The 913,436-nt window shown below is 70.0% G+C and carries 830 protein-coding genes, 20 tRNA genes, 3 rRNA genes, 1 other RNA gene, 9 pseudogenes and 4 riboswitches (2 of these 867 only partly in view); of the genes and pseudogenes, 416 read left to right on the top strand and 447 right to left on the bottom strand.

Annotated features, from left to right (window positions below):
- The 8 genes from topA to bldG all read right to left on the bottom strand — a co-directional run.
- Positions 1-980, bottom strand: the start of a protein-coding gene (topA, locus tag OG303_RS23255) for a type I DNA topoisomerase (RefSeq protein WP_405870570.1). It extends 1,840 nt beyond the left edge of the window; only the first 980 of its 2,820 coding nucleotides appear in the window; it begins with the start codon at positions 978-980; its stop codon lies off the left edge, out of view.
- Positions 981-1,228: 248 nt separating this feature from the next.
- Positions 1,229-1,426, bottom strand: a complete 198-nt coding sequence (locus OG303_RS23260) for a hypothetical protein (protein ID WP_405870571.1) — start codon at positions 1,424-1,426, stop codon at positions 1,229-1,231.
- A 143-nt stretch (positions 1,427-1,569) separates the two neighbouring features.
- Positions 1,570-4,689, bottom strand: coding sequence for a protein kinase domain-containing protein (locus OG303_RS23265; RefSeq protein WP_405870572.1), 3,120 nt, complete (start codon positions 4,687-4,689; stop codon positions 1,570-1,572).
- A 194-nt stretch (positions 4,690-4,883) separates the two neighbouring features.
- Positions 4,884-6,410 (bottom strand): methyltransferase, encoded by a 1,527-nt coding sequence (locus OG303_RS23270; protein WP_405870573.1) that lies wholly within the window; start codon positions 6,408-6,410, stop codon positions 4,884-4,886.
- Between the two features lie 43 nt (positions 6,411-6,453).
- A complete protein-coding gene (locus tag OG303_RS23275) occupies positions 6,454-7,044 on the bottom strand; it encodes a small secreted protein (protein WP_405870574.1) in 591 nt (196 codons plus the stop codon).
- Positions 7,045-7,236: 192 nt separating this feature from the next.
- Positions 7,237-9,642, bottom strand: a complete 2,406-nt coding sequence (locus tag OG303_RS23280) for a sodium-translocating pyrophosphatase (protein WP_405870576.1) — start codon at positions 9,640-9,642, stop codon at positions 7,237-7,239.
- A 299-nt stretch (positions 9,643-9,941) separates the two neighbouring features.
- Positions 9,942-10,373: an ATP-binding protein gene (locus OG303_RS23285; RefSeq protein ID WP_128802586.1), complete on the bottom strand. Its 432-nt coding sequence runs from the start codon at positions 10,371-10,373 to the stop codon at positions 9,942-9,944.
- A 120-nt stretch (positions 10,374-10,493) separates the two neighbouring features.
- The gene (gene bldG / locus OG303_RS23290; RefSeq protein ID WP_003975386.1) at positions 10,494-10,835 is read right to left on the bottom strand and encodes an anti-sigma factor antagonist BldG; all 342 of its coding nucleotides are present in this window, start codon (positions 10,833-10,835) and stop codon (positions 10,494-10,496) included.
- Between the two features lie 161 nt (positions 10,836-10,996).
- Between bldG and OG303_RS23295 the strand changes: the two genes are divergently transcribed.
- Positions 10,997-13,501, top strand: a complete 2,505-nt coding sequence (locus tag OG303_RS23295) for a DEAD/DEAH box helicase (RefSeq protein WP_405870578.1) — start codon at positions 10,997-10,999, stop codon at positions 13,499-13,501.
- Here OG303_RS23295 and OG303_RS23300 read toward each other — a convergent pair.
- From OG303_RS23300 to ssd, 7 genes and pseudogenes are all read right to left on the bottom strand, one after another.
- Positions 13,437-13,805, bottom strand: a pseudogene (locus OG303_RS23300) (Rv3654c family TadE-like protein); the annotation flags it as partial. The gene OG303_RS23295 and the pseudogene OG303_RS23300 overlap by 65 nt on opposite strands.
- A 32-nt stretch (positions 13,806-13,837) precedes the next feature.
- On the bottom strand, positions 13,838-14,203 hold the full coding sequence (locus OG303_RS23305) for a TadE family type IV pilus minor pilin (protein ID WP_405870580.1): 366 nt from the start codon (positions 14,201-14,203) through the stop codon (positions 13,838-13,840).
- Positions 14,190-14,399, bottom strand: a complete 210-nt coding sequence (locus OG303_RS23310) for a DUF4244 domain-containing protein (protein WP_405870581.1) — start codon at positions 14,397-14,399, stop codon at positions 14,190-14,192. Before OG303_RS23310 ends, OG303_RS23305 begins: the two co-directional genes overlap by 14 nt.
- Positions 14,400-14,539: 140 nt before the next feature.
- Complete coding sequence (locus OG303_RS23315) at positions 14,540-15,328, bottom strand: type II secretion system F family protein (protein ID WP_405870583.1); 789 nt, start codon at positions 15,326-15,328, stop codon at positions 14,540-14,542.
- The gene (locus tag OG303_RS23320; protein WP_405870585.1) at positions 15,325-16,194 is read right to left on the bottom strand and encodes a type II secretion system F family protein; all 870 of its coding nucleotides are present in this window, start codon (positions 16,192-16,194) and stop codon (positions 15,325-15,327) included. The genes OG303_RS23315 and OG303_RS23320 overlap by 4 nt, the downstream gene beginning before the upstream one ends.
- A complete protein-coding gene (locus OG303_RS23325) occupies positions 16,178-17,422 on the bottom strand; it encodes a TadA family conjugal transfer-associated ATPase (protein WP_405870587.1) in 1,245 nt (414 codons plus the stop codon). Before OG303_RS23325 ends, OG303_RS23320 begins: the two co-directional genes overlap by 17 nt.
- Positions 17,419-18,531 carry a septum site-determining protein Ssd gene (ssd, locus tag OG303_RS23330; RefSeq protein WP_405870589.1) on the bottom strand — a complete coding sequence of 371 codons (1,113 nt, stop codon included), beginning with the start codon at positions 18,529-18,531 and terminating at the stop codon, positions 17,419-17,421. Before ssd ends, OG303_RS23325 begins: the two co-directional genes overlap by 4 nt.
- Before the next feature lie 574 nt (positions 18,532-19,105).
- Here ssd and OG303_RS23335 point away from each other — a divergent pair.
- Positions 19,106-19,939: an HAD family hydrolase gene (locus tag OG303_RS23335; RefSeq protein ID WP_405870591.1), complete on the top strand. Its 834-nt coding sequence runs from the start codon at positions 19,106-19,108 to the stop codon at positions 19,937-19,939.
- Positions 19,940-20,309: 370 nt separating this feature from the next.
- Here the strand turns inward: OG303_RS23335 and OG303_RS23340 are convergent, their stop codons facing one another.
- A complete protein-coding gene (locus OG303_RS23340) occupies positions 20,310-21,134 on the bottom strand; it encodes an oxidoreductase (RefSeq protein WP_405870593.1) in 825 nt (274 codons plus the stop codon).
- A 101-nt stretch (positions 21,135-21,235) separates the two neighbouring features.
- On the opposite strand from OG303_RS23340, the gene OG303_RS23345 reads away from it, so the two are divergent.
- Positions 21,236-22,216 (top strand): ATP-binding protein, encoded by a 981-nt coding sequence (locus OG303_RS23345; RefSeq protein ID WP_405870595.1) that lies wholly within the window; start codon positions 21,236-21,238, stop codon positions 22,214-22,216.
- A gap of 3 nt (positions 22,217-22,219) precedes the next feature.
- Here OG303_RS23345 and OG303_RS23350 read toward each other — a convergent pair whose 3' ends face one another.
- A complete protein-coding gene (locus OG303_RS23350; protein ID WP_405870596.1) occupies positions 22,220-23,509 on the bottom strand; it encodes a hypothetical protein in 1,290 nt (429 codons plus the stop codon).
- Between the two features lie 338 nt (positions 23,510-23,847).
- On the opposite strand from OG303_RS23350, the gene OG303_RS23355 reads away from it, so the two are divergent.
- From OG303_RS23355 to OG303_RS23380, 6 genes are all read left to right on the top strand, one after another.
- Positions 23,848-26,253 carry a SulP family inorganic anion transporter gene (locus OG303_RS23355; RefSeq protein ID WP_405870598.1) on the top strand — a complete coding sequence of 802 codons (2,406 nt, stop codon included), beginning with the start codon at positions 23,848-23,850 and terminating at the stop codon, positions 26,251-26,253.
- A 323-nt stretch (positions 26,254-26,576) separates the two neighbouring features.
- The gene (gene acs, locus OG303_RS23360; RefSeq protein ID WP_405870599.1) at positions 26,577-28,535 is read left to right on the top strand and encodes an acetate--CoA ligase; all 1,959 of its coding nucleotides are present in this window, start codon (positions 26,577-26,579) and stop codon (positions 28,533-28,535) included.
- A 199-nt stretch (positions 28,536-28,734) separates the two neighbouring features.
- Complete coding sequence (gene nhaA / locus OG303_RS23365) at positions 28,735-30,171, top strand: Na+/H+ antiporter NhaA (protein ID WP_405870601.1); 1,437 nt, start codon at positions 28,735-28,737, stop codon at positions 30,169-30,171.
- 60 nt (positions 30,172-30,231) lie between these two features.
- Positions 30,232-30,735, top strand: coding sequence for a phage holin family protein (locus OG303_RS23370; protein ID WP_405870603.1), 504 nt, complete (start codon positions 30,232-30,234; stop codon positions 30,733-30,735).
- Positions 30,732-31,685, top strand: coding sequence for an alpha/beta fold hydrolase (locus OG303_RS23375; protein WP_405870604.1), 954 nt, complete (start codon positions 30,732-30,734; stop codon positions 31,683-31,685). The genes OG303_RS23370 and OG303_RS23375 overlap by 4 nt, the downstream gene beginning before the upstream one ends.
- Before the next feature lie 127 nt (positions 31,686-31,812).
- On the top strand, positions 31,813-31,995 hold the full coding sequence (locus OG303_RS23380; protein ID WP_363285324.1) for a hypothetical protein: 183 nt from the start codon (positions 31,813-31,815) through the stop codon (positions 31,993-31,995).
- A 65-nt stretch (positions 31,996-32,060) separates the two neighbouring features.
- On the opposite strand, the gene OG303_RS23385 is transcribed toward OG303_RS23380, so the two are convergent.
- The 3 genes from OG303_RS23385 to nth all read right to left on the bottom strand — a co-directional run bounded on the left by OG303_RS23385 (position 32,061) and on the right by nth (position 35,228).
- Positions 32,061-33,260, bottom strand: a complete 1,200-nt coding sequence (locus OG303_RS23385; RefSeq protein ID WP_405870606.1) for a MarP family serine protease — start codon at positions 33,258-33,260, stop codon at positions 32,061-32,063.
- A 119-nt stretch (positions 33,261-33,379) separates the two neighbouring features.
- Positions 33,380-34,075, bottom strand: coding sequence for an NUDIX hydrolase (locus OG303_RS23390; protein WP_405870607.1), 696 nt, complete (start codon positions 34,073-34,075; stop codon positions 33,380-33,382).
- A gap of 211 nt (positions 34,076-34,286) precedes the next feature.
- Complete coding sequence (nth, locus tag OG303_RS23395; RefSeq protein WP_405870608.1) at positions 34,287-35,228, bottom strand: endonuclease III; 942 nt, start codon at positions 35,226-35,228, stop codon at positions 34,287-34,289.
- A 318-nt stretch (positions 35,229-35,546) separates the two neighbouring features.
- Between nth and OG303_RS23400 the strand changes: the two genes are divergently transcribed.
- Together OG303_RS23400 and OG303_RS23405 are read left to right on the top strand one after the other, a co-directional pair.
- A complete protein-coding gene (locus OG303_RS23400) occupies positions 35,547-36,221 on the top strand; it encodes a Crp/Fnr family transcriptional regulator (RefSeq protein WP_020129286.1) in 675 nt (224 codons plus the stop codon).
- 86 nt (positions 36,222-36,307) lie between these two features.
- Positions 36,308-37,129 carry a nucleotidyltransferase domain-containing protein gene (locus tag OG303_RS23405; RefSeq protein WP_405870609.1) on the top strand — a complete coding sequence of 274 codons (822 nt, stop codon included), beginning with the start codon at positions 36,308-36,310 and terminating at the stop codon, positions 37,127-37,129.
- Between the two features lie 13 nt (positions 37,130-37,142).
- Here the strand turns inward: OG303_RS23405 and OG303_RS23410 are convergent, their stop codons facing one another.
- From OG303_RS23410 to OG303_RS23425, 4 genes are all read right to left on the bottom strand, one after another.
- On the bottom strand, positions 37,143-37,973 hold the full coding sequence (locus OG303_RS23410) for an MBL fold metallo-hydrolase (RefSeq protein WP_405870611.1): 831 nt from the start codon (positions 37,971-37,973) through the stop codon (positions 37,143-37,145).
- Entirely contained in the window at positions 37,970-38,851 is an 882-nt protein-coding gene (locus OG303_RS23415) for an NUDIX hydrolase (protein ID WP_405870613.1), read from the bottom strand. Before OG303_RS23415 ends, OG303_RS23410 begins: the two co-directional genes overlap by 4 nt.
- A 105-nt stretch (positions 38,852-38,956) precedes the next feature.
- Entirely contained in the window at positions 38,957-39,424 is a 468-nt protein-coding gene (locus OG303_RS23420) for a RidA family protein (RefSeq protein WP_405870615.1), read from the bottom strand.
- Positions 39,421-39,579 carry a DUF4177 domain-containing protein gene (locus OG303_RS23425; RefSeq protein WP_019063748.1) on the bottom strand — a complete coding sequence of 53 codons (159 nt, stop codon included), beginning with the start codon at positions 39,577-39,579 and terminating at the stop codon, positions 39,421-39,423. Before OG303_RS23425 ends, OG303_RS23420 begins: the two co-directional genes overlap by 4 nt.
- 95 nt (positions 39,580-39,674) lie before the next feature.
- On the opposite strand from OG303_RS23425, the gene OG303_RS23430 reads away from it, so the two are divergent.
- Both OG303_RS23430 and OG303_RS23435 read left to right on the top strand, forming a co-directional pair.
- Entirely contained in the window at positions 39,675-40,652 is a 978-nt protein-coding gene (locus OG303_RS23430; RefSeq protein WP_405870616.1) for an ArsA family ATPase, read from the top strand.
- 58 nt (positions 40,653-40,710) lie between these two features.
- The gene (locus OG303_RS23435) at positions 40,711-42,108 is read left to right on the top strand and encodes an ArsA family ATPase (RefSeq protein ID WP_405870618.1); all 1,398 of its coding nucleotides are present in this window, start codon (positions 40,711-40,713) and stop codon (positions 42,106-42,108) included.
- Positions 42,109-42,131: 23 nt separating this feature from the next.
- On the opposite strand, the gene wblA is transcribed toward OG303_RS23435, so the two are convergent.
- Positions 42,132-42,470, bottom strand: a complete 339-nt coding sequence (gene wblA / locus OG303_RS23440) for a transcriptional regulator WblA (RefSeq protein WP_266520506.1) — start codon at positions 42,468-42,470, stop codon at positions 42,132-42,134.
- A gap of 409 nt (positions 42,471-42,879) precedes the next feature.
- Here wblA and OG303_RS23445 point away from each other — a divergent pair, with 409 nt between their 5' ends.
- Positions 42,880-45,141 (top strand): transglycosylase domain-containing protein, encoded by a 2,262-nt coding sequence (locus OG303_RS23445; protein ID WP_405870619.1) that lies wholly within the window; start codon positions 42,880-42,882, stop codon positions 45,139-45,141.
- A 234-nt stretch (positions 45,142-45,375) separates the two neighbouring features.
- Here OG303_RS23445 and OG303_RS23450 read toward each other — a convergent pair whose 3' ends face one another.
- The gene (locus tag OG303_RS23450; RefSeq protein ID WP_405870621.1) at positions 45,376-45,843 is read right to left on the bottom strand and encodes a GatB/YqeY domain-containing protein; all 468 of its coding nucleotides are present in this window, start codon (positions 45,841-45,843) and stop codon (positions 45,376-45,378) included.
- A gap of 94 nt (positions 45,844-45,937) precedes the next feature.
- On the opposite strand from OG303_RS23450, the gene OG303_RS23455 reads away from it, so the two are divergent.
- The 6 genes from OG303_RS23455 (at position 45,938) to OG303_RS23480 (ending at position 51,152) form a co-directional block, all read left to right on the top strand.
- Positions 45,938-46,864 (top strand): metallophosphoesterase, encoded by a 927-nt coding sequence (locus tag OG303_RS23455; protein WP_405870623.1) that lies wholly within the window; start codon positions 45,938-45,940, stop codon positions 46,862-46,864.
- Between the two features lie 263 nt (positions 46,865-47,127).
- Positions 47,128-47,913, top strand: coding sequence for a Pr6Pr family membrane protein (locus OG303_RS23460; RefSeq protein ID WP_405870624.1), 786 nt, complete (start codon positions 47,128-47,130; stop codon positions 47,911-47,913).
- Positions 47,914-47,956: 43 nt separating this feature from the next.
- Positions 47,957-48,030 (top strand) — tRNA-Pro (locus OG303_RS23465).
- A gap of 789 nt (positions 48,031-48,819) precedes the next feature.
- The gene (locus OG303_RS23470) at positions 48,820-49,569 is read left to right on the top strand and encodes an ANTAR domain-containing protein (RefSeq protein ID WP_405870625.1); all 750 of its coding nucleotides are present in this window, start codon (positions 48,820-48,822) and stop codon (positions 49,567-49,569) included.
- Positions 49,566-50,333, top strand: coding sequence for a GAF domain-containing protein (locus OG303_RS23475; RefSeq protein WP_405870626.1), 768 nt, complete (start codon positions 49,566-49,568; stop codon positions 50,331-50,333). Before OG303_RS23470 ends, OG303_RS23475 begins: the two co-directional genes overlap by 4 nt.
- Before the next feature lie 216 nt (positions 50,334-50,549).
- Entirely contained in the window at positions 50,550-51,152 is a 603-nt protein-coding gene (locus tag OG303_RS23480) for a DUF5994 family protein (protein ID WP_405870627.1), read from the top strand.
- Here OG303_RS23480 and OG303_RS23485 read toward each other — a convergent pair.
- Positions 51,143-51,337, bottom strand: a complete 195-nt coding sequence (locus tag OG303_RS23485) for a DUF5994 family protein (protein WP_405870629.1) — start codon at positions 51,335-51,337, stop codon at positions 51,143-51,145. The genes OG303_RS23480 and OG303_RS23485 overlap by 10 nt on opposite strands.
- A 186-nt stretch (positions 51,338-51,523) precedes the next feature.
- Here OG303_RS23485 and OG303_RS23490 point away from each other — a divergent pair, with 186 nt between their 5' ends.
- The 7 genes from OG303_RS23490 (at position 51,524) to OG303_RS23520 (ending at position 56,387) form a co-directional block, all read left to right on the top strand.
- On the top strand, positions 51,524-51,871 hold the full coding sequence (locus OG303_RS23490; protein WP_405870631.1) for a hypothetical protein: 348 nt from the start codon (positions 51,524-51,526) through the stop codon (positions 51,869-51,871).
- 147 nt (positions 51,872-52,018) lie between these two features.
- A complete protein-coding gene (locus OG303_RS23495; protein ID WP_405870633.1) occupies positions 52,019-52,615 on the top strand; it encodes a DUF5994 family protein in 597 nt (198 codons plus the stop codon).
- Positions 52,616-52,625: 10 nt separating this feature from the next.
- On the top strand, positions 52,626-52,904 hold the full coding sequence (locus tag OG303_RS23500) for a hypothetical protein (protein ID WP_405870634.1): 279 nt from the start codon (positions 52,626-52,628) through the stop codon (positions 52,902-52,904).
- A 68-nt stretch (positions 52,905-52,972) separates the two neighbouring features.
- A complete protein-coding gene (locus OG303_RS23505) occupies positions 52,973-53,287 on the top strand; it encodes an STAS domain-containing protein (protein ID WP_405870636.1) in 315 nt (104 codons plus the stop codon).
- On the top strand, positions 53,284-53,985 hold the full coding sequence (locus tag OG303_RS23510; RefSeq protein ID WP_405870638.1) for a hypothetical protein: 702 nt from the start codon (positions 53,284-53,286) through the stop codon (positions 53,983-53,985). Before OG303_RS23505 ends, OG303_RS23510 begins: the two co-directional genes overlap by 4 nt.
- Positions 53,973-54,839, top strand: coding sequence for a slipin family protein (locus tag OG303_RS23515; RefSeq protein ID WP_405870639.1), 867 nt, complete (start codon positions 53,973-53,975; stop codon positions 54,837-54,839). Before OG303_RS23510 ends, OG303_RS23515 begins: the two co-directional genes overlap by 13 nt.
- Positions 54,840-55,145: 306 nt before the next feature.
- Positions 55,146-56,387 carry a PP2C family protein-serine/threonine phosphatase gene (locus OG303_RS23520; RefSeq protein ID WP_405877438.1) on the top strand — a complete coding sequence of 414 codons (1,242 nt, stop codon included), beginning with the start codon at positions 55,146-55,148 and terminating at the stop codon, positions 56,385-56,387.
- 8 nt (positions 56,388-56,395) lie between these two features.
- Here the strand turns inward: OG303_RS23520 and OG303_RS23525 are convergent, their stop codons facing one another.
- Both OG303_RS23525 and OG303_RS23530 read right to left on the bottom strand, forming a co-directional pair.
- Entirely contained in the window at positions 56,396-57,493 is a 1,098-nt protein-coding gene (locus OG303_RS23525) for a sensor histidine kinase (protein ID WP_405877440.1), read from the bottom strand.
- A 10-nt stretch (positions 57,494-57,503) separates the two neighbouring features.
- Positions 57,504-58,199, bottom strand: coding sequence for a response regulator transcription factor (locus OG303_RS23530; protein WP_405870640.1), 696 nt, complete (start codon positions 58,197-58,199; stop codon positions 57,504-57,506).
- Positions 58,200-58,364: 165 nt separating this feature from the next.
- On the opposite strand from OG303_RS23530, the gene OG303_RS23535 reads away from it, so the two are divergent.
- The 4 genes from OG303_RS23535 to OG303_RS23550 all read left to right on the top strand — a co-directional run bounded on the left by OG303_RS23535 (position 58,365) and on the right by OG303_RS23550 (position 61,376).
- A complete protein-coding gene (locus OG303_RS23535) occupies positions 58,365-58,931 on the top strand; it encodes a M15 family metallopeptidase (RefSeq protein ID WP_405870642.1) in 567 nt (188 codons plus the stop codon).
- Positions 58,932-59,029: 98 nt separating this feature from the next.
- Positions 59,030-60,067, top strand: coding sequence for an endonuclease/exonuclease/phosphatase family protein (locus OG303_RS23540; protein ID WP_405870643.1), 1,038 nt, complete (start codon positions 59,030-59,032; stop codon positions 60,065-60,067).
- Positions 60,068-60,273: 206 nt separating this feature from the next.
- Positions 60,274-60,678, top strand: coding sequence for a sensor histidine kinase (locus tag OG303_RS23545; RefSeq protein WP_405870644.1), 405 nt, complete (start codon positions 60,274-60,276; stop codon positions 60,676-60,678).
- On the top strand, positions 60,675-61,376 hold the full coding sequence (locus OG303_RS23550; RefSeq protein WP_405870646.1) for a response regulator: 702 nt from the start codon (positions 60,675-60,677) through the stop codon (positions 61,374-61,376). Before OG303_RS23545 ends, OG303_RS23550 begins: the two co-directional genes overlap by 4 nt.
- A 26-nt stretch (positions 61,377-61,402) precedes the next feature.
- Here the strand turns inward: OG303_RS23550 and OG303_RS23555 are convergent, their stop codons facing one another.
- Positions 61,403-63,397 carry a YncE family protein gene (locus OG303_RS23555; protein WP_405870648.1) on the bottom strand — a complete coding sequence of 665 codons (1,995 nt, stop codon included), beginning with the start codon at positions 63,395-63,397 and terminating at the stop codon, positions 61,403-61,405.
- Positions 63,398-63,531: 134 nt separating this feature from the next.
- Between OG303_RS23555 and OG303_RS23560 the strand changes: the two are divergent.
- Positions 63,532-64,164: pseudogene (locus OG303_RS23560) on the top strand (WD40 repeat domain-containing protein); the annotation flags it as partial.
- A gap of 603 nt (positions 64,165-64,767) precedes the next feature.
- Here OG303_RS23560 and OG303_RS23565 read toward each other — a convergent pair.
- The 3 genes from OG303_RS23565 to OG303_RS23575 form a co-directional block, all read right to left on the bottom strand.
- Positions 64,768-65,253: a hypothetical protein gene (locus OG303_RS23565; RefSeq protein ID WP_405870649.1), complete on the bottom strand. Its 486-nt coding sequence runs from the start codon at positions 65,251-65,253 to the stop codon at positions 64,768-64,770.
- Positions 65,254-65,391: 138 nt separating this feature from the next.
- Positions 65,392-66,210: a TIGR03943 family putative permease subunit gene (locus OG303_RS23570; RefSeq protein WP_405870651.1), complete on the bottom strand. Its 819-nt coding sequence runs from the start codon at positions 66,208-66,210 to the stop codon at positions 65,392-65,394.
- The gene (locus OG303_RS23575) at positions 66,207-67,313 is read right to left on the bottom strand and encodes a permease (RefSeq protein WP_405870652.1); all 1,107 of its coding nucleotides are present in this window, start codon (positions 67,311-67,313) and stop codon (positions 66,207-66,209) included. Before OG303_RS23575 ends, OG303_RS23570 begins: the two co-directional genes overlap by 4 nt.
- A gap of 186 nt (positions 67,314-67,499) precedes the next feature.
- Here OG303_RS23575 and OG303_RS23580 point away from each other — a divergent pair, with 186 nt between their 5' ends.
- Positions 67,500-69,401 (top strand): NAD-binding protein, encoded by a 1,902-nt coding sequence (locus OG303_RS23580; RefSeq protein ID WP_405877442.1) that lies wholly within the window; start codon positions 67,500-67,502, stop codon positions 69,399-69,401.
- A gap of 66 nt (positions 69,402-69,467) precedes the next feature.
- On the opposite strand, the gene OG303_RS23585 is transcribed toward OG303_RS23580, so the two are convergent.
- Positions 69,468-71,282, bottom strand: coding sequence for a prolyl oligopeptidase family serine peptidase (locus OG303_RS23585; protein WP_405870654.1), 1,815 nt, complete (start codon positions 71,280-71,282; stop codon positions 69,468-69,470).
- 174 nt (positions 71,283-71,456) lie between these two features.
- Between OG303_RS23585 and OG303_RS23590 the strand changes: the two genes are divergently transcribed.
- Together OG303_RS23590 and OG303_RS23595 are read left to right on the top strand one after the other, a co-directional pair.
- Positions 71,457-71,831 (top strand): nuclear transport factor 2 family protein, encoded by a 375-nt coding sequence (locus OG303_RS23590; protein ID WP_405870656.1) that lies wholly within the window; start codon positions 71,457-71,459, stop codon positions 71,829-71,831.
- A 44-nt stretch (positions 71,832-71,875) separates the two neighbouring features.
- On the top strand, positions 71,876-72,655 hold the full coding sequence (locus OG303_RS23595; RefSeq protein ID WP_405870658.1) for an SURF1 family protein: 780 nt from the start codon (positions 71,876-71,878) through the stop codon (positions 72,653-72,655).
- A 126-nt stretch (positions 72,656-72,781) separates the two neighbouring features.
- Here the strand turns inward: OG303_RS23595 and OG303_RS23600 are convergent, their stop codons facing one another.
- From OG303_RS23600 to OG303_RS23615, 4 genes are all read right to left on the bottom strand, one after another.
- Positions 72,782-73,813 carry a hypothetical protein gene (locus OG303_RS23600; RefSeq protein ID WP_405870659.1) on the bottom strand — a complete coding sequence of 344 codons (1,032 nt, stop codon included), beginning with the start codon at positions 73,811-73,813 and terminating at the stop codon, positions 72,782-72,784.
- 113 nt (positions 73,814-73,926) lie between these two features.
- Positions 73,927-74,535 (bottom strand): SigE family RNA polymerase sigma factor, encoded by a 609-nt coding sequence (locus OG303_RS23605; protein WP_405870661.1) that lies wholly within the window; start codon positions 74,533-74,535, stop codon positions 73,927-73,929.
- A gap of 515 nt (positions 74,536-75,050) precedes the next feature.
- Positions 75,051-76,103, bottom strand: coding sequence for an aspartate-semialdehyde dehydrogenase (locus OG303_RS23610; RefSeq protein ID WP_405870662.1), 1,053 nt, complete (start codon positions 76,101-76,103; stop codon positions 75,051-75,053).
- Positions 76,100-77,377, bottom strand: a complete 1,278-nt coding sequence (locus OG303_RS23615; RefSeq protein WP_405870663.1) for an aspartate kinase — start codon at positions 77,375-77,377, stop codon at positions 76,100-76,102. The genes OG303_RS23610 and OG303_RS23615 overlap by 4 nt, the downstream gene beginning before the upstream one ends.
- A 231-nt stretch (positions 77,378-77,608) precedes the next feature.
- Here OG303_RS23615 and OG303_RS23620 point away from each other — a divergent pair, with 231 nt between their 5' ends.
- Both OG303_RS23620 and OG303_RS23625 read left to right on the top strand, forming a co-directional pair.
- Positions 77,609-78,304, top strand: a complete 696-nt coding sequence (locus OG303_RS23620; RefSeq protein ID WP_405870665.1) for a response regulator transcription factor — start codon at positions 77,609-77,611, stop codon at positions 78,302-78,304.
- Positions 78,301-79,668 (top strand): sensor histidine kinase, encoded by a 1,368-nt coding sequence (locus OG303_RS23625; protein WP_405870666.1) that lies wholly within the window; start codon positions 78,301-78,303, stop codon positions 79,666-79,668. Before OG303_RS23620 ends, OG303_RS23625 begins: the two co-directional genes overlap by 4 nt.
- Before the next feature lie 2 nt (positions 79,669-79,670).
- Here OG303_RS23625 and OG303_RS23630 read toward each other — a convergent pair whose 3' ends face one another.
- Positions 79,671-80,174, bottom strand: coding sequence for an SgcJ/EcaC family oxidoreductase (locus OG303_RS23630; RefSeq protein WP_405870667.1), 504 nt, complete (start codon positions 80,172-80,174; stop codon positions 79,671-79,673).
- 188 nt (positions 80,175-80,362) lie between these two features.
- Here OG303_RS23630 and OG303_RS23635 point away from each other — a divergent pair, with 188 nt between their 5' ends.
- Positions 80,363-81,097: a sulfite exporter TauE/SafE family protein gene (locus OG303_RS23635; RefSeq protein ID WP_405870669.1), complete on the top strand. Its 735-nt coding sequence runs from the start codon at positions 80,363-80,365 to the stop codon at positions 81,095-81,097.
- A 110-nt stretch (positions 81,098-81,207) separates the two neighbouring features.
- On the opposite strand, the gene OG303_RS23640 is transcribed toward OG303_RS23635, so the two are convergent.
- The 3 genes from OG303_RS23640 to OG303_RS23650 all read right to left on the bottom strand — a co-directional run bounded on the left by OG303_RS23640 (position 81,208) and on the right by OG303_RS23650 (position 82,868).
- Entirely contained in the window at positions 81,208-81,870 is a 663-nt protein-coding gene (locus OG303_RS23640) for a DUF5063 domain-containing protein (RefSeq protein WP_405870671.1), read from the bottom strand.
- Positions 81,863-82,462 (bottom strand): recombination mediator RecR, encoded by a 600-nt coding sequence (gene recR / locus OG303_RS23645; RefSeq protein ID WP_405870673.1) that lies wholly within the window; start codon positions 82,460-82,462, stop codon positions 81,863-81,865. Before recR ends, OG303_RS23640 begins: the two co-directional genes overlap by 8 nt.
- Positions 82,463-82,523: 61 nt before the next feature.
- Complete coding sequence (locus OG303_RS23650; protein WP_405870674.1) at positions 82,524-82,868, bottom strand: YbaB/EbfC family nucleoid-associated protein; 345 nt, start codon at positions 82,866-82,868, stop codon at positions 82,524-82,526.
- Between the two features lie 257 nt (positions 82,869-83,125).
- Between OG303_RS23650 and OG303_RS23655 the strand changes: the two genes are divergently transcribed.
- On the top strand, positions 83,126-83,878 hold the full coding sequence (locus tag OG303_RS23655; RefSeq protein ID WP_405870675.1) for an SLATT domain-containing protein: 753 nt from the start codon (positions 83,126-83,128) through the stop codon (positions 83,876-83,878).
- A 6-nt stretch (positions 83,879-83,884) separates the two neighbouring features.
- Here OG303_RS23655 and OG303_RS23660 read toward each other — a convergent pair whose 3' ends face one another.
- Positions 83,885-84,511 (bottom strand): hypothetical protein, encoded by a 627-nt coding sequence (locus tag OG303_RS23660; protein WP_405870677.1) that lies wholly within the window; start codon positions 84,509-84,511, stop codon positions 83,885-83,887.
- A 104-nt stretch (positions 84,512-84,615) separates the two neighbouring features.
- On the opposite strand from OG303_RS23660, the gene OG303_RS23665 reads away from it, so the two are divergent.
- Positions 84,616-85,818 (top strand): sensor histidine kinase, encoded by a 1,203-nt coding sequence (locus OG303_RS23665; RefSeq protein WP_405870678.1) that lies wholly within the window; start codon positions 84,616-84,618, stop codon positions 85,816-85,818.
- Positions 85,815-86,420, top strand: a complete 606-nt coding sequence (locus OG303_RS23670) for a DNA-binding response regulator (RefSeq protein WP_405870680.1) — start codon at positions 85,815-85,817, stop codon at positions 86,418-86,420. Before OG303_RS23665 ends, OG303_RS23670 begins: the two co-directional genes overlap by 4 nt.
- Before the next feature lie 11 nt (positions 86,421-86,431).
- Here the strand turns inward: OG303_RS23670 and OG303_RS23675 are convergent, their stop codons facing one another.
- The 5 genes from OG303_RS23675 to OG303_RS23695 all read right to left on the bottom strand — a co-directional run bounded on the left by OG303_RS23675 (position 86,432) and on the right by OG303_RS23695 (position 92,624).
- A complete protein-coding gene (locus tag OG303_RS23675) occupies positions 86,432-87,832 on the bottom strand; it encodes a M20/M25/M40 family metallo-hydrolase (RefSeq protein WP_405870682.1) in 1,401 nt (466 codons plus the stop codon).
- Between the two features lie 87 nt (positions 87,833-87,919).
- Positions 87,920-89,467: a PstS family phosphate ABC transporter substrate-binding protein gene (locus OG303_RS23680; RefSeq protein WP_405870684.1), complete on the bottom strand. Its 1,548-nt coding sequence runs from the start codon at positions 89,465-89,467 to the stop codon at positions 87,920-87,922.
- A 57-nt stretch (positions 89,468-89,524) separates the two neighbouring features.
- A complete protein-coding gene (locus tag OG303_RS23685) occupies positions 89,525-91,471 on the bottom strand; it encodes a protein kinase domain-containing protein (protein WP_405870685.1) in 1,947 nt (648 codons plus the stop codon).
- An 89-nt stretch (positions 91,472-91,560) separates the two neighbouring features.
- Positions 91,561-92,019 (bottom strand): MarR family winged helix-turn-helix transcriptional regulator, encoded by a 459-nt coding sequence (locus OG303_RS23690; RefSeq protein WP_405870686.1) that lies wholly within the window; start codon positions 92,017-92,019, stop codon positions 91,561-91,563.
- Entirely contained in the window at positions 92,016-92,624 is a 609-nt protein-coding gene (locus tag OG303_RS23695; RefSeq protein ID WP_405870687.1) for a type 1 glutamine amidotransferase family protein, read from the bottom strand. Before OG303_RS23695 ends, OG303_RS23690 begins: the two co-directional genes overlap by 4 nt.
- A 183-nt stretch (positions 92,625-92,807) precedes the next feature.
- Here OG303_RS23695 and OG303_RS23700 point away from each other — a divergent pair, with 183 nt between their 5' ends.
- The 4 genes from OG303_RS23700 (at position 92,808) to OG303_RS23715 (ending at position 98,133) form a co-directional block, all read left to right on the top strand.
- A complete protein-coding gene (locus OG303_RS23700; protein WP_405870688.1) occupies positions 92,808-94,163 on the top strand; it encodes an aspartate aminotransferase family protein in 1,356 nt (451 codons plus the stop codon).
- A 138-nt stretch (positions 94,164-94,301) separates the two neighbouring features.
- Complete coding sequence (locus tag OG303_RS23705) at positions 94,302-95,003, top strand: GntR family transcriptional regulator (RefSeq protein ID WP_405870689.1); 702 nt, start codon at positions 94,302-94,304, stop codon at positions 95,001-95,003.
- A 17-nt stretch (positions 95,004-95,020) separates the two neighbouring features.
- Positions 95,021-97,426 (top strand): dolichyl-phosphate beta-glucosyltransferase, encoded by a 2,406-nt coding sequence (locus OG303_RS23710; RefSeq protein ID WP_405870690.1) that lies wholly within the window; start codon positions 95,021-95,023, stop codon positions 97,424-97,426.
- 56 nt (positions 97,427-97,482) lie between these two features.
- Complete coding sequence (locus tag OG303_RS23715) at positions 97,483-98,133, top strand: hypothetical protein (RefSeq protein WP_405870691.1); 651 nt, start codon at positions 97,483-97,485, stop codon at positions 98,131-98,133.
- Between the two features lie 3 nt (positions 98,134-98,136).
- Here OG303_RS23715 and OG303_RS23720 read toward each other — a convergent pair whose 3' ends face one another.
- Positions 98,137-98,430 (bottom strand): hypothetical protein, encoded by a 294-nt coding sequence (locus tag OG303_RS23720; RefSeq protein WP_405870692.1) that lies wholly within the window; start codon positions 98,428-98,430, stop codon positions 98,137-98,139.
- 197 nt (positions 98,431-98,627) lie between these two features.
- Here OG303_RS23720 and OG303_RS23725 point away from each other — a divergent pair, with 197 nt between their 5' ends.
- Positions 98,628-99,485, top strand: coding sequence for an NAD(P)H-binding protein (locus OG303_RS23725; protein ID WP_405870693.1), 858 nt, complete (start codon positions 98,628-98,630; stop codon positions 99,483-99,485).
- A 6-nt stretch (positions 99,486-99,491) separates the two neighbouring features.
- Here the strand turns inward: OG303_RS23725 and OG303_RS23730 are convergent, their stop codons facing one another.
- The 3 genes from OG303_RS23730 to OG303_RS23740 form a co-directional block, all read right to left on the bottom strand.
- Positions 99,492-99,707, bottom strand: a complete 216-nt coding sequence (locus OG303_RS23730) for a cold-shock protein (protein WP_405870694.1) — start codon at positions 99,705-99,707, stop codon at positions 99,492-99,494.
- A gap of 9 nt (positions 99,708-99,716) precedes the next feature.
- Positions 99,717-101,537 carry a bifunctional metallophosphatase/5'-nucleotidase gene (locus OG303_RS23735; RefSeq protein WP_405870695.1) on the bottom strand — a complete coding sequence of 607 codons (1,821 nt, stop codon included), beginning with the start codon at positions 101,535-101,537 and terminating at the stop codon, positions 99,717-99,719.
- Between the two features lie 195 nt (positions 101,538-101,732).
- A complete protein-coding gene (locus tag OG303_RS23740) occupies positions 101,733-103,016 on the bottom strand; it encodes an adenylosuccinate synthase (RefSeq protein ID WP_405870696.1) in 1,284 nt (427 codons plus the stop codon).
- A gap of 195 nt (positions 103,017-103,211) precedes the next feature.
- Between OG303_RS23740 and OG303_RS23745 the strand changes: the two genes are divergently transcribed.
- Positions 103,212-104,042: a diacylglycerol kinase family protein gene (locus OG303_RS23745; protein ID WP_405870698.1), complete on the top strand. Its 831-nt coding sequence runs from the start codon at positions 103,212-103,214 to the stop codon at positions 104,040-104,042.
- On the opposite strand, the gene eutC is transcribed toward OG303_RS23745, so the two are convergent.
- Together eutC and OG303_RS23755 are read right to left on the bottom strand one after the other, a co-directional pair.
- Positions 104,020-104,805, bottom strand: coding sequence for an ethanolamine ammonia-lyase subunit EutC (eutC, locus tag OG303_RS23750; RefSeq protein WP_405870699.1), 786 nt, complete (start codon positions 104,803-104,805; stop codon positions 104,020-104,022). The genes OG303_RS23745 and eutC overlap by 23 nt on opposite strands.
- Positions 104,802-106,190, bottom strand: a complete 1,389-nt coding sequence (locus OG303_RS23755) for an ethanolamine ammonia-lyase subunit EutB (protein WP_405870701.1) — start codon at positions 106,188-106,190, stop codon at positions 104,802-104,804. Before OG303_RS23755 ends, eutC begins: the two co-directional genes overlap by 4 nt.
- A 161-nt stretch (positions 106,191-106,351) precedes the next feature.
- Here OG303_RS23755 and OG303_RS23760 point away from each other — a divergent pair, with 161 nt between their 5' ends.
- The gene (locus OG303_RS23760) at positions 106,352-107,863 is read left to right on the top strand and encodes an APC family permease (RefSeq protein ID WP_405870703.1); all 1,512 of its coding nucleotides are present in this window, start codon (positions 106,352-106,354) and stop codon (positions 107,861-107,863) included.
- Positions 107,864-107,867: 4 nt separating this feature from the next.
- On the opposite strand, the pseudogene OG303_RS23765 reads toward OG303_RS23760, so the two are convergent.
- Positions 107,868-108,023 (bottom strand): annotated as a pseudogene (locus tag OG303_RS23765) (DUF397 domain-containing protein); the annotation flags it as partial.
- A 40-nt stretch (positions 108,024-108,063) separates the two neighbouring features.
- A complete protein-coding gene (locus OG303_RS23770; RefSeq protein WP_405870705.1) occupies positions 108,064-108,555 on the bottom strand; it encodes a GbsR/MarR family transcriptional regulator in 492 nt (163 codons plus the stop codon).
- Positions 108,556-108,630: 75 nt separating this feature from the next.
- On the opposite strand from OG303_RS23770, the gene OG303_RS23775 reads away from it, so the two are divergent.
- From OG303_RS23775 to OG303_RS23785, 3 genes are read left to right on the top strand one after another with little or no spacing between them, the layout of a single operon-like run.
- Complete coding sequence (locus OG303_RS23775; RefSeq protein WP_405870706.1) at positions 108,631-109,545, top strand: ATP-binding cassette domain-containing protein; 915 nt, start codon at positions 108,631-108,633, stop codon at positions 109,543-109,545.
- Entirely contained in the window at positions 109,542-111,146 is a 1,605-nt protein-coding gene (locus OG303_RS23780) for an ABC transporter permease (RefSeq protein WP_405870707.1), read from the top strand. The genes OG303_RS23775 and OG303_RS23780 overlap by 4 nt, the downstream gene beginning before the upstream one ends.
- Before the next feature lie 46 nt (positions 111,147-111,192).
- On the top strand, positions 111,193-111,417 hold the full coding sequence (locus tag OG303_RS23785; RefSeq protein ID WP_405870708.1) for a hypothetical protein: 225 nt from the start codon (positions 111,193-111,195) through the stop codon (positions 111,415-111,417).
- Here OG303_RS23785 and OG303_RS23790 read toward each other — a convergent pair.
- Positions 111,401-112,603 carry a cytochrome P450 gene (locus OG303_RS23790; protein WP_405870709.1) on the bottom strand — a complete coding sequence of 401 codons (1,203 nt, stop codon included), beginning with the start codon at positions 112,601-112,603 and terminating at the stop codon, positions 111,401-111,403. The genes OG303_RS23785 and OG303_RS23790 overlap by 17 nt on opposite strands.
- A gap of 47 nt (positions 112,604-112,650) precedes the next feature.
- Positions 112,651-114,066 carry a hypothetical protein gene (locus OG303_RS23795; RefSeq protein WP_405870711.1) on the bottom strand — a complete coding sequence of 472 codons (1,416 nt, stop codon included), beginning with the start codon at positions 114,064-114,066 and terminating at the stop codon, positions 112,651-112,653.
- A 555-nt stretch (positions 114,067-114,621) separates the two neighbouring features.
- On the opposite strand from OG303_RS23795, the gene OG303_RS23800 reads away from it, so the two are divergent.
- The 3 genes from OG303_RS23800 (at position 114,622) to OG303_RS23810 (ending at position 117,937) form a co-directional block, all read left to right on the top strand.
- Positions 114,622-114,915, top strand: coding sequence for a lactococcin 972 family bacteriocin (locus OG303_RS23800; protein ID WP_405870712.1), 294 nt, complete (start codon positions 114,622-114,624; stop codon positions 114,913-114,915).
- Positions 114,916-115,094: 179 nt separating this feature from the next.
- The gene (locus OG303_RS23805) at positions 115,095-117,197 is read left to right on the top strand and encodes a hypothetical protein (protein WP_405870714.1); all 2,103 of its coding nucleotides are present in this window, start codon (positions 115,095-115,097) and stop codon (positions 117,195-117,197) included.
- A 44-nt stretch (positions 117,198-117,241) separates the two neighbouring features.
- A complete protein-coding gene (locus OG303_RS23810; protein WP_405870716.1) occupies positions 117,242-117,937 on the top strand; it encodes an ABC transporter ATP-binding protein in 696 nt (231 codons plus the stop codon).
- On the opposite strand, the gene OG303_RS23815 is transcribed toward OG303_RS23810, so the two are convergent.
- The 19 genes and pseudogenes from OG303_RS23815 to OG303_RS23905 all read right to left on the bottom strand — a co-directional run bounded on the left by OG303_RS23815 (position 117,934) and on the right by OG303_RS23905 (position 137,317).
- Entirely contained in the window at positions 117,934-118,599 is a 666-nt protein-coding gene (locus OG303_RS23815) for a response regulator (RefSeq protein ID WP_405870717.1), read from the bottom strand. The two genes, OG303_RS23810 and OG303_RS23815, sit on opposite strands and share 4 nt — an antisense overlap.
- Positions 118,596-119,966, bottom strand: coding sequence for a sensor histidine kinase (locus OG303_RS23820; RefSeq protein WP_405870718.1), 1,371 nt, complete (start codon positions 119,964-119,966; stop codon positions 118,596-118,598). Before OG303_RS23820 ends, OG303_RS23815 begins: the two co-directional genes overlap by 4 nt.
- A 197-nt stretch (positions 119,967-120,163) precedes the next feature.
- On the bottom strand, positions 120,164-120,838 hold the full coding sequence (locus OG303_RS23825; RefSeq protein WP_405870720.1) for a response regulator: 675 nt from the start codon (positions 120,836-120,838) through the stop codon (positions 120,164-120,166).
- A complete protein-coding gene (locus tag OG303_RS23830) occupies positions 120,835-122,259 on the bottom strand; it encodes a sensor histidine kinase (protein ID WP_405870721.1) in 1,425 nt (474 codons plus the stop codon). The genes OG303_RS23825 and OG303_RS23830 overlap by 4 nt, the downstream gene beginning before the upstream one ends.
- Positions 122,252-123,469 (bottom strand): acyltransferase, encoded by a 1,218-nt coding sequence (locus OG303_RS23835; protein WP_405870722.1) that lies wholly within the window; start codon positions 123,467-123,469, stop codon positions 122,252-122,254. Before OG303_RS23835 ends, OG303_RS23830 begins: the two co-directional genes overlap by 8 nt.
- Entirely contained in the window at positions 123,462-124,508 is a 1,047-nt protein-coding gene (locus OG303_RS23840) for an alpha/beta hydrolase (protein WP_405870723.1), read from the bottom strand. Before OG303_RS23840 ends, OG303_RS23835 begins: the two co-directional genes overlap by 8 nt.
- Positions 124,509-124,738: 230 nt before the next feature.
- Positions 124,739-125,626: an alpha/beta hydrolase gene (locus OG303_RS23845; protein ID WP_405870724.1), complete on the bottom strand. Its 888-nt coding sequence runs from the start codon at positions 125,624-125,626 to the stop codon at positions 124,739-124,741.
- A 220-nt stretch (positions 125,627-125,846) separates the two neighbouring features.
- The gene (kynU, locus tag OG303_RS23850) at positions 125,847-127,043 is read right to left on the bottom strand and encodes a kynureninase (RefSeq protein WP_405870725.1); all 1,197 of its coding nucleotides are present in this window, start codon (positions 127,041-127,043) and stop codon (positions 125,847-125,849) included.
- Positions 127,036-127,881 carry a tryptophan 2,3-dioxygenase family protein gene (locus OG303_RS23855; protein WP_405870726.1) on the bottom strand — a complete coding sequence of 282 codons (846 nt, stop codon included), beginning with the start codon at positions 127,879-127,881 and terminating at the stop codon, positions 127,036-127,038. The genes kynU and OG303_RS23855 overlap by 8 nt, the downstream gene beginning before the upstream one ends.
- A gap of 157 nt (positions 127,882-128,038) precedes the next feature.
- On the bottom strand, positions 128,039-128,452 hold the full coding sequence (locus tag OG303_RS23860) for a DUF3151 domain-containing protein (RefSeq protein WP_405870728.1): 414 nt from the start codon (positions 128,450-128,452) through the stop codon (positions 128,039-128,041).
- A 51-nt stretch (positions 128,453-128,503) separates the two neighbouring features.
- Positions 128,504-129,970: an MFS transporter gene (locus tag OG303_RS23865; RefSeq protein WP_405870729.1), complete on the bottom strand. Its 1,467-nt coding sequence runs from the start codon at positions 129,968-129,970 to the stop codon at positions 128,504-128,506.
- Positions 129,971-130,038: 68 nt separating this feature from the next.
- The gene (fbaA, locus tag OG303_RS23870) at positions 130,039-131,070 is read right to left on the bottom strand and encodes a class II fructose-bisphosphate aldolase (RefSeq protein ID WP_405870731.1); all 1,032 of its coding nucleotides are present in this window, start codon (positions 131,068-131,070) and stop codon (positions 130,039-130,041) included.
- Between the two features lie 154 nt (positions 131,071-131,224).
- On the bottom strand, positions 131,225-131,773 hold the full coding sequence (gene pyrE / locus OG303_RS23875) for an orotate phosphoribosyltransferase (protein ID WP_405870732.1): 549 nt from the start codon (positions 131,771-131,773) through the stop codon (positions 131,225-131,227).
- 10 nt (positions 131,774-131,783) lie between these two features.
- Positions 131,784-132,581 carry an aldose 1-epimerase gene (locus tag OG303_RS23880; protein ID WP_405870734.1) on the bottom strand — a complete coding sequence of 266 codons (798 nt, stop codon included), beginning with the start codon at positions 132,579-132,581 and terminating at the stop codon, positions 131,784-131,786.
- Positions 132,582-132,647: 66 nt separating this feature from the next.
- Entirely contained in the window at positions 132,648-133,598 is a 951-nt protein-coding gene (locus tag OG303_RS23885) for an SRPBCC domain-containing protein (RefSeq protein ID WP_405870735.1), read from the bottom strand.
- 90 nt (positions 133,599-133,688) lie between these two features.
- Positions 133,689-135,320, bottom strand: a complete 1,632-nt coding sequence (locus OG303_RS23890; protein ID WP_405870736.1) for a polyamine aminopropyltransferase — start codon at positions 135,318-135,320, stop codon at positions 133,689-133,691.
- 90 nt (positions 135,321-135,410) lie between these two features.
- Complete coding sequence (locus tag OG303_RS23895) at positions 135,411-135,968, bottom strand: DUF2617 family protein (RefSeq protein WP_405870737.1); 558 nt, start codon at positions 135,966-135,968, stop codon at positions 135,411-135,413.
- A gap of 816 nt (positions 135,969-136,784) precedes the next feature.
- Positions 136,785-136,991 (bottom strand): annotated as a pseudogene (locus OG303_RS23900) (site-specific integrase); the annotation flags it as partial.
- A gap of 131 nt (positions 136,992-137,122) precedes the next feature.
- Positions 137,123-137,317 carry a mobile element transfer protein gene (locus tag OG303_RS23905; RefSeq protein ID WP_405870738.1) on the bottom strand — a complete coding sequence of 65 codons (195 nt, stop codon included), beginning with the start codon at positions 137,315-137,317 and terminating at the stop codon, positions 137,123-137,125.
- Positions 137,318-137,526: 209 nt separating this feature from the next.
- Between OG303_RS23905 and OG303_RS23910 the strand changes: the two genes are divergently transcribed.
- From OG303_RS23910 to OG303_RS23925, 4 genes are all read left to right on the top strand, one after another.
- Positions 137,527-137,895 carry a hypothetical protein gene (locus tag OG303_RS23910; RefSeq protein WP_405877444.1) on the top strand — a complete coding sequence of 123 codons (369 nt, stop codon included), beginning with the start codon at positions 137,527-137,529 and terminating at the stop codon, positions 137,893-137,895.
- A gap of 776 nt (positions 137,896-138,671) precedes the next feature.
- The gene (locus OG303_RS23915; protein WP_405870740.1) at positions 138,672-139,370 is read left to right on the top strand and encodes a DUF2637 domain-containing protein; all 699 of its coding nucleotides are present in this window, start codon (positions 138,672-138,674) and stop codon (positions 139,368-139,370) included.
- A gap of 682 nt (positions 139,371-140,052) precedes the next feature.
- Positions 140,053-141,243: a pyridoxal phosphate-dependent aminotransferase gene (locus tag OG303_RS23920; RefSeq protein WP_405870742.1), complete on the top strand. Its 1,191-nt coding sequence runs from the start codon at positions 140,053-140,055 to the stop codon at positions 141,241-141,243.
- Positions 141,244-141,312: 69 nt separating this feature from the next.
- Positions 141,313-142,518: a hypothetical protein gene (locus OG303_RS23925; protein ID WP_405870744.1), complete on the top strand. Its 1,206-nt coding sequence runs from the start codon at positions 141,313-141,315 to the stop codon at positions 142,516-142,518.
- Between the two features lie 14 nt (positions 142,519-142,532).
- On the opposite strand, the gene OG303_RS23930 is transcribed toward OG303_RS23925, so the two are convergent.
- Positions 142,533-143,066, bottom strand: coding sequence for a YbjN domain-containing protein (locus OG303_RS23930; protein WP_405870745.1), 534 nt, complete (start codon positions 143,064-143,066; stop codon positions 142,533-142,535).
- 138 nt (positions 143,067-143,204) lie between these two features.
- Entirely contained in the window at positions 143,205-145,802 is a 2,598-nt protein-coding gene (gene clpB / locus OG303_RS23935) for an ATP-dependent chaperone ClpB (RefSeq protein WP_405870747.1), read from the bottom strand.
- 131 nt (positions 145,803-145,933) lie between these two features.
- Between clpB and OG303_RS23940 the strand changes: the two genes are divergently transcribed.
- Positions 145,934-146,347, top strand: coding sequence for a pyridoxamine 5'-phosphate oxidase family protein (locus OG303_RS23940; protein WP_405870749.1), 414 nt, complete (start codon positions 145,934-145,936; stop codon positions 146,345-146,347).
- 148 nt (positions 146,348-146,495) lie between these two features.
- On the opposite strand, the gene OG303_RS23945 is transcribed toward OG303_RS23940, so the two are convergent.
- Positions 146,496-146,831, bottom strand: coding sequence for a hypothetical protein (locus OG303_RS23945; RefSeq protein WP_016437222.1), 336 nt, complete (start codon positions 146,829-146,831; stop codon positions 146,496-146,498).
- The gene (locus OG303_RS23950) at positions 146,828-147,046 is read right to left on the bottom strand and encodes a hypothetical protein (RefSeq protein WP_405870751.1); all 219 of its coding nucleotides are present in this window, start codon (positions 147,044-147,046) and stop codon (positions 146,828-146,830) included. Before OG303_RS23950 ends, OG303_RS23945 begins: the two co-directional genes overlap by 4 nt.
- 154 nt (positions 147,047-147,200) lie before the next feature.
- Here OG303_RS23950 and OG303_RS23955 point away from each other — a divergent pair, with 154 nt between their 5' ends.
- Positions 147,201-148,184, top strand: coding sequence for a helix-turn-helix transcriptional regulator (locus OG303_RS23955; protein WP_405870753.1), 984 nt, complete (start codon positions 147,201-147,203; stop codon positions 148,182-148,184).
- A 32-nt stretch (positions 148,185-148,216) separates the two neighbouring features.
- Positions 148,217-149,251 carry a LuxR C-terminal-related transcriptional regulator gene (locus tag OG303_RS23960; protein WP_405870754.1) on the top strand — a complete coding sequence of 345 codons (1,035 nt, stop codon included), beginning with the start codon at positions 148,217-148,219 and terminating at the stop codon, positions 149,249-149,251.
- Here OG303_RS23960 and OG303_RS23965 read toward each other — a convergent pair.
- Entirely contained in the window at positions 149,205-150,245 is a 1,041-nt protein-coding gene (locus OG303_RS23965) for a LuxR C-terminal-related transcriptional regulator (RefSeq protein ID WP_405870756.1), read from the bottom strand. The two genes, OG303_RS23960 and OG303_RS23965, sit on opposite strands and share 47 nt — an antisense overlap.
- 253 nt (positions 150,246-150,498) lie before the next feature.
- Here OG303_RS23965 and OG303_RS23970 point away from each other — a divergent pair, with 253 nt between their 5' ends.
- Genes OG303_RS23970 through OG303_RS23980 form a run of 3 tightly spaced genes read left to right on the top strand, consistent with a single transcriptional unit; the run spans position 150,499 to position 153,837 of the window.
- On the top strand, positions 150,499-152,043 hold the full coding sequence (locus tag OG303_RS23970) for a circularly permuted type 2 ATP-grasp protein (protein WP_405870757.1): 1,545 nt from the start codon (positions 150,499-150,501) through the stop codon (positions 152,041-152,043).
- On the top strand, positions 152,040-152,972 hold the full coding sequence (locus OG303_RS23975) for an alpha-E domain-containing protein (protein ID WP_405870759.1): 933 nt from the start codon (positions 152,040-152,042) through the stop codon (positions 152,970-152,972). The genes OG303_RS23970 and OG303_RS23975 overlap by 4 nt, the downstream gene beginning before the upstream one ends.
- A gap of 1 nt (position 152,973) precedes the next feature.
- Entirely contained in the window at positions 152,974-153,837 is an 864-nt protein-coding gene (locus tag OG303_RS23980; RefSeq protein WP_405870761.1) for a transglutaminase N-terminal domain-containing protein, read from the top strand.
- 51 nt (positions 153,838-153,888) lie between these two features.
- On the opposite strand, the gene OG303_RS23985 is transcribed toward OG303_RS23980, so the two are convergent.
- From OG303_RS23985 to OG303_RS24010, 6 genes are all read right to left on the bottom strand, one after another.
- The gene (locus tag OG303_RS23985; RefSeq protein ID WP_405870763.1) at positions 153,889-154,995 is read right to left on the bottom strand and encodes a substrate-binding domain-containing protein; all 1,107 of its coding nucleotides are present in this window, start codon (positions 154,993-154,995) and stop codon (positions 153,889-153,891) included.
- Between the two features lie 260 nt (positions 154,996-155,255).
- Positions 155,256-155,705: a heat shock protein transcriptional repressor HspR gene (locus OG303_RS23990; RefSeq protein WP_405870765.1), complete on the bottom strand. Its 450-nt coding sequence runs from the start codon at positions 155,703-155,705 to the stop codon at positions 155,256-155,258.
- A 5-nt stretch (positions 155,706-155,710) separates the two neighbouring features.
- Positions 155,711-156,889: a molecular chaperone DnaJ gene (dnaJ, locus tag OG303_RS23995; RefSeq protein ID WP_405870767.1), complete on the bottom strand. Its 1,179-nt coding sequence runs from the start codon at positions 156,887-156,889 to the stop codon at positions 155,711-155,713.
- Positions 156,890-156,922: 33 nt separating this feature from the next.
- Positions 156,923-157,588: a nucleotide exchange factor GrpE gene (gene grpE, locus OG303_RS24000; protein WP_405870768.1), complete on the bottom strand. Its 666-nt coding sequence runs from the start codon at positions 157,586-157,588 to the stop codon at positions 156,923-156,925.
- Positions 157,585-159,432: a molecular chaperone DnaK gene (gene dnaK, locus OG303_RS24005; protein WP_405870769.1), complete on the bottom strand. Its 1,848-nt coding sequence runs from the start codon at positions 159,430-159,432 to the stop codon at positions 157,585-157,587. The genes grpE and dnaK overlap by 4 nt, the downstream gene beginning before the upstream one ends.
- Positions 159,433-159,526: 94 nt before the next feature.
- Positions 159,527-160,552 (bottom strand): MraY family glycosyltransferase, encoded by a 1,026-nt coding sequence (locus tag OG303_RS24010; protein ID WP_405870771.1) that lies wholly within the window; start codon positions 160,550-160,552, stop codon positions 159,527-159,529.
- 218 nt (positions 160,553-160,770) lie between these two features.
- Here OG303_RS24010 and OG303_RS24015 point away from each other — a divergent pair, with 218 nt between their 5' ends.
- The 3 genes from OG303_RS24015 to OG303_RS24025 all read left to right on the top strand — a co-directional run bounded on the left by OG303_RS24015 (position 160,771) and on the right by OG303_RS24025 (position 165,509).
- Positions 160,771-163,053 carry a (Fe-S)-binding protein gene (locus OG303_RS24015; RefSeq protein ID WP_405870773.1) on the top strand — a complete coding sequence of 761 codons (2,283 nt, stop codon included), beginning with the start codon at positions 160,771-160,773 and terminating at the stop codon, positions 163,051-163,053.
- 219 nt (positions 163,054-163,272) lie between these two features.
- Positions 163,273-163,638, top strand: coding sequence for a hypothetical protein (locus tag OG303_RS24020; protein ID WP_405870774.1), 366 nt, complete (start codon positions 163,273-163,275; stop codon positions 163,636-163,638).
- Positions 163,635-165,509 carry a DUF4012 domain-containing protein gene (locus tag OG303_RS24025; RefSeq protein ID WP_405870776.1) on the top strand — a complete coding sequence of 625 codons (1,875 nt, stop codon included), beginning with the start codon at positions 163,635-163,637 and terminating at the stop codon, positions 165,507-165,509. The genes OG303_RS24020 and OG303_RS24025 overlap by 4 nt, the downstream gene beginning before the upstream one ends.
- Before the next feature lie 61 nt (positions 165,510-165,570).
- On the opposite strand, the gene OG303_RS24030 is transcribed toward OG303_RS24025, so the two are convergent.
- Entirely contained in the window at positions 165,571-166,101 is a 531-nt protein-coding gene (locus OG303_RS24030; RefSeq protein WP_405870778.1) for a low molecular weight phosphatase family protein, read from the bottom strand.
- Between the two features lie 17 nt (positions 166,102-166,118).
- Positions 166,119-167,582, bottom strand: a complete 1,464-nt coding sequence (locus tag OG303_RS24035; protein ID WP_405870780.1) for a polysaccharide biosynthesis tyrosine autokinase — start codon at positions 167,580-167,582, stop codon at positions 166,119-166,121.
- A gap of 293 nt (positions 167,583-167,875) precedes the next feature.
- Between OG303_RS24035 and OG303_RS24040 the strand changes: the two genes are divergently transcribed.
- Positions 167,876-169,240 carry a glycosyltransferase family 4 protein gene (locus tag OG303_RS24040; RefSeq protein WP_405870781.1) on the top strand — a complete coding sequence of 455 codons (1,365 nt, stop codon included), beginning with the start codon at positions 167,876-167,878 and terminating at the stop codon, positions 169,238-169,240.
- A complete protein-coding gene (locus tag OG303_RS24045) occupies positions 169,165-170,229 on the top strand; it encodes a glycosyltransferase family 2 protein (protein WP_405870782.1) in 1,065 nt (354 codons plus the stop codon). The genes OG303_RS24040 and OG303_RS24045 overlap by 76 nt, the downstream gene beginning before the upstream one ends.
- A gap of 55 nt (positions 170,230-170,284) precedes the next feature.
- Here the strand turns inward: OG303_RS24045 and OG303_RS24050 are convergent, their stop codons facing one another.
- The 3 genes from OG303_RS24050 to OG303_RS24060 all read right to left on the bottom strand — a co-directional run bounded on the left by OG303_RS24050 (position 170,285) and on the right by OG303_RS24060 (position 173,779).
- Positions 170,285-171,670, bottom strand: coding sequence for a UDP-glucose dehydrogenase family protein (locus OG303_RS24050; RefSeq protein ID WP_405870783.1), 1,386 nt, complete (start codon positions 171,668-171,670; stop codon positions 170,285-170,287).
- Positions 171,671-171,691: 21 nt separating this feature from the next.
- Positions 171,692-172,723, bottom strand: coding sequence for a UDP-glucose 4-epimerase GalE (gene galE / locus OG303_RS24055; RefSeq protein ID WP_405870784.1), 1,032 nt, complete (start codon positions 172,721-172,723; stop codon positions 171,692-171,694).
- 84 nt (positions 172,724-172,807) lie between these two features.
- Complete coding sequence (locus tag OG303_RS24060) at positions 172,808-173,779, bottom strand: UDP-glucuronic acid decarboxylase family protein (protein WP_405870786.1); 972 nt, start codon at positions 173,777-173,779, stop codon at positions 172,808-172,810.
- A 345-nt stretch (positions 173,780-174,124) separates the two neighbouring features.
- Here OG303_RS24060 and OG303_RS24065 point away from each other — a divergent pair, with 345 nt between their 5' ends.
- Positions 174,125-175,576 (top strand): oligosaccharide flippase family protein, encoded by a 1,452-nt coding sequence (locus OG303_RS24065; RefSeq protein ID WP_405870788.1) that lies wholly within the window; start codon positions 174,125-174,127, stop codon positions 175,574-175,576.
- Here the strand turns inward: OG303_RS24065 and OG303_RS24070 are convergent.
- Positions 175,570-177,063, bottom strand: coding sequence for a sugar transferase (locus tag OG303_RS24070; protein ID WP_405870790.1), 1,494 nt, complete (start codon positions 177,061-177,063; stop codon positions 175,570-175,572). The genes OG303_RS24065 and OG303_RS24070 overlap by 7 nt on opposite strands.
- Before the next feature lie 291 nt (positions 177,064-177,354).
- Between OG303_RS24070 and OG303_RS24075 the strand changes: the two genes are divergently transcribed.
- From OG303_RS24075 to OG303_RS24115, 9 genes are all read left to right on the top strand, one after another.
- Positions 177,355-178,512 carry a glycosyltransferase family 4 protein gene (locus tag OG303_RS24075; RefSeq protein WP_405870792.1) on the top strand — a complete coding sequence of 386 codons (1,158 nt, stop codon included), beginning with the start codon at positions 177,355-177,357 and terminating at the stop codon, positions 178,510-178,512.
- Between the two features lie 49 nt (positions 178,513-178,561).
- A complete protein-coding gene (locus OG303_RS24080; protein WP_405877446.1) occupies positions 178,562-179,848 on the top strand; it encodes an O-antigen ligase family protein in 1,287 nt (428 codons plus the stop codon).
- Positions 179,845-180,918, top strand: a complete 1,074-nt coding sequence (locus tag OG303_RS24085; protein WP_405870793.1) for an NAD-dependent epimerase/dehydratase family protein — start codon at positions 179,845-179,847, stop codon at positions 180,916-180,918. The genes OG303_RS24080 and OG303_RS24085 overlap by 4 nt, the downstream gene beginning before the upstream one ends.
- A complete protein-coding gene (locus OG303_RS24090) occupies positions 180,915-181,709 on the top strand; it encodes a WecB/TagA/CpsF family glycosyltransferase (RefSeq protein WP_405870795.1) in 795 nt (264 codons plus the stop codon). Before OG303_RS24085 ends, OG303_RS24090 begins: the two co-directional genes overlap by 4 nt.
- A 234-nt stretch (positions 181,710-181,943) precedes the next feature.
- Positions 181,944-183,230: an FG-GAP repeat domain-containing protein gene (locus OG303_RS24095; RefSeq protein ID WP_405870797.1), complete on the top strand. Its 1,287-nt coding sequence runs from the start codon at positions 181,944-181,946 to the stop codon at positions 183,228-183,230.
- A 210-nt stretch (positions 183,231-183,440) separates the two neighbouring features.
- The gene (locus OG303_RS24100; RefSeq protein WP_405870798.1) at positions 183,441-184,919 is read left to right on the top strand and encodes a VCBS repeat-containing protein; all 1,479 of its coding nucleotides are present in this window, start codon (positions 183,441-183,443) and stop codon (positions 184,917-184,919) included.
- A gap of 127 nt (positions 184,920-185,046) precedes the next feature.
- Positions 185,047-186,480, top strand: a complete 1,434-nt coding sequence (locus OG303_RS24105) for an FG-GAP-like repeat-containing protein (RefSeq protein ID WP_405870800.1) — start codon at positions 185,047-185,049, stop codon at positions 186,478-186,480.
- The gene (locus OG303_RS24110) at positions 186,477-187,874 is read left to right on the top strand and encodes an FG-GAP repeat protein (protein WP_405870801.1); all 1,398 of its coding nucleotides are present in this window, start codon (positions 186,477-186,479) and stop codon (positions 187,872-187,874) included. Before OG303_RS24105 ends, OG303_RS24110 begins: the two co-directional genes overlap by 4 nt.
- A 104-nt stretch (positions 187,875-187,978) precedes the next feature.
- Complete coding sequence (locus OG303_RS24115; RefSeq protein ID WP_405870803.1) at positions 187,979-188,971, top strand: Yip1 family protein; 993 nt, start codon at positions 187,979-187,981, stop codon at positions 188,969-188,971.
- Positions 188,972-189,097: 126 nt separating this feature from the next.
- Here the strand turns inward: OG303_RS24115 and OG303_RS24120 are convergent, their stop codons facing one another.
- Complete coding sequence (locus OG303_RS24120) at positions 189,098-189,595, bottom strand: phosphoribosyltransferase (protein WP_405870805.1); 498 nt, start codon at positions 189,593-189,595, stop codon at positions 189,098-189,100.
- 5 nt (positions 189,596-189,600) lie between these two features.
- Positions 189,601-190,176 carry a dCTP deaminase gene (gene dcd / locus OG303_RS24125; protein ID WP_405870806.1) on the bottom strand — a complete coding sequence of 192 codons (576 nt, stop codon included), beginning with the start codon at positions 190,174-190,176 and terminating at the stop codon, positions 189,601-189,603.
- Between the two features lie 593 nt (positions 190,177-190,769).
- Between dcd and OG303_RS24130 the strand changes: the two genes are divergently transcribed.
- Positions 190,770-190,843 (top strand) — tRNA-Gly (locus OG303_RS24130).
- A 49-nt stretch (positions 190,844-190,892) separates the two neighbouring features.
- Here the strand turns inward: OG303_RS24130 and OG303_RS24135 are convergent.
- Positions 190,893-191,282, bottom strand: a pseudogene (locus OG303_RS24135) (site-specific integrase); the annotation flags it as partial.
- 442 nt (positions 191,283-191,724) lie between these two features.
- On the opposite strand from OG303_RS24135, the gene OG303_RS24140 reads away from it, so the two are divergent.
- The 8 genes from OG303_RS24140 to OG303_RS24175 all read left to right on the top strand — a co-directional run bounded on the left by OG303_RS24140 (position 191,725) and on the right by OG303_RS24175 (position 201,109).
- Positions 191,725-192,408 carry a hypothetical protein gene (locus OG303_RS24140; RefSeq protein ID WP_405870807.1) on the top strand — a complete coding sequence of 228 codons (684 nt, stop codon included), beginning with the start codon at positions 191,725-191,727 and terminating at the stop codon, positions 192,406-192,408.
- A 167-nt stretch (positions 192,409-192,575) separates the two neighbouring features.
- Positions 192,576-192,884 carry a hypothetical protein gene (locus OG303_RS24145; protein WP_405870808.1) on the top strand — a complete coding sequence of 103 codons (309 nt, stop codon included), beginning with the start codon at positions 192,576-192,578 and terminating at the stop codon, positions 192,882-192,884.
- Between the two features lie 1,136 nt (positions 192,885-194,020).
- A complete protein-coding gene (locus tag OG303_RS24150; RefSeq protein ID WP_405870810.1) occupies positions 194,021-194,227 on the top strand; it encodes a hypothetical protein in 207 nt (68 codons plus the stop codon).
- A 939-nt stretch (positions 194,228-195,166) separates the two neighbouring features.
- The gene (locus tag OG303_RS24155; protein WP_405870811.1) at positions 195,167-195,292 is read left to right on the top strand and encodes a hypothetical protein; all 126 of its coding nucleotides are present in this window, start codon (positions 195,167-195,169) and stop codon (positions 195,290-195,292) included.
- A gap of 309 nt (positions 195,293-195,601) precedes the next feature.
- The gene (locus OG303_RS24160) at positions 195,602-196,888 is read left to right on the top strand and encodes an extracellular solute-binding protein (protein ID WP_405870813.1); all 1,287 of its coding nucleotides are present in this window, start codon (positions 195,602-195,604) and stop codon (positions 196,886-196,888) included.
- Between the two features lie 98 nt (positions 196,889-196,986).
- Positions 196,987-197,838: a carbohydrate ABC transporter permease gene (locus OG303_RS24165; protein WP_405877448.1), complete on the top strand. Its 852-nt coding sequence runs from the start codon at positions 196,987-196,989 to the stop codon at positions 197,836-197,838.
- Positions 197,835-198,665, top strand: coding sequence for a carbohydrate ABC transporter permease (locus OG303_RS24170; protein ID WP_405870815.1), 831 nt, complete (start codon positions 197,835-197,837; stop codon positions 198,663-198,665). The genes OG303_RS24165 and OG303_RS24170 overlap by 4 nt, the downstream gene beginning before the upstream one ends.
- Positions 198,666-198,754: 89 nt before the next feature.
- A complete protein-coding gene (locus OG303_RS24175) occupies positions 198,755-201,109 on the top strand; it encodes a glycoside hydrolase family 3 N-terminal domain-containing protein (protein ID WP_405870817.1) in 2,355 nt (784 codons plus the stop codon).
- 58 nt (positions 201,110-201,167) lie between these two features.
- Here OG303_RS24175 and OG303_RS24180 read toward each other — a convergent pair whose 3' ends face one another.
- A complete protein-coding gene (locus OG303_RS24180) occupies positions 201,168-202,199 on the bottom strand; it encodes a LacI family DNA-binding transcriptional regulator (protein ID WP_405870818.1) in 1,032 nt (343 codons plus the stop codon).
- An 84-nt stretch (positions 202,200-202,283) separates the two neighbouring features.
- Entirely contained in the window at positions 202,284-204,422 is a 2,139-nt protein-coding gene (locus OG303_RS24185; RefSeq protein WP_405877450.1) for an RICIN domain-containing protein, read from the bottom strand.
- A 214-nt stretch (positions 204,423-204,636) separates the two neighbouring features.
- Between OG303_RS24185 and OG303_RS24190 the strand changes: the two genes are divergently transcribed.
- Positions 204,637-204,885 carry a hypothetical protein gene (locus tag OG303_RS24190; protein ID WP_405870819.1) on the top strand — a complete coding sequence of 83 codons (249 nt, stop codon included), beginning with the start codon at positions 204,637-204,639 and terminating at the stop codon, positions 204,883-204,885.
- A gap of 85 nt (positions 204,886-204,970) precedes the next feature.
- Here OG303_RS24190 and OG303_RS24195 read toward each other — a convergent pair whose 3' ends face one another.
- From OG303_RS24195 to OG303_RS24205, 3 genes are all read right to left on the bottom strand, one after another.
- Complete coding sequence (locus OG303_RS24195; protein ID WP_405870820.1) at positions 204,971-206,173, bottom strand: ATP-binding protein; 1,203 nt, start codon at positions 206,171-206,173, stop codon at positions 204,971-204,973.
- Between the two features lie 53 nt (positions 206,174-206,226).
- Positions 206,227-206,895, bottom strand: a complete 669-nt coding sequence (cseB, locus tag OG303_RS24200; protein ID WP_405870822.1) for a two-component system response regulator CseB — start codon at positions 206,893-206,895, stop codon at positions 206,227-206,229.
- 67 nt (positions 206,896-206,962) lie between these two features.
- The gene (locus tag OG303_RS24205; protein ID WP_405870823.1) at positions 206,963-207,424 is read right to left on the bottom strand and encodes a hypothetical protein; all 462 of its coding nucleotides are present in this window, start codon (positions 207,422-207,424) and stop codon (positions 206,963-206,965) included.
- A 153-nt stretch (positions 207,425-207,577) separates the two neighbouring features.
- Between OG303_RS24205 and OG303_RS24210 the strand changes: the two genes are divergently transcribed.
- A complete protein-coding gene (locus OG303_RS24210) occupies positions 207,578-210,889 on the top strand; it encodes a S8 family peptidase (RefSeq protein ID WP_405870824.1) in 3,312 nt (1,103 codons plus the stop codon).
- A gap of 206 nt (positions 210,890-211,095) precedes the next feature.
- Here OG303_RS24210 and OG303_RS24215 read toward each other — a convergent pair whose 3' ends face one another.
- From OG303_RS24215 to OG303_RS24230, 4 genes are all read right to left on the bottom strand, one after another.
- Positions 211,096-212,034 (bottom strand): SGNH/GDSL hydrolase family protein, encoded by a 939-nt coding sequence (locus OG303_RS24215; protein WP_405870826.1) that lies wholly within the window; start codon positions 212,032-212,034, stop codon positions 211,096-211,098.
- A gap of 201 nt (positions 212,035-212,235) precedes the next feature.
- The gene (locus OG303_RS24220) at positions 212,236-212,370 is read right to left on the bottom strand and encodes a hypothetical protein (RefSeq protein WP_405870828.1); all 135 of its coding nucleotides are present in this window, start codon (positions 212,368-212,370) and stop codon (positions 212,236-212,238) included.
- A 59-nt stretch (positions 212,371-212,429) separates the two neighbouring features.
- A complete protein-coding gene (locus tag OG303_RS24225; protein ID WP_405870830.1) occupies positions 212,430-213,176 on the bottom strand; it encodes a DUF4232 domain-containing protein in 747 nt (248 codons plus the stop codon).
- A gap of 189 nt (positions 213,177-213,365) precedes the next feature.
- On the bottom strand, positions 213,366-214,958 hold the full coding sequence (locus tag OG303_RS24230) for a PucR family transcriptional regulator (protein ID WP_405870832.1): 1,593 nt from the start codon (positions 214,956-214,958) through the stop codon (positions 213,366-213,368).
- A 102-nt stretch (positions 214,959-215,060) separates the two neighbouring features.
- Here OG303_RS24230 and OG303_RS24235 point away from each other — a divergent pair, with 102 nt between their 5' ends.
- Positions 215,061-216,521 (top strand): sodium:solute symporter, encoded by a 1,461-nt coding sequence (locus OG303_RS24235; RefSeq protein ID WP_405870834.1) that lies wholly within the window; start codon positions 215,061-215,063, stop codon positions 216,519-216,521.
- A 57-nt stretch (positions 216,522-216,578) separates the two neighbouring features.
- A complete protein-coding gene (locus OG303_RS24240) occupies positions 216,579-217,346 on the top strand; it encodes a class II aldolase/adducin family protein (protein WP_405870835.1) in 768 nt (255 codons plus the stop codon).
- A 27-nt stretch (positions 217,347-217,373) separates the two neighbouring features.
- On the opposite strand, the gene OG303_RS24245 is transcribed toward OG303_RS24240, so the two are convergent.
- Together OG303_RS24245 and OG303_RS24250 are read right to left on the bottom strand one after the other, a co-directional pair.
- Positions 217,374-218,099: a hypothetical protein gene (locus OG303_RS24245; RefSeq protein WP_405870837.1), complete on the bottom strand. Its 726-nt coding sequence runs from the start codon at positions 218,097-218,099 to the stop codon at positions 217,374-217,376.
- Positions 218,089-218,604 carry a SigE family RNA polymerase sigma factor gene (locus tag OG303_RS24250; RefSeq protein WP_405870838.1) on the bottom strand — a complete coding sequence of 172 codons (516 nt, stop codon included), beginning with the start codon at positions 218,602-218,604 and terminating at the stop codon, positions 218,089-218,091. The genes OG303_RS24245 and OG303_RS24250 overlap by 11 nt, the downstream gene beginning before the upstream one ends.
- 226 nt (positions 218,605-218,830) lie before the next feature.
- Here OG303_RS24250 and OG303_RS24255 point away from each other — a divergent pair, with 226 nt between their 5' ends.
- From OG303_RS24255 to OG303_RS24290, 8 genes are all read left to right on the top strand, one after another.
- Positions 218,831-219,880, top strand: coding sequence for a sigma factor-like helix-turn-helix DNA-binding protein (locus tag OG303_RS24255; RefSeq protein ID WP_405870839.1), 1,050 nt, complete (start codon positions 218,831-218,833; stop codon positions 219,878-219,880).
- A complete protein-coding gene (locus tag OG303_RS24260) occupies positions 219,877-221,592 on the top strand; it encodes a transglycosylase domain-containing protein (protein ID WP_405870840.1) in 1,716 nt (571 codons plus the stop codon). Before OG303_RS24255 ends, OG303_RS24260 begins: the two co-directional genes overlap by 4 nt.
- Positions 221,593-222,090: 498 nt before the next feature.
- Positions 222,091-223,305: a sensor histidine kinase gene (locus OG303_RS24265; RefSeq protein ID WP_405870841.1), complete on the top strand. Its 1,215-nt coding sequence runs from the start codon at positions 222,091-222,093 to the stop codon at positions 223,303-223,305.
- Between the two features lie 5 nt (positions 223,306-223,310).
- Positions 223,311-223,985: a response regulator gene (locus OG303_RS24270; protein WP_405877452.1), complete on the top strand. Its 675-nt coding sequence runs from the start codon at positions 223,311-223,313 to the stop codon at positions 223,983-223,985.
- Positions 223,986-224,131: 146 nt separating this feature from the next.
- Positions 224,132-224,551 carry a hypothetical protein gene (locus tag OG303_RS24275; RefSeq protein WP_405870842.1) on the top strand — a complete coding sequence of 140 codons (420 nt, stop codon included), beginning with the start codon at positions 224,132-224,134 and terminating at the stop codon, positions 224,549-224,551.
- A gap of 46 nt (positions 224,552-224,597) precedes the next feature.
- Complete coding sequence (locus OG303_RS24280; RefSeq protein WP_405870843.1) at positions 224,598-225,329, top strand: ABC transporter ATP-binding protein; 732 nt, start codon at positions 224,598-224,600, stop codon at positions 225,327-225,329.
- Positions 225,326-227,872, top strand: coding sequence for an FtsX-like permease family protein (locus OG303_RS24285; protein ID WP_405870844.1), 2,547 nt, complete (start codon positions 225,326-225,328; stop codon positions 227,870-227,872). The genes OG303_RS24280 and OG303_RS24285 overlap by 4 nt, the downstream gene beginning before the upstream one ends.
- Positions 227,873-228,299: 427 nt before the next feature.
- Positions 228,300-231,524: an alpha-L-rhamnosidase gene (locus OG303_RS24290; protein ID WP_405870845.1), complete on the top strand. Its 3,225-nt coding sequence runs from the start codon at positions 228,300-228,302 to the stop codon at positions 231,522-231,524.
- Between the two features lie 62 nt (positions 231,525-231,586).
- Here OG303_RS24290 and OG303_RS24295 read toward each other — a convergent pair whose 3' ends face one another.
- Positions 231,587-232,828 (bottom strand): DUF418 domain-containing protein, encoded by a 1,242-nt coding sequence (locus tag OG303_RS24295; RefSeq protein ID WP_405870846.1) that lies wholly within the window; start codon positions 232,826-232,828, stop codon positions 231,587-231,589.
- A gap of 176 nt (positions 232,829-233,004) precedes the next feature.
- On the opposite strand from OG303_RS24295, the gene OG303_RS24300 reads away from it, so the two are divergent.
- Together OG303_RS24300 and OG303_RS24305 are read left to right on the top strand one after the other, a co-directional pair.
- A complete protein-coding gene (locus tag OG303_RS24300; RefSeq protein ID WP_405870847.1) occupies positions 233,005-233,673 on the top strand; it encodes a response regulator in 669 nt (222 codons plus the stop codon).
- Complete coding sequence (locus OG303_RS24305; protein WP_405870848.1) at positions 233,670-234,782, top strand: sensor histidine kinase; 1,113 nt, start codon at positions 233,670-233,672, stop codon at positions 234,780-234,782. The genes OG303_RS24300 and OG303_RS24305 overlap by 4 nt, the downstream gene beginning before the upstream one ends.
- 28 nt (positions 234,783-234,810) lie before the next feature.
- Here OG303_RS24305 and OG303_RS24310 read toward each other — a convergent pair whose 3' ends face one another.
- Complete coding sequence (locus OG303_RS24310; RefSeq protein ID WP_405870850.1) at positions 234,811-235,170, bottom strand: ArsR/SmtB family transcription factor; 360 nt, start codon at positions 235,168-235,170, stop codon at positions 234,811-234,813.
- 141 nt (positions 235,171-235,311) lie between these two features.
- On the opposite strand from OG303_RS24310, the gene OG303_RS24315 reads away from it, so the two are divergent.
- On the top strand, positions 235,312-236,742 hold the full coding sequence (locus OG303_RS24315; RefSeq protein ID WP_405870851.1) for an MFS transporter: 1,431 nt from the start codon (positions 235,312-235,314) through the stop codon (positions 236,740-236,742).
- Here OG303_RS24315 and OG303_RS24320 read toward each other — a convergent pair.
- Both OG303_RS24320 and OG303_RS24325 read right to left on the bottom strand, forming a co-directional pair.
- Complete coding sequence (locus OG303_RS24320; RefSeq protein ID WP_405870853.1) at positions 236,672-237,859, bottom strand: NAD(P)-binding domain-containing protein; 1,188 nt, start codon at positions 237,857-237,859, stop codon at positions 236,672-236,674. The two genes, OG303_RS24315 and OG303_RS24320, sit on opposite strands and share 71 nt — an antisense overlap.
- Before the next feature lie 78 nt (positions 237,860-237,937).
- Positions 237,938-238,591 carry a hypothetical protein gene (locus OG303_RS24325; RefSeq protein WP_405870854.1) on the bottom strand — a complete coding sequence of 218 codons (654 nt, stop codon included), beginning with the start codon at positions 238,589-238,591 and terminating at the stop codon, positions 237,938-237,940.
- Between the two features lie 295 nt (positions 238,592-238,886).
- Here OG303_RS24325 and OG303_RS24330 point away from each other — a divergent pair, with 295 nt between their 5' ends.
- Positions 238,887-240,503, top strand: a complete 1,617-nt coding sequence (locus OG303_RS24330; RefSeq protein WP_405870856.1) for an MFS transporter — start codon at positions 238,887-238,889, stop codon at positions 240,501-240,503.
- A gap of 73 nt (positions 240,504-240,576) precedes the next feature.
- Here the strand turns inward: OG303_RS24330 and OG303_RS24335 are convergent, their stop codons facing one another.
- Entirely contained in the window at positions 240,577-241,281 is a 705-nt protein-coding gene (locus tag OG303_RS24335; protein WP_405870857.1) for a DUF4232 domain-containing protein, read from the bottom strand.
- A gap of 187 nt (positions 241,282-241,468) precedes the next feature.
- Between OG303_RS24335 and OG303_RS24340 the strand changes: the two genes are divergently transcribed.
- A complete protein-coding gene (locus OG303_RS24340; protein WP_405870858.1) occupies positions 241,469-242,791 on the top strand; it encodes a helix-turn-helix domain-containing protein in 1,323 nt (440 codons plus the stop codon).
- Between the two features lie 90 nt (positions 242,792-242,881).
- On the opposite strand, the gene OG303_RS24345 is transcribed toward OG303_RS24340, so the two are convergent.
- The gene (locus tag OG303_RS24345) at positions 242,882-243,292 is read right to left on the bottom strand and encodes a hypothetical protein (protein WP_405870859.1); all 411 of its coding nucleotides are present in this window, start codon (positions 243,290-243,292) and stop codon (positions 242,882-242,884) included.
- Positions 243,293-243,471: 179 nt separating this feature from the next.
- Between OG303_RS24345 and OG303_RS24350 the strand changes: the two genes are divergently transcribed.
- The gene (locus OG303_RS24350; RefSeq protein ID WP_405870861.1) at positions 243,472-244,170 is read left to right on the top strand and encodes a hypothetical protein; all 699 of its coding nucleotides are present in this window, start codon (positions 243,472-243,474) and stop codon (positions 244,168-244,170) included.
- 62 nt (positions 244,171-244,232) lie between these two features.
- Here the strand turns inward: OG303_RS24350 and OG303_RS24355 are convergent, their stop codons facing one another.
- From OG303_RS24355 to OG303_RS24375, 5 genes are all read right to left on the bottom strand, one after another.
- On the bottom strand, positions 244,233-244,958 hold the full coding sequence (locus OG303_RS24355) for an FHA domain-containing protein (RefSeq protein WP_405870862.1): 726 nt from the start codon (positions 244,956-244,958) through the stop codon (positions 244,233-244,235).
- 133 nt (positions 244,959-245,091) lie between these two features.
- The gene (locus OG303_RS24360) at positions 245,092-246,996 is read right to left on the bottom strand and encodes a serine/threonine-protein kinase (RefSeq protein WP_405870864.1); all 1,905 of its coding nucleotides are present in this window, start codon (positions 246,994-246,996) and stop codon (positions 245,092-245,094) included.
- Positions 246,997-247,154: 158 nt separating this feature from the next.
- A complete protein-coding gene (locus tag OG303_RS24365; protein ID WP_405877454.1) occupies positions 247,155-248,753 on the bottom strand; it encodes a peptide-N4-asparagine amidase in 1,599 nt (532 codons plus the stop codon).
- A gap of 166 nt (positions 248,754-248,919) precedes the next feature.
- Positions 248,920-249,579: a response regulator transcription factor gene (locus OG303_RS24370; RefSeq protein WP_405870866.1), complete on the bottom strand. Its 660-nt coding sequence runs from the start codon at positions 249,577-249,579 to the stop codon at positions 248,920-248,922.
- 1 nt (position 249,580) lies between these two features.
- Positions 249,581-250,849 (bottom strand): sensor histidine kinase, encoded by a 1,269-nt coding sequence (locus OG303_RS24375; RefSeq protein ID WP_405877456.1) that lies wholly within the window; start codon positions 250,847-250,849, stop codon positions 249,581-249,583.
- 178 nt (positions 250,850-251,027) lie between these two features.
- On the opposite strand from OG303_RS24375, the gene OG303_RS24380 reads away from it, so the two are divergent.
- From OG303_RS24380 to OG303_RS24395, 4 genes are read left to right on the top strand one after another with little or no spacing between them, the layout of a single operon-like run.
- Entirely contained in the window at positions 251,028-251,264 is a 237-nt protein-coding gene (locus OG303_RS24380) for a hypothetical protein (RefSeq protein WP_405870868.1), read from the top strand.
- The gene (locus OG303_RS24385; RefSeq protein WP_405870870.1) at positions 251,261-252,037 is read left to right on the top strand and encodes an ABC transporter ATP-binding protein; all 777 of its coding nucleotides are present in this window, start codon (positions 251,261-251,263) and stop codon (positions 252,035-252,037) included. Before OG303_RS24380 ends, OG303_RS24385 begins: the two co-directional genes overlap by 4 nt.
- A 3-nt stretch (positions 252,038-252,040) precedes the next feature.
- Positions 252,041-254,563: an FtsX-like permease family protein gene (locus OG303_RS24390; protein WP_405870871.1), complete on the top strand. Its 2,523-nt coding sequence runs from the start codon at positions 252,041-252,043 to the stop codon at positions 254,561-254,563.
- Positions 254,564-254,619: 56 nt separating this feature from the next.
- Positions 254,620-255,567, top strand: a complete 948-nt coding sequence (locus tag OG303_RS24395; protein ID WP_405870872.1) for a type II CAAX prenyl endopeptidase Rce1 family protein — start codon at positions 254,620-254,622, stop codon at positions 255,565-255,567.
- Between the two features lie 41 nt (positions 255,568-255,608).
- Here the strand turns inward: OG303_RS24395 and OG303_RS24400 are convergent, their stop codons facing one another.
- Positions 255,609-256,004: a DUF5994 family protein gene (locus OG303_RS24400; protein ID WP_405870874.1), complete on the bottom strand. Its 396-nt coding sequence runs from the start codon at positions 256,002-256,004 to the stop codon at positions 255,609-255,611.
- Positions 256,005-256,055: 51 nt separating this feature from the next.
- Positions 256,056-257,057: an acyl-CoA desaturase gene (locus OG303_RS24405; protein WP_405870875.1), complete on the bottom strand. Its 1,002-nt coding sequence runs from the start codon at positions 257,055-257,057 to the stop codon at positions 256,056-256,058.
- 240 nt (positions 257,058-257,297) lie between these two features.
- Here OG303_RS24405 and OG303_RS24410 point away from each other — a divergent pair, with 240 nt between their 5' ends.
- Positions 257,298-257,645 carry a hypothetical protein gene (locus OG303_RS24410; RefSeq protein WP_405877458.1) on the top strand — a complete coding sequence of 116 codons (348 nt, stop codon included), beginning with the start codon at positions 257,298-257,300 and terminating at the stop codon, positions 257,643-257,645.
- 36 nt (positions 257,646-257,681) lie between these two features.
- On the opposite strand, the gene OG303_RS24415 is transcribed toward OG303_RS24410, so the two are convergent.
- The gene (locus OG303_RS24415) at positions 257,682-258,344 is read right to left on the bottom strand and encodes a hypothetical protein (RefSeq protein ID WP_405870876.1); all 663 of its coding nucleotides are present in this window, start codon (positions 258,342-258,344) and stop codon (positions 257,682-257,684) included.
- 197 nt (positions 258,345-258,541) lie between these two features.
- Between OG303_RS24415 and OG303_RS24420 the strand changes: the two genes are divergently transcribed.
- Positions 258,542-258,898 carry a PRC-barrel domain-containing protein gene (locus OG303_RS24420; protein ID WP_405870878.1) on the top strand — a complete coding sequence of 119 codons (357 nt, stop codon included), beginning with the start codon at positions 258,542-258,544 and terminating at the stop codon, positions 258,896-258,898.
- 31 nt (positions 258,899-258,929) lie between these two features.
- A complete protein-coding gene (locus OG303_RS24425) occupies positions 258,930-259,103 on the top strand; it encodes a hypothetical protein (protein ID WP_405877901.1) in 174 nt (57 codons plus the stop codon).
- 58 nt (positions 259,104-259,161) lie between these two features.
- Here the strand turns inward: OG303_RS24425 and OG303_RS24430 are convergent, their stop codons facing one another.
- The 3 genes from OG303_RS24430 to OG303_RS24440 are packed head-to-tail and all read right to left on the bottom strand — an operon-like array spanning position 259,162 to position 262,530.
- Positions 259,162-259,488, bottom strand: coding sequence for an SCO4225 family membrane protein (locus OG303_RS24430; RefSeq protein ID WP_405870880.1), 327 nt, complete (start codon positions 259,486-259,488; stop codon positions 259,162-259,164).
- 37 nt (positions 259,489-259,525) lie between these two features.
- A complete protein-coding gene (locus tag OG303_RS24435; RefSeq protein ID WP_405870882.1) occupies positions 259,526-260,209 on the bottom strand; it encodes a response regulator in 684 nt (227 codons plus the stop codon).
- Positions 260,206-262,530, bottom strand: coding sequence for a sensor histidine kinase (locus OG303_RS24440; protein ID WP_405870884.1), 2,325 nt, complete (start codon positions 262,528-262,530; stop codon positions 260,206-260,208). Before OG303_RS24440 ends, OG303_RS24435 begins: the two co-directional genes overlap by 4 nt.
- Before the next feature lie 356 nt (positions 262,531-262,886).
- On the opposite strand from OG303_RS24440, the gene OG303_RS24445 reads away from it, so the two are divergent.
- Positions 262,887-263,336: a DUF5707 domain-containing protein gene (locus OG303_RS24445; protein WP_405870885.1), complete on the top strand. Its 450-nt coding sequence runs from the start codon at positions 262,887-262,889 to the stop codon at positions 263,334-263,336.
- Here OG303_RS24445 and OG303_RS24450 read toward each other — a convergent pair.
- The gene (locus OG303_RS24450; RefSeq protein ID WP_405870887.1) at positions 263,326-264,471 is read right to left on the bottom strand and encodes an aminotransferase class V-fold PLP-dependent enzyme; all 1,146 of its coding nucleotides are present in this window, start codon (positions 264,469-264,471) and stop codon (positions 263,326-263,328) included. The genes OG303_RS24445 and OG303_RS24450 overlap by 11 nt on opposite strands.
- A 25-nt stretch (positions 264,472-264,496) precedes the next feature.
- Positions 264,497-264,868: a DUF952 domain-containing protein gene (locus OG303_RS24455; RefSeq protein WP_405870888.1), complete on the bottom strand. Its 372-nt coding sequence runs from the start codon at positions 264,866-264,868 to the stop codon at positions 264,497-264,499.
- Between the two features lie 196 nt (positions 264,869-265,064).
- Here OG303_RS24455 and OG303_RS24460 point away from each other — a divergent pair, with 196 nt between their 5' ends.
- Positions 265,065-265,268, top strand: coding sequence for a cold-shock protein (locus OG303_RS24460; RefSeq protein ID WP_007383480.1), 204 nt, complete (start codon positions 265,065-265,067; stop codon positions 265,266-265,268).
- Positions 265,269-265,476: 208 nt separating this feature from the next.
- Complete coding sequence (locus OG303_RS24465; protein ID WP_405870891.1) at positions 265,477-266,946, top strand: DEAD/DEAH box helicase; 1,470 nt, start codon at positions 265,477-265,479, stop codon at positions 266,944-266,946.
- 67 nt (positions 266,947-267,013) lie between these two features.
- On the opposite strand, the gene OG303_RS24470 is transcribed toward OG303_RS24465, so the two are convergent.
- On the bottom strand, positions 267,014-268,150 hold the full coding sequence (locus OG303_RS24470) for a sugar ABC transporter substrate-binding protein (RefSeq protein ID WP_405870892.1): 1,137 nt from the start codon (positions 268,148-268,150) through the stop codon (positions 267,014-267,016).
- A gap of 180 nt (positions 268,151-268,330) precedes the next feature.
- Positions 268,331-269,482 carry a ferritin-like protein gene (locus OG303_RS24475; protein WP_405870894.1) on the bottom strand — a complete coding sequence of 384 codons (1,152 nt, stop codon included), beginning with the start codon at positions 269,480-269,482 and terminating at the stop codon, positions 268,331-268,333.
- 318 nt (positions 269,483-269,800) lie between these two features.
- Here OG303_RS24475 and OG303_RS24480 point away from each other — a divergent pair, with 318 nt between their 5' ends.
- On the top strand, positions 269,801-270,820 hold the full coding sequence (locus OG303_RS24480) for a chitinase (RefSeq protein WP_405870896.1): 1,020 nt from the start codon (positions 269,801-269,803) through the stop codon (positions 270,818-270,820).
- Positions 270,821-270,842: 22 nt separating this feature from the next.
- On the opposite strand, the gene OG303_RS24485 is transcribed toward OG303_RS24480, so the two are convergent.
- On the bottom strand, positions 270,843-272,030 hold the full coding sequence (locus tag OG303_RS24485) for a sensor histidine kinase (protein ID WP_405870897.1): 1,188 nt from the start codon (positions 272,028-272,030) through the stop codon (positions 270,843-270,845).
- Positions 272,031-272,116: 86 nt separating this feature from the next.
- Between OG303_RS24485 and OG303_RS24490 the strand changes: the two genes are divergently transcribed.
- On the top strand, positions 272,117-272,485 hold the full coding sequence (locus OG303_RS24490; protein ID WP_405870898.1) for a hypothetical protein: 369 nt from the start codon (positions 272,117-272,119) through the stop codon (positions 272,483-272,485).
- A gap of 205 nt (positions 272,486-272,690) precedes the next feature.
- Here the strand turns inward: OG303_RS24490 and OG303_RS24495 are convergent, their stop codons facing one another.
- The 3 genes from OG303_RS24495 to OG303_RS24505 form a co-directional block, all read right to left on the bottom strand.
- On the bottom strand, positions 272,691-273,536 hold the full coding sequence (locus OG303_RS24495) for a hypothetical protein (protein ID WP_405870900.1): 846 nt from the start codon (positions 273,534-273,536) through the stop codon (positions 272,691-272,693).
- Complete coding sequence (locus OG303_RS24500; RefSeq protein ID WP_405870901.1) at positions 273,533-274,252, bottom strand: DUF4328 domain-containing protein; 720 nt, start codon at positions 274,250-274,252, stop codon at positions 273,533-273,535. Before OG303_RS24500 ends, OG303_RS24495 begins: the two co-directional genes overlap by 4 nt.
- A 63-nt stretch (positions 274,253-274,315) precedes the next feature.
- Entirely contained in the window at positions 274,316-275,008 is a 693-nt protein-coding gene (locus tag OG303_RS24505; protein ID WP_405870903.1) for a TetR/AcrR family transcriptional regulator, read from the bottom strand.
- Between the two features lie 194 nt (positions 275,009-275,202).
- On the opposite strand from OG303_RS24505, the gene OG303_RS24510 reads away from it, so the two are divergent.
- The 4 genes from OG303_RS24510 (at position 275,203) to OG303_RS24525 (ending at position 278,131) form a co-directional block, all read left to right on the top strand.
- A complete protein-coding gene (locus OG303_RS24510) occupies positions 275,203-276,042 on the top strand; it encodes a patatin-like phospholipase family protein (RefSeq protein WP_405870904.1) in 840 nt (279 codons plus the stop codon).
- Positions 276,043-276,116: 74 nt separating this feature from the next.
- Complete coding sequence (locus OG303_RS24515; protein ID WP_405870905.1) at positions 276,117-277,313, top strand: cytochrome P450; 1,197 nt, start codon at positions 276,117-276,119, stop codon at positions 277,311-277,313.
- 105 nt (positions 277,314-277,418) lie between these two features.
- The gene (locus OG303_RS24520) at positions 277,419-277,910 is read left to right on the top strand and encodes a DUF2975 domain-containing protein (RefSeq protein WP_405870906.1); all 492 of its coding nucleotides are present in this window, start codon (positions 277,419-277,421) and stop codon (positions 277,908-277,910) included.
- Positions 277,910-278,131, top strand: coding sequence for a helix-turn-helix transcriptional regulator (locus OG303_RS24525; protein WP_267007426.1), 222 nt, complete (start codon positions 277,910-277,912; stop codon positions 278,129-278,131). The genes OG303_RS24520 and OG303_RS24525 overlap by 1 nt, the downstream gene beginning before the upstream one ends.
- A 151-nt stretch (positions 278,132-278,282) precedes the next feature.
- Here OG303_RS24525 and OG303_RS24530 read toward each other — a convergent pair whose 3' ends face one another.
- Complete coding sequence (locus tag OG303_RS24530; RefSeq protein WP_405870907.1) at positions 278,283-280,250, bottom strand: Ig-like domain repeat protein; 1,968 nt, start codon at positions 280,248-280,250, stop codon at positions 278,283-278,285.
- A 267-nt stretch (positions 280,251-280,517) separates the two neighbouring features.
- On the bottom strand, positions 280,518-280,916 hold the full coding sequence (locus OG303_RS24535; protein WP_405870908.1) for a luciferase family protein: 399 nt from the start codon (positions 280,914-280,916) through the stop codon (positions 280,518-280,520).
- Between the two features lie 210 nt (positions 280,917-281,126).
- Here OG303_RS24535 and OG303_RS24540 point away from each other — a divergent pair, with 210 nt between their 5' ends.
- Together OG303_RS24540 and OG303_RS24545 are read left to right on the top strand one after the other, a co-directional pair.
- Positions 281,127-281,495, top strand: a complete 369-nt coding sequence (locus OG303_RS24540; RefSeq protein ID WP_405870910.1) for a DUF6479 family protein — start codon at positions 281,127-281,129, stop codon at positions 281,493-281,495.
- A complete protein-coding gene (locus OG303_RS24545; RefSeq protein ID WP_405870911.1) occupies positions 281,492-281,953 on the top strand; it encodes a hypothetical protein in 462 nt (153 codons plus the stop codon). Before OG303_RS24540 ends, OG303_RS24545 begins: the two co-directional genes overlap by 4 nt.
- A 57-nt stretch (positions 281,954-282,010) precedes the next feature.
- Here the strand turns inward: OG303_RS24545 and OG303_RS24550 are convergent, their stop codons facing one another.
- On the bottom strand, positions 282,011-282,703 hold the full coding sequence (locus OG303_RS24550) for a DUF6445 family protein (protein ID WP_405870912.1): 693 nt from the start codon (positions 282,701-282,703) through the stop codon (positions 282,011-282,013).
- Between the two features lie 299 nt (positions 282,704-283,002).
- Between OG303_RS24550 and OG303_RS24555 the strand changes: the two genes are divergently transcribed.
- Both OG303_RS24555 and OG303_RS24560 read left to right on the top strand, forming a co-directional pair.
- Positions 283,003-283,740 (top strand): DUF4142 domain-containing protein, encoded by a 738-nt coding sequence (locus OG303_RS24555; RefSeq protein WP_405877460.1) that lies wholly within the window; start codon positions 283,003-283,005, stop codon positions 283,738-283,740.
- Positions 283,741-284,016: 276 nt separating this feature from the next.
- On the top strand, positions 284,017-284,940 hold the full coding sequence (locus tag OG303_RS24560; RefSeq protein ID WP_405870913.1) for an LAETG motif-containing sortase-dependent surface protein: 924 nt from the start codon (positions 284,017-284,019) through the stop codon (positions 284,938-284,940).
- Between the two features lie 95 nt (positions 284,941-285,035).
- Here OG303_RS24560 and OG303_RS24565 read toward each other — a convergent pair whose 3' ends face one another.
- On the bottom strand, positions 285,036-285,395 hold the full coding sequence (locus OG303_RS24565; protein ID WP_405870915.1) for an ArsR/SmtB family transcription factor: 360 nt from the start codon (positions 285,393-285,395) through the stop codon (positions 285,036-285,038).
- Between the two features lie 80 nt (positions 285,396-285,475).
- Positions 285,476-285,682, top strand: a riboswitch (cobalamin riboswitch).
- A gap of 27 nt (positions 285,683-285,709) precedes the next feature.
- On the opposite strand from OG303_RS24565, the gene OG303_RS24570 reads away from it, so the two are divergent.
- On the top strand, positions 285,710-286,807 hold the full coding sequence (locus OG303_RS24570) for a HoxN/HupN/NixA family nickel/cobalt transporter (RefSeq protein WP_405870916.1): 1,098 nt from the start codon (positions 285,710-285,712) through the stop codon (positions 286,805-286,807).
- A 36-nt stretch (positions 286,808-286,843) separates the two neighbouring features.
- Here OG303_RS24570 and OG303_RS24575 read toward each other — a convergent pair whose 3' ends face one another.
- Both OG303_RS24575 and thrS read right to left on the bottom strand, forming a co-directional pair.
- The gene (locus tag OG303_RS24575) at positions 286,844-287,806 is read right to left on the bottom strand and encodes a nucleoside hydrolase (RefSeq protein ID WP_405870918.1); all 963 of its coding nucleotides are present in this window, start codon (positions 287,804-287,806) and stop codon (positions 286,844-286,846) included.
- A 51-nt stretch (positions 287,807-287,857) separates the two neighbouring features.
- The gene (gene thrS / locus OG303_RS24580; RefSeq protein WP_405870919.1) at positions 287,858-289,078 is read right to left on the bottom strand and encodes a threonine--tRNA ligase; all 1,221 of its coding nucleotides are present in this window, start codon (positions 289,076-289,078) and stop codon (positions 287,858-287,860) included.
- Between the two features lie 383 nt (positions 289,079-289,461).
- On the opposite strand from thrS, the gene OG303_RS24585 reads away from it, so the two are divergent.
- Positions 289,462-290,241 (top strand): hypothetical protein, encoded by a 780-nt coding sequence (locus OG303_RS24585; protein ID WP_405870920.1) that lies wholly within the window; start codon positions 289,462-289,464, stop codon positions 290,239-290,241.
- A 22-nt stretch (positions 290,242-290,263) separates the two neighbouring features.
- Here OG303_RS24585 and OG303_RS24590 read toward each other — a convergent pair whose 3' ends face one another.
- The 7 genes and pseudogenes from OG303_RS24590 to OG303_RS24620 form a co-directional block, all read right to left on the bottom strand.
- A complete protein-coding gene (locus OG303_RS24590) occupies positions 290,264-290,542 on the bottom strand; it encodes a ribosomal protein L7/L12 (RefSeq protein WP_405870921.1) in 279 nt (92 codons plus the stop codon).
- Between the two features lie 50 nt (positions 290,543-290,592).
- A complete protein-coding gene (locus OG303_RS24595; RefSeq protein WP_405870922.1) occupies positions 290,593-291,303 on the bottom strand; it encodes a GAF and ANTAR domain-containing protein in 711 nt (236 codons plus the stop codon).
- A gap of 119 nt (positions 291,304-291,422) precedes the next feature.
- Positions 291,423-292,220: a TIGR03943 family putative permease subunit gene (locus tag OG303_RS24600; protein WP_405870924.1), complete on the bottom strand. Its 798-nt coding sequence runs from the start codon at positions 292,218-292,220 to the stop codon at positions 291,423-291,425.
- On the bottom strand, positions 292,217-293,227 hold the full coding sequence (locus tag OG303_RS24605; protein ID WP_405870926.1) for a permease: 1,011 nt from the start codon (positions 293,225-293,227) through the stop codon (positions 292,217-292,219). The genes OG303_RS24600 and OG303_RS24605 overlap by 4 nt, the downstream gene beginning before the upstream one ends.
- 92 nt (positions 293,228-293,319) lie before the next feature.
- Positions 293,320-294,663, bottom strand: coding sequence for a helix-turn-helix domain-containing protein (locus OG303_RS24610; RefSeq protein WP_405870927.1), 1,344 nt, complete (start codon positions 294,661-294,663; stop codon positions 293,320-293,322).
- A 250-nt stretch (positions 294,664-294,913) separates the two neighbouring features.
- Positions 294,914-294,991: pseudogene (locus OG303_RS24615) on the bottom strand (hypothetical protein); the annotation flags it as partial.
- Positions 294,992-295,058: 67 nt separating this feature from the next.
- A complete protein-coding gene (locus tag OG303_RS24620; protein ID WP_405870928.1) occupies positions 295,059-298,769 on the bottom strand; it encodes a helix-turn-helix domain-containing protein in 3,711 nt (1,236 codons plus the stop codon).
- Between the two features lie 275 nt (positions 298,770-299,044).
- Between OG303_RS24620 and OG303_RS24625 the strand changes: the two genes are divergently transcribed.
- On the top strand, positions 299,045-299,821 hold the full coding sequence (locus OG303_RS24625) for an NPP1 family protein (protein ID WP_405870929.1): 777 nt from the start codon (positions 299,045-299,047) through the stop codon (positions 299,819-299,821).
- 266 nt (positions 299,822-300,087) lie between these two features.
- Positions 300,088-301,326 carry an amidohydrolase gene (locus OG303_RS24630; protein ID WP_405870930.1) on the top strand — a complete coding sequence of 413 codons (1,239 nt, stop codon included), beginning with the start codon at positions 300,088-300,090 and terminating at the stop codon, positions 301,324-301,326.
- A 2-nt stretch (positions 301,327-301,328) separates the two neighbouring features.
- Here OG303_RS24630 and OG303_RS24635 read toward each other — a convergent pair whose 3' ends face one another.
- Positions 301,329-302,492 (bottom strand): hypothetical protein, encoded by a 1,164-nt coding sequence (locus OG303_RS24635; RefSeq protein WP_405870931.1) that lies wholly within the window; start codon positions 302,490-302,492, stop codon positions 301,329-301,331.
- A 69-nt stretch (positions 302,493-302,561) separates the two neighbouring features.
- A complete protein-coding gene (locus tag OG303_RS24640; protein ID WP_405870933.1) occupies positions 302,562-303,761 on the bottom strand; it encodes a PP2C family protein-serine/threonine phosphatase in 1,200 nt (399 codons plus the stop codon).
- Positions 303,762-303,878: 117 nt separating this feature from the next.
- On the opposite strand from OG303_RS24640, the gene OG303_RS24645 reads away from it, so the two are divergent.
- Both OG303_RS24645 and OG303_RS24650 read left to right on the top strand, forming a co-directional pair.
- Complete coding sequence (locus OG303_RS24645) at positions 303,879-304,346, top strand: hypothetical protein (RefSeq protein WP_405870934.1); 468 nt, start codon at positions 303,879-303,881, stop codon at positions 304,344-304,346.
- Between the two features lie 113 nt (positions 304,347-304,459).
- Positions 304,460-305,386 carry a hypothetical protein gene (locus OG303_RS24650; protein WP_405870935.1) on the top strand — a complete coding sequence of 309 codons (927 nt, stop codon included), beginning with the start codon at positions 304,460-304,462 and terminating at the stop codon, positions 305,384-305,386.
- Here the strand turns inward: OG303_RS24650 and OG303_RS24655 are convergent.
- Positions 305,292-306,632, bottom strand: a complete 1,341-nt coding sequence (locus OG303_RS24655) for a PLP-dependent aminotransferase family protein (protein ID WP_405877462.1) — start codon at positions 306,630-306,632, stop codon at positions 305,292-305,294. The genes OG303_RS24650 and OG303_RS24655 overlap by 95 nt on opposite strands.
- A 77-nt stretch (positions 306,633-306,709) precedes the next feature.
- On the opposite strand from OG303_RS24655, the gene OG303_RS24660 reads away from it, so the two are divergent.
- Both OG303_RS24660 and OG303_RS24665 read left to right on the top strand, forming a co-directional pair.
- Positions 306,710-307,498, top strand: a complete 789-nt coding sequence (locus OG303_RS24660; protein WP_405870936.1) for an alpha/beta fold hydrolase — start codon at positions 306,710-306,712, stop codon at positions 307,496-307,498.
- Positions 307,499-307,533: 35 nt separating this feature from the next.
- A complete protein-coding gene (locus tag OG303_RS24665) occupies positions 307,534-308,538 on the top strand; it encodes an endonuclease/exonuclease/phosphatase family protein (RefSeq protein WP_405870938.1) in 1,005 nt (334 codons plus the stop codon).
- Positions 308,539-308,709: 171 nt separating this feature from the next.
- Here the strand turns inward: OG303_RS24665 and snpA are convergent, their stop codons facing one another.
- Entirely contained in the window at positions 308,710-309,387 is a 678-nt protein-coding gene (snpA, locus tag OG303_RS24670) for a snapalysin (RefSeq protein ID WP_405870939.1), read from the bottom strand.
- Between the two features lie 189 nt (positions 309,388-309,576).
- On the opposite strand from snpA, the gene OG303_RS24675 reads away from it, so the two are divergent.
- The 4 genes from OG303_RS24675 to OG303_RS24690 all read left to right on the top strand — a co-directional run bounded on the left by OG303_RS24675 (position 309,577) and on the right by OG303_RS24690 (position 314,866).
- On the top strand, positions 309,577-310,518 hold the full coding sequence (locus OG303_RS24675; RefSeq protein ID WP_405870940.1) for a LysR substrate-binding domain-containing protein: 942 nt from the start codon (positions 309,577-309,579) through the stop codon (positions 310,516-310,518).
- A gap of 150 nt (positions 310,519-310,668) precedes the next feature.
- Entirely contained in the window at positions 310,669-312,402 is a 1,734-nt protein-coding gene (locus tag OG303_RS24680) for a VWA domain-containing protein (protein WP_405870942.1), read from the top strand.
- A gap of 159 nt (positions 312,403-312,561) precedes the next feature.
- Positions 312,562-314,277 carry a methionine--tRNA ligase gene (gene metG / locus OG303_RS24685; RefSeq protein WP_405870944.1) on the top strand — a complete coding sequence of 572 codons (1,716 nt, stop codon included), beginning with the start codon at positions 312,562-312,564 and terminating at the stop codon, positions 314,275-314,277.
- A 112-nt stretch (positions 314,278-314,389) separates the two neighbouring features.
- On the top strand, positions 314,390-314,866 hold the full coding sequence (locus OG303_RS24690; protein WP_405870945.1) for a hypothetical protein: 477 nt from the start codon (positions 314,390-314,392) through the stop codon (positions 314,864-314,866).
- Between the two features lie 165 nt (positions 314,867-315,031).
- Here OG303_RS24690 and OG303_RS24695 read toward each other — a convergent pair whose 3' ends face one another.
- The 5 genes from OG303_RS24695 to aspS all read right to left on the bottom strand — a co-directional run bounded on the left by OG303_RS24695 (position 315,032) and on the right by aspS (position 321,281).
- Positions 315,032-316,381: a polysaccharide lyase family 1 protein gene (locus OG303_RS24695; RefSeq protein WP_405870947.1), complete on the bottom strand. Its 1,350-nt coding sequence runs from the start codon at positions 316,379-316,381 to the stop codon at positions 315,032-315,034.
- 187 nt (positions 316,382-316,568) lie between these two features.
- Entirely contained in the window at positions 316,569-317,555 is a 987-nt protein-coding gene (locus tag OG303_RS24700; protein ID WP_405870948.1) for an intradiol ring-cleavage dioxygenase, read from the bottom strand.
- 66 nt (positions 317,556-317,621) lie between these two features.
- Complete coding sequence (locus OG303_RS24705) at positions 317,622-318,092, bottom strand: hypothetical protein (RefSeq protein ID WP_405870950.1); 471 nt, start codon at positions 318,090-318,092, stop codon at positions 317,622-317,624.
- 347 nt (positions 318,093-318,439) lie between these two features.
- The gene (locus OG303_RS24710) at positions 318,440-319,387 is read right to left on the bottom strand and encodes an intradiol ring-cleavage dioxygenase (protein WP_405870951.1); all 948 of its coding nucleotides are present in this window, start codon (positions 319,385-319,387) and stop codon (positions 318,440-318,442) included.
- Between the two features lie 130 nt (positions 319,388-319,517).
- Positions 319,518-321,281, bottom strand: a complete 1,764-nt coding sequence (aspS, locus tag OG303_RS24715) for an aspartate--tRNA ligase (protein ID WP_405870953.1) — start codon at positions 321,279-321,281, stop codon at positions 319,518-319,520.
- A gap of 144 nt (positions 321,282-321,425) precedes the next feature.
- Here aspS and OG303_RS24720 point away from each other — a divergent pair, with 144 nt between their 5' ends.
- On the top strand, positions 321,426-323,573 hold the full coding sequence (locus tag OG303_RS24720) for a SpoIIE family protein phosphatase (protein ID WP_405870954.1): 2,148 nt from the start codon (positions 321,426-321,428) through the stop codon (positions 323,571-323,573).
- Here the strand turns inward: OG303_RS24720 and OG303_RS24725 are convergent.
- From OG303_RS24725 to OG303_RS24735, 3 genes are all read right to left on the bottom strand, one after another.
- Entirely contained in the window at positions 323,525-324,589 is a 1,065-nt protein-coding gene (locus tag OG303_RS24725; RefSeq protein ID WP_405870956.1) for an AI-2E family transporter, read from the bottom strand. The two genes, OG303_RS24720 and OG303_RS24725, sit on opposite strands and share 49 nt — an antisense overlap.
- Positions 324,590-324,674: 85 nt before the next feature.
- The gene (locus tag OG303_RS24730) at positions 324,675-325,646 is read right to left on the bottom strand and encodes a pirin family protein (RefSeq protein WP_405870958.1); all 972 of its coding nucleotides are present in this window, start codon (positions 325,644-325,646) and stop codon (positions 324,675-324,677) included.
- A gap of 136 nt (positions 325,647-325,782) precedes the next feature.
- A complete protein-coding gene (locus OG303_RS24735) occupies positions 325,783-326,250 on the bottom strand; it encodes an SseB family protein (protein ID WP_266957712.1) in 468 nt (155 codons plus the stop codon).
- Between the two features lie 144 nt (positions 326,251-326,394).
- Between OG303_RS24735 and OG303_RS24740 the strand changes: the two genes are divergently transcribed.
- From OG303_RS24740 to OG303_RS24750, 3 genes are all read left to right on the top strand, one after another.
- Positions 326,395-328,221 carry an acyl-CoA dehydrogenase gene (locus OG303_RS24740; protein ID WP_405870959.1) on the top strand — a complete coding sequence of 609 codons (1,827 nt, stop codon included), beginning with the start codon at positions 326,395-326,397 and terminating at the stop codon, positions 328,219-328,221.
- A 121-nt stretch (positions 328,222-328,342) separates the two neighbouring features.
- Complete coding sequence (locus OG303_RS24745; RefSeq protein WP_405870961.1) at positions 328,343-329,635, top strand: M18 family aminopeptidase; 1,293 nt, start codon at positions 328,343-328,345, stop codon at positions 329,633-329,635.
- Between the two features lie 132 nt (positions 329,636-329,767).
- Positions 329,768-330,019: a DUF6458 family protein gene (locus tag OG303_RS24750; protein ID WP_405870963.1), complete on the top strand. Its 252-nt coding sequence runs from the start codon at positions 329,768-329,770 to the stop codon at positions 330,017-330,019.
- Between the two features lie 79 nt (positions 330,020-330,098).
- Here OG303_RS24750 and OG303_RS24755 read toward each other — a convergent pair whose 3' ends face one another.
- Positions 330,099-330,521, bottom strand: a complete 423-nt coding sequence (locus OG303_RS24755) for a cupin domain-containing protein (RefSeq protein ID WP_405870964.1) — start codon at positions 330,519-330,521, stop codon at positions 330,099-330,101.
- A 52-nt stretch (positions 330,522-330,573) separates the two neighbouring features.
- Here OG303_RS24755 and OG303_RS24760 point away from each other — a divergent pair, with 52 nt between their 5' ends.
- Positions 330,574-331,596 (top strand): GlxA family transcriptional regulator, encoded by a 1,023-nt coding sequence (locus OG303_RS24760; protein ID WP_405870965.1) that lies wholly within the window; start codon positions 330,574-330,576, stop codon positions 331,594-331,596.
- A complete protein-coding gene (locus tag OG303_RS24765) occupies positions 331,593-332,087 on the top strand; it encodes an LURP-one-related/scramblase family protein (RefSeq protein WP_405870966.1) in 495 nt (164 codons plus the stop codon). Before OG303_RS24760 ends, OG303_RS24765 begins: the two co-directional genes overlap by 4 nt.
- A gap of 289 nt (positions 332,088-332,376) precedes the next feature.
- On the opposite strand, the gene OG303_RS24770 is transcribed toward OG303_RS24765, so the two are convergent.
- A complete protein-coding gene (locus OG303_RS24770; RefSeq protein WP_405870968.1) occupies positions 332,377-333,198 on the bottom strand; it encodes a carbon-nitrogen family hydrolase in 822 nt (273 codons plus the stop codon).
- A gap of 181 nt (positions 333,199-333,379) precedes the next feature.
- Here OG303_RS24770 and OG303_RS24775 point away from each other — a divergent pair, with 181 nt between their 5' ends.
- On the top strand, positions 333,380-334,204 hold the full coding sequence (locus OG303_RS24775) for a maleylpyruvate isomerase family mycothiol-dependent enzyme (RefSeq protein ID WP_405870969.1): 825 nt from the start codon (positions 333,380-333,382) through the stop codon (positions 334,202-334,204).
- A 116-nt stretch (positions 334,205-334,320) separates the two neighbouring features.
- Here the strand turns inward: OG303_RS24775 and OG303_RS24780 are convergent, their stop codons facing one another.
- From OG303_RS24780 to OG303_RS24790, 3 genes are all read right to left on the bottom strand, one after another.
- Complete coding sequence (locus OG303_RS24780) at positions 334,321-334,806, bottom strand: hypothetical protein (protein WP_405870970.1); 486 nt, start codon at positions 334,804-334,806, stop codon at positions 334,321-334,323.
- Positions 334,807-335,004: 198 nt separating this feature from the next.
- The gene (locus OG303_RS24785) at positions 335,005-336,318 is read right to left on the bottom strand and encodes a nitrate/nitrite transporter (protein ID WP_405870972.1); all 1,314 of its coding nucleotides are present in this window, start codon (positions 336,316-336,318) and stop codon (positions 335,005-335,007) included.
- Positions 336,315-336,977: a GntR family transcriptional regulator gene (locus tag OG303_RS24790; RefSeq protein ID WP_405870974.1), complete on the bottom strand. Its 663-nt coding sequence runs from the start codon at positions 336,975-336,977 to the stop codon at positions 336,315-336,317. Before OG303_RS24790 ends, OG303_RS24785 begins: the two co-directional genes overlap by 4 nt.
- A gap of 209 nt (positions 336,978-337,186) precedes the next feature.
- On the opposite strand from OG303_RS24790, the gene OG303_RS24795 reads away from it, so the two are divergent.
- The 3 genes from OG303_RS24795 to OG303_RS24805 all read left to right on the top strand — a co-directional run bounded on the left by OG303_RS24795 (position 337,187) and on the right by OG303_RS24805 (position 340,071).
- Positions 337,187-338,098, top strand: a complete 912-nt coding sequence (locus OG303_RS24795) for a D-alanyl-D-alanine carboxypeptidase family protein (RefSeq protein WP_405870975.1) — start codon at positions 337,187-337,189, stop codon at positions 338,096-338,098.
- Positions 338,099-338,244: 146 nt separating this feature from the next.
- A complete protein-coding gene (locus tag OG303_RS24800) occupies positions 338,245-338,928 on the top strand; it encodes a class I SAM-dependent methyltransferase (protein ID WP_405870976.1) in 684 nt (227 codons plus the stop codon).
- 99 nt (positions 338,929-339,027) lie between these two features.
- Positions 339,028-340,071, top strand: coding sequence for a BRO family protein (locus tag OG303_RS24805; protein WP_405870977.1), 1,044 nt, complete (start codon positions 339,028-339,030; stop codon positions 340,069-340,071).
- An 80-nt stretch (positions 340,072-340,151) separates the two neighbouring features.
- Here OG303_RS24805 and OG303_RS24810 read toward each other — a convergent pair whose 3' ends face one another.
- The 3 genes from OG303_RS24810 to pdhA (OG303_RS24820) are packed head-to-tail and all read right to left on the bottom strand — an operon-like array spanning position 340,152 to position 343,765.
- The gene (locus tag OG303_RS24810) at positions 340,152-341,573 is read right to left on the bottom strand and encodes a dihydrolipoamide acetyltransferase family protein (protein WP_405870978.1); all 1,422 of its coding nucleotides are present in this window, start codon (positions 341,571-341,573) and stop codon (positions 340,152-340,154) included.
- A 10-nt stretch (positions 341,574-341,583) separates the two neighbouring features.
- The gene (locus OG303_RS24815) at positions 341,584-342,576 is read right to left on the bottom strand and encodes an alpha-ketoacid dehydrogenase subunit beta (protein ID WP_405870979.1); all 993 of its coding nucleotides are present in this window, start codon (positions 342,574-342,576) and stop codon (positions 341,584-341,586) included.
- A gap of 1 nt (position 342,577) precedes the next feature.
- Positions 342,578-343,765, bottom strand: a complete 1,188-nt coding sequence (gene pdhA, locus OG303_RS24820) for a pyruvate dehydrogenase (acetyl-transferring) E1 component subunit alpha (protein ID WP_405870980.1) — start codon at positions 343,763-343,765, stop codon at positions 342,578-342,580.
- Positions 343,766-344,280: 515 nt separating this feature from the next.
- Here pdhA (OG303_RS24820) and OG303_RS24825 point away from each other — a divergent pair.
- On the top strand, positions 344,281-345,282 hold the full coding sequence (locus tag OG303_RS24825) for a phosphotransferase (RefSeq protein ID WP_405877464.1): 1,002 nt from the start codon (positions 344,281-344,283) through the stop codon (positions 345,280-345,282).
- A 115-nt stretch (positions 345,283-345,397) separates the two neighbouring features.
- On the opposite strand, the gene OG303_RS24830 is transcribed toward OG303_RS24825, so the two are convergent.
- Positions 345,398-347,008 carry a protein kinase domain-containing protein gene (locus OG303_RS24830; protein ID WP_405870981.1) on the bottom strand — a complete coding sequence of 537 codons (1,611 nt, stop codon included), beginning with the start codon at positions 347,006-347,008 and terminating at the stop codon, positions 345,398-345,400.
- A 334-nt stretch (positions 347,009-347,342) separates the two neighbouring features.
- On the opposite strand from OG303_RS24830, the gene OG303_RS24835 reads away from it, so the two are divergent.
- The gene (locus tag OG303_RS24835) at positions 347,343-348,956 is read left to right on the top strand and encodes a protein kinase domain-containing protein (RefSeq protein ID WP_405870982.1); all 1,614 of its coding nucleotides are present in this window, start codon (positions 347,343-347,345) and stop codon (positions 348,954-348,956) included.
- A gap of 81 nt (positions 348,957-349,037) precedes the next feature.
- On the opposite strand, the gene OG303_RS24840 is transcribed toward OG303_RS24835, so the two are convergent.
- Positions 349,038-349,577 (bottom strand): bacterial proteasome activator family protein, encoded by a 540-nt coding sequence (locus OG303_RS24840; RefSeq protein WP_405870983.1) that lies wholly within the window; start codon positions 349,575-349,577, stop codon positions 349,038-349,040.
- Positions 349,578-349,643: 66 nt separating this feature from the next.
- Positions 349,644-350,192, bottom strand: coding sequence for a PadR family transcriptional regulator (locus OG303_RS24845; RefSeq protein ID WP_405870984.1), 549 nt, complete (start codon positions 350,190-350,192; stop codon positions 349,644-349,646).
- Between the two features lie 78 nt (positions 350,193-350,270).
- On the opposite strand from OG303_RS24845, the gene OG303_RS24850 reads away from it, so the two are divergent.
- Positions 350,271-350,966, top strand: a complete 696-nt coding sequence (locus OG303_RS24850; protein WP_405870986.1) for a hypothetical protein — start codon at positions 350,271-350,273, stop codon at positions 350,964-350,966.
- A gap of 30 nt (positions 350,967-350,996) precedes the next feature.
- Here the strand turns inward: OG303_RS24850 and OG303_RS24855 are convergent, their stop codons facing one another.
- Positions 350,997-351,977, bottom strand: coding sequence for an NAD(P)H-quinone oxidoreductase (locus OG303_RS24855; protein ID WP_405870988.1), 981 nt, complete (start codon positions 351,975-351,977; stop codon positions 350,997-350,999).
- A gap of 139 nt (positions 351,978-352,116) precedes the next feature.
- On the opposite strand from OG303_RS24855, the gene OG303_RS24860 reads away from it, so the two are divergent.
- Together OG303_RS24860 and OG303_RS24865 are read left to right on the top strand one after the other, a co-directional pair.
- Entirely contained in the window at positions 352,117-353,115 is a 999-nt protein-coding gene (locus OG303_RS24860) for an ATP-binding cassette domain-containing protein (protein ID WP_405870990.1), read from the top strand.
- Entirely contained in the window at positions 353,112-353,960 is an 849-nt protein-coding gene (locus OG303_RS24865) for an ABC transporter permease (RefSeq protein WP_405870992.1), read from the top strand. Before OG303_RS24860 ends, OG303_RS24865 begins: the two co-directional genes overlap by 4 nt.
- A 27-nt stretch (positions 353,961-353,987) precedes the next feature.
- Here the strand turns inward: OG303_RS24865 and OG303_RS24870 are convergent.
- Positions 353,988-354,683 (bottom strand): annotated as a pseudogene (locus tag OG303_RS24870) (potassium channel family protein); the annotation flags it as partial.
- 21 nt (positions 354,684-354,704) lie between these two features.
- On the opposite strand from OG303_RS24870, the gene OG303_RS24875 reads away from it, so the two are divergent.
- Entirely contained in the window at positions 354,705-356,384 is a 1,680-nt protein-coding gene (locus tag OG303_RS24875; protein ID WP_405870994.1) for a recombinase family protein, read from the top strand.
- A 147-nt stretch (positions 356,385-356,531) separates the two neighbouring features.
- Here the strand turns inward: OG303_RS24875 and OG303_RS24880 are convergent, their stop codons facing one another.
- From OG303_RS24880 to OG303_RS24895, 4 genes are all read right to left on the bottom strand, one after another.
- On the bottom strand, positions 356,532-357,866 hold the full coding sequence (locus OG303_RS24880; protein ID WP_405877466.1) for a replication initiator: 1,335 nt from the start codon (positions 357,864-357,866) through the stop codon (positions 356,532-356,534).
- 333 nt (positions 357,867-358,199) lie between these two features.
- On the bottom strand, positions 358,200-358,397 hold the full coding sequence (locus OG303_RS24885; protein ID WP_020130201.1) for a hypothetical protein: 198 nt from the start codon (positions 358,395-358,397) through the stop codon (positions 358,200-358,202).
- Positions 358,394-359,695 (bottom strand): FtsK/SpoIIIE domain-containing protein, encoded by a 1,302-nt coding sequence (locus OG303_RS24890; RefSeq protein WP_405870995.1) that lies wholly within the window; start codon positions 359,693-359,695, stop codon positions 358,394-358,396. Before OG303_RS24890 ends, OG303_RS24885 begins: the two co-directional genes overlap by 4 nt.
- Entirely contained in the window at positions 359,695-360,042 is a 348-nt protein-coding gene (locus OG303_RS24895; RefSeq protein WP_405870996.1) for a hypothetical protein, read from the bottom strand. The genes OG303_RS24890 and OG303_RS24895 overlap by 1 nt, the downstream gene beginning before the upstream one ends.
- A 165-nt stretch (positions 360,043-360,207) precedes the next feature.
- Here OG303_RS24895 and OG303_RS24900 point away from each other — a divergent pair, with 165 nt between their 5' ends.
- Entirely contained in the window at positions 360,208-360,987 is a 780-nt protein-coding gene (locus OG303_RS24900; protein WP_405870997.1) for a GntR family transcriptional regulator, read from the top strand.
- A 407-nt stretch (positions 360,988-361,394) separates the two neighbouring features.
- Here OG303_RS24900 and OG303_RS24905 read toward each other — a convergent pair whose 3' ends face one another.
- Both OG303_RS24905 and OG303_RS24910 read right to left on the bottom strand, forming a co-directional pair.
- Positions 361,395-361,691, bottom strand: a complete 297-nt coding sequence (locus OG303_RS24905; protein WP_405870999.1) for a hypothetical protein — start codon at positions 361,689-361,691, stop codon at positions 361,395-361,397.
- A 319-nt stretch (positions 361,692-362,010) separates the two neighbouring features.
- Positions 362,011-362,565, bottom strand: coding sequence for an ATP-binding protein (locus tag OG303_RS24910; protein WP_405871001.1), 555 nt, complete (start codon positions 362,563-362,565; stop codon positions 362,011-362,013).
- A 207-nt stretch (positions 362,566-362,772) separates the two neighbouring features.
- Between OG303_RS24910 and OG303_RS24915 the strand changes: the two genes are divergently transcribed.
- Positions 362,773-364,149 (top strand): sporulation protein, encoded by a 1,377-nt coding sequence (locus OG303_RS24915; RefSeq protein WP_405871002.1) that lies wholly within the window; start codon positions 362,773-362,775, stop codon positions 364,147-364,149.
- A 3-nt stretch (positions 364,150-364,152) separates the two neighbouring features.
- Here the strand turns inward: OG303_RS24915 and OG303_RS24920 are convergent, their stop codons facing one another.
- Together OG303_RS24920 and OG303_RS24925 are read right to left on the bottom strand one after the other, a co-directional pair.
- Positions 364,153-365,067 carry a phosphotransferase enzyme family protein gene (locus tag OG303_RS24920; protein ID WP_405871004.1) on the bottom strand — a complete coding sequence of 305 codons (915 nt, stop codon included), beginning with the start codon at positions 365,065-365,067 and terminating at the stop codon, positions 364,153-364,155.
- Between the two features lie 135 nt (positions 365,068-365,202).
- A protein-coding gene (locus OG303_RS24925; protein WP_405863487.1) for an IS3 family transposase occupies positions 365,203-366,455 on the bottom strand; the annotation gives its coding sequence in 2 pieces (ribosomal slippage) (positions 365,203-366,173 and positions 366,173-366,455; 1,254 coding nt in all).
- Between the two features lie 250 nt (positions 366,456-366,705).
- Between OG303_RS24925 and OG303_RS24930 the strand changes: the two genes are divergently transcribed.
- Positions 366,706-367,896, top strand: coding sequence for a hypothetical protein (locus OG303_RS24930; RefSeq protein WP_405871006.1), 1,191 nt, complete (start codon positions 366,706-366,708; stop codon positions 367,894-367,896).
- Between the two features lie 233 nt (positions 367,897-368,129).
- Here the strand turns inward: OG303_RS24930 and OG303_RS24935 are convergent, their stop codons facing one another.
- Positions 368,130-370,784 carry an ATP-binding protein gene (locus OG303_RS24935; RefSeq protein WP_405871008.1) on the bottom strand — a complete coding sequence of 885 codons (2,655 nt, stop codon included), beginning with the start codon at positions 370,782-370,784 and terminating at the stop codon, positions 368,130-368,132.
- A gap of 878 nt (positions 370,785-371,662) precedes the next feature.
- Between OG303_RS24935 and OG303_RS24940 the strand changes: the two genes are divergently transcribed.
- Entirely contained in the window at positions 371,663-371,839 is a 177-nt protein-coding gene (locus OG303_RS24940) for a hypothetical protein (protein WP_405871010.1), read from the top strand.
- Between the two features lie 42 nt (positions 371,840-371,881).
- Here OG303_RS24940 and OG303_RS24945 read toward each other — a convergent pair whose 3' ends face one another.
- Complete coding sequence (locus OG303_RS24945; protein WP_405871012.1) at positions 371,882-372,028, bottom strand: hypothetical protein; 147 nt, start codon at positions 372,026-372,028, stop codon at positions 371,882-371,884.
- Between the two features lie 135 nt (positions 372,029-372,163).
- On the opposite strand from OG303_RS24945, the gene OG303_RS24950 reads away from it, so the two are divergent.
- Entirely contained in the window at positions 372,164-373,273 is a 1,110-nt protein-coding gene (locus OG303_RS24950; RefSeq protein ID WP_405871014.1) for a potassium channel family protein, read from the top strand.
- 50 nt (positions 373,274-373,323) lie between these two features.
- Here OG303_RS24950 and OG303_RS24955 read toward each other — a convergent pair.
- The 6 genes and pseudogenes from OG303_RS24955 to pdhA (OG303_RS24980) all read right to left on the bottom strand — a co-directional run.
- Positions 373,324-373,734, bottom strand: a pseudogene (locus tag OG303_RS24955) (potassium channel family protein); the annotation flags it as partial.
- Positions 373,731-375,098: a molybdopterin molybdotransferase MoeA gene (locus OG303_RS24960; protein WP_405871016.1), complete on the bottom strand. Its 1,368-nt coding sequence runs from the start codon at positions 375,096-375,098 to the stop codon at positions 373,731-373,733. The gene OG303_RS24960 and the pseudogene OG303_RS24955, both read right to left, overlap by 4 nt.
- Entirely contained in the window at positions 375,095-376,036 is a 942-nt protein-coding gene (locus OG303_RS24965; protein ID WP_405871018.1) for an NTP transferase domain-containing protein, read from the bottom strand. The genes OG303_RS24960 and OG303_RS24965 overlap by 4 nt, the downstream gene beginning before the upstream one ends.
- A 78-nt stretch (positions 376,037-376,114) precedes the next feature.
- The gene (locus tag OG303_RS24970) at positions 376,115-377,446 is read right to left on the bottom strand and encodes a dihydrolipoamide acetyltransferase family protein (protein WP_405871020.1); all 1,332 of its coding nucleotides are present in this window, start codon (positions 377,444-377,446) and stop codon (positions 376,115-376,117) included.
- A complete protein-coding gene (locus OG303_RS24975) occupies positions 377,446-378,450 on the bottom strand; it encodes an alpha-ketoacid dehydrogenase subunit beta (protein WP_405871021.1) in 1,005 nt (334 codons plus the stop codon). Before OG303_RS24975 ends, OG303_RS24970 begins: the two co-directional genes overlap by 1 nt.
- Positions 378,450-379,592 carry a pyruvate dehydrogenase (acetyl-transferring) E1 component subunit alpha gene (pdhA, locus tag OG303_RS24980; protein WP_405871023.1) on the bottom strand — a complete coding sequence of 381 codons (1,143 nt, stop codon included), beginning with the start codon at positions 379,590-379,592 and terminating at the stop codon, positions 378,450-378,452. Before pdhA (OG303_RS24980) ends, OG303_RS24975 begins: the two co-directional genes overlap by 1 nt.
- Positions 379,593-379,767: 175 nt before the next feature.
- Here pdhA (OG303_RS24980) and OG303_RS24985 point away from each other — a divergent pair, with 175 nt between their 5' ends.
- On the top strand, positions 379,768-380,268 hold the full coding sequence (locus OG303_RS24985; protein ID WP_405871024.1) for an Lrp/AsnC family transcriptional regulator: 501 nt from the start codon (positions 379,768-379,770) through the stop codon (positions 380,266-380,268).
- Positions 380,269-380,325: 57 nt separating this feature from the next.
- On the opposite strand, the gene OG303_RS24990 is transcribed toward OG303_RS24985, so the two are convergent.
- Entirely contained in the window at positions 380,326-380,916 is a 591-nt protein-coding gene (locus OG303_RS24990; protein WP_405871025.1) for a TetR/AcrR family transcriptional regulator, read from the bottom strand.
- Complete coding sequence (locus tag OG303_RS24995) at positions 380,913-382,430, bottom strand: 3-hydroxyacyl-CoA dehydrogenase (protein WP_405871026.1); 1,518 nt, start codon at positions 382,428-382,430, stop codon at positions 380,913-380,915. Before OG303_RS24995 ends, OG303_RS24990 begins: the two co-directional genes overlap by 4 nt.
- 160 nt (positions 382,431-382,590) lie before the next feature.
- Here OG303_RS24995 and paaN point away from each other — a divergent pair, with 160 nt between their 5' ends.
- Complete coding sequence (paaN, locus tag OG303_RS25000; protein WP_405871027.1) at positions 382,591-384,297, top strand: phenylacetic acid degradation protein PaaN; 1,707 nt, start codon at positions 382,591-382,593, stop codon at positions 384,295-384,297.
- On the opposite strand, the gene OG303_RS25005 is transcribed toward paaN, so the two are convergent.
- The 3 genes from OG303_RS25005 to OG303_RS25015 all read right to left on the bottom strand — a co-directional run bounded on the left by OG303_RS25005 (position 384,294) and on the right by OG303_RS25015 (position 387,246).
- Positions 384,294-385,061 carry a TrmH family RNA methyltransferase gene (locus tag OG303_RS25005; protein ID WP_405871028.1) on the bottom strand — a complete coding sequence of 256 codons (768 nt, stop codon included), beginning with the start codon at positions 385,059-385,061 and terminating at the stop codon, positions 384,294-384,296. The two genes, paaN and OG303_RS25005, sit on opposite strands and share 4 nt — an antisense overlap.
- 68 nt (positions 385,062-385,129) lie before the next feature.
- Positions 385,130-386,344: an HTTM domain-containing protein gene (locus OG303_RS25010; RefSeq protein WP_405871030.1), complete on the bottom strand. Its 1,215-nt coding sequence runs from the start codon at positions 386,342-386,344 to the stop codon at positions 385,130-385,132.
- On the bottom strand, positions 386,341-387,246 hold the full coding sequence (locus tag OG303_RS25015; protein ID WP_405871032.1) for a DUF5819 family protein: 906 nt from the start codon (positions 387,244-387,246) through the stop codon (positions 386,341-386,343). The genes OG303_RS25010 and OG303_RS25015 overlap by 4 nt, the downstream gene beginning before the upstream one ends.
- Before the next feature lie 303 nt (positions 387,247-387,549).
- Here OG303_RS25015 and paaA point away from each other — a divergent pair, with 303 nt between their 5' ends.
- The 6 genes from paaA (at position 387,550) to OG303_RS25045 (ending at position 392,410) form a co-directional block, all read left to right on the top strand.
- The gene (paaA, locus tag OG303_RS25020; RefSeq protein WP_405871033.1) at positions 387,550-388,545 is read left to right on the top strand and encodes a 1,2-phenylacetyl-CoA epoxidase subunit PaaA; all 996 of its coding nucleotides are present in this window, start codon (positions 387,550-387,552) and stop codon (positions 388,543-388,545) included.
- Entirely contained in the window at positions 388,542-388,829 is a 288-nt protein-coding gene (gene paaB, locus OG303_RS25025; protein WP_266682451.1) for a 1,2-phenylacetyl-CoA epoxidase subunit PaaB, read from the top strand. The genes paaA and paaB overlap by 4 nt, the downstream gene beginning before the upstream one ends.
- Positions 388,826-389,557 carry a 1,2-phenylacetyl-CoA epoxidase subunit PaaC gene (gene paaC / locus OG303_RS25030; RefSeq protein WP_405871035.1) on the top strand — a complete coding sequence of 244 codons (732 nt, stop codon included), beginning with the start codon at positions 388,826-388,828 and terminating at the stop codon, positions 389,555-389,557. Before paaB ends, paaC begins: the two co-directional genes overlap by 4 nt.
- The gene (gene paaD / locus OG303_RS25035) at positions 389,554-390,081 is read left to right on the top strand and encodes a 1,2-phenylacetyl-CoA epoxidase subunit PaaD (RefSeq protein WP_405877468.1); all 528 of its coding nucleotides are present in this window, start codon (positions 389,554-389,556) and stop codon (positions 390,079-390,081) included. The genes paaC and paaD overlap by 4 nt, the downstream gene beginning before the upstream one ends.
- On the top strand, positions 390,081-391,142 hold the full coding sequence (locus OG303_RS25040) for a 2Fe-2S iron-sulfur cluster-binding protein (RefSeq protein WP_405871037.1): 1,062 nt from the start codon (positions 390,081-390,083) through the stop codon (positions 391,140-391,142). Before paaD ends, OG303_RS25040 begins: the two co-directional genes overlap by 1 nt.
- Before the next feature lie 134 nt (positions 391,143-391,276).
- Positions 391,277-392,410, top strand: coding sequence for an acyl-CoA dehydrogenase family protein (locus tag OG303_RS25045; RefSeq protein WP_405871038.1), 1,134 nt, complete (start codon positions 391,277-391,279; stop codon positions 392,408-392,410).
- 52 nt (positions 392,411-392,462) lie between these two features.
- On the opposite strand, the gene OG303_RS25050 is transcribed toward OG303_RS25045, so the two are convergent.
- The 5 genes from OG303_RS25050 to OG303_RS25070 form a co-directional block, all read right to left on the bottom strand.
- The gene (locus OG303_RS25050; protein ID WP_405877470.1) at positions 392,463-392,792 is read right to left on the bottom strand and encodes a rhodanese-like domain-containing protein; all 330 of its coding nucleotides are present in this window, start codon (positions 392,790-392,792) and stop codon (positions 392,463-392,465) included.
- A 151-nt stretch (positions 392,793-392,943) separates the two neighbouring features.
- The gene (locus OG303_RS25055) at positions 392,944-393,789 is read right to left on the bottom strand and encodes a J domain-containing protein (RefSeq protein ID WP_405871039.1); all 846 of its coding nucleotides are present in this window, start codon (positions 393,787-393,789) and stop codon (positions 392,944-392,946) included.
- Positions 393,790-393,885: 96 nt separating this feature from the next.
- On the bottom strand, positions 393,886-394,365 hold the full coding sequence (locus tag OG303_RS25060; RefSeq protein WP_405871040.1) for a hypothetical protein: 480 nt from the start codon (positions 394,363-394,365) through the stop codon (positions 393,886-393,888).
- Between the two features lie 69 nt (positions 394,366-394,434).
- Positions 394,435-395,937, bottom strand: a complete 1,503-nt coding sequence (locus OG303_RS25065; protein WP_405871042.1) for a DUF2252 domain-containing protein — start codon at positions 395,935-395,937, stop codon at positions 394,435-394,437.
- Positions 395,938-396,124: 187 nt separating this feature from the next.
- Positions 396,125-396,211, bottom strand: a tRNA-Leu gene (locus OG303_RS25070).
- A gap of 502 nt (positions 396,212-396,713) precedes the next feature.
- On the opposite strand from OG303_RS25070, the gene OG303_RS25075 reads away from it, so the two are divergent.
- From OG303_RS25075 to OG303_RS25105, 7 genes are all read left to right on the top strand, one after another.
- A complete protein-coding gene (locus OG303_RS25075; protein ID WP_405871043.1) occupies positions 396,714-397,568 on the top strand; it encodes an FhaA domain-containing protein in 855 nt (284 codons plus the stop codon).
- A gap of 10 nt (positions 397,569-397,578) precedes the next feature.
- Positions 397,579-398,094: an FHA domain-containing protein gene (locus OG303_RS25080; protein WP_405871045.1), complete on the top strand. Its 516-nt coding sequence runs from the start codon at positions 397,579-397,581 to the stop codon at positions 398,092-398,094.
- A 90-nt stretch (positions 398,095-398,184) separates the two neighbouring features.
- A complete protein-coding gene (locus tag OG303_RS25085; protein ID WP_405877472.1) occupies positions 398,185-399,738 on the top strand; it encodes a Stp1/IreP family PP2C-type Ser/Thr phosphatase in 1,554 nt (517 codons plus the stop codon).
- Between the two features lie 27 nt (positions 399,739-399,765).
- Positions 399,766-401,208 carry an FtsW/RodA/SpoVE family cell cycle protein gene (locus OG303_RS25090; protein WP_405871046.1) on the top strand — a complete coding sequence of 481 codons (1,443 nt, stop codon included), beginning with the start codon at positions 399,766-399,768 and terminating at the stop codon, positions 401,206-401,208.
- The gene (locus tag OG303_RS25095; protein WP_405871048.1) at positions 401,205-402,692 is read left to right on the top strand and encodes a penicillin-binding transpeptidase domain-containing protein; all 1,488 of its coding nucleotides are present in this window, start codon (positions 401,205-401,207) and stop codon (positions 402,690-402,692) included. Before OG303_RS25090 ends, OG303_RS25095 begins: the two co-directional genes overlap by 4 nt.
- 169 nt (positions 402,693-402,861) lie before the next feature.
- Entirely contained in the window at positions 402,862-404,877 is a 2,016-nt protein-coding gene (gene pknB / locus OG303_RS25100) for a Stk1 family PASTA domain-containing Ser/Thr kinase (RefSeq protein WP_405871050.1), read from the top strand.
- 205 nt (positions 404,878-405,082) lie between these two features.
- Positions 405,083-406,111 (top strand): restriction endonuclease, encoded by a 1,029-nt coding sequence (locus OG303_RS25105; protein WP_405871052.1) that lies wholly within the window; start codon positions 405,083-405,085, stop codon positions 406,109-406,111.
- Between the two features lie 86 nt (positions 406,112-406,197).
- On the opposite strand, the gene OG303_RS25110 is transcribed toward OG303_RS25105, so the two are convergent.
- The 6 genes from OG303_RS25110 to OG303_RS25135 are packed head-to-tail and all read right to left on the bottom strand — an operon-like array spanning position 406,198 to position 410,474.
- On the bottom strand, positions 406,198-406,944 hold the full coding sequence (locus tag OG303_RS25110) for a class E sortase (RefSeq protein WP_405871054.1): 747 nt from the start codon (positions 406,942-406,944) through the stop codon (positions 406,198-406,200).
- An 11-nt stretch (positions 406,945-406,955) separates the two neighbouring features.
- Entirely contained in the window at positions 406,956-408,131 is a 1,176-nt protein-coding gene (locus OG303_RS25115) for a class E sortase (protein WP_405871056.1), read from the bottom strand.
- A complete protein-coding gene (locus OG303_RS25120) occupies positions 408,128-408,766 on the bottom strand; it encodes an aminodeoxychorismate/anthranilate synthase component II (RefSeq protein ID WP_405871058.1) in 639 nt (212 codons plus the stop codon). Before OG303_RS25120 ends, OG303_RS25115 begins: the two co-directional genes overlap by 4 nt.
- Positions 408,763-408,960, bottom strand: a complete 198-nt coding sequence (locus OG303_RS25125) for a hypothetical protein (RefSeq protein ID WP_405877903.1) — start codon at positions 408,958-408,960, stop codon at positions 408,763-408,765. Before OG303_RS25125 ends, OG303_RS25120 begins: the two co-directional genes overlap by 4 nt.
- 17 nt (positions 408,961-408,977) lie before the next feature.
- Positions 408,978-409,670, bottom strand: a complete 693-nt coding sequence (locus OG303_RS25130; protein ID WP_405871060.1) for a class E sortase — start codon at positions 409,668-409,670, stop codon at positions 408,978-408,980.
- A 24-nt stretch (positions 409,671-409,694) separates the two neighbouring features.
- Complete coding sequence (locus tag OG303_RS25135; RefSeq protein WP_405871062.1) at positions 409,695-410,474, bottom strand: DUF881 domain-containing protein; 780 nt, start codon at positions 410,472-410,474, stop codon at positions 409,695-409,697.
- A gap of 142 nt (positions 410,475-410,616) precedes the next feature.
- Between OG303_RS25135 and crgA the strand changes: the two genes are divergently transcribed.
- Positions 410,617-410,871, top strand: coding sequence for a cell division protein CrgA (gene crgA, locus OG303_RS25140; protein WP_266682434.1), 255 nt, complete (start codon positions 410,617-410,619; stop codon positions 410,869-410,871).
- Positions 410,872-411,152: 281 nt separating this feature from the next.
- On the opposite strand, the gene OG303_RS25145 is transcribed toward crgA, so the two are convergent.
- Both OG303_RS25145 and OG303_RS25150 read right to left on the bottom strand, forming a co-directional pair.
- Entirely contained in the window at positions 411,153-412,064 is a 912-nt protein-coding gene (locus tag OG303_RS25145; RefSeq protein ID WP_405871064.1) for a rhomboid family intramembrane serine protease, read from the bottom strand.
- Positions 412,065-412,162: 98 nt separating this feature from the next.
- Entirely contained in the window at positions 412,163-412,696 is a 534-nt protein-coding gene (locus tag OG303_RS25150; RefSeq protein ID WP_405871066.1) for a peptidylprolyl isomerase, read from the bottom strand.
- A 363-nt stretch (positions 412,697-413,059) separates the two neighbouring features.
- Here OG303_RS25150 and OG303_RS25155 point away from each other — a divergent pair, with 363 nt between their 5' ends.
- Positions 413,060-413,761 carry a DUF5324 family protein gene (locus OG303_RS25155; protein WP_405871067.1) on the top strand — a complete coding sequence of 234 codons (702 nt, stop codon included), beginning with the start codon at positions 413,060-413,062 and terminating at the stop codon, positions 413,759-413,761.
- Between the two features lie 139 nt (positions 413,762-413,900).
- Here the strand turns inward: OG303_RS25155 and OG303_RS25160 are convergent, their stop codons facing one another.
- Positions 413,901-414,875, bottom strand: coding sequence for an NAD-dependent epimerase/dehydratase family protein (locus OG303_RS25160; protein ID WP_405871069.1), 975 nt, complete (start codon positions 414,873-414,875; stop codon positions 413,901-413,903).
- 434 nt (positions 414,876-415,309) lie between these two features.
- Between OG303_RS25160 and OG303_RS25165 the strand changes: the two genes are divergently transcribed.
- Positions 415,310-415,999, top strand: coding sequence for a ScbR family autoregulator-binding transcription factor (locus OG303_RS25165; protein ID WP_405871071.1), 690 nt, complete (start codon positions 415,310-415,312; stop codon positions 415,997-415,999).
- 211 nt (positions 416,000-416,210) lie between these two features.
- Here the strand turns inward: OG303_RS25165 and OG303_RS25170 are convergent.
- A tRNA-Ala gene (locus OG303_RS25170) sits at positions 416,211-416,283 on the bottom strand.
- 180 nt (positions 416,284-416,463) lie between these two features.
- Here OG303_RS25170 and OG303_RS25175 point away from each other — a divergent pair.
- Both OG303_RS25175 and OG303_RS25180 read left to right on the top strand, forming a co-directional pair.
- Positions 416,464-417,012 carry a helix-turn-helix domain-containing protein gene (locus OG303_RS25175; protein ID WP_405871073.1) on the top strand — a complete coding sequence of 183 codons (549 nt, stop codon included), beginning with the start codon at positions 416,464-416,466 and terminating at the stop codon, positions 417,010-417,012.
- 173 nt (positions 417,013-417,185) lie between these two features.
- Positions 417,186-418,715 carry a serine/threonine protein kinase gene (locus OG303_RS25180; RefSeq protein ID WP_405871075.1) on the top strand — a complete coding sequence of 510 codons (1,530 nt, stop codon included), beginning with the start codon at positions 417,186-417,188 and terminating at the stop codon, positions 418,713-418,715.
- Positions 418,716-418,776: 61 nt separating this feature from the next.
- On the opposite strand, the gene OG303_RS25185 is transcribed toward OG303_RS25180, so the two are convergent.
- Positions 418,777-420,132: a hypothetical protein gene (locus OG303_RS25185; RefSeq protein WP_405871077.1), complete on the bottom strand. Its 1,356-nt coding sequence runs from the start codon at positions 420,130-420,132 to the stop codon at positions 418,777-418,779.
- 136 nt (positions 420,133-420,268) lie between these two features.
- Positions 420,269-420,397, bottom strand: coding sequence for a DLW-39 family protein (locus OG303_RS25190; RefSeq protein WP_003999697.1), 129 nt, complete (start codon positions 420,395-420,397; stop codon positions 420,269-420,271).
- A gap of 327 nt (positions 420,398-420,724) precedes the next feature.
- On the opposite strand from OG303_RS25190, the gene OG303_RS25195 reads away from it, so the two are divergent.
- Positions 420,725-421,069, top strand: coding sequence for a DUF6344 domain-containing protein (locus OG303_RS25195; protein ID WP_405871078.1), 345 nt, complete (start codon positions 420,725-420,727; stop codon positions 421,067-421,069).
- 235 nt (positions 421,070-421,304) lie between these two features.
- Here OG303_RS25195 and OG303_RS25200 read toward each other — a convergent pair whose 3' ends face one another.
- From OG303_RS25200 to dnaA, 10 genes are all read right to left on the bottom strand, one after another.
- Entirely contained in the window at positions 421,305-421,745 is a 441-nt protein-coding gene (locus tag OG303_RS25200) for a GNAT family N-acetyltransferase (protein ID WP_405871080.1), read from the bottom strand.
- Positions 421,746-421,859: 114 nt separating this feature from the next.
- Positions 421,860-421,936 (bottom strand) — tRNA-Ile (locus tag OG303_RS25205).
- 124 nt (positions 421,937-422,060) lie between these two features.
- Positions 422,061-422,876 carry a DUF3566 domain-containing protein gene (locus tag OG303_RS25210; protein ID WP_405871082.1) on the bottom strand — a complete coding sequence of 272 codons (816 nt, stop codon included), beginning with the start codon at positions 422,874-422,876 and terminating at the stop codon, positions 422,061-422,063.
- An 18-nt stretch (positions 422,877-422,894) separates the two neighbouring features.
- Positions 422,895-425,489 carry a DNA gyrase subunit A gene (gene gyrA / locus OG303_RS25215; protein ID WP_405871084.1) on the bottom strand — a complete coding sequence of 865 codons (2,595 nt, stop codon included), beginning with the start codon at positions 425,487-425,489 and terminating at the stop codon, positions 422,895-422,897.
- Between the two features lie 42 nt (positions 425,490-425,531).
- On the bottom strand, positions 425,532-427,592 hold the full coding sequence (gene gyrB, locus OG303_RS25220; protein ID WP_405871085.1) for a DNA topoisomerase (ATP-hydrolyzing) subunit B: 2,061 nt from the start codon (positions 427,590-427,592) through the stop codon (positions 425,532-425,534).
- 397 nt (positions 427,593-427,989) lie between these two features.
- Positions 427,990-428,532, bottom strand: coding sequence for a DUF721 domain-containing protein (locus OG303_RS25225; protein WP_405871087.1), 543 nt, complete (start codon positions 428,530-428,532; stop codon positions 427,990-427,992).
- Positions 428,529-429,650: a DNA replication/repair protein RecF gene (gene recF / locus OG303_RS25230; protein WP_405871089.1), complete on the bottom strand. Its 1,122-nt coding sequence runs from the start codon at positions 429,648-429,650 to the stop codon at positions 428,529-428,531. The genes OG303_RS25225 and recF overlap by 4 nt, the downstream gene beginning before the upstream one ends.
- 52 nt (positions 429,651-429,702) lie before the next feature.
- A complete protein-coding gene (gene gnd / locus OG303_RS25235; RefSeq protein WP_405871091.1) occupies positions 429,703-430,578 on the bottom strand; it encodes a phosphogluconate dehydrogenase (NAD(+)-dependent, decarboxylating) in 876 nt (291 codons plus the stop codon).
- A 180-nt stretch (positions 430,579-430,758) separates the two neighbouring features.
- A complete protein-coding gene (gene dnaN, locus OG303_RS25240) occupies positions 430,759-431,889 on the bottom strand; it encodes a DNA polymerase III subunit beta (RefSeq protein WP_405871093.1) in 1,131 nt (376 codons plus the stop codon).
- An 890-nt stretch (positions 431,890-432,779) separates the two neighbouring features.
- Positions 432,780-434,669, bottom strand: coding sequence for a chromosomal replication initiator protein DnaA (dnaA, locus tag OG303_RS25245; RefSeq protein ID WP_405871095.1), 1,890 nt, complete (start codon positions 434,667-434,669; stop codon positions 432,780-432,782).
- Between the two features lie 383 nt (positions 434,670-435,052).
- On the opposite strand from dnaA, the gene rpmH reads away from it, so the two are divergent.
- From rpmH to OG303_RS25290, 9 genes are all read left to right on the top strand, one after another.
- Positions 435,053-435,190 carry a 50S ribosomal protein L34 gene (rpmH, locus tag OG303_RS25250; protein WP_005482975.1) on the top strand — a complete coding sequence of 46 codons (138 nt, stop codon included), beginning with the start codon at positions 435,053-435,055 and terminating at the stop codon, positions 435,188-435,190.
- A 21-nt stretch (positions 435,191-435,211) separates the two neighbouring features.
- On the top strand, positions 435,212-435,583 hold the full coding sequence (gene rnpA, locus OG303_RS25255; protein WP_405871096.1) for a ribonuclease P protein component: 372 nt from the start codon (positions 435,212-435,214) through the stop codon (positions 435,581-435,583).
- A complete protein-coding gene (yidD, locus tag OG303_RS25260; protein ID WP_405871097.1) occupies positions 435,580-435,933 on the top strand; it encodes a membrane protein insertion efficiency factor YidD in 354 nt (117 codons plus the stop codon). The genes rnpA and yidD overlap by 4 nt, the downstream gene beginning before the upstream one ends.
- A 3-nt stretch (positions 435,934-435,936) precedes the next feature.
- Positions 435,937-437,223, top strand: coding sequence for a membrane protein insertase YidC (gene yidC / locus OG303_RS25265; protein WP_405871098.1), 1,287 nt, complete (start codon positions 435,937-435,939; stop codon positions 437,221-437,223).
- 15 nt (positions 437,224-437,238) lie between these two features.
- The gene (locus tag OG303_RS25270) at positions 437,239-437,751 is read left to right on the top strand and encodes a protein jag (protein WP_405871099.1); all 513 of its coding nucleotides are present in this window, start codon (positions 437,239-437,241) and stop codon (positions 437,749-437,751) included.
- 117 nt (positions 437,752-437,868) lie between these two features.
- Complete coding sequence (gene rsmG, locus OG303_RS25275; RefSeq protein WP_405871100.1) at positions 437,869-438,585, top strand: 16S rRNA (guanine(527)-N(7))-methyltransferase RsmG; 717 nt, start codon at positions 437,869-437,871, stop codon at positions 438,583-438,585.
- 301 nt (positions 438,586-438,886) lie between these two features.
- The gene (locus tag OG303_RS25280) at positions 438,887-439,960 is read left to right on the top strand and encodes a ParA family protein (protein ID WP_405877474.1); all 1,074 of its coding nucleotides are present in this window, start codon (positions 438,887-438,889) and stop codon (positions 439,958-439,960) included.
- Complete coding sequence (locus OG303_RS25285; protein WP_405871101.1) at positions 439,957-441,057, top strand: ParB/RepB/Spo0J family partition protein; 1,101 nt, start codon at positions 439,957-439,959, stop codon at positions 441,055-441,057. Before OG303_RS25280 ends, OG303_RS25285 begins: the two co-directional genes overlap by 4 nt.
- Positions 441,058-441,387: 330 nt before the next feature.
- Entirely contained in the window at positions 441,388-442,005 is a 618-nt protein-coding gene (locus OG303_RS25290) for a GNAT family N-acetyltransferase (RefSeq protein ID WP_405871103.1), read from the top strand.
- Between the two features lie 94 nt (positions 442,006-442,099).
- Here the strand turns inward: OG303_RS25290 and trxA are convergent, their stop codons facing one another.
- The 7 genes from trxA to OG303_RS25325 all read right to left on the bottom strand — a co-directional run bounded on the left by trxA (position 442,100) and on the right by OG303_RS25325 (position 451,875).
- Entirely contained in the window at positions 442,100-442,432 is a 333-nt protein-coding gene (gene trxA / locus OG303_RS25295; protein WP_161066965.1) for a thioredoxin, read from the bottom strand.
- Positions 442,433-442,473: 41 nt separating this feature from the next.
- Positions 442,474-443,442, bottom strand: coding sequence for a thioredoxin-disulfide reductase (gene trxB / locus OG303_RS25300; protein WP_405871105.1), 969 nt, complete (start codon positions 443,440-443,442; stop codon positions 442,474-442,476).
- A gap of 169 nt (positions 443,443-443,611) precedes the next feature.
- Positions 443,612-444,544: an anti-sigma factor family protein gene (locus tag OG303_RS25305; RefSeq protein ID WP_405871106.1), complete on the bottom strand. Its 933-nt coding sequence runs from the start codon at positions 444,542-444,544 to the stop codon at positions 443,612-443,614.
- Positions 444,541-445,266, bottom strand: a complete 726-nt coding sequence (gene sigM, locus OG303_RS25310; protein ID WP_405871107.1) for an RNA polymerase sigma factor SigM — start codon at positions 445,264-445,266, stop codon at positions 444,541-444,543. The genes OG303_RS25305 and sigM overlap by 4 nt, the downstream gene beginning before the upstream one ends.
- Positions 445,267-445,297: 31 nt before the next feature.
- Positions 445,298-447,019: a serine/threonine protein kinase gene (locus tag OG303_RS25315; RefSeq protein WP_405871109.1), complete on the bottom strand. Its 1,722-nt coding sequence runs from the start codon at positions 447,017-447,019 to the stop codon at positions 445,298-445,300.
- A 138-nt stretch (positions 447,020-447,157) separates the two neighbouring features.
- A complete protein-coding gene (gene murJ / locus OG303_RS25320; RefSeq protein WP_405871110.1) occupies positions 447,158-449,440 on the bottom strand; it encodes a murein biosynthesis integral membrane protein MurJ in 2,283 nt (760 codons plus the stop codon).
- 44 nt (positions 449,441-449,484) lie between these two features.
- Positions 449,485-451,875, bottom strand: coding sequence for a DUF6049 family protein (locus OG303_RS25325; protein WP_405871111.1), 2,391 nt, complete (start codon positions 451,873-451,875; stop codon positions 449,485-449,487).
- Between the two features lie 258 nt (positions 451,876-452,133).
- On the opposite strand from OG303_RS25325, the gene OG303_RS25330 reads away from it, so the two are divergent.
- Positions 452,134-453,576: a CCA tRNA nucleotidyltransferase gene (locus OG303_RS25330; RefSeq protein ID WP_405871112.1), complete on the top strand. Its 1,443-nt coding sequence runs from the start codon at positions 452,134-452,136 to the stop codon at positions 453,574-453,576.
- Positions 453,577-453,677: 101 nt separating this feature from the next.
- On the opposite strand, the gene OG303_RS25335 is transcribed toward OG303_RS25330, so the two are convergent.
- From OG303_RS25335 to OG303_RS25350, 4 genes are all read right to left on the bottom strand, one after another.
- On the bottom strand, positions 453,678-454,166 hold the full coding sequence (locus OG303_RS25335; protein WP_405871113.1) for a hypothetical protein: 489 nt from the start codon (positions 454,164-454,166) through the stop codon (positions 453,678-453,680).
- 125 nt (positions 454,167-454,291) lie between these two features.
- Positions 454,292-455,554, bottom strand: coding sequence for an MFS transporter (locus tag OG303_RS25340; protein WP_405871114.1), 1,263 nt, complete (start codon positions 455,552-455,554; stop codon positions 454,292-454,294).
- A gap of 86 nt (positions 455,555-455,640) precedes the next feature.
- Entirely contained in the window at positions 455,641-456,723 is a 1,083-nt protein-coding gene (locus tag OG303_RS25345) for an inositol-3-phosphate synthase (RefSeq protein ID WP_405871116.1), read from the bottom strand.
- 44 nt (positions 456,724-456,767) lie between these two features.
- Complete coding sequence (locus OG303_RS25350) at positions 456,768-457,448, bottom strand: PadR family transcriptional regulator (protein ID WP_405871118.1); 681 nt, start codon at positions 457,446-457,448, stop codon at positions 456,768-456,770.
- A gap of 353 nt (positions 457,449-457,801) precedes the next feature.
- On the opposite strand from OG303_RS25350, the gene OG303_RS25355 reads away from it, so the two are divergent.
- Together OG303_RS25355 and OG303_RS25360 are read left to right on the top strand one after the other, a co-directional pair.
- A complete protein-coding gene (locus OG303_RS25355) occupies positions 457,802-460,468 on the top strand; it encodes a transglycosylase domain-containing protein (protein WP_405871119.1) in 2,667 nt (888 codons plus the stop codon).
- Between the two features lie 131 nt (positions 460,469-460,599).
- Positions 460,600-462,108, top strand: a complete 1,509-nt coding sequence (locus OG303_RS25360) for a glycosyltransferase family 87 protein (RefSeq protein ID WP_405871121.1) — start codon at positions 460,600-460,602, stop codon at positions 462,106-462,108.
- A gap of 112 nt (positions 462,109-462,220) precedes the next feature.
- Here the strand turns inward: OG303_RS25360 and OG303_RS25365 are convergent, their stop codons facing one another.
- The 3 genes from OG303_RS25365 to OG303_RS25375 form a co-directional block, all read right to left on the bottom strand.
- Positions 462,221-463,252, bottom strand: a complete 1,032-nt coding sequence (locus OG303_RS25365) for an alanine racemase (protein ID WP_405871122.1) — start codon at positions 463,250-463,252, stop codon at positions 462,221-462,223.
- A 92-nt stretch (positions 463,253-463,344) separates the two neighbouring features.
- Positions 463,345-464,466: a peptidoglycan bridge formation glycyltransferase FemX gene (gene femX, locus OG303_RS25370; RefSeq protein WP_405871123.1), complete on the bottom strand. Its 1,122-nt coding sequence runs from the start codon at positions 464,464-464,466 to the stop codon at positions 463,345-463,347.
- A gap of 179 nt (positions 464,467-464,645) precedes the next feature.
- Positions 464,646-464,960: a hypothetical protein gene (locus OG303_RS25375; protein ID WP_405871124.1), complete on the bottom strand. Its 315-nt coding sequence runs from the start codon at positions 464,958-464,960 to the stop codon at positions 464,646-464,648.
- Positions 464,961-465,246: 286 nt separating this feature from the next.
- Between OG303_RS25375 and rpsF the strand changes: the two genes are divergently transcribed.
- From rpsF to rplI, 4 genes are all read left to right on the top strand, one after another.
- Positions 465,247-465,537: a 30S ribosomal protein S6 gene (rpsF, locus tag OG303_RS25380; protein ID WP_010353482.1), complete on the top strand. Its 291-nt coding sequence runs from the start codon at positions 465,247-465,249 to the stop codon at positions 465,535-465,537.
- 79 nt (positions 465,538-465,616) lie between these two features.
- Positions 465,617-466,219 carry a single-stranded DNA-binding protein gene (locus tag OG303_RS25385; RefSeq protein ID WP_405871125.1) on the top strand — a complete coding sequence of 201 codons (603 nt, stop codon included), beginning with the start codon at positions 465,617-465,619 and terminating at the stop codon, positions 466,217-466,219.
- Between the two features lie 57 nt (positions 466,220-466,276).
- Entirely contained in the window at positions 466,277-466,513 is a 237-nt protein-coding gene (gene rpsR, locus OG303_RS25390) for a 30S ribosomal protein S18 (protein WP_006381652.1), read from the top strand.
- An 18-nt stretch (positions 466,514-466,531) separates the two neighbouring features.
- Positions 466,532-466,978 carry a 50S ribosomal protein L9 gene (rplI, locus tag OG303_RS25395; RefSeq protein WP_405871126.1) on the top strand — a complete coding sequence of 149 codons (447 nt, stop codon included), beginning with the start codon at positions 466,532-466,534 and terminating at the stop codon, positions 466,976-466,978.
- Positions 466,979-467,107: 129 nt separating this feature from the next.
- Here the strand turns inward: rplI and OG303_RS25400 are convergent, their stop codons facing one another.
- A complete protein-coding gene (locus OG303_RS25400; RefSeq protein WP_405871128.1) occupies positions 467,108-468,454 on the bottom strand; it encodes an MATE family efflux transporter in 1,347 nt (448 codons plus the stop codon).
- Positions 468,455-468,907: 453 nt separating this feature from the next.
- On the opposite strand from OG303_RS25400, the gene dnaB reads away from it, so the two are divergent.
- Entirely contained in the window at positions 468,908-470,386 is a 1,479-nt protein-coding gene (gene dnaB, locus OG303_RS25405) for a replicative DNA helicase (protein ID WP_405871130.1), read from the top strand.
- A 68-nt stretch (positions 470,387-470,454) separates the two neighbouring features.
- Positions 470,455-471,840, top strand: coding sequence for a serine hydrolase domain-containing protein (locus OG303_RS25410; RefSeq protein ID WP_405871131.1), 1,386 nt, complete (start codon positions 470,455-470,457; stop codon positions 471,838-471,840).
- A 59-nt stretch (positions 471,841-471,899) separates the two neighbouring features.
- Here OG303_RS25410 and OG303_RS25415 read toward each other — a convergent pair whose 3' ends face one another.
- A complete protein-coding gene (locus OG303_RS25415; protein WP_405871132.1) occupies positions 471,900-472,352 on the bottom strand; it encodes a GNAT family N-acetyltransferase in 453 nt (150 codons plus the stop codon).
- Between the two features lie 38 nt (positions 472,353-472,390).
- Positions 472,391-473,257 (bottom strand): GNAT family N-acetyltransferase, encoded by an 867-nt coding sequence (locus OG303_RS25420; protein ID WP_405871133.1) that lies wholly within the window; start codon positions 473,255-473,257, stop codon positions 472,391-472,393.
- A gap of 195 nt (positions 473,258-473,452) precedes the next feature.
- Here OG303_RS25420 and OG303_RS25425 point away from each other — a divergent pair, with 195 nt between their 5' ends.
- Positions 473,453-474,085: an HAD family hydrolase gene (locus OG303_RS25425; protein WP_405871134.1), complete on the top strand. Its 633-nt coding sequence runs from the start codon at positions 473,453-473,455 to the stop codon at positions 474,083-474,085.
- A gap of 415 nt (positions 474,086-474,500) precedes the next feature.
- On the top strand, positions 474,501-476,009 hold the full coding sequence (locus OG303_RS25430; protein ID WP_405871136.1) for a globin domain-containing protein: 1,509 nt from the start codon (positions 474,501-474,503) through the stop codon (positions 476,007-476,009).
- Positions 476,010-476,023: 14 nt separating this feature from the next.
- On the opposite strand, the gene OG303_RS25435 is transcribed toward OG303_RS25430, so the two are convergent.
- The 5 genes from OG303_RS25435 to OG303_RS25455 all read right to left on the bottom strand — a co-directional run bounded on the left by OG303_RS25435 (position 476,024) and on the right by OG303_RS25455 (position 479,767).
- Entirely contained in the window at positions 476,024-476,506 is a 483-nt protein-coding gene (locus OG303_RS25435; RefSeq protein ID WP_405871138.1) for an NUDIX domain-containing protein, read from the bottom strand.
- Positions 476,507-476,594: 88 nt separating this feature from the next.
- Positions 476,595-477,500 (bottom strand): LysR family transcriptional regulator, encoded by a 906-nt coding sequence (locus OG303_RS25440; protein ID WP_405871139.1) that lies wholly within the window; start codon positions 477,498-477,500, stop codon positions 476,595-476,597.
- A 242-nt stretch (positions 477,501-477,742) separates the two neighbouring features.
- Complete coding sequence (locus tag OG303_RS25445; RefSeq protein WP_405871141.1) at positions 477,743-478,894, bottom strand: cystathionine gamma-lyase; 1,152 nt, start codon at positions 478,892-478,894, stop codon at positions 477,743-477,745.
- Positions 478,891-479,382: a low molecular weight protein-tyrosine-phosphatase gene (locus OG303_RS25450; protein WP_405871142.1), complete on the bottom strand. Its 492-nt coding sequence runs from the start codon at positions 479,380-479,382 to the stop codon at positions 478,891-478,893. The genes OG303_RS25445 and OG303_RS25450 overlap by 4 nt, the downstream gene beginning before the upstream one ends.
- 7 nt (positions 479,383-479,389) lie before the next feature.
- The gene (locus OG303_RS25455) at positions 479,390-479,767 is read right to left on the bottom strand and encodes a phage holin family protein (protein WP_405871144.1); all 378 of its coding nucleotides are present in this window, start codon (positions 479,765-479,767) and stop codon (positions 479,390-479,392) included.
- A 59-nt stretch (positions 479,768-479,826) separates the two neighbouring features.
- Between OG303_RS25455 and OG303_RS25460 the strand changes: the two genes are divergently transcribed.
- The 4 genes from OG303_RS25460 (at position 479,827) to OG303_RS25475 (ending at position 482,176) form a co-directional block, all read left to right on the top strand.
- Positions 479,827-480,144 carry a cupin domain-containing protein gene (locus OG303_RS25460; protein ID WP_275779025.1) on the top strand — a complete coding sequence of 106 codons (318 nt, stop codon included), beginning with the start codon at positions 479,827-479,829 and terminating at the stop codon, positions 480,142-480,144.
- A 149-nt stretch (positions 480,145-480,293) separates the two neighbouring features.
- Positions 480,294-480,506 carry a DUF5326 family protein gene (locus OG303_RS25465; protein ID WP_058924335.1) on the top strand — a complete coding sequence of 71 codons (213 nt, stop codon included), beginning with the start codon at positions 480,294-480,296 and terminating at the stop codon, positions 480,504-480,506.
- A gap of 348 nt (positions 480,507-480,854) precedes the next feature.
- Positions 480,855-481,640, top strand: a complete 786-nt coding sequence (locus tag OG303_RS25470; RefSeq protein WP_405871146.1) for an IclR family transcriptional regulator — start codon at positions 480,855-480,857, stop codon at positions 481,638-481,640.
- Positions 481,641-481,738: 98 nt separating this feature from the next.
- A complete protein-coding gene (locus OG303_RS25475; protein ID WP_405871148.1) occupies positions 481,739-482,176 on the top strand; it encodes an SsgA family sporulation/cell division regulator in 438 nt (145 codons plus the stop codon).
- 137 nt (positions 482,177-482,313) lie between these two features.
- On the opposite strand, the gene OG303_RS25480 is transcribed toward OG303_RS25475, so the two are convergent.
- On the bottom strand, positions 482,314-483,804 hold the full coding sequence (locus OG303_RS25480; protein ID WP_405871149.1) for a YibE/F family protein: 1,491 nt from the start codon (positions 483,802-483,804) through the stop codon (positions 482,314-482,316).
- A gap of 71 nt (positions 483,805-483,875) precedes the next feature.
- Positions 483,876-484,065: riboswitch (TPP riboswitch) on the top strand.
- Between OG303_RS25480 and thiC the strand changes: the two genes are divergently transcribed.
- Positions 484,058-485,860: a phosphomethylpyrimidine synthase ThiC gene (thiC, locus tag OG303_RS25485; RefSeq protein WP_405871151.1), complete on the top strand. Its 1,803-nt coding sequence runs from the start codon at positions 484,058-484,060 to the stop codon at positions 485,858-485,860. Its footprint overlaps the riboswitch before it by 8 nt.
- Positions 485,861-486,019: 159 nt before the next feature.
- Here the strand turns inward: thiC and OG303_RS25490 are convergent, their stop codons facing one another.
- The 3 genes from OG303_RS25490 to OG303_RS25500 form a co-directional block, all read right to left on the bottom strand.
- Positions 486,020-486,889, bottom strand: coding sequence for a hypothetical protein (locus OG303_RS25490; protein ID WP_405871152.1), 870 nt, complete (start codon positions 486,887-486,889; stop codon positions 486,020-486,022).
- A 191-nt stretch (positions 486,890-487,080) separates the two neighbouring features.
- Complete coding sequence (locus OG303_RS25495) at positions 487,081-488,163, bottom strand: metallophosphoesterase (RefSeq protein ID WP_405871153.1); 1,083 nt, start codon at positions 488,161-488,163, stop codon at positions 487,081-487,083.
- 201 nt (positions 488,164-488,364) lie between these two features.
- Positions 488,365-489,477 (bottom strand): LacI family DNA-binding transcriptional regulator, encoded by a 1,113-nt coding sequence (locus tag OG303_RS25500; protein ID WP_405871155.1) that lies wholly within the window; start codon positions 489,475-489,477, stop codon positions 488,365-488,367.
- Positions 489,478-489,878: 401 nt separating this feature from the next.
- Here OG303_RS25500 and hisC point away from each other — a divergent pair, with 401 nt between their 5' ends.
- Positions 489,879-490,958, top strand: a complete 1,080-nt coding sequence (hisC, locus tag OG303_RS25505) for a histidinol-phosphate transaminase (protein WP_405871156.1) — start codon at positions 489,879-489,881, stop codon at positions 490,956-490,958.
- Between the two features lie 46 nt (positions 490,959-491,004).
- Here the strand turns inward: hisC and OG303_RS25510 are convergent, their stop codons facing one another.
- Positions 491,005-491,379, bottom strand: a complete 375-nt coding sequence (locus OG303_RS25510) for a cyclophilin-like fold protein (RefSeq protein ID WP_405871158.1) — start codon at positions 491,377-491,379, stop codon at positions 491,005-491,007.
- A gap of 212 nt (positions 491,380-491,591) precedes the next feature.
- Here OG303_RS25510 and OG303_RS25515 point away from each other — a divergent pair, with 212 nt between their 5' ends.
- The 3 genes from OG303_RS25515 (at position 491,592) to cydD (ending at position 497,718) form a co-directional block, all read left to right on the top strand.
- Positions 491,592-493,100 carry a cytochrome ubiquinol oxidase subunit I gene (locus tag OG303_RS25515; protein WP_405871159.1) on the top strand — a complete coding sequence of 503 codons (1,509 nt, stop codon included), beginning with the start codon at positions 491,592-491,594 and terminating at the stop codon, positions 493,098-493,100.
- Positions 493,101-493,118: 18 nt separating this feature from the next.
- Entirely contained in the window at positions 493,119-494,123 is a 1,005-nt protein-coding gene (cydB, locus tag OG303_RS25520; RefSeq protein WP_405871161.1) for a cytochrome d ubiquinol oxidase subunit II, read from the top strand.
- A 79-nt stretch (positions 494,124-494,202) separates the two neighbouring features.
- Positions 494,203-497,718: a thiol reductant ABC exporter subunit CydD gene (gene cydD / locus OG303_RS25525; protein WP_405871162.1), complete on the top strand. Its 3,516-nt coding sequence runs from the start codon at positions 494,203-494,205 to the stop codon at positions 497,716-497,718.
- Positions 497,719-497,761: 43 nt separating this feature from the next.
- On the opposite strand, the gene OG303_RS25530 is transcribed toward cydD, so the two are convergent.
- From OG303_RS25530 to OG303_RS25565, 8 genes are all read right to left on the bottom strand, one after another.
- The gene (locus tag OG303_RS25530; protein ID WP_405871163.1) at positions 497,762-498,649 is read right to left on the bottom strand and encodes an HAD hydrolase family protein; all 888 of its coding nucleotides are present in this window, start codon (positions 498,647-498,649) and stop codon (positions 497,762-497,764) included.
- A gap of 76 nt (positions 498,650-498,725) precedes the next feature.
- Positions 498,726-499,637, bottom strand: coding sequence for an LLM class flavin-dependent oxidoreductase (locus OG303_RS25535; protein ID WP_405871164.1), 912 nt, complete (start codon positions 499,635-499,637; stop codon positions 498,726-498,728).
- A gap of 101 nt (positions 499,638-499,738) precedes the next feature.
- Complete coding sequence (locus OG303_RS25540) at positions 499,739-500,185, bottom strand: hypothetical protein (RefSeq protein WP_405871165.1); 447 nt, start codon at positions 500,183-500,185, stop codon at positions 499,739-499,741.
- A 19-nt stretch (positions 500,186-500,204) separates the two neighbouring features.
- Entirely contained in the window at positions 500,205-500,771 is a 567-nt protein-coding gene (locus OG303_RS25545) for an RNA 2'-phosphotransferase (protein ID WP_405871166.1), read from the bottom strand.
- Between the two features lie 122 nt (positions 500,772-500,893).
- Positions 500,894-501,826 (bottom strand): MerR family transcriptional regulator, encoded by a 933-nt coding sequence (locus OG303_RS25550; protein ID WP_405871168.1) that lies wholly within the window; start codon positions 501,824-501,826, stop codon positions 500,894-500,896.
- A 66-nt stretch (positions 501,827-501,892) separates the two neighbouring features.
- On the bottom strand, positions 501,893-502,765 hold the full coding sequence (locus tag OG303_RS25555; RefSeq protein WP_405871170.1) for a metal-dependent hydrolase: 873 nt from the start codon (positions 502,763-502,765) through the stop codon (positions 501,893-501,895).
- Complete coding sequence (locus tag OG303_RS25560; protein WP_405871172.1) at positions 502,762-504,522, bottom strand: SDR family oxidoreductase; 1,761 nt, start codon at positions 504,520-504,522, stop codon at positions 502,762-502,764. The genes OG303_RS25555 and OG303_RS25560 overlap by 4 nt, the downstream gene beginning before the upstream one ends.
- Complete coding sequence (locus OG303_RS25565) at positions 504,519-505,364, bottom strand: M24 family metallopeptidase (protein WP_405871174.1); 846 nt, start codon at positions 505,362-505,364, stop codon at positions 504,519-504,521. Before OG303_RS25565 ends, OG303_RS25560 begins: the two co-directional genes overlap by 4 nt.
- A 236-nt stretch (positions 505,365-505,600) precedes the next feature.
- Between OG303_RS25565 and OG303_RS25570 the strand changes: the two genes are divergently transcribed.
- From OG303_RS25570 to OG303_RS25590, 5 genes are all read left to right on the top strand, one after another.
- Positions 505,601-506,587, top strand: coding sequence for an ABC transporter ATP-binding protein (locus OG303_RS25570; RefSeq protein WP_405877476.1), 987 nt, complete (start codon positions 505,601-505,603; stop codon positions 506,585-506,587).
- Positions 506,577-507,485 carry an ABC transporter permease gene (locus OG303_RS25575; protein WP_405871175.1) on the top strand — a complete coding sequence of 303 codons (909 nt, stop codon included), beginning with the start codon at positions 506,577-506,579 and terminating at the stop codon, positions 507,483-507,485. The genes OG303_RS25570 and OG303_RS25575 overlap by 11 nt, the downstream gene beginning before the upstream one ends.
- On the top strand, positions 507,482-508,393 hold the full coding sequence (locus OG303_RS25580) for an ABC transporter ATP-binding protein (protein ID WP_405871177.1): 912 nt from the start codon (positions 507,482-507,484) through the stop codon (positions 508,391-508,393). Before OG303_RS25575 ends, OG303_RS25580 begins: the two co-directional genes overlap by 4 nt.
- A gap of 10 nt (positions 508,394-508,403) precedes the next feature.
- Positions 508,404-509,123 (top strand): ABC transporter permease subunit, encoded by a 720-nt coding sequence (locus tag OG303_RS25585; RefSeq protein ID WP_405871178.1) that lies wholly within the window; start codon positions 508,404-508,406, stop codon positions 509,121-509,123.
- A 159-nt stretch (positions 509,124-509,282) separates the two neighbouring features.
- Entirely contained in the window at positions 509,283-509,480 is a 198-nt protein-coding gene (locus OG303_RS25590; protein WP_405871179.1) for a hypothetical protein, read from the top strand.
- A 418-nt stretch (positions 509,481-509,898) separates the two neighbouring features.
- Here OG303_RS25590 and OG303_RS25595 read toward each other — a convergent pair whose 3' ends face one another.
- The 9 genes from OG303_RS25595 to OG303_RS25635 form a co-directional block, all read right to left on the bottom strand.
- Positions 509,899-510,729, bottom strand: a complete 831-nt coding sequence (locus OG303_RS25595; protein ID WP_405871180.1) for an HAD family hydrolase — start codon at positions 510,727-510,729, stop codon at positions 509,899-509,901.
- Positions 510,726-512,003 carry a serine--tRNA ligase gene (serS, locus tag OG303_RS25600; RefSeq protein WP_405871182.1) on the bottom strand — a complete coding sequence of 426 codons (1,278 nt, stop codon included), beginning with the start codon at positions 512,001-512,003 and terminating at the stop codon, positions 510,726-510,728. The genes OG303_RS25595 and serS overlap by 4 nt, the downstream gene beginning before the upstream one ends.
- Before the next feature lie 550 nt (positions 512,004-512,553).
- Positions 512,554-513,486 carry a prephenate dehydratase gene (gene pheA, locus OG303_RS25605; protein ID WP_405871184.1) on the bottom strand — a complete coding sequence of 311 codons (933 nt, stop codon included), beginning with the start codon at positions 513,484-513,486 and terminating at the stop codon, positions 512,554-512,556.
- Positions 513,487-513,636: 150 nt separating this feature from the next.
- A complete protein-coding gene (gene efeB / locus OG303_RS25610) occupies positions 513,637-514,935 on the bottom strand; it encodes an iron uptake transporter deferrochelatase/peroxidase subunit (protein ID WP_405871186.1) in 1,299 nt (432 codons plus the stop codon).
- Positions 514,936-514,943: 8 nt separating this feature from the next.
- Positions 514,944-516,863, bottom strand: coding sequence for a copper resistance CopC/CopD family protein (locus tag OG303_RS25615; protein ID WP_405871188.1), 1,920 nt, complete (start codon positions 516,861-516,863; stop codon positions 514,944-514,946).
- 13 nt (positions 516,864-516,876) lie between these two features.
- Positions 516,877-517,329: a copper chaperone PCu(A)C gene (locus OG303_RS25620; protein ID WP_405871189.1), complete on the bottom strand. Its 453-nt coding sequence runs from the start codon at positions 517,327-517,329 to the stop codon at positions 516,877-516,879.
- The gene (locus OG303_RS25625) at positions 517,326-517,979 is read right to left on the bottom strand and encodes an SCO family protein (protein WP_405871191.1); all 654 of its coding nucleotides are present in this window, start codon (positions 517,977-517,979) and stop codon (positions 517,326-517,328) included. The genes OG303_RS25620 and OG303_RS25625 overlap by 4 nt, the downstream gene beginning before the upstream one ends.
- Before the next feature lie 96 nt (positions 517,980-518,075).
- Positions 518,076-518,816 (bottom strand): YcnI family protein, encoded by a 741-nt coding sequence (locus OG303_RS25630; protein WP_405871192.1) that lies wholly within the window; start codon positions 518,814-518,816, stop codon positions 518,076-518,078.
- Positions 518,817-518,984: 168 nt separating this feature from the next.
- Entirely contained in the window at positions 518,985-519,839 is an 855-nt protein-coding gene (locus OG303_RS25635) for a hypothetical protein (RefSeq protein ID WP_405871194.1), read from the bottom strand.
- Between the two features lie 223 nt (positions 519,840-520,062).
- On the opposite strand from OG303_RS25635, the gene OG303_RS25640 reads away from it, so the two are divergent.
- From OG303_RS25640 to OG303_RS25650, 3 genes are all read left to right on the top strand, one after another.
- A complete protein-coding gene (locus tag OG303_RS25640) occupies positions 520,063-520,509 on the top strand; it encodes an ATP-binding protein (protein WP_405871198.1) in 447 nt (148 codons plus the stop codon).
- Between the two features lie 205 nt (positions 520,510-520,714).
- A complete protein-coding gene (locus tag OG303_RS25645; protein WP_405871200.1) occupies positions 520,715-521,650 on the top strand; it encodes an intradiol ring-cleavage dioxygenase in 936 nt (311 codons plus the stop codon).
- Positions 521,651-521,659: 9 nt separating this feature from the next.
- Positions 521,660-522,493 (top strand): triphosphoribosyl-dephospho-CoA synthase, encoded by an 834-nt coding sequence (locus tag OG303_RS25650; protein WP_405871201.1) that lies wholly within the window; start codon positions 521,660-521,662, stop codon positions 522,491-522,493.
- A gap of 176 nt (positions 522,494-522,669) precedes the next feature.
- On the opposite strand, the gene OG303_RS25655 is transcribed toward OG303_RS25650, so the two are convergent.
- The 3 genes from OG303_RS25655 to OG303_RS25665 all read right to left on the bottom strand — a co-directional run bounded on the left by OG303_RS25655 (position 522,670) and on the right by OG303_RS25665 (position 527,110).
- Positions 522,670-524,037, bottom strand: coding sequence for a PLP-dependent aminotransferase family protein (locus OG303_RS25655; protein WP_405871202.1), 1,368 nt, complete (start codon positions 524,035-524,037; stop codon positions 522,670-522,672).
- A 123-nt stretch (positions 524,038-524,160) separates the two neighbouring features.
- Entirely contained in the window at positions 524,161-525,624 is a 1,464-nt protein-coding gene (locus tag OG303_RS25660) for an aminopeptidase P family protein (protein WP_405871204.1), read from the bottom strand.
- Positions 525,625-525,715: 91 nt separating this feature from the next.
- Complete coding sequence (locus OG303_RS25665) at positions 525,716-527,110, bottom strand: PP2C family protein-serine/threonine phosphatase (protein ID WP_405871206.1); 1,395 nt, start codon at positions 527,108-527,110, stop codon at positions 525,716-525,718.
- Positions 527,111-527,719: 609 nt separating this feature from the next.
- Here OG303_RS25665 and OG303_RS25670 point away from each other — a divergent pair.
- Positions 527,720-528,385: a bifunctional DNA primase/polymerase gene (locus OG303_RS25670; protein ID WP_405871207.1), complete on the top strand. Its 666-nt coding sequence runs from the start codon at positions 527,720-527,722 to the stop codon at positions 528,383-528,385.
- Between the two features lie 55 nt (positions 528,386-528,440).
- Positions 528,441-529,085: a hypothetical protein gene (locus tag OG303_RS25675; RefSeq protein ID WP_405871209.1), complete on the top strand. Its 645-nt coding sequence runs from the start codon at positions 528,441-528,443 to the stop codon at positions 529,083-529,085.
- A gap of 244 nt (positions 529,086-529,329) precedes the next feature.
- Here OG303_RS25675 and OG303_RS25680 read toward each other — a convergent pair whose 3' ends face one another.
- From OG303_RS25680 to OG303_RS25690, 3 genes are all read right to left on the bottom strand, one after another.
- Complete coding sequence (locus OG303_RS25680; protein WP_405871210.1) at positions 529,330-530,295, bottom strand: DUF5926 family protein; 966 nt, start codon at positions 530,293-530,295, stop codon at positions 529,330-529,332.
- 91 nt (positions 530,296-530,386) lie between these two features.
- Positions 530,387-531,034 carry an ATP-binding protein gene (locus tag OG303_RS25685; RefSeq protein ID WP_405871212.1) on the bottom strand — a complete coding sequence of 216 codons (648 nt, stop codon included), beginning with the start codon at positions 531,032-531,034 and terminating at the stop codon, positions 530,387-530,389.
- A 149-nt stretch (positions 531,035-531,183) separates the two neighbouring features.
- Positions 531,184-532,011 carry a glycerophosphodiester phosphodiesterase gene (locus OG303_RS25690; protein WP_405871213.1) on the bottom strand — a complete coding sequence of 276 codons (828 nt, stop codon included), beginning with the start codon at positions 532,009-532,011 and terminating at the stop codon, positions 531,184-531,186.
- A gap of 257 nt (positions 532,012-532,268) precedes the next feature.
- Here OG303_RS25690 and OG303_RS25695 point away from each other — a divergent pair, with 257 nt between their 5' ends.
- Positions 532,269-533,768, top strand: a complete 1,500-nt coding sequence (locus OG303_RS25695; RefSeq protein WP_405871214.1) for a S1C family serine protease — start codon at positions 532,269-532,271, stop codon at positions 533,766-533,768.
- A gap of 60 nt (positions 533,769-533,828) precedes the next feature.
- Positions 533,829-533,915 (top strand) — tRNA-Ser (locus tag OG303_RS25700).
- A gap of 136 nt (positions 533,916-534,051) precedes the next feature.
- Here the strand turns inward: OG303_RS25700 and OG303_RS25705 are convergent.
- From OG303_RS25705 to OG303_RS25750, 10 genes are all read right to left on the bottom strand, one after another.
- Positions 534,052-535,428: a tyrosine-type recombinase/integrase gene (locus OG303_RS25705; RefSeq protein WP_405871215.1), complete on the bottom strand. Its 1,377-nt coding sequence runs from the start codon at positions 535,426-535,428 to the stop codon at positions 534,052-534,054.
- A 62-nt stretch (positions 535,429-535,490) separates the two neighbouring features.
- Positions 535,491-535,676, bottom strand: coding sequence for a helix-turn-helix transcriptional regulator (locus OG303_RS25710; protein WP_405871216.1), 186 nt, complete (start codon positions 535,674-535,676; stop codon positions 535,491-535,493).
- A 483-nt stretch (positions 535,677-536,159) separates the two neighbouring features.
- Complete coding sequence (locus OG303_RS25715; RefSeq protein ID WP_405871217.1) at positions 536,160-537,635, bottom strand: ATP-binding protein; 1,476 nt, start codon at positions 537,633-537,635, stop codon at positions 536,160-536,162.
- A gap of 2 nt (positions 537,636-537,637) precedes the next feature.
- Positions 537,638-538,498 (bottom strand): bifunctional DNA primase/polymerase, encoded by an 861-nt coding sequence (locus OG303_RS25720; RefSeq protein ID WP_405871218.1) that lies wholly within the window; start codon positions 538,496-538,498, stop codon positions 537,638-537,640.
- 426 nt (positions 538,499-538,924) lie between these two features.
- Positions 538,925-540,769, bottom strand: a complete 1,845-nt coding sequence (locus tag OG303_RS25725) for a helix-turn-helix domain-containing protein (protein ID WP_405871219.1) — start codon at positions 540,767-540,769, stop codon at positions 538,925-538,927.
- A gap of 369 nt (positions 540,770-541,138) precedes the next feature.
- Complete coding sequence (locus tag OG303_RS25730; RefSeq protein ID WP_405871220.1) at positions 541,139-541,450, bottom strand: hypothetical protein; 312 nt, start codon at positions 541,448-541,450, stop codon at positions 541,139-541,141.
- Positions 541,451-541,467: 17 nt separating this feature from the next.
- Positions 541,468-541,809: an RRQRL motif-containing zinc-binding protein gene (locus tag OG303_RS25735; protein WP_405871222.1), complete on the bottom strand. Its 342-nt coding sequence runs from the start codon at positions 541,807-541,809 to the stop codon at positions 541,468-541,470.
- Positions 541,809-542,819: a DUF2637 domain-containing protein gene (locus OG303_RS25740; protein ID WP_405871223.1), complete on the bottom strand. Its 1,011-nt coding sequence runs from the start codon at positions 542,817-542,819 to the stop codon at positions 541,809-541,811. Before OG303_RS25740 ends, OG303_RS25735 begins: the two co-directional genes overlap by 1 nt.
- On the bottom strand, positions 542,816-543,112 hold the full coding sequence (locus OG303_RS25745) for a DUF6303 family protein (RefSeq protein ID WP_405871224.1): 297 nt from the start codon (positions 543,110-543,112) through the stop codon (positions 542,816-542,818). Before OG303_RS25745 ends, OG303_RS25740 begins: the two co-directional genes overlap by 4 nt.
- Complete coding sequence (locus tag OG303_RS25750) at positions 543,109-543,363, bottom strand: DUF6284 family protein (RefSeq protein ID WP_405871226.1); 255 nt, start codon at positions 543,361-543,363, stop codon at positions 543,109-543,111. The genes OG303_RS25745 and OG303_RS25750 overlap by 4 nt, the downstream gene beginning before the upstream one ends.
- A 461-nt stretch (positions 543,364-543,824) precedes the next feature.
- On the opposite strand from OG303_RS25750, the gene OG303_RS25755 reads away from it, so the two are divergent.
- The 3 genes from OG303_RS25755 to OG303_RS25765 all read left to right on the top strand — a co-directional run bounded on the left by OG303_RS25755 (position 543,825) and on the right by OG303_RS25765 (position 549,348).
- Positions 543,825-544,619, top strand: a complete 795-nt coding sequence (locus tag OG303_RS25755; RefSeq protein WP_405871227.1) for a GntR family transcriptional regulator — start codon at positions 543,825-543,827, stop codon at positions 544,617-544,619.
- Complete coding sequence (locus OG303_RS25760; RefSeq protein WP_405871228.1) at positions 544,616-545,290, top strand: YdcF family protein; 675 nt, start codon at positions 544,616-544,618, stop codon at positions 545,288-545,290. Before OG303_RS25755 ends, OG303_RS25760 begins: the two co-directional genes overlap by 4 nt.
- A gap of 3,584 nt (positions 545,291-548,874) precedes the next feature.
- Positions 548,875-549,348, top strand: coding sequence for a hypothetical protein (locus OG303_RS25765; RefSeq protein ID WP_405871229.1), 474 nt, complete (start codon positions 548,875-548,877; stop codon positions 549,346-549,348).
- 16 nt (positions 549,349-549,364) lie between these two features.
- Here OG303_RS25765 and OG303_RS25770 read toward each other — a convergent pair whose 3' ends face one another.
- Both OG303_RS25770 and OG303_RS25775 read right to left on the bottom strand, forming a co-directional pair.
- On the bottom strand, positions 549,365-549,796 hold the full coding sequence (locus tag OG303_RS25770; RefSeq protein WP_405871230.1) for a hypothetical protein: 432 nt from the start codon (positions 549,794-549,796) through the stop codon (positions 549,365-549,367).
- 57 nt (positions 549,797-549,853) lie between these two features.
- On the bottom strand, positions 549,854-550,720 hold the full coding sequence (locus OG303_RS25775) for a bifunctional DNA primase/polymerase (RefSeq protein ID WP_405871231.1): 867 nt from the start codon (positions 550,718-550,720) through the stop codon (positions 549,854-549,856).
- 333 nt (positions 550,721-551,053) lie between these two features.
- On the opposite strand from OG303_RS25775, the gene OG303_RS25780 reads away from it, so the two are divergent.
- The 6 genes from OG303_RS25780 to OG303_RS25805 all read left to right on the top strand — a co-directional run bounded on the left by OG303_RS25780 (position 551,054) and on the right by OG303_RS25805 (position 556,630).
- Positions 551,054-551,365, top strand: a complete 312-nt coding sequence (locus tag OG303_RS25780; protein WP_405871232.1) for a hypothetical protein — start codon at positions 551,054-551,056, stop codon at positions 551,363-551,365.
- 235 nt (positions 551,366-551,600) lie between these two features.
- Positions 551,601-552,500, top strand: a complete 900-nt coding sequence (locus OG303_RS25785; protein ID WP_405871233.1) for a bifunctional MaoC family dehydratase N-terminal/OB-fold nucleic acid binding domain-containing protein — start codon at positions 551,601-551,603, stop codon at positions 552,498-552,500.
- Between the two features lie 32 nt (positions 552,501-552,532).
- Positions 552,533-552,937, top strand: a complete 405-nt coding sequence (locus OG303_RS25790) for a MaoC family dehydratase (RefSeq protein WP_405877478.1) — start codon at positions 552,533-552,535, stop codon at positions 552,935-552,937.
- Complete coding sequence (locus OG303_RS25795; RefSeq protein WP_405871234.1) at positions 552,934-554,100, top strand: lipid-transfer protein; 1,167 nt, start codon at positions 552,934-552,936, stop codon at positions 554,098-554,100. The genes OG303_RS25790 and OG303_RS25795 overlap by 4 nt, the downstream gene beginning before the upstream one ends.
- Positions 554,101-554,258: 158 nt before the next feature.
- Positions 554,259-554,816: a SigE family RNA polymerase sigma factor gene (locus tag OG303_RS25800; protein WP_405871235.1), complete on the top strand. Its 558-nt coding sequence runs from the start codon at positions 554,259-554,261 to the stop codon at positions 554,814-554,816.
- Positions 554,817-554,953: 137 nt separating this feature from the next.
- Positions 554,954-556,630, top strand: a complete 1,677-nt coding sequence (locus OG303_RS25805) for a long-chain fatty acid--CoA ligase (protein ID WP_405871236.1) — start codon at positions 554,954-554,956, stop codon at positions 556,628-556,630.
- A gap of 234 nt (positions 556,631-556,864) precedes the next feature.
- Here the strand turns inward: OG303_RS25805 and OG303_RS25810 are convergent, their stop codons facing one another.
- A complete protein-coding gene (locus tag OG303_RS25810; RefSeq protein ID WP_405871237.1) occupies positions 556,865-558,121 on the bottom strand; it encodes an MFS transporter in 1,257 nt (418 codons plus the stop codon).
- Positions 558,122-558,260: 139 nt separating this feature from the next.
- Here OG303_RS25810 and OG303_RS25815 point away from each other — a divergent pair, with 139 nt between their 5' ends.
- Complete coding sequence (locus tag OG303_RS25815) at positions 558,261-558,839, top strand: TetR family transcriptional regulator (protein WP_405871239.1); 579 nt, start codon at positions 558,261-558,263, stop codon at positions 558,837-558,839.
- Between the two features lie 51 nt (positions 558,840-558,890).
- Here OG303_RS25815 and OG303_RS25820 read toward each other — a convergent pair whose 3' ends face one another.
- Both OG303_RS25820 and OG303_RS25825 read right to left on the bottom strand, forming a co-directional pair.
- A complete protein-coding gene (locus tag OG303_RS25820) occupies positions 558,891-563,057 on the bottom strand; it encodes a PAS domain-containing protein (protein ID WP_405871240.1) in 4,167 nt (1,388 codons plus the stop codon).
- Positions 563,058-563,343: 286 nt separating this feature from the next.
- Complete coding sequence (locus OG303_RS25825) at positions 563,344-563,814, bottom strand: SSI family serine proteinase inhibitor (protein WP_405871242.1); 471 nt, start codon at positions 563,812-563,814, stop codon at positions 563,344-563,346.
- Positions 563,815-563,985: 171 nt separating this feature from the next.
- On the opposite strand from OG303_RS25825, the gene OG303_RS25830 reads away from it, so the two are divergent.
- A tRNA-Ser gene (locus tag OG303_RS25830) sits at positions 563,986-564,076 on the top strand.
- A 200-nt stretch (positions 564,077-564,276) separates the two neighbouring features.
- Positions 564,277-564,349 (top strand) — tRNA-Arg (locus OG303_RS25835).
- Between the two features lie 166 nt (positions 564,350-564,515).
- Here the strand turns inward: OG303_RS25835 and OG303_RS25840 are convergent.
- A complete protein-coding gene (locus tag OG303_RS25840) occupies positions 564,516-564,740 on the bottom strand; it encodes a hypothetical protein (protein WP_405871244.1) in 225 nt (74 codons plus the stop codon).
- A gap of 126 nt (positions 564,741-564,866) precedes the next feature.
- Complete coding sequence (locus OG303_RS25845; RefSeq protein ID WP_405871245.1) at positions 564,867-565,085, bottom strand: hypothetical protein; 219 nt, start codon at positions 565,083-565,085, stop codon at positions 564,867-564,869.
- Positions 565,086-565,243: 158 nt separating this feature from the next.
- On the opposite strand from OG303_RS25845, the gene OG303_RS25850 reads away from it, so the two are divergent.
- Positions 565,244-565,822 carry a dihydrofolate reductase family protein gene (locus OG303_RS25850; RefSeq protein ID WP_405871247.1) on the top strand — a complete coding sequence of 193 codons (579 nt, stop codon included), beginning with the start codon at positions 565,244-565,246 and terminating at the stop codon, positions 565,820-565,822.
- 129 nt (positions 565,823-565,951) lie between these two features.
- On the opposite strand, the gene OG303_RS25855 is transcribed toward OG303_RS25850, so the two are convergent.
- The 4 genes from OG303_RS25855 to OG303_RS25870 form a co-directional block, all read right to left on the bottom strand.
- Positions 565,952-566,221, bottom strand: a complete 270-nt coding sequence (locus OG303_RS25855) for a hypothetical protein (protein WP_405871248.1) — start codon at positions 566,219-566,221, stop codon at positions 565,952-565,954.
- A gap of 160 nt (positions 566,222-566,381) precedes the next feature.
- A complete protein-coding gene (locus OG303_RS25860) occupies positions 566,382-566,879 on the bottom strand; it encodes a hypothetical protein (RefSeq protein ID WP_405871249.1) in 498 nt (165 codons plus the stop codon).
- A 252-nt stretch (positions 566,880-567,131) separates the two neighbouring features.
- Positions 567,132-567,338, bottom strand: a complete 207-nt coding sequence (locus OG303_RS25865) for a hypothetical protein (RefSeq protein WP_405871251.1) — start codon at positions 567,336-567,338, stop codon at positions 567,132-567,134.
- A gap of 162 nt (positions 567,339-567,500) precedes the next feature.
- On the bottom strand, positions 567,501-567,977 hold the full coding sequence (locus OG303_RS25870) for a MarR family winged helix-turn-helix transcriptional regulator (protein ID WP_405871252.1): 477 nt from the start codon (positions 567,975-567,977) through the stop codon (positions 567,501-567,503).
- 116 nt (positions 567,978-568,093) lie between these two features.
- On the opposite strand from OG303_RS25870, the gene OG303_RS25875 reads away from it, so the two are divergent.
- The 10 genes from OG303_RS25875 to OG303_RS25920 all read left to right on the top strand — a co-directional run bounded on the left by OG303_RS25875 (position 568,094) and on the right by OG303_RS25920 (position 579,843).
- Positions 568,094-568,486, top strand: coding sequence for an HGxxPAAW family protein (locus OG303_RS25875; RefSeq protein WP_405871254.1), 393 nt, complete (start codon positions 568,094-568,096; stop codon positions 568,484-568,486).
- A gap of 60 nt (positions 568,487-568,546) precedes the next feature.
- Positions 568,547-569,422 (top strand): DUF2797 domain-containing protein, encoded by an 876-nt coding sequence (locus tag OG303_RS25880; RefSeq protein ID WP_405871255.1) that lies wholly within the window; start codon positions 568,547-568,549, stop codon positions 569,420-569,422.
- Positions 569,423-569,508: 86 nt separating this feature from the next.
- Positions 569,509-569,982 carry a hypothetical protein gene (locus tag OG303_RS25885; RefSeq protein ID WP_405871256.1) on the top strand — a complete coding sequence of 158 codons (474 nt, stop codon included), beginning with the start codon at positions 569,509-569,511 and terminating at the stop codon, positions 569,980-569,982.
- A gap of 80 nt (positions 569,983-570,062) precedes the next feature.
- The gene (locus OG303_RS25890; RefSeq protein ID WP_405871257.1) at positions 570,063-570,947 is read left to right on the top strand and encodes an amidohydrolase family protein; all 885 of its coding nucleotides are present in this window, start codon (positions 570,063-570,065) and stop codon (positions 570,945-570,947) included.
- A 243-nt stretch (positions 570,948-571,190) separates the two neighbouring features.
- Entirely contained in the window at positions 571,191-571,931 is a 741-nt protein-coding gene (locus OG303_RS25895; protein ID WP_019054929.1) for a response regulator transcription factor, read from the top strand.
- Positions 571,928-573,577: an ATP-binding protein gene (locus tag OG303_RS25900; protein WP_405871258.1), complete on the top strand. Its 1,650-nt coding sequence runs from the start codon at positions 571,928-571,930 to the stop codon at positions 573,575-573,577. Before OG303_RS25895 ends, OG303_RS25900 begins: the two co-directional genes overlap by 4 nt.
- Positions 573,578-573,591: 14 nt before the next feature.
- Positions 573,592-575,097 (top strand): glycosyltransferase, encoded by a 1,506-nt coding sequence (locus OG303_RS25905; RefSeq protein ID WP_405871259.1) that lies wholly within the window; start codon positions 573,592-573,594, stop codon positions 575,095-575,097.
- Positions 575,094-577,340 carry an ArnT family glycosyltransferase gene (locus OG303_RS25910; protein WP_405871260.1) on the top strand — a complete coding sequence of 749 codons (2,247 nt, stop codon included), beginning with the start codon at positions 575,094-575,096 and terminating at the stop codon, positions 577,338-577,340. Before OG303_RS25905 ends, OG303_RS25910 begins: the two co-directional genes overlap by 4 nt.
- A 104-nt stretch (positions 577,341-577,444) precedes the next feature.
- On the top strand, positions 577,445-578,938 hold the full coding sequence (locus tag OG303_RS25915) for an MFS transporter (protein ID WP_405871261.1): 1,494 nt from the start codon (positions 577,445-577,447) through the stop codon (positions 578,936-578,938).
- Positions 578,939-579,084: 146 nt separating this feature from the next.
- A complete protein-coding gene (locus OG303_RS25920) occupies positions 579,085-579,843 on the top strand; it encodes a TetR/AcrR family transcriptional regulator (RefSeq protein ID WP_405871263.1) in 759 nt (252 codons plus the stop codon).
- On the opposite strand, the gene OG303_RS25925 is transcribed toward OG303_RS25920, so the two are convergent.
- The 4 genes from OG303_RS25925 to OG303_RS25940 form a co-directional block, all read right to left on the bottom strand.
- Entirely contained in the window at positions 579,844-580,314 is a 471-nt protein-coding gene (locus OG303_RS25925; protein WP_405871265.1) for a PPOX class F420-dependent oxidoreductase, read from the bottom strand.
- Positions 580,315-580,368: 54 nt separating this feature from the next.
- Complete coding sequence (locus OG303_RS25930) at positions 580,369-581,190, bottom strand: YceI family protein (RefSeq protein WP_405871266.1); 822 nt, start codon at positions 581,188-581,190, stop codon at positions 580,369-580,371.
- Between the two features lie 135 nt (positions 581,191-581,325).
- Complete coding sequence (locus OG303_RS25935) at positions 581,326-583,857, bottom strand: MFS transporter (RefSeq protein ID WP_405871267.1); 2,532 nt, start codon at positions 583,855-583,857, stop codon at positions 581,326-581,328.
- Between the two features lie 13 nt (positions 583,858-583,870).
- Positions 583,871-584,371 (bottom strand): MarR family winged helix-turn-helix transcriptional regulator, encoded by a 501-nt coding sequence (locus OG303_RS25940; RefSeq protein WP_405871268.1) that lies wholly within the window; start codon positions 584,369-584,371, stop codon positions 583,871-583,873.
- A 195-nt stretch (positions 584,372-584,566) separates the two neighbouring features.
- Here OG303_RS25940 and OG303_RS25945 point away from each other — a divergent pair, with 195 nt between their 5' ends.
- Positions 584,567-584,767 carry a hypothetical protein gene (locus tag OG303_RS25945; RefSeq protein WP_405871269.1) on the top strand — a complete coding sequence of 67 codons (201 nt, stop codon included), beginning with the start codon at positions 584,567-584,569 and terminating at the stop codon, positions 584,765-584,767.
- Positions 584,768-584,777: 10 nt separating this feature from the next.
- On the opposite strand, the gene OG303_RS25950 is transcribed toward OG303_RS25945, so the two are convergent.
- The 9 genes from OG303_RS25950 to OG303_RS25990 form a co-directional block, all read right to left on the bottom strand.
- Positions 584,778-585,485 (bottom strand): hypothetical protein, encoded by a 708-nt coding sequence (locus OG303_RS25950; RefSeq protein ID WP_405871270.1) that lies wholly within the window; start codon positions 585,483-585,485, stop codon positions 584,778-584,780.
- Positions 585,486-585,544: 59 nt separating this feature from the next.
- Positions 585,545-586,459: an RNA polymerase sigma factor SigF gene (locus tag OG303_RS25955; protein ID WP_405871271.1), complete on the bottom strand. Its 915-nt coding sequence runs from the start codon at positions 586,457-586,459 to the stop codon at positions 585,545-585,547.
- A gap of 246 nt (positions 586,460-586,705) precedes the next feature.
- Positions 586,706-587,569 (bottom strand): RNA polymerase sigma factor SigF, encoded by an 864-nt coding sequence (locus OG303_RS25960; protein ID WP_405871272.1) that lies wholly within the window; start codon positions 587,567-587,569, stop codon positions 586,706-586,708.
- Between the two features lie 204 nt (positions 587,570-587,773).
- The gene (locus OG303_RS25965) at positions 587,774-588,067 is read right to left on the bottom strand and encodes a Dabb family protein (protein WP_405871273.1); all 294 of its coding nucleotides are present in this window, start codon (positions 588,065-588,067) and stop codon (positions 587,774-587,776) included.
- Between the two features lie 12 nt (positions 588,068-588,079).
- The gene (locus OG303_RS25970; protein WP_405871274.1) at positions 588,080-588,256 is read right to left on the bottom strand and encodes a hypothetical protein; all 177 of its coding nucleotides are present in this window, start codon (positions 588,254-588,256) and stop codon (positions 588,080-588,082) included.
- 86 nt (positions 588,257-588,342) lie between these two features.
- A tRNA-Ser gene (locus OG303_RS25975) sits at positions 588,343-588,427 on the bottom strand.
- Positions 588,428-588,472: 45 nt separating this feature from the next.
- Positions 588,473-588,904: a tRNA adenosine(34) deaminase TadA gene (gene tadA / locus OG303_RS25980; RefSeq protein ID WP_405877480.1), complete on the bottom strand. Its 432-nt coding sequence runs from the start codon at positions 588,902-588,904 to the stop codon at positions 588,473-588,475.
- A 59-nt stretch (positions 588,905-588,963) separates the two neighbouring features.
- Positions 588,964-589,500, bottom strand: a complete 537-nt coding sequence (locus tag OG303_RS25985) for a hypothetical protein (protein ID WP_405871275.1) — start codon at positions 589,498-589,500, stop codon at positions 588,964-588,966.
- A gap of 241 nt (positions 589,501-589,741) precedes the next feature.
- Positions 589,742-589,936, bottom strand: a complete 195-nt coding sequence (locus OG303_RS25990; protein WP_405871276.1) for a hypothetical protein — start codon at positions 589,934-589,936, stop codon at positions 589,742-589,744.
- A 96-nt stretch (positions 589,937-590,032) separates the two neighbouring features.
- Here OG303_RS25990 and upp point away from each other — a divergent pair, with 96 nt between their 5' ends.
- On the top strand, positions 590,033-590,668 hold the full coding sequence (gene upp / locus OG303_RS25995; protein ID WP_405871278.1) for a uracil phosphoribosyltransferase: 636 nt from the start codon (positions 590,033-590,035) through the stop codon (positions 590,666-590,668).
- Between the two features lie 120 nt (positions 590,669-590,788).
- Here the strand turns inward: upp and OG303_RS26000 are convergent, their stop codons facing one another.
- Together OG303_RS26000 and OG303_RS26005 are read right to left on the bottom strand one after the other, a co-directional pair.
- Positions 590,789-591,433, bottom strand: a complete 645-nt coding sequence (locus tag OG303_RS26000) for a LytR C-terminal domain-containing protein (RefSeq protein WP_405871279.1) — start codon at positions 591,431-591,433, stop codon at positions 590,789-590,791.
- A 112-nt stretch (positions 591,434-591,545) separates the two neighbouring features.
- A complete protein-coding gene (locus tag OG303_RS26005) occupies positions 591,546-591,842 on the bottom strand; it encodes a type II toxin-antitoxin system VapB family antitoxin (RefSeq protein WP_003999914.1) in 297 nt (98 codons plus the stop codon).
- A 199-nt stretch (positions 591,843-592,041) separates the two neighbouring features.
- Here OG303_RS26005 and OG303_RS26010 point away from each other — a divergent pair, with 199 nt between their 5' ends.
- Positions 592,042-592,227, top strand: a complete 186-nt coding sequence (locus tag OG303_RS26010) for a hypothetical protein (RefSeq protein WP_405871281.1) — start codon at positions 592,042-592,044, stop codon at positions 592,225-592,227.
- A gap of 57 nt (positions 592,228-592,284) precedes the next feature.
- Here OG303_RS26010 and OG303_RS26015 read toward each other — a convergent pair whose 3' ends face one another.
- The 5 genes from OG303_RS26015 to OG303_RS26035 all read right to left on the bottom strand — a co-directional run bounded on the left by OG303_RS26015 (position 592,285) and on the right by OG303_RS26035 (position 595,698).
- Positions 592,285-592,407, bottom strand: coding sequence for a hypothetical protein (locus OG303_RS26015; RefSeq protein WP_405871283.1), 123 nt, complete (start codon positions 592,405-592,407; stop codon positions 592,285-592,287).
- 48 nt (positions 592,408-592,455) lie between these two features.
- A complete protein-coding gene (locus OG303_RS26020) occupies positions 592,456-592,770 on the bottom strand; it encodes a hypothetical protein (RefSeq protein ID WP_405871284.1) in 315 nt (104 codons plus the stop codon).
- 79 nt (positions 592,771-592,849) lie between these two features.
- Complete coding sequence (locus OG303_RS26025) at positions 592,850-593,491, bottom strand: HdeD family acid-resistance protein (RefSeq protein WP_405871285.1); 642 nt, start codon at positions 593,489-593,491, stop codon at positions 592,850-592,852.
- Between the two features lie 97 nt (positions 593,492-593,588).
- Positions 593,589-594,179: an HhH-GPD-type base excision DNA repair protein gene (locus tag OG303_RS26030; RefSeq protein ID WP_405871286.1), complete on the bottom strand. Its 591-nt coding sequence runs from the start codon at positions 594,177-594,179 to the stop codon at positions 593,589-593,591.
- 25 nt (positions 594,180-594,204) lie between these two features.
- Positions 594,205-595,698, bottom strand: a complete 1,494-nt coding sequence (locus tag OG303_RS26035) for an FG-GAP-like repeat-containing protein (RefSeq protein ID WP_405871288.1) — start codon at positions 595,696-595,698, stop codon at positions 594,205-594,207.
- 182 nt (positions 595,699-595,880) lie between these two features.
- Here OG303_RS26035 and OG303_RS26040 point away from each other — a divergent pair, with 182 nt between their 5' ends.
- From OG303_RS26040 to OG303_RS26085, 10 genes are all read left to right on the top strand, one after another.
- Positions 595,881-597,959 (top strand): penicillin acylase family protein, encoded by a 2,079-nt coding sequence (locus tag OG303_RS26040; protein ID WP_405871289.1) that lies wholly within the window; start codon positions 595,881-595,883, stop codon positions 597,957-597,959.
- On the top strand, positions 597,959-598,576 hold the full coding sequence (locus OG303_RS26045; RefSeq protein ID WP_405871291.1) for a GNAT family N-acetyltransferase: 618 nt from the start codon (positions 597,959-597,961) through the stop codon (positions 598,574-598,576). Before OG303_RS26040 ends, OG303_RS26045 begins: the two co-directional genes overlap by 1 nt.
- Positions 598,573-599,046: a cupin domain-containing protein gene (locus OG303_RS26050; protein WP_405871292.1), complete on the top strand. Its 474-nt coding sequence runs from the start codon at positions 598,573-598,575 to the stop codon at positions 599,044-599,046. The genes OG303_RS26045 and OG303_RS26050 overlap by 4 nt, the downstream gene beginning before the upstream one ends.
- Positions 599,043-599,804, top strand: a complete 762-nt coding sequence (locus OG303_RS26055; protein WP_405871294.1) for an SDR family NAD(P)-dependent oxidoreductase — start codon at positions 599,043-599,045, stop codon at positions 599,802-599,804. The genes OG303_RS26050 and OG303_RS26055 overlap by 4 nt, the downstream gene beginning before the upstream one ends.
- 175 nt (positions 599,805-599,979) lie before the next feature.
- On the top strand, positions 599,980-601,776 hold the full coding sequence (locus OG303_RS26060) for a copper resistance CopC/CopD family protein (protein ID WP_405871296.1): 1,797 nt from the start codon (positions 599,980-599,982) through the stop codon (positions 601,774-601,776).
- Positions 601,777-602,021: 245 nt separating this feature from the next.
- Positions 602,022-603,338 carry an ABC transporter substrate-binding protein gene (locus OG303_RS26065; RefSeq protein ID WP_405871297.1) on the top strand — a complete coding sequence of 439 codons (1,317 nt, stop codon included), beginning with the start codon at positions 602,022-602,024 and terminating at the stop codon, positions 603,336-603,338.
- The gene (locus OG303_RS26070) at positions 603,335-604,315 is read left to right on the top strand and encodes a carbohydrate ABC transporter permease (protein WP_405871298.1); all 981 of its coding nucleotides are present in this window, start codon (positions 603,335-603,337) and stop codon (positions 604,313-604,315) included. The genes OG303_RS26065 and OG303_RS26070 overlap by 4 nt, the downstream gene beginning before the upstream one ends.
- The gene (locus tag OG303_RS26075) at positions 604,312-605,205 is read left to right on the top strand and encodes a carbohydrate ABC transporter permease (RefSeq protein ID WP_405871299.1); all 894 of its coding nucleotides are present in this window, start codon (positions 604,312-604,314) and stop codon (positions 605,203-605,205) included. Before OG303_RS26070 ends, OG303_RS26075 begins: the two co-directional genes overlap by 4 nt.
- Positions 605,206-605,232: 27 nt before the next feature.
- Complete coding sequence (locus tag OG303_RS26080; RefSeq protein WP_405871301.1) at positions 605,233-606,546, top strand: glycoside hydrolase family 36 protein; 1,314 nt, start codon at positions 605,233-605,235, stop codon at positions 606,544-606,546.
- A complete protein-coding gene (locus tag OG303_RS26085) occupies positions 606,543-608,561 on the top strand; it encodes a beta-galactosidase (RefSeq protein WP_405871302.1) in 2,019 nt (672 codons plus the stop codon). Before OG303_RS26080 ends, OG303_RS26085 begins: the two co-directional genes overlap by 4 nt.
- A gap of 32 nt (positions 608,562-608,593) precedes the next feature.
- Here the strand turns inward: OG303_RS26085 and OG303_RS26090 are convergent, their stop codons facing one another.
- Complete coding sequence (locus OG303_RS26090; protein WP_405871303.1) at positions 608,594-609,019, bottom strand: VOC family protein; 426 nt, start codon at positions 609,017-609,019, stop codon at positions 608,594-608,596.
- Positions 609,020-609,250: 231 nt separating this feature from the next.
- On the opposite strand from OG303_RS26090, the gene OG303_RS26095 reads away from it, so the two are divergent.
- From OG303_RS26095 to OG303_RS26140, 10 genes are all read left to right on the top strand, one after another.
- Positions 609,251-610,549, top strand: coding sequence for a phospholipase D-like domain-containing protein (locus OG303_RS26095; protein ID WP_405871305.1), 1,299 nt, complete (start codon positions 609,251-609,253; stop codon positions 610,547-610,549).
- Positions 610,550-610,642: 93 nt separating this feature from the next.
- Positions 610,643-611,428 carry a single-stranded DNA-binding protein gene (locus tag OG303_RS26100; RefSeq protein WP_405871306.1) on the top strand — a complete coding sequence of 262 codons (786 nt, stop codon included), beginning with the start codon at positions 610,643-610,645 and terminating at the stop codon, positions 611,426-611,428.
- 490 nt (positions 611,429-611,918) lie between these two features.
- Positions 611,919-613,400: a xanthine dehydrogenase small subunit gene (locus tag OG303_RS26105; protein WP_405871308.1), complete on the top strand. Its 1,482-nt coding sequence runs from the start codon at positions 611,919-611,921 to the stop codon at positions 613,398-613,400.
- Positions 613,397-615,829, top strand: coding sequence for a xanthine dehydrogenase molybdopterin binding subunit (gene xdhB, locus OG303_RS26110; protein WP_405871309.1), 2,433 nt, complete (start codon positions 613,397-613,399; stop codon positions 615,827-615,829). Before OG303_RS26105 ends, xdhB begins: the two co-directional genes overlap by 4 nt.
- Before the next feature lies 1 nt (position 615,830).
- A complete protein-coding gene (xdhC, locus tag OG303_RS26115; RefSeq protein ID WP_405871310.1) occupies positions 615,831-616,640 on the top strand; it encodes a xanthine dehydrogenase accessory protein XdhC in 810 nt (269 codons plus the stop codon).
- A gap of 188 nt (positions 616,641-616,828) precedes the next feature.
- Positions 616,829-617,332 (top strand): nucleoside deaminase, encoded by a 504-nt coding sequence (locus OG303_RS26120; RefSeq protein WP_405871311.1) that lies wholly within the window; start codon positions 616,829-616,831, stop codon positions 617,330-617,332.
- 258 nt (positions 617,333-617,590) lie between these two features.
- The gene (locus tag OG303_RS26125; RefSeq protein WP_405871313.1) at positions 617,591-618,550 is read left to right on the top strand and encodes a hypothetical protein; all 960 of its coding nucleotides are present in this window, start codon (positions 617,591-617,593) and stop codon (positions 618,548-618,550) included.
- A gap of 2 nt (positions 618,551-618,552) precedes the next feature.
- Positions 618,553-619,599 carry an NAD(P)/FAD-dependent oxidoreductase gene (locus OG303_RS26130; protein ID WP_405871314.1) on the top strand — a complete coding sequence of 349 codons (1,047 nt, stop codon included), beginning with the start codon at positions 618,553-618,555 and terminating at the stop codon, positions 619,597-619,599.
- A gap of 45 nt (positions 619,600-619,644) precedes the next feature.
- Complete coding sequence (locus OG303_RS26135) at positions 619,645-621,948, top strand: carbamoyltransferase C-terminal domain-containing protein (protein WP_405871315.1); 2,304 nt, start codon at positions 619,645-619,647, stop codon at positions 621,946-621,948.
- 5 nt (positions 621,949-621,953) lie between these two features.
- Complete coding sequence (locus tag OG303_RS26140) at positions 621,954-622,571, top strand: histidine phosphatase family protein (RefSeq protein ID WP_405871317.1); 618 nt, start codon at positions 621,954-621,956, stop codon at positions 622,569-622,571.
- 245 nt (positions 622,572-622,816) lie between these two features.
- Here OG303_RS26140 and OG303_RS26145 read toward each other — a convergent pair whose 3' ends face one another.
- The 6 genes from OG303_RS26145 to OG303_RS26170 form a co-directional block, all read right to left on the bottom strand.
- Positions 622,817-622,975 (bottom strand): hypothetical protein, encoded by a 159-nt coding sequence (locus OG303_RS26145; RefSeq protein ID WP_405871319.1) that lies wholly within the window; start codon positions 622,973-622,975, stop codon positions 622,817-622,819.
- A gap of 203 nt (positions 622,976-623,178) precedes the next feature.
- Positions 623,179-623,784, bottom strand: a complete 606-nt coding sequence (locus OG303_RS26150; RefSeq protein WP_405871320.1) for a potassium channel family protein — start codon at positions 623,782-623,784, stop codon at positions 623,179-623,181.
- Between the two features lie 287 nt (positions 623,785-624,071).
- A complete protein-coding gene (locus tag OG303_RS26155) occupies positions 624,072-624,353 on the bottom strand; it encodes a hypothetical protein (protein ID WP_359610947.1) in 282 nt (93 codons plus the stop codon).
- Between the two features lie 181 nt (positions 624,354-624,534).
- Positions 624,535-624,813 (bottom strand): SHOCT domain-containing protein, encoded by a 279-nt coding sequence (locus tag OG303_RS26160; RefSeq protein ID WP_405871321.1) that lies wholly within the window; start codon positions 624,811-624,813, stop codon positions 624,535-624,537.
- 98 nt (positions 624,814-624,911) lie between these two features.
- Positions 624,912-625,385 carry a DUF6325 family protein gene (locus OG303_RS26165; protein ID WP_405871323.1) on the bottom strand — a complete coding sequence of 158 codons (474 nt, stop codon included), beginning with the start codon at positions 625,383-625,385 and terminating at the stop codon, positions 624,912-624,914.
- A 103-nt stretch (positions 625,386-625,488) separates the two neighbouring features.
- Complete coding sequence (locus OG303_RS26170; protein ID WP_405871324.1) at positions 625,489-627,840, bottom strand: arylsulfatase; 2,352 nt, start codon at positions 627,838-627,840, stop codon at positions 625,489-625,491.
- Positions 627,841-628,382: 542 nt separating this feature from the next.
- Here OG303_RS26170 and OG303_RS26175 point away from each other — a divergent pair.
- Entirely contained in the window at positions 628,383-628,871 is a 489-nt protein-coding gene (locus tag OG303_RS26175) for an SRPBCC family protein (protein WP_405871326.1), read from the top strand.
- A gap of 506 nt (positions 628,872-629,377) precedes the next feature.
- Here OG303_RS26175 and OG303_RS26180 read toward each other — a convergent pair.
- Complete coding sequence (locus OG303_RS26180; RefSeq protein ID WP_405871327.1) at positions 629,378-629,992, bottom strand: hypothetical protein; 615 nt, start codon at positions 629,990-629,992, stop codon at positions 629,378-629,380.
- Positions 629,993-630,212: 220 nt separating this feature from the next.
- On the opposite strand from OG303_RS26180, the gene OG303_RS26185 reads away from it, so the two are divergent.
- From OG303_RS26185 to OG303_RS26200, 4 genes are all read left to right on the top strand, one after another.
- Positions 630,213-630,632: a hypothetical protein gene (locus OG303_RS26185; protein WP_405871329.1), complete on the top strand. Its 420-nt coding sequence runs from the start codon at positions 630,213-630,215 to the stop codon at positions 630,630-630,632.
- A gap of 272 nt (positions 630,633-630,904) precedes the next feature.
- Positions 630,905-632,119 carry a hypothetical protein gene (locus tag OG303_RS26190; RefSeq protein WP_405871330.1) on the top strand — a complete coding sequence of 405 codons (1,215 nt, stop codon included), beginning with the start codon at positions 630,905-630,907 and terminating at the stop codon, positions 632,117-632,119.
- Positions 632,120-632,432: 313 nt separating this feature from the next.
- Positions 632,433-633,851, top strand: a complete 1,419-nt coding sequence (locus OG303_RS26195; protein WP_405871331.1) for a DUF2252 domain-containing protein — start codon at positions 632,433-632,435, stop codon at positions 633,849-633,851.
- A gap of 174 nt (positions 633,852-634,025) precedes the next feature.
- Positions 634,026-634,445 (top strand): SHOCT domain-containing protein, encoded by a 420-nt coding sequence (locus OG303_RS26200; protein ID WP_405871332.1) that lies wholly within the window; start codon positions 634,026-634,028, stop codon positions 634,443-634,445.
- Positions 634,446-634,789: 344 nt separating this feature from the next.
- On the opposite strand, the gene OG303_RS26205 is transcribed toward OG303_RS26200, so the two are convergent.
- Positions 634,790-634,877 (bottom strand) — tRNA-Ser (locus OG303_RS26205).
- 73 nt (positions 634,878-634,950) lie between these two features.
- Between OG303_RS26205 and ffs the strand changes: the two genes are divergently transcribed.
- The 6 genes from ffs (at position 634,951) to OG303_RS26235 (ending at position 644,169) form a co-directional block, all read left to right on the top strand.
- An RNA gene (gene ffs, locus OG303_RS26210) (signal recognition particle sRNA small type) lies at positions 634,951-635,047 on the top strand.
- Positions 635,048-635,383: 336 nt separating this feature from the next.
- Positions 635,384-637,708, top strand: coding sequence for a DNA polymerase III subunit gamma and tau (locus OG303_RS26215; RefSeq protein ID WP_405871333.1), 2,325 nt, complete (start codon positions 635,384-635,386; stop codon positions 637,706-637,708).
- Positions 637,709-637,901: 193 nt separating this feature from the next.
- Positions 637,902-639,155 (top strand): phosphoribosylamine--glycine ligase, encoded by a 1,254-nt coding sequence (gene purD, locus OG303_RS26220; RefSeq protein WP_405871334.1) that lies wholly within the window; start codon positions 637,902-637,904, stop codon positions 639,153-639,155.
- A 366-nt stretch (positions 639,156-639,521) separates the two neighbouring features.
- On the top strand, positions 639,522-641,486 hold the full coding sequence (locus tag OG303_RS26225; protein WP_405877482.1) for a hypothetical protein: 1,965 nt from the start codon (positions 639,522-639,524) through the stop codon (positions 641,484-641,486).
- A 165-nt stretch (positions 641,487-641,651) separates the two neighbouring features.
- Positions 641,652-643,160, top strand: coding sequence for a N,N-dimethylformamidase beta subunit family domain-containing protein (locus OG303_RS26230; protein WP_405871335.1), 1,509 nt, complete (start codon positions 641,652-641,654; stop codon positions 643,158-643,160).
- Positions 643,161-643,269: 109 nt separating this feature from the next.
- Positions 643,270-644,169: a phosphoribosylaminoimidazolesuccinocarboxamide synthase gene (locus OG303_RS26235; RefSeq protein WP_405871336.1), complete on the top strand. Its 900-nt coding sequence runs from the start codon at positions 643,270-643,272 to the stop codon at positions 644,167-644,169.
- Between the two features lie 51 nt (positions 644,170-644,220).
- Here OG303_RS26235 and OG303_RS26240 read toward each other — a convergent pair.
- From OG303_RS26240 to OG303_RS26275, 8 genes are all read right to left on the bottom strand, one after another.
- Positions 644,221-644,293, bottom strand: a tRNA-Gly gene (locus OG303_RS26240).
- A gap of 23 nt (positions 644,294-644,316) precedes the next feature.
- Positions 644,317-644,931, bottom strand: a complete 615-nt coding sequence (locus OG303_RS26245; protein WP_405871337.1) for a response regulator — start codon at positions 644,929-644,931, stop codon at positions 644,317-644,319.
- Positions 644,928-646,157: a sensor histidine kinase gene (locus OG303_RS26250; protein WP_405871338.1), complete on the bottom strand. Its 1,230-nt coding sequence runs from the start codon at positions 646,155-646,157 to the stop codon at positions 644,928-644,930. Before OG303_RS26250 ends, OG303_RS26245 begins: the two co-directional genes overlap by 4 nt.
- Positions 646,158-646,173: 16 nt before the next feature.
- Positions 646,174-646,953 carry an ABC transporter permease gene (locus OG303_RS26255; protein ID WP_405871339.1) on the bottom strand — a complete coding sequence of 260 codons (780 nt, stop codon included), beginning with the start codon at positions 646,951-646,953 and terminating at the stop codon, positions 646,174-646,176.
- On the bottom strand, positions 646,950-647,888 hold the full coding sequence (locus OG303_RS26260) for an ABC transporter ATP-binding protein (protein WP_405871341.1): 939 nt from the start codon (positions 647,886-647,888) through the stop codon (positions 646,950-646,952). Before OG303_RS26260 ends, OG303_RS26255 begins: the two co-directional genes overlap by 4 nt.
- Positions 647,889-648,034: 146 nt before the next feature.
- A tRNA-Gly gene (locus OG303_RS26265) sits at positions 648,035-648,107 on the bottom strand.
- Between the two features lie 81 nt (positions 648,108-648,188).
- Positions 648,189-648,260: transfer RNA gene (locus OG303_RS26270), tRNA-Gly, on the bottom strand.
- Positions 648,261-648,398: 138 nt separating this feature from the next.
- Entirely contained in the window at positions 648,399-648,716 is a 318-nt protein-coding gene (locus OG303_RS26275) for an Lsr2 family protein (RefSeq protein ID WP_405871343.1), read from the bottom strand.
- A 363-nt stretch (positions 648,717-649,079) separates the two neighbouring features.
- Between OG303_RS26275 and purS the strand changes: the two genes are divergently transcribed.
- The 3 genes from purS to purL are packed head-to-tail and all read left to right on the top strand — an operon-like array spanning position 649,080 to position 652,275.
- Entirely contained in the window at positions 649,080-649,343 is a 264-nt protein-coding gene (purS, locus tag OG303_RS26280; RefSeq protein ID WP_383492161.1) for a phosphoribosylformylglycinamidine synthase subunit PurS, read from the top strand.
- A complete protein-coding gene (gene purQ / locus OG303_RS26285) occupies positions 649,340-650,020 on the top strand; it encodes a phosphoribosylformylglycinamidine synthase subunit PurQ (protein ID WP_405871345.1) in 681 nt (226 codons plus the stop codon). Before purS ends, purQ begins: the two co-directional genes overlap by 4 nt.
- Positions 650,017-652,275: a phosphoribosylformylglycinamidine synthase subunit PurL gene (gene purL / locus OG303_RS26290; protein ID WP_405871346.1), complete on the top strand. Its 2,259-nt coding sequence runs from the start codon at positions 650,017-650,019 to the stop codon at positions 652,273-652,275. The genes purQ and purL overlap by 4 nt, the downstream gene beginning before the upstream one ends.
- Before the next feature lie 58 nt (positions 652,276-652,333).
- Here purL and OG303_RS26295 read toward each other — a convergent pair whose 3' ends face one another.
- Complete coding sequence (locus tag OG303_RS26295; protein WP_405871348.1) at positions 652,334-653,824, bottom strand: MFS transporter; 1,491 nt, start codon at positions 653,822-653,824, stop codon at positions 652,334-652,336.
- Positions 653,825-653,920: 96 nt separating this feature from the next.
- Between OG303_RS26295 and OG303_RS26300 the strand changes: the two genes are divergently transcribed.
- The 5 genes from OG303_RS26300 to purM all read left to right on the top strand — a co-directional run bounded on the left by OG303_RS26300 (position 653,921) and on the right by purM (position 659,024).
- Positions 653,921-654,559 (top strand): TetR/AcrR family transcriptional regulator, encoded by a 639-nt coding sequence (locus OG303_RS26300; protein WP_405871350.1) that lies wholly within the window; start codon positions 653,921-653,923, stop codon positions 654,557-654,559.
- A 103-nt stretch (positions 654,560-654,662) separates the two neighbouring features.
- A complete protein-coding gene (locus tag OG303_RS26305; protein WP_405877484.1) occupies positions 654,663-655,460 on the top strand; it encodes a sterol carrier family protein in 798 nt (265 codons plus the stop codon).
- 52 nt (positions 655,461-655,512) lie between these two features.
- Positions 655,513-656,301 carry an META domain-containing protein gene (locus OG303_RS26310; RefSeq protein ID WP_405871351.1) on the top strand — a complete coding sequence of 263 codons (789 nt, stop codon included), beginning with the start codon at positions 655,513-655,515 and terminating at the stop codon, positions 656,299-656,301.
- A gap of 61 nt (positions 656,302-656,362) precedes the next feature.
- Complete coding sequence (gene purF / locus OG303_RS26315) at positions 656,363-657,892, top strand: amidophosphoribosyltransferase (RefSeq protein ID WP_405871352.1); 1,530 nt, start codon at positions 656,363-656,365, stop codon at positions 657,890-657,892.
- A gap of 34 nt (positions 657,893-657,926) precedes the next feature.
- Positions 657,927-659,024, top strand: a complete 1,098-nt coding sequence (gene purM / locus OG303_RS26320) for a phosphoribosylformylglycinamidine cyclo-ligase (RefSeq protein ID WP_405871354.1) — start codon at positions 657,927-657,929, stop codon at positions 659,022-659,024.
- A 119-nt stretch (positions 659,025-659,143) separates the two neighbouring features.
- Here the strand turns inward: purM and OG303_RS26325 are convergent, their stop codons facing one another.
- Complete coding sequence (locus OG303_RS26325; RefSeq protein WP_405871355.1) at positions 659,144-659,401, bottom strand: DUF3073 domain-containing protein; 258 nt, start codon at positions 659,399-659,401, stop codon at positions 659,144-659,146.
- A gap of 290 nt (positions 659,402-659,691) precedes the next feature.
- On the bottom strand, positions 659,692-660,795 hold the full coding sequence (locus tag OG303_RS26330) for a Leu/Phe/Val dehydrogenase (RefSeq protein WP_405871356.1): 1,104 nt from the start codon (positions 660,793-660,795) through the stop codon (positions 659,692-659,694).
- A gap of 224 nt (positions 660,796-661,019) precedes the next feature.
- On the opposite strand from OG303_RS26330, the gene OG303_RS26335 reads away from it, so the two are divergent.
- Both OG303_RS26335 and bldC read left to right on the top strand, forming a co-directional pair.
- On the top strand, positions 661,020-661,862 hold the full coding sequence (locus OG303_RS26335) for a hypothetical protein (RefSeq protein ID WP_405871357.1): 843 nt from the start codon (positions 661,020-661,022) through the stop codon (positions 661,860-661,862).
- 543 nt (positions 661,863-662,405) lie between these two features.
- A complete protein-coding gene (gene bldC, locus OG303_RS26340; RefSeq protein WP_003949541.1) occupies positions 662,406-662,612 on the top strand; it encodes a developmental transcriptional regulator BldC in 207 nt (68 codons plus the stop codon).
- Positions 662,613-663,093: 481 nt separating this feature from the next.
- On the opposite strand, the gene OG303_RS26345 is transcribed toward bldC, so the two are convergent.
- From OG303_RS26345 to OG303_RS26385, 9 genes are all read right to left on the bottom strand, one after another.
- Positions 663,094-663,282 carry a DUF6274 family protein gene (locus OG303_RS26345; protein WP_405871358.1) on the bottom strand — a complete coding sequence of 63 codons (189 nt, stop codon included), beginning with the start codon at positions 663,280-663,282 and terminating at the stop codon, positions 663,094-663,096.
- A gap of 262 nt (positions 663,283-663,544) precedes the next feature.
- Positions 663,545-663,619 (bottom strand) — tRNA-Asp (locus tag OG303_RS26350).
- Between the two features lie 94 nt (positions 663,620-663,713).
- Entirely contained in the window at positions 663,714-667,691 is a 3,978-nt protein-coding gene (hrpA, locus tag OG303_RS26355; protein ID WP_405871360.1) for an ATP-dependent RNA helicase HrpA, read from the bottom strand.
- Positions 667,692-667,764: 73 nt separating this feature from the next.
- Positions 667,765-668,082 (bottom strand): hypothetical protein, encoded by a 318-nt coding sequence (locus tag OG303_RS26360; protein ID WP_405871361.1) that lies wholly within the window; start codon positions 668,080-668,082, stop codon positions 667,765-667,767.
- Between the two features lie 85 nt (positions 668,083-668,167).
- Complete coding sequence (locus OG303_RS26365; RefSeq protein ID WP_405871362.1) at positions 668,168-668,362, bottom strand: DivIVA domain-containing protein; 195 nt, start codon at positions 668,360-668,362, stop codon at positions 668,168-668,170.
- A 76-nt stretch (positions 668,363-668,438) separates the two neighbouring features.
- Positions 668,439-668,512, bottom strand: a tRNA-Phe gene (locus OG303_RS26370).
- Between the two features lie 24 nt (positions 668,513-668,536).
- Positions 668,537-668,611 (bottom strand) — tRNA-Asp (locus tag OG303_RS26375).
- Between the two features lie 38 nt (positions 668,612-668,649).
- Positions 668,650-668,722, bottom strand: a tRNA-Glu gene (locus tag OG303_RS26380).
- A gap of 80 nt (positions 668,723-668,802) precedes the next feature.
- Positions 668,803-670,374, bottom strand: coding sequence for a metallophosphoesterase (locus OG303_RS26385; RefSeq protein WP_405871363.1), 1,572 nt, complete (start codon positions 670,372-670,374; stop codon positions 668,803-668,805).
- Between the two features lie 85 nt (positions 670,375-670,459).
- On the opposite strand from OG303_RS26385, the gene OG303_RS26390 reads away from it, so the two are divergent.
- The 5 genes from OG303_RS26390 (at position 670,460) to OG303_RS26410 (ending at position 675,721) form a co-directional block, all read left to right on the top strand.
- A complete protein-coding gene (locus tag OG303_RS26390) occupies positions 670,460-670,810 on the top strand; it encodes a metallopeptidase family protein (protein WP_405871364.1) in 351 nt (116 codons plus the stop codon).
- Positions 670,811-670,887: 77 nt separating this feature from the next.
- Positions 670,888-671,403, top strand: coding sequence for a hypothetical protein (locus OG303_RS26395; protein WP_405871365.1), 516 nt, complete (start codon positions 670,888-670,890; stop codon positions 671,401-671,403).
- A gap of 270 nt (positions 671,404-671,673) precedes the next feature.
- Complete coding sequence (locus tag OG303_RS26400) at positions 671,674-673,836, top strand: DEAD/DEAH box helicase (protein ID WP_405871366.1); 2,163 nt, start codon at positions 671,674-671,676, stop codon at positions 673,834-673,836.
- A gap of 136 nt (positions 673,837-673,972) precedes the next feature.
- Positions 673,973-675,529 carry an amino acid permease gene (locus tag OG303_RS26405; protein WP_405871367.1) on the top strand — a complete coding sequence of 519 codons (1,557 nt, stop codon included), beginning with the start codon at positions 673,973-673,975 and terminating at the stop codon, positions 675,527-675,529.
- A gap of 119 nt (positions 675,530-675,648) precedes the next feature.
- Positions 675,649-675,721: transfer RNA gene (locus OG303_RS26410), tRNA-Lys, on the top strand.
- A gap of 104 nt (positions 675,722-675,825) precedes the next feature.
- Here the strand turns inward: OG303_RS26410 and OG303_RS26415 are convergent.
- Together OG303_RS26415 and OG303_RS26420 are read right to left on the bottom strand one after the other, a co-directional pair.
- Positions 675,826-677,028, bottom strand: a complete 1,203-nt coding sequence (locus OG303_RS26415; protein ID WP_405871369.1) for a M23 family metallopeptidase — start codon at positions 677,026-677,028, stop codon at positions 675,826-675,828.
- Positions 677,029-677,060: 32 nt separating this feature from the next.
- Positions 677,061-677,612: a ribonucleoside-diphosphate reductase gene (locus OG303_RS26420; RefSeq protein WP_405871371.1), complete on the bottom strand. Its 552-nt coding sequence runs from the start codon at positions 677,610-677,612 to the stop codon at positions 677,061-677,063.
- Between the two features lie 221 nt (positions 677,613-677,833).
- Here OG303_RS26420 and OG303_RS26425 point away from each other — a divergent pair, with 221 nt between their 5' ends.
- Positions 677,834-678,391 (top strand): NADPH-dependent FMN reductase, encoded by a 558-nt coding sequence (locus OG303_RS26425; protein WP_405871373.1) that lies wholly within the window; start codon positions 677,834-677,836, stop codon positions 678,389-678,391.
- A 129-nt stretch (positions 678,392-678,520) separates the two neighbouring features.
- Positions 678,521-679,711, top strand: coding sequence for a histidine kinase (locus OG303_RS26430; protein ID WP_405871374.1), 1,191 nt, complete (start codon positions 678,521-678,523; stop codon positions 679,709-679,711).
- Positions 679,712-679,858: 147 nt separating this feature from the next.
- Here OG303_RS26430 and ribA read toward each other — a convergent pair whose 3' ends face one another.
- Both ribA and OG303_RS26440 read right to left on the bottom strand, forming a co-directional pair.
- On the bottom strand, positions 679,859-680,494 hold the full coding sequence (gene ribA, locus OG303_RS26435) for a GTP cyclohydrolase II (RefSeq protein WP_405871376.1): 636 nt from the start codon (positions 680,492-680,494) through the stop codon (positions 679,859-679,861).
- A gap of 107 nt (positions 680,495-680,601) precedes the next feature.
- On the bottom strand, positions 680,602-681,117 hold the full coding sequence (locus tag OG303_RS26440) for a MarR family winged helix-turn-helix transcriptional regulator (RefSeq protein ID WP_405871378.1): 516 nt from the start codon (positions 681,115-681,117) through the stop codon (positions 680,602-680,604).
- A gap of 84 nt (positions 681,118-681,201) precedes the next feature.
- Between OG303_RS26440 and OG303_RS26445 the strand changes: the two genes are divergently transcribed.
- The 5 genes from OG303_RS26445 to OG303_RS26465 all read left to right on the top strand — a co-directional run bounded on the left by OG303_RS26445 (position 681,202) and on the right by OG303_RS26465 (position 686,378).
- Positions 681,202-682,332: a dihydrofolate reductase family protein gene (locus OG303_RS26445; protein WP_405871380.1), complete on the top strand. Its 1,131-nt coding sequence runs from the start codon at positions 681,202-681,204 to the stop codon at positions 682,330-682,332.
- Positions 682,333-682,444: 112 nt separating this feature from the next.
- Positions 682,445-682,518, top strand: a tRNA-Met gene (locus OG303_RS26450).
- 122 nt (positions 682,519-682,640) lie between these two features.
- Positions 682,641-683,753: a PP2C family protein-serine/threonine phosphatase gene (locus tag OG303_RS26455; RefSeq protein WP_405871382.1), complete on the top strand. Its 1,113-nt coding sequence runs from the start codon at positions 682,641-682,643 to the stop codon at positions 683,751-683,753.
- A gap of 224 nt (positions 683,754-683,977) precedes the next feature.
- Positions 683,978-684,135: riboswitch (cyclic di-AMP (ydaO/yuaA leader) on the top strand.
- An 11-nt stretch (positions 684,136-684,146) separates the two neighbouring features.
- Entirely contained in the window at positions 684,147-685,181 is a 1,035-nt protein-coding gene (locus OG303_RS26460) for a M23 family metallopeptidase (RefSeq protein WP_405871384.1), read from the top strand.
- A gap of 246 nt (positions 685,182-685,427) precedes the next feature.
- On the top strand, positions 685,428-686,378 hold the full coding sequence (locus OG303_RS26465) for an aldo/keto reductase (RefSeq protein WP_405871385.1): 951 nt from the start codon (positions 685,428-685,430) through the stop codon (positions 686,376-686,378).
- A gap of 61 nt (positions 686,379-686,439) precedes the next feature.
- On the opposite strand, the gene OG303_RS26470 is transcribed toward OG303_RS26465, so the two are convergent.
- The 4 genes from OG303_RS26470 to OG303_RS26485 form a co-directional block, all read right to left on the bottom strand.
- Complete coding sequence (locus OG303_RS26470; protein ID WP_405871387.1) at positions 686,440-687,759, bottom strand: PrsW family intramembrane metalloprotease; 1,320 nt, start codon at positions 687,757-687,759, stop codon at positions 686,440-686,442.
- 64 nt (positions 687,760-687,823) lie between these two features.
- Positions 687,824-688,693 carry a tRNA (guanosine(46)-N7)-methyltransferase TrmB gene (gene trmB, locus OG303_RS26475; protein ID WP_405871388.1) on the bottom strand — a complete coding sequence of 290 codons (870 nt, stop codon included), beginning with the start codon at positions 688,691-688,693 and terminating at the stop codon, positions 687,824-687,826.
- Between the two features lie 65 nt (positions 688,694-688,758).
- Positions 688,759-689,979 (bottom strand): L-2-hydroxyglutarate oxidase, encoded by a 1,221-nt coding sequence (gene lhgO / locus OG303_RS26480; RefSeq protein ID WP_405871390.1) that lies wholly within the window; start codon positions 689,977-689,979, stop codon positions 688,759-688,761.
- A 72-nt stretch (positions 689,980-690,051) separates the two neighbouring features.
- Complete coding sequence (locus tag OG303_RS26485) at positions 690,052-691,476, bottom strand: MFS transporter (protein WP_405871391.1); 1,425 nt, start codon at positions 691,474-691,476, stop codon at positions 690,052-690,054.
- Between the two features lie 683 nt (positions 691,477-692,159).
- On the opposite strand from OG303_RS26485, the gene OG303_RS26490 reads away from it, so the two are divergent.
- Positions 692,160-694,259 (top strand): asparagine synthase-related protein, encoded by a 2,100-nt coding sequence (locus tag OG303_RS26490; protein ID WP_405871392.1) that lies wholly within the window; start codon positions 692,160-692,162, stop codon positions 694,257-694,259.
- Positions 694,260-694,699: 440 nt separating this feature from the next.
- Here the strand turns inward: OG303_RS26490 and OG303_RS26495 are convergent, their stop codons facing one another.
- A complete protein-coding gene (locus OG303_RS26495) occupies positions 694,700-698,536 on the bottom strand; it encodes an amino acid adenylation domain-containing protein (RefSeq protein ID WP_405871394.1) in 3,837 nt (1,278 codons plus the stop codon).
- 265 nt (positions 698,537-698,801) lie between these two features.
- Between OG303_RS26495 and OG303_RS26500 the strand changes: the two genes are divergently transcribed.
- From OG303_RS26500 to OG303_RS26550, 11 genes are all read left to right on the top strand, one after another.
- A complete protein-coding gene (locus tag OG303_RS26500) occupies positions 698,802-699,386 on the top strand; it encodes an NADPH-dependent FMN reductase (protein WP_405871395.1) in 585 nt (194 codons plus the stop codon).
- A gap of 49 nt (positions 699,387-699,435) precedes the next feature.
- A complete protein-coding gene (gene epsC / locus OG303_RS26505; RefSeq protein ID WP_405871397.1) occupies positions 699,436-700,056 on the top strand; it encodes a serine O-acetyltransferase EpsC in 621 nt (206 codons plus the stop codon).
- Positions 700,057-700,103: 47 nt separating this feature from the next.
- Positions 700,104-701,045, top strand: a complete 942-nt coding sequence (locus OG303_RS26510) for a PLP-dependent cysteine synthase family protein (RefSeq protein WP_405871398.1) — start codon at positions 700,104-700,106, stop codon at positions 701,043-701,045.
- Positions 701,042-702,331, top strand: coding sequence for an MFS transporter (locus OG303_RS26515; RefSeq protein ID WP_405871400.1), 1,290 nt, complete (start codon positions 701,042-701,044; stop codon positions 702,329-702,331). Before OG303_RS26510 ends, OG303_RS26515 begins: the two co-directional genes overlap by 4 nt.
- Before the next feature lie 37 nt (positions 702,332-702,368).
- Positions 702,369-704,864 carry an ATP-grasp domain-containing protein gene (locus tag OG303_RS26520; RefSeq protein ID WP_405871401.1) on the top strand — a complete coding sequence of 832 codons (2,496 nt, stop codon included), beginning with the start codon at positions 702,369-702,371 and terminating at the stop codon, positions 704,862-704,864.
- A 52-nt stretch (positions 704,865-704,916) separates the two neighbouring features.
- Positions 704,917-705,954: a hypothetical protein gene (locus OG303_RS26525; RefSeq protein WP_405871402.1), complete on the top strand. Its 1,038-nt coding sequence runs from the start codon at positions 704,917-704,919 to the stop codon at positions 705,952-705,954.
- Positions 705,955-707,223 (top strand): hypothetical protein, encoded by a 1,269-nt coding sequence (locus OG303_RS26530; protein ID WP_405871403.1) that lies wholly within the window; start codon positions 705,955-705,957, stop codon positions 707,221-707,223.
- A gap of 58 nt (positions 707,224-707,281) precedes the next feature.
- A complete protein-coding gene (gene cysK, locus OG303_RS26535; protein ID WP_405871405.1) occupies positions 707,282-708,268 on the top strand; it encodes a cysteine synthase A in 987 nt (328 codons plus the stop codon).
- A gap of 31 nt (positions 708,269-708,299) precedes the next feature.
- Positions 708,300-708,515, top strand: a complete 216-nt coding sequence (locus tag OG303_RS26540) for a 4-oxalocrotonate tautomerase family protein (protein ID WP_405871406.1) — start codon at positions 708,300-708,302, stop codon at positions 708,513-708,515.
- Positions 708,512-709,441 carry an acetyl-CoA carboxylase biotin carboxylase subunit family protein gene (locus OG303_RS26545; protein ID WP_405871407.1) on the top strand — a complete coding sequence of 310 codons (930 nt, stop codon included), beginning with the start codon at positions 708,512-708,514 and terminating at the stop codon, positions 709,439-709,441. Before OG303_RS26540 ends, OG303_RS26545 begins: the two co-directional genes overlap by 4 nt.
- A 104-nt stretch (positions 709,442-709,545) precedes the next feature.
- Entirely contained in the window at positions 709,546-709,704 is a 159-nt protein-coding gene (locus OG303_RS26550) for a hypothetical protein (RefSeq protein WP_405871408.1), read from the top strand.
- 73 nt (positions 709,705-709,777) lie between these two features.
- On the opposite strand, the gene OG303_RS26555 is transcribed toward OG303_RS26550, so the two are convergent.
- Entirely contained in the window at positions 709,778-712,783 is a 3,006-nt protein-coding gene (locus OG303_RS26555) for an AfsR/SARP family transcriptional regulator (protein ID WP_405871409.1), read from the bottom strand.
- A 253-nt stretch (positions 712,784-713,036) separates the two neighbouring features.
- On the opposite strand from OG303_RS26555, the gene OG303_RS26560 reads away from it, so the two are divergent.
- Entirely contained in the window at positions 713,037-716,339 is a 3,303-nt protein-coding gene (locus OG303_RS26560) for a BTAD domain-containing putative transcriptional regulator (protein ID WP_405871410.1), read from the top strand.
- Positions 716,340-716,368: 29 nt separating this feature from the next.
- Here OG303_RS26560 and OG303_RS26565 read toward each other — a convergent pair whose 3' ends face one another.
- The gene (locus tag OG303_RS26565) at positions 716,369-718,303 is read right to left on the bottom strand and encodes a sigma-70 family RNA polymerase sigma factor (RefSeq protein ID WP_405871411.1); all 1,935 of its coding nucleotides are present in this window, start codon (positions 718,301-718,303) and stop codon (positions 716,369-716,371) included.
- 413 nt (positions 718,304-718,716) lie between these two features.
- On the bottom strand, positions 718,717-719,493 hold the full coding sequence (locus tag OG303_RS26570) for a TetR/AcrR family transcriptional regulator (RefSeq protein WP_405871412.1): 777 nt from the start codon (positions 719,491-719,493) through the stop codon (positions 718,717-718,719).
- Positions 719,494-719,876: 383 nt separating this feature from the next.
- Between OG303_RS26570 and OG303_RS26575 the strand changes: the two genes are divergently transcribed.
- The 3 genes from OG303_RS26575 (at position 719,877) to OG303_RS26585 (ending at position 724,019) form a co-directional block, all read left to right on the top strand.
- The gene (locus tag OG303_RS26575) at positions 719,877-721,244 is read left to right on the top strand and encodes an NAD(P)/FAD-dependent oxidoreductase (RefSeq protein WP_405877486.1); all 1,368 of its coding nucleotides are present in this window, start codon (positions 719,877-719,879) and stop codon (positions 721,242-721,244) included.
- A 233-nt stretch (positions 721,245-721,477) separates the two neighbouring features.
- Positions 721,478-723,130: a SpoIIE family protein phosphatase gene (locus OG303_RS26580; protein WP_405871413.1), complete on the top strand. Its 1,653-nt coding sequence runs from the start codon at positions 721,478-721,480 to the stop codon at positions 723,128-723,130.
- A gap of 79 nt (positions 723,131-723,209) precedes the next feature.
- A complete protein-coding gene (locus OG303_RS26585) occupies positions 723,210-724,019 on the top strand; it encodes a class I SAM-dependent methyltransferase (RefSeq protein WP_405871415.1) in 810 nt (269 codons plus the stop codon).
- 65 nt (positions 724,020-724,084) lie between these two features.
- Here OG303_RS26585 and OG303_RS26590 read toward each other — a convergent pair whose 3' ends face one another.
- On the bottom strand, positions 724,085-725,359 hold the full coding sequence (locus OG303_RS26590) for an MFS transporter (protein WP_405871416.1): 1,275 nt from the start codon (positions 725,357-725,359) through the stop codon (positions 724,085-724,087).
- A gap of 140 nt (positions 725,360-725,499) precedes the next feature.
- Here OG303_RS26590 and OG303_RS26595 point away from each other — a divergent pair, with 140 nt between their 5' ends.
- The 5 genes from OG303_RS26595 to OG303_RS26615 all read left to right on the top strand — a co-directional run bounded on the left by OG303_RS26595 (position 725,500) and on the right by OG303_RS26615 (position 732,488).
- The gene (locus OG303_RS26595; RefSeq protein WP_405871417.1) at positions 725,500-726,051 is read left to right on the top strand and encodes a MarR family winged helix-turn-helix transcriptional regulator; all 552 of its coding nucleotides are present in this window, start codon (positions 725,500-725,502) and stop codon (positions 726,049-726,051) included.
- Positions 726,052-726,697: 646 nt separating this feature from the next.
- Positions 726,698-728,225: ribosomal RNA gene (locus OG303_RS26600) — 16S ribosomal RNA — on the top strand.
- Positions 728,226-728,540: 315 nt separating this feature from the next.
- Positions 728,541-731,662 (top strand): 23S ribosomal RNA (locus OG303_RS26605).
- Positions 731,663-731,750: 88 nt separating this feature from the next.
- Positions 731,751-731,867 (top strand): 5S ribosomal RNA (gene rrf / locus OG303_RS26610).
- Together the 16S, 23S and 5S rRNA genes form the textbook arrangement of a ribosomal RNA operon.
- A gap of 69 nt (positions 731,868-731,936) precedes the next feature.
- Positions 731,937-732,488 (top strand): GNAT family N-acetyltransferase, encoded by a 552-nt coding sequence (locus OG303_RS26615; RefSeq protein WP_405871418.1) that lies wholly within the window; start codon positions 731,937-731,939, stop codon positions 732,486-732,488.
- Between the two features lie 4 nt (positions 732,489-732,492).
- Here the strand turns inward: OG303_RS26615 and OG303_RS26620 are convergent, their stop codons facing one another.
- The 10 genes from OG303_RS26620 to OG303_RS26665 form a co-directional block, all read right to left on the bottom strand.
- Positions 732,493-733,974 (bottom strand): TraM recognition domain-containing protein, encoded by a 1,482-nt coding sequence (locus OG303_RS26620; protein WP_405877488.1) that lies wholly within the window; start codon positions 733,972-733,974, stop codon positions 732,493-732,495.
- A 16-nt stretch (positions 733,975-733,990) separates the two neighbouring features.
- The gene (locus OG303_RS26625; RefSeq protein ID WP_405871419.1) at positions 733,991-735,418 is read right to left on the bottom strand and encodes an ATP-binding protein; all 1,428 of its coding nucleotides are present in this window, start codon (positions 735,416-735,418) and stop codon (positions 733,991-733,993) included.
- 13 nt (positions 735,419-735,431) lie between these two features.
- Positions 735,432-736,991, bottom strand: coding sequence for an SCO6880 family protein (locus OG303_RS26630; RefSeq protein WP_405871420.1), 1,560 nt, complete (start codon positions 736,989-736,991; stop codon positions 735,432-735,434).
- Positions 736,988-738,325, bottom strand: a complete 1,338-nt coding sequence (locus OG303_RS26635; protein WP_405871421.1) for a hypothetical protein — start codon at positions 738,323-738,325, stop codon at positions 736,988-736,990. The genes OG303_RS26630 and OG303_RS26635 overlap by 4 nt, the downstream gene beginning before the upstream one ends.
- Positions 738,315-739,145 carry a hypothetical protein gene (locus tag OG303_RS26640; RefSeq protein ID WP_405871422.1) on the bottom strand — a complete coding sequence of 277 codons (831 nt, stop codon included), beginning with the start codon at positions 739,143-739,145 and terminating at the stop codon, positions 738,315-738,317. Before OG303_RS26640 ends, OG303_RS26635 begins: the two co-directional genes overlap by 11 nt.
- 186 nt (positions 739,146-739,331) lie before the next feature.
- Positions 739,332-739,640 (bottom strand): hypothetical protein, encoded by a 309-nt coding sequence (locus OG303_RS26645; protein ID WP_037622434.1) that lies wholly within the window; start codon positions 739,638-739,640, stop codon positions 739,332-739,334.
- Positions 739,641-740,004: 364 nt separating this feature from the next.
- A complete protein-coding gene (locus OG303_RS26650; protein WP_405871424.1) occupies positions 740,005-741,318 on the bottom strand; it encodes a peptidase S8 in 1,314 nt (437 codons plus the stop codon).
- 341 nt (positions 741,319-741,659) lie between these two features.
- A complete protein-coding gene (locus OG303_RS26655) occupies positions 741,660-743,033 on the bottom strand; it encodes a peptidase S8 (RefSeq protein ID WP_405871425.1) in 1,374 nt (457 codons plus the stop codon).
- A 310-nt stretch (positions 743,034-743,343) separates the two neighbouring features.
- Positions 743,344-743,691 (bottom strand): DUF397 domain-containing protein, encoded by a 348-nt coding sequence (locus OG303_RS26660; RefSeq protein WP_405871426.1) that lies wholly within the window; start codon positions 743,689-743,691, stop codon positions 743,344-743,346.
- A 12-nt stretch (positions 743,692-743,703) separates the two neighbouring features.
- A complete protein-coding gene (locus OG303_RS26665; protein ID WP_405871427.1) occupies positions 743,704-744,549 on the bottom strand; it encodes a helix-turn-helix domain-containing protein in 846 nt (281 codons plus the stop codon).
- Between the two features lie 187 nt (positions 744,550-744,736).
- On the opposite strand from OG303_RS26665, the gene OG303_RS26670 reads away from it, so the two are divergent.
- From OG303_RS26670 to OG303_RS26685, 4 genes are all read left to right on the top strand, one after another.
- Positions 744,737-745,165, top strand: a complete 429-nt coding sequence (locus OG303_RS26670; RefSeq protein WP_405871428.1) for an ATP-binding protein — start codon at positions 744,737-744,739, stop codon at positions 745,163-745,165.
- Positions 745,166-745,366: 201 nt separating this feature from the next.
- Complete coding sequence (locus tag OG303_RS26675; RefSeq protein WP_405871429.1) at positions 745,367-746,140, top strand: trypsin-like peptidase domain-containing protein; 774 nt, start codon at positions 745,367-745,369, stop codon at positions 746,138-746,140.
- A 252-nt stretch (positions 746,141-746,392) separates the two neighbouring features.
- A complete protein-coding gene (locus OG303_RS26680; protein ID WP_405871430.1) occupies positions 746,393-747,400 on the top strand; it encodes an NlpC/P60 family protein in 1,008 nt (335 codons plus the stop codon).
- A 220-nt stretch (positions 747,401-747,620) separates the two neighbouring features.
- Positions 747,621-748,328, top strand: a complete 708-nt coding sequence (locus tag OG303_RS26685) for a phosphatase PAP2 family protein (RefSeq protein ID WP_405871432.1) — start codon at positions 747,621-747,623, stop codon at positions 748,326-748,328.
- A gap of 6 nt (positions 748,329-748,334) precedes the next feature.
- On the opposite strand, the gene OG303_RS26690 is transcribed toward OG303_RS26685, so the two are convergent.
- On the bottom strand, positions 748,335-749,882 hold the full coding sequence (locus OG303_RS26690; protein WP_405871434.1) for an FAD-binding oxidoreductase: 1,548 nt from the start codon (positions 749,880-749,882) through the stop codon (positions 748,335-748,337).
- Positions 749,883-750,216: 334 nt separating this feature from the next.
- Here OG303_RS26690 and pstS point away from each other — a divergent pair, with 334 nt between their 5' ends.
- The 4 genes from pstS to pstB all read left to right on the top strand — a co-directional run bounded on the left by pstS (position 750,217) and on the right by pstB (position 754,352).
- Positions 750,217-751,344 carry a phosphate ABC transporter substrate-binding protein PstS gene (gene pstS / locus OG303_RS26695; RefSeq protein WP_405871435.1) on the top strand — a complete coding sequence of 376 codons (1,128 nt, stop codon included), beginning with the start codon at positions 750,217-750,219 and terminating at the stop codon, positions 751,342-751,344.
- Positions 751,345-751,475: 131 nt separating this feature from the next.
- Positions 751,476-752,477: a phosphate ABC transporter permease subunit PstC gene (gene pstC / locus OG303_RS26700; RefSeq protein WP_405871436.1), complete on the top strand. Its 1,002-nt coding sequence runs from the start codon at positions 751,476-751,478 to the stop codon at positions 752,475-752,477.
- Positions 752,474-753,535, top strand: a complete 1,062-nt coding sequence (gene pstA, locus OG303_RS26705; protein ID WP_405871438.1) for a phosphate ABC transporter permease PstA — start codon at positions 752,474-752,476, stop codon at positions 753,533-753,535. The genes pstC and pstA overlap by 4 nt, the downstream gene beginning before the upstream one ends.
- A gap of 40 nt (positions 753,536-753,575) precedes the next feature.
- A complete protein-coding gene (pstB, locus tag OG303_RS26710) occupies positions 753,576-754,352 on the top strand; it encodes a phosphate ABC transporter ATP-binding protein PstB (protein ID WP_405871440.1) in 777 nt (258 codons plus the stop codon).
- A 269-nt stretch (positions 754,353-754,621) separates the two neighbouring features.
- Here the strand turns inward: pstB and OG303_RS26715 are convergent, their stop codons facing one another.
- Together OG303_RS26715 and OG303_RS26720 are read right to left on the bottom strand one after the other, a co-directional pair.
- Entirely contained in the window at positions 754,622-755,620 is a 999-nt protein-coding gene (locus tag OG303_RS26715; protein WP_405871442.1) for an anion permease, read from the bottom strand.
- A 7-nt stretch (positions 755,621-755,627) separates the two neighbouring features.
- Positions 755,628-756,248 carry a DUF47 domain-containing protein gene (locus OG303_RS26720; protein ID WP_405871444.1) on the bottom strand — a complete coding sequence of 207 codons (621 nt, stop codon included), beginning with the start codon at positions 756,246-756,248 and terminating at the stop codon, positions 755,628-755,630.
- Positions 756,249-756,472: 224 nt separating this feature from the next.
- On the opposite strand from OG303_RS26720, the gene OG303_RS26725 reads away from it, so the two are divergent.
- The gene (locus OG303_RS26725) at positions 756,473-756,811 is read left to right on the top strand and encodes a metal-sensitive transcriptional regulator (RefSeq protein WP_405871445.1); all 339 of its coding nucleotides are present in this window, start codon (positions 756,473-756,475) and stop codon (positions 756,809-756,811) included.
- A 61-nt stretch (positions 756,812-756,872) separates the two neighbouring features.
- On the opposite strand, the gene OG303_RS26730 is transcribed toward OG303_RS26725, so the two are convergent.
- The 9 genes from OG303_RS26730 to OG303_RS26770 form a co-directional block, all read right to left on the bottom strand.
- The gene (locus tag OG303_RS26730; RefSeq protein WP_405871447.1) at positions 756,873-757,055 is read right to left on the bottom strand and encodes a hypothetical protein; all 183 of its coding nucleotides are present in this window, start codon (positions 757,053-757,055) and stop codon (positions 756,873-756,875) included.
- A gap of 108 nt (positions 757,056-757,163) precedes the next feature.
- Positions 757,164-758,000, bottom strand: coding sequence for a hypothetical protein (locus tag OG303_RS26735; RefSeq protein WP_405871449.1), 837 nt, complete (start codon positions 757,998-758,000; stop codon positions 757,164-757,166).
- A gap of 257 nt (positions 758,001-758,257) precedes the next feature.
- Positions 758,258-758,680 carry an NUDIX hydrolase gene (locus tag OG303_RS26740; RefSeq protein WP_405871451.1) on the bottom strand — a complete coding sequence of 141 codons (423 nt, stop codon included), beginning with the start codon at positions 758,678-758,680 and terminating at the stop codon, positions 758,258-758,260.
- A 47-nt stretch (positions 758,681-758,727) separates the two neighbouring features.
- Positions 758,728-759,837 carry a CHAD domain-containing protein gene (locus OG303_RS26745; protein WP_405871452.1) on the bottom strand — a complete coding sequence of 370 codons (1,110 nt, stop codon included), beginning with the start codon at positions 759,835-759,837 and terminating at the stop codon, positions 758,728-758,730.
- Positions 759,818-762,049, bottom strand: a complete 2,232-nt coding sequence (locus OG303_RS26750) for an RNA degradosome polyphosphate kinase (protein ID WP_405871454.1) — start codon at positions 762,047-762,049, stop codon at positions 759,818-759,820. Before OG303_RS26750 ends, OG303_RS26745 begins: the two co-directional genes overlap by 20 nt.
- A 315-nt stretch (positions 762,050-762,364) precedes the next feature.
- A complete protein-coding gene (locus OG303_RS26755; RefSeq protein ID WP_405871456.1) occupies positions 762,365-763,201 on the bottom strand; it encodes a hypothetical protein in 837 nt (278 codons plus the stop codon).
- Positions 763,198-764,169 (bottom strand): hypothetical protein, encoded by a 972-nt coding sequence (locus OG303_RS26760; protein ID WP_405871458.1) that lies wholly within the window; start codon positions 764,167-764,169, stop codon positions 763,198-763,200. Before OG303_RS26760 ends, OG303_RS26755 begins: the two co-directional genes overlap by 4 nt.
- Entirely contained in the window at positions 764,166-765,086 is a 921-nt protein-coding gene (locus OG303_RS26765) for an ABC transporter ATP-binding protein (RefSeq protein ID WP_405871460.1), read from the bottom strand. Before OG303_RS26765 ends, OG303_RS26760 begins: the two co-directional genes overlap by 4 nt.
- The gene (locus tag OG303_RS26770; protein WP_405877490.1) at positions 765,083-765,496 is read right to left on the bottom strand and encodes a GntR family transcriptional regulator; all 414 of its coding nucleotides are present in this window, start codon (positions 765,494-765,496) and stop codon (positions 765,083-765,085) included. Before OG303_RS26770 ends, OG303_RS26765 begins: the two co-directional genes overlap by 4 nt.
- 111 nt (positions 765,497-765,607) lie before the next feature.
- On the opposite strand from OG303_RS26770, the gene OG303_RS26775 reads away from it, so the two are divergent.
- The 5 genes from OG303_RS26775 to OG303_RS26795 all read left to right on the top strand — a co-directional run bounded on the left by OG303_RS26775 (position 765,608) and on the right by OG303_RS26795 (position 770,407).
- Positions 765,608-766,150: an RNA polymerase sigma factor gene (locus tag OG303_RS26775; protein ID WP_405871461.1), complete on the top strand. Its 543-nt coding sequence runs from the start codon at positions 765,608-765,610 to the stop codon at positions 766,148-766,150.
- Positions 766,151-766,448: 298 nt separating this feature from the next.
- Entirely contained in the window at positions 766,449-767,285 is an 837-nt protein-coding gene (locus tag OG303_RS26780) for a zf-HC2 domain-containing protein (protein WP_405871463.1), read from the top strand.
- Positions 767,286-767,346: 61 nt separating this feature from the next.
- Positions 767,347-768,216: an ABC transporter ATP-binding protein gene (locus OG303_RS26785; RefSeq protein WP_405871464.1), complete on the top strand. Its 870-nt coding sequence runs from the start codon at positions 767,347-767,349 to the stop codon at positions 768,214-768,216.
- A complete protein-coding gene (locus tag OG303_RS26790) occupies positions 768,213-769,739 on the top strand; it encodes an ABC transporter permease (RefSeq protein WP_405871465.1) in 1,527 nt (508 codons plus the stop codon). The genes OG303_RS26785 and OG303_RS26790 overlap by 4 nt, the downstream gene beginning before the upstream one ends.
- On the top strand, positions 769,727-770,407 hold the full coding sequence (locus OG303_RS26795) for an ABC transporter (RefSeq protein ID WP_405871467.1): 681 nt from the start codon (positions 769,727-769,729) through the stop codon (positions 770,405-770,407). Before OG303_RS26790 ends, OG303_RS26795 begins: the two co-directional genes overlap by 13 nt.
- Before the next feature lie 58 nt (positions 770,408-770,465).
- On the opposite strand, the gene mshD is transcribed toward OG303_RS26795, so the two are convergent.
- Complete coding sequence (gene mshD, locus OG303_RS26800; protein WP_405871468.1) at positions 770,466-771,392, bottom strand: mycothiol synthase; 927 nt, start codon at positions 771,390-771,392, stop codon at positions 770,466-770,468.
- Positions 771,393-771,580: 188 nt separating this feature from the next.
- On the opposite strand from mshD, the gene OG303_RS26805 reads away from it, so the two are divergent.
- From OG303_RS26805 to OG303_RS26815, 3 genes are all read left to right on the top strand, one after another.
- Positions 771,581-773,380 (top strand): bifunctional metallophosphatase/5'-nucleotidase, encoded by a 1,800-nt coding sequence (locus OG303_RS26805; protein WP_405871469.1) that lies wholly within the window; start codon positions 771,581-771,583, stop codon positions 773,378-773,380.
- A 58-nt stretch (positions 773,381-773,438) separates the two neighbouring features.
- Positions 773,439-774,770, top strand: a complete 1,332-nt coding sequence (locus OG303_RS26810) for a DUF2993 domain-containing protein (protein WP_405871470.1) — start codon at positions 773,439-773,441, stop codon at positions 774,768-774,770.
- A 640-nt stretch (positions 774,771-775,410) separates the two neighbouring features.
- Positions 775,411-777,195: an ABC transporter ATP-binding protein gene (locus OG303_RS26815; RefSeq protein WP_405871471.1), complete on the top strand. Its 1,785-nt coding sequence runs from the start codon at positions 775,411-775,413 to the stop codon at positions 777,193-777,195.
- Here OG303_RS26815 and OG303_RS26820 read toward each other — a convergent pair.
- The 9 genes from OG303_RS26820 to OG303_RS26860 all read right to left on the bottom strand — a co-directional run bounded on the left by OG303_RS26820 (position 777,185) and on the right by OG303_RS26860 (position 786,656).
- On the bottom strand, positions 777,185-777,895 hold the full coding sequence (locus tag OG303_RS26820; RefSeq protein ID WP_405871472.1) for a response regulator transcription factor: 711 nt from the start codon (positions 777,893-777,895) through the stop codon (positions 777,185-777,187). The genes OG303_RS26815 and OG303_RS26820 overlap by 11 nt on opposite strands.
- Before the next feature lie 55 nt (positions 777,896-777,950).
- Positions 777,951-778,688, bottom strand: a complete 738-nt coding sequence (locus OG303_RS26825) for a PH domain-containing protein (RefSeq protein ID WP_405871474.1) — start codon at positions 778,686-778,688, stop codon at positions 777,951-777,953.
- 84 nt (positions 778,689-778,772) lie between these two features.
- Positions 778,773-780,818, bottom strand: coding sequence for a pectinesterase family protein (locus tag OG303_RS26830; protein WP_405871476.1), 2,046 nt, complete (start codon positions 780,816-780,818; stop codon positions 778,773-778,775).
- A 76-nt stretch (positions 780,819-780,894) separates the two neighbouring features.
- Complete coding sequence (locus OG303_RS26835) at positions 780,895-782,301, bottom strand: sensor histidine kinase (protein ID WP_405877492.1); 1,407 nt, start codon at positions 782,299-782,301, stop codon at positions 780,895-780,897.
- 50 nt (positions 782,302-782,351) lie between these two features.
- Positions 782,352-783,089, bottom strand: a complete 738-nt coding sequence (locus OG303_RS26840) for a response regulator transcription factor (RefSeq protein ID WP_405871478.1) — start codon at positions 783,087-783,089, stop codon at positions 782,352-782,354.
- A gap of 131 nt (positions 783,090-783,220) precedes the next feature.
- Positions 783,221-783,427 (bottom strand): hypothetical protein, encoded by a 207-nt coding sequence (locus OG303_RS26845; protein ID WP_405871480.1) that lies wholly within the window; start codon positions 783,425-783,427, stop codon positions 783,221-783,223.
- A 31-nt stretch (positions 783,428-783,458) separates the two neighbouring features.
- A complete protein-coding gene (locus OG303_RS26850) occupies positions 783,459-784,613 on the bottom strand; it encodes a S1C family serine protease (protein ID WP_405871481.1) in 1,155 nt (384 codons plus the stop codon).
- A 143-nt stretch (positions 784,614-784,756) separates the two neighbouring features.
- Entirely contained in the window at positions 784,757-785,779 is a 1,023-nt protein-coding gene (locus tag OG303_RS26855; RefSeq protein WP_405871482.1) for a LacI family DNA-binding transcriptional regulator, read from the bottom strand.
- Between the two features lie 97 nt (positions 785,780-785,876).
- The gene (locus tag OG303_RS26860) at positions 785,877-786,656 is read right to left on the bottom strand and encodes a winged-helix domain-containing protein (protein WP_405871483.1); all 780 of its coding nucleotides are present in this window, start codon (positions 786,654-786,656) and stop codon (positions 785,877-785,879) included.
- A gap of 170 nt (positions 786,657-786,826) precedes the next feature.
- Here OG303_RS26860 and OG303_RS26865 point away from each other — a divergent pair, with 170 nt between their 5' ends.
- The 8 genes from OG303_RS26865 (at position 786,827) to OG303_RS26900 (ending at position 792,082) form a co-directional block, all read left to right on the top strand.
- Entirely contained in the window at positions 786,827-787,690 is an 864-nt protein-coding gene (locus tag OG303_RS26865) for an alpha/beta hydrolase (RefSeq protein WP_405871484.1), read from the top strand.
- A 73-nt stretch (positions 787,691-787,763) separates the two neighbouring features.
- Positions 787,764-788,018, top strand: a complete 255-nt coding sequence (locus OG303_RS26870) for a MoaD/ThiS family protein (RefSeq protein ID WP_405871485.1) — start codon at positions 787,764-787,766, stop codon at positions 788,016-788,018.
- Positions 788,019-788,020: 2 nt separating this feature from the next.
- Entirely contained in the window at positions 788,021-789,205 is a 1,185-nt protein-coding gene (locus tag OG303_RS26875; RefSeq protein ID WP_405871486.1) for a hypothetical protein, read from the top strand.
- A 144-nt stretch (positions 789,206-789,349) separates the two neighbouring features.
- Positions 789,350-790,102 carry a DUF2993 domain-containing protein gene (locus OG303_RS26880; protein WP_405871487.1) on the top strand — a complete coding sequence of 251 codons (753 nt, stop codon included), beginning with the start codon at positions 789,350-789,352 and terminating at the stop codon, positions 790,100-790,102.
- 219 nt (positions 790,103-790,321) lie between these two features.
- Positions 790,322-790,402 carry an Ms5788A family Cys-rich leader peptide gene (locus OG303_RS26885; RefSeq protein WP_405877494.1) on the top strand — a complete coding sequence of 27 codons (81 nt, stop codon included), beginning with the start codon at positions 790,322-790,324 and terminating at the stop codon, positions 790,400-790,402.
- A 130-nt stretch (positions 790,403-790,532) separates the two neighbouring features.
- On the top strand, positions 790,533-791,372 hold the full coding sequence (locus OG303_RS26890; protein ID WP_405871488.1) for a sulfurtransferase: 840 nt from the start codon (positions 790,533-790,535) through the stop codon (positions 791,370-791,372).
- An 87-nt stretch (positions 791,373-791,459) separates the two neighbouring features.
- Complete coding sequence (locus tag OG303_RS26895) at positions 791,460-791,747, top strand: DUF1416 domain-containing protein (RefSeq protein ID WP_003991226.1); 288 nt, start codon at positions 791,460-791,462, stop codon at positions 791,745-791,747.
- Positions 791,748-791,818: 71 nt separating this feature from the next.
- Positions 791,819-792,082 carry a DUF3099 domain-containing protein gene (locus tag OG303_RS26900; protein ID WP_405871490.1) on the top strand — a complete coding sequence of 88 codons (264 nt, stop codon included), beginning with the start codon at positions 791,819-791,821 and terminating at the stop codon, positions 792,080-792,082.
- A 105-nt stretch (positions 792,083-792,187) separates the two neighbouring features.
- Here the strand turns inward: OG303_RS26900 and OG303_RS26905 are convergent, their stop codons facing one another.
- Entirely contained in the window at positions 792,188-792,550 is a 363-nt protein-coding gene (locus OG303_RS26905) for a DsrE family protein (RefSeq protein ID WP_405871491.1), read from the bottom strand.
- A gap of 294 nt (positions 792,551-792,844) precedes the next feature.
- On the opposite strand from OG303_RS26905, the gene OG303_RS26910 reads away from it, so the two are divergent.
- From OG303_RS26910 to OG303_RS26920, 3 genes are read left to right on the top strand one after another with little or no spacing between them, the layout of a single operon-like run.
- Positions 792,845-793,420, top strand: coding sequence for an FABP family protein (locus tag OG303_RS26910; protein WP_405871492.1), 576 nt, complete (start codon positions 792,845-792,847; stop codon positions 793,418-793,420).
- A 34-nt stretch (positions 793,421-793,454) separates the two neighbouring features.
- Positions 793,455-793,949: a Fur family transcriptional regulator gene (locus OG303_RS26915; protein WP_405871493.1), complete on the top strand. Its 495-nt coding sequence runs from the start codon at positions 793,455-793,457 to the stop codon at positions 793,947-793,949.
- A 10-nt stretch (positions 793,950-793,959) separates the two neighbouring features.
- Positions 793,960-794,925: a YgfZ/GcvT domain-containing protein gene (locus tag OG303_RS26920; RefSeq protein WP_405871494.1), complete on the top strand. Its 966-nt coding sequence runs from the start codon at positions 793,960-793,962 to the stop codon at positions 794,923-794,925.
- Positions 794,926-795,105: 180 nt separating this feature from the next.
- On the opposite strand, the gene dtd is transcribed toward OG303_RS26920, so the two are convergent.
- Entirely contained in the window at positions 795,106-795,531 is a 426-nt protein-coding gene (dtd, locus tag OG303_RS26925) for a D-aminoacyl-tRNA deacylase (RefSeq protein WP_405871495.1), read from the bottom strand.
- A 157-nt stretch (positions 795,532-795,688) separates the two neighbouring features.
- Here dtd and OG303_RS26930 point away from each other — a divergent pair, with 157 nt between their 5' ends.
- A complete protein-coding gene (locus OG303_RS26930; protein WP_405871497.1) occupies positions 795,689-796,297 on the top strand; it encodes an aerial mycelium formation protein in 609 nt (202 codons plus the stop codon).
- Positions 796,298-796,501: 204 nt separating this feature from the next.
- The gene (locus tag OG303_RS26935; protein ID WP_405871498.1) at positions 796,502-797,758 is read left to right on the top strand and encodes a GNAT family N-acetyltransferase; all 1,257 of its coding nucleotides are present in this window, start codon (positions 796,502-796,504) and stop codon (positions 797,756-797,758) included.
- Positions 797,759-797,998: 240 nt separating this feature from the next.
- Here the strand turns inward: OG303_RS26935 and OG303_RS26940 are convergent, their stop codons facing one another.
- Entirely contained in the window at positions 797,999-798,184 is a 186-nt protein-coding gene (locus tag OG303_RS26940) for a hypothetical protein (RefSeq protein ID WP_405871499.1), read from the bottom strand.
- Positions 798,185-798,430: 246 nt separating this feature from the next.
- Between OG303_RS26940 and OG303_RS26945 the strand changes: the two genes are divergently transcribed.
- Positions 798,431-799,270, top strand: a complete 840-nt coding sequence (locus OG303_RS26945; protein WP_405871500.1) for a winged helix-turn-helix domain-containing protein — start codon at positions 798,431-798,433, stop codon at positions 799,268-799,270.
- 35 nt (positions 799,271-799,305) lie between these two features.
- Here the strand turns inward: OG303_RS26945 and OG303_RS26950 are convergent, their stop codons facing one another.
- Positions 799,306-799,494, bottom strand: coding sequence for a hypothetical protein (locus OG303_RS26950; protein ID WP_405871502.1), 189 nt, complete (start codon positions 799,492-799,494; stop codon positions 799,306-799,308).
- Between the two features lie 252 nt (positions 799,495-799,746).
- On the opposite strand from OG303_RS26950, the gene OG303_RS26955 reads away from it, so the two are divergent.
- From OG303_RS26955 to OG303_RS26990, 8 genes are all read left to right on the top strand, one after another.
- A complete protein-coding gene (locus OG303_RS26955) occupies positions 799,747-800,625 on the top strand; it encodes a GntR family transcriptional regulator (protein WP_405871503.1) in 879 nt (292 codons plus the stop codon).
- Positions 800,574-801,368: an HAD family hydrolase gene (locus OG303_RS26960; RefSeq protein ID WP_405871504.1), complete on the top strand. Its 795-nt coding sequence runs from the start codon at positions 800,574-800,576 to the stop codon at positions 801,366-801,368. The genes OG303_RS26955 and OG303_RS26960 overlap by 52 nt, the downstream gene beginning before the upstream one ends.
- Positions 801,369-801,507: 139 nt before the next feature.
- Positions 801,508-802,380 (top strand): GntR family transcriptional regulator, encoded by an 873-nt coding sequence (locus tag OG303_RS26965; protein WP_405871505.1) that lies wholly within the window; start codon positions 801,508-801,510, stop codon positions 802,378-802,380.
- A gap of 176 nt (positions 802,381-802,556) precedes the next feature.
- Positions 802,557-803,708, top strand: coding sequence for a phosphotransferase (locus OG303_RS26970; protein ID WP_405871507.1), 1,152 nt, complete (start codon positions 802,557-802,559; stop codon positions 803,706-803,708).
- Between the two features lie 105 nt (positions 803,709-803,813).
- Positions 803,814-804,782 (top strand): ATP/GTP-binding protein, encoded by a 969-nt coding sequence (locus OG303_RS26975; RefSeq protein WP_405871508.1) that lies wholly within the window; start codon positions 803,814-803,816, stop codon positions 804,780-804,782.
- 89 nt (positions 804,783-804,871) lie between these two features.
- Positions 804,872-805,930 carry a phosphotransferase gene (locus tag OG303_RS26980; RefSeq protein WP_405871509.1) on the top strand — a complete coding sequence of 353 codons (1,059 nt, stop codon included), beginning with the start codon at positions 804,872-804,874 and terminating at the stop codon, positions 805,928-805,930.
- Positions 805,931-805,940: 10 nt separating this feature from the next.
- On the top strand, positions 805,941-806,585 hold the full coding sequence (locus OG303_RS26985; RefSeq protein WP_405871510.1) for a TetR family transcriptional regulator: 645 nt from the start codon (positions 805,941-805,943) through the stop codon (positions 806,583-806,585).
- Positions 806,586-806,626: 41 nt separating this feature from the next.
- On the top strand, positions 806,627-808,639 hold the full coding sequence (locus tag OG303_RS26990) for a HelD family protein (RefSeq protein WP_405871511.1): 2,013 nt from the start codon (positions 806,627-806,629) through the stop codon (positions 808,637-808,639).
- An 85-nt stretch (positions 808,640-808,724) separates the two neighbouring features.
- Here the strand turns inward: OG303_RS26990 and OG303_RS26995 are convergent, their stop codons facing one another.
- Entirely contained in the window at positions 808,725-809,561 is an 837-nt protein-coding gene (locus OG303_RS26995) for a nitroreductase/quinone reductase family protein (protein ID WP_405871512.1), read from the bottom strand.
- Between the two features lie 388 nt (positions 809,562-809,949).
- Between OG303_RS26995 and OG303_RS27000 the strand changes: the two genes are divergently transcribed.
- From OG303_RS27000 to OG303_RS27035, 8 genes are all read left to right on the top strand, one after another.
- Entirely contained in the window at positions 809,950-810,444 is a 495-nt protein-coding gene (locus OG303_RS27000; protein WP_405871514.1) for an HAD domain-containing protein, read from the top strand.
- 90 nt (positions 810,445-810,534) lie between these two features.
- Positions 810,535-811,113, top strand: coding sequence for a carboxymuconolactone decarboxylase family protein (locus OG303_RS27005; protein WP_405871515.1), 579 nt, complete (start codon positions 810,535-810,537; stop codon positions 811,111-811,113).
- Entirely contained in the window at positions 811,110-811,976 is an 867-nt protein-coding gene (locus OG303_RS27010) for an RNA polymerase sigma-70 factor (protein ID WP_405871516.1), read from the top strand. Before OG303_RS27005 ends, OG303_RS27010 begins: the two co-directional genes overlap by 4 nt.
- A gap of 199 nt (positions 811,977-812,175) precedes the next feature.
- Positions 812,176-813,069 (top strand): GNAT family N-acetyltransferase, encoded by an 894-nt coding sequence (locus OG303_RS27015; protein WP_405871518.1) that lies wholly within the window; start codon positions 812,176-812,178, stop codon positions 813,067-813,069.
- A gap of 269 nt (positions 813,070-813,338) precedes the next feature.
- A complete protein-coding gene (locus OG303_RS27020; protein WP_405871519.1) occupies positions 813,339-813,488 on the top strand; it encodes a hypothetical protein in 150 nt (49 codons plus the stop codon).
- A gap of 106 nt (positions 813,489-813,594) precedes the next feature.
- Entirely contained in the window at positions 813,595-814,236 is a 642-nt protein-coding gene (locus tag OG303_RS27025; protein WP_405871520.1) for a helix-turn-helix domain-containing protein, read from the top strand.
- Positions 814,237-814,320: 84 nt separating this feature from the next.
- Positions 814,321-814,977 (top strand): hypothetical protein, encoded by a 657-nt coding sequence (locus tag OG303_RS27030; protein WP_405871522.1) that lies wholly within the window; start codon positions 814,321-814,323, stop codon positions 814,975-814,977.
- A 131-nt stretch (positions 814,978-815,108) separates the two neighbouring features.
- Positions 815,109-815,441 carry a DUF2516 family protein gene (locus tag OG303_RS27035; RefSeq protein ID WP_405877496.1) on the top strand — a complete coding sequence of 111 codons (333 nt, stop codon included), beginning with the start codon at positions 815,109-815,111 and terminating at the stop codon, positions 815,439-815,441.
- Positions 815,442-815,572: 131 nt separating this feature from the next.
- Here OG303_RS27035 and OG303_RS27040 read toward each other — a convergent pair whose 3' ends face one another.
- From OG303_RS27040 to OG303_RS27050, 3 genes are all read right to left on the bottom strand, one after another.
- A complete protein-coding gene (locus tag OG303_RS27040; RefSeq protein WP_405871524.1) occupies positions 815,573-816,877 on the bottom strand; it encodes a PP2C family protein-serine/threonine phosphatase in 1,305 nt (434 codons plus the stop codon).
- A 548-nt stretch (positions 816,878-817,425) separates the two neighbouring features.
- Complete coding sequence (locus OG303_RS27045; RefSeq protein WP_405871525.1) at positions 817,426-818,511, bottom strand: NlpC/P60 family protein; 1,086 nt, start codon at positions 818,509-818,511, stop codon at positions 817,426-817,428.
- 275 nt (positions 818,512-818,786) lie between these two features.
- Positions 818,787-819,599, bottom strand: a complete 813-nt coding sequence (locus tag OG303_RS27050; RefSeq protein WP_405871526.1) for a class I SAM-dependent methyltransferase — start codon at positions 819,597-819,599, stop codon at positions 818,787-818,789.
- 297 nt (positions 819,600-819,896) lie between these two features.
- On the opposite strand from OG303_RS27050, the gene mshA reads away from it, so the two are divergent.
- The 3 genes from mshA to OG303_RS27065 all read left to right on the top strand — a co-directional run bounded on the left by mshA (position 819,897) and on the right by OG303_RS27065 (position 823,499).
- Positions 819,897-821,234 (top strand): D-inositol-3-phosphate glycosyltransferase, encoded by a 1,338-nt coding sequence (mshA, locus tag OG303_RS27055; RefSeq protein WP_405871528.1) that lies wholly within the window; start codon positions 819,897-819,899, stop codon positions 821,232-821,234.
- Positions 821,227-821,727 (top strand): YbjN domain-containing protein, encoded by a 501-nt coding sequence (locus OG303_RS27060; protein ID WP_405871529.1) that lies wholly within the window; start codon positions 821,227-821,229, stop codon positions 821,725-821,727. Before mshA ends, OG303_RS27060 begins: the two co-directional genes overlap by 8 nt.
- 113 nt (positions 821,728-821,840) lie before the next feature.
- Positions 821,841-823,499 carry a glycosyl hydrolase family 28-related protein gene (locus tag OG303_RS27065; protein ID WP_405871530.1) on the top strand — a complete coding sequence of 553 codons (1,659 nt, stop codon included), beginning with the start codon at positions 821,841-821,843 and terminating at the stop codon, positions 823,497-823,499.
- 1 nt (position 823,500) lies between these two features.
- On the opposite strand, the gene OG303_RS27070 is transcribed toward OG303_RS27065, so the two are convergent.
- Both OG303_RS27070 and OG303_RS27075 read right to left on the bottom strand, forming a co-directional pair.
- Positions 823,501-824,145 (bottom strand): methyltransferase domain-containing protein, encoded by a 645-nt coding sequence (locus OG303_RS27070; protein WP_405871531.1) that lies wholly within the window; start codon positions 824,143-824,145, stop codon positions 823,501-823,503.
- A 42-nt stretch (positions 824,146-824,187) separates the two neighbouring features.
- Positions 824,188-824,991: an AraC family transcriptional regulator gene (locus tag OG303_RS27075; RefSeq protein WP_405871533.1), complete on the bottom strand. Its 804-nt coding sequence runs from the start codon at positions 824,989-824,991 to the stop codon at positions 824,188-824,190.
- Between the two features lie 49 nt (positions 824,992-825,040).
- On the opposite strand from OG303_RS27075, the gene OG303_RS27080 reads away from it, so the two are divergent.
- Positions 825,041-825,475: a DUF2000 family protein gene (locus OG303_RS27080; protein ID WP_405871535.1), complete on the top strand. Its 435-nt coding sequence runs from the start codon at positions 825,041-825,043 to the stop codon at positions 825,473-825,475.
- Between the two features lie 310 nt (positions 825,476-825,785).
- Positions 825,786-826,010, top strand: coding sequence for a hypothetical protein (locus OG303_RS27085; RefSeq protein WP_405877498.1), 225 nt, complete (start codon positions 825,786-825,788; stop codon positions 826,008-826,010).
- A gap of 66 nt (positions 826,011-826,076) precedes the next feature.
- Here OG303_RS27085 and OG303_RS27090 read toward each other — a convergent pair whose 3' ends face one another.
- Positions 826,077-827,333, bottom strand: a complete 1,257-nt coding sequence (locus OG303_RS27090) for an MDR family MFS transporter (protein WP_405871536.1) — start codon at positions 827,331-827,333, stop codon at positions 826,077-826,079.
- 162 nt (positions 827,334-827,495) lie between these two features.
- On the opposite strand from OG303_RS27090, the gene OG303_RS27095 reads away from it, so the two are divergent.
- Together OG303_RS27095 and OG303_RS27100 are read left to right on the top strand one after the other, a co-directional pair.
- The gene (locus tag OG303_RS27095) at positions 827,496-828,257 is read left to right on the top strand and encodes a phosphoglyceromutase (protein WP_405871538.1); all 762 of its coding nucleotides are present in this window, start codon (positions 827,496-827,498) and stop codon (positions 828,255-828,257) included.
- Between the two features lie 320 nt (positions 828,258-828,577).
- Complete coding sequence (locus tag OG303_RS27100; protein WP_405871539.1) at positions 828,578-829,435, top strand: hypothetical protein; 858 nt, start codon at positions 828,578-828,580, stop codon at positions 829,433-829,435.
- A gap of 15 nt (positions 829,436-829,450) precedes the next feature.
- On the opposite strand, the gene OG303_RS27105 is transcribed toward OG303_RS27100, so the two are convergent.
- The 7 genes and pseudogenes from OG303_RS27105 to OG303_RS27135 form a co-directional block, all read right to left on the bottom strand.
- Positions 829,451-830,347, bottom strand: coding sequence for an SRPBCC family protein (locus OG303_RS27105; RefSeq protein WP_405871540.1), 897 nt, complete (start codon positions 830,345-830,347; stop codon positions 829,451-829,453).
- 6 nt (positions 830,348-830,353) lie between these two features.
- On the bottom strand, positions 830,354-830,962 hold the full coding sequence (locus tag OG303_RS27110; protein ID WP_405871542.1) for a histone protein: 609 nt from the start codon (positions 830,960-830,962) through the stop codon (positions 830,354-830,356).
- A gap of 352 nt (positions 830,963-831,314) precedes the next feature.
- Complete coding sequence (locus tag OG303_RS27115) at positions 831,315-831,914, bottom strand: alkaline shock response membrane anchor protein AmaP (RefSeq protein WP_405871544.1); 600 nt, start codon at positions 831,912-831,914, stop codon at positions 831,315-831,317.
- A gap of 43 nt (positions 831,915-831,957) precedes the next feature.
- A complete protein-coding gene (locus OG303_RS27120; protein ID WP_405871545.1) occupies positions 831,958-832,665 on the bottom strand; it encodes a DUF6286 domain-containing protein in 708 nt (235 codons plus the stop codon).
- 31 nt (positions 832,666-832,696) lie between these two features.
- Positions 832,697-833,089: an Asp23/Gls24 family envelope stress response protein gene (locus OG303_RS27125; RefSeq protein ID WP_405871547.1), complete on the bottom strand. Its 393-nt coding sequence runs from the start codon at positions 833,087-833,089 to the stop codon at positions 832,697-832,699.
- 113 nt (positions 833,090-833,202) lie between these two features.
- A pseudogene (locus OG303_RS27130) lies at positions 833,203-833,382 on the bottom strand (hypothetical protein); the annotation flags it as partial.
- Positions 833,383-833,462: 80 nt separating this feature from the next.
- Positions 833,463-833,945, bottom strand: coding sequence for an Asp23/Gls24 family envelope stress response protein (locus OG303_RS27135; RefSeq protein WP_405871549.1), 483 nt, complete (start codon positions 833,943-833,945; stop codon positions 833,463-833,465).
- Between the two features lie 290 nt (positions 833,946-834,235).
- Between OG303_RS27135 and OG303_RS27140 the strand changes: the two genes are divergently transcribed.
- The 3 genes from OG303_RS27140 to OG303_RS27150 are packed head-to-tail and all read left to right on the top strand — an operon-like array spanning position 834,236 to position 835,871.
- Positions 834,236-834,802, top strand: coding sequence for an RNA polymerase sigma factor (locus OG303_RS27140; RefSeq protein ID WP_405877500.1), 567 nt, complete (start codon positions 834,236-834,238; stop codon positions 834,800-834,802).
- Positions 834,793-835,452, top strand: a complete 660-nt coding sequence (locus tag OG303_RS27145) for a hypothetical protein (protein WP_405871550.1) — start codon at positions 834,793-834,795, stop codon at positions 835,450-835,452. The genes OG303_RS27140 and OG303_RS27145 overlap by 10 nt, the downstream gene beginning before the upstream one ends.
- Complete coding sequence (locus OG303_RS27150) at positions 835,449-835,871, top strand: hypothetical protein (RefSeq protein ID WP_405871551.1); 423 nt, start codon at positions 835,449-835,451, stop codon at positions 835,869-835,871. Before OG303_RS27145 ends, OG303_RS27150 begins: the two co-directional genes overlap by 4 nt.
- 651 nt (positions 835,872-836,522) lie before the next feature.
- Here the strand turns inward: OG303_RS27150 and phoU are convergent.
- Entirely contained in the window at positions 836,523-837,212 is a 690-nt protein-coding gene (gene phoU / locus OG303_RS27155) for a phosphate signaling complex protein PhoU (protein WP_405871553.1), read from the bottom strand.
- Between the two features lie 247 nt (positions 837,213-837,459).
- Here phoU and OG303_RS27160 point away from each other — a divergent pair, with 247 nt between their 5' ends.
- Entirely contained in the window at positions 837,460-838,725 is a 1,266-nt protein-coding gene (locus tag OG303_RS27160) for a sensor histidine kinase (protein ID WP_405871554.1), read from the top strand.
- Positions 838,722-839,402, top strand: a complete 681-nt coding sequence (locus OG303_RS27165) for a response regulator transcription factor (protein ID WP_015659563.1) — start codon at positions 838,722-838,724, stop codon at positions 839,400-839,402. Before OG303_RS27160 ends, OG303_RS27165 begins: the two co-directional genes overlap by 4 nt.
- A 117-nt stretch (positions 839,403-839,519) precedes the next feature.
- On the opposite strand, the gene OG303_RS27170 is transcribed toward OG303_RS27165, so the two are convergent.
- Positions 839,520-840,191, bottom strand: coding sequence for a DUF461 domain-containing protein (locus tag OG303_RS27170; RefSeq protein WP_405871555.1), 672 nt, complete (start codon positions 840,189-840,191; stop codon positions 839,520-839,522).
- Positions 840,192-840,782: 591 nt separating this feature from the next.
- Between OG303_RS27170 and OG303_RS27175 the strand changes: the two genes are divergently transcribed.
- The 6 genes from OG303_RS27175 to OG303_RS27200 all read left to right on the top strand — a co-directional run bounded on the left by OG303_RS27175 (position 840,783) and on the right by OG303_RS27200 (position 847,212).
- Positions 840,783-841,265 carry a CarD family transcriptional regulator gene (locus OG303_RS27175; RefSeq protein ID WP_003953493.1) on the top strand — a complete coding sequence of 161 codons (483 nt, stop codon included), beginning with the start codon at positions 840,783-840,785 and terminating at the stop codon, positions 841,263-841,265.
- Positions 841,266-841,539: 274 nt separating this feature from the next.
- Positions 841,540-842,292 carry a 2-C-methyl-D-erythritol 4-phosphate cytidylyltransferase gene (gene ispD, locus OG303_RS27180; protein WP_405871557.1) on the top strand — a complete coding sequence of 251 codons (753 nt, stop codon included), beginning with the start codon at positions 841,540-841,542 and terminating at the stop codon, positions 842,290-842,292.
- On the top strand, positions 842,282-842,830 hold the full coding sequence (gene ispF, locus OG303_RS27185; protein ID WP_405871558.1) for a 2-C-methyl-D-erythritol 2,4-cyclodiphosphate synthase: 549 nt from the start codon (positions 842,282-842,284) through the stop codon (positions 842,828-842,830). Before ispD ends, ispF begins: the two co-directional genes overlap by 11 nt.
- Positions 842,831-842,952: 122 nt before the next feature.
- A complete protein-coding gene (gene cysS, locus OG303_RS27190) occupies positions 842,953-844,350 on the top strand; it encodes a cysteine--tRNA ligase (protein WP_405871559.1) in 1,398 nt (465 codons plus the stop codon).
- A 108-nt stretch (positions 844,351-844,458) separates the two neighbouring features.
- Complete coding sequence (gene rlmB / locus OG303_RS27195; RefSeq protein WP_405871560.1) at positions 844,459-845,400, top strand: 23S rRNA (guanosine(2251)-2'-O)-methyltransferase RlmB; 942 nt, start codon at positions 844,459-844,461, stop codon at positions 845,398-845,400.
- A 159-nt stretch (positions 845,401-845,559) separates the two neighbouring features.
- Positions 845,560-847,212 (top strand): DoxX family membrane protein, encoded by a 1,653-nt coding sequence (locus OG303_RS27200; protein WP_405871561.1) that lies wholly within the window; start codon positions 845,560-845,562, stop codon positions 847,210-847,212.
- 279 nt (positions 847,213-847,491) lie between these two features.
- Here OG303_RS27200 and OG303_RS27205 read toward each other — a convergent pair whose 3' ends face one another.
- The 3 genes from OG303_RS27205 to OG303_RS27215 form a co-directional block, all read right to left on the bottom strand.
- Positions 847,492-848,223 carry an NDP-sugar synthase gene (locus OG303_RS27205; RefSeq protein ID WP_405871563.1) on the bottom strand — a complete coding sequence of 244 codons (732 nt, stop codon included), beginning with the start codon at positions 848,221-848,223 and terminating at the stop codon, positions 847,492-847,494.
- Between the two features lie 106 nt (positions 848,224-848,329).
- Positions 848,330-848,785 carry a hypothetical protein gene (locus OG303_RS27210; RefSeq protein WP_405871565.1) on the bottom strand — a complete coding sequence of 152 codons (456 nt, stop codon included), beginning with the start codon at positions 848,783-848,785 and terminating at the stop codon, positions 848,330-848,332.
- 232 nt (positions 848,786-849,017) lie between these two features.
- Positions 849,018-850,157: an ABC transporter ATP-binding protein gene (locus OG303_RS27215; protein WP_405871566.1), complete on the bottom strand. Its 1,140-nt coding sequence runs from the start codon at positions 850,155-850,157 to the stop codon at positions 849,018-849,020.
- 216 nt (positions 850,158-850,373) lie between these two features.
- Here OG303_RS27215 and OG303_RS27220 point away from each other — a divergent pair.
- Positions 850,374-850,450 (top strand) — tRNA-Thr (locus OG303_RS27220).
- 74 nt (positions 850,451-850,524) lie between these two features.
- Here OG303_RS27220 and OG303_RS27225 read toward each other — a convergent pair.
- From OG303_RS27225 to OG303_RS27285, 13 genes are all read right to left on the bottom strand, one after another.
- Positions 850,525-851,664, bottom strand: coding sequence for a tyrosine-type recombinase/integrase (locus OG303_RS27225; protein WP_405871567.1), 1,140 nt, complete (start codon positions 851,662-851,664; stop codon positions 850,525-850,527).
- Positions 851,664-851,864, bottom strand: coding sequence for a helix-turn-helix domain-containing protein (locus tag OG303_RS27230; RefSeq protein ID WP_405871569.1), 201 nt, complete (start codon positions 851,862-851,864; stop codon positions 851,664-851,666). The genes OG303_RS27225 and OG303_RS27230 overlap by 1 nt, the downstream gene beginning before the upstream one ends.
- Positions 851,865-852,038: 174 nt before the next feature.
- Positions 852,039-853,304 carry a DUF3631 domain-containing protein gene (locus OG303_RS27235; RefSeq protein WP_405871570.1) on the bottom strand — a complete coding sequence of 422 codons (1,266 nt, stop codon included), beginning with the start codon at positions 853,302-853,304 and terminating at the stop codon, positions 852,039-852,041.
- 340 nt (positions 853,305-853,644) lie between these two features.
- Positions 853,645-854,553 carry a bifunctional DNA primase/polymerase gene (locus OG303_RS27240; RefSeq protein ID WP_405871571.1) on the bottom strand — a complete coding sequence of 303 codons (909 nt, stop codon included), beginning with the start codon at positions 854,551-854,553 and terminating at the stop codon, positions 853,645-853,647.
- 89 nt (positions 854,554-854,642) lie between these two features.
- On the bottom strand, positions 854,643-854,966 hold the full coding sequence (locus tag OG303_RS27245) for a hypothetical protein (protein ID WP_405871573.1): 324 nt from the start codon (positions 854,964-854,966) through the stop codon (positions 854,643-854,645).
- 14 nt (positions 854,967-854,980) lie between these two features.
- Positions 854,981-855,283 (bottom strand): hypothetical protein, encoded by a 303-nt coding sequence (locus OG303_RS27250; protein ID WP_405871574.1) that lies wholly within the window; start codon positions 855,281-855,283, stop codon positions 854,981-854,983.
- Between the two features lie 232 nt (positions 855,284-855,515).
- Positions 855,516-857,633 (bottom strand): FtsK/SpoIIIE domain-containing protein, encoded by a 2,118-nt coding sequence (locus tag OG303_RS27255; protein WP_405871576.1) that lies wholly within the window; start codon positions 857,631-857,633, stop codon positions 855,516-855,518.
- Position 857,634: 1 nt separating this feature from the next.
- Entirely contained in the window at positions 857,635-859,197 is a 1,563-nt protein-coding gene (locus tag OG303_RS27260; protein WP_405871578.1) for a hypothetical protein, read from the bottom strand.
- An 89-nt stretch (positions 859,198-859,286) separates the two neighbouring features.
- Complete coding sequence (locus OG303_RS27265; RefSeq protein ID WP_405871579.1) at positions 859,287-859,592, bottom strand: hypothetical protein; 306 nt, start codon at positions 859,590-859,592, stop codon at positions 859,287-859,289.
- A 27-nt stretch (positions 859,593-859,619) separates the two neighbouring features.
- Entirely contained in the window at positions 859,620-859,958 is a 339-nt protein-coding gene (locus OG303_RS27270; RefSeq protein WP_405871580.1) for an RRQRL motif-containing zinc-binding protein, read from the bottom strand.
- Positions 859,958-860,932: a DUF2637 domain-containing protein gene (locus OG303_RS27275; RefSeq protein WP_405871581.1), complete on the bottom strand. Its 975-nt coding sequence runs from the start codon at positions 860,930-860,932 to the stop codon at positions 859,958-859,960. Before OG303_RS27275 ends, OG303_RS27270 begins: the two co-directional genes overlap by 1 nt.
- Complete coding sequence (locus OG303_RS27280; RefSeq protein ID WP_405871582.1) at positions 860,929-861,459, bottom strand: hypothetical protein; 531 nt, start codon at positions 861,457-861,459, stop codon at positions 860,929-860,931. The genes OG303_RS27275 and OG303_RS27280 overlap by 4 nt, the downstream gene beginning before the upstream one ends.
- On the bottom strand, positions 861,456-861,713 hold the full coding sequence (locus tag OG303_RS27285) for a DUF6284 family protein (protein ID WP_405871584.1): 258 nt from the start codon (positions 861,711-861,713) through the stop codon (positions 861,456-861,458). The genes OG303_RS27280 and OG303_RS27285 overlap by 4 nt, the downstream gene beginning before the upstream one ends.
- A 683-nt stretch (positions 861,714-862,396) precedes the next feature.
- On the opposite strand from OG303_RS27285, the gene OG303_RS27290 reads away from it, so the two are divergent.
- Both OG303_RS27290 and OG303_RS27295 read left to right on the top strand, forming a co-directional pair.
- Positions 862,397-863,170: a GntR family transcriptional regulator gene (locus OG303_RS27290; RefSeq protein WP_405871585.1), complete on the top strand. Its 774-nt coding sequence runs from the start codon at positions 862,397-862,399 to the stop codon at positions 863,168-863,170.
- Positions 863,167-863,727, top strand: a complete 561-nt coding sequence (locus OG303_RS27295; protein ID WP_405871586.1) for a GNAT family N-acetyltransferase — start codon at positions 863,167-863,169, stop codon at positions 863,725-863,727. Before OG303_RS27290 ends, OG303_RS27295 begins: the two co-directional genes overlap by 4 nt.
- A 205-nt stretch (positions 863,728-863,932) precedes the next feature.
- Here the strand turns inward: OG303_RS27295 and OG303_RS27300 are convergent, their stop codons facing one another.
- Positions 863,933-865,351, bottom strand: coding sequence for a condensation domain-containing protein (locus OG303_RS27300; protein WP_405871588.1), 1,419 nt, complete (start codon positions 865,349-865,351; stop codon positions 863,933-863,935).
- A 449-nt stretch (positions 865,352-865,800) separates the two neighbouring features.
- Between OG303_RS27300 and OG303_RS27305 the strand changes: the two genes are divergently transcribed.
- From OG303_RS27305 to OG303_RS27320, 4 genes are all read left to right on the top strand, one after another.
- A complete protein-coding gene (locus tag OG303_RS27305) occupies positions 865,801-866,058 on the top strand; it encodes a hypothetical protein (protein ID WP_405871590.1) in 258 nt (85 codons plus the stop codon).
- A gap of 302 nt (positions 866,059-866,360) precedes the next feature.
- Positions 866,361-866,729 (top strand): hypothetical protein, encoded by a 369-nt coding sequence (locus tag OG303_RS27310; protein WP_405871591.1) that lies wholly within the window; start codon positions 866,361-866,363, stop codon positions 866,727-866,729.
- 336 nt (positions 866,730-867,065) lie between these two features.
- A complete protein-coding gene (locus OG303_RS27315; RefSeq protein WP_405871593.1) occupies positions 867,066-867,458 on the top strand; it encodes a hypothetical protein in 393 nt (130 codons plus the stop codon).
- Positions 867,459-867,758: 300 nt separating this feature from the next.
- Positions 867,759-868,136, top strand: coding sequence for a hypothetical protein (locus OG303_RS27320; protein ID WP_405871594.1), 378 nt, complete (start codon positions 867,759-867,761; stop codon positions 868,134-868,136).
- Positions 868,137-868,256: 120 nt separating this feature from the next.
- Here the strand turns inward: OG303_RS27320 and OG303_RS27325 are convergent, their stop codons facing one another.
- From OG303_RS27325 to OG303_RS27335, 3 genes are all read right to left on the bottom strand, one after another.
- On the bottom strand, positions 868,257-868,565 hold the full coding sequence (locus OG303_RS27325) for a hypothetical protein (RefSeq protein ID WP_405871595.1): 309 nt from the start codon (positions 868,563-868,565) through the stop codon (positions 868,257-868,259).
- Positions 868,566-868,805: 240 nt separating this feature from the next.
- Complete coding sequence (locus OG303_RS27330) at positions 868,806-869,099, bottom strand: hypothetical protein (protein ID WP_405871597.1); 294 nt, start codon at positions 869,097-869,099, stop codon at positions 868,806-868,808.
- Between the two features lie 217 nt (positions 869,100-869,316).
- The gene (locus OG303_RS27335) at positions 869,317-869,775 is read right to left on the bottom strand and encodes a hypothetical protein (RefSeq protein WP_405871599.1); all 459 of its coding nucleotides are present in this window, start codon (positions 869,773-869,775) and stop codon (positions 869,317-869,319) included.
- A gap of 428 nt (positions 869,776-870,203) precedes the next feature.
- Between OG303_RS27335 and OG303_RS27340 the strand changes: the two genes are divergently transcribed.
- Positions 870,204-870,995, top strand: coding sequence for a hypothetical protein (locus OG303_RS27340; protein WP_405871600.1), 792 nt, complete (start codon positions 870,204-870,206; stop codon positions 870,993-870,995).
- A gap of 74 nt (positions 870,996-871,069) precedes the next feature.
- Complete coding sequence (locus tag OG303_RS27345) at positions 871,070-871,345, top strand: hypothetical protein (RefSeq protein WP_405871601.1); 276 nt, start codon at positions 871,070-871,072, stop codon at positions 871,343-871,345.
- Between the two features lie 69 nt (positions 871,346-871,414).
- Here the strand turns inward: OG303_RS27345 and OG303_RS27350 are convergent, their stop codons facing one another.
- The 3 genes from OG303_RS27350 to OG303_RS27360 all read right to left on the bottom strand — a co-directional run bounded on the left by OG303_RS27350 (position 871,415) and on the right by OG303_RS27360 (position 873,950).
- Positions 871,415-872,440 carry a DUF4037 domain-containing protein gene (locus OG303_RS27350; protein ID WP_405871602.1) on the bottom strand — a complete coding sequence of 342 codons (1,026 nt, stop codon included), beginning with the start codon at positions 872,438-872,440 and terminating at the stop codon, positions 871,415-871,417.
- Positions 872,441-872,533: 93 nt separating this feature from the next.
- Positions 872,534-873,016: a GNAT family N-acetyltransferase gene (locus OG303_RS27355; protein ID WP_405871604.1), complete on the bottom strand. Its 483-nt coding sequence runs from the start codon at positions 873,014-873,016 to the stop codon at positions 872,534-872,536.
- 10 nt (positions 873,017-873,026) lie between these two features.
- Positions 873,027-873,950 carry an aminoglycoside phosphotransferase family protein gene (locus tag OG303_RS27360; RefSeq protein ID WP_405871605.1) on the bottom strand — a complete coding sequence of 308 codons (924 nt, stop codon included), beginning with the start codon at positions 873,948-873,950 and terminating at the stop codon, positions 873,027-873,029.
- On the opposite strand from OG303_RS27360, the gene OG303_RS27365 reads away from it, so the two are divergent.
- Positions 873,949-874,605 (top strand): rhomboid-like protein, encoded by a 657-nt coding sequence (locus tag OG303_RS27365; protein WP_405871606.1) that lies wholly within the window; start codon positions 873,949-873,951, stop codon positions 874,603-874,605. The genes OG303_RS27360 and OG303_RS27365 overlap by 2 nt on opposite strands.
- Before the next feature lie 10 nt (positions 874,606-874,615).
- Positions 874,616-876,022, top strand: a complete 1,407-nt coding sequence (locus tag OG303_RS27370) for an NAD(P)/FAD-dependent oxidoreductase (protein ID WP_405871607.1) — start codon at positions 874,616-874,618, stop codon at positions 876,020-876,022.
- A 120-nt stretch (positions 876,023-876,142) separates the two neighbouring features.
- Here OG303_RS27370 and OG303_RS27375 read toward each other — a convergent pair whose 3' ends face one another.
- The 3 genes from OG303_RS27375 to OG303_RS27385 form a co-directional block, all read right to left on the bottom strand.
- Positions 876,143-877,645, bottom strand: a complete 1,503-nt coding sequence (locus OG303_RS27375) for an MFS transporter (protein ID WP_405871608.1) — start codon at positions 877,643-877,645, stop codon at positions 876,143-876,145.
- A 74-nt stretch (positions 877,646-877,719) separates the two neighbouring features.
- Positions 877,720-878,700 carry a zinc-binding dehydrogenase gene (locus tag OG303_RS27380; RefSeq protein ID WP_405871609.1) on the bottom strand — a complete coding sequence of 327 codons (981 nt, stop codon included), beginning with the start codon at positions 878,698-878,700 and terminating at the stop codon, positions 877,720-877,722.
- Between the two features lie 88 nt (positions 878,701-878,788).
- Complete coding sequence (locus tag OG303_RS27385) at positions 878,789-879,952, bottom strand: FAD-dependent oxidoreductase (protein ID WP_405871610.1); 1,164 nt, start codon at positions 879,950-879,952, stop codon at positions 878,789-878,791.
- 151 nt (positions 879,953-880,103) lie between these two features.
- On the opposite strand from OG303_RS27385, the gene OG303_RS27390 reads away from it, so the two are divergent.
- Positions 880,104-880,835, top strand: coding sequence for a pentapeptide repeat-containing protein (locus OG303_RS27390; protein ID WP_405871612.1), 732 nt, complete (start codon positions 880,104-880,106; stop codon positions 880,833-880,835).
- A gap of 241 nt (positions 880,836-881,076) precedes the next feature.
- On the opposite strand, the gene OG303_RS27395 is transcribed toward OG303_RS27390, so the two are convergent.
- Positions 881,077-881,577, bottom strand: coding sequence for a hypothetical protein (locus OG303_RS27395; protein ID WP_405877502.1), 501 nt, complete (start codon positions 881,575-881,577; stop codon positions 881,077-881,079).
- A gap of 53 nt (positions 881,578-881,630) precedes the next feature.
- On the opposite strand from OG303_RS27395, the gene OG303_RS27400 reads away from it, so the two are divergent.
- The gene (locus OG303_RS27400) at positions 881,631-883,031 is read left to right on the top strand and encodes a M1 family metallopeptidase (protein ID WP_405871613.1); all 1,401 of its coding nucleotides are present in this window, start codon (positions 881,631-881,633) and stop codon (positions 883,029-883,031) included.
- Positions 883,032-883,041: 10 nt separating this feature from the next.
- Here the strand turns inward: OG303_RS27400 and OG303_RS27405 are convergent, their stop codons facing one another.
- From OG303_RS27405 to OG303_RS27415, 3 genes are all read right to left on the bottom strand, one after another.
- Positions 883,042-883,311, bottom strand: coding sequence for a hypothetical protein (locus tag OG303_RS27405; RefSeq protein ID WP_405871614.1), 270 nt, complete (start codon positions 883,309-883,311; stop codon positions 883,042-883,044).
- A gap of 216 nt (positions 883,312-883,527) precedes the next feature.
- Positions 883,528-884,055 carry a GNAT family N-acetyltransferase gene (locus OG303_RS27410; protein ID WP_405871615.1) on the bottom strand — a complete coding sequence of 176 codons (528 nt, stop codon included), beginning with the start codon at positions 884,053-884,055 and terminating at the stop codon, positions 883,528-883,530.
- 155 nt (positions 884,056-884,210) lie between these two features.
- Positions 884,211-884,786, bottom strand: coding sequence for a TerD family protein (locus tag OG303_RS27415; RefSeq protein WP_405871616.1), 576 nt, complete (start codon positions 884,784-884,786; stop codon positions 884,211-884,213).
- 158 nt (positions 884,787-884,944) lie between these two features.
- Here OG303_RS27415 and arfB point away from each other — a divergent pair, with 158 nt between their 5' ends.
- Both arfB and OG303_RS27425 read left to right on the top strand, forming a co-directional pair.
- Positions 884,945-885,382, top strand: coding sequence for an alternative ribosome rescue aminoacyl-tRNA hydrolase ArfB (gene arfB / locus OG303_RS27420; protein WP_405871618.1), 438 nt, complete (start codon positions 884,945-884,947; stop codon positions 885,380-885,382).
- Positions 885,383-885,573: 191 nt separating this feature from the next.
- Positions 885,574-886,452, top strand: coding sequence for a sigma-70 family RNA polymerase sigma factor (locus tag OG303_RS27425; protein ID WP_405871619.1), 879 nt, complete (start codon positions 885,574-885,576; stop codon positions 886,450-886,452).
- 75 nt (positions 886,453-886,527) lie between these two features.
- Here the strand turns inward: OG303_RS27425 and OG303_RS27430 are convergent, their stop codons facing one another.
- On the bottom strand, positions 886,528-887,112 hold the full coding sequence (locus OG303_RS27430; protein ID WP_405871621.1) for a flavin reductase family protein: 585 nt from the start codon (positions 887,110-887,112) through the stop codon (positions 886,528-886,530).
- 373 nt (positions 887,113-887,485) lie between these two features.
- Between OG303_RS27430 and cdgB the strand changes: the two genes are divergently transcribed.
- Together cdgB and OG303_RS27440 are read left to right on the top strand one after the other, a co-directional pair.
- A complete protein-coding gene (gene cdgB / locus OG303_RS27435) occupies positions 887,486-889,144 on the top strand; it encodes a diguanylate cyclase CdgB (protein WP_405871622.1) in 1,659 nt (552 codons plus the stop codon).
- A gap of 132 nt (positions 889,145-889,276) precedes the next feature.
- On the top strand, positions 889,277-890,209 hold the full coding sequence (locus OG303_RS27440) for a carbohydrate-binding protein (RefSeq protein ID WP_405871623.1): 933 nt from the start codon (positions 889,277-889,279) through the stop codon (positions 890,207-890,209).
- 84 nt (positions 890,210-890,293) lie between these two features.
- Here the strand turns inward: OG303_RS27440 and OG303_RS27445 are convergent, their stop codons facing one another.
- From OG303_RS27445 to OG303_RS27460, 4 genes are all read right to left on the bottom strand, one after another.
- Positions 890,294-890,650, bottom strand: coding sequence for a peptidase inhibitor family I36 protein (locus OG303_RS27445; protein ID WP_405871624.1), 357 nt, complete (start codon positions 890,648-890,650; stop codon positions 890,294-890,296).
- A gap of 142 nt (positions 890,651-890,792) precedes the next feature.
- Positions 890,793-891,710, bottom strand: coding sequence for a 1-phosphofructokinase family hexose kinase (locus OG303_RS27450; protein ID WP_405871625.1), 918 nt, complete (start codon positions 891,708-891,710; stop codon positions 890,793-890,795).
- Between the two features lie 135 nt (positions 891,711-891,845).
- Positions 891,846-893,018, bottom strand: a complete 1,173-nt coding sequence (gene nagA, locus OG303_RS27455; RefSeq protein WP_405877504.1) for an N-acetylglucosamine-6-phosphate deacetylase — start codon at positions 893,016-893,018, stop codon at positions 891,846-891,848.
- Between the two features lie 35 nt (positions 893,019-893,053).
- Positions 893,054-894,052: an ROK family protein gene (locus OG303_RS27460; RefSeq protein ID WP_405871626.1), complete on the bottom strand. Its 999-nt coding sequence runs from the start codon at positions 894,050-894,052 to the stop codon at positions 893,054-893,056.
- Positions 894,053-894,209: 157 nt separating this feature from the next.
- On the opposite strand from OG303_RS27460, the gene OG303_RS27465 reads away from it, so the two are divergent.
- From OG303_RS27465 to otsB, 3 genes are all read left to right on the top strand, one after another.
- Positions 894,210-895,427: an ABC transporter substrate-binding protein gene (locus OG303_RS27465; RefSeq protein ID WP_405877506.1), complete on the top strand. Its 1,218-nt coding sequence runs from the start codon at positions 894,210-894,212 to the stop codon at positions 895,425-895,427.
- Between the two features lie 55 nt (positions 895,428-895,482).
- Positions 895,483-895,716: a DUF3263 domain-containing protein gene (locus tag OG303_RS27470; protein WP_405871627.1), complete on the top strand. Its 234-nt coding sequence runs from the start codon at positions 895,483-895,485 to the stop codon at positions 895,714-895,716.
- 65 nt (positions 895,717-895,781) lie between these two features.
- A complete protein-coding gene (otsB, locus tag OG303_RS27475; RefSeq protein ID WP_405871629.1) occupies positions 895,782-896,651 on the top strand; it encodes a trehalose-phosphatase in 870 nt (289 codons plus the stop codon).
- Here the strand turns inward: otsB and OG303_RS27480 are convergent.
- Both OG303_RS27480 and OG303_RS27485 read right to left on the bottom strand, forming a co-directional pair.
- Entirely contained in the window at positions 896,639-898,117 is a 1,479-nt protein-coding gene (locus tag OG303_RS27480; protein ID WP_405871631.1) for a trehalose-6-phosphate synthase, read from the bottom strand. The two genes, otsB and OG303_RS27480, sit on opposite strands and share 13 nt — an antisense overlap.
- A gap of 108 nt (positions 898,118-898,225) precedes the next feature.
- Positions 898,226-899,170: a glucosyl-3-phosphoglycerate synthase gene (locus tag OG303_RS27485; protein WP_405877508.1), complete on the bottom strand. Its 945-nt coding sequence runs from the start codon at positions 899,168-899,170 to the stop codon at positions 898,226-898,228.
- A gap of 196 nt (positions 899,171-899,366) precedes the next feature.
- A riboswitch (SAM riboswitch) is annotated at positions 899,367-899,523 on the top strand.
- A gap of 17 nt (positions 899,524-899,540) precedes the next feature.
- Between OG303_RS27485 and thrC the strand changes: the two genes are divergently transcribed.
- The 4 genes from thrC (at position 899,541) to groL (ending at position 903,823) form a co-directional block, all read left to right on the top strand.
- Positions 899,541-900,824, top strand: coding sequence for a threonine synthase (gene thrC, locus OG303_RS27490; protein ID WP_405871632.1), 1,284 nt, complete (start codon positions 899,541-899,543; stop codon positions 900,822-900,824).
- Positions 900,825-900,940: 116 nt separating this feature from the next.
- Positions 900,941-901,216, top strand: coding sequence for a ubiquitin-like small modifier protein 1 (locus tag OG303_RS27495; protein WP_405871633.1), 276 nt, complete (start codon positions 900,941-900,943; stop codon positions 901,214-901,216).
- A gap of 451 nt (positions 901,217-901,667) precedes the next feature.
- Entirely contained in the window at positions 901,668-901,874 is a 207-nt protein-coding gene (locus OG303_RS27500; RefSeq protein WP_019057200.1) for a cold-shock protein, read from the top strand.
- Positions 901,875-902,200: 326 nt separating this feature from the next.
- Positions 902,201-903,823: a chaperonin GroEL gene (gene groL, locus OG303_RS27505; RefSeq protein WP_405871635.1), complete on the top strand. Its 1,623-nt coding sequence runs from the start codon at positions 902,201-902,203 to the stop codon at positions 903,821-903,823.
- A 76-nt stretch (positions 903,824-903,899) separates the two neighbouring features.
- Here groL and OG303_RS27510 read toward each other — a convergent pair whose 3' ends face one another.
- Positions 903,900-904,589 carry a class I SAM-dependent methyltransferase gene (locus tag OG303_RS27510; protein ID WP_405871636.1) on the bottom strand — a complete coding sequence of 230 codons (690 nt, stop codon included), beginning with the start codon at positions 904,587-904,589 and terminating at the stop codon, positions 903,900-903,902.
- A gap of 222 nt (positions 904,590-904,811) precedes the next feature.
- Here OG303_RS27510 and OG303_RS27515 point away from each other — a divergent pair, with 222 nt between their 5' ends.
- The 4 genes from OG303_RS27515 to OG303_RS27530 all read left to right on the top strand — a co-directional run bounded on the left by OG303_RS27515 (position 904,812) and on the right by OG303_RS27530 (position 909,207).
- Positions 904,812-905,942 carry an NADH:flavin oxidoreductase gene (locus OG303_RS27515; protein ID WP_405871637.1) on the top strand — a complete coding sequence of 377 codons (1,131 nt, stop codon included), beginning with the start codon at positions 904,812-904,814 and terminating at the stop codon, positions 905,940-905,942.
- A 181-nt stretch (positions 905,943-906,123) separates the two neighbouring features.
- Entirely contained in the window at positions 906,124-906,720 is a 597-nt protein-coding gene (locus OG303_RS27520) for a GNAT family N-acetyltransferase (protein ID WP_405871639.1), read from the top strand.
- Between the two features lie 42 nt (positions 906,721-906,762).
- On the top strand, positions 906,763-907,641 hold the full coding sequence (locus OG303_RS27525) for a metallophosphoesterase (protein WP_405871640.1): 879 nt from the start codon (positions 906,763-906,765) through the stop codon (positions 907,639-907,641).
- 45 nt (positions 907,642-907,686) lie between these two features.
- A complete protein-coding gene (locus OG303_RS27530; RefSeq protein ID WP_405871641.1) occupies positions 907,687-909,207 on the top strand; it encodes a carboxylesterase/lipase family protein in 1,521 nt (506 codons plus the stop codon).
- A 9-nt stretch (positions 909,208-909,216) separates the two neighbouring features.
- Here the strand turns inward: OG303_RS27530 and OG303_RS27535 are convergent, their stop codons facing one another.
- From OG303_RS27535 to OG303_RS27545, 3 genes are read right to left on the bottom strand one after another with little or no spacing between them, the layout of a single operon-like run.
- The gene (locus tag OG303_RS27535) at positions 909,217-909,786 is read right to left on the bottom strand and encodes a hypothetical protein (protein ID WP_405871642.1); all 570 of its coding nucleotides are present in this window, start codon (positions 909,784-909,786) and stop codon (positions 909,217-909,219) included.
- Between the two features lie 5 nt (positions 909,787-909,791).
- Entirely contained in the window at positions 909,792-910,472 is a 681-nt protein-coding gene (locus OG303_RS27540; RefSeq protein ID WP_405871643.1) for a Uma2 family endonuclease, read from the bottom strand.
- A 59-nt stretch (positions 910,473-910,531) separates the two neighbouring features.
- Positions 910,532-911,407 (bottom strand): hypothetical protein, encoded by an 876-nt coding sequence (locus OG303_RS27545; RefSeq protein WP_405871644.1) that lies wholly within the window; start codon positions 911,405-911,407, stop codon positions 910,532-910,534.
- Positions 911,408-911,665: 258 nt separating this feature from the next.
- Here OG303_RS27545 and OG303_RS27550 point away from each other — a divergent pair, with 258 nt between their 5' ends.
- Positions 911,666-912,220 carry a hypothetical protein gene (locus OG303_RS27550; RefSeq protein WP_405871646.1) on the top strand — a complete coding sequence of 185 codons (555 nt, stop codon included), beginning with the start codon at positions 911,666-911,668 and terminating at the stop codon, positions 912,218-912,220.
- 8 nt (positions 912,221-912,228) lie between these two features.
- Here OG303_RS27550 and OG303_RS27555 read toward each other — a convergent pair whose 3' ends face one another.
- On the bottom strand, positions 912,229-912,540 hold the full coding sequence (locus OG303_RS27555; RefSeq protein WP_405871647.1) for a DUF397 domain-containing protein: 312 nt from the start codon (positions 912,538-912,540) through the stop codon (positions 912,229-912,231).
- On the opposite strand from OG303_RS27555, the gene OG303_RS27560 reads away from it, so the two are divergent.
- Positions 912,457-913,125 (top strand): class I SAM-dependent methyltransferase, encoded by a 669-nt coding sequence (locus tag OG303_RS27560; RefSeq protein ID WP_405871648.1) that lies wholly within the window; start codon positions 912,457-912,459, stop codon positions 913,123-913,125. The genes OG303_RS27555 and OG303_RS27560 overlap by 84 nt on opposite strands.
- Before the next feature lie 2 nt (positions 913,126-913,127).
- Here the strand turns inward: OG303_RS27560 and murQ are convergent, their stop codons facing one another.
- On the bottom strand, positions 913,128-913,436 hold the 3' end of the coding sequence (murQ, locus tag OG303_RS27565) for an N-acetylmuramic acid 6-phosphate etherase (protein ID WP_405871649.1). Its footprint extends 627 nt past the window's final position; only the last 309 of its 936 coding nucleotides appear in the window; its start codon lies beyond the right edge, outside the window; its stop codon occupies positions 913,128-913,130.

The raw sequence follows: 913,436 nt of genomic DNA on the forward strand, positions 1-913,436 counted from the left end.
TACAGCTTCTGCGCGACCTGCATGGTGGCCTTCGCGCCGAAGCCGAGCTTGCGGCTCGCCTCCTGCTGCAGCGTCGTCGTACGGAACGGGGCGTACGGCGAGCGGCGGTACGGCTTCGACTCGACCGACCGCACCGAGAACCGGGTGTTCTCCAGGGCGGCGGCGAGCGCGCGGGCGTTCGCCTCGTCGAGGTGGAGGGTGTTCGCGCTCTTGATTTGTCCCAGGGAGTCGAAGTCGCGGCCCTGCGCGACCCGCCTGCCGTCGACGGTCTGCAGGCGGGCGACCAGCGACGACGGGTCCGACGCATCCCCCGCGCGGCCGGTCGCGAAGGTGCCCGTCAGGTCCCAGTACTCAGCAGAACGAAACGCGATGCGCTCGCGTTCCCGCTCCACCACGAGCCGGGTGGCAACCGACTGGACACGGCCGGCCGACAGGCGCGGCATGACCTTCTTCCACAGGACCGGCGAGACCTCGTAGCCGTAGAGACGGTCGAGGATGCGGCGGGTCTCCTGGGCGTCGACCATGCGCTTGTTGAGATCGCGCGGGTTGGCGACGGCCGCGCGGATCGCGTCCTTGGTGATCTCGTGAAACACCATGCGCTTGACCGGGACCTTGGGCTTCAGCACCTCCAGGAGGTGCCACGCGATGGCCTCGCCCTCGCGGTCCTCATCGGTGGCGAGGAAGAGCTCGTCGGAGTCGGCGAGCAGATCCTTGAGCTTCTTGACCTGGGCGCGCTTGTCCGCGTTGACCACGTAGATGGGCTGGAAGTCGTTCTCGACGTCCACGCCGAGGCGGCGGACCTCGCCGGTGTACTTCTCGGGCACCTCCGCGGCGCCGTTGGGAAGGTCTCGGATGTGCCCGACGCTCGCCTCGACGATATAGCCGGGGCCGAGGTAGCCCTTGATCGTCTTCGCCTTGGCAGGCGACTCGACGATGACGAGTCGGCGGCCGCCGTGTGCGGTCTCGCTGGTCGGGGACAACTTCGCTCTTCTCTCCGGTCGACGCTGGGGCCTCCCCAGGGGTCTTCGTCCCGGGGTCGGGGTCATGGTGACGCTGCGGAGTGTGACGGTACATCCCGCCCCCGTGTCAAACGGGAAAAGCCCGCAACGGCCACTCGAACGGTAACCCGACTACCGCCATTCCTGCCGCCCGGAGTACCCACCGGCCTTTTCGAGCCGGTCCGGAGGATCACCTCTCAATTATCGGAGCCGCAGCTCCAAGGCGGCTTTCAGACCCGGGTGAAGCACCAGGTTCCGAGCGCCAGAGCGATCACCGAGACGAGGCCCGCGAGGGTCGCCGATGCGACGGGGTTCACACCGTGGGCGACGGGTTCGCCATGCCGCAGCCGCGTCGCGGTCCACACCAGAAGTGCCCCACCGAACAGCGCAAACACCACTCCCGCGAAGATCGCCGGTCCGCTCTCCATGGCTCCCCGTGCCCCTTTTCTCCCGTTCGCGAGTGCCCAGCCCAGGGAGACTGACACGCGCGGACGGCGCACAGGCGAACCCGGGGTGAACGCGGAGCCGACAGGCCTGCGGACTCACCCTGCCCGGCCCGCCGCGGCCCGGCTCACACCGAACCGGGCACGGGTATCTTTCCGGTCGTCTTCTTACCGTCGGAACGGCTCACCGTGCACACCACCTTGCTGAAGCCGCGGTCCCAGTCGTCCTGGTCAGCCACCCAGCCGTACACGACGCGCTCGGATCCCGGCGCCCAGGTCGACTCGAATTTGTTGCCGCACAGCTTGGTCGCGTTGTCGGTGCCCTTCTTGTAGCTCATTTTGTCGGGGGCCTGAACAGCCCCTATGACCTGGTCGGTGTGCGGTTTGGCGCAGTCGGTGAGCGGGGCCTGGTAACCGTCGTCGACTTCCTTGTAGTCCCAGCAGTCCCCGACGCTCATCTGACCGACCCACAAATCCGTGCCCGCGTCCCGAAAACGGCCCACTTCGCCGCCTATCGCGGCATGCCGTCCGAGTACGAGACATGCGGTACCGCTGTCCGCCGCGGTGAAGCCCTCCTTCGTAGGCAGGACGGCGTATCCGTCCGCGTCCGGCAGCGCGTCGACGACCGCCTCGCTCTGGCTCTCGCAGCGCTTCGCGCCCCGGTCGCGGGCGTCGGCGTAGTCGGTGGCCGTGTCGACCGCCACGACCTGGCCGTCCGGCCAGTCGTCGACGCAGTCCACCACGCCCAGGTTCGGCGCCGACCTGAACGGCGTCCCCGACCAGACCGCCTTCACGCAGTCCCCGGTCTGCAGAGGCTCACTGAGCCCGACCACATCGCCGTACGGCAGCACGGGCCCGGTCGGCGACGGCGACCGACTCGCCGCGCTCGCCGAGGGCGACTTCTTGGTCGCCGCGCTGTTCTTCCCGCCCCCGTCGTCCCCGCTGGTCAGCGAGACGACGCCCCATGCCCCACCGGCGACGACGAGTACGGCGCCCACGACCAGCGCGACGATCGCCAGCCGCCTCTTCCCGGGGGAGGCCGCGGGCGGCGGAGGCGTGAGCGACGGACCACCCGTACCGGGCGCGGTCGGAGCACTCCAGTAACCACCCGGGGCGCCGGTCGCGTACGGCGGTTGCGCGGACGGGGGTGCTCCACCGCTCCCCGCATACGGCGGCGGAGAACCGGCCTCCGCGTGCGGGGGAGAGCCGGCGCTCTGCGAGTACGGCGACGAATGACCGGCCTCGCCGTACGGCGTCGAGGCACCCGCCTCAGCCCGCGAGGCCGCACCTGCACCCCCCGCATAGGGCGGCGGGGTACCTGCTTCGCCGTACGCCGGCGTGCCGGCGCCTCCTGCGTACGGCGGTGGCGTGGCACTTCCCGCATACGGCGGCGAGGGCGCGCTCGCCGGGTTTGACGGCGGAGGAGCGTTCCCCGGGGTCGACGGCGGAGTCGCGCCACCGGGGATCGGTGGCGGAGCGCCGCCTCCCGCATACGGCGGTTGCGCGCCACCGCCCGCGTAGGGCGCGCCCGGTGCTTGCGCGTACGGGTTGGCCGGATCGGCGTGGTGCTGCTGGGAGGGTTGCCGCCACACGTCGTACGGCGGCGGACCCGACGCTCCTGCGGGCGTGGCCGGACCGGCAGGGCTCCCCTGCCCGGCACCAGGGGCCCCCGGAGTATCGGGACCGCCGCCCGCCGGAGTGTGCGGCGTGTGAGGAGTCGTTGGCGGGTGGGGAGTCGGTGGCGCACCGGGCGTCTGGGGAGTCCCCGGCGTCGGATCACCGCTCCGGCCTGCGTACGGCTCCGCCGAGCGGCCGGGTGGCGAGCCCACGGCGTACCCCGGCGGCGAGCCCTCGCCGTATCCAGGAGGCACCCCTTGGCCGTACTCGGGCGGTGCACTCCCGCCGCCCCCGCTTGGCGAGCCCTCGACGTACCCAGGAGGCGGACCCTCGACATACCCGGGAGGGACCCTTTGGCCGTACCCGGGCGGTGCACTGGCGCCGTCCCCGGGCGGCGGACCCCCGACGTATCCAGGAGGCGGGCCCCCGACATACCCGGGAGGCGCTCCTGAGCCACACCCAGGCGGCACCCCTTGGCCATACCCAGGCGGTGCACTCCCCCCGTCCCCGGGCGGCCGCTCCTCCCCCACCGGATGCCCGGAAGCCCCGGAACCACCCGGCGCACCGCTGGTTCCTCCCGGCGTGCCACCCGCACCCGCGCCCGCCTCCGGCGCCCCCAAGTCCCCCGGCCGTCCACCGCGGCCATCGGCGGATGCCGCCACCGCACCGAACCCCTCGGGCGGCGGCCCGAACACACCCGAAGGCGAGCCGAAACCCCCCGCTGCCGCGCCCGCGCCCCAGGCGCCCGAAGACGCCCCGAACCCCACGCTCACCACCCGCTCCAGACCGCGTGCGACCGTCTCCGGCGAGGACCGGCGTACGGGGTCCTTGACCAGCAACCCCTGCAGTACCGGCGCCAGTTCGCCGGCGCGGGACGATGGCGTGGGCTCCTCGCCGAGGAGGGCGGTCAGGGTCGCGTAGTCGCCGTGGCGGTCGAAGGGGCCGCGGCCCTCGACGGCGGCGTACAGCGTGGCGCCCAGGGAGAACAGGTCGGCGGCCGGGGTGGGCGGCTCGCCACGCGCGCGTTCGGGGGCGAGGTACCCGGGTGTGCCGAGAATGCCGGCCGTGGCGGTGAGCCGGGGCTCGTGGGACTCGGGCTGGAGGGCGATGCCGTAGTCGGTGAGCAGCACGCGCGCGTAGGGGTCGCCCGAAGCGTCCGACGCCAGAAGGATGTTGGCCGGTTTCACATCCCTGTGGAGGATGCCGATGCGGTGCCCCGCGGTGAGCGCGTCGAGGACGCCGAGCCCAATGCGGGCCGCCTGGGCGGGCGACAGCGGCCCCGAACGCCGTACGACTGCCTGGAGGTCGACCGCGTCCGGCACGTACTCCATGACGATCCAGGGCAGCCCCTCGTGCACCACCACGTCGTGCACCGTCGCCACATGCGGATGCCCGCGCAGGCGGGCCGCGTGCCGGGCCTCGCTACGGGCGCGCGCGATGCGCTGGGCGGGCTCGCCCGCGTCCATCGGCTCGTCCGGAAGCGCGATTTCCTTCATCGCGACGTCGCACGCCAACTCCTCGTCGTGGGCGAGCCATACGCGGCCCATACCGCCCGCGCCGAGCGACCGCAGCAGCCGGTACCGCCCGTTGATGATCCTGCCTTCGCCCTGGTCCGGCGTCTCCCCCGTCATCGTGCCTCCCCCGAGACAGCGCGCCTCCCCCGAGTACGCGTGGAGCCTGTCTCTCGAAGGTAGCTTCGCACCTGCCACTGACAGGAGGCCTTTTCAGGAGCAATCCCGCCAGGTCGAGCACAGGGGCATCAGGGGTGCGGGCCCGCCCCAGCCGTGACGGGCGCGCGCCGGACGAGGGCGCGGCGCCCCCGGCCTCACGCCGGCTCGATGAAGCCCTGCTCCACCAGCAGCCTGATCTGCGCGGGCGTGCGGTCGCGCAGCAACACCGGGTCCTCGCCCACCAGTTGGGCGATGGCGTCCAGGATGCGGCCCGCGCTCAGCGAGCCGTCGCACACGCCCGCGAAGCCCGCGCCGACGGTGTCCACCTTGGTGGCCCGGCGCATGCCGCGGTTCTGGCGCAGCACGACGTGCTCCGGATCCTCGGCACCGGGCAGCCCGACCTGCTCCTGGACGACCTCGGCGACGAGCCTGAAGTGCGCTGCCAGCAGGGCCGCGTCATCGTGCGCCCGGAGGTAGTCGATGCGGTCGAAGTGCGCCCGTACCGTGTCGCCGAGCGGCTGTTCGACCGAATGCGGCCACTCCTCAGCGACGACCGAGGGCACGGCGGCCCCCGTCCTGCGCAGGGTGATCCAGCCGAAGCCGACGGCCTTCACCTTGCGCGCCTCGAACTCGTCCAGCCACGCGTCGTACCGCGCCTGGTACTCGGCCGGGTCCCCGCGGTGGTCGCCGGCGTCCCTGAGCCACAGCTCGGCGTACTGCGTGACGTCCTGCACCTCGCGCTGCACGATCCAGGCGTCGCACCCGCGCGGCACCCACGACCTGAGCCTGTCCTGCCAGTCCTCCCCCTCCACGTGCTGCCAGTTGGCGAGGAACTGCGCGAACCCGCCCTCGTTCAGCCGCTCCCCCGCCTGCTGAACGAGCGTGCGGCACAGATCGTCCCCGCCCATCCCGCCGTCGCGATAGGTCAGCCGCGCGCCCGGGGAGATCACGAACGGCGGGTTCGACACGATCAGGTCGTACGACTCCCCGTCCTTGACCGGCTCGAACAGCGAGCCCTCGCGCAGGTCGGCCGCCGGGGCACCGGACAGCGCCAGCGTGAGCCGGGTGATGTGCAGCGCGCGCGGGTTGACGTCGGTCGCCGTCACGCGCGTGGCGTGCTGTGCGGCGTGCAGCGCCTGGATCCCGGATCCGGTGCCGAGGTCGAGCGCGGCGGCCACGGGCGTACGGACGGTGAGGCCCGCGAGGGTCGTGGACGCGCCGCCGACGCCGAGGACGACGCCCTCCTCGCGGCTGCCGATCCCGCCGGCGCCGCCGACCGCGCACCCCAGGTCGGACACGATGAACCAGTCCTCGCCGCCGGGTCCGCCGTACGGCCGTACGTCCACGGCCGCGGCCACCTCGTCGCCACCGACGCGCACCAGCCACCCGCTCTCCAGGCACGCGTCGACGGGCAGAACGTCCTCCACGCGCGCGTGGAGGACCGGCTGCTGCAGCAGGAAGAGCCGTACGAGCAACTCCAGCGGCGTGTCCCCACGGGTCGCCCTGAGCGCGGGCACGGTCTCGCTGCGGGCCAGCGCCGCGTACGCGGGGGCGTCGAGCAGCTCGAGCAGTCCGTCGGCGGTGAAGGACGCCCCGAGCAGAGCGTCCCGCAGCCGGGTGGCGACGTCGGGGCGGCCCGGAGCGGGGGCAGTGGGCAGGGCGGGCAGGCTGGAGGTACTCACGCCCCCATTGTGGCGGGGCCGGGGGGTCGGCCGCAGCTCCGGCTCAGCTCGCCTTCGACGAAGCCGGCGCGGAAGCGCTCTTGCAGCTGGCCTGCTTGGCCATCGACTTGCCGACGTCGCCCTCCTCGAGGTTCTTCAGGGCGTCGTTGCCGCTCGTGCTCAGCTTGTCCAGCGAGGTCGCGATGTCCTTGAGGCCATCGGCGAACTTCGCCTGGTCCTTGGTGTCGAGCGCGTCGACCTTCTTCTGCAGGGAGGCGTACGACGCGGAGATGTCGTTGAGTTCCTTGACCGCGTCGGTCTGCTTCTTCTCGCCGTTGTCGACGTTGGGCGCCCCGGCCTTCTGGACGGCGGCACCGATCGCCTTGTAGGCGTCGGACATGTCCTGGAAGGCCTGCGCGTCGGTCTTCTGGACCTCGGCCGGCGTGCTGTTGTCCGAGGTCTGCTTCTGGATCGCGGCGTTGGCGGCCTCGATCTTCTTGGCCTGCGGCTGTACCGCGTCACAGACCTGCTTGGCCCAGGCATCCAGCTTGTCGTTGCCGTCGTCACTGCTGCATCCCGACAGCGCCAGTACCAGTACCGCACCGCCGGACAGTGCGGCCGCGAGCTTCTTGTTCACCGGATTGGTCCCTTCCATGGCTCTCGGCCCCGGAACATACACGGCATGCGGACGACAACTGCATTCCCATCGTCTGCTAAGACACCCTTTATGACCATTTGCACCAGGCGAGAGAAGCCTCACGATGAGGGTGTGAACACAAGAGACGGGCGGGCGACGCGTCAACACGCGCCGCCCGCCCGCCTCTTGAGCCGAACCTTGTAAGACCGCCTACGAAACCACCGCAGGATCAGCCGACTTGGCCACCCGCTCGGCACCTCCTTCGTCCCCCATGGCGATCCCGCGCCGCTTGGAGACGTAGACCGCCCCGACGATGACGAGGAGGGTGAGGACCGCGATGGTGATCCGTACGCCGAGGCTCTTGTCGGCGCCGTAGCTGAACTTGATCACCGCGGGCGCGATGAGCAGCGACACCAGGTTCATCACCTTCAGCAGCGGGTTGATCGCGGGACCCGCGGTGTCCTTGAAGGGGTCGCCGACCGTGTCGCCGATCACCGTGGCTGCGTGGGCCTCGCTGCCCTTGCCGCCGTGGTGACCGTCCTCGACGAGCTTCTTGGCGTTGTCCCACGCACCACCGGAGTTGGCGAGGAACACCGCCATCAGCGTGCCCGAGCCGATCGCACCGGCGAGGAACGCGCCGAGGGCGCCGACCCCGAGTGTGAACCCGATGAAGATGGGCGCCAGCACGGCGAGCAGACCGGGCGTGGTGAGTTCCCGCAGCGCGTCCTTGGTGCAGATGTCGACGACGCGCCCGTACTCGGGCTTCTCGGTGTAGTCCATGATCCCGGGGTGCTCGCGGAACTGCCGCCGCACCTCGTACACCACGGAACCCGCCGACCGCGACACCGCGTTGATCGCCAGCCCCGAGAAGAGGAAGACGACCGCCGCGCCCGCGATGAGACCGACGAGATTGTTGGGCTGTGAAATATCCATCATCAGGCTCATCGGAGCGCCCGCTCCGGAGAGCTTCTCGCCGACGTCCTGCGCGCCGGTCGTGATCGCGTCGCGGTACGACCCGAAGAGCGCCGAAGCCGCCAGGACGGCGGTGGCGATGGCGATGCCCTTCGTGATCGCCTTGGTGGTGTTGCCGACCGCGTCCAGGTTGGTGAGCACCTGGGCGCCCGCGCCTGTGACGTCGCCGGACATCTCGGCGATGCCCTGCGCGTTGTCGGAGACCGGCCCGAAGGTGTCCATCGCGACGATCACGCCGACCGTGGTGAGCAGGCCGGTGCCGGCCAGCGCCACCGCGAACAGCGCGAGCATGATCGACGTACCGCCGAGCAGGAACGCCCCGTACACGCCGAGGCCGATCAGCAGGGCGGTGTAGACGGCCGACTCGAGACCGACCGAGATACCGGCAAGGACGACGGTGGCCGGGCCGGTGAGCGAGGACTTGCCGATGTCCATGACGGGGCGGCGATTGGTCTCGGTGAAGTAGCCGGTCAGCTGCTGGATGACTGCGGCCAGCAGGATGCCGATCCCCACCGCGACCACCGCGAGGATCCGCGGGTCGCCGTCCTTGGCCTTGATGGCGGCATCGGTGACGCCGTCGAGTTCCGCATACGTGCCGGGCAGGTAGATGTAGACGGCCGCCGCCACCAGCACGAGCGAGATCACCGCGGAGATGAAGAATCCCCGGTTGATCGCGGACATGCCGCTGCGGTCCGAGCGGCGCGGGGCCACGGCGAAGATGCCGATCATCGCCGTGAGCACGCCGATCGCGGGCACGAGCAGGGGGAAAGCGAGTCCCGCGTCGCCGAAGGCCACCTTGCCGAGGATCAGCGCGGCGACCAAGGTCACGGCGTACGACTCGAAGAGGTCGGCCGCCATGCCCGCACAGTCGCCGACGTTGTCGCCCACGTTGTCGGCGATGGTCGCGGCATTGCGCGGGTCGTCCTCCGGAATGCCCTGCTCGACCTTGCCGACCAGGTCGGCGCCGACGTCGGCGGCCTTGGTGAAGATGCCGCCGCCGACACGCATGAACATGGCGATCAGAGCGGCACCGAGGCCGAAGCCTTCGAGCACTTTCGGCGCGTCGGCCGCGTACACCAGCACCACGCAGGAGGCGCCCAGCAGACCGAGCCCCACTGTGAACATGCCGACGACGCCGCCCGTACGGAAAGCGATCTTCATGGCTTTGTGCGAGACGGCGGTGAGATCCTTTTCCGGCTCACCCTCCGCCGGGGTCGCTTCCCGGGCCGCCGCGGCGACACGGACATTGCTGCGCACCGCGAGCCACATGCCGATATAGCCGGTGGCTGCCGAGAACCCTGCGCCGATCAGAAAGAAGATCGATCGTCCGGCGCGCTGATTCCAGTCGTCCGCGGGGAGCAGCATGAGCAGGAAGAACACGACGACGGCGAATACGCCGAGCGTGCGCAACTGCCGGGCCAGATAGGCGTTCGCACCTTCCTGGACCGCTGCCGCGATCTCCTTCATGCTGTCGGTGCCCTCGCCCGCCGCGAGCACCTGGCGCACCAGGATGCCTGCGACCACGAGCGCGGCCAGCGCGACGACGCCGATGACCATCACGATGATCCGGTTGTCGTCGGTCAGTACCGCGGCTGCGAGGGTTGTGGGGTGGTCAAACTGATGAGGGGTAGAAAGCCCCGCCATTCGTCCTCCTTGACGCCTGTGCTGAGCTCAAGATGTGGACGGATTCTAGGTACCCGGACCTGATCAAAACAGAGCACGGTAAACGGAATTAGCCTTCACATGCTCTTCAGCAAATGATCGACGTCACGCCACGGAACCCGAAAGAGGTAATGCCTCAAAGGCATTGACGCCTGCATTGGCGCTTGATCAAATAATCGGGTGATTGATCGTGAATTCATTCACGAATTCGCGGGAACGTCCGGAAAAACACCTGGGGCCCTGCTCAGCAGGGCCCCAGGTGTTCGTACGAGCGTGAGAGGTCAGGGAAGCACCGCTGTCTGCGGCGTGGTCGGCCAGGTCATACGGATCTGCCCGCCGTGCTCGCCGGCGGTGACCTCGACGTCGTCGACGAGCCCACTGATGACCGCGAGGCCCATCTCGTCCTCCTCGGTCTCCATGTCCTCGGCCGCCGAGCCCGGCGCCCTGTCTCCGGGGGCCGTGCGCGGCGCCTCGTCACCGACCTCGATGGAGAACTGCTTCTCCTCCTCGACCAGCTGCACCTTCACCGGCGCCGTGATCCCGGCGCTCTGGTGCAGTCCGACGGCACGCGTACACGCCTCGCCGACGGCAAGTCTGACCTCGTCGAGGACGGCCTCGTCCACTCCGGCCCTGCGCGCCACCGCTGCCGCCACCAGTCGGGCGGTCCTGACGTGCTCGGGCAGCGCGCTGAAGCGGAGTTCAACGGTGGCCATGCATCCCCCTCGGAACTACGGGCGTGCTGTCGGGGGGACCGGGCCGCCGAAGCCCGGACCCCCGCGCTGGACGTCTTCCGTCCCGGGAGCGGTCATGTCCCGCTCCCATGGGAGCGGTGATCAGTCGGTGGCCGCCACCGCTTCCTCGACCGAGGTGTGGATCGGGAACACCTTGGTGAGGCCGGTGATGCGGAAGATCTTCAGAATGCGCTCCTGGTTGCAGACCAGGCGCAGCGAGCCCTCATGGGCACGCACCCGCTTCAGGCCGCCGACCAGCACGCCGAGCCCGGTGGAGTCGAGGAAGTCCACGCCCTCCATGTCTACGACGAGGTGGAAACTCCCGTCGTTCACCAGCTCGACCAGCTGCTCGCGCAGCTTGGGCGCGGTATATACGTCGATTTCGCCACCGACCTCGACGACCGTACGATCGCCGACGGTACGGGTCGACAGGGACAGGTCCACGGATCCTCCAGCACCTTGCTACTCGAGCGGTCGCCCCTCGGGACACCTCGGCAGAGCCCCCGGAACGGTTCGCCAGCCGCGATGGCATTCAATCACTTACGGCAGGCGTGCACGACGCCTTGGTCCCATTGTCCGTCACGCCAGTGACACACTCGGTGCCGATGGCCAAGAATCACCGATTCGATCGATCCCCGACGGACCCCGTTTCCCGGCTCGCACCGGGCACGGTCCTGGGCCGGCTCGCCTCCGGGCCGAGCCGGGCTTCGCGCATCACTCATACGGAGCACTTGCCCCCGCGGGAGGGTCGGCATGCCGTCTGGCCTGACCGGATTCGGTCGGAGGTCATCGCCGCGGTGCAGGCGGCCGGTATCGATCATCCCTGGGCCCACCAGGCACTCGCCGCCGAGCACGCCCTCGACGGCGACTCGGTGGTCGTCGCCACGGGCACGGCGTCGGGCAAGTCCCTGGCCTATCTGGTCCCGGTGTTCTCGACGCTCATGGACGGCTCGGAGGCCCCGAACGGCCGCGGCGCCACCGCCCTCTATCTGGCCCCGACGAAAGCACTTGCGGCCGATCAGTGCCGATCCGTGAAGGAACTTTCACAACCTCTGGGAAATGCCGTCCGTCCTGCGGTCTACGACGGTGACACCCCCTTCGAGGAACGCGAATGGGTCCGCCAGTACGCCAACTACGTCCTGACCAACCCGGACATGCTGCACCGCGGCATACTCCCGTCCCACCCCCGCTGGTCCTCCTTCCTGAAGTCGCTGAAGTACGTCGTCATCGACGAGTGCCACACCTACCGGGGCGTCTTCGGCTCCCACGTCGCCCAGGTACTCCGCCGTCTGCGCCGCCTGTGCGCGCGCTACGGCGCCTCGCCCGTCTTCCTGCTGGCCTCCGCGACGGCTGCGGAGCCTTCAGTGGCCGCCCGCCGCCTGACCGGCCTCCCGGTGGTCGAGGTGGCCGACGACGCCTCACCGCGCGGTGAACTGGTGTTCGCCCTCTGGGAGCCCCCGCTCACGGAGATGCAGGGCGAGAAGGGCGCCCCCGTCCGCCGTACCGCCACCGCCGAGACGGCCGACCTCCTGACCGACCTCACGCTGCAGGGAGTCCGGTCGGTCGCCTTCGTACGCTCCCGGCGTGGCGCCGAACTGATCTCGGTGATCGCCCAGGAACGCCTTGCCGAGATCGACCGCTCCCTCGTCCGGCGTGTCGCGGCGTACCGCGGCGGCTACCTCCCCGAGGAACGCCGCGCCCTCGAACAGGCCCTGCACTCCGGCGAGCTGCTGGGCCTCGCCGCGACCACCGCCCTCGAACTCGGCATCGACGTCTCGGGGTTGGACGCCGTGGTGATCGCCGGATATCCGGGCACGCGCGCGTCGCTGTGGCAGCAGGCGGGCCGCGCCGGACGCTCCGGGCAGGGGGCGCTGGCCGTCCTGGTCGCCCGCGACGACCCTCTGGACACCTTCCTCGTCCACCATCCCGAGGCCCTGTTCGACCAGCCCGTGGAGTCCACGGTCCTCGACCCCGACAACCCGTACGTCCTGGCCCCGCACCTGTGCGCGGCCGCCGCGGAACTGCCCCTCACCGACGAGGACTTCGAGCTCTTCGGCCCCGCCTGCGAGGAACTGCTGCCGCAGTTGGAGGCCGCGAAGCTGCTGCGCCGCCGTACGAAGGCCTGGCACTGGACACGCCGGGAACGGGCCGCCGACCTGACCGACATCCGCGGGGAGGGCGGGCAGCCGGTCCAGATCGTCGAGTCCGGCACGGGCCGCCTGCTCGGCACCGTCGACGCGGGCGCCGCACACACGACCGTCCACGAGGGCGCGGTCCATCTCCACCAGGGCCGCACGTACGTCGTGCGCTCCCTGGACCTGGAGGACTCGGTGGCCCTGGTCGAGCAGGCGAACCCCTCGTATTCGACGGTCGCCCGCGACACGACGGCCATCTCCGTCCTGGAGACCGACACTGAGATCCCCTGGGGCGACGGTCGCCTGTGCTACGGCTCCGTCGAGGTCACCAACCAGGTCGTCTCCTTCCTCCGCAGACGTCTGATCACCGGTGAAGTGCTCGGCGAGACGAAACTCGACCTCCCTCCTCGTACGCTGCGCACGCGCGCGGTGTGGTGGACGGTCACCGAGGACCAGCTGGACGAGGCCCGGATCAACCCGGAGATCCTCGGCGGCGCCCTGCACGCCGCCGAGCACGCCTCGATCGGCATGCTGCCCCTCTTCGCGACCTGCGACCGCTGGGACATCGGCGGGGTGTCGGTCCCACTGCACCCCGACACCCTCCTCCCGACGGTCTTCGTCTACGACGGCCACCCGGGCGGCGCGGGATTCGCCGAGCGCGCCTTCCACACCGCCCGCGCCTGGCTCACCGCCACCCGGCAGGCCATCTCCTCCTGCGAGTGCGATGCCGGTTGCCCGTCCTGCATCCAGTCCCCCAAGTGCGGCAACGGCAACGATCCGCTGCACAAGAGGGGGGCGGTGCGGTTGCTCACGGTCTTGTTGCGGGAGGCGCCGGAGGAGAAGGCAGGGGAAGAGCCGGGTGCCGAGGCGCCGGAGGCAAAGACCGGGGAGGAGCCTGCGGTTGGGGCACCGGCGGCAGAGCCTGTGGCGGGGGCGCCGACGGCTCCGGCCCCGCAGGTCCCGCCCGCGCCCTGACCTCCGCCGCGAACGGTCCCCGTCCCGACGCCGCCGTCACGTCCGAGATCTCGCCGACGACCGCGCACCGCACCAGCCGCGTGCCCTGGGCCCGGGCCACCCGGTCGGCCCGAGCGCAGGCCGCCGTGCCGCCGTCCGCCCAGTGATCGGCCGCCGCGAGCGCCGCGAGGTCCGCACCGCCGGCCGCACGGTGCCGGACCACGACGGCCTGCCCCAGGGCGAGCACGACGCCGAACACCACACACAGCACGGCGATCGCACCGACGTCCCAGACGGTGGCGGAACCACGGTCCCCGCCCCTCACAGCAACCCACCGCCGCCACGAGAAGCCGACTTTCACGGCCCCACCCCCACCGTCTCCTCCGCCGCGGCCACGGCTTCCTCCCGTACGTCGAAGGGCAGGCCGTGCAGCACCGGCGGCCTCGCGACCACGACCACGTGGACCTGGTCCCCCTCCCGGTCGACGGTGACCTTCGCACCGCGCGGTGCCGCCTCGCGGGCCACCTCGACGACCGAGTCGGCCGGGTCCTGACGGGCCGCCGCCCGCGCCCCGGTCCGCGCCGCGTCCACGCACTGGATCTGCGCGGCCACGACCAGCAGCCCCCACACCAGCGCCATCGCGAACATCACCAGCACGGGCAGCACCACGGCCGACTCCGCCGTCACGAACCCTCTGTCGGCGCCCTTCTCACATCCGCGCATCGAGCGCCTGCTTCACGATGCCCTGCAGCTCCGCGCTGACGGCTCCACTCGTCACCACCTTGTAGAGGACCACCGCGAACGCCACCGCCGCCACGATCCCCACCGCGTACTCCGAGGTGACCATCCCCGCGTCCCTCCGCGCCGCACGCGCCCCGCACACCAGGGCGCGCAGCCGCGCCCGTACCGCCTTGTACATCTCAACCCCCGTAAGGTTCAGTCCTGTTGATCACTTGTCACTCGCCGGCGACCGCCTGCCGCTCGACGCCGACCACGTGCCGCTCCGCAGCGGCCACTCGCCGCTCGGGCACCGTCCAGGTGCCGTCCGCACCACTCCCGTCATCCACCACCCCCTCCCAGCACTCCCCCCGCGAGCCCGATCACCACGGGCAGTACGCCGACCGCGATGAACGCGGGCAGGAAACACAGCCCCACCGGTGCGGTGACCATGACGGCCGCCCGCCGGGCCCGTGCCGTCGCGGTGCGGGCCCAGTCGGCGCGGACATCCGCCGCGAGCCGCGCGACCGGTGTGGCGGCGGGCAGCCCGGACACGTCGGCCCGTTCCAGCAGCCTCGCCAGGGCTCCGGCGCCCGGCAGTGCGGCCAGCCCCCGCCAGGCCTCGGCCGCCTCGCCGCCGAGCCGCACCTCCGCCGCACCCCGCGCCAACACGTCCCCGACGGGGCCGCCCAGGGCCTCACCCACGGCCCGCGCCGCGACGACAGGCCCCGCACCGGCAGCGATGCAGGCGGCCACCAGGTCGGCGGAGAGCGGGAGTTGGCGTGCCGCCTCGCCCGGGTCGTACGCCTCCGCGCCGCGCCCGGCCGCCTTCCGCACACGCCACCGCCACAGCCCGCCCGCGACGGCCAGTCCCACCAGGACACCGGCGGGCCCGCCGACCAGAACCCACCCGGCGCACACCATCCCCGCCGCAGGCAGCCACCGCCGCGCGGCACCCCGTACCTCGAAACGCGGTCCGGCCCGCATCACCTCGATGTCCGCCAGCAGCTCGGCCAGCCGCCTGCGCACCTTCCGCCGACGCCGTGCCGCCTCCAACCGGCTCAGCAGCCACCCGAGAGCGAGCAATACGCCCACGGTCACCCCCAGCCTGTGGACAACTTCCGCGCTCATGTCGCCTCCGCTCCCCGCACGATCCGCATCGCCCACCACATCCCCAGGCCCTCCAGCAGACCGCCGATCAGCAGGCAGCCCACCCCGACCCCGGTGTGCAGCAACACATGCAGTGGGTCGGCCCCGAGGGCCGTACCGAGAGCGAGTCCCAGAGCGGGCAGCCCCGCGAGCATCACCGCCGTGGACCGCGAACCCGCCAACTGGGCACGCAGGTCGGCGCGTTGGTCGCGCTCCGCCCGCAACGCCCCTTCGAGCCGGTCGAGTCCGGCCGCAAGTCCCGCGCCCTGGTCCACGGCCACCCGCCAGCACGCCGCGAGGCCCAGCAGTCCCTCGGCGCCGGGTTGCCGTGCAGCCACCGTGAGCGCGCCCGGCACATCGCCGCCGAACCGCGCCGCCGCCAGCACCGCCGCCTGCGCGCCCCCGAGCCCGCCGAAGTCCCACGCCGCACGCAGCAGCGCCTCGGCCGGCTGCCGTCCGGCCCGCACCTCCCCGGCGAGCGCCCCGCACAACGCGATCACCGCGTCGCCGCGGCGCTCCCGTGCCCGCCGGGCCTCCCCGGCCAGCCGCACCCGCCGCAGCAACGGCACCCCGGCCGCCCCCGCGACGACCGGCAGCACCGACGCGCCCAGCACCGCCAGTACCACCCCGACGGCCAGGGCCCACCATTCGGCCCGCAACCGCCCGCGGATCCGCCGCAGTTGACCGGCCACCTCCCGCCAGGACGGCGGCCCGGTGCCCACCACCCCGCCGTCCGCGAGCAACAACTGCGCCCGCCGCGCCCCGGAGTGCCACCCGCTCATCAGCAGGGCCGCCGCACCCACACACATGACGGCCGCTCCCATCGCCATCTCACCCATCCCCGTCACCGCTCTTCCCCTCGCTCCGAAGCAGCCCCCGCAGCCGCTCCCACCCCCGCTCGTACACGAACGCCTCCGCGCCCCACCGCAGCGCCGGCACCGTCCGCACGAGCCCCGACGGCTCCCTCTCCAGCACGTGCACCTCGGCGATCCGCCGGCGCCCGGCCCGGTCCCGCACAAGATGCAGGACCACCGACAGCGCTGCCGCCAACTGGCTGTGCAGCGCGGCCCGGTCGAGCCCGGCCGCCGTACCCAGCGCCTCCAACCGGGCCGGTACGTCGGCAGCGGCATTCGCGTGCACGGTGCCGCCGCCGTCGTGACCGGTGTTCAACGCGGCCAGCAGATGCACCACTTCGGGACCGCGCACCTCGCCCACGACCAGCCGGTCCGGCCGCATCCGCAGCGCCTGCCGCACCAGGTCCTGGAGCGTGACCAGTCCCGCGCCCTCCTGGTTGGCGGGTCTGCTCTCGAGGCGGACGACGTGCGGATGGTCCGGCCGCAGCTCCGCCGAGTCTTCGGCGAGCACGATCCGCTCACCGGGCCCGACCAGCCCCAACAACGCGCTCAACAGCGTCGTCTTGCCGCTGCCCGTGCCCCCGCTGATGAGGAAGGACAGCCGCGCCTCGAGCAGCGCCCGCAGCACGCGGTCCCCGCCGGGCGGCACCGTGCCCGCCGCGACCAGTTCGTCGAGCGTGAACGCCCGGGGCCGTACGACTCGCAGCGACAGACACGTGCAGCCCACGGCCACCGGTGGCAGCACCGCATGCAGCCGCGTCCCGTCGGGCAGCCTGGCGTCGGCCCACGGCCGTGCGTCGTCGAGCCGCCGCCCGGCCACTGCGGCCAGGCGCTGCGCGAGACGTCGTACGGCCGCCGGGTCCGGGAAGGAGACCGGCGTCAGCTCCAGTCCGCCGCCCCGGTCCACCCAGACCCGATCCGGAGCCGTCACCAGCACGTCGGTCACCGACGGATCGGCGAGCAGCGGTTCCAGCGGGCCGCTGCCGACCAGCTCGGACCGCAACCGCTCGGCCGCACCGAGGACTTCGGCGTCGCCCAGGACCCGCCCCTGCTGCCGCAACGCCTGCGCCACGCGCGCGGGTGTCGGCTCGGCCCCGCTCTCGACCAGCCACTGCCGTACGCCGTCCAGGAGCCCCGTTGGCGTGTCCGGACCGGCGGCCGAGGATGCCGCCACACCGCTCGCCCGCCACAGCGCCTGCGAAGGTCCCGAACCGGCGCTCATGCGTCACCCGCTTCCACCAGTGCGCGCTCCCAGAACTCCCTGCAGAAGCGCGCCAGGGGCCCGCGTCCGCCGGCCGCGGGCGGCGTCCTGCCCTCACCCGGGCGCAACAGCCCCGATTCCACGGGCAGTTCGCCGGCCAGGGGCAGTCCGAGCAGCCGGGCCACCTCGCGGTCGTCGAGTCCGGGCGCATACGGCCCCCGTACCGCGACCCGCAGATCGCGCAGGACCATGCCGAAGGCGGACGCCACCCGCCCGGCCGCAGCGACGGCGCGCAGTTCGCCGGGGACCACCAGGAGCCCGAGGTCGAGCTGGGCAAGCACCTCGGCGACCCCGTCGTCGACGCGGCGCGGCAGGTCGACGACCACGGTGCCGCCCCGCCGTCTGGCCGCGGCGAGCACCGCCCGTACGGCCTGGGGCGGGACGGCGATGCGGTCACCGCGATCCCAGCTGAGCACCCGCAGGGAGTGGAGCTGCGGCAGCGACTCCTCCAGGGCGCCGCCGCCGACCCGCCCGCGGGAGGCGGCGAAAGCCGGCCAGCGCAGTCCCTCGGCGCTCTCGCCGCCGAGGAGTACGTCGAGTCCGCCGCCCAGCGGATCGGCGTCCACGAGCAGGGTGCGCAGCCCCTCGCGCGCGGAGGTGACAGCGAGGGCACACGCGAGCGTGGATGCTCCGGCCCCGCCGCGGCCCCCGATGACGCCCACCGTGAGGGCGGGCCGGCCCACGCCCTCGGCGACGTCCGCGATGCGGTCGACCAGCCATTGTTCGCCGTCGGGCAGCATCAGGACGTGGTCGGCGCCGATCTCGACGGCCCGGCGCCAGACCCCGGAGTCGTCCTGGTCGCGGCCGACCAACACCACTCCTCGCCTGCGTGCGGCCCCGCGCACACGCCGCGCGGCGTCGTCGCCGACCAGGACGAGCGGTGCGGCCTCCCAGCCGCCCGCCCGCTCCGGGACCGAGTGGTGGACCTCGGGTGTCGCACCCGCCGCGGCACACAGCCGCAACAGGTCGTCCAGCAGTTCGACGTCCTCCGTGACGATCAGTGGTCCGGCCTGCCGCCCGGAGGCGGCGGGCGGTGGTTCGTGAGTGACGGCTCCGGTCACGGTCTCCATCCCCCTTCGCTGCATCTCTCGCGCAGCCCCTGCGGCCACGCGATTCCCAAACGTGTGAAGAACCGGCAACCGGCCTCCATATGAACGGCCGATACGAACCGGCCAAACCCGCCCGACAAACCGGAACCGGTCATGAACTCGGCGCGAGCGGGACGCGTTTGAATCACGGTGCAGCGATCCCGGAAATCGTGTGGATCTTGGTCGATAACTGTGGACAACTCGACGGTTGTGAATATCGCCGTCACCCAAACCGGTGACCCCCGTACCAGCCCCTGTGCGACTTCCGCAGAGCAGCCCGGCGGCTACACACAGTGACGAATCATGGGCATGCGAAAGAGGCGGCCACAGCCGCCTCGCGATGGCCGTATGGCCGCATGAAAAGAGGAAAAACCCACCCGGACATGCGACGACCCCCACCGGGGGGGAGAGTGGGGGTCGTCATCACGGCCGACTCGGGGGGGGAGGAGCCGGACCGCGTTAGCACGGTCGCGAACGATCCGTGACTTCCATGGTGTACCCGAGAGCTCTCTCAGGCAAACCCACGCGCCCACCTTACGCCGAATGGGCTGCGCCTATGCTCAGGGTTGTGGAAAACCACTCCTTGCCCCGCACAGCGGCCTTCTTTGACCTGGACAAGACGGTCATTGCGAAGTCGAGCACGCTCACCTTCAGCAAGTCGTTCTACCAAGGCGGTCTGATCAACCGCAGGGACGCCTTGCGTACCGCGTATGCCCAGTTCGTCTTCCTCGTCGGCGGCATGGACCACGACCAGATGGAGCGGACACGCGAGTACCTGTCCGCGCTCGTCCGCGGCTGGAACGTCCAGCAGGTCAAGGAGATCGTCGCCGAGACCCTCCACGACCTGATCGACCCGATCATCTACGACGAGGCCGCCTCCCTCATCGAGGAGCACCACACCGCAGGCCGCGACGTCGTCATCGTGTCGACGTCGGGCATCGAGGTGGTGGAGCCGATCGGCGAGCTGCTCGGCGCGGACCGTGTGGTGGCGACGCGCATGGTCGTCGGCGAGGACGGCTGCTTCACCGGAGAGGTGGAGTACTACGCGTACGGTCCGACGAAGGCCGAGGCGATCAAGGAACTGGCCCGGTCCGAGGGATACGACCTCGACCGCTGCTACGCCTACAGCGACTCGGCGACCGATCTGCCGATGCTCCGGGAAGTCGGCCATCCGCACGCCGTGAACCCGGACCGCACGCTGCGCCGCGAGGCACTCGCGCGCGGGTGGCCGATCCTCGATTTCCACCGGCCGGTCCGGCTCAAGCGGCGGATCCCGGCGTTCTCCGTACCGCCCCGCCCGGCCCTGGTCGCGGCGGCGGCGATAGGCGCGGCGGCGGCCACCGCGGGCCTCGTCTGGTACGCCGGCCGACGCCGGGTGGCGCCCGTGTGACCCACCGATTCACCGGCGCCAAGACCTTGGTTCGACAAACCGGCGCCCGTTTGCAACCTATTTGAGCCTAAAAGTAAAGAAGTACAGCTGGGGGTTCCGCTTGCTTCGGTCCTGGAGTACAAAGGGGTTAACGGCCCGCGAGACCAAGGACATCCGAAAGGATCACCTTTATAACGCATTTGGCCCCACGGACCGAGCATGAACACCGGGCACCCACGCGACGTCGACCCGTCGATTACGGGCCAGCCGCACCAGGTGACGGGCAAAGTCCCGACCTGATGGGCAATATATCGAGGACGCTTGGTAACGCGGTGAACATGCCAGCGGCGGTACGAATCCTCGTACCGCCGCAACCCTTTTCCCAGGCTTCCTATGCCGCCCCGCGCTGCAGCGCCTCGCACACGGCCGTCGACTCGCGCACCCCCAGCTCGACCGACCTGCCGCAGTGGGCGATCCAGGCGGCCATGCCCTCCGGCGTACCGGAGACGTACCCCTCGAGCGCCGCCAGATAGGCAGCGCGCCCCAGCTCGGCATGGCCGACCTCGGCCGGGCAGACGGACTTGGGGTCGAGGCCGCTGCCCACCAGGACGATGCGCTCGGCCGTGCGGGCGACCAGGCCGTTGTGCGAGCCGAAGGGGCGCAGTGCGAGGAGTTCGCCGTGGACGACGGCGGCCGTCACCAGGGCGGGGGCGGAACTGCCCGCGATGATCAGCTCCGACAGACCCTCCAGCCGTCCGTGCACCTCGTCGGCGCCCGGCAGCGGCAGCTCGACGAGCGGCTCGTCGACCGGCTCGCCCGCCTGGCGCGGCCGCCCCGCCTCGTCCCCCTTGCTCGCGGCGGCCACCAGATGCAGCCGGGCCAGCACTCTCAGGGGCGACTGCCGCCAGATGGACAGCAGTTGGCCAGCCTCCGCGGTCAGCCTCAGCGCCGCGCCCACCACGCGCGCGTCGTCGTCACCGCTGAAGTCGGTGCGTCGGCGCACCTCTTCGAGGGCCCAGTCGGCGCCGGACAGCGCCGCCGACCCACGGGCACCGCGCAGCGCCGCCTCGGAGGTGATCTCGTTGCTGCGGCGCCGCATGACCCGGTGCCCGTAGACCCGGTCCACGGCCTTGCGCACGGACTCCACGGACTCCGCCACACCGGGCAGCGAACCCAGGGCCTGGAGCGGATCGACGTTCGCACCTGTCGTACTCATGAGTACGACAGTAGCCACCCCAGGGGCGCGCCCCACGAACGAGTGGTCTTCTTCACGTCCGTATGCCACATACAGCTACGACTTCACTACCCTTAGTGAACATGAAAATTGCTTTCGTCGGGAAGGGCGGCAGCGGCAAGACGACCCTGTCCTCCTTGTTCATCCGCCACCTCGCGGCCACCGGAGCGCCGGTCGTCGCGGTGGACGCGGACATCAACCAGCACCTGGGCGCGGCACTCGGCCTCGACGAGGCGGAGGCCGCCGCGCTGCCCGCGATGGGCGAGCGACTGCCGCTGATCAAGAACTACCTGCGCGGATCCAACCCACGGATCGCCTCCGCCGAGACGATGATCAAGACGACGCCGCCCGGCGAGGGCTCGCGTCTGCTGCGGGTGCGCGAGACGAATCCGGTGTACGACGCCTGCGCCCGGCCGGTGGAACTCGACGGCGGCGCCGTCCGTTTGATGGTCACCGGCCCCTTCACGGACGCCGACCTGGGGGTCGCCTGCTACCACTCCAAGACGGGAGCGGTGGAGCTGTGCCTGAACCACCTGGTGGACGGGCAGGGCGAGTACGTCGTAGTGGACATGACGGCGGGCTCGGACTCCTTCGCCTCCGGCATGTTCACCCGCTTCGACATCACGTTCCTCGTCGCCGAACCGACCCGGAAGGGAGTCTCCGTCTATCGCCAGTACAAGGAGTACGCCCGCGACTTCGGTGTCGTCCTGAAGGTCGTCGGCAACAAGGTGCAGGGGCAGGACGACCTCGACTTCCTGCGCGCCGAGGTCGGGGACGACCTGTTGGTGACCGTCGGGCACTCGGACTGGGTGCGCGCCATGGAGAAGGGCCGCCCGCCCCGGTTCGAGCTCCTGGAGGACACCAACCGCCGTGCCCTGCACGCCCTTCAGGCCGCCGCGGACGCGACGTACGAGCTGCGCGACTGGGAGCGCTACACCCAGCAGATGGTGCACTTCCACCTGAAGAACGCCCGGAGTTGGGCCAATGCCCGCACCGGGGCCGACCTGGCGGCGCAGGTCGACCCCGGGTTCGTGCTCGGTGAGGGCGTCACCGCCTCCGTGTGACGGCTACCGCTTGGCCGCCGGCGCCCCGGGCACACCCTTCGGGGCCGGGGCGGGGGCGCCGTTCAGGAAGGACGCCCAGCCCTGCTTCGGGGCCTCGCCGACGTTCAGGGCGCGCAGCTTCGCCAGGGTCTGCGGGTCCTGGGCGTCCAGCCAGTCGGCGAGTTGATGGAAGGACACACAGCGCACGTCGGGCTTGTTGCAGACGTTCTCGACGACGTCGTCGATGGCGCGCATGTAGGTGCCGCCGTTCCAGGACTCGAAGTGGTTGCCGATGACCAGCGGCGCGCGGTTGCCGTCGTAGGCGCGGCGGAAGCCCTTGAGCAGGCCGGCGCGCATCTGGTCGCCCCAGTAGTCGAACTTGTCGGGGTCACCCTGGGTCTGGGTGCCGGACTGGTTGACCATGAAGTTGTAGTCCATGGTGAGCTGCTCGTAGGAGTGCCCGGGGAAGGGCACGAGCTGCATCGACAGGTCCCACAGCCCTGCCCTCTTCTTCGGCCAGACCTGGTCGTTGACCCCGCTGGTGTCGTAGCGGAAGCCCATCTGGCTCGCGGCCTTCACGAAGTTCTGCTGGCCCTCGAGGCAGGGCGTGCGCGCGCCGATGAGTTCCTTGTCGTAGTCGAAGGGCAGCGGGGCCGCCTTCTTCATGTCGGAGTTGGTCTTCCAGCTCTTGACGAACTGCTTGGCCTGCGTGATCTCGCTCTTCCACTCCGCGACCGACCACTCACCGACGCCGCCGTTCTTGCCGCAGAAGTGGCCGTTGAAGTGGGTACCGATCTCGTTGCCCTCCAGCCACGCCAGGCGCAGCTGCTTCACGGTGTCGGCGATGCCCTTCTCGTCGTTGAAGCCGATGTCGGAGCGGCCCGGCGAGTGCTGCGGGGGCTTGTAGAGGTCGCGCTTCTCCTCCGGCAGCATGTACACGCCGCTGAGGAAGTACGTCATCGTCGCGTGGTTGGCCTTGGAGAGCTTGCGGAAGTGGGAGAACAGCTTCTGGCTGTCCTCGCCCGCGCCGTCCCAGGAGAAGACGACGAACTGCGGGGGCTTCTGGCCGGGCTTGAGACGTTCGGGTCTGGGCAGGTGCGGCTGCGCCCCGGTGTACGCGGTGGAGCCGTCGCCGATGAGACGCACCACGCTCCCCGGCGCCTGCGCCGGCTGGGCCGGATGGGCCGGCTGGGCCTTCTGCGGACCGGAGGCACCTGCCTTGGAACCGGTGGAGCCGGTCGCGCAGCCGGCGACCGACGCGGCACAGGCCGCGGCGATCACGACACCTGCGGCGATCCTCTGGGTGGCGGCCATGTCCGCCCACCTTCTTCCTTCTCTCAGGCCAACGCCGATGAGGGCGTTTTCTGGTGGTGTGCCGGGCTGGCCCGACAGCGCCGCCAAGGTCGCACGGGGCCGAGAAGGAATTAGTACGACAAGCCGATGAAATGACCGCTTCACTCATTGGAGTGAGTCATTGCCCCATTTGCCAGGAAAGTCTATGCCTGGCCTTTACTCTGAATTACGATCCATTTACCGAGCGTTGATTTTCATCCCGCCGCTGCACGCCGTGACCCACGGCCGCGACCCGACCCCCGCCCATCGACGGGGGCGACCTGATCCGCGACCGCGCTGCCCCGGAGGAGACGGGAAACATGTCAGCCTGTGCCCCCACCCGCGCCACCGACCCGAGTCGGACGAAGCGCGCCCACCAGCCCCACAGTCCACCGCCGGCCCCCCACCGCCGCTTCCACATCGCGGGCGCCGACCTGTCGGCCTCGATCGCGGTCTTCCTGATCGCCCTTCCCCTGTCCCTGGGCATCGCCCTCGCCACCGGCGCCCCGCTCCAGGCCGGCCTGGTCGCCGCCGCGGTCGGCGGGCTCGTCGCCGGGTGGATCGGCGGCTGTCCACTCCAGGTCAGCGGCCCCGCCGCGGGACTCACGGTCGTCACCGCCGACCTCATCCACCACTACGGCTGGCGTACGACCTGTGCCATCACGGTCCTCGCCGGCCTCGCCCAACTCGGCCTGGGCTGCCTGCGCGTGGCGCGCACCGCGCTCGCCGTCAGCCCCGCCATCGTGCACGGCATGCTCGCGGGCATCGGCGTCACCATCGCCGTCGCCCAGCTGCACATCGTCCTCGGCGGCACCCCGCAGAGCTCCGTCCTCGACAACCTCCGGGCCCTGCCCGCCCAGTTGGCGGCCCTGCACCCCGCCGCCGTGACCGTCAGCGTGCTGACCCTGACCCTGCTGCTGCTCTGGCCGCGGATCCCCGGCCGGGTGGGACGCCTTCTGGGCAGGATCCCGGCCGCGCTCGTCGCGGTGGCCGGCGCCACCGTGGCCGCCTCGCTCGCCGGGCTGAGCCTGCCCAAGGTCGACCTGCCGTCCTGGAGCAGCCACGCCCTGGCCGGACTTCCCGAGGGCCCGGTGCTCGGCCTGACCGCGGCCGTACTGACCACCACGCTGGTGTGCAGTGTGCAGTCGCTGCTCGGCGCGGTCGCCGTGGACAAGCTGGTGGCCGCGCGGCCCGGCCTGACCGCCCGGGTAGGCCGCTCCGACCTGAACCGCGAACTGCTCGGGCAGGGCGCCGCCAACATCGTCTCCGGCGCGCTCGGCGGACTGCCGGTCGCCGGGGTGGCCGTGCGCAGTTCGGCGAATGTGAATGCGGGAGCCGTGAGCCGGAACTCCACGATGCTGCACGGCGTTCTCGTAGTAGTCGCCGCGCTGCTGATGGTCCCGATCCTGGAGTTCATCCCGCTCGCCTCACTCGCCGCCCTGGTGATGGCCGTCGGCATCCAGATGGTGTCCCTGCACCACATCCGCACGGTGACCCGCCACCGCGAAGTGCTGGTGTACGCCGTCACCACACTCGGCGTCGTGTTCCTCGGCGTCCTGGAGGGCGTGACCCTCGGGATCGCCGTGGCCGTCGCCGTCGCCATGAATCGCCTCGCCCACACCCGCATCACGCACGAAGAGGAGGAAGGAGTCCATCACGTCCATGTCCGAGGGCAGTTGACGTTCCTCGCAGTGCCGCGGCTCAGCCGGGTCCTGCATCTCGTACCCCAAGGCGCCCACGCCGTCGTGGAGTTGGACGGGTCGTTCATGGACCACGCCGCGTACGAGTCACTGCAGGACTGGCAGAACACGCACACCGCACAGGGCGGCTCCGCCGAGCTGACCGGCCGCCGAAGCGGTACCCGCATCACCGAGCACACACCTCTCACCGAGGAACATGCCGAGTCCTCCGTCGGCTGCCGCTGCCGTCCCTGGACTCCGTGGCGCAACCACCAGTGCGAGAGCCCGCAGTCCGAGCCGCCCGCCGAACACACCAGTGCGCCCGGCGGACCGAACGAGCCGGACAGACCGGGCGGTCCGGGGGCTCCGGGCGGCCGGAGTGGGCATCAACTGGCGCGTGGCATCAGCGCGTTCCAGCGCAACACCGCACCACTCGTGCGGGGTGAGCTGGCTCGTCTGGCCCGGGAGGGGCAGCAGCCGTCCCAGCTCTTCCTCACCTGCGCCGACTCGCGGCTCGTCACGTCGATGATCACCTCCAGTGGTCCCGGCGATCTGTTCGTGGTGCGCAACGTGGGCAACCTCGTTCCGCTGCCCGGCGAGGAGAGCGGCGACGACTCGGTGGCGGCAGCCATCGAGTACGCGGTGGACGTGCTGAAGGTGCGGTCCATCACGGTGTGCGGGCACTCCGGGTGCGGGGCCATGCAGGCGCTGCTCAATGCCGAGCCCGGCGGCACCCAGACGCCGCTCAAGCGGTGGCTGCGGCACGGGCTGCCGAGCCTGGAGCGCATGGCCGACGACAGCCGGCCGTGGGCACGTCTCGCGGGCCGGACGCCGGCCGACGCGGTGGAGCAGCTCTGTCTGACCAACGTGGTCCAGCAGTTGGAGCACCTGAGCACCCACGAGTCGGTGTCCCGGGCGCTGCGGGACGGCGCGCTGGAGCTGCACGGCATGTACTTCCACGTGGGCGAGGCCCAGGCGTATCTGCTCACGGGGGCGGACGGGGACGGCGTCTTCGACCACGTGGAGGAGGCGGACCTGTCCGCCTGACCGGTACCGGTCTGCCAAGGGTGTGCGACCCCCCGATCGGCGCGGGTCGCACACCCGTAGTGTGTCCGACACGGGGCCGCCCCGACACGCCCGGGCCGCGAAGGCCGTGACCTCCCCGCGCGGCGCCGGTGCACTGGGATGTGAGAGGCGTTACAAGTGCTGAACTCCGCCCTGTCGGCGTCCGTGGGTACGGATGACGCCGGACGACCCAGCACCCCGCCCACAGGTCTAAACCAATTTCCCGTCGACCCTTGTCATCGGCCCCCCGGGTCTGATGAGCTGTGGCCTGGGACACAACGGACACCCTGAGAAAGGGAGATGTCGTGAGCAACGAAAGCCTGGCCAACCTCTTGAAGGAGGAGCGACGCTTCGCGCCGCCGGCTGACCTGGCCGCTGGCGCCAACGTCACGGCGGAGGCGTACGAACAGGCCAAGGCTGACAGGCTCGGCTTCTGGGCCGAGCAGGCACGTCGGCTGACGTGGGCCAAGGAGCCGACCGAGACGCTGGACTGGTCGAACCCGCCGTTCGCCAAGTGGTTCAAGGACGGCGAGCTCAACGTCGCGTACAACTGCGTGGACCGGCATGTCGAGGCGGGCAACGGCGACCGCGTCGCCATCCACTTCGAGGGTGAGCCCGGCGACAGCCGTGCCGTCACCTATGCCGAGCTCAAGGACGAGGTGTCGAAGGCCGCCAACGCGCTGCTGGAGCTGGGAGTTCGGGCGGGCGACCGGGTCGCCGTCTACATGCCGATGATCCCGGAGACGGCGATTGCGATGCTGGCCTGCGCCCGCATCGGCGCCGCGCACTCCGTCGTGTTCGGCGGCTTCTCGGCGGACGCCCTCGCCACCCGCATCCAGGACGCCGACGCCAAGGTGGTCATCACCTCGGACGGCGGTTACCGGCGCGGCAAGCCGTCCGCGCTCAAGCCGGCCGTGGATGACGCCGTCGCGCGCGTGGACAACGTGGAGCACGTGCTCGTCGTACGCCGTACCGGCCAGGAGGTCGCCTGGAACGACGAGCGCGACGTGTGGTGGCACGAGATTGTCGAGCGGCAGTCGGCCGAGCACCCGCCCGAGGCCTTCGGGGCCGAGCACCCGCTGTTCATCCTGTACACGTCCGGTACGACGGGTAAGCCCAAGGGCATCCTGCACACCTCCGGCGGCTACCTCACCCAGGCCTCGTACACCCACCACGCCGTCTTCGACCTCAAGCCGGAGACCGACGTGTACTGGTGCACGGCCGACGTCGGCTGGGTCACCGGGCACTCGTACATCGTCTACGGGCCGCTGGCGAACGGCGCCACCCAGGTCATGTACGAGGGCACGCCGGACACCCCGCACCAGGGCCGCTTCTGGGAGATCGTGCAGAAGTACGGGGTGACGATCCTGTACACGGCGCCGACTGCGATCCGTACGTTCATGAAGTGGGGCGACGACATCCCCGCGAAGTTCGATCTGAGCAGCCTGCGTGTGCTCGGGTCGGTCGGTGAGCCCATCAACCCCGAGGCCTGGATCTGGTACCGCAAGCACATCGGTGCCGACAGGACGCCCATCGTGGACACCTGGTGGCAGACCGAGACCGGCGCGATGATGATCTCGCCGCTGCCGGGCGTCACCGAGACCAAGCCGGGCTCCGCGCAGACGCCGCTGCCCGGTATCTCCGCGACCGTCGTCGACGACGACGCGAACGAGGTGCCCGACGGCGGCGGTGGCTACCTGGTCCTCACCGAGCCGTGGCCGTCGATGCTGCGCACCATCTGGGGCGACGACCAGCGGTTCCTCGACACGTACTGGTCGCGCTTCGAGGGCAAGTACTTCGCTGGTGACGGGGCGAAGAAGGACGACGACGGGGACATCTGGCTCCTCGGCCGCGTCGACGACGTGATGCTGGTGTCCGGGCACAACATCTCCACCACCGAGGTCGAGTCCGCGCTCGTCTCCCACCCGTCGGTCGCCGAGGCGGCCGTCGTCGGCGCGGCGGACGAGACGACCGGGCAGGCCATCGTGGCGTTCGTGATCCTGCGCGGTTCGGCGAACGCCGAGGACGAGGGTCTGGTCGACAACCTGCGCAACCACGTCGGCTCCGCTCTCGGCCCGATCGCCAAGCCGAAGCGGATCCTGCCGGTGGCGGAGCTGCCGAAGACCCGCTCCGGCAAGATCATGCGGCGCCTTCTGCGGGACGTGGCCGAGAACCGCGAGCTCGGCGACGTGACCACGCTGACCGACTCGTCGGTCATGGACCTCATCCAGGCGAAGCTCCCGGCGGCGTCCAGCGAGGACTGACAGGTAGCAGCAGGTGCCGGCAAGCACTGAGTACGGCATCGAAGGGCACCCGGCACCAGACGCGCCGGGTGCCCTTTTCGCACCTAACGTGGGGATCGCCGGATTCCTCCCCGCTCATCTTAGGTAAACTAAGCAAAGGTGCGCCGGGAAGTCTGGTCGGCAAGTGCTTCGTCCTGCCCACCGACCGGAGGTCCTCCCCGTGGCCGCGCCCCACACCCCCAGCCCCCGCAAGGTTCTCGGACGCCTGTCCCTGCCCGAGCGGACCTTCGTGGCGGATGCGCTGCGCACCGAGACGGTCGGCGGTGTGCTGCTGCTCGTCGCCGCGATCACCGCGCTGATCTGGGCGAACATACCCGCGCTGCACAACAGCTACGAGAGCGTCGGCCACTTCCACTTCGGCCCCGAGGCCCTCGGCCTGCACCTGTCGATCACGCACTGGGCCGCCGACGGACTCCTCGCCGTCTTCTTCTTCGTGGCCGGCATCGAGCTCAAGCGCGAGCTGGTCGCCGGTGACCTCAAGGACCCCAAGGCAGCCGCGCTGCCGGTCGTCGCGGCCCTGTGCGGCATGGCCGTACCGGCGCTCGTGTACACGCTCACCAATCTGACCGGCGGCGGATCGCTCCAGGGCTGGGCAGTGCCCACGGCCACCGACATCGCGTTCGCGCTGGCCGTGCTCGCCGTCATCGGTACGTCGCTGCCGAGCGCCCTGCGCGCCTTCCTGCTCACGCTCGCCGTCGTCGACGACCTCTTCGCGATCCTGATCATCGCGGTCTTCTTCACGAGCTCCATCGACTTCGCCGCGCTCGGCGGCGCGGTCGTGGGCCTCGCCGTCTTCTGGCTGCTGCTGCGCAAGGGCGTGCGCGGCTGGTACGTGTACGTCCCGCTCGCGCTCGTCATCTGGGCGCTGATGTACAACAGCGGCGTGCACGCCACCATCGCGGGCGTCGCCATGGGCCTGATGCTGCGCTGCACACCCCGCGAGGGCGAGCAGCACTCCCCAGGCGAGCACATCGAGCACCTCGTACGACCCCTGTCAGCGGGCCTCGCCGTCCCCCTCTTCGCGCTGTTCAGCGCCGGTGTCGCCGTCTCAGGTGGCGCGCTCGGCGACGTGTTCACCAAGCCGGAGACGCTGGGCGTCGTCCTCGGGCTCGTCGTCGGCAAGGCGCTCGGGATCTTCGGCGGCACGTGGCTGACGGCTCGTTTCACCCGGGCGTCACTGAGCGAGGACCTCGCGTGGGCGGACGTGTTCGCGGTGGCGACGCTGGCCGGCATCGGCTTCACCGTGTCCCTGCTGATCGGCGAACTCGCCTTCGACGGGGACGCCGTACTGACGAACGAGGTGAAGGCCGCCGTACTGATGGGGTCCCTCATCGCGGCGACCCTGGCGACGGTGCTGCTGAAGATACGGAACGCCAAGTACCGCGCGCTGTGCGAGGCCGAGGAGCGCGACGAGGATCTCGACGGCATCCCGGACATCTACGAGCAGGACGAGCCGGCGTACCACCTGCGGATGGCAGCGATCTACGAGAACAAGGCCGCCGAGCACCGCCGGATCGCCGAACTGAAGGCCGCCGAACGACGCGCGCTTGCCGAAGTACCGGGCGGGGCAGGCGAGGACGACGGCCGTCCGGCATGATCTGACGGGACGGTACAAAAGGACCGTTCAAAAACAGCAAGGCAGAAGAGGGAGACCGCGATGAGCGCACCCGACGGCAGCCCGGTCGGCGCCGAACGCAGCATCGGCCAGCTGTTCGCCTCCGCGACGACCGAGATGTCGGCGCTCGTGCACGACGAGATCGCGTTGGCCAAGGCGCAGCTCAAGCAGGACGTCAAGCGCGGTGCGACGAGCGGCGGCGCGTTCACGGTGGCCGCCTGTGTCCTGGTGTTCTCGCTGCCGATGCTGAACTTCGCGCTGGCGTACGGCATCCGGACCTGGAGCGACTGGAACCTCGCGATCTGCTTCCTGCTGTCTTTCGCGGCGAACGTGCTGGTCGCGGTCGTCCTCGCGCTCATCGGCGTGGTCTTCGCGAAGAAGGCCAAGAAGGGCCAGGGCCCGCAGAAGGTAGCCGCGTCCATGAAGGAGAGCGCGGGCGTCCTGCAGAAGGCCAAGCCGCACCCGCGGCCGGAGGCGCCTCAGATCCCGGCGATCGAGGACCGCGCCCCCGCGGCCATCGAGGCTGTGGGACGCTCGTCCTCATGACGGACCCCGGCACACCTTCGGCGCAACCCCTCTCGGTCGTACGGCCGGGCGCCCTCCCCGACGGGACAAAGGTGACCCACCGGGACGTGGCCGCCAACGGCGCCCGCTTCCACATCGCCGAGGTCGGCGATGGGCCGCTGGTGCTGCTGCTGCACGGCTTCCCGCAGTTCTGGTGGACCTGGCGGCACCAGCTGAGCACGTTGGCCGACGCGGGTTTCCGGGCCGTCGCCATGGACCTGCGCGGCGTCGGCGGCAGCGACCGCACCCCGCGCGGCTACGACCCCGCCAACCTCGCGCTCGACATCACCGGCGTGATCCGCTCCCTGGGCGAGCCGGACGCCGCACTGGTCGGCCACGACCTGGGCGGATATCTGGCGTGGACGGCGGCCGTGATGCGCCCGAAGCTCGTGCGGCGGCTCGCGGTCGCCTCGATGCCGCACCCCCGGCGCTGGCGCTCGGCGATGCTCTCGGACGTGAAGCAGACCCGCGCGGGCTCCTACATCTGGGGGTTCCAGCGCCCCTGGCTCCCCGAGCGGCAGCTGACCGCGGACGACGGCGCGCTGGTCGCCGAGCTGATCCGGGAGTGGGCCGGGCCGAACCTGCCGGACGACGACGCGGTGGAGACGTACCGCCGCGCGATGTGCATCCCGTCGACGGCGCACTGCTCGATCGAGCCGTACCGCTGGATGGTCCGCTCCATGGCTCGCCCGGACGGCATCCAGTTCAACCGGCGGATGAAGCGGCCGCTGCGGGTGCCGACGCTCCACCTCCACGGCTCGCTCGACCCCGTGATGCGCACGCGGAGCGCGGCCGGATCCGGCGAGTACGTCGAAGCGCCGTACCGCTGGCGGCTGTTCGACGGACTGGGGCACTTCCCGCACGAGGAGGATCCGGTCGCTTTCTCCACAGAACTGGTCAATTGGCTGAAGGATCCCGAACCCGATCGGTGACCGAGTCGATGCGCCCGGTATCCGGATCTGAACATGTGTCCTACGAACAGCCAATTGCCCGGCGCATAGGCCAATTGGGGGCCCAGGGGGCGGTTATCGACCTTGGGGCAGGGGCACACGTCGGGGTATGGGCTGGACGCACGACTACAGTGACGCAGCACGCAATCGCCGCTCGGGCAGTGGCCTGAGCTCCCACCAGCGAGGCGGTGCTCCGCAAATGGCGGGTACAGATCTAAGGGTGGGCATCCCGCGCATTCTGCGCCGCCGGGCCCGCTGGGTCTCGGTACGCCTGCGTCATCCCCGGGGCTGACGCGCCTCTTCACGTAGCACGTCGTAGTACGTCTTCTCGCAGTGCGTCTTCTCGCAGCACGCGGCTCACAGGGCGCAGCTGTCGCTGTCCACCTGCTGGTTGGCGGTACGCCCCTTGGTGATGTCCTCCTGGATCTCGTCCGCGGTGAGTGCGTACCCCGTGTCGGCGTCGTCGAGGGACTTCGCGAAGACCACGCCGTACACATGGCCTGCGGGCGTGAGCAGCGGGCCGCCGGAGTTGCCCTGGCGGACGGTCGTGTACAGCGAGTAGACGTCGCGGCGGACGGTGCCACGGTGGTAGATGTCCGGGCCGTTGGCCGGCAGGCGGCCACGCACGCGTGCGGCCCGGACGTCGTACGAGCCGTTCTCCGGGAAGCCCGCGATGATCGCGCTGTCGCTGCTCTTGGCGTCCGTGGTCGAGAACTTCAGGGCGGGCGCCTTGAGGTCGGGCACGTCGAGTACGGCGATGTCGCGGTGCCAGTCGTAGAGGACGACCTTCGCGTCGTACTTCCTGCCCTCACCGCCTATCTGGACGGTGGGCTCGTCGACGCCTCCGACGACGTGCGCGTTGGTCATGACGCGGCGGTCGGCGAAGACGAAGCCGCTGCCCTCCAGGACCTTGCCGCAACTCTGGGCGGTACCCATGACCTTGACGATGGAGCGCTTCGCGCTCGTGGCCACGGGGCTGTTCGCGAGCGCCGGGTCGGGGGGCTGAACGTCGGTGATCGGCTCGTTCGCGAACGGGCTGAAGACCTGCGGGAAGCCGTTCTGCGCGAGGACCGAGGAGAAGTCCGCGAACCAGGTGTCGGCCTGGTTGGGCAGGGCCCGGGAGACGCCGAGGAGCACCTTGGAGTTACGGACCTCCTTGCCGAGCGTCGGCAGTGTGGTGCCCGCGAGGGCGGAACCGATGAGCCACGCCACCAGGAGCATCGCCACGACGTTGACGAGGGCGCCGCCGGTGGCGTCCAGGGCGCGGGCCGGGGACCAAGTGATGTACCGGCGCAGCTTGTTGCCCAGGTGGGTGGTCAGGGCCTGGCCGACGGAGGCGCAGACGATGACGACCACGACCGCGACGACCGCGGCGGTCGTGCTCACCTCTGCGTTGTCGGTCAGCGCGTCCCAGATGACGGGCAGGATGTAGACGGCGACGAGACCGCCGCCCAGGAAACCGATCACCGACAGGATGCCGACGACGAAGCCCTGGCGATAGCCCACGATCGCGAACCACACGGCGGCGACCAGCAACAGGATGTCCAGCACGTTCACCGGTTCGAGCCTCGCCTCATCACTTTGCGGTCATCTCAGGTCGGCCGGGGGCCGGCCCGCCGCGCAGCGGCGATCGGATACAGCATCCCCCGGAAAGACACAGCACGGCAGACACCCTGTCATGACCGCCAGTCGAGCGGGACCTGCTTGTCCCGGTCCCAGGGGCGCTCCCAGCCCGCGTAGTGGAGCAGGCGGTCGATGATTCCGGCCGTGAAGCCCCAGACCAGAGCCGATTCGACCAGAAATGCCGGACCTCGGTGGCCGCTGGGGTGGACCGTCGTGGCGCGGTTGCCGGGGTCCGTGAGATCCGCCACGGGGACGGTGAAGACCCTGGCCGTCTCGTTCGGATCGACGACTCCGACCGGGGTCGGCTGGCGCCACCAGCCCACCACGGGTGTCACGACGAAGCCGCTGACCGGGATGTACAGCTTGGGCAGGACGCCGAAGAGCTGGACGCCCGCCTGGTCGAGCCCCGTCTCCTCCTCGGCCTCGCGGAGCGCGGCTCTGAGCGGGCCGTCGGCCTGCGGGTCGCCGTCCTCGGGGTCGAGGGCGCCGCCGGGGAACGAGGGCTGCCCCGCGTGCGACCTGAGCGAGCTCGCCCGCTCCATCAGCAGCAGCTCGGGGCCGCGCTCGCCCTCACCGAAGAGGATCAGTACGGCCGACTGCCGTCCCGCCCCGTCCTCCGGCGGCAGGAAGCGGCTGAGCTGCAGCGGCTGCACCGTCTCCACCGCCCGCGCCACCGGGTCCAGCCACTCGGGCAGCCCCTCCTTGCTGAGCGTCACCGACCCACCCTGCGTATTGCTCGCGCTCGTCATCGCCACCCCCGTCCTGCCACGTCCAACGCCTCGAGATCCCGAGATCGTTCCTGAGCCCTGCCCGCCGGCTTCGGCGGCGTCTGCGGACCTGCCACATGCGACGGTGTCCGCCGACCCGTCGAACGACTCAGCTCCGTCGGGCAGGCGAACCCCGTCAGTCGGCCCTCCCCCGCCGGGCCGGTCGGCGGTTCCTCGCGCCCCGCAGCGCCCCTCATCCGGCCCCCAGCGGCGGCGCCGGTTTGCCGCCCGCGTCCAGATACGACTGCGGGGGGTTGAGGCGCTGACCGGGGAAGCCGCCCTTCTCGTACTTGAGCAGCTTCTTCGCCTTCTCCGGGTCCGTCTCGCCCTCGCCGTACGCCGGGCAGAGCGGCGCTATGGGGCAGGCGCCGCAGGCGGGCTTGCGGGCATGGCAGATGCGGCGGCCGTGGAAGATCACGTGGTGCGAGAGCATCGTCCAGTCGCTCTTGGGGAAGAGCTCGCCGACGGCGGCCTCGATCTTGCCCGGGTCGGTCTCGTCCGTCCACTGCCAGCGCCGCACCAGCCGCTGGAAGTGCGTGTCCACGGTGATACCCGGCCGCCCGAAGGCGTTCCCGAGCACGACGAAGGCGGTCTTGCGGCCCACGCCGGGCAGCTTGACCAGGTCTTCGAGGCGGCCCGGGACCTCCCCTCCGAACTGCTCTACCAGCGCCTTCGACAACCCCATGACGGACTTGGTCTTGGCCCGGAAGAAGCCGGTCGGGCGGAGGATCTCCTCGACCTCCTCGGGGTTGGCGGCAGCCAGGTCCTCCGGGGTGGGGTACTTGGCGAACAGCCCCGGCGTCGTCTGGTTGACCCTGAGATCGGTGGTCTGGGCGGACAGCACCGTGGCGACCACGAGTTGGAAGGGGTTCTCGAAGTCCAGCTCCGGGTGGGCGTACGGATACACCTCGGCGAGCTCGCGGTCGATGCGTCGGGCACGGCGGACCAGAGCCGTGTGCGACTCGCCCTTCGGCGGCTTGACGGCGGACTTCGCGGCAGGGACGCCCTTGACCGCAGCCGTCGCTTTCTTCGGCGCGACGGCCGCCTTCTTGACGGCCGCCGTCTTTTTCACAGCCGCTTTTTTCACAGCGGTCTTCTTCGCGGCGGCCTTCTTCGCCGGAACGCTTTTCGTCACTTTTGCCGGTTTCTTTCCGCCACCGGAGTTCTGTTCGCCCACAGCGGAATCACGACGTACAACCACCCGCCCAGCCCCCTTGGCCTGTGCTCTCACCGGCGATTTGGACACCCGGCCAGCCTAGAGCCCGGCACTGACATCCGCCCCGGACCCGGGAGATCGGCCCCCAATTGGACCCCTGCCGCTTACCTCGGGACATGTGTGCGGCATCCTTGTGACAGATCACACTGTTTGGACCGTCCGGCAAAATGGGGAGCACGGTCCCCTGGTACCAAGGGGGAGCAACATCCCCTGAGCAGGTCGACAAGGAGAGAACTCGTGGACGACGTTCTGCGGCGCAACCCGCTCTTCGCGGCGCTCGACGACGAGCAAGCCGCGGAGCTCCGCGCCTCCATGAGTGAGGTGACCCTCGCGCGCGGTGACTCGCTCTTCCATGAGGGCGACCCCGGTGACCGGCTCTATGTCGTCACCGAGGGCAAGGTGAAGCTCCACCGCACATCCCCCGACGGCCGCGAGAACATGCTCGCCGTCGTCGGTCCCAGCGAGCTGATCGGCGAGTTGTCGCTCTTCGACCCGGGCCCGCGCACCGCCACGGCCACCGCGCTGACCGAGGTCAAGCTGCTCGGCCTCGGCCACGGCGATCTGCAGCCCTGGCTCAACGCCCGGCCCGAGGTGGCCACCGCGCTGCTGCGCGCCGTCGCCCGCCGTCTGCGTAAGACCAACGACGCGATGTCCGACCTGGTCTTCTCCGACGTCCCCGGCCGCGTCGCCCGCGCCCTGCTGGACCTCTCCCGCCGCTTCGGCGTGCAGTCCGAGGAGGGCATCCACGTCGTCCACGACCTGACGCAGGAGGAGCTGGCCCAGCTGGTCGGCGCCTCGCGCGAGACGGTCAACAAGGCGCTGGCCGACTTCGCGCAGCGCGGGTGGCTCCGCCTGGAGGCGCGGGCCGTCATCCTGCTCGACGTCGAGCGACTCGCCAAGCGTTCACGCTGAGGGCTCCTGGGGGCTCCGCCCCCAGACCCCCGTTCGGCCTCAACGGCCTCGTCCTCAAATGCCGGACGGGCTGATGTAGTTGCCCCATGTCCGAGAACTCGCCCTCCAAAGGTCTCGACCCCCAGGGCTGCATCGAGCGCGAAGGCTCTCTCGCGCTCGTACCGGATGCCTTCCGCCCAGTCGTCACCGCGGCGCGCGACCGGCTGCTCGACCTGTTCGGGACGCGGCTGCACAGTGCGTACCTCTACGGATCGATTCCGCGCGGCAACGCGCGCGTGGGGCGCAGCGACCTGGACCTGCTGGTCGCCCTGTACGAGGAGCCGACCGACACGGACCGGGACGCCGCCCGTGCGCTGGGGGCGGCGCTCGACAAGGAGTTCGCGCAGATCGACGGGGTCGGCATCCTGCTGTACGGCCGGGCTCGGCTGCTGAGCGAGGCGGAGACGTACGACCTGGGCTGGTTCGTCGCCTGTCTGTGCACGCCCTTGCTCGGTGAGGACCTCGCCGAGTACCTGCCGCGCTACCGGCCCGACTCCCTGCTCGCCCGCGAGACCAACGGGGACCTCGCCCTGCTGCTGCCCCGCTGGCGGGAGCGGATCGCGGCCGCCGCCGACACGGACGCCGCACGGCGGCCCCTCGTACGGTTCATGTCGCGGCATCTCGTCCGCACCGCATTCACGCTCGTCATGCCCCGCTGGAACGGCTGGACCAGCGACCTGAAGGAGATGGCCGAGGCCTTCGGCGCCTACTACCCGGAGCGGGCCCAGCAGCTGCGAAGGGCGGCCGTCCTCGGATACGAGCCCAGCGGCGACCCCGCCGTACTGCGGTCGTACGTCGACGGCCTCGGGCCATGGCTCGCCGAGGAGTACGCGCGCGTGCACGGCGTGAAGGCCCCCAGGCCGGACTGAAGCAGCCCCCCGGTCAGATGAGCCCGTGCTCCTCCAGGTAGTCCAGCTGGGCCCGCACCGACAGCTCGGCCGCCGGCCACAGGGACCGGTCCACGTCCGCGTACACATGGGCGACGACCTCGGACGGGGCGCGGTAGCCGTCCTCGACGGCCGTCTCGACCTGGGCGAGGCGGTGGGCGCGGTGGGCGAGGTAGAACTCGACGGCGCCCTGGGCGTCCTCCAGGACCGGGCCGTGGCCCGGGAGCACCGTGTGGACGCCGTCGTCGACCGTCAGCGACCGCAGCCGTCGTAGCGAGTCCAGGTAGTCGCCCAGACGGCCGTCGGGGTGCGCCACGACCGTCGTGCCGCGGCCCAGCACGGTGTCGCCGGTCAGGACCGCCCGGTCGGCCGGGAGGTGGAAGCACAGGGAGTCCGAGGTGTGGCCGGGGGTCGGTACGACCCTCAGCTCCAGGCCGCCGACCGTGACCACGTCCCCGGCGGCCAGCCCCTCGTCGCCCAGCCGCAACGCCGGGTCCAGGGCGCGCACGTTCGTGCCGGTCAGCTCGGCGAAGCGGGCGGCGCCCTCCGCGTGGTCCGGGTGACCGTGGGTCAGCAGGGTGAGCGCGATGCGCCTGCCGGCCTTGGCGGCGGTGTCCACGACGTTGCGCAGGTGGCCCTCGTCCAGCGGGCCGGGGTCGATGACGACGGCCAGGTCTGAGTCGGGCTCGGCGAGGATCCAGGTGTTCGTGCCGTCGAGGGTCATCGCCGAGGCGTTGGGCGCCAGGACGTTGACGGCCCGGGAGGTGGCCGGGCCGGCGAGGACCCCGCCGCGCGGCCGGCCGGGAAGGGCTGCTGCGTCCGTCATGCGGAGGCTCCACCGGTCGGAAGGTCTGTCGGGATGTGCTTGGTGAACTCGTCGTGGCCCGGCCAGGACAGCACGATCTCACCGGCCTCCAGGCTCGCTCGCGCGAGGACGGGGGTGAGATCGCGGTCCGGGGCCGCGGCGAGCGCGTCTGCGGCCGTGGCGCAGGGCGCCAGCTGACGCAGGGTCGCGATGGTGGGCGGCATCATCGTCAGCTCCCCCTTGTCGTACGAGGCTGCCGCGTCCTCGGGGCGGATCCACACCGTGCGGTCGGCCTCCGTGGAGGCGTTGCGGGTGCGCTGGCCGTGCGGGAGGGCGGCCACGAAGAACCAGGTGTCGTAGCGCCGGGGTTCGAACTCCGGGGTGATCCATCGGGTCCAGGCGCCCAGCAGGTCGGAGCGCAGGACGAGGCCGCGGCGGTCCAGGAACTCGGCGAAGGAGAAGTCACGGGCGACGAGGGCCGCGCGGTCCGCCTCCCAGTCCTCGCCCGTGGTGTCGCCGACCACGGAGTCGGCGGCCGGTCCGGCCAGCAGGACGCCCGCCTCCTCGTACGTCTCGCGTACGGCGGCGCAGACGATCGCCTGGGCCGCCGTCTCATCGACGCCGAGCCGCTTTGCCCACCACGCGCGCGTGGGGCCCGCCCACCGGATGTGGTGCTCGTCGTCGCGGGGGTCGACGCCGCCGCCCGGATATGCGTACGCGCCTCCGGCGAAGGCCATGGAGGCGCGTCTGCGCAGCATGTGCACGGCGGGGCCGGCGTCGGTGTCCTTGAGGAGCATGACGGTCGCCGCGCGCTTGGGGACGACCGGGGTGAGGGTGCCGTCCGCGAGTGCGCGGATGCGTTCCGGCCAGTCCTGCGGAAACCACTGCCCATTCGCCATGGGCGGAGGCTATCCCGTGGCGCGCGAATGTTCGAGAGGTCGCCGAGGTCAGAGCGGCTGCCAGGGCCTGGCCCCGAGACGCCGGGCCGATCCGAAAGGCAGGGCCTACGCCCCGGTGAGCTCCACCTGGATCTCGACCTCGACCGGTGCGTCCAGCGGCAGCACCGCCACACCGACCGCACTGCGCGCGTGCACGCCCTTGTCGCCGAGGACCTCGCCGAGCAGTTCGCTGGCGCCGTTGACCACGCCGGGCTGGCCGGTGAAGTCCGAGGCCGAGGCGACAAAGCCCACGACCTTCACCACGCGCGCGATGCGGTCCAGGTCGCCGGTGACGGACTTGACTGCGGCCAGGGCGTTCAGGGCGCAGGTGCGGGTGAGCTCCTTGGCCTCCTCGGGCGTGACCTCGGCGCCGACCTTGCCGGTGACGGGCAGCTTGCCCTCCACCATCGGCAGCTGGCCGGAGGTGTAGACGTAGACACCGGACTGCACGGCCGGCTGGTACGCGGCCAGCGGCGGCACGACCGCGGGCAGGGCCAGGCCGAGTTCGGCCAGCTTCGCCTCTACGGTGCTCATGCCTTCTCCCGCTTCAGGTAGGCGACGAGCTGCTCGGGGTTGTTCGGCCCGGGCACGACCTGGACGAGCTCCCAGCCGTCCTCGCCCCAGGTGTCCAGAATCTGCTTCGTTGCGTGGACGAGCAGCGGCACAGTCGAGTATTCCCACTTGGTCATGCGGCCGACTTTAGCCGCTGCCCACCGACCGCCTGTGGCCGCGTTATCCACAGGCTGTCGCGTGGTTGGCACACAGACTGGTTAGGCTCGAAGGCGTGAGCAGGCTCCAGGTCGTCAGCGGCAAGGGCGGGACCGGAAAGACGACGGTCGCCGCCGCACTCGCGTTGGCCCTCGCGACCGAGGGGAAGCGGACGCTTCTCGTCGAGGTCGAGGGCCGGCAGGGCATCGCGCAGCTCTTCGAGACGGAAGCGCTGCCTTATGAGGAGCGCAAGATCGCCGTCGCTCCAGGTGGCGGGGAGGTGTACGCCCTCGCCATCGATCCCGAACTGGCCCTTCTGGACTACCTCCAGATGTTCTACAAACTGGGGGGTGCCGGACGGGCCCTGAAGAAGCTCGGCGCGATCGACTTCGCGACCACCATCGCGCCGGGCCTGCGGGACGTACTCCTGACCGGCAAGGCGTGCGAGGCGGTGCGCCGAAAGGACAAGAGCGGGCGGTTCGCCTACGACTACGTCGTCATGGACGCGCCGCCCACCGGACGCATCACGCGGTTCCTGAACGTGAACGATGAGGTGGCGGGCCTCGCGAAGATCGGGCCGATACACAATCAGGCGCAGGCCGTGATGCGCGTGCTGAAGTCGCCGGAGACGGCCGTGCACCTGGTGACGCTGCTGGAGGAGATGCCCGTCCAGGAGACCGCGGACGGGATCGCCGAACTGCGGGCCGCGAAGCTGCCGGTGGGGCGGATCATCGTGAACATGGTGCGTCCGGAGGTGTTGGACGCGGAGGCCCTGGAACTCGTACGCAGTGTGCCTCGTTCTTCGGTTGCCAGGTCGCTGTCGGCGGCCGGGCTCGGCGGGGCACGGCGCGGGGGGAACGCGGAGAAGCTGGTGGCCCCCCTGCTGCAGCAGGCCGAGGAGTACGCCGAGCGGTACACGCTGGAGCACGAACAGCGCGCCGTCCTCGCCGAGCTGGGCCTGCCCCTGCACGAACTGCCGCTGCTCACCGAGGGCATGGACCTGGCAGGGCTGTACGAACTGGCCACCGAGCTGCGCGAGCAGGGCCTGTCATGAGCGGGGGCATCAGGAGCGCCAGGAGCACCAGTCGCAAGCAGCGGAAGCAGGGGATGTCATGAGTCCGGACCAGGCCCACACCCAGGACGCCGCCCGCCACCGCCTGTCCCCCGCGCGCATGCTCGACGTCGATCCGCTGCTCGACGACCCGAAGACGCGGATCGTGGTGTGCTGCGGCTCGGGCGGCGTCGGCAAGACGACCACCGCCGCGGCCCTGGGTCTCAGGGCCGCCGAGCGCGGGCGCAAGGTGGTCGTGCTGACCATCGACCCGGCACGCCGGCTGGCCCAGTCCATGGGCATCGACTCCCTCGACAACACCCCGCGCCGGGTGAAGGGCGTCGACGGCGACGGCGAACTGCACGCCATGATGCTCGACATGAAGCGCACCTTCGACGAGATCGTCGAGGCGCACGCGGACGGCGAGCGGGCCGCCGCGATCCTGAACAACCCCTTCTACCAGTCGCTCTCCGCCGGCTTCGCGGGCACGCAGGAGTACATGGCGATGGAGAAGCTCGGGCAGCTGCGGGCCCGCAACGAGTGGGACCTGATCGTCGTCGACACGCCGCCGTCCCGCTCGGCGCTCGACTTCCTGGACGCGCCCAAGCGGCTCGGCTCGTTCCTGGACGGCCGGCTGATCCGGCTGCTCACCGCTCCGGCCAAGCTCGGCGGGCGGGCGGGCATGAAGTTCCTGAACGTCGGGATGTCGATGATGACCGGCACGCTCGGCAAGCTGCTGGGCGGTCAACTGCTCAAGGACGTCCAGACGTTCGTGGCCGCGATGGACACGACCTTCGGCGGGTTCCGCACGCGCGCGGACGCGACGTACAAGCTGCTGCAGGCGCCCGGGACGGCGTTCCTGGTGGTGGCGGCCCCGGAGCGGGACGCGCTGCGCGAGGCCGCGTACTTCGTGGAGCGGCTGGCCGCCGAGGACATGCCGTTCGCCGGCCTGGTGCTCAACCGGGTCCACGGCAGCGGCGCCGCCCGGCTGTCGGCCGAGCGCGCGCTCGCCGCCGCGGAAAATCTTGTGGAGCCCCGCATTGTCGATCAGGACGGCGGGAAAGCTGGACTTCGTAACTCTCCCGACACGTACGGCAGTTCAGAACCCCGCACCTCCTCGCCCGTCGAGCCCCCGGCATCCTCGTCCGTCGAGTCCGCCGCATCCGCGCCCGTCGAGTCTCCCGAGTCCGAGCCCGGCTCCCCCGGTCCGGATCAGGAGGACGAGGGCGCACAGAGCGTCGAGCGGCTCACCGCGGGCCTGTTGAGGCTGCACGCCGAACGTATGCAGCTGCTCTCCCGCGAGCAGCGCACGCGCGATCGCTTCACCGCGCGCCACCCCGAGGTGGCGGTGGCCGAAGTGGGCGCGCTGCCCGGCGATGTGCACGATCTCGCGGGGCTGCGGGACATCGGGGACCGGCTCGCGGCCAACCGGCCGGAGCTGCCCGAGGCGCCTGCCTGAGTTCTCCCCGCGAGGGGGTGCCCTCAGCTCACCGCCGCGTAGTGCTCGTACACCTCGTCGTCGTCGAGCGGCAGGATGCCCACCCCGCGCTCGTACTCCACACGAGCCGTCTCAAGAAGCCGGCGCCAGGAGGTCACGGTGGGGCGCCTGCGCAGCAGTGCGCGGCGCTCCCGCTCCGTCATGCCTCCCCACACGCCGAACTCGACGCGGTTGTCGAGCGCGTCAGCGAGGCACTCGGTGCGTACCGGACATCCGGTGCACACCGCCTTGGCCCTGTTCTGCGCTGCTCCCTGAACGAACAGTTCATCCGGATCGGTAGTGCGGCAGGCGGCCTGCGCACTCCAGTCGGTTACCCAGCCCATACCGGCGCCGTCCTCTCCCGAATCGAGGCTCCCCCACGGCGGCAGCGGCATATTCACCGCCGCCAGTTGAGGACGTTACGGAAGGTGGGCACAGCGCAACACCCCCTTCGGGCCCAATCTTGAATGGCCCGAACGGACTATGCGTAAGCGGCAGATCACCCGGGGGAGTGAGCTGGCGACATGCGTGACCTTCCCGGCAAACCGGGACAGTTCAGTTGAGTCACAACGGTCACCAGGTGACACACAAGGCGGATTCGGACACGTCCCCATCAAAAAAAGTTGGGGAACCTCCGGAACGATTCGGGGTCGCCGGACGTATTGATACGTAGCCCTACTGCTGTGACAGTTGAGAGCAGCTTAGGCCAAGGCATATACGCGTGTCCGGCGAATGAGAACGTAGGCTGCCCTCATGCCAAAGAAGCGCTCGGGCGGTGGCCTGTCCCCAACTCAGCAGGCCACCAAGTTCCTCGGTGTCAGTGTGCTCGCCGGTGCCGTACTTGCCGGTATCGCGCTGCCCGCCTTCGGCGCGCTCGGGCTCGCGGCCAAGGGATCCGTGGAGAGCTTCGACGAGCTTCCGGCCAACCTCAAGACGCCGCCGCTGAGTCAGCGCACCACGATCCTCGACGCCGACGGCGGCCAGATCGCCACCGTCTACTCGCGCGACCGTACGGTGGTCGCCCTCAAGGACATCTCGCCGTACATGCAGAAGGCGATCGTCGCGATCGAGGACTCGCGCTACTACCAGCACGGCGCGGTCGACCTGAAGGGCATCCTGCGCGCGCTGAACAAGAACGCGCAGAGCGGCGGAGTGGCCCAGGGCGCCTCCACGCTCACCCAGCAGTACGTGAAGAACGTCGCCATCGAAGAGGCCGGCGACGACCCGACCAAGGTCGCGCAGGCCACGCAGCAGACCCTCGGCCGCAAGATCAAGGAGCTGAAGTACGCGATCCAGGTCGAGGAGGAGCTCGGCAAGAAGAAGATCCTCGAGAACTACCTGAACATCACGTTCTTCGGCGAGCAGGCCTACGGCGTCGAGGCCGCCGCCCAGCGCTACTTCTCCAAGCACGCCAAGGACCTGAACGTCCAGGAGTCGGCGCTGCTCGCGGGCATCGTGCAGTCGCCGAGCCGGTACGACCCCGTCAACGACGAGGCGGAGGCCACCAAGCGCCGTAACGTCGTGCTGCAGCGCATGGCCGACATGGGCGACATCTCGCAGGCGGAGGCCGACAAGGCCAAGAAGACGCCGCTGGGCCTGAACCCGAGTCAGCCGAAGAACGGCTGCATCACCGCGGTCAAGGGCGCCGGCTTCTTCTGCGACTACGTCCGCGAGACGTTCCTCAACGACCCGGTCTTCGGCAAGACCAAGGAGGCCCGGGCGAAGGTCTGGAACCAGGGCGGTCTGACGATCCGTACGACGCTGGACCCGCAGTCCCAGTCGTCGGTCCAGGCGTCGATCAAGAAGCACGTCTACAAGACCGACGACGTGGCCACGGCCGCCACCATCGTCCAGCCCGGCACCGGCAAGATCCTCGCCATGGGCCAGTCCCGTCCGTACGGCTTCGGCAAGGACGAGACGCAGATCGACCTGTCCGTGAACCAGTCCATGGGCGGCGGCGCGGGCTACCAGCCCGGTTCGACGTTCAAGCCGATCGTGGCCGCGGCCGCCATAGAGCGTGGCACTCCGGCGACGCAGACGTTCTCCTCGCCGTACGAGATGGCGTATCCGAGCCCGGTCTCGATCTGTGACGGCAAGAGCTGGCGCGACGACCCGAACAACCCGACCAAGCTGACGAACGAGAACTCGTCGGAGCACGGCCCGTACAGCATGAAGGAAGCGACCGCGAAGTCGGTCAACACCTACTACGTGCAGCTGATCAGCGACATCGGCATCTGCCCGGTCACCGAGATGGCCAAGAAGATGGGCGTGGAGCGCGCGGACGGCGGCAAGATGCAGCAGGCGCCCTCCATCGCGCTCGGTACCCAGGAGATGTCCCCGCTGACGATGGCGAACGCGTACGCGACCTTCGCCTCGCGCGGCATGTACTGCACGCCGGTCGCCATCGAGTCCATCACCCAGACCGTCGGCAGCCAGAAGAAGTCGCTCGAGGTGCCGAAGTCGACCTGCTCGCGCGCGATGTCGGAGAAGACCGCCGACACGGTCACCACGCTCCTGAAGGGCGTGGTCGAGGACGGTACGGGTACGCAGGCGGGCCTCAGCGACCGTCCGAGCGCCGGCAAGACCGGTACGACGGACAACCGCTACGCGGCCTGGTTCGTCGGCTTCACCCCGAACATGGCGGGCGCGGTCTGGGTCGGCGACCCGGCCCACAAGCGCCAGATGAAGAACATCAGCATCGGCGGCGTCTGGAACGAAAAGGTCTTCGGTGGTCAGGTCCCCGGCCCGATCTGGCGGGACATGATGACGGGCGCCCTGGACGGCAAGTCCGTGGAGCAGTTCCACCTCGTCAACATCCCCGACGGCAACAAGGGCAAGGGCAAGGGCGACGACGACGGGGACAACGGAGACAACAACGGCAACGGCAACGGCGGCCTGACCGACGGAGGCACGGACGGCGGCACGACGTTCCCGACGCCCACCTTCTCCATCCCGGAGAACCTGTTCCAGGGCCAGAACGGCAACGGCGGGAACGGCAACGGCGGGCGCGGCTGACGCCGCCGACCGACCTGCCCGAGCTACTTGTACTGTCCGACCTGCCTGACCAGCTTGACCCGCCCGGACTGCCTTACCTGCCTGGACTGCCTGACTTGCCTGGACTGCCTGACTTGCTGGGACTGCCTGACTTGCTGGGACTGAGAACGCCGACGGCCCCTGATCGTCGTACGCAGATTTCTCTCGTACGACGATCAGGGGCCGTTCTCGTCTTGCGCCATGCGGCGGGGCCGATCAGCCGGCCAGGAGCTTCTTCACCACCGCGGCGACCCGGCCGCCCTCGGCAAGACCCGCGACCTTCGGGTTCACGATCTTCATGACGGCGCCCATGGCGCGCGGGCCCTCGGCACCGGCCGCCTTCGCCTCCTCGACGGCCTGGCCGACGATCCGCTGCAGTTCCTCGTCGCCGAGCTGCTTGGGCAGGTACGTGGCGAGCAGCTCGCCCTCCGCCTTCTCCCGCTCGGCGCTCTCGGCCCGGCCACCCTGCGCGAAGGCGTCGGCCGCCTCCCGGCGCTTCTTCGCCTCCTTGGTGATCACCTTCAGCACCTCGTCGTCGGAGAGCTCGCGCTTCTCCTTGCCCGCGACCTCCTCCTTGGTGATCGCGGAGAGCGTCAGCCGGAGCGTCGAGGAGCGGAGCTCGTCGTGCTCCCTGATCGCGGCCGTGAGGTCTTCCTGCAGCTTCGACTTGAGCGTGGTGGTCATGGGTTTGATTGTCGCAGGTACGCAAGGCCCGATGCCCGTTCATTTAAGGGGCGGTGGGGATCGGGGACCCTGCCGGGTCTGACACGATGGACGTATGCGCGCTCGATACGGAGTACCTCTGGGAATCGCGGCGGCCGGCGCCGCCGGTGTGGTGTACGCGGCGGGTTTCGAGGTCCGCTCCTTCCGCCTGCGACGGGTGACGGTCCCCGTCCTGCCCACCGGCATGCACCCCCTGCGCATCCTTCAGGTCTCCGACATCCACATGGTCGGCGGGCAGCGCAAGAAGCAGCGCTGGCTGCGCTCGCTGGCCGGCCTGCGTCCCGACTTCGTGATCAACACGGGTGACAACCTGTCCGACCCGGAGGGCGTGCCGGAGGTCCTGGACGCACTGGGCCCGCTGATGGACTTCCCCGGCGCGTACGTCTTCGGCTCGAACGACTACTACGGCCCCAAACCCCGCAACCCGGCCCGCTACTTGCTGGAGAAGGTCCAGGGCCGCCACGGTCTGAACGGCAACCCGCCGGTGGTCGGCGCGATCCACAACCCGTGGGAGGACCTGCGGGACGGTTTCGACGCGGCGGGCTGGCTGAACCTGACGAACACCCGCGGCACGCTCAAGGTCGAGGGCGTCTCGGTGGAACTGACCGGCCTGGACGACCCGCACATCAAGCGTGACCGCTACGCGCAGGTGGCCGGCGGCCCGTCCGGCGCCGCGGACTTCTCGATGGGCGTCGTCCACGCCCCGTACCTGCGCGCACTCGACTCCTTCACGACCGACTCGTACCCCCTGATCCTGGCGGGCCACACCCACGGCGGCCAGCTCTGCATCCCCTTCTACGGCGCCCTGGTCACCAACTGCGACCTGGACCGGGAGCGGGTGAAGGGCCTGTCCACGCACACGGCCGAGGGCCGTACGTCCTATCTCCACGTCTCGGCGGGCTGCGGCACGAACCGCTACACGCCGGTACGGTTCGCGTGCCCGCCGGAGGCGACGTTGCTGACGTTGGTGGCGCGGGGGTAGTTGGGGTGAGTGGGGCGCGGCGGCGTCTTGGGTGAGTCGCGGGCGGTGTCCTGGGTGGGGTCGCGGGCGGTGTCCTGGGTGGGGTCGCGGGCGGTGTCCTGGGTGGGGTCGCGGGCGGAGTTGTGAGTGGGATCGCGCGCGGCGTCCTTGGGTGAGGTTGTGAGCAGGGTCCCGCGCGGTGTACTGGGTGAGGTGTGCGCGAGGCGTAACCCGCACGGACCGCCCGCGTCGCCCCATATGTGGAGTTTGCCTAGCTTGGGGGCATGACCGCCCCCATACCCAGGGACATCCCGGACCTCCCCGCGATTCCCGGCAGGCCCGCGCAGCTGCCCTCCCACGTCCCCGCCTCCGCGGTGGTGACCCCCGTGCGCCACCCTCTCACCGCCGTGTACCGCCTCCTGGTCGCGCTGGCGGCAGCGGCAGCCGTGACGATCGACCTGCTCCTCGGCAGCCCGATCCGAGTCCTGAGCTACTTCACGATCCAGAGCAACATCCTCCTGACCCTGGTCTTCGTGCTCTCGGCCCGCCGCGCCTGGACGGCCCGCCGCCCGCTCCCCTCCGCCCTGACGGGCGCGACGCTGCTCTACATCACCATCACCGGGCTGGTGTACCACCTGCTCCTGACCAACGCCTCGAGCCCGTTCTCCATGACGGGCGGGACGACCCCTCCGGCCGGCTGGCAGTGGATCACCAACCAGATCCTGCACACGGCGGTCCCGATCGCGGCGGTCGTGGACTGGCTCCTACTGACACCCCCCGGGCGCCTGCACCTCCGCCAGGCGGCGACGTGGCTGCTCTACCCGCTGGCCTACCTGCTGTTCTCCTTCACCCGGGGTGAGCTGATCCTCCCCGGAACGCCGGGCCGCTACCTCTACCCGTTCCTGGACGTAGACCTCCACAGCTACAAGAGCGTCCTCGCCAACGCCCTCCTCCTCGGCCTCGCCTTCTACGCCCTCGCCATCCTCCTGGTGGCCCTGGACCACGCCCGCCCGAACCCCGTCCGCCACCGCGCGAAAACCGGATTTCGTCTCCAGCCACCCGTGGGCTAAAGTAAACGACGTCGCCGCGACGAGCAGGACCTGCAGCGACAATCGGGGTGTAGCGCAGCTTGGCAGCGCGCTTCGTTCGGGACGAAGAGGTCGTGGGTTCAAATCCCGCCACCCCGACAGTTGAAACACCAGGTCAGGGGCCTGATCCGCTTAGCGGGTCGGGCCCTTGAGTGGTTCCGGGGGTCGCTTTGAATGCCATCGGGGAGCCGAGTTCGGAATCCGGCTCCCGGGCACGGCCTCCGCCCGCAGCACTCTCTTGCACCTTCGCCCTCGGTCCCGTCAGGAACCGACCAGGGACGACACTTTCGACCACGCTCGTGGATACCTGGCGAAGGGGCGATCGGGCGGTCCCTCCGCGGCCGTACTCTCGTCATACGGCCGCCCGTGACCCCGGCCCTCTCCGTGAAGTCCCTTCCGCGCAACAGAGGCCCTGCGCAAGGCGAAAGCCCCCCAGTGACAGAGGAGATGGGGCGCATGGGTCTGTATCCCGACCTGTTCGACGAGTTGCGTGTGGTCACGGCGGGCGGCGAGTTGGACGTGACGACCGTGCCGGCCTTCGCGCGTGATCTGGAGGACGCCCGGCACGGCAGCGGGCGGCTGTTCCTCATCGTCGACCTGCTCGGCGTGACCTCATGGACGGCAGCGTCCTCGAGCCGGTGTGCGCGGCGTGGGAGGACTGTCATGGGCGGCTCGGATGGGTGCGGGTCGTGCACAACCGGCCAGGCACAACTCTCTTGTTCCGGGCCGCGGGTCTGCTGGAGCGTTTCCCGCGGTACGCGAGCGCCCAGGACGCCTGGCAGGACATACCCGCGGACCGTGCGGCGGGGGGCCGGTGCACGTAATGTACGGCGCAAGTCGGACGGCGTCTCACCCCGAAGTGCCCCGGCCGCCTGAGAGCGGAGAACGGTGATCAGCGACGGCATGGCCGAGGTCCTGCGGTCGCTGCGCCTGGGCCGGGTCGGCGACCCGGCCCAGGCGTGTGCGCGTGCGTTGGACGCCGCGGGGGTCGCGCTGTCGCTGCTGGTCGGTGCCAAGCGGTCGGCCGAGCCACTGTGGTGCCACCCCGAGCTGAGCGCGCGGTTCGAAGAACTCCAGTTCACGCTGGGCGAGGGTCCAGGGCCGGACGCGGTCCGCGTCGGCTCACCCGTCGTCGAGCCGGACCTGGAACGGGTGCGCCCCGAGCGCTGGCCCGCGCTGCTGCCGGCCGCGCGCGACCTGGGCGTGCACGGTGTGTGCTGCTTCCCGCTGGGCATCGGAGCCATCCGGATCGGCGTACTGACCCTGCTGTGCGACGGCGAGCGGCGGCTGAGCCAGCAGCAGTACGCGGACGCCACCGCACTGACAGCCCTGCTGACCAGCGCTCTCCTGAACGGCGACCGACGCGACGGGAACGGGGGCGTTCCCGGGCTCGGCACGGCCCTGGAACCTCCCTCGGTGCTGCGCCGCGCGGTTGTGCACCAGGCCACGGGAATGATCAGCGTCCAGCTGGACGTGTCCATGGAGGAGGCCCTGCTGCGCCTGCGCGCCCACGCGTACAGCAGCGAGCGCCTTCTCGGCGAGATTGCGGCCGACGTGGTCGCCCGCAGGCTGCGCTTCGACGACAACTTCGACGACGATGTGAGCGGGCCGTATTCGCCCGACGGTGGAGAGGGATGATCGGCATGGCCCGCGAACGACGTCTGGCCGAGATCTTCGTGGAGGTCGCAGACTCCCTCGTCGAGGACTTCGACGTCATCGACCTGCTACAGCGGCTGTCCACGCGCTGCGTGGAACTGCTCGACGTGTCGGCGGCCGGGATCCTGCTCGCCGACGCGCACGGCGAACTGCAGATCATCGCTGCCTCGGACGAGCACACACGACTGCTGGAACTCTTCGCGCTCCAGCACGACCAGGGCCCGTGCGTCGAGTGCTACCGCACCGGCACCGCCCGCACCAACATCGACCTGGCGCGGCCGGAGTCGGCCGCCGACTGGCCGCGCTTCGCCGCCCGCGCCCGCGAAACGGGGTACGCGGCCACACACGCCGTCCCCCTGCGCCTGCGCAGCCGGGTCGTCGGCGCCCTCAACCTCTTCCAGGCCACCCCGCAGCGCCTCGGCGACGACGACATCGCGCTCGCCCAGGCACTCGCCGACGTGGCCACCATCGCGATCCTCCAGCAGCGCACCCTGGAACAGTCGCACGTCGAGAACACCCAGCTGGAGACCGCGCTGACCAGCCGCATCCTGATCGAACAGGTCAAGGGCGTCCTGGCGGAACGCTGGAACACCTCCGTCGACGACGCCTTCGAAGCGTTCCGAACGTACGCACGCGCCCGTCGCGTGCGCCTGTCGGAGCTGGCCACGCAGATCATCTCGGGCACCTTCGACACCGCCGCCATCCCGCCCCCGGCACCGGACCGGGCCGACGACCACCGCGGCTGACCGCCGTCACGCTCCTGGCTGGAGGCCCCTCGCTCCTCGGGCGAGGACGGCCGCCGGACGTGAGGGGATCTCCGGGAGCGGTCCGTTCGGCCTCTTCGGGGAGTAGCGTGAACTCATCGGGAGCACTTCGCGCACCGGCCCCGATCCCGGTGTCGTTCCTGGTGAGCAACGACACCGGACGACTGCCCACGCGCAGAGGTCCGGGGACGGGTTCGCATGATGTCCGCGATCACCGACCATCCGGCGATGCGCGCCGTGCCCTTCAGGGCGCCGACCGCGCGCCTCGCCCTCAAACCCGTGAGCCCCCTCCCGGGGCAGGTCGAGCTGGACGGCGCCTGGTGGCCCCGCTCACGTGACCTGAACGACGAACTCCCCGCGCTGGCCGACGTACTGGACCCGCTGTGGGGACGGATCACCCGTATCGCCGTCAACCCCCGCTACTGGCCGATCATCCCGCACAGGATCTACGTCAACGGCCATGTGGTGAAGGTCGGTTGGTTCACCTCGGAGCTGGACCCGCACAAGATCCTTCTGCTGTCCGGCACGTCGGGCCGCTGGGACCTCCTGGTGATTCCCCCGGAGACCACCGCCCCCTCGGCCGCCCGGCTGATGGCCGCCGCAAGCGCGAGCACCGCCGCGCAGTCGACCGCGACCGCTCTCATGACGGCAGAACCGGCCGACGACACTTCCGCGTCGACGAAGCCACCACCGGACGCCTCCGCCGACGGGTGGTGGGGAGGTGACGGTGACGTCACCGCCCTGGCCGACAGCGCCCTGGCGATTCGCCGGGCAATGCTCGCCGGTCCGGATCAGACGTGACCGCCCGCGGCGGCTGCCATGAGGGGTTCGGCCGCCTGCGCGGTCGTGTCCGGCGGCACGGCCAGCAGGTCCCAGCGCCCCTGGCCGGGCGCGAGCAGGACGACGGTGTGCGGGGCTGATTCCACCAGGGCCCTGCGCAGTCGTACGACCTGGCCCACCCACCGGACAACAGCGAGGCCTGCCATGACCGTTTCACGGAGCATCAGGAACCAGGCGCAGACGATGAAAGGCAGGATTACGGAAGAGCTCGGCCGAGTCACCCGCAACAGGCGACTGCAACGCCGGGGCAGGGTCGACCGGGTTTCCGGAAGCCTGAAACAGGCTGCCGAGAAGACCAGGGGCGCCTTCAGGCGGAACGGAAGCGGCCCCCGGTGATGTACGACCAGACGCGCGCCCGGCAGTCCGCGGGCCGCACCCCGGGCCCGGCCGGGCGCCGCAGTCCGGGCCCGGAGCCGCTGCTCCCGTCGGACGGACAGAACAAGATCGTCCAGCGTCTCCGGCACGCCCTCAACACCTTCGCCGACACCCCGCGCGAGGCGCTGGAAGAGGCCGAGAGCGCCTATGACGAAGCCACCGCCCAGCTCGTGAACGCCCTCGCGGAACGACGGCGTTTCCTGCGCACCGGGTGGCAGGACCAGAACCCCGACGCACAGTCCGACGAACTCCGGCACGCGCTGAGGCAGTACCGAGAGATCACCCGGCGACTGCTCCACATCTAGGCAGGCACTACTCCGCGTCGCGGCGGATCGCGGAGTAGTGTCGACAGTACCGAGGGCATTTCGCACACCGGCTTCCACGCCGGGTCGTCCTCGGCGAGGGATGAAACCCGGGCTGCCGCAAAGGCGGCCCGGAGACGGGTCCGCACCATGTCGGCGACCTTGTACCCAACCCTGCCGCACGTCGAGCCCGTCACAGCCCCGGCCGCTCGTCTCGCCCTGAAGACCAACGGCACCTCCCGTGGACTCCTGGACGGTGCCTGGTGGCCCCGCTCCCGGGATCTGCTGAGCGAACTGCCCGCACTGACCGAGGTGTTGGACCCCTTGTGGGGCCGCATCACCCGCATCGCCATCAACCCGAAGTACTGGCCGGTCATCCCACGCCAGGTTCCCGTAGGCGGCCACATCGTCAAGGTCGGCTGGTTCACCCCGGAAATCGACCCGCACAAGCTGCTGCTGCTCTCCTACCGCACCGGCCGCTGGGACCTTCTGATCATCCCGCCGGAGACCGGGGCGGAGTCGGCGGCCCGGCTGATGGCTGCCGCGTCCGACTACGACGGCCCGCCCGTGACCGCGAGCGCGCTCATCGCCGCGGACGAGGCCCGGCACGGCGTCGCCGCGACCGACGAGCCATTGGACGCGGACGCGGCCTGGGAGTACGAGGGCGGCGCCTCCGCGGTGTCCGCGGCCGTCCCGCACCAGCCGGGGCCGCCCAGTCGGGCCAGTCACCTGATCGTCGATATGTGAGGCGGCCGCCATGAACGCCTTCCTGACGGCCGCCGCCTTCATCGTCCTCATCGCAGCGGCGGCATACGTGATCCACCGGCTCAACAGCGAGCACGCCGACAGAATCGCCGTGCACCAGTACAGCGCCGCCCGACCCGACCGTCGCGGACGCGGCACGCCGCAGCCTCCGGTGGGACCGGATCGGTCCGAGTCGCCGACCACCGGCGAGCGACGGGACCACCGTGACGGGGGCCGTGGCCGCTTCCCGCCGCGCCCCGGACGCAGCCGTGCCACTACTCACCACAGGTGACCAACCGGTTTCCAACACCGGGCCATTGACTGTGCGAGGAGCGGCCGGACCCCATGAACCGAGGCATCATGACTCTTCCGCAGCTGAACATCTACCGGCACGACCGGGGTACGCGAGCACTGATCACCCTGGCCGGCGAGATCGACCCGGTCACCGCACCCCTGGTACGCACGGCTCTGGAGCGGTGCCTGCTGGACGGCATCACCACCATCGACGTCGACCTGACCACCGTCGGTCTCTGCGACACCAGCGGCCTGGGCGTCTTTCTCGACGCGTCGCGGCACGCCGCCGAGACCCACACCTCCCTGCGACTGCACTACCCGTGCCCACAGACCGCACGACTCCTCGCGTACACCGGCTCCGATCGAGTGCTCCTTCGATGAACCAGGCCGGAACAGCGGTACGGAGGAGGGGAGTCGATGAGCCGGTCCTCCCGAACGCGATCCGGCTGCGCCGGCTGAACCGGGGGCAGGCCGAGGACCTGCGGGAGAACCTTGCCGACCTGTACGTGAAGTCCGCCGTCGGAGCGGGCGGCGGGGAGTACCGCGACCGGGAAGGTCTCCTCCGCCGTCTGGCGGGTGACATCCGGCGTCCGGGCTTCGCCCTGCTGGTCGCGGAGACGACCGCCCTGGCCGGCTACACCTTCGGCTTCCCGGTCGGCCGCGACGGCTCCTGGTGGCGGGGCTTCGCCGGCACCCTGCCCTGGACCATCGGGCAACTCACCGCCGCCGGGCGGGTCTTCGCCCTCACCCAGGTCGTGGCCCACCCGCACGAGCAGAACCGCGACATCGCCGACCGACTGCAGGAACGCCTGCTGACCGACCTCCACGCCGCGCTCGGGGTCACCCTGGTCCATCCCTCCGACCGGACCGCCCACGCCGCGTTCCGGTCCTGGGGGTGGCTGGAGATCGGCGCGATCGTGCGGCTGCCCGGGCCGGTCGCGCTGCGGGTGCTGGTCCTGCCCGTGGCACGGTCGCAGCGGCCGGATTCCCCGGCGAACCTCACACCGGACCGAACGGGTGCCGGGAACTCCCCGCACTCCGTGAACCTTGTCCCGAGGAGCCTCACATGCAAGCCCTGATCGTTCTCGTCGTCGTGATCGGCCTTGTGGCCCTCCTCGGCCTCGCCCTCTCCCTGAAGGTCGTCAAGCAGTACGAGAAGGGCGTGCTGTTCCGCTTCGGCCGGCTCGTCGGAACCCGCGACCCGGGACTGCGGTTCATCATCCCGATCGTCGACGTCCTGCACCGGGTGTCGCTCCGGGTCGTCACCATGCCCATCCAGTCCCAGGGCATCATCACCCGGGACAACGTGAGCGTCGACGTGTCCGCGGTCGCCTACTTCCGCGTCGTCGACGCGGTGAAGTCGGTCGTCGCCGTCGAGAACGTCCACACGGCGATCAACCAGATCGCCCAGACCACCCTGCGGAAAGTCGTCGGACAGCACACCCTGGACGAGACGCTGTCGGAAACCGACCGCATCAACCTCGCCATCCGCGAGATCCTCGACGTCACCACCGATGAATGGGGCGTGCAGGTCACGCTGGTCGAGCTGAAGGACATCCAGCTGCCCGACACCATGAAGCGCGCCATGGCCCGCCAGGCCGAGGCCGAGCGGGAGAAGCGAGCGAAGATCATCAACGCGGAGGGCGAGTCCCTGGCCGCCGCCGCGCTCGGCGACGCCTCGGACACGATGATGGCCCACCCCCTCGCCCTCCAACTGCGCAATCTGCAGAGCCTGGTGGAGATCGGCGTCGACAAGAACACCACCGTCGTCTTCCCCGCCCCCCTCATGAGCACCATCGGCGAACTCGGCTCGTTCCTCGCCCGGGAAACCGCGGCCGCTCTTCCCGCGAGGGCGCTGCCGTCGTCCGTCCCCGACCGGACGGACAAGACACTCAGGCCGGCCACCGACGACGCGCCCGGCACGGCAGCATGACCGGTGCCGCACCGGGCATCGCCCGTAGGCAGTGGGTATCGCGAGCTCGCCGGAGGAGTCGTCCCCGCATTCGTCCCTCGCCGGTCTCCGGTGTGTCCCCGTCCGGCACGTGGATGTCGTTGACCATGTGACACCGCTCCGGCAGGGATGGTGCACAACGGGATGGAGGGCCATCTGTCCTGACCGTGTGTGACATGCCGCGTCCGGCGTAATGGGCTGTTCGGGGTGGTCGGCCGCGTCACTCTGTGCAGGCTGATCGCAGTCGTGTCAGCACTCGTGCCTACAGATCACGTGAGCGGGTCGGTTATGGCGGAAGGTGGGCGGCGGCCTGACAAGGGCATGCTGGACCGGTCGGAAGGATTCGGTGAACGGCTGCTGGGGGTGCTGTTGGACCGGGCACACGAGATGCCGCCACAGCTGATCGCACCCCTGATCGCGGAAGAGGTGGCCAGGGTCGGAGGCCGCGACGTCTCGATCCTGCTGCAGGACTACGGCCAGCAGGTGCTGGTGCCGCTGCCAGGTCGGCGGCTGATGGTCGGCGAGCCCGAGCCGATCGACGACTCTCCCGCCGGCACGGCCTTTCTGCACGCGATCACTGCCGAGGTGCCGAAGGCCGACGGCGTCCGGATGTACCTGCCGTTGCTGGACGGCAGCGACCAGGTGGGCGTGATGGCCCTCACCCTGGACACCGTCGATGACGACGACCGGCGGCTGCTGCGCAGGCTCGCCGGCCTGGTCGCCGACATGCTGGTCACCAAGCACAGCTACACCGACCAGTTCTTCCTCGCCCGGCGCCGCGAACCGATGAGCGTGGCCGCGGAGATCCAGTGGTCCCTGCTGCCGCCGCTGGCGATGTCCGTCCCACAGGTCGCGGTGGCCGGAATCCTGGAGCCCGCCTACAGCGTCGCAGGCGACAGCTTCGACTACGCCCTCAACGAGGACATCCTGCACGTGGCCATGGTCGATGCGATGGGCCACGGCCTGGACGCCGCCACGATGGCGACCGTCGCCGTCGGGGCCTACCGGCACGCCAGACGTGCCGACATCGGCCTCTCCGAGATCTACACGTTCATGGACCGGGCCATCGCCGAGCAGTTCGGGCCCGACCACTTCGTCACCGCCCAGATGATGCAGCTGAACCTCGCAACGGGCCACCTGCAGTGGGTCAACGCGGGCCACCCCGCACCGCTGCTGATCCGCAACCACCAGGTCGTCCGGCAACTGACAGGCCCGACCACCTTGCCGGTCGGCTTCGGCGGCGAGGAGCCCCGGATCAGCCGGCAGACGCTCCAACGCGGCGACCGGGTGCTGTGCTTCACCGACGGACTGATCGAGGAGCACGAAGCCGGCGAAGAACAATTCGGCGAAGAGCAACTCATCCGATGGGTCAACCGCATCGGACACACGACGAAGGGAGTACGAGCGATGGTGCGCTCGCTCTCCCACACCCTGAAGCAGGAACGGGGCGGCCGGACCAGCGACGACGCGACCCTCTTCCTGATCGAATGGCGCGGGGGCGCCGACGACCACCTCGCGGTTCTGGATTGAGCCGACGATCACGTTCTTGCGGACCTCTGCGGCGACCTCGGTAGTTCCACGGTGATGCTGATCCCGCCGGCAGAGCGCGGGGTGAGGGTGAGTGTTCCGTCGTGTGCTTGGGCGATGGTCTTGACGATGGCCAGGCCGAGGCCGACGCCCGCGTGGTCGGTGTGTATGCGTTCGGTGCCGCGCTGGAATGGTGCGGTGAGTGTCGAGGCCAGCTCCGGGGTGAGCTTCTCTCCGGTGTTTTCGACCGTGAGCACCACCGTCTCGGGGCGGACGCTGGTGTTGACCCACACGGTGCCCTTTTCAGGCAGGTTGTGGACGATCGCGTTGTGTACGAGGTTCGTGGTCAGCTGCAGCAGGAGCGTCGGCGATCCGACCGTGGGGGTGATGTCGCCGCAGGTCTCGACGGTGACGCCGTGTTTCTCCGCGAGAGGGAGGAGTGTTTCGGTGGCCTCTTCCGCCAGGAGGGACAGGTCGACGTGTTCCCGGGTGAAGGAGCGCTGGTCGGCGCGGCTGAGCAGGAGCAGTGCCTCGGTGAGGTCGATCGCTCGGGAATTGACGGCATGGAGGCGGGCGATGAGTTCGCCGGTGTCGTGGTGCGGATCGGCGCGGGCCACGTCGAGGAGTGTCTTCGAGATCGCCAGCGGGGTGCGCAGCTCGTGAGAGGCGTTGGCCGCGAATCTCTGCTGTTCGGCGACGTGCGCTTCGAGGCGTACGAGCATCGCGTCGAAGGCGTCGGCGAGTTCGCGGAACTCGTCCTTGCGGCCCGGTAGCCGGATTCGGTGGGCGAGTGATCCGTTCGTGGCCAGGCGGGCGGCATCGGTGATGCGGGTCAGCGGGGCGAGCATCCGGCCGGCGAGGAGCCACCCTCCCACCAGACCGAACAACAGCAGGAACGCCAACACCGCGGCTGCCCTCGGGGCGAAGACCTCCAGGAGCCTGGACCGGATGGGGAAAACACTACGACTGGGGAGGTCCTCGGCGCCGATGAGCATCGCGCGGTCGGGGACGTAACGCAGGACGAACAGCCACACCGCCGCGAGCAGCAGAGCGCCGGCCAGCATGAGGAATCCGGCGTAGCTGAGGGTGAGTTTGAGGCGGACGCTCACGCCAGGGGATCTATCCACGGTCGTCACCCTCGCGTCCGGCCTGTGGTTGCGTGTCGATGCGGTAGCCGACGCCCGGCACGGTGGTGATGATCCAGGGTTCCCCGAGACGCTTGCGCAGTGCCGAGACCGTGATACGCACGGCGTTGGTGAACGGGTCGGCGTTCTCGTCCCACGCGCGTTCCAGGAGTTCTTCGGCGCCGACGACACCGCCCTCGGCGGCGACGAGGACTTCGAGCACCGCGAACTGCTTTCTGGTCAACGCGACGTAGCGGCCGTCCCGGTAGACCTCTCTGCGGAACGGGTCGAGGCGCAGTCCCGCGATCTCCCGTACGGGAGGCCTGTGATGGGTGCGTCTGCGGTCGAGTGCTCTGAGCCTGAGCGCGAGTTCCTGGAGTTCGAAGGGTTTCGTGAGGTAGTCGTCGGCGCCGAGTTCGAACCCGGAGGCCTTGTCGTCGAGACGGTCGGCCGCGGTGAGCATGAGGATCGGCATGCCGCTGCCGGAGGCGATGATGCGTTTGGCGATCTCGTCACCGGAGGGTCCGGGGACGTCGCGGTCGAGGACGGCGATGTCGTAGGCGTTGATGCTCAGCAGTTCCAGCGCGGTGTCGCCGTCACCTGCGATGTCGGCCGCGATCGCTGCCAGGCGCAGGCCGTCGCGGATGCCTTCTGCCAGATACGGTTCGTCCTCGACAATCAAGACACGCATGTCATTGATGCTACGAGCCGGCGCATATCGTCGGCGTATCGAAAACCGCATACGTGCCGGCAACACCGCGCTGCCTTCACTGGCAGCATGACGCGAACCCCACCCTCGGCACGAGCACCGAACCCCCGGATTCGCCGGCTCCTTTTCGTCGGCCTGACAGCCGTCATGACGGCGATCACCGCAGTCCTCGGCTACCAGGTGCTGACGTCCTCAGCCTCCTTGTCCTCCTCGGCCGCATCACCCTCGAATGCTCTGCGCACCGAGCACCGTGGAGCGCTCGGTGAGGCCGGCGGTGCCGTCCCCGACGGTGTGACCGTCTTCGATGACGCGATTCCGGCTGTGGCCAACCTCGATCCAGGTCTGCTCAAGGCCCTCCGCCAGGCCGCGACGGATGCCGCGGACGACGGAGTCGACTTCTACGTCAACAGCGGCCGGCGTTCCCCGGAGTACCAGAATCAGCTTCTTCGCGACGCGGTATCCAAGTACGGGTCCGAAGAGGAGGCCGCCCGATGGGTGGCCACCGCGGCGACGTCTCCTCACGTGTCGGGGGACGCGGTCGACCTCGGGCACTCCGATGCGACGGCGTGGCTGTCCAAGCATGGCGCCGAGTACGGGCTGTGCCGGATCTACCGGAACGAACCCTGGCACTACGAGCTGCGCCCCCATGCGATCGATGGCGGTTGCCCGCGTATGTATGCCGACCCCACCCAGGATCCGAGGATGCAGCAGTGACCGGCAGTGAACCAGGACAGGCGATGACGCAGGTGGACACGGCGGAGACAGGGGGGACAGAGGAGACAGCAGAGATAGAGGAGACGGCGGAGACGGCGATGAGCAGACAAGCCGGCGCCGGGACCTGGCGCGCGGGCGTCCGCCGGGCGATCCGCATCTGCTCCCGGCCGGGGCCCTGGAAGCGCGGCCCGGTGCTCGCGGCGCTGGCGCTGCTGCTCGGCCTGCTCATGCTGCTGCACGCGCAGATCCCGAACCGGATCGGGAACCTCGGCAGCCTGGTGGAGACCTTCCTGCCATGGTTCGGCGTGTTCGTCCCGGTGCTGCTGGCCGGGGCGCTCTGGCGCCGCTCCGCCTCCGCGGTGGTCGCGCTGCTGCTGCCGGTCGTGGTGTGGCTGAACCTCTTCGGCGGGCTGCTCAGCGACAAGTCCCACCCGGGCGGCGACCTCACCGTGGTCAGCCAGAACGTCGACGCCGGCAACCCCGACCCGGCCGGTACCGCCCGCGACCTGGCCGCCTCCGGAGCGGACGTGCTGGCACTGGAGGAGATCACCCCGCAGGCCCGGGGCGCGTACGAGAAGGGGCTGGCGAAGGCGTACCCGTACCACACGGTGCAGGGCACGGTCGGGCTGTGGAGCAAGCTGCCACTGTCGGACACCCGGCCGGTCGACACCGAGATGGACGCCGGGCCGCTGGCGGCCACCAAGCCGGCCGCCGTCAAGCTGGCCGACAACCGGGCGCTGCGCACCACGGTGGCCACGGACCACGGGCCCCTCGCCGTGTACGTGGCCCACCTGGGGTCGGTACGGGTGACTCCCAGGACGGGCTTCTGGACGGACAGCCGGGACAGGAACGCGCATGCGCTCGGCAAGGCCATCGCCGCCGAGAAGAACGAGCGGGTGGTGCTGCTCGGCGACCTGAACGGCACCACGGACGACCGTGCGTTCGCCGGCATCACCTCGCGGCTGCACTCGGTCCAGGACGCGGCCAGGGACGGCTTCGGCTTCAGCTGGCCGGCGTCCTTCCCGGTGGCGCGGATCGACCAGATCCTGGTCCGCGGCGTGAAGCCGGCGAGCTCGTGGGTGCTGCCGGCCACCGGCAGCGACCACCTGCCGGTGGCGGCCCGAATGAGCTGGTGAACACCCGCGCGAAGGCTCCGGTTCCGTCCCGGGATCCGGCCATACGCGCCTCAAGGCGTACGGCCCGGCAGGGAACGGCCGGCCGTGGAGGTGCTCGGCGGGGCGCAGCGGCTGACCGCCGACGGGCTGACCGAGACCCGTCGCGCGGTGCACGCCCTGCGGGCCGACATCGCGCCGCTCGGCGAGGCACCCCCCCCCCCCCCGAGATGACGGACACCCACCGGCAGCGGCACGGCGTTCCGGTGCGGCTCAAGGTCGACGGTGAGCCCGTTCCGCTCGCCGCGGACCGGGCGCTGCCCCTCTTCCGTACCGCGCAGGAAGCCCTGACCAACGCCGCGAAGCACGCCCCCGCCCAGCCGGTGGAGGTCACCCTGAACTACGAGGACGATCACGTGACGCTCACCGTCGACAACCCGCTCGGCAAACGGGACCGCCAACGGGACCTTGGCGAACCGGACGCCGAACGCGCCGACACCGGAGCGGAGTTCGCCACCCTCAACGGCGGCTACGGCCTCACCGGCATGCGCGAACGGCTCCTGCTGCTGGGCGGGTCGCTCAACGCGGGTGTACAGGACGGGCGTTGGGTGGTCACCGCCGAGGTGCCGGGATGACGGACCCGACGGCCCGGCCGCTGCGGGTGGTCGTCGCCGACGACCAGGCCAGTGTGCGTGAGGGACTGGTGCTCATGCTCGATCTGCTGCCGGACATCGACGTCGTCGGCTCCGCGGCCAACGGCCGGCAGGCGCTCGACCAGGTCGCCGAGCACCGCCCGGACGCGATCCTGCTCGATCTGCACATGCCGGTGCTCGACGGCACCGAGACCACCCGCCTCCTCACCGAGCAGCACCCGGAGGTCGCCGTCGTCGTCCTCACCACGTACGCCGACGACGCGTCGGTCCTGGAGACGCTGCGGGCCGGTGCCCGTGCCTACCTCACCAAGGATGCCGACCGCCTGCACATCGCCCGCACCCTGCACAGCGCCGCCGCCGGGCTGTCCGTGCTCGACCCCAGGGTCCAGGCCACCCTGCTCGCCGCCGCGACCCCGTCCGTGCCACCCGTTCGACCCGTCGCGGAAGCCGCCCCTGCCGGGAACGCCGCCCCTGCCGACGACCTCCCCGACGGCCTCACGCCCCGCGAGGCGGAGATCCTCACGCTGATGGCCCGCGGCATGACCAACGCGGAGATCGCGGCCGGCCTGTTCCTCAGCAGCAACACGATCAAGACCCACATCAACCGCATCTTCGCCAAGACGGCCTCCCGCGACCGGGTGGCCGCGATCCGCTACGCCCAGCAGCACGGGCTGGACTGAGGCTCGGGGCCACCCGCTGCCGGGCGTCAGCTGGTGAAGGTGAAGTACTTCCAGGTGCCGTACGTCGTCGAGTTGACGTTGTCGCCCGACTTCGTGTCGATGTAGGACGACCGGATCCGGAAGCGGACGCCCGTGGGCGGGGTGCCCGTGAGCTCGAGTGTGTCCTTGCCGCCGGCGCCGAGTTCGAGGTACTCGCTGTGCGTGGCGGTCCAGGCGCCCTGGTAGTAGCCCTGCACCTCGACCTTGTACTTGCGGCCCGGGTACGGCGTCATCGTCGTGTCGTAGACGGGGTCCTTGGACTTGTGGAAGTAGCGGTAGGTCTGGTTCCAGGCCGTCCTGGTCTTGTAGTAGCCGCCGAGCGCGGTCGACACCTTGACCCGCGCGCCTGCCGTGCTGGTCGCCGTCGTGGAGGCGTAGCGCGTGTCGCCCGTGAACTTGGCCGTCACCTTGGTGTCACGGGTCAGGGTGAGGGTGACGGACAGGTTGCCCGAGGAGTCGACCGTGCCGGACTTGACCAGCTTGCTGGGCTTGTCGGCGCCGTACGGGTCGGCGTAGATCTCGACGGTGCGGTTCTTGTACGTCGTGCCCAGGTGCGCCGTGAACTTCACCGCGCTGTCGTACGCGTACACCTTGCCGTTGTTGGTGAGAGTCAGCGTCGTCGCCGAGCGGGTGACGGTCACCGTGCTGGTGGCGGTGGCGGCCGCGTGGTACTCGTCGCCCGCGTAGCCGACCATGTACTCGACCTGGCCGCCGGCGGGCGGTGTGTCGGCGAAGGAGTACGAGCCGTCGGCGCCGACCGTCGCCGTGCCGAGCGGCTTGCCGGACGGGGTCTCGGCGTCGGTGCGGCGGACGGAGACCTTCGTGCCGGACGGGAACGCGGCGGTCGAGGTCAGCTTGCCCGTGACCGTGAGCGGCTTGGCGCGGGGCGCGGTGGCCGGGACGCTCTCCGTGAGGGCGGTGTCCGCCTTGGTCGGGTTGGTGAAGCTGCGCAGCGAGTAGACGTCCGAGTCGTTGTACGACACCGCGAACAGCTTGCTCGCGTCCGGCGCCCAGGCCAGGCCCGAGGCCGCGAGGGTGTCGGCGCCGCTGCCGCCGTCGGTGTTCGGGAAGTCGTACTCCCGCACCGGGGTGGCGACACCCGGTTCGAAGATGTGGACGTCCGGGTCGTACGCGGAGTTGGTGCCCGCGGCGACCGCGCCGTTCGGGGCGATGTCGACCGCGTTCGGGTAGGGGTTGGTGGTGTAGCTGCCGTCCTCCGAGAGGTCCGAGAGCTTGAACACCTCCTGCTTGTAGGGGGCGCCGCTGGCCGTGACGACGTCCTTGCCGTCCGGGGTGACCGCGAGGTCGCTGAGGTTGCTGCTGCTGCCCGGGTCGAAGGCGTACGCGGTGCGGTTCGCCGAGCCCGACGACACGTCGAACACGGCGAGTTCGACCGGGCTCTGGCCGGGCGCGCCCGCCACGACGGTGTTCGGTGCGCCGGGCGAGGAGCCGAGGACCGGCGCGTCGTTCCAGGTGCGGGTGGTGTCCTGGTGGAGTGCTACGACCGGGTCGGCGCCGCTCAGGTCGAGCGAGCCGATGTTGCCGGTGCCCTCGCCGCGGTAGCCGAACCAGAGCTTGCCGCCGGCGAGCGCCGGGTATTCGGGCTGGGTGCCGTCGCCCGTCGGGTAGCGATGCGCCTCGGTCGCCGTCGCGGTGTCGATGGCGACGATCGCGTCGGCGTTCTCGACGGCCGCGTACAGGGTGCCGGAGTCGGCGGAGAGCTCCAGGCCGCGGACGCCGGGAAGAGAGCCGATCGTGCCGACGACGGTGCCGCTGTAGTCGGTCACGACGACCTGGCCGCCGGCCGGGTCGCTGATGAAGACCCGCTGGTGGACGCCGTCGACGACGACGTCGCCGGTCGAGGTGACCGGCAGGACGGTGCTGGAGTCGGCCAGCGCGGGCGCGGCCGACGTGACCGCGAGCGCGGCCGAACCGAAGAGGACCGCGAGCGCCGTCGCGGCCGGAAGAGTGCGTGTGCGCACGGTGGTTTCGAACCCCCCGGAACGAAAAAGAGCCCCGTGAACCGGGGACGTGACCGGAGCGTAGGTCACGCCGGTGACAGGTGATCCAAAGGAGGGTCAACGGTGATCCAAAAAAGGGCCGCGCCGCCCGGTGCCGGTCCCTCCCCTCGTGGGGACCGGTGCCGGACGTCACGGATCCTGCGGGCTCAGGCGATGAGGCCGACTCCGGTGTTCCGTCGCTCCTTCGCGAGCTGTCCGAGAACGTTCGGTGTCGTGGGTTGTCCCCGGGCGCTGAGCCGATGGCCTGCGCGGACGGTGCGCGATGCGTTCGCGGTGCGTCCGACAGCCGCACCCTCGCCAGCGGCAGCGCGGACGACACCATCCGGCTCTGGAACGTCACCGACCCCCGCCATGTCACCCGCCTCGGCGCACCGCTCACGGGGCACGGCGGCCCCGTCAACGTCCTCACCTACAGCCCGGACGGCCACACCCTGGCCAGCGGCAGTGACGACGTCTCGGTCCGCCTGTGGAACGTGGCCGCCCCGTCCGAGGCCGCCCCGATCGGGCAGTCGATGAGCCCCAACGCCAAGACCGGCAACTTCCTGTCGTTCAGCCCCAAGAGCCACATGCTCGGGGTGTCGAGCGGCGCCGACACCGTCCGGCTGTGGAACCTCGACCCCGACGACGTCATCCGGCACATCTGCTCGACCACGCGCGGCGTCCTGACCCCGGAGAAGTGGCACGAATATCTGCCACGACTCTCATACGAACCTCCGTGCGAACGCTGAACCGCCCAACTCCCCTGTTTTAAGGGCGAGTTGACCGGCTACGAACCCGTGATCCCGGCCACAACCGCTCACCCCGGCCCCGCAGTCGGCTCCCGCAGCGCACGCAGCCTTGTTAGTGTTGGCCATAGCCCGATCGCTAGTGCATCCCCCGTCGCTAGCGGTCGGGCCTTTTCACGCCCTCCACCGACTCGGCACCACCTCTTCAGGAGTGATCCACAAATTCGTCCGACGCCCCCGTACATCCGCGGGGCGGAGGCGTGGACCTCTCTGACGGCAGTCACCACCTTTCCGGATGAGTGGTGAACAACGGTTCCGTGCGGTCGCCGGGAAGCGTGAAAGTCCCTGTGCGAGCAGGAGCTTCCGGACGGGTGGGAGTGGCACTGGGTGATCCAGGAGGACGGCAGCACGGACGACGTCCGGGTGCCGGGGATGGTTCTCGCAGGAGGGGCCTGCTCCACCGGAAGTGGGACGGACAGGCGACGGGTCGGGCGGCGCATGTGGACTCGGCCGAGCGGGATGCGTGGATGGCCGCCGTGGAGGCGAGGGCGCGGGCGTTGGCGGACTTCCGCCGGCAGTATCCGGTGACGAACCGACCGTCCGGCGTCAGCTTCCGGCGGCCGCGAGCCACTGGGCGACCTTGCGCACCGTGGTCTCGTCGAGTCGCTCGACGAGGGCCTGTACGGCTGCCTGGTCGTCCGGCGCGAGGTCGTAGACGCCCGCCTTGCTCAGGCCGGCCATGAGCACCTGCTGCCGGCGGTCGTTCATGCGTTCCGCCAGCTTGCCGGGCTCCTTGGGGCCCGCGGACGACGGCTGCGACGCCGTGGCCGTCGTGGCCGCGGTGGTGGCGGTGGTCGTCGATACGTCGAAGCGCTGCCACCCGCCGTCCTTCGGGCCCCACAGGCTGACCGCGAGGTCTTCTCCGCGCGCCCGTACGGTCTGGGCCATCTCGCCGAGCGCGTACTGCACGGGAGAGCGGTGGGGCGACTCGGCGCACACCTGCCAACCGGCCGAGGAGGGCCGGTAGAACAGCGCGACCCAGCGGGGAGCTCCGGTCGGCTGCGGACTCTGCGGACGTGTCGTCGTCTCCACTGCGTTCACCCCTTCATGCACTCGCTCACTCGCTCCTCGGAAGCTGCACCTCCGGGAGCCGCACGGCAGGGGGACGATAACTGACGGGTCGTCAGATAGCCAGGGACGGGTGGAGCGCCGTCCCGGGACGGATCGCCGTCACTGGTTCCAGGACTCGTCGTACGGGTCCTTCGGCGTCGGCACCGGTGTCGCCGCCGTGATCTTGAGATACGGGATCGGGCCGTTGTTGACGGGGTCCTTGGTCTGCTTGGCGGTGTAGGTCCCAGTCACCTGCAGCCACTTGTCCGGTTCCAGGACCGGCGGGATCTTTCCGGTCAGGGCGATCTTCACCGGCTGGGCGTCGGCGGCACAGCAGTTGAGGGCCATGCGGACCAGGTAGGGCTTGCCCGCGTGGTCCAGGGCGACGAATCCGGTGACCTTGATCTGGCGGCCGTCGATGTGGCGGCCGTGGTCGTAGACCGCGCGGCCCGCGTAGTCGACCACGGTGAGGCTGAGGGGGCCGGCGGCGGGCAGGGCGTTGTAGCCGTACGGCTGCTGCAACGCCGTACCGGTGCGCATCGCGCTGTACGAGCCGAGGGCCGGCGGGGCGACCAGGATGAGGGCGAGGAGGGGGAGGACCAGGAGCCAGGAGATGCGGGGTTCGCGGTGGACGTGACCGTGGCCGTCGTCGCTGTGGGCGTGTTCGTCGGCGCCGGGGATGTGATCGCCCGCGGCGTCGGCGTGATCGTCCGCGTTGTGGGCGTGTCCGTCCGCCGGGCTGTCGCCCTCGGTCCCCTTCCGTCCCCGCCACTCGTACCAGACCGTCGCCAGTGCCGCCGCGATCAGTACCCCGCCGGACAGCAGCAACAGCGGCTGCAGTCCGGCCTTGACGTAGCGCAGGTACAGATTGGTGAGGCCCGCGTGCAGCAGGGCCGCGCCGGTGAGAAACAGGACCGCCGCCTGTGCCTGGCGGTTCACAGGAGCACCGCCCCGGTCAGGACCGCGCCCGCGATGGCGAGGGCGAAGGTGGCGGGGGCGAAGCGCAGGGCGAAGCCGCGGCCGAACGTGCCTGCCTGCATCGCGAACAGCTTCAGGTCGATCATCGGGCCGACGACCAGGAACGCCAGCTTGGCCGTGAGCGAGAACTGGGTCAGTGACGCCGCCACGAACGCGTCCGCCTCCGAGCAGATCGACAGCAGTACGGCGAGGATCGCCAGGGCCAGGATCGCGACCAGCGGGTTGTCCGCCGCCGTGCGCAGCCAGCTCGCCGGGGCCACCGCCTTGAGCGTGGCGGCGGCCATCGCGCCGATGACCAGGAAGCCGCCCGCGTGCATCACGTCGTGCCGGACCGAGCCCCAGAAGGCGGCGCCCTTGCTCTGGCCCTCGTAGTGCGGGCGCTCCGGCGGGCGCAACCAGTCGGTGCGGCCCACGCGTTGCCACAGCCAGCCCATCACGCAGGCCACGAGCAGGCTGGCCACGAAACGGGCGAGGACCATCTCGGGGTTGCGGGGGAAGGCGACCGCGGTCGCCGTCAGCACGATCGGGTTGATCGCCGGCGCGGAGAGGAGGAAGGCCAGGGCCGCGGCGGGTGTGACGCCCCGCCGGACCAGCGCCCCGGCCACCGGTACGGACGCGCACTCGCAGCCGGGCAGGATCGCGCCCGCCATCCCGGCGACGGGGACCGCCAGCGCGGGCCGCTTCGGCAGCGCGCGAGCGAAGAAGGACGCCGGTACGAACACGGCTATCGCCGCCGAGAGCAGCACGCCGAGGACGAGGAAGGGCAGCGCCTGGACGAGCACCGCCACGAACACCGTCATCCAGCTCTGCATGACGGGCGCGGAGAGCGCGCCGCGGATGGGGCCCTGCAGCAGCACCAGCAGGAGCAGCAGCATGGTCAGGACGAGGGGGGACTTCGATTCCCGGGGTCCGTCGGCCGACTTCTCCCCCGGCTTCTCCCCCGGCTTCTCCCCCGGCCGCTCCGCCGCCTTCTGCTCCGGTTTCCCAGGCTTCTCCGGCTCCGGGTCGCGGCCCCGTGGCTCATGGCTGTCCGCCCCCGTGGGGGCTGCTTTGGTGATGGCCACGGCCGAGGTACCTCCGGTGGTGCGGCAGAGCGCTGGTTGCCTCCCCTTCCATACGGTGGAGACGGGGCGATCGTTCAGTGACTCCATTCGGTTGTTTCTGGAACCTACGCTCCCGGTGAGGCAGTCTTTCCCCTCGTGGCGAGCGTTCCGAATCAAGGGCAGCCGGACAGTGACACGTCCGCGCACATGGTGGTGTGCGGCGACGACGGACTGGCGCATCGACTGGCCGCCGAACTGCGGGGTGTGTACGGCGAACAGGTCACCCTCGTCGTACCGCCCTCCGAGCGGAGTGCGGGAGCACCGGTGGTCGGGCGCGCGCGGGCGACGACGGCGGCGCTGTTCGACCGGATGGTGAACGCAGCCGTCAACCGCGGGAACGGCGGCGTCGCCGAACCCGTGGGAAACGCCCAGGTCGTGGAGGCCGCCGAGGCGACCGAGGAAGTGCTCGGCTCGGCGGGCGTGGAGCGGGCCGCCGCACTGGCGCTCGTGTACGACGACGACGAGACCAACATCCGCGCCGCCCTCACCGCACGGCGGCTCAACCCCCGGCTGCGGCTCGTCCTGCGGCTCTACAACCGGCGGCTCGGCCAGCACATCGAGGAACTCCTCGACCAGGCGGCCGCGTTGGCCTCCGGCGCGGACGACGCCTCCGGCTTCGACGCCTCCACGACCGTGCTGTCCGACGCCGACACGGCCGCGCCCGCGCTGGCCGCCACCGCCGTCGCCGGGACCAGCAAGGTCGTACAGACCGACGGGCTGCTGCTGCGGGCGGTGGAACGGATGCCGCGGCCCGGCCAGGTGGCCGAACCGGGCCTGGCCACGCTGGCGTTGCTGTCCGCGGAGGGTGCCGAGACCGGCGGGGAGCACGGCCCCGAGCTGCTGCCCGACGCGGCGGCGGTCCGGGCCTCGACCGGCCGCGGGAGTGTCGTACTGGAGCAGGTGTCCTACGCCGGGCCCGAACTGCCGCCCTCCCGCGGGGCCGTGGCGTTCGCCTCGCTGTTCTCGCGGCGGCTGCGGTGGTCGCTGGCCGGCATGGTCGGGTGCGTGATCGCGCTCGCGGTGGCCCTGTGGGTGGTGACGGGGATGCATCCGCTGAGCGCGTTCTATCTGACGCTGCTCGACCTGTTCGCCATCGACGACCCCGCCATCGGCGCGTCCGTCGGGCGGCAGATCCTTCAACTCCTGTCCGGACTGGTGGGGTTGCTGCTGCTGCCGGTCCTGCTGGCCGCGGTGCTCGAGGCGTTGGGCACCTTCCGGACCGCGTCCGCGCTGCGGAAGCCACCGCGGGGTCTTGGTGGGCATGTGGTCCTCCTCGGGCTCGGCAAGATCGGTACCCGGGTGCTGACCCGGCTGCGGGAACTGCGCATCCCGGTGGTGTGCGTGGAGTCGGACCCCGACGCGCGCGGACTGGCCACGGCGCGGCGGCTGCGGGTGCCCGTGGTGCTCGGGGACGTCACCCAGGAGGGCGTCCTGGAGGCCGCCAAGATCCACCGCGCGCACGCACTGCTCGCGGTGACCAGCGCGGACACGACGAACCTCGAGGCCGCGCTGTACGCACGGTCCGTGCGGCCGGATCTGCGGGTCGTACTGCGGCTGTACGACGACGACTTCGCGACCGCCGTGTACCGGACACTGCGGGCCGCTCATCCGCGTGCGTCCACGCGCAGCCGCAGTGTGTCCCATCTGGCGGCACCTGCTTTTGCCGGGGCGATGATGGGGCGGCAGATTCTGGGGGCGATTCCGGTGGAGCGGCGGGTACTGCTGTTCGCCGCCTTGGACGTTGGCGGGCATCCGCAGCTGGAGGGGAAGACGGTCGCGGAGGCGTTCCGGGCGGGGGCGTGGCGGGTGCTGGCCCTGGACACCGGGGCTCGGGACGGGCGCCGGGAGGAGCCCGCCGCGGAGGAGGCGTACGAGGACGTACGGGGGTCGGGGCTGGTGTGGGATCTGCCCGACACGTACGTCCTGCGAGGGTCGGACCGGGTGGTGCTGGCGGCCACGCGGCGGGGGTTGGCGGAGCTGTTGGGGCGGCGGCCTCCGGAGCGGGCGTTGCTGGGGGTCACCGCCCCCAGACCCCCGCATCGGCCCTGAAGGGCCTCGTCCTCAACGCCGGACAGGCCGAAAAGGAAATGCCTGTCCGGCGGCGAAGCACATCCGTCAGCCCAAGTACCGCTCCGCGAAGTCCAGTTCGAGCCGCACCTGCTTGATCCGCTCGTCCACCACCAGCGAACCGTGCCCCGCGTCATAGCGGTACACCTCGTGGATGGCGTCCCGGGCCTCCAGTCGCTTGACGTAGTTCTCGATCTGGCGGATGGGGCAGCGGGGGTCGTTGACCCCGGCCGAGATGTAGACCGGGGACTTGACCTCGTCGACGTAGGTCAGGGGGGACGAGGCCTCGAAGCGGTCGGGGACCTCCTCGGGGGTGCCGCCGAGGAGCGTGCGGTCCATGGCCTTCAGGGCCTCCATCTCGTCGTGGTACGCCGTGACGTAGTCGGCGACCGGGACCGCCGCGATGCCCAGGGTCCACAGGTCCGGCTGCATGCCGAGGCCGAGGAGGGTGAGGTAGCCGCCCCAGGAACCGCCGGTGAGGATCAGACGGTCGGGGTCCGCGAGGCCCGAGGTCACCGCCCACTCGCGGACCGCCGCGATGTCCTCCAGCTCGATCAGGCCCACGCGGTGCTTCAGGGCGTCGGTCCAGGCGCGGCCGTAGCCCGTGGAGCCGCGGTAGTTGACGCGGACCACCGCGTATCCGTGGTCCACCCAGGCCGCCGGGCCCGCCGCGAACGCGTCGCTGTCGTGCCAGGTGGGACCGCCGTGGATGTCGAAGACCGTCGGCAACGGCCCCGTCGCGCCCGCCGGCTTGTGGACCAGGGCGTGGATGCGGCCTCCGGGGCCGTCCACCCAGACGTCCTCCACCGGCACCGACCCCGGGGACTTCAGGCCCGGCGGGTCGAGGACGACCTCGCCCGTCGTGGAGCGGACCGCCGACGGCTCGGCGGCCGAGGACCACAGGTACTCCACGCTGCCGTCGGGCCGTGGCGTGGCGCCGGAGACCGAGCCGGGCGGGGTGGGGACCTTCTCCAGGGCGCGGCTCGCCAGGTCGTAGCGGAACAGCTCGCTGCGGGCCTCGAAGCTGTGCGCGATGAGCAGGCCCGTGCCGTCCGGGTACCACTCGGCGCTCACGTCACCGGGCAGGTCCAGGGCGAGGTCGGTCTCCTCGCCCGTCGCCACGTCCCACACCAGGGGCTCCCAGCGGCCGCGGCGCTGGTGGCCGATGAGCAGACGCGTGTCGGCGTCGACGGGTGCGAAGCCCAGGACCTCCAGGCCCAGTTCCTCCGTGCCGCCCTTGGTGTCGTCCAGGTCGGCGACCGCCGTGCCGTCGGGGCGCAGCACACGCAGGGCCGAGTGCATCGCGTCGCCGTGCTCCGTGTGCTCGATCGCGATCAGCGAACCGTCGTGGGAGAGGTCGCCGACGCCCGCCGACTCGCGGTGGCGGTAGATCTCCACCGGGTCCTCGCCCGCACGCGCGAGATGGATCGTCGTACCGTCCTCGTCCGTGGAGCGGCCGACGATCGCCGTGCGGCCGTCCCTGCCGAGGGCCAGGCCCGACGGGTACGAGGCCTCCAGGCCCGGCGCCGCGAGCTCGTCCTCGCTGCCGGCGAAGGGCTGTCTGCGCCAGACGCCGAACTCGTCGCCGTCCTTGTCGTCGAACCACCAGATCCACGCGCCGTCCGGGGTGAGCACGCCGTCCGTCGTGCCGTTCGGCCGGTCCGTCACCTGGCGTTGGCCGCCCGTCGCCCGGTCCCACGCATACAGCTCGTACGTCCCCGTCGCGTTCGAGACGAACAGGGAGCGGTCCGGTGCGTCCTCCGCCCAGTCGGGCAGCGACACCCGCGGCGCCCGGAAGCGCTTCTCCCAGTCCGCCATGTCCTCGTTCCGCTCCGGCGCGGTGGACCCGTTGCTCTCAGTCATGGCCCCATAGTGCCTGCTCGCAACGACAATGCGCCGACGAGGTTCCCCAGCCTGTGGACAACTTCTACCGGTCCCTTACCCAACCCCTTGCGACCAGGCCCGCGAACCGACCCCCATCAGGCCGTTCCTGCAGGTCAGGGCCGATTGTCAGTGGCGGGGTGCAGACTTTTCGACATGACCGATCTGCGCAAGACAGTCGAGAGGTTCTGGGCCACCGCCGAGGCGCGGGACTGGACCGCGTTCGCCGACACCCTGGCCGAGGACGTCGTCTACACCCTGCCGCAGACGCGCGAGCGGATCAGCGGGCGGGAGAGGTACGTGCAGTTCAACCGGGAGTACCCGGGCGACTGGCACCTTCGGATGGAGCGCATCGTCGCCGAGCCGGGACAGGTGGTCAGCTGGGCGCACTTCGTGGTGGGGCTGGAGGAGATGTACGCCATCTCGTTCTTCACCGGGGACGAGAGCGGCCGCATATCCACCGTCACGGACTTCTGGCCGGAGCCGTACGAGCCCCCGGCCGGCCGGGACCACCTCTCCGAGAGGTACTGACCCCGCGAACGGGCCCTGCGCGGCAGCCCCGTACCTTGGAAGGCGTGTACCGGTTTCTGCTGACGTCCCGCTGGTGGGGGATCAACGTCTTCGTGCTGCTCGCCATCCCCTTCTGCATCTTCATGGGGTCCTGGCAGCTGAGCAGGTTCGAGGACCGGGTACAGGCCGACCGCGACGCGACCGCGCAGGTCACCACGGACCGGCACGAGAAGGCCCGCCCGCTGCGGGAGTTGCTGCCCGTGAACCAGGCGACCTCCGGCAGGCAGGCCACCGCGACCGGCCGCTACGGCAAGCAGCTCCTCGTCCCGGACCGCGATCTCGACGGCAGGAACGGCTACTACGTCCTGACGCTGCTGCGCACCGACGGCGGCAAGGCGCTGCCCGTCGTGCGGGGCTGGCTGCCGGGTTCCGCCGACGCCGCGAAGGCGCCCGCCGCACCCACCGGTGAAGTCACCGTCACCGGTGCGCTGCAGGCGTCCGAGACGCCGGGTGACAACGGGGTGAGCGCACAGGGCGGGCTGCCGACCGGCCAGACCGCGGCGATCAGCTCGGCGTCACTGGTGAACCTCGTGCCGTACGACGTGTACGACGGGTGGATCACGCTGGACAAGGCCGAGGCCGGGATGACGGCCGTGCCGGCGACGGCGCCCGCGGACTCCGGGCTGGACCTGAAGGCGTTCCAGAACCTCGGCTACACCGGCGAGTGGTTCGTCTTCGCCGGGTTCGTGGTGTTCATGTGGTTCCGGTTGCTGCGGCGCGAGGCCGAGTTCGCGCGCGATGCGGAAATGGGCCTGGCGCCGGAGGAAGAAACGGTGACCGTCTGACGCCGGTGGGCATTTTCGGCCCGTCCGGCGTTTCGGTTCCCCAGCCCGTCCGGCGTTTGAGGACGAGGCCGTTCAGGCCGAAGCACCCGTCCCAAAGAAGGCAGCCCCCGGCAACGGCGGGAATCGTCACGCCCCGGCCAGCACCCCGGTGTAGATGACCTGCCCCGCACACGCGTCGGACACCGTCGCCGAAACCGTCGGCGACCCCGCCTCGGTCGTGTGGGACACGACCACACTGCCGTCCTGCGTGCCGTCCTCCGTCACCATCTGGGAGGTCACACCGCTGTCGCTGCCGCTGGAGGTGGACGCGGTGTCGGTCGGAGTCGGCGTGGCGGTGGAACCGCCGTCGCTGCCGCCGGAGCTGTCACCCGTGGTGGGACAGGTCCCCGAGGGGACCCAGGCGAACTTCACCTCGTACGCCGCGCCCGGCAGCAGCTGCAGCCCGGTGACCTCGGTGGACGGGTCGGGCAGACCGGCCGCGGCGTCCCCCGACACATGCCGTACCGCAGTGATCTTGGTGGCGTCCGCGGCGCCCTGCGCGAGCGTGCTCACGGTCCCGGCCCCACCGACGGAACAGGCGGTGGTGGAGACGTTGACGACACGGAAGGTGCCGTAGACCGTGTTCGCGGAATCGGGGGCGTCGACGGACTCGGTGGGCGAGCCGAGCTGGGTGGCCGTGCACACCGGAGCGCCCGCGGCGCTGGTGGCCGCGGGGCCGGTGCCCGCGCTGCTGCCCGTGCCCGTTCCGGTGCCCTTGCCCTTGCCCTCGCCCTTCGCGTTGCCCTTGCCCTGGTCCTGGGACTTGCCGGAGCTGCCGCCTGCGGTGCTCTGACTGCCGTCCGCGTTCTTGCCCTGGCTCGCCCCGCCCTGGGCCTGCGAGGCCTGGCCGGCGACCGACGGGTTGACGTCGGAGCCGGTGGAGTTGGAGACGTGCAGCAGGGCCGGGACGGCGGTGCCGATGAACAGGGCGGCGGCCGCCATGCCGACGGCGGCCTGCCGCTTGCGGGCGCGCCGTGCGGGTACGGCCCGCCGCAGGTGGTCCAGCGAGCCGTCGCGCGGCTCGACCGTCTGCACCGCCTGCTGCAGCAGCCTGCGCAGAGCCAGCTCGTCCGAGTCGAGCCCGTCGTCGGGGCTCTGGTCGTCGGGGCCGTGGTTCACAGTTGCGTTCCCAGCGTGCGATTGCCTGTGCTCTTGCTCGTGCCCGCCCATCGGCTCATGCCATGCGAAGGGCTCGTGACGCTCGTGGGAGTCACGTCCCGCGCCGTCCTTGTTCATGCCGGTGCCTCCATCGCGAGACGCAGGGCCGCGATGCCGCGGGAGCCGTACGCCTTCACCGAGCCCAGCGATATCCCGAGTGTCTCGGCGACCTGGGCCTCGGTCATGTCCGCGAAGTAGCGCAGGACCAGGACCTCGCGCTGGCGGCGCTGCAGGTTTTTCATCGCCTTGATCAGCGAGTCGCGCTCCAGCTGGTCGTACGCCCCCTCCTCGGCGCTCGCCATGTCGGGCATCGGCTTGGAGAGCAGCTTCAGGCCCAGGATGCGGCGACGCAAGGCCGAGCGGGAGAGGTTGACCACCGTCTGACGCAGGTACGCGAGCGTCTTCTCGGGGTCACGGACGCGTTTGCGTGCCGAGTGCACGCGGATGAAGGCCTCCTGGACGACGTCCTCGCAGGAGGCGGTGTCATCGAGCAGGAGGGCGGCGAGACCCAGCAGCGAGCGGTAGTGCGCGCGGTAGGTCTCGGTGAGGTGGTCGACGGTCGTGCCGGCCGCCGCCGAGTCCTCGGCGTGTTCGGCGCCGTCGCGCTGGTTCGGAAGGCGGGTCGGCCGCGCTGCGGGCATGGGCGCGATCACCGGCATGCCGCCGCCGGGCGTACCGGGCATGCGGGGTCGGAGGGACGGGCGGGGCGGCCGTAGAGCCGTGCCGCGCGTCGCCGCAGAGAAGTCGAGTACCTCAGCCACGCCAGTTGGACACGCTGCCCCCCGTCAGGGTTGTACGTGCCGGGCGTCACTTTTGCGTTGCGTGATCCCACCGGCTGTCTCGCGTCAGGCAGCACAACCGACCGTGCGTAGAACGCCCTCATGCCTACCCGCTCTTCCCCTATGTCCTGAATGACCGGGGCGTCCCCACGCCCCGTACCGCATCCCCGCACCCCCGAAGGGCGTTCGCAAAGACGCTCCCCGCCCTCCGCGCGGTTGCGGAGAACGGGGAGGAAATCTTCGGATGCCGAAGGGGTCCGGGGCAAGTGGTACGGACCAGCACCCGGACCACACATCGTCCACGGATCCTACAAAGCAAACAAGCCACTGCCAGGGCTTTTCCGGCGGTAACCCCTTGCTTCGGCATGTGGCACACGCAACACGGCACGTCATGGGAGCGCGACCATGGTCACGCACCGTCACACGAACTCGGTCGCCACCAGCTCCGCGATCTGGGCGGTGTTGAGGGCCGCGCCCTTGCGCAGGTTGTCCCCGCAGACGAAGAGTTCGAGCGCCGTCGGATCGTCGAGCGCCCGGCGCACCCGGCCCACCCAGGTCGGGTCGGTGCCCACGACGTCGGCGGGCGTCGGGAACTCCCCGGCGGCCGGGTTGTCGAACAGGACGACGCCGGGTGCGGTCGCGAGGATCTCGCGGGCCCCGTCGACGGTGACCTCGCCCTGGAAGCGGGCGTGGACGGTGAGGGAGTGGGTGGTGACCACCGGCACCCGTACGCAGGTCACGGCGACGGGCAGGTGGGGCAGGCCGAGGATCTTGCGGGACTCGTCCCGCACCTTCATCTCCTCCGACGACCAGCCGTCCTCCCGCAGGGACCCGGCCCACGGCACGACGTTCAGGGCGACCGGCTCGGGGAACGGACCGGTGTTGTCGCCGACGGCCCGCCGCACGTCACCGGGGTTGGTCCCCAGCTCCGTACCGGCGACGAGCGCCAGCTGCTGACGCAGAGTGGCGACGCCGGCCCGGCCCGCCCCGCTCACGGCCTGGTACGAGGAGACGACCAGTTCACGCAGCCCGAACTCGGCGTGCAGCGCGCCCAGGGCCACGATCATGGACAGCGTCGTGCAGTTGGGGTTGGCGATGATCCCGCGGGGCCTCATGCGCGCCTTGTGCGGATTGACCTCGGGCACGACCAGCGGCACCTCGGGGTCCATCCGGAACGCGCCCGAGTTGTCCACCACCACCGCGCCCTTGGCCGCGGCGATCGGCGCCCAGCGCTCGGACACCTCGTCGGGCACGTCGAACATGGCGACGTCGACCCCGTCGAAGGCCTCCTCCGTCAGGGCCACCACCTCGACCTCCTCGCCGCGCACGGCCAGCTTGCGGCCGGCCGAGCGCGGGGAGGCGATCAGTCGGATCTCGCCCCAGATGTCCGCGTGCTGGGACAGGATCTGGAGCATGACCGTGCCGACGGCTCCGGTCGCTCCCACGACCGCGAGCGTCGGTCGTACGGTCATCGCCCGGTGCCGCCGTAAACGACCGCCTCGGCGGTGTCGGAGTCGAGGCCGAAGGCGGAGTGGACCGCGCGGACGGCCTCCGGCACGTCGTCGGCACGCGTGACGACCGAGATGCGGATCTCGGATGTCGAGATCAGCTCGATGTTGACCCCGGCGTCGCTGAGCGCCTCGAAGAAGGAGGCCGTGACACCCGGGTTGGTCTTCATGCCGGCGCCGACGAGCGAGATCTTGCCGATCTGGTCGTCGTAGCGCAGCGAGTCGAACCCGATGGCCGTCTTCGCCCGCTCCAGGGCGTCGATGGCCTTGCGGCCCTCGGTCTTGGGGAGCGTGAAGGAGATGTCCGTCAGCCCGGTGGAGGCGGCGGACACGTTCTGCACGACCATGTCGATGTTGATCTGGGCGTCGGCGATGGCCCGGAAGATCGAGGCGGCCTCGCCCGGCTTGTCCGGCACACCGACGACCGTGACCTTGGCCTCGGAGGTGTCGTGCGCGACACCGGAGATGATGGCCTGCTCCACCTTCTTGTCCCCTTGCTCGATCGGCTCACTGCTGACCCACGTGCCCTGCAGCCCACTGAAGGACGAGCGGACGTGGATCGGGATGTTGTAGCGGCGGGCGTACTCCACACAGCGGTGGAGCAGCACCTTCGAACCGGAGGCGGCGAGCTCCAGCATGTCCTCGAAGGCGATCCAGTCGATCTTCTTCGCCTTCTTCACCACGCGCGGGTCGGCGGTGAACACGCCGTCGACGTCGGTGTAGATCTCGCACACCTCGGCGTCGAGGGCGGCGGCCAGCGCGACGGCGGTCGTGTCCGAACCACCGCGACCGAGGGTCGTGATGTCCTTCTTGTCCTGGCTGACGCCCTGGAAGCCGGCGACGATGGCGATGTTGCCCTCGTCCACCGAGTCGCGGATCCGGCCGGGCGTGACGTCGATGATCCGGGCTTTGTTGTGGACGGAGTCGGTGATGACGCCTGCCTGGCTGCCGGTGAAGCTCTGGGCCTCGTGGCCCAGGTTTTTGATCGCCATCGCCAGCAGGGCCATGGAGATCCGCTCTCCGGCGGTCAGCAGCATGTCGAACTCACGCCCGGCCGGCATCGGAGACACCTGCTCGGCGAGATCGATCAGCTCGTCCGTCGTGTCGCCCATCGCGGAAACGACGACGACCACCTGGTGGCCGTTCTTCTTCGCTTCCACGATTCGCTTGGCGACGCGCTTGATGCCCTCGGCATCGGCTACGGAGGAGCCTCCGTACTTCTGCACGACAAGGCCCACGTGCGCTCCTCGCTCGTCCCGTATCTTTCCGCAGATACGCATATGTACTGCGGTCGGCTCAGTCTATCCAGCGCCCGAAATCGACCTACGTGAAACCACATGGTGAGATCCGGCGCTCCAGCACGGTCCCTGCCCGCCCCGGACGTGAACACTCCGCAAAGTGGGCCAGGTCACCTGTTCACGCTCCGTGGCCGCCGAGGGATTTAAAGTTCAAGCATTAGGGTTCGCCCTGTGCGCGTACTCCTGGTGGAAGACGATGAGCCGGTCGCCGAGTCCCTTCGCCGTGGCCTGAGCCGCTACGGCTTCGAGGTCGAGTGGGTCACCACCGGCGGCGCCGCGCTGAGCCACAAGGGCCCCTACGACGTCGTCCTCCTCGATCTCGGGCTGCCCGACACCGACGGTCTGGACGTCTGCAAGGCGCTGCGCGAGCGCGGCGACGTGCCGATCATCGTGATCAGCGCGCGCAGCGACGAGACGGACCGGGTGGTGGGCCTGGAGCTCGGCGCGGACGACTACGTGTCCAAGCCGTTCGGGGTGCGGGAGGTCATCGCGCGGATACGAGCGGTGATGCGGCGCGTGCAGCCCCGTACCTCCGCTTCCTCGGAAAGCGTCCCGGACCGGTACGGCCCCCGGCTGACCGTCGACCGCAAGGCGGCGCGGGTCCGTCTGGACGGCGCGGAGGTGGCGCTCGCCCCCAAGGAGTACGACCTGTTGTCCTTCCTCACCGAGGAGCCCGGCGCGCTGATGTCGCGCGAGCAGATCATGGAGGCGGTCTGGGACGCGAACTGGTTCGGGCCGACCAAGACGCTGGACGTGCATGTGGCGGCGCTGCGGCGCAAGCTCACGGGGGCGATCACCATCGAGGCGGTGCGCGGGGTCGGGTTCCGGCTCGTCGTCGACGAGGGCTCGGACGGCGCCGGCTCATGAACCGCCAGCTCATCCGCAGCTACATCCTGCTCGTCGCCGTAGCCATCCTGCTGTTCACCGTGCCGGTGGCCTTCACGCTCACCGATCAGCTGCGCGACGACACCGAGTCGTCCGTGAAGCGCGAGGCGACCACCATGGCGCTGCTGCTGGCCAACGGCGACGAGGCGTCGTGCCGGGCGCTGACGAAGATGGCCGAGGCGTACGCCGAGGAGACCAAGGACGAGGTCCAGGTCACGGCCACCGCCCGGTGCGCGGCGGCCGTCTCGCGTCCCGCGCGGGACGCGGACCTGAAGAAGGTTCTGGAGCAGGGGCGGTCGACGACCGACTGGGGCTCGCACTTCATCTGGGGCCGCGACCTGGTGATCACGGTGCCCGCGAAGAGCGACGGCCAAGTCGTCGGCGCCGTACGGATCGTGTACTCGACGTCGGGTCTCACCCACAGGCTGTGGACGATCTGGGGCTTCAGGGCGGGGCTCGCGGTGGCGGTGCTCGGGGTGGCGGCGCTGATCGGCGCGGTGGCCGCCCGCCGGATCACCGCCCCCCTCCGTGAACTCAACGGCATGGCAAGCAGGTTCAGCGACGGCGACCTGACCGCGCGCTCCCCGGTGACGGGCCCGCCGGAGACACAGACCCTCGCGCGCACCCTCAACCAGGGGGCGGAGCGCCTGGACACGCTGGTCGCCTCGCAGCGCATCTTCGTCGCCGACGCCTCCCACCAACTCCGCACTCCCCTCACCGCGTTGCGCCTGTCGCTGGACAACATCGCGGACGGGGTGGACGACGAGTACGTACGGGAGGACGTGGAGCAGGCGACCGCGGAGGTCGTCCGGATGAGCCGCCTCGTCAACGGCCTGCTGGTGCTGGCGCGCGCGGAGGCGAAGGTCACCGCCGCGGAGCCGCTCGTCCTGCGGGACATCGTCGAGGAACGTCTGTCGGTGTGGAGGCCGGCCGCCGACGAGCGCGGAGTCACCATCACGCTCGGGGGGAGTGCCGACGGCCGGCCGGCTGTGCTGGCCAGCCCCGGCCATCTGGACCAGGTGCTGGACAACGTGCTCTCGAATGCGTTGGAGGTCTCGCCGGACCGGGGGACCATCGCCGTCCGGGTCGAGACCACGGGCGACGAGGTGGTCCTCTCCGTCCTGGACGAGGGCCCCGGCATGTCGGACGCGGAGAAGTCCCGCGCCTTCGACCGCTTCTGGCGGGGCCAGGGCCTGACCGGGCGCTCCGGTTCGGGCCTCGGCCTCGCCGTCGTCAAACAGCTGGTGACGGACGACGGCGGAACCGTGGCCCTGCGGGACGCTCCCGGGGGCGGGCTGTGCGTGGAGATCCGCCTACGGGCGGCCGCACAACGGACCGGCGGCTGAGGTCACTTCTTCTCGGGCATCGCCGAGGAGTGGTGGTTGACGATCTTCCACTTGCCGTCGATCTTCTCGTACGTGTACGTGTAGCGGGCCTCGACGACGCTCTTCTTGCCGGTGTCGTGGTCGGTGAGCGCGAACTTGTAGACGCCGGTGTCGATCGCGGAGTTGCTGTCGAGGACGTCGACGATCGTCTTGATCTTCGTGCCGACCGGCTTGTTCTGCAGGAAGTGGTCGAAGTAGTCGACGATCGCGGCACGGTTGGTGCGGACCTCGTTGGAGACGGTGGGCAGCAGGACCGCGTTCTTCGCGTACAGGTCCGCGACCTTCTCCGAGTCGCCGCTCTGCAGCGCCTTGTTCCAGGTGTCGAACAGGCCGGCGATCTGCGTCTTGGTGGGCTTGGCCTCGGCCTTGGGGCCTGCGGTGGCAGCGACGGTTCCGATCGTGCCGAGGGCGACGACGGCGGACGCGGTGACGATGGCTGCGCGCTTGGTTATGGAACGACGGGTCATCGCTGTCTCCAGTTTCGGGTGCGGGTCCAGGCTCTCGGTTCCTCCTGGTGAAGTGACTCCAGACTCGCTTTTCGCTGGTTAGGGGCCGTGCAGGCGTCGTACAGCACAGATCCAAGACGCACCCAACTCACATGGAGTGACTGTTGGATCACGCTTGGGCGGTGAGCCCTGGGGAAGGATGCCGGGTCATGACGACGAACGGCTGGTCGGGCGACGTGCTTGTGGCGGGCATCGTGCTGCTCGGCTCCTCCGTGCAGTGGCTGACCGGCATGGGCTTCGCTCTGGTCGCCGTACCGGCGCTGGTGCTGTTGCTGGGACCGGCCGAGGGGGTCGTACTCGCCAACTGCGCCGCGGGGGCGATCAGCGCCGTGGGGTTGGCCGGCGGCTGGCGGCAGGTGCGGCCGGGCGCGATGGTGCCGCTGTGTGTGGCGGCGGCATGCACGGTGCCGGTGGGATCATGGATGACCCGTCAACTCCCCGAACCAGCCCTCCTGTTGGTGATGGGCGGGCTGGTCACGGTCGCCGTGCTCCTGGTCATGCGCGGCGCCCGGGTACCCGCACTGCGCGGCACAAAGGGCGCGGTCGCGGCGGGCGCGCTGGGCGGGTTCATGAACTCGGCGGCCGGAGTGGGCGGACCGCCGATCTCCCTGTACGCCCTCAACGCGGGCTGGACGGTACGGGAGTTCGTGCCGAACGCGCAGTTCTACGGCGTGGTCGTGAACGCCTTCTCGGTGGCGGCGAACGGTGCCCCGGGGCTCAGCAGTGCCCAGTGGGGCTGGGTGGTCGCCGCGATGACGGTGGGGGCGGTGATCGGCCGGTTCCTCGCCGAACGCATACCCGAGAAACGGGCCCGCCTGCTGGTGCTGTCACTGGCCCTCGCGGGCGGGGTCACCGCGGTGGTGAAGGGGGTGTGGGGGCTGTGACCGGCGGGCGGGTCGTCGTCCCTGAGTCCCCGTACACATGCCTGTGGGGCGCAGCGTACTCACCGCGCCCCACAGGCAGAAGGAACAGGCCGGTCGAAGACCCGGTCGCGCTACTTCACGGGCCCCATCCCCAGCGGCCCCGCGATCTCCTCCTGCATCACCTTGCCGGCCTCGAACTCCAGCGTCTCGTCGCCCATCGCGCCCTGGTCCGTGTCCAGGCCGTCCAGTTCCTCCAGGGGCTGGTTCAGGCGGACATGGGCGACGATCGACTGGAGTGCGCGCAGGGTCGCCGAGGCCGTGGAGCCCCAGTTGGAGAAGTACGAGAACTGCCACCACCACAGGGCCTCCGTGATGCGGCCCGCGCGGTAGTGGGCCATGCCGTGGCGGAGGTCGGTGATGACGTCGGTCAGGTCGTCGGAGATCCGGGCCGGGACCGGGGCCTTGCGGGGTTCGTAGGGGTCGAAGACCTCGGAGTAGACGTCGATCGGGTCCAGCAGGCGCGCCAGGTTCTCGCGCAGTTCGTCCACATCCACGTCCGGGCCCGTGTCGGGCTCGTAGCGCTCGTCGGGGACGATGTCCTCGTGCGCGCCCAAGCGGCCGCCGGCCAGGAGGAGTTGGGAGACCTCCAGGAGGAGGAAGGGGACGGCCGAGTCGGGCTCGTCGCCCTTCGCCACCTCTGTGACGGCCACCAGGAAGCTCTCCACCTGGTCCGCGATCTGGACCGCGAAGTCGTCCGGGTCCTGCGTCGTGACATGCAGCGTGGCGTCAGACATCTAGAAGTCGTCTCCCCTCGAAGGCGCGGCCGAGGGTCACCTCGTCCGCGTATTCCAGGTCGCCACCCACCGGGAGGCCGCTGGCCAGGCGGGTGACCTTGAGGCCCATGGGCTTGATCATGCGGGCGAGGTACGTGGCCGTGGCCTCGCCCTCCAGGTTCGGGTCGGTGGCCAGGATCAGTTCCGTGACCGTACCGTCGGCCAACCGCGCGAGAAGTTCTCGTATACGCAGGTCGTCCGGTCCGACACCCTCGATCGGGCTGATCGCTCCGCCCAGCACGTGGTAGCGGCCCCGGAACTCGCGGGTTCGCTCGATGGCGACCACGTCCTTGGGCTCCTCCACCACGCAGATGACGGAGGCGTCGCGGCGGCTGTCGCGGCAGATGTTGCAGAGCTCCTCCTGCGCGATGTTGCCGCAGGTCGAGCAGAAGCGGACCTTCGCCTTGACCTCCATCAGGGCCTGCGCGAGACGCCGTACGTCCGTCGGTTCCGCCTGCAGGATGTGGAAGGCGATCCGCTGGGCGCTCTTGGGACCGACGCCGGGGAGTCGCCCCAGTTCGTCGATGAGGTCCTGCACCACGCCTTCGTACACGGACTGCCGTCCTTCCCGGGGGTTCCTTACAAGTACGTACGGTAGTCGGCCCACACCCCTCTTAGAAAGGCAGGCCGGGGATACCGCTGCCGCCGCCCAGGCCCTGTGCCAGCGGGCCCAGTTTCTGCTGCTGGAGGTTCTGGGCGTTCTCGTTCGCCGCCTGTACCGCCGCGACGATCAGGTCCGCGAGGGTGTCGGTGTCCTCGGGGTCCACCGCCTTCGGGTCGATCTTCAGCGCGCGCAGTTCGCCGGAGCCGGTGACGGTGGCCTTCACCAGGCCGCCGCCCGCCTGTCCGTCGACCTCGGTCTGCGCCAGTTCCTCCTGTGCCTGCTGCAGGTCCTGTTGCATCTTCTGGGCCTGCTGGAGCAGCTGCTGCATGTTGGGCTGGCCACCACCGGGAATCACGATCAGCTCCTGGTTTCGTACGGCTGTGTGGGCGAGGTTTTCCCGCCTGGCACGAGCCTACGTGGTCGTGGCAGCCGTCGCCCCGGCACTCTTTCGAGTGAGGTGTCGCCGAGTCCTATACCTGATCAAGACCCACTTCCGGGCGGAAAAGAGGTGAATCCCGGGGCTTCGCCACCCATTGGGCGGTAGGAAGGGTCGAGCACATCAGCATCAGGTGTCACGCAACGTGTTCGGTCGTGATCAGTAGGGAGTGCCGGGTGGGTCAGTCGGAGATGCAGCCCGAGGGTCCGCCTCATCAGGACGGCTGGGGCGAGGATGCGGCCGGGCTGCGGCCGGGCGATCTGGTCGGGCGGTCGTTCCCGCTCGGGGACTGGGGCGAGCCGGCCGAGCGACTGCACGAGCTGTACCGGTGGGTGGAGCAGGGGGCGCTGGAGACGGCGGCCTGGTATCTCTCGGACCGCGTGTGGAAGCGGCGGGGCGCGCGGGCACTGCGCACTGGCGCCGCGGTGGGGGCCGTCGGCGGGGCCGCGCTGCCGCTGCTGGACCTGACCGGCGTGATCGCCGGCATGGCCGCCTGGGGGTATCTGGCGCTGCTGCTCGCGGTGGCGTGCGTGGCCGTGGACCGGTTCTTCGGCGTGACCTCCGGCTGGATAAGGGACGTGGCCACGGCGCAGGCCGTGCAGCGGCGGCTGCAGGTGCTGCAGTTCGACTGGGCCTCGGAGAGTGTGCGGGAGGTACTGGGTCCGGCGGAGGGGACGGCGAGCGAGGCCGCCGAGCGGTGCCTGGGGGTGCTGCGGCGGTTCTCGGAGGACGTGACCGAGCTGGTGCGGACGGAGACGGCGGACTGGATGGTGGAGTTCCGCACGGGGTGCGCGCCGATGGGCATCCAGTCCGCGGGCGCCGGGGGCGGGCGGCAGGAGATCGGCAGCGCGCACGGCCGCTTCCCGCTGCCTCCGGGCACGGGCCCGCGCCCGAACATGCCCCGCCAGCGACCGCCCGAGCCGAGGTGACGGCGGCTACCCGAGAAACACCAGCTCCAGTCCGACCACCACGTCCACCACGGCGCACCACTCCGCGAAACTGGGGGCCACGATGCCCTTGAGGCGCTTCAGGCGCAGGTGGGCGAAGTCCCAGACGCCGTGGAAGAACCAGCCCGCCGCCACCGCGTACCGGCCGATGTCCGGGTCCACCACGAGCCCCGTCACGGCCAGTGCGCCGAAGACGATCGCCCCGGCGGCCTGGATCCCCAGGACGGTCCGCCCGTGCGGAGCCCCGCGCACCACTCCCCACAGCAGCACGCCCAGCGCCACGGCGACCAGCACGCCACCCGGTGACACCGCGTCCTGGGCCTGGACGGCGAACATGACCGCGACCCCCGCGCCGAGCACCGGCCAGGTCACCCTGGGGCTGCCCGCCTGGTTGATGACGACGTACAGCAGCGGCAGCAGGGGCAGGGCCTCCGCGTAGCCCCTGACGGCGTCGCCGCCGCCGTCGGCCGCCGAGTCGCCCACGATCAGTGCGCCGGTGAGCGCGAGGGCGAGGGCGGTGGGCCAGCGGCGGGCCAGGGCCCGCCCGCGGCGAAACCGCTGTCGACTGCAGCAGTGGGCCGTCGGCGGCGTGGTCGCGCGGCTCTCATCGGTCATGAACGTCAGCCTGCGCCCGCTCGGGGAGGCGCCAGTAGTGCCGGAAGCGCACATCCCCTCATGACATCTGTCATTCGCCCCCTGCCGTTCGCGACAATGACCGCGTGGAGGACGCGCCGAGGGACCGCGGGGCAGGACTGACGAGCTTCCGCCGCTACACCTGGTGGGCCGTGCCCGGCACCGTCGTGTGCGTGATGGTGCTGTCGTACGGCAGTTGGGCGCTGGACGGCGACGTGCCCGCCTGGGCGCGCGTGCCGACCGTGCCCGCTCTCGCCGTCCACGCCGTGGCGAGCGCGGTGCTGCTCGGCGGATGGCTCAAGGCACCGGCGACGATCGAATCCCCTTCGCTACGGGCGCCGTTGGGCTGGCTGCTGGTCGCGGGCGCCGCCGCGGTCGTCCTCGCCGCGCTCCCGCTGGCCCGGCACAACTACGGCCTGTGGGTGGTCGCTTCGGCGGTGACCGTGGCGATCGGGGCGAGCTATCTGCCGGCGCGTTCCCGATGGGTGCTCGTCGTGGCGGCGACGGTGCTCGCGCTCGTACCGGGCGGAGCCGTGAGCCTTGCCGCCGACGACGGGGAGTTCGCGTATGCCGTGGTGTTCCCGGCCGGGATCGTCGCGTTCACCGCGTGGACGGTGCTCGGGCCGCTGTGGGCGTGGCGCATCGCGGGGCAGCTGGACCGGGCGCGGCAGCTCGAGGCGGAGCTGGCGGTCAAGGACGAGCGGCTGCGGTTCGCCTCGGACCTGCACGACATCCAGGGGCATCACCTCCAAGTCATCGCCCTGAAGGCCGAGTTGGCCTCCCGGCTCACCGAGACGGACCCGGTGCGCGCCGCCGCCGAGATGCAGGAGGTACGGCAGCTGTGCTCGGACGCGCTCCGGGACACGCGCGCCGTGGTGCAGGGGATACGCCGTACGACACTGGACGACGAGATCGCCAACGCGACCCGGGTGCTGGCCGCGGCCGGCATCGACGCCCGGATGGATCTCGAACCGGCGGCCGTGGCAGCCGAGTTGACCGAATCGGTCCGTTCCCTGCTGGGCCTGGTGATGCGTGAGGCCACCACCAACGTCCTGCGCCACAGCCACGCCCGCAGCGCCGAGGTCGACTACCGCGTCACCGGCGGCCGCGCCCGGCTGCGGATCAGCAACGACGGCGCCGACCTGCCCCCCGGCGCGGCGGACGGCACCGGACTGCGCGGTCTAGCCGAGCGACTGCGGGCGGCGGGCGGGGAGTTGACCTGGGAGCGGGGCGAAGGCGACCGTTTCGTCGTGACGGCGGCGCTGCCCGCACAGGGAGCGACGCGGTGATCCGGCTGCTCCTCGCCGACGACGAGGACCTCCTGCGCTCCGCACTGGCCGCCCTGCTCGCGCTGGAGGAGGACTTCACCGTGGTGGCCGAGGCCGCCACCACCACCGACGCCGTACGGCTCGCGCACGAACACCGTCCGGACATCGCGGTACTCGACCTCGAGATGCCGCCCACGGACGGACTGCGTGCCGCCGAGGAGATCCACCGGGCCCGGCTGCCCACCCGGGTCGTCATGGTGACCCGGCACGCGCGGCCCGCGGTGCTGCGCCGCGCCCTCGCCGCCGGTGTCCGCGGCTTCGTGCCCAAGACGACGCCCGCGGCCAGGCTCGCGGAGATCATCCGCGACATCGCCGCCGGACGCCGCTACGTCGACCCCGACATCGCCGCGTCCGCGCTGACCGAGGACGACTGCCCGCTCAGCGACCGCGAGTTGCAGGTGCTGCGCGCCGCCCGCACCGGAGCGTCGGTCGCCGAGATCGCCGCCGAGGTGCACCTCGCGCCGGGCACGGTGCGCAACTACCTCTCCGCCGCCATGTCGAAGCTGGGCGCCACGACCCGTCATGCGGCCGCCCACCGCGCCTGGCAACAGGGCTGGATCTAGGGCCTGCCTGATCACGACTGCGGGGCCGGGAAGGCCACCGGGCTCCTGTTCCCCGCCCGGTTCACGGCCCGCACGCCGAAGAACACGTTGTCCTTGGACAGGTCCACCTCGTACGTCGTGACGTCCCCGGCGGGGATCACATGCGTCCACTCCGGTGCCGTGGTCTCGCGCCAGACGATCTCGTAGCCCGCGAGGTCCGGTTCCGTCCCGCGCGTCCACACCAGCTGCGTGGAGTTCGTCAGGGCGGACGTAAGGATCTTCGCTCCGCGTGGCGTGCCCGGCGCCTGCGCGAGGGTCCACAGGGCCGCCGCGTTGACCCGCGCTACCCGCTCGACGAAGGCGAAGTCGCAGAACTGCGGCAGGTCGCCGTACTGCTTGCCGTTCTCGTCGACGCGGACGTCCTGGTGCTGGTGGGCGAAGTCCTCGGCCGGTTCGGTGAAGCGGGCGGCCGGGTAGGCACGTTCGAGGAAGGGGATGTGGTCGCCGCCGCGCAGATAGCGGTCCCGGCGGTAGACGACGCGGACGTGCATGCCGGTCGCGTCGTTGTCGGCCACGTCCCGTACGAAACGGGCGAGTTGGCGGGTCGCGGAGTCGTTCTCCCCGCCCACCGACTTACGGATCGCGGCCTGTTCGGGGGTCTCCGAGGACGGGACTCCTTCCGCGAACAGCCGGATCGTGTACGGGTCCTCGGTGCCGTCGTCCGCCGTCGAGCTGCCGACGATGTCGTTGGTGAACATCCCCTGCACGTCCGTGCCCGCCGCCTTCAACTGCTGGGCCAGATAGGTCGATCCGTACAGCCCCTGCTCCTCCCCCGCCACCGCCGCGAACACGATCGTCGAAGCCGGCCGGCGCCTGGCCATCACCCGCGCCAGCTCCAGTACGACGGCCACCCCGGACGCGTCGTCGTCCGCGCCCGGCGCGTCGGACGTGGCGTTCATGACGTCGGTGACCCGGGAGTCGTAGTGGCCCGAGACGACGTACACGCGCTCCGGCGTCACCGATCCGCGCAGGGTCGCGACCACGTTCGTGATCCTCGTGGCCGTGGGGATGCGGCTCGCGGGTTCCTGGACGTACGACTGGAGTTCCGCCGTCATCCGGCCGCCGGAGGCGGCGGCGTAGGAACGCAGCTCGCCGAGGAGCCAGTCGCGGGCGGCGCCGATGCCGCGGTCCGGGTCGTCCTGGACGGAGAGGGTGTGGCGGGTGCCGAAGGAGACGAGTCTGCGGATCGTCGCCTCGATGCGGGCGGAGTCCAACTCCCTGAGCAGCGCGCGGAGTTCATGGGTCGGAGGCTGTGCGGTGGCCGGCGGGCGCCGGCCCGGCGGGGCGGCTTCGGCCGGGCCCGCGGCCCCCAGTGCGGCCGCGCCCGCCGCCGTCGCGGTCAGGACCGTTCTCCTGCTGGGGCTGGGACGCATGTGCCCTCCCGAGGCTGCCGATGCCGAGGCTCACCACATCGTCATGGACACGCCACTACGGCACAAGGGTGCCCGCCGGGCACCGGCTCAGTCCGCCGCGCACAGGCCCGAGGCCACCGTCGCCGAGCACGGCAGGTGGCCGTGGGCCCGGATGACGTTCTCGCTGACGCCCTCGCCGAGGTAGGCCAGGAAGGCGGAGGCCAGGGAGCCGGAAGGGGCGCGGTCGTAGGTGTAGGCGTACTCGACACCGCGGTACGGGTAGTCGCTCCTGCCGTACTCGATGTCCTCGACGGAGGGTGCGGCCCCGTCCAGGGGGACCGTGCGCAGGCCGTGGTGGCCGGTGGCGAGGGTGAGTTCGGTGTAGCCGAGAGCGCCGGGGAGTGCGGCCACCTTGGCGAGCACGTCGTCCGTGGAGTCGAGTTCGCAGCGCATGACGGGCGCGGACACGTCGTCCTTGTGGACGCAGTCCAGCGAAGTGCTGGGCACCCGCTCCCAGGTGCCGAGGACCCGGCGCTGGAAGATCTGCCGCGTCCCGGAGTCGGCGTTGCGGCCGACCAGGACGATCGGGATGTCGGGAAGCGAGGCGTCGACCTGCTTCCAGCGCGTCGACTCACCCCGGTAGATACGGCGTACGTCGCTCAGGGAGAGCCCCTTGGCGGGCAGCCGGATGCCGTCATTGACGACCAGGCTGAAGACGGAGAGGGCGACGCGCCGGCCGACCAGCTTGCCGGTGGCGCCGATCGCGGGACCGTCGGAGAAGGCGATCAGATTGCGGGCGCCCTTCTTCGACTGCGCACCGAGCGCGGCGAGTTCGTTCACCCCCGCCGAACTGCCCCGTGCGTCCACCGTGATGTCGGAGCCCGCGCACTTCTTCTCGTACTCCTTCGCCAGTTCCTCGACCACCGGCTCGAAGGCCGTCGAGCCGGTGATCCTGAGCGTGCCGGTCTCGCAGCCGATCGGGACCGGACGGTCGTCCCGGGCCACCACGATGGTCGCGAGGGCGAGGACGCTGAGCGTGAGCATGATGGCGATCAGGCGGGCGGCCCGGCTGAACAGCGGCGGCTGCTCGTCCGGCGTGGCACTGCGGTTGGGGTGCACCTCGCCCTCGCGGATGCCCCCTATCAGCCGTATCGGACTGCCCACGTCGCCGCCGGACAGCAGCACGAGGAGCTTGAAGTGGTCGCCGTGGTTGAGCGGGACCCGCGGGATGCGCAGCGTGTTGCCGTCGTAGCCGAAGCCGCGGGAGGCGGTGAAGTGGTCCATCAGGTGGTCGGTGCCGGACGGCTGGGTGACCGAGACGCCGCGGATGGTGCGGCCGGTGAACACCGCGGTCAGCCCGTGGACCTCGGGGCTGGTGTAGTCGTCGCGGTCGATGCCCTGGGAGCCGTCGTTCTCGATGCGCAGCAGGACGAGGGTGGCGTCGGACATGCCGGGGGCCTCGTCGAACAGCCCCATCCGTACATTCGCCCGGCCCAGCCGTACGCCGTCGCCGATCGGGTTGTCCATCTGGACGCGGTAGCCGATCCTCTTGCGGCGCGGCACCCGGCGTTCGTACCAGACCATGACACCGGACGCGACGATACCGAGGACCGCGGTGCCGACGGCCACGACGTTCTCTGCGCTCAGCCACTCCACCGGAGCGACCGTACGACGGGGCGCGATCAACGGCCTTACGGTGACGGGTACTTGAGATTACTGCCTGGTGTACGTCAGCTTCTCCCCGTTGCTGGTGTTCTCGCGCTGCAGGCTGCCGTCCGACAGCAGGCTGATCTCGGTGGCGTCGCCCGGCTTGCAGTAGCCCGAATCGCCGGACGTCACGGTGGACGGGCCGATGTCCAGGGTGCCGCCGCTGCCCGGCGCCGAGGTCAGCTGGGCCTGGAACACGCAGTGGTAGGTGCCGTTGCTCGTGGGTCCGTCGGCGACCAGGGACAGGACCGTGTCGCCCACCTTGCCCTGCTGGATGGTGAGTTGGCGGGTGTTCTCGCCGTCGGCGTTGGTGATGGTGGTCGTCCAGGTGCCCAGGTAACCGGTCGGGATCGCGCCGTTTGCGGGTGCGGAGGTGGAGGGCTCAGTGGGCGTCGAGGACGGGTCCTGCGTGGTCGGTCCGGTGGTCGGGGGTGCGCTGGTGGCCGACCCGGACTTGTCGTCGGTCTTGTCGCCGCTGCCGTTCATGAGGGCGTAGACCGAGCCGCCGGCGCCGAGCGCGACGATCAGGGCGACGGCGATCAGCGCCGCGGTGGAGCGGCCGTTGCGTCGCGGCGGCTCCTGCGGGGCGACCGGGGCCGCGCCGTAGGGCGGGGTCGGGCCGTAGGGCGGGGTGGAGCCGAGGCCCGCGTAGGGGCCGGGTTGCTGGGGATAGCCGTAGGCGCCGGGCTGCTGGTGCGGGTAGCCGTATCCGGGCTGCTGCTGCGGGTGCTGCTGCGGAACGCCGTACGCGGGATGGGCCGGGGGCGGAGGTGTCTGGGCGTGGGCGGGCGGGGGTGTCTGGGTACCCGCGCCCGCGACCATCGTGGGGAGGTGGTTGACCGGCGCACCGCTGCCCGGCTGGCCCGGCGGAGGCGGTCCGGCGGAGGCGGCCGGGCCCGGCGAGGAGTCGTCGGCGGCGGACGCGTGCTCGGGAGAGGCCTCGGCGGGTGCCGCGTTCCCCGGCCGGTTCCCCGCCGGCTTTTCGAGCGAGGGGCCCGCCGAGCCGCCCGCGCCCTGCGGGCCCGCCGCCTCCTCCGGGTCCTCCGCGTCCAGCAACTGCACGGCGTGCCGCCCGAGTTGGGCCACCAGCGCGCTCGGCAGCCACGGATCCCGGGACCGGCCGTCGGAGACCGTGTCCTCGGCCCCCGTGCGCTCCAGGACCTGGTCGAGCGTCGGCCGCGCGTCCGGGTCCTTCTTCAGGCAGTCCCGTACGAGTTCGGCGATGCCCTCGGGCACCCCCTCCAGGTCGGGTTCCTCCTGGGCGATGCGGAACATCAGGGCGTGCACACCGCTGTTGGCGGTGCCGAAGGGGAGCTGGCCGGTGGCGGCGTACGCCAGTACCGAGCCCAGGCAGAAGACGTCGCACGCGGGCGTGATCCGGTCGCCCCGCACCTGCTCGGGCGCCATGAACCCGGGCGATCCGACGAGCGCGCCCGTCCGGGTCAGCCCGCCGTCCGTCACGGTCTCCAGCGCCCGCGCGATCCCGAAGTCGATGACCCGCGGCCCGTCGATGGTCACCAGCACGTTGGACGGCTTGAGGTCGCGGTGGATGATCCCGGCGGCGTGGATGTCCTGCAGCGCGTGCCCGAGACCGGCCGCGAGGATGCGCACCGAGCGCTCGGGCAGCGCCCCGTGGTCGTGCCCGACGACCTGCTGCAGGCTCGGCCCGGCGACATAGCCGGTGGCGACCCACGGCACGGCGGCCTCGGTGTCGGCGTCGAGGACGGGCGCCGTCCAGTGCCCGCCGACCTGCCGCGCGGCCTGCACCTCCTGCCTGAACCGCGCCCGGAACTCCTCCTGCGCGGCCAGCTCTTCGCGCACCAGCTTGACGGCGACCGTGCGGCCGCGGTCCGACCGGGCGAGATACACGTGCCCCATCCCGCCCGCACCGAGCCGCGCCAGCAGCCGATACGCCCCGATCCGCTGCGGATCCCCCGCCCCAAGCTTTTCCATGGCAGGCCCTCCCCCGAAATCCCCCGATACGACCTGTGCAACATCCCCAAGATAGTGCGGGCGTACGGGGGAGGTGGGCGGAGCGGTGTCTACGGTTCCGTAACAGGCGTGCCCAGCTGGTCGAGCACCTTCGACAGCCGTTCCAGTACTTGTACGGCTTCGGCGAGTTCGGCCTCCCCGAACTCCGCCGCCAGCCGGCCGGCGAAGGCGGCGTGCCCGGGGTCGATGCGCCGGATCGCCGCGCGCCCCTCGTCGGTCGGCGCGAGGAGCTTGGCACGGCGGTGGGCGGGGTTGGGCCGGTACTCGGCGAGCCCGCGCTCGACCAGCAGATCGGCGATGCGCTGGACACTCTGCCGCGTGATGCCCATCGCACGGGCGATCCCGGCGACGGACAGCGGCTCCCCCAGCACCGCGCCCAGCACCTGCCACCAGGCGGCGGTGAGAGCGGCGGGGCGCGCCAACTCCTCTGCCACGCCCAGGAACTGGCCGTTGAGCCGGAAGACCCCGAGCGCGCTGCGGCTCAGCAGGTCCTGGCGTTCGCGGCTCACCGACCGGCCTTCTCGAGGACGGCGTACGCCTGCGGGTCCGAGTCGTGGAACAGCCGGTACCAGGCGTCCAGCACCTCGCCCTCGTACACCCCGAGCAGCCGGAAGATCTCCCGCGCGAAGGCGACGGGCTCGGTGGGACCGGCGGTGATCAGCTTCCCGTCGGTGACGGCGTCCGTGTCGACGTACCGCTCGCCGCCCCGGTATCCGGTCGCGGCGAGATAGAAGGAGACCGCGCTGGTGTGGTCCCGGTCGTCGAGCAGTCCCTCGCGGGCGAGCCCGGCGGTGGCTCCGCAGATGGCGGCGACGGGGACGCCGGCGTCGAGGAAGGCGCGGGCCTGTCGGGCGAAGGGGGCGAGGTCGTCCGTGGTGTCCCACAGGTCGGCGCCCGGCAGGATCAGCAGGGAGCCGTCCTCGGGGCGTACTTCGTCCAGCGCCAGGTCGGGCCGGACGCTGAGGCCCCCGATGGACCGCACCGGCTCACGGGTGGGTCCCACGGTGCGGATCTCGTACCTGGCGCGGGCGAGATACGCGGTCGCATGCCCCGTCTCCCAGTCGGCGAAGGTGTCGTACAGGGCGAGGTACACGGGCTTGCGGCTGCTGCTCATGACTCCTCCTCCAGAAGAGAACCGAAGAGAACCTATGACAGGAGACTGTCATTTAGACAGCTTGCTGTCAATATGCTGTCCCTGTCGCCTTCCCCTTCCGTCGACAACCTGTCGCGGAAACCCCCGGACCGCAGACAGGACGCCGATGTCGCGTCCGTGGCGCCGACACCTACGCTCGCCGGCATGACCCCTCAGCCAAACCCCGAGGTCGGCGCGGCCGTGAAGGCCGCGGACCGTGCTCATGTGTTCCACTCCTGGTCCGCGCAGGAGCTCATCGACCCGCTCGCCGTCGCCGGCGCGGAGGGGTCGTACTTCTGGGACTACGACGGCAAGCGGTACCTGGACTTCACCAGCGGGCTCGTCTACACGAACATCGGCTACCAGCACCCGAAGGTCGTCGCCGCGATCCAGGAACAGGCCGCAACCCTGTCCACGTTCGCGCCCGCCTTCGCCATCGAGGCCCGTTCGGAGGCGGCCCGGCTGATCGCCGAGCGGACGCCCGGGGACCTGGACAAGATCTTCTTCACCAACGGCGGGGCCGACGCCGTCGAGCACGCCGTACGGATGGCGCGGCTGCACACCGGGCGGCCGAAGGTGCTGTCGGCGTACCGCTCGTACCACGGCGGTACCCAGCAGGCGATCAACATCACCGGCGACCCCCGCCGTTGGGCCTCCGACGGGGCCGCCGCCGGTGTCGTGCACTTCTGGGCGCCGTACCTCTACCGCTCCCGCTTCTACGCCGAGACCGAGGAGCAGGAGTGCGCGCGGGCGCTGGAGCACCTGGAGACGACGATCGCCTTCGAGGGGCCGGGCACGATCGCCGCGATCATCCTGGAGACCATCCCGGGGACCGCCGGGATCATGATTCCGCCGCCCGGCTACCTCGCCGGCGTACGTGAGATTTGCGACAAGTACGGCATCGTCTTCATTCTGGACGAGGTCATGGCCGGGTTCGGGCGGACCGGTGAGTGGTTCGCGGCCGACCTGTTCGACGTGACCCCGGACCTCATGACCTTCGCCAAGGGCGTGAACAGCGGATACGTGCCGCTCGGCGGTGTCGCCATCTCCGGCGCGATCGCGGAGACCTTCGCCAAGCGGCCCTACCCCGGTGGTCTGACGTACTCCGGGCACCCGCTGGCCTGCGCCGCCGCCGTGGCGACGATCAACGTCATGGCCGAGGAGGGCGTCGTCGAGAACGCCAAGCAGCTGGGCGAGACCGTTGTCGGGCCCGCGCTGCGCGAGCTGGCCGAGCGGCACCCGAGCGTCGGCGAGGTGCGCGGTGTCGGCATGTTCTGGGCGCTGGACCTGGTGAAGAACAAGGAGACCCGCGAGCCGCTGGTGCCGTACAACGCGGCGGGCGAGGCGAACGCCGCGATGGCCGCCTTCGGCGGTGCCGCCAAGAAGCACGGCATCTGGCCCTTCATCAACATGAACCGCACCCACGTCGTGCCCCCGTGCAACGTGAGCGAGGCCGAGCTGAAGGAGGGGTTCGCCGCTCTGGACGCGGCGCTCTGTGTGGCCGACGAGTACACGCAGTAGCCGCCTGCGGCCGCTCAGGTGCCGCACCACTCGTCCACAGTTACGCGGGTCATCTCCAGGAAGCCGAACGCGTAAGGTGGCGTGCTCGTACATATGGACGTGCACGCCACCCGACCGCGACGAGGAGACGCCCGACCCATGCCCGGCAGCAGTGGTAACGGTTCCGTGACCCGTAGCACCCTGCGGCAGCAGATCGCCGACGCGCTTCGCGACGAGGTGCTCGCCGGGCGGCTCCAGCCGGGTCAGGAGTTCACGGTCAAGGAGATCGCCGAGCAGTACGGGGTCTCCGCGACGCCCGTGCGCGAGGCGCTCGTCGACCTGTCCGCGCAGGGGCTCCTCGACGCCGACCAGCACCGCGGCTTCCACGTCCACGAGTACTCGGTCGCCGACTACCGCGGCATCGTCGGGGCCCGCAGCCTGGTCACCGACGGCATGTTCCACGCGCTCGACAACGGCCACTTCCGCTTCGCCGAGACCGACGACCCGCGCAGGGCCGCCGCCCTCGCAGGGGTGCGCCGACGCGGCGAGGAGGCGCAGCGGGCCGCGCTCGCCGGTGACCTGACCGTGCTGATCGGCTACGACCTGCGCTTCTGGCGCGAGCTCGGCAGCCTGTTCGGCAACCCGTACCTCAGCGACTTCCTGCACCGGCTGCGCGTGCAGTCCTGGGTGTGCGCGGTGCAGCAGCTGCGCCGGCTCACCGACCTGCGCGGCGCCCTGTGGTCCGGCCACACCGATCTGGTCGACGCCCTGGCGCAGCGCGACGTGAAGACGGCCCGTTCGATCGTCGCCGCGTACAACGCGCACTCGCTGGCCCTCATCGAGCGGCTGGCGGACGGGTGAGCTCCCCGGCCAGGGGCGTGGACCTTTCCGTCGTCATCCCCGCGTTCAACGAGGAGCAGCGGCTCGGGCCCACCCTCGACGCGGTCGCCCGCTACCTGGGCGACGACGAGGGCCGCTGGGGCGAGTGGGAGATCGTCGTCGCCGACGACGGGTCCACGGACTCCACCCGTGACCTGGTCACCGACCGCGACGACTCCCGTATCCAGCTGATCGCGGGCCCCCGCAACCGTGGCAAGGGCAACGCCCTGCGGCTCGGCGTGGCCGCCTCCCGCGGCCGGCGCGTGCTGGTCACGGACGCCGACCTCGCGTCCCCGATCGAGGGGCTGGAGCAGCTCGACAAGGCGCTCAGCGAGGGGAACACGGCGGCGATCGGTTCCCGCTCGGTGCCGGGGTCGACGATCGCGGACCGCCAGCACCCGCTGCGCGAACTGCTGGGCCGCGCCGGGAACTTACTCATACGCTGGATGGCCGTGCCCGGCATCCGGGACACCCAGTGCGGCTTCAAGCTCTTCGACGGCGACCGGGCCCGCGAGGCCTTCGCCGCCTCCCGGATCAACGGCTGGGGCATAGACGTCGAGGTGCTGCGGCACTTCCAGCGCGCCGACTGGCAGGTCGCCGAGGTCCCGGTCCACTGGTCCCACCAGCCGGGCTCCAAGGTGCGCTCCCTCGACTACGTCCGCGTCGTCACCGACCTCACCCGGCTGCGCGCCCGCGCCCTGCGCAAGGCCGACCTCCTCGCCGTCCTGCTCTTCCTGCTGATGGCGATGGCCCTGTACTCGGGCCGCCTGTTCGACCCGGACCACCGCTATCTCACGGACTCCCTCCAGGACCAGAACCAGTGGGAGTGGTTCTTCGCGGTCACGGCCGACAACCTCGCCCACCTCCGCAACCCGCTCTTCTCCGACCTGCAGGGCTTCCCCGACGGCGTGAACCTCATGGCCAACACGGTCATGCTGGGCCTGTCCGTCCCCTTCGCCCCCCTCACCCTGCTCGCCGGTCCCGCGGTCAGTCTCAGCATCGTCATGACGCTGGGCCTCGCCGCCACCGCGGCCGCCTGGTACTGGCTGATCGTGAAGCGCGTCGTACGGCAGCGGCCCGCGGCCTTCGTCGGCGCCTCGCTGGCCGCCTTCGCGCCGCCCATGGTCAGCCACGCCAACGCGCACCCCAACTTCGTGATCCTGTTCATGATCCCGCTGATCATCGACCGCGCCCTGCGCCTGTGCACCGGCACCCGGGTCGTGCGCGACGGGATCGTGCTCGGCCTGATGGCGGCATACCAGGTCTTCCTCGGCGAGGAGCCGCTGCTGCTCGCGATGATCGGCATGATGCTGTTCGCGGGCGCCTACGGCGTCGTCCGCAGGGATGTGGCGAAGCAGAGCTGGCGGCCGCTGCTGAACGGCCTGGCGATCGCCGCCGCGGTCTGTCTCCCGCTCGTGGTGTGGGCGCTGGCCTGGCAGTTCGCCGGTCCGCAGAGCTACAAGAGCGTGCTGCACGGCGACGACGCGGGCAACAGCCCGCTCGCCCTGCTCTCCTTCGCGGAACGCTCCCTGATCGCGGGCGACGCCCAGCGCGCCAACTCCCTCTCCCTCAACCCCACCGAGCAGAACGCCTTCTACGGCTGGCCGCTGGTCGCCCTCGCGTTCGCGATCGTCGTACGGATGTGGGAACAGGCCCTGGTCAAGGCGCTGGCGTTCACCGCGGTCGGCGCGGCGCTGCTGTCCCTGGGCCCGAGGTTCCGCATCCCGATGACGGACGACGTCTACCCGGGCCCCTGGGCGCTGCTCGCCAAGCTGCCGCTGTTCGAGTCGGTCCTCGAGGGCCGGGTCGCGATGGTCTGCGCCCCGGCGCTCGGCATGCTGCTCGCCCTGGCGCTCCAGCGGCTGACGGCCAACCGCAACCTGGGCACGCAGTACATCGGCCTGCTCGGTGTCTGCCTCGCCCTGCTCCCGCTGGTCCCGGCCCCGTTGAAGACGGTCGAGCGCCCCGCGACGCCGGCCTTCTTCACCGACGGGGCGTGGAAGCCGTACGTCCGCGAGGGCGAGTCGCTCGTCCCGGTGCCGCTGCCCGACCCCGGCAACGCGGAGGCGCTGCACTGGCAGCAGGAGGCCGGCCTCGGCTTCAGCCTCCCCGGCGGTTACTTCAACGGCCCCTACGGCAAGAGCCGCCTCGGCATCTACGGCGCCGCGCCCCGCTACACCTCGCAGATGCTGCGTGATGTCCGCTACACCGGCGTGATCCCCAAGATCGGCAAGAACTGGCGGGCGCAGGCCGAGCGCGACTTCGCGTACTGGAAGGCAGGCGCCCTGGTGGTGACGCCGCAGCCGCACGACGACGCCCTGCGCAAGGCCGTCACCGAACTGGTGGGCCGTCCCGGGACGTGGGTCCACGGGGTGTGGGTATGGGACCTGCACAACAGGAGCTGACCGGGCGCCGCACCGATTACCCTGCCTTGACCGCCTTGCCGTGTGAGGAGCCTTCTTTGGCCTGTGACCTGTGGCTGGTACCGCTCGTCGACGTGTTGTGCCACACCCCCGACAATCCCTTCGCCGAGGAACTCGCGCAGTACAACAACGTGCTCGCCGCCGCCGGACTGCCGCCGGTGCCGGTGTACCAGTACATGCCGGGCCTGTCCGGCGAGGTCGCCCCGGTGGCCGGCTTCGACTACGACGCCCTGCACTTCCTGCGCCGCGTGTACCTGCTCCAGGCGTGCGGCCTCCCGATGACGCCGGTCGACGAACTGGGCGGCGACTACGAGCAGTTGCTGGAGATGTTCGAGGCGACGGCCCAGCAGTCGCACCTCGTCTGGCACTACGACCACGCGGGCGCCTACGTGCCCGTGGACTTCCCCCAGCCCCTGTCGAACGACGAACTCCTCGCCGGCGGCGGCCCGCTGGGCTCCGCCCAGGCCCTGCTGCGCGAACTGGAGTACGTGGCTCCGTCGATCGGCATCGACCCCGCCAACCCCCCGACGCCGCCCGAACCACCGCGCGCGCCCACGGAGTTGGAGGAGCCTGCCGTCCCCGCGCCGTACGACCCCAGCCCCTTCGCCCGCGAACGCCACGTCTGGCTCGGCCTGCACGCGGCGGCGACGCGGAGCCTGGCGCAGGGATCGATGATCGTCTTCAGCTGAGGGTCAGCGGCCCAGCTGCGACAGGCCCTTCTGCACGTCCTCCATGTTCATCACCGGGGTGTAGGAGATCTCGGCTCCCAGATTGAGGAAGAACGGCTCGCTGAGCACCGGCATCTGGGAGCTGTCCTGCATGTCGAAGACCAGGAACGCGGTGCGCTTGCCGTGGTCGGTGGTGAAGTAGGCCGCCTCGGGCTTGATCTGTTCCACTGCCTCCTGGACGAGTTTGCCCAGAGTGCCGTTCCGGATGGCCTCGTTCGCCTTCTCCGTGTCCATGGACGCCTTGAGCAGTACGCGCATCGCATTCACCTTCTTCTGGTCGACGCACGCGGGGTACGGTCCCAGGATATGCCCGTATGCGGCTTTTCTCCCTGGCTGCTTCCGCCGCCTACTCCCCTGGAAGCAGCCGGGCCGCCTCCCCCGGTGCGACGCCTGCCGGGGCCGCCACGCGCAGGCTGGAGTCATCTGCGCAACACCGGCGAGCGAGGGAGACGACGATGATCGTGGTGACCGGGGCGACCGGACACGTGGGCGGCGAACTGGTACGGCGGCTCGCGGCCGCGGGAGAGCCGGTGCGGGCGATGACCCGCCGCCCGGCCGAGGCACGGCTGCCCCAGGGCGTGCAGGCGGTGTACGGCGACGCGGAGGACCCGGCGAGCCTGGAAGCGGCGTTCACGGGCGCGTCCGGCGCCTTCCTCATGTCGGCGCAGGGAGTCGGCACCGCCCCCGGCCCGACCCATGACCTCGCCCTCGCCGAGGCCGCGGCGAGGGCAGGAGTCCGACGGGTCGTGAAGCTGTCGGTGCTGGACGCGGGAGCGGGAAGCGACGTGATCGCCCGCTGGCACGCGACGGCGGAGACAGCGGTGACGGACCCGTCCCGCACCTGGTCATGGACCCTGCTCCGCCCCGGCCGCTTCATGTCCAACGCGCTGCAGTGGGCGGGCCAACTCCGTGCCGGTGACGAGGTGTCGATGCCCTTCGCGGACCGCCCGGCGGCGAGCATCGACCCGGCGGACCTGGCGGAGATCGCGGCCCGCGCCCTGACCACCGACGAACACGCGGGCGCCACCCACGAGTTGAGCGGCCCGCAGTCGCTGACCCCGGTCGAGGAACTGTCGATCCTGGCCGACGTCCTGGACCGCGACCTCCACGCCCGCCCGCTCCCGCCCGAAGCGGCCCGCGCGGGCATGGAGCGCTACGGCTTCCCTCCGGAGGTCGTCGACGCGATCATGCAGCGCACCCTGGACAGCGACCGCGGAGCGGACGTCCTGCCGGCGGCGGCGAAGCTACTGGGCCGGCCGGCGCGGACGTTCGCGGAGTGGGCGGCGGCGCATGCGGGGGCGTTCGCCGGGTGAGAGGGGTCAGTCGGCGGGGACGACCCGAACAGCCCGGTACCGATAACCGTCCTGTTCGGCCGCCTCCCATTCCACAGCGACGTCCTGGCCCACGGCGAGAGTCCGGAACCCCGGCATCTCCACGGCGGAGAAGTGCGCCCAGCAACCGCCGGGCGTCTCCCCGGAGTCGAGGACTCCCCAGTCCTTTTCTTCGTGCCACTCACGAACCGTCGCCCGAGTCATGCGGGCATGCTACGAGAACACCGCCGTACCGTCCTGCGTCAGCTTCCAGTTGGTCACCGCGAAGTCCGCCGGGTTCAGGGCGCCCTTGGCCGTCACGTAGTCGATCATCAGCTGGCGGATCTCGTTGGTGGAGCTGTACGCGATGTCGGCCGCCGCGATGTGCGGGTATCCCGAACCGCCGTTCGCGCGGTAGTTGTTGACGGCCACCACGAAGACCTGGTCGTCCGTGACCGCCGCGCCGTTGTAGCTGAGGTTCTTGATCCGCGAACCCTCCGCCTGCGCGATGTCGATGTCGTACGAGACGCCCGCGGCGGTGTCGTACATGTAGTCCCAGAAGCTGTTGGCGTTGGTGAGGGTCGCGGTGTCGACCTTCGTGCCCGAGGGGACCTGGTGGTAGTACTTCGCCCCGTACTCCAGGTAGTCCTTGAGCTGGGCGCCCGTGAGCTTCTTGCCGTACAGGGTGTTGTCGTAGATGTAGAGCCCGGCGACGTCCTTGATGGTCACGCTGCCGGCCGGGATGTCGGCGGTGCGACTGAAGGGCGCGGCGACGGAGATCAGGGGCAGCGCGGCGTCGCTCGTGGACAGGCCCGCCTTGACCGTCTCCATCTGGACCTCGTGGATGAAGTCCATGATCGGGACGTCCTTCCAGCACGAGTCGGCCGCCGAGAGGTCCTCGGTGCAGGTGCCGACCGCCGTGTTGACGTACTTCACGACCAGCTCGTGGTCGGCCTGAAGGAGCTTCTTGATCTCCGGGTCCTCGTCCACGGTGTTGGGGTTGAGGGTCTGGGCCTTCTTGCTCGTGATCTTCCACTGGCCGTGGTGCAGTTCGAGCTCGAAGTCGAAGACGCTGAGCCGGTAGCCCCAGCAGTACGGCTCGGAGAGCAGGACGTCCGCGCCGGTCTCCTCGTTCTTGACGGTGTACGACGGCACCTCGACGTGCGTGTGGCCGACCAGGATGGCGTCGATGCCGGGGACCTGTTCGGCGACGAGGTTGGACGCGTTCTCGACGTACGGGAGCGCGTCGCCGTACGAGGTCGACCCGTCGAGGCCGGAGTGGTCGGTCAGGAAGACGACGTCACAGCCGAGCGCGCGCAGCCGCGGCACGTACTTCTTCGCCTGCTCGACCAGCCCCGGGAAGACCATCTTCCCGCTGACGTTGTCCTTGTCCCACAGCGCGATGCCGGGGTTGGTGAGCCCGAGGATGCCGACCTTGATGTCGGGGGCGCCGGGGACGCAGATCCGCTTCACGGTGTACGGCTGGAAGGCCGGCCGCAGGGTCTTGGCGTCCAGGGCGTTGGCGCCGAGCAGCGGGAAGTGACACTGCTGCTCGAACTTGCGCAGCACCTCGATGCCGTAGTTGAACTCGTGGTTGCCGAGGGCGGCGGCGTCGTAGCGCATGTGGTTCATGGCGACGGCCATGGGGTGCTGGGGCCCCTTCTTGCCGTCCTTGCCGGTGATCGGGTCGACGCGGGCGAAGTAGTACGCGAGCGAGGTGCCCTGGATGATGTCGCCGGCGTCGACGAGAAGGCAGTGCTCCTCTCCCTTGGCCGCGCGCTGCTGCTTGATGAGGGTGGCGACGCGCGCGACACCGACGGAGTTGCCGGCCTTGTCGCTGTAGGCGGCGTCCAGGTAGTAGTCCCAGTCGAAGACGTGGCTGTGCAGGTCGGTGGTGCCCAGGATGGAGAACGACCAGGTCCTGGGGGCCTTGCCGGGCCTGTGCTCGGCGGCCTGGGCGGTTCCGGTGCCGACCGTTCCCGCGGCGGCGACGGCGGCACCGGTGACGGCCGACTTCTTCACGAACTCCCGGCGGTTGAGAGGACTGACGGGCATATGAGGTCTCCTGGGCTGGGGTGACTCGGGCTACGAAGGAGTCGTGCGGGGACTACACGCGTAGATCGTGGTCGCCCGTCGCCCCGGCGGAAACCAGGAACAGCCCATGTCCGGGTCAAGGATGGGCATGACATGACAACGCCCCCGGGCCGGCCGAAGCCGCACCGGGGGCGCTGGACCACCCTGCGGGAAACGCTAGATGAACGAGTTGATCTCGATCGTCTCGTCCCGGCCCGGACCCACGCCGATCGCGGAGATCGGGGCGCCGGACATCTCCTCGAGCGCCTTGACGTAGTTCTGGGCGTTCTTGGGGAGGTCGGAGAAGGACTTCGCCTTGGTGATGTCCTCGTTCCAGCCCGGCAGGTACTCGTACACCGGCTTCGCGTGGTGGAAGTCGGTCTGGGAGTACGGGAGTTCCTCGACGCGCCTGCCGTCGATCTCGTACGCCACGCAGACCGGGATCTCGTCCCAGCCGGTGAGGACGTCGAGCTTGGTGAGGAAGAAGTCGGTCAGGCCGTTGACGCGGGTGGCGTACCGGGCGATAACCGCGTCGAACCAGCCGCAGCGACGGTCACGGCCGGTGGTCACACCGCGCTCGCCGCCGATACGGCGCAGCGCCTCGCCGTCCTTGTCGAACAGCTCGGTCGGGAAGGGACCCGAGCCGACACGGGTCGTGTAGGCCTTGAGGATGCCGATGACCCGGCTGATCTTCGTCGGGCCGACGCCGGCGCCCGTGCAGGCACCGCCCGCGGTGGGGTTGCTGGACGTGACGAAGGGATACGTTCCGTGGTCGATGTCCAGGAGCGTGCCCTGACCGCCCTCGAAGAGGACGACCTTGTCCTCCTCCAGCGCCTGGTTGAGGACCAGGACGGTGTCGGCGACGTACGGCTTGAGCCGGTCCGCGTAGGTCAGCAGTTCCTCGACGACCTGGCCGACCTCGATGGCGCGGCGGTTGAAGACCTTGGTGAGGAGCTGGTTCTTGCCGTCGAGGGCCGCCTCGACCTTCTGCGTCAGGATCGACTCGTCGTACAGGTCCTGGATGCGGATACCCACGCGGTTGATCTTGTCCGCGTACGTCGGGCCGATGCCGCGCCCGGTGGTACCGATCTTCCGCTTCCCGAGGAAGCGTTCCGTCACCTTGTCCACCGTCACGTTGTACGGCGTGATGACGTGAGCGTTACCGCTGATCAGGAGCTTGGACGTGTCGACGCCGCGCTCGTTCAGCCCGTTCAGCTCGGAGAACAGGACCGACGGGTCGATGACGACACCGTTGCCGATGACCGGGGTGCACCCCGGGGAGAGGATTCCGGAAGGGAGGAGGTGAAGGGCGTACTTCTGATCGCCCACGACTACCGTGTGGCCGGCGTTGTTGCCGCCCTGGTAGCGCACCACATAGTCGACGGAGCCGCCTAGCAGGTCCGTCGCCTTTCCCTTGCCTTCGTCACCCCACTGAGCACCGAGCAGCACAAGTGCGGGCACGCGCGTACACCCCTTCCGGGCGGGGCATGTCCAAGGTCAGGGGCGTACGCGTAAGGTTCACCGCCGCGTGCACCGCGACCGTCGTTGGCCGCAAACCGTCGGACCGGATGCCCCGGAATAGACGAAGCCCCTGGCGCAATAGCGCAAGGGGCTCTTGCACAAAGATGCTACCCGAGGAAGTGAGGCAGGACCGAGGTGGTGACTTCCGCGACGTCCGATCAGCTGCTGGTGGTCATCGATCCGGTCGCCCGGCGGACGGACGGGGAGTCGGTCCGCATCGCAAAAGACGTGCTCAGCGCGGGTGCGCACGCGAAGGTGTGCCTTCCGGAGGGGCCGGAGGAATTCGCCCGGGCACTTTCCCGGCGGGGGTCCAGACGGCCGGTGGTGGTCGGGGACGACCGCGCTCTGGTCCGTGCCGTGTCCCTGCTGCACCGGCAGCGGGAGCTGGCCGGATGTGCCCTGTCGGTGGTTCCGGTGGGCAGTCTGCTCTCCGTGGCGCGTTCCCTGGGGGTGCCCACGGGGGCGGTGGCGGCGGCGCGGGCGGTCCTGGACGGGGTCGAGCGGCGGCTCGACCTCCTGGTGGACGACAGCGACGGGGTGGTGCTCGGCGCCCTGCGGATCCCGCCGGTGACCGGGCAGGCGCCGGCGGTGGAGGCGGGGCGCCCGTGGCTGCGTACGGCCCAGTCCCTGGTACGGACCCTGGTGCCGGCCCGCGAGACCCCGGCCCCCGCGCCCCGGCCGGCCCGGCTGCGGGTCGAGGTCGACGGCGTGACGCTGGTGGACCTCGACCAGCCGGTGGAAGGCGTGTCCGTGACCCCGGGCGCCTCCGGCCTGGCCGAGGTGGAGGTACGCCCCCTGTCGGTGGGCGCGGAGGCCTCGCCCCTGCGGGCGCAGGGACGCTGCGTGAGCGTGTCCGGGGCGGACTTCCGCTACCGGGCGGACGCGGGGGTGTGGGGACCGGTGCGCAGGCGCACGTGGACGGTGTGGGAGGGGGCCTGGGGGCTTACGGTGCCGGGCTCTTCTTAGCGGCGCCTTCGATCACACCGCTGTGATCGCTTTCGTCCTTCAGCTCCACCCCCGTCCGCCGCAGCTCCCGCCCCCTCTCCATCAGCCGCGCCAGCTTCCCCGCCGCCGTCTCGTACGTCAGACCCAGCGGTGGGCGGATGTTGCTCAGACAGTTCCGGTCGGCGTCCGTCGTCACGCCGGGTCGCGGCTCGTACGTCAGGTACGCGCCCAGGGAGTCCGCCGCCGACATGCCGGGGCGTTCGCCGACCAGGACCACGACCATCGTGGCGCCCATCGCCGACGCGACGTCGTCACCCAGGGCCACGCGTGCCTGTTCGGCCAGCACCACCGGAGCCACCTGCCAGGACGTCGGCAGCAGTGCCGTCGTCGCGCGCACCATCGCCGCCGCGTGCTCGTGCACCGCCCGGCTCGACAGTCCGTCCGCGACCACGAAGACGACATCCCATTCACCCACCGGCAGATGCGCCCGGTCGGCGGGATCCAAACGGCGTCCCAGGTCCGGGCGTTGGAGGTAGGTGAGGCGGTCGGGGGCCGCGCTGCGGACCCGTACCGTCGGCTCCCCCCGCAGCGCCTCCGCCACCACGTCCGGTTCGAACGGCGAGTGCACCGCGTCCCGCGCCGCCGCGTGCGCGGCCTGCAACTCCAGCCGGTGGTGGGTCGGGAGGCCCGAGCCCGCCCTCCCCAGGCCGATCCTCGCCTGCGTGTGACGGCGCAGGGAGGGCCACAACTCCCGCTCTACAGCCGTCACTTGACTGGTCGTCATGCCACCAGTTCCCTTCCGATCGCGGTCAACGGGTGGGTCGTACCGGACACGTCCCTGATCTCGCCGCCCTCGCCCAGCAGGCCGATCGAGCCGAGCCACGCCTCGAACTCCGGTGCCGGGCGCAGCCCGAGGACCTCACGGAGGTACAACGCGTCGTGGTACGAGGCGGATTGGTAGTTGAGCATGATGTCGTCGCCGCCCGGCGTGCAGATCACGAAGGACGCGCCGGCCACGCCGAGCATGGTGAGCATCGTGGCGATGTCGTCGTCGTCCGCGTCGGCGTGGTTGGTGTAGCAGATGTCCAGGCCCATGGGCAGGCCGAGGAGTTTGCCGCAGAAGTGGTCCTCCAGGGCGGCGCGGAGGATCTGGCGGCCGTCGTACAGGTACTCCGGGCCTATGAAGCCGACCACCGTGTTCACGAGGAGCGGGTCGTAGCGGCGGGCGACCGCGTACGCCCGTGCCTCCACCGTCTGCTGGTCCACCCCGTGGTGCGCGTCGGCGGAGAGCGCGCTGCCCTGGCCGGTCTCGAAGTACATGACGTTGTCGCCGACCGTGCCCCGGCCGAGCGCCCGGGCTGCCTCGTACGCCTCGTCGAGGAGGCCCAGCGTCACACCGAAGGACGCGTTCGCCGCCTGGGTGCCCGCGATGGACTGGAAGACCAGGTCCACCGGGGCCCCGCGTTCCATCAGGTCCATGCTCGTCGTGACGTGGGACAGGACGCAGGACTGGGTGGGGATCGCGTAGCGCTGGATCACTCCGTCGAGGAGTTCCAGCAGGTCCCGCACCGCCTTCGGGCTGTCCGTCGCCGGGTTGATGCCGATCACCGCGTCGCCCGAGCCGAGCAGCAGCCCGTCGAGCAGGGCCGCCGCGACTCCGGCCGGGTCGTCCGTCGGATGGTTGGGCTGGAGGCGCGTGGCCAACCGCCCCGGCAGGCCGATCGTCGAGCGGAACGCCGTCACCACCCGCACCTTCCGCGCGACCGCGACCAGATCGGCGTTCCCCATCAGCTTCGACACCGCCGCCACCATCTCCGGCGTCAACCCGGGTGAGACGGCGGCCAGTTCGGAGGCCCCGGCCGCCAGCAGCCACTCCCGGAACCCGCCCACCGACAGACCGGCCACCGGCGCGAACGCCGCCGCGTCGTGCGTGTCGACGATCAGCCGGGTCACGTCGTCGGTCTCGTACGGGACCACCGGCTCGGCGAGGAAGGCGGTCAGCGGTACGTCCGCCAGCGCCCAGCGCGCCGCGACCCGCTCCTGGGCGGACGAGGCGGCCAGCCCGGCCAAGACGTCGCCGGAGCGCTCGGGGCTCGCGGCGGCGAGCAGGCGCGCGAGGGAGTCGAAGCGGTAGCTCCGGCCGCCGAGGGTCGAGGTGTACGTACTCATGGCGGTGACCGTACGAGGGGCGTGTTGCCCCCAGGTTTCCTCAGATTTCTAAAGGTCTGGTTGACAAACATTTAACGCCCCGAAACCCTTGCCCGACTCATTCGGCCTACAGAGTTCCGGTTCGAACACACCAGCCGAGCAGCAGGAAAGGAGCCATCCCGATGGCAGTGGACGAAGGAGTCGCCCCCGCGGCGAACACAAGCGAGGACGACGCCGTTCACCGGCTCAAGCCCAACGCCATCGGCCTGCTGGGCGTGGTCTTCATGGCCGTCGCGACCGCCGCGCCGATCACCGCGATGACGGGCAACGTGCCCTTCATGGTGTCGTCGGGCAACGGCATCGGCGCCCCGGCGAGCTACCTCGTCGCAATGGTCGTCCTGGCAATCTTTTCCGTCGGCTTCACCTCGATGGCGAAGCACATCACGTCCACGGGCGCCTTCTACGGCTTCATCTCCTACGGCCTGGGCCGCACCGTGGGACTCGCGTCGGGCCTGCTCGCGACCTTCGCGTACGTCGTGTTCGAGCCGGCACTGATCGGCATCTTCTCGATCTTCGCCACCGGAACCCTCAAGGACCAGACGGGACTTGACGTCCCGTGGTGGGCCTGCGCGATCCTGATGCTCGCCGTCAACGCGACGGGCACCTGGTTCGGCGTCTCGGTCGCCGAGAAGCTGCTCGTCGTCCTGCTGGGCACGGAGGTGACCGTCCTCGCGGCGATGGCGATCTCGGTCGCGCTGCACGGCGGCGGCCCGCACGGCTTCACCTTCGGCCCGGTCAACCCGGTCAACGCGTTCAAGGGCACCAGCGCGGGCCTCGGCCTCTTCTTCGCCTTCTGGTCGTGGGTCGGCTTCGAGTCGACCGCGATGTACGGCGAGGAGTCCCGCGACCCGAAGAAGATCATCCCCAAGGCGACGATGATCTCGGTCCTCGGCGTCGGCGTCTTCTACGTCTTCGTCTCCTGGATGGCCATCATCGGCAACGGCGAGACGGAGGCCGTCAAGGTCGCCTCGTCGGCGAACCCGCTCGCCCTCTTCTTCAACCCCACCGAGCACTACGTCGGCCACTGGGCGGTCGACCTCATGCAGTGGCTGATGATCACCGGCTCACTCGCCTGCGGCATGGCCTTCCACAACTGCGCCAGCCGTTACATGTACGCGCTGGGCCGCGAGGGCGTCCTCCCCTCGCTGAAGAACACCATCGGCCGCACCCACGCCAAGCACGGCTCCCCGCACATCGCGGGCTTCGTGCAGACCGTGATCAGCGCCGTTCTGATCGTCGCGTTCTGGGCCACGAGCAAGGATCCGGCCAACGCCCTCTACGTCCTGCTCGCCATCCTCGGCACCATGGCGATCCTGGTCGTGCAGGCGGTGTGCTCGTTCGCGGTACTGGCCTACTTCCGCAAGAACCACCCCGAGAGTCGGCACTGGTTCAAGACCTTCACCGCCCCGCTCCTCGGCGGCATCGCGATGCTCGCGGTGGTGCTCCTCCTGGTGTCCAACATGAGCGTCGCGGCCGGCTCGGAGTCCGATTCGCCGGTGCTGAAGGCGACCCCGTGGCTGGTGGCACTGGTCGCGGCGGCGGGCATCGGCTACGCGCAGTACCTCAAGCGCCGGGCCCCTGAGCGGTACGCGCTGCTGGGGCGGACGGTGCTGGAGGAGACGAAGGAGCGGTAGCCGGTCAGCGGCGGCGGCCCCCGAGGGTCCCCTTCTTGGCCCCGGCGAGGAAGGCGGACCAGCCTTCGGCGCCGAGGCGGAGAAGGGGACCCTCGGGGGCCTTGCTGTCACGTACGGCGAGGCCACCGGTTGCCGTGTCGGCGATGCCGAGGACATGACCGGTACCCGTTCCGACCCGTACCCGTTCGGACCCGTACCGCTCAGTCCTGGCCGAAGACCTTCTCCCGGTGGACCCGCCAACGCTCCATCATCGCCGAGACCTCGCCGTCGATGAACTCGAAGAAGGCGAGCGTCTCGGCCATGCGGCGGCCCGCGGGGGTGTCGGCGCCGAGGCTGGTGACGCCCTCGCGCAGGGCACCCTCCCACCGCTTGAGGACGGCCTCGCGGTTGGTGAGGGCCTCGTACCACTGGTTGCTGTGCACCCGGTAGCGCTCGCGGCGTGAACCGGGCTCGCGCTCCCGCGAAACCATGTGCTGCTGGGCGAGATAGCGCACCGCCCCGGACACGGCGGCCGGGCTGACCTGGAGCTGTTCGCCCAGTTCGGCCGAGGTCAGCGTGCCGGAGTCCGAGGAGAGCAGGGCCGCGAAGACCCGGGCCGGCATCCGCTGCATCCCGGCCTCGACGAGCTGGGCGGCGAAGCCCTCCACGAACTTCGAGACCGCCTCCGCGTCACGTCCCGCCACCTCTGCCATGGTCGTCATCCTAACCAGCGATTCAGAGCCTTCCCTAACTTCACAAACTTCTGAAAGAAGCGTACGTTCGGAACCATGACGAAGGCAATCACCGTCTCCGGACTCCACAAGTCGTTCGGCACGACCCACGCCCTGGACGGCCTCGACCTGGACGTCGACACCGGCGAGGTGCACGGCTTCCTCGGGCCGAACGGCGCCGGCAAGTCCACCACCATCCGCGTCCTGCTCGGCCTGCTGCGCGCCGACTCCGGCGGCACACAGGTGCTCGGCCGCGACCCGTGGCGGAACGCGGTGGAGGTGCACCGCCGGATCGCGTACGTCCCCGGCGACGTGACGCTCTGGCGGAATCTGTCGGGCGGCGAGGTCATCGACCTCTACGGCCGCCTGCGCGGCGGCCTGGACGCCGGGCGCCGCGCCGACCTCATCGAGCGCTTCGAGCTGGACACCACCAAGAAGGGCCGCACCTACTCCAAGGGCAACCGGCAGAAGGTCGCCCTGGTCGCCGCCTTCGCCTCGGACGTCGACCTGCTGATCCTGGACGAGCCGACCTCGGGCCTGGACCCGCTGATGGAGGAGGTCTTCCAGGGCTGTGTGGAGGAGGAGCGGGACCGGGGCCGGACGATCCTGCTGTCCTCGCACATCCTCAGCGAGGTCGAGGAACTCTGCGACCGGGTCAGCATCATCCGCAAGGGCCGCACGGTGGAGAGCGGCTCGCTGGCCGAACTGCGCCATCTGACCCGCACGAGCGTCACCGCCGAACTGGCCGGTCCGCCCAACGGGTTGGCGCATCTGCCCGGCGTGCACGACCTCGACGTACAGGGAAAGCGGGTGCGGTTGCAGGTCGACACCGACAAACTCGACGCCGTACTGCGGCAGTTGAGCGAGTCGGGCGTGCGGTCCCTGATCTCGACGCCGCCGACCCTGGAGGAGCTGTTCCTGCGCCACTACCAGGAGGAGCAGGGGGAGCAGGCGGAGGTGGCGGCCCGATGACCGCCACCGCCTTCGCCGTACGGTCCGGGGGCGCGCGCCAACTGGCGGGCACCGGAACCCTGTTGAGATTCGCGCTGCGCCGCGACCGCGTGACGATCCCGGTCTGGGTCGGGGTCAACGCACTCATGGTCCTCTCCATGCCGAACACCCTGAAGAACCTGTACGGCACCCAGGCCCAGCGCGACGACCTGATGCACCAGATGGCGACGAACTCCTCCCTGCGCGCCCTGGTCGGCCCGGTCTTCGACGACTCGATCGGCGCCCTGACGGCCTGGCGCGTCGGCGTCTACGCCGGTGCCCTGGCCGCCGTGATGAGCCTCCTCCTCGTCGTACGGCACACCCGGGACGAGGAGGAGAGCGGCCGCCAGGAACTGATCTCCTCGGGCATGGTGGGCCGCCGGGCCCCGCTGACGGCCGGGCTGCTGGCGGCGGCCGTCGCGAACGCGGTGCTGGCGCTGCTGGTCGCGGGCGGGATGGCGGGGCACGGAGGCTCGGGGGCCGTGGCCTTCGGGCTCGGCATCGCGGGCGTCGGCATGGTCTTCGCCACGATGGCGGCGATCGTCGCCCAGCTGACGGAGAGCGCGCGGCTGGCCCGCGGTCTGACGGCGGCGGTGCTGGGCGCGGCCTTCGTACTGCGCGCGGCGGGCGACTCGGCGACGGACGACGGCTCGTCCGTCCTGACCTGGCTGTCCCCGATCGGCTGGCTGGAGAACCTGCGGCCGTACGCCGACGAACGCTGGTGGGTGCTCCTCCTGTTCGTGGCGGCGGCGCTCGCACAAGGCGCGGTGGCGTACGAACTCGCCGGCCGCCGCGACATCGGCATGAGCTTCCTGCCCACCCGCCCCGGACCGGCGGCCGGACGGCTCGGCTCCGCGGGCGCCCTGGCCTGGCGGCTCCAGCGCGGCAGCGTGCTCGGCTGGAGCCTCGGCTTCTTCCTCGCCGGGGTCGTCTACGGCGGGCTGACCGACGGCGCGGCCGACCTCGTCGGCGACAACGAGAAGGCGCGCGAGATCTTCGAGCGCATGGGCGGCAAGTCCGGGATCACGGACGCGTTCCTCGCCTCGATGATCGGCATGCTGGGGCTGATCGCGGCCCTGTATGTCGTCGCCTCGGTGCTGCGGCTGCACGGCGAGGAGACGTCCGGCCGCGCGGAGCCCCTGCTCGCGAACGCGGTGGGCCGACTGCGGTGGGCCGCGGGCCACTTGGCGGTGGCCTTCGGCGGGACCGTGCTCATCATGCTGCTCGCCGGGCTGGGCTTCGCCGTGGGATACGGCAAGGACGTGGGGCCGATCCTGGGGTCCTGCCTGGTGCAGGTGGCCGGGGTGTGGGTGATCGGCGGGATCGCCGTGCTGCTCTACGGGCTGGCGCCGCGGACGGCGATGGCGGCGTGGGGGATCGCCGGGGCGGTGCTGCTGATCGGCTGGGTCGGACCGGCGCTGGATGTGCCACAGGCGGTGCTGGACGTGTCGCCGTTCGGACATCTGCCGAAGCTGCCGGGCGGGTCGATGGAGTGGGGGCCGGTGCTGGTCCTGCTCGGGGTGTCGGTGCTGCTGGTGGGTGCGGGGCTGGCCGGGCTGCGGCGCCGGGACATGACGACCTGACCCGCGCCGGGAACCCCCGGGCGGCCTGAGTACGTCCATGCCGGACATGGGGCAACGTATGCAGGCCGCCGCGGGATGTCTGACCGGGGCCGTCGGAGCCGGCGCGGGACTCGCTGTGTGGTCCGTCGGCGTCCGGGAACGGCTCTGGCGGTTCGAACAGAGTCCGGACTGGAGCGTTCTCTACGCCGAACTGCCGCTCGCGGTCCTCGGCGGAACCGCCCTCTCCCTGGGCGCGTGGGCCCTGCTCCGGCGGCTCAGACCGCGACGCTGAGCCCCTCCAGCCCCCGGATCACGAAGTTCGGCTTGCGGTCCGGGTCCTGGGCGAGGCTCAGGGTCGGGGCCTTCTCCAGGAGGGCCGTCATGGAAGCCGCCAGTTCGATACGGGCCAGCGGGGCGCCGATGCAGTAGTGGATGCCGGCGCTGAAGGAGATGTGCGGGTTGTCCTCGCGGGTCAGGTCCAGGCGCTCCGGGTCGGTGAAGACCGCCGGGTCGTGGTTGGCCGAGCCGAAGAGCAGCGCGACCTCCGCGCCCTTCGGGATCGTCGTACCGTCGATCTCGATCTCGTCCAGCACCCAGCGCTCGAAGAGCTGGAGCGGGGTGTCGTAGCGCATCAGCTCCTCCACGGCGGCGGGCACGAGGGAGCGGTCGGCGCGCAGGGCGGCCAGCTGGCCGGGGTTGCGGAACAGGGCGTACCAGCCGTTGACCGTGGCGTTGACGGTGGCCTCGTGACCGGCGTTGAGGAGCAGCACGGCCGTGGAGATCATCTCCTGCTCGGTGAGCCGGTCCCCCTCGTCGTGCGCGGCGATCAGCCCCGAGATCAGGTCCTCGCCCGGTTCCTTGCGCCGCTCGGCGATCAGCTCGCGCAGATACTCCGAGAACTCGACCGACGCGCGCACCGCCTTCGCCGCGGTGTCCTGCGACGGGTTCAGCTCGTACATCCCGCAGATGTCCGCGGACCAGGGCCGCAGCGGGGCCCGGTCGGACTCCGGGATGCCCAGCATCTCGGCGATCACCGCGACCGGAAGCGGCTCGGCGACGTCCGCCAGCAGGTCACCGCCGCCCGCCGCGACCAGCCGGTCCACCAGCTCGCCGGCGAGATCGGCCACGTACGGCTTCAGCTGCTCCACCGTGCGCGGCGTGAACGCCTTCGACACCAGCCGCCGGATGCGGGTGTGGTCCGGCGGCTCCAGGTCGAGCATGCCGTGGTCGTTGAGCGTGTGGAACGGCTCGTGCTCCGCCGGCGGTGCCGTCCGTCCGAAGTCCTCGTGCGTGAACCGATGCTGATACGTCCGCCCGAGGCGGCGGTCGCGCAGGAGTGCCGAGACGTCCGCGTGGTGCGGGACGAGCCACTGGTTCGTGGGCTCGTAGTAGTGCACCCGGCCCTCGGCACGCAGTTCGGCGTAGGCGGGGTAGGGGTCGGCGAGGAACGCCGGGTCCCACGGATCAAAGGCTGCCATGCAGGGACGCTAGCCCGGCATCCCCTTCTCTGACCAGGGGTGTTCCTTCAAGTGGTCGATGCTCGACCAGCCGGCACGCGTCGCTCGTACACCGTCACCCTGCGGCCGCGGACCTGCTGGTCGGCCACGACCGTGAAGTACTTCCTCAGCACGGAGGCCTTCACCCTGTCCCGCTCGGCCGACACCGGCCTCGCCACCCGTGCCGCGTCCGTCACCAGCAGGATCCGCCGGTGGGCCAGCATCGCGGCACGGATCCGGTGCGGGTTCGCCTCCACGCCCTTCAGGGTCCCGGACTCCACCGGGTTCTCCACCAGGGCGATGTCCCGCAGACCCGAAAAGGCGCTCGGGGAGACGGACTTGGTGTCCCGCCGCGCCGAGGGGATGAAGAGCAGGCCGTTCCCGGTCTCCTTCATCCGCCGCACGTTCGACGCGATCGCCACGACGTCGTCCACCCGGCTCGACGGGGACCGCTTGGCCAGCGACTGCGGCAGCAGCGCCACCATCGCGACGACCATCACTGCGGGGAGCACCCACCTCGACGCCCTCGGGTGGCGGGGCCGCACCGCCTTCACCGCCGAGCCGACGACCGTACCGATCAGCAGCGCCAGCCCCAGCAGGCTGAACAGGACGTACCGGTCCAGGAACAGCGGCTGGATCAGCGAGAGGCCGATCAGGATGATCTGCGGCACCGCCAGCAGCGGCAGTCCGACGGTCGCCACCGACAGCCGGCCCGCTCGGGGCCGGTCCAGGAGTGCGCCGACGCCACCGATCGCCAGCAGGACCGCCGGGCCGATCAGCATGTGCCAGGTCAGCGGCGGTATCCAGGACACCTGTACGGACTGGCTGCGGCTGAAAAGGATCAACGGCAGCACACAGGCCGTCGCGACCGCGGAGGCGATCGTCCAGCGTGTCCACACGCGCCGGCCGGCTCGGGTCCACAGCAGCGTCGCCAGGTGGGCCGGGAGAATCATCAGCGAGAGCCAGTTCAACAGCCCGCTCACCAGGACGGTGCCGCCGTACGCGGCCCAGTGCACCGCCCGGCCCCGCCCCTGCAGCAGGGTCACCAGGAGCAACGTGGCGATTCCGGCCCCGGCGGCGACCAGCGCGTACGGGCGTCCCTCCTGGAGATAGAACTGCACGGCCGGAAGCAGCCCGAAAGCCATTCCAGCCGCCCATCCCACCCATATTCCGGCCAGTCGGTGGCCGATGACCGCCACGCACGCCGCCGCCACACACATGGCGAGAACCGAAGGCAATCGCAGGGTTGTGGTGCTGGGGCCGAAGCATTCAAACAGGGCGTGCATCAACAGGTAGTAACAGCCGTGCACGACATCGACGTTCCCCAGCATGTGCCAGATATCGGCCGTGGAACGCCCGGCCACTTGCCATGTCGCCGCCTCGTCCCGCCACACACTGCCCTGCCGCGACAGGCCCCACAGCCCGAAGGAAAGGGTCCACAGCACCGGTATCAGCCAGACGAGAATCCGGCGATGCTGCGGGGCGACAGGAGATGCCGCGGGCGTTGTCGCGACGCCCGAAGAAGGCGGCGACGAGCGGAATATGTGGGCAAGGGACATCAAGGAAGGCTTCCGGAGCAGCTGTTGAGACAGGGCGGATCACAGAGGCTCCAGGCCTCTCAACGCCCACGAATCGCATGCACCGCAATACCCCCCGTGCGCGGCCCTGTTGAAGGTCGGCGCGATCAAGGATGCCATCGCGACACCGGCTTGTCTCGCCCTTTTCGGCCACAGCCGGGCCCCCCATGACCGAAAGCACCGCCTTCAGCCGAGGTTGCCCAAGTACTCGACCCCACCTGGGAGTTCACCTTCGGTTGCGGCCGGGCTTTGTCCTTTGCTCTCTCTGCGCGCGGCTATCACCCGGGCATCGATGCGGCCAGTCGACTCGCGGGTTTCTTAAGGGTTACTTACATCACGTGATCTTGCGGTTGTGACGTGACCACGCTCTGTATAAAGATTTTGCCTCGTCCAGACCACTCTCATGAAAACGGGGATTCATTCATGAACAAGAGAACTGGGATTAAGGCCGCAGTCGTGACCGCGGGCCTCCTGTTCGCCGCGGCTACTCCGGCGCTTGCCACCACCGTCGATGTCGGCGGCGGCAAGTGGAGTTACGACGAGGGCGCCAACACGGCGTGGTCGAACTACAAGCACCCGAGCAAGAAGCACTCCTCCTCGGTGAAGATCGGCAGGACGACCTTCGCCAGTGGCTGCGCTTCCGCGGGGAACTGGTCCCTCGCTTCGGGTACGAAGAACGGCGGCTCGATCAGCTACTACTACAAGACCTCCTGCTAGGTCTTAGGTCGAACCTCGGGTTCCGGTTTGCGCTGGTGGCGCCGCCCTCGCATGCCTGAATTCAGCCCAGCTATGGAGGCGAGTTCTGCTTGCCTCCACAGCTGTTTTCACCAGCTGTTCTTCACCGCTTGTAAAATCCCGGACGCGTGCTCGCCGCGCGCTCTCAACCTAGGTATTCGATGCTGCACCGAGGTATTCGATTCGTCCACGCCGCCATCCTGGCCTTCTCCGCGGTACTGGCTTTTCTGTTCGTGCGGGGGCTTGACGAGAGTGCGCCGCTGGGGAACTCGGCGCTGGTCGACGTGTTCGACTCCGACGATTCAGTGAGCGCCGCTCAAGTCGCCCGAGCCGTCGAGTCGTTCTCGACCGAGCACGGAGTCGGAGTGGCTCGCGATGTGACCGACCTGAAGAACCCCGACGGGGTACGGAATCTCTACGTGACCCCGGGCCGCCCGGGCTCCCTGACAGCGGGATGGCTGAGCGGGGGGTATCCGGCGTTCAGCAGCGCCTACGAGACGCGGGTGCGTCCGCTCTCCGACATCGCACAGCAAGACCCGCGGGGTCCCTACTACGTGTTCGGATCCGCCGCGGACGCCGAAGCCTTGAGGGGCGCGTTCGCCGACCTCGGCCTGACCGCAAGCGTCTCGCATCCCCTGTCGTACGCCGAACTGTCCGCCACCTACACGGACGACCCCCTGTTCCGGGCCTTGTGCGTGGTCGCCCTCGCGGCGCTGACGATGACCGGCGCGAGCGTGCTGCTCAGCGCGAAGGCGTACGGGGTTCTTCGGCTGCAGGGCCTGTCCTTCACCGGCATCCTCCTGCGCGATCTGCGGCAGCTGGCGGTCTTCTGGTTGGCGGCGGCCGGCATCACGGCGGCCGCGACGCTGGCCCTCCTCGGCTTCTCCAACGGCTTCGCCTGGTGGGGCCTGTTCGCTTCGGTGGCGGCAACAGTCGTGGTCCTCCTGGCACTTGTGGCGCTGGCCACCCATGCGGCCGCGCTGGCTCTGACCTTCAAGGTCGACGTACTGCGTGCCCTCAAAGGCGAACTGCCCTCGCGGGCGGCATCCATCAGCGTCTACCTCATCCGCATTCCGGCACTGCTGCTCGCTCTCAGCATTGCCACGAATGTCACCCTCGCGGGCCGGGACGTCATGACACGTCAGGAGAACCGGGACATCTACCGCACGGTGGGTGATGCGGTCACGATTCGCATCAACGGTGCTTTCGCCGTGCACATGGACCAGGTGAACAAACACGTGGGCCCCTGGCTGCGCCAGGCCGACCGGGACGGAAACGTCATTGTCGCCGGGCGCCGGGATCTCCAGATCTCCGCACCCGACGCGCACCTGCCGACCGGCGAGATCCTCGTCGTCAACGAGACGTATCTCAGCAAGCAGCCGGTTCTCGACCGGGCGGGACACCGCTATACCTCGACAGCCAAGAGCGGCAAGGCGTCCGACTCGCGCTCGGTACGGGTCATCGTTCCGGAATCCCTGCGCTCTCACACACCGGCCATCACCAAAGCGGCTTCCCAGATCATCGATCCGGATCTGAAACGGCACATCCCGGTCGAGACACTGACGAGCAGGACGGGCCAGCGCCTCTTCGGCTACAACACCGGCGCCTACGTCTACAGCGCGGCACACGGTCCGGACGAAGACCGGTCCCTGGTGCGCGATCCGGTCCTTGTCGTCGTCCCCAACGGGTCACGTTTCCTCACGGATGACGCCTATACCGCGTTCGCCACTCAGGCCGGCGTCGTCTTCCAGGACCCCGACGACGCACTGAACGGAATCAAGACGGAAAAACTGCAGAACTACGTGAACGCCGTGAGTCCTGTCGGCCAGAAAACCGCCCTGGATCTCAGAGACGCGGTCAACGAACTCCGGCTGCAGATCTTCAACCTCATCGTCTCCGTCATCGTGCTCCTTGTCGCCGGCGTCGGCGTCTGCGTCATCTACGCCCGCAAGAACGCGCAGAGCATCTTCGTGAAGCGCATCAGCGGCTGGCGATACGCCGTCACCCACCGCTTCGTACTCGCCGTGGAAGTGGCCATCGCCGTCATCTTCGCCACCCGGGTTCCCTTCGTGGCATGGGAGCAGCAGCAGGAGCTGAAGAAGTACGCCGCCAGCGGCGCACCCGCCCCATTCGAACCCCTTCACATCACCGCGCTGGACGTCGGTGTCATCACCGGTCTTGTCGCTCTCGAATTCGGAGCTGTGCTTCTCGCCCTCGCGTTCTTCCACGGCCGCATCATGAAGCGCGGCGCGACCGAACTCTGATGCCCCCGCACGCGCGAAATCCCTCCACCCAGCCGGAGTTTGTTGTGATCGCTGTCGAGAATCTGTCGAAGACCTTCGGCGCCCGGACCCTGTGGCGCGAGGTCAACCTCACCGTCAACCGAGGTGAAATGCTGGCCCTTGTCGGCCCCAGCGGATCGGGAAAGTCGACCCTTCTCAACTGCCTCGGGCTGCTCGACCGTCCGAGCGGCGGAGCGATTCGCTACGAAGGAAGCGACATCACCCGGTTCGGACGGCGGGAGATCCTCCGGTTCCGCCGCGACACGCTCGGCTATCTGTTTCAGCACTACGCCCTGATCGAGAATGCGACGGTCGACGAGAACCTGGAAGTGGTCGCCAAGCCGCGGCGGCCGTTGAAGGGCAAAGCCGGCACGGTCATCGCCGAGGCACTCGACCGTGTCGGTCTGGCGGGGCGGGGGAAGGAGAAGATCCACCACCTCAGCGGTGGAGAACAGCAGCGCGTGGCGCTGGCCCGTCTCGTGATCCAGCAGCCGGCCCTGGTGCTCGCGGACGAGCCGACCGGCGCTCTCGACGATGCCAACACCACCCTGGTCGTCGACCTTCTCCGTGAGATGAGCGAGGGCGGATGTGCCGTGGTCATCGCGACCCACGACGCCGGTGTCCGCGACCGGTGTGACGCCGTGTTCGCCGTGCACGAGTCCTCGCTCGTCGGCTCTCCACCACGCGAGGCGGTGCCTTCCCAGCCGGCATCGGCCGGTTAGCCCGGCGTCACCAGCCGCGCCTCGTACGCGAACACCGCTGCCTGCGTCCGGTCCCTCAGCCCCAGCTTCACCAGGATCCGGCTGACATGGGTCTTGATCGTCGACTCGGCGACCACCAGCCGCTCGGCGATCTCCGCGTTCGACAGCCCCTGGGCGATCAGCACCAGCACCTCCGTCTCGCGCTCGGTCAGATCGCCGTACGTCCCCTGCGCGGACTGCATCAGGCGGGGGGCCGTCGACAGCTTCGAGAACTCCGTGATCAGCCGCTTCGTCACGGAAGGCGCGAGGAGTGCCTCACCGGAGGCCACCACCCTGACGCCATCCGCCAGTTGGCGTGCCGAGGCGTCCTTGAGGAGGAAGCCGGAGGCACCCGCGCGCAGCGCCTGGTACACGTACTCGTCGAGGTCGAAGGTGGTGAGCACCAGCACCTTCGACGGGCTGTCGGCGGCCACGATCTCCCGGGTCGCCTCTATGCCGTTCAGCTCGGGCATGCGGATGTCCATCAGGACCACGTCGGGGGCCAGTTCGCGGACCCGGTCGACCGCCTCGCGCCCGTTGACCGCCTCCCCCACGACCTCGATGTCCGGCATCGCGTTCAGCAGGACCGAGAAGCCCTCGCGCACCATCATCTGGTCGTCCGCGATCAGGACGCGGATGGTCATGCCTCCCCCTCCGTCACACCGGCGACCGGCAGGAACACCGCCACCTCATAGCCTCCCTCGTCCGTCCGGGCCGCCGTCATCTCGCCGTTCAGCATCGAGACGCGCTCCCGCATCCCCGTGATGCCGTGGCCGGCGCCCGGCGAGGGCTTGACCAGGCTCGGCTCGGGGGGTGGGCCGTTGACTATGCGCAGGCCCAGGCCGCCGAGAACATATCCGATCTCGACGCGGGCGCCCGCACCCGGCGCGTGCCGCAGGCTGTTGCTCAGCGCCTCCTGGACGATGCGGTACGCCGACAGCTCGACGCCCTGCGGGAGTTCACGCACCGCTCCGGTCACCACCTTGTCGACGCCCAGGCCCGCGTCCCGCACATTGGCGAGCAGCCCGTCCAGGTCGGCGAGGGTGGGCTGCGGGGCGTCCGGGGCCTCGTAGTCCTCGGCGCGGACCACACCCAGGACCCGGCGCAGTTCGGTGAGCGCCGCCACCGCGTTCTCCCGGATGGTGACGAAGGCGCGCTCCAGCTCCGGCGGCGGGTTCTCCACCCGGTAGGGGGCCGCCTCCGCCTGGATGGCGACGACCGACATGTGGTGCGCGACCACGTCGTGCAGCTCGCGGGCGATCGTCGTGCGCTCCTCCAGGAGCGTGCGCCGGGAACGCTCGTGCGCGGTCACCGTCTGCTGGGCACTCACCTCCTGCCGGGCATCGCGGCGGATGTGCCAGACGGTGACGGCGAGGAGGGCCATGGCGGAGACGAACAGCAGCTCCATGGTGTTCGAGCCGAAGTAGTGGCCGCCGGAGAACGCGCTCTCCGCCCCGATGCCGTACACCGCTGTCAGCGCCCACATCCACGCCGCCGTGCGCGGCCTGGTACGTATCGCCACGATCGTGAGCACGAACAGCTGGCAGGCGAAGCTGCCGGCCAGCCAAGGCCACTCGTCGTCCCAGCCGCCGGCCAGCACGGAGGAGACCGGGGTCGCGATCATCGACAGCCAGAACGCGCCGACCGGTCGCACCATGGTCAGCAGGACCGGGGCCAGGGAGAACAGACCGAGGTACGTGTTGGTGCCCGCGCCCTCGGATGCGCTGTCCGACGCGATGAGCATCGTGAGCAGGCCGGCCGCCACGATCAGGGCGTGCGGCCCCCAGGTCGCGTACTCACGCATCCGGCCCGACAGCCGGCGGGTGAACCGGCCGTTGACACCCGAGCGGGGCAGCGGGCGGTAGAGGAAGGCGTCGTGGAACAGATCCTGCCGCAGCCCACGCAGGGCTTCCACGGCCGCCCGGAACTCCGGACTGCGCGGCTGGTACGGCTCGAACGCACTCTCCGGCGGCTCCGGCGGCGTCGACTGCGTGTGGGTCTTCTCGGTCACAGGAAAACGGTAGGCGCAACCGGGGGTCCCGGTCGTCACCAGTGAGAAGGGTCCTTCGACCTCCCTCTCAGGTACTACGGGTAGGGCGGGGTGCGGGGGGAGGGACCGGAGGAGCTCCCGGGCAGAAGGCCGGAGGCACTCTGCCCGGGGAGAGAGCCGAAGCAGCATCCGCGGAGAAGGCCACAGGGACGTCCGGTTCAGTAGCCGGACGGACGCACCAGCCCCGACTCGTACGCGAACACCGCCGCCTGCGTGCGGTCCCGTAGGCCCAGTTTCACCAGGATGCGGCCCACGTGGGTCTTCACGGTCTGCTCGGCGACGACCAGGTTCTCGGCGATCTCCGCGTTCGACAGACCCTGCGCGATGAGCGCCAGGACCTCCGTCTCGCGCTCGGTCAGGTCGCCGACGCGTTCCTTGAGCGGGGCGCGGGGTTTGCCGTCCAGGCGTGAGAACTCGGCGATCAGCCGTCGGGTGATGCCCGGTGCGAGCAGCGCGTCGCCCGCCGCCACCACCCTCACCGCCTCGGCCAGCTGGTCCGCCGAGGCGTCCTTCAGAAGGAACCCGGACGCTCCCGCGCGCAGCGCCTCGTACACGTACTCGTCGAGGTCGAAGGTGGTGAGCACCAGCACCTTGATGTGGGGTGTCTCGTCGGTGATGCGGCGGGTGGCCTCGATGCCGCCCAGCTCGGGCATGCGGATGTCCATGAGGACGACGTCCGGGGCGAGTTCGGCGACCTTGGCGACGGCGTCCAGGCCGTCCACCGCCTGGCCGATCACGTCGATGTCCGGCTTGGTGTTGAGCAGCACGGTGAAGCCCTGCCGAACCATCTGCTGGTCGTCGGCGATCAGTACGCGGATGGGGCTGCTCGTCATGCGGTGTCGTCCTTCGGGTGGGTGGCGGAGGCGGGGGCCGAGCCGCCGTCGGAGTACAGGCCGTCGTCGGCGTCCGGACCGTCGTCGGGGTCCGGGCCGTCGGCGCGTGCGGGCACCGGGATGAACGCGGAGACCTGGTAGCCCCCGTCCGACAGGGGGTGTGCCGACAGGGCCCCGTCGAGCATCGCGACCCGCTCCCGCATGCCGAGCAGCCCGTGCCCCGCGCCCGGCGACGCCGGAGCGGTCCGGCTCGGCCGCGAGTTGACGATCTCCACGGTCAACCCGCCGCGGTAGTAGGCGACTTCGACGCGAGCCCTCGCGCCGGGTGCGTGGCGCAGGACGTTGCTCAGCGCCTCCTGCACGATCCGGTACGCCGACAGCTCCACCCCGGGCGGCAGCGGCTGCCGCTCGCCGGCGACCTCGAGGGTCACGGTCAGACCCGCGGCCCGGGTGTTCTCGACGAGCGCGTCGAGCCGGTCGAGGGTGGGCTGCGGGGTGTGCGGGCCGTTGCCGGCGCCGTCGAGGGAGTCCCGCGTGCCGGGGTCCTCCGAGCGCAGCACGCCCAGCACCCGGCGCAGTTCGGTCAGCGCCTCCAGCGCGTTGTGCCGGATGCCCTCGAGGTTGTCCTTGAGCTCGTCGGGCGGGTTCTCGACGAGGTGGGGGGCGACCTGTGCCTGGATGGAGATGACGGACATGTGATGGGCGACCACGTCGTGCAGCTCGCGCGCGATGCGGTTGCGCTCCTCCAGCAGGGTGCGCCGCGCCCGCTCCTCAGCGGTGATCGTGGTCTGCCGGCCCAGCTCCACGCGCGCCTCGCGGCGGCCGCGCAGCGCGATGCCGAGCACCACGACGACCGCGGACAGGGCGACGGTGAGCGCCCCAGTGGGCTGGTAGCGCACCGCACCCCACACACCCTCGAACAGGTAGGTGATCAGGGCGGTCAGGACCAGCGCCTCCGCGGACACACGAGTGCGGACCCGCAGCGCGAGCAGCAGCAACACAAGCAGGTGCGCGATGATCCCGGACGCGGTCCAGGGCCAGGTGAACACGATCCCCTGCTCCATGCCCAGCTTGCCGTGCATCATGAGGGCGCCCGTCACCATGGCGCCCGTCGACAGCCACCACGCCGGGATCGGCCGCCACATCGCGAGGACCACCGCGCCGCCCTGCGCGAGCGCGATGAGGAAGCCCCACAGACCCAGATGTCCGTTGTCCTGGAGCTGCGCCGTGCCGCCGAGCGTGATGCCGAACGCCGCCAGGCACAGCACGCCGTGCGGCAGCCAGCGCAGCCAGGTGGAGGCGGGCAACGGGTCCGCGCGGACCGTCGTCAGGTCCTCGCCCAGCACGCGCAGCCAGCGCAGGACGCGGCCGGCGAGCACCCGCTGCATCCCCGTTTCCGTCACGCGGCCAACCCTAGGCACGATGGACCAGCCTTGCTCGCGTCTCCTCCGGGCGGCGATGGGCGCGGATCACCCGGGAGCGACGGGCGAACTTCCGGCGCGGGCCCCGGCGTTCGTAGCCGTGGAAGGCCGCCCAACAGGCCGTGAGGGACAGGGCGAAGACGGGGAGCCAGGCCAGTCGGAACGCCACCCAGACGAGGTGGTCGGGGGACGTGTGCAGACCGGGGAGGCGGCCCGCCAGGAGGCCGGTGGCCGTGGTCGCCATCAGCGCCGTCTGGTGCCAGAGAAAGATCGTCATCGCGGAGAGGTTCACGAAGGCCACCGCCGCCCAGGCCAGGGGACGCCGCATCGCGCGGCGCAGGCGGTCGCGCAGGAGCAGGGCCAGGCCGCACTGGGCCAGGCCGAAGGCGACCGCGGCCAGGGTCGGCGGGTTGAGGTTCGAGACGGTCTCCCCGGGCACGCCGACCATCGAGGCCGGGTACCCCGCGAAGGCGACCAGCGCGGCCGTGGCCGCCGTACCTCCGGCGAGCAGGATCCAGCCCGCACGGCGGCTGTCCAGCTCGCCGCGGGTCCAGGCCGCGCCCAGGGTGTACGGCACCAGCCAGCCCGCCGCCAGGTTCACCCAGCCGAGGCCCTGCGGGGCGCCCAGGCCGAAACGGAGAAGGTCCACATGGAGGACGACGGCCAACGGCCAGAGGGGGTTGAGTCGGGTGAGCAACGGGGTCGCCGCCGTCAGGGCCGCGAAGACCATCAGGAACCAGAGGGGGGAGAGCGCCAGTCTGACCAGCGTGCGGATCGTCTCGAACTCCGCGCCCGACAGGAGCAGGGCCGTCGCGGCGATCGTCCAGAGAGCCAGGACCGCGGCCACCGGTTTGAACAGCCTCGACAGACGGGCCGTCAGCCAATCCCCGTACGGCGTCCCCTGGGCCCGGGCCGCCACATAACCGCGGGTCGCCACATGGCCGCCCACCAGGAAGAACACGGCCAGGGTCTGGAAGGCCCAGGAGATCGGGGCCAGCCACGGCATGTGCTGGAGGGGGCTCGAGGCGTGCAGGGTGCCGCCGTCCGCCACCAGGGCCGTCACCAGCCAGTGGCCCAGGACCACACCCAGGATGGCCAGGGCGCGCAGGGCGTCCACGGCCCGGTCCCGGTCCGCCGGAGTCGCGGTGTCGATCCGGTCGGCGCCCTGTCGTATGCCGTCCCACGCGCGGCGCACGCTCGACTCACGCACGGGTCACCTCCTTCGTGTCGCCCAGGACGATCCGGGTGAGGTTGGCCAGGGCGACCGAGCCCGGCCTGAAGTAGTCGCTGTGGCCGCCGGTGCCCGCCGCGAAGACCTGCGCGCCGAAGGCCGGTGATACGGGGTCGGTGCCGAAGCCGACGGTCGCGCCGAACAGGTCGGCCCGGACGTGCGGCACCTCCTCGATCCAGTCGTCACCGCCGCGGGCCGCCCAGACGCGGGCCCGTGTGTGCAGGGCCGCCGCCGAGTCGACGCCCGTGCCGGGGCTGCCGACGAGGGCTATGTCGGCCACGTCCGGGTCTGCGGCCGCGCGGCCGCAGACCACCGTGCCGTAGGAGTGGCAGAGCAGGGAGATGTGCGCCTTTCGGCCTGCTGTGCGGCGCAGTTCGCCGATGAACTCGCGCAGGTGCGGGGCCGCCTGCTCGGCGCGGTCCGCCGTGAGGACGGTGGCGCTGATCGTGCCCGGTGTCCTGTATCCCAGCCAGGCCACGACCGCGGTGCGGGTGCCCTCGGGGGCCTCCCGTACGAGGCGTTGGTGCAGGGCGAGGGCGCCCGCGCGGAAGCGGTCGTAGGTGTCGATGGAGGTGTCGGAGCCCGGGACCAGGACCGCGATGCGGTCGGCGTGGGCGAGGTCGCCGAAGACCTCCGTCGCCTGCCCCGCGCCGCGGCCGTCGAAGGAGAGGAAGCGGCGGGAGGGGTCGGCCATGGCGCGGTCCGCCGCGGCACGCTTGTCGTCGCCGTGGGCGGCGGCCATCCGGGACGCCTCCGCCGCGTTGGCGCGGTTGGCCGCGTACGCCTCGTCCAGCGTGGCCGCCGTGAGGGGGGCGAGGGCGGCCGGGGCCGGGGCGGGGATCTCCGGCCGGGTGGCGGCGGAGAGAGGGATCACGACGGCGCCGGTGATCAACGCGGCGATGAGCCCCCGACGCCATCTGCCGACACGGCGCCCCTTGTTCTCGTCGTTCCCGCGCTCCTCGCTCGCCTGAGCCGCCGCCGCGGTCCGCTCCGCAACCGCCACCGTCTCGAGCCCCATGGTCGTCGTCCCTTCCAGTCCGCCCGGCCATCGGGCTTGTCTGATAGGGAAGTTACGGACCGTGACTCGTCGTCCGCGTCATGCCAGGGAGCTCACCTGCGACGTAGCTCTCAGGTATTACGGGTATGAAAGGGCGGCGCACCACACCGGTGGACGGCAGCTCATCGCACCGGTGGAGGGCAGCTCACCACGTCAGTGGACGAGGCAGTGCACCGAGCCGGTGGGCCGTCTCACCACGCCAGTTGTGCGATCTCCTCCGCCACCACCGCGCACGCGTCCGCCACCGGGTCGATCAGCGGGAAGTGCCCGACGTCCTCCAGGAGCGTGAAGCCCACCACCTCGCCGGCCTTCGCCGCCGCGTCCGCGTACGACTCGGCGACCGCCTGCGGGACGTCGACGTCCGTGCGGCCCTGGACCAGGGTGGTCGCGATGCCGGAGGGGAGCAGGAGCGACGGGTCGGCGTACGGACGGCGCTCGGCGAACTTCTCGTCGCCGCCCAGCAGTTGGCGCGCGGCCCCGCTGCACACGTTCAGCTTGTCGGCGACCTCGAAGTCGGCGATCGGGGCCAGCGCGACGACTCCGCGCAGGGGCGCGGGGCGGTCGAGGCGCCAGGGGGCGTCGTCGGGCAGCAGATGGCGGGCCGCCGCCCACAGGGCGAGGTGGCCGCCGGCCGAGTGCCCGGTGATCACCATGCGGCGCGGGTCGCACTGCGGAAGCGCCTCGCGCACGAGCGCGGGCAGCGCGTCCAGTGCGGCCGCGACGTCGTCGAAGGTCTCCGGCCACCGTCCCGCCAACGGGCCGCCCCCGCCGCCCTGGGCCGGGATCGCACTCCCCCGCCGGTACTCGACACTGGCCACGGCGAACCCCCGCCGGGCCAGGAAGTCCGCGAACGGGGAGATGTGCCGGCGGTCGTACGCCGCCCGCCACGCACCCCCGTGCAGGACGACGACCAGCGGGGCGAGGCCGCCGGGGGAGACGTCGACGCGCGGGGCGTAGAAGTCGATCAGCTGATCGGGGTGGTCACCGTACGCGGCGGTGGAGTCGGGATCGACCGCCGGATGCGCGAAGGCCGACTCCTCTTCGGCGGCGGCCCGGGCTGCTGCGGCGTCGTCCGGCATGCTCCAACCTCTCAGCGACGATGGGGGCACCTCCCAGGCTTTCAGCACTGGGGGAGGGTGTGGCGGACCAGGTGAGAAATCGGCCGTTGGCGGGGACGGTACCAGGCCCGTGACGTGCGCCGACACGGGGATGTGACGCTCGGTCAGGGGGAAACGGTTCTGTGGCGCGCGGGCCGGGCAGTACCGCAGCCTGCCCGGCCCGCACCACAAGCCCCGCGAGCTACCCGGCGAGGGTCTCCCCGAGCACCCGGGCCGCCCGCTCCACGTCCCCGAACCCGACGTACAGCGGCGTGAATCCGAACCGGAGGACGTCCGGGTGCCGGAAGTCCCCGACCACCCCCCGCTCGATCAGCCGCTTCATGACGTCCCCGGCGTCCTCGCACCGCAGCGCCACCTGGCTTCCGCGCTCCTCGTGGGCGACCGGAGTCAGCGACTCCACCCGGCCCGCCGGCGCGTACTCCCGCACACACTCCAGGAAGAAGTCCGTCAGCGCGAGGGACTTGGCCCGCACCGCCTCGATCGCGACCCCGTCCCAGACCTCGAGTGCCGCCTCCAGGGCGAGCATGGAGAGGATGTCCGGAGTGCCGACCCGTCCCCGGAGCGCACCCGCGGCCGGTTCGTAGTCGGACCGCATTCCGAAGGGCTCCGCGTGGGAGTTCCAGCCGGGCAGCGGGGAGTCGAAGCGGTCCTGCAGATCGCCGCGCACATAGAGGTACGCCGGTGAACCCGGGCCTCCGTTCAGGTATTTGTACGTGCAGCCGACCGCCAGGTCGACCCCGTGCTCGTCCAGCCCGACCGGCAGCGCGCCCGCGCTGTGGCACAGGTCCCAGACGGCCACCGCGCCCGCCGCGTGCACGGCGGCCGTGAGGCCGGGCAGGTCGTGCAGTCTGCCGGTGCGGTAGTCGACGTGGTTGAGCAGGACGGCGGCCGTACGACCGGACAGCGCGCCCGGCACCTCGGCGGGAGTCACGGGACGCAGCGTGCACCCCGTCATCCGGGCCGCCGATTCGGCGATGTACCCGTCCGTGGGGAAGGTCGTGGCGTCGACGACGACCTCGTTCCGGTCACCGTCGGAGAGCTTCGCGAGCCGTACCGCGCCCACAAGTGCCTTGAAAACGTTGACACTTGTGGAGTCGCCGACGACGATCTGCCCCGCCGCCGCGCCGACCAGCGGCGCGATCCGGTCGCCGATCCGCTCGGGCGCCGTCCACCAGCCGCTCTCGTCCCAGGAGCGGATGCGCAACTCGCCCCACTGACGCCGTACGACGTCCTTCACCCGCCCCGGGACCGCGGCCGGCAGCGCGCCGAGCGAGTTCCCGTCGAGGTAGACCACCTCGTCGAGCACGAACTGCTTGCGCAGCCCGGCCAGTTCGTCGGCGGAGTCCAACTCGTCCGCGCGCAAGGTCACTTCAGACATGGGACCTCGCCGTCCACAGCTCGGGGAACACGTTCTTCTGCGCGCGCTTCTCCAGCCAGGCCACGCCCGCCGAGCCGCCGGTGCCGGCCTTGGCGCCCATCGCGCGGCGGGTGGCGACGAGGTGGTCGTTGCGCCATCGCCACACCAGCTCGGCGACGTCGGTCAACGCCTCGCCCAGGCGGGCGAGTTCGGCGTTCTCGTCGCCGGCGTAGATCGCGGTCCAGGCCGCCTCCACCGCCTCCGAGGGCTCGTAGCGCCGCGAGACGTCGCGCCGCAGCACGGACGCGGGGATCGCGCAGCCGCGCCGCGCCATCAGCGCCAGCACCTCGTCGTACAGGCTCGGCTCGTGCAGCGCCTTTTCCAGCTCGGCGTGGACGCGCGGGGCGCCGCGGTGCGGGACGAGCATGGACGCGGACTTCTCGGCGAGCAGGAACTCCATGCGGCGGTACATCGCCGACTGGAAGCCGGAGCCCTCGCCGAGGGCGGAGCGGTACGAGTTGAACTGGGCCGGGGTGAGCTGTCCGAGCGGCTTCCAGGAGGCGTTCAGCGCCTCCAGCTCCCGTACGGAGCGCTTGAGAGCGTCGATCGCCACCGGCACCCGGTCCTCCCGCAGGGCCCGCGTCGCGGTCTCCCACTCGTGGACGATGACGGTGAACCACAGCTCCATCACCTGGGTCGTGACCAGGAAGACCATCTCTCCAGGGTCGTCGGAGAGGGTGTGCTGGAGGTGGGTGAGGACGTCCGCCTGGACGTAGTCCTCGTACGGGGTCGTTCCCTGGAAGTCGAGATGCGGGGTCTCGGGCTCCTGAGCCTCGGTCGGCTGAGCCTGGTGGGACATCGCGGTCTCCTGCAATGTTCTCCGGGTAGCGGTCCGCCCCTGCCGTTATCGACACGGGGGCCCCGGTCCCCACCGGGCATCCTCCACAATCGTCCCCCGAAACCGCAAGGTCCGCCCGGTCACACCAGGCGGACCTGCACAAACCCGTCGGGATAGCTCAGCCCAGCGTCTGGGCCGCCGTCGGCGAGGAGTCCTTCAGGAACTGGCTGCAGCGCTCGTACTCCTCCTGCTCGCCGATCGACCCCGCGGCGCGGGCGAGGGCGTGCAGGGCGCGCAGGAAGCCGCGGTTCGGCTCGTGCTCCCAGGGCACCGGGCCGTGCCCCTTCCAGCCGCTGCGGCGCAGGGAGTCCAGGCCGCGGTGGTAGCCCGTACGGGCGTAGGCGTACGACTCCACGACGCTGCCCCGCTCGAACGCCTCGTCGGCCAGCTGGGCCCAGGCCAGCGAGGACGTCGGGTACTTGGCGGCGACGTCCGCGGGCGCGGTGCCGTTCGCCAGGAGCTCGCGGGGCGCGGGGTCGTCGGGGAGGTGGGTCGGGGGCGGGCCCCCGAGGAGGTTCTCGTGAATCGTCATGCCCTCAAGTTTGCGCCATCCGCGCACGCGGAGCCCGGGGGGCCTGCGCGATCAGGAGATACGCTTCCGCGCCCGCTCCCCCTCCAGGGGCGGTGCCGTGATGGAGCCATGGGTACGGCACTCCGGGCGGCGGCAGCCCGGCGGCAGCGGTCGTACGGTCGCGAAGGCGACGCCCGAGCCGATCAGCAGGAGGGCCGCGCACAGGAGCATCGCCCGGTGGAAGGCGTCGTTGAAGGCGCTCGGGGAGCGGTACGCCTCCGGGCCCATCCCGGCGAGCAGCGGCAGCGCGGCCACCGCGATCAGGCCGGCCGCGCGGGCCGCCGCGTTGTTGATGCCGCTGGCCAGGCCCGCCCGCGAGGTGTCCACGGAGGCGAGGACGGTGGCGGTCAGCGGCGCGACCAGGGTGACCAGACCGGCGCCGAGGACCAGCACGGCGGGCAGGACGTCCGCCAGGTACGAGGCGCCCGGGCCGACCCGCAGCATCAGCAGCATCCCGGCCGCGCACAGCAGCGGGCCGACCGTGAGCGGGATGCGCGGTCCGATGCGGTCGGCGAGGGCGCCCGAGCGGGCCGAGAACAGCAGCATCAGGACGGTCGCCGGCAGCAGGGCCGTACCGGCGCCGAGGGGCGACCAGCCGACGGCGACCTGGAGCTGGACGGCGGTGAGGAAGAAGAAGCCGCCCAGAGCCGCGTACACGCACAGGGTGACGAGGTTGACCGCCGTGAACTGGCGGGACTTGAAGATGTCCAACGGCATCATCGGGTCCGGGCGGCGCTTCTCGACCTGGACGAAGGCGATGCCCGCCGCGACTCCGGCGACCGCGGTGACAGCCACGATCAGGGAGCCCTGCTGGGCCTCGATCAGCGCGTAGGTGACGAGCGCGAGCGACAGGGCACCGAGGACCGCGCCCAGGACGTCGAAGCGGCCGTGCGTGCGGTTGTCCATCGACTCGGGGACGTGGCGTACGGCGATGGGCGCGCACACCAGGGCCAGTGGGACGTTGAGGAAGAAGATCCAGCGCCAGCCGGGGCCGTCCACCAGCCAGCCGCCCAGGAACGGGCCGACGGCGGCGCCGATGCCGCCGAAGCCCGACCACACCCCGACGGCTCTGCTCCGGTCGTCGGGGTGGAAGGACGCCTGGATCAACGCCAGAGAACCCGGCGTGAGGAGCGCCCCTCCGATGCCCTGCAGGGCGCGAGCAGCGATGAGGAAACCGGCGTTCGGGGCGATCCCGCACAGCAGGGACGCCGCGGCGAACCAGATGATGCCGATGACGAAGATCTTGCGGCGGCCGTACTGGTCGCCCAGCGAACCGCCCAGGAGGATCAGCCCGGCGAGCGTGAGCGTGTACGCGTTGACCGTCCACTGGAGGGCGGCCAGGTCGGCGCCCAGGTCGCGGCCGATGCGCGGCAGGGCGACGTTGACGACGGTCGAGTCCAGCAGGGCCATGCTGGAGCCGAGCACGGTGGTCAGCAGGATCCACTTGCCCTGCGGGGAGGCGATCCGGACGTCGGGCATGACCCAGGTATAACAGCGAGCCCGGCGCCGCAGCACCGGGCTCGCTAGACGACGTCGCCGACCGCCGGTTACTTGATCTTCGTGCCGGTCGAACGCAGGTTGGCGCAAGCCTCGGTCACGCGCTTGGCCATGCTCGCCTCGGCCAGCTTGCCCCAGGTGCGCGGGTCGTAGGTCTTCTTGGAGCCGACCTCGCCGTCGACCTTCAGGACGCCGTCGTAGTTGCGGAACATGTGGTCCGCGACCGGGCGGGTGAAGGCGTACTGGGTGTCGGTGTCGAGGTTCATCTTCACGACGCCGTTGTCCAGCGCGGTGGCGATCTCCTCCTCCGTGGAGCCGGAGCCGCCGTGGAAGACGAAGTCGAAGGGGCCGGGAGAGGCGGGCTTGCCGTACTTGGCGGCGACGCCCTCGTTGAGCTCCTTCAGCAGCTCGGGACGGAGGACGACATTGCCCGGCTTGTACACGCCGTGGACGTTGCCGAAGGACGCGGCCAGCAGGTAGCGGCCCTTCTCGCCGAGCCCGAGCGCCTCCACCGTACGGATCGCGTCGTCGACCGTCGTGTACAGGGAGTCGTTGATCTCGTGCGAGACGCCGTCCTCCTCGCCACCGGTCGGGGTGATCTCGACCTCGAGGATGATCTTCGCGGCGGCGGCGCGGGCGAGGAGCTCCTGCGCGATGGAGAGGTTGTCGGCCAGGGTCTCCGCGGAGCCGTCCCACATGTGCGACTGGAACAGCGGGTTGCGGCCGGCCTTGACGCGCTCCTCGGAGACGGCCAGCAGCGGACGTACGTACCCGTCGAGCTTGTCCTTCGGGCAGTGGTCCGTGTGCAGGGCGACCGTCACCGGGTACTTCTCGGCGACGATGTGCGCGAACTCGGCCAGCGCGACCGAGCCGGTCACCATCTCCTTGCTGTACTGACCGCCCAGGAACTCGGCGCCACCCGTGGAGATCTGGATGATGCCGTCGCTCTCCGCCTCAGCGAAACCGCGCAGGGCCGCGTGCAGGGTCTGGGTCGAGGTCACGTTGATCGCCGGGTAGGCGAACCTGCCTGCCTTCGCCCGGTCCAGCATCTCGTTGTAGACCTCGGGAGTTGCGATGGGCATCTGTCCGCTCCTTGGTATGTGCGGGTTGGCGATCTGCGTACTACGGCCCTGACCTAGACCTTGGGGGTGACGTCATCGTCGGGCCCATCTTTCCAGACTTGGCCGGATGCTTTGCCCGCCCTGTCCGGGTTGTGGACGGCCCCCTGTGGACAAGTCAGTCGAGGCCCAGGTCGTCCTTGGAGTAGGCGAAGAGGTACGGCACTCCGGCACCCTCCTGGATCTTCTCCGCGGCGCCCGTCGCACGGTCGACGATGGTCGCCACCGCGACGACCTCGGCGCCCGCCTCGCGCACCGCCTCGACCGCGGTCAGCGGGGAGCCGCCGGTGGTGGAGGTGTCCTCGACGACCAGCACCCGGCGGCCCGCGATGTCCGGACCCTCGACGCGGCGTTGCAGCCCGTGCGCCTTGGCCGCCTTCCGTACGACGAAGGCGTCGACCCGCTTGCCGCGCGCGGCGGCCGCGTGCAGGACGCTGGCCGCGACCGGGTCGGCGCCCATGGTCAGACCGCCCACCGCGTCGAAGTCGAGGTCCGCGGTCAGGTCCAGGAGCACCTGCCCGACCAGCGGGGCGGCCTCACCGTCGAGGGTGATGCGGCGCAGGTCGACGTAGTAGTCGGCCTCCAGACCCGACGACAGGGTCACCTTGCCGTGCACCACGGCCTTGTCCTTGATCTGCTGCAGCAGCTCGCCACGTACGTCCGTCATGCCTGTCAGCTTAAAGGCGGTGCCAAGTCCACACGGTCGCGGCTTCGAGGGGCTCCAGCGGGGTGACCGTGCGGGGCAGTGTGTTCAGGCCATCGGGCGGGCCGGTCTGCGGTTCCACGCACACGGCCTCCCGCTGCTCGTCGTACACCACGACCCATTCCTCACGGCTGGCGACCTTCAATTCCAGCTGTCCGGGCCAGGTGACGGTGACGTCGACGCCGCCGGGCATGCCGAAGCAGTCGTCCCAGGGGCCGGGGCGGGGGTCGACGCGGTTGCCGGTGGGCAGGTGGTCCTCGCCGCGCTCCTCCTGCCAGGCGGGCGTGAAGTCCAGCCGCGCGTCCTCGGCACCCTCGCCACCGAGGTTCCGGTTGAACCACGGGTGCCAGCCGATCTGCGCCGGGAAGGACGAGTCGTACGTCTCCACGGACATCGTCAGCGTCAGGGTGTCCGGCGTGAGGGCGAACTGCTGGGTGACGCGGCCGGTGTAGGGCCAGGGCTCGACCAGGTCGTACGTGATGACCGCCTCGTCGGTGTTCACGCGCGCGGCGCGCCAGGCGCCGTCCCGGACGGTGCCGTGGATGGCGTGCGGCGGGGAGTTGAGCGGCATCTGGTGGACGGTCACGCCGTCCCGGAAGCGGCCGTCCCGGATCCGGCCGCACCAGGGGACCATCGGGAAGCAGCCGAAACGGTCGCCCTGCCGCAGCAGTTCGGTGCCGCCGACGCGCAGTCCTGAGACCCGGCCGCCGTTGCCCGGCTGCACCGTCACCTCCGCGTCGCCCGCGGTCAGCGTGATGTCTTCGTTACTCACGGGACGACCCTACTGGGGCGGATCAAGACCGCCGTCCACCCCTCCCACGGCTCGCTCGGCCATCTCTCAGTGGCGCTTGCGCAGAGCGCGGCCCACGACGATCGCCGAGGCGAGCACGAGGGCCGCCGCCGGGGCCGCCCAGCGCAGGGAGGAGCCCGCGGAGACCGTCTGCGGGGCGGGGACGGGGGCGTAGCGGCCGCGCGGCGGGGCGTGGTCGACCTCCTCCGCGCTGCGGCCGATCATCGTGCGACGGGCGTGAGCCGCTTCGGCGGCGGGCTGCCGGGCTTCGGTGAAGTCGTCGGGGGCCGGTGCGGCGGCCGCGGGCTCGGGCGCCGTCTCGTCCTCGGGTTCCCGGGGCGTCCCGGTCGCCTCGGGCGTCCCGGGTTCGTCGGACTCCTCGGCGCGCGGGTCGAGGGACGGTGGGGGAACCTCCGTCTCGAAGACCGACGTGTGCTCCGCGGGCCCGGGGGCGGGGGCGGGGGCGTCCTCGGCGTCGGGGGTCGTGTCGAAGTCGCTGGTCGCCTTGGGCTCGAAGTCCTGGGTGACGAGCGGATCGGGTTCCGCGGAGGCCTCGGGCTCGGACTCCGCGGACTGCTCCGCCGCCGCGGCCAGGTTCTCCGCGAAACGGTTCAGCAGACGGGTCGCGGCCGAGACGACCTGCTCCGGCGGCAGCTCCGTGAGCCGGCCGTCCGCGGCGGCCGTCCCCTCGAAGGTCAGCCGGGAGCCGCCGTCCGCCTCCTCGACGCGGAGCGTGAGGGCGAGCTTGACCGAGCCGGTGCCGCGGGCCTCGGTGGCGTCGCCCTCGGCGGCGTACGAACCGTCGTCCCGCGGGGTGACGCGGACGGTGCCCCGGTAGGTGACGGAGTGGCTGCCGACGCGCACTTTCAGCCGTCCGGTGACGGGCTCCGCGCCCGCGTCCTGCTGAAGCCCGGGAACCGCCCGGGCGACCCTTGCCGGGTCGGCGAGAGTTTCCTTCAGCCGCTGGGCCGGAACCGGAACGAACACCTCATGCTCCATGTCACGCGAGCCTACCCAGGAGCCCGGGTCCCGCACCCCGGTTGGTCGAAAGTGACCGCGCGTCGGCGTCCCCGCCCTCGGTGGTCCGGCTCAGTACCGCGGATGCACCAGCGTCGACGCCGGCAGCCCGTCGATGCGCGCGGCCGAGGCGGATCTGCCGTCCGCCGCCAGGGTCGTCCGGGTGAGGGTGCGCAGACGCGGCTCGTACGGGTCCAGGCCCAGGTGGGGGCGGGTGTCCGCGGACGCCAGGACGAAGCCCCAGTCGCGCGGGGAGCGGGCCGTGCCCGCCGTGCGGTCGGGACCCGCTGCGAAGCCGGCGTCCCGGCCGCCCACGCGGTAGGGGGCCGTGTGGAGGCCGGCGGCGCGCATCGTTGCATCGACCGTCCAGAACACGTGCGGGCGGGTGGCGAACGGGCCCGCGTGCACCACCAGCCGGCCACCGGGCGCGAGGGCGCGCCGGGCGAGGCCGTAGAACTCCTGGGAGTACAGCTTCGTGCTGGCCGTGATGCCCGGGTCGGGGAGGTCCGAGATCACCACGTCGTACGTCGAGACGGGCGCCGTGCGCAGCCAGCGGAAGGCGTCGGCCGTCGTCACGCGCACGCGTGGGTCGTCGTAGGCGTGGCCGTTCAGCTTTGACAGGGCGGGGTCCCGGCGGGCCAACCGGACGACGCCCGCGTCGAGTTCGACGACGTCCACCCGGCGCACTCCGGCATGGCGCAGCACCTCACGCGCGGCCAGGCCGTCGCCGCCGCCGAGGATGAGCACGCGCGCGTGCGGGCCGTTCATCGCGGGGTGGACCAACGCCTCGTGGTAGCGGCGTTCGTCGCGGCCGCTCACCCTGAGACGGCCGTCGAGGAAGAGGTCGAGGGGGCGGCCGTCGGTGCCGCCGGTGAGGACGACCTCCTGGTGGCCGGTCTGCAGCGCCACCCGTACGTCCTTGCCGTACACCGCGTGCCGTGCGGCCTGCTCGAAGTCGTCGACCAGGACGGCCGCGGAGGCGAGGACGCCGAGCACCGTGAGGTTGGCGATCAGCAGCAGCCAGCGGGCGCGGCGGGTGAGGTCGCGGCGGAACAGGCCGAGGACGAGGGTGCCGCCCGCGATCGCGTTGACGGCGCCGGTGATCAGGGCGCCGGTCAACTGGCCCAGGAGGGGCAGGAGAAGGAAGGGGAAGGCGAGGCCGCCGACCAGCGCGCCGACGTAGTCCGCCGCGAACAGGTCGGCCACCGCGCCGCCCGCGTCCTGGCGGCGGATGCGCTGGATCAGCTCCATGAGGAGGGGGACCTCGGCGCCGATCAGCAGGCCGATGGTCAGGGAGAAGGCGACCAGGAGCCAGCGCGGACCCCACAGGCCGCCCCAGTCGCCGGTCCACGCGAAGACGGCGTACAGGGCCATCGCGCTGCAGCCGCCGACGAGCGCGAGCGTCGCCTCGATCGCGCCGAAGCCGGCCGCGGCACGCCAGCGCAGCCGCTTCGCGGCGAGCGAGCCGATACCCATCGCGAAGACCATGACGGACAGGACGACCGAGGCCTGGGTGACCGAGTCGCCGATCAAGTACGAGGCCAGGGCGACGAGTTCGAGTTCGTACACGAGTCCGCAGGCCGCGCAGACGAACACGCACGCGAGCACCAGGAACCGTCCGGTTTCCGGCTGCACGGGCAGCCGCGCCGGGCCCGCCCAGGGGGGCGGGGAGCCGGGTGGTGCCGGCGCGTGCGGTTCGATCACGACTGCGACGTTACGTCACTGCGGAGTCACGCTTCGTCACCCACACGTGTGGAACTGCTGGCCGATTCGGCGTGGGACGTTTGGCGGCCGTCAAACGCCGGACGGGCTGAAAGATGCCGTCCGGCGCCGAGAAGTGCTCGTCGGCACTCGTGCGCCCACCCTCGTCCGCGTCGCCACCAACTGCCCGTCCTGCGGGTACGCGTGCCAGGTCCGCCAGTGGACCTGACCCTCGTGCCACTGGGCCAGCAGTGCGGTGAAGGCGTGCGGGCTGCCGGGGAAGACGCCCGCCAGGCCGTGCGGATGGTCGGAGACCAGCGCGAGCAACTCCTGCGCGCGCCCCGCGAACGACCCCGGCGAGAGGACTTCCACGCGGGCCGCGAACTCGTACTCCCAGTCGCCCACCCGCTTGGCGACGCCGAGCGGCAGCGGGGTGCTGCTGCCGGAGATGCACGCCACCGTCTCCGAACAGCGGCCCCGCTCCTCCTCCAGAAGTACCTGGTGGGAGGCGCCGAGGAGTCTCAACTGAAGCTGGGTCCCCGCCAGTTCGAGGTCGAGCGTGGCCAGTGCGGGAAGCGGCTCGCGCCCCAGGGCCCAGGCGAGGTCGGCCGCGCGCGTGTCGGTGTATGAGGTGTTCAGGGTCGTGAGCATGGGTCGGCTCCGCTAGCACGCAAAGAAAGGGAGGTGTGGGGGTCCGGCACACCCGGGCGACATGGGGGGATCGGCCCGGTCAGCCCAGTCAGGAGGTCAGAAGGGTTCCGCGGGACGTCCGAGGGGCTGCGTTGGTGATTTAGAGGGAATCATGAACGGTGGCGCCACCACAGCGTTTTTACCCAAGTTCGTGCGGTTTCCATCCCTCAGAGGGCTCCACTGCTCAACTGTTCAACCACGGCGTACGCCACGGCGGCCATGCGTACGCCGGAGCGCGCGAGCACCCGCCGGGGCGTGGGCCCCGACGGGTGCTCGACCGGAGTGACGGGAGGGGATGCGGTTCCCCCTGGTTGAGCTCAGCTGCCCCGTGTCAGCTGCCTCCACCGCATCCGCCGCCGCCCCCACAGGACGACCCGCCTCCGCAGGACGAGTGGCCGCCTCCGCAGGAGTGGTGACCCCCGTGATGCCCGCCCGAGCCGCCGTCTCCCCCGCCGGCCCACCAGCTGCCGCCCCCGCCGTCGGACGAGCCGCTCCGGCTCCCCCTGCCGTACGACTTCGACCCGCCCTTGCCCGCCGCCGACACGACGATCCCCACGAACACGATCACTACCGCTGCCACGATGAAGCCGGTGAACATGGCGTCACCGTCCTTTCGGTGTCCTCGAAGCAGCCCCCCGTGGGTGCCTCGCTTCTTGCGTGAACGGGGGATGCCCCGCCGTCTCACCGGTCAAAGCAGAGTTGAGGAACTTCAGAGGGTTCTCTCGGGGCACCGGCCCCTGACCTGCACAAAAGGGCAGTTCAGGGGCCGTCCGTGGGTCACTGGGCCGTCTGTGGGCCGTGACCTTCCTCGGAGACGCGCTGAAACACCGTGTCGATGGCGCTGCGGGCCCGCTGGCGGCTGTCGGGCATCAGGTGGGCGTAGACCCGCAGCGTAAGCGCCGGGTCGGCGTGTCCCATGTACTTGCTGACGGCCTTGATGTTCTCGTCAGCGTCCAGCAACGCGGAGGCGTAGAAGTGCCGGAGGGCGTGCGTGCCGTGCTCACGCGCGGACTAGTACTTGCCGTCGTCGTCTGCCTCCGGGATGAGGCCAGCGACCTCGAGAGCGGGCTTCCACTCTTTGCCGTTGAAGTTGCTGTCACGGGGGCGGGGCCCTCTCAGCGGACGGGGCAGCGGTGGGTGCGGGCGGCCAACTCGGCGGCGGCGTGACTGTCGTAGTCGGCAGAGAAGCCGTAGCGCGGGGCGGTGCAGGCGGCGGTGCGCTTCTCGCAGCCGCGGTTGGCGGTCACGGGTGGTCTCCTTTTCGTCGATCGCTCACCCGAGGGCTGCGAGGGCGTGTAGACAGGCGGCATGTCACGAGGAATACGGGGGCTGATCGCCTTCGGTGGGATCGCAGTGATACTGGGGCTCGCGTCCGCAGCGGGCCGGTGGTGGGTGGGCGAATCCTGGGCCACCGTGATCATCATGTGCTGCTTTGTGCTGCTGATCCTTTTGGCCGCCGTAGGATCTCAGCGAGTGCGGCGGAAGAGATAACGCCTCCCGCCGAAATCCGCCTTCAGAGCTGCGCGGCGACGGCTTACGCCATGGGTGCCGGGACACCGAGGCGGGCGCAGAACAGCCCACACTCCCGGCATCCTTCGACGCCTACTCAGCACCCCAGGCCGACAGATGGGTTGCCATCACACTCCGCACGATCACACCGGCCCTGGACCCGGACGCCTCCGACGAGGCATGGCACTGGCTGTACTTCGGCCGCATCAGGACAAGACGAGCGCTACTGCAGTTCGAACCCTGTTCGGTATCAGTGACCCAAGCCGGCACATGCATCACCTGGACGATCCGGCCCGCACTCTTCCTACCGCTCGCACACCGCCAAGGCGCCGAACTCCCCGCCTGCGCATACGACTTCAAGCCCCACGCGACCGACTGATTTTCCACTGGTTCAAGGGCCCGCGCAAGCGCGGGCTGGCCCCTTGGGCCCGGCCCCTCTGCGCCTCCGGCGGGGGATCGGCCAGCACCGGGATGGAGAGGGCGCCGTTCGAGGCCGCGGGTCCGAAGTGGCGTGCGCTGGGAGCCGGGGTCGAAGCCTTTGTGGGGATGCCGCCGGACCCTGTCCGTGGGCGGCGAACCGTTCCTCCTTTCCGAAAAAAACTCAAAGGACAACCCTCTCGACTCTTTACGCATTGGATGCAGCACGGTTGGCTCTAATTACAAATACCCTCTCTAAAATTTCTACCAAATTCCCTCACTCGTTTGCCGCGCATCTGGGGAAGTGCGAAATGCGTTAGTGGACTATGACGAAAGCACGTCTCTTTTCCTCGCCCCACTCCGGAGGGACAGCAGAGCATCCCCCTGCACCCCGTGGCGTGGCGGTAGGGCGATACATCTTCACGCCTGCCGCGGCATATTCATCGCCCGATGCCAGCGGCACCCTGCACGTAGACGGCGCGAAGGTCGAACTGCGGGTCACCGAGCCACTGCTCAGTGATCTCCTGACCCTGCTGGATACGGCCCAGGAGGAACTCAGCCAGCGGTGGAACAGCCAGGGGCGTTCCGATTGCCACGCAACCCGTATGTGACGGGACGGATTTCGTGAATCACGATTATCCGGATCACTGGTTCACCCGGCAGGATCATCATCCCGGCGGGTACGCCGACGGACAGTTGCCCGGTGGGCGCAGGGGCTCTGCAAATACCCTGCATTCAATGGCACCCCCGCAAGAGAGCTGGGACCCGGTCGAGGAACTCACCCACCTCTTGCAGGATGTCGCGACGGCAGAGCAGGGGACTGCCGTGCAGCCCCCTCGTAGGGAGCCTTCCTCCTCCGACGTCGGTGGCGCCAACGTCCCGATGGACAACCTGGTGCAGCTCACTGCCGAGTTGCCACCCATCCGGCGCTTCTCTGCCGGGCATCGGAAGGTGCGGGCCCGCAAAGTGCACTTCACATGGCTGCAGACTGTCAGCTTTGTGATCGCCGCGTTGGCGGCCGCAATCGTATCGATGGTGAGCGTCTTCGGCGGCATTGTGGCTTACGCACCGCTGCAACACGTCGCCTCGGGTTCACGGGGTGCCACGGCTCACGCCTGGCCTCTACTGATCTACGGCCCCTGGATGGTGGCCTCGCTCTCCATCCTGCGAACGGCCCTGCACCAACGACGTGCGATGCACTCCTGGTTCGTCGTTCTGCTGTTTTCTTCACTCGCGATAATCCTCTGCATGGCCGAGGCCGAGAGGACCTTCACAAGTGTTGCCGCTGCCGCCTTGCCGGCCATCGCGTCCCTGGCCTGCTTCCAACAACTGGTCCGGCAGATCACACTGACCCGGCCACCACGCCAAAGAACCTCCCGACGCCGTCAGCGCCACACCCCCAGACACCCTGAGCCCGCGAAAGGCAAGAGCGATTAGGCCTGTCTCTTCGATCTTGGGGGATCACTCGTGATCGAGGAGACAGGCCCTAGTCGCCGGGCGCGGTCACGCATGAACGGTGCGCGCATCCGTCCCGCGGTAGCGCATGGATTCCCCAGTGGATCCCGAACGCCACGCCCGCCGCGGCCGCCAGGAAGACCAAGGCGTGGGCCGATCTGGCCCACCAGGCGTCCCACATTCTGACGGTCAGCGCCAGGACCACGACGACCAGGGCCCTTCTGATGGATCTCCGTGGAAGAAGGAGCGGCGTTCGGTGCGTGCGATCGGCGTGCGGCGTGGAGGATCATGTGGCGGAGCCACCTGGCCCTTCGCGCCGTGCGGTGAGCGTGCGTGCCGGGCGTCGCGACGCCGCGGAGATCCATCAGAAGGGCCCTAGCCCCGAGAGGATCACGGCGGCTATGGCGAGGCCTGCTATGAGCACCTGATACATGAGATGACGATGCCCACCCACGCCCGTGCCCATCCTCGATCGGGAGGCGCGGCGAGAGGCTCATCCGGGCCCTCACCCGGGCCGTCTGTGGGCCGTCCGACAGCGGCCACCACCGACAGACGACGACAAGTTGCCGACCACCCTCCCCCTGCTCAGAGACGGTGCGTTGGGTGCCTCCGCGGGTGCCAAACGCCGGACGTGAGTTGAGGAACTCCAGAGCTTCGGCGCAGGATGACCGGCATGACCTCCAGTACCCGCCCCCTCCTCAACCGCCGTCTCGCCGAATTCGGGACGACGATCTTCGCCGAGATGTCGGCCCTGGCCCTGCGGACCGGCTCGATCAACCTGGGCCAGGGCTTTCCCGACACGGACGGGCCCGAGGAGGTGCGCGAGGCCGCCGTGCGGGCGCTGCGCGACGGACGCGGCAACCAGTACCCGCCGGGCCCCGGCATCCCCGAGCTGCGCACCGCGATCGCCGCGCACCAGGAGCGGCGGTACGGGCTGTCGTACGACCCGGACACGGAGGTCCTGGTCACCGCCGGCGCCACCGAGGCCATCGCCGCCACCCTCCTCGCACTGCTGGAGCCCGGCGACGAGGTGATCGCCTTCGAGCCGTACTACGACTCGTACGCGGCCTGCATCGCGATGGCGGGCGGCACGCGCGTGCCCGTCACCCTGCGGCCGCACGAAGGCAGCTTCCGGCTCGACCTGGACGAACTGCGCGCCGCCGTCACCGACCGCACCCGCCTCCTGCTCATCAACACCCCGCACAACCCCACCGGCACGGTCCTCACCCGCGAGGAGCTCGCCGCCGTCGCCGAGCTGGCCGTCGAGCGGGACCTGCTCGTCGTCACGGACGAGGTGTACGAGCACCTGGTCTTCGACGACGCCGAACACCTGCCGCTCGCGACCTTCCCGGGGATGCGGGAGCGGACGGTCACCATCGGGTCGGCCGGCAAGACCTTCTCCTTCACCGGGTGGAAGGTGGGGTGGGTGACGGCGGCTCCGGGGCTGGTCACGGCGGTCCGCTCGGCGAAGCAGTTCCTGACGTACGTCTCGTCCGGCCCGTTCCAGTACGCCGTCGCCGAGGCGCTGGCCCTGCCCGACACGTACTTCGCCGCCTTCCGCGAGGACATGCTCGCCAAGCGGGACCTGCTGGCGGCGGGTCTGGCGGACGCCGGCTTCGAGGTCTTCAAGCCCGCCGGCACGTACTTCATCACCACCGACATCCGCCCCCTGGGCGAGAGCGACGGCTTCGCCTTCTGCCGCGCCCTGCCGGAACGGGCCGGCGTCGTCGCCATCCCGAACGCCGTGTTCTACGACCACCGGGAGGCGGGCGCGCCGTTCGTGCGGTTCGCGTTCTGCAAGCAGACCGGGGTGCTCGAGGAGGCGGTCAAGCGGCTGAAGACGCTCGCGGGCTGATGCGTTCCTGATCACCCACCCGGCCGCCCAACACTCGCGTACGCCTCTTTCGCCCTGCAATGTTCCGGTGTGAGCCACGTCAGTACCCTCACCCCCGCCCCCGCCTCCGTCGCGGAGCCGGAGCCGGAGTCCTGCACCCAGGAGCGCGCCCAGCTGTCGACGGCGGCGGCGATGGGCAGCGCCCTGGGGCTGTTCGCCGCCGCCCGGCTGCTGGGCGTCGCCGCGCTGGCACCGGTCGCCTGGGCGACCGGACGGAACCCGCTCGCGCTGCTCGGACGCTCCTGGGACTCCCTGTGGTACCTGGGGATCGTCGTGCACGGGTACGGCCGCAACCTGTCCTTCCGGCCCGGTGTCGCCATGAGCGACTTCGCGTTCTTCCCGCTCTACCCGGCGCTGGTGCGGGCCGTGACCGCGGTGAGCCCGCTGAGCGGGGGCGCGTCCGGGCTGGTGGTGTCCTGGACCGCGGCCGCCGTCGCCGCCTGCGGGATCTACGCGGTCGGCGCCCGGCTGCACGGCCGGGCCGTCGCGACCGCGCTGGTCCTGCTCTGGGGGCTGCTGCCGCACTCGGTCGTGCTGACCATGGCGTACACGGAACCCGTGCTCACCGCCTGCGCCGCCTGGTCGCTGTACGCGGTGCTCGGCGGGCGCTGGCTGTGGGCGGGTGCGCTGGCCGCGCTGGCGGGGCTGGCCCGGCCCAACGGGTTCGCGGTCGCGGCCGCCGTGCTCGCGGCGGCCGCGTACGAGGTCTTCACGCGGCGCGGGAAGGTTTCCCACAGGCTGTGGACGGGCGCCGCGCTCGCGCCCGCCGGGTGGGCGGCGTACGTCCTGTGGGTCGGGCACCGCACGGGGGATCTGCTCGGCGGGTACTTCGAGGTGCAGCGGCTGTGGGGGTCGCGGTTCGACTTCGGGCGCGGCTCGCTGCAGTTCGTGCGGCAGCTGCTGCTGCACGGGGACCGGTTCGTGTTCCCGATGACCATGGTGATCGTCGCCGCGGCGGTCCTGCTGTACGCGCTGCTCGTCGCCGACCGCGCCGCACTGCCGCTTCTCGTCTACAGCGGCGTCCTGCTGCTGATCGCGCTGGGCGGCTCGGGCTTCTTCGGGTCGAAGCCCCGCTTCCTGCTGCCCGCCTTCCCGCTCCTGCTGCCCCTCGCCCGGGCCCTGGTCCGTACGGCGAGAGCCCGGCCCGCGCACGCGACCGTGGTGGTCGGCGCCCTGGCCGGGCTCTCGTTCTGCTACGGGGCGTATCTGGTCGTGATCGCCGACACGCCGCTGTAGGAGCGGAGCGAGGACTACTCCTCGTCGTCCTCGGGCTTGTCCTCCGCCTCGTTGACCTCCTGCTCGAGGCCGAGCTGCTCGACGAGCCACTTGTCGAACTCGATGGCGGCGCGCACCCAGCTGACCGTGGAGGACACGAAGTGCTCCAGGGCGACGCCGGTGCCGATCAGCATCTGCGCCTCACCGATCAGACGGACGGTGCCGTCGTCGTGGGTGTGGCTGTAGACCTTGGGCCACAGGGTCCGCCGGTTCCAGTCGTCGATGGACTCCAGCAGCAGCGGCTTCTCGTCGATCTTGTGGGGGCGGTCGTAGAACGTCCGCACGGAGAAGACCTGCTGGTCTCCCTCTCCACGGAACATGAAGTACGTACGGAACTGCTCCCACGGCGCCGCGAGGTCACCCTCGTCGTCGACGACGTACTTGAGCTCCATCTGGTCGAGGAGCTGCTTCACGAGGTCCTGATCCGGGACGACGGGGCCGGCCGGTCCGCCGGGCTGCGGCTCTGGCTGGCCCCCGAAGTTCGGAATCGAGGACGGGTCGATGGTCACCGTGAATTTCCCTTCGTACGGATGCCGCCATCCTCCCCCATGCGGGGAGGGGGGTGGCAAGCCAGGACGGCCCTGTCAGCCACGGGCTGACACGATCCGGTCACTCGCGGGTGACAGGGCCATGATCGGGAGAGTCCGCTACAGCGTCTTGCCCGTGGCGGGTCCCACGATCAGCCCGTCGCCGAAGGCGTCCACCCGGACCGTGTCGCCGTCCTTGACCTCGCCGGACAGGATCTCCTTGGCGAGGCGGTCGCCGATGGCGGTCTGGACGAGGCGGCGCAGCGGGCGGGCACCGTAGGCCGGGTCGTTGCCCTCGTCGGCGAGCCAGGTCAGGGCCTCGTCGGTGACCTGCAGGGTGAGGCGCCGTTCCGCGAGGCGCTTGGCCAGGCGGTCGATCTGGAGGCGGGCGATGCGGGTGAGCTCGTCCTTGTTCAGGGCCGAGAAGACGACGAGGTCGTCGAGGCGGTTGAGGAACTCCGGCTTGAAGGACGTCCGGACCACCTCCAGGACCTGCTCCTTCTTCTCCTCCGCGCCGGTCAGCGGGTCCACCAGGAACTGGCTGCCCAGGTTCGAGGTCAGGACCAGGATCGTGTTGCGGAAGTCGACCGTACGGCCCTGACCGTCCGTCAGGCGGCCGTCGTCCAGCACCTGGAGCAGGACGTCGAAGACCTCGGGGTGCGCCTTCTCCACCTCGTCGAGCAGGATCACCGAGTACGGGCGCCTGCGCACCGCCTCCGTGAGCTGGCCGCCCTCCTCGTAGCCGACGTAGCCGGGCGGGGCGCCGACCAGGCGGGCCACGCTGTGCTTCTCGCCGTACTCCGACATGTCGATGCGGATCATCGCCCGCTCGTCGTCGAAGAGGAAGTCCGCGAGGGCCTTGGCGAGTTCGGTCTTGCCGACGCCCGTGGGGCCGAGGAAGAGGAAGGAACCGGTGGGGCGGTCCGGGTCGGCGATGCCGGCGCGGGTGCGCCGTACCGCGTCGGACACCGCCTGCACGGCCTCCCCCTGGCCGATGAGGCGGCGGCCCAACTCCTCCTCCATGCGCAGGAGTTTCTGCGTCTCGCCCTCCAGGAGGCGGCCGGCGGGGATGCCGGTCCAGGCGGCGACGACGTCCGCGATGTCGTCGGAGCCGACCTCGTCCTTGACCATGGTGCCCTTGGAGACCTCCTCCTCGGCCTCCGAGGCGGCCTCCAAGTCCCTTTCCAGGGTGGGGATCTCGCCGTACAGGAGCTTGGAGGCGGTGTCGAAGTCGCCGTCGCGCTGGGCCCGTTCGGCCGTCCCGCGCAGTTCGTCGAGCTTCTCCTTCAGCTCGCCGACACGGTTGAGGGACTGCTTCTCCTTCTCCCAGCGGGCGGTCAGGCCGCGCAGCTCCTCCTCCTTGTCGGCGAGGTCGCGGCGCAGCTTCTCCAAGCGCTGGCGGGAGGCCGGGTCGGTCTCCTTGACGAGGGCGAGCTCCTCCATCTTCAACCGGTCGACGCCGCGCTGGAGTTCGTCGATCTCGACGGGGGACGAGTCGATCTCCATGCGCAGCCGGGAGGCCGCCTCGTCGACGAGGTCGATGGCCTTGTCGGGCAGGAAGCGGGAGGTGATGTAGCGGTCGGAGAGGGTCGAGGCCGCCACCAGCGCGCTGTCGGCGATCTGGACCTTGTGGTGGGCCTCGTAGCGGCCCTTGAGTCCGCGCAGGATCGCGATGGTGTCCTCGACCGTCGGCTCCGCCACCAGGACCTGCTGGAAGCGGCGCTCCAGTGCCGGGTCCTTCTCGATCCGCTCGCGGTACTCGTCCAGCGTGGTCGCGCCGACCATGCGCAGCTCGCCGCGCGCGAGCATCGGCTTCAGCATGTTGCCGGCGTCCATCGCGGAGTCGCCGCCGGCGCCCGCGCCCACGACGGTGTGCAGCTCGTCGATGAAGGTGATGATCTGGCCGTCGGAGTTCTTGATCTCGGCCAGGACGGTCTTGAGCCGCTCCTCGAACTCACCGCGGTACTTGGCCCCGGCCACCATCGCGCCGAGGTCGAGCGCGACCAGCCGCTTGTCCTTGAGGGACTCGGGCACGTCGCCCTTGACGATGCGCTGGGCCAGCCCCTCGACGACGGCGGTCTTGCCGACGCCGGGCTCGCCGATGAGGACGGGGTTGTTCTTCGTGCGGCGGGACAGCACCTGGACGACACGGCGGATCTCCGGGTCCCGGCCGATGACCGGGTCGAGCCTGCCCTCGCGCGCCGCCGCCGTGAAGTCCGTGCCGAACTTCTCCAGCGCCTTGTACTGACCCTCCGGGTCGGGTGTGGTCACCCGGCGTCCTCCCCTCGCCTGCTGGAAGGCCTCCTGCAGCTTCTTCGCGTCGGCCCCCTGCCCGGAGAGTACGTCCCCCGCCGCACCGCCCTTCGCGGCGATGCCGACGAGCAGGTGCTCGGTGGAGAGGTACTCGTCGCCGAGCTCCTTGGCGCGCTCACCGGCGTCCGCGATCACGGCGAGCAGCTCGCGGCTCGGCTGCGGGGGCGCGACGGTCGAGCCGGTCACGCTGGGCAGCCCGGCGAGGATCTTCTCCGCGCCGGCCCGTACGGCCGCCTGGTCGGCGTCGACCGCGGCCAGCAGGTCGGTGATGTTCTCGTTGTCCTGACCCTGGAGCAGGGCCAGAAGCAGATGAGCGGGGGTGAGATCCGGGTGCCCGTCGGTCACGGCCCGCTGCTCGGCCGCCCTGATCGCGTCCCGGCTCCGGTTGGTCAGCTCGGCGTCCACTGTCGCGTTCTCCTCCTATGTCAGCCGTCGGCCACGTCTCTCCCAGTGCTGACTCAATCAGCGTACACAAAGTTGAGTCTATTCCACTCAAGGCAGGGGCCGGGAGGCCCCAGGGACTAGGTTCCGTGGCCATGGCGACCTATTCGCAGGACCCCGGCGCCCCCGACGCCGCGTACCTCAGCTTCTGGCGGGAGCGGCACCTGTGCACGCTGACGACCCCGCGCCCGGACGGCAGCCCGCACGTCGTGCCCGTCGGGGTCACATACGATCCCGGGGCCCGCCTTGCTCGGGTGATCGCGAACAAGACGAGCACGAAGGTGACGAACGTGCTCGCCGCGGGGGCCGCGGGCGCCCGGGTCGCGGTGTGCCAGGTGGCCGGGCGGCGGTGGGCCACGCTGGAGGGCCGGGCCTTCGTACGGACCGAGCGTGACCTGGTCGCGGAGGCGGAACGGCGCTATGCCGAGCGCTACGAGCGGACGCCGGGGCCGAACCCGTCCCGCGTGGTGATCGAGATCGAGCTGACGCGGGCGATGGGGCTCGGATGACTGTTTTCAGCCACAGAACAGCGTCGGCCAAATATGCCGTTACCGGAAAAAGGCCCGCAAAACTGCAGCGGCGTCACCGTGTTCAGGTCACGGTGACGCCGCTGCGGGGGGAAGCACCTGAGCGATCTGTTACGACGGGGGAATCGCTTCAGGCACTGCGGGGGGTGGCTGAGATGGTCCGAACATCGGGGGTTTCCGGTTCCACCAGCCGGTGGTCTCGTTGGTCGAGATTCACAAAGATCATTCCGTACCTGATGGCACATCGCACGGGCTGCGGCGCCCCCCGAGGCCGCCGCAGACACCGGTACGCCCGTACGTCCTCGTCCTCGTCGCGCGTGACGACGACCGGCTCACCGAAGACCGTCACCATCAACGAGTCACCGGAGTGGGGGATCGCGGTGACAAGATCGATGAAGTGCCAGCCGGAGCGGTAGGCGGTGGCCATTTCGCGTCGGAAGGAGCGGTCGTCGGGTGGGGTGGTCATGCGTCCGCGCCCGCCGGGGTCGACCAGCCGACGTCACCGGAGCCGTCGGAGGCCACGACGACCCAGCCGACATCCTTCGGAACGCCGGACGCGGTGACCGCCCAGCCGACATCCTGGGCAGAAGTGTGTTCGGTCTTGGTCGGGCTCACCCAGCCGACGTCGAGAGGACCAGCCGCACCGCTGGCCAGCGCGACTACGAAGGCAGTGGCAAGCACCGAGCGAAGCATTCTCTTTTTCATGGTCGGCTTCGTCCTCACTTGATGGCTTCCTCTCCCCCGTGAAACAAGACGATGGCTCATTCAGGCACGTCAATGCCACACAAGAGATGCATCATGTTCCTGCACGTTCAGGACCCTGGGGGGTGGAGATTTGCCATCTAAGAGCACAAAGCCGACACATCCTCATGGCATAGCCGACCTGTGTGCCAACGGTTCGCGTCTCTACGCCAGTGCTCTCAGTTCCGGACGTATCTCCCGGAACGAGGTCGAGTCAGCGCCCTGTTTGCTGGAATTCGCGCTGCTCCACCCCGATCCGGACGACCCGGGCTGGCTGCGCCCGGTTCCTCCGTCGGTGGTGCTCGCGCAGCAACTGCAGCCCCTGGAACGGGAGATCCAGGACCGCCGCCGGGCCACGCTCGACCTGGCGGACACCTTCCAGGCCTTCCTGGACATCAGTGCCCAGAAACCGGCGACCACGCACGCCATCACCGTCCTCGAGGGCATCGAACGCATCCACTCGGCGCTCGACGTGGCGATCGCCGAGGCCCGCGCCGAGGTCCTGACCGTGCAGCCCGGCGGCAGCAGGCCGGAGCACATCCTCAGCCAGGCGCTCAAGCGGAGCAAGCCGCTGATCGAGCGCGGCATCTCCATGCGCACGCTCTACCAGCACACCGTCCGGCACAGTCAGAGCACCTACGCCTACATGGACCAGATGGCGGGCGCCAAGGTTGAGATACGCACGCTCGAGGAGCTCATCGAGCGGCTGATCATCTGCGACAGCACGGTCGCCTTCATCCCCGCCCAGGACGACCGCCAGGTCGCACTGGAACTGCGGCACCCGGGACTCGTCCAGTACCTCATCAAGGTCTTCGAACAGCTCTGGCAGCGGGCCACCCCCCTGCTGGAGGAGGTGCCCTACGAGTCCACCCCCGAGGGCATCACCGGCGTCCAGCGGTCCATCGCCAAGCTGCTGATCGAGGGCCACGTCGACGAGGCGATCGCGCGCCGGCTCGGCATGAACGTGCGTACCTGCCGGGCCCACATCGCCAAGCTCGCGGCCGCGCTCGGCAGCGGCAGCCGGGCCCAACTCGGCTTCCTGATCGCCCAGTCGGGGATTCTGGACCGCGACAGCTGAGTGCTGAGCGCCGATGCGAAGAGAGCTTCCGGATGACCAGCGAGGTGCAGGACCAGGAGAGGCGGCGGGTGGCCCCGGTGCCGCACGCCGAGCACGGCGTGGAGGACCTGTGCGCCGCCGGGGCGCAGTTGTACGAGCGGGCGGTGCGGGAGGGCCGGATACCGGCCCGGGACGCCGTGTCGGCCCCCTGCCTGGTCGACACGGGGCTGCTGCACCCCACGGTCTCCGACCTCGCCTGGCTGGAGCCCGTCGCCCCGGCCGTGGCGCTGCGCCGGTTGCTGCGGGTCTCCGAGGACCGCATCGCGGACGAACGGCGCCGAGGCGAGCGGCTGGCCGAGGCGTTCGAACCGCTCCTGCGGATCGGTGAGCGCCGTACCGGACCCCCGGACGACACCCCGGCGCTCAGGCTGCTCAGCGGCCTGGAGCGGATCAACGCGGCCCTCAACCACGCGCTGGCCGACGCCTCCAGCGAGCTCCTCGCCATCCAGCCGCACACCAGCCACACCCGCATCTCCCCCGAGCGCCGCGCGGCGGCCCTCGCCCGCGACCAGGTGCTCCTGGGCCGCGGAGGCCGTATCCGCACGCTCTACCAGCACACGCTGCGGCACGCGCCCTCGGTGCTCGCCCGCTACGAGCAGCTGGCCGGCGACGTCGAGGCGCGCACCCTCGACGAGGTGACACAGCGGCTGCTGGTCATCGACCGCAAGGTCGCCTTCGTGCCCGCGAGCACGGACAACTCGCTCGCCCTCGAGGTCCGCCAGCCGGCGCTGCTGTCGTTCTTCGTCACGACGTTCGACCGGCTGTGGCGCCTGGCCACCCCCATGTACCCGGAGGCCGTCCAGCACCCGTCCCCGAAGGGCGTCACCCACCGTCAGCGCGCCATCGCGGCCCTGCTCGTCGAGGGCCACACCGACGCCGACATCGCCGACCGCCTCGGCTTGAACGTCCGCACCGCCCGGGTCCACATCGTCAAGCTGGCGGCCACCCTGGGCAGCGAGAGCCGGGCCCAACTCGGCTATCTCATCGGACAGTCGGGGATTCTTGACCGGGAAGAGCGACCGGGGTGACGTCGGCGGGGTGACGCGCGCCGTCGAGGCCCACCTGGGCGATACGGACGCCGAGTTGGGTCCGGCTGGCCGCGCCGAGGGTCTCGGAGAGCCGGGCGATGTGGGCGCGGCAGGTGCGGACGCTTATGCCGAGCCGCTCCGCGATCACCGCGTCCTGGTGCCCCTCCGCCAGCAGCGCCGCGATGGACTGCTCGCGGTGGGAGATGCCCTCGATGCCGGTGTCGGGCAGTGGCGCGGTCAGCGGGATCGCCAGCCGCCAGAGTCGCTCGAAGACCGTGACCAGGTACGCGACCAGGGCCGGGTGGCGCAGCTCAAGGGCCAGGGTGCGGTCCGCGTTGGCGGGGATGAAGGCCACCGTGCGGTCGAAGAGGATCAGCCGGTCGATCACCTCGTCGAGGGTGCGGGCCTCGACCGAACCGCCCATCAGTTCCAGGTAGTTGAGCAGTCCCTGTCCGTGCCGGGCCACATGCGTGTACAGGTCGCGCATGCGAACTCCCCGGCTGCGCAGCGCCAGCGCCCGGTGCAGCCCCTCCGTCAGCTCGTGCTCGGGACGGATGCCGCCCGGCTGGACCGTGAGGACCTCCGTCGTGCACGCCTGGGTGGCCTCGTCCATCGCGGCCTGGATGCGCGACAGCCCGTCCAGGACGCGGATCGCGGTGCCCTCCGCGGAACCGGCGGCCGGCGTCGCGGGGCCCAGGCCCGCGTACCGTTCGACAGCGGTGACCGCCGCGCCCACCCGCCGCTGACTCGCGCTGACCTCGTCGTACACCCCGCGCAGCAGCCGGGTCATGACCTCCTGCGGGGACGTCGGGACCAGCCAGTCCATGTCGTCGGGGTCCGGGTGCAGCAGGGCCAGCTCCAGCAGGCAGGGCACCGGCTCGGCGTCGCAGCGCCTCACGCGGCCCCGTCGTACGGCCCGGGAATACACACGATCCCCGGCGTCGCACAGTCGGTCAGCACCGTGTGGATGCTCGTCCGTCCCGTGCCCGGCCATCGCTCATCCCACCCCCGATTTCGCCGCGTTCCGCAGCGCAACTATGCGCGGACCGGACCGGCTCCGCAACACGGCTCGACCAAAGGTCAACGCCGTAACGCCCCGATAACTCCCGGTTTCTACGGTCCTCCTCCAGCCGTCCTGCAACAAGCTGATGGTGGTCCGAGGCACCCCGCCGGCTCCGCCCCGGTGCGCAAGCTGCCGGAAATGCCGCAGTGATCGTTGTGTTACACAACGCCTCTAACGTCCCCTCATGGCGGACATATTTGACGCATACGCGTTGGCCGATGCGTGGGACGAGATGTTTGAGCGGCCGGGTGAGGTCAGAACCGCCTACGAGCCGGTACTGGCGGCGCTGCAGCCGATCGAGCCGAGTGAACTCAGGTTCCGCGCGGACCAGATGGCCCGCGCCTTCACGGACCGCGGTGTGACCTACGCCTTCGCGGGCGAGGAACGACCCTGGCCGCTGGACCTGGTGCCGCGCATCCTCGACGCCCTCGAATGGGATCTCATCCAACGCGGCGTGGCCCAGAGAGTCAGAGCCCTGGAGGCCTACCTCGCCGACGCCTACGGGCACTGCCGCGCCTTCGACGACGGTGTCGTGCCCTGGCGGCTGCTTCTCAACTCCCCGCATTTCCACCGGGCGGCGCAGGGCGTCGAGCCGCCGGGCGGGGTGCGCATCCACGTCGCCGGCATCGACCTCGTACGCGACGAGGCCGGGGACTTCCGGGTGCTCGAGGACAACGTGCGGGTGCCCAGCGGGGTCAGTTACGTCATCGAGAACCGCCGGGCCATGACCCGGATCTTCCCGTCCCTCTTCGCCGAACAGCACGTCCTGCCCGTCGACGGGTACGCGCAGCGGCTCCTCGCCGCTCTGCGTGCCGCCGCCCCCGACGGGGTACAGGACCCAAGGGTCGTCGTCCTCACCCCGGGCCCCAGCAACGCCGCCTACTTCGAACACGCCCTGCTCGCCCGCCTGATGGGCGTGCAGCTGGTGGAGGGACACGACCTGGTCTGCCGCAGCAACCGCGTGTGGATGCGCACCACGCGCGGCGAGGTGCCCGTCCACGTCGTATACCGGCGCCTGGACGACGACTTCCTCGACCCGCTCCACTTCCGCCCCGACTCGGTGATCGGCTGCCCCGGCATCATGGGCGCGGCCATGGCGGGCAACGTCACACTCGCGAATGCGGTCGGCAACGGGATCGCCGACGACAAACTGCTCTACACCTACGTCCCCGACCTGATCCGCTACTACCTCTCCGAGGAACCGATTCTCCCCAACGTGGAGTCCTTCCGGCCCGACGAACCAGGCCAGTTGGAGGCGGTCCTCGACCAGATCGACCAACTGGTCGTCAAGCCCGTCGACGGCGCCGGCGGCCAGGGAATCGTGATCGGACCGAAGGCCGACGCAAAGACACTCGAACGCACTCGCAAAGCCGTCACCGCCGACCCGCGCGGCTTCATCGCCCAGCGGCCCGTCGCCCTGTCCACCTCCCCGACCCTCGCGGGCGAGCGGATGGCACCGCGCCACATCGACCTGCGCCCGTTCGCCGTCAACGACGGCAACGATGTCTGGGTGCTGCCCGGCGGGCTGACCCGCGTCGCCCTCCAGGAGGGCAACCTGATCGTCAACTCCAGCCAGGGCGGCGGCTCCAAGGACACCTGGGTGCTCGCGGAGGGCCCGGCCGAGCCGCCGGCCACCGTCGGCGAGGGCTCACTCCCCGAGGTGGCCCCGCGCCAGCTCGGACCCGACGGCATCCCCACCGTCGTACTGGAAGGGGCGCAGCAGCAGTGAACGACGTGATCCTCTCCCGGATAGCCGAGGCCCTGACCTGGACCGGCCGTTACGTCGAGCGGGCGGACGCCACGGGCCGCATCCTCGACGCGTATCTGCACCGCATGCTGGAGGACCCCTGGCGCGACGAGGACGTGGCCTGCCGGTCGCTGTACGCGATCCTCGGCGTCGACGCGGGCGACGAGCGCGTGGACATGCAACAGGTCCTGGACCAGCTCGCCTTCGACGCCCGCTCGACCTGCTCGATCGAGGGCGCCCTTGGCGCCGCCCGGCTGAACGCGCGAAGCGCCCGTGAGGCCGTCTCCTCCGAGATGTGGGAGTGCCTCAACTCCACCTGGCACGCCCTGGCCGACCAGCGGCTGGCGGCCCGCCGTACCGGCCCTTACGCCTATCTGGAGCTGGTCCGCCGCCGGGCGGCCCTGTTCTTCGGGCTCGCCGACTCGACCATGAGCCGCGACGACAGCTGGCGTTTCGTCGTGCTGGGCCGCAGCCTGGAGCGGGTGGACATGACCGTACGGCTGCTGTCCGTGCGCGTGCTGGACGCCGCGCACGCGCCCGACTGGCCGACGCTGCTGAGCGCTTCGGGCGCCGACGAGGCGTACGCGCGCGTGTACGGCGGTTTCGGCGACACCCCGCGGGTGGCCGAATTCCTGCTCCTGGACCGGGACTTCCCGCGCTCCGCGCTGCACGCCCTGACCACCGCCGAGGAGTGCCTCACCGCCCTCGGCCGCCCCCGCCAGGACCCGGCACGCCGCCCGATCGGCCGGCTGCGCACCGGCCTCGAGTATCTGGACACACACGCCCTGGAGAGCCAACTGCCCGCACTGCTGGGGGACTTGCAACAGGCCTGCATGGCGTCCGCGGACGCGGTGGCCGAGCGGTTCTTCCCGTACCAGGGGCCCATCGAGTGGGCCCAGGAAGGAGCGTGAGATGAGCATCATGAGCACTCAGGGCACGCGCCGCCTCCGCATCAAGCACACCACCCGCGTCTCCTACGCCCAGCCCGCGGCCTCCTCGCACAACGAGCTCCGCATGACCCCGCTGACGCTCCCCGGCCAGACCACCCTGGACGCCCGCGTCACCGTCAGCCCCGCGACCGCCACCTGGTCGTACTGGGACTACTGGGGCACCCAGGTCACCGGCTTCGACCTGATGGACCCGCACGGCACCCTCACCATCACAGCCTCCAGCCTGGTCGAGACGTCCCCGCCGGAACCGCTGCCGCCGGCGCCCACCTGGGCGGAGGTGGCCGAACAGACCGCGAACTCCCGCCTGTTGGAGTTCGCGGACCCGACGGGCCGTACGACGGTCCCGGCGAAGCTGGTCAAGAAGGCGCGGAAGGCGGCGGCCGGCCTCGACCCGCACGGGACGGCGATCGCGGTCTCGGCCCTGGTCGCCGACCGGGTGTCCTTCGTCCCGGGCGCCACAAGCGTGAACACGTCCGCCGCGGAGGCCTGGGAGCAGGGCGCGGGCGTCTGCCAGGACATCACGCACCTCACCATCGCCCTGCTGCGGAGCCTGGGGCTGCCCACGCGGTACGTCTCCGGCTACCTCCACCCGGAGCGCGAGGCCGAACTGCACCGCCCCGTCGCCGGACAGAGCCACGCCTGGATCGAGTACTGGGCGGGCGACTGGTGCGGCTACGACCCCACCAACCGGACCCGCGCCGACGAGTCCCACGTGGTGGTGGGCCGGGGCCGCGACTACGACGACGTCACCCCGCACAAGGGGATCTACCGGGGCGTGGCGGGCGGCCCGCCGGAGGTGTCGGTGGAGTTCACCCGGGTGGGGTGAACGCCCGGGAGATGGTCGGGGGGCGGCCTGCCGCTCCTCGGCCCTCGTCGCCTACTTCAGGCCGATCGCCGCGCAGTCCGACGCGTACTTCGACGTGCAGATCTGCGAGATCTTGTAGATGCCGTCCGCGACGACCGTCGCCTTGATGTTCTTCTTCGTCAGGGCGGTCACGGTGACGAGCTGCGCGGGGATGTCCTTGTTGGTGGGGCTGTCGACCGTGTCCTGGGTGAGGGCGTCGAACTCGATGTCCTTGCCCTGCACCTTGGCCACCGCCATCTGCGCGGCGGCCTGGGCCTCCTGCGGGTACGACTTGTAGACGCTCATGTACTGCTCGCCCGACACGACCCGCTGCACGGCCGCGAGTTCCGCGTCCTGCCCGGTGAGCGGCGGCAGCTTGGTGATGCCGGCATCCTCCATGGCCTTGACGATGCCGCCGGCCATGCCGTCGTTGGCGGAGTAGACGCCGGCGATGTTGCCCTTGCCGATCGCGTTGATCGCCGCGGTCATGTTGGCCTCGGCGTTCTTCGGGTCCCAGTCCTTGGTGTCGTACGACTTGGCGATCGTCACCTTGCCGTTGAGTTCGGACAGGGCGCCCGCCTTGAACTGCTTGGCGTTCGGGTCGGTGGGCGAGCCGTTCATCATGACGATCTTGTCGGAGGTGTCGACGTCGCTGCCCAGCGCGTCGAGCAGGGAGCGGGCCTGGACCTCGCCGACGAGTTCGTTGTCGAAGGAGATGTACGCGTCGATGGGGCCCTCGGCCAGCCGGTCGTAGGCGATGACCGGGATACCGGCGTCCTTCGCCTTCTTCACCTCACCGGCGATGGCGTGCGAGTCCACGGCGTCCAGCAGGATGATGTCGACCTTGTCGTCGATCATCTTCTGCATCTGGCTCGCCTGCTTGTCCGCGTTCTGGCCCGCGTTGGCGTAGTCGACCTTGCCCCGCTTCTTGGTGAGCGAGGCGACCTGGGACTTGATGATGGGGTAGTCGAAGTCCTCGTACCGGGTGTTGGCCGTCTCCGGCAGGAGCAGCCCGATGGTGACGTCGTTCCCCTTCGTCGGGCTCGCCGAGCTGCCGTCCCCCGTCACGTTCAGCGCGCCGCAGGAGGAGAGCGACAGAGTCATGGCGGACACTGCGACGGCTATGGCGGTACGACGCATGGAGATGCTCACTTCTGGTGTCTTCCGGACGCGGGTGCAGCAGTGCAACCCAGGTGACTGAAAAGCCAACGCGGAGCCGACCCCGGACGTCAAGCAGAATACTTAACGAGTGCGCAACACCACGCCCTGTGGATCTTGTGAAGACATGGCGGAATCGCCTCCTACCGCCCTTTACGGTCTCTGCACTCGCCCACAACCGGCATACGAGAGGGGCCCGGAGGTTTTCTCCGGGCCCCTCTCACGGCTTGATTGCGACGGCCTCAGTCGGACTGCTGCCGCTTCGGCCGCCACACCACCAGCGCGCTGGTCTGCTGCACCTCCTGGTACGGAACCAGGTCACGGCGGTACGACGCGTGCACCGCCGCCTCGCGCTGCTGCATGGCCGCCGCCGCGCCCTCGACCGCCGTCTGGAGTTCGGCGACGCGCTGCTGGAGCGCGGCCACCTGGTTCTCCAGTTCGATGATCCGCTTGATGCCGGCCAGGTTGATGCCCTCGTCCTGGGACAACTGCTGCACGGCACGCAGCAGTTCGATGTCGCGGGCCGAGTAACGGCGGCCGCGGCCGGGCGTGCGGTCGGGCGAGACCAGGCCGAGCCGGTCGTACTGGCGCAGGGTCTGCGGGTGCAGGCCGGAGAGCTGGGCCGCCACCGAGATGACGTAGACCGGGGTTTCCTCGGTCAGTTCGTACGGGTTGCGTCGACGGCCGTCCATCTCTGTCAAGCTCCCTTCGCGGCCTGGAACAGCTCCGCCCGCGGGTCCTCGCCCGCGGTTGCCTCGCGATACGCCTCGAGCGCGTCACGAGCCTTCCCCGTCAGGTCCGCCGGGACACTCACCTCGACGGTGACCAGGAGGTCGCCGCGGGTGCCGTCCTTGCGGACCGCGCCCTTGCCGCGGGCCCGCATGGTGCGCCCGTTGGGCGTGCCGGGCGGCAGCTTCAGGGTGACGGGAGGGCCGCCCAGGGTGGGGACCCTGACCTCGCCGCCGAGGGCCGCCTCCGTGAACGTCACCGGGACGGTGACGGTCAGGTTGTCGCCCTTGCGGCCGAACACCGGGTGCGCGTCGACGTGCACGGTGACGTACAAGTCGCCTGCGGGGCCGCCCCGTTCACCCGGTGCGCCCTTGCCGCGCAGCCGGATGCGCTGGCCGTCCGACACCCCGGCGGGGATGCGGACCTGCATGGTCCGGGACGACTTGGCGCGACCGCTGCCCTTGCAGACGTCGCAGGGGTTCTCCGCGATCAGGCCGCGGCCCTTGCAGTCCGGGCAGGGGTCGGTGAGCGAGAAACCGCCGCCGGAGCCCCGCGCCACCTGGCCGGTGCCGACGCACGTCGGGCACACCCGGGGGTTGCCGTTCGCGTCGCCGGTGCCGGAACAGGCCTTGCAGGGTGACTGCGAGGACATGCGCAGCGGGACCGTCGCCCCCTCGATCGCCTCGGTGAAGCTGAGGCTGACCTCGGTGTCGACGTCCTGGCCGCGCCTGGGCTGCACCCGGGTGGTGCCGGAGCTGCCGCGGTTGAACAGGCCCCCGAAGACGTCACCGATCCCGCCGCCGAAGCCGCCGGAACCCTGGCCGCCCTGGGTGCCGCCTCCGAAGAGGTCACCCAGGTCGAAGTTGAAGTTCCCGCCGCCCGCGCCCGGCCCCGGACGGAAGCCGCCGTTGCCGAAGAGGGCGCGGGCCTCGTCGTACTCCTTGCGCTTCTTGGGGTCCCCGAGGATGTCGTTCGCCTCGGAGATCTCCTTGAAGCGCTCCTCGGCCTTGGCGTTGCCCTTGTTGGCGTCCGGGTGGAACTCGCGGGCGAGCTTCCGGTACGCCTTCTTGATCTCGGCCTCGGTGGCGTCCTTGGGGACGCCGAGGACCTTGTAGTAGTCCTTCTCGATGAAGTCCTTGGTGCTCATCCTCGACGCCCCTCCTTTCTCATCGGTTCAAACTCAGCCCTCGTCCGGGCCACCGCTCTCCTTGTCGTCGGCCGCCTCGGCAGAATCCTGGGAGTCCGCCTTGACGGTCTGCGCCCCCGGCTGGGGTTCGGCCACGGCCACCCGCGCGGGGCGGATGGTGCGCTCGCCGAAGCGATACCCGGGCTGCAGAATCGCCACGCACGTCGTCTCGGTGACGTCCGGCGCGTACGAGTGCATCAGGGCCTCGTGGATCGTCGGGTCGAAGGGCTCGCCCTCCTTGCCGAACTGCTGCAGCCCCATCTTCGCCGCCACGGTCTCCAGCGACTCCGCGACGGACTTGAATCCGCCGACGAGTTCGCCGTGTTCCCGCGCGCGGCCGATGTCGTCGAGTACGGGCAGGAGCTCGGTCAGGAGGTTCGCGATGGCGATCTCCTTGACCGTGATCCGGTCCCGCTCGACCCGGCGGCGGTAGTTCTGGAACTCGGCCTGGAGCCGCTGGAGGTCCGCGGTGCGCTCGTCGAGCGCCTTGCGCACCTGGTCCAGCTGGGCCGTCAGACCGGCGATCTGTACTGCTGCGTCCCCGGCCGGGGCCGCCCCCTCCCCCGAGGAGGGGGAGGCGGCCTGCGGCTCGGCGTCGTCGGGGGTGGCGCCGGAGGGGACGTCAGGCTTCTCGTCGAAACCCGGGGTCTCCTCCGTCACGCGGCACCGTCCTTGCGGTCCTCGTCGACGATCTCGGCGTCGACGACGTCATCGTCGGCCTTGGGGGCCTCGGCACCGGGAGCCTCGCCGCCCGCGGCGGCCTGCGAGGACTGGGCGTCGGCGTACATGGCCTGGCCCAGCTTCTGCGAGACGGCCGCGACCTTCTCGGTGGCGGTGCGGATCTCGGCGGTGTCCTCGCCCTTGAGCGCGGCCTTCAGCTCCTCGACGGACGCCTCGACCTCGGTCTTGATCTCGCCCGGGACCTTGTCCTCGTTGTCCTTGAGGAACTTCTCCGTCTGGTAGACGAGCTGCTCGCCCTGGTTGCGGCTCTCGGCGGCCTCGCGGCGGGCGTGGTCCTCCTCCGCGTACTTCTCGGCCTCCTGGCGCATCCGGTCGACCTCGTCCTTCGGCAGCGAGGAGCCGCCGGTGACGGTCATCTTCTGCTCCTTGCCCGTGCCCAGGTCCTTCGCGGTCACGTGCATGATGCCGTTGGCGTCGATGTCGAAGGCGACCTCGATCTGCGGGACACCGCGCGGGGCCGGCGGCAGACCGGTCAGCTCGAACATCCCGAGCTTCTTGTTGTACGCCGCGATCTCGCGCTCGCCCTGGTAGACCTGGATCTGCACGGACGGCTGGTTGTCCTCGGCGGTGGTGAAGATCTCGGACCGCTTGGTCGGGATCGTCGTGTTCCGCTCGATGAGCTTCGTCATGATGCCGCCCTTGGTCTCGATACCGAGGGACAGCGGGGTCACGTCGAGGAGCAGGACGTCCTTGACCTCACCCTTGAGGACACCGGCCTGCAGGGCGGCGCCGATGGCGACGACCTCGTCCGGGTTGACGCCCTTGTTGGCGTCCTTGCCACCGGTGAGCTCGCGGACGATCTCGGCCACGGCGGGCATACGGGTGGAGCCACCGACGAGGACGACGTGGTCGATCTCGTTGATGGAGATGCCGGCGTCCTTGATGACGTTGTGGAACGGCGTCTTGCAGCGCTCCAGCAGGTCGGCCGTCAGCTGCTGGAACTGAGCCCGGGTGAGTTTCTCGTCCAGGTGCAGCGGGCCCTCGGCGGACGCCGTGATGTAGGGCAGGTTGATCGAGGTCTCGGTGGACGAGGACAGCTCGATCTTGGCCTTCTCGGCAGCCTCGCGCAGGCGCTGCAGGGCCATCTTGTCCTTGCCGAGGTCCACGCCGTGACCGCTGGCGAACTGCTTGACCAGGTAGTCGACGACACGCTGGTCCCAGTCGTCACCACCGAGGTGGTTGTCGCCGTTGGTGGCCTTCACCTCGACGACGCCGTCACCGATCTCCAGGAGGGACACGTCGAAGGTGCCGCCACCGAGGTCGAAGACGAGGATCGTCTGGTCGTCCTTGTCGAGGCCGTACGCGAGCGCGGCCGCGGTGGGCTCGTTGACGATGCGCAGGACGTTGAGACCGGCGATCTCGCCGGCTTCCTTCGTCGCCTGGCGCTCGGAGTCGTTGAAGTACGCCGGGACGGTGATGACCGCGTCGGTCACCTTCTCGCCCAGGTAGGACTCGGCGTCGCGCTTCAGCTTCTGCAGGATGAACGCGGACATCTGCTGCGGGTTGAAGACCTTGCCGTCGAGCTCGATCTTCCAGTCCGTGCCCATGTGACGCTTCACGGAGCGGATGGTCCGGTCCACGTTCGTGACCGCCTGGCGCTTGGCCACCTCGCCGACCAGCACTTCACCGTTCTTGGCGAAGGCGACGACGGACGGCGTGGTCCTGGCACCCTCGGCGTTGGTGATGACGGTGGGCTCGCCGCCCTCCAGAACGCTGACGACGGAGTTAGTCGTGCCCAGGTCGATGCCGACCGCACGTGCCATGGTGATTTCCTCCAGCTGACTTGAGTGGAACGGACTCAAGTGTGCATGACGTCCCGCGCTCGGTCAACAGACCTGAGTCGCAGCGACTCAACTCTTATCCGTTCCTTACACGCAAGTGGCCGCTGACCTGCGTGGATACGGACCGTCGAGCTCCGTACACAGGCACCCGCAGCAGCAGGAGTACGACGATGAGTGCCCCCGCTCCCACCCAGAACACCCCGGACTCGGCGGTCCATCCGATGTGCATGAGCACCCCGACGAGCACCCCGGCGAACGCCCCGATGCCGGGCAGCACGGTCGCCCCCTGGGGGGTGAGCCCCAACCGCCGCAGCCGGTGGGCGAGATGGTCCGGTCCGCCGCGCAGCAACGGCCGCCCGGCCAGCCGCCGCGACAGGACCACGAGCAGTACGTCGGCGCTCGCCACGGCGGTGAGCGCGAACAGCACCCCCGCGCTGGACTCGATCCCGTACCCGGCCCGGGTGAACACGGCCGAGGCGGCGAGCACGAACCCGGTGAACAGCGACCCGCACGCACCGAGCCCCACGCGCGCGGGCGGCCAGTTGTGCATGAGGAACCCGGTCAGCGCGGCGGCCAGCACACTCAGCAGCACCGCGAGCCCGTCCATCACCTCGGCCGCCGCACAGGCCCCGACCCCGAAGGCGGTGACGACTCCGACGGTGCCCGCGAGCGCGTCGGCGTGGTCGAGCACCTTGAACCCGACGGCGACGAAGACGATCCAGCCGACGGCGAGCAGGCCGGCGGGCACCCCGGTCTCGTCGTACGGCACCACGAAGGCCGCCGCCACCGCCGTACCGGCGACGAGGAAGCGCGCCTTGACCCGACGCACGTCCGCGACGAGCCCGAGCGCGGCCACGGCGCCCCCCGCGGCGAGCAGCTTCCCGACCCCGTCCCCGAGGGGTGCCACCCCGGTCCGGTCCCCGGCCACCGCCACCGCACAGGTGGCGAGCACCACGGCCGCACCGCCGAACAGCGGCACGGGGCGCTGCCGCTGACGTCTCCGGTCGACGATCCCGAGGCGCAGGGCAGGCACCCGGAGCAGCGCGGTGAGCACGGCGGCGAGCAGGAGGGCGGTGGTGGCGGCGGCAATCCCGTAGAGCACGGATCTAAGTTAGGGGCGAATGTACCAATTTGGCATGAATAACACGATCGGATCGTCACAGACCTTTAAGGCAACCCTCAGCGACGCAGATCACCGAACGGCTGGCTACAGTGCGATGGAAGATGGGGGTAGTCTCAAACCGACTGCATAAGTTACCGCTTAGTAATGTCGAGGCCCGCCCTCGAACGAAACCCCTCGCAGGCCCGAGGAGCCCCCAAATGCAACTCGCCGCGATCATCGTGTCGCTGGTTCTGACCGTGGTCGGCGTTGCGCTGCTCGCACGCGCCATCGGCCAGTTCGTCCGGTATTTCAAGCTGGGCCAGCCCGTGCCCGCCGGCAGCCGGACCGACAATCCCTACTCGCGCAGCGTGACGCTGGTGCGTGAGTTCCTCGGCCACACGCGGATGAACCGCTGGGGCATCGTGGGCTTCGCCCACTGGTTCGTGGCCGTCGGCTTCCTGACGCTGCCGCCGACCCTGGCGCAGGCCTTCGGCCAGCTCTTCCAGGCCGACTGGACACTGCCGATCGTCGGCCAGTGGCTGCCCCTGGAGATGTACACCGAGTTCATCGGTGTGATGACGGTGCTCGGCATCGTCGTACTCATCGCGATCCGCCTGCTGAACCTGCCCTCGCGGCCCGGCCGCAAGTCCCGCTTCGCGGGCTCCAAGGCGGGCCAGGCGTACTTCGTCGAGTACGTCATCCTCACCATCGGTCTCGCGATCTACGTGCTGCGCGGTCTCGAGGGCGCCATCCACCACGTGGAGGGCTACGAGGCCGGGTACTTCGCCTCGTACCCGCTGGTCCTGGCCTTCAAGGGCCTGAGCGTCTCCGCGCTGCAGAACCTGGTCTACTTCGTCGCGATGGTCAAGATCAGCACCTCGTTCATCTGGATGATCGTGGTCTCGCTGAACACCAACATGGGTGTGGCCTGGCACCGCTTCCTCGCGTTCCCGAACATCTGGTTCAAGCGCGAGTCCGACGGCGGTACGGCCCTCGGTGGCCTCCAGCCCATGACCTCCGGCGGCAAGCCGATCGACTTCACCGACCCCGGTGACGACGACGTCTTCGGCGTCTCCCAGGTCGAGCAGTTCTCCTGGAAGGGCCTGCTGGACTTCTCCACCTGCACCGAGTGCGGTCGTTGCCAGTCGCAGTGCCCGGCCTGGAACACGGGCAAGCCGCTCTCCCCCAAGCTCCTGATCATGTCCCTGCGCGACCACGCGCACGCCAAGGCCCCGTACCTGCTGGCCGGTGGCGGCAAGACCATGGAGGGCGAGGAGAAGGCGTCCGAGGAACAGCTGGGGGACGTTCCCGCGGCAGCGCTCGCGGAAGCCGAGCGCCCGCTGATCGGTACCGCCGAGGAGAACGGCGTCATCGACCCGGACGTCCTGTGGTCCTGCACCACCTGCGGCGCCTGCGTCGAGCAGTGCCCGGTGGACATCGAGCACATCGACCACATCGTCGACATGCGCCGCTACCAGGTGATGATCGAGTCCGCGTTCCCGTCCGAGGCGGGCACGATGCTCAAGAACCTGGAGAAGAAGGGCAACCCCTGGGGGCTCGCCAAGAAGCAGCGCCTGGAGTGGCTCAAGGAGCTCGAGTTCGAGGTCCCGGTCGTCGGCCAGGACATCGAGGACCTCAGCGAGGTCGAGTACCTGTACTGGGTCGGCTGCGCGGGCGCGCTCGAGGACCGCGCGAAGAAGACCACGAAGGCCTTCGCGGAACTCCTCAACATCGCGGGCGTCAAGTTCGCGATCATGGGCGGCGACGAGAAGTGCACGGGTGACTCGGCGCGCAGGCTCGGCAACGAGCCGCTGTTCCAGGAGCTCGGCATGGAGAACGTCATGGCCCTGAACATGGCGTTCGGCGAAGAGCTGGACGACGACGGCAAGGTCGTCCCCGAGTCCGCCAAGCCGAAGTCGGCCAAGAAGATCGTCGCCACCTGCCCGCACTGCCTCAACACCATCGGCAACGAGTACCCGCAGCTCGGCGGCGACTACGAGGTCATCCACCACACCCAGCTGCTGCAACACCTCGTCGACGAGGGCAAGTTGGTCCCGGTCACCGCGGTCGAGGGCATCATCACCTACCACGACCCCTGCTACCTGGGCCGCCACAACAAGATCTACACGCCCCCGCGCGAGATCATCGCCAGCGTCCCGGGCCTGCGTAACGAGGAGATGCACCGCCACAAGGAGCGTGGCTTCTGCTGCGGCGCCGGCGGCGCGCGGATGTGGATGGAGGAGCGGATCGGCAAGCGCATCAACAACGAGCGCGTCGACGAGGCTCTGTCGCTGAACCCGGACATCGTGTCCACGGCCTGCCCGTTCTGCCTCGTCATGCTGACCGACTCGGTCAACGGCAAGAAGAACGACGGCAAGGCCAAGGAGTCCATCCAGGTCGTGGACGTCGCCCAGCTCCTCCTGGAGTCCGTCAAGACGCCGGTCGACCCGGCGGGCGAGGCGGAGGCGGCGAGCGAGCCGGAGCCGGAACCGGTGAAGTAGCCCGCCCCACGGACGCCGTCCGACGCCCCCTGCCCCACCCGGGACAGGGGGCGTCGTCGTCTCCCGACACAAGCGACACGGTGATCTCGCTGCACCATCTGGCGGCTTATCGTCGTCAAAGGGTTATTTGTACGTAGAAATTCCTATTTATTCCACTATCCGGTCTTGAACACTGCCCACGCCGCAGCCAGGCGCTACGCAAGTCAAGGAGAGTGGAAGATGACGACATCGCCGAAACGGCGATCGGCTCTGGCCTCAGCCGCCACGGCTGCTGCGCTCGTCGCAGCGCCGCTGGTGGCCGCAGGGACCGCCCAGGCACAGGACAACCCGTACCCGCCGCACCCGTCGCACTCGGCAGACCATCCGTACCCGCCGAAGCCACCGTATCCGCCGCACCCGCCGAAGCCGCACGAGCCGCCGCACCACGAGGACCCGGGGCACGGCAACGGGCACCACCCCGGCAGGCCGCACCTCGCGCACACCGGTGACAACGACAAGGAGCTGATCCTGGGTGGTGTGGCGGCCGGTCTGGTGGCGGCAGGCGTCGGCACCGTGCTGATCGCGCGCCGTCGCCGCAGCTCATGACGCTGCCAAGACTGCGTTTGACCCTCCGCGGGCGTCCCGGTCACGACCGGGACGCCCGTCGGGCGCGTCTGCACATCCACGGCCCTCTGGCCAGGAAAGCTCTGCTGGCCGCCGCCGTTCTTCCCCCGGTGGCGGCCGCCTGGATCGGTGTCACCGGCTGGCTCGCCCACAACGAGCTCCTTGCCGCACAGCACGACCTGAACGCGCTCCGTGCGTCGATCGCGACCTCGGCGGCGCCTCACCCCGACGCGGCGGTCGCCGCCGGGGCCCCGGCGGAGTCGGATCAGGAACGAATGCTGCGTTCGGCGGCCGCACACGCCGCGCGCGCACACGGCCTCACCACTGGACCGGCCTGGTACACCGCCGCCCAACTGCCCTTCTTCGGCGGCCCCTTCGAAACCGTGCGCGGCATCGCGGAGGCCTCGGACAGGCTGGCCGGAGACGTACTGCCGCCGCTGGTGCGCACCGTCCCCCGACTGTCGGCGGGCGCCCACGCCGGCGGCATCCCGCATGTCCTCACGGAACTGGAGAGCGAGGCGCCCACGTTCGCCCGGGCGGCTCGTGTCGCGGCCAAGGTGCGGGACGACGCCCACCGCCTTCCCCGCTCCACCTGGCTGCCGGCGGCCGACCGCGGCCGCGCGCAGCTGTCGGATCAGCTCGACCGTCTCGCACCGCAGACACGCGACGTCGCCGTCGCGGCCCGGGTCGCTCCGTCCATGCTCGGGGCGCACGGGCCACGGCGCTACTTCCTCGCCTTCCAGAACATCGCCGAGGCCCGGGGCACCGGCGGCCTCCCCGGAGCCTTCGCCGTGCTGCGGACGGACCGGGGCCGTGTGTCCTTCGAACACTTCGGCAACAACACCGAGATCGGCGACGTCCGCGCGGACGTGAACCTCGGAGCCGAGTTCGAGGCACAGTACGGGAACAACGGGCCCGAGAGCTCCTGGGCGAACTCCAACATGAGCCCGCATTTCCCGAACGCGGGCCGCATCTGGACCGCGGTCTGGCGCGCGCACACCGGTCAACGTCTGGACGGCGCGATCGCCATCGACCCCGCTTCGCTGGGCCTTCTTCTGCGCGCCACCGGACCAGCCCGTATGCCCGACGGCACCGCACTCACCGCCGACAACACCGTGGACCTCACCGAGCGGGCCGCGTACGCGAAGTACTCGGACGTCGCCGAGCGCAAGGCGTTCTTCGTCGAGGCCGCTCGTGCGGCCGCCGGACGGATGATGAACGCCATCGACGCCCCGAGCCGGTTGCCGGCGCTGCTGAGCGCCGTGCGTGACGTGCAGCGCGAGGGCCGCATCCAGGTGTGGAGCGCGCACCAGGCAGAGCAACGGCTGCTGGAATCACGGCCGTTCGCGGGCGTGCTCCCCGCCACGCCCGGCCCCTTCGCGGGGCTCGTGGTGAACAACGCGGCGGGCACCAAGCTGGACTACTACCTGGACCGAAGCCTCGTCTGGGCGCCGGGTGCCTGCACGGACACCGGCCGATCGGTCACCGCGACGGTGACGCTCACCAACCGGGCACCGGCCTCGGGCCTCCCTTTCTACGTCACCCAACGCGTCGACTACCCGCCGTACCGGACCCACCCGGGCGACAACCGGCTGCTGGTGTCGTACTACGCCGGCACGGGGGCGAAACTGACCGGGGCCACCCTGGACGGTCGCCGGGTCGATCTGATCCCCGGCGCCGAACGCGGCCACCCGGTGTACACCCTCGACCTGGAGCTTCCCCGGCAGTCCAGCCGCACGCTGGTGCTTCACCTCGACGAGCCGCAGGCCGACCGTCCCCCGACGATCCTGCGGCAGACCCTGGTGACGCCGCTGCGGGCCACCGTGAAGCCTGCGGCCCCGTGCGACGGCTGAGCCCTGACGCGCCGACGGCGAGGCCGGAGCCACGGTTCACACCGTGCCTCCGGCCTCGCCGTCAGGGGTTCAGGATCCCGGCCAGGATCCGGACCGCATCGCGGACCTCCAGGGCCCGCGCCTTGTGTACGCCGTCTGGTGCTCCGTGCGGATCCGCGATGCCGTCCGTCTCGTCGGGCGGGGGAACCACCGCGCCCCGCCGGGAAGCCGCCAGCCGGACCGCCTCGCGTGGTGTGCCGGCGCGGGTCCCGTCCATGAGCCGGTTGAACTCACGGAGGGTGAAACAGCGGCGCAGCGCCAGCGGGGAGAGCCGCACCGCGGCCTCCCGGTGACACCGCTCCAGGCCGAGCACCAGATCGGCGCCCTCGACCTGGCCGACGTCGAGGGACCGGGCGGTGAACCCCCGTACGTCACCGCCGAGTTCGTGGAGGATCGCACTCGTCACGGCGTCCAGGGGGACCGGCCGGGCACCGGTGCCGGCGCTGCGCACCCTGAAGTCCGGCTCCGGCAGTTCGGCGGCCAGCAGCCGTTCCGCGACCGGCGAACGGTGCAGGTTGCCGGTGCAGACGAACAGCACTTCGAAGGCGGTCACCGGGCACACGGGACGGCTCATTTCTCGCCGACGGGCGACCGCTGGGCGGTCTCGACGGGCTCCGCAGGCGCGAGGGCCGGACGGGGCACGGGTACTTCCGCCGGGGCGTAGCCGTAACCGTAGCCGTACCCCTTGTTCTTGAAGGAAGAGGCCATGCTGAAGACGGTGCCGAGGATGCGTACGCCCGTCCGGCTCAGCGACTCGGCGGCGCCACGGATCTGGTCGCGGCCGGTCTTGGAGGCGCGTACGACGAACAGCACGCCGTCGGCGAGCGGGGCCAGGCCGATCGTGTCGGCGACCGGCAGCAGCGGGGCACTGTCCACGATGACCACGTCGTAGGTGCCGGCGAGTTCGCGAAGCACCTCCCCCATGCGGGCCGAGGCGAGCAGCTCGGTCGGGTTGGGCGGCACGGCACCGCTGGTGAGCACTGTGAGCCGGCCTCCGGCCTGCTGCATCACGTCCTCGGCGCCGGCCTGGCCGATCAGCACCGTGGTCAGTCCGGCGTCCTGGACCAGCCCGAAGGTACCGGCCACGGAGGGGCGGCGCAGGTCTGCGTCGACCAGACAGGTCCGCAGACCCGCATCGGCAAGGGAGAGTGCCAGGTTGACGGCCGTGGTGGTCTTCCCCTCACCGGGCACCGAACTGGTCACGACGATCACCCGCGGCCGGTCGTCGACCTGCGCGAACTGCAGGTTGGCACGCAGCTTGCGGAAGGCCTCGGCACGCACGGAGGTGCTGGCGGTGTCCATGGCGATCCGCTGCCGGGCCGAGTTCCTGTCGTACGGGATGGAACCGAGGACCGGCAGCGAGGTGAGCTCTCCCAGGCCGTCGCTGGTCTTGATGGTGGTGTCGAGCGCCTCGCGCAGCGCGACGATTCCGGCACCGAGCAGCAGGCCGCCGAGCACTCCGGCCACGAGGTCGAGCAGCCGCTTCGGTGAGACGGGCTCCCTGGGGATGCTCGCCTGCTGGGTGACGCCGAGCGATACGGGTGAAATGCGGGAGGTGGATGCGTCGCGGTCCTCGCGGGATGTCGGGGCCTGCTTCGGCGTCTCCAGCTTCTCGACGACAGTGATGAAGCGCTCCGCGACGGCATCGGCGATACGCGCCGCACGTGCCGGAACCGTGTCCCGCACCGTGATGTTGATGAGCACGGTGTTGAGCGGAGCCTCGGCGGTGATGCGGGACGCGAGCTGCTCCGGCGTGTACTTCAGCCCCAGTTCGCGCGCCACGGGCTGCGTCACCTGACGCGTGGCGACGATCGCCGCATACGACTGGACACGTGCCTGCGAGAAGGACTGACCCTGATTCAGATCGGTGGTATCCACACCGGTCCGGGTGGCGACGAAGAGCTGAGTACGGGCCTCGTAGACCGGCGTGGTCACCGCGGTTACCGCCTCGCCCGCGCCGATACCCAGCAACAGGCAGATCAGGACGGTCGGCCAGCGTCTGGCGAGTACTTTGAGATATCCACGAAGGTCCAACGTGCATCCCTCACAGGGCTAGAAAATGTACTCTTTTGCGCATATTTGCCAGCTAATGCGCCGCTCAGGATAGGCACAACAGGCCGCTGCCTTCGGGAGCCACGGCAGCACGGGCCCGCAAGGCCCGCCTTCGCGGGGCCTGATCAATCCGTCCGGCCGAAGCCCGAGGCCGATCGGGGGAAAACAGCCCGTGAAACGCGGCGAGAAGCCGGTTTCGGCAATGAATCGCCCTCCGCACCGCAGCAATATGCCTGGCGGCAGGATGGGCTCCCGCGGCGGATGGACAGGTCTTCATGCGTAGAACAGTCGTCAATGAGGCCGGGCCTCCTGACCTCGACCCCCTGGCACCGGAGCGCGCGGACGGCGCCACCGCGTCACGCCGACTCCGCATCGTGCTGGTCGCGTTCACCTGCGATCCAACACGCGGCAGCGAGCCGGCCATCGGGTGGGGCTGGGCCGAATCACTTGCGAGACGCGGGCACACCGTGGAGGTCCTGACGCACCCCGAGTTCGACAGCGTGCAGCACGCCGAGCGGCGAGTGGCCGACCTGGGGACGGTGGGCGAACGGATCAGACTGCACGTCATCCCGGAACCGCGCGCCCCCCGGTGGACCGGGCTGCTGCCCGGCCCGCTGAGCGACATGGCCGCGGAAGTCCGGCGCTACGACGGATGGCAGCGCCGGGCCCTGGCGTACGCCCGCAGCCACGGGCTCGACGGGGCCGACCTCGTACACCACGTCTCGTACGGATCCCTGCAGGGCGGCTCCGCCCTGCGCCACCTGGGACCGCCCTTGGTGTTCGGTCCCGTCGGCGGTGGCCAGATCGCACCGCACAGTCACCGGCGTTACCTCGGCGCCGCCTACCGGCAGGAGGCGCTGCGGACCTGGCTGTGGGTTCGCTGCCTCAGCCGTCGGCGGTCATGTCACATGACACTCCGCGAGGCGGCAGTGGTGCTGGCCACCAACCGGGACACGGCACGACGGGCTCGCCGTCTGAGCCGGACCGACACTCATCTGATGCTGGCCGACGGCATCCAGGAGTCCCTGATCCGGGAGTCGACGCAGGAGCGGCCGGCTCGGTCCGGTCGCCCGCCCACCGTTCTGTGGGTCGGCAGGCTGCACCCGCGCAAAACCCCCGAGTTGGCGGTGCGGGCGATCGCACATCTGCGGTCGGAGATTCCGGATGCGCGCCTCGTGATCCTCGGCGACGGACCTCTGCGGCCAACCCTGGAACAGCTCGCGCTCCGCCTGGGAGTAGGTGAATCCGTCGAATTCCGGGGCCTGTTGCCCCGGGAACAGGTTTTCACCGCCTGTGACGAGGCCGACGCGTTTCTGATGACCAGCCTGCGGGACTCCTCCAGCACGCAGACCCTGGAAGCGTGGGCCAGAGGCCTCCCCGTCATCCATCTCGGCCACCACGGCATCAGTGACTTCTCGGCGCCGGGCGGGGCGATCTCCGTGCCCCTCGGCGACCCTGCCGATCTGCCACAACGCCTCGCGTGGGCACTCAGCGGTGTCCTGACCGATCAGCAAACAGGCCGCTGCATGGAACGAGCCGCACTGGCGTGGGCGCGGAAACACACGTGGACGGCGAAGGCGGAAACCGCCGAAGAGCTCTACCGCGCCATTCTGCCCAGCTCAAGAAAACGCCCGAATTGATCGACAGTGTCGGTGTCCGTGCGAACCTTCGAGAGGCAGCCATGCTCGTATCAGTGATCATCCCTCTGTACAACACAGAGAAGTACATCGGAGCCTGTCTCGGGTCCGTCCTCAGCCAGACGCACCAGGAGCTCGAAGTCATCGTGGTGGACGACGGGTCCACCGATGGCGGCGCGGCGATCGCCGAAGGCATCGCTGACCAGCGTGTTCGGGTTGACCGAGGCGCGAACCGGGGAGGAGCAGCCGCCCGCAATCGCGGTCTCGCCCTCGCCAAGGGTGAGATCGTGGCCTTCCTCGACGCTGACGATCTCTGGTATCCGGAGAAGCTCTCCGAGCAGATCAGCGTCCTGCAGAGCGACCGCGGTGTCGTCGCGGTCGGCGCGGTCTTCCAGTATGTGTCCGGAAACGGCCGCCGCCTGCTTGGCCGGACGGGTCAGGATGCTCGGGACGCCGACTCCCGAGAGCTCCTGCAGCGGGGTCGGCTGATGCCGTTCCCGTTCAACTCCTCCCTGATCGCCTGGACCGACACCGTGCGGGCCGCGGGAGGGTTCGACGAGTCACTTCCGGTCGTCGAGGATCTCGACCTCATGACTCGACTGGCCCTGGCGGGATCGGTTGCCACGGTCATGCGGCCGCTCGGTGCCTACCGAGTTCACAGCGACTCCCTTTCGGCCAATCGTCACGCCAAGATGATGATGCTCATGCGCTTCGTCGAGAAGCGGGCCACGGCCCGGCTCGAGGGCCGGTCCGCACCCGACCTGGAATCGTTCGTGTCCTCGTATCGCCTCACGAGGGCGCAGCGGCGGCGGGACGGCGCGGCGCGGCGATTCCGTGACGCCGGCCTGCTGGTGCTGGAAGGACGGTACGTCAGGGCGACCGCGCTGTGCGCTGCCGCCCTGGTGGCCCGGCCGTCGTACACGCTCCGCCGCATCGCGATGCGCCTTCCGGTCCGTCGTACGCCAAGTGCCGTCGCCCAGGGCGGAAGCTGAGTCCCCAAGGCGTCACCGGCTCGGTGCGAGGCCGCCGGCATGATGCCGGGGCGGCTCAGCCCAGTTCGGCGGAGCAGACGCTCGACACGTGGTCGACGACTGTCTGCTGGCTCGGCAAGGGGGGCGGCGTCGGTCGGCCGAGCGCCCGCAGGGTCCAGCCGGCGGACCGCCACAGTGCCGCGTCGAGGGCGTTGCGCGCGTCGAGGATCTTCCGCGCGGGTGTCACGGCGGCCAGCGCGGCGGCGTCGATCCGGCGGTAGTCGGTCCACTCGGTCAGGTGCAGCACGAGATCGGCGCCCTCGCACGCCTTGGCCACGTCGGGGACGTATTCGAGCATGGGCAGGACGGCCCGCGCGTTGTCCATTCCCTCCGGGTCGTGCAGCCGTACGTCCGCGCCCTCGCGGTGGACCGCGGCCGCGACGGCCAGGGCGGGCGAGTCGCGGACATCGTCGCTGTCGGGCTTGAACGTGGCGCCCAGGACGGCGATACGGCGTCCCTCGAATCCTCCGCCTGCCATGTCCCGGGCGATGTCGACGGTGCGTCGCCGCTGCCGCGTGTTGATCTCGTCGATCTGGCGGAGGAACGACACCGCGCCGCCGATGCCGAGTTCGTCGGCGCGGGCCGTGAACGCCCTGATGTCCTTGGGGAGGCATCCGCCTCCGAAGCCGAGGCCGGCGGAGAGGAAGCGGCGGCCGATGCGGGAGTCGTACCCGAGGGCGTCGGCCAGGGTGGTCACATCGGCACCCGTGGCATCGCAGACCTCGGCCATGGCGTTGATGAACGAGATCTTGGTGGCGAGGAACGAGTTCGCCGCGACCTTCACCAGCTCGGCGGTGGCCGGGTCCGTGCTGATGTACGGCACGCCGGCGCGCAGCATCGGCGCGTACACCTCGCGCAGGGTCTGGTCGGCCCGCCCGGACAGGACGCCGGCCACCAGCCGCTCCGGGCGGAGCGTGTCCTGGACGGCGAAGCCCTCCCGCAGGAACTCCGGATTCCAGGCGACCTCGACGTCCGTGCCCTGAGAGGCGAGTTCCTGGACGCGCGCGGTGAGCCGGGCCGTCGTTCCCGCGGGGACCGTGGACTTGCCCACGATCAGGCAGCGGTGGCGCAGCCGGGGCGCCAGCCCGTCGATGACGGCGTCGACCGCCCGCAGGTCGGCGGCGGGCGAGTCCCGGCGCTGCGGGGTGTTCACACAGACGAAGTGCACGTCGCCGAAGTCGGCCGCCTCGTCGAGCGAGGTGGAGAAGCGCAATCGCCCCGAGCCGACGGTTCTCCTGAGAACGTCCTGCAGACCTGGTTCGAAGAAGGGCACCCTGCCCTCGCCGAGAGCCGCGATCTTCTCGGCGTCGATGTCGACTCCGAGCACCTCGTGTCCGATGTCTGCCATGCACGCGGCGTGCACGGCACCGAGGTATCCCGTTCCGATGACGGTCAGTCGCATCTCACTCGCCGCTTTCTGTGTTCAGTTCGGATAGCCGGACGGGTTGAGTTCCTGGAACCGCCATGCGTCCTCACACATCGCGGTGAGGTCCCTCGTCGTGGTCCAGTTCCAGGCCCGGGCCACGGCGCCCGGGTCGGCGACCAGGGCCGGCACGTCGCCGGGGCGGCGGCCGGTGATCTCGTACGGGATCGGCGTACCGGAGGCGCGCTGGAAGGCGGCGACGAGTTCGAGCACCGAAGTGCCCTGTCCCGTACCGAGGTTGAAGACGCGCATGCCGCTGTCGTCGTCGAGGCGTTCCAGCGCAATACGGTGGCCTTCGGCGACGTCCATCACATGGATGTAGTCGCGCACACCCGTGCCGTCGGCGGTGGGGTAGTCGTCGCCGAAGACGCTGAGCTTCGGGAGCCGGCCGGCGGCGACCCGGGCGAGGTACGGCATCACGTTGTTGGGCACGGCTGCCCGGGGCGCCTCGCCGAGCAGTCCGCTGGGGTGCGCGCCGACCGGGTTGAAGTAACGCAGGGCCAGAACGGAAAGCTCGGGCAGATGACGGCAGGTGTCGGCGAGCACCTGCTCGCAGAGCCATTTCGAGGCGGCGTACGGGTTGGTGGGGCCCGCCGGGTCCTCCTCGGTGATCGGCACCCGGGTGGCGTTGCCGTAGATCGAGCAGGACGAGGAGAACACCAGGCGGTGGACTCCGTGGTCGTGCATGGCGCGCAGCAGTGCCGTGGTGCCGCCGACATTGGTGTCGTAGTACTCGACGGGCAGTTCCACGGACTCCCCGACGGCCTTCTTCGCGGCGAAGTGGATGACGGCGTCGACATCGTGCTGGTCGAACACCCGGGAGAGCGCGCGGCGGTCGAGCAGGTCGGTCTCGTGGACGGCGGCCGGCGGGCGGTCGGCGATTTTCGCGACGCGTTCCAGCGCGCCGGGCGAACTGTTGGAGTAGTCGTCGACGACCACCACGTCATAGCCGTGGTCGAGGAGTTCGACGCAGGTGTGGCTGCCGATGAAACCGGCGCCGCCGGTCACCAGGACGGTGGTGCGACCGGGCATGGGTTACCTCTCTTCGCGCTCGTTTCGGGTGACCTCCTGTGGCACATGCTCGTCATGCCGTCGGCCACCGGCTGAACTCACGCTTCAGACCGAGGGGTCCGTGACGGTCGCGAGCGGCTCGTCGCCGTACGGCCGGCTTCTGAACCACTCCACGGTCCGACGCACTCCGTCCGCGACCGGTACCTCCGGGTGCCAGCCGAGGTGTTCACGGGCACGAGCGATGACCGGGCGGCGGCGGACCGGGTCGTCCGTGGGGAGTGGGTGGTACTGGATCTCCGCATGTGAACCCGTGATGTCGAGGACGAGTTCGGCGAGGTCGGACACCGTCCACTCCTCTGGATTCCCGAGATTGAACGGCCCGGTCTCGGACGAGTCCAGCATCGCGATCAGGCCGCGGACCAGATCGTCCACGTAGCAGAAGCTGCGGGTCTGCTTGCCGTCGCCGTAGATGGTCAACGGCTCGCCGCCGAGGGCTTGGGCGATGAAGCTGGAGACGACCCGGCCGTCGCGCCGGCGCATGCGCGGGCCGTAGGTGTTGAAGATCCGGACGATTCCCACGTCGACGCCCTGGCTGCGCCGATAGGCAAGAGAGACGGCTTCTGCGTACCGCTTGGCCTCGTCGTACACGCTGCGCGGTCCGACCGGATTGACGTTGCCCCAGTACTCCTCGTCCTGAGGGTGGACGAGCGGATCGCCGTAGACCTCACTTGTCGAAGCGAGCAGGAACCGGGCGTTGTTGAGCCGGGCCAGCTCGAGGGCGTTCTCGGTGCCTCGGCTGCCCACGGCAAGGGTCTGGAGGGGCAACCGCAGATAGTCCGGCGGCGACGCGGGGCTGGCGAGATGGGCGACGGCGTCGACCGGACCGGGGACGTCCACCGAGACACTCACGTCGGCATGGATGAATTCGAAGGCGGGAAATTCCCGCAGGTGTGCGATGTTCTTCGGCCGCCCTGTGCTGAAGTTGTCCAGGCAGACGACGGCATCTCCACGCCGCAGCAATGCCTCACACAGATGTGAGCCCAGAAAACCGCCCCCACCGGTCACGGCAACACGCATGGCTTTTCTCCATGAATTCAGGAAAGGGGTGGAGACGTTCTGTAAAAACATCGAAAAGGATATGAGCAGATTCTCGGTTCGCCTCGGGAACGCGTCTGCAGCCATGCACTGTTTGGCCGGTACCCGCGGGGAACGTGCCAGGGCGCACAGTCGTCGGCGCGCATGGACCGATCACTCTCACGTGTGAATGTGCGCCTCGCGCGTCGCGTGGCTGCCGGCGGCCCACGGTCATCGTGGGAGGGTCCTGGCCCGAGGCAGATCCTTCGTGACAGAACTCAGGAGCGTCATGGAAGCCGACTTCCCGGTGGCCTCATGACACAGCTGACTTCCGTCACTGTCCGGGGCATGCGCTGGACCTATCTCGCCAGCGCGGCCGGCGCCGCCGTCCAGATTCCGTACGCGGCCGCGATGGCCCGGCTGCTCACCCCCCAGGACTTCGGGCTGATGGCACTGGCATACCTGGTGCCGCGTTTCGCTCAGAACTTCGCCCAGGGCGGTCTGAGCTCCGTAGTGGTCCAGCGCCCCTCACTCACAGACCGCGACGTCCGCGTGATCTTCACGCTGGCCCTCACCGTCGGCACCTGTTCCTCCACGGCGGTGTATTTCATCGCGCCATACGGGACCGAACTGGTCCACGGCCCCTCCGAATTGACCAGCCTGATCCGGATGCTTGCACTGGGCCTGTTGATTGCAGCTCTCGGCGCCCCCTCCACCGGACTGCTGAGCCGCGGTATGCGATACCGGGCCGTTGCCTTCACCGACTTCTTCTCCTTTGTCGTCGGCTTCTGCGTCACCGGAATCTCTTCCGCGCTTCTCGGCGCAGGCGTGTGGAGCCTTGTCTACGGCACACTCGGATGGACCCTGCTGCAGGCCCTTGTGTCGTACCTCATGGTCCGGCACTCGCTGCGTCCCCTGTTCGATGTCCGGGCCATGCGTGACGTCATGCGCTTCGGCGCCAAAGTATCGGCCGGCGGCTTCCTGGAATACCTCGCGGCGGACTGCGGCAGTCTCGTTATCGGCCGCTACGTCGGCGTCACCGCCGCCGGGCTCTACAACCGCGCCGCACTCCTTGCCTCGTTCCCGCTGCAACAGATCCAGAAGGCGGGGAGCAAGGTCCTCTATCCCGCCTTCAGCCGCATCCAGCACGAGTCCGGCCGGCTCGGCGCCTCACACGCCGACGGTATCTCTCTGACCACACTGGTTCTCTTCTCCGTGTGGGCGATGATCGGGGCGAGCAGCGAGCAGTTGGTGGCATTGCTCCTCGGCAGCCAGTGGCGAGGCAGCGCAGAACTGGTCCCGATCCTGGGACTGAGCAGCGCGCTCAGTCTGGTGGCGAACTTCTCGGGCACGCTCGTTGAGGCCATGGGCGCCGTGGGACGCAAGGCCGCCATCCATCTGGTGCAGGTGATGGTTCTCATCGCCGGAACGTCGTTCGCGCTGTTCCTCGGCTGCGGAGTCTACGGACTGATGGTGGTGGCCCTTGTCAGCGAGTTCATCAAACAGGCTCTGTTCCATGTATGGCTGACCCGGCTCTTCCCCACCACCCGGCGGCTGGTCGCGGAAGCCTACGCACAGGCTGCCGCTCTCGCCGCCCTGATCTGGCTCGCTCTGTGGTCCGTTCAACTAGCGCTCGAGGACAGCCCTCCGGCGGTGATGCTTGCGGCCAAGCTGGCTGCCGCAGGTGCGCTGGTGCTGTGCTGTGTGCGGTACGGGGCCGGTCTGCACGGTGTGCGTGTCGCCCGGGAACGTGGCCTGCTGCCCGCTGTGCTCTGGCGCCGATCAGCTACGGGTCAGTAGGCGCCGTTGCCCTCGAAGACGGCCCGCAGCGTCCGGCACAGGATGCCGAAGTCGCCTGCGGGCGACCAGTTGTCGACGTAGCGCAGGTCCAGGGCGACGGTCTCGTCCCAGGACAGCTCGGAGCGGCCGCTGACCTGCCACAGACCGGTGAGTCCCGGCTTGACGCTCAGCCGTCGCAGCTCCACCTCGTTGTACTCCGCCACCTCATCGGGCAGCGGCGGCCTCGGACCCACCAGGGACATGTGCCCCTGCAGCACGTTGACCAGCTGGGGCAGCTCGTCCAGTGAGAAGCGCCGGAGCACCCGGCCCACGCGCGTGATCCGGGGATCGCGGCGCATCTTGAACATCAGCCCGTCGTGCTCGTTGGTCCCGGTGAGCTTGTGCCTCAACAGCTCGGCGCCCGCGACCATGGTGCGGAACTTCGCCATGCTGAACTGGCGGCCGCCCCGCCCGACGCGGATCTGGCGGTGCAGGATCGTGCCTGGCGAGTCCAGCCGTACGGCGATCGCCACTCCGACAAGCACGGGGACGAGCAACACCAGCAGCAACGCGGCGCCCAACCGGTCCGTCACCGCCTTCAACAGCAGGGCTGCGCCGCGGCGGACCGGCGGGGCCACGTGCAGCATCGTGAGACCTGCCGAGGACGAGACACTGACCCGGCGCTGCACCACCTCGGTCAGACCGGGCACGACGACGAGCGGACGGCCGTCCTCGTACACGGCCCAGGACAGCCGTCGCAGTCGCTCCGACGCCATGCTCGGTCCGGACACTACGAAGACCAGGTCCACCTCCAGCCTTCGTGCCGCCGCCAGCACCGGCGAGGAGTCACCGGAAGGTTGCGCCGGGGTCTGCCGGTCCAGCCGCGCCGTGACGGGAGCCACCAGGTTGGGGTCGTCGTCGCCGATCGGGCATACGCCGACCGCGACGAACGCGTGGTCCGTGCGGCGCGCGAGATGGTTCACCAGGCCGTCGAGAGCGGCCGCCTCACCGATCACCAGGGCGCGGCGGACGGCCTGTCCGGCACGGCGCCTGGCCAACAGGTGACGATGGGTCAGGCCTTGGCACGTCACGGTGACCGGGAGGCATGCGAGCAGGCCGGCCAGCTCCAGATGAAAGGGGGGTCCCTCACCGGTCGCCGCTCTCACCACGGCGAGCAGCGCCACCAGAATCAGCCAGTCCCGCAGCAGTGGGGCGGCATTGCCGCGCTCTCCCAGGTTGCGCCATGCGTACCGCGTGCGTGAGGCCCGTACCAGCACCCAGACCCCGGCCATCACGGCCGCGTACCTCACGGCATGTGCCTCGCCGGCCAGGCACAAGGTCATGTACACCGGCGCGGCCGCCCCCGCGGCGTCGACGATCAGTGCGGTCGGCAGGTACCAGGCGGGCTTGCCGTCCCGTCTTCGTCCGGTGCCAGGCGGCTCCCGGTCGGACCGCGCCCGCGTATGCCCTGGCAGCGGCACGAAAGGCACGTCTCCGCGAACAGTCACGGTCACCCTCTCCGACAGGCTCCAACGGATTGCTACGGGTCCGTGCACCTCCCCGAGGTGCAGCAGGCGGCGGACGCCGTCGAGTGTGTCCGACGGGTACACGGTGGAGCGGGTGGCGACGCTCGTCCGGGAAGAACGATCACCCGATGAGCAGCATCGGCGGTCTGTCCGTCGCGCGTCGCTGCGCCAGGCGAGTGGACTCACCACGGCGCCCCACCCAAAGCGGATACGAGGCGGCAATATTTGCGGAAATTTGTCTCTTATGCCCGAAACTGTCGAAGGCGCCCTGTCATGAAAATCGCGGTGGTCCACAGCTTCTACACCTCCGCAACGCCCAGCGGAGAGAACGCGCTCGTAAGAGACCAGGTGCGTGCGTTGGGCGCGGCGGGCCACGAGGTGGAGCTGTTCGCCGCCCACACCGACGAACTGGCGCGGGATCCGCTCTACCCGCTGCGAGCAGCGGCGCGCGTGGCGTCCGGACTGGGTCACAACCCGCTCGCCCGGTTGCGCTCCTACGCCCCCGACGTCGTGCACGTCCACAACCTGTTCCCCAACTTCGGGCGTTCCTGGGTACGGAACTGGGGCGGTCCGCTCGTCGCGACCCTGCACAACTACCGGCCGCTGTGCGCCGCGGCGACGCTCTACCGTGCGGGCGCCGTGTGCACCCGGTGCCCGGACGGCGAGCCCTGGGCGGCCCTGCGCTACGGCTGCTACCGCGACTCGCGGGCCGCGACGCTGCCCCTGGCCTGGGCCGGACGGCACGGACACGCACGGGACCCGTTGTTGGCCCGCGCGGACCGACTCGTCGTCAACTCCCGGCTGAGCGAGCAGACGTACCTGCGTGCCGGTGTGCCCGCCGAGCGCCTGGTGCTCGTACCCAATTTCGTCGACGCACCGCAGTCCGGTGAGCCGCAGGGGGACGACACAGGCCGTTGGCTCGTCGCCGCGCGCCTCACTGCCGAGAAGGGCGTCCTGGAACTGCTGCGTCAGTGGCCGGCTCACGAGCCGCTGGATGTCGTCGGCGACGGCGAGCTCCTCGCCGACTGCCGCGCGGCCGCCCCAGCCTCCGTCCGCTTCGTCGGCCATCTCGACCGGACCGAACTGTGCCGGCGGATGCCTTCCTATCGCGGCCTGGTCTTCCCCAGCCGGTGGTACGAGGTCCAGCCCTGCGTGCATGTCGAGGCTCTGGCGGCCGGGCTTCCGGTCCTGGCGTTCGAGGGCTCGTCGGTGGCCGAGGCGGTACGGGAACACGGCACCGGCCTGGTCACCCGATGGGACAAGGCCCTCGCCCCGGTTCTGGCGGAGGCGGCCACCCGCTTCCCGTCGCTGCGTGCCCACTGCAGGCAGGTGTACGCCGACCACTTCACGGAGCGGGCCTGGATCACCCGCGTTGCCGAGGCGTACCAGGCGGCACGCGTCGCCAACGGCCGCATCACGGCGCCCGCCTAGGAAGGCCGGCTCGGAAGGGCGAGGATTCGTGAAAACGGGAGTGGACAAGATGATCGCGGGTGTGGCGACGGTCGCCGTTCTGCTCACCGGAGGCCGCTGGGTCTCCCACATGCATGTGGGGCCGCTCTACATCGGTGATCTCCTGCTGTGTGCGGCCTTCCTGCACGCCATCCTGTCGAGACTGCTGTCCGGGAAGCGGCCCGGTCGCATCTACGGACCGGGAGTCCTGGTCGGGCTGCTGCTGGTGGTCGCAGGGTTCCGACTCCTCGACGTGCAGGGCGATGTGCGAACGGCCGCCCGTGACGCAGCGCCCTTCGCCTATGCCGCGATCGCCTATCTGTCCGCGGGCGCCTACCAGAGAGTGAGCGATCGCGGCCGAGAGCGAACGGTCCGGATGATCCACGGCGGGCTGCTGCTGCACCTCGGGTGGATGGTGGTGGCGACACTCGCACCGGAATTCGTCGCCACACTGCCGCAGGTGGGCAATACACGCGTCTTCGAGATCAGGACCGATTTCGACGTGGCGGTGCTCGGGGTGCTGACGGGCCTGTCGATCCTGCGGATCAGACGGGGACGGGTCTGGCTGCACGCGTCGGTGGCGATCGCGGCGCTCTTGACGGGCCTGGCACAGGTGAACAGGGCCGGTCTCCTCTCCTGCGCCGCATGCGTGCTGGTGGCCGTCGTGTTCAGAGCGGGCAGGAACGGTCGTCTCACCCCCCGCGCAGTGTTCCTCGGAGCGACCGCGGTCCTTGGGGTGGCGGTGGTGCTTCCGCTGTCTCCGGCCGGCCAACGCCTCCTCGCGCTCAACGCACGTCCGACATCGTCCTCGGAGATCGTGGAAAACGCTCAGGGCACCACGCGCGCGCGCCTGATCGCGTGGGACCGGGTGGTGACGTACACCCTGGATGATCCGGCACGCTCGGCGATCGGTGTGGGCTTCGGACCGGACTTCCTCCAACTGTCCAACGGCGACCTTGTCATCGGCCGGGGAATCGGAGTGCGATCCCCCCACAACTACCTGGTCACCTGCTTTGCCCGGCTGGGCTTCGTCGGTCTCACCGTCGTCGTCGCGCTGCTGGCCGGCCTTCTGGCCATTGTGTTCCGGACCGTCCGCAGAGGGCCGCCCGACGAGCTGACGTCGTTGTGCGTGCTGCTGGTGCTCTCTCTTCTCATCGCAGCCATGTTGGGAGTCATCCTGGAGTCACCGTTCGGCGCCGCTCCCTTCTTCTGGGCGGCCGGAATCCTGCTCGCGGGCGACCGGTCGCAACGGGCCCGTCTCCGGCAGAAACCGGAACAGAACACCCTTGTCAGCTCTCCTCAGGAGGTGTTGGTATGAGCGTCGCAGTGGTGACCGGCTCGGCCGGTCTGATCGGGTCACAGGCGGTAAGGCACTTCGCTCGCTTGGGACTTGACGTCGTCGGCATCGACAACGACATGCGCTCACGGTTCTTCGGACCGGAGGCCTCGACCGCGTGGAACGCGAAACGACTGTCCGGGGACCTCGGCAAGGCCTACGCCCACCACGGCGTGGACATTCGCGACCGGGACGCGCTGGCGGCCGTCTTCCGGAGATACGGCCGGGACATCGCCGTCGTCATCCACACCGCGGCGCAGCCCTCCCACGACTGGGCGGCACGCGACCCGTTCCTGGACTTCGACATCAACGCCGCAGGCACACTCAATGTGCTGCAGAACGTTCGTGAGCACTGCATCGAGGCCCCGCTGATCCACTGCTCCACCAACAAGGTGTACGGCGACCGCCCCAATTCCCTGCCGCTGGTCGAGCACGAGACGCGCTGGGAGATCACCCCGGATCACCGCTACGCCGCCGGCATCGGCGAGGACATGCCCATCGACGCCTGCCTGCACTCCGTCTTCGGCGCCTCGAAGGTGGCCGCGGACATCATGGTCCAGGAGTACGGCCGCTATTTCGGACTCAGTACAGCCTGCTTCCGCGGCGGCACGCTCACCGGCCCGGGGCACTCCGCCACAGAACTGCACGGCTTCCTCGCCTACGTGATGCGCTGCGCCATGGAGCGACGCACGTACAAACTCATCGGGTACAAGGGCAAGCAGGTGCGGGACGCCATCCACAGTCGTGACGTGGTCACCGCGTTCGAGGCGTTCTTCCGCAACCCACGCAGCGGCGAGGTGTACAACCTGGGCGGTGGCCGGCACTCCAACGCCTCCAATCTCGAAGCGATCGCGCTGGCCGAGAAGATCTCCGGGAACGAGATGCTCGTCGAGCACGTCGACACGCCCCGGACCGGCGACCACGTCTGGTGGATCAGCTCCAACGCGCGTTTCGAACAGCACCATCCGGACTGGCAGTTGACGCACGATGTGCCAATGATCATGAATGAGATCTACGAGGCCAACGTGGACCGATGGATCCCGGCCCGGTGAAGAGGAACGTTCTCGGCGTCCTAGTCGACGTGACGAGCTACGCCGGTGCGGTGGATGACGTGCTCGCCGCGGCCCGCGAACGCCGCCCGTTCGCGGTGACCGCCCTGGCCGTCCATGGCGTGATGACGGGCGTGCTGGACCGGGAGCACGGTGCCCGCCTCAATTCCTTCGACCTGGTGACCCCGGACGGACAGCCCGTGCGCTGGGCACTGAATGTGCTGCATCACGCAGCCCTCACCGACCGGGTGTGCGGCCCGACCCTGACGCTGCACGTTCTGCGCGCAGCGGCCGACGAGGGCCTGCCGGTGTACTTGTACGGCTCGACGGAGCAGACGCTGGACCGTCTGGTGCTGAACCTGCAGAACACGCTGCCGGCTCTGAAGATCGCCGGTCACGAGGCGTCCAGGTTCCGCGCGGCACGCCCTGGTGAGGACGTGGAGCTCGCCGCCCGGATCATCGCATCCGGGGCACGGATCGTCCTGGTCGGGCTTGGCTGCCCGCGCCAGGAAGTGTTCGTGCATGCCATGCGTCCGCTGCTGCCGATGCCTCTGCTCGCGGTCGGTGCCGCGTTCGACTTCCACGCGGGAATCCTGCGGAGGCCGCCCGTGTGGATGCAGAAGCACGGGCTGGAGTGGCTGGGGCGGCTGGCTCTGGAGCCGGGCCGGTTGTGGCGGCGGTACCTCGTTCTCAACCCGTACTACCTGGCACTTCTTGCCGCACAGTGGGCCCGGCTGCGGCCGGCAGACCCGCCGCCCTCCACGACGGACAGGCCGACTGAGTTTCCCGTGTGATCCGATGGCTCGCATCCCTGCCGGCCCGTCGAGCCATCCGCAGCGCTCGCAGGCATACGCCAGGCTGTGCTCCATCAGAGCGCCATGCCGCTCGCCGGCACGGCGACGGCAGGCCGCACGGGCAGCCGCAGCCCTACCAGTCCTGAGCGTCGCACCCTGTCCCGGGACTGTCGCCCCTCCTCGAACGCGTGCATCATTGCCCAGGCGTTGTCGACGGTGCTGACGAGGTGAACGGTGCGCGTGCGTAGAGGCGGGATCTGTGCGGCGGCGGCCCTCGGCGGCATCCTCTTCCTCGCCGCGTGCGGCCCCACCGCGCACCCCGCGGCCGCCCACCACACCCCCGTACAGATCGCCAACGCCCCGGCCAAGTCGCCCATCCCGCACGGCAAAGGCAGCACAACCCCCGACGACTTCAACGGTGACGGACACCGCGACCTCGTCCTGGACGACCTGGTGAAGGCGCAGAGCCACGCCGACGACGCGGGCATCGGCATCGTCTACGGCGGCGCGCACGGACTCACCCCGGGCGCACGGCAGTTGATCGGTCCCGCCAAGTACGCGGCCCGCACCAAAGGCCAACTCCCCGCCGTCTTCGACGCGGAAGCGAGCTGCGACCTCGACAAGGACGGTTTCACCGACCTGGTCGTGTCCACCGACCCGCCCTACGACGGCCAGGGCCAACCCCCGGTCCCGCTCCAGATCCTCTTCGGCTCGGCCACCGGCCTGACCCACGCCGTCGCCCTGACCGTTCCCGCCCGCGCCCGCTTCGGCAACGACTGGCCCGACCAGCCCGTGTGCGGCGACTTCGACGGCGACGGCGCCAAGGACCTCGTCCTGCACGCGTCCGGCGGCCGACTCACCTACCTGCGCGGCCCGTTCACCCGCAAGGGCGCCCCACGCGCGGCCGGCGCCCCGATCCCCTCGACCGGCGAGTTCCCGACCGGCCCGGCGGCCGACGTGAACCGCGACGGCTACGACGACCTCGTGGTCCGTACGACGGAGGGCACGAGCAAGGCGTCCGTCGTGCTCGGCGGGCCCGCCGGCCCCACCCGCACCGGCACCGCTCTGCCCGAGGGCATCGACATCGCCCTCGGCCGCTTCGGCAAGGGCGCGGGCCTGGACGCGGCGGTCGGCGCGATGGGCGGGACCGCCCTGCGCTACGACCTCCCGACCCCCACCCGCGCCACCCTCGCCTCCCCCGGCTCGGTGCTCGACGCGGCCGACTTCGACGGCGACGGCCTCAGCGAACTCGTCTCCAGCGGCTCGCAGTTGAGGGTGTTCCGGGGCCGTACGACAGGCCTGTCGACGGCGGGCATGGTGACCGTCGAGCCACCCGCCCAGGGCACCACCCGGGTGCTCACGGTCGGCGACTTCGACGGCGACGGACGGGCGGACCTCGCGGTGCGGACGTACCGGGGAGAGACGAAGGACACCGTCGCCGTCTATCCCGGCGTGAAGAAGAAACTGGTGGCGGCGGAGCCGGCCGTCACCTTCTCCAGCTCGGAGTTCCTGGGCGGTTGACTCCACAGCCGCCACAGGCACCTCAGTAGCGCTGAAAGTCGTTCAAGAATTTACCGAACTCACGTACAACCCTTACGCCCCAGTACAGGTCTCCTGATCGCCGACCGACCCGTGAACCCGAGGACAACTCCCGGCGAACACGGGGCGGCCCGCACCCCATCGACTGTGGATGCCCGCCAGGCATCCCCGCATGCCGCAGGAGAAAACCGCATGCACAGACCTCTGCGTCTCGCCCTCGCGACGGCCGCCGCCGTCACGCTGACGGGCGGACTGCTCACCTTCACGGCCGTGACCGCCACGGCCGCGGACTCCACCAGCGTCCCGCAGGCCGACTTCAACGGTGACGGGATCGGCGACACGGCCTTCTCGGCCGACGGCGCCTACGTCAGCGGCAAGAAGGCCGCCGGACAGCTGGTCGTCCTCTACGGCACGAAGACCGGCGTCTCGTCCGCCAAGCGCTCCACGATCAGCCAGAACACCACCGGCAACCCGGGCACCGCCGAGGCCGGCGACCACTTCGGCGGGGAGACGGCGTACGCCGACTTCAACGGCGACGGCTACGACGACATCGCCGTCGGCTCCCCCGGCGAGGACGTCGGCAGCGACGTCGACGGCGGCGGCCTCGCCATCCTGTGGGGCTCGGCCTCCGGCATCACCGGCAAGGGCGTCTCGGTCGCCGACCCGGCCCCCACCGCGCACGACTACTGGGGCAAGAACCTCGCCGCCGGCGACTTCGACGGCGACGGCAAGGCCGACCTGGCCGTGGGCAGCTCCAACGCCACCATCTACGTCCTCAAGGGCGGCTTCAACGCCTCCGGCACGCCCGGCGGCAAGTACACGATCAAGCCCCCGATCATGGGCACCGACGCGAACGGCCCGCTCAACCTGACCGCCGGCAACATCAACGGCGGCCAGGAGACCGACCTGGTCATCGACGGTTTCGAGACCGACACCGACTACGGCTGGAACAAGAACTACTACGTTCCCGGCTCCCCGACCGGCCTGAACATGTCCGCGTCGGAAACCCTCAAGCCGGGCGTCATCACCGCGATCGGCGACATCGACGGCGACGGCTACGGCGACATCGTCAGCGGCGCCTACTGGAACCCCACCACCGAGGACGGCACGACCGTGCCCGACTCCGGCAAGGGCGGCAAGGTCTGGGTGACGTACGGCTCCGACGGCGGCCCCCTGACGCCCAGCGCCGCCGGCATCACCCAGGACACGGGCAACGTCCCCGGCACCGCCGAGGGCAACGACTTCTTCGGCTACGAGCTCGACCTCGGCGACGTCAACGGCGACGGCTTCCTCGACCTCGCGATCGGCGTGGCCGGCGAGAACATCGGCAGCGCCACCAACACCGGCGCGGTCACGGTCCTCTACGGCACCGCGAACGGCCTGGACACCGCCTCCGGCGCCCAGTCCTTCGCCCAGTCCACGGCGGGCGTGCCCGGCAACGACGAGAAGAACGACTACTTCGGCCAGGACGTCAAGCTCGACGACGTCACCGGCGACGGCAAGGCGGACCTGCTGGTCGGCTCCCGGGAGAACGCCGACAACGGCGCCGTGACCTACCTGCCCTCCGACGGCACGAAGATCATCACGTCCGGCTCGCGCACCGTCTCCCCGAGCACCTCGGGCGTCTCGACGACGGGAACGCCGTTCTTCGGCGCCAACTTCGCCGACTGACCTCCCGAGCGACGGTCGACCGACCGTCCCGTTCCGGAGCCGGGCCCTCACCCTCGGGCCCGGCTCCTCTCCTCTCCTTTCTTCTCCTCCTCGCCTCTCCCGGTCCCTTCTCTCCGGAGCCCCCGCCTTGCGCAAGCGCACCCTTCTGCTGGCCGCCTGCCTCACCACCGGCCTGCTCACCGCCCTGCCCGCCGCCACCGCCTCCGCCGCGCCCTCCGGGCTGTCGGGCGACTTCAACGGCGACGGCTACCGCGACACCGCGATCGGCGCCCCGTGCGCCACCATCGGCTCGGCCTCGTGCGCCGGCGCGGTCGTCGTGCTGTACGGCTCGTCCTCCGGTGTGTCGGCGGCCAGGAAGACCGTGATCACGCAGAACTCCACCAACGTCCCGGGCACTGCCGAGGAGCTCGACCAGTTCGGCGGCAGCCTGGCCGCCGGTGACCTGGACGGCGACGGCTACGCGGACCTCGTCGTCGGCACCCCCAGCGAGACCGTCGGCGACCGCGACGGCATCGGCACCGCCACCGTCCTCTGGGGCGGCAAGTCAGGCCTGTCCGGCGGCTCGGCCCTGCCCTCGCCGGCCGGCCTCACCGAGTGGGGCGGCTACTCCTCCGGCATCGCGACCGGCGACTTCAACGGCGACGGCAAGACGGACGTCACCGTCACCGGCCAGAGCCGCACCGGCCTCTACCGGGGCCCCTTCGCCCGCACCGGCAAGCCCGTGAGCCTGACCGACGTGTACGAGGTCGGCACGACGTACGAGGTGATCGCGGGCGACCTGAGCGGCGACGGCGCCGCCGAGCGCGTGTACCCGTACACCGTCAGCGGCGACCACGGCGGCGTCATCGGCTACCTCGGCTACGACCCCGGCGACGAGTCCCACCCCGAGTCGGACTACGCCCTGACCGATCTGCCCGCCGCCGACGGCCACCAGGGCGTGGTCGGCGACATCAACGGCGACGGCTACGGCGACCTCGTCCTCGGCGACCACGAGGACCCGCGCAGCGACAAGAAGACCGGCCACAAGGGCGGCCAGATCTCCGTCTGGTACGGCGGCCCGAACGGCCCCGACCCGGCGCAGACACCGACCGTCATCCACCAGGACACCGCCGGCGTGCCCGGCTCGGGCGAGACCGAGGACCGATTCGGCGCCTCGCTGGCCGTCGGCGACATCAACGGTGACACGTACGCCGACGTAGCGGTGGGTGCCTTCACCGAGGACAACGGCACGGTCAAGGACTCGGGTTCCGTGACGATCCTGTTCGGCTCGGCCACCGGGCTGAAGGGCTCGGGCGCCAAGTCGTACACCCAGAACACCACGGGCGTCCCCGGCAGCAGCGAGACGAACGACGAGTTCGGCACGTCGGTCCGCCTGGTCGACCTCGACAAGAACGGCAAGGCCGATCTCGTCGTCGGCACCGGCCGCGAGAACGGCTACGGCGCCGTCACTGTCCTGCGCGGCAGCGCCTCCGGCCTCACCACGACCGGCGCCAAGTCCTTCACCGCCCGCGACGTCTCCCTCAAGGGCGACGCAGGCTTCGGCTGGGTGATCGCCCAGTGACGTACCGCCGACTGGCCGTCCTGCTCGCGGCCTCCCTCACCCCGCTCGCCCTCACCGCGCCCGCGGCTCACGCGGCGACGCCCGCGGCACCGTACGACTTCAACGGCGACGGCCGTGCCGACCTGGCCGTCGGCGCGCCCGCCGCCACCGTCGCCGGCAAGGCGAAGGCGGGCGCGGTGTCCGTCGTCTACGCCGGCTCCACCGGCCTCAAGCCGTCCACGTACAAACTGCTCACCCAGAACACGACCGCCGTCCCCGGCACCGCCGAGGCCGACGACGCCTTCGGCTCCTCCCTCGCCTCCACCGACCTGGACCGCGACGGCTACGCCGACCTGCTCGTCGGCGCCCCCGGGGAGGACGTCGACGGCGACACCAACGACGGCACGATCGTCATCGTCTGGGGCTCCAAGTCCGGCCTGACCGGCGGCCGTACGCTCGTCAACCACAACGACCGCGACAACGACCGCTACGGCAAGGCGGTCGCCGCCGGCGACTTCACCGGCGACGGCCTGCCCGAGATCGCGACCGGCTCGACCGGCTTCTACGGCCTCAACTTCGTCAACGGCCCCTTCACCAGGACCGGCGCCTTCAACGGCGGCAGCGGCGGCTCCTTCTCGTACGCCACCCGCCCGTACTCGGAGTCGTACGGCATCGAGTCCCTCTCCACGGGCGACGTCACGGGCCGCGGGTTCGCCGGCCTGGTCGTGCACGGCCGCGAGAACGGCACCGACGACGCGGTCACCACCCTGGTGGACGGCAGCATCAGCAACTTCAACGACTGGCTGGTCACCCTGCCCAGCGGTTACGTCTCCTCGGTCGGCGACATCGACGGCGACGGATACGCGGACGTCGCGGTCGGCAACCACCGCGAGACCTCCGCGGACCCGGCGGGCGCGAAGGGCGGCAGGGTCACCGTCCGCTACGGCGGCCCGGACGGCGTGGACACCTCCCGCGCCCCGCTCTCCGTCACCCAGGACACCGCGGGCGTGCCCGGCGCCGCCGAGACGGGCGACGCCTTCGGCTCGGGCGTCGTTGCCGGCGACCTCAACGGCGACGGCTACGCCGACCTGGCGATCGGCGCGTCCGGCGAGAACTCCGGGGCCGGCGCGGTCACCGTCCTGTACGGCTCGGCCTCCGGCCTGAAGACGACCGGCGCCAGGACCATCACCCAAAACACGGCAGGCATACCGGGCACCTCCGAAAAGAACGACCACTTCGGCGCCCGCGTGGCACTCACCAAGGGCACGGGCCTGACGATCTCGGCCCCGGGCGAGAACTCCGGCGACGGCGCGATCTGGTCCCTGCGCGGCACGACCGCCACCAGCTTCGGCCCGTCGACCACCGGCATCTCGACCACGGGCAGCCCCAACTACGGCTCGGTACTGGGAGGTTGATCACCAGGTTGATCACCCGGCCACGGGCGCGGGGAAGCCGCCGTACGGACCCCATGGGCACCCCACAGGTGCCCTAGGGGGTCTCCTTACCCTCCCCTTAAGGGATGTCACAGCTCGGCAGCAATGCCGGGCCCGAACCGCCGGGCCCGGCACGTCACTCTCCGGGACCAGGTACGTTCGAAGACGTGGCTGGATTCAGGATCGGACGCGGCGCCCGGAACAACGGAGCACCGCAAACGCGACCGCAACAACCCCCGTACGGCCAGCAGGCCCCGCAAGGCCCGTCGTACGGCTATCCCTCGGCGCCGCAGCCCCACCCCGGGCAGCAGCAGTACGGGAACGGCGGCGGCCAGTGGCCGCAGGGCAACGGCGGCGGCTACGGCGGCCAGGACGAGCCGGAGTACTTCGGCGACGGCGGCGCCTACGCACCGCAGGGCACCCCGGACCCGTACGCGGCCAACAACCCGGGCCACACGCAGGCGTTCTCGGTGGGCGAGGACCCTTACAACCAGGGCGGCACCTACCGCGCGGGCTCGGCCCCGGCGGCCCCGGTGGGCCCCCGCCTCCACTGGAAGGCCCTGCTCCGGGGAATCGTCCTCTCCCCCACCCAGACCTTCCTCCAGATGCGGGACTACACGATGTGGGGCCCGGCCCTCATCGTGACGTTCCTCTACGGCCTCCTCGCGGTCTTCGGCTTCGACGGCGCCCGCTCGGACGCGATCAACGCCACCCTCGCGAACGCGATCCCGATCGTCCTGACGACCGCCGTGGCGCTGGTCCTGTCGTCCTTCGTCCTGGGCGTGGTCACCCACACCCTGGCCCGCCAGCTCGGCGGCGACGGCGCCTGGCAGCCCACGGTCGGCCTCTCCATGCTGATCATGTCCCTCACGGACGCCCCCCGCCTGGTCTTCGCCATGTTCTTCGGCGGCGACGCAACCTTCGTCCAGGCCCTGGGCTGGGCGACCTGGGTAGCAGCAGGCGCCCTCCTCACGATGATGATCAGCCGCTCCCACGACCTCCCCTGGCCCAAGGCCCTGGGCGCCTCGTCGATCCAACTGATCGCCCTGCTGTCGATCGTGAAGCTGGGCACGTTCTAGATCCCACCGGTTCGCGCGGCACGAGGTCCTCGTACGGCGTCCGCGTACGACGTCCTCATACGGCGCCCTCGTACGGCGAAGGGGCTCCCGGCACACAGCCGGGAGCCCCTTTTGCTGCGCCGAAGGTCAGGCGTCCAGAACCTGCCCGGTTCGCTTGATCACCGGGGGTTGAACGCTCCACGGGAAGTTGATCCACTCATCGGTCCGCTTCCACACGTACTCGCACTTCACCAGCGACTGCGTCTTCTCGTATATGACGGCCGAGCGGACCTCGGCGACGGTGTCGAGGCAGAAGTCCCGCACGAGCTTCAGCGTCTTTCCCGTGTCGGCGACGTCGTCGGTGATGAGCACCTTCTTGTCGGAGAAGTCGATGACGTTGGGCACGGGAGCGAGCATGACGGGCATCTCGAGGGTGGTCCCGACGCCCGTGTAGAACTCGACGTTCACCAGGTGGATGTTCTTGCAGTCGAGGGCGTAGGCGAGCCCACCCGCGACGAAGACGCCCCCGCGGGCGATGCTGAGCACGACGTCCGGCTCGTACCCGTCGTCGGCGACGGCCTGCGCGAGCTCGCGCACGGCGACCCCGAAGCGTTCGTAGGTCAGGTTCTCCCGTACGTCGCTCACGGTGCTCACACCTGCGTCCGATGGAAGTTGAGGAAGGACCGGGAGGCGGTGGGGCCGCGCTGGCCCTGGTACCGGGATCCGTACCGCTCGCTCCCGTACGGGAACTCGGCCGGCGAGCTGAGCCGGAACAGGCACAGCTGGCCGATCTTCATGCCGGGCCAGAGCTTGATCGGCAGGGTGGCGAGGTTGGAGAGCTCGAGCGTCACATGCCCGGAGAAGCCGGGGTCGATGAAGCCGGCGGTGGAGTGGGTGACGAGCCCGAGCCGCCCGAGGGAGCTCTTCCCCTCGAGCCGCGAGGCAAGATCGTCGGGGAGGCCGATGACCTCGTAGGTGGAGGCCAGGACGAACTCCCCGGGGTGGAGGATGAACGGCTCGTCGCCCTCCGGCTCCACGAGCCGCGTGAGATCCGCCTGCTCGACGGACGGATCGATGTGCGGGTACCGGTGGTTCTCGAACACCCGGAAGTACCGGTCCAGCCGCACGTCGACACTCGACGGCTGCACCATGGATTCGTCGTAGGGATCGATCACCACTCGCCCGGCGTCGATCTCGGCCCGGATGTCCTTGTCTGAGAGAAGCACGCCCCGAGGATACGCAAGGCGCGCGGACCGACCACAATCGTGCCGCCCGCGCGCCCGCTACTGCTGTATTGCTACGGCTGTACTGCCGTACTGGTGCTGTCCTCTACCGCTGTTTTCTACCGCTGTTCGCTGATACTTCTCTCCGCCGATGCTTCTCGCCGCTAGTGCTTCTCAAGGCTGACCGGCACCACACTGCGGAGCCGGGCACACCGTGGACACCGGACGAGCCGGCCGGGGCCGAGCCGGTCGGCCTGCTGCATCGGGAACGAAGCGGTGCTGAACACGTGCCCATCGGCACAACGGACGACGGTGCGCTCCATCAAGTCCAAGAGTCCCTTCCCCAAGAGCCGCGTCGGGCTGCTGCTCACCTGACGACGAATGCCACATTACGGGACCAACAGGACGACTCTCCAGGCGGCACTCCCACCACACCCGGACCCTCTCCCACCCCTCCACCGTACGCCCCAACTCCGGCCCCCCGCAGCCTCGTCGGCCCCGCGCAACGCACGCCCGCCCCACGGCTTCAGCGCCGGGGGGCGGGGATGAGGTAAGGTGACGGTGCGTTCCGACACCGGCTCCGACCGGCGTCTTTCGCGGGTGTAGTTTAGTGGTAGAACATCAGCTTCCCAAGCTGAGAGTGCGAGTTCGATTCTCGTCACCCGCTCCATAACAAAGGCCCAGGTCATCGACCCGGGCCTTTTTGCTGTCCGCCGTGATCAGTTGTCGCGTGCCAGATTCTTGCCAGAACGTTGATCGTCGGGCGCGGATGTTGTCTGTTCTGGCACGGCCGCAGCTTCCTGGCGTGCCTTGCGTGCGGTGGCGTCGAGTCCGGCAGCAACTTCCTGCTGTCGATCGTCGTCGGAGTGCTGGTAGATCAATGCGGCCTTCTCGGATGACTGGCCGGCGCGGACCATCGTGTCCTTGAGGGTGACACCCGAGCGGGTCGACAGGGTGTGTCCGATGTGGCGAAGGGCGTAGAACCGGAAGCCCCCGGGCACGCCGACGATGGTTCGGGCCTTACGCCACTTGCGGCCGAAGGTATTGCGACGGAAAGGGGCGCCCTTCTCACCGAGGAAGACCAAGCCGTCCGGGCCTTTACCCGCGAAGCGTCCAATGAGGCATGGGCCGGGCTGCACGAAGGCCGTATCGAGGCACGCAGAGCACTCTTACGCTTCGAGCCGCTCGCGCCGCGAGGGTGCCGAACTCCCAGCCTGCGCACACGACTTCAAGCCCCATGCGGCCGATGTTCAGGTTCAGCTGATCCTTGACGGCTGTGTGTTGGCTTGTGTTTGTCGGTCCGAGGTTCTGCGGTTGTTCGTGGTGGAGAAACGGACGGGGACTCGTACAACAACCGCCCATCGCTGGCACTCAGTTGACTCGATGCCAAGCTGGAACAGGAGTCAGCTCGTGCGGCGAGGCTGGGATTGGACCTCGCCTACCTCAACTCCACCTCAGAAGATCACCGGAATCTTCGCTACCGCCATGCCCCTGACATACGGTCAACCTGTCCGACTGCCGAGAGGGCAGTCTCCACCGGATAGGTGTCTTGTGGAGATATCTGCACGTCACACCGCCTTCCTCTCCTCGGCCACACTCCTGCTCTGCGCGGCGCTGACTGGTCCCGCGCTGGCTGCGGATGAGGCTCCGACCGCCTCTGTGTCTGCCCCAGCCGAGGACTCCGTCATCAATACCGCTCCGCCGGAGGAGCCCGAGGAAGCTGTCACCGAAGTTCCCGACGACGCGGTGAATGTGGAACCCACGTACACAGGCAAGCCGGCCCCGGGCAGCACGCCCGACGCCCGGGACTGCGGCCAGACCCAGTTCGTGTACAAGCCCACCAAGCAAGGCAGGCAGTACCACAAGGGTGTCGGTCCCACGAACGCGAACTACAACGGCACTTCCCGAACGGCCAAGTCGACCTTCACGTCAGAGGTGACGGGCGAAATCGGTGTCGCCGTGAGCGGCGACCTGCAGACCTCGGTCAACACCATGCTCATCAAGATCAAGGAAAAGTTCACCGTCACGGTGTCGGCGAAGCTCACCGCGAAACTTGGCAACACGATCAGTGTGGATACACCGTCCCGCAAGACCACGCACGCCAGATACGGAGTCTGGCGGCTCAAGCACACGGGGGTGGGCTACGTCATCCACACCAACTGCACCGTGTCTCCGGAGAAGACCGTGGTCAGCTACTCTCCCTACCGGGTGGGCTGGTATCTGTGGGAAAACTGAGGGTACTCACGGCGACCGGAGGAATGGCAACGCTTGTTGCGCTGGTCGGCTGCACGAGCGGGCAGAACCACACCGAGCCCGCTCCTCACACCTCCCCGACCCGTTCCGCGGCCTCTCCGACAAGTTCGCCCGGGTCAGACCGCGGTGAGCACGTTGCCGGGGAAACCGTGACCAAAGCGCCGGTCCTTCCGGACGGCAAGGTCGTCGCACAAGCCGCGAACGCAAGTGGCAACCGTGAGATGGAAATCCAAGGCGGCATCACAGCCGGGTCCCTGTCGGTCCTCGTCAACTGCCAGGGCAAGGGGACACTGACCGTCTCCGTCGAAGCGGTCGGGCTGAGCTTTCCCCTCGAATGCGTGGACGGAGAGGTCAGCAGCACCTTCAATCAGTTGGACCTGAAGCGCTCTCGGGAACACGGCACCGTGAACGTGACCGCCCCATCCCACGTCCGCTGGGCGCTCACCGTCGGGCGTTAGACGAGGGGAAGCCCGGCCGCGGAAGAACTGCCGGGCTTCCCTGCGCGGGTCGCTGATGCACCAGGCGCGCCACGCGGCCATGACCGCGTGATACCGCTGCTCAACCACTCTCAACTCCACCAGCACGGACTCAGCCCTCCCACGCCGATCAGACGCGCACAGCCAAGCCGAGGCCAACGGTGTCAAGCATCAAGGCACCCGGCTGCGCTCCGCTCCGCCGGGCGCGCTTCCCGGCTCTGGCTGCGCCCGCGCCCCCGCCTTCGGCCCGCTCGGCGCTGCCGCCGCCGACGCGCGCCCACTTATGGATAGGCCGGTGGCCATGAGTCGAGCGCCGCAAGGCACGGCACCGGTGAAGACATGCCTCCGGCGGGGGCGCTCAGGCTCCGAGATGGAGTGGGCGCCGTCTGCGAGTGCCGGCCTAGTAGTGGTGGGCGAAGGAAGGGGAGATCCGCGGAGGGAAGACACTGACCGTCGCAAGGTCGAGCGGGCGGTCCTCAGCCACCGCAGTCCGCGCTAGGGGCCCGTGCCACACTCAGGGGGCCCGGTTTGCGGGCGTACCTGACTCGGGAGTGCGTATGACTCCGCGCTTCAAGAGACTTGGCAACGGCCTGATGACCTGCATCGCCATGGCTTGGTTCGGCTACCAGGCCCTATATGGCGAGGGAGCGCTACGCATCGCCTCCATCGTCTTGTTGATCGTGGGCGTGGTGACGACCGCAGGTGCGGTCCTCGATCACGTCCTCCCTCGACCGAAGCGGAGCCGGGCACTCGATAAGAGGGACGCTGGTTGAACTGCTCGTCCCGCCACTTGTCCTCCAGGCCGAGTTGCTGGCGCCTGTCAAGACCTCGCAGCAACCTCGACCGTGCTGATCAAGGCATCACGGTCCCTGATCCAGGTGTAGATCTCTTCGGCGCGCACTCGCGCAGGCTGGCCGAGACGGCTAACAAGCCGGTGGCGTGCCCGTTCGATGCTGGCGAGAACACCCCTGACCGAGCTACCTGGTCAGGGGCCGTTCATCTGCGGTGGGTGTGGGATTTGAGCCCACGGTGACATCGCTGCCACGACGGTTTTCAACATTGTTCAGGAGGGTTGGCTCGCCCATGGAGACTCCGTCAACCGACGGTAGTGTGACGCCATGGATGAACCGCGGATCAAGGTGTACGGCTCAGCCACCGAAATCACCGTTGCAGCCAACGCAGCCGGGCTGCGGGACCTTGCGGAGCGGCTCATCGGCCTCGCTGATCCCGAGCTCCGAGACGGCTACCACGAACATCTTGAGGGCGGCATCAATCTTAAGGACGGATCGATCAGCCTGATCTTGGAGCGGGACGACAGGGTGTAGAGCTGCGGTACAGCAACGGAGTACAGCAACACCGTGACCGTGACCGACCGCGACTGACCCCAGACCCGCGACTGATCAGCCCGGCAGACCTCAGCGACCATCCCGCCCGTAGTTCGCATCGAGGAGGCGTGGCACGGTCCCCAGGCCGTGCCACTCTCGTGCCAGAACGGGCTGGGACTCACGGGGACTTGGGGTTCGCCGGAGTGAGCTCCGCCGGCATCCGTCCGAGGTGGGTAGTCCGCTGGTCACGCCCATGATCTCTCAACCTCGCTCCTAAAGCGGTGGTCGGATGGCGGGGTGGTGACGGTACAGCAGCGAAGTACAGCAACCGGGCCCCGTCCGGCGGCGACCTCGTACGGCCGTAGCGCGACCGGCATGCCCCTCCTCGGCCGACGAGGCCCGTGCCGACTAGTCGCCGGGCGCGGTCACGCATGAACGGTGCGCGCATCCGCCCCGCGGTAGGGCATGGATTCCCCAGTGGATCCCGAACGCCACAGCCGCCGCGGCCGCCAGGAAGACCAAGGCGTGGGCCGATCTGGCCCACCAGGCGTCCCACATTCTGACGGTCAGCGCCAGGACCACGACGACCAGGGCCCTTCTGGTGGATCTCCGTGGAAGAAGGAGCGGCGTTCGGTGCGTGCGATCGGCGTGCGGCGTGGAGGGTCATGTGGCGGAGCCACCTGGCCCTTCGCGCCGTGCGGTGAGCGTGCGTGCCGGGCGTCGCGACGCCGCGGAGATCCATCAGAAGGGCCCTAGCCCCGAGAGGATCACGGCGGCTATGGCGAGGCCTGCTATGAGCACCTGATACATGAGATGACGATGCCCACCCACGCCCGTGCCCATCCTCGATCGGGAGGCGCGGCGAGAGGCTCATCCGGGCCCTCACCCGGGCCGTCTGTGGGCCGTCCGACAGCGGCCAACACCGACAGACGACGACAGTTGCCGACCACCCTCCCCCTGCTCACCACCGGCTCCTCCAACACCTCGGCCACGGTCTACTGCTGCAAGGACACCGGTTCCGCGGCCGGATACTGCGACGACTGCACCCTGATCAAGCTCCCCTGACGCCACTCGACCCTGTGGCCCACGCCACGGTGGCAGGGTCTACGGGCGGAATCGGAACATGTTCGCCCTGCAATCGCACCCGCCTCCGAAAATGTTTCGTAACCGAGGAATTTCACCTCCTTGTCCCCGCCGTGAATTCCGTGTCAGTGTCCCGGTCCAGCAGGCAGGCCAGCTGCGGCGATGACGTCCGAAAGCTTTTCGCACCAGCCGCCCATCTGCCTGGCGCATGCAAATGGCATGCCGAGAGAAGAGAGGCAGATCATGCGCGGATTTCCGGCACCCGGAAAAGGCGGTGCGAGCATTCCGGGAGTGCGACGCGGGATCGGTGTCGCGATCGTCGTCGCGGCGGCCATGTCCCTTGCCGCGTGCGGAACTTCGGGGCCGGCGGGCTCGTCCTCGGGTTCGTCGTCGAAGGGCCTGACCATGTGGGCGCTCAACGACCAGACGATCCTCAAGGCGTCCGTGGACGCCTACAACAAGGACCACCCGAACCAGAAGATCACCCTGCGGCTGTTCGCCAACGACGACTACAAGCAGAAGCTGCGGGTGGCCTTCGGCGCGAACCAGGCCCCGGACCTCTTCTTCAACTGGGGCGGCGGCGCGCTGGACGACTACGTCAAGGCGGACAAGGTGGCCGCCGTCACCGACGCCCAGGTGGACCTGCTGCGGTTCACGCCCAGCGTGCTGAAGAGCGCCACCTTCGACGGCGAGGTCTACGGCGTCCCGGCGAACGGTCTCGCTCCCGTCGTCCTCTACTACAACAAGAAGGTCCTGAAGGACGCGGGCGTCGAGCCGCCGAAGACGTACGACGACCTGCTGGCGGCGGTGAAGAAGCTGAAGGGCGACGGCGTCACCCCGATATCCCTCGCCGCGAACTCGAAGTGGCCGACGCTGATGTACCTGGAGTACCTGCTGGACCGCGAGGGCGGGTCCGAAGCGTTCGACCCCATCGCCTCCGGTGATACCGCCGCGTGGAAGAAGCCGGCGGTCACCGCGGCCAACACCCGCCTGCAGGAGCTCGCCAAGGCCGGTGCCTTCGGCAACAACGCCTCCTCCGTGAACTACGACCAGGGGGCCTCCACCGCGCTGCTCTACACCGGCAAGGCCGGCATGGAGCTGATGGGCACCTGGGAGTACGCCAACCTGGTCAAGGCCGCGCCGGACTTCGTGAAGAAGGACCTCGGCTACGTCGCTTTCCCGTCCCTCTCCGGCGGCAAGGGCGACCCGAAGGACATCGTCGGCAACCCGTCCAACTTCCTGTCGCTGAACACGGCGAGCAAGAACAAGTCCGCGGCGCTGACGTACCTGAAGAACTACGTCATGAACGGCGACCAGGTCGACGCCTACCTCGCGGCCGGCAGCGTGCCGCCGGTCAACGGGCTCGACTCGAAGCTGGCGGCTGTGAAGTCGGACGACAAGGCGTGGCTGACCTTCGTCTACAAGCTGGTGCAGGACTCCCCGAACTTCCAGCTCTCCTGGGACCAGGCCCTGCCCTCCGACCAGGCCGACCCGCTGCTGACGAACGTGGACAAGTCGTTCCTGCGGCAGATCGGGCCGGAGGAGTTCGGTACGAACATGAGCAAGGCGGCGCAGTAATGGCCACCGTGGTCCGTACGTCGCGTCCGGTCGCGTCCCACAGGGCGCGGCCGGGCACGGCCCGTGGCGGGCGGCGCCGTCGCTTCAGCGGCCTGTTGATGGCCGCGCCCGCCCTGCTTCTGTTCGGGCTGTTCGGCCTGGTCCCGCTGTTCGGCGTGCTGGTGCTCAGCCTCGCCCGCTGGGACGGCCTGGGTTCCGTCGGCTGGGCCGGCCTCGCCAACTGGTCCGGGGTTCTGGGCGACGGCGCCACCTGGCAGGCGCTGTGGCTCACCCTCAAGGTGATGGTGGTGAGCTGGCTGGTGCAGACGCCGCTCGCCCTGGCACTCGGCGTCTTCCAGGCTCCCCGGGGACGGCTGCGCGCGCTCTTCGCCGTGCTGTGGTTCCTGCCCCTGCTGCTGTCCGCCGTGGCCATCGGTCTGACCTGGCAGGCGCTGCTCGACCCGTCCTTCGGTATCGGCGCCACGCCCGGCCTGCACTGGCTGGCCCAGCCCCTGCTGGGCTCGCCCGACCTCGCCCTCTACACGGTCATCTTCGTGATCGCCTGGCAGTTCACGCCGTTCCACGCGCTGCTCTACCAGGCCGGGCTCCGGCAGATCCCGGTCTCCCTGTACGAGGCCGCCGCGATCGACGGCGCGGGGCCCGTGACCCGTTTCCTCCGCATCACCCTTCCGCAGTTGAAGTACACCTTCGTCACGTCGAGCACGCTGATGCTGGTCGGCTCGCTGACCTACTTCGACCTGATCTTCGTCCTGTCCGGAGGCACCGGCGGCCCCGGCACCGCGACCCGCGTGCTGCCGCTGGCCATGTACATCACGGGCTTCCAGGCCCACGACATGGGCCGGGCCAGCGCGATCGCCACCCTCCTGGTGGTCTTCGGTCTCGCGCTGTCGCTGCTCACCACCCGTCTGTCCGGCTTCACGCGGATGGACAGCCAGCAGGAGGGCCTGTGAGCACCGCCGTCACCACCCTGCGCCGCACCGTCACCGGCGGTGCCACGCTGGTGTGGACCGCGCTCGTCGTCGTACCCGTCTACTGGCTGGTCGTGACGAGTCTGCGCGGCAGTACCGACTTCACGACCGCGAGTCCGCTGGCGCCTCCCGCACACCCGACACTGGACAACTACCGGACCGTCCTCGACGGCGGCTTCACGACCTACCTGCTCAACAGCGTGGTGGTCACGGTGGCGGCGGTCGCGATCACCGTGGTCGTCGCGCTGATGGCGGCCTTCTCCATCGTCCGTTACACCAATCCCTGGTCCCGGCTGTCCTTCCGCCTCTATCTCCTGGGCCTGGCGATCCCCCTCCAGGCGGTGATCATCCCGGTGTACCTGCTGATCATCCGCATGCACATGTACGACAGCCTGCTCGCGATCGTGCTGCCCTCGGCGGCGTTCGCGCTGCCGGTGACGGTGATGATCCTGGTCAGCTTCCTGCGGGACGTGCCGCGTTCGCTGTTCGAGGCGATGGTCGTGGACGGCGCCGGCGACTGGCGGATGCTGTTCTCGCTCGCCGCGCCGATGGCCCGGCCCGCGCTGGTGACGGTCGCGGTGTACGACGGCCTCCAGGTCTGGAACGGCTTCCTCTTCCCGCTGATCCTCACCCAGAGCGGCGACAAGGCCGTCCTGCCGCTCGCCCTGACCCTCTTCCGGGGTCAGTTCGGCATCAACGTGCCCGCGACCATGGCCGCGGTCGTCCTCTCCACCCTTCCCATGCTGGTCGTGTTCGTCCTCGCCAGGCGGCAGCTGGTCGCCGGACTGACCGCCGGATTCTCCAAGTAGCCAACGCCTGGAGGGAGTCGGCCGGGGTGACAGAGCCGCCGGCCGCCCTCGGCATGCCCGCGCAACACACACCCCCCGAGGAGTCGTGCATGACGACCACCACGCCCGACCACGCCGATCTCTCCCCGGCGGACGACGACCGCCCCTGGGCCGACCCCGCCCGCCCGGTCGACGAACGCGTCGAGGCGCTGCTGGCGAGGCTCACCCTGGAGGAGAAGGTCGCCCAGCTCAGCAGCACCTGGGAGGACGTCGAACCGGCCGGCCCCGAAGTCGCCCCCGGAACCAGCCTGTTCGGGCGCGTCGGTGACCTCGACGAGACCGCCCGGCACGGCCTCGGCCAGCTCACCCGCCCCTACGGCACCGTCCCCCGCCCCGCCCTGGAACATGCCCGCCTGCTGGCAGCACGCCAGCGCCAGATCATGGCGCAGAGCCGCCTGGGCATCCCGGCGATGGCCCACGACGAGTGCCTGACCGGCTTCACCGCCTACGGCGCCACCATCTACCCCACATCCCTGGCCATGGCTGCCACCTTCGACCCCGACCTGATCCGCCGGGTCGGCGCGGCCATCGGCGCCGACATGGCCGCCGGAGGCGTCCACCAGGGCCTCGCCCCGGTCGTCGACGTCATCCGCGACTACAGGTGGGGCCGTTGCGAGGAGACCTACGGCGAAGACCCGTACCTGGTCGGCGAGATGGGCGAGGCGTACGTCCTCGGGCTGCAGGGCGCCGGGGTGTACGCCACCCTCAAGCACTTCGCCGGCTACTCCTCCTCCATGGGCGGCCGCAACCACGCCCCGGTCGGCATCGGCCATCGCGAGCTCGCCGACGTCATCCTGCCGCCCTTCGAGCGGGCCGTCGCCGCCGGAGTGGGCTCGGTCATGAACTCGTACGCCGAGATCGACGGCGAGGCCCCCGCCGCGAGCCGCAGGCTGCTGACCGGCGTGCTGCGCGAGCAGTGGGGTTTCCAGGGCACCGTCGTCTCCGACTACTGGTCGCTGCCGTTCCTGGTGAACGCGCACCGGGTGGCCGCCGATCTGCCGGGCGCCGGGGCGCTGGCACTTCGGGCCGGCCTGGACGTCGAACTGCCGGACCAGCGCGGTTTCGGCGCCGTACTCGTCGACGCCGTCCGCGAAGGAGCGGCCGAGGAGGCCGACGTCGACCGGGCTGTGCGGCGGGTGCTGCGGCAGAAGGTCGCCCTCGGTCTCCTCGACCCCGACTGGGACCCGGAGCCGCCCGCCCTGCGCGAGGGCCGACTCGACCTGGACAAGCCTCAGAACCGACAACTCGCGTACGCCGTGGCCCAGTCCGGTGCCGTGCTGCTGCACAACGCCGGGGGCCTTCCGCTGCCCTCCGCCGGCCGGATCGCGCTGATCGGCCCGTGCGCCGACGACGTGCGCACGATGTTCGGCTGCTACAGCTTCCCCAACCACGTCCTCTCCGACCGCGACGACCTCGGCAACGGCGTGGAGGCGGTGTCGCTGCGTGCGGCGCTCGCCGCCGAACTCCCGGGTGTGGAATGGCTGTTCGCGCAGGGGTGCCCGATACGGGACGCGGAGCGGGGCGGCATTGCGGCCGCGGTGGAGGCGAGTTCCGCGGCCGACCTCACCGTCCTGGTCGTCGGCGACAAGCCCGGCATGTTCGGCATCGGTACCTCGGGCGAGGGCTGCGACGTCGAGGACCTGCGGCTGCCGGGCGTACAGGAGGAGCTGGTCGAGGCGGTCCTCGCGACGGGCGGACCCGTCGTCCTCGTCGTCGTCAGCGGGCGCCCGTACGCCGTGGGGCGGTTCGCGGCGGGTACGGCGGCCATGGTGCAGGTCTTCCTGCCCGGCGAGGAAGGGGGCCGAGCGGTCGCCGAACTCCTCTCCGGCCGTGCGAACTTCAGCGGCAGGCTGCCGGTGCAGATCCCCCACTCGCCCGCCGGACAGCCGTACACCTATCTCCATCCGCCACTGGGCGACCGGCAGAGCTGGCTGTCCAACCTGGACCCGACCCCCGCGTTCCCCTTCGGGCACGGCCTGTCCTACACCGGGTTCGAGATCCACGGACTGGTGACGGACCGGCAACTCGTGCCCACGGACGGCGACTTCAAGGTCTCCGTGCAGGTGCGGAACACCGGAGCCGTCCCCGGCGCCGAGACCGTCCAGCTGTACTTCACCGACCCGGTCGCCCAGGTCACCCGGCCGGTCCGGGCGCTGCTGGCCTTCGCCAAGGTGCCGTTGGAGCCGGGGGAGGAGGCGACCGTCCATTTCGACGTCCACACCGACCGCCTGGCCTTCACCGGCCTCGACGGCCGACGCATCGTCGAGCCGGGCGAGATCCTGCTCCGCGCCGGGTCCTCCAGCGGGGACACCCCGAACGAGGTGGGCGTTCAGCTCGTCGGTGAGCAGCGGGACGCGAGCGTCGTACGGCGGCACGGGGTGCCGTCGGTGGTCGAGCGGGACTGAGGAAAGGAACGGGCACGCCGCCGGTGCGGGCGGTCTCTCCACGGGACCGCCCGCCCCTTCATGCGCCAGGTGGGGCAGCCGTGGAGGCCCGGAGGATCAGCTCCGTGGCCAGTTCGATGCGCGGGGAGGCGGGCGGGCGGCCCTCGGCCACGGACAACAGCACCCTGGTGGCCTCGCGACCCAGTTCCTCGAACGGCTGGCGCACCGCGCTGAGCGGCGGGGACGCCATTGCCGCCACCAGAGTGTCGTCGAACGACATCACGGCCAGTTCGTCGGGCACCCGCAGCTCAAGTTGCCGAGCCGCTTCCAGCACACCGAGCGCCTGCGCGTCACTGGCCGCGAAGACAGCCGTGGGCGGCCGCTCACCGCGCAGGATCCTGAGACCGGCCGTGAGCGCCTCGTCGTAGTCGAAGTCGGTCGACCCCACGATCGCCGGGTCGTAGCCGATGCCCGCCTCCTCCAGCGCCGCCCGGTAGCCGTGCAGCCGAGCCGCCCCCGCCAGCGAGTGCGAACGCCCCGCGACCATGGCGATCCGGGTGTGGCCCAGGCCGAGGAGGTGCTGCACCGCCTCCCTGGCCCCGCTCCAGTTCGTCACCCCGATGCTCGGGATGTCGGCCGACGGCGCACTCAGCGGGTCCACCAGCACCACCGGCAACCGCTGCTCGACGATCCGCCGCTGGTCCTCCTCGGACAGCATCGAGATCACGATGACCAGCCCGGCGGCGCCGAGCGCCACGCACTCCTCCAGCCACTGGGAGATGGACCGTCGGCTCGTGGTCCCGGTCACCACGTCGACGCCGAGCTCACCGGCCGCGTCCACGATCCCGCGGACGACCTCCAGGGTGTACGGGCCCGACAGGTCGCGGAAGACGGCGATGATCTGCCGGGGCGCGGCGGACTCCCGGTCCCAGGAGCGCACGTACCCGTACTGCTCCAGCAGTTCCTCGACCCGGGACCGGGTCTTGGCGCCCACGTCACGGCGCCGGTGCACCACTTTGGACACGGTGCTGAGCGACACCCCCGCCTCCTGGGCGATGCTCGTCAGCAGGCCGTACTGCGCGTCCAGCTGCCCCTTGTCCTGAACGGTCACTGTCCTCGTTCTCCCGTTGGCAACGTGGCGCCATGCAACAGCAGCGGGCGCCGGCAGACAAGGCTCCGGCGCCCGCCGGCGCGACTACGGGACTCTGCTCCACTGCTGGGTGGCGTTGCCCAGGCCGGTCCACAGCTGGACCTTCGAACCGTTGGCGGTGCCCCAGCCGGTCACGTCGATGACCAGACCGTTGGAGCGGTTGACGATGGTGCCGTCGACCCGGAAGGACCACTGCTGGCTGGTCTTTCCGTTGCAGGCCCAGAGGATCAGCTTGGTGCCCGCAGTGGTGCCGTCGGCGTTCGCGGCCAGGCACTTGCCGGAGATCCGCAGTTCGCCCGCGCTGGTCCGGGTGATGGTCTGGTTGGCGTTGCCCGAGCAGTCGTAGATCTGGACCTGGACGCCGGTCTGGCCGTTCGGGACGTCGAGGCAGCGGCCGGAGTGGCTGCCCTTCAGCGTGAACGTCGAGTCAGTGGGCAGCGGGTCCTGGACCAGTTGCCAGTCCTGCGAGCCGTCGTCGGCCGACGCGGCCAGGGTGACGGAGCCGCCCGCGGTCGCGCCCGTCATGTAGAGGCTCGTGTTCCGGACCGAGCGGAGCTTGTAGTACCCGCTGGTGGAGGAGGCGACCAGCGTCCACCGCTTGTCGGTGGCGTCGTCGTCCACCCACTGGGCCAGCTTCTGCCCGGCCGTCGCGCTGCCGGTCCAGATGGCGGCCGCGCGGCCGCCGGCCTTGTTCAGCAGGGTGATGTCGGAGCCCTTGGCCTGGGTGTGCCAGCGCTGGGTGTCGTCCGAGGAGCTCACGGCGCTCGTGACCAGGTCGGCGGTATTGCCGGTGAGGTTCGCGTCCTGCGTCTTGCCGGCGGCGGGGGCGAGGGCCTGACCGGTCAGGCGGTTGACGAGGGTGTAGTAGGCGCCGTCGGACCGGCCGAGGTCGACCTCGGCGTACTTGACCGGCCCGACGCTCGTGCCGCTCCAGGACGCCTGCAGGATCAGCACGCGTCCGGTTCCGTCGACGTACTGGAGATGGCGGCTGTACCCGGCGGCGATCGGCGTCTGGTACTGCTTCCAGGTGCCGGTGCTCAACCCGGACTCGTTCACCCACACACTGCCGCTGCCGGCCGCGTTGTACGCGATCCGTCCGTCGGGCATCGGAAGGAGGACCGGGCTGCCGCCCGTGGACAGCGTGCTGCCGCCCGACGGCACGGGCAGCGAGGTGATCGCCGCGTCCGTGCCCGAGAAGAACTTCGTCGGGTCGTCCGCGATCCGGTACCGGACGTTCGTACCGCCGCCCCAGTACTCGTACGTCATGATCCACTTGCCGTCGGTGGTCGGCGTGACCGTGGTCATGCCGGGGCGTCCGCCGCCGATCTCCGTCTTGCCGCTGCCCATGTTCACCGTCGAGCCGGGAACGTCGACGACCGGGCTGCTCCAGGCGGAGGCGCTGGTGCCGGCCCAGGTCCGGTGCATCAGGACCTGGCCGCCGGAGTCCGTCGCCGTGGCGTTGTCGGGGTCGAGGGTCGGGGCGCCGGTGCCGGTGTCGTAGCCCGTGTAGTCGCTCTCGTCGGAGTAGTAGGCGATCAACTGCCCGTTGTGGGCGAGCAGATGCGGCTCCCAGACCGGGTCGACCTGCTTGTACGTGTTGGCGGTCGAGGTGCGGCCGACGCTGCCCGCGCTACCGCCCTGCCAGCCACCGGCGGCGATGATGTTCTGGAAACTCCAGGTCGCCCCGTCATCGGTGCTGGAGTACAGGGCCAGCGCCACGTCCCCCCGGTCACCGTCGCTGGTCGGCGTCCAGCTGGAGTTCGCCGCCTTCTGCTCCTTGTAGTAGTAGTCGTCCCCCGAGACGATGCTCGCGAGCAGTAGCGTGCCGGCGCTCAGGTTGCCCACGTTCTGCGGGAGAACGTAGAGATACGGGTTCGTCCAGTTGCTCGTGTACTTCGCGTACGCGGAGTCGCCGGACAGGTATGCGGGGGCTTTGACATCGGCCAGCTTCGCCCAGGTCGTGCCGTCGTCGTCGCTCTTGTAGAGGGGCATCGTCTGCCCCACCGGAGTGGTCTCGCTGTCCTCGAACGTCGCCACGATCCGGCCGCTCGCCAACTGGGCCGACTTCGGATAGAGCACGCAGGGACTCTTGTTGCACGCGGCCGAATTCGTCGCCGTATAAAGGCTCGCGGGACTCGGCTGATAAGCCGACGCAGTTCCCGCGGAGGCGATGGTGAATGCCATACCGATGCCCGCGGCCGCTGCCGCCGCGAGCACCTTCCGTATCAATGAACGAATCAACGCGGTTCCTTTGGGGGCCTGAGCGGTTCCTCTGGCAGAAATTGCCGGACGAAAGGTGAGGTCAGTATTGGGAAGCGGCAGCGGCGTGTCACGGGCACGTTTCCGAAAGTGTTTCGCACACAGGCGGTGACCGGATATTGCGCACTACACGGTGGCCATGCCGCCTCGGCCGATCCGGTCGAGGCGGCATCGGGGCCTCGACACAGTGAAGGTCGAGGTGTCGTACGACGACGGCGCGACGTGGACAAGTGTCCCCGCGAAGGTCCGAGGCACCACTGGGCAGGCCGTCCTGACCCACCCCGCGGCCTCCTCCGGCAGCGGCTGGGTGTCGCTGCGCGCGAGCGGTGACGACCACTCCGGGAACACCTTCAGCCAGACGGTGATCCGGGCCTACCGCATCGGCTGACGGCCGGGTGGGGGGCACAGCGTCCCACCCGGTCCTGGAACACGGCCGACCTCCCGCAGAGGGTGTGACCGGTGTGAGTGGCGGGTCACTCCAGCGGCAGCCGCAACTCTGTCTCCGCGCCCCCGTCCGGATGGTTACGGAAGGTCAGGCGGGCGCCGAGCAGGCGGGCCTGGCCGGTCGCGATGGTCAGGCCCAGGCCGGTGCCGCCGGTCGAGGAGCCCGTGCGGAAGCGCTGGGGGCCCGAGGTGTGCAGCACGGCGAGCAGATCGGGCGGGAAACCGGGGCCGTGGTCGCGTACCCGGACGACCGGGCCGTCGACCTCCACCTCCACGGGCGGGGCGCCGTGCCGCAGGGTGTTGGCGGCCAGGTTGGCCAGGATGCGTTCGACGCGACGCGGGTCGGTCGCCACGACCGCGTCCGCCGTGACCCGTACGCACACGTCGTCGAGTCCGGCGACCGCACGCCTGGCCATGGCGCTCACCTCGCGCTGCTCGGTGTCCACCGTCGCCGTCCGGGAGTCCAGCCGGGCCACCTCCAGGACGTCCTCGACCAGCCCGCGCAGCTTCTGCATGCCGCTCGCCACCAGCTCCGATGCCCGGCCGGGCGGCAGCAGGCCGACCGCGGTCGACATGCCCGCGACCGGCGTGCGCAGCTCGTGCGCGATGTCGGCGGTCACCCGGCGCTCCGCTTCCAGGCGGGCACCGAGTGCGTCCGCCATGGCGTTGACGGAGGCGGCGAGCCGGGCGATCTCGTCCCGTCCGTGGGGGCGGACCCGGGCGTCGAGGTCGCCGTCGGCGATGCGTTCCGCCGTACGCGCGGCGGCCGTTGCCCGGCGGCCCATCCGCACGCCCAGCACCAGTCCCGTCAGGGAGACCAGCACGGTGGCGGTCGCGCCCGTGGCCAGCAGCGTCCGGTCGAGCGCGGCCAGGGACCGCTCCTCGGGGTCGTACGGACGGGAAAGGGCGAGCACCTTCCGGTCCGAGACCCGGGTCGCCGCCCACAGCACCGGATGCGCACCGTCGTGCTCCAGGTAGGTCACGCGGACGTCGCGGCGCACGGCCCGGGCCACCGGGCCGGGCAGATCAGGGGGGTCGAGGCGGGCGGGCGACTCGCGTCCGACGGCGTGGTCGTCGGCGGCGCTCAGCAGCTCCCGGTCCAGGCCGGAGCGGGCGGTGGCCAGCTGGTCGGCGGCGGTGATCCGGTGCACCAGCACACCGATCGCGCCCGCCACGCACACGGCCGCGGCGGCGACGGCCAGGGCGACCTTCGTCCCCACGTTCAGGTTCAAGGCGGGCGGCCTCACGTTCAAGGGGAGTGGCTTCACGGGCAGGGCAGGCGGTCTCACGGGCGCAGTTTGTAGCCGAAGCCGCGCACCGTCTCGATCCGCTCCCGGCCGATCTTGGTGCGCAGTCGCTGGACGTGGACGTCCACCACCCGGGTGTCACCGGACCAGGCGTAGTCCCAGACCCGCTCCAGGAGCAGATCCCGGGAGAGCACGGTCCCCGGCGCGGCGACCAACTCGCTCAGCAGTCTCAGCTCGGTCGTGGTCAGCGCGAGCGGCTTTCCGTCCCGCTCCACGACCAGGGACTCCGGGCAGAAGACCAGGTCCCCGAAGCGCAGGCGCGCCCCCTCCGTCGGCCGCTCGGCGGGTGCCACGCGGCGCAGCAGAGAGCGGATGCGGGCCACCAGGACGGGGCCGTCGAAGGGCTTGGTGACGTAGTCGTCGGCGCCCGCCTCCAGACCCATCACCACGTCCACCGGGTCGTTGCGGGCCGAGATCATCAGCACGGGCACCCTCGACTCCTCGCGGATGCGGCCGGCCAGGCTCACCCCGTTCAGGCCGGGCAGCATGATGTCGAGGACGGCCACGTCCGGGTGGCGTTCCCGGAACATGGCGAGCCCGGTCAGGCCGTCCGCCGCGGTCCGTACCTGGTAGCCGCGCTGCTCCAAGGTGAGTTGCGTGGCGTCCCGGATCAACTCATCGTCCTCGACCAGCAGAACGTCGTGCATCGCGTCCCCTCTCCGACGGTCCGCTCCCGTGCCGTGCTCTCCAGTGCCGTGCTCTCTCGTGCCGTGCTCAGGCATCCGGTACGTCCAGGTCCGTATCGTCGTTGCCTTCCGCCCAGAACGGCGCGGGGCGATGCAGCGGGACGAGGGTCTGATGGCGGTAGTACGCCACGTCACCGCGCTCGACCAGGCCGCTCAGGACGACCTTGACCCGGTAGCTCGGGGTGACGCCGCGGGGGCAGCCGGACAGACAGGTCGTGTCCGACGCCACGCCGGTGGCCCGCGCCCGGGGCGAGCCCCAGTCCCGCCACGTCAGCCGGTCCAGGCCGATGCGTTGGGTCGGGTCGATCGTCCTGGGGCGCTGCCAGGCCCGGCCGTACCAGTCCGTCATGTACGCCGGTCCCGTCCAGGGGATCTCCGTCGCCGCCCGGCCCTCGACCCGGACACCGGTGTCCGGTCCGCCGCATCCGGTCAGGCAGGCGGCCAGCACGACGGACGGCACGACGGACGGGACGAATCGACGACTTGGCACGACCAGCAGCCTGACCGGCTCTTGTAACAGCTGCCCATCGAAGCGTCATCGACATCGATACGTCGTTGCCGTACCGCTGACGATCAACTGTGCATCCGCGTTCCTACCGTCTCTCCGGTCACTGCCACCCGGCACTCCAGCACTGGGGGAACTTTGCGCAGAACAGTCAGAGCAGCATGTGCGGCCACGGTCGCGACGACAGCACTGGGGGCCCTCGCTACGGGACTGGCCGACCCGGCACAGGCGACGCCCGTGCTCACCTCCGTCAAGAGTGCCGAAACCACCGGCAAGCACACCATCACCCTCGTCACCGGTGACCGCGTCATCGTCGACGCCAAGGGCCGGGTTGTCGGCGTGGAGCGGGCCAAGGGGCGCGAGCGGGTTCCCGTGCAGATCCGCAAGGCCGACGGCCACACCCTCGTCGTGCCGACGGACGCGGCCCGGATGATCGCGAGCGGCAGGCTCGACCAGCGGCTGTTCGACATCACCGAGCTCAACAAGGCGGCCACCCGCAAGGTCCAGAAGAACGGCCTGAAGGTCATCGTCGGCTACCAGGGCACGGCGAAGACCGCGAAGTCCGACGTCCGGGACACGGGATCACTGGGTCAGGCCCTCAAGTCCCTGAACGCGGACGCACTCCAGACGCCCGACAAGGAAACGCCCGCACTGTGGGACGCCGTCACCGACGGCGACACCCTCGCCTCGGGCATCGCCCACGTCTGGCTGGACGGCGTCCGCAAGGCCAGCCTCGACAAGTCCGTGCCGCAGATCGGTGCGCCCAAGGCCTGGGCGAAGGGCTACAACGGCAAGGGCGTGAAGGTCGCCGTACTGGACACCGGTGTCGACACCGACCACCCGGACCTCAAGACCCAGGTCATCGCGTCCAAGAACTTCACCACGTCCTCGACCACCCTCGACCACTTCGGCCACGGCACGCACGTCGCGTCCATCGTGGCGGGCACCGGCGCCAAGTCCCGCGGCAAGTACAAGGGCGTCGCGCCCGGCGCGAAGATCCTCAACGGCAAGGTCCTGGACGACTCCGGTGGTGGCGACGACTCCACCATCCTCGCGGGCATGGAGTGGGCCGCCCAGCAGGGCGCCGACGTCGTCAACCTCAGTCTGGGCAGCGTCGACACCCCGGGGATCGACCCTCTTGAGGCCGAGGTCGACAAGCTCTCCGAACAGAAGGGCATCCTCTTCGCGATAGCCGCCGGCAACGAGGGCGAGGACGGCCCCCAGACCATCGACTCCCCCGGCAGCGCGGCCGACGCGCTCACTGTCGGCGCCGTCGACGGCAAGGACAGGCTCGCGAGCTTCTCCAGCACCGGCCCGACCGCCGACGGCGCCCTCAAGCCGGACGTGACCGCGCCCGGCGTGGACATCACCGCGGCCGCGGCTCCGGGCAGCGAACTCGTCAAGGAGGTCGGCGAGAAGCCGGCGGGCTACCTGACGATCTCCGGTACGTCGATGGCGACCCCGCATGTCGCGGGCGCGGCGGCGATCCTCAAGCAGGAGCACCCGGACTGGACGTACGCCGAGCTGAAGGCGGCCCTCGTGGGCTCGGCCAAGGGCGGCGACTACGCACCGCTGGAGCAGGGTTCGGGCCGCATCCAGGTCGACAAGGCCATCAGCCAGACCGTGGTCGCCGAGCCGTCCTCGGTGGACTTCCCGGCCCAGCGGTGGCCGCACACCGACGACACCCCGGTCACCAGGAAGCTGACGTACCGCAACCTCGGCACCAAGGACGTCACGCTGGCCCTGTCGGCCACGGGCAGCAACCCCAGCGGCCAGGCGGCCCCGGCGGGCTTCTTCACCCTCGGCGCGAAGACGGTCACCGTCCCGGCCGGCGGCAAGGCGTCCGTCGACGTCACCGTGAACACCAAGCTGGGTGGCAAGCGCGACGGCACGTACTCGGCGTACGTGACCGCCACGGGCGACGGCACGACCGTCCGCAGCGCGGTGGGCGTCCTGCGGGAGACGGAGATGTACGACGTCACCGTCAAGTTCATCAACCGGCCCGGACAGACCCCGACCCACTTCACCACCCTGGCCTCGACCGTTCGCGGCAGCGGCGGCTACACGAGCCAGACCACCGAGAACAGCGTCACCTTCCGCGTCCCCAAGGGCGGTTACATGCTGGACTCCTTCAGCGTGAAGGACCCCAACTCGACTGCGGGGGGCGTCGACTGGCTGGCCCAGCCCGTGCTGAACGTCACCAAGGACACGACGATCACGCTCGACCTGAACAAGACCAGGTCGGCCGACATCACCGTGCCGGACGCCCGGGCAAAGTCGCTGACCGCCATGGTGGCGTACGAGTACCGGCCCGCGAACGTGGCGTTCAGCATGGTCATGCCCTCCTTCTCCGGCATACGGCTCGCACACGTCGGCGCGGCGATGCCCTCCGGTCTCCTCCAGACCTGGTCCGGGCAGTGGAACAAGGGCACCGGCGCCGAGTACGACATCGTCGGCGGTGGCGAGGTGAAGAAGGTCTCGGGAACGCGCGTCCACCACTACAAGGCGAGTGAGTTCGCCACTATGAAGGCCGGCCTGGGCGCCTCGGCTCCCGGCAAGACGGGCATCCTCGACATGACCGTGGCCGTGAACTCGGGCTACGGCCTCCACACCCCGGTGGAGCAGAAGCTGCCCGCCACCCGCACGCTGCACCTGTCGACCGGGGAGGGGGCCGAGTGGTACCTCGACTTCGAGCAGTACTCGGGGAAGAAGGACTCCGACGGCAACCCGATCGCCGACGCGCACGCCGACACCGGTGACTACCTGAAACTCGCCGGGGGCAGGACCTACCAACAGACGTTCAACACCGGGGTGTTCGCACCGCGGGTGGTCTCCGAGGAGTTCGGTGTCTTCCACAGCACCGACGGGATCTACGGCATGCTCCCGCTCTTCGCCGACGGCAAGGGGCATGCGGCGGCATCGGATCTGACCTCGGTGCGGACGACGCTGTACCGGGGCGGCAGGAAGGTCGGCTCGAACGCCGACCCGCTCACCGGCAACAAGACCTTCAAGGTCCCGGCCGGCAACGCCGCGTACCGGCTGACCACCACGGCCAGGCGGAGCGCCAAGGTCCAGGCCGCATCCACCCGGGTCGACGCGAGCTGGACGTTCCACTCCAAGGCGCCGTCCACCGGCCTGCCGACCGAACTGCCCATCTCCACGGTCCGTTTCCAGCCGAAGACGGGGCTGGACAGCCGGGTCGCGGCCGGCCGGACGGTCACCTACCCGGTCACCGTCGAGGGTGCGGCCAAGGGCAGCAAGCTCAAGTCCCTGTCGGTGTACGTCTCGTACGACGACGGCAGGACCTGGAAGAAGACCGACGTCAGGAACGGAAGGATCACCGTCAAGAACCCGGCGAAGGGGAAGGGCATCTCCCTCCGCGCCAAGATCGTCGACAAGAAGAACAACCAGTCGACGATCTCGATCCACAACGCGTACTACGGCAAGTGAGGCCATGGTTCGCTGAAGTGGGTCGCTGAGTGGTTCGGTCTGCCGGAAGCGCGGCCTCCGGCAGACCGGCCTCTTCGACTCCGTTGGAAACCCCGGGTCAGCGGCCCGGGGTCAGCGGATTTGGCCCGGCCGCCGGCCGGTTTGCCGACGGGGGCTCGCGCACCGGGTGAAGCCCGGGCTCAGGGTGTCGGTACCCGGCTCGGGCTTCACCCCAGCGCGGACTTCACCAAGGAGGCCGCGGCCTTCATGCCGGCCTCGTTCGGGTGGTAGCTGGTCCGTCCCGAGGCCGGCTTGTACTTCTCCACCCACGGGTCGGCCGCGCAGGCGTCGTGGCCGTGGCTGGCGGTGGCGAGGCGGACCAGGGTCGCCCCGGTGTCGTTCGCCGCGGTGATGTACGCCTGCGCCAGGCGGGTGGCGACGCTTCGCTCGAACACTCGCTGGTCGGCGGTGAGCGGTACACCGGTGCAACCACCGGTGTCGGGCAGGAGGGTGGAGTAGCTCACCAGGAGGACGCGTGCCTGCGGGGCCTTGGCGTGGACTGCGTTCACGACGCTCTGGATACGCCCGCTCACCTGGCCGAGGGCGGTGTTGATCGCGGCCTGGTCCACGGTGCCGCAGTTCGTGCCGCCGCTGTTCTGGCAGGAGTACGTGACCATGCTGCCCAGGTAGTTGACGTCGTTGCCGCCGATGGTGATCGTGACCAGGTCGGTCCCGCTGTTCACGGCGTTGATCTGCGGCGGCTGCGAACCCTGGTTGGTGGTGAGGATGTTCGCCGTCGTGGCGCCGCTGCAGGTGACGTCCGTCAGCTTCGCCCCGGTGTCACGGGCCACAATGCTCGCGTAGTTGTTGCCCGATCGCGCGCACGCCGCCGCCCCGCTGCTCGACTGCACCGGCGGGATGCTCGGACCCGCCGCGAACGAACTGCCCATCGCGACGTAGTCGAGACCGGCCGCCGTGGTCGAGCCGGTACCCGCCCGAGTGGTCTTCGTGGTGACCGAGTCGGCGGTCAGGGCCACTTGGGCCTTCGACTGCCGGCGGGAGCCGTCCGCTGTGGCGCTGCCGCCGCAGGCCGTGAGGGTGAGGGCACCGACGACCAGGGCCGCACAGGCCATCAGGGCATTTCGTCGGGGTGTGTCCGTTGCCACAAGCTGCTCCTGTCTTCAGGGTTCATGGGGTGCGGTTCGCTCTGCGGTCCGCTCCGGTGCTGTCAGAGGAGAGCACGCGGTGCCGCATGTGGTTGCTGGTGAGACCGCGTGATCGCTGTCGCGTGACAGGACCAGGACATCCGGAGGGGTGGCGGTCGCCCCCTGTGACGCGTGTGCAACTCACCGTCGGTGATGGAGAGTTCAGACCGCGTGGCCGCGGTGGAGGACCCCCGCCTCCTCCGCCAGGCGGCTCGTGCTGCCCATGACGATGACCTGGAAGGCCGCGCCGAAGTAGGCGGTTACGAAGCGGGAGATCCTGCGGGTGCTGCTGCGCATGGTGGGTTGCCTTCCTTCCGGGTCCGTGAGGTGCCGTTCGTCGAACGGGCGGTCAGGTGTCACCAGTTGGTGGCGTCGTTCATCTCCTGCTGCCAGTACGTGACCTTGATCGAGTCGTCGATGTAGGCGCCCTTGGCGGGCAGCGACGGGTGGGCGGCGGCGCCGACGTTCCCGCTCATGGAGCGGCCGTGGAAGTAGACCGTCAGGGACTTCGCGGTGTAGCCGCCCTCGCCGCTGCCGTCGGTGGCGGACAGGCTGATGGCCGCGTATCCGGACTGGCCCGGCTCGAGCGTGACGACTGCCTGCGGCTGCGAGTCCTCGATGACCGGCGGCTCGGACTGGGCGTCGGTGAACTGGACGGTCGGGTAGCCGTAGAGGAAGCAGGTTTTGCTGCCGGTGTTGGTCACCGTGAGCAGCATGTGGTTCACGGGGCGGTTCAGCGGGGCCGCCACCGTCTTGGTGTTGGACCCCTCACAGGTGACCGTCCTGCCCGACGAGCCGGGCGCCTTCGACGCGGGGGCGCCGGCGGCGGGCTTCGAACCGGCGGTGGTGGACTTGCCGCCGGAGGAGCCCGTCGAACTCGAACCCGTGGAGCCCGTCGAACCCGTGGAGCCGGTCGAACCCGTGGAGTTGGCGTCCGCGCCCGACGAGGCCGCACCGGACGAAGGGCTCGTGGACGTGGTCGCCGCTGCGCCCTCGTCGTGGGCGCCCGTTCCGTCGTTGCAGGCGGTCAGAGAGAGCGCGGCGAGAACGGCGGTCACGGCGGCGGCTGCGAGACGGGTGCGGGAGGTACGGAGATCGGACATGTTGCTGTGCCCCTTCGGCGTTCGGGTGGCGGTGGTGATCGGATGACCGAAGCTTGTGAGGTGATCCGTCCCAACCGCCACGCCCAGCAGGATGTTGGGGACGCTGGAACGCCGAGATGCACTCTGACCAGCGAGAACACAGTCACCCTGGAACGGGCGAATGGGATGCGGGGGCTGTGGGGGACTGCTTCAGGGGCCCTGGTGCGGTGCCTCGTCCGGTAGCCATTGCAGGGCGAACCAGAGCTCCATGCGGGTTCCCGGGTCCTGGAGGTCGACGTCGAGGAGGTCGGCCACCCGCGTCAGGCGGTGGCGGACGGTGTTGCGGTGGACGCCGAGGAGCGCCGCGGTGCGGTCCCAGCTGCCGTGGAGGGTGAGCCAGGTCCGCAGGGTGTCGAGGAGGACCGGAGCGCCTGGCGGTCCGGCCCGGTCCAGGGGCGCGAAGCGGGTGCGGGCGAGTTCGCGGGCGTCGGTCGGGGTGACGAGCGCGTGCAGGGTGAGGGGGTCCGTGGTGTGGACGACGGCGGGTGTCCCGGCCACGAGGGCACGTTGCAGGGCGCGTTCGGCCTGCGTATCGGCGTGCGGCAGGTCGGACGCGGTCGCCGGTGCGCTGTAGCCGAGGATCCAGCCGAGCTCGGCCGCCCGGTCGGGAACCCTGGGCCGGGCGTCGGCGGCGCAGGGGACCAGCGCTTTGAGCACGGGGCCGTCGATGTGCACGTACGGGGTGCCCAACAGACTTGCCAGGGTGGCCAGTTGAGCCGGTTCGGCGGCGGGGGGCGTCCCGTCGGGGTATCGGCCGTGGACCACCGTCCAGTGATCGCCCGCTGCCCCGTACCCGGCGACCAGAGCGGGGGCGACCTCGGTGGGTGTGGCCCCGAGCATGAGCCGTACCAGCGCGCCGACGCTGTGGGTGTCGGTGCTCAGGGCGTGCCGTGGGCTGGTGAGCAGGGCCAGCAGGACCGTCGCCGTGCCGGTCACCTGGCGGTGCACGGCGGTCGGGGGTGTGGTGGCGGCCTGTCCGAGTGCCAGCGTCGTGGCGGTCCTGCGGTCGGCGCCGGCCGGCAGGGTGTGGACGCTCAGGTGGATGCCCTGGTCGGGGTCGTGGGCCGCCGCCGCCTTGGGGCCGCCGTCCCGCCGCAGGGTGCGTACGGCGAGGTCGCGCAGCAGGTGAGGGGAGACGCAGGGCCGACCCGCCGAGAGGAGTTCGTTGCCCTGGGCGTCGTACAGGACCGACCAGGCCCCGGTGTGGGCGGCGAGCTGGCCGAGGACGGACCGGAGGGCGTCCGGGCGGGCGGCGGCCGAGGCCAGCGCCGACTGGGCCCGGGAGATCTCCCGCAGTTCGCGGTTGCGGGCCTCGGCGATCGCCGCGTACGTGGCCTGTCCGACGGCGACGAAGGGGGTGGCGGGCGGGAGGCGCAGGAGTGGAAGGCCGTGCCGGTCGCAGGCGCGGACGAGGTCCGGCGGCACCTCGGCGTGCACGGGGGCCACGCCGAAGCCGAGCGCGGTGACTCCGGCGGCGACCACCCGTCGTACGTACGTGTCGATGCCGTCCACGTCGTCGGGGAGCCGTACGCCGGCGGTGAGGAGGAATTCGCCGCCGACGAGGTAGGGCGTGGGGTCCTCGATCTCCGTGGTGCCGACGGTGCCGACCGGGCGGTCCCCGGCCGCAGGCCCGGCGACCTGGGTGAGGCCGAGGGCCGGGTCGGCGAGCAGCACGCCGAGGGGCACGGACGGCTGCTCGACGGTGGCAGCGGTCCCGGCACCCGTGCTGTCGGATTCATCCAATGTGTATCTCCGGATTGGGCAGAAGCGGCACTTCAGCCCCAGTACACCCCGTGGCTACGGTCGTGTCACCCCCCTCCCCGCTCCCCTCCCCCGGAGGTCCCCGTGACCGTCGACTATCTCGTCATGGCCGCCTACCTGCTCGGCATCATCGGTGTCGGCTGGTGGGGCAGACGCCGTGCCGCCTCCAAGAGCGACTTCCTGGTGGCCGGCCGCCGGCTGGGCCCGCTCATGTACACCGGCACCATGGCCGCCGTCGTCCTCGGCGGCGCCTCCACCATCGGCGGTGTGCGCCTCGGCTACACCTACGGCGTCTCGGGTGCCGCCATGGTCGGCGCCATCGGCCTCGGGCTGCTGGCGCTGAGCGTCTTCTTCTCGGCCCGCATCTCCCGGCTGCGCGTCTACACGGTCGCCGAGATGCTGTCGCTGCGCTACGGCGACGCCGCGAGCGTGATCTCGGGCGTCGTCATGTGGATCTACACGCTGATGCTGGCGGTGACGTCGACGATCGCCTACGCCAGTGTCTTCGACGTCCTCTTCGATGTGCCGCGCTGGGTCGCGGTGGTCGTCGGCGGCACGATCGTCGTCGGCTACTCGGCGCTCGGCGGCATGTGGTCCATCACGCTCACCGACATGGTGCAGTTCGTGGTGAAGAGTCTCGGCGTGCTCGTCCTGCTGCTGCCGATCGCGGTGGTGAAGGCGGGTGGCTTCGGCGCCCTGGCCGACCGGCTGCCGGGCGGCTACTTCTCCGTCACCTCCATCGGCGGACAGACCATCGTCACCTTCGTGCTGATCTACACCTTCGGCATGCTGATCGGGCAGGACATCTGGCAGCGCGTCTTCACCGCGCGCAGCGACAGGGTCGCCGCCTGGGGCGGGACCGTCGCCGGTGTCTACTGCCTGGTCTACGCCCTGGCCGGCGCGTTCATCGGCATGGCGACGAAGGCCCTCTATCCGAACCTGGCCCAGGCCGACGAGGCGTTCGCCACCATCGTCAAGAACGTCCTGCCGACCGGCGTCCGCGGACTGGTCCTCGCCGCCGCCCTGTCCGCGATGATGTCCACCGCCAGCGGCGCCCTGATCGCCTCCGCGACCGTGGCCAACAACGACATCTGGGCCCGGCTGCGCCGCCGTACGGCATCGGGGGACCACGACGAGATCGGTTCCAACCGGCTCGCCATCGCCGTACTCGGCGTGGTCTCCATGGTGATCGCCTGTGTCCTCACGGACGTCATCGAGGCGCTCACCGTCGCCTACAACCTGCTCGTCGGCGGTCTGCTGGTCCCGATCCTCGGCGGCCTGGTCTGGCGGCGCGGCAACCTGCCGGGCGCGCTGGCCGCGATGATCGCGGGCGGTACGACGGTGATCACCTTCATGGTGACCGACGGTCTGCTCGCCAACGAGCCGATCTACTACGGCCTCCTCGCCAGCCTGGTCGCCCACGTCGCCGTCAGCCTGGTGACCCGGCCGACCGACGAGACGGTCCTGGCGACGTGGCGCCGCCGCCTGGCGGGCGAGGAGGCGCCGACCGCGGCCGCCACGAGCCCGGAGCTCAGCGCGGCCTGACCCACCGTCCGATCGCACCCGCACCCGCACGTGCCGTATGCCGCTGAAAGGCCCTCGATGCCCACCGTTACCCCGGACACCGCGGAAGAAGTCCGGCTGCGCCGCGAACTCGCCGCCGTCTACCGCCTGGTGGCCCACTTCCGGATGACCGACCTGATCTTCACGCACATCTCGGTACGGCTCCCCGGCCCGGAACACCACTTCCTGATCAACCCCTACGGGCTGCTCTTCGAGGAGATCACCGCCTCGAACCTGGTCAAGATCGACCTGACCGGTCACCCTGTCGAGGAAACCCGACACCCCGTCAACCCGGCCGGCTTCGTCATCCACAGCGCGATCCACGCCGCGCGCCCCGATGCCCGGTGCGTCCTGCACACCCACACCAGGGCCGGCTGCGCGGTCGCCGCCCAGGAAGAGGGGCTGCTCCCGCTCAACCAGATCTCCATGGAGTTCTACGGCAGGCTCGGCCACCACTCCTACGAGGGCGTCGCTCTCAACCTCGCCGAGCAGGAGCGGCTGGTCGCCGACCTCGCCGGCCACCCGGCGCTGCTCCTGCGCAACCACGGCCTGCTCACCGTCGGAGAGACACCCGCCCAGGCGTTTCTCCGCATGTACTACCTGGACAAGGCCTGCGAGATCCAGACCACCGCCATGGCCGGGGGTGCGAAGCTCGTCCTCCCCGACCCCGAGGTCTGCGAACTCACCGCCCGCCAACTGGCAGGGGAGGAACACGACTCCGACCTCCAGGACGACAAGGCCTACGACCTCGCCTGGTCGGCCCTGCTCCGGCTCGTCGACCGCATCGCCCCCGACTACAAGGACTGACAGGCTCTCTGGAGACCGGGCACATCGTCACCGGGTGACGCGTGCCTCGTCGGACGGGGATGCTGTGGCGCCTGGTGCCGGGGCGGTGGTCGAGGGTGCGGGAGTCGGTGTCGTGGCGGTCTTCACCGCGATGGTGTCGCCCAGGCGGACCCTGGCGTAGAACCACTGGGCGTCCCGGGCGGGGAGGCTGATCAAGCCGCCTCTGGCGTCGTAGCCGCTCAGGATCTTGAGCTGCGGGGTGAAGGCGCCGGCGTAGAGCGGGCGGCCCTGTTCGTCGCGCAGTTCGACGACGTACGGGACGTCCACCGAGACATTGCCCTTGGAAGGCACGTCGACGGTCAGCGTCCTGCGGTCCTGCTTCGCCGCCACCGTCATCGGGCTCGTGGGCCCGGCCGGGGCGTCGAATTCCGAGACGATCGGCAGCACCCGGCCGCCGAAGGTGAGGGTGTGCCCGGGCAGGTCGAGCGTGCCGGAGACGGGCACCGCAGTGGTCGCGGACGGCGGGGCGGGCGCGGACGGTGCCACGGCCGGGGTGCGGTGCCGGTCCGGGTGGTCCGGGTCCCCGCCCAGGTGCAGGCTCAGCGCGAAGCCCAGCAGCGCGAGGACCGTGGCGCCCGCGCCGAGGGTGACGGCGGCACGGCGGCGGCGCCTGCGGCGCATCGCCCGGCCACGGATCTCGGCGGCGCCGACGGCCGGCCGGGTCGCGTGGTCGGCCGCCAACTCACGCAGTGCGGAAGAGAGTTCATCGGACACGGCCGCTCTCCTTCCGGACGGGCCAGTCGGCCTCGTCTCCCGCAAGACGCTTCGCCAGCTCCGCCCGCCCCCGGGACAGCCGCGCCTTGACCGTCCCCACCGGCGCACCGGTCTCGGAGGCTACCTGCTCCACACTCAGGTCGCACAAATGGTGCAGTACGACCGCCATCCGCTGCGCCTCCGGCAGTTCACGCAGAGCGGCCACGAGCACGGTGTGCTCGGGGCTCGGCCCCGGGATGGAGTCGGGCGGCGGAGTGCGCCGCACCAGTTCCAGCCAGCGCCTCGCCCGCCGCCAGCGGCTCACCGCCAGCCGCATGGCCACCGTGCGGATCCACGCCTCGGGAGCACTGTCCGCCAGGAACTGCTGCCGCCGGTCCCAGGCCCGTACGAACGCCTCCTGAACGACGTCCTGGGCCTCGCCGTGATCTCCCGTGAAGGCGTAGAGCTGTCCGGTCAGCCGGGGGAACGCGGTCGCGTAGAAAGCGTCGAACTCGTCCTCGGTCATGCCTCCACCGGAATCCGTGCCCTTTCCCTGCAACCCGGCCACCTCCCCGGTGCGTACAGGTCGCGTAGGTCGCATGGATCACATCGATCGCATCCAACCGAGCACAACCCACTGGGAAGACGGTGCACACGGGCTCCAGGCTCCCTTTTCCTCAACGGTGTTGGCTCGGCGGCTGCTCAACCTACCCGCACCACCGACCGAGTTCCCGAGCCGAAGGACCCCCCACGTGCCACCGACCCCCCACGTACTCCCCATCGGTCACGACTTCGCCACGTACGCCAGAACGCACTGGTCCCGGCTGGTCGTCACGGCGCGGCTGCTCACCGACGACGACGGTGCGGCGGAGGAACTGGTGCGGAGAACGCTGGTGCGGATGTGCGCGCGGTGGCGGCGCGTTCCGCGCGACGACGTGGACTTCCACGTGCGGCGCTGTCTGGTGCAGGGCCACCTGCGCCGGCTGCGCGGACGGCGCGCCGCGCGCCGGCGGGCCGTTGTGGTGCTGCGGGTCCAGGAGGGGCTGGCGGACGCGGAGATCGCCCAGCTGCTGGGCTGCTCGGTGGGTGCGGTGCGGGCTCATGCGCAGCACGGGCTGAAGGCGGCCGGCGCCGATCCGGGACGGCTGCGCGAGGAGTACGCCCGTGTCGCCCGGGACCTCGTCCTCTCCGAGGTGCCGTTGGCCGACGTCCAGGCGCGGGGCCGGGTCCGGCGGCGGCGCCGTCTCGCCGTGGCCGCGGCCGTCTGCGCGGCGCTGCTCACGCCGGCCGGCCTCCTCGCCGCCGACCGTTTCGGCGACGGCGGTGCGCAGGGCAGGGCAGCGGACGGCGCCCGTCCGGCGACGAGCCCGGTCCGGGTCGTGGCGCCGGGCGAGCGGGTGACCGCCGGGCCGGGGGTACGGGTGTGGCTGACGGCCGACGGTGGGCACTGGTCGGTGCCCGTGGCCTTCGCGGGGGACGCCGGCGACCACCCGCGCGACAGACCGGGCGTCACTCTGAGGGTGGACACCGTGAAGGGCGGGTTCTTCCTGTCGGGCCTCTTCCACGGTCTGAACGGCGAGCCGGGCCGCGTCGAGGTGAGGGCCGGCGACCGCAGGGTCACCGCGAAGGTCCTTGTCCTGGCGGGCAGTTCGGGCTGGGGCGTCTGGTACGCGACCACGCCGCTGCCCGTGGAGGAGATGAAGACGGTCCTCGCCGCGGGCGGGGACGAGCGGCTCGTCACGGTGTACGACGCCTCCGGCAAGGTCGCCGCACGGTCGGCCCGCGACTGGTGGCGGACATGAGGACGACGGACAGGCCGCTGCCGGAGCGCGCGGCACAGCACGCCGAGAAGAGGAACCGGCACCGCGAGCGGCTGCCGCTGCGGATCCGGTTCCGGCGCACCCGGGGGCGGCGGCTGCGCCGGCTGTTCTACGCCCTCCTCACGCTGATCGCGGTGCTGTGCGCGGCGGCCGTGGTGGCGTACCGGTTGACGCCCATTCCGAAGCCGCACCCCGAGACCGTCACGCAGAGCACCGTGTTCCTCGACTCGGACGGCGCCTACCTGGGCCGGCGCGGGCCGGTCGACCGGCAGGACGTGCCGTTGTCCTCGGTCCCCCGGCCGGTGCAGGACGCGGTGATCGCCGCGGAGAACCGCTCCTTCCGTACGGACAGCGGGATCTCGCCGCGGGCCCTCGCCCGGGCCACGCTGGCGACGCTGACGGGCGGCGAACCGCAGGGCGGCTCCACCATCACCCAGCAGTACGTGAAGAACGCGCTGCTGAGCCCGGAGCATTCGCTGTCCCGCAAGGCGCGCGAGGCGATCGTCGCGATCAAGCTGGACCGCACCCGCACCAAGGACGAGATCCTCGAGGGCTATCTCAACACCGTGTACTTCGGGCGGGGCGCCGCCGGGATCCAGTCCGCCGCCCGCAACTACTTCGGCGTGGACGCGAAGAGGCTGACCGTCGCGCAGGGCGCCGCGCTGGCGTCCATCATCAACATCCCCTCGTACTACGAGAAGGCGGGCTCCGACCCGAAGGTGACCGCGAAGCTGGAGAACCGCTGGGAGTGGGTGCTCGACGCGATGGCGGCGAGCGGGAGCATCTCGGCGAAGCAGCGGGCCGCGGCGCGTTTCCCGGCGTTCCGGTTCTATCCGCCGGGCGAGACCGACGGGCAGCGGCAGTATCTGATCGACGTCGCCGCGAAGGAGGCCGCCGACCGGCTCGGCATCACCGAGGACCAGCTCGCGAGCGGCGGCTACAGCGTGACGACCACCTTCGACCTGGCCCTGCAGGACAGCGCCACGCAACTGGTCCAGGACGACCGTCCCGCGGGCAAGGGCGTGCGGGTGCACACCGCCGTCGTGGGGATGGTGCCCGGCGACGGAGCGGTGCGGGTGCTGTACGGGGGTTCGGACTATGCGCGCCAGCCGTTCAACGACGCGGTGAGCGGGGCGGTGGAGGCGGGGACGGCCCTCGCTCCGTTCAGCGGGTCGGGGCGGCCGGGCGAGCCGTTGCGCGGACTGCTGAGGACGGCGGCGCCGACCCCGCTGAACCTGGCGTCCGCGTATGCGACGGTGGCGGCGGACGGCAGGTACGCCGCCCCGTACACCGTCGCGCGCATCACCCGGGAGGGCCGCACCGTCTACCGGGCGCGTCCCGACGTGCGGCGCGTGCTGGGCGAGAAGGAGGCGCTCCTGGCGGGCGCACGATCGGGGGCCGGGCCGACGCCCGTCGCCGTCGCCGCCGGCTCGGCGGAGGCGAAGGCGAAGGTGTTCGCCACCGAAGGGGCGGGCAGCGGGACCGCCCGACGGACCGTGTGGACCACCGCGTACGACGACCGACTCGCCCTGACGGTCGCGCTGTTCGCCGATCGGGCAGGCGCCGAGAAGGGCACGACGGTGCCCGCACAGCTGCCGAACAAGCCGTCGCCGACCGAGTTCGCGCAGAGCGTGGCGGCGGGGATCTGGGGCTCCGCCACGAAGGGCGAGTCGGGAAGGGGCCGCGGACAGTAACGCCTGCACCCCGAGCGCTGACCCGGCACCAGGAAGGAGACGGTCGACACCGGTCGGGCCGCGCGAAGTGCCCTGCGTACAGGCGGCCCTCGCACGACAAACAGTCCCCGGGTCGTCGTCGACCCGGCGCGTACTCGTCGTGCACGCCCGCCCACAGGGCCGGGTGGCCGGCATTGCTGCGCTTGCAGTCACCGCCGGCGCTGTCGTAGCTGCCCGCGCCGACTCCGGACGCGTACGAATCCCCCAGAGCCACGTACTGCAGTTCTCCGGCCGCCTGGGCGGGGACGTAGGACATCGCCGTGATTCCGGCGAACGCCATCACCGCGCTGACGACAGCCGACCTCAATCTACGCATGAGTTCCTTCTGGTTCTGGATTCCGGACTCCGGATCCCGAAGGTAACTGCGGCTTGTTGTCCCGGAATTGTCGTTCTGTTGTCGCGAATCGACTTCCCTTCAGGAAAGGGAAAGGCGCGGGGCGATGTCGTAGCCTGTGCGCCATGTTGCGCCGCATACAGGCTTTGCCGTGGCTCCACACGGCCTACGACATCGCGCTCGCGCTGCTGGTGGCCTACATCACGCCGCGCTACGTCGAGGAGTACGACCTGCTCGTCGGCTGGTCGATGGCCCTGGCGCTGTTGTTCCGGCGGCGCCGTCCGCTGACGGTGATGGCCGTGGTCTCGGGGCTCGCGCTGGTCCAGTACGTGCTGGCGACGTACCCGGACTCGATGCTGGCGACCGCCCCGAGCGCGTACGACGTGGCGCTGCTCATCGCGATGGTCTCGGTGGTCACCCACACCCGGACGATGTGGCACACGTATGCGGCGGGCGGGGTCGTCCTGGCGGGCGTGCTGGTGGAGTCCGGGCTCGGCCTTCCCGGCTCGCCGGGCGACATCGAGGTGGACGTGTTCACCCTTGCCTCCCTCGGCGGTCTCACCACGGCCCTGTGGCTCACCGCCCTGGTGCTGCGCACCCGCAGGCTGTACGTCGAGACCCTGGAGGCACGCGCCGCCGCGGCCGAACGGGAGCGGGAGCACCTCGTGCGGATCGCCGCCGCCGAGGAACGCGCCGAGATCGCACGGGAGTTGCACGATGTGGTCGCCCACAGTCTGGCGGTGATGATCCTGCAGGCCGACGGCGCCGGGTACGCCCTCAAGTCCGATCCGGACAAGGCGGGTACGGCGCTCAAGGCGATCGGCGACACCGGTCGGGACGCGCTGGAGGACATGCACCGGATCGTGCGGGTCCTGCGGACCGGCCGGGCCCCCGTGGAGGACGCGGACAACGGGCGGCGGCGGGTCTCCCTCGACGATCTGGAGACGGTGGCCGAGCGGGCCCGTACCGCCGGGCTGAAGGTGGAGCTCGTCGTGGAGGGTGAGCGGGGCTCGCTGTCCACGGCGGACGAACTGACCGTGCTGCGGGTCGTCCAGGAGAGTCTGACCAATGTGCTGCGGCATGCCGGGCCCGGCGCCCGGGTCGAGATCACGCTGCGGTTCGTCGAGGACGCCGTGCGGATCAGTGTGGCCGACGACGGGGCGGGCAGGCTGGCCGGCGCCACCGCCGAGCGGCGCAGCGGTGGGAACGGGCTCGTGGGGATGCGCGAGCGGGTGGAGGTGTCCGGCGGGAGTTTCGCCGCCGGGCCGCGTCTGGGCGCGGGTTGGCAGGTCGAGGCGGAGATTCCCGTCCAGGAGGCACCAGTGAGGATGGCGGGATGAGTGAGATGAGCGGGCCGATACGCGTGGTCGTGGTGGACGACCAGCCCCTGATCCGGGCGGGGTTCGCGATGGTGCTGGCCGCGCAGGGCGACATCGAGGTCGTGGGCGAGGCGGAGAACGGCGCGGACGCCCTGGAGTTGCTGGCCCGTGCCGAGGCGGACGTCGTCATCATGGACATCCGGATGCCCGTCATGGACGGCGTGGAGGCCACCCGGAAACTGACTCGACGCCCGGACGGTCCACGGGTGTTGGTGCTCACCACCTTCGACACCGACGAGGACGCCTTCGCCGCCCTGCAGGCCGGGGCGAGTGGCTTCCTGCTGAAGAACACCCCGCCGGAGGAGGTCGTGGCGGCGATCCGGGTCGTGGCGGCCGGCGAGTCCGTCGTCGCCCCGCGCGTCACCCGCCAGCTCCTGGACCGGTTCGCGGGGAGGCTGGCGCCCTCGGAACAGGCCGAACAGGCCGACGCGCGGCTGGAGTTGCTGACCGCGCGCGAGCGGGAGGTGCTCGGACTGGTCGGCGAGGGACTGTCCAACACCGAGATCGCCGGGCGGCTCTTCATCGCGGAGGGGACCGTGAAGACCCACTTCGGCAAGATCCTCACCAAGCTGGACCTCCGCGACCGCGTGCAGGCGGTCATCCTCGCCTACGACACGGGGCTCGTCATCCCACGGTCGTAGTCCCGGCCTATCACTCCGGTTGCACTCCGGCGACCCGGAGATCGGCTTGAGAGCAGATGTGCCGCGACGGCCGTTCTCGAAGAATTCAACCGTGCTGATCGACAGCCGTCGACAACAGCTTCGGACCGAATTCCCCGGGGGTCATCGTGACTGCTTCCACGTCCTTGCGACACAACAAGTCCATTCTGCTCGGTCTCATCGCGCTGCTGGTTTTCACGGCGACCGCGATCGGCGCCGGCCGTTGGTGGGACCAGCACAACGCGCCCAGCCAGGCGTCGAAGGCGGACTGCGCGCTGGCGCAGAAAATCATCGACGAGACGGCGGAACTCCCCACCGACAAGACGGCCGTCGAGAAGTGGGAGAAGACCGAACAGCAGCGCAGGGCGCAGCTCAAGGACGGATACCTCGGCGCCAGCATCTCGAACTACAACGGGTTGGCGGCCATGCAGGCGAAGGGCGAGGCCACGCCCCCGCTGAAGAAGCGGGTGCAGGAGCTGGCGGACCAGGCCAACAGCCACTGCTCGGACGCCGACGTCAAGCTCGTCTTCCCCGCGCTCGCCTCTTGAAGCGCCGGCGATGTCGACCAGGGAACCCGACCAGGAAATTCGACTCATGAACATGCCCGAGCGCATCGCCTCGGCCGTGGACCTCGTCAAGGTCTACCAGCAGGGGCAGACCCGGATCAGGGCCCTCGACGGAGTGACCGTCTCCTTCACCCGCGCCCGCTTCACCGCCATCGCGGGCCCGTCGGGCTCCGGCAAGTCGACCCTGATGCACTGCCTCGCCGGACTCGACTCCCCCACCTCCGGTCACGTCAGCCTGGACAATGAGGAGTTGAGCGGTCTGTCCGACCGGGGCCTGACCCGCGTACGCCGGGACAAGGTCGGCTTCGTCTTCCAGTCCTTCAATCTGCTGCCCCAGTTGACTGCGCTGGAGAACGTCGTCCTGCCCGTCACCCTGTCCGGCGGTCACCTGGACCGGGAGCTGCTCGACCATCTCGTCGGCGTCCTCGGCATCGGCGACCGGATGTCCCACCGGCCCGCCGAACTCTCCGGCGGCCAGCAGCAGCGCGTGGCACTGGCGCGCGCCCTGCTCGCCCGGCCCGCCGTGGTCTTCGCCGACGAGCCCACCGGCAACCTGGACTCGCACTCCGGCGCCGAGGTCCTCGACTTCCTGCGCCGCTCCGTGCACGACCTCGGCCAGACCGTGGTCATGGTGACGCACGACCCGCGGGCCGCCGCCTACGCCGACCGCGTGCTCACCCTCGCCGACGGCCGCATCGTCGACGACGTCGATACGACGGCCGGTCCCGACGCCGCCCGAAGCCTGGGAGTGGTCCGATGAACACCCCCTCAATCACCCCGTCGAACGCTCCCTTGAACGCCCCCTGGCGCGCGAGCATCCTCGGCTCGCAGCTCGCCGAACTCCTGCGCCGTCCCGGCCGGTTGGTGACCACCGGTATGTCGGTCCTGGTGGCCGCCTTCGTGGTCTTCGCCACCGTCATGGCCCAGCAGATCACCACGAACACCACCCTCGACCGCTTCCGCGGCACCCCCGAGGCCGTGAGCCTGGTCGCGACCGCCGGCGACTCCCACGTCAGCGCCGCCACGCTCAAGAAGATCCGCGCCCTGCCCGGTGTGGCGGAGGCCGTCGGCCGGGTGGACTCCGGTGCCCCGCTGGCCGGTCCGTTCGAGCACTGGCTGGCGCTCCGCTCCGACCCCGGCAGCGGACCGCTCTCCCAGGTCCGGCTCGTCAAGGGCAGCTACCCCGAACACGCCGGCCAGATCGCGGTCAACCGCCGGGCCGCCGAGGAGTTGGAGCTCACCCCCGGCACCCGTACGACTCTCCTGGTCCCGGACCGCAAGGACACCGACAAGACCGTCAAGGTCACCGTCACCGTCACCGGGGTCGTGAAGAGCACCGCGACCGCCGACCAGCAGTCCGGCGGCTACACCACCGACGCACACATCGGGACCCTCGCGGATCTGCCGGGCTACCAGCACGTGGACATCCGCGCCAGGAAACACTTCCCGGCAGCCCAACTGTCCCAGCAGATCCGGGACATACTGCCCACCGGCGTGACGCTCACCTCCGGCAGCGCCCTACGCGCCCAGGAGGAACACGACGCCGTCAGCGGCGACATGCAGGAGCTCTTCCGGCTCATCTCCGTGTTCCTGGCCGTCGCCGTGGGGGCCGCCGCGCTGGTCGCCACCTCCACCTTCCGCATCGTCTTCGCCCAGCGGCTACGGCAGTTGGCGCTTCTGCGCGCCATCGGTGCCCCGCAGCGCCGGCTCGCGGCGGCACTCGCCGTCGAGGGCGCCCTGGTGGGCGCGGTCGCGGGCACGCTCGGAGTGCTGATCGCGCTGGGCGCCGGGCACCTGGCGCCTCTCGTCGCCCGGGATCTGTCCGCGCCGGGCTTCCCCGTGACGGACGCCGCGCTGGTCGTCGTAGGAACCACGCTGGTGACCGTCGGCGCGGTCCTCGCCCCCGCCCTTTCGGCGGCCCGGGTCTCCCCGCTGCAGGCGCTGCGCACCGCGGGCACCGTCGGCGGCGAAACCCGTGTCCGCCCGGCCCGCCTCACCGCCGGGCTCCTCTTCGCCGCCGCTGCCACGGGGCTCGCCGCACTGCCCGGCCAGGACACCTCCGACCGCGACCTCGCCATGATGAGCCTGGTCGCGTCCGCGGCCCTCGCCTTCCTGGCGCTGATCGCACTCGGCCCGCTCCTCGTCCGCCCGGTTCTGGCCGTGACCGGGTGGCCTCTACGCCGACTGGGCGCCACCGGCAGGCTGGCCGTCAGCGGCGTCGGAGGCACACCGCGCCGTGCCGCGGCCGTCTCCGTGGTCGTCGCCCTCGGCGTCGCGCTGGTCTCCGGGGCCCTCGTCTCGCTGGCCTGTCTGAGCGGCTACATGGAACGCACGAACGCCGTCGAAGCCCCCGCCGACTTCCGGGTCGCGGCCGACGGCAAGGGGCTGGACTCCACTGTCGTACGACAATTCGCCGCATCACCCGCCCTTACGCACGTCACGGGTTACCGCACCGTCCAAGTCAAGGCCGCCGGCGGGGAGTTCGAGGTGTCGGACCTGGACCCGGAGGCACTGCCCACGGGCAGGCAGATCGACGCGGCCACCGGCTCCCTCGGCGACCTGGGGCCGGGCCACGCGGTCCTCTCCGCCGACACGGCCGAGCACCTCGGGGTGACGGCCGGCGACGCGCTCAGCCTCGGTGGCGTCCGGCTGACCGTCGCCGCCACGCTGCACGGTGCGGGGCCGGGCCTGGCGAACGTACTGGTCGTCCCCGCCGATCTGGACCGGATGGGCGCCGCCAAGAACGCGAGCGGCATCTTCGCCGACGCGGCCGGGGACGGCTTCGCCGCGCGGGGCAAGGCGCAGCGGGCGCTGGAGAGCATCATCCGTACGCACGTCCCCGACCCCGACGACGTCTCCGTCAGCGTGCTCTCGGAGGCCCGGGACAGCGACCGGGAGACGGTCCGTCTGATGGGCACGACCGCGCTCGGACTCGTCGCCCTGACCGTCCTCATCGCCGTCGTCGGCGTCACCGCCACCACCAGCCTGACCGCGATCGAACGCACCCGAGAATTCGGCCTGTTGCGCGCCTTGGGCCTGGGCGGCGGCGCACTGCGCCGGACGATCACGATGGAGGCCGGGCTGTACGGCGTCCTCGGCGGCGTCCTCGGACTGGCGCTCGGCGTCCCCTACGCCTGGCTCCTCATCCGCGTGGCCGTCACCGAGGCGCCCCTTCGCCTGCCGGGAGCCCAACTCCTCCTGGTCTTCGCCGGGTTGGCGGCCCTCACCGCACTGGCCGGACTGCTGCCGGCCCGCCGCGCCGGCCGCATCACCCCGATGACCGCGCTCGGCAACGCCGAATGAACCGTTTCCCGACCTCGGACCCCCCTCTTCGCCGGCCTCGAAACCATGTGACCGTCGTGCACCAGTCGGCCCCGGAGCATGAACCAGGCGTTCGAAAGCGCTGTCCAATCCACCACGTAACCTGCATTCGCGCGCGAACTGGCGTCCCGCGCCGGCGCGGACCCGTCCCGCTTGGCCCGACACCTCCGCGCCGCGGGCCCGTCGGCCCCGGCCACGATCACCGTTCCCGGCTCCTGATTGAAACCGTTCAATCCATTCGCGCCCGCCCCGCACGCCGCCCTCGCCCGACGCAATCGCGAAGTACCCGCGTCACAAAAACAATTGCACGACGATTGACCCCGGCCCCACGCGGCTCTACGTTACCCACGCCTCTCCATTTTGAATCGATTCATACATTCCGTGCATTCCATGCGAGTGAGGAGTCGTAGTGATCAGCAGGAGGAACATCCTCGCGGGTGCGGTCGCCACGGTCGCGGCAGTGACCGTCGACGGCGTACCGGCGATGGCCGCACCGGCATCCGGACAGGCACAGACACAGACACAGGCCTCGCAGGAAGGGCTGCGCGTCACCGCGCCGACCGTCGAATACGTCCGCCACCCCCTGGGGCTCGACGCCCAACACCCCCGGCTGAGCTGGCCGTTGGCCTCCGACAAGGCGGGCATGCGGCAGAGCGCGTACCAGGTCCGCGTCGCCGGCACCGCGTCGGGACTGACCCGTCCGGACGTCTGGGACAGCGGGAAGGTCACGTCCGGCGAGTCCGTCCTCGTCCCTTACGCCGGTCCTCGACTCAAGCCCCGGACACGCTACTTCTGGTCCGTACGCGTATGGGACGCCGACGGGCAGGTCTCCGACTGGAGCGCGCCCTCCTGGTGGGAGACCGGCCTCATGGATGCCGGGCAGTGGACCGCCGACTGGATCTCCGCGCCGGCGGGCCTCGCGGACGCGCCGTCCTTCGAGGGCGGTTCCTGGATCTGGTTCCCCGAGGGCGATCCGACGAGCAGCGTTCCGGCGGCCACCCGCTGGTTCCGCGGCGCCGCCCAACTGCCCGCCGGAATCACGGCGGCGACGCTCGCCATCACCGCGGACAACGTGTACGCCGTCTCCGTGAACGGCGTCGAGGTGGCCCACACCGACCTCGACACGGACAACGACGACTGGAAACGCCCGGCGGTGGTCGACGTACTGGACCAGGTGCGCGCCGGTGACAACGTTATCGCCGTGTCCGCCACCAATGCGACCGAGGGCCCGGCGGGACTCATCGCCGCCCTTGTCGTGCGGACCGCGTCCGGTGAGCAGAAGGTGTTCACCGACGGCTCCTGGAAGGTCACGGATCAGGAACCGGCCGACGGGTGGCGGGAGTCGGGGTTCGACGACGCGGGCTGGCCGGCGGCCAAGGTGGCGGCCGCATGGGGCAGCGGGCCGTGGGGACGGGTCGTCCCGGTGTCGTACGCCGTCACCCAGGTCCGGCACGAATTCCGGCTCCCGCCCCGGAAGGTGGCACGCGCGCGCCTGTACGCCACCGCGCTCGGCCTGTACGAGGCCCACCTCAACGGCAGCCGCGTGGGCACCGATCAACTCGCTCCCGGCTGGACGGACTACCGCACCCGCGTCCAGTACCGGACGTACGACGTCACCACGCTCCTGCGGCCGGGCACCAACGCCGTCGGGGCGTACCTGGCACCCGGCTGGTACGCGGGCAACGTGGGCATGTTCGGGCCGGGTCAGTACGGTCAACACCCGGCGCTGCTGGTCCAGTTGGAGGTGGAGTACGCGGACGGGACCAGCGAGCGCATCACCTCGGGCACCGACTGGCGGGCCGCCGCCGGGCCGATCGTCGCCGCCGACCTGCTGAACGGTGAGACGTACGACGCGCGCAAGGAGACTCCCGGCTGGGCCTCCCCCGGCTTCGACGACACGGGCTGGCTCGGCGTACGCGGGGCCGGTGACGTCGGTCCCGGTCTGATCGTCGCGCAGGTGGACGGTCCGGTACACGTGGAGCGGGAGCTGACGCCGAAGAAAATCACCCAACCCAAGCCCGGCGTCCACGTGTTCGACCTCGGCCAGAACATGGTCGGCTCGGTACGGCTCCGGGTGAAGGGCGAGGCGGGAGAGACCGTCCGGCTCAGACACGCCGAGGTGCTCAACCCCGACGGCACCGTCTACACCGCGAATCTGCGGAGCGCGGCGGCGACGGACACGTACACCCTCAAGGGGCAGGGGAAGGAGGAGGTCTACGAGCCCCGCTTCACCTTCCACGGGTTCCGGTACGTCGAGGTGACCGGATTCCCCGGCACGCGCGCTCCCTCGGCGCAGGCCGTCACCGGGCGCGTCATGCACACATCCGCCCCCTTCACGCTCGACTTCGAGACCGACGTACCGATGCTCAACCAGCTGCACAGCAACATCACTTGGGGGCAGCGCGGCAACTTCCTCTCCATTCCGACGGACACGCCCGCGCGTGACGAGCGCCTGGGCTGGACGGGAGACATCAACGTCTTCGCGCCCACGGCCTCCTACACGATGGAGTCGGCCCGTTTCCTGTCCAAGTGGCTGGTGGACCTCCGGGATTCGCGCACCGCGGAGGGCGCGTTCACGGACGTGGCGCCGATGGTGGGCACGGTCGGCAACGGCACCGCCGGCTGGGGCGACGCGGGCGTCACCGTCCCCTGGGCCCTCCACCAGGCATACGGCGACCGCCAAGTCCTCGCGGACGCCTGGCCGTCCGTCCAGACCTGGCTGACGTACCTGGAGAAGAACAGCGAAAAACTGCTGCGCCCCGCGCAGGGATACGGCGACTGGCTGAACGTCGACGACGAGACCCCCAAGGACGTCATCGCCACCGCGTACTTCGCGCACGCCGCCGATCTCGCGGCGCGGATGGCCGGCGAACTCGGCAAGGACGCCGCCCCGTACCGCGATCTCTTCGGACGGATCCGAACGGCCTTCCAGGACGCCTACGTGGGCTCCGACGGCCGGGTGAAGGGCGATACGCAGACGGCCTACGTCCTGGCGCTGTCGATGGACCTGCTGCCGGACGCGTCGCGCAAGGCCGCGGCCGACCGGCTGGTCGCGTTGATCGAGGCCAAGGACTGGCACCTTTCGACGGGCTTCCTCGGCACTCCCCGACTGCTCCCCGTCCTGACCGACACGGGCCACACCGACGTCGCCTACCGCCTGTTGCAGCAACGCTCCTTCCCCAGCTGGGGATACCAGATCGACAGAGGGTCCACGACCATGTGGGAACGCTGGGACTCCATCCGGCCCGACGGCACCTTCCAGGACCCGGCGATGAACTCCTTCAACCACTACGCCTATGGCTCGGTCGGGGAATGGATGTACACGAACATCGCCGGTATCGCGGCGGGCCGGCCCGGCTACCGCGAGATCGTCATCCGCCCCCGGCCGGGCGGGGACGTCAACTCCGCGCGTGCCACGTTCACTTCGGTCTACGGCCCCGTCTCGACCCGATGGCAGCTGCGGTCCGGCCGGTTCACGCTGACGTGCGCGGTGCCGCCCAACACGACCGCCGAGGTGTGGATTCCCGCATCGGCTCGGGAGGAGGTCACCCACACCGACGGGACGTTCCTGCGTCAGGAGGACGGCTGCGCGGTCTACCGCGTCGGCTCCGGCACCCACCGCTTCAGCACCTGATCGACTCCGAGGACCGCCATCTTGCAGGTGGTGCCCCCGGTCAGGGTCTTGCAGTGGGCACATCACCCGACCCGACGGGCCGGCAGTGTGGCGGTGTGGAGCAGGTGTTCCAGCGGTCCGCGGCGGAAGTGTCGGGTCCACACCGTCGCGAGGAGCATGGCGGTCGCGGTGAAGAGGAGCAGGGAGAGCAGGGCCGGGCCCGTCTCCTCCCGCATGCCGACGGCGCGGATGGCGAGGATGTGCAGGACGTAGGCGGTCAGCGCGGTCATGCCGACCGCGGTGACCGGGGTGGCCAGGCGGACCAGGCGCGGCAACCGGTCGGCGGCGGCCACGCACGCGGCCACGACGGCGAGTGCCACTCCCGTGTTGCCGAGGATCGAGAACGTCGTCTGGCTGTGCGGGGCCGCCACCAGGAGCCAGTCGGCGGGGGTGCCGTCGGTGAGGTAGCCGACGGTGTCGGACCACCAGGCGGAGCCGGGCGACGCGCCGTCCGTGGCGGCCGCGACGGTGTCGCCGGCGTGCGGGACGAGGTGCAGGGCGAGCCAGGAGCCGCCGTAGCCGATCAGGGCCAACGCGCCGCCCGCGCAGGAGAGTTGAGCGAGGGTCCTGCCTCGTGTGAGGTCCAGGCGGGCCACCGCCATGCCCGCGACCATGAACGACATCCAGGTGAGCACCGGGTATTCGCCGGTGAACAACAGCTCCATGAAGCCGTCCGTGCCGGTGATCCGGGCCAGCGGGTCACCCGCGACGACGGTGTCCGCCCAGTCGCCTCCCTCGATCGACTGGCGTATCACGTACAGCAGTTGGGGCAGGACCAGCGCGCCCGCCGCGGCGATGACGGCCAGCGTTCGTGCGCTCAGCCGGTACAGCGGCAGGATGGCGAGGAAGAGCAGGCCGTAGAAGGAGAGGATGACGTCGACGTCGGTGTCCAGGGCGGTCAGGGCGAAGCCCAGTGCCATCAGGACGACCGAGCGGATGACGATCCTGACCACCGCCTGCCGTCCCGCGCGTCCGGTGTGCGGGTGCGGGCGGCCGGTGATGAGCACCAGCGAGAACCCGGCGAGCAGCGCGAACAGGGCGGAGGCGCGGCCGCGCGCCAGTTCCAGTACGAAGCCCAGCGGGCCGCCCATGGTGGGGTCCGGGCCGACGTGGGCCGCGTACATGCCGAGGACCGCGAGTCCGCGGGCCAGGTCGATGCCGACCAGACGTCCGGTCGAGGGGGTGCGGGAGGCAGGCGGGGGCTCCGGTTGTCGCGGGGGTGGTGACGACCGGCCGGGCAGGACGGAGGGCGCGTGTTCGCTCATGTGCTCCAGGGTTGGGGCCGGGCGGCACCCGGGCCCATCCGGCGGGTGGCCGGAGTTGCCCCCGCCGACCGGCGGGCCGCACCCCCGCCGGTGCTCGACGAGCTGCGCCAGGAACCGGTGGGCGCCCCCGGGCGTCGTAGCGAACCAGCGGTGGTCCGGCGGCGAGCGGAGCACAGATGATCCGGGTTCTGGTGGTCGACGACGAGGCCATGATCCGTACGGGGTTCCGGCACATTCTCGACGCCGCGGACGACATCGAGGTCGTGGCGGCGGTCCCGGGCGGCCAGGCTGTCCGGGCCGTGCGGGGTGCGCGTCCGGACGTGGTGCTGCTCGACATCCGGATGCCGGACGTGGACGGGCTCACCGTGCTGGCCGAGCTGCGCCGCCTGCCCAATCCGCCGGTGGTGGCGATGCTGACGACCTTCGACATGGACGAGTACGTGGCCGCCGCCCTGCGCTCCGGGGCGGCCGGCTTTCTGCTGAAGGACACCGACCCGGAGCAACTGCCGTACCTGATACGTTCCTTGGCCGACGGCGGGGTCGTACTGTCGGCCAAGGTCACCCGCACCGTCGTCGACGGCTATCTGGACGCCGATCCCCGCAACCCGGCCGCCCTCGGCGTCGACCGGCTGACGGACCGCGAGCGGACCGTGCTCTTCCTCGTGGCCGAGGGCCTGTCCAACGCGGGCATCGCCGAGCGGATGCACCTCAGCACCGCGACGGTCAAGGACCATGTCAGCGCGGTCCTCACCAAGCTGGAGGTGGGCAGCCGTGTCCAGGCGGCGCTGCTCGCCGAACGGGCCGGCCTGCTCAAGGAACCGCCCCCGGATCCGGAGGGCCGATGAATCCCCGCCGCGCGCCCGCTGCCCTGATCGACGCCGTCCTGATCGCCGCCGCCCTGCTGGACATCTGGGTCCATGTCGACTCCGAGGACCACCTGGCCGTGGCCTGCGCGCTGCTCGGCGCGTTCGCACTCGTCCTGCGGCGCCGTCTGCCGCTGGTGACGTATCTGCTCGCCCTCCCGTCGACCCTCGTCACGGACGCGGTGTTCGCCACCCTGGCCGCGCTCTTCACTCTCGCCTCGCTCAACCGTCATCGTGTCCTGCTGGCCGGCTGCGCCCTCGCGTTCACGGTCAGCGACACCACCTCATGGTGGTGGCCGACACCGGAGCTCGCCGACCCGACGGACCCCTTCGACCTGATCACGCTCACCTACAGTCTGGCGACGGCGGCCGCGCCCGTCTTCCTCGGACAGCTCGTCCAGGCCCGGCGTGAACTCGCGCTGCGGCTCGACGAGATCACCGCAGCACGCGAGATGGAACGCCGGCTGCTCGCCCAGAGCGTGCTGGCCAAGGAGCGCGCGCAGCTGGCCCGGGAGATGCACGACGTCGTCTCCCACCAGGTCAGCCTGATCGCGGTCCGGGCCGGGGCGCTCCAGGTGAGCAGCCGCGAGACCGGGGTGAAGGAGGCCGCGGCCGACATCCGGCGGCTCGCCGTGCAGACGCTGGACGAACTGCGGCACATGGTCGGTGTGCTGCGCGCCGCCGGCAGCCGCCCCACCGAACTGACCCCCCAGCCGCTGCTCGCCGACCTGCCGCAACTGGTCGACGGCAGCGGCATCGAGGCCGAGCTGCGGGCCGACCTGCCCGAGGGCCTCCCGCCCACGGTGCAGCGTGCCGTCTACCGCACCGTCCAGGAGGCCCTGACCAACGTACGCAAACACGCCCCCGGAACCCGGGCCACGATCCGTATCGGGACAACCGGCGAGACCCTGCACGCCGTGATCACCAACTCGGCCCCCGACCGCCCCGCCCTCGCCCTCCCCGGCGCCCACCACGGCCTGGCCGGCCTGCGTCAGCGCGCCGAACTCCTGGGCGGCAGCGTCACCGCCGGCCCCACGACCGACGGCGGCTACGAACTGCGGATGGAACTTCCGGGCCAGGACGCGTCCTGATGAGACCAGGGGCCGCGGTGGCCAGGGCTCAGTCGTGCGGTGCCTTCCCGCTGACCCGGTGGTCCGCGTGGCTGAGCGCCTCCACGACCAGGCGGCGCAGGTGCCCGTCGCTCAGGCGGTAGTAGATGTGCCGGCCCTCGCGGCGGGTGTCCACGAGCCCGGCCAGGCGCAGCTTCCCGAGGTGCTGGCTGACCGCCGTGCGCGAGGCGTCGATGCGCTCGGTGAGGGAACCGACGTCCGACTCGCCTTCCGCCAGCAGCCACAGCAGGTGCAGCCGGGTCGCGTCCGAGAGCATCGCGAACACCCCGGTCGCCTCGGCGAGCCGTGCACTGTCCGGGGCCCGTAGATGCGCATCGGCCGCAGGTGAGATCGCGTGGCTTTCGGGCATGGGGCAAGCCTAGAGCCACCGGGCCGGGCGGGGCGGGGCCCGGCCGTGCGCCGGTCATCTTCAGCCATCATGTGCGCAGGTGCGCACATGATGGCTACACTTGCGGGACCGACCGGACCTCGTGCCCCGGGAGCCGCCCGCATGCTCGCCGTCCTGCGCAACCGCACCTACCGTCACCTCTTCGCCGCCCAGGTCATCGCCCTGATCGGCACCGGGCTGGCCACAGTGGCCCTCGGTCTGCTGGCGTACGACCTCGCGGGCGCCGACGCCGGTTCGGTGCTCGGCACCGCGCTCGCGATCAAGATGGTGGCGTACGTGGCGATCGCCCCGGCCGTCGGAGCGGTCGCCGACCGGCTGCCGCGCCGGGCGCTCATGGTGAGCGCCGACCTGACCCGGGCGGGGGTCGCGCTGTTCCTGCCGTTCGTGGACCAGGTCTGGCAGGTGTACGTCCTGGTGTTCCTGCTCCAGTCCGCCTCGGCCGCGTTCACGCCGGCCTTCCAGGCCGTCATCCCCGACGTCCTGCCCGAGGAACGCGACTACACGCAGGCGCTGTCCATGTCCCGGCTCGCCTACGACCTGGAGAGCCTCTTCTCCCCCACGCTGGCGGCGGCCCTGCTGTCCGTCATCACGTACAACTGGCTGTTCACCGGCACCGTGCTGGGCTTCCTCGCCTCGGCGGTGCTCGTCGTCTCGGCGGTCCTGCCCAGGCCCGCGCCCGCCCCGATGCCGCGCACCGGCGGCGCGCGCACCAGGGCCACCGCGGGCACCCGCCTCTTCTTCGCGCTCCCGCAGCTGCGCGCCCTGCTCGCGCTGAACCTCGCGGTCGCCGCCGCGAGCGCGATGGTGACCGTCAACTCCGTCGTCTACGTCCGTGACTTCCTGGGCCTGTCGACCGGCGCCGTACCGCTGGCGCTCGGCGCGTACGGCGCGGGGTCGATGGTCGTGGCGCTGGTCCTGCCGCGCGTGCTGGACCGGGTCCCGGACCGGACGGTGATGCTGCGCGGCGCACTGCTGCTCGCTGCCGTCTTCGCCGCGCTCGCCGCCATCACGGCGGCGCGGAGCGGGAGTTGGCGGTGGCCCGCCCTGCTGGTGGTGTGGGCGGCGTTCGGCGCCGCGTGCTCACTGGTGCTCACGCCGACCGGCAGGCTGATCCGCCGCTCGGCCCCGGCCCAGGAGCGCACTGCGGCCTTCGCGGCGCAGTTCTCCCTCTCCCACGGTTGCTGGCTGCTGACGTACCCGCTGGCCGGATGGCTCGGCGCGGAGGCCGGGCTGCAGGCGGCCGTCGTCTCCCTCGGCGGGATCGCACTGGGCGCCGCCCTGCTGGCCGTACGCCTGTGGCGGACGGCACCGGCCGCCGTGGAGCACGAGCACACCGAACTCCACGACGACCACCCCCACCTCGCCGGCGCCACGCGGGTGGGCGCCGGCTGGCGGCACCATCACGGCTTCGCCGCCGACGAACTGCACCACCGGGTACCGGTGTTCTCCCCGCGGCCCTTCGCTACCGCGTCGCCGGGTACGCCGCGACGGCCGCCGCGAGCCGGGGCGCGGCGAACGCGGTCCCGCAGGTGAACCGCAGCAGTGGCCCGAAGGTCGCCGCCGCCTGGATGCCCGTGAAGTACAGGCCGGGCACGGAGGACTGGAGCCCCGCGTCGAGATGCGGGGAGCCTCCGGTGCGGGCGAGCCCGGCCCGCAGTTCGGGGGCCAGGAAGTCCAGCCCGTCCAGGCGGACTTGGTAGCCGGTGGCCGCCAGGACGTGCTCTGCTGCGACCGAGTGCGTACGTCCGTCGCCGTCCCTGGTGGTGAGCAGGACGCCACCGTCGTGCCGTCGCGCACCGGTGATGCTCTCGCGCAGCCGTAGGGGAACGACCCCGTCGAGGCGCGGCTTGAGCCACCACGCCCCGAACGGACCGAGCACCCGCTCGACCAGCCGCAGCCGCGCTTCCGTGGGCAGGAAGCGGAAGGCGGCGGCCCGGTGGACCACCCCGTACAGCCCCCAGGAACGTCCCAACGGGGTGTCGGGCTGCCAGTGCGGCGGCGGAGTCGGCGCCGCGCCGAACACCAACTTTCCGGCCCGGACCATCAGTTGGACCTGCGCACCGGCCTCGTGCAGCAGGGCGGCGCTCTCCTGCGCCGACTGCCCGCCGCCCACCACGACGACGTCCCGTCCGGCGAACGCCTTGAGGTCGGCGTGCTGCGAACTGTGCGAGACGAGCCCCTCGGGGACGAACTCGGCGAGCGGCTCCGGGACGTGCGCGAAGCCGTCCATTCCACTGGCCACGACCACGGCCGCCGCCCGCAGCTCCTCGCCCGAGGCGAGCTTGAGACGGAAGCCGTCGGCCTGCCGGTCGACCCCTAGGACCCGGACCCGCTCCACCTCCGGCACCAACTCCTCGGCGAACCAACGCCCGTACCGCACGAACATCTCGACCGGCACCCGGTCGTGCCCGGTCGGCCGGACCTCGCCCGACTGCTGCCGGGCGTAGTCGTCCAGCGTGAACCCCGCTCGCGGCGCCGACAGCATCGACGCGCTCGGCGGTGACTTCAGCAGCATGCCCGCGGGCATGTTCTCGGCCCAGCTCGCCATCGGCGAACCGAACACCCTGACACTCAGGCCGCGCGCCTTCAGATGCGCGGCGGTGGACAGGCCGTACGGGCCCGCCCCGATGACGACGACGTTCTTGGACATGACTGGGATTCCCCCCTGGCGCGGGCGCTGTCGAGCAGCCCGCGCTCACGGCATGGCATGGCATGAAAGGTCAGAACTTCAGATGCACACCGAAGGCCGCCGCGTCCGCGGCAGCAGGGAGGAAGCGGGCGGGCCGCGCCGGACGACCGTGTCCGCCAGGAGGACCTGGAGGGGAACGCCGGGCGCGGGCCCGGCAAACGCGCATGCTCCGGCGTGGCGGGCCGCGGTCGGATCGGCGGAGGTACGGACCGGGGTGAACAGCCTGCGCAGCACCTCGCGCAGCTTCTCCCACTCGCATCCCGCCGCGTACAGCACGCGCCGGCGGCAGGTGTCCACACCGTGCAGCAGCATCGCGCACAGCACGGTCAGCAGCACATGCCCGATCACGACCGGCCAGCCCGCGTGCACGGAGGACGGCCACAGGGCATGCCCCGGAACGGACACGGAGCCGTCGGCCCGTACGAACCAGTAGCCCACGACCACCTGCGTGCCGGCCGCCAGCACCAACTGCCGTACCAGCGGCTTGTCGTGCCCGGCGCCGGGCAGCGCGACACCGAAGAGCAGGCAGGCGGCGAGAGCCCGCACCAGCCACGAGGGACTGGAGTCGAACGCCAGATGGTGAACCGTGGACGCGACCGCGGTGCCGAGTACGGAGAACAGCCCCGCCCGGGCAGCCGCCACCGGCACCACACGCGGAACCCTGCCGCGGTGGCGCACACGGGACACATCCACCGAACCCCCCATGACCCACCCATCATGAGGCGCGCCCGCGCCCGTGTCACCACCGCATCGCGGCTCTGCGCCGCCCGTGCGGCCCACGGACCGACGTCCGCCCCGCCGACCCGCGCCGGGCGCCAGGGTTTCGGACGGCCCTCGTATCGGCGAACGAATTCGCCTCACAGAGTCGTTCGGCCGCCGGGCGAGCGGCGCAGGTGGCGCAGGTGGCCCAGGTGACGCGTCACCTGACCGGTTGACGACCGTGGCGGGTCGGGGCACCCGGCTTCGGGGTGGCTGCGACGATGCGCCCATGGCATCTGGGGCAGGCACCGCTGAGAGTTCGGCGACAGCGCGACTCGTCCTGCTGACGCTCGCGGCAGGTCAGTTCCTGATGGCGCTCGACAGCTCGGTCATGAACGTCTCGATCGCCACCGTGGCCGAGGACGTGGGCACGACCGTGACGGGGATCCAGGGCGCCATCACGGCCTACACCCTCGTGATGGCGATGTTCATGATCCCGGGCGGCAAGGTCGGTGCGCTGATCGGCCGCAAACGCGCGTTCATGATCGGCTGCGCCGTCTACGGCTGCGGCTCCCTGACCACGGCGCTCGCACCGAACCTCCCCGTCCTGCTGCTCGGCTGGGCGTTGCTCGAGGGCCTCGGAGCCGCGCTCATCCTGCCCGCGATCGTGGCGCTGGTGGCGGGCAACTTCTCCGCCGAACGCCGGCCCGCCGCCTACGGACTCGTCGCGGCCGCGGGGGCCGTGGCCATCGCGGTGGGGCCGCTCATCGGGGGCGTCGCGACCACGTACTTCTCCTGGCGCTGGGTGTTCGCCGGTGAGGTCGTGGTGGTGCTCGGCATCCTGCTGCTCGCCCGCCCCATCGCCGACGCACCGGTCGGCGAACGCACCCGCATCGATCTCGTCGGCTGCGTGCTCTCCGCCCTCGGGCTCGGGATCTTCGTCTACGGAGTCCTCCGCTCGGACGAGTGGGGCTGGTTCCAGCCCAAACCCGACGCGCCCTCGTGGCTCGGGGTCTCGCTGGTCGTGTGGCTGATGCTGGCCGGCCTGCTGCTGATCTGGCTCTTCCTCCACTGGGAGGCGCGCCTCGTGGAGCGGCACAAGGAGCCGCTCGTCGACCCGGCCATGCTGCGGAACAAACAGCTCAGCGGCGGCCTGACGATGTTCTTCTTCCAGTACCTCGTGCAGATGGGCGTGTTCTTCGTCGTACCGCTGTATCTGTCGGTGGCCCTGGGACTGTCCGCGCTCAAGACCGGTGCCCGCATCCTGCCGCTGTCGCTGACGCTGCTGGCGGCCGCGATCCTGATCCCGCGCTTCTTCCCGGACGTCTCGCCGCGCCGGGTGGTGCGGCTCGGGATCCTCTCGCTGCTCGCGGGCGCGGTGGTCCTGATGGCCGCGCTCGACGTGGAAGCCGGAGCGGAAGTCGTCACCATCCCGCTCCTGCTGATCGGGCTCGGCATGGGCGCACTGGCGTCCCAGCTCGGGTCGGTCACCGTGTCCGCGGTGCCGGAGGCGCAGAGCGCGGAGGTCGGCGGAGTCCAGAACGCCGTCACCAACCTCGGCGCCTCGATCGGTACGGCACTGGCCGGGTCGATCATGATCGCCGCGCTCACGACCTCGTTCCTGACCAGCATCGAGCAGAACCCGGCGGTCCCGGCCGACGTCAAGAGCCAGGCCTCCGTCGAGCTCCAGAGCGGCGCGCCCTTCCTGTCGGACGCGCAGCTCAAGACCGCGCTCGACGAAGCCGGCGCGAGCGCGGAGGTCTCCCGGGCGGCGCTCGACGCGAACAGCGAAGCGCGGCTCGACGGCCTGCGCGCCGCACTCGCCGTCCTCGCCCTCGCCGCGGTGCTCGCCCTGTTCTTCACCTCCCGGATCCCGACGACCCAGCCCCGCTCCGCGAAGCCGTAGCCCAGCCGCCCAGCCGGGCCATGAGGGGTGCGGCGTACCGGGCTGCGGCCGTCGCGCCGGCCACCGCGTCACGTCACCAGTTGACGGCGTCGTCCATCGACTGCTGCCAGTACGTGACCTTGAGCGAGTCGTCGACGTAGACGCCCTTCGCGGGCAGCGACGGGTTGGCGCCCGCGCCGACGCTCTCGTTGCCGGAAGGACCGTGGAAGTAGACGGCCAGGGACTTCACGGTCTCGCCGTTCGAGCCGCTGCCGTCGGTGGCGGACAGGCTCACGGAGGCGTAGCCGGACTCGCCGGGCTTGAGCGTGACGACCGCCTGCGGCTGCGAGTCCTCGATGACCGGAGGCACGGACTGGGCCTCACCGAAGCGGACGGCCGGGTAGCCGTAGAGGTAGCAGGTCCCGCTGCCGGTGTTGGTCACCGTGAGCAGCATGTGGTTCACGGGGCGGTTCAACGGGGCCGCCACCGTCTTGGTGTTGGACCCCTCACAGGTGACCGTCCTGCCCGACGAGCCGGGAGCCTTGGACGCGGGGGTGTGCGTGACGTCCGAGGCGTTGGAGCCGGAGTTGGAGCCCGAGGTGGAGTTGGAGCCGGTGTGGGAGCCGGAGTTGGAGGACGAGGCGCCGGAAGAGGGGCTCGCCGTCGCGGAGTTGGACGACGCGGCGCCCTCGTCCTGGGCACCCGTTCCGTCGCTGCACGCCGTCAGGGAGAGCGCGGCGAGGACGACGGTCGTGGCGGCGCCGACGAGACGGGTGCGGGAGGTGCGGATGCTGGACATGTAAGCGGTGCCCCTTCGGTGTTCGGGTGGTGGTGGTGATTGGATGACCGAAGCTTGGGCGGTGATCCGTCCCCACCGCCACGTATGGCGGGCAATTGGGGACGCTGGAACGCCGAAACGCGCTCTGACCAGGGCGAATTCAGTGTCCCTGGAACGCGTGAACGGGATACGGGCAATGGGGGAACGGGTGTCAGGGGCAACAGGGGCCGCGCAGACGGAGGCGTTCGCGCGGCTGTTGCGGGAGCTCAAGGACCGCTCGGGACTGAGCTACGGGACGCTCGCCAAGCGGCTGCACATGAGCACGTCGACGCTGCACCGCTACTGCAACGGCACCGCGATTCCGGTGGACTACGCACCGGTGGAGCGCCTCGCGAGGGTCTGCCGTGCGACCCCGCAGGATCTGGTGGAGCTGCACCGGCGCTGGATCCTGGCGGACGCGGCGCGGGGGCGCGGGGCCGGCTCGGCCGATGCGGCCGAGCCGGCCGAAACGGCCAATGCGTCGCAGGCGTCCGAAGTGTCCGATGCCTTGGGAGCGTTGGAGCCGGGCGAGGGTGAGATCGGGGAGCCGGTCGTCGACGCGCCGCTCGCGCCGGCACCGGACCGTCGCCGTCGCCGTCGCCGGACCGTGCTGATCGCCTCCGTCGCGGCGGCCGTCGTACTGGGTGCCGTGGTGCTCTCCGTGCGTCCGCCGTTCGGCGGCGGGCACGACGCGGGGGACGAACGGGCGGCCGGTGCCACCGCCGGGATCACCGGTACCGCGGACGACGGGAAGCCGTCCGCCTCCCCGTCCCCGAGCGGCAAGGGACAGCGGCCGTCCGCATCGGCCTCCGCCTCGGCCACCGAGTCGGCGGGGACCGGGTCCGGCACCTCGAAGGACGGCGGCAAACAGGGCACGGCCCCGACCACCACGGCCGTACCGCTCACGGTCGGCACCCGTCCCTACGTCTACGAGGACCCGTGCAGCCAGCACTTCCTCGTCGACAGCAAGCCCGAGCAGGTCGGTCCGCCCGCGAGCGAGCAGGACGCCTCGCGCTGGGCCGCCGCGTACGGGGCGGTGTCCTCGGGCGAGCAGCGGGTCGCCCTCACCGTGCAGGGCACCGGCGAGGAGACCGTCGTCCTGGAGGCGCTGCACGTACGCGTCCTCACCAAGGGCGCGCCGCTCGCCTGGAACGACTACTCGATGGGCGTCGGCTGCGGCGGCGGCGTCGGCACCAAGACGTTCGACATCGGCCTCGACGCCGGCAGCCCGACGGTGGCCGTCAAGAACGGCCAGCGCGACTTCCCTTACAAGGTCAGCGAGTCCGACCCCGAGGTCTTCTACGTCACCGCCCACACCACGGCGCACGACGTCCGCTGGGACCTCACCCTGGACTGGTCCAGCGGCAGCCGCCACGGCACCGTCCACATCGACAACGGCGGCACCCCGTTCCGCACCAGCGCCGACGCCGACCGCCCGGGCTACGACTACCCGCTGGGCGGCGGGGAGTGGATCGAGCGGGAGGGCGGCTGACGGCGCCGCCCCTCGGAGCCGACGGCCTGCCACAAGCACTGCTTCGGCAGGCCGTCCCCGTCGCTGCACATCTGCGCCGGACCTGACTGATCAGCGATGGAACCACTCGCGTGCCGGGACGCCCAGCATCGTCTTGGCGATCAGGGCGGGGATCGCCAACGAGAGGATCACGGTGGGCGCGCCCAGGACGAGGAAACCGATCAGCGCGAACAGCATGACCCAGCACTCGACGACGAGCAGGGTGACCCGCACCCAGGAGAACCGCTTGCGCGCGAAGACGCCGGAGACGAAGAGCGCGCCCGCCGCGAAGAAGCTCGCGTACACGGACAGCCGGACCAGGCCGAGATGCGGGACGTCCTGGCCCTGTGTGATGTCCAGCGCGTTCGAGATGACGGCCCCGGCGAAGAAGTTGGCCACGCCCTGGAACCACACCCCCACCAGTGCACCTTTGACGCCTCTCGGCATGCGCTCCGGCACCTGGTCCGACACCTGAGTGGTCATGAGCTCTCCCCCTCTTCCCCTACGCACCTGAAGACCGACGAGGCGGTGGAGTTCCGCCGCGCCCGCCCACTGTGCGCGCGCCGCCCGGGACCCCTCCCCGGGCGGCACCGGTAGACCGTGGCCGTGACCGGTTGGCGGTCGCGCCCCTCTCGACAGGCCCGCAAGGGGAAGGGAAGTGCATGGTGCGTACGCGCTCCGGGGGGTTCCTCGCCGTCCTGACCCTGATCGCCCTGCTGATGACGGCGTGCGGTGCGTCGGCGCCGAAGACCTCGTGGCAGGAACTGTTCCGGGAGTACACGAGGTCGACCCACGTGAAGAACGACAAGATCCCCGGCAACGGCGGGACGACTGCGGACCGGCTCGCCAATCTCGCCTCCATGGGTACACCGGACCAGCTGCTGGCCGGACTGCTGGTCGCCTCCCCGTGCGAGGCATACGCCGGCTGCCGGCCCGGTGGAGCGGCCGGCCGGGCCGTGCGGGACTTCGCGGGGTCCGGCGGATCGGTCTTCGAGCGCTCCGTCCTGGTCAAGCACCACAGCGGGTCGCTGGAGCTGGTGACGCTGTACGTGGCACGCCGACACGACGGGACCGCGGCGCTCGTCGACTCCGACGGCCGGACCTACGAAGGAGGTCTGGACGACTTCCGCCGCCACAACGAACTGCTCGGCCCGGACGACGTGATCCTCACGCTGCGCGACATCACCTCCGTACCGGGGAAGGGAAAGGTCGTGGCCGTGTCCGGACACACCACGCCGGACCGCGGTCCGTGGCTCATCGGCTCAGCCGGCGCGGTGCTGGTGCTCGGAGCCGCACTCGCCCTACGGACGGTCCGCCGGCGCGGCCGGGCGACGGCCGGGCCCGGACCGGCACGCGCATGACCGGCTCCCGAACGAACCGGGCACGGCAGCACCCCTGTTGGGCATCACCGCGAGGCCGGGCGTCAGGCCGCGTCGATCAGGGCCAGGTCCAGCGGTACGAGCGTGGTGGACGTGAGCAGGGCGCGGATCAGGTGGTCGTTGAGCGCGTTGCCGACCGGCTCGCCGAGCTCCTCGCGGGTCAGCCAGGGCACCCCGTCGCGGGACAGCCGGATGCGCACCGCGTTGACCAGGTGCTCGACGCGTTTGTCCGTCCAGCCGGCCCGCGGCTGCAACTCGGCGAGTTCGGCGGCCGTCTGGCGCCAGGTCAGCGGTTGCGGCCGCGGCTCGTGCAGCAGATAGCGGCGGCCCAGTACGACGAGGGCGAGCTTCTCCTGTTCGGTGAGCACCCACACCCGGGGCGGGCGGGTGACGTCCCCGTGCCGCGGCGCCGGCCGCTCGCCCCCGGGGCCGGTGACGAACACCTCCAGCAGATGCTCGCGGCCCCCTGTGCCGCCGACGAACAGCGGGGTGTAGCCGGTGTCGAGCGGCAGCGGCTCCTCGTCCCGGAACAGCAGCCGCGCCCCCGCGCAACGGATCGGCAGCCGCCCGGCGTTGCTCACCCACCACTGGCCCTCCCGATGGGTCAGGGTGCCCTGGTGGCGGCTGACCTGGGGGTCGTCCTCGCCGAGGCAGACGTGCACCTCGGGCCGGTTGCGGCCGAACAGGACCACGCGCCCCTCCCCGGGCCCCAGCGTCATGCCGCCGGTCAGCGCGAGCGCGAAGAGGGTGCCCGGCAGGGGTGCGGACACGCCCCGGGCGAGGCTGCCGTGGGTGGCGGGCAGCGGGCTTCCGCCGGAGGCCGGCCGCCGGCTCCCGGCATCGGGCCTGGCCCGGTCCCCCGGCCGTCGGGGTGGCGTTCTCGGTGTCCCCGGATCGGTCATGTCACGCCTTCGGCATTCGCTTCGCGATGTTGTGTACGACGGTCACCGCGAACTGGGTTGCCTTGGCGCACAGTTGCTTGTCCGGCAGCGGCCCGTACACGGTCAGCTGGAACAGTTCGACGGTGTGGTCGCCGAGGGAGTTGGTGTAGGTCCGGTGCGGTGTCCTGATGGTGCAGCTGTCCTTCTCGACGTCTTCGGGCGACAGGTAGCTCTTGATCCCGGCGACGTCCACGGCCTGATCGTCGTCGTCCCCCAGCGAGTTGTCGCGGCTGAACTGGATCTCCACCTCACGGTTGCCGTCGTCGCTCGACCAGTCGCAGTCCCAGGATCCGAAGCCGCGATCCCGGTTCCCCACCTCGACGCCGGGCAGCCGCTGGAGCTCCGTGGCGTCGAGCAGTGTGCACGCGTCCACCCTGGCCAGGGAGTTCGCGGCCGGCGACGACGTACGACGGGGCACCGGTCCGTCGTCCAGCACCCCGACCACGTGGTCGGTGGCGGAGTCGGCCAGTGCGCACGGGTCGGGCGACGGACTGCCGAGCCGCTTCCCGATGATCCGGATCTGCTTGTGGTCGGCGGTCATGACGGCCCGTTCGCAGACGACGCCTTGGGGCTTGAGCGTCACGACCGTGATGTCGCCGACGCGCCACGTGGACAGGTCGCCGTTGAACTGGTCCTGGTTCCCGTCGAGGTTGACCTGGACGTCGGCGTTGTCGTCACCGCTGCTGTTCTGCACCAGGACGTCGCACCGGTCGATCTCCCCGTAGTCCGGGTCGAGTTCGGTGCCGCCGAAGCGACTCAGCGAGGCGGCGTCCATCAACCGGCAGGGGTCCGCGGTCCGTTCGTCACCGATGGTGCCGGGCCGGGCCGTGGCCGAGGGTTTCGCGTCGGTCGTCGCCGTCCGGCCGCCCTTGCTGTCCCTGTCCTTCGAGGCCCACGGGCCGAAGAGCACGACAGCGGCCGTGACGGCTCCCGCGGTGACCAGTGCCACCGCGCCGATCGCCAGGGGGCGCCGGCGTACGAGCCGCGGCAGGCGAAACGTGGGGCGCGTCAGGTCCAGGGGGCGCCGGTCCTGCAACTGGTCCTGGACGTGCGGGGGCGGCGGGGCGGCCTGCGTCAGCAGCTTCCGTGCCCTCGCGGCGTCGGGCCGCTGCCGGGGGTCCACCTCCAGCAGCGCGGTGAGCGGACCGGCCAGCGGACCGGCGTGGCGCGCGGGCTCGATGTGGCCCTCGACGGCCCGCGCCAGATACGCCATGAGGTGTTCGGCCTCCCCGTACGGCGACCGGCCCTCGACCGCCGCGAACAGGGAGGCACCCAGGGAGAACACGTCGGACTTCTCGCCCATGGGCTGTCCCTTGGCCACCTCGGGGGCCAGATACCGGGGTTTGCCGCGCAGACTGCCCGTCGTGCTCTCGGTGACGTCGCTCCACCGGGCCCGGGAGATGCCGAAGTCGGTCAGCCTCGCGACGCCCTCGTCGGTGACGAGGATGTTCTCCGGCGTCACATCTCCGTGCACCACACCCTCGCCGTGGGACTTCACCAGCGCGTCCGCGATCTGGCAGCCGATGGACCCGGCCTCCTCGGGCGTGAGCGGGCCGCGCTCCGTCAGGATCTGCGCGAGGCTGCGCGAGGGCACGTACTCCATGACGATCCAGCAGGTGACGCCCTCCTCGACGAAGTCGAAGACACCCACGATGTTCGGGTGGTGCAGCCGCCCGGCGTTGCGCGCCTCGCCCATCAGCCGCCGCGCGGCCCGGCCGTCGTCCAGGCGCGTGCACTTGACCGCGACCTGCCGCTCCAGCCGCTCGTCCCAGGCCCGCCAGACGACGCCCATCCCGCCCGTACCGATGGGTTCCTGCAGGAGATAGCGGTCCGCGACCTTGTCCCCTGTATCCGGCGTCACCGGCACCGCCCCACTCTTCGCCCCGCTCCTTGCCCCGCCCACCTGCGTGGTCCTGCCGACGGTGACGGAATGTACCCAGGGTGCACTCGTCGGTGATCTCGTTCACAGGACTTCGTACAGACCTACCCAGAACCCCCACAGGGGGGTACTGGGTAGGCCCGGGGTCAGCAACCGTGCACGTCCTTCGTCAGCACCCCCTGCTCCGTCGCGAGCGTGTGGTCGTAGCAGGTGCCGGGTGCCCGCAGCCGGTAGCGCTCGCCGGTCGTGGCCACCGCGTGCCGGTCCTCGCGGGCGACGCCGAGCGTGAAGGTGGCGTCTCCCCGGTAGGTGTCGTCGATGCGGGTGGCGCCGATGTGCGCGTGGTCGCCGACCGACATGATCACGCGCAGGCGGTTGGCGCTGTCGATGGTGGCGCGGCCGTCGAGCGTGTAGGTGCGGTCGGTGCGGGCCACGTGTCCGTCGGTGGTCACGGCCTGGTGGTCGGTCCACTCGCCGGTCTGGTCGTCGGTGTTCTCGTCCGGCGTCCACCGGTGGTCGATCGCGGTCGTGAGGGTCCGCTCGACCGTCGTCGTGACCCGGCCGTGGGAAGTGTCGAGGTAGCCGGTGGCCTTCAGCCGGTCCTTGCCGTCGGTCACCAGGTGCCGCAGCGAACCGTCGGTGAAGGTGTTGGTCACGGCCGGACCGGCCTTCTTGTACGACGTCAGGGCCCCGGTCACCACGGACTTGTGCGCGTCCTGCCAGACGAGGATGTTGGTCGGCGCGCTCCACCCGGTCTGCCCGGCCGGCACGCCGACCACCGACACGTCGACCTTGTGCGCCCTGCCGTCGTTGAGCAGCCCCGCGAACGGGGTCAGGTCGAAGGTCAGCGGCCGTACGTCGAAGGCGTACGGGGAGGGGATCACCGACCACAGGTAGGGGGACCAGCCGCCGGTCCACACGTTCGGGTAGGGCGAGGCGATTCCGGCGACCTTCCCGTCGACGCTCACCTGCACCTCGCGGTACGGCCCGTCGTCCCCGCCCTGGCAGGAGTACGACGCGGAGGGCGTGGTCGCCGAGTACCAGAACTCCTCGCAGCCGCCGCCCGATCCGGTGGCGTACACCTCGGCGAGGATCCGCTCGGAGTTGCGCGGGGTGGTGAGGGAGGCGCCGGTCGTCACGCTGTCGCCGTCGCTGAGAGGGATGACCTGGTCGGGAGCGGAGGAGGTGCGGTCGGCGTGGTCGGCGGCGGGTCCTTCGGGGGCGTAGAAGGTGAGGGTCACCTTGACGTCGAGGATCCCGGTGTAGGTGTCGTTGACAACGTTGCCGATGAGCATGTCGACGGACTGCGCGCTGCTCAGCGTCTTCTCGTACTCGGTGACGTCCTTCTCGACGGACCAGTCGATCCCGTCCTGCGAGGGCTCCGGCGTCGACGTACGGAAGACCTGCACGCCGCCGATGTCCAGATACCCGAGCCGGTCGTACTGCCGCCCCTTCACGTTCCCGTCCATACGCAGCACGACCTTGGACCAGCGGCCGGGGGTGCCGCAGCCGGTGGGCGGGGTGTAGGTGCCGGTGTAGGGGGTGAAGTCCTTGAACTTCGCCTCGGCGACCGTGACCGAACACGACTTGGTGTGCGGCGTGAAGACGGCCGGGGCGGCGGTCACGGGGTCGTGGTAGTCGGTCCCGAACTCGGTCGGCACCGTGACCGCGGAGGCCGTGCCCACGCAGAGCGCGAGAGCGGCGAGCGCGCCGGTCAGGACGGTGACCGTCCGGCCCGGACGTATCGGGAATCTCATGGGGCCCAGGATTCTCATGTGGCCCAGGGTTCTTGTAGGCGTCGCGCGTGTCATACGGCGCAGTGAACACGCACATCCCGGTCCCGGCCCAGGGGAGTTGAAGAGGTCTTGACCAATTCCGGCCCACTCCCTGACCGAGCGGTGCCGCGCCCGTTCACGCCAGCCGGCGCAGGTCCTCCAGATAGCGCAGGACCGCGGCGACCCGCCGGTCCACCTGGTCGGCGGGGGACAGATCGAGTTTGGCGAAGATGCTGCGGATGTGCTTGTGGACCGCGCCCTCGGTCACCACGAGGCGTTCGGCGATGGCGGTGTTGCCCAACCCCTCGGCCATCAGGGCGAGTACGTCCCGTTCGCGCGGGCTGAGCCGGTCGAGGCGGGTGTCCTGACGGGAGCGGGTGAACAGCTGGGCGACCACCTCCGGGTCGATGGCGGTGCCCCCGGCCGCCACCCGCCGCAGGGCGTCGAGGAACTCCTCCACCCGGCCGACGCGTTCCTTCAGCAGATAGCCGAGGCCGCCCGCCCCACCGCCGAGCAGTTCGGTGGCGAAGCTCTGCTCGACGTACGCGGACAGCACGAGGACGGCCAGGTCGGGGCGGCGGCGCCGGGCCTCCACGGCCGCGACGATGCCCTCGTCGGTGTGCGTAGGCGGCATGCGTACGTCGAAGATGGCGACGTCCGGCTTGTGTTCGTCGACGGCGGTCAGCGCCTCGTCGGCGGTCCCGGCCGTGGCCACCACGTCGAGGGACTCCGCGCGCAGCAGCAGGGCGAGCCCCTCGCGCAGCAACGGGTCGTCCTCGGCGATCACGATCCGCATGTCACGCTCCACAGGGAAGATCCACCTCAAGGGTGGTCGGGCCGCCGGGCGGGCTCGCCACGGTGAGGCTACCGTCGTGGGCCGCCACGCGGCGGCGGATGCCGGTGAGCCCGGATCCGCCGTCCTCGTCGGCGCCGCCGCGGCCGTCGTCCTCGACGCGCAGGCGCAGTCGTCCGCCGCGGGCGCGGGCCGTGACGGTGGCGTGCGTCGCGCCGCTGTGCTTGGCGACGTTGGTCAGGGCCTCGGCGACGACGAAGTAGGCGGTCGCCTCGACGGACGCGGCGCAGCGTTCGGGCACGTCCACGTCGGTCCGGCAGGGCACGGCGCAGTCCGCGGCGAGCCCGGAGAGCGCGCCGGTCAGGCCGCGGTCGGCGAGCACCGGGGGCAGGATGCTGCGCGAGACGGTGCGCAGTTCGGCGAGTGCCTGCTCGGCGGCGGACTGGGCACGTTCGAGGAGTTCGTCGGCGGCGGCCGGGTCGCGGGCGACCATGCGGCGGGCGGCGCCGACCAGGACGGTGACGCCGACCAGCCGGTTCTGGGCGCCGTCGTGCAACGAGCGCTCGATACGGCGCAGTTCGGTGGCGTGGGCGTCCAGGGCGGCGGCACGGGTGGCGGTGAGCTCGACGACCCGCAGCGAGAGGTCCGTCTCCGGGCCGGCCGCGAGGAGCCGGCGTCCCGGCCCGGCCTGCGCCCGCGCCATGGCGGGGGTGAGTCCCAGGACGATGCTGATCCAGCCCAGGCCGAGCAGGGCCACGGCGAGGGCTTCCGGCCAGGAGTGCGCGCTGCCGATGCCGATGGAGGTCGCGGTCAGGCCCTTGGGCATGAACGTCCAGTACAGCGGAAAGGCGGTGTCGCGCACCGCGAAGAGCGGCAGCCAGACGCCGAGCAGGCCCAGCAGCAGCCCGAGGGTGGAGTGCCGCAGCATCCAGCGCAGTTCGCGGCGGGTGGTCGGGTCGACGAGGGCGGGCCGCAGCCGCGTCGGCGGCGGCTCGGGGGCGACGACCTCGGGGCCCCAGCGGGCGAGCCGGGTGCGTTCCCGTGCGGACACGGCGTGCAGTGCGCGCAGCACGCCGGGCGCCATGAGGAGCCCCACGCCGATCAGCGAGGTCACGGCGGTGAGGGCGAGCCAGAGCAGCACGAGCAGGGCGGTGAGAGCCGTGCCGAGGCCGGAGGCCAGCTGTCCGGTCGCGGTGCCCGCGCCGCGAAGGGTGCCCACGACGGTTTCCTTGAGGGTGGTGTCGCGGTCACCGGTCAGCGCGTCCTGCTGCATGGCCATGCGTGCCCTCCCTTCGTCGCGAAGGACCCTACGCCGTGGACGAGTTGGCGGTCGGCCGCGGACCCGGGAAGTACAGCCTGCTGTACCTCGAACCGGGCAGGCTGCGGGATCGGCCGAGAGGGGTGCTGATCCATAGCGTCGGTGACGACAGCCGACCACGGGAGGAAGCCCCATGCAGAACACCGACCCCTACCGCCTGACCAGCGCCGACACCAAACCGACGACGCCGGCTCTCACCCGCGGCGACGTCCTGCGCACGCTGCTGTGGAGCGTCGTCGTGATGAGCGCGGTCGCCAACATGGCGGCCTCCTACGGCGAAGCCGCCACCTGGGTGCACCTGGTCTGCGGCGCGGTCACCGTGCTCTGCGCCGGCACGCTCGTCGTGCGCAACCTGCGGGGCCGTCGATGAACGCCCTGTTCGCCCGCACCGGAAGCGCCCGTCCCGGGCCCGCCGCGTCGCAGCACACGCCCGCCATCGCCCTCGAGCACGTCAGCAAGGCGTACGCGGGCGGCGTACGAGCCCTCGACGACGTGTCGTTGACAGTGGAGCGCGGCACCTTCCTGGCCGTGATGGGGCCCTCGGGCTCGGGCAAGAGCACCCTGATGCACTGCGCGGCCGGCCTGGACTCCCCGACGTCGGGGGAGGTCCGCATCGACGGCCGGGAGATCGGCGGACTGAACGAGACGCGCCGTACCGGACTGCGCCGGGAGCGCGTCGGTTTCGTCTTCCAGGCCTACAACCTCATCCCCTCGCTCAGCATCCAGGACAACATCACCCTGCCGCTGCGGCTGGCCGGACGCACCCCCGACCACGACTGGCTGCACACGCTGGTGGAGCGGGTCGGGCTGGCCGACCGGCTGGCCCACCGGCCGGCCGAGCTCTCCGGCGGTCAGCAGCAACGTGCCGCGATCGTACGGGCGTTGGTGGCAAAGCCGGCCGTCGTGTTCGCCGACGAGCCGACCGGCGCGCTGGACCTGCGCAGCGCCCACGAGGTCCTCGACCTGCTGCGGGACCTCGTGCACGACCTGCGCCAGACGGTGGTGATGGTCACCCACGATCCGGCCGCCGCGGCCCGCGCGCACCGGGTGCTGGTGATGGCCGACGGCCGTGTGGTCGAGGCGCTCGACACCCCGACCGCTCCCGAACTCGCCGACCGTCTCGTCGCGTTGGGGAGGGCCTGAGCCATGTTCCGTCTCGCGAAACAGATGGTCTCTCACCGGATCGCCGCGCTGATCGCCGTGGTGTGCGCGGTGCTGGGCGGGGCCGCCCTGCTCACCGGCACCGGCGTGCTGGCCGAGTCCGGGCTGCGCTCCCACCTGCCGGCCGGCCGTCTGGCCGGTGCGGACGTGGTGGTCGCCGCCGACCAGGAGTACCACCCGCCCGGCGACCTGCCGGTCGCGCTGCCCGAGCGGCGGACGGTCCCGGCCGAGGTCGTCTCCGAACTGTCCGGGCTGCCCGGGGTCGAGGCGGCGGTCGGCGATCTCGGCTTCCCCGCCGCCCTCGTCGACGCACACGGCCGGGTCGTACCCGCCGGGGACGGATCGGCGGGCGGGCACGGCTGGTCCTCGACCCGGCTGCTGGCGGGCGACGCCCACATCAGCGGTGACCGGCCCACCGGAGCCGGTGAGATCGCCGTCGACAGCACGACCGCGGCCGCGGCGGGGGTCCGGGTGGGCGACCGGGTCCGGGTCGCCGCAGGCGGCCGGCCCGCCACCGGCTACCGCGTCTCGGCGGTGGTCGACGCACCGGGCGCGGGGGTCTTCTTCGCCGATACGACGGCCGTACGACTGTCCGGCCGCGGCGACCGCGTCGACCTGGTCGCCCTGCGTACCGCGTCCGGCGCCGACGCACGGGTCGCCGCCGAGGTCCGCCAGAAAGTGGCGGGCAGCTCTCTGGTCGTGACGACCGGCGCGGACCGGGGCGATCTCGTCTCGCCCGGCGCGGGCGCGTCCCGTTCGCTGCTGATCCTGCTGGCCGGTTCACTCTCCGGGATCATCCTGCTGATCACCGGGTTCGTCATGGCGAGCGCGCTGGCCGTGTCGATCGCGGGGCAGCGCCGCGACCTGGCGTTGATGCGGGCCGTCGGCGCGACGCCGAAGCAGATCCGCCGCCTGGCCGCCGCGCAGTCGACGGTCGTCGGGGCCGTGGCGCTGGTGCCCGGTGTGGCGCTCGGCTATCCGCTGGCCGGGCAGTTCCGCTCGCTGCTCGTGAACCGCGGGGTCATCCCGTCCGAACTGCCCCTGACCTACAGCCCGTTGCCCGCCGTCGCTACGGTGCTCCTGGTGGCGCTGGCCCTGCAGCTCTCGGCCCGGGGCGCGGCCTGGCGGACCTCCCGGATGCCGGCCACCGAGGCGGTCGCCGAGTCGCGCAGCGAACCCCGCGAGCCGTCCAAGGCACGTACGCGGGCAGGGGTGTTGATGATCCTCGCCGCGACCACCCTGTCCGTCGCACCGCTGCTGTCCCGCACCGTCATCGGCGCGACGGCCACCTCCATGGCGGGCATCATCGGCGCGATCGGACTGGCGCTGGCCGGACCGGCCCTCGTCCGGGGCATCGGCGCTTTCGCGTCCCGGCTCACCCGCTCCCGCGCCTCGGCCCCGACCTGGCTGGCGATGGCCAACTTCCGGGCGTACGCCCTGCGCAACGCCGGGATCGTCAGCACGCTGGCCATGGCAGTCGTGTTCGTCCTGACGTACACCCTCACCCAGACCACCGTGCTGGCCGCCACCGCCGACGACACCCGCACCGGCACCCTCGCCCAACAGCGCGTCACCGCACCGGCGTTGGGCGGACTGCCGTCCGGCACGCTCGCCGACCTACGGAAGACGCCCGGCATACGGGCCGCGGCGACGGTCGGCTCGACCACGGTGGTGTGGCCGTACAAGCAGTTCGGGGACACGGAGAACCAGGGCGGCTCGGCGATGATCCTCACGCCGGACGCGGCAGGCGTCCTCGACCTCGGCGTGCGGGAGGGCAGCCTGTCCCGGCTCACCGGCGCCACCGTCGCCGTCAGCTCCGAAATGGCCCGGACCCGGGGAGCGGAGACGGGCCGGCGGGTGCGTCTCGTCCTCGGCGACGGGGCGCGTGTCGACGCCACGGTCGTCGCCGTGTACGACCGCGGGCTCGGCTTCGGCGCGGTCGTCCTCTCCCACGACCTGGCCGCCGGGCACACCACGACCGGCCTCGACCAGAGCATCCTGGTCCGCACCGACGGCACGGCCGCGGCACGCCAGGGCCTGACCGAACTGGCCGCGTCCCACCCCGGGTTGACGGTGGAGAGCACCGAGCCCGCCGGCGGCCTCAAGAACGCCCCGCCCGAGGTGTGGATCAACCTGGCCCTCGTCGTGGTCCTCCTCGTCTACCTGCTGCTCTCCATCGCCAACAAGCTCGTCGCCGCCACCGCGCAGCGCCGGATCGAGCTGGCGGCCCTCCGCCTGGGCGGCACCACTCCCCGTCAGGTGCGGGCGATGATGCGCCGCGAGGCCGCGGTCACCGCCGCCACCGCCCTCGCCACGGCCCTGCTGCTGTCGGCGCTTCCGCTCGCCCTTCTGGGCCAGGGCTTCCTGGGCCACCCGTGGCCGGCCGGCCCCGCCTGGCTGCTGCCCGCACTCGCGCTCGCGGTCACCGGCACGGCCTTCCTCACCATCGAGCTGCCCACCCGCCGTGCCCTGCGCATGCCGCCGGCGGACGCGATCCGAGCCCAGTAGGCCGCGCTCACCGCCGGCTCGCACCCCCGACTTCCATGGTTCACAAGGGAATCCTCATGACCACCCATGCTCCCGTCCACGACGGCCACACCGCCCCGAATGCCCGCCCCGGACTGCGCGGCAGTCTTGGCCGCCGCCCCCTGACCTGGTTCTTCACCCTCGCCTTCGCCCTGAGCTGGGCAGCCTGGACCCCGTACGTCCTGTCCGAGAACGGCCTGGGCGTCCTGCACTTCGGCTACCCCGTGATCGGCGGCACCACCCAACTGCTCGGCGTCCTGCCCGGCGCCTATCTCGGCCCGATCCTGTCGGCCTTCCTGGTCACCGCGGCCACCGCGGGACGCGCCGGACTGCGGGCCTGGATCGGGCGGCTGACGAAATTCCGGGTCAACTGGCGCTGGTACGCGCTGGCCATCCTCTCGGTGCCCACCGCGCTGACCCTCGCCACGTCCGCGGTGTCCGGCCGCGCCCCCGCACTCCCGTCCGTCGCGGTACTGGCCGCCTACCTGCCCGGACTCGTCCTCCAGATGGTCACGACGGGTCTGGCCGAGGAGCCCGGCTGGCGCGAGTTCGCCATGCCCCGGCTCCAGCAGCGCTACGGCCCCGCCCTCGGCACCCTGGTCCTCGGCCCGCTGTGGGGCCTGTGGCACTTCCCCCTCTTCCTGAGCGAGTGGGGCAACTGGCCGCACGTGTCCTGGACCACCCCGCTGGAGTTCGTCGCCACCACGATCACCTTCAGCTACGTCATGACCTGGGTGTTCAACCGCACCGGCGGGAGCCTGCCGCTGGCCATGCTGATGCACACGGGCGTCAACAACTTCATGTCCCTCGCCTGGACACAGACCTTCCCCTCACTGGCCTCCGGCTACGCCGCGCACGCCTTCCTGCTCAGCTCCACCGCCGCCGCCCTCGTCCTGCTGGTGGCCACCCGCGGCCGCCTGGGCTGCCCGCCGGCAACGGAGGCACCGCGAGACCTCGGAGCGCCCACGGGCGGGGCGTCCTCATAAGTAGGGGCCCCGCAGGGCCGGTTCGGCCGGCCAGGCGTGTCTCACACGCTGCCGTCCATGAGCTGTCCGGCCTCCGTCTCCGCCGCGTCGGGGGACACCACCAGCAGATCCCAGCGGCCGAGTCCCGGTGCCAGCAGGCAGACGGTGTCGGCGGCCTGCGGCACGTTCGTCCGGCGCAGACGTACGACCTGGTTGGCGACGAGCATCCGGCCGGGGGCGGCGGACCACTGGCCGCCGTTCACGACGATGCTGCTGATATGGCCCCAGGCCGCCGGCAACCCGCCCAGCAGAACGAGGAGTTCGGCCATCAGGTCGTGCGAACGGGGCCACCAGGCGCCGTCGATACGACGGGCCTGCCGGCCGTACGGCGTCTCGATCGCGAGCCGCAGGCGGGCATCGGTCGGCAAGGGGCCGGGGGGCGGCGGGGCGAGTGTCATGGGAGCTCCTGAAGGCAAGATGGGGCCGGGGTGCGCCGGGTTCGCGCCCGTTCACACGCGGCGCGCGGCGAGGCGGTCCCGGGAGGGCCAGCGCACGTCGTGCACCCAGCCGAGGCGTTCGAAGAGGCGGATGACGGCGGCGGACGGGTCGAGTTGGCCACGGTCGACGCCGTGCCGGGCACAGGTCGGGTCGGCGTGGTGGAGGTTGTGCCAGCTCTCGCCGAAGGAGAGCAGGGCCAGCGGCCAGAGGTTGGTGGCCCGGTCGTGGCGGCGGGTGCGGAAGGGCCGCTCACCGATCAGATGACACAGCGAGTTGACGCTCCACGTGACGTGGTGGAGCAGCGCGACACGGACAAGTCCCGCCCACAGCAAGGCGGTTACGCCGTACACCCAGGTCCCACCGATCGCCCAGCCCAGCCCGAACGGCAGCGCGAGGGTGAGCACGCACAGCGCCGGGAAAGCGCGGTTGACGGCCCGGATGTCGCGGTCGGCCAGCAGATCGGGGGCGTAACGCTCGGCGGGCGTACGGTCGTTGCGAAACAGCCAGCCGACGTGCGCGTGGACCAGTCCGCGCAACTGGCCGCGCAGATGCGTGCCGTAGCGGTACGGGGAGTGCGGGTCGCCGGGCCGGTCGGTGAAGGCGTGGTGGCGGCGATGAGTGGCGACCCAGCCGATGACGTCGCCCTGGAAGCTCAGCGAACCGGCCACCGCGAGCGCGATGCGCACGGGACGGACGGCCTGGTAGCCGCCGTGCGTGAGACCCCGGTGGAAGCCGACCGTGACGCCGAGACCGCTGATCGTGTAGAGGACGGCGGCCAGCACGATGTCCACGGGATGGATGAGACGCCCCCACAGCAGCCAGCCGGCCGCACCGAGCGCCACGAACGGCAGGACGACGATCACCGCCGTCACCGCGACATACAGCCGCTCCCCGCCGACGCGCGCGGGCGACGGACCGTCCGAGGGGAAAGGGGACGTCCCGTCGTAGCCCTGGGGCGGTGGGACGGTGTCCGGCGCAATCGCCGTCATGGACGTGCCGAGCTCAGGTGTCATGCGGGGCTCCTTGACCTGGTGATGGCCGCAGGGATTGAGGTGCGGCCGGGGTCACGGGCTGCCCCTGATGGGTGGGTGGCGTGCTGAAGACGACCTGTCAGGTGGGCACGACGCACCCTCGCCCTGCGAGCGTACTCCCGCGCAGCCGAAACGACGCGGCCCTGACCGCGTTGACACGGACCCCCGCCCGACGTTGACTGGCAGCACGGCGCAGGTCCATCACAACGGAAGCGGCACATGATGATGTACGACCAAAGACGCGCCCAGCAGCCGGCCGACCGCCCCTCGGGCTCCGCCGGACGGCGCTCCACCGGCCCCGAACCACTGGTCCCGCCGGAGGAACGCGAGAAGATCGCACTCCGCCTCGGCCACGCCGTCAACGCCTTCGCCGACACCCCGCGCGAGGCGCTGGAGGCGGCCGAGAGCGCCCTGGAGGAAGCCGCGACCCAGCTCGCGAACGCCCTCGCGGAGCGACGGCGCCTGCTGCGCGAGGGCTGGCAGGGCCAGGACCCCGAGACGGAGTCCACCGAACTCCGCCTCGCGCTGCGGGAGTACCGCGAGATCACCCAACGACTGCTGCGCGCTTAGGCGTTCCGGTAGGCGTTCCGGCCGGACGGGCCGGTCTCAGCGAAGGGTCAGGACCCGGCAGGGAGCGCACTGCAACGTTCCCCTGGCATCCGCGGCTATGTACCGCCACCCCCAGGCCTGCAGCGCGTCGAGGGTCCTGACGTCGCCGCGGTCGACCAGCATGACGCCGCGCGCCGCGGCACGGTCGGTCAGCAGCCGGTTCTGCAGGCGCCGGGCGAGATTCCAGTCGCGGGCCTGGTCGTGCGTGCGCACCCGGTTCTCGACGAGCAGCTCGGAGATCGCGAAGAGCTGCCCGGACGCGGCGATACGGAGCAGGCTCTCCGGGAGGTATCCGTCGAGGCCACGCCACCAGGGGTCGTCACCCCACACCGGGAAGCCGTAGGCGCATCCCGTCACCACGGTGGTGCCCGGCGCGAGGGTCACCGACGGGACCACGGTCTCCGCGATCACCAGCGCGAACCCCGGCCGCCGCGCGTCGAGCGCCAGCCGCCGCAGAAAGGTGGACCGGGCCCGGCTCCACGCGCCCGGGGCCCGGCCGGAGATCCGCTCGTACAGGTCGCCGAGTTCCCCCACCCGGTCCTCGATCTGACGCCGGGTCAGCGGGCGGAGGCATTCACCGGTCAGGGGTGACGGGCCCTGCCGGCGTCCCGGCGGGTGCGGCTTCCCCGGGCGCCGCTGGTCCGGTACGGACACAGTCATGTGGCGAGCCCTGCCCCGGGCTCGGACGGGTCCGGCCCGGCGTCGTCGTTCGCCGAGAACGGCACCGGCGTGGGAGCCGACGCGCGGAGAACCCTCGGTTCCTTCAGCGTACGCCGGGCCGCGCGCGGCACCGTCCGCTCCCGGCCTTCCGGTCATACGATGACAAGTGGACCGGTGCACTCTCACCTGGAGCAGGCATGATCCGTTCGGCCGACATCCGCGAGTGGCGCAATCACGACGTGGTCGACCAGAAGGGCCGCAGGATCGGCGTCCTCGAAGCGGTCTATGTGGACACCGCCACGGACGAACCCGCCGTGGCCACCGTCCGGACCGGGCTGCCCACCCGCCGGCGACTGGTCTTCGTCCCGCTCGACGAGGCCGTCCTCGGCCCCGACTACGTCAAGGTCTCGTACACCAAGGGGGACGTGCGCAAGGCCCCCTCGATCGGGACGGACGACGTACTGCCCGCCGAGGAGGAGGAAGCGATCTTCCAGCACTACGGCATGGCGTACAAAGCGGGGGCGGGCGGCGAGCGCCGGCTCGCGCGCCGTTGATCCCCCCTCGCGGCACAAGGAGGTGTTCGGCTTGATGGTGACCTTCCTGCTGATCGTCCTGGTGGCGGTCGCCCTGGGCATCATCGGCGCGGTGGCGGACGGCCTGGGATATCTGCTGGCCATCGGCGTCCTCCTGTTCGTGGCCGACGTGGCCTTCGTCTCCGTACTGGGCACCCGCCGCCTGCGCCGACGCCGCGTCCGCTGACGCCGACAACCTGCACTCCGCCGTCGTCCGCGCGGTCAAGCCCTCCTGGGGCGGCGGTTCAGGGCGCCGGGTCCGGGCGGTTGCCGCGGCGCAGGGCGCGGGCGCACAGGCCGATGACCGTGGCGTTGACCAGCGCACCGACGACGACGGCGAGGACGAGCATCGCGGCGCCGTCCGGCAGCACCAGCAGCACCAGGCTGGCGGGGGCGGTCGCGAGCAGCGGGATGACGCCCGCCATGGACTCGCCCGAGCCGTCGCCGGCGGTCACCACGAGCGCCCACACGAGCAGGCCGGCACAGAGCGCCAGGTAGACGAGGGCGACGACGTCGCCGACGGCCTCGCGCAGCCGACGCGGGAAGGATCGGCCGGGATCGGTACCGGTCACGGGGTGGGCTCCTCGGTCGGTGGGGTCACAGGTGCGGTCACAGGTGGGTGCCGGGCGGGTTCGGGCGGGCGAGGCCGAGGTCATAGGCGAGGATCGTCGCCTGGACGCGGTCGCGCAGGCCGAGTTTGCGCAGCACCGCGTTCACGTGGGACTTCACGGTGCCCACGGTGATGGCGAGTTCCTCGGCGATCTCCGCGTTGGTGAGTCCGGTCGCGACCAGGGCGAGGACGTTGCGCTGGCTGGCGGTCAGGCTGTCCAGTTCGCGGGGGCCGCTCCCGTCCCGGGTCCCGGTGACCGGTCCGGAGGCGTAGTGGCCGATGAGGCGGCGGGTCGCGGACGGCGCGAGCACGCTCTCGCCGGCGGCCACCACCCGGATGCCGTCCAGCAGTTCGGAGGCGCGCACGTCCTTGAGGAGGAAGCCGGAGGCTCCCGCACGCAGCGCGTCGAAGACGTACGCGTCGAGGTCGAAGGTGGTCAGGACGAGGACGCGGGGGGCGTTCTGTCTGCCCGTGATGATGCGGGTGGCGGCGATGCCGTCCAGTTCGGGCATCCGTACGTCCATGACGACCACGTCGGGGGCCAGTTCCTCGGCGAGGCGCACCGCGGCCACTCCGTCGGCGGCCTCACCGACGACCGTCATGTCCTCCTCGGCGTCGATCACCGCGGCGAACCCCGCCCGGACGATGCCCTGGTCGTCGACGACCAGCACGCTGAGGCTCATCGTGCCCCCTCCTGTTCCTGCTCGATCGGCAGCCGGAGGCCGACCGTGCCCCGCGGGCCGGTGGTCAGGGTGCCGTCGAGCGCCGCGATCCGCGCCGCCAACCGCTCTCGTACGGCGGGGTGGGCGGCGTCCGGCACCCCGGTGGCCGTGAGCGTCAACGTACCGTCGCCCGCGTCGAGTTCGAGCACCGCCGGCTCCTCGCCGCCGACCGCGAGCAGGGTCTCGGCGGCGTGGTAGGCGGCCAGGTCGACCTCGGTGGGCAGCCGCTGCGGTACGCGGGCGCTCAGACGTATCTCTATGTCCCGGCCGGTGGCCCGGAGTTGGTGGGCCAGCAGGTCGAGGGCCTGCAGGGTGGGCTGCGGCCGCAGTGCGGGACCGGTCTCGCCCTCTCCCTCGCGGACCGTGTCGAGCAGGGCGCGCATCGCGGCCAGTGCCTCGCGGGCGCGTTCGGCGGTCGCGTCGAGCCGTCCCGCCTCCGCCTGGGCCACCATGTCGGCGGTGCGCGCCAGCACGGTGGTCTCCAGCCCGGCGGCGATACGGCGCCGCTCGGCCCACGCGTCCCGGACGGCCTCCTCCGTCCACGTGGCGAGACGCTCGTCCCGCATGCCCCGGGCGGCCCGCTCGCGCCGCCCGCGCAGGGCTCCGCCCCACCGGGCCCCGCCGACCGCCACAGACGTCCCGGCCACCGCCACCACGGCAACGGCCCAGACGGGAACCACCGTGCCCCGATCCAGTACGGCGGCGGTCGCGGCGGCGGCATGCACCGCCACCGCCGCGACCGGGAGGGGCGACAGGTGTGGGCGCGGGCGGGGCCGCTCGTCCGTGTGGGCGGGCTCCGCGGCCCTGCGTGTCGCGTCCGCCGCCAGCGCCGCGCACGTGGCGAGCAGGCTCAGCGCGGGTGGCAGCACGACCGGTCCGGTGTAGTCGCCCGTGCTCATCGCCACCGGCCACAGCGGGACCAGAGCGAACAGGACGGCATGGGCGGCGCGAGGTGTCCGGCGCAGCCACAGCAGGGCGACCGCCTGCGCCGCGGCCAGCAGCGCGAAGAGCACGCCCGCGGAGACCCGCGAACCGGTCGGCGTGGACTCGGCCCTGATGACCAGCGCCGGGAGCAGCGGCTGCAGGACCAGGCCCACGGCGGCCGTCAGCTGCGCCAGGCGGTAGCCGTGCGCGACGGGTCGCTCCACCGGCGCGGCGGTCCGGCCCGGCAGGGCCGCGCGTACCTCCCAACCGCCGTCCGCCGTCGGGCCGGTGCGCAGGGTGCCGCCCGCCTCCCGTGCCCGGGAGCGCAGGAAGCCCTGACCGCGTCCTCCGCCCAGGCCCGCGCCGTGCGCCGCCGCACCGGCCGGCGGTGCCGCGCTCGTGACCACGACGTCGGTGCGGGCGTCGCCGTACCGGCACAGCACCGTCGTATGCGCACCCGGGGCGTGCCGTGCCACGTTGGTCAGCGCCTCGCGCACGATGCCGTACGCGGCGTCCGCCACGGCGCCGTCCGGCAGGGGGTCGATCTCGCAGTCCACCGGCTGGTCGAGGCGGCGGAAGCCCGCCACCAGGTCCAGCAGTCGCTCCTCCGGCGACGGCAGGTCCTCCCGCGAGGGCGCCGGCGCCCGTACCGCGCCGAGCGCCCTCGTGACCTCGCGGCCCGTCCCGACCGCGAACTCGAGCGCCTCGTCGGCAAGTTCGGGTCGGCGGTCGCGCAGTCCGAGCGCCGCTCCCGCCGTGACCACCACGGCCGTCAGATGGTGCGCGCTGACGTCGTGCAACTCCCGTTCCATACGGCGTCGTTCGACCGCCGGAAGCCGGTGGCGCTCGGCCTCGGCCCGCTTCAGCAGGTGCTCGGCCGCTCGACGTGCGCGACGGGTCCGCCGTACGAGAAGACCGGCGCCGCACGCGGCCGCGTACAGCACGGCGGTCAGAACGAGGTCGAGTCCGTTGCGGTCGCCGATGCCGTGCAGGCCGATGTCCTGGAGGAGCTGCCAGGCGGCGAGTGCCGACACGGTCAACACCGCGGTGAAGGTGTCGCGTTCGGTCGCGACGGCGAACAGGGCCAGCGCGACCCCCGCGGTCCCGAACACCGCCGTCGCCCCGGTGGGCAAGGGCCCGGCACCCAGCGCGCAGGCCACGGCGACCACGACGAGGGCCGTCACCGGGCGGGTACGGCGCAGGGCGAGCGCGGCCGTCACCGGTCCGGCGACCAGGGCGGCGACGAGCAGGACGGACGCGGACGGGACGGTCCCGCGCACCAGCGCGGCCCCGGGCCACACCACGGCCTGGGCGCAGAGCAGCAGGACCGGGAGGAGTCGGTCGTCGGTTCGCCTCATGGCGCCCACAGCGAGAAGTCCATCGTCGCCTCCGCCCAACGGCCCTTCGGCCCGCGTTCGTTCGTCCGTACGGGGATCAAGGTTAGGCGCGCGGACAGGCGGCCCGGCTCCGGCTGGAGGGGGATTCCGCTCTCTTACCTGGGTTGCAGACGCCGCCGCGCGCCTCGGAGGTGGACGGCCCGGGGGTGTTCTCCATCTCCGGTTCGAGGCGGCAATCGTCCGGCAGCCCGAGGACCGCGCCCTACCCCCGGACCTAGGCTCGATCACATCGAGAAGGCGGTCGGCCACCGCTTCGACCAGCGGTTGTGCCAAGCCTTCCGCCTTTCCACACTCCAACGCATTCAGGGGGATCTCCCATGTCCAAGCGCATTCTCGTGTCGTCGATCGTCGGTGCCGTCGCCCTCGGCTCAGTCGCCGCAGGTGGCTTCGCCCTGGCCTCGGCAGCCACGTCGCCGACCCTGGAGAACGGCTCGGCCCGCTACGTCGCCCCGTCCGACGGCGGCGCGGGCTCGTTCACCTACACCGTGGACGTGCGCGACGACTCGGGCGTCCGGGACCTCAAGGTCCTTGCCTGGCCCGCGAGTTCGAAGCTCGACCCGACCGAGGCGGAGATGCGGCACGTGGAGAGCGCCACGTGCCGGAGCAGCTCGGACGAGACGGCCCGCTGCACCTACACCCTGAAGGTCACCAAGCGGCAGGCGGCCGACATGGCCCAGGGCACCTGGTACGTCTCGGCGCTGGCGACGGCCCAGGACGGGGACAAGGCGTTCGTGTCCCGCGCGGCCACCTTCACCGTCACGCACTGACCCGGGCGCGGTCCTGGTCCTGCGGCGGATGCGCAAGGATCTCCGCCAGCCGGGCCAGGACCACCTCGAACTCCCCGTCCGTGAGCGGGACGAGTTCGAGGAGCAGTTCGCCCTTGTCCTGGTCGTGGGTCATGAGCCAGATCGAGGGGGAGCCCGTACGCAGGGCCGTCGCCACAGCGGTGGCGTCCAGTCCCGCTTCGGCGGGGTCGACAGCGATCCTCGCCCGGGGGAAGGGCAGCCCGGTGGGATCTCTGTCGGCCGACGCGGTGATGCCCGGCAGGGTGCCGGCCCGCTCGACGAAGCGTGCGGCCTTGTCCGTCTGCTCCCGCCGCCACGCGTCCAGGTCCAGTTCCTGGCGCACCCGGAGTGCGGTGAGGACGCCGATGACGGCCTCCTTGCTCGCCTTCATCGCCCGGCCGATGCCCTTCTCCTGCGCCCGCACGGCCCCCACCATGCCCGCGCGGCCGATCACCAGACCGGCCGTCGGGGAACCCAGGTACTTCTGGCCGCTGACCGCCACGAGATCGGCGCCCGTCCCCAGCAGCTCCCCGATCCGCAGGTCCTGTGCGGCGCCGTCGACGACGACGGGAACCCCGCGGCGATGTGCCGCCGCGACGGCCCGATCGAACGGGACGAAGGCCCCGCGGACCAGCCGGGACGACACGAGGAGAAGGCACGTCGTGTCGGGGTGGGCGAGGGCCGCCTCCAGATCCGCGAGGGTGCACTCGGTGTCCGACCCGGCGAGAACCGGCGTGGCCCCGGCCAGCCGGACGTCCTGGAGGAGGGGATGCCCGTAGTCGATGGCGTGGACCGCGGGAACCACGACACGCGCGGGCATCCCGGTCGTGTCCGGCAGGGCCGCGACCCTCTCCGGCGCCTGCCCGGTCATCGAGGCCGCGACCGACAAGGTGATCGCCGAGGCGGTGCAGTGCACGACGGTGCCGGCCTCTGCCCCCGTGACCCGGGCGATCGTGCGGCTCGCCAGGTCCTGCAGCTCCTCCATGACGAAGAAGCCGGACAGCGCCTCCGCGGCGGCCGCGGCGACCCGCTCACCGCTGCGCGAGACGCCCACCGGCGTGAACGGTCCCCTGGCATTGATGACCTGCGTCAGCCCGTACTGATCGTGAAGTCCCATGCGGCCCATGGTGGCGCCCCTCCCGTCAGCCGCCGTCCCCTACCTCCTCCAGCCCCGCCGCCCGGCCCTCCGCGTCCCACCGGACCACCAGGACGCGCGCGACCGCGTCGCGGTTGACGGGCCCGAAGACATGCGGGAACAGGGTGCCCTCGGCGACCCCGGGCGGCGGAGCGGGTACCGGAGCCTCCCGCACGCACTTCGCGGTGAGCCGGTCCTCATCGATCAGCAGCGCGAGCAGCGGCCGGGGAGCGCTGCCGTAGAAGGCGTCGACGACTGTGAGCGTCGTCTCCTCGTCGGGCGAGCAGTGGACGAAACCGTCCTCGGCCAGGGATTCTGGGGCGTACGGCCGGTCCGGAGCCGCGTTCCATTGGGTGCTCGGGACGACGTGGTAGATCATTGCCCGGTTATACCGCAGCGTTCCGTCCCGACCTGTGCTACCGTGATAAAAGTGGCAGTTTTGGTTACCAGAGGCTTTTGAGTGCTCTTCGACCTTCCGTCGACGAGCACTCTTTTTTGTTCCGAGGGTAAATCGTTGCTGCGACGCCGGGACCGCAAGGTGCGGACCCGGGCACTGCCCTCAAGGGAGATTCAATATGGCATCTGGCACCGTGAAGTGGTTCAACGCGGAAAAGGGCTTCGGCTTCATCGAGCAGGACGGTGGCGGCGCCGACGTGTTCGCCCACTACTCGAACATCGCCACCTCCGGCTTCCGCGAGCTTCAGGAGGGCCAGAAGGTGACCTTCGACGTGACGCAGGGCCAGAAGGGCCCGCAGGCCGAGAACATCGTTCCCGCCTGAAGCTGACGCGTACGTACTACGTGGCTGGGGCCCGCACTCTTTGGGTGCGGGCCCCGGCTCGTTGCGTTTTTCCCAAACGTCACCGCATCGTTCACTTCGTTTTCGTCTTCCGTTCCATCGGTTGCTTCGGCTCCTTCTTGCGAATCCTCATACGGCCAAGCCGCTGGGAGGCATTCCTCGATACGTGCCGCATCGAGGAGGGTTCCGCATGAACCGCAGCACAGCACGCACGAACAACAGCTCCGCCCGTTCCCGTACGGGTCGTCAGGGCTCTCCTTCCCGTTCGGCCAGATCGTCCGGCCGGGCCGGCGGTCGTGGAGGCCGTCCCGCCGCGACCGGCGGCGAGTTCGCCCTGCCGGTCACCGTCACCCCGGGGCTGCCGGCCGTCGAGGAGTTCGCCGAACTCGACATGCCCGCACGTCTGTTGACCACGCTCGGCGCCGAAGGGGTGACCGCCCCGTTCCCGATCCAGGCCGCCACGCTGCCCAACTCGCTGGCCGGCCGGGACGTCCTGGGCCGCGGGCGCACCGGGTCGGGCAAGACGCTCGCCTTCGGCCTCGCCCTGCTGGCCCGTATCGAAGGACAGCGGGCCGAGCCCCGGCAGCCGCTGGCCCTCGTGCTCGTCCCCACCAGGGAACTGGCCCAGCAGGTCACCGACGCGCTCACGCCCTACGCCCGCGCGCTGCGGCTGCGGCTCGCCACCGTGGTCGGCGGACTGTCGATCGGCCGTCAGGCGAGCGCCCTGCGCGCCGGTGCCGAGGTCGTCGTCGCGACGCCCGGCCGGCTCAAGGACCTCATAGACCGAGGTGACTGCCGCCTGGACCGCGTCGCCATCACCGTCCTCGACGAGGCCGACCAGATGGCCGACATGGGCTTCATGCCGCAGGTGACCGCGCTGCTCGACCAGGTGCGCCCCGGCGGCCAACGGATGCTGTTCTCCGCGACGTTGGACCGCAACGTGGACCGGCTCGTGCGTACGTACCTGGACGACCCCGTCGTCCACTCCGTCGACCCGTCCGCGGGCACCGTCACCACGATGGACCACCACGTGCTGCACGTGGAGGACTCGGACAAGCACGCCACCACGACCGAGATCGCCGCCCGCGACGGCCGCGTGATCATGTTCCTGGACACCAAGCACGCGGCGGACCGGCTGGCCAAGAAGCTGCTGGCCGTCGGGGTGCGCGCGGCGGCCCTGCACGGCGGCAAGTCCCAGAACCAGCGGACCCGCACGCTGGCCCAGTTCAAGGACGGTCACGTCAGCGTGCTGGTGGCGACCAACGTCGCGGCCCGCGGCATCCACGTCGACAACCTCGACCTGGTCGTCAACGTCGACCCGCCCGGCGACCACAAGGACTACCTGCACCGCGGCGGCCGTACGGCACGCGCCGGCGAGTCCGGCACCGTCGTCACGCTGGTCCTGCCCCACCAGCGCCGCGAGGTGTCCCGTCTGATGGCGGACGCCGGCATCACCCCGCAGACCACCCGGGTCCGCTCGGGAGAGTCCGAACTGAGCCGTATCACCGGTGCCCAGGCACCGTCGGGCGTGCCGGTCGTCGTCACTCCGCCGCCGGCCGCCGAGAGCCGTCCGGCACGCTCGGGTTCCGCCCCGCGCGGACGGCGCGGCCGCCCCGCCCAGGGCCGCCGCCGCTCCCCCGCCGGGGGGAACGGCCGCTGACACCGGCGCCCGAGAGGGTCCCGCGTTCGTGCGGGCGGGCCGTGCCGCCCGCCCGCACCACGCGCCGCTACTCCAGGCCGATCGCCGCGCAGTCCGCCGCGTACTCCTTGGTGCAGATGTCCTTGACGGTGTAGACACCGTCCTTGATCACGGTGGCCTTGATGTTGTCCTGGGTGAGGGCGACCACGGGGACCAGCTGGGACGGGATGTCCTTCTGGGTCGGGCTGTCGACCGAGTCCTCGGTCAGCGCGTCGAACTCGATCTCCTTGCCCTGCACCTTGGTCACCGCCATGCTCGCGGCGTTGGTCGCCTCCAGCAGGAACGACTTGTACACGGTCATCCGCTGCTGGCCCGCGACGATCCGCTGCACCGCGTCGAGGTTGGCGTCCTGCCCGGTGACCGGCGGCATCTTGGTGACGCCCGCGCTCTTCAGCGCGTCGATGACGGCACCCGCCATGCCGTCGTTCGCCGAGTAGACGGCGGCGATGTTGTCGAGCCCGACGGAGGCGATGGCCTTCTTCATGTTCGCCTCGGCGACCGAGGGCAGCCACTTGCCGGTGTCGTACGACTTGGCGATGACGACCCGGCCCTTGAGCTCGCTGAGCGCGCCCGCCTTGAAGCGTCCCGTGTTCGGGTCGCCGGGATCGCCGTTCATCATGACGATCTTGCTGGTGGCGGCCTTGCCGCCGAGCGCCTCGAGTATCGCGCGGCCCTGCACCTCACCGACGAGCTCGTTGTCGTGGGAGATGTACGCGTCGATCGGGCCCTCGGCGAGCCGGTCGTAGGCGATGACGGGGATGCCCGCGTCCTTGGCCTTCTTCACATCCGGCGCGATGGCCTTGGCGTCCACCGCGTCCACCAGGATGACGTCCACCTTGGCGGCGATCATCTGCCCGAACTGCTTGCTCTGCCGGTCCACGCTCGCCCCGGCGTTGGCGTAGCGGACCTTGCCCTTGTCGTGGGTGAGGGTGGCGACCCGTGCCTTGATGAGGGGGTAGTCGAACTTCGCGAAGCGCGCCGTGTCGTTGTCGGGAAGCAGGAGCCCCACCGTGATGTCGTCGCCCTTCTTCGGGCTCGCGGAACTGCTGCTCCCGCTGACGCTGTCGATGACACCGCACGCGCTGAGCACCAGGGCCGAGGCGGAGGCTGAGAGGGATATCGCGAAACGACGCGCGCCGGTTCTACGGGGGGTGTGAACGTTCACTTACAGGTGCCTTCCGGGCAATGGAGGAGCGGGCCACCGGGAACTGAGAAGCCAACGGGCCCGTGGAGACTACGTCAAGACATCCGGATGTCGTTCCCGGAACTCATACGGAATCTCCGCATCCGGCGTCGTGCGGCGGAAGTTCGGGCATGCGCGGCCAGGTCCCGGTGGCCGGTGGTGTCAGTGTTCGCGGCGCAACTTGGGGAGCGGGCGGAACTGGGGGCCGTAGGTGCCGCGGGTGCCGGGGATCGGGATCTCCATCAGTTCCTTGGCGGGAGTTCCCAGTCCGCGCATGGCGTGGACGGCCGCGCCCAGGGTGCGCGGGCCGCCACCCGCCCAGGCCGCCTCCAGGTTCTCCAGCACCGCGCTGTAGGTGGCGTCGAAACGGTGCAGGAGCTGCCGTACCTGGGCCGGCGGGTTGGGCCAGCCGCCGGCCGGGACCGGAGCCATGGGGCGTACGTCGGGGAAGGGCACGGGCGGGCCGACGAACCGCCAGCCGTCGTCGGTCTCGCGCAGCTCGCGACCGTAGTAGATCTCGCCGAAGGCGTAGTAGTGCGCCGGGTGGTCGTCCCCGAAGGAGTCGGACGGGGAGCTGCCGGTGCCCTCGCCCTGCTCCCTGATGATCTCGATGGCGCGCTCGACGTCGTCGGGAGTCTCGACCGGCCGCAGCTCGTCGGAGCCGATGTGCACGGACAGTTGTCCCCGCACCGACAGTTCCGGCGCCACGTTCTGGAACGCCTTCAGCATGTCGCCGTAGAAGTGGCCGACCGTGGGTGAGGCGTCCGCGCGTCCTTCGGGCGATTCCTCGGGGGCCTCGATCGCCATCATCACGTCGTGCACGGAGGACCTGGTGAGGCCCGACAGATACACGTTCACCCCGGCCCGTACGCCGCCGGGCAGCGGGCCGGGGTAGGTGGCCGCCGCGGCCTTGATCCGCGGGCGCCCGCCCACGGCCACCAGCAGGTTGCAGACGATGCCCAGGTGGAACATCTCGTCGCCGACGATGCGGCGGATCAGCCGCGCGGCCTCGGCGCCGCGGTCCTTGATGGACCACCAGCCGCACAGGTAGGGCGGGATGGTGGCGAGTTCGAGTGTCACGGCGACCTGCAGGGCCTCCCTGAGCCACTCGACGCCGCGGCCGTCCTCGGGGACGGCCAGCAGACGCGCCACGGCCCCCTGGCGGTGTGCGGCCCGCTGCCCGCCCGCCGACGGCACCGCGGCCTGCGCGGTACCGGCGACCGCGGCCGACGCCCCGGCCGCCAGCGCGGCCGACGCCAGGAAACTCCTGCGCCTGAAGGGGGCAACGGTCGGCCTGTCCGGATTTTCCCTCATACCAGTCACCCTCGCCTCAGCTGCTAGCCATGGCCCCGCCTCGGATCGAGATACCAGGGGCCCGTTCGACAGCTCGCGAAGCTAGCAGCGTCACCGCAGCTCACAGGGCATACCGGCCCGAGCCGGCGCATCCACCACCCTGCCGGCCGAGCAGAATGCCGGGTCTCGTGATCGTAAAGAACCTTGACAGATAATTGGTCTAGTCCAACGATGGTCGCTGTTCGCCCCCACCCCCCTTTCCCCTCCGTTCTGTTGGGAGCGTCAATGAGACGACCGCGTTCTCCTCGTGCTGTTCGTGCGTTGCTGTCCTGTATCACCGTGACCGGTCTGTCGGCCGGGCTGGTCGCGCTCGGGGGAGGTGGGGCGTTCGGCGCGGAAGAGGCGTCCTCGCAGCCCGCCCGGCCCATGCCCTCCCAGGTCTCGGCGCCCTACTTCGAGGCGTGGACCGGAGAGAGCCCGGCCGCGCTGGCCGCCGAGTCCGGCAACAAGTACCTCACCATGGCCTTTCTGCAGACGGCCGCGGCCGGTTCGTGTACCGCGTACTGGAACGGCGACGCCACCCAGCCGATCTCCAAGTCGACCTTCGGCAAGGACATCGCGGAGATCCAGGCCCGCGGCGGCAACGTCATCCCGTCGTTCGGCGGCTACAGCGCCGACACCACCGGCACCGAACTCGCCGACAGCTGCACCAGCGTCGACGCCATCGCCAAGGTGTACGAGAGCCTGGTGACGACGTACGGGATCTCGCGGATCGATCTCGACATCGAGGCCGACTCGATCAACAACACCGCCGGGATCGACCGCCGCAACAAGGCCATCGCCAAGGTGCAGCGGTGGGCCGAACGGACCGGGCGGCAGGTGCAGTTCTCGTACACCCTGCCCACGACCAACACCGGCCTCGCTCCCAACGGCGTGGCCCTGCTGCAGAACGCCGTCGACAACGGTGCCCACGTGGACGTCGTCAACATCATGACGTTCGACTACTGGGACGGTGCCACCCACGACATGGCCGCCGACACCGAGACGGCCGCCGCCGGTCTGCACGACCAACTCGCCGCCCTCTACCCGAAGAAGAACCCGGCGAAGCTGTGGCACATGATCGGCGTCACCGAGATGCCCGGCATCGACGACTTCGGTCCCGAGGAGACCTTCACCACCCAGGACGCGGTGAAGGTCGAGAGCTGGGCCGAGGCCAAGGGCATCAACACCCTCTCCTTCTGGGCACTTCAGCGCGACAACGGCGGCTGCGTCGGCACCGCCGGCGCCAACTCCTGCTCCGGGATCGCCCAGGACACCTGGTACTTCAGCCACACCTTCGCGCCGTTCACGCGCCGCTAGCAGGTGACCCGGCGGGCCGTCGTCAGCACGGGAACAGCGCCCGCACCTCCCAGCCGTGACCGGCCGCCGCCCTGGGCCCCGTGTGCAGTTCGCCGCCCAGGGCGGTAACGCGTTCCCGCAGGCCCACGAGGCCGAAGCCGCCGCCGTGGGCCGCCGCGGGGAGCTGGGTGCCGCCGCGGCCGTCGTCGGACACCGTCACCTCCAGTCGGCTGCCTTCGTGGCGCAGGCCGACGGTGATCTCGGTGGCGTCGGCGGCGTGGCGCCGTACGTTGGTCAGCGCCTCCTGGACGACGCGGAAGGCGGCGGCCTGCACCTCATGGGGCAGGTCGTCGGAGGCGGCGGGGTCGCGGTGCAGGGTGATCTTCTGGCCCGGGTGCGCGAAGCCGTCCGTCAGTTCGGCGATGGAGGCCAGGTCGCCCACCGGGCGCCGGTCGGCCTCCTCCGTGGTGTCGCGCAGCACGCCGACCGTGCGGCGCATGGAGGCGAGGGCCTCGGTGGCGGCGCGTTCGATGCCCGCGAGGACGGGGTCGAGGCCGACGTCCGCCGTCTTCGGCCCGGCGGTCGCCATCATCCGGGCCATCTGGGTCTGCACGAGAATGCCGGTGACGTGGTGGGCGACGAAGTCGTGCAGGTCGGCGGCGATCGCCAGCCGTTCCTCCCGGCGGGTGTCGGCGACGGCGACGGTGCGGCGGTAGTCGAGGGAGCGCAGATAGGCCGCGAGTCCGGAGACGAGGCCGATCAGGATCAGGCCGATCAGGACGTACATCGGCGCCTCGTCGCCCGACCACAGCGTCCGGTAGTACCGGACCGGCATGACGAGCACGGCCCCCGCGGTGAGCACGCCGCACACCACGGCCAGGCGCGGCGGGCAGTGCCGTACGGCGATGAACAGCAGACACAGCAGTACGGCGATCTCGCCGGGGCCGAAAGGGGCGATCCGGTGCCCCAGGTACGCGACGGCCGTGTAGAGGAGGGAGGCGAGCGCGGGTACGGCGGTGCGCAGCTGCGGGGTGAGCCACGGGGGCCGGCGCGCGGTCGGCCACAGTACGGCGACCAGGCCGACCGCCAGGACGACGGCCGGTCTCCAGGCGGGGTAGCCCGCTTCGCTCGCGGTCAGCGGGTCGACGGCCGACAGCGCGAGCAGGGCGCCGACGGTGGCGCCTCGGCCGACGCCCCGTAGCCAGGCGGACCCGTCCGGTGACTGCAGCATGCGGATCACGGTACGCGGCCCGCCCCGCGACGGTATCGGCCGAACGGTCGAGGTGGGGCGTCCGGCGTGCCTGATACGTTCCGGTCATGCCGGACAGCAAGTTTCTCGTCGGCGTCGCCGTCGGCGCGGCCGCCGTGCTCCTCCTCGGCGGTCTCGGCACGCGTCTGGTCTCCCGCACCGAGTCGACGACCGAGCTCAACCAGTTCGACACCATGACGGTGGACGGCCACAAGGCCCTCAAACCGAAGATCGTCGCCGGGCGTACCGAGGGCAAGTACCACCCGCTGCCGTGGGTCGGTGTGAAGGTCCATGTGTCCTGCCCGACCGGGCTCAAGGCCGTCAGCGGCACGGTGATGACCTGCACCGGCCGCAGGACCGACGGCAGCAACGTCGACATCCCGGTGACTGTGATCAGAGCCACGGACTCGCACATCACCTGGAAATTCGGGCGCTGAGCTGGGAGTTCGACCGCCGTGCGTGAGGTGTGGAGAGAATCCGCGCAGGAGAAGCACACCGACCTCACACGGTCCTTCGAAACCCCCGTTACCGTTGGCCGCCGTTCGATCCCCCGTGCGAAGGGTCAGGAAGACAGCGGATGGACTACTGCTCCTCGTGCCGCCGGCACCTCAACGGCGCCCTGGTGTGCCCCGGTTGCGGTGCCTACGCCCCGGACATCGCACCGGTGATCTCGCACGGCCGTACCGTCCCGGCACCCACTGCCACGGCACCCACCGCCACGGCGCCCGCCGCCACGATGTTCTGGCCGGAGATGGAGGAGCCGCCCGGGACCGACGCGTACGCGTACACCGGCTTCGAGCCCGCCGAGGCCGAGGCCGCCAGTGACGTCGCCGCTCCGACGAGCGCTCCGCAGGGGCGGGCCGCCCGGCGGCGGCAGCGGGCCCGCTGGAAGAAGAACCAGCGCAGGGCCGTCGTGGCGACCGCCGTCGCGCTCGTCGGCGGCGGCCTGACCGTCGCCTCGATGGACCGTGACTCCGGCCACCGCGCCCAGGCGACGACGGCCACGGACCTCTCGAGCACGGTCACCGACCCCGCGGGCCAGTACGCCGAGCCGACGTCGACCGGCACGGGCAAGCACCGCAAGCCCGAGTCCACGTCTGCCGATTCCTCCTCGGCGCACCAGCGCTCCACGGCCACCGCGACGCACACCGATTCGGCGAGGACGCAGCCGTACGCGGCCCCCACCTCGTCCACGACGTCGGCTGCGACGACCGCGCGGCAGGGGACCTCGACCGCCTCGACCACGACGTCCACGGCCGACACCGGCACGACGGCGACCCAGTCCCCGTCCGCGACGTCCACCGGGAGCACGGGTTCGGGATCGTCGAGCAGTTCGGGGTCCTCGAGCAGCTCCGGATCCTCGAGCAGCTCCAGCTCCTCCGACACGTCGGGAACGTCGTCGTCGAGCAGCTCCTCGACGGCGTCCTCCTCCTCGCCGGAGATCTGTGTGCTCGGGCTGCTCTGCCTGAGCTGACCCGCAGGGGTCAACCGGTCTGCTCCTCCAGCGCGTTCGGGGGCGTCGGCGAGTCGCCGTACCGCACGCCCCCGCTCACGTACTGATCCTGTACGGCCGTGACGGCGCGGACGAGGAAGATGCCGGCCACGGCCGCGCCCACGACCGCCGCGTCGGACGCCAGGAGCTGCCACACGTCCGTGTAGGCGCGGGCGATGACCTCGTCGGTGGAGTCGCTGTACATGAGGCCGACTCCGCTGACCATGCCGATCAGCCACAGGCCCCACCACACGTTCAGGGAGCGGGGCAGCCGCTGTCCGGGGGCGCTCGCACGGTAGGCGTCCGCGATGATGCCGCGGGGGATCCACAGGTTGGCGATGGGCACCAGCCAGCCGAAGTAGACCCACATGCCGCCGTACCGCGGGCTGGTCCGGGACAGGGCGCGCCCGTTGTCCCGGACACGGCCCAGCCACCCCAGGAACGCCGCCGCGCAGAGCAGCGCGGCGAAGCCTCCCGCCGTGCTGACCAAGTGGTACGAGTCCTCCAGCGAGGTCAGCGGACGGTGGACCCCCTCGCCCTGGTCCGGCAGTCCGGAGGCGGGCTCACCCGCCATCGCGAGCCGCACGTGCCACACGGCCCGCGCCGCCCACCCGGCGCCGGCGAGGGCGAGGGTGGCCGTGGTGAACAGGCCCGCTCCGCGGACGCGGTTCAGGGCGGGGGCGGGCGTAGGGGCTGCTATGTGATCGTTCACCGGGTCATCCTTGCCGACGCCGGGCGCCGACCGCCAGCCCGGACACGACCGGGCACGCGGTCTTCACTCTTCCCGCTCCCCCGGCGCCGACTCGCGATGCGGGCCCAATGCGCGCAGGGTGTCGGCGAGTTGGGCCGCGGTGAGGGCCGGGTCGGGAAGCGGCGGTGAACCCGGCGCGGGGCGCAGTCCGTCGAGGAGCAGGGCGAGCGGGCGGCGCCAGGCGTCCGGTGTGGTCGCGCTCGTCAGCGCCGGGACCGCGCGGCCGAGGGCGGCCAGCGCGAACAGGACGTCCTCCGTGGTGACATCGGCGCGGACCGTGCCCTCCTCGCGGCCGCGGCTCAGCAGGAGGTCCACCGTCTCCCGGTTGTGGGCGTGCACGGCGTCCAGTGCCTCGATGTCCCGCAGGTGGGTGGTCATCAGGTCGTTGGTGCCGCGGTCGGCGGCCAGCGTGCCGAAGACGGCCTGGAGGTAGGCGTTCAGTCCGGTCCAGGCGTCCGCGGCCGTGCGGGCCCGGTCGCCCGCGGCGGTCGTGCCGGTCAACTGGTCGCGGAAGACGGCGTCGATGAGGGCGGCACGGGTGGGGAAGTGCCGGTAGAGCGTCGCGTTGCCCACGCCGGCCCGACGGGCGATCACGTCCAGCGGCGCCTGCAGCCCCTGCTCGCCGAACACCTCGTGGGCCGCTTCCACGAGGAGCTCCCGGTTGCGCCGCGCGTCACGCCGCTGCGGGGCCGTTGCACGGCCTGGGCCGACGGTCATCTTCACCCTCCGGACATAGAAGCGGGGACCTATCCCCGGAACTGATGTTATCGTCGGGAGGGGAAACGGGGAGCAGTCCCCACTTAAAAACGGGGAGGAGTCCCCATTTGATGCGTCCACTCATCCACGCATCCACACATTCACTGACCCACTCATTCGCTCATTCGCTACATCGCTCATTCAGGAGGCTCGGTATGCACGGGACGGCGCTGGTGCTCGGTGGTGGGGGACCGGTCGGGGCCGCGTGGATGGCCGGCGTGCTCGCCGGCCTCACAGACGAGGGCATCGACCTCCGCCGGGCCGACGTCGTCATCGGCACCTCGGCGGGCGCGATCTACGGCTCCCGTCTGACCGGCGGCCAGCCGCCGCGCGAGATGTACGAGCGCCAGCTCGCCGGCGAAGACCGCATCGACCTCGACGTCACCACCGCCCAGACGCTCCGCTTCCTGTGGGCGGCCCTCGGTTCCCGGGACCCCGAGCGCTCGGTGCGGCGCCTGGGCCGGGCGGCGTTGACCGCTCGTACGGCACCCGCGTCCGAGATGTTCGACGCCGTACGGGCGATCCTGCGCGGGGCGACGGACTGGCCCGCGCGGGCGCTGCGGATCGCCGCGGTCGATGCCGTGACGGGGGAGGTGGCGACCTTCGACGCGGACGCGAAGGTCGACCTCGTCGACGCGGTCGCCGCCAGCTGTGCCGTCCCGCTGGTCTGGCCGCCCGTCGCGCTCGACGGCGCCCGCTGGATCGACGGCGGCTGCCGCTCCACGGCCAACCTCCAACTCGCCCGCGGCTACCGGCGGGTGGTGGCCGTCGCCCCGATCCCGAGCGCGGTCGGACCACACCCGAGCGCCCAGCAACAGGCCGCCGACCTCGCCGCCGAGGGCGCCACGGTGTCCCTCCTGTGCCCCGACCGCGCGGGCCGCCGCGCCATGGGCCGCGACATGACGGTGAACGCCCGCTGCCCGGCCACGGCCCGCGCGGGATACGCGCAGGCGACGGAGCTGGCGGAGTCGGTGGCGGACGTGTGGAACGGCTGACGCGACCCCGACCGCACCGGCGGCCACCGCCGCAGACGCACCGCACCACTGACCCCGGCCCGAAAGGCGACACCATGCCCGCGCCCACCCTGGCCGAACTGGCCTCCGACGGTCACGACTTGGCGGCCGATCCGTACCCCGTCTATGCGGCCCTGCGGGACAAGGGGCCCGTACATCGTGTCCTCGTCCCCGGGAGTGGGGAGTGCTGGTTGGTCGTGGCGTGGGATGTGGGGCGGGTCGCGTTGGCCGATTCTCGGTTGGGCAACGACATTCGGCACTCCTCGTCCTGGCGGACCGACGGGGGTCACGCGCTCGGTCGCAACATGCTGCAGAGCGATCCCCCGCAGCACACGCGGCTGCGGCGGCTCGTGGCCGAGTACTTCACGCCGGGGCGGGTCGCCGCGCTGCGGCCCAGGATCGAGGAGATCGCGGGCGAGTTGCTCGCCGCGCTTCCGGAGCACGGGACCGCGGACCTGGTGAGCCGGTACGCGCTGCCGCTGCCCGTCACCGTGATCTGCGACCTGCTGGGCGTTCCGGCGGCGGACCGGACCGTCTTCCACGGCTGGTCGAACGAGCTGGTCATGCCTACTTCGCCCGAAAAGGCGGCCTCCGCGGCCGGCGAACTGACCGGCTACCTCGCCGAGTTGACCGCGCGGAAGGCCGCCGCCCCGGACGGCACCCTGCTCAGCGACCTCGCCGCCGCCCCCGGCATCACCGCCGAAGAACTCCTCGGCATGGCCTTCCTCCTCCTGGTCGCAGGCCACGAGACCACGGTCGACCTGATCTCCGCGACCGTCCACAGCCTGCTGACCCACCCGGACCAACTCGAGCTGTTGCGTGCCGACTTGGGGCTGGTGCCCAGTGCCGTGGAGGAGTCCCTGCGCTACAACTCCCCCGTCCACTCCACGGCGTTCCGCTTCGCGGTCGAACCCCTGGAGCTCGCGGGCACCCAGATCGCCGCCGGTGACGCCGTTCTGGTCTCCCTCGCCGCGGCCTCCCGCGACCCGCTCCACTTCCCCGACCCCGACCGCTTCGACCTCACCCGCAGGCCGCAGGGCCACCTCGGCTTCGGGCACGGCCTGCACCACTGCCTCGGCGCCCCGCTCGCCCGCGCGGAGGCGACGACCGCCCTGCGCCTGCTCATAAAGGAGCGCCGGGCCATGGCTTTCGCCACCGACCCGGCGCAGCTCACCTGGCGGACCAGCACCCTGTTGCGAGGGCTGGCCGAACTTCCGGTTTCCTTCGGCCAGTTGGGGGAGCGACCTCGGTAACCGTCCCGCAGGGTGCTGAAACCGCCGCCCACCCTCCCTACCCGCCCTTGCTTCACCTATCGAAATTCGATAGATTCCCATCGTGACTCGATGGAAGGGTGGGCCGTGGGAAAGCTGACAGTGCGTGCGTTGCGCGCCGTGCTCGTGGTGGTGCTGGCCGGGACCGTGTTCGTACAGGCAGGGATGGTATGGACCTTGGTCAGCGGGAACGACCCGGAGGACGGGTCGCTGCCGCTGACCGCGCTGCGCGTGATCACGATCCTGGGCATGGTGGCGGCCCAGGTCGCCCTGGTCTGCGTATGGCGGCTGGTGGCGATGGTGCGACGCGGAACCGTGTTCTCCCACGCCGCCTTCCGGTATGTCGACGGCGTGATCGGCGCGATCGTGGCGGCCGCCCTCGTGTGGTTCGCGGTCACGATCGTCAATGCGCCGGGCCAGCGGGACGACCCGGGCGTCACCGTCATCATGGGCGGGATCGGCCTGGCCATCCTGGGGGTCGCGCTCATCGTGCTCGTGCTGCGGATGCTGCTCGCCCAGGCCGTCGCACGGGACGTCGAAGCGGCGCAGATGCAGGCTGAGCTGGACGAGGTGATCTGATGCCGATCGCCGTCGACATCGACGTGATGCTGGCCAGGCGGAAGATGTCCGTGGGCGAGCTCGCGGACCGCGTGGGGATCACGCCCGCCAACCTGGCGGTACTCAAGAACGGCCGCGCCAAGGCGGTGCGCTTCGCGACGCTCGCCGCGCTCTGCGAGGTGCTCAAGTGCCAGCCGGGCGACCTGCTGCGCTGGGAGGCCGAGGACGCCGCGAGCGGATGACGTACCCCAGGGCGGGCGTGACAGCGCCTGGCGCCACCGGCCCGTGACACCACACGTGGACCGCGTTCCATGCCGCCTTGACGGGAAAACGCCGGGTGATGGGGTTCCCCCACCGACCCGGCGCTTCTCACCTTCTCGCCTTCTCCTACGGCTAGTTGGAGAAGTACAGGTACTTCCAGGAGCCGTACGTCGTCGTGTTGACGTTGTCGCCCGACGAGTTGTTGATGTACGACGAGCGCATCCGGACCTTGATGCCGGACTGGCCCGGCGCTCCCAGGCTCACGGCCGACTTGCCGTTCGTGCCGAGGGCGAAGTACTGGGGGCTGCCGTCGGCGGTGTACCACTTGCCGGCGTAGTAGACCTGCAGGTCCACGCGCTGCTTGCGGCCCTGGTAGTACGACATGGTCGTCGTGAGCAGCGGGTCGGTGTTCTTGTGGAACCAGTAGTACGTCGTCGAGCCGATCTTGGCCTTCTTGTAGTTCTTCGACACCGTGGTGGAGTTCTTCACCTTGGCGTAGCCCGTGGACTTGACCGTCTTCGGCTTGTAGCGGGCGTCGCCCTTGAAGACCGCGGTGACCTCGGTGTCGCGGGTCATGTCGACCCACGCGGCGATGTTGCCGCTGGAGTTGACCGTGCCGGTCTTGATCAGCTTGTTGGGCTTGTCGCCGCCGTAGGGGTTGGCCCAGATCTCGACGGAGCGGTTCTTGTACGTCGTACCGAGGTGCGCCGTGAACTTCACGTCGGCGCCGTACGAGTACACCTTGCCGTTGTTGTTCACGCTCAGCGACGTCGAGGCGCGGGAGACGTCGACCTTGTCGCTCGCGCTGACCGCAGAGTGGGTGTCGTCGCCCGCGTACGTCACCTTGTACGTGACCGTGCCGCCGGCCGGCGGGGTGTCGGTGAAGGAGTACGTGCCGTCCGACTTGACCGTGACGGCGGGCAGCGCCTTGCCGTTCGGGGAGTCCAGGTCGGTGCGGGTGACCTGGAGGGTGGCGCCGGCCGCCAGCGGGACCGTCGCCGAGAGCTTGCCGGTGACGGTGAGCTTCTTGGCGCGGGTCGCCGTCGACGGGGCGTTGACCGTGAGGGTCGGGTTGTTCTTCGACGGGTCGGTGAGCGCCTTGAGGGTGTAGCCGCCGTTCTCGACGTCCGTGCCGACGAGCGCGAAGACCTTGGAGGTGTCCGGGGCCCACACCAGACCGGCCGTGCGCTGCGTGCCCATGTCGTAGGTGTGGAGCGCCTTGGTGGCGTTCGGCCGGTACGTCAGGATCTTGGTGCCGGCGACCTGGGCGACCAGGCCGTTGCGCGCGACGTCGGCGAGCTGCCCGGCCGGGTAGGCGCCGGCCTTGCTGAACTTGCCGTCCGCGTACGCGTCCAGGTCCGTGCCGTTGATCAGCACCTTGTCGTCGCCGGCGGCGAGGTCGATGTCACCGATGCCCTCGTTCAGCGTGTAGTCGCCGAAGTACCAGGCGGTGAGCTGGGGCGTGCCGCTCGACACGTCGACCACGGCCATCGAGTCCGTGGAGATGCCGGTCTGGCCGATGGCCAGGACGCCCGGCCGGAGCGGGTCGGTGTCCAGGAGGGCCTGGCCCCACAGGCCGACCGAGGTGCCCTCGGTGGGGAACTGCGCCAGGGTCACCGGGTCGGTGCCGCTCGCCGGGTCCACGGACGGGTCGACCGAGCCCAGGTCGCCGTCCCACTGGTCGCCGTAGGTGAACCACACCTTGCCGCTGCTGACGGCGACGTGGCGCGGGCCGGTGTCGGTGGCCACGGTGTAGCGGGTCTTCACGTCGAGGGTGGCCGCGTCGAGGGCCACGATCTCGTGGGTGTCGGGCAGGGCCGCGTACAGGGTGGCGCCGTCGTCGGACAGCGCCAGGTCGGAGACCGTGCCGAGGGCGCTCACCGAGTCGACGAGCGAGCCGTTGTAGTCGGTGGCCTGGATCTTCCCGGCCGACTGGTCGCCGACGAAGACCCGCTTCAGGGCGTCGTCCGCGACGAAGCCGCCGGGCGAGGTGACATGGGCCGTGGCCGCCGAGGCGGGGCCCGCCGCGACGACGCTCAGCGCCGCCGAGCCGAAGAGGACCGCAAGCGCCGTCGCGGTCGAGATGCTGCGCGTACGCACAGTGTTGTTCCCCCCACAAGGAAACCCGGTGTGTGACCGGGGAGTTGAGTGCGCCGCGCAGCACCCGGACATGACCGCTGGACTGCGGTGACGCGCGGGGCGCGGCTGCTGGGAGCAGCGTATGACATGCCTGTGACAGTTGAGGAGGGGGTTTTGAGGGTGGGGGCTTTTTGTGAAGGCCTCCGCGGTTGGTTCTGGTGGATCTTCGCCGGCCCTGTCGGTCTTCGCCGGCCCCTGTCGGTCTTCGCCGGTCCCCGTCAGTCCCCGTCAGTCCTCGTCGGCCTCGTCGCGTGGAAGCACCGTCACCCGGTGGAAGTTGCAGACCGTGGGCGGATCGGTGGGCACGGGTCGGTCCTGGTGGGCGTGGGCCTTGAGGGCGACGCTGACCAGGCTGAGCAGCAGGTCGACGTCGGCGTCGCAGTCGAGGTGGACGGTGACCCAACGCGAGCCCGGCACCAGGCGGATGGCGGTCGACTCCGCGAAGTCGTAGTGGAGCCGCTGGATCGCGCGGGCGGTGAGGTGCAGGTCCACATCCCGGTCGGAGTGGAAGTGCACGATCTCGTCCCGCGTGGAACGCAGCGCCCGGCCCGTGCCGCAGCCGACCTCGCACGGACTGAGGTCGGGCCACGCCGCCAGCTGGTTCATGGCTCTCTGGGCCGGTGTCATGAGCCCATGGTGCGGTGCTCATCGCGCGGACACCAGGGATTGTGTGATCCGTAACCCGCAGGAGACGTTGCTCACCGCGGTCCCTCCGCCGAGTTCCAGCGCCGTTCGATGTGACGCAGACGGCCCCGCAGGCGGCCCCGCCGGCACCCCTGCATCGGGGCGAGGTCTCCCAGACCTCCCCAATCGCGCCGTTTGGGAGATAATCGGGGTATGAGTACAGCGACGTTCGTACTAGCGGCCACGTCGAGTGAGGGACTCAAAGTGCTTGCCGCCTTTGTCGGTGGCCTGGTCATCGCTGGTGCCCTGATCTGGGCCGTGCAGTTCGGCATGAGGGTCCGGGACCGCGAGCTGCCGCGGCCTCTCCCGGACGAGCAGCCACATCTTCCCGAGGGCGGTGCCGTCCGGGAGATGCGTGAGATGCGCGAAGCGGACGAGGTGCCGCACGCGGTGGGCAAGGAGCGGCTCACGCCCTACGAGCTCCACAAATCGGGAACCAGGACAGGAAAGGACCAGCACCGCAAGCGCTGGCTGCCCGGTTCCAGCGGCTCCTTCGGGAGCGGCGGCATAGGACACACGTGACCGCCGGTCACTCTGCGTGCTGGGGCGCGTGCGCCGCGCTCACCGTGGCTCTCGTCGCCCCGCTGGCGGGCTGCTCCGAGGACGACACCCCGTCGGCCGCGGTCAGCAAGGCCGCGTCGGCCGCCCAGTCCGCCGTCTCCGAGGCGACAGCCGCGGCGGGGCGTCAGCTCGACGAGATCAAGGACGGTCTCGACGTCAAGGGGGCCGCAACGGTCGGCACCCCGGACACGAAGAGCGGCCGTGCCGCCGTCGAGGTCACCGTGGACAACACCACCGGGTCGACGAAGTCCTTCGCCGTCCAGGTCGACTTCACCGACTGGGACGGCAACACGCTCGACGCCGTGGTCGTCACCGTCTCCGACGTCCCGGCCGGCAAGTCCGGCACGGGCACCGCGCGCAGCAACCGCAAGCTGGCCGGCGAGGTGAAGGCGGAGGTGGCGAGGGCGATCCGGTACTAGATCCTCACGTACTCACGTACCAGGACCTCATGTGCCAGGACCTGATGTCCCCGGACCTCACGCCATCCAGAAGAAGACCGCCGTCATCCGCTTCTCCTCCAGCGTCGCGCCGGAGTAACCCGTCGCGCTGTGCACGAGGTTGGCGTTGTAGAGGAGCAGCCGGTTGTACTTGTGCGGGACGCGTACGTCCTCCTCGAAGGCGTCCGGCGCCACGAACCGCGTACCGAGGGCCTCGACGAGGTTGTTGTGCGGGGCCTGCACGACGTTGCCGCCGAGCCGGCCGCCGGAGAGCGACTGGCGGTAGAAGGCAGTCCCGCAGTCCTTGGGGACTTGGGGGTTGAGGTACAGCACCGCCGCGTAACGGCACAGCGCACGCGAGTCGGTGTGCGGACGCGGCTCGCTCTCGCCCTCGCCGACGACCTGGATGCAGTTGTGGTTGAGGGTGCCGCCGCCGGGGGCCTGCTGCACCCACAGTTCCTTCGCGCCGGTCGACTGCTTCACCAGCCGTTCCACCCGGGCGAGTTCGGCGGGTTCGAGGCCCGGCATGGTGCGCAGACCCGGCCAGGTCTCGGAGGTGTACGGGTATCCCTTGACCCAGTCGTCCTTGGCGAGACAGCGCTCCCGTACGGCGTCCACGTCGGGCAGGACGTCGTCCAGGACCCAGTAGTCGCGGCCCTTGGTGGGCTTGCGGTAGGGGAGGACGGGAAGGGCCGCGCGGGTCGCGGGGCCCCTGGGGGGCTGTGGGGGCATGGGTCGAACCTAGGTCGGGACTTCGCCTCGTCTCTCCCGTGAAATGGTCAACATTCCGTCAACCACCTCGGGCGGAGAGGCCGTTACGTCACCGCCTGGGTGATCCGACCCCTCCCGCGCAACCGTCGCCGCCCGCGACGAGACCTGCCTCACACCCCGCGGTTTTTACCAAATCAAAAGGTTCGGCGCCGGACCCGATCCGTACTCCTCTCCGTCCGACCCCGTCGATCGTTGACGGGACCCCCGACCGGGCAGGAGGCACGGTGCGCTTTTCGCGGAATGCGACGGGAACTCTCTTCGTGGGCGGTGCGCTCAGTCTGACACTGGCAGCGCTCGCCTATCCCGCGATGCTCGGAGTCAACACCGTGTCGAGCTCGGGGTCGCGTGTCATCGCGCAGACCCAGTGGGGCCCGCTGACCGAGGCGGACCGCGACTTCGTGGTCAAGGTGCGCGCGGCAGGGCTGTGGGAGTACCCCGTCGGCCAGATGGGCCTGAAGAAGGGGCAGAGCAAAGCGGTCATCACCGCGAGCAAGCACCTCATCGACGGGCACGCGGCGCTGGACGCCAGCTGCCGCAAGATCAGCACGATGCTCAACATCACGATCCCCAACGTGGCCAGCCCCCAGCAGGTCGGCTTCGTCAACCAGCTCGCCGCGGACCAGGGCAAGCAGTTCGACACGGACTTCGCCAACATCCTGCGCGTGACGCACGGTTCGATCTTCAACACCATCGCGAAGATCCGCTCGACGACCAAGAACACCGTGGTGCGGACCCTGGCCGACCAGGCCAACGCGACGGTCCTGGACCACATCACGGTCATGGAGCAGACCGGTCTGGTCAACTTCGACCAGGTCCTCTTCCAGGAGACGACCCCGCCGAAGCTGCCCGCCAAGGACCTGACCCCGCCGCCCCCGGTCGGAGGCCAGCCGGAGGTCGTGCTCACCCCGCCGGTGGACAGCACCACCCAGCCGCCGGTCCTGCCGGGCGAGGCGCCCAGCGGAAACGCCAGCCCGAGCCCGACCCCGACGGTGGGCTGACTGCCGACCTGGCGGTGGGCTGAGGAACGTCGGCCCGATCAGTGCGCGCATCTCGTGATGCCCATGTGGCGAAATTGTGATGGCGGATTGAACTACCCATGGGTTACCGCAGGTTGACAGCGTTCCGCCGGGAGATCCACGATGTGATCGCACTGTGGCGCATGTGACCAATGGGCCCGGTGTTCCTCAGACCATTCACCCCCGGTGCGGCCGGGCGCGGCGTGCTGCCCTGCGCCGCCGACGCCGGGGCCTGCACACGCCAAGATGGGGATTCGCATGTCCATAGCGAGACGTGTCACCGCGCGACGCCTCCTGGGGACGGGCGTCGCGTCGCTCGCCCTCTGCGCCGCCACCGTCGCCGCCGCCTCCGGCGCCTGGGCCACCGGCACGCCCGGCGGTGACGGCTGGAAGTCCGGCGGCGGCTACAAGCCGGGCACGGGGGCCGGCACCAAGACGGAGTCGGACCGCTGCCAGTTCTCGCTGGACGGCACGCACTTCTACGACTCGGTCAAGGTCGACGACCAGACCCTCAAGCCGACCGACGACGGCAAGATCCACGTCAAGGTCCGTACGGCGGGTGACGCGACGACCTGCACGGCCTCGCTGGCCTCCTACCTCGCGCACGGCCCGTCCTTCGCCACCTCCGGCGAGCAGGTCTTCGTCGACTTCGACTCGGTGACGGTCGAGCAGGGCCGGACCGACTCCCTCGACATCGCGGTGCCGGATGCCGGCTGCTTCGCGCAGATCGACCTCTACCGCGGGGCCGTCAAGTTCGACGGCAAGCTGGACGCCAAGGACGGCTTCGAGCACGGGGACCTGCCCAAGGGCCCCGACCACCCGGTCATCAAGGACAAGTTGATCGCGTCCTGGAACGGCGGCACGAAGGACTGCACGACGGCCGAGGAGTCCCAGCCGCCGGCCACGCCGACCCCGTCCGCCCCGGAGTCCGGGCAGCCGTCGACCCCGGCAGAGGAGTCGACTCCGCCCGCGACGGACACCCCGTCGACCGGGACCCCGACCCCGTCCGCCTCGCAGTCGACCTCGACGCCCGCGCCCACGCCGAACGGCGGCGGCGGTGACCTCGCGGAGACCGGCGGCGGCAGCGACTCCGGCCTCATCGCCGGTGGCGCCGCGGCACTGCTGGCCGCCGGTGCGGCGATCGTCGTCGTGACGAAGCGCCGCCGCACGGCCCGCTCCTGAGCCGTCCCCGGCAACGCCCCTGAAGCCACCCCCGATACGAACGCCCCGGAGACCCCCGCTCCGGGGCGTTCGTCCTGCCCGGTCCCTGTCCCCGCTCAGCCCTCGTCGGCAGTGCAGTTCTTCAGCAGCAGTCGTACGTCCTCGTCGACGACCCGATAGCGCACCACGCGCCCCTCCTTCTCGCCCGCCACGACACCGGCCGCCCTCAGCAGCCTCAACGCCTGTGACACGGCAGGGTCGTTCATGCCGGTCGCGATCGCCAGGTCGGACACGGCCAGCGGGCCGGTGCGGTGCAGGGCGAGCAGCAGGGCGAGCCGTTTGGGGTCGGCGAGCAGGGAGAAGCGGTCGGCCCAGGTGCGGACGTGCTCGGCGTCGCCGATGGCGGCGATGGCCTCGCACACCCGGTGGCCGTCGATGGTGCGGCGGTCTGCGCGGTCGGCCGGGACGAGATGCATACGGCCATCCTCGCAGGCGCCCGTATGTGATCTTCCATACCTGCGCAGGTGCGCAGCTATGCAAGGAAACGCGAACGCCCCTACGGTGGGCGGGCCGTGGTGTTCGGGAAGTCGGTGCCAAGCCGACGCGGCCCTCGCCACTGTGATCAGGGAGTTCGTCACCCACGTCCCGCGAGGGACAGCCACTGGGCGTCGTGAGGCGGCCGGGAAGGCGGGTGGCGGCCGTACGGCCTGCAAGGACGTACGACCTGTCAGCCAGGAGACCGGCCACGGCATCTCACGAAGTGATCCACGAGGTGCTGGAGCGTGACCGAATGACCCTGCCCGAGACGCAGGCTGCCTCCTTCCGCTGGCGGCGCGAGGACACCGTGAAGACGGTGGGCCTGATGGCGGTGATCGCCGCCCTGCACGTCGTCGCCTTCGGCATTCTGTTCCTGCTCGTCGTGCCCGGGCACTACGAGGTCGGCTCCAAGGCGTTCGGCATCGGCCTCGGCATCACCGCCTACACCCTGGGCATGCGGCACGCGTTCGACGCCGACCACATCGCCGCCATCGACAACACCACCCGCAAGCTGATGGCCGACGGCAAGCGGCCGGTGTCGGTGGGGTTCTGGTTCGCGCTGGGGCACTCCAGCGTGGTGGTCGTGCTCGCCGCGCTGATCGCGGGCGGCACACAGCTGGCCGGCCGCATCACGAGTGAGAGCTCCCGCACCCACCAGGTCCTCGGCTTCCTGGGGACGACGATCTCGGGCACGTTCCTGTACCTCATCGCCGCCCTCAACCTCGTGGCCCTGCTCGGCATCCTGAAGGTGTTCCGGGCGATGCGGGCAGGCACGTACGACGAGAAGGAACTCGAACAGCACCTGGATTCCCGGGGGTTCATGAACCGCATCCTCGGCCGCCTCACCAAGTCGATCACCCGGCCGGGGCAGATGTTCCCGCTCGGCTTCCTCTTCGGGCTCGGCTTCGACACCGCCACCGAGGTCACGCTGATGGTGATGGCCGGTTCGGGCGCGGCGGCCGGTCTGCCCTGGTACGCGATCCTCTGCCTGCCGCTGCTCTTCGCCGCCGGCATGAGCCTGTTCGACACGCTCGACGGCACGTTCATGAACTTCGCCTACCAGTGGGCCTTTTCGAACCCGGTCCGCAAGGTGTTCTACAACCTCACCATCACCGGCCTGTCCATCGCCGTCGCGTTCTTCATCGGCACGATCGAGCTCGTCGGCGTCCTGCACGACAAGCTCGACCTGCGCGACGCGCTCACCGGCTGGATCGCGGCCCTCGACCTGGACAACGTCGGCTACATCATCGTCGGCCTGTTCGTGGTCGTGTGGGTGGCGGCGGTGGCGTACTGGAAAGTGGCGAGGGTGGAACAGCGGTGGGCGGCACAGGTGCAGCCCACCGCCGAGTAGCCGCCGACACGCGTCGACGCGTACGCGCCTGAACCCCTAGGGCCCTTCCACGGCCGTCAGCCACAGCTTCACATAACGCTCCACGTCCACGGCCAACCCCACGTCCACCAGGGCCTGTTCACGCGCGCCGTCGTGGATCTCGGACTCGCCGGGGCGGCGCCGGCGGTCGACGACGGTCTGGCCACGGGTGGGGCCCGGGGCCAACGAGACCTCGACCGGCAGGAGTTCGGTGCTCAGGCCCTCCGGGTCGACGACCGCGCAGACCGCGCCCGCGTCGCCGAGGCCGCCGGTGGGGGTGGGGTCGCCGGAGGCGGCCGGGTCGCGGTGGGCGAGGAGTTCGCCCGCCATGCGGAGGCTGGGCTCGGAGCTCGTACGCAGCCGCTGGACGTCCGCGGCCGGGACGACGACCTGCTCGAACACGTCGAGGCCGTACATCGTGATCGGGACTCCGGCGGTGAGCAGGACCGCGGCCGCCTCCGGGTCGTGCCAGACGTTGAACTCGGCGACCGGCGTGGCGTTCCCGGTCGCCACCGCGCCGCCCATGAACACGATCCGCTCGATGTTGCGGGTCACCTCCGGGTGCGTACGCAGGAGCAGCGCGATGTTCGTCAGGGGCGCGGTGGGGACGAGGGTGACCGGGCGCGGGGAGGCGAGGATCTCGCGGCGCAGCAGCGTCACCGCGTCCACGTCCACCGGCACCCGGGTCGGTGCGGGCAGCCCCAGGTCGCCCATCCCGTCCCGCCCGTGCACGTGCTGCGCCGTACGGACGGGTTCGATCAGCGGGCGTGCGGCGCCCCTGGCCACCGGGATGTCACCGGCCCCGGCCTGCTCCAGCACGGTCAGGGTGTTGCGGACGACGCCGTCGACGTCCGTGTTCCCGGCGACGCAGGTGACGGCCCGCAGGTCGATGGCCGGGTGGCGTACGGCGAACAGCAGGGCCAGGGCGTCGTCGACGCCGGTGTCGCAGTCGATGATCACCGGAATGGGCTGACCGGTCACGGTCGCGCTCCTCTCTCTCCGCATATGGGAGCTCCGCGTATGGGAGCGACCTTACGCAGCCGACCACAGCTCGGCGGCACGGGTGTCGGCGCATACGGCGATCCGCTCCAGCAGTCCTTCCACCGGCTGGGCACCGGGGCGGCGCCCGTCCCGCAGCCGTACGGCCACCAGGTCGCCGTCCGCCTCCCGTTCGCCGATCACCGCCTGGTACGGCACGAGGCGCGCCGCGCGGATGCGGGCACCGAGGCTGCCCTGGCCCGGCCCGGCGCACTCCGCCCGCAACCCCCGTGCCAGGGCCCGCCGTACGACCTCGTGCGCCTGCTCCTCCTGGGCGTCCGACACCGGCAGCACGACGAGTTGGACGGGTGCGAGCCAGGCGGGGAACGCCCCGCCGTGTTCCTCGATCAGATGGGCCACGGCCCGCTCCACGCTGCCGATGATGCTGCGGTGGACCATGACCGGACGGTGTTTCGCCCCGTCGGCGCCGATGTAGTGCAGGTCGAAGCGTTCGGGCTGGTGGAAGTCGATCTGGACGGTGGAGAGGGTGGCCTCGCGGCCGGCGGGGTCGGTGATCTGGACATCGATCTTGGGGCCGTAGAAGGCGGCCTCGCCCTCCACGGCGTCGTAGGCGAGACCGGCCTCCGCCAGTACCTGCTTCAGCAGGCCGGTGGCCCGCTCCCACAACTCCGGGTCGGCGACGTACTTGCCGCCCTCGCCCGGCAGGGAGAGCCGGTAGCGGGCGGCGCGAATGCCGAGGTCGGCGTAGGCGCGGCCGATGAGCTCGAGAGCCGACCGGGCCTCGTCCACCGCCTGTTCCAGGGTGCAGAAGATGTGGGCGTCGTTGAGCTGGATGGACCGTACGCGGGTCAGGCCGCCAAGCACCCCGGACAGCTCGGAACGGTACATGCCGCCCAACTCGGCGATACGGAGGGGGAGTTCGCGGTAGCTGTGGGACCGGGAGCGGTAGATGAGGGCGTGATGGGGGCACAGGCTCGGCCGCAGTACGACCTCCTCGCTGCCCAGCGCCATCGGCGGGAACATGTCCTCGCTGTAGTGGGACCAGTGCCCCGAGATCTCGTACAGCTCGCGCTTGCCGAGGACGGGCGAGTACACGTGCCGGTACCCGGCCGCCCGCTCGACCTCCCGGACGTACTCCTCCAGCGCGTGCCGCACGATCGCGCCGTCGGGCAGCCAGTACGGCAGCCCCGCGCCCATCAGCGGATCGGTGTCGAACAGCTCGAGCTCACGGCCGAGCCTGCGGTGGTCGTACATGGTCTCTCTCCTCGCGACGAGGGACGAGCGACCACCGACAAAGCCCCGGGGCACTCGCCCCGGGGCTTCGGACATCCAGTCCATGAATCAGCGCGCCGGGACACTCTCCGGCGTCGTCGTGAGAAACGAGTGGGCGCGCTGCATGGGGGGACGGTAACGCGGGGGTGGGGGTGGGTGCGAGGGGTTTTTGGGCGGTGGGGAGCTGCGGTGGGGGTGCGGGGGTCTTGGGGGTGGGGGGCCTCCGACGCGTGTTCGCCCCCGCCGCTCGGCTCGCTCCGGCCGGCGTCTCCCGTAACCCGGACGGCCCGGCTCGCTGGTGGGGTGTCGTGGGGGGTGGTCCCTTGGAGTCGTAACCGATCTTGAAGTGGCCAGGGAGGACTCCGATGACCCGTACCCCGACCCGTGTCCTCGTCGCCTCCGTGTTGTCCCTGGGGGCCCTGGTGAGCGTGAGCGGGTGCACCCTCGGGGTGCAGGCGCAGCAGGCGAGGGCTCAGGCGCCCGCCGCCTCGCACAGCGCCGTGCCGTCCACGACCGCGCCTGCCGCGCCCGGCCCGCTGACCGAGGAGCAGGCTCAGGCCGCGCTGGTGACCGCGGGCGATCTGGGCGAGCCCTGGGAGGCGACGCAGGGGGCCGCGACCTGGCGGGACGGGTTGCTCAAGGCGACCGCCGACGCGCCCGACTGCCGGCGGCTCCTCGACGCGCTGTACACCGACGACCTGTTCGGCGCGGACAGCGGACCCCGGGCCGTGACCGGGCTCGACGACACCATGGACCAGGCGCAGCTGCGGTACCAGGTGCTCGCCCTGGATCCCGCGGACGTGGACCGGACGCTGGCGTGGATGAAGACGTTGCCGTCGACGTGCGGCAGGTTCACGGCGGTGACCGAGCGGGGCGCCCCCTTGCACGTCCGGGTCGGCGAGGCCGAACTGCCGGAGGTCGGGGACGCCCGGCAGTGGCTGCGGGTCGCCTTCACCGGCGAGACGGCCGACGGCGGGCAGACCCTGCTCAGCCTGGACGTCGCCGTGGTCCGCGTCGGCGACGACACGATCGCCCTCACCCACGGCGGCCCGGGCGAGGTGTCGGCCGACGCCACCACGGCCTTCGTACAGGTCGGCGTGCAGCGGCTGGCCGACGTCAGGAAGCAGGCTCGGCTCCCCGTGTGAGCGACCGGCGCCCGAGCGAGGTCTAACCGAGCTTGTCCACGGCCTCCTTGGCCTCCTTCAGGCCCGCCCCCGTCGCCTCCCGGTACACCTTGATCGCCTGGATCTTCTTGCCGTCCCGCAGCAGCGCGTCCACCTCGTCCGACCACGGTTCCCGCTCGTGCAGCCCCAAGTGGTCGAGGATCAGGTCGAGTTTGCGCTCGACCCGGGCAACTCGCTTGTCCGCGCGGGAGATTCGGTTCTCGATGCTGCCGACGCCCACCAGCGCGACCGCGGCCGCGAGAAAATAACCCAGCATGTCCATGATCGCCACCCTAGGGCAGGGCCGGACCGCCCCTCCAGCCGTTGGCGTTCTCAGGCCGGTTCGAACCTCCTGCGGTGCGCGACCACGTCGTGCGCCACGTCGAGAGCTGTGCGGCTGTGCGCGAAGGCGTCGCCGCGCAACCGGGCCAGCGCCTCGTCGGCGTCGACCCCGAGCTGCGCCATGATCATCCCGATCGCCTGGTGGACCTCGTCGTGCTCGGTGGCCAGACCGCTCAGCCAGGAGTCGTCCCCGCGGCTGCCGTCCTCCTCCCGCGGCAGGGCCGTCAGCGCCAGCGTCATCGCACCGGCCACGAGCAGCGCGAGTCGCAGCTCCCGCGCGGTCAACTCGCCCGGGGTGGTGCGGTAGAGGTCGAGGGTGCCCACGGTCACCGCCTCGTTGCCCAGCGGCATCGAGTACACCGCCCGCACCCCGGCCGCCGTCGCCTGCTGCGCGAACACCGGCCAGCGGCGCGCGTCCCGGCCGGCCGTCAGATCGCAGGCGAGCACGGGGGCGCCGGCCTCGGAGGCGTCCAGACAGGGCCCGTCACCGAGGGTGGCCTGCACCTCGGCGAGCCGCGCGGCCTCCGCACTGCTCGCGCCGAGCCGGACGGGCATGCCGCCGCTGTGCAGGGACACGCTCGCACCGGCCACCGGCAGCAGTTTCACCGCCACCGAGCACAGCCGGGCCGGCATCTCCCCGGGTGGCGCGTCGCGCACCCCCTCGGCGATCACGTCGACGGCGCTGAGTCGGTCCACGGCCACCGCCTCCTTCGATCGCAGCGGGGCGCCGGCTTCGTCCACGGCCGCTCGGGGCCGCAGTCCGACTACCCCTGCCCCCAGGGGCGAAACGCCGCCCGCCGGTGCCGCGGTGGGGCGCGGACCTACCGCTTCTCGTAGGGATCGGCCGGCTGCTTGACCTGCCGGGCCGACGTCGCGTCGAGGACCGGCGGCCAGGCCGCGTCGGTGCCGAGTTTGCCCTTGGGGTGCCAGGTGCCGGTGACCGTCATCCAGGTGTCGGCGGGCGTGGGGTCCGCGCCGCGGATCTCGACCTTGCTGGTGGTGGCGTCGGCGGCGCAGCAGGAGACCAGGAGGCGGGTGAGGTACCAGGTGTCGCCGTCGCCGTGCGTGACGAACCCGGTCATCCGGACCGTACGGCCCTTCAGGGACCGCCCGCTGTCGTAGATCGCCCGGGAGCTGAACTGCGCGACCGAGAGGTCGACCGGATTGCCGGCCGGAAGCGCCGGGAAGGTTCCGACACCCTCCGAAGCCCGCTGTGCCGCCTCGCGCCCGGCGCTGTAGGAGCCGAGCGCCGGGGGCGGGAAGAGCAGCAGGGCGAGGGCGGGAAGGGTGAGCAGCCAGGCGACACGGGGCCCGTGCCCGTGGTGACTGTACCCGTGCTCATCCTCGTCCTCATGCTCGTGTTCGTCGTGCCCGTGCCCGGACCCGTCTTCGTCGCGAGCACGGGCATCGTCGTCGTACGCGAAGTCCTCGTCGTCGTACGACTTCCTCCGTACGACGGCGGCCAGCAACCCCAGAACGACCAGCACCACCCCGGACACGACCAGGTAGGGCCGCAGCGCCGGCTGCACGTAGCGCAGATACAGGGCGCTGAAGAGCGAGATGCGCAGGATCGCCGCGCCGGTGAGGACCAGGAGGAGTGCGGGACCGTAGCGCCTCACAGGAGCCACCATCCCGTCAGCGCGCTGCTCACCACGGCCACCACCCAGGTCACGGACGTGAACCGGACGGCGAAGGACCGTCCGAACGTGCCCGCCTGCAGGGCGATCAGCTTCAGGTCGACCATCGGCCCCACCACCATGAACGCCAGCCGCGCCGTCGGCGAGAAGCCGCTCAGTGAGGCCGCCACGAAGGCGTCGGCCTCACTGCACACGCACAGCACGACCGCGAGGAGGGCCAGCAGCAGTACCGACAGCCACGCCGAGCCGGTGAAGACGTCGAGGACGGACCGGGGCACGGTGATGTTGAAGGTCGCCGCGGCCGCCGCGCCGAGCACGAGGAAGCCGCCGGCGTGCAGAAAGTCGTGCTGGAGCCCGGCGGCGAAGGCGCGCGGCCCGGAGGTGGGGGCGGTGGCCGGCGTGTGCCGCTTCGGCAGCCGCAGCCATTCGTCCCGCCCGAACCGCGCCCACAGCCAGCCCATCACCACCGCCGTGGCGAGGGAGGCCACGAGCCGGCCGAGCACCATCTTCGGCTGGCCCGGGAAGGCGATCGAGGTCGCCACCAGCACCACCGGGTTGATGGCGGGGGCGGAGAGCAGGAACGCGAGGGCCGCGGCGGGCGCGACCCCTCTGCGCATCAGGCTGGAGGCCACCGGCACGGACGCGCACTCGCAGCCGGGCAGAACGGCTCCCGCCGCTCCGGCCATCGGCACGGCGAGCGCCGGGTTGCTCGGCAGGAGCCGGGTGAAGACCCGCTCCGGCACGAAGGCGCCGATCGCGGCCGACACGACCGTACCTAGCAGGAGGAACGGGACGCCCTGGACCGCGATCGCCGTGAAGACGGTCCACCAGGCGGCCACCGGCGGGGTGTAGAGGTCGAGCGCGAGCATCGGCCCGAGGACCGAGACGACCGTCGCGATGGCCAGGAGCGCGGAGCCGCCGAGGACGGCGTACACGAGCGCGCGCAGGGTGAGACGCAGCCCGTCGGCCACCGTCCGTCGATCTTCCACGCGCCCGTCCTGGTCGTTCCGCGTACGTCCCCACAGCCCCCGCTGTCCTCGCGAAGGCTAACCGGCGGGACCTGTGCGCCACCCCGGAATGGTCACAGAGGAGGCTGTGCGGGTGCGGGTCCGAGGGTGGTGGTGCCGGGGGCCGTACGGTGCCCGAGTCCCGTCCGGTACGCGTCCAGAGCCGCCTCCACGCGGCCGGTGCGGCGCAGCAGATCGCCGAGCAGCCGGCACAGGTCGGCCAGGTCACCGGCGGCACCGGCCCGTTCCAGCAGGCTCATCGCGCGGACGTAGTGCTCCTCGGCGGCCTCGGTGTCGCGGGCGTCGTCGGCGATGATGCCGAGGAGGCGGTGGGCGGCGGCGGAGTGCAGGGCGCCGCGTTCGGGGCTGAGGTCGCTGAGCACGTCGTGCAGGAGGGCCGCGGCTTCGTCGGACTTGTCGCGCCGGTGCAGTACGTCGGCCAGCTCGACGGCGACCTGACTGCTGTAGAGGGCAGCGCGCTTGGCGGAGAGCATGGTGAGGGCCTGTCTCAACTCGCCCTCGGCGCGCTCCAGTTCGCCGTTCTGCGCGCAGACGTAGCCGCGCATCCAGTGGCAGTTGGCGAGCTCGGTGCGCAGCTGGAGCGTGCGGTACAGCTCGGCGGCCTTGGCGAGCGAGGCGTCGGCCTCGGCGAGACGGCCCTCGGCGAGCAGGGTGCGGGCGACCGAGCGGTGCATACGGGCGACGAGCGCGGGGTCGCCGGACTGCGGGGCCAGCGCGAGCGCGAACTCGGCGGCCTGGGCGGCGCGGGCGTGGGCGCCCATGTCCATGTAGGGGCCGATGGCGCTGGCGTAGAGCAGGAGGAGCGCGTCCGGATCGTGCAGTCCGCCGCGGTTCAGCTCGTCGAGGGTGGACTCCAACAGGTAGACGGCGTAACGGAGTTCACCGGCCAGGTAGTGGGAGACGGCGCGGCCGCGCAGGGCGGGCACCCGGGCGGGCAGCGGTAAGTCGGCGAGCGCCCGCTCCGTCCGCTCGAAGTACTGCCGGGCGGCCGCCAGTTCTCCGGTGTCCAGGGCGCAGTCGCCGAGGCCGAGGAGGGCGACGGCCTGGAGGTCGACGAGTTCGTGGTCCTCCGCCTCGGCGAGCAGCTCGGCATATTGCTCCGCGGCCTGCTCGGCCTCCCCGGAGGCGAGCGTGCGCTGCGCCTCGGTCAACCGGAGGCGCAGGTCGGTGGCGAGGCGGGCCGGACGCCCGGTGACCAGCTCCTCGTAGGCGATCCCGAGGCGCTCGGCGATGTGCCTCAGCGCCTCGTCGGAGGGCCGCACCCGGCCGGCCTCCAGGGTGGAGATGTACGCGGGGGTGTAGGCGGGCTCCGCCAACTGTTTCTGCGTCAGCCCCCGTTCGGCCCGCAACTGCTGCACCCTGCGCCCGATGGTCACCGGATCATCACGGTCCGACACGCCAACTCCCCCTGACCCTCTTGCCGTTCGCCCTCGCCGAGCTCTAGGTTAAACCGCGGATTAAGCATGCTTAACGCATCGCTGTTTTTCGCTGCTCATCCCGTTCACGCTGTTGCGAGGTCGCCGTGCTCGAACGCACCAGCACCATCGATCGTTACGCCCGGGGCCTGGCCGCCGCACTCGTCGCCGTGGCGACATTGGTGCTGGCGGCGAACGCGGGTCCGGCGAGAGCGACGGAGGGGCCGCCGGCTCACTCGGTGAGCGACACGAGGAAGACGGACCAGGCCGCCGGCTCGGCGGTGCGGCCGGCGCCGGGGTTCTTGGAATCACGAAGGGCGACGCACGGTTCGAGGTGAGCGACCTCGACACCTTCACCGCCACTGCTCCGAGGGACATCAACGCCCGCACACCTTCCGGTACGGCGCCTCCGGCACGTACGTCCGCCACTGCGCCCGTGTCAGCCCGACGCCGCCCGCCCGCGCGCACACCGTCTCGACCGCCCGGCCGGGGTCGACGTCGTACCGCTGGAGCGGGACGTGCGCGCTTCCGGCGTACAGGGTGGTGCCGTCCGAGCTGAAGGAGAGCGCGTCGATCGCCTCGCCGGGTGTGGGCAGCGCGCTGTCGAGGGGCTGTTGGGTGGCGACGTCCCACAGCTGGAGGCTGCCCGCGTCGCCGCCGACCGCCAGCGTGCGTCCGTCGGGGCTGAACGCCAGGGCGCTGACACCCTCCGGGTCGGTGCCGTGCGGTGCGGGGAAGACGTTGCGCAGGATGCCCTCGCGGTGGGCGAGGTTCCCGTCCCACAGGGCGACCCGTCCCGTCAGGTCGCCGGCGGCCAGCAGGGAGCCGTCCGCGGCGAAGGCCAGCCCGCCGAGCTCGTCGCCCTGCACGAGGTCGTGCCCGGCGGTCCGGCCCGAGGGCAGGTGGGCGATCCGGCCGTCGCCGACCAGGAGCCCGTCGTCGGGGCGTGCGGCCAGCCCGCTGCCGGTCACGCCGGGCAGCGCGGCGGTGCGGCGCTTGCGGGCGAGGTCCCACACCTCATCGGTGATGGCGCCCACGGCCGAGGTGCGGGCGGCGTACAGGGTGCGGCCTTCCTGACCGAGGGCGATCTCGATCACGGCACCGCCCGCCAGGTCGAGCGAGGTCAGGGCCCTGTTGCGCGACACGTCCCAGATCCGGACGGGTTGCGCGACGGCAACCCGGCCGGGTGCCGAGACGCCGTACGCGAAGCGGGTGCCGTCAGGGCTGAAGGCTGCCACCGGCAGGGTGTCGCGGGGGACGACGGGCAGGGCGGGGTCAGTGGAGACGGGGACGCGCAGCGCCGGGAGGGTGCGCAGGACGTGGCCGTCCGTGGTGGCGCGGAGCCGGAAGACGTAGTGGTCGCCGGTGCGTTCGGCGGTGGCGTAGGTGCGGCCGTCGGGGCTGAAACGCACCTGGTCCACCGGGGTGGAGTGCCAGCCGGAGGTGACGGCCGCCCGGAGGTCGAGGGTGTGGGCGGTGCCGCCCTCCAGATAGCGCAGGGTCCGGCCGTCCCGGTCCCAGGCCAGGCCGCCGTAGAGGTGCTGGTTGTTCAGGGGGTAGCGGAAGACGGGCTCCGCGGTGACCGCGAGCCGCCACACGCGGATCTCGGTGCGGTCGGCCGTCGCCAGAAAGGCGCCGTCCCGGCTGAAGGACGCGTACTCCACCCCGGAGTCGTAGATGTCGGCGATCCGTCGGCCGGTGCCGGTGTTCCAGACGCGCAGGCCGGTGCCGGTGGCGGCGGCCATCCGCTCGCCGCCGAGCGCGAGGAGCGCGGTGTCCTCGGAGCAGAGGCGGTCCCGCTGCCAGGCGCCGGGCAGAGCGCGGTCGGCGGACGTGTCCCACAGCTGCGGAGCCGAGCCGGAGCAGGCGGCCGCCTGCCGTCCGTCCGCGCTCACCGCGGTGATCGCCGCGGCGGGTGCCCGGGTGTCGAACAGCACGTGGCCGTCCTTCACCGAGCGCAGCCGCAGCCGGTCCCCCTCGGTGGACAGGAAGGCGCGGCCGTCGCGGGTGAAGCGGATGTCGCCCACGTCGGGCAGGGCGTGCGAGCCGCCGGTCCAGCGGCGGGTGGCCGTGTCCCACAGCCGTACTCCGTCGCCCACGGTGACCCCGAGCACCCGTGCGTCCGGGCCGGCCTCGGTCACGGTGCCCTCCGGCACCCGGCCCGAGCCGACGGCACTGTGCGTGGTCACGTCCCAGGTACGCCAGGAGCGGCCCTGGGCGCTGAGCAGGATGCGGCCCGTGTCGGTGAGCACGCGCTGGGTCTCCTCGCCGGGGGCGGGGTCGGTGAAGGTGTCCGTCTGCGGCTGGGCGAGGGAGCCGAGCAGAGCGCGGCGGGTCTCGGGCAGTTGGGAGATGCGCCAGGAGGCGGCGCCGAGCAGCAGCGCGGTGCGCGGGTCGGTGGTGCGCAGCGCGTCGGCGACCTCGGCGACGCGGCGGGCCGCGTTCTGGGTGCGCTGCGTCCGGTTGTCGTCGTACTCGTGCCAGACGGCGAAGCCCGTCAGCAGCGCGACCGCGAGGACGGCGGACAGCGACACGGTCAGGAACCGGTGCCTACGGCTGATCCGGGCGGCGGCCCGGCGCTCCGTCTCACGGACCTCCAGCGCGGCGCTGAGGAAGGAGCGCTCCGAGGCCGTCAGCGCGGGATCGCCCGGGTGGTCGGGGAACAGTTCCTCGGCACGGGCCAGCCTGGTGCCCCGGTACAGGGCGCCCGGGTCGCGGTCGTGCTCCAGCCAGGTGCGGACCGCGTCCGCGAGCACCCGGTGGTGGCGCAGCCGTTCGCGGTCCTGCTCGATCCAGCCGTGCAGCCGGGGCCAGCAGGTGATGAGCGCCTCGTGGGCCAGCTGCACACCGTCCTCGTCGGCGGTCAGCAGCCGGGCGCCGGTCAGCCGCTCCACCACGACCGGCACGTCCGGGCCCGCCCACTCCTCCAACTCGGCCCGGGTGAGCGGGCGCCGGGTGTCGGGGGTGCCCTGGCCCGGTTCGACCATGCGCAGCAGCAGATGCCGGGCGGTGCGGGCCTGGTCCGCGGACAGGCCGCCGTACACCTCCTCGGCGGTCGCCGCGATCGCGCCGCGCACTCCGCCGGCGGCCTCGTATCCGGCGAGGCCGAGCATCCGGCCCTTGCGGCGGCGCCAGGTCTCCTGCAGGGCGTGCGAGAGCATCGGCAGCCCGCCGGGTTCGTCGAGGACCTCGTCCACCAGGCGGGCGGTCAGCGTCCGCTCGACGAGACAGCCGACCGCCTGTGCCGGTCCGACCACCGCCTCCCGCAGCTCCTGTGCCGTCATCGGGCCGAGCAGCAGCGCGGCACGGGACAGGGCGTCCGCCAGGTCGCGGTGCTCGGCGCAGCGGGCGTAGAAGTCGGCGCGGACGGCGACCAGCACGCGCAGCCGCACGTCCGGGTCGCGGGCGGCGAGCAGCAGGTCGATGAAGCGGGAGCGCTCCCGGACGTCGCGGCAGAGGGTGAAGACCTCCTCGAACTGGTCCACGACGACCCAGCTCTCCGGCTCGCCCTCGGCCGGGGCGAGGAGGTGGCCGTAGGTCGTGGCGGGCGTCGGCCCCGGGGTCAGGATCCGCAGGGTCGCCGGGCATCCGCGCGCCGCGATCTCCCCCTGCAGCCGTGGGATCAGTCCGGCCCGCAGCAGGGACGACTTCCCGCTGCCCGAGGGGCCGAACAGGACCGCGAACCGGTGCTCGCAGACCAGTTCGTCGACCTCGTCGACGACCCGGTCCCGGCCGAAGAACAGGTGCTGGTCGCCCGGCTCGAACCGGGCGAGGCCGCGATACGGCACCGGGACGTCCTCGGGCACCTCGGCACCGGCCCGGTTCGTCTCCTCCTCGGCCTCCTTCCAGCGGGGTTCCCACTCGGCCGGATCGCCGCCGCAGGCCCGCACATAGCCCTGGACGACGGCGAGCGAGGGCAGCCGCTCGCCGGCCGCCGCCTGCGACAGCGTGGTCGCCGAGAAGCCCGCCACCTTGGCCATGGCCCGGTACGAGGGACCGCCCGCCGTCTTCCGCAGCTCCCGCAACTCGTGCGCGAGCCACTGCACGGGACCGGCCTGCGGGTCCACCGGTCGCTCGGGACGCCCCATGTGCTCGTACCTCCGTACACCTGGCGAAAGCGACATCAGGAGCGATGACCATACGAGTCGCTCGGCAACAGGTGGGTTGACCCCAGGTGACGGATGGGTGACACCGAACGATCCACCGTCCCGCCGGCAGCGTTCCCCACAGCTTGATCAGTTCCGTGAAAATCCGCCCCGAGTTTGACAGAAAGCCCTTCCATTGAACTCTCAACTTGCCAGTCTTCGTCCCGGCACTCCGGACGTCATGTCCGGAACAAGTGGACCGTCGACTGGAGCCCCCCATGCCCCGAGCAGTCAGCAGCACGAGGACTTACCGCCTCGCCCGAGCCGCCGCCGTCGCAGGCAGCGCCGCCGTCCTCGCCGTCGCCCTGCCGGGCAGCGCCTCGGCGAGCGTCCTGCAGAACCTGTCCGAGAACGCGACGACGTTCCAGAAGACCTTCGAGCCCGTGTACGACTACGACACGGACAGCTGCTACCCGGCCGCCGCGATCGACCCGTCCGGCAACCTCAACGGCGGCCTCAAGCCGACCGGCGCGATCACCGGCGAGTGCCGCTCCGGCCACCTCGGCCACGCCAACACCTACTCGCGGGCCAAGTGCAACAACGGCTGGTGCGGGATCATCTACGCCAGCTACTTCGAGAAGGACGAGGCCTCCCCGGGCATCGGCCACCGCCACGACTGGGAGTGCATGGTCGTCTGGGTCAAGGAAGGCGCGAGCACCCCGTCGTACGTGTCCGCCTCCGCCCACGGCGGCTTCAGCACCAAGGCGGTCGCCGACGTTCCGATGAGCGGGCAGCGCGTCGAGGCGGTCTACCACAAGGACGGCGCGAGCACCCACGCCTTCCGCTTCGCCAAGTCGGGCGAGACGCCGGAGAACGACACCGGTGCGTGGCACCAGGAGAACCTGGTCACCTGGGAGAACCTGGCGTCCAACCTGCGCAGCGTCCTGAACTCCTCCGACTGGGGCAGCGCCAACTTCCCGCTCCAGGACTCCAAGTTCGCCGACCACCTCAGCAAGGCCAAGCCGAGCGCCATCACGTTCGACCCGTCCGCCTGACGGGTCGGGCGGCCCCGGACGGACTCGCACGGCGGAGTTGATTGCCCTGATCGAAGGGGGGTGCCAATCAACTCCGTCGTTGCCAGTGTCGATCTCGCCCAACCGGAATTCACCTCGTCGGCAACATCAACAAGGCGCGGACGGTGAACAGTTCGGCCGCCAGGGCCTGTCTGACCACGCGGTACACCGAGCCGCCCCCGGCGGGGACACTCCCCCACGGTCCCGCCGGGGGCTCCCGCACGCCCTGCCCCGATAACCTGCCCCCCGTGACCTCTCCCGCCGCCCGCACCGCGCTGGACCTCACCGCCGAGCTGCCGGTCGGCTCCCTGGAGGACCTCTACCGGGATCTGCACCGCCATCCCGAGCTGTCGCTGCACGAACACCGGACCGCGCGGAAGCTCGCCGACCGGCTGCGCGGCGCCGGATTCGAGACCGCCGAGGGCATCGGCACCACCGGAGTCGCCGGGGTGCTGCGCAACGGCGACGGCCCGACCGTGCTGCTGCGCGCCGACATGGACGCGCTGCCGGTGAAGGAGGAGACCGGGCTGCCGTACGCCTCCGAGGTGCCCGGGGTGATGCACGCCTGCGGGCACGACCTGCACGTGACCTGGCTGGCCGGGGCGGCCGAGGCGCTGGCCGCGGGCCGCGAGACCTGGAGCGGCACCCTGCTGGTCGTGGGCCAGCCCGCCGAGGAGACCGGCCAGGGCGCCCAGCGGATGATCACGGACGGTCTGTACGAGCGGTTCGCCCGACCCGACGTCCTGCTCGGGCAGCACGCGGCGCCCGGCCCCGTCGGCTTCTACGCCCACTCACCGGGCCTGATCATGTCGGCTTCGACGGACGTCGACATCGTCGTGCACGGCCGGGGCGGACACGGGTCACGGCCGGAGACGACCGTGGACCCGGTGGTCACGGCCGCGTACCTGGTGACCCGGCTGCAGACCGTCGTCTCCCGGGAGATCGCCGCCCGCGAGTCCGCCGTACTGACCGTGGGCCGGATCGAGGGCGGCACCCGCCACAACATCATCCCGGCCGAGGCGCGCATCTCCCTCAACCTGCGCACCCAGTCCGAGGAGGTCCGCGAGCGGATGCTCGCCGCGATCCGGCGCATCGCGGCCGGTGAGGCACTGGCCGCCGGGTGCCCGCGGGAGCCCGAGGTGAGCGTGGGCGCGACCTTCCCGGCCACCGTGAACGACGCCGACACCGACCGCGCCGTCGCCGCGGTGCACGAGGAGGTGCTGGGTGCCGGGACGGTGCTGGACTTCGGCCCGGTGATGGGCAGCGAGGACTTCCCGCACCTGGCCCAGGGCGGGATCCCGTACTCCTACTGGTTCGTCACGACGACCCCGGCCGACGTGTGGGACGCGGCGCCCGGCACCGACCTGATGGAGAAGTTCCTGGCGGTCCCGAGCAACCACAGCCCCCACTTCGCCCCCGACCTGTCCACGGTCGCCCCGGGCGTACGGACGCTGGCGTCCGCCGCCCTCACCTGGCTCGCCGCCTGACGTCAGCCCTGGGTCTGCAACTGCACCAACTGCCGCTGGACATGGTCCAGCGCGCCCTGCCGACGCCCCGGCACCCGCGAGCGCAGATCGGCGAGCGCCGCCCCCAACTCCCGCGCCGCCACGGCGTCCCGGACCTGCCCCCACTGATGGTGCGCCCGGTCCACGGCCGCCTCGACGGCGGGCGCGTCCGCGGCCTGCCCGGCCGCCAGCCGCGCGACGGCCACCCCCAGCCAGGTCCGGCAACTGCGCACCGGATCCCCGGCGAACATCGCCAGATCCGCCCGCACTTCGGCCCAGTGCAACGCCTCCTCGGACCCGGTCCCGTGCGCGTGCACGGCGGCCTGCTCGTGGTGGGCGGCGAGCGCGTCGGCGTCGGGGTGCCGCCCGGACCGGACGGCGACGGAGATGGCGGAGTGGGGGTCGGTTTCACTGCTCTGCTGTCGTTCGGCCACCGCCAGCCCGTCCGGCGTTCGAGGACGAGGTTCTTCGGGCCGATACGGGGGCCCGGGGGCGGCGCCCCCAGGGACGGGACCCCCGACGCCGGGCGACGCCAGCACGAGGTCCGCATACCCGTCGACGCCCACCCGGGCGAGCGCCTGCTGATGCAACTGCTCCACCGGCGGCCGCCACCCACTCCGCAGAATCGTCGCCACGGCCTTCATGTACGCCGGCACGGCAACGGTGCGACGCGAGGGCGGCGGCGCGATGCGCCCGTAAACGGCGTTGTTCCCCCCGCAGTCCAGCGAAGCGCCCCGCAGCCACTCCCACGTCTCCGTATCCGCGTGCAGGTCCAGGACGAGCGTGGTGGAACCGACCGCCCGCAGCCGCAGTTCCTCCCGTATCCAGTGCCAGGGCAGAGCCGTGTACCGCACGGTCGAGGGCGTCGTACGGGCCAGCGCCAGATGGGGCAGCCGCTGACGCCGGTCGAGCTGCAGCTGCCCGGCGACGAAGACGGTCAGCGGCCCCGGGGCCGCCGCGGCCGCCCGCAGCCGCGTGAGCACGGCCTGCGGCTCCAGCGGGTCGGCGAGCTCCACAACGTTCGCCGTGTCAGCGCCGGACAGCACGCCGGGCGGGACGGCCGCGAGCACGGGAAGCACGGACGCCGCGTCCACCAGGCACCCCTTGCCCGCCGGGGATGCGGCGAGCAACAGCACGGTTCCGGGCATCGTTCCCTCCCCATCCCCCGTCGATCACTTACGGCAGCACCGTAACCGCTGCGGGTGCAAAGGTGGGTCTCAGGACTGCAAACGTCCGTTCCCCGCCTCCCCCTCGACGCGCCGCCGCACGGCGAAAACCGTCGTGTCGTCGGCCAGCCGCCCGCCGCAGTGCCGCAGCGTCCGGTCCCGTACGAAGGCGACCAGGCGCCGGGGTTCGGCGGTGCGGGGGTCCGCGGCGACGGCTCGGGCCACATCCTCGGCGAGCGGGTAGAACGCCCCGTCGCCGTCCCGGGCCTCGGTCACCCCGTCGGTGGTCAGCAGCAGGATCTCGCCGGGGGCGAGCGGCACCCGGTGCACGGGCGGCAGGCCGGCGCCGGCGAGCTCGACGAGGCCGAGCGGAAGGCCGTCCCCGGGCGGCAGCTGCCGTACGCCGTGCAGGCCGACGACCAGCGGGGGATCGTGACCGAACAGCACCACGTCCACCGCACCGCCGTCGTCCTCGGGAAAGGCGAGCAGCGCCGCGGTGGCGAACCGGTCGCCGTCGTCGCGGCCGAGCGCGGCGGTGTGCCCGCGGTGGCGGAGGATGCGCACCTCCAGGCGGTCGGCGACCGTCGCGAGCTCGGCCTCGTGGTAGCCGGCCTCGCGGAAGGTGCCCAGCAGCGCGGCCGCCGCCTCGACCGCGCCGAGGCCCTTGCCCTGGACGTCGCCGAGGAGGACGCGGGTGCCGTGCGGGCCGGGCTGGATGTCGTAGAAGTCGCCGCCGACCCGGGCCATGCTGTCGGCGGCGAGATAGACCGCGGCGTGGTCGAGGCCGCCCCAGCCGGGCGGGAGGGGGCGCAGCACGGTGCGGCGGGTGGTCTCGGCGATGTCCCGCATGTGCAGCATGCGCCGCTCGCCGCGCACCCGGACCGCGCAGGCCAGGGTGGCCAGGACGCCGCCGACGGCGACGAGGATGAAGTCCGGGAGGCCGGTCTGGTACTGGTGCGACCAGGCGGCGTCCGCGAGGACGTAGGTGACCAGCGCGAGCACGGCGAAGACGGCCGTGCCCCACACCCCGCAGATCGCGGCGGCGATCCCGGGCACGAGCACGATCCAGGAGATGATCCGGAACTCGCCGGTGGTGTTGTAGTCGGCGGCGGCGATGCAGACGAGCAGCAGCGCGGGAGGCACCCAGGCGACGCTCCGCCTGCGCACCCGCAGCAGCTGGTGGCGCTGCAACGCGTCCTTGTGCCCGGCCCGCGGCAGCCGGTCGAGCACCTGCCGTCTGCCGCCCTTCATGGGGCCCAGCGAAACATGTCCCCAAGCCGCCCGCATCCGGGCTGTCGGCCGACTTGCCAGGGCCTGTTCCCAGGTGTGCTCTGGTAACCGGGGGCGAGGAGAGAGAGGAGCGCTCTCATGGCTCAGGCGGCACCCACGCACGGCGGGATGATGGGCAGGGTCAGGTCGAACCGAGCGACCCGGCCCACCCGCACACCCGACCTCTTCGACGAGCGGGTCCATGTGGCGGCGCGGTACGGGATCCCCGTCGTCCTCGGTCTCGTCTACGGCTTCTGGGCGGCCGCCAACCGCCGCGGCGGCGGCGAGATCACCGGCTGGAACATCCTGTTCGGCTTCGTGACCGCGGCCGCGTTCATCGTGCTCTGCCTCGCCGTCGCGACGTTCGCCCCGCTGCTGAAGCGGGAACTGCACTCGCTGGTGAAGTCCGGGTTCGCGGGCGGCGCGGTCGGCTTCCTCTACAGCCAGACCGGGGAGTCGGTCTACCGGTCCGTGGCGCTGGGGATCGTGGTCACGGCCGGCATCTTCCTCGTGTTCTTCTACCGCTACTACACGCGCGAGGACGCGGTGGGCAACCGGGTCCGCTGACGCGGGCGGGTGGCCCCGGCGCGATCGCCGGGGCCACCGGTCCGGGTTGCCGCGTACACCCATATGCAGTCGTACCGCTCGCGCAGCGGGCCCCCGGGCCGTTGCCTGGAGGGGTGGCCCCACGTCCCCCGCGCCTGCGCAGCGCCCTGTCGGCGGCGCTGATCGCGCTCGCCTGCCTGCTCGCGCCGTCCGGCGCGCTCGCGGCCTGGGCGGCGTACGACCTCGCGGACACGGGCCGCTACGTCACGACGATGGCGCCGCTGGCCGCGGATCCGGCCGTGCGGAACGCGATCGCGGACACCGTCGGCGCCGGAATCATGGAGCAGGTCGACGACCGGACGGACGTCCGGACCCTGCAGGGCACCGTGCGCCCCTTCGTGCACGACGCGGTCCACTCCTTCACCCGCACCGAGGCCTTCCGGCTGGCCTGGGACGCCGCGAACCGCGCCGTCCACGACGCCGTGCTGCGCGCCCTGCACGACGAGAGCGAGCACGACGTCACCGTCGACCTCGCTCCGGTCACCGCCCAGGTCAAGCGTCAACTCGCCGTGGACCACGTCCCGTTGGCGAACCGCATCCCGGTCGAGCACACCGCGGTGTCGGTCCTCCCGGCCCAGGAACTGGACCGGCTCCGGAAGGGATTCCACGTGCTGGAAGTCGCCGGTTTCTGGCTCCCGGTCGCGTCCGTCGTCTTCGCCGTGGCCGGCATCGCCGTCGCCACCTGCCGCCGCCGCGCGGTCACCGCGACCGCGCTCGGCACGGCGCTCGGCGGTGCGCTCCTCGCCCTCGCCGTCACGATCGGCCGCAGCCTCACCCTCGCCGACCTGCCCGCGGAGGCCCACCAGCCGGCCGCCGGCGCGGTCTACGACGCCCTCACCGCGACCCTGCGCCAGGCCTCCTGGCTGCTGGTCGCGCTCGGCCTGGCGGTGGCCCTGACCGCCTGGGTCACCGGCCGCTGGGGCCCGCTCCTGCGACGTCGGCGAGTGTCCGCAGCGCCCGCTCCAGATCCGGCACAGGAGCCGACGCGAGTCCAAGTCTGACGGCGTCCGGGGTGCGGTTGGGGTCCACGGCGAAGGCGGGACCCGGCGTGACGGCGATCCCGTGCGCGGCCGCCGCGGCCGTGAAGGTGTCGGCACGCCACGGCGCGGGCAGCTCCCACCAGGCGAAATAGGCCCGCGGATCGGACCGCACGCGTCCACCGCGGCCACCGAGGTGCTCGGCGACCAGCCGCTGCCTGAGCGCCGCGTCCTCCCGCTTCGCCGCCACCAGCCGCCCCACCGTCCCGTCCCGCATCCACCGCACCCCCGCCTCCAGCGCGAACCGCCCCGCGCTCCACCCCCCGGACCGCACCGCGCCCGCCACGGCCCCGACCCGATGCGCCGGTACGACGAGGAAGCCGGCGGTGAGCCCGGGGGCGACCCGCTTGGAGAGGCCGTCGACGACATGGGTGAGGTGCGGGGCGTACGCGGCGAGCGGGTCGGCCGGGTCCGCCAGGAAGGACCAGATGCGGTCCTCCACGACGGGGATGTCCAAGTCGGTGACCACTTCGGCGAGTTGGCGCCGGCGCGCCTCGCCCGTCGTCAGCGAGGTGGGGTTGTGCAGGGTCGGCTGGACGTAGAGGGCGGACAGGGGAGCGGTCCGGTGGGCGGCCGCGATGGCCTCCGGACGCAGGCCGCCCTCGTCCGTGGCCAGCGGCACCAGCCTGCTGCCCAGCCTGGCCGCGATCTCCTTGACCAGCGGATACGTCAGCTCCTCGACCCCGACACGGCCGCCCGGCCGGACCAGGGAGGCGAGCGCGGTGGCGATGGCCTGGCGGGCGTTGCCGGTGAACAGCAGCTGGTCGGGGGCCGGATACCAGCCGCGGGTGGCGAGCAGGGCCGCCACCGCCTCGCGGACCGGTGCGGTGCCGGCCGCGGGCGCCGGGCGCAGCGCCTCGGTGAGGGCGTCGGGGCGCAGGATCGGGACCAGCGCGGGCGCGAGCAGCTCCGACTGGCCGGGCGCGGACGGGTAGTTGAGCTCCATGTTGACGGGGGCCGCCGTCGCCGGCTCGCTGAGCGCGCGTCCGGTGGGCTCCGGGGCGGCGGCCCGCACGAAGGTGCCGCGGCCGACCTCGCCGACGACCAGACCCCGCCGTACGAGCTCGCCGTAGGCCCGCTCCGCCGTCGAGGCGGCGATCCCGTGCCGCCTGGCGAACTTCCGTTGCGGGGGCAGCCGTTCGCCCGGCCGGAGCCGTCCGGCGGCGATGTCTTCGGCGATGCGGTCGGCGATGCGCCGGTACGCGTCCACGAGGCCCCCTGTTGCCATTGCACCGAGGGCAAAGATCTTATTGCACCGAGGAGTTGGGGCGACCTAGGGTCGACGACATGGCACCCTTCCTCGCATACGAGGACAAAGGCACCGGCACGTCCTCGGTCCCTCTCGTCCTCGTCCACGGCCACCCCTTCGACCGCACGATGTGGCGCCCGCAGATCGAGGCGTTCGCCGCCTCCCGCCGGGTCGTCGCCCCCGACCTGCGCGGCTACGGGGCATCCCCCCTCAACCCCGGTGTCACGCGCTTCGAGCAGTTCGCCCAGGACATCGAGGCACTGCTGGACGAGCTGAAGGTGGAGACGTGCGTGCTGGCGGGCCTGTCCATGGGCGGCCAGATCGTCATGGACTGCTACCGGCAGTTCCCCGACTGCGTCCGGGGCCTGGTCCTCGCCGACACCTTCCCGGCGGCCGAGACCCCCGAGGGCGTCCGCACCCGGGGCGCCATGGCGGACCGCCTGCTCGCGGAGGGCATGCGCAGGTACGCCGACGAGGTGCTGGAGAAGATGGTCGCCCCGTCCGCGGACGCGCAGGTCAAGGCCCATGTGCACGGCATGATGACGGCCACTTCCCCGCAGGGCGCCGCGGCGGCCCTGCGCGCCCGCGCCGCCCGCCCCGACTACCGCGACCTGCTGACCCGCGTCGCGGTCCCCGCCCTGGTCGTCGTGGGCGCCGACGACGAGTACACCCCGGTCTCCGACGCCGAGGCGATGCACGCGGCGCTCCCCGACGCGACGCTCCGGGTGATCGAGGGCACGGCCCACATGCCGAACCTGGAGAGTCCGGCGGAGTTCAACGAGGCTCTGGGGGATTTCCTGGCGCGAGTCGACTCCGCCGGGGGATGATTCGGGCATCCCACCCGCGAGGGGAAGGCCGCGACTTGGACACTGCTGCTGCCGAGTGGACGGTTTCCAGCGACGGGGAACCGGCACGGCGGACCGGCCGCCGGTTCGCCGCCTGGTGTGCGGGACTGCTGCTGGCCGCGGTGAGCGTGGTGGTCGGCTGCCGGGTCGCCGACAGCGACGGCATCACCCCGGTCCCCCAGATCCTCGCCTTCCTGCCCTGGCTGCTCGCCCCCACCGGCCTCGCCCTGCTGTTCGCGCTCCTGGCCCGCCGGCGCCTCGCCATGGTGTGGTCCCTCGTCGTACTCGGACTCCTGGCGTGGTACATCGAGCCGTACGGGAAGACGGACGAGCCCGGCGGAACTCCCCTCGCCGAGTTCAAGGTGCTCACCTCGAACGTCGAGTTCGGGCGCGGCACCGGCTCCCTGGTCCCCGAGATCCGGCGCCACAGGCCGGACATCGTGTTCGTGGAGGAGTGCGAGTACACCTGCCAGGCGCGGCTGACGCACGAGTTCGGAGCCGACTACCCCTACCGGCAGGCCGTGGCGGCCGGCGGCTCCGAGGGGTCGATCATCCTGAGCCGGTTCCCGCTCAAGGGCACTCAGGGCGTGGCCGGCACCATGGGCATGCCCGGCGCGGTCGCCGACGTGCGCGGACATGCCGTACGGCTCCAACTGGCGCACCCCATGCCGCCGCTGCCCGGCCAGGTCGACCTCTGGCGCCGGGAGCTCGGCAGGCTGCGCGACGTCGCCGCCACCGCGGACCGGCGGACCCCGACCGTCCTGGCCGGCGACTTCAACGCCTCCCAGGACCACGCCGCCTTCCGCCGCATCCTCGACACCGGCATGCGCGACGCCGCCCGCCTCGCAGGCCACGACCGCACACCCAGCTGGCCCGCCCGCACGGCGGGCACGATCGGCGCCCAGATCGACCACGTCCTGGTGTCCCGGGACTTCTCGGCGAGCAGCGCCCGCTTCCTGGACCTGTCCGACACCGACCACCGCGCACTGCTCGTGGACATCACGCTGCACCGGCGCGGCTGATCCGGACGCGATGCCCGCGATCGAACAGGGGGGTGCGGGCCGCCTCGTGCAGGAAGGCGACCCGCACCGGGGTGGGGGGTGGCGCTGACGGTTCTGGCGGACCGTTCCGACAGCCGGTACCAGGGACCGGTTCTATCGACCGGTTTTATAGACCGGTGCTATCGACCGGTGCTATTGACCGGACTTCTGCAGGGCCTTGTCCAGAGCGGCCTGGAAGCCATTGGCCCACAGCTGGTCGACGCGGGCCTTCTCGTTGGCGTCGGGGATGGAGTTGGTGCAGGACGGACCCGGCCCGCCGCCCGACATCAGCTCGCTGCACGGACCCTCGTAGTGGTCGGGCAGGCCGAGGACGTGGCCGGTCTCGTGGGCGGTCACGCGCGTGGAGTCGTACTCCTGGTTCTGCGCGTAGTCGAGGAAGACATAGCCGCTGCCGTGTCCGTCGGTCGAGGCGTACGAGCCGCGGGAGTCGTTGCCCTCGCGGTAGCTGAAGTCGGCGTTCGAGCCCGACTGGAGCTTCACGTTCGACACCGAGCTGTTCCATATCTCGGCGCTGCGCGATATCTGGGCGCTGAACGTGGGCGCCCCGGAGGCGTTGTAGGTGACGGTGACGGCGGCCGCGCTGCTGGGGTGGGCGGCCCGCTTCTCGGCGACGGACTTCAGGACCGCCTGGAAGAAGGCCTTGTTGGCCTTGGCCTCGGCGGCCGAGCCGTTGTAGCCGGCGTACGACGGGACGGGAGCCGGGGCCGCGGCGGCCGGAACCGCCGTACCGAGGCCGAAGGCGCCGAGGCCGAGAGCGGCGACAACCGCCGCCGTACGGGCGGATGTGGACATGGAGGTGCTCTTGCGCATCGATGACTCCTAGGTGGGGGGTGAGTCAGTCGTCATCGGTGAGTGTCGGCGCCTGTGGGACTGCTGTGATGATGGCAACCGGCGATAGCACGGCCCTATCGCCAATCTCCCCGGCCACCCAATTCGCGTGTGTCGGGCGGGGTTTGTGCGTCTGGTGAAAATTTTGGTTCCGCTTTACGCTCCGACGGCATGGACCTCGAGGTGAGACACCTCCGTGCGCTGTGCGCCATAGCCGACACGGGCAGCCTGCACCGCGCCGCCCGACAACTGGGCGTCGCCCAGCCGTCGTTGAGCACGCAGCTGCGCCGTATCGAGCAGGAGCTGGGCGGTGCGCTGTTCGTGCGGGCGCGCACCGGCTGCCGCCCCACTCCGCTGGGCAGCCTGGTACTGAGCCGCGCCCGCCCCCTGGTGGCCGAAATGCGCTCCCTGGTCAGCGAGGCGCGGGCCGCGGCCACCGGCGGCCCCGAACTGCGGGTCGGCTCCACCGCGAGCAAGGCCCTGGCGGGCTGGCTGCGCCGGCTGCGCGCCCGCGGCCAGGACCCCACCCTCCATATGAACGTCTCCCCGAACGCCCTGCTGCGCATGGTCGCCGACGGCCAGCTCGACGTCGCCTTCGTGCACGAGGTCGAGGGCAGCCCGCTGCGCATCCCCGAGGGCCTGCGCCTGCGCGTCCTGGTCGAGCGCGAGCCGCAGTTCGTGTACTTGTCGGCCGACCACCCGGCGACCGCGCACCCCGTGGTCCACGTCGGTGAACTGGCCGGTGACCGCTGGATGATCGACCCCACGGTGGACGGCGAGTGGGACGCCGTGCAGCGCATGTTCCGCAGGGCGGGCATCAACCCGCACGTCCTGCACGGCGACTACCACACGGCCACCGCCCTGGTCGCGACCGGCGAGGTGGTCACCGTCTGCCAGCCGACCGCCCTCTCCCACCCCGACATGGCGGTACGCCGCCTGCAGGGCGACCCGCTCGGCGTACGCCTGCTGCTGGCGGCCCGCACGGAGACGGACCTGGACGGCGCGCTGCCCGCGCTGGAGGAGGCGTACTGGGAGTCGGCGCGGCAGGCACCGGCATACCGGGACTGGCTGGAACACGAGGGTTCCCGCACCCCGACCCCGGCCCTTCCCTGAGCGAGGCCACCGGCAAGGCAACGAAGACCAACACCCCCCACTGCGTCGCGACTCCGCCCCTCCCCAAGATCGCCATCTGGGACCGCTAACCTTACGTGTCCGTCCTGGCCAGGGATTAACGGGCATCAACTCACGCGAAGGGTTGCGCACATGGGCATTCTCACTCTCCTGCGGAACGCATTCGGCAGGTCACGCAAGGGGCGTGGCGCCGAAGCAGAGGGTGCGGGCGTCACCCCTTCGCAGTCTCCGGAACCGAAGGTCCCGTCCCCGTCCCCCGAGCCGCGACCGACGCCATCGGCGCAGGTCCCGGAACCGCGCTCGTCGACCCAGGAGGACCAGGACGAGCACGACCTGGTCTCAGCGGCCTTCGACCACGTGTCGGTCCCGAGGCCGTCGGAGCCGGTGGATCCGGTGGGCTCCGTGGATCCGGAGACGCCGACGGTGACGCCGTCGACGCCGGCTACCCCGGAGGCTAAGGCCGAGGAGGCTAAGGCCGAGGAGCCGGCACCGGCGGCGAAGACCGAGCCGGAGGAGCAGCCGGAATCGGCCACTGAGGCGGCTCCGGAGCCGGTGACGGAGACGACACCTGAGCCGGTGGCCGAGACCGCCCCGGAGCCGGAGGCCACAGCGGTCGCGGAGCCGGTGGCCGAGACCGCCCCGGAGCCGGAGGCCACAGCGGTCGCGGAGCCGGTGGCCGAGACCGCCCCGGAGCCGGAGGCCACAGCGGTCGCGGAGCCGGTGGCCGAGACCGCCCCGGAGCCTGTGGCCGAGACGGCGCCGGAGCCGGAGGCCACACCGGTCGCGGAGCCGGAGGCGGCCGCGGCGTCGGAGGAGACCGCGGAGCCGGTGGCGGAGGCCGCCCCCGAGCCGAAGGCGGAGACGGAGCCGGAGGCGAAGGCGAAGGCGAAGGCACCGGAGCAGACCACGGAGCCGGTGACCGCTGCCGCGGAGCCCGAGCCGGAGCCCGCCGCCGAGGCGGACGAGCCGGCCGCCGCCACGGTGGACGAGCCCGCGGCCGCCGACGGCGAGGAAGCCCCACAGGGGCCACCCGCAGCCGACGACGAAGCCGGCACGGGTGGTGCGGGTGGGAACACGGAGGCCGAAGGCGAAGCCGAGGCCGAAACGGACCCCGAGCAGACCCCCGAGCCCGTGACCGCCGCCGCGCAGCCCGATCCCGAGCCCGAGCAAACCCCCGAGCCGGCGGCAGCCACCGCCGCGGCAGCCGCCGTAGACGTCGCCAGCCTCCCGCAGGGAATCGTCACTGCCTACAACGCAGCCACCACCACCCTCGAAAAGCACAACCTCACCACCACCCGGGCCAAGGTCTACCTCGTCCTGGACCGCTCCGCCTCCATGCGCCCGTACTACAAGGACGGCTCAGCCCAGGCCCTCGCCGAGCAGACCCTCGCCCTGGCCGCCCACCTGGACCCCGCAGGCCCGGAGAACACCAAGGTCCACGTCACCTTCTTCTCCACAGAGGTGGACGGCACCGGCGAACTCACCCTCACCGACCACGAGAACAAGATCGACGACCTGCACGCGGGGCTCGGCCGCATGGGCCGCACCAGCTACCACGCAGCCGTAGAAGACGTACTGGCCCAGCACGGCAAGGAATCCCCCGGCACCCCGGCCCTGGTCGTGTTCCAGACGGACGGCGCCCCGGACGCCAAGACCCCCGCCAACCAGGCCCTCACGGACGCGGCGAAGAACCACCCCGCCGTCTTCTTCTCCTTCGTCGCCTTCGGTGACCCGGAGAACAAGGCCTTCGACTACCTCCGCAAGCTGAAGCAGGCCAACACGTCCCACTTCCTGGCCGGCGAGACCCCGCGCGAGCTCACGGACGCCGAGGTCTACGAGGGCATCCTGGCGAACTGGCGCCCGTAACGCCGTAGAGCCTCGGAGGCCGCCCCTTCCCACCCCGTAAAACGGGAGGCGGGCGGCCCACCCATGTCGGCTACGATTTCAAGGTTCGCGAACAAGCGGGAACCAAGAACCACGAACCGCGGACCAAGAACCACGAAACCGACCTGGGAGCAGCCCCCGATGGCTCGACACCTCATCACCAGCGCCCTTCCGTACATCAACGGAATCAAGCACCTGGGCAACATGGTGGGGTCCATGCTCCCGGCGGACGTGTACGCGCGCTATCTCCGCCAGCGCGGCCACGACGTCCTGTACATCTGCGCGACGGACGAGCACGGCACCCCGGCCGAGCTGGCGGCCAAGGAGCAGGGCCTCCCGGTCGACGAGTTCTGCGCCCACGCCCACGACGCCCAGAAGGCGGTCTACGACGGCTTCGCGCTGGCCTTCGACTACTTCGGCCGCAGCTCCTCCCCGCAGAACCGCGAGATCACCCAGCACTTCGCCCGCCGCCTGAACGAGAACGGCTTCATCGAAGAGCGGGCGATCCGCCAGGTCTACAGCCCCACCGACGGCCGCTTCCTCCCCGACCGCTACGTGGAGGGCACCTGCCCCCACTGCGGCTACGACAAGGCCCGCGGCGACCAGTGCGAGAACTGCACCCGCGTCCTGGACCCGACCGACCTGATCAACCCGCGCTCGGCGATCTCGGGCTCCACGGACCTGGAGGTCCGTGAGACCAAGCACCTCTTCCTCCTCCAGTCGAAGCTGGAGGGCGAGGTCCGCGAGTGGGTGGCCCGGCACGACAAGGACTGGCCGCAGCTGGCCTCCTCCATCGCCCACAAGTGGCTGACCGAGGGCCTGCACGACCGCGCGATCACCCGCGACCTGGACTGGGGCGTCCCGGTCCCGGCCGACACCTGGCCGGAGCTGGCCGCCGAGGGCAAGGTCTTCTACGTCTGGTTCGACGCCCCGATCGAGTACATCGGCGCGACGAAGGAGTGGTCGGACCTCGACCCGGAGGGCCGCGACTGGAAGTCGTGGTGGTACGACGTCGACACCGACGTCCGCTACACGGAGTTCATGGCGAAGGACAACGTCCCCTTCCACACGGTCATGTTCCCGGCCACCGAACTCGGCGTCCGCGAGCCGTGGAAGAAGGTCGACTACGTCAAGGCCTTCAACTGGCTGACGTACTACGGCGGAAAGTTCTCCACGTCCCAGAAGCGGGGCGTCTTCACCGACCAGGCCCTGGACATCCTCCCGGCGGACTACTGGCGCTACTTCCTGATCGCCAACGCCCCCGAGTCGGACGACTCGTCGTTCACCTGGGAGCACTTCACGGCGACGGTGAACAAGGACCTGGCCGACACCCTCGGCAACTTCGTCAACCGCGTCCTGTCCTTCTCCAAGAAGCGCTTCGGCGAGGAGGTCCCGGCGGGCGGCGAGCCCGGCGAGGCGGAGGCGAAGCTGGGCGGGCAGATCGCCGAGCTCCTCGCGGAGTACGAGTCGCAGCTCGAGGCCCTGCAGTTCCGCAAGGCGGCCGCGGCCCTGCGCGCCCTGTGGTCCGCGGGCAACTCCTACCTCGAGGAGAAGGCTCCCTGGCTGGAGATCAAGACCGACAAGGACGGCGCGGCCCTCACCCTGCGCACGGCGATGAACCTGATCCACCTGTACGCGGTGGTCTCGGAGCCCTTCATCCCGACCACGTCGGCCGCCATGCGCCAGGCCTTCGCCCTGAACGACGACACCGCGACGTGGATCACGCCCGACGCCGCGAGGTCCCTCACCGCGGTCCCCGTCGGCACGCCCTTCACGGTCCCCCCGGTCCTGTTCGCCAAGCTGACGGAAGAGGACCTGGAGACGTACAAGGAGCGGTTCGGCGGCGAGCCGGAGTAAGCACCGGGGTTTGCGGAGATCGTAAAGGGGGCCGTGAATCTTTCGGTAGGGCAGTGGTCAACTGATGTCCGGGAAGCGGATGTTGCCACGAAAGATACGTAGGGTCCTCGCCATGGCAGTCCCTGAAGTCATTCCGATCGTCTACGAGCCGCACGGCCGTACCCAGGCCATCGGCCGCTATGCGGACGGGCAGTTCCTGGGGTCGGTCACCTACGCCTTCCCAGAGGGGTTCCGCCCCGACGACGGCTGGGAAGAGCACAAACGTCTCTTCTCGGTGCTTCATCTCTTCGACGCGGAGGGCCGGTACCGCGACTCGGAGATCTGGTGCGCGGGCACCTGGGCCGAGCAGCAACGCGTCCGCCCGGGCGAGGACTCGGTCCTCGCCCGGGCGCGGGCCCACCTGGCGGTGCGGCTCAGGAGCCTGTCCCGGCGCACCTACACGGACATCGCGGTCCGCCCCTTCCGGCTCACCGTCGACGGCGTGCTGTTCGGCCTGGTGCCCGACGAGGACGACCAAGAGCCGTGGGCCGAGCTCTATCCGGACCGCCTCGGCTTCGGCCCGCCCTGGGACGGCCGGTACGAGACCTGAGCCGATCCCCTTCGATCCGCTCTGCCCGATCCGCTCATGGGAAGGGCCGGGAACAGACGGTTCCCGGCCCTCTCGTGACTGTCCTACCTCGTCACTGCCCTACCTCGTCACTGCCCTGACTCGTGACTGCCCTGACTCGTCACTGCCCTGACTCGTGACTGCCTCCTACGGGGTGAGCACTCCGGCCCCCGTGGTCGTCCCCAGCTCCGTCGGCAGGTTCTTCGCCGACGACTCCAGGCCCGCGGTCAGCGTCGGCGTCCAGTTCACCGTCGTCTTGATCTTCTTCGACGCGGCGGCGTTGTACGCGGCGACGACGTCGGTCGCGGCCCCGTTGACGAGGTTGCCGCTACCGGCCACCGACCCCGTGCCGTCGCCGCTGAGCAGCTTGGAGACCTTCTGGGAGGCGGACGTCTTCCAGTAGTTGTTCTGCGCGACGACCTGGGCCTTGGCCCGGGAGTTGATGCTGTACTGCAGCACGTACCCGTTGAGCGTCGTCGTGTCGTAGACGTTGTTGTAGATGTGGATCTGCCCGATGCGGGCCAGCGGCGCCCGCTGCACGATCCCCTTCCACACGTTGTGGTGGATGGAGACGCGCAGCTTGCCGGTGCTGTCGGTGTCGCTGCTGCCGATCAGCATCGTCTTGTCGTGGTTGGTGAACTGGTTGCGCTCGACGGTCACCAGGTCGGAGCCCTTGGTGATGTCCAGGGCGCCGTCGTGGATCTGGTACTCGCGGCCGTAGTACTTCGGGTTGGCGCTGTCGAGGTGCGGCGCGTCCGTGAACGAGTTGTGGTCCGCCCACACGTGCGTCGCGCCGCGCAGGGTCACGGAGTCGTAGTTCGAGTTCCAGTTGCCGTCGTCGCCGTCCGTCGGGTCCCACTGCGGGAAGCAGTCCTCGGTGGCGGAGAAGGCGAGGTTGCGGACGATGACGTTGTCCACGTTCTGGATCTGCAGCATGCCGCCGGTGATGCCGGCCTTGGTCCCGGGCACGCCCACGATGCTGGTGTTGGCCGGCACCTTGAAGACGATGTTCTTGGCCTGCTTGGACTGGGCGGCGGCGCGGGCCTTCTCCTGCGTGCCGGAGGGGAGCTTCGAGCGGCCGTAGGTGGCGGGGTCGTAGGCCTTGAGGTAGGCGGAGAGCGCGTACCCGGTCCCCGACGCGTAGTCGGCGCAGCTCAGCTTCTTGCCGGAGTCGTCGGTGTTGGCGTCGATGGTGCCCTTGACCTTGATGATCCGCGGGGTGGTGTCCGAGGCGGAGCCCAGCGCCTTCACGAGCTGCGCGCGGGTGGAGACGGTGAACGTGTGCGCGGAGTCGGCCTTGGTGCCACCGGTCGTGCCGGACCCGGAGGACGCCCAGCCGTCCTTGGCGGCGAGCGTCTGGTGGTACAGGTCGGCCGTCGCCTGGGCGTTGGCGTTCAGCACGAGCGCACCGGCACCGACACCGGCGGCCACGACAGCGGCGGAGACGACGAGGGTACGGCGCTTGCGGAGGGACCGGCGATGGGAGGCAGAGGCCACGGGGATTCCTTACGCGGTTGCGGTGTACGTCCTGTTCGTGAAAGCCCCGTGAAGGGCCTTCCGCCCCTAAGTGGCCGCCGGGATCAAGACGGTTGCCGCGCTCGGCGAGGAATGTCGAAGGCGCCCAGGACCCCCACTGCGGAGGTCCTGGGCGCCTTCCTCTTCGTCTGCGTATCCGTACGGCCGGCTACGACGCGGAGGCCGAGGCCGAGGCGCTCGGCTGCGTCGCGTCGTCCGTGCCGTCGTGGGTCTCGTCGGGGTCGACGCCGACCGTGATCGAGGCGTGGACGCCCTTCGCGATGTGCTTCTTGTTGTACTTCAGCCTGAGCAGGCCGCCCGTGGTGCCGCTCTGGTCGTAGATCGTGTCCTCGGTGAGCGTGGTGCGCTCGGTGGTGCTGGTGGAGTAGGGCTCCACCTCGGCGGAGGCGAGGACCGACTCCTCGTCGAAGAAGAACTGGCCGGTGTGGCAGGTGTGTCCGCCCTCGTAACCGGCGTCCGTCCACTTGCCGTCCACGTGCACCTTGGTGTGGATGTGGACACAGCGGCCCCGGTACCAGCCCGGGAAGATCGTCTCGAAGGTGACCTGGCCGTGCCGGTCGGTCTTCCAGGTGCCGCGCAGGTAGCGCTCGTCGTCGGTGGGCTCCTCGTGGCCGCCACCGCCGGTGCCGCCGGACGGCGGCGCGCCCGTCGGGGTGCCCGAGGGGGTGCCGGTCGGGGTGCCGGAGGGCGCGTCGGTCGGGGCGCCGCCGCCACCGGTCGACAGGCTTTCGTAGCCGGAGTAGATGCCCAGCGCGTCGCAGTGCCAGATGTCGACGGCCGCGTTCCGGATCGGCTTGCAGGTCTCGGAGTCGATCACCTTGAGGCTGAGGGTGAGCGGGATGCCCTCCTTGTCCTCGGTGATGTCCCGGCGGATCTTGTCGGCGTCGATGTAGTACGGGCCCTCGGTGGTCTCCGAGGTGAGCTTGTAGCAGGCCTCCGCGCTGCTGCTCGCCGAGGCCGCCGCCCCGGCTCCCTTGCCCTTCGTCTCGCCGGCGAAGGCGCCCGCGGCGAGGGTGCCGCCGACTCCGACCGCCGCGGCCGCGCCGGCGCCCGCGACGACGACCTTGCGGCGTGTGAGGTCCCGCTTGTGCCGGGGACCTTCCTGGTTCTGGTGGTTCTCAGTGCTTCCCGTCATGGTCCGCGAAGTTAGGAGGGCCGACTGTCAGGAGCGTGGGAAAGGGCTGTGGATTCCCATCAATGATCAAAGTTGGGCTGAAATCACCGTGGCTTTCGGGCCATTTTTCAGCAAAACCTCTTGAAAGGCTTGCCTTACCTGCCCCTGGGGCCCGTCGTCGGGGACCCCCAGAGCCTCGCGCGCGGTCCGCACGTGCCGGAGCCCCTCCTGCGCCGTGCGGGTGGCCCGCTCGTACTCGGCCGCCGTACGCGCCTCGGCCAGCAGGGCCCGGGCGGCGCGATGGCACTCCGCGGCGTCGGTCAGCGCCCGCCCCGCGGTCTCGTCCGCGCCCGCCCAGGTCCGGGCGCCCGGCGGGGCCAGGCTGCCGCCCAGACGGATCAGCCATCGGTTGGCCTCGGCCTCCGCGTCCAGACCGGACGCGCCCCGCGGGCCGGACGGACCCGACGCCTCCCGCACCCGCTGGGCATGCCGCTGGACGACGACCGCGCCCACCGCCCCGGCGATCAGCAGCGCCGAGAGCGCGATCGCGTACCCCATGGCTTCCTCCCTTGCCCGCCGCCGGCTGCCGCCGACGCCTGCCTGTGTCACTCCCCCTATGACACGACAGGCCGCTGTGCTTCCTCCCCGGGATTCCTGTGTGCCTCCGGTGAGGTTTCCAGGCGGGTGTCCGAGGCCCGCGCGCCGCGGATGTACTTCGCCGCGATCACCGCGAGCAGCGATGCCGCCGACAGCGCGTACAGGCCGCCGTTCGTGCTGCCCGTCGTGTCCTTGAGGTACTTCGAGCCGACCCTTGCGAGCGGGATGGCGGCGAGACGATCTGCACGAAAAGGACCGGGACATCATGCCCGGACACAGGGTGGAGAGAGCGTTGGAGAGGGCGACCGTCAGCCGTCGTGCGTCTCTTCCGGGGAGACGCCCAGCGTCAGGTGGGCCTGGACGCCCCTCGCGATGTGCCGGTGGTCGTACTTGAGGTAGAGCAGCCCGCCCTCATGGCCGTTGTCCGGGTAGATCGTGTCCTCGTCGAGAGTGACGCGGGTGGTGGTGTTACTCGCGTACGGCTCCACCTCGTACGTCCGCAGCACCGACTTCTCGTCGAAGAACAACTGGCCCGTGTGGCAGGCGCGGCCGCCCTCGTAACCGGCGTCGGTCCAGGTGCCGTCCACATGCACCTTGACATGGATGTGAACGCACCGTCCCTGGTACCAGCCGGGGAAGACGGTCCGGAAGGTGACGTATCCGTGCCGGTCCGTGCGCCAGGTGCCGCGCAGGTAGCGCTTGTCGTCGGTCGGCTCCTGGTGCCCGCCGCCACCGCCGGGAGGCGGCCCGCCGGTCGGGGTTCCGGTCGGGGTGTCCGTCGGTGTCGCGGTCGGGGAGTCGGTGGGGGTTCCGGACGGCGGTGGGCCCGTCGGGCCGCCGCCCCCGCCGCCGCTGCCCATCTCCTCGTAGCCGGAGTAGATGCCCGACGCGTTGCAGTGCCAGATGTCCACGGCCGCGTTCCGGAGCGGTCTGCACGTCTCCGCGTCGGTCACCTTGAGTCGGAGGGCGAGCGGGATGCCCTCCTGATCCTCGGTGACGTCCCGGCGGATCTTGTCCGCGTCGATGTAGTACGGGCCCTCGACGAGCTCAGAGGTCAGCGTGTAGCAGGCGTCCTCCGGGGCCCCGCCGCCGTGGCGCTCCTTCGCGGGGGCGGGGGCGCCGGCCGCTGCGGCACTGGCCGCGAAGGCGCTGCCCACGCCCACCGCGGTCACGGTCACACCACCGGCCGCGAGGACCGTGCGGCGGGCCAACTTCCGTCTGTCTTCCGTGTCTTGGGGTTCCTGAAAGTCCGTCATGGCCAGGGACCGTAGGCGGGCGGATCCTGGCAGGAACATCGGAAAGACCTGTGAATCCGGGTGCGCATGCGGAAGGGCTCGAAACCGACGCCGGTTTCGAGCCCTTCCGATCCGCCTGTGCTGCTTGGACCTACTTCGGCTGCGGCTTGCGCACCTGCAGGTGCAGCTCCCTCAGCCGCGTCTCCTCCAGCTCCGTCGGCGCGCCCATCATCAGGTCCTGGGCGTTGCCGTTGAGCGGGAAGGCGATCGTCTCGCGGATGTTCGGCTCGTCGGCCAGCAGCATGACGATGCGGTCGACGCCGGGCGCGATGCCGCCGTGCGGCGGGGCGCCGAAGCGGAAGGCGCGCAGCATGCCGGCGAACTTCTCCTCGACCGTCTCGCGGTCGTAGCCCGCGATCTCGAAGGCCTTGAGCATGATCTCCGGCTCGTGGTTCCGGATCGCGCCGGAGGACAGCTCGACGCCGTTGCAGACGATGTCGTACTGCCAGCCCAGGATGTCCAGCGGGTCCTGGGTCTGAAGCGCCTCAAGACCGCCCTGCGGCATGGAGAAGGGGTTGTGCGAGAAGTCGATCGCGCCGGTCTCCTCGTCCTTCTCGTACATCGGGAAGTCGACGATCCAGCAGAACCGGAAGACGCCCTCCTCGAAGTGCCCGGCGCGCTTGGCGGCCTCGACCCGCACCGCGCCCATGATCTTCGAGACCTCGTCGAACTCGCCCGCGCCGAAGAACACCGCGTGACCGGCGGCCAGTTGGAGCCTCTTGGTCAGCTCGGCGACGTTCTCCTCGGTGAGGAACTTGGCGATCGGGCCGGTCAGCGAGCCGTCCTCGGTGACGCGGACCCAGGCCAGGCCCTTGGCGCCCTGCGAGACCGCGAAGTCACCGAGCTGGTCGAAGAACTTCCGGGGCTGCGCGGAGACGTCCGGCACGGGCAGCGCACGCACGTGCTTGCCGGCGAAGGCCTTGAACTCCGAGCTCTCGAAGATGTCGGTGATGTCGACGAGCTCCAGCTGGGCCCGCAGGTCCGGCTTGTCGGAGCCGTACTTGAGCATCGACTCGCGGAACGGGATCCGCGGGAAGGGCGAGGTGACGTGCCGGCCGTTGCCGAACTCCTCGAACAGCTCGGTCATGAGCTTCTCGATCGGCTGGAAGACGTCCTCCTGCTCGACGAAGCTCATCTCGACGTCGAGCTGGTAGAACTCGCCCGGCGAGCGGTCCGCGCGCGCGTCCTCGTCGCGGAAGCAGGGCGCGATCTGGAAGTAGCGGTCGAAGCCCGAGATCATCAGCAGCTGCTTGAACTGCTGCGGCGCCTGCGGGAGGGCATAGAACTTGCCCGGGTTCAGGCGGGAGGGGACCACGAAGTCGCGGGCGCCCTCGGGGGAGGTGGCGGACAGGATCGGCGTCGCCATCTCGTTGAAGCCCAGCGCCGTCATCTTGTGCCGGATCGCCGAGATGACCGACGTACGCAGCAGGATGTTGCGGTGCATGCGCTCGCGGCGCAGGTCCAGGAAGCGGTACTCCAGGCGCCGCTCCTCGTTCACCCCGTCCTCGGTGTTGATCGTGAAGGGGAGCGGGGCGGCCGCGCCGAGCAGCTCGACCTCGCCGACCTCGACCTCGATCTCGCCGGTGGGCAGGTCCGTGTTGACGTTCTCGGTGCCCCGGGAGACGACCTTGCCGTCGACGCGGACCGTCGACTCCTTGGTCAGCTTGTCGAGGGCCTCGTACGCCGGGGTGCCCGGGCGGGCCACGAGCTGCGTGATGCCGTAGTGGTCGCGCAGATCGATGAAGAGGATGCCGCCCAGGTCGCGCCGATTGTGCAGCCAGCCACTCAGCCGGACGTCGCTGCCGACGTCAGAGGCGCGGAGCTCGCCGCAGGTGTGGGACCTGTACCGATGCATCGTCGTTCATCCAGCCTTCGCGGATCGGGGGCACGTTTCACGTGAAACAAACCCCAGGGTACCGGGCACCATAAGATCGGCTCCCCACCACTAAGGAGCGGCAATCGGTGGCACTCCTCGATCACCTCTTCATAAAGTGGGGCAATGCGCACTGGTGAGCCTCTGCCCGCCGTGGGGGAGGTTCTCGCCGCCCTCGCGACCGGTCTGTGGCACTGGGACACCGCCACCGAACTCGTCACGGTCGACGCCGAGGCGGCTCGGCTGCTCGGGCTGCCCGCCGTGGGGACCACCCTCACGGAGGCCAAGGCCCGGGCCCGTCTCCATCCGGTCGACTGGAACGAGATCACGGCCGTCGTCGGGCTCGCCGTCGCCGAGGGCACGCTGGCCGAGGTGCGGATCCGGATCATGGACGAGCACGGGCGGGTGATCCGTGTCGTCCGCTCCCGCTCCAAGCCGTCGTTCGACCCCGAGAAGAAGTCCTTCCAGCTGATCGGCACCCTTCAGGAGGTCACCGAGCCGACCCCGGGTACGCCGGCCGGACGCAGCGCCGTCACCGGCGACTGGCGGCGCTCCAGAGAGGCGTTCCTGCTGGACGCGGGCCGGGCGCTGGCCGAGGCACGGTCCACGGAGGAGGTGCTGCGGGTCGCGGCCGGCCTGTCGATGCCGGGGTTCACACCGGACGGGCTCGCGGTGTTCGGCGTCGAGGGCGACCGGCTGACGATCATCGGCCACCACGGGCACAAACCCGGCGACGACGGCCCCTTCTCGCAGATGGCGCTGGACACGGAGTACCCGGCCGCCGAGGTGGTGCGCACCGGCCGGGCCGTCTACATCTCGACCCCCGAGCAGTACAAGTCCCGCTACCCGGCCACCTGGCCGCTCGCGTCGACCTTCGGCCGCCAATCCTGGGCGTTCCTGCCGCTGACCGTTGCGGGCCGCACGATGGGCGCCTGGATGGCGGCCTTCGCCTACCCGGTCACCTTCAATCCCGACGAGCGGTCCGTGCTGACGACGGTGGCCCGCATGCTCGCCCAGGCGCTGTCCCGGGCCGGCGCCGCCGAGACCGAGCGCGAGCTGACCGACGGACTGCAGCGCTCGATGCTCCCGATGCTCGGCCCGCAGATACCGGGCATGAGCGTCGCCGCCCGCTACGTCCCCACCGGCGGCGGCCTCCAGGTCGGCGGCGACTGGTACGACATGATCCCGCTGCCCAACGGCCGTATCGCCCTGGTCATCGGCGACGTCCAGGGCCATGACGTCCGGGCGGCCGGCCTGATGGGCCAGCTCCGTATCGCCCTGCGCGCGTACGCCTCCGAGGGGCACCGCCCCGACGCGGTCCTCTCCCGCGCCTCCCGCTTCCTGCACGGCATGTCGGACGGCTCCGCCGATGACGACGCGCTCGCGGACCTGCGCTTCGCGACCTGCCTGTACGTCGAGGCCGACCCGGCGACCGGCACCCTCGACATCGCCCGCGCCGGGCACCCCGACCCGGCGATCCGGCTGGCGGACGGCACGGTGATGGCCCGGCCGACGGCGGGCGGCCTGCCGCTCGGCATCGACCCGGACGCCGACTACCCGACCACGCGGATCACCCTCGAAGCCGGCGAGACCATGCTGATCTGCACCGACGGCCTGATCGAGACCGGCGGCCACGACCTGGAGAGCGGCTGGCAGCGCATCCGCGCGATCCTCGAGGAGCACAAGGGCGACCTGGAGGAGCTGGCCGACGCCCTGGTGCAGGGCGTGCACGGGCCCTCCTCGCACCACACCACCGGCCCGCTCGCCGACCGGCGCGAGGACGACATAGCGGTACTGCTGCTGTGCCGGCCGGGGGAGGGCTGCGGCGAACCGGTGCCGGTGCGGCCGACGGTGCGCCGCACCATGCTGTCCGTCGCGCAGGCGGAACCGGAGCGCGTGGCGGTGGCCCGTCAGCAGCTGCGCGAGCTGCTGCACGACTGGCCGTCATCGGACCAGGTCGACTCGGCGGTGCTGCTGGTGTCCGAGATGCTCACCAACGTCCTCGTGCACACCGACGCCAACGCCTTGCTGCTGGCCGAGGTGCGGGGCGAACTGGGCGGCCGCCGGATGCGCGTCGGGGTCACCGACACCAGCGACGACCTCCCGCACAAGCGCCGCCCCGGCGAACTGGCCTCCTCCGGACGCGGTCTGGTCCTCATCGAGCTGCTCGCGGACGCGTGGGGCGTGGACCCGCAGGGCGAGGGCAAGAGCATCTGGTTCGAGCTCTACGAGGATTCCGGTACCTCTGAGTCCGACGGCTCGGGCCCCTCGTAACGCACCCGCAGTTCGTGTACGACGCCGAAGGCGGCCGCGGTGAGGGGTACGGCGAGCAGCATGCCGAGGACGCCGGCCACGGAGGCTCCCGCCGTGATCGCGAGCATCACCACCGCCGGGTGCATCTGGACCGTGCGGCTCTGGATCATCGGCTGGAGCACGTGCCCCTCCAGCACCTGCACGGCGAGGACGACGCCGAGGACCCACAGCGCGATCACGAACCCCCGGTCGGCGAGCGCGACCAGCACGGCGACGGCGCCGGAGATGAAGGCGCCGAGGTAGGGGAGGTAGGCCCCGACGAAGACGAGCGCGCCGAGCCCGACGGCACCGGGTACGTCCAGCACCAGCAGCGCCACGGTGATGCAGACGGCGTCGATCAGCGCGATGAAGGTGGTGCCGCGCATGAACCCCTCGACGGCTTCGAAGGCCCGCCGCGCCATCGCCTCGACGGTGTCGGCGCTCCCGCCCGGAGCGAGGGCGCGCAGGGCTCCGGCGGCGCGATGGGAGTCCCGTAGGAAGAAGAAGACGAGGAACATCGCCAGCACCGCCATGGCGATGCTCTCACCGACGACGCTCACCCCGCTGATCACGTTGGAGGCCGCGGTGCCGCCGAACTTGGTGAGCAGGTCCTTCGCGTTGGTGGCGAGGTCGTCCAGGGAGGTCCCCGCGGCCCCGAAGTGGTCGGCGACCCCCTGGGCCGCGTCCTTGAGCGAGGCGACGATCTGGCTGCCGGTGTCGATGAGCGCGGCGACGACGATGTACACGGCCCCGCCGACCACGGCCACGACCGCGACGCAGGTGAGCCCGGCGGCGACGGACCGGTTGACCTTCGCCTTGACGAGCCGCCGGTGCAGGGGGCCGAGCAGGGCGGTACCGAGCAGAGCGAGCAGCACCGGCACCACGGCCGTACGGAATTCCGAGCAGAGCAGGACCCCGACGTAGACGACCCCGGCGACGAGCAGCACGACGGCGCACCAGGCGGCGAGCCGCCTGACGGGATCGGGAAGAAGCTGCACCCGCCCAGCGCAACACGCCCGCACATGCCCTGTCCTGCGCGGACGACCCAGCCGGGTGAGACCGGCCGGGTCGCCGCTCGCGGTCCTACAGGCCGCCCTCGGTCATCCCGTGCACCGCGGGGATCGTCCCCAGGCGGCCCTTCTGGAAGTCGTCGAAGGCCTGCTGGAGTTCCTCGCGGGTGTTCATGACGAACGGGCCGTAGTGGGCCATGGGCTCACGGATCGGCTGTCCGCCCAGGAGCACGACGTCCAGGTCCGGCGTGTGGGAGTCCTGCTTCTCGTCCGCACGGACGGTCAGTGCGGAGCCCGCGCCGAACACGGCGGTCTGACCCCTCTCGACCGGCCGGCGGTCGGCGCCGACCGCGCCCCGGCCGGCGAGGACGTACGCGAGGCCGTTGAAGTCCTCGCGCCACGGCAGCGTGATCTCCGCACCCGGCGCGAGCGTCGCGTGGATCATCGTGATCGGCGTGTGCGTGGCGCCGGGGCCCTGGTGGCCGTCCAGCTCACCGGCGATCACGCGCAGCAGCGAGCCGCCGTCCGGGGTCGTCAGCAACTGCACGTTGCCGCCGCGGATGTCCTGGTAGCGCGGGGCCATCATCTTGTCCTTGGCCGGGAGGTTCACCCACAGCTGCAGGCCGTGGAAGAGGCCGCCGGACATGACGAGGGACTCCGGCGGGGCCTCGATGTGCAGGAGGCCCGAGCCCGCGGTCATCCACTGGGTGTCGCCGTTGGTGATGGTGCCGCCACCGCCCTGCGAGTCCTGGTGGTCGAAGATCCCGTCGATGATGTACGTGACGGTCTCGAAGCCGCGGTGCGGGTGCCAGGGGGTGCCCTTGGGCTCGCCCGGCGCGTACTCCACCTCACCCATCTGGTCCATCATGATGAACGGGTCGAGGTACTTGTAATTGATCCCCGCGAACGCCCGGCGCACCGGGAAGCCCTCGCCCTCGAAACCGCTCGGCGCGGTCGTGACGGCGAGCACGGGACGTGCCACGGCATCGGCCGGCGCGGCCACGCGCGGCAGCGTCAGCGGGTTCTCGACGGTCACTGCAGGCATGTCGGTACCTCCTTGTGTGCGGCCAGTTTAGTTGAGCGTTGAACTTTCTGCCACCCCCAACAGAGAAAGCCCGGAGGGCATTCCCTCCGGGCGTTCCGTACGACGGGTCGGTGGACGTCAGCCGCACACGCGGCTGTCAGCCGTACATCCTGCGCATCGCGAACTCGACCATCTGCTCCACGGCCTTCGCGTCGAAGACCATGCGGTGCTCGCCCTCCATGTCGAGGACGAAGCCGTAGCCGGTGGGCAGGAGGTCGATGACCTCGGACCCCGTGATCACGAAGTACTTGGACTCCTTGCCCGCGTACCGGCGCAGCTCCTTGAGCGAGGTGAACATCGGGATCACCGGCTGCTGGGTGTTGTGCAGGGCGAGGAAACCGGGGTTGTCGCCGCGCGGGCAGTAGACCTTCGACGTGGCGAAGACCTGCTGGAAATCCTCCGCGGACAGCTGGCCGGTGGTGAAAGCCCGCACCGCGTCCGCAAGGGACGGCGGAGACGGCTCGGGATACAGCGGCTGCTGCTGCCCGTAACCGCCCGGGCCCTGCTGCGGCTGGGCGTACTGCTGCTGCGCACCCGCACCCACGTTCTGGTCGTAGCCGTACATGAGCGCAAGAGTACTGAGTCACAGATGACCCATTCGGGGTTGCTTCTTATTACCGACGGGTAGCATCATCGTAGCTACTTGTTGGTATGTGAACTAGCGCGAGGATGCAGTGCCTCGCCGATCTCTGTAAACGGAGCCGTCGCCATGGGGCACTACAAGTCGAATCTCCGCGACATCGAGTTCAACCTCTTCGAAGTACTCGGGCGCGACAAGCTGTACGGCACCGGCCCGTTCGAGGAGATGGACGTCGAGACCGCGAAGAGCATCCTCGAGGAGCTGACCCGTCTCGCGGAGAACGAGCTGGCGGAGTCCTTCGCGGACGCCGACCGCAACCCGCCCGTCTTCGACCCCGAGACGAACACGGCCCCGGTCCCGGCCTCCTTCAAGAAGAGCTACAAGGCCTTCATGGACTCGGAGTACTGGCGCCTGGGCCTGCCCGAGGAGATCGGCGGCACCACCTCCCCGCGCTCCCTGATCTGGGCGTACGCGGAGCTGCTGCTCGGCGCCAACCCGGCCGTGTGGATGTACGCCTCCGGCCCGGCGTTCGCCGGGGTCCTCTTCGAAGAGGGCAACGACGTCCAGAAGAAGATCGCGCAGATCGCCGTGGAGCGGACCTGGGGTTCGACCATGGTGCTGACCGAGCCCGACGCGGGCTCCGACGTCGGCGCCGGCCGCACCAAGGCGGTCCAGCAGGAGGACGGCTCCTGGCACATCGAGGGCGTGAAGCGGTTCATCACGTCCGGTGAGCACGACATGGAGGAGAACATCCTCCACTACGTCCTCGCGCGTCCCGAGGGCCACGGCGCCGGCACCAAGGGCCTGTCCCTCTTCCTCGTCCCGAAGTACCTCTTCGACTTCGAGACCGGCGAGCTGGGCGAGCGCAACGGCGTGTACGCGACGAACGTCGAGCACAAGATGGGCCTCAAGGCGTCCAACACCTGCGAGATGACCTTCGGCGACCAGCACCCCGCCCAGGGCTGGCTGATCGGCGACAAGCACGACGGCATCCGCCAGATGTTCCGCATCATCGAGTTCGCCCGCATGATGGTCGGCACGAAGGCCATCTCGACGCTGTCGACCGGCTACCTCAACGCGCTCGAGTACGCCAAGGAGCGCGTCCAGGGCCCGGACCTCGCGAACTTCATGGACAAGACCGCGCCCAAGGTCACCATCACGCACCACCCGGACGTACGCCGCTCGCTGATGACGCAGAAGGCGTACGCGGAGGGCATGCGCGCCCTCGTCCTCTACACCGCCTCCGTCCAGGACGAGATCGCGGTCAAGGAGGCGGCCGGCGAGGACGCGAAGACCGAGCACGCGCTCAACGACCTGCTCCTGCCGATCGTCAAGGGCTACGGCTCCGAGAAGGGTTACGAGCAGCTCGCCCAGTCGCTGCAGACCTTCGGCGGCTCCGGCTTCCTGCAGGAGTACCCGATCGAGCAGTACATCCGCGACGCCAAGATCGACACCCTGTACGAGGGCACGACCGCGATCCAGGGCCAGGACTTCTTCTTCCGGAAGATCGTCCGCAACCAGGGCTCGGCCCTCAACTCCCTCGCCGAGGACATCAAGAAGTTCCTCGCGCTGGGCACGGGCGGCGAGGAGCTGGCGGGCGCCCGCGAGCACCTCGCGAAGGCCGCCGTCGAGCTGGAGGCCATCGTCGGCCTGATGCTGACCGACCTCGCGGCCACCGAGCAGGACGTCAAGAACATCTACAAGGTCGGCCTGAACACCAGCCGCCTGCTGCTCGCCTCCGGTGACGTGGTCGTCGGATACCTGCTGCTCAAGGGCGCCGCGGTGGCCGCCGAGAAGCTCCAGACGGCGTCGGCGAAGGACAAGTCCTTCTACACCGGCAAGATCGCGGCGGCGAAGTTCTTCGCGGCCAACGTCCTGCCCGGCGTCACCGGCGCCCGCAAGCTCGCCGAGAACGTCGAACTGGACCTGATGGAGCTGGACGAGGCCGCGTTCTAGTCCGGCCGGTCACGGGTTCCGGCAGCCCAGGATCTGGGTAGCCAAAACTCCACATCGCCCTCACGAGGGCCCACTCCCCTTCACGAGGAGTGGGCCCTCGTACGTCGTTAAGGTGAACCCCATGAGCGAACCCCCCCGCTTCGATCGCGGCCACACCGACGACCTCATGTCCTTCCTGACGGCCAGCCCGTCGCCGTACCACGCGGTGGCGAGCGCCGCCGAGCGGCTGGAGAAGGCAGGGTTCAGGCAGGTCGCGGAGACGGACGCCTGGGACGGGACGACCGGCGGCCGGTACGTGCTGCGCGGCGGCGCGATCGTGGCCTGGTACGTCCCCGAGGGAGCGGCGCCCCACACGCCCTTCCGCATCGTCGGCGCGCACACCGACTCCCCGAACCTGCGGGTCAAGCCGCAGCCGGACACCGGGGCGCACGGCTGGCGGCAGGTGGCCGTCGAGATCTACGGCGGACCTCTTCTCAACTCCTGGCTGGACCGGGATCTGGGCCTGGCCGGCCGGCTGACCCTGCGGGACGGCTCGACGCGGCTCGTCAACGTCGACCGGCCGCTGCTCAGGGTCCCCCAGCTCGCCATCCACCTGGACCGTTCGGTGTCGGCGGAGGGCCTCAAGCTCGACAAGCAGCGTCACATGCTGCCGATCTGGGGTCTGAGCAACGACGTGCGCGAGGGGGACCTGATCGCCTTCCTGGAGGAGACCGCGGGGCTCGCGGCGGGCGAGGTCACCGGCTGGGACCTGATGACGCACTCGGTGGAGCCGCCGGCCCATCTGGGCCGCGACAAGGAGCTGGTCGCCGCGCCGCGCATGGACAACCTGCTGTCGGTGCACTCGGGCGTGGCCGCGCTGGCGGCGGTCTCCGGGGGCGACCTCCCCTACATCCCCGTACTGGCGGCCTTCGACCACGAGGAGAACGGCTCGCAGTCGGACACCGGCGCGGACGGGCCGCTGCTCGGCAGCGTGCTGGAGCGTTCGGTGTTCGCGCGCGGAGGGTCGTTCGAGGACCGGGCGAGAGCCTTCGCGGGCACCGTCTGTCTCTCCTCCGACACCGGCCACGCGGTGCACCCCAACTACGCGGAGCGGCACGACCCGACGCACCACCCGCGGGTCAACGGCGGGCCGATCCTCAAGGTCAACGTCAACAACCGCTACGCGACGGACGGTTCGGGCCGCGCGATCTTCGCCGCCGCCTGCGAGAAGGCGAACGTCCCCTTCCAGTCCTTCGTCTCCAACAACGCGATGCCGTGCGGCACGACGATCGGCCCGATCACCGCGGCCCGGCACGGCATCAAGACCGTCGACATCGGCGTCGCGATCCTCTCCATGCACAGCGCGCGGGAGTTGTGCGGCGTGGACGACCCGCATCTGCTGGCGAACGCGCTGGTGGCGTTCCTGGAGGGGTAGTGCGGTGACGTGAGCGGCCGTCGAGCGGTCGCCTCCGCATGGGCACCGGGCCTGCGGGTACCCGCAGTTGACCGGACGACCGGGAAGGCCGGAAGGACCGGACCGACCGGACCGGGCAGGGAGGCGACACTCATGGGCCTCGGTGGATGCATCATCCTCATGGCCGCGGGAGCCATCCTCACGTTCGCGACCGACTGGCACATGCAGGGGGTCAACCTCGACCTCGTCGGCATCATCCTCATGATCGTCGGCCTGATCGGCGTCAGCACCTTCAGCGGTATCGCCCGGCGCCGGCGCGTGGTGGTGCAGCCCACCGCACCGGTCGTCGAGGAAGAAGGGCGCTATCACCGCCGGGACGGCTACAGCGACGGCTACGGCGTCTGAGCATCTCTCCCGGCGAGCACCGGCGGCAGCCGGTCCGCACCGCCTCGGGTGAGGCGGACCGGCACGCCCCCGGGCGCGGTCAGGTGAGCGCGTGGCCGGTGGTCGCGTCCACGTGTCCGGGAACCTCGTCGTGGCGGTCGCCGACCGAGAGGGTGCCGCTGGGCTCGAAGACCAGTATCTCGGTGGGGACGGGCGCGTACGGCTTGTGTTCGATGCCGCGGGGGACCGTGAAGAGCGAGCCGCGCGGGAGGACTAGCGTGCGCTCGCCGTCCGCCTCCCGCAGGGAGATGTGGAGTTCGCCGTCGAGAACCAGGAAGAACTCGTCGGTGTGGTCGTGGACGTGCCAGAGGTGCTCGCCCTCGACCTTCGCGACGCGGACGTCGTAGTCGTTGACGGTGGTGACGATGCGGGGGCTCCACTGGTCGGTGAATGAGGCGAGGGCCTCGGCGAGGGAGGTGGGGCCGCTGGTCCTGGGTTCGCTGGTCTTGGCTTCGCTGGTCATGCACTCATCGTCAGCGGTGGCCCGGTGGGCGCACGAGTGCTAGAAATCGCATATGGCGCAAGGATCCTCTCAACGGCCCAGCAGTCGCCCTCGCTCCCGCCCGCACAAGGTCGCGGTGATCGTCGACGACGGTACGAACCCCTTCGAGGTCGGCGTCGTGACCGAGCTCTTCGGGCTGCCCCGGCCCGAACTCGGGCTGCCGGGCCCCCTCTACGAGGTGACGCTGTGCACGCCCACGCGCGAGGTGCGGATGAACCACGGCTTCTTCACGCTGACCGGGGTGCCCGGCCTGGACGCCGTGGACGACGCGGACACGCTCATCGTGCCCGGCCGGCCCGACAACGTCGTACCGCGCGGGGCCGCAGTACTCGACGCCATCCGGCGCACCCACGCGCGCGGGGCGCGCGTCATGAGCCTGTGCACCGGCAGCTTCGCGCTCGCCGAGGCCGGGCTGCTCGACGGGCGCCGGGCCACCACCCACTGGATGTGGGCCGACGTCTTCCGCGACCTGCACCCGCGGGTCCTGCTGGAGCCCGACGTGCTCTTCGTCGACGAGGGCCGCATCCTGACCGCCGCCGGCAGCGCGGCCGCGCTCGACCTAGGCCTGCACGTCATCAGGCGGGACCACGGCGCGGAGATCGCCAACGCCGTCTCCCGGCGGCTGGTCTTCGCCGCCCACCGGGACGGCGGGCAGCGGCAGTTCGTGGAGCGGCCGGTGCCGGACGTGCCCGAGGAGTCGCTCGCTCCCCTGCTGGCGTGGGCGCAGGAGCGGCTGGGCGAGCCGCTGACCGTGGCGGGCCTGGCGGCTTGGGCGGCCGTCTCCCCCGCCACACTGCACCGGCGCTTCAGGGCGGAGCTCGGTACGACTCCGCTGGCCTGGCTGACGGGGGAGCGGGTGGCGCTCGCCTGCCGGCTGATCGAGCGGGGCGAGGAACGGCTGGACGTGGTGGCGGCGAGGAGCGGCCTCGGGACCGCGGCCAACCTACGCGCGCGCGTGCGGCACGAGACCGGACTCAGCCCGTCGGCCTACCGGCGGCGTTTCGGACCGGCCGCCGGGGAAGCGGTGACGGTATGAGATTCCTCGTACGCGACCGGCTCCTCGGCTTCGGTGACGACTTCTGGATCGAGGACGAGCACGGCAGCAAGGTGTTCCTCGTCGACGGCAAGGCCATGCGGCTCAGGGACACCTTCGAACTGAAGGACACGCAAGGGCGCGTCCTCATCGACATCCACCAGAAGATGTTCGCCCTGCGCGACACGATGGTGATCGAACGGGACGGCGAGGCCCTCGCGCGCATCAAGCGCAAGCGCCTGTCCCTGTTGCGCAACCACTACCGGGTCTCCCTGGTCGACGGCACGGAACTGGACGTCAGCGGCAAGATCCTCGACCGCGAGTTCGCCGTCGAGTACGACGGCGAACTGCTCGCCGTCATCTCGCGCCGCTGGCTGCACGTCCGGGAGACGTACGGCGTCGACGTGGTCCGGGAGGACGCGGATCCGGCGCTGCTGATCGCGGTGACGGTGTGCGTGATCCACCTGGCGGAGAAGGAGAGGGAGGACGACTAGGGCCCTTCTGATGGATCTCCGTGGAAGAAGGAGCGGCGTTCGGTGCGTGCGATCGGCGTGCGGCGTGGAGGGTCATGTGGCGGAGCCACCTGGCCCTTCACGCCGTGCGGTGAGCGTGCGTGCCGGGCGTCGCGACGCCGCGGAGATCCATCAGAAGGGCCCTAGCGCCGATCGGGGCCGAGTTGCGCCGATCGGGGCCGAGTTGCGCCGACCGGGGCCGGGCCGGGGCCACCGGGGCCGGAGCCAAAGCCTGTTCCAGAAGTCCGTGGGCGGGCATCCGGAACAGGCTTCAGGGCCGGCGCGGAGGCTCCAGGCCCAGGAGGCGGTCCTTCAGGGCCGGGAACTGCTCCCGGGTCGTCGCGACCTTCGCCGGGTCGAAGTCGACGGTGAGGATCTCCTCGCCGGCGCCCGCCTGAGCGAGCACCTCGCCCCACGGATCCACCACGATCGAGTGACCCGCCTGCGGAACTCCCGCATGCGTCCCGGCCGTTCCACAGGCAAGCACGAACGCCTGGTTCTCGACCGCCCGCGCCTGGGCCAGCAGCGTCCAGTGCGCCCGGCGGCGCTCCGGCCAGCCCGCCGGGACGACCAGGGTCTCGGCGCCGGCGTCGACGAGACCGCGGAAGAGTTCGGGGAAGCGGAGGTCGTAGCAGGTCGCCACGCCGAGGGTCGTCTCCGGCAGACGGACCGTCACCAGTTCCCGCCCCGCGCCCATCAGCACGGCCTCGCCCTTGTCGAAGCCGAAGAGGTGGATCTTGCGGTAGGCGGCGACCAGATCGCCGGAGGGGGAGAAGACGAGAGACGTGTTGTAGAGGGGGCCTTCGCTCGCGGCGGAGCCGCTGTCGGATGCCGCCCGCTCCGGAATCGAGCCCGCGTGCAGCCAGACGCCCGCGTCGCTCGCGGCCTTCGCCATCGCCTCGTACGTCGGCCCCTCGAGCGGCTCGGCCTCGCGGCCGAAGTCCTCGTAGGCGAAGGCGCCCGTCGTCCACAGCTCCGGCAGCACGACCAGATCGGCCCCGGCCTGATCCCGTACCAGAGAAGCCACTCGCCGCCGACGCGATTCGACCGATTCGTCCTCATCTACGGCGATCTGGATGAGAGAGGCGCGCACACTACCACCGTCCTGGCATTCGACCCGTGCACACGGGCCTACGATCGTCACACGAAAGCACTGCCGGGGTGCCTCACAGCAGCGTAACTTAGCGTTCCAAGACACCCGCCGACAGCAGCCACCTCCCACTGGCAACGCCGCCGCAACCGCCCGTGTACCGACCGCCGAGGGGTCCCGTTCCGTGAGTCTGCATCCCACCCTCCAGCCCTACGCCGACGCCTGGACCCACTCCATCGAAGCGATATCCGAGCTGGTGGGGCCGCTTGTGGAGGGAGAGTGGAACCGGCGGACGCCGTGCCCGGGGTGGTCGATCCGGGACATCGTCTCCCATGTCATCGGCCTCGACTGCGAGATGCTCGGCGACCCGCGCCCCATCCACACGCTGCCGCGCGACCTGTACCACGTCACCAACGACCACCAGCGCTACATGGAGATGCAGGTCGACGTCCGCCGCCACCACACGGCGCCCGAGATGACCTCCGAGCTGGAGTACGTGATCATCCGCCGCAACCGCCAGCTGCGGAACGAGTCGCGCGACCCGGGCACCAAGGTGCGCGGCCCCCTCGGCACCGAGCTCACTCTCGAAGAGGCGGTGCGCGGCCACGCGTTCAACGTGTGGGTGCACGAACAGGATCTGCGTGCCGCCCTCGGGCGGCCCGGCAACCTCGACTCCCCCGGCGCGCACATCGCCCGTGACGTGCTCCTCGGCGAGCTCCCGAGGATCGTCTCCGACGACGCGTCCGCGCCGCGCAGTTCGGCGATCGTCTTCGACGTGCACGGCCCGATCGAGTTCCTGCGCACCATCCGCGTCGACATCCAGGGCCGCGGCACCCTCGAAACCGCCCCTGCCCTCGGCCCCGCCGCCACCCTCACGCTCGACTGGGAGACGTACGTCCGCCTGGCCTGCGGCCGGGTGACGCCGGAGGCCGTCGCGGACCGGGTGAAGGCGGAGGGGGACCCTGCGCTGACGGGGGCGATCCTGCGGAACTTCACGGTGACGTCGTAGGACGTCCGTACGGTCATGCCGTAGGACGTCCGTCGGCGTAGGACGTCCGTCGGCTCAGCGGTCCTCGGTGACCGTCGTCGCGATGCCGTCCTTGATGACGGCCTGGGCCGCGGCGCTCACGATGCCGTGGTCGGCGTCGCGGCGTCGCGGCGTTCGCGTATGACGGTGGCGACGCCCCTCCTGATGATCACGTCGGCGGTGACGGCGGCCTTGTCGGCGGCCGTCTCCAGCTGGTCGAGGGTGCACTGCGGGCGGGCTTCGGAGCGCGGATTGCCGCAGATCACGCCGGCGCCGTAGACCAAGGTGTCGTCGTCGACGAAGAACGCCCGGTCGGCCGTACCGCGCTTGGAGACGACGTACTTGCCCGGGGCGAGGTAGGTGATCGTGCCGCCGGTGACCGTGCGGCTGCTGCTCCGCCCGGAGCCCGATGACCTCCGGGCGGACGAACCGGACGACTTGGAGCGCTTGGACACCGACTTGTGCCGGGAGCTGCCGTGGCTCTTGGAGCCGTGGCTGGTGGAGCTGTGCTGACAAGCCGTCATCAGCAGGCCGGCCGTGATCACGGCGGTGACGAGAGTGGCCTTGCGCAGGTGGCGGTTCAACAGGGGTCCCCTTCAGGAGCGAGGACTGCGTCCGAACGCAGTCGTTTCGTTCGACGACTATGAGGGCCCCCTGACCCTCACGTCACACCCGGCCTCGCTTCACGACACCGCTGTCACATGCCCATGACAGAAGCAACACAGCGCCTGCGAAAGCCGGTTGCGGTGAACCGCTGTGACGAGCCGCTGAACCGCCTCGCGTCACACGGGCACGTGCACCGTCTCCACCCGGCTCGCCACCAGCCGCTCCCGCTCCCGCCGGGCGACCCGCCCGCGCAGCCGCAGGATCTGGCTGATCCCGAGCGCCTGGAGCACGAACACCACGGAGAACGCGACGGTGTAGTTGTCGCCGGTGGCGTCCAGCAGCACCCCGATCGCGAACAGGGTGGTCATCGACGCGACGAAGCCGCCCATGTTGGTGATGCCGGAAGCCGTCCCCTGCCGCTCCGCCGGGTTGGCGGGCCGCGCGAAGTCGAAGCCGATCATCGAGGCCGGCCCGCACGAACCGAGCACCGTGCACAGCACGATCAGCAGCCACATCGGCGCCCGGTCGGCCGGGTAGGCCAGCGTCGCCGCCCACACCACCGCCGTCGCCGCCACGGTCCCGAGCGCCAGCGGCAGCCGCGCCGCGTGGTGCCGGGCGATGATCTGGCCGTAGACGAGCCCGACGACCATGTTCGACAGGACGACCAGCGTCAGCAGTTCGCCGGCCGTGGCGCGGGACAGGCCCTGCGCCTGGACCAGGAACGGCAGGCCCCACAGCAGCAGGAACACCATCGCCGGGAACTGGGTCGTGAAGTGCACCCACAGCCCGAGCCGCGTTCCCGGCTCCCGCCAGGAGGCCGCGATCTGCCGCCGTACGTACGCGGCGCCCTGGTGCGGGAACGGCTCCGGCTCGTGCCCCTCGGGGTGGTCCTTGAGGAACAGCAGGAGCAGGACGAGTACGACGACTCCGGCGAGCGCGCTGCCCGCGAAGGCGGCCGTCCACCCCACCCCGTGCAGCAGCCGGGCGATCACCAGCGTGGAGACCAGGTTGCCCGCCATGCCGGCCAGCCCCGCGAGCTGCGCGACCATCGGCCCGCGCCGCGCCGGGAACCAGCGGGTGCCGAGCCGCAGCACGCTGATGAAGGTGAGCGCGTCACCGCACCCGAGCAGCGCACGCGAGGCGAGAGCCGTGCCGTACGAGGGGGAGAAGGCGAAGCCGAGCTGCCCCGCCGTGAACAGCACGACCCCGATGGTCAGCACCTTCTTGGTGCCGAGCCGGTCCACCAGCAGGCCGACGGGTATCTGCATGCCGGCGTACACGAGCAGTTGCAGGATCGAGAAGGTCGACAGCGCCGAGGCGTTCACATGGAAGCGGTCGGCGGCGTCGAGGCCGGCGACCCCGAGGGACGTACGGAAAATGACGGCGACGAAGTAGACGGAGACGCCGATGCCCCAGACGGCCATCGCACGCCTGCCGCCCGGCGGATCACCGGGCAGGGCGACCGAGGAGGACGAGGAGGCGGAGCTCATCGCACCTCACCCCGCGCGAGGTGCGAGAACCAGCTGACGTGCCGGTGGACGACCCCGACCGCCGCGTCCGCGTCCCCGCCGCGCAGCGCCTCGAGGATCTCCTCGTGCTCGGCGAGGGTCTTGGCGATCCGGTCGGGGTGGGAGTGCATGACGGCGACGCCCATCCGCAGTTGACGGTCGCGCAGCTGGTCGTAGAGGCGGGAGAGGATCGCGTTCCCCCCGCTGCGGACGATCTCGGCGTGGAAGCAGCGGTCGGTGACGGCGGCCCCGGCCAGGTCGCCCGCAGCGGCCTGCGCCTTCTGCTTCGTCAGCAGTTCCTCGAGCCGCTCGACGAGCCCGGCGGGCGCGGGCACGGCCTTGCGCGCCGCATGCTCCTCGACCAGCAGCCTGGTCTCCACGACGTCCGCGATCTCCTGGGCGGACACCGGCAGGACGAGGGCTCCCTTTTTCGGGTAGAGCTTGATCAGCCCTTCCACCTCGAGGCGCAGCAGCGCCTCGCGCACCGGAGTGCGGGAGACGCCCACGGCCTCGGCGAGTTCGCCCTCGGTCAGAAGGGTCCCGCCCTCGTAGCGGCGCTCGAGGACACCCTGCTTGACGTGGGCGTAGACGCGCTCGGCGGCGGGTGGTTGCTTGATACTCAGGGTCCCCGGGCTGGTCATGCGAACAGCATAGATACAACACGTACGCATGAGGGGGCCCGTCCAGTATCCGGACCGGTTGCTGTCCGATCGCTGTCCAAACGACCCCCGCCTCAGCAACCACGCAACCTTCTGTGCTACTTACGTGTCACACACGTGCGGCCCCACCTTCTCTTCCCCTCCAACTCGGCCGCATCTCAGGGGCATTAACCGCAATCGGGGTATTTCACTTGATTACTGCCATCACCGGCACCAAGGGCAGCCGCTATCGCAGAGCCGCCGCGGTCACCGTCACCGCAGGCGCCGTGCTCGCGACCGGAGCCCTGGCCGCCGCGCCCGCGCAGGCCGTCACCACGCCCTCGATCGTGGCCAAGGGCGGCTTCGTGATGAACAACGCGAACGCCAAGACGCTCTACACCAAGGCCGCGGACACCAAGCGCTCCACCGGCTCCACCACCAAGATCATGACCGCGAAGGTCGTGCTCGCGTCGTCGAACCTGAACCTCGACGCCAAGGTCACGATCCAGAAGGCTTACAGCGACTACGTCGTCGCCAACAACGCCTCCCAGGCCCACCTGATCGTCGGCGACAAGGTCACCGTCCGTCAGCTGCTCTACGGCCTGATGCTGCCGTCGGGCTGCGACGCCGCCTACGCGCTCGCCGACAAGTTCGGCTCGGGCTCGACGCGGGCCAAGCGCGTGTCGAGCTTCATCGGCAAGATGAACACCGCCGCGAAGAACCTGGGCCTGAAGAACACGAAGTTCGACTCGTTCGACGGCATAGGGAATGGCAACAACTACTCGACGCCGCGGGACCTGACGAAGATCGCCAGCAGCGCGATGAAGAACTCCACGTTCCGCACCATCGTGAAGACGAAGAAGTACACCGCGAAGACCATCACCAAGACGGGCAGCACCCGCACGATGGCCGCGTGGACCAACACCAACGGTCTGCTGAGCAGCTACAGCGGCACGATCGGCGTGAAGACGGGCTCCGGCCCCGAGGCCAAGTACTGCCTCGTCTTCGCCGCCACCCGCGGCGGCAAGACGGTCATCGGCACCGTCCTCGCCTCCAGCTCGATCGCCCAGCGCGAGTCGGACGCGAAGAAGCTGATGAACTACGGGTTCGCGAAGCTCGGCTGACGCCGACGCGGTCCGCGTGACCGCCGCACTCGACCGAAGGGCCTGTCGCCGACGGCGATGGGCCCTTCAGTATCGAGGGGACCCTTCAGCATGGGGGCGGCAAACTCCCATGCCGGCAGCGGACTTGGGCCTCTAGAGTCGCCCGGGTGACCGAGCCCTCGTATCTCGCCGCGGTCCGGGAGTCGTACGACACCGTCGCCGCCGCATACGCCGAACAGGTCAAGTCCCCCGCGGAACTGGATCCGTTGTCCCGCGCCGTGCTGGCCGCGTTCGCGGAGATCGTGCGGGAGGCCGAGCTCGGGCCGGTCGGGGACCTGGGCTGCGGACCGGGTTTCGTGACGGCGCACCTGGCCGGGCTGGGGGTGCCCGCCTTCGGCGTCGACCTGTCGCCCAGGATGGTCGAACTGGCCCGCCGAGCCCATCCGGACCTGGCCTTCACGGTCGGTTCGATGACCGCCCTGCCCATCGAGGACGACACCCTCGGCGGCATCCTGGCCTACTACTCCACCCACCACACCCCGCCGGATCTACTGCCGCTCGTCTACGCCGAGTTCCACCGGACACTCGCACCCGGCGGCTGTCTGATGCTGGCCGGTCACGTGGGAGACGGCGAGTGTGTCCGGCCGACGCAGGCGTACGGCGGACATCCGGTCTCGTACGAGTCCCATCTGCTGCCGGTGGAACGGCTCGTGGAGCTGGTGGAGGGAGCCGGGCTGGTCGTGACGGCGCGGGTCGTGCTGGAGCCGGAGGAGGGGCGGAAGCGGAGGGGCGCGGCACTTGTGGTAGGCAAGCCCGCACGGATCGCTACACCAGGCGGTGACACCGCGTAGCGGTATCAGCGATCTCTTCCCTCGCAATCGTGAACATCCTTGCGTGAGCTGGCACATCCGATTTCTTCCGCCTTACGTTCCGCAGCGGAGGTGGTTCACATGATCGAACCCAGCAAGCACCAGCCCGCCCCGAGGGCACAGCAAGACGCGATCGACGCCGGCGACTTCGTGTACGCGGCTACCGGAGCCCGCGTCCGGAGGCTGACGATGCCGGACGGGACGCATTGGTTTCCGGCGGTGGACGTCTGCAAGGAACTGGGGCACACCAACTCTCGGAAGGCGCTCTCCGACCATGTCCCCAAAGAGCACCGAGAGAACGTCGAGACCGTAACTGGAGGTTACGGTCTCAGCGTTCCCGCAGGTCGAGAGTGGCGCCGAGACATGAATCTCATCGATCTCCAGGGGCTGATCCTTCTCGTCAACGCCTGCACCAAGCCGGACTGCGCGCCCTTCAAGCAGTGGGTCGCCGAGGTCATCGAGACCATTCAGCGGGAGGGTACCTACACCCTGGAAGAGGCCGAGGTACAGCCCGCCGACCCGGGCGCCCCCGTCGCGTACGCCATGCCGGAGCAGGTGGCCGAGGCCATCGTCCGGCTGGAGGAGCGCAACCTTCAGGCCGACGAACAATTCGCCGCTGCACAGCACAAGTCACTCGCCCTGCAACAGGAGATGGCAGAGACACAACAGGAGATGGTGGCGACACAACAGGAAATGGTGGCCACGCAGCGAGAGATGATGGAGATGCAACGGGAGATGGTGGAGATGCAACGTGCCACCCTCACCGCCCAGCAAGCCATCGCCCAGGCCATGGAACGCATCGCGAACCGGCTCGACGTCCTGGCCCTCGACCGTCCCGCGCCCAACGGGACCCTCACGGCTCAGCCCACCACGGAGTCCGTACTGGCCGACTGGCGGCGGCGGTTGTCCGTGACGGAGGACGTGTGGACGGTGGCCGTGGTGATCGCTCCGGTTCTCGTCGAGCAGGGTGAGCTCCGCGAGCCGCTGGAATCGATCGCGGCCCGTACCGGTCTGCCTGTCCGCCGCGTCAACGAATGCCTGCGCATGCTGCGCAAGCACGCCTGCATCCACTCGCGGGGCGGCAGCGAGGACGGTGAGCCGGTCTACGTTCTCCACCGTCACTGAGCGACCTCATAAATGAAGGGGCGGCCGCAACTCCAACTTGCGGCCGTCCCTTCATGTTTCAACCTATACCGCCCGAACCGTCACGCCCAGCCGATCAGCCTTTTCGGCTGCTCCAGAATCGCCGCGACATCCGCGAGCACCTTCGACCCCAACGCCCCGTCCACCAGCCGGTGATCGAAGCTCAGCGCCAGCGTCGTCACCTGGCGGGGCTTCACCTTGCCCTTGTGGACCCACGGCTGGAGCTTGATCGCGCCGACCGCGAGGATCGCGGACTCGCCCGGGTTGAGGATCGGTGTGCCCGTGTCGACGCCGAAGACGCCGACGTTGGTGATGGTCACCGTGCCGCCCTGCATCGCGGCGGGGGACGTCTTGCCCTCACGGGCCGTGGACACCAACTCACCCAGGGACTCCGCCAGTTGCGGCAGCGTCTTGGCGTGCGCGTCCTTGATGTTCGGGACGATCAGGCCGCGGGGGGTGGCCGCGGCGATGCCCAGGTTGACGTAGTGCTTGAGGACGATCTCCTGGTTCGCCTCGTCCCAGGACGCGTTGATGTCCGGGTTGCGCCTGATGGCGACCAGGAGGGCCTTGGCGATCAGGAGGAGCGGGTTCACCCGCAGGCCCTGCAGCCCGTACTCGTCGGACCGCTTGAGCTCCTCCACCAGCTTCATGGTGCGGGTCACGTCGATCGTCACGAACTCCGTGACGTGCGGCGCCGTGAACGCCGAACCCACCATCGCCGCCGCGGTCGCCTTGCGCACGCCCTTGACCGGGATACGGGTCTCGCGTGCCGTGTCGTACGTCGCAACGGGCGCCGGCGGCACCGAAACAGCGGGAGCCGTCACCGGCTCCGGGGCCGGCGGAGCCACCGCCGCGTGGACGTCCTCGCGCGTGATGATGCCGTCCGGGCCCGACGGGGTGACCGTGGCCAGGTCGACGCCCAGGTCCTTCGCCAGCTTGCGCACCGGCGGCTTGGCGAGGGGACGGGACTGCTCGGCCGTCGTCCCGGGCGCCGCGACCGGCCCGTGGCCGTTCAGCTCCGGCTGGATCACCGTCGAGGCCTGGGAGACCACGACCTCGGGGCCCTTGCGCGGGCGGCGCTTGGTGGAGGACGTGGCGACGCCGTAGCCGACCAGCACCGGGGTGCGGCCCGAGCCCTCGGGCTTCTTCTCCTCCGCGTCCCCGGCGGCCGCGGGTGCCTCGGCCGGCGCCTGCGCGGGAACCTCCGCGGGAGCCGCGGCCCCGCCCGACACGTCCACCGCGATGATCGACGTCCCCACGTCCACCGTGGTGCCCTCGGGGAAGTGCAGGTCGCGGACTACCCCGTCGTACGGGATGGGCAGTTCCACCGCCGCCTTCGCGGTCTCGACCTCGCACACCACCTGACCGTCGGTGACCGTGTCGCCGGGCTGGACGTACCACTTGAGGATCTCGGCCTCGGTGAGGCCCTCGCCCACGTCCGGCATCTTGAACTCGCGTACGGACGCTTCCGTCATCGTCGTCACGACCCTCTCCTCAGTACGCCAGGGCGCGGTCGACGGCGTCGAGCACCCGGTCCAGGCCCGGCAGGTACTCCTCCTCCAGGCGGGCCGGCGGGTACGGGGCGTGGTACCCGCCCACGCGCAGGACCGGTGCCTCCAGGTGGTAGAAGCAGCGCTCCGTGATGCGGGCGGCGATCTCCGCGCCCGAACCGAGGAACACCGGCGCCTCGTGGACCACGACCAGGCGGCGGGTCTTCTCCACCGACGTCTGGATCGAGTCGAAGTCCATCGGAGACATCGAGCGCAGGTCCAGGACCTCCAGGGACTTGCCCTCCTCGGCGGCCGCGTCGGCCACCTCCTGGCAGAGCTTCACCATCGGGCCGTACGCGGCGAGGGTCAGGTCCGTGCCCTCGCGGACGACCTGTGCCTTGTGCAGCGGGCCGGGGATGGCCTCGGTGTTGACCTCGGCCTTGTCCCAGTATCGCCGCTTCGGCTCGAAGAAGATCACCGGGTCGTCGCTCTGGATGGCCTGCTGCATCATCCAGTAGCCGTCCGACGCGTTGGAGGGGCTGACCACCTTCAGGCCCGCCACGTGCGCGAAGAGCGCCTCGGGGGACTCGGAGTGGTGCTCCACCGCGCCGATGCCGCCGCCGTAGGGGATGCGGACGACGACCGGGAGCTTGACCTTGCCCAGGGAGCGCGCGTGCATCTTCGCGAGCTGGGTGACGATCTGGTCGTAGGCGGGGAAGACGAAGCCGTCGAACTGGATCTCCACGACCGGGCGGTAGCCGCGCAGGGCCAGGCCGATGGCGGTGCCCACGATGCCGGACTCGGCCAGCGGGGTGTCGATGACCCGGCTCTCGCCGAAGTCCTTCTGCAGGCCGTCCGTCACCCGGAAGACGCCGCCGAGCTTGCCGACGTCCTCGCCCATGATGAGGACCTTGGGGTCGGCATCCAGGGCACGGCGCAGGGACTCGTTGATGGCCTTGGCCAGAGCCATGTTTTTGAATGTCACAGCCTCTGCCATTTCAGTGGCCCCCCTCATCCGCGAACGACGCCTGGTAGGCGGCGAACTGGGCTCGCTCCTCGTCGACGAGCGCGTGCCCGTCCGCGTACACGTTCTCGAAGATGGCGAAGTGGTCCGGGTCGGGCATGGCGCGGACCGCCTCACGCACTCGTTTGCCCAACGTCTCGCTCTCGGCCTCGAGTTCCGCGAAGAATCCCTCGTCCGCGTGGTTTGAAGCCTCCAGGTACCGGCGCAGCCGCAGGATCGGGTCCTTCGCCTCCCAGGCCTCGCGCTCCTCGTCGGCCCGGTACTTCGTCGGGTCGTCGGAGGTGGTGTGGGCGCCCATGCGGTACGTGTACGCCTCGACGAGGGTGGGGCCCTCGCCGCTGCGGGCGCGCTCCAGGGCCCACTTCGTCACCGCGAGGCAGGCCAGTACGTCGTTGCCGTCGACCCGTACACCGGGGAAGCCGTAGCCCTGTGCGCGCTGGTAGAGCGGCACGCGGGTCTGCTTCTCGGTCGGCTCGGAGATCGCCCACTGGTTGTTCTGGCAGAAGAACACCACCGGGGCGTTGTAGACCGCGGAGAAGGTGAACGATTCGGCCACGTCGCCCTGGCTGCTCGCGCCGTCGCCGAAGTAGGCGATCACCGCGCTGTCCGCGCCGTCCTTGGCCACGCCCATCGCATAGCCCGTCGCGTGCAGCGTCTGGGAGCCGATGACGATCGTGTAGAGATGGAAGTTGTTGCTGTTGGGGTCCCAGCCGCCGTTGTTCACGCCGCGGAACATGCCGAGCAGGTTGGTCGGGTCGACCCCGCGGCACCAGGCGACGCCGTGCTCGCGGTAGGTCGGGAAGACGTAGTCGTCCTCGCGGGTGGCCCGGCCGGAGCCGATCTGGGCGGCCTCCTGGCCCAGCAGCGAGGCCCACAGGCCCAGCTCGCCCTGGCGCTGCAGGGAGGTGGCCTCGGCGTCGAAGCGGCGGGTGAGCACCATGTCGCGGTACAGACCGCGGAGCTCGTCGGGGGTGATGTCGGCGACGTACTTGTCGTACGCGGCGTTCTCCGGGTTCTTCAGGCGCTCGCCCTCGGGCGTCAGCAGCTGTACGAGCTCGGGGTCGGTGCCCGCCGCTTTCTTCGCGGTCGTGCGCTTGCCGGCCGTGCTCTTGGTTCCGGCGCTGCGTCGCGGCTTGCGCGCGGCAGTGCTCTCCACGGTCACGTGTGCTCCTCCGTCGGTCCGGCTACCCGGGTTCGCCGGGCGCCAGTGCGGCTCACCTGCGTCCCACGGACGCACAGGGTGGGTGCGGCCCGATCGGGTACAGGCGTGACAGGTGCCCCGGCGAGCGCCCTGCAGTAGGCACGTTACCCAGTGCTCCACATTTCTGTGAAACCCCTCCTGACCTGCGATTTTGCTTTGATTTCCAAGTAAATCGCGAAAGTCGGGAAGTCTCCCTGGTCACAGCCTTGCAGGGGGCCGGAACAACGGCACGTTATCCCGGTGACCCATGTCACGGGAAGAGTTCACCTCGGGCGGGGCTTCCCGTCACGCGAGCGGGGCCGCTCGCCGTGGTGAAACGCCCGCACATCGTGGCGGACGGCCGGGCGCCGCGGCCCGGAACGTCACTTCGAGCACATGCCGTGACCGATTGCGACTGCCTGTGACAACGCCCAGCTCACAGCCCCGGATCGTGCCCTAGCATCTGGCGCGTGCCGCGCTCCTCCGTACCACCCCACGTGCCTCACGCGCCCCCACTGGGCGCCCTGCTGCGCCAGTTCTCCGCCGGTTCCGCCGTCACCTGCGAGCCCGTCGACCAGGGCCTGCTCAACCGCGGCTACCGCCTGTGCACCACCCGCGGCCGCTACTTCCTCAAGCACCACTTCGACCCCGAGACCGCCGATCCGGCCGCGATCGCCCGCCAGCACCGGGCCACCCAGCGCCTGGCCGACCTGGGCGTTCCGGTGGCACCGCCGCTGGCGGGCCGGGACGGACGTACGGTCGCCGTCGTCGGCGGACACGCGTACGCGCTGCACCCCTGGATCGACGGCCGCCACCGGCACGGCGGGCAGCTCACCACCGGGCAGTGCGGACGGCTCGGGGCGCTGCTGGGGGTGGTACACGCGAGCCTGGAGCACGTGATGCCGCCGCACGCGCGGGCGCGCACGGATCCCGCGGCCGCCGACCCCGCCGCCACGTTCACCCTCATCGACGACCTGCTCGGCCAGGTACGCCGTCACCGGCCCGCCGACTCCTTCGACGAACTGGCCCGCCACCGCCTCCTGGAACGGCGCGCGCTCCTGGAACAGCACGCCGACAGACGTCCCGCGCGCGGGAGCTCGGTGGGCTGGGTGCACGGGGACTTCCACCCGTTCAACCTGCTCTACCGGGGAGACGCACCCGCCGCGATCGTCGACTGGGACCGGCTGGGCCTCGGACCGCGCGCGGAGGAGGCAGTGCGCGCGGCCGCGATCTTCTTCGTACGGCCGGTGGGCGCGCTCGACCTGCCGAAGGTACGGGCGTACGCACGCGCGTACCGACGCGCGGCCGGTGCCACGCCCTCCCAGCTCGCGACGGCGGTGCACCGCGTGTGGTGGGAACGCCTCAACGACTTCTGGATGCTGCGCTGGCACTACGAACGCGGCGACACCCGAGCCGATCCCCAGTTTCCGGCGGCCTCGGCGCTGGCCGTGTGGTGGACGCGGGAGTACGACGCGGTGTGCGACGCGTTCGTCGAGTGACACGGTGCAGGGGCGCAGGGGCTTCGGACCAGGGGTACAGGGGTTCCGACAAACAGCACGCGCGCGTGGAGCCTCTTACGGCCCTACGCGCGCGTGATGGTGATCGGCCCCTGGGTCAGCCGAGACCGCCGACCCCGGCCGCCGTGCCGCCGGAGTCGTCACCGCCGCCCGTCGGGTCCGGGCTGCCCGTGTCCTGGGACTGCGTCGCGGTCGGCTCGTCGGTGGGCTCCTGCGTCGTCGGATCGTCCGACGGCTCGCTGGACGGCTGGTTCGTGGCGCTCTGGGACGGCGTGTACGAGGGCGTGTACGACGGCGTGTAGTCCCCGGACCCGGAGCTCGAGTTGCTGTCGTCCGTGGACGTGTCCGTCGACTCGTCGGTCGACTCGTCGGTCGGCGACTCGGAGGCCGTGTCGTCCTTGGTGGTCTGCGAGGTGGTCGGCGACTGCGTGGTCCCCTTGCCGCCACCGCCACCGCCCCCGTTGTTCAGGGCCAGTGCGACGCCCGCGGCGATGGCGATCACCGCGAGCACGGCGAGGATCCACAGCTTGCCGCGGCCGCTGCCGCGGTTGCCGTTCCCCTCGAAGCCGCCGTCGTCCCCACCGCCGTAGCCGCCCCCGTAGCCGGAGGGCAGGATCGGCTGCGGGATCTGCGTCGTACCGGAGGAGTCGCCGGGGTGGGGCATCGCCGTCGTGCTCGCGAAGCCCGCCGCCGGGGTGTGCCGGCCCTCGTGCACGGTGACCGGGCCGGTGTTCCAGGTGCCGGTGTGGCCGCCCTGTTCGTAGAGCATCTGCAGCCCGTACTGGACGAGGCCGCGCATCTCCTCGGCGGTCTGGAAGCGGTCGTCCGGCTCCTTGGCCAGCGAGCGCATGACGAGGCCGTCGAGCTCCGGCGGGGTGGCGTCGGAGACCTGGGACGGCGGCGTCGGGATGTCCTGGACGTGCTGGTAGACCACCGACAGCGGGGTCTCACCGGTGAACGGGGGCCGCAGCGCGAGGAGTTCGTAGAGCAGGCAGCCGGTCGCGTACAGGTCGGAGCGGTGGTCGACGGCCTTGCCCAGCGCCTGCTCCGGGGAGAGGTACTGCGGCGTGCCCATGACCATGCCGGTCTGCGTCATCGTCGACTGCGCGCCGTGCAGGGCACGCGCGATGCCGAAGTCCATCACCTTGACCGCGCCGGTGTGCGTGATGATCACGTTCGCCGGCTTGATGTCGCGGTGCACGATGCCGTGCTGGTGCGAATAGGCGAGCGCCTCCAGGACACCGGAGACGATGATCAGGGCCTGCTCGGGGCCGGGCGCCTCGGCGTTGATGAGGAGGTCCCGGATGGTCCGTCCCTCGACGATCTCCATCACGATGTAGGGGACCGCGTGGGCGCCCCCCGCGCCGTAGCCGCTCATGGGCGCCGCGTCCTCGCCGGAGTCGTACACGGCGACGATCGCGTGGTGGTTGAGGCCGGCCACCGACTGGGCCTCGCGCGTGAAGCGGGCCTTGGAGACCGGGTCCTCGGCGAGGTCGGCACGGAGCAGCTTGACCGCGACGGTGCGCCCGAGGCGCACGTCCTCGGCGGCGAACACCTCGGCCATGCCGCCCCGGCCGAGTCTGCGGGTCAGCCGGTACCGGCCGTCCCCGACCAGTCCGCCGTTGCCCCACATTTCCGGCGCATCTGACATACCGCCGCCAGTCGCCTCGGGGTCGGACGGGCCCTGGGCGCGCTGCTGCTGTGCCATCAGTCCTCGCCGTCGTTTCTGCCCGCGGTGCGCGCGGTGTTGTTACGGTCTCCGTCGGCCACGCTACAGCCTCGACGCAAGCCGCCGGTCCGAGAAGGGGGCCGGAACCGGCATGCGACGGACCGGCCATCAAACCCTCACCTCATACTGTCGTGCAAATTCTGTGTACCGCCGGTACAGCCTCTGTAACGCTCCCGCGACGCTTCTATCGCGTACGGTCACGGATCGGGCACCGAGCTTGACGTGTCAGTGCCCTGGGGCAGACTTGGCCGGGAATAGCACTTTGGATCAACGACAGTCAACGGCGCCTGAAGGCCCACGGGGGAAGCGGAACATGAGCCAGGACGGCGCACAGGGCCGGTACGCGGGGCGGGCGCTGGCCGGCGGCCGCTATCAACTGCGCGACTTGCTCGGCGAAGGCGGCATGGCCTCGGTGCACCTCGCGTACGACGCCGTGCTCGACCGCCAGGTCGCGGTCAAAACGCTCCACACCGACCTGGGGCGGGAACAGGCCTTCCGCGAGCGCTTCCGCCGCGAGGCCCAGGCCGTGGCCAAGCTCACGCACACCAACATCGTCTCGGTCTTCGACACCGGCGAGGACAACCTCGACGGGATGACGACGCCGTACATCGTCATGGAGTACATCGAGGGCCGCCCGCTGGGCTCGGTACTCGACCAGGACGTACAGCAGTTCGGCGCGATGCCCGCCGACAAGGCGCTGAAGATCACCGCGGACGTGCTCGCGGCGCTGGAGATCAGCCACGAGATGGGCCTGGTCCACCGGGACATCAAGCCGGGCAACGTGATGATGACCAAGCGCGGCGTCGTCAAGGTGATGGACTTCGGCATCGCGCGCGCGATGCAGTCCGGCGTGACGTCGATGACGCAGACCGGCATGGTCGTCGGCACCCCGCAGTACCTCTCGCCCGAGCAGGCGCTGGGCCGGGGCGTGGACGCCCGGTCGGACCTGTACTCGGTCGGCATCATGCTGTTCCAACTGGTCACCGGGCGGCTGCCGTTCGAGGCGGACTCGCCGCTGGCCATCGCGTACGCGCATGTGCAGGAGGAGCCGGTCGCTCCCTCCTCGATCAACCGGGCGCTGCCTCCCGCGGTGGACGCGCTGGTCGCCCGCGCGCTGAAGAAGAACCCGAACGAGCGCTTCCCGAGCTCCGAGTCCATGCGCGACGAGTGCCTGCGGGTGGCCGCTTCCTTCCATGCCACCCCGCCGAGCATCGTGCCGGGCGCGCACACCCCGAGCGGCGCCGGCGTCGGCTCCGCGGTGTTCCCGCCGGTCGACCAGTCGACCCCGGCGCCGGCGGGCCCCGTACAGACTCCGTACCAGCCGACCCCGAACCCGTACGGCACCCCGACGCCCTCCCCGGCGTACGGCTACCCGCAGCAGGGCGGCTACCAGACGCCGTCCCCGTACGCGCAGCCGCAGACCCCGCCGCCGTACAACATCACGCCGCAGCCCGCCGCGGCCCCCTCGGGCGGCGGAAAGAACAACAAGCCGGTGATCATCGGCTCGATCGTCGTCTCGATCGTCGCCGTCGGCGGCCTGATCGCGGCGCTGATGTTCAACGGCGGCGACGGAGGCAACGAGGGCAAGGGCGGCGGCAGCAGCACGAGCGCTTCGGCGACGAAGGCGGCGGGCTACCGCGGGCCGGACACGACGAAGAAGATCGAGCAGAGCGAGTGCAAGGAGCCGCAGGAGTCGTACAACGACCCCGACAAGATCCAGCTGCCAGACTTCCGCTTCAAGTACATCCAGTCGGTCAAGGAGTGCCTCCAGGCCGCGGGCTGGGAGCTGAAGATCAAGAAGGTCGACGAGAACACCTACGGCGAGGGCGCGGTCATCGACCAGTTCCCCTCCGCCGACACGGACCTCGACCCGAAGAACATGCCGGAGATCGAGCTCAGCGTCTCGACGGGCAACCCGCCGTCCTGACCTGGCGACGCGCATCGTGTGAAGGGCCCGGCAGCCGAAGCTGCCGGGCCCTTTCGTGTACGTCCCTGTCGTGTACGGGTTTTACAGGTACGGTCCGCCCGAGCGGCCGGCCGCCTGGCCGTCCTCGCCCATCTCGTGGCCGACACCCGGCGGAAGCGCCCGGCGCATCTGCTCCAACTGGGCCCGCGCGGCCATCTGCTGGGCGAACAGCGTGGTCTGGATCCCGTGGAAGAGACCCTCAAGCCAGCCCACCAACTGGGCCTGCGCGATACGCAGTTCGGAGTCGCTGGGGGTGCCTTCGTCCTGGAAGGGCAGGGACAGGCGCTCCAGTTCCTCGACCAGCTCCGGCGCCAGCCCGTCCTCCAGCTCCTTCACCGAGCTGCGGTGGATCTCCTTGAGCCGGGCCCGGCTCGCCTCGTCCAGAGGAGCCGCGCGCACCTCCTCCAGGAGCTGCTTGATCATGCTGCCGATCCGCATCACCTTGGCCGGCTGCTCGACCTGCTCCGTCACCGGGATCTCGCGGGAGTCCTCGGCTGTGCCGCCGCCAATCGCCATGCCGTCCTGGCCCACGACCAGGATCTGGGGATTCTCCGGCGACCTGTCGTTCCTCGGCATCTCCATGCCGCCATTCTCTCGCACCCGTGCATCTCATCACCGTGGTGCCCCCCGTGGAGGGTGATCCACCGTTTACGGACCAGGAGTTTCCGTCCTCAGCCGCAGCAGCCGGGCCTCGCAGTGGTCCAGCCAGCGGATCTCGGCCTCCGTGTGACAGATGAGCTGCTCCAGGACCAGCAGCCGCGCCACCTCGTCCGGATGCTCGGGCGCCCGCACGAGCGCCTGCGCCCGCTGCCGCACATACTCGTGCAGCGCGTCCGTCACCTGCCGGCGCTGCGCCTCGACGACCTTCCGTACGTCGGCGCCAGGCGCACCGACCGCCAGCACCAGCTTGATCGCCAGCTCGTCGGGCGGCGGACCGGCCCGGTCCACGGGACGCGCGAACCAGTCCCGCAGCTCGGCCCGGCCGGCCCCGGTCAGCGCGTACCGCACCCGGCCCGCCTCGTCCTCGCCGTCCTGGACGACCATCCCGTCCCGCTCCAGCCGGCCGAGGGTCGTGCGGACCTGCCCGGTGTTCAGCGGCCAGGTACCACCCGTCCGCGCCTCGAACTCGGTGCGCAGCCGTGAAGCGTGGCGGGGGCCGTGTTCGAGGAGCGCCAGCAGTCCGTGACGTATCGACATACCCGGATTGTGCAGCGGGTTCGGATTTTTGGCGGAACCCAGAATGCCGGAAGTACGGGCCGATGTGACGCTTGGGACGTGACTCCATGGCTGCGTGCTTTGCAGGGGGCCGGACTGGTGGTGGGGGTGGGGGCGGGCGTGCTCGTGTTCCCTTACGGGGGTGGAGCGTCGTACGGGGCTGTTGCGTCGTACGGGAGCGCTTCGTCGTACGGGAGTGTTTCGAGATTCGCGCCCGTCTCGTCGTACGGCGCCGTATCGACGCCCGGAGCTGTATCGACCCACGGCGCTGCATCGACGCACGACGCCTGGCGCACTCCCCGTGACGACCACAGCCACGGTGACGAGCGCACCCCCGCTGCCGGACCCACGGCCACCGCATCCGCGTCCGCCTCCTCCACCCCCTCCCCCAAGCCGTCGCGCGCCGGGAGTGTGGCGGGCGAGGGGCGGGAGCGGCCCGGGCGGCGGGAGACCGCGGCGGAGGACGAGTCCACGGGGGATTCCGTGGACCAGAGCCCCGACGAGGCCGACGAGGGCGGGGACACGGCGTACCAGGAGGGCGAGGACGCGGGGGAGGAGGAGGCCGGCGGCGATGCGTCCGCGTCGCCGCCCGCGGAAGCCGGTCTGGTGCCCTCCGCACCCCCGCAGCGCCCGGTGCAGCAGGCCGAGCAACCCACCGAGCCCGTCCTGCGGATCCTGCCGCTGGGCAGCGGACTGGTCCTGATCGGGCTCGGTCTGGGACTCGCCTTCATCGGCCTGCGGCTGCGGCGGACCTAGGAACTCGGCGGCCTCGGCGCCCCGGCCGACTCAGGGCACGACCAGCAGCACCTTGCCCACATGGCCGCTCTCCTCCACGACCCGGTGGGCCGCGGCCGCGTCGCTCATCGGGAGTTCGCGGTCGACGACCGGGCGGACGTGGCCGCCGTCCAGCAGGGGCCACACATGCTCGCGTACGGCCGCGACGATCGCCGCCTTCTCGCCGAGGGGGCGGGCGCGCAGCGAGGTCGCGCTGATCGCGGCCCGCTTGGTCAGGAGCGTGGCGATGTTCAGCTCGCCCTTGATGCCGCCCTGCATGCCGATGATCGCGAGGCGGCCGTTGACGGCGAGGGTCTGGACGTTGCGGTCCAGGTACTTGGCGCCCATGTTGTCGAGGATGACGTCGGCGCCCGCGCCGTCCGTGGCCTTCTTGACCTCGGCGACGAAGTCCTGCTCCCGGTAGTTGATCAGGACGTCCGCACCCAGTGCGGCGCAGCGGTCCAGCTTCTCCGGGGTGCCCGCCGTGACGGCGACCTTGGCGCCGACGGCCTTGGCCAGCTGGATGGCCATCGTGCCGATGCCGCTGGAGCCGCCGTGCACGAGCAGCGTCTCGCCGGGGAGCAGATGGGCGACCATGAAGACGTTCGACCAGACCGTGCAGACCACCTCGGGCAGCGCGGCGGCCTGCTTGAGGTCGATGCCCTTGGGGACGGGCAGCAGCTGGCCGGCCGGGATCGCGACCTTCTCGGCGTAGCCGCCGCCCGCGAGCAGCGCGCACACCTCGTCGCCGACGGCCCAGCCGGAGACACCGGGGCCGGTCTCGATGATCCGGCCGGAGCATTCCAGGCCGGGGTAGGGGGACGCGCCGGGCGGCGGGTTGTAGAAGCCCTGCCGCTGCAGGATGTCGGCGCGGTTGACGGCGCCGGCCACCACCTCGACCAGCACCTCGCCCTCGCCGGCCACCGGATCCGGGACCTCGTCCCACACCAGCGCCTCGGGCCCACCAGGTTCGGGAATCGTGATCGCATGCATGAGGGGGACGCTACCCCTCGTCGTCCCGGGGTCACCGGGTGAGGGCCCGCGCCGAAAAAAGTATGCGATCACCGATGAGTTCCGGCGAAGGTAAAGGTCTCCCCATGCGTAACCCATGTGCGCGGAAGGACACCCCACCATGACCCAGCACACGTCCGGCCTGGCGATCGAGACCGCGGGCCTGATGAAGACGTTCGGCGAGACCCGGGCCGTGGACGGGGTGGACCTCGCCGTTCCGGCCGGCACGGTCTACGGCCTCCTCGGCCCGAACGGCGCCGGCAAGACGACCACCGTGAAGATGCTGGCCACACTGTTGCGTCCGGACGGCGGCCAGGCCCATGTCTTCGGCCACGACATCGTGCGCGAGGCCGACGAGGTCCGCAGCCGCGTCAGCCTCACCGGCCAGTACGCCTCCGTCGACGAGGACCTCACCGGCACCGAGAACCTGATCCTGCTGGGCCGCCTCCTCGGCCACGACAAGAGGGCCGCGCGGGTGCGTTCCGGGCAGCTCCTGGAGGCCTTCGGGCTGACGGAGGCCGCCGGAAAGCAGGTCAAGCACTACTCGGGCGGCATGCGGCGCCGTATCGACATCGCCGCGTCCATCCTCAACACCCCCGACCTGCTGTTCCTCGACGAGCCGACCACCGGGCTCGACCCGCGCAGCCGCAACCAGGTCTGGGACATCGTGCGCGCGGTCGTCGCCCAGGGCACGACGGTGCTGCTGACCACGCAGTACCTGGACGAGGCCGACCAGCTGGCGTCCCGGATCGCCGTCATCGACCACGGCAGGGTCATCGCCGAGGGCACCAAGGGCGAGCTGAAGGCGTCCGTCGGCGCCGGTTCCGTACATCTGCGACTGCGGGACGCGGGGCAGCGGCCCGAGGCGGCCGAGGTGCTGCGTCGGACCCTGGACGCGCAGGTCCAGCTGGAGCCCGACCCGGTCGCCCTCACGGCCCGCGTCGGTACGGCGACCAGTGGCATCGCCGCCGAGCAGGCCGCCCGGGCGCTGGGCGAACTGGCCCGCGCCGGGGTCGTCGTCGACAACTTCTCGCTGGGGCAGCCCAGCCTGGACGAGGTGTTCCTCGCCCTCACCGGACACGACACCAAGGACCACGAGACGAGCGAGGCAGCCGCATGAGCACCGCGACCACCACCGATACCAAGGACCTCGCCCCGGTCAGCGCCGAGTCGCTCGCCGCGCTGCTCGTCGCCGGGGAGCGGCCGCCGCGACCGAGTGCCCTGTCGGCCTCGCTGACCTTCGGCTGGCGGGCGATCCTGAAGATCAAGCACGTGCCGGAGCAGCTCTTCGACGTGACCGCGTTCCCGATCATGATGGTGCTGATGTACACGTACCTGTTCGGGGGCGCCCTGGCCGGGTCGCCGACGGAGTACATCCAGTTCCTGCTGCCGGGCATCCTCGTGATGTCGGTCGTGATGATCACGATGTACACCGGTGTTTCGGTGAACACCGACATCGAGAAGGGCGTCTTCGACCGGTTCCGTACGCTGCCCATCTGGCGGCCGTCGGTGATGGTCGGCTATCTGCTCGGCGACGCCCTGCGCTACACGATCGCGTCCGTCGTGATGCTCACCGTCGGCATGATCCTCGGCTACCGCCCGGACGGCGGGGTCGGCGGGGTGCTCGCCGGGATCGCGCTGCTGGTCGTGTTCTCGTTCGCGTTCTCGTGGATCTGGACGATGTTCGGGCTGCTGCTGCGCACCGAGAAGTCGGTGATGGGCGTCAGCATGATGGTGATCTTCCCGTTGACCTTCCTGTCCAACGTCTTCGTCGACCCGAGCACCATGCCTGGCTGGCTGCAGGCCTTCGTCAACAACAGCCCGATCACCCATCTGTCCTCGGCGGTGCGCGGGCTGATGGCCGGTGACTGGCCGGCGGACGAGGTCGCCTGGTCGCTGGGCTGGGCGGGCCTGTTCGTGCTGGTCTTCGGGCCGGTCACGATGCGCCTCTACAACCGCAAGTAGGACTCGGTCCTGCCGGGTTCCCGGGGCTCAGTCCTGTCGGAGGGGCCGGACGTCGGGTGCGATATGTGCGCCCGGCGTCGCCCGCACGATCGTGATCAGCCGGTCCGTCAACTGCAGTGTCCCGAGGGCCGGATCGTCGTATCCGAGCACCCGGTGCCCGCGTACGACGCTCACCACCAGGTCCTCCGTCTCGCGCGGGCGCTTGCCCACCTCGGCCTTTATGACCGGGCGTTCGACCATGTCGAGCCCGCTGCCCTGCTGAATGAGGTCCTCCATCACCATGCCGGCCGCCGGGCTCAGCACGGACAGGCCGAGCAGGCGGCCGGCCGCGCTGGCGCTGGTGATGACCGCGTCGGCGCCGGACTGCTGGAGCAGCGGCGCGTTCTCCTCCTCGCGCACCGCGGCCACGATCTTCGCGGCGCGGTTGAGCTGCCGGGCCGTCAGGGTGACGAGCACGGCCGTGTCGTCGCGCTGGGTGGCGATGATGATCTGCCGGGCCCGGTGCACCTCGGCCCGCCTGAGCACGTCGCTGCGCGTCGCGTCCCCCATCACTCCGACGTAGCCGTCGGCCGTCGCGGCGTCGATCACCTTGGCGGCGGGGTCGACCACGACGACCTGTTCCTTCTTCAGCCCCGTCGCACACACGGTCTGGATCGCCGAGCGCCCCTTCGTCCCGAAGCCGACGACGACGGTGTGGTCGCGCAAGGTGGACCTCCAGCGGTTTCCCGAAAGTACCCTAAGAGTATGGACAACGACCTTGTGCAGCGCGCCCGTTGGGGCGACTTAGAGGGACAGAACTGGGCCGGCCTGGTCCGGCTGTCCTTCGAGGTCGACGAGGGTCCCGGCACCAATGGTGACGACGCTACCGGCACCACGGACGCCAAACCCGCGTTCCGGCCCATGACCGGGCGGGACATCAGGAGCCGCGACGAGCAAGAGAAGGACAGCCGGTCCTTCGTCGAGTCACGCGGGGGCCGGTACGTCTACACGTACGAGGAACCGGACACCAGCGCGTGGAAGCGTAAGCGCGTCCGTCTGCCCAACGGTGAGATCGGGTACCGCGTCATCCGCCCTGTCTTTGAGGGCGCGTTGGAGGATCTCAAGCGAGGTGTGGCACCGAATGGCGAGCGCCTTGACGGCCTGATCGTCTACGACATCGACCGCCTCACCCGCGATAACCGGCACCTCGAAGACGCCATCGAGGTCGTCGAGAACTTCAAGCGTCCGATCATCGACATCACAGGGACCCTCGACCTACTCACCGACAACGGCCGTACGGTCGCACGCATCGTGACGGCGACCAACAACAAGCAGTCCGCCGACACGGCTCGGCGAGTCGCGCGCAAGCACCGCGCACTGCAACAGGCAGGGATTCCCACGGGCGGGACTAGGCCGTTTGGTTGGAAGGAGGACAAACGCACCCTGGACCCGTACGAGTCCAAGTGGCTACGCCAGAGCGTTCATTGGCTGCTCGCGGGAAAGCCGATCTCCGCCGTCATCAGGAAGCTGAACGAGGCCGGAGTGACCACGGCGACGGGGCGCGAATGGTCGCACCCGGGGCTCAAGGCCGTCATGCGGAACCCCCGCTTGTGCGGGTATCGCTCGCGTCAGCTCAGCGACATCGACCCCGTGACGGGAACGGAGAACAAGCGGGTTGAGATCGTCTTGGACGATGAGGGCAAACCCGTGACCGGGCAGTGGGAACCCGTGATCTCCGTTGAGGAGTGGGAAGCGCTACGGGAGCTGCTCGGCTCGAACCCGGAACCGGGCCAAGGGCACAACACGCGCAAGTACCTGTTGCGCGGCACCCTCCGCTGCGACCGGAACGGATGCGGTGCACCCCTTCGGGTGGTCAAGGCGGAGAAGAGCCGCAACAAGCCAGAGGGCTACTTCTACTACACGTGCCCGAGCAGCGGCAGCGTGCCGTCAGGGTGCGGCGGCACGAAGATCGGCGGCCCGGAGGCCGACAAGGCGGTCTCGATGATGGTGATCGCGAAGCACCAGGAGGAAGCGGCCAAGCGGAAGGCAAATCCGGCGCCCACGACATGGGAGGGGGAAGAGGACCTCAACCGGGTCCGCGAGGACCTCGATGAACTCAAGCAGGCCCGCAAGGCGCGGATCATCACCGCGGAGACGTATTTCACGCAGCTCTCGGAACTCGAAGCCGAGAAGCGTCGGCTCACGACACAGCGGAACCGGATCTTGCGCAACAGGCACTCGGATCAGGGGAAGCCCGTCGATCTTGCCGAGACCTGGGGCGACCTGATGCTCAGCGAGCAGCGCGCCTACGTCGAGGATTCGTTGATTGCCGTGCTCGTCGCACGCGCAGTCGGACGCGGGAGGCCGGTCCGCGATCGTCTGACTCCGGTGTGGAGGCCGAAGGGGGAGCGGACGGAGACGGAACCGGAGGCTGGTTCCGAGTGACCTCCCAGTCAGGATGAGCGGGACGGGGGGCGACGGGCAGGCCGAGGATGGCGTTCACCCGTCGCCAGTCGCCGTCCGACCAAGCAGGCGCCTTGCGTGCTTGCTCTCTGGCCCAGGCCCAGTCCTCATCTCCTTCCAGGGGAAGCCTCAAGCAGACCTCCGTCCATGACTGACCCACTCGTCGACGACGGCCTCTCGATTGCGTGCCACGTCTTCCGCGATTCCGGCCGCGATGAGTGCCGCGCCGGGAGTGTGGCCGGAGCCGACGTAGCGCCAGTGCCGATCGGTGACCGTGCCGGGGACCTCGTCCTGCACTCCGCCGTGTCCCATGTGGTGGGCGCGTTCGGCGCGCAGTGCCGCGTACGTCGTCGAGTAGGCGCGGGACTTGGTCAAGATGTGCCCCCGGTACCCGAGCGTGTGCGCCCAGGTGCGGAGGTGAAGCGGCTCGTACTCGGGCAGACCACCAAGGCGCCAGCACACGCGCATGAGGGTGCGGACGTGTTCGCTCACGGGTGCCGCGTCGATGTCGTCCCAGGTCGTGGCCCTGTGATCGATGCCGGCGCCAGTCTCACTGGCTCCCTTGGTGACGTACTTGGCCACGTACGCGGCCACGGCGTCATCGTCCGGTCCGTCGCTGTCGGCGCGCAGCGGACGGGCGTCGACTTGGGAACCCCAGCGCAACGCCAGCTCACCCACGGCCAGGCTGTAGGGCGTGTTGACCACGACCCGCCGGGCCGAGGCGTGTACGGCGTCGATGAGCCGGTCCGCAGTACCCCAGGACGGGGGTTCGTCTTCGGGTCCGGCCGGGCCGTCGAGGCGGACCACGGCATGCACGTGAACGGCCGCCCGCTTCTGGTATTCGGCGACCCGGGCGAAGGACAGACGGGCGTGCTGGGCGAAGCGGGACTGTACGAGGCCGACCGAGGAGGCCAGGCGCCGCCGGACGTCGATGACGAACCGGTCCCACAGCTTGGACGCGTGCGCGTGCCACAGCACGTGGCCCATGTAGTCGTAGCAGTCGGGGCAGAGGGGTTGGCCGACGACCGAAGCGTCCGGGGTGTGGACGGTGCCGCAGCTGAGGGGGCAACCATGTTCGCACCTACCGCCGTCGCGGCGGGGGCGGCACAACTCCCCGGCACGGTGGACCGGCCCGAAGGACGGAGCCGTGAGGGTGACGAACAGCCGGGGCCGGTTGCGGACCGTGGCGGGGACGTTCTTGCCGCCGAGCAGGCCCGCACGGACCAGGTGGAAGGTGTCGCCCGCGTGGAGGCGAGAACACGGGGCGCAGACCGTCGCGCGCCGGTTCCGGCAGCGGACGAGGAGGCGTTCGTTCGGTTCGGTGCGGGTGTCGTAGTGGTGGAGGATCTCGCCGGTTACGGCGTCGAGGGTGCTGGTCGAGCCGGACAGGTGAACGGGGTTGGCGCAGCCGCCGGTACCGGCGATCTGCTCCAGCCAGCGGGGGAAGTTGGGGTCTTGCACGATGCGGATGGCGTCGCGGTCTACTTCGGGGAGCTGAAGCAGGCGCGCCGTGCGGTTGAGGACGGCGCGCCTGTCAGCCGGGGTGAACTCCGGGGTGATGGTGGTGACCTTCCGGGGTGGGCCGCCGCAGCGGCACGAGTGCTGGTGGGTGGCGCGCAGTCGGTCATGGGGATCACGTCCTTCTCGGTTGGTCGTTCGTGGGATCAGCGGATGGTTCCGGTACCTCGGCAGACGCGGCAGCGGCGCAGCCGTCCGGTCCAAGTCCTGCGGGCTCCGTCGCCCTTGCAGTGGGGGCACCTCACGCGGGGCATGGGCATGGCGCGCGTTCCTTTCTGCTCAGGTGTGGGAGAAGCCGCTGATGAACCAGGTCACGAGTCCGTGGATGGTGAATACGACGGGGGTCTGGCCGAGGTAGACGCCGAAGAGGCCGACGCAGACCGCTTCCCAGGCGCGCACGTCGCGGGAGCGGACGAGGAGGACGGTGATGATCCCGAAGATCACCGCGAACGTGAACGCCGTACCTTCGCTGATCACTTGACGTCTCCTTCCAGCGCCGCAAGGGCACGGTCCAGGGCGGGCAGACCGGGGGTCATGGCGGAGTACCTTCGAGCCGTCGCCACGGCCTCATCCGTCGGGGTCAGGTGGGAGCGGGCTCGACTCCAGCCGCCATCCGGGCCGGTGCACACGGCCACGCCTTGTTCCGTGGCTGTGATCGCCTGAGCGACGGCCACTGCGTCCTTGTTCAGGTCACCCAAGGTCATTTCGGCCGTGCCGGGGTCGTTGACGCGGTGGCAGATCCGGCCGCCGAGCTGGGCCCGCAGTGCGGTGACGCCGGGCCCTAGGTCAGAGCCGACCCGCTGTCCGGCGACGACCAGGTGCAGGCCGAGTGCGGCCCCCAGCTGCGCCAGCCGCAGCAGCAGGGTGGAGCATTGCTCCGCTTCCGCCTTGCCCTCCCGAGTCCCGTCGGACAGGTACAGCTCGGCGATCTCGTCGACGATCACCACGACCGGTATCGGGCGCAGCTTGTCGGGCAGCTCCCAGATCGAGCGGACTCCCGCCGCCCGGCACGCACTCATTCGGTCCTGCATGTCGACGACGAGCGCGAACAGGATCGCGACCGCCTCGCGTCGGCAGGTCGCCAGCGCGCTCAACCGCCCGGCGAACAGGCCGAGTTCCATGCCGCCCTTGCAGTCGATGCCGACCAGGGCGACGGGCTGCGACGCGAACTGAGTGATCAGGCGGGCCAGCAGGGTGGACTTGCCGGATCGAGTGGCCCCGGCGATGAGCCAGTGCGGCACCAGGCGAAGGTTCATGACCCAGGCGCCGCCGGTCTCCAGGGCGCCGATGAGCGCGGACAGCAGTTCGGCGGGTGCGGTGGCTAAGCCGGGCCGCTGAAGCGGATCGGTGGCCGTCGCGGTGAGCAGCACCAGGCCGCGTTCCGGCGAGGTGACCCGCACCGCGTGGACTTTCCACGCGTGCACGAGCGCGTCGGCCGCCTTCAGGTAGGTCGCCGGGGTCTGGCCCGCGTGCAGCCGCACGGTCACCGTCAGGCCCAGGCGAGTGGCGCGCGGGAACGAGGCCCGGGGCGCTACAGGCCGCAGCGGATCACCCTTGACCACCAGGTCCCCGAGCAGCCCACGCGGGGGCCGGCGGGAGACGGCGAGGTCGTTGAGCATGGCGACCTTGCGCCAGGTCGCGAGCACCCGGCACGCGGTGACCGGGTAGCCGGTGACGTACCAGTGCCAGGCCGGATGGTGGCGGCGCACCAGGTCACCGACAACCAGCAGCCACGCCAGTACGGCGAGCGCGAAGGCGAGCAGGATCGGCCCCATCACGCGTCACCGCCCTTGGCGTGCGCGGCAGTTGAGTGCACGGGCGTGATGGCGTCGGCACGGAAGCTGATTCCGTGCCGGTCGCCCATGGCCCAGGCGAACGCGGTCAGTCCGGTGACGCGGAGGATCTGGCCTTCCTCGATGCCCTTCGGCTGACCGCTGACGGCGATCTCGATGACGGAGATACGGCGCCTGTCCTGCCGCACTGTGACCGCCACGGTCCAGACCGGGTTGCCCTCCCGGTCCCTCTTCACCTCCTGCGTGTCGGGGTTGCTGAGCTTTGCTTCGGGCGCGATGGCGCACCGCAGTACGCCGAGCCGCGCCGTGTCCACGGGAATGGCCTGCATTTCTGTGGCCTCCTTGGCCAGTCGGGACGCCAACTCACATGCTGACGTCACTTGTCCTTACGAGTTATGACTATGAGGCTCTGTACGGCGAGAGCGCAACTACTTATGCTGACGAGTGATGTCGCGCGTGCGACGTGACTACGACCTCAACCCGGAGAAGTCGCCATGTCGGAGATCCAGCGCCCCGGAGCCCTCTACCAGCAGGTGGCCGCCGCCATCCGCGAAGCGATCCTGTCGGGCGAGTTCGCGCCCGACTCCCTGTTGCCGTCCGAAGCCCAGCTCATGGCCCGCTACGGCGTCTCCCGCCCCACGGTCCGCAACGCGATCGCGGCACTGCGCGCGGAAGGTCTGATCGACGTCCGGCACGGCAAGGGCAGCTTCGTGCGCTCTAGCGGACAGCCCGTCCTCACCATCGAGCGTCGCATCAGCCGCACCACCGAGGGCAAGTTCGTGATGCCCAACGGCGATGTCTGGGACGAAGCCGAGGAGCCGAGCACCTACCGCACCCACACCACGAAGGGCACCGGACGACTCCTCCAACTCGGCGAGGAAGAAGCCCTGTTCGGTTGCGACCGTCTGCTCATCGACCCGAGCACCGGGACACGGGCCATGCACCGCACGTTGATCCCGTTCGAGGTCGCCGAGGCTGTCACTCTGCTCGGCAAGGAGCCGTGCAAGCCTCCGGCAGCGATCTACTGGGTACTCACCCAGGCCGGACACAAGCTGTCCTGGACCGAGACGGTCCGCGCACACATGCCGCCGCCTGACGAGCGGACCGCGCTCCGACTCCCGGATGCCACGCCGATCCTGCACGTGGCCCGCGTCGCGCACGGTGCCGACGACCGCCCGTTGTTCCTCGAAGAGCTTCGCGTCGGCGCTGACCGTGCCGAACTCGCCTATCAGATCACCGCCGACAGGCAGCCCGCGCGACGCCGCCCGGCATGATCGCCAACAGCAATCGGTCGAAACAGCCTTCACTTCCTCAAGGGCGCGCCTGCGGCGCGCCGGGGCGCCCGGCCGCCCCGGCCGGGCGTGCGGCGTGGCCGCCGATCCCGTCCGGTCGGCCAGCGCCCCGCACCGCAGCACGCCGGAGGAATCAGAGCGTCGACCGGCCGCCGCAGGCCGGGGCGTGGTGGGCTGGGGGTCGACGGCCTCCGAGACTTTAGGCAGCCACCATGGGGCGAGCCTCGAAGAACAGGGGGCCGATCGAGCTATTGCGGGCAGCTCCAAGGACTGCCCGATCCGCTGGCGAGCGTAAGGCCCCCTGTTCACTCGCCCCATGGCAGCTCCAGCCCAAAGTCTCTGCGGCCGGCGACGTGCCCACGCGCACCACTCACCAGCAAGAAGGTGACTCATCGTGCACCGCCGTCGCCGCCCGCGAGCGCCTCCAGGAGCTGAGAAAGCCGGTCCACATCATCGGGCCACCCCGCCAGACGGACGACACCGCGACCGTGCTCGTTCGTCGAAGCGACAGCACGTACGGCGGACGGCTCAAGGCCCACGCCAAGGAACGCTCGGTTCAACCGGTCGGCAGCCTCACGCGCCCCCCGCCACCCCGCGATGTAGTCGACACCGGACACCCAGAGACTGGACTCCGCGCCGGTCGTGTCGAGACCGTCGCTCAGCCAGTCGTCACCGAAGCCGGTCATCTTGCCCACCTCTGCCCTGATCTAGGTAATGGATCGTCAACTTCCTTGCACCAGGGCGGAAATGCAGCACGACGGCCCCGGTACCATCAGGCACCGGGAACCGCCGTGTTCCCAGCCGGGCCACCCTTCGCTTTCCAGGGCTGATGGGGTGGCCCGGTCTCGGTATCAGGTTGTGAAGCGCGGCCTCTCCGGGAGGGGAGCCCCCGGTCGTACGAGAGGCCGCGCCCCTTGGCCGGAGTGGTCAGACTCCGGCCAGTGACCGGGCCGCCGCCCGCTCCCGATCGCGAGGGAGCAGAGCAGGGCGGCGCCCCGGCATCTGTCAGGCCAAGTAATCGGCCCTCAATTGATCAAGATCGAAGCGACACCACACGGTCTTGCCGCCTCTGGTGCCGGGCGACCACCACACCGACTCCGCCAACCGCTGAGCGATGAGCAATCCGCGTCCCCGGTCCGGCAGCAACGCTTCGACGAAGTCGCCCGCCAGCTCGGGAGAGACGAAGTCGCCCGGCGGAAGGTCAGGCGGTGTCGAGTCCTCATCCGAGACACCGAGGACCAGCACCTCGGGCCACGTCATCAAGGACACGTCGATGCGTCGACCGGCACCCGGCTGCGCCAGGCAGTTGTCAGGCACCGCGTGGTGCACGACGTTGCCGACCAGTTCCGACACGACAAGCTGTGCAGCATCGACCGCGTGTGGCAATCCCCAGGTCTGGAGGTAGGAACTGACCATGTCCCGCGCGGCTTTGGCACAGTCCGGCGATTCTGCGTAGACCGCCAGTGAACGGAAGTGCCCGTTCGCCGGGTCGTAGATCGAGCGACGCGTAGCGCACGCTATCGGGGCGTTCGCTGCGTGTTTGCTCTGCTGTGCTTCCACCGCGTTCCCTCCCGAACACTGACGGGCCCGGTAGCCCGTCGATCTGTGCAGACCAGTGAACGGCGCGGGAAGCTCAGCCGGGAGTGTTCACCAGGGGGTTCACGTGAACACCGGCAAATGCAAAGGGGGTTCACCAATGAACCCCCCAACGCGATACTGCTGTGACACGATGAACACTCGCTGTCATTCTCGGGTTGGCAGGGGAGCATGAGCCGAGAGCCAAACGCGCAGTTGATCGCCGTCATGGACGAAGCGAAAGTCTCGAATAAGGGCCTTGCGAAGCGCATGAAGGACGAGGGCGCCGAGCGCGGTATTGACCTGCGGACAACGCACATCGCCGTTGGGCGATGGCGAGACGGCTTCGGCATCAGGCCGGAGGCAGCGGCACTCATGGCGGACGTTCTCTCGGCCAAACTCGGGCGCCGCATCACACCGGGCGATCTCGGCTTCTTCGACCACACCAAGTCAACGGCTCCCGAGCCGGTCGGCTATGCGAGCACTGTTCCCGACGTCCTGTCCGTGCTTGACGGCCTCACCCACGAGCACGCCGACGCCAGCGTTTCGGACCAACTGATCGTCGCGGACACCGAGCTCAGCTCCGCCGTCCTGTCATGGATGATCGCGCGTCCCGACGGCATCCAGGCCGACAGACCTGCTCACCGACGAGTCGGCATGCGCGACGTTCGCGCGATCAGGGAAGCCGCAGGCTTGTTCATGCAGCTCGACTTCAAGTACGGCGGAGGCCATGGCCACAAGGCACTTCGCCACTACTTCCGCGAGGACGTCTTGCCCTTACTGGACGCGAGCTACAGCGAGAAGGTAGGCACCGCGTTATTCGGCGCCGCCGCCGAGATCTCCCAGTTGCTCGCGTGGACCGCATACGACGTCGGCAACCACCGGCTCGCCCATCGCTACCTGACCTCCACGCTGCGCCTGTCGCAGGTCATCGACGACCGCATGTTCGGCGCCCGCATCCTCGGCAATCTCAGCCACCAGGCCAACTACCTTGGTAACCACGCCCAGGCCGTCCAGCTAGCCCGCGCCGCCGTCGAGGGCGCCAAGGGCCGAGCAACCCCGCGTGTCATGGCGTTGAGCTCGGCGATGGAGGCCCGCTCCCTCTCTAACGCAGGCGACCCCATCGCGGCAGGGCGCGCCATGAACGAGGCCGAACGCCACTTCGAGCGTGCCGAGAACACCGAAGACCCGACATGGATCAGCTACTTCGACTCAGCAGAGCTCATGGGCGAACTCTGCCACTGCTTCCGCGATCTCAAGATGCGCCGGGAAGCCGTCGACCAGGCCCAGCGCGCCGTGGACAGCACCGACCCGAAATACGCCCGAACCCTTGGCTTCTGCCGCATGGTCCTCGCCCAAAGCCAGCTACTCAACGGCGAGTTGGAAGCCGCCGTCACCACCGCGAGCCTCGCAGTCGACGGCGGCGACTCCCTCCAGTCCAACCGCTTCCAGCGCTACGTGACCGACTTCCAGAACGAGGTCAGCGTGCACGTAGCGAACCCCACCGTGGTCGCCTTCAACGAGAAGGTGCACGACGCGCTTACCCGCCTCGACGAGGACGACGAGTAGCAGCTACCAGGGCCGCCAGTTCCGAGGCGCATCGTCGTTCCGCAGACCAGCGATGCGCCGGCGATACTCAGCCGCGGTCTGCTCATCCTCCTGCACGTTCTGCATGAGCCACGTCGTCATGCCGAACTCTTGGATGCCCCGCAGCGTCTCGTACCCGTGCCAGTCGTACAGGTCACGCCCGTATGCGGCCACGAAGTCGGCGTACTGCTCGTCTGTCTGCCAGCCAAGGCTGTGGTGCTCCACGGACGTGACCATGAGATCCCACTCAGGGTGGTCGTAGCAGAAGGCCTCGAAGTCGATCAGGATCACTCGCCCCTGATCGTCGACCATGAGGTTCTGCACGTGGGCATCCCCATGCACCGGCCCCTTGGGTGTCTCGAACTTCAACTCGGCGTACTTGTCGTGCAGTTCACGCCACCGCTTCCGCAAGAAGACCTTGTCATCGTCCGGGATCACGGCCCGTTCCATCCGCAGCTCTTGCTTGTCGAATGGGTCGAACGACGGGAGTTCCAGACCATCCGGAACGGTCAGAGAGTGCAGATCCTGCAGGACGCCACCCAGCTCCCCGTACGTCGCCTTGCGATCACCCTCCACGATCAGATGCCAGAACGTCACCGGGTGCCCCTCGATCAGGAAAGGCTGCTCAAGATCTTCGATGATTCGGGCGGCAGGGAATCCCTCCTCCGCCAGCCACAGCGACACGGCCACTTCGGTACGTGCGGTGGGCAGCCACTCTTCCCCCCGGGCCACACGCACGATCACCGGCGCCGAGGCCAGCCGGAACAACGCGTTCTCTCCAAGGCGAATCAACTTCGCGCCTCTGCCATCGAGCCCCGCGGCCCGGCACGCGGCAGCCATCACCCGCGTAGCCCTCGCCGACGTGAACCCCTCTTCCGTGCGAGCAGCGTCAACCGCCATGCCCGTACCAGCTCCCCTAGTCGCGCGCGATCAACCAGCGCACGCCCACGGGTGACCAACCCGACGCACGCCGGACACGACCACGACCGTATCTGTCTGACAGGGGCTTGAACCGTTCCGGGTTTGATCGAGACTCTAGGTCGTGACTGTGACCTTGGGTTTCGTGGTTTCGCGGTAGTACTTGGTCTCGTATTCGGCGGGCGGGATGTGCCCTATTTCACCGTGGAGCCGACGGTGGCAGTACCAGTCGACCCATTCGGCGGTGGCGAGTTCGACCTCGGAAAGCGTCTTCCAGGGCCGACGGGGCTTGATCAACTCGGCCTTGAACAGGCCGATCATGGACTCCATGAGGGCATTGTCGTAGGCGTCGCCGACCGATCCGATCGACGCGGCGATGCCTGCGCGGTCGAGGTGTTCGGCGAGCGCGAACGATGTGTACTGCGAGCCGGCATCGGAGTGATGTATCAACTCGCCTTTCTCGTAAGGGCGTTGGTCTCGGTCGCGCTGCCACAAGGCCATCTCGAGGGCGTCCAGGACGAGCCGTGTCTCCTTCGATGTGGCTGCTGCCCAGCCGACGATGCGGCGGGAGAAGGTGTCCACGACGAAGGCGACGTAGACGACGCCGGCGAACGTGGTGACGTGGGTGAAGTCGGCGACCCAGCAGCGGTTCGGGGCGGGGGCGACGAAGTCGCGGTCCACGAGGTCCGGGGCCCGTTCCGCGCTCGCGTCGGGGATCGTGGTGATCACCTTTTTGCCGCGGACCGCTCCGGTGATGCCGAGTTCGCGCATGAGGCGTTCGACGGTGCAGCGGGCGACCGCGACCTCCTGGCGGTTCAGGTGCCGCCAGATCTTCCGGGCGCCGTAGACACGGTAGTTGGCCTCGTACGCCTGTGTGATCAGAGTCTTCAGTTCGGCGTCGCGGACGGTGCGGGCTGCGGGTGCGGCCTGGCGTTTGTGGTGGGCGTAGTAGGTGGACGGGGCGATCTTGCAGTCGTGGTCGGTGAGGACCCGGCAGATCGGCTCGACGCCGCCGAAGCGGTCCTTGTGCTCGTCGATGAACGCTACGAGCGTGTGTGTGGCCGGTCGAGCTCGGCCGCGAAGAAAGACGCCGCGGCTTTGAGGATGTCGTTGGCCCGTTTCAGCTCGGCGTTCTCCTTTTTCAGCCGCTTCAGCTCGGCCGACTCCTCGCTCGTCGTGCCCGGACGGGTCCCGGCGTCGATCTGGTCCTGCCGCACCCACTTGCGCAGCGTCTCGGTCGTGCCGATGCCCAGCTTCTGGGCGACCGCTTTCATCGCGGCCCACTCGGTGTCGTACTCCGGCCGCACCTCGGCGACCATCCGCACCGCACGACGGCGCAGCTCAAGCGGGTACTGGGAAGGACGTGCCATAACTCGATCCTCTCAAACGATCGAGTCCCTACCGAACCCGGAACGGTTCAGCTTCTGCGAGTCCCCAATGCTGCGCCGTTTCTCGGCAACCACCTGTCTCAAATGCGCTCTTTAGTAGAAAACACATGTTGAGGGTGCCAAGATTCATCACACCTCAACGGTGCCATCACGAGTCGTCAACCAGACGCACAGAAAGGGGGGCGCCCCAAAAGGGCAGAGCGAGACAAACTAAACCGAAAGGATTTCCTTAGTGATCAACCTAGAGCAGTCACGCAAGACGTTTCATGAAATCCGCAGGCTTCCCGTGCAGAATTTCTGGAAGACGTACTTCGAGACATGCGGTCGGCAAGACGTCCTCACTAATCCGAAATTCTCCGAGTACTTCGCCTGGAAACCCCATCGATCAAATTGCCCGGACGTCCAGGCGCTCATGGATCAGCTCATCGAGACCATTCCGGAGTCGTGGCGCTCCAGAGCCAGGAAGATTTTCGCTGGCAGAAATCTCGATGGAATGGCCAACGCCGAGGCATGGCGCGACGGCGAAGTTGGGGTGATTGAGCTAAATTACGGGATCACCTCCGCCGCCATGATCTACAGCGTGCTCTATTGCAAATACTACGAGATGGTCCACACCCTCGGAGGAGAGGTGGATTTCACGGACGATGACGAAGAAACCCTTATGATGATCCTTGAGGAGGTTGGAGACGCTGGATTCACGCCTATCCTAATCGCCGAGCGCGAGAAGGAGTCCTGGCATTCAAACCGGAGCGTCTTCGCAGGACACGAGCTACTTAGAGACCTCCCATCCTCACGAAAGGAAGACGAGTATCACAATACCGTCAGAGCTATCGAAGAATTTATCCTGGCTCACGAGTTAGCACATCACTTGCTTGGCCATACCGTTGACTACTACCCCCGGTCGAGGCAAAACGAAATCCATCTCGAACGCGTCATGCAGAAATACGGGATTGAGCTTCCCGACGAGAACCTGAATGATGAGCAGCTACAGGAATTGAAAGCGGATACCCTAGCTCTCCTCATGATGACCGGCGCGCTGATTGACGAGACAACTGCGCCGAGAATTTATCGAGCATTGGCAGGTTCCATTATTGGACTTACGGCGCTGGCCCACATATACGACACGTGGGTCGTGCCGGACGACGCAGGCGAAACACACCCTGACTTTCTCACGCGATTTGATGGTGCAGCAAGAGTAATCAGGGCCGTATCTAAGGAAATTCCCGTAGGTATCGAAGGCGGGCACCCGCTTGGATTTCTTACTCAGGTGACCGGGTTCGTATCTATCATCCTGAACAACTGGCTGGCCAAACACCTTGAGGACCATCGTCCTGTTGATGTCCTTGTGCTGACCAACTGGCTCTTCGAGCGAGGCATGGAGATGGAGAAAGAGCTGAAGCAGCTGGGCCTGATGAATAGTTGACACAAAGCCAGCCACCAGGGCGTGCATGAGGGTCGTCCTCCCCCTCGGACCCACACCACCGAACCGCTCTGTGATGCTTTGACTAATTCTTCATCGATGACGACACCATCGGAGTAAGTCCATCAGCATCCGTGAGCCAGCCCAACCCCAGAAGGCCGACTGCTGTGGCCAGATCCACAGGATATCCATGGGTAGGTCGGCTCAATATTAAAATCGGACATTCAGATATCGCACTATTGAGCGCACCACCGTTCATTATAGGAAATGACCATGCTTTCCATAGCTCGGGTTTCTCCGTACAAGTCACCGCCTTCCCGATAAAGGTCAGCGGCTTGACGATAGGCATCGATAGACTCATCGAATCGCCGCAGCCTTAGTAGCGCGCCACCACAGTTTGCGATTGCCCTGGCTCTACGATGCATGTCACCAAAGCGCTCGAAGATTTGTGCAGCTTCCTGGTGAACACGGAGCGCTTCACGGAAACGCCTCAGCCGATACAAGGCCGTGCCTTGGTTGTCCAGGGCTCCAGCCAGCCGATGCTGGTCACCGATTTCTCGGAATACGGCCGATGCCTGCTGGTGAAGATTTAGAGCTTTACTGAAATCCTGTAGTCCCTGAAGTGCCGTTCCCTGATTGTCCAGTGCTGTGGCTATGCGATACTGATCGTCTAGATCTTCAAAAATGTCCGCGGCTCGACCGTGAGCATCAAGTGACTCCTCGAAGAGAGACAACTCCATCAGCGCCACGCCTAGATTTGTGAGAGCGCCGGCTTCACTCTGCCAGTCACCGAGTTCCTGGAAAACGGATGCAGCGTGCCGGTGAAGCTGAGCCGCTTCGTTGAAACGCCGAACTCCCTGGAGGGATACTCCGCTAGCATCCAGCGCTTTCTGTTCCTCAAGTCGATCCCCGGTTTCTCGAAGAATCTCTATTGCCTGCTGGTAGGTTTCGGCGGCCTCCTCAAAACGTCGCGCGTCCTGCAGGTCCAGACCCAAGTTATGAAGTACTCCACCTTCGCGCTGACGGTCGCCCAGTTCATGGAAAATAGCTACCGCCTGCCGATGAGCTTCGATCGCCTCATCAAACCGCCGCACTTGACGCAAGACAAGCCCCAGGTTGTTCTGAGCAGTTGCTTGCCCATGCCGATTTCCAGTCGCCTGAGTAGCCCGCACGGCCACCTGAGCAGTTTCCAACCATTCCTGGACATGGCGACGCCAATTCAAGAAAGCACTCAGAGCCAAAGAAAGCAGTGCGGCTATGGTGAGAAGATTCCCTTCTTCCGCAAAGTCCACAGCCGCGACCAGACATTCATGCTCATCATCAAGCCAGGACAATGCAGCGGAGCGGTTGGCAAAGCGTTCCGTATCACCCCCATCAGGCATGACCTGGAAGAAGGAATTTGCGGCGCGAGTGCTAGTCAGGAGATGGTCAAGGAGACGGTTTATGGCAGCCTGACGTTGATCAGCATCAGCTTGTTCCCGGCCATGCTCATCGGCGTAAAGGCGAATCAGGTCGTGCATACCCCAGCGCTCACTCTGCCGCTTTTCCAGTAGATGCGCACGGGTGAGCCCCGCGAGGAGTCTCCGCGTAGTGGCGACTGGGCGGTCAAGCAGAACTGCAGCAGTCTCCGTAGAGATTTCTGGCCCAGGTGCGAGAGCTAGCAAGCGAAAGGCGCGCGCTCGTTCGCTGTCGTCACTAAGTAGTTGACTGTAAGACAGGTCAAAAGCAGCACGTACTGAGAGAGGACGACCCTGTTCATCGACATCGTCGTACTGAAGAATTTCCAGACGCGTTCGAGCATCGCTCAGATCGGCGATCGCGTCGGCTAGTGGTCGATCTGGTTCGTCCCGAAGCAGCGCCGCGATGATATGCAGGGCCAGCGGCAATCGTCCACATAGCTTGGCGAGGCGCTTGGCGTCCGCGAGATGATCCGATACTCGGTTGTCATCCGGGTGGGTCGCTTGTAGCGCCGCCTGAAGAAGTTCAACGGCCTCATGTAGAGGCAGGGCTGTGACTTCCACACGGTGGGCGGACAGGGCCGAAAGAGTATGCCGGGATGTAACGATCACGCGATGGGGCGGGCCGGGCAACAATGGTGAAACCTGCACAGCGGCCGCAGCGTTGTCCAACACTGCCAGCAGAGGGTTGTCGTTCTCGGCAAGGCAATCTAGGCGTGCGCGCCATGAATCCAATTTCGCCTCGGGGGTCGGCGGTATGGCGGCATCCGCCACTCCCAGCGCGCGCAGAAATTGTTCGGCGGTAGTGCCTGCCTGTTGCGCACCACCGTGGCTATAACCGTGCAAATCAGCGAAGAGAATTCCGCCTGTAAACCAACCGCGGCTACGGGCCTGGTGTGAGGCGTGTACCGCCAGAGCAGTCTTCCCTGCGCCCCCCATGCCTACGATGGTCGAGGTAACCGGCGCGCCTGGAGAAGACTGCGTACTTGGATCGAGTTGATCAAGCAGTACCTCCAGCGGGCCCCTGCGACCGGTGAAACCCACTGGGTCGGGCGGTAGGGTCACTGGCCCATGAGCCGGCACGGACGCGTCGGCCGCACCCTGCGCCGACCTAGGTCGGCCACCTTGGTTGGCCGATCGCTCCTTTCGGGCCACGGCAAGCATCTGCAGCCACGCACCCTCTGAGCGTTTTTGGTATGGGACGTCGTGCGGTACCCGGGTCTGAAGGAAGGCAATCAGCACCTTGAAGTACCGCTCCGATCTCTGACCGGGTACAGACTTGGCGGTCAGCCAATCGTCGATGGTTGCGATGCCGATACGAAGTGGTGGTTGCTGTTCCTTGCCAAGCTTGACCAGTCGGTTGAGCGAAGGCCTTCGCGCCGCGTCATACAACCTGCGCAGTTCGCCCCAGAACCGCTCCGCAGCCCCGCTCACGAAGACGCACCGCCTGTCCGGGCCATCCGGAACATCTCATGCCCGGAAATCCTGTTCTTGCCGTGCTGACCAGCCTACTTACCACGCGACGCCTAGGAAGCAGATCGCCGGAAACCCTCCGGAAGATGGACACCTGTGCCATCAGCGCCCGGCAGGAGACGACCACCGGGCCCGTACCGGAGGTCTTTCCTCTATGTCCGTCCTGCCCCAGGTGTTCTACGACGGGGCCGTCCTTGGCGGCGCCGCTAGTGTCCTCTACGCGGTGACAGTGGCCACCACCGCTGTTACCTCAGTCCTTGCCCGCTCCTCGGAACGGCGCCGCGACGCACGCGAGACTCTCAAGGTCCTGCTGGGCCGTCGGCCTGCGCGTTGACCTTTCCTCCGCGGGGTCACGAGCGAAAGGTGACATTGCGTCAGCACTAACGAGGGGGCAGGCCCAACGGTCTGCCCCCTCATCACGTTCAGTCCGTCATGGGCAGGTGCACCCGGTTCCCGCTCGCCGCGGCCTCCTCCGGCGACGCTCCCTCAGAAGCCCCACCACCGATCCGCTCTGTGATGCGCCGGGTTCACTGTCAGTGCCGGCCGATAGACTTGCAACTTTGGCTCGTAGCAGCCAGAAGACACAACATGTAGTAGCAAACAGAGCTAACGTGCCCACAAGTTGTGGTTGAGGCAAGACTTTCACCAGGGGAACGCGGTACGATCTGACGCAGCGTGAAAGACCCCAGCTCGGAAGGGCCGAATTGGGGTCGGCACTGCCTGAGCTGGGGTCTATGTGCGTTTGGTAGGCGCCTGTTGACCCTATATGGAGTCGGCTTCCTCATGAAGCCTCACGGCTCTTCAGGCTGGTGTCCAGCGTGAAGGGCGGGTGATCGAAGATGGCTACCAAGAAGATCAACCCCGGCACCCCGGCACCCAACTCCGGGCAGTACCGCCCCGTTGGGGGCGGCAGCGAGGTGACCGCTGTTCAGGGGAAGCCACTGCCGCCGACCCCGAAGTCGGGGCAGGGCTGGAAGCTGGTTGACAAGACCAAGCACAAGCCCAAGGGCAAGTAGTTAGTAGAGGGGGCAGGCCGAACGGTCTGCCCCCTCGTCGTTTCAGTCCGCCAGGGGCAAGTACACGCGGTTGCCGCTCGCCGCGAACTCCTTCGACTTCTGCAGCATCCCCTCAGCGACCTCATCAGCCGTCGCCCCCGCAGCCGCCGTACCGCCGAACTGCTTTGTGATGCTTTGGCTAATCTTCATCGACTAGAACTTCAGCCCGCATACGGGGCATGCCGCCCCAGAAACGGGGTGTCGCCCTCATGGGTCCATGGCGGGTTCAGCGGCATCAGGAACCATGATGTTGACTATCTAGATCACCTGCACAGGGGGCACGCGATGAGGAACGACAAGCGACCATCGCTCAAGACCGGGAAGTTCTCCATCCCTCGGTCCCTCTGGTACCGCTCACACGCAGAGGCCCGCGACGACGCCGAAGCAGGGCGCTCCATCACGATGCCGGCGCAGAACACCGCGCCCCCACTTCAACAAGTCCTGCGGCGCCTGGCTTTGGGTCTCTTGGTACTCGCCGCAACCACGTTGATCGTCTACGCCGACCACGACGGCTACAACGACAACTCCGACGGCTCAGTCGACCTCCTCGACTCGGCGTACTACGCCACCGTCACCCTCTCCACCACCGGATACGGCGACATCACCCCGGTCAGCGACGTCGCAAGGCTCACCAACATCCTCGTCATCACGCCCCTGCGCGTGCTCTTCCTGATCATCCTTGTCGGCACCACGCTCGAGGTCCTCACCGAACGCACTCGCCAGCACGTTCGTGTGCATCGTTGGCGCTCCCGTATCCGAGATCACGTCGTCGTTGTCGGCTACGGCACCAAGGGGCGCCACGCTGTTCAGTCACTCTTGGGCCAGGGTGTGGCCAAAGAACGGATCATCGTCGTCGATCCGGTGCGGAAGGCCGTGGACGCCGCCAACAGTGACGGACTCGTGTCCGTGTGCGGAGACGCGACCCGCGCCGACACATTGCGCAAAGCCGAGGCGCAGAGCGCAGCCCAAGTCATCATCGCTCCCCAGCGCGACGACACCGCCGCCCTGGTCACCCTCACAGCGCGCCAGCTCAACAGGCGTGCCTCCATCGCCGTCGCAGTCCGCGAGGACGAGAACGTACCTCTTTTGAAGCAGAGCGGCGCCGACACGGTGATCACCAGCTCAAGCGCTGCTGGACGGTTGCTCGGTGTGGCCACGGCTAGCCCACACTCAGCCAACGCTCTAGAAGAACTCATGACCTACGGCACTGGCCTCGATCTCATCGAGCGCCCAGTGTCCGAAGCTGAGGTAGGGCGCTCACCGCGTGAGAGCACTGACTTGGTCGTGGCCGTCGTACGCGGCAATGAAGTCTTGGCCTACGCCGAACCCGAGGCCCGAACCCTCAAGGCCGGAGACCGCCTGATCACCGTCCAGCGAGCCGTCTCCAGCCTCTGACCCGGCAAAACCCGCCAGCACCTTGTGCTACATCCAGCAAATCGTTGACTCCAGCGGTTCAGTCGCCATTCCTCACGGGTGCGCTCGGTGAGGACCTCGAGCGTGGTGCCGACCAGGATGATCAGGAAGAGCACGCGCAGGGGCGTGATGACGAAGATGTTGGTGAGCCGGGCGGCGTCGCTGACCGGGGTGATGTCGCCGTATCCGGTGGTGGAGAGGGTGACGGTCGCGTAGTAGAAGGCGTCGAGCAGGTCGACCGAGCCGTCGGAGTTGTCGTTGTAACCGTCGTGGTCGGCATAGACGATCAAGGCGGTCCCGACGAGCACCAGCAGGGCCATCAGCAGTCGTTTGCCCACCTGACGGATCGGCCGCTCCACCACCTTCTTCGGGAGACTCACCCGATGGGTCACGAGATGTTCGTCCGCCTGGCGGGCGATCGCGTCATGGCCCGGAAGTTTCACGTGAAACACACCCCGATTCCGGCGGACGCCCAGGGCAGGTCGAGGAGTTCCAGCTCCTGACCGTGGCGGGCGCCACCCGGTGGTACGACGGCGAGGGCGTCGGCCGCCGCGATGCCGCGCAGCATGGCCGGGCCGTTGTAGTGCAGCGGCACGGCACTGTCTCCGCGCAGCACGACGGGGATGAGCCGGGTGTCGTACGGATGCCCGTGTGCCGCGTCCTGGAGCGGCAGGGTGTACGGCTCCGGGGCGGGGCGCGCGGCGAGTGTGCGCAGCAGGGGTTCGGCGAGGGTGAGCAGGCCGGAGACGGCGGCAAGGGGGTTGCCGGGCAGGCCGACGAGGTGCTGGTTCTCCTTGGTGCGGGCCAGCAGCATGGGGTGGCCGGGGCGTACTTTGACGCCGTCCACGAGGAGCTCGGCGCCGATGCGGCGCAGGGTGGGGTGGACATGGTCGACGGGGCCGGAGGCGGTGCCGCCAGTGGTGACGATCAGGTCGGCATCGGAGCCGGTGATGGCCTTGCGCAGGGCCTTCGCGTCGTCGCCGAGCCTTCGAACGGCGGTGACGTCGGCGCCCAGGGCCCGCAGCCAGGGCGGCAGCATCGGGCCGAGAGCGTCCCTGATCAGGCCGTCGTGCGGTCGGCCCTCGGTGAGCAACTCGTCGCCCAGGACCAGTACATGGACGCGGGGGCGCGGGACGGCGGTGAGGGTGTCGTAGCCGGCGGCCGCGGCGAGGCCGAGCACGGCCGGGGTCACCAGGGCGCCGACGGGGAGGAGCTGGTCGCCGGAGCGGCACTCCTGGCCGCGGGCGCGGATGTCCTGCCCATGCTGCATGTCGCGGGTGGCGTGCAGGCGGCCCTTGTCGTCGGCGCGGCCGTGTTCGGTGCGGATCACGGCGGTGGTGTCCGGGGGGATGCGGGCGCCGGTGGCGATGCGGACGGCCTCACCGTCGGTGAGGGCTTCCGGCTCGGCGTGCCCGGCCAGCACGCCCTCGTCCCGTACGTCCCAGGGGCCGGGGCCCGCGACCGCCCAGCCGTCCATCGCCGAGGTGTCGAAGGAAGGCAGGTCGGTGAGGGCGGTGAGGGGGGCGGCGAGGGTGAGGCCGAGGGAGGCGTCGAGGGGGACCGAGACGAGGTCGCGGCGGGTGCCGCTCCGGGCGGCGCGTGCGGCGGTCGCCCGGGCCTCGGGCCAGGGGGTGGCCAGGTGGTGGGCGTCGAGCTTGTGCGCCGCGGCGTGGTGGCCGCCCGGCGGGGCGGGCGCGGGTACGTGGTCGCCGGGGGTGCGGTTGTCGGGGTTGTTCACCAGGGCGAGCACCTCCTCGACGTCGAGGTCCTCGGCGTCCTCGCCGGTCCGGGCGGAGCGGGCGGTCATCCGGCGTCCGGGCCTGTGTCGGGCGCGGCGGCGGGCTTGGCGTCGGCGGCCTTGTCGGTTTCGTCGGCTTCGTCGGCTTCGTCGGCCCAGCGCAGGGCGAGGGCCGAGGCTTTGCGGGCTGCTTCGGCGACGGCTTCGGGGCTTCCTCCGGCCTGCGCGGCCGCGTAGCCGACGAGGAAGGTGGTCAGCGGTGCCGCGGGTCTGGCCACCGAGTGTGCGGCGTCGCGGGCGAGATCGAGCAGGACGCCGGTGTCGACGTCGAGGTCGATGCCCAGCTCGTCCTTGGCTGCGGAAATCCATTCATCCAACACGTGCCCATGCTCCCTGATGCGTGCCCTGGCGGCGGCGATGTCGTCCCAGGTGTCGCAGTCGAAGGACGCGAGGGGGTCCGGGACGCGGGTGAGGTCGAGGGCGGCGGTCAGCCGGCGCAGCGGCAGCCCGGTGAGGTTGCCGTGCTCGGCGGTGAGGGCGGCCAGTTCGCGGCGCAGCACGTGCGTGCGGTAGGCGGCCACGAGGGGCTGGTCGCGGCCGTCGGCGTCGGTGAGCAGGACCGCGTCGGCGTCGCTCGCGCGCAGCGCGGTCAGCAGCCGCCGTACCGTGGCCGCGCCGAGGAACGGCAGGTCGGCGGAGAGGACGACGAGCTCCTGGGCCGTGGTGCGGTGCAGCCCGGCGCCGAGCGCCGCGACGGGTCCCCCGCCGGGCGGGTCCTCGCGGGCCCAGAGCACGGGCCGGGCGGTGGGCCGGGCGTCGGCGACGACGACGGTCGTGCGGGCGTCGGCGCAGGCGGTCAGCACCCGGTCGAGCAGGGCCCGGCCGCCCACGCGCAGGCCGGGCTTGTCCGCGCCGCCGAGCCGCCGGGCGGCACCCCCCGCGAGCACGACGGCGTCGTACGCCGGGACGGCGCCGCGGTCGCCGGAGGGAGGCTCGTACGAGGTCATCCCCCGAGTATGCGTGGCGCCGCGATCACAGGGAACGCATGGGCGTCCCCCACGGGAAACGTCTGGGCGTCCGCGCGATCACAGTCTGCGCAGCAGCACCGCGGGCTGTTCCACGCAGTCCGCCACGTACCGCAGGAAGCCGCCCGCCGTGCCGCCGTCGCACACCCGGTGGTCGAAGGTGAGCGAGAGCTGCACGACCTGCCGCACCGCGAGCTCGCCCTCGTGCACCCACGGCTTGGGGACGATGCGGCCGACGCCGAGCATGGCCGCCTCGGGGTGGTTGATGATCGGCGTGGAACCGTCGACACCGAAGACCCCGTAGTTGTTCAACGTGAAGGTGCCGCCGGTGAGTTCCCCGGGCGTCAGCCTTCCCTCGCGGGCCGCCTCGGTCAGCCGGGCGAACTCCGCGGTCAGCGCCTCGGCGTCCCGCGCGTGCGCGTCCCGTACGACCGGTACGACGAGGCCCCGCTCGGTCTGCGCGGCGAAGCCGAGGTGCACGTGGTCGAACTGGACGACCTCCCTGGCGTCCATGTCGACCGTGGAGTTGAGCTCGGGGAAGCGGGCGAGGGCAGCGGTGCAGATGCGGGCCAGCAGGGCGAGGAGGGAGATCTTCGGCCCGCCAGCCGCATTCATCGCGGCACGCGCGCGCATGAGCTCGGTCGCGTCGGCGTCCACCCAGCAGGTCGCGTCCGGTATCTCGCGGCGGCTGCGGGAGAGCTTGTCGGCGACGGCGCCCCGGATGCCCTTGAGGGGGACGCGGAGGCCGGTGCCGGTGGCCGCGGCGGGGGTCGGCGCGGGCGTCACGGGCGCGGGGGTCTCGGCCGCCGGCTGAGCGGGCCGCGTTTGTGTCCCGGCGGTGCGCAGCGCGTGCTCCACGTCCGCCCGCAGGATCAGCCCGTCGGGGCCGGAGCCCGTCATTCCCTTGAGGTCCAGGCCGTTCTGCCGGGCGAGCCTGCGCACCAGCGGCGAGATCACGGGAACGGGGCCGTCCGGCGCCGCCGGAGCAGCGGCATGTCCGTTCGCCTCCCGGGGTGCCGTGGGCTCGGCGGGCGCGGGGGGCGCCGTCTGTCCCGGCCGTACCCTCCGGCGTCGCGCGGGTGCCTCCGAAGTGCCGTATCCCACCAGGACGTTGCCCGAGCCCTCGGTCTCGCCGCCGGAGACGGGCGCGCCGACCGCCACGGTGATCAGCGGTGCCCCGACGGGCAGTTCCGTGCCCTCCTCGCCGAAGCGGGCGGTGACCACGCCGCCGTAGGGGCAGGGCACCTCGACCATCGCCTTGGCCGTCTCGACCTCGACGACGGGCTGGTCGATGGCGACGACGTCGCCGATCTCCACCAGCCAGCGGACGATCTCCGCCTCGGTGAGCCCCTCCCCGAGGTCGGGGAGCTTGAACTCCAACACCTGTGCCATCAGCTCTCGGCCTCCCACTGCAGACGACCCACGGCGTCCAGGATCCGGTCCACACCGGGCAGGTGGTGGCGCTCCAGCATCGGCGGCGGGTAGGGGATGTCGAACCCGGCGACGCGCAGCACCGGTGCCTCCAGGTGGTGGAAGCAGCGCTCGGTGACACGGGCCGCGATCTCCCCGCCCGGGCCGCCGAATCCGCCCGACTCGTGCACGACGACCGCGCGTCCGGTCCGCCGCACCGAGGCGCAGACCGTCTCGTCGTCGAACGGCACCAGGGAGCGCACGTCGACGACTTCGAGGTCCCAGCCCTCGGCCCGCGCGGCCTCGGCGGCTTCGAGGCAGACAGGCAGCGACGGTCCGTAGGTGACGAGCGTGGCGCTCCGGCCCGGGCGCCGCACCACCGCGCGGCCTATCGGTTCAACGTCCGTCGGATGCTCCGGGTTCCAGGAGTCCTTGGACCAGTACAGGCGCTTGGGTTCGAGGAAGACGACCGGGTCGTCGGAGGCGATGGCGGCGCGCAGCAGGCCGTACGCGTCGGCGACGGTGGCGGGGGTGACGACATGGAGCCCCGGAGTCGCCATGTAGTACGCCTCGGAGGAGTCGCTGTGGTGCTCGACGCCGCCGATGCCGCCGCCGTAGGGGACGCGGATGGTGAGCGGGAGCGGCATCGCGCCGCGGGTGCGGTTGCGCATGCGGGACACGTGCGAGATCAGCTGCTCGAACGCCGGGTAGGCGAATGCGTCGAACTGCATCTCCACGACCGGGCGCAGGCCGTACATCGCCATGCCGACCGCGGTGCCGAGAATGCCCGCCTCGGCCAGCGGGGTGTCCGTGCAGCGGTCCTCGCCGAACTCCTTGGCGAGCCCGTCGGTGACCCGGAAGACACCGCCGAGGGTGCCGACGTCCTCGCCCATGACGTGCACGGTGGGGTCGGCGGCCATGGCGTCGCGCAGCGCGCGCGTGAGGGCCTGCGCCATGGTGGCCGGCTTGAGGGCGACGGTGGTCATCAGTGCCCGCCCCCCTGGCCGAGGTGCTCCGCGTGCAGCTCGGCCCGCAACTGGGCCTGCTGTTCGCGCAGTTGCCCGGTGGGCTCGGCGTACACGTGGGCGAACAGGTCCATCGGGTCGAGCACCGGGTCCTGGTTCATGCGCTCGCGCAGGTCGGCGGCCATGGTCTCGGCGGCGTCGTGGGCGGCCCGAATGCCGTCCTCGTCGAGCAGGCCGCGCTCGGTCAGCTCGTGCTCCAGGAGTGCGATGGGGTCGTGCGCGCGCCAGGCCTCGACCTCGGTGTCGCCGCGGTAGCGGGTGGCGTCGTCGGCGTTGGTGTGGGCGTCGATGCGGTACGTGATCGCCTCGATCAGCGTGGGACCGCCGCCTTCGCGCGCGTGCCGTACGGCATCGGCGATCACCTCGTGCACGGCGGCCGCGTCATTGCCGTCGACCAGCCGGCCGGGCATGCCGTAGCCGACGGCCTTGTGGGCCAGCGACGGGGCCGCGGTCTGCTTGGCGAGCGGGACGGAGATCGCGAAGCCGTTGTTCTGGACCAGGAAGACGACCGGGGCCTGCCAGACGGCGGCGAAGTTCAGTGCCTCGTGGAAGTCGCCCTCGCTGGAGCCGCCGTCGCCGACCATGGCCAGCGCGACCACGTCGTCGCCCTTGAGGCGGGCGGCGTGCGCCAGGCCGACGGCGTGCGGGAGCTGGGTGGCGAGGGGGGTGCACAGGGGGGCGACGCGGTGCTCGCGCGGGTCGTAGCCGGTGTGCCAGTCACCGCGCAGGAGGGTGAGCGCCTGGACGGGGTCGAGGCCTCTGGCGACCGCGGCCAGGGTGTCGCGGTAGCTGGGAAACAGCCAGTCGCGTTCCTCCAGGGCCAGCGCGGCGGCGACCTCGCAGGCCTCCTGGCCGGTGCTGGAGGGGTAGACGGCGAGGCGGCCCTGCTTGGTGAGAGCGGTCGCCTGCGCGTTGTACCTGCGCCCGCGCACCAGCTCGGCGTACAGGCGGCGCAGCAGGGCCGGGTCGGCCTTCGCGGCCGCCTCGGTGCCGAGCACGCGGTACGGCTCCGCGTCGGGCAGCAGCGGCGCGGGATCCGTGCGCGGCTGCCAGGCGGGGGGCGGCGATGGCCGATACGCGCCCCGCTGCTCCATGACCGTCATGACGGCACCTCCTCGTGGGAGCGGCTTCAGGCGCGCCACGGGTTGTGATGCGCCTCACCTACCGATTGTTCGGTCGTCGGCACATTTTGGCTACAGGCACCTTCGGGCTGTGGACAAACGGTTCTCCACAACCTGAAATGAACGCAGTACGTCCATGGTAGGGAGGCGGGGGGACATGGCACCTGAACAAATGGCCGAAGGGGCGGAGGGCGGTGGTCCCCTGCCGATGGCGCGGCCCCTCGACGCCATCGATCTGGACATCCTGCAGATGCTCCAGACGGACGGCCGCGCGTCGATACGGTCGGTGGCGGAACGGGTGCACGTCTCGCGCGCCAACGCCTACGCGCGTATCAACCGCCTCATCGAGGACGGCGTCATCCGCGGCTTCGGCGCCCGCGTCAACCACGAACGCGCGGGTCAGGGCACCTCGGCGTACATCACCCTGAAGATCGTCCAGAACTCCTGGCGCACGGTGCGCGAGCAGCTCAGACAGCTGCCCGGGGCCTCCCACATCGCCCTGGTGGGCGGCGACTTCGACGTCCTGCTGCTGGTGCACACGCCGGACAACAAGGCGCTGCGCGAGCTGGTGCTCACCCGGCTGCAGGCCATGCCCGAAGTGCTCAGCACGCGCACGCTGCTGGTGTTCGAGGAGGAGGACCTGGAGCCGCAGGGCTGAGCCCTCTGAATCCTCTGCGGCCTCTCAAGGTCTCTCAGGCCTCCCAGGTGTGGGCCTTCAGGCCTCCTTGCGGAGTCCTCCGAAGACGACCTGGACGACCGCGTCGGCGACTTCGCGCTCGTTCATGCCCCGCCCGTCCGGCCGGTACCACTCGACGATCGAGTTGATCATCCCGAAGACCAGCCGCGTCGCGAGCCGCACCTCCACGTCCCCGCGCACGTCCCCGTCGGCGGCCGCCGCGTTCAACAGCTCGGCCACCTGGTGGTCGAAGTCCCGACGCCGCTCCAGGGCCCACCGCTCGGTGCCCGTGTTGCCGCGCACGCGCAGCAGCAGCGTCACGTACGGCAGCTCGCCGATCAGTACCTCGACCATGCGCCGTACGACGTACTCCAGGCGCTCGGCGGCGTGCCCCACGCGCGCGTGCTCCTCGTCGAGGATCCCGAAGAGCCCGTCGAGGGCCCGGCTGACGGCCCGGCGCAGCAGTTCCTCCTTGCCGGCCACGTGGTGGTAGATCGACGACTTGGAGATGCCGGCCGCCTTGGAGAGATGCTCCATGGAGGTGCCGTCGTAGCCGCGCTCGTTGAAGACCTGGACGGCGACGGACAGCAGCGTCTCCGGGGTGTACGTGTCGCGCTTGGCGGTGGTCATGACGTGCTGCCCTCCCGCTTGTCGGTGGCGTACGCATGACGGTAGAGCGCGAGGGAGGGCGCATAGCGCCCGGAGGGGTCGCGCATGTGCAGGTCGTCGAGGAGGGCGTAGGCCCAGTTGCGACCGAGCCTGCGGCTCCACTCGAAGGGCCCGAGCGGGTAGTTGACGCCCAGGCGCATCGCGGTGTCGATGTCCTCCTCGGTGGCCACGCCCTTGGCGACGGCGTCGTGCGCCAGGTCGACGATCCGGGCGACCGTACGGGCGACGATCATGCCGGGGACGTCGCCCATGATGCTGACGTCCTTGCCGAGCGCCTGGAAGAGGCCGGTGGCCTCGGCGAGGGTCTGCGGCGCGGTGTCCTGGGAAGCGGACAGGGCGATGCGGGTGGCCCTGCGGTAGTCGAGCGCGAGGTCGAAGTAGACGACGTCGCGGAACTCCACGGAGGTCTGCCCGTCGGCGAGCGCCAGCTGACCACCGCTCGGCAGCACCAGGCGGGTGCCGTGATCCTCCTCCTCCTCGCGCACGGCGATGCCCGCCTCGCGGATCAGCGTGAGCAGGTCGGAGGCGGGGCCCAGGTCGCCCTCGGCGACGACGTACGCGGGCTGCTGCGCGGGCTCCGCGGTGTGCGGCTCGGAGGCCTCGGCGTCGTCGCCGTAGTCGTACCAGCCCTGTCCGCTCTTGCGGCCGAGCCGGCCCGACTCGACCAGGCGCTGCTGGGCGAGCGAGGGCGTGAAGCGCACGTCCTGGAAGAAGGACTTCCACACGGAGTGGGTGACGGACTGGTTGACGTCCTGGCCGATGAGGTCGGTCAGTTCGAAGGCGCCCATCCTGAAGCCGCCCGACTCGCGCAGGATCGCGTCGATGGTCGCGGGGTCGGCGCCCTGGGCCTCGTACACGGCGAAGGCCTCGGCATAGAAGGGCCGGGCGATGCGGTTGACGATGAAGCCGGGGGTGTCGGCGCAGGCGACCGGTGTCTTGCCCCACGCGCGTGCCATCTCGTACGCGCGCGTGGCCGACGTGACGTCGGTGGCGAACCCGGAGACGACCTCGACGAGCGGCAGCAGCGGCGCGGGGTTGAAGAAGTGCAGGCCGACGAAGCGGCCGGGGTTGCGCAGCGCGCCGCCGATGGCGGTGACCGACAGCGACGAGGTGTTGGTGGCGAGCAGACAGTCCTCGTCGACGAGGTCCTCGAGCTCCCGGAAGAGCTCCTGCTTGACGTCCAGCCGCTCCAGGACCGCCTCGACGACGAGCGAGCAGTCCGCGAGGTCGTCGAGGCTCTCGGCGGGCAGCAGACGGTCGCGCGCCGCGTCCCGGTCGGCGGCCGTGAGCCGGTCCTTCTCGACGAGCCGGTCGAGGCGGACGCCGATCGCCGCCGCCGCTTCCCGGGCACGCCCGGCAGCGGCGTCGTACAGCCGTACGCGATGGCCTGCGACCAGCGCGACCTGGGCGATGCCCTGGCCCATGGTGCCGGTGCCGACGACGGCCACGGGGCTGCTGAGGTCGAGTGCTGTCATGTGCGCGATCCTCCCGCACGGGGTTTTCCACAGATGCGGCAGGCCCCCTTGTCCCGACCGATCGTTCGGTTACTCTAACTCTGACCGGCTGTTCCTGCCCATGTTTCTGCCCAGGTCATGAGCTCGACGAAGAGTTCTGAAGACGAGGAGTTGGTCCCGCATGGCCGCCGAACTGACCACGCACGAGCTGATCGCCAAGCACCGGCCCACCCTCGACCAGGCGCTGGAAGCGATCCGCACACGCGCGTACTGGTCCCCGCACCCCGAGCATCCGAAGGCCTACGGCGAGAGCGGCAGCCTGGACGCGGCGGCGGGCAAGGCCGCCTTCGACGCCCTCCTGGGCACCAGGCTCGACCTCGGCCAGCCCGGCACGGACGACTGGGTGGGCGCCGAGGTCTCGCCGTACGGCATCGAGCTGGGCGTGACCTACCCGCACGCGGACGTCGACGAGCTGCTTTTGGCGATGAAGGCCGGACAGCGCGCGTGGCGGGACGCCGGCGCGGAGGCGCGCGCGGTGGTGTGTCTGGAGATCCTCAAGCGGATCAGCGACCGGACGCACGAGTTCGCGCACGCGGTCATGCACACCAGCGGCCAGGCGTTCATGATGGCGTTCCAGGCGGGTGGCCCGCACGCGCAGGACCGCGGTCTGGAGGCGGTGGCGTACGCGTACGTGGAGCAGGTCCGCACGCCCGACACGGCGGAGTGGACCAAGCCGCAGGGCAAGCGCGACCCGCTCGCGCTGACCAAGCAGTTCACGCCGGTCCCGCGCGGGATCGCGCTCGTGATCGGCTGCAACACCTTCCCGACGTGGAACGGCTATCCGGGCCTGTTCGCGTCCCTCGCCACCGGCAACGCGGTCCTGGTGAAGCCCCACCCGCGCGCGGTACTGCCGCTGGCGCTCACCGTGCAGGTCGCGCGCCAGGTGCTCACCGAGGCGGGCTTCGACCCGAACCTGGTGGCGCTGGCGGCCGAGCGTCCCGGCGAGGGCATCGCGAAGACGCTGGCCACGCGCCCGGAGATCCGGGTCATCGACTACACGGGCTCGACGGCGTTCGGCGACTGGCTGGAGGCCAACGCCCGCCAGGCGCAGGTCTACACGGAGAAGGCAGGCGTCAACACGGTCCTCGTGGACTCGACCGCGAACTACAAGGGGATGCTCTCCAACCTGGCCTTCTCACTGTCCCTGTACAGCGGCCAGATGTGCACGACCCCGCAGAACCTGCTGATCCCGCGCGACGGCATCCGCACCGACGAGGGCCCGCGGACCTTCGACGAGGTGGTGGCCGACCTCGCCCGCTCGGTCGACGGCCTCCTCGGCGACGACGCGCGCGCGAACGCCCTGCTCGGCGCGATCGTCAACCCGGACGTGAAGGCCCGCCTGGAGGCCGCGGCCGGCCTCGGTGAAGTCGCCCTGGCCTCACGGGAGATCAGCAACCCGGAGTTCCCCGGCGCGGTGGTCCGCACCCCGGTGATCGTGAAGCTGGACGGCGCGCGGAAGTACTGGGAGGGGGCCGACGACGAGGCCGCCTACCTGAGCGAGTGCTTCGGCCCCGTCTCCTTCGCCGTCGCCGTCGACTCGGCGGCGGACGCCGCGGAGCTGCTGCGGCGCACCATCCGTGAGAAGGGCGCGATGACGGTCGGCGCGTACACGACCGACGAGGAGGTCGAGCAGGCGGTCCAGGACGTCTGCCTGGAGGAGGCCGCCCAGCTGTCGCTGAACCTCACGGGCGGGGTGTACGTCAACCAGACGGCCGCCTTCTCCGACTTCCACGGCTCGGGCGGCAACCCGGCGGCGAACGCCGCGCTGTGCGACGGGGCGTTCGTGGCCAACCGCTTCCGGGTGGTGGAGGTCCGCCGGGAGGCCTAGGGAGCGTGAGGTGCGTCCCTGGTGGCGCTCCAGTGGTACAGCGTCATGGCCACACTGGTCGCGAGGTTGTAGCTGGAGACCTGGGGGCGCATCGGGAGGGACAGCAAGTGGTCGGTACGCGCGCGTAGTTCGGCCGACAGGCCACTGCGCTCGGACCCGAAGGCGAGGACGGCGTCGTCCGGGAGCTTGACGCCCCGGATGTCGTCGCCCTCCGGGTCGAGGGCGAACACCGGACCCGCCGGCAGCTCGTCGACGGCCAGCCGTTCCACGGCGGTCGCGAAGTGCAGTCCCGCCCCGCCCCGGACGACCGTGGGGTGCCAGGGGTCGAGTGTGCCGGTGGTGACCACCCCGGTCGCGCCGAACCCGGCGGCCAGCCGGATCACGGCGCCCGCGTTGCCGAGGTTGCGCGGGTTGTCGAGGACCACGACGGGGGCCGTGCGGGGGCTGTGCGCCAGCCTGTCGAGGTTGGCCGCCCGAGCCGGCCGTACTGCCAGGGCCGCCACAGCGGTGGGATGCGGGCGCGGGACCAGGCTCCGATACGTCGACTCCGGTACCTCGGTGAGGAGTTCGGCCAGCGTGTCCCGTACGTCGGGGGCGAGTTCGTCGGCGAGGGCGAGCGCCGCCCGCCGGTCGGCGGTGACCGCCACCGGGACCTCGGCCCCGAAGCGCACGGCGTGCTTGAGGGCGTGGAAACCGTCGAGCAGCACACAGGTGCCGACGAGCCGACGCCAGGCACTCACGGGCTCGGGGGTGGGGTCGGTCATGGCGTGAAGCCTACGTGCGCGCGTGCCCTCGGGGCTCACCCCGTGAAGTTCGCTTGCGGGCTCGGGACTCACGCCGTGGAGCTCGCGTGCGAGGGCTCGGGGTTCTCCGGGGCGCGCGGCCCGGGCAGCGTGGCACGGCCGCCGCGGGCGAGAACGCGGCCACGCGCGCGTGCCGCCCAGCCGCCCAGCCGGTGCAGCAGCGAGGTCGGAAGGAAGACCGCGTCCGCCGCGATCATCGCGAGCGAGAAGAACGGCAGGCCCAGGACCACGGCGATCACGGCGTGCTCGATCATCATGGCAGCCAGCAGAACGTTCTTGACCCGCCGGTTGAACAGCGTGAACGGGAAGGCGACCTGCACGATGACGGTCCCGTACGTCACGAGCATCACCATCGTGCCGCTGGACGACAGCAGGTCGGCGAGCCCGGGCCAGGGCGAGAAGGAGTCGAGGTGGAGGGGGTAGTAGACCGCGGTGCCGTCCTGCCAGCGCGTGCCCTGGATCTTGTACCAGCCGGCCGTCGCGTAGATCAGACAGGCCTCGGCCATGATCACGAAGAGGGCGCCGTTGTGCACGATGTTGCCGATGACGTCCAGCAGGATCCTGGGCTCCCCGCTCTTCGCCCGGCGCCCCACGACCCACCACAGGGCCACCGCGAGACATATGCCCCACAGGATCACCGGCACGGTCAGGTCGACGCCGTCGAACCGGCCCCCGGCGGTCACCGCGACCAGCACGAACCCGAGCACGCCCCACAGGGCAGGGCCGACCCGGTCCGTGACGCGCTCTGCACGCGCGCGTGCCTCACGCGCGAGCCGTGCCCGCCGCGCATCCAGCGACCAGACCTGGCCGCAGCGCGTGAACACGAGGTAGACGGACATCAGGTGCAGGACGTTGTCGCCGCCGTCCCCCATGAAGACGCTGCGGTTCTGCAGCGAGAGCACGCCGACCATGAACAGCACGGACATGGTGCGGGTGCGCCAGCCGAGCAGCAGCAGGACGCTCGACAGGACGGCGAGCGCGTAGACGAGCTCGAACCAGCCCCCGCTGTCCGACCACATCAGGGCGGTGAAGGCGCTGTTGGACGCGATCAGCTGCTCGGCGAGGTCCCAGCTCCACGGGCTGCTGGGGCCGTACAGCTCCTCGCGGTGCGGCAGCTCGCGCAGCAGAAACAGCAGCCAGGTCGCACTGAAGCCGATGCGGACCACGGCGGTCTGGTACGGGCCGAGCGCCGATTCGGTGATGCGGGCGATGCCGGAGGAGACCGACAGGGCGAAGCGGTTCACTCGGCGCCTCCGTCGGTGTCGGCGGCCGGGACCGACCACCAGGGCAGCACACGGTCCATGGGTTTGTCCGAGATCTTCTCCGTGCTCCACTTCGGTGGCGGCACGTTGGTGGTACGGGAACGGACCTGGACGTGCTCGACGACCCCGCCCTTCCCGGCCGCGTCGTCCCGGTCCAGGCGCAGCACCACGATGCGCCGCAGATACGACTCGGACAGGGACCCGCGCAGGCCCGTCGAGCGGTTGGTGCTGTCGTGCGTGGCGACGAAGAAGTCCCAGGCCCGGCGCAGCTCGTTCTGCTCGGTGTGGCTGGGCAGCAGATTGCCGTCGATGGCCCGGCCGTCCTCGGCGGACAGGTCGTACCAGCCGGTGGTCCGCACGTCGCCGTCCGTCGACTGCACCTCGGCACGGACCTGGATGGCGATGTTCTGCTGCAGCGGGTTCGGCGCGAAAAGCTTCCAGTTCTGCTCGAACTCCGGGTAGATCCAGTCGTCGATCGCCTTGCCGTGCGCCTTGGTCAGTGTGTTCGACGGCGCGACGTGCAGAAAGACCATGCCGACGTGCACACAGACGACGGCGGCGACGACCGCCAGCGCCAGCGCGGCGCCGATCTGGTAGCGCGGGGAAAGGGCGGCCACACCCGTGCGGGGCTCGGGATACAGGGCAGGAGCGTCCGTAGAAACAGAGGCGCCGGGATCGAGTACGGCCGCATCGGGGCGGACGTCCCGCGGATCGGCCGTCCGCTCCGGTCCGGACGACTCGGCCTGCTCAGCCGTCTCGGCCGGCTCGGTCGGTCCGGTCGGCTCGGTCGGTCCGGTCGGCTCGGTCGGTCCGGTCGGCTCGGTCGCGCCGCCGGGCCCGTCCGGCCCGTGCCGGGCGTCCGAGTCTGTGCCGTACACGTCCATTCCGCCCCGTCTCCCGATCCGGTCCCTCTTCCGGCCGCCCGGCCGCGGGGGCGCCGTACCGCCTCTGCGCACCACGCCACCCGACTCGCACGGGAACGGTACTCAGACCCGCCCGCGCGGCACACCCCCTGTCGAACGGACCTCCCCGAGCGCACACCAGGTCGCTCCGTTGTCCACAGGGCACGCCCGCAGGTTATCCACAGCGGTTGACACCTTACGGCGCCCGTCCCACCATGGAATCGCACGAACCGAACGATCGGTCGGGAGCCCGCTCCGGACACAGCCCAGGTCGAGGGGGACCTCATGGCGACAGCAGCCGCGCACCAGGCGTACGGCACCGAGGAAGACACCGCCGGCACCGGTGCGTACGAGCGCGCCTTCGACGCCGCCGTGGCCGCCGACGAGCGCATCGAGCCACGCGACTGGATGCCCGACGCCTACCGCGCGACGCTGGTCCGGCAGATGGCACAGCACGCCCACTCCGAGATCATCGGCATGCAGCCGGAGGCCAACTGGATCACCCGCGCACCCTCGCTGCGCCGCAAGGCCATCCTGATGGCCAAGGTCCAGGACGAGGCCGGGCACGGGCTCTACCTCTACAGCGCTGCCGAAACCCTCGGCACCAGCCGCGACGAGCTGCTCGACAAGCTCCACTCGGGCCGCCAGAAGTACTCCTCGATCTTCAACTACCCGACGCTGACCTGGGCGGACGTCGGCGCGATCGGCTGGCTGGTGGACGGCGCCGCGATCACCAACCAGGTCCCGCTGTGCCGCTGCTCCTACGGCCCGTACGCGCGCGCCATGGTCCGCATCTGCAAGGAGGAGTCCTTCCACCAGCGCCAGGGGTACGAGCTGCTGCTCGCCCTCGGCCGCGGCACCCCTCAGCAGCACGCGATGGCGCAGGACGCGGTGGACCGCTGGTGGTGGCCGTCGCTGATGATGTTCGGTCCGCCCGACGACGAGTCGGCGCACTCCGTGCAGTCGATGACGTGGAAGATCAAGCGGCATTCGAACGACGAGCTGCGCCAGCGCTTCGTCGACATCTGCGTCCCCCAGGCCGAGTCGCTGGGCCTCACCCTCCCCGACCCGGACCTGCGGTGGAACGAGGAGCGGGGGCACCACGACTTCGGCGCGATCGACTGGACGGAGTTCCGGGAGGTCCTCAAGGGCAACGGCCCGTGCAACGAACAGCGGATCACCCAGCGCAGGCAGGCCCACGAAGAGGGCGCATGGGTACGGGAGTCGGCCACGGCCTACGCGGCCAAGCACACCGGCGAGACAGGAGCGACGCGAGCATGACGAACACCGACTGGCCCCTGTGGGAGGTCTTCGTGCGCTCGCGCCGCGGCCTCTCCCACACCCACGCCGGCAGCCTGCACGCGCCGGACGCGGAGTTCGCCCTGCGCAACGCCCGCGATCTGTACACCCGCCGCGGTGAGGGCGTCTCGATCTGGGTCGTCCCGTCGTCCTCGATCACCGCGTCCTCCCCGGACGAGAAGGACCCGTTCTTCGAGCCGTCCGCCGACAAGCCGTACCGGCACCCGACGTTCTACGAGATCCCGGAGGGGGTGAAGCACCTGTGACGACCCCCGACGCGACCACGACTCCCACGACGGCCGCCCTCGCCCTCGGCGACGACGCCCTGGTGCTCTCGCACCGCCTCGGAGAATGGGCGGGCCACGCACCCGTCCTGGAGGAGGAGGTCGCCCTCGCCAACATCGCGCTGGACCTGCTGGGCCAGGCCCGCGTGCTGCTGTCGACGGCCGGCGACGAGGACGAGCTGGCGTATCTGCGCGAGGAGCGCGCCTTCCGCAACCTCCAGCTGGTGGAACAGCCGAACGGCGACTTCGCCCACACCATCGCCCGCCAGCTGTACTTCTCCACCTACCAGCACCTGCTGTACGCCGAACTGGCCGCCGGGGACGGCCCGTTCGCCGGGCTCGCCGCGAAGGCCGTCAAGGAGGTCGCCTACCACCGCGACCACGCCGAGCAGTGGACGCTGAGGCTCGGCGACGGCACCGAGGTCGGCCATGAGCGCATGCAGCGCGCATGCGCGGCCCTGTGGCGGTTCACGGGCGAGATGTTCCAGCCGGTGGACGGGCTGAACCTCGACCGGGCCGGGATGGAGACGGCCTGGCTGGAGTCCGTCCAGGCCGTGCTGCGCCAGGCCACTCTGGCGGTACCCGAGGGACCGCGGACCGGCGCGTGGACGGCCGGCGCGGGCCGCCAGGGCGTGCACACCGAGTCCTTCGGCCGGATGCTCGCCGAGATGCAGCACCTGCACCGCAGCCACCCGGGGGCGTCATGGTGACGACGACCACCGAGCTGGAGGCCGAACTCCTCGACATCGCCGGTTCGGTGCCCGATCCCGAGCTGCCCGTGCTCACCCTCCAGGAGCTGGGCGTCCTGCGTGCGCTGCATGTGCGCGGCGCGGACTCGGTCGAGGTCGAGCTGACCCCGACGTACACCGGCTGCCCGGCCATCGAGGCGATGTCCCTGGACATAGAGCGGGTGCTGCACGCGCACGGCATGCGGGACGTCACCGTGCGCACGGTGCTGCTGCCCGCCTGGTCGACCGACGACATCACGGCCGAAGGGCGGCGCAAGCTGCGGGAGTTCGGGATAGCGCCGCCGCGCGTACGCGCGGAGTCGGGACCGGTTCCGCTCGCACTCGGCCCGACGCGGACCGCGGCCACCGAAGCGGACCCCGTGCGCTGCCCGCACTGCGGCAGTGCCGACACCGAGCTGCTCAGCCGCTTCTCCTCCACCGCGTGCAAGGCGCTGCGCCGCTGTCTCGCCTGCCGTGAACCCTTCGACCACTTCAAGGAGTTGTGATGGCCCGCTTCCACGCGCTCCCGGTGGCGGCGGTCGACCGGCTCACCGACGACTCCGTGGCCCTCACCCTCACCGTGCCCCCGGGGCTGCGCGAGGAGTACCGGCACGCTCCGGGCCAGCACCTCGCCCTGCGGCGCCTGGTCGACGGAGCGGAGATACGGCGCACGTACTCGATCTGCTCTTCGGCACCGGCCCCCGGCGGCGAGGGCCCGCGCACCCTGCGGGTCGGGGTGCGGCTGGTCGAGGGCGGGGCCTTCTCGACGTACGCGCTGAAGGAGATCAACGTCGGCGACGAGCTGGAGGTGATGATCCCAGCCGGCCGGTTCACCCTCGACCCGGCGCCCGGCCTGTACGCGGCGATCGTGGGCGGCAGCGGCATCACCCCGGTGCTGTCGATCGTCTCGACGCTGCTGGAGCGCGAGCCGGAGGCCCGGTTCTGCCTCATACGCAGCGACCGTACGGCCGCCTCGACGATGTTCCTGGACGAGGTCGCCGACCTGAAGGACCGCCATCCACAGCGGTTTCAGCTGGTGACGGTGCTGTCCCGGGAGGAACAGCAGGCGGGGCTGCCGTCCGGGCGGCTCGACGAGGAGCGGTTGACCGGGCTGCTTCCGGCGCTGCTGCCGGTGGGGCAGGTGGCGGGGTGGTTCCTGTGCGGTCCTTTCGGGCTGGTGCAGGGGGCCGAGCGGACCCTGCGCGGACTCGGTGTGGCACGGACACGCATCCACGAGGAGATCTTCCACGTGGACACCGCCGCGCCCGTCTCGGCCACGACCGCCCCGGCGCACAGCTCGGTGACCGCCCGGCTCGACGGCCGCGGCGGGACCTGGCCCGTGCAGGACGGCGAGTCCCTGCTGGAGACGGTCCTGCGCAACCGGCCCGACGCTCCCTACGCCTGCAAGGGCGGGGTGTGCGGGACGTGCCGTGCCTACCTGGTCACCGGCGAGGTGCGCATGGACCGCAACTTCGCGCTGGAGCCGGAGGAGACGGAGGCGGGGTATGTGCTGGCGTGCCAGTCGCATCCGGTGACGGAGAAGGTGGAGCTGGACTTCGACCGCTGACGGCGCACGGGCGGCGGGCCCGGCCGCGAGGGGACGGCCCGCTCCGGTCGGCTCGGTTGCACCGTTCCCTTCTTCTAGAACCTGTTCTATCTTGACGGTCCGTCAGATCAGCGGACCGCCGGAGGGACAGGACTGTGGACTTCACCTTCACCGAGGAGCAGCAGGCGGCGGCCGAGGCGGCGCGGGGGGTGTTCGCCGGGGTCGCGCCGGACGCGGTGCCCTCTCCCTCGCTCGTCGCGGGCGCCGTCGCCGAGGACTTCGACCGCGCGCTGTGGACCAGGCTCGCCGAGGCGGACCTGCTGAGCCTGCTGCTGGACGCGGAGCGCGGCGGGGCGGGCCTGGACGCCATCGCGCTCTGCCTGGTGCTGCGGGAGTCGGCCAAGGTGCTGGCGCGAGTGCCGCTGCTGGAGACCAGCGCGGCCGCGGCGGCCGTACAGGCTTACGGCGGTGAGGAGTTGAGGTCGGCGCTGCTCGTCCGGGCCGGGCGGGGCGAGGTGGTGCTGACCGTCGCCGCGAACGGCCGCACCGGCCACGACCCGGCCGAACTGGCCGTGACCGCGCATCAGGACGGCGACGCGTGGATTCTGGACGGGGTGCAGACGGCGGTGCCGTGGGCGCACACCGCCGACTTCGTCGTCGTACCGGCCCGTACGACCGCCGATCGGACCCTCCTCGCCGTGGCCCCCCGGATCCACGAAGGCGTCGGCCTCGGTGAGCAGGTCTCCACCACCGGTGAGCGGCTCGGCGAACTGCGCCTGGAGTCCGCGCGGATCGCGGCCCGTGACGTCATCGACGCCGACGGTGCCTGGGAATGGCTCCGCGAGCTGCTGACCTGCGGGATGTGTGCGCTGGCGCTCGGCCTGGGCGAACGCGTCCTCGACATGACCAGTGAATACACCGGCAAGCGGGAGCAGTTCGGCTTCCCCGTCGCCACCTTCCAGGCCGTCGCCGTACAGGCCGCCGACCGCTACATCGACCTGCGCGCGATGGAGGCCACGCTGTGGCAGGCCGCGTGGCGTATCGCCTCGGGGGCACCCGGCGTGCTGCCCGCCTCCGGTGACGTCGCCGTCGCCAAGATCTGGGCCTCGGAGGGCGTACGGCGGGTCGTGCAGACGGCACAGCATCTGCACGGCGGATTCGGGGCGGACGTCGAGTACCCCCTGCACCGGTACCACGCCTGGGCCAAGCACCTGGAGCTGCAGCTCGGCCCGGCGGCAGCGCACGAAGAGGCCCTGGGCGACCTGCTGGCGGCGCACCCGCTCGGCTGACCGCCCCGGCCGACCCGACTCCGGCTCCGGGCCTGCATCCCTGAACCAGGCCCTACAGGACGAACCCGGCCTGCCCCTGATCCGTCACGACCGGTCGGCCCGCGGCCGCCCACACCTGCATGCCGCCGTCGACGTTCACGGCGTCGATGCCCTGCTGGACCAGGTACATCGCGACCTGCGCCGAGCGGCCGCCGGAGCGGCAGATCACGTTGACGCGGCCGTCCTGCGGCGCGGCCTCGGTCAGCTCGCCGTAGCGGGCCACGAACTCACTGATGGGGATGTGCAGGGCCCCTTCGGCGTGGCCCGCCTGCCACTCGTCGTCCTCGCGGACGTCCAGCAGGAAGTCGCCGTCCTTGAGGTCCCCGACCTCGACCGTGGGCACACCAGCTCCGAATTGCATGCCCGAAACGCTACCCGACGCGGGCGGGCACGGAACCGGCCGCCCGGGCAGCGACCGCCTCATGCACGCACTTGCGGCCGCACCACCGCCGGAACGCACCGCCGCCACCCGCCACCGGCATGCGCCGGCCCGGCTACCCCAGCAACTCGGCCAGCTCCGCCTCGCGCTGGGAGACATCGGCCAGGAGCTTCTCGGCGATCTCCTCCAAGAGCTGGTCGGGATCGTCCGGCGCCATCCGGAGCATCGCGCCGATCGCGCTCTCCTCCAGATCCTTCGCGACCAGCGAGAGGAGATCCTTGCGCTGGGCGAGCCATTCGAGGCGGGCGTAGAGCTCCTCGCTGCGGCTCGGACCGCGCTCCGCCGGCGCCGGTCCTTTTGCCCACTCCTCGGCCAGCTCCCGCAGCAGGGGCGCGTCGCCGCGGGCGTAGGCGGCGTTGACCCGGGTGAGGAACTCCTCGCGCCGCGCCCGCTCGGTGTCGTCCTGCGCCAGGTCGGGGTGGGCCTTGCGGACCAGTTCGCGGTAGAGCTTGCGGGCCTCGTCGCTGGGGCGCACCCGCTGCGGCGGCCGCACCGGCTGGTCCGTGAGCATCGCCACGGCCTCCGGGAAGAGGCCCTCCCCGTCCATCCAGCCGTGGAACAGCTCCTCGACGCCGGGCATCGGCATCACCCGGGCCCGTGCCTCGTCCGCCTTGCGCAGGTCCTCGGGGTCACCGGTGCGGGCGGCCCGGGCCTCGGCGATCTCCGCGTCCAGCTCGTCGAGGCGGGCGTACATCGGGCCGAGCTTCTGGTGGTGCAGCCGGGAGAAGTTCTCGACCTCGACCCGGAAGGTCTCCACCGCGATCTCGTACTCGATGAGCGCCTGCTCGGCGGCCCGCACAGCCCGCTCCAGCCGCTCCTCGGGGCGCGGCGCACCGTCCTCGGGCGTCACCTGCGCCTCACCGGCGGCATCATCACCCTGCTCAGCTTCCGGGCTCGTCACCCGCCCAGCGTAGGCCACGGCGAAGGCGGCCCCTGCGGCACACCGTCACGAGCTCCACGCGCCCCGCCCCTGATACCCACAGGGCCGGCACTGATCTCACCGACCCTCGCCCCGAGCCTCCGGACATCCCGCGTCCACCCACTCCACCGCCAGATCCCGGCACGCCACCATCAGCGTCCCCGGGCGGCAGGCGATCTCGTGAGTGCAGCCGTCGGGGTGCGGCAGGACCTCGTCGAGGATCACGTCGCCCAGCGCGCTGACGTCGCACACGTCCAGGACGTCCACCTGGAAGCGCGAGACGCCCGCGTACCGGACGAGGAGGTCTTCGTCGTGTTTCCAGCAGTTGTGCCCGAAGCGGATCTCGATCTCGTCGTCGCCGGTGCGGCGCACCCCCTGCGGCTTGAGATCCTTCACACACCGCCTGCCGTGGAAGTCGTAGTGCTCCGGATCCGTCGCGAACGCCCTTGCCCCCGGCGGAAGTTGCTGTGCCAGTGCCGGCAGCCGCGCCACATAGGGCCGCGGATCGATGATCCCCGTCACATCACCGTCCCGCCCGTCGAGGTCGACGTACTTCACGCCACGCTCCTCACACGCCACCCCCGTGAGAACACGCTCCTCACTCCCCGCCCCTCGAAAGCACGCCCCTCACACCCCCATCTCCGCCGCGACCCGCCCCGACCGCACCGCCGCCACCAGATCGGCATGGTCGGCCTCGGTGCGGTCGGCATAGGCGACGGCGAAGTCGGCGATCGCCTCGTCCAGTTCCTCGCTCTTGCCGCAGTACCCGGCGACCAGGCGCGGGTCGGCGCTGTGGGAGTGCGCGCGGGCCAGGAGGGCGCCGGTCATGCGGCCGTAGTCGTCTATCTGGTCGGCGGCCAGAGCCGCGGGGTCGACGCTGCCCTTGCGGTTGCGGAACTGCCGTACCTGGAACGGCCGTCCGTCCACCGACGTCCAGCCCAGCAGGATGTCGCTGACGACCTGCATGCGCTTCTGCCCGAGGACCACGCGGCGGCCCTCGTGCTCCACCTCCGGCACCTCGAAGCCCGCGGTCAGCAAGTGCGGCACCAGCGCCGAGGGGCGGACCTCCTTCGCCTGGAGGACGAGCGGCTGCCCGCGGTGGTCCAGGAGCAGCACCACGTACGACCGCGTGCCCACGCTGCCCGTGCCGACGACCCGGAACGCGACGTCGTGCACCGCGTGGCGGGCCAGCAGGGGCAGCCGGTCCTCGGGGAGCGTCGTCACGTACTGCTCGAGGGCCGCCGCGACCGTCGCGGCCTCCGCGTCCTCCACCCGCCGCAGCACGGGAAGGGCCTCGACGAAGCGGCGCCCGCCGTCCTCGGCCTGCTCCGTCGACTTCGCCGCGAACCGCCCGCTCGTATTGGCCCGCGCCTTCTCGGAGACCCGCTCCAGCGTGCCGAGCAGGTCGTGGGCATCGGTGTGGGAGACGAGCTCCTCGTCCGCGATGGCGTTCCACGCGTCCAGCACCGGCAGCTTGGCGAGCAGGCGCATGGTGCGGCGGTAGGCGCCGGTCGCGTCGAACGCCGCCTTGCGGCAGTGGTCCTCGTCGGAACCCGCCTCCCGGCCCGCGAGCACGAGCGAGGCGGCGAGCCGCTTGAGATCCCACTCCCAGGGGCCGTGGACCGTCTCGTCGAAGTCGTTCAGGTCGATGACGAGGTCGCCGCGCGCGTCACCGTAGAGACCGAAGTTCGCCGCGTGGGCGTCGCCGCAGATCTGTGCGCGGATCCGGGTCATGGGCGTGCGCGCGAGGTCGTAGGCCATGAGGCCCGCCGAGCCGCGCAGGAAGGCGAAGGGAGTGGCCGCCATCCGGCCCGCCCGGATCGGAGTGAGCTCGGCGATCCGGCCGCGGTGGGACTCCTCGACCGCGACGACCGCGTGCGGCCGGGACCCGTCGAGGTCGAGCGCGGAGTGCTCACTGCGTGGCACCCGCTTGCGCAGCGCCTTGCCCTCGTCCTTGGGCGATCCCTCGACGGGCCACTCGGCGAAGCCCGGCACCCGCGGAAGCCGCCGCACCCAGGACTCGGCCACTGGGGCCTCGGTCGTCCCCGACTCCGCCGCCACCGCTGGCGCTCCGTTTTCGGTCACACCGACCGCCTCCCCCGCACGCGCACGAACACTCGACACGAACATCAACTCGTGCCGACCGTACAGCCAGTGACCGAAAAGCGTCAGAACCTGTGGACAACTCCGCACCTGTGGAAAACCCCGCCGCCGACAGCGGGACGGGTCCGTGTGATTGTCCTCACCGGGTAATGCGCCTCACACCGTCCCCGGACAACGCAGAAGCCCCCAGGTCTGAGACCTGGGGGCTTCTGACTGGTGCGCGAGGGGGGAGTTGAACCCCCACGCCCTTGCGGGCACTGGAACCTGAATCCAGCGCGTCTGCCTATTCCGCCACCCGCGCATTGGGTGTGTCCTCGGGCCCTGTTCCCCCTTGGGGCTGGGGCCTTCCGACACGCAGAACATTAGCACGGTGGCAGGGGTGGGTTCACATCCCTTATGCCTGGGCAGCCGCCCACCTGCACAGTCGCTCGGTCCGCCCGGCGAGCGAACCAACCCGCGCCCCCTTCCGTTCCGTATCAAGGAGTACCGGTTCACGTATCAACCTCGTACCGGTCCTGCCCGTCTCCCCAGGAGCCGGGCAGGGTCCACAGTCAGGTGCGGGACACTTGTCTGCGGCCGCCTCTACGATCCTTGGCAGAAGGAGTGCGCGGGAGGAGTTCGAAGGAGAGCTTCGGAGGGAACTTCCGGAGGGAACTTCGTCGAACGTCGACACCCGTCGACGAGGCCGACAGGGGGAACCAGCCGATTCACCCGCGCGTGGATACGATCAGTAAGCAGTACCAGGTAAGGCAGCGCCCGCCAGGCGGGACACAGGACAGCAGCGACATCGGAGGAGGTGCCTCATGGGAGTCCTGAAGAAGTTCGAGCAGCGTCTCGAAGGTCTGGTCAACGGCACCTTCGCCAAGGTGTTCAAGTCCGAGGTCCAGCCCGTGGAGATCGCCGGAGCGCTCCAGCGCGAGTGCGACAACAACGCGACCATCTGGAACCGCGACCGGACCGTCGTGCCCAACGACTTCATCGTCGAGCTGAGCACGCCGGACTTCGAGCGGCTCAGCCCCTACTCCGGCCAGCTCGGCGACGAGCTCGCCGGCATGGTGCGCGACTACGCCAAGCAGCAGCGCTACACCTTCATGGGAACCATCAAGGTCCACCTGGAGAAGGCGGACGACCTCGACACCGGTCTGTACCGGGTGCGCAGCCGTACGCTCGCCTCCACCAGCAGCCAGCAGGCTCCCGGGCCCGCCGCTCCGGCGGCTCCGTCCGCGGGCCGCCCCGGCGGGGGTTACGGCTACCCGCCGGCCGCCGCGCCCGCGGGCGCCCCTCCCATGCCTGCCGCACCGCCGCCCGGTGGGCGTCCCGGTGCCGCGCCCTTCGGCCAGCGGCCCGCGGCGGCTCCCGCCCCGGCGGCCGGCGGCCGCACCCGCCACTGGGTCGAGATCAACGGCGCCCGCCACCAGATCTCCCGCCCGACGCTGGTGATGGGCCGCAGCACCGAAGCCGACGTGCGGATCGACGACCCCGGCGTCTCGCGCCGGCACTGTGAGATCCGGACCGGAACGCCCTCGACGATCCAGGATCTCGGGTCCACCAACGGCATCGTGGTGGACGGGCAGCACACCACCCGCGCTACGCTCCGCGACGGCTCGCGGATTGTCGTGGGCAGCACCACCATCATTTACCGGCAAGCCGAAGGGTGAAGCGGGGGCAATGTCAGAGCTGACCCTCACGGTCATGCGGCTGGGTTTCCTGGCCGTACTGTGGCTGTTCGTGATCGTGGCCGTGCAGGTCATCCGCAGCGACCTGTTCGGTACGCGCGTCACCCAGCGCGGGGCCAGGCGCGAGGCCGCACGGCCGCAGCAAGCCGCGCGGCAGCAGGCCGCGCCCCCGCAGCAGCGTCAGCAGGCGGGCGGCGGCCGCCAGCGCCGTAACGCACCCACCAAGCTGGTCGTGTCCGAGGGCACCCTCACCGGCACGACGGTCGCGCTCCAGGGCCAGACCATCAGCCTGGGCCGGGCGCACGACAGCACGATCGTGCTGGACGACGACTACGCCTCCAGCCGCCATGCCAGGATCTACCCGGACCGCGACGGCCAGTGGATCGTCGAGGACCTGGGTTCCACCAACGGCACATACCTCGACCGGAGCCGGCTGACGACCCCCACGCCGATTCCGCTGGGCGCGCCGATCCGCATCGGCAAGACAGTCATCGAGCTGCGGAAGTAGTACGACAATGAGCGAGCGGAGCGAGCACGCAGCGGCGGCCCCCACCAGGGGCACCGGCGCGCTCCCGACCGGAGGGTGGGCACCGTGCGGATGTACCCGGAGCCGACGGGCGAGGTGCGCATGAGTCTGTCACTGCGCTTTGCCGCCGGATCGCACAAAGGCATGATCCGGGAGGGCAACGAGGACTCCGGATACGCCGGTCCGCGCCTGCTCGCGATCGCCGACGGCATGGGCGGCGCCGCCGCCGGCGAGGTCGCCTCCTCCGAGGCCATCTCCACCATCGTCGCGCTCGACGACGACGTGCCGGGCTCGGACATCCTCACCTCCCTCGGCACCGCCGTGCAGCGGGCCAACGACCAGCTGCGCTCGATGGTCGAGGAGGACCCGCAGCTCGAGGGCATGGGCACGACGCTCACCGCCCTGCTGTGGACCGGCCAGCGCCTCGGCCTCGTCCACGTCGGCGACTCGCGCGCGTACCTGCTGCGCGACGGCGTCCTCACCCAGATCACCCAGGACCACACCTGGGTGCAGCGGCTGGTCGACGAGGGCCGCATCACCGAAGAGGAAGCCACCACCCACCCCCAACGCTCCCTGCTGATGCGGGCGTTGGGCAGCGGTGAGCACGTCGAGCCCGACCTCTCCATCCGTGAAGTCCGCGCCGGCGACCGCTACTTGATCTGCTCCGACGGTCTGTCAGGGGTCGTCTCGCACCAGACCCTGGAAGACACCCTCGCCAGCTACCAGGGCCCGCAGGAGACCGTGCAGGAGCTGATCCAGCTCGCGCTGCGCGGCGGCGGCCCCGACAACATCACGGTCATCATCGCCGACGTACTCGACCTGGACACCGGAGACACCCTCGCCGGGCAGCTCTCCGACACCCCGGTCGTGGTCGGCGCGGTCGCCGAGAACCAGCACCAGCTGCACGACAACGGCATCATGCAGACCCCCGCAGGGCGCGCCTCCGGCCTCGGCCGCCAGGTGCCCGGACAGGGCGGCGGCGAGTTCGGCCCGCCCGGCTCCGGCGACACCACCGGCTACGTCCCGGCGGGCAGCTTCGGCGACTACACCGACGACGACTTCGTCAAGCCCAGCAAGGGCCGCACGTGGGCGAAGAGATCCTTCTACATCGTGCTCGCGCTCGCCGTCGTCGGCGGCGGCCTCTACGGCGGCTGGCGCTGGACGCAGACGCAGTACTACGTCGGCACCCAGGGCGAGCACGTCGCGCTGTACCGGGGCATCAGCCAGGACCTGGCCTGGGTGTCGCTCTCGAAGGTGGAGAAGGACCACCCCGAGATCGAACTCAAGTACCTGCCGCCGTACCAGCAGAAGCAGGTCAAGAACACGATCGCCGAGGGCGGTCTGACCGACGCCCAGTCGAAGATCGGCGAGCTTGCCGTGCAGGCCTCCGCGTGCAAGAAGGAGTCCGAGCGTCAGGCGGCCGAGAGCGAGAACAACTCGAAGACCGGCACGGGCGAGGCGGGCGGCACCACGGGAACCACCAAGACCTCCCTCACGTCCAAGGCAACACCGAGCCCCTCGACCTCACCGACCCCGTCCACATCAGCGACCGCGCCCACCCCCAGCCCCGGCCCCAGCCTCTCGGAGGATGAGCAGAAGGTCGTCTCGCTGTGCGGTAAGCAGTAGGCAAGCCGTGAGAGGCCCTGTCACACGATGAGCAGTACTACCAACACACCGACGCACCATACGTCCACGATCGGCGCGATCGGCGCACCGAGCCGACGCAACACCGAGCTGGCGATGCTGGTGTTCGCCGTCGTCATCCCGGTGTTCGCCTACGCCAACGTGGGCCTGGCCATCGACGACAAGGTGCCGGCCGGTCTGCTGAGCTACGGCCTCGGACTCGGCCTGCTCGCCGGCGTCGGGCATCTCGCCGTACGGAAGTTCGCCCCGTACGCCGACCCGCTGCTGCTGCCCCTGGCCACGCTCCTCAACGGCCTCGGACTCGTCGTCATCTGGCGGCTCGACCAGTCGAAGCTGCTGCAGTCGCTGCCCAACTTCGTCCAGGCCGCGCCCCGCCAGCTGCTGTACACCGCGCTGGGCATCGGCCTGTTCGTCGTCGTGCTGATCTTCCTCAAGGACCACCGCGTCCTGCAGCGCTACACGTACATCTCCATGTTCGGCGCGCTGGTCCTGCTGGTGCTGCCGCTGGTGCCCGGGCTCGGGGCCAACATCTACGGCGCCAAGATCTGGATCCGCATCCCCGGCCTCGGCTCCCTCCAGCCGGGCGAGTTCGCGAAGATCGCCCTCGCCGTCTTCTTCGCCGGCTACCTGATGGTGAAGCGCGACGCCCTGGCCCTGGCCAGCCGCCGCTTCCTCGGCCTGTACCTGCCGCGTGGCCGCGACCTCGGCCCCATCCTGGTCGTCTGGGCGATCTCGATCCTCATCCTGGTCTTCGAGACCGACCTCGGCACCTCGCTGCTGTTCTTCGGAATGTTCGTCATCATGCTGTACGTCGCCACCGAGCGGACCAGCTGGATCGTCTTCGGTCTGCTGATGTCCGCGGCCGGCGCGGTCGGTGTGGCGAGCTTCGAACCGCACGTCCAGCAGCGTGTCCAGGCCTGGCTCGACCCGATGAAGGAATACACGCTCAGCCAGAAGGGCGTGGTCGGCCACTCCGAGCAGTCGATGCAGGCGCTGTGGGCCTTCGGCTCGGGCGGCACCCTCGGCAGCGGCCTCGGCCAGGGACACTCCGACCTGATCCGGTTCGCCGCCAACTCCGACTTCATCCTCGCCACCTTCGGCGAGGAGCTGGGCCTGGCCGGCATCATGGCCATCCTGCTGATCTACGGCCTGATCGTGGAACGCGGCGTACGCACCGCCCTCGCCGCCCGCGACCCGTTCGGCAAGCTGCTCGCCATCGGCCTCTCCGGCGCCTTCGCCCTCCAGGTCTTCGTCGTGGCCGGCGGTGTCATGGGCCTCATCCCGCTGACCGGTATGACCATGCCGTTCCTGGCCTACGGAGGTTCCTCCGTGCTGGCCAACTGGGCACTGATCGGCATCCTCATCAGAATCAGCGACACCGCCCGCCGCCCGGCGCCCGCGCCCGCCAGCAATCCCGACGCCGAAATGACCCAGGTGGTCCGCCCGTCATGAACAAGCCCCTGCGCCGGATCGCGATCTTCTGCGGCCTTCTCGTCCTCGCGCTGCTCGCCCGCGACAACTGGCTCCAGTACGTCAAGGCGGACAGCCTCAAGGAGGACCCGAAGAACCGCCGCGTCACCATCGCGCGCTACTCCACCCCGCGCGGCGACATCATCGTCGACGGCGACCCGATCACCGGCTCCACGAAGACGAGCAAGAGCGGGCTCAACGACCTGGAGTACAAGCGCACTTACAAGGACGGCGCGATGTGGGCGCCCGTCACCGGGTACGCCTCGCAGGCCTTCGGCGCCAACCAGCTGGAGAACATCGAGGACGGCATCCTCTCCGGCACCGACGACCGGCTCTTCTTCCGCAACACCCTCGACATGGTCACGGGCAAGCAGAAGTCCGGCGGCAACGTCGTCACCACGCTCAACGCCGCCGCGCAGAAGGCCGCGTTCGACGGTCTGAAGGCGCAGGGCGGCAAGGGCGCCGTCGCCGCGCTCGACCCGTCCACGGGCAAGATCCTGGCGCTCGCCTCCTACCCGTCGTACGACCCCTCGACCTTCGCCGGCAACTCCACCTCGACGGACTCCAAGGCCTGGACGAAGCTCCAGAAGAAGGTCAACCCCAACGACCCGATGCTCAACCGGGCGCTGCGCGAGACCTACCCGCCGGGCTCCACCTTCAAGGTGGTCACGGCCGCGGCCGCGCTGGAGAACGGGCTGTACACGTCCGCCGACGAGAACACCAAGTCGCCGCTGCCGTACATCATGAAGGGCACCACCACCGAGCTGAAGAACGAGGGCAACATCCCCTGCAAGAACGCGACGATGCGAGTTGCGCTGCGGGTGTCCTGCAACACCGTCTTCGGCAAGATCGGCGCCGACCTCGGCAACGACAAGATGCTGGCCGAGGCGAAGAAGTTCGGCTTCGACTCCGAGCAGTACACACCCGTACGCTCCAGCGCCTCGGTCTTCTCCGAGAACATGAACTCGTCGCAGACCGCGCTGTCCTCGATCGGCCAGTTCAACACCGCCGCGACCCCGCTGCAGATGGCCATGGTCGCCTCCGCGGTCGCCAACGACGGCAAGCTGATGAAGCCGTACATGGTCGACAAGCTCCAGTCGTCGAACCTCGACACGATCGCGCAGACCGACCCCGAGGAGCTGAGCCAGCCCCTGTCGTCGAAGAACGCGCAGATCCTGCAGTCGATGATGGAGACGGTCGTCAAGGAAGGCACCGGTACAAAGGCCCAGATCGGCGGCGTCACCGTCGGCGGCAAGACCGGTACCGCCCAGCACGGCGTCGACAACAGCGAGAACCCGTACGCCTGGTTCCTCTCCTACGCCAAGCTCTCCGACGGCAGCTCCCCGGTCGCCGTCGCCGTGGTCATCGAGGACGACAACGCCAACCGCGACGACATCTCCGGCGGCGGCCTCGCCGCCCCGATCGCGAAGAGCGTGATGGAGGCGGTCATCAACTCCAAGAAGTGACCCCGCTCACGTCCCCTTCACATCGGTGCACGTTGCGATACCGGTCCTGTATCGGGTGACGGGCTTGGCCAGGTCACACAAAGCTAGCCGGGTACGGTAGGCCCGGACGGCAGCCTCCGGCCGCACACACGTGACGGCCGGGACCGACGGAGAGGGCTGGTAGGTAGCTATGGAAGAGCCGCGTCGCCTCGGCGGCCGGTACGAGCTGGGCCAGGTGCTCGGTCGTGGTGGCATGGCGGAGGTCTACCTCGCGCATGACACCCGCCTCGGGCGCCAGGTGGCGGTGAAGACGCTGCGGGCGGACCTCGCACGCGACCCGTCATTCCAGGCCCGGTTCCGCCGGGAGGCCCAGTCGGCCGCCTCGCTCAACCATCCCGCGATCGTCGCGGTCTACGACACGGGCGAGGACTACATCGACGGGGTCTCGATCCCGTACATCGTGATGGAGTACGTAGACGGGTCCACGCTGCGCGAGCTCCTGCACTCCGGCCGCAAGCTGCTGCCGGAGCGCACGCTGGAGATGACCATCGGGATCCTCCAGGCCCTGGAGTACTCGCACCGCAACGGCATCGTCCACCGCGACATCAAGCCGGCCAACGTCATGCTGACGCGCAACGGCCAGGTCAAGGTCATGGACTTCGGCATCGCCCGCGCCATGGGCGACTCCGGCATGACGATGACGCAGACGTCCGCGGTCATCGGCACCGCCCAGTACCTCTCCCCGGAGCAGGCGAAGGGCGAGCAGGTGGACGCCCGCTCCGACCTGTACTCGACGGGCTGCCTGCTGTACGAGCTGCTGACGGTCCGCCCGCCCTTCGTGGGCGACTCACCGGTCGCGGTCGCGTACCAGCATGTCCGTGAGGAGCCGCAGGCCCCGTCGGTCTTCGACCCCGAGATCACGCCGGAGATGGACGCCATCGTCCTGAAGGCACTGGTCAAGGACCCGAACTACCGCTACCAGTCCGCCGACGAGATGCGGGTCGACATCGAGGCCTGCCTCGACGGCCAGCCCGTCGCGGCCACCGCGGCCATGGGGTCGGTCGGCTACGGCGGCTACCCCGACGACCAGCCGACCACGGCCCTGCGCGCCACCGACGGCGGCGCCACCTCGATGCTGCCCCCGATGAACCCGGACGACGGTGGCTACGGCTACGACGACCGGGTGGACCGCCGCCGCCAGAAGAAGTCGAACACGTCGACGATCCTGCTGGTCGTGGCGGGCATTCTGGTGCTGGTGGGCGCGATCCTGATCGGGAAGTGGGCGTTCGGCGGGGGCGGGGGTGTCGGGAACGACACCGTGGCCGTGCCCAACCTCATCAGCCAGAAGGAGAACGACGCCGAGAAGTTGCTGACCAACAGCGACCTCAAGGTCGGGACGGTCACGAAGAAGCCCTGCGAGGAGCAGAGCAAGGGCACCGTCTGCTCCCAGGATCCGGGCAAGGACACCAGCGTCAAGAAGGGCTCGGCCGTCAACCTCGTGGTGTCGACGGGCGCCCCGAAGGTGGGCGTACCGAGCGTCCTCGGCAAGAGCCTGGACGAGGCCAAGCAGATCCTTGAGGGCGACGAGTACAAGTTCGTCGTCAAGACGAAGACGCAGGAGTCCACGGAGGATCCCAACACGGTCCTGGACCAGAACCCGAAGCTCGGCAAGGAAGTCGAGAAGGGCTCCACCGTCACGCTGACCATCGCCAAGGCCGCGGAGACGGTCGCGGTCCCGGACGTCACCGGCCAGAGCTGCGACGACGCCAAGGCCACGCTGCAGTCCAGCGGCCTGACCGGCAACTGCGTCAACACGCCCACCACCGACGACAACCAGGTCGACAAGGTCATCTCGACCACGCCGACGATCGGCACCTCGGTGAAGAAGAACACCGCGGTGCAGCTCAACATCGGCCAGAAGCAGCAGCAGACGGCGGTCCCGAGCGTCACCGGGCAGAGCGTGAAGGACGCCAAGAAGACCCTCCAGCAGGCCGGCTTCAACAACATCCAGTTCGCCAACGGCAGCGACCAGAGCGACAACGCGATCGTGTTGCAGCAAGACCCGCAGGGCAACACCGGAGTCGACGACCCCGGCAACACGACGGTCACCCTCACGACCGTGGGCAGCGGCGGCAACGGCGGTAACAACGGCGGTACCAACTTCTTCGGAGGCGTCACCGGAACCGCGGCCCGCACGGAGGACTGACACCTCTCCAACGGCAACGGACAGAGCCCCGGCCCCCTGCTTCACCCAGGGCGCCGGGGCTCTGACGCGTTACCGAACACCGGTGCTGAACACATGCTCCCGCCTCGATCGTGTCTTCATATGTGACGACTCGTTGATCTGATAGGGCGGGGTCTCAGAGCTCTGCCCTGGCCGCACGGCCACACCACGACCGGAAGGGCAGAACGTGATCAACGAATCGGCGCTACTGGAATCGAAGACCCTGCGCGGCAGCGTCCTGGAGCGCACGGACGTACTCGACAGAGTCAAAGCGCTATCGCTGCTGCCGGACGGGATGCATGTGACGACGGCGATGGTGGCGGCGTACTTTCAAGTGCGCGTCAAAGCCATCCGTTCTCTGGTGATGGACCACCGGGCGGAACTGGAAGCCAACGGCTACCACGTACTGACAGGTACAGAACTGAGCGCCTTTAAGGCGCTCAGTGGGATCCAGTCGCGTACGCCGTCGCTGGCTCTCTTCTCCCGCCGCGCAGTCCTCAACGTCGCCATGCTGCTCCGGGACAGCGAAGTCGCACGTCAGGTGCGTGTGTACCTCCTGGACATGGAGTACCTGGCACGCACACAGCCTGTGAATAACCCCGTTCCCACAGACACCAGTTCCCTCGACGACCGCATCGACCAACGCATCACCCACATCCTCGGCAAGACGGTCGTGCCGATGTTCAACGCCCTGATCGAAACCTCTGGCGAGCATCGCAAGGAGCTGATCGCGCTGCGGACCGGAGTCCAGCGCATCGAGCGGCGGCTCCACCAGCACCACGCCCGGCTGAAGCGGCTCGAAGGCGTGCGGGACGACCGGCCCGCCGTCGGAGTCATGGCCGCCATGGACGCCATGAACGGCAGCGCCTTCGAGCGCCACATCGCCAAACTGCTGAGCCGCGACGGATGCACCAACGTCGTCGTACAGGGCGGTCACGGAGACCGCGGTGTCGACGTCATCGGGCTCACAGCCGACGGGCGTCGCCTCGTCGTCCAGTGCAGGTACGCGCCCTATCTCTCCATCAGCAGCCCCGACATCCAGAAGTTCATCGGGTCGGCGAAGGTTCTCTACAGCGCGGAAGTGGCGCTGTTCGTGGCAACGTGCCCCTTCACCCCGGACGCGCTGCACCTCGCCGCCGAGACCGGGATCACCGCCGTACACCGAGGGGTACTGGAGGAGTGGAGCGCCGGGGAACCTCTGAAGGTCCTGGAGTAACAACAGCGTGGCACTGAAAGGGCCCGAAGCCGCAAAGGATAGTTGCGGCTTCGGGCCCGGCTCATTAAGCGTGACAGCCCGTCACACTAACGCAGTTCCTTCGGCGGCGTCCTCTTGCTGTCCACCTCATCCACCCGAACCAGCTCCCCCCACACCACATACCGATACCGGGACGTGTACACCGGCGTGCACGTGGTCAGGGTGATGTAGTGGCCGGCCTTCTTCTTGCCGGACTCCTTCGGGACCTGCGAGAGGACCTTCACGTTGTACTTCGAGGTTTCGTCGAGGATGTCGTAGACCTTGTAGACGTACCACTTGTCCTTGGTCTCGAAGACGATCGCGTCGCCCTTCTTCACCTTGTCGATGTTGTGGAACTTCGCGCCGTGGCCGTCCCGGTGGGCGGCGAGGGTGAAGTTGCCCTTTTTGCCCGTTGTCGGGAGGGCCGCCTTGATCGGGTCCGTGTAGTAGCCGGCCACACCGTCGTTGAGGACGTTCGTCGACGTGCCCTTCTCGACCAGGACCTCGCCGTTCTTCATGGCGGGCACGTGCAGGAAGCCGATGCCGTTCCTGGTGTTCAACGCGCCCGGGCCCGTGGCCCGATGGGCCCACGTGTCGCGGACCTTGTCGCCCTGCTTGTCCGCCTCGCGGTCGGCGACGACGTTCGTCCACCACAGGGAGTAGACGACGAAAAGGCCCAGCACCAGGCCCGCAGTGATGAGGAGTTCACCGAAGACGCTCACCGCCATGGCGATGCGGCCCATGCCCCGGCGGCGTGCCGATGGCACCGCGGGCACGTCGGTTTCCTCTTGAGTGTCGTCGGTGGTCGCTGCCACGTTCTTTGCCCCTACTCGACGAGCGCATCCGGCTTGCCCTTGCTGCGCGGCCGTTCCTCGACCATCTTGCCCCAGACGATCAACCGGTACTTACTGGTGAACTCCGGAGTACAGGTCGTCAGCGTGATGTACCGTCCCGGCCCCGTGAAACCCGACTGCGGGGGCACCGGACCGATCACACTCGTGTTGCTCGGCGACGTCACCGGCAGCATCGACGTCATCTTGTAGACGAAGTACTTGTCCTGCGTCTCGACGACGACCTCGTCGCCCTTCGTCAGCTTGTTGATGTACCGGAACGGTTCGCCATGCGTGTTCCGGTGGCCCGCGAGCGCGAAGTTACCGGTCTTCGCGGACGGCATCGCCGTCTTCAGCTTGCCCTCGCTGTAATGGCCGACCATGCCCTTGTCGAGCACCTTCTTGTTGCTGACGCCCTCGGCGATCGGCACGACCACGTCCAGCTTGGGGATGTGGAGAATCGCGAAACCCTGGCCGGGCTCGAACTCCCCCGGCGCGCGCTTGCCACTCGCCCAGTCGTTCTGGAGCGTGCTCGTCTCCTTGTCTGCCGCCGCGTGCGCCCGGACGTTCGTCCACCACAGCTGGTAGGTGACGAACAGCAGCATCAGCACGCCGGTGGTGATGAACACCTCACCGATCGCCCGGCTCGCGACGACGCCCGGACTGGCCTTGCGCGCGCGTGCCCGCCGACGGGCCTCCACGCGCGACAGTGGCGCCGCGGCAGCGTCACCCGACGTCTCCTCGGCGGCTTCCGCGGACTCCGAGATCGTACGAGCGCCCCCATGGCGCCCATGACGGCGCTTGGCGGCCTTCCTGCGCGCCGCCCGGCCGCCTTGAGTGGTTCCTGTGGCAGATGCGGCAGTTGAGGCCGCAGACGGCGATATGGAACCGCCCGGCGGCGGCTCCGGTATCCGCAGGGCCACCGTCTCCTCGTCGACGGGCGGCAGATACTGCTCCTCGGCGAGCGGCGCGTACGGCTCCTGGACAGGCGGTACATACGGCTCCTCCACGGGCGCCGCATACCCCCCGTGCTGCCCCGCCGACTCGCCGCTCCACTCCTCGAACGCACCGGCCGCACCCGACGCCTCATACGCACCGGACGCCTCGTACCCCTCGTACGACTCCTGTCCGTACGAGGTGCCGGACTCGCGCTCGGGGCGCAGCGCGGTCACGCCGTGGCCCTGCCCACCACCGGGGCGAGCCCCGCCGACCTCGCCACGGCACCCTGGTCGCCGCACTCCACCAGCCAGTTGGCCAGCATCCGGTGGCCGTGCTCGGTCAGCACCGACTCCGGGTGGAACTGCACGCCCTCGACCGGGAGTTCACGGTGCCTGAGACCCATGATGATCCCGTCGTGCGTCCGCGCGGTGACCTCGAGCTCGGCCGGCACCGTCTCCGGCTCCGCGGCCAGCGAGTGGTAGCGCGTCGCCGTGAAGGGGGTGGGCAGGCCCGCGAAAACACCCTTGCCGCCGTGCTCGACCAAGGACGTCTTGCCGTGCAGCAGCTCCGGCGCACGGTCCACCACACCGCCGTACGCCACCTGCATCGACTGCATACCGAGGCAGACCCCGAAGACCGGGACCGAGGTCGCCGCGCAGTGCCGCACCATCTCGATGCAGACGCCCGCCTCCTCCGGCGTACCCGGACCCGGCGACAGCAGCACACCGTCGAAGCCGTCCTGGGCGTGCGCCGTCGACACCTCGTCGTTGCGCAGCACCTCGCACTCGGCGCCCAGCTGGTACAGGTACTGCACGAGGTTGAAGACGAAGCTGTCGTAGTTGTCGACGACGAGAATCCGCGCACTCACTGGTTGTCCACCGTCACATCGTTGAAGGGCAGCAGCGGTTCGGCCCACGGGAAGACGTACTGGAACAGGACGTAGACCACGGCCAGCGCCAAAAGGAGTGAAATCAGCGCCTTCACCCACACGTTGCCCGGCAGATGCCGCCAGATCCAGCCGTACATGCCGTCCCTTCCGTTCCACCACGGCACCAGACTCACGCCGTACCCGTACCAGACTAACGGCGCAGAGCCGCAGGTTTCCCGGCCTCCACAGGCTGTGTGGAATCCAGGTGCGCCCACACGATCAACCGGTGACTGTGCCCCCACTCGGGATCACAGGTGGTCAGCGTCAGATAACGGCCCTCCCGCGTATACCCCGACTTACGTGGCACAGGGTCGATCACCTCAACGTCCGTCGGCACGGTTTTGTAGGGCCCTTTGTCGATCCGATACGTGAACCAGGTGGTCCCGTCGGTCAGCACCACCGCATCGCCCGGCCGCAGCTTCGGGAAGTCCACGAGCGGATCGCCGTACGTACGCCGGTGGCCGGCGACCGCGAAGTTGCCCTCCTGGCCGAGCTGGGTGGTGTTCGCGTAGTGACCGAGCCCCTTCTTCAGAGTGCTCACCGCGGTGTTCTCGAGCACGGGCTTGTTCCACGTGAAACCGAGCCGCGGGATGTACATGATCGCGAAGGGCTTGCCCGCGACATACGGCGCCGGCTTCCTCGGACTGGCCGAGGTGCCCGGCTGGGCACTCGCCGTGGGGTGCACCGTCTGCTTCGCCCACTGGTCCTGCAGGACATCGATCTGGTGGTTCATCGCGCCGTCCGCCCGCACACCGGTCCAGAACAGCACATAGGCGACGAAGAGGACGATCAACGTGCCCACGGTGATACAGAGTTCACTGACGGTCCTGACGACGACGCGCACCGGCAGCTCCCGAAACGGCTCAGTTCACTCCACGGGCTGGGCGTAGTGCAGATCCACTGTGCCCGAGTAGCCGGGCAGAGTCACCGTCCCGTCCTCGGTGACTTTCCAGCCGAGGCCGTAGACATTCACGTACACCATGTAGTTCTGGATCGCCTTCGAGGCCGACAGCGCCTGGTTCAGCTTGTCGGGGTCCCCGACCGCCGTGATCTTGTACGGCGGTGAGTAGACGCGGCCCTGAAGGATCAGCGTGTTGCCCACGCAGCGCACGGCACTGGTGGAGATCAGCCGCTGGTCCATCACCTTGATGCCCTTGGCCCCGCCCAGCCACAGGGCGTTCACCACGGCCTGCAGGTCCTGCTGGTGGATGACCAGGTAGTCGGGCTGCGGCTCGGGATAGCCGGGAAGCTTCGCGGTGGCGTCCGGCGGGGCGTCATTGAGCGTGACGGTGATCGCCTCGCCCTTCAGCTTCTGCGTGCCCGCGCTCTTCTCCAGGCCCGCGAGCTTCTCGTCCTCCGCCTTGGAGCTGCCGTCGTCGCGCTCGGCGAAGGACTCGACGTCCTTGCGCAGGGAGCCGTTGGACTCGTCCAGCTCGCCGTTCTTGCGGCTGCGCTCCTGGATGAGGTCGGAAAGTTTCAGCAAGGACGTGTCCGTGCGGATATTGGTGCCCTTGGCCGTATTGAAACTGGTGAAGAAAATGAGCCCCGCGAGAGCGAAGACGGCCACCGTGAGCACCCGGACTGGCCGGAAACCCCGCCTGCGGTCAGGGCTGGATCCGGCCTGGGGGGAGTCGGCAGAATTGCTCAACGTACCCTTATCTCCTTCGGCGCCGCGGAAGCACTACGCTAACGGACGCCCGGGGGAGCGCTAAGAGTCCCCTTGTACGCTGCCCCGGAGCCCGCCACAGTTCCCTGCGCGGCCACGCAGCGCATCGACAGGAGAGACCCTCGTGCCGAAGTCACGTATCCGCAAGAAGGCCGACTACACGCCGCCGCCGGCGAAGCAGGCGACCAGCATCAAGCTGAACAGCCGCGCATGGGTCGCGCCCGTGATGCTGGCCATGTTCCTCATCGGGCTCGCCTGGATCGTCGTCTTCTACGTCACCGACGGCTCACTGCCCATCGACCAGCTGGACAACTGGAACATCGTGGTGGGCTTCGGCTTCATCGCCGCCGGATTCGGTGTCTCCACGCAGTGGAAGTAAGCCCCACGTAGGAGCAACGCCCTGGTGAACACAGCTCTGCCCAGGGCTATGCGCTGAGTTATCCACAGCCCGAAGAAATATCCACAGAAGCCCTGGGGATAAAGAACGACGATCTGTGGATAACCAGTCGGGTGTTGACGCCGATACGACTGTCACACGCACCTTCGCAAGCTTGTTCGCCCCCTGCCTGACCTGCAGAAACACGGGTCAGTGACAGGGGGCACAGCTGTTCCCGCACGCCATGCACAAGATTCGCCACCCGCTGTGGACAAACGGGCACGTCAGGTGAGCTGAGCCGTCCTGAGCAGCGTCATGACCACCACGACGACGAGGAACAGGGCGCACGTGCCGTACTGGACGAGGGCACGGTGCTTGCGCGGGGCGTGCACCATCGCGTAGCCGGTGATCACGCCGGCGACGAGGCCGCCGATGTGGGCCTGCCAGGCGATGTTGGGCCAGCCGAAGGTGAAGATCAGGTTGATCACCAGCAGGGCGATGACCGGGCGCATGTCGTAGTTGAGCCGGCGCATCAGGACGGCGGTCGCGCCGAAGAGGCCGAAGATCGCGCCGGAGGCGCCGAGCGAGGGCTGGTTGGGAGCGGCGATCAGATAGGTCAGGGCGCTGCCGGCCAGCCCGGAGACGAAGTAGAGGGCGAGGTAGCGGGCGCGGCCGAGGGCTGCCTCGAGCGGGCCGCCGATCCACCAGAGGCTGAGCATGTTGAACAGGATGTGGATGTAGCTGCCGTGCAGGAACATCGCGCTCAGCAGGCGGTACCACTGGCCGTGCGCGATTCCTTCGACGGAGCCGAGCAGGGGGACGTAGGCCTCGCCGAGGAGCTCGAACCGCTCGGTGAAGCGGTCGCCGACGGAGAGCTGGACCAGGAAGAGCGCGAGGTTGATACCGACCAACAGTTTGGTGACCAGTCGCGGGTCGGCGGCGATCGATCCGCCGGCGAGGGTGCGGGGCCGGCTCGCGGCAGGAGCGTGTCCTGTGCCGGAGTCGCCGCGGGCGCATTCGGGGCACTGGAAGCCGACCGAGGCGTTGACCATGCACTCGGGGCAGATCGGGCGCTCGCAGCGGGCGCAGCGGATGCCGGTCTCGCGATCGGGGTGGCGGTAGCAGCCGGGCAGGCTCTGGGCAGGCTGAGGTCCCTGGTCGTCCGGGCCCTTCGGACTGCCTGGCGCCTGGTCCATGAGATCCCCTAGGTCGTCGTACGAGCGCCGTGCACAAATGCACCGCCCCGCCCATCTTTACGGATGGGCGGGGCGTTTGGTTCCTGCTGTGCGGGGACTCAGCCCTCGCGGGTCTCGACGACGACCGACTCGATGACGACGTCGTTGAGCGGGCGGTCGGTGCGCGGGTTGGTCGGGGTGATGATGATGGCGTCGATCACCTTCTGGCTGGCGGCGTCGGTGACCTCGCCGAAGATGGTGTGCTTGCGGTTCAGCCACGTCGTGGGGGCGACGGTGATGAAGAACTGCGAGCCGTTGGTGCCCGGTCCGGCGTTGGCCATGGCCAGCAGGTAGGGCTTGTTGAAGGAGAGGTCGGGGTGGAACTCGTCCTCGAACTGGTAGCCGGGGCCGCCGGTGCCGTTGCCGAGCGGGTCTCCGCCCTGGATCATGAATCCGCTGATCACCCGGTGGAAGACCGTGCCGTCGTAGAGCCTGTCCGTGGACTTCTGGCCCGTCTCGGGGTTGACCCACTCACGCTGGCCCGTGGCGAGCTCGACGAAGTTGCGGACCGTCTTGGGCGTGTGGTTCGGCAGCAGCCGGACTTCGATGTCGCCGTTGTTGGTCTTCAGGGTGGCGTAAAGCTGCTCGGCCACGATCTGCCTTCCGTTGTCTTTCTGTGACCCCCTGATCCTCGCACGGTCCGCTTCGTGCGTCGCCGGGCGCATGCCTATGGGTGCGCATCGGGGGAACTCGCTTGGAGAAAACCGGTCGAGTACGTCCGGGCCGGGGGCGCTCGACAGCGATCCGTGGCATTGTCGACGACAAGCGCCTGTTGCCCCGTATTCATCCTCTATTGGACTTGATCGGCTCTTGGTCAGATCTTGATCGGAGATGGTCCGGAGTCGGTATGCATGACCCGGATGCCCGCCCTCACATGCCCCGAGGTCTGTTGGCAGGCATGATCCGTAAAAGGGTGGAAAGTCGAAATACCGTACGCCACCGAGGAGGAGGAACCCGTGACCCGCATCGACAGCGTGCGCGCCGCGACCGGTTCGGCGAAGGACAGCGTGCTGCACGCCGCGGAAGTGGTGGCGCCCTACGCCGACACGGCCAAGGACAGGGCCGCGCACTACGCACACGAGGCACGCGTACGGCTCGCGCCGAAGGTGTCGCAGGCCGCCGATCAGGCCCGCGTCCAGTACGACGCCCATGTAGCGCCGCGCCTGGAGCAGGCCCTGACGCATGTGCCGCCGAAGGTCGACCAGGCCGCCCATGAGGCCGCCGTCCGTACCCGGGAGGCTGCTCGGCAGGCCGCCGACTATTCCCGGCCGAGGCTGGAGCAGGCGGTGGCCGCGGCCGGACCCGTCAGGGACGAGGCCACCGCCCGCGGTGTCGCCGCGCTGGCCGCGCTGCGCGGTCAGGTCTCGCCGAAGGAAATCGAGAAACTGGTCCGCAAGCACGAGCGGCGCGCGCGGGCCGGCCGTGCCGCGAAGGTGCTGCTGGTGGTCGGTGCTCTCGCGGGCGGTGCCTTCGCCGCCTGGAAGTGGTGGGACAAGCAGGCCAACCCGGACTGGCTGGTCGAGCCGCCTGCCGCGACGGAGGTTCCGGAGTCGAGTCGGCTGACGTCGGTGGACGGCAGCGGTCAGTCGGTACTGGACCCGGAGGTGCAGGCCAAGCAGGCCGAGGAGGAGGCCGCGCAGCGCGACGACGGCCGGTGACGTCGCGTGGGCCGAACTGCGCCGTGGGGCGGGAGACTTGAGGGTCTCCCGCCCCACGGCTGTGTTTCACGTGAAACAACGCGGACGAACGTTCCCCGGGGAGCGGCTTCTGCCTCTGCTTCTGCCGTACGGCAGCGGATCACGTGCCGTCGTTCGTGGAGGGCGTCCGCGGCGCGAGTGAGTCCCGGTACCACGCGGCCGCCTCGTCCAGTCGGGTCCGGTGCCCCGGTCCGGGCAGGCAGTCGGTGCGGGACCAGAGGGCGGAGCGGTACCAGCGGTCCTCGGCGAGCAGGCCTGCCTGGTGTGCGCTGACTCTTCCGGGCGTTTCGCGCAGGCGGGCGAGGTAGTCGTCGAGGGCGAGGCCGTCTGTGGGGACGGGCAGTCCGAGTGTGTCGCCGAGCAGGGTGACGAACTCGCGCAGGGTGAGCGCGTGCGGATGGGCGGCGTGGTGGGCGGTGCCGGGCGGGACGCGTCCGGGTGTCCGGGCGACGGTGGCGAGCAGCCGGGCCAGGTCGTCGACCGCCACCAGCGACAGCCGGGCGCGGCCGTCCTCCGGCAACGCCGGTACGCGCCGCAGGAGTTCGGCGATGGCGGGCACCACCCACACGTCCCCGGCTCCGTACACGAGTGGTGGCCTGAGCACGGTGCCGCCGGTGGCGAGCACGGCCTGCTCGGCCTGGAGTCGGGTGCGGCTGGTGGCCGAGGCGGGCGCGGGAGCGAGTTCGTGTTCGGTGAGATCGCGGTGCGGTCCGGCGCCGTAGACGGCGGTGGTGCTGACCAGGACGGTCCGGTGGACTCCGGCGCGTTCCGCCTCGGTGAGCAGGGCACGGGTGCCGTGGACGTTGACCGCCCGGCACCTCTCCTCGTCGGTCCCGATGTACGAGGCGCAGTGGAGCACGGTGTGGATGCCGTGGCAGGCACCCCGCAGGGAGGCCGGGTCGGTGAGGTCGCCCGTGACGTACTCGACACCGGGCACTGCGACGGATGCCGCCGGCGCCTGCCTGACGATTGCCTTCAGCGTGCCGGACCTCGGCTGCCGGTGGTCGGCCAGTGCGCGCAGCGTCGCCGAGCCTATGAATCCGGTGCCTCCGACGACCAGGATCGCGCCGGTCATGATGGGGTGCCGGCGATGTTGTACCGGTGTCCCGTGGTCAGTTGGGCGGGGCGGGGCGGGCGCTGTCTACTGCGGGCCACGGGGGGCGGGCTGGTCGCCGAGGCGCCGCCGTATCCGACGCGGGGCTTTCCACGGTGAAGGTCCACCCCCAGATGGAATGCCGACAGTCGTCTGCCGCGCAAGCGGGCCCGTGGACCGGCTCGACTCCACCACCGACCATGTGGCTCTGGCGTCGACCGGGACAAAAACAGACCGAGCGGTCCCTTTTGCTTCGAGAAACTGTGGCGCGCGCCATGTGCACCGCATCATTCGCAGGCAGAGCTGGGCGTCAGTCCAAGGCATCAATCCGCTCACGTTCACCAAGGGTGATCTACGGAAACAGACCGGGTGGTTGGGTAGGGTGGGCAAAGAACGTACGCCTCGGAGGGAAAGACATGGCCAAACAGGCTCGCGCGCTGCAGACCCGGCGCTCGATCGTGGAAGCCGCGGCGAGCGTGTTCGCCGAGTACGGCTACGAACGCGCGGCCACCTCGGAGATCCTGCGCCGGGCGAACGTCACCAAGGGTGCGATGTACTTCCACTTCCCCTCGAAGGAGTCGCTCGCCCAGGCGATCATGGATGAGCAGACCGGCCTGGTGAACGTGGAGCTCCGGCTCTCGCCCTTGCAGTCGATCATCGAGATCACGCATCAGTTCGCCCATGTGCTGCGCCACGACGCCCTCGCCAGGGCGGGGACGCGGCTGTCCATAGAGGGCGTGTTCTTCAACGGCACGCACCCGTGGGGCGATTGGTTCGACCTCACCACGCGGCTGCTGACCGAGGGGCAGGAGCAGGGCGAGGTGCTCCCCCAGGTCGTGCCCAGGGAGACCGCAGAGTTCATCGTCGCCACCTTCACCGGCGTCCAGCTGGTGTCCGAGGCCGTCAACCGGCGGGCCGACCTGCGTGGACGCGTCGCCGTGATGTGGCGTCACATCCTGCCGTCCATCGCTCATCCGGCCGCCATCGCCCGCCTGCGCCCGGAGGGCGTGACCGACCCGGCGGCCACGACTGCGCGAGACGGCGCCCATGGCGACGCCGGGGCCGAGACCGAGGCCGAAGCCGAGATCGGCGCCCGCACCGGCTGAGGCACCTTTCCGCTCCGGGCGGCGAGAGTGCCGAGCGCACCGCGCACCTCGGGGACGCGGTCGTCCAGCAGCACCGGGAGGATCGGCGGTCCCGCCGCGACCTCCAGGATCACGGCCGCAGGCGTCGAGAGGCCGGGCCACTCACCGAGCCGCGGCAACCAAAAAAGCCCCTCCGACCTGCGTTTCCGCAGTTCGAAGGGGCTTTCTGCTGTGGAGCCTAGGGGAGTCGAACCCCTGACATCTGCCATGCAAAGACAGCGCTCTACCAACTGAGCTAAGGCCCCGGAAGGTGGACGTCCCCCGGAAAACCGCCTACCGGTGGGTGCCGCAGACCAGAGTACCGGGTCACCCCCGGGATCTCGCAAAAAGATTGGGGGTCCCCGTGAACGACCACTCTCCGTAAGATGCTCGGCGTGGTTCGCTACAGCGAACCACAGTACTTGGGGAAGCGATGGGGAGACGCAATGGACGCCGCACAGCAGGAAGCCACCGCAAGAGCGCGGGAACTGCAGCGGAACTGGTATGGGGAGCCGCTGGGGGCGCTCTTCCGCAAGCTCATAGAAGACCTCGGTCTCAACCAGGCCCGTCTGGCGGGGGTGCTGGGCCTGTCCGCTCCGATGCTGTCACAGCTGATGAGCGGCCAGCGGGCGAAGATCGGCAACCCGGCTGTCGTACAGCGGGTGCAGCTGCTGCAGGACCTGGCGGGGCAGGTCGCTGACGGCAGTGTGAGCGCGGCCGAGGCCACCGAGCGCATGGAAGAGATCAAGAAGTCGCAGGGGGGTTCGGTGCTCAGCAACACCACGACCACGACGAGCAGTTCGGGCGCGCCCACGGTCAAGCGGGTGGTCCGCGAGATCCAGTCGCTGCTGCGCTCGGTGGCCGCCGCGGGTGACATCATCGACGCCGCCGACACCCTCGCCGCCAGCCATCCGGAACTGGCAGAGTTTCTCCGGGTGTACGGCGCCGGCCGCACCTCGGACGCGGTCACGCACTACCAGTCCCACCAGAACTGAACCTGCGGCCCGGTCGCCGAAGGGGGTTCGGCAGCCGGGCCGACGGCCGAGGAGGGGCGCTGGGGCTCGTATCACTCATCACACTCGTCGAGGAACGGCGTAAGGGGGAGTCGTATCACCCGTCGAGGGGCAAGCAAGGGGGGTAGCCGAAGGGGGAGGAGCGACGCACAGCCATGGGTGAGGTCTTCGCCGGCCGGTACGAACTGGTCGACCCGATCGGACGCGGAGGGGTCGGCGCCGTGTGGCGCGCCTGGGACCACCGCCGCCGCCGCTATGTGGCCGCAAAGGTCCTGCAGCAGAGCGATGCGCACTCTCTGCTGCGCTTCGTCCGCGAGCAGGCCCTGCGTATCGATCACCCCCATGTGCTCGCGCCGGCCAGCTGGGCCGCCGACGACGACAAGGTCCTGTTCACCATGGACCTGGTCGCCGGCGGCTCGCTGGTCCATCTGGTCGGGGACTACGGTCCCCTGCCGCCCGCCTTCGTCTGCACTTTGCTCGACCAGCTCCTGTCGGGGCTGTCCGCGGTGCATGCGGAAGGCGTCGTGCACCGCGACGTCAAGCCCGCCAATGTGCTCCTGGAGGCGACCGGGACGGGTCGGCCGCGGCTGCGGCTGTCCGACTTCGGCATCGCCATGCGGCTGGGCGAGCCGCGCCTGACGGAGACCAACCTCGTGGTGGGGACGCCGGGTTATCTCGCTCCCGAGCAGATGATGGGCGCTGAACCGGACTTCCCCGCGGACCTGTTCGCCGTCGGACTGGTCGCGCTGTATCTGCTGGAGGGCGCCAAGCCGGACGCCAAGGCGCTCGTCCAGTACTTCGCGGCGCACGGGACGCCGAGCGCTCCCAAGGGCATCCCCGAGCCGCTGTGGCAGGTCGTGGCCACACTGCTGCAGCCCGATCCGCTGGCCCGGTTCCGAACGGCCACGGGGGCGCGCAAGGCGCTCGCCTCCGCCACGGAGCTGCTGCCGGAGCCCGGTCCCGACGACGAGCTGATCGAGATCTTCGACCAACTCGGTGCTCTCCCACCGGGGTTCGCCTCCACCGGACCCCTCAAGCCCGCGCCGGGTGTGGGTGCGAGGAGGGAGGCGGCTGCTCCTGGAACCGGTGCAAGTGAGGCTCCGTCGTGGCCCGTTGAGGCAGAGGCGTCTTCCCGGCCGTCCGCGTCGGACGCAGCCGCCGTACCGTCCATGGGTGTCGCACCACCGCCTGATCCGCGTCAGGACGCCGGGGCCCGGCCGGAGCCGTCCGTCCCCGGGCAGCCGCCCAGCATGTCGGACACCGGCAGCTTCCACCTGCCGCCCCCACAGGCCACCGTCTCCTCCGCCCGAACTCCCGCTCCACAGACGCCAACACCGCACGCACAGGCACAGCCCCACCAGGGCGGCCACCAGCAGCCCGCCTACGTCTCCCCCCACGACCCCACGCATGTGCTGCCCTCCCCCCAGTCGCACGTGCCGCTGCACCCCGCCCAGGCCCTGACCCCGGCGGCGGACCAGCGCGCTGATGCCTCTACTGCTTCGTACACCGCCCAGGTCCCGCAGGTTCCGCCTTCCGCGCAGGAAATCTCGCAGGAGACCACGCGCCGCAACCACCGCGCCCGCCCCGCACGGCGCCCCGGCCCACCCGCCAAGGTGGCGATCCCGCTCCTGCTTCTCGCGCTGACCTGCTACGCCGTGGGGTTCTGGGCGCTGACCCGCATCTGAACGGTTCGCCGGCCCTTGGTCCGCATCCGAACGGTCCGCCTGACCCGCAGGCCGCCGGACCTCACGAGACCCCTGCCCTGCGCCGGGCCGTGACCGTCCACACCCCGAGGACGACGAGCAGCACCGTGCCTGCCCCGATACCAGCCACGGCGACCGCCGTCATCGCGGCGTCGACGCCCGCGGCTCCGCCTTCCGCTGCCGCCTCCCGGTCCTGCGCCGTGACCTCGAAGACGTTTCGCGGCACGGGCTGCCCCGCGTACCCGGGACCGTCCTGCGCCGCGCCCTCGACCCGCACGTGCAGCCGCAGCCCGAACGGCCCGTCGCCGAACTCGTCGGCCACTCCTTGGGCGAGGTGCACCACGAGGTAGTACGAGCCGGCGAAGCGCATCCCGTTCACCTGGTCGGTGACGGCGTAGCGGTTGGCGTAGGCGACGGACGGCACCGGTGCGAGGGAGGCCGATTTCTGCTGACCGTCATAGCCGACGCTCGCGTCCTCGACGTCGGCGCGCACGGGGTTGTAGAGCGTCAGGTCCAGGGCGGCGACCGCATAACCCTGGCCGGCGCCGTCCGCACTGCCCAGATCGGCGGTGGCGGACAGCTGCTGCCCCCAGTCGACCGGGACCTTGTAGAACAGCGTCTGCCCGGGCGAGATGTCGGCGCGCCAGACACCCTGTCCCACGGAGGTCGCCCGGGAGAACCCCGCGCCCCCAGGGCTGCGCTTGGGCTCGCCCGAGACCGGGGTGGGCGAGGCGGAGTTCCACACTGTGGGCGGGTTCGTCGAACCGGCCTCCTTCAGGGGCGGTTCGGTCTGGGCGGCGAGCTCCAGGTCCCAGGCGCCGGGCGAGGAGTCCGCCGTACCGACGCGCTCGACGACGACGTAGTACGTGCCGACGCCCTTGCACAGGGGGTTGGCCGGGGAGGTCGTTCGTGCGCCCCATGCCGTGATGGGGTGCGGGCTCTTGGCGGCGCCGAAACTCGCGCTCTGGTTGGAGCAGGAGTCACTGTCGGCGTCCTGCACCGACACCCTGATGCCGTCGGTGACGGAGAGCTTGGCGCCCGCGCGGGGGATGGCGGTGGCGGAGACGTACGTGTTCGACTCGGCGTCGAGTTCAAGGCTGTAGTAGACCTTCGCGCCCCTGGGGAGGGAGCTGCGGTACGTCTTGCCGACCTCGAGGCGCTGGGCGTCAGTGGACCCCGTCGCCCCGTCGACGGACTGTGCGCCCTCTGCGAAGGCGTAGGCGGAAGCGGCGGAGGTGCCGTCGGCGCTCGGAGTTCCGGATGCCGCCGCGGCGCCGGCCGGCCAGGACGCCGGTGCGGCCGCCGTGCACAGCACCGCTGCCACGGCCGCCACGCGCACGCGTGCGGACGCACGACCGCCCCGTGCCCTCGCGCGCCACCACGCCGTACGCCGCCCCATCACGCGCCACCCCTCGTCGTCGCCCGGACCGCTGGACCGTGGCCCATCCTGCCCCGCGAGGCGGCGCCTCATCCGGGCAACACAAAACCCCGACCGCTAGGACGGCCGGGGTCTGCTCAGATTCGGTTGTCGATACTCACGAACCCGTGGGCACGGAGTCAGTCGCCTCCGTCCACAGATCCTGCTCGGCGCGATCCGCCTGGATCTGGCGGTACACGAGGAGCCCGCCGATGGCGGCCAGTGCGACCAGGAGAAGCTTCTTCACCGCGCGACCTCGTCTTTCCTTGACGTAGGGGACCTCTGGCGCCCGACTATACACACCGACCGATACCGATCGGTGACCTGCGTAGGCCCCCAACTCCCCTCCGGTATACCGCAGTAGAACCGGAGGTGACCGCTCCGATCTGAGGGTGATCACACCCTCACGGACGGTGATTTTGCACCCGATCCTCAGCTTTTCCAGCTGTTTGCGGCCATACGGGTGGTGTTCATCTGAACTTCGACGCGGCACGGGCGTAGATCCACCACTTCGCGGCCCCCATACACATCATGAGGAAAGTACGCAAATCGCCCGACCCGAAAGTGAGGGGCCATGGCCCAGAACCAGGTCATGAAGCTGTGGACCGCCATCGTCACCGCCTTCCTGGCGCTGTGCACGACGCTCGGACTCATCACGACGACCGCCGCCGCGGCCGTACCGCAGACCGAGACGACCGGCAACATCACCACACACGTGACGATGCCGACGGCGTCGCCCTGGTCCTGGTCCTACGACCGGGCCCTGCCCCCCACGATGAAACAGCGCATCCGCGCCGAGGCCCACGGAAAGTCCCCCAGCTGCCGCCACCGCCCGCTCGCGGACTCGGATGCATGCGCGGACGGGGAGACACAGACAGACACGGACATCTCCGAGCCGGCCACTCCCCTCCAGCTCTGAGGCACCGCCTCTCACATCCCCAGACGTAGCGGCGAACTTGCGTACACAAACCGCCCACGCCGAAGACCCCCAACCGGTTCCGGTTGGGGGTCTTCGCACTCTGGGGCCAGCAGGATTTCAACCTGTGGCCCTCATCCTTATCCGGTCGATCATGGGGCCTGTCGACGTCGAAGAACCGGCTCCAAGCCTTGGCGGTTTGACAAGCGGTGCCTACACGCCGACGGCTCCGGAGTCGCTAAGCCAGTTTCTTGTACATGTGGACGTCCTCGGCGCCACCGGGGATCCCCAGAGTTCTGCCGGTCTCGAGGTATCCGTGACGCTGATAAAACGCCGGGGCCTGGAAGGTGAAGGACGAGACGCATGCGCGGTCGCAGCCACGCAGCCTTGCCTCCTCCTCTGCGGCCAGAAGCAGCTTGCTTCCCCAGCCGTCCCCGCGGCTTTCCTCGCGGACCCAGACCATCTCGATACCGAGCAGCCCACCCCATGTCCAAGCGGACAGGCCACCAATGAGTTCGCCGGCGTCGTCGACGACCTTCACCGACAGCGCCCCCTGGTCGGCAGCAGTGGTCCCAGTTGCGGGGAAATTGACCTCGTCCAGCCCCTTGGACAGGCGCTCGTTGAGTTCGGGGTCACGGCGGCCGATGCTCATCGCAGCACCAGTGTGATCATGCGCCATGCCGCAGAGTGTGGCACACAGGTATGGGCCTGAAGTCGTCACGCAGCTGTGGGGCTTCGCAGCGGCCATAGACGTCAAAGACCCCCAACCATGATCGGTTGGGGGTCTTCGTGCTGGTGGGGCTAACAGGATTTGAACCTGTGGCCTCATCCTTATCAGGGATGCGCTCTAACCAACTGAGCTATAGCCCCGCCGCGCTCTGCGGTGTGTGTCCCGCGCGCTGACTCCTGAAGATTAGCGCACGACGCGCGCAGTCCCAAAATCGGTTCTCTCAGGGCCGGCGGCAGGGGTTTGAAAGGACGGTCAAGGCCAATGTCACTCGTCCTCGGCGAGCGTCAGCTCGATGCCGCCGACGAAGCCCGCGGAAAGGTTGTAGATGAAGGCGCCGAGGGTCGCGAGAGCCGTCGCGAGGACGACGTCGATGACCGCGATGATCGACGTGAACATCAGGACATGCGGGAGCGACAGGAAGGACTGCAGGTCGAAGCCGTTCGACTCGTTCGAGCCGGTCGCCTCGGAGATCGTGCCGCCGACCGTCGAGAAGACGCCCATCGCGTCCATGACCATCCACAGCACGGCGGACGCGACGATCGTGCAGATGCCGAGCGCGATGGAGAGCAGGAAGCTCACCTTCATGACCGACCACGGATCGGCCTTGGACACGCGCAGGCGTGCCTTGCGGATGCGGGGCGTGGTGCGCGCGCCGGTGCGCGGCCGCCGTACGGCACTGGTCGGTGCCTGAGCCGGTGCCTGGGCCTGGTTCTGGTAGGCCTGCGGCGGGTGGTAGGGCCCTGCGGGCTGCTGCGGCTGGCGCTCGCCGGGGAGCGGAGAGGCCGGCTGCGGCGGTGCGGGCTGGGCCGGAGGCTGCGGTTGTGGCTGCGGCTGAGCGCCCGGAGCGGCCGGGCCCGCCCCAGCCTCGTGCTGCTGAGTCTGCGGACCTCGGGTGTCCGTCACTGTTCCCCCCTGGGATCCCTGAGTGTCGGGCGAGGGCGAGTCGGCCTTGCCCGCGTCGATCGCGCGCAGTTGGGTCGTGTGCGAATCTGTCGCACGCGCGGCGGAGCCACGGCCGCCGCCGTCCGTTTCGGTACCCGTGGGGGTACCGGCCGATCCGGCGCCCGTGGCTCCGCTCACGATGACTCACTCCTCGTGCTACTCAGCCGAGGGCGCCTCACCCTCGTCCGTGCCGGTGGTCGCGGCACCTTCGGCGGTCTCGTCGATGGCGTCGCCGCCGTCGACCTCCTCCGCCTCGCGTCCCGCCTCGGCGTTACGAGCGATACCGACCACGGCATCGCGCTTGCCCAGGTTGATCAGTTGGACGCCCATGGTGTCACGGCCCGTCTCCCTGACCTCGTTGACTCGCGTACGAATCACACCGCCCGACAGCGTGATGGCGAGGATCTCGTCCGTCTCCTCGACCACCAGCGCCCCGACGAGTGACCCACGATCCTCAACGATCTTGGCGGCCTTGATGCCGAGGCCTCCGCGACCCTGGACGCGGTACTCGTCGACGTTGGTCCGCTTTGCGTACCCACCGTCCGTAGCAGTGAACACGAACGTACCGGGTCGAACAACATTCATCGAGAGCAGCTCGTCACCGCCGCGGAAGCTCATGCCCTTGACACCCGAGGTGGCACGGCCCATGGGCCGCAGGCTTTCGTCCGTCGCGGTGAACCTGATCGACTGTGCCTTCTTGCTGATCAGAAGCAGATCGTCATCGGGGGAGACGAGTTCGGCTCCGATCAGTTCGTCGTCGGAACCGGCCTCCGTCTCCCGGAGGTTGATGGCGATGACACCACCGGCGCGCGGCGAATCGTAATCCTTCAGAGGCGTCTTCTTGACCAGGCCGCCCTTGGTTGCGAGGACCAGGTACGGAGCCGCCTCATAGTCGCGGATCGCGAGGATCTCGGCGATCGCCTCGTCCGGCTGGAAGGCGAGAAGGTTCGCGACGTGCTGGCCGCGCGCCTCGCGGCCGGCGTCGGGAAGCTCGTACGCCTTCGCGCGGTAGACGCGGCCCTTGTTGGTGAAGAACAGCAGCCAGTGGTGCGTGGTCGACACGAAGAAGTGGTCGACGATGTCGTCCTGCTTCAGCTTCGTGCCGCGCACGCCCTTGCCGCCCCGCTTCTGCGAGCGGTAGTCCTCCGTCTTGGTGCGCTTGATGTAGCCGCCGCGCGTGATGGTGACGACGATGTCCTCTTCGGCGATCAGGTCCTCGATGGACATGTCGCCGTCGAAGGGCACCAGCATCGTCTTGCGGTCGTCGCCGTACTTCTCGACGATCGCGGCGAGTTCCTCGCTGACGATGCCGCGCTGGCGGACCGGGGAGGCGAGGATCGCGTTGTACTCGGTGATCTTCGCCTGGAGTTCGTCGTGCTCCTGGATGATCTTCTGGCGCTCCAGGGCGGCCAGTCGGCGAAGCTGCATCTCGAGGATGGCGTTCGCCTGGATCTCGTCGATCTCCAGGAGGTCCATCAGGCCCGCGCGTGCGATCTCGACGGTGTCGCTGCGCCGGATCAGCGCGATGACCTCGTCGATGGCGTCCAGGGCCTTCAGCAGGCCGCGCAGGATGTGCGCCCGCTCCTCGGCCTTGCGCAGCCGGAACTTCGTACGCCGGACGATGACCTCGATCTGGTGCGTCACCCAGTGGCGGATGAACGCGTCGAGCGACAGCGTGCGCGGCACACCGTCGACCAGCGCCAGCATGTTGGCGCCGAAGTTCGTCTGCAGATCGGTGTGCTTGTAGAGGTTGTTCAGTACGACCTTGGCGACCGCGTCCCGCTTGAGCACGATGACGAGACGCTGACCGGTGCGCGACGACGTCTCGTCGCGGACGTCGGCGATACCGCCGATCTTGCCGTCCTTGACCAGGTCGGCGATCTTCTGCGCGAGGTTGTCGGGGTTGGTCTGGTACGGCAGCTCCGTGACCACCAGGCACTGGCGGTTCTGGATCTCCTCGACCTCGACGACCGCGCGCATGGTGATCGAGCCGCGACCGGTGCGGTACGCCTCCTCGATGCCCTTGCGGCCGACGACGAGCGCGCCGGTCGGGAAGTCGGGGCCCTTGATGCGCTCGATGAGGGCGTCCAGGAGCTCCTCGTGCGAGGCCTCCGGGTTCTCCAGGTACCACTGGGCGCCGGCCGCGACCTCGCGCAGGTTGTGCGGCGGGATGTTGGTCGCCATGCCGACCGCGATACCGGCCGAACCGTTGATCAGCAGGTTCGGGAAGCGGGCCGGCAGGACGGTCGGCTCCTGGGAGCGGCCGTCGTAGTTGTCCGTGAAGTCGACGGTCTCCTCGTCGATGTCACGGACCATCTCCATGGACAGCGGCGCCAGCTTGCACTCGGTGTAGCGCATGGCGGCCGCGGGGTCGTTGCCCGGGGAGCCGAAGTTGCCGTTGGAGTCCACCAGCGGCATCCGCATCGACCACGGCTGCGCGAGGCGGACCAGCGCGTCGTAGATCGACGAGTCGCCGTGCGGGTGGTAGTTGCCCATGACGTCGCCGACGACGCGGGCGCACTTGTAGAAGCCCTTCTCGGGCCGGTAGCCGCCGTCGTACATGGCGTACAGGACGCGGCGGTGGACGGGCTTGAGACCGTCCCGGACGTCAGGCAGCGCGCGGGACACGATGACGGACATCGCGTAGTCCAGGTACGAGCGCTGCATCTCCGTCTCGAGCCCGACGGGCTCGACACGCATCGCGACTTCGCCGCCCTCTTCAGGGGTGACGGGAGTGTTCTCGTCGGCCATTGCTGGTGAAGATCCTTCCTGGTGCGGTCAGCTGAGACCGACTCAGATGTCGAGGAACCGGACGTCCTTGGCGTTGCGCTGGATGAACTGGCGGCGCGCCTCGACGTCCTCGCCCATCAGGACCGAGAACAGGTCGTCGGCCTGGGCGGCGTCGTCGAGAGTGACCTGGCCGAGGACGCGGTGTTCCTGGTCCATCGTCGTGATGCGCAGCTCCTCGGCGTTCATCTCGCCGAGGCCCTTGAAGCGCTGGATCGAGTCCTCGCGGATGCGCTTGCCACGCTGGCGGCCCATCTCGATCAGCGCGTCGCGCTCGCGGTCCGAGTAGGCGTACTCGATGTCGTCCCGGCCCCACTTGATCTTGTACAGCGGGGGGCGGGAGAGGTACACGTGACCGGCCTCGACCAGCGGCCGCATGAAGCGGAACAGGAAGGTCAGCAGCAGGGTGCTGATGTGCTGACCGTCGACGTCGGCGTCCGCCATCAGGATGATCTTGTGATAGCGCAGCTTCTCGATGTCGAAGTCCTCGTGGACTCCGGTGCCGAAGGCCGAGATCAGCGCCTGGATCTCCTGGTTCTGCAGGATCTTGTCGATCCGCGCCTTCTCGACGTTGAGGATCTTTCCTCGGATCGGGAGGATCGCCTGGTACTGCGGGTTCCGGCCGGACTTGGCCGAACCGCCGGCGGAGTCACCCTCGACGATGAAGATCTCGCACTTGGTGGGGTCGTTCGACTGGCAGTCCGAGAGCTTGCCGGGCAGGGACGCCGACTCCAGCAGCCCCTTGCGGCGGGTCAGGTCACGGGCCTTGCGGGCCGCCACGCGCGCGGTGGCCGCCTGGATGCCCTTGCGGATGATGTCCGCGGCCTCGTTCGGGTTGCGGTCCAGCCAGTCGTTGAGGTGCTCGTAGACCGCCTTCTGCACGAAGGTCTTCGCCTCCGTGTTGCCCAGCTTGGTCTTCGTCTGGCCCTCGAACTGCGGCTCGCTCAGCTTGATCGAGATGATTGCGGTCAGACCCTCGCGGATGTCGTCACCCGTGAGGTTGTCGTCCTTCTCCCGCAGCAGCTTCTTGTCGCGCGCGTACTTGTTGATCAGGTTCGTGAGCGCCGCGCGGAAACCCTCTTCGTGCGTACCGCCCTCGTGCGTGTGGATGATGTTGGCGAAGGAGTACACACCCTCGCTGTAGCCGCTGTTCCACTGCATCGCGACCTCGAGGGAGAGCATGCGCTCCTTGTCCTCGGCCTCCAGGTCGATCACGGTGGGGTGAACGACGTCTCCCTTGCGGGAGTTGAGGTGCTTCACGTAGTCGAGGATGCCGCCGTCGTAGCGGTACGTGACGGACTTGACCTCGTCCTTCTCGTCCGCGCCCGCTTCGTCCGCACCGGTGGTGGCCTTCGCCACCTCGCGCTCGTCAGTGAGTTTGATCGTCAAACCCTTGTTGAGGAACGCCATCTCCTGGAAGCGCCGCGACAGCGTCTCGAAGGAGTACTCGGTGGTCTCGAAGATCTCGGGGTCGGCCCAGAAGGTCACCGAGGTGCCGGTCTCGTCGATGGCCTCGTTGCGCGCCAGGGGGGCGGTGGGGACGCCCAGCTTGTAGTCCTGGGTCCAGCGGTAGCCGTCCGTCTTGACCTCTACCGCGACCTTCGAGGACAGCGCGTTGACGACGGAGACACCGACGCCGTGCAGACCACCGGAGACCGCGTAGCCGCCGCCGCCGAACTTGCCGCCCGCGTGCAGCACGGTCAGCACGACCTCGACCGCCGGCTTGCCTTCGGAGGGAATGATGCCGACCGGGATGCCACGACCGTTGTCGACGACGCGCACGCCGCCGTCCGGCAGGATCGTCACGTCGATCGTGTCCGCGTGACCGGCCAGCGCCTCGTCGACGGAGTTGTCGACGACTTCCTGCACCAGGTGGTGAAGTCCGCGCTCACCGGTCGAGCCGATGTACATACCGGGTCGCTTGCGGACCGCGTCCAGACCCTCGAGGACGGTGATCGCGCTGGCGTCGTACGAGGCGGTGACCTCGCCGTTCGACGGGGTCACCGCGTTGTTCTCGCCGGCGTCGGTGGACGGGATGTTCTCGTTGGGGTTGCCGGAATCGGCCACGAAGCGCCCTTTCTGGCACAGCACGAGCCAGGCTCGTCGGCGGGTTGCCGGAGCGGCTGCGGCATGTTGCGTTGGTAAGCCTTGTTCAGCGTTGCTCAGCTTTTCCCGGCGGTCCCCACGAGTGGGGCGGGATTAGCTTCCAGTCTACCGGTAGCGCCGACAGTGATGGGGGTTTGCCGGTACCTGAGTCCGCATGTGGCGCCCTGAACCGGCGTCTTCCGGGTCCCCATATACGGAGCGGGGCTCCAAGAGGCTCACAGCGGCACTCAGCGCTTCCGGCTGTCAACCCTTGGCTACTTGGGAGTCAGGTCGGGATTCGCAACCGCACGCGGTGGTACGACGCAGGGGCCGCCGGCGCCACGACGAGACCGCCTACGGCCTGCAGATGTGAGGTCTGTCACCCATACGTGTCGCCGGGTCCCGTGCTGCCGGGGGCGCGCAGGGGACCGTAGCGACGGGCGGGGCCGCTGGGACCGTTCACCTTGATCATCTTCACCGCGCCGTGCCCGAGATCCTCGTTGAGACGGGCGACGAGCGTCGGTGCGAGCAGGCGCAGATTCGTCGCCCAGGCCGTGGAGTCGCAGCGCACGACGAGCACGCGCTCGTCCTCGTCGTACTTCTCCGGCACACAGTGCTTGGCCACGTCCTCACCGACGATCTGCGGCCAGCGGCCCATGACGCCGCCCACCGCCGCCGGGGTCTCCCAACCGCGCTCGGTGATCAGCCGGTTGATCGCAGCACCGAGCGCCATGGGGTCGCGCCCGTCGGCGCGCGCGCCGGAGCGCAGACCACCGCGCCGCGCCTGTTTCTTCTGCTGCGCCGCGTCCCCACGCGCGCGTGCCTGTTCCTTCGCCGCCCTGAGCGCCACGCGCGCGAGGTCGACGCCGGACGGCTCGGGGGTCTTCTTGGTCTCCTTGGAGGCCGGCTCCTCGCTCGTCATGCGCGCTCCACCGTCCCGTCCGACACGGAGTACCGCGTCCCGGTCAGTACGTGCGGTACGTCGTCGTCGACCGCGGCGGTCACCAGCACCTGCTCACCGGGCGCGACCAGCTCCGCCAGGCGCTCACGGCGGCGGGTGTCCAGCTCGGCGAAGACGTCGTCGAGGACGAGCACCGGCTCGTTGCCCTCGGCCCGCAGAAGGTCGTAGGAGGCGAGGCGCAGCGCCAGCGCGTACGACCAGGACTCGCCGTGGGACGCGTACCCCTTGGCGGGCAACTGACCGAGTTTGAGAAGCAGATCGTCTCGATGGGGTCCTACGAGGGTGACGCCCCGCTCGATCTCCTGCTTGCGCGCCTCGGCGAGCGCGGCCATCAACTGCTCGTAGAGGTCCTCGCGCGTATGGGCCTCACCGGGGGCGGACGGCTTGTACTCCAGGGCAACAGGGCCGCCCCCGGGGGCCAACTGCTCGTACGCCTTGTCGGCCAGCGGCTGGACCGCGGCCACCAGGTCGAGGCGCTGGGCGAGCAACTCGGCGCCCACGCCCGCGAGATGCTGGTCCCAGACGTCGAGCGTGGACAGGTCCATGGTGCGGCCGCCGTGCCGGCGAGCCAGCGCGGCCGACTTGAGGAGCGTGTTGCGCTGCTTGAGGACCCGCTCGTAGTCGGAGCGCACGCCGGCCATGCGCGGGGAGCGTGCGGTGATCAGCTCGTCGAGGAAACGCCGCCGCTCACCGGGGTCGCCCTTCACCAGCGCGAGGTCCTCGGGCGCGAACAGGACAGTCCGTACGATGCCCAGCACGTCACGCGGTCTGACCTGCGAGGACCTGTTGATGCGGGCGCGGTTGGCCTTGCCGGGGTTCAGCTCCAGCTCGACCAGCTGCTGCCGCTCGCCCTGCTTGACCTGCGCCCGGATGACCGCGCGATCGGCGCCCATGCGGACGAGGGGGGCGTCGGAGGAGACCCGGTGGCTGCCGAGGGTGGCGAGATAGCCGACGGCCTCGACGAGGTTCGTCTTGCCCTGCCCGTTGGGGCCGACGAAAGCGGTGACACCCGGGTCGAGCGGAACTTCGACCCGGGCGTACGAGCGGAAGTCGGCCAGCGACAGATGCGTGACGTGCATGGTCGTTCGCCGACCTCCCCCAGAGTTGTGGACCGCGCTGCGGCCCTGTGGATTACTTCGTCTCGACCGCGTGGCCGCCGAACTGGTTCCGCAGCGCGGCGATCATCTTCATCTGCGGCGAGTCCTCCTGGCGCGACGCGAACCGCGCGAAGAGCGAGGCCGTGATCGCGGGCAGCGGCACGGCGTTGTCGATGGCGGCTTCCACAGTCCAGCGTCCCTCACCGGAGTCCTGTGCAAAACCCTTCAGCCTGTCCAGGTGCTCGTCCTCGTCGAGGGCGTTCACCGCGAGGTCCAGCAGCCAGGAGCGGATGACGGTGCCCTCCTGCCAGGACCGGAAGACCTCACGCACATCCGTGACCGAGTCGACCTTCTCCAGCAGTTCCCAGCCCTCGGCGTAGGCCTGCATCATCGCGTACTCGATGCCGTTGTGGACCATCTTCGCGAAGTGGCCCGCGCCGACCTTGCCGGCGTGCACCGCGCCGAACTTCCCCTCGGGCTTGAGGGCGTCGAAGACCGGTTGCACCTTGGCGACGTTCTCCGCGTCGCCGCCGAACATCAGCGCGTAGCCGTTCTCCAGGCCCCAGACGCCGCCGGAAACGCCGCAGTCGACGAAACCGATGCCCTTGGCGGCCAGTTCCTCTGCGTGCTTCTCGTCGTCCGTCCAGCGGGAGTTCCCGCCGTCCACGACGACGTCGCCGGGCTCCAGGAGCTCGGCGAGCTCGTCCACGGTCGACTGGGTGGGGGCGCCGGCCGGGACCATCACCCAGATCACGCGCGGACCGCTGAGTTTGCCCACAAGCTCTTCCAGGCTGTGGACATCGGCGAGATCCGGGTTTCGGTCGAATCCGATGACGGTGTGGCCTGCGCGGCGTATCCGCTCGCGCATGTTGCCGCCCATCTTGCCGAGGCCGACGAGACCGAGCTCCATCAATTGTTCCTTTAGGTTGCTGTGTGGCGTGTGAGGCACGTTCGTACCTGTGTCCGAGCCTAAACCCGGACGCTCACGCACACCTGCGGGCATACGCGCTCAAACGTACGCCCCGACCTGCGACTTCTCCCCAAAGGGACGCCCGGTCGTCCACGGCCTGTGGACAACCGGGCGGGACAATCAGCCGCTCAACCGCACCGGCATGATCAGGTACTTGTAGGCCTCGTCCGCCTCCGCGTCCAGCGCCGGCTTGCCGCTGAGCAGCGCGGGCTTCGTGGACGTCGTGAACGACAGCTGGGCCACCGGGGAGTCGATGGCGCTCAGGCCGTCCAGCAGGAACGTCGGGTTGAAGGCAATGGAGATGTCGTCGCCCTCCAGCTGCGCGTCCACCCTTTCCACAGCCTGTGCGTCGTCGCTGGAGCCTGCCTCCAGGATGAGCACGCCCTGCTCGAAGCTGAGCCGCACAGGGGTGTTGCGCTCGGCGACCAGGGCCACACGCTTGACGGCCTCCACGAAGGGGGCGGTCTCGATGACGGCGACGGTGTTGAACTCCGTCGGGAACAGCGTGCGGTACTTCGGGAGGTCGCCCTCGAGCAGACGCGTCGTCGTACGGCGGCCCGCGCCCTCGAAACCGATCAGCCCCTCGCCCGCGCCCGAGCCGGACAGCGCCAGGATCACGCTGTCGCCGCTCGTGAGGGCCTTGGCGGTGTCCAGGAGCGTCTTGGCGGGCACCAGGGCAACCGCGGACGCCTCCGGGTTCTCCGGCTTCCACAGGAACTCACGGACCGCGAAGCGGTAGCGGTCGGTGGAAGCCAGGGTGACCGTGTCGCCCTCGATCTCGATGCGCACACCGGTCAGGACCGGCAGCGTGTCGTCACGGCCGGCCGCAATGGCCACCTGGGCGGCCGCGGAGGCGAAGACCTCACCGGGGACCGTGCCCGTGGCGTTCGGCATCTGCGGCAACGCCGGGTACTCCTCCACAGGCAGGGTGTGGAGTGTGAATCGCGAGGAACCGCAGACCACGGTCGCCCGTACACCGTCTGTGGAAATCTCCACCGGGCGGTTGGGGAGGGCGCGGCAGATGTCGGCGAGCAGCCGGCCGGAGACGAGGACTGTGCCCTCCTCCTCGACCTCCGCCTCCACCGACACACGCGCGGAGACCTCGTAGTCGAAGCTGGAGAGGCTGAGAACGCCGTCCTCGGCCTTCAGCAGGAGGCCGGCGAGGACAGGCGCCGGCGGACGGGCCGGGAGGCTGCGCGCCGCCCAGGCCACTGCCTCCGCGAGTACGTCGCGTTCCACCCGGATCTTCACTGTTGCCGCCTCCTGCTGTTGCCGGCGCTTCTCGCCCTGCCTGGCTTCGTCGTCTGTCTCGGTGTCGTCGGTCCCGGTGGAGGGAAGGACACCGGGGAACAGTCTGACGCACGGCACTGACAGTAGGTGCCTCTCGGGGTCAAGTCGTGACGAGGGGCAGTCGGGAGCCGGACAGCGAGTTGTGCACAGGACCCCCTTCGAAGCGGATTCCCAGCTCTCTCTAGTTGGGAGTAGTAGTAGGGGCTGTGGAAACGGTGGATAACCTCGTTTGCACAGGTCAGGCCGGAAATTTTGTCCACGGGCCCTGTGGGCGGTGACGGTGGACAACTCGGCATCTCTGTGGAGAACGGAAAGTTCTGCACACGCCGTGCACAGCCTTGGGGGAGTTCTCCCCAGCGCCGTCCCCAGCTTTACCCACGTTTCCCACAGGCCAACCCGGCACCTTCGTGTGACGCCTTTCACTCGACCCGGTGATCAGGCGCGTCGGGTTGCCGAACAGTGGACAGCGATGTGGAGAAGCTGCCCATCGCTGGGGACAACTGGCCCTGGCCTGTGGGTTGTCGGTGGACAACTTCGTGCACAGCTTGTGGATCATTTCGTCGTCCACAGTCTGTGGAGATCCTTCGTCCACCAATCCACAGGCACTTGACCTGGCCCGATGGTTTTTCGACAGGGGCCCCTGTGGACACGATCTGGACAACTTCGCAGTCCCCAGGATGTGGACGCAAGAAAGTCACCAAATCTGTGGAGAGCGGCCGTAACGCGGCAGGTAATCGAACAGCGGATGGCCACGCGCACGACGGCAGACGTCCACGCAGCGGGCCGCGGAACGACGGAGGGCGCCCCGGGAGGAGTCCCGGGGCGCCCTCGACGACGTATGTCGGCGGCTGTCAGCCGTTCTTGATGCGGTTCGTCAGCTCGGTCACCTGGTTGTAGATGGAGCGCCGCTCGGCCATGAGATTGCGGATCTTGCGGTCCGCGTGCATCACCGTGGTGTGGTCGCGGCCGCCGAACAGCGCGCCGATCTTCGGTAGGGAGAGATCCGTCAGCTCACGGCACAGGTACATGGCGATCTGGCGGGCGGTCACCAGCGCACGGCCGCGAGAGGTGCCGCACAGGTCCTCGACGGTGAGTCCGAAGTAGTCGGCGGTCGCGCTCATGATGGCCGTCGAGGTGATCTCGGGGGCCGAGTCCTCGCCGCCCGGGATCAGGTCCTTGAGGACGATCTCCGTCAGGCCCAGGTCCACCGGCTGCCGGTTGAGCGACGCGAAGGCCGTCACCCGGATCAGCGCGCCCTCCAGCTCGCGGATGTTGCGCGAGATGCGGGAGGCGATGAACTCCAGCACCTCCGGCGGGGCGTTGAGCTGCTCCTGCACCGCCTTCTTACGGAGGATGGCGATACGGGTCTCCAGCTCGGGCGGCTGGACGTCGGTGATCAGGCCCCACTCGAAACGGTTCCGCAGCCGGTCCTCCAGTGTCACCAGCTGCTTCGGCGGCCGGTCGCTGGAGAGCACGATCTGCTTGTTGGCGTTGTGGAGCGTGTTGAAGGTGTGGAAGAACTCCTCCTGCGTCGACTCCTTGTCCGCCAGGAACTGGATGTCGTCGACGAGCAGGATGTCCATCTCGCGGTAGCGCTTGCGGAAGCTGTCGCCCTTGCCGTCGCGGATGGAGTTGATGAACTCATTGGTGAACTCCTCCGAGCTCACGTACCGCACACGCGTGCCCGGGTAGAGGCTGCGCGCGTAGTGCCCGATGGCGTGCAGCAGGTGTGTCTTGCCGAGCCCCGACTCCCCGTAGATGAACAGGGGGTTGTAGGCCTTCGCCGGCGCTTCGGCCACGGCGACCGCGGCCGCGTGCGCGAAGCGGTTGGAGGCACCGATGACGAACGTGTCGAAGAGGTACTTCGGGTTCAGGCGCGCGGTCGGCTCACCCGGGCCGGTCGCCGGCGCGGGCTTCGCGGCCAGGGGGCCGGGGGCACCGCTGGAGGCGGGCAGCGAGGAGCCGACGGGGCCGCCGCGGTGGACGTGCCCGGAGCCGGACGACTGCTCGGGCAGCTCCCGACGGTCGTCGCGCCGGTCGTAGTCCTGGCGGGACTGCTCGTAGTCGGAGCGCTGCTGGTCGTAGTCGGGTCGCTGCGCTTCGTACGGCGGGCGCTCCATCGACTGCGGCCGGTAGTCCTGGGCCGGGCGTCCGTACGAGTCCTGCTGCGGCGACGCGTACGGGTCCCGCTCGGGGAAGCCGAGGCGCTGCTGCTGCCAGCTGTACTCGTCCTGCGAGGGGCGCGGCCAGGCGCCGGGCTCGGGGCGCTGGTACTCGGACGGGTAGGCCGGGCGGGCGCTGGGCAGTTGGTCCCCCGGGGCGCCGGGGAGCTGCTCGCCGCGGTTCGGCCGGTGGTCGTCGGCGCGATGGCGGCCGTAGCCGTCGTACGGGCCGGAGGGGAGCTCGGGTTCCTCGTAGCGTGACTGGGGGCGGGCCTGCTGCACCGGCGGGGCGGGTGGCTCGCCCGCGGAGTCGTCGACGGTGATCGCGATGCGGATCGGACGGCCGCACTCGCGGCTCAGCGTCTCGCTGACGATCGGGGCGAGGCGGCCCTCGAGCACGCCCTTGGCGAATTCGTTCGGTACGGCGAGCAGTGCCGTGTCCGCGACCAGCGCGAGCGGCTGGCAGCGCCGGATCCAGTGCTCGTCCTTCGTCTCCACCCCCTGCCCGCGTCCCTCGCCGAGAAGTTGGTCCAGTACTCGTGGCCACACTGCGGCAAGATCGGCAGGTACGTCAGCCACAGGGCACGCTCTCTCACGGGTCCCACGAACGTGTGGTTGTGGGACGGGTTGGGATTCAAATGGGGTGGAGCCAAAAACAAGGGGTCAACGGAACGAATCGGAGTTCAGCCACGGTAGTCAGGGCGACGGGTGCGGTTCAAGTTGTTGTCCCCAGGCTGTGGATAGTGTCTACCAGTGACTGCTGGTTTGACCGGATGGCGTAGCCCCGCGTACCGTAACCAGGTCGAGTTGTCGATGGCTGCTGCCGCCTGCCTCCGATGGGCACAGATCGCGTCAGGTGATCGGGAAGCGGTGCACACGGGCGTAACTGCGAGCTACTCGTGGGCGCACGGTGACAGCCAGGACGGCACCCGCCACCACCGATTGATTTCTGGAGCCCCCGAGTGAGCAAGCGCACCTTCCAGCCGAACAACCGTCGTCGCGCCAAGACCCACGGCTTCCGCCTGCGGATGCGTACCCGTGCCGGCCGCGCGATTCTGGCGAACCGCCGTAGCAAGGGTCGCGCCAGCTTGTCCGCCTGATCCCGGTCAGGTCATGCCGTCGTGCTGCCCACCGAGAACCGGCTGAGGCGGCGCGAGGACTTCGCGACCGCGGTACGACGAGGGCGCCGGGCCGGACGCCCGTCCCTTGTTGTTCATCTTCGTAGCGGTGCCACGGACCCGCACGCGCCTGGGGAGAGCGCTCCCCCGACGCGTGCGGGTTTCGTCGTGAGCAAAGCCGTGGGCGGTGCGGTGGTTCGCAACAAGGTGAAGCGCAGACTGCGTCACCTGATGCGGGACCGAGTCGCTCTGTTGCCCCCCGGTAGCCTGGTAGTCGTACGAGCGCTGCCCGGTGCGGGTGACGCCGACCATGCACAACTGGCCCAAGACCTGGATGCCGCCATCGAGCGGTTGCTGGGAGGGGGCGCGCGATGAAGTACCCGCTGCTGGCTCTGATCAAGCTGTACCAGTGGACCATCAGTCCGCTGCTCGGGCCGGTCTGCAAGTACTACCCGTCGTGTTCCCGCTACGGCTACACGGCCATCGACCGGCACGGTGCGATCAAGGGCACGGCGCTCACTGCCTGGCGCATCCTGCGGTGCAATCCGTGGTCGCTCGGCGGTGTGGACCATGTCCCACCGCGCAAGCGCCCGCGGTGGCACGAAATGCTGCGCGACGCGTGGCGCGCACGCAGGGGCGGGCCCTCCGCCGCCGAAACGGCCACCGAGGAGAACCCTCCTTCGAGCCCGGCCGCAGAGACTCCGTCCCATGCCCAAGGAGCATGATTAGTGGACACGATTGCCAGCCTCTTCAGCTTCATCACGACACCCGTTTCATGGGTCATCGTCCAGTTCCACTCGGTGTACGGGAAGATCTTCGGTCCCGACACGGGCTGGGCCTGGGGCCTGTCCATCGTGTCCCTGGTGATTCTGATTCGTATCTGCCTGATCCCGCTCTTCGTGAAGCAGATCAAGGCGACCCGGGCCATGCAGACGCTGCAGCCCGAGATGAAGAAGATCCAGGAGCGCTACAAGAGCGACAAGCAGCGTCAGTCCGAAGAGATGATGAAGCTGTACAAGGAGACGGGCACCAACCCGCTCTCCTCGTGCCTTCCCATCTTGGCGCAGTCGCCGTTCTTCTTCGCCCTGTATCACGTGCTCAACGGCATCGCGACGGGCTCGACGATCGGCGTCATCAACGATTCGCTGCTCGCCAGCGCCCGTAAGGCGCACATCTTCGGTGCCCCGCTCGCGGCGAAGTTCACCGACAGCTCGGAGAAGGTCACCGCGCTCGGCGCGACGCTGACCGACGTCCGGGTGGTCACCGCGATCATGATCGTCATGATGTCGGCGTCGCAGTTCTACACGCAGCGCCAGCTGATGACGAAGAACGTCGACACGACGGTGAAGACGCCGTTCATGCAGCAGCAGAAGATGCTGATGTACGTCTTCCCGGTCATGTTCGCCGTCTTCGGCATCAACTTCCCGGTCGGTGTCCTCGTCTACTGGCTGACCACCAACGTGTGGACCATGGGCCAGCAGATGTACGTCATCCACAACAACCCGACCCCGGGCTCCAAGGCGCAGGCCTCCTACCTGGAGCGCCTGACCAAGCAGGTCACGAGCCACGGCAAGACCCGTAAGCGGAGCGAGAAGACCATCGTCAAGGCGATCGTCGCCAAGGGCCGTGACCGCAACGAGTTCGAGCGTAAGTTCATCAACGCCCTGAACAAGGCTGGTCTCGCCGCTCAGACCGACGGCACCGTGATGAAGAGCGAGAGCGCTGCCGCCGCCCAGACCGAGGACGGTACGCCGACGACCGGCACCGCCGCTGCTCCCAAGCGCCAGCAGCCCAAGCGGCAGAGCAAGGCCCAGCGCCAGTCCGGCAGCCCGAAGGCCGCCGGCGACGAGGAGCCGAAGACGTCGCTGAGCAAGTCCGACGAGCCGGAGGACGCCAAGCCCTCCCCTGCTGCCAAGAAGGCCGAGCCGAAGTCCGGCGGCGGCACCACCCGCAGCAAGGCCCAGTCCGGGCAGCGCAAGGGCCCGCAGCGCCCCAAGTCCCCGTCCAAGAAGTAAGAAGGAGCCCATCCCGTGACGGAAGGCACCACCTCCGCCGCTGTCGAGGGTGCAGACACCCTGACCCGCCTGGAGCAGGAGGGCGAGATCGCGGCGGACTACCTCGAGGGTCTGCTGGACATCGCCGATCTAGACGGCGACATCGACATGGACGTCGAGGCCGACCGCGCCGCTGTCTCGATCATCAGCGACGCGGGCGGCCGAGACCTGCAGAAGCTGGTTGGCCGTGACGGTGAGGTGCTTGAGGCGCTCCAGGAGCTCACGCGCCTGGCCGTGCACCGGGAGACCGGGGACCGCAGCCGGTTGATGCTGGACATCGGCGGCTACCGCGCCAAGAAGCGCGCTGAGCTCTCCGAGCTGGGTGCGAAGGCGGCCGCCGAGGTCAGGAGCACCGGCGAGCCCGTGAAGATGAACCCGATGACCCCGTTCGAGCGCAAGGTCGTGCACGACGCGGTCAAGGCCGCGGGCCTGCGCAGCGAGTCCGAGGGCGAGGAGCCGCAGCGCTTCGTCGTCGTGCTCCCGGCCTGATCGGTCCGTACGTTTTTCCGGCCCCGTCTGTAGCGCAGACGGGGCCGGACTTTGTCAGCCTGATAGTTCTGTTGGTCGGCGCCCGGTGCGCTGATGCGTACGGAAGGACGGTCCCCCGTGACGGAGGCAGCGGAGCTTCCCCCCGCGCCCGAGCAGGCGCGTGAGGTGTTCGGCGATCGCTTCGCGGACGCGGTCCGCTATGCGGAGCTGCTCGCTGAGGCAGGTGTGCAGCGCGGTCTCATCGGTCCACGTGAAGTGCCACGCCTGTGGGAGCGGCACCTGCTGAACTGTGCGGTGCTTTCCGAGGTCGTGCCCGAGGGGGTGACCGTGTGCGACGTGGGCTCGGGTGCCGGCCTGCCGGGCATTCCCCTGGCGCTCGTCCGCGAGGACCTGAAGATCACGCTGCTGGAGCCGCTGCTGCGGCGTACCAACTTCCTCACCGAGGTCGTGGAGCTGCTGGGTCTTGACCATGTGACGGTCGTCCGTGGCCGCGCCGAGGAGGTCATGGGCAAAGTGCCGCCGGTGCATGTCGTGACAGCACGCGCCGTGGCACCGCTGGACCGACTGGCCGCGTGGGGCATTCCGCTGCTGCGGCCGTACGGGGAGATGCTGGCGCTCAAGGGGGACACCGCTGAGGAGGAGCTCAAGAGCGCGTCCACGGCGCTGAGCAAGCTCGGTGCCGTGGAGACGTCCATCCTGCATGTGGGTGAAGGCGTGGTGGATCCTCTGTCCACGGTCGTGCGGGTCGAGGTCGGGGAGAGCCCCGGCGGTGTGCGCTTCGCAGCGAAGAGGGCGAAGGCCGCTCGTACCGGGCGAACACGTCGTCGCCGCTGATCCGGCCTGACGACGAGACGTACTCCACACAAGCTGCCAAACCTACTCACGCCGGAGTGTCGCGACAGTTCGGCCACCGCCGCTGTGCATCGTGTTTCACGTGAAACGTCGCTCCCTGCTGCACGGCATCATCAGCCGCGGCCGCGCCGCTGCTGAACCCCGCGACCGCAAGCCTCTCGGTTCACTCGCAGAGGCGCCCGTATCCGACCCTACTCAGTCCCCCGCGAGGGGCACGGAGTTGTCCACAGAGGTGGATTTCTCCACAGAACAACAGGCCTCACTGGTTCACGACCCCGAAGACATGGGAGGCTCTGTTCATTGCGAGCCTGAAGTCGAGGAGAGTGAATCCTTGCGGTCCGACGCCAACATCGCGGGACCGATGACCGATCCGGTCCCCGGTCCCCGTACCGAGTCGATGGGGGAGGATGTTTCACGTGAAACACCGCCCCCGATGGACGACACTCCGATCGGTCGTGCTGCCCAACTGGCGGTGGAGGCTCTGGGACGGGCCGGCGAGGGCCTGCCACGGCCCGAGCAGACACGCGTCATGGTGGTCGCCAACCAGAAGGGTGGTGTCGGCAAGACGACGACAACCGTCAACCTTGCCGCCTCCCTGGCCCTGCACGGCGGCCGAGTCCTGGTGATCGACCTCGACCCACAGGGCAACGCATCCACTGCGCTGGGGATCGACCATCACGCCGAAGTCCCGTCCATCTACGACGTCCTGGTCGAGAGCAGGCCCCTCGCGGAAGTCGTACAGCCGGTCCCCGATGTTGAGGGTCTTTTCTGCGCCCCCGCCACGATCGATCTCGCCGGTGCGGAGATCGAGCTGGTGTCGCTGGTGGCGCGGGAGAGTCGGCTGCAGCGAGCCATCCAGGCCTACGAGCAGCCGCTGGACTACATCCTGATCGACTGCCCTCCCTCGCTCGGCCTGCTGACGGTCAACGCGCTGGTGGCCGGCGCGGAGGTCCTCATCCCGATCCAGTGCGAGTACTACGCGCTGGAGGGCCTGGGACAGCTGCTGCGCAACGTCGACCTGGTGCGGGGGCACCTCAACCCCACGCTGCATGTATCGACGATCCTGCTCACCATGTACGACGGCCGGACGCGTCTCGCGTCGCAGGTCGCGGACGAGGTGCGCAGTCACTTCGGCGACGAGGTGCTGCGGACGAGCATTCCTCGCTCGGTCCGTATCTCCGAGGCGCCGAGCTATGGACAGACCGTGCTGACGTACGATCCGGGCTCCAGCGGTGCCCTGTCCTATCTTGAGGCGGCGCGAGAAATCGCGCTGAAGGGTGTCGGTGTGTCTTACGAAGCGCCGCATGCCCACATCGGTGCACAGAGCGACCCGAGCATGGTGGAGGGGATCCAGTGAGCGAGCGACGGAGGGGTTTGGGCCGTGGTCTCGGCGCATTGATCCCTGCTGCCCCGACGGAGAAGACGCCGCCCCCGGCCGCGATGGGGGGCGCTGGTTCGGCGTCCCCGTCGGCGGTCCCGGTGCTGACGACCGACCGTGGGGTGGCTGCGGCGAAGGTGGCCACGTTGCCGCCTGTTTCACATGAAACCGAGGAGCTGTCGCTGAACGGCGCGATGGAGGCGCCCGCGCCTCCGGTGGGCGCCTACTTCGCGGAGCTCCCTCTCGACGCCATCACGCCGAACCCGCGCCAGCCGCGTGAGGTCTTCGACGAGGACGCGCTGCAGGAACTCGTGACCTCCATCAAGGAGGTGGGTCTCCTCCAGCCGGTCGTCGTACGGCAGTTGGGTACCGCCCGGTACGAGCTGATCATGGGCGAGCGGCGCTGGCGGGCCTGCCGTGAGGCCGGTCTTGAGGCGATCCCCGCGATCGTGCGGGCCACGGACGACGAGAAGCTCCTCCTGGACGCCCTGCTGGAGAATCTGCACCGAGCACAGCTGAACCCGCTGGAAGAGGCCGCCGCCTACGACCAGCTTCTGAAGGACTTCAACTGCACGCACGACCAGCTGGCGGACCGTATCGGTCGCTCCCGTCCGCAGGTCTCCAACACGCTGCGTCTGCTGAAGCTCTCGCCGGCGGTACAGCGCCGGGTGGCCGCGGGGGTCCTCTCCGCCGGTCATGCGAGGGCGCTGCTCTCCGTCGAGGACTCCGAGGAGCAGGATCGCCTGGCCCACCGGATCGTCGCCGAGGGGCTGTCGGTGCGGGCCGTCGAGGAGATCGTGACCCTCATGGGCTCGCGGCCGCAGACGGCCCAGCGCTCCAAGGGGCCGCGGGCCGGAGCCCTGGTCTCCCCGGCGCTGACCGACCTCGCGACCCGTCTCTCGGACCGTTTCGAGACGCGCGTGAAGGTCGATCTGGGGCAGAAGAAGGGCAAGATCACGGTCGAGTTCGCCTCCATGGAGGACCTCGAGCGGATCCTCAGCAGCCTCGCTCCCGGCGAGGGGCCAGTCCTGCAGAAGAGTCTTCTGGAGGACGACTCCGAGGACGTCGAGGCTTAGAGATCCTGTGGCCGACAGGGCGGTTTCGCTCGGTGGGCCGGTAGAGCGGGCCGTGTCCGGTGTGTACCGGAACACGGCCTGCTCTTTGCTTTCAGGCAGTATCGATGCAATCGCTTCGTGGATACGATGCGTTCGGGTATGGCGCATCCACCTGGCAGTTACCTCTGAGAGGGAGGCAGGGGCCATGCGAACGATGAGCCGCACCGAACTGGTGAGCGCGGGCCTGGGGTTGGGCGCGGTCGGCGGCTTCGTCGGCAGCCTCCTCAGAGAACGGAACGCTCTGACAGCCGCCCGCGACGCTGCGGGCGAAGGAAGCGAGGAACAGGCTTCATGGGGCGTCGGCTCGTACCGCTCACGCTGGACAACCTTCAGGACCTTCCCAAGCGCTGTCGCGCGTGTGTCTTCTGGGAGTTGGACCCAGTCAGTGGCGAGGCCGCGGTAAGAGCGGGCACGTCCGCCCTGGAGAAGGAATCGTGGATCTCAGCGGTCCTGCTGGACTGGGGATCCTGCGGCCGTGTCGTCTACGTCGACGATGTGCCGGTGGGCTTCGTCCTCTACGCCCCTCCGGCCTACGTTCCCCGCTCGACGGCGTTCCCCACGAGCCCCGTCTCGCCGGACGCGGTGCAGCTCATGACCGCGTTCCTCATGCCCGGCTATCAGGGGCAGGGGCTCGGGCGGGTTATGGTCCAGACGGTCGCCAAGGATCTGCTGCGACGGGGCTTCAAGGCCATCGAGGCCTTCGGGGACGCGCGGTGGAAGGAACCCGCGTGTGTCCTGCCGGCCGACCATCTCCTGGCCGTGGGCTTCAAAACGGTCCGCCCTCACCCGACGTACCCGCGACTGAGGCTGGAGCTGCGGACGACACTCTCCTGGAAGGAAGACGTGGAGATGGCGCTGGACCGGCTGCTGGGGGCCGTGCAGAAGGAGCCTGTGTTGCGGCCACTGTGAAAGACGTTCGGACAAGCGAATGGGCCACCCCTTGTGGGGTGGCCCATTCGTGTTTCACGTGAAACATGCGCCGTCGGCTCGACGGCTTCACCGACTACTCGGCGATGAAGTCCTCGAGGTCGCGGACGATTGCGGCCTTCGGCTTCGCACCGACGATGGTCTTGGCGACTTCGCCTGACTGGTAGACGTTCAGCGTCGGGATGGACATGACGCCGTACTTGGCGGCCGTACCCGGGTTCTCGTCGATGTTGAGCTTGACGACCTCGATCTTGTCGCCGTACTCGGCGGCGATGGCCTCGAGAGACGGCGCGATCTGGCGGCACGGACCGCACCAGGCGGCCCAGAAGTCCACCAGCACGGGCTTGTCGCTCTTGAGGACGTCCTGCTCGAAGGAGTCGTCGGTCACGTTCTTCAGGGTGCCGGCCACGGCGGGCTCCTTAACTGGTTGGTGCGTGGGGCGGATGGAGGTCAGACAGAGGTCTTCTCGGGCTCGGCCTGCTCCTCGTCCGCGAGGGCGGAGAGGAAGCGCTCGGCGTCGAGGGCGGAGGAGCAGCCGGTGCCGGCCGCGGTGATCGCCTGCCGGTAGGTGTGGTCGACCACGTCGCCGGCGGCGAAGACACCCGTCAGGTTGGTGTGGGTGGAAGGAGCGGCGACCTTGAGGTAGCCCTCCGCGTCGAGGTCGAGTTGGCCCTTGAAGAGTTCGGTGCGCGGGTCGTGGCCGATCGCGATGAACAGCCCGGTGACCGCCAGGTCCGACAGCTCGCCGGTCTTGATGTTGCGCAGCTTCAGACCGGAGAGCTTCTCCTCGCCTTGAACCTCGGCGACCTCGCTGTCCCAGACGAACTTGATCTTCGGGTCGGCGAAGGCGCGCTCCTGCATCGCCTTGGAGGCGCGCAGAGTGTCCCGGCGGTGGACGATCGTCACGGACTTGGCGAAGCGGGAGAGGAAGGTGGCCTCTTCCATCGCGGTGTCACCGCCGCCGATCACGGCGATGTCCTGGTCCTTGAAGAAGAAGCCGTCACAGGTGGCGCACCAGGAGACGCCGCGTCCGGAGAGCGCGTCCTCGTTCGGCAGACCGAGCTTGCGGTGCTGGGAGCCGGTGGTGACGATGACGGCCTTCGCCTTGTGCACGGTGCCGGCGGTGTCGGTGACGGTCTTGATCTCACCGGTCAGATCGACGGAGACGATGTCGTCCGGGATGAGCTCGGCACCGAAGCGCTCCGCCTGGGCGCGCATGTTGTCCATGAGGTCGGGGCCCATGATGCCGTCCCGGAAGCCCGGGAAGTTCTCCACGTCGGTGGTGTTCATCAGCGCGCCACCGGCAGTGACGGCGCCTTCGAACACCAGCGGCTTCAGCGACGCGCGCGCGGTGTAGAGCGCCGCCGTGTAGCCGGCGGGCCCTGAGCCGATGATGATCACGTTACGGACGTCGCTCACGGCTTGGTTCCTCGTCTCTGGACTGCGTCGTCGGACCGGTGGGAGCCCCTCTCAGAACTCCCACCCCACCCAACGGATCCTAATGGGCGCGCATTCCCGCTGTGTCCGGGCACACGGAGACGCGACACCGTACGGGATACCACGGGGGACAGAGTCGAAGCGTGTGCGCTCAGTGGCGGGTGTAGGAGTGCGTCAGAAGGACCTTCGCCTTGGTGGACGACGGGTGGCTCGCACAGGTTGCATCCACGATGTACGCGGTCACCCGGGTGCTGCCGGAGGCGTCGGGCAGGACCACGAGCAAGGCGGTCTTGCCCTGGTAGACCCCTTGCTCCGTCGCGAGTGCCTGGTCCGTGCGGCCGATGCCGTTCTGGACGCAGTCGGGAACCGTGACCGTGGGCTCGCTAAAGACCTTGGGTGACGCGGTTCCGGCCCCGCCTTCCACGCCGAGACTGTGCGGCGCACTGGAGCCGCTCTTCCCGCCCTGTTTCTGGGCGAGGAGATCGGTGACCTGCTTCTCCAGTTTGGTCTCGGAGAAGGTGTCCGCCGCCGTGGTGTGGCTGCCACCGGCCTCGGTGCCGGAAGGCTTGCCGTCGTTCAGCGTGTTGATCAGCAGAGAGCCGAATCCCAGAGCGGCGACCGCGGCGACGGTTACCAGGACGGCGATCCTGCGGCGTCCGGCTCGCTGGCGGCCCTTGCGGCCCGGGCCCGTGGTCGAGACGCGTGCACGGCCCGAAGGCCTACCGGCGGGTGCCGATGTTTCACGTGAAACATGAGCGCTCTCGTCGGCATCGGACTGGGAGCGGGTCGCAGTGACGAACGACGGGGCGTCTTCGTCACTGGCCGGCCCGGCGTTCAGCAGTGCCTCGGCGGCGAGTGCGGCGTCGATGCGTCCGGCGACATCGTCGGGCATGCGGGGCGGACCCGGAAGAGTGCCGAGCAGCCCCCGGATCTCCTCCAGCGAAGCGAAGACGTCGGCGCAGAGCTCGCACTCGTCCAGATGCTGTCGTACGTCGGCGGTCCGGGAAGGCGCGAGCAGTCCCTCGGTGAGGTCGGAGATCTCGGCGACGTCCGGGTGTCCGGCCATGTCCGTCGTGGATGTCACGCTCGCCCACCTCCGCCCTTCACAGCAGCTGAATCACTTGGCCCGGTATCGCGTGGACCGTCGGTCGGTGGTCCCGCTGCCGGTGGGACGGATGTCCCCTGCGTCCGGTTCCGCCCCGCACCCCGTTCCTTTCCCTCACCGGTGTTTTCCGGCCGTAGATGGGTGAGCAGCGGCAGGAGTCTCGCTCTGCCGCGGGCGCAGCGGCTCTTCACCGTGCCGGTCGGGACATCGAGCAGGCGCGCGGCTTCAGCGACCGGGTATCCCTGCATGTCGACGAGGACGAGGGCGGCCCGCTGGTCGGGCGGAAGCGTGCCGAGCGCTTCCAACAGCTGACGGTGCAGATCGTTGCGTTCCGCAGGCGCCGACGCCTCCTCGTGCGGCTCCAGCAGCTGCTCCAGCCGCTCCGTGTCGTCGACCGGTGAGGTCTTGCGTGAGGCGGCCTTTCTGGCACGGTCGAGGCAGGCATTCACCGTGATCCGGTGCAGCCACGTTGTGACGGCCGACTGACCTCGGAAGGTGTGGGCGGCCCGGTAGGCGGACATGAGGGCGTCCTGGACGGCGTCAGCGGCCTCCTCGCGGTCGCCCAGTGTGCGCAGGGCCACCGCCCAGAGGCGGTCACGATGCCGACGCACGATCTCGCCGAAGGCGTCCGGGTCGCCGTCCACGTGGCGGGCCAGGAGGTCCTGATCGCTTGCGTCGCCGTATGCGGTGTCATCTGCCATCGGACCCCCTCCCCTGGGATGCGGTGCGTTGTCAGCCGGTGAAGGTCACGTCCGTGATGGCCTGCTTGTAGCCGGCCCCGGTGTACGCACTCGGGTCCGAGCCCGAGTACGGCACAGAGGTGAGCCACACGAGTACGTACTGCGTCTTCACGGACTTGCTGACCTTCACCGTGGCGGTGTTGCCATTCGTCGTGATGGTGCCGATCTTCGTCATCTGGTCCAACGACGAAGGCGCCAACGAGTCGGCCGAGTACAGGTCGACCGACGTGTGATCGCCGTCGTAGCGGAGGCCGACGGACGCCGCGGTGAGTTTCTGCGCCGAGCCGAGGTCGTACATGATGCCAACCCCCGGCTTGTACGGCGCGAGAGGCGGACCCTTTACGAAGGTGTTCGTCTTCCAGTACGTCGAACTCTTGCCGTCGTACGTCTTGGCGACGTCGTTGGGGTGCTGGGCGTCGCCCTTGGCGACGAACTCCTGGGCGCCCGCGACCTTGAGCTTGTGGACCGGATTGGTCTTGTCGCCGTTCTTGTCGTTCCCGTCCGTCGTCTGCGTCTTGTTGGTGTCGTCGGACTTGCCGCCGCTGTCCATGAGCGCGTCCGCGAGCTGCCAGCTGCCCAGGCCCAGGGCGGCGATGAGGAGGGCCGAGACGGCCCACTTCAGGGCCTTGCCGGTGCGGCTCTGCAGCGGAGCCGGAGGAGCCGGCACCGGCCGTCCGGATCCGGGGCGCGGCGCCGGACGACCGTACGTGCCCTGCTGGTACGTCGTGCGCTGGTACTCCGGTGGCGCGGTGAACGCCGGCTCCGGCGGGCGGATGCGAGGCATCTCGCCGATCGCCTTCACCAGCTCCTCCGGCGTCGTGCACGCGGACTCGTGCCGGGAGGCGGTCGCCCCGTCGTTGACGAGCGCGCGCATGGAGAGCTCGGACAGACCGCGGTGGATGCCGGCCCGCACCTGGTCGGGTGCGATCAGACCGACGTCCTTGGGCAGCCCTGACAGGCCGTAGGCGTCGCTCTCGTACGGCCAGCGCTGAGTGAGCCCCGCGTACAGGAGGGCGCCGACGGACTCCGTGTCGGTGCGCTGCGGGGTGTCCGAACTGATGCCGCGCAGCGCGGCGTTCACGGCGAGGCCACGGATGCGCCACTGGCCGCTGGAGGTGCGCAGCACGGCGTTGGGGTTCAGCCGCAGATGCGCCAGGCCCTCGCGGTGCGCGGCAGCCATCGCGGAGGCGATCTGACTGACCATCTGGTAGGCGTCGTGCGGCTCCAGCGGACCGGAGGCGAGCAGAGTCGTCAGCTCGACGGCGTCCGGCAGCCACTCATGGACGACATAGACCAGATCGTTCTCCTCGACGGCGTCCAGCACCTGGACGAATCGGGGATCACCGAGCAGCGCCGAGGAACGCGCCGCGGCCAGTACCGAGCGTGCCCGTGAATGGTCCGCGGGCAGGATGTGGACGCCGACGGCGCGGCGAAGTTTCTCGTCCACGGCACGCCAACTGCTGAATCCGTCCAGACGAGTGACGCACTCTTCGAGGCGGTACCGTCTGGCGAGTTTGTGGCCGCTGTGCAGCTCGGGTGGTGAGGCCTTCCCGGGATCTTCGGTCCCGCCACTCCCCTGTGCCTCGTCGATCTCCGTGTCCCGCTCCCGGTTCTGGGCCACCCCGTCGGCCGTGGACTGGTCCGCCTCTGCGGTCAGCGGCTTGTCGCCGCTGTTGTCTGCCACGTCGACGGCAGCCGTGCTCCGTTCCGCCACCGTCGTTCCTGCCTCCCCATTCATTGCGCGCCGACCGACATCCGTGCGCGCCGTCCGACGCCGAAACCAATTGTGCCCACAGTCCGCCGGTATGCACGACACACGGTGGCGGACGATGGTTGTGCGCGTACCCCAGACTCAGCGTCCCAGACGCCCGCGGACCATGCCGACCAGCGAGTTCAGCTCCTCGATGCGCATCTTGCGGGCTGCGACGAAGAAGATCCCGAGCAGGACCGCTCCGCCGGCCAGCAGAGCCGCGAAGGATCCGATGACGCCCTGGCCGAGCGTGTGACCGATCCCGTAGCAGGCCGCGCCGCTGAGCAGCGCCGCAGGAACTGAGGCGATGCCGAGCCGTGCGTACGTCCGCAGGACGCGGGCGCCGTCCAGGTCGCCGCCGAGCCGCTTGCGCAGCCGGTTCCAGGCGACGCCGACGCCGATCGCGTAGGCGAGACCGTACGAGGCGGCCATGCCGGCCACGGCCCAGCGGGGCGGCAGCACGACGTAACACAGCGCCGAGGCGCCCGCGTTGACCGCGGCCACGATGACCGTGTTGTAGAAGGGCGTCCGGGTGTCCTCGTAGGCGTAGAACGCGCGCAGGACGACGTACTGCACGGAGTACGGGATCAGGCCGAGAGCGAAGGCCATCAACATGAAGCCCATGTTGGTGGCCTCGCTGAGGCCCGAGGAACCGAAGATCAGCGTGCACATCGGGATGCCGAGGGCGAGGAAGCCGAAGGCGATCGGCACGATGGCGACGGCCGTGGTGCGCAGGCCCTGGGAGATGTCGTCGCGGACGGCGCCCGCGTCGTCCTCGGCCGCCGAGCGCGAGATGCGCGGCAGCAGAGCGGCCATCAGGGAAACGGTGATGATGGCCTGCGGCAGGCCCCAGATCAGCTGGGCGTTGGCATACGCGGCGAAGCCGGTGCCGTCGACGGGCGACGCCTTGCCTGCCGAGGTGGACAGCTGGGAGACGACGATCGCGCCGGCCTGGTTGGCGAGGACGAACAGGACGGTCCACTTGGCGAGCGTCACGGCCTTGCCGAGGCCGTGGCCCCTCCAGTCGAACCGCAGCCGCAGCCGGAACCCGGTCTCGCGCAGGTACGGAATCATCGCCAAGGCCTGGACGACAAGGCCGAGGAGGACGCCGATGCCGAGGAGCCGCTGCCCCTCCGGCGGGATGTTCGTGACCTTCATGCCGGAGCTGGCCGCGGTGCCGTACACCCACATGAACATGCCGAGCGTCACGATGATGACGATGTTGTTCAGGACCGGCGTCCACATCATCGCGCCGAACTTCCCGCGCGCGTTGAGGATCTGGCCCATCACCACGTGGACGCCCATGAAGAAGATCGAGGGCAGGAAGTAGCGGACGAAGGTGATGCCGACCTCGTTGGCCGCCGGATCGCTGGCCACCGAGTCCGACAGCAGGCGGATCAGGACCGGTGCACCGAGGACCGCGAGGACCGTGAGCGCGCCGAGCGCCACCATGACCAGGGTCAGCAGGCGGTTGGCGTAGGCCTCGCCGCCGTCCTCGTCCTCCTTCATCGCGCGCACCAGCTGCGGTACGAAGACGGAGTTGAGGCCGCCGCCGACGGTCAGGATGTAGATCATCGTCGGCAGCTGGTAGGCGACCTGGAAGGTGTCACCGAGCAGACCGACACCCAGGGCCGAGACGATCAGCGCGGAGCGGATGAAGCCCGTGAGGCGGGAGACCATCGTGCCCGCCGCCATCACGGCACTGGACTTGAGCAGGCCCGAGGCGCGCCCGCCCTTCTTCGCAGGGGCCGCCGCAGCCGGTGGAGGCGCCGCAGCCGCGACGGACGCGGCGCCGAGGTTCATGGTCTGGTCGGCCGCGGGTGCGGGGGCCGCCGGAGCCGGGTACTGCGGCGCCGGTGCCGACCCGCCGGGGACGGCTGCCGGACCAGGCACCGACGGAGGATCCGACGGAAGGTATCCGCCCTGCTGCTGGTCCCGGAAGAGGTGCGCGAAGGCGTCCGGCTCGTGGCGCTCCTCGCCGGCCTGGGTGACCAGGTCGTCGACGCCCACGAACTGCGTCGTACGGGGATCGTCACCGTACGGCAGGTACTGGGTCGGGCCGTCCGGCTCCGGCGCCGGGGTCTGGGCCCACACACGCGGGTCCGGGGCGTTGGCAGACTGGGGCGGCTGGGCGTACAGCGGTTGCTGCGGCTGGTAGGTGCCCGGGGGTGGCGGCGGGTGCGCGGCGCGGTCGTAGAGGGCCTCGGCGACCGGGTCCTGCGCGGAGAGGTCCTGCGCCCGGTAGGGGTCCTGGTCGTAGGCGTCCTGGAGGTACGCGTCGGCGGGGGGCTGCGGCTGTACCTGGCCGTGCTCGGGCTGCGGGCCCTCGGGGGGGCCCGAGCTGCCCGCGGCCTGGCCGCGGTCACCGTCGTACGGCGCGTTCATGGTTACCCCACCTCATCGTCCCGGGCCCACCGGCCACGACATCCTCAACGGTCCACTCTCTCACCCGTGCCGGACGGGTCGGCGCTTTCCGGTGCGGTGTCCGGTGTCGGGTCACTCGGCTGCTCAGGGTCGTCTGCCCGGCCGTCGGTGCCGGACTCATCCTTGAGACGGTCTTCGGGGCCCTCGGGGTTCTCGGGCCCGTCGGTGGGCTCGCCCGCCTCGTCGGGGCCGTTGTCCTCGGCCTCACGGGCGGCCGCCCGCTTGCGCTGCGTGTACATGCGGAAGCCGGCGAGGACGAGCAGCAGGAAGCCGCCGCCGATGACCAGCATCACGGTGGCCGTGAACTCGGTGACCTTGACGTCGAAGGTGACGGGGTCGCCGTACTCCTGGCCGTCCTCCGTGTACAGCTGGGCGACCACTGTCGCCTGGCCGTTGGCCTTGGCCGACGTGGTGAACTTCACCGTCTGGCTGTGCCCGCCGGAGACCGAGACGGGCTGTTCGTCGTAGGCATGGCCGCCGATCTGGAGGCGGGTGGGGCTCGTCGAGGTGAGGCGCAGCACCAGGTGATCGACGCCCTGCACCAGGTTGTTCTGGACCGTCACCGGGATTGTGGCGCTGCGCCCGGACAGCTTGGTGTCGGACTTGTCGATCAGCTTGACCTGGTCCGTCAGTTCGCTGAGGTGGGTCTCGACGCCGCTGCGGAAGTTCTGCGCCTCGGTGGCGCGGCCGCGCCACGACGTGGACATCCCGCGGTTCATGGCCCGCCCGAAGGGGGTCACCACCCGGGACTCGTCCGAGAGGATCACCGTGAAGTTGTCGAGCTTGTCCTGTGTGGTCGCGATCTTCTCGAAGGCCGAGCGCGGCAGCTCCTGCTTGCGCAGTGAGGAGGGGTACGCGGACGTCGACGGCACCTTCGTCGTGGCGCCCGGGTCCGGCTTGGCCTTGGCGGCCGACGTGAGCTTCTGGGACTCGGACCAGTTGCTGCCCTGGAGTGCCGTCAGCGCGTCGGCCATCGTCTGCGCCTGGCGGGTCGTCGGCATGCGCTGCGGGGCGACGACAATGCTGCGCTGCTTGTTCGTCTGGAGGTTGAGCTCCAGGCTCTGGGCGAGGAACTGCTGCACGGCGAGAGTGCCGGCAGATGCCCTAGTGAGGTCTCCCTGGAACGCCGTGGACAGGCGGGCGTCCGCGACCACAGCCGTGGTGCCGCCGCCGATCGGGCGGGCCGCGGAGGGGGTGTAGGACAGGCCGCCGGTCTCCTGGAGGCTGTCGCTGCGCGCGATCACCTGGTCGGCGCCGGCTGAGGTGGCGACCTTGACGATGGAGGGGTCGACGGCGCCGTCCACCGGCCAGGCGAAGTCCGTGTTCGGCTTCACATGGAGGATCGGCTCCACCGTGTTGGCGACGACGTCCGTGGCTTCCTTCAGGTGACTCAGGGAGCCGGTGACGCTCGTGCCGTTGTGGGCGAGGGAGGCCAGGTCCGGGTCGGCGAAGGGCAGGGCGACGACCTCCTGGTCCGCCACCGCGTTCTGCAGCTCGGCGAGCCACTGCTTGGCGACTGCCTGGTGCGTGCCCGCCGTGGTGGTGCCGTTGTCGCCCCGGACCCGATAGCTGCGGGTCATCGCGTCGACGGAGGCCAGCAGGTCCGGGTCGACCACCCATGTGACGTCGAGGTTCTTGCCCAGGGACAGCATCTCGTCCAGGCGGCCGCCCGGGGAGATCTCCTTGGCGAGGTCGTCGTTGAGGAAGACGGGAGTCTGCTGATCGTTCGGCCCCGTCTCGGCCGTCATGTGGACGGTGGAGATGAGCGGCCACAGGAACGTCGTCTTCGTCTTCGTGTCGGCCTCGTCGGGCTGCCACGGCAGGAAGGTGCGCTCGATGCCGAGGACCTGGTTCCACGGCTGCGCGGACGTCTGGCCGGACAGCGCGACGGCGAACTGGTAGACCCCGTCGTCGCCGAGGTCCAGCTTGTCGACCGGCACGGAGATGCTGAAGTGCTCGGCGACCCCTGGAGTGAGCTTGGAGAACTTCTCGACGTACTTGCCGCCGACCTCCGCGCCGGTCGCGCCCTGGACGCTGTCATTGGCCTTGGCAGTGTCATCGACGGCCGAGCGCGTGTTGAGCTCCGGGCCCACCCGTAGTCCCACGTGGGCGCCGGTGACCGTCTGCTTGCCGTTGTTGGTCACTGTGCCCGACACGGTGAGCGTGTCCCCGTCCGTGGGGACGCCGGGGCTGAGCGAGTCCAGGGCGACGGACACCGAGCCCGAGCTGGAGGCTTCCTTCAACGAGGTCTGACCGGCCGCGCCCGCGGAAGCGGCGGAGGGCAGCTGGAGGAGGCCGGCCAGCAGAGGCGCCCCGGCAAGCAGTGCTCCGGTGCGCCGCAGCCACCGGCGGGCAGGTGAGGGATTCGTCCCCAGGAAGTCTGCCGCCTCGGCCACGCGCTCGCCCGTCCCTCGTCGTCGTCAGTGGTCGTCGGAATGTGCGTCCACGCATGGTAACGATGCGCGCTGAGGGGAAGTGCCGCGGACCGCTCCACAAGATCGGGGAACAAGGCATAGCTGTCCTGTATGTGCACGTATAAAGAGGAGCGCCACCGTACGCCCGAGAGGCTGGCCTTGTACTCGTATCCAAGGAGGTGTCCGTGCACATTTAAGGGAGGCGCTCGCGGTCGCCGGGGCCACGTACCCTCTTCTGTTGTGCCGAACGCCAACGAAGCCAGCCTCAGTGCCCTGAGCCAGGAGCCGCACCGCGTGCCGAGTGAATCGCTGCGGGTCGCCCCTGTCGCCGACGACCTCGCCCGCCGTTTTCAGGAGGCCGGGTTCTCACTCGCCTTGGTCGGCGGCTCGGTCCGGGACGCGTTGCTCGGCCGGCTCGGCAACGACCTCGACTTCACGACCGAGGCCCGCCCCGAGGACGTCCTCAAGATCGTCCGACCGTGGGCGGACGCCGTGTGGGAGGTCGGCATCGCCTTCGGGACGGTCGGGGCCCAGAAGGACGGCTACCAGATCGAGGTGACGACCTACCGGTCGGAGGCCTACGACCGGACCTCGCGCAAGCCCGAGGTGTCGTACGGCGACTCCATCGAGGAAGACCTCGTCCGGCGTGACTTCACTGTCAACGCGATGGCTGTCGCTCTCCCGGAGAAGAAGTTCATCGACCCGCACGGCGGGCGGGACGACCTCGCTGCGCGTGTTCTGCGTACCCCGGGCACTCCCGAGGCGTCCTTCTCCGATGATCCGCTGCGCATGATGCGCGCCGCACGGTTCGCCGGGCAGCTCGACTTCGAGGTGGCCCCCGAGGTCGTGACGGCCATGAAGGAGATGGGCGGGCGTATCGAGATCGTCTCGGCCGAGCGGGTGCGGGACGAACTCAACAAGCTCATTCTTTCCGAGAACCCGCGCAAGGGTCTGACGCTGCTCGTCGACAGCGGGATCGCCGAGCATGTGCTGCCCGAGCTGCCGGCCCTGCGGTTGGAGCGCGACGAGCACCACCGGCACAAGGACGTCTACGAGCACACGCTGATCGTCCTGGAGCAGGCGATCGAGCTGGAGGGGAACGGCCCCGACCTGACTCTTCGTCTGGCCGCGCTACTGCACGACATCGGCAAGCCCCGCACGCGCCGCTTCGAGGAGGACGGCCGGGTCTCGTTCCACCACCACGAGGTGGTCGGCGCGAAGATGACCAAGAAGCGCATGACGGCGCTCAAGTACTCCAACGAACTGGTGAAGGACGTCTCGCGTCTGGTCGAACTCCACCTGCGCTTCCACGGCTACGGCACCGGCGAGTGGACGGACTCGGCGGTCCGCCGCTACGTCCGTGACGCCGGCCCGCTCCTCGACCGTCTCCACAAGCTGACCCGCTCGGACTGCACGACGCGGAACAAGCGCAAGGCGGCGGCGCTGTCGCGGGCGTACGACGGTCTGGAGGAGCGCATCGCTCAACTCCAGGAGCAGGAGGAGCTGGACGCGATCCGCCCGGATCTCGACGGCAACCAGATCATGGAGATCCTGGGTGTCGGCCCTGGCCCGGCCGTCGGCCGGGCGTACCAGCAGATGCTGGAACTGCGCCTGGAGAACGGGCCGATGGAGCACGATGCCGCGGTGGCTGCCCTCAAGGAGTGGTGGGCCGAGCAGAGCTGAGGGTGGGGAATGGGGGCCATGTTTCACGTGAAACATGGCCCGGACGCGCTAAGGGGCGGTGTTTCACGTGAAACACCGCCCCTCAAGCGTGAGTGAAGCTCTTACTTGGCGGAGTACTCCGACAGGCAGAGGGTGAAGTCGCTCTTACCGGTCTCGGTGTACTCGGCGTACTTGGTCCGGTCGCAGCCGGAGTCGTCGCTCTTCTTCTGGGCGACCTTGTACTTGGCCTTCGAGCTGCTGCAGTCCACGACCTTGAGGCCCGGGTCGGTGGCGTTGTCCGGGTTGCTGATGCTCATGCAGTCGCCGACCTTGGCGGTGTCGGGGTCGTGACGGCTCGCGAACCAGCCGACGGCCGCGGCTATGAGGGCAACGACGACGATTCCGATGCGCAGGTACTGCTTGATGCCACGCTTCGGACGCTGCGGCGGAACCGGAGCGTACGGAGCGGCGCCCTGCTGGGGGAACCCGGGCTGGCCCGGCTGCTGCGGGTAGCCGCCCTGGGGCGGGTACGGGGCCTGGCCCTGGGGCTGGCCGTAGGGCTGCTGGCCCTGCGCGAACGGGTTCTGGCCCTGGGGCGGCGGAGTAGTCACTTGGGTTCCCCCTAGAACAGTTGGGTGAGTGGCGCGACATAAGAGGCGCGTAAGACGCACGTAAGTTACCGGCACCCACTGACAGGCCTGCAACCCAGGGGGACTCTGTGGCTTTGATGTGACACTTACCGATGCTCAAAGCGGGCCATAGTCCCAGCAACCGCCCCGTAGACAACGGCGACTGTGACCACCAGCGTCACCGAGCGGCCGTCCGGCGGGAGTATCAGGGCGGCTACCGCGGCGGCGCCGACGAAGGACATGTTGAACAGCACGTCGTAGACGGAGAAGATCCGGCCCCGGAAGCCGTCTTCCACGGAGGACTGCACGACCGTGTCCGTCGCGATCTTCGCGCCCTGGGTGGTCAGGCCGAGGATGAACGTCGCGACCAGCATCGGGGCGGTGGCGAACGGGAGACCGAGGGCGGGCACCAGGACCGCGGCGGACGCCGCGCACACGACTATCCAGCGCCCCGGCCCGAGCCGTCCCGCGGCCCAGGGCGTCACCACTGCGGCAGCGAAGAAGCCCGCGGCGGAAGTCCCCAACGCGACCCCGAGCAGGCGCAGTCCGTCGTCCGCGTTCGAGGAGAACGAGTACCGGCACAGCATCAGCAGCATGACCAGCAGGGCGCCGTAGCAGAACCGCATCAGGGTCATCGTGACGAGCGCCCAGGCGGCCTCCCGGCGCGGCGGTGCGGCGAGATGGCGTACACCTGCCATCAGGTCGTGTGCGGTGCCGGAGAGCGCTGCTGCCAGCCGGGGGCGCACCAACTCGGGGTCCGGTCCCAGCTGTTCCGGCGCGAGACGGAGCGACGCGAGCCCCGCGCACAGGTACAGAACCGCGCCGAGCAGCACCACGGCGGCGTCCGAGTCGGCCACCACGAGCCGTACGACGAAGGCGAGGCCGCCGCCCGCGGTCGCGGCGAGCGTACCGGCGGTCGGGGAAAGGGAGTTGGCCATCACGAGGCGCTCGGCGTCGACCACGCGAGGCAGTGCTGCGGACAGTCCCGCGAGGACGAATCGGTTGACGGCGGTGACGCACAGCGCGGAGACGTAGAAGAGCCAGTCCGGGACGTGACTGAGGATCAGGACGGCCGTGCCCGACGCCAGCACGGCGCGCAGCAAATTGCCGTAGAGGAAGACCTGGCGGCGGCGCCAGCGGTCCAGGAGGACGCCGGCGAAGGGGCCCACCAGCGAGTAGGGAAGCAGCAGGACCGCCATCGCGGAGGCGATCGCGGTGGCCGAGGTCTGTTTCTCCGGTGAGAAGACGACGTAGGCGGCGAGCGCGACCTGGTAGACGCCGTCGGCGCCCTGGGAGAGCAGGCGCACGGCGAGCAGGCGCCGGAAGTTCGCGAAGCGCAGGAGGGTGCGCAGGTCACGGACGACGGCCATGGGCACAGCCTCACATACGGGGAGGGTCCCCGGGTCGCGCGACCCGGGGACCCTCGACGCCCTGGCAGGAGCAGTTGTGCCGGCGTCTAGCGCTCGACCTCGCCCTTGATGAACTTCTCGACGTTCTCGCGGGCCTGGTCGTCGAAGTACTGGACCGGCGGGGACTTCATGAAGTAGCTCGACGCGGAGAGGATCGGGCCGCCGATGCCGCGGTCCTTGGCGATCTTCGCGGCGCGCACGGCGTCGATGATGACACCGGCCGAGTTCGGGGAGTCCCAGACCTCGAGCTTGTACTCCAGGCTCAGCGGGACGTCGCCGAAGGCACGGCCCTCGAGGCGGACGTAGGCCCACTTGCGGTCGTCGAGCCACTGCACGTAGTCCGACGGGCCGATGTGGACGTTCTTCGCGCCGAGGTCCCGGTCGGGGATCTGCGAGGTGACGGCCTGCGTCTTGGAGATCTTCTTGGACTCCAGGCGCTCGCGCTCGAGCATGTTCTTGAAGTCCATGTTGCCGCCGACGTTCAGCTGCATCGTGCGGTCCAGGACGACGCCGCGGTCCTCGAACAGCTTCGCCATGACGCGGTGCGTGATGGTGGCGCCGACCTGGGACTTGATGTCGTCACCGACGATCGGGACGCCTGCCTCGGCGAACTTGTCCGCCCACTCCTTGGTGCCGGCGATGAAGACCGGAAGGGCGTTGACGAAGGCGACCTTGGCGTCGATGGCGCACTGGGCGTAGAACTTCGCCGCGTCCTCGGAACCGACGGGCAGGTAGCAGACGAGGACGTCGACCTGCTTGTCCTTGAGGATCTGGACGACGTCGACCGGAGCCTCGGGGGACTCCTCGATGGTCTCGCGGTAGTACTTGCCGAGGCCGTCGAGGGTGTGGCCGCGCTGGACGGTCACGCCGCTGTTCGGCACGTCGCAGATCTTGATGGTGTTGTTCTCGGAGGCGCCGATGGCGTCCGCGAGGTCGAGGCCGACCTTCTTCGCGTCGACGTCGAACGCGGCGACGAACTCCACGTCACTGACGTGGTAGTCGCCGAACTGGACGTGCATCAGGCCGGGGACCCTGGACGCCGGGTCGGCGTCCTTGTAGTACTCGACTCCCTGCACCAGCGACGCGGCGCAGTTGCCCACGCCGACGATGGCTACGCGAACCGAACCCATTCCGGTTGCTCCCTGTGTGTACGAGTGAGGCCCTGGCAGGGACCTCACGTGGCGGTGTCGCCGGGCGTATCCGGCCGGGGGGTGTCCCCGGGCCGGGGCAGGACGCCCGGCGCTCCCTCTGTGGTGTCGCGAGCGGGTTCTCCGTGGGCGGGGCCTTTCAGGTCCCGGCCCGCCCGCTCGCTTTCGATGAGCTCGTTCAGCCAGCGCACTTCGCGCTCCACGGACTCCATCCCGTGGCGCTGAAGCTCAAGCGTGTAATCGTCGAGGCGCTCCCTAGTGCGTGCCAGGGAGGAGCTCATCTTCTCCAGACGCTCCTCCAGCCGGCTGCGGCGACCCTCGAGCACGCGCATGCGTACGTCGCGTGACGTCTGCCCGAAGAAGGCGAAGCGGGCGGCGAAGTGCTCGTCCTCGTACGCGTCGGGGCCCGTCTGCGAGAGCAGCTCCTCGAAGTGCTCCTTACCTTCCGCCGTCAACCGGTAGACGATCTTGGCGCGACGCCCTGCGAGTGGTGCTGCGAGGGCGTCCTCGGTGGTGTGCCCCGGCTCCTCGATCAACCAGCCGTTGGCGACCAGCGTCTTGAGGCAGGGGTAGAGCGTCCCGTAGCTGAACGCACGGAACACGCCCAGTGACGTGTTGAGTCGCTTGCGCAGCTCATAGCCGTGCATCGGGGACTCGCGGAGCAGGCCGAGTACGGCGAACTCGAGGATCCCTGAACGCCGGCTCATCCGCTCGCCTCCTCGCCCTTATGTCGCTCCGATGTATCGACTCGATACATCACGACGATAGAACGGCCTTCCGGATGCGACAAGTGGGGAGACGGTGAACGGGATCACATCACTTATTCATCAGAGGCAAGTTGCCTGATTTGCGGTGAACTTCGGGGCTCGGAGGGTTTTGACGGTGCGTAGTCTGTGCGCCATGCACACCACCGGGAGCCAAGTGACGCGAGGGGGCGTCACGGTCCTCGGTGCGGTACGGGTGAATGAGGCATCGACCACATCCGTACTTCGGGGGGACCGGAAACCAGCCGCCGTTTCCAGGCGCGCAAAGGTGCGCCTGCCCGAGGAGTAGTCGTTCGATGAGCGAGCACCGTCGCAAACCGCCGCAGCCGCAGGGAGGCGGACGTGCCGCGGCCCGACGCGGCCAGTCCGGCTCGGCCTCCGGCCGCCGTGCGGCACCGCGAGGCGCCACCGGGTCTCCGGCCGATTACGGGCTGGGACAGGGGGCGATTGACGAGGAACGGCAGTACGGCGGCCGCGCCGAAGCCCGCCGCGCGGCACAGAGAAACGCAGGAGGCCGCCGCAGAGCGGCCGAACCCGGCCGCGCGGGTGGACGCGGTGGACCCGGCGGCCCGAACGGGCCGGGGCGGGGCAGAGGGCGCACGGCGCCTCCCGGCAGGAAGCGGATCATCGACTATCCGCGCGCGGACAAGTACGGCGCCGCGCGCTGGTTGCCGTCGTGGAAGCTGGTGACCGGACTCTTCATCGCGTTCTTCGGCAGCATGGTGGCCGTCGCAGGCATCGCCTACGCCATGGTGGGTGTACCGGACCTCGCGAAGACCGCGAAGGCGCAGAACAACGTCTTCTACTGGTCCAACAACACCGAGATGGTCGCCACGGGTGGCGAGACGAACCGCCAGATCGTCAACCTCTCGCAGATCCCCAAGAACATGCAGTACGCCGTCATCTCGCAGGAGAACAAGACTTTCGAGACCGACAGCGGCATCGACCCGAAGGGCATCGCCCGCGCCGTCTTCAACATGGCCAGGGGCGGTGAGACCCAGGGTGGTTCCACCATCACGCAGCAGTACGTGAAGAACGCGATGCTGGACGACCAGTCGCAGACCGTCTCGCGCAAGTTCAAGGAGATCTTCGTCTCGATCAAGGTGGGCGCCACCAAGTCGAAGGACGAGATCATGGCCGGCTACCTGAACTCCGCGTACTACGGCCGAGGGGCCTACGGAATCCAGGCGGCCGCGCGGGCGTACTTCAACGAGGACGCTGTCGACCTGAACGCGGGGCAGTGTGCCTTCCTGGCGGCGATGCTCAAGGGCGCCACCTACTACGACCCGGCGGGTGCGACGTCCCTCGACCAGTCCGCCACGCCCCAGGCCAACCAGCGGCGGGCCCTGGTGCAGATGCAGAACACCCTGGACAAGATGGTCGAGTACGGCCATCTGAGCGCCACGGAACGAGCCAAGTTCACCAAACTTCCTGCATCGCAGAACCCGCGCGCGAACAACGAGCTGAGCGGCCAGGTGGGCTACCTCGTCGACCTGGCGAAGGCGTATCTGATCAGCAACAAGGTCCTTACCGCCGATCAGCTGCAGCAGGGCGGCTACTCGATCTATACGACCTTCGACAAGACGAAGGTCAAGGAGCTCGAGGCCTCCGTCAAGAACGTCCAGAAGAAGAACATCAAGCCCAAGCAACGCCCGAAGACGGACACGCACGTCCAGTTCGGCGGCGCTTCCGTGGATCCGAGAAGCGGCGCCATCAAGGCCATCTACGGCGGTGAGGACGCGACCAAGCACTTCACCAACAACGCCGATGTGACCGGTGCCCAGGTCGGTTCTACCTTCAAGCCGTTCGTGCTCGCGGCGGCGATGAAGTGGGGTGTGCGGGACAAGAGCCTCGGCCCGGAGCAGGCGCAGGACGAGCGCACCCAGGTCTCCCCGAAGAGCTTGTACAGCGGTAAGAACAAGCTCAAGATCGAGGACTACGACAAGACGATCTGGAAGAACGAGAAGGGCGAGGAGTGGCTGCAGACCAACGACGGTAACGAGTCGTACGGCAGTCCGCCCAAGTACCAGATCGACCTCCGCGAGGCGATGAGGGAGTCGGTGAACTCCGCCTACGTGCAGCTCGGCATGGACGTCGGGCTGGACAAGGTCAAGGAGGCGGCCATTGACGCCGGCCTCAAGGAGAACAGCCTGGCCGGTACCAATTACCCGTCCTTCTCCATCGGTATCTCAGACCCCAGCGCGATCCGCATGGCGGGGGCGTACGCCACCTTCGCGTCCAGCGGCCAGCGGCGTGATCCGTTCTCCGTCTCGAAGGTCACGAGCAAGGACGGCACGCTCTTCACGCATGCGGACAAGCCCGTGGAGGCGTTCACGCCGAAGGTCGCCGACAACGTCACCGACGTGCTGAGGACGGTGGTCGAGAAGGGTACGGGTACCAACGCCCAGCTGCCTGGCCGTGAGGTGGCCGGCAAGACCGGTACCACCGACGGCAACAAGTCCGCCTGGTTCGTGGGCTACACCCCGCAGCTGTCCACGTCGATCACGATGTTCCGGTACGACGACGACGAGACCAAGAAGAACCGCACCTTCCTGGAGATGTACGGAACCGGTGGCCAGGAGAAGATCCACGGTGCTTCGTTCCCGTCCGAGATCTGGCACGACTACATGGAAGAGGCGCTGAAGGGTCAGGAGGCGCTGAAGTTCAACACCCCGGAGCCCATCGGTGAGGTCGTCAACGATGTGCCGACCCCGACGCCTACTCCGACGCCCAGCGAGACGCTGACGAGTCCGACGCCGACGCCGACGCCGAGCGAGACATTGACGAGTCCGACGCCCTCGACGAGTGAGTCCTGCAAGTTCAGCTGGCAGTGCACGGACACCGGCGGTACAGACACCGGCGGCACGGACGGGGGCGTGACCTCGACACCGACGGCCACGGAGTCGAGCGGAAACAGCAGAGGCAATGGCAACGGAGGCATCTTCGGAGGCCCGACCGGTTAGCTGTCAAAACGCCCGGCACGGGTGTTTCACGTGAAACATGTCGATGTTTCACGTGAAACGGGGGCCGCCGCACCTGAGTGGTTGTGGCGGCCCCCGTCGTATTCCTAGACACGTACGGCAGGATGTGCGGCATGCCCAGCGCAGAATCGACGCAAGCGAGCGTGCACGAACCGGACCCGGTGCGGCCGACCAAGGACGACGAGGTCGCCGCGTCCGGCAGCGAGCTGATCGGCGGCCCCGTAGGGCGGCGCGCCCTGCTCGGGACGTCCTGGTGGACTCCCGTCCGGGTCGTCGCGCTCGTGGCGATCGGCATGTTCGCCCTCGGACTGATCCAGAAGGCGCCCTGCTACAACGGCGCCTGGTTCTTCGGCGCCAGTTCCCAGTACACGAAGGCGTGCTACTCGGACATCCCGCACCTCTATCAGGGGCGCGGTTTCGCCGACGGGCTTGTGCCGTACTTCGACAAGCTCTCCGGTGACATGCCGTACCTCGAATACCCGGTACTGACCGGCGTGTTCATGGAGGTGGCCGCCTGGCTCACGCCGGGCAGCGGCAGCATCCAGGACCAGGAGCAGTGGTACTGGATGGTCAACGCCGGGATGCTGATGGCGTGCGCGGCCGTCATCGCGGTCTGTGTGACCCGTACGCACGCCCGGCGCCCCTGGGACGGACTGCTGGTCGCCCTGGCGCCCGCCTTCGCGCTGACCGCCACCATCAACTGGGACCTGCTGGCGGTCGCTCTGACGGCCGCGGCGATGCTGATGTGGGCCCGGGGCCGCTCACTTGCCTTCGGAGTCCTTCTGGGGCTTGCCACGGCCGCCAAGCTCTACCCCGTCTTCCTACTCGGCCCGCTGCTCCTGCTGTGCTGGCGTGCGGGGAAATGGCGGGACTTCGGAAAAGCTCTGGGAGGAACGGCCGTCGCCTGGTTCGCCGTGAACCTGCCGGTGATGCTCTTCGCCTGGGACGGCTGGTCGCAGTTCTACAAGTTCAGCCACGACCGGGGCGTGGACTTCGGGTCCTTCTGGCTGATCATGGCCCAGCACTCGACCGACCCGCTCAGCACCGACACCGTCAACAACCTGGCCACGGCGCTGGTGGTCCTGTGCTGTGTGGGCATTGCGGTGCTGACGATGACCGCTCCGCGCCGCCCGCGCTTCGCCCAGCTCGCTTTCCTGATCGTCGCGGCGTTCATCATCACCAACAAGGTCTACTCGCCGCAGTACGTCCTGTGGCTGGTCCCGCTCGCCGTGCTGGCCCGGCCGAAGTGGCGGGACTTCCTGATCTGGCAGGCGTGCGAGGTCGCGTACTTCCTGGGTATCTGGCTGTACCTCGCGTACACGACCAGCGGGGACGCTCACAAGGGTCTGCCGCAGGTCGGCTATCAGTGGGTCATCGGCGTGCACGTGGTGGGGACTCTGTACCTGTGCGCCGTGGTCGTCCGCGACATCCTCATGCCGGAGCGGGATCCGGTGCGCCGAGCCGGCGACGACGACCCGTCAGGGGGTGTGCTGGACGGCGCGGAGGACGTCTTCGCCCTCGGCGCGGCGGCCCATCCGCCGCGGCACGCGGCCTACTTCGACGGGCCGCAGGTGGAGTGGGGCAGTCGTGGAACGCCATCCTCCACGGACCGTTCGCTCTGAGCGAACAGATTGCGGGCGACCGTGGACGACCCGCGTAGCCCCAGATCGACTCATGCGAAAGGCCGTACACGGGAGAGTCCGTGTACGGCCTTTCGGTCGTCTGTCGCCTCGCTCAGCGGTCGACGATGCGATCGAACTGCGTGGTGGTGTGCCGCAGATGGGCCACCAGCTCCTCGCCCACCTTCGGTTCGGGTGCGTCCGTCGGCACGAACAGGATGGAGACCTGCATGTGGGGCGGCTCCGCGAACCAGCGCTGCTTGCCGCCCCAGACGAACGGAGAAAGGTTCCGGTTCACCGTGGCGAGGCCGGCCCGGGCGACGCCCTTGGCGCGCGGCATGACGCCGTGCAGCGCCTTCGGGGCCTCCAGACCCACTCCGTGCGACGTACCGCCCGCCACGACCACCAGGAAGCCGTCCGAGGCCGCCTTCTGCTGGCGGTAGCCAAAGCGGTCGCCCTTGGCGACGCGCGTGACGTCCAGGACCGCCCCGCGGTACTCGGTGGCCTCGTGGTCCCCCAGCCACAGCCGCGTGCCGATGCGGGCGCGGAAACGGGTCTGCGGGAACTGCTGCTGCAGCCGGTGGAGTTCGTCGGCCTTCAGGTGGCTGACGAACATCGTGTGCAGCGGCAGCCGGGCCGCGCGCAGGTGGTCCATCCAGCCGATGACCTCCTCGACGGCGTCCGAGCCGTCCGTGCGGTCCAGCGGCAGGTGGATGGCGAAGCCCTCCAGGCGGACGTTCTCTATGGCGGCGTGCAGCTGCGGCAGGTCCTGGGCGCTGATGCCGTGCCGCTTCATCGAGGACATCACCTCGATGACCACGCGGGCGCCCACCAGGCCGTACACGCCGTCCACCGACGACACGGAGCGGATGACCCGGTCGGGCAGCGGGACGGGCTCCTCGCCGCGCCGGTACGGCGTCAGCACCAGCAGGTCACCGCCGAAGAAGTCCTTGATCCGCGCGGCCTCGTACGTCGTGCCGACGGCCAGGATGTCGGACCCCAGACGGGTGGCCTCCTCCGCCAGCCGCTCGTGCCCGAAGCCGTAGCCGTTGCCCTTGCAGACCGGGACGAGCCCCGGGAACTGCTCCTGCACGTGCTTGTGATGCGCCCGCCAGCGCGCGGTGTCGACGTAGAGCGTGAGCGCCATGGCCGGACCTGGAACCTTTCTCGTGGCTGCGGTGTATCAGAGATATGGAAGCGTTCGGAGCTATCGAAGCAAACGGCCGGGGCCGACGGGGCTCAGCGGCGCGACATGTAGATGTCGAGCGCCTTGTGGAGCAGCTTGTTGAGCGGGAAGTCCCATTCGCCGAGGTACTCGGCGGCCTGCCCGCCGGTGCCCACCTTGAACTGGATCAGGCCGAAGAGGTGATCGGTCTCGTCCAGCGAGTCGGAGATGCCGCGCAGGTCGTAGACGGTCGCGCCGAGCGCGTAGGCGTCGCGCAGCATCCGCCACTGCATCGCGTTCGAGGGCCGGACCTCACGGCCGATGTTGTCGGAGGCGCCGTAGGAGTACCAGACGTGCCCGCCGACGATCAGCATGGTCGCCGCCGACAGATTCACGCCGTTGTGCCGGGCGAAGTACAGCCGCATGCGGTTGGGGTCCTCGGTGTTGAGGGCCGTCCACATGCGCTGGAAGTACGACAGCGGGCGGGGCCGGAAGTGGTCGCGCACAGCCGTGATCTCGTACAGCCGCTGCCATTCATCGAGGTCCTGGTAGCCGCCCTGGACGACCTCGACACCGGCCTTCTCGGCCTTCTTGATGTTGCGGCGCCACAGCTGGTTGAAGTTCTTATGGACCTCTTCAAGGGACCGGTTGGCCAGCGGTACCTGGTAGACGTAGCGCGGCTGGACGTCGCCAAAACCCGCGCCGCCGTCCTCGCCCTGCTGCCAGCCCATGCGGCGCAGCTTGTCGGCCACCTCGAAGGCGCGCGGCTCGATGAAGTCGGCCTCGATGTCGCGCAGGCGCTTCACGTCCGGGTTCTGGATGCCCGCCTTGATGGAGGTGGCCTCCCAGCGCCGGATGATCACCGGCGGGCCCATCTTCACCGAGAAGGCGCCCTGTTGCTTGAGGTGCGCGAGCATCGGTTCCAGCCACTCGGTCAGATTGGGCGCGAACCAGTTGATGACCGGGCCCTCGGGCAAATAGGCCAAGTAGCGCTTGATCTTGGGCAGTTGACGGTAGAGGACGAGGCCCGCACCGACGATCTCGCCAGTGCGTTCGTCGAACCAACCGAGGCTCTCGGAGCGCCATTCCGCCTTGACGTCGGCCCAGGCCGGAACCTGCATGTGGCTCGCCGAGGGCAGGCTCTGGATGTATGCCAGATGCTGCTCACGGCTGATCGTCCTCAGGGTCAGGCTCATTCGGGGCGCTCCTCGGGCTGGTGTGTCCCCATGGGTACAGGGGCTCCGGCTCTCGCGCCGAAGCCTACTGCGCCTGACGAGCGCCCCGACTGGGCATATGGAACCTGCACCCCGGCCTGTCGGCCGCCGAGGCGTTCCGTCGTGCTTTGTCTGGAGTTCGGAGGACGGTGTCCCTGGCGTCAGCCGATGACCCCACCGAAAAGGCCGCCGTGCGCCATGCCGAGGAAGAAGCCGACCGCCGAGGCGCCGAGACCCAGGATGAGTCCGAAGCGCTCGCGGGTGGTCTCCGAGATCCACTGGCCGTACGCACCGGTGGCGATGCCCATCAGGCCCGCCCAGGAGCTGAGCAGGTGCAGGTTGTCGAAGAAGCCCGTCACGAACGCCACCACGCCCAGCACCAGGGTCACCGCGAGCAGTGTGTCCTGGATGGGGTGGGGTTTTCCGTCCGTGGCGAAAAGGCCTCCGACGGTGTTGGGTCGCAATGCCTGTGCCATGGGGCACCTCCTGCGGAAGACGGCGCATCGTAGCGCCATGCACACCCGATGTGTACAGATTGACTGTCCAGGCGGCCGGATTTCAACCGGAAGCGGGTGTGCGGGTACTCTGTACCCTCCGCACCGGTGTCTGCCCAGGCAGCGCCAGGGAACCGCCCAGGCCAGACCGGGGACGTCGCTCGTCGACCCCCGATTGTCAGTGGCGGCCGATACCGTTGCATACGCATCACAACCCTCCTGCCACGGAACGACCGTGGCCGTTGAGTCCAAAGGAGGTGGGTTCCACATGCGTCACTACGAGGTGATGGTCATCCTCGACCCCGATCTGGAGGAGCGCGCTGTCGCCCCCCTGATCGAGAACTTCCTCTCCGTCGTCCGTGAGGGCAACGGGAAGGTCGAGAAGGTCGACACCTGGGGCCGTCGTCGTCTCTCGTACGAGATCAAGAAGAAGCCCGAGGGCATCTACTCGGTCATCGATCTGCAGGCTGAGCCCGCGATCGTCAAGGAGCTCGACCGCCAGATGAACCTGAACGAGTCGGTCCTCCGGACCAAGGTCCTCCGCCCCGAGACCCACTGAGCCTGTCGGCTCAGTTGATCCCGGGATTCGAGTAGCAGCACCCAAAGCAGCCAGCAGCAAACCCGCCGAGAGGTTCCCCATGGCAGGCGAGACCGTCATCACGGTCGTCGGCAATCTTGTCGACGACCCCGAGCTGCGCTTCACCCCTTCCGGTGCGGCGGTCGCGAAGTTCCGTGTCGCGTCCACCCCCCGCACCTTCGACCGCCAGACGAACGAGTGGAAGGACGGCGAAAGCCTCTTCCTGACCTGCTCGGTCTGGCGTCAGGCGGCGGAGAACGTCGCCGAGTCGCTCCAGCGAGGCATGCGCGTCATCGTGCAGGGCCGGCTGAAGCAGCGGTCCTACGAGGACCGTGAGGGCGTCAAGCGCACGGTCTACGAACTGGACGTCGAGGAAGTCGGCGCCAGCCTGCGCAATGCCACGGCCAAGGTCACCAAGACCGCCGGCCGCGGTGGGCAGGGTCAGGGCGGTTACAGCGGCGGTGGCGGCGGCCAGGGTGGCAGCGGCTGGGGTGGAAACTCCGGCGGCGGCCAGCCGGGCGGCGGCGGCGCTCCCGCCGACGACCCGTGGGCGACCGGCGCTCCTGCCGGTGGCAACCAGGGCGGCGGCGGTGGCGGCGGCTGGGGTGGAAACTCCGGCGGCGGCCAGCAGGGCGGCGGCTACTCGGACGAGCCCCCCTTCTAGGCCTTCGGGCCGAGGGTGGGTCGTACCCACACTTCTTGATCACACAGGAGATACACCATGGCGAAGCCGCCTGTGCGCAAGCCGAAGAAGAAGGTCTGCGCTTTCTGCAAGGACAAGGTCCAGTACGTGGACTACAAGGACACGAACATGCTGCGGAAGTTCATTTCCGACCGCGGCAAGATCCGTGCCCGCCGCGTGACCGGCAACTGCACGCAGCACCAGCGTGACGTCGCCACGGCCGTCAAGAACAGCCGTGAGATGGCGCTGCTGCCCTACACGTCCACCGCGCGATAAGGGAAGGGTGACCGAGACATGAAGATCATCCTCACCCACGAGGTCTCCGGCCTCGGTGCCGCGGGCGACGTCGTCGACGTCAAGGACGGTTACGCTCGCAACTACCTGATCCCGCGGAAGTTCGCTATCCGCTGGACCAAGGGTGGCGAGAAGGACGTCGAGCAGATTCGTCGCGCTCGCAAGATCCACGAGATCCAGACCATCGAGCAGGCCAACGCTGTGAAGGCCCAGCTCGAGGGTGTCAGGGTCCGTCTGGCCGTCCGCTCCGGCGACGCCGGTCGTCTCTTCGGTTCCGTCACCCCGGCCGACATCGCTTCCGCGATCAAGGCTTCCGGTGGCCCCGAGGTCGACAAGCGCCGCATCGAGCTGGGCGCGCCGATCAAGACGCTGGGCGCTCACGAGACGTCCGTGCGTCTGCACGCCGATGTTGCCGCCAAGGTCAACATCGAGGTCGTCGCGGCCTGATCGCTGCGCTCGGCTTGAACGGCTGAGAGAAGGGGCGGCACTCATCGCGGGTGCGGCCCCTTCTTCGTGCTCCCCCTCGGTACGGAACCGCGCATGTTTCACGTGAAACGCCAGTTTCACGTGAAACAGTCAGCGGGTGGCGCCCGTGACGATCCAGCGGCCTGAACGGGTCCGCAGCCAAAGGGTCTGCATGCGCACCGCCATCATCAGTGTCATCGCTCCCCAGAGCGCCGCGAGGCCGCCGCCGAGTGCCGGGACGAGCAACGCCAGCGGGGCGAAGACAGCCAGAGTGACCACCATGGCCCAGGCAAGATACGGCCCGTCCCCTGCTCCCATCAGGACGCCGTCCAGGACGAAGACGACGCCGCAGATCGGCTGGGAGAGAGCCACCACGAGAAGGGCGGGCAACGCGGCGTCCTTCACCACGGTGTCGCTGGTGAACAAAGGCAGGAACACCGGGCGGGCGATCACCACCAGCACGCCGAGCACGACGCCCACTGCGATTCCCCACTGCACCATGCGACGGCAGGCGTCGCGGGCGCCCTGGGTGTCCTCGGCGCCGAGGTAGCGCCCGATGATGGCCTGACCTGCGATGGCGATGGCGTCGAGGGCGAAGGCGAGCAGGCTCCACAGGGACAGGATGATCTGGTGTGCCGCGATGTCGGCGTCGCCGAGGCGGGCGGCGACGGCTGTGGCGATCATCAGGATCGCTCGCAGCGAGAGAGTGCGGACCAGGAGGGGCACGCCGGCTTGTGCGGAGGCACGGATACCCGCTGCGTCGGGACGCAGCGAGGTGCCGTGTCGGCGAGCCCCGCGGACGACCACGGTGAGGTAGACGACTGCCATGCCGCACTGCGCGATGACGGTGCCCCAGGCGGAGCCTGCGATGCCGAGGTCGGCGCCGTAGACGAGGCCCGCGTTGAGGGCGGCGTTGGCGACGAAGCCCGCGACGGCAACATAGAGCGGAGTCTTGGTGTCCTGCAAGCCGCGCAGGACACCGGTCGAGGCGAGCACGACGAGCATGGCCGGGATGCCGAGGGCCGAGATGCGCAGATAGGTGATCGCGTAGGGGGCTGCGGTGTCCGACGCGCCGAAGAGTTCCACAATGGTCGGCGCCGTCGGCAGCACGGCGGCGATGACGGCGGCGCCGAGCAGCAGTGCCAGCCAGATGCCGTCCATGCCCTGGCGGATGGCGGCCTGGAGGTCTCCGGCGCCGACCCGTCGGGCGACGGCCGCCGTAGTGGCGTAGGCCAGGAAGACGAAGATGCTGACTGCTGTCGTGAGGAGCGCCGAGGCGACGCCGAGTCCGGCGAGTTGTGCGGTGCCGAGATGGCCGACGATCGCGCTGTCGGCCATGACGAAGAGAGGCTCGGCTACGAGTGCGCCGAAGGCCGGCACGGCCAGCGCGACGATCTCTCGATCGTGCAGTCGCCGAGCGGCCTTGGAGGTCGCGGGAGCCTGTGTCATGAGCACCAATCTAATCGTCCACAGGTAAGAGATGCAAAGCTTTTATGACCCTTACTTCCCGTCTGGTTGCCTGCTCTTTCGTGCGCCGTTCGAAGCGATCTTGGTCCGAGTGGGGAAGTTTTTCTTCTGCACAGCCGGTGGACGGGAAAAGAGCAGGTCAGGGTAGGTTCAGTGGAAGAGGTGCGCGCTTGTTCACAGGGCTGTCCACCGTCTCGTGCACAGGTTTTGCGGAGTTCTCCACAGCATCCGGGCCGTCGTCCACATGGCCTGTGGATAACCAGATTGGCTGACGGTGCCGACAGGCCTACCGTGGTCCGGCGCCCGCTCCGTTTGTCGGCAAGGGAAAGCAGCATAAAGCCGACGCGCAGTAACCGGAGTTGGGCCTCTCATTTGTCAGTGCCGTGCCGTAGAAAAGAAGGCATGGCTAGGTCCGCTCGGCGGCGGACGGGAGGAGGTGGCTCGGTGAGCATTTCCGAGCCCTTGGACGACCCGTGGGCCGACAGCGGTCCAAGTGATCGTCTGCCTGCCTCCCGCCGGCGCGGTGACGGGGGCCGGGGCCGAGACGACCAGCACGACCGCGGCCGGGAGAACGGCGAATGGGACGGCGGGGGCACGTCCTTCGAGCGCGTGCCGCCCCAGGACCTCGATGCCGAACAGTCCGTCCTCGGCGGCATGCTCCTGTCCAAGGACGCCATCGCGGACGTCGTGGAGATCCTCAAGGGCCACGACTTCTACAAGCCCGCGCACGAGACGATCTTCCAGGCGATCCTCGACGTCTACGCCAAGGGCGAGCCGGCCGACCCCATCACGATCGCCGCCGAGCTCACCAAGCGCGGTGAGATCAACAAGGTCGGCGGCGCATCGTATCTGCACACCCTCGTCCAGACCGTGCCGACGGCGGCCAACGCCGAGTACTACGCGGAGATCGTGCACGAGCGCGCGGTCCTGCGCCGCCTGGTCGAGGCCGGCACCCGCATCACCCAGATGGGATACGCGGCCGACGACGACGTCGACGAGATCGTCAACCGCGCCCAGGCCGAGATCTACGCGGTCACCGAGCAGCGCACCAGCGAGGACTACCTCCCGCTCGGCGACATCATGGAGGGCGCGCTCGACGAGATCGAGGCGATCGGCTCGCGCTCCGGCGAGATGACCGGTGTGCCCACGGGCTTCACCGACTTCGACTCGCTCACCAACGGCCTGCACCCGGGCCAGATGATCGTCATCGCCGCTCGTCCCGCGATGGGTAAGTCCACGCTCGCGCTGGACTTCGCCCGGGCCGCCTCGATCAAGCACAACCTTCCGAGCGTCATCTTCTCCCTCGAGATGGGGCGCAACGAGATCGCGATGCGCCTGCTGTCCGCCGAGGCCCGCGTGGCCCTGCACCACATGCGGTCCGGCACGATGACCGACGAGGACTGGACGCGCCTGGCCCGCCGGATGCCGGACGTCTCGGCCGCCCCGCTGTTCATCGACGACTCTCCCAACCTGTCGATGATGGAGATCCGCGCCAAGTGCCGCCGCCTCAAGCAGCGCAACGACATCAGACTGGTCGTCATCGACTACCTCCAGCTGATGCAGTCAGGCGGCTCCAAGCGTGCCGAGAACCGCCAGCAGGAGGTCTCGGACATGTCCCGTAACCTCAAGCTCCTGGCCAAGGAACTGGAAGTGCCGGTCATCGCGCTGTCCCAGCTGAACCGTGGTCCCGAGCAGCGCACGGACAAGAAGCCGATGGTCTCCGACCTGCGTGAATCCGGCTCGATCGAGCAGGACGCCGACATGGTCATCCTGCTGCACCGCGAGGACGCGTACGAGAAGGAGTCGCCGCGCGCGGGCGAGGCCGACCTGATCGTGGCCAAGCACCGAAACGGTCCGACGGCGACGATCACGGTCGCCTTCCAGGGCCACTACTCGCGGTTCGTGGACATGGCGCAGACCTGATCAGCCCGATTCCCGGCCCGGGACAAATGAACTCGACGGTCGAGCGTCCCGCGGGATGGACTGGGGGCATGACGACACCTCAGCAAGAGTTGCTCCCCGGTACGCGGCGGGCACTGCTGCACCGCATTGCCGTGGCCCAGGCCGAAGGGCGTGCGCCGTCGCTGGTCGCGGCGGTCGTAAGGGGAGGGCGGACCGTGTGGCACGGTGCGCGGACCTCGGTGGACGGGCACGGTCCGGACGAGAACGTCCAGTACCGCATTGGCTCGATCACCAAGACCTTCACCGCTGTACTCGTGCTGCGACTGCGTGACGAGGGCGCCCTCGACCTCGGTGACCCGCTGGAGAAACACCTGCCGGGAACCGGCGCGGGGGAGGCGACCGTCGCCGACCTCCTCGCCCACACGAGCGGGTTGGCGGCGGAGTCGCCCGCGCCCTGGTGGGAGCGCACCCCGGGGTCCCTGCGCCCCGAACTCGCCGATGTCCTGGGCGAGCAGCCTCTCCGGCATCCGGTCGGCCGCCGCTTCCACTACTCCAACCCCGGTTATACCTTGCTGGGCGCGCTCGTCGAGAAGCTGCGTGGGGCACCGTGGGAGGAGGTACTTCGGCGTGAAGTGCTCGAACCTCTGGGCCTCGACCGCACGAGTGCTCACCCGCAGGCGCCCCACGCGGGTGGCTGGGCCGTCCACCCGTGGGCCGACGTCCTGCTGCCCGAGCCCGTCGAGGACCTCGGACAGATGGCCTCTGCCGGTCAACTCTGGTCCACCACAGGTGACTTGGCACGTTTCGCCGTCTTCCTGGCACAGGGCGACGACCGAGTGCTGAGCACGGAGACCGTGAGAGAGATGCGGACGCCCGCAGCGCCGGCCGAAGCCGCGGACCTCGTGGACGGCGTCACCTACGGCCTGGGGCTGCAGATCCAGCACCGGGACGGCCGCCTGCTCGTCGGGCACTCCGGGTCGCTGCCGGGCTTTCTGGCGAACCTCACCATCGGTGTCGAGGACGACGTCGCGGCAGTGGTATTGGCCAACTGCACGTCCGGTCCTCTGGTGGCCACCGTCGGGGCCGATCTCGTGCGGATTGTCGCCGAGGCCGAGCCACGCATTCCCGATCCATGGCGGCCGCTGCCCGAAGTCGACGCGCCCGTACTGGAGTTGGCCGGACCGTGGTACTGGGGAACATACGCATTCACCCTGCGGCTCGCGCCCGACGGAGGTGTTTCGCTGGGGCCGCTGTCCGGCAGCGGCCGCCGCTCGCGCTTCCGGGCGTATGGCGACGGGACCTGGACCGGACTGGAGGGCTACTACGCCGGAGAGCTCCTGAGAGCCGTACGACGCCCGGATGGGACCGTCAGACATCTGGACCTCGGGTCGTTCGTGTTCACGCGTCAGCCGTACGACGAGGAGGCTTCTGTGCCGGGCGGGGTGGACCCGGACGGGTGGCGGGGGATCGGTTAGTCGTCGGCGCCAGGCAGGGCTCCTGTTTCACGTGAAACATGGCGCTTTCCTTCGAGGCCTCACAGGTGGAGCTTGAAACCCACGTGTGAGGCCGTGAAGCCGAGCCGCTCGTAGAAGCGGTGGGCGTCGGTGCGGGTGTTGTCGGAGGTCAGCTGGACCAACTGGCAGTCCTGGCGCCGGGATTCGTCGACCGCCCACTCGATGAGGTGCGTGCCCAGGCCTCCGCCGCGCTCATCGGCGTGGACGCGGACACCCTCGATGATCGATCTGGTGGTACCGCGGCGCGACAGGCCGGGGATGATTGTGAGCTGAAGCGTGCCGACGATACGGCCCCCACGCACCGCGACGACCAGATGCTGGTTCGGGTCGGACGCAAGGCGCTCCAGCGCGGTCAGGTACGGCGTCAGATCGTCCGGTGACTCGCGCTGGGCGCCCAAGGAGTCGTCGGCGAGCATCGCCACGATCGCGGCCACGTCGTCCGCCGTGGCGGGCCGTATTTCAAGATCTCCCATGACTGCACCCTACGTACAGGCGCCCCCGGCGACAGGGCTCAGCCCGCCGCCACCGTCAGCGGAGCGAATCGCCTGGTCCAGTCGCCGGGCAGTTCAGGGATCCCGTACGTCATGACCGCGTTGAAGGCGACAGACGCCAGCCCTCGCTCCTTCGCCCACGTCAGCAGCTCTTCGTGCCGTACGTCGATGTCGGTGCGCAGGGGGCGATCGGTGTGGGCGGCGAGAGAGGCGATGAGCGCCTTTGCCGTCTCCGTGTCCCGGGCGATCAGCGGGCCCACGACATGGGTGTCCATGTTGGGCCAGGCCGCCGCGTAGCCGATGAGCCGGCCGTTCTCCTCGGCGACGCGCAGGCGGTCGGCGAAGGCGGGCAGCCGCGTGATGACGGGCGTGCGGTCGGCGCCGAACACCTCCTCGTCGAGCCGGAGGATCGCGGTGAGGTCTTCGGCGGTGGCCGCACGCGTGACCACTTCGGGCTCCGGTCCGCGGGGAGTGAAGTGCCCGCACAGCATGTCGGCCCGGCCGGTGACCTTGAAGCCGAGTTCCTCATAGAGCGGGCGACCGTATGGGGTCGAGTGCAGCGTCAGCGGCGTGGTGCCCATCGCCGAGACGACGTGGCGCATCAGGTGGCGGCCGATGCCCTGACGGACGTGCCGTTCGGCGACCAGCACCATGCCGATGGCCCCGAGAGCGGGGTGGTCCTGCGGCCCGTATTCGGTGACGACACAGGCGCTGACGAGGCCGCCGTCGGGGTCGTCGATGCCGTATCCCTTCCCGGCAGTGAGGAGGAGGCCCCACTTGTGCTCCTCGCGTGGCCACCCCCGGTCCTCGGACAAGTCGGCGCAGGCGGTGAGATCGCGAAGCGTCAGCCGGCGAATGGGAAGAGACTGGAGGGAAGGAGTCGGCACGCAGGTCAGGCTGTCCGACGGGTGCCCTCGCCGTCCACCTGTTTCCGGTGAGAAGGAGGAGCTTTTGGCCATGTCGTGGCCAAGTGCACAGCACGCCGACAGCAGTTGGGTGTTTCACGTGAAACATGGGCGAACACCGAGCATCGGGTGGTCCCACTCCGGGAGTCGGTCACCTGTCCACTAGCGTCAGGCCCCATGGCGAGACTTCACCTCTTCGACCTCGACGGCACGCTGCTGCAGGGGACATCGGCCCCTGTGGAGATCTCACGGCAGCTGGGGCTGGAAGCCGAGACAGTGGCGCTCGATCAGGCGGTCTCGGCGGGGCTCATCGGCCCGCCGGATTATGCGGCGCAGGTGTATGAGCTCTGGGCGGATCTCACCGAGGCGCATGTCCTGGCGGCCTTCGAAGGTGCCCCATGGCTTGAGCGCATCCGCGAGGTCTGGGCGGAGATCCGGCAGGCGGGCGACTACTGCGCCGTCGTATCGCTCTCGCCCTCCTTCTTCGTCGAGCGGCTTACTGAGTGGGGCGCGCATGCGGCGTTCGGGTCCCGATTTCCCGCCGTGCCGTTCACCGAGCCAGTGGATCCGGCCGGAGTTCTCAGTGCCGCGGCCAAGGTCGAGATCGCGGACCGGTTGTGCGCGGAGTTCGGGGTGGCGCGGGCCGACTGCATTGCCTATGGCGACTCAATGTCGGACATGGATCTGTTCGGTGTGGTGCCGATCTCCGTCGCAGTCAATGCGGACCGCCATCTGTCCGGTCTCGCGACGCACACGTACATGGGCAGGGATCTGTGGGAAGCCTATGAATTGGTGCGTCACGCCCGGTAATTGAAGGAATTCATAGTTCGCCCCATCTCCCATTCGTGAGGGAGGTAGGGGGGACTTGTGATCGGAGCGGCGGCCGGTATGGTCGACTCCGGTTCGTGTCCGGGGCGTGGCGTACGCATCCCGCGCGGGCCGAGGGCAGGGCGACGCAGCCTAACGGGACGGAGAGATCGAAGACCCGCATTTGCGGTAATGCGGCCGGGCTTCCGTGCGCGATGGGATGCTGCGGTGAGAGCACTGCGGCCAATGTCACACTCTCGCCTTACTTGTCCGTATGGAACGTGAATCCAGGTTGACTGTGTCCGCATTGGCCGCGGCATGAAACGGGGCGAGCAAGCCGTCTGCGGGGGAAAGCAGGCACCTTCCGACCGAGGGAAGTGCGCAGACCGACCGAAAGATGTTCGAGGCGAGGCACACCATGGACGCTCCGACCACCACATCGGCCGACAACGGCACTTCCGGCGGAGGGGGCGGCGGCTGGTTCACGCCGCGCAACCAGCCGCCGACGACTCCGGACAACGAGCGGGAAGCGGCCGAGGGCAGCCGCCTCGCCGCGATGCGCCCGATGGGCAGGACCACGACGGACACGGACAGGGATCGGCCTGCGGAGGACGCCGCACAGGCCGCGCCGCCCGCCCAGCCCACCCCAAGGCCCGAACCCGCCGCCACGCCTGCTGCTGTACAGCCCCATGCAGCAGAGCGCATAGCCCCCGAGGCGCTCCGCGCCGACCCGCGCCTGCCCTCCCAGCGATCCATCTCGCCCGCAACGCCGCCACAGCAGCAGCCCCGGGCCCAAGTCCAGGCCGAGAGTGCGTCACCGGATGCCCTTCTCATCCGTCGGACCATGGCCGAGGTGGCACCGATCGCCGACAAGGTCACCTCGTACTTCTACGCGCTGCTCTTCGTCCGCCATCCCGACCTGCGGTCACTGTTCCCGGCCGCGATGGACACCCAGCGGGACCGGCTGCTCAAAGCCCTCCTCACGGCGGCCGAGCACATCGACAACACCGAGGTCCTCGTCGCCTATCTGCAGAACCTCGGCCGCGGTCACCGCAAGTACGGCACCAGGGCCGAGCACTACCCGGCCGTCGGCGAGTGCCTCATCGGCGCGCTGAGCAAGTACGCCTCCGGCATCTGGGACGCGGAGATGGAGGCGGCCTGGATCCGGGCGTACACGACGATCTCGCAGGTCATGATCGACGCCGCGGCCGCGGACGAACTGCGCGCCCCGGCCTGGTGGTACGCCGAGGTCGTCGCGCACGATCTCCGGACCCCGGACGTGGCGGTCGTGACGGTCCGCCCCGACCAGCCCTACCCCTTCCTCGCCGGGCAGTACACGAGCCTGGAGACGCCGTGGTGGCCGCGGATCTGGCGGCACTACTCCTTCGCGTCGGCAGCCCGCTCCGACGGGCTGCTGACCTTCCACGTGAAGGCCGTCCCCGCGGGCTGGGTCTCGAACGCCCTGGTGCACCGCGCCCGCCCCGGCGACATCATCCGCCTGGGCCCGCCGGCCGGTTCGATGACCGTCGACCACACCAGCGACAGCGGACTGCTGTGCCTGGGTGGAGGCACCGGCATAGCGCCCATCAAGGCGCTGGTCGAGGACGTCGCCGAGCACGGCGAACGGCGCACGGTCGAGGTGTTCTACGGCGCCCGCACCGACCTCGACCTGTACGACATCGACACGATGCTCAGACTGCAGCAGTCCCACCCCTGGCTCTCGGTCCGCGCGATCATCGACCAGCAGGCGCATCTCCAGCTCCCGGACGCCATACGCGAGTACGGGCCGTGGCACGAGTTCGACGCCTATCTCTCGGGCCCGCCCGGCATGATCCGCAGCGGTGTGAACGCTCTGCGGAACATCGGCATCCCGTCGGAACGAATACGGCACGACTCGGTGGAGGAGCTCGTCGCCATCGGAGACTGAGCCGACGCCGGGTATCAGCCCAGGTCCGGGGCGTGCATGGCGCGTACGCCCTCGATGTTCCCGTCCAGGTAGTGCCGCAGGGACAGCGGTACGAGATGGACGGAGGCGATCCCGACGCGGGTGAACGGCACCCGCACGATCTCGTACTCGCCGGCGGGCTCGTCGATCTCGGGGCCGTGTCGCAGGGACGTGTCCATGGACTCCAGGTGGCAGACGAAGAAGTGCTGCACCTTCACGCCGGTCGCACCGCCGTCCTCGCCGATGTGCTCCACGGTGTCCACGAAGCAGGGCACCACATCGGTGATCTTGGCGCCGAGTTCCTCATACACCTCGCGATGCAGGGCGTGGACGACGGTCGTGTCCCCGGGCTCGACTCCGCCACCGGGAGTGACCCAGTAGGGATCGACACCCGGCTTGGTGCGCTTGATCAGGATCAGGTTGTCGCCATCCAGCAGAACGGCACGAGCGGTGCGCTTGACCACGGGTCGGACGGTCATGGGAGAAATGTGGCCCGGTTGGTTCCACGTGAAACATCGCGGGACGTCACCGGTCGAGCTCGCGTTGTGACCGCCGGAAAAGCGCTGGTCAGCACCAGTCGGCCGCCGCCCGCAGCAGCCACTCGTGAGCACGCGCGATGTGCGGCATCGCGAGTGTGCCGGTGCGGACCACCAGGAAGTACGTCCGCAGCGGGGGCACCGCCGGGTCGTGCAGGGCGACGACCTCACCGCGCTGCAGAGCGGCCCCGCACAGATATCGGGGCAGCACCGCGAGCCCCGCGCCCGCGACGGCGCAGGCCAGCACCGCGCGCAGGTCCGGAACGATGACGGTGCCCGGAGCGGCAGGGCGGGAGTCGAAGACGGAAGCCCAGTAGCGGGAGACGAAAGGCAGCGACTCGTGCACCTCGATCACTGGGACGTCCTCCAGGGCGGGCGCTCCCTTGCGATCCGGCTTCCCGGGGCCGATCTTCTCGGCCCGGCCAGAAGCGGCGACGAGTACGTGTTCCTCGTCGCACAGCGGAGTCGCCGTGAGCAGGGCGCCGCGCGGACGGGCCGTAGTGATGGCCAGATCGTGATGCCCGGCCGCCAGCCCCTCCAGAGCTTCCTCGGCGTTTCCGAAGGAGGCGCGCAGCGCGAAGCCCTGGCCGTCCTCGCCGGTCAGCTCCGTGAGGGCGGGCAGCGCCCGCTCGGCGGTGAACTCGGGGGGACCGGCCAGATGCAGCGTGCGTAAGGAGGACTCGTCGTCGAGACCGGTCTCGGTGATCTCCACCAGGGCGTCCAGATGCGGAGCGGCCTTGTGTGCGAGCTCGTCCCCGATGGTCGTCGGGGTCACTCCGCGGGCCTGCCGCAGGAACAGGGGGCGGCCCAACTGCCGCTCCAGCGTGCGGATCTGTGAGGTCACAGCCGGCTGCGACAGACCGAGCAGGGCGGCGGCGCGGGTGAAGGAGCCGGCCCGGTGCACGGTCACGAAAGTGCGCAGCAAGGCCAGATCCATGGTTTGCCCTCCCCAGTTCCCTGCCCTTCTCCCGGCCCCCAGGCAGGGCCCAACTATAAATAAGTCGATAGGTCTCTGTCGCTACTGTGATTGGACACTGACACAGAGTCAACTAGCCTTGGTCGCGCGGTTCTTCGCGCGCAGAACCGAGGACGGTCCGAGCCACGAGGGGGGAGGCTCGGACCGTCCGTTGTGCGTAGCCGGGCATCGACCCGGCGCCCGTAATCCGTTCACTGAAGCGGTCATTCCGCCGACGCGTCCAGCGCGCGGAGCACATCCGTCACCAGGTCCTCGGGATCCTCGGCACCGACCGAGAAGCGAACGAAGCCCTCCGGCACCGCGTCCCCGCCCCAGCGCCCCCGCCGCTCGGCCGTGGACCGCACCCCGCCGAAGCTCGTCGCGTCGTCCACGAGCCGCAGGGCATCGAGAAAACGATCGGCACGTGTGCGCGTGGGCAGCGTGAAGGACACCACGCACCCGTAGCGGCGCATCTGCTGCGAGGCGATCTTGTGCGAGGGATCTTCGGGCAGCCCCGGGTAGCGCAGGCCGGTCACCTCGGGCCGCTCCCGCAGCGCCTGGGCGACGGTGAGGGCCGTCGCGCACTGCCGGTCGACGCGCAGCTGGAGCGTGGCGATCGAACGGTGCGCGAGCCAGGCCTCCATGGGCCCCGGAATCGCGCCGACGATCTTGCGCCAGCGTCGTACGGCGGCCATGGCCTCGGCGTCGCGGCCGACGACGTAGCCGAGCAGGACGTCCCCGTGGCCGCTGAGCTGCTTGGTGCCGCTGGCCACGGCGAAGTCGGCGCCGAGCTCCAGCGGGCGCTGCCCCAGAGGCGTGGCGAGCGTGTTGTCGACAGCGACGAGCGCGCCACGCGCGTGTGCCGCCTCAGCGAGGCGTCGGACGTCGCACACGTCGAGCCCGGGGTTGGACGGCGTCTCGAGCCACAACAGCTTGGCGCCGTCGAGGACGTCGAGCTGGGCGTCCCCGGCGGTCGGCGCCGTGCGCACCTCGATGCCGTACGCCTCCAGCTGTGCGCGCACCAGGGGCAGCGCCTGGTAGCCGTCGTCGGGCAGTACGGCCGTGTCTCCGGCGCACAGCTGGGAGAACAGCACGGACGAGATGGCGGCCATGCCGGAGGCGAACGTGAGCGTCTCGACGCCGTTCTGCCCGGGTGCCTCCAGCTCGCCGATGGCGCGCTCCAGCAGCGTCCAGGTGGGGTTCTCGTCGCGACCGTAGGCGTACGGGCCACTGACATCGCCCGGCAGGTGGAAATGGGCGGCGAACACCGGCCCGGGCAGGGTCGGTTCGTTCTTGACCGCCTCGGGCAGTCCGGCCCGTACCGCGCGCGTGCCGTCACCGTCGCCCGACGGCGTGCCCGTAGCGGAACCTGTCATGCCGCTCGCCCCTCCACCTGCTCGCGTACCGCGGCGAGGAGGCCCTCGCTCGCCGCCTCCACCATCTCAAGGCACTCCTCGAAGCCGTCCAGGCCCCCGTAGTACGGGTCGGGTACGTCGAGGTCGTCGCTCGCCGCGGGGTCGTAGGAACGAAGCAGCCGCACCTTGGCCGCGTCCTCCTGGGTGGGTGCGAGGCGGCGCAGAGCGCTTAGGTGGCCGGTGTCGAGGGCGATGACGAGGTCGAGGCGGGAGAACCACGACGGCTGGAACTGGCGGGCCGTGTGGCCGCCGTCGTAGCCGCTCGTCTCCAGGACGGACACGGTGCGCGGGTCGGCGCCGTCGCCCTCGTGCCAGCCGCCGGTGCCGGCGCTGTCGACCTCGACCAGGCCGTCGAGCCCGGCGTCCGCGATGCGGGCGCGGAAGACGGACTCGGCCATCGGGGAGCGGCAGATGTTGCCCGTGCAGACGAAGCAGACGCGGTAGCTCATCGCGAGCTCAGTCGTTGTCGGGCAGGACGACGTGGAGCGCCCAGGACACGATCGAGATGATCAGACCGCCCAGGACCGCGGTCCAGAAGCCCTCGACGTGGAAACTCAGGTCGAACTTGTCGGCCAGCCACGAAGTGAGCATCAGCATCAGCGCGTTGACCATCAGGGTGATCAGACCCAGCGTCAGGATGAACAGCGGGAAGGTCAGCACCTTCACGATCGGCTTGACCAGGAAGTTCACCAGGCCGAATATCAGCGCGACGACAATCAGGGTGCCGGCCTTCTTGCCCGTGCTGTCACCGGTCAGGGTGATCTTGTCGAGCAGCCATACGGCGACCGCCAGGGCACCCGCGTTGGCGATCGTCTTGACTACGAAATTCTTCATGTGTCTGATCGTGGCAGACGAGATCGGTCACGAGCAGCGGGACGAGGACGGCAACTGCGATGAAGGCATTCCGGCTGGACGAACTGGAGGCGGAACGCGCCGCCAACGAGGGTGCCTACCTGCAGTTTCTGCGAGAGCGGCACATGTCGGTCGGTCTGTATGCGCTCAATTCCGGCGAACATGATCCACAGAAGCCACACAACCAGGACGAGGTCTACTTCGTCGTGAGCGGCCGCGCCTCGATCACCGTCGGCCTGGAGACCACGGAGGTCGCGCGCGGCAGCGTGGTGTACGTCCCGGCCGGTGTCGCCCACAAGTTCCACCACATCAGCGAGGATCTGCGGGTGCTCGTGGTGTTCTCTCCGCCGGAAAGCTGACCTGCCGTCTCGGGGTTCCCTAGGGGATCAGTCAGGGGAGGACAAGGGGTGCGAGGCCCCCGCCGGGGCCCCTGCCGGCCCTAGCATCGAGTGCAGGACATCAATGGGCCCCTGCACAGCAGTCGGGCGGAGAGGTAAGGACGAGGGCAATGGGAGAGATCTTCAGCGGACTGCCGTGGTGGGTCAAGTGGATCGCGGTGCCTGTCATCGCCCTGGTCGTGTTCGGCGGACTGATAGCCAGCGTGGTCGGCTTCGTCATCGGGCTGCTCTTCAAGGCGCTGGTCTTCGTGGCGCTGGTCGGCGGACTGATCTACGTCGTACGGAAGTTCACCTCGAGCTCCTCCTCGCGTAGCGACTGGTGAGGACCCCTGGCACCGGTGATCGGTAACAGGTATCACCGGTTCCCTCGCGCGAGGGAAGTTTTCCGGACGTGCCGCCTCATAGCGGCAATCGGCGATTAGAGTCCGGAATTCGACGCGGGGACGACCCCGCGAGCGGCGTACACCCCCTCCCGTGTTCCCCACAGCACGGGCTGCCCCCTCGCGCTTCGGGAGTGACCCTTGGCCACGGTAGACACCGCACTCACCACCCCCCACGCACCCCCCGCTCCGACCCCCGGGCGCCGCATCAGGCCCCCGGAACAGCCGGGCCCCTCGACGCAGGAGCGCGCGACGGCACCACCTGGACCGTCGCGCCGGACGGCACCTCCGGTGCAGCCGTCCCTCGTGCCGCCTTCCGCGCCGTCGCAGTCCGCGACCCTCATCGGATCCGTCCAGCGTGCGATGCGCCTGCTGGAATGCGTCGCCGAGCACCAGCACGGAGCTCCCGCCAAGCAACTGGCCCGCGAGACGGGCCTGGCGCTCCCGACGGCGTACCACCTGCTGCGCACCCTGGTCCACGAGGGCTATCTCTGCCGGGACAAGGGCCTGTTCTTCCTCGGTGACGCGGCCGTACGACTGGGCAGCAGCGGAGCCCAGCAGAAACGTCGCAGCATGGTCGTCGACGCGCTCGCCCGCTGGCGGGACGCGATCGGTGTGCCCGTGTACTACGCCGTGTACCGCGACGGCGAGATCGAGATCATGTGCGTCTCCGACACCCCGGGCAATCCGGCGGTCGAGGAGTGGGCCGACTTCCGCGAGACCGCGCACGCGCATGCGATCGGTCAGTGCCTGCTCTCCCAGCTCGACGACGACGCCCGCCGCGACCATCTCGACCGCTACCCCGTGCAGTCGATCACCCCGTACACCGTGCGTGACAACCACACCCTGCTCCGGCGGCTCGAGCGGATGCGGCGGATGGAGCCGGTGACGGAGCGGCAGGAGTACGCGCTGGGGACGGTCTGCGCGGCGATTCCGATCACAGTGGGTACGACGGCCGCGACGATGGCCATCTCTCTGCCTGCTCATCAGGCCGAGCGTCTGGCGTCCGCGGCCCAGCAGCTGCAGAGCGAAATCGGGCGACTGCTGGGGTCACTCGCGCTCTCTATCAGTATCTGAAAACTCACTCCTTGTGATCTGCCGTGTACTTTCAGCAAGATGCCACCAGTGTCAGGGGATCATTCCCAGCCAGTCGGCTTCACACGACGGGGTAGGCGATGCGCGAGTCCGTACAGGCAGAGGTCATGATGAGCTTTCTCGTGTCCGAGGAGCTTTCCTTCCGCATCCCGGTGGAGCTGCGTTACGAGACGTGTGATCCCTATGCGGTACGGCTGACCTTCCACCTGCCCGGTGACACACCGGTGACCTGGGCGTTCGGTCGCGAGCTGCTCATCGACGGGGTGGGACGGCCGTGCGGCGAGGGCGATGTGCGCGTGGCGCCCGCCGAACCGGACTCGTTGGCCGAGGTCCTGATCCGGCTTCAGGTCGGCCGCGACCAGGCGCTGTTCCGTTCGTCGACGGCGCCGCTCATCGCCTTCCTCGACCGCACCGACAAGCTGGTGCCGCTCGGCCAGGAGTGCTCCCGCGGCGACTTCGACGCCCACCTCGACGAGGCGCTGGACCGCATCCTGGCGGAGGAGCAGAGCGCGGGCTGAAGCGGGCGGCCGGGAGCGGCGGAACGCTTCTGCGTGGGGCGTGGAGGGTGCGGTGACGCCTCCCGACGGGCAGGCGGGGACAGGACCCTGAGACTGCCCGGAGGTTCTGTTCGCTCGTGCCGGAGGAGCCGCTCGCCTCAACGCTTGCGGCGGCGCCCCCGGCCCGTGCGCGCCGGAGCAGGTGCTGCGCCCACCGTCGCTGTCGCCATCGCCGGTTCCGGTCCCGGACGGTCGGCCGCGACCACCAGCGCCGCGAGCAGCGTCGTGACCGGTACCGAGGCGACCAGGCCGATCGAGCCCACCAGCGTGCGCACGATCTCCTCCGCCACCAGCTCGCTGTTGGCGACCGTCCCCACACCGCTCTGCGCGATGGAGAAGAGCAACAGCAAGGGCAGCGCGGCGCCCGCGTAGGCGAGGACGAGCGTGTTGACGACGGACGCGATGTGGTCGCGGCCGATGCGGATGCCCGCCCGGTACAGCCCCCGCCAGCCCATCGACGGATTGGCCTCGTGCAGCTCCCAGACCGCCGACGTCTGGGTGACCGTCACGTCGTCGAGGACACCGAGCGAACCGATGATGACGCCCGCGAGCAGCAGACCGCTCATGTCGATCGACGGGTACAGGCCGTGGATCAGGCCGGTGTTGTCGTCCGTGTTGCCGGTCAGTGCGGCCCAGCCGATGAACTCGGAGCCGAGCAGCCCGATCAGCACGAGCGACAGCAGTGTGCCCAGCACCGCCACGGACGTACGGGCCGACAGGCCGTGGCACATGTAGAGGGCGATCAGCATGATGGCACTCGACCCGATCACCGCCACGAGCAGCGGGTTCGAGCCCTGCAGGATCGCGGGCAGGATGAAGAAGGTCAGCACCATGAAACTGACGGCCAGAGCGACCAGCGCCATGAGGCCGCGCAGCCGGCCCACCACCACGACGGCGAGCGCGAAGATGCCGGCCAGCAGCGCCATCGGCAACCTGCGGTTCACATCGGCGACCGAGTACTGCAGGTCCTTGGGCGCCGAGGGCTCGTAGGCGGCCACGACCTTCTCACCCTCGTGCAACTGCCGCGACTGGTCCGGCTGCACGATCTCCGTGAACGTACGGCCCTTGTCCTTGCCCGTGTCGACGCGGATCGTCGCCTTCTTGCAGGTGCCCTTCGCCTGCTGCTCGGCGGAGGAGCCCTCGGATGTGGAGGTGTCGCCCGTCGGGGTCTCGCCCGAGGCGTTCACCGACTTGCAGCTCACGCTCACGACCTTGGTGACCGTCGCCTGCTGGGTCTGCCGGTCGAATCCCACGCCGGTGCGCTGGTGCGGCGGGGCACCACCGGGCCACAGCACCACGAGCCCGACCACCACGGCCGCGGTGAATGGGATGAGGATCGCCGCGATGACCTTGCGCAGGTGCTTGGAGACAGGGGCTGCCGGACCGTGGCTGTGCGAGTGACCGTGCCCGCCACCGGAACCGGGGTCGTGCCCATGTCCGCCACCGGCTCCAGGCCCGTGATCATGTCCGCCGTCGGCCCCCGGCGCATGGTTGTGCCCGGCACGGGGCCCAGGGCCGTTGCCGTTTCCGGAGCCGTGCCCGTAGGGCGGCTCCGGGGGTGGGTACGGGGGCTGATGTGTCGTGGTCACCGCCCGATCATCGCAAGAACGACAGGGGCCCTCTGTTCAGCGCGCCCGAATTGACGCTAGCGTGGAGGCACCTTTGCACACGCGGGAGCTCGGAGCACCGGGCTGAGAGGGCGCTGACCTCCGTCCCAGCGATGTTTCACGTGGAACATCACCGAAGTCGAGTGATGTTCCACACGAAACGTCGACAGACGGAAATCGCTGCGTCGACCGCCGAACCTGTTACCGGGTAATGCCGGCGTAGGGAGTAGGTCTCATGACCAACAAGGACGCACGCACGCCTGCCTCCAGCCAGGACGAACCGCCCCTTCGGGGCGAAACGTCGCAGGAGGCCGGGAAGTCCATCGGCTGGCACAAGGCGTACGTCGAGGGCTCGCGCCCCGATCTGCGGGTGCCGGTCCGCCAGGTGCACCTCACCAACGGGCAGTCGGTCACGCTGTACGACACCTCGGGCCCGTACACCGATCCGCTCACCGACACCGACGTCCGCCGGGGCCTCGCCCCGCTGCGCGAGAACTGGATCATCGCCCGCGGCGACACCGAGGAGTACGCGGGCCGTCCCGCCCGTCCCGAGGACGACGGGATCAAGCACACCTCTCCGCGAGGCGGTCTGCGCAACCTCGACGCGGTCTTCCCGGGGCGGCCGCGTCTGCCGCGTCGCAGCCGTGACGGCAAGGCGGTCACACAGCTCGCGTACGCCCGCCGCGGGGAGATCACACCGGAGATGGAGTACGTGGCCATCCGGGAGAACGTGTCGCCCGAGGTCGTTCGCGAGGAGATTGCGGCGGGCCGCGCGGTACTGCCGGCCAACGTCAACCACCCCGAGATCGAGCCGATGATCATCGGCAAGCGGTTCCTGGTGAAGGTCAACGCCAACATCGGCAACTCCGCGGTGACGTCCTCCATCGAGGAGGAGGTCGAGAAGATGACCTGGGCGACCCGCTGGGGCGCCGACACGGTCATGGACCTGTCCACCGGTCGCAACATCCACACCACGCGTGAATGGGTGCTGCGCAACTCCCCCGTTCCCATCGGCACGGTGCCGCTCTATCAGGCTCTGGAGAAGGTGGACGGCCGCGCCGAGGAGCTGACCTGGGAGATCTACAAGGACACCGTCATCGAACAGGCCGAGCAGGGCGTGGACTACATGACGGTCCATGCGGGCGTCCGCCTGCCGTACGTCCCGCTCACCGCGAACCGCAAGACCGGCATCGTCTCGCGCGGCGGCTCGATCATGGCCGCGTGGTGCCTCGCGCACCACAAGGAGTCGTTCCTGTACGAGAACTTCGAGGAACTCTGCGAGATCCTCGCGGCCTACGACGTCACCTACTCGCTGGGCGACGGTCTGCGGCCGGGCTCGATCGCGGACGCCAACGACGAGGCCCAGTTCGCGGAGTTGCGCACGCTCGGGGAACTCAACCGGATCGCGAAGCGTTTCAACGTACAGACCATGATCGAGGGCCCGGGACACGTCCCGATGCACAAGATCAAGGAGAACATCGACCTTCAGCAGGAGATCTGCGATGAAGCTCCGTTCTATACGCTCGGCCCGCTGACGACGGACGTCGCGCCGGCGTACGACCACATCACCTCCGGCATCGGTGCCGCGATGATCGCCTGGTGGGGCACGGCCATGCTCTGCTACGTCACGCCCAAGGAACACCTGGGCCTGCCCAACCGAGACGACGTCAAGACCGGCGTCATCACCTACAAGATCGCCGCCCACGCAGCCGACCTCGCCAAGGGGCATCCCGGTGCGCAGGACTGGGACGACGCCCTGTCCGACGCCCGCTTCGAGTTCCGGTGGGAGGACCAGTTCAACCTCGCCCTGGACCCGGACACGGCACGGGAGTTCCACGACGAGACCCTCCCGGCGGAGCCGGCCAAGACCGCCCACTTCTGCTCGATGTGCGGTCCGAAGTTCTGCTCGATGAAGATCTCCCACGACATCCGCCGTGAGCACGGCGGAAGCAGGGCGGAGATCGAGGAGGGCATGGCCGAGAAGTCGAAGGAGTTCGCGGCGGCCGGCAACAGGGTGTATCTGCCGATCGCGGATTGACCCACGCCGGTGCGAGTGGCTCTCTCGACGTAGAAGACGGTCCCGCTCTTCGGCGTGCGTTGCCGTAGGGCGGAGCCGTCCGGGCGGGTCGGTGTTCGGCTTGCGCTCCCCCGGCGGACCTTGGCGGGCCCTTCTGATGCGGAGGGCGCAAGCCGACGGTCACTCCGGCTGGTGGTCCGGGCCTCCGAAGTCCGGGCTGGTGTAGTCCGGGCTGCTGAAGCTCGGGCGTGAGCCGGGGGCCGGACCGTCTCCCGGGCTGCTGAAGCCCGGGCGGCCGTAGCCGAGATGTGGCATGCGGCTGGTCGGCGTCGACGGTGTCGTGCTGTGCAGTGCCGCGGCGGTGCCTGGGTCGGCGAGTGCCTCTCGAAGGAACGGCATGACGCCGCGCTCCAGGAGTGCTTCGCGCCAGTCTTCCCGGGCCTGGGCCACTTCCCTGCTCAGTTCGGCGTACGGTCCGCTCTCGAGCGAGGGCCTGTTGCGCAGGGCGGTCAGCAGCAGCCCGACACCGGCCACGAGGATCGCGGCCGCGGTCATGGCGCCGAACACCCATCCGGCGGTCAGCATGGTCTGGGCGAACGCCGGTTCGGGGTTGAGCATCTTGAGGATGTAGCCCACCAGCAGGAAGATCATCGCGGCGGTTCCGGCGAGGACAGGGGCGAGGACCGCGACGACGGCGACGGCGCCCGCGCCGGCCGGCTCGGCGGCCTCGCCGAGGGTGGTGGCGAGCCCCAACGCGCCCACGCCCGGCTCCGCTGAGCCGGATTCGCGGGTGGACGGTGGGGTGGACGACGCCGGCTGGCGCAGTTCCTCGCGAACCTTCACGTAGTGCTGGTACTCGGCCGCCGCGGCCACCGTGATGATCGCGGTGGCGTTCAGCGCCATGGTGCGCAGCTGTTCGGGATTGAGCCGCTGTCCGACAGCGGCCAGTTCCGGGCGGTTTGGGGCGGAGCGCAGCGCCTCATCGAGGACCCGCTCGTACTCCTGGCGGTCCTCGCTCAGCAGGTGCTGCGGAACGCTGTTCATGTGCATCCCCCGATGCTCCGTAGGGCTTGGGGCTCGCATGCCAACGAGCCGTCGGGCAGAAACGGAGGGGAGCCTGCTACGGATAAGCCGATGGTAGAGCGGTGACGGCACACGGTGACAGGGGGTTTCCATAAATTGGGCCCTGGCCTGCGCCGTTTATCGCGATTCCTCCGTGGGGGCGCCTGCCCTGTGAACGTTCAGATATCCAGGGGAAGTTGCTGGACCAGCAGCTTTCCGGCCATGGTCACTCCGCCGTCCATCGCGATGGCCAGGCCTTCTGCGTAGACGTGCGGTCCTTCGACCACGGGCCCCGCGCTGTCCTCGCCCTCCTCGGAGCCGACCTCGCCCAGCAGGTACGGAATAGGGCTGTGACCGTGAACAATCCGCGTGCCGCCGTACGTATCCAGCAGGGAGCGTACGGCGTCTGCACCGCCCTCGTCGCGGAAGGAGAACCGCTTGGTGAACTTGCGGAAAAGATCCCAGCACTCGTCGGCGTCGTTGCGCGTGAGCGTTTCGCGGACGGTGTCGTTGACCGCCTCGATCGAGTCGCCGTAGTCGAGGTAGGCGGTGGTGTCGGAGTGGACCAGCAGAAAGCCGTCGACCGCCTCGACGGCGTCGAGGCGCGCCATCCACTGGAGGTGGTGGTCCTGGAGGCGGTCCATGTCGGTCTTCTGGCCGCCGTTGAGCAGCCAGGCCGCCTGGAAGGTGGCAGTGCCCGCACCGGAGTTGACGGGGGTGTCGCCGAACCGCTTGGCGCCCAGCAGCAGCAGCTCGTGGTTGCCCATGAGCGCCTTGCAGTAGCCACCGGAGGCGGCCGCCTCCGCGGACAGGCGCATCACGAGGTCGATGACGCCGATGCCGTCCGGGCCACGGTCGGTGAAGTCACCGAGGAACCACAGCCGGGAGGTGCCCGCGCACCAGTTCCCCGCGGCGTCGACGAGGCCCTGCTCCTGGAGGGCGGCCATCAACTCGTCCAGATAGCCGTGCACATCACCGACGACGTACAGCGGGCCCGCGCCGTCCGTCTCCTGCGGGTCCGCGAGGGACGTGGGGTCGATGGTCACCTGAAGCGTGTCACCGCGGTTGATGACCGGCAGGTCGCGCCGCGTCGGCGTGTACCCCTCCGAGTGGTCGGCCGGCTCCTCGACGGGTCTGGCGACGTCGCCGGGGTGCGTGCTGTGGCCGTACGGACCGGTCTCGTGGACATATGCCGGTACCCGGAAGTCGCGCAACGTCGCTGTCCGCTCCACCTCGGGTCCCTGACCGGCCCCCTGAGTCATCAGACCCCTCCACCATCGCGCCGCATCTGCACCGCGTCGGACTGCCTGGTCGCAGCGGCCCGCGGTGTCGTGGGCCCATCATAGGAATGCCGATCGCGCCATGTGATGACCCAGGGGTGGTGAATCGGAGTAAGAGTCCAGTTCACCGCGGCTTTCGCCCCGATTGGGCAGGGCTTCGCCCGCATGCTGACGGCCGCTGTTCTACTTCTCCTCGGGCGACCGCGGCGCGCTGACCGTCGTGCGCGGCGGACGTCGCTGTGACGAGGTGCGCACGATCAGCTCCGTCGGTATCACCTGCTCGACCGGTTGGTCCGATTCGACCCCCTCGATCGCGTCGATGAGGAGCTGCACCACAGCCGTGCCGATGCGACGCGGCTTCAGCGACAGTGTGGTGATCGGCGGCTCGGTGTTGGCGTACACGGTGGATTCGCTGCAGCAGACCAGAAGCAGGTCGTCCGGTACGCGCAGGCCGTATCGGCGGGCTGCGGCGAGCAGGTCGGTGCCGTTCGGGTCGAACAGGCCGTAGACGGCGTCGGGTCGGTCGGGCCGGGCCAGCAGCCGGTCGGCGGCGACGGCGCCCGCGCACGGGTCGTGCGCGGGATAGGACTCGTACACCGGGTCCTGGCCGACGCGTTCGCACCAGCGCAGGTACGCCGTGGTCGACAGGTGGGTGTACGTGTCGGTCGTCGTCCCCGTCAGCAGGCCGATGCGGCGGGCGCCGGCGTCGGCCAGATGGTCGAGGATGCCGAGTACGGCGGCCTCGTGGTCGTTGTCGACCCACGCGGTGACCGGGAGCGAGCCGGCCGGGCGGCCGTCGGAGACGACCGGCAGTCCCTGCCGGACCAGTTCGCTGACGACCGGGTCCTGGTCTGAGGGGTCGATGACGACCGTGCCGTCCAGCGCGACGTTCGACCACACGTCGTGGCGCGAGGTCGCGGGCAGGATGACAAGGGCGTAACCGCGGGCGAGCGCGGCGGAGGTGGCGGCGCGCGCCATCTCGGCGAAGTACGCGAACTCGGTGAAGGTGAAAGGTTCATCCCCGTACGTCGTCACGGTCAGGCCGATGAGGCCCGACTTGCCGGTACGGAGGGTTCGGGCCGCTGCCGACGGGCGATAGCCCAGCCGGTCGGCGACCTCACGGACATGGCGTCGGGTGGCGTCCGGGAGCCGGCCCTTCCCGTTGAGGGCGTCGGAGACGGTCGTGATGGAGACTCCGGCGGCGGCGGCCACGTCTCTGATGCCCGCCCTGCCCGGCCGACTGCCTCGACGTGAGGTTTCCGCGCGGCTCACCTGGTGCTTCCCTGCTGCTGTCATGGCGAGCCGATAGTAGGGCTCATGCGGTGGGGTAGGGCGGACGCATATGCACGCGTTGACAGGCACGTTTCTGCAAGGTCATTTACCGTCAACTACCTTTGAAACAAAGTCAGTTGAACGATGCAATGGCACTACGTGACTTGTCGGCGCGCATGGGCCTGCCAAGTCCCCGATGTTTCGAAGAGGTCTCAACTCACCTGCACGGGTGATGCGCGCCAGGGCGCGAGCCACCGGCGCATAGATATATGTGATCGCGCCCCCCCGTTTCGTCTGCCTACGGGTGGTGATGCCCCTGATGCGGATGTGACGGACGAGGTCGGTACCCAGCTGTACGCAGCGGCGTCGAATCCTCATAAGGTGAGCAGTATTGGAAGCCGGTGGTGGTCATGAGGAGGACTGCGGTGAGCGAGACGAGCCCCAAGCTGCGCGCCGAGCTGGAGGGTATCCCCACCTACAAGCCGGGCAAGCCTGCCGCGGCCGGCGGTCCGGTGGCCTACAAGCTGTCCTCCAACGAGAACCCCTATCCGCCGCTGCCCGGCGTGATGGAGACGGTGACGGCCGCGGTCTCGTCCTTCAACCGCTACCCGGACATGGCCTGCACGGGACTGATGAACGAGCTGTCCGACCGCTTCGGCGTCCCGCTCACTCATCTGGCCACCGGGACCGGTTCGGTGGGCGTGGCCCAGCAGTTGATCCAGGCCACCAGCGGTCCCGGCGACGAGGTCATCTACGCCTGGCGGTCCTTCGAGGCGTACCCGATCATCACGCAGATCAGCGGTGCGACCTCGGTGAAGGTGTCCTTGACCCCGGGCGATGTGCACGACTTGGACGCGATGGCGGACGCGATCACCGACCGGACGCGCCTCGTCTTCGTCTGCAACCCCAACAACCCGACCGGCACGGTCGTACGGCGGGCCGAGCTGGAACGGTTCCTCGACCGGGTGCCGAGCGATGTGCTGGTGGTGCTGGACGAGGCGTACCGCGAGTTCATCCGCGACGCCGAGGTGCCGGACGGCGTGGAGCTGTACCGCGAGCGGTCGAATGTCTGCGTGCTGCGCACGTTCTCCAAGGCCTACGGTCTCGCGGGCCTGCGCGTCGGCTTCGCGATCGCCCATGAGCCGGTGGCGGCGGCGCTGCGCAAGACGGCGGTGCCGTTCGGCGTGAGCCAGCTCGCGCAGGAGGCGGCCATCGCGTCGCTCAAGGCCGAGGACGAACTGCTGGGCCGGGTCGGCTCGCTGGTCTGCGAGCGCAACCGCGTCGTCGACGGGCTGCGCGCCCAGGGCTGGACGGTGCCCGAGACCCAGGCCAACTTCGTGTGGCTGCGGCTGGGGGAGAGCACGGTGGCGTTCGCGGCGGCGTGCGAGCAGCACGGCGTGGTGGTCCGGCCGTTCCCGGGCGAGGGTGTGCGGGTGACGATCGGGGAGACCGAGGCGAACGATATCTTCCTGAAGGTGGCGGAAGGGTTCCGCAAGGAGCTCTGAAGGCTCTTCAAGAGCCTCTGCCGGTCCTAAGTGGTCTCAAGAGGCTCTATTCGTCCACGGGTTCCACGCGCACAGGGTCGCCGTCCCGGACCGTGGCGAGGAGCCGGGGGTCGCCGTCGAAGCGGCCCAGGAGGTTGCAGGGGCTCGCGAGGCGGCACTCGGCGCCTCGCGAGATCGGTGTGGGGCCGTAGGGGAGTGCGAGGGCGTCGCCATCGGTCCAGAAAGCCACCGTGCCCGGGTCCACGACCTGTTGGGCGGTTGTTTCACGTGGAACAGAGACACCCGTGTCGAAGTAGACCTCCTCGCCCCAGGTGCAGGCGGTGGAGGCGAGCGGCAGGGCCTTGCCGAGGGCCTGAGCGGTCGGGGTGTCGTCGAGGGTCGCGGTGAGGTGGCCGGCGGGCCACGAGATCCGTATCTGCATGGCGTGTAATTCAACAAGCTGTTGAAGTTGCTGCCAAGGGGTTGACGTGACGGAGAAGACGGGGACCCCCGTGCGTCGGTCGAAAATCGGTGCGGCATACTGGGCTTGTGAATGTGAACGCGTTCACAAGCGTGTCCCGGTTGCTCCAATGATGTGTGTGACAAAAGGGGCAAACTGCCGCTGTACCACGGCGACGTAAGGAGACTGACGACGTGGAATTGGCTCTGGCGCCGGAGACATTGGCGCGCTGGCAGTTCGGCATTACCACCGTCTACCACTTCCTCTTCGTCCCCCTGACGATCTCGCTCGCCGCCCTCACGGCCGGCCTGCAGACCGCCTGGGTGCGCACGGAGAAGGAGAAGTACCTCAGAGCGACCAAGTTCTGGGGCAAGCTCTTCCTGATCAACATCGCCATGGGCGTGGTCACCGGCATCGTGCAGGAGTTCCAGTTCGGCATGAACTGGTCCGACTACTCGCGCTTCGTCGGTGACATCTTCGGTGCCCCGCTCGCCTTCGAGGCGTTGATCGCGTTCTTCTTCGAGTCGACGTTCATCGGCCTGTGGATCTTCGGTTGGGACAAGCTGCCCAAGAAGATCCACCTGGCGTGCATCTGGATGGTCTCGATCGGCACGATCCTGTCGGCGTACTTCATCCTCGCGGCCAACTCGTGGATGCAGCACCCCGTCGGCTACCGGATCAACAAGGCGAAGGGGCGTGCCGAACTCACCGACTTCTGGCACGTGTTGACGCAGAACACCGCGCTGACGCAGGCGTTCCACACGCTCTCCGCGTCCTTCCTTACCGGTGGCGCGTTCATGGTCGGCATCGCGGCCTTCCACCTGTTCCGCAAGAAGCACATCACCGTGATGAAGACCTCGCTGCGGCTGGGGCTGGTCACCGTGGTCATCGCCGGCATGCTCACCGCGATCAGCGGTGACACCCTCGGCAAGGTCATGTTCAAGCAGCAGCCGATGAAGATGGCGGCCGCCGAGGCGCTGTGGGACGGTCAGGACTCCGCGCCGTTCTCGGTCTTCGCGTACGGCGACGTGAGCAAGGGCCACAACTCGGTCGAGCTGTCGATCCCGGGGATACTGTCGTTCCTCGCCGACGACAACTTCAACTCGTACGTCCCCGGTATCAACGACACCAACAAGGCCGAGCAGGCGAAGTACGGTCCCGGCGACTACCGGCCCATCATCCCCGTCACCTTCTGGGCGTTCCGCTGGATGATCGGCTTCGGTATGGCGTCCTTCGCCATCGGTCTGGTCGGACTCTGGCTGACCCGCAAGAAGTTCTTGCTGCCGCAGCATCTGAGGGTCGGCGACGACGAGGTGCCGCATCTGGTCCTCTTCAGGAACAAGGCCCTCAACCCCAAGCTCAGCAGGCTGTACTGGCTGGTGGCGATCTGGACCCTGGGCTTCCCGCTGATCGCCAACTCCTGGGGATGGATCTTCACCGAGATGGGCCGCCAGCCGTGGGTCGTCTACGGCGTCCTGCAGACCCGGCACGCGGTCTCCCCCAATGTCTCCCAGGCCGAGGTCCTCACCTCGATGATCGTCTTCACCACGCTCTACGCCATCCTCGCCGTCATCGAGGTCAAGCTGCTGGTGAAGTACGTCAAGGCGGGCCCGCCCGAGCTCACCGAGGCCGACCTCAATCCGCCCACGAAGATCGGCGGCGACACCCGTGACGCCGACAAGCCGATGGCCTTCTCGTACTAGGCCGAGGGAGATCGAGTCATGGAACTTCACGACGTCTGGTTCGTCCTGATCGCCGTCCTGTGGACGGGCTACTTCTTCCTGGAGGGCTTCGACTTCGGGGTCGGCATCCTCACCAAGCTGCTCGCCCGGAACCGGCTCGAGAAGCGGGTTCTGATCAACACGATCGGCCCCGTCTGGGACGGCAACGAGGTGTGGCTGCTCACCGCGGGAGGCGCGACCTTCGCGGCCTTCCCCGAGTGGTACGCCACGCTCTTCTCCGGCTTCTATCTGGCGCTGCTGATCATCCTGGTCTGCCTGATCGTGCGGGGTGTCGCCTTCGAGTACCGGGCGAAGCGGCCCGAGGAGAGCTGGCAGCGCAACTGGGAGACCGCGATCTTCTGGACCTCGCTGATTCCGGCGTTCCTGTGGGGCGTCGCCTTCGGCAACATCGTGCGGGGCGTGAAGATCGACAAGAACTTCAACTACGTCGGCACCTTCTGGGACCTGCTCAATCCGTACGCGCTGCTCGGCGGTCTGGTGACGCTGACGCTGTTCACGTTCCACGGGGCGGTGTTCACGGCGCTCAAGACGGTCGGGGACATCCGGGAGCGGGCGCGGAAGCTGGCCTCCGTGGTTGGTCTCGTCACCGCCGTGGTGGCGCTGATCTTCCTGGTGTGGACACAGGTCGACAGCGGTGACGGCAAGAGCCTGGTGGCGCTCGTCGTGGCCGTGGCCGCCCTGGTCGCCGCCCTGGTGGCGAATCAGGCCGGGCGCGAGGGCTGGTCGTTCGCACTGTCCGGGGTCACGATCGTGGCCGCCGTGGCGATGCTCTTCCTGTCGCTCTTCCCGAACGTCATGCCGTCATCGCTCAACGGGGACTGGAACCTCACCGTCACCAACGCCTCGTCGAGCCCGTACACCTTGAGGATCATGACCTGGTGCGCGGCGATCGCCACACCGATCGTCCTGCTGTACCAGGGGTGGACCTACTGGGTGTTCCGCAAGCGGATCGGTACGCAGCACATCGCCGAAGCCGCGCACTGAGTCCGAGGGGAGGGTGATTCACGATGACTCGCGATGTTTCACGTGAAACACCCTCCCTGGACCGAAGGGCGTGTTTCACGTGAAACCAATCGATCCGCGACTGCTCCGGTACGCCCGGGCCACCCGCCTCTTCCTGGTGGTCGTCGTCGGCCTGGGCGCCGTCGGTGCGGGGCTGCTCATCGCCCAGGCGATGCTCATCGCCGAGGTGGTGGTGGGCGCCTTCCAGCACGGGCTGTCGGTCGCCGAACTCCGCACTCCCCTGGTGCTGTTGGCGATCGTCGCCTGTGGTCGCGCCCTGGTCTCCTGGCTCACCGAACTCGCCGCTCACCGGGCGAGTGCCGCGGTGAAGTCGGAGCTACGGGGCCGGCTGCTGGAGCGTTCCGTCGCGCTGGGGCCGGGATGGCTGAGCGGGCAGCGGACCGGGTCACTCGTCGCGCTCGCCACACGCGGGGTCGACGCCCTCGACGACTACTTCTCGCGCTATCTGCCGCAGTTGGGGCTCGCGGTGGTCGTGCCGGTGGCGGTGCTGGCCCGGATCGTCACCGAGGACTGGGTCTCGGCGGCGATCATCGTGGGAACCCTGCCGCTCATCCCGGTCTTCATGGTCCTGATCGGCTGGGCCACGCAGTCCCGGATGGACCGTCAGTGGCAGTTGCTGTCCCGGCTGTCCGGGCACTTCCTGGACGTCGTCGCGGGACTGCCGACCCTGAAGGTGTTCGGGCGGGCCAAGGCGCAGGCCGAGTCGATCAAGCGCATCACCGGCGAGTACCGGCAGGCGACCATGCGGACGCTGCGGATCGCCTTCATCTCGTCCTTCGCGCTGGAGTTGCTCGCCACGCTTTCGGTCGCGCTGGTCGCCGTGACGATCGGCATGCGGCTCGTGCACGGAGAGATGGACCTGTACATCGGCCTGGTCGTCCTCGTCCTCGCCCCCGAGGCGTACCTGCCGCTGCGTCAGGTCGGGGCGCAGTACCACGCGGCGGCTGAGGGTCTCGCGGCAGCCGAGGAGATTTTCGCCGTCCTGGAGACGCCGGTGCCGGCGTCGGGTACGGGGGCCGTGCCGACGGGCGGCGTCGTCTTCCAGGGGGTGACCGTTCAGTACCCCGGGCGGTCCGAGGACGCCGTCTCGGACGTGTCCTTCGCCGTCGAGCCCGGGGAGACGGTCGCGCTCGTCGGGCCGAGCGGAGCGGGCAAGTCGACGCTGCTGAATGCCCTGTTGGGGTTTGTGCGCCCGACCGAGGGGCGGGTGCGGGTCGGCGGAACCGATCTCGCCGACGTCGATCTCGAGCAGTGGCGGTCGAGGGTCGCCTGGGTGCCCCAGCGGCCGCACCTGTTCGCCGGGACGATCACCGAGAACGTACGCCTGGCACGGCCCGACGCCGACGACACCGCCGTACGCGGGGCGTTGGGCGATGCGGGGGCGCTGGAGTTCGTGGACGGGCTGCCCCAGGGCGCGGAGACCGTGCTCGGCGAGGACGGTGCCGGGCTGTCCGCCGGGCAGCGGCAACGGCTCGCGCTGGCCCGCGCTTTCCTCGCGGACCGTCCGGTACTGCTGCTCGACGAGCCGACGGCCGCCCTGGACGGGGCCACCGAGGCCGAGGTCGTGAAGGCGGTACGGCGACTGGCGGTGGGGCGGACGGTCTTGCTGGTGGTGCACCGGCCGGCGCTGCTGGAGGTCGCGGACCGGGTGGTACGGCTGGAGATGGCCGACCCGGCGATGGGGACGGAGGCACCCGCATTCCGCGCTTCGGTGGAGGCCGGGGCGACGACGTCCGAGGCACGCCCGATCGAGGCGGGCGCCCCCGCTCAGGACGAGACCGGGACGACCGACCTCACGACGGGCGCCCGCGGTGTCCTCGCCCGCGTCCGTGCCATGTCCGGCCCCCGGCGCAGTCGTCTCGCCCTCGCTCTGCTGCTCGGGAGCCTCGCGCTTGGCAGTGCCGTCGGGCTGATGGCCACCTCCGGGTGGCTCATCTCGCGGGCCTCGCAGCAGCCGCCCGTGCTGTATCTGATGGTGGCCGTCACGGCGACGCGCGCCTTCGGCATCGGGCGGGCCGTCTTCCGGTATGCCGAGCGGCTCGTGTCGCACGACGCGGTCCTGCGGATGCTGGCCGACACGAGGGTGGCCGTCTACCGGCGGCTGGAGCGGCTGGCGCCCGCCGGGCTGCGCCGCACCCGCCGGGGCGACCTGCTCTCCCGGCTCGTCGCCGACGTGGACGCCCTGCAGGACTACTGGCTGCGCTGGTTGCTGCCCGCCGGTTCCGCGGCGATCGTGTCCGCCGCGGCCGTCGGCTTCACGGCCTGGCTGCTGCCCGAGGCAGGCGTCGCGCTGGCCGTCGGGCTGCTGGCGGCCGGAGTCGGGGTCCCGCTGGTCACCGGTGCCGTGGCGCGCCGAGCCGAACGCAGGCTGTCCCCTGCCCGAGGGGTGCTCGCGACCCGCGTGACCGATCTGCTCACCGGCACCGCGGAGTTGACCGTCGCCGGCGCCCTGCCCGCTCGTACCGCCGAGGCACGCCGCGCCGACGGCACGCTCACCCGGATTGCCTCGCGGGCCGCCACCGCCACCGCGCTCGGTGACGGACTCACCGCCCTGCTCTCCGGTCTGACGGTCGCCGCCACCGCCCTCGTGGGCGCCCAGGCGGTCGCCGCCGGGCGGCTGGGCGGAGTGGCGATGGCCGTCGTCGTCCTCACCCCGCTGGCCGCCTTCGAGGCCGTCCTCGGGCTGCCGCTCGCCGTGCAGTACCGGCAGCGCGTGCGCAGGAGCGCGGAGCGCGTGTACGAGGTGCTGGACGCACCCGAGCCGGTACGGGAGCCGGAGCGGCCCCGGCAGGCGCCCGCCTCCCCCTTCCCGGTGGCCCTCAAGGGCCTGACCGCCCGGCACGAGGGGCAGGACCGGGATGCGCTCGATGGCCTCGACCTGACCCTCGACCAGGGCCGTCGGATCGCCGTGGTCGGGCTTTCGGGCTCTGGCAAGACGACGCTGGCGCAGGTGCTGCTGCGCTTCCTGGACGTGGACGCGGGTTCGTACACGCTGGCCGGCGTGGACGCGTACGCGCTCGACGGCGACGACGTACGACGGCTCGTCGGGCTGTGCGCCCAGGACGCGCACCTCTTCGACAGTTCGGTGCGCGAGAACCTGCTCCTCGCCAGGAAGGACGTCACCGAGGACGACCTGCGCGACGCGCTCGCCCGGGCCCGGCTGCTGGACTGGGCGGACAGCCTGCCCGACGGGCTCGACACGCTCGTCGGCGAGCACGGGGCCCGGCTGTCGGGCGGGCAGCGGCAGCGGCTGGCGCTGGCCCGCGCGCTGCTCGCCGACTTCCCGGTGCTGGTGCTCGACGAGCCCGCCGAACACCTCGACCTGCCGACGGCCGACGCCCTCACCGCCGACCTGCTGGCCGCCACCGAGGGCCGTACGACGCTGCTCATCACGCACCGGCTGGCCGGTCTGGAGGCGGTCGACGAGGTCGTCGTACTGGACGAGGGGCGTGTGGTGCAGCGGGGGACGTACGCCGAACTGGCCGCTGTACCGGGGCCGTTGCGGGGGATGGTGGAGCGGGAGGCGCAGGCGGAGCTGCTGGTGGGGGCGCGGTAGCCGCAGCACAGGGCCGACGGCACCAGGCGTGGGGCCGGTTGAGCTACGGCCGCTGCGCCAGCATCCGTTCGATCACGACCGCCACGCCGTCGTCGTTGTTGGCGACCGTGCGGCCCGACGCCGCGGCGATGACGTCCGGGTGGGCGTTGCCCATCGCGTACGACTGGCCCGCCCAGGTGAGCATCTCGACGTCGTTCGGCATGTCCCCGAAGGCGACGACCTCCTCGTGGGAGATGCCGCGCTCGGCGCAGCACAGGGCCAGCGTGCTCGCCTTGGAGACGCCGGGGCCGCTGATCTCCAGCAGGGCGCTGGGGCTGGAGCGGGTGACGTTGGCGCGCTCACCGATGGCGAGCCGGGCGGTGGTGAGGAAACCGTCCGGGTCGAGTGTGGGGTGATAGGCGAGGATCTTCAGCACCGGCTCCGCGGCACCGGGGCCGTCCGGCGCCAGCAGGTCCTCGGCCGGCGCGAGGTTGTCCGGGATCTCCATGTGCAGCTTCGGGTAGTCGGGCTCCTGGTAGAAGCCGTACGTCTGCTCCACCGCGTACACCGTGCCCGGCGCCGCGTCGCGCAGCAGTCGTACGGCGTCCAGCGCGTTGTCCCGGGCCAGCTCCCGCACCTTCACGAACCGGTGGGCGCCGGCGCCGCCGTGCAGGTCGACCACGGCCGCGCCGTTGCCGCAGATCGCCAGGCCATGGCCGTGGACGTGGTCGCTGACGACGTCCATCCAGCGGGCCGGGCGGCCGGTGACGAAGAAGACCTCGATGCCCGCCTCCTCGGCGGCGGCGAGGGCGGCGACCGTGCGCGGGGAGACCGACTTGTCGTCCCGCAGAAGGGTGCCGTCGAGATCGGTGGCTATGAGCCGCGGCGGAACGGCGGCGGCCGGGGTCTCGGGCTGTCGAGTCGCTGAGGTCACCGGGCCATTCTCCCGCATATGCCTGCACGGCCGTGCGGGAGTCCGCGCATGTGAGTGGTTACCGTCCTCACCAGCACCATCACACTCCGTCCGCTCAGCCGAGCTGCGCCGTGGCTTCCATGGCGATCTGCTCGAAGACCTTCTCGTCGGCGGCGAAGTCGGAGTCGGGGATGGGCCAGTGGATCACGATCTCGGTGAAGCCCAGTTCCTGGTGCCGGCCCGCGAAGTCCACGAACGCGCCGAGCGACTCCAGCGGCCGGCCGCGGTCCGGGGTGAAGCCGGTGAGCAGGATCTTGTCGAGCCCGGCCACGTCCCGGCCGATCTCGGCGCAGGCGTCGGCCAGCTTCTCGGCCTGGCCGTAAATGGCTTGAACCGACTGTTCAGGAGTGCCGTTCTCGTACAGCCGGGGGTCGCCGGTGGTCACCCAGGCCTGCCCGTACCGCGCGGCGAGGCGCAGTCCGCGCGGGCCGGTCGCGGCCACCGCGAAGGGCAGCCGGGGGCGCTGCACGCAGCCGGGTACGTTGCGCGCCTCGTGCGCCGAGTAGAAGTCGCCCTCGTACGACACCCCCTCCTTGCCGCCTTCGGTCAGCAGCCGGTCGAGGAGCTGGACGAACTCGGCGAACCGGTCGGCGCGCTCTCGCGGGGTCCACGGCTCCTGCCCCAGCACCGTGGCGTCGAAGCCGTTGCCGCCCGCGCCCACACCGAGGGTGAACCTGCCTCCGGAGATGTCGTCGAGGGACAGCAGCTCCTTGGCGTAGGGCACCGGGTGCCGGAAGTTCGGCGAGGTCACCAGCGTGCCAAGACGCACTTGCTCGGTGACGGCGGCCGCCGCGGTCAGGGTCGGCACGGCGCCGAACCACGGGCCGTCCCGGAAGGTGCGCCAGGAGAGGTGGTCGTAGGTGTACGCGGTGTGGAAGCCGAGCTGCTCCGCACGCTGCCATGCCGAACGGCCGCCCTCGTGCCAGCGGCGGTGCGGGAGGATCACGGTGCTCAGACGCAGACTCATGCATCGAGCGTATGCGGCCGAACGGGTTTCACGTGAAACAGTCACCGACGGTCGCGGCCCGCGTCCGTTGTGTCAGGTCGTCGCGCGTTCGCTGAGTCATGTCACCGCACGCGGCCGTTCAGCCACGGGGTGAGGCTCAGTGTCGGCATGTACTCGCGGTGCGTGCGGTCTCCGGGCAGCGGCACGATCAGGAAGCGGCCGGGCGGGAAGCGACGTGCCTTGACGAAGGCGCGGTCGTCGAAGACGGAGCGGACGAAGGCGGGCACGTCGTCGCGCGCGATGTCCGGGCAGTCGATGCCCTCGACGGTGATCAGGGCGTCGTCGTCGGGGTAGAGCCGGACGCTCAACCGTGGCAGGCCGCCGAACTCGACGTAGGCCTCGTGGGGCAGGGAGCCGTCCGGGTCGATGGTGACGCCGACGCCCGCGGCGCTGCGCCGGGAGGTCTGGTCGGCGCCGATGTCGTGGCTGACCTCGATCTCGCGCGCGTACTCGGCGGCGATGGTGCGCAGGGCGGTGACGGCGGCCTCGGTGGTGGGGAGGTGGTCCATACCTCTGATCATGCCGGGGTCAGTGCGGCTCGGGAAACCGCAGGTACTCGGGCGGTACGGCCTTGGTGAGCCACACGCCGTTCTCGCTGACGTGGAAGACGTGGCCCTCGCGGTGCATGGCGGCCGTGTCCACGGAGAGCACGACGGGCCTGCCGCGGCGGGCGCCGACGCGGGTCGCCGTCTCGCGGTCGGGCGAGAGGTGCACATCGTGCCGGTTCATGGGGCGCAGTCCCTCGGCGCGGATCGCGTCCAGGTTGCGGGTCACGGTCCCGTGGTAGAGGTACGGCGGCGGGGTCGCCGGGGCGAGCCCGAGGTCGATCTCGACGCTGTGGCCCTGGCTGGCGCGGATGCGGGTGCCCTCGACGGCGAAGCGCTTCTTGTCGTTCTCCGCGACCACGTGGTCCAGCTCTTCGCGGGTGAAGCGGAACCCGTGTGCGGCGGCCGCGGCGATCAGCACGTCGATCTCGACCCAGCCCGCTTCGTCGAGGACGAGTCCGATCCGCTCCGGCTGGTGGCGCAGATGCTTCGAGAGGTACTTCGACACCTTGATGGTGCGTCTTTCGTCTGCGGTGCTTCTTTCGTTCATCCGCTCAGCATGACGGGAGAGACGTGGATCACGCAGATTAATTTTGCGCGGAGGTTTGGTCCACAACCAACTGTAGTTATCCACAGGCTACTTGGCAGTTCTGTGGACAACTCCCCGACATGTCAGCCCCGTTCGTCAAGATCGACTGGGGGCGCCCCCTTTGACGTGAGCGCGTCCAACGCCCTTGCCCGCACCTCCCGTTCAGCCGCCAGCACGATGAAGGCCGCCGCCTGCTCCGGACCAACCAGCCCCTCCACCGCCCGCATTGTCTCCTCGGGCAACGACACGGAGCGTGACATCGGGCGGGTCGGTGAGGGTTCCCCGGTGCCGAGCTGCTGCCGCAGTTGCCGCACCGCCAACAACCTCATCGCCCGCGCGAGTTCGGCGTCCACCGTCTGCTGGGCGAGGGGCCGCAGTCGCCGTACCAGTGAGGCGGCTTCGGTCGCGTCCGCGTCGCTCGGGCGGTGCGGTCCGTCGAGGTAGCGGGCGAAGACGTGCTCGGTGGTGAACTCCAGGAAACGGGCCGCGATGTGCTCGACCTGGCCCCTCAACTCCCGCAGATGGCCGGAGATCGCGGACAGCGGGACGCCCGCGGCGTACAACTCGACGGCCACAGCCAGCTCTTGGGGGCTCGGCACCAGGAAGGAGTCCTCGTCGCCGGGGACCGGCTCCAGCACTCCGAGTTCGACGGCGTCGGCGACCGCCGCGTCGTCGGGGGAGCCGCCGAAGCGCTCGTCCAACTCGGCACGCGAGATCCGTACCGCCTCCTCGTCGGTCCACGGACCGTCGACCTCGGCAACCAGCCCGAGCACCCCGCCCAGGCCGCGTCCCGCGTCCCACGCCTCCAGGAGCTCCTTGATGGAGGCCAGGGTGTAGCCGCGGTCCAGGAGGTCGGCGATCTGGCGCAGGCGGGCGAGATGCGCGTCCGAGTAGAGGTTGGCGCGGCCGCGGCGCTCGGGGCGGGGGAGCAGGCCGCGGTCCTGGTAGGCGCGGATGGTGCGGACCGTGGCGCCGCTGACGTGCGCAAGGTCCTCGATCCGGTACGCGCTGTCCACGCTCGGTTGCCTCCGTACGGTGGCGGTGGTGACGGTTCTGAGTGGCTGCCCACGGCGGGGCCCGTACTACGCGACAGCCCTCTTCGCTGCCGGTGACCGGCTCAGATACTCCACCGCCCTGTTCAACGACCCTTCCCGCGACGGGTGGTACGAGCGTCGGAGGTAGCGGGGTATGGCCGTGCCGAGCTGCCGCCAGGTGGGCAACAGGCCTTTGCGGACGGCCCTGTTGTGCTCGGCGAGCGAATAGCGCAGCCGGCCGGCGAGCTGCGGGTCGTGGCGCATCAGGTACGCCGTCCCCCACACCCACATGTACAGCATCACCGGTGCGGTGACCGTCATGCCGGCGATGCGGCGGGCGTAGCGGGCTCTGCCGGTGCCGCCGCAGTGCCGGAACATGTCGTAGGCGACCGCGCGGTGTTCGACCTCCTCGGCGCCGTGCCAGCGCAGCAGGTCGAGCATGACCTCGTCGGCGCCGGCCGCGTCCAGGCCGTCGGCGGCCAGGACCCAGTCGCCGAGCACCGCCGTGAACTGCTCGATCGCCGCCACGACCGCCAGCCGGAAGCGCAGCCACTCCCGTTCGGGCACGGGCGCGCCGAGCGGCGGGCGTTCGCCGAGGAGCCGCTCGAAGAGGAAGTCGACGTGCTTGGTGAACTGCGCGGTGTCGAGCCTCTGCGCCGCCAGGTGGTCCAGCACGTGCGCGTGCTGCACGCTGTGCGTGGCCTCCTGGCCCATGAACCCCTTGACCTCGGTGAGCAGTTCGGGGTCTTTGACCAGCGGCAGGCCCTCCTTGAAGACCTCCACGAACCACCGCTCCCCCGCCGGCAGCAGCAGGTGCAGCACATTGATGACGTGGGTGGCGGTGGGCTCGCCGGGGATCCAGTGCAAGGGGGTGCGCGACCAGTCGAAGGACACGCGGCGTGGGGCGATCCGCACGCTCACAGCGGTGGCTCCAGCCGTGCGATCGCCCGCAGCGCGCGCGGGGTGAACCGGGACATGAGGTGGGCGCCCCGGGCCTCCGGGGTGACCGGCACGACCGCCTCGTTGCGCACGACCGCGCGCAGGATCGCGTCGGCCACCTTCTCCGGCGGGTAGTTTCTGAGGCCGTACAGGCGGGCCGACCGCTTCTGGCGCCGCTTCTCCTCGTCGGCGTCGACCCCGGCGAAGCGCGCGGTCGAGGTGATGTTGGTGTTGACGAAGCCGGGGCAGATCGCGCTCACGCCGATCCCCTGCCCCGCCAGCTCCGCGCGCAGGCACTCGCTGAGCATCAGGACGGCCGCCTTGGAGGTGCTGTAGGCGGGCAGTGCCTTGGAGGGCTGGTACGCCGCCGCCGACGCGGTGTTGACGATGTGGCCGCCCTGTCCGCGCTGCGCCATCTGCCGGCCGAAGAGCCGGCAGCCGTGGATCACGCCCCACAGGTTGACGTCGAGGACCTTCTTCCAGTCCTCCGGGCTGGTGTCGAAGAAGGAGCCGGACAGGCCGATCCCGGCGTTGTTCACCAGGACGTCCACCACGCCGTACTCGGTGGCGACCTTCTCGGCGAGCTTCTCCATGGCCTGTTCGTCGGAGACGTCGGCCGTCTCCGCCCAGGCCTCGGGGGCACCGAGCAGGCGGGACAGCTCGGCGGTGCGGGCGGCGGCCTCGGCGTCCCGGTCGACGGCCACCACACGCGCGCCGGCCTCCGCGAAGGCGAACGCGGTGGCCCGCCCGATGCCGCTGCCCGCGCCGGTGACCAGGACGAGCTGCCCGCCGAAGCGGTCGGCGTACTTGCCGGTGGGTGTCACGACTTCGAGCCTCCCGCCCTCGACGGATGTCACGAACTCGGTGATCCAGGCCGACAGTTGGTCGGGGCGCGTGCGCGGGATCCAGTGCTTGGCCGGGAGGGTGCGGCGGGTCAACTGCGGAACCCACAGCTCCAGTTCGTCGTAGAGCTTCTCCGACAGGAACGCGTCGCCCAGGGGCGTGATGAGCTGCACGGGCGCGTGTGCGTACGCGTCCGGGCGGGGCCTGCGCAGTCTGGCCCGCACGTTGTCCCGGTACAGCCAGGCGCCGTGCGCCGCGTCCGTGGGCAGCGAGGAGGTCGGGTAGTCGCCGCCGGGGACCTTCTCGAAGCGCTGCAGGATGCCTGGCCAGCGCTTGCCGAGGGGGCCGCGCCAGGCCAGTTCGGGCAGCACGGGCGTGTGCAGCAGGTACACGTACCAGGACTTGGCGCCCTGGCCGAGGAGTTGGCCGACCCGGCGCGGGGTGGGCCGCTTCAGGCGTCCGTTGATCCAGTGGCCGAAGTGGTCGAGGGACGGCCCCGACATCGAGGTGAAGGAGGCGATGCGTCCTTCGGTGCGCTTGACGGTGACGAACTCCCAGGACTGCACGGAGCCCCAGTCGTGCCCGACCACGTGCACCGGCCGGCCGGGGCTGACCGCGTCGATCACCGCCAGGAAGTCGTCCGTCAGTTTCTCCAGGGTGAAGCCCCCGCGCAGCGGCCGCGGTGCCGTGGACCGGCCGTGGCCCCGGACGTCGTAGAGCACGACATGGAAGCGCTCGGCCAGTCGGGTCGCGACCTCGGACCACACCTCCTTGCTGTCCGGGTAGCCGTGCACCAGGACCACCGTCGGGTGCCCGGAGTCCCCCAGTTCGGCCACGCACAGCTCGACGCCGCCGGTCCGCACCCGGCGCTCCCGTGCCCCCTGCAGCACCGTCACTTCGCGTCCTCCGCCCAGCGCCGCACGTGCGGCAGATCGTCGTCCAGCCAGAAGGCGCTCTCGGCGGGGTCCTCGGAGTCGGTGACGACCAGGATCTCCTCGAACTTCGCGCCCGTGCCCCGGAAGCCCAGGTGGGGTTCGACCGCCCACAGGCCCGGCTGCGGCGGGTGGTCGGAGAAGCGGTACGGCGACCACAGCGGGGACCAGCCGTCGCGGTGGCCGTGCAGTGCGTCGGAAGCGAGGCCCTTCAGGGACTGTGTGCCGAATCCGAACAGATGCGGTGACCAGCGGCGCTGCTTGACCTGGTCGACCTTGTGCGCGATCACCCCGAACGGGTAGGCGCGGTGCCGGTTGGCATAGCCCTGGCGGACCATGAGACGGTCCACGTCCTCGTAGATCGCGCGCAGCGGGCGCCGCTCGCGCACCTCGCGCAGGATCAGCTCGTGGTGCGCCTCGAGGTCGGCCATGAGCTTGTCCTGCACGGGGTTGATCCCGAGGGAGCCCGAGTACCCGATGTCGGCCGTGTAGCCGTCGTACACAGGAGCCATGTCCAGGATGAACGGCATTCCGGGCTCGAGCCGCCGGTCCGTCGGGAAGAACTGGAGCGGGATACGGAAGTTCACGAACGCGGTGCGGTCCCCGAACCAGGCGAAGGGCAGGTGGAACCAGTCCCGCACGCCCCGCGCGCGCAGCCACTCGCGCTGCATCCGGGCCGCCTCGCGCTCGGTCACACCCGGCTGCAACTGCGCGGCGACCGCCTCCGCGCAGTCGTAGGCGAGGCGTTGCACCTGCCTGAACCCCCGCAGCCGCACGGAGAGTTCACCTGCCACTGCCGTCGTCATGCCACCGCCCCACCCTCGTCCACGCTGACTGCGGTACGCGTCCGTAACTTGACACTGGCGAATGTGACAGTTGTTAGAGGCTGCGTCAATAGGCGGGGTCCGGGCTGTGGATAACCCTGCGTAGCTCTCAGGTAGGGGGATCCCCTACGGACCCGTACATCTCGAGTCTGAGACCAAGACAGCTCTGCGGTCTGACGACCGGCGTGGTCCACGTCACTATCGTCGAAGCCGTGACTGTGATCGCGACCGAAAGCCTGAGCAAGCGGTTCCCCCGGGTGACCGCGCTTGACCGGCTTTCCGTGGACGTCGGACCCGGTGTGACCGGGCTCGTCGGTGCCAACGGAGCCGGCAAGTCCACACTGATCAAGATCCTGCTGGGTCTGTCCCCCGCCACCGAGGGCCGCGCCGAAGTGCTCGGCCTCGACGTCGCCACCAAGGGTGCCGACATCCGTGAGCGGGTCGGGTACATGCCGGAGCACGACTGCCTGCCGCCCGACGTCTCGGCCACCGAGTTCGTCGTCCACATGGCGCGCATGTCCGGGCTGCCGCCCACGGCCGCGCGCGAGCGCACCGCGGACACGCTGCGCCATGTCGGTCTGTACGAGGAGCGCTATCGCCCCATCGGCGGCTACTCGACGGGTATGAAGCAGCGCGTCAAACTCGCGCAGGCCCTGGTCCACGACCCGCAGCTGGTCTTCCTGGACGAGCCGACCAACGGCCTCGACCCGGTCGGCCGCGACGACATGCTCGGCCTGATCCGCCGCATCCACACCGACTTCGGCATCTCGGTCCTGGTCACTTCGCACCTGCTGGGCGAGCTGGAGCGCACCTGCGACCACGTCGTCGTCATCGACGGCGGCAAGCTCCTGCGCTCCAGCTCCACCACGGACTTCACGCAGACCACGACCACCCTCGCGATCGAGGTGACCGACACCGACGAGCACCCGGACGGCACGCGCGCGGTGCGCGAGGCGCTCCACGCGCGCGGGGTGGAGGTCCTGGACGGCAGCGACGGTCTGCCGGGCGCCGGACACATCCTGCTGCTCACCGCACAGGGCGAGGACACCTACGACCTCGTCCGGGACCTGGTCGCCGACCTGGGCCTCGGCCTGGTGCGCATGGAGCAGCGCAGGCACCACATCTCGGAGGTCTTCCACGCTGACGCGGAGGCGGACATCGAGAACCGGGACGTACGGAAGGAGGCGGTCGGTCATGGCAGTTGAGCAGCCCGTAGCCGCGACCTCGGGTGACCAGACCCGCATCCACAACATCGGCTACCGCAACTACGACGGCCCCCGCCTCGGCCGCTCCTACGCGACCCGCTCCCTCTACTCGCAGTCCCTGCGCGGCGCATACGGCCTCGGCCGCTCGGTCAAGTCCAAGGTGCTGCCGATGCTGCTGTTCGTGGTGATGTGCGTGCCCGCGGCCATCATGGTGGCCGTCGCGGTCGCCACGAAGGCCAAGGACCTGCCCGTCGACTACACGCGCTACGCGATCATCATGCAGGCCGTCATCAGCCTGTACGTCGCCTCGCAGGCACCGCAGTCGGTCTCGCGCGACCTGCGCTTCAAGACGGTGCCGCTGTACTTCTCGCGGCCCATCGAGACCGCCGACTACGTGCGCGCCAAGTACGCGGCGCTGGCCTCGGCGTTGTTCGTCCTGACCGCCGCCCCGCTGCTGGTGCTCTACGTGGGCGCGCTGCTGGCCAAGCTCGACTTCGCCGACCAGACCAAGGGATTCGCACAGGGACTCGTCTCCGTGGCACTGCTCTCGCTGCTCTTCGCCGGCATCGGCCTGGTCATCGCCTCGGTGACCCCGCGGCGCGGCTTCGGCATCGCGGCCGTCATCGCCGTGATGACGATCTCCTACGGCGCCGTCTCGACGCTCCAGGCCATCGCGGACGCGCAGGACAGCTCCAGCGCCATCCCGTGGATCGGCCTGTTCTCACCCGTCACCCTCGTCGACGGAGTCCAGTCCGCCTTCCTCGGTGCGAGTTCGGCGTTCCCCGGAGCGGTCGGCCCCACGAACGGAGAGGGCGTCGTCTACGTCCTCGTCGTCCTGGGCCTCATCGCCGCCAGCTACGGCCTCCTGATGCGCCGCTACCGGAAGGTGGGCCTGTGACCACGCTCAACATCGACCACGTCTCCCGCTGGTTCGGCAACGTGGTCGCCGTCAACGACATCACCATGACGATCGGCCCCGGCGTCACCGGCCTGCTCGGTCCCAACGGCGCCGGAAAGTCCACCCTCATCAACATGATGGCGGGCTTCCTGGCCCCGTCCACCGGCACCGTCACCCTCGACGGCCAGCAGGTCTGGCGCAACGAGAACATCTACAAGCACATCGGCATCGTCCCCGAGCGCGAGGCGATGTACGACTTCCTCACCGGCCGCGAATTCGTCGTAGCCAACGCCGAGTTGCACGGCCTGGGCGCCAAGGCGGCCCAGCAGGCGCTCGCCACGGTCGAGATGGAGTACGCGCAGGACCGGAAGATCTCCACGTACTCCAAGGGCATGCGCCAGCGCGTGAAGATGGCCAGCGCCCTCGTCCACAACCCCTCGCTGCTCCTGCTCGACGAGCCCTTCAACGGGATGGACCCGCGCCAGCGCATGCAGCTCATGGACCTGCTGCGGCGCATGGGAGACGAGGGCCGCACGGTGCTGTTCTCGTCCCACATCCTCGAAGAGGTCGAGCAACTCGCCTGGCACATCGAGGTCGTTGTGGCCGGACGGCACGCGGCCAGCGGCGACTTCCGCAAGATCCGCCGCCTGATGACGGACCGGCCGCACCGCTACCTGGTGCGTTCCAGCGACGACCGCGCGCTCGCGGCCGCGCTGATCGCCGACCCGTCGACGTCCGGCATCGAAGTCGACCTCGCCGAGGGCGCGTTGCGCATCCAGGCCGTCGACTTCGGCCGTTTCACCACCCTGCTGCCGCGCGTGGCCAGGGACCACGGCATCCGGCTGCTCACGGTCTCGCCGTCCGACGAGTCGCTCGAGTCCGTCTTCTCGTATCTCGTCGCGGCGTAGGAGGCCGAAGATGTACGACCCCACAGTCGCCCGACTCACCTACCGGGCCCTGCTCGGCCGTCGCCGGGCCCTCATCCTGAGCGCGCTGCCCCTGCTGCTGATCGCGATCTCCGTCGTCGTGCGCGGCCTCGCCGGCGCCGACGACCAGACCGCGTCCGACCTGCTGGGCGGGCTCGCGCTCGCCACGATGGTGCCGATCATCGGCGTCATCGCCGGCACCGGCGCGATCGGGCCGGAGATCGACGACGGCTCGGTGGTGTATCTGCTGTCCAAGCCGCTGAAGCGGCCGACGATCATCTTCACCAAGCTGATCGTGGCGATCGCGGTGACGATGGTGTTCTCCGCTCTGCCCACCCTCATCGCCGGCTTCATCCTCAACGGCAACGGCCAGCAGATCGCCGTCGCCTACACGGTCGCCGCACTGGTCTCCTCCATCGCCTACGCGGCGCTGTTCCTGCTGCTGGGCACCGTGTCCCGGCACGCGGTGGTCTTCGGGCTCGTCTACGCGCTCGTGTGGGAGGCCCTGTTCGGCTCCCTGGTGCCCGGTGCGCGCACGCTGAGCGTCCAGCAGTGGTCGCTGGCCGTGGCCCACAAGGTCGCCGGCGGGGACCTGGTCACCTCGGACGTCGGACTGACGACGGCGACGGTGTTCCTGGTCGCGGTGACCGTCCTGGCCACCTGGTACGCCGGGCAGAAGCTGCGCACGCTGACGCTGGCCGGTGAGGAGTGACGCCGGCGGCCTGTGAACAGCCCTGATCTTGACGGGGGCTTCACCTCTGTCCGGGCACACTGGGCAAAGGGGACGCAGGGCTGGAAGACGCACGGCTGGATGAGGCCGTCAGGAAAGGCCTGCAGAGAAGGCATGCAAGGAAGGCTGGGAGGCTCGGGGATGGCAGACGACTGGGACGACCTGGTCCTGGACGAGGACTTCGTACGCGACGCCGAGACCTCCGAGCCGTCCGCCCGCGCCCGCATGCTCGCCGCGCGCTGGCGCGCCGAGGAGCCCGAGCCGCAGCCCTGGCGCTCCGACGAACCGCCTGCCGGGTGGTTCTTCAGCAAGCGTCGGCGCAGGTGGCGGCGGGGATAGCAGCGCCCGGTCCCTGATTAATTCGGTGGCGTCCAACTCGTCGTACAGGCACAGTGATTGTGTCCACGACGCCGGATCGAGCCGGCGCCACGTTCTGGGAGAGGAGCCGGACGATGTCCATGCACGGCAGTGCGTCCAGCTCCCGACAGGGCAGCCCGCAGCGGGTTCCGGTGTAGTTACCCCACCGTCGAATCCGTTCCGCACGGGAAGCTGCCCGGGGCGGCCGCTTCGAGCACGCGGCGCGCTCTGCGCCTGCGTGGGCCGCCTTCCCAACCTCGCCCCTCGAAGAGGGGCACCCTGCGCTGGGGTGGCCAGGTGAGTTGCGCGACTCGGCACCGACGAGGTGCCGTCGCGCCCGCCTGTGCCGCCCCAGCGGCACGACTGCCCGCAGCGGTGCGAGCCACGACCGGGCCCGCAGCTATGCGAGCAGACGGTCCAGGACGACTGCGATGCCGTCGTCCTCGTTCGATGCCGTCACCTCGTCCGCGACCGCCTTCAACTCCTCGTGGGCGTTGGCCATCGCCACGCCCCGAGCCGCCCAGGCGAACATCGCGATGTCGTTGGGCATGTCGCCGAAGGCGATCGTGTCCGCCGCCTTGAGACCCAGGCGGCGGGCCGCCAGCGAGAGTCCCGTCGCCTTGGACAGCCCCAGCGGCAGCAGTTCGACGATGCCCTCGCCCGCCATCGCGACCGTGACGAAGCCGCCCGCGGCCTCGCGGGCCGCCTCGGCGAGCGCGTCGTCGGACAGCTCCGGATGCTGTATGTAGATCTTGTTCAGCGGAGCCGTCCAGAGGTCGGACGCGTCCGTGAAGGGGGTCGACGGGAGGACGCCGGTGACCGCGTAACCCGGGCCCACCAGCACCTCGCCGTCCAGGCCGTCACGGCTCGCCGCCAGATACAGAGGGCCGACCTCCGCCTCGATCTTGGCCAGGGCCAGGGCCGCCAGCTGCCGGTCCAGGGTGACCGATGTCAGCAGGCGGTGCTCCCCGGCGTCGTAGACCTGCGCGCCCTGACCGCAGACCGCGAGGCCCTCGTAGCCGAGGTCGTCGAGGATGTGCCGCGTCCAGGGGACGGCGCGGCCCGTGACGACGATGTGCGCGGCGCCCGCGTCGGTGGCCGCGGTGAGCGCGTCACGGGTGCGCTGCGAGACCGACTCGTCGGAGCGCAGGAGCGTTCCGTCGAGGTCGGTCGCGATCAGCTTGTAGGGGAAGCCCGTGGAGGAATGCCCGTCGGATGCCGTCTCGCTCACTTGGCGACCGGCTCCAGGACCTCGCGTCCGCCGAGGAACGGACGCAGCACCTTGGGCACGAGCACGGAGCCGTCGGCCTGCTGGTGGTTCTCCAGGATCGCCACGATCGTGCGCGGTACGGCGCACAGCGTGCCGTTGAGCGTCGCGAGCGGCTGCACCTTCTTGCCGTCGCGCTGGCGCACCGACAGCCGGCGGGCCTGGAAGCTGTCGCAGTTGGAGGCCGACGTCAGCTCGCGGTACTTGCCCTGGGTCGGGATCCACGCCTCGCAGTCGTACTTGCGGGAGGCCGACGCGCCCAGGTCGCCCGAGGCCACGTCGATGACCTGGAAGGGCAGCTCGAGGCCGGTCAGCCACTGCTTCTCCCAGTCCAGGAGCCGCTTGTGCTCGTTCTCCGCGTCCTCGGGGTCGACGTACGAGAACATCTCGACCTTGTCGAACTGGTGCACGCGGAAGATGCCGCGGGTGTCCTTGCCGTACGTGCCGGCCTCGCGGCGGAAGCACGGCGAGAAGCCGGCGTAGCGCAGGGGCAGCTTGTCGGCGTCGAGGATCTCGTCCATGTGGTACGCCGCGAGGGGGACCTCGGAGGTGCCGACCAGGTAGTAGTCGTCCTTCTCCAGGTGGTAGACGTTCTCCGCGGCCTGGCCGAGGAAGCCCGTGCCCTCCATGGCGCGCGGGCGGACCAGCGCCGGGGTCAGCATCGGGATGAAGCCGGCCTCGGTGGCCTGCGCGATCGCCGCGTTGACGAGCGCCAGCTCCAGGAGGGCGCCGACGCCGGTGAGGTAGTAGAAGCGAGAGCCGGACACCTTGGCGCCGCGCTCGACGTCGATGGCGCCCAGCGCCTCGCCGAGCTCCAGGTGGTCCTTGGGCTCGAAGCCCTCGGCGGCGAAGTCACGGATGGTCCCGTGCGTCTCCAGGACGACGAAGTCCTCCTCGCCGCCGACCGGGACGTCGGGATGCACGAGGTTGCCGAGCAGGAGCGCGAGGCGCTTGGTCTCCTCGTCGGCCTCGTGCTGCTCGGCGTCGGCCGCCTTGACGTCGGCGGCCAGCTGGCTCGCCTTCTTCAGCAGCTCGGCCTTCTCGTCGCCCGAGGCCTTGGGGATGAGCTTGCCGAGCGACTTCTGCTCGGAACGGAGCTCGTCGAAGCGGACGCCGGACGACCTGCGCCGCTCGTCGGCAGACAGGAGAGAGTCGACGAGCGCGACGTCCTCTCCACGGGCGCGCTGGGACGCGCGCACACGGTCGGGGTCCTCACGGAGCAGGCGAAGGTCAATCACGCGGTCAAGGCTACCGGTGCGGGGATACGGCCCACGACTCACCATTCCCAACAGTTCTTCATTGCGGCTTACGTTCAGTTATGAGCGAATTGCGCAAAGTGTCAACAAAAGGTGTCTCACTCCCCGGAACGGGGCAGGCGCCTGGCGCCTGGTTGACTCGATTCCCTTGCGGGGAACGGGACTTGGGCCCGCGTTGTCCACAGCGATCCACACCCTCCGAAGAGTTATCCACAGGGTGTGCGGGGAGTCTGTGGATTTCGGAATTGATCACTCCGAAACCAGTGCGTCACGCCGAGGATTCCTGGCACAGACCCTGCTTAACCACCACTTTCGAGTGGAAAGAGGTCGCCCCAAAGGATTGCCTAAAGGAAACGGGTGGACGAACGGTGACATGCGAGCCGGTGGACGCAGGAGTGCCCCACAGGCCGATTTGTCGACCGAGTGGCACTCTCGTGTCGACTTGTCCCCAGGTCGAGAAGCATGCCTGTGGATAACTCCTGTGGATAACGAAAATCTGCAGGTAGGACTGACGAGGGTCAGGCAGGACCGACTAGAAACGGCCGTCCTGGCAGCGGGCGACCCAGTCCGAGGCCGTGACGAACTCCTCGTCCGACGTCCCCTGCCGCGGTGCCTGCACGTCCTCGATTCCGATGTCCGCACGCGGGTACGAGCCGAGGTAGCGCACTTCCAGGCAGATCCGCTTGAGCCCCATCAGGGTCTCGGCCACCCGGCGGTCGGAGATGTGGCCCTCGGCGTCGATGCAGAAGCAGTAGTTGCCGATGCCTGCGCCGGTGGGCCGGGACTGCAGCAGCATCAGGTTGATGCCGCGGGTGGCGAACTCGCCCAGCAGGTCTCGCAGGCCGCCGGGATGGTCGTCGCGCTGCCACAGCACGACGGACGTCTTGTCGGCGCCGGTCGGTGCCGCGGGCCGGGCGGGGCGGCCGACCAGCACGAACCGCGTCTGCGCGTTCTCGGCGTCGTGGATCCCGGTCTCCAGGGCGACGAGGCCGTACCGGGCGGCGGCGAACTCGCCGGCGAAGGCGGCGTCGTACTGGCTCTCCTGGACCAGCCGGGCGGCGTCCGCGTTCGAGGCGGCCGACTCCCAGGTGGCGTCCGGGAGGTTCTTCTTGAGCCAGTTGCGCACCTGCGGCTGGGCGGCCGGGTGGGCGGAGACGGTCTTGATCTCCGACAGCTTCGTGCCCGGCCTGACCAGCAGCGCGAAGGTGATCGACAGCAGCACCTCGCGGTAGATCATCAGCGGGGCGCCCGCGACCAGTTCGTCGAGGGTCGTGGTGATCCCGCCCTCGACGGAGTTCTCGATCGGTACGAAGGCCGCCTCGGCGTCGCCGGCGCGGACCGCGTCGAGCGCGGACTGGACGGATACGTAAGGGATCAGTTCCCGGGTGGCCGTCTCGGGAAGGGTGCGCAGGGCGACTTCGGTGAAGGTGCCCTCGGGGCCGAGATACGCGTAGCTCGCTGGCATGACCTCACCCTAATGGGCTCACCGGGACGCGTCTCACACGTCTCACGAGAGCCCCCTTGTGGGTGCCTCTCCCCGGCCCTTTCCTCTCCCCGGCCCTTTCCTCTCCCCGGCCCCTTTTCTCCCTGTCCCCTTTTCTCCCTGTCCCCGTTCTCACCCTTCGAGGAGCCGCTGCCCCACGTACTCCCCCTGCGCCGCCCCGCCCGGCACCGCGAACAGACCGCTCGCCTCGTGGCGGATGTACTTCGACAGGGCGTCGCCGCGGTCGAGCTTGCGCTGGAGGGGCACGAAGCCGCGCAGCGGGTCGGCCTGCCAGCAGACGAAGAGGAGACCGGCGTCGGGGACACCGTCCGCGTCGAAGCCGTCGTGGTACGAGAACGGGCGGCGCAGGATCGCCGCACCGCCGTTCTGGTCGGGGCGCGTGATGCGGGCGTGGGCGTTGATCGGGACGACGTATTCGCCCTGCGCGTCCGTCTTCTCCAGGTCCATCGCGGTCGTCTCGGATCCGCCGGACAGGGGCGCCCCGTTGGACTTCCGGCGCCCGATGACGTTCTCCTGCGTCTTGAGGGAGAGCTTCTCCCAGTCGTCGAGGAGCATGCGGATACGGCGTACGACGGCGTAGGAGCCGTTCGCCATCCAGGCCGGGTCGGTCGAGCCCGAGGACGGCACGAAGATCCGCTTGTCGAAGTCGGACTCGGTGGGCTTCGGATTGCGCGTGCCGTCCAGCTGGCCCATGAGGTTGCGGGCCGTCATGGGGTGGGCGGTGGCGCCCGGGGTGCGGTTGAAGCCGTTCATCTGCCAGCGGATGCGGGCCGCGCTGCCCGCGTCCTTCTGGACGGCGCGCAGGGCGTGGAAGGCGACCAGGGCGTCGTCGGCGCCGATCTGCACCCATAGATCGCCGTTGCTGCGGGTCTTGTCGAGGTGGTCGGAGGAGAAGTCGGGGAGCGGGTCGAGGGAGACCGGGCGCTGCTTCTCCAGGCCGGTGCGGGAGAAGAAGCTGTGGCCGAAGCCGAAGGTGAGAGTGAGGGAGGAGGGTCCGGCGTCGCGGGCCACGTCCGTGTCGTCGTGTGCCGCCGCCTCACCGTTCATCAGGCGCTCGGCCGTCGCCGACCAGCGGCGCAGCAGTGCGGTCGCCTCCTTGCGGCCCGCGCCCGCCGCCAGGTCGAAGGCGACGAGGTGGCCGCACGCCTGGAGGCCCTCGGTGATGCCGGGCTGATGTTTCCCGTGAAACATCGCCCGGTCGGAGCCGAGCGAGCTGAGCGGGGTGGCCTCGGAGGGTGCGGTGGCGTACCCCACGGCTCCGCCGGCGGCGCCGAGCACGAGCCCGGTGGCGCCGGCGGTGCCGAGCAGTTTCCGTCGCGAAATGCCGTCTCTGGAGAGCGCGTTTTCGGAAACGGCCTCCTCTGGAGTCGTTTCGGGAGTGCGGGCCTCCGGAATGGACTGTTCAGCCATGGTGCGGTTCAGCCGATCTGCGCGTTCTTGGAGACGGTCACCTGGTCGATGTCGGAGGTCCGCACGGTCACGGCGACCTTCCAGTCGCCGGCCATGGGGATCTGTACTCCGTTCGCCGACCAGTGTCCGGTGGTCACATGGTCCGGGTTGACGGGCAGCGGCCCGATCTTCTTGGCCTCGAGGGTGAAGGCGACCTTCACCTCGGGGATGTCGAAGGCACGCCCGTTGGGCCGCTGGACGTAGACGTGCATCTCGTTGCCGCCCACGCGCGCGGGGTCGAGGTCGACCGACACGACGCCCTTGCCGTCGGTGCCGCCCGTGTCGAACGGCATGGTCAGCGTCAGCGCGCCGGACGAGGAGTCGGCCGCCGAAGAGGAGGAGGACGACGACGAGGTGGCCGCCTTGGCCTCCTGCTCCGTACGGCCCGGCTCGGTCTGCGTCAGCACGGTGGTGACGGCGAGCAGGACGACGGCCACGCCCGTCTCGGCGAGCACGGAGCGCCGCAGGCCGAACCGGTTCGGGTCGGCGTCGCGCAGGCGCTTGAGCCGGGCGATGTCCTTGGCCGCCTGCTGCCGGGCGAGTTGGGTGGTGCGCTTGGAGTCACCGGACGTCTCGGAACCACTGGAGACGGATTTCTTCTCGGCTGTGGCGGCGCCCGCGCTGACGTGCTCCTTCTCCCGCTGACGTGTCTCGGTGGCCACCGTGTCCGCGAGCCGTCCCGTCCACCGCCGGGAGATCCACGCGATGCCGACGAGCAGCGTCACCAGCCCGATCTTGACGAGCAGCAGCTGCCCGTACGCCGTGTCGGTGAAGGCCGACCAGGAGCCGAGCTGGCGCCACGACTGGTAGATGCCGGTCGCGACCAGCGCGACGACGCTGGAGAAGGCGACCCGCGAGAAGCGGCGTACGGCCGAGGTGTCGATCGGGGTGTCCGACCGGTACAGCGTGACGAGGAGTGCGCACAGCCCGCCCAGCCAGGCCGCGACCGCCAGCAGATGGACGACGTCGACCGGCATCGCGATGCCGGGCTGGAGCCCGGTGGAGGCGTGCTCGGCCATCGCCCAGCTCGCCGCGAGACCGGCGGACACGACGAACCCGCCGATGGCGAGCCCGAAGGTCAGGTCCCGCTTCTCCTCTTCCTCCCGCTTGTCGTACGCGCCGAAGAGCACCGCGATGAACAGCGCCGCCGCGGCGAGCAGCAGCAGCCGGGAGACCAGCGCCGCGCCCGCCTTGGTCTGCAGCACCTGTCCCAGCAGGCTCAGGTCGAAGATGTCGCCGACCTTCCCGGAGCTGGTGTAGGAGCCGCGCAGGAGCAGCAGCAGGAGGGTGGCCGAGGTGAGCGCGAGCCACCCGGAGACCACGAGCCGCTGCAGGGGCCGTACGCCGGAGCCGCGCTGCCAGCAGGCGAGGACGAAGGCGGCGCCGCCGACCATGACGATGAAGCCGGCGTACGACATGTACCGCCCGAAGCCGTACAGCCAGCCGACGATCCCGCCGCCGACCTCCTCGCCGGACGTCGAGACGCTGGTCCGGGAGGGCGCGCCGATGGAGAAGGTGAAGGCGCCCGCGACGGGATGGCTGTCGGCGGACACGACCTGCCAGGCCACCGTGTACGTGCCGTCGGCCAGGCCGCCGTGCAGCTGCACGGCGTACGAGGTGCCGCTCACGTCGGTCGGCTTGCTGTTGTCGACGCGCTTGCCCTTGGGGTCGAGGACCCGCAGCGAGTCGGCGGACGTGGCGACCTTCTCGGAGAAGGTGAGCGTGACCTCGCTGGGTGCCTTGTCGACCACCACCCCCTGCGAGGGGTCGCTGCCGGTCAGCGCGGCGTGCGCGGAGGCGGGCCCGGCAGCGGCGAAGAGCATGCCGATGACGGCCAGGCACAACAGCGCCAGGGTCCGCACACGGCGGGGGGTGATGGTCTGCGTCACGGTGGTCCCTCCCTCAGTGGCCGGTTGCGGGGTTGTACGTGGCCGACTTCACGGGCATCTCAACCTTGATCGGGTCGGACTTGGCAAAGTGCAGTTCGACGGTCACTTTCTCGCCCTGCTTCGGCTTCCGCTTCAGGTTCTCGAACATCAGGTGATTGCCGCCGCTCTTGAACACGAGTTGACCGTGTGCGGGGACATCCAGGGACTTGACCTCCTGCATGGTCTGGCCGACGGTCTCGTGGACCGTGACGCTGCCCGCGGCGTCGCTGGTGACGGAGGTCAGTTCGTCCTTCGTGCCGCCCTTGTTGGCGATCAGCAGGTAGCCCGCGGCCATCTCGCCCGTGATCGGCTGCGGCATGTAGGCGGAGCTGACGCCGAGTTCGGGCTTGGCATCGCCGGAGCCACCGCAGCCGGTGAGGGCGAGGGCGCCGGTTATCACCAGGGCGGCCGGGGCGAGACGCCTCACGGGTTCTCTCCCTTGACGATCTTGGGGAGGTCCTTGGTGTAGTCGTCGACCTGGGCGTCCTCGCCGTAGAGGAGGTAGCCGCCGTTGGTCTTCGGCGAGAAGGCGACGACCTGGGTGCCGTGCACCGAGACGGTCTTGCCGGTCTTCTTGTCCTTGTGGGTCGGCTCGATGGAGATGCCGAGGGTGCGGGCGCCGGCCTGGATGGTGGCGAAGTCACCGGTCAGGCCGATGAACTGGGGGTCGATGCCCTTGAGCCACTTGCCGAGCTCGGACGGGGTGTCGCGCTTGGGGTCGGTGGTGACGAACACGACCCGCAGCTTGTCCTGTTCGGCCTTGGGCAGCTGCTTCTTGGCGACGGCGATGTTGCTCATCGTCAGCGGGCAGATGTCGGGGCAGTGGGTGTAGCCGAAGTAGATCAGCGTCGGCCGGCCCGCGGTCTCCTTGCGGAAGTCGTACTTCTTGCCCTTGGTGTCGGTGAGGACGAGGTCCGGCTTCTCGAACGGCTTGTCGAGAATGGTCGCGGCCTTCTGCGAGGTGTCCTCGGAGACCACGGCGACGGGCGACTTGCTGTCGTCACCGCTGCCACAGGCGGAGAGGGTCAGGGTGGCGGCGGCGAGCAGCGAGGCCGCGGCGAACGTCTTCTTGCGCATACTGCATTCTCCCGGGGGACGACCCCGGATCTCCGGCCGGAGAACCGGTGGGCCGGGGACACGGGGGCGTCCCGAGATGTGGGTGGACGGGGGTGGTCAGGCGTTGCTGCGTCGACGGCCGGCGAGCACGCCGTAGGCCACGCCCAGCGCGCCGACGACGATGCCCACGACGCCGAGCACGCGCGCGGTGGTGTCACTGCTGTCGGAGGAGGCGGCGGAGGTGTCGACGGCGGTGTTCTCCGCGTCCTTGGAGTCGTCGGACGCGTCCTCGGCGGTCGAGCCGTGCGAGTGCCCGTCCTCGGAGGCGGCGGACAGGGCGAGCACCGGGGCCGGGTTCTCGGGCTCCTCGGCGCCGTCCTTCTGCACCTCGATCCAGCGCACGACCTCCTTGTCGGAGTACGTCTGGAGCGCCTTGAAGACGAGTTCGTCGGCGTCCTCGGGCAACGTGCCCACGGAGACCGGGAACTTCTGGAAGAAGCCGGGCTTGACGCCGTCGCCGGTGGCCGTCCAGGTGATCTTGGAGACGGCCTCGTTGATCTTCTCGCCGTGCACCTCGAGCGGCTTGGCGAGCTTGGCCTTGGTGACCTTGATGTCCCAGCCGTCCATCGGCTCCGGCATGGCGGAGGCCAGCGGGTGGTCGGTCGGGAAGGCGACCTCGAGCTTGGTCGTCGAGGTGTCGTCGCGCTCGTTGGGGACCTTGAAGTCGATGACCGCGTAACCGCCCTTGGCGGCGGTGCCTTCCGGCTGCACGCTGACGTGCGCGAAGGCGGGCGAGGACAGGACGACGACGGCAGAGGCGGCGAGGGCGCCGGTGGCGGCGAGACGCGAAGTCTTCATGAAGGGGTGCACTCCACTTCGAGGGTGTTCCGGTGGTCGGAGGAACGCGTGCGCACCGACGACGGATGTCGGAAAACGCGGGCACGCGCGTGTGCCGCACGACGGCGGCCCTCCGAGCGGAACCGGTGGATCTCGACCCGGTGATCTCTCGGTGACGGTCGCGTCGCGTCAGGCGGCGAGGACGAGTGCGGCGGCCGGCGGACCGCGCCTGATCACCGTGTGCTGGAGTGTGGTGGTACGGGGTTTCGGTGGCGTGAGCAGGGCGGTGCGCGGAGGTCGCGGGTCCGCCTCGGGCGCGGCCGGGAGCCCGGCACGCAGGGCACGCACCAGCGCGAGCGCCCCGCGCAGGGACCGTACGAGCGCCCCTTCGGCGACCGAATGCGCCGACAGCGTGGACAGTTCCGCGAGCCGCAGCAGGGCCAGGTCCCCGCGGCGCAGCAGCCAGCCGGCGGCGACCGCCGCGAGGACGTGGCCGAGCAGCATCGGCAGGGACGGCAGCAGTGAGGCCGAAATGCCGGTGGTGGACAGGGCGTCCGCCGGGTGGTGCATGGAGCTCATGTCCATGGCCGTGTCCGGGGAGAGCCGCGCGTCGGCGAGGATCCTGCGGGCCTGGGCGGGGCTGATCGCCGCCGCGGTGGTCCCGCACACGAGCCGCGCCGCCCGCTCCACCAGCGAGGCGTCGGACATCGCAGACGTAGAAGCCATCGAGGACATCGAGGACATCGACATCCCGCCCGAAGCGGCCGTGTGCTGCCCCAGTCCGAACAGCGTGTGCAGCACGGTCTGTCCGGCCGCGAGCAGCGCCGCGATGCCGGGCAGCGAGCGGGCGCGTCCGGCGAGCGGTGCCGCGACCAGGAGGGTCCCCAGGAATCCCGCGCCCAGCGTCCACAGCGGAACCGTGGCGCAGGAGGCGAGGGTGTGACCGGCCGCGGCCAGCACGACGCAGACCGCGGCGAACACCGCGGCCCGCAGTATCCGGAGATCACTCCCGGAGCGCGCCGTGCGCTGGTGGGGGGCAGTCATGGCGGGCTCATCATCGCACTGGCCTTATGGGTGCCATACGGCAGGTCCGCAAGGTTCCGTACCACCCGGAAGGTCACTCTCTGGTACGAGCCGCCCGCACATACACCGATTCCGTTCCGGACGCATCGCCCATATGGGCGGCATCACGTCAACTCCGTGCTTACACCGGTGCACTGGCGGCAATAAGAAACGGTATGTCGAGCCGCGGCCGGGAGGCTGGAGCATGAGCATCTGGTGGTCACTCCACTTGCGGCGTGAAGCTGCGAGCGTTCCGCTCGCCCGACGGCTGCTGCTCGGCACGATGGAGACTGCGGGTGTCGACCCCGACATCTCGTACGACCTCTCCGTCGCGCTCAGCGAGGCCTGTGCGAACGCCGTCGAGCACGGCGGGGGCGCCGTGCACGGCGCGCCCTCGGAGGCGTACCGGGTCACGGCCTACCTCGACGGCGAGAAGTGCCGTATCGAAGTCACCGACTCCGGCCCGGGTTTCGCCTCCTCCCCGACCCCCCGTCCCGCCCGCGCCGACGCCGAGCACGGCCGGGGCCTCTATCTGATCCGGGAGCTCGCCGACCACGTCCACATCGGCAACAAGCCGGGGCGCGGGGGCACGGTGGTGAGCTTCGACAAGATCCTCAAGTGGCGTGAGGACGCACCGCTGATGGCGGTGTGACGGGTGTCGAGTCGCCGTGCGTGCCACCACGTCCGAGTGAGGCGCTCACGGAGTTCACGGCCGTCGCACAGGGCTGACCGACCCGACGACGAGCGGGGTGGACAGCCCGCCGCCGCTCACCGCCCGTTTCAGCTTCCTCAGCATTCACAGCTCGTTCTTATGGTCGCCCTACGTCCTTGACGGGGGTCGTCCATACGTTCGCCACATGACGGGAAACCACAAAGACTCTTCGATCACCCGGCGCCGCGCCATCGCGGTGACGGGCGGTACGGTCGCGGCCGGCGGCCTCGCCGTCGCCGGTTACCAGTCGGCCTTCGCCGACACGGCCACCGATGCCACCGCCACCGCATCGGCCACCTCGACCAGCGCGTGCATGACGCTCATGACGAGCGTCACCGAGGGCCCCTACTACCTCGACGGCGCGCTGGTCCGCAAGGACATCACCGAGGGCAAGAGCGGCGTCCCGCTGACCCTGCGTCTGACCGTCGTCGACGCCACCGACGGCTGCACCCCGGTCAAGGGCGCCGCCGTCGAGATCTGGCACTGCGACGCCTGGGGCTACTACTCCGGCTACACCACCGCCAACCCCGGCGGCTCCGCGCCCGCGGAGAGCGAGGAGGGCGACAGCGCCAACGACAACACCTACCTGCGCGGTTACCAGGTCGCCAACGCCAACGGGGTCGTCAAGTTCGAGACGATCTTCCCCGGCTGGTACACCCCGCGCACCTGCCACATCCACGTGAAGGTGCACACCGGCGGCGAGAAGGAGGACGGCACCTACGAGGGCGGCAAGGTCAACTACACCGGCCAGCTGTTCTTCGCCGACGACATCGCCGAGGAGATCTTCACGCTGGAGCCGTACTCCAAGCACACCGGCAGCTACACCGTCCTCGCCGACGACATGGTCTACGACGGCGGCGGCGCCTCCAGCGGTCTGCTCACCCTCAAGGCCGTGCACAAGAAGGACCCCTCCAAGGGTTACAAGGGCTCCCTCACCCTCGGCGTCGACCCGGACGCCGAGAACAGCGGTGCGGGCAGCGGCGGCGGTGGCACCCCGCCGAGCGGCGCCCCGACGGGTACGCCGCCCAGCGGCGCCCCGAGCGACAGCGCCGGCCCGTCGGCCTCGGCGTCCTCCTCGTAGGGCGCGGCGATGAGCAGCCGCGAGGACGAGACGCTCGCGCAGGCCGCCGTGACCGCGCTGACCGGGCAGCTGGCCCTGGCTCCCAAGCCGGGCCTGCCCGACCCGCGCGACCTCGGCGCCCGCGTCATGTGCCGGGACCACGGTTCCCTGCGCTGGTCGGCCAAGGCGCTCGCGCCCGGCCTCGCGGCGATGGCCGCCGCCGCTCGCCGCACGGGCGAGCCCACCCCTGTGCTGCGTGCGGAACTGGGCGCGATCGGCCGGTCCACCGAACACTCGGTGGGCCTCGCCGGCGGCGGTCACCGAGGCGCCCTGTGGGCGCTCGGCTTCCTCGTCGCGGCGGCCGCGATCGACCCGCGCGCGGGCGCCCGGGACGTGGCCGCCGCAGCCAAGAAGATCGCCGCTTACAACGACAAGGGGGCCCCGCGCCGCCCCTCACGCGGCTCGTCGATCTCCGCGAAGTACGGCGCGGCGGGCGCCCGTGGTGAGGCCCGCGCCGGATTCCCGCACGTGCGGCGGGCGTTGGAGGCACTCACCAGGTCCCGCTCGGCCGGCGCCACGGAGGGACAGGCACGGCTGGACGCCCTGCTCACCGTGATGTCCACGCTCCAGGACACGGAACTGCTGTACGCGGCGGGCCCCTTGGGCCTGCGGCAGGTGCAGGCGGGCGCCCGCGGTGTCCTGGAGGCGGGCGGTACGGCGACGGAGGCGGGCCGCGACGCCCTCTCCGCCCTGGACGCCGACCTGCACACGCGCGCGTGGAGCCCACGGGGGAGTGCGGGACTGCTGGCGGGCGCACTGTTCCTGGACTCGCTGCCGGTCGGCGCACGAGCGGCGGCTGCCTGACGTTCCGAGTCTCCTGCCTGGCGGCCCGGGGCCTGGCGGTGCTGCGGCCCGGCGGCCCTCTGGTCGCCGGTGCCGGTCGCTCCCGCCAGGAACGGTGGGGCAAGGAAGGGCAAGTGCCCGCGCCCACCCCGCTGTTCCGTCGGGCCGGCGCGGGCAGCTGTTGAGGACCAGCCGCCTCAGACCCCGTCCAGCACCTTCCCCAGCACCTCCAACGCCTCCGGATACACCCGCTCCCGAGGCGTCCCGTACCCCACGACCAGCCCCTGCGGCCGTCCCTCGCCCGGTACCTGCCAGTGATCGCCCAGCCGCCCCAGCGCGAGCCCCTCCTCCTCGGCCCGCTCCAGTACCGCCGCCTCGTCGGCGACCTCCACGAGCGCGTGCAGCCCGGCCGCGACCCCGCGCACGGTGCGTCCGCCGCCGAGCCGGTCGAGGAGCTGGTCCCTGCGTCTGCGATATCTGAGCCGGCATGCGCGCACGTGACGGTCGTACGCGTGGCTGTCTATGAGCTCGGCGAGCGCCAACTGGCCGATGGACTCGGTGTGGTGGTCGCTGTGCAGCTTGGCGTCGGCGACCGCGTCGATCAGATGCGGGGGCAGCACCATCCAGCCGAGCCGCAGCGCGGGCCCGAGCGTCTTCGACGCCGTCCCCAGATAGACGACCTGCCCCGGCGCCATCCCCTGGAGCGCGCCCACGGGCTGCCGGTCGTAGCGGAACTCCCCGTCGTAGTCGTCCTCGACGATCAGCCCGCCACGCGCGCGTGCCCAGTCCGTGAGCGCCCGCCGCCGCTCCGGGTGCAGCGTCACGCCGGTCGGGTACTGATGGGCCGGGGTGACCACGACGGCCCTGAAGTCCCCGAGTTCCTGCGCGCGCACGCCCCGCTCGTCGACCGGCACGGGCACCACGCGTCCTCCGTTGCGCCGCACCACCTCCCGGTGGAACGGCAGCCCCGGGTCCTCCATGGCGATCTCGGCGCCGTCCAGCACGCGCGTGAGGAGCGCGAGCCCCTGCACGTACCCGGAGGTGATCACGATCCGCTCGGGCGGCGCGATGACACCTCGCGCGCGCCCCAGATAACCCGACAGCGCCGTGCGCAGTTCGATGCGCCCGCGGGGATCGCCGTAGTCGTACGCCAGCAGGGGCGCCGTCGCTATGGCCCGGCGCAGGGCACGCAGCCAGGCCGCCGCCGGGAACGCCCCGACGTCCGGACTGCCGGGCCGCAGATCGAACCGAGGGGTACGCGCGCGTGCGGCGGCCTCCGGTGCGTCGGCGTCGACGGAGGGCAACGAGGCGACCTGGGTCCCCGACCCCTGCCGGGCCGTCAGATACCCCTCGGCGACCAGCTGGTCGTACGCGGCCTTGGCGGTGCCCCGCGAGATCCCGAGCTCGGTCGCGAGCCGCCGGGTGGCCGGCAACCGCGTCCCGGGCGCCAGCCGCCCGTCCCGTACGGCATCCCGGAGCGCCCGCTCGAGCCCGATCCGCCGCCCGTCGACGGCGTCGGGCTCCAGATGCAGATCGACACCGACACCGGACCAGAAGTCCGCCACGAAGACCCTCCCCCTAGGTACGTGAAATCAAGGCACGCGCATCACGGCCTGCGCATCACGGCCTGCGCATCACGGCACGTGAATGGCCGGGCACCTCACTGGTACCCGGCCATCCGTCTCGTATCAGTTCGTGAGCGAAGCCATCCAGGCCTCGACCTCGTCGGAGCGCCGCGGCAGCCCTGCCGACAGGTTCCGGTTGCCGTCCTCCGTCACCAGGATGTCGTCCTCGATCCGGACACCGATACCCCGGTACTCCTCCGGCACCGTCAGGTCGTCGGCCTGGAAGTACAGCCCCGGCTCGACCGTCAGCACCATGCCCGGCTCGAGCGTGCCGTCGACGTACGACTCCACGCGCGCGGCAGCGCAGTCGTGCACGTCCATCCCGAGCATGTGCCCGGTCCCGTGCAGGGTCCACCGCCGCTGCAGCCCGAGCTCCAGCACCCGCTCCACGGGCCCCTCGACAAGGCCCCACTCGACGAGCTTCTCGGCGAGCACGCGCTGCGCGGCGTCATGGAAGTCGCGGTACTTGCCGCCCGGCTGCACGGCCGCGATCCCGGCCTCCTGGGCCTCGTACACGGCGTCGTAGATCTGCTTCTGGATCTCGCTGAAGCGGCCGTTGACCGGCAGCGTGCGCGTCACGTCGGCGGTGTAGTACGTGTGCGTCTCCACGCCCGCGTCGAGCAGCAGCAGGTCACCCGACCGCACCGGCCCGTCGTTGCGCACCCAGTGCAGCGTGCAGGCGTGCGGACCGGCGGCGGCGATCGTGCCGTAGCCGACGTCGTTGCCCTCCACGCGCGCGCGGAGGAAGAACGTGCCCTCGATGTACCGCTCGCTGGTCGCCTCGGCCTTGTCGAGGACCTTCACGACGTCCTCGAAGCCGCGGACCGTCGAGTCGACGGCCTTCTGCAGCTCGCCGACCTCGAACTCGTCCTTGACCAGCCGCGCCTCGGACAGGAAGACCCGCAGCTCCGTGTCCCGCTCGGCGGTGACCTTGTCGGTCAGCGCGGCCTCGATCCCGGCGTCGTACCCACGCACGACCCGCACCGGACCGGTGGCCTCACGCAGCGCGTCGGCCAGCTCGCGCACGTCGGAGGCCGGGATGCCGTACAGCTTCTCCGCCTCGGTGAGCGAGTGCCGGCGCCCGACCCACAGCTCGCCCTGCCCGGAGAGCCAGAACTCGCCGTTCTCCCGGTCGGAGCGCGGCAGCAGGTAGATCGTCGCCTCGTGGCCTTCGGCCGTCGGCTCCAGGACGAGCACGCCGTCCTCGGTCTGGTTGCCGGTGAGGTACGCGTACTCGACCGACGCGCGGAACGCGTACTCCGTGTCGTTCGAGCGGGTCTTGAGGTTGCCCGCCGGGATCACCAGACGCTCACCGGGGAAACGCGCCGACAACGCGGAGCGCCGCGCGGCGGTCTCGGCGGCCTGGGCGATCGGCTGCAGATCGCGCAGCTCCGTGTCGGCCCAGCCGGACTTCATGCTCTCGGCCAGCTCGTCGGACACGCCCGGGTACAGGCCGTTCTTCCGCTGCTTGATCGGCTCTTCGCTCTCTTCCGGGGTCGCCGGGGTGAGCTCGTCTGCCACGGTCATCCTCCTAGATACGGCACTGGACCCCCTCCATCGTACGGTCGTACGGAAGGGGGCCCAGGGCCGGAAGACCTGTGAGGACCTGTGAGAACAACTACTCGAAGCGCGCCGCCAGCAACACCACGTCCTCCGCGCTGTCCGCCGCGTCCAGCCCGTCCGGCAGCACCGTCCGCAGCACGTGGTCGACGATCGCGTCGGGGTCGTGCCGCAGCACCCTGGGCACGCCGGCCGCCGCCGCGTGCAGCCGGGCGAAGGCGCGGTCGGTGGGGTCGCCGGTGCGGTGCAGCAGCCCGTCGGTGTAGAGCAGCACCGTCTCGCCGGGTTCCGCCTGGAACTCCACGCTCGGCGCCTCCCAGCAGGCGAGCATGCCGAGCGGCGCGGACACCGACGTCTCCACGAACTCCGTGCGCCGCTCGCCGATCAGCAGCGGCGGGCTGTGCCCGGCACCGGCCAGCGTGATCTTGCGCAGGGAGGGCTCGCAGTAGGCGAACAGGGCGGTGGCGGAACGGGCGGGCTCGGTCAGCCGCAGCAGCAGCTCGAGGTCGGACAGGACGGCGACCGGGTCCTCGCCCTCCATCACGGCGTACGCGCGCAGGGACGCCCGCAGGCGCCCCATCGCGGCGACGGCGCTCGGCCCGGAGCCGGTCACCGAGCCCACCGCGAGACCCAACGCGGCGTCCGGCAGCGGCAGCGCGTCGAACCAGTCGCCGCCTCCGCGCGGGCCGGTGCGGTGGCGGGCGGCGAGCTGGACGCCGGCCACGCGGGGGAGCCGGGACGGCAGCAGCTCCTCGGCCATCGTCGCCATGGACGCGCGCGTGCGCTCCACCTCCACCAGCCGGGCCAGGTGCTCGCCGGCGTACCGGGCGTAGAGCCCGACGAGGTGGCGCTGGCGCTCGACCGGCTCGGCGGGCTCGTCGTAGAGCCACACCGCGGCGCCGAGACGGCCCGCGGTCTCGCCGGTCAGCGGGAGGGCGTAGCACGCGGCGTAGCCGAGGCGGGCGGCCACCTCACGGTGCCGGGGGTCGAGGCCGTCCTCGGCGAAGAGGTCCGGCTGCGCGATCTCGCCGTCCGCACCCGGCAGTCCGTCGAGAATGCGGCCGTACGACATCGAACTGCGCGGCACGGTCTCGATGTGCCCGAGGTCGGCGCGGGCGAGGCCGAGGCCGATCGTCGTGTCCGGTCCGAGCCCGTCGCCCGGTTCCAGGACGACGAGACCGCGCCGGGCGCCCACGAGGGCGGCTCCGGCGCGCAGCACTTCCTGCATGGCGTCGGCGAGTGCGTCCGTGCGGGCCAGGCGTTCGGTGAGTTCGTGGAGTGTTGTGAGGTCCGAGACCCAGCCGGCCAGACGGTCCGTGAGCAGCGCCCCTGGTGGGTTCGGCACAGGGACCGGAGAGGTGCCCGAGGCGGCGGTCGCGGGCGCGACAGTGTGTGCGGGCGAGGGAACCGTTGAATCGATTCCAGCCACTTTCGGAGGGTGAGGGGCGTTCATGGCGTCCGGCTTTCAGACCGGTGCGTATTGCTCAAAAGCATCGCAAACCCCCATGTCATTCTGCGCCGCTAGCAGTGTCTCCACATGTACACGCACTCGTAAGGGGATGTCCAGCATTGTCCTGCCGGGATTCCTGGTGTCCGTGGGCAACCAGTGTCCCCTTGCCTAAAAGCAAATTTGGCTTAAAACTGACTCGGGTAACGGGGTATTGCGGTCGACTGGCCTTGCTCCACAGAGCGTCACAGCGGTCGTGATGGGTACGTACTCGGAGAAGGCCAGGGGTGGTTGACCGCCACCCGGAACCTGGTGACCGACCCGGGCGTCTTAGCCACCGACGACCGAGCCCCATCCTCCCGTGGCGGAGGCGAAGAGAAATACGCGGGACGGCAAAACGCCAGACTTCGCCACCCCCACGCCACGCCCATGCTTTTGATGGATGCAGCATGGACGGGGCTGCCGCGGATGCAGTCAACGTTCGACCCATAGGGGTTCCCCTTGCCTGAGGCAGGGGTGTGATGCGCCAACAGGTACGCACAGTGAAGTGATCGACACATGGTGTGATGTGGCCCACGGTGTTGCCAGCGGTGCAACGGAAAGGAACGAGCGCTCATGCGCGAGATCCTCGGAAGGCGACGCAGGCTCCTGTCCAAGCGCAGCGACGGAAGGCCTGAGTTGATCAGCGCGGCCCTGACCTTCGCGACGGAATGGCAGTGGCCCGTACTCCCGGGTGTGGCGGCGGACCCGCAGGGGCGTTCCCGCTGCGCGTGCCCCGACGCGGACTGCACGGTGCCCGGTGCGCATCCCTTCGACCCCGGCCTCCTCGCGGCCACCGCCGACGCCCGCATGGTGCGCTGGTGGTGGACCAACCGGCCCACCGCGCCGATCATCCTGGCCACCGGTGGCAACGCCCCCTGCGCGGTGAGCCTGCCGGCGCTCGCCGCCTCGCACGCCCTCAGCGCACTCGACCGGATGGGCATGCGCCTGGGCCCGGTCGTCGCCTCGCCGAGCCGCTGGGCGATCCTCGTGAAGCCGTACACCATGGAGCAGCTGGGCGAACTGCTCTACGCCAAGGACTTCGTCCCCGGCTCCCTCCGCTTCCACGGCGAGGGCGGCTACGTGGCCCTGCCCCCGTCCGAGACCGGCGAGGGCGAGATCCGCTGGGAGCGCGCACCACTGCCCGGCTCCGCCTCCCCGTGGGTCCCCGACGTCGAGGCCGTGGTGGACGCCGCGGTCGAGGCCCTCACTCGTACGGGTGTGAGCGCGCCCGAGTTGTAGGGGTGTCGGGCGCGCGCGGGACGGCACGCGCACGCGTGGTCGTTATGTTCCGCACATGCTGCGTCATCCTGGGGGACATAGAGCCCCACAGCCGCTCCGCGGCGGGCCGGACCCCCGAAGAGTTCGTCTGCTCGCCCTGGTGGGCGTCGTGGTGTGCGCGGTCGCGCTGCCGCTGGCCGTGGCCTCCGCGGGGCCGGCGGGCGACGGGGGCCGCACCGTCGTACGTGCCCCCGCGCGCGAGGCCGTCCGGTCCTCCCCGCGTGAAGCCGTCCGGTCCTCCCCGCGAGGGGAGGACGCCAAGGCACCCTCCCCGGCTCCCACCGCCTCTCCCCTGATGCTCGGCCTCGGCCTGGCCACCGCCGTCCGCTGCGGGCCCGAACTCACCTCTCCCGACGGCATCGAGGCGCAGACCTGTGTGCTCACGCAGGGCGACGACACCTGGGCGCGCACCTACTACCGCAACGTGACCGGCGACGCCCTGGACTCCGCACTGAGCCTCATGGGACCCGGCGGCCGCACTGTGCAGATGAGCTGCGCCGTGGGCGCTGAGGACGAGCCGGGAATGTGCGAGACACCCCGGCAGCACACCAGGGGCGGGCTGGACGCCTACACGGCGGTCGCGGAGTTCGCGGCGCAGACCGGGCGCGGGCCGCTGCTGCTGCGTTCCGGGAGCAACTCCCGGACGTCTACGGGCAGTTGACGAGCGCAAGCGTTCCGTAAAGGGAACGCGCGCATGAAAAGACCCGGTTGCTGGCGACGGGGGATGCACCAGCAACCGGGCTACTCGAACGGTAACAAGAGATCCGCGGTTCGCAAATTCGATCCGGGCTTTCCAGTCACGTATTTGCTTGTGGGGAACGGGACTTGTGAGCGGAGTCACCGAATCCGCAAGATCCGATTCGGCTGACCGGTCGGTCAGCCGAACCCGATCTCGTCACGGTCTGTCAACTGAGCGTGACCTGCCGGTTGGTGAGACCACCGCGCGCGCGGCGCTCGTCGGCGGTCAGCGGCGCGTCCGAGGCGAGGGCGGCCGCGAAGCGCTCGGCGAACTCGGCCGCCGGCTTCTCGATGTCCTCCGCGCCGACCCCGCTCGGCAGGTCCCAGACCGGCACGGTGAGCCCGTGAGCGCGGAAGGAACCCACGAGACGGGTGCCTTCACCGAGGTTCGAGCGGCCCTCCGCGTGCAGTCGCGCGAGGGCGTCCAGAAGCTGCTCCTCCGGGTGCGGCATGACCCAGCGCAGGTGGTTCTTGTCCGGCGTCTCGCACCAGTACGCGGAGTCCACGCCCGTGAGCTTCGCGGTCGGGATGGCCGCGGCGTTGGCCCGCTCCAGGGAGGCGGTCACCTCCGGCGTGGCGTTCTCCGAGTCCGGCACCCAGAACTCGAAGCCGCTGTGCACAACTGGCTCGAACACGCCTTCGGGGTCGAGCAGATCCTGCAGTCGCGGACCGTCGGCCGGAGCGCGGCGGCCCTCGACCGGTGTGCCAGGCTCGGCGGTCAGCGCGCGCTGGAGGGTGTCGGCGAGGTCGCGGCTGATGTCGCCGGACGCCGTGTCGTTCTGCAGACCCAGCAGCACCGAGCCGTCGTCGCGGCGCAGGGCCGGCCAGGCCATCGGCAGCACCGTCGCCAGCGTCACCGAGGGGACGCCCTCGGGCAGGCCGCCCTTCAGGGGCAGCTCGACCGTGGCCGCCGGCACCAGCTCGCGCAGCGCCACCCAGTCGCACTCGCTGGGAAGTCCCTCGAAGGGACGGTGCACCAGCTCGGTCACGGCGTGCGCGGCGGCCCGTCCGTGACAGGCCTTGTAGCGGCGGCCGCTGCCGCAGGGGCAGGGCTCGCGTGCGCCGACGGCCGGGATCTCCTCGTTCGTGATCTGCGGGCGCTTGGCCTTCGTCTGGGGTCGCTTCTTGGCCATCGTGGGTGTCTCCCGGTTACGGCTCGTCTGGTACGGCGGGAGCCTAGCCGTTTGCGGAGTGAGCCACGGGAACCTGTGGACGGCCGGAGATTCAGTCCCGGTCGTCGAACGCGTCCGCGAAGTCCAGGCCCGGCATCGCCGGGATCCTCGACACCGACGGGGTGGTGACGCGCGTAGGGAAGTCGTTGCGGCGCAGTCCCGCGTCCGGATCGTGGACGTCGTCGTGAACGACGACCCACACCGTGACCTCGCCGCGGGCGTCGTCCCGTACGCCCCAGTCGTCCGCCAGCGCGGTGATGATGTTCAGCCCGCGGCCGCCGTGCGCGGTGACCGAGGGCGTCGCCGGAGCCGGGCGGGTGGGCCCGCCGCCGTCCGTCACCTCCACCGTGAGCCGACCGCTCAGGTCCACGCGCCACGCCGCCCGGACGTCGCCGTCCCCGGCCAGGGCGTCGCCCAGCGGCCGGCCGTGCTTGCACGCATTGCTCAAGAGTTCGGAAAGAATCAGTACGGCATCGTCGATGACCGCATCCGACACACCGCCCGTGCGCAACTGTTCGCGCATACGGTGTCTCGCCTCCCCCACGCCCGCAGGGCCATGGGGTACGGCCATGCTCGACGACGCGGGCACCTCCTGTGCCACCACCAACGCCACCCCCGAGACCTCCTTTGCCCCACGCCACGGTGTGGATGCCCCATTGGCCTGTACCGGAAACCGGCCAATCCAGGTCCGGTGACGCATTCGCAACGATCGAACACGGAGCGAACGCGCCGGAGCACTCCCTGTAGCGGCGTGGCCGGATTTCGCCGGTTGGCCGAGTCCGGAGAATGGCGCCAGAGGGGCCTGTGGGTCAAGGGTTTCTTCACAGGTCTTTACCAGTGACAGGCCAGTCAGCGGCCGAGCTGGCTCAGTACCGCGCGAGGACGGTTGGTGATGATGGCGTCAATGCCCAGGTCGACGCAGAGATCCACGTCCTCGGGCTCGTTCACGGTCCACACGTGCACCTGGTGGCCGGCCCGCTTCAGCCGCTCGATGTAACCGGGGTGATTGCGCACGATCCGGATCGAGGGGCCCGCGATCCGGACACCCGCCGGCAGCCGTCCGTCGCGCAGCCGGGGCGAGACGAACTGCAGCAGATAGACCGTCGGCAGCGTCGGCGAGGCGGCACGCACGCGATGCAGCGACCGCGCCGAGAAGCTCATCACGCGCACGGGGGATTCGGCGGCGGAGGCCGGTGCGTCCAGCCCGAACCGCTTCAGCAGCAACAGCAGCCGCTCCTCCACCTGCCCCGCCCACCGGGTCGGGTGCTTGGTCTCGATCGCCAGCTCCACCCGCCGCCCCGCGTCCGCGACCAGCTCCAGCAGCCGCTCCAGGGTCAGTACGGAGGTGTCCTCCCGGTCCTCGGGCCGGAACTCCCAGTCGGGCTCCTCGTCGCGCGTGCGCCAGAACTCCCGCGTCTTGCGCGAGCCGAAGTCCAGAGCCGCGAGGTCGGCGAGCTCCAGCGCCGAGACCGCTCCCCGGCCGTTGGACGTACGGTTGACGCGACGGTCGTGGACACAGACGAGGTGGCCGTCCGCTGTCAGGCGTACATCGCACTCGAGGGCGTCCGCACTGTCCTCGATCGCCTTCTTGTACGCGGCCAGGGTGTGCTCGGGGGCCTCCTCGGAGGCTCCTCGGTGGGCGACGACTTGAATCCGGTGCTGCCGTGCGTGGGTCACCGCGTCATGGTGCCACCGCAGGCGGGTACTCGTGCGTTCGGAGGAGCACGTATTGCGCCCCTTTTGAGTGTCATGACCTATATAAGGAAAGGCCCCGGACCCACAGGCACGGCTTATGGTGCCCTGACGGCTCATGGGAAAAGCTGACGGCATACAAAAGAACATGCACAGCTGCATCGCGCCGGACCGTCGACCAACGTGGACGAGCGTGACCGAGTGCGACCGAGAACAACAGCCGTGGACCGAGGAGAGAAGCTGTGAGCACCGAGAACGAGGGCACCGCGGTACCCCCGGCCCCGTCCGCACCCCCCGTGCCGGTGGACGCTCCCACTCCCTCGGCACCTGACGCCCCCGCCGGGAGCGCCCCGACCACCCCGCTCCCGCCGGTGCCTTCGAGCGCCCCCGGCGCGCAGGAGCAGGACCTGGTGCACGCCGGCCATGCCCCCGCCTACGCGTCGACGGGTTCGCAGGGCCACCAGGGGCAGGGTCCCCAGGGTCCCGGAGGATCCCAGGGCTCGGCCCCGGACGCCTCCTGGCCGCCCCCGCCCCCCGCCACCCCCTCCTACGCCGACTCGGGCGCAGGCGGCGCCGGCTCGGGCTGGGGCTCCACCTATCAGCAGCCCGCGCCGAAGTCCGGCGGCGGCCGCGGCGGCCTCGTCGCCGCCATCCTGGTTGCCGCGCTGGTCGCAGGCGGCCTGGGCGGCGGCCTCGGCTACACGCTGGCCAAGGACAACGACAACAACACCGGCTCCACGACGGTCTCCGCCTCCGACAGCGGCGGCTCCGTCAAGCGGGACGACGGCACGGTCGCGGGCGTGGCCGCCAAGGCCCTGCCCAGCACGGTCACCATCGAGGCCGAGTCCACCAGCGGTGAGGGCGGCACCGGCACCGGCTTCGTCTTCGACACGCAGGGCCACATCGTCACCAACAACCACGTCGTCGCGGACGCGGTCGACGGCGGCAAGCTCACTGCGACCTTCCCGAGCGGCAAGAAGTACGACGCCGAGGTGGTCGGCCACGCGCAGGGCTACGACGTGGCGGTCATCAAGCTCAAGAACGCCCCGTCGAACCTCAAGCCCCTCACCCTGGGCGACTCCGACAAGATCGCCGTGGGCGACTCGACGATCGCCATCGGCGCCCCCTTCGGCCTGTCCAACACGGTCACGACGGGCATCATCAGCGCGAAGAACCGCCCGGTGGCCTCCAGTGACGGCACCGGCAGCAACGCGTCGTACATGAGCGCCCTGCAGACGGACGCCTCGATAAACCCGGGCAACTCCGGCGGCCCGCTGCTCGACGCGTCGGGCAACGTCATCGGCATCAACTCCGCGATCCAGTCCACCAGCAGCGGCGGCCTCGGCGGCACCAGCCAGTCCGGTTCCATCGGTCTCGGCTTCGCCATCCCGATCAACCAGGCCAAGTACGTCGCCCAGCAGCTGATCAAGACCGGCAAGCCGGTCTACGCGAAGATCGGCGCGTCCGTCTCCCTGGAGGACTCCACGGGCGGCGCGAAGATCACCGAGCAGGGCGCCAGCGGCTCCGCCGCGGTCGAGTCCGGCGGCCCCGCGGCCAAGGCCGGCCTCAAGCCCGGCGACGTGATCACCAAGCTCGACGACCACGTGATCGACTCCGGCCCCACCCTGATCGGCGAGATCTGGACCCACAAGCCCGGCGACAAGGTCACGATCACCTACGTACGAGACGGCAAGACCCACACGGTGGACCTCACCCTGGGCTCCCGCCAGGGCGACAGCTGACACACGCGCGTACCGAGCCGTTACTCTTGTCCCCGCGCCGCCGATCAGTCGGCGGCACGGGGTGGGTTGCCCGAGCGGCCTAAGGGAACGGTCTTGAAAACCGTCGTGGCAGCGATGTCACCGTGGGTTCAAATCCCACACCCACCGCAGCAGGTCAGAGGCTTGCAGGTCAGAAGGGGTGCCACTCTCCGGAGCGGCACCCCTTCTGCGTTCACCCTGTCTCACCCTGATCCGGCGGTATCCCACCTCTGACCAGCGCGTGCGGCCAACCTGCGGCCAGGAATCAGGGCCCTTCCGCCCCGCCCTCGTGCTCCGCCAACCCTTGCTCAATCAGCGCGTTCATCTTCGCCTCCTCGCCGTCAAGCACCTTGGCGTAGTAGCGCTGAAGGACGGCAACGCTCTGTCCGGCGCGGCGGGCAGTCTCGGCGAGGCTCACCCCGGAGCGGAGCCAGAACGACACGCACGCGTGCCGCAGGTCGTACGGGATAGCGGCCAGCGGAGAGGCCACCTGCGCGGTGGTGAGCGCCCGGCGACGGGCTTCCTTCCACACAACGCCGTACTCCTGCGACCGGACGGGCCCGCCGCGTACGGCGCTGAACAGTCGGCCGTCGGACGTGGTCCCGATCGCTTGGAGGTGGGCGCGCAGTATGGCGACCAGGACGGGCGGGATCGGCACGGGCCGCACAGCGCGCCGGGCTCGGTGCTTCAACTGCCGTTCCTCGTACGGCTTACCGTCGTCGGTCCATCCGGAGCCCACCTGCGGCCGGGCACCGGCGAGCAGGAGCCGCCCCCACCCTTCCTTGGGGAGGTTGCACTGCTCGGCGCTCAGCATGGACACCTCTTCCGGGCGCATCGCGGCGTAGTAGATGCAGGCGAAGAACGCGACCAGATGAGTACCGCGAGGACCCTGCGCACGAACTGCGTCCAGAAGCGCTCGTGCCTGGGCGGGCGTGGCGACGCTCCGAACGTCGAGTTCTTCCACCGCCTTGGGCGTCTCCCAGTGCACGCGAAGCAAGGGATTTCCGGGCAGCAACTCGTGCTCGACGGCCAGGCGCAGGCAGTTGCTCAGTACCGCGCGGCGCCGCCGGAACGTGTTCGCGGCGGCGGACTTCCCATCCTGGCGCTTGGCCAGGTGTTCCAGCACCGTGCGCATGCGCTTGGCGCTGTCCAGGTCGACCACGGCCGGCGCGTTCCGTTCCACCCACCCCAGTGCCTTAGCTTCTGCTTCCGGCACCTCTTGATCGTGGCGCCCGGCGTTGAAAGCCCACTGGTAGAGGGCGCGGCGCAAGAGGTCCTCTTCCGGGCGTCCCTTGCCTACCGGGCACAGAGCCATCGTGGCGATGGTCAAGCTCTCCGCGATGCTCGCCCGGTGCTTCGCCGCAGCTGTCGGCCACTTCCGTGCGGCGTGCGCGCGAGCGTGGGCATACCAGCTCGTGCGGTTCCGCTCACGCACCTCCGAGACGGGGAGCCCGGTTTCCGTGTCGAACGGCTCGCCCTTGCGGGTCGCGGTCAGCAGCTCTGCCCGGCGTGCGTCCGCGAGGGTCTTGGTTGCGAACTTCTCCTGATGTTCCGTTCCGTCAACCTGCCAGCGCAGTTGGAACGGAGCGGCCTTACTGGGGCGCTTGCGGATGTTCCAAACGCGCACGTCATAGCTGTGCATCGTGCTCCCTCATGGAGAAGGGACCCCACCGCATGGTGGGGTCCCTTCGGGCTGGTCAACGGTCAGGCTGCGATCTCGTGCTCGGCCCACCAGGCGTCCAAGTCGCCACGACGGCAACGGATCTGCCCGTTCGGGAGTTTGATGAGCTTCGGTGCCTTGCCTCGGGCGCGCATGCGGTAGAAGGCGGCGCGGCTCATCTCGATCTCTTCGAGGACTTCGGGGAGCTTGAGCATCTTGGGGCGGGCCACGGTGCGACTCCTTCGAGGCTTCGATCTTTTGGGAGAGTGATGGGGTCTCCGAACGCTGGGCTTGTCGGGAGCCCGCGTGTGTCCGAGGTTCGGATTTCTGCGTCATTGCGTCATCAGCGACATTCGTGCTTCTGACCTGCGCTGTTGCTCGACGTAGTGGTTAGGTGCTGCGTCATCCGTGCGGCATGGGCTGCGTCATCGGGTGACGCAGATGACGCAGGATGACGCAGAGGTCGCCGTCTTCGTCATGGCTGTTGCCGCAGGTCAGGGGTCGTTTGGCGTCCCGCGTGACGCAGATGACGCAGCGTCTTCCCTCTTAGGACAAAAGAAGGGGGTGTCTGTTGTGGTGCGGTGGCGCCTCAAAGCGTGAAGAAGGAGCCGCTGCGCGGCGCGTCCTTCGGGCGGCGCGGTGCGCCGAACAGCAAGAGGAGCACGCCTGGCCGGTGGTGCTCTTCTTGCTTGTCCTGGCGCGCACGGCGCGGGCTAGAACACCCGCTTCTGCTGGTGTGGGGGCGGGGCGGCCAGGCGGGTCATTTCGAGGTAGCGGCCGGTGCTGGTGCGCCCCGAGTCGATGAGGACGCCCCGTGCGGCAAGGGTCGGCTGAAGTCGCTTGAGCCGGTCGGAGAGGACTTTGCCCGTGGTCGGCCAGCCCTTGGGCAGGGAACGCGGCTCGTCGCTGCTGTAGAGGCCGCTGAGGAGGTGCAGCCACTCGGTGGAGGTCATCCGCTGCGCCGCGCCCGACTCGATGGTGTCGGCGTGCCTGAGAACGGTCTGTGCGAGGAGATCGCCCTCAATCACGTCGTCGTTCAGGTCGTCCAGGCTCGCCCGGTAGGCGGGCAGGGCCCCGAGGCCCGTTGCCGCGTCGAACTGGGAGCACAGGTGTGCAAAGTCCGCCATCCGCAGATCAGTCGGCGTCTCCGCCTTCACCGCGCGGACCTTGACCGTGAGGTCCAGGAGCGAACCGAGCACGACCGGCAGAACCTCCTCGTAGTCCACCCACAACTCCGCCTCGGTGCGCCGGATCTTGGGGCGCTCCAGCCGCAGCGGCAAGAGCCGTTCCGCGAGGTCGGGCCGGATGACGCCCACGTCGATACCGGTCAGGAGCAGGGGGCGGCGGTAGCCGACGCGGAACACGTCCCCGTCGGTGAACAGCGCGCGCTTGACGCTCTCGGCTCCGGTCACGATGCAGCACATGGCGTCGGACAGGTCCGGGGTCATGTGGGAGAGGTTGTCCAGGGCGGTGACCCACCCGGCCGCTACGGCCGCGATCAGGTTCTCCTCATCCTTCGGGGCCCGCCGCAAGTCCCCGGTCATGCCCTCCACGATCCGGATCAGCATCCGCCCGCCCGTGGACTTCCCCGCCCCCTGCGGCCCGGTCAGGAACGGGGCAGGGACGGGCACGGACGGACCGAGGCAGCCGATCAGCCACGTGATGGCCAGGCATTCGGTCTCGGCGGTGGCGAAGTTGCAGAGCCTGAGCAGGAGGTCGATGCCCTTGCCGTCGGTGTCCTTGGCCGGCAGGGGCAGTTCCCCGGTGAGCTGGGTGCGCCGCCAGGACACCTCACGCGGATCGGGAACGGTGACCTCCCACCCGGTGGGGTGGATGCGGACGGACTGTCCGTCGTCGCGGCCCAGGTCCAGCCACGTCGCCCCGTCGAAGCCCGGGGCGACGCGGATGTGAACCGGCTGTACGTCCTCGCTCAGCGCGAGCGCTTCGATCAGGTCCAGCGCCTCTTTGATGGCGCTGCCGTTGAAGACGCCGCGTCCGTCGCGGAACAGGCCGACCATGAGTTCTTGTCGGTGGCTGCCCGTGGTGCCCTGGGAGCGGATCGGGCGGGCCACGGGGTGGCCTTTCCTCTGGGCGTACACGGTGCCATCGGGGGTGCGGAAGTACCGGAAGTGCGCTTGGGCGTAGTCGGTGATGACCTCGCGGGCGGGGGTCTTGTCGTCGTCAGCCACGGTCACACTCCCAATGTGGTGCGGGCATTGGCCCATGCTTCGGTGCAGTGCCGGGCGGTCTCGCCCTTGGTCTGGGCGGCGGTGAACAGTCGCGCGACGTGCGCGTCGGTAAGGCAGCCACACCGGCCGTGCGTGGACAGCACCGCAAGGAACGTCCGGTAGACGGTGGCGTGCACCGCCTCACGGGCCTCGGTGATGCGCTGCTCCGCCATCGCAATTCCGCGCTCCAGGAACGCGGGCGTGCGGTGACGGCACTCCCCACCCCTGCCCGGCACTGACACCGTGAGGGACTGAAAGGCGGGCCGGGCCGGGGCGGGCCTGCTCACGACCAGGGCGCGCACGGCATCCGGCAGCGCGGTCATGGTGCCGGTGCCGAACCCGAGCCAGCGGGCGTAGGCCATGGTCGACTTGATGTCCACGCCGGGCCGTACCGCGTTCGCGGACTGCATCGACCCGAGGTAGAGCCAGTGCTCGCCCCGGGTGGTGGGCACGGTCTGCGTGGTCGGCAGGTTCTCGCGGGCCCACGCGATTGCGTCGGCGTTGTCCAGGTCCACGACGGTCAGCCCCGCCCCGCCCGGGTGATAGGCGATGGCCTCGGCTTGCAGCCATGCGCGGCGCCAGGGGCCGGAGTTGATGACGTGTGGATCGGTGGTCGCGGCGGCCCACGCGTGGCAGGGTCCGGGGCAGGCGCACGGTCCCGGGGTTTTCATGTTGGGTCGGCCTCCGCAGGCGTTGTTGGCGCAGCGGCGGCAGTTGCCGAACGGCACCTTTCCGGCTCGTAAGGGCAGCGGGGGCAGGCCGGAGGCGGCCAGGTCGAGAGCGGTTGGCAGGTGCTCTGCCCGAAGGGGGGTCGGTTGGGTCATGCTGGAGACCTCCGCAGGTCTGTTGAGGACTGGAGGCAGGGGCGGCCCGGGACTTTGGCGAGAAGCGGGCCGCCCTGCCTGTTGTTCTTTGAGGAAGGCGATGGAGTGGCTGAGGAGCCGATCAGTGCTCGACTGCACGAGAGGATCCGGCGCGACTTTCCGGATGCCGACGCTGCACGCGGAGTGGTCGGAGCCTTGTCGGTGCTGGCAGTCGAACTCAAAGGCTCGCTCCAGAGCACGGAGCGGCTTTTGGCTGCGGCTGTGGTGATCGCTGATGGGGATGTCGGGCGGTTTCGCTCGGCGGTCCGCCTCGCACGGACGGACTGGCGCGATCTACTCATGGCGGCAGGGCTCGGAGACGAGGACTGGCCTCGCGTCCTGGATGAGGAATTGAGTCCCCGCTAGCTGCTGGCCAGGCCGTGGTACTCAGGCCGCTTGCTGGCCGCGCAGGAGCCTGCCGTCTGCGGTCCTGCGCAGGACTCCGTTGGCGGTGAGGGTCTTGATCTCGCGGGAGACGGTGCCCTTGTTGAGGCCGGTCGCGTCGGCCACTTCCTTGGCGGTCCGCGCCCCGGACTGCACGGCGGCCAGCACCTTGTCCCGGTTGGTTGCCGCCCCGGACGGTGCGGATGTGTTCTTGACCAGGTGCAGCGGTGTGCGCGGCGCCTGGCCGCTCGTGGACTGCGCAGGAGACCAGATCGACTTGGGCAGCGCGCGCACGCCCGCGTCGTCCAGGGTCCAGGTGCGCAGCATGCGCGGCCCGTAGCCCTTGAGGTAGCCGTGCCCCCGGTACTCGCGGCCGTCCGGGATCTGGTGCGGCGCGTAGTGCGCGCAGTCATCCAGCGCGACCTGAGCCTGCGTCGTACCGGCCACCCGCAGCGAGAAGCGGGTAAGGAGGTTCGGTGCGATCAGCTTGTGCACGCCCGGAGCAGACCCGTCGGTCAGCGGGTACTGCGTCGCCCACCACAGGACGACACCGCGCGAGCGGCCAAGGGAGGACAGTTCGATCAGCCGCTGGAGCCGGTCCTTGTCCTTGGTGATCAGGGCCAGGATCACCTGTCCCTCGTCGACGACGACGGTGAGCTGACGGCCGTCCCACACGCTGATGCCGCGCTGCTTCATGTCGACCTTGCGGCGGGTCATCTCCGCGTGGGCATCGTCCACCGCGTCGGTGATGTCGTCGCGTTCCACGGCGACGCGGCAGATGGGCTCCCAGATGTTGGCTTCTTCGCCCTTGCCGTCGATGAGCAGCAGGTCACCGCGCAGGTGGGCGGTCGCCATGAGCGGCCGGAACGACCAGGACTTGCCGGTGCCGGACGCGCCGGACACCAACAGCCGCTCGTCGAACGGGATCAGGACCTCATCCCCGGTCTCGGTGTCCAGACCGAGGCTCATGGCGAGCGGGTCGGACGGGATGCGGTCCGGGGTCCACAGCGAGGAGACGCCCGCGGCTGCGGAGCGGGTGGCCAAGCTCAAGACGGCCCACCCGCCGCGTGAGGCGGAGGTGATCCGTATGCGCAGCGCGGTGCGGGCACCCAGCAGGGCACGGATGGAGTCGGCCTTGTCCGCGAGCGTCTTGACCGTCCACGTCCCGTCAAGGCGGATCTCACAGCGGATGCCGCCCGGCTCGATGGCTGGGGGCGTGGTGACCGTGCCCGACAGGCCACGATCGGGGGCGTGCTCGACCCAGTACGACGGGTCGAGCCGCTCCATGAGCTGACGCTCTTCCAGCGACAACGACCCATCCACCACAACGCGCAGCTTGCGCCGCCCGAGCGCGAGGGCGGCCATGTTCGCGCCGATGAGGACAGCGGAGGTGGCGGCCGGCCACACGGTCAGGTGCGAGGTGGACATGAGCGCGGACGCGACCGCAGCGGGCACGGCGTGCACCGAGTGCGCCTGAATCGCGCGGGCCTTGAGGGTGCTCGGGTAGTTCACCCGCGCGGCCTTGAGCTTGGCGCGGGTGTCGCGCTCGTGCTTCAAGGCTGCCTTGGCCGCGACGCGGGCGGCGCGGCGACCGGCCGCGAACGGATTGTTTGACGCGGCGCGGGCGGTGAGTTGCTGCGACTTGGCGGTGGCGTGCGTGGAGCGCGCGGCGTTGTGGTCCTTCTGCGCGGCCATGAGCGCCTTGAGGTGCTCCGGCGTGCGCAGCTTGTCGCGCCGGTCTGCCTCAAGGTCCCAGCGGGTCGCGAACGGAGCGCACACTGGGGCGAGTGAATCGAGAGCCGCAGTGGTGGTGTTGGTGGTGGTCGACCATGCTTGCTTCCAGTCCACGAAAGGGTCCTCCAAGACCGTGGATGAGGGCCGGTGCGCCGTTGCGTGGAGGCACCGGCCCGATCGAGTTGCAGGGGGCGGTGCTGTCGGTTGCGTCGACAGCACCGGTTGAACCCCTGCAACCGCATCTGACCTGCGGTGTTGCAGAGTTGAGCGGTGGGGAGGGGCGGGGGTTCTACGCGCCCGCGCGCGTAGAACGGCGGAAAATCGGGCCGTGCAACCCCCTCGCGGGGTCGTGAACGGCCGCTCACGACCCGGGGGGTCTTCACCCGCACGCGAGGGGGTTCCGAGGCTCTACGGGCCACCTACGGCCCCCGCCCGTTTCGGGGGGCGGAAGGCCGTAGGCGGATGCTCGGGGCGTGTTGGTGGTCAGTCGCCCTTGGAGCGGGCGAGTTTGAGGGTGATGCCGCCGGCACTGACGGGCCCGGCGGCGCCGGCGATGACGGTCGCGGTGTGGGAGGCGACGTCCATGAGCCAGCACAGGGCGGCGACCACACCCCAGGTGCCGAGCGCGGCGGCGCCCGCGATGGCGAACGGCAGAAGCAGGCGCTGCCAGGGGAAGGACGCGGCGGTGGTGTCCTGGATGACGAAGACGACCGGTTGTCCGGTGGCTTCGGCGCGGCGGTAGGCGTCGGCGGGGATGTGCGGGGCGATGATCCCCGGCGGGTCACGGTGGGCCATCAGGGCTCTCCCTCGGGTCAGTTGGGGTCGGCGCAGGGCACGCACGCACCGAGCAAGGTGGGGATGACGTATCCGGCATCGCGCCGACACGCGGGGCAGATCCGCCGGGCACGGTTGGCCCGGGCGAGCGCGGCCCACCGGCCCGGCGTCATCGGCCGGACGGGCTTCGCTGCGTCGATGCGGTAGAGGTAGGCGATCAGAGGGCCCTGCCGTCGGCGGGGGCGCTGGAGTTCGGCGGCCACGTCCTGGCCACCCGGACGCAGCCCCAACGCGCGGAGCTGTCGCCGGGTGGCCAGTCCGTCAGGGGCGAGGCGCCACCGGTACACGGGCAGTGAGCCACCGGCCAGTGCGGTGGTCATCAGTGGCCCGTGCCGGCGAGGTCAACTGGAACGCCGTTGACGGGTCCGCGCAGTTCGGCGTACCGGGTGGAGACCCAGCCCACCGACCAGCCGCACAGCTCGGCTGCGGTGCGCACCGATAGGCCCTCGGCATGGGCGGCGGCCACGATGGCGCGCGCGTCGTCCTCGGCAAGCTTGTCCGTGGCCGGTCCGGCGGACAGCAGCGCGGCGCGTTCACGCGCGGCCCGCTCCTCCCGCTCCGCCTGTTCACGGCGCGCCCGCTCGGCACGCGCCCGCTGCTCGTGTTCGGCGCGTTCGGCGGCCTCTCGTTCACGGCGTTCACGCTCCGCCCGGAGCTGTTCACGCTCGCGCTCCTGGCGTTCACGCTCGGCCTGCTCGGCAGCCTCCCGAGCGGCCTGCCGCTCGCGCTCCTCACGCCACCAACGCTCCTCGCGCTCAGCGGCCTCACGGGCCAATTGGGCTTCGTGCTCGCGCTGTTCACGCGCCAATGTCGCGGCGTGCTCGCGTTCCTCACGCGCTCGCCGCGCGGCCTCCTCGCGCCGCTCGATGGCGGCGCGTTCGCGGGCGTCCCGCTCGGCTTGCTGCTTGGCCTCCAGCGCCACCACGGCGGCGGTGATCGCTCGCCGATAGGCGAGTCCGGTCTCTGCCGTGACAATCAGCAGCAAAGGTGCGACCGCGTGCACAGCCACGCCCACCAGGTCGTTCTTCAACGCGGAGTCGGCCACGTTGAGGGCGAGCGTCATGCAGCCGGTCATCCACCGCAGCGCGATGGGCCACCGTCCGCCGTTGCCCCCGAGCCGGGCGAGCACCGCGTCCAGCCGGACCACGATGACCACGGCGGCATCCACGACGAGCGGCAGGATGGGGGCGGTCCAGACCCACTTGTCGGGGGTGTGCGCGGAGGCGAGCGGCGTGACGGTGAGGATCGAATAGAGCATCGCGCCCGCCACGATCAGCCACGTGCCGGCCGACAGCGCCCGCTCGGCTGAACGGATCTGAACGGTGTTCATGCGCTCACCTCCGGCAGTGAACGGACCTGGATTGCGGTGATCAGCACGATCGGGGAGGCGGGGTTGTCGGGGGTTTCGCTGTCCTCGGTCCACGTCCACTCAGCGCCCGCTACCGGCTCGAACCCGAGCGCGTTGAGCGCGTTCGTACGATCCGTGAACGTCGGGACCGCGCGCCCGAACCGATGCTCGGGCCACTGCTCGGTGGTGTTCAGCAGCACCACATACAGGCGCCAGAGTCCGTGACGGACGGACATCTGCGCGGTGAACTCCCGCGCTGCCTTCTCTCCGCTCACGCCACGCCGCCCCGAGCGTCCGTGGCCTGGTTCGCCAGCGCGACAAGGAGTCGGCGGCGCGCCCGGCGAATGCGCCGGATGTCCAGCTCCGTCGGGGTCCGGTCCATGGTGATGATCTGCGCGTCCAACAGATCAACGTCCGCCAGGATCGCGGGCATCTCCAGCTCGATCGCGTCCAGCTCAGCGCCCGTCGGCTCCATGAAGTCGGCGAACGCGGTAACAGCGTCCTGAACAGTGACGATGTGGTCCATTGGGTCGTGTGTCCTTTCACAGGTGAACGGCCCGAACAGCGCCCCCGGAGTAGCCGCTCCGGGGGCGCGCGCCGTTGAAGTCGGAACATCCGGCTCCCCTCAGCGCTGCTCGTACGAGACGAGCAGCGGAGGCAACCGGCCGCAGCCGTTGAGCTGCGGAAAGGTCGAGTTGCGCTGTACCGCACACGGGGACAGAACCCGCGTACGCCGCCCTCTTGCTTGCAGAGGTGGAGCGGTCTACCTCGGCCCACTGTTGAGTTCTCAAGGAACGACCAGCTCAGGGCCCCACGTGGAGGCGAGCTATCCCGAACTGACACGGCTACGAAGCAGCCCAAAGAAGGCCCCTTCCGGCTCGCTGTCCTAGGACTGCGGCGGTCTGAGATGACAATGGCATGCAGTCCTGGGACTGTCAATAGTCCTAGGACTGTGCTTCACTTGGGCGCATCGAAGGGAGTTCAGCTGTGGCAGCCAAGTGGCGCGAGCTGGCGGATCGGCTCGCGGAACAGATCAGGAATGGCGAGTACGCACCCGGGGCCCAGTTGCCCCAGATCAGAGACCTTGTCGAGGACGGGGAAGGCTCCAAGTCCACCGTCCATCAGGCGTACAAAGCGCTTGAGTCTGAGGGACTTGTGACGTCGTCACGCGGGCACGGCACGGTCGTACGGCCGCGCACTCCGCTCAAGCGACTCGGCATCGCCCGGTACGACAAGGTCAAGTGGCGTGACGGCGATGAGGTCGCGTTCATCGCGGACCGCGTGGCATCGGGGCGTGCGTACAAGCGCAACGACCAGACGCAGACCGTGAGCCGTACCGAGGCGAGTGATCTCGTCGCCGAAGGACTCGGCGTCCCCGTCGACTCCGAGGTGTACGCGCGCGCCCGTTTGGTGAAGGAGGGCACCCAGCCGACCCACACCCTGACCAGCTACTACCGACCCGAACACGTCGAGGGGACACGCATCGTCGACCCCACGCCGGGTCCCGCCGGCCGTGGTGGCGGATACAAGGTGCTGTACGACGCGGGGTACGAGATCGACCACATGAGAGAGGCTCTGTTCGCCCGCGTCCCCACGGCGGACGAAGTGAAGCTCTTGCAGCTGCCGCAGGGAGAACCCGTCGTGGAGCTGCACCGCACGACCTACACCGCAGATGGCACGGTGGTTGAGTTCGCCGTGGGCATCCACGCGGCTTCTCGCTTCGCGTGGGAGTACGACTTCCAGGTTCCCGACTCGGCGCATGACAGGAAGGGGCAGGAATGATCTCGGCACAGGCATGGGCGGATGCTCGACTCCTGTGGGACTACCACTTCATGCACCACAACCCACGGCCCTGTTCGGTGGCTGTGGGTCTGGGCAGTCACGACCTTGGTGTGGCTGACGTGACAGCTGAGCTGTACCACCAGGGCATGGCACCGGTCATCGTCTTCACGGGAGCCACCAGCCCCACGACCAGGGCGCGCATGCCGCGCGGTGAGGCTGTCCACTACCGAGAGCGGGCGTTGCAGCTAGGGGTGCCCGATTCAGCAGTACTCCTGGAACCGCGTGCCACGAACACCGGCGAGAACATCGAGTTCACGAAAGCGGTGTTGGCAGAGGCCGACATCAAGGTCTCGTCCGTCCTGCTCGTGAGCAAGCCGTACGAAGAGCGGCGCTCGTACGCCATGATGCGGAAGCTCTGGCCCGAGGTCGAAGTGGTGTGCGCGTCCACACCGATGGGCTTGGAGGAGTATGCCGACTCCATCGGAGACGCTCGCATGGTGATCGACATGATCGTGGGTGCCCTGCAACGAGTGCTCGTCTTCCCGAGGTTGGGTCTGGCCATCGAGCAGGACGTTCCAGACACCGTTGTAGCCGCCTTTGAGCGGCTGTGCGTCGAAGGCTTCATTAGCCGACTCATGCCGGCTGACGTTGCTGCCCGCCCCGGTACGTGATGCCAGGGTGGACAGCAGCCCACCCTGAGCTTCGTTCTGCACTTTCCCTGCCTCATCAAGGCTCGCTGCGCTCGCTCGATCGGCGGCCGACAGCGCTTGTCGATCTTCGGACCGCAACTCCGCCCAAGCGCATCAACGGCCGCTCCCGGCCCGCATGCCACCGCCACCACGATCCGGCCTCGGGATGGGAAAAGATCAATAGCGGCTAGACCCCAACGCCCTCGTATCAGGGGCCACGCCGCACCCCTTTCCACCCGGTTGCCTACACCAGTAGGTCGGATCAAACCGAGGGCCGCACCAAGCGCGGCGGCGCCGGCCGGTCGCCGCCGCGCCGCCTCCATGTCTTCGCCACCGGCGTACGTCGCCGCCCGCCCGTCGCCACACGCAGCGGCCACATTCCAACACGGGCACGGGGGACGAATGATGATCCCCAACGGTGCAGGTCAAAGACACTTTGTGCTACCGAAAGAGGCCGGATCATGGTGGCGGCGGCATGCGAGCCGACACTACCGGATGCGCGGACGTTCGTACGGCCTGCTGATCAGGCACAGGGGCCACGGATCCGCGCGGCGTAGATGGATGAGCCAAGGGATCACCCGCACGTACATCCGGGAGAGTGTCAAGTGACGTCTTTATTACTCCGATTGGAAGTAAAGGATTCGTCAAGATTGATGCCCGCGCGACCTACCGTCGAACACCGCTTCCGGAGAGAACCCCTCTGTGGGTGGGGCGGTCGGCTCCACGACTTTAGCCAGCCACTTTGGCGCGAGCCTCGAAGATCATGGCCCCAACGTCGTGCTTTAACGGGCAGGTCCACAGACTGCCCGACGCGCCGGAAGCTTACGGGGCCATGATCACTCACGCCAAAGCAGCTCCAGGCCAAAGTCGTTCCGCCGACCTCGTCGGGCACCTCACCGCCTGACTATCGGACAGGTCGTCCGTTTATCGAACTCGGCGCGTCTTCCCGTCCACTTCATGGACGACGTGACTGCGTGCGCCCCCCGTGCACCGCATCCGTGGGTCAGGTCACGCCTACCAGCCGTTACTTCGGCGCACACTGGGGGAGACCCACATCACAGAGGTCCACGCAAAAGCCCACCGACCGCTGCACAGGCTTCCCGGCGAGGGCAGCAATCGGTGGGCGCGCACCTAGGAGGTACTGCTATGAGTGTGACCCCAACCAGGCCAATTTCAATCCCCCGTCCACGAGACTGGGCTGCCGTTCTCGTCGTCATCGTGGTCATCTACGTCCCGGGCGCACAGATCCAAGGCGTCCTCACCAACCTGATCGCACTGTCGGCAGTTCTCGTCTGTGGCTCCGCAGTGAGCGCAGCATCAGTGAGGCAGCCCCCATACGGCCGTGTGACCGCCGACTAGGCCCGCCGGGCCCCTTCGGCGTTCCCGGCCCGCCAGGACGGGAGAAGGCCACACGTGCCCCCTACGTGCCCGATTGAGCAGCAACCAGCGGGGACCAAGGGGGAACGTCGGCAAACTACCCGGGAACGCCGAGGTCAGCGTCTCACCAGATCGGCCGGGATCCAGTTACGCGATCTTCCAAACTGGGGCTCCAACGTTCAATGGGCGTGTTCGACCGGGTCATTGAGAATCCGCCGACCTGAGATTATGCGGGCTTCTCTTTAGTTGCTTTTTGCGGTCCCAGTTCCCAAGTCTTTTAGAAGGGCCTTATCTAGTGTTCCTCTGACGATGTCGCGCGTGGCGTCGCCAGCTGGAAGAATTGATAGAACCGCTGTGGCCAGCAAGAGCACACGAATTCCATCGGAAGCGGGCCCAACTCCAGGTAATACTGGTATTGCGAGCGCCGCACCTACCAACGTGAGTGCAGGAGTTACGCTGCGAAGGCTGCGCGCCGAGCGGGATATAAGAGTTACTTCAGGTGCATTCTCAAGTAGCTCATCCCAATTTCCATGTGCAGCAGAAATGGCGCCAGCCAGAACGGCCGCACACACGCGGTCATACTGCTCAAGGGAGTGCAGAGTTGCGACATCCCTACTAAGTCCGCGGAGAATGGCAGCGATGCGAGCGTGATCGCGACGTATCTGCCTTCGCAGCGCCCTTTCTCGCCAATTTGCAGTTCGGAGAGGGATACGATTCAGCTCAATAACCCGAGCTGTTTCGCCGATTACTGTTCGAATTCCTCTCAGGGTGCGCGGTTTGAGATACTGGGGCCTTCTGGTGTGCAGAATCCAAGCAAGATAATGAAGCTGCCACACAACCTGATCGATAGACTCCTCGTACTCTGCGCGCGCGTGTCGATCAAGAAGTTGCCGAAATGCATTCGCCCAGCGGCGCAGGGCAATTCCCAGAAGAAGACCACCCCCTAGGAGAACCTGCCACCCAATAGGCCACTCTCGATAGTTAGAGGATGCGGAAAAAATAACCCACGGCAGGCCGACCGTTGCTGCACCTATAGCCGATGCGCACAAGATGAGCTCCAGATCAAAGCCGCTCCTTTCTGGATCAGGGGCTGCGTGAATCCTTTCACGTAGAACAAACAAGACTGCTCGGCGGCCGACCCAAAGAGCGCCAGCCGCCACCAGGATGACCAACACTTCCGCCTGCCCGGGCACCGATAGTCCGGAACCCTTCGTTGGAGCCAGGTTTATGAAAGAATTCGAAATGACGCCCCCGTTAAGTAGCCACAAGAGGAGGGCTACACAGCCTGCTGTAACAATCCCTGCTCCGACAATGGCGAACCTGTCGTGCCTTTGACGCATCCAGACCGGAAGAAAGACGCCCGTGGCGGCCGTTTGTGCTGCCTCAATCAAGCGCTCGCGATCTGATGACTCCTGGATGGGCAAAACCAATGAAACGCGTCGCCGGATTTTTAGTTCCTCGTCACGACTCTCTCGATCTTCAAGCCGTTCTTGAGGGGTGTTGGCCTTAAACTGATACCAATTCCATATCCGAGAAATTGCCCCCATGACACCCCTTGGTCTCCCGAAACTCCGCCGAGCGCATGGAGTGAAGATGCCACAGGAGGCGCGGTTCTATGCGGAGTTCGGCTGAAATGGCGTGGCTTGATGCACTGCACCATGGGAGGCCAATTTGGGCCACGAGGGCAGCCGCGGCTCTTCAAGCGGGCCAAGCAGTACTTTGGTTGCCCAGAGCATCTCGACACCTACCGCGCGGCCATGGCCTTCGGGCACAGTGGCGACCCGAGCATCGGTGAGTGTCTAACTGTGTGACAACGCCGACGGACAGCGGCGGACAACCGCGCACGCTTGTGGATCATCGCAGCAGGTGAGAGGCGCACCAGCCCAAGGTCCAGCGCCCACCCAAGTTGCTTCGGGACGAAGAAGTCCTGCCCCAGTCAGGCATGGCTGCTGGCGGGCGTTCGACGCGCCAACCCAGTGGCGGCGCGGCCAACCTCTGGCCAACCAGGCGTGGGCGGCGCCCAATGAGGGGACGCTTGCGCAGGTCAAGCCGCATGTGGCCGTGCGGATCCGGCCGGTCTTGAAAACCGTCGTGGCAGCGATGTCACCGTGGGTTCAAATCCCACACCCACCGCAAGGCGTGAGCTGGGGCACCGGAACGTTTCCGGTGCCCCAGCTCTCTTTCATGGCATGGCAACAGTTCACGCCCGCATCGGCTCCCTGGTCCTCGTACCGACGTTCTTTCTGGTCGCGTGCACCTCGGGCGGCGGATCCCAACCCGTGCACGCGGCCTCGGCATCCCCGAACCGGACGACCACCACCGCGGCGCAGCAGGAGAAGACGCTCGCCGGCGAGGCCCGGTCGGCCCTGGGGCCCACGACGGACGACTCGATGGTGGCCTCCGGGCTGGAACGGGTGTCGGACGGACTGCACACCGCCCCGGGCCTCTCCGCAGGCACCACATACCGCCTGTCCGTGGTGTGTGCGGGCACCGGAACCGCCGCGATCGAGTTCATACCGGCGAGCGCGGCCGCGGGGAAACCGGTCACCTGCGACGGGACACCGGTCTGGCAACGCTTCACCGCGAAGCATGCGCAACGCGTCGACGTCGACGGCGATCAGGGCGCCACGGGGATGATCGCTTGGCGGATCGACCACGTGTGAGCGGGGCTACGGCCTGCTAGAGCTCGAAGTCCCGAGCCAACGCCTCCCAGTCCACCTCCCGCAGCGCGGCCACCGCATCGCACTCGTACGGGACCCGGGTCGTCGGCTGGAACCAGATGACCGTCAGGGTCGAGCGGTACAGGACCGGGTCGTGGGTCGGGTCGAGTGCCGTGGAGCGGAAGGAGCCGACGCAGGCGACGGTGGGCAGGACCTCGACCGGGCCGAAGCCGCCGGCGTACTGGTCCGGGTACTCGCGCGGGGGCGGGACGAGGTGGATCGGGGTGCTGGGGAAGGCGCGTTCGGCGGTTCGGAGGAGGGCCTTGATCACCATGTCGTTGACCGGCTTGCAGGGGTAGCCCTCCAGCATTCCTCCGTACGTCGACGAGAACCGCAGATCGGCGAGGTCGACGGAGCGGCCGGAGGAGAGGACCACGCGGGTCAGCGACATGGTCCGCGCTCCAGGGCGGTCGTGCATGGACTTCCTTCACTCGATGTGTCGCCGGCCTCACGGCCGATGCCCCGACATCCGCGCCGCCGACGCGATCGTCGCCCGTGCCTCGCGTTCGGTCAGGCCGGTGTTGAGGGCCGCCTCGACCAGCGGGTCGACGAGGGCGGGGCCGATGCCGTCCTCGTAGGCGCGGCAGGCCGCCCAGAACAGGCGGGTGTTGCGCTGACCCTCGTGTGCGGCGAGGACGAACTGGACGAGGCCCTGGCCGTGGTCGCTGATCGCGGACGGTGTGGGGTGGTGGGTGCGGGGCGGCGGGAGCAGCAGGCGGAGCAGGGCGGGCGGGCAGGCCGCGGGGGCGAGGTGGGCGGTGCCGGGCGCGGTGCCGTAGACGCCGTGGTCGGTTCGGGAGCCGGGGCCGACGAGGTAGCCGCCGGCGCCGCGGATGTCGATGCCGGGGGCTAGCCGGCCCGCGGAGTTGGGGACGACGACGTCCGGCGGGCCGCTCAGCCAGAGGTGGCGGCCGCCGCTGGGGGTGAGGACGACGACCGTGTCGGGGATCGTGAACAGGTGGCGCAGGGCCAGTTCGCGCAGGGCGGCCGAGGAGTCCGTACCCGTTTTCGTGTCGAGGTCGACTCCGATCAGATGGTGGGGCGGCAGGCCGCACGCGATGCCGTAGCCGGTTGCCCAGGGGGCCGCGGCGAACAGTTCGCGGATGCGTGCCGGGTCGGTCGAGGAGTCGTACACCCCGTGCCCGAGGCGGCCGCATTCGCCGTGGCAGGGCTCGGGTTCGGGGTCGTCGCGGTGGGGGGAGCGCAGGGCCGGGAGTTTCGTCCGGGACAGGGGGATGACGGCCAGTCCGCGCTCGGCGGCTGACAGGGCGTGTGCGAGGGCCAGCGTCGTGGCCTGCCGGTCGGTGGTGGCCATGCCTCTATGTTCGTACGTGCGTTCGAAAAAGGGAAGGGGATTCGGTCACGACGCGCCGGGCCGGAGTGGTTGTCCGGAAAAGTGCCGGAACGCTTCAGCCCTTGCGGTGCTTGGGATCGAGGCGTCCGTACTGTCCTGACATGGGCGTTAGAAGTAGCGATAGGGGTTTATCGACTTGTCGTAGCACTTGAGGGCGAATGGCGGCTTCCGGGGTGGTTCGCCGGGGATTCGGTGGGCAACTCTGATCTCGCGACGTCGTGCACAACAACCGAGGTGGTCGGCCAACTGCCTTGGAGTAAGCCGTACTTCACGTTGGTGTTCTGGAGGAACAACATGGCAAGCATCCGTACCGCCCGCGTCATCGCCGCCGTCTCCGCCCTTCCGCTGGCAGCCGCTCTGTTCACCGGCGTCGCGGCGGCGGACAACGGCGCCATCGCGGACAACGGATCGAACGCGGGTGTCGCGAGCGTCGTCGGCAGCGGTGTCGGGCACAACAACAACGGCAACTCGTCCACCACGCAGCAGAACGCCGTCGGCTCCGGCGCCTCGAACCAGAGCAACACCGCCCAGGTCAAGGGATCGCCGTTCGCGACCATCAACCAGGGCAACAAGAATGTCGCCATCAACTTCACCGAACTGTGGTGAGCCGACGGCCCTGACTCCAGGGAATCCGGGGTGTGTTGTGGGGTGTGACACGTCTGCGCGGCGGTACTTCGGTGCCGCCGCGCAGGCGTTTTCTGTGTGCGCGCCGTGTTCTTGACAGCCGACGGTATCTGACGGACAGTCAGAAACTCTCGCCGAGATCGTGGGAACCCGCTCGGCGTGGGCGGTGTACCAGAAGTGTCAGTGCGATGCGGCAGGAGATGACGAGGGGGCGACGGTGAGCGATGAGCTGGGGGGACGGCTGAAGGCCTACGAGGGACGGGCCGCCGCCGTCGCCGGTGCGGGCAGGGATCCCGTCAACCTGCCGATGATCCGGCACTGGTGCGAGGCGATGGGAGACGCCAATCCGGCCTACGCGGGCCCCGAAGCCATAGCTCCGCCCACCATGCTCCAGGCGTGGATCATGGGCGGCCTGACCGACCACGAAGGGCGCTCGCAGGCGTACGACGAGCTGCTCGGCCTGCTCGACGAGGCGGGCTGCACCTCGGTCGTCGCCACCGACTGCGAGCAGGAGTACCTTCGACCGCTGCGCCCCGGGGACGAGATCACCTTCGGCACGATGATCGAGTCGGTGTCGGAGCGCAAGACGACCAAGCTGGGCACGGGGTACTTCGTCACGACGCGGACGGACGTCCGGGTGGGCCGGGCTCTCGTGGGCACACACCGCTTCCGCATCCTCAAGTACGCCCCGGCGCAGCGGAGTCAGGAGCCCCCGCCCCGCCCCCGCCCCGTCGTCAACCGCGACAACGCCGGCTTCTGGGAGGGCGTGAGACACCGTCAACTGCTCATCCAGCGCTGCACCGGCTGCGCCACGCTCCGCTTTCCCTGGCTGCCCGGCTGCAACAGCTGCGGCTGCCCGGACTGGGACACGGTCGAGGCGAGCGGCGAGGGCACCGTCTATTCGTACGTCGTCATGCACCACCCACCCTTCCCGGCCTTCACCCCTCCCTACGCGGTTGCGCTGATCGAGCTGTCGGAAGGCGTGCGGATGATCAGCAACGTGGTGGGAGCGCCGTACGACAAGGTGCGCATCGGCATGCCGGTGCGGCTCGAATTCCAGTCGTACGACGAGGAGCTGCTGCTCCCCGTCTTCCGTATCCGGGAGGACGCGACATGAGAGGACGCGGCATGAAGCACGCCATGAAACCCATGAAGTCCGGTGACGCGCTCCCCCCGCTGGAGATCCCGATCACCCGCACCCTGATCGTCGCCGGCGCCATCGCCTCGCGCGACTACCAGGACGTGCACCACGACGCCGAGTTGGCCCGGCAGAAGGGCTCCCCGGACATCTTCATGAACATCCTCACGACGAACGGCCTGGTCGGCCGCTACATCACCGACCACTTCGGCCCGACGGCCGTGCTCCGCAAGGTGGCCATCCGACTGGGGGCGCCCAACTACCCAGGGGACACGATGGTGTTGACGGGCTCGGTCGAGGAGGTCGACGGCGACACCATGACGGTGCGGGTGATCGGGGCGAACGGCATCGGCAGTCACGTCACGGGCACGGTCACGGTCACGGTCCCGGCGGAAGGACCAGGGGGTGCCGGATGAGCGTCCGCACCCGGGACGACCTCGGCGGGCGGGCCGCGGTCGTCGGCATCGGGGCCACGGAGTTCTCCAAGGACTCGGGGCGCAGCGAGCTGCGGCTGGCTGCGGAGGCGGTGCGGGCCGCGCTGGACGACGCGGGGCTGACGCCGGGCGATGTGGACGGGATGGTCACGTTCACGATGGACACCAGCCCGGAGATCACCGTGGCCCAGGCCTGCGGGATGGGGGAGCTGTCCTTCTTCTCCCGGATCCACTACGGCGGCGGGGCGGCCTGCGCGACGGTCCAGCAGGCGGCGCTCGCGGTGGCGACGGGGGTCGCGGAGGTCGTCGTCTGCTACCGGGCCTTCAATGAGAGGTCGGGCCGGAGATTCGGCTCCGGAGTGCAGCAGCGGGAGCCGTCGGCGGAGGGTGCGGCGCTCGGCTGGTCGCTGCCGTTCGGGCTGCTGACCCCGGCCTCGTGGGTGGCGATGGCGGCTCAGCGTTATCTGCACACGTACGGGCTGACCCCGGAGGCCTTCGGGCAGGTGGCCGTCGTCGACCGGAAGTACGCGGCGACCAACCCGGCGGCGTACTTCCACGGCCGGCCGATCACTCTCGCCGACCACGCGGCCTCGCGCTGGATCGTCGAGCCGCTCAGACTCCTGGACTGCTGCCAGGAGACGGACGGCGGCCAGGCGATCGTCGTCACCTCGGTGGAGCGGGCCCGCGAACTGCCCCACCCGCCCGCCGTCATAGCGGCGGCGGCCCAGGGCGCGGGCCGCGGGCAGGAGCAGATGACGAGCTTCTACCGGGACGACCTGACCGGCCTGCCGGAGATGGCCGTGGTGGCCCGCCAGCTGTGGCGCACCTCCGGGCTGACGCCGGCCGACATCGACGTGGCGATCCTGTACGACCACTTCACGCCGTTCGTGCTGATGCAGTTGGAGGAGTTCGGGTTCTGCGGCAAGGGGGAGGCGGCTGGGTTCGTCGCCGGGGAGTCGTTGCCGATCAACACACACGGAGGGCAGCTCGGGGAGGCGTACCTCCATGGGATGAACGGGATAGCGGAGGGGGTGCGGCAGTTGCGCGGGACGGCGGTGAACCGAATACCGGGGGTGGAGCGGGTGCTGGTCACGGCGGGGACCGGGGTGCCCACATCCGGCCTGGTCCTGACCGCGGACGGCTGAGCGAGGGGGCGGCCCCCAGGGGTCATCCCGCAGTACCCCCGATCCCCTTGTCCACCTTCAGGAGGTGCAGCTACCTCCACCCCTACAACCTGAGGCGGACCCGGCTTCGGGACCTGCGGCCGATCCGCCGGAGGTGCCCTCGCTCATAGCGTTGAGCCATGACCACACCCGTCTGCACCAGCGCTTCGACCGCTGCCGAGCCAGCGAAGCAGACCCTCGCGTACCCGTCGTTCGCGTCGTATGTGAAGGCCCGGCAGCCGGTGCTGCTGCGTACCGCCCGGTCGCTGACCGCGAACCCGAGCGACGCGGAGGACCTGCTGCAGACCGCGCTCACCAAGACGTATGTCGCCTGGGAGCGCATCGAGGACCATCGTGCACTCGACGGCTATGTGCGCCGGGCGCTGCTGAACACGCGCACGTCGCAGTGGCGCAAGCGCAGGGTCGACGAGTTCGTGTGCGAGGAGCTGCCCGAGCCGGAGCCCGTGCGCGGCGGGGACGACCCGGCCGAGCAGCAGGCGCTGCACGACGCGATGTGGCGGGCGATCATGAAGCTGCCCGCCCGGCAGCGGGCGATGGTCGTGCTCAGGTACTACGAGGACCTCAGCGAGGTTCAGACGGCCGAGGTGCTCGGAGTGTCGGTGGGCACGGTGAAGTCGGCGGTGTCGCGTGCGCTCGGCAAGCTGCGCGAAGACCCTGAGCTGGGGCTTGTGCGTTAATGCGCCGGCCTGGGGCCTGTTGAGGGCCGACCTGGTGGCAATTGGGAGCCGACGTGAAGTGATCGATCATCGGCACCTAGTGACATACCGCGCGGTATGTGCGCAGAATCAGCGCAGACCTTACCGCCGCGTAGGCAATGTCGCCCCGGGAGGACACCGTGCTGAGCACGATGCAGGACGTACCGCTGACCGTAACCCGCATCCTCGTCCACGGGGTGCTGGTGCACGGGCGGTCCCAGATCATCACCTGGACCGGTGAGGACGAACCGCAGCGGCGCAGTTTCGCCGAGGCGGGCACCCGCGCGGTGCAGCTCGCCAACGCCTTGCGCGACGATCTCGGCGTCCGGGGCGACGACCGGGTCGCGACGCTGATGTGGAACAACGCCGAGCACGTCGAGGCCTACTTCGCGATCCCCTCCATGGGCGCGGTGCTGCATACGCTCAACCTCCGGTTGCCGGCCGAGCAGCTGGTGTGGATCGTCAATCACGCGGCCGACAAGGTCGTCATCGTCAACGGCTCGCTGCTGCCGCTGCTCGCCCCGCTGCTGCCGAAGCTGCCGACGATCGAGCACATCGTGGTCTCCGGCCCCGGTGACCGTTCCCTCCTCGAGGGCGTCCGCCCCCAGGTCCACGAGTACGAGGACCTGATCGCGGACAAGCCGAAGACCTTCGACTGGCCGGAGCTGGACGAGCGCCAGGCCGCCGCCATGTGCTACACCTCCGGCACCACGGGCGACCCCAAGGGCGTGGTGTACAGCCACCGTTCGATCTATCTGCACTCCATGCAGGTCAACATGGCCGAGTCGATGGGCCTGACCGATCAGGACACCTCGCTCGTGGTGGTCCCGCAGTTCCATGTCAACGCCTGGGGCCTGCCGCACGCCACCTTCATGACCGGCGTCAACATGCTGATGCCGGACCGCTTCCTGCAGCCGGCGCCGCTCGCCGAGATGATCGAGTCCCAGCGCCCGACGCATGCGGCCGCCGTCCCCACCATCTGGCAGGGCCTGCTCGCCGAACTGAACGCGAAGCCGCGCGACGTCTCCTCCCTCACTCAGGTCACCATCGGCGGCTCGGCCTGTCCGCCGTCCCTCATGGAGGCCTTCGACAAGCTGGGCATGCACGTCTGTCACGCCTGGGGCATGACCGAGACCTCCCCGCTCGGCACGATCGCCCGCCCGCCGGCCCATGTGGTGGGTACGGACGAGGAGTTCGCGTACCGCCTGACCCAGGGCCGTTTCCCGGCCGGCGTCGAGGCCCGCCTCAGCGGCCCCGGCGGCGAGCGCCTCCCCTGGGACGGCGAGTCCGCCGGTGAGCTGGAGGTGCGCGGCAACTGGATCGCGGGCGCCTACTACAACGGCCCCGAGGCCGAACCCCTGCGCCCGGCCGACAAGTTCAGCGAGGACGGCTGGCTGAAGACGGGGGACGTCGGGACGATCTCCCCCGACGGCTTCCTCACCCTCACCGACCGCGCCAAGGACGTCATCAAGTCCGGCGGCGAGTGGATCTCCTCCGTCGACCTGGAGAACGCGCTGATGTCCCACCCGGACGTCGCCGAGGCCGCCGTCGTCGCCGTTCCCGACGAGAAGTGGGGTGAACGCCCCCTGGCCACGGTCGTGTTGAAGGAGGGCTCGAAGGCCGACTTCGAGACCCTGCGCGCCTTCCTTGCCCAGGAGGGCCGCATCGCCAAGTGGCAGCTCCCCGAGCGCTGGACGATCATCGAGGCGGTGCCGAAGACGAGCGTGGGCAAGTTCGACAAGAAGGTGCTGCGCAGGCAGTACGCCGAGGGGGAGCTCGACGTCACCAAGCTCTGAACGACGGCCGGTCCCGGCTTCTCACCCGGCCCGCCCCGGCTTCAACGCCGCCGGCCCCGGCCTCACCCTGCCGTACGCGGCCCTGCCCCCCGGACGCTCCGACATCGCCGTACGCCGGTCTCAGCACCGCCGTACGGCGACGGCCCCGGGTCCCAGGCCCCGGCACAGGCCCCGTCGTACGGCGACAGCCGCGGGCCCCGGGAGCCAGACCCCGGAACCGCCGTACCGCGGCATTCACCGTCGTACGGCCGTCGTCCCCCAGCCCAGCACCAGCCACAGTCCGGCCACCGCGCACACCCCGCCCCAGCCCCAGTCGCTGAAGGCGAGGCTCGCGAGGGCCGAGGCGGAGGCGCCGCCGGCGAAGCCCGCGACGACGTAGGCGCTGTTGGCGGTGGCCGGGGTCGAGGTCGTGGTGAGGGCGAGGGTCTGGTTGGCGACGTGCGAGGCGACGAGGGCCGCGTGGATGACGATCGCGGCCGCGAAGAGGGCGGCGATCACGTGCCCGCCCAGCCAGAACAGCGGTATGGACAGGGCGGCGAGCAGATACGCGGACCGTACGACCGTGGCGGCGCCGAAGCGGTCGACCAGTCCGCCGGCCAGGGGCGCCACCGCGCTCGCCGCGAGCCCGAAGAGGCCGAACAGACCGGCGGTCGCGGTGGACAGACCGTAGGACCCACCGGTCAGCAGCAGTGCGAGCGAGGTCCACAGGGCGCTCCAGGCGCCGTACATCCCGGCCTGGCGCACGCACGCGCGCCACAGGTCGGGCGAGTTGCGGACGATGGACGGCAGGGCGGCAAGGCCCGAGAACAGCGGGCCCTGGTGGCGGCGCGACTCCACGGGCAGGGCGCGTGCGGTCGCGAGGCCCAGTACGGCCGTCAGCGCGGCCGCGCCCACGAACGCCACCCGCCAGCCGAAGGCCTGGCCCACCAGACCGCCCAGCACACGGGCCGCCACGATGCCGGTGAACAGGCCGGAGATGACGGCGGCGACATGGCGGGCGCGGCGGTCGGCGGGGGCGCGTGCGGCGACCAGCGGGACGAGCAACTGCGGGACGACGGTGGCCGCCGAGGCGACCAGCACCGCGGCCGCGAGTGCGGTGGTCCCGGCGGCCGTGGCACCGACGAGCAGGGCCGCGGCGGTGACCAGGGACAGGACGGCGACCAGGCGGCGCCGGTTCACGCTGTCGCCGAGCGGGGCGAAGAAGAGCAGGCCGGCCGCGTAGCCGAACTGCGCGACCGAGGCGATCCAGGCGACCGCCGAGGGCGTCGAGCCGAAGTCGTGCGCGATGAGGGGGAGCAGCGGCGCCGCGAGATAGATGTTGGCGGCCGTGACGGCGGTGCACAGCGCGATGAGGGGGAGAAGCAGACGGGACGCGCCCCCCGACTCCCGAGCCGGGTTCCGGACCTCGGCCCCATCCTCGTACCGCTCCTGCTTCTGCTCCTGCTTCCGGTTGTGGTCCTGGTCCTGGTGGGTGGCGGCTGCTGACGACATGAGCGGACGGACTCCTTCGAGCCGACGTGGAGAAGCTAACAACTAACTGGTTGGTTGGAAGATGAACAGCCTGCACCGCCCGCCGATTCCCTGTCAACCAAATAGTTGGTTACCGGGCCGTGAGCGGTACCCTGCCCCCATGGGAGTCAGAGACCCCGAGGCCACCAAGGCCCGGATCTTCGAGGCGGCGGTCGCCGAGTTCGCGCGCCACGGCATCGCGGGCGCCCGCATCGACCGCATCGCCTCCGCGGCCAAGGCCAACAAGCAGCTGATCTACGCCTACTTCGGCAACAAGGCGGAGCTGTTCACCCAGGTCCTCGGCAAGTCCATGGTCGACCTCGCGGTTGCCGTCCCCGTCGTCACGGACGACATCGGGGGCTGGATCGACCGCCTCATGGACTACCACGCCACCCACCCCGAAACGCTGCGCCTCCTCTTCTGGGAGGGCATGGAGTACGGCACCACCGAACTCCCCGACGAGGCCGAGCGCCAGGAGCACTACCGCCGCAAGGTCGCCGCCGTCCAGGACGGCCAGGACCGGGGCGTCATCACCGACGCGATCCCCGCCCGGGACCTGCTGTTCCTGCTCATCGCCCTCGCCAACTGGGCCACCGTCGTCCCGCAGATGCGCCGCGTCCTGGTGGGCGCCGACGACACCGACCGGGACCGCCTGCGCGACTCGATCAAGGAAGCGGCGCGCAGGCTCGTCGCGAAGTGAGCCGTACGGGGCACCAGTTGGCGCGGGGCCCCAAGCGAGCCGTATGGAGCCCTAGTTGGTGCCGATCCGCGACAGCAGGTCGACGATCCGGCTCTGCACCTCGCTGCTGGTGGAACGCTCCGCGAGGAAGAGAACTGTCTCGCCGGAGGCCAGCCGCGGCAGGTCGGCCTGGTCGACGGCGGCGGTGTAGACGACGAGCGGGGTGCGGTTGAGCTGGCCGTTCGCACGCAGCCAGTCGATGATCCCGGCCTGGCGCCGGTGCACCTGCATCAGGTCCATCACCACCAGGTTCGGCCTGAGCTGCCCCGCCAGCGTCACCGCGTCAGCGTCGCTCGCGGCCCGCGCCACCTGCATCCCGCGCCGCTCCAGCGTCGCGGTCAGCGCCAGCGCGATCTCCGCGTGCTCCTCGATGAGCAACACCCGCGGCGGGTGCTGCTCGCTGTCCCGCGGCGCGAGCGCCTTCAGGAGTACGGCCGGATCGGCGCCGTACGCGGCCTCGCGCGTCGCCTGTCCGAGCCCCGCGGTCACCATCACCGGCACTTCGGCGGCAACGGCGGCCTGCCGCAGGGACTGCAGCGCGGTACGGGTGATCGGCCCGGTCAGCGGGTCCACGAACAGCGCGGCGGGGAAGGCCGCGATCTGCGCGTCGACCTCCTCGCGGGAGTGCACGATCACGGGCCGGTAGCCGCGGTCGCTCAGCGCCTGCTGGGTCGTCACGTCCGGCGCGGGCCACACCAGCAGCCGCCGCGGATTGTCCAAGGGCTCCGGCGGCAGCTCGTCGTCCATCGGCTGCGGCCGCGGGGTGTCCGCGATCTCGACGGCCCCACCGGGACCGTCCAGCGGCTCGGGCCCCTCGGCGGCGTTCTCGTCCGGGGCGCCTATGGCGTACGACCGCCCGGTGCCCTCGGTCACCGGCGCCAGCCGCGACTGCCCGGCCATCGACGGCTGCGGCTGGGGCTGGGACTGCGCCGGTACGGCGGTCTGTTCGGCCGACGGGTGCGGACGGGCCGCCTGCTCCGGGGCCGCGGCGGCGGGGTCGGTCCGCGTGCCGAGCTTGCGACGCCGGCCCCCACTCGCCGGGTTGGGTGGCGGGGGCGTGGCCGACGGCAGCTGCACCTGCGCTGCCTGCCGCGTGAAGGGCACGCCCTGGCCCAGGGTCCGGACACTGATCGCCCGGCCCTGGGTGGAGTTCGGATCGACGGGAGCGGCCGGTGCGGTGGGCGCTGCGGGTGCGGCGGCCGCTTCGGCGGGGAGGGGCTGGGCGGGCCGTGCCTGCGCCTGCCCCTGGGCCGCGGGGGCCTCCGGGGGAAGAGGAGTGCCGGGGACCGGGGTGGGCTGACCGGGAGTCGCCTCGGCCGGGAGCGGCCGGCCGGAGGCGGTGTCCTGGACGGGCGCGCCCGGCGCGGGAAGCGGCTGTGCGGCGGGAACCCGGGCGGGCGGCGCGACCTGGCCGCCGGCGTTCGGGGCCGGTGCCACCTGCGCGGGGACCGGCTGGCCGGGGGCCACCTGCACGGGAACGGACGCGGCCTGCTGCACCGGCGCCCCCTGCCCGGCGGTCTGCCCGCCCGCCTCCTGCGCCCCCGGCTGCCCCACGGCACGGCGACGGCGGCCGGTCGGCGCGCTCGTGGGGTGCGGTTGGGGCGGGGTGTGATCGCCGGACTGGTCGTGCAGAACGGCATCGTGCCGACCGTCGTCGACCAGGCCGTCACCGGAGGAGTCGTGCCCACTCGGGCCGGGAACCTGCGGCTGAACTTGAACGGGGACCTGCGGCTGAGCCTGAACGGGAACCTGCGGCTGCGCGGGAACCGGCGCCTGCCCCGGAAGCTGGGGCTGCCCCTGCGCCGGTACGGGTGCCTGCACCGGTACGGATGCCTGTCCCGGCGCCTGCGCACCCTCGGGCGCCCGATCGGCATCCGCCGGGGGAAGCGCGAACACCGAACGGGGGGCCGCCTCCTGCGCGGCGGCGCGGTCGTTCGCGGCGGCCAGGGCACGGCGGCGACGCCCGGTCGCCTCGGCCTTCTCCGCGGACACCGGCTGGTCGGCCGGGACGGGCTGCTCGGCAGGCGAGGAAGCCGCGGGCAGCGCCGCCGGCAAGGCGTGCTGTTCGCCGCCGTCGCGCCGCGCACGCCGACCGCCGGGCCCGGGCACGCCCTGCGGTGGCACGGTCCCGCCCAGACCCGTACCGACGGCCGCGGTCTGCACCGCATGCTCGCCGGCCATGACGACCGCACCCTCGGAGACACCGTCACCGGCACCCTCGGCCGACCGCCCACGCCGCCGCCCGGTGCCACCGGAAATCTCCAGGGCACCGGTGTGCGAGGCCGCGGCGGCCGCCGACTCCTCGACCGCCCGCCTGCGGCGACGCCCGGTGGGCACCCCGGTCTCCGCGTCACCGGTATGCACCGGGTCACCGGGCTCTCCCGGATTCTCGCTCTCCAGGAACGCGTCGACGGAGGACCGCCGGCCGTGCCGCCGCCCGCCACCCGAGGTCTGCTCGGACGAGAGGTCCTCGTCGAAACCCGGGTCCTGGGCCGGGACCTCGGCCGCGACGGCCCCGGCGCCACCCCCGATGGGCACCTCCAGCACGTACGAACTGCCGCTCATTCCCGGCACGTCGTGCGTCTGCAGCACACCGCCGTGGGCGCGCACGATCCCGCGCACGATCGGCTCGTGCACCGGGTCTCCCCCGGCGTACGGCCCGCGCACTTCGATCCGTACGACCTCACCGCGCTGCGCCGCCGCGACCACGACCGTGTTGTCCATGTAACCGCCCGCCGACACGGGCGCGTTGCCGGTCGCGTCGACGCCGGCGACGTCCGCGACCAGATGGGCGAGCGCGCTCGCCAGGCGCTGCGGGTCGACCTCGGCCTCGATGGGCGGCGCGTGCACGGCGAACTGCACCCGCCCGGGCCCGATGAGCTCGACGGCCCCGTCGACACCGGCGGCGACAACGGCGTCGAGCATCACCTTCGTGCGCGTGATCTGCTCGCTCCCGGCGTCGATGAGCTGATAGCCGAGGACGTTGTCGATGAGGGTGGTGATCCGCGAGTACCCGGCCGACAGGTGATGCAGCACCTGGTTGGCCTCGGGCCACAACTGCCCGGCGTCGTCCGCGGCGAGGGCTGCCAGCTCGCGCCGCAACTCGTCCAGCGGCCCTCTGAGCGACCGCCCCAGCAGCGTCAGCAGCTGCTCGTGGCGCCCGGAGAGGGCCTCGTACCGGTCCTTCTCCCGCTCGCCGAGCGCGGCGTACCGCTCCTCGTTCGCGCCGAGCTCCTCGTCGTGCTGCTCCAGCAGCCCCTCGAGCTCGGTGACGTGCTTCTGGCGCAGGGCGGTCAGCTCGGAGGCGTGCTCCTCGTCGATCCGCTCCAGCTCCTGGGCGTGCCGCTTCTCGAGTACGGCCTTCTCCTCGGCGAGCGAGTCGTACGACCGCCGGTCGGCGAAGGTCATCACGGCGCCGACGAGCTGGTCGCCGTCGCGCACCGGCGCGGTGGTCAGGTCGACGGAGACCCTGTCCCCGCCCTTGGCGAACAGCACCTGCCCGCGCACCCGGTGCTTGCGCCCGGAGCGCAGGGTGTCGGCGAGCGGCGACTCGTCGTATGGGAAGGGGGTGCCGTCGGCGCGGGAGTGCAGCACGAGGTCGTGCAGCTCCTTGCCGCCCAGATCGCTCGCCCGGTAACCCAGTATCTGAGCGGCGGCCGGATTGACGAGCACGATCCGCCCGTCGGTGTCCGTCCCCACGACGCCTTCGCTCGCGGCGCGCAGGATCATCTCGGTCTGCCGCTGCGACCGCGCCAGCTCCGCCTCGGTGTCGACGGTCCCGGTCAGGTCCCGTACGACGAGCATCAGCAGCTCGTCGCCGCTGTAGCCGTAACCGTCGTAGGCCTGCTGCGGGTTCTCGAGATTGGCGCTGGTGACCTCCACGGGGAACTCCGCCCCGTCGGTCCGCCGCGCGATCATCCGCGTCGGTTTGGTCCGCCCGGCGGGATCCATGTGATCGGGCCGTCGCATGGATCCGGGGATCAGCTTGGAGTCGAACTGCGGCAGCAGATCGAGCAGTCCCCGCCCCACGAGTGCGGTCCCGGGCGCTTCAAAGGCCTCGAGCGCGATGGTGTTCGCGTTGACGACGGTCCCGTTGGCGTTGACCAGCACCAACGCATCGGGCAGCGCGTCGAGTATGGCTGCGAGGCGAGCAGCGCCTCGGGATGGCCTGCTGCTCACGAGACGCTTCCTCCCTGTTACCGCACCTTGCCGACCGCTCGGGCCATCTTGCCAACCGCCCCGCGACGTGTCACGCGAGGGAGTCTACGGGCAGTGGTTGCGCTCGCGGCGCCGGATGAGAGGGAGGTCGCACGTCGAAGTGACGTAGAACGTGTGACCGCATCCCCTGGCCTGCACAGGGCTCCGCGAGACCTTCGCGGGACTTTTACGGACACCTGGGTTTCCCCCGGGAGAACCCTGTGCCCGAGCTGTCCTCGAGGCCGCTCGCCCTCACTCCTCACTCTCCTTACGGTCGTCCGTGCGGCCGCAGATCGGGCAGCAACGGCACGAGCCGGTTCCAACGGCCGATCTGACACCCGTCGCTGCGGTCGTACGACGCGTCGACGGGCCGCCCGGCCCAGGTCCCGGTGACATGCGCGGTGGCGGGCCCGCCGTACTGCATGGTGCAGAGGCTGCCTTCGGGCGCGGGCGCGAAGGTGTCCCTGCCCCACGAGGTGCCGTGATCGAGAGCCTCGCACGCGCCACTGACATCGGGGTGGGTGCCGCCCCCGGGATGGCAGTAGAGCTGAAACGTCCCGTCCGTACCGTCCCCTGCGTGCCGGACCGTGACGGTGAGGTGGTCGCCGGCCCGGTCCTCGTCCTGCACGGGCGGCGGCGCGACGGCGGGGTGGGCGACGCCGGCGTGGGCGACGGCGGGCACGACGGAGGAGGCGGCGGCGGAGGCGGCGACGACCAGAAACCGAGCGAGCTGCAACATGACCTGACTAACGCCCCGCCCTCCAGGACGTTGCGCGCCCCGCCCCACCGGCGGCAAAGGATTTTGCCCTGTGGCCTGCCTGCCTAGTACCGTGGGAGTCGATTGGTGACACCGCGCTCGACTGTGTCATCATCTGCACGCACCACTCGCGCTCGCGCGGGCGGCTGTGCGGGAGGCGTCGCCTAGTCCGGTCTATGGCGCCGCACTGCTAATGCGGTTTGGGCCTCAAAGCCCATCGAGGGTTCAAATCCCTCCGCCTCCGCGCATGATCACCGAAGCCCCGGTCCACCCGACCGGGGCTTCGTAGTTCTCACGACCGCTGACAGACCCCCTGAAGGGCCATTTCCGCAGCTCACAAGGGGTATGGCAAACGGATTTCACATGGCGGCGGCAGTCATGTAATGTTCTTCCTGTCGCCGCGAGCGGGCCGAAAGGACCAGGATCGGCGGGAAAACAAAACAAGCACTCGTAGCTTAACGGATAGAGCATCTGACTACGGATCAGAAGGTTGCAGGTTCGAATCCTGCCGAGTGCACACAGGTGAGAGGCCCCGCAGAGATGCGGGGCCTCTTGCGTTTTGATCGGTCGGCCGAGGCCTGAGCGCCGGGGCACCGGATGTCTCGGATCTCCACAACTGGCTCGCCCCACCAACCCAGTTGGAAAGCACCTTGGCCCAAGGCCCCCTCCCGGCCGGGAGGGCGTCAGCTGCTTGGTTCCGGGTTCCAGTGGTCCGGTCCCACTCCGCGCCAGTCGATCCACGGCGCCGTCGCGACCTCGGCCGGGTCGATCTCCAGGCCGGCTCGGCGGAGGAACTCCGCCAGATCGGCCGCGTTGTGGGCCAGGCCGAGGATCTCGCCGTCCACGCGGACGCGCCGGCCGCCCGTGGGAGACGGCGGATGCACGGTCACGCGAATCGGTCCGGACATGTCTTCAGGATCGTCCGGGTCGCACGGTCCCGCATTCCACTGCGTCATTCGAGGACCCTTCAGCTCCGTTTCCGGACGGCAGAGCGCGTCGCGTTGAACCGCGGGTGGATCCGGGGGCGGAGCCACTCAGCTCACGTCCCGGTCCGACCGTCCCAGGGCACGCAGTTCCCACCACTCCGCGGCGCCTGGTCGCCGTTGCCGCCAGTAGGGGTGGAAGAACAGCTGAGTCCACAGCCGGTGCAGATGTCGGCGCAACTCGGTACGGCCGGGCTGCTGCGCAAGCTGCCGGTAGGTGGCGCTCCACTCCTGCTGCGCCTGGGCGAGGTCGGCGGGAAACGGTCGCATGCAGAAATTCAATCATGTGTTCGATTTCCGAGTCCATCGAGGAGGAGGGTTCGCCTGTGATGTTCAGCGGCAGGAGTGACGTCCAAGGGCGATGAGTCTCGCCGTGGTTGCCGGTCTGTATCTCCAGGACGCGATCGACCGCACTCGAGGAGAGCATCATGACCGCTATGTACACGTTCGATGTCTTTTCCAGCCTCGATGGCTTCGGCGCCGCCAGCGGCAACTGGACCGGCTACTGGGGCAAGCAGGGCCCCGAGTTCCTCGACCACCGCCTCGACCAGTACGGCGAGAAACAGCGGATGGTCTTCGGGGCCAACACCTATCGGGCGTTCGCGCGGATGTTGGCCTCGAGCACCGAGGGGTCCGAGGTGCGCGATCCATGGGTCACGCGGATGAGGAGCCTGCCGGCGACGGTGGTGTCGACCACTCTGGAAGGGCCCCTCGACTGGCCGGATGCGAACGTCGCGAGCGGGGACGCCGTCGACGTCGTCGCTCGGCTCAAGGAGGAGTCCGAGGTGCCGTTGCGCTCGCACGGCAGTCTGGCGATGAACCGGGCGCTGATGGCCGCCGGTCTGGTCGACCGCGTCCAGGTGACGCTCTTCCCTGTGATCACCGGTCAGACCGGGCTGGCCCCGATCTTCCAGGGTGCGGCCGACTTCGACCTCGAACTGATCGAGCACCGGACGCTCGACGGCGACATCCAGGAGCTCGTCTACCGGCCCACCCTGCATGTCTGAGTCCGTCCATGCATCCCATCCGTCCAGCAACGCCCGTGGGCGGACGCAGGGCGCGGCGCCCGGGCCTGTGAAGGCCCGGGCGCCGCGCCCCGGTTCGTTACGTGAGCTGCTTGAAGCGATTGCCGGTTGCTACCAACCGCCGCCGTGATTGCAGCCCATTTGGGAACCGACGGGAGCGACCTGCGCGCCCGGGTTGCCCTCGCCGTTCAGCAGGTTGCCGCCCAGGCCGTTGAGGATGCCGACCTGGCCAAGGATGTCGATGTTCATGTCGTGGGACTTGCATCCGCCACCACCGCCATGGACGACTTCCACGCTCTGGGCGCTCGCCGTGCCGGTGCCTATGAGGCTGAAGATACCGAGGATCGCGGCTGCAACAGCAGCCTTGGGAAGCTTGCGCATTACTCCTCCTTGAGTCGACAAGAGCGCACCATTGAAAGATCCACTTTGCGCTCAACTCGGAGGCTAATCCGATATGTCCCGCCGCGCTCTCCGGGGCTGCCATCCGTGGCTCCGGGTGCTCAACCGGCCTACACAGGCACTCGCTTCTTGCGTCGTTCCGTCAGGCGTAGGTCCAGCGCCACGAGTTCGAGCTGTAGGCGCACTTGATCGTCGCGCCGCTCGCGGTGGTCGTGACGGACCCGTGGTCGCTGTTCCGGCAGAACTGTCCCGCCGCATAGCAGTTGCCCGCGTTGGAGACGATCGAGCACGTGCCGGTGCTGTCCCCGCCGCTGCTCTGGCTGCCGCTCTGGGTGTGGGCGGCCTTGGCGGCGGCTGTCTTGGTGACGGTGACCGTGGGGCGGGGCGTGGCCTTGGCCTTGACGGTCTCGGTGACGGTCGGACCCGGCTCGGGCGTGGCCGTCACGGTCGAGGTGATGGTCGTCGCGGGCTTGACCTTGGCCTCGACGGGCTGCTGTCCGCTGCTCCCGGTGGCCGCGATGACCACACCCGCGATGAAGAGTCCGGCGCCGCCGAACCACACGCGAGGGCGTCTGCGCAGGGGCCGGGTGTCGGGCGGGCGCGGCGTCGGCGGTATGGGTGCGGTGTACGGGTTGGTCATGGCGTCCCCCTGGTGTTTCGGAGGAAATGACCGTAGTGCCGGGCGCGTTGGCATGTGAAGGATCTGTGAGGTAGGTGATCGTCCTGTGACTTTTGCCGGTTCCGGGAGCTACCTGGACAAGCGGCTGCAGTTACGCGCCCTGCCGAGTGCGCACGGACGAGAGGCCCCGGGGGATCCTCCCGGGGCCTCTTGCGTGAGGGCTGCTGCGTTGGTTCAAGTCGGCCGGGGCGGGGCCCGACCGGACGTACGAGTTCAAGCTGCCGCCTCGGCCAGGCGGTGGAACGCCTGCGTGGTGCTGGGGTGCGCGATCTCGTCCAGGACGTGTCGCCACTCGGGGTCGGAGAGGTCCGGGTGGGCCAGGTCCCAGGCGGTGAGGAGAGGGGCGAGTTCGCTCTCGTGAGGGACCTTGGCCTGGTTGCCCATGGTGGTGCTCGGCTGGGAGGAATGCAGCGGCTTCATGGGAGTTCCCTTCGGAGAGCGGCTGGAGCTGTGGGATCCGTTGGCTTCTACGATGCCGCCACCTCCCTGTCGCCGCCATGAAGCGGACTACCGGATGGAGGGTGCAGGTGGCTGTACCCCGAAGGGGGTTGTCCTCCCCCCTCCCCTCCCTCGACGGCGCCGTCAGTCGGTCCGGCAGTGCTCCTCCAGATAGTCCGCGGCCAGTGCGCTCGCCCGCGTGAACCAGTCGGTCAGGACGGCGATTTCGTCGGGGGAGTAGTCGGCGAAGAGTTCGTTCAGGCGGGCGTAGTACGGCTCGTAGACCTCGCGGACGCGGGCCTCCGCGTCCGGAAGCGCCGCCACGCGGACGCGGCGGCGGTCGGTCGGGTCGGGGCGGCGGGTGACGTAGCCCGCGCGTTCCAGGCGGTTGAGGATTCCGGTCACCGCGCCCGTCGTGACGTGGGCGCGGGCTGCCAGGTCGCCGGCGGTGAGCAGGTTCTCGCCGGCCTCGATGACGTAGGCGAAGCAGGTCAGGTCGGTGACGTTCAGGCCGATTTGCTGGGCCATCTCCTGCTGGCCGATCAGGCTGGTCGCGATGAGGTGGTCCATTGCCGACAGCGCCTGGGCCGGGGTGGCGGTCGGGCGCGGCTTGGCTTGCATTCCGGATTCCCTAATTCCCTTAGATCGTGAGAGGTTTATAGGCTAAATTTCTTACGTGGTGAGGGATCCGGGCTTCAGGTTCCTGGATCCCGGTCGTCCTTTGGGGAGGCGGGCACGTGAGCGCACACCAGTATGACGAGGGGCACACGGTCGCAGGCTGGACCGGTTTCGTGGTCGCGACCGCGGGGGCCGTGGTGCTGGGGCTTGGAGTGTGTACGGCGTCGGTGACCACGCTGGCCGGAGGGCTCGCGATCGTGGTCGTGAGCGTCCTGGTCACCTGGGCGCTGCACCTGACCGGTTGGGGCAAGCCGCCGGGGCGGCGGCCCAGGGAGCAGTGGGGGTGGCGGGTGCGGGACCTTGCGGCGCGGGACGGGCATGCCGGGTGTGTCGGGTGCCGGCTGGCCGGGCGCGGGCGAGGGGTGGAGCGTACGGCGGAGGCGTACGGCGTCGTGGTCGCGGCCCGCGGCGGGGAGCCGGAGCCCGCCGCAGCAGGTGAAACCGGCCGCTGACCTGGGCGCACCACCCGCGCGGGACCCGGTTGTCAGTGCCGCCCTCTACTCTCGAAGGCAATGGCACAGGCATGGAAGTGCTCGGGGCTGCGATGGTCGGCGGACGGTCCCGTGCTGGCGTGGGACGGCGGGCGGCGCAGCGCGCTGACCTGGGGGAAGCGAGTGGCCTTCGGGGTCGCGGACGGGGGTGTGCGGACGTGTGTGGGAGCGCGGGGGCATGCGTGTCCGGTGCGGGCGGTCGTGTCGGGGCGGAGTACGGGGGCGCGGTGCGAGGAGTGTGCGCGGCTGGACCGGGCGCACTCCGTGGCCGCCGACACCATCGCGGACGACCCGCGGCCGTACCACGTATATCTGGCGTGGTTCGGGCCCGGCATGCTCAAGGTCGGGATCACCGCCGAGGAACGGGGCTCCGCGCGGCTGCTTGAGCAGGGCGCCGTGTGCTTCAGCTGGCTGGGCCTGGGACCGCTGATGGCCGCCCGGCGCACCGAGGAGCTGCTGCGCGCCGCGCTCCAGGTGCCGGACCGGATTCCGTACGCCGAGAAGCGGGCGGTGCGGTCCGGGCTGCCGGCGTCGCAGGCGGAGCGTGCGGCCGAGGTCGAGGCGCTGCATGCGCGGGCCGTGGGGCTGGTTGGCTGGCCGGAGTCCTTGCAGCGGGAGCCGTGCCAAGTCGTCGATCATGTCGGGGTGTTCGGGCTCGACGGGCTGCCGTCCGCCGGTGGTGAGGTGCGCGAGCTGGTCGCCGGCGGCTCGGTCGGCGGCGAGCTGGTGGCGGCCGCCGGGCCGGACCTGCATCTGCTGACCGGGCGCGGGGTCTTCGTGCTCGACACGAGGCTGATGACCGGGTGGGAGATCGTGCCCGTCGGGGGCGAGGGTGCGTTCACGGTCCCGGTGCGGGAGTTCGGGGAGGCCGCGGGGGTGCAGGACGGGTTGTTCTGACCCGTTGGGGTCCTGCCGAGCGTCCGTGTTCCGTCGGGTCCCGCCCAACGTCCCTCTTCCGTCGGGGTTCGAGGCGAGGAGGTGCGGTGGACGTCACCGTCCAGTGGATCAGGACGAGTTGGACGAAGCAGTCCCGTGGCGGTGAGGCTGCCGTGCGGAGGAATGCCGCTCCGGTCGGCTTCGCCCTGCCGCACGGGACGGGGCCCGACGCGCACACGGTGCGGATGCATGAGCGGGACGGGTTCACGCCGTACGACGGCCGGGCGGAGGTGCGGCATGTCGACGTCCAACTCCGGGAGAGAGACGGGCGGTTGAGGGTCCTGCCCCGGGTGGAGCCGCTGTTCGGGCTGCCTCCGCGACCCCGGCGTCCTCCGGCCGTGCGGCTCGTCCCGGGGCAGTGGGTCCGCTGGCAGCTCAACTACCGGTTCAGCAGCATGGCCGGCATGCAGGACTGGTCGTACTGGCTGGACACGTTCAACATCGGTTACGGGCCGGTCGCCGCCGACGTGTTCCTCGGCGATCCGACCTTCCATGTGGACGAGCAGGGGCCGCTGCGGTGAGGGGGAAGGAGCGGGCGGGGGCAGGAGGCGGGTCCGGCACGCGGCCGGGGTCGAGCACAGCCGAGGGTTCGAGAGGGCGCATGACTGAAACGACGGAGACGGACGAGGTCCGGCGGTTCTGGGAGCGGCTCGGGCTGCCGGGGCTCGTCGATGTGCACACGCACTTCATGCCCGAGCGCGTCCTGCACAAGGTCTGGGGCTACTTCGACGCGCTCGGCGAGCTGACCGGCGGCGTCGAATGGCCGATCACCTACCGGAAGGAGGAAGAGGAACGGGTCGCGCTGATAAGGGAGTTCGGCGTGCGGGGCTTCACCGCCATGCTGTATCCGCACAAGCCCGGCATGGCGCAGTGGCTCAACAGCTGGGCGGCCGACTTCGCCCGTCGTACGCCCGACTGTCTGCACACCTGCACCCTCTTCCCGGAGCCGGGAGTCGAGGCCTACGTCCGGGAGGCGATCGAGGCAGGCGCCCGCGTGTTCAAGGCCCATGTGCAGGTGGGGGCGTACGACCCGGCGAGCGAGCTGCTCGACCCCGCGTGGGGGGTGCTCGCCGAGGCCGGGATTCCGGTCGTCGTCCACTGTGGCTCCGGGCCCGCGCCCGGCAAGCACACCGGGCCCGAGCCGATCGCACGCGTGCTGGCCAGGCATCCCCGGCTGCGCCTGGTCGTCGCGCACATGGGGATGCCGGAGTACGAGGACTTCCTCGACCTGGCCGAGCGGTACGGCGAGGTGCGGCTGGACACGACGATGGCGTTCACCGACTTCAGTGAGCGGTTCGCGCCCTTCCCGCGCCGGGCACTGCCCCGGCTGGCCGCCCTCGGCGACCGGATCCTGCTGGGCAGCGACTTCCCCAACATCCCGTATCCGTACGTCCACCAGCTGCACGCCCTGGAGCGGCTGGGGTTCGAGGAGGACTGGCTGCGGGCCGTTTGCCACGACAATGGGGCGCGGATGTTCGGGCTGTGAGGGTGGTGAGGGCGGCGAAGGCGCCGGGTGTCCGCACCGCCGCGCCCGCCACGCGTCACACAAACCCCACAGGTCGGCTTTACGCCGTGATCATCACGGACCGGGGAGGATGGGCTCCTGAGCGGCGCGGCAACCGTGGGCAAGAGATTCCCAAGGGTTCCCTGAGAGGTCCCTGTGCGTTTCTTAGGGAAATCACAGGTTGTCGAAAGCGTGCTCTCAGAGGATCCCGACAGTGTGTCTGCCATGACCACGACCTCGCCCCAGGGGCGCACCGAACTGCTGAGGCCGGACGGGAGCCCCGTCCGAGTGCTCGTTGTGGACGACGAACTGTCGATCACGGAACTGCTGTCCATGGCCCTTCGCTACGAGGGCTGGCAGATCCGCAGCGCGGGGGATGGCACGGGTGCCATCCAGACCGCGCGCGAGTTCCGGCCCGACGCCGTCGTTCTCGACATGATGCTGCCGGACATGGACGGGCTGACCGTCCTCGGGCGCATGCGCCGCGAACTCCCGGACGTCCCCGTCCTCTTCCTGACCGCCAAGGACGCGGTCGAGGACCGGATCGCGGGCCTGACCGCCGGCGGCGACGACTACGTCACCAAGCCGTTCAGCCTCGAAGAGGTCGTCGCACGGCTGCGTGGGCTGATCCGCAGGTCCGGTGCCGCCGACCGCCGCTCCGACTCCGTGCTCGTCGTCGGTGACCTCACCCTCGACGAGGACAGCCACGAGGTGTCGCGGGCCGGAGAGGGCATCCACCTCACCGCCACCGAGTTCGAGCTGCTGCGCTTCCTGATGCGCAACCCGCGGCGCGTGCTCAGCAAGGCGCAGATCCTCGACCGTGTGTGGTCGTACGACTTCGGTGGGCAGGCCAATGTGGTCGAGCTCTACATCTCGTATCTGCGCCGGAAGATCGACGCCGGCCGGGAGCCGATGATCCACACCCGGCGTGGGGCCGGTTACCTGATCAAGCCTGCCGCGTCATGAGCGGACGACGACGACCGCGTACGCAGAAGCGACGAGCGGGACAGCCGCGCACCCTGCGGGCGCGGCTCGTCGTCGCTTCCGTGGTGCTGATCGCCGTCGTGTGTGCGGTGATCGGCACGGTGACGACGCTGGCGCTGCGGTCGCATCTGTACGACCAGCTGAACAGCCAGTTGACGGAGGTCTCCGGGCGGGCGGCCGGATTCGGGGGGCCGATCGGCGGTGACCCCGGCCAGAAGAACTCCGACCAGAAGACCACCGGCCAGAAGACCACCGGCCAGAAGACCCAGACCCTCAACCTCAGTGAGTTCGTCAAGCACGGCCCGCAGCCCGAGCGCTCGATCATCGCCAAGGTCCAGAACGGCCAGATCACTGACGCCAAGATCGGCGAGAAGTCGGACGAAGTCACCGACGACGTCAGCGGGATGCTGGCCAACAACCTGAGCGAGGCGGCGCGCACCTCGCTCAACACCGCCTCCCAGGACGGCAGCATCCACACGGTGGACGTCACTGGGCTGGGCACCTACCAGGTCAAGTACGTCACCAGTGTCAACGGTGCCTACTACGTCGCCATCCCCACCGCCGCCACCGACAGCACCATCAACACCCTCATCATCGTCGAGGTCAGCGTCACCGCCGCCGGCCTGGTCGCCGCCGGGATCGCGGGCTTCGTACTGGTTGGTGTGGCGACCCGCCCCCTGCGCCGCGTCGCTTCCACCGCGACCCGTGTCTCCGAACTCCCCCTGCACACCGGTGAGGTGAACCTCAGCGAGCGGGTCCCCGAGTCCGAGACCGACCCGCACACCGAGGTCGGCCAGGTCGGTGCCGCGCTCAACCGGATGCTGGACCACGTCCACGGCGCCCTGCACTCGCGTCAGCAGAGCGAGATGCGGGTACGGCAGTTCGTCGCGGACGCAAGCCACGAGCTGAGGACGCCCCTGGCCTCCATCCGCGGGTACGCCGAGCTGACCAGACGCGGCAGAGAGCAGGTCGGCCCCGACACCCGGCACGCCCTCGGCCGTATCGAGTCCGAGGCGGGCCGGATGACGCTGCTCGTCGAGGACCTCCTGCTGCTCGCCCGGCTGGATGCCGGACGGCCGCTGCAGTTCGAGCAGACCGACCTCATCCCGCTGGTCGTCGACACGATCAGTGACTCCCGCGCGGCCGGCATGGACCACAACTGGCGGCTCGACCTGCCCGACGAACCGGCCCTCGTGTCCGCGGACGCGGCCCGGATCCAACAGGTGCTGATCAACCTGCTCGGTAACGCCCGCAAACACACCCCGCCGGGGACGACCATCATCGCGCGCGTGCAGCGGCGTGGCCCGTGGATGTGCGTGGACGTCGAGGACAACGGCCAGGGCATCCCGCCCGAGCTGCTCCCGCACGTCTTCGAGCGGTTCGCGCGCGGCGACTCCTCGCGCTCCCGTGCCTCCGGTTCGACCGGACTGGGGCTGGCGATCGTGCAGGCCGTCGCGACCGCACACGGCGGTGCCGTGACCGTGGACAGCGTTCCGGGACGCACGGTGTTCACCGTGCATCTGCCGGCGCTTGCCCCGCAGCTGCCCAGCCCGGCCCCCGAAACGAATTGGCAATCGCACTCACAGGCACAGCACAGTGCCACCACATGGGTGCAACAGGGCGCTTGACCAGAGTCGTTGTCATGCGAACCGACTCTTCTCCCGGCACCCTGCCGGCGCGGGAGCACCTCCCGGCCGGCGACGCCGGTACGCCTGTCCTGGACGTAGTGATCCCCGTCTACAACGAGGAGAAGGACCTCCAGCCGTGTGTGCAGAGACTGCACGACCATCTCAAGCGCACCTTCCCGTACGCCTTCCGCATCACGATCGCGGACAACGCGTCGACGGACACCACCCCACAGGTGGCTGCGCGGCTGGAGGCGGAGATCCCCGAGGTCTCCAACTTCCGACTGGAGCAGAAGGGCCGGGGTCGCGCCCTGCGGACGGTGTGGTCCGCTTCGGAGGCGCCGATCCTCGCCTACATGGACGTGGACCTGTCGACCGACCTCAACGCACTGCTGCCGCTGGTGGCGCCGCTGATCTCCGGCCACTCGGACCTGGCGATCGGCTCCCGGCTGGCCCGCTCCTCCCGCGTGGTACGCGGTCCCAAGCGGGAGTTCATCAGCCGGGCGTACAACCTGATCCTGCGCGGCTCGCTGCAGGCCCGCTTCTCCGACGCACAGTGCGGCTTCAAGGCGATCCGGCGTGACGTCGCCCAGGTGCTGCTGCCGATGGTCGAGGACACCGGCTGGTTCTTCGACACCGAGATGCTGGTCATCGCCGAGCGCGCGGGGCTTCGTATCCACGAAGTGCCCGTCGACTGGGTCGACGACCCGAACTCCACGGTCCACATCGTGAAGACGGCGACCGAGGACCTCAAGGGGGTGTGGCGCGTGGGCAAGGCCCTGGCCTCCGGGTCGCTGCCGCTGGACCGGATCACCCGGCCGTTCGGCGACGACCCGCGGGACCGCGAGATCCAGGACGTGCCGAAGGGGCTGGCCCGCCAGCTCGTCGGGTTCTGCGTCGTCGGCGGTCTGTCGACCCTCTTCTACCTGGTGCTCTACAGCCTCTTCCGGCAGTTCGGCGGCTCGCAGGTCGCCAACGCGCTGGCCCTGCTGGTCTCCGCGGTCGCCAACACGGCGGCCAACCGGCGCCTCACCTTCGGGGTGCGCGGCAGCGGCGGCGCCGTCCGTCACCAGGCCCAGGGCCTGGTCGTCTTCGGTATCGGCCTCGCCCTGACCAGCGGTTCGCTCGCCGCCCTGAACGCGGCGACGTCCGACCCCGCGCACTCCACGGAGCTGGCGGTCCTGATCGCCGCCAACCTCGCGGCGACGGTCCTGCGCTTCCTCCTCTTCCGCGCCTGGGTCTTCCCCGACCGGCAGGACAACCAGCCGTCCACGGTGGTGGCCTCGCACACCCCGTCCTCGCCGACCTACTCCACGGCCCCGTACCCGCAGCAGTACCAGCCGCAGGCGCACGAGCAGCACTCCCCGCTGCCGCAGCGGCCGATGGCGTACCCGAACGTGCACCAGAACTACGAGACGAACCCGTTCCGCGCCGGTGAAGTCGCGGACCGCAGCTGGGAGGACGCCACCATGCATCTGCAGCCGGTGCGCCCGACCGACACCGATCCGAGGGACGCCCGATGACCACCCACTACGACCAGTCGACCTACGAGGGGGGATCCGCTCCCTCCTCCTGGGGGCCGCAACCGACAGCGAGTGACACGGCCGTGCAGGCGCCGGCCGCCCCGGCTCCCGAGTCGGGCGAGCCCCGGCAGCCCTTCGTCCGCAGACTGTGGCGCGGCCGCCCCGAGGACCCCCGCTGGGTGCGCCCCGCGTTCTGGGGCCTGCTGCTCGCCACCGCGGCGCTCTACTTCTACAACCTGAGCGCCTCCGGCTACGCCAACTCCTTCTACTCGGCGGCCGTCCAGGCCGGCACCAAGAGCTGGAAGGCGATGTTCTTCGGCTCGCTGGACGCGGGCAACGCCATCACCGTCGACAAGCCCTCGGCCTTCATGTGGCCGATGGAGATCGCGGCCAGGATCTTCGGCCTGAACTCGTGGACGATCCTCGGCCCCGAGGTCCTCATGGGCCTCGGCACGGTCGCCGTCGTCTACGTCTCCGTGCGCCGCCGCTTCAGCCCCGCGGCCGGCCTGATCGCGGGCGCCGTGCTCGCGCTCACCCCCGTCGCGGCGCTGATGTTCCGGTTCAACAACCCGGACGCGATGTTGGCGCTGCTGATGGCGGTGGCCTGCTACATGGTGGTCCGCGCCGTCGAGGACGGCCGTACCAAGTGGCTGCTGTGGGCCGGTGCCGCGATCGGCTTCGCGTTCCTCGGCAAGACCCTGCAGGCCTTCCTGATCCTTCCGGCGCTGGCGTTCGTGTACGCGATCTGCGCGCCGGTGTCGCTGAAGAAGCGCTTCGGGCAGCTGGCCGCGGCGACGGTCGCGCTGGTGGTCGCCGGCGGCTGGTGGGTCGCGATCGTCGAGCTGTGGCCCGCGTCCTCCCGCCCGTACATCGGCGGTTCGCAGAACAACAGCTTCCTCGAGCTGACCTTCGGCTACAACGGCCTCGGCCGCCTGAGCGGCGACGAGACCGGCAGTGTCGGCGGCGGCGGCGGTGGTGGCGGCACCGGCATGTGGGGCGAGACCGGCTGGAACCGGATGTTCAACTCCGAGATCGGCAGCCAGATCTCCTGGCTGCTGCCGGCCGCGCTGATCCTGCTCGTCGCGGGCCTGGTGGCCACGCGCAAGTACAGGCGGACGTCCGTGACCCGCGCCTCGTTCCTGGTCTGGGGCGGCTCGCTGCTGCTGACCATGGTCGTCTTCAGCTACATGGCGGGCATCTTCCACCAGTACTACACGGTGGCCCTCGCCCCCTACATCGCCGCCGTGGTCGGCATGGGCTCCGCGCTCCTGTGGGAGAAGCGGAAGGAGATCTGGGCGTCCCTCACCCTCGCGGCAGCGGTCGTGGCGAGCGCCGCCTGGGGCTATGTGCTCCTCAACCGGACCTCGGACTACCTGCCCTGGCTGAAGTACCTGGTCCTGGTCGGCGGCCTGCTCGCCGCCCTCGGCCTGATCTTCGCGGGCCGGATCAACCGTCAACTCGCCCTCGGGGCGGCGGCCGTGGGCATCCTGGCCTCGCTGGCCGGCCCGACCGCGTACACCCTGTCCACCGTGAACAGCGCGCACACCGGCTCCATCGTCACGGCCGGTCCGGCCGGCGCGAGCATGATGGGCGGCGGCGGCCGGGGCGGTCCCGGCGGCGGCGGTGGCATGGGCGGCGGTATGCCCGGCCAGAAGGGTCAGCAGAACCAGCAGGGCGGGCAGAACGGCAACAGCCAGGGCCAGGGCCAGAACCAGCAGAACGGCAACGGCTTCCCCGGCGGCGGCATGCCCGGCCAGAACCAGCAGAACGGCAACGGGAACTCCCAGGGCCAGGGCCAGAACCAGCAGGGCGGCATGCCCGGTGGCCAGAGCTCCGAGGGTGGCGGCATGGGCGGCGGCGGTGGCGTCGGCGGCCTGCTCAACGGCGCGAGCGTCTCGTCCCAGGCCAAGAAGCTGCTGGAGACGGACTCGTCCAAGTACACCTGGGTCGCGGCGGCCATCGGCGCGCAGAACGCGGCGAGCTACCAGCTCTCCACCGGCGACGCGGTGATGGCGATCGGCGGCTTCAACGGCACCGACCCGTCCCCGACGCTGGCGCAGTTCAAGAAGTACGTGGAGGCGGGCAAGATCCACTACTTCATCTCGTCCGGCACCGGCGGCGGCATGGGCGGCAGCAGCACCGGCACGTCCTCGCAGATCACGTCGTGGGTCGAGAAGAACTTCAAGAAGGTGACGGTCGGTTCGTCCACCTTCTACGACCTGACGCAGAAGGCGAGCAGCTGACAGCCGGCTGAGCGGGGGAAGGGCGGTGACCACGGTCACCGCCCTTCTTCATGGCTCCGTATCTTCGTTGTACGGTGTATGGGAACTGCTTTACGGTGTACAGCATGACGACGTCCCCCCAGAGCCGGCCCCAGGGCCACCCCCAGCGCTGGCTGATCCTCGGTGTCATCTGTCTCGCGCAGCTCACCGTGCTGCTCGACAACACCGTCCTGAACGTGGCGATCCCCTCCCTCACCCGGGAACTGCACGCGGCCACCTCCGACATCCAGTGGATGATCAACGCGTACTCGCTCGTGCAGTCCGGTCTGCTGCTCACCGCGGGCAGCGCGGCCGACCGCTACGGCCGTAAGAAGATGCTGGTGGTGGGTCTGGCGCTGTTCGGCATCGGGTCGCTGGTCGCGGGTCTGGCCGACTCCACGCCCCAACTGATCGCGGCGCGGGCGGGGATGGGCGTGGGCGGCGCCCTGCTCATGACCACCACGCTCGCCGTGGCGATGCAGATCTTCACGCCCGAGGAGCAGCCGAAGGCGATCGGTATCTGGGCGGCGGTCAACTCCCTGGGTTTCGCAATCGGCCCCCTGCTCGGCGGCTTCATGCTGAACCACTTCTGGTGGGGTGCGATCTTCCTGATCAACCTGCCGGTGGCGGCGCTGGGCCTGGTGGCGGTCGTGACCCTGGTCCCCGAGTCCAAGAACCCCTCCGGCGACCGCCCCGACCTGCTCGGCGCGCTGCTCTCCACGATCGGCATGAGCGCGCTGGTCTTCGCGATCATCTCGGGCCCGTCGCACGGCTGGACCTCGGGACGGGTGCTGCTCAGCGCGGCCGTCGCGGTGATCGTCCTGTCGCTGTTCGCGTACTGGGAGAACCGGATCCCGTACCCCATGCTCGACCTGCACTTCTTCAGGAACCGCAGGTTCACGGGCGCGGTCGCCGGCGCGGTGCTCATCACCTTCGGCATGGGCGGCTCGCTCTTCCTGCTCACCCAGCACCTGCAGTTCGTGCTCGGGTACGGCCCCCTGGAAGCGGGCCTGCGCACCGCGCCGCTCGCCCTCACCATCGTCGCCCTCAACTTCACAGGCGTGTCGGCGAAATGGATGGCGAAGCTGGGGACGCCCGTCTCGATCGCCCTGGGCATGCTGCTGATGTCGGCGGGGCTGGTGGCCATCGCCGTGCTGACCTCCGGCGGCTACGCCGGCACCCTGCTCGGGCTGCTGCTCATCGGCGCCGGCGGCGCGATCGCCAGCCCGGCCATGGCGCACGCGATCATGAGCGCGATTCCGCCCGCGAAGGCGGGAGTCGGGGCGGGGGTCAACGGGACGCTGGCCGAGTTCGGCAACGGGCTGGGGGTGGCCGTGCTGGGGGCGGTGCTCAACTCCCGCTTCGCGGCGGGGATTTCCGTGGCGGCGTCGTCGTTGCCCGCGGCGCTGGCGTCGGCGGGGTCGGCGCAGGAGAGGGGACGCATCACGGACGCGTTCTCGTCCGGACTGGAGAGCAGTCAGTTGGTGGGCGCGTTGGCCGTGTTGCTGGGCGGGTTGGTCGCGGCGGCGTTGCTGCGGAGGGCTGAGCGGGCAGACTCGGAGGTGGTGGTCGCCCAGTAGCTCGGGCGGGGCGGTTCGTCGCGCGGCTGCGGCTGGTATGTGGCTTGTCGCGCCCCCGCTGCGGAGTCACAGAATGTCACCGCCCCCGCGCCTCTCACGGGGCGCTCAGCATGACCGGCATTCAGAGGATCTAGGAAGGTGCGCCAATGGTGAGGGCAGCCGAGCGGGCCGCGCGGACCAGTGTGTGGCTGGAGGGCAAGGTCCGTCGGGGAGGCCGCGGTGCCGGGCAGCCGTCCGGGCTGGACCGGGACCGGATCACCGAGGTCACCGTCCGCCTCCTGGACGCGGAGGGGCTGGCCAAGTTCTCCATGCGCCGGCTGGCCGCCGAGCTGAACGTCACCGCGATGTCCGTCTACTGGTACGTCGACACCAAGGACGACCTCCTCGAACTCGCCCTGGACGCGGTCATGGGCGAGCTGGGCCTGCCCGACCCGGACGCGGACGAGGACTGGCGCGACCAACTGCGCGCGCTGGCCCGGGAGTACCGCTCGCTGCTGGTCCGCCACCCCTGGCTGTCCCCGGTGGCCGGCACGTTCCTCAACATCGGCCCGAACAACCTGGCCTTCTCCCGCGTCGTGCACCGCGTCATCCGCCGGACCGGGCTGCCCACACACGGTCTGGCGGCCGCCATCTCCGCCGTCTTCCAGTTCGTGTACGGCTTCGGCACCATCGAGGGCCACTTCATCGCCCGCTCCACGGACGTGGGCATGACCCCGGACGAGTACTTCCAGAACGCCATGAGCACCGTGACGCAGGCCCCGCAGACCGCCGAGATCGTCAAGGAGTCCGAGGACATCATGGCGGCCCGGGGCGGCGACACGGTCGAGGAGATGTGGGAACGGGACTTCGGCTTCGCCCTCGACCTGCTGGTGGCGGGGATCGAGGCGATGGTGACCCGGGGCTGACTACTCTCCGGGGACCAGCCGTGCCGGGAAGCCGCCCGTCGCCACCGGACCCCACTTCTGGGGCGTGACCCGGATGATCGACTTGCCCTGCTTGACCATGGCCGCCCGGTACTCGTCCCAGTCCGGGTGCTCACCGGCGATGTTCCGGTAGTACTCCACCAGCGGCTCGACGGACTCCGGCGGGTCGATGACCTCGGCGGTGCCGTCGATCTGGACCCAGGGGCCGTCCCAGTCGTTGCTCAGCACGACGAGGCCGACCCGCTCGTCCCGCTTGGCGTTGCGGGTCTTGGCCCGCTCCGGGTAGGTGGAGACCACGATCCGCCCCGCGTCGTCGACACCGCAGGTCAGCGGCGAGGCCTGGGGACCGCCGTCGGCCCTGCGCGTGAGCAGGATGGCGCGGTGGCGGGGTCGTACGAAGTCCAGCAGCTCGTCGAGGGAGACGCGGGTGTTGCTCGCGATGTTCGGTGCCATGGCGCCAGCCTAGGCGTACGGGCGCCTCTCAGCCTGCCCCTGCCGTGCCCACCCTCACGCCTGTGGCAGCGACTCCCCCTGCACCGCCTGGATGTCCAGCTCCACCTTCAGCGTCGTGCCGATCGCGGCGATGCCCGCCTGGAGCACCTGGTTGTAGTTCATGGCGAAGTCCTCGCGGCGCAGTTCCGTCGTCGCCCGGAACGCGGCCCGGGTGCCGCCCCAGGGGTCGGAACCGGTGCCGAGGTACGCCAGTTCCAGGTCCACCGGCCGTACGACGCCGTGCAGCGTCAGCTCCCCGTGCACCGTCCAGCGGTCCGCCCCCGCCGCCGTGAGACCGGTCGAGCGGTAGGTGATCTCGGGGTACTTCTCGGCGTCCAGGAAGTCCGGCGAGCGCAGATGGTCGTCCCGCATGCCGTTGCCCGTGTCGATGGACGCCGCCCGGATCACCGCCTCCACGCGGGACTTCTCCACCTCGTCCGGGGCGATCTCGACCCGTCCGGCGAAGTCGGTGAACCGCCCGTGCACGCTGGAGATCCCCAGGTGCTGGGCGACCGCGCCCACCGAGGAGTGCGCGGGGTCGATCGTCCAGGGTCCGGGCGGCGGCAGCTCCGTGCCGCCCTGCCGGGCCAGCGTCACCGCCCCGAGCTCGGCCCGTCCGCTCGCGGTGACGAGCGCGCTGGAGGCGACGGGCGCGTACCCGACGGCCGTGACGATGACGGTGTACGCCCCCGGCGCGAGCGCGGTCGTGTCCCGTACGGCCCCCTCGGCGTCCGTCTCCGCGCGCAGCACCTGGGTGCCGGTCATGTCGGTCACCGTGACGACCGCGTGCGACACGGCCCATCCGTCCCGCGTACGGATCTTCGCGGTCAGTCCCATCCCGTTTCTCCCTGCAGAAAAGCCTGAACAGCCTTGAGAAGCCTACAAATTGGTCGTAAAGGAACCGGCCCGTGGCGCCGGGCGCGCACCTCCGCTCGAAGCGCGCACGCCGTCCGCCACGGGCCGGGGTTCGAACTACTCGCCCGGGTGGGCCAGTTCGATGTCGTGGTCGTCGACACCGTGGCCGTTCACCGTCAGCGCCGTCGCCACCGGGGCGTAGCCCGTCGCGATGACCGTGTAGTCGCCGCTGTTCAGGTCGGTGAAGGCGTACGCCCCGTCCGTACCCGTGGTGGCGGTGCCGACCACGTTGCCCGCCGCGTCGACGAGCGTGACCCGCGCGTCGGCCAGCGGCCCGTGCGGCGCCCGTACGACGCCCTGGAGCTGGGCGCCCGAGTCGAGGTCGACCTCGATCCGGGTGACTCCGGTGCCGCCCACCTCGACGGGCAGGGCGCGCGGCCGGTACCCGGCGGCGTTCACCGCGACGGTCACGGCACCCGGCACCAGCTCGGCGAAGGAGAACTCGCCCTGCTCACCGGTGGCCTGGGTGGCCAGCAGATCCCCGCGCACATCGGTCACGATGACCATCGCGTCCTTGACGGGCAGCGTGGTCTCCACGGACCGCACCACACCGCTCAGCCCGCTGGTGCCGCTGAGCAGGATGTCGTACGACACCGGCTCACCGTTGACCACGACCGTGGACGCCTGCGGCTGGAACCCGTCGGCGGAAGCGATCAGGACGTACGAACCCGTGCCCGGCGCGTCCACCGCGTAGGAGCCGTCGGCCTGCGCGACCGACCGGCCCAGCTGCCGTCCGGCAAGCGAGATCAGCGTGACGGCGGCCTGCGGTACGGGCGCGCTCTCGTTGCCGCGGACGAAGCCGCGGACCGGGGTGCCGCCGGAACCGGCCGACTCCTCGGGCCGGGCGAGGGTGGCCACGGCGGACAGCCGCTGCGTGCCGTCGGCGGCGGCCTCGATGTCCGACACGGCCCAGCTCGGGACCTTCTCGGCGGCAGCCGGATCCGCAGCCTCGGCGGCGGCCGGAGCGGCCTCCGCAGCCGGCGTCTCGTCCGCGCTCGCGGCCTGCGCCAGGGCGCCCTTGGTCCGCAACGGGACCTCCTTGATGAACAGGGTGATCAGGAAAGCGAAGGCCGCGAGGCCGCCGGCGATGAGGAAGACGTCGGCGATGCCGTGGCCGTAGGCGCTCTCCATGAGGGTGCGGATCGGCGCCGGCAGCTTGCTCAGGTCCGGGATGGTGTCGGTGGACGAGCTGGAACCGGACAGGGCCGCCTGGTACTTGGGGTCGAGGGCGGAGATGCCGTCCGACACGTAGTGCGTGATCCGGTGGGCCATCACGGCGCCCAGCGCGGAGACGCCGACCGCACCGCCGAGGGAGCGGAAGAAGGTGACCGTCGAGCTGGCCGAGCCGAGGTCGCTCGGGTCGACCTGGTTCTGGGTGCACAGCACCAGGTTCTGCATCATCATGCCGATGCCGAGACCCAGCAGGGCCATGAAGATGGCCATCTTCCAGTAGTCCGTGTCGTACCGGATGGTGCCCAGCAGGCCCAGTCCGGCGGTCACCAGGACCCCACCGCTGACCAGCCACGCCTTCCAGCGCCCGGTGCGGGTGATGAACTGCCCGGAGACGGTGGAGGAGACGAAGAGCCCGCCGATCATCGGGATCGTCATGACACCCGACATCGTCGGCGACTTGTCGCGGGCCAGCTGGAAGTACTGGCTGAAGAAGACCGTGCCGGTGAACATCGCGACACCGACGAACAGCGAGGCCAGCGACGCGAGGGTGATGGTGCGGTTCTTGAACAGGCGCAGCGGGATGATCGGCTCGCGCACCTTGGACTCGACCAGCACGAAGATCAGGCCGAGGACGATCGAACCGCCGACCATCGCGTACGTCTGCCAGGAGATCCAGTCGTACTTGTCACCGGCGAAGGTGACCCAGACCAGCAGCAGCGAGACGGCGGCGGCGATGAAGAACGCGCCGCCCCAGTCGACCTTCACGTCCCGCTTCACGACCGGCAGGTGCAGGGTCTTCTGCAGCACGATCAGCGCGATGACGGCGAAGGGGACACCGACGTAGAAGCACCAGCGCCAGCCCAGCCACGACGTGTCGGTGATGACACCGCCGAGCAGCGGGCCGCCGACGGTGGCGACGGCGAAGGTCGCGCCGAGGTAGCCGGAGTAACGCCCGCGCTCGCGCGGGGAGATCATCGCGGCCATGACGATCTGGGCGAGGGCGGACAGACCGCCGACGCCGATGCCCTGGACGACACGGCAGGCGATCAGCATGCCGGCGTTCTGCGAGAGCCCGGCGGCCGCAGACCCCAGCACATAAATGACCAGGGCTATCTGGACGAGCGCCTTCTTGCTGTAGAGGTCGGCGAGCTTGCCCCACAGAGGGGTGGCCGCGGTCATCGACAGCAGGGCGGCGGTGACGACCCAGGTGTAGGCGGACTGGCCGCCGCCGAGGTCGCTGATGATGTGCGGGAGGGCGTTGGTGACGATCGTGGAGGACAGGATCGCCACGAACATGCCGAGCAGCAGCCCGGAGATCGCCTCCATGATCTGCCGGTGCGTCATCGGGGCGTACTCGGCGGAGCCTCCCCCGTGCTTGGCATGAGCCCGCACACCGGCTGGTGTGGTCGTTGCCATGGGCTTCCTTCTCTTAAGTGCTTGCGGGTGTACGGGTGGTCGGTTCGAGTTCGAGTGCGGGGGGCGGGAGCCGGGGCGGTACGCCGCGGCCGTCGTCGAAACTGGCCCGCAGCCGCGCCATGAGCCGCGCGAGCTGGGCGACTTCCTCGTCGCTCCAGTCGCTCAGTCGCTCGGTCAGCAGCTGTGTGGTCCGCTCGGACAGTGCCTCGAGGCGGGTCAGGCCCGCGGGCGTGAGGTGCAGGATCCGGGAGCGCTTGTCCGCCGGGTCGGGGGAGCGGTCGATCAGGCCGCGGTCGGCGAGGTGCGCGACATGGCGGCTGGTGACCGACATGTCCACGGAGAGCAGCTCCGCGAGCCGGCTCATCCGCATGTCGCCGTAGCTGCCGAGAAGGGTCAGTACGGCGGCGCTGCCGCTCGGGCAGTCGGACGGCAGAATCCGCCCCAACTCCCTCTTCACGGCACCGAAGGCGCTGAACTGACGCATCAGCTCCTCGTACTGCGCCCGCTCGGCCATGACACCTCCCACATTCGTTGCTTGGGGCAACCATAGAAGTTGTTGGTTGCTGAAGGCAAACAAAATGGGGTGGCTACGGTACAAAAACTTGGCAAAGGCAAGTATTGCGAACGTAAACACGCAGGTGGGGGTGGTTACCCGTGCGAGCTGCCCCCCACTTGGGCCACACCCACCGATTCGCTAGGGTCTCGGGCTATGGCTAACCCCCAGGGCCCCCAGGGCAACAACGACCCCGCAGGCAGCACCCAGATGTTCCGCGCGTTCGTCGACGAGGGCCCGCAGGGCCGTCGGCAGCAGCAGGCGCCCGCTCAGTCGGGTCCCCGCATCGGTCTGATCGTCGGCATCGTCGTCGCCGTCGCGATCGTGGCGGCCGTCGCCTGGCTCGCGCTGAAGTAAGGGTGTACCGCTACTTCCACTGGACGGCGACGTCCCGCGTCTCGATGTGCATGCCGAGCGGCACGCGCCAGGCGTCGACGCACACCGTCCAGGTCTTCTCCTTGCGCGCCCCGGCCCCGATCGGCGCCGGAAGCGCCACGGCCGACTCGACCGTCCCCCAGTCGAGACCCAGCGCGCCGATGACGTGCGTCCCGAAGGTCACCTCGCCCGAACGCACCGCGGTCCCCCCGGTGTTGCGGAAGGCGACGGTCACGTCCTCGCACCACCGCTCGTCCGTGGCCTTCCGCACCGGCTCGCCCCAGGCCAGGGCGGCGGGGCCGACGGGCGCCGCAGGGCTGGGAGTTGGCTTCGCGGACGACGAACCCCCGGCCGTACGACCGGACTTGGCGCCCTCGGCTGAAGGAGCCGGGCCGTTGCCCGTACCCGCCGGGACCTGCGGGGCGCTGACCGTATCGCCGCCGCCCGCAGGGGAGTTGCTCGCGCCGGAGCCCCCGCTCTCCCCCTGATCCCCGTCGAGCGGCACCAGCGTCACACTCCCGGTCGGCTTCACCGCCGCACCGGAGACCCGGGGCGTACCGCCCGCCGGGCCCACCGCGACGTATCCGCCGCCCCTGTCACCGCCCCCGCACGCGGCCAGCACCGCGCCCAGGCAGACGACGGCCGCCGACGCGCCGATCACGGCGCCTCGACGGCCATGTGTCCACGTCGTCCGAAGCATCGCGCCATGGTGGCTGACACTCCGTCAAATAGGAACCCTCGGGCGACTCCTGAAGGACCTCAGTCGGAGATGAGCCCCTCGCGCAGCTGCGCCAGCGTCCGGGTCAGCAGGCGGGAGACGTGCATCTGGGAGATGCCGACCTCCTCGCCGATCTGCGACTGGGTCATGTTGGCGAAGAAGCGGAGCATGATGATCTGCCGCTCGCGGGGCGGCAGTTTGGCCAGCAGCGGCTTGAGGGACTCGCGGTACTCGACGCCCTCCAGGGCGGTGTCCTCGTAGCCGAGGCGGTCCGCGAGGGAGCCCTCGCCGCCGTCGTCCTCGGGGGCCGGGGAGTCGAGCGAGGAGGCCGTGTACGCGTTGCCGACCGCGAGACCGTCGACCACGTCCTCCTCGGACACGCCCAGCACGGCAGCGAGTTCGGGGACGGTCGGGGAGCGGTCCAGCTTCTGGGAGAGCTCGTCGCTGGCCTTGGTGAGGGCCAGGCGCAGCTCCTGCAGCCGGCGCGGCACGCGCACCGACCACGAGGTGTCGCGGAAGAACCGCTTGATCTCACCGACGACCGTCGGCATCGCGAACGTCGGGAACTCCACGCCCCGTTCGCAGTCGAAGCGGTCGATCGCCTTGATCAGGCCGATGGTGCCGACCTGGACGATGTCCTCCATCGGCTCGTTGCGCGAGCGGAAGCGGGCGGCCGCGTAGCGCACCAGCGGGAGGTTGAGCTCGATCAGGGTGTCCCGGACGTACGCGCGCTCCGGGCTGTTCTCCTCGAGTGCGGCGAGCCGCAGGAAAAGGGAGCGGGACAGGGTGCGGGTGTCGATGTTCGCCGAGTCCGGCAGAGCCGGGAGCTCAGCGGCCGGAACGGCCGGGGCCGGTGCGGCCTCGACGGCTACGAGGTCGTCGAGTACGGCGTCGGCGGGCGCGGACTCGCTCTTTGTGAGCGTGAGCACCTTCGAGCTGCCCTTGTCTGCGGACATGCCACCCCCTCTGGGTCGCGGGACGGTCGTGGCCGGGACTCCCCTGACGAGGAGTTCAGCCTTCACCTGAATACCGGAGCCGAAGCCCCGGCAAACGCGCTTGGGGAAGAATGTCACATGTCGGCAACACGCTGTAGTGACATGTCGACATGTGAGATACGAATCGGCCCTGGAAAAAGGGGGTCTGATGCTTTTTCAGCGCAGACCTGTCGGGAACAGCCCTGGTGAGCGATTCGCTCTCACCGGTTACGCCTCGATCCTGTTTGCGGATCGCAGCCGCTGGAAGCTACGCGCGAGTAGCCGCGACACATGCATCTGCGAGACACCGAGTTCCGCACTGATTTGCGACTGGGTGAGGTTGCTGTAGTAGCGCAGGAGAAGGATTCTCTGTTCCCGTTCCGGGAGTTGTACGAGGAGATGCCGGACGAGGTCCCGGTGCTCGACGCCGTCCAGGGCCGGGTCCTCGTAACCGAGCCGGTCGAGCAGCCCGGGCAGCCCGTCGCCCTCCTGGGCGGCCTCCAGGGAGGTCGCGTGGTACGACCGCCCGGCCTCGATGCAGGAGAGCACCTCGTCCTCGGTGATGCGCAGCCGCTCGGCGATCTCGGAGGTCGTCGGGGTGCGTCCGAAGGAGGTCGTCAGGTCCTCGGTCGCACTGTTGACCTGTACCCACAGCTCGTGCAGCCGGCGCGGGACATGGACCGTGCGGACGTTGTCCCGGAAGTATCGCTTGATCTCGCCGACGACGGTCGGCATCGCGAAGGTCGGGAACTGCACGCCCCGGTCCGGGTCGAAGCGGTCGATCGCGTTGATGAGCCCGATGGTGCCGACCTGGATCACGTCCTCCATCGGCTCGTTGCGGGAGCGGAAGCGGGCGGCCGCGTAGCGCACGAGCGGGAGGTTGGCCTCGATGAGCGCCCCCCGCACCCGGATGTGCTCCGGCGTGCCCGGCAGGAGCCCCTTGAGCTCACCGAAGAGCACCTGCGTGAGGGCCCGGGTGTCGGCGCCGCGGCTGCGCGGCTGCGGAGTGGCTTCCGGGGCGGCTGCAGGCGCCGGGGTGGCCGGAGGGACCGAGGCGGCCGGAGGGGCCGGAGCTGCCGGAACGGCTTCCATGGGCAGTGCTTGAGGCGCAGTACTGGCCGGCACGGTCAACTCCGCCTCGCAATCGGTCAACGAACCCGTCAAAAGCGGTCATAGCATCACAAGAGATGTGCACTGTGCGCAAGCACCGCATAACGCCGTGTTGAGGCCAAGTTGGGGCATAAGACGCAGAAAGGCCCTCCGCCGTTCCCGGCGAAGGGCCCCAGAAGGTCCGCCTCAGTACTCGTAGTCGGCGATCACCCAAGTGGAGAACTCCTTCCACAGCGTGACGCCCGCCTGGTGCTCCGGGTGCTCGACGTAGCGCCGCAGCGCGGCCGCGTCGTCGAAGCCCGAGTTGATGGCGAAGTCGTACGCGATGGGGCGGTCGCTGATGTTCCAGCCCAGTTCCCAGAAGCGGATCTCGGGGATCTTCCCGTCCAGTGACCGGAAGGCCTCGACGCCCTCCACGACGCGCGGGTCGTCGCGCTCGACGCCCTCGTCGAGCCTGAAGAGGACGAGGTGGCGGATCATGTGCGCTCCTAGCTAGTGGGCCCCGTTGGCGAGCCAGGTGAAGAAGTCGCCGATCGCCTTCGCGGCGTCCGATATGCCCTCGAACCCTATCTGGACGTAGTCGGCCGCCTTGGCCGGGTCCGTAATGATCAAATACAGCGCGAAGACCACGACCACATAGACGGCGATCTTCTTCGCATTCACCGCCATCGCGGCCTCCCCTGTCACTGTTGCCCCAACGACCGCACATGATCGCACGACAAAGGGCCCCGTCTCTCGACGGGGCCCTTCCCAAGCGGTAGCGGAGGGATTTGAACCCTCGGTGACTTGCGCCACACTCGCTTTCGAGGCGAGCTCCTTCGGCCGCTCGGACACGCTACCGAGGGAGACCTTACAGCACGCCGTGCGGTGCTTTGAAATCGGTATTCAGCGGGACCGGAAGAACTCGGTGAGCAGGTGGGCGCACTCCTCGGCGAGCACACCCTCGATCACTTCAGGGCGGTGGTTGAGCCGCCGGTCGCGTACGACGTCCCAGAGGGAGCCGGCCGCGCCGGCCTTCTCGTCGCGGGCGCCGTAGACGACGCGGTCCACGCGGGACTGGACGATCGCGCCCGCGCACATCGTGCAGGGTTCGAGGGTGACGACGAGCGTGCAGCCGGACAGCCGCCACTCGCCGAGTCCGGCCGCGGCCCGGCGGATCGCGAGGACCTCGGCGTGCGCCGTCGGATCGCCGGTGGCCTCGCGTTCGTTGTGCCCGGCCGCGAGCACGGTCGTGCCGTCCGGCGCCAGCACCACGGCGCCGACCGGGACGTCCCCGCCCCGGCCGGCCCGCTCGGCCTCGTCCAGGGCGAGCCGCATCGCGGCCCGCCAGCGGTCGCGCACCGGGTCCGGGGTCTCTCCCGCGGTTGCTGAAGCGGTCAGCGGACGGTCTCCAGGACCTCCGAGGCGCCCAGGGCCTCGGCGATCGTGCTCAGGGCGTCCTCGTCCAGGGTGCGCAGCTCCTTGGCGCTGACGCCGAGGTCGTCGAGGATCTCGACGTCGCCGACGGGGCTGTGCGGCACGGACTCGGCGGACGTGCCGCCGTCATCGTCGTCGTCGGCATCGTCGTCGGGCTCACCGTCCTCCGTGCCGTCGAGATCGAGGGCGTCCAGGTCGGAGTCGTCGTCGCCGGGCTCCCTTCCGAGCAGTTCATCGGTGAGCAGGATCTCTCCGTACGAGCTGCGGGCAGCGGCGGCGGCGTCCGAGACGTAGATGCGAGGGTCTTCCTCGCCGTCGATGCGGACGACGCCGAACCACCCGTCTTCCTGCTCGATGAGTACGAGCACCGTGTCGTCCTCGGGCGAGGCTTCCCGGGCGAGGTCGGCCAGATCCGACAGGGTTTCCACATCGTCGAGCTCTGTGTCGCTCGCTTCCCACCCGTCTTCGGTGCGCGCGAGCAGTGCGGCGAAGTACACCGTGACTCTCCCACTGGTCTTAGGCGTGCCGGTTGGGGGTCCCCCCGGCGGAGGTTATGGGCGGGGAGAGCTGTGCTCCGAGCCCCGCCCACTCGGAATCGTGGCAGAAACAAGGCGTTCAGGGGACGTCTTCGGCACCCTGTGTCCGCCCGTTTTGATCGACCACGAGCGGGATCGTACGCGGCGATCCCTGTGTGCACGCACCGGGTTGCCCTTACCTGGGCCGCGCGGAGGGCCGGAGCTACCAGCGGAACGTGCGCATGCGCATGGCGTGGCGCAGGCGGGCTGTCTTGGCGCGGCGCGGCTGGACACGGTCCCGCAACTCGCGCGCCTCGGCGAGATCACGCAGGAACTGGGCCCTGCGGCGGCGGCGCTCGGCGTCACTCTCGTGCGACGGCGAGTCGTTTCGGGTCTCGCGCTCAGGCAGGTCAGGCATAGGGACACCACCCCCCGGTCCGTCCCTCCCACTTTCCCCCTGATGGGCGGTTTGATGCCAGCGCAAGGGTTATCGGGGCGCGGTTACTGTTAGGACATGCGTCTCCACGTCGTCGACCACCCGCTGGTCGCTCACAAGCTCACCACGCTGCGCGACCAGCGCACCGACTCAGCGACCTTCCGCCGTCTCGCCGACGAGCTGGTCACCCTGCTCGCCTACGAGGCCACGCGCGACGTGCGCACGGAGCAGGTCGACATCACGACGCCGGTCGCCCCGACCACCGGCGTCAAGCTCTCCTACCCGCGCCCCCTGGTGGTGCCGATCCTGCGGGCCGGCCTCGGCATGCTGGACGGCATGGTCCGGCTGCTGCCGACCGCCGAGGTGGGCTTCCTGGGCATGATCCGCGACGAGGAGACGCTGCAGGCCACCACGTATGCCGCGCGCATGCCCGAGGACCTCTCGGGGCGTCAGGTGTACGTCCTCGACCCGATGCTGGCCACCGGCGGCACGCTGGTCGCGGCGATCCAGGAGCTGATCAAGCGCGGTGCGGACGATGTGACCGCGGTGGTGCTTCTGGCTGCGCCCGAGGGCGTCGAGATCATGGAGCGGGAGTTGGCCGGGGCGCCGGTGACCGTGGTGACGGCGGCCGTCGATGAGCGTCTCAACGAGCACGGGTACATCGTGCCGGGGCTGGGGGATGCGGGGGATCGGCTCTACGGCGCGGCTGAGTAGGGTTCGCCTTTTCGCCGCAGGGGTGCGGGTGTGCGGCGGCCGACTCTTCGTCGTGGCTGGTCGCGCCCACGCGGCGGAGCCGCACATCGACGCAGCCCCGCGCCCCTGTGGGGGCGTTGCTCAGCAGCTCTTCTTCGACGACGTGGACGTTGGCTGAGGGCCGGCCAGTGCGGACAGGGCCTTGTCGGCGGCTGCCTTCGGGGTGAGGGTTTTGAAGCCGTTGCCGATGAGCAGGTCGATCTCGGTGCCCTTGCGGGCTGCGTCCGTGCGGCGTTCGGCGGTGCTGAGCTGGGTGGCGAGGACCGGCAGTGAGTTGTTCAGGGAGGACGTGGGGCCGAGCAGTATGCCGGTGCCCTTGATCTTCTTGTCGAACTCCTTGGACGCGTTGCCCACGTCGCCGATCTTGAAGCCGCGCTTCTTCAGCTCGTCCGCGGTGCTCTTGGCCAGACCGCTGCGGGGCGTGGCGTTGTAGACGTTGACCGTGATCTGGGCGGGCTTGGGGAGGGCGGCCCCCTTGGTGCTCGCCGACGGGCTCGCCTTGGTCGCGCAGTCCGCCTTGGAACCGGCCGCCGAGGCCTTCTCGCCGCCGCCGGTGAAGACGTCGATGAGCTGCAGGGTGCCCCAGCCGACCAGACCGAGCGCGGCGGCGGAGGCCACCACGGCGACCACGAGCCTGCCGCGCCGCCGACGTTGGCGCATCCGCGGGTATTTGTCCCCCGTGATCCGGTACTTCCCGCCCATGCCTGGGGGAGTCAGCATGCTCATGAGCGCAGCGTAGTGCGCCTGAGCGGCGATGCCTACTAGATGATCATCAGACGCCACACAGGTGAACCCAAAAGGGCCAAGCCTTTACCGACAGGCCTCCGGGAAGCGCGCGTCAGTCCAGTTCGAGCACGCGCGCGTGCAGCACCTGGCGCTGTTGCAGTGCCGCTCGCACGGCGCGGTGAAGGCCGTCCTCGAGATACAGGTCGCCCTGCCACTTGACGACGTGTGCGAACAGGTCGCCGTAGAAGGTCGAGTCCTCGGCCAGGAGAGTCTCCAGGTCGAGCTGACCCTTGGTGGTGACGAGCTGATCGAGGCGGACCGGGCGCGGCGCGACGTCCGCCCACTGCCGGGTGCTTTCCCGGCCGTGGTCGGGGTACGGCCGGCCGTTTCCGATGCGCTTGAAGATCACACGGAAAGCCTACCGGGCAAGGCTCTCTGGGCGCAGCTTCCCGGCTCGGCCGGGCGCGACAAGTACGTGCAGATCCTGGCCGATATCGGTCAAAGGGGGTAGATGTGGCCGGGTTGTTGACACATTCCCCGTACGGATGATCGAGAGACGGCTGTCGGGGGCGGGTGTACGTTCCGGGTCCGCAGCGGACCTTGTCGGCATGGCCAAGGCGTATGGGACCGGCCAATGGCCATGTGCGCCTTTGACCGACAAGCGTGCGTTCCTGTGTTGCTTCATCAACCGCATCGAAGTGGCCAAGGCGTTGTCGCGAGGCAACAAGTGGGAGCCTTGCGACGCCGGCCGCCGTACCGTGATCACCTGGGTCGTGCCGCGATCCGGTCGCTGACGGTATGGCTCGGCGGAGGCGGTAGGCCCATTCGGTACACCCGCCTCCGCCGGTCGGTCAGCGGTCCCGTTCCTTCAGGGGCTGCTTGGCTTCCGGTTTCTTCCGGTCCGGCTTCGGCGCGCTGCGTGCGGCCTCCGCGCGCAGGAGGGCGCGCAGGACCGCGTACGGGTCGATGGGCATGGCTGTGTTCCTTGCGTAGTCGCCGACTGTTCCCGAAAGCCGGGTCTGTCAGCAGCGCAGGACCACCGAGCGCAGGGCGTGGAGGGAGTGCGGCGACCGGGGCGCGGCGGGGAGCGGGTGGCCCGCCGGGACGCCGGGTGCCGGTGCCGGGAGGGGAGCGGGGCGCAGGGCCACGTCGGTGCGGCGGACGGCGTCGGCCGGTGGCCGCAGGGTCGCGTCCAGGACGTCGTACTCGACGATCTCCATGGCCGCGGCGGGCGTCGTGTGCACCTCGGCGTGGACGCCCGGTACCAGCAGGGCGAGCAGCAGGACGAGCGTCCGCAGCCAGGCACGGCTGCACGGGGGGCGTCGTACGGTGCTCACGGGAGATCATCTGCCCATGACACGTCCGGCGTTCAGCCGACGGGCGCGAGAACCGCCCGTTCGGGGGACCCGGCGTGATTCACATGGCGCGTGGCACCTGCTCGGCCCGGCTCCGCACGCTCAGCGCGGTGATGATCTCGACGACACCGACCGCGATCAGCCAGATGCCCCCGACGAGGGTGAGGACGGCGACCGACTCGAACGGTGAGTCGATCAGCACGATCCCGCCGATGAAGGTGACGATCCCGAGGAAGATCTGCCAGCCGCGGGCCGGCATGTTCCGGTCGGAGGCGGCGGCCAGGGTCTGGGTGATGCCGCGGATGAGCCAGCCGATGCCGATCCACAGGGCCAGCAGCAGGATCGACCGCATCGGGCCGCGCAGACAGAACAGGCCCAGCAGGATCGACAGGGCGCCGCTGATGAAGGCCAGTACGCGCAGCGAGGTGGTCCGGTGTGTGCCGAAGGCGGCGACCAGTTGGAAGATGCCGCTGATGAGGAGGTAGACGCCGAACAGGACGCCGGCCGCGAGCAGGGAGGCGCCCGGCCAGACGAGGACCAGGACGCCCAGGATCAGCGAGGCGACGCCGGTGACCAGGACGACCTGCCAGGCGGCGCGGGAGAGGGCCTGGAGAGGGCCTTCGAAGGGCAGCTCGGGCTCATGTGCGCCCGGCGCGTGTCCGGCGGTGTGGACCTTGCGGTCGTCGTACTCCCGGCCCCGCAAGGAGTCGCTCGATGGCTCGGTCCTGTTCCATGCTTGGACCCGCGGCGGGCGCCGCGCCAGCCCTGGGAGCCACTCGGCTGACGGTCCTTTCCGGCTACTACCCGGCGGCCTTCGCCGCCTTGGCCGCCGCCTTCATCTCCTGCTTGTGCGCCCGCACCTTGGTCAGCGACTCGGGTCCGGTGATGTCGGCGACGGAGCGGAAGGACTTCGCCTCGCCGTACGCGCCGGCCGCCTCCCGCCAGCCCTCGGGCTGTACGCCCAACTGCTTGCCCAGCAGTGCCAGGAAGATCTGTGCCTTCTGCTTGCCGAAGCCGGGCAGGTCCTCCAGCCGCTTCAGCAGGTCCCGGCCGTCGGTCACGCCCTTCCAGACGAGCTCGGCGTTCCCGTCGTAGTGCTCGACGAGGTACTGGCACAGCTGGTGGATGCGCTTGGCCATGGAACCCGGGTAGCGGTGAACGGCCGGCTTCTCGGACAGGAGGGTGCCGAAGGCCTCCGGATCCATCACGGCGATCTCGTGCGCGTCCAGGTCGTCGGCGCCGAGCCGGTCCGCGATCGTGCGGGGGCCCTTGAACGCCCACTCCATCGGGACCTGCTGGTCCAGCAGCATCCCGACGAGCGCGGCGAGCGGGGAGCGTCCGAGGAGCTCGTCGGCCTCGGGGTCCTGGGCGAGGTGAAGAGTGACGTCCATGACCCCGATCATGCCTCGCCGTGCGTCAGAGCTCTACGTGAGTGCTGGGGAGGGTGGCGCCGAAATAGCCCTTGACGCCGTGGACGGTGATGCCCGAGGTCTTGCCGCACACGTTGACCGAGCCGGTCAGGACGGGACCGGACGCGGAGCCGCGGGCGGTCCACAGGCAGCCGTCGCTGTTCTCGGTGGGGGCGCCCACCACCGTCTCCGCCTTGCCGTCCTGGTTCAGGTCGGCCAGATGCACGGCGGCGCCGAACTGGTCGCCGGTCTCGGCGGTGCCGGGGATGCCCGCCGTGTCCTGGGTGTATCCGGCGGCCTTGGTGGTGGTCAGGCCGGAGGCGGAGCCGCGCAGGAGGACGGCCGTGCCCGCCGACGCGCGCGTGCCGACGGCCTCGCCGGGGGAGCCCACCAGGACGTCGGCGTACTTGTCGCCGTTGACGTCGCCGATGCTGATCGACTGGCCGAACATGTCGCCGTTCTCGGCGCTGCCGGGCACGCCGGCCGTGTCCTGGTGGTAGACCTTCGGCTTCTGGTCGGCGGTGATGCCCTGGGCGCTGCCGTAGAGGACCTGGATCTCGCCGCCGCGGTGGGCCCAGCCGGCCGGGCCGCCGGACATGGAGTCGTCGGACGAGATGCCGGTGACGAGGTCGCCGTAGCCGTCGCCGTTGATGTCGCCGATGACGCCCGCGTGGCCGTCGGCGTAGGGGAGTTCGGTGGGCGCGGCCTCCGACGGCGCGGGGTTGGGGCCACTGGCGCCGCGGTAGACGTACACCGAGCCGCGCAGGTCGTCGTCCGAGGGGCCCGGCAGCCAGAACTGCTCGGCGAGGCCGTCGCCGTCGACGTCGCCCATGACCACGCCGCGGGTTCCTCCGAAGAAGGTGTCACCGACCGTGCCGGCGGCCTTTCCGGTACGGGTGAAGGGGCCCGTGTAGGAGGCGGCCTCGCAGCCGGAACCGACGGACAGTTCGGGGGCGCCGTCGCCGTTCATGTCGCCCGTGGCCAGGGACAGTCCGAAGCGGCAGTACGTCCTGCCGTCCCCGTAGCCGGAGGGCACGGAGACGTTCGTGCCGCCCTTCAGTCCGTTCGGCCCGCCCCAGACGACGGTCACCGAGCCCCGGGCGTCCTGGCTCCCGACGCCCTCGTCGGGGGCGCCGACGATCAGGTCCGCGTATCCGTCCCGGTCCAGGTCCGCGGCGGCCACGGTGCCGCCGAAGTCGTCGCCCTCCTCCGGGGAGCCGGGGATGCCGCTCGTCGCCTGGGTGATGACCGTCCGCCGCGTGGCGCTCACCGACGACTTCGACCCGTACAGCACGACGACCGAGCCGGCCTCGTCCACGCTGCCGTTGGACGCCTTGGGCGCCCCGACCGCCAGGTCCCGGTACCCGTCACCGTTGAAGTCGTCCTGCACGGCCGCCGTGTTGGCGCCCTTGTACGGGGCGGCGGCGGAGGAGGTGACGGGGGTGAGCGTGACGGCGACGGACGCGGTGAGGACGGCTGCCGCCAGAACTGCTCTGCGCAACGGGACTCCTTGACCCAGGAAATGGACATCCCACTCGACACACAAGGCGCACGAATGGTTGTACGCCCCGGGGAATCCCCCGCCCCGGGCCCATCGTGTCTTCACTGTTCGCGTACGATCCCGCCACGGATAACTTAGGCAAGGCTTGCCTAAAGCACAGGAAAGTGCAGAAGGGTCACAGGGTGACGACCGAGATCCACCGCGACGCGTGGGGCATCCCGCACCTGCGCGCCGGCAACCCCCGTGAACTCGCCCGCGCCCAGGGCCTGGTCACCGCCCGCGACCGCGCCTGGCAGCTGGAGGTCGAGCGGCACCGGGCGCAGGGCACCTCTGCCTCCTTCCTGGGCACCGACGCCCTGCACTGGGACCTGTTCGCCCGGCGGTCCCGTCTCGACGACACGGCCCGCCGCTGCTGGGCGGCCCTGGAGGAACGGGACGCCGAGACGGCGGACTGGGTGCGGGCGTACGTCGACGGTGTCAACGCAGGCCTGGAAGGCACCACGGCACCGGAGTTCGGGCAGGCCGGCCTCACCCCCGGCCACTGGGAGCCCTGGACCCCGCTGGGCGTCTGGCTCGCCACGCACATCCTCTTCGCCGGTTTCCCCGCCAAGCTGTGGCGCGAGGAGGCCGTACGGCACCTGGGCGAGCGGGCCGTCGGGCTGTTCGCCACCGACGGGCCCGGCACCGCCGGCAGCAACGGCTGGCTGGTCGGCGGGGAACGGACCACGACCGGTCACGCCGTCATCGCGGGCGACCCGCACCGTTTCATCGAGGACCCGGGCGTCTACCAGCAGATCCACCTCTCCTGCCCGGAGTTCGACGTCGTCGGCCTCGCCGTCCCCGGCATTCCCGGCATCGCCCACTTCGGCCACACCGGCACGGTCGCCTGGGCGATCACCAACGCGATGGCCGACTACCAGGACCTGTACCGGGAGCGGCTGCGGCGCACCGGCGCGGGGGTGGAGGCCCTCGGGCCGGACGGCGGCTGGGCCCGCGCCTGCCGGCACACGGAGACCGTCGAGGTGGCGGGCGAGGAGCCGGTCGAGGTCGAGGTGATCGAGACGGACCGGGGGCCGGTGATCATCGGCGGTCCCGAGGGGCTGGAGGAGGGCGTGCCCGGCACACCTCCGGTCGCGGTCAGCCTCCGCTACCCGCCCCGCGTCACCGGGGACCTGGGCTTCGGCGCCCTGCTTCCCCTGCTGCGGGCCCGCCGGGTCGCGGACGTGGACCGTGCCGTCGACCTGTGGGCCGAGCCCGTCAACGTCGTCCAGGCCGCCGACACCGAGGGCGGCCTGCTGCACCGGGTCGCGGGGCGGGTGCCGGTGCGCGCCGAGGCCAACAGCCGCCGGCTGGTCCCCGCCTGGGAGCCCGGCCACGAGTGGCGGGGCTGGCACGAGATGCCGCGCACCGAACCGGCCGACGGCGTCGCGGTGATGGCCAACCAGCGGGGCCTTGCGACTCCGCTCGGCGTCGAGTTCGCCGCGCCCCACCGCGCGGACCGGATCGCCGCGCTCCTGGCGGAGAAGGAGCACTGGTCGCCCGGGGACATGCCGGCGATCCACACGGACACCCATCTCGCCTCCACCGCGGCCCTGTTGGACCACCTGGCCGCCCTGGAGAACCTCTCCCCCGAGGCCGCCGCGCTCCGCGACCGCCTCCTGCGCTGGGACCGCCGCATGGACGCGGGCAGCACCGGCGCCGCCGGCTACGCGGCGGTGCGCGGCGCGGTCGTACGCCATCTCGCGGCGCACCCGGCGTTCGCCGCACTGGCCGTCCCGCCCGCCTGTCCCGAGGTGTTCCTCCCCTGGCTCGCCCTGCTCCCGCGCGTCGGCTTCGCCCTCGAACACCTGCTGCGCGCCGAGGAGTTGTACGGCGTTGATCGGGCGGCGGCCGTCCGCGCCGCCCTCGAAGAGGTGGCCGCCGAGCCGCCCGCCCCGACCTGGGGCGAGACGCACCGCCTGGTCCCTTGGCGGGCGCTCACCACCACCTCGTACGACGAACCGGGTCTGTCCGGCGACCACGACTGCGTGCTCTGCACCTCCAGCGTGCCCGGGCTGACGGATCTCGCGGCGCGCGGGCCCGCCGCCCGCTACGTGTGGGACCTGGCCCGCCGCGAGGACAGCCTCTGGGTGGTCCCGTTCGGCGCGTCGGGCGTTCCCGGCTCGCCCCATCACCGTGATCAACTCCCCTTGTGGACCAAGGGAGATCTCGTCCCGGTCGTCACCGACTTCGACCGGCTCACCAAGGAGAGCAGCATCTGATGGCCGACCCGTACGACGTCCGGACCGCCGTCCACGAGCAGGTGATCGACGGTTTCGGGACCGGCGGCACTGTCCGCGTATTGCGGCTCGACGCGCAGGAGGACGCCCGGGCCGTGCACGGCTGGGTGAGCGAGGAGCGGGCCCGGTTCTGGGGCATGAACGGCCTCACCCGCGAGCAGGTCGCCGAGGTCTACGGGCACATGGACACGCTCGACACCCACCACGCCTTCCTGGTGGTGAAGGACGGCGAACCGGTCGCGCTGCTCCAGACCTACGAGCCGGAGGCCGACCGCGTGAGCGAGTGCTACGAGGTGCGGGACGGCGACATCGGCATCCATCTGCTCCTCGCCCCCGCGGGGGAGGGCGGCGCACGGCCCGGCTGGTCCTCGGCGCTGCTGGACGTCGTCACGTCGTACGTCCTGCCCGGCCTGGACCGGCGACGGATCGTGGTCGATCCCGACGTGCGCAACGAGAAGGCCGTCGCCCGCTTCCTGCGGCAGGGATTCGAGGCCGGACCGGTGGTCGTGCTGCCCGAGATCGACATCCCTGACGTGTATCTGCCGGAGAAAAAGGCGCAATTGGCCTTTCTGCGCCGGGAGGTAGCCTTCCCCGGGTGACCCCTGACGACCTCGTCGCCCACTACGGACTGGAACCCATCCCGCGCGAGGGCGGCCTGTTCCGCCGCACCTGGGAGGGCCCCGAGCGGGCCGACGGCCGCCCGGAGGGCTCCGCGATCGTCGCCCTGCTGACCGGGGACGACTACTCGGCCCTGCACCGCCTGCCCACCGACGAGATCTGGCACTTCTACCTCGGTGACCCGCTGGAGCTGCTGCTCCTGGCCCCGGACGGGACGTCCGGGACGGTGGTGCTCGGGCCGGACGTCCTGGGCGGCCAGCACCTTCAGACGACCGTGCCGGCCGGCACCTGGATGGGCGGCCGGGTCGTCGCGGGCGGTGCGTGGACGTTCTTCGGGTGCACGATGGCGCCCGGGTTCACCTACGAGGGCTACGAGCACGGGGACGCGGCCGAGCTCACGGCGCGGTATCCCTCCCAGGCCGGCCGGATTGCGGAACTGTGCCGTCCATGAGGTTGCTCGAAGGACAGGTCGCCCTGGTCACCGGTGCGGGCGGCGGCATCGGCCGGGGCATCGCGCTGCGGTTCGCCGAGGAGGGCGCCGCGGTCGCTCTGCACTGCCGTACGGCGGTGGATGCGGCGCGGGCAGTGGCCGCCCGCATCGAGGAACTGGGCCGGCCCGCTGTCGTACTGCAGGCGGACCTCACCGACGAGGACGCGTGCCGGCGGGTGGTGGGCGAGGCGGCCGAGTGGGGCGGAAGGCTGACCGCGCTGGTCAACAACGCCGGTGTGCAGCCGACCCAGGAGCTGCCCGGGATGACGGCGGCCGAGTGGCGGGCGGTCGTGGACGCGAACCTGTCGAGCGTCTTCGCGTGCACGCAGGCGGCCGCGGAGATCATGAGGGCGCAGGGCGGCGGGGGCTGCGTGACGCACATCGCGTCCGTCGAGGCGCGCCGGCCGGCGCCCTCGCACGCCCACTACGCCGCGTCCAAGGCGGCCGTCGTCATGCACGCGCGGTCGGCGGCCCTGGAGTACGGGGAGTACGGCATCCGCGTCAACACCGTCTCGCCCGGGCTGGTCGACCGGGAGGGGCTGGCCGAGGCCTGGCCGGAGGGGGTGCGGCGGTGGCAGCGGGCGGCGCCCCTCGGGCGGCTCGGGCGGCCGCAGGACGTGGGGGACGCGTGCGTGTTCCTGGCCTCGCGGCTGGCGTCCTGGATCACCGGACACGACCTGGTCGTGGACGGAGGGGTGTCGGCCGGGCCGACGTGGTGAGGTCATGAGGAGCACGGCGAACACGGTGAGCACGCGGCCGCTCACATCCGTACGTATCCGGAAGGTGGCAAGTCCGACGACGGAGAAACGCGTGGGGTGTGAGGGTGCAGACAGCGGACGGCGAGCGCGCCGACGGGTCCGCGGAGCCGGCGGACACCGCGGAGTTCAAGGGCTGGTGCTGCTGGGCGCCGTGCTGGTCCTGCTCGTCCTCGGCGGGGCGGGACCCGCGTCGGCGCACGCGGCCCTCAAGTCCACCGCCCCCGCAGACGGCACCGTCCTCAAGTCCGCCCCCCGCCACGTCACCCTGACCTTCACCGAGTCCGTCGGCCTGCTCGACGACTCCTTCCGCATCCTCGACCCCGACAACCGGCGCGTGCGCACCGGCGAGGCGCAGCACGCGCCGGGCCGCTCCGACACGGCGCAGGTGACCCTGCCGGGCAGGCTCGCCCAGGGCACGTACGTCGTGGCCTGGCGGGTCGTGTCGGCGGACAGCCATCCGGTCGGCGGCGCGTTCACCTTCTCCGTCGGCAAGCCCTCCGCGACGTCGGCGGCCGTGGACACCGATCCCGTCGAGAACCCGGCGACCGCCAGCCTCTACAACATCGCCCGCTATCTGGCCTACCTGGCCGCGGCCCTCCTCATCGGCACGGCGGCCTTCGTGGTGCTGTGCCGCCCGCCGGACCGGGGCCCGCTGCGCAAACCGCTCCTGGCGGGGCTGTGGACCCTGCTGGGCGCCACGCTCGCCCTGCTGGTGCTGCGCGCCCCGTACGAGACGGGCACGGGCCCGGCGTCGGCCTTCGACGCCTCCGCCTTCGGCCGCACCCTCACGGGCCGCTCCGGCCTGGCCCTGCTGGCCCGGCTCGCGCTGCTGCCCGTGGCGGCCTTCTTCGTCGTACGCCTGCGCACGCGCGCTTCCTTCTCCCGCCCGGTGCTCGCCGCGGGTGCCGCGCTCGCCGTGGGCCTGACCCTCACCTGGGCGGCCGCCGACCACGCGTCGGCGGGCATCCAGGTGCCCGTGGCGATGGCGTCCACGGTGCTGCACCTGCTGGCGATGTCCCTCTGGCTGGGCGGCCTCACCGCCCTGCTGATCCTGCTCCACCGCACCGAGCTCCCCGCGGCCGCCGTGGCCCGCTTCTCCCGCCTCGCCTTCGTCTCCGTGACCGTCCTGGTCGTCACCGGCGTCTACCAGTCCTGGCGCGGCCTGGGCTCGTGGAGCGCCTTCACCGACACGACGTACGGCCGCCTCCTGATCGCCAAGCTGGTCGCGGTGGCGCTGGTGCTGGCTGCGGCCGGGGTCTCCCGGCGGTGGACGGCGCGGCTGGTGACGGCGGAGGCGGACGCGGCCGTACGGGAGCGGGTGCCGGAGCCGGTGGGCGGGCCGCCGTTGCCGGAGCCGCCGCCGCGCGAGCCGTCGGGGTCCGAGTCGTCGGGGACCGGCACGACGACCGATACGCCGGAGACGGGTCCGCCCGGCCCGGACCCGCGCCGCCGTCAGCTGCGCCGCTCCGTCCTGGCCGAAGTCGCCGTGGGCGTCGTGGTGTTGGTGATCACGACCGTGCTCGGCGGGACGCTGCCGGGCCGTGCGGCCGCCGAGGCGGCACAGGCGCCCGTGACGGCGGACGGGCTCCCCGCCGCGTCCGTCACCAACGTCCCCTTCGACGTCGGCACCCCGGGCGCGCGCGGCAAGGTGCAGATCACCATCGACGCGGGGCGCGTCGGCGACAACACCGTCCAGGCCGTGGTCTTCGGCGCCGACGGCGGCATCGTCGCCGTTCCCGAACTCCGCCTCTCCCTCACCCTCAAGTCGCAGAAGATCGGTCCGCTCGACGCCAAGCTCACCGACCGCGGCGGCTACTGGGGCAGCGACGACCTCACACTTCCCATCGCCGGGACATGGACCATGAAGGTGACGATCAGGGTTTCCGCGATCGACCAGGTCAGCGTGGACAAGAGCGTGCAGATCAACGGCTGAGGACCGGAGCGAAAGCGGCAATACCGATCAATTGCGGGCGCCTCTGTTCGAGGGTTCGGACGGAAACGATCAAGAGTGTGTCGGTTACGTTTCCACAAAGGTCGAAGACAGCCCTTGACGCATGACCGGACATACGACTGATATTAGCGCCACGATGTTCGGTCGAGTTGATTTCTGGTCGTTTTCGACTTGTTTCGACATGGCGTGGCCCATGGCCGAACCCCTGCGCCCTCCAGGAGCCGTTCATGCATGACCTCTCCCCTTCGGGTCTCCACCTTCCCGCGCCCAGCCGCCGCAGTCTGCTGCGAGGCGCCGGAGGTGCCGCACTGCTCGCGGGCGCCGGCATTCCGCTGCTGAGCGCCTGCGGCGGCAGCGGCACGTCGTCCGACCCCAAGACCGTGAGCCTCGGCTCCAACGCCTCGGACGCGGTGCCGAAGAAGGCGTTCGCCGAGATCTACGCGGCCTTCAAGAAGCAGTCCGGGATCACGGTCGACGTGAACACCAAGGACCACAACACGTTCCAGGAGCAGATCAACTCGTATCTGCAGGGCACTCCCGACGACGTGTTCAACTGGTTCGCCGGCTACCGCATGCAGTTCTTCGCGGCGAAGAAGCTCGCCTCGCCGATCGACGACGTGTGGGCGAAGATCGGGGACAACTTCCCCGACGCGATGAAGAAGCTCGCCAAGGGCGAGGACGGCAAGTACTACTTCGTCCCGCTGTACACGTACCCGTGGGCGATCTTCTACCGCAAGAGCGTCTTCAAGCAGCACGGCTACGAAGTCCCCACCACCTGGGACCAGTTGGTCGCCCTGTGCAAGCAGATGAAGAAGGACGGCCTGGTCCCGATCGCCTTCGGTGACAAGGACGCCTGGCCGGCGATGGGCACCTTCGACCAGATCAACTTCCGGCTCAACGGCTACGACTTCCACGTCGAGCTGATGGGCGGCAAGGCCTCCTGGACCGACGCCAAGGTCAAGGCCGTCTTCGACCACTGGTCCGAGCTGCTCCCCTACCACCAGGACGGCTTCATGGGCCGCACCTGGCAGGACGCCGCCCAGACCCTGGTGTCGAAGAAGGCCGGCATGTACCTCCTCGGCTCCTTCGTGGCGCAGCAGTTCACCAACAAGGCCGACCTCGACGACCTCGACTTCTTCGCCTTCCCGGAGATCAACTCCGCGTACGGCCAGGACACCGTCGAGGCGCCCACCGACGGCTTCATGGTCAGCAAGGCCCCGAAGAACAAGGCCGGTGTCACCAAGCTCCTGGAGTTCCTGGGCACGCCCGAGGCCGAGCAGATCTACCTCAAGGCCGACTCCAGCGTGGTGGCCGCCTCCAGCAAGGCCGACACCTCGTCGTACACCGCGCTGCAGAAGAAGGCGTACACCATGATCAGCGAGGCCAAGAGCCTCACCCAGTTCATGGACCGCGACTCCCGGCCCGACTTCACCTCCACGGTGATGCAGCCCGGCCTGCAGAAGTTCCTCCAGAACCCCAAGGGCGTCGACAGTCTGCTGTCCTCGATCGAGCGCCAGAAGAAGACGATCTTCGCCTCCTCATGAGCTCCGAGACCCCCACGAAGACCCCGGAGGCGGCCGCCGTGCCGCCTTCGGGGCCCGCATCTGTCAAGAAGCGGGTCCCGCAGGGCCACAGGCGCCTGCTGACCCGCCGTGACCGCATCACGCTCGGCTTCATGGCCGGCGTGCCCACGGTCCTGCACGTGGCCCTCGTCTGGGTCACCGCCCTCGCCTCGATCGCCCTGGCCTTCACGTCCTGGGACGGCATCGGATTCGACTCCATCAAGTGGGTCGGCCTGGACAACTTCCGTCAGTTGTTCACCGACAACCCGCAGTTCTGGCCCGCCCTCCAGCACAACGTCATCTGGTTCGTCGTGCTCATCCTGATCCCGACGCCGTTCGGCCTGTTCCTGGCCGTGCAGCTGGACAAGAGGATCCGCTTCAGCCGCGTCTACCAGACCGCGTTCTTCCTCCCGGTCGTGGTCTCGCTGGCCGTGACCGGCTTCGTCTGGCAGCTCGTCTACAACCCCGACACGGGCCTGATCAACAGCCTCATCGGGGCCAACAAGCCGGGCCACTACATCGACTGGATCGGCGACCCGAAGCTCAACCTGTGGGCCGTGCTGATCGCCGCCTCCTGGCGGCACGCCGGCTACATGATGATCCTCTACCTGGCCGGCCTGAAGGGCGTCGACCCGTCCCTGCGCGAGGCCTCCTCGCTGGACGGCGCGAACGAGTGGCAGACGTTCAAGAACGTCATCTTCCCGACGCTGCGCCCGACCAACACCGTCGTCCTGGTCGTCACCATCATCGAGGCCCTGCGCGCCTTCGACCTGGTCTTCGTCTTCAACAAGGGCGCCCAGGGCACCGAGTTGCTGTCGATCCTGATCACCAACAACATCATCGGCGAGTCCAGCCGGATCGGTTACGGGTCGGCGATCGCCGTCGTCCTGCTGGTCATCTCCCTCGTGGTCATCATTCCGTACCTGATCGCGACCTTCCGGAAGGAGCGGCGCGCATGAGCACCCCCACCGCCGCACTCGGCGCGAAGCAGCGCACCCCCCTCCGCCCGGCCCGGGTCCTGCTGCACGTGTTCCTCGTCGTCACCTCGCTGGCCTGGCTCGCCCCGCTGCTGTGGGCGGTGTTCGCAGCGCTGCGCCCGTACTCGGAGACCAGCAACAAGGGTTACGTCTCCTGGCCGGACACGTTGAACTTCGACAACTTCAAGAACGCGTTCGAGCAGTCCGACATGATCCACTACTTCGGCAACACGCTGATCATCGCGGTCCCGGCCGTACTGGTCACGCTGCTGCTGTCGTCGATGGTCGCGTTCTACGTCAGCCGCTTCGACTTCCGGCTCAACATCTTCCTGCTCCTGGTCTTCACGGCCGGCAACCTGCTGCCGCAGCAGGTCATCATCACCCCGCTGTACCGCCTGTACCTGCTCGTCGACCTGCCCGGCATCACCATGAGCGGCAAGCTGTACGACTCCGCGCTCGGCCTGGTCCTCATCCACGTGGCGTTCCAGTCCGGCTTCTGCGCCTTCGTGCTCAGCAACTACATGCGGATGCTGCCGCACGAACTGACCGAGGCCGCCCTCGTCGACGGCGCGTCGGTGTGGCGGATGTACTGGCAGATCGTGCTGCCGCTGTGCAAGCCCGCGATGGCGGCCCTGGCGACCCTGCTGTCCATCTGGATCTACAACGACTTCTTCTGGGCGATCGTGTTGATCTCGACCGGCGAGAACATGCCGATCACCTCGGCCCTGAACAACCTCTCCGGCCAGTACTTCACCGACCCCAACCTGGTCGCCGCGGGCGCCCTGTTGACCGCGATCCCGACGTTGATCGTGTACTTCGTGCTGCAGCGGCAGTTCGTCAGTGGCCTGACCCTGGGCGCCAACAAGGGCTGACGCCCTCCGTTTTGAAAGAGAACCACCGTGCCCCACCCCTTCACCCCGGTAGCCTCCCTCCCCGTGGACCTTCGCAACGCCCGTGTCCACGAGGAGGGTTGGCAGTCCTGGAGCCCCAGCGGCGCCTACGCCCTCGGCGACAGGCCGTACCGCCCGACCAACGACAACTGGGCGACGGTCTGTTATCGCCCGGGCGTCACCGTGCCCGCGGGCACCTTCCAGGGCGAGGGGCTGCTGGCGCTCGACCCGGGCGACGGCTCACCGGTGCGGCTGTGGGCGGCCGTCGATCCCACCAGCGAGGTCCCGTCCATCCGGCTGACCGTCGCGGACGGCGTCGCGGAGGTCAGCGCCGACGGCTCGGTGAAGGAGTGGACCGGCACGGACATCCAGTCCCTGCTGGCGAGTTGGGCCGACGGCCTGGAGGTGGCGCCCCCGCGCCCGGCACCCACCGTCTGGTGCTCCTGGTACGAGTACTTCACGGCCGTCACCGAGGACGACGTCCACGAGAACCTCCGGGCGATGGACACCCTCGACCTGCCCATCGACGTCGTCCAGATCGACGACGGCTACCAGAAGGCCCTCGGCGACTGGCTCACCCTCTCGGGCCGCTTCCGCTCCCGCGAGGGCATCTCGGACGCCATCCGGGCCCGGGGCCGCAGGGCGGGCATCTGGACGGCCCCCTTCCTGGTCGACCCGAACAGCGAACTGGCCGCCGAGCACCCCGACTGGCTGGTCCGCGACACCGCCGGCGGCTTCACCCACGCCGGCCGCAACTGGGGCCACGACCTGCGCGTCCTGGACACGACCCACCCCGAGGCGGCGGCGTATCTGACGGACGTCTTCCGCACCCTCCGCTCCGAGGGCTACGACTACTTCAAGGTCGACTTCCTCTACGCGGGCGCCCTGGACGGCGTACGACACAAGTCTGTCGACGCGCTGTCCGCGTACCGCGACGGCATCCGCCTGATCCGCGAGGCGATCGGCCCGGAGTCCTACCTCCTGGGCTGTGGCGCCCCGATCCTCCCCTCCATCGGCCTGTTCGACGCGATGCGCGTCAGCCCCGACACGGCCCCGCACCGCCGTCCCGAGGCCGACGACTACAGCCAACCCGGTCAGGACCCGGCCGAGTTCACCGGCGTCGGACGCCAGTGGCAGCACGGCCGCCTCTGGGTCAACGACCCCGACTGCCTGATGGCCCGCCCGGCCGTGGAGACGCGGGAACGCTGGGCGGCCCATGTGGAGGCCACCGGCGGCCTGATGGCCTCCAGCGACCGCCTGCTGTCCCTGGACGAGTGGGGCGTCGCCACAACTCGCCGCCTGCTTTCGGGAGTTGCCGAATGAACCGTCCACTGAACGTGCCCGGCATCGTGTACGGCGGCGACTACAACCCCGAGCAGTGGCCCGAGGAGGTCTGGGCCGAGGACATGCGCCTCATGGCCGAGGCCGGGGTCACCATGGTCAGCGTCAACATCTTCTCCTGGGCGCTGCTGGAACCGTCCGAGGGCGTGTACGACTTCTCCCGCCTCGACCGCATCCTCGACCTGCTGCACGCCCACGGGATCGCCGCCGACCTGGCGACCCCGACGGCGGCCCCGCCGGCCTGGTTCTTCGTGGAGCACCCGGAGGCGCTGCCGGTGGACCAGGACGGCCGCCGGCTGTCGTACGGCAGCCGCCAGACGTTCTGCCCGAGCAGCCCCGCCTACCGCACGGCCGCCCTGCGCATCGTCGCCGAACTGGCGAGGCGCTACGCGGACCACCCGGCGGTCGTGATGTGGCACGTCCACAACGAGTACGGCTGCCACAACGCGGAGTGCTACTGCGACACGAGCGCGGAGGCGTTCCGCGGCTGGCTGCGCGACCGCTACGACAGCCTGAACGCGCTCAACCACGCCTGGGGCACCACCTTCTGGAGCCAGTGGTACTACGACTGGGACCAGATCCTGCCGCCCCGCGCCACCGGCGCGGTCCCGAACCCGACGCACCGGCTGGACTGGCGCCGCTTCTGCAGCGACGCCCTGCTGTCGCTGTACGAGGCGGAGCGCGAGGTCCTGCGGGAGGCGGCCCCGGAGGCCGGGAAGGACATCCCGGCCACCACCAACTTCATGGTGATGTACAACTTCGACGCCCTGGACTACTGGCGTTGGGCCCCGAAGCTGGACATCGTGTCTAACGACCACTACCTCCAGTCCGCCGACCCGGAGTCCCAGATCGACATCGCGCTGAGCGGCGATCTCGTGCGTTCGCTCGCGGGCGGCCCGTGGCTGCTGATGGAGCACTCCACCGGCGCGGTGAACTGGCAGCCGGTCAACCGGGCCAAGACGGCGGGGGAGTTGCGCCGCAACGCCCTCGGCCATGTGGCGCGCGGCGCCGACGGCATCGCCTACTTCCAGTGGCGGGCGGCGAAGGCGGGTGCCGAGCAGTGGCACTCGGCGATGCTGCCGCACGCGGGCACCGACAGTCAGATCTGGCGGGACGTGGTGCAACTGGGCGCGGATCTAAGGGCGTTGGCCGAGGTGCGCGGCAGCACGACACCGGCCGAGGTGGCGGTGGTCTGGGACTGGGACGCGCGCTGGGCCGTGGAGCTGCCCTCGCAGCCGAGCGGCGAGCTGCACTACCAGGACCTGGTCAGGGCCTGGTACGAGCCCCTGTGGCGGGCCGGCGTCGCGGTGGACTTCGTGCGCCCGGACGCGGACCTGTCGCCGTACCGCCTGGTCCTGGCCCCCACCCTGTACCTCGTCGACGACGAGGGCGCGGCCAACCTGACGTCCTTCGCGGAAGGTGGCGGCACCCTGGCCGTCGGCTTCCACAGCGGGATGGTCGACGCGAACTGCCATGTACGGCTGGGGGGTTACCCGGGCGCGTTCCGCGAGGCCCTGGGCGTGCGGACCGACGAGCTGTTTCCGCTGCTGCCGGGAGAGTCGGTGCCGCTGAGCGACGGCGGTACGGCCCTCCTGTGGTCGGAGCGGGTGCGGCTGGAGGGCGCGGAGGCGGTGACGTCGTACGCCGAAGGACCGCTGACCGGCGTACCGGCGGTGACGCTCAACTCGTACGGCTCGGGCGCCACTTGGTACGTGGCCACGCAGCCGGACCCGGACACCCTCGCCGCCCTCCTCGACCGGATCTGCGGTGCGGCGGGTGTCGCGCCGGTGCGTACGGCTCCGGAGGGTGTGGAGGTCGCGGTGCGGCGGGGCGCGGATGCCGACTACCTCTTCCTGATCAACCACGGCGGGCGGGACGCGGAGGTTTCCGTGTCGCCGGCGGGGGCGGTCGAACTCCTCACCGGGAAGCCGGTCGCCGGTTCGGTGACGGTCCCGGCGGGCGAGGTCGCCGTCGTACGGGAGCCGCGCGCGGAGTGAGCCGGGGCCGGGCAGCCGGCGGCGCCTGCTGATCAGAAGACCGGTTCGCCGATCCCCAGCAGGTTCCCCTCGCTGTCCCGGAACCAGGCACCGCGCTCACCCCGTGCGCCCTTGCTCGGGTAGTTCCCCTCGACCTCGGCGATGCTGTCCGTCGTGTGGAAGCCGGGCACGTCGACGTCCTCGAAGACCACGCCGCGCCGCTTGAGCTCGGCCACCACCGTCTCGATGTCGTCGACCGTCCACGCCATCTGTGTGAAGGCGCCGGTCGCGGCTCCCGTCGACCGGAACAGGACGAACTCCACGCCTCCGCACCGGTACAGCAACCCGCCGGGCCGTTCGTCCACGGGTTGCAGACCGAGCCGCTCGGAGTAGAAGCGCCGGGCGCGCTCCAGATCCTGGGCCGGAAGCCTGGTCGCCACCCGCCCCCGGGCCAGCATGTCGCCGAAGTCTGCGTTCATACCTCCACTGTGCCCCGGCGCCCGGCCCCGGGTCTCGCCCCTTGCTCGCGTCACCCGCAAGGACCACCCAATACCCCAAAATGCCTAACGTATGGTAACTTTCCGCCCTTTCCGGGCAGGGTGATCCCGCCTCTTCCGTGACCAGCCCTCCCACCTCCTGCCGCTCGCCGTCCGACTGTGGTGCTCACGGTGTCCGCCCGCCCGTTTCACTCACCCAGGAAAGCGCTGATGATGACCCGTTCGACTGTGGGCCCACACCTGGTCCGGTGTCTTCGTACCGTCCCGTCCGTCGCCGCCGTGGTCCTGGCCCTGGTGGCCACGCTCCTCGGCAGTGCGACACCCGCCGCCGCACTCACCAAGCCAGTCATCAACGGCCCTGTGTTCAACGATCCGTTGGGCACGCCGGCGCAGCAGAAGGCGATCTTCACCCAGCTCGTCCAGCTGATCGACGCCACGCCTCCCGGGGCGCAGATCCGCGGCTCGATGTACGAGTTCAACGACCAGGAGGTGGCGAACGCCCTGCTCGCCGCCAACGCGCGCGGCGTCGACGTGAAGCTCCTCGTCGACGACTCGAGCTATGTCGGCGGCAACGGCGCCGAGTACGCCAACCCGTCCTTCCAGTCCCTCAGAGCGGGACTCGGAACCAATGACGCCGCCCGTTCCTGGATCGCCGTCTGCGACGACAGGTTCGAGGACGCCGACGGCGTGGACGACGTCAGCCGCGGCTGCCTGAGCGTCCCCCCTCCCGGACCGGCGTACGCCCACAACAAGTTCTTCCTCTTCTCGCGGATCGGGCCCTTCGACGACGGCACCAGCTACTCGAAGGTCGTCTTCCAGACCTCCTCCAACCTGGGCGACTGGTACAAGGTCGAGTCCTTCAACGACGCGGTCACCTTCTCGGACAGCGCGGTGTACGACGGCTACGCCGCGTACCACGAGCAGCTCCGCCGCGGCCGCAACCTCGTGGGCGGCAACAACCACGCGTACTTCTCCACACCGAGCGGCTCGACCTACCGGGCCTTCTTCTTCCCGCGCGGTGACGCGTCGTACTACAACCCGGCCACCGACACCGTCGTCGGCGTGCTCAACCAGCTCAGCTGCGCCTACACCGGTGCGGACGGGCTGCGGCACCAGACCGACGTCCGCATCGTGGTGCACAGCTTCTTCGGCTCGCGCCGCCAGGTCGCCGACAAACTGGCCCAACTGCGCAGCAGGGGCTGCTGGGTCGACATCCTCTACGCCGAGACCGACTCCACGATCACCTCTCGCCTGAACGCCGCCGGCATCCAGCACCGCAAGTGCCTCATCCCCAACGGCCCGGGCATCGACGTCCGCCCGCACAACAAGGAAATCCTGATCGACGGCGCCTACGACGGCGACATCACACCCCGCGTCTACACGGGCAGCGCCAACCTGACCGGCTCGTCCCTGCGCTCGGCCGACGAAGCACTGGTGCGGATCGCCAGCGCGTCGTACCACGCGAAGTACCTGAGCACGTTCTACAAGATCCGGGCCGCTTGCGGCGGTTGACGCCGTGCGGTGGTGACACAACTACATGGTGAACCTTTGGCCAACGCCGTACGCTCCCTTTGATCAATCAAAAGAATCAGTGGGGGGACATTCATGCGCGCAACCACGCGCCTTGGCCTGCTCGGCACCAGCGTCGCGCTGGTCGCCACCGCGATCGGTGCCACCGCCGCCCAGGCGGAGGACGGCGGCGCGGGCAACATCACGCTCGACAAGGTCGTCGTCAACGGCGGCAAGCCGGTCGTGGTCGGTACCACCAACGTGGTGTCCGCCAAGGTCTCCGTGACCGCGTCCGACGATTCGGGCATCGCCAAGGCCACGTACATCAGCGCCTGGGGACCGAATCCGAACTTCGCGCAGATCTGGTACGACGACGGCGACATCACCTGCGTCAAGGCGAGCGCCACCACCTCGACCTGCACGGGCATCCTGACGTTCGACCCGCAGGCGGCGACCGGCTTCGTCGACAACAACGCGGCGGCCACCTGGGACCTCTCCACGTCGGTCTCCGCCAACGACTACGACTACATCCACCGGGACGCGGCCACCACGTTCAAGGTGCAGCGCTACTCGAAGCTGACGGTCAACGCCGCGCCGGAGCCGGTGAAGAAGGGCAAGACCGTCACGGTCACCGGCAAGCTCTCCCGGGCCAACTGGGAGGACAACAAGTACCACGGCTACACGAACCAGTCGGTGAAGCTGCAGTTCCGCAAGAAGGGCAGCACCACCTACACGACGGTGAAGACGATCAAGTCCAACTCGACGGGCAACCTCAGGACGACCGTCACCGCCTCCACCGACGGCTACTTCCGCTACAGCTTCGCGGGCACGGCGACGACTCCGGCGGTCAGCGCGGCCGGCGACTTCGTGGACGTCCAATAAGAAACTCACGAAGCCCGGCAGCGGAGCGACGTCAAATCCAACAGAGACGGAAACCGCGACCGGCAACGTCGAGGGGCCCCACCGCGAACGGTGGGGCCCCTCGACGTCGTGCCCCTTTTCCGCTGTCCGCCGGTGCGTGCCGAGGGCAACCCCTTGACCTCGGTGGCCCCGGCCACTATTTTGCCGTAGACGTCGACCCAAAACCCCCGAAAGGAGGCGACCGACAGATGAACACCTGCTCTGATCTTGGTCGCCTCGCCCAGCGCACGGTCTGGGTTCCGGGTCGGATCGCGCACGGCTGCTGAGTACGCCGTTCTGATGTGCCCGTCCGCGGCACATTCCGGGTTTCCCGTCACCGTTTTCCGGCACGTCGCTGTTGCGTGCCCTTTTGCGCCCGCTTCTCGCACGTGGCGCGTCTGAACACAGAAAGCTGCCTGAAATTGGCGAACATGATGAATCGACCGATCACGCACGGAAACGAAGGCCTGTCATGACAGAGGCGCGGATCACGGTCAACGGGAAAGAAACACCGATTTCACCGGCTGCGCCCCACACCACAGTGCTGGATTTTCTGCGCGAGCGTGGCCTCACCGGTACCAAGGAGGGCTGCGCCGAGGGTGAATGCGGCGCCTGTTCGGTCCTGGTGGCCCGGCCCGGGGTGAACAAGCCCACCGACTGGGTGGCGGTCAACGCCTGCCTGGTCCCGGCCGCGGCGCTCGACGGTCAGGAGATCATCACCTCCGAAGGCATCGCCACCGTCGGCGAACCCGGCACACCGCCCGCCCTGCACCCGGTGCAGGAGGAGATGGCGGTCCGTGGCGGCTCCCAGTGCGGTTACTGCACGCCGGGATTCATTTGCAGCATGGCCGCGGAGTACTACCGGCCCGACCGCTGCGAGCACGGCAAGGGGGCGGACGGTGCGGACGCGGCCGAAGGCCACGACGCCGAGCACGGTCCGAACGGTTTCGACCTGCACGCGCTGAGCGGAAACCTGTGCCGCTGCACCGGCTATCGCCCGATTCGCGATGCCGCGTTCGCTGTGGGGGAACCCACTGACGAGGACCCGCTGGCGCAGCGTCGCGAGCAGGCCCCGCCCGCGGCGGTCGCCACCGAATACTCCCGGGACGACGCCACGTTCCTGCGGAAGAGCACGCTGGCCGAGACGCTGCGGCTGCTGCGCGAGCGGCCCGACGCCGTGGTGGTCGCAGGCTCCACCGACTACGGCGTTGAGGTCAACATCCGTTCCCGCAGGGCGGATTGCGTCGTCGCCATCGATCGGCTCGCCGAACTGCGCGAGCTGCGTGTCGAGTCCGACCACATCGAGATCGGGGCGGGGCTGACGCTCACCGAGATCGAACGCCGCCTCGACGGCAGCGTCCCACTGCTGGCGGAGCTGTTCCCGCAGTTCGCCTCCCGGCTCATCCGCAACGGTGCGACCCTCGGCGGAAACCTGGGTACCGGCTCGCCCATCGGTGACAGCCCGCCGGTGCTGCTCGCCCTCGAGGCATCGGTGGTGCTCGCCGCCGCCGACGGTGAGCGCGAGGTCCCGCTGGCGGACTACTTCACCGGCTACCGGCAGAGCGTGCGCCGTCCCGGCGAGCTGATCCGCGCGCTGCGCATCCCGTTGCCGCTGTCGCCGGTCGCCGCGTTCCACAAGATCGCCAAGCGGCGCTTCGACGACATCTCCAGCGTGGCGGCCGCTTTCGCGCTCGACATCGAGGACGGGATCGTCCGCACGGCACGGATCGGTCTGGGCGGCGTGGCCGCCACCCCGATCCGCTCCTTCGCCACCGAGGCGGCCCTGGAGGGCAAGCCGTGGGCGGCGGAGACTGTCGAGGCCGCGGCCCGGGTGCTGCAGGCCGAGGGCACGCCGATGAGCGATCACCGCGCCAGCGCCGAGTACCGCTCCGCGATGCTCGGCCAGAGCCTGCTGAAGCTGCACGCGCAAACCACCGAGGCGGTGTCGTCATGAGCCATTTGTCCGAGCGCCCCGAGAAGCCTGTCGTCGGCGTCCCGATGCCGCACGAGAGCGCTGCCCTGCACGTCACCGGCACCGCGCTCTACACCGACGACCTGGTGCAGCGCACCAAGGACGTGCTGCACGCCTACCCGGTCCAGGTCATGAAGGCCCACGGCACGATCACCGCGCTGCGCACCGAGCAGGCGCTCGCCCTGCCCGGCGTGGTCCGCGTGCTGACCGGCGCCGACGTGCCCGGTGTCAACGACGCCGGCATGAAGCACGACGAGCCGCTCTTCCCCGACGAGGTCATGTTCTACGGCCACGCGGTCGCCTGGGTGCTCGGTGAGACCCTGGAGGCGGCCCGGCTCGGTGCGCAGGCCGTCGAGGTGGAGCTCGACGAGCAGCCCGCGCTGATCACGCTGCAGGACGCGATGGCGGCGGAGAGCTACCACGGCGCCAGGCCACTGATGGAGACCGGCGACATCGACGCCGGCTTCGCCGACTCCGCGCACGTGTTCACCGGTGAGTTCCAGTTCGCCGGTCAGGAGCACTTCTACCTGGAGACCCACGCCTCCCTCGCCCAGGTCGACGAGAACGGGCAGGTGTTCATCCAGAGCAGCACCCAGCACCCCTCGGAGACCCAGGAGATCGTCTCGCACGTGCTCGGTGTGCCCGCTCACGAGGTGACCGTGCAGTGCCTGCGGATGGGCGGCGGCTTCGGCGGCAAGGAGATGCAGCCGCACGGGTTCGCGGCCGTCGCCGCGCTCGGCGCCAAGCTGACCGGCCGCCCGGTCCGGTTCCGGCTCAACCGGACGCAGGATCTGACGATGTCCGGCAAGCGGCACGGGTTCCACGCCTCGTGGAAGATCGGCTTCGACGCCGACGGCCGTATCCAGGCCCTCGACGCCACGCTGACCGCGGACGGCGGCTGGAGCCTGGACCTGTCCGAGCCGGTCCTCGCCCGGGCGCTGTGCCACATCGACAACACCTACTGGATCCCCAACGCGCGCGTCGCCGGACGCATCGCCAGGACCAACACGGTCTCCAACACCGCCTTCCGCGGCTTCGGCGGACCCCAGGGCATGCTGGTGATCGAGGACATCCTGGGCCGCGTCGCGCCGCAGCTCGGCCTCGACCCCATGGAGCTGCGCGAGCGCAACTTCTACCAGCCGGATCAGGGCCAGACGACGCCGTACGGGCAGCCGGTCACCCAGGCCGAACGGATCTCCACCGTCTGGCGTCAGGTCCAGGAGAACGCCGGAATCGCCGACCGGGGGCGCGAGATCGCCGCCTTCAACGCCGCGCACCCGCACACCAAGCGGGCGCTCGCGATCACCGGCATCAAGTTCGGTATCTCGTTCAACCTCACCGCCTTCAACCAGGGCGGGGCGCTGGTGCTGATCTACAAGGACGGCTCCGTCCTGATCAACCACGGCGGCACCGAGATGGGCCAGGGCCTGCACACCAAGATGATCCAGGTGGCCGCGACCACCCTGGGCATCCCGCTGCACAAGGTCCGCCTCGCCCCGACGCGTACCGACAAGGTGCCCAACACCTCGGCGACCGCGGCCAGTTCGGGCGCAGACCTCAACGGTGGGGCCATCAAGAACGCCTGCGAGCAGCTGCGCGAGCGGCTGCGACAGGTGGCCGCCTCCCAGCTGGGTGCCAACGCCTCCGACGTACGCATCGTCGAGGGCGTCGCGCGCGCCCTGGGCAGCGACAAGGAGCTGGCCTGGGCCGACCTCGTGCACACCGCGTACTTCCAGCGGGTGCAGCTGTCGGCGGCCGGCTTCTACCGGACCGAGGGGCTGCACTGGGACGTGAAGGCGTTCCGGGGTACGCCGTTCAAGTACTTCGCGTACGGCGCTGCGGCGACCGAGGTGGAGGTCGACGGCTTCACCGGTGCGTACCGCATCCGGCGGGTGGACATCGTGCACGACGTCGGCGAAAGCCTCTCCCCGATGATCGACATCGGTCAGGTCGAGGGCGGCTTCGTGCAGGGCGCGGGCTGGCTGACGCTGGAGGACCTGCGCTGGGACACCGGCGACGGGCCGCACCGCGGACGGCTGCAGACCCAGGCGGCGAGCACGTACAAGCTGCCGAGCTTCTCCGAGATGCCGGAGGAGTTCAACGTCACGCTGCTGGAGAACGCCACTGAGGAGGGTGCGGTCTACGGCTCCAAGGCCGTGGGTGAGCCTCCGCTGATGCTGGCGTTCTCGGTGCGAGAAGCGCTGCGGCAGGCCGCCGCCGCGTTCGGGCCGAGTGGGGTCGGCGTCGATCTGGCCTCGCCCGCGACGCCGGAGGCGGTGTACTGGGCGATCCAGGCGGCCCGCCAGGGCGATGGATCCCGGAACGGTCAGGCCGTCGACGGGCACGCTGTGAACGGGAACGCCGCGGGCGGCAGGATCCACACCGACGCAGAAGCACTGAGCGGTGCCTGACATGACGTGGGTCGCCGCGGTCGCACGGTTGCGAGCACGCCGGGAGCCCGGCGTGCTGGTGACCGTCGCGACCGTACGCGGCCATGCCCCGCGCGAGGCCGGTGCGAAGCTGGTCGTGGGACAGACCGAGACGTGGGGCTCGATCGGTGGTGGCAACGTCGAGGCCGTCGCGATCGACCGGGCCCGCGAGATGATCGCGGCGTCCAAGCCGGAGCCCGAGCTGATGGATTTCGCGCTGAACGACAAGGTCACCAACCAGCACGGCGTGCAGTGCTGCGGCGGCACGGTCCAGGTGCTGCTCGAACCACTGCCGGTGGTGAAGGCGGTGGCGATCTTCGGCGTCGGGCACGTCGGGCTGGAACTGGCGCGCATCCTGGCACGTCAGGACCTCGACCTCCATCTGATCGACACGCGCTCCGACATCCTCACCGAGGAACGGCTCGACGTGTTGGCCGACGCGGTGGCGCAGGTGCACGTGCATCACACGCCGCTGCTGCCCGAGGAGGTCCTTGAGGAGTTGCCGCGCGGCACCCACATCCTGATCATGACCCATGATCATGCCGAGGACGCCGCTCTGTGCGACGCCGCCTTGCGCACAACCCATCTCGGCTCCATCGGGCTGATCGGCTCGGCGGCCAAGTGGGTGCGGTTCCGCAAGCGCCTCGCCACCGAGGGCGGTCACGACGACGCCACCATCGACCGGATCAAGACCCCGATCGGGCTGGCCGACATCACCGGCAAGGAACCCGCGACCATTGCCGTCAGCGTCGCTGCCGATTTGCTGCGCACCTTCGAAACCGAGGCGGACTGACTCTCCTGTTTCGGGCGGAAGACGCCGTGGTTACCGGGTCCCGCCCTTCATGCGAATCTACGAGAGCGGTCGGCCGGCCGGCCAACTCCTTCATGGTTTCGGTGACTGACCCTCGACGGGGCCCGGCGGGTGTACTTGCGAACGACGCCGATACGGGGAATCCCCACCGTGTGCAAAAAGGAGTGACCGTGACCGCGTACACCCAAGAAACGAGCATCCAGGAGATCGAGCGCGTCTGGCTGGACGAGGCCATCGGCCTTGCCACCAACAGCGTGCAGAACGGCGGCGGTCCGTTCGGCGCACTGATCGCCAAGGACGGCGAGATTGTCGCGATCGGGAACAACGGGGTCACTTCGAACCTGGACCCGACGGCGCACGGCGAGGTGAGCGCGATCCGTGCCGCCTGCCAGAAGCTGGGCAGCTTCTCGCTCGAGGGTTGCGTCCTGGTCACCTCGTGCGAGCCGTGCCCGATGTGTCTTTCCTCTGCGCTGTGGGCGCGAGTGGACCGGATCATCTTCGCCGCTGATCGGGATGACGCCGCGGTGGCCGGTTTCGACGACCGCAAGTTCTACGACCTGTTCGAGAAGAAGCCCTCGGAGCTGTGGCCGATGGCGATCGAGCGAGTGGACATGCCGAACCGTACGGCGCCGTTCGACGCGTGGCTGGCCAAGTCCGACCGTATCGATTACTGAAAACTGGTTCACGAACCCGGACGAGGCCCCTGGGCTGTTGTGCCGAGATGTCTGACGTCTCAACACAACAGCCCGGGGGCTTCGTTGGCTTTTCTGTCTTTGGCGATCAGCACCAACCCGCGTGAGCTGCGGTTCCGTAGAAACACACAAATCGTGGGCCTCAAGCCGATCAAGGTTTCATGTTTTCAACGCCTGGCTGGAACAAGCCAGTTGGCGATGAACTCCTCGGACAAGCCGAACCAACGAACGGGGAAAGCCTTGTCCGAGAAGCTGCCTGGCCGTCAGATCGAGATCTCCTGGCCCGACCTCGGCATCACGGTCACCGCCGACCTTGACGACCGCAACCCGGCACTCGCCGACGCCCTGTGGGAGTCCTTGCCCTACCAGAGCCTCCAGGGCCACGCCCTCATCGCGGGCGAACACCTCTACCACGTAGCGCCGATACCCACGCTGCTGCACACCCCCCACGACACCCGCATCCCCGACCGGCGCGAGGCCCCCGACGGCACCGTGTTCTGCTCCGGTTTGCAGCACCTGGGCATCAAGTACGGCACCCTGACCGAGCCGATGCCCGCCACCCCCGTCGGCCGGATCCGTGAGGCGGACATGCCCGCCCTGCTGGAAGCCGGGGCCGCGATCTGGGACGCCGTCTACTCCACGAAGAAGCAGATCGTCGCCGAAGTCCGCCGCGCGGGCGAGCCGGGCGGCCACCGCATTCCGACGCTCCACGCCACCGACACGGACGCCGGCCGCCTGATCGCCGACATCGCCGCCGAGACCGAGAAGATCTGGCTCGCGCCCCCGGTCGAGCTGGACGACCTCCACCAGGGCATCATCCCCTCCCGGGCGGGCAACTTCGGCACCGTCCTGCCCACCCTGCTGTTCGTCAACGGTGAGACCCGGCCCCTGGGTTACGCCGCCTACGGAGGGCTCGTCCGCGCCGCCGTCCAGGACATGCCCATGGACGCTCTCGTCCACATGACCCGCCTTCTGGTCGGCGTCCCCGCCGAGTTCCTGGGCTACTGCGGTCTGGAGAAGCTGTGGGCGTTCACCCAGCGCTTCCTCGACGTCCTGGACCGCCTCGACCGTGCCGACTTCTACGCCGTCACCAGCCAGATGGCCCTCTACATCAACTGCCTCGGCGGCTGGAACCTCCAGCTGTACCCGTGGGAGACCGGAGACCACCTGCGCCAGCAGGCCGCCAAGGCGGGCGTGTAACCGTGAGCGTCCTGCCCGCCCACGCCGACGCCGTCGTCATCGGCGGGGGAGTGATCGGAACCTCCGCCGCCTACCACCTCGCCGAAGCCGGCGTGAACACCGTGCTGTTGGAACGCGGAGGCCTCGGCGGCGGGGCGTCGGCGCACACGGCGGGCATGCTCCGCACCTACTTCCCCGGCGACCCCCACACCGGGCAGAGGGCCGTACGCAGCCTGAACGCCTATCAGGACTTCGCCCGCCACACCGCGGCCCCCCTCGCCCTGAAGCGGCTCGGATTCATGGCGCTGTTCACCGACGAACAGCAGATCGCCGACTTCGAGACCGGCCATCAGGCCCAGCGGGCCGCCGGCGTCCGGGTCGGCCTGATCAGGTCCCGCGAAGCGGCCCGACTCAACCCGCTGCTCAACGAGCGCGCCGTCCTGGCCGCCGCCTGGTCCCCCGAGGCGTACCACGTGGACGGCCTTGACATCGTCCGCGGGTACGCCGCCGCCGCCCGCAACCACGGCGCGCGCCTGTTCACCCACACACCCGTCACGCGCATCGACGACGACAACACCATTCACACCCCGCAGGGCCGTATCAAGGCGGACAGCATCGTGTGTACGGCCGGGCCCTGGTCCGGCGAGGTGGCCTCCATGGCGTCGGTCGACCTGCCGATGAGACCCCGCACGATGGAGATGCTGTTCACCGACGTCCCGCCCTCCGCGCACCCCGATCTGCCCATGACGATGCATGCCGCGTCCGGCCTGCGAATCCGCTCATGGAAGGACCGCATCCTCCTCGCCATGGGCGCGCCCAAGGCCGGCGAAACACGCGAAAGCTGGCTCGGCCGCATCGCCGGCCATCTCGGCACCCTTTTCCCCGCTTTGGACGGCATCGGCCTGCACCGCGCGTGGACCGGCGATTTCGACGCCAGCCCCAGCAACACCGCCTTCATCGGCGAACACCCCACCCGCCGCTTCCTGTACGCGGCCGGATTCACCGGCGCGGGCCTGTGCCAGGCACCCGCGGCCGGGGAGCAGCTCCGCGACCTGCTGATCGCCAAGTAGCCGCCAAGTAGCCCTAGACGTAGCCCTAGACCAGGAAAGATTGCCGTGATTGTTCTCGGATGTAATGGCTTCAGCCGGGTGTCGGAGTTCTTCTCCGAACGCTTCGGCGCGACCGGCATCAACAAGCACTACCTCTTGGGCCACGACGCCGCCGCCGCGCTCCTGATCGACGGCCGGCTGGTCGCCGCGGTGGAGGAAGAACGCCTCAACCGGGAGAAGAAGACCACCGACTTCCCCGTGAACGCGATCGACTGGTGCCTCAAGGAAGCCGGGATCACGTTCGACGACGTCGACCTGTTCGCCTTCCCCTGGAACTGGTCCGCCCAGATCCTGGACGAGACCCTCGACGTCATCCGCGCCTCGTCGGCACCGGAGGACACGAAGACCGGCCTCATGGGCGACATGACCGACCTGTTCGACCAGGTCGTCAGCCACGAGGCGATCCTCGCGGACTTCGAGACCCGCACCGGACACCGCCCCGACCCGGCCAAGGTCCGCTTCGTTCCACACCACTTGGCCCACGCCACGACCGGCTACTACCTCGCCGGCATGAAGGACGCGGCCTTCCTCGTCAGCGACGGCCGCGCCGAACGTTTCTCGACCCTGACGGGCGAGATCCGCGCCGGCCGGATCACCGTCTTCGACGACACCGTCACCGGCGCCCAGTACTCCATGGGCACCCTGTTCTCCGCCATCACCCGCTTCCTCGGCTTCGTCCCCAACAACGACGAGTACAAGGTGATGGGCCTGGCCGGATACGCCGAACCCCCGACTCCGAACCCGTTCATCGACAACCTTCTACGCCTGCACGAGGACGGCCGCTACACCTTCACCAAGCCCCTTCGGACCGACAACCTGCACAGTCATGACGCCCTGTTCGAGGAGTACTTCGGCCCCTTCGAGGACACCCTCGAATACACGTCCCGCGTCGCGGCCGCCGCGCAGGAGATGCTGAACGTCGCCACTGCCCACCAGGTCCGCCACCTGGAGAGGCGGACGGATCTCGACCGGCTGTTGTTCGAAGGCGGCGTCGCCCTGAACTGCCTGAACAACACCCCGCTGTTCGAAGGCTCCCGCTTCGAGGACATGCAGGTCAGCTTCGGCGCCTCGGACACCGGCATCACCATCGGAGCCGCGGCCCACGCCTGGCTCAACCACCCCGACACCGACGTCGCGGACATCCGCACCGCAGCCCCCGGGACCCCTTATGTGGGCCCGGCCTACGACGAGGCGGCGATCGAGGAGGCCCTTGAGGGTTTCACCGGCCGAGTAGACGTCTCACACCTGCTGGACGACGAGGTCATCGAGCACGTGGCGAAGCTGCTGACGAAGAAGGTCGTCATCGGCTGGTTCGAAGGCCGCGTCGAGCACGGGCCACGCGCGCTGGGGCATCGCAGCATCCTCGCCAACCCCGGCTTCACCGACATCAAGGACATCATCAACACCCGGGTCAAACACCGCGAACCCTTCCGCCCGTTCGCTCCCCTCGTCCTGGAGGAGCAGGCACCGAAGATCTTCGACATGGGCCGCAAGACCAGCTCGCCCTACATGACGTTCGTCTTCCCGGTCCGCGACGAGTACAAGGACCGCATCCCCGGCGCCGTACACGTGGACGGCACTTCGCGCGTCCAGACCCTGACGGACGAGGGAACCCCACGACTCACGGCGCTGCTGCGGAAGTTCACCGAACTCACCGACACCCCGTGCCTGATCAACACGTCGTTCAACGTCGCCGGCGAACCCATCGTCTGCACCCCCACCGACGCCCTGAACTGCTTCATGGGCACCGAGATCGACTATCTGGTCCTCGGAAACCACCTCATCGCCAAGACCGACCGCATCGACAACCAGAAGCAGGAGCACCCCGTGCCGACGATCCAGCGCAAGCACACCATGTACCACTCCACCGTCCTCGATGCCGACCCGGACACCGTGTGGGCGACCGTCCGCGACGCCATGCAGATCCTGGACATCGTGTCCCCGGGCGACCTGGACATCCACCGGGACGTCAGCTGGGTGGAGGGCGGCTCGGTCGAGACCGTCCCGGCCCGCTACGACTTCAGGCTCACGCTCAACGGCCGCCTCGTCCAGCAGGAGATCGCCGCCCGGGACGAGATCAACAAGACCCAGTCCTACCGGGCCATCGCCCCCACCAGCGGAGTCGCCGGCTACGAGGCCACCATCCGCGTGTTCCCCATCACCAACGACCCGGCCCGCAGCTTCTTCGACTGGTCGCGGGTCCTGGAGATCGCCGAGGACGCCGACCTGAACGTGGTCGAGCGCATCATCGACGTCATGGAGAAGCAGACCGACGCCGTACGCGACCACTTCGCGACGACCTCGAAGTGAGTGACGTGACGACGCTCGTGCTCCTGCGGCACGGCGAAACCCTGCTCACCCCAGAGCGGCGGCTGTCCGGCAGCGGAGGATCCAACCCGGGACTCTCCCCGGCCGGACGCCGCCAAGCCGAAGCGGCAGCAGAGGCTCTCGCCCGCCGCGGCGACATCGCGGCGGTCGTCACGTCACCGATGCGGCGCTGCCAGGAGACCGCTCATTCCGTGGCCGCGCGCCTTGGCCTGAGAGTCCAGGGCGACCGGGACCTGCGGGAAGCGGACTTCGGTGCCTGGGAAGGCCTGACCTTCACCGAAGTCCGCGAACGCTACCCGGACGACCTGAGCGCATGGTTCGCCTCGCCCCAGAGTCCCCCCTCGGACTCGGGCGAGACCATGCAACAGGTCACCCGCCGGGTCGCCGCCGTACGAGACGGCCTCGTGGCCCAGTACGCCGGAGCCACGGTTCTGGTCGTCTCCCACGTAGGCCCCCTCAGAACCCTGATCCGCCTCGCTCTCCAAGCCCCACCACACAGCTTGTTCCGCATGCAGATCGCGGCGGCCTCCCTGTCGACGGTGACGTACGACGAGGACGGCGCCGCCACGGTGCAGGCCCTCAATGACACCCACCACTTGAACTGAATGCACGTCGAAGGGCCCCACCGCGAACGGTGGGGGCCCTTCGACATCGTGCCCGGTGAGGCACTGGCGGAGGATACGAGATTCGAACTCGTGAGGGGTTGCCCCCAACACGCTTTCCAAGTCTTCGTCCGGGGGGTCGGTGGGGGACGGGGGCGTTCTGGCCTGGGGCGGAGCAGGCCATCGGACGGATGCTGGACGGTGTTGGACGGAGGTGAATGAGACCAGAACTGAGACCACAGCGCCGGTCATACCTTCTTCACGACGATCGCGTCCGGGACCAGCTTCTCGAGGTCGTCCATGTCCGAGGTGAAAACGGTGACCTGCCCCTTGTGCTGTCGGGTGATGACGCACCACAGCGGCGTTTCGTCGAACCGCAGTGCCTCGGGTAGATCCGTGCAGACCAACGGCTGGAGCTCGTCGGCCGGCGCGGGGACACCGAACGCGCAGTGAACTGCATGCGTGGTCTCAGCGACTGCTTTCAGCGAAACCCGATGGCTCCCTCATCCACCGGCGCCGGCCTGGCACCCGGTCCTCACGCCGGCGCGCTGAGACCCTCATGCGTGTTGTACGGCGGCCGCCACGGAGCCTTGTCCTCCAGGGCCTGGCGTCATCGATCACGCCCGTTCGGCCTGGAGCCCGAGTCGGTCGCCCGGCCCTCTTCGGCAACCCGGACGGCGCCGACGATGATCCGCGCGATCACGCCCACCAGAACAAGGTCGGCCAGCATCTGCACTGTGGTCAGGACCCGCGCGGCCTCGGTGGTGGGCGTGATGTCGCCGAAGCCGACCGTGGCGAACACGGTCACGGTGAAGTACAAGGCGTCGGCGCGGCTCAGGGTCTCCGAGAAGGAGCCCGCTTGGTTCCTGTACAGAAGGACGTAAGCGGCGGAGAAGATGAGCAGGAACATTGGCACGGCGGTGGCCAGCGTCTCGATGGCGCGCAGCCGGGGATACGCGGACCTGGTGATGGCCCGGACCTGCCAGGCGACCACGCCGGCGAACAGCACCAGACTCACGGTCATTGCGATCGCCCCACCGGCGTCAAGCTCCTGGTCCAGCGGTACCAGGAAGTAGATGACCACCGACAGGACCACGGCCACCGAGGAACGCCCCGCGGATTGCAGCAGCCGTCGGCGCGGCACGGCAGAGCGGTGGCCGGCGTGTTGCGGTCGTTTCATGACCTCACCATCGGCGCGTAGCGCATCGGTTCCCACAAGGGGCCGATGCGGACGGTCGGCTGTGGTCTGGAGCGCTGTTCACTGGGCATGACGGAAGGAACGGGAACGTTCTGTGCGCTCTCCGACGGCTGTCGTGCAACCGTATGGGTGAGGCTTCGCAGCGGCGAGGGACGGGCGTCGACGGGTGTCACCGCTGTCTTCTGAGTGGTGCGGAGCGCACCCTGGTCCTGCTCCCCCCTGGGAACCCCGCAGTCACCTGCAGGAGGCGTCACTTCACCGGCACCGGGCCGGGGGACCCGGTGGGCGGAGTGGCTTCGGCGGGCCTAGCGGGCGGGAGATCCGTTGTGGGCGTCGGACGTGGACTGCCACGCCTCCATGCCCGCTCGGGACGCCTCCTTGGCCTGCCGCCACTTCATGGCTGCCTGCTGGGTCGGGGGCACGTCCATGTCGCGGATCATGCGCCGGCCTGCCGCGAACACGGCGGAGGCCGCGATGGCCATGCCGGCGCAGGCCACCACGGCACCGGCCGCGGTGAGCACCGCACCGGTCGTGACGAGCCGAGTGTCGATCTCTATCGTCCGCTGGGACTGGTGGTGATGGTTCATGACTCCACCATCCAATGGGGGGAACCAGATCGCATCCTCGCGGGCTACCCGTTGGAGCTCGGCCCACTGCCCGTCGCCGTCCTATTGAGTGCGCACCCGGGCGCCGCCTGCGCGATGAGTGCGGGCAACGACTGAGGTCCGGGGCCACCATCCAAGGGCAGCACCTCGGCGGAGGGTACGGTCAGGAGCCGAGAATCCGGCTCTTCTGCTCCTCGAACTCCGCATCGGTGAGCACCCCTTGGGCTTTGAGTTCACCGAGCTCCTTCAGTTGGGCAATCGTGTTGTTCGGGTCGTCGGCCGACTGGGTGGGCGGAGGTGGCGCTGGGGCTGCGTCGGGCTGCTCGGCGGCCTGCTGCTGGGCCCAGCGGCCCTGCTGGCGCCGTGACACTCGATGGGAGACGGCGGTTGCGGTTCCAGCGACGGCGGCTGTGCGCGCGACCCCTCGGATCAGACCTGGCATGTTTCTTCTCCCTGGTGTCTCTGGTTCTGGTGCTGGTTCTTGAGACGGCCCCGGCTCCGAAGGCCAGATGGTCGCGCTCCGGTGGTGGACCGATCACATCAGGACTCGGGCCCGGCTGCGGAGGAAGAGCCCGGTTCGGCCGCGTCGAGCGACGCCAGGACGGCTTGGACCGGGATTCGCCCGTCGGCCACCAGTTGCGCGCCACCGCGCCGGAGAGCCTTGGCGAGCGGCGCTGCCCACAGGTTTTCGTAGACCAGAATGCCCGCGGAGTCGCCGGGCTCGAGAATGGCGGCCGCCTCCTCCAAGTCGTCCTGGCCGAGCAGGCCGGAGGAAGCCCCTTCGAAGACGGCCAAGTCGGCTTTCCCGTCCCCGGTCAGGTCGGCGAGCTCCATGGCTACGACGGAGTTGTCGGGCTCCTTCTTGACGAACACCAGGTCCATGATCCGGATCGTGCCTCGGTCGACCAGATCGACCAGCAGGGGAAGCCCTTCCCCCGTCATGTGACTGCCCGGAAATTCGACCACCAGGTAGTCGATCGGCCCCATCTCGTCCGCATTGATGGCCACGGTCATCCCTCACTCACTGTCTGGTCCACGGTGTTGCTCGGCCGACGGGGCGACCACAGCAGCCCGGCTTTCGCCGATGGGGAGTTCGTACGCGGCCCAAGATCCCTGTTCACTGCCGGGCCATGTGCATACGCATCTCGCTGTCCGCGTCGGTGATGAGCTCGCCCGCCAGGTCGACGGTCACGCTGTGGAGCGTGCCGGTGAACCGGAACGGTGTCCGGTAGTCGGACGTGACCGGTTGGCCGGGGTTGGCGCCGCAGGTCAGGCCGCCGGGGTTGAACATGATGGGGGTGGTCACCGGGAAATCGGCCTCTGCCACGAGGTGGCGGTCGACGTAGAGCTGGGCACGCCCCGGTGCGCCCTTGCCGGTGGCGAGGTCGGGCTTGCCGGTCGGTTCGAACTCGAAGCGCAGCTCATGACGGCCTGCGGGCACCGGGTCGGTCGTGGACACGGTGTAGAGGGCTCGCGAGACGTAGTTGTGGACATACGTCAGCTTGCCGTCCTTGATGTAGAAGCTCCAGCCGCCGGCCATCGAGCCCTGGCAGATCAGTACGCCTTCGGCGCCGCCCGTGGGGATCTCCGCGTCGGCGGTGATGCTGTGCGGCCGGTTGAGCACCCGGGGCACGACGGAGGCCGGGAGTGTCTGGGTGCCGGGGCGGAAGGTGTAGCTGGTCCGCTCCTTGGTGATCTGCGGGCGTTCCACGATCATCCGTGCGAGGGTGCTGCCGTCGATCGGCAGCACGCCGTACTTGCCTGCCTCGACGTACCACAGGGACACCATCTCGATGAGCTTGTCGCGGTGGTCCGCGCCGATGTCACGGGTCTCCGCGAAGTCCTCGTCGATGTGGAAGAGCTCCCAGGCGTTGGCGTCCAGTTGGGAGAGTGTCTCGGAGGAGATCGGTGTGCCGAAGGGCTGTTGAGCCTCGGTGAAGGAGGGGCCCGGCCAGGGACATACGGCACGCCATCCGTCGTGGTCGATGGCGCGGTGGCCGAGCATCTCGAAGTACTGGGTGTGGTGGAGCGTCGGCGCGGCCGGGTTGTCGAAGGTGTGGGCGAAGCTGACGCCGTGCAGGGAGGACTGGGTGACGCCCTTGATGGTGTCGGGCGGTTCGATCCCGAGGACGTCGAGGACGGTGGGGACCATGTCCACGAGGTGTGCGTACTGGGTGCGCACCTCTCCTCGCGCTCTGATGCCGCGTGGCCAGTGGACGAGGAACGGGTCGCTGGCGCCACCGCGGTAGGTCTCCCGCTTCCAGCGCCGGAACGGGGTGTTGCCTGCCCAAGTCCAGCCCCAGGGATAGTGGTTGAACGTGTTCGGGCCGCCGAGTTCGTCGATCGCCTCGAGGCTGTCTTCGATCGGTTCGGGGGCGTTGTTGAAGAACTGTGCCTCGTTGGCGGTCCCGGTGACCCCGCCCTCCGCGCTGGCCCCGTTGTCGGAGACAACCATGATCAGGGTGTTGTCGAATTCGCCGGTCTCCTTGAGGAAGTCCAGCAGCCGCCCGATCTGGTGGTCGGTGTGGGACAGGAATCCGGCGTAGACCTCCATCATGCGAACGGCGAGGCGCCGGGAGTCCGGGGACAGGGAGTCCCAGTCCGGGACATCCGGGTCGTGGCGGGAGAGCACGGCATCGGGAGGTACGACGCTCAGCCGCTTCTGGTTGGCGAACGTCACCTCGCGATAGGCGTCCCAGCCGTCGTCGAACCGGCCCCGGTAGCGGTCTGCCCACTCGCGTGGCACGTGGTGCGGTGCGTGGGTGGCACCGGGGCAGAAGTGGAGGAAGAACGGCTTGTCGGGGGCGACCTGCTTGGCGTCGGAGATGAAGAGCATCGCCTTGTCCGCCAGGTCCTCGGTGAGGTGGTAGCCCTGCTCCGGTGTGCCGGGGGGCTCGACCTGGTGGTTGTCGTACACGAGGTCCGGATACCACTGGTTGGTGTCGCCGCCGAGGAAGCCGTAGAACCGTTCGAAGCCACGGCTGAGCGGCCAGCGGGTGTAGGGGCCGGCGGGGGACTCCTGCTCCGAGGGCATCAGGTGCCACTTGCCGAGCATGTACGTGTTGTATCCGTGCTGCAGCAGCATCTCGGACAGGAACCCGTTCTCGAACGGGATGTTGCCGTTGTAGCCGGGGTATCCGGTGGCCATCTCGGTGACCGCCGCCATGGCGTTGGCGTGGTGGTTGCGGCCGGTGATGATGCAGGAACGCGACGGCGAGCACAGCGCCGTGGTGTGCATGTTGTTGTAGAGCAGCCCGCCTGCGGCCAGCCCGTCGAGGCTGGGGGTCTCCATCGGACTGCCGTAGCAGCCGAACTGCCCGTAGCCCGTGTCGTCGAGCACGATCATCAGCACGTTGGGGGATCCGGGTACCGCGCGTGGTGGCTCGGGCCATGCGGGGCTGGACACATCCGTGGTCCGCCCGATCACTCCGGGGAACCCGCTTCCTGGCTTGTACTCGTTCACTGGCATCGTGCCTGTCCTCCTCCCCGCCGAGCCGCTGATCGGCTCCGGCAGGTGGATGTAGGTGGGCGATACCAAGCCCGTCGCCCCCGCCGGCCGTCGTACCGGTGGGCCTTGGATCGTCGATGTCCAACGAGCGTTGCGTCGGCCAAAGGCGAGGGCCGCATGCGGACCAGTCCGCGATGGGCCTGCGCTCATATGGAGGTGTCGGTCAACGGGTCAGATCCGTGGCACACAATCACCTGGCACTCGGCTTTCAACTGCCGTGGACCCGCGTGCGGTTCGGTTGCCCCTGCACATTTCGCCCGCTATTTATGCTAGATCCTCGCCACGACGGCTGCCACTGGAGCAGCGGCCCGACAACGGCAATCGAGTTGCGTCGCCCCTGCGAGCGTTGACGTGGTGAAATGGAAAGCGGGCTCCAGCTCGTGGGCATTCGCACCAAGCAAAGTGACCCCACAGTCTCCATCTCCCGCTCGCGCCGACAGCGGTCGGCCGCTGCTGTTCTTCGCGAGGGGCCCCGACCACCGGCTGGGAGAATGGTGGTACTCATGGCTCGGCACCGGTATCCACTCGCCGAGAGTGGAGACGCGTTTCTGCAGTCCGCGCCGTTCCGCTACGTGCATTCCGTGGAAACCACGGCCCCTGCCGAGCGGATCTGGGAGGTTCTGACCGGCGAGAAGTTGGTCCGCTGGGTGGGGGCATTCACCGGCCTGCGCTGGGTTTCGCCGCGCCCGTTCGGCGTCGGAACGGTACGCGAAGTCACGCTGCTGAGAGTGTTCACCGCTCGTGAACGCTTTTTCCGCTGGGACGAGGGGCATCGGTTCACGTTCAGCGTTTTCGAGGCATCGCTTCCCGGCCTCCGCCACGCGGCGGAGGACTGGACCATCGAGTCCACGCCGTCCGGCTCACGTCTCACCTGGACGATGGCCATCGAGGCAATCCCCCTCGTCACCCCGTTGATATGGGTCAGCAGCCCGGTCATCAGGCTCGTGAAACGCCGCGCCATGCGCACCATCCGTGCCCACGTCGGCAGCTGACGCAGGGCTCCCGACTCCCCAGTCGGTACGCCGCAGGCATGCCGGGCCTGGCGGCGGCTCTGTCGGGCTCCGGTCAAGGAAGCTTCGCCGCCGTGATCCGCGTATCTCCGGTGGGCAGCAGCGGTGCCGGCCCGCATGCGGACAGCCCGCCTCGATCCGCCTCCTGCTCTGTGAGCGGGGACACAGAGACCAGCAGGACTGCGGACGTACGATTCATGCGAAATGCCACTCCGCGCGATGCAGGGGCAGGAAGCCCGGTGCTGACTGGCGACGTGGCCGTCGACGGGGTGTCCCCACACTGCGGAGGGCTCGAATGGTTCGCCCGGCTTCCTCGGCAGACGCGCGCGTGCGCGCGGTGAGCGAGGCCCTGAGCCCGTACGCGTGGCAAAGGCTCACCCCTGAAATGGTCAGCCGTCGCGCGCTCGCCGCGATCGACGAACCCGGAACGGCGGACCCAGTGCCGGCGGCCCGCCATGACGAGCGGATCGGCGTACTCGTCGAGTGCCTCAGGAGCTGCCGGTGGCGCTCACTGACAGCCGACGCAGTGAGCCGCCAGATCGTGACCGCCCTGGACACCTGGCGTCACGAAAGCCAATGGCTTGAGATCGAGTTGCGCTGGTTGTCGGACGCAGACAGCTGAGACACGGTTTGGGGACGCCCGGGCCGTGACGTACGAGTGCCGGGACGCGGGGATGGGAGATGGCGGTCTTTCCGAGGGCGGCGTCGGTGGGGGCGAGGATGGCGCCGACGAGTGCGAGTTCCCACACCGTCAGCCCCGGCGGCAGAGGCCAGGCAAGCAGCCAGCCCGCCCCGATGCTCAGCGGCAGTCCGATGCCCAGCAGGCGGCCGGGCAGAAAGCCGCCGGTCCGCAGGTCCCGTCTGCGGATCGTCATGGCATCCGTGAACAGGACGAGCGTCAGCGTGGCTTCGAGGAGCGCGATGATCGGTGCGGTGTCGCGCTCCAGGTCGACAATGTCCAGCACGGCCGGCCCGATGAGGATCCCGGCGCCGACGAACACGATCGCCGACGACAGGGGCGTCGAGGACAGCCAACGCGAGCACAGTGCGTACGCGGCGGTGACGCCCGCCATCGCCGCGCCGGCCCAGGCGCCACTGCTCATGCTCGGGCCTTTCGGATCCAACTGCCGGGCACTCTCGGCGGATTGTCGACTTCTGCGGCGCTGAGGCAGAACCACTGCAGGGCTCAAGCCCGCATTCCATCGGACCACGGACCGGCCAGTCCCGCCTCACTCGCCCGAATGGCCCCGCCCCTTCGAACGGCGCAGGGTGGAGAAGAGGAGCTACGAGCGTGTGGCCCCGAGAGGAATCGAGGGATGCGCCATGGCAACAACCGCTACTCCCCACCGATCGGAAACGTCCAAGGGGGCCGCCGGCGGACTGGTGACGTTCGCCGCCGTGATGCTCTTCATCGCCGGTGTTCTCGCCCTCTTCCGGGGCATCATGGGCATCGCGGAGGACGACGTCTTCGTCACCACCCCGAACTACGTCTTCAAGTTCGACCTGACCAGTTGGGGCTGGATCCACCTGGCCCTCGGAGTGGTGGCCGTCCTGGTGAGCATCGGCCTCTTCTCGGCCGCCGTGTGGGCGAGGGTCGCCGGGGTGGGGATCGCCGGGCTGCTGCTGGTCGTCAGTTTCCTGTCCATCCCGTACTACCCGGTGTGGTCGATCACCCTCATCGCGCTGTACGCGTTCATCATCTGGGCGCTGTGCGTGGTCAAGCGCGACGCGTTCACCGGCTGAGCGGGCAGCCCTCCGCTCCCAGGCCCTGGCGCCACGGCCCCCCCGGGAGGTGAGCGCACTCGTCCATACGGTCCATCCGGGCGTGCTGACGCGGTGCCAAGCGGTGGGAATGAAGACAAGAACCACCCTGGAGCCCTGGAGCGCCCATGACCGGTCCGCACGAGCCGTCCGAGCCCCATGACGGCCCGAAGGGAGAGGCGACTGACGCGGCGGGTGGTGGACACCAGCGTGGCTCCGCGGGTGGACGCATCGCACGGAAAACGGTCTCTGCGGTGCTCATCGTGCTCACCTGCATCCTCGTGCCGGTCGCCCTGCTCACGGTCTGGGTGAGCGACATCGTGCTGGACACCGACCGGTACGTGGCAACGGTCTCACCGCTGGCCTCGGATCCGGCGATCGAGGACGCGGCGGTCAAGCGCATCACCCATGCCGCCGACGTACGAGTGAATGGCAACCAGGTCACCTCGGACATCGCGGCCTGGCTGCAGGCGCAGGGCCTGCCGCCGAAGGCCGCGCAGGCCCTGAAGGGGCTGGGCCCGCAGTTCGACTCCGCGGTCAACGACACCGTCGAGAAGGTGGCCACCCGCTTCGTGCAGAGCGACCGATTCGAGAAGATCTGGACGAACGCCAATCGGAGGGCCCACACCGCGGTCGTGCACGCGCTCACCGGGGAAGGCAGTGGCGCCGTGGGCGTGAACGGCGGGACGGTCACTCTCGACGTCGGTGAAGCCGTCGACCAGGTCAAACAGTCACTCGTGGACGCCGGCGTATCCCCCGCCGCCAAGATCCCCGAGGTCGACAAGCAGATGGTGCTCTTCCAGTCCGACCAACTGGAGAAGATCCGCAAGGGCGCCCATCTGCTGGACGTGATCGGGAACTGGTTTCCCGTGATCGTCGTGGTGATCGGCGCCGCCGGCGTGCTGTTGGCCCACCGGCGCCGCCGGGCCCTGGCCCGTACGGCTCTCGGCGCGGCCTTCGCCTGCCTGATCGTGGCCGTCGTCCTGGTCATCGCCCGCCGCTACTACCTGGACCACCTCCCGCCCCAGGTCCAGTCGGAGAGCGCCGCGGCAGCCGTCTTCGACACCCTGCTGCACTTCCTGCGCGTCAGCCTGCGCACGGCCATCGTGCTCGGCGTGGTGATCGCACTGGGCGCCTACCTGATCGGCCCCGGCAGACTCCCGCGCGCCATCCGGGGCACATCCGAGCGCGCCGCGGACACCACGGCGGTGTGGGCATACGCCCACCAGGTGCGCACGGGCCGGGTGGGGACCTGGGTCCAGGCCCACCGCCGGTGGGTTGCCCTTGCCGCCCTGCTGATCGTGGCCCTGGTCTTCGCGCTCTGGAACCACCCCACGGCTCTGACCATCCTGCTGCTGGTCATCATCCTGCTGGTTGTACTCGCGCTGCTCGCACTCCTCGCCGCCTCCGGCCGCGCCACCGTCGACGCCGAGGGAACGGCACCGCCGCGATCGGACGGCGGCAAGTGAACGGCCGGCTCATGGCCTCCCCGCCCCGGCCTCGGCGGGTACGGGATACGGCCGGGTAGACCCTGGCAGCCCGTTGGCCCAAATGGCTGGGAGCGTCGCCCGAAGATACACTGAAGTGAATAGGTAAATATGCCTATTTCACCCAGCGCGGCAGGGGACGGGGCACGATCCGCTAACTGCTACGGCGGCGACCCGGTCGGCCACCGAACTCGACGTCATTCCGCTCGACGTCATGCTGGACGACCCACGACCTCGGCGGCTGCCGAAGCACCGACGCGCTGCGCGCCGACGACCAGATCGTGGAGCGTCTGCAATGACCCACAACCACCTCTCCTGCGACGAGACGCGGCACCTCACTCCCCAGGAGCGGGTCGCTCGCGGCAAGGCCGCCCGAACCATCGCACCCCGGTCGAGTCACGCCGAGTTCATACCCCCGCCGAAGCGCACGGACCCGGTGGAGATCATCGAAAAGCAGTCCGCGACGCGGGTGCCGGAACTCGTGCCGATCCGCTACGGCAGGATGAGCGAGGCGCCGTTCCGCTTTTACCGTGGGGCCGCCTCCATCATGGCGGCCGACCTCGCGGAGACGCCGCGCAGCGGGTTCAGGGTGCAGTGCTGCGGCGACGCGCACATGCTGAACTTCCGGTTGCTGGCCTCGCCGGAACGCCGCCTGATGTTCGACATCAATGATTTCGACGAGACGCTGCCCGGACCGTGGGAATGGGACGTCAAACGGTTGTCGGCCAGCTTCGTCATCGCGGGCCGGGCGAACGGCTTCAGCAGGAAGGAGCGGGCGTCGGTGGTGCGGGCAGCGGTGCAGTCCTACCGCGAGCGCATGCGGAGCTTCGCCGGGCTGGGCAATCTCGAGGTCTGGTACACCCGCTTCGACGCCGACGAGTTGCAGCAGCAGTTCGCCCCGTTGCTGAGCGCCGGGGTGCGCGATCGCTGGGAGAAGACCCGGGATCGGGCCCGTGCTCATGACACGCTGCAGGTCTTCGACAAGCTCACGCACGTCATCGACGGAAGGCGTCTGATCGCTCCCGATCCGCCGCTGCTGGTACGGCTCCAGGATCTGCTGCCGGACGCCGCACGCGGCGAGTTGGAGAAGGAGCTCAGCCGTCTGATCGAGCGCTATGGCCAGACCCTGGAGACGGACCGCCGGTTCCTGCTGGAGAGCTATCGCTTCGCCGACGTGGCCCGCAAGGTGGTCGGTGTGGGCAGTGTGGGAACCCGCTGCTGGATCATCCTGCTGCTCGGCAAGGACGACGAGGATCCCCTGTTCCTCCAGGCCAAGGAAGCCGACGAGTCGGTTCTGGCGCCTTACGTCGGCGGCAGCACATTCGCCACCCAGGGCGAGCGAGTCGTCGCCGGCCAGCGGCACATGCAGGCCACCAGTGACATCTTCCTGGGGTGGGAACGCCTCACGGGCATGGACGGCAAACAACGGGACTTCTACATACGCCAGTTGCGGGACTGGAAGGGAATCGCCGTGGCCGAGAACATGTCGCCGAAGAGGATGGCCCTGTTCGGCCGGCTGTGCGGCGCCACCCTGGCTCGCGCCCACGCCAGGTCCGGCGACAGGATCGCAATCGCCGCCTACCTGGGCGGCGGCGACGCCTTCGACCGCGCGCTGGTGACGTTCGCCGAGCTGTATGCCGACCAGAACGAGAAAGACCACCAGGCCCTGGTCGACGCCATCCAGGCCGGACGGGTCCCGGCCGAAGCGGCCTGAGAAGCCGGCCGCCGGCAGCATCGGCGACGCTTTCGGGCTTGAGCTTCCTGTCGAGAGGACCAGTTGCGAACGGCCCGGCCGGGGCCGCCCGCCGCGCTTCCGCAAGAGGACCCGCGACCCCCGCCCTCACACGCACCGCGACCTCAGCACCGACGACACCAAACAGGAGGAGCAATGAGCAGCTATGTGAACCTGGCCTACGACTACCCGGTCCTGGGGGCCTTCTGGACGGTCATGTGGATCTTCCTGTGGATCATGTGGATCTTCCTGCTCTTCCGCGTCGTCGTCGACATCTTCCGCGACGACTCCCTCAGCGGATGGGCCAAGACCGGATGGCTGGTCTTCACGATCGTCCTACCCTTCCTGGGCGTCTTCGTCTACGTCATCGCCCGCGGCAAGGACATGGGCAGGCGTGAACAGAAGCACGCCCAGGCCAAGATGGAGGAGACGGACCGGTACATCCGCGAGACCGTCGGCACCACCGGCCCTGCCAGCGAGGCGGACCAACTCGCCAAGCTCTCGGAGGTCCGGGCCCGGGGCGACATCTCCGATGAGGAGTTCCGTCAGGCCAAGGAGAAGGTCCTCCACCACTGAGGCCGTGTGGGTACGAGTGGAGCCCAGCAGCGGCACGGGCCGGTGCAGAGCGGGGTTCACGACGTCGACGTACACCGGGCGCGAGCTGTTCAGTTGCGAGCGGCTCTTCTGCTCGCGGGTGAGACGGGAGGCGTGGCGGTCGCTGAGGTCGAGGAACTGGCGCACCTCGGCGTGGACGGCGCCGGCGGCCTGGCGCTCCCACTCCGGGGCCTCTGGGCTGATCGTCGCTGTCCGCATGTACGAAACCCACCCGCGTTCCGCTCTGGCGGGCAACTGAGACCACACATGTCGAAGGGCCCCACCGCGAACGGTGGGGCCCTTCGACAACGTGCCCGGTGAGGCACTGGCGGAGGATACGAGATTCGAACTCGTGAGGGGTTGCCCCCAACACGCTTTCCAAGCGTGCGCCCTAGGCCACTAGGCGAATCCTCCGCCGGGAACATTACATGACCTGGGGGGGTGGTTGCGAACTCGTTCGGGCCCCCTGCGATCAGGTACGCTTGGGCTCAGCCCCTCACGCGGCGCTATCTGACTGAACTCCCCCAGGGCCGGAAGGCAGCAAGGGTAGGTTGGCTCTGGCGGGTGCGTGGGGGGTCTTGTCTTGCCCGGGTGCTGCCGGTGCAGACGCGGGGGACAGATCGCGACGGTGCGCGCGGAGGAAGATCCGTTGAAGTCTCGTCGGTGGCGTCAGTCCGAAGGTGACCAAGGCCGCGAGTGGGATCAGGGCCAGGCCGCCGATCCAGTTCCAGTTCGTGCTGAGGGCGCCCGCGCGGATCGGGTCTCACCGGCGCAGGGCCTGGGCGGCCGCGCCGCCCGGCAGCATCACCGGGAGCGCGAGGCCCCTCGGCAGCAGCTCGAAGTGGCTGTAAGAGATACAGAGGCGCCGGTAAAAAACCGCGCGGTCCGCGTTGTCAGTGGGCGCCTATAACCTCGTAGGCGTGTCGTCTCTCGCGCTGTACCGCCGCTATCGCCCGGAGTCGTTCGCCGAGGTCATCGGGCAGGAGCATGTAACCGACCCGCTGCAGCAGGCGCTGCGGAACAACCGGGTCAATCACGCGTACCTGTTCAGCGGGCCGCGCGGGTGCGGCAAGACGACCAGCGCGCGCATCCTGGCCCGGTGCCTGAACTGCGAGCAGGGGCCCACGCCGACGCCCTGCGGCGAGTGCCAGTCCTGCCAGGACCTGGCGCGCAACGGCCCGGGTTCCATCGACGTCATCGAGATCGACGCCGCTTCGCACGGTGGCGTGGACGACGCGCGTGAGCTGCGAGAGAAGGCCTTCTTCGGGCCCGCCGCCAGCCGGTACAAGATCTACATCATCGACGAGGCCCACATGGTCACGTCGGCCGGCTTCAACGCGCTGCTGAAGGTCGTCGAGGAGCCGCCGGAGCACCTCAAGTTCATCTTCGCGACCACCGAGCCCGAGAAGGTCATCGGGACGATCCGGTCGCGTACGCATCACTATCCGTTCCGGCTGGTGCCTCCGGGGACGCTGCGCGAATACCTCGCCGAGGTGTGCGGGCGGGAGAACATGGCGGTCGAGGAGGGCGTGCTTCCACTGGTCGTGCGCTCGGGCGCGGGCTCCGTGCGTGACTCCATGTCCGTCATGGACCAGCTGCTCGCCGGAGCGCGGGAAGACGGTGTGACGTATGCCATGGCCACGTCGCTCCTCGGGTACACCGACGGTCCGCTCCTGGACTCCGTCGTCGAGGCCTTCGCCACCGGTGACGGGGCCGCCGCCTTCGAGGTCGTCGACCGCATCATCGAGGGTGGCAACGACCCGCGCCGCTTCGTCGCCGACCTGCTGGAGCGGCTGCGCGACCTGGTGATCCTCGCCGCCGTGCCGGACGCCGCGGAGAAGGGGCTCATCGACGCCCCGGCCGACGTCGTCGAGCGCATGCAGGCCCAGGCGGGCACCTTCGGCGCCGCCGAGCTCAGCCGCGCCGCCGACCTCGTCAACGAGGGCCTGACCGAGATGCGTGGCGCCAACTCGCCCCGCCTCCAGCTCGAGTTGATCTGCGCCCGCGTCCTGCTGCCCGCGGCCTACGGCGACGAGCGCGCCATGATGGCCCGTCTCGACCGCCTGGAGCGGGGCGTGAACTTCTCCGCGGGCGGCGCCATGCCCGCGATGGGGTACGTGCCCGGGCCCGAGGCGCATGCGGGAGCCGCCCCTGGTCCCGGCCCTGGTCCCGGCCCTGGTCCCGGTCCGGCCGCCGAGCCGGTTCCGCCGGGGGGCGGACCCGCCGCGGCCAGGGCTGCGGTACGGACATCAGGGGCGCCGTCCGGACCGATGGCACCCGCACCCGCGGGAGCGGGCACCGCCACGCCAACCGCCGAAGGGCCCGCACCCGCAGCACCCACACCGCCCCCGACCCCCGCGCCCGCCGAGCCCGCCGCTCCGGTCGCGTCCCCGCCCACACCCCCGTCCGCCCCCACCCCAGCGGCTCCCGCCCCCGGCGCCTGGCCCACCGCGGCCCCGGCCGGCGGCGGCCGACGCCCCGGCGGCTGGCCCACGGCGACCCCCGCGGGCACCGGCCAGCCCCCCGCCGCGCCCAGCGCACCGGCACCGGCATCGACACCAACACCGGCCCCCACGCCCACCCCCCAGGCGCCACCGCCCGCACCCGCCGCGTCGTACGCTCCGCCGAGCGGCGGCCTCGACCCCCGCGTGCTCTGGCCGAACATCCTGGAGGCGGTCAAGAACCGCCGCCGCTTCACCTGGATCCTGCTCAGCCAGAACGCGCAGGTGTCCGGCTTCGACGGAACAACCCTCCAGCTGGGCTTCGTCAACGCGGGCGCCCGCGACAACTTCACGAGCAGCGGCAGCGAGGACGTGCTGCGGCAGGCGCTGGCCGAGCAGTTCAGCGTGCAGTGGAAGATCGAGGCGATCGTCGACCCGTCTGGCGGCTCCGCCCCGCCACCCCCCGTCGCCCCCTCCAGTGGCGGCTACGGCGGAGGCGGCACCCCGGGCGGCTACGGCAGCGGCGGCGGTGCCGGCGGCTACGGAGGCGGTACGGCGACGCAGCGCCCCGCATCCCCGCCGCCCCCTTCCTCACCCGCACCCACGTCACCGTCCCCGTCAGCACCGGCGCCCTCCACCACCGCGCCCCGGCCGACGGCCCCGGAACCCCCGCCCCCGGTCTCCCCCGAGGACGACATCCCCGAGGACGACGACCCCGACCTCAACGAGTCGGCCCTCTCCGGCCACGAACTGATCGTGCGCGAGCTGGGGGCGACGGTGATGGAGGAGTTCTCGAACGAGTAAGGGGTGTTGCAGCCCGTCCGGCGTTTGAGGACGAGGCCGTTCAGGCCGATACGGCGGTCCGGGGGCGGAGCCCCCAGGGGGCGCCCGCGACACCACCGGGGGCCGGGTTCGGAGGAACGTACAGCCCACCGACCCCCCTGCCCTCGGCAGCCCGCACAAAGCACCACTCCCGAAGCCGGTTAGGCTGACCCCCGTGAAGGTCCTCGTCATCGGTAGCGGCGCCCGCGAACACGCCCTGTGCCGTTCCCTGTCCCTCGACCCCGACGTCACCGCGCTGCACTGCGCCCCCGGCAACGCCGGCATCGCCGAGGTCGCCGAGCTGCACCAGGTCGACGCGCTGGACGGCAAGGCCGTGTCCGCGCTCGCCACGGAGCTCGGCGCCGGCCTCGTGGTCGTAGGCCCGGAGGCACCCCTCGTCGCCGGGGTCGCCGACGCCGTGCGCGAGGCGGGCATCCCGGTCTTCGGCCCCTCCAAGGAGGCCGCGCAGCTCGAGGGCTCCAAGGCCTTCGCGAAGGACGTCATGGCGGGAGCGGGGGTCCCCACCGCACGCTCGTACGTCTGCACCATGCCGGACGAGGTCGACGAGGCACTCGACGCCTTCGGTGCCCCCTACGTCGTCAAGGACGACGGCCTCGCCGCCGGCAAGGGCGTCGTCGTCACAGACGACATCGAGGCGGCGAAGGCGCACGCCAACTCCTGCGAGCGCGTGGTCATCGAGGAGTTCCTCGACGGCCCCGAGGTCTCGCTCTTCGCCATCACGGACGGCGAGAGTGTCGTCCCGCTCCAGCCCGCCCAGGACTTCAAGCGCGCACTCGACGGCGACGAGGGCCCGAACACCGGCGGCATGGGCGCGTACTCCCCGCTCCCGTGGGCCGACCCGAAGCTGGTGGAGGAGGTCCTGCAGACCGTCCTCCAGCCCACCGTCGACGAGATGCGCCGCCGCGGCACCCCCTTCTCCGGCCTGCTCTACGCCGGTCTCGCGATCACGTCGCGCGGCGTACGGGTCATCGAGTTCAACGCCCGCTTCGGTGACCCCGAGACCCAGGTGGTCCTCGCCCGCCTGAAGACCCCGCTGGCCGGCGTCCTGCTCGGCGCCGCGAACGGCACGCTGGCCCACCTGGAGCCCCTGCGCTGGAGCGACGACGCCGCGGTCACCGTGGTCCTCGCCTCGCACAACTACCCCGGCACCCCGCGCACCGGCGACCCGATCACCGGCCTCGACGAGGTGGCCGCCCAGGACGCCCCGCACGCCTACGTCCTGCACGCCGGCACCAAGCACGCAGGCGACGCGGTCGTCAGCGCCGGCGGCCGTGTCCTGTCCGTCACGGCGACCGGCAAGGACCTCACCACTGCCCGCGACCGCGCGTATCAGGCCGTCTCCCGCATCCGCCTCGACGGCTCCCAGCACCGCACGGACATCGCGGCGAAGGCGGCCCAGGACGCCTGACCGACCGCGCCTCCCCCGCGTCACAGGCGGCCGCCGAAGTGCCCGTACGTACGGGCGTCCGAGCACCCTCATCCGCAGACGCCGATGAACCCCGCAGGCCCCGGATCCGTCTCAGGATCCGGGGCCTGATCTTTGCTTTCCGTCATCCACCTCTCCCCAAAGCCATTCCATCGAGTGACCGATGCCCTATCCGGCTGACGGGGGCCGGGGCCCCAACTAGGGTGCGGCGCAAGCGGTCCGGCACTTGGCCCACCGGCATTGCGATGTCGGTGGTGGGTGCCACAGTGGGGGAGTGAGCAACACCAGGACAGCCGGGCAGCCAGACAGCTGGGGAGGGGGTGAGGTCCGGTCGTGACCGGTACCGGTATGGGTGTGGAAGTGGGCGCGCAGGCAGCGCGCTCGAGGGCCCTCGCCGTGCTGCGCATCCGCAGCAGGGCGCTGGCCGTGGCCCTGCTGCCCGCGGCCGTCGCCGTGGTGCTGCTGGCCGGCGGTTCCACGGACCATCTCGTGGGGTCGTTCTGGCATGCGGCCCGTTGGGCCGTGACCCCCGTCGCCGTGCTCGTGCTGCTCGCCGCCGGCGTCATAGCCCTGGTCGTGGCCCGTGCCCGGCCCGCCGTGACCCCGACGATCGCGATCGCCGAGGCGTCGGCCCCGGACCTGTACCGGATGGTGCGCGACCTCGCCGACCGGCTCGACGTCCCGGCCCCCTCCGCGATAGCGCTCACCCCGGACTGCGACAGCTGGCTGGAGGACCGCACCCACCCGGCCCACGGCCCGCCCCCGTCGGAGCACCGCCGCGACGAGATAACGGGCGCCCGCGCCCCGCACCGCCGCACCGCCGCCGCCCCGGTCCTCGTCATCGGCTCCCCCTTCCTGTGGTGGATGCGGGTCGGCGAACTGCGCGCGGTCCTCGCCCCGGTCATCGCCGGTACGGGCCCCTCCGCGCACCCGGACATAGCCGCGGCCCGCCGCTTCGTACGGGGCCTTGACGCCGCGGTGGCCGTCGCCTCCACGCCCGGCCGCTGTCCCCTGACCCGTGTGGTGTGCGCGGGGGTCGGCCGGGTGGCCCGGCTGCTGCTCAACAGCTGCCGGGAGCACGCGACCCAGATGGAGCGAGGGGTTGCGGCCGCGGCCTCCGAGCGTGCACAGGCTGTGGATTACGGCCTCCGGATCGTCGCCCAGGAACAGGTGGGCCTGGCCTACGCCGGCTGGGACCGCCTGCTGACCCGCGTCGCGCTGCCCGCCTGGCGGATGGGCCGCTGGCCCTCCCGGCTGGACGCGGGCGTCGTGGCCGCGCTCACGGAACTGTCCCGCCGCGACCGCCTGGCCGAGGGCTTCGCCTCCCGCCTGGGCGAGCGCCCCGCCTGCGACCTGCTCGAAGAGCCCGGGACGGTGGACGAGGCGGCCTCGCTCCTCGCCGCCCGCCTCTTTCACGGCGGCCCGGCCGAGACCGGCCCCGACTGGGCCCCGGTGAACTGGGAGGAGTACCCGGACGAGGTCGTGGACCGCAAATGGCGCACCGACGCGGCCCGCCTCCACCGGGTCCTGGACACCCTGGGCGTGAGCCGCACCCCGGACCCCGCGCCCCCCACCCCCGAGGGCCCGACCCTCTCCCGGATCCTCGACCACCTGTCGACTCCGCCGCCAGCCACGGGCCCCGAGCCCGCAGCTCCTGACGCACCCGGTCTCGCCGCGTCCGGCGCACCTCGGCCCGCGTCCTCCGCGACACCTGCGCCCTCAGCCGCTGACCTGCCCGAGCCGGTGCCCGCCGCCGAGGCGGACGAGCCGGCCGCCGCCACGCTGGACGAGCCCGCGGCCGCCGACGGCGAGGAAGCCCCGCAGGGGCCACCCGCAGCCGACGACGAAGGCAGCACCGGTGGTGCGGGTGGGAACACGGAGGCCGAAGGCGAAGCCGAGGCCGAAACGGACCCCGAGCCGGAGAACGAACGCTCAGCCGCCCTCGCCGCAGGCCTCACCGCCGAGCTCGCCCGCGAGGAAGCCACCGCCACCCCCGCGGAGCCGACCGCCCCCGACACCGCCCTCTGGGACGACGGCACATTCCCCCTCTTCCCGCTCCAACCTCCCCGCACGGCCCGTGAGTTGCTCGCCGACCACGTCACCGCGATGGTCTGCTGCGCCGCCATGGACACCGCAGGCGCAACCCCAGGCCTTGACTGGCTCGACGGCCCGTCCCTCCTCATCAACGGCGAACGGGCCACGGATCTGACCCCCCGGGTCCTCAGCCTCGTAGAAGACGGAGATCCGGCACCCCTGCGGTCCTGGCTGCTCGAGTCCGGCATACGCCCCGAGAAGCCCGTCCGGCTGGTGTGACGGTAGCGGAACGCCACATTCCACTTTCGGCCAATTCGCAACGAATAGTGACCGCATGCGTGCGCAATGTGATGTGCTGGGACCGATCGGGCACAGGGCAAGGGCTTACGGCACACGCCGGGCACACAACACGCGACCACGGGGGATCGAGGGAGGGGAGCCACCATGGGGTCGGAGCAGATCCGCCGCTGGGAATCCGGAGCGCTGGCGCACGCCGTGACCGACCCCTTCGGTCAGGGCCCCGTCCCCTGGCTCCGCGGGAGCGAGACGTACTTCGACGACACCGGCCAGGTGGTCCCCTGGTACGTGGACGCCCCCCAGCAGCCGTCCGCGGGCGGCACCCCGAACACCCCCACCCCCCGCGTCCCGGCCCCGCGCGCCGGCGGAGGCCCCCGCTCCGCGGACGACGTTCGTCGCCAGATCAAGGGCTTCATCTCCACCGGCGCCGTGGCCCCCGGCGAGGCCGTCGACTTCCACATCACGGTCGACCCGCCCCAGGAATTCAGCGTCGACGTCTACCGCATCGGCCACTACGGCGGTGACGGCGCCTCCAAGATCACCACCAGCCCCCGCCTCTCCGGCATCGTCCAGCCCTCACCGCTGGCCGCCGACCGCACGGTCTCCTGCCACCACTGGTGGCTGTCCTGGCGGCTGCAGATCCCGTCGTACTGGAGCATCGGGGCGTATGTAGCCGTCCTCACCACAGCCGACGGCTACCGCTCCCACATCCCCTTCACGGTCCGCGACAACCACCCCGCGGACCTGCTCCTGCTCCTGCCCGACGTCACCTGGCAGGCCTACAACCTCTACCCGGAGGACGGCCGCACGGGCGCGAGCCTCTACCACGCCTGGGACGAACAGGGCCGGCTGCTGGGCGAGTCCGACGCGGCGACCACGGTCTCCTTCGACCGCCCGTACGCCGGCGCGGGCCTCCCCCTCCACGTCGGCCACGCCTACGACTTCATCCGCTGGGCCGAGCGCTACGGCTACGACCTCGCCTACGCCGACGCCCGCGACCTGCACGCCGGCCACGTGGACCCCACCCGCTACCGCGGCCTGGTCTTCCCGGGACACGACGAGTACTGGTCGGCCAACATGCGCCGCACCGTCGAGCTCGCCCGCGAACACGGCACGTCCCTCGTCTTCCTCTCCGCCAACACCATGTACTGGCAGGTGGAGTTGGGTCCGTCCCCGTCCGGCGTCCCGGACCGCCTGCTCACCTGCCGCAAACGCAGGGGCCCCGGCAAACCCGTGCTGTGGCGCGAAGTCGACCGCCCTGAACAGCAGTTGGTCGGCATCCAGTACGCGGGCCGGGTCCCCGACCCCCACCCGCTGATCGTCCGCAACGCCGGCCACTGGCTGTGGGAGGCGACGGGCGCCCACGAGGGCGACGAGATCGACGGCCTGGTCGCGGGCGAGGCGGACCGCTACTTCCCGCGCACCCCGCTGCCCGAGCACGAGGACCGCATCCTGCTCGCCCACTCCCCGTACGCCGACGCCGAGGGCGCCCTCCGCCACCAGGAGACGTCCCTGTACCGCGCCCCGTCCGGGGCCCTGGTCTTCGCGTCCGGGACGTTCGCCTGGTCCCCGTGCCTGGACCGTCCGGGCCACGTCGACACACGGGTGCAGCGCGCCACGGCAAACCTGCTGGACCGCATCTGCAAACGTGACTGAGCTCTCGTGCACACACAAGATCCACGCAGCTCAAGCCCACCCCCCACCAAGGCCGATCCCCGCCATACGGGAGAATCGACCCACTTGGTCATCACCACGGGGAGGAACCGTGTCCGGATTCGTAGAAAAGCCCGAGCCGATTCAGGTTCCGGGCCTGGTGCACCTGCACACCGGCAAGGTGCGCGAGCTGTACCAGAACGAGGCCGGCGACCTCGTGATGGTCGCCAGCGACCGCATGTCCGCCTACGACTGGGTGCTGCCGACCGAGATCCCCGACAAGGGCCGCATCCTCACCCAGCTCTCCCTGTGGTGGTTCGACCAGCTCGCCGACCTGGTCCCCCACCATGTCCTGAGCACCGAACTGCCCCCCGGTGCCCCCGCCGACTGGGCGGGCCGCACCACGGTCTGCAAGTCGCTCCAGATGGTCCCGGTCGAGTGCGTCGCCCGCGGCTACCTCACTGGCTCCGGCCTGGTCGAGTACGACGAGTCCCGCACCGTCTGCGGACTCGCCCTCCCCGAGGGCCTGGTCGACGGCAGCGAACTCCCGGCCCCGATCTTCACCCCGGCCACCAAGGCCGCGGTCGGCGAGCACGACGAGAACGTCTCCTACGAGGAGGTGGCCCGCCAGGTCGGCGCGGACACCGCCGCCCAGCTCCGCCAGGCGACCCTCGCCGTCTACTCCCGGGCCCGCGACATCGCCCGCGACCGCGGGATCATCCTCGCGGACACCAAGTTCGAGTTCGGCTTCGAGGCGGAGCAGCTGGTCATCGCGGACGAGGTCCTCACCCCGGACTCCTCCCGCTTCTGGCCGGCCGACCAGTGGCAGCCCGGCCGCGCGCAGCCGTCGTACGACAAGCAGTTCGTGCGCGACTGGCTGACCTCGCCGGCCTCCGGCTGGGACCGCAGGAGCGAGCAGCCCCCGCCGCCGCTGCCCCAGGAGGTCGTGGACGCGACGCGGGGCAAGTACGTGGAGGCGTACGAGCGCCTGACGGGCACGAGCTGGAGCTGACCGTACGCACGACGAAGGCCCCGGTCGGACGACCGGGGCCTTCGAGAAGAGAGCGGACGACGAGGTTCGAACTCGCGACCTCAACCTTGGCAAGGTTGCGCTCTACCAACTGAGCTACGTCCGCAGTGCGCCGTGGCGCGACGCCAACTATACCCAACCCCGCTCGCGTGCGAGCCGCACCGCCGCGTGACGGTTCTCCGCCCCGAGCTTCGAGACGGCCGACGACAGGTAGTTCCGTACGGTCCCCTGCGACAGTGCGGCCCGCTCGGCGATCTCCGCGACGGGCGCGCCGTCGGCGGCGAGTTCCAGCACCTCGGCCTCCCGCGCGGTGAGCGGCGAGTCCCCGGAGGCGATCGCGTCGGCGGCCAACTCGGGGTCGACGTACCGGTTCCCGGCATGCACCGTGCGGATGATCTCCGCGAGCCGCTGCGCGCTGACCGTCTTCGGGACGAACCCGCGCACACCCGCCGCGAGCGCCCGCTTCAGATGCCCGGGCCGTCCGTGGCTGGTGACGATCAGTACCCGGCAGCCGGGCAGTTCGGACCGCAGGGATGTGGCGACCTTCACACCGTCGGCCCCCGGCATCTGCAGATCGAGCACGGCCACGTCCGGCTGGTGCGCCATCGCCATCGCCAGTGCCTCGGGACCGGAAGCCGCCTGGGCCACGACCACGAGGTCGTCCTCCAGCGCGAGCAGCGCGGCGAGCGCGCCCCGGATCAGGTGCTCGTCGTCGGCGAGCAGCAGGCGTACCGGAGCCGTCATGCCGTGACCTCTCCCACGCGCAGGGACACCGCGGCCGTCACCCGGAACGCGTCCTGGCCGACGGGGCCCGCCTCCAGGGTCCCGCCCACCGCCGACAGCCGCTCCCGCAGCCCGGCCAGCCCGGACCCGCCGGTACCCGGGGCGTCCGACGCGCCGTCGTTCTCCACGGTCAGCACCACACGCTCCTCGTCGACCCTCAGTGATATGTCACATTGCACAGCGTCCCCGTGGCGCAGCACATTCGTCGTCGCCTCCCGCACCACCCACCCCAACGCCGACTGCACCTCGACGTCCAGCCCGGCAGCCTCCCCGCTCACCTCGCAGCGGATCCCGGCCGCGCTCAACACCCCCTGCGCCCCGGCGAGTTCGACCCCGAGGTCGGCCTCCCGATATCCCCGTACGACCTCCCGCACCTCCCGCTGCGACTCCTGCGCGATCCGCTGCACCTCGACCATCTGCTCCACCGCCTCGGGCCGTCCGCGCCGCGCCAGCTGCACGGCGAGCTCGCTCTTCAGCGCGATGACGGCCAGGTTGCGCCCCATCACGTCGTGCATGTCCCGCCCGAACCGCAGCCGTTCCTCGGCGACGGCGAGGCGGGCGCGGGTGTCGCGGGCCTCGTCGAGTTCGTAGACGGCGTTGAGCAGCCAGACGGAGAAGGCCGCGGTGAAGGCGAGGAATCCGGCACCGAGGAGCACGCCGAGCGTGGTGAGCAGGGCGGCGGGCCCAGGGGCGCCCAGCGGGAACGACACGACCCCCGCGCCGATCGCGAAGCCGCCCACGATCGCGCACACACGCCGCCGTTCGCGCACGCCGAGCGAGATGACCCCGGCCGCCACGACCAGGACGACCCCGAAGACCCCGCCCGCCGTGGCGTCCACGCCGTCGCCGTCCGGTCCGTGCTGCGCGATCCCCATCGACGTCACGGCGATCACGGCGGTGAGGGCGCCGAGCGCCCACAGCAGCCGCACGGGCTGCGCGCGCCGCCCCCGCGTCCAGTCCAGCGCCCGGGACACCGTCACCATGCACGCCACGGCGTGCACCACCACCAGACCCAGCAGCACTCCGCCGAGCCCGGGCCCGAGCGCCCCGACGGCCGGCAGCCCGATCCCCAGGACCTCGGTCACCCCGAAGAAGTGGAACGACCAGCGCGTGTACGTCTCGACCTTCGCCGGCGTGCTCTTGCGCCGCCACCAGCCACGCGCCCGGCCGCTGTCGGTCCGGCTCATGTTCGTCCCCCGTACGTCACCGCCGCGGCTCCCACCGGAACCACCGTCGAACAGCAAACACCGCGAGCACGGTCCAGGCCAGGGTGGTCGCCACCGCACCCAGCGCCTCGTACGCACTCAGGTGGCCGCTCCAGCCGCCGCTGACGAGCCGGATCGCGGGGGAGAGCGGGAGGAGTTCGCAGACGGAGGCGAACCGGTCGGGCAGGACCTCGACGGGGATCGCGATGCCCGAGCCGACCATGGACACGAGCACCAAGGGCAACGCGGTGACCTGGGCACTCTCCACGGTCCTGGTGAAGGACGCGGTGATCGCGGCGAGCGCGGCGCACAGCACCAGGCCCAACAGGACCCCGAGCACGGTCAGATACGGCGCCCGCGGCGCGCCCGCGTCGACGAGCAGCACGCAGCCGGCCGACAGCACCAGAGCCTGGGCGAGGCCGAGGCACACGGCGGGCAGTGCGGTGCCGGCGAGGATCTCGGGGTCGCCGAGTTCGCCGGTCCGCAGCCTTTTGAGGACGAGTTCCTCGCGGCGGGCGACGAAGGCGCTCACCAGGGACGTGTACACGCAGAACAGGAAGGAGAAGCCGATCGCCGCCGTCAGCATCACCGTGCCGAGGTTCAGGCCGGTGTCCTCGAGATCCATCTGGTCGAGGGCGGGCCGCACGCTGAACGGCAGCGCGAGCGGCATGAGCAGCGCCGTGATCACCGCGCTCCGGTTGCGCCCGAGCAGGGTGAGTTCCGCCCGGGCCAGGGCACGCAGCCGCCGGCTGACCGGAGCGAGGACGAGGGCACTCATACCGCCACCTCCTGCTCCCGTGCGATCCCCAGGAACGTCTCCTCCAGCGAGGCCGACCGCACGTCGAGCCCCCGCAGCTCCACCCGCGCCCGCTCGGCCCACACCAGCAGCCCGGTGGCCGTCCGCTGCAACTCCCGCGTCCGCAGCAGTACGACGTTCCCGTCCACCTCGTGCCCGCACACCCCCAGCTCACCGAGCGGCGGCAGGTCCCCGAGGAAGTAGCCGTCGGGCAGCCGGAAGGAGATCCGCGAGGGCCGGCCGGCGGTCACCTCGGCCGGCGTCCCGGTCGCCGCGATGCGCCCGTCGTGCAGGATCGCGAGCCGGTCCGCGAGGCCCTCCGCCTCCTCCAGGTAGTGCGTGGTGAGCAGCACCGTGGTCCCCGTGTCGCGCAGCGCCCGCACCAACTCCCAGGTGTCCCGGCGCCCTTCGGCGTCGAGCCCGGTCGTGGGCTCGTCCAGGAACAGCACCTCAGGCTCGCCGAGCAGCGCGAGCGCCAGGTCCAGGCGCCGTCGCTCACCTCCGGACAACTGCTTGACCCGTACGTCGGCCTTCCCCGTCAGCCCGACGAGCGCCAGCGCCTCGTGCTCCGGCCGCGCCCCGCTCACGCAGCCCGCCCACATCCGCGCGGTCTCGGCGACGGTCAGCTCGGACGGAAAGCCGCCCTCCTGCAGCATGACTCCGGTACGGGGCCGTACGGCGGCCCGCTCCTCGTACGGATCGTGCCCGAGCACCCGCACCCGCCCCCCGGCCGGCGGCGCGAGCCCCTCCAGCAGCTCGACCGTCGACGTCTTGCCGGCGCCGTTGGTGCCGAGCAGCGCGAAGATCTCGCCGCGGCCCACGGAGAAAGTGATTCCGCGCACCGCCTCGAACCCGCCCCCGTACACACGCCGCAGGTCAGTGACCTCAATCACGTGTTCGTGTTCGTTGGTGTCCATGACTTCAGCGTCCCGGCGACCGGGACCCGGCAGCAGTGCGCGCTGTCATCACTCGACATGACAAATGTCAGAGGGGCTCATGCCGAACACCGAAGAACACCGAACACGACGAAGGCCCCAGTCATAAGACTGGGGCCTTCAATCTGAGCGGACGACGAGGCTCGAACTCGCGACCTCAACCTTGGCAAGGTTGCGCTCTACCAACTGAGCTACGTCCGCATTGCCTCCGACCGGCTCCCACCGATCGGCGCGAGCACCAGCCTACCTGATCCACAACAGTGGCCAGGACTGGTGGTGCAGAGCGGGTGACAGGAATTGCACACTGCGCCTTCCCCCTGGAAGGGGGATGTTCTACTACTGAACTACACCCGCATGTACTCCGTGAGCTGGGCCTTTCGGCCTCGCCCCGCGGCGTGCTCCAGACTCTAGCTGACCAGGTGGGGTGCAACGCAAGTCGGTTCTGCCGAGGGGCGGCTGACCGGTCGTCGGCCGAGGCGGGCCCGAGGGCGCCTACTGCGCTGCGCTGAACGCCTCGTAGACCTTCTTGGGGATACGGCCACGGGCCGGGACGTCCATCTTGTTGGCCTGGGCCCAGGCGCGGACGGCCGCCGGGTCGGGGGCGACCTCCGTCTGCCGGTACGTCTTGCCCGACTTCGACCGCTTGCGGCCGGCCTCCACGTAGGGCGCGAGCGCCTTGCGGAGGTTCTTGGCATTGGCTTGATTCAGGTCGATCTCGTACGACTTGCCGTCGAGTCCGAAGGCGATCGTTTCCGCCGCTTCCGAGCCGTCGATGTCGTCAAAGAGAGTGACCACGACCTTCTGCGCCACGAATATCGGTCCCTTCGTGCGACATCTCAATCTGCGATGACGTGCCACGACGTCCTGGAGATGCGGAGATGTCGACTGTCCGCCAGTTAATGGGCAAAGTATCGGCTATTGGCAATTCATTTGTACAGTGCCCGGCATTGCAATGTGAAGCCCGACTAAATCTCCCCGCGTGTCACCCGCGCAATAGCTCTGAGGCATCGATCCGGGATCTTTCCCTGAACTTTTCGTGAAGACCCCCGTCCGATACCGGATCGTGACGGCCGTCACGTACTTTCCTACAACTCTACTCGCGTAGAAATTTTGTGCGGGTAGTCTGAAGACACCTGCAGGGACCTGCTCAGCACCACACCACCGGGAGTGCCCGTGGCACGCGTCGTAGTCGACGTCATGCTCAAGCCGGAGATCCTCGACCCCCAGGGCCAGGCGGTGCAGCGCGCACTGCCGCGACTGGGTTTCGAAGGCATCTCCGATGTACGTCAGGGAAAGCGATTCGAACTGGAAGTTGACGGGCCGGTCGACGAGACCGCTCTCGCCCGCATCCACGATCTTGCGGAATCCTTCCTCGCCAACACCGTGATCGAGGACTTCACCGTCAAGGTGGAGGAAGTCGCGGAGGCCGCGAAGTGACCGCTCGTATTGGCGTCGTCACTTTCCCCGGAAGCCTCGACGACCGGGACACCCAGCGCGCGATCCGCCTCGCGGGCGCAGAGCCGGTCGCCCTCTGGCACAAGGACAAGGACCTCCACCAGGTCGACGCCGTGGTGCTTCCCGGCGGTTTCTCCTACGGCGACTATCTGCGGGCCGGCGCCATCTCCCGCTTCTCGCCGGTGATGGAGACGGTCATCGAGCAGGCCAAGGCAGGGCTTCCGGTCCTCGGTATCTGCAACGGCTTCCAGATCCTCACCGAGGCCCACCTCCTTCCGGGCGGGATGCTCGGCAACGACCATCTGCACTTCATCTGCCGTGACCAGAAGCTGCGGGTGGAGAACGCGGAGACCTCCTGGACCGCCGACTACGAGTCCGGCCAGGAGATCTTCATCCCGCTGAAGAACATGGACGGCCGGTACGTCGCCGACGAGTACACCCTCGACAAGCTCGAGGGTGAGGGCCGGGTGGCGTTCCGCTACGTCGACTTCAACCCGAACGGCTCGCTGCGGGACATCGCCGGCATCACCAACGAGGCCGGCAACGTCGTAGGCCTCATGCCGCACCCGGAGCACGCTGTGGAGCCCCTCATCGGGTCCGGGCGCACCGACGGCCTCCCCTTCTTCACCTCGATCCTCAAGAAGCTGGTCAACGCATGAGCCGGACGCCTCTGGACACGGTCGAGCACGCGGCCGGGACCCCCGACGTCGAGCTGCCCTGGGCCGAACTCGGCCTGAAGAAGGACGAGTACGAGCGGGTCGTGGAGATCCTCGGCCGCCGGCCCACCGGTGCCGAGCTCGCGATGTACTCCGTCATGTGGTCCGAGCACTGCAGCTACAAGTCGTCGAAGGTGCATCTGCGCCAGTTCGGCGAGAAGGCCCCGCAGAGCGACGCGCTGCTCGTCGGCATCGGTGAGAACGCCGGTGTCGTGGACGTCGGCCAGGGCTACGCGGTCACCTTCAAGGTCGAGTCGCACAACCACCCGTCGTACGTCGAGCCCTACCAGGGCGCGGCCACCGGCGTCGGCGGCATCGTGCGCGACATCATCGCGATGGGGGCGCGGCCGGTCGCGGTCGTGGACCCGCTGCGGTTCGGTGCGGCCGACCACCCCGACACCAAGCGCGTCCTCCCGGGCGTCGTCGCCGGCATCGGCGGCTACGGCAACTGCCTGGGCCTGCCCAACATCGGCGGCGAGGTCGTCTTCGACGCCTGCTACCAGGGAAACCCGCTGGTCAACGCCGGTGCCATCGGTGTGATGCGGCACGAGGACATCCACCTCGCGAAGGCCTCCGGCGCGGGCAACAAGGTCATCCTGTACGGGGCTCGTACGGGCGGTGACGGCATCGGCGGTGCGTCCATCCTGGCCTCCGAGACCTTCGACGACGCCAAGCCGTCGAAGCGTCCCGCCGTGCAGGTCGGCGACCCCTTCCAGGAGAAGCTCCTCATCGAGTGCACCCTGGAGGCCTTCGCCGAGAAGCTGGTCGTCGGCATCCAGGACCTCGGCGCGGCCGGACTCTCCTGCGCCACCAGCGAGTTGGCGTCCAACGGCTCCGGCGGCATGCGCGTGACGCTGGACGACGTACCGCTGCGCGACTCGACTCTCTCGCCCGAGGAAATCCTCATGAGCGAGTCGCAGGAACGCATGTGCGCGGTCGTCGAGCCGGAGAAGGTCGACCGGTTCCTCGAGATCTGCGACAAGTGGGACGTCATCGCCACCGTCATCGGCGAGGTCACCGACGGCGACCGCCTCGAGATCTACTGGCACGGCGGCAAGATCGTCGACGTCGACCCGCGGACCGTCGCGCACGACGGCCCGGTCTACGAGCGCCCGTACGCCCGCCCGGAGTGGCAGGACGCCCTGCAGGCGGACGACGCCAACAAGCTTGCGCGGCCCGCGAGTTCGGCCGAGCTGAAGGACCAGGTCCTGAAGCTGGTGGCGTCTCCCAACCAGGCCTCCAAGAAGTGGATCACCTCGCAGTACGACCACTTCGTGCAGGGCAACACCGTCCTCGCCCAGCCCGAGGACTCCGGCATGATCCGCATCGACGAGGAGTCCGGGCTCGGCGTCGCCATCGCGACCGACGGCAACGGGCGCTACGCCAAGCTCGACCCGTACGCGGGCGCGCAGCTGGCCCTCTCCGAGGCGTACCGGAACGTGGCGACGACCGGCGCCAAGCCGCTTGCCGTCTCCGACTGCCTGAACTTCGGTTCGCCCGAGGACCCGGCCGTGATGTGGCAGTTCGCGGAGGCCATCCGCGGACTCGCCGACGCCTGCCAGCAGTTGGGCACCCCGGTGACCGGCGGCAACGTCTCGCTCTACAACCAGACGGGCGAGGTCGCCATCCACCCGACCCCGGTGGTCGCGGTCCTGGGCGTTATCGACGATGTCGCACGTCGCACGCCGGTCGCCTTCCAGGAGGAGGGACAGCTGCTCTACCTCCTCGGCGACACCCGCGAGGAGTTCGGCGGTTCGGCCTGGTCGCAGGTCGTGCACGACCACCTCGGCGGCCTGCCCCCGAAGGTCGACCTGGAGCGCGAGCGCCTGCTCGGCGAGATCCTGATCTCCGCCTCCCGCGACGGCATGATCGACTCCGCGCACGACCTCTCCGACGGCGGTCTGATCCAGGCGGTCGTGGAGTCGGCGCTGCTCGGCGGCAAGGGCGCGCGTCTGGTCGTACCGGACGGGCTCGACGCCTTCACGCTCCTCTTCTCCGAGTCGGCGGGGCGTGCGGTCGTCGCCGTGCCGCGCTCGGAGGAGCTCCGCTTCAACGACATGTGCGGCGCCCGGGGTCTCCCGGTCACCCGCATCGGTGTCGTCGACGGCGAGACGGTCGAGCTCCAGGGCGAGTTCGAGCTCTCCCTGGAGGAGCTGCGCACGGCGCACGAGGAGACCATCCCGGCGCTTTTGGCGTAGTCGCCGGTACGGCTCTGAAGGCCCCGCCCGTTCCCACGGGCGGGGCCTTCGTCATGTCTCAGGCCGGGACCGGCTCGGGCTCCCGGGGCGGGGCCGAACTGTCCTTCTGATCGGCGGACTTGGGCAGTCGCAGCGCCAACAGTGCGGCTATGGCCATCAGCGCGGCCCCGCCCCAGAACACCACCTGGGTCGCGTCGACGAAGGCGTGGATGCCGGCGGTGTGGGCCGGGTCGGTCAGGCGGGCGAGGGCGGTGATGTCGCCGCCGGGGCCGTGGGCGGCGTACAGGCGGGCCAGGATGGTGCCGAAGACGGCGGTGCCCAGGGCGTTGCCGAGGGTCTGGAAGAAGCGGATCGACGTGGTGGCGACGCCGAGCTGGTGGCGTGGGGCGGAGTGCTGGACGAGCAGGATCAGCTGGCCGACGAGTTGGCCGAACCCGGCGCCGGCCAGCAGGAGTTCGCCGCGGATCAGCCAGAGGGAGGTGTGCGGGCCGGTCGTCGTGGCGAGCAGTGCGAAGGCGAGGGCGGTGGTCGCCGTACCGCTGATCGTGAAGGTCCGCGCCGACCAGCCGCGCGCGGTGAGCGGGCCGGTGAGCAGACCGGACGCCGCAAGGCCGACCGCCAACGGCACCAGGTACAGGCCCGCCGAGGAGCTGGCGATACCGCGCGCGACCTGCAGATAGATGAGGACGTAGTAGATCGCGCACATCATCGCGCCGCCCAGGATCGCCTGGACGGCGAAGGCCAGGCGCAGTTCGCGGACCTTGAACAGGGAGAGCGGGAGCACCGGTTCGGGTGCCTGGAACTGGCGCCACAGGAAGAGGGCGAGTGTCACGACGGTCGTGAGGGCCAGGGCGAGGATTTCCGGGGACGTCCACGCGTATTTCTTGCCGCCCCAGTCGGTCATCAGGAGCAGCGCGCTGGAGAACGCGGCGGCGAGTCCGGCGCCCAAGTAGTCCAGGGGGCGGCGGATGTGGTGCTCGGGGAGGTGCAGGGCGAAGGCGGCGGTGGCGAGGACCGCGAGGCCGATCGGCAGGTTGACGTAGAAGATCCAGCGCCAGCTCGCATGGTCCGCCAGCAGGCCGCCGATCCAGGGGCCGACCGCCATCGCGCCGCCGGCGACGAGCCCGCCCATGTTGGTGCTCTTGTCGGCGTCCTTCTCCCCCGGCCCCTTGAGGTGGGCGATCACGACCATCGTGATGCTCATCAGTCCGCCGCCGCCGAGGCCCTGGAGGGCGCGGGCCGCGATGAGCTGGGTCATCGACTGGGCGGCGCCGCACAGCGCGGAGCCGAGCAGGAAGGTGGCGATCGCGGCGGTGAAGACGCGCTTGGGGCCGAAGACGTCGCAGAGCTTGCCGTACAGCGGCAGCATCGCGGCCGAGGCGAGCGCATAGGCGCTGACCAGCCACGGGATCTTGTCGATGCCGTGGGCGGGGTCGAGGTCCCGGACGATCGGGACGGTGGCCGCGGACACGATCTGCATGTCCAGCAGGGCCAGGACGATCGTGACGAGGCAGACGGCGAAGCCGATTTTGCGCTGGGTCTCGGTCATGGCCACCACCATGCAGGGGGAGTCTGTACCGAGTCAATGTTTCATCCTGGGCAATCTTTCATCCAGGATTAAATTTCGCCTTGGTACAGTGAGCGCGTGACCGAAGTGATGGGACTGCGCGAGCGCAAGAAGCTGGAGACGGCCCGGCGGATCGTCCGCACCGCGATCGCCCTCTTCGTCGAGCGCGGCTTCCACAACGTGTCGGTGCAGGAGATCGCGGACGCGGCCGACGTCTCCAAGATGACCGTCTTCAACTACTTCGGTACCAAGGAGGACTTGGTCTTCCGGCCGATGGAGGATCACTTCGGCGACGCGGCCCGGGCGGTGCGCGAGCGGAAGCCCGGAGAGTCCGCGGTGGATGCCGTACGCCGGCAGTTCCTGGAGATGGCCGAGGCCCGCGATCCGGCGGTCGGCCTGGCCAACGAGGTGTTCGTCCGCCAGCTGCGCGAACTCGTCATGGGGACCCCGGTCCTGATGGAACGTGCCTTCCTGGCTGCGCAGAAGGGCACGAGGGACCTGGCCGCGCACCTCGCCGAGGAGACCGGCGACCTGATGCTCGCCACGGTGGCCGCCGCCATGATCAGCGCCGCGCGCAACGCCCTGATCGAGGAGCACTACCGCCTCATCGACGCCGGCGAGTCGGTCGACACGCTCGCCGCCCACGCTCCCGAACGCGCCGAGCGCGCCTTCGCGTTGGTGGAGAACGGCCTCGGGGACTACGCGCGCAGGGCGTGATGTCCGCGCCGGAAAGCCCCAGATCCACGCCATGCCCCTGTCCTACGGCTACGAGAAGCCGGCGACCCCCGCCTCGACCTCCGCGCCGACTAGGCTCACCGCCATGCCTCCGGCCAAGAAACGCGCCCGTACCTACGATCCCGTCAAGATCCGCAAGGCCGTCGAGGCCCAGTTCGGGAACGTACGCGAGGCCGTGCGCACCCTGACCCCCGAGCAGTTGACGCTTCCCACCAGGCTGGGCGAGTGGACCGTACGAGAGCTGGTCGCGCACATCGCGATGGCGGTCACCGCAGTGCACCGGGGGCTCGACAAGCCCGAGCCGGCGAAGCAGGACGCCGTGCTGCTGGACTGGGCGTTCGCGACCTTCGCCAACTCCGCGGCCATCGACGAGTTCACCCGGAAGCTCGTCGAGCAGCACGCGGACCTCGACGCCTACCTGGCCGACGTCGAGCAGAGCCTCACCCGGCTCCTCGACGAGCACACCGGCATCCGTCTCCTCGAAACCAACGTCGGTGCCCTGCCCCTCGCCGACTACCTGGTCACCCGCACCGTCGAACTCGTCGTCCACACCGACGACCTGAACGCCGCCGTCCCGGGCCTCGACGTGCCGTACGACCGGCAGGCCCTCGCCGCCTGCACCCGGCTCCTCGCCGACGCCCTGGCCACGAAGGCGCCCGGCGGCTCCACCGAGGTGCGGATCCCGCCGTACGCCGTGGTGCAGTGCATCGAGGGTCCGCGGCACACCCGCGGCACCCCGCCGAACGTCGTCGAGACCGACCCGCAGACCTGGTTCCGGCTCGCGACCGGGCGGGTCACCTGGCCGGACGCGGTCGAGAAGGCCCAGGTCAGCGCCAGTGGCGAACGGGCGGATCTGAGCGGGCTGCTGCCTCTCATGGGGTGAGCCCTGCGGCCCGGCCGGGGAACCGGTCTCCCGTCCCTCCCGTCCCATCGGCATGGACAAACAGCGACTCACCCTCGCCGTCCTGACCGTGCTGCCGCTCGTCATGGCGTGCGGCAGCGACACGGGCAGCGCTTCCGTGGCGTCCTCGGGAGTGTCGGGCGTCCACTGGAAGGTGGACAGCGTCACCGTGGACGGCACCACCCGGGACGCGCCCGCGGACGCCGCCGTCCGCATCGACGAGGACGGCACCGCCGAGGGCAACTACGGCTGCAACCAGTTCGGCGCGAAGGCCACCGTCACGGACGGCCACATCAGGCTGACCGACGCCCGCCAGACCCTCATGGCCTGCGACGAGCGGCGCATGTCCTTCGAGCGCGCCCTCGCCCGCACCCTCAACGACCACTCCCTCACGGTCCGGACCGCGGACGACGGCCTGACGCTCACCACCGGCGACGGCGACCGCATCCACCTGACCAAGGAGAAGGACGCCCCTCTGTACGGGACGAAGTGGACAATCACGGCCCTCGGTGCCGACGGCACGATGACGAGCCTGCCGCAGCAGCAGAAGGAGCCCCCGCACCTCACGTTCGACGAGAAGTCCCGCAAGGTCACGGGCAGTCTGGGCTGCAACCACGTCACCGCGAAGGCCACGGTGCGCGACGGACATATCACCCTGGGCGCCCCGTCCACCACCCGAATGATGTGCGACACCTCACTCATGCATACGGAGAAGAGCCTCCTGCGCTTCTTCGACGGCACGGCGACCTACGAGTTGGATCACCGAACCCTCACGCTGACCAGCGAAAACGGAGAAAGCGCCAAGGCTGTCGCCGAGCGGTGATCCAATACCGGCACGTATCCCCAATTCGGACCAGTGGTCGATCTCGCCTACACTCGGAGCCGTGCCACGTGGTGACGGTCGACTCAGTCATGATCTGCTCCCCGGCGAGAAAGGCCCCCAGGACGCTTGCGGCGTCTTCGGAGTCTGGGCTCCCGGTGAAGAGGTCGCCAAGCTCACTTACTTCGGGCTCTACGCCCTCCAGCATCGAGGTCAGGAATCCGCGGGAATCGCGGTCAGCAACGGCTCCCAGATCCTCGTCTTCAAGGACATGGGCCTCGTGTCCCAGGTCTTCGACGAGACCTCGCTCGGTTCGCTCCAGGGTCACATCGCGGTCGGTCACGCCCGCTACTCGACCACCGGCGCCTCCGTGTGGGAGAACGCCCAGCCGACGTTCCGTGCCACCGCGCACGGCTCCATCGCGCTCGGCCACAACGGCAACCTGGTCAACACGGCGCAGCTCGCCGAGATGGTCGCCGACCTGCCCAAGCAGGAGGGCGGCCGCACCCCGCGCGTCGCGGCCACCAACGACACCGACCTGCTGACCGCGCTGCTCGCGGCCCAGATCGACGAGGACGGCAAGCCGCTGACCATCGAGGAGGCCGCCCACACGGTCCTTCCGCAGGTCAAGGGCGCCTTCTCGCTCGTCTTCATGGACGAGCACACCCTCTACGCGGCGCGCGACCCGCAGGGCGTCCGCCCGCTGGTCCTCGGCCGCCTGGAGCGCGGCTGGGTCGTCGCCTCCGAGTCCGCCGCCCTCGACATCTGCGGCGCCGCCTATGTCCGCGAGATCGAGCCGGGCGAGTTCATCGCCATCGACGAGAACGGCCTCCGTACCTCGCGATTCGCGGATGCGAAGCCCAAGGGCTGTGTCTTCGAGTACGTGTACCTGGCCCGCCCGGACACCGACATCGCCGGCCGGAACGTCTACCTCTCCCGCGTGGAGATGGGCCGCAAGCTCGCCAAGGAAGCCCCGGTCGAGGCCGACCTGGTGATAGCGACCCCGGAATCCGGTACTCCGGCCGCCATCGGCTACGCGGAGGCGTCCGGCATCCCCTTCGGTGCGGGTCTCGTGAAGAACGCGTACGTGGGCCGGACCTTCATCCAGCCCTCACAGACCATTCGCCAGCTCGGCATCCGCCTGAAGCTGAACCCGCTGAAGGAAGTCATCAAGGGCAAGCGCCTGGTCGTCGTCGACGACTCGATCGTGCGCGGCAACACCCAGCGCGCCCTGGTGCGCATGCTCCGCGAGGCGGGCGCCGCCGAGGTCCACATCCGGATCTCCTCGCCCCCCGTGAAGTGGCCCTGCTTCTTCGGCATCGACTTCGCCACCCGCGCCGAGCTCATCGCCAACGGCATGACCATCGACGAGATCGGCACCTCGCTGGGCGCCGACTCCCTGGCATACATCTCCATCGACGGCATGATCGAGGCGACCACGATCGCCAAGCCGAACCTGTGCCGCGCCTGCTTCGACGGCGAGTACCCGATGGAGCTCCCGGACCCCGAGCTGCTCGGCAAGCAGCTCCTGGAGACCGAACTGGCCGCGGGTCCCGCAGCCACGGCCGCGGCCGACGCGATCCGTCGCCCGTAAGCCTCGTAGAAACCAACCCGAAAGATCCCAGGCAATGTCTTCTGTCTCTGATCAGTCGCCTTCCGCGACGGGCCCCTCTGCCGGTGCTTCCTACGCGGCTGCCGGTGTCGACATCGAGGCGGGCGACCGCGCCGTGGAGCTCATGAAGGAGTGGGTGAAGAAGACGCAGCGCCCCGAGGTCCTCGGCGGCCTCGGCGGATTCGCCGGCCTCTTCGACGCCTCCGCCCTTAAGGGCTACGAGCGCCCGCTGCTCGCCTCCGCCACGGACGGCGTCGGCACCAAGGTCGACATCGCGCGGCAGCTGGGCGTGTACGACACCATCGGCCACGACCTGGTCGCGATGGTCATGGACGACATCGTGGTGTGCGGCGCCGAGCCGCTGTTCATGACCGACTACATCTGCGTCGGCAAGGTCCACCCCGAGCGGGTCGCCGCGATCGTCAAGGGCATCGCCGAGGGCTGTGTGCTCGCCGGTTGCGCCCTCGTGGGCGGCGAGACGGCCGAACACCCCGGACTCCTCGGCCCGGACGACTTCGACGTCGCCGGCGCCGGTACGGGCGTCGTGGAGGCCGACCGGCTGCTGGGCCCGGATCGCATCCGTACGGGTGACGCGGTGATCGCCATGGCGGCCTCCGGTCTTCACTCGAACGGGTACTCGCTCGTCCGGCACGTCCTGCTGAACCAGGCCGGCCTGTCGCTGGAGGCGCGGATCGAGGAGTTCGGCCGCACCCTCGGCGAGGAGCTGCTGGAGCCCACCAAGATCTACTCGCTGGACTGCCTGGCGCTGACGCGCACGACGGACGTGCACGCCTTCTCGCACATCACCGGTGGCGGCCTGGCCGCGAACCTCGCCCGCGTCATCCCGGACGACCTGCACGCGATCGTCGACCGCTCCACCTGGACTCCGGCACCGATCTTCGACCTCGTCGGCAGGACCGGCCAGGTCGAGCGGCTCGAGCTGGAGAAGACCCTGAACATGGGCGTCGGCATGATCGCGATCGTGCCGGAGGAGTCCACCGACGTGGCACTGGCGACGCTGGCCGACCGGGGTGTCGAGGCGTGGGTCGCGGGTGAGATCACGGACCGCGGCGATCACACCACGGGTGCGGAGCTGATCGGCGACTACGCATAGATCCAGCCCCTCCGGCGTCTGAGGAGCGGGGTCCGGGGCGGGGCCCCGCAGCGACAGCACAAAACCCGGTCCGGGGCCTGGGCACCGGACCGGGAATGGCGGCTGAGCCGCTGCAAGCGTTACGCGCCGCGGCGATGTTGCGACGTGGGACCGGACTCGTCGTCCTCGTCCTCACCGTCGTCGTTATAGAGATCCGCGTACTGGGAGTACGGGTCATCGTCGTCTTCGTCATCCTCGAACGGCTCGCCATTCGGCGGCTGATTCGAAGTCGAAGCGCCCAGCTCGTTGGCCAGACGCGACAGGTCAGTCCCGCCGCTGCTGTACTTCAGCTGGCGGGCGACCTTCGTCTGCTTGGCCTTTGCCCGGCCGCGCCCCATGGCTCGACCCCCTCGGATACGGGGCCCGGCGGCCCCAGAGTCTTGACACGCGTTCATGATCTGGAACGGGCTCTCCGCGGAGAGACCCGTCCGTAGGGCTTCCACGGTACCTGAGCCCGCGCCCATACGGTACGTCGCCCACAGGACGGGCCCGGGTCCAGGACCCTCGGGGCGCGCCGTCCCCGCTGGTCAACCGCGATTTTAACCACTTCTCGGCAGGCGACCCGCCGACGAACGTGAGAGTTCTCTCTAAGTGTGCGCCGACGGGTACCGGTCAAACCTCCCGAAGGTCAGCGGCCGCGTCCGGCGGCCGCCTCGTGCATCCGCTGCTCGGCGATCCGGTCGGCCGCCGCCGCCGGCGGAATCCCGTCGTCCTTCGCACGTGCGAATATTGCCAGCGTGGTGTCGAAGATCTTCGCCGCCTTCGCCTTGCACCGGTCGAAGTCGAAGCCGTGCAGCTCGTCGGCGACCTGGATGACCCCGCCGGCGTTCACCACGTAGTCCGGCGCGTAGAGGATCCCGCGGTCGGCGAGGTCCTTCTCGACGCCCGGGTGGGCGAGCTGGTTGTTGGCGGCGCCGCAGACGATCGTGGCCGTCAGCGCGGGCACGGTGTCGTCGTTCAGGGCGCCGCCGAGCGCGCAGGGGGCGTAGATGTCGAGGCCCTCGGCGCGGATCAGGGTCGCGGTGTCGGCGACGGCGCTCACGCCCGTCGGGTGCGCGGCGAGGATCCGTCCCACGGCCTCCTCGCGCACATCGGTGATCACGACCTCGGCGCCCTCGTCCCGCAGGTGCCGGACCAGGTGGTGGCCGACCTTCCCGACGCCCGCGATGCCGACCTTGCGGTCGCGCAGCGACGGGTCGCCCCACAGGTGCTGGGCCGAGGCCCGCATGCCCTGGTAGACGCCGAAGGCGGTGAGGACGGAGGAGTCGCCGGCGCCGCCGTTCTCGGGCGACCGGCCCGTGGTCCAGCGGCACTCGCGGGCGACGACGTCCATGTCGGCGACGTACGTGCCGACGTCGCACGCGGTGACGTACCGGCCACCGAGGGAGGCGACGAACCGGCCGTAGGCCAGCAGCAGCTCTTCGCTCTTGTCTCTCTCCGGGTCGCCGATGATCACGGCCTTGCCGCCGCCGTGGTCGAGACCGGCCATGGCGTTCTTGTACGACATCCCGCGCGCGAGGTTGAGCGCGTCGGCGACTGCCTCGGCCTCGTTCGCGTACGGGTAGAAGCGCGTACCGCCGAGGGCGGGGCCCAGAGCGGTGTTGTGGATGGCGATGACGGCCTTCAGGCCGCTGGCGCGGTCCTGGCAGAGCACGACTTGCTCATGACCGCCCTGGTCCGAGTGGAACAGGGTGTGCAGTACATCAGCAGGTGCGCCGGTTACGTCGGTCACTGTGGTGACTCCTGAAGTAAGTAGCGGCGGTTGGAGACCAGCTCCCGTGCGGGTGGCGGGTGCTGTGAGCACGAGATTAGAGCCTGTGTGCCCCCGGCCACCGCGCAGTGCTCAGGATCACCCACTCCCGGAGTACGTCCGTGCGACGATTTGCATAGATTTCCCGCCCGTTCGTGAGCGGGTTCCGCAGGTTTTCCCGGTGGTGGGCGGGGGAGGGAGCAGGCGTGCCCAAGGTGTCCTCGGTGATCGTCCCGTACGCGACGTATCTGCGCGTGTACGAGCCGCTGGCCGCCTTCCCCGAACCGGAGCGCAGCCACTGGGCGCGCTACGGCCGGCGCGCCGACCGACCCTCGTACCAGGACGAACTGCGCCGCTCCCTCGCCGACTTGCTGCCCACCCCGCCGATCCCGGTGCCGGTGCACGAGAGCAGTGACGCCTTTGTGATCGAGGTCGACGGGGTGCTGTGCGTGTGCCCCTGGCGCACCCGGCTGCGCGGCTGGCAGGCCCTGCAGGAGTTGGCCGAGGAGCTGCCGAAGCCGGTCCTGGACGCGGTGCTGCCCGCGGTCGTACGGCTGCAGGCCACCAAGGACTACGAGCGCTGGCTGACCCGCAACCCGGACGCCCGCCCCTGGATCCGCACGGCGACCTGGCAGGTGCCGCTGCACTGGTTCGTGCTGGTGGGAGACGAGGAGCGGCGCTTCGACAAGGGCTCCGGCGAGATTCCCCCGATGCTGCGCTACCAGACGCCGATGGTGCAGGCGCGGCGGCGGGTGGCGCGGGCGCTGCGGGCCCTGAAGGACGGCATCGACGAGGGGCCGCTGATCGACGGCCTGGTGGACGTGGGGCGCTGGCTGGAGGAGTTCCACCCGCGCTCGCTGGTGGAGCTGGACTACGGCGGCCTGGTGTACACGCTGCCTGCCGGTGAGCTCGAGGACGACCACTCGGCGGCGGACGTGGCCGAGGGCATCGAGGCGCTGCGGCAGGGCGACGGGGCGGCCGCGGGGGCGGCGTACGCGCGGCTGGTGGAGCGGTGGCGCTCGGTCCGGGACCGGCGCTCGGCCAACTGAGAGCGGCCCGAGGTCACGAACTGACGTTTGACGAACCGCCCATTTTGGGGTTTCGTCCTCGCACTGAGGTTTCTGAGGTCTCGTCAACATGGGACGTAGGTCCCGATCCGGGCTTATGACTCAAGGGTGACGGACCGCACGTTCACGGCCCTTGCGTCCCTTGCCCCTCCTCGTGCCAAAATAGGACAAGGAGTCCGGGGAGGGCTCCGTCCGTCCTGGTGCGTACCACTGTGGGCGGAATCTCAGCATTGCTCGCTTTGGGGGGTCTCGTGGCTCCTGATTGTCCTGTGACTGATCGTCACGGTGGCGTGACTGTCCGCTATGGCATGGTCCATCGGCTTCCGTCGCTGATGAACACCTGGGAGGGCAATTCCATCGGTTTGGCCGACGCGGCTGGACAGATGGTGTAGTTGTAGTGCCGAGGACAAGCCGTTCGTCCTATAACCGACTCGACCCGCATCCGCCATTTCGGGCAACGCGGGTCAAGGTGCAGAATTTAGAGGAAAGAACCGAGAAGGTTCGGTTCTCCCGAGGAGGCCGCTCATGACCGCTCGCACCCCTGATGCCGAGCCGCTGCTGACCCCGGCTGAGGTCGCCACCATGTTCCGTGTGGACCCGAAGACGGTCACGCGGTGGGCGAAGGCCGGGAAGCTTACTTCCATCCGTACGCTCGGCGGGCACCGCCGCTACCGCGAGGCGGAGGTCCGTGCACTGCTCGCGGGCATCCCGCAGCAGCGCAGCGAGGCCTAACAACTGCATAACCGGGCAAACCGGCAGGTCCCCCAACTTGTCGCAGTGCCCGGACCCTGGCTCCAAGCGACGCGGGGTCTGCCCCAACAGACTCCACGCCCACGCTCTTCAGATCTTTCCCAGCAAGTAACAGGGTGCGTCGTCGATCGCGCTGGACTCCGCCGAGTCCAGCGCGATCTTTTTTGTGTGCGTGGCGTGCCTGGTCGGAGGCTCTGTGAGTGGGCTTGTAGGAGTCTGGGGAGGGCTGTCGGATCTCCTGTGGGGGTCCTCCGGACGGAGCCCGGGCGGAGCCTTCCGGAGGGTGCAATTGCACATATAAAATTGACCAGTTGTAGGTGAGGCGTAAGTACCGCGGTTTCAGAAACTCATGCGGTGACACCCGTCACATGCCGGAGTCCTTGTTGCGTCAAGCGCATGTGCGCTAGTGGAGGCAGGCCTTCCAGGCGCGCGCGACGGGGCGGGTGTTGGGAGCCGGCGACGGTCATGCGCCGGCGGGGCTTTCGTCCTCGACGGCCTCGTCCGGTGCCTCGGCGACTTGCGCGGAGTCCATCGCCAGCCGCAGCAGGTGGTGGCATATCGGGCAGTGGCGGGTCAGATGGCCACGCGACGAAGCGGCCGCCAGATGTGCACGGAGCAGGGCCCGTGTCTCGTGCCTGACCGACGCCGCCATACGCCACCTCCGCGGGCCCCACGGGAAGGGGGCCCTGTCTTCTGGGTACCGAGGGAAGTTGGCGGCGTCAAGATGGCGTGGGGGCGGTGAGGGGTGTTTGCGCTGGCGGGACGCCCGAGGCCGGCAGGCACAACAGCCTCGCATCCGGCAAACACAAAGAGCCCGGATCCGAAGATCCGGGCTCTTGCACGCGGGCGTGGTGGGGGCGTGACATGAAGAAGGGCCCGCCACCCTTGATGGGTGTGGGCCCTACTGCTTGCTGCGGTCCTGACGGGATTTGAACCCGCGGCCTCCACCTTGACAGGGTGGCGAGCACTCCAAACTGCTCCACAGGACCTGGTTTCGCAGTGCGATTTGTGCGTTGCGCTGCGAGAAGAGACTGTACAGGAGGGTGAGCCCACTGGTCGAACTCACCCGGCGTGCCCGGGTGGTTACGGTACGGCCGCGTCGATCGCCTTGACGATCCGCTTGTCGGAGACGGGGTACGCCGTGCCGAGCGCGTGGGCGAAATAGCTGACCCGGAGCTCCTCGATCATCCAGCGGATGTCCAGGACCGAGGACGGGATGGGGCGGCCCCGGGGCATCTGCTCCAGCAGCCACGCGTACTCGTCCCGCATCTCGTGGACCTTCTCCATGCGCGTCGTGTCCCGCTGGACGTTCGTCGGCATCTGCTGGAGCCGGCGGTCCGCGGCCACCAGGTAGCGCATCAGGTCGGCGAGGCGTCGCAGCCCCGCCTCCGTCACGAAGCCCGGCTTCACCAGCGCGTCCAGCTGCCCCCGCACGTCCGCGAGGTTTGCCAGCAGCACAGGGCTCCGTACGGCCTTCAGACGGCGCTCACAGGCCTGCCAGGCCGCCAGGACCTGCTGTACCTGGCCCACCGCGCGGACCGTGGTGTCCACGATCTCCGCGCGCACCTTGTCGTACAGCTTCCGGTACGACTCCTCGTCCCACGCCGGGCCGCCGAAGTCCCCGATCAGCTTGTCCGCCGCAGCCATCGCGCAGTCGTCGAACAGGGCCTGGACCGAGCCGTGCGGGTTCGCGGACAGGGCGAGCTTCTGGGCGTTCGTCAGCTTGTCGGAGGCGAACTTCGCGGGATTGACGGGGATGTTGCGCAGGATCAGGCGGCGGGTGCCCTTCCACATCGCCTCGGCCTGCTCCGCCTCCGTGTCGAAGAGGCGGACCGAGACCGTGTCGCCGTCGTCCACCAGCGCCGGATACGCCTTCACCGGCTGGCCGGCGCGGCGCGTCTCGAAGACGCGGGTGAGGGAGCCGATCGTCCAGTCGGTCAGGCCCTTGCGCTCCAGGGACTCACCGCCCTGCCGCTCGGCCGTGGCGGCGGCCGCCTGGGAGAGGGCCTGGCGCGCCTTCGGCTTCAGCTGGAGCCTCAGCGCCTCCAGGTCCTTGTCCTCGGCGAGCTTGCGACGCCGCTCGTCGACGATGCGGAACGTGATGCGGAGGTGGTCCGGGACCCTCGACCAGTCGAAGTCGTCGGCCTCGAAGGGGACTCCGACCATGCGCTTCAGTTCGCGGGCCATGGTGGTGGTCAGGGGTTCCTGCAGGGGGACGGCCGTGTCCAGGAAGCGTTTCGCGAAGTTCGGCGCCGGCACGTAGTGGCGGCGGATCGGCTTCGGGAGGGAGCGGATCAGCTCGGTGACGAGCTCTTCCCGCAGGCCAGGGATCTGCCAGTCGAAGCCCTCGTCCGTGATCTGGTTGAGGACCTGGAGCGGGACGTGGACCGTCACACCGTCCGCGTCGGCGCCCGGCTCGAACTGGTACGTCACCCGGAACTTCAGCGGCCCCTGCCGCCACGAGTCCGGATAGTCGGCCTTGGTGACCGCCTCCGCCGACTCCCGGATGAGCATCTCCCGCTCGAAGTCCAGGAACTCCGGCTGCTCGTGCCGCTTCCGCTTCCACCAGGAGTCGAAGTGGGCGCCGGAGACGACGTGTTCGGGCACCTTCTGGTCGTAGAAGTCGAAGAGCGTGTCGTCGTCGACGACGATGTCCCGGCGCCGGGCGCGGTGCTCCAACTCCTCGACCTCGCTGAGGAGTCGGCGGTTGTCGGCGAAGAACTTGTGGTGCGTGCGCCAGTCGCCCTCGACCAGCGCGTTGCGGATGAACAGCTCGCGACTCGTCTCCGGGTCGATACGGCCGTAGTTCACCTTCCGCTGGGCGATGATCGGGACGCCGTACAGGGTGACCTTCTCGTACGCCATCACGGCCGCCTGGTCCTTCTCCCAGTGCGGTTCGCTGTACGTGCGCTTGAGCAGGTGTTCGGCGAGGGGTTCGACCCACTCGGGCTCGATCTTGGCGTTGACGCGGGCCCAGAGGCGCGACGTCTCCACCAGCTCGGCGGACATGACGAAGCGCGGCGGCTTCTTGAAGAGCGCCGAGCCCGGGAAGACCGCGAACTTGGCGCTGCGGGCGCCCAGATACTCGTTCTTCGCTGTGTTTTTCCCACCCTCCCCCCCGGCGTTCTTCACGTCCTTCATCCCGATGTGGGACAGCAGGCCGGCGAGGAGGGAGACGTGGATGCGGTCGCCGGGGGCGTCGTCCTCGTTGAGGTGGATGCCCATCTGCTTGGCGACGGTGCGGAGTTGGGTGTAGATGTCCTGCCATTCGCGAATGCGCAGGAAGTTGAGGTACTCCTGCTTGCACATCCGGCGGAAGGACGACGAACCCCGCTCCTTCTGCTGCTCGCGCACGTACCGCCACAGGTTCAGATAGGCGAGGAAGTCGCTCGTCTCGTCCTTGAAGCGGGCGTGCTGCTGGTCGGCCTGGGCCTGTTTGTCGGCCGGGCGCTCGCGTGGATCCTGGATGGAGAGCGCGGCCGCTATGACCATGACCTCGCGCACACAGCCGTTCTTGTCGGCCTCCAGGACCATGCGGGCCAGGCGGGGGTCGACGGGCAGCTGGGCGAGCTTGCGCCCGGTCTGCGTGAGCCGCTTGCGTGCGTCCTTCTCCGCCGGGTCCAACGCGCCCAGCTCCTGGAGCAGTTGGACGCCGTCGCGGATGTTGCGGTGGTCCGGCGGGTCGATGAAGGGGAACTTCTCGATGTCGCCGAGGCCGGCCGCGGTCATCTGCAGGATGACGGAGGCCAGGTTCGTACGGAGGATCTCCGCGTCCGTGAACTCCGGGCGGGCGAGGAAGTCGTCCTCGGAGTAGAGGCGGATGCAGATGCCGTCCGACGTACGGCCGCAGCGGCCCTTGCGCTGGTTGGCGCTGGCCTGGGAGACCGCCTCGATGGGCAGGCGCTGGACCTTGGTGCGGTGGCTGTAGCGGCTGATCCGGGCGAAGCCCGGGTCGATGACGTACTTGATGCCGGGGACGGTGAGGGAGGTCTCGGCGACGTTCGTCGCCAGAACGATCCTGCGCCCCGTGTGCTGCTGGAAGACGCGGTGCTGCTCGGCGTGCGAGAGCCGGGCGTAGAGGGGTAGGACCTCGGTGAAGCGGTAGTTCTTCCTGACCAGCGCGTCCGCCGTGTCCCGGATCTCCCGCTCACCCGAGAGGAAGACGAGGATGTCGCCCTTGCCCTCGCCCTGCAGCTCCTCGACGGCATCGCAGATCGCGGTGATCTGGTCGCGGTCGGAGTCGTCGCCGTCCTCTTCGAGCAGCGGGCGATACCGCACCTCAACCGGATACGTCCGCCCGCTGACCTCGACGATCGGGGCGTCGCCGAAGTGCCGGGAGAACCGCTCGGGATCGATGGTCGCGGAGGTGATGACGACCTTGAGGTCCGGCCGCTTCGGCAGCAGCTGGGCGAGATACCCGAGCAGGAAGTCGATGTTGAGGGACCGCTCGTGGGCCTCGTCGATGATGATCGTGTCGTAGGCGCGCAGCTCGCGGTCGGTCTGGATCTCGGCGAGCAGGATGCCGTCCGTCATCAGCTTGACGAAGGTCGAGTCCTGGTTCACCTGGTCGGTGAACCGCACCTTCCAGCCGACGGCCTCGCCGAGCGGGGTGTCCAGCTCGTCGGCCACGCGCTCGGCGACCGTACGCGCGGCGATACGACGGGGCTGGGTGTGCCCGATCATGCCGCGCACGCCGCGCCCGAGTTCGAGACAGATCTTCGGGATCTGGGTGGTCTTGCCGGACCCGGTCTCACCGGCGACGATGACGACCTGGTGATCGCGGATGGCCTCCGCGATCACGTCCTTCTTCTGGCTGACCGGCAGCTGCTCGGGGTAGGAGACGGCGGGGAGCCGGCCACGCCGCGTGCCCATCCGCTCCTCGCCCTTCGCGATCTCCGCCTCGATCTCGGCGAGGACGGCGGCCTGGGCCTCCGGCTTACGGATCTTGCGCGCGCCTTCGAGCCTGCGCCCGAGCCGGTGCGCGTCGCGCAGGGACAGCTCGGTCAGGCGGGGAGCGAGGGTGCCGAGGGCCGGGGTGGCCGGGGCAGGGTGCGTAGACATACGCGGTCCAGGATCTCATCCCCGGGAAATCCGTGGCGAACGATTTGTCGCCGGGCCGCTCGGCCGGGGTGGCTCAGGGGGTGCGCGGCCCCGGAGGCGCGGTCGGAGCGGGCTGCTGCTGCCGCATGCCGGTGTCCCCCAGGGCGATGGACCTGGCGGTGTTGGAGACGGCCTTGATCCCGAGGTAGGCCGTGGTCATGCTGCTCACAGCGGTGAACGCGGCCGTGAGCACCCCCACGATCACCGCCCTGTCCCCGTCGAGCCGCCACACCCCGAAGATCGCGACCCCGGCGATGGCCAGATTGCTGATCACCACGGCCAGCAGCCCGTACCGGGCCCGGTCCTTCTCGAGCTCGGTGTCCCGAATGGCCTTGGCCTCGTCCCGACTCATCGTCCCCCGCGCCCCTTGGTCCTACGTCGACCAGCCAGAACGTAGCGCTGCGCCGCAACGCTGCCAAGCGGCCGGCCCAACATCCTCAGCCGGACCGCAGCTCGGCGATCCGGGCGTCGACCTGGGAGCGGTCGTAGCCGCGGCGGGCGAGGTCGAAGGCGGGGGGTGCGGTGGGGGCGGTACCGGCCGCGAGCAGCCGCATGTACGCGTCGACCTGCGCCCGGTCGTAACCACGCCGCGCGATGTCGAACCCCCAGAACTCCGGGATGCCACCGGTCACCTTTGCTCCCCACTCCACCGCACACGACCCTGCACACGACGAAAGCCCCGTCCGAGGACGGGGCTTCCATACTGTGTGGCTGGGGCCGGGGTCGAACCGGCGACCTATCGCTTTTCAGGCGATCGCTCGTACCAACTGAGCTACCCAGCCACGAGGTTTCCGAGGAAACCTCAGCGGTCCTGACGGGATTTGAACCCGCGGCCTCCACCTTGACAGGGTGGCGAGCACTCCAAACTGCTCCACAGGACCAAGCTGTTGCGTACGACAGTGTCGCACACGGTGTTGCGTGCCCCCAACGGGATTCGAACCCGTGCTACCGCCTTGAAAGGGCGGCGTCCTAGGCCGCTAGACGATGAGGGCTATCGGCCCGCCTGGGCGCCTCTCAGCGCGTCGGGGACGTGAGAAGCATATGGGATGGCGGGAGGTATCGCCAAAACGGTTTAAGGGGCGGAGGCCGAGGGGGACGAGGGGGTGGGCGTGGACGGGGTGGCTCCGGGCTGGTTCTCCTTCGGGAGGTGGCGGGTGACCTCGGCCGTCGTCTCGCCCAGGCCCCCCAACTTGATCGCGTCCCAGGCCTGGAGGCGGCGGGTGTCGCGGTCGAAGTAGAGGATCGACGCCTCGATCGGGGCGGGGTACTTGTTCTCGAGCGCGCGCAGGCCGCTGCCGCCCGTCGAGCCCTCCATGCGCAGGCGGGTGCCGTACTTCAGGATCTCGTCGCCCTCGTGGTGCAGGTGGCCGCAGAGGACGAGCGGGACCTCGCCGTCGACCTCGCGGGCCGCCGACGGCTCGTGGGCCATGGCGACGTCGACCGGGGTGCCCGCGGCCTTCTGGTCGCTCAGGGCGGCGGCCAGGCGGGCGCCGGCCAGTTCCTCCGACTGGTCCGCCCCCGGTGGGTTCGAGCGGTCCGGGGTGAACTGCGGATCGCCGATGCCCGCGAAGCGCAGGCCCGCGACGGTCTGCGCCCGGCCGTCGTCCAGGACGTGCACGTTCTTCATGCGGGACAGGTAGCGCTGGGTGACCTTCGAGTCGTGATTGCCCCTGACCCAGACGTACGGCGCGCCCAGGTCCGCGATCGGGTCGAGGAAGCCGTTCTCCGCCGCCGTGCCGTGATCCATCGTGTCGCCGGTGTCGACGATCACGTTCACCTTGTACTGCTCCACCAGCGACGCGATGATCTTCCAGCTCGCCGGGTTCAGGTGGATGTCCGAGACGTGCAGGACGCGGACGGTCGTCGGGTCCGGCTGGTAGGCGGGGAGGGTGGACGTGACGTCGTAGAGCTTCGTCACGTTGGTCACCAGGCGCGCCAACTCCTTCTGGTAGACGTCGAATTCGGTGACGATGTTGCGTGCGTTGCCGACCAGGGAGGGCGCCGAGGAGAGCAGGCCCGAGTACTTCGGTTCGAGGACGGACTCGGGGTTCCAGGTCGCGTACGCCGAGGCGCCGGAGGCCATGAGGAGGGCCAGGGCCGTGCCGCCGGCGGCGAGGGCACGGCGGGGGCGGCGGTAGACCGCGAGGCCCAGGGCGGTGGCTCCCGCGACGACGGCGACGCAGGAGCGCAGGGCCAGGTCGAGGGTGCCGTGCTCGACGTCGTGGGCGACCTCGTCCTGGAGGCCGGAGAGGCGTTCGGGGTGGTCGACCAGGGCCTCGGCGCGGACCGGGTCGAGCTGGTCGACGTTCACGTCCAGGCGGACCGGCGCGTGGTGGCTGTTGAGCTGCAGGGCGCCGAGCGGCGAGACGTTGATCTTCGTGCCGCCGGTGAGGGACGGCCGCAGGGTCATCGTCGTGTTCACGGGGCCGACCGGTACCCGTACGTTGCCGACGATCAGCAGTCCCAGCCAGGCGCCGAGCAGGACCACGGCGACCAGGCCCAGGGCGCGGGGCCAGGGGTGCGGCTGCCGGACGAGTTCGAGGGTGGGGAGCGGGCGGCGTACGCGGTAGTGCCGGGCGAGGGCACGGGGAGCCCTTCGTATCCGGTTCACGACGGTCACGGCGACGGCGGGTACGCGAGCCATTGGTCCCGTATGCCCAAGTCCGGGTGTGGATATGCGAGACGGTTCATGACTCTCGTAAGGGCGTCCCGTGGCCGACAATGGGCCTGTGCTGGAAATGACGCGCGAGGAGTTCGAGGAACTGGTCGCCGAGGCGCTCGACCGGATCCCGCCGGAGTTGACGCGGCTGATGGACAACGTCGCGGTGTTCGTCGAGGACGAACCGCCCGCCGGCGATCCCGAGCTGCTCGGGCTGTACGAGGGGACCCCGCTGACGGACCGGGGTGAGTGGTACGCCGGTGTGCTGCCGGACCGGATCACGATCTACCGGCTGCCGACGCTGCGGATGTGCGCGTCGCGGGAGGACGTCGTCGCGGAGACCGAGGTGACCGTGGTGCACGAGATCGCGCATCACTTCGGGATCGACGACGCGCGGTTGCACGCCCTCGGCTATGGATGACCGGTGCGCGTGTCCTCTTGTGGGCGGCGGGAGTTGGGCAGGTTGACTCCTTCCCCTCGCCCCGGAGGTGGCTTTCCGTGCGCCCCTTGTACGTACCCGTCCGTCTGGCCGCCACGGTCATGGCCGTCGCCGCTGCCGCCGGCTGCATGAGCGTGGGCGAGGACGGGAGAGACGGGAGCGCGAAGCCGTCGCATTCCGCTGGGCAGCACGGTGGTGAGGCGCCCGACGGAGGGGCCGCGGTGTCCGGCCGGGGCGGTGTCGCCGCCGACGGCAAGCACGGGAAGGGCGAGCGGGGCAAGAAGGGGGAGGACGGGGAGTCGGCGTCTGCCTCGGCCTCGCCGTCGGCGGGGGCCGGCGAGTCCGCTCCCGCGACGGGCAGGCCCGCCGAGAGCGGGAGGCCCGGGGCTCCCACGCCGACCAGGGCGACGCCGACTCCGACGCGTACGGCCGACCCGCAGCCGACGGCGAGCGAGCCGCCGGCCTCCGTCTCGCCGCAGCCGACGGTCGCCGAGCCGTCCTCCTCGGCGCACGAGGGGACGGCGCCGCAGCTGGCGGAGCGGGAGCCGGCGCCGGCCGCGGGGTCCCCGGCCTAGACCCTGTCCGGGCAAGGGAGTTCGGCCCGCGGAGGGGCGTTCGACCTGCGCAGAGGTGTGACGTACGTCTACACAGCTCGGTTTGCCTTCGGGGGTGATGGGTGCGTATGGTGGTAGATCGTTTGATCCCATTGCCCGGCGCCAACACAGAGCGCGCCGCGTGGCGCGTTCTCTCCCTTGCCGTGGCTGACCGCATAGAGGCGGTCGTATTGCGAAATCACGGAGTTGACGGGCGCGTGCCGACGAGACTCCGGAAGGTTTCGCTTAAGCATGTCCATTTCCAGTACTGATCACGTCGTCGTGCCCGAGAACGAGGGCACCGAGGACGCTCCCGAGGTCACCTTCGAGGACCTCGGTCTTCCCGAGGGCGTGGTGCGCAAGCTCGCCCAGAACGGCGTGACCACCCCCTTCCCGATCCAGGCCGCGACCATCCCGGACGCCCTGGCCGGTAAGGACATCCTCGGCCGTGGCCGCACCGGCTCCGGCAAGACCCTCTCCTTCGGTCTGCCGACCCTGGCCACGCTGGCCGGCGGCCGCACCGAGAAGCACAAGCCGCGCGCCGTCATCCTCACCCCGACCCGTGAGCTGGCCATGCAGGTGGCCGACGCGCTGCAGCCCTACGGCGACGTCCTCGGCCTGAAGATGAAGGTCGTCTGCGGCGGTACGTCGATGGGCAACCAGATCTACGCCCTCGAGCGCGGCGTCGACATCCTCGTCGCCACCCCGGGCCGGCTGCGCGACATCATCAACCGCGGCGCCTGCTCCCTGGAGAACGTGCAGATCGCCGTTCTCGACGAGGCCGACCAGATGTCCGACCTGGGCTTCCTGCCCGAGGTCACCGAGCTGCTCGACCAGATTCCGGCCGGCGGCCAGCGCATGCTGTTCTCGGCCACGATGGAGAACGAGATCTCCACGCTGGTCAAGCGCTACCTGACCGACCCGGTCACGCACGAGGTCGACAGCGCCCAGGGCAACGTCACGACGATGTCCCACCACATCCTCATCGTGAAGCCCAAGGACAAGGCGCCGGTCACCGCCGCGATCGCCTCCCGCAAGGGCCGCACGATCATCTTCGTCCGTACCCAGCTGGGCGCCGACCGCATTGCCGAGCAGCTCTGCGAGTCCGGTGTGAAGGCCGACGCGCTGCACGGCGGTATGACGCAGGGTGCGCGTACCCGCGTCCTCGAGGACTTCAAGAAGGGCTACGTCAACGCGCTCGTCGCGACCGACGTCGCCGCTCGCGGTATCCACGTCGACGGCATCGACCTGGTCCTGAACGTGGACCCGGCCGGCGACCACAAGGACTACCTGCACCGTGCAGGGCGTACCGCTCGCGCGGGCCGCACCGGCACCGTCGTGTCGCTGTCCCTGCCGCACCAGCGCCGCCAGATCTTCCGGCTGATGGAGGACGCGGGCGTCGACGCCGGGCGTCACATCATCAACTCCGGTACGGCCTTCGAGCCCGAGGTCGCCGAGATCACCGGCGCCCGTTCGATGACCGAGGTCCAGGCCGAGTCCGCGGGCAACGCGGCGCAGCAGGCCGAGCGCGAGGTCTCGCACCTCACCAAGCAGCTGGAGCGGGCGCAGCGGCGCGCGACCGAGCTGCGCGAGGAGTCCGACCGTCTGGTCGCCCGGGCCGCCCGCGAGCGCGGCGAGGACCCGGAGGCCGCGGTGGCCGAGGCGCAGGCGGCGGTCACCGAGGCCGCCGAGGCGGTCGAGGTGTCCGTGCCCCAGCAGCCGGTGGCGCAGGACGTCGAGCGTGCCGAGGGTTCGTCCTCGTACGAGCGTCGTGAGCGTCGGGACAGCGACCGTGGCGGCTTCCGTCGCGACGACCGTCGTGACGACCGCGGTGGCCGTTCCTTCGAGCGTCGGGACAACGACCGCGGCGGGTTCAACCGTGACCGTGGCGACCGTGGCTTCGAGCGTCGGGACAACGACCGCGGTGGCTTCCGTCGGGACGACCGTCGCGATGACCGCCGGGACAACGACCGTGGCGGGTTCCGCCGCGACGACCGTCGTGACGACCGTGGCGGCCGTTCCTTCGAGCGCCGTGACAACGACCGTGGCGGGTTCCGCCGCGACGACCGTCGTGACGACCGCGGTGGCCGTTCCTTCGAGCGTCGCGACAACGACCGTGGCGGCCGTTCCTTCGAGCGCCGTGACAACGACCGTGGCGGGTTCCGCCGCGACGACCGTCCGGCCGCTCGCCCCTTCGAGCGTCGGGACGAGCGCGGTGGGCACCGTGGCAGCGACCGTCCGTTCAACCGTGACCGTCAGGGCGACCGCCCGGGCTTCCGCTCCGGCGGCCACGAGCGTCCGCAGGGTCGCCGTGACGACCACCGCGGCACCGGCACCGGCACCGGCACCGGCGGCGGCTCCGGCTCCTCCTTCGGGCGCCGCGACGACAAGCCGCGCTGGAAGCGCAACGGCTGACGCCGAGTGAGCTGAGCGAGGGCCCGTACGACACCGTCGTACGGGCCCTTCGTCGTTCCATGGCGCCGACAACTTTTGGCCAGAGCACGTACTGTGTGGCGCATGTCACGCCCTCGGCAAGGGAATCGCTGGGGGCATGACAGATGACGCCAAGGCGAGTGGGCACGCGGATCTCTCGGACGAGGAACGGCTTGCCCAGCTCGGTTACACGCAGGTCCTGGCCCGCCGCATGTCGGCGTTCTCCAACTACGCGGTCTCCTTCACGATCATCTCGGTCCTGTCGGGCTGCCTGACGCTCTACCTGTTCGGCATGAACACCGGTGGCCCGGCGGTGATCACCTGGGGCTGGGTGGCCGTAGGCCTGATGACCCTCTTCGTCGGCCTGTCCATGGCCGAGATCTGCTCGGCGTACCCGACGTCGGCGGGCCTGTACTTCTGGGCGCACCGGCTCGCGCCACCACGTTCGGCCGCGGCCTGGGCGTGGTTCACGGGCTGGTTCAACGTGCTGGGCCAGGTGGCGGTGACCGCGGGCATCGACTTCGGCGCCGCGTCCTTCCTGGGCGCGTATCTGAACCTGCAGTTCGACTTCGAGGTGACCCCGGGCCGCACGGTCCTGCTCTTCGCGGGCATCCTGCTCCTGCACGGCCTGCTGAACACCTTCGGCGTGCGGATCGTCGCACTGCTCAACAGCGTGAGCGTGTGGTGGCACGTGGTGGGCGTCGGCGTGATCGTCGGCGCCCTGGCCTTCGTGCCGGACCACCACCAGTCCGCGTCCTTCGTCTTCACGAAGTTCGTGAACAACACGGGCTGGGGCAGCGGGGTGTACGTCGTGCTGCTGGGCCTGCTGATGGCGCAGTACACCTTCACCGGCTACGACGCCTCCGCCCATATGACGGAGGAGACGCACGACGCGTCGACCGCGGGCCCGAAGGGGATCGTGCAGTCCATCTGGACCTCGTGGATAGCCGGCTTCGTGCTCCTGCTCGGCTTCACCTTCGCCATCCAGTCGTACGACAAGGCGCTCGCGTCCCCGACCGGCGCACCGCCCGCGCAGATCCTGCTGGACGCGCTCGGCGCGACGGCGGGCAAGCTGCTGCTGCTGGTCGTGATCGGGGCGCAGCTGTTCTGCGGGATGGCGTCCGTGACGGCCAACAGCCGCATGATCTACGCCTTTTCGCGCGACGGCGCACTGCCGTTCTCGCACGTGTGGCACACGGTGAGCCCGCGCACCCGGACCCCGGTGGCCGCGGTGTGGCTGGCGGCGGTCGGGGCGCTGGCCCTGGGCCTGCCGTACCTGATCAACTACACCGCCTATGCGGCCGTGACGTCCGTCGCCGTGATCGGCCTCTACATCGCCTACGTCATCCCGACGCTGCTGCGGCTCGGCAAGGGCGACGACTTCCAGCGCGGGCCCTGGCATCTGGGCCGTTGGTCACGGCCCATCGGGATCGTGTCGGTGGCGTGGGTCGGCGTCATCACGATCCTCTTCATGCTGCCCCAGGTCTCGCCGGTCACCTGGGAGTCCTTCAACTACGCCCCGGTCGCCGTCCTGGCCGTCCTCGGCTTCGCGGCGACGTGGTGGCTGGCGTCGGCCCGGCACTGGTTCCTCAACCCCGAACACCAACGCACGCTCGCCCGACAGGCGGCGCGTGCCGTGCCCTCCGGGGGTGCCCCCGAAAAGGTCGATCCCTAACAGTCCCCGACACTCCGGAACACTCCGGCCCGATCTTCCCGTCCGTCACGGCCGTGTCCCCGATACCCGATCGGAGACGCGGCCGTGTCCGGCTATGCTCGGGGAGGCAACATCGCCAGGGGCCCTTAGCTCAATTGGCAGAGCAGTGGACTTTTAATCCATTGGTTGTGGGTTCGAGTCCCACAGGGCCTACGGATGTGGGGGAGGGGAAAACCCTTCTCACCTGCGGTGCGGCGCTCGGGTCGGCTTCGGTCGGCTTGGGCGCCGCGTTGTTTTCGGGGCGGGTGTGTGTTGCCTTACGTGCGTATCAGCCGTCCGCGGTACAGGCGGGCCGGCACTCCCGTGAATTCCAGGTCCAGGCCCAGGCCGTCGCGTTCGGCGTGGATGTGGAGGTGGGGCTCGGTGGTGTTGCCGGTGTTGCCGATCTCGCCGAGGAGCTGGCCTGTGCGGACGATGTCGCCCTTTGCCACCGTCACCGAGCCCGGACGCAGGTGCGCGAGTTTGATGATCTCTCGGCCGGTGTCGAGGAAGACGTGGTTGCCGTAAGGCGGTTGGTAGCGGATCTCGCCCGGTTTCTGGTCCTGGACCGTGGTGGCGGCGGAGATCACGCGGCCGTCGCAGGGGGCGTGGACGGGGCGGCCGTAGGCGGCGTACGCGTCCAGGTCGCGTCCTCGGCGGGTGCGGGTGCCGAGGGGACCGAGGGCGACCAGGTCGAGGGCACCGCGCTGTTCCGGTATCCGGGCGTGGTGGTTGAGCATGCGGCCGCCGCCCTGGACGACGTACCAGGTGCCTTCCAGGGGGAAGCGCAGCGGTCGTGACAGTGGGGCCCTCCAGCGGTGCAGACGCGCGGCGGTGACCAGCCCCACGGCTGCCGCGAACACCGCGACACCACCGGCGAGGTGCACCGCGCCATGGCCGTTCGGCAGGCCGGGGAGCCGCCAGGCCGAGGCGACGGCCGCGACGACGCCGGTCCCGACGGTGCGGCGCAGCAGGCGGGGCTGGAGCCTGGGGGCGCCGCAGCCTCCGACGATCACGTAGAAGGCCGCGAGGGTCGTCATGTCGCCGAGCCAGGCGGTGCGGTCGGTGGCTGTCCAGGCGGGCAGGGCGGTCCAGAGGGTGAGCAGGACGGCCAGGGTCGGATACGTCGCCCACCTCGCGGGGGCGGGCAGGCGCAGGTGGCGGCGCGGTGGTGTGTAGCGGGCGTTTTCGATGCGCAGTGCGTCGAGTTGGCCGTCGGGCGACAGCTGGGCCCAGGCCCGGACCTTGCCCCGGCTGCCGGACACGATCAGTCCGTCGGGGCCGTCCGTCACCGTGTCGACGTCCCCGACGCGGGTGAGGGTGGCGCGGACGATGCGCCCGAGGGCGTCCGCGCCGATCTCCTCCGTCACCCTCGGCGCGAGGCGCGCCCAGTCGTCCGGGCCCGCCGCGAGGAAGCAGCGCAGGGCGCGAGCCTCCGCCGGCTCGGGCACGGGCGGTGACTCAGCCGTCGGATCGTGCACCTGCGCTCCCCCTCCCCCTGCCGCCCTGTACCTCAGCCCCGGCGCGGGTGCCCCACGACCGGCGCGGACATGGACAGGCCCACGAGGTCGGTCCATACGGCCTCGCCGACGCCGTCGAGGGTCTGCTTCGCGGTGCGTTCCTCGGAGGTCAGGATGCCCAGACCGGACCGGGTCTCGTAGGGCAGGTGGTCGAGGGCGAGGCGGCGGCCGACGTAGTCCATGACGGAGCCGGCCTGCTTGATCTCCGGGTCGTTGGTGAGGCCGGAGGGCTCGAAGCGGGTGCCCACGTAGTCGGCCACGAGGGTTTCGAGCGGGACGCCGTGCTGGAGGCCCCGGGTGACCGTCGAGGAGAAGGCGTCCATCATTCCCGCGAGCGTCGAGCCCTGCTTGGCCATGCGGACCATCACCCCGGCGACGCGGCCCTCGGGGGTGTGCGCGACGGTGAGGTATCCCTTGCCCTCGCCCACGGTGAACGACCGGGTCGTCGACAGCATGCGCCGCGCGGGGCGCGGTACGGCAGGCCGGGCCGCCGCCCGCTCCTCGCCGGCCGTCCGTGTCGTACTGTCCCCGAATCGCTCGGTCATGAACACCCTCACTCGTCCTCGCTCGTGTTCGATCTGCGGCCACCGCCGACATCGGACATCCCTGGTCGAACTCCGGCAGAGTGCGCCCTTGTACACAATCTGTGGGTGTCAACTCGGCGGCGGCTACTACATGTTGGGGTTGAAGATATGGGTGGGAGGGCGTGGGGAAGGCCACGGCACGCCGGTCTCCGATGCGGCTTTGTCCGAACTAGGTTGAGTGGATGTCCACGTCGCCAGTGATTCTCTTGCTGTCCGGGAGCCTGCGGGCCGGCTCCACCAACGAGGCCGTGCTGCGCACCGCGCAGGCCGTGGCGCCGTCGGTGCCGGTGGAGGCCGTTCTCTACGACGGTCTGGCGGGGCTTCCGCACTTCAACCCCGATGACGACACCGAGCCGTTGCCGGCTTCCGTGGCCGGGCTGCGGGCGGCGATCGAGGAGGCGGACGGGATCCTCGTCTGCACTCCGGAGTACGCGGGGACCCTGCCGGGTTCGTTCAAGAACCTGCTCGACTGGACGGTCGGCGGCACCGAGATCTGCGACAAGCCGGTCGCCTGGGTCAACGCGGCCGCACCGGGGCGGGGCCAGGGCGCGGAGGCCACGCTGCGGACAGTGCTCGGCTACACCGGCGCCGACGTCGTGGAGCCGGCCTGCGTGCGGATCACGGTGGGGCGAGAGGTCATCGGCGCGGACGGGGTCGTGACCGAGCCGGGGGCGCGTCGGCAACTCGGTGAGGTGCTGCGGCTGTTGGCGGCTCGGGGCGGTGCGAGAGAGGGGGCGTGACTCCCCGTCGGACGGTCGGGTGGGATCGCCTGGACTTCCTCCGACCTGCACCTGACCTGCACCTGACCGGCCCCGATGGTGTAGCCCGCTACACCGTGCCGCGGGGCCCGGTTCGCTTAGCGTGGCCGTATGTGGAAAACCGTGCGGCAGGCGTGGCGGGCCACGGCCCATCTCGTGCTGGCCGCGGCGATGGCGTTCTGCCTGTGGATTTTCATCACGGTGCTGCTCATCACCGCCGTCGCCACGCTGGTGGTGGTCGGAGCCTGGATGCTGCCCGAGACGGTGCTGATCATCCGGCGGATCGCGGGCGCCAAGCGGAGCATGACCGCCGCATGGACCGGGCAGCGGATCCCGGAGGCGTACCAGCCGCTCGACGGGACGCTCCGCGAGCGGATCCGCACGGCCCTGCGCGACCCCGGCACCCTCACCGACCTGCGCTGGATGGTCGCCGACTACTTCTACGGCGCCCTGGTCGTCCTCGCGCTGCCGCTGTGGCCGCTCGGCCTGGTCGTCGACGGCGTGTGGTGCGGGCTGCTGGGCCGTACGCCCCTCGTCCTTCCGCTGATCGTGCGGCTCGCGGACCTGGAGGCCGACTGGTCGACCGCCCTGCTCAAGCCGTCCCCGAAGGCCCGACTGGCCGCGCGCGTCGAGGAGTTGGCGGCGACCCGCGCCGACGCGATCGCCGCGCACGGCGCCGAACTGCGCCGTATCGAACGCGATCTGCACGACGGTGCGCAGGCCAACCTGGTCGCGCTGTCCATGCGGATCGGACTGGCCAAGCGCGCGTACGACCGCGATCCGGACACCGCCCGGAAACTGCTGGACGAGGCGCAGGCGCAGGCCGAGCAGGCGCTGACCGACCTGCGCAACGTGGTCCGCGGCATCCACCCGCCGATCCTGACCGACCGCGGTCTGGTCGGAGCGGTACGGGCACTGGCCGCGAGGTGGGGGTCCCCCCGCTCGAGCGAAGCCGGGAGTGGGGGAGGGCTGCAGACGACGGTGGAGGTGGACCGGCTGGAGGCCGACGGTCTGCGGGCGCCGGCCGCGGTGGAGGCGGCCGCGTACTTCGTGGTGGCGGAGGCGCTGACCAACGCGGCCAAGTACAGCGGCTCGACGCGGGCCTCGGTCCGGCTCGAGCGGCTCAGGCGCGGGCTGCGGGTGCGGGTGGCCGACGAGGGGCTCGGGGGCGCCGACGAGACGGGCGGCTCGGGGCTGCTCGGCATGCGGCGGAGGGTCGCCGCGCTGGACGGGACGATGGAGGTGTCCAGCCCGGCCGGAGGGCCGACGGTGATCGACGTGACGCTGCCCTGCGTGTGGTGAGCGGCGGACCGCGAGGTGGCGGCGCCCGATACAGACAGACGGGAAGACCGGACGCCGCCGACCCGAACTTAGGATGCCCTCAGATCAATTGTCAACAATTTTGTTGTCTTTATGGGCGGTCATGACCAGCCGTTCATCGCCGTGTCGTCAGCCGGCGTTGCGGTCCGTCAGTTCGCCCAGCGGCAGCGTGTGCTGGGTCTGGAGGACCTTCGCGCGCAGGTAGCGGACGTTGTGGGCGGTGGTGAAGACGCCCGTGGGGACCCGGTCGTGGACGGTGATGCCCAGGTCACGGAGCTGACCGGCCTTGTCGGGGTTGTTGGACAGCAGGTCGAGGGTGTCGATGCCCAGGGCCCCGAGCATCTGCGCGGCCGCCGTGTAGTCGCGGTCGTCCTCGGGCAGACCCAGGGCCGCGTTCGCCTCGTACGTGTCGAGGCCCTGGTCCTGCAGGGCGTAGGCGTCCAGCTTGTTGTAGAGGCCGATGCCGCGGCCCTCCTGGCGGAGGTAGAGCAGCACGCCGCCGCGCGTCGCGATCCGCTCGACCGCCTCCCTCAGCTGCGGGCCGCAGTCGCAGCGGGCCGAGCCGAAGACATCGCCGGTCAGGCACTCGGAGTGCAGCCGGACCAGCGGGACGGGGCCCGGCTCGCCCAGGACGACGGCCACGTGTTCCTGCCCGTCGGTCAGGCCGTGGAAGGTGACCAGTTCGGCGTCGACGCTGTAGCCGTCCTGGAAGCGCAGCGGTACCCGGACGCGGGCGCGCGGCGTGGCGGCGGGGAAGTCGGGCATGCGGGTTCTCCCGGGTCCAGTGGCATCTGCTTCAGATTTGAAGCAGCTCTACGGTCTCGGACCCTATCCCATGTTTTAAATTTGAAGCAACCTCTTTACGGCCCGCGTCACGAACAGGGCGGTGACGACCGGCGCCGCCACGGCACGTCGTCCGGGGTGGGGCGGCTGCCCCCCTCGTCGAGCGCCCGCGCGATCCCCGAGCAGATCTCCTCCAGCTGACCCACCTGCTCCTCGCTGAGGTGGTCGAAGAGCGAGGCGCGTACGGTCTCGACATGGCCGGGCGCCGTGCGCTCCAGTACCGCCATGCCCTCCTCGGTGAGCGCGGCGATGCTGCCCCGCTTGTCCCATCGGCAGTTCTCCCGCCGTACGAGACCGTCCTTCTCCAGCCGCGCCACCGCGTACGTCAGCCGGCTCCGCGTGATCTTCGTCTTCTCGGCCAGATCGGTCATCCGCAGCCGCCGCTCGGGCATCTCGGAGAGGTTGGCCAGGATGGAGTAGTACAGGTGGGGCATGCCGGCGTCCTGCTGGAGCTGCCGGTCGATCGCGTCCTCCAGGAGGTGCGTCGCGGCGATGTACGCGCGCCAGGCGCGCTGCTCCTCGGAGGTGAGCCAGCGAGTCGTCATACCCCCAGTGTAGGTTTGTTTCAAACTTGAACCAAGCCCCGCCCCGACCGGCAACCAGGCCCGCTTCGCAGAGAGGGCGCGTCGATGCCCCACCCGTACGTCCTGCTGTCCGCCGCCGTCTCCCTCGACGGCTACCTCGACGACACCGGCCCCGAGCGCCTCCTGCTCTCCAGCCGGGCCGACTTCGACCGCGTGGACGAGGTGCGGGCGTCCGTCGACGCGATCCTCATCGGTGCCGGCACGATCCGCGCCGACAACCCCCGGCTGCTGGTGAACTCGCCCGAGCGCCGGGCCGCCCGGGTCGCGGCGGGGAAGCCGGAGTACCCCCTCAAGGTCACCGTCAGCGGCTCCGGCGACCTGGACCCGGACGCGAAGTTCTGGCACACGGGCGGCGAGAAGCTCGTCCTCACGACCGACAAGGGCGCCGAACGGGCCCGCGCGCTCGGCCTCGCCGCCGACGTCGTCCCGCTCGGCCCCGACCTCGACTGGCGGCGGCTACTGGAGCACCTGCACGACGTGCGCGGCGTGCGGCGCCTGATGGTCGAGGGCGGTGGCACGATCCACACCCAGCTCCTCCAGCAGGGCCTCGCCGACGAACTCCAGCTCGTCCTGGCCCCCCTCTTCGTGGGTGAGGCGGACGCGCCCCGCCTCTTCGGCCCCGGCGGCTACCAGGGCGGCCGTCTGCGCCTGACGGAGACCCGGCGGATCGAGGACGTCGTCCTCATGCGCTACGAGCCCACCGCCCCCGGCACCGGCCCGCTCGCCTCCGCTGCCGACCACCACTGGCTGGCCCTCGCCTGCGAGCTGGCCACCCTGTGCCCGCCCTCCCGCACGGCCTTCAGCGTGGGCGCGGTGATTGTCGCCGCCGACGGCACCGAGCTCGCCCGCGGCCACTCGCGCGAGGGCGACGACCCGGTCGTGCACGCCGAGGAGGCGGCCCTCGCCAAGCTCGACCCGGCCGACCCGAGGCTGGCGGCGGCGACGGTGTACAGCAGCCTGGAGCCCTGTGCCCACCGCGCGTCCCGGCCCAAGCCGTGCGCCCGGCTCATCCTCGACGCGGGGGTACGCCGGGTGGTCACGGCCTGGCGGGAGCCGGACACGTTCGTGACGGGGGCGGACGGGAGCGGGCTGCTCGCGGCGCAGGGGGTCGAGGTGTTCGTACTGCCGGAGTTCGAGGAGCGGGCGAAGGCGCCGAACCGTCACCTGCCGGCCTGACTTCGACGCGGGCGAGGCGCCGGTGAGATGCAGCTGAACGGGGGCGGACGGGGGCGGATCCACACCGTGGTGCTGGTGGTCCCGCGGATGGCGTATGCTTGAGACACAACGACGCGGGGTGGAGCAGCTCGGTAGCTCGCTGGGCTCATAACCCAGAGGTCGCAGGTTCAAATCCTGTCCCCGCTACTCAAGGCTCAGGGCCGGAATCCAGTCACTGGATTCCGGCCCTGAGTGTTTTGCGGTTCTTCGGTCATCCGGTCGGCCCACACCGCTCGCCGACCGCCCCCTCTCCGGGAAATCTGTGGGGTGTGGAGCAGGAGGGGCCGATCTCGTACGCGCGCACCTTCGTCCGCATGCTCCCGGCCCTGCTGCTCGCCGGCGGCGCGTGCTACGACTACCTCACCCCGTCGGAGTTCACCGCGGCCCCCTTCTTCACCGCCGCGCCGCTGGTCGCCGCCCCGCTCTACTCGCGGCGCGGGACGATCCTCATGGGCATCGCGACGATCCTCGTCGTCATCGCGATCCACATCAGGCTCGGCGTCGTCTTCGACGTCGACGCGGTCACCGAGCTGGCGACCGTCGTGACGGTCTCCGTCCTGGCCGTCCTCATCAACCTCCTCGTCCGTCGCGGCCGCGAGGAGCTCGCCTCGCAGCGCGAGATCGCCGAGGCCGCCCAGCGTGCCGTCCTGCCCGAACCGGCCGAGCGGATCGGGGGGTTCGCGATCGCGGCCCGCTACGAGGCGGCGCAGGCGGGCGCGTTCATCGGCGGCGACCTGTACGCGGTGCAGGACACCCCGCACGGGGTACGGCTGGTCGTGGGCGACGTGCGCGGGAAGGGGATGGGGGCCGTGGCCGCGGTCGCCGTCGTGATCGGGGCCTTCCGCGAGGCCGCCGAGCAGGAGGCCACCCTTGAGGCGGTCGCCCAGCGGCTGGAGCGGGCGCTCGCGCGCGAGGGCACCCGGCGCGCGGGGCTCGAGGCGGTCGAGGGGTTCGCCACCGCCATACTCGCCGAACTCCCGCACGGGGACGGGACGGTGCGGATCGTGAACCGGGGTCATCCCTCGCCGCTGCTGCTGTACCCGGACGGCACCGTGCGCACCCTGCAGGCCCGGGAGCCCGCACTGCCGCTCGGCCTGGGCGAGTTGGGGTCCTGGCCGGACCGCGCCGAGGAGAGCGAGTTCCGCAGCGGGGCCACGCTGCTGCTGTACACCGACGGGCTGTCCGAGGCGCGGGACGCGCACGGGAGGTTCTTCGACCCCGCGGACCGGCTCGCCGGCCGGGTGTTCCACGACCCCGCCGTGCTGCTCGCCACCCTCGCGCAGGAGGTGCGCCGGCACACCGGGAACGCCACGACGGACGACATGGCGCTGCTCGCCGTCCGCCGGCCCCGGTCGTCCGCTGCGGTTTCCGACCCGATGTGACCGGGCGTGATCGGGCGATGCCCCTCCGCATAACAACTGACATACCGTCAGCACCTGTGGGGATCCCGGGACATGGTCAACTCGCCCGTTTTTCGCCGCTCATGGCCCGTAAGTCCTGGCCAGAAAGGTTAATGATCAAGTGGAACACCTTGGAATCGGCACCCCGCGTCTATTAACGTTCGATAACGCAGCGCGGTCGTCCCAGCCGTCACAAGAGTCGGCTCCGTGCGCACGCGCCGAATCCCGCAAGGGAACCGGGGAACCACCACCCTGGGGTGAATCGCGCTGATACCGCCGTGGACACACGGCAGGTATACGCGCGTAGGAGACCTTCCTGCTCCGAACCCGTCAGCTAACCCGGTAGGCGAGAAGGAAGGAAAGGAGTACGCCTACGTGGCGTCCAACCCGCCTGCCCCAGAAGCCCCGTTCGTCCCGGGCCGGCGCAGCACAGAGACCTTCGCTTACGGCAGCTACGGCACCGACGAGGGTCCGTGGGAGGAGTGGAATCCCACCGAGGACTCCCTCCGGCCCGCGCGTGGCAAGCATCGCGTGGCCAAGCAGCGTGGCGGGGGACTCGCCCGCAGCTCCACGGTTCTGGGCGTCGGTGTCATAGCCGCCGTCGGCGCGGGCGGCATGGCCAGCGCCAACACCGGCAAGCCGCCGGTGTCGATCTCCATGCCCGATCTGCCCTCCGTGGGTTCGGTGTTCGGCGACTCCCCGGACGCCCCCAAGGGCTCCGCGACCGCGCTCAGCACGGTCGGCGTGACCACCGAGGACACCACGCAGGGCGCCAGGGACGCCGGTGAGGCGCTGCGCGACCGCATCATGGCGCAGGCCGAGAGCCAGCAGGTCCAGGTCGACGGCAAGAGCCAGGCGGCCACCGAGGCGGCCCTCGCCAAGCAGGTCGACGACGCGGCCGCCAAGGCGGAGAAGGCTGCCGCGGCCAAGGCCGAGGCGGCCAAGGAGAAGGCGGAGGCGGAGGCCAAGAAGGCGGCCGAGGCCGCGCGCCTGGCCGAGCTGGCCAAGCAGTTCAAGCTGCCGGTCGTGTCGTACACGATCACCGGCACCTTCGGACAGGCCGGCTCCATGTGGTCCTCCGGCTACCACACGGGCCTCGACTTCGCCGCCCCCACGGGCACGCTCATCAAGGCCATCCACAGCGGCACCGTCAAGGAGGCCGGCTGGGCGGGATCGTACGGCTACCGCACGATCATCACCCTCGACGACGGCACGGAGCTGTGGTTCTGCCACCAGTCGTCGATCAGCGTGAGCGTGGGCCAGAAGGTCAGCACGGGCGATGTGATCGGGCGGGTCGGCGCCACCGGCAACGTGACCGGGCCGCACCTGCACCTCGAGGTCCACCCGGGCGGCCAGGCCACCGGCATCGACCCGATGACGTGGCTGCGCAGCAAGGGTCTCAACCCCTAGGGCCCTTCTGATGGATCTCCGCGGCGTCGCGACGCCCGGCACGCACGCTCACCGCACGGCGCGAAGGGCCAGGTGGCTCCGCCACATGACCCTCCACGCCGCACGCCGATCGCACGCACCGAACGCCGCTCCTTCTTCCACGGAGATCCATCAGAAGGGCCCTAGCGTCCGGCTTCGTCCAGCGTTTACGTGATCTTTGCGGCGGCTGTGGAATGGGACACTCCACAGCCGCCGTTGACGTGAAGCATGACTTCTCCCTCTCTTCGCAAGCTCGGCTCCTCCGGCCTCGAGGTCTTCCCGCTCTCCCTGGGCGGCAACGTCTTCGGCTGGACCGCAGACGAGGCCACGTCCTTCGCCGTGCTCGACGCCTACGCGGCCGCGGGCGGCAACTTCCTCGACACCGCTGACTCCTACTCGGCGTGGGTCGACGGCAACCAGGGCGGCGAGTCCGAGACGATCATCGGCAAGTGGGTCCGGGCGCGCGGCAACCGCGACGACGTCGTGATCGCGACCAAGGTCAGCCAGCACCCCGGGTTCCCGGGCCTGACGGCCGCCAACATCAAGGCCGCCGCGGACGCCTCCCTGCGCCGCCTCGGCACCGACCACATCGACCTCTACTACACGCACTTCGACAAGCCGGAGGTGCCGGTCGAGGAGATCATCGGCGCGCTGGACGAGCTGGTGAAGGCGGGCAAGGTGCGGCACATCGCCGCGTCCAACATCTCGCCCGAGCGGCTGCGCGCATCCCTGGAGTTCTCCGACCGCGAGGGCCTGGCCAAGTACGTGGCCCTGCAGCCCCACTACAACCTGGTCGTGCGCGACCAGTACGAGGGCGAGCTCCAGGACCTGGCCGATCGCTACGGCCTGGCCGCCGTCCCGTACTTCGCGCTCGCCTCCGGATTCCTCACCGGCAAGTACCGGCCCGGTACCACGGTCGACAGCCCGCGGGCGGCCGGTGCCGCCAAGCACCTGGAGTCCGAGCGGGGGCAGCGGGTGCTGACCGCCCTCGACGAGATCGCCCAGGCCCACGACGCCCCCGTGGCCACGGTCGCCCTGGCCTGGCTCGCGGCCCGGCCGACGGTCGCCGCGCCGATCGCGTCCGCGCGGACGGTGGAGCAGCTGCCGGCGCTGGTGGGGGTGGGGGAGCTGACGCTCACCGAGGCGGAGATCGGGCGTCTGACGGTGGCGTCGGCCTGAGTTCCTCGAGGTCCTGAGCCCCCGAGGTCCTGATCGCCTCGCGTCGTGCGGGTGCCGCGTCCTACGACCGGTACGGGTTGTACGCGGGATTCGGCATCGCCGGGTACCCGTACGCCCCGTACACCGGCCAGGGCGGGGCGGCCACGGGCACCGGCGGCGCCGTGGCCCGCGCCGCGTAGTCCAGTGCCGGGCGCGCCACCTCGCGGCGCCGCCACAGCTCGTGCAGCAACTCCCGTTCCCTGACGACGAAGTCGGCGCCGGCGCGGCCGCGGCTGCCTCGGTGCCGCAGGAACGCCAGGGAGGTCGCGTACGCCTCGTACTGCGTGACCGTGCGGGCCGCGGGCTTGCCGAAGTGGTGGGCGGCGTATTCGCGGGCGAGCCGGCGGGCCCGCATCGAGCCGAGGGCGTAGGGCTCGGCGGGGGTGAGCCAGCCGGCGACGGCGTAGGCGGGCAGTTCCTCGCGCACGGTGCGCAGTTCGCGCTGGCGGGTCCAGATGACCAGCCAGGTCAGCAGGCCGAACGCGGGGACCATGAAGGTGGCGTAGACGGCGAAGAAGCCGTACTCGCCGAACGTCGACGAGCTGTTCCAGAGCGCGTGCATGCTCATCGCGAGCAGCAGGCCGGAGAGCGGGATCAGGACGCGCCGCAGGTGCTGGCGGTCCGCCGAGAGCGCGGCGATGCCGAAGCCGATGCCGGTCAGGACGGTGAAGAGGGGGTGTGCGAACGGGGACATGATCACGCGCACGAAGAACGTCGCCGCGGTGACGGAGGCGATGCCGCGGTCGCCGGTGAGCTGGTCGGTGCCGAAGGCGGTGCCCAGGTAGAGGATGTTCTCGGTGAAAGCGAAGCCGGTGGCGGTGACGCCGGCTATGACGACGCCGTCGACGATCCCGGTGAAGTCCCGTCTGCGGAAGAGGAAGACGAGCAGGACGGCGGCGGCCTTCGCGGACTCCTCGACGATGGGCGCTATGACGGTGGCGCCGAGGGTGTCGGCGCTGGACGGATCGGCTGTAGCCGTCGCTATCCACTTCGTGGCGAAGCTGTTGGCGACGATCGCTATCAGCGCCGCCGCACAGGCCCCCCAGGCGAAGGCGAACAGCAGGTTGCGCCAGGGGCCGGGGGCGACGCGGTCGAGCCAGCGGAAGGCGGCTATGAGGAGCGGGACGGGCAGGACGGCGAGCCCGAGCCCGACCAGGAACCCCTCGGTGCCGGTCTGTTGGCGTACGAGGGCCAGGATGACGAGCCCCGAGAGTGCGAGCAGGGTGCTGAGCGCGCCGTACCGCACCCATCTGCGCTGCCACCAGTGAGCGTGCCTGAGCGCACCGCCGGCCGGGCCGCCGGGGTGCGGCGGATGCATCGGGTACGGAGGACAGGTGGCCACGGCATTGACCCTAACGAGGGAGGGCGCCGCCCGCGACGGTGTATCGCGCTGCCCGCGGGAGACTTCAGGCGCCGGTGGGGGGCTGGTTGTGATGCTGTACGCGACGGAAGAGCAGGTCGTTCACGACATGTCCTTTGTCCAGTCCCTGGCCCTCGAAACGGGTCAGCGGCCGGAAGTCGGGACGGGGCGCGAAACCACCGTCGGGCTGGGTGTTCTCGAACTCCGGATGCGCGGTCAGCACCTCGAGCATCTGTTCGGCGTACGGCTCCCAGTCGGTCGCGCAGTGCACGATGCCGCCGGGTCTGATCCGGGCCGCGGCGAGGTCCAGGAACTCCGGCTGGATGAGGCGCCGCTTGTGGTGCCGCTTCTTCGGCCAGGGGTCGGGGAAGTAGACGCGCAGCCCGTCCAGCGAGTCCGGGGTGAGCATCTCGCGCAGCAGGATGATCGCGTCCCCGTTGGCCACGCGGATGTTGGACAGCCCGTGGTGGTCGGCGAGGTTGAGCAGATTGCCCTGCCCCGGGGTGTGCACGTCCACGGCCAGGACGTTCGTCCGGGCGTCCGCGGCGGCCATCTGCGCGGTGGCCTCGCCCATCCCGAACCCGATCTCGAGCACGACGCGGTCGGTGTTCCCGAACAGCTCGGTGAGATCGATCGTCCGCTGTCCGTCGATGTCCAGCCCCCACTTGGGCCACAGCCGCTGCAGTGCGTCCGCCTGGCCGGCGGTCACCCGGCTGCGGCGGGGCTGGAAGCTCCGGATCCGCCGCTCGAAGTGCGACCCGGCGGGATCGGCCTTCGGCCCGTCGGGGAACCGGGGCTCACCCTTGGCCCGGGTGTGCCGGACGGGGACACCGGGGGCGTGCGGCGTGTGCTCGCCGGGGGCCGGTGCGGGGTCGGCGGGCCGGGGGGATTCGGGGGTATGGAGGGAGTCAGACACAGTGGGACCGATTTTAGGGGGACCGTGACATCACGGGCCCGTCCGGTAGCGGTGAGGGAGACGGTTCAGGCCGAGTCCAGCACGGCCAACGCTCTGCGCGCGACCTCCCGGCCGATCGGCAGGGAAGCCGTCGCCGCAGGTGAGGGTGCGTTCAGCACATGCACCGCACGGGCGCCCTCCTTGATCAGGAAGTCGTCCACCAGCGAGCCGTCGCGCAGCACGGCCTGGGCCCGCACGCCCGCCGCCGCGCGCACCAGGTCGTCCTTCTCCACCGCCGGCAACAGCCTGCGCACCGCCCCCGTGAACGCCCCCTTGGACACGGACCGGCGCAGCTCGCCCGCGCCGTACAGCCAGTGCTGCCCGGCCATCCGCCAGGTGCCGGGCCACGTCAGCGTCCGCGCCACCTCGCGCGGCCGTACGACCCCCCAGCCGTACCCTTCCCGGGCCAGCGCCGGCACCGCGTTGGGGCCGATGTGCACGCCGCCGTCGATTCCGCGCGTGAGGTGCACGCCGAGGAACGGGAACGCCGGGTCCGGCACCGGATACACCAGCCCCCGCACCAGCTCGGGCCGCGCCAGCGTGTAGTACTCCCCGCGGAACGGCACGATCCGCATCCCGGGGTCGTCCCCGGTCAGCCGCGCCACCTCGTCGCAGTACAGCCCGGCGCAGTTCACCAGCACGCGCGCGCGGACGATGTCACCGCTCACGGTCTGCACGGCGACCCCGAGCTCCGGGCGCCGGTCGACGCGGGCGACCTGCGCCCCGTACCGGATCTCCGCCCCCGAGGACTCCGCCAGCTGCCGGGCGACCCCCACGAAGTCGCACACGCCGGTCGTCCCGACGTGTATGGCCGCGAGGCCGCGCACCTCCGGCTCGTACTCCGCGATCTGGGCCGCGCCCAGCTCCCGTACCGGAATCCCGTTCTCCCGGCCGCGCTGCACCAGTGCGTGCAGTCGCGGCAGCTCCTCCCGGTCGGTCGCGACGATCAGCTTGCCGGTGACCGCGTGCGCGATGCCGTACTCCGCGCAGAACTTGACCATCTCGGCGGCGCCCCGCACCGCGTACCGCGCCTTCAGGGAGCCCGGCCGGTAGTAGATCCCGCTGTGGATCACCCCGCTGTTGCGCCCCGTCTGGTGGCGGGCCGGTCCCGGTTCCTTCTCCAGCACGGTCACCCGGGTGCCCGGCACGGCCCGCGTGATCGCGAACGCCGTGGACAGCCCGACGATCCCCCCACCGATCACCAGCACGTCACAGTCGTAAGCGATCCCGGACCGCACCTGCACCACCTCCCACCTCGATAGTGCACTGCGCCACTGACAGTCACTTCAAACGCGGGAGGTCGTGCCGTGTGCGGCCCTTTACGCCGGAGCCATCAGCAGGGGCCGAGCCCGCTCCCGCAACTCCACCACCCGCGGCTCGTCCCCGTACGGCTCCAACCGGTGCAGAAGATCCTTCACGTACTCCGTGGTGCGAGCCGAGGAGATGCGCCCGGCGACCTCCACCGCCCGGACCCCCTGCTCGCACGCCGCGTCGAGATTGCCCGACTCGAGCTCGGCGACCGCCGAGACGACGAGCCGCAGCCCGTGCGACCGCACGAACTCCTCCGTCGGCTTCGACAGCGCCTGCTCGGTGAACCGCCGCACCTGCCGCGGCGCCTTCAGATCGCGGTAGCACTCCGCCGCGTCCGCGGCGAAGCGGTCGTAGGAGTAGAAGCCGAGCCAGGACGGGTCCTGGTCGCCGTCCCGCGCCCGCTCCAGCCAGCCCTCGGCCGCCCGCAGTGCCGCACCGGCCGCCTGGGCGTCACCGGCGCGCGCGTGCGCGCGTGCCTCGACGAGACGGAAGAAGCTCATGGTGCGGGCGGTCGCCAGGCCCCGGTTGCGCTCCAGGGCGGCCTGCGCGAGGTCGACGCCCTCGTCGCCGAAGCCGCGATAGGTCGCCTGCAGGGACATGGACGCCAGGACGTACCCCCCGAGGGGGACGTCGGCGGCCGCGCGCGCGAGCCGCAGCGCCTGGATGTAGTACCGCTGCGCGGCCTCCTGCTGCCCGGTGTCGAAGGCCATCCACCCCGCGAGCCGGGTCAGCTCGGCGCTCGCACCGAACAGCGCGCGTCCGACCTCGTCCGAGTACGCGCCGAGCAGCAGAGGTGCCGCCTCCACCCTTAAGCACTCGGGCACCATCGACGAACGCCAGTCGCCGCCTCCGTACTTGGAGTCCCAGCGCCTGGCGTCCTCGGCGGCCTCCCGCAGCTTCTGCACATCGCTGTGGCCGACTTTGAGCGGTGCTCCCGAGCCCTCGGCGGAGTTCACCTCGCGGGCCACCGAGCTGTCGGCCGGTGTTATCAGCCACCGTGAGGCAGGCGTTGCGTACGCGCTTACTGCGAACGATCCGGCCAGCGACTGCCAGATGCCGCCGGAGCCGGCCCGGCGTCCGGCGAGGTCGAGACGGTAGAGCTCCGTCGCCGACCGCACCGCCTGTCCGACGTCCCTGGGGAAGGCGAGGCCCACTTCGGGTGCGGGATCCGCGTCCGCCAGGCCGATCTCGTGGAGCGGCACCGGGCGGCCGAGTTTCTGACCTATCGCGGCGGCGATGAGGTGCGGCGCGGCGCCCTGCGGCACCATGCCTTTCGACACCCAGCGCGCCACCGACGTCTTGTCGTAGCGAAGAGTCAACCCACGTTGAGCGCCAAGATCGTTGACGCGTCGCGCGAGTCCTGCGTTGCTGATTCCCGCGAGGGCGAGAACGGTGCCGAGTTTTTCGTTCGGCCCGCGTTGCTCCCTGGACATGCGCCACCCCTCGACACAGACGGCTGCCGCGCTGGCATAACCACGCGGCATTCGTAAACCCAGCGTAGTTCGCCGCATCCCAAGCGTTAAGAGGCATTGTTCCGGATGGCGGGATTGTGGTCCGTACTGAAGTGCGGGTCCGATACGCGCAGTTGCGCCGTGCTCCCGTTGTGTGGCCGTGCGCCCGTCCGTGCGCTCTTCTCCGGCCACCGGGGGAGCGCTTCCATGGATGCTGCGTGGGTCGGCCCGCTGTACTGGATCCAGTGGGCTGGGGGACACCGCCGCCTCCATCCCCGCGGGCGGCGGACGGGCCCGGGGGGCGAACTCCGTCTCCCGGGCTGCGCACGCCTGATGCGCTGCGCAGAGCCTGCACGGAGCGTGTGCACGCCTGTCCCCTCTTCGCCGATTTGGCCGAAAGTCGCCCCCGTACTCACCGGGCAATTACCGCTCTCACCATGGAACTTGAGGGCGCGAAGGGTGTTTTCGGGGAGCGTTTCGGGGGCGCATTCGCGTCGCAGACACCTTGTCGAGTACGGGTGTTCGCCTCCTCGGGCGGGTGAGCGCCCAAGCGCGTTCCGGGGATCGTAAGCGGCTCCACCGCCCCTCCGGCGTGCGTCCTTCATGGCAGCATGGGGAACCAGTTCGTGCGGTGCTCTGGTTGTCCACAGCCTGTGGAGGCGTCGATGCGGTGGTTGGTGGGGTGGAGCAGCACCGCCGCGGGGGCTCCGGAGATCGGTTCCGCGGGGGCCACCGGGCAGGACGGCGAGACCGTGCACCCGGTGGGTTCCCAACTCCTTTGGGGCGACCCCGATCCGCTGTGGGCGGTCGGCGACTGGCGCCCCGACGAGGTGCGGGTGGTGAAGGCCGACGCCCAGAACCGGATAGCGGTCCTGGGCACGTGCGGTGCCTCCGACGAGCAGCTGCGGGTCGGGCTGTTCGCCGCGCGCGGAGGGGCACTTCGGCATCTGACGGCGTGGCCGGGCAGCTACACGGCCATCGTCCAGGTCGGCCGCCGGGTCATGGTCTGCGGCGATCTCGCGGGCGCCCGACCGGTCTTCTACACCCCTTGGGCGGGCGGCACGGCCTACGCGACGGCGGCCCTCCCGCTCGCCGACCTCATCGAGGCCAACCTCGACTTCGGCCACCTCGCCGCGCTCCTCGCCGCCCCCGACGTACCGGCCGCGCTGCACGACTCCACGCCCTACGACGGCGTACGCCGTATTCCACCGGGGCACGCGCTGATCCTGCGCGCCGGGGCGCGGGAGATCGCCGGCTACGAGCCGGTCGCCTCCCTCGCGGTGGCGGCGCCCTCCGCCGACCCGGACAGCGCGGTCGACGCGGTGCGCGACGCGCTGGTGGAGGCGGTGCGCGCCCGGTTGTCGGCGCCGAGACATGTTCCGGGTGCGGACATCGACCCCGGACCGGTGCCGGGCATGGGACCGGCCGAACGGCGTGCCGCGCGCGGGATGCCGGTCGCGGGCATCGGGGCGGACCTCTCCGGCGGCCCGGCCTCGGGCACCCTGGCGCTGCTCGCCGCCGGGCTGCCCGGCATGCCGGGCACCGTCCTGGGCCACGGCACCGGCGCGGGCGAGCGCCTGCTGGCGGTCACCTTCAACGACCTGGCGGTCGGCGGCCGCGAGGCGGAACTGGAGCGGGCCGGAACCCTGGCCGCCAACCCCCGCCTCCATCACGTGGTGGTGACCGGCGGCGAAGAGGCCCTCCCGTACGCCGAGTTGGACGGCCCGCTCACGGACGAGCCGGGTCAGAGCCTGGTGACGGCGGCGCGGCACAGAGCCCGCCTCGCCTCCGGCAGCGCGGACCACTTCACCGGCTACGGCGCCCGTCAGGTCCTGGACGCGCACCCGGCCCGCCTGGCCGACCTCCTGATGGACCGCAAGCGCCGCCATCTCGTGCGCCCCGTGGCCGCGCTCGCCAAGGCGGACGGCTCGGTCATGGTCCCCGCGCGCGTGTACGGCGCGGCCCGCCGGCTCTCCCGCACCCCGTACCGCACGGGCCTGGAGGCCCTCGCCGACCGTCTGCTGCAACGCCGTTTCGACGAGCCCGGGGGCGCCGTCGGGGCGTCCCTGTCCGCCCTCACGTGGGCGAGACCGGGCCCGGCCGCGCGCTGGCTGACCGGCGAGGCCCTCGCAGAAGTATCGGTTCGCCTACAGGCGTCCACGCACCGCTCCGGGGTCGGCCCGGGCCAGCGTCCCGGCGACTACCGCGCGCGTGCGGCCCTGGCCCGCCATGCCGCGGACCTCCGCATCCTGGAACAGGCGGCCGAGGTCCGCTCGCAGCGCCTGCACGCCCCCTTCCTCGACAACCAGGTCGTCCGCGCCTGCCGCGCCCTCCCCGAGGCCCTGCGCGTCCAGCCGGGTGCCCGGGCCGCCATCCTGCGTACGGTCCTGGAGGGCGCCGGTGTGAGCGACCTCCCGCCCGGCTGGGGCGCCCCCTCCCACGCGTCGGCGGCGGTGGCGGCCCGCACCGGCCTGCGCGTGGCCGCCGACTCCCTGATGGCCCTGTTCGGCACGCCGCTGCTCGCCGAGGCGGGCCTGGTCGAGGCACGGGTGGTCCGCAAGGCCCTCCGCGCGGCGGCGGAGGGCGAGCCCCTGCCCCTGGACGGCCTGGCGGACCTGGTGTCCCTGGAGCTGTGGCTGCGGCGCCTGCTCGCTCGCCGCGGGACCTGTTGGACGGGGACCCCGGCCCGGCAGCGGGCGGTGCCGGCGGGGATCACGCCCAAGCGCGGGGCGTTGGCCTCCGGCGGTGGGGCGGGGGTTGGCTGACGTCGGTATGCGGCTTCGCCGCGGGAGCCGGGGGGTTGGCTGATGTCGGTATGCGGCTTCGCCGCGGGAGCCGGGGGGTTGGCTGATGTCGGTATGCGGCTTCGCCGCGGGAGCCGGGGGGTTGGCTGGTGTCGGTATGCGGCTTCGCCGCGGGAGCCGGGGGGTTGGCTGGTGTCGGTATGCGGCTTCGCCGCGGGAGCCGGGGGGTTGGCTGGTGTCGGGATGCGGCTTCGCCGCGGGAGCCGGGGGGTTGGCTGGTGTCGGTATGCGGCTTCGCCGCGGGAGCGTGGGTGTGTCGGTCGTCTGCCGCGCCGTCGTGGCTGGTCGCGCAGTTCCCCGCGCCCCTTTGGGGCATCGCGGTGACGAGTTCTGCCGCGCTGCGCCCCTTTGAGGCATCGCCGTGCGGGCCGCGGTGACGAGTTCCGTCACGCTGCGCCCCTTCAGGACATCGCCGTGCGGATCGCGGTCACGAGTTCTGTCACGCCGTGTTCCTTCAGGACCTCGTAGTGGTCGCCGGACAGGTTGACGACCGTGGGGGGTTTTGACGAGTAGCCGGTGTGGCTTTCCAGGAAGGAGTAGTCGTCGCCCTGTGCCTTGAAGACGGTGATGGGTGCGGCGACGGTGCGCTCGGTCAGTTCGCGGAAGGTGTAGTCGAACTCGTACGTGGTGGCGACGATGCGGGTGATGCGGCGGATCGTGTGCGCGTCGAGGGCCGGGAGCAGCTCGCCGACGTACGACACGAAGCTGTTCTCGTCGTGGGTCGCGGCCAGGCAGGCGTCGAGGGCCGGGCCGTGGACGGTGCCCGCGAAGACGGAGAACAGGATCGTCACGTACGCGGGGTTGGCGTAGGAGGCGTCGCGGCCCCAGGTGCGCCCGTCCCGCGGGCGGAGTTCGGGGTTGCCGGGGCAGATCAGCAGCAGGCGCTCGACCTTCTCGCCCGCCTGCTCCAGCTGCCAGGCCGCCTCGAAGGCGACGCGGGCGCCGAAGGAGTAGCCCCACAGGGTGTACGGGCCGCTCGGCCGGACGCGGCGGATCTCGCGCAGGTCGGCGCTCGCCATCTCGCGGATGGTGGCGTACGGGGTCTCGCCGGCGTTGATGCCGTGCGCCTGGATGCCGAAGAACGGGCGGTCCAGGGCGACTTCGCGGCCCAGCGCGCGCAGGTTCATCGGGTAGCCGCCGAGGCCCGGCCAGCAGAAGACGGGGGCGAAGCCGCCCTCGGGGGCGAGCGGGATCAGGCGGGACGCGGGGGCGGCGGCATCGCCGTCGATGCGGGCGGCCAGCTCGCGCAACGTCGGCGCCTCGAAGACGACCTGGAGGGGGAGCTTCGTGCCGTACTCCCGGTTGATCCGGTTGATGAGGGCGACGGAGATCAGTGAATTGCCGCCGCAGGCGAAGAAGTTGTCCTCGGCCGAGACACCCGCCGGGTCGGGATACTTCAGGGCCGCTCCCCAGGTCCTCGCCAGCCGGCGCTCGGTGGGCGTGGCCGGTGCGACGTACGGGCCGGTTGCCTGGGCCGAGGTGACCTCGGGGGCGGTCGCGAGGGCCTTGACGTCGATCTTGCCGTTGGCGGTCAGGGGGAGGGCGTCCACGACGAGGACGCGGCTGGGGACCATGAAGTCCGGCAGGACGTGGGCGAGTTCGTCGCGGATCATCTCGGCGGGGCCCTTGGTGTGCACGGCGTCCTCGCGCATGCCCTCGCTCGCGACCTGCTCGTCGCTGACCCGGCCGCCGAGGAAGAAGTACGACGCTCCGCTCGCGATGCCCGCGGCGTCGAGGATGTCGTCGAGGCGGCGGGCGGCCGGCAGCGGGTGGCCCGTCTTCGAGGAGTAGCCCGACGACATGAAGCCGAAGCCCGGGGTGCGCTGCAGGTGGTGCAGGCGGGTGCCGAGCGCGACGTACTCGAGCCAGGGTTCCTCGGCCCGGCTGACGGCGCTGATGCCGAAGCTCGCGCGGGCGTACACGCCCTGGTTGATGGCGATGACGTGGCGGGCCTCGACCAGCTCCTCGCCGAGGGGCTCCAGCCGGCCGTCGCGGTAGCGGTACTGGCCGCCGGGCAGGCCCTCGACCCGGCCGGGATGGGCCTGCACGTACAGCTCCGTGGGGTCGCGGCGCGGCCGGCCGTCGTCGGAGGTGATCGCGAACGTGCCGAGGTAGTGGTCCTCGTCGGCCACGTCGAGGGTGTCCTTGACGGACGGGAAGTGGCCCAGCGGTGCCACGGTCAGGCCGTGGGCGGGGAGGACCTCCTCCAGGACGCCCAGCATGTGCCCGGCCTCGAACTCCAGGACCTCCTGGATGTTGTTCTTGTAGACGGGTTCGATCGCCCGCCTCTTGCCGAGGAAGTGCACGACGAGCCCGCCGGCCGGGCAGTGGCCGGTGCTCTCGCCGACGCGCACCAGGGTGTGGTCGGCCGGGTGGTGGTAGTACACGCCGGGCGCCAGGTCCGCGACCCCGCCGGACTCGACGTAGAGCTGGGTGGCGTACAGGGCGCCGGGGGATGCGTAGGCGTACTTGGGGAGCAGGCGCTCCTCGCTGCGGAACGGGCCGAACCAGCGGAGGATCCGGCCCAGTCGGGGCAGCGTCAGGTCGCCGAGCGGGCGGGGGTCCGGGGCGGCCGGGCGCGGTGCGAGCAGGGCGAGGAGGTCGTCGTGGGTGACGGGGCCGCCCTCGTAGAAGCGGTAGGTCTTGCGGGCGAAGGTCTCGCGGCGCTGCTCGGGGGTCTCCTGGCGGCCCGGCAGGGCGATCACGGGGCGGCCCGTCAGTTCGGAGCTCTCGCGCAGGCCGGGGTTGGACAGCTGGGCCCTGACCTGCAGTTTGGAGGCCTTGGACTGGTGGTGTGCGCCCTGGGTGCCCTGGTCCATCACGGCGGCGGTCCTGGGGTTGAGCTCGACGCAGGCGACGAGGGCCTGGTGGCCGGTGCGGGCGTCGTCGGTGACGAGCGCGGCGGCGCGGCGCACCCAGGTGTGCTCCTCGATGCGGGACGCCACCTCCTCCAACTCGACGCGGTAGCCGCGGAGTTTGACCTGGTTGTCGGTGCGGCCGACGAACTGCAGTGTGCCGTCCGGGTTCCACAGGCACACGTCACCGGTGCGGTACAGGCGCTCCCCGGGCGAGAACGGCGAGTCCACGAAGCGCTCGGCGGTCTGCTCGGGGCGGCCGAGGTAGCCGCGGGCCAACTGTTCGCCGCCCAGGTACAGTTCGCCGCTCTCGTCGATGTCGACGGGGGCGAGGTTCTCGTCGAGGACGTACGCGTGGAGGCCGTCGACGGGGACGCCGATCGGGACGGTCGCGCTCGCGCCGCCGCCGATGTCCTCGGGGTCGACCTGGTGGGCGGTGGCGTTGATGGTGGTCTCGGTCGGGCCGTACAGGTTGACCAGGCGGACGCCGGGCATCTCCTGGAAGAAGTCGCGGGCGAGCCGGTGGGTGAGCGCCTCGCCGCCGGAGAAGACCCGCTCCAGCGAGGTGCAGGCCGCGAACTCCTCGGTGTCCAGGAGGGCTTGGAGCAGCGTCGGCACGCACTGCAGGGCGGTGACGCCGCCCGCCCGTACCGCCTCGAGGACGGCCTCGGGATCGCGGTGGATGCCGGGGGCGCCCATGACGACCCGGGCGCCGGTGGCGGGCGCGAGGATCTCCCACTGGGCGGCGTCGAAGCTCATCGGGGTCTTCTGCAACACCGTGACCTGCGGGCCCAGATGGCCGCAGTCGGCGAGCCAGCCGAGCTGGTTGACGACGGCACGGTTCTCGATCATCACGCCCTTGGGCCGGCCGGTGCTGCCCGAGGTGTAGATGACGTACGCCAGGTGGTCGGGGGCGGCGGCGCGGGCGGACTCCCCGGCGGCCGGCTCCTCGGGCACGTCCCGCAGGGTGACGACCGCGGTGTCGCGGGGCGCGAGGGCCGCGAGGCGGTCGCGCAGATGGGCCTGGGTCACGACGACGGAGGTCCCGGAGTCCTCGAGCATGTACCGCAGGCGGTCCTCCGGGTAGTCCGGGGACAGCGGCAGATAGGCGGCGCCGGCGGCGAGGACGCCCCAGGCGCCGACCATCAGGTCGAGGGACGGTTCGGTGAACAGGCCCACGCAGGTGTCGGGGCCGATGCCGAGCCCGGCGAGATGGGCTCCCAGGGCCCGGCTGCGGCGGTCGAGTTCGCGGTAGGAGAGCCGTTCCTCGCCCAGGCCGACCGCCGTCGCGTCGGGCCGCAGGGCGGCCTGGTGCGCCAGCAGGTCGGGCAGGCAGGCGCCCGTGAGCGGTATGCCGGATGTCAGTGCACTCGCAGTCGTCATGGGAACGCCCCCCGAAACGTGATGCTCGAACCGGTGTGGCTGCGGGGCCCGGACACACCCTCCCGATGAACCGCCCGGGCCCCGCTGAACAGCCGTTGACCAGGGTGCGGGCGGGGGCTACCGAAGAATTCCCGGTCCGGTACCGGCGGGTGCGGGACCGGAGCGGGACGGGATCGGGACCGGCGGGCGGCAGGCTCAAGGACAGCCGGAAGCCGACCGGGCGGATGTCCGCCGAACCCACGCAGTCCCCGAAGGGCAAGTCGCCGTGACCAAGATCGTCCTCATCTCCGGAAGCGTCCGCCGGGACTCGCTCAACGCATCCGTCCTCGCCACCGTGCGCCGCCTCCTGAACGAGCGGCCGGACGCGGGCGCGTACGAGGTCGAGACGCTGTCCGTGGGGCTGCTCCCGCACTTCGACTGGGACGTCGAGCAGGAGGACGGCTCGCTCGCCGTGCGGGCCGCCAAGAAGCTCGTGGGGGACGCGGACGCGCTGTTCATCAGCACGCCCTCGTACAACGGGGAGATGCCGGGCGTCCTCAAGAACGCACTCGACTGGCTCTCGCGCCCCGGCGGCAACAGCGCGCTGACCGGCCAGACCGTCGCCCTCGCCAGCGCCTCACCGGGCGCGCGGGGCGCCGTCGACGCGCAGGCCGCGCTCGCCGGGGTGCTGGAGCGGTGCGGGGCGCGGGTGGTGGCCCACGACCCCGTGGCCGTGCGCCGGGCGGGTCAACTGCGCACTGCAGAGGGCGACTTCACCGACCCCGAGGTCGTCGCGGCCCTGAGCGGGCTGATCGACGCGACGCTGACGGCACTGGCGGCGGTGCGGCAGCCGACGGGGGCCGGCGCCTGAGCGCCTGCCGCGTCCGCCGCCCACCGACCTGACAGACAAGGGACTCCACATGCCGGAACACACAGGCGGGCCGACAGGCATCCTGAGCACGCTGCGCGAGGACCTGCGGGTGGTCGTGGAGCGCGATCCGTCCATCCGCAACCGCCGCGAGGCACTGCTGCACCCGGCGCTGCCCGCCCTGTGGACGCACCGCGTCGCGCACCGGTTGCACCGCCGAGGGCACCGCATGACGGCACGGCTGCTGGCGTACGGCGCCCGCCGCGCCACCGGCGTGGAGATCCATCCCGGCGCCGAGCTCGGCCGGCGGGTGTTCATCGACCACGGGGCGGCCGTCGTGATCGGCGAGACCGCGCAGGTCGGCGACGACGTGACGATCTACCACCAGGTGACGCTCGGCGCGGTCGGCTGGTGGAGCGACGTGAAGCGGCCCGAGGGCGAGCGCCGGCACCCCCGGGTGGGCAACGGCGTCGTGCTCGGCACCAACGCCACCGTGCTCGGCCCCGTCACCATCGCCGACCACGCCGTCATCGGCGCCCAGGCCCTGGTGAACAAGGACGTGCCCGCCTACGCGAAGGTCCTCGCGCCGACCGCCGTCATCCGCACCAAGGGGCACCAACCCCGGCTGATGGAGGACCTGTTCGCGGTGACCGCATCGGCGGGGTCCTGGTGACGGCCCGCACCGTGAACCCACCGACCGCTTCGCACCGAGGACACCGCATGTCTCCAGCCATCGCCGACAGCATCGCCGACCTGGTCGGCTCCACCCCGCTCCTGCGGCTGCCCCTGGACGGCCCCGCCGCCGGCGCCCGGGTGCTCGCCAAGCTGGAGTCCGCCAACCCGCTGTCCAGCATCAAGGACCGGGCCGCCCTGTTCATGCTGCGGGCCGCCGAGGAGCGCGGCGACCTGCTCCCGGGCCACACCGTGGTCGAGTCGACGTCCGGCAACACCGGTATCGCGCTGGCCGCACTGGCCGTCGCGCGCGGCTACCGCTGTGTGATCGTGCTGCCCGACAACGCCACCCAGGAGCGCGTCCTGACGCTGCGCATGCTGGGCGCCGAGGTCGAGTTCACCGACCACACCCTCGGGTTCGCGGGCTGCGTGGAGCGCGCCGAGAAGCTGGCGGTCGAGATCCCCGGCTCCTGGTACGCGAGCCAGCACACCAACCCCGACAACGTACGGGCCCACTACACGACCACGGGCCCGGAGATCTGGGAGGCCTGCGAGGGCCGCGTCGACTTCCTGGTCTGCGCGGTCGGCACCGGCGGCACGCTCACCGGTACCGCGCGCTTCCTGCGCGAGCGCAACCCGGACCTCACCGTCGTCGCCGTCGAACCGGCCGGCTCCGCGCTGCTGTCCGGCGGAGAGCCCGGACCGCACCGCATCCCCGGCCTCAACGGCGGCTTCATCAGCCCCGTCACCGACGTCGACCTGATCGACGAGGTGATCGCGGTCTCCGACGAGGACGCGGCGGCCGCCACCCGCGCCATCGCGGCCGGCACCGGACTCCTCGTCGGCATCTCCTCGGGCGCCGCGGCCCACGGCTGCACGGAACTGGCCCGCCGCCACGACCTCACGGGCGCCACCGTCGTGACCGTCTTCCCCGACACCGGGGAGCGCTACCTCAGCTGGTGGCCCGCCGAGACGGAGGCCGCACGGTGAAGTTCACCGAACTCCACCCCAACCTGCGGCTGCGCATCGGGGTCGCCTTCGTCCAGCGGTTCTTCGACATCATGCTCGTACCGCTGATGGTGATCCACTTCGCGAAGCTCTACGGCGCCGCGACGGCGGGCCTCATGACGCTGGTCGTGGCGCTCGCGGCCATCACCTGCAACCTCGTCGGCGGGCACCTGTCCGACACGTACGGCCGCCGCCCGATCCTGCTCGGCGGCGAACTCGGCGCCTGCCTCGCCTACGGGGGCCTCGCCTTCGTGGCCTCACCGGCGGGCGGCGACAACGGCATCGTCCTGTACGGGCTGTACCTGCTCGCCGCCTGCTCGGCGGGCACCGCGCTGCCCGCGAACGACGCGATGCTCGTCGACGTCACCACACCGGAGTCCCGGACCGCCGTCTACACGATCAACTACTGGTCCACGAACATGGCGTTCATGCTGGGCTCGCTGGTCGGCGGCTTCTTCTACTACGGCTACTTCTTCCAGCTCCTGGCCGCCGCGGCCGTCTGTCTCGCCGCGGTGTTCGCGACGACCTTCCTCGGCATCAAGGAGACGGCGCCCGAGGACGGCGTGGACAACCCGCGCGGCGTGAAGTCCGCGCTCGTGGGCTACGTCTCCGTCGTACGCGACCGGGTCTTCCTGCGGCTGATCGTCGCCGCACTGCTGATCCGCTCCATCGAGGTGCAGATCTCGTCGTCGATCGCGGTGCGGCTCGGCAACCACTTCACCCCGCAGGACCTCATCGACATCGGCTCGTGGCACGTGCGCGTGACCGGCGTGAACATGCTCGGCATCATGCGGGCCGTCAACACCCTGCTGGTCGTGTGCTGCGCGCTGTGGGTCGGCAAGGTGCTCGGCAGGGTCGGGGAACGGCGGCGCCTGATGGGCGGCATCGTCGTGTTCACCGTCGGCTACATGGTGTGGGCGGTCAGCGGCGACGCCTGGACCCTGATCGTGGCGACGTTCGTGGTCACCGCGGGCGAGCTGATGAACGCCCCGGTCAAGCAGACCCTGCTCGCCAACGCGGTACCGGACGCGTCCCGCACCAAGTACATGGCCGCGTACGGCCTTCAGGTCCGCCTCGGACTGCTCGTCGGCTCCCTGTGCGTGACCGTCGGCGCGCTCGTGCCCAGCTGGGGGATGGCCTGCATCTACGCCGTCTTCGGCGCCGCCGCGATGGCCCTGTACCGGTCGCTGTTCCGCGCCCAGGACGCCCGGGCGGCCGAGGCCGAGGCCGCGGCCGCGGCCGGCCGGCCGGCGCCGGCCGCCTCCTGAGACGTATCCCGCACTTCTTCCTGAAAGGGACCGAGCAGTGACCGAGAACCACCGGATCCTCATGGTCCAGCCGTACCGCCAGCTGGTGGAGAAGGCCGTGGCGGCCGGCTTCGAGGTCGTCTCTATCTGGGACCCGGCGCTGCAGTCGGAGGCCTATCTGCGCGATGTGGCCCGCCACTCCAGCGCGTTGCTGTACGCCGACTTCGCCGACGAGGCCGCCCTGCGCGCCCTGGTCCGCGAGACGGCGCTCGCCCACGACGTGGCGCACGTGCTGCATCTGGGCAAGGAGTCCACGATGCTCGCGACGGCGCAGGAGGCCGACGCCCTCGGGCTCGCACCCAACCCGCCCGAGGCGGTGCGCCGCCTCAACGACAAGGCGGCGATGCGGGAGCTGCTCGCCGCGCACGGGCTGTCGCCGATGCGCAGCGCCGTGGCCGACACCGCCGGCCAAGTCGCCCCGCTGCTGGGCGATTTCGGGTATCCGGCGGTCGTCAAGCCGACCCGGCTGCAGGGCAGCGCGGGCGTGCGTCTGGTGCGCTCGCCCGACGAGCTGCGCGGCTGGCAGGAGGAGGTGCGGGCCTTCGGGTACGAAGGCCAGGTGGTCGTCGAGGAGTTCCTCGAAGGCCCCGAGTTCAGCGTCGAGACGCTCAGCGCCGACGGCCGGCACCAGGTCGTCGGCATCACCGCCAAGCAGGTCACGGACGGGCCCCTGTTCGTGGAGACCGGCCAGCTCTTCCCGGCCCCGCTGCCCGCCGAAACGGCCGACGCCATGGGCGAGTTGGTGACGGCGCTCCTCGACGCGGCAGGGCACCGCTTCGGCCCCGCCCACACCGAGATCATCCTCACCGCCGCCGGTCCGCGCATCGTCGAGTCGCAGGCCCGGCTGGGCGGCGACCGCATCCCGCACTTGATCCGCATCGCCACCGGTTTCGACATCGAGGCGGCGATCTTCGAGTCGCTCGCGGGCCGCCCCGTCGCACCGGGCGCGGCCGAGCGGTCCGCCGCCATCTCGTTCTTCCAGCTGGAACCCGGCCGTATCGCCCGGGTCGAAGGCCTCGATGCGATACGGGAGTTGGCGTACGCCCACGATCTGCGCTTCCCCTACGGCCCCGGTGACGAACTCCCCGTCACGGTGCACTCCGGAAGCCGGCACGGCTTCGTGATCGTCGAGGGCGCCGGGCCGCGGGAGGTCGAGGAGCGGGCCGGTGCGGCCGAGGCGCTGCTGCGGGTGACGTATGCGTCGGAGCTCCTCAACGCCGTCCGGGCCGAGCCCGCGCAGCCGATGGTGCCCGAGCGCACCCTGCTGGTGCTCGGGCATCTCACCGAGCCGCTGCGCATCGCCAAGTCGCTCGGTCTGAACGTGATCCTCATCCAGCACAAGGACAAGTTCGACCCGGAGCAGGCACGGCTCGCCGACGTCACCTTCGTCGCCGACTTCACGGACTGGGCCGTCGTCGAGCCGCTGGCCCGGGCCGCCCACCAGGTGTGGAACTTCGCCGCGGCCATCTCCCTCACCGAACCCGGCCTGGAGATCGCGGGCCGGGTCAACGACCTGTTCGGACTCGGCGGCACGAGCTACGAGACGGCCCGGCTGCTGCGCGACAAGCTGGCGATGCGCCGCCATCTGGCCGAGGCGGCACCGCAGTTCGCGATCGGCGCGGGGCCGCTGACCGACCGCGAGAGCCTCGCCGCGTTCGGGCGGGCGCACGGCTACCCGTTCGTCGTGAAGCCCGTCGACCTGACCGCCGGGTTCGGCATCTTCAAGGTGGCCGGACCCGAGGACGTCGACACGGTGTGGCAGCGCATCGAGGCGCTGCGGGTCGGCGGCGTCGACCGGGGCACCACGCTCTACCAGGTGGCCGGCTACCTGATGGAGGAGTACATCCCGGGGCCCGAGTTCAGCGTCGAGTCCTTCAGCTTCGCCGGCCGGCACGTCGTCGTCGCGATCACCGAGAAGCTCGTCGACGAGACGCACTTCGCGGAACTGGGCCATGCGATGCCCGCCCGGCTGGGGGCGGACGACGAACGGCGTGTCGAGGAGGCCGTCGCCGCGTTCCTCGACGCGGTGGGCCTCCAGGACGGCCCCGCCCACACCGAGTTGAGGCTCTCCCCGCGCGGCCCGCTCCTCATCGAGGGCCACAACCGCAACGGCGGCGGCCGCATCCAGACCCTGGTGCAGGCCGCCTACGACATCGACCTCGTGCGGTACGCCCTCGCCTGGCCGTTCCGCCTCGTCGACGCGCTGGAGGGGCGGCCCGAGGCACGCGCCGCGGGCTGCGTCCGCGGCCTGATCGGGCGGCCCGGCACGGTCGCCGAGGTGACGGGCGTCGAGGAGTTGCGCGCCCGCCCGGACGTACTCGCCGTGGACATCGCCGCGCGCAAGGGCTCCGTGGTGCGAGCCGCCCAGGACAACTGGGACCGCCTAGGCCTCCTGGCCGTCACCGCCCCGGACACCGACAAGGCGGTGCTCCTGTGCGAGGAACTGGCGGCTACCGGGCTGACGGTCCGGATGGAAGGCGAGGAGCGGTCATGACGCGACGCAGGGAAGCGGCCGTGCGGTGCCGCCCGGAAGGCGAGGGGCGCTCATGACGCTCGTAGTGCTGCACCGCACGTCACTCGGACACCTGCCGTACGGGCAGTGGCTCGCCGACTCGGGGCACGACCTGGTCGTGGTGACCGAACCGGGGGCGGAGACCGGGCACACCGCCGGCGCGGGAGCCGAGCCGGGCCGCGCCGAAGGCGGCGCCACGACGGCCGCTGTCGGGGCGGGCCGGGGTGGCGGGTTCGCCGCGGTCCCGGTCCACGGGGTCGAGGTGCGCGGTGTGGAGGAGAGTGCTGCGACGGCCGGGATCGAAGGGCGTCGGGTCGACCGGGTTGCCGCGTCGGCCGGGGGCGGGGCGGGCCCGAGTGACGGCTTTGCCACGGTGGCCGCCGTCGAGGTGCACTGCATCGGCCGGTTCGCCGCCACCGCCGCCGTCGAGCTCGCCGTGCTGGAGATCGCCGCCCGCAGGCCCGTCACCGCCGTGATCGCCCTGCACCCCGGCGACCAGATCCGGGCCGGATCGCTCCGTGACCACCTGGGCCTTGCCGGGCAGACCCGGGACGAGGCGGTGGTCGGTGCCGACGCGATCCGTGCCGCCGAGCTGCTCGGTGCCGCCGGGGTGCCCGTCGTGCCTCGTGCGGCCGCCGGGACCATTGCCGACCTGTACCGGGCCGCCCACGCATGGGGCCGGCCGTTGGTGGTGCGCAGGCGGCGCGGACCCGAGCGGGCCGTCGTCGCCGAGCTCGCGGGCGAGGCCGAGCTGCGCGCCTTCGCCCGTGGCGGCATCGCCGAGGGCGACACGGCGGCCACCGCCGGGCTCACCGTCGAACCGGCGACGGCCGGCCCCCGCCACCGCGGCCCCGGCAACCCCGCCACCGACGCGGCACTCGCCGTGCTGCCCGCCGCCCCGGGCCACCCGCTCGAAGTGGAGGCGGTACGCGACGAGTCGGGCACATGGCGCGTCGACACCGCCCGGTACACGGGACGCACGGCCCCGGCACGGGAACTGGTCCGTGCCCAGGCGGGACTTGATCGGGTGCGGCCGCGACCGGCGTACCGGGAAAGCATGGAGGCGGTCTGAGTGAGTGTTCTCGTCCTGCACCAGGTCGGATCGCTGAACGCCGTCCCCTACGACGCCTGGTTCGCCGACCACGATGGCGACGTCCTGCTGCTCGCCTCGCGCGAGAACCTCGACCGCGTCGGCGAGGAGATCCCCGCGTCCGGCACCGGATACGCCCACGCCGAGGCGGTGGACGGCTACGACACCGGCGGACGCCTGGAGGAACGCGCCCTCGACCTGGCGCGCGAGCACGGCGTCACCCGCATCGTCGCCCCCCACGAGCGGGACCTCGAACGGGCCGCCGCCCTGCGCGAGATCCTCGGCCTGCCGGGTCAGCGCCGGGAGACCGTCCTGCCGTTCCGGGACAAGGCACTGATGAAGGAGCTCGCCGCGGCGGCCGGGGTGCGGGTGGCCGCGTACCGGGAGATCGAGACGGCGACCGACATCGTGGCGTTCGCCGACAGACACGCCTTCCCGGTGGTCCTCAAGCCGCGGGACAGCGCGGGCTCGGTGGGCCTGCACATCCTGCACACCCGCGAGGAACTCGACGCATATCTCGCCGACGGCTTCGACCTCTACGGCCCCGACCAGCCGAACCTGATCGCCGAGGAGTACGTGCCAGGACCGCTGTGCCACGTCGACGGCCTCGTCCTCGACGGCCGGCTCGCGCTGGCCTGGCCCTCGCAGTACCAGTACGCCCTGGCGACGTACGCCACCGACACCGGACCCCGCATCGACCTCACGCTCGACCGGGACGACCCGCTGGCGCACCGGCTTCTCGCGTTCACCGAGCGGCTGTTGGAGGCGCTGCCAGGTCCGGCGAACTTCGCCTTCCACGCGGAGGTCTTCCACACCCCCGACGACGAGCTCGTGCTCTGCGAGATCGCCTGCCGCACCGGCGGCGCCGCGATCCGCGACATCGTCACCCTGCTGTTCGGCGCGGACCCCACGCAGAGCTGGCTGCGGGCGGAGCTCGGCCTGCCGGTGCCCGTCGAGCGGCCGGCGCCCGGCTCCGCCGAGCTGCCGCTGCCGCGCACCATGACAGGCCAGCTGGTGCTGATGAAGCGCCCGGGACGCGTGAATGCCGTACCGGACGCACCGCCGGACCTCCCCTGGATCGAGCGCTTCCGCGTCTTCGTCAGGCCGGGCCAGACCATGACGGCGGCCAGGACCTCCTCCGACTTCCTGTGCACGGTGCTGGTCTCGGGCCCCGACCGTGCCACCGTCGAGCAGCGGCTGCGGCAGGTCGAGACCTGGTTCCTCGGCGAGCTCGTCCTCGACGAGGCCTGACCCCACCCCGACTCATCACCCGACCCCAACCGGACTCGTCCGCAGAGAGGACAGCCCCGTGCCCCAGCCCATCGCCGACAGCATCGCCGACCTCGTCGGATCCACACCGCTCGTCCGGCTGCGCCTCGACGAGGCCGTGGGCGCCGCCGAAGGAGTGCGGCTGCTGGCCAAGCTCGAGTCCGTGAACCCGTTGTCCAGCATCAAGGACCGGGCCGCGCTGTTCATGCTGCGGGCCGCCGAGGAGCGCGGCGAGCTGCGGCCCGGCGGCACCGTCGTCGAGGCAACCTCCGGCAACACGGGGATCGCGCTCGCCGCGCTTGCCGCCGCGCGCGGCCACCGCTGTGTGATCGTGCTGCCCGACAGTGCCACCGCCGAGCGGATCGCCCTGCTGAAGGCGCTCGGCGCCGAGGTCGTCCGCACCCCGCGCGAGACGGGCTATCAGGGCGCGATCGCCAAGGCCGAGGAGATCCACGCGGCCACGCCCGGCTCCTGGTTCACCTGCCAGCACGAGAACGAGGACAACGTCCGCGCGCACTACGAGACGACGGGCCCCGAGATCTGGGCGGACACCGGTGGCCGCGTCGACGTGCTCGTGTGCGGAGTCGGCACCGGCGGCACGCTCACCGGCATCGCCAGGTACCTGAAGGAGCGCAACCCTTCGGTGCACGTCGTCGCGGTGGAACCGGAGAACTCCCCGGTCCTGTCGCGCGGCACCGCGGGACAGCATCGCATCCCCGGCCTCAACGGCGGCTTCGTCGCCGGCACCACCGACGTCTCGCTCATCGACGAGGTCGTCACCGTCTCCGACGAGGACGCCATGCACACCGCGCGTGAACTCGCGCGCGGCCAGGGCGTGTTCGTCGGCGTCTCGTCCGGAGCGGCCGTGCACGCGTGCGTCCGGCTCGTCGCCAAGCCCGAGTACGCGGACAGGACCGTCGTCACGGTGCTGCCCGACACGGGCGAGCGCTATCTGAGCCTGTGGCAGGACGGCGAGGAACCGCCCCGCACCGGCACGGAAGCACTCCGCACCCCCACCCCCTCGTAGAGCAACTCCCTTGCGAAGAAGGAGAACCGACATGCCGGTGATCACCGTCGACTGGTGGCAGGGCAACGACCGCGCGGCCCGGGCCGAGCTGGTGGCCGAACTGACCGCGTCCGCCTCGCGCATCGCGGGCTGTCCCAAGGAAGCCGTGACCGTCCTCGTCAGGGACGTCCCGCACGACCACTGGGGCAGCGGCGGCACCCTCGCCGACGAACTCGTCGGACTGGACCGGTCGTCGGCCGAGGCGTGACTTCCGCAGCTCCCCGGCGGCTGCTCCTCGTCCAGCCCTGTCACACCTCGGTGGCCAGGGCGGTGGCGGCCGGGTTCCGCGTCTGGTCGGTCCAGGACCCGGCGCTGTGCGAACCGCACTGCCGGGCCGAGACCGGGCGGCTCTCACAGGCACTGTTGCCGGCCGACACCGGCGACCCGGCCGCCCTCGCCGCCCTGTTGCGCGGGACCGCCCGCCGGCACGGCATCGACCATGTGCTGCACCTGGGCGGCCGGCGACGCAGGGCCGTGGCCCTCGCCGCCGCCGACGCCGCGGGCCTGTCGATGACCAGCGCCCAGTCCGTACGCAGGATCAGCGACCGCACCGCGATGCGCCGCCTCCTGAACGAGAACGGCCGCTCGGTCGTCCGCGCCTGGGAGGCCCGGTCGGTCGTCGAAGTGCCCGCTCTCGTACGGGTGCTGGGGCTTCCGCTGGTCGTCAAGCGCACCGACGGGGCGGGCCGCCACCATGTAACGCGGATCAGCGGCCCCGGCGACCTGGCCGCCTGGACGGCCCGCCGCGAGGCGGACGCAGCGCCGGGCCCCTATCTGCTGGAGGAGTACCTCGCGGGCCCCGCCTTCGGTGTGCACACCCTGACGGTCGACGGGGCGCACCACGTCCTCGGCATCACGGCACGGCACTTCGACGGCGGGCCCTGCGAGGTGTCCCCGGCCCGGCCGGGTGCCCAGGTCAGGGCCGAACTGCGCGCGGCGGCAAGGGCGTTGCTCGACCTGGCCGACTACCGTTTCGGGCCCGCGTACACGCAGATGGTCCTCACCGAGCAGGGCGCCCGCGTCGTGGCCTCCGATGCCTCCTTCGGCGACCGCGGACCCGAACTGCCGCGCATCGACGCCGCATGCGACCCCGAACTGCGGCTGTTCCGCGCCCTCGCCGGAGCGGACCGGTAGCGAACCGGTAGCGGACGGTATCCGTCAGGGAACGGTTCGGGATCGGCCGCGGGCACGATGAGGCACGTCGAACGACAGCATCACCAACACAGGGGGGCACAATCATGCGCGGGAAGACGCTGAGACTCATCGGGATCACGGCGACGGTACTGGTGCTCGGCTGGGGGACGGCCACCGAGGCCTCGGCGAACAACGGCGGCCCCGACGCCCCGCCCGCCGCCGCTCCGCTCAACAACGGCGGCCCGGACGCGACGCTCGCCTGATCACGCATCCCCGCAACGGTGCCCCGTACCCGCAGGCCGGATACGGGGCACCGCCGTCGGTCGGCGCAGGCGCTCAGCGAGCCCCGTCGGGCATCTGCATCGACGCGAACAGTTCGTCCGCGCGCGCCCGGTGGCGACGCGCCGACGCCCCGTCCCCGAGCGCGTCCGCGGCGTGCGCCATCCCGTCGTGGGCGCGGGCGAGTTCCACCCGGTACTCGATGGCGCCGGCCCGCCGCGCGGCGCTCCGGTGCAGCTCCAGGGCCTGCGCGTAGGCGCCCCGTTGACGGTGCATGCGGCCCACGATGTTCTCGACGTCGCAGCACCTGAGCGCCGTGCCGCGCTCCCGCACCAGGTCGATGGCCTGCTCGGCGTACGTCGACGCGGCGCGCTGGTGCCCGAGGCGCTGCTCGGCGTCGGCGGCGAGCGCGAGGGTGAGCGCGAGGTCCTCCGGGATCGACGACTGGTCACCGACGGACATCGCCTGTGCCAGGCACGCCTTCGCCTGCTCGGGTTCACCGAGGCCGAGCAGGGCGATCGCCAGGTCGTTCAGGGCCGGGATCCGGCTGGCGGGCTCACCGTAGGCGCGTCGCAGCTCGACGGCCCGCTCGGCCGCGGCCGCCGCCTCCTCGTACTGGCCGAGCCAGGCGCACACGGTGCTGAGGTTGCACAGCGCCATCTCCTTGCGCATCGCGTTCTCGTGCAACTCGATGCTGCGGATCAGGTTCTCCCGGCCCTCCTTCAGGTGGCCGAGGCAGCTGTGCAGCAGCCCGAGCTGGTCGAGGCTGACGGCCTGCCCGTGGGTGTCGCCGACGGACCGCGCGATCTCCAGGGCCTCCGCGGCCGACTCGAGGCCGTCGCGGAACCTGCCGAGCTTCCAGTGGGAGGACGTCAGGTTGGACAGGCTGGTGCGCAGGGCCGCCGGTTCGCCGAGGCGGCGGGCCGAGGCCACCGCGAGCACGGCGATGTTCTCGTACTCGTCGAAGGAGCCGCGCAGGTTCAGATAGAACATGGCGTTGCGCGCGAGCTGCCCGGTCTGCAGGTCGAGGCCCTGTTCATGGGCCACCGTCACGGCGGACAGCAGCGCGGCGTGCTCCTGGTCGAACCAGCCGCGCGCCTGCTCGATGCCGTCCAGGGGCGGCAGTTCGGCCACGTCCGCGGGCGCCGGCGCCGCATGGCGCGACCGCCGTGGGAACAGCACCGTGCACGCCTGCTCGGAGGCCGCGACGTAGTAGTGCAGGACCCGCTCGACCGCGGCGTGGTCCGCCGCCCGTGCGGCCTCCGTGCGCAGGCTCTGCGCGAAGCTGCGCACCAGGTCGTGCAGGGCGTACTGGCCGAGCGTGTGCTGCTGCACGAGGTGTACGTCGAGCAGCCGCTCCAGGATGTCCTCCGCCTCCCGGCAGTCCGTGCCGAGCAGCGCCGCGCCCGAGTGGACGTCGACCTCGGTCCCCGGGTGCAGCCCGAGCAGCCTGAAGGCCCTGCGGTGCTGCTCCTCCATCGCCTGGTACGACAGCTGGATCGTCGCCGCGACGCTGCGCTCGCCCGAGCTCAGCTCGCCCAGCCGCCGGGTCTCGTCGCGCAGCCGGTCGACCAGGTACTGCACGGTCCAGCGCGAGCGGTTGCGCAGCCGCGCGCTCGCGATGCGCAGGGCCAGCGGCAGATGGCCGCACAGCTCGGCCAGTTCGGCGACGGCCTCCGGCTCGGCCGCGGTGCGCCGCTCGCCGAGCGTCTCCGTGAGGAGCGTGGCGCTGTCGTCGGGCGGCATCACGCCGAGCGAGATCCACTCGGCGCCGTCCAGGTGCATCAGCCGGGCCCGGCTCGTGACCAGCACCAGACAGCCGGGCGAGGCCGGCAGGATCGGCCGGACCTGCGCGGAGTCACAGGCGTTGTCCAGCAGGAGCAGCACCCGCCGGCCCGCCAGGGTGGCCCGCCACAGCGCCGCCCGGCCGCCCTCGTCCTCGGGGATGCGCTGGTCGGGGATGCCGAGGGTGCGCAGCAGCGCGCCGAGCACGGCGGCCGGCTGCAGCGGCTCCTCACCGGGCGAGTAGCCGCGCAGGTCGAAGCAGAGCCGTCCGTCCGGGTACTGCTCGGCGAGCTGGTGCGCGGCACGCACCGCCAGAGAGGTCTTGCCGCTGCCGCCCATGCCGTCGACGGCCACGATCCGCGTGCCGTCGCAGGGCTCGGCGGCGTGCTTCAGCAGCGTGCGCAACTCCTCCTCGCGGCCCGTGAAGTCCGTCAGGTCGTACGGCAGCGTGGACAGCGAAGGCGCCGGGGCGGGCGGCTGCGGGGCGGCCGCGGGAGGCTGCGGCTCGGGGCCCGCCAGTTCGTCGCTGTCGCGCAGGATCGCCTCGTACATCTTCGTCAGGCGGGGTCCCGGATCGATGCCGAGCTCCGCGACGAGCAGGTCGCGCACCCGGCCGTACTCCTCCAGGGCCTCGGCGGCGCGGCCCGAGCGGTACAGCGCGAGCATCAACTGGCCGCGCAGGGTCTCGCGCAGCGGGTGCGCGGTGATCAACTCGCGTAGCTCGAACACGAGTTCACGGGTCTCGCCCTGGTCGAGGCGGAGCTGGAAGAGCTGTTCGGCCGCGGCCAGGCGCCGTTCGTCGAGGGCGGTGGCCGCCGCGGTGAGGGTGGCGCCGCCGGAGCCCGCCAGGACGGGGCCGCGCCACAGGGCGAGCGCGCTGCGCAGCAGGTCGGCGGCCTCGCCGGGCGCACCGGCCGCGAACCGCTCGCGGGCCTCGCCGGTGAACCGGGTGAAACGGCTGAGGTCCAGCTGCTCGTCGGCCACGGCGGCGCGGTAGCCGGGCCCGTCCGTGACGAGCAGGCCGGCCCCGCCCGGGATGCGGCGCCGCAGGTCGGCGACCGCCTTGCGGATCTGGTGGACGGCGGTCGCGGGCGGCTCCTCGTCCCAGGCGACCTCGACGAGACGGGTGACGGGCACGACACGGCCCGGCTCGAGGAGCAGGGTGACGAGGACCCGTTCCTGGATCGGCCCGCCGAGCCGCAGCCGATTCTGGTCGGCCCAGATCTCCAGCGCGCCGAGGATGTTGAAGTGCACCGCCTGCGGTGCTGCTCCGGTCAACGCGTCCCCTGCCCCCGAAAAACCTTCAAAAGCCCAGGTTGGGGCTTTCACTGCACGGCAAAAGCCCAGGTAGGGGCTTTGGCTGTATACGGACATTAGCTGTTGACAGACAGTCGTGGTATCGATTCGGGAAGTGATGGGGACCACTCGCGGCCACCGGTTCCGGGGCCCCGCACCGGGACCGCACGGTTCACGGGCGCCCGCCCCCGCAAAACGCCGTGCCCCACCTCGCACCCCCGGTGACAATGACCCGGTGCTGTACAGAATCCTGGGCGTCACCCAGGCCGAGGACGACCAGGGCACCGACGTACCCGTCGGAGGCCGGCGCCTGCGCGCGCTGCTCGCCGCCCTCGCCCTGCGCCCGGGCCGGGTCATGCCCGTCGACATCCTGATCGACGAGGTGTGGGCGGGCGACCCTCCCCAGGACGCCCCGGCCGCCCTCCAGGCCCTCGTCGGCCGTCTGCGCCGTACGCTCGGCAAGGACGCGATCGTCTCCGACCCCGGCGGCTACCGGCTCACCGCGGCACCGGACGACGTCGACCTGTACGTCTTCGAGCGACTGGTACGGCAGGGCACGGCCGCCCTGGACCACGGCGACGCGACCGCCGCCGCCCAGGCCCTCGACGAGGCCCTCGCCCTGTGGCGCGGCCCCGCCCTGGCCGACCTCCCCGACCCGGCCGCCGCCACCCGCCCGGACGCGCTGCGTCTGGAGGCGACCCGCGCCCGCATCGACGCGGACCTGCGCCTGGGCCGCGCCCACGCCGCCGTACCGCACCTGAAGGAACTCACCGCGGCGCACCCGTACGACGAACCGCTGCACGCCCTCCTCCTCCGCGCGCTGCGCGACACGGGCCGCACGGCCGACGCCCTCGCCGCCTTCGAGACCGCCCGCCGCGCCCTCGCCGACGGCCTGGGCACCGACCCGGGCCCCCAACTGTGCGCCCTGCACACGGAACTGCTCACCCCGACGACGCCCCCGCCTGCCACCCCGATACGCCCCGGGCAAGCCGAGCGGACCGGCAACCTCCGTCCCCGCCTGACCTCTTTCGTGGGCCGGGAACCCGAACTCGACGCCATCCGTTCCGAATTGCACAGGGCACGACTCGTCACCCTCACCGGACCGGGCGGCTCCGGAAAGACCCGCCTCGCCGAGCAGGCCGCCGCCGGGATCGCGCAGGCGTGGCTGGTCGAGCTGGCGCCGCTCGACCGGCCGGAGGCCGTGCCGGGCGCAGTGGTCAGCGCGCTCGGGCTGCGCGAGACGGTGCTGATGACCAGCGAGCTGACGGCCCCGCAGGACGACCCGCTCGCCCTGCTCGTCGAGTACTGCGCCCCGCGCAGCCACCTGTTGATCCTTGACAACTGCGAACATCTCGTCGAAGCGGCGGCCGCCCTCGCCGAGACGCTGCTCACCCGCTGCCCCGGGCTCACGATCCTCGCCACCAGCCGTGAACCCCTCGGCGTCCCGGGCGAGTTGGTGCGCCCGGTCGAACCCCTCGTCCCCGACCAGGCGCACCGCCTCTTCGAGGAGCGCGCGTCCGCCGTCCGCCCCGACGCGGCCGCGGCGCTCGCCGACCGCGAGGCGGTCGAGGAGATCTGCCGCCGCCTGGACGGCCTGCCGCTCGCCATCGAACTGGCCGCGGCCCGGCTACGGCTGCTCACCCCACGCCAGATCGCCGACCGCCTCGACGACCGCTTCCGCCTCCTCACCTCCGGCAGCCGCACGGTCCTGCCCCGCCAGCAGACCCTGCGCGCGGTCGTCGACTGGTCCTGGGAACTCCTCGACGAGCGGGAGCGCACGATGCTGCGCGAGGCGTCCGTGTTCGCCGGCGGCTGGGACCTCGCGGCGGCGGAGGCCGTGTGCACCGGCCCCGCGGCCGACCTCGTCGGGGCGCTCGTCGACAAGTCCCTGATCGTGGCCACCCCGGACGAGCGGGCCGGCTCCGGCGGCATGCGGTACCGCATGCTGGAGACCATCCACGAGTACGCCGCGGAGCGCGCCGCCGAGGTCCCCGAGCTGCGCGCCGCGGCCGAGCGCAGGCACCGCGCGTGGGTGCGCGCGCTGGTCGAGGAGGCCGAGCCGCTGCTGCGCTCCGCCGGTCAACTCCCGTGGATCTCCCGCCTGGAGACCGAGCTGGACAACATCCGCACGGCCCTCCACCGAGCCCTCACCTCCCGCGCCGAGGAGGAGGCCGGCTCCCTCACCCTGGCCATGGGCTGGTTCTGGTGGCTGCGCAACTACCGCCACGAGGCCATCAACTGGCTGGACCAGGTCCTGCGCCTGGGCGTCGCCCTGGACGGCGCCTTGGCCGAGGAGTCCGCCCGACCCGCCCCGACGGTCCCGACGGACGGAATCGACCCGGTGGACGCCTACCTGGCCGCCCGGCACACGGAGACCCGTCACCCCCTGCACACCCTCCGGATGAGCCTGCGGATGCTGCAGCTCTTCCTCAGGTCCGACACCGAGCCGATGGACGCTCTGGACGAGCGGCTGCGCGAGTACGCCGGCGGGCTGCGCGACCACTTCGCGCAGGGCGGCCCCGAGGCGGCCCGTATGCCGGGGCTGATCTGGCCGCTGACCACCTTCGTCCTGGACAGTTCGCTGGACGTCAGGACCGCCATGGATGCCGCGATCGCCAACTGCCGCGCCCACGGCGACGACTGGGCGGTCGGCGTGTCCCTGATGTTCCGTACGCACATGGTCGTCGACTCGTCGGGCGGCATGAAGGGCGTGGACGAGGACCTCGCGGAGCTCAGGGTGCTCAGCCGCCGCGTCGGCGACCGCTGGATGCGGGCCCAGGTGTGCAGCGCGGCCGCGGAGGCGGCGATGGCCCGAAGCCGCCTCGCCGAGGCCAAGGCCGAGTACGAGGAGGCGCTGCGGCTCGCCTACGAGGTGGGCGCCTACGCCGAGACGCCGTTCCTGCTGGCCCGGCTCGCCGAGATCGCCTACCGCGCGGGCGACCGCCGGGCCGCGTCGAGCGGGCTGGACGAGGCCACCGCGGCTGCCGACCGCCACGGTGCGCCGGACTCCCGGTCGTTCATCCTGCTGATGCGCGCCCAGCTCGCGGTGGACGAGAAGGACACCGCCCGCGCGCGCATGCTGCACGATGCGGCTCGCGCGGAGACCGGACGCGGCACCCCACCGCCCCAGTTCACGGTGATGCTGAACGCGATCGACGCCAGGGTGACGGTCGCCGAGTCGGGCCCGGCGCACGGACTGCCGAAGCTGGCCGACACCGTCCGCACGGCGCTGGAACAGCAGTGCGCCGACCTGATCATGGCGACCCTCGTGGACGGCGCGGCGGTCCTGCTGTCCGATCTCGGGGACCATCCGTGCGCGGTCCGCCTGCTCGCCGCCGCGGAGCACTGGCGGGGCGGCGATCCGCGCCCCATGCCGGAGCGTGCCGAGAGCGAGCGCGCCGAGGCCGCCGCCCGCGCCGCACTGGGCACCGAGGAGTACGAGGCGGAGTTCGCCCGGGGCACCGCCTTCACCGCCGACGACCTCCTCGCCGAGCTCGACGAGGCCCCGCGCAGACATCCGGCCGGGCAACTCCCGTAAGCCGCCCGCACCACGCCCGCGCAGGTGGACTACGAGCAGGTGAACCTCGACTCGGCCCAGTCCGCGAGCGCCAGGGAGTCGAAGCCGCTGTACGGCGCGACGACCAGCCGTACGGTGTGGCGCCCGGCCAGGTTCACATGGACCGGGACCGCCGCATCGCCGCCCCGGATCGTCCCGGACCGCCACAGCTGCACGCCGTCGGCGTAGACGGAGAAGGAGACCCTGCCGAGCCCCAGCGTCATGTCGTCGACGCCCACCACGGCGTCGTAGGCGGAGCAGCTGCGGTTGAGGTCGATGGTGACGGAGGACTGTCCGTGCACGGTCACGCCGGGGGTGTACCGCTTGTCGGCGATCGACATGCCGTACCGCTGCCACACCCAGCTGCTCTCGCCGAGCCGCATCTCGGGCCTGCTCCCGTCGCCGCTGACGTCGTAGGCCAGCTCGCTCCACTGGTAGACGGCGGGCGCGGGCGGGGGAGTCGGGGCCGGCGTGGGGGTGGGCGTCGGCTTCGGGGTCGGCTTCGGCTCGGGGCTGTGCGTCGGGGTCGGGGTGGGCTTCGGCCGGGGAGCCGGGGTCGGGGTCGGCGTCGGCGTGGGAGCCGCCGCCTGGACCACCGACGGCTTGGGCTCGGGATGCTTCTTCGGAGGCGTCGGCTTGGGCGATTCCGGCCTGACGGCCGGCGCGGAGGCGGGCGGCTTGGCGTCCGGCTTCCGCTCCGCGGGATGGTTCCCGGACAGCGCGAGGGCCACCGCCACGCCCGCCGCGGCCACGACACCGGCGGCGATGCCCACCTTCGCGGGCGCCCCCAGCCCCTCGGAGGCCGCCGCGCCGCCGGCACCCGCCCCGCCGGACGAGCCGCCGCTCGCCGCCGCGGCCGCACCCGCGGCGCCCGCGGCACCGGCTCCGGTACCGCCGGCGATGAGCGCGGCCACCTTGGCGTACCCGGCGGCACCGAACCAACCGATGACCGCGACCGGCACGACGCCGGGGATACCGCTGGCGACTTCCTTGATCTGGCCCGCGGCCAGCCGGCACTTGGCGCACTCCTCCAGGTGCTTGCGCAGCCCCCGCTCGGCCCGCGTGCGCAGCCCGCCACGGGCGTAGGCGCCGAGCCGGTCGGCGTAGCGGGCGCACTCCTCGTCGCCGGCGAGCGCGGCGCTGACGTGGGCCTGGAGGTAGGCCTGCTTGAGGCCCTCGCGGGCGCGGCTGGCGAGCACGCGCGTGCCGTTGGCGTCCAGCCCGAAGAGCGTGGCGACCTCGCTCGGCGACTCGTCCTCGACCTCGGTGTGCCACAGCACGGCCTGCCAGCGCTCCGGCAGCGATCGGAAGGCCTGCATGGCCATGGACTGCTCGGCCTCGTGCATCGCGCGCACGTCGGCGCCCAGGTCGAGAGTGTCGTCGTCGGAGACCTCGGAGGAGCGCGCGGCCTGCGTGGCGAACACCGCGAAGTCGTCGACCAACTGCTCCCGCTTGGCGGACTTCGTCCAGCTCGCGGCCACCCGCCGGACGGTGGTGAGCAGATACGCGCGTACGGCGTGCTCGGGGCCCGAACCGCCGCGCACCGCCTGGAGCATGCGGGCGAAGACCTCGGCCGTGAGGTCGTCCGCGGTGTGGGCGTCACGGCAACAGGTACGGGCGTACCGGCGCACCGCGCCCGCGTGCCGCCGGTACAGCTCCTCGTACGCGCTGTCGTCGCCGGAGCGCATGCGCCCGATCAGGTCGGTGTCGGAGGGCGGCAGATCCCTCGGCGGCGGCAGGACGCCGTCCTCCCGCCGGTCACGCTGTGCCGGGACACTGCCCTCGACCGGCTCGACGGGCTCGCCGCCCTGCGTCGGGATGACGGTCTCCGCGCGGCCACCGCCCCGCGGGATGCCCGCTCGTCCGCCCTGGCTCGGCACCTGCGGCGGACCGCCGGACTCCGCGTCTCCGTCGCCCAGCGAGTCGTCGCGCCCGTCAAAGCTCATCGCGGAAAGCCCCCGCCGCCTGCCCAACCAGTCCCGAACACCGGGTCAGAGTGCCATATTGGCTTTTGTTCAGGGAGCCCGCAGTGCGGACCATCCACCCATCCGTGGGGACTTGTCGTGCCGTAGTACTAGCCCTCACCCATTCGGGGAAGGCTCAATTACCGCTCACCGGGCGGAAGTTGAGCGGTATGCCGGAAATGTCCGGCACCTACCCGGCTTGCGCCGGGCGCGCCGGCCACGCACCGCCCGCGCCCCCACCGTCACCTTTTCGAGTCACGGGCCACCGAGGCATACACCATCGAGTCCGGGCCACCAAGGCGCGGACCGTCCGAGTCACGGACCGTCCAAGGCGCGGACCGTCCGAATCACGGACCACCGGAGGCGCAAACACGCACGCCCCGCAGTCCACGACGTCAGGCCGGCCGCGACCGCAACCCCTCCAGCAGGATGTCCAGCAGCCGTGCCGAGGCGGCCGCCTGCTGGGCCGGGTCCGGCAGCGAAGGCGCCGCCGTCGCGATGACCAGCAGCACGTCCGACACCGACACGTCGGCCCGCAGTTGACCCGCCGCGCGCGCCCGCTCCACGAGCTGCCCCACGACCTCGAGCAGCGTCGCCGCGCCCGTGTCGTCATCCTCCGAGACCCGCGAGGCCCCCTCGGAGACCAGCCGCAGCTCCCCGGAACCCGGCTGCATCCGCTGCTGCGGCACTCGCGCCTCGTCGAACACCGTGCCGTCGGCCCGCTCGGACCCGTCGTCGGAGACCGAGACCCGCAGCACCTGCGGCGGCAGCAGCCGCCCGGCGCCCGAGGCCACCGACGTCCGCAGGAAGCGCGAGAGCGCCGACCACGGCTCGTCCTCCTGGCCGAGCGCCGCCCGGGCCTGGTCGGTCAGCCGGGAGGTCTCCTCCTCGGCTATCCGCCGCACCAGGACGTCCTTGCTCGGGAACCGCCGGTACACGGTCCCCACACCCACCCGCGCGCGCCGCGCCACGTCCTCCATCGGCGCGCCGTACCCCAGCTCGCCGAAGACCTCGCGCGCCGCGCGCAGAACGTGCTCCAGATTGCGCTGTGCGTCCACGCGCAGCGGTGTCGTACGCGAGGCGTCCCCGCGTCCGTTGCTCGCCGCCGCGCTCACCATGCCCCCCGCTGTCAGAGAAGACGCGGACGACCAATGAGAGTTCTGAACATGCATAAGCGTTCCCCCGGTAATGACGTCTCCCCCCGGAGACTCTCCCCGCCATTGATGGCCGGAGCGTGGGAACAAGCCCGGTCCACCGGGCCCGCCCGTCGCGGACTCGATGAGCGATGAGCGCATCCCCCTACACCCCGTCGACACACGAACATAGTTGAGAGGGGGTCAATTCAGAAGGGGCAGGTTCCGCACGGAGCGCCCCCCGATCGGAGTACGGGTCGCTTACGTCCCGATTACGTACCCCAAGGTCATCGGGCACGCACCCGCTGACCTGCGGTCTTTCCGAGCACTCGGGCAAACCGGCCAACCCTGGACGTCCCCGGCCCGCGGTCACACAAATTGTCGGGGCTGTGGACAAACTCAAGCGCTGGGTGCGTCATGGGATGGTGAAGGAACGTGCGCGCATTCTCGTTGTCGGCGGCGGCTACGTCGGGATGTACACGGCTCTGCGCCTCCAGCAGAGGCTGAAACGGGAACTCAAACGAGGCGACGTCGAGGTCACCGTGGTCACTCCCGACCCGTACATGACCTATCAGCCGTTCCTTCCCGAAGCGGCAGCCGGTGCCATCTCACCCCGCCATGTCGTCGTGCCGCTGCGCCGCGTGCTCGACCAGTGCCATGTCGTCGTCGGCGAGGTGCGGTCCATCGACCACGCCAAGCGCACCGCCACCCTCACCACCCTCGCCACCGAGGAGGAGGGCGCGGGCCCGCAGCAGCTGACGTACGACGAACTCGTCCTGGCACCCGGCTCGATCTCGCGCACCCTCCCGGTCCCCGGCCTCGCCGACCACGGCATCGGGTTCAAGTCGGTCGAGGAGGCCATCGGCCTGCGCAACCACGTCATCGAGCAGATGGACATCGCCTCCTCCACCCGCGACCCCGCGATCCGCGACGCGGCGCTCACCTTCGTCTTCGTCGGCGGCGGATTCGCCGGAGTCGAGGCGCTCGGCGAACTCGAGGACATGGCCCGCTACGCCGCCCGCTACTACCACAACGTCCAGCCCGAGGACATGAAGTGGATCCTCGTGGAGGCCTCGGACCGCATCCTTCCCGAGGTCGGCGAGGAGATGGGCCGCTACACGGTCACCGAACTGCGCCGCCGCAACATCGACGTACGCCTGAAGACCCGCCTCGACTCCTGCGTGGACCGGGTCGCCGTCCTCAGCGACGGCGCCCGCTTCCCGACCCGTACGGTCGTCTGGACGGCCGGCGTGAAACCGAGCCCGCTCCTCGCCGCCACCGACCTCCCGCTCACCGAGCGAGGCCGGCTGAAATGCACCCCCCAGCTGACGATCGACGGCGTCACGCACGCGTGGGCGGCGGGAGACGCGGCCGCCGTCCCCGATGTCACCGCCGCGGAACCCGGCACGGTGACGGCCCCCAACGCCCAGCACGCGGTCCGCCAGGCCAAGGTCCTCGGCGACAACATCGCGCACGCGCTGCGTGGCGAGGACCTGGAGACGTACTCACACAAATACGTCGGCTCGGTCGCCTCCCTCGGCCTCCACAAGGGCGTCGCCCATGTCTACGGGCGCAAGCTGAAGGGCTACCCTGCCTGGTTCATGCACCGCGTCTACCACCTCAGCAGGGTGCCCACCTTCAACCGCAAGGCCCGTGTCCTGGCCGAATGGACTCTGTCGGGCCTCTTCAAGCGGGAGATCGTCTCCCTCGGTTCGCTCGAACATCCCCGAGCGGAGTTCGAACTCGCGGCCGGTGGAAAGCCTCCTACCGACCCGAAGGGGTCGTCCTGACCGGACCGAGGAACTCCACCGACCGGGTGGGCGTCTGACGGATGTCGCCCCGGTAGGCCACACTGCCAGACTGATCCCCGCCCCCAGGGCGAGCAGCCGCTCGCCCCTCGAACCCAAGAGGCTCTCCCCACCGTGCTGCATTCCGGGGGTGTCACCCCCCAGCCCTCCGGGCCCTCCGGCCGGGACCGGAGTCGGCCGAAGACGCCGAAGACGACGACACGAGGCAAGGATTCGTGAACTTCACGCGCTGGAGCGCCCGGCTCCCCGGAACGCAGCGCCGCGCCGCAGCGCGGACCGATCACACGGTCGTCCCCGACCGGCCGGCCGAGGCCGCGAGCGCCGTCCCCGCGGCCCGCGCCGAACAGCTCACCGACGAGCCCCCACCCGTACCGGCCGTCGACGAACTCCCCGTCCGCGAGGTCCTCGACCGCGTCCCCGCCCTGGTGGCGCTGGTCCACGGCCCCGACCACCGCGTCGCCTACGTCAATGACGCCTACGTGACGGCCTTCGGCGTACGCCCGCTGGGCGAGCCCACCCGCGACTCCCTCCCGGAACTGGCCGAACTGGGCCTGCTCCCCCTCCTCGACCAGGTCCTGCGCAGCGGCAAGCCCCGCACCCTCAAGTCCCGCAAGGCCCCCGACGGCCGCTCCTACACCTTCACCTGCACCCCGGTCACCGAAGGCGACAACGCGGGCGTGCTCGTCTTCGCGACCGACGTCACCGACCACGCCGAGGCCGCCGAACGCCTGCGCGCCAGCGAGCGCCAGCAGCGCGAGACGGCGGTCACCCTCCAGCGCTCGCTGCTGCCCCAGGAACTGGAAGAACCCGACGACCTGCGCATCGCCGCCACCTACCAGCCCGGCGGCACGGAAGCCGCGGTCGGCGGCGACTGGTACGACGTCATCACCCTCGGCGGCGGCCGCACGGCCCTGGTCATCGGCGACGTGATGGGCAGAGGCGTACGCGCCGCGGCCGTCATGGGCCAACTCCGCACGGCGGTGCGCGCGTACGCCCGCCTCGACCTCCCCCCGCACGAGGTGCTGCAACTCCTCGACGGCCTCGCCGCCGAGATCGACGCCAACCAGATCGCCACCTGCGTGTACGCCATCCACGACCCGAACGAGGGCCGCCTGGTGTACGCCTCCGCCGGCCACCTCCCGATCCTCGTCCGCGACGAGAGCGGAGTGGTCCTGCGCGCCGACGAACCGACCGGCCCGCCCCTCGGCACCGGCGGCTGGATGCACGCCTCCGGCTCGATCCCGCTCGGCCCCGGCTCCACCGCCGTCCTCTACACGGACGGCCTGGTGGAGCGCAGGAACGAGGACCTGGACGAGGGCATCGCGTCCCTGGAGCGAGCCCTGTCGGGCGCGACCGGCACGCCCCAGGTCGTCTGCGACCGCCTGGTCCGCTCGGCGGGCGTGACGGCGGACCACGACGACGACGTGGCCGTCCTGGTCCTCCAGCACCCGGCCCGCACGGGCCCCGACAGCGACCTGTTCCGCAACGCTGCCCTGGAGCTCCTCGGCGGCATCGAAGCGGCCCCACGCGCGCGTGCGTTCGCCTCCGGCGTCCTGACCAGCTGGCGGTTCCCGTCCGACCTCCACGACCTGGGCGTCCTGGCGGCCAGCGAACTGGTCGCCAACTCCCTCCAGCACGGCACCCCGCCCATGCGACTGCGCCTGCGCCGCACCGACCGCCGCCTGATCATCGAGGTCACCGACGGCGACGACCACCTCCCCCGCCGCCGCCGCGCCGAACCGGCCGACGAATCCGGCAGAGGAATCGCCATCGTCGCGACGATCGCCTCGAACTGGGGCTCCCGACGAACACCGGGCGGCGGCAAGGCGGTCTGGTGCGAGTTCGTCCTCCCGAAGGGCGCGCACTGACCACCCGACCGAACCGGCGCACGCACCACCCCGCGCGCGTCACCCAGGCGAACCCGCCCCCCGGTGCTAATGGCTCCCCATGGCAGACGAACCGGGCTTCCAGCTCAAAGGCAACGTCCCCGAACGCTACGAGCACTACGTGGCGCCCATCATGGCGCCCTTCGTCACGGCACTCGTGGACGCCGTCGACCTCTACCCCGGCGCCGCCGTGCTCGACCTGGCCTGCGGCACCGGCTTCGCCGCCCGCGCCGCGGCCGCCCAGGTCGGCCCCGCGGGCCGCGTCCGAGGCGCCGACATCAACGAACCCATGCTCAGGGTGGCCAAGGCCCACCACCCCCGCCTCTACCCCGACATCGAGTTCACCGCGGCCCCCGCCGACAAACTCCCGTACCCCGACGCCTCGTTCGACGCGGTCGTCTGCCAGCAGGGCGCCCAGTTCTTCCCCGACCTGACGGCGGCCCTCACCGAGACGGCCCGCGTCACCCGCCCCCACGGCCGTTTCGCGGCCACAGTCTGGGCCCCCAGGGCCCTCACCTCCCCGTACTTCGCCGCCCAGCACGAGGTACTGGCGGAATACGGCGGCCCCGGACCGGCCGACTCCTTCGCCGCCGCCTTCGCCTGCACCGCGGACCGCCTCACCGCGGCGCTGCGGACCGCCGGCTTCCACGAAGCGACCGCCCACGAGTTCACGTTCGGCATCACCCTCCCCCCACTCGCCGAGTTCGCCCCCGGCCACTTCTCGTGCCTGCCCTGGTCCCAGCAGATCCTCGACACGCGAGGCCCGGAGGCCCTGGCTGCCGCGGCCCAGGCCCTCACCACCCGCCTCACGGCCCACGCCGACACGACCACGTTCCCCTTCACGGCAACGCTCGCCACAGCCGCCCTCTGACCCCGCACACGAGAAAGGGCGGCCGCCATCCGCAGATGACGACCGCCCTCACACTCCGACCGACCTCACGCCTCCGCGACGACCGGCTCCGCAGCCACCCCACCCCGGGCAACCACACGACTCCTCCCGACCCACGGCCGATCCTGTACGGCGGTGAGCTGCCGCCCCAGCCGCAGCGCGAGGTAGGTGATCCCCAGCGAGAACAGCAGGAACGTCACGATGTACGGCGCGGGCAGCGAGGCCCCCATCGGCCCGCCCAACGCGGGACCGATGGCCAGCGCGAGCTGCTTCACCAGGGCGAAGGCGGAGTTGTACTGCCCGGCCATCCCCTCCGGCGCGAGATCGGCGACCAGCGGAGCGACCGTCGGCGACAGCATCGCCTCCCCGAGCCCGAACAGCGCGTACGTCGACACGAACGCCGCCGTCGCCATCTCCCGGCTGCCGTGCCCGAGCCCGGCGTACCCGGCCGCGACCCACGCCACGGCCCAGATCAGCCCCACGGCCGCGATCACCCGCGACCGCCGACGCCGCTCGACGAACTTCAGCACGGCGAACTGCGCGACCACGATCATCAGGGTGTTGGCGGCGAGCGCCGTCCCCAACGCGGACGTCGAGATGCCCGCAGCCTCGACCCCGTACGCACTCAGCCCCGCCTCGAACTGCCCGTAGCAGGCGAAGAACAGCACGAAGCCCAGCACGCTCAGCTGCACCATGGCGCGATTCCCGAGCAGCTGCTTCCAGCTGCCCCTGGCCGACTGCGCCGGAGCGTCCTCGATGCGCGGCGAGTGCGGCATCCGCACCGTCGACAGCACGACCGCCAGCAGCAGGAACATCGCCGCCTCGATCGCGAACAGCAGCGTGAAGGAGGAGACGCGCGAGGTGTCGACCAGATGACCGCCGATGAGCCCGCCGACACCGAGCCCGAGGTTCTGCAGGAAGAACTGCATGGCAAAGGCACGCGAGCGCGTGTCGGCGGTGGAGCAGTCCACGATCATCGTCGCCAGCGCGGGCTGCATCACGGCCTGCCCGGCACCGAGCGCCGCCGCCGACAGCAACACGGTCGTCGCGTTGCCCGCAAGCCCCAGGCTCAGCGCACCCAGCGCGGCGGTCACCAGGGCGGCGAGCAGGACCGGCAGCGGGCCGCGCCGGACGATGGCCCGCCCGGCGAACGGCAGCACGATCAGCGCGGCCACGGCGAAGACGGCGAGGACAAGCCCCGCCGTCACGGCTCCCAGTCCTCGCACCTGCGCCACATAGACGTACAGGTACGGGACCGTGAAGCCGAGCCCGAACGCGCTGAGTGCGTTACCCACATGGATCCGGCGCATTGCTGCGCCCATCGCCCTGGTCACGTTCACCTCAATCAGATAGTTGGAGTGCCTCAGTACTTAGAACCGAAGACTTCAAAGCTAAAGTTAGAAGCTAAACAGTACACCTGGAAGAACTTCAATGCCAAGCAGGCTCATGCCATACTTCGCCCATGGGCGACACCCCCGGCACCCTCGGCGAACCGACACTCGAAGAGCAGATCGCCGCCTACCAGCGCGAGTTCCGGGACCTCGACCCCCAGGTCGAAAAGATCGTCTCGGCCCTCTCCCGCCTGAACCGCCGTATGAACGTCGCGTACGGCCGCCAGACCTCCGCCCTGGGCATCAGCAACGCCGAGTGGGAGGTCCTCAAGGCCCTCGTCCTCGCCGGCGCCCCGTATCGCCTGGGCCCGAGTGATCTCGCCAAGCGCCTCGGCCTGACCCCGGCGGCGATGACCCACCGGATCGACCGCATGCTCGCCGAGGGCCTGGTGACCCGGGAGCGCGACGAGTCCAACCGGGTCCGGGTGATCGTGGAGCTGACCGCGGAGGGCCGCGAGAAGTGGCTCGAGGCGATGCGCCTCGCCACGGTCTTCGAGGAGGACCTCCTCCAGGACCTGTCCCCGGAGGACCGCACCGCCCTCGGCGAGGTCCTCACCCGCCTCCTGCGCAGGGTGGAACACGCCCAGCCGGACGCGGGCGGACGCCTCACCGACCTGGACTGAGGCCGACGAAAAAGATCTTGACAGGGGGCGCTTGACAGTCCCCTCCCGGATCCGTAATGTTCTCCGGGTTGCCACGGAGCCGTAACGGTTCTGCGACAGCACCTCCGCCGCACAAGCGGCACCTCAAACCATCAGCACGATCTCCCATCGGGATTGAATTCGGCATGCCCGAATTCAATTCGATTTGGACCCGGCAGCTCGATTAGGAACTGCCGAAGGGATCCGCTAAGGTTTGAGACGTCGGAACGGCCCAACGGCCGGGAAGACAGCCCCCGCTGACTGAGGGTCAGGCCCGAAAGGATCTGATAGAGTCGGAGCCGCCGGAAAGGGAAACGCGAAAGCGGGAACCTGGAAAGCGCCGAGGAAATCGGATCGGGAAACGGTCTGATAGAGTCGGAAACGCAAGATCGAAGGGAAGCGCCCGGAGGAAAGCCCGAGAGGGTGAGTACAAAGGAAGCGTCCGTTCCTTGAGAACTCAACAGCGTGCCAAAAATCAACGCCAGATATGTTGATACCCCGTCTCCTGCCGGATATCCGGTGGGGGCGAGGTTCCTTTGAAATAAAACACAGCGAGGACGCTGTGAACGACCGCCTTATTCCGGTGGTTGTTCCGCTCTCGTGGTGTCGACCCGATTACGGGTAAACATTCACGGAGAGTTTGATCCTGGCTCAGGACGAACGCTGGCGGCGTGCTTAACACATGCAAGTCGAACGATGAACCACTTCGGTGGGGATTAGTGGCGAACGGGTGAGTAACACGTGGGCAATCTGCCCTTCACTCTGGGACAAGCCCTGGAAACGGGGTCTAATACCGGATAGCACTCCTGCTCGCATGGGTAGGGGTTGAAAGCTCCGGCGGTGAAGGATGAGCCCGCGGCCTATCAGCTTGTTGGTGAGGTAATGGCTCACCAAGGCGACGACGGGTAGCCGGCCTGAGAGGGCGACCGGCCACACTGGGACTGAGACACGGCCCAGACTCCTACGGGAGGCAGCAGTGGGGAATATTGCACAATGGGCGCAAGCCTGATGCAGCGACGCCGCGTGAGGGATGACGGCCTTCGGGTTGTAAACCTCTTTCAGCAGGGAAGAAGCGCAAGTGACGGTACCTGCAGAAGAAGCGCCGGCTAACTACGTGCCAGCAGCCGCGGTAATACGTAGGGCGCAAGCGTTGTCCGGAATTATTGGGCGTAAAGAGCTCGTAGGCGGCTTGTCACGTCGGGTGTGAAAGCCCGGGGCTTAACCCCGGGTCTGCATTCGATACGGGCTAGCTAGAGTGTGGTAGGGGAGATCGGAATTCCTGGTGTAGCGGTGAAATGCGCAGATATCAGGAGGAACACCGGTGGCGAAGGCGGATCTCTGGGCCATTACTGACGCTGAGGAGCGAAAGCGTGGGGAGCGAACAGGATTAGATACCCTGGTAGTCCACGCCGTAAACGGTGGGAACTAGGTGTTGGCGACATTCCACGTCGTCGGTGCCGCAGCTAACGCATTAAGTTCCCCGCCTGGGGAGTACGGCCGCAAGGCTAAAACTCAAAGGAATTGACGGGGGCCCGCACAAGCAGCGGAGCATGTGGCTTAATTCGACGCAACGCGAAGAACCTTACCAAGGCTTGACATACACCGGAAAGCATTAGAGATAGTGCCCCCCTTGTGGTCGGTGTACAGGTGGTGCATGGCTGTCGTCAGCTCGTGTCGTGAGATGTTGGGTTAAGTCCCGCAACGAGCGCAACCCTTGTTCTGTGTTGCCAGCATGCCCTTCGGGGTGATGGGGACTCACAGGAGACCGCCGGGGTCAACTCGGAGGAAGGTGGGGACGACGTCAAGTCATCATGCCCCTTATGTCTTGGGCTGCACACGTGCTACAATGGCCGGTACAATGAGCTGCGATACCGTGAGGTGGAGCGAATCTCAAAAAGCCGGTCTCAGTTCGGATTGGGGTCTGCAACTCGACCCCATGAAGTCGGAGTTGCTAGTAATCGCAGATCAGCATTGCTGCGGTGAATACGTTCCCGGGCCTTGTACACACCGCCCGTCACGTCACGAAAGTCGGTAACACCCGAAGCCGGTGGCCCAACCCCCTTGTGGGGAGGGAGCTGTCGAAGGTGGGACTGGCGATTGGGACGAAGTCGTAACAAGGTAGCCGTACCGGAAGGTGCGGCTGGATCACCTCCTTTCTAAGGAGCACTTCTTACCGATCCCCACGGGGTGAGGTCAGAGGCCAGTACATCGGCGTACGTCCGATGCTGGTTGCTCATGGGTGGAACGTTGATTATTCGGCACACTTGATCGTCTTCTCCTTCCAGTACTGCTCGTCAGAGCGTGGAACGTTGAGGGAAGCGGGGAGTGGGCCGGGCACGCTGTTGGGTGTCTGAGGGTTCGGCCGGTTTTCGGCTGCCTTCAGTGCCGGCCCCAGTGAACTCGCCCTTCAGGGTGGGGTGATGGGTGGCTGGTCGTTGTTTGAGAACTGCACAGTGGACGCGAGCATCTGTGGCCAAGTTTTTAAGGGCGCACGGTGGATGCCTTGGCACCAGGAACCGATGAAGGACGTGGGAGGCCACGATAGGCCCCGGGGAGTCGTCAACCAGGCTTTGATCCGGGGGTGTCCGAATGGGGAAACCCGGCAGTCGTCATGGGCTGTCACCCTTGCCTGAACACATAGGGCAAGTGGAGGGAACGCGGGGAAGTGAAACATCTCAGTACCCGCAGGAAGAGAAAACAACCGTGATTCCGGGAGTAGTGGCGAGCGAAACCGGATGAGGCCAAACCGTATACGTGTGAGACCCGGCAGGGGTTGCGTGTGCGGGGTTGTGGGATCTCTCTTTTACGGTCTGCCGGCCGTGAGACGAGTCAGAAACCGTTGATGTAGGCGAAGGACATGCGAAAGGTCCGGCGTAGAGGGTAAGACCCCCGTAGTCGAAACGTCAACGGCTCGTTTGAGAGACACCCAAGTAGCACGGGGCCCGAGAAATCCCGTGTGAATCTGGCGGGACCACCCGCTAAGCCTAAATATTCCCTGGTGACCGATAGCGGATAGTACCGTGAGGGAATGGTGAAAAGTACCGCGGGAGCGGAGTGAAATAGTACCTGAAACCGTGTGCCTACAAGCCGTGGGAGCGTCGGGCAAGCATTTGTGCTTGCCTCGTGACTGCGTGCCTTTTGAAGAATGAGCCTGCGAGTTTGCGGTGTGTTGCGAGGTTAACCCGGGTGGGGTAGCCGTAGCGAAAGCGAGTCCGAATAGGGCGTTTTTAGTAGCACGCTCAAGACCCGAAGCGGAGTGATCTAGCCATGGGCAGGTTGAAGCGGAGGTAAGACTTCGTGGAGGACCGAACCCACCAGGGTTGAAAACCTGGGGGATGACCTGTGGTTAGGGGTGAAAGGCCAATCAAACTCCGTGATAGCTGGTTCTCCCCGAAATGCATTTAGGTGCAGCGTCGTGTGTTTCTTGCCGGAGGTAGAGCACTGGATAGGCGATGGGCCCTACCGGGTTACTGACCTTAGCCAAACTCCGAATGCCGGTAAGTGAGAGCGCGGCAGTGAGACTGTGGGGGATAAGCTCCATGGTCGAGAGGGAAACAGCCCAGAGCATCGACTAAGGCCCCTAAGCGTACGCTAAGTGGGAAAGGATGTGGAGTCGCAGAGACAACCAGGAGGTTGGCTTAGAAGCAGCCACCCTTGAAAGAGTGCGTAATAGCTCACTGGTCTAGTGATTCCGCGCCGACAATGTAGCGGGGCTCAAGCGTACCGCCGAAGTCGTGTCATTCATACAATAGGGCCAACGCCTGTATGGATGGGTAGGGGAGCGTCGTGTGCCGGGTGAAGCCGCGCCGGAAGGCAGTGGTGGACGGTTCACGAGTGAGAATGCAGGCATGAGTAGCGATTCACACGTGAGAAACGTGTGCGCCGATTGACTAAGGGTTCCTGGGTCAAGCTGATCTGCCCAGGGTAAGTCGGGACCTAAGGCGAGGCCGACAGGCGTAGTCGATGGATAACCGGTTGATATTCCGGTACCCGCTGTGAAGCGTCAAACACCGAACCTATTGATGCTAAGGCCGTGAAGCCGTTCCGGACCCTTCGGGGAAAGGAAAGTGGTGGAGCCGCCGGACCAAGGTGGTAGTAGGTGAGTGATGGGGTGACGCAGGAAGGTAGTCCAGCCCGGGCGGTGGTTGTCCCGGGGTAAGGGTGTAGGACGTCAGGTAGGCAAATCCGCCTGACACATAGTCTGAGACCTGATGCCGAGCCGATTGTGGTGAAGTGGATGATCCTATGCTGTCGAGAAAAGCCTCTAGCGAGTTTTATGGCGGCCCGTACCCTAAACCGACTCAGGTGGTCAGGTAGAGAATACCGAGGCGTTCGGGTGAACTATGGTTAAGGAACTCGGCAAAATGCCCCCGTAACTTCGGGAGAAGGGGGGCCATCACCGGTGATTGGATTTTCTCCATGAGCTGGGGGTGGCCGCAGAGACCAGCGAGAAGCGACTGTTTACTAAAAACACAGGTCCGTGCGAAGCCGTAAGGCGATGTATACGGACTGACGCCTGCCCGGTGCTGGAACGTTAAGGGGACCGGTTAGTGCGCTTTCGGGCGTGCGAAGCTGAGAACTTAAGCGCCAGTAAACGGCGGTGGTAACTATAACCATCCTAAGGTAGCGAAATTCCTTGTCGGGTAAGTTCCGACCTGCACGAATGGCGTAACGACTTCTCGACTGTCTCAACCATAGGCCCGGTGAAATTGCACTACGAGTAAAGATGCTCGTTTCGCGCAGCAGGACGGAAAGACCCCGGGACCTTTACTACAGTTTGATATTGGTGTTCGGTTCGGCTTGTGTAGGATAGCTGGGAGACTTTGAACTCCGGACGCCAGTTCGGGGGGAGTCGTCGTTGAAATACCAGTCTGGTCGTGCTGGATGTCTAACCTGGGTCCGTGATCCGGATCAGGGACAGTGTCTGATGGGTAGTTTAACTGGGGCGGTTGCCTCCTAAAGAGTAACGGAGGCGCCCAAAGGTTCCCTCAGCCTGGTTGGCAATCAGGTGTTGAGTGTAAGTGCACAAGGGAGCTTGACTGTGAGACCGACGGGTCGAGCAGGGACGAAAGTCGGGACTAGTGATCCGGCGGTGGCTTGTGGAAGCGCCGTCGCTCAACGGATAAAAGGTACCCCGGGGATAACAGGCTGATCTTCCCCAAGAGTCCATATCGACGGGATGGTTTGGCACCTCGATGTCGGCTCGTCGCATCCTGGGGCTGGAGTCGGTCCCAAGGGTTGGGCTGTTCGCCCATTAAAGCGGTACGCGAGCTGGGTTTAGAACGTCGTGAGACAGTTCGGTCCCTATCCGCTGCGCGCGCAGGAATATTGAGAAGGGCTGTCCCTAGTACGAGAGGACCGGGACGGACGAACCTCTGGTGTGCCAGTTGTTCTGCCAAGGGCATGGCTGGTTGGCTACGTTCGGGAGGGATAACCGCTGAAAGCATCTAAGCGGGAAGCCTGCTTCGAGATGAGTATTCCCACCCACTTGATGGGGTAAGGCTCCCAGTAGACGACTGGGTTGATAGGCCAGATCTGGAAGGCGGGTAACCGCTGGAGGTGACTGGTACTAATAGGCCGAGGGCTTGTCCTCAGTTGCTCGCGTCCACTGTGTTGGTTCTGAAACCACGAACAGCCCCACGTTTCACAGAGCGTGGCGTGGCTGGACAGTTTCATAGTGTTTCGGTGGTTATAGCGTGAGGGAAACGCCCGGTTACATTCCGAACCCGGAAGCTAAGCCTTACAGCGCCGATGGTACTGCAGGGGGGACCCTGTGGGAGAGTAGGACGCCGCCGAACAATCATTGCAAAAACCCCCGTACCAATAATCGGTACGGGGGTTTTCTGCGTTCGGCTACCGTGGCTGGCATGAACTACAAGGTCCGTTCCATACACGCCGACGAGTGGCCCGAGACGAAGGCGCTGCGGCTTGCCGCCCTGCAGGATCCCGTGGCGCACCTCGCCTTCTTCGAGACCTACGATCAGGCCGCGGCCCAGCCGGATTCCTTCTGGCAGGAGCGCGCCGCCGGCGGTGCCGAGGGCGCGTCCGGTGCCCAGCAGATCATCGCCGAGGGACCGGACGGCGAGTGGGTGGGCACGCTGACCGTGCTGGTCGAGAAGCCCGGGTCGACCGACTGGGCCGGGTTCCCGGTCGAGCGGAAGCAGGGGCATGTCGTCGGGGTATTCGTACGGCCCGAGCACCGCGGTATCGGTCTCACCGAGGTGCTTTTCGACGCCGGCCTGGAGTGGGCGTGGGCGCAGGGCTCCGAGCGGGTGCGGCTCATCGTGCACGAGGAGAACGGGCGGGCTCAGCGGCTGTACCGGAAGGTGGGATTCGCACCCACCGGTGTCGTGGTGCCATGGGAGCAGACACCCGGGGAGAACGAGCTGGAGTTCGCCATCGAGCGCGACGCGGGTTGACGGGCTACACCGGCAGTTCGTCGTGGGGCCAGCGGGCGCGGCCCTGTTCCCGGGATCGGAGCAGGGCCAGGGTCGGCAGGCCCCGTTCCGCCCCGGTGGCCAGCAGCTCCGGGAGCTGGGGAAGCGGAGCCACGGCTGCCACGTCGTCGAGGACGAGCGCAAGTGGTGGGTCGAGGCGACCGGAGGATGACCGTTCGGCCATGCGCCGGCCGCGCTCGACCACGCTTGAGACGAGGGCCGTCAGGAGGGGCATCGCGCCCGGGTTGGTCCTGGGGTCCTCGATGGATTCCCCCACCACATAAAGCGTGCCCCCTTCAGCGACGAAGGAATCCAAGGCGAGGGCATCTGCTCGGTTGGGAGTGCAGGACTCGCGGATGTTCACCGTGAAAAGGGCGGAGAGGGCTCGGCTGGTCAACTCCTGCGCCATGTCGCGGCGTTCGGGGTGCGCGGTGAGCGCGGCCTCGAGTTCGCCCGCGGAGCCGGGAGCGGCCTTGGGGTTCGTACGGAGGATGCGGACCGCGTCCTGGACCTGGGCGCCCTGGGACCAGCGGTGGACGTGGCGGGTGGTGCGTCCGTCGACTGCGGCGGCGTGCAGATAGCTGCGCAGGAGCGTTTCGGCTGTCGCCGACAGGGCCTGGTCGAGTTTCGCCGTGGGGCGGATCGGGGTGAGGAGCGCGGCTGCTCTGGCTGTTGCCGTCTGCTTGTCCTCGCAGCCCGCGGTGGGTGACCAGTGGAGGCGGGCCGGGGTGTCGCAGAGGTGGGAGGGGTCGTAGAGGAGGACGGGGCCCAGTTTCGCCCGGGCGTCCTTTGTGTCCGACCAGACCGCCGTGTTCGAGGTGATGACCACCGCCGGGCCTTCCGCGTCGCGTACGGCCTGGGTCGCGGTTGCCTGGCGGCTTTCCCTCGGGGCGACGAGGATTTTCTCCCACCCGCCCACCACGCGTTCGTCGACGAACGCGGAGGCCGGGGGTGCCGCTTCCTGGCGGAGTTCCGTCGGCTCCGGTTCGGGCGGGGCCGTTCTCGGTGTCGGCACCTCATGGTGCGTCGGCGTCGGCTCGGGCAGCGAGCTCGGCTCAGGCGTGGGCCTTTCGAACGCCGCCGCCTGTCCTGCCCGCCGCCTCAGCCGGCCGGCCCGCCAGCGTGCGAACGTCCCCATCACGAACACCGTCAGTACGAACAGCACCATCAACTGCCCGATGAACAGGCCCCAGAACAGCCCGTACCCGGAGAGCTGTGCGTCGGGTGTCTCGGGCCAGGCGCCGGGGATGTCGTGCGGCTCGCCGATGAGGTGGCGCATGGCGAGGGGCGTGCGGGTGAAGGTGACGCCGTCCGGCCAGCTGCCCTTCGCGAACCAGCCGGCGAGGCCCGTGGCCGACCACACCAGCAGGGTCATGCCGAGCAGGAAGGCGAGTATGCCGATCAGTAGTCCGTCCGGGATGCCGCCCTGGCCGTCCCGGCCTTCCCGTCGCTGGTCGTCCGGTCTCACCACGTCCCGCCTCCCGCTACGCAACCGTCGACTCGGACGGCCCTTCGAACTCGCTCAGGTGCTGTTCCACGAAGGCCGCGGCCCGCTCCTCCGCTTCCAACTCGGCGGCGCGCAGGGCGTCGTCGTGCAGCTCGCGTTCGGCGGACGACTCCGTCATCGCGCGGTCGGTGAAGACCAGTGGGCGTTCCGTGTCGGTGATCAGGTGTTTGACGACCTGGACATTGCCGTTGACGTCCCACACCGCGATGCCGGGGGTGAGCGTGGGGATGATCTCCACGGCCCAGCGCGGCAGGCCCAGTACCCGGCCGGTCGCTCTTGCCTCGTCCGCCTTCTGGGCGTAGATCGTCCTGGTCGACGCCATCTTCAGGATCGCGGCCGCCTCCTTCGCCGCCGCGCCGTCGACGACGTCCGACAGGTGGTGGACCACGGCCACGAAGGACAGACCCAGGCGTCGGCCGAACTTCAGCAGGCGCTGGAACAGCTGGGCCACGAAAGGGCTGTTGATGATGTGCCAGGCCTCCTCGACCAGGAAGATGCGCTTCTTCCGGTCGGGGCGGATCCAGGTGTGTTCCAGCCATACGCCGACGATCGCCATCAGGATCGGCATGGCGATGGAGTTGCGGTCGATGTGGGACAGATCGAACACGATGAGGGGCGCGTCGAGGTCGATGCCCACGGTCGTCGGGCCGTCGAACATGCCCCTCAAGTCACCGTCGACCAGGCGGTCGAGGACCAGCGCCACGTCCAGGCCCCAGGCCCGTACGTCGTCTATGGCGACGTTCATCGCCTCGGCCGACTCCGGCTCGGGGTGCCGTAGCTGCTCGACGATGTCGGTGAGGACCGGCTGGCGTTCGACGATCGTCTCGTTGACGTAGGCGTGCGCGACCTTGAGGGCGAAGCCCGAGCGTTCGTCCAGCCCATGACCCATCGCGACCTCGATGATGGTCCGGAGCAGCGCCAGCTGGCCCGTCGTCGTGATCGCGGGGTCGAGCGGGTTGAGGCGGATGCCCATGTCCAGGGCGGCCGTCGGGTCCAGCCGGATGGGAGTTATTCCCAACTCCTGCGCGATGAGGTTCCATTCGCCGACGCCGTCCTCGCCCTGCGCGTCCAGGACGACGACCTGGCGGTCGCGGAAGCGCAGCTGCCGTAGGACGTAGGTCTTCTCCAGGGCCGACTTGCCGTTGCCCGACTCGCCGAGGACCAGCCAGTGCGGGGCCGGCAACTGCTGGCCGTAGAGCTGGAAGGGGTCGTAGATGTAGCCCTTGCCGGAGTAGACCTCGCGGCCGATGATGACGCCCGAGTCGCCGAGGCCGGGGGCGGCGGTCGGGAGGTAGACCGCCTGGGCCTGGCCTGTCGACGTACGCACCGGCAGACGGGTCGTCTCGACCTTCCCGAAGAGGAAGCCCGTGAAGGCGTCGGTGAGGACGGACATCGGATCCCGCATCAGAGCTCAGCCCCTACCTTCGGATGCCGGTGGCGAACGGAAGCGTGTTCACGAAGGCGCGATGGTGTTCCCGGTCGCACCACTCCAGCTTCAGGTACGACTTTCCGGCCGACGCCCGGATGGTCCGCTTGTCGCGGGCCAGGGCCTCGGGGGAGCGGGAGGAGACGGTGATGTAGCCGACCAGGTTCACGCCTGCCGCGCCGCTCGCGAGGTCCTCGCCGCGCTGGTCGATGCGGTTGTGGGCGGCTACGTCGCGGGGGTCCACCGTGCGGTTCATCTTGGCGGCGCGGGACGCCTCGGCCTCGTCGTTGGTCTTCTCGGTCAGCATGCGTTCGATGGCTACCTCGGTGGGCTCGAGATCCATCGTCACGGCGACCGTTCGGATGACGTCAGGGGTGTGGACCAGGAGCGGGGCGAGGAAGTTGACGCCGACGGGAGTCATCGGCCATTCCTTCACCCACGCCGTGGCGTGGCACCAGGGCGCGCGCGTGGACGACTCCCGGGTCTTGGCCTGGAGGTACGTGGGCTCCATGGCGTCCAGCTCGGCCGGCCAGGCGTTGCGCTTCGTCATCGCCTGGATGTGGTCGATCGGGTGGTCGGGGTCGTACATGCCGTGGATGAGCGAGGCGAGGCGGCCCTGTCCCAGCGGCTGCCGTACGCGGATGTCGGCCTCCTGGAGGCGCGAGCAGATGTCGGTGAGCTCGCGGGCCATGACGACCGCGAGACCCGCGTCCCGGTCCACCTTGCGGCCGTTGGCGGGGCGGGCCGCCCGCGCCATCGCCTGTGCCTCGGCCGCGAGGTCGCGGGTGAAGTGCATGCAGGCGACGAGGTAGGCGCGGTGCTGCTCGCTGCTCGTCGACACCATCGACTGCAGTTGGTCGTACGAGTCCTGCAGCCAGCCCAGGGACTTCTCGTCGCCGCGCATGGCGACGTCCTTGGCGTGGGCGTCCGGGTCGGCGGGGAGGGTGCGGGCGAGCATCTGGAGGCGGGTGACGAAGCCGTCGCCGTTGGCCACGTGCTTGAGGAGGGTGCCGAAGCGGTCGACGAGGGCTTCCTGGTCCTCGGAGTCGCGCAGGCCGACGCCGGGGCCCTCGATCTCGATGGCGGCGGTGACGGTGCGCCGGTCGGCGTGCAGGAGCACGGCGATCTCGTCGGGGCCGAAGGGGGCGGCCAGCCAGGTGATGCGGCCGATCCCGGGGGGCGGCCCGATCTCGACCTCGCGCCCGTCGAACCGCGTGCCGGCCTCGACGACGCCGCTGCGGTAGAGCGTGCCCTGCTTCAGGGTGCGCTTGTAAGTGCGGTTGATCTCGAACCACTTGTAGAACGTGCGGTGCTTGTACGGCACGTAGACCGCCGCCAGCGCGACCAGCGGGAAGCCCATCAGCAGCACGATGCGCAGGGAGAGGACGGGGACCACGAGCCCGCACATCATGCCGAGGAACGCGCCGCCGATGATGAGCGCGATCTCGCCGGTTTCACGGTTCCTTCCGACGATCGCGTTCGGCCGGGCGCGGCCGATGAGATATGTACGGCGGGGCGTGACCGGATGGGACAGGTGGGACTCGGTCGTCAACGCCCTTCACCTCCCGTGCGGTTGGTACTGCTGTTGCGGGTGTTGCCGGCGTGCGGGGTGTTCACCGGGTTCGACGAGCGGGGTGCGGGTGCGGCGGAGGGGACAGATCCGCCGCCACCTCCGTTCGAGGAGCGGGTGCTGTGGGCCGCGACACCGCCGGAGACCGGGTTGGCCGGGCGGGCGCCGCCACCGGAGGACGACTGGCCGCCGCCTCCGTCGTTCGCGCGGGCGCTGTGCGTCTTGATGCCCTGCGCGACCATGGTCGCCGGGGAGCTGATGACCGCGGCGGCCTTGCCCTCAGCGCCCTGCATGATGCGGTTGTTGCGGCCGTTGGCGATCTCGTCGCCGAAGCCGGGGACGAAGCGGTAGATCATCGCGCTGGCGAAGATGGCGAGCAGGATGATCGCGAGGCCGGAGACGACGGCGGAGAACGAGTCGGGGCCGTTCGCGGAGGACAGGGCTCCGGCGAGGCCGAGCACGATGACGATGATCGGCTTGACCAGGATGACGGCGATCATGATCCCGGCCCAGCGGCGGACGTGGCCCCACAGGTTCTTGTCGACCAGGCCGGCGTAGACGACGGTGCCGAGGAGGGCTCCGACGTAGAGGAGCGCGGCGCGGATGACGAGCTCCAGCCAGAGCACACCGGCGGCGAGGATGCTGACCAGGGACACGACGATCAGCATGATCGGGCCGCCGCCGATGTCCTCGCCCTTGTTGAGGGCGCCGGAGAACGTGCCGAAGAAGGTGTCCGTCTGGTTGCCGGTGGTCTTCGCGAGGACGTCTGTGACGCCGTCGGTCGCCGAGACGACGGTGTAGAGGATCAGCGGCGTGAACGCCGACGCCAGGACCGTCAGCCAGAGGAACCCGATCGCCTCCGAGATGGCCGTCGAGAGGGGGACGCCTCGGACGGCTCGCTTGGCCACCGCGAGCAGCCAGAGGACGAGGGTCAGGATCGTCGACGCGGCGAAGACGACCGCGTACTGCTGCAGGAACTTGGTGTTCGTGAAGTCGACGTTCGCGGTCTCCTTCACGGCCTCGCTGAGCTTGTCGATGGTCCAGGAGGCGGCCTTGGCGCAGCCCTTGGCGAGGGAGGAGAGGGGGTCGAGGGTGGAGGTGGGGTCGAGGCCGCCGCCGGTGCCTCCGGTGCCCTTGGCGCCGTTGCCGCGTTCGCAGTAGTCCTTGGCGGGGCCGCGGATGAGGTCGCAGGGGTCGTTGCTCGCCGTCGGGGTGGGCGTGGGTGCGGCGAAGGCACGGGTGGCCAACAGCACAGTGGTGGCCTGGACGGTGGCGACTACGGCCGTGACCTTGAGGAAGCGGTGGTTAGCGCGCATAAGTGAAGCCTCCGTACTCCTCGACAGCCTTCGTCATGTCGTCGGCGGTGGAAGCCTTCTGGTCGCGCCCGACCGGCACGGGTCCGTCCTTCTGCTGGAAGTCGGTGACCTTCCAGTCGTTGTCGATCCACTTCAGCTGGTACGTCGTGGTGTACCAACTCTCGGAGACCGGGTTGGTCGAGCTCTCACCGGACAGGCCGAAGAGCGACGTGTACCAGACCTCGACTGTGGCAGCGCCCGCGCTGGAGGAGGTGGCCTTGGTGCCCACCGGTACGACCCGGGAGACGAAGGTCTGGCCGCTGGGTGCTCTGCCGTCCTTGTCGAGGCCGATGTTGGCCAGGAACTTCTCGCTGGAGTACGCACTGTCCAGGTCGGACTGCCGAGCGGCGGCGACATCGGGAGCGTAGACGGTGTTGACGATCCCGTGCCGACTGTCGGTGTTGAACATGTCGGTCGAGCCCAGCGCGACCGAGTAGTTCGCCGCCGCGCTCTGCGCCCCCTGCGCGTCATGGGCGAACCCCGTCGGAATCCCGCCCGCCGTGGAGACCGGCTTCGTCCCGCTAGCCGCCGTACTCGACGCCTCCGGCTTGTTGCCGCTGCCGCTGTTCGAAGAGGAATCGTCTCCTCCACGGTTCGCGAAGGCGATCGCGGCGATCAGCAGGACCACCACGCCGACCACCGTGACCAGGCTTCGCGAGGACGACCGGCCGCCGCGCCGTGCGCCCCCGTACACATCGCCGCCGCCTTCGGGCAGTCGTGTTCGGGTCTGGCCCGTGCCGCCGTAACCGCCGGAGGCCTCGTGCTCGTCTCCGAGACTCATGCCGCGTACGCCCTCCCCAGCTCGTAGACATACGACGGTAGCCGTGCTGGTTCCCGCGCGGGCGCGGTGTGGTGACTCGACATCAGGGAAACGCAACCTCAGCCGGTGGGCGCGAAGGGCGGGTGGGGTAGAGGGGGACCGGGCGTGCCCGGAGCGGACGGGAGGACGCCTGCCGCAAACGGCCAGCTAGACAGCCATGCCGTACACGATGGTGAAGAGCGTGCCCAGGGATCCGATGATGAAGACTCCCGTGAGGCCGGCGATGATCAGGCCTTTACCCTGTTCCGCACTGAAGGTGTCGCGCAGCGCTGTCGCGCCGATGCGCTGCTTCGCGGCGCCCCAGATGGCGATGCCGAGGCAGAGCAGGATGGCGACCGCCATCACGACCTCGACCATCACCTTGGCCTCGTTGCCCAGGCTGCCGAAGGGGCCCCAGTCCGGAGCGATCCCGCCGATGATGGTGTTGATGTCTCCCTTGTCGGCCGCAAAGAGCATGTAAGTCACCGCCCCTGGTGGGTAGTTCTGCAGTCCCCCTGCGGGGGTGCAGAGGTCAGGGTCATTCTCGCCGACAATGCTGCCGTCGTATGTCGACTTGGCGGCATTGGTTGGCGGGTTTCGTACGAATAGCACTTAGGTCACTCTGTGTATCACGGCAGGTCACGCCGGGCAATGAGGCCTGAGCGGAACCTGTGGTGTGGTTCCGTCGTTGACCCCTTTTACGACCTGAATCGTTCCTGACGACCGGGTCGGTCGGGTGGTCGCGCCGATGTTCGCCGGGTGACGGATGAAGAGTATCCCGGCAGGACGAACGGGCCGCGGCTGGTGGCCGCGGCCCGCTCGGTGACGGAGGGTCAGCAAGTCAGCCGGTGAAGGCGGAGACTCCCTCCGGGGTGCCCCAGCCGGTCGGGCCGTCGTATCCCGACTGGGCGGTGCACAGGTAAGTGGTGGAGCAGCTGCCGTTGTTGCCGCTCGTGACGTCGTTGAGTGCCGAGGTGCCGGCCGCCGCGTACGGGAAGGAGGCCGGGTAGCTGCTGGACGACGGGGTGCCGGCCAGGGCGTAGACGCCCGCGATGATCGGGGACGAGGCGCTCGTGCCGCCGAAGGTGTACCAGCCGGCGGTGATGCCGTAGGAGTCGTAGACCGAGACGCCCGTCGCCGGGTCGGCGACCGCTGAAACGTCTGAAATCGTGCGCTTGGTGCAGCCGGTGTCGGTCTGCCAGGTCGGCTTGGCGTCGTAGGAGGAGCAGCCGGAGCCGGTGCCCTCGGTGCTCGATGTCTTCCAGACGGTTTCCGTCCAGCCGCGGGTGGTGGAGGTGGCCTTCGAGAGTGCCGTGCCGCCCACTGCCGTCACGTACTTCGAGGCCGCCGGGTATTCGGCGCCGTAGCCGCTGTCGCCGGCGCTGACGGTGATGGCCACGCCCGCGTGGTTGAAGTAGGACGAGTCGTACGTGGTGTCGGAGGAGGACTCCGAGCCGCCGTAGCTGTTCGAGACGTACTTGGCGCCCAGGGTGACCGCGCGGTTCACGGCCGTACCCAGGTTGGCCATGGTCGCCGACTTCGCCTCGACGAGGAGGATGTTGCAGTTCGGGCAGACGGCGGAGGCCATGTCGAGGTCGAGGGAGATCTCCTCGGCCCAGCCGGTGTTGGCGGAGGGCAGGGAGGTCGTGGAGCCGGTCTGGCTGACCTTCTTGAAGCAGCCGTTGGCGGTGGTGCAGGCGCTCAGGCCGTAGTACGAGCGGTAGGTGGCGAGGTCGGCCTCGGCGTTCGGGTCGTCGTAGGCGTCGACGATGGCGATGGTCTCGCCGGAGCCGTTGGAGGCGGCGGCGGAGGTCAGGCCGTAGGCGGACTGGAGGTCGGTGGGGCCGTAGCCGGAGGGGGTGGAGGCGTCGGCGGCCTTGGGGGTGACGCCGGTCTTCGCCGCCTGCTGCTTCTGGTAGGCGGTGAGGCCGCCGGTCACGCGGTAGGAGTCGCAGGCGAGTTCGCCCTTGTGGGCGGGGGTGGCGCAGGGGGTCGCGGTCCAGGTCGCCTTCGTGGAGGTGGCCGTCTGTGCCGCCTCGGCCTGGACGGCGGTGCCGAAGCCGGTGAGGAGCAGGGCGGCCGTGGCCGCTGCGGCGGTGCCTATACGGCGCCAACCGCCGTGCAGGGAGGGTCTGTTGGGGGGAGTGGAACGCATCGTGCAGCCTCCTGATGTTCCTGATGGGGTGGAACAGGGGCGGTGCGGGTGCGATGCCGTCGGGCAGATGTGGGGTGTTCCGGCGGCGGGCGGCGGCCCGCCAAGACCATCTCTTGTTGCGTACGTGACAACCAGAGGGCTCCTGGAATTCTGACTTCCGGATTACCGAACCCGGTCTGGTCCTTTACTCAACTCACAGTGATCTCAGGGGGATTGCACGGAAAAACGGGCCGCGGCCGGCTGCCGTGACCCGTTTCCCTTTCCATGCCGCCGAGGAGGGCCCCACGCACTCCTCAATCAGGCGGCTCCCCGTGACCCGACGGGGAGGTCGTGCCGAGCGCTCAGCCCGTGAAGGCGTCGAGGCCCTCGGGGGTGCCCCAGCCGGTCGGGCCGTCGTAGCCCGACTTCGCGGTGCAGAAGTAGCTGGTGGTGCAGGAGCCGTTGCTGCCGCTGGTCACGTCGTTGAGGGCGGACGTGCCGGCCGCGTTGTACGGGTACTGCGCCGGGTAGTCGCTGCTGCCCGGGGTGCCCGCGAGGGCGTAGACCGACGCGATGAGCGGGGACGAGGCGCTGGTGCCGCCGTAGGTGTTCCAGCCGGTGCCGTCGTCGCCGTAGGAGTCGTAGACGGAGACTCCGGTGGCGGGGTCGGCGACGGCGGAGACGTCGGCGATCATGCGCTTGGTGCAGCTGGTGTCGGTCTGCCAGGACGGCTTGGCGTCGTACGAGGAGCAGCCGGAGCCGGTTCCCTCGGTGCTGCTGGTGTTCCAGACGCTCTCGGTCCAGCCACGGCTGTTGGAGGACGTGGAGAGCTTGGTGCCGCCGACCGCGGTCACGTACTTCGACGCGGCCGGGTACTCGGCGCCGTAGCCCTCGTCGCCCGCGCTGGCGGTGATGGCGACGCCCGGGTGGTTGTAGTACGAGGAGTCGTAGGTGGTGTCGGAGGAGGACTCCGAGCCGCCGTAGGAGTTGGAGACGAACTTGGCGCCCAGCTTGACGGCCTCGTTCACCGCCGTGCCCAGGTTGGCGTCGCTCGCCGACTTCGCCTCGACGAGGAGGATGTTGCACTGCGGGCAGGTCGCGCTGACCATGTCGAGGTCGAGCGAGATCTCACCCGCCCAGCCGCTGTCGGCGGTGGGGAGGGAGGTCGTGGAGCCGGTCTGGCTGACCTTCTTGAAGCAGCCGTTGGCGGTGGTGCAGGCGCTCAGGCCGTAGTACGAGCGGTAAGTGGCCAGGTCCGCCGCGGCGTTGGGGTCGTCGTAGGCGTCGACGATGGCGACGGTCTGGCCGGAGCCGTTGGAGGCGGCCGCGGAGGTCAGGCCGTAGGCGGACTGGATGTCCGACGGGCCGTAACCGGTCGGGTCGTCCGAGGCGGAGTTCGGCTTGACGGTCTTGGGCGTGACGCCCTTGAGCGCGGCCTGCTTCTCCATGAAGGCGGTGGTGCCACCGGTGACGCGCAGTGCGTTACAGGCGGCGTAGCCCTTCTTCGGGGTCGCGGCACACGCGTTCGTGTACTTCACGTGGGCCTTGGCGACCTGAGTGGCGATCGCCTTGGCGCTCACCTTGTGGGCGGCGGGGGCGGCCGTGGGGGTGACGGCGTTCGCCTGGACGGCGGTGCCGAGTCCGGCGATGACCAGTGCGGCGGTGGCCGCGGCGGCCGAGCCGACGCGGCGCCATCTACCGGGTATGTGGGGGGAGTTGGGGGTGGTCGTACGCAACGTAAAGCCTCCTGGACGTGTTTGGCAGAGGCCTGCGGTGGGGGGACTGCCGGGGGTTCCCGGCAGGGGCGGCGACCCGCGTAGACCATCGCTTGTTGAGTACGCGACAAACAAGACAGTTTCGGAATTCTGACTTCCGCATTACTGAAGGGGGTTGGGGGGTTACTGATCAATGGTGGGGCGATGGAGGGGGGATGGGGGCGGCTTGACTCTGCGCACAGCAGGCCCACAGGTTTTGTACAGGTTTACGCGCGTGGATCCGTGGGTTCATTCGTGCGTTCAGGGGGCGTGGGTCCGGTCACTACGACGGTTACCGCGGCGCCGTGACGAAGTGGTCGAACTCGCCTGCCTGTACGCCGAGTACGAAGGCGTCCCACTTGGGGCGGTCGGTGGTGACGGTGGTGTGCGGGGCGGTGGTGTTGTGGATGCGGATGGTGTCGCCGTCGCCGAAGGTGACCTGGATCGGGGGGTGGGGGGCGGCGTGCGGTTCGTTCTTGAGCAGGGCGAGGAGGGTGCCGAAGGCGGCCGGGGTGGCGGTGAGTATCTCGCCGGTCGGGTCGCTGGATTCGGTCAGGTGGATCGTTTCGGGGGTGGCGGCGACGTGGACGCAGGAGGCGCCTTCGGAGCAGTGCGACGACTTCTGCCAGGACAGGTCCATGGGGGGGCTTCCTCACAGCTCTTGCATCACGCGGTGGATGAGGTCTCGGGTCTTTTCCGGGGCGAGCGCGACGGTCTCGACCCTCTCGAACAGCGTGCGGTACTTGTGCAACTGGGCTTCGGCGTCGAGGAAGGCGATGCCGTGGGACTGGTCGAGGTAGACGGTGTCCAACTGCGGTACGGCGCCGTGCACGTAGTAGATCGACTGCCCCGACCCCGGGTAGGCGCCGGCCTCGAAGGTGATGGCACGCAGGGTGATGTGCTCGCGTTCGCTCATGTCGAGCAGGTGCTGCAACTGCTCATGAGTGGCGGTGGGGCCGCCGACCTTCATGCGCAGAGCCGCTTCATGGATCACGGTCGCGTATGGAGTGGGGCTTTCGTCGAAGAGGATCTTCTGTCGCTTGATGCGGAACGAGAGGCGGTGCTCGATGTCGGGCGGCGAGAGTTCGGTGACGGCCTGGCGGAAGATCTCGAGTGCGTAGGCGCGAGTCTGGAGCAGGCCGGGGATGCGTGCCGTGGTGGTGTCGTGCAGCGCCTGGGCGTGGTGTTCCAGTTCTGCAAGGTCGAGCAGGGCGTTGGGCAGCAGTTCGCGGTACTGCTCCCACCACCCGCGCTTGCGATCGGGAGTCAAGGCGACGAGTGCCTCGATGAGGGCCTTGTCCGAGCAGTCGTAACTGCAGGCGATCGAGCGCAGGCGATCGGGGCTCACCCCATGGCGGCCGGCCTCCATGTTGCTGACCTGGTTCTGCTTGATCCCGAGGAACTGCGCGGCCTGGGTCGAGGTCAGGCCCGCGCGCTCGCGCAACTTGCGCAGCTCTGCCCCAAGCCGGAGTTGACGGCCGGTGGGGGTGCTTCTCATGCCCAACGTTCGACTCCTTCGTCACCCACAAGCGTGAACATCGAAGACCTTCAGGCATCTGGGTCTAACAACTTACAACTTGCCGCTACCTTCGTGTCCAGGCGCCTCGCCCAGAAGCACACCGCCCGACGGGGCGGCACCGTCACAGGGTCACGACCCAACTCCCCACAGTGATCGGAGACTTCCGATGGCCACCGTATCCCCGTCCTGGGCCTACACCCTCCAACTCCCGCACGATCCACGCGCCCCGGGCATCGCTCGCGCCACCCTCCGCACCGTGCTCGCCGCCCACGAACTCACCGAACTCATCCCCACAGCCGAGCTGTTGGCCTCCGAGCTGCTGGCCAACGCACACCGGCACACCCGCGGGCCCTACGCCCTGCGCGTCCGGCCGATGCAACCCGGTCGGCTTCGGGTCGCCGTATGGGATGCCGACCCGAGGGTCCCGCCCGGGTTCGCGGACGACGGTGTCCTGCCCGCCCTGCCCCCGTGGGACGCCGAAGACGGTCGCGGACTGCACCTCGTGCGGGCCTGCGCCGATGCGGTCGGTGTCTCCGTGCTGCGGGAGCTGGGGGCCTCGAAGGGCGGGAAGCTGCTGTGGGCGGAGTGTCGGTAGGGGAGGCGAGGGTGGTGGTTCCGCCGTACGGTGGATGCGACGCCGATGAGGTTTGGAGACGGAGGCAGCGAGCCATGTCCGTGTCACCAGGCGCCTTGCCCCGTCTCGTCGACGCCCCCCAGCCGCAGAAGGGGCCGTTCACGGAGAAATCCCGGTGAACGGCAGACCGTTTCTCACCTTCGTCGGCCACAGTGGGCTCCGATGAAGCGCACCTCACGCATCAACCGTCGTATCGCGACGCCCGTGTACGCCGCCATCGTGCTGCTCGTGCCGGCCCTCACCTCCGCCTCCCTCGCGTCCGCCGACGACGGCCCAGGCCCGTTCGCGGTGACCGCCGTCGCGGCTCCCAGTGTGCAGACCGCGAGAGTCGGGGCCCTCTTCGACGCCGACCGGCGTTCGTCCCTCGCGGGCGGGCACTTCTGCACCGCCTCCGTCGTGCACAGCCCGAACCGCAATCTCATCGTCACCGCGGCCCACTGCCTGAACGGGGATGGTGACCTGGTGTTCGCGCCGGGGTACCGGGACGGCAAGGCGCCGTACGGGGTGTGGACGGTGCGGAGATCGTTCCTGCCCGACGGGTGGGCCAAGGGGCAGCACGAGGACAGTGACGTCGCCTTCGGCATTCTCGGCGACCAGGACGGCAAGGGCGTCGAGGACGAGGTCGGCGGGAACCGGTTCGTGGCCGGCATGGCGACCGGAGCCACCGCCGTCACCGTCACCGGGTATCCCAACTCCCGTGAAGTCCCCATCAGTTGCACCAACAAGCCGACCGCGCACAGCCGTACCCAGCAGCGGATCGAGTGTCCCGGCCTCTCGGGAGGGACCAGCGGCAGCCCCTGGGTGAACGGGGACCAGGAGGTCGTCGGGATTCTGGGCGGGCACGAGGAGGGCGGCGTCACGGCCGACATCTCCTACAGCGTGGTGCTCGGCACGGAGGCGGCCGAGCTGTACCGCGACGCGGCCGCCGATCCCTGACCGGACGCCGGGACCGGGGTCGGGGCGTATTGCCGGGGCGCGGCGGCGTACGCCTGGGGCGTGCCATAAGGCGGATATTGGGCCCCATTTGGCGGGTAATCCCCTTGCGGGGCGTACGGGTTGCCCGGGCCGGGTTCTGTGGCGGGTACAGCGTCGCCACGTGCGGTTTCTCCTTCTGTGTGATCACCCCGGAACGCGGGACGCGCCCCTAGACTGACGTGGGCGAACGGACTCCCGGGCAGCGAGGGGCGATTGACGGTGCGTAAGGGATGGATCGTGGCGACGGCTGTCGTCGGCTCGGCCCTGTCCTTCGTGATGCTGCTCGTCGTCGGTGTGTACGTCGTCGCCGGGAACCTCGTCAACGGGGTGGGCGGAGGGACGAAGGCGCTGGCCAAGGGGGCCGTGCCCGCCGCGTACTCGGCCATCGTGCAGAAGTGGGGCAACCTCTGCTCCGCCATCAACCCCGCGCTGCTCGCCGCCCAGCTCTACCAGGAGAGCGGGTTCAACCCGAACGCGAAGAGCGCGGCGGCCGCCGAGGGAATAGCGCAGTTCATCCCGGGGACCTGGGCCACGCACGGCATCGACGGCAACGGGGACGGCGTCAAGAACGTCTGGGACCCGCAGGACGCGATTCCGTCCGCCGCCTCGTACGACTGCCAGCTCGCCTCGTACGTGAAGGACGTACCCGGGAATCTGACCGAAAACATGCTGGCCTCGTACAACGCGGGGTCCTACGCGGTGATCAAGTACGGGGGCGTGCCGCCGTACAAGGAGACCCAGAACTACGTCAAGACGATCACGACGCTCGAGGAGAGCTTCGCGGCGCCCACGACGCGGGTGGATCCGTCCAAGCAGGCCGCGGGAGCCATCTACTACGCGCAGAAGAAGCTCGGGACGCCCTATCTGTGGGGCGGCAACGGGACCAGTGCCGACGACGGGCGTTTCGACTGCTCGGGGCTGACCAAGGCCGCGTACGAGAGTGTCGGGATCACGCTGCCGCGGGTGGCGAACGACCAGTACAACGCGGGACCGCACCCCAAGCGGGCGGAGCTCCTGCCCGGCGATCTCGTGTTCTTCTCCGACGACCTCACCAACTCCCGGGCCATCCGGCATGTGGGGATTTACGTCGGGGGCGGGTACATGATCGACGCGCCGAGGACCGGCGCGGTGATCCGGTTCGACCCGATCGACACCCCCGACTACTTCGGGGCCACGAGGGTCACCGAAGATGGCGCGAAAGCGTTGCCCACGACGGTGTGAACCGAGCGTGAACCCACCCCCTGAGCTGCAATGATGAGTCTCTCTTCGATAACGTCTGAGTGATCATTCGGTGGAGTGTGGAACGTATTAACCGGGACCGTGCGTTCCTGTTCTCGTAGTCATCTGTGAGTTGTCTACGACGTGATCTACCACCACGGGGGTGGGAAAGCGGGCGCGCGCGGGCGTGCCCGGCAGCAGACGACGAAGGGGCCGCAGCACCATGGCTGGACTCGCCGAATCCGGGTCGAACCCCGACGTCGACCTGCTCTACGACATCAATGGCCTGGCCAAGGACGCACCGCACTGGTTCGACCGCGTCATGGAGTTCGTCGGGGAGTACGGGCTGCTGCTCGCCATGGTGCTGCTCGTGGTGTGGTGCTGGTGGTCCGTGCGGCGCCGGGGCGCAGAGGACGCCGCCTCGTCCGTGTCCGCGCTGGTGTGGGCGCCGCTGGCGGCCGCACTCGCGGTGCTGGTGAACGTGCCGATACGAGGATTCGTCGAGCGGCCCCGGCCCTTCCGCACGCACCAGGGGCTCGATGTCCTGGTGTCCGGGAAGACCGACTACTCGTTCGTGAGCGATCACGCGACGATCACCATGGCCATGGCCGTCGGACTGTTCGTCGCCAACCGGAAGTTCGGGCTCGCCGGGATCGGCCTGGCGCTGCTCGAAGGGTTCTGCCGGATCTACATGGGTGTGCACTACCCGACGGACGTGGTGGGCGGGTTCGCCCTCGGCACGGCTGTCGCGCTGCTGCTGTCGCCGCTCGCCATGGCCCTGCTGACGCCGCTGCTCAGGGCGGTCGAGCGGTCCTCGTGGGGCGGGTGGCTGGTGCGCGCCCGAGGGCGGTCCGCCGTAGGGCAGGACGCGCTGATCCCCGGGGCACGGAACGAGACCGTGGGAGCCGACGAGCGGGACCTCGCCGCGTAGCGGTCGCTACAGGGCCTGCGGGTAGGTGAAGAAGCGGTTCGGGTCGTACTGCTTCTTCACGGTCGCCAGCCTTGCGGTCGCGTCGCCGTAGTACGCCTTCTTCCAGTTCGTCAGGGTCGCGTCCGCGTAGTTCTGGTACGCCGCCCCGGACGCGTACGGCTTCATCGCGTCGTGGGCCGTCGTCAGCCAGGACTGGGCCGCCGAGCCGGTCGTGCCGCTGCGCCACGACGCGAGGTACTGGGCCAGCATCCGGGAACGGCGGTGGACGAAGGCGGTCGCCGTGGGGGAGACGCGGTTGACCGCGCCGCCGAGGGCCGTCAGCGCGATGCTGCCGGCGCCGCCCTGGACCGAGCTCACGTGGGTGAGCAGGGTCTGGATGCCGGCCGCGGATATCGAGCGGTCGAAGAAGTCCGAGCGGGCCGTGTAGGTCTCCCGGACCAGGGCGCCCTGCGGATTACGGTTCGGCGTGGAGCCGGGCAGGTGGCACTGCGCGGTGGTGGCGAAGGACGAGCAGCCCGCGTACGCCTCCATCGCGCCCTCGTACGAATGCCGCTTGAGCGTGACGCTGCGGGCCGGCGAGCCGACCGTGTCGGCCAGGCGGTCGAGGGCGTTCTGGAGCTCTCCGTAGGTGCCGATCGAGAACGCCGCGACGGACACGGTGGGCGAGCCGCCGTTCTCCAGGTGGCAGGAGGACCAGATCTCGTCGGGCTGGTCGGGGCCCCACTCCTGCCACGCCTTCACCACGGCGGCGGCCTTCGACCAGGGCCAGGTCACGTACGCGGACACCGCCTGCGGCGCGGGGTGCGTCTTGAAGTGCAGTTCGGTGACGACGCCGAAGTTGCCGTTGCCCGCGCCGCGCAGGGCCCAGAAGAGGTCCTTGTTCTCGCTCGCGTTGGCGGTCAGCTGCTTGCCGTCGGCCGTGATCAGCGTCGCCTGGGTGAGGCTGTCGCAGGTCAGGCCGTACGCCCGGGAGACCACGCCGTGACCGCCGCCCAGCACCAGGCCGGAGACGCCGACCGAGGGGCACGAGCCCGCCGGTATCGTCACGCCCTTCGCGGCCAGCGCGCGGTAGACGTCGATCAGCTTGGAACCGGCGCCGACGACCGCCTGGCCGCCGCTGACCCGGATCTGCTTGAGCTTCGAGACGTCGACGATCAGCTTGCCGTTGCCGGAGGACCAACCACCGTAGGAGTGGCCGCCGTTGCGGATCGCGACCTTGATGTCGTGGGCGCGGGCGTACGCGAGGGTCGTACGGATGTCGTCGGGATGCGCGACGTAGGCCACCGCGGCCGGTTTCAGGCCGTCGAAGCGGGTGTTGTACAGCTGGTGGGCCGTGGCCCAGTTGGCCTCGCCCGGGCGGATCAGAGTGCCGTCGAGGTCGCGGCCGAGGGCGGTCCAGTTGGCGGGTGCTGCGGAGGCGGACGTGGACCTGATCGACGTACCGTTGGAGGACGAGCTGGTGGTGTCCGCGTCCGCGGATCCGCCCTTGCAGGCGGCCGTCGCGACTGCCGCGATGGCGGCCGCGCCGCCGCCTATGAACGTACGACGTTCCATGTTGCGCCTCCCGATGGCTCTCGGACTACGAGACGGCTCGCCGACCTCATGGGTTCCAGCGGCAGTGTCACCCCTGTGTCACCGTGGGACCGGTGGGGCCTGATCGGACGGAACCTCCATGTGCTCTCCCCGTGAGCATTCCGTGACCTCACCACAACGTCTGCAGGGGTTCACCTTGCGTTCATTTGCGGCCGTAGGCGCCTTCACCTGATCTGCCTAATTTCGGCCTTACGCGATGCGGGCCGAACCTTGGAAGGCGCGTCCCCCTCGCCAAGTCTTCGACTCCGCACGCCGCCGAATTCAGGACGGCGGCTCCTGGAAGGAACTCTTTCAAGTGAAGCTTCAGCGCATGAATCGGCGGGCCATCGCCCTCGGTGCTCTCGCCGCGTCGAGCGCCCTGGTCCTCACGGCGTGCGGTTCGGACGACACCAGTGGCAGCGACAGCGGCAGCAGCGCTTCCGCCACCGGTGCCGCCAGCTCGATCAAGTGCGACGACGCCAAGGGTCAGCTGCTGTCCGACGGCTCGTCCGCGCAGAAGAACGCGATCGACGCGTGGGTCGCGCAGTTCTCCAAGGCCTGTGGCGTGCAGATCAACTACAAGGCCGGCGGCTCCGGTGCGGGTGTCACCTCCTTCACCCAGGGTCAGCTGGCCTTCGCCGGCTCCGACTCCGCGCTGAAGCCCGAAGAGGTCACCGCCTCCAAGAAGGTCTGCTCCGGCGGCCAGGGCATCGACCTGCCGATGGTCGGCGGCCCGATCGCGGTCGGTTACAACCTGTCCGGCGTGGACAACCTGGTTCTGGACGCCCCGACCCTTGCGAAGATCTTCGACAGCAAGATCTCCAAGTGGAACGACCCGGCGATCAAGAAGCTGAACCCGTCCGCCAAGCTGCCCGACCTCAAGATCCAGGCGTTCCACCGCTCGGACGAGTCCGGCACCACGGACAACTTCACCAAGTACCTGATCGCCACCGCCAAGAGCGACTGGAACTACTCCGGCGGCAAGGCCTGGCAGGCCAAGGGCGGCCAGTCCGCCGCGCAGTCCTCCGGTGTGGCCGCGCAGGTCAAGCAGACCAACGGTGCCATCGGCTACTTCGAGCTCTCCTACGTCGCCGACGGCGTGAAGGCCGTCAGCATCAACACGGGCGCCAGCGCCCCGGTCGCCCCGAGCAGCGACTCCGCCTCCAAGGCGATCGCCGACGCGAAGGTCGTGGGCACGGGCAAGGACCTGTCCCTGGAGCTGAACTACGCGACCAAGGCCGACGGTGCCTACCCGATCACCCTGGTCACGTACGAGATCGCGTGCGACAAGGGCAACAAGGCCGACACCCTCCCCGCCACGAAGGCGTTCCTGCGCTACATCGCCTCCGAGGACGGTCAGGGCCTGCTGACCAACCTGAAGTACGCCCCCATCCCCGCCGACATCATCGCCAAGGTCCGCACCACCATCGAGGGCCTGAGCTGATCTGAGCGTGCGGTCCGGTCCCGACCCGGGACCGGACCGCACCGTCCGGTGCACCGCCGCCACGAGCCGTACGTCGCGTACGGCTTCGCAGAGCCGCACACCGCATGCGGTTCCGCAGACCGGAGAACCCGATGGACACACCCACACAGATAACCGACACGCCACCTCCCGCCCAGCCTTCCGCCGAAGACAAGCGCATCGCGCGCGGCGCCACCCGACCCGGTGACCGGATCTTCCTCGGTCTCTCCCGTGGGTCGGGCATCTTCCTGTTGGTGATCATGGCCGCGATCGCGGTCTTCCTCACCTACCGGGCCTCTCTCGCGATCAGCGCGGACCACGGCAACTTCCTCACCACCTTCGAGTGGAACGCCACGTCGATCCCGCCGGTCTTCGGCATCGCGGTCCTGGCCTACGGCACGGTGATCTCCTCGATCATCGCCATGGTCATCGCCGTTCCGATCGCCGTCGCCATCGCGCTGTTCCTCACGCACTACGCCCCGCGCAGGCTGAGCGGTCCCATCGCCTACGTGATCGACCTGCTCGCCGCCGTGCCGTCCATCGTGTACGGCCTGTGGGGCGCCCTGATCCTCGTACCGCACATGACCGGCCTGTTCGGCTGGCTGGACCGCTACTTCGGCTGGACCGGCATCTTCAGCTGGGACGGCGGTGCACCGCGCTCGATGCTCACCGTCGGCATCCTGCTCGCGATCATGATCCTGCCGGTCATCACCAACGTGAGCCGCGAGGTCTTCCGCCAGGCCCCGCAGATGATCGAAGAGGCGGCCCTCGCCCTCGGCGCCACGCGCTGGGAGGTCATCCGCATGGCCGTGCTGCCCTTCGGCCGCTCCGGTGTGATCTCCGCCTCGATGCTCGGCCTCGGCCGCGCGCTCGGCGAGACGATGGCCGTCGCCACCGTGCTCTCCCCGGACTTCCTCATCCACGGCAGCCTGCTCAACCCGGGCGGCGGCACCTTCGCCCAGAACATCGCCTCCAAGTTCGGTGAGGCGACGGAGCAGGGCCGGGACGCGCTCATCGCCTCCGGTCTGGTGCTGTTCGTCATCACCCTGCTGGTCAACGGCGCGGCTCGCATGATCATCGCCCGTCGCAAGGAGTACTCGGGGGCCAACGCATGAGCCACGCCGCCATCGCCGACAAGCCCGCCAGCACCCTGCGCGGCGCCAGCCTGCCGAAGTGGTCGCCCTATGCGATCGCCGCCGGCTCTCTCGCCGTCGCGGTCGCCATCGGCCTGGGCGCCGGCCTCGACAGCAAGGTCCAGTGGGGCCTGATCGCCGCGCTCCTCTTCCTCCTCGGTACGTTCGGCATCGCCGCGCGCGTCGAGGGCCGCCGGCAGGCCAAGGACCGCATCGCGACCGCTCTGGTCTGGGTCGCCTTCCTGCTCGCCGTCGTGCCGCTGGTCTCCCTGGTGTGGACGACCGTCGCGCGCGGTGTGAAGGTCCTCGACATCTACTTCCTGACGCACTCGATGGGCATCGTCGCCGACTCCCAGCCGGGCGGTGGCATCTACCACGCCATCATCGGCAGCCTCGAGCAGGTCGGTCTCGCCACGATCATCGCCGCGCCGGTCGGTGTGCTCACCGCGGTCTACCTCGTGGAGTACGGCCGCGGTGGACTCGCCAAGGCCGTCACCTTCTTCGTCGACGTGATGACCGGTATCCCCTCGATCGTCGCGGGTCTGTTCATCCTCAGCCTGATGCTGATCTTCGACATGGAGCCCTTCGGCTTCGCCGGTTCGATGGCCCTGGCCATCCTGATGATGCCGGTCGTCGTCCGCTCCACGGAGGAGATGCTCAAGCTCGTCCCGAACGAGCTGCGTGAGGCGTCCCTCGCGCTCGGTGTCCCGAAGTGGCGCACCATCCTGAAGGTGGTCCTGCCGACCTCCCTCGGTGGCATCACGACCGGCGTCATGCTGGCGGTCGCCCGTATCGCCGGTGAGACCGCTCCGGTGCTGCTGTTGGTGTTCGGCAACCGGTTCATCAACAACAACCCCTTCGAGGGTGCGCAGCAGTCGCTGCCGCTGTACATCTACCAGCAGTACGCGAACAGCGCAGGCGCGAACGCGGCATACGACCGGGCCTGGGCTGCCTCGCTCACCCTGATCGCCTTCGTGATGATCCTGAACCTGGCGGCCCGCGGCATCGCCCGCTGGAAGGCCCCGAAGACCGGTCGCTGACGCGGCCACAGCGACGGATAATTCTGGAAGTGACGTAATCATGGCCAAGCGAATCGACGTAAGCGGACTCACCGCCTACTACAGCGCCCACAAGGCGATCGAAGACATCTCGATGACGGTCGAGCCGCGCTCGGTGACGGCCTTCATCGGTCCCTCCGGCTGCGGCAAGTCGACGTTCCTGCGCACGCTCAACCGCATGCACGAGGTCACCCCGGGCGGCCGGGTCGAAGGCAAGGTGCTCCTCGACGACGAGGACCTGTACGGGCAGGGCATTGACCCGGTCTCCGTGCGCCGCGAGGTCGGCATGGTCTTCCAGCGTCCGAATCCGTTCCCGACGATGTCGATCTTCGACAACGTCGCGGCCGGCCTGCGCCTCAACGGCTCGTACAAGAAGAGCGAGCTCAGCGACGTCGTCGAGAAGTCGCTCAAGGGCGCGAACCTCTGGAACGAGGTCAAGGACCGTCTGAACAAGCCCGGTTCGGGTCTGTCCGGTGGTCAGCAGCAGCGTCTGTGCATCGCCCGCGCGATCGCGGTGGAGCCGAAGGTGCTGCTCATGGACGAGCCCTGCTCCGCCCTGGACCCGATCTCGACCCTCGCCATCGAGGACCTGATCGGTGAGCTGAAGGAGCGCTTCACGATCGTCATCGTGACGCACAACATGCAGCAGGCGGCGCGTGTCTCGGACCGTACGGCCTTCTTCAACCTGGCGGCGGTCGGTCAGCCCGGCAAGCTGATCGAGATCGACGACACGGAGCGGATCTTCTCCAACCCGTCGGTCCAGGCGACGGAGGACTACATCTCCGGCCGCTTCGGCTAGGCCGGCGACTCAAGACCCCTCGCGGTGCTGCATGGCGGTGCCACCGCGGGGACGATGAAGGGCCCGCCCCCGGGTTCCGGGGGCGGGCTCGTCGTCGTTGTGCGGGTGCGTTGGGGTGCGCGTCCCTGGGGGCTCTGCCCCCAGACCCCCGATCGGCCTTCGGCCTCGTCCTCAAGCGCCGGACGGGCTGAAAGATGCGGCCTCGTCCTCGAGCGCCGGACGGGCTGAAAGATGCGGCCTCGTCCTCAAGCGCCGGACCGGTAAGTGCCCTACAGGAACGCCAAGTTCACGACGCCGAATGCGCCCGCCGCCACCAGTGCCGCCGCCGGCATCGTGATGAACCAGCCCATGACGATGTTCTTGGCGACGCCCCAGCGGACGGCCTTCACGCGCTTCGTGGCGCCTACGCCCATGATCGCCGAGGTGATGACATGGGTCGTCGAGACCGGGGCCTTGAACAGGTAGGCGGTGGTGAACATGATCGCCGCGCCGGTCGTCTCCGCGGCGAAGCCCTGTGGGGGGTCGAGTTCGATGATCTTCCGGCCCAGCGTGCGCATGATGCGCCAGCCGCCCGCGTACGTGCCCAGCGACAGCATCACCGCGCAGACGATCTTCACCCAGACCGGGATCGGGTCGCCGTAGGTCTCGTGGCCGGAAATCACCAGGGCCATCACCACGATGCCCATGGTCTTCTGGGCGTCCTGGAGACCGTGACCGAGTGCCATGCCGGCCGCGGACACCGTCTGCGCTATGCGGAAGCCGCGCTTGGCCTTGTGCGGATTGGACCGCCGGAAGATCCACATGATGGCCGTCATCACCAGGTAGCCGACGATCAGGCCGACGACGGGCGACACGAACATCGGGATGACGACCTTGTCCAGGACGCCGTTCCAGTACACCGTCGTGCCGCCCGCGAGCGCGGCGCCCACCATGCCGCCGAAGAGGGCGTGCGAGGACGAGGACGGGAGGCCGAAGTACCAGGTGACCAGGTTCCAGGTGATCGCGCCGACCAGTGCCGCGAAGAGGATGCCCATCCCCTTCGAGCCCTCGGGCGTCTCGATCAGGCCCTCGCTGACGGTCTTGGCGACACCGGAGCCCAGGAAGGCGCCGGCGAGATTCATCACAGCCGCCATGGCCAGCGCCGCCCGGGGCGTGAGCGCGCGCGTGGAGACGGACGTAGCGATCGCGTTCGCCGAGTCGTGGAAGCCGTTGGTGTACGTGAAGAAGAGCGCGACCGCGATGGTCACGACCAGAGCAAAGGTGTCCATGCGGGGTTCAGGACTCCTTGACGGCGATGGTCTCCACCGTGTTCGCCACGTGCTCGAACGCGTCCGCCGCTTCCTCCAGCACATCCACGATCTGCTTGAGCTTCAGCACCTCGATGGCTTCGTACTTGCCGTTGAAGAGGTGGGCCAGCAGCTTGCGGTGGATCTGGTCGGCCTGGTTCTCCAGGCGGTTGACCTCGATCCAGTACTCGGTGAGGTTGTCCATCGTCCGCAGGTTCGGCATGGCCTCGGCGGTCAGTTCCGCCGCCCGCGCCAGGACCTCGATCTGCTGCTCGACGCCCTTCGGCAGCTCCTCCACGTTGTAGAGGACGACCAGGTCGACGGCCTCCTCCATGAAGTCCATGATGTCGTCGAGGGACGACGCGAGGTTGTAGATGTCCTCGCGGTCGAAGGGCGTGATGAACGAGGAGTTCAGCTGGTGGAAGATCGCGTGCGTGGCGTCGTCACCTGCGTGTTCCGCGGCCCGCATGCGCTCTGCGATCTCGGCCCGGCCGGCGGTGTCCGCCCCGAGCAGTTCCATCAGGAGCTTCGAGCCCGTGACGATGTTGTCCGCGGATGCGGCGAACATGTCATAGAAGCTCGTCTCCCTGGGGGTCAGACGAAAGCGCACTTGGGGTCCTCGGGATGCATCGGTTTCGGTCAGGCTGATGCTAGGCGCATCATCCGGCCACGGCTAATGGCCCGTCCCCCAGTGTCGCCCATCAGGCACGGAGCTCAGCACGGGGGCGGTACGGGGCTCCGGTTCAGGCCTCGGCCAAGGGCCCTATACCCAGCAAAGTTCGATACCATATACCCACCTGGGGTATATGTCCGCACGACTTGTGGGAGGACGCGATGACGACCACCGAGGCCGGCGCGACGGCGCCCTCCGACAGCAGCACACAGAACACGACGCACGGGTACCACAAGCAGAAGGACGAGCACCTCAAACGCCTGCGCCGCATCGAGGGCCAGATCCGTGGTCTGCAGCGGATGGTCGACGAGGACGTCTACTGCATCGACATACTCACCCAGGTGTCCGCCTCCACCAAGGCCCTGCAGTCCTTCGCGCTGCAGCTCCTGGAGGAACACCTGCGCCACTGCGTCGCCGATGCCGCGGTCAAGGGCGGTGACGAGATCGACGCGAAGGTCGAGGAGGCGACGAAGGCGATCGGGCGGCTGCTGCGGACCTGATGACCTCAGAGCTGAGGCGCGGCGGGCGGGGGCCCGGCCGCGCCTCGACGCATGTGGGGGGTCAGGCCTGTGTGTCCCGTTCGCGGGCACGCTCTTCGGCCACCTTCAGCACCTCGTCGATGCTCTCCAGGCTGAGCCGGTCCTCCGCGGCCGAGGCCGCGATGATCAGCTCTCCGCACAGCTCGATCTCGGCGAGGGCCACGTGGTCCTGAACTGCCGTACCGCCGACCGGAGCCACGTGCATCACCTCATCTCTGCCGTACCGACTTCCTAGAGTAGGGAGCGGCATACACACCGCGCATGGCACGGACGGGCTAGTTCTTGACGCCCGTCACTCATCCTCGAGCAGTGCCTACCGCTCGGCGATCTTCCCTGCGTAGATGTCCTTCGACGCCGGCAACCGTACGTCGACGGGGGCCCCGAAGTCGTACAGCAAGGTCGTCGAGGCGACCGCGACGGTGCTCTTCTGCCGGCCGTTGACGAAGCTGAACCGGTGCCGGATCTTGCGGATGCGGCCCTGGTCGTCGAGGTAGACGTCGAACGGCACCTCGGCCGTGGCGAACCCTTTCGCCGCCGCGGTGAGGGCCTGCCGGACGCCGTTCGAGGCGCCCTTCGCCGCCAGTGCGAGGTCGGAAGTACCGCGGTAGTGCCGCACCTCGATGCCCGCGAACTCGGTCCGGCCGACGTAGGTCGCCGTGCGTGTCCCGCGCAGCAACTCGGCCGCGGTGTACGGGTCCGTGGCCCCGCCGGTCACCAGGTTGCCGTCGGAGAGGGTGGCCGTGTCGACCCGTACCCACTTGTCGGCGGGCACCCCCGCGCCGCGGTTCTTCATGAACAGGGCGCCGGGCGCGAGGAGTTCGGTGATCGGCCGGTGCTCGGCGGTGCCGGCCGGGGTCTGCGGGAGCTGCACCTTCAGCCGGCCGAGCCGGCGCCGGTAGTCGTAGTCGCCCTGGCCGCGGATGGTGACGCGGGTGCCGCCGGTGGCCATCTCCATCGACGTGCTGGCCTTCGAAGTGCCCGCGTCCACCAGGGTGTCGGCGGCCCGGTGCAGGGTCTCGACGGGGTCGGACGCGTGGGAGTCCTCGGCCGCGGACCCGGTGCCGGAACATCCTCCGGTCCCCATGCAGACACAGAACATGAGTCCTGCCGCGACGACCGTTCCGGTCCCCCTGTGCTGCCGCTCCGCCATCAGCTGCTACCCCCAGCCGGTACGTCCGTCACGGGCCCCCTGTCGTTCCGGATAACGAGGGGTCGGGGGCACCGTCACGCGCATACCAGGCCTTTACGTTGGCTGGGTAACGTTGTCGGCGTGGCGCAGCAGGAACATCGCACGACGACGGTCGAACAGGGCCGGTTCTGCCTGGCCCGATGCAGTTGCGGGTGGCGTGGTCCTGCCCGCAGAGCTCGCAGCCAGGCCCGGGCGGATGCCCAGGGGCATCTGGGCGTTCAGGCGTGACGCAGCGTCGCCAGCAGCTCGTCGACCAGGGTGCGGTCGCGGTACTGGGTCAGTCGGCTGCGGGCCGCGGCGGGGGAGAGCCACAGGATGCGGTCCACCTCCAGGCTGGGGGTGAAGCTGCCCGAGATCGCCTCGGCCGCCCAGTAACGGACCTGTTTGGGGCGGCCGCCCGTGAAGTAGCGCAGGGTTGACAGCTCGGTGCCGGGGTCCGCGGTGTAGCCCGACTCCTCGGCCACTTCGCGCAGGGCGCCCGTCAGATGGTCCTCGCCCCGCTTCAACTTGCCCTTGGGGTGGGACCAATCGTCGTATTTCGGCCGGTGGACGAGGCAGATCTCCGGCTCGCCGTCGACCGGGGAGCTGCGCCACAGGACGCAGCCGGCCGCCTGGATGAGGGTGTCGTTGGTGTGGGTCACCGGTGGTTCACGCCTCCTTCGACAGGGATCACGGGCTCAGCGCGGGTTCAGGACGTGCTCACCGCCTGCCTCTGCCAGGACTGCTGGAAGGCGAAGCGGGCGGCCTCCACCTCGTGGCGCTGGTCCGCGTGGAGCACTCCGAGGGCGTATGCCGTCGCCGGGGCGATTCGGGGGGTGCGGGCCGCCGAGGCCGCCGCGGCCGACGCCTCCGAGGCGTCGCGGTGGCGGTCGAGGGCCTGGCCCGCGGTGAGCAGGCGGACGTCGATCGGGCCGTCCGTGCCGTAGAGGGTCTCGCGGGCGTAGCGGTGCAGGCGCAGGAGCAGGCGGACCTGGTGCCAGGGGGCGTCCTGGGGGTGCGGGGCCGGGTCCGGGGAGAGGCCGTGGATCAGCGCCTCCGCGTTGTAGGGGCTGCCCGCGGTGACGAGGGGGAGCGCGGTCACGGCGTCCTTCAGGCGCTCCTCGGCCGCGGTGGCCAGGGGGCGGAGGTCCGTGGTGGTGGCGGTGGTGGTGAGGGGGACTTCGCTGGCGAGTACGGCGATCTTGTCCGCGACGGCGTGGAAGCGGGAGGAACCCAGGGCCTGGAGGGCGGTGGAGTGGGCGCGGGTCCGGGCGAGGGTGAGCTGGCGTTCCAGCAGGGCGCCGGCCTTGGCCGCGCCGACCGTCAGGTTGCCGCGGTCTGCTGCGGGCGTCGCTGTGGGGGGACCGGCGGGTCCTGGTGCCCCTTTCAGCGGGACGGGATCCGCGCCGGCGGAACGACCGCCCACGACGGCGGCCGACTGCACCGGGAACACCGTCGCTCCCGACAGCCGGTGCAGCGCCAGCAGCAGGCGTTCGAGCCTTGCCGCGTACGCGTGTTCCATCGACAACGTCCCCGACAGCCATGCCAGTTCGGGGCGCAGGGTCTCCGACCAGTCGGTTTCCAGCAGGGGGCGGAAGGTGTGCAGGCTGCCGCTGACGCGGCGGACCGAGCGGCGCAGGGCGCGGGCCGCGTCGACGGTCTCCTCCCTGCCGTTGGACGCGGCGACGCCGGTCTCCCGGTGCTGCCGCAGGGCGCGGAGGAACTCCGTGGCCTGGGCCCGCAGGTAGCCCGCGAGGGCGTCGCCTGTGGGGGAGGGCCCGGCCGTGGGGTCCGTCGGGTCAAGGTGTTGCTGTGCCACGCCGGCGCCTCCGGGCGTCTATGAGCATCTCCTGGACGTTGCGCAGAGGTTGGCCGTCCGCATCGGTGGCGTGCCGGGTCCACTCACCGTCCGGGCCGAGGTGCCAGGAGGCGGTGGTGTCGGACATGCCGGTCTCCAACAGCCGGTTCAGGGCTGCGCGGTGGGCCGGGTCGATAACCCTGACCAGGGCCTCGATACGGCGGTCGAGGTTGCGGTGCATCATGTCGGCGCTGCCGATCCACACCTCGGGCTCGCCGCCGTTGCCGAAGGCGAACACACGGGAGTGTTCGAGGAAGCGGCCGAGGATCGAGCGGACCCGCACGTTCTCCGACAGGCCCGTGACGCCGGGGCGGACCGCGCAGATGCCGCGCACCCAGACGTCGACCGGCACGCCCGCCTGGGACGCCCGGTACAGCGCGTCGATGATCGCCTCGTCGACCATCGAGTTGACCTTGATGCGGATGAAGGCCGGACGGCCCGCACGGTGGTGCTGGGCCTCCTTGTTGATCCGCGAGATCAGGCCGTCGCGAAGGGACTTGGGGGCGACGAGGAGGCGCCGGTAGGTCTCGCGGCGGGAGTAGCCCGACAGGCGGTTGAACAGGTCCGAGAGGTCCGCGCCCACCTGCGGGTCCGCCGTCAGCAGGCCCAGGTCCTCGTAGAGGCGGGCCGTCTTCGGGTGGTAGTTGCCGGTGCCGACGTGGCTGTAACGCCGTAGCGTGTCGCCTTCCTGACGGACCACCAGGGACAGCTTGCAGTGAGTCTTGAGGCCGACCAGGCCGTAGACGACGTGGCAGCCGGCCTCCTCCAGCTTGCGCGCCCACTTGATGTTGGCGTGCTCGTCGAAGCGGGCCTTGATCTCGACCAGGACGAGGACCTGCTTGCCGGCCTCGGCGGCGTCGATGAGCGCGTCGACTATCGGGGAGTCGCCCGAAGTCCGGTACAGGGTCTGCTTGATGGCGAGCACGTCGTCGTCCTCGGCCGCCTGCTGCAGGAACGCCTGCACCGACGTCGAGAAGGAGTCGTACGGGTGGTGCAGCAGCACGTCCCGGGTGCGCAGGGCCGCGAAGATGTCGGGCGAGGACGCCGACTCGACCTCGGCCAGGTCGCGGTGGACGCCGGCGATGAACTTCTTGTACTTGAGCTCGGGCCGGTCCAGGGAGGCGATGCGGAAGAGGCCCGTGAGGTCCAGGGGACCCGGCAGCGGGTACACCTCCGCCTCGCTGATCTTCAGCTCGCGCACCAGCAGGTCCAGGACCTCGCGGTCGATGGACTCCTCGACCTCCAGGCGCACCGGCGGCCCGAAGCGGCGCCGCATGAGCTCCTTCTCCAGGGCCTGGAGCAGGTTCTCGGCGTCGTCCTCCTCGACCTCGAGGTCCTCGTTGCGGGTGAGCCGGAAGGCGTGGCTCTCCAGCACCTCCATGCCCGGGAACAGCTCCTCCAGGTGGGCGGCGATGACGTCCTCGAGGGGGACGTACCGGCCCGGGGCGGCCTCCAGGAAGCGGGACAGCAGCGGCGGAACCTTGACGCGGGCGAAGTGCTTGTGGCTGGTCACCGGGTTGCGTACGACGACGGCCAGGTTCAGGGAGAGGCCGGAGATGTACGGGAAGGGGTGCGCCGGGTCGACGGCGAGGGGGGTCAGGACCGGGAAGATCTGGTGCCGGAAGAGGGTGAACAGGCGGGCCTGCTCCTTCTCCGTCAGCTCGCTCCAGCGGACCAGGTGGATGCCCTCCTCCGCGAGCGCGGGGGCAACGTCCTCGTGGTAGCAGGCGGCGTGCCGGGCCATGAGTTCGCGCGAGCGGGCCCAGATCATCTCCAGCACTTCGCGGGGCTGGAGGCCGGAGGCGGAACGGGTGGCCACCCCGGTGGCGATACGGCGCTTCAGGCCGGCCACCCGGACCATGAAGAACTCGTCCAGGTTGCTGGCGAAGATCGCGAGGAAGTTGGCCCGTTCGAGCAGGGGTGTGTTCGGGTCCTCGGCGAGTTCGAGGACCCGCTCGTTGAACGCGAGCCAGCTGCGCTCCCGGTCCAGGAAGCGCCCCTGCGGCAGCTGGGGCCCGTCGTACGGCGACTCCTCGTAGGCGTCGAGGTCCGCATCGATGTCGGGTTCCAGGTCGGAGACCGCGGCCGCCACGGTGTGCGGGCGGTGCGCGGCTATGGAGCCCACGGAGGGCTGCGCGTGCTGGACCTGTGCCTGGGCGTTTGGCTGACTCATGGACCCATTCTTCCGCGCTCGGGGCGTGACCGGCGCGTCGGAAGCAGCGGGCGGGAGCGCGGCCACGGAGCGGAGGGCGTCCCCGTTCCCCGCGGGCCCCTCTGCGGGCGGCGAAGGCTCTGGCACGGCGGGCGTCATTGGCCGAGGGTCGCAAGCCCGTCTGAACCGTTGGTTACGGGGACATGGCGTGCGGGATATCTGGGGGCGGCTCCCGGGCGTCCACGTCGGCGGGACCGACGTAACAGCGCGCTGGAAGCCGCCCCGAGGATAGGTACGCCCCTGTTCTCGCGGAAGGGCGTACGCGGATCTGTTGTGTCACACCGTGCGTCGGCGCAGGACGACGAAGGCGGCCGTGGTCGCGAGGGCGGTGATGGTGAGGAGGATGCCGGTCTCCACGAGGTTCATGGGCCAGAAGTGGGACGCCGGGTGGTAGGTGCCGTCGTCCGTCGGCCAGGGGCCGTTGGACGTCGGGAACCCGGTCGCCGAGGTGCGGGTCGCGGCGGGCCACAGCCCGGGGCGGTGGCTCTCCAGGTACCGGTTCAGCACGATCATCACGGTCACGGAGATCGCCAGCGCGGGCAGCGCACGGCGCAGCAGCAGCGCGGTGAGCGTGCCGATCGCCAGCGCGCACAGGCCGTACGCGACCAGGGCGGGGCCGCGGGCCGCGAACACGTCGTTGAAGGTCCAGTCGTCGCCCATCAGGTCCCGGTTCGCGGACCAGGCCCAGCGGAACACCACGACGAACAGCGTGCCGCCGAGGACCAGCACCAGCGCGGGCAGGGCCAGCTTGGCGGCCAGCCAGCGGGTGGGGCTCACGTTCTGCGTCCAGGCGAGGCGCGCGGTGCCGGACTCCAGCTCACGGCCGATCAGCGCGGCGCCGGCCCAGGCTGCGACGGCCCAGAAGCTGTAGTAGGCGACGGTGCTGATCCAGCCCATCGGACCGCTGTAGTCCGTGGAGGCGAGGGCGGCTCTGCAGAAGCCCTCCGTGTGCGCGCAGGCGGAGATCCGCTCGCGTACGGAATCCGCGGTGATCTCGGTCAGCCACACCAGGTAGCCGACCGCGGCCAGGATGAAGGCGGCCCACACGATCAGGGCCGCGCGGTGCAGGCGCAGCACGCTGCGAGGCAGGCCCTTGAGCGCGAGGGAACTCATACGTGGTTGCTCCTACTGCGTAGCACCAGGAACGCGGCGGTGACCGCGAGCGCGGTCAGGCCCAGCAGGACGCCGGTCTCCAGGAGCTGGCGGGGCCAGTAGTCGGGGGACGGGAGGTACTCGCGGCCGAAGCGCACGATGTCGTGCTTGGCCAGGCACTGGCGGTTGTCGTAGCAGCCCGGGTCGGGGATCTGGGCGCCCTTGGAGGTGATCGCCCAGCTGCGGGAGTGGAGCTCCGGCTGCTGGTAGCGGCCCTGGAAGGGCCAGGAGTTGGTACGGAAGGCGTTGACCAGGAAGTACCCGAAGCCGGCCAGTGTGAGGGCGGGCAGCGTGCGGCGCACGGCCAGGCCGGCGATGGCGCCGAGGGCGAGCCCCAGGAGCGCGGCGGCGACGGTGGCAGGGCCGACGGAGAAGTAGAACGCGCGCGGCTGGATGCCGGCGATCAGGAGATTGCCGTGCGTGTCCCACAGCAGGCGGTACAGCACGACCAGCAGGCTCATGCCGGCGGTGATGAACAGCGCGGGCATGGCGAGCTTGGCGGCGAGCCAGCGGGCGGGGGAGGGGGACTGCCCCCAGACGAGCTGCGCGGTGCCGGACTCCAGCTCGCGGGCGGTCAGCGGGCCCGCCGCGAACAGCGCGACGCCGAACGAGGCGAGGGTGATCAGGGTCCCGGGATCGTAGAAGAGGTCGTTGTAGACGCCCGAGGTGAAGGCGAAGAGCAGGTCCGAGGAGGAGGCGGAGAGCTGTACGCCGGCGTAGCCGAGGGCTTCGAGCTTGTCCTGCGCGGCGCTCGCTCCGGGTCCCTGCAGCCACAGCAGGAGGGCTGCCGTGAAGGCGACGAAGCCGAGCCAGACGAGCAGTGCCGTGCGGTGCAGGCGCAGGAGTGTCCAGACCAGGCCGCTCGGGCGCAGTGCGGTGCGTCGGCGTGCGGCGGCGACGGGAGCGGGGGCGGGGGCGGTGGTGGTCATGCCTGCACCTCCACAGAGGTCGCGGTGGTGCTCGGGGTGAGCAGGGCGGGGGCGTCGGGGGAGCGGAGGTGGGCGAGCAGGAGTTCCTCCAGGGACGGTTCCTCGGTTGCCCAGCCGCCGTCGACCGGGCCGTCGCGGCGGATCAGCGCGGTCAGGCCGCGGCCGGCCGCACGGGACTCGACGACGGTGTGCGGGGCCAGGTCGGCGGGCGTTCCGCGGCCGGTCACCAGGGTGTGCGCGGTGAGCAGGTCGTCGATGCCGCCGCCGAGCCGTATCCGGCCGCGACCCAGGAGCAGCAGGTGGTCGCAGGCGTCGGCGAGTTCGCTGACGATGTGCGAGGACATCAGGACGGTGGTGCCGCGTTCGGCGGCGTCCGCCATCAGGGTGCCCATCAGTTCGTGGCGGGCGAGCGGGTCGAGGTCGGCCAGTGGCTCGTCCAGGAGCATCAGGTCGGGCCGCTTGCCGAGGGCGAGGGCGAGCGCGACGCGGGTGCGCTGGCCGCCGGAGAGCCCGCGGATCTTCTGCCCGGGCTTCAGCGAGCCCTCCTCGACGATGCGGGCGGCGTACGGCGCGTCCCAGCGGGCCGGATTGAGCTCGGCGCCCATGCGCAGGGTGTCGGCGATGGTCAGCTGGGGGTACAGCGGCTTGTTCTGGGCGAGGAAGGCGACCCGCTCACGGCACTCGCCGGGCGCCCCGCCGAGGACGGTGAGGGTGCCGGCGGTGGGCCGCAGCAGCCCGGCGGCCAGGGCCAGCAGGGTCGACTTCCCCGCACCGTTGGGGCCGACCAGTGCGCTGATCCGGCCGGCGGGCAGGCGGAAGGAACAGTCGTCGAGGGCCGCGTCGGCCCTTCTGCCGTACCGCTTGCCGAGCCCGGACGCGTCCAGGGCGACGGCCGGGGTGGTGCTCGTGGAACTCACTGGTCCCCCTCATGCTCATGCAAGAGCTCGTCGGATTTCGGGAAGTGCTCGTCGAGGACGGAGCCGAACAGTGCGTCGACGTCCTCGCGGTCGAGTCCGGCCGCGCGGGCGCGCTGCGCCCATGCGGCGAGTTCGGCCCGCAGCGGTGAGTCGGCCGGGGACGCGCCGAGTGTCCGGCGCACGAAGGTGCCCAGACCCCGCCGCGCCTCCACCAGGCCCTCGCGTTCCAGCTCCCGGTAGGCCTTCAGGACCGTGTTGGGGTTGATGGCGGTGGCCTCGACCACCTCGCGCGCGGTGGGCAGCTTGTCTCCCGGCTCGATCAGGCCCATACGGAGGGCCTGCTTGGTCTGCTGGACGATCTGGACGTAGGTGGCGACGCCGGAGCGCCGGTCGATGCGGTACTCGACCACCCGTACAACCACCCTTTCACTAATTGAGTAGTGAAAGGGTGGTGGAAGGTGCCCGGCAAAGTCAAGTGCGATCGTGTGAACCGATCCGCAGGGACCGTCCGATGAGGAGACGTGAGCGAAACGAGAAGCGACGGGGAGCTGCTGCGGTCCGTCGCGGCGGACGGGGACCGGCGCGCCTTCGAGGAGCTGTACCGGCGGTACGCGCCGTGGCTGACCGCCCGGCTGCGTGGCCGCTGCGCCGACGCAGGGGTGGTCGACGACGTCGTACAGGAGACGTTCCTCGCGATCTGGCGGGGCAAGGCCCGCTACCGCGAGGAAGGGGATGTCGCCGGGTGGCTGTGGCGCATCGGCTCGCGGCGGCTGATCGACGCGCTGCGGGGCGACGGGGCACGGGGGCGGCTGCGGCAGACGCTGGCGCGGCTGCGGCACCGGGACGAGGCGTCCGCGGAGGAACGCGTGCTCGCGGGGGTGGAGCACGGTGACCTCGCGGGCGCCCTCGTCCGGCTGTCGCCCGAACTGCGGGCGGTCCTCCAGGCCACGGTCATCGACGGGCTGACCACCCGGGAGGCGGCCGTCCTGCTCGGCATCCCGCCGGGGACGGTCAAGACACGGGCGATGCGGGCCCGTAAGCAACTGCGGGAGGCGCTGGCATGAGCGGACAGGGACGCGATCGGCTCCGGGGGGCCGGGCGCTGGGACGTGGGTGGCGGTGTGGCCGGGCAGGCGGGTGTTCCGATCCGGGGAGTCGTGTGCCGGGACGGGGACGGCGGTTCGGTCGGACAGGCGGGTGCTCCGCTCTGGGGGGCCGTGCCCAGGGACGGGGACGGCGGTTCGGCCCGGCAGGCGGGTGCGCCGGTCTGTGAGGCCGCGTGCGCGTACGGCGGTGGCGGTTCGAGTGGGCTGGTTCGGGACCGGGGTCTGTGGGGACGCGGGCCGGTGCGGGGGGTGGCGGCATGACGTGGCACGTTGCCGAAGAGGATCTGCGGGCCTACGCCCAGGGCGAGTTGGCGCCGCCGCTGCTGTGGTCCGCCGACACCCATCTCGTCGCCTGTGCCCGGTGCCGGGCCGTGCTTGCCTCCGTCGGCGATCCCGTTGGGCTCGACGCCGGCTGGGAGCGGCTGGACGCCGAACTCGACGCGCCCCGCACGGGGTTCTTCGAGGGGCTGCTGGTGCGGATCGGCGTCGCCGACCACACCGCGCGGCTGCTCGCGGCCACGCCCGTGCTGCGCCGCTCCTGGCTGGGCGCGGTCGTCGCCGTGCTCGTGATGAGCGTCGCGGCGGCCCACACGGCCCAGAGCAGCCACTCGCCCACGCTGTTCCTCGCCCTCGCGCCGCTGCTGCCCCTCGCCGGGGTCGCGCTGTCGTACGGGCCCGCGCTGGACCCGACGTACGAGATGGCGGTGGTCGCGCCGGTGCACGGGTTCAAGCTGCTGATGATCCGGACGGTCGCCGTGCTCGCCGCCGGGCTCGGCCTCAGCGGTCTGGCCACCCTCGCCCTGCCGGGGTACGGGCTGGGCGCCCTCGCCTGGCTGCTGCCGGCGCTCGCCCTCACCGCGACCGGACTGGCGCTCAGCGCACGTCTTGGCCCGGTGCTCGCGCCGTCGCTGGTCGGCGGGGCGTGGGTCGTGCTGCTGCTGACGACCAAGGCGTCCGGCGCGACCGACGGCGGAACGCTGGTGCCGTTCACGGCGCCCGGGCAGGGCGTGGCGGCCGCGGTCGCCGCACTCGCCGGTGGCCTGCTCTATCTCGTACGGGACCGGTTCGACCGCTTTCAGGGCAGCGCCGTATGACGGCCATGACGCTCGCCCCCACCGACTTCCTCCTCGACTTCTACCTCTGCGGGAGTGCCGAATGACACCCACCGTCTCCGCCTCCGGGCTGAGCCTCCGCTACGGCGGGACCCATGCCCTCGACGACGTGTCGCTGCGGCTGACGCAGGGCGTCACCGGGCTGCTCGGGCCCAACGGGGCCGGAAAGACCACCCTGTTGAGGGTGCTGGCGACCGCAGTGCCCGCCGACCAGGGTGCCTTCACGGTGCTCGGGCACGACCCGGGCACCGTGGCCGGCCGGCAGGAGGTGCGGCGCAGGCTCGGCTATCTGCCGCAGACGCCCGGCTTCCACCCGGACTTCACGGCCTTCGAGTTCGTCGACTACGTGGCGATCCTCAAGGAGCTCACGGACCGGGGCGCCCGCCACCGGGAGGTGCGCCGCGTGCTGGGCGAGGTCGACCTCGGCGACGTGCGCGGAAAGCGCATCAAGAAGCTGTCCGGCGGGATGCGGCAGCGGGTCGCGCTGGCCGCCGCGCTGGTCGGCGAACCGGGCTTCCTGGTGCTGGACGAGCCGACCGTCGGCCTGGACCCCGAACAGCGCATGCGCTTCAGGGAGTTGATCGCCCAGGCGGGCGAGGGCCGCACCGTGCTCCTGTCCACCCACCAGACGGAGGACGTGGCGATGCTCTGCCACCGCGTGCTGGTGATGGCCGACGGCCGCATCCGCTTCGACGGCACCCCGGCCGAGCTGACCGCACGGGCGGCCGGACGGGTGTGGAGCAGCACCGAACGCGACCCCGGCGCGAAGGCGGGCTGGCGCACGGGCACCGGCTCCTTCCGCAACGTCGGCAGCCCGCCCGACGGCGCCGCCCTGCTCGAACCCACCCTGGAGGACGGCTACTTGCTCACCCTGGACGACGCCGGCGTGCGCACGGAGGTGGCGGCGGCATGACCACGGTGATGGAGAAAGCCCCGGTCGAGATGCGCACCCCGGGATCCCGGGGGTCCTGGTCGGCCACCTTCGCCCTGGCCCGCTTCGAGGCGCGCCGACTGCTGCTGAGCATCCCGGTGCTCCTCGCCTTCGCGGCGTACGCGGCCTGGATCGTGTGGCGCACCCCGGACTTCGAGGGCAGCTACCCGGCGCTCCAGGACGCCGACCGGGCCACTCAGAGCACCCCGCTGCTCGTCGGCTTCGCGGTGCTGCTGTGCGCCAACCACGCCGTGCTGCGGTCCAAGCGGCGCGACACGGAACGGCACTTCGCGGTCCTGGTGCTGCCGCGGTCCTGGCGCACGGCTGCGCACGCGCTCTCCGTCGTCCCGGCGGCCCTGCTCACGGCCGTCGGTGTGCTCGGCCAGTTCACCTGGAACGCGCTGCGCTCCGGCGCTGTCGGCAGCGGTTCGCCCGGCGAGCTGCTCGTGGGGCCGCTGACGGTGCTGCTGTTCGGCGTGACCGGGGTGCTGCTGGCCCGACTGGTGCCGTCGATGCTCGCGGGGACCCTGCTCATCGTGCTGTTCCTCTTCATGTTCGTCGCCGGGACGGCCCCCGCGGTCGACGGCGAGCGGGGCATGCGCTGGCTGTACCCGGTCGTGGGCGAGGCCTCCTCCACCACGCTGCCGTCGGACCTGATCGGCCGCCCCGCGGCCTGGCACGCCCTCTACCTCGCCGGGTTCGCCCTGACCGTGGCACTGCTCGCAGTGCTGGCGGGCGGCGGTCGCGGCTGGGCCCTGCAGGGCGCGCTCGCGGGCGGCCTGGCGCTCACGCTGACCGGCGGCATCGTCCAGACGCAGGCCCTCCCGGCCGCGACGACGGCGGCGCGCGAACGGGTCTCGGTGTCCCCCGAGAAGGAACAGACCTGTGTCCGGCGCGGGACTTCCACCTACTGCGCCTTCCCGGAGTGGAAGGCGCAGGCGGACACCTGGGCGGACCTGGTGGACAAGGTGCAGTCGTCGGCCGGCGGCTCCGCTCACACCCAACCCCTCGTCGTACGACAGCGCGTCGATGCCCGCTACGGCCTGAGCGGCGACGCGGCGATCGACCCGTCCACCACCCCGCACCAGGTCACGGTCGGCACGGCCTGGGGCGGAAACCGCGTCCCCGAGTTCTCGGCCGCCGTCGCCGCCGTGCTGGTCGCGGGCGACGAGAAGGCGTCGGGCTCGATGTGCGACGGCCGGATGGTGACCGTCATGTGGCTCGCCCTGAACCGGCTGCCCGACCCGATGACCTCGCTGCGCAACGTCCGCCTCGACGACAGCGTGACCGGCTCGGCCATCGTCCTCTCGCCGACGAACCCCATGTCGATGACCGCGGGCCAGACGGATGTCGTACGAGAGCTGCTGGGCAAGCCGAGTGCGGGGATCGCCGCGCAGGTGAAGGCGCACTGGGCGGAGCTGACGGCTCCCAAGGTGACGACCGCGCGGGTGGCGCAGCTGCTGGGCGTGGCCGCACCGAAGGCGGCGGACAAGTGCGAGGACTAGTACGGGAGTTGGTACGCCCCGTCTGGCGTACCCTGCCGTGGCGCGCGCTGGCGGCGGGCGGTGGCCTCGGGCTGCTGCTCGCCGGGGCGTCGCGGCTGTCGGACGGACCGCCGAACCCCTGGGTCGCCCTCACCCTGCTGCGCACCGCGGTCCTCGCCCACGCGCTCGGCCTGGTGTTCCTCCTGGACGACCCGGCCCGCCACACCACCGCCACGGTGCCCACCCGACGCGCCCTGCGCACCGCCCTCCGGCTCGCCCTCGTCACCCCGCTCACCGCACTGTGGTGGACGGCGGCACTCCTCCTCGTCCCGTCGGAGGTACGGCCCCCGACGGGCGACATCACCCTGGAGGCGGCGGCCGTCTGCGCCCTGTCGCTCGCGCTCGGCGCGGCGGCACTCCGCCTGACGGACGCCCCGCAGCCGGGCCCGTCGGTGGCGGCGGCCCTCCTCTTCACGGCCGTGATGGCGCCACTGCTCCTGCCGGACCGGTGGCAGCTGGTGGTGGCCGTGAAAGACGAGCGGTGGGCGGCGGCCCATGAGCGGTGGGCGTGGCTGCTGGCGGGGGCGGTGGTGGCTCTGGGGGCGTGCATGCCGGAGCCGGTGCGGCGTTTTCAGCCCGTCCGGCGTTTGCGGACGAGGCCGCAGGCAGACGGGGGTCCGGGGGCGTAGCCCCCAGGGACACGCGCCCCCATGCACCCGCACAGCACACCGCCCCACGGCCGGAGGCTCACGTCTCGGTGCGGTACATCAGGTCCGTCTCGTACGTACTGAATCCCAGCCGCTCGTACACCGACACCGCCGCCTTGTTGTCCCCGTCGACATACAGCATCGCCGTGGGCAGCCCCTGCGCCTCCAGATGCCGCAGCCCGATCGTCGTGAGGGCCTTGCCCAGCCCGCCGCCCTGCGCGCCGGGCCGCACGCCGAGGACGTACACCTCGCCGAGCCGGTCCGCCGCGTGGACCTTCGTCCAGTGGAAGCCGACGAGTTCGTCGCCGCGGAAGGCGAGGAAGAAGCCGGCGGGGTCGAACCACGGCTCGGCCTTGCGGTCGTCGAGGTCGCGCTGGGTCAGGGAGCCCTGCTCGGGGTGGTGGGCGAAGGCGGCGGCGTTCACGGCGAGCCAGGCGGCGTCGTCCTCGCCGGGGACGAAGGCGCGTACCGTCACGCCCGCCGGGAGGACCGGCGTGGGCAGGTTCAGGTCCGTCAACGGCCGCCGCATCTGGCGCAGTTCGCGGAACAGCGTGAGGCCGAGGACCTGTGCGAGGTGCCGGGCGGCCGAGTGCCCGCCGTGGGCCCACACCCGCAGCCGCTTGCCGGAGGCGGCCAGCAGCGCCGAGCCCAGCGCCCGCCCGTGCCCGTGCCCGCGGTGCGCGGGGTGGACGACGAGCTCGGCGGCCGGCGCCTCCACCGGGTCGGTGTCCTCCAGCTGCGCGTAACCGACGAGCTCGTCGCCGACGCTGAGCAGCAGATGGGACACGCCCTCGCGGGCGCCGCCGCGCAGTTGCAGCCGCCCCTGCTCGGACACCGCCTGCTGCCCGTCGTCATGGGCGGCCTCCGCGAGCAGGGAGAGCACGGCCTCGGTCTGCTCCGGCCGGAGCACGGCGTAGGTCTCGATGGAGCGGGTCCGGTCGGGCCGGGCGGTGTCGTCGCTGGTCATGCGTACGAGGGTAAGGGGAGGTCGCTGCAAAGTGCCGGTCAAGGGAGGGGCAAAGCACGGGCAAAGGGAAACCAGGATGTAACCACGAATCCCTTTTCGTGCTACGCGCGTTGACTCTAGGCTGCGCCGGACGGGCCACTACCTCAGCAGACCCGCCAGCAGACCCAGGCAGACCCACAGGGGGGCGCATGCCAGCCACTTCCCAGCCGTACCAGGGCCGCAGACGGACGTACCGTCTCGTCGCCGCAGCCGCCGGACTCGCCACCGCGGGCGCTCTCGCCGCCGCGCTCCCGGCGGATGCGCACGAGAGCAAGGGCGGCGACCACCGCCCGAGCCGCTACCAGGACGTACAGCTGCTGTCCTTCAACGACCTGCACGGCAACCTCGAGCCGCCGTCGGGTTCGTCCGGCCGCGTGAGCGAACTGCAGGCCGACGGGACGACGAAGACGATCGACGCCGGTGGTGTCGAGTACCTCGCGACCCATCTGCGCGAGGCCCGCAAGGGCAACGCGTACTCCATCACCGCGGCCGGCGGCGACATGGTCGGCGCCTCCCCGCTGATCTCGGGCCTCTTCCACGACGAGCCCACCATCGAGGCGCTGAACAAGCTCGACCTGGACGTCACGAGCGTCGGCAACCACGAGTTCGACGAGGGCGCCAAGGAACTGGCCCGGCTGCAGAACGGCGGCTGCCACCCCACGGACGGCTGCTACACCGACAAGAAGTTCGAGGGCGCCGACTTCCCCTACCTGGCGGCCAACGTGCTCGGCGAGAAGACCGGGAAGCCGATCCTCGCGCCGTACTGGGTGTGGAAGAAGAAGGACGTCAAGATCGGCTTCATCGGCGTGACCCTGGAGGACACCCCGGGTGTCGTCTCCGCCGACGGGGTCAAGGGCCTGAAGTTCAAGGACGAGGTCGAGACGATCAACAAGTACGCCAAGGTGCTGCGCAAGCAGGGCGTGAAGTCGATCGTGGCGCTCATCCACGAGGGCGGGCTGCCCGCCTCGGGCTCGTACAACTACAACTGCGACTCCCCGGGCGCCGGCGACGGCATCTCCGGCCCGATCGTCGACATCGCCAAGAACATCACGCCGTCGGTGGACGCGCTGGTCACCGGTCACACCCACGCCGCGTACGTCTGCACGATCCCGGACCCGGCGGGCAAGCCCCGCATGGTCACCTCGGCCGCGTCCTTCGGCCGCCTCTACACGGACACCACGCTGACGTACGACCGCGTCACCGGTGACATCGCGCGTACGTCGGTGAAGTCGGCGAACCACGTGGTCACCCGGACCGTCGCCAAGGCGCCGGACATGACCGAGCTGATCGGCAAGTGGAACACCCTCGCGGCGCCCGTCGGCAACCGCGCGATCGGCTACATCTCCGCCGACGTCCCGAGCACCGGCACCGAGTCCCCGATGGGCGACCTGATCGCCGACGCCCAACTGGCGTACGGCAAGGAACTGGACCCCGAGACCGACCTCGCGCTGATGAACCCCGGCGGAGTGCGGGCAGGGCTGACCTACACGGCCAAGGGCAGTGAGGGCGACGGCGTCGTGACATACGCCGAGGGCTTCACGGTGCAGCCGTTCTCCAACACGGTGAACCTGCAGGACTTCACGGGCGCCCAGCTGATCCAGGTCCTCAAGGAGCAGGTGAGTGGCGTGAACGCGAGCGCCACGAAGATCCTCCAGCCGTCCTCGGGCCTGACGTACACCCTGGACCTGACGAAGACGGGCGCGGACCGGGTCGTCACCGACTCCGTCAAGCTGAACGGTTCCGCGATCGACCCGGCCGCCACCTACCGCGTCGCGACCAACAGCTTCCTCGCGGGCGGCGGCGACGGCTTCACGACGCTGGGTCAGGGCACGAACGACCTGGTCGGCATCGATGACCTCGCGGCGCTGGCGCAGTTCCTGACGGCCAACTCGTCGGCGACGAACCCGATCACGCCACCGGCGGCCGACCGGATCACGATCGTGAGCTAGATCCCATACCGGAGGTAGAGGTTGCGGGTGGGGTCGGTGCGCATGGTCGGATGGATCGATGCGTACCCCCCACCACATACCGACGCATTCCTCTGCAAACCCCTACGACGAACCGGGAGCCGCAAACCTCTACGACGAACGTGGCGCCACACACCCCTACGACGAACGTGGCGCCGCGAACCCGTACGACGAACTGGGCGCCGCGAACCCGTACGACGAACTGGGCGCTCTGGACGACGGCCCGCTGGAGGAGTTCCTCCACGAGGACGTTCCGGAAGGGGACATCCAGGAAGAGGGCCAGGACGACCCCTGGGTTGCGCCCAACCACCGCCGAAGCGGCCGCCGTCGTAGGCGCGGCCGCTTCGCGGGCCTCCCGCTCGCGCTGAAGGCGGTGGTGGCAGTCGTCGTCCTCGCCGCCTTTCTCACCCTCGCCGACCGCTGGGCGCTGCTGTACGCCGAACACCGGGCGGCCAGCGCCCTCGAGGACCGGCTGAAGCTGAACGCGGCGCCCGAGGTGGAGATCGACGGCTTTCCCTTCCTCACCCAACTCGCCGACGGCCGCCTGCACTCGGTGAAGGTGACCGTGCCGGACGTCGCCGCCGACCGGGTCTCGCTGGCCAAGGTGACGGCGACCGCGCACGACGTACGGCTGAACGCCCCGGACGGACCGACTTCCGTACGGGGAGCGGGGATTCCCCGGCTCGACGGCGACGTCCTGCTCTCCTTCGACGACCTGAACCGCGAACTCGGCGCGTCCCAGGTGACGTTCACGGGACACGGCGACGACCGGGTGCTGGCCCGCGGCACGCTCCCGGTGGCCGGACACGACCTCCGGCTGCGGGCCGACGCCCGCATCGGCCGTGACGGCGACCGTTCCATCGCCACCCATATCGGCGGAATGCGCCTGGACATCGGGGACTTGGCGACCTACCGGCCCGGCACCGGTGCCACCGAGGGCCTGCACCTGACCCGCAGCTCCGCCGCACGCCTCACGCACGAGACGGCCAAGGCGAAGGCACTGTTCGCGGTTCCGGCGGTGGTACGGCGGCTCGGCGTCCCCGACTCCGCGGTGCGTCAGGCCCTGCGCTCCGACGCCGAGTTGGCGCGCGTGACCGGCTCACCGCGCTTCATTCACCGGGCCATGCGGCTCAACCTGATCGACCTGGCCCTGGAGCACCCCGCCCTGCTCAAGCGCCTCGGCTTCGACCCGTCCCTGCTGGACGCCCTGCCCCGGCTCACCCGCCCGGTCCTCGCCGACCGCCTGTCCCTGGGCTTCAGCCTGCCCACACCGCAGAGCGGGGAGCTGCGGCTTCGCGATGTGCGGGTGGAGAAGGACGGGATCAGGGTGCGGATCGAGGGCTCGGGGCTGGCCGTCGGCAGCTCCCGTTAGGGCCCGCCGACTCTCGCCGACTCCCTCCCGCTCCCGATAAAACCTGTGTGAGCGCGGGTTCAGTTCCGGGGGTCGTCTGAGAATTTATTTTCAGAGGCAACTCACATCGAATCTTATTGACGTCTAAGGCGGAAAGGCTTTTTTGGCTTCGGGAATGCCGTAGTGTTTTCCATGTCGAAAGCGAACGACACGAAAACGAAGGAGAACACGATGAGCTTCCACAAGATCGCCCCCGTCAAGAAGGCCCACAAGCCCGCGCCGGCCCCCAAGAAGAAGGCCCCGAAGAAGCCGGCTCCGAAGCGCAGGCCCGTCGCCCACAAGGGCTGACAAAGAATTCACCTGCGTAAATCCAAGTAATTCAAAGGCAATTGCAGCAGATCGGTAGAGGGACTGTTGCAGACCAGTGACAGAAAGGGAAACCCCCATGAGCTTCCACAAGATCGCCCCGGTGAAGAAGACCAACTGCAAGCCCGCCCCGGCCCCGAAGAAGAAGGCGCCGAAGAAGCCCGCCCCGAAGCGCCGCCCCGTCGGCCACAAGGGCTGAGGCACGCCGCGAGGCGGGGCCACCGGTTGGCGAGCGAGCTCGCCCGGTGGCCCCGCCTCGGCCATGTCCGAACCGTGAACCCGAAGAGAGCCGACCATGAGCGAAGTCCGTGAGGCCTTCCGCCGTTTCTGGCCGCTGACCCGCGGCGACCGCAAGTGGCTCGCGGTGATCGTCGCGTGCGTGGTGATGTCCGCGCTCGCCGAGACCGCCTCGATCCTGCTGTTCGCGGAGCTCACCGACAACGCCCTGAAGGCCGGTTCGCTCTCCGCCTTCTGGGGCCCGGCCGGCGCCTGGCTGGGCGTGGCCGTGCTCGGCGCGTTCGTCGGCTACCTCGGCAACTCGCTGGCCACCTGGACCGCGGAGAGATTCGTGCTGCGGCTACGGGCGGGCGTGTTCCGGCATGTGCAGGACCTGCCGCCGCACTTCTTCCAGAAGCACCGGCAGGGCGATCTCGTCGAGCGCCTCACCGGTGACGTGGAGGCCATCGAGCAGATGGTCGTGTCCGGCGTCGTCGGCACGGTCTCCGCCGCCTTCTCCGCCGTCTTCTACGCGTGCGCCGCCCTGTACCTGCGCTGGGACCTGGCCCTGGCCACCTTCGTCCTCGCGCCCCTGTTCATCCTCGCCGCCCGCCGCTTCGCCGGCCGTATCAAGACGGCCTCCCAGGACGAGCGGGTCGCCGACGGCGCCATCACCTCGGTGGTGGAGGAGTCGCTCGGCAACGTCGTGCTGACCCAGGCGTACAACCGCCGTGCGGACGAGGAGAAGCGGCTCGACGTCGAGGCGCGCGCCTGGATGCGGGCGAGCGTGCGCGGTGCCCGTCTGAGCGAGATGTACGAGCAGTTCGTCGAGGTCGTCGAGACCCTGTGCGTGCTGGCCGTGATCGGCCTGGGCGTCTGGGAGATCTCCGCGGGTCGTATGACCCTCGGTCAGCTCCTCGCCTTCGCCGCCTTCATCGGCTACCTCTACCCGCCGGTCCGCAACCTCGGCCAGCTCGGCCTCACCCTCACCGCCGCGACCGCGGGCGCCCAGCGCCTCAACGAGATCCTGGACGCGAAGCCGGCCGTCTCCGACCCCGCCGAACCGGTCGCCGAGTGGCCGGTGCGCGGCTGGGTCGCCTTCCACGACGTGTCCTTCCGCTACCCCGAGTCCCGCCGCGCCTCCCTGCGCGACGTCAACTTCACCGCGGGACCCGGCGAGTTGGTCATCGTCACCGGCTCCAGCGGCGCCGGCAAGTCGACCCTGTCCAAACTGCTGACCCGCTTCTACGACCCCTCGCAGGGCGTGATCAGCCTGGACGGCGTCCCGCTCACCGACATGAACCTGGAGTTCCTGCGCGAGAACGTGGCGCTGCTGCCCCAGGAGACGCTGGTCCTCAGCGGCACGATCCGCGAGAACATCGCCTGCGGACGGCCCGGCGCGAGCGACGAGGAGATCGAGCAGGCGGCCCGGGAGGCGGCGGCGCACAACTTCATCACCGCCCTGCCCGAGGGATACGACACCCACCTCGCGCCCGGCACGGCCGCCCTCTCCGGCGGTCAGCTGCAGCGCGTCGCCATCGCCCGCGCGATGCTGCGCTCCGCACCGGTCCTCGTCCTGGACGAGCCGACGGCGGGCCTGGACGCGGTGGCCGCCCGCCAGGTGGTGCAGCCGCTGCGCAAGCTGATGGCGGGCCGTACGACGATCATGATCACCCACGATCTGAGCCTCGCACCGGACGCCGACCGGATCGTGGTCGTCGACCGGGGACGGCTGGTGGAGACGGGCACCCACAAGGAACTGCTCGCCCGGCAGGGCGCCTACGCGGGGCTCGCCGAGCCGCTGCCGGACGCGGTGGCCGACGTACCGCCGGCGCACGACGAGACCATGATTCTCAGGTGGTAGTCCGCAGGGTGTAGCCCAGCCCGCGCACGGTCTGGATGAGCCGCGGTTCGCCGCGGCTCTCCAGCTTGCGCCGCAGGTACATCACGTACACGTCCAGGGTGTTGGAGGTGGGCTCGAACTCGAAGCCCCACACGTCCTTGAGGATCTGGGTACGGCTGAGCACCTTGGCCGGATGGCGCATCAGGTACTCCAGCAGCAGGTACTCGGTCTTGGTGAGGTCGAGCCGGCGGCCGCGGCGGGTGACGGTACGGGTCCGCAGCTCCATGGCGACGTCCTGGAAGGTGAGCCGGTCGTTGCCCCGGGAGACGGCGGCGGTCTTCCGCGGGGCGCGGCGCAGCAGGGCGCGCACCCGGGCGAGCAGTTCCTCGGTGGCGAAGGGCTTCATCAGATAGTCGTCGGCGCCGTTGTCGAGGGCGACGATCCGGTCGCCGACCGCGTTCCGCCCGGTGATCATCAGGATCGGGACGGTGGACCCGGAGGCCCGGATCCGCCGCGTCGCCGCCAGTCCGTCCAGGCCCGGCATGGTGACGTCCATCAGGACCAGATCGGGCGCGTCCTCGGGCAGCCCGACCAGCTCGACGACCGTGCGGCCGTCCCCGGCGAGAACCGTGTCGTACCCCTCGAACCTCAGCAGTCGCCCGATGCCTTCCCGCAGATCCGCGTCGTCGTCGGCCAGCAGAACCGTTGTCTTCGGCGCCATCCGAACACGGTGTGACGATCGGCTGTGCTGGGGCTGGCAGACGGTTATGGGTGAGCTACGGCTGCTGTGCGATCGAGCGCGGGGGACGAGCCGTCCAGTACCGCTGGAGGACGGCGCCGAGGACGCCGAAGGAGGCCAGCGGCACCCACAGGAACAGCAGGAACGGGTGCTCCGGCCGACCGAAGGCGATCTGCCAGAGATCGACCAAAAACATGGCGAACAGCACCACGAGCGTGCCGTACGCCGCCCAGGTCCACGCCTTGCGCCCCACGGCCCGCCGCAGGATCCCCTCCTCGACATGGGGACGCCGTTCCCAGGTGAGGCTGCGGTGCGGGGCGGCGGCCAGGCACAGCGCCGAGACCTCGGCGTACGGGTCGTCCAGCTGCCAGTCGTCGAGGTGCGGGAGCCGGAAGCGGCGGCCCTCCATGTCGTAGAGATAGGCGAGCCACTGGGGGGCCATCCGGCCCGAGCCGCGCGGGGACGGCTGCACCCGGATGTCGTACACCTCGTGCCAGGCCCAGGTGCGCGACCGTACGGGCCCCTGCACGGTGATGCCGGCGGCCGTGACCCGGGTGTACGCCCGGTACTGCTCCAGCACGATCCGGACCAGGGCCGCCACCATGAGCAGCGCGACCGCCCCCGATGTCCAGATGCGCAGGCTGGAGTCGTGACCGAGCTGGAGGCGGCCGGTCTGGATGAGGCCGTTCAGCATCACCACACCCACCAGGAGCAGGTACGCCTGCGGCAGTTTCCGTCGCTTGCGGTACTCGCGCTCCACGCCACTCTCGTCCATCGACGGTTTCCCTCCCCAGGCGCACCGAACAGGTGCGCGGCTGGGGAGAGAGTAAGACCGCTCGCTGTGGGCTTTTGCGGCGGGTCAGGAAGCGGTCGGCGTCCAGCCGCCCAGCCAGTCCGCGACCTCCTGGCCCGCGGCCTGGGCGTCGGTCAGCTGCGGCCGGTCGCTGCCGGCCGCACCCGAGCCCGCGCCGGTGTTCCTGTACTCGGCGAACCGGTCGTCCTTCCACGAGAAGCCGCCCATGTCGGACCAGGGGGTCGACTTGATCGCGGCGCTCAGGGTGGTGTTGCGGACCGTGGCCTGCGGGTCGACGGTGGTGCTGCCGCCCGGGTGCCAGTTGCGGCCGAGGTAGAAGCTCGCGTTGGAGACGTCACCGCTGATCGACGACTTGTTGATCAGGATGCCCTTGCGGTCGGCGGGGGTGCTGGCGGCGGTGACGTAACCGGCCGAGGACCCGTTCCAGCGCTTCTTCAGGGTGATGACGGACTTGTCGACGACGGCCGTGGCCCGCCCGAAGACGAAGTCGACGTTGCCGGTGATGTAGGAGTTGGCGACGTAGACGCGGCCGAGCTTGTCCGCGGCGGCCGTCTCCATCTCCAGGGTGTCCTGGTCGCCGTTGACGATGATTCCGTCGAGGAAGATCTTGTCGGCCTGGGTCAGCAACGCCACCGCCTGGTTGGCGATGTCCTGGTGCGAGGCCTCGTCGAAGTCGTTGGTGACGGTCAGGTTGCGCAGCTGCGAGTCGTCGGACTGGACGGAGACGGTGGCGCTGCCGGGAGTGCCGTAGGTCGAGCCGTCGGGCTTCTTCGTCCCCGCCGCGTTGTTGTAGACGATCACCGTGTCCTTACGGCTGCTGCCGGCACCCTGGATGGTGACGTGCGGCTTGTTCGCCGGGACCTTCACGACCTCGCGGTAGGTGCCGGGCTTCACCGAAATGACCACGCGGGAAGCGTTGTTGGCGGGTACGGCGTCCACGGCGGCCTGCACGGTCCTGTACTGGCCGCTGCCGTCCTGCGCGACGGTGAGGGTGGCGGCAGCGGCGGCGGTCGTAGCAGTGGTCGTGGTGGTGGCCGTCGTACCGATCGAACTGCGCGGCCCCGTACCGGACTTGAGCAGGCTCGGCACGTCGGCGGCTTTGTCCAGTGTGTAGCTGTAGTAGCTCTTCGGATCCCAGGACGCGCCCGAGCCGCCGCTCTCGTTCTTGCCGGTCGTCGCGGAGAACACGTTGCCGCGCTGCACGAGCGTGGCCGTGCTGTCCCTGGTCACCGGGTTGTTCATGCCCTGGAAGTAGGAGTTCTCCAGCAGCATGTTGGTCCTGCCGCGCGCGTAGTTGCCGTAGGAGGACGTGATGGCGGTGCCCGGGTCGTCCTCCAGGTAGTTGTTGTAGAGGTGCGCGTGGGCGACGTTGTCCGTGGACGGGTTGCGCTGCTCGGTCTCGCGGATCCAGTTGTGGTGGATCGTGATGTTCGAGGTGACGTTGTCGGTCCAGCCGATGCCGAAGGCCTTGTTCTCCTGGCTGAGCTTGTTCCAGGAGACGGTCAGATAGGTCGTGTCCTTGCGGCTGTCGATGAGCCCGTCGGCCATGTGCCGGATGTCGTTGTGATCGATCCACACATGGTGGGCGCCGTCCATCTGGATGCCGTCGTAGTCGTGCTCCTTGTCGTTCCAGGTGCCCTGGTAGGCGTCCCGGATCGTCAGGTTGCGGATGATGACGTTGTGGACGCCCTCACCGAGGAAGAACCCGCCGGCCACGATCTGCCCGGAAGTCCCGGCGCCCACGATGGTCTTGTTGCTCTGGACCTTGATCTCTTTCCCGACCGGATCCATGGTGATGGTCGCCGCGACGACGATGACGTACGGATCGGCGGACGTCGCGTACTTCTCCAGGTCGGCGAGGGTCTTCACGGTGACCGTCTTGCCGTCGCGGCCGCCGTAAGTGCCGTTCTGCCCCAGGGCGTTGACCGAGGCGAAGCCGTCGGCGGTGGCGGTGGCCCAGACGGGGGCGGTGGCGGCGGACGCCTTGGGCTGGGTGCCGGGGAGCATGCCGTAGGCCAGGGTTCCGGCGGCGGCGAGGGCGAGGGGGACGGTGATGGCGAGAGCGGTTCTGCGCCGACGGTGCTGAGCCATGCGGGAATCCGTTCCGTGCGGGGGGACAGGGACCGTCGATAGGTCGCCACCCCGCACGGAAAGGTTGCCCGTCCCGTTACTCCACTTCCGGAGGGGGCGTGGGAGCCCCCGGAATCCGTACGGTCGCCACCGTGCCGCCGCCGGCCGCGCGGGCCAGGGTGACCTCGCCGCCGGCCTGTTGCACCGTGCGCGCGACGATCGACAGGCCGAGGCCCGAGCCCGGCAGGGCGCGTGCGCTGGGAGAGCGCCAGAAGCGGTCGAAGACGTGCGGGAGTTCCTCGGCGTCGATGCCGGGGCCGTGGTCGCGGACGGTCAGGACGCCGTCGTCGAGCTGGACGTCGATGGCGCCGCCCTCGGGGCTGAACTTCACCGCGTTGTCCAGGATGTTGACGACCGCCCGCTCCAGGGCGGAGGGCTCCGCCCGTACGTACCAGGGCTGGAGGTCGGCGGTGATGGTGAGCTCCGGTCCGCGCAGGCGCGCGCGGCGCAGCGCCGCCTCGACCGTGTCCTGCAACGAGACCACCTGGACGCGCTCACCCCGCTGCCCCTCCGACCGCGCCAGCTCCTGCAAGTCGCCGATCAGGGCGGCCAGTTCGGTCATCTGCGCCTTCACGGAGGCGAGGAGGGCCTTGCGGTCGGCCGGGGGGATGGGACGGCCGGTCTCCTCGCTGCGGGTGAGGAGTTCGATGTTGGTGCGGAGGGAGGTGAGGGGGGTGCGGAGTTCGTGACCGGCGTCGGCGATGAGCTGCTGTTGGAGCTCGCGGGAGCTGGCCAACGATGACGTCATCGAGTTGAAGGAACGGGAGAGCCGGGCGATCTCGTCCTCGGCGTCGTCCTCGACGGGGATGCGGACGCTCAAGTCCTCGGTACGGGCCACCTGTTCGACGGCTTCGGTGAGCTTGTCGACGGGGCGCAGCCCGGCGCGGGCGACCGCGAGGCCGGCGGCGCCGGCGCCGAGGACTCCGATGCCGGAGACGAGGAGGAGGATCAGGGCGAGTTCGTTGAGCGTGGACTGAGTGCTCTTGAGGGGGACCGCGACGAGGAGGGCGGCGCCCGTGTACAGCTGGGGCTGGCTGCCCATGCCCTGGCTGACGTACAGGGGCGTGGTCAGTACGCGCACGGCGTTGCCGTCGGAGTCGGTGCCGTTGCGGAGCAGTCCCTGGCGGCTCGCTGCGTTCCTGACGATGTTCTTGTCGGAGCCGGTGACCTTGACCGTGCCCTCGGAGTTCGACGAGACGCAGCCCTTGCCACCCGCCGTCACCAGCTGGAGGTAGATCGAGTCCTGCGCCCGGAAGTCACCCATGGTGTCCACCGGGGTCTCGGGGCAGTCGGTGAGCGTGCTCGCGACGGCTGAGTACGGCTGAGGTCGCGCCGCCTTCTGCAGGTCTTCGTCGAGCTGGTCGTACAACTTCCCCTGCACGATGAACCAACACGTCACCGAAACCGCCGCCACCGCGAACGCCACCGCCGCAGCGACCAGCATCGCCAGCCGCGACCGGATCGGCAGCGTCTGGAAGCGGCGTAGAACCTTCCTCACTCCGCGCCGCCCTGCCGCAGCACATACCCCACGCCCCGCACCGTGTGCACGAGGCGCGGTTCGCCGCCCGCCTCCGTCTTGCGGCGCAGGTACATCACGTACACGTCCAGGGAGTTGGACGACGGCTCGAAGTCGAAGCCCCACACCGCCTTCAGGATCTGCTCACGCGTGAGCACCTGACGCGGGTGTGCCATGAACATCTCGAGCAGCGTGAACTCGGTGCGGGTGAGCTCCACCGGGCGCCCGCCCCGCGTGACCTCCCGCGTCGCCAGATCCATCCGCAGGTCCGCGAAGGTCAGCGCCTCGTCCTCCTGGGCCGTACCGGCGATCGCGGCCGCCGCGTACGAGCTGCGCCGCAGCAGCGCGCGGACGCGGGCGAAGAGTTCGTCGAGTTCGAAGGGCTTGACCAGATAGTCGTCCGCGCCGGCGTCCAGACCCGTCACGCGGTCACCGACCGTGTCCCGCGCCGTCAGCATCAGGATCGGCGTCGTCGTGCCGGCACCGCGCATGCGGCGCGCGGCGGTCAGGCCGTCCATGCGCGGCATCTGGATGTCGAGGACGACCAGGTCGGGCTGGTACGCGGTCGCCTTCTCCAGGGCGTCCGCGCCGTCCACGGCGACCTCGGTGTCGTACCCCTCGAAGACGAGGCTGCGCTGGAGTGCTTCGCGCACGGCCGGCTCGTCGTCGACGATCAGGATGCGCTGGGGGTCACGGTCGCCATCGGCGGGGCTCATGGGCTTCGGATTCCTCAGATGCGGTGGGACGACGACGGGCTGAAGGTGCTGGGACGTACCTGAACGTGCTGACTGCCTTCAGCCTCGCATGTTTCCCTGCGGGGGCGTTACGGGAGAAGGGCCGGGTGCGATCAGCCGCGCATCGCCGTGAGCCGGTTCAGCGGCACCTTGCGGCGGTGCGGGCGGGCCGCGGTGGTGCGCAGGCCCATCAGCTGGGGGGCCGCCACCAGCTCCGGCGCCCGCGTCACCGGCGCGTGCAGTTCGTACGCCACCTCGAGGGCCAGGGCGAAGCCGGCCGGATCGGTGCCGGCGACCGTGTGGGAAACCTGCTTGATCATGACGTACTCCCTACTCGCGTGCGGTGTGGGTTCAGTTGTCGCTGCCGCCGGCCCGCAGTGTGGCCAGGTCGGACTTGACGGTGTTGATCGGGATGGCGAAGCCGAGGCCGACGCTGCCGGCGTCCGAGGAGCCGGAGGACGACTGCGAACTGGCCGAGTACATCGCGGAGTTGATACCGATGATGTTGCCGCCGGCGTCGATCAGCGCGCCGCCGGAGTTGCCCGGGTTGAGGGACGCGTCGGTCTGGATCGCCTTGTACGTCGTCGTCGACGAACCGGTGTCGCCGTTGAACTGCTGGCCGCCGAAGGAGAACGGCCACTGGCCGTTGCCGCCGCCCTGGCCCTGCCCCTGGTCCTGGCTCTGGCTCTCGTCGGTCGAGACGGTCACGTCGCGGTTCAGGGCCGAGACGATGCCGCTGGTGACGGTGCCGGTCAGGCCCTCGGGCGAGCCGATCGCCACGACCGTGTCGCCGACCTGGACGCCGTCGGAGTTGCCGAGGGTCGCCGCCTTCAGGCCGGAGGCGTTCTCCAGCTTGATCAGGGCGAGGTCCTTCTTGCTGTCGGTGCCGACGACCTTCGCGGTGTACGACTTGCCGTCGCTCGTGTTCACCTTGATCGACGAGGCGCCGGAGATGACGTGGTTGTTGGTGATGATCTCGCCGCCGCTGCTGATGATCACGCCGGATCCGGTCGAGGAACCGTTGCTCAGCGTGGCGTTGACCTCGACGATGCTCGGGCTGACGGCCGCGGCGATGGTGGCGACGTCGCCCTTCTTGCTGGACGGCACCACATTGGTGGTGGTGCTGGTGGCGACGGTGTCGCTGCCGGTCAGCTGCTGGAAGGCGTACGCGGTGCCGCCGCCGACGGCCGCGGCGACGATCGCCACGGCGGCCAGCAGGGCGATGGGGCCCCGGGTCCGCTTCTTCGGCGCCGGAGCGGGGGCGGTGGGGAGGAGAGCCGTACCGCCGCCGTTGCCGTCACCGTGGTGGCCGCCGAAGCCGGAACCCTCGGCCGTGACCGGCTGCACCGTCGCCGCCTGCTGCATGGGCTGCACGGGGTGCGCGGGCGGCTGGGCCGGCGGGGGCGGCCACTCGGGGTTCACCGGGGAGGAGACGTGCTGCTGCGCGCCCTGGTACGGGTTCTCGTAGCTCTCGTACTCGCCGCTGCGGCGGAAGCTCTCGGTCATGGAACAGAGCTTGTCGCGTGACCATGAGAGCTCCCTGAGTGCTTGCTGAGAAGCCCGGCAGAACCTTGTTTGCCCGATATAAAGAGCCTTCTCGCGGCTCGGCGGGTGCGCTCAGACAACCTTCATGCGCGCCCGCACGACCGTCAGGTGCAACCGCAGGACTTCCGCACCACCAGCCGCGAGGAGAACTGCTTCAGCCGCTCCCGCCGTGATCCCGCCACCCGCAGTCCGTCGTCGAGCACGAGGTCCACGGCGGCCCGGGCCATCCCGGAGCGGTCCGAGGCGACCGTGGTCAGGGGCGGGTCGGCCAGCGCCGCTTCCTTGATGTCGTCGAAGCCGGCCACCGCCAGCTCGCCCGGCACGTCGATCCGCAGCTCGCGGGCGGCCCTCAGCAGGCCGATCGCCTGGTCGTCGGTGGAGCAGAAGATCGCGGGCGGCCGCCGGGGGCCGGAGAGGATCCCGAGAGCCACCTGATAGGCGTCGTAGCGGTTGTACGGCGCCTCGAAGAGCCGGCCCTCGGTCGAGAGCCCGGCCTCCTCCATCGCGCGCCGCCAGCCCTCGACGTGGTCGGAGACCGGGTCGCCGACCACCGGGGTCTGCGCGGTGCCGCCCATGCAGGCGACGTACTCGTAGCCGTGCTCGATCAGGTGACTGACGGCCTGCTGGGCGCCGTCCAGGTCGTCGATCACGACGGCGACGTCGTCGATGGCCTCGGGCCGCTCGTGCAGCAGGACCACCCGGGCGTCCCAGGCCTCGATCTCGGCGGCGGCGTTGTCGTTCAGCGCGTGGCTGACCAGGATCAGCCCGGACACCCGCATGCCGAGGAACGCCCGCAGGTAGTGGACCTCGCGCTCGCCCACGTAGTCGGAGTTCCCGACCAGCACCATTTTTCCGCGCTCGGAGGCGGCCTGTTCGACCGCGTGCGCCATCTCCCCGAAGAAGGGCTGGCGCGCGTCCGGCACGATCAGGCCTATGAGGTCGGTGCGCCGCGACGCCATCGCCTGGGCGACCCGGTCCGGCCGGTACCCCAGTTCCTTGATGGCGGCGAGGACACGCTCGCGCGTGGCCGGGGCAACCGGCCGGGGTCCGTTGTTGATGACATAGCTGACGACGGCGGTCGAAGTCCCCGCCAGTCGCGCCACGTCATCCCGAGTCACCTTGGCCACGCGCGGAGTCTACGCGGATATACCTGCTCTGGGCAGGGCGAGAAGGAGCTTCCCGCGGGGGCACCCGTGCCGAAGCAATGCCCCCTTCCGGGGTCCGCTATGCCTCGGCCGGTACCTCGGCCGCGTCCAGGGCGGCCGTCTCGTCCGCATCCTCCGGCTTTGCCCGGGCTGCCTTGGCCTTGGCCTCCTCGGCGGCCCGGTCGACCTTCTCAGGAGTAACGAATCGATAACCGACGTTCCGGACGGTCCCGATCAGCGACTCGTGCTCGGGCCCGAGCTTCGCGCGCAGCCGTCGTACGTGCACGTCGACGGTCCGCGTGCCGCCGAAGTAGTCGTAGCCCCAGACCTCCTGCAGCAGCTGCGCGCGCGTGAAGACGCGGCCCGGGTGCTGCGCGAGGTACTTGAGGAGCTCGAACTCCTTGAAGGTGAGGTCGAGGACCCGGCCCTTGAGCTTGGCGCTGTAGGTCGCCTCGTCGACCGACAGGTCGCCGTTGCGGATCTCCATCGGGGAGTCGTCGTTGACGATCTGCTGCCGGCCCATGGCCAGGCGCAGCCGCGCCTCGACCTCCGCCGGACCCGCGGTGTCGAGGAGCACGTCGTCGATGCCCCAGTCGGCGGTGACGGCCGCGAGGCCGCCCTCGGTGACGACGAGGATGAGCGGACAGCCGGGGCCCGTGGAGCGCAGCAGCTGGCACAGGCTGCGGACCTGCGGCAGATCACGGCGCCCGTCGATGAGAATGACGTCGGCACCAGGGGTGTCGACGAGGGCGGGCCCTTCCGCCGGGGCCACTCGCACGTTGTGCAGGAGCAGGCCGAGGGCGGGGAGCACCTCCGTCGACGGCTGGAGGGCATTGGTCAGCAGTAGCAGAGAACTCATACGTCTGGTTCCTCCTCGGTCCCTGCGAGGACGTAAGCGGTGCGGCACTGCTCTGCGATCCCGGGGCCCCGTACACCTGCGGTTTCCCGCGTCGTATACAACGCTTCCGAAAGCACAAAAGGACCCGGGGGCTACGCTGCCCGAGTCCTCTGCCCAGCAGAATAGCCCACATGAGCACTGGTCCGGCAGGTCATGTGGCGCGATCCACCATTGGTCCGCATCCCGAGACGGGCAGACGGGGGCTTTTGCGTACGTTTCTGAGCACCGACGACGGGATTGCGATCGATTCCGTATACGAACCGGGTGCGGTCGTATACGACGCCTCGACGCAACCTTCTGTTTTCCCCGTGTTCGTCGTCGCCCACGGGTTCACGGGCGACGTGGACAAGCCCCATGTACGCCGCGTCGCGCAGGCGTTCGCGCAGTACGGGGCCGTGGTCACGTTCTCCTTCCGCGGCCACGGCGCCTCCGGCGGACGCTCGACGGTCGGCGACCGGGAGGTCCTCGACCTGGCGGCCGCGGTGGAGTGGGCGCGGGAGCTCGGGCACGCGCGCGTGGTGACAGTCGGCTTCTCGATGGGCGGTTCCGTGGTGCTGCGGCACGCGGCGCTGTACGGACAGGGGCGCGAGGGGCGCACGGAAGCGGCGACGGACGCGGTGGTTTCGGTGAGCGCTCCCGCCCGCTGGTATTACCGGGGCACGGCCCCTATGCGGAAGCTCCACTGGCTGGTAACGCGTCCCGAGGGCCGGCTGGTGGGCCGCTACGGATTCCGTACGAGGATCCACCACCAGGAATGGGACCCGGTGCCGCTGTCCCCGGCGGAGGCGGTGCCGAGGATCGCGCCCACCCCCTTGCTGATCGTGCACGGCGACCGGGACGGCTACTTCCCGGTCGATCATCCCCGGATGCTCGCGGCCGCCGCCGGCGACCACGGCGAACTGTGGCTGGAGCCCGGCATGGGCCACGCGGAACACGCGGCGACCGACGACCTGCTGGCCCGCATCGGGGACTGGGCCGGCTCACAGGCGGGCTAGCCTGGCGGGGTACACCGCCGATCGACCTTCTACTGATCGATCGACTTTCCATTGATCGTTGTTGAGGAACCGGATGCCAAAGGTCACGGTGCGCTTCTGGGCCGCCGCGAAGGCCGCGGCCGGGGTCGCCGAGGAGCCGTACGACGCGGCCACCCTCGCCGAGGCGCTCGACGCCGTGCGCGAGCGACACCCCGGAGAACTCGCGCGCGTGCTGCAGCGATGTTCGTTCCTCATCGACGGTGACCCCGTGGGCACCCGCGGACATGAGACGGTACGGCTGGCCGACGGCGGCACGGTCGAGGTGCTCCCGCCGTTCGCAGGAGGGTGACGATGACCAACCAGCCGTACGAGGGCCCGTACGAGGGGTACGACCCGTACCAGCAGCAGGCGTGGCCCGGCGAACAGGGACAACAGAGCCAGCAGGGACAGCACGGGTATCAGGGGTACGACGACCCGCACGCGGCCCCCGCCGAGCAGCAGTACACGCAGCAGTGGCAGGGGCAGACCTGGGAGACGCCGGTACCGCCGGCGGCACCCGCGGTGAACGCGACAGAGACGGCGTACATGCCGCAGCAGCCCTACGGGGTGGCGGGTCAGCCACTGCCGCAGGAGGGCCAGGCCCAGGCACACGTCCAGGCCCACGTCCAGGCCCAGGCCCCGGCCTGGAACCAGCAGGCGCAGCCCCAGGCACCCGCCCCCGCCGCCGGGGACTCGCCGGACGCGACCTACGGACCCGCCACCGTCGCCGGCAACTCCCGCATCACGGACGCCCAGCGCGCCCGTCTGGAGGGCCGGTCCCCGGTCATCGAGCCGGGCATGCAGCCGGCCGCGCTCACGGCCTTGCTCGGCCTGCTCCTGTCCGGTGCGGCGGCGATCGGCTCGTACGCCCTGCTCGTCCCGCTCGTCGCTCTTCAGGCGGTCACCGCCGCGGGCTGGTTCCGGCTGAACGGCATGTGGCCGGCCCGGCAGGGCATCGCGCTGGCGTTCCTCGGCGCAGTGGTCGCGGACGTTGTGCTGCTGGCGGCCGGCCGGGAGAACGGCCCGGCGGCGATCCTGGGCACCCTCGGTGTCTGGGTCCTCATGACCCTGGTCCTTCAACTGCGTTCGCACGCGGACCCGGACGAGCGGATGTACGGCCTGATGGCGACCGTCGCCTCGGCGGCGCTGGCCATCGTCGCGGCCGGATACCTCGCGGCCGAGGCGGACGCGGTGACCGTCGGTGCGGCAGCGGCGGCGGTGGCCGTCCTGGCCCGCGCCCTGCCGCTGCCGACCCCGGCCTCGGTCGTGGTCTCGCTGCTCGCCGCGGCGGGAGCGGGCATCGCGGTCGGCGGGATGACGGACTTCGGCGCGAAGGGCGCGCTGCTGGGCGCGGGCGCGGCGGCCTGCGCCCTGATCGGCCACCGGGTGGCGAGCTACGACTACCCGTCGAGGTTCGTGCACTTCACGGCGGGCGTCGCCCTGCCGCTGACGGCCGCGGCGCCGGTGGTGTACGTGCTGGGGCGGGCGCTGGGGTAGAGCGGGGCCCGGTCCCCGGGTCCTGTCACAGATGATCGACAATTGCCCGGCCGGAGCCCACCACAGGGTTAGTCTCGCGCTGGACGGCCACCCGGTCGTCGTGAGCGTCGTCGTCGTCGACCGGCCAGGTGGGGGAAACACCGTATGCGCGCCCTGCGAATACTTCTCATTGTCGTTGTGATCCTGGGCGGCCTTTTCGTGATCGCGGACCGTGTGGCGGTCTACTTCGCCGAGAACGAGGCCGCGGACAAGGTGAAGACCACCGAGAACCTCGCCTCCACCCCGGACGTGTCCATCAAGGGCTTCCCCTTCCTCACCCAGGTCGCGTCCGGCGAGCTGGACGACGTCGAGATCGGCATCAAGGACTACGAGGCCGACACGGGCACCGGCAGCGGAACCAGCGGCAGCGGCGGACAGTCGACGATCCGCATCGACGACCTGAAGGCCGACATGAAGGGCGTCAAGTTCTCCGGCGACTACAGCTCCGCCACCGCGGCCACCGCGACCGGCACCGCCACCATCGCCTACGACGAGCTGCTCAAGGCGGCCAAGTCCGAGCCGACGCAGATCATCACCGGGGTCAAGGCCCAGGTCGTCGGCCTCTCCGACGGTGGCAACGGCAAGATCAAGGTGGACGTCAAGATCTCGGCGGCCGGCGCCTCGCAGACGTATCCGGTGCTCAGCACAGTGACCGTCGACGGCGACAAGGTGAAGGTGCACGCCGACAACCTGCCCAAGCTGGTCATCGAGCTCGCCGACTCCCGTATCCGGTCGATCACCGACTTCCAGCAGAGCATCGACCAGCTGCCGGGCGGTGTGAAGCTGGACAGTGTGCAGGCCGCCAAGGACGGTGTGGACATCACGGTGAAGGGTTCGAACGTCCGGCTGGCCGGGTAGGACGACGCCGGGCAGGACGAGGTTCGACGTTCGACGGACGCCGTGTGTCCGAAGTGCGAGACGGTTCGTCCGCACCGTAGATGTGATGGCGCCTACACAGGCCCGGGAACCGTGGAACCACGCCCCGGGCGCTCATCTCATCCCACATCCCGGACGATCGCATCTCACGATACGACACGGCGGTGACACGCCCCGCTGTGCGTCCCTACGATCGAGCCCATGAAGCTACAGGCGGATCTCACGAAGCGGCGGGCAGTAGACCTGTGCCGCGTCGCCGCCATGCTCTGTCGCACCTTCTGAGCGGACGGCTCCGACCTCCGCATTCCCCGCGCCCTGCCCAGGGCATTCTGCGCGCGCGCCGATTTCAGGCCTGCACGCGCACCCCGCACACTCGCACGCCCCGCCGCAACTGCCCCGGAGGAGAAAGAGCATGAGCCGCAGCGACGTCCTGGTCGACGCCGACTTTGTCCAGGACAACCTGGACAACGCGAACATCGCGATCGTGGAGGTGGACGAGGACACGTCCGCCTACGAGAAGAACCACATCAAGAACGCGATCCGCATCGACTGGACCAAGGACCTGCAGGACCCGGTCCGCCGCGACTTCATCGACCAGGAGGGCTTCGAGAAGCTCCTGTCGGCGAAGGGCATTGCCAACGACACGCTGGTGATCCTCTACGGCGGCAACAACAACTGGTTCGCGTCGTACGCCTACTGGTACTTCAAGCTCTACGGCCACGACAACGTCAAGCTGCTCGACGGCGGCCGCAAGAAGTGGGAGCTGGACGCCCGCGAGCTGGTCGAGGAGGTCCCGGCCCGCCCGGCGACCGACTACAAGGCCAAGGCGCAGGACAAGTCCATCCGCGCCTTCCGCGACGACGTGGTGGCGGCCATCGGTTCGCAGAACCTGGTCGACGTCCGCTCGCCCGACGAGTTCAGCGGCAAGCTGCTCGCTCCCGCGCACCTGCCGCAGGAGCAGTCGCAGCGTCCGGGCCACGTCCCGTCCGCCCGCAACATCCCGTGGTCGAAGAACGCCAACGACGACGGCACCTTCAAGTCGGACGAGGAGCTCAAGGAGCTCTACGCCGAGGAGCAGGTCGACCTGGCGAAGGACACCATCGCCTACTGCCGCATCGGTGAGCGCTCGGCCCTGACCTGGTTCGTCCTGCACGAGCTGCTCGGTGTCGAGAACGTCAAGAACTACGACGGCTCGTGGACCGAGTACGGCAGCCTCGTCGGCGTCCCGATCGAGCTCGGCGCCAACAAGTAAGCCCAGTAGTAAGCCAACGCAGCAAGCGAGCAGACCCGCAAATCCCGACCGGCCTTCCTTCCGGTCAGACCTCTCTTGGAGAAAGACATGTGTGGAGCGAAGGCCGGCGGCCCGGACGCCTCGACGATCAAGCCCGGTGAGACCACGATCCAGGGCCAGGTGACGAAGGACGGCGAGCCCGTCGTCGGTTACGTCCGCCTCCTGGACTCGACCGGCGAGTTCACCGCTGAGGTCCCGACCTCCGCCACCGGGCAGTTCCGCTTCTACGCGGCCGAGGGCACCTGGACCGTCCGCGCCCTGGTCCCCGGCGCCACCGCCGACCGCACGGTCGTCGCCCAGCAGGGCGGCCTCGCCGAGGTCGCGATCGCGGTCTGACACCCTGATCGACCAGGGGCCGCACCCTCGGGGGTGCGGCCCTTCGGCGTGCCCGGACCTACGCTGGAGTCATGTACGCACGAAGGCGCCACGTGTACTTCGCGATGATGGGTACCTGTATCGGCCTGTTCGTCCTTGCCTGGGGAGTCGTACGTATCTGGTCGGTCCCGGTGGCGGTCGGGATGTGTGTGGTGGCGATGCTCATCCCTCCGGTCGCCGCGATGGTCGCCAACCGCCGGGGCCCCGACGACCGCTGGTGGGACGACCCGTCCGGCGACCCGAAGTCCGACGAGTGGTGGGACGAACTGGACGGCAAGAAGCGCCCGCCGAGGTAGGCGGATGCTTCCCTCCAGCCCGTCCGGCGTTTGAGGACGAGGCCGTTCAGGCCGATCGGGGGTCTGGGGGCGGAGCCCCCAGGGGACGGGAAGAGGGCAGCGGGCTCAGTACACCAGCGCCTGGGTCTCGTCGCCGAGTGCCTCCTGCACGAACACCTGCGCCCCCGCGATCCGCACCCCCTCGATGACGTCCTTCTCCGTGATCTCCCGCCGCGCCGCGCACTGCGTGCACAGAGTCACCCGCCCCGCAGCGAGGACCGACTCCAGCAGCCCGGGCAGCGGAGCCGCATGCGGCAGCTCGAACCCGGCCGCCCGCCCCGGCAGCGCGAACCACGCGGACTCGCCGGTCAGCCACAGCGAGACGTCCACGCCGCTGGCCACAGCGACCGCCGCCACCGTGAACGCCTGCGAGCACCGCTCGGGCGCATCCGCCCCCGCCGTCACCTTGATCACGAGCTTCTTCGCCATGGCCGAATCGTATGCAACGCACCGTCCGGCAGGCACTCCAGCAGGCGATCCCCCGCAGGGCGTACCTCACGAAGAGAGCCCGCCACCGGCCGACTAAGCTGGACCCGGCTCTTGTGTACCGCCCACCCTCGCTCATCCAAGGAGCACCCTGTGCTTGAGGCATTCTTCGAAGCCCTGCTGGCCCTGGTCTGCGTCGGCGTCCTCGCGTTCGCCGGGCTGACCGTGAAGAAGCTGTACCAGGGCCAGCGCTGACCCCGTAAGCCCCGCAAAAGGCATAAAGGAAACGCCGATCCCATGATCGAGATCCCGTCCGACCTCCACAAGGACCTCGTCCCCCTCGCCTTCCTGCTCGGCACCTGGGCGGGCGCGGGCGTGCACGACTTCCCCGGCTCCGAGAAGTGCAACTTCGGGCAGGAGGTCACCTTCGCCCACGACGGCCGGGACTTCCTGGAGTACCAGTCCCACACCTGGGTCCTGGACAACGACGGGAACAAGGTCAGGCCCCTGGAGTCCGAGTCCGGCTTCTGGCGGATCGACGCCGACCGCAAGGTCGAGGTGACGATGGTCCGCGACGACGGTGTCATCGAGATCTGGTACGGCGAACTCGCCCACCAGAAGCCCCAGATCGACCTGGTGACGGACGCGGTGGCCCGTACGGCGGCCTCCCGCCCGTACACCGGGGGCAAGCGCCTGTACGGCTACGTGAAGAGCGACCTCATGTGGGTCGGCGAGAAGCAGACCCCCGAGGTCGAGCTGCGCCCCTACATGTCGGCGCACCTGAAGAAGGTCGTCACCCCGGACGACGTCGAGCGCTGGGCGAAGGCCCTGCCCGATGACATGCCGGACGACGGGATCGCTTTCTTCAAGTAGTTCTGACAAGCACAAGTAGTCCTAGACTTCCAGTGTGGTGAGCACCGACTGGAAGAGCGATCTCAGGCAGCGCGGTTACCGGCTGACGCCGCAGCGTCAGCTTGTCCTCGAAGCCGTGGACACCCTTGAGCACGCGACCCCCGACGACATCCTCGTGGAAGTGAGGAAGACGGCGTCGGGGGTCAACATTTCCACCGTGTACCGGACCCTGGAGCTTCTCGAGGAGCTCGGGCTGGTCAGCCACGCCCACCTGGGGCACGGCGCGCCGACGTACCATCTCGCGGACCGGCACCACCACATCCACCTCGTCTGCCGCGACTGCACGAACGTGATCGAGGCGGACGTGTCGGTGGCCGCCGAGTTCACCGCCAAGCTCCGGGACGAGTTCGGCTTCGACACGGACATGAAGCACTTCGCGATCTTCGGCCGCTGCAAGGACTGTGCCCAGAAGATCCAGAAGATCCAGAGGGCGCAGCAGACTCAGCAGACCCAGGAGAGCTCTCTGAAGGGTTCAAGTACCGAGTCGTAGGCTTGTGCACATGAAGAGCCCCCTCCTGTCCCTGCCCGGCGCCGTCCCCGCCGAGGGCGTGGACGAAGGCGTTGCCGCCCACTACGGCGAACTGTTCCGTGAACAGCGCGCCCTCGCCGACGGCACCGGCTTCGTCGACCTCTCGCACCGCGGTGTCGTCACCGTCACCGGCGAGGACCGGCTGAGCTGGCTGCACCTGCTGCTCACCCAGCACGTCAGCGACCTCCCGGTCGGCCTGGCCACCGAGGCGCTGATCCTCTCCGCGCACGGCCACATCGAGCACGCGCTCTACCTGGTCGACGACGGCGAGACGGTCTGGGCCCACGTCGAGCCCGGCACCCAGGACGCGCTCATCGCGTACCTGGAGTCGATGAAGTTCTTCTACAGGGTCGAAGTCGCCGACCGGACGGGCGAGTTCGCGGTCGTCCACCTGCCGGCCGGCTCGATCGCCGAGGTGCCGGAGGGTGTCGCCGTACGCGAGACGCCGTTCGGCCGCGACCTCTTCCTGCCGCGCGCGGACCTCGAGTCGTACGCCGAGAAGGCCGGCCCGCCGGCCGGGATCCTGGCGTACGAGGCCCTGCGTGTCGAACACCACCGGCCGCGCCTCGGTTTCGAGACCGACCACCGCACCATTCCGCACGAGCTGGGCTGGATCGGCACGGCGGTCCATCTGCAGAAGGGCTGCTACCGGGGCCAGGAGACGGTGGCCCGGGTAGAGAACCTCGGGAAGCCGCCCCGCCGCCTGGTCTTCCTCCACCTCGACGGCAGCGAGGTCCATCTCCCCACGCCGGGCACGGAGATCCGCCTCGCCGAGGAGGACCCCGACGGCCGCAAGATCGGCTTCATCACGACGTCCGTACGCCACCACGAGCTGGGCCCCATCGCCCTGGCCCTGGTGAAGCGGAACGTGCCGCTGGACGCCCGGCTGGTGGCGGGGGACACGGCGGCGGCCCAGGAAGCCGTCGTCGAGCCGTAGAGGTTTGTCGGGCGCCTAGGGCCCTTGTGATGGATCTCCGCGGCGTCGCGACGCCCGGCACGCACGCTCACCGCACGGCGCGAAGGGCCAGGTGGCTCCGCCACATGACCCTCCACGCCGCACGCCGATCGCACGCACCGAACGCCGCTCCTTCTTCCACGGAGATCCATCAGAAGGGCCCTAGATCTCGATCAGTACGGTGAACGGGCCGTCGTTGGTGAGGGACACCCGCATCTGCGCGCCGAAACGGCCCGTCCGCACCGTCGCGCCGAGGGCCCGCAGCTGGGCGACGACCTCCTCGACGAGGGGCTCGGCGACATCGCCGGGGGCGGCGGCGTTCCAGGTGGGCCGGCGGCCCTTGCGCGCATCCCCGTACAGCGTGAACTGGCTGATCACGAGCAGCGGGGCGTCGATGTCGCTGCACGACTTCTCGTCGTGCAGCATGCGGATCGACCAGAGTTTGCGGGCGAGCTGGGCCGCCTTCTCCTTGGTGTCCTCGTGCGTCACGCCGACCAGGACGCACAGCCCCTCGCCGATGATCTCCCCGACCGTCTCGCCGTCGACGACGACGCTCGCGCCGTCCACTCTCTGCACCACTGCACGCATACGACCATCATGCCGGGCCGTTCGCGGCAGACTGCACCGGCATTCTTTTTGTTCCCTAACCCCCCATCTGGGGCCGATCGGGGGCACTCGGTCACATAGCGGCCACTTGGGGTGGCACGATGCTTCCACACGCCGGTCGAGGGGACGGTTGAGGCACATGAGCACACCGAGTACCGGGCAGCCGCCTGGGACTGTCTCGCTGATTCGAACGGGGGAGCGGATGGCACCGCGCCCGCCCGTGCAGCGCACCGACAGCCCGGGCCCGCAGCTGCCCGCCGATCCGCCCGAGCACGACCTTGCCGTGCTGAGCCTGTCCGAACTGCGCACCCTGCGCCGGGACGCCCAGCGCGACGAGGCCGACCTCAGCTATGTCCGACGGCTGCTGCAGGGCCGTATCGACATCCTGCGGGCGGAGTTGGCACGGAGGTCGCCGGCGGGCGCGGGTTCGGTGGTCGAGCGGCTGTCGGAGATCCTCACGGACGCCCCGGCCCGCCACCGCTCCTCGGCCCGCCACGTGACCCTGGGCACGCCGCACAGCGAGGAGTACCGACTGCTGGCCGCCGAGATGCTCGCCGAGGTCGAACTGTCGGACCTGGACGCACGCACGGACCTGGAGCTGAACACGGCGATGGGCCGGCTCGTCCGTTACGAGCAGCAGGTGTCTCTGCGGCGCCAGCGCCTGCAACGGACCGCCGACGACTGCAGCGGCGAGATGGCGCGCCGCTACCGTGAGGGGGAAGCACAGGTCGACGACCTGCTGACGTAGTGCTGGCCGGGTATCTCAGCCCGGCCGGCGTTCGATCTTTCAGCCCGTCCGGCGTTTGAGGACGAGGCCGTTCAGGCCGATGGGGGTCCAGGGGGCGGAGCCCCTGGTGGGGTCGAAGGGGCGGAGCCCCTGGGGACGGGCAAGGGCGGCGGGGGCGAGGAAAATCCCCGCGACACCCCACCGCCGTACACCTACCGTGATCCCATGACCCGCGCGCGCTCCGACATCGACATCCGCCCCGTCACCGAGGCAGAACTCCCCGAGTGGCTCCGCGCAGTGAACACCGGCTTCCTGCGCGAACCCACCGTCACAGAGACCCAACTCGAGGCCCGCCGAACCCAGTTCGAAGCCGCCCGCTTCCTCGGCGCCTTCGACGGATCCCGCTGCGTGGCGACGTTCCGCTCCTTCGCCCAGGAGGTCACCGCGGTCGGCGGCACCCTCGTGGAGGCCGACGCCGTCTCCGGCGTCACGGTCACCGCCACCCACCGCCGCCGCGGCCTGCTCACCCGCATGATGGGCCAGGACCTCGCGGCCGCCAAGGAGCGCGGCGACGCCGTGGCCACCCTGATCGCCGCCGAGTACCCGATCTACGGCCGCTACGGCTTCGGCCCCGCCACCTCGGCCGCCGAGTGGACCGTTGACGTCCCGCGCGCCGGCCTCGACCCCCGCTGGTCCGGCCCGGACGACGGCGGCCGGATCGACCTCGTGGACGCCGAGGACGTACGCAAACTCGGCCCCGAGCTCCACGATCGCGTCCGCCGTGCCACCCCCGGCGCCGTCAGCCGCGACGAGTGGTGGTGGCAGCTCAACACGGGCGCCGTGCGCCTCGACCCGAAGTGGACGGAGCCGTTCTTCGCCGTGTACCGCGCCGCGGACGGCGAGGTCGAGGGCCTGGCGGCGTACGAGGTCGACGACAACTGGGGCGACGCCAAGCAGCCGCTGGACACGGCGACCGTGCGGGACCTGATCGCGGCGACCCCGGCCGCGGAGCGCGCCCTGTGGGGCTACCTCTGTTCCATCGACTGGGTCACCCAGGTCAAGAGCGGCCAACGGGTCCCGGACGACCTGCTCCCGCTTCTCCTGCCGGATCCGAGGGCCGCCCGTATCACCACGGTCTCGGACTGGCTGTGGGTGCGGATCCTGGATGTCGTACGGGCCTTGGAGTCGCGGGCGTACGAAGGGACGGGCTCCCTGGTGCTGGAGGTCGCCGACCGTGCGGGCCTGGCGGGCGGCCGCTACCGGCTGGAGGCGTCCGCGCAGGGCGCGTCCTGCACGCCGACCACCGAGAGCGCCGAACTCACGCTGGACATCGCGGAGTTGGGGCGGCTGTGGCTGGGCGACGAATCGGTCGTGCGGATGGCGGTGCTGGGCCGGGTGCAGGAAGAACGAGCGGGCGCCGCCCGAGTGGCCGACGCCCTGCTGCGTACGTCCAGGCGGCCTTGGTGCCCGGACATGTTCTGAACCCCCTTCCTTCCGACGACTACTGATGGTTCATCCGTAGCTGTGCTGTTGTAGCCGTGCTGTTCAGTTGTGGCGGTGCTGTCTTTCGTGGTGGTGCTGTTCAGTTGTGGCTGTGCTGGTGGAGCTGTTCGGTTGTCGGTGTTCAGTTGTGGCTGTGCTTTCACAGACTGGCCAGGCTCCCGGCTCCCCTCCGGAAGGGAGCCCGGCCAGCCGGATCCTGGGTCGGCGAGCCGGTCGGGCTCAGCCGGACTGGGCGAGCAGCATCACGAGGATGACCGCTCCGATGCCGCTGATCATGGTGTTCTTTGCCTTGAGCCCGATGGTCAGCGCGACGAACGCGATGATGCCCATGGGCCCGTACTTCCACTGGATGAGCTGCTCGAATCCGATGGCGAGGGCGGCGACAACGAGGGCGATGAGCGGCATGACGGTCCCTCCTTCGGGACGGGAGGCGGACCCCTGGTTGCGGCCAACCCTCCTGAAGTTTGACCATGTTGCTGAAGTTGGTGACCAACTTCACTGTACTTATCTCCGCTTGGAAGCGGCTTATAACCACCTTCCTTGGAACTGCCCAAAGATGGCGGGAAGTTGTAGTGTTTGGTTGTGGACCCGATACACGCCTCCGTCAATGGGCGGAGTAGGTCACAGCGGCCACATCCGTCACACCGAGAGATGGCCGACGAGCTGCGCGCCCGCATCAGGTCGGGCGAGCTCCGCCCGGGTCAACGCATGCCCACGCAGGCCCAACTGGCCGACGAGTTCGGCGTCGAGCGCGGTGCGGTACGCCAGGCGCTGCGCATCCTGCAGTCGGAGCAGCTGCTGACCAATGTGTCCAAGGGGAGCCCGGCGACCGTCGCCGCCGACCTGGGCCTGGGCAAGGTCCTGACCGGCCCGGGAGCTCCACCGCTGCCGACCATGGTGGCCCTCGCCCCGCGCATAGCGGATGCCTTCGCCGCCCCGCACGTCGAGATAGACGCCCTCTGCCTCACTGCGGTCTCCCTGACTCTCGCTGTCGGCGAACCGCTGCGCCAGATTCACACGGGACAGCTAAAACCGGCCAGGGTGGACGTCCGGGTCCTGCTGCCCAGCCGCGACATCGAACTCGCCTTCCCGACACCGGTGGACGCGTCCACCGACGGCCGGCTGCAGCGCCGCTGGCTGGCCCAGCGCAACGCACAGGGCCAGGTGCTGCAGCACAACCTGCTGGCCCTGCGCGCCACGCACGGCATCGACGTGAACGTCAGCTTCCGTGCCCTGCCCTTCACCCCGCCCGTGAAGCTGTACCTGCTCAACGGCATGGAGGCGCTCTTCGCGTACTACACGCTCACACGGCGCGAGGAGGAGATCGACCACGAGCAGCTCGAGATGTACGACGCCGAGGGCACCCAGTCGATGCTGTTCGCCTTCGAGCAGGGCGCCGGCCTGCGGGACACCACCTTCGTGGAACAGTCGAACCTGTGGTTCAACGCACTGTGGGAGACGATCAGTTCGGAGCTGCTGCTCACGAGCTGATGTCTCCCACAGCGACTGACCAGGCCGCTTTCCGCTCATAGAGCGGGCCCCGCGACCAGCACGGCCAGAACGACGGCCCCGATGGAGCTGACGGCCGGGTTGTTGGCCTTGATGCCGATGGTGAGCAGCAGCAGGCCGATGATGCCGGTGACGCCGTACTTCCAGCTGACGATCTGCTCGAAGCCGACGACGAAGACAGCGGAGAGGAGCGCGAGAGCAGGCACGGTGGTTCCCCCTTCAGGCTGCGCGGGCGGGACGGTGCGGTGGGGGGTGGTGCGTGGGGGTGGAGGCGGACGGAGAGAGACTGAGGCGGACGGAGATGGGTGGAAACTGGCGGAGAATGACGGAGACAGGAAGCAAACCTTCCGCCAACTCGACCAAGTTGGCAACCAACTCCAATTAAGTTGTCCCCACTTGGTACCTACTCATAAACAAGTCACAAGCAACTCCCCGTAGATGGATCCGAGTTGTAGCGTTTGGTCGTGACCCAGGAGAACGTGGCAGTGAACGGCAGCAGAAGGCTCTCGCCCCAGGAGATCGCCGACATCCTGCGGGAACGGATCAGCAGCGGCGACCTCAAGGCGGGCGACCGCCTGCCCACGCAGGCCGAACTGGCCGACGAGTTCGGCGTGGAGCGCGGCACGGTCCGCCAGGCCCTGCGTGCCCTCCTGGACGACGGCCTGCTCACCAACGTGAGCAAGGGCAGCCCGCCACGGATCGCGGAGCCCGCCCCGGTCACGGGCGAGCCGCAGCCGACGATGGTGGCGCTCGCACCGCGGCTGACGGAGGCCTTCTCGGCGCGGCATGTGCGGGTCGACGTCGTGTGCCACACCTCCGAGACGCTGATGAACGCCCTCAGCGAGCAGATCCGGCTGATCCACAACGGCCGCGTACACCCCGAGTCGATCAACTTTCGCGTCCTGCTGCCCAGTCGCGACATCAACCTCGCCTTTCCCGTACTGGTCGAGGGGAGCAGCGACGACGTCACGGTCCACGAGCGGTGGCTGTCGATGCGCAACGCGCAGGCGCAGGTGCTCCGGCACAATCTGCAGGCCATCCGGTCCACCCACGGCATTGACGTGCAGATCACGTTTCGCGCACTTCCCTTCACACCCCCGGTGAAGCTGTACCTGCTCAACGAAGAGGAAGCGCTGATCGGGTACTACATGCTCACCCGGCGCGAGGAGGAGTGGCAGAGCCAGACGCTGGAGATGTACGACGCCCTCGGCTCCGCGTCCGTCCTCTTCTCCTTCGTGAAGACGGCCGGCCAGCGCGACGCGGCCTTTGTGGAGGAATCCCAGAAGTGGTTCGACGCCCTCTGGGAAACCATCACGACGGACCTGACACTCTCCTAGTGACTTCAGATACGGCACAGACCGAACCGATGGCGGCACAGGCGGAGCGACTGCAGGAGCTGATCGGGCATGCCCGCGTCGTGCTCTGGGACTTCGACGGCCCGATCTGCCGGCTGTTCGCCGGGCATGCCGCGGACGGGGTGGCGAACGACCTGGTGGAGTGGCTCGCCGCGCGGGGGCTGCGCGGTCTGCTGACCGAGGGCGAGCGGGAGACCCCTGACCCCCACGTGGTGCTGCGCGCCGTCGACCGCAGACACCCCGCCAGTGACCTGGTCACGGAACTGGAGGAACGTCTCACCCAGGAGGAGCTGCGGGCGGTCCCCACGGCCCTGCCGACCGCCTTCGCCGACCCGCTGATCCGCACCTGGAAAGCGGTGGGCGCGCGGCTGGCGATCGCCACGAACAACTCCCCCGAGGTGGTGCGCGCCTACCTGACGAGCCGCCACCTGCTCGACTGCTTCATGCCGCACATCTACGGCCGCACCCACGACCTCCAGTACCTCAAGCCCCACCCCCACTACCTCAACCGCGCCCTGACCGCCATGGGCGCCGCCCCCACCAGCGCCCTGTTCATTGGCGACACCCCCACCGACTGCGAGGCCGCCCGCCAGGCCGGAGTCCCCTTCCTGGGCTACGCGCGTAACGAGCACAAGGAGAAGCTCCTGCAGGACGCGGGCGCGACGGACATCGTGGGGTCTCTGCAGCCACTGCTGGAGGCGCTGTGGGGGGAGTCTCGGCGTTAGGCCTGGATCATGAGGACGAGCAGCAGCTTGCCGACAATCGGTCAACTTCCGGTCCCAGTGGACTGGTTGGCGGATTCAAGGCGCATCCTTGGCTGCTGATCGCCCAACCACGGTAGGCCGGTTGGGATACCTTCGCGGTGTGACGGACAGCACCTTCACCGGTGATCGGGGCGGCAAGGAGTACGACCGTGTCGCCGCGGAGCTGCGGGCGCGTATCACCAGTGGTGTGTATCCGCTGAATGGGCGCCTGCCGTCGCAGCGCGATTTGGCCGAGGAGTTCGGTGTCTCCCGGGACACCGTGCAGCGTGTGCTCAGAGACCTGAAGAGCGAGCACTGGATCGAGTCGCGTCAGGGCAGCGGATCCCGGGTGGTCTGGAACCAGCGCATCCACTCCCCGACGAGCGATCAGCAGCCCGGCCGCCAGGTCACGCTCGGAGCGATCATCGGCAGTGCCTTCGAGCAGGCCGAAGTGACCCTGGACGTCTTCACGTTGACATCGGAGTCCCTGGGGGCGCACATCCGCGCGCAGGGGGAGCGGATCCAGGCGGGGGAGATCTCCCCGCAGCGGATAGCTCTGCGCGTGCTGCTGCCCTCCGAGTCGGTGGAGATGCCGTACTGGCGAACCGGCCTCCCCACCCACGACGAGATCCTGAAGCAGCGCTACCTGGACATCCGGCGCCGGCACACGGCGACACTGCGCGCGCTCCTGAGCGACCTGCACGCCATGAAACTGGTGCCGTCGGTGGCCTTCGAGATCCGTCACATTGGACTGGTCCCGTACTCCAAGCTCTATCTGGTCAACAAGCAGCAGGCGTTGGAGGGACCGTGCAAGGTCTATCTGCGCACCTTCCAACTGGACGACGGCTCGGAGGTCGAGGGCCTCGACGTGATCGGGCTGGGAGCCGGGCTCACGCACTACGTGAAGGACGACGACCCGTCCTCCCAGGGTGCGGAGTTCGTGGAGAAGCAGCAGGCCTGGTTCGACTCTGTCTGGGAACTGCTCGCCGATTAGTGCATGACTCCGAACGGGTTGTCTCGTACGAGTCGCTGTGTGGTATCGACCAGGTTGGGACAAACAGCCGATCGCATCCCGGACCTGCACGAATAGATTTGTGCGCCACGTCACACGTGGCGGAAAGTTATAAACTTCCCAGTCTTCCCCACAGGCAGAGCCGCTAATCTCGGCCAATGCCCCTGGTGTCACACGGAGAGCGCTGGTCGCTCGCGCAACGCGGACTCGACCGCAAACTCCGAGGCTGGGGTGAGGGTAGAGGTGCGGTGTTCAAGGGGCACCACAACACCAACTATGTGCTGCGTGTGGGCGTGGTGCTTGCCGTGCTCATCGGTGTCGTGCCCTTCGTGCGGCTCAAGTACCGGGTGCCGTTGAAGACGGTGGAGGTCGTGCCGCGCATCTGGCCTCGCGAGGCCGATGTGCTCGAGGTCGTCTGCCGGTATCTGCGCGAAGTCCCGCGCTGCTTTGCCGTGTTGGGCGACCGCTCCGTTCACGGGTACCGCAGGGGCAAGGCGCTCAGCGTGCGGAATCCCGACGGCGGCATCGACAAGAAGATGATGGGTGAGTTCGCGGCGTTCTTCGTCCGGACCGCCGAGGTGCCGGCGCACGAGCTGCCGCGGCTGCCCGAGGACTGGCCGGCCGGTGGCGACAGCAACGGATTCCTGCACTGGCTCATCGACTTCACCGAGCAGCGCGTGCACCTGCCCAACCGGGCACGGTTCGGTGACCTCTTCGACGCGGTGGGCATCCCCCGGGACGCGATGCCGAAGTTCAAGAGGGACCATCACGACCTGTCGTTTCGTCCCTTCGTGCTCCTGCACACCGACGTCCATCGCGCCAACGTCGTCGTCCGCCGGAGCGGAATCGCCGTAATCGACTGGGAGTTGGCGACATACGGTGATCCACTGCACGAACTGGCGACGCACATCGTGCGGATGGGGTACACGGATCCGGAACAGAACCAGATGATCTCCCTGTGGGCCCAGGCCATGGAGGCGGCCGGCCTCGGCAAACTCACCGAGGGGCTGAACGAGGATCTCAACACCTACCTGCAATTCGAGTACTCGCAGTCGGTTTTTCCGGACGTCATGCGCGCCGCGCTCTCCCTCCCGGCCGATGCCGGTGAGCAGCACTTCCGGGCGGCGGCGGGCCGGGTGAGCAAGGCCATGGACCTGGCCCGGAAGCCCCTGGGGCTCGATGAAGTGCCGGGCTTCGAGCGGATCGTGGAAGCCCTGCGGGCGTGGTACGCCGAGTTCGTGATGTCGGCAGCGGCCACCGATGCGGGACCTGGGACCAGGGCGGAGCCACTGGCAGTGATTCCGTCGTGATTTCGTCGGCCCCTTCCTGACGGCCCGTCCAGCCGGGCACCATGAGCAGGCTCGATCCAAATCGAGGGCTGTCAGGGGGAATTGGTGTCGGACGCGAGGTTGTCCTTGAGCGGGAGACTGACCGCCGGATGGGGGCGCGCGGAGTCCTTCGTCACGAGGCTCTTCCTGGCCGCCGTCTTCGCACTCGGGCTGGTGGCCCAGTTCGTGAAGCCCGTCGGTGACGCACTGCAGGACAAGGTCTACCTGGGCGGTGCGCTGCTGACCGTGGTGGGTTATGTGCTCTATGCCGAGGTGCAGCGCCTGCATGCGGCGCACACGTCTCAGCGGGAGAGCGAGGAGGCCCTGGGGGGTGTGGTGCGGCGGCTCGAGGGCGAGGTGCAGCGGTTGAACGCGGTGTTGCGCCCGCGAGCGGGAGAGGTGGTGACGCCGAGGGATCTGGAGCGCGAGTTCCAGGAGGCGCTCGAGGCCGGGGGAGATGTCCGGCTCACGGTGCTGGGGTTCACGGGAGAGACGTTCGCCACCCCGTTGAGGACCATTCTCCAGGGGTTGAACAGGGACCCGCTGCGTACGGTGAGCCTTCGAGTCCTGGTACCGGACTTCACCAAGGAGATCGAGGTCCCGGGCCAGGTGGGCGCGGACGGCAAGGTTTCGGACGCGCCGCGTTTCCGCGAACAGCTGAGGCATCAGATCGCGGAGCACGAGAGCAGCCTCAAGTCGCAGATCGGACGGATGGCCCTCGCCGGGCGGGGCACGCTGACAGTGGAATTCCGGGTCCTGCACATGTCGCCCTCGCTCAAGCTCTACTTCATCAGCAACGACGTGGTGTACGAGGGCATCTACGACAAACTCGACCTGCGACCCGCCCCGGAGGTCACCGCGGCTCCCGAGGCGGGGGACGGCCTTCTCCTGGACCTCATCGGCTACGACTCCCTGCTGACCCGCTGGTCCCTGGACGGAGGTGACCACGCCCGGGCGATCATCATGCGCCGCCGGGAACTGTTCGAGACGTTCTGGAAAGCGGCACACGAACTGACGCCGGCGACCCCACTGCCGGCTCAGCCGGGTGCTTCCTGACGCGGTTCGTGCATTCGCGTGTTTCCTGAGCTCAGATCACAGCGGGGGGCGTACCCTCCATTGCTCGGCGAGGCGGGGAGGGGGCGCCGATGAGGTGGGACCGACCTTCGTCGGGAGGCGACGGGGCTATCAAGGGCCCTCTCAAGGGGTATCACCACGAGACCTACGTGCTTCCGCTGCCTGGTGGGACGCAGATCGTGAAGGTCCGCGAGCCGCGTGCCGAGATCCTCTGGTTCGATCGGCGGTGCTTCCGGTCGGAGGAGAAGCTGCTGCGCACCCTGAAGGGGGAGATCACGAGGATCCCCGAGGTCCTCGACGTCGCGGGCATGGGGTTTCAGGGGTTCATCGAGGGGCGCACCCTCCCCCTACGACAATGGGCGGGCCGGTACGTCCCCGATGCGGCCTTCGACCAGATCGTCGGTTTCTTCCGGGAAATGGCGCGGATCGAGCCGGCCATGGTCGAGAGTGTGCCGCGGCGATGCCAGCTCCAAGACCGTGCCGCGGACGGTGACACCGACGGATTCCTGGAGCGTCTGATCGTCTTCATAGAGGATCAGGTCTACAAGAGGAACCTCGAAGCGTTCGGAGATCTTTTCGGCGAACTCGGTGTGACCAGCGAGTCGTTCACCCGTCTCAGGAAGCGCGTGTCCGGGCTGCGCCGGCGGCCCTTCCGCCTGCTGCACGCCGATCTGCACCGCAACAACTTCGTCGTCGACTCCCGCGGCCAACTCTGGACGATCGACTGGGAGTTGGCGATGGTGGGCGATCCGCTCTACGACCTCGCCACTCATCTGTACCTGATGCGCTACCCGGCGGACCAGCAACGCCGTATGGCCGGGGAATGGCGCCGGGTCGTCGAGGTCGCCAACCCTGGCGGTTCGTACGGCATGGAGGAAGACCTGGACCTGCTCCTCGACTTCAAGAGGGCGCAGTCGGTCTTCACCGATGTGATCCGTGTGTCCATGTCGCTGAGCGAAGGTGAGGGCGCTTGGACGACCCTGCCCTGGGCCGCCTGGAAACTGCAGAGGGTCTTGGAGACCGCTGCCGGGCCGCTCGATCTGGCCGGGGTGCCGAGCCACCGGGAGATCATGGCAGCCCTCCTCCGACGGAGCCGTCAGCTGGACCGCGCCGCCGCCTACGCTGCGTAAGCTCGCCCCCATGACCCACCCCGGCCTCCGCGAGCGTAAGAAGCAGCGGATGTTTCAGAACATCTCCGACATTGCCATCCGGCTGTTCCTCGAGCGTGGCTTCGATGCTGTTTCCGTTGCCGAGGTCGCCGCTGCCGCCGAGGTCTCCAAGCCGACCCTGTTCCGGTACTTCCCGTCCAAGGAGGACCTGGTCCTCCACCGTTTCGCCGATCACGAGGACGAGGCGGCCCGTGTGGTGGCCGAGGGGCCCACGCCCGTCGCCGCGCTGCGTCGGCACTTTCTCGACGGGCTCGAGCGGTGTGATCCGGTCACCGGGCTCAACGATCACCCGGAGGTTCTGGCCTTCCACTCGCTCCTCTACGGGACTCCCGCCCTGGTCGCCCGTCTGTACCCCTATCTGGAGCGGTCCGAGGCCGCCCTCGCCGACGCGCTCGGCGGGGGGCTGGAGGCGCGGCTCGCCGCCGGGCAGGTCGTGGCCGTGCTGCGCATCCTCGGGCAGGACAACTGGCGGCGGATCGCGGGTGGGGAGCGGGTGGAGGACGTACGGGCGGATGCCGTTGCCGCGGCGGAGCGGGCGTTCGAGCTGCTGGTGGGTGGGTTGCCGCTGCTTGCCCGGCCCAGTGGTTCGCCCGACGCGGCCACTGAGGCTCGGTAAAATATTTAACTCGGTCACGTTATTTGGGTACGCTCGTCGGCATGACGTCTGCCCTTCATCACGAACGCTCCCATCACGACCGCTGCCGCGCCGCCCTCGCCGCCATGGTCGACGGTGCCCAGGAGCAGGTCGTCACCGGCGAGGACGTCTCCGCCTCCGGTGCCGACGCCGAAGTGCTCGGACACCGGTTGCGCAGCCAGGCCAAGGAGTTGCGTGAGCTTCCCGAAGGGCCCTTGTTCTTCGGGCGGTTGGACTTCTCCGACACCGCCGGCGAGCACTCCGGGCAGCATTACCACGTGGGGCGGCTGAGGATCAGTGAGCACCCCGCCGCCCCGCCCCTCGTCGTCGACTGGCGCGCCCCCGTCTCCCGCGCCTTCTACCGCGCGAGCGCCCGTGATCCGCAGGGCGTCGCCGTGCGCCGGCGGTTCGGCTGGGCGCCCGGCAGCCGGGGTGCGTCCGGCGATCTCACCGGCCTCGAGGACGAGCACCTCGACCGCGGGGAATCGCAGGTCAGCGATATCGTCGCGCGCGAGATCGAGCGGCCCAGGATCGGGCCGATGCGGGACATCGTGGCGACCATTCAGCCGGAGCAGGACGACCTCGTACGACAGGACGTCGCCCGGTCGGTCTGTGTGCAGGGCGCCCCGGGGACGGGCAAAACCGCCGTCGGGCTGCACCGGGCCGCCTACCTGCTCTACACCCATCCGCAGCGCATCCAGCGCGGCGGACTGCTCATCCTCGGCCCCAACCGGACCTTCCTCTCGTACATCTCCCAGGTGCTGCCGGCCCTCGGCGAGACCGGGGTACGGCAGTCGACCCTGCAGGAGGAGATCGCCGCACACCCCGTCAAGGGGGTCGACAGTGAGCGGGCCGCCGGCCTCAAGCACGACGCCCGGATGGCGGAGGTGCTGCGCAGGGCGCTGTACGCCCGCGTGTCCAGTGAAGGGGTCAACTCCGTTGTCGTGGCGGAGGGTTCGTACCGATGGCGGGTCGGGGCCGGCGAACTCGTGCGGATTCTCGACGGCGTACGGGCCGAGGAGCCGCCGTACGCGATCGGGCGGGAGCGGGTGCGCAGCCGGGTCGTGCGGTGCATGCAGTTGCAGGCCGAGCGGCGGGCCGGGCCGCAGAACTACGCCTGGGTGCAGAAGATCGCGCGGTCGCGGGCGGTCGGGGGGTACGTGGAGGCTGTGTGGCCGCGGGTGCGGCCCGAGGAGGTCGTCGCCCAACTGCTCACCGATCCGGGGGCGTTGGCGGCGGCGGCCGACGGGCTGCTGGACGCCGAGGAGCAGAAGGCCCTGCTGTGGGAGAAGCCGCCGCGGTCGTGGAAGTCGGCCCGCTGGTCGGCGGCCGATCTCGTCCTGCTCGACGAGGTCGGCGGGCTCATCGAGCATCCCGAGGGGTACGGCCATGTCGTCGTCGACGAGGCACAGGACCTCTCTCCGATGGAGTGCCGGGCCATCGCCCGCCGGGCGCCCTTCGCCTCGCTCACCGTCCTCGGCGACCTGGCGCAGGGGACCACGCCCTGGGCGGCGCGGTCGTGGGACACGGTCCTGCGGCACCTGGGGAAACCGGACGCGGCCGTCGTGCCGCTGACGATCGGGTTCCGGGTGCCGGAGGCCGTGGTCACGCTCGCCAACCGGCTGCTGGAACGGCTCGACGTCGACGTCCCGGCGGGCCGATCCCTGCGCAGGGACGGGGAGTTGACGATCCGGGAGGCGGCGGGCGATGTGCCGGGTGCGGTCGTGGCCGCCGTACGCGATGCGCTCGGTCATGAGGGATCGGTCGGGGTCGTCGCCGCCGATGCGGACGTGGAGTGGGTGCGGGCGGCGCTCGGTGCGGCCGGGATCGCGGCCGCGGGGGCGGAGGAGCTGGGCGCACGGGTGACCGTCGTGTCCGCCACCCTCGTCAAGGGACTCGAATACGACCATGTCGTCGCCGTCGAACCGGCCGCCATCGCGGAGGCCGAGCAACGCGGGCTGCACCGGCTGTACGTCGTGCTGACCCGGGCGGTGTCCCGGCTGGAGGTGGTGCACGGGCGGCCGTTGCCGTTCTGACGGAGCGCCGTTCTGGCGTAACGCCGTTCGGACGTGGCGCCGTTCTGGCGTGGCGTCGGGCTGACGCGGCAACGGCCGCCCGGGCTCAGGCGTCGAGGAGTGGGATCAACTCCTCTTCCTCGTAGTCCAGATGGGCCTCCAGGTCGCGTGTGAGGCGATCCACCTCGGCGCGGGCGGCGGCCGGGTCAGTGCCCTCGGCGGTCACCGCCCGGCGCAGGTCCGCCACCAGGGTGGCGATGTGCTCGTGCTCCTCGCGCAGCCGCCGCAGCGTCGGGTCCGCCCCGGGGTGGCGGTCGGCGACGAACGGAAACAGGGCCTGGTCCTCGCCCGTGTGGTGGTTGTGCAGGCCCTGGCAGAAGGTCAGGCAGTTGACGCGGAGCTGCGCGCCCAGGGTGCTGCCGCCCTTTGCCATCTCCTCGCGGATCAGGGCGAGTTCGCGGCGGAACGCGTCGTGGACCACCTTGATCGCCTCGCCGGGGGAGGAGGCGTTGATGGCGCCCGGCCCGCCCTGCGCCATCGAGTGCAGGGCGACCACGGGGATGATCCGCTCGGTCTTCTCCTGGTAGGCGGCCCAGCCCGGGTCGGTCTCCACGGCGCGGGCGAACGCCTTGTCGCGTTCCTCGCCCTCCAGCGCGACCGCCCGCGCCTCGTATGTGAACACCCCGCTCTCGACGGTCACTTGGGGGTGCGCGAGGAGGTTGACGTACCAGTCCGGGTGCTTCGGGGAGCCGCCCGCCGAGGCGATGACCAGGATGCGGTCGCCGCCGTCGGGGAAGTAGCCGACGGGGGTGGTGTGCGAGGTGCCGGTGCGGGCGCCGGTGGTGGTCAGCAGGATCAGGCGGGCACGCTCGAACCAGCCGCCCACGCGGCCGTGGTGGGCCCGGAACTCGTCGATGATGTTCTGGTTGAAATCGTTGGGCATTCTCTTCTTTCTCTGTCGCTGGTTTCCGTCGATGTCGATCTCGATCTCGATGGGGAAAGCGCAGAGAAAGAGGCGGGCTCCTGGCCCGCCGTGACCTCACTCAGAGGCCGGGCACCCAACTCGCTCACGGCACAAGGCCGACCCGGCAGTCATGGGAGGGACCGTAGCGTCCGGCGAATGACTGACGCCACCGAATTCCAGGTGGAGTCCGGAGACCTGGACTGGGCGCCGGCCGGCGGCGACGTCTGCGCCGTCGCGTCCAGCGACTCGTCGGCCTACGGCGCACCGGGCGCGCAGCGACAAGATCCTGGCGGAGCAGGGGTTCTAGGGCTGATTTCGAAGGCTGATCGGGTTTCGCGATGCCCGCGCCTCCCCGATCCTGTCCTTGATGCTTCTCTTCCTCGACGTCGACGGAACGCTGCTCCCCTTCGGGTCGGCGCGCCCCTACCCGTCGTACGAGACGCGCTTCGCCGCACCGTCGGCCGCCGCCGGCCATCCGCTGCTGAACCGCATCGATCCGGCGCTCGGCGCGCGGCTCACGGCGCTGGACTGCGAGCTGGTGTGGGCGACGACCTGGATGGACGACGCGAACGTGTGCGTCGCGCCCTGGCTCGGCCTGCCCGCGCTGCCGCTGGTGGACTGGCCGGACGAGGACGAGCTGTCGGCGCCCCTGCACTGGAAGACGCGGCCCCTGGTGGCCTGGGCGGACGGCCGTCCCTTCGTCTGGGTCGACGACGAGATCACCGGCGCCGACCGGACCTGGGCCGCCGCGCATCATCCGGCGCCCGCCCTGCTGCACCGCGTCGACCACCGCCACGGGCTCACCGACGCGGACTTCGCCGTGATCGAGGAGTGGCTCGGAAGGAATCGCGCCCGGCCATGAGCCGGGTTGTCACACTCGCGCGCCCGGCGGTGTCTTCATGCCGAATCGGCAGACGTACGCATACGTACACGGACGCACAAGGGGAACATCATGGCGCTACGCGTTCCGAAGGCCGAGCTCGACGGCGAGCTCAGCGAGAACATGATCAAGCAGCTCGGTGCGGTGCCCGAACCCGTCGAGGTGACGTGGCACAACCCCAGGGTGGCCACGTCGTCCCTGGAGATCGGAGGGAAGGTGAGCGAGTGGGACGTGGCCGACGAGAGCCTCAAGTCGTTCGCGCACATGGCCGTCGCGGCGCAGGTCGGCTGCAGCTGGTGCCTCGACATGGGCTACTTCCAGGCCCAGAACCAGAACCTGGACATGACCAAGGCGAGTCAGGTGCCGCGCTGGCGGGAGTCGGACGTGTTCACGCCGCTGGAGCGGGACGTGCTGGAGTACGCCGAGGCCATGACGAACACGCCGCCGAACGTCACCGACGAGCTGTCCGCGGGGCTGCTGGACCGGCTCGGCCCGGCGGCGCTGGTCGAACTCACCGCGTTCATCGCCTTCGTCAACATGGCCACCAGGAACAACACGGCGCTCGGGATCGAGTCGCAGGGCTACTCCGCCGCCTGCGAGATTCCTCTGGCCGCGTGTCCTGAGAAGTCCGGCGTGGTGTCCACGGCATGACCGAGGACCTGTTCGTCGCCCATCGCAGCCTGCTGTTCACGGTCGCCTACGAGATGCTCGGGTCGGCGGCCGACGCGGAGGACGTGCTGCAGGAGTCCTGGCTGCGATGGGCCGACGTCGACCGGTCGCAGGTGCGTGAGCCGCGGGCGTACCTCGTGCGGATCGTCACGCGGCAGGCGCTCAACCGCCTGCGGACCGTGTCGCGCCGCCGCGAGGAATACGTGGGCGAGTGGCTGCCGGAACCGCTGCTGACCAGCCCCGATGTCGCCGATGACGTCGAACTCGCGGAGAGCGTGTCGATCGCGATGCTGACCGTTCTCGAAACGCTCGGGCCGACGGAGCGGGCGGTGTTCGTGCTGCGCGAGGTCTTCGAGATGCCGTACGGCGAGATCGCCGAGGCGACGGGCAAGTCCGCGGGCGCGGTGCGGCAGATCGCGCGGCGGGCCCGCGAGCACGTGGCGGCCCGGCGGCCGCGGGTGCAGGTGAGCCGGTCGGAGCAACAGGCCGTGGTGGAGCGGTTCCTGGCCGCGTTGCGCACCGGGCAGCTGCAGGAGCTGTTGGAGATCATGGCGCCCGACGTGGTCATGATCGCCGACGGCGGCGGGATCGTGGCCGCCGCGCTTGCGCCGATCCACGGTGCCGAAGAGGTGGCACGTCTGCTCGCGCGCGCCAAACGGGTGGTGACAGAGCTCGAGTTGACGACCGTGTGGCTCAACGGCGCGCCCGCGGGCCGGATCGAGTTCGACGGCGAGCCGGCCGCGGTGAGCCTCGAGGTGGAGAACGGGCGGATCGCCCGGATCTACGTGGTGAGAAACCCGCGGAAGCTGACCCGCCTGGACGAACAGGCCGAACTCGCCAGGTAGGCCGCCGCTGTTGCACCGGCTTCGTGGGTGTTCCGGGCGGGGGGAACCGCCCGGAGCACCCGCCCGGAACACCCCACCCGGTGCGGGCGCTCCGCCCCACTGCTGCCCTCAACCGCCGATGATCTCCGGCGACGACTCATCTCCGATCATCTCCGGCGAAGTGCTGTCTCGGAGCCGAGCGTGTGGGAAATCATGAAGCATGCGTCCAGACGACTGGCAGCTCACCGAAGACGTCGACGAATTCCTCGCCCGGGCCGGAGAGTTCCTGCGCTCGCGCGCCGTTCCGCACATCATGCTGCTGACCGTGACCGCGCGACTGCGGGCACACGGGTCGGCCGCAGACGGCGCCCAAGCCCCCGTCTCCGCCCCCGTCTTCGGCCGGCTGGAGCGAGCGGGCGAGGTCCGCGCCTCCTTCTACCGCCTCCCGGCCCGCGGCCTGGGCGCCACCCCCCTCACCCCCGAGCAGGCCGACACCCTGGCCGCCCGCCTGGCCGCCCTCGGCCACTCCCTTCCCTACGTCAGCGCGGACGAGGGCACCGCCACCGCTTTCGCCGAGGCCTGGCAGCGGCACACCGGGGCGACGCCGAAGATCCGCGACACGCGGCTCCATCTGTACCGCCTCGGCACACTCACCCCACCGCAGCCGTCCCCGGAAGGCCGGGGCCGGGTCGTGGGGGAGCGGGACCGCGAGCAACTCATGGACTGGTGCCGGGAGTTCGCCGCGGACGTCGGCGAAGACGTCTCCATCGACGCCGACTCCTGGGCCGGCACCCGCTTCGCCGACAAGCGTTACACGTTCTGGGAGACCCCGGACGGCACACCCGTCTCCATGGCGGGCGTGAACCCGACGATCGCCGGCCTGGCCCAGGTGGACATCGTCTACACCCCGGCCCACCTGCGCGGTCGCGGCTACGCGGCCGCCGCGTCGGCCGAGGTGAGCCGGGCCGCGCTGGCCGCGGGCGCCACGGAGGTCGCCCTGTTCGCGGACGCGTCCAACCCCACCAGCAACGCCCTCTACCAGCGGCTCGGATACGACCTGGTCACCGACTGGGCCGTGTACGACTTCTCGTACGACGCGGCGGAAGCGGGATAGGGACACGACCGGGACAGCGAACGCCTCTGCCGCCGGGCGGCGATGCCGGGTGTGCTCTCCATGGGGTGGCTGATATGTCAGAGGGCTGTCCTCATGCCATCGCGAACAGGCAGGGGGCCTGTTCGTTTCCAAAGGGGAGTGCACGTGGACGACGGTATTCAGTGGATGGTCGGCGCGACGACAAGTTCCGGGTGGATGTTGGATGTGCACTTCGCCCGCGGCATCGACGCCGAGGAACTGGCGCTTCGCACGGGGCGAGGGCGGAACCGATGACCGACGCCGAGGTGGCCGCCCTTGACGTCGACGCCCATCCCGACCGTGGGCCGAGCAGTGCCGTGGTCCGCGTCGGCGAGCACGCCGGCTGGACGTTCGCCCTCACATACGGCCCTACCTTCACCGGCTGGAGGAGGGTCGCTTGAGACGGGACACCCATGGTGCTCAGTCCGTTCCGTCGTACGAGTGGCGTGGCGCACTTTTGCAAGCGTGTGCTTGCAATAGTTAGCGGGGGTGGTGCAAGGTGGGGACATGGCATCGCTCAACGTCGGCAATCTCGGCGAGTACCTGCGCGAGCAGCGGCGCACCGCGCAGCTGTCGCTCAGGCAGCTCGCCGACGCCGCCGGGGTGTCCAATCCGTATCTGAGCCAGATCGAGCGCGGGCTGCGCAAGCCGAGCGCGGAGGTGCTGCAGCAGGTCGCCAAGGCGCTGCGGATCTCCGCCGAGACGCTGTACGTGCGGGCCGGCATCCTCGACGCCGAGCGGGACCGGGACGAGGTGGAGACGCGCGCCGTCATCCTCGCCGATCCCACGCTGAACGAGCGGCAGAAGCAGGTGCTGCTCCAGATCTACGAGTCCTTCCGCAAGGAGAACGGATTCGGGAGCGGCACGGCGGACGAGGCGACCGAGACGGCCCCGGAGGAGGGCGCGGTGGTCCTGACCGCCGAGCCCGGTCCGGGTGCGACTCGAGCTCAGGACGTCGAGGACGTCACGGAGGACGACACCGCCATACGCCGGGCCCGCAAGGGCGACGGCGAGCACACCGGCGAGCGCCGAACCCGCAAGACCCGCACGGCCGGCGGACGCAGGTCCGCCACGCGCCGCACCCGCACGTCCGACGGCAACGATGCCGCACCGCAGGACCCGAACGACCCGCAGCAGACGGCCGGCTGACCCGAGCAGTACGTGCACTCGGCCGGCTGTCCGACCGCGGGACCCAAAACCCTCGACTGCAAGCGACCCGGGAGGACCATCACCATGGCCATCACCGACGACCTCCGTAAGACCCTCAGCGACCCGACCCCGCTCTACTTCGCCGCCGGCACCGCCGACCTGGCCCTCCAGCAGGCCAAGAAGGTGCCCGGCATCGTGGAGCAGCTCCGCGCCGAGGCCCCGGCCCGTATCGAGGCCGTCCGCAGCACCGACCCGAAGGCCGTCCAGGAGAAGGCCCAGGCTCGCGCCAAGGAGGCGCAGGCCCGCGTCAAGGAGACGCAGGAGTCCCTCCAGACCAAGGTCACCGACTTCCTGGCGACCCTCGACGGCGACATCAAGAAGCTCGGCTCCACCATCGACGCCGACCTGAAGAAGTTCGGCGAGTCGGCCCAGGACATCGCGCTGCGCGGTGTCGGCGTCGCCGCCGAGTACGCCGTCAAGGCCCGTGAGACCTACGAGAAGGTCGCCGAGCACGGCGAGCAGGCCGTGAAGACCTGGCGCGGCGAGGCCGCCGACGAGATCGAGGAGCTCGCCGTCGCGGTCGAGCCCAAGGCCGAGCCCGTCGAGGTCAAGGAGGAGGCCAAGCCCGCCGCGGTCAAGGCCCAGCCCGCCGCGGCGAAGAAGCCCGCCGCCCCCGCCGCCAAGAAGGCGTCGCCGGCCCGCAAGGCCACCGCGAAGAAGACCACGCCGCCCGCGAAGTGACACGGACGGGTGATCGGTAACGGGTCGGGCACTCCTTGGGTGCCCGGCCCGTTCTCCGTGTAGCGGACCTGCCGGAACGGGTACGGTGACCGCGTAGGGACAAGCCGAGTCTGGTGGTGGACGTAGTGCTGATGCAGGGGTTCGCAGGATTCATGTGGCTGCTGAGCATGGCCCTGATCCTTTTCAGCGGCTTCGCGCTGATCGACGCCGCCACGCGCCGCGAGGACGCCTATCGCGCGGCCGACAAGAAGACCAAGCCCTTCTGGCTGATCATCCTCGCGATCGCCTTCGTGGTGAACCTGATCTTCAACATCCTGTCGTTCCTGCCCGTCATCGGCCTCGTCGCGACCATCGTGTACATGGTCGACGTCCGGCCCGCCCTCCGCGGCCTCCCGGGCGGCGGCCGCAGCCGCCGCGGCTCCAGCAGCGACGGCCCGTACGGCCCGTACAACGGCGGTCGCTGAGGCGCCCCAAAGGCCGCGCCCCTCAAAGGGGCGCGGGGCTGTGTCGATGTGCGGCTCCGCCGCGTGGGCTCGATCAGCCGCAACAGACGGCTGGCCGGGGCACTACGGAAGCCGGAAAGGCGGATTCCCGCTCAGGCGGCCCGATCCAACAGCAGCACAGCCACGTCGTCCGTCAGTTCCCCGCCATTGAGCTCGCGAACCTCGTTCACGGCAGCCCGCAGCAGTTCCTCCCCACGCAACCCGGCGCCCAGCTGCCGCCGCACCATCTCCACCATGCCGTCCTGGCCGAGCCGTTCCAGGCCCTCGCCGATCCGGCCCTCGATCAGCCCGTCCGTGTAGAGCATCAGGCTCCACTCGCGGCCCAGCTCCACCTGCATCCGCGGCCAGCGGGCGCCCGGCAGCAGGCCGAGAGCGGGGCCGTTGTTGTCGTACGGCAGCAGCTTCGCGGGGCGGCCCGGGCGGGCGATCAGCGGGGACGGGTGGCCGGCCAGGCAGAGGCCGGCGCTGTGGCCGTCCGGTGAGATGTCCACCGCGCACAGGGTCGCGAAGATCTCCTCGTCGGAGCGCTCGTGCTCCAGCACCTGCTGCAGGGTCCCGAGGAGCTCGTCGCCGCACAGGCCCGCCAGTGTCAGCGCGCGCCAGGCGATGCGCAGCTCCACGCCGAGCGCCGCCTCGTCCGGGCCGTGCCCGCAGACGTCGCCGATCATGGCGTGCACGGTGCCGTCCGGGGTGCGGACGACGTCGTAGAAGTCACCGCCGAGCAGGGCGCGCGAGCGGCCGGGGCGGTAGCGGGCGGCGAAGCGGAGGGACGAGCCCTCCAGCAGCGGGGTCGGCAGGAGCCCTCGCTCCAGGCGGCGGTTCTCCTGTGCGCGCACGCGGCCCTCGGCGAGCCGCCGCTCGGCCGTGTCGGAACGTTTCCTCTCCACGGCGTAGCGGATCGCGCGGCTCAGCAGTCGGCCGTCCAGTTCGTCCCGGAAGAGGTAGTCCTGGGCGCCGACCCGCACTGCCTCGGCGCCGCGTTCGGCGTCGCCGGACGCGGTGAGCGCGAGGACGGCGTGCCGGGGCGCGAGCTCCAGTACGTGCTTGAGCACGGCGAGCTCGTCGTCGTCACCGCTGCGGCCCGTGGCCGGCAGCGCGAGGTCCAGCAGGATGCAGTGGACGTCGTCGGTCAGCAGCCGCGCGGCCTCGGTGAGGTTGCGGGCCGTGCGCACGCGGATCGGCCGGCCGGCCGAGTCCTGCAGTTCGGGTATGACCGTGGCGCCGCCGGGATCGTCCTCGATCAGCAGCAGCGTCAGGTTGGTGGTGGCGGCGTTGTTGTCGACCGTGGCTTCCTTGTGCGGGATCTGGTCCGTGGAGGTGCCGCCTCGTGGTGCGGCCTGCGCCTGACCACTCTCCGCGGCCGGGATCGCTCTCTGCCGCGGTATGGGTACGGGCATCGTCTTGAGTTCCTTCCCTCCCCCCGAGGGCACGGTGGTGCGAGAGATCTCGATCCACCGACCGGGACCATAGCGGGTGGCGGTGCTGTAAAGGAATGGCGTGAGACACGCTGCTTGGAGACACGCCAGAGTCATATGCCGCGATCCCTACCGCAGTTGGACAGGAGGGGCCTGGGGGGAGAATGACGAACGTCACGTCTCCCGTGGGTTTGCCGGGGTGTTCGGGGTGCAGTGGGTCACGTGACCGGGCTCTCAAACGCCCTGTCCCGACCGTCTGTCCGCAGATGTCCGGCCCCGACTGTTTGTCCGTAGGTGTCCGGCCCGATCGCCTGTCGGTACGCGTCCGGTGCGACTGCCTGTCGGTACGCGTCCGGTGCGACTGCCGGTCTGTGTGCGTCCGGTCCGACTGCCTGTCTGTGCGCGTCCGGCCCCAACCGTCTGTCCCTACGGCCCGACCCGACTGCCTGTTTGTACGTGTCCGGTCCGACTGCCTGTCGGTACGCGCCCGGCCGGACTGCCCGTCCCTGCGGTCCGATCGGCCACCCTCCCTACGCGTCCGGCCGTACCACCCCGAGGATCGGCATCGAGCCGGCGCCCGTGATCGTCACCGTCCGCCCGGGGCGCGGGGCGTGCACGATCGCGCCGTCGCCGATGTACATCCCGACATGGCTGGCGTCGTCGAAGTAGATGATCAGGTCGCCGGGCCGCATGTCCTTGACGGCGATGTGCTTCAGCTGCTTCCACTGCTCCTGCGAGGTGCGCGGAATGCCGTGGCCGGCGTCCGCCCAGGCCTGTGAGGTCAGCCCCGAGCAGTCGTACGTGTCCGGGCCCTCGGCGCCCCATTCGTACGGCTTTCCGATCTGGCCCGTGGCGAACTCGACCGCCTTCTTGCCCTGTGCGGACGCCTTGCTGTTGATCTCGTCGAGGATCCCGGAGTCGAGCCAGGCGGTCTGGGCCTTGAGGGCGGCCTCCTGTTCCAGCTTGGCGAGGCGCTCCTTCTCCTTCTTCTCCAGCCGGTCCTCGAGCTTCTCGGCGGCCGCGATCCGCTTCTTGATCTTCTTGCGGGCGGCGTCCTTCGCCTTGCGGCCCGCCTCCAGCTTCTTCCACTGGTCGGCGGCGTCGGCGGCGTACTGCTTCAAGTCCTGCTGGGTGCGGGTCATTTCCCCGATCAGGCCCTTGGTCGCGCGCTCGCCCTGCCGCACCCGGCCCGCGCCGTCGAGGAACTCCTGCGGGTCGTCGCTGAGCAGCAGCTGGGCCTCGTCGGGCAGTCCGCCGGTGCGGTACTGGGCGGCGGCCGCGGCGCCCGCCCGCTTCTTCAACTCGTCCAGCTTCTGCTGGCCCTTGACGATCTTCTTCGCCAGGTCGACGATCGCGGCCGACTGCTTCTGGGCCTTCTCCTCGGCCGCGTTGTACGAGTCCGTGGCGACCGCGGCGTCGTGGTAGAGCTTGTCGAGCTTCTCGCGGACGGCCTCAAGGTCCTTGTCCGGCAAGGGGGTCGAGGAGGCGGAGGGGGACGTGCTCGGGGAGGGCGTGGGACTTGGGCTCGCGAACGCCGTGCCCGGTGCCGCCAGCACGGTGACCGCGCAGACCACGGTCACGGCCGTCGCGATCAGGCCGCGCTTGCCCGCACCCATAACGCTTCCCCCAAACCTGATTTACCGTCAGTAACTTACGTCTGGGGGATCGTGCCACGCCGACGTACAAAGCGACAGAGGCACTACCGAGCGACAGACGTACTGCCAAGTGGCAGAGGCCGTACCCGAGGTAGCGCTTCTCCGTGCCTCCCCCCTTTCCCTCCCGGTCATGACGATCTCCCCGCCTGTGTGACGAACAACTCACGAAGATCGTTCCCCGCAGGTCAGGGGTGGGGGCGGTGCCGTGTGCGGGACCGGTCCGGGGCGGCGGCGGGTCAACCGCGGGGCGCCAACGCCTCCCACGTCACGGTCACTTCGCCCTGCCGCCACCGCCCGGGCCCGTCCGTCACCGGCCAGTCGGACGTCAGATCCCGCACCGCGCGGATCCAGCGCTGGCGGGCGCCGTACGAGGCGTAGGGCGCGGCGGCGGACCAGGCACGGTCGAAGTCGCGCAGGAAGGCGTGCACCGGTTCGCCGGGGATGTTGCGGTGGATGAGCGCCTTGGGGAGCCGCTCGGCGAGGTCCGACGGGCGCTGCAGGGAGCCGAGTCGGGTCGCGAAGGTGACCGTCCGCGGCCCCTCCGGGCCGAGCGCGACCCACACGTGCCGGCGCCCGATCTCGTCGCAGGTCCCCTCGACCAGCAGCCCGCCGCGGGAGGACTCCGTCGGGCGGGCCAGGCGGGCGCACAGGCGCTGCCACACCTCGGCGACCTCGGACTCCTCGTACTGCCGCAGCACGTTCGCCGCGCGGATCAGCAGGGGGCGCCGGGGGATCGGGATCTCGAAGCCGCCGTGCCGGAAGACGAGGCCGTCGCGCTCGTACCGCTTCGCCGCCGCGACCCTCGCCGGTTCGATCTCGATGCCGACCACGCGCGCGTGGGGCGCTGCCGTGCGGAGGCGGCCGAGTAGCTCCACCGCGGTCCAGGGCGCCGCCCCGTACCCGAGGTCGACGGCGACGGGGTCGGTGGCGCGGCGGAGTTCGGGGCCGTGGGTCGCTGTGATCCAGCGGTCCATACGGCGTAGGCGGTTCGGGTTGGTCGTTCCGCGCGTGACCGTGCCCACGGGGCGGTGGGCTGCGCGGGCTGTCATGGGTACGAGGGTAGGTGGTGCCCGTCCCTGGGGGCTCCGCACCCAGGCCCCCGTATCGGCCTGAACGGCCTCGTCCTCACACGCCGGACGGGCTGATGGGTGCCGGCCGGCGCTCGTGAGTGCGCCCGTTCCGTCCCGAGCCCTACGCATTCCAGCCTCGAACGGTTGAGCGACACCCGGTAATGCCTCGGTAAAAACCATCGCCCCAGGAATGGGAACCCCTCCCTCCGGCGTTGCCGCCCTTGGAGGATGCCCCGCACCCTCCGTCAGGCATGCCCGCACAAGGAGGAACGCCACGTGAGCCAGTACGTCAGCAGGCTCGGGCGACGCTCCCAGACGGCGCCCCCGCGGCTCAGGCTCCACCGCCGCCCCCGCCGCGTCGCCATGCTGTCCGTGCACACCTCACCGCTGCACCAGCCCGGCACGGGCGACGCGGGCGGCATGAACGTCTACATCGTGGAGCTCGCGCAGCGCCTCGCCGCGATCAACATCGAGGTCGAGATCTTCACGCGCGCGACCACGGCCGTCCTTCCCCCGACCGTCGAGCTGGCCCCGGGCGTCCTCGTCCGCCACATCGACGCGGGCCCCTACGAGGGTCTCGCCAAGGAGGAGCTGCCGGCCCAGCTGTGCGCCTTCACGCACGGCGTGATGCAGGCCTGGGCCGGCCACCGGCCCGGCTACTACGACCTGGTCCACTCGCACTACTGGCTCTCCGGCCACGTCGGCTGGCTCGCCGCCCAGCGCTGGGGCGCCCCCCTGGTGCACGCCATGCACACCATGGCCAAGGTCAAGAACGCCAACCTGGCCGACGGCGACACCCCCGAGCCCGTCGCCCGTGTGATCGGCGAGACCCAGATCGTCGAAGCGGCCGACCGCCTCATCGCGAACACCGCGGAGGAGGCCGACGAACTCGTGCACCACTACAGCGCCGACCCCGGCAAGGTCGCCGTGGTGCACCCGGGCGTCAACCTCGACCGTTTCCGCCCGGCCGACGGCCGCGCGGCCGCCCGTGCCCGCCTCGACCTCCCGCAGGACGCGCTGGTGCCGCTGTTCGCGGGCCGCATCCAGCCCCTGAAGGCGCCGGACGTGCTCCTGCGCGCGGTCGCCGTCCTGCTCGACGAGCGCCCCGAACTGCGCTCCCGGATCGTCGTGCCGATCGTCGGCGGGCCCAGCGGCAGCGGTCTCGCCAAGCCCGAGGGCCTGCAGAAGCTGGCGGCGCGGCTGGGCATCGCGGACGTGGTCCGCTTCCGTCCGCCCGTCGACCAGGACCAGCTCGCGGACTGGTTCCGGGCCGCCTCCGTCCTCGTCATGCCGTCCTACAGCGAGTCGTTCGGCCTGGTCGCCATAGAGGCGCAGGCGGCCGGGACGCCGGTGCTCGCCGCGGCGGTCGGCGGACTGCCGGTGGCCGTGCGCGACGGACAGACGGGTTTCCTCGTACGAGGCCACGATCCCGCCGACTACGCGCGCGTACTGAGCGATTTCGCCGACGACCCGACGCTCCCGTCCCGGGTGGGCGGAGCCGCCGCGCGGCACGCGCAGTCCTTCGGCTGGGACACCGCGGCCGCCGCGACGGCGGACGTCTACACGGCCGCGATGCAGTCGTACCGGCGTCGCGTACGCTCCCACCATGGCTGATGCGCAGAAGGCGGCCCAGGTGATCGAGGGAGTCCTGAAGGACGCCGAGCTCGAGTGGGAGAGCCCCGCACCCGGCAACTACGTGGTGAATCTCCCCGGCACCCGCAAGCTGTCGACGACGGTCTCCCTCCTCGTGGGCCGGCACTCCCTCTCCCTCAACGCCTTCGTCATCCGCCACCCCGACGAGAACGAGTCCGGCGTCCACCGCTGGCTGTTGGAGCGCAACCTCAAGCTGTACGGCGTGAGTTACGCCGTCGACCGACTCGGCGACGTCTACGTCGCGGGCAAGCTCCCCCTGGCCGCCGTCACCCCGGACGAGATCGACCGTCTGCTCGGCCAGGTCCTGGAGGCGGCGGACGGCAGCTTCAACACGCTCCTGGAACTCGGTTTCGCGTCCGCGATCCGCAAGGAGTACGAGTGGCGGGTGGCGCGCGGGGAGTCGACGCGGAATCTCGACGCGTTCACTCATCTGACCCAGCGCCCGTCTGGATGACCTGAACGACCTCTGACTGTCCTCTTGTTCAACCCCTTCCGCAGGGAGGGGGCTTCGTGGCATGCTCACCGCCATCGCGATTCTGAACGTCGTTCACATCCATGAAAGTTCCCATGGGAGGACGGACGGACATGGGCAACGCGCACCTCACCAGACGGACCCTGCTCGGCAGTGCCCTGGCCCTGGCGGTCCCCGTCCCCCAGGCACTCCACCAAGGCGAAGTCCCTTCCCTCTGGCGGGAGTTCACCCGCACCCCCTTCACCCACCCGCAGATCCCGTACGTCGGCCGGGCCGGCTGCCGTGGCGGGGCGGCGCGCTTCCCCCGCCGCCCCGTCGTGGCCGACGTACGCGACCACGGAGCCGTGGCAGGCCTCGCGACCGACTCCGCCCCCGCGATCAACCGTGCCATCGCCGCCGCCGGTAGGGCCGGCGGTGGCACGGTCACCATCCCGCCCGGCACCTTCCGCATCGACGACGTGATCCGGATCGGACACGACAACGTCGTGCTGCGCGGCGCCGGCAGCGGCCGTACGACGCTCTATGCCACCAAGAACCTCACCGAACTGATCGGCGTCTACGGCTCCCGCTACGGCGGCACCAAGTCGTCCTGGTCCTGGGCGGGCGGCCTCATCTGGCTGGCGCCGAGGGCCCGTTGGGACTCACTCGTCGCCGCCATCAGGGCGCAGGACTGGCCCTTCGAGGGCTGGACCGGCAACAAGCGGGACGAGTGGGAGACGCTGACGGCCGTCGAGCCCGCGCGGCAGGGCTCCTGGTCCGTGAAGGTCGCGCACCCCTCCCGGCTGCGCCCGGGCGACCTGGTCCTGCTCCGCCTCGCCGACGACCCGGCCCACACCCTCCTCCAGCACATGTCGGGGGGCGGCCCCGGCCCGGCGGCGTACTCCTGGGAGGACAAGACCAAGCTGCTCTCGTACGTCCCCTACGAGTGGCCCGTCCGCATCGCACACGTCCACGGCCGGACCGTCACCCTGGAACGCCCGCTCCCGCTGGACCTGCGCCCCGAATGGAACCCCCAGTTCACCACGCATGTAAGGGAGTTGACGGGCTCGGGAGTGGAGGGCCTCACCCTGCAGATGATTCCCACGCCGCAGTCCCCGCACCTCCTCGACAAGGGCTACAACGGGGTCGCGCTGCAGTGCACGTACGACTGCTGGGTGGACGACGTCGCGGTCCGTGACGTGGACAACGGCTTCGGTCTGGTGGCCGCGTCCTCCTGCACCCTGCTCCGCACCCGGGTCGGCGGCCGTGGCGAGCACCATCCCTACTTCTGCCGCGAGGGCTCGCACGACAACCTGATCGAGGACTTCACGATCGAGGAGCGCACGGTCCCGGCCCCCGCGGACACCCAGCTGCACGGCATCAACGTGGAGGGCCTGTCCTCGTACAACGTCTGGTCCCGCGGCGACATGCGGATGGGCACGTTCGACAGCCACCGCGGCCTGCCCTTCGCGAACGTCCGCACCGACATCACCGTCGACAACAACGGCCGGCACGGCGGCGACGCGATCGCGGGGCCCCTCTACGGCGCCCGTTTCGCGCACTGGAACGTCCGCGTGACGAACGGCAGGGCGGGCCTGGTGAAGATCGACGGGCTGGCCCCGTACTCCGCGACGGTCGGCGTCAACGAGGTCAGGGAGTTCGACCAGATCGACGTGCCCGACTTCGCCGGGGATCTGCACGCGCGCCTGGAGCTGTATCCCACGACGGACGCGGTGCGGCCCCGGAACCTCTACGAGGCCCAGCGCGGGCTGTGACTCAGGCGCGGCGAAGGGTGTCGTAGCCGATGAAGTCGAACATGTGCTCCCCGAGCGGGAGTTGGCGGGGTTCGCCGGTGTAGCGGTGGGCGCCGACGGCCTGGGCGCGTGCGGGCTCGGACAGCCACCGGCGTTCGAACCCGCGCTCCTCCAGCCAGGCGCAGACCTGCGGGACGAGGTCGGGGGCCTTGCGGTTGCGCGTCCACACCACCGTGCCGCCCGTGCGGCACAGCCGCGTGCAGTGGTCGAGGGTGCGTTCGACGTCGGCGTCGGTGATGTTGCCGAGGACACCGCAGACGAGGACGAGGTCGGCCGGGGCGAGATCGGCGTAGTGGTCGGTCAACGAGGCGTCCCCGGCGAGGACTTCGACGCCTGGCAGCCCGGCCGCCTGCGCCGCGGTCCGGGCCGCCGCGACGTTCCGCTCGTCCAACTCGACCAGACGCGCCCGGACTTCGGCCCCGCGCGGATGGCCGGCCAGCACCCCGATCAGGTCCCGCCCCTGCCCGGCGCACAGGCTCACGGCCGTCAGCGGTCCCGGCGGTGCCTCGTCCAGGGCGGCACGGATCCGGTCCTGGACGAGGGCGAGGCGCTGCCCGAGGCCGGAATCGGGGGAGTCGTAGGCGTCCTGCCAGCGGTACCAGTCCATGCGGCGGACACTACGGTCGCCGCTACCTGAAACCCCACCGGTTTACACCGTCTTCGCATACCGCCCCGGCGTCACGCCCACCAACTTCCTGAAGTGCCGGGTGAGATGGGACTGGTCGAAGAACCCGGTGGCGGAGGCGACCTCGCCCGGCGGCCGGCCGTCGAGGAGGAGCCGGCGGGCGCGGTCGACGCGGCGGGAGTTGAGGTACTGGTGCGGGGCGATGCCGTAGGCGGTACTGAACGCGCGTACCAGATGGGCGGGATGGGCGTGCACGAGTCCCGCGGCCTCGTCGAGGGTGAGGCCGTCGACGACGCGCTCGTCGAGGAGTTCGCGCAGGCGGCGGGCGAGCACGGGGTCGGGACGGGGGGCCTCGGCAGTGGTGCGCGGCCGCAGGTGGGAGCGCAGCCGCTCGCCGACGAGCGTCAGCCTGCTCTCGGCCTCCAGCTCGTCCCCGGCGAGCGCGAGGGCGGTGTGCAACTGGCCGACGCGCAGCCGCAGCACGGGATCGCGGAGGTCGGGCTGATCGACGGCGGCCCCGATGAGCTCGTCGGAGATGTGCGTGTCGTCGAGATAGAGGACGCGCTTGCGGAATCCGTGCGGGGTGGCGGGGGAGCCGTTGTGCGGGACGTGCGGCGGCAGGAGGGAGACCGTGTCGTGCGGGGTCCCGTGCTCGTGCCGGTCGAGGTCGTACCGTACGGCCCCGTCGTCCACGATGAGCAGCGTCCAGGCCTCGTGCACGTGCATCGGGTAGGCGTACTCGGTGAAGTGCGCGTGGAAGACCTCCACGACACCGGGGATGCGGGGCCGCCAGGCGGACACTTCCGGCCGAGGACGCTGCGGGGCCATGCAAAGAACGTACAAGACGACGTGGTACGACGCTCGGCAGTCTCGATGCATGAGCAGCACGAGTACTGAGACCGTCCGTTTCGACACCAAGATCGCCGTCCTGCTGCGGGAGGACCTGGAGCCCTGGCAGCGGCTGAACGTCACAGCGTTCCTGGTCAGCGGCCTAGGCCCCACGGTCCCCGAGGTGATCGGCGAGCCCTACGAGGACGCCGACGGCGTGGGCTACCTCCCGATGTTCCGCCAGCCGGTGCTGGTCTTCGAGGGTACGAAGGAGACGCTGAAGGCGGCGCACGCACGCGCGCTGTCCCGGGCGCTTCCGCGGGCGGTCTTCACCTCCGACCTCTTCGCGACCGGCAACGACCGGGACAACCGGGCGGCCGTGCGGGCCGTGCGGACTCAGGAGCTGGACGTGGTGGGGCTGGCGGTGCACGGGCCCAGGAACGCGGTGGACAAGGTGCTGAAGGGCGCCCGGATGCACCCGTGACGGAATCTGCACAGCGATTGCGCAACCGCGGTGCGGGCGGGTTCTGTTGGTGCGGAGTTGTCCTGTTCGCGGCCACCGGGGGCCATACCTGTCGGCCCGCTGTGACCCGTTTGCTGTAGAGAAGCTGCCCCCAATTGGTGTGGGTGTGCACACGGTTCGGTCGCCCGGCCGTTCAACTGCCCTGCCACGAGCGCCTTTGCACTGGATGCCGGGCACGCTCCGTGGTTTGATCCTGCGCACCGCGCCCCGCTCTCTGTCCCCCGCGGGCCGCTCCCCCCATGTGCACCTCCATGTGAAGGGCAGTTTCCTCATGAACTCCGCTCCCCAGGTTCAGACCGCTGAGATCTCCGACGCCGAGCTCGACACCGTCTCCGGCGGCCTGAGCCCGCAGATCGGCCTCACCGTCGGCTCCACCTCGCTCAGCAGCGCGGACCTCCTGGCCGAGGTCGACTCCGTCAAGGCGACGGCCCTGGGCTCCCTCGGCGGCGCCCTCGGCGCGCTTCCCCACCAGGCGGGCGTGAACGTCAGCTTCTGATCCACCAGCACGGCAGCAAGCCCCCTACCGGCAACGAAGCGCAGGCAGGGGGCTTGTCGTCGGTGGTCAGGCCGCGCTGACCTCGGGCCTCGCGGTGGCTGGCGGCTCGGCGACGGCCGGCTCCTGGGCCGGCAGCCGCCGCATCAGCACCGCGTACCCGGCCCCGGCCACCGTGCCGACGACCGCGCACAGCCCCCAGAGCCACTCCGCGCCGAGCCGGTCGATCACCAGGCCGGACATCAGCGGGGCGACGAGCGCGGCGAGGGACCAGGACAGCGTGTACATGCCCTGGTAGCGGCCGCGGCCGTGGACGGGCGAGAGGCGTACGACCAGGCCCGTCTGGGTCGGCGCGTTGACCATCTCGCCCAGCGTCCACACGCACACGGTGAGCGCGAAGAGCCCGACCGACCCGGCGAACGCGGTGAGCCCGAAGCCGTACCCGGCCAGGAGCGACGAGACCACGAGCAGCCGCCGCGGATCCCGGCTCTCGATGAACCGCGTGACCGGGATCTGCAGCGCGACGATCAGGACGCCGTTGACGGCGATCGCCATGCCGTAGTCGGCAGGCGTGAACCCGGCCCGACCCATCGCGACCGGCAGCCCGACCGACCCCTGCTGGAAGACGAGGGCGACGAGGAAGGACAGGCCGACCACGCTCATGTAGCGCCGGTCGCGCAGAACGGTCCCGAGGCCGACCCGGTCCGCCGCCTTCTCGGTGGAGGTGCGCTGCGGCCGGGACTCGGGCAGCTTCAGGAACACGACCACCGCGCAGACCGCCGTCATGCCTGCCTCGATCAGGAACCCGGCGCGATAGCTGAACTCGGCGATGAACCCGGCGGCCATCGAGGAGACGGCGAACCCGAGGTTGATGGCCCAGTAGTTCAGCGAGAACGCCCGGACACGGTCCTCGGGCCGCACGATGTCGGCCATCATCGCCTGCACGGCGGGCCGGGAGGCGTTGGACGCCATCCCGACGAGGAAGGCTACGGCGGCGATGGCGACCGGGTCGTGCATGAAGCCGAGGAGGGCGACGGAGGCGGCGGTGGACGACTGGGCGATCAGCAGCGTGGGCCGCCGCCCGAGCCGGTCGGTCATCACACCGGCACCCAACGAGGAGACGACCGAGCCGAGCCCGTGCAGGGACGCGACAAGACCGGCGTACGAGGCGGAGTACCCGCGGTCGAGCGTCAGATACAAAGCCATGAAAGTAGCGACAAAAGCCCCAAGTCGATTGACCAGGGTGCTGGTCCACAGCCACCAGAACGCGCGGGGCAGCCCGGAGACGGATTCCCGGACGGCACGTCTCAGGCTGGCGAGCGACATCGGGATCCCCCACGGCGGCGATGTGGATGTAAGTGCCCAGTTGGGCAAGCGCAACTTACAAAACCCGCGCCCTCCCCGGCCACTCGATTAACGGATCCCGTCAACTGTCCGGCAGATGGGCGGGCCTCCTGTGGCCCGAATGCGTGGATTACGCTCTGAGGCATGGCCGACGCACCGTACAAGCTGATCCTCCTCCGCCACGGCGAGAGCGAGTGGAACGCGAAGAACCTGTTCACCGGCTGGGTGGACGTCAACCTGAACGAGAAGGGCGAGAAGGAGGCAGTCCGCGGTGGCGAGCTCCTGAAGGACGCCGACCTCCTCCCCGACGTGGTCCACACGTCCCTCCAGAAGCGCGCGATCCGCACCGCCCAGCTCGCGCTGGAGTCGGCGGACCGCCACTGGATCCCCGTCCACCGCAGCTGGCGCCTGAACGAGCGCCACTACGGCGCCCTCCAGGGCAAGGACAAGGCGCAGACCCTCGCGGAGTTCGGCGAGGAGCAGTTCATGCTGTGGCGCCGCTCGTACGACACCCCGCCGCCCGCGCTCGAGGACGGCACGGAGTTCTCCCAGTCGGACGACCCGCGCTACGCGACGATCCCCCCGGAGCTCCGCCCCCGCACGGAGTGCCTGAAGGACGTCGTCGTCCGCATGCTCCCGTACTGGTACGACGGCATCGTCCCCGACCTCCTCGCGGGCCGCACGGTCCTGGTCGCGGCCCACGGCAACAGCCTCCGCGCCCTGGTCAAGCACCTGGACGGCATCTCGGACGCGGACATCGCCGGCCTGAACATCCCGACGGGCATCCCCCTCTACTACGAACTCAACGCCGACTTCACGCCGGTCACCCCGGGCGGCAAGTACCTCGACCCGGAGGCGGCTGCGGCGGCGATCGAGGCGGTCAAGAACCAGGGCAAGAAGAAGTAGCCTTTGTGATCATGCCCCCGACCTGCGCAAACGGCGCGAGTCGGGGGCATTTTCGCGGCCTGGGACCTCTCTGGGACCTCAGTGGCCCGAGGCTTGCGGCCGGAATGCAGCCCCCCGCAACCGCTGGATCGGAGTCATCCTCGTGTTCATTTCAGCCTGCATTCGCTGTATTGCCGACAGGAGTTGAACCGGATCTGGACCCATCACCAGATCCCTGCGGAGGGTGAGCCGACCCCCTCACCGTCTGACAGGCAGATCTGCCCGCTTTAGGCTTGTACATACCGAATAGGACCGTCCTTACTGACGCTGGAGGGGGTCACATGGACGACGACGCGGAGATCAGCGAAGAGTCGGAGGAGCCCGAGGAGGTCGCCGAGGGGCCGTTGGTCGGATCGCGCGAGGATCCGGATGTACTGCTGGATGTGCCGATCCTCAAGGTCGACGAGATCGATCTCGAGGTCGAGGACCTCCGGGCACGGGTGTCGCTCCAGGCCGAAGTGCTCGATCTGCTGAAGCTCAACGTCGGCGTGGACGTGATGCTGGGCCGGGTGAAACTCGACATCAAGGGCGTTGAGGCGCAGGCGTTGCTCAAGGTCCGCCTCGACAATGTGGTCACCGTCGTGAGCCGCGTGCTGGAGACGATCGACCGCAATCCGGAGATCCTTGAGCACGTCACCTCGTCGGCCGGATCTGCGGTTCGCGAAGTCGGACGAGGTGCGGGGGAGGCCGTCGGCGAACTCGGTCGCGGTGCGAGCGACGCGGTGGAAGAGGTCGGTGCGGGCGCCGGCCGGAGCGTCAAGGACATCGGCGCGGGGGCAGGCAAGGCCACGGAGGATGTGGGCGCGGGGGCAGGCAAGGCCACGGAGGATGTGGGCGCGGGGGCGGGCAAGGCCGCCGGGGATATGGGCGAAGGCGCCGGCGAAGCGGTGGCAGACGTCGGTGAGGGTGCCGGGGAGGTCGCCGAGGGAGCCGAGGAGACGGTGAAGGGCGTCAGCGAAGGTGCCGAGGGTGCCGTCGCGGAAGAAACGGGTGGCGTCGCGGGTGATACAGCCCCGAAAGCCGATGCCCAGGCCGGCGGCACCGCGAAGCGCGGTGCCAGGCGGGGTGCGAAGGCACCCAGGCGCCCTGCAGTCGCGTCGCGCCGCCGTGCATCGCTCATGAAAGGAAAGGCGGAGTAAGGAGCCGGCAGGACCCTACTCTTCCTCCTCCTCTCCTTCCTCTGCCTCTTCCTCTTCCTCTTGTCCCTCTTCTTCCTCGTCTTCCTCTTCCTCGGCAATGGCCGCTTCGTGTGTGCGAACGACCTCGCCGTCTCGAATCTCGCCGCGCCAGCCCTCGACCTCCTCGCCCGCGAACGTCACGTACCGCTGGAAGTTCTTGAAGTCCAGCCGCATCCGCCGGCCTTGCGCCCGCCAGACATTTCCGGTCTTCTCCACAATCCCGGACGGGTAATACACCACGACGAGAATGATCCGGGTGAGCGTGGGAGCGATCTCGTGGAAGCTGACGGCTCCTTGTGTGGTGCCCTGAGATCCTTCCGAAGTCCATACGATGCGGTCGTCCGGCACCTGTTCCCGGACGGTCGCTTTCCACTTGCGGGTCGACGGTCCGATCTTGACGGTCCACTCGCTGGTGGCTTCGTCACCGCGTGAGGCTTCCCGCACGCCTTTGGTGAAGCGGCTGAAGCTCTCATACTCCGTCCAGTGGTCGTAGGCGGTGCGCAGCGGCACCCCCACGTCAATCATCTCAACGATGTTCGTGGCCTTGGTGTCGGCGGACTGGTCGCCTTCGTCCGCGCCGCCGCCGGAAACCGCTTCCTTGACTTTGCCTGCGACCCCGCTGGTGACCTCTTGGGCCTTCTCCTTGACAACGGCCCCCGTCGGCGACTCTCCGTGGAGCAGGCGGGAGCCGATCTTGGGGAGGGCCCCTCCGCGTTCCTCGGCGGCGTCGGCGAGGTGGTCCTTGGTGTCCGCCAGCTTGTCTCCCGCCTTCCGTGCCAGGTGCTTCACCTGGGCGCCCAGATATTGACCGAGCTCCTCCTTGAGAAGCGCCAGCGCAGTCTGGTCCGCTGTGGTCTTCTGGTCCGTTGCCATCTCAGGTCACCCCTCCCGCTGAGACTGTGAGGTCGACTTCTTGGCGGATGCGCTCTTCCTCGCACCGGGTTTCCGGGCCGGCGAGGACTTCTTCTGGGGCCCCTTGGCTTCCGCCTTCTTCTTGGGTGCGTTCTTTCCTGCCGCGGACTGCTGCTTCGCCGAACCGGAATCCCGCCTGCGCGAGCGCTGCCGACTCGGCTTCCCTGACCCGTCTTCCGCGGCTTCCTCGTCGGCTTCCTCGTCGGCTTCCTCGTCGTACTCTTCCTCCGGCTCGCCGTCCGTGTCCTCGGCGGCCTCCTCATCCGTCTCCCCGTTCAGCGAGAGAGTGCGCTCGTGCAGGGCGGTGGTGAAAGCGGTCAGGCGACGGTTTGCGACGGCCGACACCACTTCGCGGCCCGCCTGCACGATGTCGCCAGGGTCCTGCTCGCCCGATTCTCCGTCCTGCGGTATGCCGCCGATCTTGCGGATGCCCCCGGCGACGAGTTCCCGTGGGTGCAGGCTCCTGCCCAGCAGGAGCGCTGCCGCGGTGAGGGCCATCCGCCCTTTCTTGGTGCGGCCCAGTACGTAGCCACCGGCCAAGGCGGCAGCCAGCCCGGCCTTGTTCGGTTCACTCATGATTTCGCCTTCTTACTGTTTTCAGTGCGACCGATGCTTCTCGGGTCAACGGCGAAAGGGTGGGCAGCCCGCGGACGGGTCCTGTGCCAGGCACCCCTACGTATCAGTCTGGTCTGCTTCGGCTGAAGCGCACCCTGAACAGCATTCACGCACGGTGATCCGGCAAAGGAGCGTCCCTGGGGCACACTGCCGGCCTGGGCCGGCTGGATCTCGGTCGTGACGGCGGCCGCCGTCACGTCTCCTTCCGGTCCGGGGGCCGAGCCTGCAGCGCCCGGGGGTCTTTGACAGCGCAGCCGTGTGATCCGCAGTTGACCCGCCAGGCGCGGCGGAAGCCGGAGCAGCATGTGTGTCCTCATTCGGCTCGGTGTGTTCCGTGGCGGGCGACGTGCAGGTGGACGTGTGTGGGGAGTTCGTTCCAGCCGACGGATCGGCGGGTGCGTTCTACCGCGTCGTGTATGTCTTCCAGCAGCTGCGCCGGGGCGCTGCCGGGGTTGAGGGTGAGGTCGATCCGGGCCTGCGGGCGAGCGCTGGGCCCGTGGATGTGGGCCTGGGCCCGCCGGGTGCCGGGCAGCAGGCCGAGGTCTGTGGTGAGGGCGTCGGCCAGTACGTGGTCGCTGACGGCTACGGCTTGCTCGGGCGTGTCCGAGACGGGCAGTGCGCGGGGGCGTCGCCATGGGATCTGGGACAGCAGCCACACCAGGGCGAGGAGCATGAGCAGGGCCAGGGCTGCGATGGCCGTGGGCCACCACCAGCCCTGATCGGGCCAGCTTGCCTGGTCGGCGCGCGGGATCAGGACGTCCTGCGGGGTGGTCAGCGGCCAGTCGGCGGGAGGCGAGAGGTTCCAGCGCCGGTAGATGTCGGCGCCGCCGGCGAGCACCAGGAGGCCGCCGCCCAGGAGTACGAGTCCGAGCAGGGCGAGGAGAACGCGGTTGGTTGTGGTGTGTTTCTTCATCGTCTCTCCCCTGACTGTCGGTGTGCTGGTTCCGGGCGGGTTGTCAGGTCGGGCCGGGGCGTATGAGGACCGTCGGCCGCGGCGGTCGGGCCAGGGCCAGTCGGTCGTGTTCTTCACGCCGCACGGCGTCGGTGAGTTCGTCCTTGATTTCGGCCGGATCGCGGAAGCTCACATCGGCACGGACTTTGACGTGACGTCGGCTCACCCGCACGCGTGCCGCAGAGACGCCCGGGACTCGCATGGCGGCGTCGCGCAGCAGCAGCGCCGCACCCTTGCGGTCGAGTTCGGCACTTGTGCGCCCGTGGCTGTCGGCAGGGACCCGCAAGGGCAGTCGGCGGCGCAGGCCAGGGGTGAGAGCCAGAACAACCAGCCACAGTCCCAGCGCGGCCGCGACGGCGGCGCCGGTGAGAATCCAGACGTCGTCCACCGGGCGGGTGGCGAACTCGTCGGTCAGCCGCTTCCACCAGGCAGTCGCGTCATGCCCGGTGCGTATCCACACGGCTTCGAAGAGCAGCGCGCCCGCGCCGAGCAGGAGCAGCGCGGCGGCCACGGCAGCCGTGGCGCGGCGCACTCCCCATGGACGGCGGGACGGTTCTTCCACCGGCGCCTGTCGGCGCGGGGGTTCCGCGGGCTCCGGACTCTCTGCCGGTGCAGCCGGTGCTTCCGAAGTCTTGGGTGCCGCCGTGGTGTCCGGCCCGGCGCGCGGGGTGCCCGCGGGGTCCTGCGGGGCACTCGGGTTGCGGGAGGTCATGATCATCCTGTCGTGGCGTGGTTCCGCCGGGTCAGTGGACTCGTCTCCGTCTCAGGCTCTCGCCGGGGACGAGCCGGTGGACGGACACGGTGATGTCGTCGACCCGCAGGCCGGTCAGGTGAGAGACCCGTTCGGTGATGTAGTGCCGGATCTCGCCTCCGGCCTGCGCGATGTCGACGGGATAGGGCAGGTCCAGGGACACGTCGAGGCGGGCCGAGCCCTCGTGCACGCTGGCAGTGGCGCGCGGAGTCCCCAGGCCGAGGCGTGCGGTGGACGCCCCCGCGTGCCGGGTGAGGGCTTCACGCGCCGCCCGGACCGTGATGCGGGCCACCACGGTGTCGGGGATCAGCGTCGCGCCCCGCCGGGCGGGGGGCGGGAGGGTATTCGTACCCCTGCCACCTGGACTGCCGGGGGCGCTGCTCACCGCACCCGCGTCCTTTGTTCAGGGCGGGGGGCTGCCGCGGGAGCCCTCCGTGGGCGTTCGAAGGTCTCCCGGCGCCCTGCGGAGCTCCGTGGGCGTTCGAAGGTCTCCCGGGGCCGTCGGCTGTCGCGGGCGCGCACGTAGTCGGAGACATGCACATCGCCACGCACCAGCCGGCCGACGATCAGGCCGGCCAGGCCCACGACCGCCACCACGACGAAAGCCCCGAAGCCGCCGAAATAGCCTGCGAAACCCAGTGCCAGGCCGGTCATGAGCCCGACCACAGTCGCATTCATCCTTCATTCACCCTTCTCACGTCGTCCCCCTGGTCGTCCGCGTAGCGGCGGCACAGCAAGGGCGGAGACGGAACCGGGGGCTACTCCACCCGCTGTTCCGCGCCCTCTTGCCCCTCCTCGTCCTCGGGCAGGTCTATGTCGTCGACGGCCACGTTCACCTCGACGATTTCCAGATTCGTCATGCGTTCCAGGGCCGAGACGACACTGATCCGGACGCCCGCGGCGACGTCGGCGATGGGGAAGCCGTAGTCGACGACCACTTCGAGGTCCACGGCCGCCTGATGCTCGCCCACCTCGACGTGCACCCCGCGGGTGACGCTGGGCTGTCCGCCGGGCATCCGCTCGCGGACACCCCCGATGGTCCGCGCCATACCGGTACCGAGGTTGTGGATGCCCGGAACCTCACGGGTCGCCATCCCGGCGATCTTCTCCACGACGCTGTCCGCGATCGTGGTCCGCCCACGGCTCTCCGGTGAACGGAGGCCGCCCTTCTGGTCTTGCTGTGCCGTGCTCTCGTCGGCCCGGCGCCTTTCGGTGACTGGACGCGATGTCGTGTCCGTCATGGCGTTCTCCTCATCGAGGGGGATACGGACACCGGCTCAGCGCCCGTCGTAGAATTGGACGCAAAAGGGATGAAATCGTCACGCTTGTTTACGTGAGTCGCCTGGACTCGCTGAGGGGGACGCGGGCGGACCGCGCTGTCAGGCAAGACCGGATGAGGAGCGGTCACCGGTTTCCACGGCATGGATCACGCGGGAAACGAACAGTGAATACGAATGCCCGCAGAACGCTCTCGCCACCCCGGCGAGTGGAGGGCCCGTCCGCCGGTTCGCCTGCGGCCTCGGCAGAGCGGATCGGCGACACCGGCGGTGCCCTCGACGAACTGGACGACGGTCTCCTGGTCGCCCGGGCAGCGGAAGGCGACGAGGACGCGTTCGCCATACTCGTCCACCGCCACGGCGGACCGCTGCTGGCACTGGCGTACCACATGCTGGGCAACCTCCCGGACGCCGAAGAGGCGGTCCAGGACGCCCTCATCAGCGCATGGCGGCGGCTCCCGGAGTTCCGCGGGGATGCCACGTTCAGCACATGGACGTACCGCATCGTCACCAACCGGTGCCTCAACGTCCTGCGGGGTCACGCACCTCCCGTGTCCCTGAACGCCGTTCCCGAGCCGACGGCCCACGGACCCGAGGGCGAACCCGCACGTGCCGCCGAGAGCGAGGCCGCCACGCAGGCGCTGGCCCAGGCGCTGGGGAACCTCCCGTCCGCTCAGCGCGCCTGCTGGATCCTGCGGGAACTGCACGGGATGTCGTATGCAGAGATCGCACAGGTGGTGGGCGAGAGCGAACCGACCGTACGCGGCAGGCTCTTCCGGGCACGGCGCACCCTGATGAAGGAGATGGCCTCATGGCGCTAGACGACGCGCGTGCCACAGCAGCGCGCCGGGTGCCGACGCCCTTGCACCGGGACGCCGACGCGGCCCGGCTCGTCGGGGACGAACGGCTGCCCTGCGGGCGCCTGGTCAGCCACGTCTGGGAATACGCCCGCACCGGACAGGCCGATCCCCACCTGGCAGGCTGCCCGTTCTGCCGACAGGCGATCGAAGGGCTGAAAGCGCTCGACCGCACCACCCACGCCCTCCGTGCGGAACGCCCCAGCGCCCGCACCGTCGCGGACCGGGTTGTACGCGCGGTGCGCGCCGAGGCACGGCTCGGACGGATGCTGCCGCTGGACGATCCCGAACGAGACCTGCGGATCGCCGAGACCACGGTGGCGAAGATCCTGCGCCGGGCCGCAGACCGCGTCCCCGGAGTGCGCGCGGCAAGCTGCCGCCTGACCCCTGACGAGGGCGGAACCGGGGTGACCATCGCCATGAACCTCGCCATGACCCTCGACCAGCCCCTGCCCGACCGAGCCGCCGAGGTGCGCCGGGCCGTCGCGTACGCCACCCGGCACGAACTCGGCCTGGCTGTGAGCAGCATCGACCTCGACATCGTGTCCGTACTGAAGCTCTTGAAGCCTCCAGCGCCCGCCGAAGCCCCACCGCGAAACGGGAGTGGACGATGACCGCCACCGACACCACCGGCGTGGAGCGGACCGCAGCCCGAGCGGCGCTGGCGGTCCCCGGGGTGGCCGAACTGCAGCCCACCCTCCGCCAGTCGCTGGCCGGCGCCGCCACCAGGGTCCAGCAGGCTCTAGGCTCCCTGGCACCGTTGCCCGAGGCCGGCATCCGGGCCGAACGCGGTGCCCGCACTGGGGCCTGGCACGTCGAAGTCCGCTGCGTGTGCAACGAAAACCGCCGCGCTGTGGACACCGCACGCGACATCCACGACAACGTCCGAGCGGCGGTGGAATCTCACCTGACCCGCCACGGCGTACCGGGTCTCGTCACCATCGTCGTCACCGTCACCCGCATCACCGGGCCTCGCCCGACACTTCAGCCCGAGACCACCGCCCCGGGACGCGGACTTCCGACCACCCGGTGACTGGGCCGTCTGGCGCCACACGAGTGTCGAGGCGGTCTGAAGCCTGGCGGCAGATGCCGCTGGGCACACCCAGCTCACAGAGCGGCAAGCGCAGGCTCCGGGAGTCGAGACGGTGCTCCTGCGCCTCGCTGCCGAACCTGCCTTCCCCGACCCCACCCCACGGTGTGCACACCCAACCGGAGCCATCCGCAAAGGAGTTCGGCCCAGCAGCCCGCCCCCCACCCCCACCCGGACAAAGGGCCCCGGCACAATCACCGGGACCCTTTCACCGCCGTACAAGACAGCCATACGAAACAGCCGTACGCGACCGCCGTACAAGACCGTCATGCAAAACCGGCGTACCAAACCGCCATAGAACCCAGTCGTCAGCAGTCAACCGCACTGGCAAGGATTGCCCGACTGGCAGCCGCAGCCGCAGCCCGAGCCGCAGCCGCATGCACCGAAGAGCGGGAGGGTCCTGATCTCGGCGGGTTGGTCCGTCTCGCGTTCCCGCGTCGGGTCGGGCGTGGTGGGGGCTTCTGCCATGAGTCCTCCTGGAGGCCTAGAGGCTGGTGCCTTTGCCCATTGCATGCCCGTTCCCCTGGGCGCATCAACGGCGCACTGTGGCGCCCGCACGCCCCGCCTCCCGGGTTCACGCCCCGCCCCTCCGGTTTACGCCCCCTCGACCCCCGCCACCGGCTGGATGTCGGCCTGCAGCTCGTCCGCGTGTTCGCCCGTCACCAGGAACACCACGCGCTTGGCGACCGCCACCGCGTGGTCGGCGTACCGCTCGTAGTAGCGGCCGAGGAGGGTGACGTCCACCGCCGTCTCGATGCCGTGCTTCCAGCGGTCGTCCAGCAGGTGCTGGAACAGGGTGCGGTGCAGCAGGTCCATCTCGTCGTCGTCCGCCTCCAGCTGCATCGCCAGGTCGACGTCCTTCGTGATGATCACCTCGGCCGCCTTCGCCATCAGGCGCTGCGCGAGCTGACCCATCTCGAGGATCGTCGCGTGCAGGTCGTGCGGGATCGCGCGCTCCGGGAAGCGGAGGCGGGCGAGCTTCGCGACGTGCTGGGCCAGGTCGCCAGAGCGCTCCAGGTCGGCCGACATACGGAGCGAGGTGACGACGATACGGAGATCCGTGGCCACCGGCTGCTGGCGGGCCAGCAGGGCTATGGCCCGGGCCTCCAGGTCGTGCTGGAGGTCGTCGACCTTCTGGTCGCCCTCGATGACGCTCTCGGCGAGCTTCAGGTCGGAGTCGAGGATGGCGGTCGTGGCGCGCCCGATCGCCGACCCGACCAGCCGGGCCATCTCCACCAGACCGTCGCCGATCGAGTCCAGTTCCTCGTGGTACGCGTCCCGCATCAGGGATCCCTCTCTTACGTGTCCTTCAGGGCTGCCGGGCAGGGGCCCGCGCGCCCCACCGGCCAGAATCGGCCGTCCGGAAACCGGCGCTTCGCACCCCACGCTCCCACGTTCCGGCCTGTACGCGTCCGTTTCCGTCACCCTAAATGAACCATTGCTAGCTCCTAGGTGAACTCTGGGCGACGAGTGTTCGAGCTCGCACCTCGACGGCTGTGGTGATGTCGTACCCCATGCCTAACCTGGGTGCATGGACGTGAACGCGGCGGTCGCCGCAGCGGCAGCGATCGCCGGGGTGCTCACCGGCGTGATCGCCATGCTCGCGTTCCGCTGGAGCGAGCGGGACCAGAAGCGCCCGACCCGCACTTCTCTGCACACGGACCCGGTGCTTCCGCCGGGCGTGGACACCGTCCTGTCCGTTCTCCGGTCCTCGGCCGTCGTCCTCGACGAGGCCGACGCGGTCGTCAAGGCCAGCTCGGCGGCGTACGCCCTCGGCCTGGTCCGCGGCGGTCGGCTCTCTGTGGAGCCGATGCTGAAGATGGCCCGGGACACGCGGCGGGACGGGGAGATACGCCAGGTCGAGCTGGACCTGCCGCGGCGGGGGACAGGGCGGGGCGAGGCACTCGCCGTCTCCGCACGCGTGGCCCCCCTCGGCTCCCGGCTGGTGCTCCTGCTGGTCGAGGACCTCACCGAGGCCCGCCGCATCGAAGCGGTACGACGCGACTTCGTCGCGAACGTGAGCCATGAGCTGAAGACGCCGGTCGGCGCTCTCTCCCTCCTCTCCGAGGCCGTCATGGACGCGTCCGACGACCCGGAGGCGGTGGAGCGCTTCGCCGGCCGTATGCAGATCGAGGCCACGCGGCTCACCAACCTGGTGCAGGAGCTGATCGACCTCTCCAGGGTCCAGAACGACGACCCCCTCGAGGACGCCGAACCCGTCCGCGTGGACGAACTGGTCGCCGAGGCCATCGACCGCTGCCGGCACCAGGCCGGCACCAAGCAGATCACCATGGCCGCCGGCGGCACCGCCGACCTGCACGTCTGGGGGAACAGGGGTCAGCTGGCCGCCGCCCTGGGCAACCTTGTCGAGAACGCCGTCAACTACTCGCCCGCCCGTACCCGAGTGGGCATAGCCGCCCGCCGGGTGACCGCACCCGGCGGAGACCACATCGAGGTCGCCGTGACCGATCAGGGCATCGGCATCTCCGACAAGGACAAGGAGCGCGTCTTCGAGCGCTTCTACCGCGTGGACCCCGCTCGCTCCCGTGCCACCGGCGGCACGGGTCTGGGGCTCGCGATCGTCAAGCACGTGGCCGCCTCGCACGGCGGGGAGGTCACGGTGTGGAGCTCCGAGGGTCAGGGCTCCACTTTCACGCTGAGGCTGCCGGAGGCGGGGGCTGCCCGCGACCGCGCGCACCAACATCCCGACCTGGACGATCTCGACGACGAGGCCGGCCGAACCACCCCCCAGTCATCCCCGTACGAACCGCTTCCCGCCCCGGAGGTCCTTCCGTGACCCGAGTGCTTGTCGTCGAGGACGAGGAGTCCTTCTCCGACGCCCTGTCGTACATGCTCCGCAAGGAGGGCTTCGAGGTTGCTGTCGCGACCACGGGCCCCGACGGACTCGACGAGTTCGAGCGCAACGGCGCCGACCTCGTCCTCCTCGACCTGATGCTGCCGGGCCTGCCCGGCACTGAGGTGTGCCGCCAGCTGCGCGGCCGCTCCAACGTCCCGGTGATCATGGTCACCGCCAAGGACAGTGAGATCGACAAGGTCGTCGGCCTGGAAATAGGAGCCGATGACTATGTCACCAAGCCGTTCTCCTCGCGCGAGCTGGTCGCCCGTATCCGGGCCGTCCTGCGCCGCCGCGGCGAGCCCGAGGAGGTCACCCCTGCCGCCCTGGAGGCCGGTCCGGTCCGCATGGACGTGGACCGCCATGTGGTCACGGTCTCCGGCTCCAAGGTCGACCTGCCCCTCAAGGAGTTCGACCTGCTGGAGATGCTCCTGCGCAACGCAGGCCGCGTCCTGACCCGTATGCAGCTCATCGACCGGGTCTGGGGCGCCGACTACGTGGGCGACACCAAGACCCTCGACGTCCACGTCAAGCGCCTGCGCGCCAAGATCGAGCCGGACCCGGGCGCGCCCCGGTATCTGGTGACGGTCCGCGGTCTCGGCTACAAGTTCGAGCCGTAGGCCGCCCACCAGGCTCGACGAGCAGAAGGCCACCGACCGGCCTTACGACGAAAGGGCGGGACCTCCCGGAGAGGTCCCGCCCTTTCGTCTACGACGAGATCGGCGCTGTACGACTGCTCAGTGGCCGGCGGCCGAGTTCGACGGCGTCACGCTCGCGGACGCCGCGTCGGTCGGGGTCGCCGAGGTCTCCGGCGACGCGCCGCCAGCGGTCGCCGAGCCGGTGGGGGTAGCCGTCGCGCTCTTGGTCGGCGCGGGGCTGGCGGGGGCCGTGGGGACCGAGGTCGGGCCCCACTTGGTGAAGTAGTGCTCGGCAGGGACGACGAAGGCGCGCAGGCTCACGTCACCGGTCTCGCTGAAGCCGAAGGTGATCTTCTGTGCGTTGCCGTCCTGGACGGCCTCACTGCTGCTCGGCAGGGACGCCGAGGCGTTGCCCTTGCCGCCGATCACCAGGGAGCCGTGAGCGGGGATGCTCAGCGGTCCCTTGCCCTTGGCGGGCTTGAGCTCGGCGGTCTTGCCGGTGCCGGGCAGGGTGATGGAGTCCAGCGTCTGGGCGCTGTCACCGTTGTTGAAGAGGGTCGCCGCGATCGCGGCAGGGCCCGTCGACTGCAGTTTGGGCTGGGTGATGATCAGGACGTTCTGGACCTTGAGGTTCCCGACCTTGGTCGCCGCGTTGTCCGGCTTGACCTCCAGCGTCTGGGCGTCGCTCCCCGCACCGCACGCGGCGAGCGAGGCGATCGAGAACGCGATGGCGGCGGCGGCGAGGGCGCCGCGTCGAAGGCTGCTGCTCACGGCGGCGGCAACTCCTTGACTTGAGCGTGGCGACTCATAAAGCCGCCCTAAGTGTCTGTCAGCGGGCTTAGGTTACCGAGCCGTTCCCGAGTCATCGCACCCGACCCTCCCTCCAGCCCCCGGCATCGCTCAGCAGGGGGTAGCCCACACACCCGTCCGCCATTCACATAAGTACCTTCGCCATACCCCGTCCGACGGTGCGCAAAATTTCAGTGAAGGAATGCGCGAGTGCCCCCGGAATTGATCAAGTGGCGGAACAACGGACCACGTAGGCGGGTGTCCGTGATCAATTCCGGAATCGACACGGAAGCCACTCCCGGCACCGAACGGAGTAGCGGAAGTCGCACACTTGGAACCAGACATATGGGGACGTTCGCCCACTTGGAGGGGCCTCTGGATGTGTGTAACGTACGCGTTTCTCCTCCCCCGGAGAGCCGCTCCGACCTGCGAATACCTTCTTCCGCTCGGGCCGCGAAGCACGTTCCTGTTACTGTTGTCAAGCCCCGAGATATGCCCTGACCTGCGAAAACGCCATTCAGAACCCGCAGTTTCCGTGTTACCCTGGATAGCCACGGAAGGGGTACCTGTCACATGACGTTCAAGGTTGGCGACACCGTGGTCTATCCCCATCACGGGGCCGCGCTGATCGAGGCCATCGAAACTCGCCAGATCAAAGGCGTGGACAAGACCTACTTGGTGCTGAAGGTCGCCCAGGGTGACCTGACGGTACGTGTGCCAGCGGACAATGCGGAGTTCGTCGGCGTACGTGATGTGGTCGGTCAGGACGGGCTGGACCGGGTCTTCGAGGTACTGCGCGCGCCGTACGCCGAGGAGCCCACGAACTGGTCGCGTCGATACAAGGCAAACCTGGAGAAGCTCGCCTCCGGCGATGTCATCAAGGTTGCGGAAGTGGTGCGTGACCTGTGGCGTCGTGAGCGCGAGCGCGGACTGTCCGCGGGTGAGAAGCGGATGCTCGCCAAGGCCCGCCAGATCCTGGTGAGCGAACTCGCCCTCGCGGAGAACACGAACGAGGACAAGGCCGAGGCCCTGCTCGACGAGGTTCTCGCGTCCTGAAATCTGATGCAGGCGCAAGCCCGCTTCAGCACTCAGCACATCGAAATGCCGCGGTGCCCGATGACGTATTTTTGTCGCCGGGCGCTGCGGCATGTTCGCACTCGGACGCTGTGCGTACAGCTACGTTCGGGGAGGCCGGTACCCCGCTACTTGGCGTGCCGGGCCCGGGCAGCTGGCTCGACCGGTGTCACGGAAGGGTCCGGTCAAGGCGTCGCGCCCGGCACTTCCCAGGCCATACCCACGTAGGCCGAGCACACAAACCTGACAGGAACCGATGTCTGACGATTCGCGCCGTTCGCCCGCGGGAGCCCGAACGGCTGCCGTGATTCCGGCCGCCGGCCGGGGCGTACGCCTCGGTCCGGGCGCTCCCAAGGCGCTCCGCGCGCTGGGCGGCACCCCCATGCTCATCCACGCGGTGCGCGCGATGGCCGCGTCCCGCGCGGTCTCCCTGGTCGTCGTCGTGGCGCCGCCCGACGGAGCACCCGAGGTCAAGTCGCTCCTCGACGCGCACGCGCTGCCCGAGCGGACCGACTTCCTCGTCGTCCCGGGCGGCGATTCGCGCCAGGAGTCCGTGAAGCTCGGCCTCGACGCGCTGCCGCCGGACTACGACATCGTGCTGGTGCACGACGCCGCGCGGCCGCTGGTGCCGGTGGACACGGTGGACGCGGTGATCGAGGCGGTGCGGGAGGGGGCGCCGGCCGTCGTGCCCGCACTGCCCCTCGCCGACACCGTCAAGGAGGTCGAGCCGGCGACGACGGCCGGGGAGCCGGAGCCGGTGGTGGCCACTCCGTCGAGGGCCCGGCTGCGTGCCGTACAGACGCCGCAGGGTTTCGACCGGGCCACGCTGTTCCGGGCCCACGAGACGGTGACCGACGACGTCACCGACGACGCGAGCATGATCGAGCAGCTGGGGTTGCACGTAGTGGTCGTACCCGGCCACGAGGAGGCCTTCAAGGTCACGCGCCCGCTGGACCTGGTCCTGGCAGAGGCGGTCCTGGCCCGCAGGAGGCTGAACGATGGCTTCTGAAGCATCTGATTTCCGGCTGCCGCCGGGTGCGCCCGTGATCCTTCCCCAGGTCGGCATCGGCACCGACATCCACGCCTTCGAGGAGGGCCGCGAGCTGTGGTGCGCGGGCCTGAAGTGGGAGGGCGAGGGCCCGGGGCTGGCCGGCCACTCCGACGCGGACGTCGTCGCGCACGCCGCGTGCAACGCGCTGTTCTCGGCCGCCGGGCTCGGTGACCTGGGGCAGCACTTCGGCACCGGACGCCCCGAGTGGTCCGGCGCGTCCGGCGTCACGCTCCTGACCGAGGCCGCCCGCATCGTCCGCGAGGCGGGCTTCCGGATCGGCAACATCGCCGTACAGGTCGTAGGCCCGCGCCCGAAGATCGGCAAGCGCCGCGACGAGGCCCAGAAGCTCCTGTCGGAGGCGGCGGGCGCGCCGGTGTCCGTGTCCGGCGCCACGACGGACGGCCTCGGGTTCCCGGGACGCGAGGAGGGCCTGATGGCGATCGCGACGGCACTCGTCGTCGCGACCCGTCCGGAGTCAGAGGACAAGGCCTTTTAGCGAGCGAGGAGAAGGCCGCTCAACGAGCAAGGCCTCTTGAGGGCCGCGCCCCCTAACACACTCGCGGACAACTTTCCGCCCAATCGTCCGAGGCACTACCCGGCGCCCACTACCCTGGAGTGGTGACCATTCGTCTGTACGACACCAGCGCCCGGCAGATCCGTGACTTCGCCCCGCTCAAGCCGGGTTGTGTCTCGATCTACCTGTGTGGTGCCACCGTGCAGGCGGCCCCGCACATCGGGCACATCCGCTCGGGGCTGAACTTCGACATCATGCGCCGTTGGTTCGAGTACCGCGGCTACGACGTCACGTTCATCAGGAACGTCACGGACATCGACGACAAGATCATCGCGAAGGCGGCTGAGCAGAACCGCCCGTGGTGGTCGATCGGGTACGAGAACGAGCGCGCGTTCAACGACGGTTACACCGCGCTCGGCTGCCTCCCGCCGACGTACGAGCCACGGGCCACCGGCCATGTGACCGAGATGGTCGAGATGATGCAGGGGCTGATCGCGCGCGGCCACGCGTACGAGGCGGAGGGCAACGTCTACTTCGACGTGCGCTCTTTCCCCGGCTACCTGGAGCTGTCCCGGCAGGAACTCGACAACCTCCAACAACCCTCGGGGGTCGGCGAGAGCGGCAAGCGGGACCCGCGCGACTTCGCCATGTGGAAGTCCGCCAAGCCGGGCGAGCCGACCTGGGCCACTCCGTGGGGCCGCGGGCGTCCCGGCTGGCACCTGGAGTGCTCGGCCATGGCGCACAAATACCTCGGCACCGTCTTCGACATCCACGGCGGCGGACTCGACCTGATCTTCCCGCACCACGAGAACGAGATCGCCCAGGCCAAGGCCTACGGCGACGAGTTCGCGAAGTACTGGGTGCACAACGCCTGGGTCACCATGGCCGGCGACAAGATGTCCAAGTCGCTGGGCAACAGCGTCCTCGTCTCCGAGATGGTCAAGCAGTGGCGCCCGATCGTGCTGCGCTACTACCTCGGCACCCCGCACTACCGCTCGATGATCGAGTACAGCGAGGAGTCGCTGCGCGAGGCCGAGTCGGCGTTCGCGCGCATCGAGGGCTTCGTGCAGCGGGTGGTGGAGAAGGCCGGTGCCGTCGAGCCGTCCGCCGAGGTGCCGCCCGCCTTCGCCGAGGCGATGGACGACGACCTGGGCGTGCCCCAGGCCCTGGCCATCGTGCACACGACGGTCCGGCAGGGGAACTCCGCCCTCGCCGCCGACGACAAGGAAGCCGCCGTGGCCCGCCTCGCCGAGGTGCGCGCCATGCTCGGCGTCCTCGGGCTCGACCCCCTCGACCCGCACTGGGCCGGCGAGACCGACCGCGGCGAGGACCTGCACGGCGTCGTCGACAGCCTCGTACGCCTGGTCCTCGACCAGCGCGAGGCCGCCCGCGGCCGCAAGGACTGGGCCACCGCGGACGCCATCCGCGACCAGCTCAACCAGTCGGGCCTCGCCATCGAGGACGGCCCGCAGGGACCGCGCTGGAGCCTCGGCCCGCGCTGAGCCCGGAAACCGATCAGAAGATCGATTGTGCCGCCCGGCCTTCCGGGCGGCACACTTCATAGACGTACGAACACACGCTTCACTCCTCCGCGAGCAGACAGGTAGGTCATGGCAGCCAACAACCGCCGCATGTCCGGCAAGAAGGGCGCGCAGGTCGGCAGTGGCGGCCAGCGGCGCAAGGGCCTGGAGGGCAAGGGCCCGACCCCGCCCGCCGAGATGCGCAAGGGACACAAGAAGAACCGCATCGCGGGCGCCAAGGCGAAGCAGGCAGTGCGTCGTCCCGCGCCGCGCGGCCGCGGCGGCAAGGGCACGTCCGAGATGGTCGTCGGCCGCAACCCGGTCGTCGAGGCACTCCGCGAGGGAGTGCCGGCCTCGACCCTCTACGTGCAGCAGTTCATCGACAACGACGAGCGGGTGCGCGAGGCCCTCCAGCTCGCGGCCGAGCGCGGCGGCATCAACCTCATGGAGGCCCCGCGCCCCGAGCTCGACCGGATGACCAACGGCCTCAACCACCAGGGGCTCGTCCTCCAGGTCCCGCCGTACGAGTACGCCCACCCCGAGGACCTCGCGAACGCCGCCTACGACGCCGGCGAGGACCCGCTGATCGTCGCCCTCGACGGCGTGACCGACCCGCGCAACCTCGGCGCCGTCGTCCGCTCCGTCTCCGCCTTCGGCGGCCACGGTGTCGTCGTACCCGAGCGGCGCGCGGCCGGCATGACCGCCGGCGCCTGGAAGACGTCCGCCGGCGCCGCCGCCCGCACGCCCGTCGCCCGCGCCACCAACCTGACGCGCGCCCTGGAGGCGTACAGGAAGCAGGGCATCGCGGTCGTCGGCCTCGCCGCCGACGGCGACGCCGAGATCGGCGAGCTGGCGGCCCTGGACGGGCCGGTCGTCATCGTCGTCGGCAGCGAGGGCAAGGGCCTGTCCCGGCTGGTCGGCGAGACGTGCGACTTCCGGGTGCGGATCCCGATGCCGGGTGGAGCGGAGTCCCTGAACGCCGGTGTGGCCGCGGGGATCGTCCTGTACGAGGCGGCTCGTCGGCGGGTCTGACCGCAGTCTGCGTAGGTGGGAACGGACGCGCAGCGCGGGTGAACGCGCGTCCGTATCCTCACTCGTACGGGTCAATCTGGGCGTCCAGGACAAGCTTGACGCGATCCGGACACATCCGGCGAGTCAAAGCAGTGTCCTAACCGCACGTCACTCGGTTAGATGAGTGTGGACACCAGAACACCCCGCACACCCACGGGGGACGGCCCGTCGGGATACGACGACGCTCCCGCGCTGAGCATGGTGAAGGTGCCGAGCGATCCGGCGCAGGTCATCGTCAACCACGCGAGCTTCCGCGTGATGCTGAACGCCTCGACGCGTACCCAATCGCCGCGGATCGCACGGCACTTGAGCGCCACCCAGGACGGCGCCCGCATGCCCGTGGTCGGTACCGCGGCGGGCAGAGCGGGGGCGGCCGCAGGCGCCCGGCGCCGGCCCGTCGTGTGGAGCGGCAAGTCCGCCCCCGACGACACCGGCGCGCACCGCCTGCTCCAGGCCGTACGGGGCGGCAGCGTCCGGCACGGCGAGGACCCGTCCGCCGACGCCGGAGCCACCCAGGTCATCCCGCGCGTCGACGTCGGCGGCTACGACGAGGTCTACGACGAGGTCTACGACGAGCTGGACCAGACCGTAGAGACCCCGATCGTCGGCGCCCAGCGCAGCTACCACGAAGACACCGGCGGCACCCGCCTCCTCCCCAACATGCGCACCGTGGGCAGCGCGTACGACGAGGAACCCGCCTACGGCACCGAGGAGTTCGAGGACTTCGACGACCCCGAGGAGCTGGACGGCACCGACCGGCCGGCCAAGCGCCACGGCGACGACCCGGCACGGCACGCCTACTACCCCGGCCGCCGTATGAACCTCGGCGTCGTCCTCCTCCCCCTCCGCATCTTCCTCGGCTTCATCTCCATCTACGCCGGCATGGGCAAGCTGTGCGACCCCGTCTACTTCGACGGTGGCAAGCGCGGCTCCATGGTCAAGTGGCTCAACACCCTGCACCCGTGGGAAGTCGCCGAGCCACTGCGGCAGTTCGCCCTGCAGCACCCTGTCGGCTCGGGCCTCGTCATCGCCTTCGCGCAGGTCGTCGTAGGCGTCCTCACGGTCCTCGGCTGCTGGCAGCGCGTCGCCGCAGTCTTCGGCGCTCTGCTCTCCGCAGCGCTCATCGTCACCGTCAGCTGGAAGACGGTCCCCGCCTACGACGCCCCCGACATCATCTACCTCGCCGCCTGGTCCCCGCTGATCATCGCCGGCGCCCCCGTCTACTCCGTCGACGGCCGCCTCGCCGGCAGCGCGTGGCGGCGCCTCGGACCCTCCTCCGACATCTGGGACCTGCGCCGTTACGTCCTGCGCCGCGGCGCCCTCGTCACGGCGATCGCGACCGGCGTCACGCTGCTCGTCGGCTCGCTGCTCGGCGGCGCGGTCCGTGACGCCGACCGTGTGATCGTCCCGGGCCCCGGCGAGGCCCCGCGCAACGAACTGCCGGGTTCCCCGCTCCCGCAGGAGCCGGGCAAGCGGCACAGCCAGTCGCCGTCGGCCTCGAACGCGCCCACTCAGGGCGCCACCGCCGGTTCCACTCCGTCCGGCGTGGCGACCACCCCGGGCGCCACCGCGACCGGCGGTGCGCCGAGCCAGACCCAGGGCACCTCGGGCCAGACGCCGCCCCAGCAGTCCTCGCCGAGCGGAGGCGCCCCCAGCACCAGCTCCGGGCCCACCTCCGGCGGCGCCACGGGCGGCACAGGCTCAACCGGCGGCACCGGCTCCGGAGGCTCCTCCTCCGGCGAACCGGGCCTGGTCGGCGGACTGTTGGGCTAGCCCACCGGCTGCATACGAAGGGGCCCCGCACGAACACCGTGCGGGGCCACTTTTCTTCAGGGGCGAGGGGAACGGCTCTTCTTCAGGGCACGAGCAACTGCTTTTCTTTGGCGGCGCGGCCAACTGCTTGTTCAGCAGCGCGGCCAACTGTTTGTCTTCAGCGGCGCGGCCAACTGCTTGTCTTCAGGGGCGCGGGCAACTGCTTGTCTTCAGGGGCGCGAGGAACTGCGCGACCAGCCCCCACCGGCCGGCAGCCGAACGACAACCGGCCCCGAGCCCTCACCGCCCCAGAGCGGCCAGCTCCTTCGCAGCCTCGGTCAGATCCTTGGCCGTGTCGATGGCACGCCAATACGCACCCTGCGGGATCGGAAAACCGGCCAGCCGCCGCTCACGGGCAAGATGGGGGAAGGTCGTACGTTCGTGATCGCCCCGCTCCGGGAGCAGACCGGCGAACTCGGGTGAGAAGACGTACACACCCGCGTTGATCTCGTACGTCGTCGGCGGCGCCTCGATGAAGTCCGTGATGTGCCCGAAGCCGTCCGTCTTCACCGCGCCCCAGGGGATGCGCGGGCGGGCCAGGGCCAGCGTCGCCACCGCGTCGCGCTCCGCGTGGAAGTCCGCCATGTCGCGCAGCGAGAAGCGGGTCCAGATGTCGCCGTTGGTGGCGTACCAGGGCCGGTCCGGGTGCGGGAGGTGGGCGGCGGCGTACTTCAGCCCGCCACCACGCCCGAGGGGCTCCGTCTCCACGACCGTCGTCACCTTCACCGGCAGGTCGGCCGACTTCAGCCAGTCCTGCAGGACCTCGGCGAGATGGCCGCAGCTGACCACCACGTCCGTCACACCCTCTTCGGCCAGCCAGGCAAGCTGATGGCCGATGATCGGAGTCCCCGTACCGGGGATCTCGACCATCGGCTTGGGCCGGTCGTCGGTGTAGGGACGCAACCGGGAGCCCTGGCCACCGGCCAGGACGACGGCTTGAACGGGGCGGGACGCGGCGTTCGGATCGGTCATGACCGAACTGTACGGCGCGTCCCGCCCCGTGCCGGAGCCGGCAACCGTTCCTTAATCAGCCGTTACCCTCCTCCGAACTGTCCGCCGCGACGGGCGAGGGACGGGCTCAGCTGTGTGCGGCAGCGACGCCCGAGGCGAAGGACGTGTCGCAGACCGGGCGGGCGTAGGACTGGGCGCGTGTCGGGCCGTACACGCGAACCGCGGCGCGGCCCAGGGCCCGGGCGATGGACGTGCAGTGCTTGGCGAGGGACGGGCGCTCGTTCACGGCCTGCTGGAGGTGCGTCAGCACCACGCCCGGATCCTCCTCCTGGAGCTCGGCCAGGAGCCGGTCGCGCAGCACGTCCTGTGGGGCGCGGTGGGCCGCCTTGGCGTCCGAGGCGATGTCGGAGGCGTCCGAGGCGGTGAGGACCGAGTCGGCGGGGTTCCCCGTCCAGTTGACTCGGGTGACCGCGAGGGTCCCGGAAAGCACCAGGACGACGGGCAGGACGAGGGCGAGCGTGCGGCCGATACGGCGGGCGGGGCCCCGGCCGCGTCGCGTCTGTTGGTTAGTGGAGTGCTTCACGCGAGTGAGAGTAGCGCCCGGTGATGATTTGGCGACATTTAGTCACCGGTTCGGGGGATGAGGAGGTGCCTCGAATTGGGTACGGCGTTGACGCACACTGCTCGAAATGACCGGTGTGCCGGGGTATTTGTCGACACGAAGAAGGGCCCCGCAGCGGTCTGCGGGGCCCTTCTTCGTCAACCTGGGTGAATTACCCGGGATGGGCGTTTCGGAGCTGCCGTCCGGCGCGGCCTCAGTCGGTGAGGCGCTCGCCGGTGGAGGTCGAGAACACGTGGGTCTCGCCCGGCCGCGGCACGACGTGCAGCGTGGCGCCCTTCTCCGGCACCCGGCGGCCCTCGACGCGGACGACCAGGTCCTTCGTCTCGCCGCTGACCTCGGCGGTGCCGTAGACGTAGCCGTCGGCGCCGAGCTCCTCGACGACGTTGACGGAGACCGCGAGGCCGGCCGGAGCGTCCTCGGTGTCCTTCGACAGGGACGCGGCGACGCCGCCGCCGTTCTCCTCGACGATGTCGAAGTGCTCGGGGCGGACACCCACGGTGACCGTGCGGTCACCCTTGTCGGAGGCGGCCTTGAGTGCGTCACGGTTGACCGGGACGACGCTGTTGCCGAACTTCACGCCGCCGTCGGTGATCGGCACCTCGACCAGGTTCATGGCGGGGGAGCCGATGAAGCCGGCGACGAAGAGGTTGGCGGGGCGGTCGTACATGTTGCGCGGCGAGTCGACCTGCTGGAGCAGACCGTCCTTGAGTACGGCCACGCGGTCGCCCATCGTCATGGCCTCGACCTGGTCGTGGGTGACGTAGACGGTGGTGATGCCGAGACGGCGCTGCAGCGAGGCGATCTGCGTACGGGTGGACACACGGAGCTTGGCGTCCAGGTTGGACAGCGGCTCGTCCATGAGGAAGACCTGCGGCTCACGCACGATGGCGCGGCCCATCGCGACACGCTGACGCTGACCACCGGAGAGCGCCTTCGGCTTGCGGTCCAGGTAGTCGCTCAGGTCGAGGATCTTCGCCGCCTCCTCGACCTTCTTGCGGATCTCCGCCTTGTTGACGCCGGCGATCTTGAGCGCGAAGCCCATGTTGTCGGCGACCGACATGTGCGGGTACAGCGCGTAGTTCTGGAACACCATGGCGATGTCCCGGTCCTTCGGCGGCAGGTGCGTGACGTCGCGCTCACCGATGCGGATGGCGCCGGCGTTCACGTCCTCGAGCCCCGCGAGCATGCGGAGCGAGGTGGACTTGCCACAGCCGGACGGACCGACGAGGACGAGGAACTCGCCGTCCCCGACCTCGATCTCCAGACCATCGACGGCGGGCTTCTCGGTGCCCGGGTAGATCCGGGTCGCCTTGTCGAACGAAACAGTGGCCATGGTGAAGGGCCCCCTTCTACCGGCAGGAACGTGCCGGACGATCCGTTGTAGGAAGGTGGTGGTGTAGTCCACAAGAGTGAACTGGCTCAGGACGGTACCTGGCGTTTGCCTGATCTGTCAGTACCTACGGGGCTGTGAACTTCGCGGAAATTTTCGACAGGGGGCCGCTGGGACCTGGGTACACTGCACGGGCACGTGCGCGACGCACGCGTGCAGGCCTCCTTAGCTCAGCTGGTCAGAGCGCCGCTCTTGTAAAGCGAAGGTCGTCGGTTCGAATCCGACAGGGGGCTCCATCACTGCCAGGGACAACGCCCCCGCGATCATGGATCACGGGGGCGTTGACGGCAGTTCTTGACGGCAGTCCCTCTTAACGGCGCCGTTTGAGCAGGCGGTCCATGTGGCCCATGGCCTCCCGTCGGTCACCGTCGCTCACGTGCGTGTAGACGTTCATCGTCACCGCGATCTGGGAGTGCCCAAGGATCTCCATCACGGTCCGGGGTGCGACGCCGGCCGCGAAGAGCAGCGACGCGCATCCGTGGCGGGTGTCGTGCAAGCGGACCTGGGGGAGGCCTGCGGAAGACGAGATCCGCAGGAACGACCGGTACAGGTTCCGGGGCTCGATCGGCCGGCCGCTCCGCGTGGTGAACACGTGATCACTCTCGTGCCAGTCCACGCCGGTAGCCGCACGCCGGTCCGCTTGCCGTAGACGCTGCCACCGGAGCGGCGCCACGCACATCAACGGAATCGGGATCACCCGCGCTCGCCGGTTCTTGGTCGTATCGAGGTACAGCTCTTTGCCGCCACGGTTCAGCGTGGTCCGGACCGTAAGGATGCGTCGGTCAAGGTCTACGTCCCTCCACTGCAATCCCAGGATCTCGCCGCGCCGCAGACCGAGTGCGACCGCCAGGACGAACGCCGTATACAAGGGGTCGGTCCGCGCGGCTTCCAGGAACGTCAAGGTCTCATCCAACGACCAGGGGTGCAGTTCGCGCGACTCGACGCGCGGGGCAGGCACCAATTGCACGACGTTGCGACTGATCAGCTCCTCTCGGCACGCGGCCGTCAGAGCCGTGCGCAGCACGCGGTGCGCCTCTTTCGCGGTAGCCGCCGATGCCTGCGCGGTGACTTCCGAGATCATCCGCCGGACGTTCGCCGTGCTCAGCGACTCCAGCCGACGGCTGCCCAACAGGGGTACGAGGTAGAGCCGTACGTGCATCTCGTACTTCACATACGTGGTGCGCTTCCGGTTGTGCTTGATGTGCGTCTCCAGCCAGTACGGCAGCCACTCGGAGAGTTTCGCGGACCGGGAAGGCGTCGGGATTCCCTGTCGGTCGCGGCGAACGAGTTCCTGGCGCTTCTCGTCGCACTCCTCCCAGGTGGAGCCGTAGACCGTCTTGCGCTTGCGGGTGCCGTCAGGCTGCCAGACGTAGACGCGCGCCTCGAAGCGCCCGTCCTTGCGCTGCCAGATGCTGCCGGCGCCGTTCGGGTTCCTCTTACGGGGTGCCATCAGGCTGCGTTCTCCTCGATCTGTTCCTGAATGAAGGCGCGCAGGCTGTCGGGAGCGACGCGCCGCGCGCGCCCGACGGTGAAGCTCGCCAACTGACGGGATCGAATGAGGTCGTAGACCTTGCTGCGGCTCAGGCGCAGAGCGGTCATGACCTCGGGGACGGTGAGTGCTTGGGGCTCGCTCGGGACGGCGGTAAGCACGTCGAACCTCCGTGAGAGGCGGGGGCCTTGTCGGCCCCTTCTGGTGAATCCGCAACATCCGCCACGCCGCAACATTGCTGGTCAGCGGCTTGAATCTGTGGCGGATGCCGTTTCTGTTGCGGATAGGTCCCGCCGCGCAGGGTGGCGCGGCGGGACCTATCCGGGTATGGCTGGTCAGCCGGCGATGCGGAGTTGGCGTGTGTCGGTTTCCGCGGACATGTGGCGGCTCTCGGAAGGGGTATCCGCCACAGATTCACCCCCGTTGACCTGCGATGTTGCGGACGTTGCGGATGTTGCGGACTTTCCGGGGTCCGGGGGGCAGTAACGGGCCCAGGCGTCGCTGAGATCCTCCGCGTAGTAGCCCTTCGGGGTGCCGCTGCCCACCCGGATACCGCGCGGCTTGATGGGGGTGTTGTCGGGGCGCACGTACTGGCTCAGGAGCCTGGACAGAGTCCGCGCGGTGAGGGGCTTGATGCTCTGCCCGTCCTCGCTCATGTCGGCCCACGGGGCGTCATCGAGGGAGAGGAGGACTTCGAGGATGGCGGCGGTGGGCATGCGGTCGGCCCCGCAGTACACCTTGTCGCGTAGGTCTGTCAGCAGCCGAACCCCAAGAGATGCCTCACCGCCCTGCGAGGCGGCCTTGATGAGTGCGATGCAGGCGGCGCGGGCCCGCTCGGGCCAGTGCCCGCCAGCCGCATCTGCGACCGCGAGCAGCGGCTCCCACACGTCGGCGGGCCGGTCCGAGACGCCCTCGGGCATCTCCGGCCACGCGTCCGCGATCTGGTCGTGGATGGTGTCGGTCCATTCCGCGAGCCGGTCTCGCAGGATGTGGCCTTGCTTTTCGTGGACGCGGCGCCGGTAGGGCTCGCACTTCTCGTTGGGCGCCTTCTTCCGCATGCGGATGATGACGGAGCGGGTCAGGATCGTGTCGGGCAGCGAGCCGAGTCCGGCCATGGCGACCGCGCAGAACGAGTCGAACCAGCCTGCTTTCTGGTCGGATCCCTCTCCGACGCAGCGCAGGGACTTGGCGCCGCGCCGGTAGCCGGAGTTGAGGAAGCCGCGGACCTCTTCGTTCCCGCCGGCCTTGGGCCCGAACACGGTGTCGATCTCGTCGAACAGCAACGTCGGCGTTCCCGCATCGGCCGCTACCAGCCGGAACAGGGCGTTGGCGGATGCGTTGACGGTGGTCGCAGCGCGCGGGGTGAGCGTCTCGATGATCTCCAGTGCCCGCGACTTCCCCGATCCCGGTTCGGGGGACAGGAATGCGATGCGGGCGGTGCCGTCGAGCGCCTCGATCAGGTGAGCGTGCGCGTCCCACAAGGCGACGGCGGTGTAGGCGTGTTCGGTGGGAAAGACGTTGAAGCGGCGGTGGAACGCTTCGACCTCGTCGAGCAGGGCCGCGCCGTCGATGGACCGCGCGGGCCGGTTGATGCTGGTCATGCGGCGTTCCTCCCTTCCTGGAGAGTGCGGAGCGGGCACGTGTCGCGATGGGCGGCGTGGTCGTCGATCAGGGCGAGCACTTTGCGGTGGCCGATGGCGCTGCGGTCGCGGCCGCACAGGCATTTCGAAGTAGCCGTCGGGACGGCGCCGCGCGGGGCAGCGATGTGAAGCCACGCGATGGGCCGGCGCCCGTCGTCGTACTGCGACTCAGGGCGAAGAGCTGAAGGGACGCCCTGACGGGCGACGTCTTTCGGCTCGCCTAGGGCCGGCGTGTCCATGAGCTGGGGAGCGACCGGCGCCGGGTGGTGGCCGGTGAGGCTCTTAGTAGGCGGGGGGTTGCTCATGCCGCCCTCCCACCAGGGGCGTTGTGGGCGATGGACCAGTCCAGACCACGCGTGATCACGTCGTCGTAGTAGCGCTGGGACTGTGTCGCGTTGCCCGATGCCGCCCTACTAAGAGCCTCCTCAACCTCCCCGCGGTCGAGGTCGCCGGACGCGATCAGCCGACCCAGTGCCCGCGCGGCTCGCAGCAGCGTGACGTTGCGGGTGCCGGCCGCGGCCGTGGCCACGTTGTCCACCTCGCCCCGAAGCGCCGCCGCGGCGTACCCGCTTGCGCGGGTCGTCACGGGTGCCGCGCTGCCGTGCGAGGGCCGTGGGCGAGGCTTGAGCAACTCGTGTAGCCAGTTGGGCAGCATGGCCGGGGGCCGGTCGTCGAGGATCTCGTAGGTGCCGTCCGGGGTGGTGCTGCCGGGGGCGACGACGTACCCGCCCCACCCGCGGGTGTCGATCTTCTTCGCGAGCCGTCCGGCGGTGTTGTGCAGCCGGATTCCGGGGGGTTGGGTGAAGTACAGGTGCTCTCCACCGCGTGCGGTCCGCACCCGGTAGGTATCGGGGACGGTCTGCTCGGCGCGCTCGCAGAGCGCCGCGAATGAAGTGGCGCCGTCAGGCGTTCCTTTCGGGTCTTCGGGCTTGAGCGTGTCCAGGTCGACGACCAGAAGCCCGGAGGGGCCGGTAGCGATGCCGACGTTGTAGGGCCGTTGGGCCCATGCGGCGGTGAGGAGTGCGGTGTCGGTAGTGGCGCGCTGCTCGGGGGTCTTGTGCCCGTCGACGCAGCGTCCGGTGCGGGGACAGTACTTCTCCGCGTGGCCGGCGGGCCGCTTGTCGTGGGGGTGCAGCAGGAGGACGGGCCAGCCGCGTTCTGCGGCTTCCAGCGCCGCGTAGAGAAGCGCGGAGCGGGCGTCATGGGTCATGCTGGATGACTCCAGTTCCTTAGATGGATGCTGGCTGGCAAGGGCGGCCCCGCTTCTTTGGCGAGAGGGAGGGGCCGCCCTTGGCGTAGCTATCGGTCGGTGCTGCGCTGCCAGGGTTCGCAGCGCCGGGATCCGGGGGTGAGGCCTGCGGCGAGCAGGTCCTCGTAGTCGATGCCGGTGCACGGGCGCCATTCCTCGCGCCCCTGGGGGGTGAGCCAGAGGGTCATCCCGTCGAGGTCGCAGTGCGGGCAGTCGGTGTGGCTGCCGCGCAGTTCGGCGGTGATGTACAGGCGGGTCTTGGCGCGGTCGCGTGTGGGGTAGCGGCGCACGGAGGTTGCGTCGACGCTGCCGAGGATGGCTTGGGCAATCTGAGGCAGGTCCGGGCTGTCGCAGATGACGCGGATCTCGAACACGGGACTCCCTGGGGTTACTTGGAGCGGGCGAGTTTGAGGGTGATGCCGCCGGCACCGATGGGCCCGGCGGCGCCGCCGATAACGGTCGCGGTGTGCGCGGCGACGTCCATGAGCCAGCACAGCGCGGCGACCACGCCCCACGTGCCGAGCGCGACGGCCCCGGCGATCGCGAACGGGATCAGTAACCGCTGCCACGGGAAGGCGGGCGGGTTGTCGTTGACGACGAACACGACCGGCTGTCCGGTCGCCTGCGCCTGCTGGTAGACGTCGGCGGGGATGTGCGGGGCCATCTGGCCGGGCGGGATGTGCTGGCTCATTTCAGGCTCCCTTCGGGTGTACCGCGGGCCCGCGCCAACAGGTGGCGCGGGCCCGCGCGGTGGGTGGTGTGCTTGTCGCGTTGCTTGTCGTCTTCCTTGTCGTGCGACTTGTCGTCTGGCTTGTCGCTTGTCTTGTCTTGTCGCTTGTCGCCTCCCAGGTCACAAGCCGTTTCCGAGGCTCCAGGCCCGGTAGGCGGCATGTGGTGAGGAGGGGGCGACAAGCGACAAGTGATCAGTCGTCGGACGCGTGCGTGCGGTGGATGTAGCGGGCCTTGGTGCCCTCCCCGACGCGGACGGCGGTGCCGTCCTTCACCCACTCTTTGAGCCAACCGACGACCGTCTGACGGTTCGTGCCGTACTGGTCCACGAGCGCGCGGGCGATCGCGGAGGCTCCGGTGCCCTCCCTTCCGGCGGCCAGCAGCGCGGCGAGCGCGGCCTGTTGGGCGGGGCTGTCCTGCTCGCCCCGCAGCGCGGACAGGTTCAGCCCGGACGCCTGAGTCGGCCCGCCCGGCAGACCCGGGATCCCGTCCTCGTCGGTGTGCGGGGCGGGGGCGGTGGCGAACTGTGCGTCGATCTCCGCACGGAAACGGCGCAGCATCTCGTCTTCCGGTGAGACCGGTGCCGCCTCCTGCTCGCGCAGAGCCGACAGGTTCAGCCCCTCCCCGGGGCCGGGTACGAGGTCGTCACCGTCGTCCACGGCGGTGAGATCCCGCATCCATGCGATGCGGTCGGCATCCCAACGGCGGGCGTACGCGGCTCCGGCCGCCTTGGCGGAGACGTCGTCCAGTCGCGGGTGTCGATCGGAGGTGGCGGCGGTGATCTCGCGGATCTGGTTGGGCAGGATCCGCCACGCCTTGAACAGCGCCGCCGGGGACTCCGGAGTGCCCATGAACCCAGCCCCCTTGTACGGGGCCTGCTCGACGCGCAGCCCGCGCCGGCCGGGGAACATCTTCCCCAAGTCCATGCCCTCGGTCTCGCCACCGGTGAGGGCGACGCGGACCTTGCCCTCGCGGCGGATCATCAGGTTGCCCAGCACGCTGCCGGTCGCCCCGAGCGCAGTGAGGACGGTGCGCACGCCCATGGCGCGCAGCATCCGGATGACTTCCAGGATCTTCTTCGCGAGCTGCTTCATCTGCCGGTCGGTGCTGACCAGGATCTCCGCGCCCTCGTCGATGACCAGCATGATCTGAGGAATCTTCGAACTGATGGGGAGCAGGTCGGTGTTGGCCTTGGCCAGCAGGTCCTGATACGCCTTCTTGCGATGCAAGCCGATGGCCAGGGCGGTATCGAGCATCAGCATGGCCTCTTCATACGAGGCGGCCAGCCAGTCGATGCCGGGGCGGACGGGCTTGCCGTCCTCCCGCTCGATCTCGCCGTTCAGTGCGGGCAGCACCCACGGCAGGCCAGCCGATCCGGCGTTGAGGTCGATCACGAAGGTGAGGACGTCGTCGGCGCGGGCGAAGCTGGCCAGGATGTCGTGCACCATGTTCGTCTTGCCCGAGCCGGTCGGCCCGACCACCAGCGCGCACTGCTCGCGCAGGAACGCGGAGACCACTTCCCCGTTGGTGCGCACGCCCCACGGCAGGCCGGTGAGAATGCTCAGGCGGCTGTAGTCGTCGGGGTAGGGGCAGTCTTCTTTGAGGACGTTGACGGTGGTCACGTCCAGGATGGTGCGGCCCTGGTGGATTCCGGGGGTGGCGGCGGCGGTGCAGCCGTGCGGCAGTTTGGCGTCCGCGGACAGGGCCACGGAGTGCTGCGCGATCCGGTCGTAGGTGACGCCGCCCTGCGGCTCCAGATCCAGGGAGTAGCCGGTACCGGTGGGCCACATCTCGACCGCGAGGACGCGCACGGTGATGTTGCAGATCCGCTGGATCCGTTCCACCCACTCCGCGGCGATCGCCCGCCGCTCCGCGGACAACTCCCGCGCAATCTCCCGCTGTTCAGCCGCGAGCGCCTCCTCCTCGCGCGCCTCCTCGTACAGGGCGGCGGAGCGGGCGGCGGCGCCGATACCGACACCGATGGTGGCGAGCGAGCCGAGCGCGGCCCACGTCAGCGGCCCGTGGGTCATGGCCCACGTGGTCCATCCGGCGCCCACGAGCCAGGAGGCGGCGCGGGTGGCGAGGGTGCGGCCGGCGTTGCGCACCCGCAGGCCAACGACGGTGTGACCGAGGGCGCCGGCGGCGCCGACGGCGAGGGCCCAGCCGGGGGGCATGGCGGTGGCGGCGCCGGTGGTGGCGACGGCGAAGGCTCCGGTGGTCGCGGACAGGGCGCCGGTCACGGGTCCGTGACCGGCACTCCAGTCCAGCACCGGGCCACTGCTTTGGTGTTTGGCGGTGGCGGTGCTGCTCATCTCAGACGTTCCAGCCCTTCTCGGCCTCGGTGCCGTTGCGGGGGTCCTCGTGGCGGGCGATGTCCTGCTCATGCGCCTGCCGGAACAGCGGCCCCATGTCCTCCGCGACGGCGACGGCGCTCATCACGGCGCCGAAGATGTCGTTGAAGCCGTCCGCGACTTCCTTCTCCAGCGGGAACTCACTGTCGGAGCGCTCCGCGAGGATCTTCATAACGTTCGCCACGCTGGTCAGCGCGGCCGGCAGGCCCTCGACCATGGCGAGGATCTCCATGGCGTTGTCGGGGTCGTAGGCGTTGGCGGCCTGCTCCATCTCGGAGGCGGCCTCTTCGAACCGGAAACCGGACACGTGCTCTCCTTCACTCACCTCGGGGAACGTGCTGGTGGGGCAGTTGGCCGCGGGCCGCTGGACGCTGTCCGCGATGCCTTCCGTGCCGTCCTGCTCTGCCTCCGCATCGGCGGCGGCCTCCTGCTCGCGCAGGGTCTTGCGGGTGTTCTCATCCCGGTCCGCGCGCTGCTCGCCCGCGGTCTGCACCATCCGCCGGAACAGGCGCCGGCCGGGGTGCATCAGGGCCGGGATGCGGAGCTTGCGGCCGATCCACGTGCTCAGGCAGCCGATCAGCCCGACCGGCAGCGCCAGCAGCGCGGCGAGCAGGCGACGCCCGTGGAAGCGGGCCGCGGACCGGCGCAGCGCCTTGCGGGCCGCCCGGCGGGCCGGAGCCTTACGGACGTTGGCGCGCCCCGCGGCGACCGCGCCGCCGTTCTTGGCGTCACGCTTGGTGCGCTGCTTGGCGATGGCCGCATCGCGCGCGGCCCGCGCCTTACGGACGGCACCACCCATGAGGCGGCCCGCCAGACCGGCCCGCTTGCCCAACCTGCTGTTGCTGGCCGCGGCTTTGGCGTTGCGGCGGGCATCGGCGACCGCGCGCCGCGCGTTCGTGGTCTGTGCCCGCTGCCCGGCCCGCGAGCCTGACGCGGCCTTCTGTGCGGTACGCAGGGCCTTGACCTGCCCGACCCGGCCCGCAGCCTTACCCGTACCGCGAGCCGCGTGCTTGGACAGGCTGTGACCGGTCTTGCTGGGAGTCTTTCCACTGGTCGCCGTGCCGGTGCCACGGCGGTGCTGGCCGGGTACCTTGCCCGACCGGCCACCGGAGCGACCGGCCCGTGAGCCGCCCGAACGACTCCCGGAGTTCCCGCGAGTGCCCGCACCCCTGCTCCGCAGACCAGCACTGCGGGCAGCGGAACGGCCGGCAGCGCGCGCAGCGGCGCGGCGCGCCTCCCGGCGGGAGTTGGGCCTACGCGAGCGGGTGACGGCGACCGTGCCGAGCATCACCATCCCGGTAGCGGCGACGGCCGCGGCGGTCGGCCCGCCGGCCAGGGAAGCGGCGGCGACCGCGCCAACCGTGCCGTTTGCGCCGGACAGGGCGAGCGGGACGATCGGCCACCCACCGGGCGTGTGCTCCACCTCCTTCACGTCCTGCGCCTTGGTGGGCGGGGTGTCGGGCGGCGGGGGCGGTGTGGTCGGGGCAGCCTGAACGGCTACCGCCTCGGTGCTGAGTTCCGTCATGCTGTGAGCACTCCTTAAGGGGAGTAGGGCCCGGCCGAAGCTGTAGGAGGCGTGCGGCCGGGCCTGCCGAATTTGGGGAACGGTGCAGCTCAGTGGCTGCGGTGCGGGTGATGGGCGGCGATCTCCTGGCAGCGCCGGTTCTCCGTGCTGTCCGTGTGGGTCAGGCGCACCTGGAAGTCGCAGTTGGGCCGCGTGCAGCGATGCGTGGTCGTCGACCACGCACCGATCACGTGGAAGAACAGGCTGGAGAAGGTGGACAGGCACGAGGCGGCGCAGGCCATCAGCAGCGCGAGCGGCACGCCGTAGCCGGACAGCCGCACCCCGATCACGATGGCCAGCGCCCCGCTGACAGCGACGGCGCCGGTGATGAGGACGCGATGACGTGTGTCTTTCACTCGAACTCCCTTAATCGGGTGGGGTGTTCAGGCGGCGCACTGTTCCTCGGGGAAGGCGCAGGTCACGCACATGCCGAGTGAGGCGGGGATGACGTAGCCGGCATCCCGCCGGCACTCGGGGCAGGTGCGCCGTGCCGTGTTGGCTTTGGCCAGGGCCGCCCATTTCGCGGGCGTCATCGGCCGTACGGGCTTGGCCTTGTCGATCTCGTACAGGTAGGCGACCAGCGGGCCGCGGCGATATCGCGGGCGCTCGACCTGCGCGACGACATCCTGCCCGCCGGGCCTCAGACCGCGCGCCCGCAGCTGTCGGACCGTCGCCAGTCCGTCCGGGGCCAGGCGCCATGAGTAGATGGGGACGGAGGCCATCAGTTGCTCGCGATGGCCAGGCCCGCCCCGCTGGTGCTGGGGTCGCGGTGTTCGGCGTAGCGGGCAGACACCCATCCGACCGACCAGCCGCACAGCTCCGCGGCCGACCGCACCGACAGCCCCGCCTCGAACGCGGCAGCGACGATCTGGCGGGCTTCGTCTTCGGGCAGCTTGCCCGCGGCGGGGCCGCGCTCCAGCAGCGCGTCGCGGTCACGCGTCAACCGCTGTTCGCGTTCGCGCTGTTCACGCTCCGCCTGCTCGCGACCCTGGTGTTCACGGCGTTCGCGGTCCTGTTCACGCTGTTCACGCTCGCGTTCACGGCGTTCACGCTCAGCCCGATCCGCAACATCGCGGGCCGCCTGAAACTCGCGCTCCTCGCGCGCCCGGCGCTCCTCCCGCTCCGCCTGCTCACGGACCAAGAGGGCTTCGTGCTCACGCTGTTCACGCGCCAGTGCCGCGGCGCGCTCACGCTCTTCCAGCGCCTCCTGGCGGGCCCGCTCAGCCCGTTCCCGCTGCTTCTGTTCGACCTGCTCGCGCTCAGCCTTCTGTGCCGCTTCCAGGGCGCTGACGGCCGTGGCGATGGCGCGCCGATAGGCGAGTCCGGTCTCCGCGGTGACGATCAGCAGCAGCGGTGCCACCGCGTGGACAGCCATGCCCACCAGGTCGTTTTTCAGTGCGGAGTCGGCGGTGTTGAGGGCGAGCGTCATGAGCCCGGTCATCCACCGCAGCACTACCGGCCACCGCCCGCCGTGCCCGCCCAGGCGAGCCAGCACGTCATCGAGCTTGACCACGATGACCACCGCGGCATCCACCACGAGCGGCAGGATCGGGGCCGTCCAGTCCCACCGGTCGGCAGTGTGCTTGGCCATCAACGGCGTGACCGTCAGGACCGAGTAGAGCATCGCCCCGAACACGATCAACCACGTGCCCACCGACAACGCCCGTTCCGCTGAACGGATATGAACAGCGTTCACGCGGCGCCCCCGACCGGCTCCGGGGCGGGCATGAACGCCCGGCGGAACCCGTTCGGGATGCCCACCTGAATGAACGCTTCGATGCGCCAGGTGACCTGACTGGCCGGGCGTTCATCGGAGGGCACCCATCCGTCGGCGGGCGCGCCGTGCGTTGCGGTGTCGGCGTAGGCGTCCTCGCGGGAGCGGTAGATCGTGTGAGGCTCGCCGTAGTACATCAGTAGGAACAGAGACCGGCCGGCGCGCCGCGCCTCGTCCAGCTCCTCCCGCAGTTGGCGGATGGCGATGTCGTTCAGGAGGAGTTCCTTCTGCGCGGCGGCGAGTTCCTCCAGCGCAAGGGACAGGATCGCGCTCACCTCGGACGTGGCCGTTTCCGCCTGCTCCGCGCGGGCGGTGACAGCGAACAGCTCCCGCACGTGCTCGCCGAACGCCTCGTTCGCAGCGGTGCTGGCCTGCCGGGCGTGCTCGCGAGCCGCGCTCGCATCGGCCTCCAGCCGCTCCAGGCGGGCCGCGGTGACCATGCGGATCATGCCGCCTCCCCCGCCGCAACACGGTTGGCGACCTCGCGCCGCGCGGCCAGGACCTTGCTCGCCGCCCGGCGCAGCCGACGCTCACCGAGCGCGGACACCGGCCGGTCCAGCAGTGCGATCTGTACGTCCAGCAGCTCCAGCTCCGCGTCGATCAGCGGCGCCTCAGCCTCGATGGCGTCCAGCTCCGCGTCCGTGGGCTCCATGAACGGAGCGAACGCGGTAACAGCCTCCTGAACAGTGACGATGTGCTTCATGGGTCGTGACTCCCTAGTCGAAGGAACGGCCCGTATCGCGGCCCCGGGTCTAGCCACCCGGGGCCGCTCGCCGTTGTGGAACCAGCAGGTACCGGCTCCCTGCAACCCCGTCCGTACGACCCCGAAGGGCCGGACGGACGGAGGAGGCAACCGGCCGCAGCCAGCCCGAAGCCGGGTGCTGCGGCGGAAGTTGTAGAGCGCGCGGCCAGTGGCCGCGCGGTCCGTCTTTTCGAGTCGGGCAGACGGGGCCCGCGATCTTCGCCCTTGTCTCACCTGTGCGCATTAATCACGTGTCCGCCCGGTGAGGGGCGGCATGGGAAAAGGTGCGTGCTGCTCGCACAGGCAGGGCCTACGGCTTGTCGCTGTTGCCTGATCCCGGGTGACCAGAGGACGCCACCTGTTCGGCACCCCTCCGCAGATCTCTTGCTCGGAGGCGTAGGCGCGTCATGGCTCCGGGGCCATCTGTTCAGTTCTCAATCAATTCGCGCTTCCTTCGTACTCACCCCTGCGGGCTTTCCTCCGGGCGCTGTCAGCACAGGTGGGCACACTTGGAGGTGTTGCACCACCTGCTCAGCTTGTTGGTACAAGCTGATGCAGTGATGCTGCACCCACGGACCGTGAGCCGTCAAGCCTTTGGGGGCTGCATGTACCAACAAGTTGCGCGAGTGCGTCATGATGAGGGCATGAACAAGCAGCCGAAGTACCGGCAAGTGGCCGACGTCCTGCGCCGAGAGATCGCCAACGGCGTCTTCCCGCCGGGGGCGCGGCTGCCCTCTGAGAATGACCTCCAGGAGCGATTCGACGCGTCCCGGAACACAGTCCGCAACGGGCTAAGCCTGCTGGTCAGCGAGGGTCTGATCACGTCGAGCCAGGGACTCGGCTACGACGTCAAGTCCCATGAGGTGTTCAAGCTGAACGCGTCCAGGTTCGAGAACCTGGACTTCCCGCAGAACGGCGACTCGTACAACACCGACGTGACCAACGCCGGTCGCCGACCGCACCAGACGTTCCGCGTTGAGATGCTGCCGGCGGCGGAAGACATCGCCGATCGGCTGGAGGTCACCGCAGGTACGAAGGCTGTATTGCGGTTTTGTCATCGCTATGTGGACGACGTTCCTTGGTCCACGCAGGCCACCTACTATCCGTCGTGGCTGGTCGACAAGTCGCCGCGTTTGGCTGAACCAGGAGACATCGAGGAGGGAACCACGCGGTACCTCGCTGCCAGAGGGATCGAGCAGGTGGGGTACTTCGACGAGATCGCGGCGCGTATGCCGACCCCGGAGGAAGCGCGCCTGTTGGAGATTGGGGCGGGGGTTCCGGTGCTTCTCTGGACGCGTACGGGCTACTCGGCGGACCGCCCCATCCGATGCACCATCACGACCTTCAGGGGCGACCTCAACCAGATGAACTACGAGATCGGCAACCTGTCCGCCCGAAGTGAGAACGAGCCTCAGTGAGAATCGTCGCAGCTCAACCCCAGGATGTGTCCAAGCTGCTGGCCTTCCGAGAGGAGGCAGCAGCTTGGCTTTCCCGACTCGGCTCTGATCAATGGCAACGTCCGTATCCGGCGGACAAGCTGTTGGAGACGATCGAGGCGGGGACCGTCTTCATGGTCAAGGACGGCAACACCACAGCGGGAACCATCACGCTCACTCGTGAGGCAGAGGCTGGACTCTGGACGGATGAGGAACTGACCGAGCCTTCGCTGTTCATCAACAAACTGACAGTCGCCCGGACACACGCTGGCCAGAACGTCGGCGGGCGCCTGCTCGATTGGGCTGGAGATCGCGCCTACCGTGCGGGGGGTAAGTGGCTCCGCCTGGACGCCTGGACCACGAATACGGGTTTGCAGGAGTACTACCTTCGTCTGGGATTCGAGCATGTTCGGACAGTCGTCGAAGGGGTCGCGGTCAACGGCGGCCCACGGGTCTCAGGGTGGCTCGCTCAACGCGCAGCACGACCGACGGAGCACGGATTCGCGGACGAAACCGCAGCTCCGAGCCCCGTGGCCTGACGGCACTTTTTGACGGCAACACCGGTGCACGTTGCCGTACTCGATGAACCAGTCACGGACCATGTAGGGCAGGCGGGGGAGTCATTGCCCTGGCCGGTGTGCCGTTGGGGTGAACTTGTAAAGCGAAGGTCGTCGGTTCGAATCCGACAGGGGGCTCCATGAATCGGGGCACAGCCCGCCCGTGGCTGTGCCCCGCAGTGGCTGGTCACCCGGCAAGATCGTGCGGCGCGAGCTCGCTGGCGCGTTGCTCGCGGGCCACGGTGAGGATGACGTCCCGCAGCCGCTCGACGTACAGCCGCATGTTCTTGTAGGCGGCGTCGGTGTCGGGGTAGCGGCAGGTGAACCACAGGCCCTCGTGGAGCCGGTTCAGCCAGACGCACACCTGGTCGCCGTAGGACACCCTGACGAGTCCGTAGGCCGCCAGCTCGTCCCAGCGTTCCGACCCGGGGATGCCTCGCGCGTCGACGAACGAGACGATCGAGTACAGGTCGGGCGAGGTCGGGCGGAAGTCCGAGCCGAGCAGGCGCAGCACTCGGGCCAGCGGCATGCGGGCCAGCGACCTGTTGGCCTGCAGCTCGGCGCGCACGACCTTCAGGGCGCCGAGGAAGTCGGGCGCCTGGTCGATGGGGACCTCGATGGGCGCGCCGCCGACGTACCAGCCCACGGAATTGGACCACTTGGACTTCACCCGCGTGTGGAACGGAACGACGGCGCGGTAGACGGGCTGTCCGCCGATCTCATTGACGATGATGCTGGTGGCGGCCAGAACGCCGACGAGGCTGCCGCCGAAGGGCCGGCAGTACGACTCGAACGCGGCGGCGGAGTCCGCGTCAACGAGCATCTCGCGCATGAGCTTCTGCGTGGGCAGGGCACCATCGGGCTCAAGACCGAGTTCGACGGGGAAGTTGGGGAGCTTGCCGCTGCACCGCTGGATGAACTCCCGCCAGCGGCCGACGATCGCGTGGGTGCCGTCGATCCGGTCCGCGTCCGCCCGCTCGATCTCGCAGAAGTCGACGTAACTGCCGACCTGCGACTCCTCCACGGGGCGGCCCTCGACGGCTGCTGCGTACAGCTCGTGGATCTCGGCAGGGAGGCGTTGGATGGAATAGGCGTCGACGTTGCTGTGGTCGAAGCCAATGTACACACTGGTGCCGTCGTCCCTGATGACCGCCGCGTAGAGGAAGTTGGGCCAGCTCAGCGCGTTCGCGGAGGCGTCGAAACGGTCCTGGAGGTGCTGGACGAGCCGGTCCGGGTCGGTGAAGTCACCGACCACCTCGCGGTGGAGCGACACGGCCTCGGGATCGAGGGTGAAACGGTGCATCTCGTCGCCGTCCCAGCGGAAGCCGCTGCGCAGCGTCTCGTGCCGCAGCGTCCAGCTGCGCAGCGCGTCCTGCAGTGCGTCGAGGTCGACCCGTCCCGGGATGTCGAATGCGGTACCGAGCCAGGTCGGCACGAACAGGCCGTCCTCCCGCACGGATCGGGCGGTCCTGATGTGCGACTCCTGGACGTACGCCGGCGGCCGGGGGTCCGCCGGAAGGTCCGCCGCAGCCGTGACGGTCGCCGGACTGAGCGCCCACTCGACGAGCCGTCCGGGCCGGACCTCGCAACGCTGGATGTCGGTCATTCGCACGGGCGTCTCCGTTCGCAGTTGGAGCCCGGATCGGGCAGACCCGATCAAGGGAATGCCGCGACCGCGAAAGGAGATACCCGGAACATGATGTGTTCCCACTTTTGAGTGGATTGAGTGATCGGCGGATGTGAGCCAATCGGTCTGCCCGGGACATCCGGTGGAGTCACTGCGGGCTTTTCAACATACGAACAGGCCGCGCCCGAAAGTGCGGTGTTTTCCTCATCTCCTGGCCCGGTGCCGTCACTTGGCCGAATGCTCGAATCCCGCACCGTCAAGTAAGCCCGCACAGGGTCTGGTTGAGTCGTCGTTGCGCGTGAATCCAACTCCCCGCTCGGACACGGGATATCCGGCGGTGCGGAATACTCTGTGGTTACTGATAGTGTCCGTCCAGTCACAGTAGGCAATCAGCCTCGACTTACAGGCAATGAAGGACCGAGGGTTCCATGCGTAAGCTTCAACAGGCCATGATCGCAGCAGCAGTGGCGGCTGGCGGTCTGTCCGCCATCGGTGCCGGCGCCGGTACCGCCTACGCCCACGGCTATGGCAGTGACGGTGCGCCGAAGGTGGCCGAGCACTACCGCCCCTACCAGGAGTGCAGTCCGCAGACGGTGGCCGAGGGCGACCTCCCGATCGGCGTGCTCGGTCTCTCCGAGACCTTCGACACCACCTGCGGCCAGTTCAACAACGCCTTCTCGGGCTGAAGTCCGCGGCCAAGTCCTGCGCGACGTTTTCCGCGGGCCCTTCGGGGTCACCCCCCGAAGGGCCCGTTCACGTGTGGCGGCCGGGAGTTGCGAGGCCGCTTCTCTGACCCGTATGCGCTCGCGACGGCTCTGAACTCCGGCGCGTCGATCGGGTCCGCCTTTCACTTCGCAGGCGAAACGGCCCCGAACGTCCCGGACATGGGCCGGACGCCGGAGCCCGTCCAGCTGACATCCCCAGGGCCCGGCGCGGCCGGATCGCGGCGCAAGGCGCTCGGGCGCCCCTCGCAAAGGAAACGGATCACATGTTCAGTAGGAAGAAGATCGCGGCCGTCTCGGGGCTTCTCTGCGGCCTTGCCGTGACCTGTGTCGGCGTCGGCCAGGCGCACGCCGCAGCAGGTCCGGGTGCCTGCACTGCCGACCTTCAGGGCAACATCACCTGTATCCAGAAGATCACCGGCGCGATGCCCGACGGTGACGGGTTCGGCATCCGCAAGGCAAGCACCTGCGTACCGGTGCAGCCAATGTCGTTGCCCGTCCTCCCTCTTGTGAACAACGGGAGCACGCGGATCGGGCCCGAGGTGACCTGCACCCCCGACGGGGCTCCGGCGCCCACCAAGATCGAGAAGGGCGACGACGAGGGTTTCCAGCTGCCCGGCGGCCTGCTGGGCTGAGTGACCCTGGGGGCGGAACCTTCTGACGCCTTCCCTCAACTTGCAAGCAGCGGACGGCCGGATCGGGGCAACCCGGTCCGGCCGTCCGCTGTTCTTGCGTCCACGCGAGCGCACCGCTTCGGTGGGCAAACGGGTGACTGCCTTTCCCCGCCCGTGACTTGACCTGGGGGAAGTGTCGTTCCAAGGGGAGAACGGTGGCGGACGGAAGGGTGCCTCGCCATAAGCCGACACGGGCATAGAAGGGCCAAAGATCCCAAATGACTACGTTTCGTGTGGATATGCTCACATTAAGTAGTCAAGCCAGGGCGTCATGCCCAGCTAGGGAAGGGTCAAACTATGCGCAAGTTTCAGCGGGCCGCGGTTGTAGCAGCAGCGGTCGCGGGGCTGTCCGCTCTCGGTGCCGGCGTCAGCATCGCCGACGGCTTCGGAGGGGTCACCGCGGTGGCTTCCTCGCAGGCCAACGCCGTGGCCAGCTTTGCCCCGTACGGTCCGCACGCCGCTCCGCAGGCCGCGCCGCAGGCGGCTCCCCAGGCGGCTCCGTACTTCGCGCCGACGAACGGGTTCAACTACGCGCCGCAGGCGGGCTACGCGGCCCCGCAGGCCGGCTACGCCGCGCCGGAGACGGGCTACGCGGCTCCGCAGGCCGGCTACGCGGCCCCCGAGGCGGGCAACGCGGCTCCGCAGGTCGGCTACGCCGCGCCGCAGTACGCCCCGTACGGCTCCAAGTAAAGAAGCGCCGAGGGCTCGATGCGCACTATTGGGCGGCCTGCGGTCGTAGTCGCAGTGATCGCAGGGCGGATGACTCCGTACTCCGCGCCGCAGTAGGCCTCGTAGACACCCTCACACATCAACTGCAGCCCGGACGCGCAACAAAACCCATCAGGGTGCGCGCCCGGGCTGTATCAATGCCGCCGCCGACCGCAGTTGAAGAACTGTCGGGCGACGGCTCCGTATTTCGACCCCAGGGCCTGGGCGCACGCCGATCGACGGCATTTGCGTCCGGGCCTCGACTGCAAAGGAGCGCAGCACATGCTCAGTCGGCAGAAGATCGCAACCGTCACGGGGCTCATCGGGAGTCTTGCCGTGATCTACGTCGGCGCCGCCCAGGCGCACGCCGACGAGTCCCCGGGTGATTGCAAGAGCACGGTCGCGGGTGAGACCACCTGCGTCCACAAGAGCGAGGTCGTCCACAAGGACAAGAAGGGCACGTATGTCGTCAAGCAGGCGCAGGACTGCTCAACGACGTACCGGCCGCGCCTGGTACTGCCCGAGGACGGCGTGCTGAACACGGGATCCACGGACGTCGGGCCGGTGGTGGAGTGCACCAACAAGGCGCCGCTGCCCAAGGGTTTCAAGCGCCCTCACATCGAACGCCCCCGTATCGAGCGCCCTCACCTCGAGTTCTGAGGCGCGATCGGCGAATGCCGGATCGGGGATGGCTCCCGATCCGGCATTTCGGCGTTCCGGCACAACAAACGCCTCGGTGCCCCGGCCTGTTGGCCGGAGCACCGAGGAAGGTTTTTTGTCTTACTTGCCGACGCTGTTGTTGCAGCCCATGCTCGAGCCGAGCGAGGTCTCCTGCGCGCCGGCGTTGCCCTCGCCGTTCAGCAGGTTGCCGCCGAGGCCGTTGAGGATGCCGACCTGGCCGAGGACGTCGACGTTGGCGTCGTGCGACCGGCAGGTGGTGCTCTGCAGGACGCTGAAGGTGGAGCCGCCACGAGCGCCTTCTTCGCCCGAACCCCAGCCGCCCTGGTCGGCGTGGGCGGCGCCCGCGCTCAGGAGTCCGACGCTGCCGAGGGCAGCGACCAGGACGGCAGCCTTGCGAAGCTTGTGCATGTCATCTCCGGTGGAGTGAAGTGGATGCGATCTGTGACAGATCGACTTCGTGCAGTTACGGAGGCTAATAGGAAATATCCGTAAGAAACCGTGCGGCGCGCCGAATTCGAGGAATCCTCACCGCCTTGGTCGATGGCGGGAAAATTCCCGCCCGTAACAAAAGGGGTCCCGGTGCCGAGCCTTGGGCTCGGCACCGGGACCTGAATCCCGTTACCGGTCGACTATGCGACCGTCACGCGACTAGAAGGCGCTGTTGTTGCAGCCCATGCTCGAGCCGATGTGCGTGTCCTGCGCGCCCGGGTTGCCCTCGCCGTTGAGCGCGCTGCCCAGCAGGCCGTTGAGCAGACCGACCTGGCCGAGAACGTCCAGGTTCAGGTCGTGCGACTTGCAGTTGGAGCTCTGCAGGACGCTGGTGTGCTGGTCGCCGCCCTTCCCGCCGTGGCCCTCGTCGCCCGCGTGGGCGGTACCGGCACCCAGGAGCCCGACGCTGCTGAGGGCAGCGACCAGGACGGCAGCCTTGCGAAGCTTGTGCATGTCATCTCCGGTGGAGTGAGTCGTTGCGATCTGTAGCAGATCGACTTCTTACAGTTACGGAGATTAATAGGAAATATGCGCAAAACGGACAGCGACGCGCCGTGTCTTGTGATCTTGTCGTGGAAGCACCCTGAAGCCGCATCGCCTGCTCACGGGCCCGCCGGGGGTGCCTCCGAAGAGCCCGCGCCGAGCGTCAACAGCCGCCGGTCCAGCGGCTTTAGTGGGATTTGGCGAGGGCGTTCGCCTGGCTGTTGGCCTGCGTGCAGCTGACGCCCTTGGTCTCGGCGGCGGCGAGTACGGCGACCGGGAGATTGGCGTTGAGCAGGTTCTGCGGGCTGCACTCCTGGTATGGACGGAAGAGGTTCGTCTGGTCCGCCGAAGAGGCTTGTGCCGGGGCCGGTTGCGCGGACAGGTGCGGGCTGAGCTTCGGGCTCACCTGGGGGTTGACCTGCGGGCTGACATCGGCACCCGGTGCCGGGGCGGCCTGCTGCTGCGGGGCCGGCGAGCCGTAGCCGTGCGCGGTCGCCTCGGAGGCGGTCCACGACGCGGCCTGGGCGCCCTGCTGCGGAACGGGGGGATAGGCGGCGGGGGCGTCGGCGAAGCTGGGGCCGACGCCGATGGCGGACAGACCGCCTGCCGCAGCTGCGACGAGCGCGACGTGGTGGAACTTGCGCATGGAACCCTCGGCCCTTCATTGACCTGTGCATGGAACGTACTGAAATGCTGCGATGACCATCACTCTGGTCCAGTGGGGAACGAGATAAGTGCGGGGCCAGTCACGGGAGTCGGGGCGCGGTCACCCATTTGCCGGGGGCGTGAATCATCGACGGGCGGGCCGGTAATCCGATCGATGCCAAATGGGTGACGGAATGTGGGATCCCGTGACCGGACCGGAGGAAATGTCGTTGCCAGCTGGGAGAGGGCAGCGGTCATGAACTCGGAGAGAGGGGCGACGGGATCCGCTGTCGGCTCCGGCGTGAAGTCCACAAGACAGCCCAGGATTACCCCTGTTAGGGCGCAGTACGACCATCAGACTGAGCGCACGCAAGACTGCACTGAATACAACGGATTTCCCTGTACAGGTATTGAAGGGCCGAGGGTTCCATGCGAAAGCTTCACAAGGCCGCGCTCGTCGTAGCAGCGGCCGGCGGTCTGTCCGCCATCGGCGCCGGCGTCAGCCACGCCGACGCTCAAGTCGGGTACAACGGTGCCAATCCGGCGCCTGCTCCCTACTACCCCGCACCCCAGGCCGCCCCGGCGCCCGCTCCCCAGTACTACCCGGCGCCCCAGGCCGCCCCGGCGCCCGCTCCCCAGTACCAGGCGCCTGCTCCTCAGTACTACCCGGCGCCCCAGGCCGCGGCCCCGGCGCCCGCTCCCCAGTACTACCCGGCTCCCCAGCAGAGCGCTCCGCAGGTCATGGCCGCGTCCACTTCGGCGGGTAACGCGCAGGCCGGTCCGCAGCCGTACGCCCAGCCGATGATGCAGGCCGCTCCTTCGGCGCCTGCTCCGCAGCAGATGGGTCAGGCTTCCGCCTGGGCCTCGTCGGGGGGTGGCGCGCAGGCCTCCGGTTCTCCGTCGTACGCCCCGCAGCAGGCCGCGCCTCAGCAGCAGGCCGCGCCTCAGCAGCAGCCGGCACAGGTCATGCCGCAGGTCACCCCGCAGGCGGCGCCGCAGGTCACTCCGCAGGTCGCCCCGCAGGTCTCCATGCCGCAGGTGTTCAACCCGGAGCCCCCGCCGCGGGTTGCCCCGCAGGTGAACCCGCAGGTGAACCCCGAGGTGAACCCGCTCATCAACCCGCTGATCTCGCCCGCCAGCGCGCCGTCGGTGCCCGGGCTCGGCCTTGGACAGGTGGCGGCGCCTCCCGTGGGTCAGTTGGGGCTTCCCCGACTGGGCTGACGGCCGCCCTGTAGTTGTCCCTGTCTCAACTCGATCTGCTGCAGATCACATTCGCTCGATTCAATGGAGAAGAAATGCGCAAGCTTCAGAAGGTCGCCATCGTGGGCGCCGTCCTCGGCAGCATCGGCTCCTTCGGAGCCGGCCCCGTCTTCGCGCACGGCGAGCCCGGGCACGACCTCGACGTCACGCAGGGCATCGAGTGTCGCTCTCACGACATGAACATCGACGTTCTCGGCAACGTCGGCGCCGTCAACGGCCTGCTGGGCAACGCGCTGAACGGCGAAGGCGACCCGGGTTCCCAGCCCAGCCACCTCGGTTCGGACATGGGCTGCAACAGCAGGGCGCTCTGAGCGACCGCGTTGCGCGCTTCTCCGCCAAGATCCTCCTGAGCTCCCCTTCGGGGGGCTCAAACGCCCAGGTCAGGAGCAATCCGGCCTGGGCTTTCGCACGTCCTGGTACAGGGCACGTGCCAGTTCGGGGCGCGTCAGGACCTCCGCGCCGTCGAGGAACTGGTCCACGGCGCCGGCGGTCGGCAGTTCCTTGATCGCCGGGTCGGAGATGCGCGCGACCAGAACTTCGGCGAACCGTTCCAGGCGGGTGGTCGTGGCGACCCGGTCCGTCAGCCTGAGTTGGTTGTGCAGGCCCGCGACGGTCTCGTACGCCTCGGCGAGGTGTTTCTCGCGGCTGCACCAGTCCGTGGCCGCGAGGGTGGCCGTGAGGACCGGGGTGAGGTGGTGGCCCGCGGAGGTGCGGGCGAAGGCGCTGCCGAGCCATTTGCCGTAGGGCGGGTAGCGGCGGTCCATGAGGATGCACAGGCGCATGAGGTCGCGTACGAGGCGGGCGGCGGCGACCGCGGAGCCCAGTTCGTCGCCGACCTCGCCGCAGCGGGCGACGAAGGGCTCTTCCTGGGATATGCGTCGCCACTGGCCCGCCAGGACGTGGAGCCAGACGTCGTGCGGGTACCGGCTGAGGGCGTGACGCAGGGGGGTGAGTTCGCCGAGGCCGTCGTGGAAGACGGCGCCGCCGGTGACCTCGGCGAGGAGCTGGGTGGGGGTGGCGAGCCAGTCCGTGGGGGTGATGTCGGGGGAGGGGGTGAAGCCCAGTTCGGCGGTGAACCAGGCGGAGATGTGGGTGACTTCGACCTCGTGGCGGACGGGGTGGCCGTGGAAGGTCTTCGGCAGGTGTTCGGCGAGGATGTGTCTGATGCGGCCCGCGTGGCGGGAGACGTCGCGGCGGTGGAGGAAGAGCTGGAGGCGCGGGCCCCGTGCGTGGCCGGCCGGGCGCGGGGTGTCGAAGCCGAGTACTTCGGAACCGCTGCCCATGCGGGCGGCCGAGTGCGGGATGCCGGGGGCGGCCTCCTCGAGTAAGGAGCGGACGGCTTCCGTGTAGAAGCGGCGGGAGAGTTCGAGGCCGGGGACGAAGGGCGGCATATTCGAGGCGCTCATGCCAGGGCCGTGCCCATTCGGTGAGAGGTCATGCGGGGTGCTTTCACACTTTCATGACGTCATCCGCTTCGTACCCATATCTGCTTCACATCGTCATCCACTCTGTCCAGCAAGCTCGTTGAGCGGTTGGTCCGTCAGGCGGTACACCGTCCACTCGTCCTGTGGGCGGGCGCCGAGGGAGTCGTAGAAGGCGATGGTCGGGGTGTTCCAGTTCAGGACGGACCATTCGAGGCGTTCGTAGCCGCGGGCGACGCAGATGCGGGCCAGTTCGGTGAGGAGGGCCTTGCCGTGGCCGGTGCCTCGGGCGGTGGGGCGGACGTAGAGGTCCTCGAGGTAGATGCCGTGGACGCCGCGCCAGGTGGAGAAGTTCAGGAACCAGAGCGCGAAGCCGACCGGGGTGCCGGTCGTGTCGTCGGCCGCGATGTGGGCGTAGGCGGCGGGGTGGGGGCCGAAGAGGGCCTCGTGGAGTTGGGCCTCGGTGGCCTTCGCCTCGTGCGGGACCTTTTCGTAGTCGGCCAGTTCGCGGATCAGGGCGTGGATGACGGGGATGTCGGCGGGGGTTGCAGTGCGGATCATGCCGGTGAGGCTAGCTGGGGTGGTCGCGCAGGCGGTGGGCGATTTCCAGGTGTTCGGGGAGCGGGGCGCGGTTCTCCTCGAGCTGCCACACGGAGTTCTGCAGCACCCGGCCCAGCGTCCAGGCGCGTGCCCGGTCCCGGTCCAGCCCGAGGACGTCCGTCATGGCGTCGAACCGCCACGGCACCTCGTCCGCGTCGAAGCGGTTCCACAGCGCGGGGAAGAGGTCGAAGCCGGGGTCGCCCGCGAGTGGCTTGGGGTCGATGGCGAGCCAGGGGGCGCGGTCGGAGCCGAGTACGTTCTCGAAGTGCAGGTCCCAGTGGAGGAGACGGTCGCCGGGCGCGGCGGCGACCTCGCGCATCGCCGCCGCGCAGTCCGCCAGCAGTCGCCGCTGGGGCGGATCGGGGAGCCGGGGCAGCACCGTCGAGGCCCGCTCCGCCAGCCCGGTCGCGATGTCGCCGAGCCGTCGCAGCCCCGCCGGGGCCTCGGTGGCGGTCAGCCGGGCCAGCAGCCGGGCGATGACCAGCGTCGCCTCGCGGGTGTCCGGCAGGTCGGCCAACAGCCGCCCCGCGTCGAGCCGTTCGAGCAGCAGGGTGCCGGTCCGGGCGTCGGACTCCAGGAGCCGGACCGCCCCGTTGCCCTTCCAGGCGCGTAGCGCGACCGGTTCGCCGGCGGTCTCCTCGTCGACGTCCTGGAGTTTGAGCACGGCTCCCGACCCGTCGGTCCGCAGCACGGGCAGCACCAGCGCGCACCGGCCGTACATCGACGGCCCGTCCACCCGCAGCCGCCAGCGTTCCAGGAACCGCTCGGCCCGCTCCGGAAGCCCGGCGACGAAGGCGCGTCCCGCCTCCCCGCCGTACCGTACGTGCTGGGCGATCAGTTCATCCGGAATGTCGATCACCGTCGCGACGATACTGGCGTGGCTGAATCGCCTCATGCGAATTTTCCGGGGCCTCGGCGACAGACTGTGGGCGTATGTCCGCAGTGCCCCCGGCACATACGTCTGGCTGGCCATTCTGTTCGTCACTACCGTCGCCCTGCACCACATGTCGCCGGAGTTCGAGCAGGAGTTCCTGCGGGCGCGGTCCACGAACATCCGTGAGCTGTCGAGCGACCCCTCGCGGGTGCTGGTGCAGAGTGCGATGTGGATCGACGGGGGCCACTGGGTGCCGTACGTGTTCCTCTACAGCGTGTTCCATGCGCAGGCCGAGCGGTGGCTCGGGACGGTGCGGTGGCTGATGGTGTGTGTGGCCGCTCATGTGCTCGCGACGCTGATCAGCGAGGGCGCGTTGCTGAAGGCGGTGCGGGACGGGATGGTGCCGCACTCGGCGATCAACTCCATGGACATCGGCGTGAGTTACGCGCTCGCCGGGGTGGTGGCGGTGCTGACATACCGGATCGCGGCGCCCTGGCGGTACGGGTATCTGGCGGTCGTGCTGGTCGTGTACGGGGCTCCGCTCGTGTCCGCGCCGACCTTCACCGACTTCGGGCACTCCCTCTCCGTGGTGATCGGGCTCGCGTGTTATCCGCTGGTCATGGGGCGTGGAGAGGTGTGGAATCCGAAGGAGACAGTGGCCGCTCTGAGGGGTTAACTTTCCGGCCATGAGCAGCTCGGCGAGCAGTGTCGTGAACGGCGGCATCTCCTACTGGTACGCGGACGACGGTCTCCCGGCGGTGCGGGCACCGCTCGGCGGTGACGCGTCCGCCGACGTCGTGATCGTCGGGGGTGGGTATACGGGGCTGTGGACCGCGTACTACCTGAAGAAGGCGGCGCCCTTTCTGCGGATCACCGTCCTCGAGCAGAAGTTCTGCGGGTACGGGGCCTCGGGGCGCAACGGTGGCTGGCTGTACAACGGGATCGCGGGGCGCGACCGGTACGCGAGGCTGCACGGACACGAGGCCGCCGTACGGCTGCAGAAGGCCATGAACGACACCGTGGACGAGGTCGTTCGGGCGGCGGACGAAGAGGGCATCGAGGCCGATGTCCACAAGGGCGGCGTGCTCGAAGTGGCGTGTACGCCCGCTCAGTTGGCGCGGCTGAAGGCCTTTCACGAGCACGAGTTGTCGTACGGCGAGAAGGATCGTGAGCTGTACGACGCGGGGGAGACGGCCGAGCGGATCCGGGTGGCGGATGCGGTGGGGTCGAGCTGGACTCCGCACGGGGCGCGGCTGCATCCGGTGAAGCTGGTGAAGGGGCTGGCGGGGGCGGTCGAGGCCCTCGGCGTGGTCATTCACGAGTCGACGCCGGTGACGGAGATCCGGCCGAAGCATGCGGTGACGCCGTACGGGACGGTGCGGGCGCCCTACGTCCTGCGCTGCACGGAGGGGTTCACCGCGAGTCTGAAGGGGCAGCGGCGCACCTGGCTGCCCATGAACTCGTCCATGATCGCGACCGAGCCGCTCAGCGACGAGCAGTGGGAGTCGGTGGGGTGGGACGGGCGCGAGGCGCTCGGCGACATGGCGCACGCGTACATGTACGCGCAGCGCACCGCCGACGGGCGGATCGCGCTCGGCGGGCGCGGGGTGCCGTATCGCTTCGGGTCGAGGACCGACAACGACGGGCGGACTCAGGAGGCGACGATCGAGGCGCTGCGGGAGATTCTCGTGCGCTTCTTCCCGTCCCTCGCCGGGGTGGGGATCGAACATGCCTGGTCGGGGGTGCTCGGGGTGCCCCGGGACTGGTGCGCGACGGTGACGCTGGACCGGGCGACGGGGCTGGGATGGGCCGGGGGGTATGTGGGGTCGGGCGTGGCCACGACGAATCTCGCGGCGCGGACGCTCAGGGATCTGGTGCAGCTCGACTCGGGGCAGGGTGGCCGGACCGAGCTGACCGAACTGCCGTGGGTCGGGCACAAGGTGCGCAAGTGGGAGCCGGAGCCGTTGCGGTGGCTGGGCGTGCAGGGGATGTACGCCACCTATCGCGCGGCGGACCGGCGGGAGCGGAGCACCCACAGCGCCGAGTCGTCGAAGCTGGCGCAGATCGCGGACCGGGTGGCGGGGCGGCACTGAGGTGGCGAGGGCTGCCGGGTGAGGGGTGGCCGAACGGCCTGCCGGCTCAGGTGAGTTGAGGGCTGGAGTCGGAGGGGAGGGGCCCGCGGTCCGTGGGGTCCCTCCCCGGTCCGGGTCGGCCTACGCCACCGGTTCGGGTACGGGCGCTTCCGTCGGAGAACCGTGCCTGGGTGCCTTCGCCGTCACCATCAGCCCCGCGACCAGACCGGCCAGGAGCATGATGCCGACGGCCCACCAGATGGCGACCGTGTAGCCGTGGACGACGCCCTCCCTGGCGATCAGGGCCCGCTGGGCGGGGTTGTGGAGGTGGGCGGCGATGTAGGTCGCGCTGCTGGTGGTGGCGATGGTGTTCAGCAGGGCCGTACCGATCGAACCGCCCACCTGCTGCGAGGTGTTGACGGTCGCCGAGGTCACTCCGGAGTCCTGCGGGGCGACGCCCGCGGTGGCGGTCGCGAAGACCGGCATGAAGGTCAGGCCCATGCCGAGGCCCATGAGGAGCAGGGCGGGGAGGATCTCGGTGGTGTAGGACGAGTCGACCGTCATCTGCGTGAGGATCACCATGCCGCTCGCCGCCAGGACCATGCCGGGGACCATCAGCACGCGCGGCGCCACGCGGTTCATCAGCCGGGCGGAGATCTGGGTGGAGCCGGTGATGATCGCGGCGGTGAGGGGCAGGAAGGCCAGGCCCGTCTTGACCGGCGAGTAGCCGAGGATGACCTGCAGGTAGTAGGTCATGAAGAGGAACAGGCCGAACAGGCCGATCACGGCGAGCCCCATGGTCAGGAAGCAGCCGGCGCGGTTGCGGTCCTTGACGATGTGGAGGGGGAGCAGAGGCATGCGTGCCTTTGTCTGCCACCACACGAAAGTGACGAGGAGGACGACGCCGCCCGCGAGCAGGCCGAGCACCAGCGGGTCGGTCCAGCCCCGCGGTTCGGCCTCGCTGAAGCCGTAGACGATCGCGACCAGGCCGCCGCAGCCCAGCACCGCACCCGGCACGTCGAGGCGGGCGCCCGCGTGGCCGGGGCGGTCGCCGAGCAGGGCGAAGGCGCCGAAAACGGCGACGATCGCGATGGGCACGTTGACGTACAGGCACCAGCGCCAGTTCAGGTACTCGGTGAGCAGACCGCCGACGATGAACCCGATGGCGGAACCGCTGCCCGCGAGGGCGCCGTATATGCCGAAGGCCTTTCCGCGTTCCCTGGGGTCGGTGAAGGTCGTCGTCAGCAGGGACAGGGCCGAGGGGGCGAGTACGGCGGCGAAGACGCCCTGGAGGGCGCGGGCGCCGAAGAGCATCCCGGAGTTGACGGCGGCGCCGCCGAGTGCGGAGGCGGCGGCGAAGCCGATCAGCCCGAAGATGAACGTCCGCTTGCGGCCCACCAGGTCGGAGATACGGCCGCCGAGCAGGAGGAGGCCGCCGAAGGCCAGCGTGTAGGCGGTGATCACCCACTGCCGGTTGCCGTCGGACATGCCCAGGTCCTGCTGGGCGGACGGGAGCGCGATGTTCACGATGGTCGCGTCGAGCACGACCATGAGCTGCGCGAGCGCGATGACCACCAGGCCCCACCAGCGGCGGGGGTCGGCGTCCACGGGAGGGGTGGATTCACCTGCCCGGGTGACACTCACTCGGTCAGAAGACCATGAATCGGGGCGTATCGCATCCTCGGATGATGCTTTGTGCAAGGTCACATGCCACTTGGTCACGGCTCCAGTACCACCTTTCCTGTCGTCCCGCGCGTCTCCAGCGCCCGGTGCGCGGCCGCGGCCTCGGTGAGCGGGAAGCGTTGTACGGCGGGGGTCAGTCGTCCCGCGGCGGCCTCGGCGAGGGCGCGCAGTTCCAGGGTCTGTACGGGGTTCGGGCCGCCCGCCTTCCGTATCATCACGGGGCCCAGGACGCGCTCGGAGACGCCGTCGACGAGGTAGGGCTCGCCGTCGCGGATTCCTTCGGCGGACCAGCCGAAGACGAGGTGTTGGCCGCCGGGTCCGAGGAGTTGTGTGCTGTGGCGGGCGACCTCGCCGCCGACGCCGTCGAAGACGACGGTGGCGGCCCGGCCGCCGAGATGGGCGCGGACCTTGTCCGGCCATTCCGGGTCCTTGTAGTCGACGGCGAGGTCGGCGCCGTTCTCCCGCACGCGGGCCGTCTTCTCCGGGCCGCCGGCCAGGCCGATGACGACGGCGCCGGCGTTCTTCGCGTACTGCACGAGCAGGGTGCCGATGCCGCCGGCGGCCGCCGGGATCACGGCCACGGCGTCCGGGCCCAGCTCGGCGAACTGCAGGATCCCCATCGTCGTACGCCCCGTACCGATCATGGCGACCGCCTGGGCGTGGTCCAGGTCGGCGGGGATCTCGTGCACCCGGTCGACATCGGCGACGGCCAGCTCGGCGTAGCCGCCGGGGGCGAAGCCGAGGTGGACGACCACGCGCCTGCCTAGCCACAGCGAGGCGACGCCCTCGCCCAGCGACTCGACGACGCCGGCGACCTCGCGGCCCGGGATGGTGGGCAGCCGCGTCGGCTGGGGCAGCGGACCCTGCTCGCCCTCCCGGAGGGCGGTGTCGAGCAGGTGAACTCCCGCGGCCGCTACGGCGATACGGACCTGGCCCGGGCCCGGCAGCGGGTCCTCGACCTCCTCGTAGGTGAGGTTCTCGGCCGGGCCGAAGGCGTGCAGGCGGATGGCGTGCATGGTGGGTCCCCCATCAACTGTTCGGCGTCGTGTGTTGCGCGGCATCCGTTCGGTGCCGGCGGTTCGTCAGGCAGCCCACTCTTCAACCTCAAGCTTCCTTGAGGTCAAGTGCCTGGCGGCCGAGGGCCAGGGAGACCGCGGTGAGGGCGCTGTTGAAGGAGACCTCCGAGAGGACGCCGGGGGCCGCGACCTGGTCGCCGGCGAGGTACACGCCGTCGCCGCGGTCGATGGCCGGCCGGTCGCGCCAGCTGGTGCCGGGCAGGTCCACGGCGCCGGTACGGCCGTTCGCGACGGCCTCGCGCCGCCAGGTGACGCGTCCGCGCCAGCCGTCGAAGGCGAGGTCGAGGAGCTCCTCGGCACGGGCGATGCCGTCGGCCTTCGTCTCGTGCGGGGCGATGGGGATCTGGCCCTGGACGAGTTGCTCGCCGGCGGGGGCGAGGGAACGGTCCTGCGCCGAGAACCGCTCCAGCCAGCCGGGGGAGTCGAGGTCGGACACGGCGAAGGCGTCTCCGCGCCGGGTCCGCACGGCCAGGTCGACGAGAGTCGTACGACCGCCGGTCCAGGTCAGGGAGTTGTCGCCGAGGAGCCGCCGGGCGGCGTCCAGGGAGGTGGCGACGATGACGGGGCCGCCGGTCGTCTCAGTGGTGTCGACGCGCGACAGGGTCTCCATCCGCACGCCCAGATTCCAGGCGCGGGCGGCCATCCGGTCGACGACATTCGCCCAGCCGCCTCGCGGATAGTGCGCCTCGGGCGGGAGCTTGGTGGCCCGGCGCAGCCGTTCCTGCACGAACGCGGCGGACAGGGCTCCGGGGTCGTGGTGGAAGAGGGCGACGGCTGAGTAGTTCGCGGCGGCGCGGGCGCCCTCCTCGCCGGCCTGCCCCGTGGCCCATGTCCTGAAGTCGACGTCGACGGGCGCCTGCCGGGCGGTGTGGCGCAGCAGCTTGAGCATGGCGAAGGGCGGGGTGCGACGCAGGACGCCCTGGTGGCGCAGCCGCAGCCGGGCCGCCTCCAGGGGCGGGATCGGGGCCAGCGGCCCGATCAGATCCCGCTGTTTGAGCCAGGTCCAGTGCGGGCCGCCGCTGTAGAGGGCGTGCGGTCCGTCGTTCGTCCGGTACGGGCCCTCCGCGGTCCGGGCCCGCCCGCCGAGGGTGTGATGGGCCTCGAACACGGTGACCTTGGCGCCCGCCTCGGCAGCGGTGACGGCAGCGGCCAGTCCGGCGAGGCCGCCGCCGATGACGGTGATGCGGTGCATGGGTGCGGGTCTCCCTCGGGTCGGGGGCGCCTTTCTGCCAGTACGACGGATGTGCGGCACCGGAATGTGACATGGGCTGCGTTTTTGCAGGTCAGGGGAGGGCCAGGCAGTGGTCGGGGGGATTGTCGGTGGCGGGGTGCACCATGGGGGCATGACGAGGAGAGTGGCGGGCGGGGCGGGTGGTTCCGGTGGGACGGGGGGTTCCGGCGGTGGGGCCGGTTCCAGCCGTACGGCGGTGAAGGGGGCGCGGCGGCCGGAGGTGCGGTTGCCTGCGCTGGAGCCGTTCGGGGGCGGGGAGTTGGAGCCGGACGGGGACTACGACGGGCTGGAGTTCCGGGAGACGGACTTCGCCGGGCAGGACGGCGGGGGCGCCCGGTTCATGGACTGCGCGGTGACGGGGTGCGCGCTGGACGAGACGCGGCTGCAGCACGCCCGGATCCTCGACTCGGTCCTGACGGGGCTGAGAGGGGTCGGCACGGACCTCTCGGAGGCGACGTTGCGGGACGTCGAGGTGGTCGACCCCCGCCTGGGAGGGGTGCAGCTGCACGGTGCCGCGTTGGAACGGGTCGTGATCCGCGGCGGCAAGATCGACTATCTCAACCTGCGCAGCGCCAGGCTCAAGGATGTCGTCTTCGAGGGCTGCGTGCTGGTGGAGCCGGACTTCGGGGGCGCCCACCTCGAGCGCGTGGAGTTCGTGGACTGCGTACTGAAGGAGGCGGACCTCACCGCGGCGGTCCTGAAGGACGTGGACCTGAGAGCGGCGGCCGAGCTGGGCATCGCGCGGGGCGTGGACCGGCTGGCGGGGGCGGTGATCAGTCCGGCGCAACTGCTGGATCTGGCGCCGGTGTTGGCGGCGGCGATGGGGGTGCGGGTGGAGGGGTGAAGGGACGGGGCCTCTTGCCGTGGGCCGCCGGTCGGCGTCACTCGGCCCGTCCGGAGGTTGAGGACGAGGCCCGTTCAGGGTCGAAGCCGGGGTCCGGCGTCCGGCGTCTGAGGCCCGGCGTCTGAGGCCCGGCGTCTGAGGTCCGGGGTCTGGCGTCTGGCGTCTGGGGTCTGGCGTCTGAGGTCCGGGGTTCGGGGTCTGGCGTCCGGGGCCGGCAGCCTCAGCAGACACCGACCGAAGCTCACCGCACCCGGGGAAAGCGGGCCTGCAGGGTCCAGATCGCCGGGTTCTCACCGAGGTCCTCGTGCAGATCGACCAGGTCGGCGATCAGGTCGTGCAGGAAGTCCCGTGCCTCGCGGCGCAGTTCGGCGTGGGAGAAGTTGAGCGGCGGCTCCTCCGCCGGCATCCAGTCGGACTCGACGTCCACCCACCCGAAGCGGCGCTCGAAGAGCATGCGGTCGGTCGACTCGGTGAAGTCGAGCTCCGCGTGCTGGGGACGGGCGGCGCGGGAACCCACCGGATCCCGGTCCAGCCGTTCCACGATGTCGCACAGCGCCCACGCGAAGTCGAGCACCGGCACCCATCCCCAGGCTGTGGACAGTTCCCGGTCCGCTTTGGTGTCGGCGAGGTAGACGTCACCGCAGAACAGGTCGTGGCGCAGGGCGTGGACGTCCGCGCGGCGGTAGTCCGTCTGCGGGGGGTCCGGGAAGCGGTTGGAGAGGGCGTAGCCGATGTCGAGCACGTACGAGATGGTGTCACGCCGCTCGGGCACCCCCTCGGCCTAGGATCACTGTCGTGTCCCGATCCGCGCCGGTTGTCCCCACTGTCCTGCTCGTCCTCGCCCTGGCCGCCTGCTCGGCGGGCGTCCACGGCACCCCGGGCGGCCCCGGCGTACGCGACCCGTACTTCCCGAAGGCGGGCAACGGCGGATACGACGTCACGCACTACGACCTGAAGCTCGCCTACGACACCGACGAGGGACACCGCCCCCACCTCGCCGGCACCGCGACCCTCACCGCCCGCGCCACCAAGGACCTCTCCGCCTTCGACCTCGACTTCAAGGGACTGGACGTCGAGGACGTCACCGTCGAGGGCGAACGTGCCCGCTGGAACCGTGCCGGGCAGGAGCTCACCGTCCGCCCGCGCGACGATCTCGACGAGGACGAGACCTTCCGCGTCACCGTCCGCTACTCCGGCACCCCGCAGACCATCACGGACCCCGACGGCTCCGAGGAGGGCTGGCTGCGGACCACCGACGGCGCACTCGCGCTCGGCGAACCCACCGGCTCGATGGCGTGGTTCCCCGGCAACCACCACCCCTCCGACAAGGCGTCGTACGACATCGCGGTCAGCGTGCCGAAGGGTCTGCAAGCTGTGTCCAACGGGGAGTTGAGGGGCGAGACGAGCAGCAAGGGCAGTACGACGTTCTCCTGGCACACCGCCGAGCCGATGGCGAGCTACGTCGCCACGGTCGCCGTCGGCCACTACGACATCAGCCGGTCCACCCTCGGCAGGAACCGTCTGCCCGTCTACGTCGCCGTCGACCCGACCGAGGCCAAGGCCGGCCGCAAGGTGCTCGCGAAGATCCCCGAGATCATGGAGTGGGAGGAGTACAACTTCGGGCCGTACCCGTTCTCCTCCACCGGCGCGATCGTCGACCGCCCGCAGGACGCCGGGTACGCCCTCGAGACCCAGAACCGGCCCGTCTTCCCCGGCGCCCCCGACACCGAGACCCTCGTCCACGAACTCGCCCACCAGTGGTACGGCGACTCCGTCACCCCCAAGACCTGGCGGGACATGTGGCTCAACGAGGGCTTCGCGACGTACGCGGAGTGGCTGTGGGACGAGGACCACGGCGGCGACACCGCCCGGCAGACCTTCGACGCGCTCTACGACCACGGTGAAGAGGACAACCCGGACCTGTGGGCCTTCCCGCCGGCGAAACCGAGCAGCGCCGCGCACATCTCCGACACCCCGGTCTACATGCGCGGTGCGATGGTCCTCCAGAAGATCCGGCAGACCGTGGGCGACGACACCTTCTACGACATCATCCAGGGCTGGGCCGCCACGCACCGCCACGGGAACGCCGACACCGACGACTTCACGGCGTACGTCGAGAAGAAGGTGCCGGACAAGGACTTCGGCCCGATCTGGAAGGACTGGCTGTACGGGAAGGGGAAGCCGGAGCACCGTTAGCGGAGGGGAGTCACGGCCGACGGTCGAGGTCGAGGTCGCGGCGCATGGCCGCGCGCGCCGCCCAGACCGCCTGTCCGTGCCTGAGACGGTGTTCCTGGAACTCGGGCGAGTCGAGGGGCGGGTCTCCGGCGGCGAGCACCTCCAGAAGTTCTCGGAGGGTCGAGTAGACGTCCTCGAGCACGTCCGACAGGTCCTGCGGGGCGCAGATCAGGGCCGACTCGCGTATCTCGTCGCAGCCCGAGGCCCGGAACGCCTCCCGTACGGCCCCGTCCGGTGTCACGCCCCGCCGTGTACATGTCCTCGTAGGCCTGCCGGTACTTCGCCAGGCACGTCACGTAGATCTGCTTGCGTTCCTGCCGGGTTCGCTCCGCGAGGTCCCGGCGCCACCGCGCCCGGTCCGCGAGCAGCGTCGAGCCGACGCCGACCAGCGCGCCGACTCCCGTACCGGCCAGGGTCATCCACTCCACGCGGGCATACTGCACCGCCGCGCCGCGGCTCATGGCTGCGGGGTGGGGAACTGCTTCCTCAACACCGCGCACGGACGGCCCAGTTGCAGGTCCCGGCGGTGGCCGATCACCTCGTAGCCGAGCGCCGTCCAGAAAGCCAGGGCCTTGGGGTTGGCGTCGAGGACGGCGAGGCGTACGGCGGTTCGGCCGGCGGCGCGGAAGCGGTCCTCGACGTCCTGCACGATCCGTCGCCCGTACCCCTGCCCCTGTGCGCCCGCGTCCACCATCAGCAGACCGATCCACGGGTCCGGATCGGCCGGGTCGGGGTGGTGGGCGAGTGTGATCGCCACCCCCACCAGGAGTCCGGCGGCGCGTGCGAGCAGCACCTCCACGTCCGGATTCGCCAACTCGTCGGCCAGCGCGACCGCCACCTGCTCCGGGCGGATGTCGTCGGGGTCCGGGAAGTCACCGCTGAGGGCCTGGAACTCGCGGTTCGAGGCGTAGAGCGCGGTGAGTTCGGTGAGGAGCGGGGCCGGGATGTCGTGGTCGGGGGTGACGGGGAGGGGGGTGAGGATCACGCCGGGCAACCTATCGCTCGTGCGCGGGCGACCGGGAACCGCGCGGCACCGGCGAACAGGCGCGGGTCCTGGTGGCGGTGGGGCGATGGGGTGACGGTGGGAACGCCGGAGCCCCCGGCCGGACGACCGGGGGCTCCCGCACTGCCCTGCCTGCGTCAGACGTTCACGCCGAAGTCCTGGGCGATGCCCACCAGGCCCGAGGCGTAGCCCTGGCCCACCGCGCGGAACTTCCACTCCGCGCCGTTGCGGTACAGCTCGCCGAAGACCATGGCCGTCTCCGTCGCCGCGTCCTCCGACAGGTCGTAGCGCGCGATCTCGGCGCCGCCGGCCTGGTTGAGGATGCGGATGTACGCGTTGCGGACCTGGCCGAAGTTCTGCGAGCGGTTCTCGGCGTCGTAGATGGAGACCGGGAAGACGATCTTGTCGACGTCGGCCGGGAGGGCCGCCAGGTTGACGTTGATCGCCTCGTCGTCGCCCGCGCCCTCGCCGGTGCGGTTGTCACCGGTGTGGACGATCGTGTTGTCCGGGGTGTTCTTGTTGTTGAAGAAGACGAAGTGGGCGTCGGAGTAGACCTTGCCCTCCGGGTTGACCGCGATCGCGGAGGCGTCGAGGTCGAAGTCCGTTCCGGTGGTGGTGCGGACGTCCCAGCCGAGGCCCACGGTGACGGCGGTCAGGCCCGGAGCCTCCTTGGTGAGCGAGACGTTGCCACCCTTGGACAGGCTTACAGCCATGGTTTGGGAGTCCCTTCCCTCGTTGCGTACGGGCTTCGTACTGGGGACGAAGCTACCGCTACCTCTATGAACGCCGAGAGGTGTACCAGAGGTTCCCCGCCTCTTTACTTTCTTTACCCACGTTATTCGGGTGACGTGGACCGGACAGCCGCGCGACCATGGACGGCATGTCCGGTCCCTATCCCATCCGTGGCTCCGTCTCGCTGCCCGAGGCCGAGCTCATGTGGCGTTTCTCGCGGTCGTCGGGGCCCGGCGGGCAGCACGTCAACACCAGTGACTCACAGGTGGAGCTGCGCTTCGACCTGGCGAAGACCGAGGCACTGCCCGAGGTGTGGAAGCGGCGGGCGCTGGAGCGGCTGGCCGGCCGGCTCGTCGACGGCGTCGTCACCGTCCGCGCCTCCGAGCACCGTTCGCAGTGGCGCAACCGCGAGACCGCCGCGGTGCGCCTCGCGGCGCTGCTCGCCGAGGCGTCGGCGCCTCCGCCGAAGCCGCGCAGGGCGACCCGGATTCCGCGGGGGATCAATGAGCGGCGGCTGCGGGAGAAGAAGCAGCGGTCGGACACCAAGCGGGGGCGGTCCGGTCGGGACTGGTCGTAGGCCGGGGCGGTCGTAAGGCCGGACTCGTCGGCCTGGTCGTAAGCCCGGGCTGGGCGGCCTGGTCGTAAGGCCGAGTGCGGGAAAGTATTCGTCGAACGTCCTTTGTCACATCCTCGTCGCCTCGTTCGTCATGTCACTGAGTGCTGATTGCTGAGTAGCGACAACGGACCTGGGTGCGGGGAGCTGTGGCGATGAACGACAACGAATTCCCGGCGGATGAGGGCAGCGAATTCCTGGCCCGGCGTTTTGAATCACATCGATCTCATCTGCGGGCCGTCGCCTACCGCATGCTCGGCTCGGGCGCCGAGGCCGACGACGCGGTGCAGGAGGCCTGGTTCCGGCTGAGCCGTTCCGACACCCGGCAGGTGGACAACCTCGGGGGGTGGCTGACGACCGTGGTCGGCCGGGTCTGCCTGGACATGCTGCGCTCGCGCAAGTCGCGTGCGGAGGAGTCGCTGGACAGCACCGTGGACGGCACCGCGCGCGTGTCGGACGACCGGGCCGCCGACCCCGAGCAGGACGCGTTGCTCGCGGACTCCGTGGGGGTTGCGCTGCTCGTCGTACTCGAGACGCTGACGCCCGCCGAGCGGCTCGCGTTCGTGCTGCACGATCTGTTCGCGGTGCCCTTCGAGGAGGTCGCGGACATCGTGGGGCGCAGCCCGGACGCGGCGCGGCAGCTGGCCAGTCGGGCGCGGCGGAGGGTGCAGGGGGCGGATGCGCCCGATGCGGATCTGGTGCGGCAGCGGGCGGTCGTGGACGCGTTTCTGGCGGCCGCGCGGGAGGGGTCCTTCGAGGCGCTGGTCGAGCTGCTCGATCCGGATGTCGTCGCGCGGACCGATGTCGGTGTGACCACGGGGGCGGAGGCTGTGGCCAGGGGGGCGGCCAGTTTTGCGCACTTTGCTTATGTGGCGCGGCCTGCGTTGGTGGGTGGTGCGACTGGGCTGGCGGTGTTCCTGGAGGGGCGGCTGGAGCGGGCGTTGAGTTTCACGTTCGTGCGGGAGCGGATTGCCGTCATCGAGATCGTGACGGATTCCGAGCGGGTGGCTGGGCTGGATGTGAAGCTCGTCTAGCGCGGCTGCGGGGGCTTGAGCGGCTGGTCTGGGGCGGCGCCGGGCCGACTTGGCCGCCGCGTGCGGGGGCCCGGTTCACCCCAACTGCCGGTACCGCCCCCGGAAATACGCCAGTGGGCCCCCGTCCGCGCTGGGTAGCCCCGCCGTCAGTACGCGGCCGATCACCAGGGTGTGGTCTCCGGCCCGTACGCGTTGTTCCGTGTGGCATTCCAGGGTGGCCAGGGCGCCGCGCACCAGAGGGGCGTCGGTTGCCTTGCCGCGGGCGTAGGGGATGTCCTCGAACAGCAGGCGGTCGCTGATGCGGCCCTTCATGGCGAAGCGGCCGGCGATGTGGCGTTGGCTCTCGGAGAGGACCGAGACCGCCCACAGGGGCTGTTCGTCGAGCAGGTCGTCCATGCGGGAGCCCTCGCGCAGGCTGACCAGGACCAGGGGCGGATCGAGGGAGACGGACATGAAGGACGTCGCCGTCATGCCGACGTCCTCGCCCACCGGCGCGGACGGGTCGTCCGGGTCGAGGGAGGGCTCCTGTGCGGTCACCAGGACCACGCCCGCGGCCAGCCGGGACATGGCGGCGCGGAACTCGTCGTTGCTCACCCCCTCAGCATGCCCGGAGGCGGGCGGGGCGGTGATCGGGAATGTGGCAGCGGGAGTGTTCGGCACGCCGGAAACGCTAATGTCCGCCCTGCACGGGCCGCATCGGGCCACAGTCCGAGACCGGACCTAGGACCACCGACGGAGACCGAGAGAAGATCCCGCGGAGTCTCGGCGAAGGCCATGGGGAGCGCCCGACGTACCCTTGTGCGGCATCTCCACAAACCCACAAAGTTTGCGTTCGGTAAACGCACAGGGAAAACGCAGAAACCCCACTCAATTGTTCATCTTTCGCTGTGACTTGAGTCACAAGGGGCACTAATTGTTGACCCTGTGTACCGAGTGGGCAGCGCGCTGTGATTCAGTGGCTGGGAAGCTGCCAGAACGATACGCCGATGAGAACCCTTGATTCGCTGCGAGGTCTCGGGGGGGAGGGCGAGCAATGGAGACCGAGTCGGAGCCCTACGTCCGCCTTGCGACTCTGCGGCAACTGCACCAGGTCATGGCTGACATGAACACGGCCCGCAGCCTGGCGGACACCCTGCAGACCGTCGCCGACGGCGTGGTCCAAGGCCTCGGCTATGAGCTGGCGTGCGTCAACCTGGTCCGCCCCGACGGCGACCTCGTGGTCGCCGCCTTCGCCGGCAACGCGGCGGCCGAGGCGCTCATCACCGGCCGTGTCGGCTCCCGCGACTCCTGGGAGCGCCGCCTGAGCATGGGCGAGCACTGGGGCGACCTGGTCTTCATACCGCACACCGAGGGCTGGATCCTCGACGACGACGACGTCCCGCAGTGGTACACCGACGGGCCCGCGCCCCGCTTCGAGGACGAGTGGCACCCCTCCGACCGGCTGTTCGCTCCCATGTACACGCCGGGCGGGCCCGGCGGCTCCTGCGGTGAGCTGATCGGCGTCCTGTCCGTGGACCGGCCGCGCAACGGCCGGCGGCCGGGCGCATGGGGGCGCGAAGCGCTCCAGATGTACGCGTTCCAGGCCGCTATCGCGATCAGCAACGCGCGTCTACGTGCCAATATGCAGCGCGCACTGGTCAGACTCGAACGCGAACAGCAGGCTCTCAGAGCCAGTGAAGAGAGCTTTCGGCAGGCCTTCGAGTACGCCCCCTCCGGCATGGCCATCGCCGAGATGGGCGGCGACCAGCACGGCCGGATCCTGCGTACCAACGACGCCCTGTGCCGTCTGCTCGGCCGCCCCGCCTCCGCGATGCGCCGCTACGCCTTCTCCGACCTCGTCCACCCCGAGGACATCGGCACGCTGCTGCGGACCTCCGCCGAGGGCGGGCGCGCCGAACTGCGTCTCGGGCGCCGGGACGGCACGTACGTCTGGGTCTCCCTTCGCAACAGCGTTGTTGCCGACGCCGCCGACGGCCCCCGCTTTCTGCTGACCCACGTCGAGGAGATCGAGGAGCGCAAGCGCCGCGAGCTGCAGCTCGCCCACCGCGCCTCCCACGACTCGCTCACCGGTCTGCCGAACTCCGCCGAGCTGCGCTCCCGCCTCTCCTCCCGTCTGTGTCAGCGCGCCGACCACCCCGGCGCCCTCGAGTCCCTGGACGCGGCCTACGGCCATCCCGTCTACGACGCCGGCGGCCACGGCTTCGACTTCCGGCCGGGCGGCGCCGTCGAGGTGTACGACGGCTTCGATCACCATGTGCACACGGCCGCGCCCGAGGGCGAGCACGACGACGGCGCCAAGGGGCTCGCGGTCCTCTTCTGCGACCTCGACGGCTTCAAGTCGATCAACGACCGGTTCGGGCACAACGCCGGTGACGCGGTGCTCATCGAGGTCGCCCGGCGGCTGTCGCGCCAGGTGCGCGACGGCGACACCGTGGCCCGGCTCGGCGGCGACGAGTTCGTGGTGCTGGCCGACGGGCTCGGCAAGGCCGACGCCCAGGACCTCGCCGTACGTCTGCGCAACGAGATCATCCAGCCCATCCGGGTCGACGGCCGGGCCATGCGCGTGGGTGCCAGTTTCGGCATCGGGTGGGCGCACTGCGGAATGACTGCGGACGAAGTGTTGAAGTCCGCCGACGAGCGGATGTACGTAGAGAAACGATCTCGTCCCAAACAGCACAGACGCGCGGGTTGATCTCCAGGTCAGGGGCCAGGTCCCTGATGCGATGCGATCCGAGTCACCCGTTTGGGCCAGCGGGAGCGGGTAGGCTCGCCATTCTGACCCTACGTATCGCACCGACCCGCACCTGCTGAGGAGTACCCAGGGATGACGTCCGGCAACAACGGCGCCAGTACGCCCGAGGACGACGACCCGTTCGGCTACCTCTACGCCGACGGGCAGGCCAACGGAGCCCAGCCGCCGTCCGGTGGCGGTGGCTACGGCTACCCGGGCTCGGTCAACCGGGTGCGTCCGGTCGGCGAGCGGCAGTACGGCCAGCCGGCCCAGGCCCAGCAGACGGCCGCCTACGGCCAGGTGCCGCAGCAGCAGGGCACGTACGGCCGGCCGAACGCCAACTATGCGGCGCCGGAGACCTTCCCGGGCGGCGGTGCCCCCACGGCTCCGCAGCAGCCCGCGTACAGCGACGGTGGTGGCCGGGGCCGCGGCCCCAACACCAAGGGCCTGCTGATCGGCGCGATCGCGGTGGTCGCCGCGGTCGTCATAGGCATCGGCGTGGCGATGATGAACGGCAACTCGGACGACAAGGCGAGCGGCGACGCCTCCAGCACGCCGTCCACGGGGCAGAGCTCGAAGCCGAGCCAGTCGGCGAGCGCCAGCGCGGTGGGGGATCTGCCGAAGACGGACGCGAAGGCACTGAGCCTCGGGACCGGGGTGACCACCGCGTCTGACGTCAAGGGTGCGAAGGCCGATGGCGGGGTCTACGTGACGGGTTTCAACCAGGTCGGAGCCACGGTCACCTGGACCGTCAACGGCATTGAGAAGGCAGGCGACTACCGGCTGTACTCCCGCTACAGCATCCCTGGCGTCGACGCCAATGCGACGCTGGTGGTGAACAGCAAGGCGAACAGCCAGCCGCTCGGCTTGAAGAACTTCATCGGCTCTCCCAAGGGAGACTACGAGAAGGGCTGGCAGTCCACGTGGGCTCCGGTCACCTTGAAGAAGGGGACCAACGTCATCGAGATCGCGTGCAACCAGGGCAACCAGTGCGACGCGCTTCTCGATCAACTGTGGCTTGAGTAGGGGCCGGACAGCCAAACGGTCCGCCGGAGGAACCGGCGGACCGTCATGAAGCTCAGGCAACTGGCCTTCAAAAAGGCCGCGGCACTAACCTCCGTAGACTGCGATCCCCGTAACGGTGTTACCGGGGTTGTCCGAGTAGGTGTGCGGCTTCAGAGTGATCAGCTTGGTGCCGACGTCGCAGCCGGTGCCGGGCGTGATGTGCCAGAACTCAATGCGATAGGACGTCTGGTTCGAGACGGACCGGGCAGTGGTGAACGGATAGCAGCCGGGCGTTACAGACATGACGGTCCTGGTTCCCGTCCTGTTCTTCCCCGACCATCCGCAGACCTTCCCCTGCGGGCAGGTGTTGGGGTCAGCCGCCGCGGCCGGTGTGGCAAAGGCGCCGGCCAGCAACGCGCCGGTCAGAGCCACTGTCGTCAGGCCTTTTTTGAGCGCGCTCATATGAGGTTCCCCCTACTGATATCTTTCGCTGCTGGTCAATGCAGCGAACACGTGATCATCCGATCATTCGGCTGTCACGAGGGGAAGGGCGTTTCTCGGCCAAACTGCTGGGAGGGCATGTCCGGCGAGGGTTGCAAGGCTTTCACGCCGCCGTCACCGACACCTGCGCCAGGAGTTTCTCGTAGGCCGCGCGGTCGAAATCGCCCGCTGTCGGGGACCGTACGGTGGCTGCCGACAAAGCGACCGCGCGGGTGAGGCAGTCCGGCCAGGGGAGTTGGTCCCGCAGGCCGGAGAGGAGGCCGGCGACGGCCGAGTCGCCGGCGCCGGTGGGGTTGCCGTGCTCGGGGGAGGGCGGGACCGCGCGCCAGCGGCCCTCCGGGGTGAGCGCCAGCAGGCCCTGCGGGCCAAGGGAGACGACCACCGCACGGGCGCCCCGCCGCCGGGTGTCCTGTGCTCCGCGCAACGGCTCGTGGGAGCCGGTGAGTTCGGCCAGTTCGTCGGTGTTCGGCTTGACGATGTCCGGGCGGGCGGCTACCCCGCGGCGCAGGGCTTCGCCGCTCGTGTCGAGGAGTACGGGGACTCCGGCCGCCCTCGCCGTCCGCACGAGCCCGGCGTACGCGCCCACCGGCACGCCCGGCGGCAGGCTGCCGCAGAGGGCGACCGCGGATGCCGATGCGAGCAGGTCCTCGTAGGACTCCTGGAAGGCGGACCACTCGGCGGGTGTGATGGTGGGGCCGGGTTCGTTGAGTTGGGTCGTGTCGCCGGTCTGTTCGTCCACGACGGCGATGGTGCGCCGGGTCGGGGCCGAGACCGGGACGAGTGCGTCCACCAGCCCCGGTGTGGCGGTCAGTTGGTCCTGGACGATGCGGCCCGTCGCACCGCCCGTGAAGCCGGTGACCGTCACCTCGTGGCCGAGGGCCGCCAGCACGCGGGCCACGTTCAGGCCCTTGCCGCCGGGGCGTTCCGTCACCTCGCTGACCCGGTGCGAGATGTGCGGCCTCAGCGCCGGTACGCGGTACGTGATGTCGAGAGCGGTGTTCAGCGTGACCGTGAGGATCACCTGGGCCGACCTCCCCCGAAGAAAGAATGCGGAACGCGTGTGCCGTTTCTGTCCGTCCGGAAGAGTGATCATGCCAAACGGACGGCGATCGTCCCAGTCTCCCAGGACAACCGCCGCCCTCAACAGCCGGACACATCACCCCAGTTGGGGATCGACCACCCATTCGCCGCGGCGCATCACGCCCTTGAGGTCGAATTGATGGTCAAGAATCACCAGGTCGGCGTCCTTTCCGGGCTCCAGGGAGCCGACGGTGTCATACATGCCGAGCACCTTGGCCGGGTTGGCCGAGCTGGCGGCCACGACGTCCTCCACCGGCAGCCCGTCGACGGTCGCCGCCCGCTTGAACGCGCGGTCCATGGTGAGTGTCGACCCCGCGATCGAACCGCCCTCCACCAGCCGCGCCACGCCTTCGCTGACCTCGACCTCCAGTGGGCCGAGCAGATAGCGCCCGTCTCCGACGCCGGCCGCGTCCATCGCATCGGTGATGAACGCGACCCGCCCCGCGCCCGCGTGATGGAACGCCAGCTGGAGTGAGGCGGGGTGCAGGTGCGTGCCGTCGTCGATCAGCTCGACGGTGATGCGGTCGTCCTCCAGGAGGGCGGTGATCGGGCCGGGGGCCCGGTGGCCGATCTGCGGCATCGCGTTGAAGAGATGCGTCGCGACCGTCGCTCCCGCCTCGATCGCCTCCACCGTCTGCTCGTACGTCGCGTCCGTGTGCCCGATCGCCGCGATGACGCCGTGCTCGGCCAGCAGCCGTACGGAGTCGAGGCCGCCCGGCAGTTCGGTGGCGAGCGTGACCATCCTGGCCCTGCCGCGCGCCGCGTCGAGCAGCTTGCGCACCTCCGCCGGGTCCGGATCGCGCAGCAGCGCCTCGGAGTGCGCGCCCTTGCGGCACGGCGAGATGAACGGGCCCTCGAAGTGAATGCCCGCGATCTCGCCCTGCTCGGCCAGCTCCGACAGCAGCCCGGCCTGCTTGACCAGGATGTCCATGTCGTCGGTGACGGTCGAGGCGACGAGGGTGGTGGTGCCGTGGCGGCGGTGGGTGTGGACGGCCTTGAGCACGTCGTCCACCGGGCCGGAGAAGGAGGCTCCGCCGCCGCCGTGGTTGTGGATGTCGATGAAGCCCGGCACGATCCAGTGGCCGCTGACGTCGATGGTCTCGGCGTTCTCGGGAGCCGCTCCGGCGATTCGGGTGCCGTCGATGACGACGCGGCCGTCGGTCACCGTGCCGGTGGGCAGTACCACCCGGGCGCCGGTCAGTACCTTCGGGTGCGTCGTGGCGGGTCGCGCCCCGCGGCTGAGCCGCATGTCGGCGCTGTCCCGCGCCCCAGGGGGGGTGGCCATCAGGGCGTTACCTCCGTGCGGTCGGTGGTGGCTAGGAGATCCCAGGCAAGGAGTCCCGCGCCCAGGCATCCGGCGCTGTCCCCCAGCGCCGCAGGGACGATCGACGGCAGTTTCTGGAACGTGACCCGCCGCCGGACGGCGTCCCGGAGCGGTGTGAACAAGGTTTCCCCCGCCTCGGCCAGGCCGCCACCGATGATGAGGGTGCGCGGGTCCAGCAGGGTGAGGGCGGTGACCAGGCCGTCGGCCAGTGCGTCCACCGCGTCCTGCCAGACTCGTACGGCGTTCGGGTCGTCGGACGCGACGGCCTTCGCGCAGTCGGCGGCGTCCGCGTCGGGGTCGCCCGAGGCCGCCGCCCACGCCTCGCTGACGGCCGCCGCGGAGGCGTACCGCTCCAGGCAGCCGATCTGCCCGCACGGACAGGGGCTGCCCCCCGGCCGTACGACGATGTGGCCGATCTCGCCCGCGAAGCCGTGCGCGCCCGCCTCCACCCGGCCCGCGATGCCGATCGCGCCCGCGATGCCGGTGCCGAGGGGCACGAAGAGGAAGCGGTCGGCGCCCTTGCCCGCGCCGATCCGGCCCTCCGCCAGGCCGCCGGTGCGCACGTCGTGGCCCAGGGCCACCGGGACGCCGAGTTGTCCGGCGAGCAGGTCGCGCAGGGGGACGTCGCGCCAGCCGAGGTTGGCCGAGTAGGAGGCGATGCCCCGGTCGGCGTCGACGATGCCGGGGACGGCGACGCCGGCCGCGGACGCGGGCTCGCCGAAGTGCTCGGCGCCGTAGGCACTGAGTTCGGCGGCGAAGGCGAGGATGCCCTCGACGACCGCGTCCGGACCGCGCTCACGCCCCGTCGCCCGGCGGGCCTGATGGAGCAGCACGGGGGGCCCGGGGGCCCGCGGCGGCAGCCCCTGATCGAGGCTGCCCCCGGAAGGCACAGTGCCGGCGGCGACCAGCGCGGCCTTCATCCCGGTGCCGCCCACGTCGAGGGCGATGACATGTCTCACGGGGACAGTGTGGCCCCCCGACCCGTAAGAGGTCTAGTCCACTTACGTGGTGTAGACCTATCGTGTCCGCATGTTGAACGTCGATACAGCAGGGTTGAGGTCAAAAGCAGTGCAGCGGCGAAGGACAGGAACGATCGCGGCGGTGTCCGCACTGGGCATGACGGCGGTCCTCGGCGGCTGCGGCCTCACCGGCGGATCGGGGGACGTCACCCTGAAGCTGATCGCCGCGGACTACGGCGACTCCGCCGCCAACAGCTCCCAGAAGTACTGGGACAGCCTCGCCAAGGAGTACGAGAGCAAGCACTCCGGCGTGAAGATCGAGGTCACCGTCTACTCCTGGAACGACGTGGACCGCAAGGTCAAGGAGCTGGTCGCCGCCGGCAAGGCGCCCGACATGGCGCAGATCGGCTCCTATGCCGACTACGCCGACAAGGGCCTGCTCTACACGGCCGACGACCTGCTCTCCATCACCGCCCAGGCCGACCTGGCCTCCCAGCTCGCCACCGCGGGCCAGGTCAAGGGCGTGCAGTACGGGATGCCCTTCGCCGCCTCCACGCGCCTGCTCTTCTACAACAAGACCCTCTTCAAGCAGGCCGGCCTCACCCCGCCGAAGACCTGGAAGCAGCTCGCCGCCGACGCCGGGGTGCTCAAGGCGCGGGGCGTGAAGTACCCGTACGCGCTGCCGCTCGGGCCGGAGGAGGCGCAGGCCGAGACGATGCAGTGGCTGCTGAGCGGAGGCGGCGGTTACACCGACACCGTCGGCACGTACGGCATCGACTCCGCGCAGAACGTCGACACCTTCACCTGGCTCAAGGACGACCTGGTCGACAAGGGCCTGACCGGTCCCGTCGCGCCCGGAAAGCTCAACCGCGCGGACGCCTTCGCCGCCTTCGCGAGCGGTGACGTCGGCATGCTCGACGGGCACCCCTCACTGATGAAGATCGCCGCGAAGAAGGGCGTGAAGTACGGCATGGTGCCGATGCCCGGCGTCGACGGCGAGAGCGAGAACGCCATGGGCGTCGCGGACTGGATGATGGCGTTCAAGAAGAACGGCCACGCGGATCAGGTCGGCGACTTCCTCGACTTCGTCTACAGCGAGAAGAACGTGCTCGCCTTCTCCCGCGAGTACGACCTGCTGCCGGTCACCACCTCGGCCTCCGAGGAGATGAGCACGGACAAGCAGGACGCCGACCTCAAGCCGTTCCTCGACCAGCTCCCGCTGTCCGAGCTCTACCCGGTCGACAAGACCTCCTGGGCCGCCGTCGCCGCCGCGGTCAAGAAGCGCATAGGCCAGGCGGTCGCCCCCGGCGGCAGCCCCGCGGCCACCCTCGCCCAGCTGGAGTCGACGGCGTCCACGGCGGAGAACGCGGAGTAGGGACGGAAACGGCGCGCAGTAGGCGCTGTCAGTGGCGACGGCTACGGTGCGGGGCATGGACCAGGAGCAGTTGGGCGACCGCGAGCAGACCATCCTCGCCCTCGAACGCCGGGGCTTTCCGGGCCCCGGCGCCAAGGAGCGCGCCATACGCGAGGAACTGGGCCTGGCCCCCGTCCGCTACTACCAGCTGCTGAACGCCCTGCTGGACGACGAGCGGGCCCTCGCCCATGACCCGGTGACGGTGAACAGGCTGCGCAGGGTGCGGGAGACGCGGCGGGCGGAACGCTGACGGGTCGTGGCCGGAGTGCGCTCCGGCCAGGGGTGCGCCCGGCCCCGCACGGTTAAGGTCGCCGTATGGGCACCCATACGGATACGGACTCGACGCACTCCATGGACCCCCTGCCGACGCCTGCCACACAGGCGGGCCGCGACGGACTCGCCGCGATCCTCGCGAACCCCGGGAAAGCGGTGGTCGGCCTGGACTTCGACGGCACCCTCGCCCCGATCGTGGCGGACCCCGAGCAGGCCCGCGCCCACCCGGAGGCGGTGCCCGCGCTCGCCGCCCTCGCCCCGAAGATCGCCTCCGTCGCGGTGGTCACCGGCCGCCCGGCCGGCGTCGCCGTCCGGTACGGCGGCTTCGCGGGCGTCCCCGGCCTGGAGAACCTGGTCGTCCTCGGCCACTACGGCGCCGAACGCTGGGACGCGGTGAGCGGCAACGTCAGCGCGCCCGCACCCCACCCGGGCGTCGCCGCCATCCGCGCCGAGCTCCCCGGGTTCCTCGACGGCATCGGCGCCTGGCAGGGCACGTGGATCGAGGAGAAGGGCCGCGCCGTCGCGGTCCACACCCGCCGCGCCGCCGACCCCCAGGCCGCCTTCGAGGCACTGCGCGCCCCCCTCGCGGAGCTCGCCGCCCGCCACGGCCTGATCGTCGAGCCCGGCCGTCTGGTCCTGGAACTGCGCCCGCCGGGCATGGACAAGGGCATGGCCCTGCTGGAGTACGTCCGCGAGATCGGCGCGGCAGCGGTCCTCTTCGGCGGCGACGACCTCGGCGACCTGCCCGCCTTCGCCGCCGTCGACCGACTCCGCTCCGACGGCATCCCCGGCCTGCTGGTGTGCAGCGGCAGCGACGAGGTGACCGAGCTGCGGGAGCGGGCGGACGTGGTGGTGGACGGTCCGCAGGGCGTCGTACGACTGCTGGCGGGACTGGCGGCTCAGCTGGGCTGATCGGTCAGCTCGCGCAGGGTCTGCAACTGGTCCAGGAACCACTGGGCCGGCGGGAGGGCGGTCGCCGCCGCGGCCAGCCGCTTGGTGCGCTCGGCCCGCTCCTCCGCCGGCATCGTCAGCGCCTCGTGCAGGGCCCGCGCCGTCCCGATCACGTCGTACGGGTTCACGGCGATCGCGTCCTTGCCCAGCTCCTGGAACGCCCCCGCCTCCCGGGACAGCACCAGCGCGCACCCCTCGTCGGAGACGACCGGCATCTCCTTGGCGACGAGGTTCATGCCGTCCCGGATCGGGTTGACCAGGGCCACGTCGGCGAGCCGGTAGGCCGCGAGCGAGCGGGCGAAGTCGTCCTGGACGTGCAGCACGATGGGGGTCCAACCCGGCGTCCCGTACTGGGAGTTGATCTCGTCCGCGAGCCGCTGCACCTCCGCCGTGTACTCCCGGTACACGGCGAGGTCCTGCCGCGACGGGTAGGCGAACGCCACGTGCACGACCCGCTCCCGCCACTCGGGGTGGTCGTCGAGCAGCTGTCGGTAGGCCAGCAGGCCCCGCACGATGTTCTTCGACAGCTCGGTCCGGTCGACCCGGACGATCGTCTTCCGGCCCTCGCCGATCTCCTCACGCAGGGCCGCCATGCGTTCCTCGACGTCGGCCTCGTGAGAGCGGGCGTGCAGGAACTCGGCGTCGGCGCCGAGGCCGTGCACGCCGATGAACGTCTCGCGGGTGCCCCGCCTGCCGTCGACCAGGTGCTCGATCGACCTGGGGGCGCCCGACGGCCACGTGATCTCCCAGCGATCGGGGTCGAGCCCCTGCACGCAGTACTGGAACGCCGTCGCCCACCGCCAGGTCAGGAACGCCACCCGGTCAGCCCCGAGCATGCCCTCCATCAGCCGCGCCCGGATGTCGTCCGGAAGCATCCGGAAGTACTCCGGCGGAGCCCACGGCGTGTGCGAGAAGTGCCCGATCTTGAGGTCCGGCCGCAGCTCGCGCAGCATCCCCGGCACCAGACACAGGTGGTAGTCCTGCACGAGGACCGCGGCCCCCTCGGCCGCCTCCTGGGCCAGCGCCTCGGCGAAGGCGCGGTTGTACGTCTCGTACGACGCCCACTGCCGCCGGAACTCCGCGTCGAAGACCGGCTCCAGCGGGGTCTGGTACAGCATGTGGTGGACGAACCAGAGCACCGAGTTCGCGATGCCGTTGTACGCGTCCTCGTGCACGTCGGCCGGGATGTCCAGCATCCGCACGCCGTCCTCGCCGACCCCGCGCCGGACCGCCTCCCGGTCGCCGTCGGACAGCGCCGAGCACACCCACAGGGCGCCCGCGTCCGGCCCGATCGCCGACAGGCCGGAGACCAGCCCGCCGCCGCCACGCTTGGCGGCCAGCGAGCCGTCCTCCCGCACTTCGTACGAAACCGGGCCGCGGTTGGACGCGACCAGCACCTGATGAGCAGCGTCGTGCGTGGAAGCCATAAGCCTCAACCTAGCCCGGCCCGGAAACGCTCAAACGTTTGGTTGCCCTCCGCGGGTGGTCCGTATACGGCACGTGAGCGCACGTAACGTGCCTCCCTCGGGCAACCGTCAGGCAACCTTGCGCGCCGCGTACTCGGCGATCTCCACCATCGGCGGCCGCTCCTCGGTGTCCACGGAGAAGGTGCGCGGTTCGAAGCCGTCCGCGCCCCGTTCGAACTGGGTCAGCGACGGCCGGATGAGATGCCCGCGGGCCAGCCTGAGCTGCGCCGTGCGGTAGATCGCGGCGGCCATGCGGCCCAGCGCCTGCCCGTCCTGGTGCCGGTGCTTGCGCACGCCGACGTCCACCTGGGCGAGCGCGTCGAGGCCCACCAGATGCAGGGCGTCGACCAGCATGCCCAGCTCGACGCCGTACCCGACCGGGAACGGCAGCTGTTCCAGCAGGCTGCGGCGGGCCGCGTACTCCCCGCCGAGCGGCTGCACGAAGCCGGCCAGCTGCGGCCAGTGCATGTTCAGCAGCGGGCGCGCCATCAGCTCGGTGACCCGGCCGCCCTGGCCCGCGGCGCCGCCGAGCGGGCGGTCGTACATGCCCTTGACCAGATCGATCCCGGGATCGGTGAGCAGCGGGCCCACGATGCCGGAGACGAAATCGGAGGAGAACTCCTTCAGGTCGGCGTCGATGAAGCAGACGATGTCCCCGCTGGCGACGAGGAGCGAGCGCCACAGCACCTCGCCCTTGCCGGGGACGGTCGCGATGCGGGGCAGGATGTCATCGCGGTGCACGACCCTGGCCCCGGCCGCCGCGGCGACCTCGGACGTGCGGTCGGTGGACCCCGAGTCGACGACGACGATCTCGTCGACGAGTGGGACCTGCTGCATGAGGTCGTGACGGATCACGGCGACTATGTCGCCGACCGTCTCCTCCTCGTTGAGAGCGGGCAGCACCACGCTGACCGACTGTCCCGTGCGCTGCTTGGCAGCCAGAATCTTGTGCAGCGGGCGATCGGTCACCGACCAGGAGTGGGTGCTCAGCCAGCGCTCGACTTCTTCCAGCACGTAGGCGGCTCCTCTGCGTTCTGTCAGCGAGAGTGTGATCTGCCGCCCGCTGCGGTGGCAGCCGATGAGCAGAGCCATCTCGCGGTTCGGACGACTATCTCAACTGTCCTGGCCTTCGGTTACAGTCTTGGACAACGCTGATGACCATCGCATGTCGGGGGTCGTCTCGTGTTCAACGAGTTAAACAACCGCATACCGCTCATCCAGAGGGGCAGAGGGATACGGCCCGATGAAGCCCCGGCAACCCTCCAGTCGGCTCTCGTAGATCAGTGTTGATCGTTCACGCGAGGCTCCCGGCTAGGGAAGGTGCCAAATCCGTCTCACGGCGAGATGCGTCGTGAGGAAGATGAGGAGAAAGGGCCTCGCCTCCATGGCTGCGCAGACTGTTGCAAGCACCACGAACACCGTCGATCTGGGTCCCGCCACGGCTCTCTCGTGCCGCGAGTGCGGTCACCGGGTACCCCTCGGTCCGGTCTTCGCCTGCGAGGAGTGTTTCGGCCCGCTCGAGATCGCGTACGAGTTCTCGGCCTACGACACCGAGGAGCTCCGCAAGCAGATCGAGGCGGGTCCCGCGAACATCTGGCGTTACGCGCCCCTGCTGCCCGTCCCGGCGGACGTGGCGGACAAGCCGAACATCAACCCGGGCTGGACCAAGCTCGTCAAGGCCGACAACCTGGCCCGCGAGCTCGGCGTCGAGGCCGGCAAGCTCTTCGTCAAGGACGACTCCGGCAACCCGACCCACTCCTTCAAGGACCGCGTCGTCGCCCAGGCCATCGAGGCCGCGCGTGCTTTCGGCTTCACCACCCTCTCCTGCTCCTCCACCGGCAACCTCGCCGGCGCGGTGGGTGCCGCCGCCGCCCGCGCCGGCTTCCGCTCGTGCGTGTTCATCCCGCACGACCTGGAGCAGGGCAAGGTCGTCATGGCCGCGGTCTACGGCGGCGAGCTCGTCGGCATCGAGGGCAACTACGACGACGTGAACCGTTTCTGCTCCGAGCTGATCGGCGACCCGGCCGGCGAGGGCTGGGGCTTCGTCAACGTCAACCTGCGGCCCTACTACGCGGAGGGCTCCAAGACCCTGGCGTACGAGATCTGCGAGCAGCTCGGCTGGCAGCTGCCGGACCAGCTGGTCGTGCCGATCGCCTCGGGCTCGCAGCTCACGAAGATCGACAAGGGTCTGCAGGAACTGATCAGGCTCGGGCTCGTCGAGGACAAGCCGTACAAGATCTTCGGCGCGCAGGCCGAGGGATGCAGCCCGGTTTCCGTCGCGTACAAGGCGGGGCACGACGTCGTACGGCCGCAGAAGCCGAACACCATCGCGAAGTCGCTGGCGATCGGTAACCCGGCGGACGGGCCGTATGTCCTCGACATCGCTCGCCGTACCGGCGGTGCGGTGGAGGACGTGAACGACGAGCAGGTCGTGGATGCGATTCGGCTGCTTGCCCGGACCGAGGGGATCTTCGCGGAGACCGCCGGCGGGGTGACCGTCGGCGTGACGAAGAAGCTGATCGAGAACGGTCTGCTGGACCCGACCCTGACCACGGTCGTGCTCAACACCGGTGATGGGCTGAAGACGTTGGACGCGGTGGCCGACACCGGGCTGACTGCGACCATTCGTCCCAACCTCGAGTCGTTCCGGGACGCTGGTCTCGGCTGAGTCGTAGTTCTTCTGCGGGCCGGTGGGGGCTGGTCGCGCCCACGCGGCGGCAGCCGCACATTCATTGCAGCCCCGCGCCCCTGATGGGGCGCTGTACCTGACCGGAGGTCTTGAACATGAGCGTTTCCGTCCGCATCCCCACCATCCTGCGCACCTACACCGGCGGGCAGGCCGAGGTCACCGCCGAAGGGGCGACACTGGCCGACGTCATCGCCGACCTGGAGAAGAACCACACCGGGATCGCGGCCCGCGTCCTCGACGACCAGGGCAAGCTGCGGCGGTTCGTCAACGTGTACGTGAACGACGACGACGTGCGGTTCGAGCAGGGGCTGGAGACGGCGACTCCGGACGGTGCGGGCGTCTCGATCATCCCGGCCGTCGCCGGGGGCTGACCGAACAGGTCGAACGCCCCGATTATTACCGTGGGTAACGCCAGTTACCGAGAGTTCACCGAATTGCCCCCTCCGTGAGAGAAGCGGAGGGGGCAATTCTGCATGGTTGAGCACGGTACAGTTGGGGAACCTGCTCGATTCCGCATGCCGGATGCATATGAGTTCTTACTTCTCCGGCGATGAGAAGTAGCCAAAGTGTGCAGGTCTTTTGCGTCTTATGCTCCTTTTGTGGGGCCCGACTTGCCCTGAATTCGGGCGAATTCTCGGTAAATTCCCGACCGGTCTTGCCCGGAATTCTCGTCCGATTGACCTGTTGCAGACGGCAGTTGGACAGATACATTCAGCCGCGGTCGACGCGTTCCGGCGCACGCCCCCAACCGTGGGGGGTGAGGTCTGACCCGGATCCGCGAAGTGTGGATCTGTGCAAGGGCCAGTAATAGGGGAGTTAGGCATGGCTCAGGGCACCGTCAAGTGGTTCAACGCGGAGAAGGGGTACGGCTTCATCGCGGTCGACGGTGGTGCGGATGTTTTCGTCCACTACAGTGCGATTCAGATGGACGGCTACCGCACCCTGGAAGAGGGTCAGCGGGTCGATTTCGAGATCTCGCAAGGCCAGAAGGGGCCGCAGGCGGACATGGTCCGACTGGCGACCAGCTGAAGCACGCGCCGGGTTAACTGCAGCGACGTTCTTCTTTTCTTGATCGAAGGGTCCGCGCCCCAGGGTGCGGGCCCTTCGGCATGCCCGGAGGGCCTGGCCCGGTTCCCGGGAGGTACCCGCCCAGTCCCCGGGAGGCGCTTGCACTCGCAGGGGGCGAGTGCTAATCATTGCGTTAGCACTCTGAAGGTGAGAGTGACAACGAAGGACCGGGTCGGTGAGGCCCGCAGGCCGGGTGGGGCAAGGAACCACGAGGCAGGCGAGCCGTCCGTCGCGGGCGCGGGCGCGGTCCGAAGGAATCACCCCCAGTCCTGGAGGGACCACTTCACATGGCCAAGATCATCGCGTTCGACGAGGAGGCGCGGCGCGGCCTCGAGCGCGGCATGAACCAGCTCGCGGACGCCGTGAAGGTGACGCTCGGCCCCAAGGGCCGCAACGTCGTCCTCGAGAAGAAGTGGGGCGCCCCCACGATCACCAACGATGGTGTCTCCATCGCCAAGGAGATCGAGCTCGAGGACCCGTTCGAGAAGATCGGCGCCGAGCTGGTCAAGGAAGTCGCCAAGAAGACGGACGACGTCGCCGGTGACGGTACGACCACCGCGACCGTTCTCGCCCAGGCCCTCGTCAAGGAAGGCCTGCGCAACGTAGCCGCCGGCGCCAACCCGATGGCCCTCAAGCGCGGTATCGAGAAGGCCGTCGAGGCCGTCTCCGGTGCCCTGCTCGAGCAGGCCAAGGATGTCGAGACCAAGGAGCAGATCGCCTCCACGGCCTCCATCTCCGCCGCCGACACCCAGATCGGCGAGCTCATCGCCGAGGCGATGGACAAGGTCGGCAAGGAAGGCGTCATCACCGTCGAGGAGTCCCAGACCTTCGGTCTGGAGCTGGAGCTCACCGAGGGTATGCGCTTCGACAAGGGCTACATCTCGGCGTACTTCGCCACCGACATGGAGCGGATGGAGGCGTCGCTCGACGACCCGTACATCCTCATCGCCAACTCCAAGATCGGTTCCGTCAAGGACCTGCTCCCGCTCCTCGAGAAGGTCATGCAGTCGGGCAAGCCGCTGCTGATCATCGCCGAGGACGTCGAGGGCGAGGCCCTGTCGACCCTGGTCGTCAACAAGATCCGCGGCACCTTCAAGTCCGTCGCGGTCAAGGCCCCGGGCTTCGGTGACCGCCGCAAGGCGATGCTGAACGACATCGCCATCCTCACCGGTGGCGAGGTCATCTCCGAGGAGGTCGGTCTCAAGCTCGAGAACACCTCCCTCGACCTCCTGGGCAAGGCCCGCAAGGTCGTCATCACCAAGGACGAGACCACCATCGTCGACGGTGCCGGCTCCTCCGAGCAGGTCCAGGGCCGGGTCAACCAGATCCGCGCCGAGATCGAGAACAGCGACTCGGACTACGACCGCGAGAAGCTGCAGGAGCGCCTGGCGAAGCTCGCCGGCGGTGTCGCGGTCATCAAGGCCGGTGCCGCCACCGAGGTGGAGCTCAAGGAGCGCAAGCACCGCATCGAGGACGCCGTGCGCAACGCCAAGGCGGCCGTCGAGGAGGGCATCGTCGCCGGTGGTGGCGTCGCGCTCATCCAGGCGTCCACCGTCTTCGAGAAGCTGGACCTCGAGGGTGACGAGGCGACCGGCGCCAACGCCGTGCGCATCGCGCTCGAGGCCCCGCTGAAGCAGATCGCCGTCAACGCCGGCCTCGAGGGCGGTGTCGTGGTGGAGAAGGTGCGCAACCTGACCCCGGGCCACGGCCTGAACGCCGCGACCGGCGAGTACGTCGACCTGGTCAAGGAAGGCATCATCGACCCGGCGAAGGTCACGCGCTCTGCCCTGCAGAACGCCGCCTCCATCGCCGCGCTCTTCCTCACCACCGAGGCCGTCATCGCCGACAAGCCGGAGAAGGCCGCCGCGCCTGCCGGTGGCGGCATGCCGGGCGGTGACATGGACTTCTGATCGACCTCTGGTTGATCAACGTCCTTACCGTGGGCGGCACTTCCTGTTCCGACAGGGGGTGCCGCCCACGGGCGTTTCACGGGTTCGTCTCAGGGCCTGGGGAGTAGTAGGAGCCGACGGCGGGCTGCCCCGTGTAGTTCGGCCCCGCCCCCGGATCGGCGCCGAGGTACCGGAACGGCAGCCGTACGTCCCGCCCGCCTTCGAGGCCGATCCGGTGATGCCGGGCGCTGTACCGGAACCCGGCCGCCCGCAGCGCCGCCACGACCGCCCGCCCGGCGGCCGATCCGTCGGCCAGGCGCACCGACTCCGGGTCGAAGTGCGCGAGCAGCAGCCCGTCGGGGGCGAGCCAGGACGCGGCCCGCGCGAGCAGCCCGAGCTGGTCACCGACGTAGTGCAGGCCGTGCACGCAGGTGACGAGGTCGTACGTCCGGGTCGGCGTCCAGGCCGAGACGGAGGCGATGATCTCCTCCACGGCGGGCGGCGCCGGTATCGGGACGAGCGGTCCCACCAGGTCGACGCCGGTGAGGACCGCGTCGGCGGGCAGGACGGCGGCGGCCTCGCGCAGGGCGCGCCCCTCGCCGCTGCACAGGTCCAGCCAGGAGGGGGCGGCGGGGCGCGACGAGAGGTGGGCGAGGGGGCTGAGGCCCAACTCACGGGCGTAGCTGTTCACTCCGGCGAGGCCGCGCTCGCGGTTCATCGTGTTGTTGGCGACGACGGCGGACCGTTCCAGCTCGGGTGCGGTGAGCAGCGGGGGCGGTGTGGGCATGCGGCCATCTTCGGGGATGGCGGACTTCCCGGGGATGGCGGAATTCCTTCGGGACGGCGGACTTCCTCCGGGGCGAGGGCACGTGGCCGGGGTCACAGGGACTCGTACGGAAGCTGCGGGAATTCGATGACGGGGCGGGTAGTTGTTGAAGGTGCAGTACTTATGCGTATGCACATACCGATCGGTTTCCCCTCCGTTCCGTCTCCCGAGGAGTTCCCCCGCGTGACCGCCACCACCGCCGAGGCCGCTTCCCGCGCCGCCCAGATCCTCTCGCGTCCGACCTCGATCAACGGTCTGACCGTCCCGAACCGCATCGTGATGGCGCCGATGACCCGCATGTTCTCCCCGGGCGGCATCCCCGGCGAGGACGTCGCGTCGTACTACTCCCGCCGTGCCGCCGCGGGCGTCGGTCTGATCGTCACCGAGGGCACGTACGTCGGCCACGACTCGGCCGGCAACAGCGACCGCGTACCGCGCTTCCACGGCGAGGAGCAGCTCGCGGGCTGGGCCAAGGTTGCCGAGGACGTGCACGCGGCCGGCGGCACGATCGTCCCGCAGTTGTGGCACATCGGCATGGTGCGTGAGCAGGGGCAGGCGCCGTACGCCGACGCCCCCGCCGTCGGCCCCTCCGGCCTGGTGAGCTCGGGCGCCGAACCGACCGGCAAGGCGATGACGCAGGCGGACGTGGACGACGTCGTCAACGCGTTCGCCGAGGCCGCTGCCGCTGCCGAGCGCATCGGCTTCGACGGCGTGGAGATCCACGGCGCCCACGGCTACCTGCTCGACCAGTTCCTGTGGGCGGGCACGAATCGCCGTACGGATGCGTATGGCGGTGACGCCGTCGCCCGCGCCAACTTCTCGGCCGAGATCGTCGCGGCGGTCCGCGAGTCGGTGTCCGCCGACTTCCCGATCCTCTTCCGCTACTCGCAGTGGAAGCAGCAGGAGTACACCGCGCGGCTCGCCGAGACCCCCGAGGAGCTGGAGGCGATCCTCAGCCCGCTGGCCGCCGCCGGCGTCGATGCCTTCCACGCCTCTACGCGGCGTTACTGGCTCCCCGAGTTCGAGGGCTCCGACCTCAACCTCGCCGGCTGGACGAAGAAGCTCACCGGCAAGCCGGTCATCACCGTCGGCTCGGTCGGCCTCGACGGTGACTTCCTCAAGGGCTTCCAGGGCGAGGGGGCCCCGGTCAAGGGCATCGACAATCTCCTCGACCGCCTGGAGGCCGAGGAGTTCGACATGGTCGCGGTCGGTCGCGCGCTGCTGCAGGATCCTGAGTGGGCGGCGAAGGTTCTTGCTGACCGGTACTCGGAGCTGAAGCCTTACGATGCGGCGGCGCTTCAGTCGCTGAGCTGACGTCTGTTGAGCGGTGCGGGTCGGTGGGGGTTCGCGGCCCTGGGGGCTGCGCCCCCAGACCCCCCATCGGCCTTCGGCCTCGTCCTCAAACGCCGGACGGGCTGAAAAGAACGACCGGACGGGCTGAAGATAACGACAGGACGGGCTGAAAAGAACGACCCGGCGGGCCGAAAATGAGTGCATGACCAACGCCTCCGCCCGCATTGCCACTGCCGCCGACATCGACTCCATCGTCTCCGCCTTCACCAGTGCCTTCTTTCATGATCCGGTGTGGGGCCCCGCGTTTCCGGACGAGCGGCGGCGGGCGGCTCAGGCCGCGGTTATGTGGCGGGTTTATGCGACCTCCGCCCTGCGCTACCCGTGGACGCTGGTGACACCCGGCGCCGAAGCCGCCGCCATCTGGATTCCTCCGAACGGTGTCGAGTTGACGTCGGAGGAGGCGGACGGGCTGGAGGGTTTGCTGGCCGAGGCCACCACCCCCGACACGGCTCGGGCGATCATGAGTATCGGGGAGCAGTTCGAGGCCGCGCATCCCAGTGAGCCGTTCTTCTACCTGACCATCCTGGGTACCCACACCGATCACCGGGGCAAGGGGCTCGGCATGGCGCTGCTCGCCGAGAGCCTGGCCCGTATCGACGCTCTCGGTGCTCCCGCCTATCTGGAGTCGACCAACGCCGCCAACCTCAAGCGGTACGAGAGTGTCGGGTTCGCCGTTCGTGACGAGATCACCATCCCGACGGGGCAGGTGGTCACGACGATGTGGCGGCCGGCCGCCTGACACTCTGGTTGCGGAGGTCAACTCCGGCTAGCGTGCTGGCACATGAGGATCCTGCAGCTCTCCGACACCCATCTGGAGCGCACCGACGCCCCCAACAGGCACGGCGTCAACGCGACCGACTCCTTGCGCCTCATGCTCGCCCAACTGCGCCACCAGCGGGGCGTGGACGCGATCGTCGTCACCGGTGACATCGCCAACGACGGGGCGGTGGAGGCGTACACGACCGCACGAGGGCTGCTGGGCGAGTTCGCGCTGTCGTTGGACGCGCCCGTCTTCTACACGACCGGCAACCACGACGAGCGCGAGGCCTTCGGGAAGGTGCTGGGCAGCGGGCATGTCGCGGTGGACGGTACCGAGCGGGCGGAGGCGGTCATCGAGTCCCCGGCGGGGGAGCGGGCCGCCGTGAGCACGGTGGACGGGTGGCGCTTCGTCACGTTGGACTCGCTGGTGCCGGGCAAGGTGCACGGGTGGCTGGGTGCGGAGCAACTGGCCTGGCTGCGGGGCGTGTTGGCGACGCCCGCGCCGAAGGGGACGGTTCTTGCACTCCACCATCCGCCGATCGCGCTGGACGTGGAGACGCAGCGGGTCTTCGGCCTCCGCAATCCGTCGGCGCTGGCGGAGGTGGTCCGGGGGAGCGATGTGAGGGTCGTCCTCACCGGGCACTTCCACGTCCAGCTCTTCGGCCTGCTGGAGGCGATCCCGGTGTGGGTCACGCCGGGCGTGGTCAACCGCATCGACCTGACGACACCGCCCGGCACGGAGCGTGCGGTGCGCGGGGCCTCGGCCTCGCTGGTGGAGCTGGGCGACGGTACGGCGGGGCCGATGTTCCACACCTTCCACGCACGTGACCCGCGGGCCCACGAGACGGTGTACGAGATCGACGAGCAGCAGACGCGGGCCCTGATCGAGCGGCACGGTTAGGGCCTCTGTGCCGGACAGGCCCCAATCCGCCAGGAGGAGTCGACGATGACGACAGTCGTGCGCACCGCGGCCGGTGCGGTGCGTGGGCGCCGGGAGGACGGGCTGACGGTGTTCCGCGGCATACCGTTCGCCGAACCGCCCGTGGGAGAGGCCCGGTTCGGGGCGCCGCGTCCCGTGCGCGCCTGGGAGGGGACCCGGGAGGCGTACGCGTTCGGTCCGCCGCCACCGCAGGAGGAGTTCGGCGTCCAGGGCCGTACGGGTGTGCTGAACGTTCCCGAGGGCGATGACTGGCTGACCGTCAACGTGTGGACGCCGGAGGCCGATTCGGGCGCGCGTCGACCGGTCATGGTGTGGATCTACGGCGGCGCGTACAAGCTCGGCCACTCCGGCAGCCCCGGCTACGACGCCCAACGGATCGCCCGTGACGGCGACTTGGTCGTCGTGACGCTCAACTACCGGGTCGGCATCGAGGGGTTCGCGCGGATCGACGGAGCGCCCGCCAACCGGGGGCTGCTGGATCAGGTCGCCGCGCTGGAGTGGGTGCGGGACAACATCGCGGCGTTCGGCGGCGATCCCGCGCAGGTGACGGTCTTCGGTGAGTCGGCCGGTGCGGGGTCGGTGGCCTCGCTGCTGGCCATGCCGAGCGCGCGAGGGCTCTTCCGGCGGGCGATCGCGCAGAGCGTGCCGGGCACCTTCTTCTCGGACGAGTTGGCCCGCGACATCGCGTCCGCCATCGCCAAGGAGGCGGGGCTGCGGCCGACGGCGGCCGATCTCGCCGGTGTCGATCCCCGTCGACTGACCTCGGCGGGCGAGGCGTTGGGCGCGAAGATGCGGTCGTACGGGGACCGTTGGGGTCAGGTGGCTCCCACGGCCACGCCCTTCTCGCCGGTCGTCGACGGCGAGGTGCTGCCGTGCACTCCCTGGCAGGCGCTGGCGGCGGGCGCGGCGCGGGACGTGGACCTTCTCGTCGGGCACAACCGGGACGAGTTCCGGCTGTTCCTCGTCCTCGGCGGGCTGCTGGGGAAGATCGGGGAGGAGCAGGCGGCCGGGGCGCTGCGGACGTTCGCGCCGGGGCCGGACGGGGAGCGGGCGTATCGCGCCGCCTTTCCCGACGCCACGCCGGGTGAGCTGTTCGAACGCGTCCAGACCGACTGGCTGTTCAACATGCCCTCACTGCACCTGGCCGAGGCCCAGCTCGCGGGAGGCGGTCGCGCTCACGTCTACGAGCTGACCTGGCCGGCTCCGGGAGCCGGCGGCGTGCTCGGCGCGTGCCACGGGCTGGACATCCCGCTGCTCTTCGGCACGTTCGAGGCGGACCTGGGGAATCTGCTGTTCGCGGGGAGTGGGGTTCCGGCGGAGGCGGAGGAGCTGTCGGCCCGTTTCCGGGCGTCGTGGACGGCCTTTGCGAGGACGGGGGATCCGGGCTGGCCGGCGTATGAGGACGCGGACGAGGCACGGCTCGTACGGGTGATGGACGTCGAGTCGGTCGTCACGGCCTACCCGGAGGAGACGTCCCGTGGCCTGTGGGTTGGGCACGAGTTCCAGGCTTTGCCGCTGCTCAAGTAGGGGCCGGGGTTACAAGTTCCCCAGCGGCTCGATGTCGACCTTCACCGGCGTGCCCCAGACGCGCAGCACCTCGTAGTCGGTGAACTCGTGCACGAGCCGGTACGCCATGGCGGCGCGGGGGCCGCGGCGCTGGGCGGCGATGTACAGCTCGGCCTCGCGCCGGTCCCGGCGCGGGGTGCCGCACAGCTGCCACGTCTGCCCGTTCCACAGCTCCGGCAGCCAGCGCTGCTGGGGCTGCGGGCGGTCGGCGCTGACGCCGTAGCGGGAGGGCGCGGTCTCGGTGGCGCTCGGGGGCACGGGACCGCCGTTGTACTCGACGCGGCGGGCCGCCCGGCGGCGGGTCTCGCAGAGCAGGCACAGGTCCTGGGCGTTCTCGTCGACCGGCCCGTTCGGGTGCTCGGGGCAGCGGGTGGTGGGTGCGGCGCCGGTGACGCTGTCCTGGAGGAGGTCGAGGGCGCGCTTCAGGTCGGCCTTGACCTCGTGGAGCTTGCCGTCGGGAGTGTTGCCGGTGAGGGCGTCACCGTGCTCGCCGAGGAGGCGGAGGGCGCGGCCTAGGGCGGTCAGCTGGGCGTGGTTCATGGGTATCAGTCTGCGTAGTCCTTGAGCTTCTCGGTGTCCAGGGTGATGTTCACGGGGGAGGGGATCTCTACGATGGCTCCCCACGGGTAGGACGGGGACTGCTGGTAGCGGCCGTCCTTGGGCTCGCTGTACACGGTGACCGTGTCGTTGTCGCGGTCGATGAGGAGGTAGACGGGGATGTCGGCCTCCGCGTAACCGACGGGCTTGTCGACGCGGTCGCGCTGGTCGGTGTCGCGGTCGCGGGAGGTGATCTCCACGGCCATGAGGGCGCCGTCGGTTTCGGACCAGTTGCCGTGTCCCCTGAAATGGCCCACGGGCGCGAGGAAACCGTCCGTGATGGCACGGCCCTTGCGGTAATTCTCGGCCTTGACGCCTCGCTCGGGCATGAGGTTCAGCTCCGGGCGCTGCTGCATGCACTGACGTAGCAGCCACATGAAGATTTCGCCGTGGTTGCCGTCCGGCATGGCCTTGACTACTACCCTTCCGCTGATGTACTCAAGCCGCACTGTTTCGGGCGCTGCCTCGGCCAGCTCCTCGAATTCGTCAACGTCGAGCGGCCCGTGGCGGATGCACAGCCTCCCGCCGAGGAACTCCAGCCTGTTGCGCAGCTCCCTCGGAGCCCTGCGGACGAGTTCCTCGAAGTCCTCGACGGACATCTGCGGGTGCTCAGCGGTGTCAGGGGTCATGGCGTCGCCTCCTTCCTCCCATCGTGCCCTGGAGTGGTGACGTCGGACCGTGGGAGCCGTCATGCGAGTGTCCTTTCGTGTCGTCGTTGATCCATTGCGGCACGGATCTCCGCCGCGCGGGTGTGCACTGCGGAGGCTTGCAGAGGCGCGTGGTCGCGACTGAGGGCGCGTTCGCCTCGGCATGCGCCGCAGATTCCGCCAGGCAGGGCCTCCGGACGACCCGGGCCGCCGCATTTCGCGCACTCCAGGACGCGGAGGGGCGGACGCGTCTCTCGTACGGGTTCGGGCGGGAGCTTGCTGGTCAGGCGGGCGCGGACCAGGGACGCCGGATGGTGGACCGGGGTCGGCAGACCGTCGGTCAGAGCGCGGACCACGCCGTCGTCGGTGGCGCCCCGCGCGAACCACTCCGTCAGCAGGGGAGCGAGCGTCACGCAGTCGGCCTGCGAGAGCGACAGGGCGGGGGCCGTACGGCCGAGGGCGGCGAGCAGGATGTGGGCGCGGGTGCGGGTGGGTCGGGCTCGTTCCGGGGGTTCCTCCGGGACGTCGCCGCGGGTGAAGGTCGCCCACCAGTCGTCGTCGCGCGCCGTGCGGGTGAACCACGTTCGGGTGATCCATCGGGGGCTCTTCGAGTCCGCCAGGTGTTCGCGGCCCCGGCGCAAGTGCCCTGTCCGTTGGAGGTTGTTGAGGGCTGTGCGGAGGGCGCACTGTCCGTACGGCAGCGTCTTGGCCAGCGTCTTTACGGAGATGTCGGCGCCTTCGGGGAGGCGGTCGATGTACGCGGCGATGGCGGCTTCGCGGGGTGGGAGGTGCGCGAAGTCGTGTGCGGTGCGGGGAAGTTGGTCAGGAGCGGTGCGCTTGCCGTAGCCGGGATTGGCCATGGGGTGCGGGAGCGCGTGCGCGGGCAGGAAGGCAGGACTAAGCTTGGCGTCAGCCATTGAATCGACTCGCGTTCGATCTTGATGGTCAAGCCCCCGCAGGTGTTGCTAGCGCCTGGCGGGGGCTGTTCGTTATGCGGGCACGCTAGACGATCGTCACTGTGCGTGGCAAGCCGAACGCGTCAAGTCAACTCGCCGGGTGGGAGGGTGGGTTGAGGCCCTCCAACCGTTCCTTGAAAAGAGGGCTCGGGGCTGGGGGCTTGAGCTTCGGCAAGGTCATGACGGGGCAACACCTCATCAGGAAACCTGGGAGGCGTTGTGCGCGAGCGTGACAAGGCGCTGGCCATGGGGGCGAACGCCGGCTACGGCCGCTATGTGAGGGTCGCCTGCCCTGCCTATTCGCACGCCTGGCTCTTCTTCGGGCCCCTGGGCGGGTTCATGGCATGGGGCACCACGGTCGATCTGATGCACACCTTCCGCGGGAAGGGTGGCTTGTGGCACGGCTGGTTCGCCCCTTTCAGCGGGCTCATGGCCGTGTTTCTGATCGGCTGCTGTTTCGTGTCCCGGTACGAGCGGCGCACGGGCGGCCCCACCCCCCGGCTGTACTGCTTCCAGCTCGGCGTCGTGGTGGCCACCCGCGACGTCCTGCGGGCCCATCGCTGGACCGAACTCACCCTTCACCGCATGAAATGGCGGAGCGGGAGCGGAGAGAGCGCCGACTGGGGAACGCGAGTCACCGTGACGGCGCGGGACGGCAGCGTGGTCGTCGTGTTCCCGGGGAACGAGCCGGACGGCGCCGGTTGCTGGGAGATGTCGAAGCTCCACGAGGCGGCGATGCGCGGACCCGGGGAACCCAGGCCCACGAAGCCGTGACGGTCACGTCATCGACTGTCCGTCGCCTTCACGTCCTCGACGAACGCCGACCATGCCTCCGGCCGGAACGCGAGCTTCGGGCCGCGGGGGTTTTTGGAGTCGCGGACGGGGGTGAGGGCGGGCGGGAGTGGGAGTGTCCGCCGGAGGCGGTGGGACCCGCGCCACCGGACGACGTGCTGCGGGCGCGCGTTCGCAAAGCCAACCGGGAAGGCCGCCTGCCCTGCTGAACTGACCCCATGAAGATCCTCACGCCCCGCGTCCTCCAGGCCCTGGAACGCTTCAACGCCGCCCACCCCTGGGACCACAACGCCCACTACCACCCTTGGCTGCTACGGCAGTTGCCCCGCCGGTTCGGCCGTGCGCTCGACGTCGGCTGTGGGAGCGGTGATCTGGTGCGGCTGCTCGCGGGGCGGGCGGACGAGGTGGAGGGGATCGATTCCGACCCGGGGATCGTCGCGCGGGCACGGGAGTCGACCGGCGACCGGTACAGCCACGTCACCTTCTCCGTCGCCGACGCGCCGGACGGGCTGCCCCCGGGGCCGTACGACGTCATCACCTGTGTCGCCGTGCTCCACCACCTGCCGCTCGCCGAGACCCTCACCCGCTTCCGGCAGCAACTGGCGCCCGGTGGCACGCTGGTGGTCGTCGGGCTCGCCCGTGAGGAGACGTTCGTCGACTTTCTGCTGGGCTACGCCTCGGTTCCTCTCAACGCCGCCACGGGGTGGGTGAAGCACCGGGGGCGTACGGCGCCGCGGCCCGCCTCCATGACCGCCGTGACGCGGCCCGCGGACGCCACGTTCGCCGAGATCGGGCGCGAGGCCCGGAGCCTTCTCCCCGGAGCCCGGCTCCGGCGGCGGCTGTTGTGGCGGTACACGCTGGTGTGGGCGGCACCCGGAGCCCGCTGACCTCAGCGGGCCGCCGCTGCCAGTGCCGCTCGCAGATGGCCGTCGGAGTCGTCCAGGAGGCGGGCCGCGGTCGGGCCGTCGACGTCGGCCAGGAGGGCCAGGATGGCGTTCTTCACCTCGCCGTCGGTGGCCGTAAGGGCCCGCTCGATCTCCTCGTCCGACGCGCCCGTGGCGAGGGCGACGATACGGCGGGAACGGGCGCGCAGCTTCTCGTTCGAGGCGCGCACGTCGACCATCAGGTTCCCGTAGGTCTTGCCCAGACGGATCATCGTGATCGTCGAGAGCATGTTGAGGACGAGCTTCTGTGCCGT

Origin of the sequence: Streptomyces sp. NBC_00005, from assembly GCF_045160215.1 — a bacterium.
Taxonomy (GTDB): domain Bacteria; phylum Actinomycetota; class Actinomycetes; order Streptomycetales; family Streptomycetaceae; genus Streptomyces.

Bases quoted from the DNA above. Each gene is read 5' to 3' on its own strand.
- OG303_RS27070 (WP_405871531.1), bottom strand. From the start codon at position 824,145: ATGGACTGGTACCGCTGGCAGGACGCCTACGACTCCCCCGATTCCGGC.
- OG303_RS23695 (WP_405870687.1), bottom strand. From the start codon at position 92,624: ATGAGCAGCAGCCGCAAGCCCGTGTACCTCGCCCTGTACGACACCTTC.
- OG303_RS23455 (WP_405870623.1), top strand. From the start codon at position 45,938: ATGCGCGCTCGATACGGAGTACCTCTGGGAATCGCGGCGGCCGGCGCC.
- OG303_RS26045 (WP_405871291.1), top strand. From the start codon at position 597,959: ATGGCCGACCCGTACGACGTCCGGACCGCCGTCCACGAGCAGGTGATC.
- OG303_RS24865 (WP_405870992.1), top strand. From the start codon at position 353,112: ATGAGCACCGCGACCACCACCGATACCAAGGACCTCGCCCCGGTCAGC.
- OG303_RS27010 (WP_405871516.1), top strand. From the start codon at position 811,110: ATGACCGAGGACCTGTTCGTCGCCCATCGCAGCCTGCTGTTCACGGTC.
- OG303_RS23345 (WP_405870595.1), top strand. From the start codon at position 21,236: ATGAAAATTGCTTTCGTCGGGAAGGGCGGCAGCGGCAAGACGACCCTG.
- OG303_RS24735 (WP_266957712.1), bottom strand. From the start codon at position 326,250: ATGTACGGCTACGACCAGAACGTGGGTGCGGGTGCGCAGCAGCAGTAC.
- OG303_RS26070 (WP_405871298.1), top strand. From the start codon at position 603,335: ATGAGCTCCGAGACCCCCACGAAGACCCCGGAGGCGGCCGCCGTGCCG.
- OG303_RS23310 (WP_405870581.1), bottom strand. From the start codon at position 14,399: ATGTACAAGGCGGTACGGGCGCGGCTGCGCGCCCTGGTGTGCGGGGCG.
- OG303_RS24945 (WP_405871012.1), bottom strand. From the start codon at position 372,028: ATGAAGATTAGCCAAAGCATCACAAAGCAGTTCGGCGGTACGGCGGCT.
- xdhB (WP_405871309.1), top strand. From the start codon at position 613,397: ATGAGCCATTTGTCCGAGCGCCCCGAGAAGCCTGTCGTCGGCGTCCCG.
- OG303_RS25840 (WP_405871244.1), bottom strand. From the start codon at position 564,740: ATGTCCGGACCGATTCGCGTGACCGTGCATCCGCCGTCTCCCACGGGC.
- OG303_RS24570 (WP_405870916.1), top strand. From the start codon at position 285,710: ATGACCCTGCCCGAGACGCAGGCTGCCTCCTTCCGCTGGCGGCGCGAG.
- pheA (WP_405871184.1), bottom strand. From the start codon at position 513,486: ATGCCAGCGAGCTACGCGTATCTCGGCCCCGAGGGCACCTTCACCGAA.
- OG303_RS24620 (WP_405870928.1), bottom strand. From the start codon at position 298,769: ATGGGGCGTCCCGAGCGACCGGTGGACCCGCAGGCCGGTCCCGTGCAG.
- OG303_RS25765 (WP_405871229.1), top strand. From the start codon at position 548,875: ATGGCAACAGTTCACGCCCGCATCGGCTCCCTGGTCCTCGTACCGACG.
- OG303_RS26325 (WP_405871355.1), bottom strand. From the start codon at position 659,401: ATGGGGCGCGGCCGGGCAAAGGCCAAGCAGACGAAGGTCGCCCGCCAG.
- OG303_RS23635 (WP_405870669.1), top strand. From the start codon at position 80,363: ATGACGACGAACGGCTGGTCGGGCGACGTGCTTGTGGCGGGCATCGTG.
- OG303_RS23785 (WP_405870708.1), top strand. From the start codon at position 111,193: ATGGGGCAACGTATGCAGGCCGCCGCGGGATGTCTGACCGGGGCCGTC.
- OG303_RS24345 (WP_405870859.1), bottom strand. From the start codon at position 243,292: ATGACCACTCAGGTGTCGGACCAGGTGCCGGAGCGCATGCCGAGAGGC.
- OG303_RS26245 (WP_405871337.1), bottom strand. From the start codon at position 644,931: ATGACGGCTCCGGTACGCCTGCTGCTCGCCGACGACGAGCACCTGATC.
- OG303_RS27425 (WP_405871619.1), top strand. From the start codon at position 885,574: ATGAACGACAACGAATTCCCGGCGGATGAGGGCAGCGAATTCCTGGCC.
- OG303_RS24960 (WP_405871016.1), bottom strand. From the start codon at position 375,098: ATGACCGCCCGCTCCGCCCGGACCGGCGAGGACGCCGAGGACCTCGAC.
- OG303_RS23285 (WP_128802586.1), bottom strand. From the start codon at position 10,373: ATGGCCACCGTTGAACTCCGCTTCAGCGCGCTGCCCGAGCACGTCAGG.
- OG303_RS24900 (WP_405870997.1), top strand. From the start codon at position 360,208: ATGTCGGAGATCCAGCGCCCCGGAGCCCTCTACCAGCAGGTGGCCGCC.
- OG303_RS23485 (WP_405870629.1), bottom strand. From the start codon at position 51,337: ATGGCAGGCCTCGCTGTTGTCCGGTGGGTGGGCCAGGTCGTACGACTG.
- OG303_RS24790 (WP_405870974.1), bottom strand. From the start codon at position 336,977: ATGACCAGCCCGGGGACCCTGAGTATCAAGCAACCACCCGCCGCCGAG.
- OG303_RS23725 (WP_405870693.1), top strand. From the start codon at position 98,628: ATGATCGTGGTGACCGGGGCGACCGGACACGTGGGCGGCGAACTGGTA.
- OG303_RS24445 (WP_405870885.1), top strand. From the start codon at position 262,887: ATGTCCAAGCGCATTCTCGTGTCGTCGATCGTCGGTGCCGTCGCCCTC.
- OG303_RS24700 (WP_405870948.1), bottom strand. From the start codon at position 317,555: ATGACGGGAAGCACTGAGAACCACCAGAACCAGGAAGGTCCCCGGCAC.
- OG303_RS24405 (WP_405870875.1), bottom strand. From the start codon at position 257,057: ATGACACCTGAGCTCGGCACGTCCATGACGGCGATTGCGCCGGACACC.
- OG303_RS25920 (WP_405871263.1), top strand. From the start codon at position 579,085: ATGGTGAGGGCAGCCGAGCGGGCCGCGCGGACCAGTGTGTGGCTGGAG.
- OG303_RS24965 (WP_405871018.1), bottom strand. From the start codon at position 376,036: ATGACCTCGTACGAGCCTCCCTCCGGCGACCGCGGCGCCGTCCCGGCG.
- OG303_RS27315 (WP_405871593.1), top strand. From the start codon at position 867,066: ATGCGCAAGTTTCAGCGGGCCGCGGTTGTAGCAGCAGCGGTCGCGGGG.
- OG303_RS24635 (WP_405870931.1), bottom strand. From the start codon at position 302,492: ATGCCCGGAACCGTGCTGTTGCTCGCCGCATCCCCGGCGGGCAAGGGG.
- OG303_RS23775 (WP_405870706.1), top strand. From the start codon at position 108,631: ATGACGAAGGCAATCACCGTCTCCGGACTCCACAAGTCGTTCGGCACG.
- OG303_RS25065 (WP_405871042.1), bottom strand. From the start codon at position 395,937: ATGTTCGTGTCGAGTGTTCGTGCGCGTGCGGGGGAGGCGGTCGGTGTG.
- OG303_RS23355 (WP_405870598.1), top strand. From the start codon at position 23,848: ATGTCAGCCTGTGCCCCCACCCGCGCCACCGACCCGAGTCGGACGAAG.
- OG303_RS23435 (WP_405870618.1), top strand. From the start codon at position 40,711: ATGAGTCCGGACCAGGCCCACACCCAGGACGCCGCCCGCCACCGCCTG.
- OG303_RS27510 (WP_405871636.1), bottom strand. From the start codon at position 904,589: ATGCCCACACCGCCCCCGCTGCTCACCGCACCCGAGCTGGAACGGTCC.
- OG303_RS27305 (WP_405871590.1), top strand. From the start codon at position 865,801: ATGCGTAAGCTTCAACAGGCCATGATCGCAGCAGCAGTGGCGGCTGGC.
- dtd (WP_405871495.1), bottom strand. From the start codon at position 795,531: ATGCGTGCAGTGGTGCAGAGAGTGGACGGCGCGAGCGTCGTCGTCGAC.
- OG303_RS26465 (WP_405871385.1), top strand. From the start codon at position 685,428: ATGACTTCTCCCTCTCTTCGCAAGCTCGGCTCCTCCGGCCTCGAGGTC.
- OG303_RS24440 (WP_405870884.1), bottom strand. From the start codon at position 262,530: ATGAGGCGAACCGACGACCGACTCCTCCCGGTCCTGCTGCTCTGCGCC.
- OG303_RS26810 (WP_405871470.1), top strand. From the start codon at position 773,439: ATGCGTACCCCCCACCACATACCGACGCATTCCTCTGCAAACCCCTAC.
- OG303_RS23580 (WP_405877442.1), top strand. From the start codon at position 67,500: ATGGTGGTGTGCGGCGACGACGGACTGGCGCATCGACTGGCCGCCGAA.
- OG303_RS24075 (WP_405870792.1), top strand. From the start codon at position 177,355: ATGAAAATCGCGGTGGTCCACAGCTTCTACACCTCCGCAACGCCCAGC.
- purM (WP_405871354.1), top strand. From the start codon at position 657,927: ATGTCTTCTGTCTCTGATCAGTCGCCTTCCGCGACGGGCCCCTCTGCC.
- OG303_RS26055 (WP_405871294.1), top strand. From the start codon at position 599,043: ATGAGGTTGCTCGAAGGACAGGTCGCCCTGGTCACCGGTGCGGGCGGC.
- OG303_RS24510 (WP_405870904.1), top strand. From the start codon at position 275,203: ATGCACGGGACGGCGCTGGTGCTCGGTGGTGGGGGACCGGTCGGGGCC.
- OG303_RS25850 (WP_405871247.1), top strand. From the start codon at position 565,244: ATGACCGCTATGTACACGTTCGATGTCTTTTCCAGCCTCGATGGCTTC.
- OG303_RS25790 (WP_405877478.1), top strand. From the start codon at position 552,533: ATGAAGTCCGGTGACGCGCTCCCCCCGCTGGAGATCCCGATCACCCGC.
- OG303_RS27300 (WP_405871588.1), bottom strand. From the start codon at position 865,351: ATGACCGACATCCAGCGTTGCGAGGTCCGGCCCGGACGGCTCGTCGAG.
- OG303_RS26615 (WP_405871418.1), top strand. From the start codon at position 731,937: ATGAACTACAAGGTCCGTTCCATACACGCCGACGAGTGGCCCGAGACG.
- OG303_RS24380 (WP_405870868.1), top strand. From the start codon at position 251,028: ATGCAGAACACCGACCCCTACCGCCTGACCAGCGCCGACACCAAACCG.
- OG303_RS23315 (WP_405870583.1), bottom strand. From the start codon at position 15,328: ATGAGCGCGGAAGTTGTCCACAGGCTGGGGGTGACCGTGGGCGTATTG.
- OG303_RS26345 (WP_405871358.1), bottom strand. From the start codon at position 663,282: ATGGCGGCGTCGGTCAGGCACGAGACACGGGCCCTGCTCCGTGCACAT.
- OG303_RS23585 (WP_405870654.1), bottom strand. From the start codon at position 71,282: ATGACTGAGAGCAACGGGTCCACCGCGCCGGAGCGGAACGAGGACATG.
- OG303_RS24060 (WP_405870786.1), bottom strand. From the start codon at position 173,779: ATGCGTGTTGCCGTGACCGGTGGGGGCGGTTTTCTGGGCTCACATCTG.
- OG303_RS25365 (WP_405871122.1), bottom strand. From the start codon at position 463,252: ATGGCGCTCACGCTCTACGTCGACACCGCGCGCTGGCGGGCGCATCAC.
- OG303_RS26160 (WP_405871321.1), bottom strand. From the start codon at position 624,813: ATGCCAGGTCTGATCCGAGGGGTCGCGCGCACAGCCGCCGTCGCTGGA.
- OG303_RS25845 (WP_405871245.1), bottom strand. From the start codon at position 565,085: ATGCGACCGTTTCCCGCCGACCTCGCCCAGGCGCAGCAGGAGTGGAGC.
- OG303_RS27255 (WP_405871576.1), bottom strand. From the start codon at position 857,633: ATGAGCAGCACCGCCACCGCCAAACACCAAAGCAGTGGCCCGGTGCTG.
- OG303_RS24720 (WP_405870954.1), top strand. From the start codon at position 321,426: ATGCGCACTGGTGAGCCTCTGCCCGCCGTGGGGGAGGTTCTCGCCGCC.
- OG303_RS25855 (WP_405871248.1), bottom strand. From the start codon at position 566,221: ATGCGCAAGCTTCCCAAGGCTGCTGTTGCAGCCGCGATCCTCGGTATC.
- OG303_RS27350 (WP_405871602.1), bottom strand. From the start codon at position 872,440: ATGAGCGCCTCGAATATGCCGCCCTTCGTCCCCGGCCTCGAACTCTCC.
- OG303_RS24375 (WP_405877456.1), bottom strand. From the start codon at position 250,849: ATGCAGCAGGACGCGCTGACCGGTGACCGCGACACCACCCTCAAGGAA.
- OG303_RS23405 (WP_405870609.1), top strand. From the start codon at position 36,308: ATGTCCGAGAACTCGCCCTCCAAAGGTCTCGACCCCCAGGGCTGCATC.
- OG303_RS26540 (WP_405871406.1), top strand. From the start codon at position 708,300: ATGCCGGTGATCACCGTCGACTGGTGGCAGGGCAACGACCGCGCGGCC.
- OG303_RS25735 (WP_405871222.1), bottom strand. From the start codon at position 541,809: ATGACCACCGCACTGGCCGGTGGCTCACTGCCCGTGTACCGGTGGCGC.
- OG303_RS26995 (WP_405871512.1), bottom strand. From the start codon at position 809,561: ATGCCCAACGATTTCAACCAGAACATCATCGACGAGTTCCGGGCCCAC.
- OG303_RS23730 (WP_405870694.1), bottom strand. From the start codon at position 99,707: ATGACTCGGGCGACGGTTCGTGAGTGGCACGAAGAAAAGGACTGGGGA.
- OG303_RS26820 (WP_405871472.1), bottom strand. From the start codon at position 777,895: ATGGCGCCGAAGACAACGGTTCTGCTGGCCGACGACGACGCGGATCTG.
- OG303_RS26095 (WP_405871305.1), top strand. From the start codon at position 609,251: ATGACCCGTTCGACTGTGGGCCCACACCTGGTCCGGTGTCTTCGTACC.
- OG303_RS26075 (WP_405871299.1), top strand. From the start codon at position 604,312: ATGAGCACCCCCACCGCCGCACTCGGCGCGAAGCAGCGCACCCCCCTC.
- OG303_RS24270 (WP_405877452.1), top strand. From the start codon at position 223,311: ATGAGCGGGCCGATACGCGTGGTCGTGGTGGACGACCAGCCCCTGATC.
- OG303_RS25510 (WP_405871158.1), bottom strand. From the start codon at position 491,379: ATGCAGATACGGATCTCGTGGCCCGCCGGCCACCTCACCGCGACCCTC.
- OG303_RS26890 (WP_405871488.1), top strand. From the start codon at position 790,533: ATGAGCCGCAGCGACGTCCTGGTCGACGCCGACTTTGTCCAGGACAAC.
- OG303_RS23630 (WP_405870667.1), bottom strand. From the start codon at position 80,174: ATGACCCGTCGTTCCATAACCAAGCGCGCAGCCATCGTCACCGCGTCC.
- cdgB (WP_405871622.1), top strand. From the start codon at position 887,486: ATGGAGACCGAGTCGGAGCCCTACGTCCGCCTTGCGACTCTGCGGCAA.
- OG303_RS25945 (WP_405871269.1), top strand. From the start codon at position 584,567: ATGGCTAACCCCCAGGGCCCCCAGGGCAACAACGACCCCGCAGGCAGC.
- OG303_RS27340 (WP_405871600.1), top strand. From the start codon at position 870,204: ATGCGAAAGCTTCACAAGGCCGCGCTCGTCGTAGCAGCGGCCGGCGGT.
- OG303_RS27060 (WP_405871529.1), top strand. From the start codon at position 821,227: ATGGCTGATGCGCAGAAGGCGGCCCAGGTGATCGAGGGAGTCCTGAAG.
- OG303_RS26165 (WP_405871323.1), bottom strand. From the start codon at position 625,385: ATGACCGTGGCCATCAATGCGGACGAGATGGGGCCGATCGACTACCTG.
- OG303_RS25575 (WP_405871175.1), top strand. From the start codon at position 506,577: ATGGCAGTTGAGCAGCCCGTAGCCGCGACCTCGGGTGACCAGACCCGC.
- OG303_RS24705 (WP_405870950.1), bottom strand. From the start codon at position 318,092: ATGGGGTACGCGATCGCGCTCTCGGCGCTGCTGATCGCCGGGGCGGTG.
- OG303_RS23495 (WP_405870633.1), top strand. From the start codon at position 52,019: ATGTCGGCGACCTTGTACCCAACCCTGCCGCACGTCGAGCCCGTCACA.
- OG303_RS26715 (WP_405871442.1), bottom strand. From the start codon at position 755,620: ATGGACACCTTTGCTCTGGTCGTGACCATCGCGGTCGCGCTCTTCTTC.
- OG303_RS24185 (WP_405877450.1), bottom strand. From the start codon at position 204,422: ATGGCATTCACCATCGCCTCCGCGGGAACTGCGTCGGCTTATCAGCCG.
- OG303_RS27215 (WP_405871566.1), bottom strand. From the start codon at position 850,157: ATGGCCACTGTTTCGTTCGACAAGGCGACCCGGATCTACCCGGGCACC.
- OG303_RS27005 (WP_405871515.1), top strand. From the start codon at position 810,535: ATGGCGCTACGCGTTCCGAAGGCCGAGCTCGACGGCGAGCTCAGCGAG.
- OG303_RS24165 (WP_405877448.1), top strand. From the start codon at position 196,987: ATGGCCGCGCCCGCCCTGCTTCTGTTCGGGCTGTTCGGCCTGGTCCCG.
- OG303_RS24175 (WP_405870817.1), top strand. From the start codon at position 198,755: ATGACGACCACCACGCCCGACCACGCCGATCTCTCCCCGGCGGACGAC.
- OG303_RS25665 (WP_405871206.1), bottom strand. From the start codon at position 527,110: ATGAACGCCCCTCACCCTCCGAAAGTGGCTGGAATCGATTCAACGGTT.
- OG303_RS27545 (WP_405871644.1), bottom strand. From the start codon at position 911,407: ATGGCTGACGCCAAGCTTAGTCCTGCCTTCCTGCCCGCGCACGCGCTC.
- OG303_RS27015 (WP_405871518.1), top strand. From the start codon at position 812,176: ATGCGTCCAGACGACTGGCAGCTCACCGAAGACGTCGACGAATTCCTC.
- OG303_RS27100 (WP_405871539.1), top strand. From the start codon at position 828,578: ATGGACGACGACGCGGAGATCAGCGAAGAGTCGGAGGAGCCCGAGGAG.
- OG303_RS25905 (WP_405871259.1), top strand. From the start codon at position 573,592: ATGCGAACCGACTCTTCTCCCGGCACCCTGCCGGCGCGGGAGCACCTC.
- OG303_RS23460 (WP_405870624.1), top strand. From the start codon at position 47,128: ATGACCGCCCCCATACCCAGGGACATCCCGGACCTCCCCGCGATTCCC.
- OG303_RS23610 (WP_405870662.1), bottom strand. From the start codon at position 76,103: ATGACCGTACGACCGACGCTCGCGGTCGTGGGAGCGACCGGAGCCGTC.
- OG303_RS26595 (WP_405871417.1), top strand. From the start codon at position 725,500: ATGGGCGACACCCCCGGCACCCTCGGCGAACCGACACTCGAAGAGCAG.
- OG303_RS27465 (WP_405877506.1), top strand. From the start codon at position 894,210: ATGACGGCGGTCCTCGGCGGCTGCGGCCTCACCGGCGGATCGGGGGAC.
- OG303_RS26100 (WP_405871306.1), top strand. From the start codon at position 610,643: ATGCGCGCAACCACGCGCCTTGGCCTGCTCGGCACCAGCGTCGCGCTG.
- OG303_RS23350 (WP_405870596.1), bottom strand. From the start codon at position 23,509: ATGGCCGCCACCCAGAGGATCGCCGCAGGTGTCGTGATCGCCGCGGCC.
- OG303_RS25930 (WP_405871266.1), bottom strand. From the start codon at position 581,190: ATGGGACTGACCGCGAAGATCCGTACGCGGGACGGATGGGCCGTGTCG.
- yidD (WP_405871097.1), top strand. From the start codon at position 435,580: ATGAAGTACCCGCTGCTGGCTCTGATCAAGCTGTACCAGTGGACCATC.
- OG303_RS25780 (WP_405871232.1), top strand. From the start codon at position 551,054: ATGGCAAGCATCCGTACCGCCCGCGTCATCGCCGCCGTCTCCGCCCTT.
- OG303_RS24805 (WP_405870977.1), top strand. From the start codon at position 339,028: ATGATCGAACCCAGCAAGCACCAGCCCGCCCCGAGGGCACAGCAAGAC.
- OG303_RS25795 (WP_405871234.1), top strand. From the start codon at position 552,934: ATGAGCGTCCGCACCCGGGACGACCTCGGCGGGCGGGCCGCGGTCGTC.
- OG303_RS23305 (WP_405870580.1), bottom strand. From the start codon at position 14,203: ATGCGCGGATGTGAGAAGGGCGCCGACAGAGGGTTCGTGACGGCGGAG.
- OG303_RS23855 (WP_405870726.1), bottom strand. From the start codon at position 127,881: ATGTCCCACCAGGCTCAGCCGACCGAGGCTCAGGAGCCCGAGACCCCG.
- rlmB (WP_405871560.1), top strand. From the start codon at position 844,459: ATGGCAGCCAACAACCGCCGCATGTCCGGCAAGAAGGGCGCGCAGGTC.
- OG303_RS25085 (WP_405877472.1), top strand. From the start codon at position 398,185: ATGTACCCGGAGCCGACGGGCGAGGTGCGCATGAGTCTGTCACTGCGC.
- OG303_RS23905 (WP_405870738.1), bottom strand. From the start codon at position 137,317: ATGCCGCCTGTCTACACGCCCTCGCAGCCCTCGGGTGAGCGATCGACG.
- OG303_RS25290 (WP_405871103.1), top strand. From the start codon at position 441,388: ATGGGGCGTCGGCTCGTACCGCTCACGCTGGACAACCTTCAGGACCTT.
- OG303_RS26550 (WP_405871408.1), top strand. From the start codon at position 709,546: ATGCGCGGGAAGACGCTGAGACTCATCGGGATCACGGCGACGGTACTG.
- OG303_RS25675 (WP_405871209.1), top strand. From the start codon at position 528,441: ATGCTGCGTCATCCTGGGGGACATAGAGCCCCACAGCCGCTCCGCGGC.
- pstB (WP_405871440.1), top strand. From the start codon at position 753,576: ATGGCCAAGCGAATCGACGTAAGCGGACTCACCGCCTACTACAGCGCC.
- OG303_RS25355 (WP_405871119.1), top strand. From the start codon at position 457,802: ATGAGCGAGCACCGTCGCAAACCGCCGCAGCCGCAGGGAGGCGGACGT.
- OG303_RS24455 (WP_405870888.1), bottom strand. From the start codon at position 264,868: ATGATCTACCACGTCGTCCCGAGCACCCAATGGAACGCGGCTCCGGAC.
- OG303_RS27040 (WP_405871524.1), bottom strand. From the start codon at position 816,877: ATGCCCGTACCCATACCGCGGCAGAGAGCGATCCCGGCCGCGGAGAGT.
- OG303_RS26495 (WP_405871394.1), bottom strand. From the start codon at position 698,536: ATGACGACTGCGAGTGCACTGACATCCGGCATACCGCTCACGGGCGCC.
- OG303_RS23475 (WP_405870626.1), top strand. From the start codon at position 49,566: ATGATCGGCATGGCCCGCGAACGACGTCTGGCCGAGATCTTCGTGGAG.
- OG303_RS27240 (WP_405871571.1), bottom strand. From the start codon at position 854,553: ATGACCCATGACGCCCGCTCCGCGCTTCTCTACGCGGCGCTGGAAGCC.
- OG303_RS23410 (WP_405870611.1), bottom strand. From the start codon at position 37,973: ATGACGGACGCAGCAGCCCTTCCCGGCCGGCCGCGCGGCGGGGTCCTC.
- OG303_RS24640 (WP_405870933.1), bottom strand. From the start codon at position 303,761: ATGAAGGGCGGCAGACGGCAGGTGCTCGACCGGCTGCCGCGGGCCGGG.
- OG303_RS24400 (WP_405870874.1), bottom strand. From the start codon at position 256,004: ATGACACTCGCCCCGCCGCCCCCCGGCCCCTTGCCGACCGATGCCCGC.
- OG303_RS25440 (WP_405871139.1), bottom strand. From the start codon at position 477,500: ATGGATCTGGCCTTGCTGCGCACTTTCGTGACCGTGCACCGGGCCGGC.
- OG303_RS23530 (WP_405870640.1), bottom strand. From the start codon at position 58,199: ATGCGTGTCTTGATTGTCGAGGACGAACCGTATCTGGCAGAAGGCATC.
- OG303_RS23380 (WP_363285324.1), top strand. From the start codon at position 31,813: ATGGGCTGGACGCACGACTACAGTGACGCAGCACGCAATCGCCGCTCG.
- OG303_RS25630 (WP_405871192.1), bottom strand. From the start codon at position 518,816: ATGAAGACTTCGCGTCTCGCCGCCACCGGCGCCCTCGCCGCCTCTGCC.
- OG303_RS26880 (WP_405871487.1), top strand. From the start codon at position 789,350: ATGCGCGCCCTGCGAATACTTCTCATTGTCGTTGTGATCCTGGGCGGC.
- OG303_RS27470 (WP_405871627.1), top strand. From the start codon at position 895,483: ATGGACCAGGAGCAGTTGGGCGACCGCGAGCAGACCATCCTCGCCCTC.
- OG303_RS25345 (WP_405871116.1), bottom strand. From the start codon at position 456,723: ATGGGTTCGGTTCGCGTAGCCATCGTCGGCGTGGGCAACTGCGCCGCG.
- OG303_RS24755 (WP_405870964.1), bottom strand. From the start codon at position 330,521: ATGACCAGCGAAGCCAAGACCAGCGAACCCAGGACCAGCGGCCCCACC.
- OG303_RS26755 (WP_405871456.1), bottom strand. From the start codon at position 763,201: ATGAGTTCCCTCGCGCTCAAGGGCCTGCCTCGCAGCGTGCTGCGCCTG.
- OG303_RS26870 (WP_405871485.1), top strand. From the start codon at position 787,764: ATGCCAAAGGTCACGGTGCGCTTCTGGGCCGCCGCGAAGGCCGCGGCC.
- OG303_RS23275 (WP_405870574.1), bottom strand. From the start codon at position 7,044: ATGGAAGGGACCAATCCGGTGAACAAGAAGCTCGCGGCCGCACTGTCC.
- murJ (WP_405871110.1), bottom strand. From the start codon at position 449,440: ATGAACGCGCCGTACGACGGTGACCGCGGCCAGGCCGCGGGCAGCTCG.
- OG303_RS24020 (WP_405870774.1), top strand. From the start codon at position 163,273: ATGACGACATCGCCGAAACGGCGATCGGCTCTGGCCTCAGCCGCCACG.
- OG303_RS27385 (WP_405871610.1), bottom strand. From the start codon at position 879,952: ATGCACCGCATCACCGTCATCGGCGGCGGCCTCGCCGGACTGGCCGCT.
- OG303_RS27175 (WP_003953493.1), top strand. From the start codon at position 840,783: ATGACGTTCAAGGTTGGCGACACCGTGGTCTATCCCCATCACGGGGCC.
- OG303_RS25880 (WP_405871255.1), top strand. From the start codon at position 568,547: ATGGCACAGGCATGGAAGTGCTCGGGGCTGCGATGGTCGGCGGACGGT.
- OG303_RS25460 (WP_275779025.1), top strand. From the start codon at position 479,827: ATGAAGGCATTCCGGCTGGACGAACTGGAGGCGGAACGCGCCGCCAAC.
- OG303_RS25145 (WP_405871064.1), bottom strand. From the start codon at position 412,064: ATGGACCAGGCGCCAGGCAGTCCGAAGGGCCCGGACGACCAGGGACCT.
- OG303_RS27110 (WP_405871542.1), bottom strand. From the start codon at position 830,962: ATGAGTGAACCGAACAAGGCCGGGCTGGCTGCCGCCTTGGCCGGTGGC.
- OG303_RS27310 (WP_405871591.1), top strand. From the start codon at position 866,361: ATGTTCAGTAGGAAGAAGATCGCGGCCGTCTCGGGGCTTCTCTGCGGC.
- OG303_RS25430 (WP_405871136.1), top strand. From the start codon at position 474,501: ATGGACGCTCCGACCACCACATCGGCCGACAACGGCACTTCCGGCGGA.
- OG303_RS23920 (WP_405870742.1), top strand. From the start codon at position 140,053: ATGACCGGCATGACCTCCAGTACCCGCCCCCTCCTCAACCGCCGTCTC.
- OG303_RS26920 (WP_405871494.1), top strand. From the start codon at position 793,960: ATGAAGAGCCCCCTCCTGTCCCTGCCCGGCGCCGTCCCCGCCGAGGGC.
- OG303_RS25860 (WP_405871249.1), bottom strand. From the start codon at position 566,879: ATGACCAACCCGTACACCGCACCCATACCGCCGACGCCGCGCCCGCCC.
- OG303_RS24240 (WP_405870835.1), top strand. From the start codon at position 216,579: ATGCCCACCGTTACCCCGGACACCGCGGAAGAAGTCCGGCTGCGCCGC.
- OG303_RS27080 (WP_405871535.1), top strand. From the start codon at position 825,041: ATGAGCAGCACGAGTACTGAGACCGTCCGTTTCGACACCAAGATCGCC.
- OG303_RS27030 (WP_405871522.1), top strand. From the start codon at position 814,321: ATGGCCATCACCGACGACCTCCGTAAGACCCTCAGCGACCCGACCCCG.
- OG303_RS26650 (WP_405871424.1), bottom strand. From the start codon at position 741,318: ATGCGTTCCACTCCCCCCAACAGACCCTCCCTGCACGGCGGTTGGCGC.
- OG303_RS23885 (WP_405870735.1), bottom strand. From the start codon at position 133,598: ATGGAGCATGAGGTGTTCGTTCCGGTTCCGGCCCAGCGGCTGAAGGAA.
- OG303_RS24745 (WP_405870961.1), top strand. From the start codon at position 328,343: ATGAGCGAACCCCCCCGCTTCGATCGCGGCCACACCGACGACCTCATG.
- OG303_RS23940 (WP_405870749.1), top strand. From the start codon at position 145,934: ATGGCGACCTATTCGCAGGACCCCGGCGCCCCCGACGCCGCGTACCTC.
- OG303_RS23825 (WP_405870720.1), bottom strand. From the start codon at position 120,838: ATGACGAGCAGCCCCATCCGCGTACTGATCGCCGACGACCAGCAGATG.
- OG303_RS23990 (WP_405870765.1), bottom strand. From the start codon at position 155,705: ATGGACGGCCGTCGACGCAACCCGTACGAACTGACCGAGGAAACCCCG.
- OG303_RS27445 (WP_405871624.1), bottom strand. From the start codon at position 890,650: ATGAGCGCGCTCAAAAAAGGCCTGACGACAGTGGCTCTGACCGGCGCG.
- OG303_RS25730 (WP_405871220.1), bottom strand. From the start codon at position 541,450: ATGGCCCACCGTGACCCGCCGGGGATCATCGCCCCGCACATCCCCGCC.
- OG303_RS24260 (WP_405870840.1), top strand. From the start codon at position 219,877: ATGAGGACGACGGACAGGCCGCTGCCGGAGCGCGCGGCACAGCACGCC.
- OG303_RS24390 (WP_405870871.1), top strand. From the start codon at position 252,041: ATGTTCCGTCTCGCGAAACAGATGGTCTCTCACCGGATCGCCGCGCTG.
- OG303_RS26015 (WP_405871283.1), bottom strand. From the start codon at position 592,407: ATGCCCATCGACCCGTACGCGGTCCTGCGCGCCCTCCTGCGCGCGGAG.
- OG303_RS24150 (WP_405870810.1), top strand. From the start codon at position 194,021: ATGGATGAACCGCGGATCAAGGTGTACGGCTCAGCCACCGAAATCACC.
- OG303_RS23980 (WP_405870761.1), top strand. From the start codon at position 152,974: ATGAGCATCATGAGCACTCAGGGCACGCGCCGCCTCCGCATCAAGCAC.
- OG303_RS26910 (WP_405871492.1), top strand. From the start codon at position 792,845: ATGATCGAGATCCCGTCCGACCTCCACAAGGACCTCGTCCCCCTCGCC.
- OG303_RS27020 (WP_405871519.1), top strand. From the start codon at position 813,339: ATGACCGACGCCGAGGTGGCCGCCCTTGACGTCGACGCCCATCCCGAC.
- OG303_RS23260 (WP_405870571.1), bottom strand. From the start codon at position 1,426: ATGGAGAGCGGACCGGCGATCTTCGCGGGAGTGGTGTTTGCGCTGTTC.
- OG303_RS23770 (WP_405870705.1), bottom strand. From the start codon at position 108,555: ATGGCAGAGGTGGCGGGACGTGACGCGGAGGCGGTCTCGAAGTTCGTG.
- OG303_RS23700 (WP_405870688.1), top strand. From the start codon at position 92,808: ATGACCCCTCAGCCAAACCCCGAGGTCGGCGCGGCCGTGAAGGCCGCG.
- OG303_RS25670 (WP_405871207.1), top strand. From the start codon at position 527,720: ATGCGCGAGATCCTCGGAAGGCGACGCAGGCTCCTGTCCAAGCGCAGC.
- OG303_RS24675 (WP_405870940.1), top strand. From the start codon at position 309,577: ATGGACCTCGAGGTGAGACACCTCCGTGCGCTGTGCGCCATAGCCGAC.
- OG303_RS24890 (WP_405870995.1), bottom strand. From the start codon at position 359,695: ATGGGGCCGATCCTGCTCGCCTTCGCGCTCGCCGTACTGGCGTGGCTG.
- OG303_RS23605 (WP_405870661.1), bottom strand. From the start codon at position 74,535: ATGCCCGGTACGCCCGGCGGCGGCATGCCGGTGATCGCGCCCATGCCC.
- mshD (WP_405871468.1), bottom strand. From the start codon at position 771,392: ATGACCAGCGACGACACCGCCCGGCCCGACCGGACCCGCTCCATCGAG.
- OG303_RS26980 (WP_405871509.1), top strand. From the start codon at position 804,872: ATGAGGTGGGACCGACCTTCGTCGGGAGGCGACGGGGCTATCAAGGGC.
- OG303_RS24330 (WP_405870856.1), top strand. From the start codon at position 238,887: ATGGCATCTGGGGCAGGCACCGCTGAGAGTTCGGCGACAGCGCGACTC.
- OG303_RS23375 (WP_405870604.1), top strand. From the start codon at position 30,732: ATGACGGACCCCGGCACACCTTCGGCGCAACCCCTCTCGGTCGTACGG.
- OG303_RS24740 (WP_405870959.1), top strand. From the start codon at position 326,395: ATGGGGCACTACAAGTCGAATCTCCGCGACATCGAGTTCAACCTCTTC.
- OG303_RS24855 (WP_405870988.1), bottom strand. From the start codon at position 351,977: ATGCATGCGATCACGATTCCCGAACCTGGTGGGCCCGAGGCGCTGGTG.
- OG303_RS26930 (WP_405871497.1), top strand. From the start codon at position 795,689: ATGAGCACACCGAGTACCGGGCAGCCGCCTGGGACTGTCTCGCTGATT.
- ssd (WP_405870589.1), bottom strand. From the start codon at position 18,531: ATGGAGACCGTGACCGGAGCCGTCACTCACGAACCACCGCCCGCCGCC.
- OG303_RS25545 (WP_405871166.1), bottom strand. From the start codon at position 500,771: ATGAACGAAAGAAGCACCGCAGACGAAAGACGCACCATCAAGGTGTCG.
- OG303_RS25955 (WP_405871271.1), bottom strand. From the start codon at position 586,459: ATGTCCGCAGACAAGGGCAGCTCGAAGGTGCTCACGCTCACAAAGAGC.
- OG303_RS26845 (WP_405871480.1), bottom strand. From the start codon at position 783,427: ATGATCAAGCAGGTTTCCCACACGGTCGCCGGCACCGATCCGGCCGGC.
- OG303_RS25075 (WP_405871043.1), top strand. From the start codon at position 396,714: ATGGGAGTCCTGAAGAAGTTCGAGCAGCGTCTCGAAGGTCTGGTCAAC.
- OG303_RS23545 (WP_405870644.1), top strand. From the start codon at position 60,274: ATGACGGACACCCACCGGCAGCGGCACGGCGTTCCGGTGCGGCTCAAG.
- OG303_RS24295 (WP_405870846.1), bottom strand. From the start codon at position 232,828: ATGAGCGAACACGCGCCCTCCGTCCTGCCCGGCCGGTCGTCACCACCC.
- OG303_RS24525 (WP_267007426.1), top strand. From the start codon at position 277,910: ATGCCGATCGCCGTCGACATCGACGTGATGCTGGCCAGGCGGAAGATG.
- OG303_RS23640 (WP_405870671.1), bottom strand. From the start codon at position 81,870: ATGTCTGACGCCACGCTGCATGTCACGACGCAGGACCCGGACGACTTC.
- OG303_RS26250 (WP_405871338.1), bottom strand. From the start codon at position 646,157: ATGAGCCGGACCGACAGCGGCCGGGCGCGTGGCTGGTGGCGGCGCAAG.
- OG303_RS25640 (WP_405871198.1), top strand. From the start codon at position 520,063: ATGAGCATCTGGTGGTCACTCCACTTGCGGCGTGAAGCTGCGAGCGTT.
- OG303_RS25970 (WP_405871274.1), bottom strand. From the start codon at position 588,256: ATGGCGGTGAATGCGAAGAAGATCGCCGTCTATGTGGTCGTGGTCTTC.
- OG303_RS27035 (WP_405877496.1), top strand. From the start codon at position 815,109: ATGCAGGGGTTCGCAGGATTCATGTGGCTGCTGAGCATGGCCCTGATC.
- OG303_RS24625 (WP_405870929.1), top strand. From the start codon at position 299,045: ATGCCCCGAGCAGTCAGCAGCACGAGGACTTACCGCCTCGCCCGAGCC.
- otsB (WP_405871629.1), top strand. From the start codon at position 895,782: ATGGGCACCCATACGGATACGGACTCGACGCACTCCATGGACCCCCTG.
- ribA (WP_405871376.1), bottom strand. From the start codon at position 680,494: ATGCCCGACTTCCCCGCCGCCACGCCGCGCGCCCGCGTCCGGGTACCG.
- OG303_RS23815 (WP_405870717.1), bottom strand. From the start codon at position 118,599: ATGACCATCCGCGTCCTGATCGCGGACGACCAGATGATGGTGCGCGAG.
- OG303_RS27280 (WP_405871582.1), bottom strand. From the start codon at position 861,459: ATGATCCGCATGGTCACCGCGGCCCGCCTGGAGCGGCTGGAGGCCGAT.
- OG303_RS26310 (WP_405871351.1), top strand. From the start codon at position 655,513: ATGGACAAACAGCGACTCACCCTCGCCGTCCTGACCGTGCTGCCGCTC.
- OG303_RS26225 (WP_405877482.1), top strand. From the start codon at position 639,522: ATGGGTGTGGAAGTGGGCGCGCAGGCAGCGCGCTCGAGGGCCCTCGCC.
- OG303_RS23760 (WP_405870703.1), top strand. From the start codon at position 106,352: ATGGCAGTGGACGAAGGAGTCGCCCCCGCGGCGAACACAAGCGAGGAC.
- OG303_RS24025 (WP_405870776.1), top strand. From the start codon at position 163,635: ATGACGCTGCCAAGACTGCGTTTGACCCTCCGCGGGCGTCCCGGTCAC.
- OG303_RS26945 (WP_405871500.1), top strand. From the start codon at position 798,431: ATGGCCGACGAGCTGCGCGCCCGCATCAGGTCGGGCGAGCTCCGCCCG.
- OG303_RS23860 (WP_405870728.1), bottom strand. From the start codon at position 128,452: ATGACGATTCACGAGAACCTCCTCGGGGGCCCGCCCCCGACCCACCTC.
- rpsR (WP_006381652.1), top strand. From the start codon at position 466,277: ATGGCGAAGCCGCCTGTGCGCAAGCCGAAGAAGAAGGTCTGCGCTTTC.
- OG303_RS26825 (WP_405871474.1), bottom strand. From the start codon at position 778,688: ATGGACGAGAGTGGCGTGGAGCGCGAGTACCGCAAGCGACGGAAACTG.
- thrS (WP_405870919.1), bottom strand. From the start codon at position 289,078: ATGTACGACCACCGCAGGCTCGGCCGTGAGCTCGAGCTGTTCGACACC.
- OG303_RS26735 (WP_405871449.1), bottom strand. From the start codon at position 758,000: ATGGCGGAGCGGCAGCACAGGGGGACCGGAACGGTCGTCGCGGCAGGA.
- arfB (WP_405871618.1), top strand. From the start codon at position 884,945: ATGGACGGCATGTCCGGTCCCTATCCCATCCGTGGCTCCGTCTCGCTG.
- OG303_RS27380 (WP_405871609.1), bottom strand. From the start codon at position 878,700: ATGCACGCCATCCGCCTGCACGCCTTCGGCCCGGCCGAGAACCTCACC.
- cseB (WP_405870822.1), bottom strand. From the start codon at position 206,895: ATGCACGACGTTCTGCTGGTCGAGGACGATGAGTTGATCCGGGACGCC.
- OG303_RS25535 (WP_405871164.1), bottom strand. From the start codon at position 499,637: ATGAGTCTGCGTCTGAGCACCGTGATCCTCCCGCACCGCCGCTGGCAC.
- OG303_RS24435 (WP_405870882.1), bottom strand. From the start codon at position 260,209: ATGAGCCTCAGCGTGCTGGTCGTCGACGACCAGGGCATCGTCCGGGCG.
- OG303_RS24350 (WP_405870861.1), top strand. From the start codon at position 243,472: ATGGTGCGTACGCGCTCCGGGGGGTTCCTCGCCGTCCTGACCCTGATC.
- OG303_RS24845 (WP_405870984.1), bottom strand. From the start codon at position 350,192: ATGTCGATACGTCACGGACTGCTGGCGCTCCTCGAACACGGCCCCCGC.
- OG303_RS24320 (WP_405870853.1), bottom strand. From the start codon at position 237,859: ATGTCCAAGAACGTCGTCGTCATCGGGGCGGGCCCGTACGGCCTGTCC.
- xdhC (WP_405871310.1), top strand. From the start codon at position 615,831: ATGACGTGGGTCGCCGCGGTCGCACGGTTGCGAGCACGCCGGGAGCCC.
- OG303_RS27025 (WP_405871520.1), top strand. From the start codon at position 813,595: ATGGCATCGCTCAACGTCGGCAATCTCGGCGAGTACCTGCGCGAGCAG.
- OG303_RS25175 (WP_405871073.1), top strand. From the start codon at position 416,464: ATGGACGCCGCACAGCAGGAAGCCACCGCAAGAGCGCGGGAACTGCAG.
- OG303_RS26905 (WP_405871491.1), bottom strand. From the start codon at position 792,550: ATGGCGAAGAAGCTCGTGATCAAGGTGACGGCGGGGGCGGATGCGCCC.
- OG303_RS24335 (WP_405870857.1), bottom strand. From the start codon at position 241,281: ATGTCCAGCATCCGCACCTCCCGCACCCGTCTCGTCGGCGCCGCCACG.
- OG303_RS26440 (WP_405871378.1), bottom strand. From the start codon at position 681,117: ATGACGACTCGCTGGCTCACCTCCGAGGAGCAGCGCGCCTGGCGCGCG.
- OG303_RS23625 (WP_405870666.1), top strand. From the start codon at position 78,301: ATGAACCGCCAGCTCATCCGCAGCTACATCCTGCTCGTCGCCGTAGCC.
- OG303_RS24100 (WP_405870798.1), top strand. From the start codon at position 183,441: ATGCACAGACCTCTGCGTCTCGCCCTCGCGACGGCCGCCGCCGTCACG.
- OG303_RS25650 (WP_405871201.1), top strand. From the start codon at position 521,660: ATGAGCAGCCGCGAGGACGAGACGCTCGCGCAGGCCGCCGTGACCGCG.
- tadA (WP_405877480.1), bottom strand. From the start codon at position 588,904: ATGCGGCTCGCCCTGGACGAGGCCGAGCGGGCCGGCCGGGGCGGGGAC.
- OG303_RS26670 (WP_405871428.1), top strand. From the start codon at position 744,737: ATGGCCACCGTATCCCCGTCCTGGGCCTACACCCTCCAACTCCCGCAC.
- OG303_RS25095 (WP_405871048.1), top strand. From the start codon at position 401,205: ATGAACAAGCCCCTGCGCCGGATCGCGATCTTCTGCGGCCTTCTCGTC.
- OG303_RS23505 (WP_405870636.1), top strand. From the start codon at position 52,973: ATGACTCTTCCGCAGCTGAACATCTACCGGCACGACCGGGGTACGCGA.
- OG303_RS26730 (WP_405871447.1), bottom strand. From the start codon at position 757,055: ATGCACGTGGCTCCGGTCGGCGGTACGGCAGTTCAGGACCACGTGGCC.
- OG303_RS25465 (WP_058924335.1), top strand. From the start codon at position 480,294: ATGGGAGAGATCTTCAGCGGACTGCCGTGGTGGGTCAAGTGGATCGCG.
- OG303_RS27045 (WP_405871525.1), bottom strand. From the start codon at position 818,511: ATGGGTGCGGGCAAGCGCGGCCTGATCGCGACGGCCGTGACCGTGGTC.
- OG303_RS26090 (WP_405871303.1), bottom strand. From the start codon at position 609,019: ATGAACGCAGACTTCGGCGACATGCTGGCCCGGGGGCGGGTGGCGACC.
- OG303_RS26575 (WP_405877486.1), top strand. From the start codon at position 719,877: ATGGTGAAGGAACGTGCGCGCATTCTCGTTGTCGGCGGCGGCTACGTC.
- OG303_RS25870 (WP_405871252.1), bottom strand. From the start codon at position 567,977: ATGCAAGCCAAGCCGCGCCCGACCGCCACCCCGGCCCAGGCGCTGTCG.
- OG303_RS24315 (WP_405870851.1), top strand. From the start codon at position 235,312: ATGCTCGCCGTCCTGCGCAACCGCACCTACCGTCACCTCTTCGCCGCC.
- OG303_RS25425 (WP_405871134.1), top strand. From the start codon at position 473,453: ATGGCGAGACTTCACCTCTTCGACCTCGACGGCACGCTGCTGCAGGGG.
- OG303_RS26180 (WP_405871327.1), bottom strand. From the start codon at position 629,992: ATGAGCAGTGGCGCCTGGGCCGGCGCGGCGATGGCGGGCGTCACCGCC.
- OG303_RS27135 (WP_405871549.1), bottom strand. From the start codon at position 833,945: ATGACGGACACGACATCGCGTCCAGTCACCGAAAGGCGCCGGGCCGAC.
- OG303_RS23370 (WP_405870603.1), top strand. From the start codon at position 30,232: ATGAGCGCACCCGACGGCAGCCCGGTCGGCGCCGAACGCAGCATCGGC.
- OG303_RS25490 (WP_405871152.1), bottom strand. From the start codon at position 486,889: ATGCACATGAACAGCGTTCCGCAGCACCTGCTGAGCGAGGACCGCCAG.
- OG303_RS23340 (WP_405870593.1), bottom strand. From the start codon at position 21,134: ATGAGTACGACAGGTGCGAACGTCGATCCGCTCCAGGCCCTGGGTTCG.
- OG303_RS27520 (WP_405871639.1), top strand. From the start codon at position 906,124: ATGACCAACGCCTCCGCCCGCATTGCCACTGCCGCCGACATCGACTCC.
- OG303_RS26430 (WP_405871374.1), top strand. From the start codon at position 678,521: ATGTGGAAAACCGTGCGGCAGGCGTGGCGGGCCACGGCCCATCTCGTG.
- OG303_RS27065 (WP_405871530.1), top strand. From the start codon at position 821,841: ATGGGAGGACGGACGGACATGGGCAACGCGCACCTCACCAGACGGACC.
- OG303_RS27225 (WP_405871567.1), bottom strand. From the start codon at position 851,664: ATGGCACCCCGTAAGAGGAACCCGAACGGCGCCGGCAGCATCTGGCAG.
- OG303_RS25375 (WP_405871124.1), bottom strand. From the start codon at position 464,960: ATGGCACAGGCATTGCGACCCAACACCGTCGGAGGCCTTTTCGCCACG.
- OG303_RS25340 (WP_405871114.1), bottom strand. From the start codon at position 455,554: ATGGCCGTCGTCCGTGACCTGCGCACCCTCCTGCGCTTCGCGAACTTC.
- OG303_RS26590 (WP_405871416.1), bottom strand. From the start codon at position 725,359: ATGGGCGCAGCAATGCGCCGGATCCATGTGGGTAACGCACTCAGCGCG.
- OG303_RS24065 (WP_405870788.1), top strand. From the start codon at position 174,125: ATGCGCTGGACCTATCTCGCCAGCGCGGCCGGCGCCGCCGTCCAGATT.
- OG303_RS26815 (WP_405871471.1), top strand. From the start codon at position 775,411: ATGAGCGAAGTCCGTGAGGCCTTCCGCCGTTTCTGGCCGCTGACCCGC.
- OG303_RS27360 (WP_405871605.1), bottom strand. From the start codon at position 873,950: ATGAGGCGATTCAGCCACGCCAGTATCGTCGCGACGGTGATCGACATT.
- OG303_RS23755 (WP_405870701.1), bottom strand. From the start codon at position 106,190: ATGAGTACGTACACCTCGACCCTCGGCGGCCGGAGCTACCGCTTCGAC.
- OG303_RS24730 (WP_405870958.1), bottom strand. From the start codon at position 325,646: ATGCCTGCAGTGACCGTCGAGAACCCGCTGACGCTGCCGCGCGTGGCC.
- OG303_RS27480 (WP_405871631.1), bottom strand. From the start codon at position 898,117: ATGGCTTCCACGCACGACGCTGCTCATCAGGTGCTGGTCGCGTCCAAC.
- OG303_RS24760 (WP_405870965.1), top strand. From the start codon at position 330,574: ATGGCGCAAGGATCCTCTCAACGGCCCAGCAGTCGCCCTCGCTCCCGC.
- snpA (WP_405870939.1), bottom strand. From the start codon at position 309,387: ATGCGCAAGAGCACCTCCATGTCCACATCCGCCCGTACGGCGGCGGTT.
- OG303_RS24950 (WP_405871014.1), top strand. From the start codon at position 372,164: ATGAGGAACGACAAGCGACCATCGCTCAAGACCGGGAAGTTCTCCATC.
- OG303_RS25445 (WP_405871141.1), bottom strand. From the start codon at position 478,894: ATGACAGGTTCCGCTACGGGCACGCCGTCGGGCGACGGTGACGGCACG.
- OG303_RS25435 (WP_405871138.1), bottom strand. From the start codon at position 476,506: ATGACCGTCCGACCCGTGGTCAAGCGCACCGCTCGTGCCGTTCTGCTG.
- OG303_RS27160 (WP_405871554.1), top strand. From the start codon at position 837,460: ATGGACGTGAACGCGGCGGTCGCCGCAGCGGCAGCGATCGCCGGGGTG.
- OG303_RS26665 (WP_405871427.1), bottom strand. From the start codon at position 744,549: ATGAGAAGCACCCCCACCGGCCGTCAACTCCGGCTTGGGGCAGAGCTG.
- OG303_RS25935 (WP_405871267.1), bottom strand. From the start codon at position 583,857: ATGGCAACGACCACACCAGCCGGTGTGCGGGCTCATGCCAAGCACGGG.
- OG303_RS25800 (WP_405871235.1), top strand. From the start codon at position 554,259: ATGACCACACCCGTCTGCACCAGCGCTTCGACCGCTGCCGAGCCAGCG.
- OG303_RS23915 (WP_405870740.1), top strand. From the start codon at position 138,672: ATGGCACCCCCGCAAGAGAGCTGGGACCCGGTCGAGGAACTCACCCAC.
- OG303_RS26860 (WP_405871483.1), bottom strand. From the start codon at position 786,656: ATGAGTTCTCTGCTACTGCTGACCAATGCCCTCCAGCCGTCGACGGAG.
- OG303_RS26885 (WP_405877494.1), top strand. From the start codon at position 790,322: ATGAAGCTACAGGCGGATCTCACGAAGCGGCGGGCAGTAGACCTGTGC.
- OG303_RS24475 (WP_405870894.1), bottom strand. From the start codon at position 269,482: ATGAGGGAAAATCCGGACAGGCCGACCGTTGCCCCCTTCAGGCGCAGG.
- OG303_RS26085 (WP_405871302.1), top strand. From the start codon at position 606,543: ATGAACCGTCCACTGAACGTGCCCGGCATCGTGTACGGCGGCGACTAC.
- OG303_RS25750 (WP_405871226.1), bottom strand. From the start codon at position 543,363: ATGGACCACATCGTCACTGTTCAGGACGCTGTTACCGCGTTCGCCGAC.
- OG303_RS25540 (WP_405871165.1), bottom strand. From the start codon at position 500,185: ATGGACCACCTCCCCACCACCGAGGCCGCCGTCACCGCCCTGCGCACC.
- femX (WP_405871123.1), bottom strand. From the start codon at position 464,466: ATGAGCCTGACCCTGAGGACGATCAGCCGTGAGCAGCATCTGGCATAC.
- OG303_RS24975 (WP_405871021.1), bottom strand. From the start codon at position 378,450: ATGACCACCGTCGCCCTCAAGCCGGCCACCATGGCGCAGGCCCTCACG.
- OG303_RS23945 (WP_016437222.1), bottom strand. From the start codon at position 146,831: ATGACCACCCCACCCGACGACCGCTCCTTCCGACGCGAAATGGCCACC.
- OG303_RS26875 (WP_405871486.1), top strand. From the start codon at position 788,021: ATGACCAACCAGCCGTACGAGGGCCCGTACGAGGGGTACGACCCGTAC.
- OG303_RS26445 (WP_405871380.1), top strand. From the start codon at position 681,202: ATGCCCCACCCGTACGTCCTGCTGTCCGCCGCCGTCTCCCTCGACGGC.
- thiC (WP_405871151.1), top strand. From the start codon at position 484,058: ATGACCAACAAGGACGCACGCACGCCTGCCTCCAGCCAGGACGAACCG.
- OG303_RS26970 (WP_405871507.1), top strand. From the start codon at position 802,557: ATGCCCCTGGTGTCACACGGAGAGCGCTGGTCGCTCGCGCAACGCGGA.
- OG303_RS26185 (WP_405871329.1), top strand. From the start codon at position 630,213: ATGGCAACAACCGCTACTCCCCACCGATCGGAAACGTCCAAGGGGGCC.
- OG303_RS25410 (WP_405871131.1), top strand. From the start codon at position 470,455: ATGACGACACCTCAGCAAGAGTTGCTCCCCGGTACGCGGCGGGCACTG.
- OG303_RS25815 (WP_405871239.1), top strand. From the start codon at position 558,261: ATGGGAGTCAGAGACCCCGAGGCCACCAAGGCCCGGATCTTCGAGGCG.
- OG303_RS25180 (WP_405871075.1), top strand. From the start codon at position 417,186: ATGGGTGAGGTCTTCGCCGGCCGGTACGAACTGGTCGACCCGATCGGA.
- OG303_RS25385 (WP_405871125.1), top strand. From the start codon at position 465,617: ATGGCAGGCGAGACCGTCATCACGGTCGTCGGCAATCTTGTCGACGAC.
- OG303_RS25165 (WP_405871071.1), top strand. From the start codon at position 415,310: ATGGCCAAACAGGCTCGCGCGCTGCAGACCCGGCGCTCGATCGTGGAA.
- OG303_RS24785 (WP_405870972.1), bottom strand. From the start codon at position 336,318: ATGAGCTCCGCCTCCTCGTCCTCCTCGGTCGCCCTGCCCGGTGATCCG.
- OG303_RS25200 (WP_405871080.1), bottom strand. From the start codon at position 421,745: ATGGCGCATGATCACACTGGTGCTGCGATGAGCATCGGCCGCCGTGAC.
- OG303_RS24050 (WP_405870783.1), bottom strand. From the start codon at position 171,670: ATGCGACTGACCGTCATCGGAACGGGATACCTCGGTGCCGTGCACGCC.
- OG303_RS26865 (WP_405871484.1), top strand. From the start codon at position 786,827: ATGAGCACTGGTCCGGCAGGTCATGTGGCGCGATCCACCATTGGTCCG.
- OG303_RS25625 (WP_405871191.1), bottom strand. From the start codon at position 517,979: ATGCGCAAGAAGACGTTCGCCGCGGCCTCGCTGCTCGCCGCCGCCACC.
- OG303_RS23985 (WP_405870763.1), bottom strand. From the start codon at position 154,995: ATGCGTCGTACCGCCATAGCCGTCGCAGTGTCCGCCATGACTCTGTCG.
- OG303_RS26935 (WP_405871498.1), top strand. From the start codon at position 796,502: ATGACCCGCGCGCGCTCCGACATCGACATCCGCCCCGTCACCGAGGCA.
- OG303_RS26685 (WP_405871432.1), top strand. From the start codon at position 747,621: ATGGCTGGACTCGCCGAATCCGGGTCGAACCCCGACGTCGACCTGCTC.
- OG303_RS25775 (WP_405871231.1), bottom strand. From the start codon at position 550,720: ATGGCCACCACCGACCGGCAGGCCACGACGCTGGCCCTCGCACACGCC.
- OG303_RS24585 (WP_405870920.1), top strand. From the start codon at position 289,462: ATGACCCGTACCCCGACCCGTGTCCTCGTCGCCTCCGTGTTGTCCCTG.
- ispF (WP_405871558.1), top strand. From the start codon at position 842,282: ATGGCTTCTGAAGCATCTGATTTCCGGCTGCCGCCGGGTGCGCCCGTG.
- OG303_RS27250 (WP_405871574.1), bottom strand. From the start codon at position 855,283: ATGAGCCAGCACATCCCGCCCGGCCAGATGGCCCCGCACATCCCCGCC.
- OG303_RS26400 (WP_405871366.1), top strand. From the start codon at position 671,674: ATGTCCATTTCCAGTACTGATCACGTCGTCGTGCCCGAGAACGAGGGC.
- OG303_RS23965 (WP_405870756.1), bottom strand. From the start codon at position 150,245: ATGGCCGGGCACGGGACGGACGAGCATCCACACGGTGCTGACCGACTG.
- hrpA (WP_405871360.1), bottom strand. From the start codon at position 667,691: ATGTCTACGCACCCTGCCCCGGCCACCCCGGCCCTCGGCACCCTCGCT.
- OG303_RS23265 (WP_405870572.1), bottom strand. From the start codon at position 4,689: ATGACGGGGGAGACGCCGGACCAGGGCGAAGGCAGGATCATCAACGGG.
- OG303_RS27260 (WP_405871578.1), bottom strand. From the start codon at position 859,197: ATGACGGAACTCAGCACCGAGGCGGTAGCCGTTCAGGCTGCCCCGACC.
- OG303_RS24835 (WP_405870982.1), top strand. From the start codon at position 347,343: ATGAGCCAGGACGGCGCACAGGGCCGGTACGCGGGGCGGGCGCTGGCC.
- OG303_RS24225 (WP_405870830.1), bottom strand. From the start codon at position 213,176: ATGTCCGATCTCCGTACCTCCCGCACCCGTCTCGCAGCCGCCGCCGTG.
- epsC (WP_405871397.1), top strand. From the start codon at position 699,436: ATGCCGGAACACACAGGCGGGCCGACAGGCATCCTGAGCACGCTGCGC.
- OG303_RS24190 (WP_405870819.1), top strand. From the start codon at position 204,637: ATGCCGCCTCGGCCGATCCGGTCGAGGCGGCATCGGGGCCTCGACACA.
- aspS (WP_405870953.1), bottom strand. From the start codon at position 321,281: ATGCATCGGTACAGGTCCCACACCTGCGGCGAGCTCCGCGCCTCTGAC.
- OG303_RS24415 (WP_405870876.1), bottom strand. From the start codon at position 258,344: ATGACTGTGTCCGTACCGGACCAGCGGCGCCCGGGGAAGCCGCACCCG.
- OG303_RS26835 (WP_405877492.1), bottom strand. From the start codon at position 782,301: ATGCTGGTCGCTGCGGCGGTGGCGTTCGCGGTGGCGGCGGTTTCGGTG.
- OG303_RS24310 (WP_405870850.1), bottom strand. From the start codon at position 235,170: ATGCCCGAAAGCCACGCGATCTCACCTGCGGCCGATGCGCATCTACGG.
- OG303_RS26750 (WP_405871454.1), bottom strand. From the start codon at position 762,049: ATGAGTCAGCCAAACGCCCAGGCACAGGTCCAGCACGCGCAGCCCTCC.
- OG303_RS23415 (WP_405870613.1), bottom strand. From the start codon at position 38,851: ATGGCGAATGGGCAGTGGTTTCCGCAGGACTGGCCGGAACGCATCCGC.
- OG303_RS26030 (WP_405871286.1), bottom strand. From the start codon at position 594,179: ATGGACGTCACTCTTCACCTCGCCCAGGACCCCGAGGCCGACGAGCTC.
- OG303_RS25865 (WP_405871251.1), bottom strand. From the start codon at position 567,338: ATGAAGCCGCTGCATTCCTCCCAGCCGAGCACCACCATGGGCAACCAG.
- OG303_RS24285 (WP_405870844.1), top strand. From the start codon at position 225,326: ATGAACACCCCCTCAATCACCCCGTCGAACGCTCCCTTGAACGCCCCC.
- OG303_RS25530 (WP_405871163.1), bottom strand. From the start codon at position 498,649: ATGCGGGAGAATGGCCCGGTGACCTCAGCGACTCGACAGCCCGAGACC.
- kynU (WP_405870725.1), bottom strand. From the start codon at position 127,043: ATGTCTGAAGTGACCTTGCGCGCGGACGAGTTGGACTCCGCCGACGAA.
- OG303_RS26170 (WP_405871324.1), bottom strand. From the start codon at position 627,840: ATGCCAGTGAACGAGTACAAGCCAGGAAGCGGGTTCCCCGGAGTGATC.
- OG303_RS26725 (WP_405871445.1), top strand. From the start codon at position 756,473: ATGACGACCACCGAGGCCGGCGCGACGGCGCCCTCCGACAGCAGCACA.
- OG303_RS26260 (WP_405871341.1), bottom strand. From the start codon at position 647,888: ATGGACACCAACGAACACGAACACGTGATTGAGGTCACTGACCTGCGG.
- OG303_RS24645 (WP_405870934.1), top strand. From the start codon at position 303,879: ATGGCTCAGGCGGCACCCACGCACGGCGGGATGATGGGCAGGGTCAGG.
- OG303_RS27370 (WP_405871607.1), top strand. From the start codon at position 874,616: ATGAGCAGCTCGGCGAGCAGTGTCGTGAACGGCGGCATCTCCTACTGG.
- pstA (WP_405871438.1), top strand. From the start codon at position 752,474: ATGAGCCACGCCGCCATCGCCGACAAGCCCGCCAGCACCCTGCGCGGC.
- OG303_RS24990 (WP_405871025.1), bottom strand. From the start codon at position 380,916: ATGACCACCGCCAAGCGCGACACGTACACCCCGGAGACGCTGCTGTCC.
- OG303_RS26200 (WP_405871332.1), top strand. From the start codon at position 634,026: ATGAGCAGCTATGTGAACCTGGCCTACGACTACCCGGTCCTGGGGGCC.
- OG303_RS24040 (WP_405870781.1), top strand. From the start codon at position 167,876: ATGCGTAGAACAGTCGTCAATGAGGCCGGGCCTCCTGACCTCGACCCC.
- OG303_RS26690 (WP_405871434.1), bottom strand. From the start codon at position 749,882: ATGGAACGTCGTACGTTCATAGGCGGCGGCGCGGCCGCCATCGCGGCA.
- OG303_RS24765 (WP_405870966.1), top strand. From the start codon at position 331,593: ATGAGATTCCTCGTACGCGACCGGCTCCTCGGCTTCGGTGACGACTTC.
- paaA (WP_405871033.1), top strand. From the start codon at position 387,550: ATGGCGACAGCAGCCGCGCACCAGGCGTACGGCACCGAGGAAGACACC.
- OG303_RS24815 (WP_405870979.1), bottom strand. From the start codon at position 342,576: ATGGCAGAGGCTGTGACATTCAAAAACATGGCTCTGGCCAAGGCCATC.
- OG303_RS26640 (WP_405871422.1), bottom strand. From the start codon at position 739,145: ATGAGTCTCGGAGACGAGCACGAGGCCTCCGGCGGTTACGGCGGCACG.
- OG303_RS25910 (WP_405871260.1), top strand. From the start codon at position 575,094: ATGACCACCCACTACGACCAGTCGACCTACGAGGGGGGATCCGCTCCC.
- OG303_RS26405 (WP_405871367.1), top strand. From the start codon at position 673,973: ATGACAGATGACGCCAAGGCGAGTGGGCACGCGGATCTCTCGGACGAG.
- OG303_RS24450 (WP_405870887.1), bottom strand. From the start codon at position 264,471: ATGGGACTTCACGATCAGTACGGGCTGACGCAGGTCATCAATGCCAGG.
- OG303_RS24395 (WP_405870872.1), top strand. From the start codon at position 254,620: ATGACCACCCATGCTCCCGTCCACGACGGCCACACCGCCCCGAATGCC.
- OG303_RS25680 (WP_405871210.1), bottom strand. From the start codon at position 530,295: ATGGCCAAGAAGCGACCCCAGACGAAGGCCAAGCGCCCGCAGATCACG.
- OG303_RS27200 (WP_405871561.1), top strand. From the start codon at position 845,560: ATGAGTGTGGACACCAGAACACCCCGCACACCCACGGGGGACGGCCCG.
- OG303_RS23840 (WP_405870723.1), bottom strand. From the start codon at position 124,508: ATGGGGCTCGAGACGGTGGCGGTTGCGGAGCGGACCGCGGCGGCGGCT.
- OG303_RS25915 (WP_405871261.1), top strand. From the start codon at position 577,445: ATGACGACGTCCCCCCAGAGCCGGCCCCAGGGCCACCCCCAGCGCTGG.
- OG303_RS24985 (WP_405871024.1), top strand. From the start codon at position 379,768: ATGGCACCTGAACAAATGGCCGAAGGGGCGGAGGGCGGTGGTCCCCTG.
- dnaJ (WP_405870767.1), bottom strand. From the start codon at position 156,889: ATGAGCACCAAGGACTTCATCGAGAAGGACTACTACAAGGTCCTCGGC.
- OG303_RS25455 (WP_405871144.1), bottom strand. From the start codon at position 479,767: ATGAAGAATTTCGTAGTCAAGACGATCGCCAACGCGGGTGCCCTGGCG.
- OG303_RS27145 (WP_405871550.1), top strand. From the start codon at position 834,793: ATGGCGCTAGACGACGCGCGTGCCACAGCAGCGCGCCGGGTGCCGACG.
- OG303_RS25760 (WP_405871228.1), top strand. From the start codon at position 544,616: ATGATCTCGGCACAGGCATGGGCGGATGCTCGACTCCTGTGGGACTAC.
- OG303_RS24370 (WP_405870866.1), bottom strand. From the start codon at position 249,579: ATGCGGATCGTGATCGCCGAGGACGACCCGTTGCTGCGCGAGGGGCTC.
- pknB (WP_405871050.1), top strand. From the start codon at position 402,862: ATGGAAGAGCCGCGTCGCCTCGGCGGCCGGTACGAGCTGGGCCAGGTG.
- OG303_RS26940 (WP_405871499.1), bottom strand. From the start codon at position 798,184: ATGCCGCTCATCGCCCTCGTTGTCGCCGCCCTCGCCATCGGATTCGAG.
- OG303_RS25360 (WP_405871121.1), top strand. From the start codon at position 460,600: ATGCCCAGCGCAGAATCGACGCAAGCGAGCGTGCACGAACCGGACCCG.
- OG303_RS23780 (WP_405870707.1), top strand. From the start codon at position 109,542: ATGACCGCCACCGCCTTCGCCGTACGGTCCGGGGGCGCGCGCCAACTG.
- OG303_RS23480 (WP_405870627.1), top strand. From the start codon at position 50,550: ATGATGTCCGCGATCACCGACCATCCGGCGATGCGCGCCGTGCCCTTC.
- OG303_RS26305 (WP_405877484.1), top strand. From the start codon at position 654,663: ATGCCTCCGGCCAAGAAACGCGCCCGTACCTACGATCCCGTCAAGATC.
- OG303_RS24590 (WP_405870921.1), bottom strand. From the start codon at position 290,542: ATGGACATGCTGGGTTATTTTCTCGCGGCCGCGGTCGCGCTGGTGGGC.
- OG303_RS23535 (WP_405870642.1), top strand. From the start codon at position 58,365: ATGACGGCGATCACCGCAGTCCTCGGCTACCAGGTGCTGACGTCCTCA.
- OG303_RS26850 (WP_405871481.1), bottom strand. From the start codon at position 784,613: ATGACCGAGAGCTTCCGCCGCAGCGGCGAGTACGAGAGCTACGAGAAC.
- OG303_RS23660 (WP_405870677.1), bottom strand. From the start codon at position 84,511: ATGACCGATGAGAGCCGCGCGACCACGCCGCCGACGGCCCACTGCTGC.
- OG303_RS26155 (WP_359610947.1), bottom strand. From the start codon at position 624,353: ATGAACCATCACCACCAGTCCCAGCGGACGATAGAGATCGACACTCGG.
- OG303_RS25925 (WP_405871265.1), bottom strand. From the start codon at position 580,314: ATGGCACCGAACATCGCGAGCAACACCCGCGTCTCCCTCGACGAGCTG.
- OG303_RS24485 (WP_405870897.1), bottom strand. From the start codon at position 272,030: ATGCTGCAGTCACCGGACGGGTCCGCCTGGCTACGGGGCGTCGGCCGA.
- OG303_RS24265 (WP_405870841.1), top strand. From the start codon at position 222,091: ATGTTGCGCCGCATACAGGCTTTGCCGTGGCTCCACACGGCCTACGAC.
- OG303_RS27560 (WP_405871648.1), top strand. From the start codon at position 912,457: ATGAAGATCCTCACGCCCCGCGTCCTCCAGGCCCTGGAACGCTTCAAC.
- OG303_RS23450 (WP_405870621.1), bottom strand. From the start codon at position 45,843: ATGACCACCACGCTCAAGTCGAAGCTGCAGGAAGACCTCACGGCCGCG.
- OG303_RS26830 (WP_405871476.1), bottom strand. From the start codon at position 780,818: ATGGCTCAGCACCGTCGGCGCAGAACCGCTCTCGCCATCACCGTCCCC.
- OG303_RS25990 (WP_405871276.1), bottom strand. From the start codon at position 589,936: ATGCCTGACCTGCCTGAGCGCGAGACCCGAAACGACTCGCCGTCGCAC.
- OG303_RS26295 (WP_405871348.1), bottom strand. From the start codon at position 653,824: ATGACCGAGACCCAGCGCAAAATCGGCTTCGCCGTCTGCCTCGTCACG.
- OG303_RS23325 (WP_405870587.1), bottom strand. From the start codon at position 17,422: ATGAGCGCCGGTTCGGGACCTTCGCAGGCGCTGTGGCGGGCGAGCGGT.
- OG303_RS27095 (WP_405871538.1), top strand. From the start codon at position 827,496: ATGGCCGACGCACCGTACAAGCTGATCCTCCTCCGCCACGGCGAGAGC.
- OG303_RS26420 (WP_405871371.1), bottom strand. From the start codon at position 677,612: ATGACCGAGCGATTCGGGGACAGTACGACACGGACGGCCGGCGAGGAG.
- OG303_RS26900 (WP_405871490.1), top strand. From the start codon at position 791,819: ATGTACGCACGAAGGCGCCACGTGTACTTCGCGATGATGGGTACCTGT.
- OG303_RS25015 (WP_405871032.1), bottom strand. From the start codon at position 387,246: ATGGACGTGTACGGCACAGACTCGGACGCCCGGCACGGGCCGGACGGG.
- OG303_RS24300 (WP_405870847.1), top strand. From the start codon at position 233,005: ATGATCCGGGTTCTGGTGGTCGACGACGAGGCCATGATCCGTACGGGG.
- OG303_RS24420 (WP_405870878.1), top strand. From the start codon at position 258,542: ATGATCCGTTCGGCCGACATCCGCGAGTGGCGCAATCACGACGTGGTC.
- OG303_RS27075 (WP_405871533.1), bottom strand. From the start codon at position 824,991: ATGGCCCCGCAGCGTCCTCGGCCGGAAGTGTCCGCCTGGCGGCCCCGC.
- OG303_RS25895 (WP_019054929.1), top strand. From the start codon at position 571,191: ATGACCACGACCTCGCCCCAGGGGCGCACCGAACTGCTGAGGCCGGAC.
- OG303_RS24410 (WP_405877458.1), top strand. From the start codon at position 257,298: ATGATGTACGACCAAAGACGCGCCCAGCAGCCGGCCGACCGCCCCTCG.
- OG303_RS24560 (WP_405870913.1), top strand. From the start codon at position 284,017: ATGTCCATAGCGAGACGTGTCACCGCGCGACGCCTCCTGGGGACGGGC.
- OG303_RS26385 (WP_405871363.1), bottom strand. From the start codon at position 670,374: ATGGCTCGCGTACCCGCCGTCGCCGTGACCGTCGTGAACCGGATACGA.
- OG303_RS25720 (WP_405871218.1), bottom strand. From the start codon at position 538,498: ATGACCCAACCGACCCCCCTTCGGGCAGAGCACCTGCCAACCGCTCTC.
- OG303_RS25660 (WP_405871204.1), bottom strand. From the start codon at position 525,624: ATGACCGTGGCAGACGAGCTCACCCCGGCGACCCCGGAAGAGAGCGAA.
- dnaK (WP_405870769.1), bottom strand. From the start codon at position 159,432: ATGGCACGTGCGGTCGGCATCGACCTGGGCACGACTAACTCCGTCGTC.
- OG303_RS27390 (WP_405871612.1), top strand. From the start codon at position 880,104: ATGACGAGGAGAGTGGCGGGCGGGGCGGGTGGTTCCGGTGGGACGGGG.
- OG303_RS27535 (WP_405871642.1), bottom strand. From the start codon at position 909,786: ATGAACCACGCCCAGCTGACCGCCCTAGGCCGCGCCCTCCGCCTCCTC.
- paaB (WP_266682451.1), top strand. From the start codon at position 388,542: ATGACGAACACCGACTGGCCCCTGTGGGAGGTCTTCGTGCGCTCGCGC.
- OG303_RS24080 (WP_405877446.1), top strand. From the start codon at position 178,562: ATGATCGCGGGTGTGGCGACGGTCGCCGTTCTGCTCACCGGAGGCCGC.
- OG303_RS25965 (WP_405871273.1), bottom strand. From the start codon at position 588,067: ATGATCCGCCACCTCGTCCTCTTCAGGCTCGACGAGGGCGTCGAGCGC.
- OG303_RS26230 (WP_405871335.1), top strand. From the start codon at position 641,652: ATGGGGTCGGAGCAGATCCGCCGCTGGGAATCCGGAGCGCTGGCGCAC.
- rplI (WP_405871126.1), top strand. From the start codon at position 466,532: ATGAAGATCATCCTCACCCACGAGGTCTCCGGCCTCGGTGCCGCGGGC.
- OG303_RS25770 (WP_405871230.1), bottom strand. From the start codon at position 549,796: ATGTCGCTGACCCGCGTGGTCCTCTCCTCCGGCCGCTCCGTCGACCTC.
- pyrE (WP_405870732.1), bottom strand. From the start codon at position 131,773: ATGACGGACGTACGTGGCGAGCTGCTGCAGCAGATCAAGGACAAGGCC.
- OG303_RS24860 (WP_405870990.1), top strand. From the start codon at position 352,117: ATGACCCAGCACACGTCCGGCCTGGCGATCGAGACCGCGGGCCTGATG.
- nagA (WP_405877504.1), bottom strand. From the start codon at position 893,018: ATGCGGCTCAGCCGCGGGGCGCGACCCGCCACGACGCACCCGAAGGTA.
- OG303_RS24915 (WP_405871002.1), top strand. From the start codon at position 362,773: ATGAGCCGAGAGCCAAACGCGCAGTTGATCGCCGTCATGGACGAAGCG.
- OG303_RS23420 (WP_405870615.1), bottom strand. From the start codon at position 39,424: ATGAGCACCGTAGAGGCGAAGCTGGCCGAACTCGGCCTGGCCCTGCCC.
- OG303_RS23845 (WP_405870724.1), bottom strand. From the start codon at position 125,626: ATGCCGGACGACGCCGCAGCAGCCCGGGCCGCCGCCGAAGAGGAGTCG.
- OG303_RS27365 (WP_405871606.1), top strand. From the start codon at position 873,949: ATGCGAATTTTCCGGGGCCTCGGCGACAGACTGTGGGCGTATGTCCGC.
- OG303_RS25185 (WP_405871077.1), bottom strand. From the start codon at position 420,132: ATGGGGCGGCGTACGGCGTGGTGGCGCGCGAGGGCACGGGGCGGTCGT.
- OG303_RS27415 (WP_405871616.1), bottom strand. From the start codon at position 884,786: ATGGCTGTAAGCCTGTCCAAGGGTGGCAACGTCTCGCTCACCAAGGAG.
- OG303_RS26510 (WP_405871398.1), top strand. From the start codon at position 700,104: ATGTCTCCAGCCATCGCCGACAGCATCGCCGACCTGGTCGGCTCCACC.
- OG303_RS26625 (WP_405871419.1), bottom strand. From the start codon at position 735,418: ATGCGGGATCCGATGTCCGTCCTCACCGACGCCTTCACGGGCTTCCTC.
- OG303_RS25350 (WP_405871118.1), bottom strand. From the start codon at position 457,448: ATGAGCCGGCGTTCAGGGATCCTCGAGTTCGCCGTACTCGGCCTGCTC.
- upp (WP_405871278.1), top strand. From the start codon at position 590,033: ATGCGTCTCCACGTCGTCGACCACCCGCTGGTCGCTCACAAGCTCACC.
- OG303_RS27290 (WP_405871585.1), top strand. From the start codon at position 862,397: ATGAACAAGCAGCCGAAGTACCGGCAAGTGGCCGACGTCCTGCGCCGA.
- OG303_RS27495 (WP_405871633.1), top strand. From the start codon at position 900,941: ATGAGCGTTTCCGTCCGCATCCCCACCATCCTGCGCACCTACACCGGC.
- OG303_RS27330 (WP_405871597.1), bottom strand. From the start codon at position 869,099: ATGCACAAGCTTCGCAAGGCTGCCGTCCTGGTCGCTGCCCTCAGCAGC.
- OG303_RS25645 (WP_405871200.1), top strand. From the start codon at position 520,715: ATGACGGGAAACCACAAAGACTCTTCGATCACCCGGCGCCGCGCCATC.
- OG303_RS24505 (WP_405870903.1), bottom strand. From the start codon at position 275,008: ATGACCGTCGGCCCAGGCCGTGCAACGGCCCCGCAGCGGCGTGACGCG.
- OG303_RS26660 (WP_405871426.1), bottom strand. From the start codon at position 743,691: ATGGACCTGTCCTGGCAGAAGTCGTCGCACTGCTCCGAAGGCGCCTCC.
- pstC (WP_405871436.1), top strand. From the start codon at position 751,476: ATGGACACACCCACACAGATAACCGACACGCCACCTCCCGCCCAGCCT.
- OG303_RS25280 (WP_405877474.1), top strand. From the start codon at position 438,887: ATGGGAGGCTCTGTTCATTGCGAGCCTGAAGTCGAGGAGAGTGAATCC.
- OG303_RS27530 (WP_405871641.1), top strand. From the start codon at position 907,687: ATGACGACAGTCGTGCGCACCGCGGCCGGTGCGGTGCGTGGGCGCCGG.
- OG303_RS25900 (WP_405871258.1), top strand. From the start codon at position 571,928: ATGAGCGGACGACGACGACCGCGTACGCAGAAGCGACGAGCGGGACAG.
- ispD (WP_405871557.1), top strand. From the start codon at position 841,540: ATGTCTGACGATTCGCGCCGTTCGCCCGCGGGAGCCCGAACGGCTGCC.
- OG303_RS25160 (WP_405871069.1), bottom strand. From the start codon at position 414,875: ATGACCGGCGCGATCCTGGTCGTCGGAGGCACCGGATTCATAGGCTCG.
- OG303_RS26490 (WP_405871392.1), top strand. From the start codon at position 692,160: ATGCGGTGGTTGGTGGGGTGGAGCAGCACCGCCGCGGGGGCTCCGGAG.
- OG303_RS24920 (WP_405871004.1), bottom strand. From the start codon at position 365,067: ATGGCGGTTGACGCTGCTCGCACGGAAGAGGGGTTCACGTCGGCGAGG.
- OG303_RS24680 (WP_405870942.1), top strand. From the start codon at position 310,669: ATGGGCATTCTCACTCTCCTGCGGAACGCATTCGGCAGGTCACGCAAG.
- OG303_RS25810 (WP_405871237.1), bottom strand. From the start codon at position 558,121: ATGTCGTCAGCAGCCGCCACCCACCAGGACCAGGACCACAACCGGAAG.
- OG303_RS24660 (WP_405870936.1), top strand. From the start codon at position 306,710: ATGGCACCCTTCCTCGCATACGAGGACAAAGGCACCGGCACGTCCTCG.
- purL (WP_405871346.1), top strand. From the start codon at position 650,017: ATGAGCCGGACGCCTCTGGACACGGTCGAGCACGCGGCCGGGACCCCC.
- OG303_RS23970 (WP_405870757.1), top strand. From the start codon at position 150,499: ATGGCGGACATATTTGACGCATACGCGTTGGCCGATGCGTGGGACGAG.
- OG303_RS23550 (WP_405870646.1), top strand. From the start codon at position 60,675: ATGACGGACCCGACGGCCCGGCCGCTGCGGGTGGTCGTCGCCGACGAC.
- OG303_RS27335 (WP_405871599.1), bottom strand. From the start codon at position 869,775: ATGCGCAAGTTCCACCACGTCGCGCTCGTCGCAGCTGCGGCAGGCGGT.
- OG303_RS27325 (WP_405871595.1), bottom strand. From the start codon at position 868,565: ATGCACAAGCTTCGCAAGGCTGCCGTCCTGGTCGCTGCCCTCGGCAGC.
- OG303_RS27000 (WP_405871514.1), top strand. From the start codon at position 809,950: ATGCTTCTCTTCCTCGACGTCGACGGAACGCTGCTCCCCTTCGGGTCG.
- gnd (WP_405871091.1), bottom strand. From the start codon at position 430,578: ATGGAGCTCGGTCTCGTCGGCCTCGGCAAGATGGGCGGCAACATGCGC.
- OG303_RS27085 (WP_405877498.1), top strand. From the start codon at position 825,786: ATGAACTCCGCTCCCCAGGTTCAGACCGCTGAGATCTCCGACGCCGAG.
- OG303_RS23735 (WP_405870695.1), bottom strand. From the start codon at position 101,537: ATGCCCGTCAGTCCTCTCAACCGCCGGGAGTTCGTGAAGAAGTCGGCC.
- OG303_RS23520 (WP_405877438.1), top strand. From the start codon at position 55,146: ATGGCGGAAGGTGGGCGGCGGCCTGACAAGGGCATGCTGGACCGGTCG.
- OG303_RS26790 (WP_405871465.1), top strand. From the start codon at position 768,213: ATGACCACGGTGATGGAGAAAGCCCCGGTCGAGATGCGCACCCCGGGA.
- gyrA (WP_405871084.1), bottom strand. From the start codon at position 425,489: ATGGCCGACGAGAACACTCCCGTCACCCCTGAAGAGGGCGGCGAAGTC.
- OG303_RS26895 (WP_003991226.1), top strand. From the start codon at position 791,460: ATGTGTGGAGCGAAGGCCGGCGGCCCGGACGCCTCGACGATCAAGCCC.
- OG303_RS25450 (WP_405871142.1), bottom strand. From the start codon at position 479,382: ATGAGCTACCGCGTCTGCTTCGTCTGCACGGGCAACATCTGCCGCTCC.
- OG303_RS27355 (WP_405871604.1), bottom strand. From the start codon at position 873,016: ATGATCCGCACTGCAACCCCCGCCGACATCCCCGTCATCCACGCCCTG.
- OG303_RS26065 (WP_405871297.1), top strand. From the start codon at position 602,022: ATGCATGACCTCTCCCCTTCGGGTCTCCACCTTCCCGCGCCCAGCCGC.
- OG303_RS23445 (WP_405870619.1), top strand. From the start codon at position 42,880: ATGCCAAAGAAGCGCTCGGGCGGTGGCCTGTCCCCAACTCAGCAGGCC.
- OG303_RS24085 (WP_405870793.1), top strand. From the start codon at position 179,845: ATGAGCGTCGCAGTGGTGACCGGCTCGGCCGGTCTGATCGGGTCACAG.
- OG303_RS27270 (WP_405871580.1), bottom strand. From the start codon at position 859,958: ATGGCCTCCGTCCCCATCTACTCATGGCGCCTGGCCCCGGACGGACTG.
- OG303_RS25940 (WP_405871268.1), bottom strand. From the start codon at position 584,371: ATGGCCGAGCGGGCGCAGTACGAGGAGCTGATGCGTCAGTTCAGCGCC.
- OG303_RS24750 (WP_405870963.1), top strand. From the start codon at position 329,768: ATGGGCCTCGGTGGATGCATCATCCTCATGGCCGCGGGAGCCATCCTC.
- OG303_RS23515 (WP_405870639.1), top strand. From the start codon at position 53,973: ATGCAAGCCCTGATCGTTCTCGTCGTCGTGATCGGCCTTGTGGCCCTC.
- OG303_RS26840 (WP_405871478.1), bottom strand. From the start codon at position 783,089: ATGAGCCCCGCCGATGGCGACCGTGACCCCCAGCGCATCCTGATCGTC.
- OG303_RS23960 (WP_405870754.1), top strand. From the start codon at position 148,217: ATGACCAGCGAGGTGCAGGACCAGGAGAGGCGGCGGGTGGCCCCGGTG.
- OG303_RS26990 (WP_405871511.1), top strand. From the start codon at position 806,627: ATGACGTCTGCCCTTCATCACGAACGCTCCCATCACGACCGCTGCCGC.
- OG303_RS26525 (WP_405871402.1), top strand. From the start codon at position 704,917: ATGACGCTCGTAGTGCTGCACCGCACGTCACTCGGACACCTGCCGTAC.
- OG303_RS26780 (WP_405871463.1), top strand. From the start codon at position 766,449: ATGACGTGGCACGTTGCCGAAGAGGATCTGCGGGCCTACGCCCAGGGC.
- OG303_RS23280 (WP_405870576.1), bottom strand. From the start codon at position 9,642: ATGGCGGGGCTTTCTACCCCTCATCAGTTTGACCACCCCACAACCCTC.
- metG (WP_405870944.1), top strand. From the start codon at position 312,562: ATGGCTCGACACCTCATCACCAGCGCCCTTCCGTACATCAACGGAATC.
- OG303_RS24895 (WP_405870996.1), bottom strand. From the start codon at position 360,042: ATGCAGGCCATTCCCGTGGACACGGCGCGGCTCGGCGTACTGCGGTGC.
- OG303_RS24710 (WP_405870951.1), bottom strand. From the start codon at position 319,387: ATGACGGACTTTCAGGAACCCCAAGACACGGAAGACAGACGGAAGTTG.
- OG303_RS26195 (WP_405871331.1), top strand. From the start codon at position 632,433: ATGACCCACAACCACCTCTCCTGCGACGAGACGCGGCACCTCACTCCC.
- OG303_RS26985 (WP_405871510.1), top strand. From the start codon at position 805,941: ATGACCCACCCCGGCCTCCGCGAGCGTAAGAAGCAGCGGATGTTTCAG.
- eutC (WP_405870699.1), bottom strand. From the start codon at position 104,805: ATGACGACCAGTCAAGTGACGGCTGTAGAGCGGGAGTTGTGGCCCTCC.
- OG303_RS26010 (WP_405871281.1), top strand. From the start codon at position 592,042: ATGGCCAAGGCGTATGGGACCGGCCAATGGCCATGTGCGCCTTTGACC.
- OG303_RS24460 (WP_007383480.1), top strand. From the start codon at position 265,065: ATGGCATCTGGCACCGTGAAGTGGTTCAACGCGGAAAAGGGCTTCGGC.
- OG303_RS26000 (WP_405871279.1), bottom strand. From the start codon at position 591,433: ATGAGCATGCTGACTCCCCCAGGCATGGGCGGGAAGTACCGGATCACG.
- OG303_RS26485 (WP_405871391.1), bottom strand. From the start codon at position 691,476: ATGTCCAGGGAGCAACGCGGGCCGAACGAAAAACTCGGCACCGTTCTC.
- OG303_RS27345 (WP_405871601.1), top strand. From the start codon at position 871,070: ATGCGCAAGCTTCAGAAGGTCGCCATCGTGGGCGCCGTCCTCGGCAGC.
- OG303_RS25685 (WP_405871212.1), bottom strand. From the start codon at position 531,034: ATGCGTCACCGGACCTGGATTGGCCGGTTTCCGGTACAGGCCAATGGG.
- OG303_RS27440 (WP_405871623.1), top strand. From the start codon at position 889,277: ATGACGTCCGGCAACAACGGCGCCAGTACGCCCGAGGACGACGACCCG.
- OG303_RS27500 (WP_019057200.1), top strand. From the start codon at position 901,668: ATGGCTCAGGGCACCGTCAAGTGGTTCAACGCGGAGAAGGGGTACGGC.
- OG303_RS24250 (WP_405870838.1), bottom strand. From the start codon at position 218,604: ATGACCGAGGACGAGTTCGACGCTTTCTACGCGACCGCGTTCCCCCGG.
- cydB (WP_405871161.1), top strand. From the start codon at position 493,119: ATGGAACTTCACGACGTCTGGTTCGTCCTGATCGCCGTCCTGTGGACG.
- OG303_RS23510 (WP_405870638.1), top strand. From the start codon at position 53,284: ATGAACCAGGCCGGAACAGCGGTACGGAGGAGGGGAGTCGATGAGCCG.
- OG303_RS23800 (WP_405870712.1), top strand. From the start codon at position 114,622: ATGAACAAGAGAACTGGGATTAAGGCCGCAGTCGTGACCGCGGGCCTC.
- OG303_RS27150 (WP_405871551.1), top strand. From the start codon at position 835,449: ATGACCGCCACCGACACCACCGGCGTGGAGCGGACCGCAGCCCGAGCG.
- OG303_RS24690 (WP_405870945.1), top strand. From the start codon at position 314,390: ATGGCAGTCCCTGAAGTCATTCCGATCGTCTACGAGCCGCACGGCCGT.
- OG303_RS23390 (WP_405870607.1), bottom strand. From the start codon at position 34,075: ATGACGAGCGCGAGCAATACGCAGGGTGGGTCGGTGACGCTCAGCAAG.
- OG303_RS25740 (WP_405871223.1), bottom strand. From the start codon at position 542,819: ATGAACACCGTTCAGATCCGTTCAGCCGAGCGGGCGCTGTCGGCCGGC.
- OG303_RS26635 (WP_405871421.1), bottom strand. From the start codon at position 738,325: ATGCGCGCTAACCACCGCTTCCTCAAGGTCACGGCCGTAGTCGCCACC.
- OG303_RS23675 (WP_405870682.1), bottom strand. From the start codon at position 87,832: ATGCGTCCCAGCCCCAGCAGGAGAACGGTCCTGACCGCGACGGCGGCG.
- OG303_RS23335 (WP_405870591.1), top strand. From the start codon at position 19,106: ATGCTCAGGGTTGTGGAAAACCACTCCTTGCCCCGCACAGCGGCCTTC.
- OG303_RS24995 (WP_405871026.1), bottom strand. From the start codon at position 382,430: ATGACAGCACTCGACCTCAGCAGCCCCGTGGCCGTCGTCGGCACCGGC.
- OG303_RS26570 (WP_405871412.1), bottom strand. From the start codon at position 719,493: ATGCATGTTCAGAACTCTCATTGGTCGTCCGCGTCTTCTCTGACAGCG.
- paaN (WP_405871027.1), top strand. From the start codon at position 382,591: ATGGCCGCCGAACTGACCACGCACGAGCTGATCGCCAAGCACCGGCCC.
- OG303_RS25415 (WP_405871132.1), bottom strand. From the start codon at position 472,352: ATGGGAGATCTTGAAATACGGCCCGCCACGGCGGACGACGTGGCCGCG.
- OG303_RS24905 (WP_405870999.1), bottom strand. From the start codon at position 361,691: ATGACCGGCTTCGGTGACGACTGGCTGAGCGACGGTCTCGACACGACC.
- bldC (WP_003949541.1), top strand. From the start codon at position 662,406: ATGACCGCTCGCACCCCTGATGCCGAGCCGCTGCTGACCCCGGCTGAG.
- OG303_RS23790 (WP_405870709.1), bottom strand. From the start codon at position 112,603: ATGGCAGCCTTTGATCCGTGGGACCCGGCGTTCCTCGCCGACCCCTAC.
- OG303_RS26760 (WP_405871458.1), bottom strand. From the start codon at position 764,169: ATGACCACCACCGCCCCCGCCCCCGCTCCCGTCGCCGCCGCACGCCGA.
- OG303_RS25080 (WP_405871045.1), top strand. From the start codon at position 397,579: ATGTCAGAGCTGACCCTCACGGTCATGCGGCTGGGTTTCCTGGCCGTA.
- OG303_RS27120 (WP_405871545.1), bottom strand. From the start codon at position 832,665: ATGACCTCCCGCAACCCGAGTGCCCCGCAGGACCCCGCGGGCACCCCG.
- OG303_RS26360 (WP_405871361.1), bottom strand. From the start codon at position 668,082: ATGAGTCGGGACGAGGCCAAGGCCATTCGGGACACCGAGCTCGAGAAG.
- OG303_RS26425 (WP_405871373.1), top strand. From the start codon at position 677,834: ATGTCCACGTCGCCAGTGATTCTCTTGCTGTCCGGGAGCCTGCGGGCC.
- OG303_RS27285 (WP_405871584.1), bottom strand. From the start codon at position 861,713: ATGAAGCACATCGTCACTGTTCAGGAGGCTGTTACCGCGTTCGCTCCG.
- OG303_RS26255 (WP_405871339.1), bottom strand. From the start codon at position 646,953: ATGAGTGCCCTCGTCCTCGCTCCGGTCAGCCGGCGGCTGCGTGCCCTG.
- OG303_RS23805 (WP_405870714.1), top strand. From the start codon at position 115,095: ATGCTGCACCGAGGTATTCGATTCGTCCACGCCGCCATCCTGGCCTTC.
- groL (WP_405871635.1), top strand. From the start codon at position 902,201: ATGGCCAAGATCATCGCGTTCGACGAGGAGGCGCGGCGCGGCCTCGAG.
- OG303_RS24115 (WP_405870803.1), top strand. From the start codon at position 187,979: ATGTCACAGCTCGGCAGCAATGCCGGGCCCGAACCGCCGGGCCCGGCA.
- OG303_RS24465 (WP_405870891.1), top strand. From the start codon at position 265,477: ATGAACCGCAGCACAGCACGCACGAACAACAGCTCCGCCCGTTCCCGT.
- fbaA (WP_405870731.1), bottom strand. From the start codon at position 131,070: ATGCCCATCGCAACTCCCGAGGTCTACAACGAGATGCTGGACCGGGCG.
- OG303_RS24840 (WP_405870983.1), bottom strand. From the start codon at position 349,577: ATGGAGATGCCGAGGAACGACAGGTCGCCGGAGAATCCCCAGATCCTG.
- OG303_RS24550 (WP_405870912.1), bottom strand. From the start codon at position 282,703: ATGCCCCCACAGCCCCCCAGGGGCCCCGCGACCCGCGCGGCCCTTCCC.
- OG303_RS24015 (WP_405870773.1), top strand. From the start codon at position 160,771: ATGCAACTCGCCGCGATCATCGTGTCGCTGGTTCTGACCGTGGTCGGC.
- OG303_RS27090 (WP_405871536.1), bottom strand. From the start codon at position 827,333: ATGTCGCTCGCCAGCCTGAGACGTGCCGTCCGGGAATCCGTCTCCGGG.
- OG303_RS25500 (WP_405871155.1), bottom strand. From the start codon at position 489,477: ATGACAGCAGCAGGGAAGCACCAGGTGAGCCGCGCGGAAACCTCACGT.
- OG303_RS26105 (WP_405871308.1), top strand. From the start codon at position 611,919: ATGACAGAGGCGCGGATCACGGTCAACGGGAAAGAAACACCGATTTCA.
- OG303_RS27105 (WP_405871540.1), bottom strand. From the start codon at position 830,347: ATGGCAACGGACCAGAAGACCACAGCGGACCAGACTGCGCTGGCGCTT.
- OG303_RS25590 (WP_405871179.1), top strand. From the start codon at position 509,283: ATGGCAGACGACTGGGACGACCTGGTCCTGGACGAGGACTTCGTACGC.
- OG303_RS26565 (WP_405871411.1), bottom strand. From the start codon at position 718,303: ATGAGCTTTGACGGGCGCGACGACTCGCTGGGCGACGGAGACGCGGAG.
- OG303_RS26585 (WP_405871415.1), top strand. From the start codon at position 723,210: ATGGCAGACGAACCGGGCTTCCAGCTCAAAGGCAACGTCCCCGAACGC.
- OG303_RS25805 (WP_405871236.1), top strand. From the start codon at position 554,954: ATGTCGCCCCGGGAGGACACCGTGCTGAGCACGATGCAGGACGTACCG.
- OG303_RS25565 (WP_405871174.1), bottom strand. From the start codon at position 505,364: ATGACGACGGCAGTGGCAGGTGAACTCTCCGTGCGGCTGCGGGGGTTC.
- OG303_RS23865 (WP_405870729.1), bottom strand. From the start codon at position 129,970: ATGCCCGACGTCCGGATCGCCTCCCCGCAGGGCAAGTGGATCCTGCTG.
- rpsF (WP_010353482.1), top strand. From the start codon at position 465,247: ATGCGTCACTACGAGGTGATGGTCATCCTCGACCCCGATCTGGAGGAG.
- sigM (WP_405871107.1), bottom strand. From the start codon at position 445,266: ATGGCAGATGACACCGCATACGGCGACGCAAGCGATCAGGACCTCCTG.
- OG303_RS24220 (WP_405870828.1), bottom strand. From the start codon at position 212,370: ATGCGCAGCAGCACCCGCAGGATCTCCCGCTTCGTAACCGCCTACTTC.
- OG303_RS25825 (WP_405871242.1), bottom strand. From the start codon at position 563,814: ATGTTGCAGCTCGCTCGGTTTCTGGTCGTCGCCGCCTCCGCCGCCGCC.
- OG303_RS27525 (WP_405871640.1), top strand. From the start codon at position 906,763: ATGAGGATCCTGCAGCTCTCCGACACCCATCTGGAGCGCACCGACGCC.
- OG303_RS23895 (WP_405870737.1), bottom strand. From the start codon at position 135,968: ATGCTCACGACCCTGAACACCTCATACACCGACACGCGCGCGGCCGAC.
- wblA (WP_266520506.1), bottom strand. From the start codon at position 42,470: ATGGGCTGGGTAACCGACTGGAGTGCGCAGGCCGCCTGCCGCACTACC.
- OG303_RS25635 (WP_405871194.1), bottom strand. From the start codon at position 519,839: ATGACTGCCCCCCACCAGCGCACGGCGCGCTCCGGGAGTGATCTCCGG.
- OG303_RS26175 (WP_405871326.1), top strand. From the start codon at position 628,383: ATGGCTCGGCACCGGTATCCACTCGCCGAGAGTGGAGACGCGTTTCTG.
- efeB (WP_405871186.1), bottom strand. From the start codon at position 514,935: ATGGCTGAACAGTCCATTCCGGAGGCCCGCACTCCCGAAACGACTCCA.
- OG303_RS27115 (WP_405871544.1), bottom strand. From the start codon at position 831,914: ATGAAGAAACACACCACAACCAACCGCGTTCTCCTCGCCCTGCTCGGA.
- OG303_RS26675 (WP_405871429.1), top strand. From the start codon at position 745,367: ATGAAGCGCACCTCACGCATCAACCGTCGTATCGCGACGCCCGTGTAC.
- phoU (WP_405871553.1), bottom strand. From the start codon at position 837,212: ATGCGGGACGCGTACCACGAGGAACTGGACTCGATCGGCGACGGTCTG.
- OG303_RS25950 (WP_405871270.1), bottom strand. From the start codon at position 585,485: ATGCTTCGGACGACGTGGACACATGGCCGTCGAGGCGCCGTGATCGGC.
- OG303_RS24385 (WP_405870870.1), top strand. From the start codon at position 251,261: ATGAACGCCCTGTTCGCCCGCACCGGAAGCGCCCGTCCCGGGCCCGCC.
- OG303_RS23425 (WP_019063748.1), bottom strand. From the start codon at position 39,579: ATGACCAAGTGGGAATACTCGACTGTGCCGCTGCTCGTCCACGCAACG.
- OG303_RS24970 (WP_405871020.1), bottom strand. From the start codon at position 377,446: ATGGCACAGGTGTTGGAGTTCAAGCTCCCCGACCTCGGGGAGGGGCTC.
- OG303_RS23720 (WP_405870692.1), bottom strand. From the start codon at position 98,430: ATGCGCGTACTGCTCAAGGCGTCCATGGACACGGAGAAGGCGAACGAG.
- OG303_RS25040 (WP_405871037.1), top strand. From the start codon at position 390,081: ATGGCCCGCTTCCACGCGCTCCCGGTGGCGGCGGTCGACCGGCTCACC.
- OG303_RS23705 (WP_405870689.1), top strand. From the start codon at position 94,302: ATGCCCGGCAGCAGTGGTAACGGTTCCGTGACCCGTAGCACCCTGCGG.
- OG303_RS27320 (WP_405871594.1), top strand. From the start codon at position 867,759: ATGCTCAGTCGGCAGAAGATCGCAACCGTCACGGGGCTCATCGGGAGT.
- OG303_RS24875 (WP_405870994.1), top strand. From the start codon at position 354,705: ATGGACAACGACCTTGTGCAGCGCGCCCGTTGGGGCGACTTAGAGGGA.
- OG303_RS24280 (WP_405870843.1), top strand. From the start codon at position 224,598: ATGAACATGCCCGAGCGCATCGCCTCGGCCGTGGACCTCGTCAAGGTC.
- OG303_RS23295 (WP_405870578.1), top strand. From the start codon at position 10,997: ATGGCCAAGAATCACCGATTCGATCGATCCCCGACGGACCCCGTTTCC.
- OG303_RS27540 (WP_405871643.1), bottom strand. From the start codon at position 910,472: ATGACCCCTGACACCGCTGAGCACCCGCAGATGTCCGTCGAGGACTTC.
- OG303_RS24535 (WP_405870908.1), bottom strand. From the start codon at position 280,916: ATGACACCGGCCCAGAGAGCCATGAACCAGCTGGCGGCGTGGCCCGAC.
- OG303_RS25960 (WP_405871272.1), bottom strand. From the start codon at position 587,569: ATGGAAGCCGTTCCGGCAGCTCCGGCCCCTCCGGCCGCCTCGGTCCCT.
- OG303_RS23540 (WP_405870643.1), top strand. From the start codon at position 59,030: ATGAGCAGACAAGCCGGCGCCGGGACCTGGCGCGCGGGCGTCCGCCGG.
- OG303_RS24540 (WP_405870910.1), top strand. From the start codon at position 281,127: ATGAGTACAGCGACGTTCGTACTAGCGGCCACGTCGAGTGAGGGACTC.
- OG303_RS27050 (WP_405871526.1), bottom strand. From the start codon at position 819,599: ATGACAGCCCGCGCAGCCCACCGCCCCGTGGGCACGGTCACGCGCGGA.
- OG303_RS24565 (WP_405870915.1), bottom strand. From the start codon at position 285,395: ATGCATCTCGTCCCGGCCGACCGCGCAGACCGCCGCACCATCGACGGC.
- OG303_RS27205 (WP_405871563.1), bottom strand. From the start codon at position 848,223: ATGACCGATCCGAACGCCGCGTCCCGCCCCGTTCAAGCCGTCGTCCTG.
- recF (WP_405871089.1), bottom strand. From the start codon at position 429,650: ATGCACGTCACGCATCTGTCGCTGGCCGACTTCCGCTCGTACGCCCGG.
- OG303_RS23685 (WP_405870685.1), bottom strand. From the start codon at position 91,471: ATGGAAAAGCTTGGGGCGGGGGATCCGCAGCGGATCGGGGCGTATCGG.
- OG303_RS25225 (WP_405871087.1), bottom strand. From the start codon at position 428,532: ATGACGAGCGAGGAGCCGGCCTCCAAGGAGACCAAGAAGACCCCCGAG.
- OG303_RS25495 (WP_405871153.1), bottom strand. From the start codon at position 488,163: ATGACTCAGGGGGCCGGTCAGGGACCCGAGGTGGAGCGGACAGCGACG.
- galE (WP_405870784.1), bottom strand. From the start codon at position 172,723: ATGCCCGGTCGCACCACCGTCCTGGTGACCGGCGGCGCCGGTTTCATC.
- OG303_RS26645 (WP_037622434.1), bottom strand. From the start codon at position 739,640: ATGCTCTTTGCGGCCGACAAGGGAGACATCAACACCATCATCGGCGGG.
- OG303_RS23500 (WP_405870634.1), top strand. From the start codon at position 52,626: ATGAACGCCTTCCTGACGGCCGCCGCCTTCATCGTCCTCATCGCAGCG.
- thrC (WP_405871632.1), top strand. From the start codon at position 899,541: ATGGCTGCGCAGACTGTTGCAAGCACCACGAACACCGTCGATCTGGGT.
- OG303_RS24515 (WP_405870905.1), top strand. From the start codon at position 276,117: ATGCCCGCGCCCACCCTGGCCGAACTGGCCTCCGACGGTCACGACTTG.
- OG303_RS24490 (WP_405870898.1), top strand. From the start codon at position 272,117: ATGCCGGACAGCAAGTTTCTCGTCGGCGTCGCCGTCGGCGCGGCCGCC.
- OG303_RS25890 (WP_405871257.1), top strand. From the start codon at position 570,063: ATGACTGAAACGACGGAGACGGACGAGGTCCGGCGGTTCTGGGAGCGG.
- OG303_RS25090 (WP_405871046.1), top strand. From the start codon at position 399,766: ATGAGCAGTACTACCAACACACCGACGCACCATACGTCCACGATCGGC.
- OG303_RS24940 (WP_405871010.1), top strand. From the start codon at position 371,663: ATGGCTACCAAGAAGATCAACCCCGGCACCCCGGCACCCAACTCCGGG.
- OG303_RS25005 (WP_405871028.1), bottom strand. From the start codon at position 385,061: ATGACCGACCCCACCCCCGAGCCCGTGAGTGCCTGGCGTCGGCTCGTC.
- pdhA (WP_405871023.1), bottom strand. From the start codon at position 379,592: ATGACGGTCATGGAGCAGCGGGGCGCGTATCGGCCATCGCCGCCCCCC.
- OG303_RS23590 (WP_405870656.1), top strand. From the start codon at position 71,457: ATGACCGATCTGCGCAAGACAGTCGAGAGGTTCTGGGCCACCGCCGAG.
- OG303_RS27235 (WP_405871570.1), bottom strand. From the start codon at position 853,304: ATGACCAGCATCAACCGGCCCGCGCGGTCCATCGACGGCGCGGCCCTG.
- OG303_RS26785 (WP_405871464.1), top strand. From the start codon at position 767,347: ATGACACCCACCGTCTCCGCCTCCGGGCTGAGCCTCCGCTACGGCGGG.
- OG303_RS25475 (WP_405871148.1), top strand. From the start codon at position 481,739: ATGCGCGAGTCCGTACAGGCAGAGGTCATGATGAGCTTTCTCGTGTCC.
- OG303_RS25195 (WP_405871078.1), top strand. From the start codon at position 420,725: ATGGCCCAGAACCAGGTCATGAAGCTGTGGACCGCCATCGTCACCGCC.
- OG303_RS24830 (WP_405870981.1), bottom strand. From the start codon at position 347,008: ATGGCACAGCAGCAGCGCGCCCAGGGCCCGTCCGACCCCGAGGCGACT.
- OG303_RS25585 (WP_405871178.1), top strand. From the start codon at position 508,404: ATGTACGACCCCACAGTCGCCCGACTCACCTACCGGGCCCTGCTCGGC.
- OG303_RS26805 (WP_405871469.1), top strand. From the start codon at position 771,581: ATGCCAGCCACTTCCCAGCCGTACCAGGGCCGCAGACGGACGTACCGT.
- OG303_RS24305 (WP_405870848.1), top strand. From the start codon at position 233,670: ATGAATCCCCGCCGCGCGCCCGCTGCCCTGATCGACGCCGTCCTGATC.
- OG303_RS25705 (WP_405871215.1), bottom strand. From the start codon at position 535,428: ATGCACAGCTATGACGTGCGCGTTTGGAACATCCGCAAGCGCCCCAGT.